795 protein-coding genes, 3 tRNA genes and 26 pseudogenes (2 of these 824 running past the window's edge) are annotated in these 922,746 nt (G+C 58.9%); 362 read left to right on the top strand and 462 right to left on the bottom strand.

The window, feature by feature from the left end; genetic code table 11:
* Positions 1 to 121 carry the 5' portion of a winged helix-turn-helix transcriptional regulator gene (locus tag AC1Z24_RS16945; RefSeq protein ID WP_483741849.1) on the bottom strand. 248 nt of this gene lie to the left of the window's left edge, so only the first 121 of its 369 coding nucleotides appear in the window; the start codon lies at positions 119 to 121; its stop codon lies beyond the left edge, outside the window.
* Positions 122 to 219: 98 nt separating this feature from the next.
* Between AC1Z24_RS16945 and AC1Z24_RS16940 the strand changes: the two genes are divergently transcribed.
* Entirely contained in the window at positions 220 to 969 is a 750-nt protein-coding gene (locus tag AC1Z24_RS16940) for an SDR family NAD(P)-dependent oxidoreductase (RefSeq protein WP_483741848.1), read from the top strand.
* Positions 970 to 1,075: 106 nt separating this feature from the next.
* Here AC1Z24_RS16940 and AC1Z24_RS16935 read toward each other — a convergent pair whose 3' ends face one another.
* Positions 1,076 to 1,987, bottom strand: coding sequence for a LysR family transcriptional regulator (locus tag AC1Z24_RS16935; protein WP_483741847.1), 912 nt, complete (start codon positions 1,985 to 1,987; stop codon positions 1,076 to 1,078).
* Between the two features lie 110 nt (positions 1,988 to 2,097).
* Here AC1Z24_RS16935 and AC1Z24_RS16930 point away from each other — a divergent pair, with 110 nt between their 5' ends.
* From AC1Z24_RS16930 to AC1Z24_RS16900, 7 genes are all read left to right on the top strand, one after another.
* Complete coding sequence (locus AC1Z24_RS16930; RefSeq protein WP_483741846.1) at positions 2,098 to 3,210, top strand: alkene reductase; 1,113 nt, start codon at positions 2,098 to 2,100, stop codon at positions 3,208 to 3,210.
* Complete coding sequence (locus tag AC1Z24_RS16925) at positions 3,207 to 3,755, top strand: ester cyclase (protein WP_483741845.1); 549 nt, start codon at positions 3,207 to 3,209, stop codon at positions 3,753 to 3,755. The genes AC1Z24_RS16930 and AC1Z24_RS16925 overlap by 4 nt, the downstream gene beginning before the upstream one ends.
* A 93-nt stretch (positions 3,756 to 3,848) precedes the next feature.
* Positions 3,849 to 4,700 carry an exonuclease/endonuclease/phosphatase family protein gene (locus AC1Z24_RS16920; protein ID WP_483741844.1) on the top strand — a complete coding sequence of 284 codons (852 nt, stop codon included), beginning with the start codon at positions 3,849 to 3,851 and terminating at the stop codon, positions 4,698 to 4,700.
* A 175-nt stretch (positions 4,701 to 4,875) separates the two neighbouring features.
* Positions 4,876 to 5,337 (top strand): hypothetical protein, encoded by a 462-nt coding sequence (locus tag AC1Z24_RS16915; protein ID WP_483741843.1) that lies wholly within the window; start codon positions 4,876 to 4,878, stop codon positions 5,335 to 5,337.
* Positions 5,337 to 5,771 carry a hypothetical protein gene (locus AC1Z24_RS16910; RefSeq protein ID WP_483741842.1) on the top strand — a complete coding sequence of 145 codons (435 nt, stop codon included), beginning with the start codon at positions 5,337 to 5,339 and terminating at the stop codon, positions 5,769 to 5,771. The genes AC1Z24_RS16915 and AC1Z24_RS16910 overlap by 1 nt, the downstream gene beginning before the upstream one ends.
* Positions 5,772 to 5,785: 14 nt before the next feature.
* On the top strand, positions 5,786 to 6,403 hold the full coding sequence (locus AC1Z24_RS16905; protein WP_483741841.1) for a hypothetical protein: 618 nt from the start codon (positions 5,786 to 5,788) through the stop codon (positions 6,401 to 6,403).
* 55 nt (positions 6,404 to 6,458) lie between these two features.
* On the top strand, positions 6,459 to 7,004 hold the full coding sequence (locus AC1Z24_RS16900; protein ID WP_483741840.1) for a glutathione peroxidase: 546 nt from the start codon (positions 6,459 to 6,461) through the stop codon (positions 7,002 to 7,004).
* Between the two features lie 58 nt (positions 7,005 to 7,062).
* On the opposite strand, the pseudogene AC1Z24_RS16895 reads toward AC1Z24_RS16900, so the two are convergent.
* The 10 genes and pseudogenes from AC1Z24_RS16895 to AC1Z24_RS16850 form a co-directional block, all read right to left on the bottom strand.
* Positions 7,063 to 7,350 (bottom strand): annotated as a pseudogene (locus AC1Z24_RS16895) (hypothetical protein).
* Positions 7,346 to 8,965, bottom strand: a complete 1,620-nt coding sequence (locus AC1Z24_RS16890) for an asparagine synthase-related protein (protein WP_483746645.1) — start codon at positions 8,963 to 8,965, stop codon at positions 7,346 to 7,348. Before AC1Z24_RS16890 ends, AC1Z24_RS16895 begins: the two are co-directional and overlap by 5 nt.
* 18 nt (positions 8,966 to 8,983) lie before the next feature.
* Positions 8,984 to 9,190, bottom strand: a complete 207-nt coding sequence (locus AC1Z24_RS16885) for a hypothetical protein (protein WP_483741839.1) — start codon at positions 9,188 to 9,190, stop codon at positions 8,984 to 8,986.
* A gap of 870 nt (positions 9,191 to 10,060) precedes the next feature.
* Positions 10,061 to 12,901 carry a hypothetical protein gene (locus AC1Z24_RS16880; RefSeq protein ID WP_483741838.1) on the bottom strand — a complete coding sequence of 947 codons (2,841 nt, stop codon included), beginning with the start codon at positions 12,899 to 12,901 and terminating at the stop codon, positions 10,061 to 10,063.
* Positions 12,902 to 13,321: 420 nt separating this feature from the next.
* Entirely contained in the window at positions 13,322 to 13,696 is a 375-nt protein-coding gene (locus AC1Z24_RS16875; protein ID WP_483741837.1) for a histone-like nucleoid-structuring protein, MvaT/MvaU family, read from the bottom strand.
* Positions 13,697 to 14,016: 320 nt separating this feature from the next.
* Positions 14,017 to 14,253 (bottom strand): hypothetical protein, encoded by a 237-nt coding sequence (locus AC1Z24_RS16870; protein WP_483741836.1) that lies wholly within the window; start codon positions 14,251 to 14,253, stop codon positions 14,017 to 14,019.
* A 124-nt stretch (positions 14,254 to 14,377) separates the two neighbouring features.
* Positions 14,378 to 15,178 (bottom strand): 4-hydroxy-2-oxoheptanedioate aldolase, encoded by an 801-nt coding sequence (hpaI, locus tag AC1Z24_RS16865; protein ID WP_483741835.1) that lies wholly within the window; start codon positions 15,176 to 15,178, stop codon positions 14,378 to 14,380.
* A gap of 34 nt (positions 15,179 to 15,212) precedes the next feature.
* Positions 15,213 to 16,694, bottom strand: coding sequence for an NAD-dependent succinate-semialdehyde dehydrogenase (locus AC1Z24_RS16860; RefSeq protein WP_483741834.1), 1,482 nt, complete (start codon positions 16,692 to 16,694; stop codon positions 15,213 to 15,215).
* A gap of 36 nt (positions 16,695 to 16,730) precedes the next feature.
* Positions 16,731 to 18,272, bottom strand: a complete 1,542-nt coding sequence (locus tag AC1Z24_RS16855; RefSeq protein WP_483741833.1) for a UxaA family hydrolase — start codon at positions 18,270 to 18,272, stop codon at positions 16,731 to 16,733.
* 78 nt (positions 18,273 to 18,350) lie between these two features.
* Positions 18,351 to 19,733 carry an MFS transporter gene (locus AC1Z24_RS16850; protein ID WP_483741832.1) on the bottom strand — a complete coding sequence of 461 codons (1,383 nt, stop codon included), beginning with the start codon at positions 19,731 to 19,733 and terminating at the stop codon, positions 18,351 to 18,353.
* Positions 19,734 to 19,860: 127 nt separating this feature from the next.
* Between AC1Z24_RS16850 and AC1Z24_RS16845 the strand changes: the two genes are divergently transcribed.
* Positions 19,861 to 20,814: a LysR substrate-binding domain-containing protein gene (locus AC1Z24_RS16845; RefSeq protein WP_483741831.1), complete on the top strand. Its 954-nt coding sequence runs from the start codon at positions 19,861 to 19,863 to the stop codon at positions 20,812 to 20,814.
* A 153-nt stretch (positions 20,815 to 20,967) separates the two neighbouring features.
* Here the strand turns inward: AC1Z24_RS16845 and AC1Z24_RS16840 are convergent, their stop codons facing one another.
* Complete coding sequence (locus AC1Z24_RS16840; RefSeq protein ID WP_483741830.1) at positions 20,968 to 22,047, bottom strand: tartrate dehydrogenase; 1,080 nt, start codon at positions 22,045 to 22,047, stop codon at positions 20,968 to 20,970.
* A gap of 108 nt (positions 22,048 to 22,155) precedes the next feature.
* On the opposite strand from AC1Z24_RS16840, the gene AC1Z24_RS16835 reads away from it, so the two are divergent.
* A complete protein-coding gene (locus AC1Z24_RS16835; RefSeq protein ID WP_483741829.1) occupies positions 22,156 to 23,067 on the top strand; it encodes a LysR substrate-binding domain-containing protein in 912 nt (303 codons plus the stop codon).
* A 303-nt stretch (positions 23,068 to 23,370) separates the two neighbouring features.
* Here AC1Z24_RS16835 and AC1Z24_RS16830 read toward each other — a convergent pair whose 3' ends face one another.
* The 4 genes from AC1Z24_RS16830 to AC1Z24_RS16815 form a co-directional block, all read right to left on the bottom strand.
* A complete protein-coding gene (locus tag AC1Z24_RS16830; protein WP_483741828.1) occupies positions 23,371 to 23,871 on the bottom strand; it encodes a GNAT family N-acetyltransferase in 501 nt (166 codons plus the stop codon).
* 77 nt (positions 23,872 to 23,948) lie between these two features.
* Entirely contained in the window at positions 23,949 to 24,587 is a 639-nt protein-coding gene (locus AC1Z24_RS16825) for a phage tail protein (RefSeq protein ID WP_483741827.1), read from the bottom strand.
* Positions 24,588 to 24,661: 74 nt separating this feature from the next.
* Entirely contained in the window at positions 24,662 to 25,318 is a 657-nt protein-coding gene (locus AC1Z24_RS16820) for a phage tail protein (RefSeq protein WP_483741826.1), read from the bottom strand.
* A gap of 91 nt (positions 25,319 to 25,409) precedes the next feature.
* Positions 25,410 to 26,045, bottom strand: a complete 636-nt coding sequence (locus tag AC1Z24_RS16815) for a phage tail protein (RefSeq protein WP_483741825.1) — start codon at positions 26,043 to 26,045, stop codon at positions 25,410 to 25,412.
* An 866-nt stretch (positions 26,046 to 26,911) separates the two neighbouring features.
* Between AC1Z24_RS16815 and AC1Z24_RS16810 the strand changes: the two genes are divergently transcribed.
* The 9 genes from AC1Z24_RS16810 (at position 26,912) to cysC (ending at position 42,631) form a co-directional block, all read left to right on the top strand.
* The gene (locus AC1Z24_RS16810) at positions 26,912 to 28,375 is read left to right on the top strand and encodes a TolC family protein (RefSeq protein WP_483741824.1); all 1,464 of its coding nucleotides are present in this window, start codon (positions 26,912 to 26,914) and stop codon (positions 28,373 to 28,375) included.
* A gap of 140 nt (positions 28,376 to 28,515) precedes the next feature.
* Positions 28,516 to 29,322 carry an efflux RND transporter periplasmic adaptor subunit gene (locus AC1Z24_RS16805; protein ID WP_483741823.1) on the top strand — a complete coding sequence of 269 codons (807 nt, stop codon included), beginning with the start codon at positions 28,516 to 28,518 and terminating at the stop codon, positions 29,320 to 29,322.
* A 62-nt stretch (positions 29,323 to 29,384) separates the two neighbouring features.
* Positions 29,385 to 29,708 (top strand): DUF6916 family protein, encoded by a 324-nt coding sequence (locus AC1Z24_RS16800; protein ID WP_483741822.1) that lies wholly within the window; start codon positions 29,385 to 29,387, stop codon positions 29,706 to 29,708.
* A 204-nt stretch (positions 29,709 to 29,912) separates the two neighbouring features.
* Positions 29,913 to 30,587: a phage tail protein gene (locus AC1Z24_RS16795; RefSeq protein WP_483741821.1), complete on the top strand. Its 675-nt coding sequence runs from the start codon at positions 29,913 to 29,915 to the stop codon at positions 30,585 to 30,587.
* Between the two features lie 101 nt (positions 30,588 to 30,688).
* On the top strand, positions 30,689 to 31,534 hold the full coding sequence (locus tag AC1Z24_RS16790) for a sulfotransferase (RefSeq protein ID WP_483741820.1): 846 nt from the start codon (positions 30,689 to 30,691) through the stop codon (positions 31,532 to 31,534).
* Positions 31,535 to 31,608: 74 nt separating this feature from the next.
* Complete coding sequence (locus tag AC1Z24_RS16785; protein ID WP_483741819.1) at positions 31,609 to 38,382, top strand: DUF4347 domain-containing protein; 6,774 nt, start codon at positions 31,609 to 31,611, stop codon at positions 38,380 to 38,382.
* On the top strand, positions 38,379 to 39,749 hold the full coding sequence (locus AC1Z24_RS16780) for an efflux RND transporter periplasmic adaptor subunit (RefSeq protein WP_483741818.1): 1,371 nt from the start codon (positions 38,379 to 38,381) through the stop codon (positions 39,747 to 39,749). Before AC1Z24_RS16785 ends, AC1Z24_RS16780 begins: the two co-directional genes overlap by 4 nt.
* A 1-nt stretch (position 39,750) precedes the next feature.
* Positions 39,751 to 41,904, top strand: coding sequence for a site-2 protease family protein (locus tag AC1Z24_RS16775; RefSeq protein ID WP_483741817.1), 2,154 nt, complete (start codon positions 39,751 to 39,753; stop codon positions 41,902 to 41,904).
* 202 nt (positions 41,905 to 42,106) lie between these two features.
* Positions 42,107 to 42,631, top strand: coding sequence for an adenylyl-sulfate kinase (gene cysC / locus AC1Z24_RS16770; RefSeq protein WP_483741816.1), 525 nt, complete (start codon positions 42,107 to 42,109; stop codon positions 42,629 to 42,631).
* A gap of 138 nt (positions 42,632 to 42,769) precedes the next feature.
* Here the strand turns inward: cysC and AC1Z24_RS16765 are convergent.
* Positions 42,770 to 42,883: pseudogene (locus AC1Z24_RS16765) on the bottom strand (IS66 family transposase); the annotation flags it as partial.
* A gap of 560 nt (positions 42,884 to 43,443) precedes the next feature.
* Here AC1Z24_RS16765 and AC1Z24_RS16760 point away from each other — a divergent pair.
* The 8 genes from AC1Z24_RS16760 to AC1Z24_RS16725 all read left to right on the top strand — a co-directional run bounded on the left by AC1Z24_RS16760 (position 43,444) and on the right by AC1Z24_RS16725 (position 55,025).
* Positions 43,444 to 44,121, top strand: coding sequence for a hypothetical protein (locus AC1Z24_RS16760; RefSeq protein ID WP_483741815.1), 678 nt, complete (start codon positions 43,444 to 43,446; stop codon positions 44,119 to 44,121).
* Between the two features lie 11 nt (positions 44,122 to 44,132).
* Positions 44,133 to 44,699, top strand: a complete 567-nt coding sequence (locus tag AC1Z24_RS16755; RefSeq protein ID WP_483741814.1) for a papain-like cysteine protease family protein — start codon at positions 44,133 to 44,135, stop codon at positions 44,697 to 44,699.
* Entirely contained in the window at positions 44,686 to 46,035 is a 1,350-nt protein-coding gene (locus AC1Z24_RS16750; RefSeq protein ID WP_483741813.1) for a hypothetical protein, read from the top strand. The genes AC1Z24_RS16755 and AC1Z24_RS16750 overlap by 14 nt, the downstream gene beginning before the upstream one ends.
* A gap of 11 nt (positions 46,036 to 46,046) precedes the next feature.
* Entirely contained in the window at positions 46,047 to 47,450 is a 1,404-nt protein-coding gene (locus AC1Z24_RS16745) for a hypothetical protein (RefSeq protein WP_483741812.1), read from the top strand.
* A 5-nt stretch (positions 47,451 to 47,455) separates the two neighbouring features.
* Positions 47,456 to 48,532 carry a polyprenyl synthetase family protein gene (locus AC1Z24_RS16740; protein WP_483741811.1) on the top strand — a complete coding sequence of 359 codons (1,077 nt, stop codon included), beginning with the start codon at positions 47,456 to 47,458 and terminating at the stop codon, positions 48,530 to 48,532.
* Between the two features lie 171 nt (positions 48,533 to 48,703).
* A complete protein-coding gene (locus AC1Z24_RS16735; RefSeq protein ID WP_483741810.1) occupies positions 48,704 to 50,362 on the top strand; it encodes a hypothetical protein in 1,659 nt (552 codons plus the stop codon).
* A 15-nt stretch (positions 50,363 to 50,377) separates the two neighbouring features.
* Complete coding sequence (locus AC1Z24_RS16730) at positions 50,378 to 51,121, top strand: hypothetical protein (RefSeq protein ID WP_483741809.1); 744 nt, start codon at positions 50,378 to 50,380, stop codon at positions 51,119 to 51,121.
* Positions 51,122 to 51,143: 22 nt separating this feature from the next.
* Positions 51,144 to 55,025 (top strand): hypothetical protein, encoded by a 3,882-nt coding sequence (locus tag AC1Z24_RS16725; RefSeq protein ID WP_483741808.1) that lies wholly within the window; start codon positions 51,144 to 51,146, stop codon positions 55,023 to 55,025.
* 229 nt (positions 55,026 to 55,254) lie between these two features.
* Here the strand turns inward: AC1Z24_RS16725 and AC1Z24_RS16720 are convergent, their stop codons facing one another.
* The 9 genes from AC1Z24_RS16720 to AC1Z24_RS16680 form a co-directional block, all read right to left on the bottom strand.
* Positions 55,255 to 55,515: a DUF6429 family protein gene (locus tag AC1Z24_RS16720; RefSeq protein ID WP_159908505.1), complete on the bottom strand. Its 261-nt coding sequence runs from the start codon at positions 55,513 to 55,515 to the stop codon at positions 55,255 to 55,257.
* A 68-nt stretch (positions 55,516 to 55,583) separates the two neighbouring features.
* On the bottom strand, positions 55,584 to 57,095 hold the full coding sequence (gene tnpC, locus AC1Z24_RS16715; protein WP_483746644.1) for an IS66 family transposase: 1,512 nt from the start codon (positions 57,093 to 57,095) through the stop codon (positions 55,584 to 55,586).
* 62 nt (positions 57,096 to 57,157) lie between these two features.
* Positions 57,158 to 57,472, bottom strand: a complete 315-nt coding sequence (gene tnpB, locus AC1Z24_RS16710; RefSeq protein ID WP_483741807.1) for an IS66 family insertion sequence element accessory protein TnpB — start codon at positions 57,470 to 57,472, stop codon at positions 57,158 to 57,160.
* 279 nt (positions 57,473 to 57,751) lie between these two features.
* On the bottom strand, positions 57,752 to 58,195 hold the full coding sequence (locus AC1Z24_RS16705; RefSeq protein WP_483741806.1) for a contractile injection system protein, VgrG/Pvc8 family: 444 nt from the start codon (positions 58,193 to 58,195) through the stop codon (positions 57,752 to 57,754).
* Positions 58,192 to 60,405 (bottom strand): T6SS phospholipase effector Tle1-like catalytic domain-containing protein, encoded by a 2,214-nt coding sequence (locus AC1Z24_RS16700; protein WP_483741805.1) that lies wholly within the window; start codon positions 60,403 to 60,405, stop codon positions 58,192 to 58,194. The genes AC1Z24_RS16705 and AC1Z24_RS16700 overlap by 4 nt, the downstream gene beginning before the upstream one ends.
* 11 nt (positions 60,406 to 60,416) lie before the next feature.
* Complete coding sequence (locus AC1Z24_RS16695) at positions 60,417 to 60,932, bottom strand: DUF3304 domain-containing protein (protein ID WP_483741804.1); 516 nt, start codon at positions 60,930 to 60,932, stop codon at positions 60,417 to 60,419.
* Between the two features lie 11 nt (positions 60,933 to 60,943).
* Positions 60,944 to 61,459 (bottom strand): DUF3304 domain-containing protein, encoded by a 516-nt coding sequence (locus AC1Z24_RS16690; RefSeq protein WP_483741803.1) that lies wholly within the window; start codon positions 61,457 to 61,459, stop codon positions 60,944 to 60,946.
* The gene (locus AC1Z24_RS16685; protein WP_483741802.1) at positions 61,452 to 62,306 is read right to left on the bottom strand and encodes a DUF4123 domain-containing protein; all 855 of its coding nucleotides are present in this window, start codon (positions 62,304 to 62,306) and stop codon (positions 61,452 to 61,454) included. Before AC1Z24_RS16685 ends, AC1Z24_RS16690 begins: the two co-directional genes overlap by 8 nt.
* Before the next feature lie 11 nt (positions 62,307 to 62,317).
* Positions 62,318 to 65,098, bottom strand: coding sequence for a type VI secretion system Vgr family protein (locus AC1Z24_RS16680; RefSeq protein WP_483741801.1), 2,781 nt, complete (start codon positions 65,096 to 65,098; stop codon positions 62,318 to 62,320).
* Positions 65,099 to 65,262: 164 nt separating this feature from the next.
* Here AC1Z24_RS16680 and tssA point away from each other — a divergent pair, with 164 nt between their 5' ends.
* On the top strand, positions 65,263 to 66,312 hold the full coding sequence (gene tssA, locus AC1Z24_RS16675; RefSeq protein ID WP_483741800.1) for a type VI secretion system protein TssA: 1,050 nt from the start codon (positions 65,263 to 65,265) through the stop codon (positions 66,310 to 66,312).
* 18 nt (positions 66,313 to 66,330) lie between these two features.
* On the opposite strand, the gene AC1Z24_RS16670 is transcribed toward tssA, so the two are convergent.
* Positions 66,331 to 67,044 carry a hypothetical protein gene (locus tag AC1Z24_RS16670; RefSeq protein WP_483741799.1) on the bottom strand — a complete coding sequence of 238 codons (714 nt, stop codon included), beginning with the start codon at positions 67,042 to 67,044 and terminating at the stop codon, positions 66,331 to 66,333.
* Positions 67,045 to 67,268: 224 nt separating this feature from the next.
* Between AC1Z24_RS16670 and AC1Z24_RS16665 the strand changes: the two genes are divergently transcribed.
* The 6 genes from AC1Z24_RS16665 to AC1Z24_RS16640 are packed head-to-tail and all read left to right on the top strand — an operon-like array spanning position 67,269 to position 75,211.
* Positions 67,269 to 68,120 (top strand): M15 family metallopeptidase, encoded by an 852-nt coding sequence (locus AC1Z24_RS16665; RefSeq protein WP_483741798.1) that lies wholly within the window; start codon positions 67,269 to 67,271, stop codon positions 68,118 to 68,120.
* Positions 68,121 to 68,158: 38 nt separating this feature from the next.
* On the top strand, positions 68,159 to 68,419 hold the full coding sequence (locus AC1Z24_RS16660; RefSeq protein WP_483741797.1) for a PAAR domain-containing protein: 261 nt from the start codon (positions 68,159 to 68,161) through the stop codon (positions 68,417 to 68,419).
* A gap of 22 nt (positions 68,420 to 68,441) precedes the next feature.
* Positions 68,442 to 69,785, top strand: a complete 1,344-nt coding sequence (locus AC1Z24_RS16655) for a hypothetical protein (RefSeq protein ID WP_483741796.1) — start codon at positions 68,442 to 68,444, stop codon at positions 69,783 to 69,785.
* Positions 69,786 to 69,822: 37 nt separating this feature from the next.
* Positions 69,823 to 73,476 (top strand): type VI secretion system membrane subunit TssM, encoded by a 3,654-nt coding sequence (gene tssM, locus AC1Z24_RS16650; RefSeq protein ID WP_483741795.1) that lies wholly within the window; start codon positions 69,823 to 69,825, stop codon positions 73,474 to 73,476.
* On the top strand, positions 73,473 to 74,456 hold the full coding sequence (tagF, locus tag AC1Z24_RS16645; protein WP_483741794.1) for a type VI secretion system-associated protein TagF: 984 nt from the start codon (positions 73,473 to 73,475) through the stop codon (positions 74,454 to 74,456). The genes tssM and tagF overlap by 4 nt, the downstream gene beginning before the upstream one ends.
* Positions 74,457 to 74,458: 2 nt before the next feature.
* Positions 74,459 to 75,211 (top strand): OmpA family protein, encoded by a 753-nt coding sequence (locus AC1Z24_RS16640; RefSeq protein ID WP_483741793.1) that lies wholly within the window; start codon positions 74,459 to 74,461, stop codon positions 75,209 to 75,211.
* Here the strand turns inward: AC1Z24_RS16640 and AC1Z24_RS16635 are convergent.
* The 8 genes from AC1Z24_RS16635 to tssJ all read right to left on the bottom strand — a co-directional run bounded on the left by AC1Z24_RS16635 (position 75,113) and on the right by tssJ (position 83,487).
* Entirely contained in the window at positions 75,113 to 75,493 is a 381-nt protein-coding gene (locus tag AC1Z24_RS16635) for a phage baseplate assembly protein V (RefSeq protein ID WP_483741792.1), read from the bottom strand. The genes AC1Z24_RS16640 and AC1Z24_RS16635 overlap by 99 nt on opposite strands.
* 11 nt (positions 75,494 to 75,504) lie before the next feature.
* Entirely contained in the window at positions 75,505 to 76,716 is a 1,212-nt protein-coding gene (locus AC1Z24_RS16630) for a hypothetical protein (RefSeq protein WP_483741791.1), read from the bottom strand.
* Positions 76,717 to 76,719: 3 nt separating this feature from the next.
* Positions 76,720 to 77,934: a DUF2515 family protein gene (locus tag AC1Z24_RS16625; protein ID WP_483741790.1), complete on the bottom strand. Its 1,215-nt coding sequence runs from the start codon at positions 77,932 to 77,934 to the stop codon at positions 76,720 to 76,722.
* 24 nt (positions 77,935 to 77,958) lie between these two features.
* Positions 77,959 to 80,247, bottom strand: coding sequence for a type VI secretion system Vgr family protein (locus tag AC1Z24_RS16620; RefSeq protein WP_483741789.1), 2,289 nt, complete (start codon positions 80,245 to 80,247; stop codon positions 77,959 to 77,961).
* On the bottom strand, positions 80,247 to 80,705 hold the full coding sequence (locus AC1Z24_RS16615) for a contractile injection system protein, VgrG/Pvc8 family (protein ID WP_483741788.1): 459 nt from the start codon (positions 80,703 to 80,705) through the stop codon (positions 80,247 to 80,249). The genes AC1Z24_RS16620 and AC1Z24_RS16615 overlap by 1 nt, the downstream gene beginning before the upstream one ends.
* 11 nt (positions 80,706 to 80,716) lie before the next feature.
* Positions 80,717 to 81,493: a DotU family type IV/VI secretion system protein gene (locus AC1Z24_RS16610; protein ID WP_483741787.1), complete on the bottom strand. Its 777-nt coding sequence runs from the start codon at positions 81,491 to 81,493 to the stop codon at positions 80,717 to 80,719.
* Entirely contained in the window at positions 81,490 to 82,836 is a 1,347-nt protein-coding gene (tssK, locus tag AC1Z24_RS16605; RefSeq protein ID WP_483741786.1) for a type VI secretion system baseplate subunit TssK, read from the bottom strand. Before tssK ends, AC1Z24_RS16610 begins: the two co-directional genes overlap by 4 nt.
* A gap of 96 nt (positions 82,837 to 82,932) precedes the next feature.
* Entirely contained in the window at positions 82,933 to 83,487 is a 555-nt protein-coding gene (gene tssJ / locus AC1Z24_RS16600) for a type VI secretion system lipoprotein TssJ (protein ID WP_483741785.1), read from the bottom strand.
* A 539-nt stretch (positions 83,488 to 84,026) separates the two neighbouring features.
* Here tssJ and AC1Z24_RS16595 point away from each other — a divergent pair.
* From AC1Z24_RS16595 to AC1Z24_RS16535, 13 genes are all read left to right on the top strand, one after another.
* Complete coding sequence (locus tag AC1Z24_RS16595; RefSeq protein ID WP_483741784.1) at positions 84,027 to 84,590, top strand: outer membrane protein assembly factor BamD; 564 nt, start codon at positions 84,027 to 84,029, stop codon at positions 84,588 to 84,590.
* Between the two features lie 34 nt (positions 84,591 to 84,624).
* Positions 84,625 to 85,131: a type VI secretion system contractile sheath small subunit gene (gene tssB, locus AC1Z24_RS16590; RefSeq protein ID WP_483741783.1), complete on the top strand. Its 507-nt coding sequence runs from the start codon at positions 84,625 to 84,627 to the stop codon at positions 85,129 to 85,131.
* The gene (gene tssC / locus AC1Z24_RS16585) at positions 85,128 to 86,621 is read left to right on the top strand and encodes a type VI secretion system contractile sheath large subunit (RefSeq protein ID WP_483741782.1); all 1,494 of its coding nucleotides are present in this window, start codon (positions 85,128 to 85,130) and stop codon (positions 86,619 to 86,621) included. The genes tssB and tssC overlap by 4 nt, the downstream gene beginning before the upstream one ends.
* Positions 86,622 to 86,688: 67 nt before the next feature.
* Positions 86,689 to 87,192: an Hcp family type VI secretion system effector gene (locus AC1Z24_RS16580; protein ID WP_483741781.1), complete on the top strand. Its 504-nt coding sequence runs from the start codon at positions 86,689 to 86,691 to the stop codon at positions 87,190 to 87,192.
* 158 nt (positions 87,193 to 87,350) lie between these two features.
* Positions 87,351 to 87,830 (top strand): type VI secretion system baseplate subunit TssE, encoded by a 480-nt coding sequence (gene tssE / locus AC1Z24_RS16575; protein ID WP_483741780.1) that lies wholly within the window; start codon positions 87,351 to 87,353, stop codon positions 87,828 to 87,830.
* Positions 87,831 to 87,846: 16 nt separating this feature from the next.
* A complete protein-coding gene (tssF, locus tag AC1Z24_RS16570; protein WP_483741779.1) occupies positions 87,847 to 89,679 on the top strand; it encodes a type VI secretion system baseplate subunit TssF in 1,833 nt (610 codons plus the stop codon).
* The gene (tssG, locus tag AC1Z24_RS16565) at positions 89,643 to 90,731 is read left to right on the top strand and encodes a type VI secretion system baseplate subunit TssG (RefSeq protein ID WP_483741778.1); all 1,089 of its coding nucleotides are present in this window, start codon (positions 89,643 to 89,645) and stop codon (positions 90,729 to 90,731) included. Before tssF ends, tssG begins: the two co-directional genes overlap by 37 nt.
* Positions 90,732 to 90,799: 68 nt before the next feature.
* Positions 90,800 to 93,469, top strand: coding sequence for a type VI secretion system ATPase TssH (gene tssH, locus AC1Z24_RS16560; RefSeq protein WP_483741777.1), 2,670 nt, complete (start codon positions 90,800 to 90,802; stop codon positions 93,467 to 93,469).
* Positions 93,470 to 93,493: 24 nt separating this feature from the next.
* Positions 93,494 to 96,220 (top strand): type VI secretion system Vgr family protein, encoded by a 2,727-nt coding sequence (locus tag AC1Z24_RS16555; RefSeq protein ID WP_483741776.1) that lies wholly within the window; start codon positions 93,494 to 93,496, stop codon positions 96,218 to 96,220.
* A complete protein-coding gene (locus AC1Z24_RS16550; RefSeq protein ID WP_483741775.1) occupies positions 96,217 to 96,384 on the top strand; it encodes a hypothetical protein in 168 nt (55 codons plus the stop codon). Before AC1Z24_RS16555 ends, AC1Z24_RS16550 begins: the two co-directional genes overlap by 4 nt.
* Before the next feature lie 31 nt (positions 96,385 to 96,415).
* Entirely contained in the window at positions 96,416 to 96,667 is a 252-nt protein-coding gene (locus tag AC1Z24_RS16545; RefSeq protein WP_483741774.1) for a hypothetical protein, read from the top strand.
* A complete protein-coding gene (locus AC1Z24_RS16540; protein WP_483741773.1) occupies positions 96,664 to 97,110 on the top strand; it encodes a toxin VasX in 447 nt (148 codons plus the stop codon). The genes AC1Z24_RS16545 and AC1Z24_RS16540 overlap by 4 nt, the downstream gene beginning before the upstream one ends.
* Positions 97,111 to 98,040: 930 nt before the next feature.
* Positions 98,041 to 98,298, top strand: coding sequence for a hypothetical protein (locus AC1Z24_RS16535; RefSeq protein ID WP_483741772.1), 258 nt, complete (start codon positions 98,041 to 98,043; stop codon positions 98,296 to 98,298).
* Between the two features lie 264 nt (positions 98,299 to 98,562).
* On the opposite strand, the gene AC1Z24_RS16530 is transcribed toward AC1Z24_RS16535, so the two are convergent.
* Both AC1Z24_RS16530 and AC1Z24_RS16525 read right to left on the bottom strand, forming a co-directional pair.
* Positions 98,563 to 98,742: a hypothetical protein gene (locus tag AC1Z24_RS16530; protein ID WP_483741771.1), complete on the bottom strand. Its 180-nt coding sequence runs from the start codon at positions 98,740 to 98,742 to the stop codon at positions 98,563 to 98,565.
* A gap of 82 nt (positions 98,743 to 98,824) precedes the next feature.
* The gene (locus AC1Z24_RS16525; RefSeq protein ID WP_483741770.1) at positions 98,825 to 99,244 is read right to left on the bottom strand and encodes a helix-turn-helix domain-containing protein; all 420 of its coding nucleotides are present in this window, start codon (positions 99,242 to 99,244) and stop codon (positions 98,825 to 98,827) included.
* 69 nt (positions 99,245 to 99,313) lie between these two features.
* Here AC1Z24_RS16525 and AC1Z24_RS16520 point away from each other — a divergent pair, with 69 nt between their 5' ends.
* From AC1Z24_RS16520 to AC1Z24_RS16475, 10 genes are all read left to right on the top strand, one after another.
* Positions 99,314 to 100,444, top strand: coding sequence for a phage/plasmid replication domain-containing protein (locus AC1Z24_RS16520; RefSeq protein WP_483741769.1), 1,131 nt, complete (start codon positions 99,314 to 99,316; stop codon positions 100,442 to 100,444).
* Entirely contained in the window at positions 100,441 to 100,671 is a 231-nt protein-coding gene (locus AC1Z24_RS16515; RefSeq protein ID WP_483741768.1) for a hypothetical protein, read from the top strand. Before AC1Z24_RS16520 ends, AC1Z24_RS16515 begins: the two co-directional genes overlap by 4 nt.
* Positions 100,671 to 100,922 carry a hypothetical protein gene (locus tag AC1Z24_RS16510; protein ID WP_483741767.1) on the top strand — a complete coding sequence of 84 codons (252 nt, stop codon included), beginning with the start codon at positions 100,671 to 100,673 and terminating at the stop codon, positions 100,920 to 100,922. Before AC1Z24_RS16515 ends, AC1Z24_RS16510 begins: the two co-directional genes overlap by 1 nt.
* 10 nt (positions 100,923 to 100,932) lie before the next feature.
* Positions 100,933 to 101,238, top strand: a complete 306-nt coding sequence (locus tag AC1Z24_RS16505; RefSeq protein ID WP_483741766.1) for a propanediol utilization protein — start codon at positions 100,933 to 100,935, stop codon at positions 101,236 to 101,238.
* Positions 101,239 to 101,242: 4 nt separating this feature from the next.
* Positions 101,243 to 101,500, top strand: a complete 258-nt coding sequence (locus AC1Z24_RS16500) for a hypothetical protein (RefSeq protein ID WP_483741765.1) — start codon at positions 101,243 to 101,245, stop codon at positions 101,498 to 101,500.
* 2 nt (positions 101,501 to 101,502) lie between these two features.
* Complete coding sequence (locus AC1Z24_RS16495; RefSeq protein ID WP_483741764.1) at positions 101,503 to 101,748, top strand: hypothetical protein; 246 nt, start codon at positions 101,503 to 101,505, stop codon at positions 101,746 to 101,748.
* Between the two features lie 112 nt (positions 101,749 to 101,860).
* Entirely contained in the window at positions 101,861 to 103,180 is a 1,320-nt protein-coding gene (locus AC1Z24_RS16490) for a hypothetical protein (RefSeq protein WP_483741763.1), read from the top strand.
* Between the two features lie 8 nt (positions 103,181 to 103,188).
* Complete coding sequence (locus tag AC1Z24_RS16485) at positions 103,189 to 103,554, top strand: DUF2523 family protein (RefSeq protein ID WP_483741762.1); 366 nt, start codon at positions 103,189 to 103,191, stop codon at positions 103,552 to 103,554.
* The gene (locus AC1Z24_RS16480; RefSeq protein ID WP_483741761.1) at positions 103,554 to 104,885 is read left to right on the top strand and encodes a zonular occludens toxin domain-containing protein; all 1,332 of its coding nucleotides are present in this window, start codon (positions 103,554 to 103,556) and stop codon (positions 104,883 to 104,885) included. The genes AC1Z24_RS16485 and AC1Z24_RS16480 overlap by 1 nt, the downstream gene beginning before the upstream one ends.
* 252 nt (positions 104,886 to 105,137) lie before the next feature.
* Positions 105,138 to 105,395 (top strand): hypothetical protein, encoded by a 258-nt coding sequence (locus tag AC1Z24_RS16475; RefSeq protein ID WP_483741772.1) that lies wholly within the window; start codon positions 105,138 to 105,140, stop codon positions 105,393 to 105,395.
* A gap of 264 nt (positions 105,396 to 105,659) precedes the next feature.
* On the opposite strand, the gene AC1Z24_RS16470 is transcribed toward AC1Z24_RS16475, so the two are convergent.
* Together AC1Z24_RS16470 and AC1Z24_RS16465 are read right to left on the bottom strand one after the other, a co-directional pair.
* The gene (locus tag AC1Z24_RS16470) at positions 105,660 to 105,839 is read right to left on the bottom strand and encodes a hypothetical protein (RefSeq protein WP_483741771.1); all 180 of its coding nucleotides are present in this window, start codon (positions 105,837 to 105,839) and stop codon (positions 105,660 to 105,662) included.
* 82 nt (positions 105,840 to 105,921) lie between these two features.
* Positions 105,922 to 106,341, bottom strand: coding sequence for a helix-turn-helix domain-containing protein (locus AC1Z24_RS16465; protein WP_483741770.1), 420 nt, complete (start codon positions 106,339 to 106,341; stop codon positions 105,922 to 105,924).
* A gap of 69 nt (positions 106,342 to 106,410) precedes the next feature.
* Here AC1Z24_RS16465 and AC1Z24_RS16460 point away from each other — a divergent pair, with 69 nt between their 5' ends.
* The 10 genes from AC1Z24_RS16460 (at position 106,411) to AC1Z24_RS16415 (ending at position 113,375) form a co-directional block, all read left to right on the top strand.
* Positions 106,411 to 107,541: a phage/plasmid replication domain-containing protein gene (locus AC1Z24_RS16460; RefSeq protein WP_483741769.1), complete on the top strand. Its 1,131-nt coding sequence runs from the start codon at positions 106,411 to 106,413 to the stop codon at positions 107,539 to 107,541.
* Positions 107,538 to 107,768 carry a hypothetical protein gene (locus tag AC1Z24_RS16455; protein ID WP_483741768.1) on the top strand — a complete coding sequence of 77 codons (231 nt, stop codon included), beginning with the start codon at positions 107,538 to 107,540 and terminating at the stop codon, positions 107,766 to 107,768. Before AC1Z24_RS16460 ends, AC1Z24_RS16455 begins: the two co-directional genes overlap by 4 nt.
* On the top strand, positions 107,768 to 108,019 hold the full coding sequence (locus AC1Z24_RS16450) for a hypothetical protein (RefSeq protein ID WP_483741767.1): 252 nt from the start codon (positions 107,768 to 107,770) through the stop codon (positions 108,017 to 108,019). The genes AC1Z24_RS16455 and AC1Z24_RS16450 overlap by 1 nt, the downstream gene beginning before the upstream one ends.
* Positions 108,020 to 108,029: 10 nt before the next feature.
* The gene (locus tag AC1Z24_RS16445) at positions 108,030 to 108,335 is read left to right on the top strand and encodes a propanediol utilization protein (RefSeq protein ID WP_483741766.1); all 306 of its coding nucleotides are present in this window, start codon (positions 108,030 to 108,032) and stop codon (positions 108,333 to 108,335) included.
* Between the two features lie 4 nt (positions 108,336 to 108,339).
* A complete protein-coding gene (locus tag AC1Z24_RS16440; protein WP_483741765.1) occupies positions 108,340 to 108,597 on the top strand; it encodes a hypothetical protein in 258 nt (85 codons plus the stop codon).
* Positions 108,598 to 108,599: 2 nt separating this feature from the next.
* On the top strand, positions 108,600 to 108,845 hold the full coding sequence (locus tag AC1Z24_RS16435) for a hypothetical protein (protein WP_483741764.1): 246 nt from the start codon (positions 108,600 to 108,602) through the stop codon (positions 108,843 to 108,845).
* 112 nt (positions 108,846 to 108,957) lie between these two features.
* Entirely contained in the window at positions 108,958 to 110,277 is a 1,320-nt protein-coding gene (locus tag AC1Z24_RS16430; protein ID WP_483741763.1) for a hypothetical protein, read from the top strand.
* An 8-nt stretch (positions 110,278 to 110,285) separates the two neighbouring features.
* Positions 110,286 to 110,651: a DUF2523 family protein gene (locus tag AC1Z24_RS16425; RefSeq protein ID WP_483741762.1), complete on the top strand. Its 366-nt coding sequence runs from the start codon at positions 110,286 to 110,288 to the stop codon at positions 110,649 to 110,651.
* On the top strand, positions 110,651 to 111,982 hold the full coding sequence (locus AC1Z24_RS16420; RefSeq protein WP_483741761.1) for a zonular occludens toxin domain-containing protein: 1,332 nt from the start codon (positions 110,651 to 110,653) through the stop codon (positions 111,980 to 111,982). The genes AC1Z24_RS16425 and AC1Z24_RS16420 overlap by 1 nt, the downstream gene beginning before the upstream one ends.
* Positions 111,983 to 112,268: 286 nt before the next feature.
* Positions 112,269 to 113,375 carry an integrase gene (locus tag AC1Z24_RS16415; RefSeq protein WP_483741760.1) on the top strand — a complete coding sequence of 369 codons (1,107 nt, stop codon included), beginning with the start codon at positions 112,269 to 112,271 and terminating at the stop codon, positions 113,373 to 113,375.
* Between the two features lie 258 nt (positions 113,376 to 113,633).
* Here the strand turns inward: AC1Z24_RS16415 and AC1Z24_RS16410 are convergent, their stop codons facing one another.
* Positions 113,634 to 114,047 (bottom strand): SDR family NAD(P)-dependent oxidoreductase, encoded by a 414-nt coding sequence (locus tag AC1Z24_RS16410; protein WP_483741759.1) that lies wholly within the window; start codon positions 114,045 to 114,047, stop codon positions 113,634 to 113,636.
* 40 nt (positions 114,048 to 114,087) lie between these two features.
* On the opposite strand from AC1Z24_RS16410, the gene AC1Z24_RS16405 reads away from it, so the two are divergent.
* Positions 114,088 to 114,441: an antitoxin Xre/MbcA/ParS toxin-binding domain-containing protein gene (locus tag AC1Z24_RS16405; protein ID WP_483746643.1), complete on the top strand. Its 354-nt coding sequence runs from the start codon at positions 114,088 to 114,090 to the stop codon at positions 114,439 to 114,441.
* Positions 114,442 to 114,498: 57 nt separating this feature from the next.
* Here AC1Z24_RS16405 and AC1Z24_RS16400 read toward each other — a convergent pair whose 3' ends face one another.
* From AC1Z24_RS16400 to AC1Z24_RS16385, 4 genes and pseudogenes are all read right to left on the bottom strand, one after another.
* Positions 114,499 to 115,050 (bottom strand): arsinothricin resistance N-acetyltransferase ArsN1 family B, encoded by a 552-nt coding sequence (locus AC1Z24_RS16400; protein WP_483741758.1) that lies wholly within the window; start codon positions 115,048 to 115,050, stop codon positions 114,499 to 114,501.
* Between the two features lie 19 nt (positions 115,051 to 115,069).
* Positions 115,070 to 115,804 carry an arsenical resistance protein ArsH gene (arsH, locus tag AC1Z24_RS16395; RefSeq protein ID WP_483741757.1) on the bottom strand — a complete coding sequence of 245 codons (735 nt, stop codon included), beginning with the start codon at positions 115,802 to 115,804 and terminating at the stop codon, positions 115,070 to 115,072.
* A complete protein-coding gene (locus AC1Z24_RS16390; RefSeq protein ID WP_483741756.1) occupies positions 115,804 to 116,274 on the bottom strand; it encodes an arsenate reductase ArsC in 471 nt (156 codons plus the stop codon). The genes arsH and AC1Z24_RS16390 overlap by 1 nt, the downstream gene beginning before the upstream one ends.
* A gap of 9 nt (positions 116,275 to 116,283) precedes the next feature.
* Positions 116,284 to 116,415 (bottom strand): annotated as a pseudogene (locus AC1Z24_RS16385) (ArsB/NhaD family transporter); the annotation flags it as partial.
* Positions 116,416 to 116,589: 174 nt separating this feature from the next.
* On the opposite strand from AC1Z24_RS16385, the gene istA reads away from it, so the two are divergent.
* From istA to AC1Z24_RS16370, 3 genes and pseudogenes are all read left to right on the top strand, one after another.
* Positions 116,590 to 118,104, top strand: coding sequence for an IS21 family transposase (gene istA, locus AC1Z24_RS16380; protein ID WP_483741755.1), 1,515 nt, complete (start codon positions 116,590 to 116,592; stop codon positions 118,102 to 118,104).
* A 20-nt stretch (positions 118,105 to 118,124) separates the two neighbouring features.
* Positions 118,125 to 118,295: pseudogene (locus AC1Z24_RS16375) on the top strand (ATP-binding protein); the annotation flags it as partial.
* A gap of 274 nt (positions 118,296 to 118,569) precedes the next feature.
* On the top strand, positions 118,570 to 119,703 hold the full coding sequence (locus AC1Z24_RS16370; RefSeq protein WP_483741754.1) for a sensor histidine kinase: 1,134 nt from the start codon (positions 118,570 to 118,572) through the stop codon (positions 119,701 to 119,703).
* 244 nt (positions 119,704 to 119,947) lie between these two features.
* Here the strand turns inward: AC1Z24_RS16370 and AC1Z24_RS16365 are convergent, their stop codons facing one another.
* From AC1Z24_RS16365 to AC1Z24_RS16355, 3 genes are all read right to left on the bottom strand, one after another.
* On the bottom strand, positions 119,948 to 121,087 hold the full coding sequence (locus AC1Z24_RS16365; RefSeq protein WP_483741753.1) for a glutathione-independent formaldehyde dehydrogenase: 1,140 nt from the start codon (positions 121,085 to 121,087) through the stop codon (positions 119,948 to 119,950).
* A 215-nt stretch (positions 121,088 to 121,302) separates the two neighbouring features.
* Positions 121,303 to 123,696 carry a membrane-bound PQQ-dependent dehydrogenase, glucose/quinate/shikimate family gene (locus tag AC1Z24_RS16360; protein WP_483741752.1) on the bottom strand — a complete coding sequence of 798 codons (2,394 nt, stop codon included), beginning with the start codon at positions 123,694 to 123,696 and terminating at the stop codon, positions 121,303 to 121,305.
* A gap of 53 nt (positions 123,697 to 123,749) precedes the next feature.
* On the bottom strand, positions 123,750 to 124,847 hold the full coding sequence (locus AC1Z24_RS16355) for a catalase family protein (protein WP_483741751.1): 1,098 nt from the start codon (positions 124,845 to 124,847) through the stop codon (positions 123,750 to 123,752).
* Between the two features lie 344 nt (positions 124,848 to 125,191).
* Between AC1Z24_RS16355 and AC1Z24_RS16350 the strand changes: the two are divergent.
* Positions 125,192 to 125,457: pseudogene (locus AC1Z24_RS16350) on the top strand (hypothetical protein).
* 59 nt (positions 125,458 to 125,516) lie between these two features.
* Here AC1Z24_RS16350 and AC1Z24_RS16345 read toward each other — a convergent pair.
* The 3 genes from AC1Z24_RS16345 to AC1Z24_RS16335 form a co-directional block, all read right to left on the bottom strand.
* Positions 125,517 to 125,741, bottom strand: coding sequence for a DUF6555 family protein (locus tag AC1Z24_RS16345; protein WP_483741750.1), 225 nt, complete (start codon positions 125,739 to 125,741; stop codon positions 125,517 to 125,519).
* A gap of 272 nt (positions 125,742 to 126,013) precedes the next feature.
* Complete coding sequence (locus AC1Z24_RS16340; protein ID WP_483741749.1) at positions 126,014 to 126,445, bottom strand: low affinity iron permease family protein; 432 nt, start codon at positions 126,443 to 126,445, stop codon at positions 126,014 to 126,016.
* A gap of 116 nt (positions 126,446 to 126,561) precedes the next feature.
* Positions 126,562 to 127,461, bottom strand: coding sequence for an SDR family oxidoreductase (locus tag AC1Z24_RS16335; protein WP_483741748.1), 900 nt, complete (start codon positions 127,459 to 127,461; stop codon positions 126,562 to 126,564).
* Positions 127,462 to 127,677: 216 nt separating this feature from the next.
* On the opposite strand from AC1Z24_RS16335, the gene AC1Z24_RS16330 reads away from it, so the two are divergent.
* From AC1Z24_RS16330 to AC1Z24_RS16320, 3 genes and pseudogenes are all read left to right on the top strand, one after another.
* Positions 127,678 to 127,953: a CHASE3 domain-containing protein gene (locus AC1Z24_RS16330; protein ID WP_483741747.1), complete on the top strand. Its 276-nt coding sequence runs from the start codon at positions 127,678 to 127,680 to the stop codon at positions 127,951 to 127,953.
* 71 nt (positions 127,954 to 128,024) lie between these two features.
* Positions 128,025 to 129,152, top strand: a pseudogene (locus tag AC1Z24_RS16325) (DNA polymerase ligase N-terminal domain-containing protein); the annotation flags it as partial.
* Positions 129,151 to 129,828: pseudogene (locus AC1Z24_RS16320) on the top strand (SDR family oxidoreductase); the annotation flags it as partial. The pseudogenes AC1Z24_RS16325 and AC1Z24_RS16320, both read left to right, overlap by 2 nt.
* 126 nt (positions 129,829 to 129,954) lie before the next feature.
* Here the strand turns inward: AC1Z24_RS16320 and AC1Z24_RS16315 are convergent.
* Positions 129,955 to 130,344 (bottom strand): annotated as a pseudogene (locus AC1Z24_RS16315) (hypothetical protein); the annotation flags it as partial.
* A 76-nt stretch (positions 130,345 to 130,420) separates the two neighbouring features.
* On the bottom strand, positions 130,421 to 132,490 hold the full coding sequence (locus AC1Z24_RS16310) for a hybrid sensor histidine kinase/response regulator (RefSeq protein ID WP_483741746.1): 2,070 nt from the start codon (positions 132,488 to 132,490) through the stop codon (positions 130,421 to 130,423).
* Positions 132,491 to 132,650: 160 nt separating this feature from the next.
* On the opposite strand from AC1Z24_RS16310, the gene AC1Z24_RS16305 reads away from it, so the two are divergent.
* Both AC1Z24_RS16305 and AC1Z24_RS16300 read left to right on the top strand, forming a co-directional pair.
* The gene (locus tag AC1Z24_RS16305) at positions 132,651 to 132,959 is read left to right on the top strand and encodes a hypothetical protein (RefSeq protein WP_483746642.1); all 309 of its coding nucleotides are present in this window, start codon (positions 132,651 to 132,653) and stop codon (positions 132,957 to 132,959) included.
* 299 nt (positions 132,960 to 133,258) lie between these two features.
* A complete protein-coding gene (locus AC1Z24_RS16300) occupies positions 133,259 to 134,314 on the top strand; it encodes an amidase (RefSeq protein ID WP_483741745.1) in 1,056 nt (351 codons plus the stop codon).
* A 252-nt stretch (positions 134,315 to 134,566) separates the two neighbouring features.
* On the opposite strand, the gene AC1Z24_RS16295 is transcribed toward AC1Z24_RS16300, so the two are convergent.
* Positions 134,567 to 135,292, bottom strand: a complete 726-nt coding sequence (locus tag AC1Z24_RS16295; RefSeq protein WP_483741744.1) for an SDR family oxidoreductase — start codon at positions 135,290 to 135,292, stop codon at positions 134,567 to 134,569.
* Between the two features lie 109 nt (positions 135,293 to 135,401).
* Between AC1Z24_RS16295 and AC1Z24_RS16290 the strand changes: the two genes are divergently transcribed.
* Positions 135,402 to 136,337, top strand: a complete 936-nt coding sequence (locus AC1Z24_RS16290) for a LysR family transcriptional regulator (RefSeq protein ID WP_483741743.1) — start codon at positions 135,402 to 135,404, stop codon at positions 136,335 to 136,337.
* Between the two features lie 251 nt (positions 136,338 to 136,588).
* Here AC1Z24_RS16290 and AC1Z24_RS16285 read toward each other — a convergent pair whose 3' ends face one another.
* A complete protein-coding gene (locus AC1Z24_RS16285; protein ID WP_483746641.1) occupies positions 136,589 to 137,245 on the bottom strand; it encodes a glutathione S-transferase in 657 nt (218 codons plus the stop codon).
* Positions 137,246 to 137,434: 189 nt separating this feature from the next.
* Between AC1Z24_RS16285 and AC1Z24_RS16280 the strand changes: the two genes are divergently transcribed.
* Positions 137,435 to 138,004: a TetR/AcrR family transcriptional regulator gene (locus tag AC1Z24_RS16280; RefSeq protein WP_483741742.1), complete on the top strand. Its 570-nt coding sequence runs from the start codon at positions 137,435 to 137,437 to the stop codon at positions 138,002 to 138,004.
* Here AC1Z24_RS16280 and AC1Z24_RS16275 read toward each other — a convergent pair whose 3' ends face one another.
* Positions 138,005 to 138,964, bottom strand: a complete 960-nt coding sequence (locus AC1Z24_RS16275; protein ID WP_483741741.1) for a GlxA family transcriptional regulator — start codon at positions 138,962 to 138,964, stop codon at positions 138,005 to 138,007.
* A gap of 205 nt (positions 138,965 to 139,169) precedes the next feature.
* On the opposite strand from AC1Z24_RS16275, the gene AC1Z24_RS16270 reads away from it, so the two are divergent.
* The 4 genes from AC1Z24_RS16270 (at position 139,170) to AC1Z24_RS16255 (ending at position 143,990) form a co-directional block, all read left to right on the top strand.
* Positions 139,170 to 139,766: a TetR/AcrR family transcriptional regulator gene (locus tag AC1Z24_RS16270; RefSeq protein WP_483741740.1), complete on the top strand. Its 597-nt coding sequence runs from the start codon at positions 139,170 to 139,172 to the stop codon at positions 139,764 to 139,766.
* A gap of 144 nt (positions 139,767 to 139,910) precedes the next feature.
* Positions 139,911 to 141,365, top strand: a complete 1,455-nt coding sequence (locus tag AC1Z24_RS16265; protein WP_483741739.1) for an aldehyde dehydrogenase family protein — start codon at positions 139,911 to 139,913, stop codon at positions 141,363 to 141,365.
* A gap of 127 nt (positions 141,366 to 141,492) precedes the next feature.
* A complete protein-coding gene (locus tag AC1Z24_RS16260; protein ID WP_483741738.1) occupies positions 141,493 to 142,617 on the top strand; it encodes an alkene reductase in 1,125 nt (374 codons plus the stop codon).
* Positions 142,618 to 142,676: 59 nt separating this feature from the next.
* On the top strand, positions 142,677 to 143,990 hold the full coding sequence (locus tag AC1Z24_RS16255; protein WP_483741737.1) for an MFS transporter: 1,314 nt from the start codon (positions 142,677 to 142,679) through the stop codon (positions 143,988 to 143,990).
* 489 nt (positions 143,991 to 144,479) lie between these two features.
* Here the strand turns inward: AC1Z24_RS16255 and AC1Z24_RS16250 are convergent, their stop codons facing one another.
* From AC1Z24_RS16250 to AC1Z24_RS16220, 7 genes and pseudogenes are all read right to left on the bottom strand, one after another.
* Complete coding sequence (locus AC1Z24_RS16250; protein WP_483741736.1) at positions 144,480 to 145,637, bottom strand: iron-containing alcohol dehydrogenase; 1,158 nt, start codon at positions 145,635 to 145,637, stop codon at positions 144,480 to 144,482.
* A gap of 217 nt (positions 145,638 to 145,854) precedes the next feature.
* Positions 145,855 to 146,220: pseudogene (locus AC1Z24_RS16245) on the bottom strand (aconitase family protein); the annotation flags it as partial.
* Between the two features lie 273 nt (positions 146,221 to 146,493).
* Positions 146,494 to 147,414 carry an NAD(P)-dependent oxidoreductase gene (locus AC1Z24_RS16240; RefSeq protein ID WP_483741735.1) on the bottom strand — a complete coding sequence of 307 codons (921 nt, stop codon included), beginning with the start codon at positions 147,412 to 147,414 and terminating at the stop codon, positions 146,494 to 146,496.
* 79 nt (positions 147,415 to 147,493) lie between these two features.
* Complete coding sequence (locus tag AC1Z24_RS16235; protein WP_483741734.1) at positions 147,494 to 147,778, bottom strand: YciI family protein; 285 nt, start codon at positions 147,776 to 147,778, stop codon at positions 147,494 to 147,496.
* A 170-nt stretch (positions 147,779 to 147,948) separates the two neighbouring features.
* Positions 147,949 to 148,851 carry a LysR family transcriptional regulator gene (locus tag AC1Z24_RS16230; protein WP_483741733.1) on the bottom strand — a complete coding sequence of 301 codons (903 nt, stop codon included), beginning with the start codon at positions 148,849 to 148,851 and terminating at the stop codon, positions 147,949 to 147,951.
* A gap of 27 nt (positions 148,852 to 148,878) precedes the next feature.
* On the bottom strand, positions 148,879 to 149,808 hold the full coding sequence (locus tag AC1Z24_RS16225; protein ID WP_483741732.1) for a LysR family transcriptional regulator: 930 nt from the start codon (positions 149,806 to 149,808) through the stop codon (positions 148,879 to 148,881).
* Positions 149,809 to 149,837: 29 nt separating this feature from the next.
* Positions 149,838 to 150,812 carry a quinone oxidoreductase family protein gene (locus tag AC1Z24_RS16220; protein ID WP_483741731.1) on the bottom strand — a complete coding sequence of 325 codons (975 nt, stop codon included), beginning with the start codon at positions 150,810 to 150,812 and terminating at the stop codon, positions 149,838 to 149,840.
* 426 nt (positions 150,813 to 151,238) lie between these two features.
* Here AC1Z24_RS16220 and AC1Z24_RS16215 point away from each other — a divergent pair, with 426 nt between their 5' ends.
* Positions 151,239 to 152,870, top strand: coding sequence for an MFS transporter (locus AC1Z24_RS16215; RefSeq protein ID WP_483741730.1), 1,632 nt, complete (start codon positions 151,239 to 151,241; stop codon positions 152,868 to 152,870).
* A 36-nt stretch (positions 152,871 to 152,906) separates the two neighbouring features.
* A complete protein-coding gene (locus AC1Z24_RS16210; RefSeq protein ID WP_483741729.1) occupies positions 152,907 to 154,433 on the top strand; it encodes a CoA-acylating methylmalonate-semialdehyde dehydrogenase in 1,527 nt (508 codons plus the stop codon).
* A gap of 161 nt (positions 154,434 to 154,594) precedes the next feature.
* On the opposite strand, the gene AC1Z24_RS16205 is transcribed toward AC1Z24_RS16210, so the two are convergent.
* Together AC1Z24_RS16205 and AC1Z24_RS16200 are read right to left on the bottom strand one after the other, a co-directional pair.
* Positions 154,595 to 155,284 (bottom strand): LrgB family protein, encoded by a 690-nt coding sequence (locus tag AC1Z24_RS16205; protein ID WP_483741728.1) that lies wholly within the window; start codon positions 155,282 to 155,284, stop codon positions 154,595 to 154,597.
* Positions 155,285 to 155,286: 2 nt separating this feature from the next.
* Positions 155,287 to 155,745 carry a CidA/LrgA family protein gene (locus AC1Z24_RS16200; RefSeq protein ID WP_483741727.1) on the bottom strand — a complete coding sequence of 153 codons (459 nt, stop codon included), beginning with the start codon at positions 155,743 to 155,745 and terminating at the stop codon, positions 155,287 to 155,289.
* Between the two features lie 109 nt (positions 155,746 to 155,854).
* Here AC1Z24_RS16200 and AC1Z24_RS16195 point away from each other — a divergent pair, with 109 nt between their 5' ends.
* Positions 155,855 to 156,769, top strand: a complete 915-nt coding sequence (locus tag AC1Z24_RS16195) for a LysR family transcriptional regulator (protein WP_483741726.1) — start codon at positions 155,855 to 155,857, stop codon at positions 156,767 to 156,769.
* Between the two features lie 253 nt (positions 156,770 to 157,022).
* Here AC1Z24_RS16195 and AC1Z24_RS16190 read toward each other — a convergent pair whose 3' ends face one another.
* The 4 genes and pseudogenes from AC1Z24_RS16190 to AC1Z24_RS16175 form a co-directional block, all read right to left on the bottom strand.
* Positions 157,023 to 157,292 carry a LysR family transcriptional regulator gene (locus AC1Z24_RS16190; RefSeq protein ID WP_483741725.1) on the bottom strand — a complete coding sequence of 90 codons (270 nt, stop codon included), beginning with the start codon at positions 157,290 to 157,292 and terminating at the stop codon, positions 157,023 to 157,025.
* Positions 157,293 to 157,490: 198 nt separating this feature from the next.
* A pseudogene (locus tag AC1Z24_RS16185) lies at positions 157,491 to 157,703 on the bottom strand (cryptochrome/photolyase family protein); the annotation flags it as partial.
* Positions 157,704 to 157,901: 198 nt separating this feature from the next.
* Positions 157,902 to 158,381 (bottom strand): aminoacyl-tRNA deacylase, encoded by a 480-nt coding sequence (locus tag AC1Z24_RS16180; RefSeq protein ID WP_483741724.1) that lies wholly within the window; start codon positions 158,379 to 158,381, stop codon positions 157,902 to 157,904.
* 124 nt (positions 158,382 to 158,505) lie between these two features.
* Entirely contained in the window at positions 158,506 to 159,675 is a 1,170-nt protein-coding gene (locus AC1Z24_RS16175) for an MFS transporter (RefSeq protein WP_483741723.1), read from the bottom strand.
* 468 nt (positions 159,676 to 160,143) lie between these two features.
* Between AC1Z24_RS16175 and AC1Z24_RS16170 the strand changes: the two genes are divergently transcribed.
* Complete coding sequence (locus AC1Z24_RS16170) at positions 160,144 to 161,001, top strand: LysR family transcriptional regulator (RefSeq protein ID WP_483741722.1); 858 nt, start codon at positions 160,144 to 160,146, stop codon at positions 160,999 to 161,001.
* A 305-nt stretch (positions 161,002 to 161,306) separates the two neighbouring features.
* Here the strand turns inward: AC1Z24_RS16170 and AC1Z24_RS16165 are convergent, their stop codons facing one another.
* From AC1Z24_RS16165 to AC1Z24_RS16150, 4 genes and pseudogenes are all read right to left on the bottom strand, one after another.
* Positions 161,307 to 162,071 (bottom strand): methyl-accepting chemotaxis protein, encoded by a 765-nt coding sequence (locus tag AC1Z24_RS16165; RefSeq protein WP_483746640.1) that lies wholly within the window; start codon positions 162,069 to 162,071, stop codon positions 161,307 to 161,309.
* Positions 162,072 to 162,209: 138 nt separating this feature from the next.
* Positions 162,210 to 163,037 (bottom strand): annotated as a pseudogene (locus AC1Z24_RS16160) (HAMP domain-containing protein); the annotation flags it as partial.
* A gap of 518 nt (positions 163,038 to 163,555) precedes the next feature.
* Entirely contained in the window at positions 163,556 to 164,332 is a 777-nt protein-coding gene (locus AC1Z24_RS16155) for a ParA family protein (RefSeq protein ID WP_483741721.1), read from the bottom strand.
* A gap of 814 nt (positions 164,333 to 165,146) precedes the next feature.
* A complete protein-coding gene (locus AC1Z24_RS16150) occupies positions 165,147 to 165,341 on the bottom strand; it encodes an NUDIX domain-containing protein (protein WP_483741720.1) in 195 nt (64 codons plus the stop codon).
* Between the two features lie 279 nt (positions 165,342 to 165,620).
* Here AC1Z24_RS16150 and AC1Z24_RS16145 point away from each other — a divergent pair, with 279 nt between their 5' ends.
* The 7 genes from AC1Z24_RS16145 to AC1Z24_RS16115 all read left to right on the top strand — a co-directional run bounded on the left by AC1Z24_RS16145 (position 165,621) and on the right by AC1Z24_RS16115 (position 173,168).
* Positions 165,621 to 166,484 (top strand): LysR family transcriptional regulator, encoded by an 864-nt coding sequence (locus tag AC1Z24_RS16145; protein ID WP_483741719.1) that lies wholly within the window; start codon positions 165,621 to 165,623, stop codon positions 166,482 to 166,484.
* A 144-nt stretch (positions 166,485 to 166,628) separates the two neighbouring features.
* On the top strand, positions 166,629 to 167,705 hold the full coding sequence (locus AC1Z24_RS16140) for a putative 2-aminoethylphosphonate ABC transporter ATP-binding protein (RefSeq protein ID WP_483741718.1): 1,077 nt from the start codon (positions 166,629 to 166,631) through the stop codon (positions 167,703 to 167,705).
* Positions 167,705 to 169,429: a putative 2-aminoethylphosphonate ABC transporter permease subunit gene (locus AC1Z24_RS16135; protein WP_483741717.1), complete on the top strand. Its 1,725-nt coding sequence runs from the start codon at positions 167,705 to 167,707 to the stop codon at positions 169,427 to 169,429. The genes AC1Z24_RS16140 and AC1Z24_RS16135 overlap by 1 nt, the downstream gene beginning before the upstream one ends.
* Before the next feature lie 15 nt (positions 169,430 to 169,444).
* Positions 169,445 to 170,272: a phosphonoacetaldehyde hydrolase gene (gene phnX / locus AC1Z24_RS16130; RefSeq protein ID WP_483741716.1), complete on the top strand. Its 828-nt coding sequence runs from the start codon at positions 169,445 to 169,447 to the stop codon at positions 170,270 to 170,272.
* A 53-nt stretch (positions 170,273 to 170,325) separates the two neighbouring features.
* The gene (locus tag AC1Z24_RS16125; RefSeq protein WP_483741715.1) at positions 170,326 to 171,336 is read left to right on the top strand and encodes a putative 2-aminoethylphosphonate ABC transporter substrate-binding protein; all 1,011 of its coding nucleotides are present in this window, start codon (positions 170,326 to 170,328) and stop codon (positions 171,334 to 171,336) included.
* 15 nt (positions 171,337 to 171,351) lie between these two features.
* Positions 171,352 to 172,491: a TIGR03364 family FAD-dependent oxidoreductase gene (locus tag AC1Z24_RS16120; protein WP_483741714.1), complete on the top strand. Its 1,140-nt coding sequence runs from the start codon at positions 171,352 to 171,354 to the stop codon at positions 172,489 to 172,491.
* A 512-nt stretch (positions 172,492 to 173,003) separates the two neighbouring features.
* A complete protein-coding gene (locus tag AC1Z24_RS16115) occupies positions 173,004 to 173,168 on the top strand; it encodes a hypothetical protein (RefSeq protein WP_483741713.1) in 165 nt (54 codons plus the stop codon).
* 35 nt (positions 173,169 to 173,203) lie between these two features.
* On the opposite strand, the gene AC1Z24_RS16110 is transcribed toward AC1Z24_RS16115, so the two are convergent.
* Positions 173,204 to 174,007: a CHAD domain-containing protein gene (locus AC1Z24_RS16110; RefSeq protein WP_483741712.1), complete on the bottom strand. Its 804-nt coding sequence runs from the start codon at positions 174,005 to 174,007 to the stop codon at positions 173,204 to 173,206.
* Between the two features lie 264 nt (positions 174,008 to 174,271).
* Between AC1Z24_RS16110 and AC1Z24_RS16105 the strand changes: the two genes are divergently transcribed.
* Positions 174,272 to 175,384, top strand: a complete 1,113-nt coding sequence (locus tag AC1Z24_RS16105) for an endonuclease/exonuclease/phosphatase family protein (protein WP_483741711.1) — start codon at positions 174,272 to 174,274, stop codon at positions 175,382 to 175,384.
* 483 nt (positions 175,385 to 175,867) lie between these two features.
* Here AC1Z24_RS16105 and AC1Z24_RS16100 read toward each other — a convergent pair whose 3' ends face one another.
* Positions 175,868 to 176,260, bottom strand: a complete 393-nt coding sequence (locus AC1Z24_RS16100; RefSeq protein WP_483741710.1) for a hypothetical protein — start codon at positions 176,258 to 176,260, stop codon at positions 175,868 to 175,870.
* A 1,244-nt stretch (positions 176,261 to 177,504) separates the two neighbouring features.
* Between AC1Z24_RS16100 and AC1Z24_RS16095 the strand changes: the two genes are divergently transcribed.
* Positions 177,505 to 178,503, top strand: a complete 999-nt coding sequence (locus AC1Z24_RS16095) for an AraC family transcriptional regulator (protein ID WP_483741709.1) — start codon at positions 177,505 to 177,507, stop codon at positions 178,501 to 178,503.
* A gap of 364 nt (positions 178,504 to 178,867) precedes the next feature.
* On the opposite strand, the gene AC1Z24_RS16090 is transcribed toward AC1Z24_RS16095, so the two are convergent.
* Positions 178,868 to 179,032, bottom strand: coding sequence for a DUF7673 family protein (locus AC1Z24_RS16090; RefSeq protein WP_483746639.1), 165 nt, complete (start codon positions 179,030 to 179,032; stop codon positions 178,868 to 178,870).
* Between the two features lie 283 nt (positions 179,033 to 179,315).
* Here AC1Z24_RS16090 and AC1Z24_RS16085 point away from each other — a divergent pair, with 283 nt between their 5' ends.
* Positions 179,316 to 180,320 carry an AraC family transcriptional regulator gene (locus tag AC1Z24_RS16085; protein ID WP_483741708.1) on the top strand — a complete coding sequence of 335 codons (1,005 nt, stop codon included), beginning with the start codon at positions 179,316 to 179,318 and terminating at the stop codon, positions 180,318 to 180,320.
* A 239-nt stretch (positions 180,321 to 180,559) separates the two neighbouring features.
* Here the strand turns inward: AC1Z24_RS16085 and AC1Z24_RS16080 are convergent, their stop codons facing one another.
* The gene (locus tag AC1Z24_RS16080; protein WP_483741707.1) at positions 180,560 to 182,482 is read right to left on the bottom strand and encodes a HAMP domain-containing methyl-accepting chemotaxis protein; all 1,923 of its coding nucleotides are present in this window, start codon (positions 182,480 to 182,482) and stop codon (positions 180,560 to 180,562) included.
* A gap of 622 nt (positions 182,483 to 183,104) precedes the next feature.
* On the opposite strand from AC1Z24_RS16080, the gene AC1Z24_RS16075 reads away from it, so the two are divergent.
* Positions 183,105 to 184,730: a methyl-accepting chemotaxis protein gene (locus AC1Z24_RS16075; RefSeq protein WP_483741706.1), complete on the top strand. Its 1,626-nt coding sequence runs from the start codon at positions 183,105 to 183,107 to the stop codon at positions 184,728 to 184,730.
* A 334-nt stretch (positions 184,731 to 185,064) separates the two neighbouring features.
* On the opposite strand, the pseudogene AC1Z24_RS16070 reads toward AC1Z24_RS16075, so the two are convergent.
* From AC1Z24_RS16070 to AC1Z24_RS16035, 8 genes and pseudogenes are all read right to left on the bottom strand, one after another.
* Positions 185,065 to 185,169 (bottom strand): annotated as a pseudogene (locus AC1Z24_RS16070) (AAA family ATPase); the annotation flags it as partial.
* 119 nt (positions 185,170 to 185,288) lie between these two features.
* Positions 185,289 to 185,699, bottom strand: coding sequence for a hypothetical protein (locus AC1Z24_RS16065; protein ID WP_483741705.1), 411 nt, complete (start codon positions 185,697 to 185,699; stop codon positions 185,289 to 185,291).
* Complete coding sequence (locus tag AC1Z24_RS16060) at positions 185,686 to 186,012, bottom strand: DUF6957 family protein (protein WP_483746638.1); 327 nt, start codon at positions 186,010 to 186,012, stop codon at positions 185,686 to 185,688. The genes AC1Z24_RS16065 and AC1Z24_RS16060 overlap by 14 nt, the downstream gene beginning before the upstream one ends.
* A 147-nt stretch (positions 186,013 to 186,159) precedes the next feature.
* Positions 186,160 to 186,564 (bottom strand): DUF6957 family protein, encoded by a 405-nt coding sequence (locus tag AC1Z24_RS16055; RefSeq protein ID WP_483741704.1) that lies wholly within the window; start codon positions 186,562 to 186,564, stop codon positions 186,160 to 186,162.
* A gap of 85 nt (positions 186,565 to 186,649) precedes the next feature.
* Positions 186,650 to 186,973 carry a hypothetical protein gene (locus AC1Z24_RS16050; protein ID WP_483741703.1) on the bottom strand — a complete coding sequence of 108 codons (324 nt, stop codon included), beginning with the start codon at positions 186,971 to 186,973 and terminating at the stop codon, positions 186,650 to 186,652.
* Positions 186,957 to 187,319 (bottom strand): hypothetical protein, encoded by a 363-nt coding sequence (locus AC1Z24_RS16045; protein ID WP_483741702.1) that lies wholly within the window; start codon positions 187,317 to 187,319, stop codon positions 186,957 to 186,959. Before AC1Z24_RS16045 ends, AC1Z24_RS16050 begins: the two co-directional genes overlap by 17 nt.
* Positions 187,319 to 188,053: a metallophosphoesterase gene (locus AC1Z24_RS16040; RefSeq protein WP_483741701.1), complete on the bottom strand. Its 735-nt coding sequence runs from the start codon at positions 188,051 to 188,053 to the stop codon at positions 187,319 to 187,321. Before AC1Z24_RS16040 ends, AC1Z24_RS16045 begins: the two co-directional genes overlap by 1 nt.
* 583 nt (positions 188,054 to 188,636) lie before the next feature.
* Positions 188,637 to 189,002, bottom strand: a complete 366-nt coding sequence (locus AC1Z24_RS16035; protein ID WP_483741700.1) for a hypothetical protein — start codon at positions 189,000 to 189,002, stop codon at positions 188,637 to 188,639.
* A gap of 407 nt (positions 189,003 to 189,409) precedes the next feature.
* On the opposite strand from AC1Z24_RS16035, the gene AC1Z24_RS16030 reads away from it, so the two are divergent.
* On the top strand, positions 189,410 to 189,877 hold the full coding sequence (locus AC1Z24_RS16030) for a helix-turn-helix domain-containing protein (protein ID WP_483741699.1): 468 nt from the start codon (positions 189,410 to 189,412) through the stop codon (positions 189,875 to 189,877).
* Between the two features lie 175 nt (positions 189,878 to 190,052).
* Here the strand turns inward: AC1Z24_RS16030 and AC1Z24_RS16025 are convergent, their stop codons facing one another.
* The 6 genes from AC1Z24_RS16025 to AC1Z24_RS16000 all read right to left on the bottom strand — a co-directional run bounded on the left by AC1Z24_RS16025 (position 190,053) and on the right by AC1Z24_RS16000 (position 197,250).
* The gene (locus AC1Z24_RS16025; RefSeq protein WP_483741698.1) at positions 190,053 to 190,313 is read right to left on the bottom strand and encodes a hypothetical protein; all 261 of its coding nucleotides are present in this window, start codon (positions 190,311 to 190,313) and stop codon (positions 190,053 to 190,055) included.
* Complete coding sequence (locus AC1Z24_RS16020; protein ID WP_483741697.1) at positions 190,306 to 190,821, bottom strand: hypothetical protein; 516 nt, start codon at positions 190,819 to 190,821, stop codon at positions 190,306 to 190,308. Before AC1Z24_RS16020 ends, AC1Z24_RS16025 begins: the two co-directional genes overlap by 8 nt.
* An 877-nt stretch (positions 190,822 to 191,698) precedes the next feature.
* Positions 191,699 to 193,681 carry a TniQ family protein gene (locus tag AC1Z24_RS16015; protein ID WP_483741696.1) on the bottom strand — a complete coding sequence of 661 codons (1,983 nt, stop codon included), beginning with the start codon at positions 193,679 to 193,681 and terminating at the stop codon, positions 191,699 to 191,701.
* Positions 193,682 to 193,828: 147 nt separating this feature from the next.
* On the bottom strand, positions 193,829 to 194,794 hold the full coding sequence (locus AC1Z24_RS16010; protein WP_483741695.1) for a TniB family NTP-binding protein: 966 nt from the start codon (positions 194,792 to 194,794) through the stop codon (positions 193,829 to 193,831).
* Entirely contained in the window at positions 194,791 to 196,692 is a 1,902-nt protein-coding gene (locus AC1Z24_RS16005; protein ID WP_483741694.1) for an integrase, read from the bottom strand. The genes AC1Z24_RS16010 and AC1Z24_RS16005 overlap by 4 nt, the downstream gene beginning before the upstream one ends.
* A gap of 3 nt (positions 196,693 to 196,695) precedes the next feature.
* On the bottom strand, positions 196,696 to 197,250 hold the full coding sequence (locus AC1Z24_RS16000) for a hypothetical protein (RefSeq protein WP_483741693.1): 555 nt from the start codon (positions 197,248 to 197,250) through the stop codon (positions 196,696 to 196,698).
* 433 nt (positions 197,251 to 197,683) lie between these two features.
* Here AC1Z24_RS16000 and AC1Z24_RS15995 point away from each other — a divergent pair, with 433 nt between their 5' ends.
* Complete coding sequence (locus AC1Z24_RS15995; RefSeq protein WP_483741692.1) at positions 197,684 to 198,778, top strand: endo-1,4-beta-xylanase; 1,095 nt, start codon at positions 197,684 to 197,686, stop codon at positions 198,776 to 198,778.
* A 225-nt stretch (positions 198,779 to 199,003) separates the two neighbouring features.
* On the opposite strand, the gene AC1Z24_RS15990 is transcribed toward AC1Z24_RS15995, so the two are convergent.
* Positions 199,004 to 199,381: a lysozyme inhibitor LprI family protein gene (locus AC1Z24_RS15990; RefSeq protein ID WP_483741691.1), complete on the bottom strand. Its 378-nt coding sequence runs from the start codon at positions 199,379 to 199,381 to the stop codon at positions 199,004 to 199,006.
* A 56-nt stretch (positions 199,382 to 199,437) separates the two neighbouring features.
* Positions 199,438 to 200,121, bottom strand: coding sequence for an N-acetylmuramoyl-L-alanine amidase family protein (locus AC1Z24_RS15985; RefSeq protein ID WP_483741690.1), 684 nt, complete (start codon positions 200,119 to 200,121; stop codon positions 199,438 to 199,440).
* A gap of 546 nt (positions 200,122 to 200,667) precedes the next feature.
* Here AC1Z24_RS15985 and AC1Z24_RS15980 point away from each other — a divergent pair.
* Positions 200,668 to 201,291: a response regulator gene (locus AC1Z24_RS15980; RefSeq protein ID WP_483741689.1), complete on the top strand. Its 624-nt coding sequence runs from the start codon at positions 200,668 to 200,670 to the stop codon at positions 201,289 to 201,291.
* A 38-nt stretch (positions 201,292 to 201,329) separates the two neighbouring features.
* Complete coding sequence (locus AC1Z24_RS15975) at positions 201,330 to 202,964, top strand: hybrid sensor histidine kinase/response regulator (protein ID WP_483746637.1); 1,635 nt, start codon at positions 201,330 to 201,332, stop codon at positions 202,962 to 202,964.
* A gap of 64 nt (positions 202,965 to 203,028) precedes the next feature.
* Here AC1Z24_RS15975 and AC1Z24_RS15970 read toward each other — a convergent pair whose 3' ends face one another.
* Genes AC1Z24_RS15970 through AC1Z24_RS15960 form a run of 3 tightly spaced genes read right to left on the bottom strand, consistent with a single transcriptional unit; the run spans position 203,029 to position 205,637 of the window.
* Positions 203,029 to 204,297 (bottom strand): OmpP1/FadL family transporter, encoded by a 1,269-nt coding sequence (locus AC1Z24_RS15970; protein WP_483741688.1) that lies wholly within the window; start codon positions 204,295 to 204,297, stop codon positions 203,029 to 203,031.
* Positions 204,298 to 204,334: 37 nt separating this feature from the next.
* A complete protein-coding gene (locus tag AC1Z24_RS15965) occupies positions 204,335 to 205,102 on the bottom strand; it encodes a hypothetical protein (RefSeq protein ID WP_483746493.1) in 768 nt (255 codons plus the stop codon).
* Between the two features lie 46 nt (positions 205,103 to 205,148).
* Positions 205,149 to 205,637, bottom strand: a complete 489-nt coding sequence (locus tag AC1Z24_RS15960; RefSeq protein WP_483746492.1) for a hypothetical protein — start codon at positions 205,635 to 205,637, stop codon at positions 205,149 to 205,151.
* A 395-nt stretch (positions 205,638 to 206,032) separates the two neighbouring features.
* On the opposite strand from AC1Z24_RS15960, the gene AC1Z24_RS15955 reads away from it, so the two are divergent.
* Both AC1Z24_RS15955 and AC1Z24_RS15950 read left to right on the top strand, forming a co-directional pair.
* Positions 206,033 to 207,067: an OmpA family protein gene (locus tag AC1Z24_RS15955; RefSeq protein WP_483746491.1), complete on the top strand. Its 1,035-nt coding sequence runs from the start codon at positions 206,033 to 206,035 to the stop codon at positions 207,065 to 207,067.
* A 298-nt stretch (positions 207,068 to 207,365) separates the two neighbouring features.
* Positions 207,366 to 207,788: a hypothetical protein gene (locus AC1Z24_RS15950; protein ID WP_483746490.1), complete on the top strand. Its 423-nt coding sequence runs from the start codon at positions 207,366 to 207,368 to the stop codon at positions 207,786 to 207,788.
* A gap of 188 nt (positions 207,789 to 207,976) precedes the next feature.
* Here AC1Z24_RS15950 and AC1Z24_RS15945 read toward each other — a convergent pair whose 3' ends face one another.
* From AC1Z24_RS15945 to AC1Z24_RS15935, 3 genes are all read right to left on the bottom strand, one after another.
* Positions 207,977 to 209,509, bottom strand: a complete 1,533-nt coding sequence (locus AC1Z24_RS15945; protein WP_483746489.1) for a diguanylate cyclase domain-containing protein — start codon at positions 209,507 to 209,509, stop codon at positions 207,977 to 207,979.
* A gap of 92 nt (positions 209,510 to 209,601) precedes the next feature.
* A complete protein-coding gene (locus AC1Z24_RS15940; protein ID WP_483746488.1) occupies positions 209,602 to 210,078 on the bottom strand; it encodes a hypothetical protein in 477 nt (158 codons plus the stop codon).
* Positions 210,079 to 210,115: 37 nt separating this feature from the next.
* Positions 210,116 to 210,364, bottom strand: coding sequence for a hypothetical protein (locus tag AC1Z24_RS15935; protein ID WP_483746487.1), 249 nt, complete (start codon positions 210,362 to 210,364; stop codon positions 210,116 to 210,118).
* A gap of 271 nt (positions 210,365 to 210,635) precedes the next feature.
* Between AC1Z24_RS15935 and AC1Z24_RS15930 the strand changes: the two genes are divergently transcribed.
* Entirely contained in the window at positions 210,636 to 212,768 is a 2,133-nt protein-coding gene (locus tag AC1Z24_RS15930) for a response regulator (RefSeq protein WP_483746486.1), read from the top strand.
* Between the two features lie 14 nt (positions 212,769 to 212,782).
* On the opposite strand, the gene AC1Z24_RS15925 is transcribed toward AC1Z24_RS15930, so the two are convergent.
* The 5 genes and pseudogenes from AC1Z24_RS15925 to AC1Z24_RS15905 form a co-directional block, all read right to left on the bottom strand.
* Positions 212,783 to 213,487: a methyl-accepting chemotaxis protein gene (locus AC1Z24_RS15925; protein ID WP_483746636.1), complete on the bottom strand. Its 705-nt coding sequence runs from the start codon at positions 213,485 to 213,487 to the stop codon at positions 212,783 to 212,785.
* 198 nt (positions 213,488 to 213,685) lie between these two features.
* Positions 213,686 to 214,402: pseudogene (locus AC1Z24_RS15920) on the bottom strand (MCP four helix bundle domain-containing protein); the annotation flags it as partial.
* 167 nt (positions 214,403 to 214,569) lie between these two features.
* The gene (locus AC1Z24_RS15915) at positions 214,570 to 215,061 is read right to left on the bottom strand and encodes a DUF1543 domain-containing protein (protein WP_483746485.1); all 492 of its coding nucleotides are present in this window, start codon (positions 215,059 to 215,061) and stop codon (positions 214,570 to 214,572) included.
* Positions 215,062 to 215,102: 41 nt separating this feature from the next.
* On the bottom strand, positions 215,103 to 215,405 hold the full coding sequence (locus tag AC1Z24_RS15910; protein ID WP_259103523.1) for a DUF1883 domain-containing protein: 303 nt from the start codon (positions 215,403 to 215,405) through the stop codon (positions 215,103 to 215,105).
* Positions 215,406 to 215,489: 84 nt separating this feature from the next.
* Positions 215,490 to 217,838: a membrane-bound PQQ-dependent dehydrogenase, glucose/quinate/shikimate family gene (locus AC1Z24_RS15905; RefSeq protein ID WP_483746484.1), complete on the bottom strand. Its 2,349-nt coding sequence runs from the start codon at positions 217,836 to 217,838 to the stop codon at positions 215,490 to 215,492.
* A gap of 121 nt (positions 217,839 to 217,959) precedes the next feature.
* On the opposite strand from AC1Z24_RS15905, the gene AC1Z24_RS15900 reads away from it, so the two are divergent.
* On the top strand, positions 217,960 to 218,196 hold the full coding sequence (locus AC1Z24_RS15900) for an AbrB/MazE/SpoVT family DNA-binding domain-containing protein (RefSeq protein ID WP_483746635.1): 237 nt from the start codon (positions 217,960 to 217,962) through the stop codon (positions 218,194 to 218,196).
* On the opposite strand, the gene AC1Z24_RS15895 is transcribed toward AC1Z24_RS15900, so the two are convergent.
* Positions 218,187 to 218,486 carry an ArsR/SmtB family transcription factor gene (locus tag AC1Z24_RS15895; RefSeq protein ID WP_483746483.1) on the bottom strand — a complete coding sequence of 100 codons (300 nt, stop codon included), beginning with the start codon at positions 218,484 to 218,486 and terminating at the stop codon, positions 218,187 to 218,189. The genes AC1Z24_RS15900 and AC1Z24_RS15895 overlap by 10 nt on opposite strands.
* Before the next feature lie 229 nt (positions 218,487 to 218,715).
* On the opposite strand from AC1Z24_RS15895, the gene AC1Z24_RS15890 reads away from it, so the two are divergent.
* On the top strand, positions 218,716 to 219,807 hold the full coding sequence (locus AC1Z24_RS15890; protein ID WP_483746482.1) for an NADH:flavin oxidoreductase/NADH oxidase: 1,092 nt from the start codon (positions 218,716 to 218,718) through the stop codon (positions 219,805 to 219,807).
* Positions 219,808 to 220,071: 264 nt separating this feature from the next.
* On the opposite strand, the gene AC1Z24_RS15885 is transcribed toward AC1Z24_RS15890, so the two are convergent.
* The 5 genes from AC1Z24_RS15885 to AC1Z24_RS15865 all read right to left on the bottom strand — a co-directional run bounded on the left by AC1Z24_RS15885 (position 220,072) and on the right by AC1Z24_RS15865 (position 226,399).
* Entirely contained in the window at positions 220,072 to 220,584 is a 513-nt protein-coding gene (locus AC1Z24_RS15885; RefSeq protein ID WP_483746481.1) for a sigma-70 family RNA polymerase sigma factor, read from the bottom strand.
* Between the two features lie 130 nt (positions 220,585 to 220,714).
* Positions 220,715 to 222,322, bottom strand: coding sequence for a gamma-glutamyltransferase family protein (locus AC1Z24_RS15880; RefSeq protein WP_483746480.1), 1,608 nt, complete (start codon positions 222,320 to 222,322; stop codon positions 220,715 to 220,717).
* Positions 222,322 to 223,545: an amidase gene (locus AC1Z24_RS15875; protein WP_483746479.1), complete on the bottom strand. Its 1,224-nt coding sequence runs from the start codon at positions 223,543 to 223,545 to the stop codon at positions 222,322 to 222,324. Before AC1Z24_RS15875 ends, AC1Z24_RS15880 begins: the two co-directional genes overlap by 1 nt.
* Entirely contained in the window at positions 223,542 to 225,119 is a 1,578-nt protein-coding gene (hpxZ, locus tag AC1Z24_RS15870; RefSeq protein ID WP_483746478.1) for an oxalurate catabolism protein HpxZ, read from the bottom strand. The genes AC1Z24_RS15875 and hpxZ overlap by 4 nt, the downstream gene beginning before the upstream one ends.
* Before the next feature lie 14 nt (positions 225,120 to 225,133).
* Positions 225,134 to 226,399, bottom strand: a complete 1,266-nt coding sequence (locus AC1Z24_RS15865; protein ID WP_259103545.1) for an amidohydrolase/deacetylase family metallohydrolase — start codon at positions 226,397 to 226,399, stop codon at positions 225,134 to 225,136.
* 375 nt (positions 226,400 to 226,774) lie between these two features.
* Between AC1Z24_RS15865 and AC1Z24_RS15860 the strand changes: the two genes are divergently transcribed.
* Entirely contained in the window at positions 226,775 to 227,287 is a 513-nt protein-coding gene (locus AC1Z24_RS15860) for a MarR family winged helix-turn-helix transcriptional regulator (RefSeq protein WP_259103547.1), read from the top strand.
* A 20-nt stretch (positions 227,288 to 227,307) separates the two neighbouring features.
* On the opposite strand, the gene AC1Z24_RS15855 is transcribed toward AC1Z24_RS15860, so the two are convergent.
* The 8 genes from AC1Z24_RS15855 to AC1Z24_RS15820 are packed head-to-tail and all read right to left on the bottom strand — an operon-like array spanning position 227,308 to position 234,695.
* Entirely contained in the window at positions 227,308 to 227,979 is a 672-nt protein-coding gene (locus tag AC1Z24_RS15855) for an SRPBCC family protein (RefSeq protein ID WP_483746477.1), read from the bottom strand.
* Between the two features lie 20 nt (positions 227,980 to 227,999).
* Positions 228,000 to 228,479 carry a (2Fe-2S)-binding protein gene (locus AC1Z24_RS15850; RefSeq protein ID WP_483746476.1) on the bottom strand — a complete coding sequence of 160 codons (480 nt, stop codon included), beginning with the start codon at positions 228,477 to 228,479 and terminating at the stop codon, positions 228,000 to 228,002.
* Positions 228,476 to 229,306, bottom strand: coding sequence for an FAD binding domain-containing protein (locus tag AC1Z24_RS15845; protein ID WP_483746475.1), 831 nt, complete (start codon positions 229,304 to 229,306; stop codon positions 228,476 to 228,478). The genes AC1Z24_RS15850 and AC1Z24_RS15845 overlap by 4 nt, the downstream gene beginning before the upstream one ends.
* Positions 229,303 to 231,687, bottom strand: a complete 2,385-nt coding sequence (locus tag AC1Z24_RS15840; RefSeq protein ID WP_483746474.1) for a xanthine dehydrogenase family protein molybdopterin-binding subunit — start codon at positions 231,685 to 231,687, stop codon at positions 229,303 to 229,305. The genes AC1Z24_RS15845 and AC1Z24_RS15840 overlap by 4 nt, the downstream gene beginning before the upstream one ends.
* Positions 231,688 to 231,715: 28 nt before the next feature.
* The gene (locus AC1Z24_RS15835) at positions 231,716 to 232,534 is read right to left on the bottom strand and encodes an amino acid ABC transporter ATP-binding protein (protein ID WP_483746473.1); all 819 of its coding nucleotides are present in this window, start codon (positions 232,532 to 232,534) and stop codon (positions 231,716 to 231,718) included.
* Entirely contained in the window at positions 232,531 to 233,190 is a 660-nt protein-coding gene (locus tag AC1Z24_RS15830) for an amino acid ABC transporter permease (RefSeq protein ID WP_259103554.1), read from the bottom strand. The genes AC1Z24_RS15835 and AC1Z24_RS15830 overlap by 4 nt, the downstream gene beginning before the upstream one ends.
* A complete protein-coding gene (locus AC1Z24_RS15825) occupies positions 233,187 to 233,834 on the bottom strand; it encodes an amino acid ABC transporter permease (RefSeq protein ID WP_483746472.1) in 648 nt (215 codons plus the stop codon). Before AC1Z24_RS15825 ends, AC1Z24_RS15830 begins: the two co-directional genes overlap by 4 nt.
* 9 nt (positions 233,835 to 233,843) lie before the next feature.
* A complete protein-coding gene (locus AC1Z24_RS15820; protein WP_483746471.1) occupies positions 233,844 to 234,695 on the bottom strand; it encodes a transporter substrate-binding domain-containing protein in 852 nt (283 codons plus the stop codon).
* Positions 234,696 to 235,238: 543 nt separating this feature from the next.
* Here AC1Z24_RS15820 and AC1Z24_RS15815 point away from each other — a divergent pair.
* The gene (locus AC1Z24_RS15815) at positions 235,239 to 236,048 is read left to right on the top strand and encodes a phytanoyl-CoA dioxygenase family protein (protein ID WP_483746470.1); all 810 of its coding nucleotides are present in this window, start codon (positions 235,239 to 235,241) and stop codon (positions 236,046 to 236,048) included.
* Here the strand turns inward: AC1Z24_RS15815 and AC1Z24_RS15810 are convergent.
* Positions 236,015 to 236,944, bottom strand: coding sequence for a LysR family transcriptional regulator (locus AC1Z24_RS15810; protein ID WP_483746469.1), 930 nt, complete (start codon positions 236,942 to 236,944; stop codon positions 236,015 to 236,017). The two genes, AC1Z24_RS15815 and AC1Z24_RS15810, sit on opposite strands and share 34 nt — an antisense overlap.
* Before the next feature lie 123 nt (positions 236,945 to 237,067).
* Here AC1Z24_RS15810 and AC1Z24_RS15805 point away from each other — a divergent pair, with 123 nt between their 5' ends.
* Entirely contained in the window at positions 237,068 to 237,808 is a 741-nt protein-coding gene (locus tag AC1Z24_RS15805; protein ID WP_483746468.1) for an SDR family NAD(P)-dependent oxidoreductase, read from the top strand.
* A 23-nt stretch (positions 237,809 to 237,831) separates the two neighbouring features.
* Positions 237,832 to 238,050 carry a tautomerase family protein gene (locus AC1Z24_RS15800; protein WP_483746467.1) on the top strand — a complete coding sequence of 73 codons (219 nt, stop codon included), beginning with the start codon at positions 237,832 to 237,834 and terminating at the stop codon, positions 238,048 to 238,050.
* A gap of 151 nt (positions 238,051 to 238,201) precedes the next feature.
* Here AC1Z24_RS15800 and AC1Z24_RS15795 read toward each other — a convergent pair whose 3' ends face one another.
* On the bottom strand, positions 238,202 to 239,146 hold the full coding sequence (locus AC1Z24_RS15795) for a LysR family transcriptional regulator (protein WP_483746466.1): 945 nt from the start codon (positions 239,144 to 239,146) through the stop codon (positions 238,202 to 238,204).
* Positions 239,147 to 239,291: 145 nt separating this feature from the next.
* Here AC1Z24_RS15795 and AC1Z24_RS15790 point away from each other — a divergent pair, with 145 nt between their 5' ends.
* From AC1Z24_RS15790 to aldA, 4 genes are read left to right on the top strand one after another with little or no spacing between them, the layout of a single operon-like run.
* Complete coding sequence (locus tag AC1Z24_RS15790) at positions 239,292 to 240,590, top strand: MFS transporter (RefSeq protein ID WP_483746465.1); 1,299 nt, start codon at positions 239,292 to 239,294, stop codon at positions 240,588 to 240,590.
* 13 nt (positions 240,591 to 240,603) lie between these two features.
* A complete protein-coding gene (gene rhmD / locus AC1Z24_RS15785) occupies positions 240,604 to 241,788 on the top strand; it encodes an L-rhamnonate dehydratase (RefSeq protein WP_483746464.1) in 1,185 nt (394 codons plus the stop codon).
* A 30-nt stretch (positions 241,789 to 241,818) separates the two neighbouring features.
* The gene (locus tag AC1Z24_RS15780) at positions 241,819 to 242,619 is read left to right on the top strand and encodes an HpcH/HpaI aldolase family protein (protein WP_483746463.1); all 801 of its coding nucleotides are present in this window, start codon (positions 241,819 to 241,821) and stop codon (positions 242,617 to 242,619) included.
* 18 nt (positions 242,620 to 242,637) lie between these two features.
* Entirely contained in the window at positions 242,638 to 244,071 is a 1,434-nt protein-coding gene (gene aldA / locus AC1Z24_RS15775; protein ID WP_483746462.1) for an aldehyde dehydrogenase, read from the top strand.
* Between the two features lie 131 nt (positions 244,072 to 244,202).
* On the opposite strand, the gene AC1Z24_RS15770 is transcribed toward aldA, so the two are convergent.
* Positions 244,203 to 245,513 carry an MFS transporter gene (locus AC1Z24_RS15770; protein WP_483746461.1) on the bottom strand — a complete coding sequence of 437 codons (1,311 nt, stop codon included), beginning with the start codon at positions 245,511 to 245,513 and terminating at the stop codon, positions 244,203 to 244,205.
* Positions 245,514 to 245,818: 305 nt separating this feature from the next.
* On the opposite strand from AC1Z24_RS15770, the gene AC1Z24_RS15765 reads away from it, so the two are divergent.
* Positions 245,819 to 247,591 carry an acyl-CoA dehydrogenase C-terminal domain-containing protein gene (locus AC1Z24_RS15765; protein ID WP_483746460.1) on the top strand — a complete coding sequence of 591 codons (1,773 nt, stop codon included), beginning with the start codon at positions 245,819 to 245,821 and terminating at the stop codon, positions 247,589 to 247,591.
* Here AC1Z24_RS15765 and AC1Z24_RS15760 read toward each other — a convergent pair.
* The 4 genes from AC1Z24_RS15760 to AC1Z24_RS15745 all read right to left on the bottom strand — a co-directional run bounded on the left by AC1Z24_RS15760 (position 247,588) and on the right by AC1Z24_RS15745 (position 251,090).
* A complete protein-coding gene (locus tag AC1Z24_RS15760; RefSeq protein ID WP_483746459.1) occupies positions 247,588 to 248,163 on the bottom strand; it encodes a DUF1349 domain-containing protein in 576 nt (191 codons plus the stop codon). The two genes, AC1Z24_RS15765 and AC1Z24_RS15760, sit on opposite strands and share 4 nt — an antisense overlap.
* Positions 248,164 to 248,187: 24 nt before the next feature.
* A complete protein-coding gene (gene treS / locus AC1Z24_RS15755; protein ID WP_483746458.1) occupies positions 248,188 to 250,251 on the bottom strand; it encodes a maltose alpha-D-glucosyltransferase in 2,064 nt (687 codons plus the stop codon).
* 133 nt (positions 250,252 to 250,384) lie between these two features.
* The gene (locus AC1Z24_RS15750; RefSeq protein WP_483746457.1) at positions 250,385 to 250,594 is read right to left on the bottom strand and encodes a hypothetical protein; all 210 of its coding nucleotides are present in this window, start codon (positions 250,592 to 250,594) and stop codon (positions 250,385 to 250,387) included.
* A 262-nt stretch (positions 250,595 to 250,856) separates the two neighbouring features.
* Positions 250,857 to 251,090, bottom strand: a complete 234-nt coding sequence (locus AC1Z24_RS15745; protein ID WP_483746456.1) for a hypothetical protein — start codon at positions 251,088 to 251,090, stop codon at positions 250,857 to 250,859.
* Positions 251,091 to 251,358: 268 nt separating this feature from the next.
* Between AC1Z24_RS15745 and AC1Z24_RS15740 the strand changes: the two genes are divergently transcribed.
* Entirely contained in the window at positions 251,359 to 251,538 is a 180-nt protein-coding gene (locus AC1Z24_RS15740; RefSeq protein WP_483746455.1) for a KGG domain-containing protein, read from the top strand.
* Positions 251,539 to 251,604: 66 nt separating this feature from the next.
* Positions 251,605 to 252,156 (top strand): ATP-dependent Clp protease proteolytic subunit, encoded by a 552-nt coding sequence (locus AC1Z24_RS15735; protein ID WP_483746454.1) that lies wholly within the window; start codon positions 251,605 to 251,607, stop codon positions 252,154 to 252,156.
* On the opposite strand, the gene AC1Z24_RS15730 is transcribed toward AC1Z24_RS15735, so the two are convergent.
* The 4 genes from AC1Z24_RS15730 to AC1Z24_RS15715 form a co-directional block, all read right to left on the bottom strand.
* A complete protein-coding gene (locus AC1Z24_RS15730; protein WP_483746453.1) occupies positions 252,151 to 252,672 on the bottom strand; it encodes a cupin domain-containing protein in 522 nt (173 codons plus the stop codon). The genes AC1Z24_RS15735 and AC1Z24_RS15730 overlap by 6 nt on opposite strands.
* Positions 252,673 to 252,674: 2 nt before the next feature.
* Positions 252,675 to 252,869, bottom strand: coding sequence for a hypothetical protein (locus tag AC1Z24_RS15725; RefSeq protein ID WP_483746452.1), 195 nt, complete (start codon positions 252,867 to 252,869; stop codon positions 252,675 to 252,677).
* 80 nt (positions 252,870 to 252,949) lie between these two features.
* Positions 252,950 to 253,486 (bottom strand): hypothetical protein, encoded by a 537-nt coding sequence (locus tag AC1Z24_RS15720; protein WP_483746451.1) that lies wholly within the window; start codon positions 253,484 to 253,486, stop codon positions 252,950 to 252,952.
* 168 nt (positions 253,487 to 253,654) lie between these two features.
* Positions 253,655 to 253,972 carry a hypothetical protein gene (locus AC1Z24_RS15715; RefSeq protein WP_483746450.1) on the bottom strand — a complete coding sequence of 106 codons (318 nt, stop codon included), beginning with the start codon at positions 253,970 to 253,972 and terminating at the stop codon, positions 253,655 to 253,657.
* Positions 253,973 to 254,086: 114 nt separating this feature from the next.
* Between AC1Z24_RS15715 and AC1Z24_RS15710 the strand changes: the two genes are divergently transcribed.
* The 7 genes from AC1Z24_RS15710 (at position 254,087) to AC1Z24_RS15680 (ending at position 259,822) form a co-directional block, all read left to right on the top strand.
* The gene (locus AC1Z24_RS15710; RefSeq protein WP_483746449.1) at positions 254,087 to 254,434 is read left to right on the top strand and encodes a metallothionein; all 348 of its coding nucleotides are present in this window, start codon (positions 254,087 to 254,089) and stop codon (positions 254,432 to 254,434) included.
* Between the two features lie 42 nt (positions 254,435 to 254,476).
* On the top strand, positions 254,477 to 255,397 hold the full coding sequence (gene cyoA / locus AC1Z24_RS15705; protein WP_483746448.1) for a ubiquinol oxidase subunit II: 921 nt from the start codon (positions 254,477 to 254,479) through the stop codon (positions 255,395 to 255,397).
* Positions 255,394 to 257,373 carry a cytochrome o ubiquinol oxidase subunit I gene (gene cyoB / locus AC1Z24_RS15700; protein WP_483746447.1) on the top strand — a complete coding sequence of 660 codons (1,980 nt, stop codon included), beginning with the start codon at positions 255,394 to 255,396 and terminating at the stop codon, positions 257,371 to 257,373. Before cyoA ends, cyoB begins: the two co-directional genes overlap by 4 nt.
* Before the next feature lies 1 nt (position 257,374).
* Positions 257,375 to 257,989, top strand: coding sequence for a cytochrome o ubiquinol oxidase subunit III (gene cyoC / locus AC1Z24_RS15695; protein ID WP_483746446.1), 615 nt, complete (start codon positions 257,375 to 257,377; stop codon positions 257,987 to 257,989).
* Positions 257,989 to 258,327, top strand: a complete 339-nt coding sequence (gene cyoD, locus AC1Z24_RS15690; RefSeq protein ID WP_483746445.1) for a cytochrome o ubiquinol oxidase subunit IV — start codon at positions 257,989 to 257,991, stop codon at positions 258,325 to 258,327. The genes cyoC and cyoD overlap by 1 nt, the downstream gene beginning before the upstream one ends.
* A gap of 100 nt (positions 258,328 to 258,427) precedes the next feature.
* Positions 258,428 to 258,703 (top strand): DUF1652 domain-containing protein, encoded by a 276-nt coding sequence (locus AC1Z24_RS15685; protein ID WP_483746444.1) that lies wholly within the window; start codon positions 258,428 to 258,430, stop codon positions 258,701 to 258,703.
* Positions 258,704 to 258,940: 237 nt separating this feature from the next.
* Positions 258,941 to 259,822 carry a manganese catalase family protein gene (locus tag AC1Z24_RS15680; protein WP_483746443.1) on the top strand — a complete coding sequence of 294 codons (882 nt, stop codon included), beginning with the start codon at positions 258,941 to 258,943 and terminating at the stop codon, positions 259,820 to 259,822.
* Between the two features lie 321 nt (positions 259,823 to 260,143).
* Here the strand turns inward: AC1Z24_RS15680 and AC1Z24_RS15675 are convergent, their stop codons facing one another.
* Positions 260,144 to 260,641, bottom strand: a complete 498-nt coding sequence (locus AC1Z24_RS15675) for a CinA family protein (RefSeq protein ID WP_483746442.1) — start codon at positions 260,639 to 260,641, stop codon at positions 260,144 to 260,146.
* 219 nt (positions 260,642 to 260,860) lie between these two features.
* Here AC1Z24_RS15675 and AC1Z24_RS15670 point away from each other — a divergent pair, with 219 nt between their 5' ends.
* The 7 genes from AC1Z24_RS15670 to AC1Z24_RS15640 all read left to right on the top strand — a co-directional run bounded on the left by AC1Z24_RS15670 (position 260,861) and on the right by AC1Z24_RS15640 (position 264,223).
* Positions 260,861 to 262,084: a zinc-dependent alcohol dehydrogenase gene (locus tag AC1Z24_RS15670; protein WP_483746634.1), complete on the top strand. Its 1,224-nt coding sequence runs from the start codon at positions 260,861 to 260,863 to the stop codon at positions 262,082 to 262,084.
* Between the two features lie 21 nt (positions 262,085 to 262,105).
* The gene (locus AC1Z24_RS15665) at positions 262,106 to 262,327 is read left to right on the top strand and encodes a PLD nuclease N-terminal domain-containing protein (protein ID WP_483746441.1); all 222 of its coding nucleotides are present in this window, start codon (positions 262,106 to 262,108) and stop codon (positions 262,325 to 262,327) included.
* Positions 262,328 to 262,358: 31 nt separating this feature from the next.
* A complete protein-coding gene (locus tag AC1Z24_RS15660) occupies positions 262,359 to 262,571 on the top strand; it encodes a hypothetical protein (RefSeq protein WP_483746440.1) in 213 nt (70 codons plus the stop codon).
* 11 nt (positions 262,572 to 262,582) lie between these two features.
* Complete coding sequence (locus AC1Z24_RS15655) at positions 262,583 to 263,086, top strand: hypothetical protein (RefSeq protein ID WP_483746439.1); 504 nt, start codon at positions 262,583 to 262,585, stop codon at positions 263,084 to 263,086.
* A gap of 7 nt (positions 263,087 to 263,093) precedes the next feature.
* Positions 263,094 to 263,534: a DUF421 domain-containing protein gene (locus AC1Z24_RS15650; protein WP_483746438.1), complete on the top strand. Its 441-nt coding sequence runs from the start codon at positions 263,094 to 263,096 to the stop codon at positions 263,532 to 263,534.
* Between the two features lie 108 nt (positions 263,535 to 263,642).
* The gene (locus AC1Z24_RS15645) at positions 263,643 to 263,792 is read left to right on the top strand and encodes a hypothetical protein (protein ID WP_483746437.1); all 150 of its coding nucleotides are present in this window, start codon (positions 263,643 to 263,645) and stop codon (positions 263,790 to 263,792) included.
* Complete coding sequence (locus tag AC1Z24_RS15640) at positions 263,789 to 264,223, top strand: HhH-GDP family DNA glycosylase (RefSeq protein ID WP_483746436.1); 435 nt, start codon at positions 263,789 to 263,791, stop codon at positions 264,221 to 264,223. The genes AC1Z24_RS15645 and AC1Z24_RS15640 overlap by 4 nt, the downstream gene beginning before the upstream one ends.
* A gap of 164 nt (positions 264,224 to 264,387) precedes the next feature.
* Here AC1Z24_RS15640 and AC1Z24_RS15635 read toward each other — a convergent pair whose 3' ends face one another.
* Positions 264,388 to 264,636: a hypothetical protein gene (locus AC1Z24_RS15635; RefSeq protein ID WP_483746633.1), complete on the bottom strand. Its 249-nt coding sequence runs from the start codon at positions 264,634 to 264,636 to the stop codon at positions 264,388 to 264,390.
* A 440-nt stretch (positions 264,637 to 265,076) separates the two neighbouring features.
* On the opposite strand from AC1Z24_RS15635, the gene AC1Z24_RS15630 reads away from it, so the two are divergent.
* The 3 genes from AC1Z24_RS15630 to AC1Z24_RS15620 all read left to right on the top strand — a co-directional run bounded on the left by AC1Z24_RS15630 (position 265,077) and on the right by AC1Z24_RS15620 (position 268,567).
* Positions 265,077 to 266,249 carry a zinc-dependent alcohol dehydrogenase gene (locus tag AC1Z24_RS15630; RefSeq protein ID WP_483746435.1) on the top strand — a complete coding sequence of 391 codons (1,173 nt, stop codon included), beginning with the start codon at positions 265,077 to 265,079 and terminating at the stop codon, positions 266,247 to 266,249.
* Positions 266,246 to 267,175 carry an NADP-dependent oxidoreductase gene (locus AC1Z24_RS15625; RefSeq protein WP_483746434.1) on the top strand — a complete coding sequence of 310 codons (930 nt, stop codon included), beginning with the start codon at positions 266,246 to 266,248 and terminating at the stop codon, positions 267,173 to 267,175. Before AC1Z24_RS15630 ends, AC1Z24_RS15625 begins: the two co-directional genes overlap by 4 nt.
* 522 nt (positions 267,176 to 267,697) lie before the next feature.
* Positions 267,698 to 268,567: an isocitrate lyase/PEP mutase family protein gene (locus AC1Z24_RS15620; RefSeq protein WP_483746433.1), complete on the top strand. Its 870-nt coding sequence runs from the start codon at positions 267,698 to 267,700 to the stop codon at positions 268,565 to 268,567.
* Between the two features lie 142 nt (positions 268,568 to 268,709).
* Here AC1Z24_RS15620 and AC1Z24_RS15615 read toward each other — a convergent pair whose 3' ends face one another.
* The 5 genes and pseudogenes from AC1Z24_RS15615 to AC1Z24_RS15595 form a co-directional block, all read right to left on the bottom strand.
* Positions 268,710 to 268,991, bottom strand: coding sequence for a hypothetical protein (locus tag AC1Z24_RS15615; protein ID WP_483746432.1), 282 nt, complete (start codon positions 268,989 to 268,991; stop codon positions 268,710 to 268,712).
* 51 nt (positions 268,992 to 269,042) lie between these two features.
* Positions 269,043 to 270,152, bottom strand: a complete 1,110-nt coding sequence (locus AC1Z24_RS15610) for an NAD(P)/FAD-dependent oxidoreductase (RefSeq protein ID WP_483746431.1) — start codon at positions 270,150 to 270,152, stop codon at positions 269,043 to 269,045.
* Positions 270,152 to 273,118, bottom strand: coding sequence for a LodA/GoxA family CTQ-dependent oxidase (locus AC1Z24_RS15605; RefSeq protein WP_483746430.1), 2,967 nt, complete (start codon positions 273,116 to 273,118; stop codon positions 270,152 to 270,154). The genes AC1Z24_RS15610 and AC1Z24_RS15605 overlap by 1 nt, the downstream gene beginning before the upstream one ends.
* A gap of 253 nt (positions 273,119 to 273,371) precedes the next feature.
* Complete coding sequence (locus AC1Z24_RS15600; protein WP_483746632.1) at positions 273,372 to 274,079, bottom strand: methyl-accepting chemotaxis protein; 708 nt, start codon at positions 274,077 to 274,079, stop codon at positions 273,372 to 273,374.
* A gap of 201 nt (positions 274,080 to 274,280) precedes the next feature.
* Positions 274,281 to 274,436: pseudogene (locus AC1Z24_RS15595) on the bottom strand (hypothetical protein); the annotation flags it as partial.
* A 964-nt stretch (positions 274,437 to 275,400) separates the two neighbouring features.
* Here AC1Z24_RS15595 and AC1Z24_RS15590 point away from each other — a divergent pair.
* On the top strand, positions 275,401 to 275,868 hold the full coding sequence (locus AC1Z24_RS15590) for a thiol-disulfide oxidoreductase DCC family protein (protein ID WP_483746429.1): 468 nt from the start codon (positions 275,401 to 275,403) through the stop codon (positions 275,866 to 275,868).
* Here the strand turns inward: AC1Z24_RS15590 and AC1Z24_RS15585 are convergent.
* The 7 genes from AC1Z24_RS15585 to AC1Z24_RS15555 form a co-directional block, all read right to left on the bottom strand.
* Positions 275,852 to 277,117: a Zn-dependent hydrolase gene (locus AC1Z24_RS15585; protein WP_483746428.1), complete on the bottom strand. Its 1,266-nt coding sequence runs from the start codon at positions 277,115 to 277,117 to the stop codon at positions 275,852 to 275,854. The genes AC1Z24_RS15590 and AC1Z24_RS15585 overlap by 17 nt on opposite strands.
* Positions 277,114 to 278,292 (bottom strand): amidase, encoded by a 1,179-nt coding sequence (locus AC1Z24_RS15580; protein WP_483746427.1) that lies wholly within the window; start codon positions 278,290 to 278,292, stop codon positions 277,114 to 277,116. The genes AC1Z24_RS15585 and AC1Z24_RS15580 overlap by 4 nt, the downstream gene beginning before the upstream one ends.
* Positions 278,289 to 279,296, bottom strand: a complete 1,008-nt coding sequence (locus AC1Z24_RS15575) for an ABC transporter ATP-binding protein (protein ID WP_483746426.1) — start codon at positions 279,294 to 279,296, stop codon at positions 278,289 to 278,291. The genes AC1Z24_RS15580 and AC1Z24_RS15575 overlap by 4 nt, the downstream gene beginning before the upstream one ends.
* A complete protein-coding gene (locus AC1Z24_RS15570; RefSeq protein ID WP_483746425.1) occupies positions 279,293 to 280,336 on the bottom strand; it encodes an ABC transporter ATP-binding protein in 1,044 nt (347 codons plus the stop codon). The genes AC1Z24_RS15575 and AC1Z24_RS15570 overlap by 4 nt, the downstream gene beginning before the upstream one ends.
* A 2-nt stretch (positions 280,337 to 280,338) precedes the next feature.
* Entirely contained in the window at positions 280,339 to 281,232 is an 894-nt protein-coding gene (locus AC1Z24_RS15565; protein WP_483746424.1) for an ABC transporter permease, read from the bottom strand.
* A gap of 2 nt (positions 281,233 to 281,234) precedes the next feature.
* A complete protein-coding gene (locus tag AC1Z24_RS15560) occupies positions 281,235 to 282,188 on the bottom strand; it encodes an ABC transporter permease (protein ID WP_483746423.1) in 954 nt (317 codons plus the stop codon).
* Between the two features lie 137 nt (positions 282,189 to 282,325).
* Positions 282,326 to 283,999 (bottom strand): ABC transporter substrate-binding protein, encoded by a 1,674-nt coding sequence (locus AC1Z24_RS15555; protein WP_483746422.1) that lies wholly within the window; start codon positions 283,997 to 283,999, stop codon positions 282,326 to 282,328.
* 326 nt (positions 284,000 to 284,325) lie between these two features.
* Here AC1Z24_RS15555 and AC1Z24_RS15550 point away from each other — a divergent pair, with 326 nt between their 5' ends.
* On the top strand, positions 284,326 to 285,357 hold the full coding sequence (locus tag AC1Z24_RS15550) for a LacI family DNA-binding transcriptional regulator (RefSeq protein WP_483746421.1): 1,032 nt from the start codon (positions 284,326 to 284,328) through the stop codon (positions 285,355 to 285,357).
* Between the two features lie 218 nt (positions 285,358 to 285,575).
* On the opposite strand, the gene AC1Z24_RS15545 is transcribed toward AC1Z24_RS15550, so the two are convergent.
* A complete protein-coding gene (locus AC1Z24_RS15545) occupies positions 285,576 to 286,643 on the bottom strand; it encodes an NAD(P)-dependent alcohol dehydrogenase (RefSeq protein WP_483746420.1) in 1,068 nt (355 codons plus the stop codon).
* Between the two features lie 173 nt (positions 286,644 to 286,816).
* Between AC1Z24_RS15545 and AC1Z24_RS15540 the strand changes: the two genes are divergently transcribed.
* Both AC1Z24_RS15540 and AC1Z24_RS15535 read left to right on the top strand, forming a co-directional pair.
* Positions 286,817 to 287,197: a RidA family protein gene (locus AC1Z24_RS15540; RefSeq protein ID WP_483746419.1), complete on the top strand. Its 381-nt coding sequence runs from the start codon at positions 286,817 to 286,819 to the stop codon at positions 287,195 to 287,197.
* 96 nt (positions 287,198 to 287,293) lie between these two features.
* Entirely contained in the window at positions 287,294 to 289,285 is a 1,992-nt protein-coding gene (locus AC1Z24_RS15535) for a peptidase U32 family protein (RefSeq protein WP_483746418.1), read from the top strand.
* Positions 289,286 to 289,454: 169 nt separating this feature from the next.
* Here AC1Z24_RS15535 and AC1Z24_RS15530 read toward each other — a convergent pair whose 3' ends face one another.
* Positions 289,455 to 290,324 carry a glycine betaine ABC transporter substrate-binding protein gene (locus AC1Z24_RS15530; RefSeq protein WP_483746417.1) on the bottom strand — a complete coding sequence of 290 codons (870 nt, stop codon included), beginning with the start codon at positions 290,322 to 290,324 and terminating at the stop codon, positions 289,455 to 289,457.
* A 337-nt stretch (positions 290,325 to 290,661) separates the two neighbouring features.
* A pseudogene (locus AC1Z24_RS15525) lies at positions 290,662 to 290,826 on the bottom strand (electron transfer flavoprotein subunit beta/FixA family protein); the annotation flags it as partial.
* 189 nt (positions 290,827 to 291,015) lie between these two features.
* Between AC1Z24_RS15525 and AC1Z24_RS15520 the strand changes: the two are divergent.
* On the top strand, positions 291,016 to 293,052 hold the full coding sequence (locus AC1Z24_RS15520) for an oxidoreductase (protein WP_483746416.1): 2,037 nt from the start codon (positions 291,016 to 291,018) through the stop codon (positions 293,050 to 293,052).
* 179 nt (positions 293,053 to 293,231) lie between these two features.
* Here AC1Z24_RS15520 and AC1Z24_RS15515 read toward each other — a convergent pair whose 3' ends face one another.
* Positions 293,232 to 293,936, bottom strand: a complete 705-nt coding sequence (locus AC1Z24_RS15515) for a TetR/AcrR family transcriptional regulator (RefSeq protein WP_483746415.1) — start codon at positions 293,934 to 293,936, stop codon at positions 293,232 to 293,234.
* A gap of 95 nt (positions 293,937 to 294,031) precedes the next feature.
* Here AC1Z24_RS15515 and AC1Z24_RS15510 point away from each other — a divergent pair, with 95 nt between their 5' ends.
* The 6 genes from AC1Z24_RS15510 (at position 294,032) to pcaD (ending at position 300,039) form a co-directional block, all read left to right on the top strand.
* Entirely contained in the window at positions 294,032 to 294,940 is a 909-nt protein-coding gene (locus AC1Z24_RS15510; RefSeq protein ID WP_483746414.1) for a LysR substrate-binding domain-containing protein, read from the top strand.
* 314 nt (positions 294,941 to 295,254) lie between these two features.
* The gene (locus AC1Z24_RS15505; RefSeq protein WP_483746413.1) at positions 295,255 to 295,527 is read left to right on the top strand and encodes a hypothetical protein; all 273 of its coding nucleotides are present in this window, start codon (positions 295,255 to 295,257) and stop codon (positions 295,525 to 295,527) included.
* Positions 295,528 to 295,684: 157 nt separating this feature from the next.
* Entirely contained in the window at positions 295,685 to 296,641 is a 957-nt protein-coding gene (locus AC1Z24_RS15500) for a LysR substrate-binding domain-containing protein (protein WP_483746412.1), read from the top strand.
* Positions 296,642 to 296,754: 113 nt separating this feature from the next.
* A complete protein-coding gene (locus tag AC1Z24_RS15495; RefSeq protein ID WP_483746411.1) occupies positions 296,755 to 298,011 on the top strand; it encodes an aromatic ring-hydroxylating oxygenase subunit alpha in 1,257 nt (418 codons plus the stop codon).
* An 8-nt stretch (positions 298,012 to 298,019) separates the two neighbouring features.
* Positions 298,020 to 299,147 carry an FAD-binding oxidoreductase gene (locus AC1Z24_RS15490; RefSeq protein WP_483746410.1) on the top strand — a complete coding sequence of 376 codons (1,128 nt, stop codon included), beginning with the start codon at positions 298,020 to 298,022 and terminating at the stop codon, positions 299,145 to 299,147.
* Between the two features lie 103 nt (positions 299,148 to 299,250).
* Positions 299,251 to 300,039, top strand: coding sequence for a 3-oxoadipate enol-lactonase (gene pcaD / locus AC1Z24_RS15485; RefSeq protein WP_483746409.1), 789 nt, complete (start codon positions 299,251 to 299,253; stop codon positions 300,037 to 300,039).
* A gap of 111 nt (positions 300,040 to 300,150) precedes the next feature.
* Here the strand turns inward: pcaD and AC1Z24_RS15480 are convergent, their stop codons facing one another.
* Complete coding sequence (locus AC1Z24_RS15480; protein ID WP_483746408.1) at positions 300,151 to 301,083, bottom strand: LysR family transcriptional regulator; 933 nt, start codon at positions 301,081 to 301,083, stop codon at positions 300,151 to 300,153.
* A 110-nt stretch (positions 301,084 to 301,193) separates the two neighbouring features.
* On the opposite strand from AC1Z24_RS15480, the gene AC1Z24_RS15475 reads away from it, so the two are divergent.
* Positions 301,194 to 301,418, top strand: a complete 225-nt coding sequence (locus tag AC1Z24_RS15475) for a DUF2790 domain-containing protein (protein WP_483746407.1) — start codon at positions 301,194 to 301,196, stop codon at positions 301,416 to 301,418.
* Position 301,419: 1 nt separating this feature from the next.
* On the opposite strand, the gene AC1Z24_RS15470 is transcribed toward AC1Z24_RS15475, so the two are convergent.
* The 6 genes from AC1Z24_RS15470 to AC1Z24_RS15445 all read right to left on the bottom strand — a co-directional run bounded on the left by AC1Z24_RS15470 (position 301,420) and on the right by AC1Z24_RS15445 (position 307,866).
* The gene (locus tag AC1Z24_RS15470; RefSeq protein ID WP_483746406.1) at positions 301,420 to 302,676 is read right to left on the bottom strand and encodes an OprD family porin; all 1,257 of its coding nucleotides are present in this window, start codon (positions 302,674 to 302,676) and stop codon (positions 301,420 to 301,422) included.
* Between the two features lie 124 nt (positions 302,677 to 302,800).
* On the bottom strand, positions 302,801 to 304,132 hold the full coding sequence (locus AC1Z24_RS15465) for an MFS transporter (protein ID WP_483746405.1): 1,332 nt from the start codon (positions 304,130 to 304,132) through the stop codon (positions 302,801 to 302,803).
* 55 nt (positions 304,133 to 304,187) lie between these two features.
* Complete coding sequence (locus AC1Z24_RS15460) at positions 304,188 to 304,949, bottom strand: 1,6-dihydroxycyclohexa-2,4-diene-1-carboxylate dehydrogenase (RefSeq protein WP_483746404.1); 762 nt, start codon at positions 304,947 to 304,949, stop codon at positions 304,188 to 304,190.
* A 10-nt stretch (positions 304,950 to 304,959) separates the two neighbouring features.
* Entirely contained in the window at positions 304,960 to 305,994 is a 1,035-nt protein-coding gene (benC, locus tag AC1Z24_RS15455; protein WP_483746403.1) for a benzoate 1,2-dioxygenase electron transfer component BenC, read from the bottom strand.
* A 10-nt stretch (positions 305,995 to 306,004) separates the two neighbouring features.
* A complete protein-coding gene (gene benB, locus AC1Z24_RS15450) occupies positions 306,005 to 306,493 on the bottom strand; it encodes a benzoate 1,2-dioxygenase small subunit (RefSeq protein ID WP_483746402.1) in 489 nt (162 codons plus the stop codon).
* On the bottom strand, positions 306,490 to 307,866 hold the full coding sequence (locus AC1Z24_RS15445; RefSeq protein WP_483746401.1) for a Rieske 2Fe-2S domain-containing protein: 1,377 nt from the start codon (positions 307,864 to 307,866) through the stop codon (positions 306,490 to 306,492). The genes benB and AC1Z24_RS15445 overlap by 4 nt, the downstream gene beginning before the upstream one ends.
* A 340-nt stretch (positions 307,867 to 308,206) precedes the next feature.
* On the opposite strand from AC1Z24_RS15445, the gene AC1Z24_RS15440 reads away from it, so the two are divergent.
* Together AC1Z24_RS15440 and AC1Z24_RS15435 are read left to right on the top strand one after the other, a co-directional pair.
* Entirely contained in the window at positions 308,207 to 308,968 is a 762-nt protein-coding gene (locus AC1Z24_RS15440) for an alpha/beta fold hydrolase (RefSeq protein WP_483746400.1), read from the top strand.
* Complete coding sequence (locus AC1Z24_RS15435) at positions 308,968 to 309,810, top strand: transporter substrate-binding domain-containing protein (protein ID WP_483746399.1); 843 nt, start codon at positions 308,968 to 308,970, stop codon at positions 309,808 to 309,810. The genes AC1Z24_RS15440 and AC1Z24_RS15435 overlap by 1 nt, the downstream gene beginning before the upstream one ends.
* A gap of 7 nt (positions 309,811 to 309,817) precedes the next feature.
* Here AC1Z24_RS15435 and AC1Z24_RS15430 read toward each other — a convergent pair whose 3' ends face one another.
* The 4 genes from AC1Z24_RS15430 to AC1Z24_RS15415 all read right to left on the bottom strand — a co-directional run bounded on the left by AC1Z24_RS15430 (position 309,818) and on the right by AC1Z24_RS15415 (position 313,347).
* Positions 309,818 to 310,774 carry an AraC family transcriptional regulator gene (locus tag AC1Z24_RS15430; RefSeq protein ID WP_259103705.1) on the bottom strand — a complete coding sequence of 319 codons (957 nt, stop codon included), beginning with the start codon at positions 310,772 to 310,774 and terminating at the stop codon, positions 309,818 to 309,820.
* Between the two features lie 96 nt (positions 310,775 to 310,870).
* The gene (gene catA / locus AC1Z24_RS15425) at positions 310,871 to 311,776 is read right to left on the bottom strand and encodes a catechol 1,2-dioxygenase (RefSeq protein ID WP_483746398.1); all 906 of its coding nucleotides are present in this window, start codon (positions 311,774 to 311,776) and stop codon (positions 310,871 to 310,873) included.
* Between the two features lie 131 nt (positions 311,777 to 311,907).
* Positions 311,908 to 312,198, bottom strand: a complete 291-nt coding sequence (catC, locus tag AC1Z24_RS15420; protein WP_483746397.1) for a muconolactone Delta-isomerase — start codon at positions 312,196 to 312,198, stop codon at positions 311,908 to 311,910.
* A 27-nt stretch (positions 312,199 to 312,225) separates the two neighbouring features.
* Positions 312,226 to 313,347, bottom strand: a complete 1,122-nt coding sequence (locus AC1Z24_RS15415) for a muconate cycloisomerase family protein (protein WP_483746396.1) — start codon at positions 313,345 to 313,347, stop codon at positions 312,226 to 312,228.
* A 103-nt stretch (positions 313,348 to 313,450) separates the two neighbouring features.
* Here AC1Z24_RS15415 and AC1Z24_RS15410 point away from each other — a divergent pair, with 103 nt between their 5' ends.
* Positions 313,451 to 314,317, top strand: coding sequence for a LysR family transcriptional regulator (locus tag AC1Z24_RS15410; protein WP_483746395.1), 867 nt, complete (start codon positions 313,451 to 313,453; stop codon positions 314,315 to 314,317).
* Between the two features lie 161 nt (positions 314,318 to 314,478).
* Positions 314,479 to 315,585 carry an alkene reductase gene (locus AC1Z24_RS15405; RefSeq protein WP_483746394.1) on the top strand — a complete coding sequence of 369 codons (1,107 nt, stop codon included), beginning with the start codon at positions 314,479 to 314,481 and terminating at the stop codon, positions 315,583 to 315,585.
* Between the two features lies 1 nt (position 315,586).
* Here the strand turns inward: AC1Z24_RS15405 and AC1Z24_RS15400 are convergent, their stop codons facing one another.
* The gene (locus tag AC1Z24_RS15400) at positions 315,587 to 316,246 is read right to left on the bottom strand and encodes an O-methyltransferase (protein WP_483746393.1); all 660 of its coding nucleotides are present in this window, start codon (positions 316,244 to 316,246) and stop codon (positions 315,587 to 315,589) included.
* An 89-nt stretch (positions 316,247 to 316,335) separates the two neighbouring features.
* On the opposite strand from AC1Z24_RS15400, the gene AC1Z24_RS15395 reads away from it, so the two are divergent.
* The gene (locus tag AC1Z24_RS15395; protein WP_483746392.1) at positions 316,336 to 316,977 is read left to right on the top strand and encodes a TetR/AcrR family transcriptional regulator; all 642 of its coding nucleotides are present in this window, start codon (positions 316,336 to 316,338) and stop codon (positions 316,975 to 316,977) included.
* Positions 316,978 to 317,218: 241 nt separating this feature from the next.
* Here AC1Z24_RS15395 and AC1Z24_RS15390 read toward each other — a convergent pair whose 3' ends face one another.
* Positions 317,219 to 318,103 (bottom strand): LysR family transcriptional regulator, encoded by an 885-nt coding sequence (locus AC1Z24_RS15390; protein WP_483746391.1) that lies wholly within the window; start codon positions 318,101 to 318,103, stop codon positions 317,219 to 317,221.
* Positions 318,104 to 318,217: 114 nt separating this feature from the next.
* Here AC1Z24_RS15390 and argC point away from each other — a divergent pair, with 114 nt between their 5' ends.
* Both argC and AC1Z24_RS15380 read left to right on the top strand, forming a co-directional pair.
* Positions 318,218 to 319,138, top strand: coding sequence for an N-acetyl-gamma-glutamyl-phosphate reductase (gene argC, locus AC1Z24_RS15385; protein ID WP_483746390.1), 921 nt, complete (start codon positions 318,218 to 318,220; stop codon positions 319,136 to 319,138).
* 71 nt (positions 319,139 to 319,209) lie between these two features.
* Entirely contained in the window at positions 319,210 to 320,031 is an 822-nt protein-coding gene (locus AC1Z24_RS15380) for a pyrroline-5-carboxylate reductase family protein (RefSeq protein ID WP_483746389.1), read from the top strand.
* A 111-nt stretch (positions 320,032 to 320,142) separates the two neighbouring features.
* Here AC1Z24_RS15380 and AC1Z24_RS15375 read toward each other — a convergent pair whose 3' ends face one another.
* The 22 genes from AC1Z24_RS15375 to AC1Z24_RS15270 all read right to left on the bottom strand — a co-directional run bounded on the left by AC1Z24_RS15375 (position 320,143) and on the right by AC1Z24_RS15270 (position 344,937).
* Positions 320,143 to 321,177 carry a hydroxyacid dehydrogenase gene (locus AC1Z24_RS15375; RefSeq protein ID WP_483746388.1) on the bottom strand — a complete coding sequence of 345 codons (1,035 nt, stop codon included), beginning with the start codon at positions 321,175 to 321,177 and terminating at the stop codon, positions 320,143 to 320,145.
* A gap of 16 nt (positions 321,178 to 321,193) precedes the next feature.
* Positions 321,194 to 322,558, bottom strand: coding sequence for an MFS transporter (locus AC1Z24_RS15370; RefSeq protein ID WP_483746387.1), 1,365 nt, complete (start codon positions 322,556 to 322,558; stop codon positions 321,194 to 321,196).
* Positions 322,559 to 322,615: 57 nt separating this feature from the next.
* Positions 322,616 to 323,281: an RraA family protein gene (locus tag AC1Z24_RS15365; RefSeq protein WP_483746386.1), complete on the bottom strand. Its 666-nt coding sequence runs from the start codon at positions 323,279 to 323,281 to the stop codon at positions 322,616 to 322,618.
* Positions 323,282 to 323,400: 119 nt separating this feature from the next.
* Positions 323,401 to 324,303 (bottom strand): LysR family transcriptional regulator, encoded by a 903-nt coding sequence (locus AC1Z24_RS15360; protein ID WP_259103734.1) that lies wholly within the window; start codon positions 324,301 to 324,303, stop codon positions 323,401 to 323,403.
* On the bottom strand, positions 324,303 to 325,460 hold the full coding sequence (locus tag AC1Z24_RS15355) for an alpha-hydroxy acid oxidase (protein ID WP_483746385.1): 1,158 nt from the start codon (positions 325,458 to 325,460) through the stop codon (positions 324,303 to 324,305). Before AC1Z24_RS15355 ends, AC1Z24_RS15360 begins: the two co-directional genes overlap by 1 nt.
* 228 nt (positions 325,461 to 325,688) lie before the next feature.
* Positions 325,689 to 327,320 (bottom strand): dipeptide ABC transporter ATP-binding protein, encoded by a 1,632-nt coding sequence (locus tag AC1Z24_RS15350; protein WP_483746384.1) that lies wholly within the window; start codon positions 327,318 to 327,320, stop codon positions 325,689 to 325,691.
* The gene (locus AC1Z24_RS15345) at positions 327,317 to 328,198 is read right to left on the bottom strand and encodes an ABC transporter permease (RefSeq protein WP_483746383.1); all 882 of its coding nucleotides are present in this window, start codon (positions 328,196 to 328,198) and stop codon (positions 327,317 to 327,319) included. The genes AC1Z24_RS15350 and AC1Z24_RS15345 overlap by 4 nt, the downstream gene beginning before the upstream one ends.
* Positions 328,195 to 329,211, bottom strand: coding sequence for an ABC transporter permease (locus AC1Z24_RS15340; RefSeq protein ID WP_483746382.1), 1,017 nt, complete (start codon positions 329,209 to 329,211; stop codon positions 328,195 to 328,197). The genes AC1Z24_RS15345 and AC1Z24_RS15340 overlap by 4 nt, the downstream gene beginning before the upstream one ends.
* 10 nt (positions 329,212 to 329,221) lie before the next feature.
* A complete protein-coding gene (locus tag AC1Z24_RS15335; RefSeq protein WP_483746381.1) occupies positions 329,222 to 330,802 on the bottom strand; it encodes an ABC transporter substrate-binding protein in 1,581 nt (526 codons plus the stop codon).
* 142 nt (positions 330,803 to 330,944) lie between these two features.
* Positions 330,945 to 332,297, bottom strand: a complete 1,353-nt coding sequence (locus AC1Z24_RS15330) for an LLM class flavin-dependent oxidoreductase (protein WP_483746380.1) — start codon at positions 332,295 to 332,297, stop codon at positions 330,945 to 330,947.
* A 13-nt stretch (positions 332,298 to 332,310) separates the two neighbouring features.
* Entirely contained in the window at positions 332,311 to 334,764 is a 2,454-nt protein-coding gene (locus tag AC1Z24_RS15325; RefSeq protein ID WP_483746379.1) for a TonB-dependent receptor plug domain-containing protein, read from the bottom strand.
* A 6-nt stretch (positions 334,765 to 334,770) separates the two neighbouring features.
* Positions 334,771 to 335,733 carry an ABC transporter substrate-binding protein gene (locus tag AC1Z24_RS15320; protein ID WP_483746378.1) on the bottom strand — a complete coding sequence of 321 codons (963 nt, stop codon included), beginning with the start codon at positions 335,731 to 335,733 and terminating at the stop codon, positions 334,771 to 334,773.
* A gap of 6 nt (positions 335,734 to 335,739) precedes the next feature.
* Positions 335,740 to 336,570 carry a class II aldolase/adducin family protein gene (locus tag AC1Z24_RS15315; RefSeq protein ID WP_483746377.1) on the bottom strand — a complete coding sequence of 277 codons (831 nt, stop codon included), beginning with the start codon at positions 336,568 to 336,570 and terminating at the stop codon, positions 335,740 to 335,742.
* A 488-nt stretch (positions 336,571 to 337,058) separates the two neighbouring features.
* Positions 337,059 to 337,652: a histidine phosphatase family protein gene (locus AC1Z24_RS15310; RefSeq protein ID WP_483746376.1), complete on the bottom strand. Its 594-nt coding sequence runs from the start codon at positions 337,650 to 337,652 to the stop codon at positions 337,059 to 337,061.
* Between the two features lie 43 nt (positions 337,653 to 337,695).
* Positions 337,696 to 337,980 carry a DUF971 domain-containing protein gene (locus AC1Z24_RS15305; RefSeq protein ID WP_483746375.1) on the bottom strand — a complete coding sequence of 95 codons (285 nt, stop codon included), beginning with the start codon at positions 337,978 to 337,980 and terminating at the stop codon, positions 337,696 to 337,698.
* Positions 337,977 to 338,948, bottom strand: a complete 972-nt coding sequence (locus AC1Z24_RS15300; RefSeq protein WP_483746374.1) for a HEAT repeat domain-containing protein — start codon at positions 338,946 to 338,948, stop codon at positions 337,977 to 337,979. The genes AC1Z24_RS15305 and AC1Z24_RS15300 overlap by 4 nt, the downstream gene beginning before the upstream one ends.
* Positions 338,945 to 339,778 (bottom strand): ABC transporter ATP-binding protein, encoded by an 834-nt coding sequence (locus tag AC1Z24_RS15295; protein WP_483746373.1) that lies wholly within the window; start codon positions 339,776 to 339,778, stop codon positions 338,945 to 338,947. Before AC1Z24_RS15295 ends, AC1Z24_RS15300 begins: the two co-directional genes overlap by 4 nt.
* Positions 339,778 to 340,560 (bottom strand): ABC transporter permease, encoded by a 783-nt coding sequence (locus AC1Z24_RS15290; RefSeq protein ID WP_483746372.1) that lies wholly within the window; start codon positions 340,558 to 340,560, stop codon positions 339,778 to 339,780. The genes AC1Z24_RS15295 and AC1Z24_RS15290 overlap by 1 nt, the downstream gene beginning before the upstream one ends.
* A 55-nt stretch (positions 340,561 to 340,615) precedes the next feature.
* Positions 340,616 to 342,031: an ABC transporter substrate-binding protein gene (locus tag AC1Z24_RS15285; protein WP_483746371.1), complete on the bottom strand. Its 1,416-nt coding sequence runs from the start codon at positions 342,029 to 342,031 to the stop codon at positions 340,616 to 340,618.
* A 113-nt stretch (positions 342,032 to 342,144) separates the two neighbouring features.
* Complete coding sequence (locus tag AC1Z24_RS15280; protein ID WP_043310664.1) at positions 342,145 to 342,390, bottom strand: 4Fe-4S dicluster domain-containing protein; 246 nt, start codon at positions 342,388 to 342,390, stop codon at positions 342,145 to 342,147.
* 58 nt (positions 342,391 to 342,448) lie between these two features.
* On the bottom strand, positions 342,449 to 344,179 hold the full coding sequence (locus AC1Z24_RS15275) for a fumarate reductase/succinate dehydrogenase flavoprotein subunit (RefSeq protein WP_483746370.1): 1,731 nt from the start codon (positions 344,177 to 344,179) through the stop codon (positions 342,449 to 342,451).
* Positions 344,176 to 344,937: a GntR family transcriptional regulator gene (locus AC1Z24_RS15270; RefSeq protein WP_483746369.1), complete on the bottom strand. Its 762-nt coding sequence runs from the start codon at positions 344,935 to 344,937 to the stop codon at positions 344,176 to 344,178. The genes AC1Z24_RS15275 and AC1Z24_RS15270 overlap by 4 nt, the downstream gene beginning before the upstream one ends.
* 263 nt (positions 344,938 to 345,200) lie before the next feature.
* On the opposite strand from AC1Z24_RS15270, the gene AC1Z24_RS15265 reads away from it, so the two are divergent.
* From AC1Z24_RS15265 to AC1Z24_RS15230, 8 genes are all read left to right on the top strand, one after another.
* Complete coding sequence (locus AC1Z24_RS15265) at positions 345,201 to 346,028, top strand: NADPH-dependent oxidoreductase (RefSeq protein ID WP_483746368.1); 828 nt, start codon at positions 345,201 to 345,203, stop codon at positions 346,026 to 346,028.
* A gap of 62 nt (positions 346,029 to 346,090) precedes the next feature.
* Entirely contained in the window at positions 346,091 to 346,840 is a 750-nt protein-coding gene (locus AC1Z24_RS15260) for an SDR family oxidoreductase (protein ID WP_483746367.1), read from the top strand.
* Between the two features lie 320 nt (positions 346,841 to 347,160).
* Positions 347,161 to 348,189, top strand: a complete 1,029-nt coding sequence (locus AC1Z24_RS15255) for an ABC transporter substrate-binding protein (RefSeq protein ID WP_483746366.1) — start codon at positions 347,161 to 347,163, stop codon at positions 348,187 to 348,189.
* A gap of 619 nt (positions 348,190 to 348,808) precedes the next feature.
* The gene (gene wecB, locus AC1Z24_RS15250) at positions 348,809 to 350,038 is read left to right on the top strand and encodes a non-hydrolyzing UDP-N-acetylglucosamine 2-epimerase (protein WP_483746365.1); all 1,230 of its coding nucleotides are present in this window, start codon (positions 348,809 to 348,811) and stop codon (positions 350,036 to 350,038) included.
* A gap of 163 nt (positions 350,039 to 350,201) precedes the next feature.
* Complete coding sequence (locus tag AC1Z24_RS15245; RefSeq protein WP_483746364.1) at positions 350,202 to 352,418, top strand: hypothetical protein; 2,217 nt, start codon at positions 350,202 to 350,204, stop codon at positions 352,416 to 352,418.
* Between the two features lie 12 nt (positions 352,419 to 352,430).
* Positions 352,431 to 354,548 (top strand): glycosyl transferase family protein, encoded by a 2,118-nt coding sequence (locus AC1Z24_RS15240; RefSeq protein WP_483746363.1) that lies wholly within the window; start codon positions 352,431 to 352,433, stop codon positions 354,546 to 354,548.
* The gene (locus AC1Z24_RS15235; protein WP_483746362.1) at positions 354,545 to 356,503 is read left to right on the top strand and encodes an NfrA family protein; all 1,959 of its coding nucleotides are present in this window, start codon (positions 354,545 to 354,547) and stop codon (positions 356,501 to 356,503) included. The genes AC1Z24_RS15240 and AC1Z24_RS15235 overlap by 4 nt, the downstream gene beginning before the upstream one ends.
* A complete protein-coding gene (locus AC1Z24_RS15230) occupies positions 356,497 to 357,354 on the top strand; it encodes an alpha-amylase family protein (RefSeq protein ID WP_483746361.1) in 858 nt (285 codons plus the stop codon). Before AC1Z24_RS15235 ends, AC1Z24_RS15230 begins: the two co-directional genes overlap by 7 nt.
* Before the next feature lie 326 nt (positions 357,355 to 357,680).
* Here AC1Z24_RS15230 and AC1Z24_RS15225 read toward each other — a convergent pair whose 3' ends face one another.
* Positions 357,681 to 358,130: a VOC family protein gene (locus AC1Z24_RS15225; RefSeq protein ID WP_483746360.1), complete on the bottom strand. Its 450-nt coding sequence runs from the start codon at positions 358,128 to 358,130 to the stop codon at positions 357,681 to 357,683.
* Positions 358,131 to 358,586: 456 nt separating this feature from the next.
* Here AC1Z24_RS15225 and AC1Z24_RS15220 point away from each other — a divergent pair, with 456 nt between their 5' ends.
* A complete protein-coding gene (locus AC1Z24_RS15220; protein WP_483746359.1) occupies positions 358,587 to 358,877 on the top strand; it encodes a hypothetical protein in 291 nt (96 codons plus the stop codon).
* A 69-nt stretch (positions 358,878 to 358,946) separates the two neighbouring features.
* Here the strand turns inward: AC1Z24_RS15220 and AC1Z24_RS15215 are convergent, their stop codons facing one another.
* Both AC1Z24_RS15215 and AC1Z24_RS15210 read right to left on the bottom strand, forming a co-directional pair.
* Positions 358,947 to 360,350: a diaminobutyrate--2-oxoglutarate transaminase gene (locus AC1Z24_RS15215; RefSeq protein ID WP_483746631.1), complete on the bottom strand. Its 1,404-nt coding sequence runs from the start codon at positions 360,348 to 360,350 to the stop codon at positions 358,947 to 358,949.
* Between the two features lie 47 nt (positions 360,351 to 360,397).
* Entirely contained in the window at positions 360,398 to 360,613 is a 216-nt protein-coding gene (locus tag AC1Z24_RS15210) for an MbtH family protein (RefSeq protein WP_483746358.1), read from the bottom strand.
* 132 nt (positions 360,614 to 360,745) lie between these two features.
* Here AC1Z24_RS15210 and fhuF point away from each other — a divergent pair, with 132 nt between their 5' ends.
* Positions 360,746 to 361,474, top strand: a complete 729-nt coding sequence (gene fhuF, locus AC1Z24_RS15205) for a siderophore-iron reductase FhuF (protein WP_483746357.1) — start codon at positions 360,746 to 360,748, stop codon at positions 361,472 to 361,474.
* Between the two features lies 1 nt (position 361,475).
* Here the strand turns inward: fhuF and AC1Z24_RS15200 are convergent, their stop codons facing one another.
* The 10 genes from AC1Z24_RS15200 to AC1Z24_RS15155 form a co-directional block, all read right to left on the bottom strand.
* A complete protein-coding gene (locus AC1Z24_RS15200) occupies positions 361,476 to 363,119 on the bottom strand; it encodes a cyclic peptide export ABC transporter (RefSeq protein ID WP_483746356.1) in 1,644 nt (547 codons plus the stop codon).
* Positions 363,116 to 366,895, bottom strand: a complete 3,780-nt coding sequence (locus AC1Z24_RS15195; RefSeq protein ID WP_483746355.1) for a non-ribosomal peptide synthetase — start codon at positions 366,893 to 366,895, stop codon at positions 363,116 to 363,118. Before AC1Z24_RS15195 ends, AC1Z24_RS15200 begins: the two co-directional genes overlap by 4 nt.
* Positions 366,892 to 375,912: an amino acid adenylation domain-containing protein gene (locus tag AC1Z24_RS15190; RefSeq protein WP_483746354.1), complete on the bottom strand. Its 9,021-nt coding sequence runs from the start codon at positions 375,910 to 375,912 to the stop codon at positions 366,892 to 366,894. Before AC1Z24_RS15190 ends, AC1Z24_RS15195 begins: the two co-directional genes overlap by 4 nt.
* Before the next feature lie 2 nt (positions 375,913 to 375,914).
* The gene (locus AC1Z24_RS15185; protein ID WP_483746353.1) at positions 375,915 to 385,517 is read right to left on the bottom strand and encodes an amino acid adenylation domain-containing protein; all 9,603 of its coding nucleotides are present in this window, start codon (positions 385,515 to 385,517) and stop codon (positions 375,915 to 375,917) included.
* Positions 385,518 to 385,654: 137 nt separating this feature from the next.
* Positions 385,655 to 390,241 (bottom strand): condensation domain-containing protein, encoded by a 4,587-nt coding sequence (locus AC1Z24_RS15180; RefSeq protein ID WP_483746352.1) that lies wholly within the window; start codon positions 390,239 to 390,241, stop codon positions 385,655 to 385,657.
* A 118-nt stretch (positions 390,242 to 390,359) separates the two neighbouring features.
* Positions 390,360 to 391,331, bottom strand: a complete 972-nt coding sequence (locus tag AC1Z24_RS15175; RefSeq protein ID WP_483746351.1) for a TauD/TfdA family dioxygenase — start codon at positions 391,329 to 391,331, stop codon at positions 390,360 to 390,362.
* Between the two features lie 202 nt (positions 391,332 to 391,533).
* Entirely contained in the window at positions 391,534 to 392,478 is a 945-nt protein-coding gene (locus AC1Z24_RS15170) for an ABC transporter substrate-binding protein (RefSeq protein WP_483746350.1), read from the bottom strand.
* 30 nt (positions 392,479 to 392,508) lie between these two features.
* Positions 392,509 to 393,567 (bottom strand): FecCD family ABC transporter permease, encoded by a 1,059-nt coding sequence (locus AC1Z24_RS15165; RefSeq protein ID WP_483746349.1) that lies wholly within the window; start codon positions 393,565 to 393,567, stop codon positions 392,509 to 392,511.
* The gene (locus AC1Z24_RS15160) at positions 393,564 to 394,544 is read right to left on the bottom strand and encodes a FecCD family ABC transporter permease (RefSeq protein ID WP_483746348.1); all 981 of its coding nucleotides are present in this window, start codon (positions 394,542 to 394,544) and stop codon (positions 393,564 to 393,566) included. The genes AC1Z24_RS15165 and AC1Z24_RS15160 overlap by 4 nt, the downstream gene beginning before the upstream one ends.
* Positions 394,541 to 395,335: an ABC transporter ATP-binding protein gene (locus AC1Z24_RS15155; protein ID WP_483746347.1), complete on the bottom strand. Its 795-nt coding sequence runs from the start codon at positions 395,333 to 395,335 to the stop codon at positions 394,541 to 394,543. The genes AC1Z24_RS15160 and AC1Z24_RS15155 overlap by 4 nt, the downstream gene beginning before the upstream one ends.
* 349 nt (positions 395,336 to 395,684) lie before the next feature.
* Between AC1Z24_RS15155 and AC1Z24_RS15150 the strand changes: the two genes are divergently transcribed.
* Both AC1Z24_RS15150 and AC1Z24_RS15145 read left to right on the top strand, forming a co-directional pair.
* Entirely contained in the window at positions 395,685 to 397,826 is a 2,142-nt protein-coding gene (locus tag AC1Z24_RS15150) for a TonB-dependent siderophore receptor (protein ID WP_483746346.1), read from the top strand.
* 208 nt (positions 397,827 to 398,034) lie between these two features.
* Positions 398,035 to 399,228 (top strand): acetate/propionate family kinase, encoded by a 1,194-nt coding sequence (locus AC1Z24_RS15145; RefSeq protein WP_483746345.1) that lies wholly within the window; start codon positions 398,035 to 398,037, stop codon positions 399,226 to 399,228.
* Here AC1Z24_RS15145 and AC1Z24_RS15140 read toward each other — a convergent pair.
* Positions 399,213 to 399,413: a hypothetical protein gene (locus AC1Z24_RS15140; RefSeq protein WP_483746344.1), complete on the bottom strand. Its 201-nt coding sequence runs from the start codon at positions 399,411 to 399,413 to the stop codon at positions 399,213 to 399,215. The genes AC1Z24_RS15145 and AC1Z24_RS15140 overlap by 16 nt on opposite strands.
* 441 nt (positions 399,414 to 399,854) lie before the next feature.
* On the opposite strand from AC1Z24_RS15140, the gene AC1Z24_RS15135 reads away from it, so the two are divergent.
* Positions 399,855 to 400,151, top strand: coding sequence for a hypothetical protein (locus AC1Z24_RS15135; protein ID WP_483746343.1), 297 nt, complete (start codon positions 399,855 to 399,857; stop codon positions 400,149 to 400,151).
* A gap of 128 nt (positions 400,152 to 400,279) precedes the next feature.
* Here AC1Z24_RS15135 and AC1Z24_RS15130 read toward each other — a convergent pair whose 3' ends face one another.
* A complete protein-coding gene (locus AC1Z24_RS15130) occupies positions 400,280 to 401,380 on the bottom strand; it encodes a peptidase C39 family protein (protein WP_483746342.1) in 1,101 nt (366 codons plus the stop codon).
* Between the two features lie 93 nt (positions 401,381 to 401,473).
* Here AC1Z24_RS15130 and AC1Z24_RS15125 point away from each other — a divergent pair, with 93 nt between their 5' ends.
* Positions 401,474 to 403,060 (top strand): RimK family protein, encoded by a 1,587-nt coding sequence (locus AC1Z24_RS15125; protein ID WP_483746630.1) that lies wholly within the window; start codon positions 401,474 to 401,476, stop codon positions 403,058 to 403,060.
* A 4-nt stretch (positions 403,061 to 403,064) separates the two neighbouring features.
* Positions 403,065 to 403,994 carry a magnesium transporter CorA family protein gene (locus AC1Z24_RS15120; RefSeq protein ID WP_483746341.1) on the top strand — a complete coding sequence of 310 codons (930 nt, stop codon included), beginning with the start codon at positions 403,065 to 403,067 and terminating at the stop codon, positions 403,992 to 403,994.
* A 140-nt stretch (positions 403,995 to 404,134) separates the two neighbouring features.
* Here AC1Z24_RS15120 and AC1Z24_RS15115 read toward each other — a convergent pair whose 3' ends face one another.
* The 9 genes from AC1Z24_RS15115 to AC1Z24_RS15075 form a co-directional block, all read right to left on the bottom strand.
* Positions 404,135 to 404,815 (bottom strand): hypothetical protein, encoded by a 681-nt coding sequence (locus AC1Z24_RS15115; protein ID WP_483746340.1) that lies wholly within the window; start codon positions 404,813 to 404,815, stop codon positions 404,135 to 404,137.
* Positions 404,816 to 405,170: 355 nt separating this feature from the next.
* Positions 405,171 to 406,097 carry a 2-dehydro-3-deoxygluconokinase gene (gene kdgK / locus AC1Z24_RS15110; protein WP_483746339.1) on the bottom strand — a complete coding sequence of 309 codons (927 nt, stop codon included), beginning with the start codon at positions 406,095 to 406,097 and terminating at the stop codon, positions 405,171 to 405,173.
* 10 nt (positions 406,098 to 406,107) lie between these two features.
* Positions 406,108 to 407,313, bottom strand: coding sequence for an amino acid deaminase (locus tag AC1Z24_RS15105; protein WP_483746338.1), 1,206 nt, complete (start codon positions 407,311 to 407,313; stop codon positions 406,108 to 406,110).
* A gap of 80 nt (positions 407,314 to 407,393) precedes the next feature.
* Positions 407,394 to 408,158 carry an IclR family transcriptional regulator gene (locus AC1Z24_RS15100; RefSeq protein ID WP_483746337.1) on the bottom strand — a complete coding sequence of 255 codons (765 nt, stop codon included), beginning with the start codon at positions 408,156 to 408,158 and terminating at the stop codon, positions 407,394 to 407,396.
* Between the two features lie 170 nt (positions 408,159 to 408,328).
* Positions 408,329 to 408,721 carry a RidA family protein gene (locus tag AC1Z24_RS15095; RefSeq protein ID WP_259103787.1) on the bottom strand — a complete coding sequence of 131 codons (393 nt, stop codon included), beginning with the start codon at positions 408,719 to 408,721 and terminating at the stop codon, positions 408,329 to 408,331.
* 21 nt (positions 408,722 to 408,742) lie between these two features.
* Positions 408,743 to 409,534: an amino acid ABC transporter ATP-binding protein gene (locus AC1Z24_RS15090; protein ID WP_483746336.1), complete on the bottom strand. Its 792-nt coding sequence runs from the start codon at positions 409,532 to 409,534 to the stop codon at positions 408,743 to 408,745.
* Positions 409,531 to 410,193: an amino acid ABC transporter permease gene (locus tag AC1Z24_RS15085; protein WP_483746335.1), complete on the bottom strand. Its 663-nt coding sequence runs from the start codon at positions 410,191 to 410,193 to the stop codon at positions 409,531 to 409,533. The genes AC1Z24_RS15090 and AC1Z24_RS15085 overlap by 4 nt, the downstream gene beginning before the upstream one ends.
* A 9-nt stretch (positions 410,194 to 410,202) precedes the next feature.
* Entirely contained in the window at positions 410,203 to 410,865 is a 663-nt protein-coding gene (locus tag AC1Z24_RS15080; protein ID WP_259103972.1) for an amino acid ABC transporter permease, read from the bottom strand.
* A gap of 64 nt (positions 410,866 to 410,929) precedes the next feature.
* Positions 410,930 to 411,778, bottom strand: a complete 849-nt coding sequence (locus tag AC1Z24_RS15075) for a transporter substrate-binding protein (protein WP_259103791.1) — start codon at positions 411,776 to 411,778, stop codon at positions 410,930 to 410,932.
* A gap of 297 nt (positions 411,779 to 412,075) precedes the next feature.
* Here AC1Z24_RS15075 and AC1Z24_RS15070 point away from each other — a divergent pair, with 297 nt between their 5' ends.
* Positions 412,076 to 412,405, top strand: coding sequence for a DUF6388 family protein (locus tag AC1Z24_RS15070; protein ID WP_483746334.1), 330 nt, complete (start codon positions 412,076 to 412,078; stop codon positions 412,403 to 412,405).
* Positions 412,406 to 412,566: 161 nt separating this feature from the next.
* Here AC1Z24_RS15070 and AC1Z24_RS15065 read toward each other — a convergent pair whose 3' ends face one another.
* Positions 412,567 to 412,914 (bottom strand): 2-oxoacid ferredoxin oxidoreductase, encoded by a 348-nt coding sequence (locus AC1Z24_RS15065; RefSeq protein ID WP_483746333.1) that lies wholly within the window; start codon positions 412,912 to 412,914, stop codon positions 412,567 to 412,569.
* 45 nt (positions 412,915 to 412,959) lie between these two features.
* Positions 412,960 to 413,385 (bottom strand): DUF3830 family protein, encoded by a 426-nt coding sequence (locus AC1Z24_RS15060; protein WP_483746332.1) that lies wholly within the window; start codon positions 413,383 to 413,385, stop codon positions 412,960 to 412,962.
* Positions 413,386 to 413,880: 495 nt separating this feature from the next.
* On the opposite strand from AC1Z24_RS15060, the gene AC1Z24_RS15055 reads away from it, so the two are divergent.
* Positions 413,881 to 415,467, top strand: a complete 1,587-nt coding sequence (locus tag AC1Z24_RS15055; RefSeq protein WP_483746331.1) for an ABC-F family ATPase — start codon at positions 413,881 to 413,883, stop codon at positions 415,465 to 415,467.
* 228 nt (positions 415,468 to 415,695) lie between these two features.
* Positions 415,696 to 416,904: an MFS transporter gene (locus tag AC1Z24_RS15050; RefSeq protein ID WP_483746330.1), complete on the top strand. Its 1,209-nt coding sequence runs from the start codon at positions 415,696 to 415,698 to the stop codon at positions 416,902 to 416,904.
* Positions 416,905 to 417,054: 150 nt separating this feature from the next.
* Here the strand turns inward: AC1Z24_RS15050 and glgB are convergent, their stop codons facing one another.
* The 3 genes from glgB to AC1Z24_RS15035 are packed head-to-tail and all read right to left on the bottom strand — an operon-like array spanning position 417,055 to position 424,656.
* On the bottom strand, positions 417,055 to 419,283 hold the full coding sequence (gene glgB, locus AC1Z24_RS15045; RefSeq protein WP_483746329.1) for a 1,4-alpha-glucan branching protein GlgB: 2,229 nt from the start codon (positions 419,281 to 419,283) through the stop codon (positions 417,055 to 417,057).
* Positions 419,283 to 422,606 carry a maltose alpha-D-glucosyltransferase gene (gene treS / locus AC1Z24_RS15040; protein ID WP_483746328.1) on the bottom strand — a complete coding sequence of 1,108 codons (3,324 nt, stop codon included), beginning with the start codon at positions 422,604 to 422,606 and terminating at the stop codon, positions 419,283 to 419,285. Before treS (AC1Z24_RS15040) ends, glgB begins: the two co-directional genes overlap by 1 nt.
* A 13-nt stretch (positions 422,607 to 422,619) precedes the next feature.
* The gene (locus AC1Z24_RS15035) at positions 422,620 to 424,656 is read right to left on the bottom strand and encodes an alpha-1,4-glucan--maltose-1-phosphate maltosyltransferase (protein ID WP_483746327.1); all 2,037 of its coding nucleotides are present in this window, start codon (positions 424,654 to 424,656) and stop codon (positions 422,620 to 422,622) included.
* Positions 424,657 to 425,378: 722 nt separating this feature from the next.
* On the opposite strand from AC1Z24_RS15035, the gene mapR reads away from it, so the two are divergent.
* The gene (gene mapR / locus AC1Z24_RS15030) at positions 425,379 to 426,809 is read left to right on the top strand and encodes a GntR family transcriptional regulator MpaR (RefSeq protein ID WP_483746629.1); all 1,431 of its coding nucleotides are present in this window, start codon (positions 425,379 to 425,381) and stop codon (positions 426,807 to 426,809) included.
* 135 nt (positions 426,810 to 426,944) lie between these two features.
* Here the strand turns inward: mapR and AC1Z24_RS15025 are convergent, their stop codons facing one another.
* From AC1Z24_RS15025 to AC1Z24_RS14960, 14 genes and pseudogenes are all read right to left on the bottom strand, one after another.
* Complete coding sequence (locus AC1Z24_RS15025; protein WP_483746326.1) at positions 426,945 to 427,691, bottom strand: SDR family oxidoreductase; 747 nt, start codon at positions 427,689 to 427,691, stop codon at positions 426,945 to 426,947.
* A gap of 99 nt (positions 427,692 to 427,790) precedes the next feature.
* Positions 427,791 to 429,911: a putative bifunctional diguanylate cyclase/phosphodiesterase gene (locus tag AC1Z24_RS15020; RefSeq protein ID WP_483746325.1), complete on the bottom strand. Its 2,121-nt coding sequence runs from the start codon at positions 429,909 to 429,911 to the stop codon at positions 427,791 to 427,793.
* 174 nt (positions 429,912 to 430,085) lie between these two features.
* The gene (locus AC1Z24_RS15015) at positions 430,086 to 432,014 is read right to left on the bottom strand and encodes a T6SS phospholipase effector Tle1-like catalytic domain-containing protein (protein ID WP_483746324.1); all 1,929 of its coding nucleotides are present in this window, start codon (positions 432,012 to 432,014) and stop codon (positions 430,086 to 430,088) included.
* A gap of 530 nt (positions 432,015 to 432,544) precedes the next feature.
* A pseudogene (locus AC1Z24_RS15010) lies at positions 432,545 to 433,789 on the bottom strand (type VI secretion IcmF C-terminal domain-containing protein); the annotation flags it as partial.
* An 869-nt stretch (positions 433,790 to 434,658) separates the two neighbouring features.
* Complete coding sequence (locus AC1Z24_RS15005; RefSeq protein WP_483746628.1) at positions 434,659 to 434,847, bottom strand: PAAR domain-containing protein; 189 nt, start codon at positions 434,845 to 434,847, stop codon at positions 434,659 to 434,661.
* 878 nt (positions 434,848 to 435,725) lie between these two features.
* Complete coding sequence (locus tag AC1Z24_RS15000) at positions 435,726 to 436,403, bottom strand: hypothetical protein (RefSeq protein ID WP_483746323.1); 678 nt, start codon at positions 436,401 to 436,403, stop codon at positions 435,726 to 435,728.
* A gap of 613 nt (positions 436,404 to 437,016) precedes the next feature.
* The gene (locus AC1Z24_RS14995) at positions 437,017 to 439,167 is read right to left on the bottom strand and encodes an SH3 domain-containing protein (protein WP_483746322.1); all 2,151 of its coding nucleotides are present in this window, start codon (positions 439,165 to 439,167) and stop codon (positions 437,017 to 437,019) included.
* A 28-nt stretch (positions 439,168 to 439,195) separates the two neighbouring features.
* Positions 439,196 to 441,587 (bottom strand): annotated as a pseudogene (locus AC1Z24_RS14990) (type VI secretion system Vgr family protein).
* Positions 441,588 to 442,114: 527 nt separating this feature from the next.
* Positions 442,115 to 443,584, bottom strand: coding sequence for an efflux transporter outer membrane subunit (locus tag AC1Z24_RS14985; RefSeq protein WP_483746321.1), 1,470 nt, complete (start codon positions 443,582 to 443,584; stop codon positions 442,115 to 442,117).
* Positions 443,581 to 446,688, bottom strand: a complete 3,108-nt coding sequence (locus AC1Z24_RS14980) for an efflux RND transporter permease subunit (RefSeq protein ID WP_483746320.1) — start codon at positions 446,686 to 446,688, stop codon at positions 443,581 to 443,583. The genes AC1Z24_RS14985 and AC1Z24_RS14980 overlap by 4 nt, the downstream gene beginning before the upstream one ends.
* On the bottom strand, positions 446,685 to 449,795 hold the full coding sequence (locus AC1Z24_RS14975) for an MdtB/MuxB family multidrug efflux RND transporter permease subunit (protein ID WP_483746319.1): 3,111 nt from the start codon (positions 449,793 to 449,795) through the stop codon (positions 446,685 to 446,687). The genes AC1Z24_RS14980 and AC1Z24_RS14975 overlap by 4 nt, the downstream gene beginning before the upstream one ends.
* Positions 449,792 to 451,177 carry an MdtA/MuxA family multidrug efflux RND transporter periplasmic adaptor subunit gene (locus tag AC1Z24_RS14970; protein ID WP_483746318.1) on the bottom strand — a complete coding sequence of 462 codons (1,386 nt, stop codon included), beginning with the start codon at positions 451,175 to 451,177 and terminating at the stop codon, positions 449,792 to 449,794. Before AC1Z24_RS14970 ends, AC1Z24_RS14975 begins: the two co-directional genes overlap by 4 nt.
* A gap of 230 nt (positions 451,178 to 451,407) precedes the next feature.
* A complete protein-coding gene (gene tpx, locus AC1Z24_RS14965; protein WP_483746317.1) occupies positions 451,408 to 451,908 on the bottom strand; it encodes a thiol peroxidase in 501 nt (166 codons plus the stop codon).
* Positions 451,909 to 452,012: 104 nt separating this feature from the next.
* A complete protein-coding gene (locus AC1Z24_RS14960) occupies positions 452,013 to 452,930 on the bottom strand; it encodes a LysR family transcriptional regulator (protein WP_483746316.1) in 918 nt (305 codons plus the stop codon).
* 120 nt (positions 452,931 to 453,050) lie between these two features.
* Here AC1Z24_RS14960 and AC1Z24_RS14955 point away from each other — a divergent pair, with 120 nt between their 5' ends.
* Positions 453,051 to 454,046, top strand: coding sequence for an aldo/keto reductase (locus AC1Z24_RS14955; RefSeq protein WP_483746315.1), 996 nt, complete (start codon positions 453,051 to 453,053; stop codon positions 454,044 to 454,046).
* Between the two features lie 83 nt (positions 454,047 to 454,129).
* Here AC1Z24_RS14955 and AC1Z24_RS14950 read toward each other — a convergent pair whose 3' ends face one another.
* From AC1Z24_RS14950 to AC1Z24_RS14940, 3 genes are all read right to left on the bottom strand, one after another.
* Positions 454,130 to 457,747 carry a translocation/assembly module TamB domain-containing protein gene (locus AC1Z24_RS14950; protein ID WP_483746627.1) on the bottom strand — a complete coding sequence of 1,206 codons (3,618 nt, stop codon included), beginning with the start codon at positions 457,745 to 457,747 and terminating at the stop codon, positions 454,130 to 454,132.
* Positions 457,748 to 457,815: 68 nt separating this feature from the next.
* Positions 457,816 to 459,543 carry an autotransporter assembly complex protein TamA gene (locus tag AC1Z24_RS14945; protein ID WP_483746314.1) on the bottom strand — a complete coding sequence of 576 codons (1,728 nt, stop codon included), beginning with the start codon at positions 459,541 to 459,543 and terminating at the stop codon, positions 457,816 to 457,818.
* A 67-nt stretch (positions 459,544 to 459,610) separates the two neighbouring features.
* A complete protein-coding gene (locus AC1Z24_RS14940) occupies positions 459,611 to 460,252 on the bottom strand; it encodes a GNAT family N-acetyltransferase (protein ID WP_483746313.1) in 642 nt (213 codons plus the stop codon).
* 139 nt (positions 460,253 to 460,391) lie between these two features.
* On the opposite strand from AC1Z24_RS14940, the gene xthA reads away from it, so the two are divergent.
* Together xthA and AC1Z24_RS14930 are read left to right on the top strand one after the other, a co-directional pair.
* Positions 460,392 to 461,204 (top strand): exodeoxyribonuclease III, encoded by an 813-nt coding sequence (gene xthA / locus AC1Z24_RS14935; RefSeq protein WP_483746312.1) that lies wholly within the window; start codon positions 460,392 to 460,394, stop codon positions 461,202 to 461,204.
* Between the two features lie 102 nt (positions 461,205 to 461,306).
* Complete coding sequence (locus AC1Z24_RS14930) at positions 461,307 to 462,665, top strand: substrate-binding domain-containing protein (RefSeq protein WP_483746311.1); 1,359 nt, start codon at positions 461,307 to 461,309, stop codon at positions 462,663 to 462,665.
* A gap of 154 nt (positions 462,666 to 462,819) precedes the next feature.
* On the opposite strand, the gene AC1Z24_RS14925 is transcribed toward AC1Z24_RS14930, so the two are convergent.
* A complete protein-coding gene (locus tag AC1Z24_RS14925) occupies positions 462,820 to 464,052 on the bottom strand; it encodes an acyl-CoA dehydrogenase (protein WP_483746310.1) in 1,233 nt (410 codons plus the stop codon).
* Between the two features lie 164 nt (positions 464,053 to 464,216).
* Between AC1Z24_RS14925 and AC1Z24_RS14920 the strand changes: the two genes are divergently transcribed.
* The 7 genes from AC1Z24_RS14920 to AC1Z24_RS14890 all read left to right on the top strand — a co-directional run bounded on the left by AC1Z24_RS14920 (position 464,217) and on the right by AC1Z24_RS14890 (position 472,977).
* Positions 464,217 to 465,164: a LysR family transcriptional regulator gene (locus tag AC1Z24_RS14920; protein ID WP_483746309.1), complete on the top strand. Its 948-nt coding sequence runs from the start codon at positions 464,217 to 464,219 to the stop codon at positions 465,162 to 465,164.
* Positions 465,165 to 465,296: 132 nt separating this feature from the next.
* Positions 465,297 to 465,677 carry a MerR family transcriptional regulator gene (locus AC1Z24_RS14915; RefSeq protein ID WP_483746308.1) on the top strand — a complete coding sequence of 127 codons (381 nt, stop codon included), beginning with the start codon at positions 465,297 to 465,299 and terminating at the stop codon, positions 465,675 to 465,677.
* 52 nt (positions 465,678 to 465,729) lie between these two features.
* Positions 465,730 to 466,629, top strand: a complete 900-nt coding sequence (locus AC1Z24_RS14910; RefSeq protein WP_483746307.1) for a hydroxymethylglutaryl-CoA lyase — start codon at positions 465,730 to 465,732, stop codon at positions 466,627 to 466,629.
* Positions 466,630 to 467,417: 788 nt separating this feature from the next.
* On the top strand, positions 467,418 to 468,581 hold the full coding sequence (locus AC1Z24_RS14905; protein WP_483746306.1) for an isovaleryl-CoA dehydrogenase: 1,164 nt from the start codon (positions 467,418 to 467,420) through the stop codon (positions 468,579 to 468,581).
* A 26-nt stretch (positions 468,582 to 468,607) separates the two neighbouring features.
* Positions 468,608 to 470,215: a carboxyl transferase domain-containing protein gene (locus AC1Z24_RS14900; protein WP_483746305.1), complete on the top strand. Its 1,608-nt coding sequence runs from the start codon at positions 468,608 to 468,610 to the stop codon at positions 470,213 to 470,215.
* A 3-nt stretch (positions 470,216 to 470,218) separates the two neighbouring features.
* Positions 470,219 to 471,031, top strand: a complete 813-nt coding sequence (locus AC1Z24_RS14895) for a gamma-carboxygeranoyl-CoA hydratase (protein ID WP_483746304.1) — start codon at positions 470,219 to 470,221, stop codon at positions 471,029 to 471,031.
* Positions 471,028 to 472,977: an acetyl/propionyl/methylcrotonyl-CoA carboxylase subunit alpha gene (locus tag AC1Z24_RS14890; RefSeq protein WP_483746303.1), complete on the top strand. Its 1,950-nt coding sequence runs from the start codon at positions 471,028 to 471,030 to the stop codon at positions 472,975 to 472,977. The genes AC1Z24_RS14895 and AC1Z24_RS14890 overlap by 4 nt, the downstream gene beginning before the upstream one ends.
* A gap of 136 nt (positions 472,978 to 473,113) precedes the next feature.
* Here AC1Z24_RS14890 and AC1Z24_RS14885 read toward each other — a convergent pair whose 3' ends face one another.
* Entirely contained in the window at positions 473,114 to 476,599 is a 3,486-nt protein-coding gene (locus AC1Z24_RS14885; protein WP_483746302.1) for an indolepyruvate ferredoxin oxidoreductase family protein, read from the bottom strand.
* Between the two features lie 171 nt (positions 476,600 to 476,770).
* Here AC1Z24_RS14885 and AC1Z24_RS14880 point away from each other — a divergent pair, with 171 nt between their 5' ends.
* The 5 genes from AC1Z24_RS14880 to AC1Z24_RS14860 all read left to right on the top strand — a co-directional run bounded on the left by AC1Z24_RS14880 (position 476,771) and on the right by AC1Z24_RS14860 (position 480,885).
* The gene (locus tag AC1Z24_RS14880) at positions 476,771 to 477,238 is read left to right on the top strand and encodes an Lrp/AsnC family transcriptional regulator (protein ID WP_259103873.1); all 468 of its coding nucleotides are present in this window, start codon (positions 476,771 to 476,773) and stop codon (positions 477,236 to 477,238) included.
* A gap of 575 nt (positions 477,239 to 477,813) precedes the next feature.
* Positions 477,814 to 478,335, top strand: coding sequence for a DUF4880 domain-containing protein (locus tag AC1Z24_RS14875; RefSeq protein WP_483746301.1), 522 nt, complete (start codon positions 477,814 to 477,816; stop codon positions 478,333 to 478,335).
* Positions 478,336 to 478,376: 41 nt separating this feature from the next.
* Positions 478,377 to 479,513: a M14 family metallopeptidase gene (locus AC1Z24_RS14870; RefSeq protein ID WP_483746300.1), complete on the top strand. Its 1,137-nt coding sequence runs from the start codon at positions 478,377 to 478,379 to the stop codon at positions 479,511 to 479,513.
* A 104-nt stretch (positions 479,514 to 479,617) separates the two neighbouring features.
* Positions 479,618 to 480,130, top strand: a complete 513-nt coding sequence (locus tag AC1Z24_RS14865; protein WP_483746299.1) for a sigma-70 family RNA polymerase sigma factor — start codon at positions 479,618 to 479,620, stop codon at positions 480,128 to 480,130.
* The gene (locus AC1Z24_RS14860) at positions 480,127 to 480,885 is read left to right on the top strand and encodes an anti-sigma factor (RefSeq protein ID WP_483746298.1); all 759 of its coding nucleotides are present in this window, start codon (positions 480,127 to 480,129) and stop codon (positions 480,883 to 480,885) included. Before AC1Z24_RS14865 ends, AC1Z24_RS14860 begins: the two co-directional genes overlap by 4 nt.
* A 140-nt stretch (positions 480,886 to 481,025) precedes the next feature.
* Here the strand turns inward: AC1Z24_RS14860 and AC1Z24_RS14855 are convergent, their stop codons facing one another.
* Entirely contained in the window at positions 481,026 to 482,234 is a 1,209-nt protein-coding gene (locus AC1Z24_RS14855) for an MFS transporter (RefSeq protein ID WP_483746297.1), read from the bottom strand.
* 105 nt (positions 482,235 to 482,339) lie between these two features.
* On the opposite strand from AC1Z24_RS14855, the gene AC1Z24_RS14850 reads away from it, so the two are divergent.
* Positions 482,340 to 482,894, top strand: coding sequence for a TetR/AcrR family transcriptional regulator (locus AC1Z24_RS14850; RefSeq protein WP_259103886.1), 555 nt, complete (start codon positions 482,340 to 482,342; stop codon positions 482,892 to 482,894).
* Between the two features lie 48 nt (positions 482,895 to 482,942).
* Positions 482,943 to 484,244, top strand: coding sequence for a leucine-rich repeat-containing protein kinase family protein (locus AC1Z24_RS14845; RefSeq protein ID WP_483746296.1), 1,302 nt, complete (start codon positions 482,943 to 482,945; stop codon positions 484,242 to 484,244).
* 104 nt (positions 484,245 to 484,348) lie between these two features.
* Here the strand turns inward: AC1Z24_RS14845 and AC1Z24_RS14840 are convergent, their stop codons facing one another.
* Positions 484,349 to 485,053, bottom strand: a complete 705-nt coding sequence (locus AC1Z24_RS14840; RefSeq protein ID WP_483746295.1) for a YebC/PmpR family DNA-binding transcriptional regulator — start codon at positions 485,051 to 485,053, stop codon at positions 484,349 to 484,351.
* 283 nt (positions 485,054 to 485,336) lie between these two features.
* Between AC1Z24_RS14840 and AC1Z24_RS14835 the strand changes: the two genes are divergently transcribed.
* Positions 485,337 to 487,229 (top strand): type VI secretion system Vgr family protein, encoded by a 1,893-nt coding sequence (locus AC1Z24_RS14835; RefSeq protein ID WP_483746294.1) that lies wholly within the window; start codon positions 485,337 to 485,339, stop codon positions 487,227 to 487,229.
* On the opposite strand, the gene AC1Z24_RS14830 is transcribed toward AC1Z24_RS14835, so the two are convergent.
* The 3 genes from AC1Z24_RS14830 to AC1Z24_RS14820 all read right to left on the bottom strand — a co-directional run bounded on the left by AC1Z24_RS14830 (position 487,216) and on the right by AC1Z24_RS14820 (position 490,144).
* Positions 487,216 to 487,989, bottom strand: coding sequence for an enoyl-CoA hydratase (locus AC1Z24_RS14830; RefSeq protein WP_483746293.1), 774 nt, complete (start codon positions 487,987 to 487,989; stop codon positions 487,216 to 487,218). The two genes, AC1Z24_RS14835 and AC1Z24_RS14830, sit on opposite strands and share 14 nt — an antisense overlap.
* 172 nt (positions 487,990 to 488,161) lie before the next feature.
* Positions 488,162 to 489,361, bottom strand: a complete 1,200-nt coding sequence (locus AC1Z24_RS14825; RefSeq protein ID WP_483746292.1) for an acetyl-CoA C-acyltransferase — start codon at positions 489,359 to 489,361, stop codon at positions 488,162 to 488,164.
* Positions 489,362 to 489,376: 15 nt separating this feature from the next.
* Positions 489,377 to 490,144 (bottom strand): 3-hydroxyacyl-CoA dehydrogenase, encoded by a 768-nt coding sequence (locus AC1Z24_RS14820; protein ID WP_483746291.1) that lies wholly within the window; start codon positions 490,142 to 490,144, stop codon positions 489,377 to 489,379.
* A gap of 183 nt (positions 490,145 to 490,327) precedes the next feature.
* Between AC1Z24_RS14820 and AC1Z24_RS14815 the strand changes: the two genes are divergently transcribed.
* Entirely contained in the window at positions 490,328 to 490,807 is a 480-nt protein-coding gene (locus tag AC1Z24_RS14815) for an LEA/WHy family protein (protein ID WP_483746290.1), read from the top strand.
* Positions 490,808 to 490,810: 3 nt separating this feature from the next.
* Here the strand turns inward: AC1Z24_RS14815 and AC1Z24_RS14810 are convergent, their stop codons facing one another.
* Together AC1Z24_RS14810 and AC1Z24_RS14805 are read right to left on the bottom strand one after the other, a co-directional pair.
* Positions 490,811 to 491,737, bottom strand: coding sequence for a carbon-nitrogen hydrolase family protein (locus AC1Z24_RS14810; RefSeq protein WP_483746289.1), 927 nt, complete (start codon positions 491,735 to 491,737; stop codon positions 490,811 to 490,813).
* Positions 491,738 to 491,849: 112 nt separating this feature from the next.
* Positions 491,850 to 492,104, bottom strand: coding sequence for a hypothetical protein (locus tag AC1Z24_RS14805; protein WP_483746288.1), 255 nt, complete (start codon positions 492,102 to 492,104; stop codon positions 491,850 to 491,852).
* Positions 492,105 to 492,269: 165 nt separating this feature from the next.
* Here AC1Z24_RS14805 and AC1Z24_RS14800 point away from each other — a divergent pair, with 165 nt between their 5' ends.
* Positions 492,270 to 492,587: an ElaB/YgaM/YqjD family protein gene (locus AC1Z24_RS14800; protein WP_259103906.1), complete on the top strand. Its 318-nt coding sequence runs from the start codon at positions 492,270 to 492,272 to the stop codon at positions 492,585 to 492,587.
* Between the two features lie 89 nt (positions 492,588 to 492,676).
* Here AC1Z24_RS14800 and AC1Z24_RS14795 read toward each other — a convergent pair whose 3' ends face one another.
* Entirely contained in the window at positions 492,677 to 493,069 is a 393-nt protein-coding gene (locus AC1Z24_RS14795; RefSeq protein ID WP_483746287.1) for an SPOR domain-containing protein, read from the bottom strand.
* 209 nt (positions 493,070 to 493,278) lie between these two features.
* Here AC1Z24_RS14795 and AC1Z24_RS14790 point away from each other — a divergent pair, with 209 nt between their 5' ends.
* The 5 genes from AC1Z24_RS14790 (at position 493,279) to AC1Z24_RS14770 (ending at position 497,690) form a co-directional block, all read left to right on the top strand.
* On the top strand, positions 493,279 to 493,890 hold the full coding sequence (locus tag AC1Z24_RS14790; RefSeq protein ID WP_483746286.1) for a paraquat-inducible protein A: 612 nt from the start codon (positions 493,279 to 493,281) through the stop codon (positions 493,888 to 493,890).
* Complete coding sequence (locus tag AC1Z24_RS14785; protein ID WP_483746285.1) at positions 493,887 to 494,501, top strand: paraquat-inducible protein A; 615 nt, start codon at positions 493,887 to 493,889, stop codon at positions 494,499 to 494,501. Before AC1Z24_RS14790 ends, AC1Z24_RS14785 begins: the two co-directional genes overlap by 4 nt.
* Positions 494,494 to 496,167 carry a PqiB family protein gene (locus AC1Z24_RS14780; protein WP_483746284.1) on the top strand — a complete coding sequence of 558 codons (1,674 nt, stop codon included), beginning with the start codon at positions 494,494 to 494,496 and terminating at the stop codon, positions 496,165 to 496,167. Before AC1Z24_RS14785 ends, AC1Z24_RS14780 begins: the two co-directional genes overlap by 8 nt.
* Positions 496,164 to 496,775: a PqiC family protein gene (locus tag AC1Z24_RS14775; protein WP_483746283.1), complete on the top strand. Its 612-nt coding sequence runs from the start codon at positions 496,164 to 496,166 to the stop codon at positions 496,773 to 496,775. The genes AC1Z24_RS14780 and AC1Z24_RS14775 overlap by 4 nt, the downstream gene beginning before the upstream one ends.
* A 429-nt stretch (positions 496,776 to 497,204) precedes the next feature.
* A complete protein-coding gene (locus AC1Z24_RS14770; RefSeq protein ID WP_483746282.1) occupies positions 497,205 to 497,690 on the top strand; it encodes a helix-turn-helix domain-containing protein in 486 nt (161 codons plus the stop codon).
* A gap of 43 nt (positions 497,691 to 497,733) precedes the next feature.
* On the opposite strand, the gene araH is transcribed toward AC1Z24_RS14770, so the two are convergent.
* From araH to AC1Z24_RS14750, 4 genes are all read right to left on the bottom strand, one after another.
* Complete coding sequence (gene araH / locus AC1Z24_RS14765; protein WP_483746281.1) at positions 497,734 to 498,699, bottom strand: L-arabinose ABC transporter permease AraH; 966 nt, start codon at positions 498,697 to 498,699, stop codon at positions 497,734 to 497,736.
* Between the two features lie 57 nt (positions 498,700 to 498,756).
* Positions 498,757 to 500,286: an L-arabinose ABC transporter ATP-binding protein AraG gene (araG, locus tag AC1Z24_RS14760; protein ID WP_483746280.1), complete on the bottom strand. Its 1,530-nt coding sequence runs from the start codon at positions 500,284 to 500,286 to the stop codon at positions 498,757 to 498,759.
* A gap of 155 nt (positions 500,287 to 500,441) precedes the next feature.
* Complete coding sequence (locus AC1Z24_RS14755; protein ID WP_483746279.1) at positions 500,442 to 501,446, bottom strand: substrate-binding domain-containing protein; 1,005 nt, start codon at positions 501,444 to 501,446, stop codon at positions 500,442 to 500,444.
* A gap of 123 nt (positions 501,447 to 501,569) precedes the next feature.
* Positions 501,570 to 502,310 (bottom strand): FadR/GntR family transcriptional regulator, encoded by a 741-nt coding sequence (locus tag AC1Z24_RS14750; RefSeq protein ID WP_483746278.1) that lies wholly within the window; start codon positions 502,308 to 502,310, stop codon positions 501,570 to 501,572.
* A gap of 293 nt (positions 502,311 to 502,603) precedes the next feature.
* Here AC1Z24_RS14750 and AC1Z24_RS14745 point away from each other — a divergent pair, with 293 nt between their 5' ends.
* On the top strand, positions 502,604 to 503,752 hold the full coding sequence (locus AC1Z24_RS14745; protein WP_483746277.1) for an aldose epimerase family protein: 1,149 nt from the start codon (positions 502,604 to 502,606) through the stop codon (positions 503,750 to 503,752).
* 123 nt (positions 503,753 to 503,875) lie between these two features.
* Here AC1Z24_RS14745 and AC1Z24_RS14740 read toward each other — a convergent pair whose 3' ends face one another.
* The 14 genes from AC1Z24_RS14740 to AC1Z24_RS14675 all read right to left on the bottom strand — a co-directional run bounded on the left by AC1Z24_RS14740 (position 503,876) and on the right by AC1Z24_RS14675 (position 517,829).
* Complete coding sequence (locus AC1Z24_RS14740; protein ID WP_483746276.1) at positions 503,876 to 504,769, bottom strand: metal ABC transporter substrate-binding protein; 894 nt, start codon at positions 504,767 to 504,769, stop codon at positions 503,876 to 503,878.
* 20 nt (positions 504,770 to 504,789) lie between these two features.
* The gene (locus AC1Z24_RS14735; protein ID WP_483746275.1) at positions 504,790 to 505,659 is read right to left on the bottom strand and encodes a metal ABC transporter permease; all 870 of its coding nucleotides are present in this window, start codon (positions 505,657 to 505,659) and stop codon (positions 504,790 to 504,792) included.
* A complete protein-coding gene (gene aztA, locus AC1Z24_RS14730) occupies positions 505,656 to 506,420 on the bottom strand; it encodes a zinc ABC transporter ATP-binding protein AztA (protein WP_259103922.1) in 765 nt (254 codons plus the stop codon). The genes AC1Z24_RS14735 and aztA overlap by 4 nt, the downstream gene beginning before the upstream one ends.
* A complete protein-coding gene (locus AC1Z24_RS14725) occupies positions 506,417 to 506,548 on the bottom strand; it encodes a hypothetical protein (protein WP_483746274.1) in 132 nt (43 codons plus the stop codon). Before AC1Z24_RS14725 ends, aztA begins: the two co-directional genes overlap by 4 nt.
* Before the next feature lie 197 nt (positions 506,549 to 506,745).
* The gene (gene metC, locus AC1Z24_RS14720) at positions 506,746 to 509,490 is read right to left on the bottom strand and encodes a cystathionine beta-lyase (RefSeq protein WP_483746273.1); all 2,745 of its coding nucleotides are present in this window, start codon (positions 509,488 to 509,490) and stop codon (positions 506,746 to 506,748) included.
* Positions 509,491 to 509,618: 128 nt separating this feature from the next.
* Complete coding sequence (locus AC1Z24_RS14715; protein WP_483746272.1) at positions 509,619 to 510,275, bottom strand: glutathione S-transferase family protein; 657 nt, start codon at positions 510,273 to 510,275, stop codon at positions 509,619 to 509,621.
* Complete coding sequence (locus AC1Z24_RS14710) at positions 510,272 to 510,865, bottom strand: cysteine dioxygenase family protein (RefSeq protein WP_483746271.1); 594 nt, start codon at positions 510,863 to 510,865, stop codon at positions 510,272 to 510,274. Before AC1Z24_RS14710 ends, AC1Z24_RS14715 begins: the two co-directional genes overlap by 4 nt.
* Before the next feature lie 151 nt (positions 510,866 to 511,016).
* On the bottom strand, positions 511,017 to 511,853 hold the full coding sequence (locus AC1Z24_RS14705) for an amino acid ABC transporter ATP-binding protein (protein ID WP_483746270.1): 837 nt from the start codon (positions 511,851 to 511,853) through the stop codon (positions 511,017 to 511,019).
* Positions 511,840 to 512,628 (bottom strand): amino acid ABC transporter permease, encoded by a 789-nt coding sequence (locus AC1Z24_RS14700; RefSeq protein ID WP_483746269.1) that lies wholly within the window; start codon positions 512,626 to 512,628, stop codon positions 511,840 to 511,842. The genes AC1Z24_RS14705 and AC1Z24_RS14700 overlap by 14 nt, the downstream gene beginning before the upstream one ends.
* Positions 512,618 to 513,352: an amino acid ABC transporter permease gene (locus AC1Z24_RS14695; RefSeq protein WP_483746268.1), complete on the bottom strand. Its 735-nt coding sequence runs from the start codon at positions 513,350 to 513,352 to the stop codon at positions 512,618 to 512,620. The genes AC1Z24_RS14700 and AC1Z24_RS14695 overlap by 11 nt, the downstream gene beginning before the upstream one ends.
* Positions 513,349 to 514,566, bottom strand: a complete 1,218-nt coding sequence (locus AC1Z24_RS14690; RefSeq protein ID WP_483746267.1) for an aminotransferase class I/II-fold pyridoxal phosphate-dependent enzyme — start codon at positions 514,564 to 514,566, stop codon at positions 513,349 to 513,351. The genes AC1Z24_RS14695 and AC1Z24_RS14690 overlap by 4 nt, the downstream gene beginning before the upstream one ends.
* Positions 514,563 to 516,116 carry an FAD-binding oxidoreductase gene (locus AC1Z24_RS14685; protein ID WP_483746266.1) on the bottom strand — a complete coding sequence of 518 codons (1,554 nt, stop codon included), beginning with the start codon at positions 516,114 to 516,116 and terminating at the stop codon, positions 514,563 to 514,565. The genes AC1Z24_RS14690 and AC1Z24_RS14685 overlap by 4 nt, the downstream gene beginning before the upstream one ends.
* A complete protein-coding gene (locus AC1Z24_RS14680; protein ID WP_483746265.1) occupies positions 516,113 to 516,952 on the bottom strand; it encodes a transporter substrate-binding domain-containing protein in 840 nt (279 codons plus the stop codon). Before AC1Z24_RS14680 ends, AC1Z24_RS14685 begins: the two co-directional genes overlap by 4 nt.
* Before the next feature lie 34 nt (positions 516,953 to 516,986).
* Positions 516,987 to 517,829 carry a transporter substrate-binding domain-containing protein gene (locus tag AC1Z24_RS14675; protein ID WP_483746264.1) on the bottom strand — a complete coding sequence of 281 codons (843 nt, stop codon included), beginning with the start codon at positions 517,827 to 517,829 and terminating at the stop codon, positions 516,987 to 516,989.
* Positions 517,830 to 518,073: 244 nt separating this feature from the next.
* Here AC1Z24_RS14675 and AC1Z24_RS14670 point away from each other — a divergent pair, with 244 nt between their 5' ends.
* Entirely contained in the window at positions 518,074 to 518,946 is an 873-nt protein-coding gene (locus tag AC1Z24_RS14670; protein ID WP_483746263.1) for a LysR substrate-binding domain-containing protein, read from the top strand.
* Positions 518,947 to 519,059: 113 nt separating this feature from the next.
* Here the strand turns inward: AC1Z24_RS14670 and AC1Z24_RS14665 are convergent, their stop codons facing one another.
* From AC1Z24_RS14665 to AC1Z24_RS14655, 3 genes are all read right to left on the bottom strand, one after another.
* Positions 519,060 to 520,046, bottom strand: a complete 987-nt coding sequence (locus AC1Z24_RS14665; RefSeq protein ID WP_483746262.1) for a M14 family metallopeptidase — start codon at positions 520,044 to 520,046, stop codon at positions 519,060 to 519,062.
* Positions 520,047 to 520,127: 81 nt separating this feature from the next.
* Positions 520,128 to 521,438, bottom strand: a complete 1,311-nt coding sequence (locus tag AC1Z24_RS14660; protein WP_483746261.1) for an MFS transporter — start codon at positions 521,436 to 521,438, stop codon at positions 520,128 to 520,130.
* Positions 521,439 to 521,649: 211 nt separating this feature from the next.
* Positions 521,650 to 522,597 carry a LysR family transcriptional regulator gene (locus AC1Z24_RS14655; protein WP_483746260.1) on the bottom strand — a complete coding sequence of 316 codons (948 nt, stop codon included), beginning with the start codon at positions 522,595 to 522,597 and terminating at the stop codon, positions 521,650 to 521,652.
* Positions 522,598 to 522,789: 192 nt separating this feature from the next.
* On the opposite strand from AC1Z24_RS14655, the gene AC1Z24_RS14650 reads away from it, so the two are divergent.
* Together AC1Z24_RS14650 and AC1Z24_RS14645 are read left to right on the top strand one after the other, a co-directional pair.
* The gene (locus tag AC1Z24_RS14650; protein WP_483746259.1) at positions 522,790 to 524,010 is read left to right on the top strand and encodes a putative DNA modification/repair radical SAM protein; all 1,221 of its coding nucleotides are present in this window, start codon (positions 522,790 to 522,792) and stop codon (positions 524,008 to 524,010) included.
* A complete protein-coding gene (locus tag AC1Z24_RS14645; protein ID WP_483746258.1) occupies positions 524,007 to 524,846 on the top strand; it encodes a TIGR03915 family putative DNA repair protein in 840 nt (279 codons plus the stop codon). Before AC1Z24_RS14650 ends, AC1Z24_RS14645 begins: the two co-directional genes overlap by 4 nt.
* A 120-nt stretch (positions 524,847 to 524,966) precedes the next feature.
* Here AC1Z24_RS14645 and AC1Z24_RS14640 read toward each other — a convergent pair whose 3' ends face one another.
* Positions 524,967 to 525,971 (bottom strand): hypothetical protein, encoded by a 1,005-nt coding sequence (locus tag AC1Z24_RS14640; RefSeq protein WP_483746257.1) that lies wholly within the window; start codon positions 525,969 to 525,971, stop codon positions 524,967 to 524,969.
* A gap of 554 nt (positions 525,972 to 526,525) precedes the next feature.
* Here AC1Z24_RS14640 and AC1Z24_RS14635 point away from each other — a divergent pair.
* Positions 526,526 to 528,112, top strand: coding sequence for an aldehyde dehydrogenase (NADP(+)) (locus AC1Z24_RS14635; RefSeq protein ID WP_483746256.1), 1,587 nt, complete (start codon positions 526,526 to 526,528; stop codon positions 528,110 to 528,112).
* A 48-nt stretch (positions 528,113 to 528,160) separates the two neighbouring features.
* Here AC1Z24_RS14635 and AC1Z24_RS14630 read toward each other — a convergent pair whose 3' ends face one another.
* Complete coding sequence (locus AC1Z24_RS14630) at positions 528,161 to 529,006, bottom strand: PhzF family phenazine biosynthesis protein (protein ID WP_483746255.1); 846 nt, start codon at positions 529,004 to 529,006, stop codon at positions 528,161 to 528,163.
* Positions 529,007 to 529,232: 226 nt separating this feature from the next.
* On the opposite strand from AC1Z24_RS14630, the gene AC1Z24_RS14625 reads away from it, so the two are divergent.
* Positions 529,233 to 529,862, top strand: coding sequence for a LysE family translocator (locus tag AC1Z24_RS14625; protein WP_483746254.1), 630 nt, complete (start codon positions 529,233 to 529,235; stop codon positions 529,860 to 529,862).
* Between the two features lie 103 nt (positions 529,863 to 529,965).
* Here AC1Z24_RS14625 and AC1Z24_RS14620 read toward each other — a convergent pair whose 3' ends face one another.
* From AC1Z24_RS14620 to AC1Z24_RS14610, 3 genes are all read right to left on the bottom strand, one after another.
* Complete coding sequence (locus tag AC1Z24_RS14620; RefSeq protein WP_483746253.1) at positions 529,966 to 530,232, bottom strand: hypothetical protein; 267 nt, start codon at positions 530,230 to 530,232, stop codon at positions 529,966 to 529,968.
* A gap of 128 nt (positions 530,233 to 530,360) precedes the next feature.
* The gene (locus tag AC1Z24_RS14615; RefSeq protein WP_483746252.1) at positions 530,361 to 535,913 is read right to left on the bottom strand and encodes a trifunctional serine/threonine-protein kinase/ATP-binding protein/sensor histidine kinase; all 5,553 of its coding nucleotides are present in this window, start codon (positions 535,911 to 535,913) and stop codon (positions 530,361 to 530,363) included.
* 4 nt (positions 535,914 to 535,917) lie between these two features.
* A complete protein-coding gene (locus tag AC1Z24_RS14610) occupies positions 535,918 to 536,280 on the bottom strand; it encodes a response regulator transcription factor (RefSeq protein WP_483746251.1) in 363 nt (120 codons plus the stop codon).
* 362 nt (positions 536,281 to 536,642) lie between these two features.
* Between AC1Z24_RS14610 and AC1Z24_RS14605 the strand changes: the two genes are divergently transcribed.
* The 3 genes from AC1Z24_RS14605 to AC1Z24_RS14595 all read left to right on the top strand — a co-directional run bounded on the left by AC1Z24_RS14605 (position 536,643) and on the right by AC1Z24_RS14595 (position 539,508).
* Positions 536,643 to 537,365 carry a pirin family protein gene (locus tag AC1Z24_RS14605; protein ID WP_483746250.1) on the top strand — a complete coding sequence of 241 codons (723 nt, stop codon included), beginning with the start codon at positions 536,643 to 536,645 and terminating at the stop codon, positions 537,363 to 537,365.
* Positions 537,366 to 537,571: 206 nt separating this feature from the next.
* A complete protein-coding gene (locus tag AC1Z24_RS14600; RefSeq protein ID WP_483746249.1) occupies positions 537,572 to 538,405 on the top strand; it encodes an NAD-dependent protein deacetylase in 834 nt (277 codons plus the stop codon).
* A gap of 149 nt (positions 538,406 to 538,554) precedes the next feature.
* A complete protein-coding gene (locus tag AC1Z24_RS14595) occupies positions 538,555 to 539,508 on the top strand; it encodes a 2-hydroxyacid dehydrogenase (RefSeq protein ID WP_483746248.1) in 954 nt (317 codons plus the stop codon).
* A 48-nt stretch (positions 539,509 to 539,556) separates the two neighbouring features.
* On the opposite strand, the gene AC1Z24_RS14590 is transcribed toward AC1Z24_RS14595, so the two are convergent.
* From AC1Z24_RS14590 to AC1Z24_RS14580, 3 genes are all read right to left on the bottom strand, one after another.
* On the bottom strand, positions 539,557 to 540,150 hold the full coding sequence (locus tag AC1Z24_RS14590; protein WP_483746247.1) for a hypothetical protein: 594 nt from the start codon (positions 540,148 to 540,150) through the stop codon (positions 539,557 to 539,559).
* A 168-nt stretch (positions 540,151 to 540,318) separates the two neighbouring features.
* Positions 540,319 to 541,215, bottom strand: coding sequence for an alpha/beta hydrolase family protein (locus tag AC1Z24_RS14585; protein ID WP_483746246.1), 897 nt, complete (start codon positions 541,213 to 541,215; stop codon positions 540,319 to 540,321).
* Positions 541,216 to 541,380: 165 nt separating this feature from the next.
* On the bottom strand, positions 541,381 to 544,266 hold the full coding sequence (locus AC1Z24_RS14580) for a bifunctional diguanylate cyclase/phosphodiesterase (protein ID WP_483746245.1): 2,886 nt from the start codon (positions 544,264 to 544,266) through the stop codon (positions 541,381 to 541,383).
* A 252-nt stretch (positions 544,267 to 544,518) separates the two neighbouring features.
* On the opposite strand from AC1Z24_RS14580, the gene AC1Z24_RS14575 reads away from it, so the two are divergent.
* The 3 genes from AC1Z24_RS14575 (at position 544,519) to AC1Z24_RS14565 (ending at position 546,174) form a co-directional block, all read left to right on the top strand.
* Positions 544,519 to 545,142, top strand: coding sequence for a DUF5666 domain-containing protein (locus tag AC1Z24_RS14575; RefSeq protein WP_483746244.1), 624 nt, complete (start codon positions 544,519 to 544,521; stop codon positions 545,140 to 545,142).
* 124 nt (positions 545,143 to 545,266) lie between these two features.
* Complete coding sequence (locus AC1Z24_RS14570; protein ID WP_483746243.1) at positions 545,267 to 545,635, top strand: hypothetical protein; 369 nt, start codon at positions 545,267 to 545,269, stop codon at positions 545,633 to 545,635.
* Between the two features lie 182 nt (positions 545,636 to 545,817).
* Positions 545,818 to 546,174 (top strand): NUDIX hydrolase, encoded by a 357-nt coding sequence (locus AC1Z24_RS14565; RefSeq protein ID WP_483746242.1) that lies wholly within the window; start codon positions 545,818 to 545,820, stop codon positions 546,172 to 546,174.
* A 171-nt stretch (positions 546,175 to 546,345) separates the two neighbouring features.
* Here the strand turns inward: AC1Z24_RS14565 and AC1Z24_RS14560 are convergent, their stop codons facing one another.
* The 3 genes from AC1Z24_RS14560 to AC1Z24_RS14550 all read right to left on the bottom strand — a co-directional run bounded on the left by AC1Z24_RS14560 (position 546,346) and on the right by AC1Z24_RS14550 (position 547,128).
* Entirely contained in the window at positions 546,346 to 546,651 is a 306-nt protein-coding gene (locus AC1Z24_RS14560) for a hypothetical protein (protein ID WP_483746241.1), read from the bottom strand.
* A 5-nt stretch (positions 546,652 to 546,656) separates the two neighbouring features.
* Positions 546,657 to 546,905 carry a hypothetical protein gene (locus tag AC1Z24_RS14555; protein ID WP_413299169.1) on the bottom strand — a complete coding sequence of 83 codons (249 nt, stop codon included), beginning with the start codon at positions 546,903 to 546,905 and terminating at the stop codon, positions 546,657 to 546,659.
* A gap of 146 nt (positions 546,906 to 547,051) precedes the next feature.
* Positions 547,052 to 547,128 (bottom strand) — tRNA-Val (locus AC1Z24_RS14550).
* A gap of 613 nt (positions 547,129 to 547,741) precedes the next feature.
* On the opposite strand from AC1Z24_RS14550, the gene AC1Z24_RS14545 reads away from it, so the two are divergent.
* Complete coding sequence (locus tag AC1Z24_RS14545) at positions 547,742 to 548,173, top strand: hypothetical protein (RefSeq protein WP_483746240.1); 432 nt, start codon at positions 547,742 to 547,744, stop codon at positions 548,171 to 548,173.
* A gap of 230 nt (positions 548,174 to 548,403) precedes the next feature.
* Here the strand turns inward: AC1Z24_RS14545 and AC1Z24_RS14540 are convergent.
* Positions 548,404 to 548,480, bottom strand: a tRNA-Val gene (locus tag AC1Z24_RS14540).
* A 182-nt stretch (positions 548,481 to 548,662) separates the two neighbouring features.
* Here AC1Z24_RS14540 and AC1Z24_RS14535 point away from each other — a divergent pair.
* Complete coding sequence (locus AC1Z24_RS14535; protein WP_483746239.1) at positions 548,663 to 549,946, top strand: NAD(P)/FAD-dependent oxidoreductase; 1,284 nt, start codon at positions 548,663 to 548,665, stop codon at positions 549,944 to 549,946.
* A gap of 118 nt (positions 549,947 to 550,064) precedes the next feature.
* Here AC1Z24_RS14535 and AC1Z24_RS14530 read toward each other — a convergent pair whose 3' ends face one another.
* Positions 550,065 to 550,724, bottom strand: a complete 660-nt coding sequence (locus AC1Z24_RS14530) for a peptidase C39 family protein (protein WP_483746238.1) — start codon at positions 550,722 to 550,724, stop codon at positions 550,065 to 550,067.
* A 247-nt stretch (positions 550,725 to 550,971) separates the two neighbouring features.
* Between AC1Z24_RS14530 and AC1Z24_RS14525 the strand changes: the two genes are divergently transcribed.
* Positions 550,972 to 551,148 (top strand): hypothetical protein, encoded by a 177-nt coding sequence (locus tag AC1Z24_RS14525; RefSeq protein WP_483746237.1) that lies wholly within the window; start codon positions 550,972 to 550,974, stop codon positions 551,146 to 551,148.
* Positions 551,149 to 551,204: 56 nt separating this feature from the next.
* Here AC1Z24_RS14525 and AC1Z24_RS14520 read toward each other — a convergent pair whose 3' ends face one another.
* Complete coding sequence (locus tag AC1Z24_RS14520; protein ID WP_259104985.1) at positions 551,205 to 551,966, bottom strand: TerC family protein; 762 nt, start codon at positions 551,964 to 551,966, stop codon at positions 551,205 to 551,207.
* Positions 551,967 to 552,099: 133 nt separating this feature from the next.
* Here AC1Z24_RS14520 and nhaR point away from each other — a divergent pair, with 133 nt between their 5' ends.
* Complete coding sequence (gene nhaR / locus AC1Z24_RS14515; RefSeq protein WP_483746236.1) at positions 552,100 to 553,002, top strand: transcriptional activator NhaR; 903 nt, start codon at positions 552,100 to 552,102, stop codon at positions 553,000 to 553,002.
* On the opposite strand, the gene AC1Z24_RS14510 is transcribed toward nhaR, so the two are convergent.
* Positions 552,999 to 554,150: an MFS transporter gene (locus AC1Z24_RS14510; protein ID WP_483746235.1), complete on the bottom strand. Its 1,152-nt coding sequence runs from the start codon at positions 554,148 to 554,150 to the stop codon at positions 552,999 to 553,001. The two genes, nhaR and AC1Z24_RS14510, sit on opposite strands and share 4 nt — an antisense overlap.
* A gap of 146 nt (positions 554,151 to 554,296) precedes the next feature.
* Entirely contained in the window at positions 554,297 to 554,806 is a 510-nt protein-coding gene (locus AC1Z24_RS14505; protein ID WP_483746234.1) for a DUF1993 domain-containing protein, read from the bottom strand.
* Positions 554,807 to 554,924: 118 nt separating this feature from the next.
* Here AC1Z24_RS14505 and AC1Z24_RS14500 point away from each other — a divergent pair, with 118 nt between their 5' ends.
* Positions 554,925 to 555,572, top strand: coding sequence for a YceH family protein (locus AC1Z24_RS14500; protein WP_483746233.1), 648 nt, complete (start codon positions 554,925 to 554,927; stop codon positions 555,570 to 555,572).
* On the opposite strand, the gene AC1Z24_RS14495 is transcribed toward AC1Z24_RS14500, so the two are convergent.
* Positions 555,569 to 556,381: a shikimate 5-dehydrogenase gene (locus AC1Z24_RS14495; RefSeq protein ID WP_483746232.1), complete on the bottom strand. Its 813-nt coding sequence runs from the start codon at positions 556,379 to 556,381 to the stop codon at positions 555,569 to 555,571. The two genes, AC1Z24_RS14500 and AC1Z24_RS14495, sit on opposite strands and share 4 nt — an antisense overlap.
* Positions 556,382 to 556,605: 224 nt before the next feature.
* Between AC1Z24_RS14495 and AC1Z24_RS14490 the strand changes: the two genes are divergently transcribed.
* The 3 genes from AC1Z24_RS14490 (at position 556,606) to AC1Z24_RS14480 (ending at position 557,635) form a co-directional block, all read left to right on the top strand.
* On the top strand, positions 556,606 to 556,953 hold the full coding sequence (locus tag AC1Z24_RS14490; RefSeq protein ID WP_483746231.1) for a hypothetical protein: 348 nt from the start codon (positions 556,606 to 556,608) through the stop codon (positions 556,951 to 556,953).
* Positions 556,954 to 557,103: 150 nt separating this feature from the next.
* A complete protein-coding gene (locus AC1Z24_RS14485; RefSeq protein ID WP_259104995.1) occupies positions 557,104 to 557,298 on the top strand; it encodes a hypothetical protein in 195 nt (64 codons plus the stop codon).
* A 154-nt stretch (positions 557,299 to 557,452) separates the two neighbouring features.
* Positions 557,453 to 557,635 carry a hypothetical protein gene (locus AC1Z24_RS14480; protein ID WP_259104996.1) on the top strand — a complete coding sequence of 61 codons (183 nt, stop codon included), beginning with the start codon at positions 557,453 to 557,455 and terminating at the stop codon, positions 557,633 to 557,635.
* Positions 557,636 to 557,761: 126 nt separating this feature from the next.
* Here the strand turns inward: AC1Z24_RS14480 and AC1Z24_RS14475 are convergent, their stop codons facing one another.
* On the bottom strand, positions 557,762 to 558,322 hold the full coding sequence (locus tag AC1Z24_RS14475; protein WP_483746230.1) for a hypothetical protein: 561 nt from the start codon (positions 558,320 to 558,322) through the stop codon (positions 557,762 to 557,764).
* A gap of 345 nt (positions 558,323 to 558,667) precedes the next feature.
* On the opposite strand from AC1Z24_RS14475, the gene pbpG reads away from it, so the two are divergent.
* The 6 genes from pbpG (at position 558,668) to AC1Z24_RS14445 (ending at position 564,471) form a co-directional block, all read left to right on the top strand.
* A complete protein-coding gene (pbpG, locus tag AC1Z24_RS14470) occupies positions 558,668 to 559,603 on the top strand; it encodes a D-alanyl-D-alanine endopeptidase (RefSeq protein ID WP_483746229.1) in 936 nt (311 codons plus the stop codon).
* A gap of 195 nt (positions 559,604 to 559,798) precedes the next feature.
* Complete coding sequence (locus AC1Z24_RS14465) at positions 559,799 to 560,257, top strand: DUF2214 family protein (protein WP_483746228.1); 459 nt, start codon at positions 559,799 to 559,801, stop codon at positions 560,255 to 560,257.
* A 300-nt stretch (positions 560,258 to 560,557) separates the two neighbouring features.
* Complete coding sequence (locus tag AC1Z24_RS14460) at positions 560,558 to 561,583, top strand: ABC transporter substrate-binding protein (protein WP_483746227.1); 1,026 nt, start codon at positions 560,558 to 560,560, stop codon at positions 561,581 to 561,583.
* Positions 561,568 to 562,482 carry an ABC transporter permease gene (locus AC1Z24_RS14455; RefSeq protein WP_259105001.1) on the top strand — a complete coding sequence of 305 codons (915 nt, stop codon included), beginning with the start codon at positions 561,568 to 561,570 and terminating at the stop codon, positions 562,480 to 562,482. Before AC1Z24_RS14460 ends, AC1Z24_RS14455 begins: the two co-directional genes overlap by 16 nt.
* Positions 562,483 to 562,487: 5 nt before the next feature.
* A complete protein-coding gene (locus AC1Z24_RS14450; protein WP_483746226.1) occupies positions 562,488 to 563,297 on the top strand; it encodes an ABC transporter permease in 810 nt (269 codons plus the stop codon).
* Between the two features lie 19 nt (positions 563,298 to 563,316).
* Positions 563,317 to 564,471 (top strand): ABC transporter ATP-binding protein, encoded by a 1,155-nt coding sequence (locus AC1Z24_RS14445; RefSeq protein WP_483746225.1) that lies wholly within the window; start codon positions 563,317 to 563,319, stop codon positions 564,469 to 564,471.
* Positions 564,472 to 564,550: 79 nt separating this feature from the next.
* On the opposite strand, the gene AC1Z24_RS14440 is transcribed toward AC1Z24_RS14445, so the two are convergent.
* From AC1Z24_RS14440 to AC1Z24_RS14430, 3 genes are read right to left on the bottom strand one after another with little or no spacing between them, the layout of a single operon-like run.
* The gene (locus tag AC1Z24_RS14440; RefSeq protein ID WP_483746224.1) at positions 564,551 to 565,333 is read right to left on the bottom strand and encodes a PAS domain-containing protein; all 783 of its coding nucleotides are present in this window, start codon (positions 565,331 to 565,333) and stop codon (positions 564,551 to 564,553) included.
* Complete coding sequence (locus AC1Z24_RS14435) at positions 565,333 to 565,983, bottom strand: response regulator (RefSeq protein WP_483746223.1); 651 nt, start codon at positions 565,981 to 565,983, stop codon at positions 565,333 to 565,335. The genes AC1Z24_RS14440 and AC1Z24_RS14435 overlap by 1 nt, the downstream gene beginning before the upstream one ends.
* Positions 565,952 to 567,112, bottom strand: a complete 1,161-nt coding sequence (locus AC1Z24_RS14430; protein ID WP_259105008.1) for a sensor histidine kinase — start codon at positions 567,110 to 567,112, stop codon at positions 565,952 to 565,954. The genes AC1Z24_RS14435 and AC1Z24_RS14430 overlap by 32 nt, the downstream gene beginning before the upstream one ends.
* A gap of 171 nt (positions 567,113 to 567,283) precedes the next feature.
* Here AC1Z24_RS14430 and AC1Z24_RS14425 point away from each other — a divergent pair, with 171 nt between their 5' ends.
* The 8 genes from AC1Z24_RS14425 to AC1Z24_RS14390 all read left to right on the top strand — a co-directional run bounded on the left by AC1Z24_RS14425 (position 567,284) and on the right by AC1Z24_RS14390 (position 577,651).
* Positions 567,284 to 567,826, top strand: a complete 543-nt coding sequence (locus tag AC1Z24_RS14425) for a dimethylamine monooxygenase subunit DmmA family protein (protein ID WP_483746222.1) — start codon at positions 567,284 to 567,286, stop codon at positions 567,824 to 567,826.
* Positions 567,823 to 568,755 carry a PDR/VanB family oxidoreductase gene (locus AC1Z24_RS14420; RefSeq protein WP_483746221.1) on the top strand — a complete coding sequence of 311 codons (933 nt, stop codon included), beginning with the start codon at positions 567,823 to 567,825 and terminating at the stop codon, positions 568,753 to 568,755. The genes AC1Z24_RS14425 and AC1Z24_RS14420 overlap by 4 nt, the downstream gene beginning before the upstream one ends.
* Before the next feature lie 141 nt (positions 568,756 to 568,896).
* Positions 568,897 to 569,913 carry a heme-dependent oxidative N-demethylase family protein gene (locus AC1Z24_RS14415; RefSeq protein WP_483746220.1) on the top strand — a complete coding sequence of 339 codons (1,017 nt, stop codon included), beginning with the start codon at positions 568,897 to 568,899 and terminating at the stop codon, positions 569,911 to 569,913.
* 34 nt (positions 569,914 to 569,947) lie between these two features.
* On the top strand, positions 569,948 to 571,078 hold the full coding sequence (locus AC1Z24_RS14410; protein WP_259105012.1) for an aminomethyl transferase family protein: 1,131 nt from the start codon (positions 569,948 to 569,950) through the stop codon (positions 571,076 to 571,078).
* A 30-nt stretch (positions 571,079 to 571,108) separates the two neighbouring features.
* Positions 571,109 to 571,975: a formyltetrahydrofolate deformylase gene (purU, locus tag AC1Z24_RS14405; RefSeq protein ID WP_483746219.1), complete on the top strand. Its 867-nt coding sequence runs from the start codon at positions 571,109 to 571,111 to the stop codon at positions 571,973 to 571,975.
* Between the two features lie 178 nt (positions 571,976 to 572,153).
* Entirely contained in the window at positions 572,154 to 573,515 is a 1,362-nt protein-coding gene (locus tag AC1Z24_RS14400) for an NAD(P)-binding domain-containing protein (RefSeq protein ID WP_483746218.1), read from the top strand.
* Between the two features lie 4 nt (positions 573,516 to 573,519).
* Positions 573,520 to 575,862 carry a trimethylamine N-oxide demethylase gene (locus AC1Z24_RS14395; protein WP_483746217.1) on the top strand — a complete coding sequence of 781 codons (2,343 nt, stop codon included), beginning with the start codon at positions 573,520 to 573,522 and terminating at the stop codon, positions 575,860 to 575,862.
* Positions 575,863 to 575,971: 109 nt separating this feature from the next.
* A complete protein-coding gene (locus AC1Z24_RS14390) occupies positions 575,972 to 577,651 on the top strand; it encodes an APC family permease (protein ID WP_483746216.1) in 1,680 nt (559 codons plus the stop codon).
* Positions 577,652 to 577,806: 155 nt separating this feature from the next.
* Here the strand turns inward: AC1Z24_RS14390 and AC1Z24_RS14385 are convergent, their stop codons facing one another.
* Positions 577,807 to 578,313: a GNAT family N-acetyltransferase gene (locus AC1Z24_RS14385; RefSeq protein WP_483746215.1), complete on the bottom strand. Its 507-nt coding sequence runs from the start codon at positions 578,311 to 578,313 to the stop codon at positions 577,807 to 577,809.
* A 330-nt stretch (positions 578,314 to 578,643) separates the two neighbouring features.
* Between AC1Z24_RS14385 and AC1Z24_RS14380 the strand changes: the two genes are divergently transcribed.
* From AC1Z24_RS14380 to AC1Z24_RS14355, 6 genes are all read left to right on the top strand, one after another.
* The gene (locus tag AC1Z24_RS14380) at positions 578,644 to 579,234 is read left to right on the top strand and encodes an amino acid synthesis family protein (RefSeq protein ID WP_483746214.1); all 591 of its coding nucleotides are present in this window, start codon (positions 578,644 to 578,646) and stop codon (positions 579,232 to 579,234) included.
* Between the two features lie 13 nt (positions 579,235 to 579,247).
* The gene (locus tag AC1Z24_RS14375) at positions 579,248 to 580,081 is read left to right on the top strand and encodes an alpha/beta fold hydrolase (RefSeq protein ID WP_483746213.1); all 834 of its coding nucleotides are present in this window, start codon (positions 579,248 to 579,250) and stop codon (positions 580,079 to 580,081) included.
* A complete protein-coding gene (locus tag AC1Z24_RS14370) occupies positions 580,078 to 581,559 on the top strand; it encodes an aldehyde dehydrogenase (RefSeq protein ID WP_483746212.1) in 1,482 nt (493 codons plus the stop codon). Before AC1Z24_RS14375 ends, AC1Z24_RS14370 begins: the two co-directional genes overlap by 4 nt.
* A 62-nt stretch (positions 581,560 to 581,621) precedes the next feature.
* A complete protein-coding gene (locus AC1Z24_RS14365) occupies positions 581,622 to 582,107 on the top strand; it encodes a flavin reductase family protein (protein ID WP_259105024.1) in 486 nt (161 codons plus the stop codon).
* 176 nt (positions 582,108 to 582,283) lie between these two features.
* Complete coding sequence (locus tag AC1Z24_RS14360) at positions 582,284 to 583,039, top strand: GntR family transcriptional regulator (RefSeq protein WP_483746211.1); 756 nt, start codon at positions 582,284 to 582,286, stop codon at positions 583,037 to 583,039.
* Positions 583,040 to 583,043: 4 nt separating this feature from the next.
* A complete protein-coding gene (locus tag AC1Z24_RS14355; RefSeq protein WP_259105026.1) occupies positions 583,044 to 583,607 on the top strand; it encodes an NUDIX hydrolase in 564 nt (187 codons plus the stop codon).
* Positions 583,608 to 583,619: 12 nt separating this feature from the next.
* On the opposite strand, the gene AC1Z24_RS14350 is transcribed toward AC1Z24_RS14355, so the two are convergent.
* Entirely contained in the window at positions 583,620 to 583,913 is a 294-nt protein-coding gene (locus AC1Z24_RS14350) for a DUF1330 domain-containing protein (protein ID WP_483746210.1), read from the bottom strand.
* An 83-nt stretch (positions 583,914 to 583,996) separates the two neighbouring features.
* On the opposite strand from AC1Z24_RS14350, the gene ribBA reads away from it, so the two are divergent.
* Positions 583,997 to 585,106 carry a bifunctional 3,4-dihydroxy-2-butanone-4-phosphate synthase/GTP cyclohydrolase II gene (ribBA, locus tag AC1Z24_RS14345; protein WP_483746209.1) on the top strand — a complete coding sequence of 370 codons (1,110 nt, stop codon included), beginning with the start codon at positions 583,997 to 583,999 and terminating at the stop codon, positions 585,104 to 585,106.
* Between the two features lie 121 nt (positions 585,107 to 585,227).
* Here ribBA and AC1Z24_RS14340 read toward each other — a convergent pair whose 3' ends face one another.
* On the bottom strand, positions 585,228 to 586,265 hold the full coding sequence (locus AC1Z24_RS14340) for an LLM class flavin-dependent oxidoreductase (protein ID WP_483746208.1): 1,038 nt from the start codon (positions 586,263 to 586,265) through the stop codon (positions 585,228 to 585,230).
* A 211-nt stretch (positions 586,266 to 586,476) separates the two neighbouring features.
* On the opposite strand from AC1Z24_RS14340, the gene AC1Z24_RS14335 reads away from it, so the two are divergent.
* Positions 586,477 to 588,423 (top strand): methyl-accepting chemotaxis protein, encoded by a 1,947-nt coding sequence (locus tag AC1Z24_RS14335; protein WP_483746207.1) that lies wholly within the window; start codon positions 586,477 to 586,479, stop codon positions 588,421 to 588,423.
* Positions 588,424 to 588,529: 106 nt separating this feature from the next.
* Here AC1Z24_RS14335 and AC1Z24_RS14330 read toward each other — a convergent pair whose 3' ends face one another.
* The 4 genes from AC1Z24_RS14330 to AC1Z24_RS14315 form a co-directional block, all read right to left on the bottom strand.
* Positions 588,530 to 589,963: an NAD-dependent succinate-semialdehyde dehydrogenase gene (locus AC1Z24_RS14330; RefSeq protein WP_483746206.1), complete on the bottom strand. Its 1,434-nt coding sequence runs from the start codon at positions 589,961 to 589,963 to the stop codon at positions 588,530 to 588,532.
* Positions 589,964 to 590,121: 158 nt separating this feature from the next.
* Positions 590,122 to 591,006: a DMT family transporter gene (locus tag AC1Z24_RS14325; protein ID WP_483746205.1), complete on the bottom strand. Its 885-nt coding sequence runs from the start codon at positions 591,004 to 591,006 to the stop codon at positions 590,122 to 590,124.
* 136 nt (positions 591,007 to 591,142) lie between these two features.
* Positions 591,143 to 591,727: a biliverdin-producing heme oxygenase gene (locus AC1Z24_RS14320; RefSeq protein WP_483746204.1), complete on the bottom strand. Its 585-nt coding sequence runs from the start codon at positions 591,725 to 591,727 to the stop codon at positions 591,143 to 591,145.
* A gap of 164 nt (positions 591,728 to 591,891) precedes the next feature.
* Entirely contained in the window at positions 591,892 to 593,517 is a 1,626-nt protein-coding gene (locus AC1Z24_RS14315; RefSeq protein ID WP_483746203.1) for an NADP-dependent glyceraldehyde-3-phosphate dehydrogenase, read from the bottom strand.
* A 279-nt stretch (positions 593,518 to 593,796) separates the two neighbouring features.
* Between AC1Z24_RS14315 and lexA the strand changes: the two genes are divergently transcribed.
* From lexA to AC1Z24_RS14295, 4 genes are read left to right on the top strand one after another with little or no spacing between them, the layout of a single operon-like run.
* Entirely contained in the window at positions 593,797 to 594,414 is a 618-nt protein-coding gene (lexA, locus tag AC1Z24_RS14310) for a transcriptional repressor LexA (RefSeq protein WP_483746202.1), read from the top strand.
* Positions 594,414 to 595,031 (top strand): translesion DNA synthesis-associated protein ImuA, encoded by a 618-nt coding sequence (gene imuA / locus AC1Z24_RS14305; protein ID WP_483746626.1) that lies wholly within the window; start codon positions 594,414 to 594,416, stop codon positions 595,029 to 595,031. Before lexA ends, imuA begins: the two co-directional genes overlap by 1 nt.
* Before the next feature lie 7 nt (positions 595,032 to 595,038).
* Complete coding sequence (locus AC1Z24_RS14300; RefSeq protein ID WP_483746201.1) at positions 595,039 to 596,469, top strand: Y-family DNA polymerase; 1,431 nt, start codon at positions 595,039 to 595,041, stop codon at positions 596,467 to 596,469.
* Complete coding sequence (locus AC1Z24_RS14295) at positions 596,466 to 599,567, top strand: error-prone DNA polymerase (protein WP_483746200.1); 3,102 nt, start codon at positions 596,466 to 596,468, stop codon at positions 599,565 to 599,567. The genes AC1Z24_RS14300 and AC1Z24_RS14295 overlap by 4 nt, the downstream gene beginning before the upstream one ends.
* Positions 599,568 to 599,723: 156 nt before the next feature.
* Here the strand turns inward: AC1Z24_RS14295 and AC1Z24_RS14290 are convergent, their stop codons facing one another.
* Together AC1Z24_RS14290 and AC1Z24_RS14285 are read right to left on the bottom strand one after the other, a co-directional pair.
* A complete protein-coding gene (locus AC1Z24_RS14290) occupies positions 599,724 to 600,383 on the bottom strand; it encodes a DNA-3-methyladenine glycosylase I (RefSeq protein ID WP_483746199.1) in 660 nt (219 codons plus the stop codon).
* 255 nt (positions 600,384 to 600,638) lie between these two features.
* Positions 600,639 to 601,493 (bottom strand): LysR family transcriptional regulator, encoded by an 855-nt coding sequence (locus AC1Z24_RS14285; RefSeq protein ID WP_483746198.1) that lies wholly within the window; start codon positions 601,491 to 601,493, stop codon positions 600,639 to 600,641.
* 102 nt (positions 601,494 to 601,595) lie between these two features.
* Here AC1Z24_RS14285 and AC1Z24_RS14280 point away from each other — a divergent pair, with 102 nt between their 5' ends.
* Positions 601,596 to 602,189 (top strand): LysE family translocator, encoded by a 594-nt coding sequence (locus tag AC1Z24_RS14280; protein ID WP_483746197.1) that lies wholly within the window; start codon positions 601,596 to 601,598, stop codon positions 602,187 to 602,189.
* 33 nt (positions 602,190 to 602,222) lie between these two features.
* On the opposite strand, the gene AC1Z24_RS14275 is transcribed toward AC1Z24_RS14280, so the two are convergent.
* Positions 602,223 to 603,128: a LysR family transcriptional regulator gene (locus tag AC1Z24_RS14275; RefSeq protein ID WP_483746196.1), complete on the bottom strand. Its 906-nt coding sequence runs from the start codon at positions 603,126 to 603,128 to the stop codon at positions 602,223 to 602,225.
* A 109-nt stretch (positions 603,129 to 603,237) separates the two neighbouring features.
* On the opposite strand from AC1Z24_RS14275, the gene AC1Z24_RS14270 reads away from it, so the two are divergent.
* The 4 genes from AC1Z24_RS14270 to AC1Z24_RS14255 all read left to right on the top strand — a co-directional run bounded on the left by AC1Z24_RS14270 (position 603,238) and on the right by AC1Z24_RS14255 (position 607,509).
* The gene (locus tag AC1Z24_RS14270) at positions 603,238 to 604,065 is read left to right on the top strand and encodes an SDR family oxidoreductase (protein WP_483746195.1); all 828 of its coding nucleotides are present in this window, start codon (positions 603,238 to 603,240) and stop codon (positions 604,063 to 604,065) included.
* Between the two features lie 75 nt (positions 604,066 to 604,140).
* Positions 604,141 to 605,052, top strand: coding sequence for an AraC family transcriptional regulator (locus AC1Z24_RS14265; protein WP_483746194.1), 912 nt, complete (start codon positions 604,141 to 604,143; stop codon positions 605,050 to 605,052).
* Positions 605,053 to 605,239: 187 nt separating this feature from the next.
* A complete protein-coding gene (locus AC1Z24_RS14260; RefSeq protein ID WP_483746193.1) occupies positions 605,240 to 605,518 on the top strand; it encodes a DUF1640 domain-containing protein in 279 nt (92 codons plus the stop codon).
* A 608-nt stretch (positions 605,519 to 606,126) separates the two neighbouring features.
* Positions 606,127 to 607,509: an MFS transporter gene (locus AC1Z24_RS14255; protein WP_483746192.1), complete on the top strand. Its 1,383-nt coding sequence runs from the start codon at positions 606,127 to 606,129 to the stop codon at positions 607,507 to 607,509.
* A 66-nt stretch (positions 607,510 to 607,575) separates the two neighbouring features.
* Here the strand turns inward: AC1Z24_RS14255 and AC1Z24_RS14250 are convergent, their stop codons facing one another.
* Positions 607,576 to 608,487 (bottom strand): LysR family transcriptional regulator, encoded by a 912-nt coding sequence (locus tag AC1Z24_RS14250; RefSeq protein ID WP_483746191.1) that lies wholly within the window; start codon positions 608,485 to 608,487, stop codon positions 607,576 to 607,578.
* Between the two features lie 103 nt (positions 608,488 to 608,590).
* Between AC1Z24_RS14250 and AC1Z24_RS14245 the strand changes: the two genes are divergently transcribed.
* Entirely contained in the window at positions 608,591 to 609,358 is a 768-nt protein-coding gene (locus AC1Z24_RS14245; RefSeq protein WP_483746190.1) for a sulfite exporter TauE/SafE family protein, read from the top strand.
* 81 nt (positions 609,359 to 609,439) lie between these two features.
* Here the strand turns inward: AC1Z24_RS14245 and AC1Z24_RS14240 are convergent, their stop codons facing one another.
* The 4 genes from AC1Z24_RS14240 to AC1Z24_RS14225 form a co-directional block, all read right to left on the bottom strand.
* Positions 609,440 to 610,126 (bottom strand): dienelactone hydrolase family protein, encoded by a 687-nt coding sequence (locus AC1Z24_RS14240; RefSeq protein WP_483746189.1) that lies wholly within the window; start codon positions 610,124 to 610,126, stop codon positions 609,440 to 609,442.
* Between the two features lie 61 nt (positions 610,127 to 610,187).
* Positions 610,188 to 610,355, bottom strand: a complete 168-nt coding sequence (locus AC1Z24_RS14235) for a hypothetical protein (RefSeq protein WP_483746188.1) — start codon at positions 610,353 to 610,355, stop codon at positions 610,188 to 610,190.
* Positions 610,356 to 610,506: 151 nt separating this feature from the next.
* Positions 610,507 to 611,478, bottom strand: a complete 972-nt coding sequence (locus AC1Z24_RS14230; protein ID WP_483746187.1) for an alpha/beta fold hydrolase — start codon at positions 611,476 to 611,478, stop codon at positions 610,507 to 610,509.
* 68 nt (positions 611,479 to 611,546) lie between these two features.
* Positions 611,547 to 612,191 carry a glutathione S-transferase gene (locus tag AC1Z24_RS14225; protein WP_483746186.1) on the bottom strand — a complete coding sequence of 215 codons (645 nt, stop codon included), beginning with the start codon at positions 612,189 to 612,191 and terminating at the stop codon, positions 611,547 to 611,549.
* 93 nt (positions 612,192 to 612,284) lie between these two features.
* Between AC1Z24_RS14225 and AC1Z24_RS14220 the strand changes: the two genes are divergently transcribed.
* Positions 612,285 to 612,848, top strand: coding sequence for a TetR/AcrR family transcriptional regulator (locus AC1Z24_RS14220; RefSeq protein WP_483746185.1), 564 nt, complete (start codon positions 612,285 to 612,287; stop codon positions 612,846 to 612,848).
* A gap of 21 nt (positions 612,849 to 612,869) precedes the next feature.
* Here the strand turns inward: AC1Z24_RS14220 and AC1Z24_RS14215 are convergent, their stop codons facing one another.
* Complete coding sequence (locus AC1Z24_RS14215) at positions 612,870 to 613,439, bottom strand: TetR/AcrR family transcriptional regulator (protein ID WP_483746184.1); 570 nt, start codon at positions 613,437 to 613,439, stop codon at positions 612,870 to 612,872.
* 112 nt (positions 613,440 to 613,551) lie between these two features.
* Between AC1Z24_RS14215 and AC1Z24_RS14210 the strand changes: the two genes are divergently transcribed.
* A complete protein-coding gene (locus AC1Z24_RS14210) occupies positions 613,552 to 614,433 on the top strand; it encodes an NmrA family NAD(P)-binding protein (RefSeq protein ID WP_483746183.1) in 882 nt (293 codons plus the stop codon).
* Positions 614,434 to 614,518: 85 nt separating this feature from the next.
* On the opposite strand, the gene AC1Z24_RS14205 is transcribed toward AC1Z24_RS14210, so the two are convergent.
* The 17 genes and pseudogenes from AC1Z24_RS14205 to AC1Z24_RS14125 form a co-directional block, all read right to left on the bottom strand.
* Positions 614,519 to 615,010, bottom strand: a complete 492-nt coding sequence (locus AC1Z24_RS14205; protein ID WP_483746182.1) for an SMI1/KNR4 family protein — start codon at positions 615,008 to 615,010, stop codon at positions 614,519 to 614,521.
* Between the two features lie 51 nt (positions 615,011 to 615,061).
* Positions 615,062 to 615,283 (bottom strand): hypothetical protein, encoded by a 222-nt coding sequence (locus AC1Z24_RS14200; RefSeq protein WP_483746181.1) that lies wholly within the window; start codon positions 615,281 to 615,283, stop codon positions 615,062 to 615,064.
* Between the two features lie 204 nt (positions 615,284 to 615,487).
* A pseudogene (locus tag AC1Z24_RS14195) lies at positions 615,488 to 618,096 on the bottom strand (PAS domain-containing protein).
* Positions 618,097 to 618,373: 277 nt separating this feature from the next.
* Positions 618,374 to 619,996, bottom strand: coding sequence for a methyl-accepting chemotaxis protein (locus AC1Z24_RS14190; protein WP_483746180.1), 1,623 nt, complete (start codon positions 619,994 to 619,996; stop codon positions 618,374 to 618,376).
* A gap of 471 nt (positions 619,997 to 620,467) precedes the next feature.
* A complete protein-coding gene (locus AC1Z24_RS14185; RefSeq protein ID WP_483746179.1) occupies positions 620,468 to 621,145 on the bottom strand; it encodes a hypothetical protein in 678 nt (225 codons plus the stop codon).
* Positions 621,146 to 621,300: 155 nt separating this feature from the next.
* Complete coding sequence (locus AC1Z24_RS14180; protein ID WP_483746178.1) at positions 621,301 to 622,629, bottom strand: sigma-54-dependent transcriptional regulator; 1,329 nt, start codon at positions 622,627 to 622,629, stop codon at positions 621,301 to 621,303.
* Positions 622,626 to 623,966: a sensor histidine kinase gene (locus AC1Z24_RS14175; protein WP_483746177.1), complete on the bottom strand. Its 1,341-nt coding sequence runs from the start codon at positions 623,964 to 623,966 to the stop codon at positions 622,626 to 622,628. Before AC1Z24_RS14175 ends, AC1Z24_RS14180 begins: the two co-directional genes overlap by 4 nt.
* Before the next feature lie 186 nt (positions 623,967 to 624,152).
* Complete coding sequence (locus AC1Z24_RS14170) at positions 624,153 to 624,878, bottom strand: FadR/GntR family transcriptional regulator (protein WP_483746176.1); 726 nt, start codon at positions 624,876 to 624,878, stop codon at positions 624,153 to 624,155.
* A gap of 116 nt (positions 624,879 to 624,994) precedes the next feature.
* Positions 624,995 to 625,330, bottom strand: coding sequence for an L-rhamnose mutarotase (locus tag AC1Z24_RS14165; RefSeq protein WP_483746175.1), 336 nt, complete (start codon positions 625,328 to 625,330; stop codon positions 624,995 to 624,997).
* Positions 625,330 to 625,491: a hypothetical protein gene (locus tag AC1Z24_RS14160; RefSeq protein WP_483746174.1), complete on the bottom strand. Its 162-nt coding sequence runs from the start codon at positions 625,489 to 625,491 to the stop codon at positions 625,330 to 625,332. Before AC1Z24_RS14160 ends, AC1Z24_RS14165 begins: the two co-directional genes overlap by 1 nt.
* Positions 625,488 to 626,195 (bottom strand): annotated as a pseudogene (locus AC1Z24_RS14155) (altronate dehydratase); the annotation flags it as partial. The gene AC1Z24_RS14160 and the pseudogene AC1Z24_RS14155, both read right to left, overlap by 4 nt.
* Positions 626,196 to 626,354: 159 nt before the next feature.
* Positions 626,355 to 627,365, bottom strand: a complete 1,011-nt coding sequence (locus AC1Z24_RS14150) for a zinc-binding alcohol dehydrogenase family protein (RefSeq protein WP_483746173.1) — start codon at positions 627,363 to 627,365, stop codon at positions 626,355 to 626,357.
* 53 nt (positions 627,366 to 627,418) lie between these two features.
* Positions 627,419 to 628,291, bottom strand: a complete 873-nt coding sequence (locus tag AC1Z24_RS14145; protein WP_483746172.1) for an amidohydrolase family protein — start codon at positions 628,289 to 628,291, stop codon at positions 627,419 to 627,421.
* Complete coding sequence (locus AC1Z24_RS14140; protein ID WP_483746171.1) at positions 628,288 to 629,304, bottom strand: aldo/keto reductase; 1,017 nt, start codon at positions 629,302 to 629,304, stop codon at positions 628,288 to 628,290. Before AC1Z24_RS14140 ends, AC1Z24_RS14145 begins: the two co-directional genes overlap by 4 nt.
* Positions 629,305 to 629,325: 21 nt before the next feature.
* Complete coding sequence (locus tag AC1Z24_RS14135; protein WP_483746170.1) at positions 629,326 to 630,270, bottom strand: substrate-binding domain-containing protein; 945 nt, start codon at positions 630,268 to 630,270, stop codon at positions 629,326 to 629,328.
* Between the two features lie 36 nt (positions 630,271 to 630,306).
* The gene (locus tag AC1Z24_RS14130) at positions 630,307 to 631,347 is read right to left on the bottom strand and encodes an ABC transporter permease (RefSeq protein WP_483746169.1); all 1,041 of its coding nucleotides are present in this window, start codon (positions 631,345 to 631,347) and stop codon (positions 630,307 to 630,309) included.
* Positions 631,344 to 632,888 carry a sugar ABC transporter ATP-binding protein gene (locus AC1Z24_RS14125; RefSeq protein WP_483746168.1) on the bottom strand — a complete coding sequence of 515 codons (1,545 nt, stop codon included), beginning with the start codon at positions 632,886 to 632,888 and terminating at the stop codon, positions 631,344 to 631,346. Before AC1Z24_RS14125 ends, AC1Z24_RS14130 begins: the two co-directional genes overlap by 4 nt.
* A 314-nt stretch (positions 632,889 to 633,202) precedes the next feature.
* Between AC1Z24_RS14125 and AC1Z24_RS14120 the strand changes: the two genes are divergently transcribed.
* Positions 633,203 to 633,709 (top strand): GAF domain-containing protein, encoded by a 507-nt coding sequence (locus AC1Z24_RS14120; protein ID WP_483746167.1) that lies wholly within the window; start codon positions 633,203 to 633,205, stop codon positions 633,707 to 633,709.
* A 96-nt stretch (positions 633,710 to 633,805) separates the two neighbouring features.
* Here AC1Z24_RS14120 and AC1Z24_RS14115 read toward each other — a convergent pair whose 3' ends face one another.
* Positions 633,806 to 634,291, bottom strand: coding sequence for a P-loop nucleotide/nucleoside kinase family protein (locus tag AC1Z24_RS14115; RefSeq protein WP_483746166.1), 486 nt, complete (start codon positions 634,289 to 634,291; stop codon positions 633,806 to 633,808).
* A gap of 29 nt (positions 634,292 to 634,320) precedes the next feature.
* On the opposite strand from AC1Z24_RS14115, the gene AC1Z24_RS14110 reads away from it, so the two are divergent.
* Entirely contained in the window at positions 634,321 to 634,599 is a 279-nt protein-coding gene (locus tag AC1Z24_RS14110; protein ID WP_483746165.1) for an SDR family oxidoreductase, read from the top strand.
* A gap of 98 nt (positions 634,600 to 634,697) precedes the next feature.
* Here AC1Z24_RS14110 and AC1Z24_RS14105 read toward each other — a convergent pair whose 3' ends face one another.
* From AC1Z24_RS14105 to AC1Z24_RS14075, 7 genes are all read right to left on the bottom strand, one after another.
* Positions 634,698 to 635,792 carry an alkene reductase gene (locus AC1Z24_RS14105; RefSeq protein ID WP_483746164.1) on the bottom strand — a complete coding sequence of 365 codons (1,095 nt, stop codon included), beginning with the start codon at positions 635,790 to 635,792 and terminating at the stop codon, positions 634,698 to 634,700.
* A gap of 43 nt (positions 635,793 to 635,835) precedes the next feature.
* Entirely contained in the window at positions 635,836 to 637,245 is a 1,410-nt protein-coding gene (locus tag AC1Z24_RS14100) for an NAD-dependent succinate-semialdehyde dehydrogenase (RefSeq protein ID WP_483746163.1), read from the bottom strand.
* Positions 637,246 to 637,340: 95 nt separating this feature from the next.
* Entirely contained in the window at positions 637,341 to 638,150 is an 810-nt protein-coding gene (locus tag AC1Z24_RS14095) for a helix-turn-helix transcriptional regulator (protein ID WP_483746162.1), read from the bottom strand.
* Between the two features lie 122 nt (positions 638,151 to 638,272).
* Positions 638,273 to 639,397, bottom strand: a complete 1,125-nt coding sequence (locus AC1Z24_RS14090) for an alkene reductase (RefSeq protein WP_483746161.1) — start codon at positions 639,395 to 639,397, stop codon at positions 638,273 to 638,275.
* A 143-nt stretch (positions 639,398 to 639,540) separates the two neighbouring features.
* Positions 639,541 to 640,995 (bottom strand): aldehyde dehydrogenase family protein, encoded by a 1,455-nt coding sequence (locus tag AC1Z24_RS14085; protein WP_483746160.1) that lies wholly within the window; start codon positions 640,993 to 640,995, stop codon positions 639,541 to 639,543.
* Positions 640,996 to 641,166: 171 nt separating this feature from the next.
* Positions 641,167 to 641,769, bottom strand: a complete 603-nt coding sequence (locus AC1Z24_RS14080; protein ID WP_483746159.1) for a TetR/AcrR family transcriptional regulator — start codon at positions 641,767 to 641,769, stop codon at positions 641,167 to 641,169.
* 276 nt (positions 641,770 to 642,045) lie between these two features.
* Positions 642,046 to 642,492: an NUDIX hydrolase gene (locus tag AC1Z24_RS14075; RefSeq protein ID WP_483746158.1), complete on the bottom strand. Its 447-nt coding sequence runs from the start codon at positions 642,490 to 642,492 to the stop codon at positions 642,046 to 642,048.
* Positions 642,493 to 642,884: 392 nt separating this feature from the next.
* Here AC1Z24_RS14075 and AC1Z24_RS14070 point away from each other — a divergent pair, with 392 nt between their 5' ends.
* Positions 642,885 to 644,510: a methyl-accepting chemotaxis protein gene (locus AC1Z24_RS14070; protein ID WP_483746157.1), complete on the top strand. Its 1,626-nt coding sequence runs from the start codon at positions 642,885 to 642,887 to the stop codon at positions 644,508 to 644,510.
* Between the two features lie 121 nt (positions 644,511 to 644,631).
* On the opposite strand, the gene gspD is transcribed toward AC1Z24_RS14070, so the two are convergent.
* From gspD to AC1Z24_RS14010, 12 genes are all read right to left on the bottom strand, one after another.
* The gene (gene gspD, locus AC1Z24_RS14065; RefSeq protein ID WP_483746156.1) at positions 644,632 to 646,935 is read right to left on the bottom strand and encodes a type II secretion system secretin GspD; all 2,304 of its coding nucleotides are present in this window, start codon (positions 646,933 to 646,935) and stop codon (positions 644,632 to 644,634) included.
* Positions 646,932 to 647,456, bottom strand: a complete 525-nt coding sequence (locus tag AC1Z24_RS14060; RefSeq protein WP_483746155.1) for a type II secretion system protein N — start codon at positions 647,454 to 647,456, stop codon at positions 646,932 to 646,934. Before AC1Z24_RS14060 ends, gspD begins: the two co-directional genes overlap by 4 nt.
* Complete coding sequence (gspM, locus tag AC1Z24_RS14055) at positions 647,453 to 648,064, bottom strand: type II secretion system protein GspM (RefSeq protein ID WP_483746154.1); 612 nt, start codon at positions 648,062 to 648,064, stop codon at positions 647,453 to 647,455. The genes AC1Z24_RS14060 and gspM overlap by 4 nt, the downstream gene beginning before the upstream one ends.
* Positions 648,039 to 649,100: a PilN domain-containing protein gene (locus tag AC1Z24_RS14050; RefSeq protein WP_483746153.1), complete on the bottom strand. Its 1,062-nt coding sequence runs from the start codon at positions 649,098 to 649,100 to the stop codon at positions 648,039 to 648,041. Before AC1Z24_RS14050 ends, gspM begins: the two co-directional genes overlap by 26 nt.
* Positions 649,097 to 649,819, bottom strand: a complete 723-nt coding sequence (locus AC1Z24_RS14045; protein WP_483746152.1) for a type II secretion system minor pseudopilin GspK — start codon at positions 649,817 to 649,819, stop codon at positions 649,097 to 649,099. Before AC1Z24_RS14045 ends, AC1Z24_RS14050 begins: the two co-directional genes overlap by 4 nt.
* A complete protein-coding gene (locus tag AC1Z24_RS14040) occupies positions 649,819 to 650,436 on the bottom strand; it encodes a prepilin-type N-terminal cleavage/methylation domain-containing protein (RefSeq protein WP_483746151.1) in 618 nt (205 codons plus the stop codon). Before AC1Z24_RS14040 ends, AC1Z24_RS14045 begins: the two co-directional genes overlap by 1 nt.
* On the bottom strand, positions 650,433 to 650,813 hold the full coding sequence (locus AC1Z24_RS14035; protein ID WP_483746150.1) for a type II secretion system protein: 381 nt from the start codon (positions 650,811 to 650,813) through the stop codon (positions 650,433 to 650,435). Before AC1Z24_RS14035 ends, AC1Z24_RS14040 begins: the two co-directional genes overlap by 4 nt.
* Positions 650,810 to 651,247, bottom strand: a complete 438-nt coding sequence (locus AC1Z24_RS14030; RefSeq protein WP_483746149.1) for a prepilin-type N-terminal cleavage/methylation domain-containing protein — start codon at positions 651,245 to 651,247, stop codon at positions 650,810 to 650,812. The genes AC1Z24_RS14035 and AC1Z24_RS14030 overlap by 4 nt, the downstream gene beginning before the upstream one ends.
* 9 nt (positions 651,248 to 651,256) lie before the next feature.
* A complete protein-coding gene (gene gspG / locus AC1Z24_RS14025; RefSeq protein WP_483746148.1) occupies positions 651,257 to 651,685 on the bottom strand; it encodes a type II secretion system major pseudopilin GspG in 429 nt (142 codons plus the stop codon).
* Between the two features lie 18 nt (positions 651,686 to 651,703).
* Positions 651,704 to 652,906, bottom strand: coding sequence for a type II secretion system inner membrane protein GspF (gene gspF / locus AC1Z24_RS14020; RefSeq protein ID WP_483746625.1), 1,203 nt, complete (start codon positions 652,904 to 652,906; stop codon positions 651,704 to 651,706).
* A gap of 2 nt (positions 652,907 to 652,908) precedes the next feature.
* Entirely contained in the window at positions 652,909 to 654,627 is a 1,719-nt protein-coding gene (gene gspE, locus AC1Z24_RS14015) for a type II secretion system ATPase GspE (RefSeq protein ID WP_483746147.1), read from the bottom strand.
* 78 nt (positions 654,628 to 654,705) lie between these two features.
* Positions 654,706 to 654,939: a hypothetical protein gene (locus tag AC1Z24_RS14010; protein ID WP_483746146.1), complete on the bottom strand. Its 234-nt coding sequence runs from the start codon at positions 654,937 to 654,939 to the stop codon at positions 654,706 to 654,708.
* Between the two features lie 469 nt (positions 654,940 to 655,408).
* On the opposite strand from AC1Z24_RS14010, the gene AC1Z24_RS14005 reads away from it, so the two are divergent.
* On the top strand, positions 655,409 to 658,186 hold the full coding sequence (locus AC1Z24_RS14005) for a beta-glucosidase (RefSeq protein ID WP_483746145.1): 2,778 nt from the start codon (positions 655,409 to 655,411) through the stop codon (positions 658,184 to 658,186).
* A 60-nt stretch (positions 658,187 to 658,246) separates the two neighbouring features.
* Here AC1Z24_RS14005 and AC1Z24_RS14000 read toward each other — a convergent pair whose 3' ends face one another.
* Together AC1Z24_RS14000 and AC1Z24_RS13995 are read right to left on the bottom strand one after the other, a co-directional pair.
* Positions 658,247 to 658,897, bottom strand: a complete 651-nt coding sequence (locus AC1Z24_RS14000; RefSeq protein WP_483746144.1) for a TetR/AcrR family transcriptional regulator — start codon at positions 658,895 to 658,897, stop codon at positions 658,247 to 658,249.
* A gap of 120 nt (positions 658,898 to 659,017) precedes the next feature.
* Positions 659,018 to 659,962, bottom strand: a complete 945-nt coding sequence (locus AC1Z24_RS13995) for a LysR family transcriptional regulator (RefSeq protein WP_483746143.1) — start codon at positions 659,960 to 659,962, stop codon at positions 659,018 to 659,020.
* A 189-nt stretch (positions 659,963 to 660,151) separates the two neighbouring features.
* Between AC1Z24_RS13995 and AC1Z24_RS13990 the strand changes: the two genes are divergently transcribed.
* From AC1Z24_RS13990 to AC1Z24_RS13975, 4 genes are all read left to right on the top strand, one after another.
* On the top strand, positions 660,152 to 661,204 hold the full coding sequence (locus AC1Z24_RS13990) for an Ldh family oxidoreductase (protein WP_483746142.1): 1,053 nt from the start codon (positions 660,152 to 660,154) through the stop codon (positions 661,202 to 661,204).
* Positions 661,205 to 661,206: 2 nt separating this feature from the next.
* Positions 661,207 to 661,935, top strand: coding sequence for an ABC transporter substrate-binding protein (locus tag AC1Z24_RS13985; protein WP_483746141.1), 729 nt, complete (start codon positions 661,207 to 661,209; stop codon positions 661,933 to 661,935).
* Positions 661,936 to 662,037: 102 nt separating this feature from the next.
* Positions 662,038 to 663,342: a CitMHS family transporter gene (locus AC1Z24_RS13980; RefSeq protein ID WP_483746140.1), complete on the top strand. Its 1,305-nt coding sequence runs from the start codon at positions 662,038 to 662,040 to the stop codon at positions 663,340 to 663,342.
* 125 nt (positions 663,343 to 663,467) lie between these two features.
* Positions 663,468 to 664,202 (top strand): hypothetical protein, encoded by a 735-nt coding sequence (locus AC1Z24_RS13975; RefSeq protein WP_483746139.1) that lies wholly within the window; start codon positions 663,468 to 663,470, stop codon positions 664,200 to 664,202.
* Between the two features lie 389 nt (positions 664,203 to 664,591).
* On the opposite strand, the gene AC1Z24_RS13970 is transcribed toward AC1Z24_RS13975, so the two are convergent.
* Complete coding sequence (locus tag AC1Z24_RS13970; protein ID WP_483746138.1) at positions 664,592 to 665,350, bottom strand: SDR family NAD(P)-dependent oxidoreductase; 759 nt, start codon at positions 665,348 to 665,350, stop codon at positions 664,592 to 664,594.
* 243 nt (positions 665,351 to 665,593) lie between these two features.
* Here AC1Z24_RS13970 and AC1Z24_RS13965 point away from each other — a divergent pair, with 243 nt between their 5' ends.
* Complete coding sequence (locus tag AC1Z24_RS13965) at positions 665,594 to 667,048, top strand: MFS transporter (protein ID WP_483746137.1); 1,455 nt, start codon at positions 665,594 to 665,596, stop codon at positions 667,046 to 667,048.
* 13 nt (positions 667,049 to 667,061) lie between these two features.
* On the opposite strand, the gene AC1Z24_RS13960 is transcribed toward AC1Z24_RS13965, so the two are convergent.
* Together AC1Z24_RS13960 and AC1Z24_RS13955 are read right to left on the bottom strand one after the other, a co-directional pair.
* A complete protein-coding gene (locus AC1Z24_RS13960; protein ID WP_483746136.1) occupies positions 667,062 to 667,913 on the bottom strand; it encodes a LysR family transcriptional regulator in 852 nt (283 codons plus the stop codon).
* A gap of 180 nt (positions 667,914 to 668,093) precedes the next feature.
* On the bottom strand, positions 668,094 to 668,276 hold the full coding sequence (locus tag AC1Z24_RS13955; protein ID WP_483746135.1) for a hypothetical protein: 183 nt from the start codon (positions 668,274 to 668,276) through the stop codon (positions 668,094 to 668,096).
* A 325-nt stretch (positions 668,277 to 668,601) separates the two neighbouring features.
* On the opposite strand from AC1Z24_RS13955, the gene AC1Z24_RS13950 reads away from it, so the two are divergent.
* Positions 668,602 to 669,678 (top strand): DUF748 domain-containing protein, encoded by a 1,077-nt coding sequence (locus AC1Z24_RS13950; RefSeq protein ID WP_483746134.1) that lies wholly within the window; start codon positions 668,602 to 668,604, stop codon positions 669,676 to 669,678.
* Between the two features lie 203 nt (positions 669,679 to 669,881).
* Here AC1Z24_RS13950 and AC1Z24_RS13945 read toward each other — a convergent pair whose 3' ends face one another.
* Positions 669,882 to 670,286 (bottom strand): response regulator, encoded by a 405-nt coding sequence (locus AC1Z24_RS13945; RefSeq protein ID WP_483746133.1) that lies wholly within the window; start codon positions 670,284 to 670,286, stop codon positions 669,882 to 669,884.
* Positions 670,287 to 670,602: 316 nt separating this feature from the next.
* Complete coding sequence (locus AC1Z24_RS13940; RefSeq protein ID WP_483746132.1) at positions 670,603 to 671,682, bottom strand: alcohol dehydrogenase catalytic domain-containing protein; 1,080 nt, start codon at positions 671,680 to 671,682, stop codon at positions 670,603 to 670,605.
* A gap of 103 nt (positions 671,683 to 671,785) precedes the next feature.
* Here AC1Z24_RS13940 and AC1Z24_RS13935 point away from each other — a divergent pair, with 103 nt between their 5' ends.
* Complete coding sequence (locus AC1Z24_RS13935) at positions 671,786 to 672,559, top strand: helix-turn-helix transcriptional regulator (protein WP_483746131.1); 774 nt, start codon at positions 671,786 to 671,788, stop codon at positions 672,557 to 672,559.
* 351 nt (positions 672,560 to 672,910) lie between these two features.
* Positions 672,911 to 673,408: pseudogene (locus AC1Z24_RS13930) on the top strand (IS66 family transposase); the annotation flags it as partial.
* On the opposite strand, the gene AC1Z24_RS13925 reads toward AC1Z24_RS13930, so the two are convergent.
* Both AC1Z24_RS13925 and AC1Z24_RS13920 read right to left on the bottom strand, forming a co-directional pair.
* Entirely contained in the window at positions 673,299 to 673,742 is a 444-nt protein-coding gene (locus AC1Z24_RS13925) for an MFS transporter (RefSeq protein ID WP_483746130.1), read from the bottom strand. The pseudogene AC1Z24_RS13930 and the gene AC1Z24_RS13925 overlap by 110 nt on opposite strands.
* 49 nt (positions 673,743 to 673,791) lie before the next feature.
* Positions 673,792 to 675,042: an MFS transporter gene (locus AC1Z24_RS13920; RefSeq protein WP_483746129.1), complete on the bottom strand. Its 1,251-nt coding sequence runs from the start codon at positions 675,040 to 675,042 to the stop codon at positions 673,792 to 673,794.
* 102 nt (positions 675,043 to 675,144) lie between these two features.
* Here AC1Z24_RS13920 and AC1Z24_RS13915 point away from each other — a divergent pair, with 102 nt between their 5' ends.
* Positions 675,145 to 676,113 (top strand): AraC family transcriptional regulator, encoded by a 969-nt coding sequence (locus AC1Z24_RS13915; protein WP_483746128.1) that lies wholly within the window; start codon positions 675,145 to 675,147, stop codon positions 676,111 to 676,113.
* Positions 676,114 to 676,150: 37 nt separating this feature from the next.
* Here AC1Z24_RS13915 and AC1Z24_RS13910 read toward each other — a convergent pair whose 3' ends face one another.
* From AC1Z24_RS13910 to AC1Z24_RS13895, 4 genes and pseudogenes are all read right to left on the bottom strand, one after another.
* Complete coding sequence (locus tag AC1Z24_RS13910; RefSeq protein WP_483746127.1) at positions 676,151 to 676,912, bottom strand: SDR family oxidoreductase; 762 nt, start codon at positions 676,910 to 676,912, stop codon at positions 676,151 to 676,153.
* 29 nt (positions 676,913 to 676,941) lie between these two features.
* A pseudogene (locus AC1Z24_RS13905) lies at positions 676,942 to 677,103 on the bottom strand (EamA family transporter); the annotation flags it as partial.
* Between the two features lie 68 nt (positions 677,104 to 677,171).
* Positions 677,172 to 678,078 (bottom strand): annotated as a pseudogene (gcvA, locus tag AC1Z24_RS13900) (transcriptional regulator GcvA).
* 441 nt (positions 678,079 to 678,519) lie between these two features.
* Positions 678,520 to 678,828, bottom strand: coding sequence for a hypothetical protein (locus AC1Z24_RS13895; RefSeq protein WP_483746126.1), 309 nt, complete (start codon positions 678,826 to 678,828; stop codon positions 678,520 to 678,522).
* A gap of 960 nt (positions 678,829 to 679,788) precedes the next feature.
* Between AC1Z24_RS13895 and AC1Z24_RS13890 the strand changes: the two genes are divergently transcribed.
* The 3 genes from AC1Z24_RS13890 to AC1Z24_RS13880 all read left to right on the top strand — a co-directional run bounded on the left by AC1Z24_RS13890 (position 679,789) and on the right by AC1Z24_RS13880 (position 682,340).
* The gene (locus tag AC1Z24_RS13890; protein ID WP_483746125.1) at positions 679,789 to 680,520 is read left to right on the top strand and encodes a GntR family transcriptional regulator; all 732 of its coding nucleotides are present in this window, start codon (positions 679,789 to 679,791) and stop codon (positions 680,518 to 680,520) included.
* A 66-nt stretch (positions 680,521 to 680,586) separates the two neighbouring features.
* A complete protein-coding gene (locus AC1Z24_RS13885; RefSeq protein ID WP_483746124.1) occupies positions 680,587 to 680,853 on the top strand; it encodes a hypothetical protein in 267 nt (88 codons plus the stop codon).
* A 101-nt stretch (positions 680,854 to 680,954) separates the two neighbouring features.
* On the top strand, positions 680,955 to 682,340 hold the full coding sequence (locus AC1Z24_RS13880) for a GntP family permease (protein ID WP_483746123.1): 1,386 nt from the start codon (positions 680,955 to 680,957) through the stop codon (positions 682,338 to 682,340).
* A 395-nt stretch (positions 682,341 to 682,735) separates the two neighbouring features.
* Here the strand turns inward: AC1Z24_RS13880 and AC1Z24_RS13875 are convergent, their stop codons facing one another.
* Complete coding sequence (locus tag AC1Z24_RS13875; RefSeq protein WP_483746122.1) at positions 682,736 to 682,924, bottom strand: DUF2514 family protein; 189 nt, start codon at positions 682,922 to 682,924, stop codon at positions 682,736 to 682,738.
* 87 nt (positions 682,925 to 683,011) lie between these two features.
* Here AC1Z24_RS13875 and AC1Z24_RS13870 point away from each other — a divergent pair, with 87 nt between their 5' ends.
* Positions 683,012 to 683,353 carry a hypothetical protein gene (locus AC1Z24_RS13870; RefSeq protein ID WP_483746121.1) on the top strand — a complete coding sequence of 114 codons (342 nt, stop codon included), beginning with the start codon at positions 683,012 to 683,014 and terminating at the stop codon, positions 683,351 to 683,353.
* A 368-nt stretch (positions 683,354 to 683,721) separates the two neighbouring features.
* Here AC1Z24_RS13870 and AC1Z24_RS13865 read toward each other — a convergent pair whose 3' ends face one another.
* From AC1Z24_RS13865 to AC1Z24_RS13845, 5 genes are all read right to left on the bottom strand, one after another.
* Positions 683,722 to 685,065: an OprD family porin gene (locus AC1Z24_RS13865; protein ID WP_483746120.1), complete on the bottom strand. Its 1,344-nt coding sequence runs from the start codon at positions 685,063 to 685,065 to the stop codon at positions 683,722 to 683,724.
* Positions 685,066 to 685,148: 83 nt separating this feature from the next.
* On the bottom strand, positions 685,149 to 686,459 hold the full coding sequence (locus tag AC1Z24_RS13860) for an MFS transporter (RefSeq protein ID WP_483746119.1): 1,311 nt from the start codon (positions 686,457 to 686,459) through the stop codon (positions 685,149 to 685,151).
* 99 nt (positions 686,460 to 686,558) lie between these two features.
* Entirely contained in the window at positions 686,559 to 689,330 is a 2,772-nt protein-coding gene (acnA, locus tag AC1Z24_RS13855) for an aconitate hydratase AcnA (protein WP_483746118.1), read from the bottom strand.
* A 27-nt stretch (positions 689,331 to 689,357) separates the two neighbouring features.
* Positions 689,358 to 690,170, bottom strand: coding sequence for an amidohydrolase family protein (locus AC1Z24_RS13850; RefSeq protein WP_483746117.1), 813 nt, complete (start codon positions 690,168 to 690,170; stop codon positions 689,358 to 689,360).
* Positions 690,171 to 690,346: 176 nt separating this feature from the next.
* Positions 690,347 to 691,276, bottom strand: coding sequence for a GntR family transcriptional regulator (locus AC1Z24_RS13845; protein WP_483746116.1), 930 nt, complete (start codon positions 691,274 to 691,276; stop codon positions 690,347 to 690,349).
* Between the two features lie 162 nt (positions 691,277 to 691,438).
* Between AC1Z24_RS13845 and prpF the strand changes: the two genes are divergently transcribed.
* The 4 genes from prpF (at position 691,439) to AC1Z24_RS13825 (ending at position 694,853) form a co-directional block, all read left to right on the top strand.
* Positions 691,439 to 692,611, top strand: coding sequence for a 2-methylaconitate cis-trans isomerase PrpF (gene prpF, locus AC1Z24_RS13840; protein WP_483746115.1), 1,173 nt, complete (start codon positions 691,439 to 691,441; stop codon positions 692,609 to 692,611).
* The gene (locus AC1Z24_RS13835; protein ID WP_483746114.1) at positions 692,608 to 693,339 is read left to right on the top strand and encodes a transporter substrate-binding domain-containing protein; all 732 of its coding nucleotides are present in this window, start codon (positions 692,608 to 692,610) and stop codon (positions 693,337 to 693,339) included. The genes prpF and AC1Z24_RS13835 overlap by 4 nt, the downstream gene beginning before the upstream one ends.
* Before the next feature lie 76 nt (positions 693,340 to 693,415).
* Complete coding sequence (locus AC1Z24_RS13830) at positions 693,416 to 694,393, top strand: amidohydrolase family protein (protein WP_483746113.1); 978 nt, start codon at positions 693,416 to 693,418, stop codon at positions 694,391 to 694,393.
* A 268-nt stretch (positions 694,394 to 694,661) separates the two neighbouring features.
* Positions 694,662 to 694,853, top strand: coding sequence for a transposase (locus AC1Z24_RS13825; RefSeq protein ID WP_483746112.1), 192 nt, complete (start codon positions 694,662 to 694,664; stop codon positions 694,851 to 694,853).
* Here the strand turns inward: AC1Z24_RS13825 and AC1Z24_RS13820 are convergent.
* The 5 genes from AC1Z24_RS13820 to AC1Z24_RS13800 form a co-directional block, all read right to left on the bottom strand.
* Positions 694,800 to 695,120: a ParA family protein gene (locus AC1Z24_RS13820; RefSeq protein WP_483746111.1), complete on the bottom strand. Its 321-nt coding sequence runs from the start codon at positions 695,118 to 695,120 to the stop codon at positions 694,800 to 694,802. The two genes, AC1Z24_RS13825 and AC1Z24_RS13820, sit on opposite strands and share 54 nt — an antisense overlap.
* 184 nt (positions 695,121 to 695,304) lie before the next feature.
* Positions 695,305 to 695,380, bottom strand: a tRNA-Asn gene (locus AC1Z24_RS13815).
* 95 nt (positions 695,381 to 695,475) lie between these two features.
* Complete coding sequence (locus tag AC1Z24_RS13810) at positions 695,476 to 695,973, bottom strand: RES family NAD+ phosphorylase (RefSeq protein WP_483746110.1); 498 nt, start codon at positions 695,971 to 695,973, stop codon at positions 695,476 to 695,478.
* Positions 695,973 to 696,695, bottom strand: coding sequence for a type II RES/Xre toxin-antitoxin system antitoxin (gene parS / locus AC1Z24_RS13805; protein WP_483746109.1), 723 nt, complete (start codon positions 696,693 to 696,695; stop codon positions 695,973 to 695,975). The genes AC1Z24_RS13810 and parS overlap by 1 nt, the downstream gene beginning before the upstream one ends.
* A gap of 19 nt (positions 696,696 to 696,714) precedes the next feature.
* Entirely contained in the window at positions 696,715 to 697,488 is a 774-nt protein-coding gene (locus tag AC1Z24_RS13800) for an AraC family transcriptional regulator (protein ID WP_483746108.1), read from the bottom strand.
* A 145-nt stretch (positions 697,489 to 697,633) separates the two neighbouring features.
* On the opposite strand from AC1Z24_RS13800, the gene AC1Z24_RS13795 reads away from it, so the two are divergent.
* From AC1Z24_RS13795 to AC1Z24_RS13770, 6 genes are all read left to right on the top strand, one after another.
* Positions 697,634 to 698,848 (top strand): MFS transporter, encoded by a 1,215-nt coding sequence (locus AC1Z24_RS13795; protein WP_483746107.1) that lies wholly within the window; start codon positions 697,634 to 697,636, stop codon positions 698,846 to 698,848.
* Positions 698,849 to 699,088: 240 nt separating this feature from the next.
* Entirely contained in the window at positions 699,089 to 699,604 is a 516-nt protein-coding gene (mug, locus tag AC1Z24_RS13790; RefSeq protein WP_483746106.1) for a G/U mismatch-specific DNA glycosylase, read from the top strand.
* Between the two features lie 320 nt (positions 699,605 to 699,924).
* Positions 699,925 to 701,274, top strand: coding sequence for a cation:proton antiporter (locus AC1Z24_RS13785; protein ID WP_483746105.1), 1,350 nt, complete (start codon positions 699,925 to 699,927; stop codon positions 701,272 to 701,274).
* Positions 701,275 to 701,364: 90 nt separating this feature from the next.
* Positions 701,365 to 702,471 carry an efflux RND transporter periplasmic adaptor subunit gene (locus AC1Z24_RS13780; RefSeq protein WP_483746104.1) on the top strand — a complete coding sequence of 369 codons (1,107 nt, stop codon included), beginning with the start codon at positions 701,365 to 701,367 and terminating at the stop codon, positions 702,469 to 702,471.
* Complete coding sequence (locus AC1Z24_RS13775; RefSeq protein WP_483746103.1) at positions 702,468 to 703,535, top strand: efflux RND transporter periplasmic adaptor subunit; 1,068 nt, start codon at positions 702,468 to 702,470, stop codon at positions 703,533 to 703,535. Before AC1Z24_RS13780 ends, AC1Z24_RS13775 begins: the two co-directional genes overlap by 4 nt.
* Positions 703,532 to 706,618 carry an efflux RND transporter permease subunit gene (locus AC1Z24_RS13770; RefSeq protein ID WP_483746102.1) on the top strand — a complete coding sequence of 1,029 codons (3,087 nt, stop codon included), beginning with the start codon at positions 703,532 to 703,534 and terminating at the stop codon, positions 706,616 to 706,618. Before AC1Z24_RS13775 ends, AC1Z24_RS13770 begins: the two co-directional genes overlap by 4 nt.
* A gap of 172 nt (positions 706,619 to 706,790) precedes the next feature.
* Here the strand turns inward: AC1Z24_RS13770 and AC1Z24_RS13765 are convergent.
* A pseudogene (locus AC1Z24_RS13765) lies at positions 706,791 to 706,898 on the bottom strand (hypothetical protein); the annotation flags it as partial.
* 110 nt (positions 706,899 to 707,008) lie between these two features.
* On the opposite strand from AC1Z24_RS13765, the gene trhP reads away from it, so the two are divergent.
* Positions 707,009 to 708,337: a prephenate-dependent tRNA uridine(34) hydroxylase TrhP gene (gene trhP, locus AC1Z24_RS13760; protein ID WP_483746101.1), complete on the top strand. Its 1,329-nt coding sequence runs from the start codon at positions 707,009 to 707,011 to the stop codon at positions 708,335 to 708,337.
* Between the two features lie 35 nt (positions 708,338 to 708,372).
* Here the strand turns inward: trhP and AC1Z24_RS13755 are convergent, their stop codons facing one another.
* From AC1Z24_RS13755 to AC1Z24_RS13715, 9 genes are all read right to left on the bottom strand, one after another.
* Positions 708,373 to 708,738 carry a DUF427 domain-containing protein gene (locus AC1Z24_RS13755; RefSeq protein WP_483746100.1) on the bottom strand — a complete coding sequence of 122 codons (366 nt, stop codon included), beginning with the start codon at positions 708,736 to 708,738 and terminating at the stop codon, positions 708,373 to 708,375.
* Positions 708,739 to 708,809: 71 nt separating this feature from the next.
* Complete coding sequence (locus AC1Z24_RS13750) at positions 708,810 to 709,754, bottom strand: GlxA family transcriptional regulator (RefSeq protein ID WP_483746099.1); 945 nt, start codon at positions 709,752 to 709,754, stop codon at positions 708,810 to 708,812.
* A 386-nt stretch (positions 709,755 to 710,140) separates the two neighbouring features.
* A complete protein-coding gene (locus tag AC1Z24_RS13745) occupies positions 710,141 to 712,084 on the bottom strand; it encodes a response regulator (RefSeq protein WP_483746098.1) in 1,944 nt (647 codons plus the stop codon).
* Positions 712,074 to 712,916, bottom strand: a complete 843-nt coding sequence (locus AC1Z24_RS13740) for a sensor histidine kinase (protein ID WP_483746624.1) — start codon at positions 712,914 to 712,916, stop codon at positions 712,074 to 712,076. The genes AC1Z24_RS13745 and AC1Z24_RS13740 overlap by 11 nt, the downstream gene beginning before the upstream one ends.
* Positions 712,917 to 712,941: 25 nt before the next feature.
* Positions 712,942 to 713,958, bottom strand: coding sequence for an anti-sigma regulatory factor (locus AC1Z24_RS13735; RefSeq protein WP_483746097.1), 1,017 nt, complete (start codon positions 713,956 to 713,958; stop codon positions 712,942 to 712,944).
* Positions 713,949 to 714,353, bottom strand: a complete 405-nt coding sequence (locus AC1Z24_RS13730) for an anti-sigma regulatory factor (protein ID WP_259105186.1) — start codon at positions 714,351 to 714,353, stop codon at positions 713,949 to 713,951. The genes AC1Z24_RS13735 and AC1Z24_RS13730 overlap by 10 nt, the downstream gene beginning before the upstream one ends.
* Positions 714,350 to 714,712 carry an STAS domain-containing protein gene (locus tag AC1Z24_RS13725; protein WP_259105188.1) on the bottom strand — a complete coding sequence of 121 codons (363 nt, stop codon included), beginning with the start codon at positions 714,710 to 714,712 and terminating at the stop codon, positions 714,350 to 714,352. Before AC1Z24_RS13725 ends, AC1Z24_RS13730 begins: the two co-directional genes overlap by 4 nt.
* 4 nt (positions 714,713 to 714,716) lie before the next feature.
* On the bottom strand, positions 714,717 to 715,568 hold the full coding sequence (locus tag AC1Z24_RS13720; RefSeq protein ID WP_483746096.1) for an STAS domain-containing protein: 852 nt from the start codon (positions 715,566 to 715,568) through the stop codon (positions 714,717 to 714,719).
* A gap of 308 nt (positions 715,569 to 715,876) precedes the next feature.
* Positions 715,877 to 716,710: a helix-turn-helix transcriptional regulator gene (locus AC1Z24_RS13715; RefSeq protein WP_483746095.1), complete on the bottom strand. Its 834-nt coding sequence runs from the start codon at positions 716,708 to 716,710 to the stop codon at positions 715,877 to 715,879.
* Positions 716,711 to 716,807: 97 nt separating this feature from the next.
* Here AC1Z24_RS13715 and AC1Z24_RS13710 point away from each other — a divergent pair, with 97 nt between their 5' ends.
* On the top strand, positions 716,808 to 717,686 hold the full coding sequence (locus AC1Z24_RS13710; RefSeq protein ID WP_483746094.1) for an SDR family oxidoreductase: 879 nt from the start codon (positions 716,808 to 716,810) through the stop codon (positions 717,684 to 717,686).
* A 79-nt stretch (positions 717,687 to 717,765) separates the two neighbouring features.
* Here AC1Z24_RS13710 and AC1Z24_RS13705 read toward each other — a convergent pair whose 3' ends face one another.
* The 12 genes from AC1Z24_RS13705 to AC1Z24_RS13650 all read right to left on the bottom strand — a co-directional run bounded on the left by AC1Z24_RS13705 (position 717,766) and on the right by AC1Z24_RS13650 (position 730,329).
* Entirely contained in the window at positions 717,766 to 718,305 is a 540-nt protein-coding gene (locus AC1Z24_RS13705; protein ID WP_483746093.1) for a glyoxalase superfamily protein, read from the bottom strand.
* A 257-nt stretch (positions 718,306 to 718,562) separates the two neighbouring features.
* Complete coding sequence (locus tag AC1Z24_RS13700; protein WP_483746092.1) at positions 718,563 to 719,576, bottom strand: GlxA family transcriptional regulator; 1,014 nt, start codon at positions 719,574 to 719,576, stop codon at positions 718,563 to 718,565.
* Positions 719,577 to 719,636: 60 nt separating this feature from the next.
* Positions 719,637 to 720,635 (bottom strand): 4-hydroxyproline epimerase, encoded by a 999-nt coding sequence (locus AC1Z24_RS13695; protein ID WP_483746091.1) that lies wholly within the window; start codon positions 720,633 to 720,635, stop codon positions 719,637 to 719,639.
* An 11-nt stretch (positions 720,636 to 720,646) separates the two neighbouring features.
* The gene (locus AC1Z24_RS13690; protein ID WP_483746090.1) at positions 720,647 to 721,498 is read right to left on the bottom strand and encodes an ABC transporter permease; all 852 of its coding nucleotides are present in this window, start codon (positions 721,496 to 721,498) and stop codon (positions 720,647 to 720,649) included.
* Positions 721,495 to 722,343 carry an ABC transporter permease gene (locus tag AC1Z24_RS13685; RefSeq protein ID WP_483746089.1) on the bottom strand — a complete coding sequence of 283 codons (849 nt, stop codon included), beginning with the start codon at positions 722,341 to 722,343 and terminating at the stop codon, positions 721,495 to 721,497. The genes AC1Z24_RS13690 and AC1Z24_RS13685 overlap by 4 nt, the downstream gene beginning before the upstream one ends.
* On the bottom strand, positions 722,340 to 723,458 hold the full coding sequence (locus AC1Z24_RS13680; RefSeq protein ID WP_483746088.1) for a quaternary amine ABC transporter ATP-binding protein: 1,119 nt from the start codon (positions 723,456 to 723,458) through the stop codon (positions 722,340 to 722,342). The genes AC1Z24_RS13685 and AC1Z24_RS13680 overlap by 4 nt, the downstream gene beginning before the upstream one ends.
* 96 nt (positions 723,459 to 723,554) lie before the next feature.
* A complete protein-coding gene (locus AC1Z24_RS13675) occupies positions 723,555 to 724,403 on the bottom strand; it encodes a glycine betaine ABC transporter substrate-binding protein (protein ID WP_259105203.1) in 849 nt (282 codons plus the stop codon).
* A 102-nt stretch (positions 724,404 to 724,505) separates the two neighbouring features.
* A complete protein-coding gene (locus AC1Z24_RS13670; protein ID WP_483746087.1) occupies positions 724,506 to 725,852 on the bottom strand; it encodes an NAD(P)/FAD-dependent oxidoreductase in 1,347 nt (448 codons plus the stop codon).
* Positions 725,849 to 727,366, bottom strand: coding sequence for an aldehyde dehydrogenase (locus AC1Z24_RS13665; RefSeq protein WP_483746086.1), 1,518 nt, complete (start codon positions 727,364 to 727,366; stop codon positions 725,849 to 725,851). The genes AC1Z24_RS13670 and AC1Z24_RS13665 overlap by 4 nt, the downstream gene beginning before the upstream one ends.
* On the bottom strand, positions 727,359 to 728,270 hold the full coding sequence (locus AC1Z24_RS13660; protein ID WP_259105208.1) for a dihydrodipicolinate synthase family protein: 912 nt from the start codon (positions 728,268 to 728,270) through the stop codon (positions 727,359 to 727,361). Before AC1Z24_RS13660 ends, AC1Z24_RS13665 begins: the two co-directional genes overlap by 8 nt.
* A complete protein-coding gene (locus tag AC1Z24_RS13655; protein WP_483746085.1) occupies positions 728,267 to 728,980 on the bottom strand; it encodes a GntR family transcriptional regulator in 714 nt (237 codons plus the stop codon). The genes AC1Z24_RS13660 and AC1Z24_RS13655 overlap by 4 nt, the downstream gene beginning before the upstream one ends.
* Positions 728,981 to 729,411: 431 nt before the next feature.
* Positions 729,412 to 730,329 (bottom strand): LysR substrate-binding domain-containing protein, encoded by a 918-nt coding sequence (locus AC1Z24_RS13650; protein ID WP_483746084.1) that lies wholly within the window; start codon positions 730,327 to 730,329, stop codon positions 729,412 to 729,414.
* Between the two features lie 298 nt (positions 730,330 to 730,627).
* Here AC1Z24_RS13650 and AC1Z24_RS13645 point away from each other — a divergent pair, with 298 nt between their 5' ends.
* From AC1Z24_RS13645 to AC1Z24_RS13620, 6 genes are all read left to right on the top strand, one after another.
* The gene (locus tag AC1Z24_RS13645; RefSeq protein WP_483746083.1) at positions 730,628 to 731,377 is read left to right on the top strand and encodes an SDR family NAD(P)-dependent oxidoreductase; all 750 of its coding nucleotides are present in this window, start codon (positions 730,628 to 730,630) and stop codon (positions 731,375 to 731,377) included.
* 96 nt (positions 731,378 to 731,473) lie between these two features.
* Complete coding sequence (locus AC1Z24_RS13640) at positions 731,474 to 732,772, top strand: MFS transporter (protein WP_483746082.1); 1,299 nt, start codon at positions 731,474 to 731,476, stop codon at positions 732,770 to 732,772.
* Positions 732,773 to 732,796: 24 nt separating this feature from the next.
* Positions 732,797 to 733,642, top strand: coding sequence for a transketolase (locus AC1Z24_RS13635; protein ID WP_483746081.1), 846 nt, complete (start codon positions 732,797 to 732,799; stop codon positions 733,640 to 733,642).
* Positions 733,639 to 734,646, top strand: coding sequence for a transketolase family protein (locus AC1Z24_RS13630; RefSeq protein ID WP_483746080.1), 1,008 nt, complete (start codon positions 733,639 to 733,641; stop codon positions 734,644 to 734,646). The genes AC1Z24_RS13635 and AC1Z24_RS13630 overlap by 4 nt, the downstream gene beginning before the upstream one ends.
* 421 nt (positions 734,647 to 735,067) lie before the next feature.
* A complete protein-coding gene (locus AC1Z24_RS13625; protein ID WP_483746079.1) occupies positions 735,068 to 735,334 on the top strand; it encodes a hypothetical protein in 267 nt (88 codons plus the stop codon).
* Positions 735,335 to 735,560: 226 nt separating this feature from the next.
* The gene (locus tag AC1Z24_RS13620; RefSeq protein ID WP_483746078.1) at positions 735,561 to 736,091 is read left to right on the top strand and encodes a DUF4142 domain-containing protein; all 531 of its coding nucleotides are present in this window, start codon (positions 735,561 to 735,563) and stop codon (positions 736,089 to 736,091) included.
* Positions 736,092 to 736,121: 30 nt separating this feature from the next.
* Here AC1Z24_RS13620 and AC1Z24_RS13615 read toward each other — a convergent pair whose 3' ends face one another.
* The gene (locus tag AC1Z24_RS13615) at positions 736,122 to 737,450 is read right to left on the bottom strand and encodes a dicarboxylate/amino acid:cation symporter (protein WP_483746077.1); all 1,329 of its coding nucleotides are present in this window, start codon (positions 737,448 to 737,450) and stop codon (positions 736,122 to 736,124) included.
* A gap of 86 nt (positions 737,451 to 737,536) precedes the next feature.
* Positions 737,537 to 738,592 (bottom strand): tartrate dehydrogenase, encoded by a 1,056-nt coding sequence (locus tag AC1Z24_RS13610; RefSeq protein WP_483746076.1) that lies wholly within the window; start codon positions 738,590 to 738,592, stop codon positions 737,537 to 737,539.
* 137 nt (positions 738,593 to 738,729) lie between these two features.
* On the opposite strand from AC1Z24_RS13610, the gene AC1Z24_RS13605 reads away from it, so the two are divergent.
* Positions 738,730 to 739,647 carry a LysR family transcriptional regulator gene (locus AC1Z24_RS13605; protein WP_483746075.1) on the top strand — a complete coding sequence of 306 codons (918 nt, stop codon included), beginning with the start codon at positions 738,730 to 738,732 and terminating at the stop codon, positions 739,645 to 739,647.
* Positions 739,648 to 739,651: 4 nt separating this feature from the next.
* On the opposite strand, the gene AC1Z24_RS13600 is transcribed toward AC1Z24_RS13605, so the two are convergent.
* Together AC1Z24_RS13600 and AC1Z24_RS13595 are read right to left on the bottom strand one after the other, a co-directional pair.
* The gene (locus AC1Z24_RS13600; RefSeq protein ID WP_483746074.1) at positions 739,652 to 739,930 is read right to left on the bottom strand and encodes a hypothetical protein; all 279 of its coding nucleotides are present in this window, start codon (positions 739,928 to 739,930) and stop codon (positions 739,652 to 739,654) included.
* Positions 739,931 to 740,053: 123 nt separating this feature from the next.
* Complete coding sequence (locus AC1Z24_RS13595) at positions 740,054 to 742,246, bottom strand: bifunctional diguanylate cyclase/phosphodiesterase (RefSeq protein WP_483746073.1); 2,193 nt, start codon at positions 742,244 to 742,246, stop codon at positions 740,054 to 740,056.
* Between the two features lie 263 nt (positions 742,247 to 742,509).
* Between AC1Z24_RS13595 and AC1Z24_RS13590 the strand changes: the two genes are divergently transcribed.
* Positions 742,510 to 743,289, top strand: coding sequence for a TSUP family transporter (locus AC1Z24_RS13590; protein ID WP_483746072.1), 780 nt, complete (start codon positions 742,510 to 742,512; stop codon positions 743,287 to 743,289).
* Here AC1Z24_RS13590 and nudC read toward each other — a convergent pair.
* Together nudC and AC1Z24_RS13580 are read right to left on the bottom strand one after the other, a co-directional pair.
* Positions 743,251 to 744,093 (bottom strand): NAD(+) diphosphatase, encoded by an 843-nt coding sequence (nudC, locus tag AC1Z24_RS13585; protein WP_483746071.1) that lies wholly within the window; start codon positions 744,091 to 744,093, stop codon positions 743,251 to 743,253. The genes AC1Z24_RS13590 and nudC overlap by 39 nt on opposite strands.
* A gap of 56 nt (positions 744,094 to 744,149) precedes the next feature.
* A complete protein-coding gene (locus AC1Z24_RS13580; protein WP_483746070.1) occupies positions 744,150 to 744,962 on the bottom strand; it encodes a crotonase/enoyl-CoA hydratase family protein in 813 nt (270 codons plus the stop codon).
* Positions 744,963 to 745,163: 201 nt separating this feature from the next.
* Between AC1Z24_RS13580 and AC1Z24_RS13575 the strand changes: the two genes are divergently transcribed.
* Positions 745,164 to 746,648, top strand: coding sequence for an ATPase domain-containing protein (locus AC1Z24_RS13575; protein WP_483746069.1), 1,485 nt, complete (start codon positions 745,164 to 745,166; stop codon positions 746,646 to 746,648).
* Positions 746,645 to 748,675: a response regulator gene (locus AC1Z24_RS13570; protein WP_483746068.1), complete on the top strand. Its 2,031-nt coding sequence runs from the start codon at positions 746,645 to 746,647 to the stop codon at positions 748,673 to 748,675. Before AC1Z24_RS13575 ends, AC1Z24_RS13570 begins: the two co-directional genes overlap by 4 nt.
* A gap of 171 nt (positions 748,676 to 748,846) precedes the next feature.
* Here the strand turns inward: AC1Z24_RS13570 and AC1Z24_RS13565 are convergent, their stop codons facing one another.
* The 5 genes from AC1Z24_RS13565 to AC1Z24_RS13545 all read right to left on the bottom strand — a co-directional run bounded on the left by AC1Z24_RS13565 (position 748,847) and on the right by AC1Z24_RS13545 (position 755,660).
* Positions 748,847 to 749,224, bottom strand: coding sequence for a response regulator (locus tag AC1Z24_RS13565; protein ID WP_259105237.1), 378 nt, complete (start codon positions 749,222 to 749,224; stop codon positions 748,847 to 748,849).
* A gap of 91 nt (positions 749,225 to 749,315) precedes the next feature.
* On the bottom strand, positions 749,316 to 750,497 hold the full coding sequence (locus AC1Z24_RS13560) for a hybrid sensor histidine kinase/response regulator (protein ID WP_483746067.1): 1,182 nt from the start codon (positions 750,495 to 750,497) through the stop codon (positions 749,316 to 749,318).
* On the bottom strand, positions 750,491 to 751,096 hold the full coding sequence (locus tag AC1Z24_RS13555) for a chemotaxis protein CheB (RefSeq protein ID WP_483746066.1): 606 nt from the start codon (positions 751,094 to 751,096) through the stop codon (positions 750,491 to 750,493). Before AC1Z24_RS13555 ends, AC1Z24_RS13560 begins: the two co-directional genes overlap by 7 nt.
* A complete protein-coding gene (locus AC1Z24_RS13550; protein WP_483746065.1) occupies positions 751,093 to 751,914 on the bottom strand; it encodes a CheR family methyltransferase in 822 nt (273 codons plus the stop codon). The genes AC1Z24_RS13555 and AC1Z24_RS13550 overlap by 4 nt, the downstream gene beginning before the upstream one ends.
* Before the next feature lie 233 nt (positions 751,915 to 752,147).
* Entirely contained in the window at positions 752,148 to 755,660 is a 3,513-nt protein-coding gene (locus AC1Z24_RS13545) for a response regulator (RefSeq protein WP_483746064.1), read from the bottom strand.
* A gap of 267 nt (positions 755,661 to 755,927) precedes the next feature.
* Between AC1Z24_RS13545 and AC1Z24_RS13540 the strand changes: the two genes are divergently transcribed.
* The 11 genes from AC1Z24_RS13540 (at position 755,928) to AC1Z24_RS13490 (ending at position 767,839) form a co-directional block, all read left to right on the top strand.
* Positions 755,928 to 756,290, top strand: coding sequence for a response regulator (locus tag AC1Z24_RS13540; RefSeq protein WP_483746063.1), 363 nt, complete (start codon positions 755,928 to 755,930; stop codon positions 756,288 to 756,290).
* Positions 756,283 to 757,602, top strand: a complete 1,320-nt coding sequence (locus tag AC1Z24_RS13535) for a glycosyltransferase (protein WP_483746062.1) — start codon at positions 756,283 to 756,285, stop codon at positions 757,600 to 757,602. The genes AC1Z24_RS13540 and AC1Z24_RS13535 overlap by 8 nt, the downstream gene beginning before the upstream one ends.
* Positions 757,603 to 757,792: 190 nt before the next feature.
* Positions 757,793 to 758,698 carry an AraC family transcriptional regulator gene (locus AC1Z24_RS13530; protein ID WP_259105245.1) on the top strand — a complete coding sequence of 302 codons (906 nt, stop codon included), beginning with the start codon at positions 757,793 to 757,795 and terminating at the stop codon, positions 758,696 to 758,698.
* 238 nt (positions 758,699 to 758,936) lie between these two features.
* Positions 758,937 to 760,250 carry an ABC transporter substrate-binding protein gene (locus tag AC1Z24_RS13525; RefSeq protein WP_483746061.1) on the top strand — a complete coding sequence of 438 codons (1,314 nt, stop codon included), beginning with the start codon at positions 758,937 to 758,939 and terminating at the stop codon, positions 760,248 to 760,250.
* 75 nt (positions 760,251 to 760,325) lie between these two features.
* Positions 760,326 to 761,258 (top strand): carbohydrate ABC transporter permease, encoded by a 933-nt coding sequence (locus tag AC1Z24_RS13520; RefSeq protein ID WP_259105249.1) that lies wholly within the window; start codon positions 760,326 to 760,328, stop codon positions 761,256 to 761,258.
* A gap of 11 nt (positions 761,259 to 761,269) precedes the next feature.
* Entirely contained in the window at positions 761,270 to 762,103 is an 834-nt protein-coding gene (locus AC1Z24_RS13515; RefSeq protein WP_259105250.1) for a carbohydrate ABC transporter permease, read from the top strand.
* Positions 762,104 to 762,130: 27 nt separating this feature from the next.
* On the top strand, positions 762,131 to 763,234 hold the full coding sequence (locus AC1Z24_RS13510) for an ABC transporter ATP-binding protein (RefSeq protein ID WP_483746060.1): 1,104 nt from the start codon (positions 762,131 to 762,133) through the stop codon (positions 763,232 to 763,234).
* A gap of 33 nt (positions 763,235 to 763,267) precedes the next feature.
* On the top strand, positions 763,268 to 764,752 hold the full coding sequence (locus AC1Z24_RS13505) for a mannitol dehydrogenase family protein (RefSeq protein WP_483746059.1): 1,485 nt from the start codon (positions 763,268 to 763,270) through the stop codon (positions 764,750 to 764,752).
* Positions 764,753 to 764,759: 7 nt separating this feature from the next.
* Positions 764,760 to 766,241 (top strand): xylulokinase, encoded by a 1,482-nt coding sequence (xylB, locus tag AC1Z24_RS13500; RefSeq protein WP_483746058.1) that lies wholly within the window; start codon positions 764,760 to 764,762, stop codon positions 766,239 to 766,241.
* 17 nt (positions 766,242 to 766,258) lie between these two features.
* Positions 766,259 to 767,197 carry a carbohydrate kinase family protein gene (locus AC1Z24_RS13495; protein ID WP_483746057.1) on the top strand — a complete coding sequence of 313 codons (939 nt, stop codon included), beginning with the start codon at positions 766,259 to 766,261 and terminating at the stop codon, positions 767,195 to 767,197.
* Between the two features lie 210 nt (positions 767,198 to 767,407).
* Positions 767,408 to 767,839: a nuclear transport factor 2 family protein gene (locus AC1Z24_RS13490; RefSeq protein WP_483746056.1), complete on the top strand. Its 432-nt coding sequence runs from the start codon at positions 767,408 to 767,410 to the stop codon at positions 767,837 to 767,839.
* A 113-nt stretch (positions 767,840 to 767,952) separates the two neighbouring features.
* Here AC1Z24_RS13490 and AC1Z24_RS13485 read toward each other — a convergent pair whose 3' ends face one another.
* Positions 767,953 to 768,630, bottom strand: a complete 678-nt coding sequence (locus AC1Z24_RS13485) for a GNAT family N-acetyltransferase (RefSeq protein WP_483746055.1) — start codon at positions 768,628 to 768,630, stop codon at positions 767,953 to 767,955.
* 398 nt (positions 768,631 to 769,028) lie between these two features.
* Here AC1Z24_RS13485 and AC1Z24_RS13480 point away from each other — a divergent pair.
* Together AC1Z24_RS13480 and AC1Z24_RS13475 are read left to right on the top strand one after the other, a co-directional pair.
* A pseudogene (locus AC1Z24_RS13480) lies at positions 769,029 to 769,310 on the top strand (PAS domain-containing protein); the annotation flags it as partial.
* Between the two features lie 222 nt (positions 769,311 to 769,532).
* Positions 769,533 to 770,594 carry a methyl-accepting chemotaxis protein gene (locus AC1Z24_RS13475; RefSeq protein WP_483746623.1) on the top strand — a complete coding sequence of 354 codons (1,062 nt, stop codon included), beginning with the start codon at positions 769,533 to 769,535 and terminating at the stop codon, positions 770,592 to 770,594.
* 50 nt (positions 770,595 to 770,644) lie between these two features.
* Here the strand turns inward: AC1Z24_RS13475 and AC1Z24_RS13470 are convergent, their stop codons facing one another.
* The 6 genes from AC1Z24_RS13470 to AC1Z24_RS13445 all read right to left on the bottom strand — a co-directional run bounded on the left by AC1Z24_RS13470 (position 770,645) and on the right by AC1Z24_RS13445 (position 780,243).
* Complete coding sequence (locus tag AC1Z24_RS13470) at positions 770,645 to 771,637, bottom strand: methyltransferase domain-containing protein (RefSeq protein WP_483746054.1); 993 nt, start codon at positions 771,635 to 771,637, stop codon at positions 770,645 to 770,647.
* Positions 771,634 to 776,091 carry a glycosyltransferase gene (locus tag AC1Z24_RS13465; protein WP_483746053.1) on the bottom strand — a complete coding sequence of 1,486 codons (4,458 nt, stop codon included), beginning with the start codon at positions 776,089 to 776,091 and terminating at the stop codon, positions 771,634 to 771,636. The genes AC1Z24_RS13470 and AC1Z24_RS13465 overlap by 4 nt, the downstream gene beginning before the upstream one ends.
* A complete protein-coding gene (locus tag AC1Z24_RS13460; RefSeq protein ID WP_483746052.1) occupies positions 776,075 to 777,439 on the bottom strand; it encodes an ABC transporter ATP-binding protein in 1,365 nt (454 codons plus the stop codon). Before AC1Z24_RS13460 ends, AC1Z24_RS13465 begins: the two co-directional genes overlap by 17 nt.
* Positions 777,429 to 778,256, bottom strand: coding sequence for an ABC transporter permease (locus AC1Z24_RS13455; protein WP_483746051.1), 828 nt, complete (start codon positions 778,254 to 778,256; stop codon positions 777,429 to 777,431). The genes AC1Z24_RS13460 and AC1Z24_RS13455 overlap by 11 nt, the downstream gene beginning before the upstream one ends.
* 394 nt (positions 778,257 to 778,650) lie before the next feature.
* Positions 778,651 to 779,502 carry a CAP domain-containing protein gene (locus AC1Z24_RS13450; protein ID WP_483746050.1) on the bottom strand — a complete coding sequence of 284 codons (852 nt, stop codon included), beginning with the start codon at positions 779,500 to 779,502 and terminating at the stop codon, positions 778,651 to 778,653.
* 315 nt (positions 779,503 to 779,817) lie between these two features.
* Positions 779,818 to 780,243 (bottom strand): VOC family protein, encoded by a 426-nt coding sequence (locus AC1Z24_RS13445; RefSeq protein ID WP_259105272.1) that lies wholly within the window; start codon positions 780,241 to 780,243, stop codon positions 779,818 to 779,820.
* Between the two features lie 111 nt (positions 780,244 to 780,354).
* Here AC1Z24_RS13445 and AC1Z24_RS13440 point away from each other — a divergent pair, with 111 nt between their 5' ends.
* A complete protein-coding gene (locus AC1Z24_RS13440) occupies positions 780,355 to 781,242 on the top strand; it encodes a LysR family transcriptional regulator (RefSeq protein WP_483746049.1) in 888 nt (295 codons plus the stop codon).
* Positions 781,243 to 781,357: 115 nt separating this feature from the next.
* On the opposite strand, the gene AC1Z24_RS13435 is transcribed toward AC1Z24_RS13440, so the two are convergent.
* Positions 781,358 to 782,368, bottom strand: coding sequence for an AraC family transcriptional regulator (locus tag AC1Z24_RS13435; RefSeq protein ID WP_483746048.1), 1,011 nt, complete (start codon positions 782,366 to 782,368; stop codon positions 781,358 to 781,360).
* Between the two features lie 338 nt (positions 782,369 to 782,706).
* On the opposite strand from AC1Z24_RS13435, the gene AC1Z24_RS13430 reads away from it, so the two are divergent.
* Positions 782,707 to 784,335, top strand: a complete 1,629-nt coding sequence (locus tag AC1Z24_RS13430) for a methyl-accepting chemotaxis protein (RefSeq protein ID WP_483746047.1) — start codon at positions 782,707 to 782,709, stop codon at positions 784,333 to 784,335.
* A 141-nt stretch (positions 784,336 to 784,476) separates the two neighbouring features.
* On the opposite strand, the gene AC1Z24_RS13425 is transcribed toward AC1Z24_RS13430, so the two are convergent.
* Entirely contained in the window at positions 784,477 to 784,806 is a 330-nt protein-coding gene (locus AC1Z24_RS13425; RefSeq protein WP_483746046.1) for a hypothetical protein, read from the bottom strand.
* A gap of 112 nt (positions 784,807 to 784,918) precedes the next feature.
* The gene (locus AC1Z24_RS13420) at positions 784,919 to 785,188 is read right to left on the bottom strand and encodes a hypothetical protein (protein WP_483746045.1); all 270 of its coding nucleotides are present in this window, start codon (positions 785,186 to 785,188) and stop codon (positions 784,919 to 784,921) included.
* Between the two features lie 373 nt (positions 785,189 to 785,561).
* Here AC1Z24_RS13420 and AC1Z24_RS13415 point away from each other — a divergent pair, with 373 nt between their 5' ends.
* Complete coding sequence (locus tag AC1Z24_RS13415) at positions 785,562 to 786,953, top strand: aldehyde dehydrogenase family protein (RefSeq protein WP_483746044.1); 1,392 nt, start codon at positions 785,562 to 785,564, stop codon at positions 786,951 to 786,953.
* A gap of 78 nt (positions 786,954 to 787,031) precedes the next feature.
* Here the strand turns inward: AC1Z24_RS13415 and AC1Z24_RS13410 are convergent, their stop codons facing one another.
* The 4 genes from AC1Z24_RS13410 to AC1Z24_RS13395 form a co-directional block, all read right to left on the bottom strand.
* Entirely contained in the window at positions 787,032 to 788,303 is a 1,272-nt protein-coding gene (locus AC1Z24_RS13410) for a cation:dicarboxylate symporter family transporter (protein ID WP_483746043.1), read from the bottom strand.
* A 74-nt stretch (positions 788,304 to 788,377) separates the two neighbouring features.
* Entirely contained in the window at positions 788,378 to 789,586 is a 1,209-nt protein-coding gene (locus tag AC1Z24_RS13405; protein ID WP_483746042.1) for a pyridoxal phosphate-dependent aminotransferase, read from the bottom strand.
* A 10-nt stretch (positions 789,587 to 789,596) separates the two neighbouring features.
* Positions 789,597 to 790,262 carry an RraA family protein gene (locus tag AC1Z24_RS13400; protein ID WP_259105288.1) on the bottom strand — a complete coding sequence of 222 codons (666 nt, stop codon included), beginning with the start codon at positions 790,260 to 790,262 and terminating at the stop codon, positions 789,597 to 789,599.
* Between the two features lie 158 nt (positions 790,263 to 790,420).
* Positions 790,421 to 791,335 (bottom strand): LysR family transcriptional regulator, encoded by a 915-nt coding sequence (locus AC1Z24_RS13395; protein WP_483746041.1) that lies wholly within the window; start codon positions 791,333 to 791,335, stop codon positions 790,421 to 790,423.
* Between AC1Z24_RS13395 and AC1Z24_RS13390 the strand changes: the two genes are divergently transcribed.
* Both AC1Z24_RS13390 and AC1Z24_RS13385 read left to right on the top strand, forming a co-directional pair.
* Positions 791,334 to 791,483, top strand: a complete 150-nt coding sequence (locus AC1Z24_RS13390) for a hypothetical protein (RefSeq protein ID WP_483746040.1) — start codon at positions 791,334 to 791,336, stop codon at positions 791,481 to 791,483. The genes AC1Z24_RS13395 and AC1Z24_RS13390 overlap by 2 nt on opposite strands.
* Positions 791,476 to 792,531, top strand: a complete 1,056-nt coding sequence (locus AC1Z24_RS13385; RefSeq protein WP_483746039.1) for a DNA topoisomerase IB — start codon at positions 791,476 to 791,478, stop codon at positions 792,529 to 792,531. The genes AC1Z24_RS13390 and AC1Z24_RS13385 overlap by 8 nt, the downstream gene beginning before the upstream one ends.
* On the opposite strand, the gene AC1Z24_RS13380 is transcribed toward AC1Z24_RS13385, so the two are convergent.
* Together AC1Z24_RS13380 and AC1Z24_RS13375 are read right to left on the bottom strand one after the other, a co-directional pair.
* Positions 792,488 to 793,636: an acetyltransferase domain-containing protein gene (locus AC1Z24_RS13380; RefSeq protein ID WP_483746038.1), complete on the bottom strand. Its 1,149-nt coding sequence runs from the start codon at positions 793,634 to 793,636 to the stop codon at positions 792,488 to 792,490. The two genes, AC1Z24_RS13385 and AC1Z24_RS13380, sit on opposite strands and share 44 nt — an antisense overlap.
* Positions 793,637 to 793,638: 2 nt before the next feature.
* On the bottom strand, positions 793,639 to 794,199 hold the full coding sequence (locus AC1Z24_RS13375; protein WP_483746037.1) for a gamma carbonic anhydrase family protein: 561 nt from the start codon (positions 794,197 to 794,199) through the stop codon (positions 793,639 to 793,641).
* A gap of 748 nt (positions 794,200 to 794,947) precedes the next feature.
* Here AC1Z24_RS13375 and arnB point away from each other — a divergent pair.
* Genes arnB through AC1Z24_RS13335 form a run of 8 tightly spaced genes read left to right on the top strand, consistent with a single transcriptional unit; the run spans position 794,948 to position 803,751 of the window.
* Positions 794,948 to 796,087, top strand: a complete 1,140-nt coding sequence (gene arnB, locus AC1Z24_RS13370; RefSeq protein ID WP_483746036.1) for a UDP-4-amino-4-deoxy-L-arabinose aminotransferase — start codon at positions 794,948 to 794,950, stop codon at positions 796,085 to 796,087.
* 5 nt (positions 796,088 to 796,092) lie between these two features.
* Positions 796,093 to 797,112: an undecaprenyl-phosphate 4-deoxy-4-formamido-L-arabinose transferase gene (gene arnC, locus AC1Z24_RS13365; RefSeq protein ID WP_483746035.1), complete on the top strand. Its 1,020-nt coding sequence runs from the start codon at positions 796,093 to 796,095 to the stop codon at positions 797,110 to 797,112.
* The gene (gene arnA / locus AC1Z24_RS13360; RefSeq protein WP_483746034.1) at positions 797,109 to 799,100 is read left to right on the top strand and encodes a bifunctional UDP-4-amino-4-deoxy-L-arabinose formyltransferase/UDP-glucuronic acid oxidase ArnA; all 1,992 of its coding nucleotides are present in this window, start codon (positions 797,109 to 797,111) and stop codon (positions 799,098 to 799,100) included. The genes arnC and arnA overlap by 4 nt, the downstream gene beginning before the upstream one ends.
* Positions 799,100 to 799,984, top strand: coding sequence for a 4-deoxy-4-formamido-L-arabinose-phosphoundecaprenol deformylase (gene arnD, locus AC1Z24_RS13355; RefSeq protein ID WP_483746033.1), 885 nt, complete (start codon positions 799,100 to 799,102; stop codon positions 799,982 to 799,984). The genes arnA and arnD overlap by 1 nt, the downstream gene beginning before the upstream one ends.
* On the top strand, positions 799,981 to 801,633 hold the full coding sequence (gene arnT / locus AC1Z24_RS13350; RefSeq protein ID WP_483746032.1) for a lipid IV(A) 4-amino-4-deoxy-L-arabinosyltransferase: 1,653 nt from the start codon (positions 799,981 to 799,983) through the stop codon (positions 801,631 to 801,633). The genes arnD and arnT overlap by 4 nt, the downstream gene beginning before the upstream one ends.
* The gene (arnE, locus tag AC1Z24_RS13345; protein ID WP_483746031.1) at positions 801,630 to 801,974 is read left to right on the top strand and encodes a 4-amino-4-deoxy-L-arabinose-phosphoundecaprenol flippase subunit ArnE; all 345 of its coding nucleotides are present in this window, start codon (positions 801,630 to 801,632) and stop codon (positions 801,972 to 801,974) included. Before arnT ends, arnE begins: the two co-directional genes overlap by 4 nt.
* Complete coding sequence (gene arnF, locus AC1Z24_RS13340; RefSeq protein ID WP_483746030.1) at positions 801,971 to 802,387, top strand: 4-amino-4-deoxy-L-arabinose-phosphoundecaprenol flippase subunit ArnF; 417 nt, start codon at positions 801,971 to 801,973, stop codon at positions 802,385 to 802,387. The genes arnE and arnF overlap by 4 nt, the downstream gene beginning before the upstream one ends.
* The gene (locus AC1Z24_RS13335) at positions 802,384 to 803,751 is read left to right on the top strand and encodes a UDP-glucose dehydrogenase family protein (protein ID WP_483746029.1); all 1,368 of its coding nucleotides are present in this window, start codon (positions 802,384 to 802,386) and stop codon (positions 803,749 to 803,751) included. Before arnF ends, AC1Z24_RS13335 begins: the two co-directional genes overlap by 4 nt.
* A 109-nt stretch (positions 803,752 to 803,860) precedes the next feature.
* Here AC1Z24_RS13335 and AC1Z24_RS13330 read toward each other — a convergent pair whose 3' ends face one another.
* From AC1Z24_RS13330 to AC1Z24_RS13320, 3 genes are all read right to left on the bottom strand, one after another.
* On the bottom strand, positions 803,861 to 805,417 hold the full coding sequence (locus AC1Z24_RS13330) for an ArnT family glycosyltransferase (RefSeq protein WP_483746622.1): 1,557 nt from the start codon (positions 805,415 to 805,417) through the stop codon (positions 803,861 to 803,863).
* A 222-nt stretch (positions 805,418 to 805,639) separates the two neighbouring features.
* Positions 805,640 to 806,317, bottom strand: coding sequence for a class I SAM-dependent methyltransferase (locus AC1Z24_RS13325; RefSeq protein ID WP_483746028.1), 678 nt, complete (start codon positions 806,315 to 806,317; stop codon positions 805,640 to 805,642).
* Positions 806,318 to 806,570: 253 nt separating this feature from the next.
* Entirely contained in the window at positions 806,571 to 807,836 is a 1,266-nt protein-coding gene (locus AC1Z24_RS13320; RefSeq protein ID WP_483746621.1) for a sensor histidine kinase, read from the bottom strand.
* A 317-nt stretch (positions 807,837 to 808,153) separates the two neighbouring features.
* Between AC1Z24_RS13320 and AC1Z24_RS13315 the strand changes: the two genes are divergently transcribed.
* The 3 genes from AC1Z24_RS13315 to AC1Z24_RS13305 all read left to right on the top strand — a co-directional run bounded on the left by AC1Z24_RS13315 (position 808,154) and on the right by AC1Z24_RS13305 (position 811,788).
* Positions 808,154 to 809,116, top strand: coding sequence for an iron ABC transporter substrate-binding protein (locus AC1Z24_RS13315; RefSeq protein WP_483746620.1), 963 nt, complete (start codon positions 808,154 to 808,156; stop codon positions 809,114 to 809,116).
* A gap of 132 nt (positions 809,117 to 809,248) precedes the next feature.
* The gene (locus AC1Z24_RS13310; protein ID WP_483746619.1) at positions 809,249 to 810,733 is read left to right on the top strand and encodes an ABC transporter permease; all 1,485 of its coding nucleotides are present in this window, start codon (positions 809,249 to 809,251) and stop codon (positions 810,731 to 810,733) included.
* On the top strand, positions 810,730 to 811,788 hold the full coding sequence (locus AC1Z24_RS13305; RefSeq protein WP_483746027.1) for an ABC transporter ATP-binding protein: 1,059 nt from the start codon (positions 810,730 to 810,732) through the stop codon (positions 811,786 to 811,788). Before AC1Z24_RS13310 ends, AC1Z24_RS13305 begins: the two co-directional genes overlap by 4 nt.
* A gap of 11 nt (positions 811,789 to 811,799) precedes the next feature.
* Here AC1Z24_RS13305 and AC1Z24_RS13300 read toward each other — a convergent pair whose 3' ends face one another.
* Positions 811,800 to 812,492: a YoaK family protein gene (locus AC1Z24_RS13300; protein WP_483746026.1), complete on the bottom strand. Its 693-nt coding sequence runs from the start codon at positions 812,490 to 812,492 to the stop codon at positions 811,800 to 811,802.
* A gap of 195 nt (positions 812,493 to 812,687) precedes the next feature.
* Positions 812,688 to 813,935, bottom strand: coding sequence for a 2-aminoadipate transaminase (locus AC1Z24_RS13295; RefSeq protein WP_483746025.1), 1,248 nt, complete (start codon positions 813,933 to 813,935; stop codon positions 812,688 to 812,690).
* A gap of 321 nt (positions 813,936 to 814,256) precedes the next feature.
* Between AC1Z24_RS13295 and ppnN the strand changes: the two genes are divergently transcribed.
* Entirely contained in the window at positions 814,257 to 815,630 is a 1,374-nt protein-coding gene (gene ppnN, locus AC1Z24_RS13290; protein WP_483746024.1) for a nucleotide 5'-monophosphate nucleosidase PpnN, read from the top strand.
* Positions 815,631 to 815,783: 153 nt separating this feature from the next.
* Here ppnN and AC1Z24_RS13285 read toward each other — a convergent pair whose 3' ends face one another.
* Complete coding sequence (locus AC1Z24_RS13285; RefSeq protein ID WP_483746023.1) at positions 815,784 to 816,713, bottom strand: AraC family transcriptional regulator; 930 nt, start codon at positions 816,711 to 816,713, stop codon at positions 815,784 to 815,786.
* A 170-nt stretch (positions 816,714 to 816,883) separates the two neighbouring features.
* Between AC1Z24_RS13285 and AC1Z24_RS13280 the strand changes: the two genes are divergently transcribed.
* Both AC1Z24_RS13280 and AC1Z24_RS13275 read left to right on the top strand, forming a co-directional pair.
* On the top strand, positions 816,884 to 817,618 hold the full coding sequence (locus tag AC1Z24_RS13280; protein ID WP_483746022.1) for an SDR family oxidoreductase: 735 nt from the start codon (positions 816,884 to 816,886) through the stop codon (positions 817,616 to 817,618).
* A gap of 259 nt (positions 817,619 to 817,877) precedes the next feature.
* Positions 817,878 to 819,092 (top strand): TPM domain-containing protein, encoded by a 1,215-nt coding sequence (locus tag AC1Z24_RS13275; protein WP_483746021.1) that lies wholly within the window; start codon positions 817,878 to 817,880, stop codon positions 819,090 to 819,092.
* A gap of 160 nt (positions 819,093 to 819,252) precedes the next feature.
* Here the strand turns inward: AC1Z24_RS13275 and AC1Z24_RS13270 are convergent, their stop codons facing one another.
* Positions 819,253 to 819,492: a hypothetical protein gene (locus AC1Z24_RS13270; protein ID WP_483746020.1), complete on the bottom strand. Its 240-nt coding sequence runs from the start codon at positions 819,490 to 819,492 to the stop codon at positions 819,253 to 819,255.
* A gap of 293 nt (positions 819,493 to 819,785) precedes the next feature.
* On the opposite strand from AC1Z24_RS13270, the gene AC1Z24_RS13265 reads away from it, so the two are divergent.
* The 10 genes from AC1Z24_RS13265 to AC1Z24_RS13220 all read left to right on the top strand — a co-directional run bounded on the left by AC1Z24_RS13265 (position 819,786) and on the right by AC1Z24_RS13220 (position 829,900).
* Positions 819,786 to 820,736, top strand: a complete 951-nt coding sequence (locus AC1Z24_RS13265) for a GlxA family transcriptional regulator (RefSeq protein ID WP_483746019.1) — start codon at positions 819,786 to 819,788, stop codon at positions 820,734 to 820,736.
* Between the two features lie 208 nt (positions 820,737 to 820,944).
* Positions 820,945 to 822,162: a methyl-accepting chemotaxis protein gene (locus AC1Z24_RS13260; RefSeq protein ID WP_483746018.1), complete on the top strand. Its 1,218-nt coding sequence runs from the start codon at positions 820,945 to 820,947 to the stop codon at positions 822,160 to 822,162.
* Positions 822,163 to 822,181: 19 nt separating this feature from the next.
* Positions 822,182 to 822,550 carry a response regulator gene (locus AC1Z24_RS13255; RefSeq protein ID WP_259110230.1) on the top strand — a complete coding sequence of 123 codons (369 nt, stop codon included), beginning with the start codon at positions 822,182 to 822,184 and terminating at the stop codon, positions 822,548 to 822,550.
* A gap of 18 nt (positions 822,551 to 822,568) precedes the next feature.
* A complete protein-coding gene (locus tag AC1Z24_RS13250) occupies positions 822,569 to 822,901 on the top strand; it encodes an STAS domain-containing protein (RefSeq protein WP_483746017.1) in 333 nt (110 codons plus the stop codon).
* Between the two features lie 189 nt (positions 822,902 to 823,090).
* Positions 823,091 to 825,319 (top strand): chemotaxis protein CheA, encoded by a 2,229-nt coding sequence (locus AC1Z24_RS13245; protein ID WP_483746016.1) that lies wholly within the window; start codon positions 823,091 to 823,093, stop codon positions 825,317 to 825,319.
* A complete protein-coding gene (locus AC1Z24_RS13240; RefSeq protein ID WP_483746015.1) occupies positions 825,316 to 826,971 on the top strand; it encodes a methyl-accepting chemotaxis protein in 1,656 nt (551 codons plus the stop codon). Before AC1Z24_RS13245 ends, AC1Z24_RS13240 begins: the two co-directional genes overlap by 4 nt.
* A 14-nt stretch (positions 826,972 to 826,985) precedes the next feature.
* Positions 826,986 to 827,525, top strand: a complete 540-nt coding sequence (locus AC1Z24_RS13235) for a chemotaxis protein CheW (protein WP_483746014.1) — start codon at positions 826,986 to 826,988, stop codon at positions 827,523 to 827,525.
* A gap of 4 nt (positions 827,526 to 827,529) precedes the next feature.
* Positions 827,530 to 828,336: a CheR family methyltransferase gene (locus AC1Z24_RS13230; RefSeq protein ID WP_483746013.1), complete on the top strand. Its 807-nt coding sequence runs from the start codon at positions 827,530 to 827,532 to the stop codon at positions 828,334 to 828,336.
* Positions 828,333 to 828,821: a chemotaxis protein CheD gene (locus AC1Z24_RS13225; RefSeq protein ID WP_483746012.1), complete on the top strand. Its 489-nt coding sequence runs from the start codon at positions 828,333 to 828,335 to the stop codon at positions 828,819 to 828,821. The genes AC1Z24_RS13230 and AC1Z24_RS13225 overlap by 4 nt, the downstream gene beginning before the upstream one ends.
* An 8-nt stretch (positions 828,822 to 828,829) precedes the next feature.
* Positions 828,830 to 829,900: a protein-glutamate methylesterase/protein-glutamine glutaminase gene (locus tag AC1Z24_RS13220; RefSeq protein WP_483746011.1), complete on the top strand. Its 1,071-nt coding sequence runs from the start codon at positions 828,830 to 828,832 to the stop codon at positions 829,898 to 829,900.
* A gap of 157 nt (positions 829,901 to 830,057) precedes the next feature.
* Here AC1Z24_RS13220 and AC1Z24_RS13215 read toward each other — a convergent pair whose 3' ends face one another.
* The 5 genes and pseudogenes from AC1Z24_RS13215 to AC1Z24_RS13195 form a co-directional block, all read right to left on the bottom strand.
* Entirely contained in the window at positions 830,058 to 831,017 is a 960-nt protein-coding gene (locus AC1Z24_RS13215; RefSeq protein ID WP_483746618.1) for a threo-3-hydroxy-L-aspartate ammonia-lyase, read from the bottom strand.
* A gap of 216 nt (positions 831,018 to 831,233) precedes the next feature.
* On the bottom strand, positions 831,234 to 833,597 hold the full coding sequence (locus AC1Z24_RS13210; RefSeq protein WP_483746010.1) for a DNA polymerase II: 2,364 nt from the start codon (positions 833,595 to 833,597) through the stop codon (positions 831,234 to 831,236).
* Positions 833,598 to 833,663: 66 nt separating this feature from the next.
* Positions 833,664 to 834,722 (bottom strand): methyl-accepting chemotaxis protein, encoded by a 1,059-nt coding sequence (locus tag AC1Z24_RS13205; protein ID WP_483746617.1) that lies wholly within the window; start codon positions 834,720 to 834,722, stop codon positions 833,664 to 833,666.
* 90 nt (positions 834,723 to 834,812) lie between these two features.
* A pseudogene (locus AC1Z24_RS13200) lies at positions 834,813 to 835,289 on the bottom strand (MCP four helix bundle domain-containing protein); the annotation flags it as partial.
* Between the two features lie 249 nt (positions 835,290 to 835,538).
* On the bottom strand, positions 835,539 to 836,399 hold the full coding sequence (locus AC1Z24_RS13195; protein WP_483746009.1) for a LysR family transcriptional regulator: 861 nt from the start codon (positions 836,397 to 836,399) through the stop codon (positions 835,539 to 835,541).
* 101 nt (positions 836,400 to 836,500) lie between these two features.
* On the opposite strand from AC1Z24_RS13195, the gene AC1Z24_RS13190 reads away from it, so the two are divergent.
* Positions 836,501 to 836,878: a cupin domain-containing protein gene (locus AC1Z24_RS13190; RefSeq protein ID WP_483746008.1), complete on the top strand. Its 378-nt coding sequence runs from the start codon at positions 836,501 to 836,503 to the stop codon at positions 836,876 to 836,878.
* A 9-nt stretch (positions 836,879 to 836,887) separates the two neighbouring features.
* Here AC1Z24_RS13190 and AC1Z24_RS13185 read toward each other — a convergent pair whose 3' ends face one another.
* From AC1Z24_RS13185 to AC1Z24_RS13175, 3 genes are read right to left on the bottom strand one after another with little or no spacing between them, the layout of a single operon-like run.
* Positions 836,888 to 837,304, bottom strand: a complete 417-nt coding sequence (locus AC1Z24_RS13185; RefSeq protein ID WP_483746616.1) for a GNAT family N-acetyltransferase — start codon at positions 837,302 to 837,304, stop codon at positions 836,888 to 836,890.
* Positions 837,305 to 837,340: 36 nt separating this feature from the next.
* On the bottom strand, positions 837,341 to 838,051 hold the full coding sequence (locus AC1Z24_RS13180; RefSeq protein ID WP_483746615.1) for an NUDIX hydrolase: 711 nt from the start codon (positions 838,049 to 838,051) through the stop codon (positions 837,341 to 837,343).
* Positions 838,048 to 838,653 (bottom strand): adenylyltransferase/cytidyltransferase family protein, encoded by a 606-nt coding sequence (locus AC1Z24_RS13175; RefSeq protein ID WP_483746007.1) that lies wholly within the window; start codon positions 838,651 to 838,653, stop codon positions 838,048 to 838,050. Before AC1Z24_RS13175 ends, AC1Z24_RS13180 begins: the two co-directional genes overlap by 4 nt.
* 86 nt (positions 838,654 to 838,739) lie before the next feature.
* Here AC1Z24_RS13175 and AC1Z24_RS13170 point away from each other — a divergent pair, with 86 nt between their 5' ends.
* From AC1Z24_RS13170 to nadE, 3 genes are all read left to right on the top strand, one after another.
* The gene (locus tag AC1Z24_RS13170) at positions 838,740 to 839,390 is read left to right on the top strand and encodes a nicotinamidase (RefSeq protein ID WP_483746006.1); all 651 of its coding nucleotides are present in this window, start codon (positions 838,740 to 838,742) and stop codon (positions 839,388 to 839,390) included.
* Positions 839,387 to 840,586 carry a nicotinate phosphoribosyltransferase gene (pncB, locus tag AC1Z24_RS13165; RefSeq protein WP_483746005.1) on the top strand — a complete coding sequence of 400 codons (1,200 nt, stop codon included), beginning with the start codon at positions 839,387 to 839,389 and terminating at the stop codon, positions 840,584 to 840,586. The genes AC1Z24_RS13170 and pncB overlap by 4 nt, the downstream gene beginning before the upstream one ends.
* A gap of 128 nt (positions 840,587 to 840,714) precedes the next feature.
* Complete coding sequence (gene nadE, locus AC1Z24_RS13160; protein WP_483746004.1) at positions 840,715 to 841,551, top strand: ammonia-dependent NAD(+) synthetase; 837 nt, start codon at positions 840,715 to 840,717, stop codon at positions 841,549 to 841,551.
* 181 nt (positions 841,552 to 841,732) lie between these two features.
* Here the strand turns inward: nadE and eutC are convergent, their stop codons facing one another.
* The 3 genes from eutC to eat form a co-directional block, all read right to left on the bottom strand.
* On the bottom strand, positions 841,733 to 842,557 hold the full coding sequence (gene eutC, locus AC1Z24_RS13155) for an ethanolamine ammonia-lyase subunit EutC (protein ID WP_483746003.1): 825 nt from the start codon (positions 842,555 to 842,557) through the stop codon (positions 841,733 to 841,735).
* A gap of 9 nt (positions 842,558 to 842,566) precedes the next feature.
* Positions 842,567 to 843,958: an ethanolamine ammonia-lyase subunit EutB gene (locus AC1Z24_RS13150; RefSeq protein WP_483746002.1), complete on the bottom strand. Its 1,392-nt coding sequence runs from the start codon at positions 843,956 to 843,958 to the stop codon at positions 842,567 to 842,569.
* A 137-nt stretch (positions 843,959 to 844,095) separates the two neighbouring features.
* Positions 844,096 to 845,454, bottom strand: coding sequence for an ethanolamine permease (gene eat, locus AC1Z24_RS13145; RefSeq protein WP_483746001.1), 1,359 nt, complete (start codon positions 845,452 to 845,454; stop codon positions 844,096 to 844,098).
* 344 nt (positions 845,455 to 845,798) lie between these two features.
* On the opposite strand from eat, the gene qhpR reads away from it, so the two are divergent.
* The gene (gene qhpR, locus AC1Z24_RS13140; RefSeq protein WP_483746000.1) at positions 845,799 to 846,845 is read left to right on the top strand and encodes an AraC-like transcriptional regulator QhpR; all 1,047 of its coding nucleotides are present in this window, start codon (positions 845,799 to 845,801) and stop codon (positions 846,843 to 846,845) included.
* A 100-nt stretch (positions 846,846 to 846,945) separates the two neighbouring features.
* Here the strand turns inward: qhpR and AC1Z24_RS13135 are convergent, their stop codons facing one another.
* Genes AC1Z24_RS13135 through AC1Z24_RS13125 form a run of 3 tightly spaced genes read right to left on the bottom strand, consistent with a single transcriptional unit; the run spans position 846,946 to position 852,740 of the window.
* A complete protein-coding gene (locus AC1Z24_RS13135) occupies positions 846,946 to 848,370 on the bottom strand; it encodes an efflux transporter outer membrane subunit (protein WP_483745999.1) in 1,425 nt (474 codons plus the stop codon).
* Positions 848,363 to 849,496, bottom strand: a complete 1,134-nt coding sequence (locus tag AC1Z24_RS13130; protein WP_483745998.1) for an efflux RND transporter periplasmic adaptor subunit — start codon at positions 849,494 to 849,496, stop codon at positions 848,363 to 848,365. Before AC1Z24_RS13130 ends, AC1Z24_RS13135 begins: the two co-directional genes overlap by 8 nt.
* Positions 849,497 to 849,554: 58 nt before the next feature.
* Complete coding sequence (locus AC1Z24_RS13125; protein WP_483745997.1) at positions 849,555 to 852,740, bottom strand: efflux RND transporter permease subunit; 3,186 nt, start codon at positions 852,738 to 852,740, stop codon at positions 849,555 to 849,557.
* A gap of 306 nt (positions 852,741 to 853,046) precedes the next feature.
* On the opposite strand from AC1Z24_RS13125, the gene AC1Z24_RS13120 reads away from it, so the two are divergent.
* The gene (locus AC1Z24_RS13120) at positions 853,047 to 853,535 is read left to right on the top strand and encodes a MarR family winged helix-turn-helix transcriptional regulator (protein WP_483745996.1); all 489 of its coding nucleotides are present in this window, start codon (positions 853,047 to 853,049) and stop codon (positions 853,533 to 853,535) included.
* 125 nt (positions 853,536 to 853,660) lie between these two features.
* On the opposite strand, the gene AC1Z24_RS13115 is transcribed toward AC1Z24_RS13120, so the two are convergent.
* Complete coding sequence (locus AC1Z24_RS13115; protein ID WP_483745995.1) at positions 853,661 to 854,446, bottom strand: sulfite exporter TauE/SafE family protein; 786 nt, start codon at positions 854,444 to 854,446, stop codon at positions 853,661 to 853,663.
* Positions 854,447 to 854,762: 316 nt separating this feature from the next.
* Here AC1Z24_RS13115 and AC1Z24_RS13110 point away from each other — a divergent pair, with 316 nt between their 5' ends.
* The 3 genes from AC1Z24_RS13110 (at position 854,763) to AC1Z24_RS13100 (ending at position 855,891) form a co-directional block, all read left to right on the top strand.
* Positions 854,763 to 855,302, top strand: coding sequence for a cysteine hydrolase family protein (locus tag AC1Z24_RS13110; protein WP_483745994.1), 540 nt, complete (start codon positions 854,763 to 854,765; stop codon positions 855,300 to 855,302).
* Positions 855,303 to 855,432: 130 nt separating this feature from the next.
* On the top strand, positions 855,433 to 855,570 hold the full coding sequence (locus tag AC1Z24_RS13105) for a hypothetical protein (RefSeq protein ID WP_259110300.1): 138 nt from the start codon (positions 855,433 to 855,435) through the stop codon (positions 855,568 to 855,570).
* A 42-nt stretch (positions 855,571 to 855,612) separates the two neighbouring features.
* Positions 855,613 to 855,891, top strand: coding sequence for a hypothetical protein (locus AC1Z24_RS13100; protein ID WP_483745993.1), 279 nt, complete (start codon positions 855,613 to 855,615; stop codon positions 855,889 to 855,891).
* Between the two features lie 165 nt (positions 855,892 to 856,056).
* On the opposite strand, the gene AC1Z24_RS13095 is transcribed toward AC1Z24_RS13100, so the two are convergent.
* Positions 856,057 to 856,710 (bottom strand): TIGR04211 family SH3 domain-containing protein, encoded by a 654-nt coding sequence (locus tag AC1Z24_RS13095; protein WP_483746614.1) that lies wholly within the window; start codon positions 856,708 to 856,710, stop codon positions 856,057 to 856,059.
* 266 nt (positions 856,711 to 856,976) lie between these two features.
* Here AC1Z24_RS13095 and AC1Z24_RS13090 point away from each other — a divergent pair, with 266 nt between their 5' ends.
* Entirely contained in the window at positions 856,977 to 857,423 is a 447-nt protein-coding gene (locus tag AC1Z24_RS13090) for a RidA family protein (protein WP_483745992.1), read from the top strand.
* Between the two features lie 114 nt (positions 857,424 to 857,537).
* Positions 857,538 to 859,247, top strand: coding sequence for an ATP-binding protein (locus tag AC1Z24_RS13085; RefSeq protein ID WP_483745991.1), 1,710 nt, complete (start codon positions 857,538 to 857,540; stop codon positions 859,245 to 859,247).
* Between the two features lie 184 nt (positions 859,248 to 859,431).
* On the opposite strand, the gene AC1Z24_RS13080 is transcribed toward AC1Z24_RS13085, so the two are convergent.
* Positions 859,432 to 861,135, bottom strand: coding sequence for a methyl-accepting chemotaxis protein (locus AC1Z24_RS13080; RefSeq protein WP_483746613.1), 1,704 nt, complete (start codon positions 861,133 to 861,135; stop codon positions 859,432 to 859,434).
* A gap of 521 nt (positions 861,136 to 861,656) precedes the next feature.
* Between AC1Z24_RS13080 and AC1Z24_RS13075 the strand changes: the two genes are divergently transcribed.
* Complete coding sequence (locus AC1Z24_RS13075; protein ID WP_483745990.1) at positions 861,657 to 862,226, top strand: N-acetyltransferase family protein; 570 nt, start codon at positions 861,657 to 861,659, stop codon at positions 862,224 to 862,226.
* A gap of 107 nt (positions 862,227 to 862,333) precedes the next feature.
* Here the strand turns inward: AC1Z24_RS13075 and AC1Z24_RS13070 are convergent, their stop codons facing one another.
* Positions 862,334 to 862,969, bottom strand: a complete 636-nt coding sequence (locus AC1Z24_RS13070; protein WP_483745989.1) for a helix-turn-helix transcriptional regulator — start codon at positions 862,967 to 862,969, stop codon at positions 862,334 to 862,336.
* Between the two features lie 122 nt (positions 862,970 to 863,091).
* Between AC1Z24_RS13070 and AC1Z24_RS13065 the strand changes: the two genes are divergently transcribed.
* Positions 863,092 to 864,495 carry an MFS transporter gene (locus AC1Z24_RS13065; protein ID WP_483745988.1) on the top strand — a complete coding sequence of 468 codons (1,404 nt, stop codon included), beginning with the start codon at positions 863,092 to 863,094 and terminating at the stop codon, positions 864,493 to 864,495.
* Positions 864,496 to 864,665: 170 nt separating this feature from the next.
* Here AC1Z24_RS13065 and ggt read toward each other — a convergent pair whose 3' ends face one another.
* Positions 864,666 to 866,393 (bottom strand): gamma-glutamyltransferase, encoded by a 1,728-nt coding sequence (gene ggt / locus AC1Z24_RS13060; protein WP_483745987.1) that lies wholly within the window; start codon positions 866,391 to 866,393, stop codon positions 864,666 to 864,668.
* A gap of 362 nt (positions 866,394 to 866,755) precedes the next feature.
* Here ggt and AC1Z24_RS13055 point away from each other — a divergent pair, with 362 nt between their 5' ends.
* The 3 genes from AC1Z24_RS13055 to AC1Z24_RS13045 all read left to right on the top strand — a co-directional run bounded on the left by AC1Z24_RS13055 (position 866,756) and on the right by AC1Z24_RS13045 (position 870,073).
* Entirely contained in the window at positions 866,756 to 868,612 is a 1,857-nt protein-coding gene (locus AC1Z24_RS13055) for a PAS domain S-box protein (protein ID WP_483745986.1), read from the top strand.
* A 518-nt stretch (positions 868,613 to 869,130) separates the two neighbouring features.
* Positions 869,131 to 869,466 carry a hypothetical protein gene (locus AC1Z24_RS13050; protein ID WP_259110321.1) on the top strand — a complete coding sequence of 112 codons (336 nt, stop codon included), beginning with the start codon at positions 869,131 to 869,133 and terminating at the stop codon, positions 869,464 to 869,466.
* Positions 869,467 to 869,743: 277 nt separating this feature from the next.
* The gene (locus AC1Z24_RS13045) at positions 869,744 to 870,073 is read left to right on the top strand and encodes a hypothetical protein (protein ID WP_483746612.1); all 330 of its coding nucleotides are present in this window, start codon (positions 869,744 to 869,746) and stop codon (positions 870,071 to 870,073) included.
* Between the two features lie 104 nt (positions 870,074 to 870,177).
* Here AC1Z24_RS13045 and AC1Z24_RS13040 read toward each other — a convergent pair whose 3' ends face one another.
* From AC1Z24_RS13040 to AC1Z24_RS13030, 3 genes are all read right to left on the bottom strand, one after another.
* Entirely contained in the window at positions 870,178 to 870,519 is a 342-nt protein-coding gene (locus AC1Z24_RS13040) for a DUF202 domain-containing protein (protein WP_483745985.1), read from the bottom strand.
* Positions 870,516 to 870,920, bottom strand: a complete 405-nt coding sequence (locus AC1Z24_RS13035) for a YidH family protein (RefSeq protein ID WP_259110326.1) — start codon at positions 870,918 to 870,920, stop codon at positions 870,516 to 870,518. The genes AC1Z24_RS13040 and AC1Z24_RS13035 overlap by 4 nt, the downstream gene beginning before the upstream one ends.
* Before the next feature lie 144 nt (positions 870,921 to 871,064).
* Positions 871,065 to 872,126 carry an SDR family oxidoreductase gene (locus AC1Z24_RS13030; protein WP_483745984.1) on the bottom strand — a complete coding sequence of 354 codons (1,062 nt, stop codon included), beginning with the start codon at positions 872,124 to 872,126 and terminating at the stop codon, positions 871,065 to 871,067.
* Between the two features lie 85 nt (positions 872,127 to 872,211).
* On the opposite strand from AC1Z24_RS13030, the gene AC1Z24_RS13025 reads away from it, so the two are divergent.
* Complete coding sequence (locus AC1Z24_RS13025) at positions 872,212 to 872,604, top strand: winged helix-turn-helix transcriptional regulator (protein ID WP_483745983.1); 393 nt, start codon at positions 872,212 to 872,214, stop codon at positions 872,602 to 872,604.
* 161 nt (positions 872,605 to 872,765) lie between these two features.
* Here the strand turns inward: AC1Z24_RS13025 and AC1Z24_RS13020 are convergent, their stop codons facing one another.
* The gene (locus AC1Z24_RS13020; RefSeq protein WP_483745982.1) at positions 872,766 to 873,656 is read right to left on the bottom strand and encodes a LysR family transcriptional regulator; all 891 of its coding nucleotides are present in this window, start codon (positions 873,654 to 873,656) and stop codon (positions 872,766 to 872,768) included.
* 127 nt (positions 873,657 to 873,783) lie between these two features.
* On the opposite strand from AC1Z24_RS13020, the gene AC1Z24_RS13015 reads away from it, so the two are divergent.
* The 3 genes from AC1Z24_RS13015 (at position 873,784) to AC1Z24_RS13005 (ending at position 876,669) form a co-directional block, all read left to right on the top strand.
* On the top strand, positions 873,784 to 874,557 hold the full coding sequence (locus AC1Z24_RS13015; RefSeq protein WP_483745981.1) for a glucose 1-dehydrogenase: 774 nt from the start codon (positions 873,784 to 873,786) through the stop codon (positions 874,555 to 874,557).
* Positions 874,558 to 874,572: 15 nt separating this feature from the next.
* Positions 874,573 to 875,622: an L-idonate 5-dehydrogenase gene (locus AC1Z24_RS13010; RefSeq protein ID WP_483745980.1), complete on the top strand. Its 1,050-nt coding sequence runs from the start codon at positions 874,573 to 874,575 to the stop codon at positions 875,620 to 875,622.
* Between the two features lie 96 nt (positions 875,623 to 875,718).
* Complete coding sequence (locus tag AC1Z24_RS13005) at positions 875,719 to 876,669, top strand: AraC family transcriptional regulator (RefSeq protein ID WP_483745979.1); 951 nt, start codon at positions 875,719 to 875,721, stop codon at positions 876,667 to 876,669.
* A 152-nt stretch (positions 876,670 to 876,821) separates the two neighbouring features.
* Here AC1Z24_RS13005 and AC1Z24_RS13000 read toward each other — a convergent pair whose 3' ends face one another.
* On the bottom strand, positions 876,822 to 878,597 hold the full coding sequence (locus AC1Z24_RS13000; RefSeq protein ID WP_483746611.1) for a methyl-accepting chemotaxis protein: 1,776 nt from the start codon (positions 878,595 to 878,597) through the stop codon (positions 876,822 to 876,824).
* A gap of 313 nt (positions 878,598 to 878,910) precedes the next feature.
* On the bottom strand, positions 878,911 to 880,140 hold the full coding sequence (locus AC1Z24_RS12995) for an MFS transporter (RefSeq protein ID WP_483745978.1): 1,230 nt from the start codon (positions 880,138 to 880,140) through the stop codon (positions 878,911 to 878,913).
* A 256-nt stretch (positions 880,141 to 880,396) separates the two neighbouring features.
* On the opposite strand from AC1Z24_RS12995, the gene AC1Z24_RS12990 reads away from it, so the two are divergent.
* Entirely contained in the window at positions 880,397 to 881,296 is a 900-nt protein-coding gene (locus AC1Z24_RS12990; protein ID WP_483745977.1) for an SMP-30/gluconolactonase/LRE family protein, read from the top strand.
* A gap of 120 nt (positions 881,297 to 881,416) precedes the next feature.
* Here the strand turns inward: AC1Z24_RS12990 and AC1Z24_RS12985 are convergent, their stop codons facing one another.
* Positions 881,417 to 881,962, bottom strand: coding sequence for a DUF4174 domain-containing protein (locus tag AC1Z24_RS12985; protein WP_483745976.1), 546 nt, complete (start codon positions 881,960 to 881,962; stop codon positions 881,417 to 881,419).
* A gap of 185 nt (positions 881,963 to 882,147) precedes the next feature.
* On the opposite strand from AC1Z24_RS12985, the gene AC1Z24_RS12980 reads away from it, so the two are divergent.
* A complete protein-coding gene (locus AC1Z24_RS12980; protein WP_483745975.1) occupies positions 882,148 to 882,765 on the top strand; it encodes a LysE family translocator in 618 nt (205 codons plus the stop codon).
* A gap of 5 nt (positions 882,766 to 882,770) precedes the next feature.
* On the opposite strand, the gene AC1Z24_RS12975 is transcribed toward AC1Z24_RS12980, so the two are convergent.
* Positions 882,771 to 885,320, bottom strand: a complete 2,550-nt coding sequence (locus AC1Z24_RS12975) for an EAL domain-containing protein (RefSeq protein ID WP_483745974.1) — start codon at positions 885,318 to 885,320, stop codon at positions 882,771 to 882,773.
* 159 nt (positions 885,321 to 885,479) lie between these two features.
* Positions 885,480 to 886,514 carry a DUF1176 domain-containing protein gene (locus tag AC1Z24_RS12970; RefSeq protein WP_483745973.1) on the bottom strand — a complete coding sequence of 345 codons (1,035 nt, stop codon included), beginning with the start codon at positions 886,512 to 886,514 and terminating at the stop codon, positions 885,480 to 885,482.
* Between the two features lie 135 nt (positions 886,515 to 886,649).
* On the opposite strand from AC1Z24_RS12970, the gene AC1Z24_RS12965 reads away from it, so the two are divergent.
* Both AC1Z24_RS12965 and AC1Z24_RS12960 read left to right on the top strand, forming a co-directional pair.
* Complete coding sequence (locus tag AC1Z24_RS12965; protein WP_483745972.1) at positions 886,650 to 887,678, top strand: DUF4917 family protein; 1,029 nt, start codon at positions 886,650 to 886,652, stop codon at positions 887,676 to 887,678.
* Positions 887,679 to 887,968: 290 nt separating this feature from the next.
* Positions 887,969 to 888,793 carry an HDOD domain-containing protein gene (locus AC1Z24_RS12960; protein WP_483746610.1) on the top strand — a complete coding sequence of 275 codons (825 nt, stop codon included), beginning with the start codon at positions 887,969 to 887,971 and terminating at the stop codon, positions 888,791 to 888,793.
* Positions 888,794 to 888,898: 105 nt separating this feature from the next.
* Here the strand turns inward: AC1Z24_RS12960 and AC1Z24_RS12955 are convergent, their stop codons facing one another.
* From AC1Z24_RS12955 to AC1Z24_RS12900, 12 genes are all read right to left on the bottom strand, one after another.
* Positions 888,899 to 889,843 (bottom strand): alpha/beta fold hydrolase, encoded by a 945-nt coding sequence (locus AC1Z24_RS12955; protein WP_483746609.1) that lies wholly within the window; start codon positions 889,841 to 889,843, stop codon positions 888,899 to 888,901.
* A 104-nt stretch (positions 889,844 to 889,947) separates the two neighbouring features.
* Complete coding sequence (locus AC1Z24_RS12950; protein ID WP_483745971.1) at positions 889,948 to 891,573, bottom strand: phosphoethanolamine transferase; 1,626 nt, start codon at positions 891,571 to 891,573, stop codon at positions 889,948 to 889,950.
* Positions 891,574 to 891,829: 256 nt separating this feature from the next.
* Positions 891,830 to 893,317, bottom strand: a complete 1,488-nt coding sequence (locus AC1Z24_RS12945; protein WP_483746608.1) for an ArnT family glycosyltransferase — start codon at positions 893,315 to 893,317, stop codon at positions 891,830 to 891,832.
* A gap of 49 nt (positions 893,318 to 893,366) precedes the next feature.
* Positions 893,367 to 893,657, bottom strand: a complete 291-nt coding sequence (locus AC1Z24_RS12940; RefSeq protein WP_259110364.1) for a lipid-A-disaccharide synthase N-terminal domain-containing protein — start codon at positions 893,655 to 893,657, stop codon at positions 893,367 to 893,369.
* Positions 893,654 to 894,397, bottom strand: a complete 744-nt coding sequence (locus AC1Z24_RS12935) for a glycosyltransferase family 2 protein (protein ID WP_483745970.1) — start codon at positions 894,395 to 894,397, stop codon at positions 893,654 to 893,656. Before AC1Z24_RS12935 ends, AC1Z24_RS12940 begins: the two co-directional genes overlap by 4 nt.
* 49 nt (positions 894,398 to 894,446) lie before the next feature.
* Entirely contained in the window at positions 894,447 to 895,424 is a 978-nt protein-coding gene (locus tag AC1Z24_RS12930) for an NAD-dependent epimerase/dehydratase family protein (protein ID WP_483745969.1), read from the bottom strand.
* Between the two features lie 345 nt (positions 895,425 to 895,769).
* The gene (glgP, locus tag AC1Z24_RS12925; RefSeq protein ID WP_483745968.1) at positions 895,770 to 898,286 is read right to left on the bottom strand and encodes an alpha-glucan family phosphorylase; all 2,517 of its coding nucleotides are present in this window, start codon (positions 898,284 to 898,286) and stop codon (positions 895,770 to 895,772) included.
* 140 nt (positions 898,287 to 898,426) lie between these two features.
* Positions 898,427 to 900,919 carry a phosphoketolase family protein gene (locus AC1Z24_RS12920; RefSeq protein ID WP_483745967.1) on the bottom strand — a complete coding sequence of 831 codons (2,493 nt, stop codon included), beginning with the start codon at positions 900,917 to 900,919 and terminating at the stop codon, positions 898,427 to 898,429.
* Between the two features lie 203 nt (positions 900,920 to 901,122).
* Entirely contained in the window at positions 901,123 to 902,232 is a 1,110-nt protein-coding gene (locus AC1Z24_RS12915) for an ABC transporter permease (RefSeq protein WP_259110372.1), read from the bottom strand.
* Between the two features lies 1 nt (position 902,233).
* Positions 902,234 to 904,960 carry a ribosome-associated ATPase/putative transporter RbbA gene (gene rbbA / locus AC1Z24_RS12910; RefSeq protein WP_483745966.1) on the bottom strand — a complete coding sequence of 909 codons (2,727 nt, stop codon included), beginning with the start codon at positions 904,958 to 904,960 and terminating at the stop codon, positions 902,234 to 902,236.
* Positions 904,957 to 906,033 (bottom strand): HlyD family secretion protein, encoded by a 1,077-nt coding sequence (locus AC1Z24_RS12905; protein WP_483745965.1) that lies wholly within the window; start codon positions 906,031 to 906,033, stop codon positions 904,957 to 904,959. The genes rbbA and AC1Z24_RS12905 overlap by 4 nt, the downstream gene beginning before the upstream one ends.
* Positions 906,034 to 906,164: 131 nt before the next feature.
* Entirely contained in the window at positions 906,165 to 906,968 is an 804-nt protein-coding gene (locus tag AC1Z24_RS12900) for a class II aldolase/adducin family protein (protein ID WP_483745964.1), read from the bottom strand.
* A 198-nt stretch (positions 906,969 to 907,166) separates the two neighbouring features.
* On the opposite strand from AC1Z24_RS12900, the gene AC1Z24_RS12895 reads away from it, so the two are divergent.
* Together AC1Z24_RS12895 and AC1Z24_RS12890 are read left to right on the top strand one after the other, a co-directional pair.
* Positions 907,167 to 908,759 (top strand): FAD-binding protein, encoded by a 1,593-nt coding sequence (locus AC1Z24_RS12895; RefSeq protein WP_483745963.1) that lies wholly within the window; start codon positions 907,167 to 907,169, stop codon positions 908,757 to 908,759.
* Positions 908,756 to 909,103, top strand: a complete 348-nt coding sequence (locus tag AC1Z24_RS12890; RefSeq protein WP_483745962.1) for a 4Fe-4S dicluster domain-containing protein — start codon at positions 908,756 to 908,758, stop codon at positions 909,101 to 909,103. Before AC1Z24_RS12895 ends, AC1Z24_RS12890 begins: the two co-directional genes overlap by 4 nt.
* A 192-nt stretch (positions 909,104 to 909,295) precedes the next feature.
* Here AC1Z24_RS12890 and AC1Z24_RS12885 read toward each other — a convergent pair whose 3' ends face one another.
* The 6 genes from AC1Z24_RS12885 to AC1Z24_RS12860 form a co-directional block, all read right to left on the bottom strand.
* Entirely contained in the window at positions 909,296 to 911,203 is a 1,908-nt protein-coding gene (locus AC1Z24_RS12885; RefSeq protein WP_483746607.1) for a putative bifunctional diguanylate cyclase/phosphodiesterase, read from the bottom strand.
* A 282-nt stretch (positions 911,204 to 911,485) separates the two neighbouring features.
* Positions 911,486 to 912,148 (bottom strand): ATPase, encoded by a 663-nt coding sequence (locus AC1Z24_RS12880; protein ID WP_259111401.1) that lies wholly within the window; start codon positions 912,146 to 912,148, stop codon positions 911,486 to 911,488.
* Positions 912,149 to 912,275: 127 nt separating this feature from the next.
* Positions 912,276 to 913,091: a DeoR/GlpR family DNA-binding transcription regulator gene (locus AC1Z24_RS12875; protein WP_483745961.1), complete on the bottom strand. Its 816-nt coding sequence runs from the start codon at positions 913,089 to 913,091 to the stop codon at positions 912,276 to 912,278.
* A 62-nt stretch (positions 913,092 to 913,153) separates the two neighbouring features.
* A complete protein-coding gene (locus tag AC1Z24_RS12870; RefSeq protein WP_483745960.1) occupies positions 913,154 to 913,897 on the bottom strand; it encodes an SDR family NAD(P)-dependent oxidoreductase in 744 nt (247 codons plus the stop codon).
* An 18-nt stretch (positions 913,898 to 913,915) separates the two neighbouring features.
* On the bottom strand, positions 913,916 to 914,527 hold the full coding sequence (locus AC1Z24_RS12865; RefSeq protein WP_483745959.1) for a DsbA family protein: 612 nt from the start codon (positions 914,525 to 914,527) through the stop codon (positions 913,916 to 913,918).
* A gap of 98 nt (positions 914,528 to 914,625) precedes the next feature.
* Positions 914,626 to 915,969 (bottom strand): aminotransferase-like domain-containing protein, encoded by a 1,344-nt coding sequence (locus AC1Z24_RS12860; RefSeq protein ID WP_483745958.1) that lies wholly within the window; start codon positions 915,967 to 915,969, stop codon positions 914,626 to 914,628.
* 100 nt (positions 915,970 to 916,069) lie between these two features.
* Between AC1Z24_RS12860 and AC1Z24_RS12855 the strand changes: the two genes are divergently transcribed.
* Positions 916,070 to 916,948, top strand: coding sequence for a DMT family transporter (locus AC1Z24_RS12855; protein WP_483745957.1), 879 nt, complete (start codon positions 916,070 to 916,072; stop codon positions 916,946 to 916,948).
* Positions 916,949 to 917,122: 174 nt separating this feature from the next.
* Here AC1Z24_RS12855 and AC1Z24_RS12850 read toward each other — a convergent pair whose 3' ends face one another.
* The 3 genes from AC1Z24_RS12850 to AC1Z24_RS12840 are packed head-to-tail and all read right to left on the bottom strand — an operon-like array spanning position 917,123 to position 920,668.
* Positions 917,123 to 918,757 carry a GMC family oxidoreductase gene (locus AC1Z24_RS12850; protein WP_259111411.1) on the bottom strand — a complete coding sequence of 545 codons (1,635 nt, stop codon included), beginning with the start codon at positions 918,755 to 918,757 and terminating at the stop codon, positions 917,123 to 917,125.
* On the bottom strand, positions 918,754 to 919,290 hold the full coding sequence (locus tag AC1Z24_RS12845; RefSeq protein WP_259111413.1) for a sorbitol dehydrogenase family protein: 537 nt from the start codon (positions 919,288 to 919,290) through the stop codon (positions 918,754 to 918,756). The genes AC1Z24_RS12850 and AC1Z24_RS12845 overlap by 4 nt, the downstream gene beginning before the upstream one ends.
* A gap of 4 nt (positions 919,291 to 919,294) precedes the next feature.
* Positions 919,295 to 920,668: a cytochrome c gene (locus tag AC1Z24_RS12840; RefSeq protein WP_483745956.1), complete on the bottom strand. Its 1,374-nt coding sequence runs from the start codon at positions 920,666 to 920,668 to the stop codon at positions 919,295 to 919,297.
* Between the two features lie 510 nt (positions 920,669 to 921,178).
* Here AC1Z24_RS12840 and AC1Z24_RS12835 point away from each other — a divergent pair.
* Positions 921,179 to 921,913: pseudogene (locus tag AC1Z24_RS12835) on the top strand (MCP four helix bundle domain-containing protein); the annotation flags it as partial.
* 42 nt (positions 921,914 to 921,955) lie between these two features.
* Positions 921,956 to 922,746 carry the 5' portion of a methyl-accepting chemotaxis protein gene (locus AC1Z24_RS12830; RefSeq protein WP_483746606.1) on the top strand. 73 nt of this gene lie beyond the right edge of the window, so 791 of the gene's 864 nt are visible here — the first part of the coding sequence; its start codon is at positions 921,956 to 921,958; its stop codon lies beyond the right edge, outside the window.

Below are 922,746 nucleotides of genomic sequence, written 5' to 3'. Positions count from 1 at the left end.
GGCGCAGCTCGCCGTAGCGATGAACGTTTTGCGCCAGATGATAAAGAACCAACGGTTTCCATTTCCCGCCGATCACTGCCAGGGCGGCGTCCAGCCCGCAATTGAAAGGGTTGTTGGGCATGTTTTGACTCCCGGATCAGGCACTTACCAAAAGGTGCATACTATTCAAATAAATAGCGCGGATCTACAGTTGTGCCTCAACTTTCTTGAGGAACAGTCATGAGCAGACTCAACGGAAAAATCGCAGTAGTGACCGGCGGCAATAGCGGCATCGGCCTGGCAACAGCCATACGTTTTGCGGCAGAAGGCGCACAAGTCGTCATCGTCGGACGCCGTCAGGAAGAGCTGGACAAGGCGGTCCAACTGATCGGCCATGAAGCGCTGGCAATCCAGGGTGACATCGCCAACCTTCAGGATCTCGACCGTATCTACGGGCAGATCAAGGCCGCCAAAGGCCGGATCGACGTGTTGTTCGCCAACGCGGGGCTGGGGGATTTCCAGCCAATCGGCTCGATCACTGAAGAGTCCTTTGACCGCACCTTCGGCATCAACGTCAAAGGCACGCTGTTCACCGTGCAAAAAGCGCTGCCGCTGATGCCGCAGGGCGGCTCGATCATCCTCACCGGCTCGACCACCGGCACCATGGGCACGCCAGCATTCAGTGTCTACAGCGCGACCAAGGCGGCGCTGCGCAATTTCGCCAGAAGCTGGGCGCTGGACCTCAAGGGCACGGGCATTCGCGTCAATGTCCTTTCACCTGGACCGATCGAAACACCCGGGCTGGACCTGGCGCTTTCGACCACAGGCCAGAAGGATGCGATTGTTGACTCGATGGTCGAGCAATTGCCGCTGGGCCGTATCGGTAAGCCGGAAGAAGTGGCCGCTGCGGCGTTGTTCCTGGCATCGGATGAAAGCAGCTTCATGACGGGGAGCGAGATGTTTGTGGATGGAGGGTTGGCGCAGGTTTGATGGATAAACCGGGATAACCATAGATCCCCTTGACTGGTTTCAGTCCAGGCATTCAGAGGGGATCTGTGCAGGCCAGGGGACATCATCACTCACTGGCGTCGTGTCCTTAAAACGGCATCTGCGCCGAAGTCTCATCGAACCGCTCCCGCAGGAAATCCAGCAACGCCCGCACTCGCGGCGCCAGGTAACGACTGCGTGGATACAGGGCGTGTACTGGCGCTTCGGCTGTTTGCCACTGGGGCATCAGCAAGGTCAGGCGCCCGGCGGTGATATCCGCTTTCACATCCCAGATCGACTTCAACACGATGCCGTGACCATCGACAGCCCATTGCCGGGCGAGGGCGCCGTCGTTGGTTTCCCTAGAGGCCTCCAGCGGGACCTTGAACAGCATCTCTTCCTCGCCACGACGCAATCGCCATTCATTCGACCAGCCTGACTGCCCGACGACGATATGATCGAAGTCAGCCAACTGTCGCGGGTGTTTCGGCGTGCCCTTGCGTGCCAGGTAGCCGGGCGCGGCACACAACACCCGGCGATTGGCGGCCAGCGGCCGGGCAATCAACGAGCTGTCCGGCGGCACGCCGAAGCGGATCACCAGATCGACGTCATCGGCCACCAGGTGCGAGAGCGAGTCAGACAACTGCAGCGCGGGAACTACTTGTGGATACAGACGTGTAAAAGCGTCGAGCCACGGGTTGAGCACGTGACGGCCAAAGTCCGAGGTGGCCGAAATACGGATCTTGCCGCGAATTTCCTTTTTCTCCGCCGACAGCGCCGCGCGGGCATCGTCCAGTGCCTGCAGCGCCTGACGGCAGTGCTCCAGATAAACCCGGCCCTCATCGGTGAGGCGCAGTTGCCGGGTGGTGCGCTCGAACAGGCGGGTGGCCAGCGAGGCTTCCAGCTTGAGCAGTCGCGCACTGGCCGCTGCCGGCGACAGGCCGAGTTTGCGGCCTGCCAGTGACAGTCCGCCCAACTGAGCCGCTTCGACAAACAGTCGGATGTCGCCCAGGTTGTCCATGATTATTCCAATATTTTTGAAAATCCATCAAATGTTAGACCAATTATCAATGCGCGTCCCTGGTTACACACTGGCCCCATCAACATTCATTAGCCCAGGAGACCTCGACCATGAACGCATCCAACACATTGTTCAGCCCCGTCGCATTCGCCGGCATCACTGCCTCTCATCGCGTCGTCATGGCGCCCATGACCCGTGCCCGCAGCAGCCAGCCCGGTGACATCCCCAACGCCAGTAACGCCGAGTACTATGCCCAGCGCGCTTCGGCAGCCTTGATCGTTACCGAGGCCGCGCAGATTTCGCCTCAGGGCAAGGGCTACTCATTCACCCCCGGCATCCACAGCGAAGCGCAGGTGCAAGGCTGGCAGGGGATTACCGAAGCTGTGCATGCCAAAGGTGGGCGTATCTTCCTGCAGCTGTGGCATGTCGGGCGTTTGTCCCACCCGGACTTTCATAACGGCGAGTTGCCAGTGGCACCCTCTGCCGAGCCGTTCGAAGGGCAGATCTGGAAAGTTGACCCGGTAACGGGGCAGGGCGGCATGTTCGATTCCCCTACACCCCGCGCACTGAGCCACGCAGAAATCAAACAGGTGGTCGAAGACTTCCGCCAGGCCGCGCGCCGGGCGATGTGCGCAGGTTTTGACGGCGTGGAAATCCACGGCGCCAACGGTTACCTGATCGATCAGTTCCTGCGCACCACCTCCAACACCCGCACTGACGAGTACGGTGGTTCGCGTAGCAATCGCCTGCGCTTTCTTAAGGAAGTGGTCGATGCGGTCAGCGACGAGGTGGGTGCCGAACGTACCGCTATTCGCCTGGCTCCTTTTCTGACGGCGCGTGGCATGGCTTGCCCGGATATCCTGCCGACCATTCTCGAAGCGGCTGAGTACCTGCAAGGCAAGGGCATCGGTTATCTGCACTTGGTAGAGGCGGATTGGGACGATGCGCCAGTCTTTACCGAGTCGTTCCGCCAGGCGATTCGGGCTCGCTTCAGCCGCCCGATCATCGTCGCCGGTAACTACAACCGCGAGCGTGCCGAGTGGGTCATCGGTCAGGGCTATGCCGATCTGGTGGCTTTCGGTCGGCCCTTTGTCAGCAACCCGGACCTGCCATTACGCCTGATGCGAAACCTGCCCCTGGCGCCTCTCGATCACTCGACCCTGTTTGGCGGCAGCGCCAAGGGCTACAGCGATTACCCCGCTGTTACTGTTGGAGAAGCATGATGCGTACATTGATTTCGGGCCTGCTGGCCGCTGCTACATTGACGGCTACCGTCTTGAGTTCGAACGCCATGGCTGCCGAGCCGACGCTGATAACGCCCAAGGTGATCATTGCCGATCCGGGCGCAAAACCCGCACAGGTTGAGGCGCAAACCCTGGCCGCTCGACGCTACGCGACCTTCTGGCAGTCCGGCGATCCGGCCCTGGCGCAAGAAGCACTGGCAGCGGATTTCATGGACCGCGCATTGCCACCGGGCCGCCCTCAAGGTATCGCCGGGCCGTTGGCGGCCTCCAAGGCTTTTCATGGGGCAGTGCCTGACCTGCAATGCGAGATTCAACAAATGATCGTAAGCGGTGATCGCGTGGTATCGCACTTGCGCTTCAGCGGCCACTTCACCGGCAGCTTCAACGGCGTGCAAGGGCAGGGGCAGGCAGTGAACTTCATTGCCACCGACATCTACCGCATCGCCAACGGGCGGATCGCCGAGAACTGGCATCTGGAGGACAACCTGACATTCCTGCAGCAGGTTGGTATCGTCGCGCGTTAGCCTGGCAGACCGACCGTTGCTTTAGACGATTCACTGCTGCTCAAGGAAGATTCTGGGAGCATTACCTGAAGGGGTGAGTGATTGATTCGAAGAGTGCGCATTTTTCTCTCGATCTGCTGCGTTGTGCCTGCGTTGGTCGTTAACGCCCATGCAGCGGACCTTACGGTTGCCTCACTTAACACCCTTCATCTTGGATGGGGCACGTCGCCAGCCACACAAAACAAGTGCGAGCAGATAAAAGGGCTGATGTCGAAAGCCGATGTGCTTTTCTTGCAGGAAGCGATGAGTTCATCTTTGCCCTGCACCGAACTGGGCAGCGACGTGGCTAGTACTTGTTCTGCAGTGAAGGGCGACAATACGTATAGAGAAGCCTATTGCTTTGTATATAAAACCAGCAAAATAACGCCTATAGCCTTCCAGGATGCGCCTGCCGCTTCATTCAGTCGTCCGCCCTACGCAATGCTTGCCAAGGTCAGCGTGGGTACATCAAATCACTATGCATGGTTTGCTGATATTCACTCTATCTTTGGCAATTCACCGAAACTGCGTCAAGCGGAAGCAAACGCAGCAGGCTCATTCTTTAACAGCCTTGCGACAACAACCCACGAAGCAGTTGAAATTCCATCGCAAGGCTTTGCGGTGGTGATCGGTGGTGACTGGAACATGGCAGTCACGAATAAGAAAGACATCTATCAGCCGGGGTTCACATGGGCCGATCCGCAAGCGCATTCCGCACTTGCGCCGTCTGCCTGCCCGAGAAGTGACGCGACCAGCCTGACCGCCAAAGGCGATCCCTCCAGCCCTTATGACCATCTGATCATAACCGGTGTATCCCTGGTGGGAGACGACAACTGTTACCTCACGATGAACAGCCTGTCAGGGCCGGACTGGAGAAAAAACGTTTCAGACCACATGGCTATCTATTGGGGATTGACGTTCAAATGAACAGTTGCATACCTACTCTGGTCAGGCGACACCCAGACCATACCTACAGCGACTGTCGTCCTTTATAAAAGCGGCGCTGGAACGCCTGATCCCCTCGTAAATGCATCGCCCTGAGCAAACAAACCAGCGGCGCTGACTCTGTTACAGTGGCGCTCCTTCATCCGGTATACCCGTCATGACCGTCGACCGATTTAGCCCCGACTACTACTCAAAACCCGTCCAGCCCGTCATCGAAAACAACTCGGGCGAGCGTTCCGGCGTGGTTCCTCAGCAGGCCAGGGGCGCCAGTATGGGGGCGTTATTGTTCGGCGGCGTATGGGCATTGGGCAACAGGGTCTGGTTCGGTGCCTTGAGCTTTCTGGCGGTACTATCACCGTTCATAGCGGAGCGGTATCCGACGCTCAACATCCTGTGCTCGCTGGTGGGCCTGGGTACGTGGTTTTACCTGATAGCGTGCGGGCGCTCATTGGCATGGACACACAAACGCTGGGCCAGTTACGAGGAGTTTGACAAGGTGCAGCGGACTTGGGCGAAGGTTGGCCAAGTGATGCTGATTGTCGGGCTGGTGTTGATGGTGGTGGGTGGTGTGTTGTTCATCATGATGCTGGGCAAGGGGCTCAGCAGGATGAATGGCTGATGTACCTGAAGTCGAAAGTCATCCTTGGCGCAGCATTTTTATTGCTTGCCGATGGTGCCCAGGCAGCAGAGCGGGCAGGGGAGATTACTATCAGCGCAGGTGCCATTGTCGACTGTGTGCCGACGCCTGGCACTGCCGTTATCAAATCGGCGATGCACCTTCGTGACACGACCGAGCCGGCTTATCCCTTGCCCGTAAAGTGTCAGGTTTCACCGGCCCAATCAGTGCCTGCCCAGTCGGCTTTTGTCGGTGAGGTACGCAAAGTTTCAAGGACGCGTTTTGCCATTGTTTGGCAACAGTTGAGCGTTGGAAAGGTCGATGATGCAATCGTTTTTGATAATAATAATGGTGAGTTGATAACCACTGAAGTGCGTGACACGGGGCTCCGGTTGACCTTCATTCGCAGTGTCAGCACTGATCAAGCCAACAAGTGACAGCGGAAACAATGATGAGCAGCGAGTTGAAGACATTCGGGATCAGCTTCGCCAATAGAATCGTTATCCCCGTAATGCTCTTATCGGGGTTAGCGACAATAGGACTTTTGTTGTGCATGCTGCCTCACAAAGGGACGCCAACTTTCGACATATTCCAGGCTTTTCTGGTTTCCTTTTCAACTCTCTGCCTCGCCATAGGCTACCTGATATGGCGGCGCAGACGAGCGAAAGCACTTGTAGCCACCGTCAACCAGAAAGAAGGCCTGAGCCTCGACGATACCCAGTTGCTCGGCTACCCACGCCCGCTGTTCGTCGTCTTTGACCACGCCAGGCAAAAACTCGCTCAATGCCAGAGCGCCACTGGCGACTATCAAGTCCGCGACTTCTCATGGGTAACAAGCTGGCGATGTGAGTGGGTGCAGGTTGAGAGGAGATTCGCGGGCGGTGTTGAGGCTCGAATAGTCAATGCTTCGGGCATGAGCGTCCCGGCCTTCGAGATCAGGCGTGAATTTATCGATTACGCCCTGGTTTTAGAGGTCGCTGATGCAAGCCGTCCAGTGCTGCGTTTTCCGATGAACCGGACCGAAGCAGAGAAATGGTGTGCCCGGTGCAACGTGCTTTTCAAGTGCTGAATACGCTTTAATGTCTGTCACTGGAGACACTACCGATCACTCAAAGGAGATACCCATGACTGCCTCTCTTTACGACATTCCTCTTAAGCAAATCGACGGAACTTCAGCCAGCCTGGGCCAGTACAAAGGAAAAGTCCTGCTGGTGGTCAACGTCGCATCCAAGTGCGGGCTGACGCCACAATACGAAGGTCTGGAAAGCCTTTATCAGAGCAAGAGGGCCGAAGGGCTTGAAGTACTGGGCTTCCCGGCCAACAACTTCAAAGAGCAGGAACCGGGCTCAGATGAAGAAATCCAGTCGTTCTGTTCCACCACCTACGACGTGCATTTTCCGTTGTTTTCCAAGATCTCCGTTGCAGGCGCCGACAGGCATCCGTTGTACACCGAGCTGACCTCAGCCCAGCCAGCCGCGACCGGCGACGGCCCGTTCCGTGAACGCCTCAAGGGCTACGGCATCGAGAGCGGCGAAGGACAGGAAGTGCTGTGGAATTTCGAGAAGTTCCTGGTGGGCCGGGACGGTAAAGTGATTGGCCGGTTTGCCCCGGATGTCGCAGCGGATGACCCACGTTTGACTTCAGCTATCGAGGAGGCCCTGAGCGCCTGATACGGGATGACTGCCTGACGCGCTTGGGCCAAATACCGAACGTCAGGCAGTCCCGGTGCTACATACCTTTCATGCAGTTGCGCACGTCGTCATCAATGACGTTGCCTGGCTTGATGCAGTCTTTAAGCTGTTTCCCGTCCTGCATGCTTTCAAATTCGGCTTTGGCGCGGTTTCTACATTGCTTAGCCAACGCTTTGCCCAGCGGTGACGTGTCGCCTTTGAATGATTCTCAAGTTGCTGCGTTCGCAGTCTGTTGCATCTGTACGACCATGGGCCAAAGGACAGGATCCACAGCCAACACCAGCAGGTGATCGAACAGACTGGCGAGCGCGTAATCCGGTTTAATGGTTGATACCTCTTGTGCATCGAGCCATTTCCAATGACTCAAGTGTTGCCTCAAGCACCACCATGGCGATGAAGTGAATATCCTGGCCGGGTGGACCAACACCCTCTACCCAGGCATTGAATGCGCTATTCGTTGCCAGTTCATCGACCAGGCCAAGCGCAACCAGGCGGGGGACGCGCAAACCGTTTTGCGCTTGTCGACATTGCTTCAACGCCTGAACAGCCACCTTACTGAATGATTCACCAAGTATCGGCTGGGTGACGCAGTCGGGAACATTCCAGCGTATGAGCAGGTCGCGAATCAACCGCCGCTCCTTGCGCCACTCATAAGGCAGTGCATGGCAATAACCGACAATTTCAGGCGTCACCATTAGATGAATAGGCCATAAGCCGTTACGCAGATGCTGTGCGGCAACGGCGGCCAGGGTATCCATGACGCCGCGCTGGGCAAAAAATATCGGCGTGTTCATCATCGTCTCGGTTCTTTGTGCTTGCCGGGAACGGACTGCCGGCATCAGGAATTCGGGCAGTAAGCGCTTACCGCTGCGCTGGGCGATCTGCTCGTCACGGTCAGACAGCTCATCCCAATAGAGACTGACCAGTTCGTCGCCGCCGAAGCCTGAGAGAAAAAGGTCATGGCCGGTATCGGCGGCATCTCTATAAATTCTCTGGAACATGTCGTGATGATGCTCTTCCCACGGCACCATGCGCCCCCGCGATGTTCGACCGTAGTCGCCATCCTGGGGGGCGGCGGCGGGATAGGCGTGATCCTTCAGCGCGAACAGCTCAACGACACTGTTGCGCCGTCGCCGCTGGGCAATCCCTGGCTCGTCATCCATGACCACGCCGAAGGTCGAGGTCTTACGGCCATCGCGGGCACAGGTTGCAGCCATACACGTCGAGTCATAGCCACCACTCAAGGCGCTGGCCATGGGCACCTTGCGATCAGGTACCAGCCGCGCCAGTGCGGCGTTGAGCATTGTCTCCAGCGAGCGCAAGGGGTCGGCATCGGCATCAAGTGCGCGCGGATAAGCTGGCGCAGCAGCCTCGGGCGGATTGAAGGACCATTCGGCACCTGGGCGCCATTGCGCAACGTATCCGGCAGCAACCTGCTTGATCTGGCGGATGACAGTTCTCGTGCCATAAGGTTGCTCGAAGCAACAGATGTAATGCGCAGCGGCATCCCAGTCCAGTTGCGCTTCAACGAACCCATAGAGGTTCAAGGGATCCCAGTCGCAGCGCGCATGATCGGTAATATCGGCGACAAAAACCGGCACGGTCGGCAATCGACTGGCTTCGATACGCACAGACTCGCTGTCCAGTTCGATCCAGAACCAATGCAACTGCCATGAACGGCAGGTTTCTCGCAGGTGTTCGAAGGTGTCATAGCTGTCGTCGGCTATCAATGGCCCATCAGGCAGATGCCTTGGCGCCGCAATGGGGCCAAGGTGCGGGCGCTCGACGATGGCCACGCCCAGCCTGCCATCATGATCCACGGTCGCGAGGACTTCGACCATCGGATGATTGAACGGCTCAATGTGCCCACGAGAACTGACGAGGCGGCCATTGTCCGAAAGCCAGTCGACGGGCTCGCCGTCGACTGGCAGATAGGTCATGCGAAACACGCAGTCGCCTTAATTATTGCGCTTTTGCTTGGCGTCGCCGGTGTTGCCATGCTTGTCGCGGGTTGTCTCGCCAAACAACCGGGTCATACCCAACGTCAGGCTAGAGCGGTGAAGCTCAGGAAGAAAGTCCGTGTCGCAAGAGGCAACGCTTACCACTGTCGGGAAATCAAATACACGAGGTGCTGGAACGTTACTGCGATATTGAATGACATTCATGCTTTTCATCTCCATTGAAAGTGCCCGGCCCGATCGTATGAATGGGCTGTTCAGTCAGGCCACGAGACTTTAGAAGGCTTACATCGGTTGTCAAACCGGCAGGCGTCAAAATGCCATCATTGCGCGATACCGTTTGGTTTGTTGGAAAATGCAGCCTTTCTAGCTCGCTGAATGCACGATGCTTTTTTTAAGAAACAGGGGAGGGGCGAGCAGTAACTTTTTTTGTTTTTTACTGCTGGGCTGATAATCCAGCGTCCGCACTGGCGTTTTTACTCTCTAATGGCCATGAATTTTTTGGGCCAGGCCACATAGCTCTCAAGCAACGCTTCGGTATAAGTCAGCTCTGTGGCCGTAAAATTCGAGGTGCTCTGCCACAGCGAAAATTCCCAGATGTGCGCATTGAGACATTTGGAAACCGTTGGATGGGCGGGAAGATACGCCGTCAACAGAGCGAAGGGCGCAGCTCAGCGTATTCAACCGAATTGGCGCTGAGTACCCAAGCCCTAGTTGAACGATTCACCAGACTGACTGACCTTCGTGACAAACTGAGTTTGTTGACTCCCGCCAGTGGCGGAACGACAACGGTCGGGCAAGCAGGATCGCCTGCGGGTCAAGCGAACGAAAACGCTCAACAAGCCAAAGTCGACGAGCTCAAACAGCTGATCAATGCGGAGCAAGCCGCGATTGACGCTCTCACTAAAACAATAATTCCGGAGGCGGCCTCACCAGATCTATCGTCTAGCGCTTTGCGGTCCTGTGCAAGTGCGGCCAAAGCTTTTGTGGCTCATGCATAATATTCAGCCAAGGCGCAATCTCTCCATTAAAATGGCTGAAGGCGGGACCTGCTGTCCCGTCTTGGGTTTGGGCTGCTCAGCTTTTGGTCTTGATAACCCTTGGTACGAGCACGTTGTGTTCTGCATAGAAATCAAGACCCAGCGCAATAATTCGCTCACTCACCAGCACGGATATCTTTGAAGTGGCGGTCTTGATGTTCTTCAGTTGTAGTTGGCCTGGTCGATTTGAATCACTTTCAGCAGCTACCCATGGACCATCCTTGACGAGTTGGTACATGAATCCGAGCTGTTGATTTTCTACGGCCAATTTTATGCTGAAAACTGGCGTGTCAGGCAAGTACAAAAGTTGTGAATTAACGCTTACATTCGCGTCATTGGATATATCGACCATGGATTCATTTGGCGGGGCGTTATGGGCGATCGTCGGCTTGCTACTTTCTCGGCGCACGTCCACTGCAAGCTGGAGCGCATAGCCTTCGTTGATCGAATAAAAACTCCCGCGCTCTGTCAATACCAGGCGGATTCCTGTTAGGTATCCGTTAACGTCGAGAGGTCTTGTATCCACCATCTTAACCCAATCGTTACGCAACTCACCGCCCAGCATTTTTTGCTCGTATTCGGTAAAAGCCAAGTTTTCACCGAGCTCCTCTGTTGTCCATTTTTGCCCTGCCTTGCGATCGCGATTGACCATTTCCAGGAAGCTGGCTTTTACTTCACGGCCGCCAGTAACTTTGATGGCTGCGGCATCATTGGCGAAATTACCGCTTAGTGGCACAAGGTAGCCTGCATTGATTTTCCATTTTTGCTGCAGGTCAGGGCTATAAGGTTTGGCCAGCAAAAACCGGCTGTTGTCGCTAACGGAAAGTAAAACGTTCAACTCATTGCCACTGTCCAGAGCCATCATGGCAGAGACGATCTGATCGCGTTCATCCAAACGCCACATTTGGTGTGGGCCATTTATGTCAGGCTGTGCAACGATATGGTAGTGCTCGACCGAGCTGAGGTGAGTTTTGCCTTCGGCGCGGTTTATAGACATGACCAGCCCGCCTTCAGCGATGCGCAGCTTGAACCATTTATTTGTTTTAGAGTGCGCTGCTGTTTTGCGCAATGCTTCTGCCAGATAGAGCGGTAATTCAATGAGGTCCCATAGACGGCTGTTTTCACTGATTGACGTACGCTTTCTCAATACTAGTTGTTTGTCATTTTCGGCATCAAGCAGGTAGTCCTTGCCCAATGCGCTATTGATCAACTCGCCTGAGCCCGGATATTCCCAGGTCTGGAAGTCCGATTTTCCAAGCTGACGGATGCTGACCGGGTACTTATCTGCGGTCGGCTCGCCCGTGATTTCCGCCGTCAGTGCAAAAAGGACATCTTTCTGTATGCCGTAGGCTCCCGGGGGCTTGGTCGCAAAACTGACCAACTTGCCGTCTTCGGTCATGCGCCACAGCTGAGCCGGTGAAGTGTCTGGGGAGGGTTTTGTTAGCGCCAGCACTTCACCTTCTATTGGTAACGCTGAGCGCAGTGATACGGCAGCGTCGAATTTCAGGTTCTGGATGCTAAAATAGGCTTCTTTGGCAAGGGATCCGACGGTGTCACCGTACTCGCCATAAAACAGAAAGTAAGCGTCGTCTTCGAACAGGATCGTTCGCTTGGTCCTTTTCTCCGCGTAATTTTTCAGCGTATTCCAGCAACTTTCGGCCAGATCCTCCGGCAGAACGTTGATGCTGGGAATCAGATTTTCCCGCTGCACTGCAGCCCAACGCCTGTAGTCATAGAGCGATTCGGCCCAGACCGCAGCATTCTGCACAACAGTTCCCTCGCCGCCTACCGCATGGAAGGTAAGATTCTGTTCTTCATCAGAGGTCTTGTCGCGTTGCGCGTTTTGTGTCCCATGGTCCCCGCTGATGTTCAACTCTGCATTCTTGGCGGGCGTGCTCAGGCTCACTTTTAGTTCCGCAGCGAAACGCTGAGTGACATTGGATTTGCTTTCATTGGCCTTGAAAACCTTGGTTTCAGTCGCAAACAGGCGACCGCCAACCAGCGTATGGGTCGAGACAAAATGACCAAAGCTGTCCAGTACCTTCTTGAGTTCGGCAAAGCGCTCTTCTTCTTTTTTTGCCATTGCCTTGGCACAGGCTTTCTCGAAATCGGTACTCGCACAAGGTGTCAGGCTGTCAAAAGAGAGTTCAATGCGGGGCAAAAAGAAGTTGGCGGTGATGTAGGTTTTCTTACCGACTGAGCCTGCACTCACCTGGCTTTGCTGGTGATAACTGCCGCTGACACCGACGCCCACGGTGGCTACCATTCCGGTGGCTGCGGCGAGCGAGAACTTGAGATTGGTGACGCCGTTTTTTTGCGTCTGGTGGGTAGCTTCCGATGTAGTGAAATAGTTCTCGAAATAGCCCGAAAAATTTGGCTTGCGATATAGCAGCCTGGCTGCGCGATCTGTAGATTGGCCCTCGCTGGTGGTCTTTTCCGTATCCGGGCGCATCAGCACCTCGCGAAAGCTCAACTCCACCGGGTTAGATAGTCCGTGATCAATGATCACCCCGCGATAAAACCCCACTCGGTCAAGCAAGTCCTCGCGCTGAGCCACGTTCAGATCAAAGAAGTCCTGTGAATCCGTCAGCTGTGCCCCGTGAGCCTTGAGCAGATCAACTATGTCACGTTTAGTGAAGTCCTGGCCTTCATACTCAAGTGATTGCATTTTATCAAAGAGCGCAGTACTGACATCAGGCGCTCCGGCACGCACGGCATTGAGAAGAGTCGTGCGTCTATCTTTGGCTTCTTTCTCTAGTTTTTTGCGTTCGGCCGCGGTTACCTCTTCAGCCTTTTCCAGTTCTATCAGACGCTGGTCGGCCATCAGCTTTTCTACACGTATCTTGATTTGTTCTTCGGTAACGTCGTCCTGACTCATATCGCTACTCCTGATTATTTAAATGCTCGAAGGAATGTTTGGGTAGATATCACAAATACGTGCGTTTGGACGATTTCCTAGTGCAGAGCTTCCTGCATTGCCCTTTCGCCAAATAATCTGAAGGAATTTAAGTAATGTCAATATGCCTTCCGTGCCCTCCACAATCGGGCGAATAGCTTTCTCAGCAGCTCGCACGAGTCCCAGCTTCGGAGGATCATGGACTGTTTCAGATAGCGCGTGGATTGCATGGATGCCCCAACTGCCGCTGATGCAGCCTGGACGATCGATAACGACTATGCCAAATATGGCGTCGTTACCCTTGAAGCCTCAGCGTCCGCACTGCTAGTCGTACGACAAAGAACTCCCAAAGAAAAAGGCCCCATCGGGGCCTTTTAATGTGAGGAAAGCGATGCTTGCGGCTTATGCCTTGAGCCAGGACTCAACAACATCAGCACCATACTCGGCTTTCCACTCTTTCAGCTGCTTGTGATTGCCGCCTTTGGTCTCAATCACTTCGCCGGTGTGCGGGTTGTAGTACTGCTTAATTTGACGTGCACGGCGGGTGCCTTTTTCAGGGGCTTTGATTCCCACGGGGCCACGGTGATTCACTGCACTTGGATCGAGTACGGCAACAACGTCTCGCAGGCTATAGCTGTACTCGGCCAGCAGCTCGCGCAGCTTTTGCTCGAACTCCATTTCGCGTTGCAGACCCGAGTCACCCTTCATTGACTCCAGGGCGGCCAGTTGTTCGGCCAAGTGTTTTTCTAATTCGCGGAATTCAGCCAGTTTGGACATGTGCAGCTCCTGTTGAGAGTGCTCCAGTTTATCGCATTGCTCGATCGGGTGCTCATTCTGGCGGATGAGGGGAGCGGATCGTAGTGATCTTTGAAAAAACATTTCCAACGGGTATGCGGTGGGGCAGGGATGCGCCGCGGCAATTGCCATCCACACCAGGTGGAGCCTGCTGAAACCATAGCCATCACTCACTTCAGTGTCTGTAGCTCTAGACGAGGAGGGGAGTCACCAGGGGATTGACAGACGTCCGATCTGCAGCTTGCTGGACGCGACGGCTGGCTCGGTGAGCAACGCGACACCGGCAAAACTGCCTTCCAGACCTACAACCTGGGGGCTGGCGGTGCCAACACCTTCACCGTGAACACTGCCGCGACTACAGAGAACATCAACGGCGCCTCGAACAGCGTCGTTACTGTCACCGGCAACCTGGAGCTGAACGCGTCCTCCAGCTCCGTCGACGGCGTTGGCATCGCGGCCGGGGGCGGCACCATCACAGGCACGGCCAGCGGGCCCTGCTCACCGTCAGCGCCGCCGAAGCAGACCCCAGTACTATTCACCGATAAATTCATCTCTAGTGAAAAGCGAAACACTGCGACGGGCCGGGTGATATTGCCTCCAAGGCGCGGCGCGGCAGTCACCAACCCTTTGCCACGGCTTGGTGGAATCGCTACCCATGAGTAGTCAGTAGGGTGAGGCGCCGCTAGCTGGGGATGCTGATAAGGTGCCGAGACCGAAGTCGTTTGCCAATCCGCGGGTCGCCCGTGCCAGCAGGGTTAGATCCAGCCCCACTGCGACGAAGCTGGCGCCCAGTTCGAGATAGTGCCGAGCGAGTTTGGCATCGCCTGTCAGCGTGCCGGCGGCTTTGCCACTGGCAACAATGGTGCGTATGGCTTTCTCTATCGCTTGCTGCACGTCAGGGTGCTCAGGATGCCCACGATGCCCCATTGATGCGGCCAGATCAGCCGGCCCGATGAAAATGCCATGCACGCCGTCGACGGCGCAGATGGCTTCAAGGTTCTGGAGTGCAGCCCTGGATTCAGCCTGTACCAACAAACAGACATCATCGTTGGCCGTCTCCAGGTAGTCCCTGTACCCACCCCAACGCGAGGCACGCGCCGCCGCTGCACCGACGCCTCTGGTGCCCTGCGGCGGGTAGCGGGTGGCGGACGCCAGAGCGATGGCTTGCTCGGCGGTATCGACCATGGGTACGAGCAGCGTTTGAACGCCAATGTCGAGCATCTGTTTGATCATCGCCGGATTGCCATCGACGGTGCGTGCCACTGGATGGGCCGCATAAGGCGCAACGGCCTGCAACTGCGCAAGCGTGCTGCGCACGTCGTTTGGTGCGTGCTCACCATCTATCAGCAACCATTGGAAGCCTGCTGTGGCGCAAATTTCGGCGCTGTAGGCATTGGCCAATGAAAGCCAGAGGCCGATGACCTTATCGCCTCGCGAAAGCGCGGTCTTGAACGGATTTCCCATGATTGCCTGTACTCCTCTGTTGTAGTTGTCGGAACTAGTTCAGGCCGCCCTGACACAGGTATTTGATGTGCATGTAGTCCTCCAGGCCGTAGCGTGAACCCTCCCGGCCATACCCAGACTCCTTGACTCCCCCAAACGGGGCGGCCTCTGCGGCGAGAGCACCTTCGTTGATGCCGACGATGCCCGACTCCAGCGCCTCGGCTACGCGCCAGACGCGTTTGACGTCCTGGGTGTAAAAGTAGGCCGCCAGCCCGAATGGAGTGTCGTTGGCCAGTTCGATCACTTGCGCTTCAGTCGTGAAGCGGAAAATGGGTGCAACGGGGCCGAATGTCTCTTCATTGCAGAGTTCCATGAGTGAGCTTGCATGGGTCAACACGGTCGGCGCGTAGTAGTTCGGACCGTCTGCGACAGCGTCGCGGATACGGCGACCGCCGGTGGCGATTTCTGCGCCTTTTGCAACAGCGTCATTCACATGGCGGGCGATCTTGTCGATGGCGCGCGCGTTGATCATCGGACCAATCTGAGAATCGCCGTGGGAAGCTGGCCCAACCTTCAGCGCGCTGACCCTTGCCACCAGCTTTTGAACGAATTGATCGTGAACAGCGCTCTGCACATAGATCCGATTGGGGCACACGCAGGTCTGACCGCCATTGCGAAATTTGGAGACCATGAGGCCATCCACCGCAGCGTCGAGGTCCGCATCGTCAAAAACAATGAATGGGGCATTGCCGCCCAGTTCAAGCGAGCACTTTTTCAAGGTATCGGCTGACATTCGGGCCAGGTGTTTGCCCACTGGCGTCGACCCTGTAAAGGTGATCTTGCGCACCCGTGAATCGGCCAGCCAAGCGTTTACCACTTCGGGTGTACGCTCCCGCGAAGCGGTGACGATGTTCAGCGTTCCTGCCGGAAAGCCTGCTTCCTCAGCCAGACGCACAAGCGCAAGAGACGTCAGAGGAGTGTCTTCGGCGGGCTTGCAGACGACCGTGCAACCGGCCGCCAGTGCCGGCGCGATCTTGCGGGCAATCATCGCCGCCGGAAAATTCCAGGGCGTGATCGCAGCGACCACGCCAACGGGTTCCTTGATAGCCGTCATGCGGCGACCCGCGACCGGTGCCGGGATCACATCGCCGTATGAGCGCGTCGCTTCCTCGGCAAACCACTCGACATAGCTGGCGGCGTAGACCACTTCGCCACGCCCCTCTGCCAGTGGTTTTCCCTGCTCCAGCGAGATCAGCCTGCCCAGATCTTCCTGGTGCTCCAGAATCAGATCGTTCCAGCGTTTGATCAATTGCGCGCGCTGTTTGGCAGGCGTGGCACGCCAGGCGGCAAAGGCCGAATGCGCGGCATCGACAGCTTCACGGGCGTCAATGGCGTTGCTGTCGGGCACTTGGGCAATGTAGCTGTCGTCGGCCGGGTTAGTGACAGTCAGCAGCGCCTCCGGATCTCTGGTGGCCCAACGACCACCGATGAAATTCTGCGTTCTAATCAGGTCAGTGCGGGTCAGTTTCAGATTCATGACGAGGTTCCTTGAATGTGTGCAAAACGGGTTGGGTCAGCTGACGATACCCAGGTGCCAGGGCACGAACTCGTGGTCCCCAAGCCCCAACAATTCGCTCTTGGTCGAGGCCCCTGAAGCAGCCTCCAGAATGTGCTCAAAGATGCGCTCACCCATCTGCTCGACCGACAGCTCACCGTCCAGAATGAGGCCGCAATTGATGTCCATGTCTTCTTCCAGACGGGTGAACATCGGGGTATTGCTGGCGAGTTTGAGGGTTGGCGCCGGTTTGCTCCCGAACATCGAGCCCCGGCCCGTGGTAAAGCAGATGAGGTTGGCACCGCTGGCGATTTGACCGGTAGCGGCGACAGGGTCGTAGCCCGGTGAATCCATGAACACGAACCCGGCCTTGTCAATCGGCTCGGCGTACTCGTACACCGCCTGCAGTGGTGTCGTGCCGCCTTTCATGGCAGACCCCAGCGACTTTTCAAAAATATTGGCCAGACCGCCTGCCTGATTACCGGGCCCTACGACGCCATTGAACTGCCCGTTCTGACCGCGCGTGTATTCTTCCCACCAGGCCAGGCGGTCCAGTAGCTTCTGGCCCACCTCGGCACTGATCGCACGTCGCGTCAGCATGAACTCCACACCGTGGATTTCGGGTGTTTCAGACAGAATGGCCGTGCCGCCATGACGCACGAGAATATCCATCGCAGCCCCCAATGCCGGGTTGGCGGTGATGCCTGAAAAGCCATCGGAACCGCCGCATTCCAGGCCGATCTTCAAGTGCGCGGCACTGACCGGGACACGCTTGACAGCGTTGGCTTCGGGCAGCATCGCTTCGATCGCCGCAATGCCTTGAGCGATGGTTGCACGCGTGCCGCCGGTATCCTGCATCACAAACGTGCGCAGATTGCGATCGGGTACCAAGTGCTGAGAGTCGACGAGGCTGGCCACCTGGTTTCGCTCGCAACCCAGCCCGACGATCAGTACAGCCGCCAGATTGGGATGGCGGGCGTACCCGGCGATGGTGCGCTGCAGCACGTCGAAATGCTGACTGGGGGACGACATGCCGCACCCGCTTGTCTGGGCGAACGCGACGACGCCATCGACATTCGGGTAGGCGGCGAGCCGATCGGGGGTGAAGTGTTCGGCGATCTTCTTGATCACGCTCGATGAGCAGTTCACCGACGACAGGAGCCCGATGAAGTTGCGCGTGGCTACCCGGCCGTCTGCTCGCACAATACCCATGAAGGTCGCGCGTTTATCAGGTGCGACGTAGTCCACCGGGCGCACATCCTCGCAGAAGCCTGGGTCCCGGTCGAAATCGATGAGCGCGATGTTGTGGGAGTGAACGTGCTCGCCCTTGATGATATTGCGCGAAGCGACACCGATGATCGTGTCGTACTTGCGCACGGGCTCACCGGACATGATGTCCTGCGCTGCGATCTTGTGCCCGGCCGGCACTTGCGCCCGGATGCGTACGCCCAGTTCAGGCAACTCGTCTCCAAGGCCGATCAATTGGCGAGCGACGAGGACGTTGTCATTGGCATGCAGACGTATCAGTCTGTGAGTGGCATGAGTCGTGGTAGTCGTCATAAAACAATCCTGGCATCCAGATTACGGCGGCGGAGAAGTTGAAACGCAGGCGTCATCCCGGCGTTAGCGCTTCAGGCTTTAGCGGCTATAGGGTTCATTCGGTAACTGCGAGGCGTCGGGGGCGTGCTCAGGCCTGGTCGGCGTGGACGCGACGATGGGTTCGACCTTCTTCAGCAGCAGGGCGTAGTTCAGGATGCCCAGCATTCCGAGCACCGCCGAGAAGACGAGAGCCATTTTGAACGAGCCGGTCGAGGCAACGATGAATCCGGTAATCATCGGTCCCAGTACGCCGCCGAAGTTGGCCACCATGTTTTGCAATCCGGCTACGGTGGACGTCATGTTTTTCGGCGCGACGTCACCTGGCAGCGCCCAGACTTGCGAAGCTGCGACGGTGGTGCCAGCCTTTGCGATGCACAGCAGCAGGACAGTGAGCCCGACCGACGTGGTCAACGGAGCCAGACCGATACACAGCGCCATCGAAAGACCCACGATAAGAAACAGTTTGCGTGTCGCGGTCAGCGACAGGCGCCCGCTATGGACCACCCTGTCGGAAAGCCATCCGGCAGCGATCTCGGCGAAGAGGCCGCAAATCAGCGGAAGCGAAGCGACCATACCCATCTTGAGCAAGCCCATTCCCTGTTCCTTCACAAGGTAGGTGGGCAGCCAGGTGATGAAGAAATACGAGATGTAGTTGATCGTGAAAAAGCCCAGGCACATTGCCCAAATATTGCGGTGCTTGAGCAGTTCGTACCATTTCATCGAAATCGTGGTATCGACACCGTGCTGCTGCGCTTGCCCACCCCTGATGTATTCCACCTCGGCGGTGTTGGCGCTTCTGTGTTTCTCCGGCGTGTCCGAGAAATACCACCACCAGATCAGGCTCCAGACCAGGCCGGTCAGGCCCACGATCACAAACGTCATTCGCCAGTCGAATGCCATCATCAACGTCACAATGAGCGGCATCGCCACGGCACCGCCGAATTTCGAGGCGCTGTCAAAAAGCCCGGAAATAGTTGCCCGCTCCTTGTCCGGGAACCATTTGGAGGCGATCCCTGCGTTGGCCGGATAAGCGCCGGCTTCACCGACGCCGAGTGCCACTCGCAGGCCAACCAGAGAGGCAAAGCCTGTTGCAAGTCCTGTCGCCGCCGTGGCGAGCGACCATGAGCCTACGGCAATCCCAAGCCCCATTTTTTGCCCGAATTTGTCTGCCACCCAGCCAGCAGGGATTTGCAGCAGTGCGTAGGACCAGAAGAACGCAGACAAAACGATGCCCATCATCTCGGGGGTCAGGCTGAACTCCTTGATGAGCTCGGGTGCTGCGACTGAGAGAACGGTGCGATCGATGTAGTTGATGGCGATGGCAAACCACATCAGACCTGCCACAACCCAACGGGCATTGGATTTCTTGCCTTGATTCACCACGGCGTCATTTAACGGTTTTGCGGTCATTGGAGTGCGCATTGCTTGTCTCCGATCATTGTTTTTGTTCTTCGATACTGACTGGCCGCTACATTGCTGAACAATGAATAAGCAGACATACTTCATAACCTTTTTGACATCTAAGCTTCTTCTGCCGGAGATAAAGCGGGTGAGCGACATCGATAGAGTTTTGCGCTCCAACCTTAAACTCAAGCATCTGCAGCTCGTCGTTGCGCTGGATGAATTTCGTCATCTGGGGCGGTCAGCGGAATTTTTGTCACTTACCCAGCCGGCAGTCAGCAAGTCGCTGGCGGAAATCGAAAAGATGTTCGGGCTTGAGTTATTCATCCGCTCAACCCGGGGGACCCGGCCTACCGCCTACGGCGAGCAAGTTGTCCGGTTTGCGCGTTCGGTGCTGGTGGATTTTGACCGTACGTGTGACGACATCGCGTCAGTCGCCAGCGGCGGATCCGGTCGTATCCGTGTCGGCGCAATGGTCGTCGCCACGCCTGGATTGCTGGTAGGGGCGGTCAGTCGCCTCAAGCTCAGCTCGCCACACACGACGGTGTCGATCGAGGAAGGTGATCTCACGCGCCTGTTGCCGAGGCTGCGCACAGGCGAACTGGATTTCATCGTGGGTCGGCTGGAGCCGGGCTACAGTGCTCCGGACCTCGAAACGGAGGCGTTATATACCGACTCCATGCGCGTCGTCGTCGCCGCCGATCATCCACTGGCCACAGTGGCCCGACCCACTTGGCATCATCTGGCGAAGCTTCCCTGGGTAGTTCCCCCGGCGTGGGCATCCTCGCGAATCAAGCTCAATCAGATGTTCTACAAGCACACGCTGCAACCCCCGGCGGACATCATCGAAACCTCGTCCTTTTTGGTGACTATGACGTTTATGAGGAAAAGAAGCTGCGTCTGCTTCGTCGCCAGTAAAGTCGCGCATTACCTCGAGTCCGTAGGCCTGGGTCATACCTTGCCGCTGGAGGTGCCGATCGAGTTACCGCCGGTGGGCATCATTCTGCTACGTAACGGGCTGAGAACCCCCGTGGCAGGCACCCTCATCGAGGCTCTGCACGAACAGGCGATGGATATCAGGGCCGAGACCGCGCCTGAGTGAATGCACAGGCGACGGCTGTAACGAGGGGGCGAGAATCTGATGGTCATCGCAAGGCTCGCAAGCGCCGAGGGATGCCCGCACGATGCCAGACCTGCGCGCAGCAATCTCCCGGATCACCTGACGGGAACGGGAGATTGCACACTGTGCTCGGCTTCAGACCGCCGCAGCGATAGCCTTGCCCAGCGACTCAGTGTTGCCGGTGCCACCGATGTCGGCGGTCAAGGGAGCATTCTCCGGGCCCATCGCCAGTACGGTTTCGATCGCGGTCAGCACTGCGGCGCCTGCTTCCGGATGGCCAAGGTGTTCGAGCATCATTGCACCGCACCAGATCTGCCCGATCGGGTTGGCGATGCCTTTTCCGGCAATATCGGGCGCTGAACCATGCACCGGCTCGAACAGACTCGGGAAGTTGCGCTCCGGGTTGATGTTGGCCGAGGGGGCGATGCCGATCGTGCCGGTGCAGGCAGGACCCAGGTCGGAAAGGATGTCGCCGAACAGGTTGCTTGCCACCACCACGTCGAACCAGTCAGGGTGCAGGACGAAGTTCGCCGTTAGAATATCGATGTGGTACTTGTCGACCTTGACGTCGGGATACTTGTTGCCCATTTGCGCGACGCGCTCATCCCAGTAGGGCATGGTGATCGCGATACCATTGGATTTGGTGGCCGAGGTCAGGTGCTTCTTCGGACGGCTTTGCGCCAGGTCATAGGCGAACTTGAGGATACGGTCGACCCCGACGCGGGTCATCACGGTTTCCTGCAGCACGATCTCGCGATCGGTGCCGGGGAACATCTTGCCGCCGACACTGGAATACTCGCCTTCGGTGTTCTCGCGCACCACCCAGAAATCAATGTCGCCGGGCTTGCGGTTCGCCAGTGGGGCCTTCACGCCGGGCATGAGACGGCAAGGGCGCAGGTTGACGTACTGGTCGAATTCACGACGGAACTGCAGCAGCGAATCCCACAAAGAAATGTGGTCAGGCACCACGTCCGGCCAGCCCACGGCACCGAAGTAGATCGCGTCGTAGCCCTTGAGGGTGTCGAACCAGTCGTCCGGCATCATCTTGCCGTGAGCCAGGTAGTAATCGGCGCTGGCGAAGTCGAACCAGTCCCATTGCAGTTGCAGATTGAACCGGGCAGCCACGGCGTCGAGCACACGTACGCCTTCGGGCATCACTTCCTTGCCAATGCCGTCGCCGGGGATCACTGCAATTTTGTACTGGGTTTTGCTCATGGATTCGACTCCTGGGTTGATTGGGGCATGGATCTCAGTGTATGCAGTGTCTTTGAATTAATAATTAGTCTTGATGGAAAGCCATTCTTAATTTTCAGGAAAGAATTCATGAGCATGATCGATGACCTGAGTTTCTTTCAGCAGGTCGCTACGCGCGGTAGCCTTACGGAAGTGGCACGCCATCTGGGACTGTCGCTGCCTGCCGTGAGCAAACGCCTCAGCCAACTTGAGGCCAGGCTCGGGGTGCAGTTGTTACAGCGCACCACACGTCGATTGTCGCTGACCCCCGAAGGGGTGCTTTACCTGGAGGGAAGTCGCCCGATTCTGCGCCAGCTCGAGGAACTGGAGAACGCGCTCAACAGCCGTCAGCCTACCTTGCAAGGCCGGCTGCGGATCAATGGCACGCTGGGTTTCGGGCGGCAGCACCTCGCACCTGTGGTATCGAGCTTCGCCCGGCTGCACCCGGAACTTGAGATTTCTCTGGAGCTGACCAGCCAGCCACTGAGCATGCTGGACGATCAATTCGATATCGGCGTGTGCATGGGCGAGCCGCCGGACTCTCGGTTGATCGGCATTCGGCTGCTGGAAAATCCGCGCATTCTCTGCGCCTCTGCGGGATACCTTGAAGCTGCGCCTGAACTGACGCGTGTGGCAGACCTGGCGCAGCATAACTGCATCGTTCTGCGACAGTTCGGTAGCGACTATGCGATCTGGCGCTTCAGGAAGGATGGCCAAGAATATTCGCACAAGGTCAGCGGGACACTGTCGAGTAATGATGGCGAGGTTGCGTTAAGCATGGCGCTTGACGGGCATGGAGTGATACTGCGGTCGCGCTGGGATGTTCAGCAACATCTCGAAAGTGGTCGCCTGCAGGCGCTACTGACCGATCACCAGGCACCAAAGGCTGACATTTTTGCGGTGTATCAGCACCGGCGGCATATCCCCCGGCGCATCTCGGTCTTCGCCCGTTACCTTACGCAGGCGCTGGCGGAACGCTTGCCGTTCGCGCCCTTTAAGTGAGCGACGACAGGTGCGACGTGTCGGGCCGGATGTGATGCTGCTTTATGCATAACGTCAAGTCATGGCCTATATGACTGATCGTGAATTGCCCTGGTCCGTCCCCAAGGGGCGGCTATCGGAAGCCCGGACCAGGACCACTGCCAGACAGCTCCAGCCACCTTCGTAGTCGCCGGTGTTCATATGCTTGACCCAGCGTGCACCAACCAGGGCATCCAGCTCGGCCTCGATACGGGGCACATCAAAACTGAATGGCAGTTTCAGGTATCGGCAAGGGTAGGGGAGCGTTTGCCTGGCTCCGGCTCTTTATGCCGTTGCCGTGTCGAACACCTGTGCCTGCCAGCGCATATGCTCGGCTATCTCGTCACTGGCGAAGGGGCTGAAACCCATTGACCGGTACAAGCGCTGTGCGCCAGGGTTATTGAATTGTACGCGCAGCTCCAGTGGCACCTTTGCTGCAACGGCCTGTTGCTGTGCCCAGCGCAACAGCGTGCTACCGGCGCCTTGTGAACGATGCGAGGCGAGGACGCTGATATCGACGATGTGCAAGCGCTGATCGTTGGCATCCAGTACCAGCCGGGCAATGGCCTGTCCGTCTTGCCACAGGAGCAGGTGACGGGCATTGGGGTAATGGCTGCGATGGCCGTTGTCGTGAATCTGCTGTTGCAGAGTGATCAGGACATCAATGGCGGGATCGTCACCCAGGCAGGTCAAGTCACTGCGAACGCTGCGATACAAGGCATCGAGAAACGCTTGATCGGCGGGCGTGACCTCGCGCAGGTCAGGCGCGCAGTAGGGATCGGACATGGCTGAAGCTCCATGGAACTGTTGGCAGTGCGACGATTATCGGCCTGGCGCGGCCGAAATTCGTCACGTTGGGGCGATCAATTGCGTGACGGATAGATCCCTCTGGTGGCAATGATGTAATTGAGGGGCAGGTAAGGCGGCAAGGTTCCAGCGGTGGTGCTGAAGGACACGGGCGTGTGTTGCGTAGCATTTTTAGCGACGGTTGCCGTTCCTGTCGCATCAGTGTTCACCGTCGCCGCCACGCCGCCGAGTGTCACCGTTTGAGTTGGAGCGATGGTCGCCGGCAGATAGATTGCTGCAGCACGGAATACACCCTCTGCGGTGCTGGTCAGTGTCGCGCCTTCGCTCGGCGAGACCTCGCCGTCGGTCGTGGAAGTGCCGACAGCGACGGTGGTTGTCGGATTCAACGCCAGGGTCGCCGGGTGCTTATGTCCAGGCAATTGGGCGGCGCTCAGGCTGACGGTGTTGCCGATCGTGGCCCTGGTCGAGCCTCCCTTGGCGCCAAGGCCCTGTTGGGGGTCTGCGCCCATTGGAATACGTTGGCGCAGGTCGGGCAGGGCGAACGTGTTGATGCCGTCGCCGCCATAAGCGGTGCCGAGCAGGGAATACAACGCTGTGTTGGTATTGATGGACAACAGTGCGCCATTGCAAAAAGCCCAGCCGCTCGGGGCATAAGGCGCGGTCCAGGGCATGACGCTGCCGAGAAATACTTGCATAGGGTGTCCCTCTTGCCTCGGCCTTGGGCGGCCAGGTCATGTGTGTGGAAAGGCGGTGCCGCGAATCGGTCCACTCAACTGAATGGCGGGAAGATGCCGCTGACACAGATGATGTAATGGGTCGTCAAGTAGGGCGCTACGGTATCGACAGTGACCGGGAAACTGATCGGCGCCGGTTGCTCCGGTGGCGTTGTGGTGCCAGCCTGCGTCTGTACGCTGACAGTTGCCCCGGTTATTGTGCTGCTCACGCCACCCAGGGTGACCGGAGCGGTCGGCGTGACAGTCGCAGGCAAATAGATAGCGGCTGCCCTTGCGACACCCCCCGTCGTCCCGGTCAGCAGCGCATTTTCGCTGGCGACCGGTGAGCCTCCGCTGATGGACGTGCTGGCGCTGATACTGGTGCCTGTAGACAGGTTGTTGACGGTGGTGGTCGCTGCATGGGTATGGGGCGGCAGATTATTTTCGTTGAGGACGACATTGACAGTGAAGGCGGCGGTTTTAGCGCCGGAGTCGATCCCCGTATCGCCGGGTGTCGTTGAACCCATGGGCATTTTGTTGATCAGGTTGGGTAGCGCAAAGGTCTGCACGCCGTCCCCGCCGTAACGGGTGCCGATAATGGAAAACAGTGGTGTGAAATTTCTGATTTGCAACAGTGCGCCATTACACAATGCCCAGTCTTTCGGTGCGAAGTTAACAGGCCATGGCATGACGGTTCCAACAAAATAATCCATCGCTATTTCCTCACAATCCACGCCTTGCGTTGAGCGGGCGTTGATCCGTTATTAAGTTCGAAAGTGACCATTCGGAAAAATGCCGGCAGCCTCAGTTGCGTGACGGAAAAAGGCCGGAAATACAAATAATGTAATTCATCGTCAAGGCCGGTGGCGTGGTTGGAAATGGTGTATTGACCGAGATTGAAGTGTTACTGGTTGAATTATTGTCAACGGTGACGACCGGCGCTACGGTCGTGGTGATGCCGCCCAGTTTGACCCGCGTAGTCGGTGTCACCGTTGCTGGCAAATAGATTGCTGCGCTGGCCGGGCCTGCGCTGGTACTGGTGAGAACAGCGAGTTCGCTGGCCAGAGACAGTCCGCCCGTGGTGGCGGTGTCTGCCTTGATGGTGGTCGTGGCGCTGAGGCCCGTGAGTGACACTGTCGCGGGGTGGTCATGTTCGGGCAGATTATCTGCCGTCAGGCTGGCCGTGGTCGTAGCCATGGCGGTTGCGCTTCCGCCGAATTGGCCAATCTGGTCCAATGTCTGCGCACCCATGGCAAATCTGCCTGTCAGATTGGGCAAGGCAAACGTCACCGCTCCGTCGCCACCATAGGTCGTGCCGATAACGACGAACAGCGCGTCATTGTCGGAGATATTGAGCAGCTCGCCATTACAGAGTTTCCAGCCTTCAGGGATCCTGGGACCGGCCCACATGAAAATACTACCCAGGTATGCATTCTGCATTGATGTCCCCTTGATAAAGTGATGGGCACGCCCTGTTTCAGACTGCGAATCTACAGGGTCAGATATTTCAATAAGGCACACGCGCTATTCTATTAGTCGCGAACGATTAAGTGCGTGGGGCTGTTATTTAAAGTTCGAAAAGGAAGAAAGCGAACAGCAACTGCGCGCCCTGAAATCATGACGGCAATGTTGCATTTCATCCGTGCGTCTGGCCTGTAAGTACATGGCGCGTCCCTTGAAGTTGGCTCGGCGAGAGACTGGCCTGAAGAATGGCGTTTAGCCAGTTGGGCGGCGGGCAAAGATCGAAAATGTGAACTGCGTCACGTTCTTGCTTGCGTCATGACGTTCTGATAAGTGACAGCCCGACGAGGGCCGCGTCGACGCTTACCAATTTGACATCACTGTGGCGAGACGATAGCTTCTGCAAAATTAGCGGCTATGAGGTTGCGTCTGCGTAACCCAGTAGAAGAGAGCAAGCGCAACGACAGTGCTAGTGGTTCATACCTGCACCGGTCAATTGACAGGCTCGAGTTTGAAAAGGTTCCTGTCTGATTCGAACCTGTTATCGCATTGAATGTGCGATCAGGCTTCAGAAGCACAGCGGACAAGGTCAATCCGTTTCACGTGAGCCAGAGGCTTTACGCGATACGGTGGTTAAAAGGATTTTGCAGGGCGGACATGTTCGCCCATTGGCTTGCGGCGATGTATCGCGCAATAGGCGAGTTGTCTATTTGATCCGGGGAAGTAGAAATTTTATGTATTTTCGGTTGAGTGCAGTTGCGCCACATTCATTGACTGGCGCAGGTCGTTTTCGTTCCGGGCTTCAACTGAGCGCCCTGACTTCCATTTTGTTGTTGGCCGGTTGCATGAGCCTGTCACCAGAGCCTCTGGACAAGAACGCGCTCAAGGAGCAGGCCAGGCAGGATGCCATTACGGCCCAACAGGACGTCGCCCCAATCACCGGCCCGCTGACTCTTGAAGAAGCTATTGCCCGCGCTCTGAAATACAACCTCGACAGCCGTTCGCGACAGATGGAAGAAGCCCTGGCGCTGAACCAGTTCGATGTCGGCAACTTCGACATGCTGCCCAAGATGATCGCCGCCGCCGGTTACAGCGAGCGCAGCGAATACGCGACCACCCGTGCGGTGGACTCGGTCACCGGCCAGCCGTCGTTGGCCAACCCGTATATCTCCAGTGATAAACAACATGCCACCACCGACCTGGGCTTGACCTGGAGCGTGCTGGACTTCGGCCTGTCTTACTACAACGCCAAGCAGAACGGCGACCGCGTGCTGATCGCCTCCGAGCGTCGCCGCCAGGCCATGCATGTGTTGGTGCAGGATGTGCGCAGTGCTTTCTGGCGTACCGCCAGTGCGCAAAAGCTGCGGCAGCAGGTTACCGATGCCACGACCCTGGCCGAATCGGCGCTGGTTGATGCCCGTCAGGCCGAAACCGAGCGCCTGCGTGCGCCGATCGAGTCCCTGCGTTATCAGCGTCAGGTGCTGGAAAACCTGCGCCTGCTCGAGGCCATTGAACAGGAACTGGCCACGGCCCGTATCGAGTTGGCGGCCCTGATCAACGCGCCTTTGGGTGTGGCGTTGCAAGTGGTGGAGCCTGCGGAAACCTTCAACAAGCAGATCCTCGATCTGCCGGTTGAGCAACTTGAGGCCCAGGCCCTGGCGCAGAACGCCGAGCTGCGCGAACAGAACTACAACTCGCGCATCGCCAGTCAGGAAACTCGCAAGACCCTGTTGCGCCTGTTCCCGAACCTGAGCCTGAATTACAACCTGCGCCATGATTCGGACAAGTACCTGATCAACAATAATTGGAACGAGGCAGGCGCGCAGATCTCCTTCAATCTGATGAACCTGCTCAGCGCGCCTTCGCAATATCGTCTGGCCAAAGCCGGGATCAGCCTGGCCGATCAGCGCCGCGTTGCGACGCAAATGGCGGTACTGGCCCAGGTGCATATCGCCCGTCTGCAATACGCCAACGCGCTGCAACAGTACGACCGCGCCGATGCGATCTGGCAGGTCGATGACCGTCTCAATGCGCAAAATGCCAACCGCGGCCAGGCGCAAACCAGTAGCAAACTCGACACCGTGGCCAGCAATACCTCGGCGATTCTCAGCCTGTTGCGGCGCTATCAGGCGATGTCGGTGGCCAATGCGGCGGCGAGCAAGTTGCAGGCAACTCTGGGGATGGAGCCGAATATCGGTGACCTGCAGGCGCAGTCTCTGACGCAGGTGCAGGGCAACGTCGCACAGTCGTTGCAGCAGTGGGATAAGGGCAATATTGTTTCGGCCTCTGCTGAAGGGCAGGCCAAGTGATGATTGTGGGAACCCATGGGCCGACTGTGGGAGCCGGCTTTCTGGCGATCGAGTGCGAAGCGCTCGCAATATCATCAGTGACTGAGCCGACGATATCGCCAGCAATCCGGCTCCCACAAAATCGCGTTCCAATTCCGGTGATGAGGGGTGTCGCCCTGGCAATCAGTGCACTGTTCGCCAGCACCGTACTGGCCGCCGACCCGCAACCCGCAGCCCTGGTACCCTCGGGCGCCGCGCCAGCCATGACGCAAGCGGCGGCACCTGCGCCAGCCAGTGAGTCCCGGGATATCCGCGCGCAACTATCCCCCCGACAATTCACCACCCTGGCCGCCGAGATCGGCGCAAAGATCAGCAGCTTGCCCGTAGCCGAAGGCGGTGCCTTCAAGAAAGGCCAGGTGCTGGTGGGTTTTGACTGCTCCTTGCAACAGGCCCAGTTGAACAAGGCCCGTGCCGGGCTCACTTCGGCGGAAAAGACCTGGACGGCCAACAAGCGCTTGAGCGAGTTGAATTCCATCGGTCAGGTCGAGTTACAAGTGTCCGAGGCGGAGGTCTCGAAGAACCGCGCCGACGTCTCGCTGATGAGCACCATGCTCGGCAAGTGCAGCATCACTGCGCCGTTTTCCGGGCGTGTGGCCGAGCAAAAGATGCGCGAGCAACAGTTCGCCCAACCAGGGCAGGCGATCCTCGACATCCTCGACGACAGCGTGCTGGAAATCGAATTTCTCGCACCGTCGCGCTGGCTATCCTGGCTCAAGACCGGCACGGTGCTGCAACTGCGCATCGATGAAACCGACAAGACTTATCCGGCGCGGATTACGCGCATGGGTGCACGGGTCGATCCAGTCAGCCAGTCGATCAAGCTGGTGGCAACCATCGACGGTCAGCATCCTGAACTGATCGCGGGTATGAGCGGGACCGTACTGCTGACGCCGCCGAGTGCACCATAAATTATCAGGATCACGCTGCCACTATTTTGCGGGTCTGTAATTATAAAGAAAGAGGAAAGGGTATGGCGGCGCGAAACTCGCTACACGACTTTTTACCGCATGTAGGCAGTACATTTGTCGTGCATACGCTGCATGGAATGCAGAAATTAAATCTGTGCAGTGCGGCCGAGTTGCCACGCCGTGGCCTGCCTGAAAGTTTTTCGACGCCATTGTCATTGCTGTTTAGCGGTGAACGCGACTTCATGCTGACGCAAGACACCTATACCCTTGATCATCTGCATTTGGGCCGTGTTGAATGGACGGTTGTGCCGGTGATGGCAAGGACGTCTGCGCCGCGAATCGATATGCTGCCGACACTTTTTTATTACGAAGTGGTGTTCAATTAGTTTGATGTATCGCGCCGAGAAAGAGCGCCGGTAATTTCTTATATTTTGCACTGTTCATTTTTTTCGAGCTCACGTCAGGGTAAGAGTAATTAATGACGGAAATGTAAGTGACTTAGATAAGCTCCGGTAACTCACGCCAAAAAACCGGCAGGTAGGCGTGATTGTAGTGTGTATTACCTGCCGCGTAATCATAAAGGAAATACAATGGACGCATTTCTAGGAACAATTCTCGCTTGGCCTATCGAGTATGCCCCGCAAGATTGGGTATTCTGCGACGGCCGAAGCCTGAACATCAGTCAATACACCGCCCTATTCGCATTGATCGGCACGCAATATGGCGGCGACGGGAAGACCTATTTCAAGGTTCCTGATTTACGTGGTCGCGTGGTTCTGGGCGCCTATGGTCAGGCACCACTGACCTCGCAACCGTTAAGCAAAACCGGCGGTGCAGAGTCGGTCACCACGACGGGTACCGGAAGCACCGCAATTGTCCTGACCACCGCAAACCTTCCTGCCCATACCCATACTGCAACCTTGTCATTGGCGGGATTGTCGGGCGATACAAAAATCAGCGTCAGCACTGGCGTGGGTGGTCAGAACAACGCAACACAGGGCGCAACATTAACCAGCACCACCGGCGGCACACAGAATGCGGCGTCGATTTATCTGCCATCGGGTACCGCCCAGACGACTCCTGTAACCTTGGGTGGCGTCGCAACCACCGTTACGGGCACAGGGTCGGTTGCAATCGGTAATACCGGCAGCGGTACGGCCATTCCAGTCAATGTCAACGTATTGACAACCACCCCTACGGTGCCTCCGTACATGGCGCTTAACTTCATTATTTGCGTGGTGGGTATCTACGCGCCACGCCCCTGAGCGGGCCACCGCACCAAGCGGTGTCTGGAAGACCGCCACGCAATACGCCTGGCGGTTTTTAGCTGAAAAGTCCAGTTGTAGCTGAACAGGAAACACGATCGATGGCTACCGGCCAGACTTACCATTTTATTTCCGGCTTGCCGCGTTCAGGTTCGACGCTTTTGGCGGCGCTGCTTTTGCAAAACCCACGCTTCCATGCGGGCATGAGCAGCCCGGTGGCCATGCTGGTCGGCAATATGCTCACCCAGTTCGGTGCAGGCAGCGAGTTTGGCTCGATGCTTGATCAGAACCAGCGTCGTCGTCTGCTGCGTGGCGTGTTTGACGCGTACTACGCCGATCAGCCCGATAAGCAGGTAATTTTCGATACTAACCGTAGCTGGAGCGGGCATATGCCGCTGCTGGCCGATCAGTTTCCCGGGGCCAAGGTGATTGCCTGCGTGCGCAACGTGGCCTGGATCATGGACAGCCTGGAGCGGCGCTTTCGCTCCAACCCCTATGAAATCACCCGGCTGTTCGGCGATGGCGTCGAGCGCAATACGGTCTACAGTCGCGTCGAGACGTTGGCGCAGCGCAACCGTATGGTGGGCTTCCCGTGGGCGGCGCTTAAGGAAGCCTTTTACGGCGAGCATGCTTCGTCGCTGCTGATTGTCGACTACGACCTGCTGGCTCAGGCGCCACACAAGGTCATGCCGCTGATCTATCGCTTTATCGATGAGCCCGAGTTCGAACATGACTTCAACGCGGTGAGTTATGACGCGCCGGAGTTCGATGCTTCGCTGGGTGTGCACGGCCTGCACAAGGTTCGCGCCAAGGTCGAGTTGCAACCGCGGCGCACGATTCTGCCGCCGGATCTGTTTGCCCAGTTCAATGACCTGTCGTTCTGGAATAATCAGGACGGCAGCGCGGCCAGTGTTATTGCCGCCAAACCGACGACCGGCCTAACGTAACGCCCGTGCAACACCGATAACCTTCCTATTCTCTATTTTGTCTGCGCTGCATAGCATTTCTCGCAAGGATCGCCATGACTACTGATCGCACTTCCAGCCCGGTTCCCCCCCACGCGCCACGTGGCCTGCAACGACGTAAACCGGCGCCCCTGGCCCTGGAAGCACGGATCATGTTCGATGGCGCGGCGGTGGCCACGGCTGCCGAAGCGGTCAAACCGGCTGCCGCCGAAGCGCCGGTGGCCCATGTCGCCGAGCTGGGCAGTGTGGTCGCGGCCTCGCAGGCCGATACGCGCAACACGGCGCCCGCCGATACCGCCAAGGCCGCCGACACCAGTAAAAATGCTCCCGAAACGGCCAAGCCCGTGGCTGCCGAGCGCGCCACCGACGGCCTGGCCAGCAGCGCCACCAAGGTGCTGTTTGTCGATTCACGGGTGCCGGATTATCAGGCGATAGTGGCTGCTGCAGCGGCTGACGTGAAAGTGGTGATCCTCGATGCCGATCACGATGGTGTGCAGCAAATCGCAGACGCGCTGGAAGGCATGCATAACGTTGCCTCGATCAGCATCGTCTCCCACGGCGACAGCGGTTTGCTGCTGCTGGGCAATACCGCCCTGCATGCCGGGGATATGGCCCAGTATCAGGCCGAACTGGGCAGGATCGGTTCGGCCATGCAGGCTGGCGGCGAGATTCTGCTGTATGGCTGCGATGTCGGGGCGGGCAGTACAGGGGAAAGTTTTATCCATAGCCTGGCTGACGCCACTGGGGCCGTTGTCGCGGCGTCCACCGACTCGACCGGTGATGTGGCCCATGGCGGTAACTGGGACCTGGAAATTGCCACGGGTGCGTTGACCAGTGCGCCGGTGCTGGATGTGGCGAAGCTGGCGGATTATGACTACACATTGCTGACCACCTCTGTCACGAACCTGGCTGACCTCAAGGCGAAGTTAGCCACTGCGGCAGGTGACGGTGTCGATGACATCATCACTTTGACTGGCGATATCACTTTTACTCAGGCCGCGGACACCATTACGTTAGCCGTGACCGATGGGCACAAAACCACCATCGTCGGTGCCGGGCATAAAATCGATGGCGCCAACCTGACCCAAGTCCTGCACATCAACAGTGGCTCCGGTAGCGTCGAACTCAACAATTTGACCATCACCAATGGTCTGGCCAGTGGTAATGGTGGCAATAGCCTTAGCACCGGCGGTGCAGCCGGCAGCGATGCGCTCGGCGGAGGTATCTATAATGCCGGCACGCTTACCATCACCAATAGCATTATCACCGCCAACAAAGCAGCGGGCGGCGGCGGCGGCGGCGGCAGCGGTCCGAATGATGGGAACGGGTCGGGTGGTGCTGGTGGCGGCGGTGGTGGATACGGCCTGGGTGTCGGCGGGACCGGTGGGAATTTCCATCCTGGTGTAAGCGGCCCGAGTGTTATCACCGCTTCAGGTAAAGTCGGCACGGCGGGAGCGGGAGGCAATGGTGGCTACAACCCCAACAGTGCTAGCTATCGGGCTTATGCTGGTAAGGGCGGTTCCAGTGGCGGGAGTGCCGCTGGCGGCGGTATAGGCGGTCAGCTTTACACCCCCGGAGACAGTGGTGGCAATGGCGGTGTCGCGTCTAACGGTACGATATCGATCAGCGGTGGCGGTGGTGGCGGCAGCTATATCAAGGCGGGGGGCAAGGGCGGCAATGCTGCGGGCGGTATCTATAACGCTGGCCTGTTGACAATTGTCGGTAGCACCGTCAGTAACAATATTGCCGCAGGCGGTGGTGGGGGTGGCGGCACGGTTGCTAACAACCCTACTGCTGGAGTGGGCGGTGACGGCGGAAATGCCGCGGGTGGCATCTATAATATCGGCACCCTGCGCCTGGATGCGACCAGTACCAGCAATATGACAGGCAACATTGGCCGGGGCGGAGCGGGCGGCAAGGGTAACCCGGCCAACGGTGTAAATGGGACCAACAGTGACGACCGTACTCTCACCGGCACCGTCGACACTTCTTACGTCGCGCCAACCCTCTCCGGCGCCAGCGCTGGCCAGACCGTCAACGACAATACGACGCTATCGCCATTTGCTGGTATTACGCTGACCGGCTCCAACCTGTCCATGACCATCACTCTGGACAGCGCAACCAAGGGTACTTTCACCTCTGCATCGCTCACGGCCAATGGTTTTTCCACCGCTGACGGTGGCCTGACCTATACCCATGCGGCCACGACGGCAGCCGCTCTGCAGACCGCCGTACACGGCCTGGTCTATCAGGCGACGCCGAACCGGGTTGCGGTTGGAAGTACCGAGACCACCACCTTTACTGTCGCGATCAGTGATGGAGGGGGGAGCGTCTCCAATAACACCACCACGGTGGTCGCCACCTCGGTCAACGATGCACCCACAAGCATTGGCAACACCAGCATCCCCAGTATTTTCGAAGACGCTGCATCGCCATCGGGCGTGGCCATTTCCGCGCTGACCGGTCTCAGCTTCGCCGATCCGGACGTCAGCTCCTCCCTGGGCGGCATCGCTGTAACCGGCAATACCGCCAACTCCAGCACCCAGGGCGCCTGGCAATACTCTGCCGACGCAGGCGCGCATTGGTACGCCATCGGCGCGGTCAGCGATACGTCGGCACTGGTATTGTCGGCCAGCAGCCTGCTGCGTTTCGTTCCGGTTGCCGACTTCAACGGCACGCCAACGGCCCTGACAGTGCGGGCAGTAGACAATACCCGTAGTGGCTACACTACCTCCGCTGCGGCGGAACAGCGGATAACCGCTGTCACCAGCACCAACGGCGGCATCACGGCTTTTGCAGCCGCTACCAATACCATCAGCACCTCGGTCACAGCGGTCAATGATGTGCCAGTGTTCACCAAGGGCGGCAATCAGACCGTACTGGAAGATGCCGGTGCGCAAACCGTCAGCAGTTGGGCGACCGGTATCAGTGCCGGTGCTGCCAACGAGTCCGGGCAGACCCTGAATTTCATCGTCAGCAATAACAACACCGCCTTGTTCAGCTCGCAGCCGAGCATCGATGCCAGCGGCAACCTGACCTTTACCGCTGCCGCCAATGCCAACGGCACCGCGACCGTGACCGTGTCCCTCCACGACAACGGCGGCACCGCCAATGGCGGCGTGGATACCAGCTCGACCCAGACCTTCACCATCACCGTAACAGCGGTCAACGACGCGCCAACCGGCTTGGGCAACCTGACCCTGCCGACGATTCTTGAAGACACCACCTCACCGGCTGGCGCCGCCATCAATGCCTTGACCGGCCTGGCCTTTGCCGATGTCGATACCGGCGATACCCTGGGCGGCCTGGCCATCGTTGCCAACACCGCCAACGCCACCACCCAGGGCGTCTGGCAGTATTCCACCAACGGTGCCAACTGGTACGCCATTGGCACGGTCAGTGACAGCGCTGCCCTGACGGTTTCGGCCGCCACCCAGCTTCGTTTTGTGCCGGTAGCTGATTACAACGGCACGCCACCAAGTCTTACAGTCCGTGCAGTGGACAGCAGTTATGCCGGCGCCTACAGCGCGGCAGTGGCGACAGAAACCCGCGCCACCGTCGATGTCACTAGCGTCCATGGCGGTAGCACGGCGATTTCCGACAACACCAACACCGTCGGCATCACCGTGACGGCGGTCAACGATGCACCGACCTTTACCAAGGGGGCAGATGTAACCGTGCTGGAAGATGCCAGCGCGCAAACCATCAACAACTGGGCGACCAATCTGGTCAAGGGCCCGGCTGATGAATCGTCGCAGACCCTGAGCTTCACTGTCACCAACAGCAACAACGCCCTGTTCAGTGCCCAGCCGAGCATTGATGCCAGTGGCAACCTGACCTTTACCGGGGCAGCGAATGCCAACGGCACGGCCACGGTGACTGTGGTCCTGCACGATAACGGCGGCACCGCCAATGGTGGCGTGGACACCTCTACCCAGACCTTCACCATCACTATTACACCGGTCAACGATGCGCCGACCGGTTCGCCAACGGTGTCGGGCAGCAACACCGAAGGCCAGATTTTGACCGCCAATACCTCGGGTATTGCCGATGTCGACGGCCTGGTTGGCGTCACGTTCAATCATCAGTGGCAGGTGTCGGCTGATGGCACTACCGGCTGGACTGATGTCACCGGCGCCACGGCATCCACCTTGACCCTGGATTCGGCTCAGGTCGGCAAGTTCGTGCGCGACAAGGTGTCCTTCACCGATAACGGCGGCACGCTGGAAACCCTGTTCAGTGCCGCCACCTCATCGTCGATCGCCGGCGTAGTGCCACAGGTCAACAGCATCAGCCGTGCTGGCGTCGCAGCAGTGTCGGGTTCGGCTACTTCGGTGGTCTACAACGTCACCTTTAACGTCGCCGTCAGTGGTGTCGATATCGGTGACTTTGTGTTGACCCCGACGAACACTGCTTCGGGCACCATCAGTGCAATCACCGGCTCGGGCTCGACTTATCAGGTCACCGTCAACGGCCTGGCTGGCGACGGTGATCTGCGTCTGGATCTGAAAAACTCCGGCACCGGTATCGTCTCAGGCAGCAGTACAGCCATCGGCGGCGGTTATACAGCCGGCCAGCTCTATACCCTGGACCACACTCCGCCAAGCCTGACGGCGGTCAGCCTGCCCAACTTGCCGCTCAAGGTGGGCGATACCCAGACGGTGACGTTCACCGTCGCGGATGATGGCGGCTCGCCCCTTTTCCTGGTCAGCGGCACCGTGGGTGGCTACAGTCTGAGCGGCCTGACCCGCGTCAACAGCACGACCTACACCGCGCAGTTCACCGTGACATCTGGCGGCGCCGATGTCGCCGCTGGCAACGATGTGCCGGTCAGCATTGTGCTGGCCGATGCTGCCGGTAACCGGAACACGGCCTTTACCACCCCGATCAGCCAGTCCAATGACTCGATCAACGGCAATGCGCCGACACTGCTGAACCTGAGCAACGCCAGCGTCCAGACCACCGCCGGGGTCAACGCTTTGGTTGGCGTCTTGGCTACTACCGACGCCAGTGCGGGTGACACCTTCACTTACACCATTGTCAGCGGTACGGGGGACACCGATAACGCCGCGTTCACTCTTGTGGGCAACAACCTGAGGGTCAACGATCCGGTGGCTCTGGGCAACGGTCCCCGTTCGGTGCGCATCCGTACCACCGACAGCGGTGGCAACTCTATCGAACAAGCGTTCACCATCACCGTCAGCAGCTACTCGGCACCGCTTGCCGTCGCAGATACCGCCAGTGCCACCGAGGCGGGCGGTGTGGCCAACGCCACTGCCGGGGTCAATCCGGCCGGCAACGTGCTCGCCAACGACCAGAGCAGCAACACCAAGACCATCACCGCGATTGCCGGTGGCACGATAGGCACGGCGCGGGCGGGCACCTATGGCAGCCTGACCCTCAACGCCGACGGCACTTACACCTACACGGTCAATAACAGCAACGCCGCGGTACAGGCGCTGCGTACCAACGCCGACACCCTGACCGATACCTTCACCTACACCATGGCCGACAACACGGCGGCCACCAGTAGCGCGACCCTGACCGTGACCATTCACGGAGCCAACGACGCGCCGCGTGTCGCCACGGCGATCACCACTCAGCAGGTGACTGTCAGTACACCGCTGTTATATGTGGTGCCGGTGGGTACGTTTGCCGATGTCGACGCCGGTGACACTCTGACTTACACCGCGACCCTGAACGGTGGCGCGCCGCTGCCTGCGTGGCTGACGTTCAACGCGGCAACCCGCACCTTCAGCGGCACACCGACGACGGTGGAGAACCTGAGCATTGTGGTGACGGCCACTGACCTGTCGGCAGCCTCGGCCAGCAGCGTCTTCACCCTGCAAGTGGCTGCCGCGGCGCCATCGGGTGGCGGTGGTACACCGACCACGCCGACAACACCGACCGATCCGGGAACCCCGACAACGCCAGTGGCGCCGCCAACGACGCCGGTCACGCCAACGGATCCAGTCACGCCTGTAACCCCTGTAACCCCTGTGACGCCACCGGTGACGCCAGTGACGCCGGACGTGCCCGTGGTCACCACGCCTGTGCAGATCCCGGACCCGCAGGTGCCAAATAATCCGCAGCCAGTGCAGCCGATCACCGCTGTGCAGCAGACACCGTTGCAGTCCATCAGCGAGAGTGTGGTCGAGACAGTGACGCAGCCGGAGTGGAGCGCCAACCAAATGATCAGCGAGTCGTCGACGTCGATCAGAGTCGACGCACCGCCTGTGGCACCGGTCAACGGTTTCGCCTCGACTGCATTCATTGGTACGGGCAGTTCGTTCGTATCGGCAAGCGGCAGTTTCAGCCCGGTCAACGAGCGCTTCAGCGCGTTGTCGCCCACGCCGTTCAGTGAGTTCCAGCGCACCCTGACGGACAGCGGACCGGGGATTTTTCCGGTGGCTATTTCGCCGCTCGGCCAGACCGGCCTGGTGGTACTGAGCGGCATTCAGGATCAGCAGTTCACCGCCGGTGATCGCCTGTCGTTCACCGTCCCGTCCGATGCCTTCGGTCACAGTGATGCGCAACCGGGGATCGTGCTTCGCGCCTCCCAGGCGGATGGCCGTGCGCTGCCGACCTGGTTGACGTTCAACAGCACCACGGGGCAGTTCGAAGGTACTCCTCCGCCGGGCTTCAAGGGTGAGCTGGTGATCAAGGTCGTGGCCAAGGACAGCAGCGGCCATCAGGCTGAGGTGACCTTCCGGGTCAAAGCCCACACCGGGCAGACCAGCGCCGACATTCCTCGTGGTCGTAGCGGTTTGAGCGAGCAATTGCGCACGGCCGCCAATCGCACGACAGCCTGGGCCAGCGGGCGGATATGACCGACTTGTCTTCCGTGAATCAGGGTGTTTCAGCGATGGCGCTGAGCACCCTGACGCACTTGTCACATCTGGCCCGGCATGCCGTCAACACGGTTGAACTGGGCTTTCTGGCGGTCAATGAAAGCCATGCCCTGGCAACCTATCGCCAGGGGGCTTTATGGCTGGAAGAGGGTGCTGTGCAGGCGTTGTCCGGGGTGGTGCAACCGGAAGCCAACGCGCCTTATGTGCAATGGCTGACCCAGGTCTGTCGCGTGCTGCACGGCCAGCAACGACCGAGCGGCAGTATCACGTCCAACGACCTCCCGGAGCACCTGGCCAGCCAGTGGAGTGAATGGCTACCGGCTTATCTGCTGTGGTTGCCCATGCAGATTCAGCTCAAACCCGGCCACGTGCTGTCCGGCGCGTTGCTGCTGGCTCGGGATGAGCCATGGCCTGCCCATGACATCGCCTTGCTCGATGAGTGGCGCGATGTTCTGCAATACGCCTATGCCTTGCGCCTGTATGCCGAGCCACTGTCCTGGCGCCGTCGTCTGGCCAGGGTGCCCGGACAGATCCGCCGCAGACCGGGACGGCTGGCCATCGGCCTGGTCGCCTTCGGTTTGCTGCTGTGCCTGCCGGTGCAATTGACCGTGCTCGCGCCCGGCGAACTGGTGCCCGCGCATCCGGCGATGATCCGTGCGCCTCTGGACGGCGTACTGGGCAGTTTTATGGTCGAGCCTAATCAGCAGGTCAAGGTCGGGCAGGCGCTGTTCAACTTCGATGATGCGCCGCTGCAAAGCAGGCTCGACGTGGCACGTCAGGCGTTGACTACCGCCGAAGCCGAATACCGTCAGATGGCGCAGATGGCCGTCTATGACAACAAATCCAAGGCGCAACTGGCGGCATTGGCCGGGCGCATCGAAGAGCGGCGCGCCGAGGCTGATTATCTGCAAGGACAGTTGCGGCGTTCGCGGGTGGTGTCGCCTCAGGACGGCATCGCACTGTTCGACGACCCTAGCGAATGGATTGGCAAACCGGTGACCACGGGTGAGCGGATCATGCGCATTGCCGAACCGCAGGACGTGGAAATTCAGGCCTGGCTGGCCGTTGGCGATGCCATCCCGCTGGAGGAGGGCGCGACGGTCAGGTTGTACGTCAATGCCAACCCGTTTTCCCCGGTGGCCGCGCGCATGCGTTACATCGCCCATGACGCCGAGCAACAGCCCGACGGCAGCTACGCCTACCGCATGCGTGCGACCCTCGACTCGCCCACCGACCAGCGCGTCGGCCTCAAGGGCACGGTCAAGCTCAGTGGCGAACAGGTTTCGCTGGCGTACTGGGTGCTGCGTCGTCCGCTGGCGGCAATGCGTCAGATGATTGGCCACTGAGTTGGACAGTGCACTCCCAGCAGTCCCGACGCTGTCCATTGAGCCTGCGCCGGTCTGCCTGCCGCCCCTGCGTGAAGAGTTGGAGCTGTTCGGCGCGCCGACGGCGAGCGACGGTCAACCCAACTGGACGCTGCACGACCCGGTGCGTAATACCTTTTTTCGCATCGACTGGCTGAGTTTTGAAATCATCAGCCGCTGGCAGCTTGCCGAAGCGGACGCCATCGCCGCCGATATCGCCCGCCATACCACGCTGCGCCCTGAGGTCGAGGACGTGTTGGCGATGGCGAAATTCCTCCAGGACAACCAGCTGTTGCGTACACCGCCCAATAGCGCCCGGTTGATGGCTGAAAGCGTGCGACGCCGACGTGGTACGTTGTTCAACACCCTGCTGCACAATTATCTGTTCTTCCGCCTGCCACTGGTGCGCCCCGATGGCTGGCTGCAACGGCATGTCGGTTGGGTGGCTCCGTTGTATACCCAGGGGTTTGCCTGGCTGACCCTGTTGGTGCTGGTCATCGGCCTGGTGTTGGTCGAACGGGACTGGGCGCGCTTTACCTCGACCCTGATGGACACTTTTTCCTGGCAAGGTTTTGTCGGCTACGGCGTGGCCCTGATCGCCATCAAGACTCTCCACGAATTGGGGCATGCCTTTACCGCCAAGCGCTTCGGTTGCCGGATACCGACCATGGGCGTGGCCTTTCTGGTGATGTTCCCCATGGCCTACACCGACACCAACGAAGTGTGGAAGCTGGGCCAGCGCAAGCAGCGCTTTCAGGTCGCGGCTGCGGGGATCGTCACCGAACTGGTGGTGGCCGTCTGGGCCACCCTGGCCTGGGCCTTGTTGCCAGAGGGCCTGCCCAAGGCCATCGCCTTTATGTTGGCCACCACCACCTGGATCGCCACACTGGCGATCAACAGCAGCCCGTTCATGCGCTTCGACGGCTACTTCCTGCTGTCGGACTGGCTGGACATGCCCAACCTGCACGCTCGCTCCTTTGCTCTGGCGCGCTGGCACATGCGTGAGTGGCTGTTCGGGCTGGGCCTGGAGCCACCGGAATACTTCTCACGAAAAATGACCCTCGGCCTGATCCTGTTTGCCTATGCCACCTGGATCTACCGTTTGCTGCTGTTCCTCGGTATCGCGGCACTGGTCTATCACTTCTTTATCAAGGCGGTCGGCATCCTGCTGTTCGCCGTGGAAATGGGCTGGTTTATCCTGATGCCGTTCTACAAGGAAATAAAAGAGTGGCCGCAGTTGCTCGCCGGGCAGCGCGGTCGCGCGCGGTTGTGGCGCCCGGCGCTGATTCTGCTGGCCGTGGTGTTGATTCTGATCGCGCCCTGGCCGACGCGGCTCAGTGCCTCGGGCCTGCTGCGTCCAACCGAGAATTACCCGATCTACGCCCCCGCCGGTGCCCAGGTCGCACGCCTGCCTTGGGCTAATGGCGAGCAGGTCAAGCAAGGCGATATCTTGTTGGAACTGGCTTCGCCAGACCTGCAACTGCGCTGGCGGCGGGCCCAGGTCAAGCTGGAGAGCGTGCGTCATCAGGCCGAGCTCACCGGCATCGATGCCGAGCAGCGAGTGAACATGCAAGTGCTGCAGCAACAGGAAATCAGCGCCCGTGCCGAGCTGGCCAGCGTCCAGGCGGAACTGGCGTTCTATTCACCCAGGGCGCCGTTCAGTGGTGTCGTGCAAAACATCGAGCCAGGCCTCAAAACCGGGGTCTGGGTCAGTAATCACGAGCGTCTTGCGACCCTGGTCGACTCCGCAGACTGGCGCGTGGAAGCCTACCTGGATGAAGACGACATACGGCGGATCAAGGCCGGCGACAATGCGCGTTTCTATGCCGACGGCGACAGTGGCCTGAACCTGCCTTTGCAAGTCACCGCCATCGAACAGGACGCCACTCGGCAACTGACCACTGGCGTACTGTCCAGCGCGGCAGGCGGGTCCGTACTGACCCGGGACAAGCATGGCAAGCTCATCCCCGAGCGCGCGGTGTACCGCGTCACCCTGCACAGTGATCAACCGCCACCCGCGCGCGCCCTGCAACAGAGCTGGCGCGGCCATGTGGTGATCAATGGAACTTGGCAATCACCGGTGCAGGGTTTCGTTCGTTCGGCATTGGTGCTGGTCTGGCGTGAAACAGGGTTTTAGGTTTCCTGTCGCTGCGGCGCTTGCGCGCCCGAGAACCCGGGGCCGTCCAGTCCGCGTAAAGAAATGCGTGCGGATATTTGACGCCACTGTTGCGACATGATCGTCTGTGTCATCTGCGTCAGGCCCGCCTTGGCGGACTTGCAGGCTTTTTAACCAGCGGATCAGGGAAGTCTATGTTTGCTTCATACATTGGTATTGCGTCATGAGCCGTGCTGCCGCTCATGTGTTCTGGCTGACCGGCCTGTCGGCGGCGGGAAAAACCACCTTGGCCCGAGGCCTTGAGCAACAGCTCAATGCCAACGGCCAACGGTGTGTAGTTTTGGATGGTGATGAGTTGCGTCGGGGCCTGTGTTCAGACCTCGGCATGGACGAGCAAGGCCGACGCGAGAACATCCGGCGTGCGGGTGAAGTCGCCTTGCTGCTGCACCGTGCCGGTTTGCATGTGATCTGTGCGTTTGTCTCGCCAGTCGCCGAAGACCGCAGGCGGGTGCGTCATCTTTTCGATGCTGCGAGCTTCACGCAAGTGTATGTTTCGACCTCATTGGAGGAATGTATGCGTCGAGATCCAAAGGGGTTGTATGGCAAAGCCAGGCGCGGTGAGCTCGATAACCTCACTGGGTGGGACGCACCCTATGAGGTACCGTTGCAGGCAGAGTTCAACTACGACAGTGAACACATGGACCGGGACGCCATGATTAATGCGTTGCTGCAGCGGATAGATCGCTGAAGTGTTTTGAGAGTGCTTTAAACCATGATGTTATACGATCGCTGAATAGCACTCTTTTTTAAAACAGCCCATGGGCATGACTCATCTGCTGCCGGTCCTGCTCGATAAAAAAACAGTTCTCTATGAGTACCGAGCGCCGCGTAAAATGGCCAAGCCAGCTCGTCCGAAAATCGACTCCTGGCGGTAAAGCGGAAGATGGGCGGCAAACTTGGTGATCATGACGTGAGCAAGCAGCCCAGCAGTCGGGTAGCCAGCAGGCGTAATGGTCAGTGGTGCCAGGGTGATTTCAGCCCGGTCGTTGAGTTTTTTTTTGCCTGAATGGCTACTGCGTGGGTTGCAATATCAAAGGGTTACAGCGACACCAAAAAAAAGTTCAAAAAAAAGCAGCGAAAAATAAAACTTCGTCTATATTAGTTTGGGTATGGCACTCAGCCATGACGGGCAACTTATTAAAGGACGAAGTAAATGGGCACGGACGCTAAGCTGATATTGTTCGATTCGATCTATGCCTTCCAGCCATGCTCAGGTACTCCCCGCGTAACAGTCAAGCGTGTCGGTTGTAGCCACGGCGCATCCGTGTGCAACTTTTATTTCTGTTGCAAGACATAGAGGCCATTCAGGGTCGCAGCTGTTGATAGCTGAAGCTCGTTGTCTAGATCGGTGTAATTCTCGAGGGTGTATTCACCGTCACGGCTTTTTTAACTTAATGATTTTGTTGTTTTTGTGCGCGGCCTGTAGTTTCCGTCGTGCTGTGGTACGCGTGTGTTTTTCCTGTGGTTAACGATTTATTATTCGTTTAAAGGAGTTTTCCCGTGGATCCGATTGCTATCATTATCAATAAGCTGATTCAAAATAACCTGCCCGCCATCAATGCCGCCATTCATGACGAAATTATCAAGCGTAATCTCGATCCTATGGCTCATGTGACGTCTGACGATTCCAGGCTTGGCAGTATCGACCTTGGTATTTGCACTGCCTATGTTGATGCGGGTTACGATGTCAATAACCTGGCCGGTCTGTCGAGCTGTCACATCAATACGCTGGAAGTCACCTCCAGCGGCAATAATCCACAGAACAATAATGAAGTTAATGGCAATTTGAGTATCAATGCCAGCATCAATGGTATCAGCGCCAGTGTGGGCGGCCATGTAGGCGGTGGCTGCGGTTTTATTTCAAAAAATATCGGCCTTTCCGGCTCTGTGTCGGCAAGCGCTATCCAGGCCAGCGGCAGTGGCAGCTTTCAGGCGCAAATCAATGGCCAGCAATTGTGTCTGAACAGCATCCGGTTGAATCAGCTCAGCCTGAGTTATAGCGACCTTAACGTCAATATTGACGGGTTGGGATTCTTCAACGACTTTATCCGTCCGCTGGAAAATCTTATTCTTGATCAGTTTAACGGAGCTATCAGCAGTCTGATTGCTTCCGCCCTTACGCCGGTACTGAACAGTGAAGTGAGCGGGATATTGCCACTGTGCACTAATCTGTCTTGATATCACCGCTCATGAAATTATTTGTCGATATGGGGGATGGTCATTCATCCTCGTTCTCGGCGCGTTATCGCATGCCGATCATTACCGGCAGTTCTGTCGCGCTGGCTGTCAAGTTGGAGCGACAGGAAAAGCCTAATTGGTGTTGGGCAGCGATTGCTGAATCGATGGCGGCCTATTTTGATTCAGGTGCCTGGAATCAAGTGTCGATTGCCAAGGCCTGCGGTTGTCTTGAGAGCAGTGATCACGGCAGCCTGCTCACGCTTAATCAGGCGCTGGATGTTGTCGGCTGTGCATTTTACTGGACGCCCGGAAAGCCGACATTTGAACGTGTCATGTTTGAAATTAATAACGGCTTGCCGATAGGTGTGCGTATTCAATGGCATGGTGGGCTGGCTCACTTTGTGATTATTCAAGGGTACGACAGCGAGACGTCCAGCCTGTTGATTGGAGATTCTATTCAAGGTAGTTCCATTCAGGCCTACCACTCTTTTCCGAAATCATACGAAGGTCAATGCGGTGTCTGGACAGAAACCTACTGGACACTACGGCCCGGAGATAAAACCAATGAGTTATTATGATGTGGCAGCCGGAATGAGCCAGTCCGGCTTGAACACGACCGTTACAACGTTGTTTGCAAGTTCCACGGCGCAGACCAAGATATTTAACGGTAATGTAACCCAGGACCTGGGCACTTATGGAACGGTCAACCTGGTCTACAAAATCGTTGATTGTCCCGCCGTTAATCTGACACCACCTGACCAGACTGCTTGGGATGCTTCATACAAGGCAACCGGTGTAACGACCCTGCCGGCGACCAATGTCTTTCAACTGACCCTGAACGATGTCAGTGCGACGGTGACGTATGCCGGAGCCAAGTTGGCAGCCGAGGGTAAGATTATTGCTTACGCCACCTTTGCCTTGGCCAATGGTGTGCTGACCCTGACGCCATTGGCGGTGTGGATCGATGAGTCAAAGTTCAGCAGTCTCGACACCGTCATCGTCAATGACATCTTGATTCCACAGATACTCAAGGTGGTGACTTCCACGTTGTCGAGTATTCCGTTGCCGCAGTTGCCCAGTTTTGCCGGGCTGGTTTTTCAGACCCCGATCGCAGCCATCATCGATAACGACGCGATAGTGCTCGCCACTGCAACGGGTACGACCCCCGTCGTTGATTTGAGCGGCTATGTCAGCCCTGCTGAAAATGTTTATGTGCTGGCTAATATCCGGTTGCTCAACAGCGTTCTGGCCTCCCAGGTGCAAGGCAAAAGCAAGAGCGCCAATGACCGATCGGGTCCTGATGGATGGTATGCCGCCGCCAGGATCAGCGCCACCGTCGGCACTGTGCAGGTGGCCATCGATGGCAGCAACAGTCTTATCAATCTGGGGCTTACGGATATCAGCGGCTATGGCGAACTCGGTGGCGCGGGTGTCGGTATCGCTAAAGCGGTGATGTGCCCTATCGGCGCAGCGGCAGATGCCATCTCCAATCCTTCCGACTGGGACAAGGTCATCAGCAATTTCTCTCTTACGTATTCCCCCGATCCACTGCCTCTGCCGTTTTCCCTCAAGGCTGCAACCAGCCAGACAGCTCAGACCTTGTCTCTTTCAATCGGGAAGCTGGGGGCCTTTAACCTGGTCGCCGCGCCGCAGTGGTCAGGGTCTGTGACCGGAACTGTATTGGCGGCCGCAGCTGCTGGCTTCGTGGATCTGCTTTCAGAGGTGTTCGGCAAGCTGATTATCAACGCAGTGCTTGAGGGCAATGCGCAAAATATCAGCATCTGCACCATTCCCAAGATCTCCACTTCTGTTGAGGGCATTACGGTTCAACTGACCATACCCGATGGCTCGGTCGCGGCAGTGCATGGCACGAGCGAGTTGATTCAAACCTTCTCTGTCCAATTTCCTCAGTAGGTAGCCAGATAATGTCAAATTCAACTCGTCCGACCTTTCAGGCATTGGAACAGCAGATCCGCACGGTATTGATGCAGCAGCCTGATCAACTGAGCGTCGCTGCCACACCTGAATTTCCTTTGGTTTTTAATGCGCAGATGCCACCGGGCCATGGCTTCGAACAGGGCAACATTGGTATTCGCTTCAGTGCAATGTCGATGGGCGGCCTGCAGCAGATTTTGCTCGACAAGGTCGCTCGCGGCACCAGCTCCGGTGACTACCAGATGATTTTGCGTATTCCCGAATTGACGCTGCAGGGCCAATACAGTGTCGACGCAATCAACTCGCCGAAAATCACGCTGGACCATGGCGGCAGCATGATGGACTTCGATGATGCCGCCGATTATCAGCCTGCGGGCACGACCGACGGGAGCATTACACCGCTGACGCCGGAAGAGAAGGCCGCGATGCTGGATCAGGCGCGGGCACAAAGGCAATCCCTGCGTGAAACGCCCAACGGCCAGGCGCTGCTCAATACATTCAATGAGCATAACGAAATCTTCAATACGGTTTTCGTCACCAGTCCGGCCGCGCGAATTGCCTGGGCTGCCGGCGGGGCCACCCAGGCCATGGCAGTCGATACCCATGTATCGGTAACCAATGATTCGATTGTGAACCCTAAGGGCAAACTCTATGGGCCTAACCTCACCTATAACTCCAATGCGTTTAACCAACAGTTGCAAATAGTGGTGAATACAATCTCGGCGGACCCGAATTTCAATCCCTGGGATCCGGACTCCAAACTCGACCCTGACAGCAAATACGTAAAAGCCAGTCTGGCCGCAATGACGTTCAGTACGTCGGTGAATCAGACAGGCAATGACAAGGTCAACGTCACCGAGTTGACTCGCTCTCACGTCTTCACGCAAGTCGAGCATCAAAGTGCACCTGCCCCTGCGACGGTTGATCAATTGCAAAACATCATTGATCAGGGTGCAGGCGCCGGTGGGGCGGTTGAAGCGGCACACAAGAACAACTGGCAGGTTCTTGATGAAGAAGACCGCGGCAAAGTCCGTCGTTTCCTGTTTCAAGCCGTTCAGGAACGTTTGCTGAAAATGAATCTGAAACCCGCACCGCTATGGCAGGGGCCCTGCTCTGCGAAGGTCAGTGATGTTATGGCTACGGTGGATGTTCATGCCGATACCCAAGGCAATTGCCAGATTCAGCGTTGCCAGTTCGATATTCCGGCCTTTGCCCTGGAAATCGACGACTCGGCGTGGGTCGGTGAAGCCGCCGAGCAGACCCGTCAGCGCCTGAATCAGATCTTCTTCATCAAGCGATTGTTGCATGACAAGGTTCAGCAGGGTCTGAGAGGCGTTCTGGATACGTCTCTGGCCAGCGTATCGACTCGTCAGCTTGAATTGGCCGCGGAGTAAAGTGGGTGGATAAAGCACGTCGTGATTATGAAATAGACATACTGTTCAAGGGCAGGGCCGGGACCAGCGCTATCCAGACGTCGGCGCCTAATCCGCTGGATCTGGCCATGCTCGATATGAACGGCGATCTGGCCCGCTTTGAACAGGAGCTGGCCAATGCGCTGGCTCCTCAGGCCAAGTACCTGACCGCCACCGAGTTTGGCATTTACAATCGGGGCAAGAAGTTACGCCCGTTGTTATTGATGCTGTCTGCCCGATTGTTGCTTGAGCAACAGGCGTTGCCACTCAAGGTGGTCAAGGCGTCGGCCTCTTTGGAAATGCTTCATGTCGCTTCGTTGATTCATGACGACATTATCGACAACGCGTTGCTTAGAAGGGGCCTGGAGTCGGTGAATGCATCCCGTGGTGTCAATACGGCGATTCTGGTCGGTGATTTGCAGTTTCTGCAGGCCATTCGTAACTTTATCGATGCCATTGAAACCGACAGTGAGATGGGGTTAGTCAAGATGGTGCTCGATTCCGCGTTCAACGTGTGCATCGGCGAGCTTGACGAAATCAATACAGATCCAAAATGGAGCATTCCTCAACTTAAGACACGCTACATGGAAGTCATCGAGCGTAAAACAGCGCTGATGTTCGGCCTGGCTTGTGAGACCGGGCAGGCGCTAGCGGGTGCCAGCTCTTCGGATGCCAGACGCCTGGGGTTTTATGGGCGCCGGATTGGAAGGGCATTCCAGATCATGGACGATATTCTTGACTTCATGCAGCAAGACAAGGACTCGGGAAAGGCGGTCGGCATCGACTTGTTGCAAGGGCGCCTGACCCTACCAATCATCTATGCAATGGAGGCATTGCCAGCGGATCATTTCATTTGTCGGCATATACGCAAAGAGCAACCGCTGACAGAAGATCTTGAGATCGCGCTGGAGGTGGTCAGAAATACCGATGCGTTAAGCAGAACCTATGCCGATGCACGCCGGGAGGCGTTGGACGCACTCAAATACCTGGCTCACTTTAAACCTTCGATTTATCGCGATCATATGGAAGGCATTGCGATGTATATCGTGGATCGTCAGTTTTAGTACTAATTGCTGTCAAGCGCAGCGTCGGGGTTTTGTGGCGCCTGAGTTTGCCTGATTGCTTGAACTTTGCAGTTTTGAAATAGGCGTCGTGGCCCGCCGTGAAGCCCCGCGTGATGACAGTGAAAATCCCAGGGGCCGTGGCCTCGTACGATCATGAATAAGGAACCGTCCATGTCGTTTCTACCGCTTATCTTGAATACTGTACAAAAACTCGTCGACGACCCCAAGAGCAAGTACTTTTTACCCGCTGTGCTCACCGCCTTGCCAGGAGATAATTCGCAAGGCAAGTTATTGCCCATTGAACAGGCAAACTATGATATTGGCGCCATCAAAGGTGTGCCTGGTCAAACCGTAACCACGGCATTCGAAAATAATTGGTTGAGCTTCTTGGCGAGGGAGCAAGGCGTCAAGCTTCAAGGCCAGATTGCTATTGCCGATCCTAAAACGCCTTTCCCTAACTTGAATCTTGAGGGTCCTGCAAAAGACCTGATTCAGATTATCGGCCTGCAGAATCTAAAAGTGGCGGCAGTCAATGTGCTGTCGTCTACGGACACTGGGTATCACGCAACGGTGACCTTGCAACTGAATCAATGGAATAAGGGGAACTGCGACGTCGATTACCCTGTTTTCCAAATAAATACGCCTTATACCATGACTCAGGGGATATGCCTGGCCAATGAGGGTGCGACTGCGTGCAATGGTTCCGAAGCCACTGTCATCGATGGCGGTGGTACTGCACAGGTGTTAATCCAGGACGCGATGCTTGAAGTGGATGTGAATGCAAGTATCAGTGGTCAGGGAACTTCGCGTCTGGTTCAGTTGACGCTCAACTCGCTGAAGTTGCACGGCACTTCCGCAAGCCAGCCGCCTACGCTGGACATCCAACAGTTGACTATCGGTGCCAATGTCAGCTCATTCCTCAGGGATATCTGGGTGCGAGCTGCGAAAAATGCAATTCTCAGCCCTGACGGTACGGCGGGTATTTTCCAGCAAATTGATCAGGCGTTGAATAGCAGTGATAACCTCACGGCGATCTCGTCAATGATCAACGGTCAGTTGCAATCGATTCTCGACAGTTTATTTGGCAGCGTTGCCAGCGGCGGATTACCCACTCATACAGCGGCGCCTGGGGTAAACGCGGTTGACCAGTATCTGGTCGACAGAGCCAGTTATGCGTTGAATACATTAGGCAGCGACTGGTACTTGCCGAAGGTGTTGTCCAGCATCAGCGACCCGCAACTCGATCCTTTGAGCCTGTCCGCTATCACCCTGCCAAATATTAGCGTCCTCGGGTTGGAGGCCACAGACGTGACCATCAGCCAGGTCCGTGTCGTCGGTATCTCAAATGCCCAGACCCCCCCTGCATCCATGGTCTTCAAACCCAACAGCCTGAGTTTCCTGGGTATTCTGGGCGCCCTGAACCCGCCGCCGGTATTTTCCGGGCAAAGCTCGCAAGTACCACCGCCACCGACATTGCTCAATGGTAACTTCAGTCTGGTGATCAGTGGCACGCCGGTAACAGGCAGTATCGCTATCACCTTGATCCAGCCATCGCTTAATGTGGAAATCAATTCTGAAGGCGCCATCCTCGATGACTTGCAGTTAATAGTGAATGCCCTGGTCATCAGTTTCAGCAATCTGGCGAATTTGAATATTAATGTCAGTATCGAATCGGCCTTCACGCCGATCATTAATGGTGCCCTGAATACCGATGCCGTCAAGCGCCAGATAGTGGACGCAGTGAACGGTGCGCTGCAGGGCAACCTGAGTGTTATCAGCAGCGCCATTACTCAAGAAGTGAAGGCAATCATCAATTCGCGACTCGCTTGATCGGAGGGACAGGTGATGGATAAGGAGAAATGGAGCACTTATGCCAAGGCGGAGGAAGGTTCCACTGTTGTTTGGATTAATCAGAGCAGCAATAAAGATTTGAAAGAGGTAGGTTCTAAAGGTGTTTGTTTTGCAATCACCCATGACTGGATCAAGAAATATCGTTTGAATAAGGTTGCCCGTTCAACGTTCGTAAACGCCTTTCGTAACGCCGCGATTGAAGATCCTGATGCGGGTATCCCTTTGGAATATGTGATCGAACAGGAAGAGTTGGCGTCGAAGCTCCTTCAACGTCAGAGGGCGTTGAAAAAGTTGATGCTGGAAGAAGCGAAAAAAGGCGCTGTTGTTGCTGATGTGAAGGAGGCGATATTAAAAATGAATCGTGACTTGTACGGCCCGGGTTTAGTCCAGCTTACGACGTATCCCAATGACGGTACAACCAGCCTGACGACCGTGTTGAACGATATGGAAAACGTGGCGACCAAGAGTGCTGCTTATTTCATGCTCTCACTCAAACGCAAGGGCGGTGGACATGTAGTGGGATTTGAGTTTCGTCCGGACATTCACGTGAGCGAAGAATTTCCAGGGCTGTTTGAGTTTATAGACGCCAACCTGGGTCTTTATGCGTTTCCCCGCAGCGATAATGTGGTCGAATTTTTCAGGAATTATCCCTGGAACTTGATATACAAAAGTAAAGGTTATACGAGCTTCGAGTTGGCCCAGTTCGATCTGGGGCAGGGCGGCTTCGGCAAGGCTTGATTAACATTGCGGAGTACAGGGCATGGGAAATACAGCAACGATAGCGACCCTCAGGCAACTGTTGAATATTGACGATGACGGTAGCATCGCAGGTGACCGCTTAAGTATTGATGACCGTACATTGTCGAGCCTGGATGCCGATGGCCAGGTCGCTTTTCTGTTGGGCCTGGCGTTTACCGACAGCAGTGCAGTGCTGACGGATGCTCATGCCAATGCAATCGGGCAGGGTGACGATGTACTGATCAAGGGTACATGCAGTTTCTCCCTGGGGCAGGAGCTGCCTACACAGTTGCGAATCTCGCTGGACAGCGGACAGCAAATTCAACTGTTGTTCTCCTTTTGCATGATTCCCGCGATAGCACCCGCCACACCTTGGTGTTTTTCCGACAGTTTTGACGATTTACCGGATTCCTTCGATTACAGCCGTCTCGGTGACACTCAGCAATCGCTGTTGAACCAGTTGCAGTTGATCAACACTTATTTTCACGCCAGCAGTTCAGCGACTGCGGTTGGGGGTATTGCCTTACGCAAGGGCATCAACTTTGTCAGCGAAGTGACGCTAAACGGTATCTTCAGTATCTTTCAGAGCCTGGTCCCTACCGCAAAGCCTTTGCTCCTGAGCGGCACGATCAATATTCCGGCGGCGGGCATGACGGCCCCGGTGTTGCAACCACAGCAATACCCCTGGGAACTTGCCGAAGCACCTTACGGCATCGATTTGCAACTCTCTGTTCCGTTGCCTGCGCTGACATTCGGTTCGGCCCTGTCCTTAAGCCTGCAATTCATGCGGATCTATAGCCCGCACAGCAATGCGTGGCTGGGAAAAAACCTGAGTTACAGTCCTGTACTGGCGTGGACCGGCGCACTGGATATTCCCAGTGCCAGCTTGAATATCGCGATCACGGCCGTTACCCCCATTGGTACACAGCAGGTGGAAGTTGTTGCGGACCTGTCCTCTGTCTCGCTATTACCGAGTCTTGCCGGCCTGGCCGACCTGACCGGTGCGACGGACTTACTGGCCGCGTTACCCGATGGCTGGAGCGCGCCATCGGGAATGGGCGTCGAGTCCGTTGGTGTCGTCCTGGGGTTGAACAAAGGCGTGCCAGCTCTCCTGCAGGCCACGGCCAAGGTAAGTATCAGCAGCCAGCGCTGGACGATTTGGGACCCTTACTTTGAAGTCGACTCCATTCTTTGTGATTTTAGTGTGTCGAACCCTTTTAATGGCCCCGAGCTGACCGTCCGGATTAATGGCGAGATGCAGATCTGCGGTAAAACAGTTACCGCAGAGGCCGTCAAGGATGATGGTTATCAACTGAGCCTGACCCTTGGCGACCAAGTGGATTTACCGCTCAGCAGTCTGATGAGCGACTACCTCGACGGCATCAGCCCTCCGAGTGATCTGACGATCAATGCACTGAGCTTCTGTGCGGCCCCTGGCAAGTACTATTCCCTGATGCTGAGCATGGCCCAACAACCCAATCCATGGGTCATTGATATTGGCATTACCCAGTTGGTTTTCAGTGATATAGAACTGTTTGCGATGCGGTCCAGCCAGGGCGGGCTAACGGGATCATTTTCTGCGAATGCGGCACTGGGCGGCCTGGCTTTAAGCGCGCAATACGATATTCCCGGTGACGTGCTGATCCGCGCCGATTTGCCGACAACGGATTTGCGCACCATCGTGTCTACCTTGTCGGGTGGCCTTGCGGTCATGCCGGGGACTTTCAATCTGGACTTCTCCGAGTCCTACATTCTGATGCACAAGCAAGGCGCTGATTATCGCTGGGAAATGGGTACATTGGTCAGCGAGATCGGCAGCCTGGCCTTTGTGGTCGAGCGTGGCACTTCAGGCTGGGGCTTTGCCGCAGGCCTGGCGATTTCCATGGCCGACATCAGTGAGTTGCCCGAGGTGGGTTCGACGATCGGCATTTTCGCCAGTTGGTTTCCCTTCGATGATTTTGTTCTGGCGATATCCTCGCTCAAGGACAGTAACTTTGCGTTCCCCGGCTTCAAGCAGTTCGATCAGCAAAGCCTGGGAGATTCCAAGATACAGCTGCCTGCCAGTGTGCAAGGCATCGACAAGGGGTTCTACCTCTATACCAATACCCGGTTTACCAAGAGCAACAAGATTCTTGGTGCATTGATCGATCTGTTGGGCATCCCCGAAGGCACGCAGCTTCAAGCAATGTTTTCGTATCTGACGGACAAAAAGCAGCTGCAGTTGGGGGTATCCATCACCACCTTCCTGACGCCGTTGGCCAACGTCAGTCAACGCACCTGCCAGGGTGCCCTGGGTTATCAGAACGGTTGCCTGACCGGGACTGTTTTTGTCGAAGTCGTGGGTGGGGGGAGCTTCAGCCTCGGCCTCGCCGGGTCATTCAAAACCATCATCCAGCAAACCAACGTCGAGTTCAGTGTTGTGCTGGCCCTGGTGGAAAACGGCATCTTCGTTTCAGGTACGATGGATAACCAGCAACCTTTGACATTCGGTCCTTTAAAACTGGGTGGGCTGGCCCTTGAATTGGGCATCAGCTTTGAAGGTGTACCCAGTTTTGGTTTCGCGGCCGAGCTTGATGTCGCCGGTGCGTTCAATAGTTCCCTGGCCGTGCTGGTCGACAGCACAAACCCGACGAAATCCATGATCGCCGCTTCGCTCAGTGACATGGTGATCGGTGACGCCATTCGCCATCTGCTCGGCCCATTGAGCGTAGCAGTGCCGCCTCCACTGTTACTTGTTCTGGACAATATCGATATCAGTGGTTCCCAGCAGGGGCGTTTTACGGTGGCAGGGCAAGACGCCGCCGCACTGGCCAAGGCCCTGGATAACTTTGATGGTCAGACCATCAGCAAGATGTTCATGCAGTATGGTCAGTTGAAAGCTTTCCCTGTCACCAGTGAAGGTTTGATGCTGTTTGTCGATACGGTCGGCTCTCAATGGTACTTGACGGAAAAATCCGGCTCGGCCAGCAATTCAATGATCTGTCATTGGCAGCTGCATCGGGATGCTCAAGGCCAGATTCAGATCAGCAAGGAAGCCCAGTTATATTTCGTTCCTGATTCGGCAGGCACGCACATCGGTAAGTTCTATTACCCGCAAGGTATGCTGATCAGTGGGCGGATCAAGTATCTGTTCATTGATCTGGATGTAGATATCGAGTTGAGCATCAGCAAAGGCATCAAAATCGATGCTGATTTGAGCAAGATTGTGCTGGGCACCGAGCGTCTTTTCAGCCTGACCAGCCCGGATGGAGCGACAGGCCCGAAATTGTCCGTGGCGACCTACGAGCAACCGCTTCAGCCTGTGGGCTTGCAACAACCTCATTTTCTGGTGTCGGGCAAATTGCAATTACTGGGTATCTCCCGGTCGGTGTTCGTCAAGATTGATTCTTCCGGTGCCACCTTTCAATTGAGTGGTGATCTGGTTCCGAGTCTGGTGACGGGGGATCTGAATGGCACGATAGGGGATGGTTCGATCCTTGACGTTGCAGGTAACCTGTTTGCCGGTATTCCTGATATTGATCTGGGCGCTCTGGGTACATGGCCGATCAGAAGTGGTGTGAGTGCTGCGGCGACGATCTGGGCGAAAGCCAGTGACTTTGGTGCAGGTTTACAGGCATCTTTTGAGTTGGCCGGGCTGACACTCAGCCTGCCGAAAATAAGCCTGAGCATTGCGACCCAGAGTCTGGCAGATCTGGTTGGTATTCTGTTTGACGCGGTAAAGTCATTTCTTGGCGACTATTTTGGAGACGCCAAGGTTTGGGCTGAAATGGCCAGCAAGGTGTTGGCATGGCCTCTTGAACAAATACAGACCATTCTCAAGACAGTGTTCAACCTTGATGAAACAGCGATCAAATTGATTGTGTCTACGTTTTGCCCGGTGGCCACCGCTTTGAGCATGCTCTGATGACAAGGTGTTGGCGCTGATTGAAACTGATCCACTGGGTCAGTTTTCGGTCAGCGGCAACAATCCCAGAGTTCACTAGCAGTAAGCGTTGTAACCATTCGTGTTGCTCCTTGGTGGGGCTATTGAAGATGTCCCCTCGTCAAGAGAGACACGCCACGATGATGTTCTATGGAAAAAACATTGTATGCGCTCCATAAACCCCACCTACCGCATGCCCTAGGATATGGAATCAGGTACCCGAGTTGGAGACATGCTCCGCTTGAGTTCTCGCCTCAAATAGCCGATCGGCTATTTGTCGGCCTCGTTCCATCCCTTCCGGCGTCAACCAGATGGATTTGCTCTTGTTTACCGGATCACGGATGAATCCATGCTCATGCAATCGGTTCGTGATCTCGAAATCGTACCCTTTCCAAGTATTGCCATTATCCGCACTGAAGGTTACCAACAGGGCAAGAACGGCTTCTTCAATCAAGGTTTCGTCGTATTTCATGATCGTTGCTCCACTCGTACTTTTTAACTTCCCGTAAGCCCTGTCAGTCATCAAGATGGATAGCGTATTTAACTACGCGATACCGGCGAACAGTTCCATGGCAGCAAGGCTTCGTAATCCTCAACCGACGAAGCCATCGGCAGACATTCAAGTGCGTGGCGCAGCCACGCATAGGGCTCTTGGCCGTTGGCTTTGGCAGTCTCGACCAAGCTGTACAGTTGAGCACTGGCCGTCGCGCCTTTGGGCGTGTCACTGAACAACCAGTTCTTCCTTCCGATCACGAAGGGCCTGATGGCTCGTTCGGCTGAGTTGTTGTCGATCGGCAAGTAGCCCTCCTCGACATACCGCTCAAGTTTGCTCCAGTTATTGGCCAGGTAGGTGATGGCTTTTCCCAGCGCGTTCTGAGCGGTGACCTGAGGCTGCGTCTTTTCGATCCAGCTTTTCAACTGAGCCAGCACCGGCAGGCTGTGTTCGTGCCGGCCAACTTTGCGTTCCGCATCGCCGCTGGTCTTGAAGTCGCGTTCGATACCGTAAAGCTTGTTGATCAGGTTCAGCGCGATATCGGCGCGCCCCGTCTTGCCTTTGGGCTGTACTTTTTGAGCATCGATGAATTTGCGCCGCGCATGTGCCCAGCAGCCTAAACGCTCTACTCCGACCTGAGCGCCTAGCGCGTTGTAACCGGCATAATCATCGGTCATGACATAGCCGCGATAGCCATCGAGCAGGCGTGTCGGCACCTCCTGCGCGCGGCTGGTGGAGTAGTCGAACAGGATCACCGGCTTATCTGGCGGGCCGCCGGTTTGCACCCACATCCAGGACTGACGACTTGGCTCGCGGTCAGGCTCTTTCAACACCTGCACGCGGGTTTCATCGCAGTGGATGACACGGCTTTCCAGTAACCGGTCGCGCATTAAATTCAGCAGTGGCTGCAAGTGTTCGCCGCACTGGATAACCCAGCGAGCCAATGTCTGGCGCGGGATATCGATGCCGTGGCGACCTAACACTTTTTCAAATCGATGAAGCGGCAAGCCATCCACGTATTTGGTGGTCAGCAGCATCGCCAGCACACTGGGGCTGGCCATGCTCTTCTCGATCAACTGAGCCGGTTTGTCGGCGGTGACCGGTGCGCTTTCACAGTCGCGGCAACCGTAGACCTTGCGAACATGTTTGATCACGTGGATCTGCATCGGCACGATTTCAAGCTGTTCGCTGACCTCTTCGCCGATGGCATGTTTGCGGCAACCACAGGCACAGGTCAGTTCGTGTTCGGGCAGTTCATGGATGACTTCGATGCGAGGGAGATCAGCGGGCAGCGGCTTGCGCTTGCCGCGCCGCTGGGTTGGCGCAACAACCTCTTCTTCAGCGGCTTCATCAATGGGCTCGACGACGCTTTCCGCCTCATTGAACAGGGCCAACTGCGGCGTTGTCGGATCAGCCGTTTGCTCGGACTTGCGTCCGAACAGGCGCTGACGCAGCAGCGCATTTTCTTCTTCGAGGAAACCGACTCTGGACTGCATCTTCGCAAGCAGCTGCTTGAGCAATTCAGGATCGTCGGGGAGGTTTTCGGGCACGGAAATCATGCCCGGATTATACCGAATCAGGCCACGTATCGAGGCGTCAAAACCTGATGAGGACGATTGCGCTAGAGGTCGAAACCGTCCAGTAACCAGTTGAGTTCCTGGACGGTCAGGATAATCGCCTCTTCCGTGGCATCGGGCGATGTTTTGAATCGCTCGGATTCGAGGCGCTTGAGCCAAAGGCAGAAGCCGTTGCGCTCCCAGTACAAAATCTTCACCCGATTACGGGATTTGTTGAGAAAGACGAAAAGCACCGGATCGAACACCGCCACTTTGATATCCAGTTCGACCAACGCGGCGAGGCCGTCGATGGATTTTCGGAAGTCCACGGGCTTGGGGTAGAGATAGACTTTTTCGACTTTGGCGTCGGGTCGCATCATGGCGGGCTGGCTCCAGAGAGAATCTGGAGCACAGCATCAGGGATCAGAGGGCGGCTTTGAATGTGGGGTTAATGGAGCGCTTACAAAACATTCGCTGAACCTATGCGATGTTATCTCCGCATCTTTAATTCCTTAACTGATCTGGCACGTTGCTCGTCCAGACTGTTGTAGTAGGTGTTTTGCGTTGTGCTAAGGCTGTTATGACGCAGACTCACTCAATCAGTGGCGTTTGCTCATGTGGTGAGGGCAGGGGAGAGAGCTTTAAGAAGTGGCGATGTCTCACGCTTCGGCACTGGCGGCGCGATGAAAACGCAGGCCCGTGGCGCTGGCCGACGTGGGGTCTTCATGCAGCAAGGTGCTGTCGCCGAAGATCACCAGACTGTGCCCGGAGGGCGCCTGCTCATGCTCGACAAAGCAATAACCCAACCCTTCTTCGGCCAGCAGCCGCTCGACGAAATCCAGATCGCTTTCGCGGTACTGCACGCAATAACTGCGCGGGCGCACGGCGTCGAGCAAACGGTGCGCATCGCCGCGGATTTGCCAGTGGGCATAGTCGGGATAACTGGCGAATACCTGCTCGACGATTTGCAGCACCGACAGGTCTTGGAATACCCGGCTGTTCATGCCCTGCGCAAGCACCCACAACCAGGGCCTCAGTTCGAGGTAATAACGGGTCAACGCGCCGTCGAATCCGGATTGGGCGCAGGCAGACAGTGCCGTCAAAGCTTCGGCAAGCCTTGGCTCAGCCACCGCCTCAACTCGTCCGCCACCTCCCGTTGCAGGGAATTGCCAGCGGTTTCCAGCACTTCGGCCGCAGCGTCAAGCAGGCCTTGGCGACCGTTATTCGCGCCGTTCATGACCGAGTAAAAATACCCATCGCTGTACACCTCGACTTCGTTCCATGCCTTCTGGGCGTGTTCGCGCACGCTGAATTCCGGGGAGTAGTGGGTGCGCCAGCGCAGGTAGCCCCAAATTGAGCTGGCTTCGCGTCCGATCGGCTCAAGCGGCAAGGTGCCATCTTTTCTAAACCGCATGACATCCCTGTGGTCGGTCTCGCTGAGGGGCAGCGGCGCGTATTTAGTCGTGCGCTGATCGCTCGTGGGTTGATAGGCGCGAAAGGTTTGCATAGGGTCTTCTGCGACTTGCTTTAGCAGCAGTTCCCACCGTGCCTGCCGCTCATCCAGCTCGCGCAGGCGTATACGTTGGTTGTGTTTCCAGACATCCTCACTGGTTGCGCCGAAGGGTTTGAACCAGGCGCGGGAGTCATGCACGTAGTCGTCAAACAGCCTGATCACCCGTGGATCAAGGTTCGCGGGTTGATTCAGGTAGTCTTTGACCTCGCGCCACTGCCGCACTTTTTCGCCCCAGATCGCTTGCTCAATCGCCGAGTACGCTGCCTTTATTGGCATGGCCCACAGCAGGGTGCGTTTCATCCAGCTGTCGGAGTAAGCGAACTCGTTTTCGCGCTCCAGCAGGTCGCGCAGCTCTTCGCGCAGTTCGCCATTGGCTTTACTCAGGTCTTCGCCATCTTGCGGGCTGTAGGCTTGGGCGCGACGGAAAAAGGGCTGTTGTTCCAGCGCGTTGTCATCGGTGCTGGCCCGCAGTTGTCGCCAACGCACGTACTGGCCGTATTGCTCGCGCGCGGCTTGGGTGGTGGTGGCGCCGTTGGGTGTGAGTTGGTTGATCACCTCGACGTAATCGTTGAACGCAGTGCGCAACGAGGGAGAGATTTTCAGGGCGTCTTTAATCTCCGGAATGATGTGCGGCCCTTCTGTATTCAGTGGCACGCCCGCCGCCACGGCGCTGCGATACATCTTCGCCAGCGGGATTTGCGACAGCTTGCAACTGTCATCGGGGTTGCCGTTTGCATCGCAGCCCCGGCCTTGATCCCCCGGCGGGTAGCCACCGCCGATATCCGAATGCACACCGGGGTACACCAGTTCAATGCAATTGGGTCGCTCGCCGACGATGTCCAGCGGGAACGAGCCGCGCACTTCATGGGCCGACACCAGATGTACGGTTTGCTTGACATAGTCCGGGATGCGCAAAAATTTTTCCTGCCCCCAGCCGCCATGGCCTTTGAAGAACATCGCACTTTGCGCCAGCCCTACCGAGGCCACGGTGTCGAAAATCCCCAGAAAATCCACACTCACCGGCACCCCGGCCAGGGTCATATTGTCGTCCAGCGCATCTTTCAACCAGTTGCAGAACACCCGCGCTTCGGCGGCACCACGGGAAAAGCCGAACACCGAAATGCGCACCTTGAGCAGCTTGGGTTTACGTTTGACCGCAAGCTCCTTCAATGCCTTGGACACAAAGTCCCGACGCTCCTTGAGGATTTGTTTGCGCACCTTGTGCCGAGGCTCCACCGATGCGGTATCGAGGATATAACCCAGCGTGCCGAGGGTGCTGGCATTGCTCAGTTCCTCGATTTCATCGAGCCCGGTGGCCTTGAGGATTTGTTCCGCCAGGTTGATATCGGTGGACATGCGCTTGACCAGATCCAGGTCAGTGGTGTTCATTTTTTCACTGGCAGTTTGTATCGTGAAGTAGTAGTGAAAGTAATTGGTTATCTGCAACAGCGCCCAATTAATTCGCGCCTCGCCACCCCAGCCCGCGCCAAGTACCGCACGGGCGTGATAACCGCGTCCGGTATCGCTAGTCTCTTTTTCAAAGGGAGTACCGACACCGGGAACATAGATACGTGCTTGCTCCCTGTTTTCTTCAAATATGTCATATAAACGAGCAACATTACTGTGGGCCTGTTTAGGTATATCGCGTTCTCGGTTGTTGTTGGTTCCGTCGAAAAAGAAGCCCATGTGGAATTCAGTGGTGCAGGTAGTGCCCATTGCATTGAACTTGTCGGCCAGACACAGGCACTGCTCATCCAGTGTCAGCGCAAATGGGTCAACGTCTATTTTTTCGAGTTGCATATTCTATTCCGTTAGTCAAAAAACTTTGCTTTGCAGGCAGGGTCGGCTTTGCACATGGTGTCGGGGCGGTCTAGACCTTCTGGAAAAAGCGAGTGCCCTGGGCCATAGCTGGAGGGGTAGGCTTTTATTTTTTTATCGGGAAAAAAAGCCAGAAACAAAATGCCTGGAAAGTTGCCGGTATACGGCTCAATTGGAACTTCAGCGACATGCAAGCCCGCAGGATCTTTTTTATAGAGTTCGTCATCTTGCCAGTGCACAGTGATTGTGAAATTTGGCCGCCATCTGGAGGGCACACCCACGCTACCAGCAACTGAGCTACCACCGCTGTGACTTGGCATGTTTCCTGCCCAAATATCGTTTACATAAACGACCCCAAGTGGCTCATCAGAATAATTAAGAATAGAAACGCTCAACCCCAAGCCTTCATCCTTGGGGGCGGGTTTATAAAAGGTGAGCGTCAGCACAGTGATAACCAACGTACTTGCCGTCAGCCACCAGATGATGCGTCCCAAGCGATGTTTGGTCATGGTCTTTTCCATTAATCGAAGAACTTTGCTTTGCAGGCAGGGTCGGCTTTGCACATGGTGTCGGGGCGATCAAGTCCGTCGGGAAAGTCTGAATGCTCCGGGGTATAGCTGGATGGATAGGCTTTTATTTTTTTATCGGGAAAAAAAGCTAGATATAAAATGCTCGGGAAATTGCCGGTATAAGGCTCAATTGGAACTTCAGCGACATGCAAACCGTTACGATCTCTTTGGTACAGTTCATCATCTCGCCAATGCACGGTGATCGTGAGCCCCGGCCGCCACTTGGAGGGTAGTCCTACGCTTCCGGCAAATTTATTACCTCCACGGTGGTAAGGCATGCTGCCCGCCCAGATATCATTCACATACACGACGCCTAAGTGATCATCGGAGTAATTAAGAATCGAAACAGTCAACCCCAAACCTTCATCCTTGGGGGCTGGTTTATAAAAGGTGAGCGTCAGCACAGTGATAACCAACGTACTTGCCGTCAGCCACCAGATGATGCGTCCCAAGCGTTGTTTATTCATGAGCGTCAACTTTTTTTGCGACTTCGGCCAGCAGCTCTTTTTGTATGAGCGCTGTTTTGAACGCGTTTAATAACGTGGCGTCGTGCAGTTGTCTGGACTCCGTATTGCTCAGCACGGTCTGCAAGCATGCACACACTTGAGAGGGCGAGCCTGTGAGGGGGCCGAAGTGATGTTGATGCTGTTCGATAACACGCAGCCATCGGCTTGGCTGACTCAATGCCGCCATGTGCTCAATCTGCTCGGCGCTAAAGTCATACGGCCCGGTTTGAGCTTGGTTGGCGTGTTCGGTTTGCGCGCCTTCGGCCTGCGTCAGCTCACCGTCCATTTGCCAGTACCACCACTGCATGCCCGGCAGTAACAGCCGTTGGCGCTGGTCGGCGTTGAGCACTTGCAGCAGTGTGTGCAGCGCGCGGCTGTCGGCCAGGCGCATCACAAACCCTTCGCCGTGCGGGTTTTTCGCATCCAGTTGCTGTTGCAGGTGCTTGAGCAGGTGGGGCTGCGGGCTGGCGATGACACTGAGCATCGGCGTGCCGCGTGTGTGGTGCAGCAAATAATCGATCACTTCCCGGCGTTGCTCGGCGGCTGGCGGCAAGGTCAGCAGGCGCGGGCTGAGTTCGGCCAGCCCGACACCTTCGTATTTGCCGGCAAATAAAAGCGCTAGCTCAAGGGCGGGGAAGCGTTGCGCCAGCGCTGCGTGCAGGGCCGGATTGAAGGCCATATCGAGCAGCGCGTGGCAGGTGTGTGCGGGCAAGACGGCCAACAGCGAGTTGGCGGCGTCAGCCGGGTAAGGATCGACCCAATAAGGCAGCGGCGCGGGGGCGGATGTACTGAGTTCTGCAGTGGTCATGGTCATTGGCCTCAGGCGTTTTTACTGGAAAGTGGAGCGCCACCGTTCATGGCCTTGAGCATGCATTCCACACAAATCCCCTCGGGAAACTGCGGCAGCTCGTAAGGCATCGCCACCGCCGGATCAAACAAATGCTCGGCCGCATGCACGGTCATGGTCCCCGGACAGGCAAAGGTGATGTTGCCGCCGTCCAGGGTCAGGCTGGCGCCGCCGTCGACGTGGAGCACGATTTTCTTGCCGGCGGCCAGTTCGGTGGCGCCGTTGAGCGACATGAGGGTGAGTTCGCCCTGGGCCAGTGCCTTGATGTCGTCGTGTTGCGCTTGCACGTCGAGCGGGCCAGCGCCGCTGATCAGTGACACGCCGATGTCGTCGGCCTGTTGCGCGCCGCCGAGGTAGCCGATGGCCTGGCCGCTGTGCAGGCGCAGGTGTTCGCCGATGGCGACGTTGCTGTCCTGGCCGCTGCCCAGGGTCAGGGTTTCGCCGGCGTAGTGGTGCAGGCTTTGCCCGGCGATGTGCAGCAGGCTGTCGCGGGCGCTGAGGGTGAGCAGGGCATCGCCGCTGTGGGGCACGCGGCCGTCGGCGGGGCTGCTGCTGCGTAATGGCGCATCGGTTTCGGCCTGGCTCAGGCTAGCGCCGCTGACGGTGCTGCCGAGGCTGGTGGACAGCGCCTTGAGCGGGGCCTGGTCGGGTATCAGCGCGCTTTGCTGGGGGCTGTTGACCCCGCGCACGCTGGCCAGCGTCACGGTCTGGTGGGTCTGCGCGGCGAGGTCGAAACGCTGGGCCAGTGCCTGCTGTTGTTCAAGCAAGGCTTGCGCGGCGATAACGTCGCCAACGGCGGTGTGCGGGTCGATGCCGTAGGTGCTCAGCAGCAGGCCTTTTTTACCGCGGATGGCGCCGTAGGCATCGGTGCGCAGCTCAAACCCCAACCCGCGAAAACTGCCCCGGTAATTGCCGGCCTGATGAATCAGGTGCCCGAGGTTGAGCTGGCTGTGGGCGTGGGTGGTGGCCATCTGCACGCGGCCTTGCTGGTCGCTGTCGTCGAACACCAACTGGTTGTAACCCTGGCCGTCGAAGCCTTGGGTCTTGATCCCGGACAACGCGGCCTGGTTGCGGTGCTGGTGATCGCCCGGCCCGCCGCCGTGCCACGCCGGGCTGTTGCCGCCGCTGCGATTGAATTCGGCACTGGGGCGGTGATCGCGGGCCTGCTCGTAGGCCGAAAGATCGGGCTTACCCGGTTGACCGCCGGGGGTGGGCGCCACGCCCGCATCGCCCCGGCCGTTGTACAGCGACTGGATGATCACGGGCCGGTCGATGTCGCCGTCCATGAACTGCACCAGCACTTCCTGACCGATGCGCGGCAAGAACTGCGCGCCATGGCCGTGGCCGGTGAGCACTTGCGCGACCCGCACCCAGCACGCGCCAAGGTCGTCCTCGGCTTGCCAGTGAAACCGCACTCGCACCCGGCCTAACGCATCGCAATACAACGGCACGCCGCTGCCGGCGGTGGTCTTGCCATCGGGGCCGACGACGATGGCGGTTTGCGCGCCATGGGCGGTGGGCATCGGGTTCAGGCGTTGCCCGGTGCCGTTGAGCAAGGTCGGGCGCCAGCGCTTGTTGCGTGGCACCGCGCGAAATTGCTGGGCGTGCCCCACGTCCTGGGCGCGCATCAGCACTTGTCGGTCAAAACGATCCAGCCCCAGCAGATCAGGGCAGCGATCCTCGGGTATCGGCAAGGTCGCGGGCAGGTTGTTAACGCCGCAACTCAGGAGTGTCACGTAGACAAATTCAGACTGCCCGGCGTACGGCCCTTTCTTGAGCCACGGTGCTTCGCTCACCTCAAAGCGCGTACCGCAACGGGCACTGCGCACGGTGCCCCGGCCTTTCCAGAAACGCCGGTCTGCTTCCAGCGCCTGGTTGTGCAATACCGCGTAGTGGCTGGCTTCATCGAATGTGAAGAACGCGTAGCTGCCCACCGGGTCATAATTTTCCCGGCCTTCGTCGGCACCGAGGGCCAGCGAGGCGGTGTTGGACTGGCGGGTTTTGTAGTCAAAACTGAGTAGCGTGGTACGGGTGCTGACGGAATGGCGGCAGGCCCCCATCATCTGCACGCTGTCCTGTTCTTCGGCACTGGCGGCGCGATGAAAACGCAGGCCCGTGGCGCTGGCTGACGTGGGGTCTTCATGCAGCAAGGTGCTGTCGCCGAAGATCACCAGGCTGTGCCCGGAGGGCGCCTGCTCATGCTCGACAAAGCAATAACCCAACCCTTCTTCGGCCAGCAGCCGCTCGACGAAATCCAGATCGCTTTCGCGGTACTGCACGCAATAACTGCGCGGGCGCACGGCGTCGAGCAAACGGTGCGCATCGCCCTGGATCTGCCAGTGGGCATAGTCGGGATAACTGGCGAATACCTGCTCGACGATTTGCAGCACCGACAGGTCTTGGAATACCCGGCTGTTCATGCCCTGCGCAAGCACCCACAACCACGGCCTCAGTTCGAGGTAATAACGGGTCAACGCGCCGTCGGTATTTTGGTTACGCACCTCGACCACCAAGCCGCTGCGCGAACACTGGCTGCCATCGGCCAGGGTGGTGAGCAAGCGAAGTTTTTGCCCGAGCATGGTATCGAACGCGAGATCGTGATCGGGGCTGAGCGTCAGCAAGTCCCAGCGGAATAAGTTGGATAACTGCTCAAATCCCGTCCATCGCTCGACATGCATTTGATCAAAGGGCGCAGGGCCGTCGAGCGCATAGAGTCGAGTGTCGCTGTTGATGCGAGGCGTGAGGGTATTCATAGAGGCTGTCCATTCCGGAGTTGATAACTTCTTACGCGATGGAAAAATAGCGCTTAGGGTTGCTGACAATTAAAAAGCCGGTGATGATTGCGAATCTACGTTCGCGAGCGTGCGAATTGTAAACATTTTATGTCCCCTCGATATAGCTCCTTAGGTGTCGATGCATGCAAACTTTTGAATATTTACTCACCCCTATAACCGACCTACAAGAAGTAGGGAAAGATCTTACATACTCTGTCGACTTTGACGACATTAAAAAGCTGCGAAGTTCGGATGATCCCACTTTAGATCAGGGTGAATGGGTAACCGATCTCAAAGTCGCTAATTGGCCAGAGGTGGTTAAACGCTGTTCACGATTATTGAAAGACACCACTAAAGATCTGCGGCTAGTCAGTTGGATGACCGAGGCGCTGGTGCATACCAAGGGGCTTGCCGGGCTGGCGCAGGGTTATTCCTTGTTCGCGGGGTTGAGCGAGCGCTATTGGGACAGTATTTACCCGGAAGCAGAGGAGGGCGACCAAGAGCAGCGTGTGGGCAGCCTGAGCTGGCTGCTAGCGCAAAGCGCCACGTGGCTGACAACCATCAATGTCGTGGACGATGGGCAGAGCAAATACACCCTGGCGGACTACGCGGCGGCACGTTCACGGTCGGCAGGCAGCCGGTCGGGCGAGACGTCTGCTGTCACTCTGGAGCAATTGGACAGGGCGCGCACTGCAACACCGATGGCGTTTTATCAAACGCTTTGGCACGACGCTCAAGCAGCCGTCGCCGCCCTTGAAGGGTTACATGCCTCTGCGCAAAAACTGCTGGCAGAGCAAGCGCCGAGCTTTTCCACAGCCATTGACGCACTTCAAGGTGTTGCTGGCATGATCGAGCGTTTCGCGAAAGAGGCTGGTGTCAGCACGCGGTCAGACGTGAGTCGCACGGTGACGGCCGATGCTAAAGCGCCCACCGGATCTGCTGAAGCCGCACCTTCGATCAGCGTGGGTAGTGGCTCTATTGCATCGCGAGCGGAAGCCTTGGCGCTGTTACGCCAGGTCGCCGAATATTTTCGCCAGGCCGAGCCGCACAGCCCTGCGGCGTACCTGGCTGATCAAGCTGCGAAATGGGGTGGGATGACACTCCACGAGTGGTTGCCGCTGGTATTGCGCGATGATGGCGCTTTGACACGGCTTCAGGAGCTCCTCGGGGTGCCGGCTGCGCCGCAATCCTGAAATGTAGCCCATCGGTGATCAGTGTGGTTCCGGGCAGATGGTGGTTTCACCGCCCGGTTGGGCGCATATTTTTTGTCGGCATTGGATGCCGGCTCGGGTATTGGGCGCGGGACACTTATCAAGGCGGTCTTGTAGATCAAGGAGCTTTGACGTTTTGCCGTCCTCGGAGTAGCGCATCAGCGCTATCAAGACGTCAACATCACTAGAGGACGCTGGTTTTTTTGCCGTATGAACCGTGGCGCGCGGCGGTAACTGGGCAGGTTGTACAGCGGGCTTCGACACTGTTTTTGCGACGGTCTCGACGGTCGGCTGAGTGATCTTTTTTACAACGGGTGTCGTTGGTGTAGCAGGGCGCTCATTGACGATGAGTGCGCTGCTCGTATTGGGAGCAGGGGGAGGCGAGGCTATTGCGGGTTCAGCTGCGGTTTGCATCTGGGCAGTCGGCGCAGTGTTGACATATTCCAGGGCAGAAACCGGGCTGTCGATCAAGGGTGCGGCAACCTTGGCTTGAGGGGATGGGCCGCTCTCTGGTAGCAGGTATAGCGTCAGCCCTGCGATGCCAAGCACCAGCGTAATAAGCGCGGGCAAAAAATACCGCGACCGTCGTGAGAAGCGCGACTCTCCTGAGTTTTTTGTCTGTGACGTGATGGCGCTGTGTTGACCGCTTGGCGCTGCGGTGCTGTCCTCGATGAGCAGGCTCGGTGGCTGACGTTTGATTTTTTTTGGATTCAAGAGAGTTGTTCCAGATTAGCGCTGGGCGTCGAAATGAGGCTGCACTTTACCTTGTTCAATATCATCATTTAAATAGCAGCATGGAATTAACGGCTGTATTGTTGCGCGCTCTCAAAGTGGCTCAATCCACGCCGACCGATTTACAGGCCGTTTTCAGCTGTCATGAAAATGCCCGCGTGGGAGTAGCGCTGCGTGCATTCCCGAGTATATAGAGATGTATCCCCATGGTGTTTTTTCTGGCCGGATTGATTTTTATTTTTTCATCACTGCTGGTGGGAGGTTTGCTTTACCCTGCAAAAATACTTACATGTCGGGATCGCCTTGTAGGAATAACTCAGTATTTGTGTAGGACGTTTCTGAAAGTTTTCGAATCATTGTTTATTTCAGTGCCCCGGTCTTTATTAAGATACATAAAAAATGTTTACTGTGCGATCGGTCACTATGTCAAACATCATCGGCTGGCAATGGCCTCCGGAGTTCTGGTACTGGCATTGCCGCCGTTATTGGTGCTGCTGTTTCGCGGCCCCGTAATGCTGGAAGGATATGAAGGGGCGCCCATGACTTCTGGCGCGCAGCCAAGCTTGATTGCCAGCTTGCTACAAGGAGAACGACTGGTGCCGCCCCGGCCATTGCCACCACAGGTATTTACCTCTGCAGAGGTCGAGCGGATACGGCCGCGCATTGCTTCAGCGGATCGATCCTGGGAAAAGCTGGATGCTGAGTTCATGCAGCGGCTTCTGGTGGTTTACAAAATTATGCAGGATCGCCACGGCTACCAAATGGCGCTCCTTGAGGGCTACAGAAGTCCGGAGAAACAAGCGGCTCTTTCGGCGAGTGTCACCTACGCTGGCGCAGGTCAGAGCTACCACCAGTACGGTTTGGCCGCCGATAGCGCGTTCATGCGAAACGGAAAATTGGTGATCTCGGAAAAAGACGCTTGGGCGATGAGAGGCTACGAGCTCTATGGGCAGGTAGCGGAAGAAGTCGGACTGACGTGGGGCGGGCGGTGGAAGCTTCTGGATTTTGGTCATGTCGAGTTTCGACGGTCGGGATCCGGGCCACCCAAAAGGCGCTAGCCAAATGCAGACATCCCAATAACTGGAGCGAAACAACGATGACAACACCTTTGATTGTGAAAGGCGACAAAACCAGCCATGGCGGCGCAGTGCTTGGGTGCAGTGCGATCTCCAAAGTAGGTGGTATCGGTATTGCCCGCGTGGGCGATGCAGTTTCTTGCCCCATCCATGGCCCCACTGTTATTGCCACAGGAGACGCGGCCTTGCTGCTACAGGGTCAATCAGCGGCTCGCCATGGAGACTCAACAGTCTGTGGGGCCTCGCTGATCGCCAGCCAAACCGTGACCCATAGGCCATAACTTTCAGGGCAAATCGGACTGCATGATGTTCAAGCGCTTATTCGGGCTCAAGTCGCTGTGGGTGATGCTGATATTTCTTGGCGTCTGGCTGTGGCGCGCCTGGTCGTGGCAATACAGTTTTCGTCTTCCGACTGTGGAGGAAGTGGTACGTGATGTCCTCCTGCTGCCTGTCCTGATTTGCGTTGCCTTGTGGCTGCTGAAAAGTGCGGTCTACCTGGTCAAGTCAAAGGGCACCCCGGCGATATCGCCCGCTCAGGAAGAAGTGGGCGAACAACGCCCGGAGTCCGCGAGCGATTTGGAAATACTCGACGTCGAGTTTCGGCTGCCTGCTGGCAATGCTCCAGATGCAATCGTAAACGCACTGATGCAGCGCACTCAGCCAGGGTTTCATCACAGGTTAAAAACTGCGCATGGCTTACCGGTGCGCGCGGCATGGGTTGAGAACCTGACCACTGTCGATTTTGATGCCGTCGCACCCAACGCATTGCATCTGGATACCGCCGTACAGCGGGCTTTGTTACTCGCCGCTGATGCGTTGCAGTCGGTCGCCATGCGTCATTTCGAGCGCAGTGACGCAAAGGTTGATTTACAGATTCACTATCTGCCGCCAGCTCGCTGGGATGCACCCACCACACAAGCTGCCGAACATTGGCTGGTGGAGGGTTTGGCTGCCTCGCTGCTGCCCTCCATGCCATTTCATTTCAGCGTGCATCCCGTCCCTCGCGCGGTGGATGCCTTGAAGTACCTGAACAAACTCAATATCCAGATCAATAACGACCCGCGTGACGCTGCTCACGTGCTGCTGGTCAGCGACTCGTTTATCGGAAATGCGCCTGTTGCGCTTTGGGACAGGCAAGGTTGCCTGTATGACACCAGGCAACCTGAGGGCCTTATACCTGGAGAGGGTGCCTGCGCACTGCTATTGAGCCGGCCGCGAGTGACGCAGTCAGCCTGCGCGTCGGCACGGGTATCGAAGGTCGATATTCGCCAGTGCGATGCCTTCGTCAGCGATGCCGATCACCTGATCTCTGATCTGATTGGGCAGCGTGACGACATCGCCAATGCCGTCGATATCGTTATCAGCGATGCGAGCCAACGGGCGTCCGTACAGGCCGAAGTCGCAGCAATGCAGCATCGGGTTTTCCCCGAACAGCATCCCATTAAGAACAACCTCGCGCTATCACTTGGCTGCGGCGAAATGGCTGCCGTAGCGCCTATAGCCAACCTGGCATTGGCGGCGCATTTGAGCGTTTTCTCGCAAAAAAACTGCCTCGTGGTGTCCGTGCAAGATGACGGATGGCGAGCCGCAACATTGGTTCTTTCCCCCTCGGCAGAGGCCCAATCCGCTCTTGAAGAGTCGGTATGAACGGTCTCATTTTCTGTAAGTCTTTGGATTGCTCGACATGATTAGCCGCATCACCGCTTTCTTTACACTCAAGCGCGTACTGGTACTGCTTGCAATAGCCGTTCTGGTTACTTTGCTATTGCTGGACTCCTCAATGATTAAGCCGGCCATCCTGGTTGTGCTTGCGGCCGTGGCGCTGGGTGTCCTTGGCATCTGGGGCAGAAATCGCTATAAGGCCATTCGGGCTTCGGAAGGCCTCAAACAAATGATCTCAAGTGATGCCACGGCGCCGGATACGGGGGATACCCAAGCGCTGAAGGAGCGCCTGCAAGCAGCTATCGCTGACATCAAGTCTTCGCGAATGGGCAGGTTGAGAGGGGCGGCTGCGCTGTATGAATTGCCTTGGTACCTGGTAATCGGTAATCCATCTGCCGGTAAGAGCACTGCAATTCTGAACTCGGGTCTGCACTTTCCGTTTACCGATCAAAAAGGCAGCGTGCTGCACGGGATCGGCGGCACTCGCAACTGTGACTGGTACTTCACCAGCGAAGGCATTTTGCTGGATACGGCGGGGCGGTACTCGGTGCAGGACGCCGACCGGGGCGAGTGGATTTCGTTTTTGCACCTGCTGCGAAAGCACCGTCCACGTGCGCCGATCAACGGCATTATTATCGCGGCCAGTATTGCTGAGCTAATCAGCAAGCCGCCGGAATTCGCCATTGAACTGGCAAAAAAACTGCGTCTGCGCATCCAGGAGCTGACTGACAACCTTGAAGTGATTGCCCCGGTTTATATCGTTTTCACCAAGGCAGATCTGATCGACGGGTTCAGTGACTTTTTCCGGGGACTTGAGCCTTCGGAAAGAGAAAAAGTCTGGGGCTCGACCTTTGCCTTTCAAACCGATGGCAACGTGAATCCAGTCGGTCAGTTCGAAGCGTATTTTGCCGAGTTGTGTGACGGTCTTAAGGAGATGAGTCTGGCGCAGATGGCGGTCAGCCGTGGCAAAGCCCACGCACCTGGCCTGCTGACATTGCCTCTGGAATTCGAAGGTTTGAAACCCTGCTTGCGCAGCTTCCTCACGACTCTGTTTGAAGAAAACCCGTATCAGCATCGGCCTGTAATACGAGGCTTTTACTTCACCAGTGCTGTTCAGGAAGGTGCATCTGTCCATCGCGCGTCCGATGACATTGCCAGTCATTTCAACCTGGGAACAGCGCCTGACAATCAGGAAGCGCCGCGCACGTCCCGTGACAGCTATTTCCTGCTCGATCTTTTCCGTAAGGTGATTTTTGCCGACAGCCAACTTGTCCGCCAATATTCCAGCGCACACCGTAACCGTAGACGCTTGGTCGTGGTGCTTGGCACTTCCTTGCTGCTTGGGGGAGGGTTGGCCGGTTGGGCGATGTCATACACCAACAATCGCCAACTGGTCAGCAACGTTCAGGCTGATCTGCAAAAAGCTGCTTTGATGCAACAGGATCGGGTTGATCTACAGGCACGTCTCGAAGCGCTGGAAGTGCTGCAGGATCGCCTTGCGCAGTTGCAGAAATACAAAACGGATCACCCGCTGATGCTAGGGCTGGGTCTCTATCAAGGCGATGCGCTGGAGGGCAAGCTGCGCCAGGAGTATTTCAATGGCATGTCTCATCTGATGCTCAAGCCAGTCGCAGAGCAGATGGAAGCCTACCTCTCCAGTGTTGGCAAAAACGCCGCGCAGTTAAAACTTGGTTCTGCCACACCGGCAAAGCCCGACGCCCCAATCGCTGGCGTGTATCAGCCAGCATCGCCCACAGATGTGCAGCAAGCTTATAACGCCTTGAAGGCGTACCTGATGCTCGGCAACTCACAGCGCGTTGAGCCTGTTCATCTTGGCGATCAGCTGACTCGCTTCTGGCGGCACTGGCTTGAAGCCAATCGCGGCGTGATGGATCGCGAAGTCATGGCCCGCCATGCCGAACGTTTGATGTCCTTTTATATAAGTCAGTCCGCCGCGCTCGATTGGCCGACGGTGAGCAACAAGGTGACATTGGTCGATGACACGCGTCTTGCCTTGAGTGGGGTCATGCAGGGTATGCCGGCACGTGATCGGGTGTATGCAGAGATCAAAGCTCGCGCTGCGACCCGCTTCCCAAGTATCTCGGTGGCCGCACTTTTGGCAGGCACCGATAGCAAGATTTTTTCAGGCAGCTACGCGATTTCAGGCACGTTCTCACGGCAAGCATGGGAAGGGTACGTGAAGCAGGCCATCCGCGATGCCGCCAACAAAGAGCTCAATACTACCGATTGGGTACTGCAAAACACCCGCTCGGACGACCTGACTCTTTCAGGCAGCCCCGAGCACATTCAAAAAGAACTTGAGCAGATGTACACGCAGGAATATATCGCCGAGTGGCGTAAGTTTTTGCAAGGCATCTCGGTCGCCGATTTTGGCGATTTCAAGCAGGCAAGCCTCGCGATGAATCAGCTTGGCGATCCGCAAAATTCGCCGATGCGCAAACTGATGGAATCGGTGTATTTGCAGACATCCTGGGATAATCCATCCCTCGTCAACGAAGCCATCAAGGACGTGAAAACAAATCTCTGGACGCGCTTGACTGGGTCGTCTGATGAAAAGGCCGCTTCGGTTGTGGCAGGAGAGCTGACTGTTGGGCCCGTAGGCCGAGAGTTTGCCGGTATTGCTCGACTAATGATTGCTCGCGATGGTGCGCCATCACTTTTGCAAAACTATCTAGAAGTACTGTCGCGCATCCGTACGCGTCTTAATGCCATCCAGACCCAAGGTAATCCAGGCCCAGGTGCACGGGAGCTAGTGCTGCAAACGCTGGACGCCAGCGCGGGCTCAGAATTGTCTGCCGGGCTGACACTGGTGGATGAGCAACTGTTGGCCAGCATGGAAGACAGCCAACGCCGGACGCTGCGACCCTTGTTGCTGTGGCCAATGATTCAGACTTTCAGCGCGATTATTCCCGCGACCCAGCGGGAGCTGAATCATGTCTGGAAGGATCAGGTGTACGAGCCGTTTCAACAATCATTGGCGGGTAAGTATCCGTTCGCAACCAACGGCCAGATCGAAGCGACCAGCGCCGAGATATCGGCCATTTTCGGCCCGCAGGGAGCGATTTCCAGATTTGCCTCTGAAAGCCTTGGGCCGCTGGTCATTCGTCGCGGTAACGTTTTGGCCAGCAAACAGTGGGCCGACGTCGGCGTAACCCTCGCGCCATCCTTGATGACTAACTTTGCTCAATGGGTGGCTCCACTCGGAGAACTGGCGGATGGTGGCTCGACCTCCATCTTTCAGATCCTTCCAGGCTCTGCCGTTGGCTTCAGTGAATACACCTTGTTGATTGGTGATCAGCAACTGCGCTATCGCAATACGCCAGCGCAATGGAGCAATTTCGCCTGGGACAACAACAAAGCCAATCAGACTGTGAAAATCAGCCTCGTGACCTACGACGGCAGGACACAGGACATCGCAAGCTTCACGGGGCAGAACGCGCTGGGGCAATTAATCCAAAGCGCCAATGGCCGGAAAAACACAGACGGTTCGTATGAACTGCAGTGGACGAAAGGCGAGTGGTCTGTACCGGTCTCGATGAAAATAATCAGCAACCCACAAGCCAATGCGGATGGCTCGCAACGCCAAGGGTTGACGGGTGCACAGCTGCCACTTCAGGTAGTCGGCGCACAAGAGCCTTTGGAGGGTGCGTTATGAACGCGACTGACCTGATGTTACCGATCTGTTATTTCGGGAAGCTGCCCAGCCACGGCGACTTTTTGAAAGGCGGTGAGAACCGTCCACTTCTCGCACTGCTCGATCAATGGGTCACGGCGGGGCTTGAGACACTGGCCGAAGATGTAGCGTGGAAATCGCTCTATGACAACGCGCAACCGGTGGACTTCGCCTTCATGGGGTCGCGGCACCGCTCGGTCATCGGTGGGCGCCTGCTGCCGAGTGAAGATTCCAGTGGTCGTCGTTTCCCTTTTATGGCTGCCGTGACGTTTGAAGTTGATCAACCCCTTGGCTTTATCGCTAGATGCCCGCAGTCGATGTCGCGCTTGTGGTCGCGGCTGGGACGGGAGCTGACAGCGGCCAAAACCGCTCCTGATCCGTGCGACATCCTGGTCGGATTTGACTCTCAACCCGTCTCGCTAACGACCCATTCAAATGTGCTGCAAGCCACTTTTGCGGATTTTCTGGAAGCGCAGACGGTGGGGTCTTTGCAAGCCATGCTCAACGCATCCGGTCATCAAGTAGACGTACGGCGCGTGCTGATTGGCTTGGGAATACTGATGAAGCCCGTGCGGGCCAGTGACGCGCCGCGAATGGGTAAAGGTCTGCAACTTCCCCTTCCCGTAGACCCAATGTACAGACCGCTGGTGGCGGCGTTCTGGCTGGATTTGATCTCGGGATTTCTGGATCGAACCAACTTTGAACTGATGTTACTGCAGCGCGTCGAACCGGCCCCCACATTGACTCTGGGATTCGCAGGCGTCTCGGCGCGCGGTGTATACGGGGTGTTTGACCCCCGAATTGAAGCACAAGATACGCTTCTGCTGGACGACCCGGACTGGGTTGAGGACCAGGTGCAGGATCAATACGCCCTGAAGAAACTATCCAGCTACACCAGTCAAGGCGGGCTGTCGTTGAAGACCGCCAGAACCACTTTCATCGAAACTTTTCTGGGGGCATGACCATGCGCTTGCTGTACATCTCACTATTGGCCATGTGCTGTATCTCAGGCGTTGCGACGGCAACACAGAACCAAGTCGTCGTAAGCGGTGTTGTTCCCAACGAATCAACCAAGGTCGAGATATTGTCCCGGATGCGCGCGCTTTACGGCGCAGACCGTGTCTCCGATCAGCTTGAAGTCGCCAATGTAGTCGCGCCAGCCAATTGGGATCAATACGTCATAAAAATGATCGACCCCAATCTTAAGCAGATATCCAAGGGCGAGATTCGTATTGATGGCAATCAGATACACGTCAGTGGCGAAGTGGGCAATGAAGCACAACGCCAGACCGTCACCAGCAATCTGGCGAGCGCGTTCAATCAGACCTACAAGCTGAATAACCAATTACAGCTGCGCTCTGAGCAAAAGGCGCTGGATGACACACTGGCCAATCGTACGATCGAGTTTCAAAGCGGCAGTGCGATTCTGACAGTTGAAGGCCGCAAGGTTCTGGATGAGATGGCGCGTGCGATTCAACAACTGAATGGTGTAAAAATCGCAATTATCGGTAACACCGATAACGTGGGGATGCGCGACAGCAACATCGAGTTGAGCCTGGCGCGTGCAAGTGCGGTACGCCAATACCTCATCGCGAAAAGAATCGAGTCCGGAATGATGTCAGTGACAGGTAATGGCCCGGATTACCCGATTGCGGATAACGCAACTGTTGAAGGCCGGAGCAAGAACCGCCGCATCGATTTCAAGATCCTGAATTGACGGTTGCCCGCTGGCATCGTCGAGCAGCCATTGACTGGCGGCCGTGCCATTCAGGTTGCGGGTTTGCAGGCCCGACAACGTGCCCGGATGGTTGGCCGAGGCATCGACGCCTGCGGCAAACGGCGGTAGATCCTGCCCGCCGTACAACTGGCCGATGATGCTTGGCTGATCAATGTCGCCGTCGGCGAACCCGACCAGCACTTCGGCCCCAATGCGGGGCGTGAAGTGCTGGCCGAAGTGAGGACTGGTTGCGCCTTTGTGCAAGAAACTGCCAATCGCCATAAAAACAAAAACTACCTGAGAGACGGAATGGACTGGTCTGGGCTCCACAGCCAAAATGTCAGGCCGTAGTCACTTTCCAGCTTTGGAAACGTTGCACCTTCCCTGAAGTAACGCCGCGAATTGGCACTGGCAGGGCTAAACCACCAGCCGGTTTTGGGGCATGTTTCGTTTGAGGCCATGCGCAGCGGTTGATTTGCTTTTTCCTGTTTCAGCGCCGCGAGTGCTTTTGCCGCGACATATTGTGCCGCGCTCTCCATGGAGGGGATCGGAATGCCCTTGACCATGGTGGGGTCCTGATAACTGTCCAGAATTTTCAGGCCTGCTGCGCGGGCCTGTTCTTCGTACTTAATACGGAGGGACAAAGCGTCCATAAGGGAGTTCGCGTATTTGGCGCGGGTAGCTTCATTGGGATGGCTGGCGCCGGTCACGTTGGCAGCAGTCTGGAGTTTGATGTCCAGATTAGCAGTATGGGAAATAGTGGGATCATTATAAAAAGAAGGCATGTAGCTGAGTTCCAAGCGCATTCCGCCTACTTGCCACTTCCAAATGAACCCCTCTGTCAAGTTCTGCCAATCCTCCCACGTTAGGCGGTAATCAGGATCGGCCAGAAATGGGGAGTGCAGAACCAAATTGGCAATACTGGGCTCCTGTAAGTAGCCAGTTTTAAAGTTGTAGGTTGCACGTCCGATCAGTCGCGGGTCACTTAGCATGATGAACCGCTGCCATCCCGCAGATTGAATGCGCTGTTGTACATCCATCACCAAGGCATACACCTCGCGGTCGTAAGCTTCAATGCGTGGGTCGTCGGGGTCATTGACTTCAGGCCCATCCGGCAAATCGATAGACATTTTCACCGAGCCAATGCCATAGGTGTCGCGTGCGTCATCGTTAAACAGGACATAACGGGCAGTTGGAAACAGCAGTCCGTGTTTTGGATCGGCTAGCTGATATTGAACATTACTTGCATCGTAGAGCAACATGGAGCTAACGCCTGAGCGTTTGATGGGGAAGTTTGAGCGTTTAACAATGTCATCGCCGCGCTCGCCCAACACAAAAGAAAGGGTATGCGGAGTCATATTTTTTCCTGTAGCTGAAAGCAGTGAGTACGCCGAATGCAGCACAAATAACGACGGTGAAGTAAGGAGAAGCAAGTCCGCCAACACCCACATTGAAATGAGAAAAAGGCCCGCGCCGAGCGCTCGATAGCGAGTTCGCTTATACATGGTTCAGGCATCCTTCCAGGCGGCGATGGTCTGCATCTGTTTAATCATGTAAAGCCGGTACTGCCCCTCAAAGTCACGCCCCTCCGTCATTAACAGATGGTATTGGTCAAGGATTTTTTTAACATACCCCATCCTGTCTTTCGTGTTGTATAGCCTGCCGTCTTTCAACTCCATCTTGACCGAGACATCCTTCTGCGTCAGTCCGTAGGGGTAGAGTTCTTCAACTTCAATCTCACGGGTGATCATCGGTGCGGCATTGAAGACCAGTTCGGGGTCCTTGGCATCAAGGAAATTAAAAAGCAGACGACCGAAGTCATTATTCAAAATGGCAAACTTGAATTCAGGATGGGCGTAGACCATGGCTTGCAAGTGATGGGTTTGCTCATGCTCTAAAAAAAGCATTGCGGCCTTATAAGCCAGTCCTTCCTTACTCTCTTTCGGCGCTGAAAGCTCCGTCAGTTCATATGTTTCGATTTGGCGGAATCCTTTCTTCAAAGAATCCGTTGCTTGGCACTGATTCATTTCAGCCAGTGCGCCTTTCTCGTCGGTCAGGTTCAACTCCCAGCTCAAGTGGCTGAACTCCATGAGCCGCATTTTCTCCTCAAGGTCCAGGCGCAACTGGGTGTTTTCGCCCTTGGCCCACGGCATGCTTTCGGTTTGAGCGGTAATCACCGGGTCATAAGTCGAGACGTTGCGGCAGTCCACCTCCCGGAAGAAGTTCTTGCTGCCGAACTGCCGCCAATACAGCATCCAGGGCGTGATTTCGAGAAACACCCAGAAGTTGCCCTTGAGCAGGTAATAATACGTCACGCGGGACATCAGGCGGGCCTGGCCTACCAATGACGGGAATTTGATTTCGGCAAACTCGATCCCGTCCACCACTTGCTTGGCAGCAAATGCGGCCAGCCCGGCCCAATAAAAACGGCCCTGTTTATCAGTACCTTCATCGTCGAGAAACAATTGGGCGTAGTTGCCGGCCGTGCGCTTGGCCCTGTTCAGCACTTTAGAGACCAGCACATGATCTTTTGCCAACAAGGAGATACTTTTGGCCTGCATCAATGACCATAAATCATTGCAGGTGACAATGGCATCATCGGTGGCTCCCTTCTCTGCGCGGGTCATGCCTTTTGCCAAAACCCGGCCTTTGACGTAGGTGACACCTTCTTCTGTATCGACCCACCAAACGTTGGGCGGCGGTGGCAGTGATGCATTGGACATGATGAAAGACTCCTGTCTGGCGGATCAGAATGATTCGTGATCGGCGGTGTTTTGCGGGTACATCAACTGGGTTTGCGCAGGCTCTGGATCGGGGGCGTAATGCTGGCGGGTCTTGGCGTCTGCATCGCTCGCTGTGCGACTGCGCAGGTCGCCTTGGCGGATATCAAGCAGCTGATCCATCTGCGGCAGTGATTCGCCCCCTGCGTTCTTCAGGACAAAACCCAGTTCAGTGGCAGCCGTCGTCGGTGCGAATACATCCCTGTTGAGGGCGTGACGGGCCCCACCCAAAACCGGATGCTGCTTACCCTGCGCCCTGAACGCGCCGTCACACTCAATGGTGATATCGGTGCCCTGCAAGGTGATGCGGCTGGTGCCCGATTGCAGGACGATTTTGTCCTTGGCCAGCAGCTCGATGCTGTCGTCGGTGGCGGTCAGGGTCAGGTTTTGGTCGGCGAGGATTTCCAGGGCGTCGCTGTGCGCCTGGACGCTGACGTCACCGTGCTGGGCGATGACCTTGGCGCCGCCTGCGGCGGTGAACCATTGCAGGCTGTCGCCGCTGACGCCGGCGAGGGTGTGGCCGGCGCTGAAGTGGCCGTCTTTTTGGGCGGTAAGGTGCAGGTGTTCAGCGGCAAACGCCACGCTGCTGTTGGGCGTGGTCAGGTTCAGGTGGCTGGGGGTTTCCAGCACGATGTGCGGGGCGTTGAAGGTGGGCACCGGGTCGCCGCCGTCGCGTTGCGTGCCGTTGGGCTGGGTGGCGTTTTGGCCGTTGACCTGCGCCGGGTGATGGGCGTCTTGTGCCGGGTCAAGGGCGTCGGCCAGTTCGCGCTGGGCGAGGTTGGCCTGTAGTGCGCCCGCGTGTGCCTGTTGGGTGGCCTGATCGAGGCGTTCGGCGGTGGCGACTGCGCCCTTGAACTGCGCGTGGGCTTCACTGATGTCCAACTGCGTCGACACCGCGCCGCTACGCGGGCTGGCCGAGAGCAACAAGCCCTGCTCGGCGCGCACCTGAGCCCAGGCGTCGGTGGATTCGACAAAGCCCTGGCCGCGATAGGTGCCGCGCTCGGCGCCGTGTTGTTCGATCAGATAGCCGAGGGCCAGATGGCTGTCGGCGGTGGCGTTGCGCAACTCGTGTCGCAGTTGCCCGCTGGCATCGTCGAGCAACCATTGGCTGGCGGCCGTGCCATCCAGGTTGCGGGTTTGCAGGCCAGACAACGTGCCCGGATGGTTGGCCGAGGCATCGACGCCTGCGGCAAACGGCGGTAGATCCTGCCCGCCGTACAACTGGCCGATGATGCTTGGCTGATCAATGTCGCCATCGGCGAACCCGACCAGCACTTCGGCCCCAATGCGGGGCGTGAAGTGCTGGCCGAAGTTGTTGCCTGCGGCGTCTTCTGCCACGCGCACCCAACTGCCGGAACTTTCATTGCCCGGCGCATGGCCCTCGGGCTTGGCGCTGCTGTGGGTGTGCTGCAAACCCCCGTGCAGCGGTTTTTCGCCCCGTTGCCAACTGAACTGCACGCGCACCTGATGATCGCGGGTGCTGGTGATGACCTGCGGGGCGTTGCCGACGACGAGGGCGCTTTGCACTCCTGCGGCCAATGGGCGCGGCAGACGTGTTGGCACCACCCGCGTGCCAGCGGGAACCGCCGTGAAACGGTTGCGATAACTGCCCGCTTCCAGCCCAGGCTCGCGCAGACATTGGGCGGCCAGCACGCCGAGGTTATTGATGGCGCTGTGGGTCACGCGCAGACAAATAAACGCCTGCCCGGCATAGCCCGAATGGCCGGTGAGGGTGTAGCGCGGGCCGGGCTGAAGTTGCCTGATCGCACCTTCGCCCGAATACAGATGCGCTTGCAGGCGGGCCGCGTCCAATAACAGTGAAGCGCACAAATCGGCCTGCTCGGAGGTGCTGAAGGGCAGCGGTGGTTCAACGTCGAACAGCTCAAGGGGCGGCAACGCCGGGGCATTCTCGCTTGGCGTGTGCTGAGCGCTGCCCGAGATAGCCTTCATCAGGGTCGGATTCCAGCGGGTGGTCGTGGCGCTGTCGCTGCACACTTGCACCTCTTCACTGAAGCGGCTGATGCCGTCACCTGCTTCGGTGGCATCAATACGCGTGAAAGGCAGCGAATCGCCTTCCGGCCACGGGCTGTGGCGATCGAAAATCACCAGTGCGGCGCGGCCGTTGGGCAAACCATCCCGGTCTCGCAGCGGTGTATCGGCGTGCTCAAAACGAAAGCTCAGACCTTCTTCGGACAGCACACGGGTGACGAACTCGAAATCGGTTTCCCGGTACTGGGTGCAAATGATGCGAGGCATCAGCTCTGGCTGACCTGGTGCCGCCAGTTGGCCTGCGGGTAGTCGGCAAACACCTGGCCAACGATGCCCAACACGTCCATGTCACGAAAGATCAGGGTATTGCGGCGCTGCTTGAGCAGGCTCAGCCAACTGCCCACCTGCAAACGATAGCGCGCCAGCCCGCCATCGCTGCCTTGCTGACCCGCTTCAACCACCAAGCCCTGCCACAACCGTAAACGCCCGTCGGCCATCACCACTTGCAGATCGACGCACCGGTCTACCAGCGCGGCGAGGTCAAGATGCGCCGACGCCGAGACGCAATCGAGGGTGAAGTCCACTTCCTGATTCAGACCCTCAATGCCATGCAGGCGCTCGACCAACAATGCATCGGGCAAGGCGGTCTGTAGATTGATGAAACGGTTGTTCTGGGACAGCAGTTTTCGCCAGGAAGCGGCATCCATGTCGGCCGGTGAGTTCATGGGCAAAACCTTCAGGGCAGGGTGATGGTGAGATGGGCGGTGCGGGACGGCATCTTGATGACTTCGTGATAGCCGGCCATTTGCTGCCCAGTTTCATTGCTCAGTGACAGGCGCAAACCGCTGTAGCTGACCAGGCCGATAACGCCAAGTAGCAGTGCTGGCAACCACAACGGTACATAGCGGCGCAACGGGTGTCTGACGCTGTCAGGCGCTGCCCAATGGGGGGCAAAGGTAGTGCGCTTGCCTTTGAGATAGATCAACTCGTCGCCGAGGCGGGCGGCTAAATAGCCCAGCTTTTCGGCACCTTCTATACGAAATTTGCCTTGGAACCCGAGCAATAGGCAGAGGTAATAAACCTCCAGCGATTGGAGGCGGACGATGCCTTGGCCCCGCAGCTCTTCAAGGCGAGTGAAGAACAGGTCGCCTGCCAATTGATCGCCATACAAAAACAATTGAAGCGGTCGCAGTTGCCACTGGTCGCGCACAGTGCTGGGTGGCGACGAGAGGATGACTTCGTCAACGGCGGCACAGAACGCGTATTTGCCCGCGTAAACATCCTCAGCGCTGACGCCTGCCTCTGTTGCCTTGCGTTCCATGTCGCCGAGGAACTTAAGAATCGCGTCCCAGAACTTGTCTCGTTCAGGAGGCATCTGCCCACGCTGTACAAGCAAAAGCATGTAAAACCCATCGGCCATCAAACCAACCAGACTGTTCCGATGGGTGCCGGGCGATGCCGGGGTGCCGATGACGGCGCTTTGTGATTGCAAGACTGTTGAATGCGTAATCATGTCGTGAGGGCTATCAATTCAAGTTTCAGTTCGCAAAGCCCGTTGGGCACGAAGATCATTGCCGTCTGGGTTTTACGCATGTGTTCATACGTTTCACCGCGCGATTCGATGGCGAAATACAGCATGCCCGGCCTGATTGGGATCGCCGCCGGGACTTGTGGGGCGTAGGTCAGCGTGACGCCCGGCATGGACGCTGAAACCAATTGCTCAACGATATCGGGGGCGCCGACTTTGAAGGTGCGTGGCACGATCTCAGCCAGCTCGGCACCCGCCAGGCTTGCGCTGACACCGAGGTATAACGCGGCGTTTTCGTCTATCCGCTGTGCGTCGATACGGCCCTGGTGATAGGCAGGCTTTACTTGGGTCAGTGGGATATTGAAATAACGGGCCGAAATGACGGTGTCGACCAATGCACGGACGATGGTGAACACCGAGCTGAAGCCTGGCCCCGGATTCGCATGCTCGTAGGCAAGCAGATCCGACAACTGATGGGACTTTGAAAACGTCATCAGTGCACCCGCGAGGCGCAGCATCTCTTGATACAAGCGTTCCGGGTGTAGCTGCGGATGATGGAGCAGATGCATCAAACTGGCGCAGGCAGTGTTGGTGGTGTGCAACAGCCAGAACGAGGCGATGTCTCCAGCACGGAACTCAACGACATCTTTCGACGGCTCGCGATGGCTGCCCTGTAGGGCCTGCGTCTTGGCAACCAACGACTCAAGCAATCGGCGCAGCTCCAGCATCAGAACGGGGGTTGCCTCAATGGAGAGAGAAGGCGCAAGGAATGCCTCGTCAACTTCAAAGCCTCCCGTACTGCAACGGCGCAGTCGAGTCAGCGGTAAGCATGAGAACGCTTCGCGCTGTTGGTCATCGGTGAGCAACCTGAGCGCCGGCATCAGGTAGGCCACTTCGCCCTCGGCAGCTTCGGTGAATAAATCCGGTACCTGGCTATTTTTTTGTTGATAACGACTCGGTGATCCGCTTTTTTCGGCGGCAGCAATATTGGAGCCATAGGGCTTAATGTAGGGCAAAGCGAGGTAGATCGTGACCTCTCCCGTCGAGGTCGGAAGATTATTCAAATCCAAAGCTGCCGGCAGTTCGCACAGATCAGGCGCTGAGTAGATTTCGCAATCCGGGAAGATCGCCGAGACCTCAACGATGCGCAAAATCCCGTTGGCGAGGCTTGGGACGTCCAGCTTTAACTGTCGTATACCCCAGGCATAGGGGTGCGACGCTTGATTGACTTCACGCAATCTGAACTCGTGATAAGCGTCTTGTCGTTGAAAAAGCTGAGGGCGTAAAAAAAGACCCTCGCCCCAGAGGATTTTTGCAGAGTTGCTCAAGGACGTAGCTCCCGTTGAGTGACAAACCCGACCGATTTAGCGAGCGGGGGGGTGTGGTGCCGTTTATTTGCCTTTACGCCGATACAACACATACGGCTATTTCCCGCCCGCGCGATTGCAGTTCACGGCGACCAGCGACTCTGGGTTGCCAGCGATTTTGCTGACGAGCGCACCTTGTGTGGACGTTAAGGCGCAAGCGTGGATGCCAAGGGTGATACCGGTAAGTTCAGAGTCCTTGGTCGAGTAAACGAATCGCCAGCGTTGCGGCGCAGGCTGCCGGAAAAAGGCAACAACGCCGATGTAATGCGTTTCGAGGCTTACGTTTTCCTGCGTTTCATAGTGCTGGCCAGGTACCAGCAGGAGTTCGCGCGAATCCAGAAGGTCACTGCCCAAGGCTTTTTCTTCCTCTTCGGTATTGAGGAAACTGTCGAACGGGGTTTGTTCGAACCGCTCAATGGCGCGCAGGTGGTAAATCTTGATGACCTGTGCGAGGGGCTGCTTGTAGTTGCCCTGGTTTAGATTTGCGCCGGCATGGAGACGCAGCGGGACGGAATAAGACTCCACCTTCACTTCTTCGGTTGCACAGCCGCCGATCATAAGCAGCGCGCCAACCGAAGCCATAAGACCTGTGTAATAGATGCCTTTGTGCACTGTATTTCCTGAATTTAGGTGCGAGAACCCTGCTTCTTTAGAGCAGATGGAAACTGTTAACTATTCGAGTAATACGCTATGTCGTCCATAGGGAAAAATGCTGAACAGCATCATTATCAACACATGCCGCTGAGCTATGGATTTCACAGGCCATCAAGGAGTATGGCTAGTCGTCAGATGCGGTATCAGACCAGAAACGCAGCAAGTTTAGCAAGTCTGAATGTATCTCCTGTCGAGCAGGCCGAAGCAATAAAAATATATGAACTGGGTGCGGCGAAGAAGATTATAGAGTAAGACAGTTTGCTAGCGATGATCAAATTTGTAATACGTGGATTCATATCGTGTAGGACTATTCCTGTATTGATGTAGGAATTGTTTTTTAATTTCGTAGTGCCGTGTTTTTTTAAAATTTTGTGACCTTGGCAAGTTGTCATTGTGATTCCGCTCCTATAAATTCTCGAAAATTAGTTCCAGATGGACGGCGCTCTCTGTTTTATTCGAGCTGCCCGTCTTTCATGCGTTTTTTGTGAGAGTGATGTATGTCCGAAAAAGTAATGAATCTTCGTTTTGTTGCGCTGATGACCTGTGTCCTCGGTATTTCCGGGTGCGCTTTAACCGCGACGGAACAGCCGGTGGCTACGTTTGAGCATCTGATGTTCCAGGCTGATGAGCGTATCAATGCAGGAAATATGGAAAAGGCCAGAACGCTTCTGGCAGAGGCTTCCAGGCTTGAGCCAACCCGTAAAGAGCCATGGCTGCGTAAAGCCGAGGTTGAGTTTGAAAGCGAAAACTACGGCGCATCCATTCTCGCTTCACAGGAAGCGCTCCAGCGCGCCCCTGGTGATGTGCGTGCAGAGAGCATTCTGACTGTCGCCGGCCTGCGCGTTGCAGTGGAGTCGCTGTCGCGACTGCGTGACGAAAAAGACGTTAACGGGCCTGTCCATACCGAAGCCCGAAAGCTCGCCGCGAAGTTGCGTGAAACCCTGGGCGCCAAGGCCCTGCTGCCTAAGCCTGCCCCGGTAAAGCGCAAGCCCGCAGCGGCCAAGCCGGTGCCAGCTCCTGCCAGCAACAACCCGTTTCAAAGCCTGCCGGATTCCAACTGAGCTGAACCCACATTGCAACTGACGAGAACTAGCCATGGCTAAAAAGGAAAGTGTTCAAAAGCGCCTGCAGAAGGTGCGAGCACCCAGGATTCAGCTGACGTATGACGTCGAAAAAGGTGACGCCATCGAGCAGAAGGAGCTGCCTTTCGTGGTTGGCGTGCTGGGTGATTTCTCCGGAAACCCGGAGGCTCCCCTGCCACGGCCGCGTGACCGTAAGTTTGTCTCGGTAGATCCCGACAATTTCGATGAAGTGCTGGAGGCCATGGCGCCGCGAGCGACCTATCGAGTGGCGAACAGCCTGACTGGCGAAGGCGAGTTTGGCGTTGAGCTGAAATTCAAGTCGATGGAAGACTTTGGGCCTGAAGCTGTTGTCCAGAATGTCGATCCGTTGCGCAAGTTGTATGAGGCACGAACCAAGCTGGCTGACCTGCGCAACAAGTTGGCGGGTAACGAGAAGCTTGAAGACCTGTTGGCTGAGGTGCTCAACAACACCGAGCAACTGGAAAAAATCCGAAAAGAGTCTGGTGAGGGCACTGTATGAGCGCCGAATTTGCTCAAGATGTATTGAGCTCTGAGTCGTCGGCGCAGGCAGAAGTGAGCCTGCTTGACCAAATTGTCGAGCAAAGCAAGGTCGCCAAATCCGACGTCGAGCATCACCGCGCTCGAGACCTGATTTCCGAGCTCGCCAAAGAAGTGCTTGAGGGGACGGTCGTGATGTCCGACAACCTCACGCGCACCTTGGATGCGCGGATTGCGGACATAGATCGAATGCTTTCCGAACAGCTTTCATTGGTGATGCATGCTCCGGAGTTCAAGCAGCTGGAATCCAGCTGGCGCGGCCTGCACTACTTGCTCTCCGAGACGTCGACCGGCGTAATGATCAAGATCAAGGTCTTTAACGCCTCGAAAAAAGAACTGATGCGCGATTTCAAGTCAGCGCTTGAGTTTGACCAAAGCGCTTTGTTCAAGAAGGTTTACGAGGAAGAGTTCGGTACGTTTGGCGGGGCACCTTTTGGCGCATTGCTGGGTGATTTCTCCATTACTCGTCAGCCGGAGGATCTGTATTTTCTGGAGCAGATGTCGCACATCGCTGCAGCCTCGCATGCACCGTTTATTTCCGCCGCCGCGCCTGAACTGATGGGTCTGGAGAGCTTTGCCGAGTTGGGCAAGCCTCGTGACATGGCCAAGATATTTGACACTGTCGAATACGCGAAGTGGAAATCGCTGCGCGACTCCGAAGACGCTCGATACCTCGGTCTTGCACTGCCGCGTTTCCTGGGTCGATTGCCTTATAACCCGAAGGATGGGATCACCATCGATAGCTTTCCGTTCGTTGAGGACGTCGATGGCAGTGATCACTCGAAATACCTGTGGTGTAACGCTGCCTATGCGCTCGGTGCACGTCTAACCCAGGCATTTGAAAACTACGGCTGGTGCGCGGCGATTCGGGGGGTTGAAGGCGGCGGTCTTGTCGAAGGCCTGCCAACCCATGTCTTTAATACCGATGATGGCGAGATCGCGCTCAAGTGCCCGACTGAAGTTGCTATTACTGATCGACGTGAAAAAGAGCTGAGTGATCTGGGCTTTATACCGTTGGTGCATTGCAAAAATACCGACTACGCCGCCTTTTTTGCGACGCAGTCGGTACAAAAACCGCGTAAATACAACACCGACGGGGCTAACGCTAACGCGTTGCTGTCATCGCAATTGCAATATATTTTTGCGGTGTCTCGCATCGCGCACTACCTCAAAGCAATGATGCGCGACAAGGTCGGCAGCTTCGCTTCGGTGTCCAGCGTTGAGTCGTTCTTGAATACCTGGATAAGCCAGTACGTGTTACTGAACGACAACGCAACACAAGAAGCCAAGGCGCAGTTTCCTTTACGCGAGGCCAATATCCAGGTTTCAGAAATACCTGGTCGCCCTGGCGCGTTTAGAGCCGTAGCGTTTTTGCGTCCGCATTATCAACTCGATGAACTCTCGGTTTCGCTGCGTCTTGTGGCGGAATTGCCAGCTGGCCTGAAGTCATGATTTTTAGCGCTCGCACTTTGCGACGCGATGTCCGGTTAAACACAAGCGGTACTTACGGAGAAAAGAAATGAAAGATATCTACATTAGATTTAGCGGCCCAGATTTGAAAGGCGAGTCATCGGACGTCGATCATAAAGACTGGATCGAAATTGAATCCTGGAAGCACACCATCCGCCAGCCAAAGTCTGCTACTGCGTCTACTGCAGGTGGCCATACTGCTGAGCGTTGCGAGCATGATGACATGGTCTTCCTGAAAGGCATGGATGTCACCAGCCCGCAACTGTACGAAGCTGCATCCGGCGGTACTACTTATGCTGAAGTTACTATCGACTTCCTGCGTTCGGACGGCGATGACAAACGCGTCAAATACATGGAGATCAAACTTAAAAATGTAATCATCTCCAGTATCTCCCCAAGCACTGGCGCCGAAGGCGCGCCGACTGAAACCTTTGCATTGAAATATGCAGCGGTAGAGTGGAAATACACCAAGCAACAAATCGCCGGCGGCCAAGGTGGTATTACCCAAGGCGCTTGGAGCCTGGCTAAAAACAATAAGACTTACACCGTTTAAAATTTAACCATGCCCGCAGCTATAGCTGCGTGCATGGTTTTATTCCCACTGGACTGATGAGTTTTTGCCAGTTTTCGAGTCCGGTTTGAACTGTTTAAAAGTGGGTAGACGATGGGCAGTTGGAGTTGAAATGGGGTTACTAAAAAGGAGTGCTGGACATGAGAGGTTTCGAACCCAGCCTTCTGGAAAAGTTGTTTGACGATGAACCTCAGCGCTTGAACCAAGGGCGGTTCAAACGGCACACGCTCGAGGAATTTAAAGCGTCTGTTGCGACAGACGTGGAGTCGCTGCTGAACAGTCGTTTCGTCATGGACGAAGACGCCTTAACTGAATTCAAACACTGTGCGGAATCGGTGTTGACCTTTGGCTTGAGGGATTTTTCGAGCCGAAGCCTGGCCAGTTCCGTAGACCGAGCGTTTATTTGTAAATCGCTGGAAGAGACGATTGTCCTGCATGAGACCCGATTGAAAGATGTCAGTGTTTCCTTGGGCGCCAATCAGCGATCCATGGGTGCGCTACGGTTTTCCATCAGCGCCATGTTGATCGTGCATCCTTCACGTGAACCCGTGAGCTTTGACGCGTTATTGCAGCCAAGCACGTTGCAATACCGCGTCAGTAAAACCAACCGCACGCTATGAGAGTAGACCCGCTGTAATGGACGATTTGCTGCCGTATTACGAGCGCGAGCTGGCTTTCTTGAGAAGCTATTCAAAGCAATTTGCTGAGCGCTATCCCAAGATCGCGGGTCGTCTGTTGTTGGCCGGGGATGTCAGTGAAGACCCGCATGTCGAGCGCATGATCGAGTCGTTCGCATTGATGGGTGCGCGGATCTCGAAAAAAATCGAGGACGACTATCCGGAGTTCACCGAAGCCTTGCTGGAGGTTTTGTATCCCCACTACCTGCGCCCGTTTCCCTCTTGCTCGATTGTCCAGTTCGATATGGACGGTGCAGCCAGTCAGTTGTCCGGCTGTGAAGCAATCCCGCGCGCTACGCAGCTCAAGTCGCGGGTGGTGAAGAGCCAAGAGTGCCGTTTCCGGACGGTGTACGAGGTACAGCTGACGCCTTTGCGTATAGCTCAAGCGCAATTCAAGGCCGTTGCGCAGGCACCGCGCTACGCGCAGTTGCCTCCACAGGCAAGCGCGCAGATTTCAATTGAGTTCGAGTTGAAGTCGTCCCACGCCTCAATTGGCGAACTGGGCATTGATGAACTGCGTTTTTACACCGATGGCGAGCCGTCGTTTTGTGCCGCTCTGCGTGATGTGCTCGCGCTCAAAGTTTGCCAGGCATATGTGGAAGGGGCGCAGGACAGTCGCTGGCAGCTACTCAAGAGCTCGCCTTTGCGAGTTGCCGGTTTTACACCGCAAGAAGCGCTGATTGACTGGCCCGCACGAGCTCACCCCGCCTATCGCCTGCTTACCGAGTTTTTTGCATTCCCGGAAAAGTTTGGGTTTTTTGATTGTGACCTGCGCGGCGCGGCGCACATTGGAGGCCGTTTCACCTTGCATCTGATTGTGCAGGACATCGCGGCGGACTCCGCGACGGCAAGACTGCTGAACGGGCTTAGCCGCAACAACCTTCGCCTGCACTGCACCCCAGTGGTCAACTTGTTCCCCATGAAGGGCACGCCGATCACGGTGTCACATAAGCAGGCGTCCTACTCGGTGTTGGCAGATGGGAAGGGGGCCTCTTCGTTTGAGGTGCACTCCATCGACAGCGTGTTTCGCACACTGACGTCGGGACATCGGGATACCGAGTCGCAGATCCGCCCTTTCTATTCGTTACACCATGGTGAAAGTGTCGACCGCAATGGCCTGTATTGGGTGAGCAACCTCGACGAGAGCCTGGCTGAGCGCAGCCCTGGTCATGAGCTGCAACTGACCATTGTGGACACTCATTTCGATCCGACAGCACCTGGCACGGCATCCCTTAGTCTGGATTTGACCTGCAGTAATCGAGACCTGCCTGAGCACCTGGCCTACGGTGTGGCGGGTGGTGACCTGACCGTCGAGGGCGGCAGCGGTACGCAAAGCGTGGGTCTTCTGCGCAAACCAACTTCACCGCTGCGCTTCAGCCGTGACCGTGGCGCCCATTGGCGGCTGATATCTCACCTGTCGTTGAATCATCTGTCGCTGGTTGAAGGCGGCGCGGCGGCTTTTCGTGAAGTCCTCAAATTGTATGACTTACAGCGCTCTGCCATCTCGGCACGGCACATTGCTGGCATCGTCGAGCTAACCCATCGGCCTGTCACGGCGTGGCTACCGGGCAAATACTTCGCGAGCGTGGCTCGTGGTACCGAGATCCGACTGGTGATCGACGAGGAAAGCTTTGTCGGCATTGGGCTGCACATCTTTGCGCAAGTGATCGATCACTTTTTCGGTCTTTACGTTCATGCCAACAGCTTCACCCAGCTTGTGCTGGTGTCGATGCACAGCGGGGAGGAGATCCTGCGATGCCAACCTCGAAACGGCGACTCGATCCTGGTGTGATCGGGCAGCTGATCGAACACCCTTATCGTTTTCAGTTCTTCCAGGCCGTAAGGGTGCTGGAGCATGTGTTTGTGCGTCAGGGAGATCGTCCGGCGGAGGTGCTCGGCAAGCGGTTGCAGTTTCTCAACACCCTGAATCTCGGATTTCCAGCGAGCGAGATCGAACGCCTGGATGCTGTCGTTGATGACCCCGAGTTGGGAAGGGTGGGTGTAGACACCTGGTCGGCCATTCATGAAGGGCGTATCAATTCGGTTGCACTGACGCCGTCTTTCTTCGGCTTGTTGGGGGGTAATGGCGCACTGCCATTGACTTATACCGAGCGTTTGAGCGAACGCGAAACGTACCAGCGGGATCGGGCTGCCAAGGCCTTCCTGGATATTTTTACCAATCGTGCAGTGGCGTTGTTCTATGGCGCGTGGAAAAAATACCGGCTCGCCTTGCAGTACGAGCTAGACCGACAGGGTCGCTTCTTGCCGTTGGCAAAAGCCTTGTCGGGATTGGGACTTGACCCGCAGAAGGCGCAAGCACTTGCCGCTAGTGGTGACGTCCCTGATCAGGCAATGGCCTTTTACTGCGCTGCGATCAGGCATCGACCTTTATCTACCACCTACCTGCAACAGGTGCTGAGCGAGTACTTCCGAGTGCCGTTCAGGATCGAGCAATTGATGGGGGGATGGCACCCGGTGCCGGAGGAACAGCGCTCCCATTTGGGCATGAATAACCTGACGCTGGGCCGAAATGCATTAGTCGGGGAGCGGGTCTGGCAACGTGACTTGAAGCTGCGTCTGTGGGTAGGGCCGCTGAGTAGCGAGTCATTCGATGATTTTCTGCCTGGTTCCAGCGCGGCTATTGCCCTGTGTAAATGGCTGACGCTGATGGCCGGCGGCAGCTTCGAATACGAGGTTTGCTTGATCCTGCGTGCTGATCAGGTGCAAGGCACGGCACTGATGCCGACGAACAGCGGAAGGCTGGGGTGGGATGCTTTTTTGGTCACTCACAAGGTTGTCGAGGATCGTGCAGACGCTCGCTATCAAATCACCACATTGCATTGAATCGCCGCAATAGATGACACCGCTGCTGCAAGTCGTGCGGCGATAACGTTATGAATCAGGGAAACATCATGAGCAGTACGCTTAAAACATTGATTTCGAAATTAAATGCTACTTCCCGTCAAGCGGCGGAGCGTGCAGCCAATCTCTGCATGAGCAATGGGCACTTTGAAGTAGAACCCGAGCATCTGTTTCTCGCATTGCTGGAACAGCCCAAAGGTGATGTCGTCACCATTTTGCGTCGCAGTGGGCTGAGCCAGGAAATGCTCCAGGCCGATCTTGAGCGCGAACTCAAAACATTGCGCAATGGCAATACTCGGCCGCCGGTGTTTGCGAGTAGCTTGCCGACGCTGTTGCAAAGCGCCTGGTTGATCACCTCGCTCAATGCTCAGGATGCGTCTATTCGCGGTGGACACCTGCTGATGGCCTGGCTTACACACCCCGAGTTGTCGCAAACAGCGAAGCGTGCCTCTTCAATCCTCAGCCAGTTGCCAGCTGAAGAAATCAGCCAGCACTTTGATCGTTTTACCCAGGGCTCCGTCGAACACTCGGGCATCGCACCTGGCAATGCCGAAGCGGATGAGGTTGACCCTGATTTAACCTCGCCTCAGAAAACGCCTGCCCTGGATCAGTTCACAACCAATCTCACCCAGCGGGCCCGCGATGGTTTGCTCGATCCGGTTATTGGTCGCGAATCGGAAATCCGCCAGGTGATCGACATCCTGATGCGGCGTCGGCAAAACAATCCAATCCTCACTGGCGAAGCGGGTGTCGGCAAAACCGCTGTCGCCGAGGGCCTTGCCTTGGCCATCGTCGCCAACGAAGTGCCCGATACCTTGCAAGGTGTCGAGTTGCACACGCTGGACATGGGTTTGTTGCAGGCGGGTGCGAGCGTCAAAGGCGAGTTTGAAAACCGGCTGAAAAACGTCATCGACGAAGTCAAAAAAAGCCCTCAACCGATCATCCTCTTCATTGATGAGGCCCATACGCTGATTGGTGCTGGCGGCGCGGCAGGGCAGAACGACGCAGCCAATTTACTTAAGCCCGCATTGGCGCGTGGCGAGCTGCGCACGTTGGCGGCCACTACATGGGCTGAATACAAAAAATACTTTGAAAAAGACGCAGCACTGGCTCGTCGTTTTCAGATGGTCAAGGTCGACGAGCCTGGTGAAGACGTCGCGGCGTCAATGCTGCGGGCCATGGTTCCGGTACTGGAACAGCACTTCAACATCAGGGTGCTGGACGAGGCGGTGACCGAATCGGTGCGTTTATCCCATCGTTACATCACCGGCCGACAGTTACCCGACAAGGCCGTCAGCGTATTGGACACCGCCTGTTCGCGGGTGGCGTTGAGCCAAAAATCACGTCCCGCGCTGATCGCCGATGGACAAAAGCTGCTGGAGCGTCTGGACGCAGAAAGCGATGCCTTGAGGCGTGAGCAGACCACGGGCAGTAATCACATGGAGCGCCTGGCCGAGCTAACTGCTCAGCGTGAGACGTTGGTCAATCAGATTCAGGCGGATAGCGCCGTCTGGCAGCAGGAAACGGCGCTGACAAACCGTATCCACGCGTTACGTATGCAGCTTGAGCAGGCGGGCGATGTACCGGTGGCGAACAATGGTCGTTCAAAAGCCAAGGCACCTCCCAAGTCTGCCGAACGTATTGAGCTCGACACCGCTTTAGAGGAACTGGCGCGATTGCAGGGTGAGCGGCCGCTATTGCCGTTACAAGTCGATGCGACCGTGGTGGCACAAGTTATCGCCGCGTGGACTGGCATTCCATTGGGCAAAATGATCAAAGACGACATCCGCATTGTGCGTACCTTGCGCGAGGTGTTGGAGGCCCGGGTTATCGGCCAGTCCCACGCCCTGGATGCTATCGCTCAACGTGTTCGTACCTCCCGCGCTAACCTCGAAAGCCCAGACAAACCCAAAGGCGTGTTCATGTTTGTCGGCCCCTCGGGTGTCGGCAAGACTGAAACCGCGCTCGCCCTGGCAGACACCCTGTACGGAGGTGAACGCAAACTCATCACCGTGAACATGAGTGAATACCAGGAGGCCCACAGTGTGTCGGGTCTGAAGGGTTCGCCTCCCGGTTACGTGGGTTATGGCGAAGGCGGCGTGTTGACCGAGGCCGTGCGTCGCAGCCCCTACAGCGTGGTGCTGCTCGATGAAGTAGAGAAAGCCCACCCTGACGTCCTCGAACTTTTTTATCAGGTGTTTGATAAAGGCGTTATGGACGATGCCGAAGGCCGCGAAATTGACTTTCGCAACACGCTGATCATCCTCACCAGCAACGTTGCCTCATCCGCGATCATGCAGGCCTGCCTGAACACAGCGCCTGAGGAAATGCCGGACGCCGACGCCCTGAGCGAGGCCATCCGGCCAGCGCTTTATAAAGCCTTCAAACCAGCATTTTTGGGACGCATGAAGGTGATCCCTTACTTCCCGATCAGTGACGACGCCTTTGAAGCCATTACCCGGTTGAAACTCGATCGGGTCGGTCAGCGCATCGCGGTTAACCATCGCGCCGAGTTTGTTTATGACGATGCACTGGTGCAAACGCTGATGGCGCGCTGCACGGAAGTCGACAGCGGGGCGCGCAGCATCGACCACTTGATTGAAGGCAGCCTGCTTCCGGAAATCGCCGACAACCTGTTGGCCAGAATGGCCGAAGGCAACGGCGTTACCCGCATCAAGGTCGGCGCCAACAAACGCGGCTTCACCTACAGCATTAAGTGATATCTCAGTCGGAAAGGATGACCCATGACTGCACCTCGTCTACAGCCTGAATTTACTCAGCAGGATCGTCTGCTACGCCTGCACACCTGCCTGGGCGAGGATGTATTGCTGGCTGAATACCTGAGCGGCTGGGAAGCGCTGGAGCACGGTGGTTTCAGTCTGCAAGTCAGTGCGCTGTCGTCAGATGCCACGCTGACCCTCGAGCAAATATCCGCAAGCCCCGTGCTGCTGGAGTTGCTCTGCGATGATTCGCGCACCGGCTTGCGTCCGTTTCACGGTCACGCCCGCCGATTTTCCCGCGTGGGCAGTAACGGCGGGTTGACGCGCTACCGCTTTTACATCGAGCCATGGTTGATGCTGCTGGTTGATCGTCAGGACAGTTTCGCGTTTCAAGACATGAGCGTGATCGACATTTGCGATCAGATTTTTGGCTTTTACCGGCGCGCCAGCACCCAGCCGGTCTGGCGCTGGGAGGTCGATGTTTCGCTGTACCCCAAGCGCAGCCTGACGACTCAGTATCAGGAGACCGACCTGGCGTTTGTCGAGCGGCTGCTGGCCGAGGAGGGCATTGCCTACCGCTTTGAGCATCAGGGCGACAGCGGCGCGCCAACCCTGGGGCGCCACACCCTGGTGTTGACCGACAGCAACCAGCGCTTGCAGACGGGCGAAGCGGTCGCCATACCTTTTCAGCGCAGCGATGTCACCGAAGCCAGAGACAGCGTGCAGCAGTGGTCGGCGGGCGGGCGCTGGGTCAATGACCAGTTTGTGCGCCAGAGCCGGGACCACCGCTCACTCTCAATGAATCCCGCGCAGTTCAGTGCCGATGCACTGCCCATCGTTGGTTGTGTTGACCGGGACATCGGTGGCCCCTATGGCTGGAGTGATTCTGCGCAGGGGGATCGCCGTGTGCGGCAACATCGCGATGCCGCCCACGTGGCGGCTCAACAACTCCACGGGGAAGGCACCTGGCGGCGGATGGCGGCGGGTACCGCGGTGAGCCTGCACGGGCACGGCGCAGCATCCGCCCGCCAAACATGGATCTGCCTGCGCGTGGAACATCAGGCGCGTAATAATCTGGATGCCCGGTTGCAGGCGCGAGTCGAAGCGAGTCTGGGCAACCTGCACAGCAGTGATCCGCTATGGAATGGGTTCGGTGATCGCCAGCCCGAAGCCGATGATGTTCTCTACCGCAATCGCTTCAGCGTCTTGCCCGCCCGTCAAACCTATCGCCCGCAACACGACGCGGGCAAACGCCTGCACCCCAAGGCCATCACGCGCGGCGCGCAGAGCGCCATTGTGGTTGGCGACGGTCATCCGTTGCTCACCGACCGTGACCACCGCATCAAGGTGCAACTGCACTGGCAGCGTGGCAGCAAATCGTCAGCCCTGCGCGATCACCCGCAGGGCCCGGACAACGCCCCAGCCAACGGCCAGTCCGGCACCTGGGTGCGGGTCGCCACCGCTCTGGCCGGGAATAACTGGGGCAGTGTGTGGGTGCCGCGCGTCGGGCAAGAAGTGTGGATCGACTTTCTTGAAGGCGCGGCGGATCGGCTGGTCGCCGTCAAGGCGCTCTACAACGGGCAGGGCAATATCGACGCCAGGCACAGCCGCATTGCCGCAGGGCCTGCGGGCAGCACCGCCAACGCCGCGAGCTGGTTTCCCGGCAATGACCACAACGATGTGCTGCACGGCCTCAAGACCCAGGATCTGGCGCACAGCCAAAGTGGCGGCGGTGGCTATCGGCAATTGCAACTCGACCACAGCAACCACCAAAGCCACGCCCAGCTGTACACCACCGACCACCGCAGCGGGCTGACCCTTGGCCATGTAAAACAGACCGAAGACAACCGGCGCCTCAACGATCTTGGCCATGGCGCCAACCTCAGCACCCAAGGGCATGGCGCACTGCGAGCAGGGCAGGGCTTATTGCTCAGCACCGCCCCGCACCGGCAACAAATGAACGCCGCCACCGTGCTCACCGACCTGGACAATGCCCAGCTCCTGATCGACCAACTGGGCGATGTGGCCCTGCAAAACAACGCCGGGCTGCGCGATGAAGTCAGCCCCTTGCCGGCCAGCGAAGCAGTCAAACACGCGCAAGACATACTGGCGGCCACCGCAGACGGTCGACACGCAGGGCAAGGCATTGGCGGCGGTGAAGGGCAGGTCAGTGCCTGGAGCGAACCGATGCTGGTCGTCCATGCCAGCGCGGGCCTCAACAGCTACACCCCGGCCAGCCAGTTCTGGGTCGCCGGCACCCACAGCCTGCTGACCGGCAAAGCCGACCTCAACCTCATCGCCCAAGGCAAAACCCAGTTCGTCGCCGGCACCGGGCTGGTGATGTACACCCAAGGCGATACCGCCGAAGACCGCCCCGTCGCCCCGACCGGCATCGCCCTGCATGCCGCCACCGGCCGCATCAGCCTGCAAGCGCAAACCGACCTTGCCCGCTTCGCCGCCAAACGCAACATCTGGCTGGCCAGCACCGAAGCCAGCGCCCATGTGCAAGGCAAAACCCACCTGCTGCTGAGCGCACAGAGCGCCATGGTCAAACTGCTGGGCGGCACTATCGACCTCAACGCGCCGGGCGTGGTTGAGCTTAAAGCCGGGCTGCACAAGTGGGAGGGGCCCAAGGGGGGTGAGGCTCTCGCAGGTTCAATGAGTAAGTCGGAGCTGAAACTGTGCGATTTCAAAATGACCAAGGCTGACGCAGGCGGGGATGCCCTCGTCCCGGTGGGGCAGCCACTATGACGCCGAGCGTTGAGCATCGACTGGTCACCGAGTGCGCCTACGCGTTGATCAATCCCCTGCGGGTGGATAAGCAGCAGTGGCAAGACTTCCCGCATATCGCCCTGATGCCCGCAGGCCTCGACGCACAGGCAGAGCAAATGCCCGCTCAAATGGCTGCGATGTGACAACCCGAACCTGATCGGCAATATCCCCTTTTTGCGTCAGCTGGATGCGCTGCTGGAGCGAGCCTACCAAGAGGGCTTGAGCGAAGAAGCGGACGTTCAGCTGTTCGTACGGCAAGCCATGAGTATTCACCCCGAAATCCACCAACATCCTAAGTTGCTGTCGTGCCTGAACGCAGTACGCGCGGGTGACTGCACTTACGTCAGTGCCTGCCTGAATGTTGATAACGATGAACTGCAAGCCTGGTTACACAGGGATGTACTGGCTTTCAAGGAAAACCGATGAGCCAATGTGACCCCTCAAAAATCTGTTCGGTCTGCGATCAGAACGGCCTGGCGCTGATGCCGCTGCGTTATGCCGTTGCCCAACCAGCCCCCCTTGGCGCACCCGCCATCCAGGCGCCGTTCGGCGATGGCCTTGAGCAGGTGCCGCTGCCTGAAAGCACAGCGCTTTACACCCTGCGCCAACTGCGCGGCGGTTACCTCTACGTCTTTAACGAAGTGCGTGGCGAGTGGAAAGCCTACGTAGTGACGGTCGATGCTATTTGCTTGAATACGACGTCGCTATTCGGTGAGTGGGTCATTAATTTGGTGCGCGATAACAAAATAGAAGTGTGGTTGGATCGAACACCCTTTGGTACAGAGCAGTCGGAGCGATTTGCATCGCTATCCGTCCAAAATGAAGCATGGAAAAAACTGCTAGGCCAAAAAAGTGGAGCCGTCCAATGAGCGAATATTCACGCATGTTTGACGGATGGTTGACGCGTCACAAGCTCAAACGACCATTAAATAAGTACGAGCTCAATAATCGCCTGGAATTCTGCGCCCCAATAAAACTGCCGCCCGTGGATAAGGGCGCGCTTATAGTAATACGCGCTTTATATTAGATGTACAAATCTCAGTCAGCAAACTCGGACCAACCATGGAACAGTCAAATGGGTGACCGGGCAAGGTCTAGGGTTCGCTTTCGCTGAGGTAAAAATGCATCGAAAAGCCGGCGGCACGCCGGAGCACTTGAACTCAATTTTTCTAGGTGCCCCGTGTGCCGTTTGTGAATGCCAGTTAAGGCGTCAGGCTCGGTAATGATGTGGTCCCATATCCCTTTATCATTTTTTACTGACATGAATCTGAAAAAATCGCTTTTTTAACCGACAAGATCAGTTCGTAGGCTGGAACGAAGTAAACAGTGGTTTGTACATGGGAAAAGGGTTCGTAAAGGGGATCGCCGTCGCTAAATGCCAAACTGAAGCAGATCCACGTACACGCAATCCCTGTCGCGTAATTAAATGTGCGAATCGCTCATGAAGAAAGATGGTGGAGCCTAAGCCATTGAAATCACGGTAGCATTTTTAAATGTCGATTTTCGCATTTTTAACTGTTCTCGACAGCGACGACCCGCGCGTGAGAATCCATATGTACGCATAATACGGGGAACGTTATGGTACTCGCGGCCAACGGCCGAATCCTGCGCCGGGACCATCGCGAAGCCCCCGGCGCTGGATTTAGCCATAACGTGCATTATGCGTAGCTGGTACCGTTTCACTCGACCAGGTGAAGATCCTGCAGGACTTTTTGGTACCGAAACTCTTGCTCTCTCGAGCAGCTTTGGTACCATTATCTCGCCCGGGGCGTTCACCTGGTTAATAGGAGTGGTACCAAATGCTTGTGAAGATCCTTGATGCTGATCCCGATTTCGTTGAATCCCTCAAACACCAGACCCGCACAAACACGGCCTCCAAGGCGTTCGTTCACGCTGCTGAACGATACGAATCTTTGAACTCGACCATTGAGGATCTCAAGCGCAGGATTCATCTGCTTGAGCTTCGGCATGATGTTGCGTTGTCGGTTATCGAGGGCGCTCGATCTGCGGCAGCTCTGCTGCTCGATCGTACTTCTCAGGCTGACTTGGACGTCTGATTGGTACCGAAACTTGTGCCGGCTTTGCGCTCCTGGACAAACTTCTGGTACCACGTCCTCGATCAGGTCAAGGGCCGCGTCCCCGGCTCGTCGTGACAGCTTTACCGTCGCGTCGAACGGAGACCCGGAGCGGAGCGGTCCCTTTACCATTCTCGTCCCCTTTAACCTCCGCAAGGGTGCCTGGATGTGTTTTTCCGTCCAGGCTCCCGCCGCTCAAGCAAAGGGCTTGCCCCCGGAGGGGCTCTTGATCTGTTTTGCTTGTTCTCAGACGTTGTTTTTCATGACTGAGAATTTCTTGTAGCAGGCGGCTAATGCGGGCTTCCCTATGCTTTGCTTGGCGGCCATCAGCTCCATTCCTGCCTTCTCGCACTCAGCTTCGGTCTTGTAAGCGCCTTGAAGCTCGTAGCCCCCGCTAAGGGCCAATATCAGTATCCATTCAATCATTTGCGAGCCTTGCGATTTTTGGCTTGGCGGGGTGGGGGTGCTGTTACACCCCCACTTTACCGAAGACTTCTTCGGTTTCCGTCTACTTGATTGCTTCCTGCTCGAAACCAAACAGCACACCTTTCAGGGCTATTCGTGCCTGATTCCTGATCTCGGGGGGCAGTGAGTCGAATCGCTTTAAAATGGGCCTCAAATCCTCTGATACCGTCATTTCTGACTCACTCAGTAACAATTCGTCTGTTGACACCCCGAGCACCTTTGCCAGTTCGACGATTTTGTCTGCTGATGGCATCTGTGTACCTGCCTCGTAAGACGTATAGCTCGATTTTGCAATGCCTGCGGCTCCATAGACGTGAGGCTGCGTTAGGCCTCGAGCCTTCCTGAAGCGTTTCAGGTTCTCGCTGAGTGTCATGGTTCGTTCGCTCTGGCTTTTCATCGTGCCCAGATCGTAAGTACTGTTCAACTGTCCAGTTCCGTTATTCCGGTATTTTAATGCTTGCATGTCGTTACCCTCAGTGGTTAGCATACCGGCATTCGGCTACCGTTATTCCGGTATTGACAGGGATTCGTGATGTTCATCGATTGGTTGACAGTTTCTCAGGAGCATTTGCACGACCTTCCCGTGGTCTGTGACGTTTTTACGCTCACCATCGATGCCAACACGAACGAGGTTTTGAGCACACGTCAGCCTCGCTTCAAGCATGAGGCCAGTTTTTCGACTTCTGTAGTCATCCATGTTCAGGGCCGAAAAATTCGCGTTGAGGGAAATCCTAGCCGGGTAGGGCGGCTTGATAACCTTTTTGGCTACACCACCATTGAACAATGTATTTCTGTTTATAACGCTTTGCTTCGTGAGTATGGGCTGCCCGGTTTTACCCGCTGCACTCGCATTGATATTCGTGACGGTGCTTCTGGCGGTAAGTCCGGTGACCGGATCGCTGATGGCGCCAAGATAGAGCGCATCGACTTGACCACTAACGTCGCCGTTGGGTCTGGCAATGTTGTTTCTTACTTACGTGGTATTTCGAGTCAGCGTATAGGCCACAGTATTGGTTTTCTTTACCCCAATGGCCGTACGGTTACTTGGACGCCAAAGGGCAACGGCAAAGGCGGGCGCCTTCAATATCGTAAGGCCTACGATAAAGCTTTCGAAATGGATCAAAACTGTTTGCCTAAGACTAAGCGTTTGTTTGGCGATCAGTCTTCAGAGTTTAAGTATGTCAAACAAGTACGTGATTATTGCGCGGAACAAGGCGTTGTCCGCATGGAGCAAGAGCTTAAGAGTGAGTTCTTGCAGCGTGAAGCCCTGTGTTACTGGGGTCTATTTAAAGAAAGCCGTTTAAACGAACTCCACGATGAGTTTCTGGGCATTGATGAACGATTGAAGGTGACCGCTATGGATATGATGACGATTGCTGACAAGCTTATCGAGGAAGGTATTTGTAAGGGCCGTGCTTCCGCTAACGCTACGGCCTCGCATGCCCATATTTGGATGCATGGTCAGCCGCACAACGTTTCTCAGCGTGCTTTTGAAACTCATGCTGCGCGCCTTAACAAGATCGGTATCAATATTCGTAACGCTTGCGACACGTCTCGCTTTGCGCCTGTTTTTGTTCGCCAATGTCGTGAAGTAACAAAGTCCACACTTGCTATCCCTGCTTGGTATAAGCGCGTCAACCATCTTCACTCGGTGGCAGCATGAGAACTGTCAGTTTTCAGGGCATTCAACTTACCCAGGGGCAACGTGCTCGCCTTGAGCAACAGCAACGGGTAAAGGCCTTTATGTCTCCTGTTTTGGCTGATCTTGTTTCTGACACTCTTAAGGTTATTGAGTTACGAAACGAGCAGGGCATTAAGCCTGAGCGCCAGTGGTTTAAAGAGCGTGAAGAAACTGGAACCGTTTCTATTGCTGAATGGATGGGTTTTTGATGGATAAGTCTATTTATCAGCACCTTCGCTACTGCGTGGAGAATGAAATTGCTCATTTTGACTCTGGCGTCACTGATAGTTCTGCGCTCGCTAATTCGCTTATGCGTTTGTTTTTACAAACTATCTCGGCTGAACAGGTTAAGCGTCAGACTTCCAAACGTGAACTCCTGACATTTCGCCGTAACCCTGATCTTATTCCGCCCAGTTGGGCATATCGTAAGCCGGGTTCAACCCAGCTTCCAACACTGTAGAGGGCTTTCTATGTCTGGCATGGTTATTATGGTTGAAGTTACAGGCAATACCCGTTCTGGTACTGCTAAAACCGGCAACCCTTACTGCATGTTCGAAGGCTTCGTTCATTTGCCGAACGTCCCTTATCCGCAAAAGACTATGTTCTATGCGTCCATTATGAATGAGGTTCCTCAACCCGGCACTTATGAGTGCGATGTTTTGGCAGATGTTCGTGATGGTCGTTTGGAGTTTCAATGCGACCCTCGTCAAGGTCGCCGCAAAAACATTCCACCACTTTCGCAGGCTATGGCTACTAAAGCTGCGGCAGGGGTATAAATAAGTGTCCTCTCAGTCTGTACTTGTTTGCTCTCAGTTCTCCACATCTTCATCGGGTGTTGTTTCCTGTGATGTACAGGCTTGGACGGAAACTTACGTTGTAACGCCAGAGCAACAGGCTCAGATTGAGCTTTTAGCAAATGGTGGTTTTGACAGTGATACTTTCCAGACATTCTTTGTTGGAACTATGGGTTTGTTCGCTGTTGGTTTTGCAGTCGGTATTATCATTTCTCAATTGCGCAAAATGCGCCGAGGTGTTTAAACATGGAAAAAGTAACTCGCAAATTCATCATGGTTCCTTCTGCTCGCAAACTGGCTGTTGCCGCCGCTGGTTCTGTCGCCGCCTTGGGCGCCACTTTCACTTATGCCGCTGGTGACATGGCGTCAGGTGCCGTTGCAGCCATCACTGATGCCCAAGGTTCCGGCGAATCTGTTGGTGCTGCTGTCGTCGCCTGTGTGGCCGCTCTCTGCGTTGTCGGCGTGATTATCGCGCTGATTCGCAAAGTCTGATCATTCGTGATCTGGTCCGCGCTGGCTGGCATTATCATGGCCAGCGCACTGGTTAGCGGTATCCGGTGCGCTGAATACCTTTAACTTCGGCCCCCGGAAACGGGGGTTTTTCATGTCTTTAATTCGCTATCTTGCTTTCTTATTTCTCTCCTTTGCTGGAATCTTTTCTTTTGCATACGCCGATGGTGTAGGCGACTCTATTCATTACCTCTCTTCTCACGGCGGTTATTATTCTACTCCTGAAGAAGCTTGTGCTGTAACTGAGCCGCTATTTGGTCCTGTCCACATGTCTTCTATTGGTGGTGACTCTTATGACTGTGGCAATGGCGGTAGGGCCACTGGTATTAGATATTGCCCAACTGGTTATGATGTTAATACCGGTCTTTGTGGTTCTTCTACGCCGCCTCCAACTGGCGGTGGCGGTATAGATGGTGATTTACTTGCTAAATGCCAGGCTGCTGCTGGTGGTACTGTTCAAAATTGGAGCTGGGAACAGACAGGCACTGATATTCCAACTGCTCCCTCTTATGGCGGTTGTGCCACTACTATGGGTTCTGGTGCTATTTGCAAACCTAACGCTTCTGGTAAGTTTGATTGCAGTGCAAATATCATGGTTAAAGGCGAACTGTATGTAGCTCCTCCTGACACTTCCTCAACGCCTGGCACTGGTGGTGGCACTGGTACTGGTACTGGATCAGGTGGAACTGGCACAGGTGGCTCTGGCTCTGGCTCTGGTGATACTGGTAGCGGCGATACCGGTACAGGCTCTGGTAGTACCGGCTCTGGTAGTTCAGGTGGTTCTGGATCTTCTGGTGGGTCTTCAGGCGGTTCATCCGGCGGCTCTGGCAGTTCCGGAGGCTCCGGCGGTTCTGGCGGTACAGGTTCAGGTAATACCGGTACAGGCACCGGTTCTGGCGGTTCTGGTACGGGCACTGGCTCAGGCAACTCAGGTACTGGCACTGGCACAGGCACCGGTTCTGGCACAGGTACTGGTTCTGGAAACACTGGTACAGGTACTGGTTCTGGCGGTACAGGCACTGGAACTGGCTCCGGCGGTACAGGCACGGGCACAGGTTCTGGCTCCGGTAATGGAACTGGTGATGGTGACGGCGGCGGATCTCCTTCTACAACGACTCTCACGCCTCCAAAACACGGCAACATGGATGATTGGGGTGATGAATGGGATCAAAAAATTGAAGACGCTAAAGGCGACTTTAAGGACGGTCTCGACAAGTTGAAAAACTCTTTTCAACCTATCGGTGATCTTGATTTAGGTGGTGGAGGAGGGAAGCTCTATTGCCCTCCATCCGTAACTGTTCTTGGTAAAAGTCTAAGTTTCTGCATGGATAAATATGCAGGTTCTCTTACTTGGATTTCTCAGGCCATCCTTTTTCTTTGCGCTGCTACTGCGCTCATGATTGTTTTTGTTTGAGGTGATTTATGGATCTTTCATGGCTGGCTCATTGGCTCGACAGTGCAAACACCTTCTTTCAAGCCGCTTGGGACTTTATGGATAGTGGTATTTATGATTTCGTAAAAGACTTGTTGGTCGTTATTACTAAGGTTCTTGTCTACTCGTTTCTGAAGTTCAAGATTCTTATGTTGGACGTTGCCTATGATGTGGTTCAGGAGATATTGCAGGAGACTGGTATTGCTCAATTAGTTAAATCTGCTTGGTCTTCTATTCCCGGCGACATGCAATCTACATTATCTTTCTTCAATGTCCCACAAGGTCTTACTCTTATATTTTCAGCAATTCCGACAAGATGGGCTATGAAGTTCATTCCCGGCGCAGGTGCTAATTAATGGCTATCAAAATTCACCACGGCCCTAATGGCTCCTATAAAACTTCCGGTGCGGTCTGGGACGATGCTGTGCCAGCGGCAAAAGATGGTCGTCTTATAATCACCAATATCCGAGGTATGTCCAGTGAGCGTTTTCATGAGGTATTTCCTGATCTTCCTGATACTTTTGAGCTTGAGTATATTAACCACGAAACACAAGCCGGTATGGACCGGATTAGAACTTGGTTTCAGTGGGCTCCCCGAAATGCGTTTCTAATTTTCGACGAGGCTCAAACTCTATTTCCCAAAAAATGGTCTGATAAGTTCCTTGAGACTTTCGACTATCCCGGTGGCATGGATGCGGCTAATGCCGCTGACAGACCTATGAACTTCCTTGACGCTTGGACTCGTCACAGGCATTGGAACTGGGACGTTATTTTAACCACGCCGAACATTAAATACGTACATGACGATATTCGGCAGACCTCTGAAGCGGCTTACCAGCATTCTAATTTGATGTTGCTTGGTAAGTGGACTAAGAAACTGGTTTCTAAAGACTACAAAGAAGCCATGCATTCGGCACAAGAGAATAGGGCGCCTACAGATGGATCAAACATCGTTGCACTCAGAAAGATCGACAAGCGAGTTTTTAGGCTCTACGACTCGACAGCTACCGGCCAGCACCGCGACACCATGGCAGGCAAAAACGCGCTCGCGTCGCCTCGCGTGGTTCTTCTCGTCGGAGTACTGGTTGGTATTTTCGGCTTTGTGTACTACCGGCATGGATCTAATATGTTTAGCAATCCGCTGGCAATTTCGGCTCCTAAAGTTTCCGCTCCGGTTAGCCAAGTTCCTGTTCCTCAAGATAATCATAAAGCTGATAACGTGGATCGCAATCGCGTACCTGTTCAGCAAGTTTTGCCATCTGCTGGTGTGAAGACGGACCCGTTTGCAGACTTTGAGATTGTCATTAAGGGCAGCATTACGTCTGAGGCCCGCGGTACGATATTTTCGTTTCAGCTCAGTAAGGATCAGCGTTCTTTTAGCCAGACGTCTCGCGAATTGGCCGCCACCGGTTACGAGATTTATTCACGCGGACCCTGTGCGGCTGAATTGATCTACAAGGGCGAGAAACGTACTGTTCTTTGCCAAGGCGCTTCTCCAGCCACCGGAGGCGGCGAGTCGCGGCTCGGTGCAGAGCGGCGAGCCGTCGCCGGTGGCGTTCCTTCTTCAGTTCCGGTTTCCACCACGCCAAGCACCGGTGCGAGATTGCCAGCCGACCAGGGTGTCCGAGTGACCGTAATCGACAGCGGCCCAGCGCCCAGAACCTTGATGTCTGCCACCAATCGTTAAACCTGAAGGTACGCATAATACGGGGAACGTTATGGTACTCGCGGCCAACGGCCGAATCCTGCGCCGGGACCATCGCGAAGCCCCCGGCGCTGGATTTAGCCATAACGTGCATTATGCGTAGCTGGTACCGTTTCACTCGACCAGGTGAAGATCCTGCAGGACTTTTTGGTACCGAAACTCTTGCTCTCTCGAGCAGCTTTGGTACCATTATCTCGCCCGGGGCGTTCACCTGGTTAATAGGAGTGGTACCAAATGCTTGTGAAGATCCTTGATGCTGATCCCGATTTCGTTGAATCCCTCAAACACCAGACCCGCACAAACACGGCCTCCAAGGCGTTCGTTCACGCTGCTGAACGATACGAATCTTTGAACTCGACCATTGAGGATCTCAAGCGCAGGATTCATCTGCTTGAGCTTCGGCATGATGTTGCGTTGTCGGTTATCGAGGGCGCTCGATCTGCGGCAGCTCTGCTGCTCGATCGTACTTCTCAGGCTGACTTGGACGTCTGATTGGTACCGAAACTTGTGCCGGCTTTGCGCTCCTGGACAAACTTCTGGTACCACGTCCTCGATCAGGTCAAGGGCCGCGTCCCCGGCTCGTCGTGACAGCTTTACCGTCGCGTCGAACGGAGACCCGGAGCGGAGCGGTCCCTTTACCATTCTCGTCCCCTTTAACCTCCGCAAGGGTGCCTGGATGTGTTTTTCCGTCCAGGCTCCCGCCGCTCAAGCAAAGGGCTTGCCCCCGGAGGGGCTCTTGATCTGTTTTGCTTGTTCTCAGACGTTGTTTTTCATGACTGAGAATTTCTTGTAGCAGGCGGCTAATGCGGGCTTCCCTATGCTTTGCTTGGCGGCCATCAGCTCCATTCCTGCCTTCTCGCACTCAGCTTCGGTCTTGTAAGCGCCTTGAAGCTCGTAGCCCCCGCTAAGGGCCAATATCAGTATCCATTCAATCATTTGCGAGCCTTGCGATTTTTGGCTTGGCGGGGTGGGGGTGCTGTTACACCCCCACTTTACCGAAGACTTCTTCGGTTTCCGTCTACTTGATTGCTTCCTGCTCGAAACCAAACAGCACACCTTTCAGGGCTATTCGTGCCTGATTCCTGATCTCGGGGGGCAGTGAGTCGAATCGCTTTAAAATGGGCCTCAAATCCTCTGATACCGTCATTTCTGACTCACTCAGTAACAATTCGTCTGTTGACACCCCGAGCACCTTTGCCAGTTCGACGATTTTGTCTGCTGATGGCATCTGTGTACCTGCCTCGTAAGACGTATAGCTCGATTTTGCAATGCCTGCGGCTCCATAGACGTGAGGCTGCGTTAGGCCTCGAGCCTTCCTGAAGCGTTTCAGGTTCTCGCTGAGTGTCATGGTTCGTTCGCTCTGGCTTTTCATCGTGCCCAGATCGTAAGTACTGTTCAACTGTCCAGTTCCGTTATTCCGGTATTTTAATGCTTGCATGTCGTTACCCTCAGTGGTTAGCATACCGGCATTCGGCTACCGTTATTCCGGTATTGACAGGGATTCGTGATGTTCATCGATTGGTTGACAGTTTCTCAGGAGCATTTGCACGACCTTCCCGTGGTCTGTGACGTTTTTACGCTCACCATCGATGCCAACACGAACGAGGTTTTGAGCACACGTCAGCCTCGCTTCAAGCATGAGGCCAGTTTTTCGACTTCTGTAGTCATCCATGTTCAGGGCCGAAAAATTCGCGTTGAGGGAAATCCTAGCCGGGTAGGGCGGCTTGATAACCTTTTTGGCTACACCACCATTGAACAATGTATTTCTGTTTATAACGCTTTGCTTCGTGAGTATGGGCTGCCCGGTTTTACCCGCTGCACTCGCATTGATATTCGTGACGGTGCTTCTGGCGGTAAGTCCGGTGACCGGATCGCTGATGGCGCCAAGATAGAGCGCATCGACTTGACCACTAACGTCGCCGTTGGGTCTGGCAATGTTGTTTCTTACTTACGTGGTATTTCGAGTCAGCGTATAGGCCACAGTATTGGTTTTCTTTACCCCAATGGCCGTACGGTTACTTGGACGCCAAAGGGCAACGGCAAAGGCGGGCGCCTTCAATATCGTAAGGCCTACGATAAAGCTTTCGAAATGGATCAAAACTGTTTGCCTAAGACTAAGCGTTTGTTTGGCGATCAGTCTTCAGAGTTTAAGTATGTCAAACAAGTACGTGATTATTGCGCGGAACAAGGCGTTGTCCGCATGGAGCAAGAGCTTAAGAGTGAGTTCTTGCAGCGTGAAGCCCTGTGTTACTGGGGTCTATTTAAAGAAAGCCGTTTAAACGAACTCCACGATGAGTTTCTGGGCATTGATGAACGATTGAAGGTGACCGCTATGGATATGATGACGATTGCTGACAAGCTTATCGAGGAAGGTATTTGTAAGGGCCGTGCTTCCGCTAACGCTACGGCCTCGCATGCCCATATTTGGATGCATGGTCAGCCGCACAACGTTTCTCAGCGTGCTTTTGAAACTCATGCTGCGCGCCTTAACAAGATCGGTATCAATATTCGTAACGCTTGCGACACGTCTCGCTTTGCGCCTGTTTTTGTTCGCCAATGTCGTGAAGTAACAAAGTCCACACTTGCTATCCCTGCTTGGTATAAGCGCGTCAACCATCTTCACTCGGTGGCAGCATGAGAACTGTCAGTTTTCAGGGCATTCAACTTACCCAGGGGCAACGTGCTCGCCTTGAGCAACAGCAACGGGTAAAGGCCTTTATGTCTCCTGTTTTGGCTGATCTTGTTTCTGACACTCTTAAGGTTATTGAGTTACGAAACGAGCAGGGCATTAAGCCTGAGCGCCAGTGGTTTAAAGAGCGTGAAGAAACTGGAACCGTTTCTATTGCTGAATGGATGGGTTTTTGATGGATAAGTCTATTTATCAGCACCTTCGCTACTGCGTGGAGAATGAAATTGCTCATTTTGACTCTGGCGTCACTGATAGTTCTGCGCTCGCTAATTCGCTTATGCGTTTGTTTTTACAAACTATCTCGGCTGAACAGGTTAAGCGTCAGACTTCCAAACGTGAACTCCTGACATTTCGCCGTAACCCTGATCTTATTCCGCCCAGTTGGGCATATCGTAAGCCGGGTTCAACCCAGCTTCCAACACTGTAGAGGGCTTTCTATGTCTGGCATGGTTATTATGGTTGAAGTTACAGGCAATACCCGTTCTGGTACTGCTAAAACCGGCAACCCTTACTGCATGTTCGAAGGCTTCGTTCATTTGCCGAACGTCCCTTATCCGCAAAAGACTATGTTCTATGCGTCCATTATGAATGAGGTTCCTCAACCCGGCACTTATGAGTGCGATGTTTTGGCAGATGTTCGTGATGGTCGTTTGGAGTTTCAATGCGACCCTCGTCAAGGTCGCCGCAAAAACATTCCACCACTTTCGCAGGCTATGGCTACTAAAGCTGCGGCAGGGGTATAAATAAGTGTCCTCTCAGTCTGTACTTGTTTGCTCTCAGTTCTCCACATCTTCATCGGGTGTTGTTTCCTGTGATGTACAGGCTTGGACGGAAACTTACGTTGTAACGCCAGAGCAACAGGCTCAGATTGAGCTTTTAGCAAATGGTGGTTTTGACAGTGATACTTTCCAGACATTCTTTGTTGGAACTATGGGTTTGTTCGCTGTTGGTTTTGCAGTCGGTATTATCATTTCTCAATTGCGCAAAATGCGCCGAGGTGTTTAAACATGGAAAAAGTAACTCGCAAATTCATCATGGTTCCTTCTGCTCGCAAACTGGCTGTTGCCGCCGCTGGTTCTGTCGCCGCCTTGGGCGCCACTTTCACTTATGCCGCTGGTGACATGGCGTCAGGTGCCGTTGCAGCCATCACTGATGCCCAAGGTTCCGGCGAATCTGTTGGTGCTGCTGTCGTCGCCTGTGTGGCCGCTCTCTGCGTTGTCGGCGTGATTATCGCGCTGATTCGCAAAGTCTGATCATTCGTGATCTGGTCCGCGCTGGCTGGCATTATCATGGCCAGCGCACTGGTTAGCGGTATCCGGTGCGCTGAATACCTTTAACTTCGGCCCCCGGAAACGGGGGTTTTTCATGTCTTTAATTCGCTATCTTGCTTTCTTATTTCTCTCCTTTGCTGGAATCTTTTCTTTTGCATACGCCGATGGTGTAGGCGACTCTATTCATTACCTCTCTTCTCACGGCGGTTATTATTCTACTCCTGAAGAAGCTTGTGCTGTAACTGAGCCGCTATTTGGTCCTGTCCACATGTCTTCTATTGGTGGTGACTCTTATGACTGTGGCAATGGCGGTAGGGCCACTGGTATTAGATATTGCCCAACTGGTTATGATGTTAATACCGGTCTTTGTGGTTCTTCTACGCCGCCTCCAACTGGCGGTGGCGGTATAGATGGTGATTTACTTGCTAAATGCCAGGCTGCTGCTGGTGGTACTGTTCAAAATTGGAGCTGGGAACAGACAGGCACTGATATTCCAACTGCTCCCTCTTATGGCGGTTGTGCCACTACTATGGGTTCTGGTGCTATTTGCAAACCTAACGCTTCTGGTAAGTTTGATTGCAGTGCAAATATCATGGTTAAAGGCGAACTGTATGTAGCTCCTCCTGACACTTCCTCAACGCCTGGCACTGGTGGTGGCACTGGTACTGGTACTGGATCAGGTGGAACTGGCACAGGTGGCTCTGGCTCTGGCTCTGGTGATACTGGTAGCGGCGATACCGGTACAGGCTCTGGTAGTACCGGCTCTGGTAGTTCAGGTGGTTCTGGATCTTCTGGTGGGTCTTCAGGCGGTTCATCCGGCGGCTCTGGCAGTTCCGGAGGCTCCGGCGGTTCTGGCGGTACAGGTTCAGGTAATACCGGTACAGGCACCGGTTCTGGCGGTTCTGGTACGGGCACTGGCTCAGGCAACTCAGGTACTGGCACTGGCACAGGCACCGGTTCTGGCACAGGTACTGGTTCTGGAAACACTGGTACAGGTACTGGTTCTGGCGGTACAGGCACTGGAACTGGCTCCGGCGGTACAGGCACGGGCACAGGTTCTGGCTCCGGTAATGGAACTGGTGATGGTGACGGCGGCGGATCTCCTTCTACAACGACTCTCACGCCTCCAAAACACGGCAACATGGATGATTGGGGTGATGAATGGGATCAAAAAATTGAAGACGCTAAAGGCGACTTTAAGGACGGTCTCGACAAGTTGAAAAACTCTTTTCAACCTATCGGTGATCTTGATTTAGGTGGTGGAGGAGGGAAGCTCTATTGCCCTCCATCCGTAACTGTTCTTGGTAAAAGTCTAAGTTTCTGCATGGATAAATATGCAGGTTCTCTTACTTGGATTTCTCAGGCCATCCTTTTTCTTTGCGCTGCTACTGCGCTCATGATTGTTTTTGTTTGAGGTGATTTATGGATCTTTCATGGCTGGCTCATTGGCTCGACAGTGCAAACACCTTCTTTCAAGCCGCTTGGGACTTTATGGATAGTGGTATTTATGATTTCGTAAAAGACTTGTTGGTCGTTATTACTAAGGTTCTTGTCTACTCGTTTCTGAAGTTCAAGATTCTTATGTTGGACGTTGCCTATGATGTGGTTCAGGAGATATTGCAGGAGACTGGTATTGCTCAATTAGTTAAATCTGCTTGGTCTTCTATTCCCGGCGACATGCAATCTACATTATCTTTCTTCAATGTCCCACAAGGTCTTACTCTTATATTTTCAGCAATTCCGACAAGATGGGCTATGAAGTTCATTCCCGGCGCAGGTGCTAATTAATGGCTATCAAAATTCACCACGGCCCTAATGGCTCCTATAAAACTTCCGGTGCGGTCTGGGACGATGCTGTGCCAGCGGCAAAAGATGGTCGTCTTATAATCACCAATATCCGAGGTATGTCCAGTGAGCGTTTTCATGAGGTATTTCCTGATCTTCCTGATACTTTTGAGCTTGAGTATATTAACCACGAAACACAAGCCGGTATGGACCGGATTAGAACTTGGTTTCAGTGGGCTCCCCGAAATGCGTTTCTAATTTTCGACGAGGCTCAAACTCTATTTCCCAAAAAATGGTCTGATAAGTTCCTTGAGACTTTCGACTATCCCGGTGGCATGGATGCGGCTAATGCCGCTGACAGACCTATGAACTTCCTTGACGCTTGGACTCGTCACAGGCATTGGAACTGGGACGTTATTTTAACCACGCCGAACATTAAATACGTACATGACGATATTCGGCAGACCTCTGAAGCGGCTTACCAGCATTCTAATTTGATGTTGCTTGGTAAGTGGACTAAGAAACTGGTTTCTAAAGACTACAAAGAAGCCATGCATTCGGCACAAGAGAATAGGGCGCCTACAGATGGATCAAACATCGTTGCACTCAGAAAGATCGACAAGCGAGTTTTTAGGCTCTACGACTCGACAGCTACCGGCCAGCACCGCGACACCATGGCAGGCAAAAACGCGCTCGCGTCGCCTCGCGTGGTTCTTCTCGTCGGAGTACTGGTTGGTATTTTCGGCTTTGTGTACTACCGGCATGGATCTAATATGTTTAGCAATCCGCTGGCAATTTCGGCTCCTAAAGTTTCCGCTCCGGTTAGCCAAGTTCCTGTTCCTCAAGATAATCATAAAGCTGATAACGTGGATCGCAATCGCGTACCTGTTCAGCAAGTTTTGCCATCTGCTGGTGTGAAGACGGACCCGTTTGCAGACTTTGAGATTGTCATTAAGGGCAGCATTACGTCTGAGGCCCGCGGTACGATATTTTCGTTTCAGCTCAGTAAGGATCAGCGTTCTTTTAGCCAGACGTCTCGCGAATTGGCCGCCACCGGTTACGAGATTTATTCACGCGGACCCTGTGCGGCTGAATTGATCTACAAGGGCGAGAAACGTACTGTTCTTTGCCAAGGCGCTTCTCCAGCCACCGGAGGCGGCGAGTCGCGGCTCGGTGCAGAGCGGCGAGCCGTCGCCGGTGGCGTTCCTTCTTCAGTTCCGGTTTCCACCACGCCAAGCACCGGTGCGAGATTGCCAGCCGACCAGGGTGTCCGAGTGACCGTAATCGACAGCGGCCCAGCGCCCAGAACCTTGATGTCTGCCACCAATCGTTAAACCTGAAGGTACGCATAATGTATATTATGTTAAATCGCGTGTTACGCCTTATATACTCACTTGCTGTCCAATGTCATTAACCTCCGTTCACGTTTGCACAAAACCCCGTTCCTTGAAAAATCAGCAATTTGAAAGCTCATCCTCATCCACTGTCTCATGCTCGCTTCTCGCTGCTGTTTCACTAATCGCCGGTTAGGATCGCTTGTCACGATCAGACTGGCCGTACCTCAGTCTCTCTGCTACACGTATACGTACCACCCAAAGATTCTAGCTTGCTGGCTCCACTATGACGCGGCCGTTCATCCCATTTCCGATCTTCCCATCGTACGACCATTGGCAGCCGAACCAAGAAAAAGGCTTCCCGGTCAACACTCACGTGTTAGCCCGACTGAACGATGTTCCCAAGTCGTGCCTTCCATTCATGAGTGCTTGGTACGCCGATCGGTACTTGAATTGGATTGCTCATAGTTGGAGTCCACAGAAGCCACACCTTCAGTACTACAAGACCATCAACGGTCTGGAAAAAATGCTCAACTGGAGTTTCGCGAACAACCTGTCGTTGCTCGACTGGACGGACGTCGATTTCAAAGACTATGTAGGCTTTGTCCAAACCCCTGGCAGTGAATGGGCCAGTCCAAGCATTCAGACCCGGTTCCTAGTCAGCCTAGGCCTGGACTACCACGACTACCCTATAAATCCCGAGTGGAAACTATTCCATACCTCTCGTGCCGCGAAGTCGAGCGACGCCATAGACAAGAATATCTGGAAGCGTGAGATCAGGAGCGTCACGCAATTCTTGGATTTCTACTTGATGGACGTGTCTGCCACTAGGCCAAACGTCGCCGCTGCCAAGCTGGACTGGCTGTCCTTTAAGGAGCCACAGGCTCGAGGCTCCATTTCGGACGCGGTGATGAAATGGATTTTCAAGATGCTACCGAACCTGCTCAGTCCCCATAACTCACACCTGATCGAAATGTACCTAACGATCGCCAGGTATACGGTCAGGCCGATGTGGCAAGTGCTTGGTACGGCTTCTAGCCCTGGGCGAATCGACCAATTCATGCGTAATGCGCGTGGCGACTGGCTTGAAAGCCATCCAAAGAATGGCTCAGTGGTTCCCTTGCCGCGGGCATTTTCCCGGACTTTCGAGCGATACCTAGTTTACCTGAATATTGATTCTAGCCAGCCGTTGCCAGCGTTGAGCCTGTTTCCGAGGGAGGATTCGCTGGGGGTACACGATCTCAAAGGTCTATGGCTCATCACGTGCTCGATCAGGCAGAACCTCGCGGATATGGCATTGGCGTCGAATGATCCAGATATTGTCGAGGCTGCTGGTGAGATCAGGCGTTTGACGACAGCCCTTGTCTCGAATCGGCCTGTCTCCGAAACCTAGGCTGGGCAAGGGTTTTGGGTGCCCTTTTCTAATGCTGCCTGCTGGGGTTGAGGGCGTGGCTCTCCGAGCTCGGCTGTCGTAAACCAAGCCGCTCGCTAGGCGAACGGCTCGGCCCTGCGGGCGTCCATCCTCACGCCTGCGCGCTCCGCTTGCCTGGACGCGCAGGGTGCTGGATCAACGGGGGGACTTCAAAGGGGGCGCGGATACATCACTACCCTCCTCCTATGCCTCGATTCCAGCTCAGCGATGCCGAGCCACTCAGCCGGAGTAGTTTGCTTCCGCCTCCCATGCACCGACGGGTTGGCTATGAAGCTTCCAGAAATGCTCCGCGACCGCGTCAGCCTCTTTAGAATCGGGTACAACGTTCGCGGCAACAGTCACCGTCCCGATGTGGACGCCTTGAGCTTTTGCCGATTCAAACAAGGCTAACACCAGTGCTCGGATGCCGGCCTTACCAATGCTCAAAGACAGAAAGTTAGGACTTGGGTACAGCGCGAAACCGCCACCTGTATGAAGGATGGTGCCTGCAGCTCGGTTGGCCATTACTGGCAAGATTGCTTGGGTCGCCGCCAGCGCGCCGCCGATGTTCACAGCGAGGTCTGGCACGAAAGTATCGGTTGGCTGTGCTGCGATGTCTGATTTGCGTAGGTTAGAAGCGTTGTAATGCAGCACATCGATAGTGCCGTAATGCTCCTCTGCGTCTGGTCAGGACATTCGTAAGCTGATTGACTCGGGCTTTCCCGTAAGCACAGCCAAGAGCTTCTGCGACGCTGTCAAATTGAGACCAGCAGATCGCGACCAAATTATCCCCGTTGAAACTCTTACATCCGGCCTGGAGCTTGGCAAACCGCTAACCCCACATCAGAGCGACCGCCTGTACCGTTTTGCACACATTACGGCAATGGCTGAGTCCATTTTTGGTAGCGACGAAAAGGCGATGCAATGGCTTTCCAAGCCCAAAGATCGCTTCTCGGGTAAAAGCCCGCTTTCGATGCTCACCACAACCGAAGGTGCTTCTCAGGTTGAAGAGATGTTAATTCAGCTCGCAGAGGGTTTCGTTTTTTGAGGTACCAGGCACATTTAATTCTTCTGGTCTGGGCCCAATAAGAAGGCGTGTTCCAGCCTAGACCTGCGGACTGATCTCACTGAAAGGCACGGGCGGTTTTGGCGGATTCGTTACATCCAGCGCAATGCGCCAATACCCGACGTCATGCCATGCACCATGCTTGAATCCCACCTCGGGATAAGTACCGATGTGAGCGAAGCCAAGTGCTTCGTGCAACCCCACGCTGCCATCGTTAGGCAGCGCTATCCCGGCATAGGCTGCGTGAAAGCCTTGCCTTTTCAATGTCGGCAGCAACACGTCATACAGTGCCCGGCCGACCCCGCTACGGTGCGCTTCTGGCGATATATAAACGGTGACGTCGACCGACCAGCGATAGGCCTCACGAGCCCGGTGCTGACTGGCATATGCATAGCCGATGACCTGGCCGTCTCGCTCCGCTACCAGATACGGGTAAGTCGGCAAAGTCGACCCAATCCGCTTGGCCATCTCTTCGACTGTGGGCGGCTCAAGCTCAAACGAAATCGCCGTATGCTCAACCATCGGTGCGTAAATTGCCTGGATGGCTTGAGCGTCCGCAATCTGCGCAATCCTTACTGTGGTATTGCTCATCCTCTATCCCCTTGGTCGCTCAAATCGATCTTTGATTGACTCGTTTCGAGAGTGCCTCGGCGCTTTCCTTGCGCTCCGAGTAGCGGTCTACCAGATACGTTTCCCGGCCCCGAACCATCAGCGTGAACTTCATCAGTTCCTCCATCACGTCCACAACACGGTCGTAGTAGGCAGATGGCTTCATACGCCCTGCGTCGTCGAACTCCAGGAAGGCTTTGGGTACTGACGACTGGTTTGGGATGGTGATCATCCGCATCCATCGCCCGAGGATCCGCAGCTGGTTCACCGTGTTGAACGACTGTGATCCACCGCAGACCTGCATGACCGCCAGCGTCTTGCCCTGGCTAGGCCGGACGGCGCCCATCGTGAGAGGAATCCAGTCGATCTGGGCTTTGAATACAGCAGACATTGCACCGTGACGCTCTGGCGAACACGACACCTGTCCCTCTGACCACAGAACCAGATCCCGCAGCTCTTTAACCTTTGGATGGTCTTCCGCAGCGTCATCAGGGAGAGGCAGACCTGAGGGATCAAAGATCACGGCCTCGGCTCCCATTAGAGTCAGGATGCGCGCGGCCTCCTGGGTCAGTAGCCTGCTGAAAGAGCGCTCACGGGTTGAGCCATACAGCAACAACATGCGCGGCTTGTGCGTCGGTTTCTCGTTGCCTTGCAGGCGATCCAGTGTGGCGACGTCGATTAGCGACTGATCCAGATTAGGTAAATCCAGACTGCTTTCCGAGGAAAATTCGTCCATTACAGTTCACCTATTCGATCTAGCTCGCGCTTCAGTTCCTGCGGTGTAAGCGTCGAATGATCCAGACTGAAGAATGCTGCGAAACGTTCTTTGATCTGGACGACTGTCGCGTCAAATGCTGCCTGTACGTCGTTATCTGATCCTTCCACATCAGAAGGATCGGCGAGGCCCCAGTGGCTTTTGATAGCTGGCCCAAAATAGACCGGGCATGGTTCGCCTCCAGCCTTGTCACACACAGTGATCACAACATCTGGCGGCGAATCAGAGAACACTTCTGAACCTTTGCTGTAGAGGTCGGAGGTATCGATGCCCAGCGCTTGCAGCGTGCTCACGGCGCGGGGATTTAGCTGTCCACTAGGGAAACTACCTGAACTGACGGCAGTAAAGCCGTTCGGGGCCAAATGGTTAAACACCCCCTCCGAGAGAACGCTCCGGCAGCTGTTTGCCGTACACATAAATAGTACTTTCATGGGTTTCTCCTAGACAGGGATGCTCAGCCGCAACGCCAGTGCCACCAGCGTTAGAAGCAAAATAGGAAGGGTGAGGATGCTGCCGACTTTGAAGTAGTAGCCCCAGGTGATACGGATATTTTTCTGCGCCAGCATGCGGATTCCACAGCCATCCGGCCACCTATTCCATGAACATCCGGCCACTGATTCCACGATGATCCGGCCACCCATTCCACGGTCATCCGGCCACCCTTAAGGCAGGCAGCAACGCAGGATTAATTCACTACCATCGACCTCTTTTATCGAAGCAGAGAGGTCGTCGTGGAGCGGTTATCCATGCGTAAGATTCGAGAAGTGCTACGTCTCAAATTCGAGGTCGGCCTATCTGCCCGCCAGGTCGCTATCAGCTTGCAAGTAGGTCGAGCTAGCGTCGGTGAGTACCTCAATCGCTTTGCTGCCAGCGGTCTTACCTGGCCGTCTGCGCTGACTGACGCCGAGTTGCAACGGCATCTTTTTCCGCCGCCGCCCGCTGTCCCCAGTGATGAACGTCCGGTACCGGACTGGGTTCATGTCCACGCCGAGCTACGCCGCCCCGGCGTAACCCTGGCCCTGCTTTGGCAAGAGTATCGGCTCACCCATCCGCAAGGCTTCCAATACAGCTGGTTCTGCGAGCACTACCGCCTCTGGGCGGCCAAGGTCGACGTGGTCATGCGCCAGGAGCATCACGCCGGCGAAAAACTGTTCGTCGATTACGCGGGTCAGACCGTGCCGATCATCGACCGGCGAACCGCAGAGATCCGCCAGGCCCAGATTTTCGTCGCCGTCCTCGGCGCCTCCAGCTACACCTTCGCCGAAGCCACCTGGTCGCAGAAACTGCCCGACTGGCTGGGCTCACACGCCCGCTGTTTTGCTTTTTTCGGCGGCACCGCACAGATCCTGGTGCCGGATAATCTGCGCAGCGGCGTGACCAAGGCACATCGCTACGAGCCCGACATCAACCCCAGTTACCGCGATCTGGCCGAGCATTACGGCGTGGCCGTGCTGCCCGCTCGCTCGCGCAAACCCAAGGACAAATCCAAGGTCGAAGTCGGCGTGCAAGTGGTCGAGCGGTGGATCCTGGCGGTGCTGCGCAACCGCCAGTTCTTCTCGTTGGGCGAACTCAACACAGCCATCGCGCTGCTGCTGGATCGCCTCAATCAGAAGCCCTTCAAGAAACTGCCCGGCTCACGCCGGTCAGCCTTCGAGAGCATCGACCAACCGGCGCTGCAAGCGCTGCCGGAACACCCTTACATCTACGCCGAGTGGAAAAAGGTACGGGTGCACATCGACTACCACGTCGAAGTCGACGGCCATTTTTACTCCGTGCCATACCAACTGGTGAAACACCAACTCGAAGTACGCCTGACCGCGCAGACCGTCGAGTGCTTCCACGCCAACCAACGTGTGGCCAGCCATCTGCGCTCGCCACATAAAGGCCGCCACACCACCCAGATCGAGCACATGCCCAAGAGCCACCGCGAACATGCCGAGTGGACGCCGCAACGGCTGATCCGCTGGGCCGAGCAGACAGGGCCGAACACCGCTGGCGTTATCGCCTACATCCTCGAACGCCGAATCCATTCGCAGCACGGCTTCCGCGCCTGCCTGGGCATCCTGCGCCTGAGCAAACAGCACGGCGAAGAGCGGCTGGAAGCCGCTTGCCAGCGTGCGCTGGCACTGGGTGCATGTAGCTACAAAAGCCTCGAATCGATACTGCGCCAAGGACTGGAACGGCTACCGCTGGCCCAGCAAAACCTGCCGTTACTGCCCGACGAGCACATCAACCTGCGTGGCCCCGGCTACTACCACTGACCTGAAAAAGGAGCACGAACATGCTGCCAAATCCGACACTCGACAAGCTACAAACCCTGCGCCTGCACGGCATGATCAAGGCGCTTGGCGAACAACACGCAACGCCTGACATCAACGATCTCAGCTTCGACGAACGCCTCGGCCTGATGGTCGACCGCGAGCTGACCGAGCGCGAAGATGCACGCCTGGCCGGATGGCGTGGAATGCGCACAACCGATCTTCAGTAACGAACCAGATTCGAGCTTCGTAGCAATGGCTGTTTTTCGAAAAGCATCGAAATTGAAAATTTTCGGCACTCAGACTTGAAAATTTTCACCGCGGCATAACTTGACGGAGTTTTGCTGGTCAGAGAAGCGCGTCCATCGAGTAGGCAACGGTTCCGCGCCGCTGTCTGCCACTCGCCAAGGACTGGCGTTGCTCATGACCTCCGGTACACACCAGTGGGCCATCATCGGAAATCCCTAAATGCTCGCGTCGATCTACCCGGATCCAATTGACTCTACTGAGCGTCTTGATGCGCTGCGCAGCTATGAGATCCTCGACACGCCACGCGAGTCAGAATTTGACGAACTTGTTGAGTTGGCGGCCCAGATTTGCGAAGTCCCTATCTCGGTGGTCAATCTCGTCGAGAACCATCGTCAATGGTTCAAGGCTGAAATTGGGTTAGGAATCAGGGAAACACCATTGGATGTTTCGATTTGCCGGCACGTCTTGCTACAACCGGGGCTCACGATCATTTCCGACCTGCGCAATGACCCCAGGATGTGCGCAAACCCTTTGGTGACCGCAGATGCCGGCCTTCGCTTCTACGCCGGCTGCCTCCTGGAAACTCCAGAAGGTCATGGGATAGGCACATTGTGCATTCTGGATCGATCGCCCAAGGTACTGAGCAAGCATCAGCAAGCGGCACTCAAAACCTTGGCGAATCAGGTGATGGCGCAACTGGAGTTACGTCGGTCGATCAAGCAGAAAAACCAGCTGTTGGAACAAAAGGAGATGCTGTTAAAAGAGGTTAATCACAGAACAAAAAACAATTTGCAGCTAATAGTTGGCCTGATACAGCTGCAACTGCGACGAGTGCACGATCCTGAGGCGCGTACCGTTCTCCTCGACACCTCCCGCCGGATCATGAGTATCGCGGCAGTGCATGAGAGATTATACCAAGCCGATGAAATGGGATCTGTTGACGCTGAACTGTACCTCTCCCAAGTCATTGAGGGCATCCAGGCGACAGCGACCCAAGAAGTAACTTTTCAGCTGGAATTGGAGTCGGTTTCGTTGCACCTGGACAAGGCGATCCCTCTAGCCTTGCTGGTGAATGAGCTACTCACCAACGCGATGAAGTACGCATACATGCCGTCTTCGCCGGGCGGCGTGAATATATCTTTTCATCAGGAAAATCATCAGTTCGTGCTATCTGTGGCAGATCAAGGTCGAGGTTTCCCTCTTGGCTTTGACGCCCATAAAAGCAAGTCTTTAGGCATGAAAATTATTGCCTCCCTCTGCCGTCAGCTCGATGCCGAACTGGTATTTTTTGATGCTCGGCCCGGCGTCAGATGTGAAGTACGATTCAGCTGTGCGATGCACCCACGAGACTGAAGCAGCAAAAAGACAGTGCCCCGCGCGCGTCTGTGCCTAATATCGGTGAGAATCGAAGCGGTGGTAACACCTGTTGCAGAACTGTTGTGCAGAGCCATACCTTGCAGGTGAGACTCTGCACCGCCAGCTTGAACGTGCCCAGGCACAATCGATTAGTTAAAGTCAGCCTTTACCTGTTCAACTGATTATCAGATCGCCGGATGGCTCCCTCTATCCCCGCAATAGGAAGCCCACCCGGGATGAATCAGGCAGCTGGTTTCAGAATGACCTTCGTCCAGCCATCGTCGCGGGCGTCGAAGTGCTTGTAGGCATCAGGCCCATCAGCCAGTTTCAGACGGTGAGAGATAATCTGCGAGGGGGTGGCCCGCCCATGATGAATCAGCTCGGCAAGCCTGCGGTTGTAGGCTTTGACATTGGCTTGCCCGGTACGAATCTGCTGCCCCTTGAACCAGAAGGCGCCGAAGTCAAAAGCCATCTTGCCTTGCTTCGCCAGATCGCTCGTCGCGCCCGGATCCTGCGGCACGAATACACCTACCGCCCCAATTCCGCCTGTGGCCTTGGTCGAGGCTACCAGGTTATTCATGGTCACATGGTTGGCCTCGTGGCCATGCTTATCGCAACACTGATAGCCCACGCATTCGCAGCCGCGATCAGTGCCTTTACCGTGGGTAAAGTTCAGGATCTGCTCCACGGCTTCTTGTTCCAGGGAGTTGATAGGCGTCGCGCCCATCTGCTTGGCAAGTCGCAAGCGGTCGGGGTGATTGTCGACCACAAAGACCTGTGATGCGCCTTTGATCATGGCTGAGTGTGCAGCCATTAGCCCTACGGGGCCCGCGCCATAGATAGCGATGCTTTCGCCGGGCAACAGACCGGCCAGTTCCGTTGCATGCCAGCCCGTCGGGAAGATGTCGGAGAGCATGACATAGTCGTCCTCGCGCTCTGCGGCGTCCTCTGGCAGCACCAGGCAATTGAAGTCTGCGTAAGGCACGCGCAGCAACTCGGCCTGGCCGCCCTGGTAAGGCCCCATGTCCGCGAATCCGTAAGCAGCGCCAGCGCTCCCCGGATTAGCTGTCAGACAGAAGCCTGTCAGGCCCTTCTCGCAATTTTCGCAGAAACCGCAGCCAATGTTGAATGGCAGACAAACACGGTCGCCCACCTTGATGCGATCGACACCTGCACCTACGGCAATGACCTCGCCAAGGTTCTCATGGCCGAAGACCCTGCCGGTCTCCATCGATGTTCGCCCTTCATACATGTGCAGGTCGGAGCCACAGATATTAGTAGTGGTGACGCGAACCAATGCATCGGTAGGCTTTTCGATTCGAGCATCCGGGACGTTTTGCACACTGACGTCACGCGGGCCGTTATAGACGATAGCTTTCATGATGGTCTCCCGTTCAGAGAAGAAATTAAGGGTTCTTCTGCTTACGAGATATCTGTCATCGCAGAGGATCATCTGATCGAAAAATCGAGCTTTCTGCAGACGAACGGTTTTCCTCTAACATTTTTGCAGCGTCAAATTTGGCGCTCTGCTACGGTGAATCGCCGCTGTGCTTTCAGGACAGCGGCGAACTTTTCGAGAAAGGTCTGACTACCCCCTCAGAGATGCCCTTGGGCTGGCAGCGCAAACGCTTCGACATAATCGCCAGAACGAGTCTGCAAACCACCATGCCCCCCGGCGGCGATCACGACATACTGCCTTCCGTCCTTGCCCAGAAAAGTCATCGGCGTAGCCTGCCCGCCCGCAGGCAACCGAGTACGCCAGATTTCCTTACCGTCCTGGGCATTGAACGCACGCAGATAGTCATCCGCCGTCGCGCCCATGAATATCAGGCCGGAGCGGGTAGTGACGTTGCCGCCGATGTTGAATATCCCAGTCGGAAACGGCAGATTAGCGTGCAAACCCAAGGGCCCCATATCCCGAGTCGTTCCGACATCGTGCTGCCAGACCAAGGAACGAGTGCGCAGATCCACAGCCGCCAGCTGCCCCCATGGCGGCGCCTTGCAGGGTGCCCCAAGGATGCCTAACCATGGATCGACCTTGACCACATAAGGCGTCCCATACTGGGGATTGATTGCGAACTTCTTGGGTCTTGGCGGTTGCCCTTTTCCATCCCAAGGCTCAACCAAACCCTTGGCCTCGGCGTCTTCTCGCTTCATGGTTTCGGCGACGAAGGGGATATAGCTCAGATTGGCGTAAAGCCGCTGCCGCTCCGGATCAACAGAGGCGCCGTGCCAATCAATGACCCCGTCGAATGCCGGGTACACAAGCGTTTTCTTATCCAGAGAAAACGGCGTGAAGGCGCCTTTGTAGTCCAACCGATTGAATTCGATCCTGCACAACATCTGATCCAGCGGCGTAACGCCCCAGGTGTCCTGCTCCTTGATCGGCTCAGGGGCGAAGGATGGCATACCGACTGAATAAGGTTGTGTGGCGGCAGGAGGATCCCCAGGCAAGCCACCTTGGGGCGCCGGCTTTTCTGCCACCTGGGCGATAGGCTTGCCGGTCTCACGATTAAGTAGAAACAGTTCGCCGCGTTTGGTCGTCTGCACCAGTGCTGGAATAGTCTTGCCGTCAGCGTCGGGCAGATCGACCAGGGTAGGCCCGATAGGCACATCCATGTCCCACAGATCATGGTGCAACGTCTGGAAAGACCAGCGCGGTTCGCCTGTTTCAATGTTCAACGCCACCACCGAGCTCGAATATTTCTCATCGAAAGGACGGCGTTTGGCGCCGTAGTAGTCAGGTACCGCGTTCCCCGTCGGCAGATAGACCAAACCACGCTCGACGTCAGCGGTGTAAACACCCCAGGCATTCGGGGTGCCTGGGGTAAAGTTCTCATCCGCAGCCGGATGAGCGACAGGGCTTCCAGGCCGACCTACGTCCCATGCCCATGCGATCTGCCCGGTGATTGGGTCGAACGCTCGCACAGCGCCTGAGGGTTCATTGGTCTTTTGCCCATCGTAGATCCAGCCGCCCAGTATCACTCGATCTCCAACAACCAGCGGTGGCGAGGTGACGAAATGGAAGCCCTTCGGAACATCGCCCAGATATTGCCGAAGCGACACGAAGCCCTGCTCGCCAAAGCCGGTGCAAGGCTTGCCGGTAGTAGCATCCAGTGCAACCAGTCGTGCATCGGCTACCGGCGCGATGATCCGTTGCGCACACTCGGTACCTGCAGGTGCCTGGTAAAAGGCCACGCCGCGACAAGCCAGATAGGCGTTGTTGCTGGTTTCAGGCTTTGGATCAAATTTCCAGCGTTCGGTGCCAGTTACAGCATCAAGCGCGATGACCTGGCTGTGCGGCGTGCAGATATAAAGGGTGTCGCCGACCTTGATCGGCGTCACTTCGAAATTGAATTCATAGCCGTTTTTATTTTCGCCAGACCGCGCCAGATCACCTGTCCGGTATTCCCAGGCAGGTTTAAGATCGCCGACATTGGCCGGGTTGATTTGAGTCAAAGGTGACCATCGTTCGCCTTTGGGAGTTCTACCGTAATATTTCCAATCATTTCCTGAATCCCCAGCCTGCGAGGCAATGGGTGTGAGCGCTGCAGGTGCCTTCGCATCGGGATAGGGGTGTGCGAAGAACAGGCCGGCGATCAGCAGCACCCACAAAACGGGAACGACGAAGTTGCCAATCGGAGAAACAACGCCCGACGGGCTCAGACGACGGCGGATGCGAGGGAGTAGCAAATAGAGTCCAAGCAATGTCGGCAACAGGAGCCTGGGCTCCAATGCCCATACATTGAAACCGCTCTCACTCAAGGCCCAGACAACAGTACCGAGCCAGACCACCCCGTATAACCATAAGGCCCAACGACGGCCCTTGATCAGACCCAGCCCGGTCAACATCACGCCCACCCCCGCGATCAGGTAGTAGGTTGTGCCATGCAGCACCACCAGCCAGCCACCACCCATTACAAAAAACAAGCCCGACAACGCAACCAGCGCCCCCGACAGTGCTGGTGTAGCTCGATTGAATAATTTCATGCTGCCCCCAAATCCCCTGTTAACTCCTGATCAAATGCGCAGCAACTTTTGTCTTAACGCGGCTCGTGAATCGGACATCCGTTATGCCGTGCACGAAAATCGGAGGACATTTCGTAAGAGGGTTTACGCACGCGCATGACTCCACCCAGAGGCCTATGTGCTTGTAGGCCATGCCAAGGACTGAAGGCCATTGCGTCATCAATTTCTCTGACCTTTTCAGCGTCCCATGCCGGCTGCGCGTCGACATCGATACGAGCGACAGTCACGTAGGGGCTGAGCTCTTCAGACCACTGCACTGATGCATCTTCGATGGGCATTTTGTCGAGATCGATAGCCAACTGGATACGAAGCTCCCAGGTACCGCCATGTTGAACGAAGTATTCGGTGACTGCCGCGCGCAGACCATCAGGGTTGTCGGCAAAGTCCACATGCAGATCGGTCAATGCGGTGAGAGAGGCTGAAACAGGCACCATTGCCAGCTTGGCGTAATAGGGCCCGTATAAAATCGGCACGACCGTGGAGAAGCTCTCACCCAGAATGTGAGTCTGCGGGTGTCCGCCCAGGCTTTTCAGAGTGCCACTCTCCCCGCCCATGGACTCGATCGTCGACTCCACGCCCCTGAGCACCGCTGAAAGAGCTTTCTTAAACCCTGGGGCCTTGTCGGTGGTCTTCGCCAGTAGCTTGAGGGTCGTCAAAAACGCCTTGGGTGTGGCCGAAGTGAAAGCCTTGGCATTCTGCATCACAAAGTCCTGGGTCACGTCGCCTTCACTACCCGGCAAACGCGGCCCATCGACACCAACGATCTTGATGGCCAGCCCTCGCGGGGTAGAAACCTTGTCGTCCAGTATGTCGCCGGGGTTTGTAGAAAACCGCAGAAAGACCGGCATCGTGGCCCGCTTGGAAAAGGCTCCCTGTCTCAATTCGGCAGGTAGATTGTCCAATACCGTGACCTGCCCGCTCAGCAGTCCGTGCGCTTTGGCATGAACGCTACGATTTGCGTGGCCGCTGTCGTTGAACGTAGTTTCCATAATGGAGCGAGGCGTATCGGCCAGCTCTTTGCTGGTCTGAGCCTCATCGTCAGGTATTTGCTCAAAGGCGGGATCAAAGCGCAGCGGCGTAACCGCAAGGCGGGTCTGCGGAAGGTCGTTCATCAGAGGTATCTCCACGTAATACGGTCGGCAGTTGCGGAACACACACCCACCTCAATACGGCACTGAGTACTCTTATATCGAGGGGATCTGTGAAGATGACCCTCCTCGAATTGAGGACGTTCAAAACGCCTTAGTAGCCAGACGACAGGCGGCGTTGGCAAGTCCAAGGGGCTCGTCCCACGACCTCCACCGCCCCAGGTTTGTGAACCAGCAGATCCCCCAGATAAAACAAAACCACGCTTGGACGACTAGCGACTCAGGAGCGTTTTTTTGAATTTAATTTGGGCCTTGAGATCTCTTTTCCGAGTGCGGCCTGAGCTCACCGCACAATGAATGGGGCGAGGATGGGGGATGGAATTTTGATCGATATGGATTGGGTGCAATGGCCGGCGATGCTGGTCACCATCCTTGCGGCCTGGCTGATTGGGTCTCAGCGGCGAAGCCGCGGATGACCGGGTTCTGGTGCTTCATCCTCAGCAATATCCTCTGGGTGGTATGGGGAATACCCGCCCATGCCTATGCATTGATCGCCCTCGAAATCTGCTTATGCGGTATGAACCTGAGGGGTTTCAAGAAAACCCTCAACGGGACAAAGCCCGCTGGTGATTGATCTTGCTACCCCAAAGGCTCGCAGATTACTCAGCAGAATCCGCGAGCCCCAGTCAGGAGTCAGGCTTTGCTCCACTGGACATTCGCAATGCCGTGCATTTCGGCCTGGGGCTTGCTGAGCTTGGTGATGACGTTTGTCCGATACCTGGGCAATTGAGCAACGCCCGCGTCGATGGCAGCCCAATTCCAAGCATCGGCATTACTCATGGTGGGGGCACGTAGATAGAAGGTCTTGTATGCGCCGTGCAGCAAGTAATCGATCCTGAAGTGTTGATCGTTTGCCATTTTTTTCTCCTTGGCCAGATAGGTCTCTAAGCCAAAGATTCCAGGCGTAAGAAAAAATTCCTTTCTTGCGATATCCGAGCGCTTAGTCCTGGGTGAAGCGTGGTGTGGTGAATAGCGACACATAGAACAGAACAAACCAATTCACGGCAACCGGCCAAAAACACTCACAGGGGTTTATTTATAAACATATGCAATCCAAATGAATACTACCCACGAGTGAACTACTGGCTACTACCAGTGGGACGTCATTGAGTGGACTACATGGATGCCTATCATTCGTTCGTTGCTCGCACAGGGCTCATAACCGGTGAAGGCTCGTTCGTGGCGGGAGTTGCAAATTGAGCTTCATCCACTTCACCGCAATCACCCATGGCCTGATACTTCTGGCGCAGCAGCTTCAGCTCTTTCTGGTCGAGCTTATCCAGGTTAAGCAAAGCGTTCTGCGCCTCATTCGTCACCCGCAAAAGCTCGTTGATTTTGATGTGTAATTCGTCGGTGTCCCGGTTCTGAGTGTTTTGTACGAGGAACACCATGAGGAACGTGATGATGGTGGTCGAGGTGTTGATCAGTAGCTGCCAGGTGTCGTTATAGTGAAAAATTGGCCCCGTCGCAGCCCACAGCGCAATGAGGAAAATGGCCGTTAAAAAGGTGCGCGGGCTCCCTGCCCATCTCGACAGGGTGTGAGCAAACTTGGAAAATGTCATGGCAGGCGCTCTGTTCAAGTGGGTATAAAATGGACAGCAGCGCCACCATGAAATTTCTAGTCACATTCTGAAATTTTTTTCACATAAGGTCGTGCCATTCGACCTTCGCTCATTCCCTAGGGCAACGGGTTGCCACCCGTAACACCAAACACCTCACCAGTGATGTAGCTGGACTCCTGGTTGGCGAGCAGCACATAAATCGGCGCGCACTCGGCGGGCTGACCTGGCCGCCCCATGGGTACCTCTGAACCAAAATCCGGAATGTTTTCCTGAGGCTGACCACCGCTCGGTTGCAACGGCGTCCAGAAAGGCCCAGGCGCCACTGCGTTTACCCGAATCCCCTTACTGATTACCTGCTTGGCCAAGGCCTTGGTGAAGGCAACGATGGCCGATTTAGTCGGTGCATAATCAAGCAGCATTGCCGAAGGCTGGTAAGCCTGGATCGAGGCGGTATTGATAATGGTTGCGCCGGGCGCAAGATGCGGCAGCGCCGCCTTGCAAAGCCAGAACAGCGCATAAACGTTGGTCTTGAAGGTCGCGTCGAACTGTTCAGTGGTGATATCAGCGATATTTTGTTGGGCTGTCTGTTTGCCGGCCACATTGACCAGCACATCCAGACCTCCCAGCCCTTCGACTGCCTTGCTGATCAATTCTTTGCAAAAGGCCTCACTGGTGATATCGCCAGGGATGCATATCGCTTTGCGCCCTTCCGCTTCGATCAGCGCGACCACTTCTTTGGCATCCGCTTCCTCTGAAGGCAGATAGTTGAGCGCAACGTCCGCGCCTTCCCTCGCGTAGGCGATGGCGGCGGCCCGGCCTATACCGGAGTCGGCCCCAGTGATGAGCGCCTTACGACCCTGCATGCGGCCAAAACCTTTGTAGCTGGTCTCGCCATGGTCAGCTGCCGGCTGCAACTCATGCACCGTTCCAGGCGGGTTCTGCGGCTGTTTCGCAAATTTCGGCTGCGGGTATTGAGTGAGCGGATTCTGCATCGAGTATTGATTTTCAGTCGTCATGATTAGTACCCCTGCCCAAGATTGAAAGTGCACAGCGCGTCTGCGCGATGAAGTCTTAAGTGGGAGGCGACCGAGCACAGGAACGTTCAGTCTTTTTAATCGCCAATCGAACTTGCGGGCCTCTAGTGCAGGTCTTGCAGGTGAAAAATCCATCACCCTGCTCGCTGTTGTTTTGTATAAAATTGCGCAAATTTTGAAACCGCTCGGGAAGCAGAAATGAGTCTCTCAACCGCTGTCGATGAGAAAAGCTTTCGAAAAATCTTAAAGCGCAACATCACCTTTCCCGTGGTTACAGGGATCTTCAGCGCCGTCCTGTTCGTCTCGCTTATTTCCTACCTGCTGGACGAGATCTCTTGGGTTGAACACTCGGACAAGGTGATCAACACGGCCTATGAAACGCAGAAACTCGCCGTGGACATGGAAAGTGGCTTGCGCGGCTACGTGGCGAGGAGCATGCGAGTGATCATGCTCCCGTCTGGATTCAGCTCGTGAGCGGGAGTAAAAAATCCGCGAAGGCTACCAAGACCGGCGTAAAGGCTTCAGCGAAATCAGCACCGCATTCCATTGAGGCACTAGGGGAGTACAACCGCAAACGTGATTTCAATGCGACCCCCGAGCCGTCTGGAGCAACGAGCAAACGTGCCACCAAGCAAAACTCAAGCGACTCAGGTGCATTAAAATTTTGCATTCAAAAACATGATGCCACCCGCCTCCACTACGATTTTCGCCTTGAGCTCGATGGAACGCTCAAAAGCTGGGCCGTACCCAAAGGCCCCTCTCTAGACCCCAGAACCAAACGTCTCGCCGTTCATGTTGAGGATCACCCCATTGATTATGCGACCTTTGAGGGAAGCATCCCGGAAGGCCATTATGGCGCCGGCGATGTCATCGTCTGGGATCGCGGAATCTGGAAGCCCTTGACCGATCCTGCCGAGGCATACGCCAAGGGTCGTCTCAAATTCGAATTGCAGGGTGAGAAGCTAAGCGGCATCTGGAATCTGGTGAAAACCCATATCCCGGGCAAGCAGGAACAGTGGTTTCTGATCAAGCACGAGGATAAATCCGCGCGTTCCGAAACCGAATACGACATCGTCAAAGAAATGCCCGGCAGCGTGCTCAGCGACAGAGCAATCGTTGCGAAAAAACCTAAAGGAAAAGCGGCCACACCCAAACCAGTGGAAAAGGTGCCCGCCCCCACCAAGAAAGCACGCAACACTCAGCTCATCGGCGCCTTGGCATCGGAGTTACCGGACATCATCAAACCGGAACTGGCAACTTTGGTGGAGTCGGCTCCCGCAGGCGAATGGCGCTACGAGATCAAATTCGATGGCTATCGGGTCATGGCGCGTGTCGATAACGGTTCAGTGAGGCTGTTCACCCGCAATGGCCACGACTGGACGCACAAACTGCCTCGTCAGGCTGAAGCCATTGCCAGCCTGGCGCTCGAATCAGCTTGGCTGGATGGTGAAATGGTGGTCGCCAACGACAAGGGTGTGCCGGACTTCCAGGCACTGCAGAATGCTTTCGAGGCCGACCGCAACGGGAACATCGTTTACTACCTCTTCGACATGCCATACCTCAACGGCATGGATCTTCGGGAGGTCGCTCTTGAACAGCGGCGCGCTGCATTGTCGACGGTTCTTGAACGTAGTGAAGATGACATCCTGCGATTCTCCGAAGACTTCGGCGAGCTTCGAGGCCACCCCGCTGGATGCTCACGAACAGGTCATTCAGACGGATTTGCTTGGGTATGTCAGAGGTGCGTTCTTCGCTTTGCCCTACTTCAAAGCTCAGCAACGCGGAGCGCTCATAAACACCTTGTCGTTGGGCAGTTGGGTAGCTCAGCCCTACGCCGCAGCTTACTCCGCAAGCAAGTTTGGTTTACGTGGGTTTACCGAAGCTTTACGAGGGGAACTGACCGAATTTCCCAATATCCAGGTTTGCGATATCTATCCAAGTGTCATGGACACTCCTGGCTTTCGAGACGGTGGCAACTACACCGGTCACGCTCTCAAACCTCCATCGCCCATCTATGATCCCCACCTGGTCGCAAAGGCCATCGTAGAGTGTGCGATAACACCGCGCGCGACCACTACCGTCGGAGGCGCTGCACGTGTCGCCCGAGTATCGCATTTCCTTGTGCCAGGGCTGACCCAACTTATGGGCTGGCTCACCCGCCGGGCTATAAGCCAGAGCCCTGCATCAGCGATATCCTCTGGCAATTTGTTCGAACCACCCAGTGGCCGACGTAGCGTGGAAGGCGGGTGGCGAGAAAGAAAGATCAACACTCCGGGACTGCTGACAGTGGCCTCTGGCCTATTGATTGCCGGGTGTGCCTACGCGATCTTGCGTAGCGGCAAAAAGTAGATCTGTGGGCTACGGAGCGCGCGCCCATCGCTGTGATTGACTGGCAAGGAATAGGTAACCGGTGGGCAAAAGCGCCATGCCGGTTTCCTTTTCTGTGGCATTACTTCGACCCATGCCCTCTACCTATCATGACTCAAGGATCGGCAAATCGATGTGGCTGTTTGTTGTTACGACCTCCTGCGTCGCACACAATGAAATGGCCAGATTCGATAAATACCCACCGAACCCTTCCCGGCATCTGAAATCGGCTCTAGCGCTTGTCACTACCGGGTTACTCGCTGTCCAAACAATGTGCGCGCCCGTGCTTTCGAGGTCGGTCACCAATTGGACATCCTCGTGACTCGCGAGCGGTCGAAATCCACCGGCGCGTCGATAGGCCTGTGCACTCACACCCAGGTTTGCCCCATGTATGTGACGGTGGCCCTCGCTGAATTGGTACAGGCCCGTGTAATGATCACGAACTCTATCGCCCTACCGCTTCCAACTGTCGACCCTCAACAAGTCCACAGCGTCAGCTAAACCGCAAACTGAAGGTGGCCGAGGTAACGCTTCAAATGCAGAGAGTGATGGGAAGATTGCGCTCAGGTCTCTTTCAAGTCTTGCCCAGCAGTGCGTTCACATTCGAAGTCAATACATCCAATGCAAAGGGTTTAGTGATAATCGCGGTCGAAGAATCCAGCAGTTGAGCTCCCACGATCGCCGGCTCGGCGTACCCGGTCATAAACAATACGGGCAAGCTAGACCTGCATTTACGAGCTGCATCAGTCATACGACGCCCATCTATTCCGCCAGGAAGGCCTATGTCGGTGACGAGCAGGTCAATGGGTGTATCGGATTGGAGAAGCGAAAGCCCCGCCAGCCCGTCGGCGGCTTCGATGACCCTATAGCCGAGGCCACCGAGCGTCTCACTAACAAACATCCGGACTGACGGCTCGTCATCGACAACTAGCACCGTCTCGCCCGACGAAATAAAATCTGCTTCAATTTTTACCTCAGTTTGAACGAGAGCATCAATCTGATCGGTATGAAGGGGTAACTGCAGATAGACGCGAGTTCCGCTCCCTTTTTCTGAGTCAATCTTGATCTGCCCGCCAGATTGTTTTGCAAAGCCATAGACCATAGACAAGCCCAGTCCTGTTCCTGCACCTACCGGCTTGGTGGTGAAAAAGGGTTCGAATGCCTTGGAAAGGATTTCTGGACTCATTCCAGCGCCATCATCGCCAACGCAGATAGTCAGATAGGCTCCGGGAGCCAGTTCCGCGTCGAGCTCGGGCCCTTGCTCCAGCATCTGGTTGTAAGTCTTGATCGAAATTCTTCCTCCCTCCGTCAACGCGTCGCGGGAGTTGATGCACAGGTTGAGCAGGGAGTTTTCTACCTGTGCAGGATCGACGAGACATGTACTTGATGCCGCTGCCAGATCGACGTGCAACTCTATAGAGGGCCCTACCGTTCGACGAATGAGCTCCTCCATATCGGCAATAAGGACATGAACATCGGTATGTTCAGGAAGGAGCGTTTGCCGGCGTGAAAACGCGAGTAATCGGTGAGTCAAGGCTGCGGCCCTGAGTGCTGCACCATAGGCTACCGAGACGTAGCGCTCTACATCCTCAATGCGGCTTTGGTTGAGCCGCATTTTGATCAGATCCAGGCTGCCCGTAATTCCGGTAAGCAGATTATTGAAGTCATGAGCGATGCCCCCAGTGAGTTGCCCAATCGCCTCCATCTTTTGTGATTGTCGGAGCGCAGCCTGCGCAACCTCACGCTCAGCCACCGCTTCACTGATGCGAGCTTCTAACGTGCGATTAAGCTCCAGAAGCGCCGTTTCAGCTTGCTTGCGCGCAGTAACATCTATTGAAGAGCCAATCAGACCAATGACCTCGCCGGCGTCGTTCAACAAAGGAGCCTTGGCCGATAGCCATATGGTTGCCGAACCGTCGGGCATATCGACCCGCTCTTCGATCTGCATGGCTTTTCCGCTGCGCATAATGCTTTGATCAGTCTCCATTATCCGACGCGCTTGATCCTTGTCCTCCAGGAATTCTAAATCTGTTTTGCCTAGGTAGAACTCCGGCGGCCTTCCGATCAGTTCCGTCGTGCCATGGTTGGCTACTAACATCCTGCCTTCCAAATCCTTGGCATAAACCACGCCGGGTACGGCGGCAGTAAACGTTCGTAGCAGCGCAGACATTCTGTCCCGCTCCGCCTCAGCAGCCCGCCGAGACTCGATATCCATGAGTACGCCGGGAAAACGAATTGCCTCACCATTAGCGTCCAGCTCGGCCCGCCCGTTTGCCTCAACCCACCTGTAGGCTCCGTCGTCATGACGCACGCGGTATTCGCAACGGAAAGGCCCACCGCGCATCATCGCCTCTCTAATATCTTCGGCTACACGGTCAACATCGTCAGGATGAATAGACGAAAACGCTTCGGCGATCGGTATCCCTGCTTTGCATCGTTCCGCCGACAGACCGAACGACCGTGAGAACCGCTCGTCGGCTGTGACAGAATCACTAGGAATGTCCCACACCCAGGTGCCGATGATCGCACCCGCATCCAACGCCAATTGCAAGCGCTCTGCTACGTCCGCAGGGGATGCATTGGATTGGGGTTTTGATAAAGACTCAACTGTTTGAGTTAAGACCTCAGGGCTGAAAGGATCCATGCAGTACCTCGGTGATTCCTTGTATACGGCCCAGACATTTCCGTACCGAGCCAAGGCATTGAGTAAATGCCTTCAAAAAATGGGTGGTGGCAGACAGTTACAAGCGGGCAGTTCGAGGGCTTTATTACGCTACGCTATCACACAGGGGGCATCGCATCCCATCAATCCCACTACTCCTGACGGACGCTATTTTGTTGTCAAAGTACAGCTGTGGCGCTGCACTAATCCGTCGCTGAACGAAGAGGAACGCCAGCGTTTGGTGAATGACCTTATGGCTGCGCGTCGGGCAGTTAAAGCGGCAAAGGCTTCAGGTGATCTAGGTGAGCTAAAGGTGGCCAGGGCGAGTGTTCACGCTGCCAAGGTAGCGCTTGGTGAGCGAGGCCCAGTCTGGTGGGAGGACGGCGCTCCGGATCTGAACCAGCGCAAGGTGATCGACACGCCCTATGCAGATTGGTACCGAGGCCTCTGATCCTTTAGCTGGAAAAACCCCCGACCGGCTAACGACCTAACGACTACAAATTCTGGCTATCACTCGGAGCGACGGCTAAGGACTCAGTTTAAGGGCTACATTATAGCCCAAGGTCACCGGCAAAGTGCCCGTCAATCACAGCCCCTGAAGCGCGAGAAACGCTGATAAGGTGCCACTGCAACACAACGTACAGATGTTCCCTCATAAGTGCTCTTAATGACACAAAAACCGTCGGATCACTAGGAACCAACTGACCACCCGGATTCAAAGCCTTCTGAAGCGCTTCGACTCCCTCGATTTTGCTGGCTAAAACTAACCTTCCAGAGTTCTCGTATTGGATTGAAAGCGACAACTTGCTGAGCGGCCGTTCGAATAATCCCTGGAATGTGGAACGCACACCAGGCGGCTCAAGCGGTGGTGAATCTGCTGCCATTGCCGCAGGCATGTCGCCCATCGGATTAGGCACCGACCTGGCAATTTCGATACGTGGCCCAGCGGCTCAAACTGGCATTACTTCGATGAAAGCTACCCACGGTAGCGTTCCCATGACGGGTATCTGGCCGCGAGCGCCCCGCCGCTTCTGGCATGTCGGGCCGATGGCTCGTTCAGTTCGTGATATTGCACTAGCGTTTTCTCAATTGACCGGCCCGGATGGTCTCGATGCCTTTTCCAGCAGTGCCACCTCGGCGGATTTAGCTATCGACACTCAATTAGCCCGCCCTCTGCGTGTAGGTTGGATGGTGGGCCCTGGCTACGGCCCGGTCGACCCGCAAGTCGCGGCGACAGTTAAAGCAGCAGCAGAAGCGCTTAAAGCCATCGGCGTCGTTGTCGAACACGTCGGCATTCCTGCGCTGGAGCGGGACTTTGCACTGGACGTATTCAACCGCCTACATGTCATGGAGATGAAACCGGCGTTCAAAAAAGCGACTGCTGGTCGCCGCGATGATGAGATCTACAAGATGGCAAAAACCATGCTCTCTCTACCTGACACTTCTATGCAGGATTTCATCGAAGCTGAGCAAGCTGCGGAACGTATCCGCGATGGTTACGCTGAGTACTTCTCGCGCTACGACGCCCTGATCACTCACGTGCTGCCGATTCCAGCTCATAAGCACGGTGTCGAGACGTTCGTCATCGACGGCCAGACGGTCGATGCGACCTACCTGCAAGGCGCGACAGTTCCGCTCAATGTGGCCGGGTTGCCTGGCATCTCAATGAGGTTTGGCACCAGCAATGATGGACTGCCAATTAACGTGCAGATAGTCGGGGCCTGGCATGCAGAGTCGACGATTTTGCAAGTAGCGGCACTCTTGGAAGGAGTCAGCCAAGTAAGTAACCTGCACCCTTCGCTGTAGAAGACTCTCCGGAAACAGCGCACCGGCCATTGAGCAATCGCTACCTGGCGAGGCTCAACCCGAAATCTAGAAACCGCTGTAGGCGGCCCGATCGGGGCCGCCTACCTAATACCGTTACTCAACATTCGGAAAGCCGGTGAGCGTCCGGTCAGCTCACTTACCGAGCTCGATCATTAGCGATGATGGTGGATATTAGAGAGCGCTTGATTCAAGTGATCTTTCCCGTACGTCGGCCCTAGCGAGAGGTTTCAATCACCACGGTGCACTTTCTTGGTCAAAAAAGAATTTCCCAGTGATGGCTGATGAATCAAGACAGGCTAGCCACACGATACCCGAAGCTGCCTGGGCCACTGTCCGGTAGCCCGAATGCCCATTAAAATCGGTGGCGGTATAGCCTGGGTCAACGGCGTTCACGCGGATACCGAAAGCAGCGAACTCTTTGGAAAATGCAATGGTTACCGCATTCAACGCAGATTTTGAACTGTTGTAACCCATCGCATCGACCCGAGAGTACGGATGTGATGAATCAGAAGTCCAGGTAAGCGAACCTAACCCGCTACTCACCATCACCACAGAGGGATTTTGCGCTGCTTTTAGAAGAGGAAGGAAGGCTTGAGTAACCCGGATTGGCCCAAACACGTTGGTGTCGTAAACATTCTGGATGTCGCCAATGTCTTGCTCACTGGGTGCGATGGGTTGAGCGCCTGATATGCCCGCATTGTTAATAAGGACGTCCAGCTTGCCGTCTTCCTCCAAAACCCGTTCAGACGCCGCCCTAATGCTATCGATGTCGCGCACATCCAGGATGACCAAGCGGGCATCTATACCGTCGGCCAACAGTCGGGATACGGAAAGCGTACCCAGACTTTCGTCGCGGCTACCTAGCCAAACTCGATAACCCAGCATGCCCATTTCACGGGCGGTTTCGAACCCTATACTCTTGTTCGCACCGGTGATAAGAACGTTTTTTTGGCTCATTGCAGAACTCCATTGGCTATACGTTTAGGCCTATCAGCAACACGCTCGACTGGAGCGCATAGCCTGTACGCACTCTTTGTATCGCGCGTGCGGATGATTGATAACCCGCTTGAATCCGAATAGCCTGATCGCTATGGCGAACAATATTGATCAATGCTCTATGGATGACCTATCGATTTTTCTTGCGGTTTTCCACGAAAAAGGATTTCGCACGGCAGCCAAGCGACTTGGCTTGTCGCCATCAACCGTGAGCGAACGGATCTCTGCGCTGGAATCGGGCTTGGGTGTTCCCCTGCTCATCCGTACTACTCGAAGCGTTGTCCCAACTGCGGCAGGGCTTGAGCTGGCAGAGCGAATGGCTCCGCTTCTCGGAGAAATGAGAGCGGTGTTCGCAGATGTCGCCAGTTCACTTCAAGACGTGCGAGGCGTGTTGAAGTTGAACGTGACAGGCGCGGTCATGGTAGACATTCTACCGCCACTCATTGATCGCTTTCTCGCACGCTATCCAGAAGTTCGGATAGAGATAATGGTCGAAGATCGCCTTGTAGACGTCACCGCAGCAGGCTGCGACGCCGGGATACGCTATGGGGAACACCTTGCGCAAGACACCATCGCCGTTCCCATAGGGCCAAGGTTGCAGCAACTTGCCTTGGCTGCCGCCCCGTCCTATCTAACGTCTCGCGGCATCCCCTCACATCCAAGTGAGTTGATGAATCATGATTGCATCCGTCTACGCTATTCCAGCGGAGCAATGGTCAGCTGGGATTTTGTGAACGGTGGGGAAACTCTAAGCATCGATCCCCCTGGTAGATTGGTCATTGGAGTGGACGGGGTTTCAGCCGCTATTGATCTGGCGCGAGGTGGCAAAGGCATAATCGCAACCTTCGAGAACTGGCTGCATCCACATTTCCAAAAGGGTGATCTCCAGCCAGTTCTGAATGAATGGTGGGACACCTTTGAGGGGCCGTGGCTCTATTTTTCCAGTAGATTCATGTCCGCTCCATTACGGGCATTCGTTGATTTCATTGGGCAAGAAACTGAATGATCGCCGCGGTTCGCTTAGCTCTGCCCTCGATCACTCAAGCCATTACTATGATGACCATCGCGCGGCGCGAGACCAGTGCGAGGGAGGGATAGCAGACACGGTCGCACGGCTTCCTTTGAGGGGCCGGCAACAAAAGCAAAAGGGGCGTGCTCACCACTGTGGGAGACGCCCCTGACCGCCATGGTCAATTGGATAGTAGGATGAGTGACATCCACCATGAGCGCTATGGTGGATGCACTATCCCTGACTCGTTAGCTCTTAGGTGCCCCCTGCTCTACCAGTGCGCGCCAAGTTTGAACGCTCGGACGCTCCTGCATTTTCGCGTGCCATGCTTTGAGAGCAACGCATTCTTCTGGAACCGCAAGCTTCACCAGTGATGCGAAGATCATCCCGCCCAAGACCGCAATATCGGCCATGGAAAATTTATCGCCAGCTACAAACGGCCGAGATTTTAGAAGGTTGTCGAAATAGCGCATACCGCGCACGGCCTTCTCGCCCATTTTTGCGCCCCACTCAGCGTTTTGATAAAGCTCGACCTTCGGCCCCAAGCCAGGCGTGGCATGGTGGAAGTAAACGCTCACCGCATCAAGAAACTCGATCTCTGCGCGCTTGGTCATCATGTGGATGAGCCCCTTCTCCAACGGCGTCTCTCCGGTGAGTGACGGATTGCCATCCAGAGTGTCCAGGTACTGCGTGATCGCGGTGCACTCTGCGATCAACGTCCCGTCGGCAAGTTCAAGCACAGGAAGCGTTCCTGAATAGTTGATTGCCAGAAACTCAGGCTCTTTGTGTTCGCCCGTCCAAAGATTCACTGATACGAAATCAATCTTTGGCAGCAGCCCTTTTTCGGCCAGTGCGATGCGCACCCGAGCTGGATAGGGGCCGTCGAACCAGTCGTAGATTTTCATCTGTGGGATGGATGAAACGTCAGCTTGTTGAGATGCGATAGTCATAGCTAGTTACCTGTCTGTCAGTTGGTAGTTTTATATTGCGTTGAGAAAATCCCTTTGTCAACACCTACCTGTCAATTGGCAGTTTGCCCGCACTGGCGTAGGATGGGCCTATCCCACAGGTGAGAAATCAGAGAGAGGTACAAGATGAGCGAGAATGCGCGAGAAGCCATCCTGAAAGCGGCGAAATCCGCTGCGCAGCTACACGGCTATAGTGGGATCAATTTCAGAAGCATCGCAGATGAAGTCGGCATCAAGAACGCGAGTATCTATTACCATTTCCCTAGCAAAGCGGCCTTGGGCTCCGCGGTCGCTCGCCGTTACTGGGAAGACACATCGGCTGCGCTGTCACAAATCCGGACGACTCATTCTGATCCGTGGGAATGCTTGCAGCTGTTTCCATCAATCTTTCGGAAGTCGCTGGAAAATGCTAACCGACTTTGCCTTTCCAGCTTCATGGCGGCCGAATACGAAGATCTGCCTGAAGAGGTTACGGCTGAAGTCAGGGCATTTGCGGACATAAACGTGGCGTGGTTGATCCAAGTGTTGGAAGACGCTGAATGGGGGGATGTGTATTCCCGCGAGCGACGGGCACGTGCGATCTACACGGCCGTCGCCGGCGCGCAACTTATTGCGCGAACGCGCGCGGACATTCACCAATTCGATGATCTGATAGCAAGCTATAAGGAATCCGGACTGATCCCATCCCCCTCTTGATCACGCATCTGGGCCGTGGCCAGTGGCCGCCTTGAATAAGACCTTCTGCATCGCTTGGGGGGGGCTTCCGAAAGCGCGCAGAAATGCTTGACGCATCCGTTCTCGATCTCCAAATCCGGTTTCCCTCGCGACGACTTCGACGGGGTGGCGGCTTGTTTCCATCATGACGCGAGCAGCTTCGACTCGCAGGCTTTCAATAGCTTTTGCTGGCGTCTGACCAGTTTCATCACGGAACACGCGACTAAATTGGCGAGGGCTGAGACGAGCAACTGCTGCCAAGGCTTCCACCGAAAGATCATCAGTCAGGTTCTCACGAGCGTACGCCATGGCCAGTTGCACCCGATCCGATTTGGGGTCAAGTTCAAGCAGGGCAGAAAGCTGTGACTGCTCGCTTCCCCGACGCTGGTAGATCACTAGCTTCCTAGCGATTTGCCTGGCAAGTTCCACACCCAAATCGTTCTCAACCAGCGCCAATGCTAGATCTATTCCGGCACTCATTCCCGCTCCTGTCCAAATCTGGCCGTCTGCTACGTATAACCGATCCTCTTCCAGTTGGATGTGGGGATATCGCTGCTTGAATGCCGGAGCGTGTAGCCAATGGGTGGTCGCGCGCTTCCCGTCAAGCAATCCCGCTTGCGCGAGCACGAAAGCGCCCACGCACAGCGAGACGACACGCCGCGATTGGCTGGACGCGGTCTGCACTAGCTGGATGAGCTCATTCTCAGGAGTGTCAAGTTCCATAAAACCGCTGACGATGATGGTGTCGTATCCCTCGCTCCTCATCGGCAGGCTGACAACGGAAAAGCCTTGGGAAGACATGACGGCACCTCCTTCGGCAGAAACCAAATGAAAGTCGTAGACCTGCTCGCCTCTGAGCAGATTGGCGCATTCGAACACAGAACCCATGGAAAGGCTAAGCGATTGAAAGTTTGGATAAACTACCAGCGCAACGCTGTGCATTACGAATCCCCAAGGTAACGAAAGCGAATCTAATTGTCGACGCCATAGCGCCGGCTGGCAATGCCTCCTGTAATTCTGGGCATGAACGAGGTCGCTATTTCTCAATGTCCGAAATCATTGCGCATACGACATTGTCATCGTACTGGGGCACTCATAACATTCACTCCAACGACCTAGACGACTGGTCTAATGCGAGACGAGGATCATGGGTTCTGCACACGTTGGAACGGTAAAGAAGAATATTCTAGATGTTGCGCAATTGCTGATCAGCAAGAAGGGGTTCACCGCCGTTGGTCTCAATGAAGTGCTTCATGCTGCCCGAGTACCAAAGGGTTCTTTTTATCACTACTTTGGCTCAAAAGATGCCTTCGGCGTTGCCTTGCTAGATGGATACTTTGAAACTTACTTGAACGAAATGACTGCTATATTCGAGCGTCAAGGATTGACCGAGATGGAAAAACTAAACCTCTATTTTTGTCAATGGATAGAAAATCAGACAGGAATGACCGATTCGGGTAAATGCTTGGCAGTCAAGCTTGGTGCGGAAGTGGCTGATCTTTCTGAGCCAATGAGACTAGCGCTGCACAGAGGCACGTCCAAGATTATTGAATGCCTAGCATCAGCAATCTCTCGCCATCAAATATGGGATGGCTTGGCGCCCAGGCACTGCGCGCAGTCTACTGCTCTTCAGCTCTATTCATTGTGGATGGGCGCTAGCGTGATGGCGAAAATCGTGAATAACGCTGAGCCCTTCTCACATGCAATGTCGATAACACGGAAAGTTTTACTTAGCACACACTAAGCATATTTTTACATAAATCCTGATCATTATTCACGCTGTGTGAATGCCAGATCACGCGTCAAAGCTCGGTTTATAAACCAGCGTATGAAATATACAAACTGAAATATTTAATGAATGATCCAATTTATAATCTGGAGAGAAAAAATGAGTAATGCAACTCGCAGCACCGTAACGACCAGTCTGTTTAACGGCCCTTACTATCTAAGTATCGCTGGCAAACTTGTTCAGACAGAAGATAGCTTTGACGTCATGAACCCGGCCAATGGTCAGGTTCTGGCAAAAGCCCCCGCTGGTACACCAGAGCAATTGGATGAAGCCGTTACTGCAGCAAAATCCGCGTTTAAAACTTGGTCGGCGTTGAGCTACGACGAGCGTGAAAAGTATCTGCTCGCTTACGCCAATGCGCTCGAATTTTATCGTGATGAGCTCTCTGAACTGCTGACGCTGGAACAGGGAAAACCTCTGAAAACAATGGCGGAGCCAGAGGTTGATCAGTCCATCTCTTGGATTCGCCAGATTGCAGCACGGCGCATTCCTGTCGAAATCGTCGAAGAAAACGACAGCCATATTGTCGAGTTACATCACACCCCACTCGGCGTGGTCGGCGCAATCACTCCATGGAACTTTCCAGTGCTGCTGGCTCTGTGGAAAGTCGCTCCAGCGCTGCTTACAGGCAACACCATGGTGATCAAACCCTCCCCTTTCACCCCATTGACCACGCTACGTTTTGGCCAAATCGCTCAGTCTGTTCTGCCCGCCGGCGTCCTATCGATTGTATCGGGTGGCAACGAGCTAGGCCCACAGATGACTGCTCACCCGGATATCGCGAAGATCAGTTTCACTGGCTCTACTGAAACCGGCAAACACGTCATTCGATCTGCTGCAAGTACCGTCAAGCGGCTGACTCTGGAAATGGGCGGTAATGACGCAGCTATTGTCCTTCCGGACGCTGACTGGAAATCGATCATCCCCCAATTGTTCTGGGGAGCCATTGGAAACTCGGGTCAATGGTGTGTCGGTATCAAACGTCTCTACATCCATCGTTCTTATCATGACGAGTTCGTGGCCGCATTCGTGGACTTCGCAAAGCAGCAAAAAATGGGCAATGGCCTAGACCCGGCAGTCACTGTCGGCCCTGTGCAGAACAAAATGCAATTCGACAAAGTTCGCGAGTTCCTCGACGACATCAAAGCCAATGGCCAGAAAATTGTTCTGGGTGGGGACATCGATGAATCCCGTCCCGGCTACTTCATCCCAGTGACCGTAGTGGATAACCCGCCTGAGCAGTCGAAGATCGTTCAGGAAGAACAGTTCGGCCCGATCGTCCCAATTATTGTTTACGACGATGTGGACGATGTCGTCGACCGCGCTAACGACAGCCCATTTGGTCTGGGCGGCTCCGTTTGGGGGCGCGATTCTAAAGCTGCAGTAGCCGTCGCTAATCGCTTGGAAACGGGCATGGTCTGGGTCAATGAAATGCACACCCAGGGTGTGGACATTCCATTCGGCGGGCATAAGCAATCTGGTGTTGGCACAGAGGGCGGGCATGAGGGCCGCCTGCTTTTCACCAACCCTAAAACCGTACTGATCAAGAAGTAAACCAGCAGGCGCCCCCTCAAGTGAGGGGGCGCCTAATTTTGCCCTGGTATCACCTTTTTTTGCAGCCCTTTAAGGCCCGCGCACCGCAGTGGCGAGCTATTTATCTTGGATTTCTGGAGCAAATACTGTGCAACATAAAGCATTGTTCACCCCGATCAACCTTGGTCGCCATACCCTAAAAAACCGCATCGCATTTCCGCCCCTCACACGTCAACGAAGCGCGCAGCCTGGTGATGTGGCGTCGGACTTGATGGCCCTCTATTACAAACAGCGGGCTTCGGCAGGGTTTATGGTCAGTGAAGGGACACAGATCGAACCACGCGGACAGGGATATGCGTGGACTCCGGGCATTTATACCCAAGCTCAGATCGACGGATGGCGCAAAGTTACTGAAGTCGTCCATTCCGACGGCGGGGTGATATTCGCCCAACTCTGGCACGTGGGCCGAGTATCGCATGAAGCGTTGCAGCCAAACGGCGCCGCTCCGATTGCACCTTCTGCTGTACCTGCAAAAAATGCCAAAGCGTTCATTGCGACTGGCGAAGGGATCGGTGAATTGGTGTCACCTTCAGTGCCCAGGGCCCTAACTGTTGAAGAGATCAACGAACTGGTCGAGCTATATGCTACCGCTGCTCATAACGCCATCGACGCAGGTTTTGACGGCGTAGAGATCCACGCAGCGAATGGCTATTTGGTCAATCAGTTCATCTCAGAGCACTCAAACCAGCGTAACGACCAATACGGTGGCTCACTAGAGAATCGCTTACGGTTTCTGCGTGAGATTGTTGAAGCTGTAAGCGCAGCAGTGGGGCCACATCGCCTCGGCGTACGTTTTACTCCGCTTTTTTCGAGCACTGACCAGGATCGTGTCTATATCGGGCTGGTCGAAAATGACCCCCATCACACTTATATCGAGGCCATCAAAATTCTCGAAGTATCAGGCGTCGCCTATGTTTCCATTGCCGAAGCTGACTGGGATAACGCCCCTGACCTCCCAGAGGCATTTCGACGTGAAGTGCGTAGTACGTTCAGCGGCCGCATCATTTACGCCGGTCGTTATACCGCGGAACGCGGCGCCCGATTGGTAGAGGCAGGCTTGGCTGATCTGATTGCATTTGGGCGCCCATTTATTGCCAACCCAGATTTGCCTTCGCGGATCGTCAACGGTTGGCCGCTAAATCCGCTGAATCCAGCGACGCTTTATGGGGGAGCCGAAGCTGGCTTCACCGACTATCCCGCCTACGCAAGCTGATCCAAATACACGGACGGAGTTCGTCGAAGACGAGTTCCGTCTTGCCCGGAGATCGAAAAATGTTAGCCGCTATCAAAACTCCACTTGCCGAGCCAGCCCCAAACACGACCTATGAGCATGTTCGCAAACAGCGTTTCTCTACGCCACTAGAACCATCCTACAACCGGCCATCTTTGTTCATATCCATCCTATGCATCGTCCTGGTGGCGCTTGCATTGCGCCCTGCCATTGTGTCCATAGGCCCACTGTTGCCGGACATGATTCAGACGTTCGGCCTTTCCCACACTCAGGCTTCTCTCCTGACTGCGATTCCTACGCTGCTGATGGGACTCATGGCTTTGCCGGCACCATGGTTGGCCCGGCAGTTTGGCCGTGATCGCATAGTCGTGGTGGCATTGCTGGTGCTGATGGTGGCGACTGGGTTGCGTGCATACGCGGGATCCGTCGTCACCCTTTTTTTGGCGACCATTGGAATCGGCGCCGGTATTGCTGTTGCCGGTGCGTTGCTGGCAGGCTTCATCAAAGCCAGCCACCCCACCAAAGTTGCTTTTTTAATGAGTATTTACGCAACGGCTTTGGCACTCGGCAGCACCATCGCTGCGGCATTCACAGGGCCTGTGGTATCAACAGCTGGCGGCTGGAGGCCAGGCGCCAGTGTCTGGGTGATTCCTGCCCTTATTGCAGTTGTCGCGTGGATATACGTCGATCGTCAACGTTTCTCGATTGAAACCGCTAATCATCGTGGCCGCCGGTACGTGATGCCAATTCGAAATCGCACCGCATGGTTTATTGCGCTTTTCTTTGCAAGTAACAACGTCCTCTTCTACGCCTACATCTCTTGGGTAGCGCCCATGTATGTGGAGTATGGAAGATCACCCAGCATGTCGGGGCTGATTTTGGCGAGCTTTACCTTGGCTTTCATGATCGCCAACCCAGTCTTCGGGATACTGAGCCGTAGTGACGACAGGCGTGTTGTACTAGCGGTGACGTCGACCATTGCCCTGATTGGTACAACAGCCATCGCACTTGCCCCCAATGCCATGCCCTTCCTGTCAGTTCCAATCGTGGCGTTTGGCATAGGCGGCGCTTTCACGCTGGGTATGACATTACCGCTAGACAACGCCGACAGCGCAGAAGAAGCGAACGCTTGGAATGCCTTTGTCCTATTGTTCAGTTATACCCTCGCGGCAGCCGGGCCTTTATTGATGGGGTACCTACGTGATACGACAGGCGGCTTTCAGACTTCACAATGGCTAATGGTTGGAGTGAGCGCGCTGATGCTCGCGCTCACTCCATTTCTTCAGCCGTACCGCCAAAGGAAGTCGCATCTACAACAGGCGATGCCGCCCTACTCATGCGAAGCAATGCTTTGAGATGTCGTCAAACACCCATTGCAGTCGCTACCTAGGCTGGATACAGGGCAAACGCCTGTAAATATAGGCATGATTTTCGCTTCGCTGGTCAATCTACATGTGTCTGAAAAATGTGAAGCGTTGCTGACTTGGCATTCAAGGATGCAGGAAAGACCGAAAGTGCGAGAATGGCGAGCGATGGTTGAGCGTGGCGCGCCGCAAATTTGAGGAAGCGTGCATCCGCCATCTCAAACTCGGATGGCGGATGGCGGATGCAGCTTGGCAGGGAAATGATAAGTCGCTTCGCTTACGCCTGTTAGCACGAGCCCCTTCCTACAAAAGCTGGGCTCTTCCACGGAGGAATCACAATGTTGAACGCAGACCAAAACCCCCTATCGGTGAAAATCTGGCCGTTAATCAGATGACCTACGGTATTCATGCGAGTGTTCCTTATTGTTGAGTACGTGGCAGTTACCGATGAAGTGATGAGGCTGGCGGGTGGCGTTGTGGTTACCAGAGGTTGCGATATAGTTCGATCATTTCGTCGATCGAAGGCACGCGGGGATTGTTGCCCGGAGAGCCCGATGCCTGGGCTTGTTCAGCCATGGTTGGCATCAGTTCGAAGAAACGTGAACGACTGATACCAAAACCTTCAGGTGTCGGGACTTGCAGCTCCTCATTGAGAGCCTGCAGTTCGACGAGCAATTTGGTGTTAGCACTTTCGTCACTGTCTTGAGCCGTCGCGACGCCCATGGCCCGGGCACAATCGGCGTAACGCTTTGGGGCACCCGGAATGGAAAAGGCCGTCACACCTGGCAGCAGCATCGCGTTTGAAAGTCCATGAGGAACATGGAATAAAGCCCCAATCGGGCGGCTCATCCCGTGCACTAGCGCGACGGAGGCTGCCGAGAACGCGACACCGGCCAGCGTGGCCCCCAACATCAGCGCCTCGCGCGCTGCAGTGTCCTGGCCTGAGTGATAGGCCAGACGCAGATTCGGGCCTATCAAACGCATCGCAGCCAGTGCCTGGCTGTCACTGTAGAGGTTAGCCTTCAGGCTGACGTAGGCCTCGATGGCGTGGGTCAACGCGTCAATGCCGGTATCGGCCGTGACACGGGCTGGCAGACTGAGTGTCAGCCTGTAGTCGACCAGCGCAGCCACGGGCATAAACCCGATGCCCACGCAGAGCATTTTTTCATCGTTCTGCTCATCGGTGATGATGGTGAAGCGGGTTACTTCCGAACCCGTGCCTGCGGTGGTTGGCACGGCGATGATCGGCAGGCCTTGCTCACTCACTTGACGTGGAAATTTGTAGTCGCGCATCACGCCACCGAACTTAGCGAGAATGCCGATGGCTTTCGCACTGTCGATAGGACTGCCACCTCCCAACGCGATGATACTGTCATAGTCACCCGACCGAGCATATTCAACGCCGGCGCTAATCGAGTCGACCGTGGGCTCAGGCACTGTGTCAGCGAAAACGTCAGCGCTCAACCCCTTGGTTGCAAGCACATCCTGAATACGACTCGCATAACCAAGCTGCACCATCATTTTGTCGGTGATGATCAGTGGCCGTGAACAACCGATACTGGTGAGCACATCTGGAATGGCTTCACTCGCCTTCGCACCTACTTGCAGGATGCGCGGCAGGACTATTTGATTCGACATGTTGCCTCCGGGGTTTCCATGCGGGAACGCCTCTCCCTTGAGAGTTCGTCCCCCAATTGCGATTAGTGATGGAATTCATCCAAGTAGGCGACGTCGAAAATTGCAGTTTTGACTGACCTGTATTCGAGCATGCGTCACCTCAAGGCTGTGGTGCAGAAACCAGGTGACGCAGCTACAGAAGAGTTCCTTCGCAACGTCACTCGGTTTATCTGTTGGACTACACGGATACAGCAGCGATAAGCGCTCTTTCAGCCGCCATCTTGAAGCTCGCGATCTGGTCGAAGTTGAGGTATTTGTAAATGTAGCCGGACATCTTCTCGATCACATCGGCGTAATGCATGTACTCATCCAGGCTAGGTAGCTTGCCGAGGATCGCAGCAACAGATGCAAGCTCCGCCGATGCCAAGTAGACGTTTGCTCCATCCCCCAGCCGATTCGGGAAGTTCCGCGTCGAGGTCGATACCACTGTAGAGTTGGAAGCGACTCGAGCCTGGTTACCCATACACAGCGAACAGCCTGGAATTTCGGTTCGTGCCCCGACGCGCTTGAATATTTCGTAGAAGCCTTCTTTCTGCAGCGGATGCTCTTGAGCAACGGCGTCACGGAAACGCTTACCGGCAGAAATTACAGTCATACCTACCTCCATTATTTTTGTTGAGCGGTGTTCAGTAACTCGAATTCGATGTTGCGGCGCGAAACGCCGATGTGGCGTCGCATCAAAAGATCGGCAAGGCTACGGCAACAGCCCCCACTGGGGCGCTGGCCTTCAGGATGACCAGACTTCTTGGAGAGCAAAAAAGGGCCTGGAGCACGAGTATCCAGGCCAAGGGGGACATTCGATGTGAGATGTACGGCGTCAGGCGATCGCTTTTTGCGGCGCAGCTTTCTCGGCTTCTTCTTTGAGCGTCAACACCAGCGAGGTAGCGTCCAGATCAGCGCCGCCTTTATCGATGTGATTTTTCAGAATCGCATGGGCAGCTTCGGCTGTAGCGATAGTTGCGCCCACTTCCCGCCCAGCGTCCATGGCCAGAGTAAGGTCTTTGGCAAGCAGCCAAGTCTTGAAACCGGCCTTATAGCCCTTCGAGGCAGGAGAGCTTGGGACTACACCCTCGCCCGGGTTCCATACTCGGAAAGTCCAGTTGTCGGCAGTGGAGCGAATCGCAATCTCGAAGAATTCTTTAAGATTGAGGCCCAGGCGCTCGGCCAACGCAGTTGCTTCACAGTTAACAGCCACGCAAACACCCATGATCAAATTGTTGACCACTTTGGCTGCCTGGCCAGCTTCAGGGCCACCAGCATGGGCGACGTACTCACCCATCGGAGAGAGAAGCTCTTTGACGCGGGAAACGTGTGGGTCTTCACAACCGATCATGAAGGTCAGGGTGCCATCAATTGCACCTTCGGTACCGCCGGACACAGGTGCCTCAGCGAAAATCCGCCCAGCGCGTTTGGCAGAAGCATGCAGGGAGCGTGCGTTCTCGATACCAATGGTCGAACAGTCGATTACGACGGTTTCCGACTTGATACTTGCGAAGACACCGTCAGGGCCGGCCAGCACTTCTTTCACTTCTGTGCCAGTTGGCAGCATGGTGAAAACTGCGTCTACGCCTTGGCAGGCTTCAGCAACATTTGCGCAAATCTGAACGCCATTCTTGGCAGCGTTCTCACGAGCAACCGGATCAATGTCCACGCCTTTAACTATATAACCGGCGTTCATCATATGTTTGGACATTGGGATGCCCATAAAACCCAGGCCGATCCAAGCGATAGTCTTCATTTTTATTCTCCAGTGCTGCGGGGTAGTTTTTACTAAATCAAAATATGCATCTGATCAGTCAGGCGCACTAAGATTCAAGTTAACGCTGATCAATCGACTTCAGGTAAGGATTAACACTGACTTCGCTCCATACATCATTCAGGGCGAACGGATCATTGCATTGGAACTGAAGAGCTTGGTCGAGCGTTTCTGCCTCAACAACAAGCATACTGCCAATTTTCTTGTCGCTATCCACCGAAGTGTAAGGCCCTGCGATCAGGATTTTGATAGGGGCGCTTTTCAAATAAGCGCGATGCGCATCATAGAACTCATCGCGTCTAGTTGGAGTAGACGGATTATCCTTGCAGTAGATGACATATAGCATGCTGCACCTATTATTATTGAATTGTATCTGTATACGAACTTAGGCACTTAAAAATGTCTTCACTCGATGAAATTAACAGTACGCCCGCCGGTTGCGCCTTCACAACGTAATAAACACACATCCGGCGTGCAAAAAAACACTGATGGAGGTGCTGGCCATTAGCGAATTTTTCATAGGAAGATCTCCCGGTTGGCATCCACCTGCTCCGCGATGAACCTGGCTACCTCGCGGATGTGCGCCGCCTTCCGGTGATCCTCATGGACGTGCATGTAAAAGGAGCGCTTGATGCTGACCTCTTCTGGGAGCACGGGGATTAGGTTGGGGAATGACGTTGCGATGTAGGATGGAAGGATGCCCAGCACCTTCCCTCCCAAGACCGTATGCACCTGGGTGAGTAGGTTCGTACTGCGAAGGCGCGAGACAAGCTCTACCTCCAGACCGCTGGAGAAATTGAGCTGGGGTGCGAACAGGAGATCCTCGACATAGCCTATGAAGGGATGCTGCTCGAGATCTTTCTGGCTTCGTATCGGAGGAGACTCGTCAAGGTACTGACGGGTTGCATAGATCTGAAGTCGGTAGTCAGTCAGACGGCGAGAGGCGACCCGCATGTGTTCTGCACTCGCCAAGCTGATGCCGATGTCAGCTTCTCTCTTGGAGAGACTAAACACCCGCGCTGCCGCGTAGATTTCCACCTCGAGGTTGGGATACTTCCTTGTCAACTCTGCCATTCTAGGCGCCAGGAATACGCTCCCGAATCCATCTGGAGCACCAATCCTGACTAGACCTGAAACTTGCCCTGGATCAGTCTCGTCACTTTTATAGGAGAGCAAAATGCTTTCCATGCTTTCGACTGCATTGAGTACCCTCTCCCCTTCAGGAGTTAACTCATATCCAGAATTGCTCTTGTGAAACAGCCTTATTTTCAAGCCTTCTTCCAAGGCTGAAATATGACGTGCAACCGTTGTATGCTCTGTACCTAATCTCTCGGCAGCGCCCGACAAGGTACCAGCCCTCGCCACGGCCAAAAAATATCGAAAGTCATCCCAGTTTTCATTTTTTTGTTTTTTTGCCATAACTCAACTCTCAATCACGGTACTCACTTACCCCTCCAAATCCTCCCAAGGTGCCCTGACAGTAAATCGGGACTCAATGAAGGCTTTGAAAGCATCAACTTTCGCAGAGGTGTAAGCAGATGACGGCCTAACAAGGTAAACGCCTGAGTCGGTACTGAATGTCCACTTGGGTAAGACACGAACCAGCTTGCCGCTGGTGATCGCTCTGGCCATCAACCAGATACTGCCAGCCACGATACCCAAACCATGAGTGGCAGCGATGAGCAGGCCTTCGTTGTCGTTGCTTTTGATCGACCCCTTAGGCCGAATGGTGACAGCCTTGCCTTCCGACACGAGTCGCCAATCAGGGAAGGTACTAAATCCTGTATAAGAAAGGCATTGGTGATTGACTAAGTCGTGGGGGTGCTCGGGCGCTCCGCGTTGCTCGATGTATTCAGGCGAAGCGCACAGGATGCGTGTTTGATCGCAAAGCTTGCGCGCGATCAGCCGGCTATCCGGCAGATCACCGATGCGTATGGCCAAGTCATATCCCTTCGAGACGATATCAACAAAATCATCGGTGTACTCGAGCTCCAGAGACAGATGAGGATGCCGCTTGGCGAATTCAGCGATCAACGGGCTCAACCACATACGGCCCATAGCTGATGGCAGGGATAACCTGAGCGTTCCTTGGATCTCCGAAGAGTCCTGCAACGCTTCAGACTGAGCCTCGCCTATCAACCGAGCAGCGGCGCGGATGTTCTCGACGAAACGAGCACCTACGTCGGTGAACCGAACAGCCCGGGTCGTCCTCTCAACCAACCGAACACCCAGCCTCATTTCCAACGCGGAGATCCGCTTGGATAAAACGGATGGATGCCGCTCGAGAACCTTCGCCGCCGCTGAAAACGTTTGATGGTCAGCAAGCGCAAGGATTGCTGAGAGCTCATCGGCTTTACGGCTATCGAACGGATCCATCTACAACCTCAATAATGAAAATTTGCTGTTTAAGGGATCAGCACAATCGAACCTTTGGAATGGCCATGCTCGATGTCCTGCTGTGCCTTGCCAGCATCCTTCAGCGGATAGGTTTTAGATACATGAGCCTTGATGATGCCTTTGGCAAGGGCGTCCATTACGTCACCTGCACGTTCTTTGTAAGCCTCAGCCGTTGCGACATGTGCAACCAAGCCAGGTCGTGTGAGGTACAACGAGCCTTTAGCGTTGAGTGTTCCAACCGCTACAGGATCCGGAACGCCACTTGTAATGCCGTAGGAAACCATAAGGCCGCGCACCCTTAGGCAGTCCAGCGAAGTCTCGAAAGTTTGCTTGCCAACCCCGTCGTATACAACATCCGCTTTTTTACCACCTGTGGCTTCTTGGACGTTGGCTGCCAGAGTGGCGCTGTCGAAGATGAAGACGTGATCACAGCCGGCAGCGCGCGCTCTTTCAATACTCGCTTCCTTCGAGACCACCCCAATTACGTTGGCGCCCAAGTGTTTCGCCCATGCTGCCAAAATCTGGCCTACGCCGCCGGCTGCACCATAGAGGAGTATGTTGGTGCCTTTGGTCACCGGGTAGGTGGTTTTGATCAGGTATTGCGCGGTGATGCCTTTGAAGAGAACAGCAGCCGCTTCTTCGAAGCTCACGTTTTCCGGCAGCTTCACCAAGCGCTCTGCAGGAAAGAGCCTGGAGGCTGCATAGCTACCAATCGGGCCAGTGGCATAGGCCACTCGATCACCCACTTTGAAATTCGTGACGTTGGGGCCAACTGCCTCGACTACCCCGGCGCCTTCCAGGCCAATACCAGAGGGAAGCGGAATCTTCACCTCACCACGGCGTTGACTGATATCCAACGGGTTCACCCCCACCGCGTACTGCTTGAGACGCACTTGTCCTTCTGCAGGCTCACCCACTTGGACGCTGTCCAGGTGAAGCTGTTCTGCATCGCCGAAGCTTTCAAAACGCACTGTATCAACCATGACTCATCTCCAGTGATTGCACTGCACCAAAGGTCGCACCTTGCACCTGGTGCAACAAGCCATATCCAACGCACTACAGAACTGCACCATATGCACCAATTTCCTTCAATTCCCTTCCCATCATCAGTTGAAACGGCTGTGCAGTAGGTAGGTGGCGACTAGCGAGACATTCCCCATTTTTTGCACATCCATTGAGCAGATTCTGCTCTGTGCCGCTGACTACGCCACTCATAGACTCAGCTCCACTACCAAAATTAACTGGAGATTTTGCCCCCGCTGTCCGCAACACGAACCATCGAGAATTACCGAGTTATCGGGGCGCCTGCTTCAGATAAGTCCAACGATGGCGGCCACTCGATTGGCCGGCAGTCAAGAACAAAAACAAAAACAAAAACAAAACGAGCCCACTGGGCCGAGGAACTGCAAATGAATGAGATAGCCCAAGAGCGCTCAGTCGGCGCTGACGATATAGGACGCCAAGACAAGAAAGTGATTTTCGCCTCTTCTCTCGGCACGATCTTCGAGTGGTACGATTTCTTCCTGTATGGCGCCATGGCGGCCATCATTGGCAAGCACTTCTTCTCAGGTGTAAACGACACCACCGCCTTCATCTTCGCACTGATGACCTTCGCTGCCGGCTTCCTAGTGAGACCGTTCGGTGCGTTGGTGTTTGGTCGGCTGGGCGACATGATCGGCAGGAAATATACCTTCATGGCCACCATCGTCCTGATGGGCCTGTCGACCTTTCTGGTGGGCATTCTCCCGACCTATGCGTCGTGGGGGATCGCAGCTCCAATCCTCCTCGTCGTTCTGCGCATGCTTCAGGGTCTGGCCCTAGGTGGCGAGTACGGCGGCGCCGCAACTTACGTGGCTGAGCATGCCCCAAGGGACAAGCGCGGCATGTTCACCGGCTGGATTCAATCCACTGCGACCTTCGGATTGCTGCTTTCCCTTCTGGTCATCCTGATCTGCCGCAAAGTCACCGGTGATCAGTTCGAGGAATGGGGCTGGCGTATCCCGTTCCTTCTGTCCCTTATCATGGTGGGTATCTCGGCCTGGATTCGTATGAGCATGCATGAGTCGCCCTCCTTCAAAAAAATGAAGGAAGAAGGCACAACCAGCAGCTCGCCTATCCGTGACGCATTCGGTTCTTGGCAGAACCTGAAGGTCGTACTCACCGCGCTGTTCGGCATCAACGCTGGCCAAGCCGTGACCTTCTACACCTCGCAGTTCTACGTATTGTTCTTCATGACACAGTTCTTGAAGATGGATCCGGCGCAGTCCAACACGCTGTTGATCATCAGCGTCGTGATCGGAGCACCGTTCTTCGTCATCTTCGGCTCGCTCTCCGATCGGATTGGCCGCAAGCCGATTCTGATGGTAGGCCTTCTTCTTGCCACCCTGCTGTACTTCCCATTGTTCAAAGCCCTGAGCTACTACGGGAACCCACAAATCTCGCAGGCTAGCGCCAGCTCACCTGTCACCGTAACGGCTGACCCCGCGTCGTGCACGTTCCAATTCGACCCGGTTGGCAAAGCTAAATTTGATAGCCCATGCGACAAGACCAGAACCTATCTGGCCAAGATGGGTATTCCATATGAGTCCGTCGCGGGCCCAGTGGGTAGTGAAATCAAGATCGCCATTGGCAGCACAGTGCTGACCGGCTTCGATGCCGAGACTATCAAGAAGGTAACCGTAGACGCTGGTTACCCGACCAGCGCTGACCCGGCCCAAGTGAACAAGCCAATGGTGGTCGCCATCATCGTAGCCTTGATCCTCATTGCCTGTATGACCTACGGCCCACTGGCAGCAACGATGGTCGAGCTCTTCCCAACCCGCATCCGTTACACCTCGATGTCCCTGCCCTACCACATCGGTAACGGCTGGTTTGGAGGTCTGCTGCCGACCATTTCCTTCGCCCTGGTAGTTTACACCGGCGATATCTACTACGGCCTCTGGTACCCCGTACTTATCACCGGCGTAAGCCTCGTAATCGGCGTCATTGCTCTCAAAGAGACAAAGAACGTCGACCTTGATGCCGTCGAAACCAATAAGTAAAAGCTCGTTTTCAGTCTGTAACCCAAGGAGACACTCATGAATGCTTCGCTGAACAAGAACGACACCACAGTGGCTCAGGTCAAATTGCTGATCAACGGTGACTGGGTCGATTCCAAAACCACCGAGTGGCTCGATGTGGTTAACCCTGCCTCGCAAGAAGTGCTGGCGAAAGTCCCATTGGCTACCCAGGAAGAAGTGAAGGCCGCGATTGACTCTGCCCAGCGCGCCTTCCAAAGCTGGAAAAAGACACCGCTCGGCGCCCGCATGCGCATCATGCTCAAGCTACAGGCCCTGATCCGCGAAAACTCCAAGCGCATCGCTGCTGTCCTGAGCGCTGAACAAGGCAAGACCATTGCAGATGCCGAAGGCGACATCTTCCGTGGCCTGGAAGTGGTGGAACACGCCTGCTCGATCGGCACCCTGCAAATGGGCGAGTTCGCGGAGAGCGTTGCCGGTGGTGTAGACACCTATACCCTTCGCCAACCGATCGGCGTGTGCGCCGGTATCACACCGTTCAACTTCCCAGCCATGATCCCACTGTGGATGTTCCCGATGGCTATCGTCACCGGCAACACGTTCGTTCTGAAGCCTTCTGAGCAAGATCCACTATCCACCATGATGTTGGTGGAACTAGGGCTCGAGGCCGGTATTCCTGCAGGTGTGCTGAACGTAGTGCACGGTGGCAAAGAAGTCGTTGATGCTCTGTGCACCAATCCGGACATCCAAGCGATCTCTTTCGTCGGTTCGACTCACGTCGGCACCCACGTCTACAACCTGGGCAGCCAGCACGGCAAGCGTGTTCAGTCGATGATGGGCGCTAAAAACCACGCGGTGGTGCTGCCTGATGCGAACCGCGAGCATACCTTGAACGCGCTGGTGGGTGCTGGGTTCGGTGCTGCCGGCCAACGTTGCATGGCCACCTCGGTCATCGTACTTGTAGGTGAGGCGCGCAACTGGCTGCCGGACATCAAAGAACTGGCTCTGAAGCTGAAAGTGAACGCAGGCTCCGAGCCTGGTACTGACATCGGCCCAGTAATCTCAAAGCGTGCCAAGCAGCGCATCCTGGATCTGATCGAAAGTGGTGTCCGTCAAGGCGCCAAGCTGGAAATGGATGGTCGCGATATCAAGGTTCCTGGCTACGAAAACGGCAACTTCATAGGCCCGACCCTATTCTCGGGTGTCACCACCGAGATGGACATCTATACCCAGGAAATCTTCGGCCCTGTGCTCGTGGTACTGGAAGCTGAAACCCTGGATGACGCGATCGAATTGGTAAACGCCAACCCGTTCGGTAACGGCGTAGGTCTGTTCACTCAAAGCGGCGCTGCTGCTCGCAAGTTCCAAAGCGAGATCGATGTCGGCCAGGTTGGTATTAACATCCCAATCCCGGTACCTGTTCCTGCCTTCAGCTTCACCGGCTCGCGTGGCTCCAAACTGGGCGACCTGGGCCCATACGGCAAGCAAGTCGTGCAGTTCTACACCCAGACCAAAACCGTCACCAGCCGATGGTTCGACGACAAAACCGTGAATGACGGTGTGAACACCACCATCACACTGAAGTAAGCTCATTAGCGCCTGCCCGGCACCTTGCTGGGCAGGCGTTCGTGCTGACGTCCTCGGCCACTATCAAGCCAGCACCCTCCCCGCGCAACACCTCTTCTCACAAATCGATGAAATCCTGAGCAACACGGTACAGAAGACTTACCGAGTCTAGATGCGCCCGCTCAAGCTAACAGCCTCGCAATCATCGGTGAAAGCACTACCATAAGAACACCACTAAAAATCATCGTCAGACTCGCCACAGCCCCCTCTTCGTGACCAAGGCCTCGTGCAATGCTCAACCCAAATCCGTGCGCTGCAGTGCCGAGTGGGGCTCCTTTGGCCAATCGACTACGCAGCGGTATCAAGGTCAAAATCAGCTCGCCGAGGACAATCCCGAACAAGCCGGTGATGACCACGAAGACACCGGTCAGCTGTGCGGTACCGCCAAGGTTCGCAGTCGCTTCCAAAGCAAATGGCGTAGAAACCGATCGGGAAAGCAGACTGCGTGTGATCTCATCATCCAGACTCAGAGTCTGGGCAACCAAGAGCGTCACCACGACCGAAACCGCAATGCTCACTAAGCTGCCCCCTACCAGGGCCATCCAATATTTCCGGACGATCCGACGGTTCTGATAAATCGGTAGAGCGAACGCTACCGTTGCCGGCCCAAGAAGCCAGACCAGCCACTGAGTATCCTTGAAATAGAGCGGATAGCTGGAGGACGTCGCTTGTACCAGAGCGATCAGCAAGATCGACGTCGGAATCGCGGGAATCAACCAGATGCGTTGATGCTTTTTGTAGACAGCCTGGTTACCGTAGAACACCGCAATCGTGACAAACAGAAAAACCAGGGAGAGCATGGAATCTTTCATGATCATTTCTGCCCTGCGACGAGCTTGCGGTTTCTTCGAGCTTCAGTGAGATTGGTGTAATGGCGCTTCCGGATAAGCTGGCATGCCCACTCAACGACAAAAGCAGTGACAAGTAGAACGGACAAAAATCCTAGGCCGATGGCGACCATTAACTTCAAACCTTCTGTCTCGAAGAGGTCAGTGTACTGAACCACCGACACCACCAGGGGGATGAAGTACAGGAGCATGTTGGCGAGAATCAGTTCTGCTCCTCCCTCTACCCAAGCTGGCTTGATAACACCTGTCAGTAACAGCACAACGAGAATACCCAGTCCGAAAATGCCACCCGAAATCGGAAGTCCTAGCATCTTCGCGCCACGATCAGCAGCGAACCAAATCACACTCAAGAGCAGCACCTGAGCGACAGCTCTAACCCAACGTGTTGTGGAGTTAGAGTCGATCAAGCGGGATACAGAAGACATCGTTTTATTCCTGGGGAGTAGCTGAAATGGTTAAAGAGATGCTACCGAGACGACGCACAAAGACAAAATGAATTAAAATTATGAAAATCATGCAATCCAGGAATGAATAATGGATATTCGCGCTCTGCGTTACTACGTGGAGGTTGTTGATCAGAAGAGCTTCACCAAGGCCGCCGCGCGCCTGCACCTCACTCAGCCAACGGTAAGCAAAATGGTTCAGGTGCTAGAGCAGAGCTTTGGAGTACCCCTCCTAGCACGTGAAGGTAAGCGCTTCACTGTCACAGACGCGGGTGAGATCGTGTACCAACGCGCGAGGGAAATGATGGCGTCGCACGACCGAATGAAGCTTGAGGTGAGTGATCTTCAGAAGGTCGAACGAGGCGTTTTGCGTATGGGGCTTTCACCTTCGACCCACTCCATCCTGGCTCCTGTGTTCGGCGCCTACCATTCTGCCTTCCCCAAGATCGAGCTCAAGCTTTTCGAAATCGGTAGCAATGCCACCTTGGGATACCTTCGGGATGGCGTGCTGGAGCTTGGGACACTGCTGGAATTTTCCGGCGCGACAGACCTGTGGTCAGAGTTCGACTCGCTCCCGCTGTTTGAATCTCCTCTCTGCCTCTTGGCGCCCAAGAATTCCCCCTGGCATGGGCGGGTAGCCGTGGATCTCAAGGAACTTTCAGAGAGCGAATTCATCCTCTATGGAGACTCCTTCGCACTCAACGACCTAGTAACAAATGCCTGTGCTGAAGCAGGCTTCACCCCCAAGGTCAGCGGACGCAGCGGTCAATGGGATTTCATGGCTTCACTGGTCAATCTCGGGGTTGGTGTCACCCTGCTCCCCAAAGTCTTTTGCAATACGCTCGACGCAGAAAGTTTCACGGTTGCGGAGATCCAGTCACCATCGCTTACCTGGAAGATTTCCCTCGCTTGGCGTCGACACGGCCAGCTCTCGTTTGCCGCCAAAGCGTGGCTTGAGTTGGCGCGCGGCCTTTTGGTGGGGTCAGGGGCGAAGTCGGACAAGTAATCGGCCTTGCGCACGTTCTGCAATTAGGACGAGCTCTAAATTTAAGGCTGCAGAACGTCGACTGGCTCATCACAGAATGACTACATGTTGAATGCGGGTCGGTCTGAATACGAGCTGATACTTATCTCTATGTGTCCTGCTTGAAGTGCGCCCACAAGCTCTTAGTTCGTGCCTTCGGATGGACAAACCTCTACATAGGGATATCTCAACCGGTATTCTGAAGGAGCCCGCCGAACAGTGCTTCACAGCCTGCTTAAGGGCGGTCGTCATATAGTTCGCCTCTACATGGACGCTCCAGCCCATCCAATTCAGATTGCAGACCTGCTCGGATCATGAGCATCTGCTCACCGCCCCGATACACGACCTGGCCTGCTGGAGTCAGTAATAATCTACCTACTGAACGATCGAGCAGCGCATATCCAACATCTTTCTCGAGTTGGGCAACCTGCTTGCTCACTGCTGACTGGGTCAGTTGGAGCACTTTGGAGGCTTGGGTGAATCCACCCTGTCGCACCACCTCCATGAAGTGTTGGCGCCGACGCCGAATTGACCCAATTGCCGAGATGTCACTAACCCAGTCTGATGCCTCGCGAACCATTGCCTATGCTGGAGTTGTGGCGATTTGAAGGTGGGTGAGTCTTGTGTCGGCACGTGGGTCAATTCGATGTTGGCGTCAACACGAACGCAGCAGCCATAGGTCTCGCCGCATGATTACGTTTGATCAAAAAGACTCACCAGCATCCAGTTTGGAAAGCAGCTCCTGACCACGCTGCCAGAGCGCTTGCTGCTTTGACTCAGGCATACGGTCGAGATTTTTGTAAGTCATGCCCATGCGTTGATTGCCGCGTAAGAGCTCGCTGTGACGCATCAGAAAATGCCAATAGAGGGCGTTAAAGGGACAGGCGTCATCCGTCGTGCTTTCGCTCACTTTATAGATGCCTACTGTTTAACTAGCGACCGCCCGTGCAGCGTTGAGGGTTTAACGCACTTAAATCTGGCGCTGCCTTTTCGTAGGTCGATAACTGTGACATAAAACCGTATCAGCCCCACATGCCGGATATCAGAATCAACATACACTCTATAAATCGCAAATTGAATTTAATCTCAAAAGCTAGAGCTATCGACAGACTGTTTAACCTTTCGCAATATCAGCTTGAGCCACGCCAAACTCACTAATAAAATCTGTGGTTTTCATTTTAACTTGGCAGCCCGGGCGCCCGGCTGAAAAATATATTTCTGTAAAGATTTGTGACGAGGAATCAATAACAGTCCTGAATTCCTTCTTCATTCCTATAGGTGAACAACCACCATGAATATATCCCGTGAGTGGAAGCAGATCCTTCGAAGAAATCATAGCGACTGATTTTTCTCCAATGGCTAAGGCCGCCTTCTTCAAGTCAAGCTCTGCATCACTCGGCACCATAAACACATAGTGATTTTTCGTATTACTGGCTGTGACCAGTGTCTTAAACACCTTGTTGGCGGGCTCATTAAGCAATACTGCCATTTCCTGAGCGTTTTTTACCGTCTCCTTGAACGAATAATATTGATATTGCAGCTTTTTTGACTCGATCTGCCGTATTGCATTTGTCTTTCCAGACTTCTTATCCATAGCAAACAACCTCCAAACTAAAGACTCGCGCCAGCAATAAACTTGCTGGTGCGAGAAACAGTCAATTTAGAATTAAAAATCAATAATTAATAAACCGTTTAGACTGCGGCCAAAAGATTCTAGATCAAGCGGCAGCAAAAGCTGAGAGCCGCTGTCTTTGGGAATATCGTTGGGATATCAGCACGACCACGGCAGCCAAAATAGCAATCGCCGCTGCTACCAATGGAATAGCCTGCAGACCATAGCCGCCAGCGATTACAACCCCTCCAATCCATGCACCTATCGCATTACCGATGTTGAAAGCGCCGATATTCAGTGTTGCGACCAAATTGGGAGCCTCATTGCCAAAACTCATCACGTTGAGCTGAAGACCTGGTATTGAGGCAAATGCAACCACCGCCCACAGGAACAGATTGATTTCGACGAGAAGTACCGATGGCATCGTCAGCGATACAGCAGCGCTGACTAAGGCAAGCGACAGCGCAATACCTGTGAGTGCAGTACCTCGCTTCCAGTCAGCCAAACGTCCCCCGATGTAATTTCCAAGGGTCAAACCTACACCGATCAACAGCAGGCTCATGGTGATATTTTGCGCCGAAATTTTCGTCACATCCTCGAGCATTGGAGCGACATAGGTAAACATTGCGAACATCGACGCATCGAATACAATAGTAGTCAGGAGGGCGATCCATATACCAGCGTTTTTCAGCGCTTTTACTTCACTGATGAAGTCTACTTTTTCTTCGTCTTTACCCGAAGGCAATATGCGCCAAAGGCCAAGAAGGGTTACTGAACCCAGTATCGCAATAGCCCAGAACGGGACGCGCCAACTCGTATACTGACCCAATGCAGTACCCAGCGGTACACCCAACACGTTGGCGAGAGTCAGTCCAGCAAACATCATTGCGACAGCCTGCCCCTTCTTTGTTTCAGGTACGAGGCTGGATGCGACAACGGCACCGATCCCAAAGAACGAGGCTTGGCATAGCGCCGTTACCACGCGTGCGATCATGAGGTAATTATAGTTAGCCGCAATTGCACAAAACACGTTGCCAAAAATGAAGATAATCATTAATAGGATTAGCGCATGTTTGCGTTTCAATGAGGCTGTAAGCAGAGCCATGATTGGCCCGCCTATGGCAACACCTAAGGCATAGCCGGTGACTAACCACCCTGCGGTTGGAATGTCCACCGATAGGCTACGTGCTACATCCGGCAACAACCCCAGAATAACAAATTCAGTCGTGCCAATCGCAAATGCGCTCAACGTTAATATCAATAGTGCAAGTGGCATAGCGCCCACCTTTTAATGAACATGGTTATTTAAGGCAAAAACCCACTGCTCAACTAATGTCGATAGGTAGATTTTTCGCCGGCTTTATTTCGTAGAATTAATAAAAGTGATTTCTGGTGCTTCGGCAAAACAGCCACACCAAGAAAATTTTCATTACCAATAAGCTGTATTACCAACTGATTCAATAAGAGCAATACAACAACTTAAGCACATTGCATCTCTTTGAGCTTTAGCTTTACTAATACTGAAACTAGTAAGTTCTAGTCATTTCTAAAGAACTCCCGAAAGCCTGCTCATTGAGCTCCGTGAACCCACGACGATATGCCATGAAGCTGGATGATGGCCGGGTGGGTTGACGCTGCCTTCATCGCGCTCAGCCCTTGGCTCTGAACTCGGAGGCTATATTGCGTGGCTGAAGTCTGGGTGTAAACTCTCAGAAATGCAGGCCCACCTAGAGAATTTGCACAGATGTTTGATTGGGAAAGCCTTCGCCACTTTATAGCGCTAGGTCGCGCAGGCACCTTGTCGGGTGCGGCTCGTGCCCTTGCGGTTGACCATGCGACAGTCAGCCGTCGAATAGCTGCGCTGGAAAATGAGTTGCAGACGAAGCTTGTAGAAAGATTGCCACGATCTTGCACCCTTACGGCTTCGGGGGCCCAGGTCTTCGACTTGGCCACTGCTATGGAGGCATCCGCCTTCGGCATCGAACGAATGGTACGAGCCGAAAAGACTCCCCTGAGCGGGAAGGTCACGGTAAGTGCGCCCCCTGTATTGGTGACCCATTTGCTCGCACATCGCTTGTCTGAATTCCGGGCCAAATATCCAGAAATCACACTTTCGATGTCTGCACAGCCTCAGCAGGTATCGTTGAGCCGACGCGAAGCTGACGTGGCATTACGCCTGACCCGCCCAGAAGAACCCAATAATGTTGTGCGCAAGATTGGCCACATTCCATATGCCTTGTATGCCAGCCCCAGCTACACATTCTTTGATAATCCAGAAAGGTGGGCATTCATCGCGTACGACGCACAATTTGTGGATCTGCCGCAACAGCAGTGGCTAATGCAGATTGCTGGCGAGCGTCGAATTGGATGTGAGCTAAGCGATGTTAGTAGTCAATTGGTGGCTGCATGCTCTGGTGCTGGGATCGCTGGATTACCGAGATTTCTCGGCGATGCTCAACCAGGATTGAAGCGCATTGAATATGACGGAGCCCTCTTTTCAAGAGACGTCTGGTTAGTGGTTCACCACGATTTGAAACGCTCAGTGCCTATCAGAGCTGTGATGGACTTTCTTACCGAAACGGTGAAGGATGTAGGCCTCTGATTGCTACGGGAGTAGGCTTAGTACCTCTCGGATTTTACGCATGGATAAACGCTCCACGACGACCTCTTCGCTTCGATAAAGAGGTCGCCGGTAGTGAACAGTCCTGCGTTGCTGCCTGCCTGAAAGTGTCCGGATGGCCGTGGAATCGGTGTCCGGATGGTCATGGAGTCCGCAGCCACAAGCCTGCAGACGGAAGTTAGCAAGTTCCATCTGGAGAAAGGCCAGATAAGGCGCCACTCGGTCTCGCTTTCCAACCCCTTCATTCAGTCCGCGAGACGGAGCTGAGAACGATCTATAGCAGGTGCTTAAATACGGAAAGTTCCTACAAGCTGTTTCAGCCGAGCAGCTTGCTGCTCTAGGTCGGTGCATGCCCGCAGAGTGGATTGTAGGTTTTCAACACCTTCCTGATTCAGGGTGTTGATCTCTGTAATGTCTACGTTGATCGACTCCACCACAGAGGTTTGTTCCTCAGTGGCTGTCGCCACGGACTGGTTCATTCCATCAATCTCACTGATTCGCTGCGTTACGCTGCTTAAGCGTGCTCCCGCCTGGTTGGCAATGCCAACGCTGCCTTCGCTCTGGTGCTGGCTTTCGGTCATTGTGCTGACCGCCTCGCGAGCCCCCACCTGCAGCTCCTCAATCATTTTCTTCACTTGCTGCGCCGAATCCTGCGTGCGGTGGGCAAGGTTGCGTACTTCATCGGCTACGACGGCGAAACCACGTCCCGCCTCGCCGGCGCGGGCTGCTTCGATGGCGGCGTTTAGTGCCAGTAAGTTGGTCTGCTGGGAGATACTGGTGATCACTTCCAGAATCTGCCCGATGTTGACCGTGTTAGCGTTGAGCGTTTCGATATTGCCGCACGAGTCACTGATTTTCGACGATAGCTGCTGCATGGCCACAATTGTCTTGTCTACCACCTGCTGACCGTCTTCTGCCAACGCGCGCGCCTCAGTTGAATGCTGGGATGCGAGTGCAGCGTTCTGGGCGATTTCCTGAGCGGCGGCCCCCAGTTCATTGATAGCTGCTGCGACGCTACTGGTGCGTGAGGTCTGCTGGTCAGAGTTCAGCATCGATGAATTCGATGCGGCTACCACGCGCAGTGCAACTTCATTGACCTGCTGGGTCGCCGAGGAAACTTCGCGAATCGAAGCGTGGATACGTTCGACGAAACGGTTGAAGGCATTGCCCAGAGCGCCAAACTCGTCCTGGTTATGGATAGTGAGTCGCTTAGTCAGATCACCTTCACCTTCTGCAATATTTTCCATTGCTCGGATCATGGTTTGCAGTGGTCGCAGCATTACACGGATCAACAGTCCGAGGAGGGTGATAATAATCGCCATAGCCACGAGTGTTGCGATGACCGCTGATGAGCGGAACTTGCTCAGTGCCGCATAAGCCTTGTCCTTGTCGATGGACAGCCCGATGTACCAGTTGGCAGAAGGCAGGCCTTTTACTGGAGCGAAGCTTAGGATTCTGGTCTGGCCGTTAGACTCAACCTCACTAAGGTCTTTCGTCAGGCTCGGTGTGTTTTGTGGGTACAGGTCGGCCAGCGACTTCATCACCAGGTTCTTGTCTGGATGTACCAGAATCTTGCCTTGGTCATTCACAAGGAACGCGTAGCCCATCCCGCCGAAATTCAGTGAGTTGATGATGTCGACCAAACCTTCCAGTGACAGATCTCCACCGACGACACCGACGTCGTTGGAAACCTTGCTGAGTATCCCGATGACCAGCTTATTGGTGGTCACGTCGATGTAAGGTTCAGTGATAGTGGCGCCATTGGCGCTCATGCCTGTTTTGTACCAGGGACGAACACGTGGATCATATCCATCGGGCATCTTGGAGTCCGGGCGAACACTGAACGCGCCGTCGACTTTGCCCAGGTAGACCGTAAGAAAATTCGAGATGAGAGCTTTCTGCCCCATCAGGATCTCAGCCTTGGCAGGATCTTGAGCGATGTTTTGTGCAAGGTTTTCCACCATGTTGATCCGCCCCTCTAACAGGTTACGAATATTCGTAGAGGTGGAACTGCCCATCTCGGCTAAGTAATTCTCCAAATTGGTGCGGGTCGCATTGCGTTGAAGGTAGTCGTTATAAAGGGTGAATAGTGAGAAGGCTAGCATCACAATCAATGACGCAACCGCAAGAATTTTGTGACTGAAGCGGAGGTTTATTTTCATGGCGTCTGAATTCGCTTGGTCGTTTTTTTGGACTTCGGAACTGTATCAGCCATAGGTAGGTAAACCCAAGTAATAAAAAGAGGCTTTTCGCCATTACTTGCCTAACCCTATTGTGAATACTATATTTTCGTTGTGCTCCGCAATAAAGTCGGCAGCCATTAACATATTATTATTTCACTTTTACTATCCTTCGCAGAGCATGGATGGCTCTGAAATCGTTCAGCCCAAAGCCATGACTGTCCGTCTTTTAAAGATAGTTAACGGGGAATCGAAGCCGCCCTACGTGCTGCCATACAAGTCTTAGAGATAATAGATTTTTCTAACTTCTCTCGCATACTGGACTGCAGGACGCAAACTAAAGTCGTCCCTACCAATCAGTATTGCGCCTCTTCCAAAACATGCAATAGGTCAACGAACTGTCCCGTCAGCTTGTGGCGACGGTCAAGGTGAACCAAGGGTCGGCATTGCTCGTGAGACTCACGCATCTTGACTGAGCTACCAAGGTAGACAGGGAGCACTGGAAGACCTTCCGCCAGTAGCTCTTCGACCATGACTCGATGCAGGCCTGCAGTGTTGGAATATTGATTGATGACAATGCCTTCAACGACCAATGATTCATTATGGTCAGCCTTAAGCTCTTCAACCTGGGCCAACACTTGATAAAGCGCCTGGCGGGCGAACGTATCGCAGTCAAATGGGATGAGCACCGCATCGGACGCAATCAGAGCACTGAACGTATAGAAATTCAGCGCGGGAGGCGTATCGATGTAAATCCGGTCGTAGTCCTGTGCGAGTTCTTCCAGCAGCCGACGCAGTTTGTTGATCTTAAATTTTGATTCGAGCTTTGGCTGTAGGTCGGCTAGCTCACTGCTGGACGTAACGATGTGCAAATTGTCGTAAATGGTTTCAAAGATGTGAACGCGATTTTTCTTGGCCGCTGGCCCTGAAGACAGCGTTTGCTTGAAGAAGTCAGCGATGCCTACCGGTACGTCGTCGCCCGTTAATCCTGTCAGGTATTGAGTGGAATTCGCCTGGGAATCCAGATCGACCACAAGAGTTCGGTAGCCTTCTAAGGCGCTTGCAGCGGCCAGGTTGCACACGATGCTCGACTTACCCACACCACCTTTCTGATTGAAAACAACGCGACGCATTTGAGCCCTTCCGGCAGGAAAAGACTCCAGTCTATCAATATGTCATTTTGATCGAATCGTTGCCTTGATGAATCTTATATTTCAGCTAGCTTACACACTCCGCATCCCCGCCAAGGACACCTGACTGCAGAATTCATAATTCGAGCATTTGGATGTGAGAGAATTGGGAATCACAGACAGGAGGTCAGACGCTTTGCAGGCACTAGACGCAATTCGGATTCAGATGCGGGAAGCTGAGCCCGTACTCAAAGCTCTAGATCATGAGCTGGAAAAAATCATATTTGATCCCCGCAAGCGGGAGAGTATCGATGCGGCTATTGAACACGTAGTCCTGGCGATAGACGCACGGCTAAAGAGGTTCGAAAGCAACCCTAGACTGGGCCCGATGGCGGAGGAGCTGAAAGCTCAGTACGTGGAAGTGATACACGCCCAATTGGCTGACTCAGCGCTCAAGCGTGCCTGAGGTTTAGGGGGCATCAAGATCCCCCCAAGGCGGCTGGCACTTGAGCCATGTATCAATGTGATGCTGGCTCGACCCAAGACGGTTGGGGACATGTCCAGATCGCGATTGCTCAGCTCTAATTGGCTCCGCCGGCCATTGCGCCATGCTCGTTGCCAGCATCGCAGCGCTTGAGCAGAGTGCGAATTGATCCCCGAACATTTCGCTTGCACAAGTCTTTTGCGTTGAACCAGCGACAGTCATCAATTTCGTTCGAAGCGCGTGGCTTCTGGTTCTCTGCGCGCCGGCCTTCGAACAGAAAGTGAATAGCTCTGTCGTCTGTGTACTCAGAAACATAAGACAGCTGATCGAGCGTCAGCCCGTCTCCTCGGCCATTTCACGCATTGCCGCCTGCAGGGGTGTCTCGCCTTTCTCAACGCGACCGCCTGGCAGATTCCATTTGGCGTTTCGCTTGCGCACAAACAGGATTTCTTCCTGGTGGCGACAGATCACCGTCGCACGTATCTTCAGATCCTTGTGCTTGGAGGTAGCTGCTTCCATTGCGCCCATGAGTGATCCCTTCAACCTGTGCATTCATTCGGAAAGCGGAGACGGCAAATGCTCTTCGACGGCGGTGCGCCATGCACATGTCGATATGATGGCCGTCGACCCATGCTGAAAATTCCCTTGCCCGTCGATTAACCGCGCTACCTCTGGCTCATACAAGTTGTCGGCGGCGAATCTTGCGAAGGTCAATCCAGGAAGCCGCAAACAGTCGATTGGGCGTTATGATGAAAAAAGTAACCCTATCGATCCCCCGCTGACTTAGGTCAAGGAACCGTCCCAATCATGCTGAGTGCAGAGCTCAAGGCTTTCTACACCGTTGCTCGCTTGGGCAGCGTGACTCAAGCCGCCAAGAAACTCGGTCTAAGCCAGCCAACTGTTACCACGCAGATTCGCCAGCTCGAAAGCCGCTATTCAGTTGAGCTGTTCTATCGGGGAGGACGTCGTCTGACCGTCAGCGATGATGGTGCGCGACTACTGCCCAAGGTCAAAATACTGCTGCAGCAGGAAGCGGACATCGAGTTTCACTTGCGAAACTGCGGCGAGGCCCGAGGCGCCTTGAGGATCGGGGCCACAGCGCCTTACTACATCCTTGACCTGGTTAAATCGTTTCGCGAGCGGCTTCCACAGATTGAAGTGTCGGTAGAAATTGGCAACTCACAGGACGTGCTTGAAGCACTTGAGGAATACCGGGTAGATCTTGCGGCTTCGTCGCAATTGGTAAGCGATCCCCGCCTGACACATTTGGTGCTCGGCACTGATCCGCTGGTGCTGGCCGTCCACACGCAGCATCCGTTAGCCATGCATGAGTGTGTGCCGCCTAGTGCGTTGGCCGGTCAATGTCTGTTGATGCGTGAGCACGGATCGACAACCAGAACGCTGACCGAGGAGTTTCTGAGCGCTCACCAGGTCAGCCCCGGCATGCAGCTTGAAATTGGCAGCCGTGAATCCATTCGCGAAGCCGTGCTGCGCAATATCGGGGTCAGCATGATCGCGCGCCAAGAGGTACCGGTTAATCCGGATCTGCGGGTTATTGCCATCGAAGGTGCGCCGCAGATCGCAGAATATTTGTACTGCCTCAAGGATCGAAGGCAGGCACGTCTGCCGGCTGCCTTTCTTGAGGTTGCTCGCGACAGTATTGCCCGGTAAGCACATAACAACTATTCCAATAGCACTATCGCGAACTTTGGGTTAATTGCCACATCGCCTTCGTAATCCGTCCCTAGCATTACCTCATCGACACAGGCGCCGCGTTCCACGTGCGGCTCGTGCTCTTATTGATGAGGTGCATCCATGCTGCGTTACACTCCAACCAACCAAGCCTGTCCGGGCGTGCAAGTACAAGTTACTGGCATGCACAAAAGCTTTGGCGCGTTCAAAGCGCTGGATGACGTATCGCTGGAAATCTCGCCTGGCGAGTTAGTGTGCCTGCTTGGCCCTTCTGGGTGCGGGAAGACCACGCTGCTGCGTTGCATTGCAGGCCTGGAGCGGCAGAACCATGGGGCCATTTACATGGGTTCCAGAGATGTATCGAACCTAGCGCCTCAGGCCAGAGATTACGGCATCGTGTTCCAGTCGTATGCCTTGTTCCCCAATCTCAGCGTCGAGCAAAACATCGGCTACGGCCTGGCAGGCAGCGCGCGGGATATCGTGCGCCGAAGGGTGGCCGACATGCTTGAGCTGGTGGGGCTCACCGGGAGCGAGAAAAAGTTTCCCGGCCAGCTTTCCGGCGGCCAACAGCAACGCGTAGCACTGGCTCGCGCTTTGGCTCCCGCCCCGTCGCTACTGCTGCTGGACGAACCCATGTCAGCCCTTGACGCCCAAGTGCGGGAGCATCTGTGCACGGAGCTGCGCACCCTGCAACAGCGCTTGGGCATTACCACCCTGATGGTCACACACAATCAGGAAGAAGCCATGTTGATGGCTGATCGGATTGCAGTGATGAACGAAGGCCGGATCGAGCAATACGCCAGCCCGCAATTGATCTATGAAAACCCTGAGACACCCTTCGTCGCTAATTTCGTGGGTCAGGGTAACTGGCTGAGCTTTGAAGCAAATGGCGACAGTCATGCTCAGGTAGGCACACTGCAGTTGCGCTTGGCAGATACCGTCTCGAATCGTGCAAGCGGGCTCCTGTTCTGCCGTCCTGAGTCAATCTGTGTGAATCCCGTGCACTCTGAGGAAAACCTCTTTGCGGCACAGATGCGGGAAGTGACCTTCCTCGGTAACCGATGCCGAATGAGTTTTGAATTCGACGAACTGCCAGGGCAGCCACTCACCGCCGAAATCAGCGCACGTCATTTGCCTTCGCTCGGCACGCCCCATATTAAAGTGGCGTTGCCTCCACACAGCCTTCAGGTCTTTGCCTGATGCGCGCGTCAAGCCTGCCGATAAATGGCGTAAACCAGATGAGAAGAGTCGCTCGCGCCGAATGGGGCGACCGGTTGTTTGTGATTGGCGGCAAAGTGCTGCTTTTTATTTCCCTGGCGATAGCATTACTGCTGCCATTGCTGGCAATCTTCTGGCGGGGTTTCAGCGATGATGCAGGGCAAGGTGGTGGACTGGCTGCAGCCCGCGACCTGCTGAGCAGCGACAATTTTCACTGGCTGCTCGGAAACAGCCTGCGCGTTTCCTTCAGCGTCGCATTCATCGTAGTTCCGCTCGCCTACCTTTTCGCCTACGCACTCCAAAGAACCCTGATTCCTGCCAAGGGCTTGTGGCGTGGAATATCTCTGCTGCCGCTTCTTGCTCCGTCGATGCTGCCTGCCATCGCACTGATCTATCTTTTTGGCAACCAGGGGCTGCTGCGTAGCCTGCTGACGGACAATATCTACGGGTTCTGGGGGATTGTGATAGGTGAGGTGATTTACACCTTTCCACATGCCCTGATGATCCTGCTTTCTGCGCTTTCTTTGACTGATGCACGTTTGTTCGACGCTGCATCAAGCATGGGGGCCAGTCCTTGGCGTTCATTTCACAGCATCACCTGGCCCGCGACGCGACAGGCCGTATATGCCGCGTTCTGCCTGGTATTTACCCTGACCATCACTGACTTTGGTGTGCCCGTGGTCGTCGGTGGCGATTATCAGGTATTGGCCATTGAGGCCTACAAGGCCGTGGTCGGCCAGCAACAGTTTGGCCGAGGCGCCCTGATCGGCATGGTTCTTTTAGTGCCAGCGCTCTTGAGCTTCGGGGTCGACGCGTGGTTAAGACGGCGGCAAAGCTCGTCCATGAGTGGTCGCGCGCAGATCTTCCAGCCCGAGCCCTCAAAATGGCGAGATGGCTGTTACCTGGTGGTTGTCATGCTCATCTGCGCCTGCTTGCTGGCGGTGCTTGGGATGGCGGTATTCTCTTCCCTGGTTAAGTTCTGGCCCTACAACCTTTCGTTGTCGCTCAAACATTACCTGTTCAATGAAACGGCGGGCGGCGGATGGCTGGCTTACCGGAACAGTCTGGTATTGGCGACCTGCTGCGCGGTGTTTGGCAGCATCTTGATCTTTACCGGTGCCTACCTGATGGAGAAAACCCGTGGGCAAGCCGGACTCAATCTGGCTTTACGGATGCTCACCTTTATACCCATGGCTGTGCCGGGACTCGTTCTAGGCTTGGGCTACGTGTTTTTCTTCAACCTGCCTGAAAACCCGTTGCACAGTCTGTACGGGAGCATGGCGTTGCTGGTGATTTGCACCGTCGCTCATTACCTGACCACCGCACATATGACTGCTATCACCGCCCTGCGCCAGCTGGACGGCGAATTCGAAGCAGCAGCTCTTTCTCTCAAGGCCCCGCTGTATCGGCATTACCTGCGCGTCACGTTGCCAATTTGCTTACCGGCATTGCTGGACATCATTCGCTATTTATTCGTATCGGCGATGACCACAGTTTCAGCCGCCATCTTCCTTTACTCGCCAGACAGCATCCTTGCTGCAGTGGCCGTACTCAACATGGACGACGCGGGCAATGTCGGCGGTGCAGCCGCAATGTCGACGCTGATCCTGTTCACCTCGGCAGCCGTTTCACTTCTGCTCGCCTGGGTTTCTCGCGGGTTGCTGCGACGTTCACAAGCCTGGCGCCAGACCGCGCCGTCCCACTGATTTCCGGAGACCACCATGCACTATCAATCCCCCACCCGTCTGCAGGCTGCAATCCTTGACTGGGCTGGCACCGTCGTCGATTTTGGTTCCTTCGCGCCAACCAAAATCTTCGTTGAAGCGTTCGCCACTTTCGATATCGAGCTGAGCCTTGATGAAGCTCGAGGCCCAATGGGTATGGGAAAATGGGAGCATATCCGCACCCTGTGCGATCAGCCGGATATCGCGGCGCGCTACGAGCAACGATTTGGCCGACTACCGACTGATGCCGACGTGACAGCCATCTACGAGCAGTTCATGCCGTTGCAGATTGCCAACGTCGGCAAGCACAGCGCACTCATTCCCGGCGCGCTGGCTACCATTGAGCAAATGCGTCAAGCCGGACTGAAAATCGGTACCACCTCGGGGTACCCCAAGCAGGTTATGGATCACGTAGTGGCTCTGGCAGCAGTGGCCGGCTACCAACCAGATCACGTAGTGGCGGCTGACGAGCTGCCCACCGGTCGACCAGGCCCTGCTCAAGCGCTGGCCAACGTGATTGCCTTGAGCATCAGTGACGTCGCCGCCTGTGTGAAAGTTGATGACACTTTGCCCGGCATTCTTGAAGGCCGCAGTGCCGGGATGTGGACGGTAGGTTTGCGCTTTTCCGGCAACTTCCTCGGCCTGGATTACCCGGCCTACCAAGCGCTAACGCCATCTCAGGTTGAAGAACACAGGCTGCGCATCGATGCCCTGTTTGCGCCGGCGCGCCCGCACTACCTGATCGACACCATCACTGATTTGCCCGAGCTCATCGACCAGATCAACGCACGCATGGCATGTGGCGATAACCCCGGCAGCCAGTGATTTAGCTTTTTTGCCTAACCGACAAACCTCTCGAAACTATTCAGGATCAGACCATGCTCAAGCACCTAGCCCTCGCCGCCGTGCTCGCCGGCTTCAGCCTTCACGCCAGCGCCGCCACCGAACTCACCGTGTACACCGCGCTCGAAGCCGAGCAATTGCAGACCTACAAAAAAGCCTTCGAGAAAGCCAACCCGGACATCGAAATCAAATGGGTGCGGGATTCAACCGGGATCATCACCGCAAAACTGCTCGCTGAAAAAGCTCGCCCGCAAGCCGATGCGGTATGGGGGCTGGCAGCTTCGAGCCTGGCAATTCTCGATCAGCAGGGCATGCTTGAAGCCTATTCGCCCAAGGATCTGCCCAAGATTGGCGCCAAGTACCGTGACCCGGCTAATCCACCGGCTTGGGTCGGCATGGATGTCTGGGCCGCCACTATTTGCTTCAACACGATTGAAGCCGAAAAGCAGAATTTGCCACGTCCCATCAGTTGGCAAGACCTGACCAACCCGGTCTATCGCGGCAAGATCGTAATGCCTAACCCGGCCTCATCCGGCACAGGTTTTCTCGATGTCAGTGCCTGGCTGCAGACCTTTGGTGAACCCCAAGGCTGGAAATATATGGACGATCTGCACCAGAACATTGGTCAGTATGTTCACTCGGGTTCCAAGCCTTGCAAGATGGCCGCAGCGGGTGAGTTCCCCATCGGCATTTCATTCGAGTACCCAGCAGTACAGCTGAAACGTCAAGGCGCACCGCTGGACATCATCCTGCCAAAAGAAGGTTTGGGCTGGGAAATTGAAGCGACTGCGGTGATTAAGGGCACCTCTCACCCCGAAGCGGCAAAACGCTTGGCTGACTTCTCGGCCAGCGCTGAGGGCATGGATCTGTACAAGGAAAACTTCGCGGTGCTGGCCCAGGAAGGCCTGGCAAAACCACCTACCGAACTACCTGCCGACTATGAGCAGCGCCTAATCAAAAATGACTTCGCCTGGGCCTCGAAAGAACGCGACAACATTCTGGCTGAATGGCGCAAACGCTATGACGGCAAATCGGCCAAGCAGTAAGGGGAGCATCGAACCATGAATCAGTACGAAAGCGATCTGCTGGTCGTAGGTGCGGGCATCCTCGGACTCTCGCACGCCTGTGCGGCAGCCAGGCGCGGTCTGAAGGTGCGGGTGTTCGAGCGCTCGGCTAGCCCAATTGGCGCGTCGGTGCGTAACTTCGGTCAAGCCCTTGTGACCGGTCAACCGCCTGGCGTGATGCTCGACCTGGCACGAGCGAGCCGCAGTATCTGGGCCGACTGGAGCGCTCTGGCAGGCTTCGAACTCAAGCGCAACGGTTCATTGCTGTTCGCCCGCACCGAAGCTGAAGAGAATCTGCTGGCAGCGTTCTGTGTAGGACGCGCGCAGGAGCACAATTACCGGGTGGAATTGTTACGCGGCCAGCAACTGGGCGACCTGTATGGCGGCCAATTCAGCCACCACCGGGCTGCCCTACACGGCTTTGATGACCAGCAGCTTTACTCGCGCGAAGCCATACCGAGACTGGTTAACTATCTGCAACGCGAGCTGGGTGTCGAGCTTCACTTCTCGACGCTGGTTAACGGTGTCGAACCAGGAAAACTCCAGAGCACTGCCGGTACATTTCGTGGCCAGCAGATTGTGGTTTGCTCCGGCCATGACTACCTGACTCTGCTAGCTGAGCCAATGGCTGCGCTAAAACCTCAGGTATGCCGCTTACAGATGCTCCGCGCTCGACCTGAATCGAACTTGAATCTGCAGCACTCCGTGCTCACCGGCCTCAGCTGCGTTCACTACGGAGCGTTCTCGGATCTACCGGAAGCCGCCGCTATCCGCGAAGAGATTCAGCGTAACAGTCCGCATTTGGAAGAACACGGCATCCACCTACTGGTCAGCCCGACACCTTATGGCGAGCTGATCATCGGCGATTCGCATGATTACGGTACCGATGCTTCACCGTTCAATGCGGAACAGGTGGATCAATGGATGCTGGAGCTTGCCGAGAACACTCTGGGCTGCAAAATTCAGATAGTGGAACGTTGGCAAGGCGTATACGGGGCAAAGGGGCCTAACCCTTTTTCACGGTTGGATATTGCTCCAGGTTTGAGTGCGACGTTGATGCACAGCGGGGTTGGGATGAGCGTAGGGCCTGCATTGGGCGAACGCGCCGTGGCAGCTATGTTCGGTGAGCCAGGCTAACCAGCAATATATTCGCGTAGAGACCTGAACTTATCCTGCCGCAGGCACACAGGTAGACACACCATAGCCAACCAGGTAAGTCACTGGTTGGTTCTTATCACCGATACTGGTTAGAGCATCAGCAATGCCTCATGCAGTTCAACAGTAGGTACCGGCTCTACCGACCGCTGCTGTTGGAGCCAGATGCGCATCTTGTCTACATCGAATATCTGACCCTGCTCCATCAAACACAAAATGAGCGGCCTAGACATTCTGTAATGTCCACAGCAACCACATCTGCGTTCTTCCCAATCCTGCGCCTCAATTGTCTCTGCATAGCCTGCGCAAATTAGGCAGCTCATGGGGAACCTCCTCACGTTTTTTATTATTCAGACGACTGATCCGAGGGCGATCAGCCATCATTTTCTTTTCATGAAAATGCTTTTAAATGGGTGGTCGATCCGGCGGATCGGAAGACTATCAACCCATTGTTTCAGCCACGTGTTGGCTGGAACGACAAGGAGTAACGCATCGTGAGCATCGCAATCGAGAAAGCACCAGTGGGTACAGATTGGCTGGTGATGCTGGACAGCTACCCGGTCACTTTCAGCACCGAATTCGAAGCAGCCGCCTTTGTCGACAAACTAAGAAGCCGCATCAATGCGCCTCATGAGTTACCTGCCCGCTTACCCGAGTAAACCTACAGTGCACCGACGCTGACAACCGGAATTTGCTAAGCGGTAACAAGCTGCCGAGCATCCTGCTGCTTGGTAGACACCTTCGGCAAGAGCGTGGATAGCTCCTGCAATTTGGCCTCCGCTGCATCAAGGGCCTTGATTGAAGCCTCTTTCCATTCAAGTGCAAGAGGCTTCAGGTCGGTCTCAACATCGGCCTTTAGGCACCACTGGTGGTGGTCGTGCCACGATCCCAAAGCCGACTGCACCGACTTCAGAGAGGAAGCAGCTTTCTTGCTGAGCGGAGAAACTGTAGGAAAGGATTCGGTCAAATATCGCGTGCGCTTGACCAATATCCGCAGCTCATGGCGGTCAAAATCAGGATCGTTCAAAGCAAAGTGAAGCCGATCTACCTGCCTGGCGAGTGCCCTTCGGATCCGCTTCTCCAATCCGCCGCGCGTGTTCGCCAATGAAGACGAGCGCAAGGCAGGTGGCCATGCATCCAACTGAGTAAAAAGCGCTTTCATCTCGCTTGAAACGAGAGCGGCCTCATAGCCTGGACGGAGCTGGGATCGCCGGCGATTAGCCTCAGCATCCATGCCCCTTTCGGTGAGTTCGTGAATCATCACCTCCAGATCTCGCACTGGAGTCGTCAGGCGGCCTACCTCCGCAACTGCAGTACGCAGTGGAGCCATCCCCTCGACATTTCGAACAGGAGCTAAGAGGCTGCGAATGCAGCGCACCGAAATCCTCAGATCATGCAGCGCCTCAGGATCAGTATCTGACGCAAGCCTTGCTCGGGCATGATAAAGAGAAACCTGTAATTTCAGAATTTCAGCGACGTACCTATTCACAAAGGACATGCGGCACCTTCCCGTCATAAATGTGCAATGCAGACTAGCAACAAATCCGGCGAATTCCTTTCTCACTTTTATTTCGTCGTGATACAGACCTTAGAATTCATTTATGTGGAAAGTTCGTACTAACGCCATCGCTGACACTGATCACTCGATTTCTATGAACCCCAGGGCCTACGGCGTTACGCATTCATCTCATCGTCACCACTTGGTGCAAAGCTGGCCTCAATGCAATGACTGCAGTGCAGCGCCGAAGCCCGAGGATCGCCAATGAGACTTGCCACCTACAACGTTGAAAACCTTTTCAACCGCGCCAAAGCAATGAATCTAGAGGGATGGGCTGAGGGCAAACCAACGCTGGAGCGTTTCGCAAAGCTCAATGGTTTACTCGGCCAGCAGACTTATTCAGAGTCAGACAAGCAATCCATGGTTCGCTTGCTGGATGAGTTGGGACTCAGCCGCTCAGACCGAGGGCCCTTTGTCCTCCTTCGGCAAAATCGCGGCAGCCTGGTCAAACGGCCTCGTAACGCAGAAATAACGATTGTCGCCAATGGTCGATCCGATTGGGTTGGTTCGCTGGAGTTGATACAAGCGCCTGTTGATGAGGAAGCCATGCGAAACACCGCCAGGGTCATGATCGATCTGAAGGCCGATGTGTTGGCAGTCGTGGAAGCCGAAAGCAGACCCGCACTACGGGACTTCAATACGGAGATCATCGCCGGACTGGGTGGTGATACGTTCAGTCATTTGATGTTGATCGACGGCAATGATGAGCGCGGCATTGATGTCGGCTTAGCCACACGCGCAGGCTTTCCAATCGGCACCATGCGCAGCCATGTGGATGATCGGAAGGACGCCGGCCCATTGATTTTCTCAAGGGATTGCCCGGAGTTTTATCTGGCGATGCCCTCTGGCGTACAACTGGTACTGTTGGTCAATCACCTAAAAAGTAAAGGCTATGGCAGCCTCACCGACTCTGCGAAAAGAAGACTCGCACAGGCCAGTCGAGTGAAGGAGATTTACGACTCGCTGATTGAGCAAGGCGAACAATACGTAGCTGTCGTGGGTGACTTCAACGACACGCCTGACAGTGACGCATTGAAGCCGCTCCTGGCAGAGACGACGCTAAAGGATGCGTTCACCCACGAACTTTTCGATGACGGTGGTTATCCTGGAACATACGGGTCGTGCACAGCCGCTAACAAAATTGATTATCTGCTGCTGTCGCCAGAGCTCTTTCTAAAGGTGAAAGCTGGCGGCATCTTCCGCAAAGGGATGTGGCCGGGTTCAAGACCGGTTCGCTGGGAGGTTTACCCTGAGCTAACCAGAAAAGAAAACGCGGGCTCCGACCATGCGGCGGTCTGGGTAGATCTGGATGTTTGAACGTATCTGAACTCATTCATTAGCTCTCGTTCAAAACTTGCGGCGCTCCAATCCTGCATTGGAAGGATCCGAGAGGCAGCAGCTGGTCAAAGACCTGACGGCTGGGCGACGAGCAGTAAAATCGGCAGAGGCTTCAGGTGAAGGCCGCCAAGGCTTCAGGTGATCCAGGAGAAAGAGCTCGCCCGAGCACACGTTCGAGCCGCTAAAGTGGCACTTGGAAAGCGTGGGCCTGTCTGGTGGAGCACCGGCAGCCCAGGCTGCAATCCGCATCGGCTGGAGAACTCAGACATAAGCTCGGTAGGTTTTCTTCTCGCCGGGCGCCAGCATCTACACCGGTGTTTCATCGGCATACCCAACTAGCTGAGCCAGCACCGCTTTTGTACTATATCTTTAAGCCGAGAAATCATAAGCCAATAGAAGAGTCAGTTAGATCTTTCAAAGTGACAATCATCCGTTCTTGCTGCTGGCAGGCAGTTTGTAGAATCACACTAACGCCTTGCATTTCGCTACAGATTTTTTTATTCTTATTACGATATAAAAAAAGCTCCTGTCAGAAGAAAAGGAATCCGGCAATATTTTAAGCGTAGACTCCATATTTAAGCTAACTATTGCGGCCTGCGCTAGACAATCGTCTAAATTATCGTTTACCAATTTAGTGAGATTGGTTAACTGACGCAAGGCGCTAGTCATGAGAAGCGAAACTTCGAAGTAGATGCGCACCGAACTTACAGTCAACTCTAACTCACTGGTACTTTTTGCGATAAATAACACCAGATCTCTGGTAGACTTTGTTCGAAAGGTGAGTCGCTCAACGCGCTCAACCATGTCCCTGAGCAGCTCTGCCAATTCGGAGAATTCTAAATTAACTGTACTCATCTTGCGTCCGCCCAAATATTCATATGTACTAGTCAGTGCTTTACTAAAGTCATGGCCGTTTACTTACAACTCCCTAAGTATTCGCTCAAGGCAGGCATCCAATACTAGAAAACTCCTACGGAGCGAGCTTTTAGAACAAACACCTCTATACCTACTACTTATCTAGGAGCAATCTTAATCAAAAAAAGGAGATCTCTTTTGCCTGCTCAATTTAACTTTTTTCCGAGATGAATACTCCCACTCAACTCACGCAAGTGCAACGTGTCCGAAAAACCTTTTTACGCCTTGAGACACAATCACGGCCAGCGTTGACCGTATCCCTTTGATCGAACTCTTTGCTATAGCACCCTCGTATTTGCTATCGCAATTATGGCACCCTACAAATACTCGACTTGGCTCAAGCTCGGAACATGCATTCGCACAACCAACTATCAAAACAAATACCCTGACGCAACACTTTTTAAACCCTGTAAATTCTTCAGAAAAAATCTAAAGCCTGAAACCAAATATAAACTCATTATGCGAGTTTATTAAGCTGATTAGCGTTGAAATAAAAATTGAAGCCTTTTAATTAAAACGCCATTACCCCACCCTACTAATAAGACCACAAATTAAAGCTAGCGTGTCGAAAAGGTTATTCTTGTCTACACTCGAAAATCACGCTAAGCAATATATCAATCTCTGTGTTATCCAACAACCCTTCAGGATATCGCTCGATGATCATACTACGCTGGAGTTCCAACCACTGAGTGTGCGTCTGCGGTGTTCGCAATAAAATTCTCAAAAGCTCTTGAGCTTCTTTTACCAAAGAACTGGGCCCAGCAAGTTTACGCTTTTTTGAAAAACTCATGACTGGCCTTTCTTTAATAAAGCGACACAATGAAAATCGCCTTAAAAACATAAGAATTACTCAACTAATTTTTTTTGAATGGCAAAATAACTAAATGACACTAATATCATTACGAACACCTAAATGCACCGAAGGTAGCTAATAAAATGTCAAGCTTGACAACCTCCTTTAGTAGTCTAGGCATACGTAAAAGTCACATTCAGCTCTATAGCCATCCAGCAATGAAAAGTCAACCATAGACAGCGACATATTTAAAGTATCCGCCAGCGAAAATTTTATGTCCTGACATACAAAACATCTCGCCTGAGCCAGCGGCATCACGACAGCTTAGGCTTGGCATAACCTATTAAATTTGGCATGATGACAACGACCACGAAAATGATGAGCATCAAAAATGCCTACACTTGCTTCTTCTTGCGTTCAGGTCATTTTACGCCTGGCCAGATCCGCAAATACCCCTAGCGAGCATTTTCTTGAGCGTTGCTCAGACATAGAAAAGTTCATAGAAGATGGCTCAAGGTTAGATATTGCCGAAGCGTCCAGGCTTATTGCCGCGATCACAGAGGAATCGGGTGATAGCGACATAGGTTTGCACTCATACGATCTGTTTCATCCAGGCCAACTTAACTCCCAACTTTATGCCATTATGTCAAGCGCTACCTTAGGTGAAGCCCTCAGAACCGTCCAGAAATTTTCCGCCCTATTATCAGATGGCGCTCCAATCGAAATTTCTGACGAGCTTGATTCGTTCAGCATTAATTTTCTTGAACTAGAGTCCCTTGATGTAGCCCGACAATATATAGATAGTTGTCTTTCCACAATGATTGGATTGACGCATTGGTTACTCCCTTGGGAGAGACCGATGCCCACCTCCGCCACATTTAGTTACCCCGAGCCCGAAGACCTTACAAGACTGGAGAGTATATTTGGGCATAATCTATTATTTTCCCATCACGTGAACAAGATTACTTACTCCCTTGCTGATTGGCTGAAACCGTTAGCAACCGCCAATCCCGCGCTACGACTCTATCATTACAATCACAGCCAAGAAGAACTCTCTAAACATCAACACGGCATCACTTTCTTGGTAAAAAATCATATCCGTGCGGGTTTAACAGAAGGAAATACTGTATCACTAGAAAGCGTTGCGAGTAGAATGTACTTAAGCACTCGCACGCTTCAGCATCGGCTTGAAGATGAGGGTACCGGATTCCGCGCTCTCATGGACGAATGTCGTAAGTACCTGGCAGAGCAGTTGCTACTTTCAAGTAACGATACGATATCTTCAATTGCAGAAAAGCTTAATTTTCGCGAATCCAGTAGTTTCCACAAAGCTTTCAATCGATGGTTCGGGTGCCCTCCTAAAACTTACAGATACGATAAACTACAATGAGTTTATGCTCACTTATATATTAATTTAAATGCTTTCTTGCCCATCTCAAGTATAGGGAGCCGAGCCCCAAAGTCACAGGCGAAGACTCGGGAAAACTACTCAGTACACGTTCCCTACTGACAACACCTGCACAGCTCTCATCCAACTTACTCGACATTAACAAGAGCCGGGAATATCAGCCTCAGAGGCCATCACGACATGATGATAACAGCAGTTTATGAGCAGAGTAGTGACATTATGAAATGCTCAAAATATGTCTGCCAGGTTTGAGGACAAAACATTTTAGACTGTATGGTGCACCTGGCGATAGCCTAAAGACTTGAAAATAAGTTCTAAATCAAGCTCTTCGACGGAGATCCTGTCCCTACCTACCTACCCACCCAAACATTGTGATGGCCGCCTCTCTCATAGAAGAGTTCACTTTCCACAGGTCTGTCATATTAAAACCACCATATGTCTCAGGGTCGTACCATGACATTAGAAGGGATGCGGCGACTTTAGAACTTTCTTCAGTAGACAAGGAGGACATGATAAGACACTTAAGTGCCGCAGCAATATCATTACTTATGACAATAGGCCCTTCCGGTTCCAAAACCCGTGAGCTTAAACTAGTCACTCCCATTTTTTTAACTCATTCATATAGGGTCTTTCGCCCCACCAACGACGATCAAAGTCAAAGCTATGTTCCCACCCCGCACACTAATATGTATAGTGTCCCTAGGCACTCATTTTTTGTCTATACACGAAAAAAACTTGTGCTGCTATACTGTATCCGAGATACTATTTTTATGAACCCAAGAGTGTGCTTTACCTTGCCAATCATTGCCTCATCATTTGCCCAAACGTACCTAAGAGCCGCCAAGGAGTGCCTCCGGAACACGAGGATAGAATATGGTGAGCGTGCTGGCTACCCACACAGTCTTGATCAACACGAAAAATTGGATACGGTGACGTTCTATAACTATCTGTCTCAAGTAGCCGAGTGGACGGGCGATCAGAGCTACGGGTTGTTGGGGTATAAAGAGTTCTGCGCCGCGTCTATAGGGCCGCAGCTATTTGCGTTAATGTCTAGCGAAACGCTCGGGGATGCGCTTCAGCTTCTTATTGACTGTATACCGTTGACGATGTCCGATGCGGCGGGAAAAATTGAGTGGCAAGATGAGACTGTACGGATTTCTTTCTTTCCCATGAAAGGTGCCCCACGACCACCTCGTCAATTTATCGATTGCGCACACTCAAGTACCTTATCGCTTTTACATTGGCTAACGCCTAATGACAAACCTTGGCCATTATCTGTTCATGTCACCTATGACAAACCAGATGACACTGGTTCATTGATAGCACTCTTTGGTAAGAACATAACATTCTCTAGCACAACAGACACTCTTGTATTTGACAAACGAGTTATGTTGATCCCGGTAGCGACAGCCAACTCTAAACTGCTGGTAATCCATAGACAGCACGTTGAACTTGAAATGGCGAAAATAGTCGGCGGAAAAATTACGCTGCAGACCAAAAACCTGATTATAAAAGCACTAGAAAACGGAGATTCTTTTACCTTAAATAATATTGCAGACAGTCTAAAAATGAACCCTAGAAGCTTGCAAAATAAACTCATTAACGAGTCGGCCCAATTCTCCAAATTGCAGGACGAATGCCGGTCGTATATGGCTGACAAGCTGCTTCGTCATTCGGATCTCAGCATTTCCGGAATCACAGCTCAATTGGGGTTTCGCGACGGCAGTAGCTTCCATAAAGCCTGTGTAAGATGGTTTAATCAACCTCCAGGACAGCATCGAAAATCGATAGATACCTGACGAAGATAACGACTTACGGGTAAGGGTGACTTTTAATTCCACGCTTTTGCGGAAAGAAATTATTTCAATACAAAGAAGTGGGTGCACAAGGATAAAATTGAAGCTGGCTGCAACTTTTTGATGCCACAGCCACACTAACCATACCTGACTATAAAGATCTGAAAGCCTTACGCTTTGTTATGAGGCTGACATATAATAGAAACTTAACGAGAGCCTCCACCACAATAAAGTAATATTACTTAAATACGGAAGTGGCTAACCAGCATTTGTAGTTGATTCCCCAAACGCGCCAATTCGACACTAGAGGCAGCTGTTTCCTCACTGGCAGCGGCAGTTTGTTCGGATACGTCCCGCACATTCAAGATACTTCTGCTGATTTCCTCAGCGACAGAACTTTGCTGTTCAGCCGCCGCTGCAATCTGTTGATTCATGGCTTGGATGCTGGAGACTGTTCGAGTAATGCTTTCCAGGGATGTGCCAGCTTTACGCGTGAGAGCAACGCTAGTTTCTGTAAGATTTCTGCCTTCGACCATTATTTCTGAAACTTGACGGGTTCCGTTTTGAAGTGCCGCGACTAAACCTTCAATTTCTTCGGTTGATTGTTGAGTACGTTGCGCAAGCCCACGTACTTCATCCGCGACTACCGCAAAACCACGCCCGGCTTCACCCGCACGGGCAGCTTCGATGGCCGCGTTAAGCGCCAGTAAATTGGTTTGCTCGGCTACGGTTTTAATCACATCCATCACTTTTCCAATCTTACTGCTTTCCAATTCAAGTGTGGTCATCGCCTCAGTTGACCGTGAAACTTCTGCGGCGAGCTTTTCTATCTGAAGGATGGCCTCGCCCACGACTTTATCGCCCTCACGGGCTTCTTTATCAGCCTCGGAGGCTGCAACTGAAGCCTGTTCAGCATTGCGTGCCACTTCGTGTACTGTTGCGGACATTTCATGCATGGCGGTTGCGACCTGGTCGGTCTCGGTTTTCTGATTATTGACTCCTGCACTCGTCTGTTCTGTGACTGCCGAGAGCTCTTCGGCTGCACTTGCTATTTGGGTGACACCATCACGAATTCCGCTTATCAGGTCACGCAGAGTACTTCCCATTTGCTGGATGCCTTTTTGCAATACCCCAAGATCGTCACGACGAGTGATGATGGACGTTTGGCTCAGATCGCCACTGGCAATACGGTTAACAACGTCCAGCGTTTCCCGCAATGGCTGCGTTATTTGTCGAGTAATAATAATTGCTGCAATAACTCCGAACAGCAAGACTATCAATGTGCACCCTATCTGCAATGTGCGACTCTGAGAAATATCTTGAGTAGTCAAATTTTGTTGGATCCGATTAAGTTCAACTCCTATGTTCATTATAGCTTCTCCCTGAGCGGTCAAGTCCTTGCGTGCAGTTAGAATCTCTGATGCCGCCTCCTTGAAGCCTTGCACAGAATCCTTATAGCTGAGCATGCTGGCTTCAAGCTGAGAGAGGGCACCTCCATTTGTTATCTGAAATATTGCCTTTAGTTTCTGGATACCATTAATAGTAATTTCCAATTGTTTAAAAGCAGCTTGTTCTGTCTGGTCGCTGGGGTTACCGGTATAACCGCGCACTTCATAGCGGACAAGCTGGAGATCCATACGCGCGCCAGCAACGAGCATGAGCCGATCTGATCGCTCAGAAGTGGAAGGATCTAATGCCGACACGGTATTATTAAGCTCTGTGATCAGATTGTCTGCCTGCTCGGCCTTAGTACGCATTGCAGCGCGTGCTTTAGAGCTGCTTTCGTAAGCAACTCGCATTCGATTAAGAGATGACCGATACTTACCAACAACTTCAGTTAACTGGTTCAATGCTTTGTAATTAAGTGGACTCACAAAGGTTGTCAGAAGATATTTCTGCTTCTGCGAGAAATCATCGAGTTTTTTTTGAACGTTTTGCGCTGCAACCTCATCGCCATCAAGAAGCATATATTGCAGACGAGAGACGCGCAACTCAGCGAGCATGTTAGCAAAACTTGCAAGTTCGCCTACTTTTTCCGTTCGACTCACAAGCTTATCTAGACCAATCCAACCTACAAGAGCTAATACTGCTGTAAAAAACAAAACCGCTCCAAAACCTAGCGCCAATTTCATTTTAACACTTACATTCTCTAACATGCTGCTCATAACTGCCCCCCACGTTTATTTGAGCGCATCCTGCAGACTGAGAATTTATTTTTATAATCAGCAATCTACGCTTTCACATATTATCTCGGCAGCATACCCGAGGACTTGATAGATTTTTCTTTAAAAAAGCCTGCAATTCAGTAACTGAGATATTGGCGCTTAATGCCATTAATTTAGAGCCTGAGGACGTTTACAGCTCATTTCGCGGCAGGCATCATAGTGAATTAATTTAGGTTAAGGCGTTTGTCATAGCTGTACAGCTTTAGCTAATGTAAAGACCTATTAAGCTTCTGTATCCTGGCGACTCAAAAGAAAACTTTTATGCGGTTTCATACTGCCGCTGACATGTTTTTATCCTTACTCATCGAAAGCCTGTTCGAAGAGATCACAAGGCTGAAGTAACGACCGTAAATTCCAGTCAATTAATCATAAAAGCATGAAAAAGTTAGCACAAACCGGATCTTTCCAAACCATGCCCCACAAGCGCCTGTCAAGATATTTTTACACCTTTAATCAGTCGCCGCTGCGGATAAGTCTCAACCAGTTAATAATTCACTAAACCGTCACAATACTCGGCATGCTGCCGATGGCATTTTGATATCGATCATCGAGAACAGCGATCATGAATTTGCGCAACCTTGGTATAGCCCCACGAGCATCGGCCTTCTTCGGCATCATGGCGTTGCTTGTGCTGTTTCTCGGATTAATGAGCCTCCAGAAGATGGCGGGGCTTCATAACGCAACCATGGACATCGCGGAAGATTGCCTCGCATCAACCCGGATTCTTGGTGAATTAGCAGACACCACGACGCGCTTGCGCACTGTCTCGTACACCATAGCCGTGGGTCGCACGAAGGCAGATATAGACAAAGGAGAGGCTCGCCTTGAGGTGCTATCTAAAAAAGTCAGCGCGAGCGTAGAGGAATACGCCCCTCTTGTCGGCAGTGCAGAGGAAGCTGAAAAGTTTCGGCAGTTCAAAGAGGCTCTCGGTAATTATTTAGGCGCTCAGGACAAACTACGCGAGGTATCCCTTGCGAATCGAGACTCGGAGCTTCTTGGCTTGATCAACGGTGACCTTAAACGTTACTCAGATCAGATGGCTCCGTTGCTTCAATGGCTTCTGGACGTCAATCGCAAGGACTCGGATACAGCGGTTTCAGATTCCACGGGCGAGTACATATCCGCACGTAATGTCATCATCGCGGTGCTGGCGCTTACAGCAATCATGACAGTCCTCTTGGCGGTGATCCTCACACGCAGCATTGTTCGCCCTCTCGATGAGGCAGTGCAAGCCGCAGAAAATGTGGCGAGTGGTGACCTTACCCAGGCGCTTGAGCCACGCGGCCGTGACGAAGTATCGCGCTTGCAAAAGGCTCTGCATAAGATGCAACTCAATCTCCGCGATACGCTGCAACAAATCTCTGGGTCTGCGACGCAGGTGGCTTCCGCTGCGGAAGAGCTAAACGCTGTTACTGAGGAGGGGTCACGGTCTCTTCAACAACAAAATAACGAAATCGAACAAGCCGCTACCGCCGTTAACGAGATGACAGCCGCTGTCGAGGAAGTGGCTAACAATGCCGTAAGCACATCAACCGCTTCGCAACAATCCAGCACCTCAGCAATGCAAGGTCGCCAACGCGTGCAAGAGACCGTCATTGCAATTGAGCAGATGAATGAAGACGTTGGGGACACGGCTGAACAAATTCGTCGCCTCGCGGAACAAACACGTGATATCGGCAAGGTATTGGATGTCATTCGGGCGATTGCGGAGCAAACCAATCTATTGGCCCTGAACGCCGCCATTGAGGCTGCACGGGCGGGGGAAGCCGGCCGAGGCTTCGCCGTTGTCGCCGATGAAGTTCGAGCCCTCGCCCATCGCACCCAGCAATCTACCCAAGAGATTGAAGTGATGGTGAATGGTATCCAACAAGGCAGCAGCCAGGCAGTGGCGTCAATGCAGAACAGCAGTGTCCGTGCACAGGCAACGTTGGATGCAGCAAGGAGCGCTGGTCATGCGCTTGAAGAGATTACTCAGAGCGTCAATTTGATATCGGATCGAAATCTTGTCATCGCTAGCGCTGCAGAAGAACAAGCTCAGGTATCGAGGGAGGTTGATCGTAATCTGGTTAACATCCGAGATCTATCATTGCAATCTTCGGCCGGAGCCGATCAGACCAACTCTGCGAGCCACGAGCTGTCGCGCTTGGCCGTTGAGCTCAACCAGATGGTAGGCCGGTTCAAGATTTGAAATCAGTCCAAGCTGGGACTTGTTCTAAGTCATTGAGCCGACGATATTCGAGGGCAACGCCGTCGGGCTGCGTTTGAGCCTCAGCGAGTGCCCTTGGTATCAGGCGTGTCTGCAGGTTATATGCAGTGCTTTTGTATGCGCCACGATCTGTAGCAGACCGTGCCTAAATGCAACTCCCAAGTAGCAGATTCTATTCATTTAGTTAGACACTCTGCCAGCATACGCGATCGCTAGCAACACATTCGCCACCATATAGCGGTAGGCTGTTGGCGCTGATTGAAAACTGACCCACCCTGCCGATTGAAAAATGACCCAGGGCATTTTCCGATGGGAATCAAAATGGCTCATCGTCCTCAACTGCATCTTCTTCCTTACGCTTACGTTCTCGTGTCTTGATCTTTGTCTGGTCAGCCAGGGTGCTCTGCTGCAGACGGTAAGTGCCTCGACGCCAACGAACAGAAGCAAGCTTTCTTGCTCATCATCATGCTGCGAAAACCTAACCGTCTTCAGTTGCTCCAATTTGCACAGTGATGGGGGTAGCAACGAACGCGAGTCTGGTCACTCTTGGGTGAAGGTATCACCGCTCTCCCCCTCCGGATCTTCATCCGGCGGCAACTCGGCATGCAGAGAACAGCGGACGGTCAAATAACGGAGTCCACCAAGCAATCCTGCCGCGCCACAGATTTCGCAAATAGTTAGTGACGAATTCTGCGCAGCATCCACAGTTCGTCGACAAAGATCGTCGCCGCCGTTGTAATGAAACCGAAGCCCTCCCCATTTCTCTTTGATGCGTACCACCTTTAGTGGCTCGATCTCTGGGTGTTCCCGCAGATGCAATGCTAACGCTTTGCAAAGCTCATCCAGCAAGTCGAGCCAACCCGGCAGGCACGCAATCTCTCTCAACGCAGGATCGTCGAGCAGCGCTGGATAACGCGTACGGAGCAACGGCAACAGATCATCGTCGGTCAAAGCTTTCTCCTGGATCAATGCGACATCGCCGCGCCAACGCCCTAACGGCCTGTTCGTCTGCCTCTTTGAATGATCCTCGACCCGCGAGAACAAAGAACATCTCGTCGCTTTGAAAGAAGCAATCCTCAAAGCACCGCTGATACCCAGACAACACACCAAATTCGTTCCCGGTGGGCGCGCCGACTACAGTATTTGCGTACACAACCACTGGCTTTAGTCCGCGACTTTTGAGCAGCCGCTTGGCATCCAGATCGAGCCCGACCTGAATAATCATCCAATGACGGACAATGCAGACCTGCTGCCCTGCGAACATCTCCGACGCCGCCTTTAGTAGCTGTTCGTCGTCCAGGCCCGAGCCAAATGCTATATGAGCCGGAGACCACAGCAAGTCTCCTACTAAATCAGTATCCGAATCGTCCACCTTGCTCGGCGTTACTTGTATCCCACCCACGCTTAACACTCACTCAATAATTGACAATATCGTCTTGGCGCTCGCCTTCTTCCGCTGACCATTACCCGCCAGCAGATACGTCGTATTTTTGGTCTCAAACAGATAGCCGAGCCGGAAAGCACGCTGAAAGGTACTTCGAACCCAGTCGCCTGCCTGACGCTTCCCTGCGCTATGCACTCTCACGTCGGATGCGTACAGCACGTAGGGGAAAAATCCCGCGTTAGCAAGCTCGCGTCGGTAGTTATCGTCGACTTCAATCTCGACGAGGATCCACTGTTTGACTACGCAATAGGCTTTGCCATTGAAATTCAAAATAGCTTCTGCTTCAGCCTGCGCTTCATTGCCGTCGAAGCCACGGATCGTTTCCCCGGGGCCATAAAGCAGCTCTGTGACAGCCGTCAAAATCTCACTCATAAGTTTCTCACGCAGATAAATGCCTCAAGTTCTATCCGATACGAGGCGTAGCGTGAAAACTGCTCGTCAGCCGTTGGCAACATGATCAAACCTCAACCACGAAGTCAGCACGAAACCCGGTTTCCTCGTTTGGGTAAGCATCTGCTCGCCCCCGATCGTGAACCAGCACATATCGACTCTTGGCGATAGTAACTGCAACCACATACCCAGCCTCTTCGTACAACGACATGACCACAGACGTGCGAATCAGGCGACCATCTTTGAAGCGACCCGTGCGATCCAGGTAGACCCTTCCGATCACACAGGGAAATTTCGCCTCTGGCATCCATAGGTAGCCAGTGATGGGCTCGGCAAATTTGACCGTGGACGCCTTCAAGATAAGCGCTGGCCATTCAATCGCGGTCGCCATCGCTACCTCTCTCTTTAGGGAGCTCGGAGACGATCACGTAATGATCGGACGCAGCTACCGCACGCAGTAGTTGAAAACCACCCTGCGTGGATACGTGCTCTACAGCGGGCGTTGCGACCGTGACGCCGTCGCCGGCTCTGCCGGAGCGATCACAGAAAACAGTGGCTGCGTATCTATCCCCCACCCGACCGGCATCCATGAGATAGGCATCGACAAGAACACCCCAGTCATAGGTCATAGCACGCTCGACTTCTGCTGGTAACGGCGCTTGGCCGGCCGCCGTCCGTGCAATGCGTGAGCTGATTTTGGGCGATCCAATCATTCGTTTCAAAACATCGGTGCTCATCAGATTTGTATTTCAAACAGGGGATCAAACCCCGTTTGCTCTCGCGGGTATCCCCGAGGGTTTGAGACGACCCGACATCCAGCTAGCTCGACATCTACTGCCTGATGCGTATGACCGAATACCCACAGATCTGCCTTTTCGATAAGCCCTGGCCAGTCGTTGGTGTATGCAGCATTCAGATGCCCGTCATGTTTAGTTCCGACGACAACGGGTGATGGTGAGTAATGGGTTATGACGATCGTTTTGCCTTCAAAAGGCTGGGCAAGCTGCTCAGCCAGCCACGCCTTGGCTACATGGTTGCGAGTGACGAGGTCATCGGGTCTAAGGCGTCGGTACCCCGCATCAGCCCGGATGTAGTTGAAGTCGTTCATCCATTGCCAAGCCATTTTGCTCGCGGCGACCTGATCGCCCGTTGAGGAAAAGTCCGTCCATGCCGCGGTGCCTAAGATGCGGGTGCCGTTGATGATGAGGGACTGATTTTCCAGGACGTGTACATGGCTTCCTGCAGCATCTCGCATTTTGCGCAAAGTCCGGTCGATGTGCCCATCGTAGTACTCGTGGTTGCCGCTGATGTAAGCGACCTTGCACCGGAACGTTTCATTGGCCCATTTTACGCCGCGAGCTTTCTTATCGATGTCCCCGGCGAGAATCACCAGGTCGACGTCGGGATCGAGGGCCGGCGGGTCAAAGCGGTGAAATTCGTTATGCAGGTCTGAATAAATTCGTAGCTTCATCGCTTGGTCACTTATGAGTTTGCTGTGTTTCAAGGTGGTTTAGAGGTTGCACGGTGTGAGTATTTGCTCACCTGTTTGACCACCTCGCCGGCACCGTTATGGGCTTTGCTGTTTCCGAATACGTTTGATAGTTCATGTGGCCTTTAACGACTTTGCTTGCGGGGTTCGTGGCCCAAATGCCTAGTGGCGTACGCCAGAAAATCGTGGGCTCAGTCCGTCCGGTGCCCACTCGCAAACAACGTATGAGCTGCCATTGCTCGTTTCGAAGACGTGGTATCCGTGGCTCTCGAACCTTCGACGTAGCGAGGACGTCCGAACGGTCGCTCCATCTCGAAAACGCCCGCGTTGTTCTTGGTAAACCACACCTACCAGGCAGTTGATTTCGTGATCCACACTCGCGCAGCACATGTAAGCGGTGGCCGAAAATTCAAACTGCACGGCTATAGCACGTTCGACGCACGCGGGAATCGAGATCGGCTTGACCTCCGCGGCGGTTTGCAAGCTGTTCAAGGACTCATAGGCTGTAGGCATGGCAATTCACTCGATCTGTCCAGGCGTGATGTCCTGTGTTGATGTCCTGTGTTCAATGCACTTCGAAAAAAGGCCTGATAGCACCGTTTTCGAAGTAATGGTGGGCCACCACGAACAATCCACCCGTGTCCGCCTCTACCACCAGGTATCCGTTGCGGTGAAACCGCCTTACAACTGGCGGCGTGTGAGCTGGCAGGCCTGGAGGTAAGAGGCTCAACTGGTTACAGAAGATCAACCCAGTCATTCGCGGCGGTCGATACAGCGCGCATAAAAGAAACCCCACTACGTCATCCTCTGGTATCGCCGCTTTCGCATTTTGAATCACCGTTGGTAGCCTGTTGAAGGTCAGGTCTCTAATCGTCGATCCGAAGGTTTTGACTATGAATGCCGAAGGGTCTGGGAATGCTGGGTTGTTCACTTGTGGTTCCTCGCATAAATCCAGGCATCTCGGCACGCGACGCTGCTCTGTTGCTGCACATCGATTGCGGGAGACCACCGCTAACTGACTTCACGCGCTGATCTGTTCATCCAGTCTCAAGTCCGCCTCTTCGCCTGATTGCCAATACCCGAACGTAACCTCTGCTGGCCTGGTATCTGCAGCTTGCTTAGGGATGGAGGAGAAAAATCACAATCGACGGTTTAGGGCTAAATTGATATCTGGTAGAGAGATGTCGCCCTGAGCCGCTGCCCTCACCCGCCTGCCCCGTACCCACGCAGGGGTAGGTCGAGCCACGCGCTCACGCCGTAACTGTACGACTACTATATACGGTAGAGTGTTACGGCACAACATGGCTACATCCTCGGTTTTGAGGAATGCCTGTGTCGATGAAGGTACCTTTAGCCGCGATTCTTCGCGCGCTGCGAGCTCACAAAGGGTTGACCCAGGAGTCAATTCCCGAAGGGAGCAATCGTCAGTATCTGAGTCAGCTTGAGCACGGCAAGTCGAGTCCTACATTGGACAAGCTGCAGGATTTGTCGGACGCGCTGGGCATCAGCATCCTTGCCCTCATCGGAGCGGTCACCGCGCTCAAAGAAGACCTGACAGTCGATGATCTGATAGCAAAGTTTGCCGCACAGATGAAAGCCTTCGAGGCCGAAGGCATCTTGGCTGCTGCCCGCTCTGAATTGAGCGGTGGCGAGCTGCTCGCCCGCCCCGCCGGCCGGGTGATCGACCGGGCCTTGAGGGCGTCGATTCAGGAATGCAAAACTCAGGGACTGACTCAGGCTCAGACATCCCAAAATCTGAGTGTGAACAAGATGACAGTAAGCAGATATTGGCGCGATCCTGACTGACGACCTCAGGGTGTTGATGGTGCTTATGATTGGAGGGTTTGACGGCATCCGCCATCCAAGCGCATTTTTAGTTCGAGCCATGAGGCCGCAGGAGATGTCAGGACTCAGGTGAAGTCAGCCTTACCGAAGCTTTGCCAAGACTGAGGCTGCGACGCTTGGGGTTCGCAGGCAGGACTCACTGGCGCACGGCACGCTTGCCACGCTTTTGCGTCTTGGCGAGTTTAAATCTGGAGTCACCAAGTTGCAGCGCGCGGCCAGGATCTATTAGCGCCATTATTTCAAGTGAGCTGAAATCATATTCCCCGGCCAAGTTATCTAATTCAGCCAAAAAATGTGCGACCTTAATAACTTCAGGATCACGCAAAAGCGGCGCAATCGCCTCATACTCCATCGTTATTCTATTGCTAAGCTCGATAAATTCTTCCACGCTAGTCATGAGACTTTTCTCCGACCTTAGAGTCATTATCTTCCACATCAGTCGCCAGATTCAGATCATGCTCCGCACTGCGACCGTTAAGGGAATAAAATCCACTCTCCTGAGCCGGATTCCGATCTGACTTTGAATACACCTCAGAATTAGATTTTGATTTGGCGGAACACCCAGTTGAAGACTTGTTTGGCATGCCGTCTACATCTTTTGGCGATAGATCACGTCTTGGCTCCAGGCGCTGCATCATTTCCAGAAGCGCAGTATTGGTTCTCGCGTTCAGATCCACGGCGCCGCCACTAGCTCGTTCAGCTGATCCCTCATACCGTGACATCAGCAGATCAAACACCTGTGTCATGCTGTATCCATGGCGCTCGGTCAACTCTTCAAGCTTATGGTAAAACTCTACGTCCAGCTTGTAATCGAGTCCTTCCTGCTGCTTTTTGAGGTTGCGCAAGGCCTGCTCAAGCTCAAACTCCTTGAGCCTGTACTCGACAAGCGTGTGCGTTCTGACCATCGATGACTCCGGCTTCGAGAGAGGATTCGAGAGACGACATACCCAGTATAATAGCCTTCGACCTGGAGAAAAACCTGTATCGAAAGGCGACAAATAACGATGAAATCCTGTGATTTTTCAATTAATTATGCTTCGAAAGGCCCGCCTGCATTACCTTATGTCGGACTGGCAAACCACGAGGCATAGACCTCATTTCCGGGAACATGAGTTTTCTTCAAGACAGATTAACCGCCGTTTCGACTGTTACTCAGAAAGAAATAATCCCCCACCCCTTTCTCAAAAGGTGGCGCTATTGCCCTTGCATCAGCCATTTATCAATAGATTGATAAATAGCACAGATTAAGCCATCTGGGACGGATGGATCAGCCTGATCCCCCTGCCGCTCGTCTTGCCCGATAGAAGCCAATACACGGATACGAGGGAACCATGCCGCGCCGCGATGGCTGAGAAGTCCCAAGGACATCAGCATCTTGCCGCATGCTTGGCATGTCGATTGTAGTCGAAGTCAAACATGAGCAAGCCGAACCTGGCGCAGGATGGGGACGTCTGCCCCTATCAATATCACCCTAAAACGACGTCATCCTTTGTCTGGGCACGCGTGCTGGAAAGCTGCTGCTAGGTTCACGGTCACAGCATTCTCGTCGGTCTGTCAGAGCGGGCTTCTCTCTGTGCCTGGTTCGCGGCGGGTAGCAAGCAAAATGCCCAAGCGACTCAGTGCCAGATGAGCCGTGATCGCTTCAGTAATTCAGAGGTAGAGCAATTGGCTTCGCGATCGAGGTGGTCAAGAATGAATCGGAGTCGGGATGGGCTGGCGCCATCTCTCAAAACTTTACAGTGGATAATATCCAAGTCGAGTTAGCACGCCATTGCCTGCGCGTTAATACCTACGCTTGCGCCGACGTTTAATTGTAAAGGCCCAAGCGATGCTCTCAAACTCTTCTTCGCTAAGCTTAGTTTTTGCCAAGGCCAAGTAACTCTTTTTCTGCCTCTTATTGAGTGCTAGCAAACCTAATAAACCAACCTCTTCGCGAGAAACCGGGAACGGAATGGAGTACGGTTGAGTAGTGCCTCTTATGAAGAGCGCATCGGCTGAGTCAATCACATTGAATGCTATTCCCAGCATCCAGTAGGCAACCGCGACATCACGAGGCCGCGATGAATCTGGCTTAAGTTGAGATGACAGTTTACCTTCCTGGCGCTTTGTCGCGGATATTGGCTTTGATGTACGGGAAAAAAAGTACGATCGGGCAAAACCTTGAGCGCCAGTCTCGCTTGAGTCTTGAAGCCAGCATGCCAACAAGAACTCTGCGGCATCTGCGGAAGGCGAAGTCGTAGCCAATAACCCCTCGAACCAGGATTGGACTTTGGCCGTCAATGCAACAAGACGATCGCTGTCTTTCTCTGCCTGATTGGATGATGAGTGCTGAAGGGGAAATTTGGTCGTGAGCCTGGAGGCTGGGCTGTCGATGTACTCCGCGTAAGCTCGCCAGGCCTTGTCCAAGAGCGTGAAGCCTGACGTACCGAATCTCTCAAGCATCACGGGCGCAGCGTGCCGCAAACACACACACCGTCGCGCCTGTCGCCATTCAAGTCGCCAGGCCGGGCTCACACCCGCTGCGAGATCGCATGTGAAGCATGCTGGACAGTAATTGAGAGCCTGCTGGTAGGGGATCATCTCAGCGACGGCCATTCTAAAGTGCTCGGATATGTAGAGTCGATCTGCCACGCTCAGCGATCGAAGCAGCTCAAGATTGCCGAATTGCATGTCAGGGTCGGCTCCGCCCTTACTGCAGAGTTCAATGAGCTCCTCAACCAGCATGTACTCAGAGCTGTGCGTCACCACCATGCTGAGTCTCGCCACCCAGGAGGAGAATGACTCGTTGTCGATGGCTGGAAAGGAATGCCGCAGATCCGTCATGGATGGCTCCGCTGCGATGACAGGTGTCTGCTTACCGCTTCCTGTATGACCTACCGCTTCGCCATGATCGCAGGACACCGATTCATCTTCCTGATAAGCCTCGACCCACATGGTGGAGATTTCAGACGTAACCTCGGCTACGTCGTAGTGCTGGTGCGCTTCGTGGGGTTTGCGGTGTTCGAGGTGGTCGGTTGACGTTTCTGTAGAGCGATCGACGATCTGCTGCATCAATGTCGTTACCGCTAGTCCTACCTTCCCTTTCGACATTGCATGCACAGCAGTAACATCTATCTCATCTATACGTTCTACCGAGTACGGCTGCTGGAGACATAAAGCCAGACTTGTGATGAAGTGACCGAACCGCGCGTCAGCGGGCATCGGCAGCAGGTGCAACGTTCTGCTTTCGATATTGGCATCTCTCAACGCAACCTTCATCCATCCAGCCTTAGAGGGGACACCCATGAGCACGAATCTGGCCTCGGGGCTACCTCGAATAAGCTCGACAATAGCCGCCGCATTGATTAACTCATCAACCTCATCGCTCCCGTAATTCTCAAGGTCGTGAACAATGAAGGTGTCGTAATGCCGGGCTTTCAATACAGCTCGCTGCAAGCGATGCAGGCTGGCCGAGGTAGACCCAGCCTTTTTGCTAATTTCATGAATCTGAAGCGAGACGTCCAGATTGGATTTGAAGCGGCCAGGATCAAGGACAGAGACCTTGTTCATCAGTAGAACACGTTGTCCCCGTTCCCCCAGTCGGAAATTGAGCTGCCTAGCAAAGGCCGTGGCTCCGCAACCAGGCTCTGCAAGGATCATCAGCACTTCACGTCGACCAAGTAACGCCGGCTCACGCTGGCAGGTCAAGAGCTCAAGGCAGTCGTTCAGCGCTTCTTGATTGCCAGAGTCATCAGACCAAAATTCAAGGGTGTCGTGCCTGACCAAAAATTTAATCCTCCTGAAGCCTGTTCGGGCTCTTGTGGACTCTGTATGAGCCCACCACACCTGCTGGACTAGTAAGGTCGGTCGCGGGCAGAAGTGCCTCTGAATCCGCTCAGGGCATCTGCATGACCGCGCCGATTTGAGTGCATATCAGAGTTTGGGGATAATCGCCTGCGCCGGGACTTCCCGGACTTTCAGTTTTTTCAGAGCATCGGTCTTGCCCTGCATGCTGTTCCAGGCATGAAGAATGCTGTCGGCATTGATGTATTCCTGTCCGCTCTCCACCGCCATACGGCAAGCCTCCGCCAAGATATCTTTAAGAGCGCGGCGGGAGCAGTATGTGATGTACGCTCCATCGACCAAAGCCGTTGTCTTGGCGTATGCTTTCAGATTGTCCAAGAGCGTGTCATTCACGACTGATGGCTGCATCAGGGGCATGTAGTACAGATAGCCTCGAATGAAAGACTCGCCCTCATAATCATTGTCCCATGGGGCGAGCGCGGCTACCCTGAGGTTGAATCGGGACTTCAGCGTGTCGTCCTCCCCGTAGACCTTATTCAGCCCTTTTGGCGTCCCGCTCAGGATCACATTCAGCTGCCAGTCGGCGCCAGCAAAGCCTTTGATCGCTCCGTACTCTCGGTTCATCCGCTTCTCCGACAACGTCTGTTCTACCAGCGGGATCTCATCGATGAACACACCGCGCACGTTTTTTTCCCTGATCAGCCTCTGCGCCGTCACTACGTCCCGGTAAGATTGGTTAAGGGGCCTTTTGTAGAACCTAGTACCAATCTCGGCTAGGAAGAGCTTCATGATGTTGAGGTTTGCAATGTTCTTGACGAGATCGATGTAGATTACTTTTCCCGCCCACTTAGATTCCGGCATGGAGCTTTGCGTTTGCCACCGTTGCCCCAATGAAGATTTTCCGAGACCGGGCAGCGCGACCAAGGACATGCCGGGATTAGAGGTGGTACGAGGCAAAGACAACAACCGTTGGACACTCTGTTCAGCCGCCATCGCTGTAGGGTGCAGCAGGAAAATCTCGCGCATGCAGGCCAGCGCCCTCTCCTCGCGAGGCAATTCCAACAGTTGCTGAGTCCTTTCATTGAGGTGATTCATAGGTCATCATCTCCCATCATCGGAGGGGCAGGTCCGCGCTGCCGTTGAGCGCTATCCTCAGGTTTTTTGTCGCCGACCCCGTTTGTAGCGTTGTCGAGGCCTGTAGGGAGCAACGTAGACGCCACACGCTCCTGCAGAGCAGCTGATTCTTCGAGCCTTCTCTGCTCGCTATCAGTAACCAGGCTTTTCATCAGATCTCGTTGATCATTAATCATGCGCAGTCCAAGATCGGTTACTTCGCCTCGGGGCAGGCCAGACTTTCGCTTGATATTCCACTCCCACATCGTTTTTGGAACATAGAGTGGATGACTCTTGTCGATAGCCTCGTTATTCTTCAGTTCTATTACATGCCATTTATCTTCAAACTCAACCCAGGCACGCCTTAGGTTGTTATGATCAAGCTTGACCCGAACACGCGCGCCAACTTTATTCCTATATGGCCCAACCTTATAAAGCAGGCCTAAAGTTAATATCCCTTCACGCCGAACTCTTACATAGCACTCATGCATGGCATCTATTCTAAACTGAAGAGGATCCTTCACAGTCCTTGGAGCTTTTATCACCCCATCCTGGATTCCAAAACTTTTGATCCACAGTTCGTTTGGAGTAAAACCATCATCTCCGGGAGTCTCATGCCAAATACAGATCTGAGTTATGATCAGTATAAATAAGTCAGTAACGCTATACGTCGCCGTAGACTGGGGATCTTCGCCACGTGCAATCTTTCGATTGGAGGCTATCGCACCTTTTAGTCTTTGCATAAATAAAGGATTTATCTTACCGAATCCCCGCTCGACCTCTCCTCCACTTTGGGGGCGCATTCGATTGTCAGGCTCTATACCGTGTTTAGCTAGCGCTGCTAACACAGTTTTTGCATTTAAATCCCCGCCGCCATCGACACGATAGAGCTCTCCGGCGCCGTACTGTATCCAGAAATACGCTCCCGAAAGTCCAAATTCTACAAGGAGGTCGATCTTAGACGTTACGGCCATCAACATAGCTTCAGCAAGAGTGTTTCTAGATGGGTATCGATACGAAAGCGAAAACCCTAGGAACGACCGAGTATGATCATCCACAATTATGGTCAGGTTGGGTCTACCGAGCCATTCTCCAGTTTCAGGATCCACGGCGTGACAGTCTAGCGGGCTGTTATCTGCATGGACAATCTGCAGAGCGTGAGTGGTCAAGACTCCATTATCGAATGTATCAAACTTATCACGCGCAGCTTTCACTCCTTTGTTACTAGCGAGAGCCTGGCGAGCTGAAATCTGGGCGTACCGTCTCCGGATGGTCGCATCTGCCGGAGCTTTCTGATTACGTTGCAAACACCGAGCACGGACTCCATTTATGACTGCCTTTACTGTCCCACCTGGGCCAGTATGATCCTCGACGATAGCAGTAGCTATGATGTCTTCGATATCCTTATCAAAACGGGTATCGCCTTTGCGTCGCCCTGCTTTGCCAGAAATAAGAGATTCCCAACTGGGCCACTGACGGTATTTCGCTAATAGTTCATTGAGAATTGTCGACTTGATGCCTAGCTTCGTCATTGCGTGTTGCTTATCTTCTTTCGTCACCTCTGCAGCTTCGTGCAAGGGCTTGATGACTCGCTCTCTCCCTTTAGCCGCTAAGATCTGCTCTGGTGTGTAGCGGGACGCTGGTTTGGGTTCGCTGTCCGCTTTCGCGCGCTGCTCGGCATCAGCGAGCGTCTCGACTCGCATACGATCTGTAGCTTCTGAATTGATTTTCTCCAGGCTACCCCGTGGAGCGAGGAAAGGGGGTGTCAGCCTGTCAGAGGCTTGGACGATATAGCTGTCCGATGCAACGTCGTATTCAGTAACCGTGAAAAGGCCACTGCGATCTTTGCTGAACACGGGCTCGCCGACTTTGAATTCCATCGGTCACCGCTGCGGTAGCTTGACTAAAGTGCTGTATTTATCGCCTTTCAGCTGCCCCAGTTCAGCGCGAAAGAGATGGCCGCTGTAGACCGCCAATCGTGATCGTACAAAACCGAGCGTTGGGCGCGGAAGGCCCAATAGGTCGCACTGTAGGCAGATATGTCTCCAGCAATTGGCGACGGAATAGTTAGGATGGGCAAACATCTTATATTCATGCTGAATGATGTACGTAGTTACGGCAGGAAGCCGATAGCTGGCGTCAGCCAAGGACGCGATCTCGAGGTACTCATACATAGAATGCCCCCCACTCTGAGGCTCTTCTGGAGCAACTAGAGAGCTGAAGAGCTTCCGAGCTTTTTTGATTTCAACAGCCATGTGCTCTTCAAACGCACCGGTGCCGTCAGGAATGACACGCACGCGCGAAGGGGGCAGCGTAAGCCGCAGACCATCCGAAAGCCTGCAGAGGCGAACTGACTCGCGCGGCGGCTTATGGATGCTGGTGACGATAAGCAGATCTGGGTGGATGTCCGAATTGGCGAAAGCCCCTACATAGGTCATTGCTCGGCTCCAAGCTAGCGACCGGTATGGTCGGATAACAACTGGAGGAAGAATAGACGTAGGTGGCCAGTGGCGTAGACCGCTTGTCCAAATTACCGGAGATATGTAACCTATTGATTTATATAGCGTGCATTTCACTTATTACCGTTTTTTTGGTTCAAATTGCCGGAGGTTAGTGAAAGCTAAATTTTTAGTTTCGAAATTTCAAGGGGTTAGGGAACGGCCGGAGATATGTGAAATTGAACACTTGCCATCCATCCTGCTGCGGCGGATTCCAGACACCCCCGCATGCTGATCATTCCTGCTCGTCGTTGTGAAACGGATCCGGCTCGGCGCTTCCCAATCCTGGGTAATCCCTTGTCCTCTCGACCTTGGTGCCGGTTTTAGTGAAGATTAGTGTGCCTGTCAGCACAACGCCCAGGGGGGCTCACGCATGAAGCCATTCAATCGCCGACGCTTCCTCACCACGGCGTTGCAGGCCATGGCCTTCGCGCCGTTTTTAGGTGTTCGTCCTGTGCTCGCCGACGACACCTTCCGGCCTTTGCGCTCGGTCGCCGCAGAACATGGGCTCGCGTTCGGCTTCGCGCTGGATGCTGCCCAGCTCGATACCAACCCCTCGTATCGGGATGTCGTGGCTCGGCAAGCGTCCATCGTGGTGCCGGAAAACGCATTGAAATGGGCTCAGGTCCATCCCGCCCCGGATCGCTACGCCTTCGCGCCGGTTGATCGTATCGTCGCGTTTGCGCAGGAGAACCGTCAGCGCATGCGCGGCCATACGCTGTGCTGGCACCGCGCCCTGCCCGACTGGGTTACCCGCATAGCGACACCCGCCAATGCGAAGGAGGTCTTGACGCAACATATTGCGGCGGTGGTTGGCCGTTACCGCGGCAAGATCTTCTCCTGGGATGTCGTCAATGAGGCCATTCAAGTCGACGACGCGCAGGCAGGTGGACTGCGCGATGCCTTCTGGTACCGGATGCTCGGTCCCGGATACATCGACCTGGCCTATGAGGCCGCGCACCGTGCCGATCCGGACGCCGCACTCTGCTATAACGATTACGGACTGGAAAGCGACTCACCTGCTGGCACGCGCAAGCGCGCCGCCGTGCTTGCCCTCCTCCGTACCATGAAGCAGCGCGGCGTGCCGGTGCATGCGCTGGGCATCCAGTCCCATTTGCGCGCTGCGGACCCGCACAACTTCGGTCCCGGGCTTGCCGCGTTTCTGCGACAGGTGCATGACCTGGGCCTTGGCATCTACATCACTGAACTCGATGTGGACGACAGTCAGTTGACGGGCGACGTGAACCAACGCGACGCCATCGTGGCCGACACGTACAAGCGATACCTGGAACTGGTGCTCGGCACGGGAACAGTGTCAGCTGTATTGACCTGGGGTGTATGGGATACCGTGCATCGCACCGGTGCTACACCTTCGACGGGACCATCGGCACAGCGACCGCTGGTGTTCGGGCCACAGGGAACGATCAAGCCAGCCAGTTGGGTCGTCGAGCACTGCCTGGCGGTATGACGAGCGAGCTCCGATATTCACTCGGCTGTTATCGGGAGAGTAGGAAATCGAGGTTTGTTGGCAAAGATGGTGAGTAGGCCGCGCAGCGCCAACATCCCGTCATGCGGCGTATTAACCAGCTTCTGAGCGGAGGTATCGAGCGATTTGTTCGACGCTACAATAGAAATCTTGCGTCGCAACGGCGGGGAAAAGATCCCCGTGCGTCACGACGTCCCTCGCGCAGTCTTATTCGCCGAGCTTAGACTCGACGCAGCCGGTACTGGTGCACTCGCGTTCGCGCTCCTGCAGGAATGCCATACGTTTCTGGGTCATGTCGACCGCACAGTCCAGATTGACGAAGTAGCCGCTCGGCTTCTCTTCGCTGCATTGATTATCGCGCTGCTTTATCCAGGCGAGTTGGCCAGTTTTCAGCGAGCTCTGCTGCGTTGGATTGAGATGCTTACGCAGGCCCGTGTATTCCTGATTCAGATCGCGGTCAGCCTGTGAGAACAGGTTGCCAGCACAGTAAACCTGATCGAACGCGTTACGCGGCTTGGCACACCCCGCAGCGTGTGCGCCCAGGGGAAATACGACAGCCATCAGGACAATTGCGATCTTCTTCATCTTCCACTCACTTCTCTTGGTTGAAATTCTTGGCTGAGTAGCGATATTCCCTCCGGTCACGGCTGGCAAGCAATGACCCCTTGCGAAATTGCATCTGCGATCTTCGCAATCGTTGCGGGGTTCTGCAGGCGTGGTTCCTCGTCGGGATTGGCAATAACACCCGCTTCAACGAGCAAAGCCGCCATCGGGGCCGTTTTGAGCACGATCAGATCATCGAAACGGTGAATACCAAGCCTTTGATCGATAAGCGGCCGGTTTTCGCCTTTGATGGGTGTCGCGTGATAAAGAGAGGGTGTTTCGCCAGCCGCCAGCAGTTTCTCACCAATTGCCTTTGCGCAGGCAAGGCTTTGTTGATATTGCGGGTTTCGCATGGACACAAAAATCGAGTACCCCTTGAACTCTCGACGGCGGCCTGCGTTGATCCACTCCTGCTGCATGGAGTCATGATGAATTGAAATGAACAGGTTTGCGCCCGGCTCTGCATCGGGTCTGTCAGCTAGTGTGATTTCGCGACTGTCTGCACCCGTACGCGTGACGCGATCACCGTCGGCCTGAAGATCGCGCGCAACTGCCGCACTCAGATCCAGGTTGTAAAGATGCTCGACCCTGCCGCTTGCCCCCGTTGCGCCTGGATGAGCCGGTGTGTGACCCGTATCGACGATGACCCGGTCCGCATAACAAGGCGAGACGCACAACACGAAAGTAAACGGAATAATTCTCGAAGTCAGCACTTTGAGCATTGTATTTTGCCGACGGTATTGGTTGATAGAACGACGTCGATCAGGGCGCAAAGGTGTATTCAAAATGCAGTGCACCTGAATGTCGCTTATGTTGGCATGCAGTGTAGCGAAAACCGGCCTTTAAGTGTTGGGGGGATTCGTACGATTCCTTGGTATTGGTAAGCTACGAACGGCCGGGGTTGCGCACGACTTTACGTTGTAAATGAGCGTTCCGAGCCTGTTTTCAACGCAGCATCACGCGCGAAGCCCGCAGATACATTTGCACGGAGCCTATTAAATCGGAGAGATGGCCTGGTGTGGGCGAAATACTGCCGGTAATGCATAATCTGCGCCAATGATCGCGGCATGGAGCGAATGTGTAGTTTCGCTTGCAAACGTGTTCTTCGAAGTTTTATAACAGTCAACACTGTCGCACTATAATTGTGCAAAAAACAACTATCACTACAATGGGATGAACATATTTTTTATATGACCTTTATCATTTTTGATCGAGCTATACGCGATCGGTTATGATATGCGCTATTTATAGTAGTGGAAGCACAGTGCATGTCCTGCAGAATTATCGTGGCCGACGACCACCCGTTATTTCGTGAAGGCTTGTTGCGAACCGTCGAACGCCTGGTGCCCGACGCAGTGATCGAACAGGCCGGCAGTCTTGATGAAGTGCTTGAACTTGCGCGCTCTGGAGACGAGATCGATACGCTCTTGCTGGACTTGCGATTTCCCGGTCTTACTTGCTTGCGTAGCATTGCTGAACTTCGCAACGAATTCAAACGCACTACGATCATTGTCGTGTCCATGATCGATAATCTCGAAACGATTTCAGAGGTCATGTCGATGGGCGCGGATGGCTTTATCGGCAAAAATATTGATCCGCAAGACATTGCCGAAGCGTTTATCGCCATTCGCAATGGCGAGACTGTGGTCAAGTACAAACCGGAGGGCTCGATTCTCAGTGATGTGGAAATGCCCGCGCTCACCCATTTGACGGGGCGACAAAAAGAAGTATTGGTGCTGGTCGCATCTGGTAAGACCAACAAGGAAATTGCCAAAGAGCTGGGTATTTCGCCCTTTACCGTGCGCATCCATGTTTCCTGTCTGTTGAAGATATTGGGCGTGCCGACCCGGTCAGCCGCGGCAGCACAATTTTCCAGCCTGTCCATCAAGTAGCCACTATGTCGATATTGCCTAAACGCATCGATCTGGAAATGACTCAGGCACTTTTGCGCATGGCAGTCATTGCCACTTCGACCTTGTACACGCTCATTACCTACGAACTGGGCGAAGTTTCCGAAGAGCGAATGGTCGTCATTCTAGGTTACTGCCTGGGGTTTGGCGTCGTGACAATTGGTCTGATAGTGCGTATCGCTCAGCGTCCAGGTGCCTCCGGCAGACGCCGCCTGTTCGCCCTGATCACTGATAATCTGGCGGGGATCGTCACCCTCACCGTCGGAGGGGAAGCGTTGCTTCCCGTATATTCAGTGATGCTCAGCATGACCGTGGGGTACGGCATGCGCTACGGGCGCAATTACCTGCTGCTGGCGACCGGGTTTTCGATGATTTCATTACTGATCATCATCGCCCTGACACCCTTTCTGCGTGAGCATCATTCTGTCGCGGTCATGATGATTCTGACCATGCTGGTGCTGCCGCTGTTCGTTTACTTTCTGCTCGGCCGACTGCACCTGGCACTTGAAGAAACCGAAGCCGCCAATCAGGCCAAGTCACGGTTTCTGGCCCAGGCCAGTCATGATTTGCGACAACCGATTCATTCCATCAGCCTGTTTACCGCCTGCCTGCGTGACGCCAGTCTGGGTGACAATGAACGGCGACTGGTCAATAACATTGATCGTGCGCTGGGGGCGGTCGAACAGCTGTTCCGCTCGCTGCTGGACATTTACACACTCAATCGAGGTGAAGTCACACCTCGTCCTGAAACGGTCGATGTGGATTTGCTGCTCAAGGGTTTAGCGAGCCAGAACAGCGAAGCCGCCAGTTGGGCAGGTGTGCAGATTCGTGTACACAGTGGCAATTATCACGTGCGCACCGACCCCGCGTTGCTGAGTACGTTGCTGCAGAATCTGATTTCCAACACCTTCAAATATGCGCCAGGCAAATCGATTCTCCTTGGCTGCCGTCGGCGCGGGAACAAACTCTGTATTGGTGTGTACGACCAGGGGCGCGGTATTTCTGCTGAGCACCTGCCACATCTGTGCAACGAGTTTTATCGGGTCAGGGAGACACGTGATCGAGACATTGAAGGTGTCGGGCTGGGCTTGAGTATTGTCAGCCGGATTGCCAGACTCATGAACCTGCGGGTTAATATCAGCTCGACCCCGGACCACGGAACGGTCGTTACCGTTGCAGGGCTGCCTATCGTCGCAGCCAACCTCCCTGCCCCATCACCGGAGATCGACTGGAACACGCGGCTGCTTGGCGGTCTGCGGGTTATGCTGATCGAGGACAATCACAGCGTGCTGCAGGCCACTGCCATGCTGCTGCGCAATTGGGGCTGCGAGGTCCAGACATCAGGCAGCATTCCTGAAGGGCTGTTTGACTGTGATCTCGTAGTCACCGATTTTGACCTGGACCGGAGCGCGTCAGGCGCCGACTGCATTGCCTACCTGAACCAGCTGCAGGGCCGCCGGATTCCCGCCATCGTGATCACCGGTCACGAACTTCAGCACGTAAGACAAGCCTTGAATGACCCGGATATTCCGGTGCTTTCAAAACCGGTTCGACCCGCAGAACTTCGCTCTCTGCTGCGCAGCTTCAAAATCACGGCCGATGAACGACAACAACCTGATGCCGACCACGGGAGCGTCACATTGCCCGTAGATTAGAGATACAGCGCAGTGATCTGCATCTTCTACCAGCCGCGGCTATGCACTCACGCTGTTGCCGCTTTTAAAACCTGTATGTTGCGCCCACGCCAAAAAAACTTGCGCTGTTTTGATATTCGGCACTGTAACTGGCCAAGGCATTGGCACGGTTTACGTTCACACGCTCTTCCCGGAGCCAGGAGTAGGCGATATCGATTGTCAGATTCCTGGTCAGGTCGTAAGCCGCGCCCAGACTGTATATAGTTCTGTCCCCCGTGGGCGTACGAGGTGAGCGATTCGTATTGCTGGTCGGGGATTGATCAAAACGGATGCCTGCGCGCAAAAGCCACCGGGCGTTCAATTGGTAAGAGGTACCCAGTGCCTGCGCCCAGGTATCGTGCCAGTCCAGCCCGCCCGCAACAGCATTCGACAGCGAAGAGGCAAGCACACCGCCCGCCGCCGGACTGATGCTTTGCGTGCTGAAACTCAAATCTTTCATACGGCTCCATCGAGTCCAGGTTGCGCCCGCGTAGAGCTTCCAGGCATCACCCAGGTCCTGTGTGACTGAAAGGTCCACAGACTCCGGAGTATCCAGTTGCATCGCACAATCGTAGCGATTGCTGGTCAGCACTTGTGGTGGGGTTCCGGCACCTGTGGCCACACGGGTGTGGCAATCGAGGTGATACCGGACCGCAGAGTGGTAAGTCACACCGGCACGCGCGGCGTCGGTCAAGTTGGCTAAAAGGCCGATATTGAAGCCAAGGGCTACATCATCCCCCTCCACTTTCACGTTGGTGTCAGGGATGGCAGGACTGAGTGTCAGGTCGGATTCCAGATCGCCCTTCAGCCGGTTAAGGGTCGGTCCGAAGCCGATTGACACCCGATCATTGAAGGCGTAACTGATGGCCGGCTGCAGGGTGATGACCTTGACATCGCTTTTACTGGCGAACGCGCGCCCTTGAAAGCCGGACTCGTAGTCCGTTGCCAGACCGAACGGCGCATAAATCCCCACCCCGAACGCCCAGTGTTCATCCATTGTGTAGGTATAGAAACCGAAGGGAATGGCCTGGAACGGCACCATGTCCCCTTTGTTCGTGCCGTTTGAGCGCCCACTTGCGTCGCGAATGTCAGTGGACACGTCGATGAACGTGACGCCACCTGTAATCTGTTGCCCTTGCAGACGCGCCATGCCAGCAGGGTTTCCATAAACAGTGCTGGCGTCGTCGGCAGCAGACGCACGTCCGGCAAATGCTGTTCCCATGCTGCTGGTGCTTTGCTCATTGAGTGCAAAACCACTCGCATACAGGTGTGTTGAGAAAAGCGCAAAAGTGAGGCCCAGCGTAGTCTTGTGCATAGGTTCGAATACTCACAACAATGTGTGTTCAAAAGACTCAGTTGCCCGTCACCCTGATTTTCACCGCTTCGTATACAACAGAAGGTTTTCCATCAGTAGAAAAAGAAATCGATTTCACCGGGCGGCCGCGATATGGGCCGTCTATGGGAAACCAGGCCTTATTTGCGATCACGTTTTTTCGATGATCAGATTGTTGGACATCCGTACTGGTTTCAGTGGTAAACGCACAACTATCAAACGTACCAAGCGCTGTGCTGATTTTCTCACGTCCATGGTAGGTAAGCTTTTCCGAGGCGCTGAATTCGATCTCTGCGCTGCTCGAATGCACCTTGCCTCGGTATTGCGTCGTGACGGTCTGGCCTGGCTGTAAGTCAATCGCAGTGGCAGGAGGCGGATCGTAGGTCGTTGTCACCTGGGAAGCTCCCGAGCCATGGCTGTCGCCGTAGCGCACCAGTTTGCCATCAACGATATTGGAAAAGGTTGTGGTTGTGTAGATCGGCTGATCGCCGTTGTAAGAGGTATGTAGAAACGCCACTGCCATAGCGCCCGCAAATGCCTGAGGTCCGAGCGTTTCGGTCCTGCTGCGGCCGAGCAGATCCGGCGCGGCGCTGGAGCGATGGAGTGCCTCCACGATCGTTCCGGTCTTATAGTCTGATTCGTTGAGGCAGCCCGCAGAAGATTCACTGTTGGCAACAGCGGCCCAAGTCGGTACGCAGGCGAGTATCACAGCCGTTAATAAAATGAAGCGAGACGCGCCCCTGCAGGAGGTTGCTCTCTGACGACACGTCACGCTGATTCTATCCATGTTACGTATTAATCCTTGGTTACCATTCCAGAAAAAAGTGGAATATTTAGTAAAGCCTGTAGTAGTCCACCACATCATCCACGAAGTAGATAATCAACCTTGTCCCTTGGGTTTGGCTTTGAACTTTCTTGGTGCCCGTCACACTGCTGATATCGCTGGCGACACCCTGAGCCTTGGAGACCTGTGCTGAGGCGTCATACATTTGCAGGCTTGTCTCGGTCGAGACATATTTATGGGCCAGGGTCATGTACTTTTCCAGGCCTTCCTGATTTTTATCATACGTCCAGTTTGACCCATTACTTCTACTGGTCGCGTCAAGCTCCTCCTCGGCAGGAGCGCCGAACAATTGCGTTACCTGACTTTTGGTAGTCTTGCCGGGAATGATGGTTTTTTTCAAATACACGGCATCAAATTTTTGCGCACCCGGGTTTAAGGAACTCATTAAGTCTGAAGTATTGGCGCATCCCCCCAGAACGAAACTCAATACGACCACCGCGAATCCGAACCTAAGTATTTTTCCATGCTTTAAGGACATAAGCTTACCTTGAGTTATGTTCAGGAGCGCTCATTTCGATCGAGCGTACGGTGAGGTTGACCCAACACCGCTCAATCCACCGGCACACTGGAGTCAAAAGAATGAACACGAGCAAACACTTCCCCTCCGCAGACTGGAAAGAGTCACTGCGCATTATTTGGACCCAGGATCTTACGGTTTTTTCGAGCCCGTTCAGCTTAAGGATAAGCGCCAATGAGCGCCATAGTACAAGTGTGCTATAGGCGACTGAAGGCGGAAACCCTAAGGTGACGTGACAACCGTGAATTTGAATTGATGCACTCTGCAACAACCAAGACAGTAAACACGAAGGGAATCGGGATAATCAAGTTACTGCTTGTCGCTATATCCTTTCTCGTGCTGTAAGGACTATCAATATGAAAGAAGCTGTAGCAGCGACGTTGGTTTTCGCTATGGCACTGGGCATAGTTGCGTGTAAGAAGCAGGACTCTGCTGCGCAGAACAGCAATCATGCAACAGTGTCTGCAGCCAATGCCTGTAGTGCCGAAGAGCAGCGAACGAAGCGTTCAACAACCGAAAGACAACAGGGCTTTCGATCGTCCAGCCTTAATGTATCAAGCGTGCCGCTGGGCGCCTTCCCTTATATCAAGCTACCCACCGGATATTTGCCGGGAGCCACACCTGATATCGCCGATTTTGACCAAGTACCGTTTTGGACAGGTGATCGACTCGAACCGGTAGAGGGAAAGGTCTGGTCGGCGCATATCAGTACAGCGCAAGACAAGACATTCTCGGACATAGAGTTAGAACGCAACATCGAAGCGATGGTCTTACAGCTGGGCGGCAAAAAGGTGTTCGACGGCAAGATCCCGGAAGCAGCAGGCCAGGAGATCAAAGAGTGGCCGCACGATTTTGCGGTCAAGTACAACAGCGGTCTGGGAAATATCTGGAACGATCCCGCCCAGGTATTCGTCGTACACCGAGCAGATCGCGACATATGGATCCATTTGTGCAGTTACCAGTTCGGTGGAGGCCTGCTCATTGCCGAGACCAAGCCATTGGAAATTACCGCCAGCTTATTGCGCGCCAGTGACCTCAAGACCCGGATCGACGAGGCCGGGAAAGTGATAGTACATATCAACTTTGCCACTGATCACACCGAAATCCTTCAAGATGCGCAACCGCAGATTGAGCAGATTGTCCAGCTGCTTAAACAAGACACATCACTGAAGTTGGCGGTAAATGGTTATACCGACGGTACCGGCAACCCTACACACAATAAGACACTTTCAGAAGGTCGAGCCAACGCCGTCGTCGCAGCCCTTATTACCCAGGGTATTGATCCAGCCAGATTGGCTGCTGCGGGTTTTGGCAGCGCCGATCCGGTGGCCGACAACGAAACCGAAAATGGCAAGGCACAAAACCGCCGGGTCGAGTTGGTCAAGCAGTAAGTAATCTGAAGACTTTGACTTGACGTCTGCAACCGCTTTCCAGGCCAGGCGACGGCCCCTGACCGCTCACGCAATATAAGTGGGCGGTTGGGTGTAGCGTTTAATTAACCTTTAATCCGGGATTACCTAGTCCATATGTACTATTGAACTGACAGAATACCAGAAATAAAATCTCACCAAGAGTACCCAAGCGCGTGGGAAAATCGACAGGGCGAGTTCTTAATGACAGCGCCTTAACTCCGATTCCTCAATCCTGCGTCTGGGCACAAACACTGATAAAAAACATGGAAAAAACTGCATGCGAAAGCCTGATAAATATCGGCTGTGGGTGGTAGCTATTATCGGCATTCTTATCTCAGGATGCGGCACCACCGGCGGGATCGATGAAATAATTGCCCGACAAATGTGGCGAGGAAAAACGCTGGCTCAGGCTGTCGATTCTTATGGCCAACCTGACCGCACATTTGTATCCGGGGAAAACGGTGAGAAAAAACTCCAGTGGTTTATGGATGGCTCCTATAATCGGAATATTTATCTTGGCAGCTCCACACAAATGCAAAACGGCGTCATGGTGACCAATAACAATTGGGACACGTCGATCAAGAAAGGCACCTGCGTGATCACCTTGACCTTCGATAAAAATGATGTGGTGACTGACTTTGATGCCAACGATGGCAATAATCAAATCACCCACACTTGCGTCAACAAAAGCTCTTACTGATCCAGTCTTGGCAATCGTGCTGATTTTGGATGGGTGACTCCTGTCCTCCCAGGCGAGTTATAGGCAGGCCCGGTCCAGAGGGTTCTTTGATCGAGGTTTGCCTGATGGCCCTGTATGACCCCCTCTTCCTCTATTCTTTTGCGCCTTCGCCAACAAGCCGCCTTGACGGCTCATTACGGCCAGTAGGTTCAATTCGACTGACTGTCTCTGGTATGAAAACGATACTGTCCCTTGCCTCGATGTTTGGCTTCATACATCGCGGAGTCTGCAGCACGCATGATCTCTTCGACGCTGCTCCCGCTTTCAGGCAGACAGGCAATGCCTATGCTTGCGCCCAACAGGAAGCTGTCTTGATCCGCTGCGACTTGCTTGACCAGTTTCTCGGCGACCGCAGCAACGTCTTCACGGCTGTCAACGCCTTCAATGATGACGGTGAACTCGTCCCCGCCAATCCTCGCCAATCGGTCATACGGTCGTAAACACGCCTGCAATTGAACGCTGACCCAACGCAAAGCCTCGTCGCCACGGTCATGGCCGAACTTGTCGTTGATCTGTTTGAAGCCATCCAGGTCAAGGAACAACAATGCTCCCAGCCGCCCTGTGCGCTGATTACGCGAAATGGCGGCCTCCAATGCCTGCATGAACCCGCGGCGATTAAGCAGCCCGGTAAGCGGATCAGTGATGGTCATGACTTCAAGCTTGCGGTGCAGTTCTCGCACCGCAGACATATCCAGCGCCAGGACCGTCATGGCCTGTTGCCCGTCCGGCAACGGCGAGCATGACAAGGCAACCGGGATGATCTGGCCATCGCGACTGCGCAGATTGGCGTCGTGTAGACGAAGGTTTTCGCCGCGTTGCAAGTGATCCAGCCACAGCGAGGTTTGCCAGCTTTCTTCATGAGGCGTTTCGATCCACGCCTGTAACTCTGTGCCCTGCAGTTCATTGCCGGAGCAACCGAGCATGCGCGTGATGGCCGGGTTGGCGAAGCGGATCAGACCGTCGCTGTCCACCACCAGAATACCTTCGGCGGTATTGTCCAGAATCGAGGCGTTGAATGAACGCTCCCGCTCCAGTTGCTCACTGGTGCGCAGCAGACTGCGCCGATAATGATCATGCTCCAATAGAATCCGTGCCTTGTGCAGTAGCATGGTCGGATTCACCGGTTTGGTCATGAAGTCTACCGCGCCTGCTGAATAGCCTTGATTAAGCACAGCATCGGTCTGGCGCATGCCCGATACAAAGATGATCGGAGTAAAACGGCTATTGGGGTCTGCGCGCATTCGCCGGGCGACTTCAAAACCATCCATGCCCGGCATCTGAACATCCAGCAGCGCCAGGCCAACTTTCCCGGTGGCCATGACTTCCAGTGCTTTAGTACCGGAGCTCACACAGCGAACGGTTCTGCCGAGCTCCTCAAGTAACTCCTGCATTTCCTCCAGGTTTTCTTCCTGATCGTCTACTACAAGAATTTCCAATACTTCTTCTTGCACCTGCAATGCGCACCTCCATGTACATAAAACCCAGTTGCCATCAGGCCGGTCGCTGGACAGATGCGAGCCAATGCCGCAATAGCATAGTACTGGATACGCCGGGCGTCGCCTTTTGGCCCCCTCCTCCGATTTCTTTGCGCTAAATAAGCCGTGACTGAGCAAATCTCTCACGTTACTGTTGAAATTCTCCGATAACCAGAAAAGAGAAAAGACCCTAGCGAGCCCGGCCATGTATCCCACGAACTTCAACCGGCATAAAGTGGCCAACACTCCGTATGCAGACTGGCACCGGGACACACAGGAGTCAGAATGAGTCAGCGTGCTTACTGATCAAAGCGCAAATCCACATAATCCACGGACGGCGGATCGCAAGGGTTGTCCATTTCCTGCATGCGCCAGAACTTGCGCGCACCGGTGATCTTGAAGGTGTATTCGCCGTCCCGGACACAGGCCTTGCCCCCGGCCAGATAGGAAACCTGGGTGACGATGCGGCCCTTGAAGGTGAAAGTCTTCGCGCTGACCGAGGTGATGATGCCATCGACCATCAGCTTGTCACTCGTCTCGCTGGAAGTTTGCTGACCGCTAAGGTAGAGCGTGCCGTTGCGCTCATCCACTGTGCCCAGGCCGGCTTTGTCCTTGTCCCAACTGATCCATTGCAGGGTCATTTTGTGCTGTCCCAGCAGCTTTTTATAAGCGCCCTTGTCCTGGATGACGGTCGGCCCGGGTGGATCGGAAGCCAGTAAAACAGTGGAAGAACACAAAAGTGCTGCGCCAAGGGCGAGCGCGAACTTACCAATCATAAGCGGGGAATCCTTTTGCTTTGATGATGGAGCCGGTTCAGCCGTGGGTTATCACTCCGGTCATGGCGGTGAACTGACTTTGTCGATTGCGTAATTTATCGAGGACTTCAACGGGCGTCGATTCCCGGAACACCACCATGTGACCGACTTCACTGCCACCTTCGGTGACCCGTTCGATATCGTTGATCATCCAGGTCTTCAGCTCTTCGAGCGTGATGCCCAGTTCCTGCGCCACTCGTTGCTTGAAGCGCTCAGCGTCGTACTGGTTGAATTGATCGTTGTTCATCAGGGGCTCCTGCTTCGGTTGTGAAGTTAAGGCCACGTTGGGGCGTCACAGTTCACTTTCGGTCAGTCGGCACTGATATGCCCCCCTTGTTAGTAGCTGACCGAAGACTCGTTGCGTTTCGCCTCCATGGTCTAGTCTCTCCATCAATGTCGGCTTTCGGTCGGCAAACCTGCCTGTAACGAAGGCCAAAACCATGCAGAGTTGTAGCGGATAGGTGGCCCCTGCCCCCCAGGACTTGTCCCCGAGGAAGTTCAATTTTCAAGAGAGATTTATGCCTCCAGCCGACGTAAAAACTGCAGCGTTTTTGGCCCAGAGGCCCGGCCTTGGTGTGCCGGACCGGGCTTTGCTCAGGCGATTTGAAATAGCTTCGATATGGCTGTGCAGCGCGGCGATTCTGGTGGGTCTTTTGGCATTGGTGGGTTATTTGCTGGACATTTCCGGCCTCATACGTTTGGGCGCAGGGCTTCAGGGAATGTCGCCTCTTACTGCGACCGGCTTGATCTGCGTGGCTTCGGCCAATCTGCTGGTGCATAAATCAAAATGGCTGATGTGGAGTTGCCTGGCAGTAACCTCCGTTATTACCACGCTGGTCCTGATGAGTCATATGTTCATCGGCCGGGACGTGGTCAGCCTGTCAACCGCCACGCTGTTGTTCCCCCAGCGCTCGGCGCCTGTTGGCCTTACTTCAATCGCCACGGCGACATGCCTGGCATTGCTGGCGTTGTCACAGACGATGCGTGCAATCGGCAAGCACAACATCTGTGAGTGGCTGGCGGCCGCTACGCTGGTTATTGCCGGGCTGGGAACTTTGGGTTATGTCTACGGCGTCAAAGATCTTTATTCACTCTATCCCTTCAACACCATGGCCCTGCATACAGCCCTCGCCCTGCTTTGCCTGGCTGGGGCTACATTACTGACACAGTCCAGAGGCTGGATGGCGATAGTCGTTTCGGCCAGAAGACCTGGCTCAGTCACTCGACGGCAACTGACACTGACCGCGATGTTGCCGATCACCGGCTGGTTGCTGATCTATGCGGTCAATACCCAACTCATAGGGGCCGCGACCGCGATCGCCCTGGTGGTCGTTCTGATGTTTCTTCCATTGGTCGCGCTGATCATAAGGGACGGCGTCATACTTGCCCGGCTGGACGACGAACAGCGTATCAACCAACGTCTGGAAGGCGATATTCGGGCCGCGTTAGAACTTGAATTACATGAAAAGCGCCAGGCTCTGCAAAATGAAACCCAGCAGCGCAGAAACGCTGAAGATGCGATGTACCGCGCCCAGCGCCTTGAAGCCATCGGCCAACTAACGGGCGGGATAGCGCATGACTTCAATAATCTGTTGATGGCCGTGTCCGGCAACCTTGAGTTTGTCCAACGTAAACTGCCAGCCGATTCTCCAGCGCTCAAAAATCTGTCCAGAGCGGCTCAGGCAACGGAAAAAGGGATCAAGCTGACGGCCCAATTACTCGCCTTTTCCAGAACCCAGCGCCTGGATGTAAGAGCGGTTGGGCTCAATGAAATCATCAAGGCGTCAAAGGAACTGCTCGGCAATGCCCTCGGCCCCCGGATTGATGTAGAAATCACGCTGGCTGATGAGGAGATCTGGATACAGACAGATCCCCTGCAATTTGAACTGGCCATCGTCAACCTTGCATTGAATGCGCGGGATGCCATGCCAGATGGAGGGAAGTTTTCCATCAATGTCGGCAACGTCTCGGAGGTCGAATCGACGGTGGACGTAGTGGTCACTGACACCGGTAGCGGGATGACTGCGCAAGTTGCTGCAAAGGCCGGTGAGCCGTTTTTTACGACGAAAGAACATGGTAAAGGCAGCGGCCTGGGATTGGCGCAGGCTTATGGTCTTTGTCGCCAGAGCGGTGGAGATCTGCGCATTATCAGTGCGGTCGGGAGAGGCACTACAGTGGTGCTGTCCATGCCCAAAGCAGAGGCTGGCACGGCCCAACCCGTGGGCGCAGATGAACCGCAACCCGGCGGTGCGATGACGCTTCCCCTGCCGGGGCAAGCGATTCTGGTCGTCGACGATGACGATAATGTCCGCAGCGTAATAACCGAATCACTCAAGTCGCATGGGCATACGGTTTATGAAGCCGCCAATGCCGCTGCCGCATTAACCATCCTGGAATCAAATAGCTGCGCCATCGCCGTCATGGATTTCCTGATGCCAGGCATGAACGGCGCCGACCTCGCCAGAAAAGCCCGTTCAATCCAGCGCGAGTTGCCAATCATATTTGTCAGCGGCTTCTCGGATACCCTGGCCCTGGACTCTATCTTCAACGCCGTTGTCCTGCGCAAACCTTTCGAACTCGAACGGCTGCATGAGGCGATTGGAAAGCTGATCAAGCTTGATAAGCCTTCCGTCAGGAGTGAATCGCTGTAGGAGTCAGACAGCCCTCACACTACAAACCGGCTTACCAACTGATTGAGATTGACCGCCAGCTTCGACATCTCGCTGCAGGCAACGGCTGTCTGGCTCGCCCCCGCTGAACTCTGCGCCGCCAGTTCACGAATGCTGATCAGGTTGCGGTCGACCTCATGGGCCACATGGGCCTGCTCTTCGGACGCGGCGGCGATCAGGATATTGCGTTCGTTGATCTGGCTGATGCCCATGGCAATCTGATCCAGCGAGCTGCTGGCTTCCTGCGCGACATCAAGGGATTCGGTCGCCAGTTCCTTGCTGGTATTCATCGATTGCACGGCTTGTTCTGACTCGCCCTGAATGGCCGTGATCATCTGCTCGATTTCTTGCGTCGACTGCTGGGTGCGGTGGGCCAGCGCCCTCACCTCGTCCGCAACCACGGCAAAACCGCGGCCCTGTTCACCGGCTCGTGCGGCTTCAATGGCAGCGTTGAGCGCCAGGAGATTGGTCTGTTCGGCGATGGCGCGAATGACCTCGACCACCTTATTGATGCTCTGTGCCCGGTTCGACAGGCCTTGAATCTGGTCGCTGGTGTTTTCCACGTTGCCGCTCAGCTTTTGAATGGACTTCAAGGTCTGGGCCACACGATCAAGGCCGACCTCAGTGACTCCATGGGTGCGTTTCGACTCTTCAGAGGCCGCTTCGGCATTACGGGCGACTTCATCCACCGCCGCGCTCATCTCGGTGACCGCCGTAGCGGCCTGATTGACTTCATCGTTCTGCGCGACCAGGCCGCGGCTGGACTCTTCTGTGACCGCTGTCATTTCTTCTGCCGCCGAGGCCAGTTGAGTGGAAGATTCGGATATTTCCAGGATGGTGGCGCGCAGGTTCTCTTGCATTTGGGCAAGGGCCTTGAGCAGTCGCCCCGCTTCATCGGTTCCGCTGACCAGAACCTCCCTGGACAGATCGCTACCGGCAATACGCTCGGCAACGGACAAGGCATCGCCGATGGGCGACGTGATACTTCTGGTCAGCATGATTGCCAGGCCGATGGTCAGCAACACTACCCCGGCAATCAGGCCGACAACCAGCCAGAGTCCTGCGCAATAATGATTGGCTGCATTGTCGCCTGCTGCAGCTGCGCCCAGGTTATTGGCGTCGGTCAGCTCTTTGATCTGCCCTTCCATCTTCGACGTTATGGGCCGGATTCCGCTGACATTCAGGTTACCTATCGCGGCCAGGTCACCGCTTTTCATCAACGGCACGAGCAAATCCAGCTGTCTGGAATACGCCTCGGCAGAGGTCTTGACCGCCTGATAAAGCGTGCGCTCCTGATCGCTTGTGATGAAAGGCTCATAGTTGGCCACGGCATCCGAGAATGCCTTGCGAAAGCCCGGGAAGGTTTCGATGGTCTTTTGCATGTCCTCGCGTCCGGCGATGGCCCGCTGGACTTCAAGCCTGAGTCGCATCACCCCGGCGTTCATCAGTGCGGTTTGCCGCACGCTGGGCATCCAATTGGTCTCGACCTCTTTTTCCGCTTCGCGCAGATGGCGCATCTGCACCACCGCAACGACGCCAAGCACAAAAACCAGGGCGATGATCAGCGTAAAGAACAACGCTGCACGTGGGGCTACGTTGAGATTTCTAAGGCGCATACGGGCTCCTGACTTCCATGGAAAAGGTAGACCTGTAAAAGAACTATCGACGCGGAATGCAAATCTTTAAGCAGCGTAGGCGGGTTTTCTTCGATGTGCCTGGCGGCAGCCGACTTGTTGTCGGGAGTAGACGCAGTGGTGTCAGTTACAACGTCTGGCGAACCAGATTAGATAACGATGTAGTCGTTTCGTTGAACCACACCGCTGTGCTCGCCTTCGACCAGATGGATATAGCGCCCGTCTATCAGGTCGATCGGCAGGCAGTCGTCAATATCCATCACCGCATCGGTATGAGGCTTGCTCCATTGCCCAAGCATCCGCTGCTTGCCTTTGGATTTGGCTTCGTTCTTGTCCTTCGCCACGACCAGCAGATAGTGGTGCGCTTCACCAAAAGCCTGAGGGTCATAGCCGCCCAGATTGATGAAATACAAACGCGGCGACCCGGGCCGGGGAGCCAGCGGGCTGATTTCCACCTTAAAGTTCTCGACGCCATCGACGGCCATCCAGGCGTCGATATGCAGTCCCGCAGGCTTGCCGAACCAGCTCTGGCGCAGTTGCGGATAGGCTGCCTCCAGACTTTGCGCTACAACGAAGGCGACGTCATGAACTTCAATGGCTGCCTTGGGATGTTTGCCGCCCAGCATCACAACATAAAGCATGGTGTTCCCTTGACGAGATGTTGCGCGTGAATACGGTTCAACTACTGAAGCCGGCTGTTGGAGCGGCGCACGATCTTGATCGAATGCTTGAGGTTGGGCTTGCGTGTCACGCTGATCGGTCGTTGCGTGACGGTATCGATGGTGATGTTCCAGAACCCGGTGCTGGGCACCACGATTTTTGCCGGAAACTTGTCGAACGCTCCGCCGTGATAACTGTGACGTCCGCCATTCTTGAAGCTGCGAAAGTTGGCGTCGTTCATGAGTCGAATATTGCAGGTGTTTGAGCACTCGATGACGACGATATCGTCTTCGTTAAGGTGCTCTCGCTGGTGAATGAACTTCATGGGGGGCTCGGTTTATATATCGCTGACGGGCAAGGATATCACGGCGATTTCGCTGACTGCGGCAGAGGCCTGATTCCATGTCACTTAGTCCAGACGAAACGCTATGACACTGTCCCCCAGCTTGACCCCCATGGCGCCATGGCCACCGGCAGCAATCACCACATACTGCTTGCCGTCCCTGCCCATATACGTGGAAGGCGTGGCCTGCCCGCCTGCCGGCAATTCCGTCTGCCAAAGCAGCTCGCCCGTATTGACGTTGTAGGCGCGCAAGAAGTTATCGGCGGTCGAACCGTGGAAAACCACCCCGCCTGCCGTAATCAACGGCCCGCCGTGGGCCACCATGCCTACCGGTAGAGCAAGGGGAAAACCGCCCGGCAGAAAGCTGGTCTTGAGATTTTTGGTGGTGCCGATACGGCGCAGCCACTGGGTCTTGCCGCTGTTCAGGTCAACGCCGACCATGGTTCCCCAGGGCGGCGCGATGCAGGGGATGTCCAGTGCGGAGACGAACTGCTTGATCCGGATTGCGTAGTCGCCCTCGAAGTTTTCGTTCCAGTACGGTTTGCCTTCTTCGGTAAACAAGCGCTGCTCGGCATTGGCAGCGCTACGTTTGAACAAGGTGTAACGGTAGGCCAGGCGTACCGGGGCGCCGATCAGAAGTTGCCGCTGCGGGTCAACCGCCACCGAGCCCCAGTTGAATACGCCGATATTGCCCGGAAATACCAGGCTTCCCGACTCGGTGCCGGGCGTCCACGGATTGCCGTCGTAGCGCAACTTGCGGTAGCTGATGCGGCAGGCCATCTGGTCGAAAGGCGTCAGCCCCCACATGGCTTTTTCGCTGAGCGGTTCAGGGATGAAGTTGAGCCGGGATACCGGTTGGCTACTGGCAAAATGTTCACCGGCCACGCCGCCCTGGGTGGAAACCTTGACCTGGTCAACGGGAATGATCGGTTCACCGGTCAGTCGGTTGAGCACGAAAATATTGCCGGTCTTGGTCGGCAACACCACCGCCGGTTGCTTGCGGCCCTCCTCGCCCAGATCGATCAGCGACGGCTGCGCGGGATTATCGCGATCCCACAGGTCGTTGTATGAGGTCTGGAATTTCCATTTGAAAGCACCGGTTTGCAGATCCAGGGCGACCAATGTGTCGCGCAACTTCTCGGTGTTACTGTCAGGGTCACGGTTGCGCCCCAGCTCATCCGGCGAGGCGTTGCCAAAAGGTATGTAGACCAGGCTATTGCCCATGTCGGCGCTGAGGGTGCCCCAGGCTACGGGCGTGTCCTGGGCGTAGTCCTGATCAGCAACAATGGGTTGAGTGTTCTGCGGTTGGGCCGGATCGAAGTTCCACACCAACCTGCCGCTGAGCACGTCGTAGGCCCTGATCACCCCGGACGGGTTGCCCGCGTTATAACCGTTGTCCATCACCGACCCGCCGACAATGATCAGCTTGCCTGCTACCAGGGGGGCGGCCGTCTGCATCAGGGCATGGGGACGGATCTTGCCCATGTTGGCCCTCAGGTCGAGGATCCCGTTCTCTGCGAAATCTGCGCAGGGCTTGCCGGTGTCGGCGTCCAGCTCGATCAGTCTGGCGTCTGCGGTAGCGGTAATGATCCTTTTCGCACACTGCGCCGTTGCAGCCTGGGTGTCAGGTGTCGCGTAATAGCTGACGCCCCGGCAGGTTTGGTGCTGCTGAAGATAGGAGCGAATTTTCTCCGGCGTGTACTTCCAGATCAGTCGACCTGTCTGTGGGTCGAGGGCGTGCACTTCGTTATGCGCGGTGCAGAGATAGAGCTGGTTATTGACCTTCAGTGGCGTCGCTTCAAAGGTGTATTCGCCGGCATCCTTGTCCGGGTCGCGCAGATCGCCAGTGTGATACTCCCAGGCGACCTTGAGGTCTTTCACGTTGCCCGGGGCAATCTGATCGAGTCTGGAGAAGCGTTGGCCGTCGGTACTGCCGCCGTAAGCGGCCCAGTCGTCCCCTGCTCCACCAGCCACCCCGGCAGACGTCGGATTGCTGATTGTGCCCGGCTGCGGATAGGGATCGTAGAACAGCAGGCCTGCCACCAGCGTCATCATCACCAATACGGTGCCGCCGAGAAACGGATGAAAGCCCTGCCCGTTTCCTGTCAGTCGGCGCACCACCGGCGGCAATGCCAGCCACAGCCCCAGCAGGGCGAACACATCACCGCGCGGGATCCACTGCCACTTATCGAAGCCGACTTCGCCAACGATCCACGCCAGAATCGCCCACATTAACAGGGCGTAAAACGTCAGCGCTGCCCGTTTCCCGAGGAACAACAGCACCGCGGTCATCAGCACGCCTGCACCGATCAGGGCATAGGCTGGAGTGCCGCCGACGGCCAACAGTCCGTACCCCATATACATAACGGCAACAGCCAGTATCGCCATGACGATGCTTGTGAACTTCAACACCATTAAACGCCCCGCTCTATTGGATAACGCCTACGCTGATGGCTCTGACCACCGTGGACTCAGGGCGTTGCAATGGCGCAAGGCGAGTAGAATCGCCGCCACATACATCCAGACCGGAAAACCCATGGAAAACAGGACGGCAATCAAGATCACCATTGAAGAATGGGACGGCGACGGTGCGATCCGCATGCCGGATCAGGCGCTACAGGAGCTGGGGGTCGATGTCGGCGACTCGCTGTTTCTCATTGAGGAATACGTGGGCACGCAGCGCTGCCTGGTTCTGTCAAAGACTCCCAGGGTGCCCGATCGCATCGATGAACTGGTGTCCACCTTCGACGAAAAAGGCAATCCTCAGACCTGAGACAGGATGCACTCGAGCAATCCCGGAAACCGTACATTGAGTTCTTCGGTACGCAACGAGTTCATGTGGGTGGTCCCGACATTGCGGGCCTGCACCAGCCCCGCTTCGCGCAAGACCCGGAAGTGGTGGGAGACACTGGACTTGGGCCGCCCGCCATCCAGTTCGCCGCAGGATGCCTCGACGACGCGCGACAGGCAACGGACGATGTCCAGGCGCACAGGGTCGCTCAGCGCGTAAAGCACACGCTCGAGGACGAAGTCGGATGGGGGTGGATGTTTGAAGGCACGCATTGGCAAATGATAACTGGGCAGGCAGTGTCAAAACTACTGCGCTCGGCAATCCGGGGTTAAAAACAGGCTCGAAAGCTCATTTACAGCCAGTACACTGCGCTTCCTCGCCGGTTTTGCCTTGTCTTGCCTTCGATCGCTACGTTTTGCCACAGCCCGCAGGGTTTCAATTGAGGTCATAGTTCGAATACTATCGAACAAGCGAATTACCATCCCTGTCAGGAATCTACCCATGTCAGCACTGTTCGAGCCGTTCACCCTCAAGGACGTCACCCTGCGCAATCGCATCGCCATTCCACCCATGTGTCAGTACATGGCCGACAACGGCATCATCAACGATTGGCACCATGTGCATCTGGCCAGTATGGCCCGGGGCGGCGCCGGGCTGGTGGTGGTTGAGGCGACAGCCGTGGCGCCTGAAGGCCGTATCACCCCCGGCTGCGCCGGTATCTGGAGTGATGCACATGCCCAGGCGTTTATCCCGTCGGTACAGGCGATCAAAGCGGCCGGTGCCGTGCCCGGTATCCAGATCGCCCACGCCGGGCGCAAGGCCAGCTCCAATCGGCCCTGGGAAGGTGACGATCACATCGCCGAGTCCGATGCCAATGGCTGGCAGACCATCGGCGCCTCCCCTATTGCCTTCGGCGCCCATTTGCCGAAAGTGCCTCGGGAAATGACCCTGGACGACATCGCCCGGGTCCGCCAGGACTTCGTCGATGCCGCGCGCCGTGCCCATGAGGCCGGTTTTGAATGGATCGAGCTGCACTTTGCCCATGGTTACCTGGCCCAGAGTTTCTTCTCCGAGCACTCCAACCAGCGTACCGATGCCTACGGCGGCAGCTTCGACAACCGCAGCCGTTTCCTCCTGGAAACCTTGGCCGCTGTACGTGAAGTGTGGCCGGAAAACCTGCCGCTGACCGCGCGTTTCGGCGTTCTCGAGTATGACGGTCGTGACGAGCAGACCCTGACCGAGTCGATTGAACTGGCGCGGCGCTTCAAGGCCGGTGGTCTCGATCTGCTCAGCGTCAGTGTCGGTTTCACCATCCCGGAAACCAACATCCCGTGGGGCCCCGCGTTCATGGGCCCGATCGCTGAGCGTGTGCGCCGTGAAGCCGGCCTGCCGGTGACCTCTGCCTGGGGCTTTGGTACACCGCAACTGGCCCACGAAGCCATTGCCAATGGTCAGCTGGATCTGGTTTCCGTGGGGCGTGCCCATCTGGCCGATCCGCACTGGGCATACTTTGCCGCCAAGGAATTGGGCGTCGACAAGGCTTCCTGGACCCTCCCCGCGCCTTACGCGCACTGGCTCGAACGCTACCGCTGAGTCATTCGCCGGATGCCGCCGCCAGGGCGGCATCTTCGGCCCAAACCGCTTCGCTGAGGGACTAGCGCCGGGAACTCTCCCGCAAAAGGCTGTTCTAGACGCCTTCGCCGTCGATTGTTAGGATCGGCGGTTTTCTCGTATTCAATGGAGCATGCCATGTCCATCCAGCAAACACCCGGGCATGTCCTGCCCGCGCGTGCCGCCGCGAAAATGGAAGCGGCCATGGCCGTGGGCAGCTTCGCCATCGGTACCGGCATTCGTACCTCATGAGTCGACGCCCCGGCAGACACAGCGCTGGATGGCCTGGACCATATAAACGCTGACCGAGCGTTGGGAGATACCCAGCTCTTGAGCGATCTGCGGGTAAGTCAGGCCATTGACCCGCGACAACAGAAAGGTGGCCTTGACCTTGGCGGGCAGCCCATCGAGCAGTCCTTCAATCGTGCCCAGGGTCTGGAGCATCTGGGCCAGATCTTGAGGCGACGTCACCTCGGCGTCTTCTTCGTGTTGCAAAGCCTGCAGATAAGCCCGCTCCAGGTCCCGGCGGCGCCACAATTCGTAGATCAGGCGCCGGGAGATGGTCGTAAGCAAAGCCCGGGGCTGATGGATCGGCAGTATTTCAGGGCGCGACAGCAACTGGATAAAAGCATCGGCAGCCACGTCTTCGGCGCTGACATCTTCGTGCAGAAAGTGGCGCAAGCGGTTGCACAGCCAGTTGTAATGACTGTTGAATAAACCGCCCACGTGTTCACTGTGAGTTGCATAGGTGCCGGACATGGAGGCTCCTGAAAATGAGGTGTGCTTAATGTCCGGTGTTCCGGTGGCGCGATCCTAACAAGCAGGACTTATTCTTTATAATATTTAAAAATAATTTTTATATTCTTTTTAGAAATTTATATTGGACGTATCACCACCCAGCCACCATGCCGTCACTGCGAGGGTCGCTACCCCCTTCCAGCAAGCCATCCGGGTGACGAACGATCGCCCCGGCATGACCCATGCTTTCGTCGTAATCCTCAAGGATTTGCAGATCATGACCACGCGCTCTCAGACCATCGACGCAGTCGGGTGAGAAGCGCGCCTCCAGTTTGAGGTTGTCGCTGCTGTTGCCCCAGGTCCGCCCCAGCAGCCAGCGCGGTGCGTCGATGGCGGCCTGGGGGTTCATGCCGAAGGTCACGATGCGGCTGAACACGGCACTTTGCGATTGCGGCTGCCCGTCGCCACCCATATTGCCGTAGACCAGCGTGCGCCCGTCGTCGAGCCGGGCCATGGCCGGGTTGAGGGTATGGAAAGGTTTGCGTCCCGGCGTCAGCGGGTTACGTGCGGTCGGGTCGAGGGAAAAGCTGCAACCCCGGTTCTGCCAGTTCAGGCCGCTGGTTGGCAGCACGATACCGCTGCCAAACTCGTGGTAGAGACTCTGAATGAAACTGACCGACACGCCCTCGCCGTCCACCACCCCCATCCATACCGTATCGGCAGGACCGACGCCCAGGCCCCAGGGCGCGGCATGCCCGGCATCGAAGGTGCTGGCCATGGCATCAAGGCGTTCCGGGGTCAGGAAGCTCTGAGCTTCATGCTCCATATAAGCCGGATCAGTGATGTGTCGATCGCGAATGGCAAACGCCCGCTTGGTCGCCTCAACGCAGGCATGTACGAACGGTGCGCCCAGTGCGTCCATGTCCGGGGTCAGCAAACGGTCCAGTTGGCCAAGAATCAGCAACGACACCAGGCCCTGGGTCGGAGGCGGAAAGTTGTAGACCTGCCCTCGTGAATGCTTGAGGACCAAGGGTTCGCGCCAGTCGGCATGCTGGCGTTGCAGGTCTTCCAGGCGCAGGGGGCTGCCCGCTGCCTCCAGTTCCTGGGCGATGCTGCGCGCCAGGTCGCCACGGTAAAAGTCGCTGAGCCCGGCACTCGCCAGGTGCTCAAGGGTGTCGGCCAGGCGCGGGTGCTTGAAGCGTTGCCCGGTCAGCGGCGCCTGCCCATTGAGCAGGAACGTCGAGGCGAAACCGCTGACGGGGGTCAGCTCCGCCTGTTTGCCGAGGGTGCAACGGCTCTGGCTGGCGGTGACTGGAATACCATCCCGAGCGTAGCCAATCGCATCCTCAAGCAGGCGCGGTAATGGCAAGCGCCCGCCAAGGCACTCACTTTGCCAGTCAAATGCAGCCTGCCAGCCCGAGACGGTGCCCGCCACCGTATTGGCCGCCAGCCCGCCGCGAAAGGGAATGCTCTGCAAGCCGCGCTCGCGATAACTTTCCAGCGAGGCCCCCGCTGCCGCCGCGCCGCAGGCATCCAGGGCCATGGGCTTTTCCCCCGGTCTGGCGATGAGCCAGAAACCATCACCGCCCAGGCTGTTCATGTGGGGATAGACCACTGCAATAGTCGCCGCAGCAGCAATCATCGCCTCCACGGCGTTACCGCCTTCGCGCATGACGGCCAAGGCGCTTTGCGCTGCCAGGGAATGTGGCGCGACGGCCATGGCTCGTGTGCCTCGGGCTGGATTGAGAATATGCGGCATCAGCGTTTCCCGGAAGATTGAACGATAGATTGATGGTGCAGAAGACTTGCTGTTTCGAAGACCGCCTCATCAGCAAAACGTGGCCCCATTACCGACAGGCCCACCGGCGCACCGTCGATCCGCTGCCAGGGCATAACCACTTGCGGCAGCCCTGCCAGACCGGCCAGGCACAGCAGTTTTTGCGAACGGGCGCGGGTATCGTTGACCTCCTGCGCAGACGCATCAAGCCTGGGCGCGACACCCGGAACCGGCGGCAACAGCAGCAGATGATGGTCACTCAACACCTGCGTCAGCAGGCTTTGCGCCTGGCTGCGTGCCTGTGCCGCGGCCAGGACTTGTTCAGGGGAAATCAGGGCGGCAGCGGCAAAGCGCTGAGCGACATCGATACCGAACTGCGGCGTGGCGCGCTGTACCCAGGCACCATGTTGCTGCCATATCTCGGCGGCCTGCAAGGTGCGCAACGCCTGGGCCCAACTGTCCAACGGCAACGTGCCGGCAGGCAATCGTCGATAGACAATCGCCTGCTCCAGCAACCAGTGTTCGAACGCCTGTTGCACCGGCTCATCCAGTAGATTGATCACATCCTCGCTGACCAACAGTTTTACGGAGCGCGAGGCAGAAACCGCAAGGCGACTGTGCATTAGGCATTCCAGAGCTGTGCCAAGGGTGCCTGCATCACGGGTGAACCAGCCGACGGTGTCGAAACTGTGCGCCAGGCTAAAACAGCCCTGGGCCGCGACCCGCCCATGGGTAGGCCGAATTCCCCACAGCCCGCAATAACTGGCAGGCAGGCGAATCGAGCCGCCACAGTCAGTGCCCAGGGCCAGGTCCGCATGCCCTGCCGCCACGGCCACTGCCGAACCGGATGAAGAGCCACCGGGCAAGCGCTCGGCATCGACGGGGTTGACCGGAGTGCCGTAGTGAACGTTGATCCCGGCCAGGCTGTATGTCAGCTCGTCGGTCACGGTTTTACCGATCCATTGGCAGCCCTCGGCCAACAGCCAGCGCACCACCGGGGCTGTTTCTCTGGAAATGGATTGCTGCGCTAGCCACTGTGGATTCCCTGCGCCACAGGTCATGCCGTCGATGATAAAGACATCTTTCACGGCCAGGCGCACATCGTTCAGACGTGGTTCATTAACCACGTCGACGGGCGAAGGTAGTTCACCGAAGCCTTCGGCCACGAAAGCACCGTGCAGCCCCGGCCACAGGTACGGATTCACAGGCTCATCCCGCTGACGTGAGCGGCAACGATGCGCCAATGGCCGTCCATGCGCACCCAGCTTTGCGTCTGCCGCCCAAGCTGCACCTGCCCTTCGCGGCTGAACACCATATTGGTCACGGCAAAGTCCTGACCAAAGCTGGTGACAGAACGTTGCAGAATCTTGCGCTCCAGCCCTTTACCGGGACGGGCGCGACGAAACGCCTGGATCGCGTCGTAGCCGTACAGATGCTCACCGGCACCGTAGCGCAGAGTGTGGGGGCTGTCCCAGAACAGCTCGTCGAGTACGGCGACGTCGTTGCCGGTGAGAGCCCGCTCATAGCGTTCGAACGCATGGTTGAGGCTCGCCAGTGTTGATGCATCGTTAATGGGCATGCCAGTCCGGACAGTGCCAAACAGCGCCGGATCGGTCAGGCAGATCCCACGCCCGAGCAAACCCTTTTCGCCTTTGGCGTCCAGCATGGCAATCGCCACCCGTGGCGTGAGTTCGCTATCAACGACTCGCGAAGCATCGATGGCACTGCCCAGGCCGAATGCACTGAATTGCGGCGCAGCGCCGACCAGCCAGCCCGCTCGCTTATCTGTGCCGCCCGGCAACCAGCCGTTCATGGGCTCAGCTGTTTCTACCGTATAAAACCAGGCCTGAGCACCAAACCCGGCGGCATCGATCACACCGCTGTCACCGAGCATCGGACAGGCCTCGATCAGCTCCGGCCCCAGTCGCGGGCCCTGGGGAACATGGGCCGGGGCGATGAGCCAGCGATCGGGGTCATCCGCCAGGCGCACACCCGCGTCGCTGCCATTGCCGGCCAGAGCCAGCAGCAGTTTCGTCGATTGGCCCGGATCGCTGCTGCGCGTCGCGTCAAGCATCAGGTAACAACTTGCCATCCATAGTGTGAGGAAAAACAGCGGGGTGTTCTCGAGCATGGCGGTGACATCGGCATCAACCGCCGAGGACAGGCGCTGCAACAGCGCCGTGGTCGCAGAGGCCGTGCGGCTGTGCAGATCATCACCGCCGCGCAGCCCCGCTACCGCCAGGGGTATCAGCTCAACCGGCGCTTTGTTCAGGGCAGCCTGTAGCGCGGGCGCCAGATGCTGATCACGCCAGCTCATACGGGCAAGAATCGCTGGATCACGGCTGCCGAAACGCAACTGCGCACCCGCTCCGCTGCCGAGCAATGACCAGCAGCGCGAGCCATTGGCTTGCCCGCCGTCGCGCACTTCGACAAGGCTGGTGGACGGTGAAATGACCGCCGCCAGGGGCGTGACAACCCGATGGCTCTGGGCTGGCAACAGTTTCACCCGACCATCAGCAATCATCGCCTCGGCCTCGGTTTGCGTATCCGCCCAGCCTTCATACAGGCAGCACAATACGGCTGAGGACAAAACCGGCGCACTGGGCTGACAGGGGTCGCTGAACGGCGGCCCGGCGTGCAGCAGGGTCATCGGTGCCAGCCCTGTAGCCTCGCGGGCACTGCGCACGGCGGCCCATACCGGGCGCACCGCGTAAAGCCGGGTCAGAGCGCCTTGCAGGGCGAGGTCATCTGCCTCAGGCGAGAACGATTGAGCAGTCATGGCTGAACCCTTTATCAGGCGACGCGAGGGACAGGCAGGATTGCCGCTGTGGCATCGAAGCGTTTGCCCGCACGCAGGCAGAACAGCGGTTGCAGCATGCGCCTGGCGATCACTTCGGTGCCTTCGTTATCGCGCAGCAGCCAGGCACCCTCCTCGTCGCTGAGCACGCTGACATCGGCTTCACGGCCAACGCCGAGACTGCCGATTTCATCGCTCATACCCGCCAGTCTTGCGGCGTTGCTGGTGACCATCGGCACCAGTTGTTCAAGGCTCAAACCCAGGGCCATCATGCTGACCATGGTCGACACCAGGCTAAAGCGCGAGGTGCCGGCAAACAGGTGCTCTTCGTCCGGGTGCTCGTCCGGGGTGCCGGCCGGTGCGGGAACTGTGGTGTTGTAGCCATGCATGTCGGAACCCAGGGTATCGGGCACCACACCCGCCTCGATCACTTTGGCGGCCATCTTGTAGCTGAAGTGCGAACCATGGCCTACGTCGACTTTCAGGCCGCGGGCGATGGCCTCGCTGACCAGCGGATGCATCTCGCCGTTCTGCTCGACGAAACCGCCGGGATGCCGGCTGAAGGGATGCGCCAGCACATCACCGGGCTTCAGCACGTCGAGGACCTGGGGGAAGATGCTGTCCGGATCGATGTCGTAGGTGGGCTCGTCCGGCATCGGCCACAGCTGACCAAAATGGATATACACCGGCAGCGACGTCTGCTCGCCGATCTGCGCGGCCTTCTTCATGACATCCAGGCCCCAGCGGGCAAAGCCGCCGAGTTCAGCGTGGGCCTTGATCCCTTTGACGATGTCGCGGTTGGCCAACGCCGATTTGACCGTGGCGGCAACGTCCGCGCATTCGGGGCGATACAGCTCCGGGTAGAAATGCCCCTCCAGCCCCCCGACCAGGTACGCCGAAATGAACGACAGTACGCGGCTCTCGGACGGTTCGACGATGAACTGGCGAAAGCCCGGCAGGGTCATGCAACTCGCCCCACCCTGGTCGATCAGGGTCGTGACCCCGGAATGCACGCCGCACATATCGGCATTCAGGCCAAAGCGCCCGGTGACGTACTGATAAACGTGGCTATGGGTATCGATCAGGCCAGGCAAGACCAGCTTGCCGCTGCAATCGATCAGCTCGGCGCCTTGAGCGGCGTCGGTGCCCCGCAGTTGACCGACCGCCTTGATGCGATCCCCTTCAATCAATAGATCGCACAGGGTATCGATGGAGTTGGCAGGATCGATGACACGACCACCGTAAAGAAGGATGTTTTTCATGAGTGTCTCTTGAAATGCCTTGAGTACGACCCTCGACGCAATCAATGTGCCAATGCGTTTCATCCTAAAACAATAGACAACATATATATCTGATTAATAACGATAATATATTATTAAAATAAATGTGGCATACCTTCTTTATTGGCTCACCGCAGTGTGTCTGGAGAATGCCTCCTGCACCATTTAAAGCCCCTGCGCACCATGCTTGCGCACTAAGTGGCATACCACATTATCTGATGGTTATCTTTGATCTGACGCAGCTGACCATCCACATAAACTGGCGGCAAAAAGCATTTAAAAACAAGGAGGCATGCCACTTTTATCGCTATAATCGACGCTTTCGACTAGATGACTGACACAGGGTTTGCGTTGCTTATGAGTACGATGCAAGACGATGACCTGAAAACGGAGCTGGATGCTGCGCTTGGCCGCTCATCCCTGCTCGGCCGCCCTGGCTTTTTGATTCGGCGCTTGCACCAGATTCACGTCGGGTTATTCCTCAGTGAAACCCGGGAATTCAACATCACGCCTGTGCAGTACAGCCTGATGACCGCGTTGAGCACCCACGGTGAAATGGACCAGAACTCGCTGTCCCACGAGATCGGCCTTGAACGCACCAGCGTTGCTGAAGTAATCCCGCGCCTGGAGACCCGTGGCCTGCTGCAACGCCGGCAAAGCACCGAGGATCGGCGGGTCAAGCTGGTCAAGCTCAGCCGCAAGGGACTCTATCTGCTGAAGAAGATGGATGCGCACGTCCAGCGCGCCCACGACCGTACCATCGAACAGATTCCCGAAGAGCAGCGCGCCCTGTTCATGCTCCAGCTGATCCGCTTGGTCGAAGCCAACAATGATGTGGGCAGCGCGCCGTTCAAGCTGGAGCGAGAATAGGATCTACCCGCCCCGGCCCGTCATTTGCCGCAGGTCGGGCAACGCTGCTTTTCCTTCAGGCCGAACAGCCTGCGCAGGCGATTGAGCAACAGGCTCCAGAACATATTGCCCAGATCCAGGGGAGCTGCTTGCGGGGCGGCGCTGTAAGCCTTGGCCGCAGGTTCAGGCTGGACCGGTGACGCATCCGCAATGGCACTGCTCTCGGGCATCGGCGCTTGCACAGGCGCTGCTACCAACTCCTCATTGGCCGCTTCCAGGCGCAGCTTGAGGTTGGCGGCGAAGGCATCGGTCATCCGTGTGGCCAGCTCACGGACGATGCCGCCACGGGAAAACTGCGCCAGGGAGCCGGTAATGGAATAGTCGACGACGATATTGACCCGGGTCCCGTCGTTTTCCGGCAGCAGTTCGAATTGCGCCGTGCCTTTGACCCGCGAACCGCTCTTGCGGTCGCTGCCCTGGCCGCTGACGACACCGCTGTGGCCGCTCTCGTCGAGCTTCATTTCGCCCTCGCCCTTGAACGCAGCAACGATAGGGCCGAGCTTGACGGTCATGGCCAGGCTCAACTGATCATCCTCGGGCGGCGCCGTGAGAGAAGCACCGGGCAGGCAGGTGACGATGCCCTCGACGTCGAGAAAACTCTTCCAGACCAGGTCCGGGCTGAAAGGCACGCTGAAACTTTGTTCGATATCCATCAATTCTTTCCTCGTGACTGTCAGGCCGACAGCCGCTGGCGATGCTGTTCAAGGACCCGGCTGATGGCCTTGACCAGCCCTACGTAACCGGTGCAACGGCAGAGATTGCCGGACAGCTCATGACGAATCCGCGCCTCGTCGGCGTCGGGAATGCGCAGCACGATATCCCTCGCCGTGGCGAGCATGCCGGGGGTGCAGTAACCGCATTGCAGGGCATGTTCGGCGGTGAACGCAGCACGCAGTTCGATCATCACCGGGTCATTGTCGAAGTCCTCGATACTGCGCACTTCTGCGCCGTTGCAGGATGAGGCGTAGACGATGCAAGAGCGCATGGGCGCGCCGTCGATCATCAGGGTGCAGGCGCCGCAAACGCCCTGTTCGCAACCGATATTGGTGCCGGTCAGGCCGCGCTCTTCACGCAGGAAGTCGGCCAGATGGGTGCGCGATTCGACATCCGCGCTGACCTGCTTGCCGTTGACCGTGAGTATCAATTGGGTCATGCCAGGGTTCCTCGAGGGCTGGACAGTTGCCGGGCCGCGCGCTGCAGCGCAACACGATGGGTCTCATATTCGTAACTGTCTGGCTCGATGCCAGCGGCCAGCAGCCAAGGTTCGGCCAATTGATCGCTCCAGGTATCGATCAGCGCACCGGCTTGTTCGATCACCTGGGGCGCGCCATCCACTGCGCCAATAATCGCCCGACGTACGCCGCGCTGCGGGTCATCAACAAAGGCGGCGATGGCTTCGGCAAACTCGCCGGTCTTGCGATTGAACTTGTAATAGCTCCAGCGTGCACTGGCGCTCAGGCGCGGGATGCGCACGGCGCGAATGATTTCGTCTTCGGCCAGCTCGGTGGTGAAGGCGCCGATCATGAAGGTGTCCGCCTTGACACTGCGCTCGCCATTCGGCCCAAGCAGCAAAATGTCCGCGTCGAGCAAGGCCATGACATTGACCCAGTCTGCCGCCGGATCTGCATGGGCCAGGCTGCCGCCCAGGGTGCCGCGATTGCGCACCGCACGATAGGCAATGCCTTTGGCCACGAACGGCATCAGGCCCTGTGACGGGTCGGCGACTACACCGTCTTCGATATTGGCGTGGGTCGTGGCCGCGCCGAGGATGACTGCGCCCGGTTCTTCCAGGCAGGCACGCAGTTCACTCAGTTGACGTACGTCGATCAGCTGTTCGGGCTGGACCAGACGCAGATTCATCATCGGCCCCAGGGACTGGCTGCCGGAAACGATCTTGCCCATGCCGTCGCTGGCCTGAAGCAGTTTGACGGCCTCAAGGACGTTGGTCGGCTGCTGATAGTCGAACATCACCGCCTTCATGGCAGCACCTCCATGGGCTCTGCGGACTTGGCTTGACGGCGCTTGTCAGCCAGTGCGGCAAACACCACACGCGGTGACAGCGGTAATTGCGAGACCTCCACACCCAGCGGGCGCAAGGCGTCATTGATGGCGTTGGCGATCGCGGCAGGCGAACCGATTGCCCCGCTCTCACCGATGCCTTTCTGGCCGAATGAGGTATAAGGCGCGAGGGTTTCCATGTGCTCGATACGAATCGACGGCACCTCGGTGGCCCCCGGCAAGATGTAGTCGGCCAGGGTCGAGGCCAAGGGCTGACCTTCCTTGCTGTAGAGCATTTCTTCGTACAGCGCAGTACCAATGCCTTGTGCGGCGCCGCCATAGACCTGGCCATCGACGACCATAGGGTTGATCAGCTTGCCGCCGTCTTCGACGATGGCGTAATCGAGTATCTCGGTCTTGCCCAGTTGCGGATCCACCGCGACCACCACGGCGTGACAGGCGTAGCTGAAGGTCCCGGTGTCGCGCTGGGCCTGATAGGTGGTGTGGACTTCCAGGCCGCCTTCGTGGGTGTTGGGGGGCAGACGCTGGGGCTGCAGATACCAGATCCGGCTCAGCTCACTCAAACCGATCTGCCCCGACGGGCCACTGACGCCGCCGTTGGCCCAACTGACGCTGTCCTGCGGGTCCTTGAGCAGCCAGGCGCCCACTTGTTGCAGGCGTTCGCGCAGCAACTTGCAGCCCTGCCCTACGGCACCACCGGCCATGACAATGGAGCGCGAACCCCAGGTCCCGGTGGAATAAGGGGTCATGCCGGTATCGCCAAAGACAATCCGCACCCGCTGTGGGTCCACGCCCAGCACTTCGTTGGCGATCTGCGCCAGGGTGGTTTCCATGCTCTGCCCGTGGGAATGCACGCCAACACGAATTTCCAGGATGCCGTCCGGGGTCAGGCGCAGGCTGGCCGGTTCGCGGCCGGGCACCATGGGGATGCCCCAGCCGAAATACACCGAGGTGCCATGAGCGCCCTGCTCGCAAAACACCGCCATGCCCACACCGATCAGCCGCCCATCCGCCTCGCCTTGTTGCTGACGGGCGCGCACGGCGGGCAGATTGATCGCGCGCATGGCCCGGCGCACTGACTCGGGGTAATCGCCGCTGTCGAAGTGTTTACGGGTGATGTTGTCGTAGGGCATTTCTTCAGGCAGAACCAGATTGCGCAGACGTACCTCGGACGGTTCCAGGCCCGCCTCGACGGCAATGGCATCCATCACCGTCTCGATGGCGTAGCACACGCCGGTTCGGGCCACGCCGCGATACGGCAGGATCGGCGGCTTATTGGTCGCCACCGACCAGGTGCGGCAGCGGTAGCGCTCCATTTTGTAGGGGCCAGGCAGGATGCTGGCGACCTGCGCTGCTTCCAGGCAAGCGGAAAACGGATAGGACGAATAGGCCCCGGAGTCCACGTGAGCCAGACAGTCCACCGCCAGCAGGCGCCCGTCACGGTCGGCGTAGGCATGGATGTCGTAATGGTGTTCACGGCAATTGGCATTGGCCACCAGTTGCTCGCGGCGATCCTCGATCCAGCGCACCGGGTGATCCAGATGCATGGCCAGCCAGGCCACGCAGACCTCTTCCGGCAACAGAATGCCCTTGTAACCGAAGCCGCCGCCGACATCCGGGGAGATTACCCGCACGCTGCCTTCATCCAGCCCTAGACAACCGGCCAGGCCGGTGCGATTGATATGCGGCATTTGCGCCGAGGTATACACCACCAGTTGGCTCAGGCGGCGATCCCAGTAGGCGACTACGCCGCGGCCTTCCATGGGCGCCATGCTTTGCCGGGCAGTGCGCAGCACGCGGTGAACATGGATGTCCGCGCGTTGGCGAATCTCGTCAAGGTCAGCGTCGACATGGGTTTCCAGAAAGACGTTATCGCCCCAGTGTTCGTGAACCAGTGCCGAACCGGGCTCACGGGCGGCCAGCATATCGACCACGGCGGGCAATTCGTCGAAGTCGACGAAGGTCGCGCTGGCGATATCCTCGGCTTCGGCGCGGCTGTCGGCCACGCACATGGCGATCATCTCGCCGACCTGGCGCACCTTGCCCTTGGCCAGGACCGGCTGCTCGGAGGTCTTGAAACCGGGCAGGCCGGAATTGGCGACGATGGGTTTGACCCCGATCAGGTCATCGATGGTGTAGACGGCGCTTTCCTGGCCTTCGGGTTTTTCGATCTGCAGGATGTGACCGTGGGCGATCGGGCTGCGCACGAACGCGACGTCACGCATGCCCGCAAAGCGGATATTGCCGATGTAGTTGCCACGACCGCGCATGAAGCGATCGTCTTCCTTGCGCGGCAGTGAAGCGCCGATGCCCTGGCTGGAAGGTTGTGATTCGACAGTCATAGCTGGCCTCTGTATGGCATAAAGTGGGTTAACGCGCCGCTGGCGTGCCGCCGTGGAAACGCGCCAGAAACTGCTGCGCCCGCTGGGTCTGGGGCGCGCCGAAGAACTGTGCAGGGGCGCCGCTTTCAACGACTACACCGGCATCCATGAACACCACGCGGCTGGCGACCTGGCGGGCAAATTCCATTTCATGGGTGACGATAACCATGGTCGCGCCCTCGCCTGCCAGGCCGCGGATCACTTCCAGCACCTCGCCGACGAGCATCGGGTCCAGGGCACTGGTGGGCTCGTCGAACAGCAGAATGTCCGGTTTCATCGCCAGCGCCCGGGCAATCCCCACGCGCTGCTTCTGCCCGCCGGATAAACGCGCGGGAAACATCTCGGCTTTTTCCGCCAGACCGACCCTGGCCAGCAGCGCCAGGGCTTCCTGGCGCACCTCGTCAGGGTCGCGCTTGAGCACATGCAACGGCGCCTGCATGATGTTTTGCAGCACGCTCAGGTGCGGCCACAAGGCAAAATGCTGGAAAACCATGCCGATCCTCGAGCGCATCTGCGCCAGATCCGCGTCGCTCATTTTCAGCCCGCCCTTGTGTGCACCCATGCGCTGACCATTGAGGAACACACTGCCGGCGTTAGGCTGTTCCAGCCAGTTGATGCAGCGCAACAAGGTGGATTTGCCGCAGCCGGACGGCCCCAACAGGCACACGACCTCGCCGTTCATGACGTCCAGGGACACATCCTTGAGGACGTGGTTATCACCGAACCACTTGGAGATGCCCTGCAATTGCAGCACCTTGGTCTGCGTCGCCACAGGCGCAACGTTGGGGGATTGATGCAGTGCGTTCACGTTCGACGCTCCTCGGCGTAGCGGGACAGAAGGCTGGTCAGGATCTCGATGCACAGGCACAGCAGCCAATACAGCAGCACCGCCGAGAGAAACGCAGCAAACGGAATGAAGTAAGTGGACTGGATCGAGTTCATCACACTGGTCAGCTCGGTCACGGCGATGATCGAAAGAAAGGCGCTGTCCTTGACGATCTGAATCAGCTGATTGCCCAGGCTGGGAATTGCGCGCATCAGCACCTGGGGCATGATGATCCGGCGCATCAGGCCAACGCCGTGAAAGCCAAAGGCCCGCGCCGACTCGATGGTGTCAGCGGGCAAGTCCTGCCACGCCGCGCGCAGCAGCACCGCCATGTAGGCCGAGTTGTACAGCACCAGTGCCAGCACGCCGCTGGTCCAGTTGGACAGGCGCACGCCCATGGACGGCAAGGCGAAATAGATCAGGTAGACGAACAGCAGGAATGGCACGCAGCGCATGGCGTCGCAGAAGCCGTTGGCGACACGGGCAATGCCGGGACGCGAAGACATCAGCATCGGCGTCAGCACTATCCCCAGCAGCAACGAGGCCGACGCGGCAATGCACACCAGGATGATGGTATTGAGGAAGCCGCTGCCGATATCCGGCAACTGGCCCCAGATGGTCAGGAAATCATTGCTCATACCGCCACCTCTTGCCCGGCACTGCGGCGTTCAAGATGACGCTGCAGGCGAATCAACAGGTAAACGATCACGCTATAGAGCAGCAGAGCGAAGATAAACGGTGGCAGCGGGTCATAGGTGCGCGCCCCTACCCGCTGGGCGGCACGGGTAATCTCGACCATGCCGATCACGGCCACGGCCGGGCTGGACTTGAGCAACATGGTCATTTCATTGACCAGGCCGGGAAGACTTGACCGCCACACCTGGGGCAGAACGATCAGGCGCAGGCGCTGGCCCCGGCGCATGCCGAAAGCCAGAGCTGCATCGTATTGCTGCTGCGGGAAGGCAATCAACGCGCCGCGCCAGACCTCGCAGTTGAACGCAGCGGTCGACAGCGTCAACGCGAGAATGCCTGCCGTCGCCGGGTCCAGAGAGATGCCGAACTGTGGCAAGGCGAAGAAGATCAGCAGGATCAGCGTCACCGCCGGACACGAACGCATGATGCTCACGTAGGTGAACACCAGCTGTCGAGCTACCGGCACCTTGCCCCAGCGTACGAGGGCCAGTCCCAGCCCCAGCGGTACGCCGACGATGATGCTGACCAGCGAAACCCCTATCGTCGATAAGGCGCCGAGCAAGATGCTCCAGTAGTCGTATGCGGTCATGGGTGTCTGTCAGTTAACGTTGGCAGGCATGTTTTCATGGCTTTCACCGAGCCATTTCTTCTGCAGGCGATACATCTCGCCGTTCTTGCGCAGCTCAAGCAGCGCGGTATCGACCATTTTCAAGACACTGGTGTTGCCCTTGGCCACGGCCCAGGCCAGGTAGGTGGGCTCGCCGATCGGCTTGCCCATCACAAACATGTCGCTGCGCTCCTTGACCAGGGAAATCAACGACAGGTCCGTGTTGGCGACAGCGTCCAGACGACCATTGCCCAGGTCTTGGTAGGCCTCGGGGTAACCGTGGTATTCGACGATTTCCTTGAGGCCCTTGCCTTTGGCCTTGAGTTTGGCGTCGAAGTCCTTGAGATCGGTGAGCATCGCGCTGCCGGTTTCAGCACCCACGGTCTTGCCGATCAAGTCCTCTGGCGTGAGGATCGAACTACCTTTCTTGGTCGCAAAATAAGTGGTGGTTTGTGCGGTGGGCGACGAGAAGTCGAAGGTGGCCTTGCGCGCCGTGGTCACCAGTACTGCCGACAGTGCCATGTCGTACTTGCCGGTGGTCACCCCTGGCAGGATCCCCGCCCAGGGCAACACTTGCTGGCGGATTTTCACACCGGAGGATTTTTCCACCAGGGCCAGCAGTTCATTGTCGTAACCGGTGGCCTTGCCCTCTTCCATGAACTCAAAGGGACGATAGTCATCTTCGGTTGCCACGAGCAGATAGCCGCGGCTTTTGACTTCATCGAGGGTGGCCGCATGACTCATGGCCGTATTGGCCAGTGCTGCGGTCATCGCCATCACCAATGTCACCACCGACTTGCCTATGAGCTTGCGACACTTGAGGTTGTGCAGTAGAGCCGTCATGGAAATTCCTTGCTGGGTCCATTTGAAACCGGTTCATCAGAATGAACCGGAGGTGGCAGCACCGGGAGGCGCTGCATGGAACGAAGCAAGTGGCATGCCACATAATTTTTCGTTGGGCCGACCCCCTGTTTTAAAGGGTTTCAGCGCTACCGAGAATTTCAATTGGGCGGTTGCGGGCATACCACGGGCAGAACCGCACCAAAATAATCCTGAAACTATGTGGTATGCCTCTCAATTGATCAAAGTGTCGCACCTGCTGTAAATACGATTGCGTCTTGATTTGCTTGCATAAAGCATCCTGACGAGTACCAAAGAGACGGCGTATATCGCTGTTTACATTGGTTTTTCATCAGCACAGCCCATGTGTGACTGCAAGGCATGATTACTTTAATTAGCTAGTTAGGTGGTATGGCACCTATTTAGTAGAGCTGTCCTATCGCAGGCTTTAATCCCCTGTTTTCAAGGGTTTCCGGGTCATGAGTGCGGTATCGGCACGCTTCTCGCTAAGGGGATCGTTAACACCTCCTTCCTAAGAGAACCGCCATGACCAAGCACCTGACCCCGGCACAAGTCGAGCATTTCCAGCAACACGGCTATGTGTACCCCTTTCGCGCAATGAGCACCGAGGACGCGGCCGGTTATCGCGCCCGGATCGAGGCCTATGAGGCGCATGTGGGTGAGGATGCCAACCGCTCGCTGAAGATCAAGGCTCACCTCGCTTCTCCGGCCTTTGTCGAACTGGCGCGCAATCCCCGGATCCTTGATGCGGTCGAAGACCTGATCGGGCCGAATATCCTTTTATTCGGCGCGTCCGTGTTCGCCAAAAATGCCAATGACCCGCGCTATGTGTCCTGGCATCAGGACTCGACCTACTTCGGCCTGTCGCCGCACAAGGAGGTCACGGTATGGGTCGGCTTTACCGATGCGACGGCGGAAAACGGCTGTTTGCGTATCCTGCCGGGCTCCCATCACGAGCCGGACTATCTGCATGAGGAGACCTTTGCCGCAGACAACATGCTCGCCAAGGGGCAGTCGCTGGTCGGCGTGGATGACAGCCTTGGCCTGGAGATGCCGTTGCTCGCCGGAGAGTTCTCGATCCACCACGAGCGCACCGCCCATAGCTCACGCTGCAACACCACCGATGATCGGCGCATCGGTTTTGCCTTCTTCTACATTCCCACCGATGTCACCTCGACCATAGGCCGCCGCCTCGCCACCCTGGTTCGCGGCGAAGACCTGTTCGGCCACTGGGACAGCGAAGCCCTGCCCGGCATCGATTACGATCCGGCCTCGATGGCGCAACTGCATCAGGCCTGGGGTCAGTATCGCGATGGTGAGGTCAAGGGCGGTTGATCGGTCAGAAACTCGATCAACGTCCTGACCCGCAACGGAACGTGCCTGGCGTGGGGATACAGCAAGAGAAACGGCCTGCTGGCGCCGCCGTAATCATTCAGCACCTCAACCAGGCTGCTGCGTTCAAGATCGTCCTGGACGACAAAGCGGTAGGCCTGGACCAGCCCGGCGCCGTGTCGGGCCATGGTGATCGTGGCCAGGTAATCCTCCAGACAGGTGACGTTGCCAGAGGTCTGCAGACTGACGCTCTTGCCCTTGTCGATAAACAGCCACGGCACGTTACGCCCGCTGCTCGACAGTTCGAACTGGATGCAGTCGTGGTTTTGCAAATCTTCAAGGCTTGCTGGCGTACCCCGTTCCTGCAAATAAGCAGGTGATGCGACGATGACCAGTTTGGCGTCCTCCAAAGGCCGTGCAATCAGCGACGTGTCTTGCGGCGCCTTGCCACGCACCACCAGGTCATAACCTTCCTCGGCAAAATCGATATTGCGGGTGCTGACATGCACCGTGACCTTGACCAGCGGATACAGACGGCGGAACTCTGCAAGCCTGGGCAGCAGACGATAATGCGCATAAGGCGTGGGCGCACTGATGCGGATCTCGCCGCTGGGGGTTTTCTGTCGGCCTGTCACTTCCCGCTCAGCGTCCACTAACTGCGCCAAGGCCTGCCGACACTGTTCGTAGTAGCTGCGCCCTGCGTCGGTCAGGCGGATGTGCCGCGTGGTTCGCACGAACAGGCGTACCGCCAGGCGTTCTTCAAGCCGCGACACCGAGCGACTCACCGCCGCAGGCGTTACCCCGGCCGCATTGGCTGCAGCGGTAAAACTGGCGAATTCAACCGCCAGACAGAACAGCTCGATACTGCCCAACTGCACATCATCGAAATGGCGAGGCATAGACGTCTCTATTGATTACATGAGGTATCAATTCAATTGCTCAACAGGCGATTTATCGCACTGAAGCGCAAAAGTAAAGTGGGCTCAACGAATCGCTGTTCAACCCACTTGGAGCACATCAGCATGAACAACAAACCCACCGTCATTGTCACCGGCGCGTCCAGCGGCCTGGGCTTCGCCATTGCCGAAGCCTATTTGCATCGCGGTTATAATGTGGTCGGCAATGCCCGCCCCCTTGAGCGTCTCGAGGCGGCCTCCGCCAAACTCGGCAACCCGAGCAATTTCCTGCTGGTGGCCGGCGATATCGCCCAGGCCGAAACCGCAAAGGCACTGTTCGATGCCGCTATCAGCGCCTTCGGCAAGGTGGATATCCTGATCAATAACGCCGGTGTGTTCATTCCCAATGCTATTGGCGATTACACCGAAGCCGAGGTCAACGCCATCGTCGGCACCAACCTGATGGGTTTTTTCTACCCCTCCCAGGCAGCGGCAAGGCATATGTCGGCAAACGGCAGCGGGCATATCGTCACCATCAGCGCCAGTATCGCCATGCAGCCCAACAGCAAGGTCCCGGCGCTGTTGCCGATATTGATCAAAGGCGGCCTGAACAGCGCCACCCGTGGCCTGGCGTTGGAACTGGCGCCGTTCAACGTCAAAGTCAACGCCGTGGCACCCGGCATCATCAATACGCCCCTGCACAATCAGGACGAAGGCACGCAGAACTTCCTCAAGGGCCTGTCGCCCAGCGGTACCATCGGCAACCCGCAAGACGTGGTCGATGCCGTGCTGTATCTCACCGACTCCAGCTTCACCAGCGGCAGCGTGATAGTCGTCGACGGCGGCGCGGCTGCCGGTACCTGGTAACCCTTGTCCCTGGAGAAATGAATATGCCTTACGTCAATATTCGCGTGACCAACGAAGGCGTCAGCGCCGAGCAGAAACGGGCCCTGATCGAAGGCACTACGGAGTTGTTGTTCCGGGTGCTGGGCAAGCCTGCGATATCGACCTTTGTGGTGATCGATGAAGTGGAGACTGATAACTGGGGGTGGCAGGGCAAGACCACCACGCAGATCAGGCAGGAGCAGAGGGCGGTTGCAGAGCAATAGCCTGAACCAAGGCGACCATGGCAAATGTGGGACCGGCTTTAGCCGGGAAGGTGTAGCCAGGATTGATATATTTCTATCGCCTGCCATGCAGTCTTCCCGGCTAAAGCCGGTCCCACAAAAGGCGGATCGCCGCACCGCTCGCTGCCACAGGTCAGGTTGCGTCTTGTGCCCGCTCGCGCAGCAGTTCGATAAATTGCTGCAACTCCTGGCTCATCGGCTCGCCCTTGCGCCGCAGCAGGCCAAACGGCGCCATTTGCGCATCGAGGGTGACCGGCAACGCGACCACCAGGCCCATCTTCAGGTAGTCACGCATGGCCGATTCCGACAGCACCATGATTGCGTCGGTCAGTTGCACCAGTTGCTGCATCGAATACACCGAACTGCATTCGATGATGTCCGGCGGGATCGGCAGATCCAGGCGTTGCAGGGCCTGTTCGATGGCGATGCGCGCCGGGCTGGTTTCCGGCTGCAGGATCCACGGCCAGTTCCGGACCAGTTCAGCCCATTCCAGTTTGGGCCGTCGTGCCAACGGGTGACCGCTGTGGACCACGGCAAGCAAGCGTTCATTGCCCAAGGGTTCGAATTCATATTGTTCATGGTCGTCGCCAAAGCTGCGCCGGGTAATGGCGATGTCCACCCGCCCCTGTTCCAGCAGCTGGATTACCTGGTCGCTGGTGTCGCCCATGATGCGGATGCGCAGTTGCGGGTTGAGGCTCTTGATTTGCGCCACGGCATTCATTACCAGGTCCGGCGCCGCGCCCATGATGGTGCCGATGGACAGATAGCCGTAACCACCCTGCTTGCGTACGGCTAGGTCGGCGGCGCAACGGTCCAGACCGCCCAACGCGGCCTCGGCAAAGCGCAGCAACTGGCGACCCAGGGCTGTCGGGCGCATGCCCCGAGGCAAGCGCTCGAACAGCTCACAGCCAAACATATCCTCGATTTCCTGCAGCATGCGTGTTGCCGCAGGCTGGGACATGTTCATGCTCAGGGAGGCACGATGCATATTCAGACTGGAGCCCAGCACCACCAGCATCTGCAGATGCTTGTAGCGCAATCGGCCAAACAGTTGCTGGGGGGCTCTCTCAATACTCATGCGGCGCTCGGCAATCGATAACTTTAAGGTATCAACTATAAGCTTAATTCGATTAGTCATGCATCGTAAGGACGCAGTAGAGTCCTCGGCACACACATGCCGTACCCGTTACGCAGTCAAATAATTCCAATAAAAGGAAACTGACGTGAACACTCTACCTGCTGCCTTGCTGCGCAAGGTCTCCTGGCGGCTGCTGCCGTTTCTGCTGTTGATGTACATCATGGCGTTCCTCGACCGGGCCAATGTCGGCTTCGCCAAGCAGGCGTTTCAGGCCGATACCGGTATCGGTGACGCCGCGTTCGCGTTCGGTGCCGGGGTATTCTTTGCCGGATACGCGCTGCTCGAAGTACCTAGCAACCTGATCATGCATAAAGTCGGCGCACGCCTGTGGATGTGCCGGATCATGGTGACCTGGGGGCTGATCTCTGCCGCCATGGTCTTCGCTCATACCGAAACCACCTTCTACGTGCTGCGCTTTCTGCTCGGTGTTGCCGAAGCGGGCTTCTTCCCTGGCGTCATTCTGTACCTGACCTACTGGTTCCCCGGCGCCGCCAGGGGCAAGGCCATGGGCTTCTTCTACTTTGGCGCACCGTTGGCATTTATCTTCGGCAGCCCGCTATCCGGCCTGCTGCTTGAGCTTGACGGCTTCATGGGCAGCCACGGTTGGCAGTGGCTGTTTGCGGTGGAAGGCCTGATGGCCACCGCCGTGGGCATCTGGGCGTACTTCTATCTGGACAATCGCCCGGCCGACGCCAAATGGCTAAGCCCTGAAGAACGCAGCCAATTGCAGGCCGTACTGGATGCCGAAGACAGCCATAAGCAGAGCCACGGCAGCCTGCTCAAGGTCCTGTGCCAGCCTGCGGTCCTGTACCTGTGCCTGATCTATCTGCTGATCCAGGCCAGCGTCTATGGCGTGGTGTTCTATTTGCCCACCCAAGTGGCTGGACTGCTCGGCACCAAAGTCGGCTTGATGGTCGGCCTGGTCAGCGCCGTGCCCTGGCTGTGTGCCCTGCTCGCGGCCTGGCAGATTCCCGCCCTGGCTGATCGCACCGGCCAACGTCGCACAGTCGCGGCCTTGACCCTGGTGGTCTCGGGCCTGGGCATTGCTGCTTCGGTCACTTTTAGCAGTCCGCTGCTGGGCATCTTGGCGCTGTGCTTCGCCGCGTCGGGCTTCATCGCCGTGCAACCGGTGTTCTGGACCTTTCCCGGCAGCTTCCTCGCCGGCTCGGCCGCAGCAGGCGCCATCGCCCTGATCAACTCCTTTGGCGCACTCGGCGGGTTTATCGCGCCGATTCTGAAGAATTGGGCCGAAGGCGCCTTTCACTCCCCGGCAGCAGGCCTGTACCTGCTGGCCATCACCACGTTGATTGCCGCCGCACTGGTGATGGGCATACGTGCCCCGCGTCCGTCGGCTTCACATAAACAACCCAGCTTTCAGCTGTAAAGAGGGATCAACCATGGCCATTCCAACCATCAAACATGTGCGAGCCTTCGTTCTGCGCGGCGGCGGTGCCGATTATCACGACCAGGGCGACGGTCACTGGATCGACGACCATATCGCCACGCCCATGAGCAAATACCCGGAGTACCGCCAGAGCCGACGCAGTTTCGGCATCAACGTGCTCGGCACCCTGGTCGTGGAAATCGAGGACTCCGAAGGCAATATCGGCTTTGCCGTGACGACTGGCGGCGAGCCTGCGGCCTATATCGTCGAGAAGCACCTGGCGCGTTTCGTCGAAGGGGCCAAGGTCACCGATATCGAGCGCATCTGGGACCAGATGTACTTTTCCTCCCAGTACTACGGGCGCAAGGGGCTGGTGATCAATACCATTTCCGGTATCGACCTGGCGCTCTGGGACTTGCTCGGCAAGGTGCGCAGGGAGCCTGTGCACCAGTTGCTTGGCGGCGCAGTGCGTGACGAACTGCAGTTCTATGCCACCGGCGCGCGTCCGGATCTGGCGCAGAAGATGGGCTTTATCGGCGGCAAGCTGCCCCTGCACCACGGCCCGGCCGAAGGTGAAGAAGGCCTGCGCAAGAACCTTGAGGAACTGGCGGTGATGCGCGAGCGGGTCGGCAAGGACTTCTGGCTGATGCTCGACTGCTGGATGAGCCTTGACCTGAACTACGCGACCAAATTGGCCCACGGCGCCCAGGAATTTGGCCTGAAGTGGATCGAAGAAGCGCTTTCGCCAGACGATTACTGGGGCTATGCCGCCCTGAAAAAGGCCGTGCCCACGGGTATGTTGGTCACCACTGGCGAGCATGAGGCCACCCGCTGGGGCTTCCGCATGCTCCTGGAAATGGGTTGCTGCGACATTATTCAGCCTGACGTTGGCTGGTGCGGTGGCATTACTGAACTGATCAAGATCTCGGCCCTGGCCGATGCTCACAGCGCCATGGTCGTGCCCCACGGTTCATCGGTGTACAGCTACCACTTTGTCGCCACCCGTACCAACAGCCCGTTCGCCGAATTCCTGATGATGGCGCCCAAGGCTGACCAGGTCGTGCCGATGTTCCATCCGCAATTGCTCGGCGAACCGGTGCCGGAAAACGGCCGCATGCGCCTGTCGAAACTTGATCAGCCCGGCTTCGGCGTCACCCTGAACCCGGAATGTCAGCTGCATCGCCCGTATCAGCATTGATCGCGCCCATTCGCTTGCCAGGAGTCCCTTATGAAAATGCCCCGCAACCCGTTCAAGGCCGCCATGGCCAAGGGTGAACCGCAATACGGTATCTGGGCCGGATTCGCCACCGGCTACGCTGCGGAAATCACCGCCAGCTTCGGTTACGACTGGATGCTGATCGATGGCGAGCATGCGCCCAATACCGTGCCATCGATTCTTGCCCAGCTGCAGGCCGTGGCGCCCTACTCGACCGCGCCGATCGTGCGCGCCGTCGGCCATGACCCAGTGTTGATCAAGCAACTGCTGGATATCGGCACCCAGACCCTGATGATTCCCATGGTGGAAACGGCGGAACAGGCCAGGGCCTTGGTCCGGGCCATGCGCTACCCACCCCATGGCATCCGCGGCGTCGGTGGCGGCCTGACCCGTGCCACCCGCTGGGACGGCGTCCCCGACTACATCAATACCGCCCATGAGGAGCTGTGCCTGATTGTCCAGGTCGAGTCCCGTACCGGCGTGGATAACGTTGCGGCCATCGCTGCCGTCGAGGGCGTTGACGCGGTATTCATCGGCCCGGCGGACCTGTCCACCGGCCTTGGTCATATCGGCAACCCGTCTCACCCCGAGGTGCAGGAGAAGATCCGCCACGCCATCGACGCCACCCTGGCGGCGGGCAAGCTCAGCGGCATTCTCGCCCCGGCCGAAGCAGATGCCCGGCGTTATCAGAGCTGGGGCTGCCAATTCATTGCCGTAGCCATCGATATCAGCCTGATGCGCCAGGCCGCGCTGAGCAATCTGGCGCGCTACCGCGAACCCGAGCAGCAACGTCCTGCTTCGCAAACCTATTGACTGCCAAGGAGCTCGACCATGACCTCTGTACCCGTGTACAAAAACTATATCAACGGTGAGTTCGTCCCCAGTTCCGAACATTTTGATGTGCTCAATCCGGCAACCGGCGCAGTACTGGCCCAGGTTCCCGCCTCCGATGCCGAACAAGTAGACCGCGCCCTGGCCGCCGCTCGCGCCGCACAATCGGCCTGGGCCCGGCGCCCGGCGATTGAGCGCGCCGGCTTCCTGCGCCAGATCGCGAGCAAACTGCGGGAAAACGTTGCCCATCTGGCCCGCACCATTACCCTGGAACAGGGCAAGACTTATGGCCTGGCCGAGGTGGAGGTGAATTTCACCGCCGATTATCTCGACTACATGGCCGAATGGGCGCGTCGCATTGAAGGCGAGATCATCACCAGTGACCGCCCCGGCGAGAATATCTTCATGTTCCGCAAGCCCTTGGGCGTAGTGGCCGGGATTCTGCCGTGGAACTTTCCGTTCTTTTTGATCGCACGCAAGATGGCGCCCGCTTTGGTGACCGGCAATACCATCGTCATCAAGCCCAGCGAAGAAACCCCGAATAACTGCTTCGAATTCGCCCGCCTGGTCGCAGAAACCGACCTGCCTGCCGGTGTGTTCAACGTGGTCTGCGGCGACGGCCGGGTGGGTGCGGCCCTGTCCGCCCATGAACAAGTGAATATGATCAGCTTCACCGGCAGCGTTGAAACCGGCGCGCGGATCATGAGCGCCGCCGCGCCCAACATCACCAAGCTCAATCTGGAGCTGGGCGGCAAGGCTCCGGCCATCGTATTGGCGGACGCCGATCTGGAACTGGCGGTGAAAGCCATTCGTGACTCGCGGATCATCAATACCGGGCAAGTCTGCAACTGCGCCGAGCGGGTCTACGTCGAGCGCAAGGTGGCCGATCAGTTTATCGAGAAAATCAGCACCGCCATGGCCGCGACCCGTTATGGCGACCCGCTGGCTGATGCGTCAGTGGAGATGGGCCCGTTGATCAATCGTCAGGGTCTGGACAGCGTGGCGGCCAAGGTCAGGAAAGCCCAGGAACAAGGCGCGTCCCTGATCACCGGCGGCCAGGTCGCCGATCTCGGCCAGGGTTTCCACTATCAACCGACGGTATTGGCAGGCTGCAGCGCCGATATGGAGATCATGCGCAAGGAGATCTTCGGCCCGGTGCTGCCGATCCAGATAGTCGACGACCTCGACGAAGCCATCGCCCTGGCCAACGACTGCGAGTACGGCCTGACGTCATCGCTGTACACCCGTGACCTGAGCAAGGCGATGTACGCGATTCGCGAGATCGATTTCGGCGAAACCTATATCAACCGGGAAAACTTCGAGGCCATGCAGGGCTTCCATGCCGGCGTGCGCAAATCCGGCGTGGGCGGCGCGGATGGCAAGCATGGGTTGTATGAGTACACCCATACTCATGTGGTCTATATCCAGGCGTGACGCGTAAAACATTGTGGGACCGGCTTCAGCCGCAAAGACGCGGTGACAGACGATAGAAATGTATCGATTCACCCACGTATTCCCGGCTAAAGCCGGTCCCACAGAAAAGCTTCACCAACGGTAAAACGGTATTAAACCCGCAATGTTCGGGTCATGCGCAACGCCAGCACGCTCCCGCCAATGATCACCGCCGCCAACAGGTACAGCGCCACGTCCGTGGAGCCGGTAGCGTCCTTGACGAAACCCACCAGGTACGGGCTGAGGAAGCCAGCCATCTGGCCCATGGAATTGATCAACGCCAGACCACCTGCGGCTGCGCCCGCACTAAGCATGGCGGTCGGCACCGGCCAGAACATCGGCAGACCAGTGAGCGCGCCCATGGTGGCGATGGTCAGGCCGAGGATGGCGATGGCCGGTGTGGTGGCGAAATTCACCGCAATCAGCAGGCCCACAGCACCCATCAGCATGGGCACCACCAGATGCCAGCGACGCTCTTTACGCAGGTCGGCCGAGCGCCCCACCAGCAGCATGAACACCGCAGCCAACAGATAAGGAATCGCGCTCAGCCAGCCAATTACCAGGTTATCGGCGAAGCCCATGTTCTTGATGATCGACGGCAGCCAGAAGTTGATGGCGTAGACGCCGCTCTGGATGCAAAAGTAGATCAGACCAAAGGCCCAGATCGCCGGGTTGCGGAATACCGCCGCCAGGGAATCACTGGTGGTCTTGGGTTTGTTGTCCAGGTCGGTTGCCTGATCGGCTTCCAGCACCTCACGCTCATGGGCGCTGAGCCATTTGGCGCTGGCGAAGCTGTCGCTGAGCAGGAAGAACGCCAGGGCGCCGAGGATCACGGTGGGGATGCCTTGCAGCAGGAACATCCACTGCCAGCCGGCCAGACCGCCCTGTCCCGAGGCGAAATGGTTGAGGATCCAGCCGGAGAACGGGCTGCCCAGCAGGCCGGAAACCGGAATCGCCGACATGAACAGGGCCATGATCCGGCCGCGGCGGAACGTCGGGAACCACTGCGAGAGATACAGCACCACGCCCGGGAAGAATCCGGCTTCTGCCGCCCCGGTAAACAGGCGCAGCGTGTAGAAATGCGCAGGGGTACTGACAAACAGCAGACAGGTAGAAAGCACGCCCCAGGTGATCATCATCAGGGCAATCCAGCGCCGCGGGCCGAACTTGTTCAGCGCCAGGTTGCTGGGCACGCCGCACAGCACGTAGCCGATGAAGAAGATCCCGGCGCCAAGGCCGTAGACCGTTTCGCTGAACTTCAAGGCATCGAGCATTTGCAGTTTGGCGAAGCCGACGTTGACCCGGTCCAGATAATTGAACAGGTAACAGATGAAAATAAACGGGATGAGACGCAGGGTGATGCGTTTATAGACGGCATTCTTGTCGTCATCGGTTGCCTGAACGGCAGCGGCGCTGTGTGACATGGCGTTCTCTCTATTTATTATGATTTTGGTGGTGCGGGGAGGATAACGTCGATCCACCCTGAAGTTTCGGCCAGCCCGGCGCAAGTGTCTTTGTACGGGGGCACAGCAATTACGCCTTTGCGCTGTGCCGTTGAACAACATTCATGATCGCCGTGGGCTCAGGCAACCTGCGCCACTGTCCAATACTGACCAGCCAACCGATCACCATGGGCGGGTTGAATTCATTAATTCACCTATCCTATTGAGTCATGTCTGACGGCTATCGCTGATTAAAGCCAACGACCCACCGCAACGGAGGCCCTGTAATGCCCGAATTCAACGCGCCACTGCGTGACATGCGCTTCGTGCTCAACGAACTGTTCGACGCCCCGGCGCTTTGGCAAAGGTTGCCCGCCCTGGCAGAACGGATGGACGCCGAGACCGCCGATGCGATTCTTGAGGAGGCGGCGAAGGTCACTGCAGGCCTGCTGGCGCCGCTCAATCGCAGCGGTGACGAGGAAGGTGTGCACTGGCAGGATGGCAAAGTCAGCACGCCCAAGGGCTTTCGCCAGGCCTATGCCACTTATATCGAAGGTGGCTGGGTCGGGCTCAGCGGCAATCCAGATTTCGGCGGCATGGGCTCGCCGAAGATGCTTGCCGTGCTGTTCGAGGAAATGCTCTACGCCGCAAACAGCAGTTTCGCGCTGTATTCGGCGCTCAGCTCCGGCGCCTGCCTGGCCATTGATGCCCATGCCAGCGAAGAACTCAAGGCGCGCTTCCTGCCGCCCATGTATGAAGGTCGCTGGGCCGGTTCCATGTGCCTGACTGAAGCCCACGCTGGCACCGATCTGGGCCTGATCCGTACCCGCGCCGAACCCCAGGCAAATGGCAGTTATCGCATCACCGGCAGCAAGATCTTCATCACCGGCGGCGAGCAGGACCTGACGGAAAACATCATCCACCTGGTATTGGCCAAGCTGCCCGATGCGCCTGCCGGCCCCAAGGGTATTTCGCTGTTTCTGGTGCCCAAGGTGCAGGTCAACGAGGACGGTTCCCTCGGTACGGCCAATGCCTTGGGTTGCGGCTCCGTCGAGCACAAGATGGGCATCAAGGCCTCGGCCACCTGTGTGATGAACTTTGACGGCGCCACTGGCTGGCTGATCGGCGAGAGTAATCGCGGGCTGGCGGCGATGTTCACCATGATGAACTACGAACGCCTGTCCATCGGTATCCAGGGTCTGGGCTGCGGTGAGGTGTCCTATCAGAACGCCCGCACTTACGCCAAGGAACGCCTGCAAAGCCGCTCGGCCAGTGGCCCCGTGGCCAAGAGCAAGATTGCTGATCCGATTATCGTCCACGGCGATGTGCGGCGCATGCTGCTGACCATGAAAGCCATGACCGAAGGTGGTCGCGCCTTTGCCTGTTATGTCGCACAACAGCTGGACCTGGCCAAATTCACTGCTGATCCTGAAGAGCGCTTGCGCGCCGAGTCCCTGGTGGCGCTGCTGACGCCGGTGGCCAAGGCGTTTTTTACCGATATCGGCCTGGAAACCTGCGTCCACGGCCAGCAGATATTCGGCGGCCACGGCTACATTCGCGAATGGGGTCAGGAGCAGTTGGTTCGGGATGTGCGTATTGCGCAGATTTATGAAGGCACCAACGGTATCCAGGCGCTGGACTTGCTCGGGCGTAAGGTGCTGGGCAATGGCGGCGCGGCGCTGAGCATCTTTGCCAGTGAGATTCGCGACTATGCCCAGTGCAGCGCCTCGCCGTACGCCGGGCAATTGCTGGCAGCGGTGCAACGCTTGACCGACCTCAGCGACTGGCTCAGGGAACGGGCCGTGATCGAGCCGAATATCGTCAGCAGCAGTTGCGTGGAATACCTGCACTTCTTCGGTTATGTCAGCTACGCCTACCTGTGGGCACGCATGGCGGGGCTCGCCGAAGAGAAAATCACCGACGACGAAGGTTTCTACGGCGCCAAAAGGGCCACAGCGGCGTTCTTCTACGCACGCTTGCTGCCGCGGATCGACAGCCTGGAGGCTGGTATCCGCAGCGGCAGTGAGTCGTTGTATGCGCTGGAGGCCGAGCAGTTCTAAGTCAGATCGTGCAGTGACTTACCATTCGGCGCGGTCACGCTGACCTCGCTGAATGTCACCTGCAGGCCCCCACGCTCCGGAGTACAGGCCATGGGCCCGATCCAGTACTGCTCGGCCTGGGGAAATGGCGCCAGGCGAATCAGCGGCCAATGCTCGCCATCGGTCGAGGCCTGGACCTTGAGCACACCGTTTTGCACAGTCACGCGCAGCCAGAACCCCGCCGTATCGCCATTGAACAGGCCGGTAGACCAGTCGGACACGCCATCAGTGACGACCGTACTGAGATACGGCACACCGTCATTGACCTCGATAGTGATCTTCACCCAATGCTCGGCATCGATGCGCACCATCAGCCCGGCCTGATCATAGAGTGCTCTGAAATCAGCAGAAACCTTGGCCTGGGCGGTGAATTCAGGACCGGTCCTGACCCCGTAGAAATGCCCGGAGTCCCGGACAAAACCATAGTGGGTCTCGCGCCAGAAATCGGTGGCAGCGTCGGTGGTCCAAGTGAGCTGGTCGCCACGCATCGACCAGCTTTTCGGTTCGTTAAGCCATTCATATTCGTCGTACATATGATCTCCCTGAAATAGCCCCGCTCAACTCATGGGCGACGTGCTGACAATCCTTAACGCCAAACCTTCATAAGGTGCAAGGTCAATGGTGAACTCGCCCTCGGCGGTCAGGTCACCCTCGACCCTCTCGTTGATGATATCCACCACCAGACCATGGCCGATATCCGGCAGGTGCAAGGTTTCGGTGATGGGCTCGGCGCTGAAGTTCAGGGCGGTGATCTGCATGCCCTTCCCGGCCGGCAGTTCGTGGACCATGATCAACAGGCCGGGATGCTGGACGTCCGGAATCAATACCTGACGACTCGCGGCAATGTCATAGGCCCGGCGCACAGCGAGGATTTTCTTCAGCTGCGAGGCGAAGGATTCCGGATCTTTCAACTGCTCCGGCAAGCTGCCGTACAGGTTCTGCGCCTTGGGCATCTGGCCTGCCGAGATAATCGCATCGGGGTCGAGGTCAACCAGATCGTAGGCGCCACGGTGGATCCAGCGGGTGTCGCCATCAAGCATCAGGTCAGCGACCTGTTCCGCCGGAAGCGGCAGAGCACCCACTAAATCCCATCCGGACAAGGCAAACACGCCCGGCTGCATGGCGTTGAACATCACCAATAGAAGGTGCAACTGGCGAATCTGCGGGATATCCGCCGGTTTGATCGCCTGCAAATCCCGTATACCCAAGGCTGCCGTGATGATGCTGACGGTGGTGCAGGACACGCCATTGGTGACAAATTTCAGGTTGTAGGGTGCGTGCTCACCGGCCAGACGTTCGTACATTTGCTCGCGGATATGCTCGCGCAGGATATTGCCGGGGAAGGTCTGGCCCTGATACATGAAGGTGTCATGGGCATGCAGGGTCCAGAAATGCACCAGTTCCAGGGTCAGCTCGTCATGGTTTTGCAGGGCGTGGATCAGTGAGGCCGGGTCAATGCCGTAGGCGTGGACCTGGCGCAGCATCAGGCGCAGGAACTCGGCATCGCCCATCAACAGCGCATGCTGATAGGCCGGACGGGTGATGAAGTCATAGGACAGATCCGCGCCGCCATGGGACATCGAAGCGATATCGTCGATGGTCAGGTTCAGCTCCTGGAAGCTGAAGCCGCCAGCCTTGCGGATCGCCCCGCCAATCAACTGGTTGCCAGTAATGGACAGCGGATGGCTTTCTGACCAGGCCGTGCCATCGAGCTTGCGCTCGACGCCAAGGAAGCCGTTGGCGTCCAGGCGCAGGATTTTTGCGCCCATCACATCGACCGCATGCAGGGCGTCGCCAATGATCATTTGTTGCGCGGCGAAACTGGGGTCAAGCCAGTTCAGCGAGGGCTGGCCTTCCTTGAAGTAATGCAAGTAGACCCAGCGCCGCGGTTTGCCATCGACGCCGATGACCACGGGTGTGGTACTCCAGTCGGTTTCCTTTACGCCGGGTTCGAAGAAAATCACCCGCTGCAACTGGCCGACGATGTAATGCTTGTCGCGCAGGGCATCGACCTGCAGCGGGCTGAGGTTCTGCGCGTCACGCCCCGGCTCGACGTCGGGCAGTAGCGGCCAGTCTTCCTCGCGGATTTCCACCATGTGGTAGAGACCGGGATAGTCCTCGTAGGCCATCTCGGCCAGACGGAAATCCGCACCCTTGCCGGTATGGGAAGGAATCACGTCATCGATGATCACCGCATTATGCGCGGCGGCGATTCGGGTCAGGTTCTGCAACTGTTCTTCGGTGCCCAGTTGCGGATCGATGCCGAAGCTGATGCGATCGAAATTGCCGTCGATGGTCGGCGTATGTTCGCGGCCCTTGAGCCCGCCGGAGGTTTTCAGCGGGCCGTTATGAATGCCCTGGATGCCGATTTCCGACAGCGCATGCCACAGACTTTCATCGCCCAGGGCCTGCAGGACCGTGCCGCCTTCGCTGGTGATGATCGAGGCGGGATAAGCGGTGAACCATACCGAGGCCAGTGCTGAGGCGTCCCGCGGCCGGGTTTGTGCGAAGGGCCGTTGCCATAATCTTCCTTGCCCGGAATACAGGCGAGTCCGCTGTCGGGCGGCATTGAGCATGGATTGTTCAACCAGCCATGCCACGTAATCCTTGTCCGTCGTCATAAGCACATTCACTCGCAGTCCAGTACATCGGGCCGTCGCACTAAGCAATCATCGCGGAACGAACGGCGCAGGTCGTGTGCATATGAGCCCGCGAGTGCGCAATCGTTGCATGGAATTTCCATGAAGGTGCTGTCTAGACCTTGAAATGGGCGATCAACCGATGCACCTCCCGGGTCATGCCAGCCACCTCGTTGCTGACCCGCACGGTATGTCGCGCCTCGCTGGCATTGCCTTCGCTGAGGCTGCGGATCTCCAGGGTATTGCGCTCCACCCCTTCAACCACTTGCGCCTGCTGTTCGGTGGCCGAGGCGATCTGCAGATTATGGTCGATGATCTCGTCCATATCCTGGGTGATGCCCTGGAAGATATCGGCGGTACGGGTGACCTCGCCGCCCCATAGCGCTTCCTCGAACGGGCCGGTACAGGCTCATGCTAGCGGTCAGGTACGCCGAGGGAGTTGGAGGCGTTGCACGAATGATTGAAGATTTGCGACATGGCGCAGGTCCACAAGAGCATTCAATACTGAACGGGCGGGAGAGAATCTGTGGGAGCGAATGCAGGTTACAGAAGACTGCCTATCGCAGTGTGCCCCCACGCCACAAAAGTCAGGAATGCAGCAACCCGTCCACGGACTCGATACCCGGCACCGCACAATGAACTCTCTTCATCGCCAACCATTCCCGGGCCTTGGCGATATCGAATATTTGGCCCTGTTCCATTAACGCCAGAACCAGTGAATCAGAAATCCGGTAATGCCCGCACTGCGGACATTTACATTCTTCCCAGCTGTCCGCGCAAAAAATTCGCTCTGCCGGCCCCGCACAAATCAGGCAACTCATGGAACGCCTCGCTTTTTATTATTAGATGGAACAGTCGATCGTCATCATTTGATCGGCATCGTTTCATGCCACTATAAACATAATGTTCAACTCTCCAAATGCAATCAACCCCTCCCGATAAATAGTCCCTGCCTATAGTATCCATCCGCTCAACCACTCGTCGGCCTTGCAGGAATCTCTGAGAACATTTTCCGCCTGTCCCTTATCGGAATAAGTGTCCGTTAGTGATAACGGCAAATTAAAACTCAGTTGATATTGGAGAGCTATCATGACTACTGGTAACAAAAACCCAGGCAATTTTTCCAACGATCGCGAGAAAGCTTCAGAAGCCGGCAAAAAAGGCGGCCAGTCATCTTCGGGCAGCGGCTTTGCCAATGACCGGCAAAAGGCCTCCGACGCAGGCAAGAAAGGCGGACAAACCGGCCACGGCGGCGGCCGCCAATCCTAAGCGCTGATGACCGGGGCGGCCCCGCCGCCCCTCCTTTCAGCCCGATGCAGTGGACAGGTGCTGATCATGACGACCCATATCATCAACTTCACCGCGCCGATCAATTCCACGACTTGCGGCCAACTGATCGACAAGGCATCAAACGCCATCCACCAGAACGCCTCGCAATTGATCGTCAATATCGCAACCATGGGCGGCGAATGCAGCTACGGGTTTACCCTCTACAATTTCCTGCTGTCTTTGCCCATACCGGTGCATACCCATAATCTGGGTACTGTCGAATCCATGGGCAACATTATCTTCCTCGCGGGTCGACATAGAACCGCCTGCCCCCATAGCAAGTTCCTCTTTCATCCCTTTCATTGGCACTTGAATGGTTCGGTCGATCATGCGCGGATGTCCGAGTACGCCATGAGCCTGGACTACGACTTGCAACTGTATGCACGCATTGTCGCCGAGCGCACCAGCGCTGCCCGGGAGCCGCTGGATATCGAGAAATATCTGACTGCGGCACCGCGCATTCTGGATCCCCGCCAAGCGCTGGATTGCGGGATGATCCACGCCATCGAGCAGCCGACCCTCAGCGGTGAATGCGTCAACAGCGTGATTCATTCATAGTGTTACTGCCCCCCAAACGGACATCAACGCACCGGCTCGCCCCTCGACCGGATCAGCATCAGGGAGCGCCACTTGGGCGATACGTTGCAGCGACGGTTGGTGATTGGCGAGTTCGGCCTTTTGAATATCGTAGTTGTCCTGCCCTCGCGGATAAGCGCCGACCACCAGGAAGTCGTCGCTCTGTTCAAGGCTGCAATGACCGGTACCTGCGGGTAGCACCAATACATCCCCTTCGCTTACTTCGATCTCCTGACCGGACGGGCCGCCCAGTAGCAGCCGGGCATGCCCTCTGGCAACGCCGACCACCTCATGGGCAGTGGAGTGGTAATGATGATAGTCGAACACCTGTGCGCGCCATTGCGCAGGCCAGTCATGCTCGTTGAACAACTGTTCCAGCCCTGCTGCCTTGTCTTTCGAAAGCAATGGCACTTCACGGTACAGCAACACCGGGAACTGGCTGTTGGGGATCACTCCGTCGTCGCTGAACCATAGCGTCTGGGGTTGCGCTCTCTTCATGATCACTGGTCTCTGGGTTGCTCTTGAGCTTTTTTCTTCTGTTGCCGGTGAACCTCCTCCTTACCCACCGATTGTGCAGTGGAGTCACGTTGCCCCTTGCCAGGATCGTTGGATCGCAGAGCGTCGTTGGCGCGCTCTACCTCACCCGGCAGGGTGTGCGGGTTCGGGTTTTCCTGCGGGGTTTTGCCATTGTTCATGATCGTTCTCCTTGGCTTACCGGGCCCTGGGGCCATTGATCGGTAGACCTTCATCTTTTTTTCCGGGTTCCATCTGAGGCTCAAGCCCCAGGATTACCAAACTGGATATACAACGACCAGACTCCGAGTAACGACCAGAACACCGCGAAAATCCACGGCGTGCGCAGCGAAAAAAGCAGGGATTTTCGGTACCCCTTGTGGGTTGACTCACGCTCGCTGAACAGCGGCGACTCATCATAGGCCAGCCCCATCAGCGGTTCGCTTTGCAACAGATTGGCTTGCTTGTAATGCCAGTGATCGATGATTTCATAAGCGGCGCGGATGCCCGGCCAGGCATTCAGGGAGCTGAGAATGCCGAGCAATGCCAGCATCGCCGGCACGACCAGCGTGAAAAGCTTGCCCCATTCCGGGTTGAGATTACCCATGGACGAGGTAAAGGCGATGACCAGAAACGACTGGGCTGCGAGGTAGGCGTCGGTCCGATTGGCCAGGATACTGGTTTCGTACTGGATTTCCCGACGATAAAAATCCAGGCGCTCTTTGGGGGAACCGAACATCTTCGCGTTGTGTTCAGTCAGCTCAGTTTCATCGGCAGCATGAGTAAGAATTCTGGGCAAGGCGATGGGTTACCTGTGTGATGCGAATACCAATAGAGACTCAACGGACCGGGCCTGACATCGTTAGTTCGCCGCGAATCGATCCGTGGCCCGGCAAGCGGGATTTCTTGTTCTGCCGTTAAGGCAAGTGGCACCTGGCGCTGGCGCAACGCAAATACCCGCCGCCTGTTACTTGCGGGGCAAGGGTCGGTCGCCATCGGCGCAGGGCAGCCGACCGCCCTCTCCCCCGGCAATACGCTCGGCCTGGTCGATCCCTCGTTGCAGCGCGTCCTGAACGTTCCACTCCCTGGCTTGCAGCGTCGTTACGTGCTCGTAGACAGCCGTACCGTCGGCCGCATAGACGCTTACCAGTAACTGAACGGCGGTGGGCGGTATCTTCCGTGCCCGCACATCAATGAAGCAGCCGTTCTCCAGGGTCTCGGCATACGCCTCTTCCTCTGTCTGGGTTGCGCTCCAGTTGTCGAATACTTTGCCTCTGGCCTGCATGATTGTGGTCCTCCATCCGTCTGTACACGAACATTCATGGCAGCAGGTTAATTAAAGCCCACCTTCATTTATTAGTTGCGGCTATACGTCGGCTGACACTCGAAAAACAGCGTCATGACAACTACCGCTTCGCTTGTTAGTGCCATTCGTCGGCCATGTTTATTATTTATAAAACCAACGAGTCGCCCTCTCTTCAAAGGCGTTAATACCCGCCGCAAATGCAGCGGGTCTCTGATACCTCAAGGAGAGATGGCCATGCCTGCCGATACCCCCATCCAATGCGCCTGCCCAGGTTGCACATGCACTATCGATGAACACATGCGTGCTGAACGTAATGGCCAACTGTTTTGCAGCGAGGCCTGCGCAGACACACATCCGGACGGTGCGTCATGCCCTTCACCGACCTGTCACTGCGAAGCAAACGTGGACCGGGACGCGGAGTCCGAGTCGCTGCGCTCCTGACGTCATGGCGTTGCTTTCATCGACACTGCCCGGGAATTTCACATGCGCTTACAGCACCTTTCTCGTGTCCTTTTCATCGCGGCTGTCAGCGGGTTATTGCCGGGCTGCAATCTGGTGGTTTTCAACCCCAAAGGCCAGATCGCCACGGATGAACGCAATCTGATCATTCTGGCCACTGCCTTAATGTTGCTCGTCGTCATTCCAGTGATCGTAATGATGTTTGCCTTTGCCTACCGTTACAGGTCAACCAACAAGCAGGCCGTTTATACGCCGCGCTGGGCCAGTTCCCACAAGATCGAAGCGGTGGTGTGGGGCTTCCCTTTGGTGATTATCGTGATTCTCAGTCTGGTGACGTGGAAAACCACACACTCCCTGGACCCCTACAAGCCACTGGACTCACAGGTCGAACCGATCAATGTGCAGGTGGTCGCCACGGACTGGAAGTGGCTGTTCATCTACCCGGACCTGGGCATCGCATCGGTCAATGAACTGGCCATACCGGTCCATACGCCGGTGAATTTCACTATTACCTCGGATGCTGCAATGACGTCGTTTTTCATTCCGGCACTGGGCGGACAGATTTACGCCATGGCAGGCATGCAGACCAAGCTGCATCTGATTGCCAATGAAACCGGACAATTTCGCGGCATCGCGGCGAACTATAACGGCCCAGGTTTCTCGGATATGCATTTCACCACGTTCGCCGACACCGCCCAGCAATTCGAAGAGTGGGTAGCGAAAGTGCGTGCAACCCCTTCCCCCCTGAATCACGAAAGCTATCAAAACCTGGCGCGCCCCAGCATGCGCCATCCGGTCACCTATTACTCCTCGGTCGACAGCGGCCTGTTCCAAAACATTGTCGACAAATACGAAGGCATGAACAAAGGCAAGCCCATGCATGAAGCCATGCAGGCGACGCCCGACCACCAGCCGGACCGCGATGTCGCACAGGAGCGCAAATGAATCTATTCGGCAAGCTGACATGGGACGCCATCCCGGTGCATGAACCGATCATCATGTACACGCTGGCCGTGGTCGGGCTGATGGGCTTGGGCATGGTCGCAGCGATTACCTACAAAAAGGCGTGGGGTTATCTCTGGCGCGAGTGGTTTACTTCCGTGGACCACAAGAAAATCGGCGCGATGTATATCGTCGTCGCTCTGGTCATGCTGCTGCGCGGCTTTTCCGATGCGATCATGATGCGCACCCAGCAGGCCATGGCCGCCGAGGGCGGGCCGGGTTACCTGCCGCCCGAACACTACGACCAGATCTTTACCGCCCATGGCGTGATCATGATCTTCTTCATGGCCATGCCCTTTGTCGTCGGCTTGATGAACGTCGTCGTGCCACTGCAGATTGGCGCCCGGGATGTCGCCTTCCCGTTCCTCAATGCCTTGAGCTTCTGGCTGTTTGTCGCTGGTGCCGCATTGGTCAACGTTTCCCTGGGGATTGGTGAATTTGCCCGTACCGGCTGGGTCGCGTATCCCCCGCTATCGGAACTGGCCTACAGCCCAGGTGTGGGAGTGGACTACTACATCTGGGCGCTGCAGATATCCGGCATCGGTACGCTGCTGACGGGGGTCAACTTCTTTGTGACTATTCTCAAGATGCGCACCACCGGCATGAGCCTGTTCAAGATGCCGGTGTTCACCTGGACGTCGTTGTGCACCTCGGTATTGATCCTGGCGGCGTTTCCGATCCTGACGGCGACGCTGTTCATGCTCACGGTAGATCGTTATCTGGGCATGCATTTCTTCACCAATGAAGCCGGCGGCAACCCGATGATGTACGTCAACCTGATCTGGGCCTGGGGGCATCCCGAGGTGTACATCCTGATCCTGCCCGCGTTTGGCATATTTTCCGAGATTGCCGCGACCTTTAGTCAGAAGCGCCTGTTCGGCTACCACTCCCTGGTCTGGGCCACCATTGTCATTACCGTGCTGTCGTTCATTGTCTGGCTGCACCACTTTTTCACCATGGGTGCGGGCGGCAATGTCAACGCGTTCTTCGGCATCATGACCATGATCATTGCGGTGCCCACCGGCGTGAAGATATTCACCTGGCTGTTCACCATGTACCGCGGCCGTGTGCGTTTTACTACGCCCATGTTGTGGACCCTGGGGTTTATCGCGACCTTCAGTATTGGTGGTATGACCGGCGTCCTGCTGGCCGTTCCCGGTGCCGACTTCATGCTGCACAACAGCCTGTTTCTGATCGCCCACTTCCATAACGTGATCATTGGCGGCGCGGTCTTTGGTTATATGGCCGGGCTGACCTACTGGTTCCCGAAAGCCTTCGGTTTCATGCTCAACGACAAACTGGGGCGCACGGCTTTCTGGTGTTGGCTAGTGGGTTTCTATTTTGCCTTCATGCCGTCCTATGTATTGGGTTTCATGGGCATGACCCGGCGCCTCAATCACTTCGATAATCCCGAGTGGCGGCCCTGGTTGCTGCTGGAGCTGGTGGGTGTCGCGATCATTCTGTGCGGCGTTGCCTGCCAGGCCCTGCAATTGCTGGTGAGCATCCTTCATCGCCATGAGAACCGCGATCTTACCGGCGATCCCTGGGATGGCCGCACCCTTGAATGGGCCACCGCCTCTCCCCCACCGCCCTATAACTTTGCCGAACAACCCAGGGTCGACGACCTCGATGCCTACTGGGGCATCAAGGAGCGTGGCGTCAGCACGCTGAGTCACACGGACTTTCGCAGCATTCACATGCCGCGCAATACCTCGGCGGGGCTGGTCATGAGCTTTTTTACCCTGATCTGCGGTTTCGCCCTGGTGTGGCATATCTGGTGGCTGGCCATCGCCGGGTTGCTGGCCACCGTAGTGACCCTGATAGTGCGCAGCACTGACGAAGACACTGATTATTTCATCCCCGCTGCGGAAGTCGCGCGCCTTGAGCGGATCCATATGAAAGAAGCGGCGGAGGCCTGAAATGACCCAGCAGGTATTGGCTAGCGACGTTGCCCACTCCCACGAGCAGGGGCACGAGGATGCAGGTTCCATGAGGCTGTTCGGCTTCTGGATCTACCTGATGACCGATTGCATTCTGTTTGCCACGCTGTTCGCGACCTATGCGGTATTGCGCGACAGTGTGGCGGGCGGGCCTTCAGGTATCGATATCTTCGAGCTGCCTTATGTACTGACCGAAACGATGCTGCTGCTGTTGAGCAGCATCACGTATGGCTACGCAATGCTGGCCATGAACCGCGACGATGCCAGCGTCGTACTGCGCTGGCTCGGCGTGACCTTCCTGCTTGGCCTGGGTTTTATCGGCATGGAGATCAACGAGTTCAGCCATCTGGTCAGTGAAGGCTATGGGCCTGATCGCAGCGCATTTCTGACCGCTTTCTTTACCCTGGTCGGCACCCATGGCGCCCACGTTGCCACGGGATTGGTATGGATGGCGGTGCTGATGTGGCAGGTCAAGCGAGGCGGCCTGACCACTGCCCATACCACGCGCCTGAGTTGTCTGAGCCTGTTCTGGCATTTTCTCGACGTGGTGTGGATCTGCGTCTTCACGGTGGTTTATCTGTTGGGGGTGATCTGATGTATACCCAGAGTCCTGTACACAGCACCGCCGGTTCCAGCCATGGCAGCCGCCGTTCCTATCAAATCGGCTTCGTTCTTTCCCTGCTGCTGACCCTCATTCCGTTCGGTCTGGCGATGTATCCCTCGCTGCCCCGCTCGGCCACGCTGTGGCTGGTAGTGAGCGCCGGGGCTGTGCAGATAATCGTGCACCTTGCTTATTTCCTGCACATGAACACGTCGGCAGAACAACGCTGGAACAGGGTCGCGCTTATTTTTTCCGCCATCATTATTTTGCTTCTGGTGGGTTTGTCGTTATGGATCATGCAAGGCATTCACCACAACATGTTGGCGCATTAATTCGATGTCGCGAAGGCTGGGGCGCTGTGCAGACCATCAGCCACGCAAACACGCAGGCAGTTGCGCTTATGCAATGTGCCGACTTATTGAGGTATTTCTCATGTCTGCCTATGGTCTGTCCCCCCTGGAAATAAAACATCTGATAGAACGCGCCCTGCTGCCGGATCGCTGCGAGTTCAGTGAACAGGATGGTCTGTTGACGTTGCGCGTATGTCGCAAGGATCAACCTGATGCCTGCGTCAGCACCGTGGCCAATCTGGATACGCTTCTGTCCAGCAGGGCCATAGCCGAACTGGTCGGTGAGGCACGCTACTTACTGGCTCATGCCGGGCAATCGTCGTCACATCCGCCCGCTGTAAAAAGGCTGCCGTACTGACAGCAGACTCTCTGTTGTCTTACCTGGAGCAGGCGTTATTGTCATCGCTATCACGCCTGCCCCTTTTGACCGTTTGGCTAACTTACTGCCAATAACCTTGAACTTTCCTGACTAAACCATTCGTCGCGGTAATTGCAAATAAACGAATCGTTTTTCACAACAGCGCCTCCCATCTATGTAAGCACCATCAGTAACCAGATCAATAAACTGCATTTAACCTGAGCCGAGGAATACATTATGTTTTTACATAACAAACGCCTGCAATATACCGTGCGTGTTGCCCAGCCCAATCCAGGCCTGGCCAACTTGCTGCTGGAACAATTCGGCGGCGCCCAAGGTGAACTTGCGGCCGCCGGGCGTTATTTTACCCAGGCATTGGCAGAAGACGATCCAGGTCGCAAGGATTTGCTTATGGACATTGCGACAGAAGAACTGAGCCATCTGGAAATCGTCGGCTCAATCATCGTCATGCTCAATAAAGGCGCTAAGGGCCGATTGGCCGAAGGCGTTGAAGAGGAAGGCGAATTGTACAGGGCGATCAATGGCGCCGGTAACGACTCACATATCACCAGCCTGCTATATGGCGCGGGCGCACCGCTGACCAATTCCGCCGGAGTGCCCTGGTCTGCCGCTTACGTCGATACCATCGGTGAACCGACTGCCGATATGCGTTCCAACATCGCCGCCGAATCGCGGGCCAAGATTGTCTATGAGCGGCTGATGAATGTGACTGACGATCCCGGCGTCAAAGAGGCTCTGGGATTTCTCATGACTCGGGAAATTGCCCACCAGTTGTCCTTTGAAAAGGCGCTGCACTCCATCCAGCCGAACTTCCCGCAAGGCAAGCTGCCCGGCATGCCGGAGTTCACCAACAAGTACTTCAATATGTCCGGCGAGCCCAATGTGCGCGGTCCGTGGAACCAGGGCGACCAGTGGGAATATGTTGAGAACCCGACGGCTGCCGTGGACGGCGGTGATGGTCTTGCCAGTGTCAACCTTTCGGCCGCAGAAACCGAATTGCTTGAGCAGATGAAGTTGCGTACGCAGTCCGACCCTGCGGCCGACCCGGTGACCGGTGCGGATCTGGGTTCGGGCCTGGTTCAGGGCAAAGACGCCTGATGACCCGCGCGACCGCCAGCCAGGGCGGTTGCGCGTCTTTTTGTTTTAGCGAAACCAGAGGTGATCAAGATGCAAGACAGGCCAACGCATGTGCTGAAACCCGACCCCGTTACGACTTTTGCCACCAGCTTGTATAGCTTTGAGTCGACTGCCCGCAATGTCAGGCGCAGTTTTCAGGTGGCCATGGCGGTCAACGTCTTTGGGGTAGGCACGCTGTTACCAAACGACCTGCCAAAAAACGCCAAATCGACAAAACAGCGATAACTGTCGTGTACACACACGACCCAGAGACATTGCGGAGCAGGCTTGGGCGACGACTGATCAGGCGCGCTCGCCTGCCAATATCCGGCGATGGAAGTCGGGCAGTGCACGCAGCGCATGAAGCGCTGCCTCCCGTTGCATAGTTTCGCGCCCGCCGAAGAAACGTTGCTGCCGGGTAAACACACTGACGCCCTTATCGTGGGCAAATGCCCAGGCGAAACACACGGTGCCCGCAGGAATACCGTCAACGTCGTCGGTCCCACAGAGTCCGGTAGTTGCAATAGCCACTTTGGCGGGACTGTCATGCAAGGCACCCAAGGCCATTTCTCTGGCGACTTCAATACTGGTCAGATTGAACAACTCAATGGTTCGGGCGCTGACACCCAGCAGTCGCTGTTTTGCTTCAGGTGAATAAACCACGTAACCACACTCGATCACGGCGCCGCTCTCCGGTACTTCGGCAAGCAACGCGATAATGCGACCGGCGGTACAAGATTCCGCCGTCGCGAGTAGTAGTGACTGCTGTTTCAACCAGGTAACGATGTCCTCAACTGACATTGCTGTACTCCAGATCATTCCAAGGCATCACGGTTGGACAAGTTACGAACAGCTTTTACGTCAACCGACAGTCGTTAGTTACTGTAAATCGGGCGTATTGAATAAGTTGCATCGCGGCACGCACCGTCAATCTTATTCCTGAGTGAAATCGTGAACCAAACGAATGCGCTTCACTCTGGGTTATTGAGAGACAGCCCTATAGATGATGGAGGAATCATAATGAGAGCACTCACCTATCACGGCGCCCATGACGTCAGAGTGGAAAATGTTGCGGACCCGGTCATAGAGGCTCCGGACGATATTATTCTACGCGTCACCGCCACAGCCATCTGCGGATCTGACCTGCATCTGTACCGGGGCAAGATTCCTGCTACTGAACATGGCGATATATTCGGCCATGAATTCATGGGCATCGTCGAAGAAACCGGTTCAAGCGTGACCGCCGTACAGCGCGGCGACCGGGTGGTCATCCCTTTTGTCATTGCCTGTGGTGAGTGTTTTTTCTGCCAGCAGGATCTGTTCGCCGCTTGTGAAACGACCAATACCGGGCGCGGCGCGATTCTCAATAAAAAATCCATCCCGCCAGGCGCGGCATTGTTCGGTTTCAGCCATCTGTACGGCGGTATTCCGGGCGGCCAGGCCGAATACGTCAGGGTACCTAAAGCCAATACCGGCCCCTTCAAAGTACCGGGGACTCTGGCCGACGAAAAGGTACTGTTTCTCTCGGACATTTTGCCCACCGCTTTTCAGGCGGTGAGCAATACCGGTATCGGCCAGGGGTCGAGCATCGCGATTTTCGGCGCCGGGCCGGTGGGCTTGTTAAGCGCCGCATGCGCCAGGATGCTGGGGGCCGAACGCATTTTCATGGTTGATCACCATCCCTACCGTCTCTCCTATGCCCAGAGCACTTATGGCGTAATCCCCATCAATTTCGACGAGGATGACGATCCGGCCGACACCATCATTCGCCAGACGCCGGGCATGCGTGGTGTTGATGGCGTGGTGGATGCCGTCGGCTTTGAGGCCAAGGGCAGCACCACCGAAACGCTGCTTACCACACTCAAGCTGGAAGGCAGCAGCGGCAAAGCCTTGCGCCAATGCATCGCTGCCGTACGGCGTGGCGGAACGGTCAGCGTTCCGGGTGTATATGCCGGATTCATCCACGGTTTCATGTTCGGCGATGCGTTCGACAAAGGGTTGACCTTCAAAATGGGCCAGACCCACGTGCAGCGTTTTCTGCCCGAACTTTTGCAACATATCGAAGCTGGTCGCCTGTCGCCCGAGGCCATCATTACCCACCGCATGTCACTTGAGGACGCGGCCTTGGGCTACGCGATTTTTGATAAAAAAGAAGAGGACTGCCGCAAGGTAATCCTCACTCCGGGCGACCGGTATATCGCAGTGCCCGAAACCGACACCCTGGCCGGCGCGCCAGCCATGTGAGCGCATTATCGGAGGTGAACAATGGAAACTTCAGTATTTTTTATCGCGGTCGCCGTCATCATTCTGCTGGTGGATTTATGGGCCATCGCCAATATCTGGCACACCACGAAAAGCTCGCAGACAAAGCTCGGCTGGGCGCTGTTGATCCTCGCCCTGCCCGTGCTGGGGCTTGCCATCTGGGGCATCGCCGGGCCACGCGGAGTGGCCGTAGAGCCCACGTCCAAGGAACACAGCAAGGGCTAGCGACCGCTGGCCGATGATTAAGGAGATCAGCATGAAAACGCTTGTTGATGATGTGCGCACCCCCTGCCTGGAAAGGCCGCTGCAACCAGACACAGGATTCATGAGCCAACGGCATGGGCCGCGTGAAAACGCCCGAACCGGCAATAGCGAGGGTCGACTGGGTCCGGCGACGCTCAACGAGCGCACCGCCAGCCCCATCGGTAGAAGCGCTGGTGTCTTCGAGCGAGTTGACCTACTGCAGTAGAGGCGTCGCTGATGCAGGATGAAATGGAAAATCGCCAGGTGCCGGTCGAAGAGGATTTAGCTTTTCAGCGGCGTATCTGGCGCTTTGAGCGGATCGGCTGGTACCTGCTGCTGGCAGTTGTCGTGCTGACTCTGTGCGGCCTGTTTTCCAGAGGGCCGCTCAGCTCTATGCATGACGTCAGCCCTGGGGGAAATCTGTCAGTGGAATATGAGCGATTTCATCGAAACGGCTCGGTCAACACCATGGTGATCCGTGCCCACGGGCCTGTTGATGGCCCCCTGACCATCGTGCTCGGCAAAGCCATGATGGAAGGCTTCAGCGTCGAATCGATGCAGCCCCAACCCGCCGCTGCGGCGGCAAGCCCGCAGGGCATCAAGCTGACATTGGCAACCGATGAGCGCGGCGAAAGTACGCTCTATATTACCTGGCGCAGCGACGGCCTCGGCGTCTTTGATAGTACGGTCGCCATCGAGGGCGGTGAGCAGTTGTCCATTTTTCAATTTATCTATCCCTAGGTGTGACATGGACGCAGTCTTGCGCGCAGCCGCCATTTACCTGGCCTTGATGGTGCTCTTTCGTGTTTCCGGGCGACGGTCGCTGGGAGAGTTGACCTCGTTCGATTTTGTCCTGCTGATGATCATCGGTGAGGCGACGCAACAGGCGCTGCTGGGAGACGATTTTTCCATCGTCAACGCACTGTTGGTAATTGTTACGCTGATTGCCATTGATGTCGGTTTTTCCCTGGCCAAGCGTCGATCGAAAAAGCTCGGCATGCTCATTGACGGCGGCCCGACCGTGATCGTGGAAAACGGGGTTTTTCTAAAGCAGCGCATGTACGAGGCACGGGTCGAAGAAGAAGACGTCATGCAGGCCGCCCGGCTTGCGCAGGGCATTGAACAGGTTCAGCAAATCAAGTTTGCGATTATCGAGCGCAACGGTCGTATCTCCATCATCAGCCAGTGATACATGTCCGCCCGGCATCAGGCGAGGAACTTCAAGCCAATGAAATTACCGAAACTTAGTGACTGAAACGTAGCGACTAATGATTTTTTGCAGAACGAGGAGAAGATCATGAACAAACTGTACGTTTGCGCCACCCTGTGCAGCCTGCTTGTACTGCAAGGCTGCTTCGATAATTCCGACAACAAAACCAAGGCCAATAACGACGGTACGCAGTCGTCTGTACAAATGCAAAACGACAGGGCCAAGGATGGCAAATGAGCAAGACCATCAGTGCTGAGGATCTGCATATCAGTTTTCAAGGCGGCAGCGACGACGGCTTGTTTAAATGGCTGCTGGCCAGCTTCCTGATGGGTAAACGAATCCAGGCTACTATCGCCGCCGAAGCTTACAGGGTCATCGTCGACAGGCATCAACGTGATACGCCCCGCAAACTGGCCAACTGCAACCATCGTGATCTGGTGAGGATGCTCGGCGAGGCTCATTACGTGCGATACGACGAAACCACTGCACAGCGTTTGCTGGCGTTGGTCGCCAAGCTTAACGACGAGTATCACGGCAAAGTGAGCCATATCAAGGCTGCAAGTGCAGACCGCCAGGCGTTCGAACAGCGGTTGGCGGAGTTTGATGGGGTTGGCCCGAAGACGGTGGAGATATTCATGCGTGAGGCGGGCAAGGTGCTCTATCGGTGATGCGCCTGCCAGTGCCTCGGCCCCATCGCCATTAACGCCCCTTTTTGGTTGAGCCGGCTTTAACCGGGAAGACTCTGAAACGGGACGATAAGGATATCGCTTATTCCGTTGCCTTCCCGGCCAGAGCCGGTACTCACTGTATGAATGGCGCGTGTCCGCTGCCCTTATTTATCAAGCCTTTTTGCTTCTTCAACACCAGAACTGGTGAGTTTGACGGGAAATTCCAGAGTTGATGTCTGATGCTCCGCCGCTACCGGGTTACCCTGGATAAAATTCCGTTCCTCAAGACTTTTTATAACATCCAGTACGGCTTTCTCGCCTCGGTAGTTATCCAGTATTTCCTTGCCAAGGCCGCTTGGATGGGCATGTAACAAGCGCGTCAATACTTCACGTTCCAGATCCTGATCAGTCATGTGCACCTCTGAGTCATATTGGGGGTGTTGTGGATAGCCTGGTAGTCCGCGACGGTCTTTGAGCGACATTTCACGCTCTGAATGTTCGCGATGCAGGCCATAGCTGGCCGCTGCGTTAGGGTCTTCATCACGACCGGCCGTTCCCAGAACGAAACCATCGTCGTTGGGGTTGCTCAAGTCGGTGTCAATGGATGGTCGCGCTTTCATTTCTGCCTCCTCTGAACGTTGCGGGGTTTCAGATTGGAGAGTGAATAAAGCGGCGTGTGCGATCCGACGGACAGGCGGCCCTGTATTTATATACAACGCTTCATTAACGACACCCGTTTATCGGAAGATCAGGAATATCGATTAAACCAACTGCTTTTTCAACTTATCCATTGATGAGTACACGCACTAACAGCTCTTTTTCAATAACCCTCGACAACTGAAAGAGGTGAATGATGAAAGCAGTCGTATTTCATGGCGTTGGCGACATCCGCCTGGATGATGTCCCCGAGCCGACCTTGCAGGCGCCCACCGACGCCATTGTGCGAATCACCGCATCCGCCATCTGTGGCACTGACCTTCATTTCATCAGGGGCAGCGCGCCGGACATGCAAAGCGGGACGATTCTGGGCCACGAAGGCGTCGGCATCGTCGAAGCCTTGGGCGCGGATGTGCGTAATCTGGAAGTCGGTGACCGCGTGCTGATTCCATCCACCATCGCCTGCGGTAATTGCACTTACTGCCGGGCCGGTTACTACGCGCAATGCGATGTCGCCAATCCGAATGGAAAAAAGGCCGGCACCTCGTTTTTTGGTGGGCCCAAGGCGACTGGCCCATTCCATGGCCTGCAAGCCGAGAAAGCCCGAATTCCCTTTGCTCATGTGGGCCTGATCAAGCTCCCCCAGGCCATTAACGACGACCAGGCGATTGCCATGTCGGACATTTTCCCGACGGCCTGGTTTGGCGCCCAGATGGCAGAGATCGAAGACGGCGATACGGTGGCAGTGTTCGGCTGCGGGCCGGTGGGACTGTTTGCCATTATTAGCGCGAAGCTGATGGGGGCCGGGCGCGTCTTCGCCATCGATGGCCTGCACGACCGACTCACCAGAGCCCGTCATCTGGGGGCCGAATGCATCAATTTCGAGGAGGAAGACCCTGTAGCGGCACTGCAAAGGCTGACTGACGACATCGGCGTCGACCGTGCCATCGACGCGGTGGGCATTGATGCCAATCATGGGCATGGCGGTCACCCCCATGGCCATGAGCAATGGCAGCCGGGCGATGCCCCTTCGCAGGCATTGCAATGGGCGGTGGAAGGCCTCGCCAAGGCGGGCACCCTGTCGATTATCGGCGTCTACCCGGCAGGTTTCGACAGCTTTCCCATCGGTGCGGCGATGAATAAAAACATCCGCATGAACATGGGTAACTGCCATCACCGCAAATATATCCCCAAACTCATCGAATTGACCCTCGCCGGGAAAGTCGACCCGGCGAAAGTCCTGACTCAATGCGAACCCCTTACTGACGCGATCAGCGCGTTTTCCGCGTTCGATCTGCATGAGTCGGGTTGGATCAAGGTCAAGCTGGAACCCGGGAAAACCCCATCCGCATCGGAGACGCAGCCATGAAAGCCATTCGCATAGAGCATTTTGGTGGACCGGAGGTCATGCACCTCAGCGACGTGAAAATCCCTTTACTGCAGCCGGGGGAGGTACTGGTCAAAAACATGGCCGTAGGCGTCAATCCGGTGGACTTCAAGATCCGTGAGGGTCAATACCCCGAGGTCTCAGAGGATAAGTTGCCACTGACACTGGGACGCGAAGTCGCCGGGACCATCGAGGAAGTCGATCAAGGCGTTAACGGTTTCAAGAAGGGCGACCGCGTCTTCGGCATGGTAGGCGCCGATGGCGGGTATGCCGATTATGCCAGGGTGCCCGCCGCCAATCTGGCGCATATCCCCGCCTCCATCGACTGGCAGCATGCCGCGGGCATTCCGCTGGCGGCCCACACCGCATGGCAGGCGCTGGTTGAACACGGGCATGTGGAACAAGGGCAAAAAGTCCTCATTCACGGCGGCAGCGGTGGCGTCGGTCACTTTGCCGTGCAATTCGCTCGGGTCAAAGGCGCCAGGGTTTATGCCACCGCCTCGAGCGAAAGCATGGGTTTTCTTCGGCAACTGGGCGTGGACCGCGCCATCGATTACAAAAAACAGAAATTCGAGGACATCTGCCAGGACTTCGATCTGGTGATCGACCTCATCGGAGGTGAAACCCAGGAACGCTCGTGGCAGGTACTCGGCAGCGGCGGTCGGCTGGTCTCGACCCTGCAAATGCCCGACGCCCACCACCCTCAGGCCAAAGACAAGACCGGCACGCGTTTCACGGCGCGTCCTGATGGCCGGGAACTGACGGAAATTGCCGGGCTGATCGAAGCCGGGCAAGTCCGGGTGTTTATCGAGCAGGTCTACGAGCTGGAGGATGCCGCTCAGGCGCTGAGCAGCGTCGCCAATGACCACATACATGGCAAGGTGGTGTTGTTGGTTTCGCGCCGCTAGCCAGCCGGGACCGGTTAAAGCCGGTCCCCATTTACTCCGGTTTGCTCAGGGTTGCCGATAACGTCCGGTCACGCCGTCGACCTGTTCGGTCCGGGTGCGTTTCTGAATATGCAGATCCGTCAGCTGAGACACATCAAGATCAGGCAATCGCAGATGCAGAAGTTTGAGTGCCGACAACCCCTCAAGCTCTTCTCCGTAGCTGCACAACACCTCCGCCAAACGCGCCAGTAAATAGAACAGCTTTTAACGCCCGTTATTGGTGCGTGTATTTTGCTCGCTTCGTTCTGCAAAACGGCTTTATGGGCGATGCCCTGCTGAAAACACTGGCGCCAGGCCAGTAACGCCACTACATTTTCTACACTGCCGCCGCAAAGGTTTGCGAGCGCCGCATTCGCCTCATGTGTTTCACGCATAGGCCATGCTCAAACGTCATAACCCTGTGTTTTCCCACATGGTAGTCTCGCCGCCACTTTTGAATTGGCATTGATCGTTGTTCGATGATGACCAGAACCAGGAAACCTCATGTCCAGAATCTCCCACTCAGCGTTGCGCCGTAATTTCCGAGAGCTGCTGGCCTCGCAGAAATGCTTTGAAACCGCTTCGGTATTCGATCCGATGTCTGCGCGTATTGCCGGTGATCTGGGTTTCGAGGTCGGAATCCTGGGTGGCTCGGTGGCATCGCTGCAAGTCCTGGCAGCACCTGACTTTGCCCTGATCACCTTGAGCGAGTTCGTCGAACAGGCCACCCGCATCGGTCGTGTCGCACAGTTGCCCTTCATTGCCGACGCCGACCACGGCTACGGCAACGCCCTGAACGTAATGCGCACCGTCGAAGAACTCGAGCGTGCCGGTGTCGCGGCCCTGACCATCGAAGACACCCTGCTGCCTGCGCAATTCGGTCGCAAGTCCACGGACCTGATTTCCATCGAGGAAGGCATCGGCAAGGTCAAGGCCGCCCTGGAAGCTCGGGTCGATCCGGAGCTGTCGATCATTGCCCGGACCAATGCCGGTGTGTTGTCGGTAGAAGACGCCATCCTGCGTACCCAGGCCTATGAAAAGGCCGGTGCCGACGGCATCTGCATCGTTGGCATCAAAGACGTCGAGCATCTGCGGCAGATTTCGGAAAAACTCAGCGTACCGCTGATGCTGGTGACCTATGGCAATCCCAAACTCACCGACATGCAACTGCTGGCGAGCCTCGGCGTGCGTGTCGTGGTAGCGGGCCATGGCGCTTACTTCGCGGCGATCAAGGCCACCTACGACAGCCTGCGCGCGCAGCGTCAGGTCACCCATAGCACCTCGAACCTCAGCGCCACGGAACTGACCCATACCTACACCCTGCCCGAAAGCTATGTGGCCTGGGCGAAAGAGTTTATGGATGTGAAGGAATAAGGTTCAGTACGGGGTGCCGCTCCGTCCATGACATTGGCTTGTCGTTTGGCAACCACCTGACCCGTAGGACCGGCTTTAGCCGAGAGAGCGTTATCAGACTCAAAGACGCCCTCCCGGCTAAAGCCAGTCCTACAAAAATACCTTACGACACCAACGGCGTCCCGTCAGCCGCCAGCACACTCCCCATCACCAGCCCCGAATCGACATTGTGCCGCCCCGCCCAGTCGGCAAGGTTTTGTGGACGGTAGTCGGGGTCTTTTCTCCTGCGATCAAACACCGATGCATCAATGGTTTCATTGATGGTCGTGGTGATGGACACGGCGTTATCCAGCGGCGGCGCTCCAATGGTGCCGTTGATGCGCAGATCGGTCTCGAGAAAAGCAAAGTCTGCGCTACTGATATGCGGCACCCAAGGCAACGGCACGCCCAGCGCGCCGACATGAGCAACTCCTGTAAGTCTGCTGATAATGCATCGCTATGACGCGGCCAAGGCTGCCTGTCGTCGCTGCCAGAAAAGCTGATCCCTCCATCGATGTTCTTCGCCGTACCAGGCCTGTATATGCCGGGTATAGGCTGCCTCGATTCGCTGCAACTCTGACCGATAGCGACCCAGTGCAGCAACGTCGCCCTGTAAGTGCATATGTGCCGTCTCGGCTGCCGCCAGGCCAGTGTAGAGGGCATTGAACAACCCTTGCGCCGACAAGGGGTCGAAGGACAGCGCGGCATCGCCAACGGCCAACCAATCGGCGCCCGTGGCCTGTTCCAGGGCGGCGCCATGAGCTGCGCAGAACCCGTGTTGCCCGTCGGCGGTAAAGCCATGGGCAGCAAGCACTTCGCACAACTGCGGCGCCTCTTGCAATCGAGCCAGCAACCCCGCGCGGCTGTGCGCCGAAGCGGCAGCATCGAGGTCGGCATCGGTATAAAAAGACAGCAACCTGCGCTCGCCCGGCAGTGGCGAGGTGTACCACCAGCCCTGGGCTTCCCCGTGCAACTCACTGATGCCGCCTGCGACACTGTCCTGGCCGAACACCCAGCCGCATACCAGCCTGTCCTTGATCAGACGTTTCCCGCCCAGTTGCCTGGCAAAGGCGCTGCTCCGGCCGCTGGCATCAACGACAAAGCGCGCTTGCACGCTCAGCCGTTGCCCCGCGCGCTGCAGCTCCAGGCGCCAGGGTATGGCACCTGGTTGCCGGTGAATGGACAGCATCCGGGTCTGCTGCAACAGCGCCGCGCCCCTTTGTTGCGTGACGCCGAGCAGCCAGTCGTCGAAACGCCGACGATCCAGATGCCAGCCAGGGCCATCGAGATTGCGCATGGCATGCTGCTCCCATGGCTGACCCCAGACACCGCGGCTGGACTCGCAGCGGGCATGGTCTTGCTGCAAAAACGCATCCAGCAAGCCCATATCCCGCAACAGCCGCCCAGCCGCCGCAGGCAACGACTCGCCGACGCCTGCCCCGCTGCCCTGCCCTTTGTCGACCATCAGGACGTTGTGCAAGGGCGCCAGGTTGAGCGCCAGCGAGCAGCCTGCAGGACCACTGCCAAGCACCAGCACATCAGCCGTCAGGCCAATAGCTGCCGCCATCAGCGCGGCTGGCCACGGCCGAAGCGCGCGGTTTTCTCGATGGTCATGATGTCCACCGACTCCGCTCGCGGCCCGGTCAGGGCGCCGACCTGCAACAAGGTTTCCTCATGGGGCTTCGTGTGCGGGCTGGCACCCGGTTTAGGCATGTCCTTGATCGGGATATGCTGGTCTTCCACTTCGATCTGCGCGGGGAAGTTGTCGCGGTCAGCAGGGCCGGGATGGACTTCGACGACACCGAGATGGTCGAAGTGATGGATCATATTGTTGATCTGGTCGGTGTAGCTGGTGCTGCCCATGGGTTCGATCCACGCCGCACGGTTGGCGAAGGCAGCCAGGCGTTCGCCCAGCGGCTTGTTCTCGTCCATGACGATCTCGTAATTCTGCCGGGTCAAAACCTGATTAGGTACCCGCGCTGGCCAGAACGACGGTACGTAAGGGTCGTAGCTTTTGTCATAGCCGGAGCGGCAACTGGCGGTGTCGGTCTGCCAGGGCACGGCCATCCAGCGAGTGATTCCCCCCGGCTGTTGGCCGCACAGTGGGCCATTGGGCAGGTTGATCGCATCATAGGTGATGGTCTCGCCCAGGCCCGGCGTAACCCAGCCTTCCAGAGCATGGGCGAAACGGAACGGCGCCATGTACAGGGTGCTGGTCCGTACCGGCCAGGTCATTTCACAGCCGGGGTGGAACGCGTCGGCAAGGCAGAACTCCAGCGCCGCTTTGGTCAGCATGTCGCCCTGTTCTGCCAGAGGCACCTCGTCGAGCTTGCCTGGCCATACCCGGCCAGCGTCATAGTCCTCGACAAAGTCGCCCGCCGCCCACTGGGCCAGCATGGTCAATTGCGTCGGGCTCAGCGAGGCGTTTTGCCGGGGTGTATGCGCTGCCGGTACGGCCATGGCATCACCGTACAACCACGGCCAGGGCTTGGGCGACCAACTGTCCACGGCGTCGTTGCGGAACTGGTTGGCGATCGTCCGGCGCAGCTCGTTGTAGGTACCGCTGGCACTGGACAGACGCGCCAGGGCCTGGGGCGTGGTCAGGTCATTGGCGCCCTTCCAGCCGAAGCCGGAGGCGAAACCGGCATTGACCCATTGCAGGCCGGCCAGACGCTCGAACAGCGGCAGAATGTCGAAGGTAAAGCTGGGGCGTACCGGCATCGGCAAGGTGCCCGCACTGATGGCCACGTCGCGCATCAGGTCCCACATGGTCCGCACCGACTTGCGCTGTGGCCCGAAGTTGGGCGGCGCGACAATGATCCACGCCGGATCGACCAACAGCGGCTGACCTTCGTAGATCACCTCGGCATTGACCGGCCCATCGGACGTATCGTCGTACCAGCCTTCATTGTTGGCAAAGGTAATGGCCCGACTGTCATCAAAGGACGCTGAAACACCGTGACCACCGAGCACGATCAGACGCCCGCTTTCATCGGTAAAGGTCTCACCGAGGTAAACCTTCTTGCCCATGAACTGGCCATCGTCGAATTTCTTCGGCTTGGCGTTCTTGCCGGAAACGCTGCGCGCCTTGGGTCGAATGGCCAGTTGCAGGCGGTCCGCGACCGCCGCATTGCGCAGGGTGGTAGGCGGCGCCGAGGCGGCCTCCGGAATATCCAGGGCCAGTTGAAAGCCATACCAGGCGGATTTTTCGTTGCCCAACTGCACCTGCCAATTGATTTTCGCGTTATCCGGGGTGAGTTCGCGGACGATCTCACCCTTGGCGTTGACACCGTACACGCGGAAACGCGCAGCTTGGCGCTTGAGCTGTTTTTTCTTGTCGCGGTAATAACCCGCGCACTCCGGCGGCGGATTGTCCACTTCGGGGCCGACGAACCACTCGGTTTCGCTGGTCCCGACCCGAGCTACGCCAATGGCCGGGTAAATCACCGCCTTGACGATACACGTGTCCTTGGCTTTCGGCTCGCTTTGGCCGGTGGCTGAAGTCTGCGCCCCCGAGTAAGGGCATGAGGCCGGGCGCGGTGTGGGCGGATCCTGCAAGCCCTGGCCGTTGGCTTCATGGCGGGCATGGGCACCGGCGGCGTAGGCCATTTTCCGCGCTTCGGCAATCGAGCCCACCGGCGTTTGCGCCAGGGGGACGCGCCAGATATTGAAACCCAGGCCTTGACCGTATTCGGCCTGACCACGGCTGCAAACGTCCTGCTGCGACAGGCTCAGGGTGGCGACATGCACGAACGGGCTTTCGCTTTCCGGCCACTCCACGGTGGCCTGGTCCAGGGGCATGTTGTCCGGGTTGGTGCGCAACTGCACCATGAAACGGAACTTGTACTCGCGCTGGGCCAGGCGCCGGGCCAAGTCTACGGCAAGGTAATCTGTGGCGTCATTGGGGATGTTTTCCGGCACCGTCTCGGGATCGAGGCGAAATTTGACGTAATGCTGCTCTCCTGAATGAAACGGCAGGATGGCCCAGTACTGGGTGGTCAGTACGCTGCCTTCGACCTTGTCTCCCATGCGGTTGAGGATATCGTTGGTCTTCGGGTGTTTTTTCAGATAGCCCGGATAATCCTTGGCGACCACCCCGGCGTAGGTGAACTCGACCATGTCCTTGGCGGTGTCGACGAAGAAGACCGGAAAGTTCTGCATGATGAAGTCTGCGGTATCACCGTCATCACCCAGGGCCTTGGGCCCCGGCACGCCGTATAGCTTGATGCCAATACCCAGGGTGCTGTTCAGGTCAGGCGACGTGGGCGTGGTATCACTGGAGAAACGCACCCATGCATCGAGGCTGTCATGGGCGAAAATACCGACTTTCAATTCGGCTGGAATATTCTTTTCCATGACCAGACGGCCACTGGCAACACCGTGCAGCTTGCGGAACACTGCACGTTCGGCCGGGCGCTGGCCCAGTTTGATGCGGTTCTCCTGGACGATACCGACGAACATCTCGGTAAGGCGCTCGGGTGCCTCTTCGGCACGGTCAAAGCACGGTGGAATCGGATCGGCTTCATTGCTCATATGCATACTCCCTGCAGGCGAAATCATCGGTGTCGAGGATCGGTCTTCTACGCTGAGACCTTGATCGCACTTCCCACCCGCTTGGGTGTGAAGGCAAATCGCCATGCAATATAGACGAGTATTGGAAAGTCGCACGGTTGGGCAAATTTTTATAGCTGTGCGCTACCACGATATTCCTGACACCCGCAGCACCGGCTTTGGCCGGGAGGTCGCCCTCGCGGCTAAAGTTGCTCCTACGCAAGAGCGCCGGTGTTCAGCGCGTCGAAAAGTGCCGCACATGGGCATGCAGCTCGCCGGCAAGATCGGAGAGGTTGATGCTCGATTCATTCACTTCGTTGGCGCTGGCGGCATTGTCGTTGGCCAGGTTGCGGATCTTTTCTACCCGCTCACTGATGTCCTGCGCCACCACCGCCTGCTGTTCGGCGGCGCTGGCGATCTGAATGGACATGCTGCTGATGGTCTGGTTAGTCGTAGTGATGCGATTCAGTACCTCGGTGGCGTTTTCAGCACGGCGAGCGCCGCTCTCGGCCTGAATACTGCTCTGGCTCATGACGTCCACGGCTTTCTGTGCACTGGCCTGCAGGCGCTCGATCATGCCCTGGATTTCCATGGTCGAAGACTGGGTACGTTGAGCCAGGCTACGCACTTCATCGGCGACCACGGCAAACCCACGGCCCTGCTCCCCTGCCCTGGCTGCTTCAATGGCAGCGTTCAAGGCCAGCAGGTTGGTCTGATCGGCGATGCCGCGAATCGCTTCGAGAATGCCACCGATACTGGCTGTATCGCCCGCAACGGCCCGCACCACATCCGATGCTCCGGATATATCCACCGATAATTGCTGAATGGTGCCAACCATCTGACCCACCAAGCGTTGGCCATCGGCGGCAGCAGTGTCCGCCTCACGTGCGGTGGAGGCGGCTTCGGCGGCGTGCCTGGCCACCTCAAGCACGGTCGCGGCCATTTCATTGATGGCGGTGGACACTTCGCTGGTATGGACTTCCTGTTGGCGGATATTGGCCTGGGTATTGAGCGTTGCTTGTTTTAACTGGCCGGAAGACAGCTGCAGTTGCTCGCTGGACGAAATCACACTGCCCACCACTTCTTTCAGACTTTTGACCATCTTGTGGAAAGCGCTGGATAGTTCGCCGAAATCGCCCTGGGTGTCGGGGTTCATGCTGATGTTCAGATTACCATTGGCAACCTTGCTGGCGTCGTCCGTCAAGCGCTCCAGGGCCCCACTGACTTTACGCCGGATCGCCAGAATACCGACCACGGCAACGATGATCAGCAGGATGACCAAAGCGATGACCGCGTACATATAGCTTTCGCCAACGTTACGAAGTTGGGTCACCTCACCCGAGGTACGTTTTTCCAGGAGCTGAAAGAAATCATCCACCGGGTGCATGATCTTGGCTTTTTCAGCGAAATACTGCGGGCTGTATACCTGCATCAATGGTTGGTTCGCCCCACCGGCCGCTGCCCCGCCCTGTTTGCGCACGGCATCCATGGCCAGGGTTTCCAGAGTGACCAGACCATTTGATTTGCCTTCGGCCTCGGTCAACTTATCGAACTCGGCGCTGCTGAAGCCCTGGCGACGCATAAGTTCTTTAAGTGCAACGCTATCGCCATTGCCACGGGGCGCCGATTCATTGGCCAATAAAAAATCGAGGTAGGGCCGTTGATAATCCAAGGGGCGTGCGAGTTTGCCGTTACGTATATCCAGAATGTCGTTATAACGCTTCGCATAATCGGGATTGCCGGTGACCACGAACGCCCGTGCCATTTGCGTCAGATCATCCGAACTCTGACGCAACTGATCGGCCAATAAATAGGATTGGTAGCGGTTGTCCTGACGGTCGCTGAGGGCCAGCTGATTGTTGACCAGCAACAGGATCAGGCCGCACAGCAGGGCTGCACAGCCAATGATCACGAAGAAAATGAGGTTGAAAAACCGTTGAATGGACATGGCGTGGGCACTCTTTGTCAATGAATTTAAGTAGTTGCAGATAGGCCTGCCATCTCGACAAGATCGCCAGAAGAGTGGTTGTTGTCCAAGTGGTCAGGTTATAGTTATATTGTTTTTCTGATTCAAGGAAAACACCCCTAACATAGGAGGTATTCGTCAGCGCCGCAATATATTACGAGCGTCTTAAATCCGCCCGGGATTGCAAAAAAAAATCAGTGCCAACTTGTAGCGTTATGCATAAATTAATGGCTATTTTACAATTGGCTTGTGACGAGCTTAAGTCCAGCCAACCTTGCCCATTCGATGGATTTGAGAAATGACCGTGTCTGATAATAAATCCGCGCCCTTTCTCAAGCCCGGCGAGACGGTGGTGCTTTTCGACGGTGTCTGCAAACTCTGTAATGGTTCGGCCCGATTCATCATTGAGCATGATCAACAACAGGGGATCAAACTGGCCACGGTGCAGTCACCGGAAGGCCAGGCACTGCTGGCCTGGGCCGGCCTGCCCCTCGACCATTTCAACACCATGGCGGTTATCCGCAACAACCAGTTGTTCGTACGCTCGGACGGGTTTCTGGCGATCGTCGGACATTTCTCCGCCCCTTGGCGGTGGCTGCGGCTTGCCCGTTTCATCCCGCGCAATTGGCGCGACTGGGTCTACGACCGCATCGCGCGCAATCGTTATCGTTGGTTCGGGCGCTACGATACGTGTCTGATGCCGACGCCCGAACACGAGCGACGCTTCCTCAACGCTAAACTCGAAAACATTACCGAGCGGCCCTGACCATCGCCCGGAGCAACACCGCGCAGCCAGCCGCCAGATCTTGCGGCGTGGCATTTTCGATTTCGTTATGGCTTATGCCGCCCTCACAAGGGACGAAGATCATCCCGGCCGGGCCAAGCTCGGCGATGAAAATCGCGTCGTGCCCCGCGCCACTGACAATGTCCATATGACTCAGGCCCAGTTGCCCGGCACTCTGGCGCACGGCATCGACGCACAAAGGTGCGAAGTCCAATGGCGGGAAGTCGGCCGTCGGCGTCAACTCGAAGGTCAGGCCGTGCTGCTGGCAGGTCTGCTCGATAACCTGGCGCAGGTCGTCGACCATCTTTTGCAGTTTGTCAGCATGTAAATGACGGAAGTCGATGGTCATTTTCACTTCACCGGGAATCACATTGCGCGAGCCGGGATGAATATTCAGACAGCCGACCGTACCGCAGGCATGGGGCTGACTGGCCAGGGCGATGCGGTTCACTGCGGTGACTACATCGGCGGCGCCGACCAAAGCGTCCTTGCGCAATGACATGGGCGTGGGACCTGCATGGGCCTCGACACCGCTCAGGGTCAGGTCGAACCACTTCTGCCCCAGACAACCCATGACCACGCCTATGGTCTTACGTTGATCCTCAAGAATCGGCCCCTGTTCAATGTGCGCCTCAAAGTAGGCCCCCACCGGGTGCCCGAGTACCGCGCGGTGACCGGCGTAACCGATGCGCTGTAATTCCTCCCCCACCATCAGACCTTGTTCGTCCTGCTTGGCCAGGGTCTCGGCCAGGTCCAGCTTCCCGGCGAAGACGCCCGACCCCATCATGCAGGGCGCAAAGCGCGAGCCCTCTTCGTTGGTCCAGACCACCACCTCGATGGGCGCCTCGGTTTCCAGCTGCAGGTCATTGAGGGTGCGGATCACCTCCAACCCCGCCATCACGCCAAAGCAACCGTCGAACTTGCCACCGGTTGGCTGCGTGTCGATATGGCTGCCGGTCATGACGGGGGCACGCTGCGGATCGCGACCGGGACGCCGGGCAAAGATATTGCCGATGGCGTCAACGCTGACGCTGCAACCGGCCTGCTCGCACCATTGCACGAACAGATCCCGGGCCTGGCGATCCAGATCGGTCAGCGCCAGACGACACACGCCGCCCTTCGCTGTCGCCCCCAATTGCGCCAGATCCATGAGTGACTGCCAGAGGCGCTGGCTATTGATCAACGGCGCGCTGCTGTCGAAAGTTGCATCGGGACTGAGTCGAGTGTTCATGCGGCGCTCCCGGCAATGGCCACGGCCAGGCGCACCAGGCTCAAATCGCTGCCTGACGGGCCCATCAAAGAGATGCCCAGGGGTGCGCCATCCTTGATGGTAAGCGGCATGTTCAGTTGCGGCGTGCGGCACAACACGGAAATCGCCAGCAGGTGATGGGAGATCTGCCGGGTTTCTTCGATCTCTTCATCCCTGGCGCTCAGCAGCGGTGCGATGTCCGGCACCGTGGGCATCACCAGCACCCGGTTGCCCAGCAGTTCTTTCCAGCGCACCGCGAAGTCTTCTCGAAAGGCGCAGGCGTTGTCATATTGATCATCGGTGACAGCCTTGGCCCAGGCAAAACGTGCGGCAACGTCCGGACCGAGGGTCAGGCCCTCGCGTTCGATGAGCTCACCTTGGGCCAGCCAGGCTTCGCGGCCCTGGATATAACGGAACGCCCAGTAGGCCTCCTTCAACGACGGCAACTCCCCACTCAACGTGTGCAACGGGCCAGCGTGGGCGCTTATCCGCGCGATAGCGGGCGCCAGGGCATCCAGAGATGCAGTGGGCAGCAGGGCAAACAGTTCATCACTGATCAGCAACTCGGGAGCGTCGGGCAAAGGTTGCGGGTCGTCGCCCAACAGGCACTCGCCGACCAGCCCGAACAACGCAGCATCGCGGGTGAAAAAACCGGCCGTGTCCATGCTTTCACAGAGTGCCTGGGTTTTCTCCAGGGAGATGCGCCCGTGACTGGGGCGCAGGCCGAACAGGCCGCAGTAGCTGGCAGGCGTGCGCACCGAGCCGCCCGTGTCGCTGCCCATGGCGAAGTCGCACAAACCATTGGAGACCGCCGACGCCGAGCCGGAAGAAGAACCGCCGGGGATACGGTCATGGGCCGCGCCATTGCGCGGTGTGCCGTAATGGGCGTTCTTGCCGCTCATGGAGAACGCCATCTCGTTGGTGTGGGCCTTGCCGATCAGCTCGGCTCCGGCATCCAGCAGACACTGGATCACCGGTGCCGTGGCGGTCTTGATCCCGGACATCGCCAATACATGGGGATTGCCACCCCCGGTCGGGTAGCCGGCAACATCGAACAGGTCCTTGGCAGCAAAGGTGTAGCCCGTCAGCAAGCCGCTTGCCGCACGGGGCACATCGACGGCCGGATAAGGCATGAAGGCAAACGCAGAATCGCTCATGACAAAGTCTCGCGAGAAAGTTGAACAGGCACCTGGTTCCAGTGATGGCAACTCACTGAATGTTCGGCAATGACGTCTTCGATGGCGGGAACCTGGCGCTGACACAGGTCGCTGGCCAACAGGCAGCGTGGCGCAAAGGCACAACCGGCCGGCAGATTGGCCAGGTCCGGCGGTGCGCCGGGAATGCTGGTCAGGCGTTCGCCCTTGCGCAGTCCCTCCTTCGGTCTGGTGCCCAAAAGCACACGGGTATAAGGGTGCTGCGGGTTATTCAGGAGTTCGGCCAGGGGCGCCTGTTCGACGATACGGCCGCCGTACATCACCGCGACGCGGTCAGCGACTTCCACCGCCGCGCCAATATCGTGGGTAACGAAAATGATCGACAGGCCCAAGGCCTGCTGCAACTCGCGAAGGAGAATCAGAATCTGGATCTGCACCGTGGCGTCGAGGGCCGTAGTGGGCTCGTCCGCCAGAAGGAGCTTTGGCTGACACGACAGCGCCAGGGCAATCATCGCCCGCTGCCGCATACCTCCGGACATCTCATGGGGGTAGGCGTCCAGGCGCAGCTCGGGACTGGGGATACGTACCCGACGCAAGGCCTCCACAGCTGCGGTTCGCGCCTCTGCGTGGGACATGGGCTGATGACGGCGCAGGGCTTCGATGATCTGCTGGCCAATGGTGTAGACCGGGTCCAGAGCCAGCAGCGGCTCCTGAAAGATCATCGCCGCCACCGGCCCACGCAGCGCCTGCAATTGCTTGCCGGACAAGGCCATGAGGTCCTGCCCGGCAATCTCAATTTTGCCTTCTATACGGGTGGTGCGTTCCGAGTGCAGACGCATCAGCGCGCGCAGGGTCACGCTCTTGCCGGAACCGGACTCGCCGATCAAGGCCAGCACTTCACCTTGCGCCACTTGCAGACTCACGCCATTGACCGCCGACAGGGTTTGCCCGCCGCGTTTGAAGCGCACCTTGAGGTCGCGCACATCGACCATGGGTTGTTCGTTCATGCCTGCGCCCCCTGGTAAATCGGTTCGGCCGCCGGACTGCGGCTATGCCCTGCCCCCGGTTTGACCATCAGGCAAGCGGCATAATGCTCGTCGTCGATCAGGGTCAACGGCACCGCCATTTGCGCGCAAATGGCTTCAGCGTGGGGGCAGCGGGTGTGAAAGCGGCAACCTGATGGCGGATCGATAGGGCTTGGTGGATCACCGGATAGCGGCGAAACCAGTGTGCGCTGCGCCGGGTCCATGGACGGCATGGACGTCAGCAAGGCGCGGGTATAGGGATGTTGCGCCGAGGCGAACAGCGACTCCGCCGGGCCGACTTCAACGATCTCGCCCAAGTACATGACGATGATCCTGTCGGACAGGTAGCGCACCACATGCAAGTCATGGCTGATGAACACGTAGGTCAGTTGCAGGCTGTCCTTGAGGTCGAGCAGCAGGTTGAGAACCTGGGCTTCCACGGACTTGTCCAGCGCCGAAACCGCTTCGTCGAGGATCACCAGACGCGGATCCACCGCCAGAGCCCGGGCGATATTCACTCGCTGGCGCTGGCCGCCGGACAGCTCATGGGCGTAGCGACCGGCGAAGCGCGTTGGTTCCAGGCCTACCCGGCCCAGCAGATCACGGGCGCGTTGCAGCGATTCGCGCTGGCTGACGCCATGCACCGAAGGCCCGAACGCCACCGATTGCTCCATGGTCATGCGCGGGTTAAGGGACGAGTAGCTGTCCTGAAACACCATCTGCACCTGGCGCCGGTAATCGCGCAACGGCAACTGATGACCGCCAACGGTCATGGCATCGAACACCAGTTCGCCGCTGTCATGCTCGATCAACTGCATCAATAGCCGTGCGGTGGTGGACTTGCCGCAACCGGACTCACCTACTACGCCGAGGGTTTCACCCTTGCGCACGGTGAAATCGATGCCATCCACCGCACGCACGACGCTGCGTTTGCCCAGCGCGCCCTTGACCGGGAAGTGTTTGACCAGTTTCGTCACCGTCAACAGTGGCTGCGCAGGGCCGCCAATATCAAGCTTGGTCATGCTCAGCTCCTGATTGCCATGGCCGCCCGCAAGCGATCGGCGAGCACATTGAAAGAGATCGAGGTGATGAAAATCATTGCGCCAGGCAACGCCGACACCAGCGGCTGGGTGTAGATGGCCGTGCGCAGGGTGTTGAGCATCAAGCCCCACTCGGGCTCCGGCGGTGTGACCCCAAGGCCGAGGAACGACAGGCCTGAGGCGAGAATCATCGACACGGAGATCAGGCCGGTGGCGAAGACGAAGATCGGCCCCAGCACATTACCCAGCACTTGCGTGCGAATGATAGTGAACGCCCCCGCCCCGGAGGCCCGCGCCGCCTCGATATAGTCGCGGTTGCGCACCTGAGTGGTGACGCTTTCGGCGATCCGCGCCACTTGCGGCACGAACACCAGGGTCAACGACAAGAGTGCGTTATTGACCCCGGCGCCCAGGGCACCGGAAAAGGCGATGGCCAGCAGCACCGAGGGGAAGGCGTAGAACACGTCGACACTGCGCATGATCAGGCTGTTCAGGCGGCCGCCGAAGTAACCGGCAATCACGCCGATGGCACCGCCGATGAAGAAGGCGAGGATCACCGGGGTGATGCCCATGAACAGTGACAGCCGCGCGCCCAGCATCAGGCGTGACAGCAGGTCGCGGCCCAGCTCATCGGTGCCCAGGGGAAAACCCTGAGTGCCAATGGGTTTCAGGCGCTTGAACATTGAGGTGGTGAACGGATCGCCCGGCACGATCCACGGGCCCAGTACTGCCAGAATCAGCAGCAGCAGAATCACCGCAGCGACCGCCAGGGCCACCGGATCGCGACGGACCCGGCCAAATACTTCACGCCAGTAGCCCGGCGAACTTTCAACCGGCGCAATGGCCGGGGTGGACGGACGCAGCATCGACAGGTTCATGCTCAGCCCCTTTTGATTCGTGGGTCGAGCAACGTCTGGAGGATGTCCACCAGCAGGTTGAGCACGACGAAAAACAGCGCCAGGACCCAGATCGTGCCCTGCAACAGCGGCAGGTCACGCTGGAAAATCGCCGAGTTGAGCAGCAGGCCGGTGCCTGGCCAGGCAAATACGGTCTCCACCAGAATCGAGCCGCCCATCAGGTAGCCGATCTGCAGGCCCATCACCGCCATCGCCGTGGGTGCGGCGTTCTTCACCACATGCAGGAACAGCCCCCATTCGCCCAGCCCCTTGGCGCGCAGGCCGATGATGAATTCCTGGGACAGGGTTTCCGCCACCTGGGCACGCACCGTGCGGGCGATGATCCCGGTGGGAATCACCGACAGGGTGATCGCGGGCAGAATCATGAACTGCAAGTGCGCCCAGTCCCACGCCCACGCCAGTTGCCCCATGGGGCCACCACCGGTCGCGGGCAGCCAGCTCAGTTGCGAGGAAAAGACGATCACCATGAGCATGCCCAGCCAGTAATGCGGCACGCTGACGCCGATGGCCGAACAGGCGGATGCAACGCGGTCCAGCCAGCTGTCCTGGAAATAGCCGCCGACGAAACCGAACAGGCTGCCCAGCACAAAGCCGATCAAGGTGGCGAGGATCGCCAGGCGCAGGGAGTAACTTACGGCGCCGAGCACTTCCCCGGCCACCGGGCGGCCGCTGGCGATGGACATGCCCAGATCGCCCTGCACCGCGTGCCAGACCCACAGGCCGAATTGCACCGGCAACGGTTTATCGAAACCGTAGGCCTGAATCAGCTGTTCGCGCAGGGCTTCGGAGGCGTCCGGCGGCATCACCGATACCAGCGGATCGCCGGGGGCCATGTGCACGAGCATGAAACACACCAGTGCCACGCCCAACAGAATGGGCGTCGTCAGCAACAGACGACGCAGGACATAGGCAAGCATAAGGTCGGTTCCTGTCAGTCAGAGGTATGGCCCGTGTTTGTGGGAGCGAATTCATTCGCGGATACAGGCTGTCAGTCAGCGAAATGGTGAAGGTAGCGACCTCTTCGCGGATGAATCCGCTCCCACACATGCGTTTATCAATCCTGCTTGGAGACCAGCGCCAGATCGATCAGCCAGCTCTGGGCTGGCACCACACCGCTGACCTTCGGCGATATGGCGCGCGGGCCCATGTCGTGGGCGACGTACAGGAACGGGACTTCGTCGACGATGGCCGCATTGAGCTTGCCCGCAGCCTCATCCAGCGCCTTGGGATCGAACGAGTTGCGCACGGAGGTGATCAGTTCCTCGACTTTCGGTGTGCTGAAGTAGCCCCAGTTGTTCGACACCGGCGGGAACGCCTTGGCGCTGGCGAAGCGGACCATGCCGAAGTACGGGTCCATGACTGCAGCGCTGACGTTGATCGCATTGGCGCCCTGGGCGGCCGGGTCCTTGGCACCGAGACGCCAGCCGCTGAACAGGGTGTTCCATTCGGTCACGGCGATATCGACGTCGAAGTAGCAGTTTTTCAGGCTCTGTTGAATGTATTCGTTCATCGGCAGCGGCTGCATCTGCCCGGAACCCGAGGCGGACGTCAACACCTTGACCTTGACCGGGTGGTCCTTGCTGAACCCTGCATCGGTCATCAGCTTTTGCGCAGCAGGCTGATCAAAGCGGATCTTGAAGTCCGGGTTGCCGTACCAGGGCGAGTCTTTCTCGTAGGTGCCGGTGGCTTCCTGCATATAGCCGCCGAGATAAGCTTTCAACTCGCTGCGATCCAGGCACAGGTTGGCGGCCTGGCGCACGCGCTTGTCCAGCCACGGCGAGCCCGGCGCAAAGGAGAACTGCCATGGCCAGATATGCGGCTGGGCATTGGCGTAGATCTTGAATTTCTTGCTCTTGATCTGATCCATGGCGTCGGGCGCGGGCGCTTCGATCCAGTCCACCTGCCCAGACAACAAGGCCGCCGTGCGAGCGTTGGCTTCCGGCAACGGAATCAACACCACATGATCAACCTTGGGTACGCGTTTGGGGTCCCAGTAACCGGCGTTCTTGTCCAGCACCAGTTCCTGACGCGGCACCATGCGGTCCATCTTGAACGGACCCGTGCCGACCGAGTGACCGGCAAATGCAGTCCAGGCCAGTTTGGAGCGTTCGGCCGGGTCGGTGACGGTGGCAGGCACGGCGGCAAAATCTTTCTGCCAGGCCGTGGGCGAGGCCATGAACAGGTTGGTCAGGTTGAACGGCAGCACTGCATCCGGTTCGCTGGTGGTGAGGACCACGGTCAGGTCGTCGATCTTCTGCGCGCTCTTGAGCGTCGGCATCCGCGATACGGTTACGCCAATCTGCCCCGGAGCGAATTGCGGCGCCTGCTTGTCCAGCACCTTGTTGACGTTCCACACGACGGCATCGGCATTGAACGCGGTGCCGTCATGAAACTTGACCCCCGGACGCAGTTTGAACACCCACTGGGTGTGATCATCGGGCTTGACCGACCATTCGGTGGCCAGGCCCGGCACCAGTGAACTGGGCTTCTCGCTCTGGGAAAGATCCCACTCCACCAGGGAGTCGAACATGGTGATACCGGTGAAGCGGTTGCCTTCATAGCCTTGATCCGGCTGACCGTGGGTCAGCGGAATATCGGCGGCGGTCATGGCGATCCGCAACGTGCTTTCGGCCATGGCGGTGAGTGGCGACAAGGCACCGATCACGACCGAAGAGGCCAGTGCCAGTCGGGTAAAACTACGTGCGCGAAATGCTGAAGCAAGCGTCATGGCGAGTTTCCCATCAGTCAGGTAAGCAGAGCTGACGAGGTCAACGCAATGCTCATACCAACTTGCACCGGCGTCTTCCCCAATACTTATCCGGCTGCCAGGATTTGCCTATATTTCAGTTAGTTAGAAATCACCAACATTTGAAAAATTTACTCACCCAAACGTTTGGGTAGCGTAACCCAAACGTTTGTGCAATCTTTTGGTACGCCGCGCTCCATCCTGGCGCAAACGCGCTGTCCGCCTTCTACGGACACAGCGCAACCTGTGCAATCACACCGCTAAATGCGAGTATTTGCGCCCTGCTCTCCTGCGTTTTCAGGCACCCCATGAACAGACGTCCGGCCACGCTGCGCGGTATTGCCCAACAACTCAACGTGCATGTGTCCACGGTCTCGCGGGTGCTCAATGGCAGCTTCGATCACGCCGGGCGCGCCGCGTCCAAGGAAACCATCGAGCGTATTCGCGCACTGGCAGAAAGCCTGGACTATCAGCCCAACACTCACGCCCGCACCCTCAAGACCCGGCACAGCCGCGAGATCGCGATCCTGGTGCCGAGGCTGTCGGACATTGTCCTGGCCACGGTGTATGAAGGCATAGACGAAGCCGCCAGTGCCCGGCACTACACCTCCTTCGTCGCCAACACCCTGGATCGCCCCGAGCGGCAGCGCGAACTGGCCGAGCGTGCACTGGCGCGCAACGTCGAAGGCTTGATCATCAGTGATGTGCATTGCAGCGCAAAACCGGGTTTTCTCGAAGAGCTGGAGCAGCGGCAAGTGCCCTTCGTATTGGTCAGCCGCAGGCGCGGTCAGCACTGTTCAATCACGGCAGACGATGAAATGGGCGGACGCCTGGCCGCTGAACACTTGTTCGCTCAGGGGCATACGCGGGTTGCGGTGATTGCGGGCGAAGCCCACAGCAGCAATGCCCGGGAACGGACCGCCAGCTTCGTCGGGTACTACCGCGAGCACGGGATCGACATTGCACCTGAGCGAATCATCACCGGTCACTTCGATACTCAGGCGGGGTTCAGCATTGGTGAGCAGCTATTGGCCCATCCGCAGCCGCCTACGGCAATCTTTGCGGTCAATGACTTCCTTGCCATCGGCCTGTTCGGCGCCATGAGCAACCGTGGCCTGGCGGTCGGGCGCGATATTGCCGTGGTCGGCTACAACGACACGCCGCTGGCCGCGCACCTGCAACTGACCAGTATCAGCACCAGCATGCATGCACAAGGCGTTCGCGCCGTGGAAACCCTCCTCAGGCGCATCGCCGGAGAACCGGTGCAGTCTCACCGTTTTCCGGTCGTCCTGACGGTACGCGGCAGCAGCGTGCAGCCTCAGGCCATCAGCTCCAGGTGACGGGCTTCGGTTTCGTCATCGGCCGGAAACAGGCACTCCACGCGCAACGCTTCGGCCGCAATGGTCTGGGGGTGTGCCGACGGTAGTGATCATGAAAAAGTAATTCAGCACCCTGCCCTGTCTGGGTTATGAGTCGATGTCTGTAGCGCCCGGAGCCTGTCCGGGCGTGCCTGCAATCCTATCGATCACAGGCATCCGCTCAATTACGTCAGAGGTAATCAGGCCGTCGCCGCTTCCTTCTTCAGGCTGGCCATGTCGATGACGAAACGGTACTTCACATCGCCCTTGAGCATGCGCTCGTAGGCTTCGTTGATGTTCTGCATGTCAATCATCTCGATATCCGAAACAATCCCGTGTTTGGCGCAGAAATCGAGCATTTCCTGGGTTTCCTGGATGCCACCGATCAGCGAACCCGCGATGCTGCGGCGCTTGAAGATCAGGTTGAAGACATTCGGCGACGGATGCGGGCTGTCAGGCGCGCCGACCAGAGTCATGGTGCCGTCGCGCTTGAGCAGAGCCAGAAAGGCGTCCAGGTCATGGGGTGCGGCCACAGTATTGAGAATGAAGTCCAGGCTGTTGGCGACTGCGGCCATTTCATCCGGGTTCTTCGACACCACCACCTCATTGGCACCCAGTCGCAGGCCGTCTTCGCGCTTGTTCGGCGACGTGGTGAACAACACCACATGGGCGCCCATGGCGTGGGCGATCTTCACCGCCATGTGACCCAGCCCGCCAAGTCCAACCACGCCGACTCTCTTGCCCGGCCCGACCTTCCAGTGGTGGAGCGGCGAATAGGTGGTGATCCCGGCGCACAGCAGGGGTGCCACGGCCGCCAGGTTGGCGTCGCCGTGGGCGATGTGCAGGACGAATTTTTCCTTGACGACGATATTGTCCGAATAGCCACCGTAGGTGTTTTCGCCACCGAACACCGGCCCGTTATAGGTGCCGGTAAAGCCGTTTTCGCAGTACTGCTCTTCGCCCTCGGCACAGGAGGCACAGGTCTGGCAGCTGTCGACCATGCAGCCGACACCGGCCAGGTCACCGACCTTGAACGTGCTGACCGCAGCGCCCACAGCAGTCACCCGCCCGACGATTTCATGGCCCGGCACCGAGGGATACAGCGTGTTGTGCCACTCGTTGCGGGCGGTGTGCAGGTCGGAATGGCAAACCCCGCAGTAGAGAATCTCGATCTGCACGTCATCGGCGCCCGGTGCCCGGCGTTCGAAGGTGAATGGCTTGAGCGAGTCCTTGGCGTCCTTGGCGGCGTAGCTGTAAGTCTTGGTCATTGCGGTCACCTCTGTTGATTCAGCTGTTGAGTACAAGCAGACCAGCATAGACCTTCATGCGTACAACGAACGGAGCAACGCCGCAAGGTTGTCTGGGTTAAAAGCCCCATGCTCAAATAGCCGCCGGGCGCAGAGGTTCGCCCCGCCCTTTAACCCGCAGACAAGAGAGCCCCATGGCAAACCAAGACATTACTTTCACTCCCGACCCGGATGCCGACTCCATTTCTTCCGACGTCGCCGGTTTTGGCGGCCTGCTGGTCTCCACCCAGGTTCCGACTCGTGCCGATGGCAGCCTGGAGCTGGGCGACATTGTTGCCCAGAGCGAATGCACCCTGCAGGCCCTGAAAGTTGCGCTGGAGCGTGCCGGCAGCTCCATGGAGCGGGTCTTACACTTGACCATCTACCTCACGGATATTGCTGACCGCCCTGCTTTCAATGAGGTCTACAAGCGCTTCTTTGCCAAGCCGTGGCCGGTGCGTGCGGCGGTGGGCGTGGCAGCGCTGGCGGTAGAAGGCATGCGCGTTGAGGTCACTGCGATGGCGGCAAAAGCGTAAACCCGCGTCCATCGGGCAGTCCAAGGGTGCCGGTCAGGCGTTTCGCCGTTACAATGCGCGACCTGACCGTGCAACCTGACCAGAAAATTAAAAACCATGTCCCTGCCCAAACATCATCTGGAACTGCTGAGCCCTGCCCGTGACGTGGCCATTGCTCGCGAAGCCATCCTGCACGGCGCCGATGCCGTGTACATCGGTGGCCCGAGCTTCGGCGCCCGCCACAATGCCAGCAACGACGTGAGCGATATCGCCGCCCTGGTGGAATTCGCCCGGCGCTATCACGCGCGGATCTTCACCACCATCAACACCATCCTGCATGACGACGAGCTGGAACCGGCGCGCAAGCTGATCCATCAGCTCTACGATGCCGGTGTCGACGCGTTGATCGTCCAGGACCTGGGGGTGATGGAGCTGGATATTCCGCCCATCGAGCTGCATGCCAGTACCCAGACTGATATCCGCACCCTGGATCGGGCCAAATTCCTCGATCAGGCCGGTTTTTCCCAGCTGGTATTGGCCCGCGAGCTGAACCTGCAGGAAATCGGCGCCATTGCCGCCGAGACCGATGCTGCCATCGAGTTCTTTATCCATGGTGCGTTGTGCGTGGCCTTCTCCGGCCAGTGCAATATTTCCCACGCCCACACTGGGCGCAGCGCCAACCGTGGCGACTGCTCCCAGGCCTGCCGCCTGCCCTACACCCTCAAGGATGATCAGGGCCGCGTCGTCGCCTATGAAAAGCATCTGCTGTCGATGAAGGACAATAACCAGAGTGCCAACCTGCGCGCCCTGGTCGATGCTGGCGTGCGTTCGTTCAAGATCGAAGGCCGCTACAAGGACATGGGCTATGTGAAGAACATCACTGCCTATTACCGTCAGCGCCTGGACGAAATTCTTGAAGACCGCCCGGACCTGGCCCGCGCCTCAAGCGGCCGGACAGCGCACTTCTTCGTGCCGGACCCGGAAAAGACTTTCCATCGTGGCAGCACCGACTACTTCGTCAGCGATCGCAAGATCGATATCGGCGCTTTCGATTCGCCGACCTTCACCGGCCTGGCCGTGGGCGTGGTTGAGAAAGTCGGCAAGCGTGACATGCAAGTGATCACCCATGAGCCGCTGTCCAACGGCGACGGCCTTAATGTGCTGGTCAAGCGCGAGGTCGTGGGTTTCCGTGCCAATATCGCTGAAGCCAAGGGTGAGTTCGAGGAAGACGGCGAGAAGCGCTACCGCTATCGCGTCGAGCCCAACGAGATGCCTGAAGGCTTGTTCCGTCTGCGCCCAAGCCATCCGCTGAACCGCAACCTGGATCACAACTGGCAACAGGCCCTGCAGAAGACCTCCGCCGAGCGCCGTATCGGGTTGTCATGGGTGGCCCGCCTGCGAGAAGAGCGCCTGGAACTGACCGCCACCAGTGAAGAAGGCGTCAGCGCCAGCGTCACTCTGGACGGTCCGTTCGGTGCTGCCAACAAGCCGGAACAGGCGCTGGAACAGTTGCACGATCTGCTCGGCCAACTGGGCACTACCCAGTATCACGCCACCCACATCGAGCTGGATGCGCCACAGGCGTTCTTTATTCCCAACTCGCAGCTCAAGACCCTGCGTCGCGAAGTGATAGAAGCGCTGACCAACGAGCGCGTAAAAGCCCACCCACGGGGCGGACGCAAGGCCGAAACCAGCCCGCCGCCGGTCTACCCGGAAGCACACCTGTCGTTCCTGGCCAACGTCTACAACCAGAAGGCCCGGGACTTCTACCACCGTCACGGCGTCAAGCTGATCGACGCGGCCTACGAGGCCCATGAAGAAAGCGGCGAAGTGCCGGTGATGATCACCAAACACTGCCTGCGCTTCTCCTTCAACCTGTGCCCGAAACAGGCCAAGGGTGTCACCGGGGTGAAAACCAAGGTAGCTCCGATGCAGTTGATTCACGGCAACGAAGTGCTGACGTTGAAGTTCGACTGCAAACCGTGCGAGATGCATGTGATCGGCAAGATGAAGGGCCATATCCTCGGCCTGCCACAGCCGGGCGCAAACGTGGTCGGTCATATCAGCCCTGCTGATCTGCTCAAGACCATTCCTCGCGGTACTCACTGAAGATGAAAAAAAGCCCGGTGCAGGCTCACTGCACCGGGCTTTGATTGAACACTGAGACCTGGTGGGACCGGCTTTAGCCGGGAAGGCTCCAGTACCGACACAAAATATGTGTGGGCTTACTGACCTCTTCCCGGCTAAAGCCGGTCCCACAGGATTGCTACGCAGTCTGTTACTGCGCAGCCACCGCCCCGTCCTTGAACATCGCTGCAAACCTGGCCTTGTTGGCCGCATAGTACTCAGCCACAACTTTGTCCGCAGAGCTGTCACGGGCCTGGGCCATTAACTGCTGCAGATCAGACTGTGGAATGGCGTAATGCGAGAAGAACCGTGCTACGTCCGGATGCTGGGCACTGAAGCCTTTGCGGGCAATGGCATGGATCTGTTCTACACCACCAAATATATGCTTGGGATCATCGAGGTAGCGCAACGACCATTTGGAGAACATCCAGTGCGGGCTCCAGGCGTTGATCACCGACCATTTATCGCGTTTGTTATTGCGATCCAGTTCGCTCAACATGCCGCTTTCCGACGACGCAATCATCTTGTAGCCATCGAGTTTGTATTCTTCAATGGCCTTAAGGGTTAGTTTGTACTGACCGTTGCCCACTTCAGAGGTCAGAATCTTGCCTTCGAGCTTTTTCTTCACGTCCGGTTTATTCAGGTCTTCGATACTGGCCATTTCGCTGACCGGGATCGACGTCGGTACGGCCATACCGATCCGCCCTTCATAGAGCACGCCGAGGTCTTCAAGCTTGTCTTTGTACTTGTCCAGGAACGCCTGGTGCGTGTTGGGTAGCCAGACCATCGGAATCAGGTCGATATTGCCGTTGGCCATGGCCTGGAACTGAATGCCTATATCGGCCATGACCAGTTTCACCGGCTGCTTGAGTTGATCTTCAATAGCGATATTGGCCAGTTTGACGGCGATTTCAGTATCGGACCAGTTGACCCAGCCAATCTTGATGGGCTCCTGCTCGGCGGCCTGTGCAAACAGGCCGCCAGTGGCCAGTGTGACCCCGGCGAACAAGCTGAAAAGCATTTTCTTATACGGTGAATAAGCAACCATTGTGCATCTCCCCTATCAATTTATGGATATGGCTTGGCAGTTCAAGCGATAACGCTTTCTTGTTATTAACAGTAGAGCGTCACCAGACACTCTTCTGGACAGACTCAGGTTCAGTAAAACGGTCATTACCTATTCGGATAGTTCGCCCTCCTCCGCCTTGCGGCGCAATCCAGATAATGTTTTTGCTTCGTGTTCTTTATATCGCAGGTTTAACTCTGCTCGCGTTGCACTTATCTATGTCCGGTGCACTGCTTTCTTGTGGGAGCGAGGCATAGCGCGGTTCATTGAGACGCAGATCGCAGGTGACGATGGCCAGGCCTTTCTCTTTCAGGCGCACGGCCTCTTCCACGGCAATTTCGCAGAACGGGTTCAAGGCCATCTTCACCCCGTTCAACTCGACATCCGCACCATCTGCCCTGACCCGAACCTTGACGTTCGGATCGATGGCACGTTTCACCGCAACGAGCACTTTCACAGTGCCCCCCTGTTGTCTCGACAGCCAGGGACCACTCGGCCCCTGTTGCCATTTCGGCCGATCTTAGCGAGGCATTCACCGGCAGGCAAGCAAAATGTACACCTACGTCTCAGAGATTGACACCCATGTACAGTTCGCATACTTTCGCGTCAAACCAAGCCTGATGTTCCCTTCAAGGAGCGCAACACCATGTCCAGCGATCCGCTGCTGCAGCCCTATAAGATCAAGAACCTGACCCTGCGTAACCGCATCATGACCACCTCCCACGAGCCGGCTTATCCGGTCGATGGCATGCCCAAGGAGCTGTATCGCGCTTACCACGTCGAACGCGCCAAGGCGGGCGTGGCCCTGACCATGACCGCCGGTTCCGCCGCCGTTTCCCGGGACAGCCCGCCGGTATTCAACAACGTGCTGGCGTACAAGGACGAAGTGGTCAAATGGCTCAAGGACATAACCGACGAGTGCCATGAACACGGCGCCGCAGTGATGATTCAGCTGACCCACCTGGGCCGCCGCACCCGTTGGGACAAGGCTGACTGGTTGCCGGTGGTCTCGTCGTCGCACCGCCGCGAAGCCTCGCACCGGTCGTTTCCGAAGAAGATGGAAGAGTGGGATATCGAGCGGATCATCAAGGACTATGTGGATGCCGCCGAACGCATGAAGGCAGCCGGTCTCGATGGCCTGGAACTGCAAGCCTACGGTCACTTGATGGACCAGTTCTGGTCACCATTGACCAATGATCTGGACGGCCCTTACGGCGGTTCCCTGGAAAACCGCATGCGCTTTACCTTCGATATCCTGCGCGGCATCCGCAAGCAGTGCGGCGAGGACTTTTTGCTTGGCGTGCGCTACACCGGCGACGAAGACCTGCCCGGCGGCTTCGGCGCCCAAGAAGGCATGGCGATCTCCCATATGCTCAAGGACAGCGGCCTGGTCGATTTCCTCAACGTGGTACGCGGCCATATCGACACTGATGCCGGGCTTACCGATGTGATCCCGATCCAGGGCATGCGCAATTCGCCGCACCTGGATTTTGCCGGAGAAATCCGCGCCTCCACCGGCTTCCCGACCTTTCATGCGGCGAAGATTCCCGATGTCGCCACCGCCCGCCACGCCATCGCTTCGGGCAAGGTGGATATGGTCGGCATGACCCGCGCGCATATGACCGATCCGCATATCGTGCGCAAGATCATTGAGAAGCGCGAAGAGGAAATCCGCCCGTGCGTGGGCGCCAACTACTGCCTGGACCGCATCTATCAGGGCGGCGCGGCGTACTGCATCCATAACGCAGCCACCGGTCGCGAGACCACCATGCCCCACGAAATCGTTCCGGCCGCGGTCAAGCGCAAGGTGGTGGTGATCGGCACGGGGCCCGCTGGTCTGGAAGCCGCGCGAGTGGCAGCTGAACGCGGTCACAGCGTCACGGTACTGGAAGCGGCCGACCAGCCCGGCGGGCAGATTCGCCTGACCTCGCTGAGCGAACGTCGCCGCGAGATGATCAGCATCATCGATTGGCGCATGGCCCAGTGCGAACGTTTAGGCGTGACCTTCCACTTCAATACCTGGGCCGAGGCCGACACCGTGCTGGCCCATGAGCCGGACGTGGTGATCGTCGCCACCGGCGGCCTGCCCCATACCGAAGTGCTGAGCGCGGGCAATGAGCTGGTGGTATCGAGTTGGGACATCATTTCCGGCGATGTGAAACCGGGCAAAAACGTACTGATCTTCGACGATGCCGGTGACCATGCGGCCTTGCAGGCGGCCGAAGTCATCGCCAACAGCGGCGCAACTCTGGAAATCGTCACTCCGGACCGGGCCTTCGCCCCCGAGGTCATGGCGATGAACCTGGTGCCCTATATGCGCAGTCTGCAGGACCTCGACGTGACCTTCACTGTGACCTATCGGGTCGATACGGTGGAGCGCCGCGACGGCAAGCTGCTGGTCAACTTCGCCAGTGATTACGGCAAGGTCAACAAACAGCGGGTGGTCGATCAAGTGGTGATCAACCACGGCACCCTGCCCCTGGACGAGCTGTATTTCGACCTGCGCGAACACTCCAGCAATGGCGGCGCCGTAGAGCAGCACAACCTGATCGCCGGCAAGGTGCAGGGCCTGGTAACCAACCCGCAGGGGCGCTTCCAGCTGTTCCGCATCGGCGATGCCGTGTCGGCCCGCAATACCCATGCGGCGATCTTCGATGCGCTGCGTTTGCTCAAGGACATTTAAATAACCAATTGAAATGAGGCCTTATGGGAGCCGGCTTACTGGCGATGGCGCGGGATCAGCAACTGACGCGCTTCGCACTCGATCGCCACCAAGGCGGCTCCCACAATCGCGTTGTGTCCAAGATATCGCCGACAAACAAAGGCCCTCGTCATGAGGGCCTTTGTCTATGTGCCGTCAACTCAGCTTTCCAGTGGCGCTTCTTCGAAGGTATCGCTCAAGGCGACGAATTCGCCAGGGGATTTCTCGGCGAAACCGAACTTGCCAAAGAAACGGTCCAGCTCACGGCGCTTCGGCGCCTTGCCAGTGAAGATGCTGACGTAATGAGGAATACGGCGGAATCGTTCGGTAATGTCCTCGCTGGTTTTCATCGAGATATAGCCGATCTGGGTCAGGTAGATGGTCCGCGCCCGGGCATCGGCGCCGTCAGGGTCGTAGCCAAAGCGACGGAACATCGCCGCCAGGGCATTGATCCGCGCGTCGTCGGCGATGGCAATCTCCGCCGCGACTTCGGCAGACTGCAAGGCCCAGCTGCGCACGGCGAATTCGAATTGGGAATCGAACAGTTCGGGATTCAGCCAGCATTCGAAGACATTGAGGATTGCTTCGGTAATGTTCTCCGCGTAGCTGTCGCATTGCTTGACCATGCCGCCACTGTTCTTGTCGCGCCAGCGCGTCAGCAAGGCCGTCAGCAATTGCTCGCGGTCCTCGAAGAACCAATAAAAGCTGGTACGGGACAAGTTGAGGCGTTTGGCCAGAGGCATGACCCGCACGGCATCCACGCCGGATTCCTTCAAGGCATCGTAGGCTGCTTCGAGCCAGCCCTCGGGCGAGCCCCGCCAGCCGGAATCCTGGGTTTTACTGCGTGCCTTGCCTGTTTGCGACATCCGCGCCTCACGTTGGTCAAATATCCGTTAATTTACTGTACGCTCATGATCTTTTGATGTACACCTTTGTACATTATGACGACACAGGTTCAGCCATGAGAATTCAGCCGTTACCGCCGCTCAATAGCCTGGTGGCCTTTGAAGCGTCTGCGCGGCACTTGAGCTTTACCGCGGCGGCCCGGGAACTGAATGTCACCCAGGGCGCGATCAGCCGACAGATCCGCCTGCTCGAAGAATACCTGGGTGAAAGCCTGTTCGTGCGCAACACCCGGGAAGTCAACCTGAGCCATATCGGCAGCGGCTATTTTGAGACCGTACAAGGGCTACTCAAGCAACTGGCCACGGCAACCGGCGAGATACGCCGCTGGCAAGGCGCAAGGCAGATCACCCTGATGACCAGCTCGGCCCTTGCCGCGCTCTGGCTACTGCCCAGGGTCGGCGACTTCCAGCGCTTATATGAAGACGTCGACCTGCGCATCATCGCCCATGATCAGGTCAAGGATCCATCCCGTCTGGATTGCGACCTGGCATTGTATTACTGCAGCACCCCGCCGAAAAACATGATTGTCACGCCGCTGTTCCCCGAAGAAGTGTTTCCGGTGTGCAGCCCGGCCTACCTGGCCAAGCACCCGTACCTGGAGGATATCGAGCAACTTGCGGCCGCCACCTGGCTGACCCTCGACGACCCGCAACGGGGCTGGATCGGCTGGCAGCAGTGGTTCGAATACCAGGATCTGGCACCGCGCACACCGCGGCATCGGGTCAATATCAATAACTACTCGATGCTGATCCAGTCGGCCTTGAGCGGCCAGGGTATTGCCCTGGCCTGGTCCAACCTGATCGGTGACCACTTGCAGACCGGTGCACTGGTGCGGCCCGTCGGCCAGGTTCTACGCACCGAAGCGCAATTCTGCCTGCTGGAACGACCGGGGATGGCGGGCAATCATTCGCTGGTGCGGCATTTCAAGGAGTGGTTATTACAGCAGGTGCCATGCCGGCCATAAAACAATGCGCAAAACCGTAGGAGCGGCTTCAGCCGTGAGAACGTCCTCCCGGCTAAAGCCGGTCCTACAGGAATAGCCAAATTCATGAGATTTTCTCATCACTGCGCATAATTAAATCGTTTGTGAATCCCTGACATTTATATAACTATCTGCTCCAGCGCTGCCCAATAATCAATTAATAATAAAAGCGTATGAACAACATGAGCGACCTGTCCCGTATCGCCTTGTTCCGCACCCTCACTGCCAATCAATAACTAACGACATGGCTGTTTGCACAGACATGACTCAATTAAGCAAATTGACAGAGTGACATTATGTGGATCGCTGACGATAAACTTTCGCTGGGCGCTTATACCGCCCGCTATGTAGAGTGGTTGACGCAACACGGCGCTAAGCTGTTCGACTTTATCTCCTTCGCACTTTCTGCCGCCATGACCGCCTTTTCTGCCGCTTTGCTCTGGTTCAATCCGCTCATATTGGTCCTGCTGTTTGCCGGGCAAAACCTGTGGCTGACCGTGGATCCGTGGCGCCGACTGGTCAGTGCTGCGTCGGTTGCAGCGTTATACAAGACCGCCGAGGCGGGTTGATTCCAAATCCAGCTCAAACTGGAATGAGTTTTCTGCAGGCGCTGCCGTAGGCTGCGAATCGGTTACCGCTGTCACAACGCTTTCGCAGTCTCCGGCAGCTCCTACAGGTCTGTGTTTGTCGCACAAAACGCTATTCAATTACCGGAGTAAACACACCATGCCCGACGATAAAAAGGTCAAGGGCTACCGCCGGTTGATCCCTTCCATGACCGCCCTGCTGGAATTCGAGGCGGTCGCGCGGTTGAGCAGCTTTACCCTGGCCGCCCAGGAACTGGGGGTCACCCAGGCAGCGGTGAGCAAGCAGATCAAATACCTGGAGGAAACTCTCGGCACGCGGCTGTTCCATCGCCTGCACCGGGCCATCCAGCTGACGGGTGAAGGCTATGTGCTGTATTCGGTGGTGTCCGAATCCATGCAGCGCATGGCCAGTGTCTTCGACAAGATCACCGAAGGTATTACCGAACAGAAGCTGGTACTCGCCAGTACGTCGGCATTTTCACAACTGCGTATATTGCCGCAACTCAGCACCTTGCGTTTGCAACAACCGGAGTTGCAACTTCGCCTGATCACCCAACAATTGACCCCGGACTTGCGCGGCGATGATATCGACTTGGCCGTACGTTTTGGTAATGGCAGGTGGGATGACGGTACGGCGATTCACTTATTCGATGAAGAAGTCTTTCCGGTGTGTTCACCGGGATGGCTGGCCAGCCATTGCGCTCCGGCATCGCCGGAAGATTTCCTGCATGTGGAGTTGATTGATTCCGACACAACCCTGGAAGGCTGGATGACCTGGAACAGCTGGTTCAAGGAACTGGGCGCGAGTCGGCCCAAACTCAAGTACAGCCTGCGCTGCAGTGCCTATACCGACACCATTCAGGCCGCCCTGCAAGGCCACGGCATTGCCCTGGGCTGGGGCCGCCTGCTGGAGCCTATGCTTGCCAGCGGCCAGTTGGTGCGCCTGACCTCACTGGCGGTCAGGCCCCGGGACGCCTACTACGTGGTGGTGCCCAATGGTCGTACGCCAACGCCTTTGATGCTGGCGCTGATCGACTGGCTGCGTGGTGATGCATCGATGCTGAATAACACGAAGTTACTTTCCGAGGTCGCATAACTTGAAGTTATGTGAAGGTAAGAATAAGGCGCATTGACGGTAATTTCCGGCGATTCAATACTCTTGCCCATTACAACTTGATTATTAGATCACAGCCTGTGAGGTTTCCGTTTATGACTATTGTCGCCGTTAAATCCCATCGTGAACTTGTCCAGGCTCGAACTCCAGGGCATGGCATGCCCGGCGACTTGTTTGGTCGCGACGATATCTTTGCCAACGATGTCGATATTTTCTTTAACAAACACTGGATCCTGGTCGGCGTGACGGCGGATATCCCGGAGCCGGGCGATGTATCGACCATCGATATCGGCAAGTCGTCGATCATGCTGGTACGGGACGACGATGAACAGGTGCAGGCTTTTCGCAATGTCTGCCGTCATCGCGGCGCGCGCCTGAAACCCGCTGGCAAGTCCACCGTGGGCATGCTGGTCTGCCCTTACCACCAGTGGACCTACGACCTGGACGGCAGCCTCAAGCACGCGGCGCACATGGGCAAGGACTTCGATTCCACCTGCCGCAGCCTGATTTCCGTGCACACCAAGGTGGTCGGCGCGCATATCTTCGTCTGCCTGGCGGACGAAGCACCGACGGATATCTCACTGTTGGAGCAGACCATGAATCCGCGTTTCGCCCAGTACGACCTGAGCCGCGCCAAGATTGCCCATGAGTCGGAAATCATCGAGAACGGCAACTGGAAACTGGTGATCGAGAACAACCGCGAATGCTATCACTGCGCCGGGACCCACCCGGAACTGACCGCGTCCTTCCTGCCGGAAGACTTCGGCTTCTGCACCGATGGCCTGAGCGCAGAGTCCCTGCTGGCCCTGGATGAATATCATCAGCGCAACGCCGCGACCAAACAGAACTGGGAAGACGACGGCTTCATCTGCGACGCCATCGAACACTTGGGCGAAGACGCCGTGACCCAGTTCCGCTCCCAGCGCCTGGTGATCGCCGGCAATGGCGAGTCCCAGACCCTCGACACTCGCGTTGCCTGCACCCGTCTTTTCGCCGACCTGACTCGCCGCGATCTGGGCGACATGCACCTGTGGACTCACAACTCCTGGACCCATGTGATGAGCGATCACGCGGTGATTTCCTACATCATCCCGCTGGCCGCCGACAAGACGCTGGTCCGCACCAAATGGCTGGTGCATGCTGACGCGGTCGAGGGCGTGGATTACAACCGCGAGACCCTGACCGAGGTGTGGAACGCCACCAACCTGCAGGACGCCGACCTGGTCGCCATCACCCACAGCGGCACCCAGGACCCGGCCTACGCGCCTGGCCCGTTCTCGGCCTTTACCGAGTCCTATGTCGATCAGTTTTCCCGCTGGTACGCCGCGCGTCTCGCGGCCCATGGGGTATGAGGCCTGCCATGACTGCCCATGAAAAAGCTCCCGACCCGTGTGCGCCACGCCTCACAGACCCGGAGACCTGGGGCGCTTATGGCGCCCAATGGAACAGCGGCGAACAGAAGACCCTGCACTGCTGCGCCGTGTTTGATGAAACCCACGACGTCAAAAGCTTCTGGTTCACCTGCCCGGACTTTCGCGCCCTGAGCTTCGAGCCCGGCCAGTTCATCACTATTTCGCCGGTCATTGCCGGACAGACGCTCGCACGTTGCTACACCCTGTCGTCGTCGCCGACCCGGCCCTTCACCTTCTCCATCACGGTCAAGCGTGTGCCGGGCGGGCCGGTGTCGAACTGGCTGCACGATAACCTGCGTCCCGGCGATACCCTGCGCGCCAGCGGTCCGGCCGGCAGCTTTACCCCCATCGGGCATCCGGCGCGCAAGCTGCTGTACCTGTCCGCAGGCTCCGGTGTGACACCGCTGATGTCCATGACCCGGGCCAGTGTCGATCTCGGTGCGGACCTGGATATCACCTTCGTACATAGCGCACGCACGCCGTCCGATATCATTTTCAATGCTGAACTGACGCGCATGCAGATGCTTTCTCCGCGCCTGCGAGTGCTCAACCTCTGCGAAGGCCTGGGCGCGCACAGCGACTGGCCACACCCTCTGGGCCGCCTCGATCTGGCCCTGCTCGCGCGCTGGGTGCCGGACTTCATGGAGAGGGAAGTGTTTATCTGCGGGCCGGGCGGTTATATGGCCGGGGTCAATGCGCTGCTCAAGGAAGCCGGCTTCGACTTCCAGCGCTTCCATCAGGAAAGCTTCGATATCTCCCGGCTCGACGAGGAAACCCTGGAAGAAGTGGCGCCCGTCGCCGACCAGCAGGCGGATACCTTCACCGTTACCCTGTCACGCTCTGGCAAAACCTTCAGCATGTCCGGGCAGCAGACCGTACTGGCGGCGGCGAAAAAGGCCGGGGCCATAGTGCCGTCGTCGTGCAGCCAGGGCGTCTGCGGCACCTGCAAGACCGCGCTGCTGCAAGGAACCGTGGATATGCAGCACAAGGGCGGCATCCGTCAGCGGGAAATCGACAAGGGCCTGCGCCTGCTGTGCTGCAGCAAGCCTACTTCGAATCTGGTGATCGACCTTTAGCCCGTTAATGTGCGGTCAGCGAACAGGAAATAGCGGCGGTCATTGAGCTACTCGAGTCGACGTTCTAGAGTTCCGACACTTGAACAAAACGAAGGATCAGCTCATGCCCACCGTCCCCCTTGCCGACGGCGACCTGCACTATCAACTCGACGGCCCGGCCAGCGCGCCTGTATTGGTGCTGTCCAACTCCCTTGGCACGGACCTGCACATGTGGGACGCGCAGATCCCGGCGCTCAGCGAGCATTTTCGCGTGCTGCGCTACGACACCCGTGGCCATGGCCGCTCCCTGGTCACTCCCGGCCCCTATAGCATCGAACAACACGGCCGCGATGTCCTGGCCCTGCTCGATGCTATGGATCTTGAGCGCGCGCACTTCTGCGGCCTGTCCATGGGTGGGCTGATCGGCCAGTGGCTGGGTATCAATGCGCCGCAGCGTCTGAATCGACTGGTGGTCTGCAATACCGCCGCAAAAATCGGCAACCCGGATATCTGGAATCCGCGCATCGAAGCTGTATTGCGCGACGGCGCCGCCGGCATGCGTGCGCTGCGTGAAGGCACCATTACCCGTTGGTTCACCCCGGCTTTTGCCGCTTCTCATCCGGGCGAAGTGGACACCGTGGTCAGCGTGCTGCAGAACACCTCCCCCGAAGGCTACGCCGCCAGTTGCGCCGCCGTGCGTGATGCCGACTTCCGCGAGCAGATCGCCAGTATCACGCTGCCGGTGCTGGTAGTCGCGGGCATGGCGGACCCGGTCACGACCCCGGATGACGGGCATTTCATGGTGGAGCGGATTGCCGGGTCGCGGATGGTCACCCTTGAGGCGGCGCACCTGTCGAGTGTCGAGGCGGTCGAGGTGTTTTCGCGGTCGGTGCTGGATTTTCTGTTGGCCTGATATGCACTGAATCCCGATATTTATCATACCTGTAGGAGCGGCTTTAGCCGCTAGGTCGCTCTCCCGGCTAAAGCCGGTCCTACATAAATAAATACATCCAGAAAACGCCGGTCACCTCGCCCAATACTCGGGATTTTCAATCACCCGCACATGCCCGGCCAACAGCAGCGGCAACTGCTCCTGCAGGAACGCCACCCAGGTCCGCACCTTGGCATCGAGAAAACGCCGTGAAGGATACAACGCAAAGATAGTGCGCTCACGCAGCCGATAATCGGGCAGCAGACGCAGCAGTGTGCCCTCGCGCAAGGCCTGGGTGGTACTGAAGAACGGCAGGAGGCTGATGCCCATGCCTTCCTGAGTGGCCTTGACCATGGCGTCGGCGACATTGGTGGTAAAGGCGCCGTCCGACGAGATCGCGATCTGCCCTTCGCCCTCCTTGAACAACCAGACATCCTCCTGAAAGTCCTGTAAATGCAGGCGTCGATGCTGCAATAGCTGGCTCGGGTGACCTGGCACTTCATGGTCTGCCAGGTAGCCGGGCGCCGCGCAGGGCACGCTGAACAGTTGCCCGATGGTCTGGCTGACCAGTGCCGAATCAGGCAGTGAGTGAGCGATGGAGATCACCACATCATGGCCTTCTTCCAACGGGTCAGGGTTGTGCTGGGACAGGGTCAGCTCGATGCGGACGTCCGGATAGCGCTCGCTGTAGCGGGCGATCAGCGGGGTGATCAACACGCCCACGCCACTCATACAATGCACCCGCAAACGCCCCCGCGGGCTCAAATGCGAACCCCGCGCTTCGGCGGTGGCCTCACGCACGTCTTCGAGAATCTTGCGACAGCGCAGCAAAAAGCGCTCCCCCGATTCGGTCAGCCCCAGGCGTCTAGTGGTGCGCTGCAGCAGGCGGGTTTCCAGGTGTTTTTCCAGCTCCGCAATCAGCCGCGAAACCTGGGCGCCTGACACATCCAGCACTTGGGCAGCCGCAGCAAAACTGCCGCTGTCGACTACCTTGGTGAATACCTGCATGCAGTTAAGTAAATCCATGAGAATTGCGCCTTGATTGCTACCTGAAACGTACGGGTCCATCACCGGTTTGCGGCTTTATTCCGACTGGGGAATCAATAGAATGGAGCGTACTTACAGAGGGTTTGAATATGAACAGCAACGTTGCCGCATTCGCCTTGATCGCTCTCGCCAGCAGCAGCAGCGTCATGGCTGCCGAAAACAGCAACGTGCCGGATATCCAGCACGTTGTGTCCACTACCGCAGTGCCCGGCAGTTGCCAGGTGGAACCGGCAACCATGGTTTATCTCGACAGCCAGGGCGTCCGCCACACCGTCACCTACCGGGTAATGGGTACCTGCCAGGGCGGCGTCTGAGTCAGAGCAGTTTCCAGGTGTAACTGAGGATCAGGCGGTTCTCGTCGATATCCGAGCGGTAATTCGAGCGGGCCATGACATTGCGCACCCGAATACCCAGGCCGCCTAACATGCCACTCTGCACCACATAGCCGACATCCAGGTCGCGCTCGCGGTCCTTGCCTTCGAAGCCCGCGCCAGTATCGACATTGTTGCCGCTGATATAGCGCACGGTGGTCGTCAACCCCGGCAGGCCCAGTGCTGCAAAGTCGTAGTCATAACGGGCCTGCCAGGAACGCTCATCGGTATAGGCGAACTCATAGGTCGGCACCTCGTTGCCCAGCGGCGTGATATTGGCAAACACCCGAGGGAAGGCGCTGTCGCCATACATGCCCTGATAACCGGCATAGAAGGTGTGACCGCCGCGCTTGGCCGACAACAGCGAGAAGAACGCGCGGTTATCGATCTTGCCCAATAGTTGCGATCCGTCCTCACGAGCGTCGTAGTAACCGAGGTTGGCACCCAGCACCCAGTCGCCTACGGGCTGACTGTGTTTGAGGCCGATGAAATCCTGCGCATAGATATCCTTGAGCTGGCCATGCCAGACGCCGACACTTGTACGTTTTTCGTTGAAGGCATAATCACCGCCGACGTAGTTGAATGCATCGCTTTCGGCCTGGCGTTGCGGCACATGGCCAAGCATGGCGACCATCTTCTCGTCGCCGGCCTCGTTGCGCAGACTGGTGCCGGTCAGGTGCCCGGCCTGTACGGTCAGGCCGCTGATTTCGCTGGAGCTGATATTCAGCCCCTGATAACTCGGTGGCAGCAGGCGAATATCGCTGAAGACCAGGACCGGCAGGTTCGGTTGCAGCTCGCCGACTTTCAGCTCGGTATTGGAGAATTTCGCCTTGAAGGTCAGGCCCAGGCGGCTGTAGTCGTCGGCGGCGCGGCCGTCATCCTTGACCGGCAGCAAGCCGGTATTGACCCGGTCAGGGCTGCTGTCGAGTTTCAGCCCTAATGTACCCAGCGCATCCAGGCCAAAACCCACCGGTCCCAGGGTGTAACCGGACTTGAAGGTGAGAATAAAACCCTGGGCCCACTCCTCGGCCCTGGACTGTTTGTTGGCGCCGACAATGTCGGAAAAGTCGCGACTGAAATAATAGTTGCGCGCCTGCAAGGTGGCGCTGGAACCCTCGATAAAACCGCCCTCACCCGCGCTGGCCGCCAGGGGCACACCGATAAGGGAAAACCAGATGCGTTGCGTGGTCTGCTGATTCATGTCGTCGCTCTTTATCTTATTTTTATGGGGATGCCGTGCAGCAAAGGTGCAACCGTAGGACCGGCTTTAGCCGGGAGGGCGCCCTCGCGGCTGAAGCCGCTCCTACAGGCTGTATTTGATGGGGTCAGGCTTGAGCACCAGCCACTGTCACCACCCCCCGCCGCTCACTCAGCGCATAGGCCGTCATGGCCAGGGCCGCGACGACGCCGGGAACGGCAAAGGCGAGGAAATTCAGCTGCAACGGCAATTCGATACCCATTAGCGCACCGCCAAGCAACGGCCCGACAATGGCGCCATTGCGGCCGATCCCCGAGGCCCAGCCCAGGCCGGTGGAACGGATCGACAGGCCATAGAGCTGCGCAGCCCCGGCGTACAACAGGATCTGCGTACCAATGGTGGTGGACCCGGCGACGAATATCAGCAGGTACAGCACCGGCATCGGGCTGTTGATCCCCAGCAGGCTGATCGACACTGCAGAGGCGATAAAGAAGCCGACCATGACCTTGATCAGATTCAGCCGATCCCCCAGCCAGCCGCCGATAATGGCGCCGGCCATGCCACCGAAATTCAGCGCCAGCAGGAACGACAGGCTCGAACCCAGGCTGTAGCCCGCCCCGGCCATCAGCTTGGGCAGCCAGGAACTCAGGGCGTAGACCATCAGCAGGCAGCAGAAAAATGCCACCCAGATCGCCAGAGTGCGCAGACCCAGGCCATGGCGAAACAGCTCCAGCACCGAAGCGCCGCGGCCTTTGCCGTCGCTGATGTGCAAGACATCATCTGCATCCAGCACGGTTTCCGGCGAGAGACGCTTGAGCAGCAACCGGGCCTGTTCCGTGCGCCCCTGACGAATCAGGAAGCCGATGGACTCGGGCAGCAGATAGAGAATCAGCGGCAGCAACAACAACGGAATGGTCGCGACGAAGAACATCGACGACCAACCGAAACGCGGCAGCATGTAGATGCCGACACCCGCCGAGAGCATGCCGCCCAGGGAATAGCCGCTGAACATCAGCGCCACCAGGGTGCTGCGCATTTTCTTCGGCGCGTACTCGTTCATCAGCGCCACCGCATTGGGCATCAGCCCGCCGCAGCCCAGCCCGGCGATAAAGCGGCAAATGCCGAACTCGGTGGGCGAACTGGCGAAACCGTTGATCACCGTGGCGATGCTGAACAGCGCAAAGCAGATGGCAATGCCCTTCTTGCGCCCGATCCTGTCGGCCAGGTCGCCGAATGCCAGGGCGCCGAACATCATGCCGAACAGCGCATAACTGCCCAGAGCACCGGCCTGCAGCGGCGACAGCCCCCACTCTTTCATGATCACCGGCAGGACCACGCCGTAGATGAACAGGTCATAGCCGTCAAAGATCAACAGCAAGGCACACAGGCCCATTACCAGCCAGTGAAAGCGGCTGAAACGGGCGTTATCGATAAGCGAATGGACATCATGGGTACGCATGGCAGTGCTCTCATTATTGTTGTTGTGAGTCAGTGTCCGCAGTCAGGCCGTTGCTTCAGCCCAGGTCGCCGCCTCCCACCGGCAGGGTCACGCCAGTGATGTAAGAGGCTTCATCGCTGGCCAGGAACAGGATGGCGCCGGCCTGTTCGTCGATGCTGCCGTAGCGTTTCATCAGGGAGCTGTCGAGGGTCTGGTCGACGATCTGCTGATACCAGACGCGCTCCTGCTCGCTTTGCGCCTGGCTGTTGCGCGGGATGCGCCGTGGCGGTGCTTCGGTGCCACCCGGTGCGGTGGCGTTGACGCGGATGCCGCTGCCGGCGGTTTCCAGGGCCAGGCAGGCGGTCAGGGCGTTCACGCCGCCCTTGGCCGCGCCGTAGGGCACGCGATTGACGCCACGGGTGGCGATGGAGGAAACATTGACGATGGCGCCGCTGCCCTGCTCGAGCATGTAGGGCAGCACGCTATGGCAGCACCACAGCGTCGGGAACAACGAGCGGCGCACTTCCGCCTCGATCTCGTTGGGCTGGTAATGCTCGTATGGCTTGGCCCAGATGGTCCCGCCAACGTTGTTGACGAGAATATCGATACGGCCGAAACGCGCTTTGGCTGCGGCCATGACCCCTGCGCAGTCTTCATACTGCTCAAGATCAGCGGTGAGGATCAGGGCGTTGTCGTGCTGCAATTCATGGACGATATCCGAGCGATCGACGGCCACCAGCAAGGCGCCCTCTTCCAGCAAACGCTCGGCGACACGGCGGCCGATGCCCTGGGCTGCACCGGTAACCAGCGCAACCTTATGGTTGAAACGTGAGTTCATGGTGAATCCCTCAGGCGGCGTCGCCAGTGGTCACGGGAGCCGAGACGGCGTTGGGCGTGAACTTCTCGTAGTAGAAGCTGGCCGGACTCACGCCCTGATTCTTGAAGTGCTGGCGCACGGCATCGACCATGGGTGGCGGCCCGCACAGGTAGACGTCGACATCGCCGTCATTGAGGACCTCGGCGGCCATATGCTGGGTGACATAGCCCTGCCGTTCATGACCGGTGGCTGGGTCCGCCACGCAAGTCACGAAGCTGAAATTGGCCACGCGCGCGGCGAACGCCTGCAAGACCTCGACCATCACCAGGTCCTGATCCCGGGTCACACCGTAGATCAAGGTCACCGGCTGGCTGGCCTTGCGCTCGGCGAGCACCTCCAGCATCGCCAGGAACGGCGCCAGGCCGGTGCCCCCGGCGAGAAACAGCAATGGCCGGCTCACATCGCGCAGATAGAAACTGCCCAGCGGCCCGGTCATGGGTACCTTATCGCCGACCTTGGCCCGCTCCAGCCAGGTGCTCATCAGGCCGCCGGGCACCTGTTTGATCAGGAAACTGGCGCGCTTGTCGCCGGGGCGGCTACTGAAGGAGTAGGAACGGGTCTGGCCACTGCCCGGAACGCCGATATTCACGTACTGGCCGGGCAGAAATACTGGCGCCTGATCCAGTTCAAAACTGATGTCTACGGCGGCATCGGCATGGCGGGTGATACTGGCGACCGTGGCATTGAATTGCCCTGTGCCGGTCTTGCAGGCACTGGACGCCACCGGTACGGCAATCACGCAGTCCGATTGCGGCACCATCTGGCAGGTCAGCACCTGGCGTTCCTGGGCTTCATCCTCGCTCAAGGCGTCTTCGATATAGTCGTCGCCCAGGTCATAGGCACCGGTTTCGCAGTGGCATTTGCAGGTGCCACAGACACCGTCGGAGCAGTCCATGGGCAGGTTGATACGTTGGCGGAAGGCCGCATCGAGCACCTTCTCGCCCACTTTGCAGTCGATAAAACGGGTCACCCCATCCTCGAAGTTCAGGGCAATGGCGTACGTCATGGGCGTGTCCTCAGATGTGGTAGATATCGATGACCTGGTGGATGTAGTCGTTTTTCAGCACCACCTTCTTGCTCGTAATCAGCGGCTGCCCGCCGCGCACATCGAGGCGGTAGAAGGACGTGCCGAAATACATATCCGTGGTCTTGTAGCGATGGCTGAGGGTTTGCCAGTTGAAACGCAGCTCGACGGACTCGCCGTCGTTGGCCAGCACTTCCAGGTTGCTGACCAAATGCGCGGTGCGTGGCTCCGGGGTGCTGGCACTGGAGCGCTCGGTCTTGATGCGGAACACCCGGTCTTCCAGGCCGTCACGGCTGGGGTAGTAGATCAGCGAGATTTCGCTCTGGGGGTCTTCGGTCAGGCTGTCGTGGTCATCCCAGGCCGGCATCCAGAACTCCACCTTGGGCGAATAACACTCCAGCCATTCGTCCCACTGGCGATCATCGAGCAGGCGCGCTTCGCGGTAGAGAAAGTCCAGCAACTGGTCGCGGGAAATGCTCATGAGTGCACCTCCTTGTCCGTGGCGATAAAGCCTTGTTGCTCCCGTTCGATGGCCCGTTGCAGACTTGCCGCCCAGTGGGCGTGCTGGCGCACGAACAGCCCTTCATCTTCGGTTTTCACTCCGCTGAGCTGCGGGCTCATGCCCATGGCTCTGGCATTGTCATCGGCGCCTTCTATCCACTGTTTCGCGCCGCGGCTGAGGTCGTTCCACAAGGTGGTCGCACCCTGGTAGCCGGCCTGGCAGGCGCGGAACTCCTCGAGATCGTCCGGTGTGCCCATGCCGCTGACATTGAAAAAGTCTTCGTACTGCCGAATCCGCGTCGCGCGCTCCTGGGCACTTTCGCCCTTGGGCGCCATGCAGTAGATGGTCACTTCGGTCTTGTCCACGGCAATGGGCCGCACGACGCGGATCTGCGTGGAGAACTGATCCATCAGGTACACATTGGGATAGAGGCAGAGGTTGCGGGTCTGGTCGACGATAAAGTCGGCGCGCTCCTGGCCCAGGCGCTCGGCCAAGGCCTCACGGTGGGCGTGCACCGGGCGCACTTCAGGGTTGAGCAGGCGCGTCCACAACAGGATATGGCCGTGCTCGAAGGCATAGACGCCGCCCAGGCTTTTCGACCAGCCATTGGCGTCCACGGTGCGGGTGCCTTCAGCTTCGTAGTTGCGGCGGCCCATGGTCGCCGAGTAGTTCCAGTGCACGGAACTGACGTGATAGCCGTCGGCACCGTTTTCGATCTGCAGCTTCCAGTTGCCGTCGTAGACATAGGAGGAGCTGCCGCGCAGCACTTCCAGGCCTTCGGGCGCCTGATCGACCATCTGATCGATGATGATCCGGGTTTCGCCCAAATAGTCGCTCAGTTCCGGGACGTCCTCGCTGAGGCTGCCGAACAGAAAACCGCGATAGTTTTCGAAGCGGCCGAGGCGCTTGAGGTCGTGGGAGCCGTCGCAGTCGAAGCTGTCGGGATAGGCGCCTGTCTTGGCATCCTTGACCTTGAGCAGCTTGCCCGCATTGCTGAACGTCCAGCCATGGAACGGGCAGGTAAACGAACCCTTGTTGCCCTGTTTACGGCGGCAGAGCATGGCGCCACGGTGAGCGCAGGCATTGACCAGACCGTGCAGCGCACCTTGTTTGTCCCGGGTGATTACCACCGGCTGACGGCCTATCCAGGTAGTGAAGTAGTCGTTGATCTGCGGCACCTGGCTTTCATGTGCCAGGTAGACCCAGCCACTTTCGAAGATGTGTTTCATCTCCAGGGCGAAGAGTTCGGTGTCGGTGAATATATCGCGGCGGCAACGGAAGACGCCGGTGGCGGGGTCTTCCTGGACGCAATCGCGCAGTTGTCGGGCGAGTCGGTCGAGTGTGCTGATCATGGGGTAGGCCCTCGGTTGTTCTTGTATCAGGCCCCCTCACCTTATGTGCTTGCCTCATCCCTCAATATCCGCTGGCTGCAAATCGTTATCCGCTGAGTGCAGCAGCACTGATTGCATAAACCTCGCGCCTCAACACATTACGAAACCTGATATCAGTGGGTATTGGTCAATACCGCCCCGTGTCTCCAGCCCTGATAGTGCGGGCATAGATCCATTAGTGCGCGATTTATAACCGGGACAAACTATAAGCATATGCACTATCAACAGTTTCTTTCCCCGGACGGGACACGGCACGATCGGCTCATTTTCAATGACCGGCCCTACCACAGAGGAACGATCGGTGCCTGCGATAGACCTGCCTAACGGCACACATATGCACTACGAAATAGCCGGAGAAGGTCCTGTCCTGCTGGCCCTCGCCCCAGGCGGCCTGCACTCGCGCAGCGAACTCTGGGAATACCGCGAAGATGGGCGGCCACGGGGTATCGTCAGCCCCGTTGCAGCGTTTGCCCATCGCCATACCGTGCTGACCCTGGATCAGCGCAATGCCGGGCGCTCGACCGCACCGATCAGCGAATCCGATGGCTGGCAGGCTTATGCTGAGGACCATCTGTTGCTACTGGATGCCTTGGGCATCGAGCACTGCCATATCATCGGCGCCTGCATCGGCCCTTCCTTCGCACTGAAGATTATCGAGTTGGCGCCTCAACGCGTCCTGTCTGCCGTCCTGCAACAGCCGATTGGCAAGAGTGATGACAATCTGCAGTTGCGTCGCCAATCCTTTAACTCATGGAACGAGAAGTTATTGGCCCAGGGTCGTCAGTTGGATACACGGGTGATGGCGGCAATAGAGCGCAATCTGTTTGGCAGTGACTTTGTCTACAGCGTCAGCCGTGACTTTGTCCGTGCCTGCCCTACTCCGCTATTGGTACTGCCGGGCAACGATGCCCGCCACCCCAAAGCCGTAGGCGAAGAAATCGCTGCGCTGGCGCCGAACGCTGGCCTGTTCAGCGACTGGCACAGCGCCGCCGGGCAGGCGCACTACGCAGAAACCTTGCAAAACTTTTTCGATAGCCACAATGAACCGGTTGGTCAGCCCTGATGACACAGAAATTACTTGCCTGCCTGTTGGCGGCTGCCGCACTCCTGACCCTGCCCTTCGCTCAGGCGGATGACCTGTACACCACCATCAAGGAACGCGGCAAGGTGCGCATCGGCGTGAACCTCAGTGGTTTGCCATTTGGTACCTATAAACCCGGCACACAAACGCCGTTCGGTTTTGCCGTGGACCTGGCCCGGGATATCGGCGACAAGCTGGGGGTCGAGACAGAAGTCTTGCCTGTGGTGGCTGCCAATCGGGCAGTGTTCCTGCAACAGGGCAAGGTGGATCTGCTGATCGCCAATATGACGGTCACACCGGAACGCAGTGAAAAGCTCGATTATGTGCCGACACCTTACGAACAGCTGGGCGGCGCCCTGGTGGCTCTACGCAATTCGGGGATAAGTCGCTGGGAGGATCTCAAGGACAAGACCGTGTGCATCTCCCAGGGCGCGAGTTTCCAGCAACCCCTGACCCAGGACTATCACGTCAACCTCAAGGCCTATCGGGGCCAGTCTGAAGTACTGTTGGCCCTGCGTGGTAACAGTTGTGATGCCGTGGTGCTGAATAGCCCGATCATGCACGAACTGTTGCGCCAGCCTGAATGGTCGGGGTTCGAGATTCCCATTGCCGAGGATCTGGTACCCGCCGACTCGGTCATCTGGCTGCGCAAACAGGAACCGCGCATGCAGCAACTGCTGGATCGCATCGTCCAGGACTGGCACGCCAGCGGCTGGCTACTGGCGCTGGGCCAGCAATACCGGATGCAGCCCTCACCCTTGATTGTCGCCCTGCATGATCGCTATCAGGGCGCCCCGGCGCTGAAAACCCCGGTGACGCCCTGATACGTTGCTACGTGGCCTGGCGCTGGCGCCGCCAGGTCTGCGACGGCAGCTCGCCAAAGCGCTTGCGATAAGCCTCGGAGAAGCGCCCCAAATGCAAAAAACCATGATCCAGAGCGACCTCGGTCACACTGCGCGCAGTGGCCAGTTGCAGCACGGCATGGACCTTTTCCAGCTTGCGCTGACGCATGTAGTCGCGTGGAGACAAGCCTGCCTGGCGTTCGAACAAGGTATACAACGAGCGCTCGCTGACCCTGGCCACGGCCATCAATTGCTCGATGCTGATGTCTTCGCACAGATGTTCTTCGATGAACTGGCGTACCGGCTCGAAACCGCCGCTTTCATCGGGCCGGGGAATGACCCGCAGGACATTGCTGGCCAACAGCGCCAGCAGTTTATTGGCGACGATGCGCTCGTAAAGCGCCTGCATCGGTGCTTCGGCGGCATTCTCCGCTTCGTGACAAATCAGCCCGAGCAGTTGCAGGAAGCCACCCATTTCAGCCAGCTCGTGACGCGCGGCGATAAAACGGATGCCCTGCTGGGGCAGGCTCCAGTGCTGTTCGAGGCAGGCGTTTTCCAACAGGCGCACCGGCAATTTGACGATGAATTTCTCGCAGTCGGCGGAATAGGTCAGGTCCACCGGGTCATCGGGGTTGATCAGCAACACTTCGCCGGGGCCGAACACCTGTTCCTTTCCCCGGGCGCTGGAGCGGCAATGACCCTGCAGGAGAATTTGCAGGTGATAGATGGTTTCCAGCGCCGTAGAAGTGACCTGCACCGGCGCACCATAGCTGATGCGGCACAGGTCCAGACTGGAAAAGGTCCGGTGGCTGATGCTCGCCTCGGGGCGGCCGCGGCGTGGCAGGCGAATGCAGTGGCTACCCACATGCTGGTTAACGTAATCCGACACGGCATAGGCATCGGCACGATCGAATATCCGGCTGCGCTCACTCAATAGCACGGTCATGGTTGCGCCTCTTATAGTTGTATTAGGCTCAGACTCAAGGCAAAACGCCCCCGCAGGCAAGACCTGTGGGGGCGGCTGGTTAGGTAATGCCGTGCATCAGGCTTCCAGCGCCCTCACCCGCACATGGCGACTTTCGTCCTTGGGCGCAGCGGTGGGTTGCAGCACGAAATCGAAGTCGATATCGGCGCGACGGCCATTGGCATCGTCGCTGAAGTGAATCTCGGCGATCAGCTCGTCACGGGTGGCGTAGGCAAAATCGTCGTGCAGGTATTGGTCTCCGGCCAGGTTGATCTGTGTGGTCAGGTGGCGATGCCCCGGCGCCGAGATGAAGAAGTGGATATGCGCCGGGCGCTGACCATGACGGCCCAGTTGGTCGAGCAGCTTCTGGGTCGGGCCATCCGGTGGGCAGCCGTAGCCGGACGGCACGATGCTCTGAAAGCGATAGCGGCCTTCGGCATCGGTCTGAATACGGCGGCGCAGGTTGAATTCCGACTGCGACGGGTCGAAATATGAATAGGTACCGCCGGTATTGGCGTGCCAGACATCGACAATGGCATTGACCAATGGCGCGCCATCGGTATCACGGACCTGGCCGGTCATGTACAGCACGGTGCCGGGGTCCTGGCCGTCATCGAGGCGGGCAAAGTGCTCGCTCAGCGGCGCACCCGCTACGTAAAGCGGGCCTTCAATGGTCCGCGGCGTACCGCCGACATGGCCGGCCTGTTCGTCTTCGGCATCCATCAGCAGGTCAAGGTAATGCTCCAGCCCCAGGCCCGCGACCAGCAGCCCGGCTTCCTGGCGACTGCCCAGTTCGTTGAGGTAATTGACGGCTTTCCAGAACTCTTCAGGGGTGACCTGCAGGTCTTCGATGATCTTGATGCTGTCGTTCAGCACCCGGTGCACGACATTCTTCATGCGCTGGCTGCCGCCAGCCTGGTCAAAGCCGCAAGCGCCCTCGAAGAATTGCTGGACTTCGGCAGTTTGCGAAATACGGATGTTCATGGCGGTGGTCCTCATCATTTCTTTGTTCTTGTTGATATAGGTGCTGACTGAATTGATAACCCCCTATAGGACCGGCTTTAGCCGGGAGGACGGTGCTCGCGGCTGAAGCCGCTCCTACGGTCGGTCCCCACTCAGCGATCGTCGTCGTGAATCGAAGACGGATGCCGGCACAGCGCCGTGACTTCCATCTCCATATAGGGGTAAAGCGGCAGTTGCATCAAGGTGTCGTGCAGTGCCTGATTATCCGCTACATCGAAAATACTGACATTGGCGTACAGCCCGGCAATGCGCCACAGGTGGCGCCAGATGCCATCGCGTTGCAGGCGCTGGGCCAGTTCCTTTTCGTCGGCCTTGAGCCGGTTGGCCTGTTCGACGGGCATATCGGGGGGCAGTTTGACGGTCATGCGGACTTGAAAGAGCATCGCGTGGTGTCCTTTTTATTAGAGAAATCAGCGGCGGGCAAAGCGCGCCAGGCGTTCATCGTCCAGCTCCAGACCAAGGCCCGGGGTGCGCGGCACCAACAGCTGAAAATCACGATAGACCGGTGGCTCGACCAGAATGTCTTCGGTGAGCAGCAGCGGGCCAAACAGTTCGGTGTGCCACTCCAGTTTGTCCAGGGTGGCAAAGGCATGGGCCGAGGCCAGGGTGCCGATGCTGCCTTCGAGCATGGTGCCGCCATACAGACCGATACCCGCCGCCTCAGCAATGGCCGCCGTACGCAGCACGGCCTTGGGGCCACCGGTCTTGGCGATCTTCAGGGCAAAGATCGAAGCCGCGCCCATCTGCGCCAGGGCAAAACTGTCCGGCACCGACTCGATGGCCTCGTCGGCCATCAACGGGATCGGGCTGTGGGCACTGAGACGCACCATGCCCGCACGGTCGTAGCGGGACAGCGGCTGTTCCACCAGCTCGACCCCGGCGTCGGCCAACAGGTAGCAAGCGCGAATTGCAACCGCTTCGCTCCAGGCCTGATTGATATCGACCCGCACGCTGGCGCGGTCACCCACGGCACGCTTGATCGCGGCCACATGGGCGATATCCCTGGCTGGCTCCCCGGCGCCGATCTTCAGTTTGAAATGCCGATGGCGCCGCAGGTCTAGCATGCGCTCGGCCTCTTCAATATCTTTGCCGGTGTCGCCGCTGGCCAGGGTCCAGGCCACTTCGACACCGTCGCGCACTCGGCCACCCAGCACTTCGGCCACCGGCAGGCCCAAGCGCTTGCCCTGGGCATCGAGCAAGGCGGTTTCCACGGCGCTGCGGGCGAAGGTATTGCCACGGATACCGCGATCGACACGCTGCATGGCGGCATTGAGGTTGGTGGCATCCTGGCCGATCAGCAGCGGCGCAAACCACTTGTCGAGGTTGACCTTGATGCTTTCCGGGCTTTCCCCGGCGTAGGCCAGGCCGCCGATGGTGGTGGCTTCGCCGACGCCGACGATGCCGTCGCTGCAACGGATGCGCAGGATCACCAGGGTCTGACCGTGCATGGTATGCATCGCCAGCTTATGCGGGCGGATGGTGGGCAAGTCGACAATCTGGGTATCGAAGCGTTCGATGGTGATAGCGGTCATAAGACGTTCCGGCTGTGTTGTGTTTGTTCTTGGCCACAGATTGACGCTGCACCGGCACAGCGTCCAATATTGAATAGGTCTGGTTTGATACCCTGGAGGTATCGTGGAGCTTCGTCATTTACGCTACTTCCGGGTGCTGGCCCAGACCCTCAACTTCACCCGCGCCGCCGCGCAGTTGAATATCGCCCAGCCGCCCTTGAGCCGGCAGATCCAGCAACTGGAGGATGAACTGGGGGTGGCCTTGCTTGAGCGCTCCCGGCCGTTACGCCTGACCGAGGCCGGGCGCTTCTTTCACGAGCACTCCAGCCAGTTGCTCGAACAGCTGGCGCGGATCAGTGACGATACCCGGCGGGTGGCGGCTGGCCAGAAACGCTGGCTGGGTATTGGCTTCGCCCCGTCGACCCTGTACGGCGCCCTGCCCGACCTGATCCGCCGCCTGCGCAGTCTGGGGGATATCGAACTGGGCCTGTCGGAGCTGATCACCTTGCAGCAACTCGAAGCCCTAAAAAGCGGGCGCATCGATATCGGCTTTGGCCGCATCCTGTTCGATGACCCGGCCATTACCCAACAAGTCCTCCGGGAAGACCCGCTGGTCGCCGCTCTGCCCGCTGGCCACCCACTGCTGGCGGAGCCCGCAACGCTGGAACAGTTGGCCGCCGAGCCTTTTGTGTTGTATCCGGGCAGCCCGCGCCCCAGTTACGCAGACCATGTCCTGGGCATATTTGCCGCCCAGGGCCTGCATATCCACGTCGCCCAGACCGTCAACGAACTGCAGACCGCCATCGGTCTGGTTGCCGCAGGGATCGGCATCACTCTGGTGCCGGCCTCGGTACAACGCCTGCATCGCGACGATATCGGCTACACCGCGTTGCTCGACAGCAGTGCTACGTCGCCGATAGTGGTCAGTTATCGCGCCGGGGATGTCTCGCCGGTCCTGCAGCAATGCCTGGGCCTGCTGGGTAATCGCTGAAGGCATTCCCCCCCTAAAAGTCCGAAGTGTTGGGACAGTCGGCCCGTTTATCCGCCGGGATGAATCGCGTCTACTGGCCGGGAACAAAAGCCCCCGGACGCCGCCAGTGCAACAGCACGCCACGGTGCAGGGCTTTCACCCACTTGAACACCGAGGCTCTCATGTCCACATTGCATTCTTCCGTCAAAGTAGGCCCTTACACCTTCGCTCACCGCGTGGTCCTCGCCCCCCTGACCCGCATGCGTGCCGAAGCTGGCGCCAAGCCCGGTCCGTTGATGGCTGAGTACTATGCCCAACGCGCATCCGAAGGCAGTTTGCTGATTGGCGAAGCGACTATCGCCGCTGCCAATGGCAACGGTTACCTGGGTGCTCCCGGCCTGTTCGAAGACGGACAGATCGCAGGCTGGAAACAGGTCACCGATGCCGTGCATGCCAAGGGCGCGAAGATTTTCCTGCAGCTGTATCACGCCGGTCGTCAGTCCAATGTCGATGTACAACCTGCTGGCAGCATCCCGGTCGGGCCTTCGGAAATTCTCCACGGCGGCGTGGCCTACACCGCTGAAGGCTGGGTGCCGAATACGCCCAACCGTGCCCTGGAAATCGATGAAATCAAGGATCTGGTGGAAAGCTTCCGCACAGCAGCAGAGCGCGGTATCAAGGCCGGTTTCGATGGCGTGGAACTGCACGGTGCCAATGGTTATCTGGTTGATCAGTTTCTGCAGGACAACAGCAACAAGCGCACCGACAGTTACGGCGGTTCCATCGAGAACCGCACGCGCTTTTTGCTGGAAGTCACGCAGGCACTGATTTCGGTATGGGGCAGCGACCGCGTCGGTGTGCGAGTCGGTCCGAGCGGCACCTGGGGCGATATGGGCGACAGCAATCCAGAAGTTCTGTTCTCTTATGTCGCGCAGCAACTGGCGCCGTTGAACCTGGCCTACCTGCATTTGATCGAGCCGCGGATCCTCGGCAATATCGAAGATGAGAATGCCAACCCGGCCCCGATCGCCGCACAGCTGATGCGCAAGCACTACAAAGGTACGATCATTGCCGCTGGCGGCTTCAACGGCGAAAGTGCCGAGGCGATCCTGCAAGCCGGTGACGCTGACCTGGTTGCCTTCGGCCGCCACTTCATCGCCAACCCCGATCTGCCGGAGCGCCTGCGCCAGAATCTGCCATTGAACGCCTACGACCGTCCGACCTTCTTCGGTGGAACCGAGGTCGGCTATACCGACTACGCCCTCTACGAAGACGCCGCCACGGCCTGATTCAGCCCAGCCACATGGACAGTTCCACGTCCTCGGCAAAGGGAATCGACATGAACCCGCTGCCTGGCGCCCGTACCAGCGCCAGGTACTCGGGGCTGTAATCAGCGTTGTCAGCGATGATCAGCGCGCCAGGGCGCAGGTGCTTTTGCACCAGGGCCAGTACTTCCATGTACAGCGACTTGGCGCCGTCCAGCAATACCAGGTCGATGCCGTCGGGCAGATCCACTGCCAGGGTCTGCAAGGCATCCCCCTCACGAATTTCCACCAGATCCTGCAAGCCGCCCGCCGCCAGGTTCTGCCGGGCGCGGTGGGCTTTGTCCGCTTCAAACTCACTGCCGATCAAATGACCGCCGCCGTTATCACGCAGGGCTGCGGCCAGGTGCAAAGTGGAAATCCCGAACGATGTGCCGAACTCGACAATGCTCCGGGCCTTGCTGCTGCGCGCCAGCATATACAACAGCGCACCGGTTTCACGGGACACCGGCAGGGCAAAATCCTTGAGATGGGAATACAGCTGTTGGTACTCGGTTTTGCTGTGCATCAGGCGATTCAGCTCGCCTTCGGGCAAGTCGCGAAAGGCGGCGCTGTTCACCGGTGAAGAGGCTTCGGACTCGGTAAACAGGCGATCGAGCAAGGCAGTTATAGAGGTCAGGGTATTCATGCAATTCTCCGTTCAGATGCACTAATGTGAACACCGGATTAGAATGCGACGAATCCCTCACATTTAATAATCGCGTTTCCAGGGCCGCCATGACCGATCGCCAGAACCCCAGGATTTCCCAGCGTAAGCAGCCGAAACAGGCCCGCTCCACCGAGCTGATCGGCATCATTCTGCAGGCTGCCACTCAGGTTTTGGCCAAGGATGGCGCGCAGCTATTCACCACCGCCCGGGTTGCCGAAAGGGCTGGCGTCAGCATTGGTTCGCTGTACCAGTACTTCCCGAACAAGGCAGCGATTCTGTTTCGCTTGCAGAACGATGAGTGGCGCCAGACCACGGACCTGCTCAGCAGCATTCTCGAGGACCGCCAGAAGCCGCCCCTGGAACGCCTGCGCCTGCTGATCCACGCCTTCGTTCACTCCGAGTGCGAAGAAGCGCAAATGCGTACGGCCCTCAGCGACGCCGCCCCACTCTATCGCCATGCTCCCGAAGTTCAGGAAGTCAGGGCCGAGGGTGCACAGAGAATTCAGGCATTCATGCGCGAAGCGCTGCCGAACGCAAGCGAATCCACACAGCTACTGGCTGCCGACCTGGTCAACCAGACCATGAGTGCCGTGGGCAAACGGTTCTCCGAGCAACCGCGCAGTCCTGCCGAGATCGATGAATACGCCGGGGCAATGGCGGATATGTTGTGTGCGTATCTGCGGGAGATTGAAGCCAGCACAGCCTTTTGATTTTGTGCGCGAACCCGCGCTGTCGCAGGGCAAAACCCGTGGGGAATTCATTCGCGAATGCATTGTTTCAGGCGCTATATATATCGAATGTACCGGCCTCTTCGCGAATGAATTCGCGCCCACAAAACTCCTACCTGCCAAGGGTTTGCTGCTCGACAGCGTGGCGCGTTAGCGACGGGACGGCTCCCACTGAACTCCGGTATTCAGTGAGTGCTGTTTTGTTTGGTAAGCGCGAATCGCATCAATCGACACTCAACCCCCACAACACCTCCAGCACATGCTGGGTCGTGCGTTCGATCTCACCGCTGCGATGGGCAATGCCCAGCTCGCGCCATAGCGGCGGGTTCAGTGGGCGCATGGCGATGCGGCTGTCGGGCAATGGCGTCGAGGTTTCGTGGGGCAGCAGAGTCGCGCCGTATCCGGCGGCCACCAGGCTTTTGATCGCATCGTTGTAGTTGAGCTGAATGCGTGCGACCGGTTGCGGGCCGTCGCTGGCGAACCACTCGGCGGTCAGGCGCGAGAGGCGCGTGCTGTTGTCATTGAGGATCAACGGTTGCGCGGCCAGCCAGGTCGGGCTGATCAGTTCCGGGCTCTGCCAACGCGCAGGCAGGAAGGCCATGACCGGGTCGCGTCGCCATGCTTTGAGCTGCAAACCCTTGACCGGCGGCTGCGGCAAGGCGACCAAACCGATATCCAGGCTGCCGTCCGCCAGTTTCTGCAGAGTCTGCTGCGAGGTCAGTACGGCGACCTCCACGTCGATATCCGGATGATCCTGCTCCAGCACCTCGAGCGCATGGGGGATCAACTGGGCGATGACCCCGGTGGATGCACCAACCCGCACCCGACCGGCCAGCCCCAACACCTGGCGCTGCACATCTTCCAGCGCCTGCTCGGCATCGGCCAACAAGCGCCGCGCCCGTTCGACCAACGTTTGGCCAATGACCGACGGCTGCACTTGGCCACGGGTGCGGGACAGCAGCGTGGCGCCGACACGGGCTTCCAGATCGGCGATATGCAGGCTCACGGTCGGCGGCGCCAGGTTCAAGACCCGCGCCGCCTCGGCGAAGGAACCCAGGTCGGCGATAGCCACCAACGTGCGCAGGCGGTCGAGACTGATTTCGCGCATACAAACCTCTAACGTTCAGAAAATATGAATCTGACCGCTATCAAATTCAACTTTCCCTATGTTACGCCCACACCGAAGATAAGCGCTGTTGATTTCTGCCTGTGAGCGCATCCCATGACCATTGCATCTGTATTTATCGACGGCGACCAAGGCACCACCGGGTTGCAGATTCACCAACGCCTGCACCAGCGCAAGGATCTGCGCCTGGTGACCCTGCCCGCCGACCAGCGCAAAGATGCCCAGCGCCGCGCCGAGGCGATCAACACCTGTGATATCGCTATTCTGTGCCTGCCGGACGAGGCGGCAAAAGAGGCGGTAGCCAGTATCGAAAACCCTGAGGTACGGGTGATCGACGCCAGTTCGGCGCACCGGACTCACGTCGACTGGACCTACGGTTTCGCCCAGATCAGCGCGCAACAGAAACAGGCGATCATCCATGCCAAGCGCGTCAGCAATCCGGGCTGCTACCCGACCGGCGCCATTGGCCTGTTGCACCCGTTGCGCCACGCCGGCCTGCTGCCAGCGGATTATCCGGTCAGCATTCACGCCGTGTCGGGCTATTCCGGCAAGGGCCGTGCCGGGGTCGATGAATATGAAGGCGCAGACGCAGCCCAGGCCCCGGCGTTCCAGTTGTACGGGCTCGGCCTGGCGCACAAGCATGTGCCGGAGATCCAGCAATACAGCGGCCTTGGCGAGCGTCCACTGTTCTCGCCGGCTTACGGGGCATTTCGCCAGGGCATCGTGCTGACCGTTCCCCTGCAACTGCGCTTGCTGGCGCCGGGTACTACTGCCGCCCAGGTGCATGCCTGCCTGAGCCAGCACTATGCCGTTGCCGATTGCGTGGAAGTCATGTCGCTGCAGGATGCCAAGGCCATGGCGGTCCTCGACCCGCAGGCACTTAACGGCACCGATAACCTGCGCCTGATGGTCTTCGAAAACCACGGTCAGTTATTGCTGGCAGCGGTGTTCGACAATCTCGGTAAAGGCGCGGCCGGAGCTGCGGTGCAGAATCTGGATCTGCTGTTGCAGCGCTGATCACGGTGCCGCCGTGACCATGCCGATGTTAAGGTGGCCCGATTGTTTATAGCCACTGACTGAGGGACATCATGCACGGCTTGACCATCGGCATTATCGGCGGCATGGGATGGCTGGGACGCTCCATTGCCACAGCACTGGTGCAGACGGGGTTGGTCGAGCCCGCCGCGCTGATCCTCTCCAGCCGCTCCGGCAGTCTCAGTGAGCCGGGGATTCTGTCCGGGGTGCGTATCACCGCCGATAATCAGGATCTGGTCCGGCAAAGCGACGTGGTGATTCTCTCGGTTCGCCCCGAAGACTTGGCTGCGGTGCGCATCGATATGCAGAACCGACTGCTGATTTCCCTGGTCGCGGGCGTGTGTATGAGCGACCTGAAAAACCATGTCGGCAGCCAGCGGGTCATTCGCGCCATGCCCAATGCGGCCCTGGAAATCCGCCAGTCCTATACCCCGTGGCTGGCGAGTGAGCGGGTCGACACTGCTGATAAAGCCTTGGTTCAACAACTGTTCGAAACCTGTGGCCAGGCCGATGAAGTGCATAGCGAACAGGCGCTGGACTACCTCACCGGCCTGACCGGCACCGGCCCGTCCTACCCTGCTCTATTGGCCAAGGCCATGTACAACTGCGCCATCGAGCAAGGCATTGCCGAAGACATTGCCCGCCGGGCCGTGACGGCGGTGGCGGTTCAAGCCAGTCAGTTGATCACGCCGCAGCGGGATTTCGAGGAGTTGTTGCAGACGCTATTGGATTACAAAGGCGTCAGTGCGGCGGGGATCAATGGCATGCTCGCTGGTGGGCTTGAGGCCAGTGTGAAGCGCGGGCTGGATGCGGCGATGGAGGTGGCGCAGTCGAGTCTTTGGGACGGGCCTGCCGGACGCCAAGCCGAGGCATAAAGTATTTTTTGTGGGACCGGCTTTAGCCGGGAATAGGTCTTCACATGCCCCGATGCCTTCCTGGCTAAAGCCGGTCCCACAATCCTGCGTTCGCAATACGAGTACTGAGCTTCAAAAGAGCTGTTTCAACCGCTCGATAAAGTGTTCCCAAACCTGCGGATTGATCAGGTGCGGCGGTCGCTCTCCCCTTAGCATCGCCTGAATCTGCAAGGCCGATGAACGCGCCACATTACGTCGTCCGCCATGGCTGACCCCGGCGGTATGGTAGGTGGCGATCACCTGTTCCAACCGCAGCAAGGGCGACTCATGGGGCGGCGGCTCGACTTCCCAGACATCCAGCCCGGCACCGGCCAGATGACCCCGACTCAGCGCATCGAACAGCGCCGCCTCATCGTGGATGCCACCTCGCGCGGTGGACAGGAAAATCGCCCCGCGCTTCATCGCCGCGAACTGCTCGGCACCCATGAGGTGGCGGGTCGAGGCCGTGAGCGGGCAATGCAGGGAGACGAAGTCCGCAGCCCCCAGCAATTGCTCAAGGGATGCCGGCTCTGCACCCCGATTTCGAATGGTCTCGGCATCCAGGTACGGATCGTACGCCAGCACCCGCAAGCCAAAACCATTGGCGAACCGCGCGGTGCGCTCACCAATCACCCCCAGGCCGATGATTCCGAGGGTACTGCCGTGAATTTCTTCGCCCATCAGGTCTTCCCGGGCAAAGCCCCGGTCTGTGCGCAGACGACGATTGGATTCGATCAGGCGTTTGCTCAGGGCCAGCAACAGGCCGAAGGTATGCTCGGCCACCGAGTTGGCGTTGGCCCCGGCCTGATTGACCACGGCAATACCGGCGCGGGTGCAGGCCTCGACGTCCACTGTGTCGTACCCTGCCCCGCCCGACGATACGCAGAGCAACTGCGGACATTGTTCAATCAACGCCTGGTTGGCGAACCACTGGCTCGGCAACTCATCCTTGGCGGCGGTGATGTGGTAAGCGTTGGTGCGGCGCAGTCCGGACCAGACCCCGGCTTCATCGGCCCGGATCAAGCGCTGCAAGGCCAGTCCCGGAGTGGCTTCAATCAGTTCGTCGAAGATGGGGTTGATCCACAGGTCCAGGCGGCTGATCACGGCATTGTGCAAAAGCGTAGACATAAGGTGTCCTTGATATTCAAGCGTTGCTGGCGACGTGGGGGCCATTCGGCACAAGGGGTTGCTGGGTCACGGCGCTGGCCTTGGGCCGCGGCTCGATCATGGTCAGCAGCACGACAAAAGTCAGCAGCGAGCAGACGCCAAGGAAGGTGAAGACCATGTTCCAGTCGTAGTTATCGAGCAGCACGCCGACCACGAAAGGCGCGAAGGCACCGCCCAGTGAGCCACCGGTATTAATGATCGACGCAGCGAACGGCACCTTGTCCTTGGTTGCCAGGCCCATGGGATAGACGAGAAAGGTCGAGTAACCGATGTTGAGCAGGATCCCGGCGATCAGAAACACCCCGGCCAACAGGATCGGATCATCCGGCGAATTGAGTAGAACGAACATGGTCACGACCGTGGCCAACGAGGTAATCAGCATCACCGGCTTGCGGCGCTTGTCGAATACCTTGTCCGAGAGCCAGCCACCGAGCAGGTTGCCGATGATCGCGCCGACCCACGGGGCAGCGGCCACGGCGCCCATTTTCATCACCGAATAGTGTTTGACCGAGACCAGATAAGTGGGCACCCAGGTCATGATGGCGTAGGTGATGCCGACCATCAGGAAATAGCCCAGGGCGCAGGCCCAGATATTCCATGAGCGCAGGATGCTGGCGTTGTCGTGCAGCAGGTCGATGTCACGGATACGGATAAAGCGATCCAGCCAGCTACGGCGTGGGGCCAACGCAGTCGGTGCCTTGACTGGCGCGTCGGACTCGTCGATATAGCGGGCTTCCTCCGGGGTGCAATACGGGCTTTTCGACGGATCATCCTTGACCAGCCACCACCACAGCACCGCCACCAGCAGGCCAGGAAAGGCGAAGATATAGAACACTTCGCGCCAGCCGTACAGGTGCACGATCCACGCACACAGCGGCGGCACGAAGGCCGGAGCAAACTTGATCGAGGACATGAAGATCCCCGTGGCCAGGCCCTTTTCCCGCGCCGGGAACCAGCGGTTGATGATCGACACGATGCCGATGTTGATCGGGCCTTCGGCGGCACCGAGCAAGGCGCGGGCGAACTTGAGCTGCAAGACGTTGCTGGTCATGCCGATCAGGAGTGTGGCGATGGAGGTCAGCACCAGGGACGCCGTCAGCAGATTGCGAATACCCCAGCGGCTGAACAGATAACCGGCGGGGATCTGCACCACCGCATAGGTGAGGTAGAACAGGCTGGCCAGGGCACCGATATCGGTGTTGCTCAGGGCGTATTCCTGCTTGATGAAAGGCACCACCACACCGATATTGGCGCGGTCCGCGCCAGCAATCATGTAGGCGAGGAAGAACAGCCCGGCGACAATCCAGCGAAAGCCGCCTTTCTTGGAAAGGGTCTTGATCATGACGATACCGATATTATTTGATTTGTGTCGGTTGGCGAACGGGGTCAGCGCTGATCGCTAATCCAGCAGGCCCTTGGCGGCCAGGGCCTTGTCGATCCAGCTTTGATGCAGCGCACCCGTGGCGATTTCCGCCATCACCCGCTGTTCATGCTCAGCGTGCAGCCCGGCCTTGTGCAAAACCTCTTCGGCCTGATCCATGGGGAACGCCACCAGGCCATCTTCGTCACCGACGAGAATATCCCCTGGCGAAACCAGCATGCCGCCGATGCTCACGGGTACATTGACCTCCCCCGGGCCCTCTTTGTAAGGACCGCAATGCACCACGCTGCGGGCATAGCAGGGAACGTGCTCGAAACTGGCGACGTCACGGATGGCGCCATCCACCACAAAGCCAACACAACCGCGCTGCAGGGCATAGAGTTTGATCAACTCGCCGATCACCGCATTATTGGCGTCGCCCTGAGCGTCGATGACCAATACGTGGCCGGGCTGCAACAGCATCATCGCCTTGTAGATATACAGATTGTCACCGGGCCGGGTCTTGACCGTCAGCGCCGTGCCCGCCAGTTTGCCGGTGCGGTTATAGCGGGTCAGGCCACGGGCACCGATATGGCGGCCAAGGTTGTCGCTGATATGGGGGGTGACAACGTGATCGAAAGCGCGGATCACCTCATTGTTCAGAGGTGGAACGGCGGGATTGACGCGAAATCCTGGGAAGCTCATGGCGGCACCCTTTGTTGTTGGAGAGTGCCTTGAATCTTATGCAGTCGTCGCGAATACTTTTAGCGATATTAACGACTGACTAACCATCGCTTTTTTTCCATTTACAGTTTTAATTAGCCTTAGCGCGCAATCAGCAAACGAGTGAAATCACACAGCTCCTGAGCCATCCGCGCGATGTCCGCACTGACCCCCGCCCAACGATCACCGCGGTATTGGGTTATGTAAGGACTGTCCGGCAATGCCGGTTCGCTGTTCAGCTCGCACAGGCTGCCCTGCTCCAGCAAATGCGCCAGACAGTCCTTGGGCAGGTAGGCAATGCCAAGACCGGAAATGGCCAGGCCGACCTGGGCCAGCAGATTGTTGACGTTGATGGTTCGCTCGAAGCTCACGCCCTGGGTGGCGAACCAGCGCTGGTAATGCAGCCCCGCGCCGGAAGAACCGCCCTGGGTCAGCAGCACCTGCCCGCACAGGGCTTGCAGCGACCAGACCTGCTGGTTATCCAGCAGCCGTGGCGAACACATCCAGGTATTGCGCACGCTGGGCAGCTCAAGGCTGACAAAACGGGCGTCGGCATATACAGCCGGGACCACGATCAGGTCGAGCTGATCCTGCTCCAGTTGGCGAAACAATCCGGAACCCACGTCCACCGAAGGCTCAAGCTCCAGCTTGGGGTACACGGCATTGACCCGTTCGACTAGGGCCGGCAGCCAGGTCATGGCCGTCAGCTCGGTGACGCCCAGACGAAAGCGCCCGACCAGGGCCGACTTGTCACTGACCTCCAGCAGCATCTGGTCACGCCTGTTCAACAGGTCAGTGGCGTGATCCAGCAGCAAGGCGCCCCGTGGCGTAAGACGCGAGTTACGCCGGACACGGTCGAAGATCGGCTCGCTGAAGGTTTCTTCCAGTTCACCAATACGCTTGGAAATCGCCGACTGCGACATATTCAGCTTGGCCGCCGCCGCTTCGAAGCTGCCCAGGCGCGCGATCCAGTACAGCGCTTCCAGTTGTTTGAACGTGACCATCAGCGGTTTTCCAGCAGGACCGAAGCGTCAAGGCTGGCCGGATAAGACACGCCGAGCAAGCCCAGGTCCCGTTTCAATTCATCGCAGATCAGCTTGATGGCGTGGGCCACACCGGCCTGCCCGGCCACGGTTGCCGCATAGTTGAATGGCCTGCCGACAAAGGCCGCCTTGGCGCCGAGGGCCATGGCCTTCATCACATCGGTGCCGCGACGGATACCGCTGTCGATCATCACCACGGTATCCGGTACCGCCTCGACAATCCGTGGCAACACCTGCAACGGTGCGACGCTGCCATCGAGCTGGCGGCCGCCATGGTTGGACACGATGATGCCGTCGATACCCATAGCCCGCGCCTTGATCGCATCGCGCGGATTGAGGATGCCCTTGAGAATCATCGGCCCCTGCCAACGCTTGCGAATGGCCGCTACATGTTCCCAATTCAGATGGCCGCGATCGGAAAAATCGCGCAGCACGCTCTTGGACATGATCGGCGCGCCGCGCGTGGCGTAGTTGTTTTCAAAATGCGGCATGCCGTGCTTGAGAATGGTCTTGAGGAAAATCCCCAACAGCCAGCGCGGATGGGTCACACCTTGCCAGGCCAGGCTCAGGCTCGGCCGCAAAGGCGTAGAAAATCCGGCGCGGACATTGTTCTCGCGATTGGCTGCAACCGGGGTATCCACAGTCACTACCAGGGTCTGCACACCGGCGGCAGCGACCCGGTCGATCAGTGCGTCGATCTGCTGTTGATCCCCCGGCAGATACGCCTGGAACCACATATGTGGCGCGGCCTCGACCACCTCTTCCAGACGAATCAACGAGGAGCCGCTCATGATGAAGGGCACCTGTTTCTCAGCGGCGGCACTGGCGAGGATCAGATCACCGCGATAGCTGGTCAGGGCAGAAATCCCCATGGGCGCCAGGCCAATGGGCGCCGAGTAGGTCTGGCCGAACAGGGTCGTGGTCATATCGACCCTGGACACGTCCACCAGCACATTGGGAATGAAGCCGAATTGCTCAAACGAACGGCGATTGGCGCTGACGGAAATCCCGTCCTCCACGGCACCGGATACATAGGCGTACAACGGGCCAGGCAAACGCTTCTTCGCCACGGCCTCGAAGTCATGCAGCGACAGGTATTTTTGCAGCGATTCAGGCATGGGGTGCTCACTGGATTGTTGTTGTAGCCAGGCGACCTATCAGCCTAGAGCCTTCGGCCAGGGTGATAAAGCGAAAAATGGTGTTCTGCTTTCATCACTCCCGGCACGGTGGGACCGGCTTTAGCCGGGAAAGCGCCATTTCTGATCAAGGAAATGTACCGGATATACCGGCGTCTTCCCGGCTAAAGCCGGTCCCACAGGCATAACTCCTATGCCAGCCAGCTGGGATCACGCCGTCCGATAAACCGCCTGCCGTCGCTCCTGCAAATACCGCCGCCCCGGCACATCCGCGAGCAATTGCGCGGTGTATTCATGGGCCGGTGCCTGGAACACTCGCTCGCAGGTTCCCTGCTCCACTACCTTGCCCGCCCGCATGACCACCACCTGCTCGGAGATCTGCCGCACCACGGCCAGGTCATGGGAAATAAACAGGTAGGTCAGGCCCAGGCGCTGTTGCAGTTCGGCCAACAACGTCAGGATCTGTGCCTGCACCGAGGCATCCAGCGCCGACAACGGCTCGTCCAACACCAGTAATTCCGGCTCCAGAGCCAGGGCCCGCGCAATCGCCACACGCTGGCGCTGTCCCCCCGACAACTCTCCAGGGCGTCGATGCAGCAGGCGCTTGGGCAGTTCTACCTGATCCAGCAGGCTGGCCGCCCTGGCCGAACGAGATGCGCGATCACCGACGGCGAACGCCTGCAGCGGTTCGCTGATGATCTGTGCCAGGGTAAAACGCGGGTCCAGAGACGCGTACGGATTCTGGTAGACGATCTGGATCCGCTGGCGCAGCGGTTGCCACTGGCTGCGGCGATAGTGGCTGATGTCCTGACCATCGAACCACACTCGCCCGGCATCGAGTCGTTCCAGGCCGACGATCAAGCGAGCGGTAGTGGATTTTCCCGAACCGGACTCCCCGACCAGGCTCGTCGTGGCATGGCGGATCACCGAGAACGAGACATCGTCCACCGCCGCATTACCGGGATTGCGCCAACTGGAAAAATCCTTGCGCAACTGTTCCACCTGCAATAACGGCGTGGCAGCCTTTGCCGAAACATGACTGCGCACTGTAACCGCCTCCCTGAAACTCGGCGCTGCGCCCAGCAATTGCCGGGTGTAGGCATGCTGCGGCTGCTCGAAAATCTTCCGTGCGTCGCCGGTTTCGACAATACGGCCGCGCTGCATGACGATCAGCCGATCGGCCCGATCCAGTGCCACGCCCAGGTCATGGGTGATCAACAGCACCGCCGTGCCACGCTCCCGTGCCAGGGTTTGCAGGCGATCGAGGATCTGTCGCTGCACACCGACGTCCAGAGCACTGGTCGGCTCATCGGCGATGATCAGCGCCGGATTATTGGCCAGAGCCATAGCGATCAACACTCGCTGGCGCATGCCCCCGGACAATTGGTGGGGAAAACTGCGGGCGACCCGGGGGATATTGGTCAGCCCGACCTCGCCCAGCAGCTGCAAGGTACGGGCCTTGGCCTGAGCCCTGGGTACGCCGTGTACGGTCATGGCCTCCCATAGCTGACTGTCGATACGCTTGACCGGGTCCAGGGAGAGCCCCGGATCCTGAGGCACAAAGCCCAGAGCACTGCCGCGCAGGCTGCGCCAGCGCTTGTCACTGGCCCCCACCAATTCCTCGCCGGCCAACAGAATGCTGCCCGCCTCGATCATGGCGTTATCCGCCAGCAGCCCGATCAATGCCGCCGCAGTGGTGGACTTGCCGGAGCCGGACTCCCCCACCACCGCGACGATTTCACCGGGATACACGGCAAAGCTGACCTGATCGACACCCTCTACCCGGCCTTGGCCAGAGTGATAACCAATGCGCAGGTCTTGAACGTGCAGAACGGCAGTCATCGTTTGACTCCTTGCAGATGTTGAACCGCTCGAGCGAGCTGGTTGGTAGCCAATACCACTGCGGCAACGACAAGCCCCGGCAGAGTGGTGTACCACCAGGCTGCGACCATGTAGTTGCGTCCTTCGGCAATCAGCAACCCCCATTCCGGCTGCGGTGGCGGTGCGCCAAAGCCGAGAAAGCTCAGGGCCGATACCGACAGCACCGCGCTGCCGAACTCCAATGCGGTCAGGGCCAGTACCGGCCCGGCGGCGTGGGCGAGGATATGCCGGCGAATGATGGTCCAGGGCCCAACGCCGCAGGAAACGGCGGCTTCGACGAACACGCTGCCACGCCAGCGCAGCACCTCGCCACGTACCAGACGGGCGAAGGTCGCCACCGATGACAGGCCCACGGCCAGAGCGATATTCACCGTGCCAAAACCCAGCACGGTAATAATGGCCATGGCCAGCAGCAGCGCTGGAATGGCCATCAAAACTTCCACCAGACGCATCAGCGCCATGTCGAGCAACCCGCCGAAATAACCCGATATCACCCCCAGTACGACACCGATGGCCAGGGCGACCAACACCGCCAGTGCCGTAGCCTGCAGCGATAATGACGCGCCATGGACGACACGGCTGTAGAGGTCCCGGCCCAGGTGATCGGTGCCGAACCAATGCACGCCGCTTGGCCCTTGCAGCGCCTGGGCCGGCACCCCCAGTAGCGGATCATAATGGGTGAATGCTCCCGGCCAGAGTGCCCAGCCCAGGACCAGCAACAGCACGGTGATCCCCGCCCGCAGCAGCGGCCGCTGGCGCACTGCACGCAGGGCGATTGCCAGCCAGCCATGGCCCGGCAAGTCTGTATCGACAAGACGTTCATTCAAGACCCGAGTCATTGCCCCGCCCTCCTTTCGCTGCTGACCATGCGCGGATCCAGCAAGGGATACAGGGAGTCGACCAGCAGATTGACCCCGATGAAAATCGCCGCTGCAAGCACCACCACACCCTGAACCAACGGAATGTCCTGGGTCATCACCGCCCCCTGGGCCAGGCGGCCAACACCCTCGCGGGAGAACACAGTCTCGGTCACCACCGATCCGGCCAGCAGATTACCGACGATCACGCCGGTCAGGCTCAGCAACGGAATCGCTGCGTTGTGCAGCAAATGCACGAACAGCAACCTGCCCTCGCCCAAGCCCTTGGCCAACAGTACGTCGGTAAACGGCTGCTGGCGCACCGAGGCCAGGGAGCGCGCCAGTACCTGGGCGATCACCGCTGCCGTGGGAATCGCCAGGGTCAGCGCAGGCAGCAGCAACGACGCAAAGCCTTGATTGCCCATGGCCGGAAACCAGTGCCAGCTAAAAGAGAAAGCCTGCAACAGCAGCAGACCGATCCAGAACGTCGGCAGCGACACCGACAACGCGGGCACTCCGAGCAACAGATCGCGCAACCAATGCCGCCGGGTCAGACTCGCGGCCAGGGCCAGGCCGATCCCGCCCAGCAAGGCGATGGTCAGGGCCAGTAAAGTCAGCGCAGCGGTAGCAGGCAACGCATGGGCCAGGGAACTGGCCACCGGCTCGCCACTCTGGATCGATCGGCCAAAATCCAGCTGCAGCGCCCGCCATAGCGCCAGGCCGTACTGCACCGGCAAGGGTTCGTCGAGGTGGTACTCGGCACGCAGGGCGGCGATCTGCTGGCGGTCCACGGCGGTGGGCTCACCGGTCTGATTGAGCATGATGCTCACCGGATCACTGGGCAGTGCGTAGAGGATCATAAAGGACAGACTGAACGCGGCCCATAGCACCAACGCTGCCTGCAATCCGCGTCGCGCCAGGTAGCCCGGCAGGCGGCGCACCGGATGTCCGGCCCAGCGGGACGGGGTCAGTACAGGAACCAAAGTTTCACTCATGACAGACTCCTCATCGCCGCAGCCAGGTATCGAAGAACTGCAAGCGCGATGACGCTTCAAAGTGCAGGCCCTGCACTTGTTTGCCCTGACCGACCACAGTCACCAGCTCGATCAATGGAATCGCATGGCCGTCCCTGATCATGGTTTCACTGATACGGTCTACCAGTTGCTGGCGCAAAGGTGTATCGAGGGTTGCCGCCGAGTCCTGCATGAGCTGGTCCAGTTCGCCACGGTCACGGTTGTTGTAGTTACGCCCGGAGACCTGGAATACCGTACGGATCACGTCCGGGTCGGCACGGGTCAGGTTGAAGAAATTCAGGCTGATATCGCCATTGGCTTTCAGCGCCGTGACCTGGCTGATGGTGGCCTTGTTCAGCCGCAGTTCGATGCCCACCTGCTTGAGTTGCTGCTGGACCAGTTCCAGGATCGGCGTGGTTTGCCAGTAGTCCAGGCGCAGGCTCAGGCGCTGACCGTCACGACTGCGAATACCATCGGCGCCGGGTTTCCAGCCTGCGCCGTCGAGCAGTTGCCGGGCGCCATCCGGATCGTAGGCCAGCAGCGGCGACAGATCGCGGTAGAACGGCGTACTGCTGGCCAGCAGGGCCGTGGCCGGTTTCTGATAGCGGGAGATAATGGTGCCCAATTGCGTACGGTCGATGGCCTTGCTCAGTGCCTGACGCAGCGCCAACTCGGTATACAGCGGGCCTTTTTCATCCGGTGCCAGCACATACACCACACCGGGGTTGGCGCGGGTCAGCAGCGGCAGCTTCTGGGCTTCGAGGGTCTGTTCGTTCTGCGGCACGACGCCGGTATCGACGTCGATCTGCCCCGAGACCAGGCTGCCCAGACGTACACCGGACTCGGGGATGATCAGGAAATCAATGCCGTCGAGCCAGGCCTTGCCGGTATGCCCGGCCAGTGCCGAGCCCCAGGCGTAGTCGTCGTTGCGGCTCAGCCGGACCTGCTGGTTATGCACGAAGGACTTGAGTTTGAACGGCCCGCTGCCGATCAACTGACCCTGACAGCGATCCGCTGCCGACAAGGCCAGGGTCGCTGGCGCCAACAAACCCAGGCTCATGGTCGAGGTGGCTTGCAGGAACTGCGCATTGGGATGGTTGAACTCGATGATCACCGTACGGCTGTCAGCGACTTCAACGCCTTTGAGGCCATCCAGGTAAGTCGATGCCAGGGAGGCACGGGCGCCCAACACCAGAATCTGCTCGATATTGGCTTTGACGGCGGCGGCATCCACCGGCGTGCCGTCAGCGAAACGCACGCCATCACGCAGGTGAAAGGTGAAGCGCCGGGACTGGGCATCGACCTCCCAGGACGTCGCCAGCCAGGGCACGATGGCACCGGTTTGCGGGTCCTGATCGGTCAAGGAATCGACCACCTGGCGCCCGACGTTCAACGCCGTGTTATTGCCCGCCTGTTGCGGATCGATGCAGTTGGGGTCGCCGTCGAGGGCGACCTTGAGGGTGCCGCCGGTAACCGGTTGGGTTGCCGAGGCAGCAGCGGATGGGTCGGGGTGGTCGCCGCAGGCAGCAAGCAACGCAACCATCGACAACAGTAAGGCAGCATTCAATTTCATAAGCACAGGCATTATCCAGACGTACTTGTGGGAGCCAGGCTTGCCCGCGAAGATGCCGGTACATCCGACACATCCTCTGCGCTTTATCGATTGCTTTCGCGGGCAAGCCTCGCTCCAACGGAGGTTTTGTTTCTTCAGTCAATTAGCGAGTCGCCACTCGCCCTGCCGCATGCCGATTGGGGATATACGGCAACCCCAGGTTCTCGCGCAGGGTGTCGCCCTGATACTCGTGACGGAACAGCCCGCGGCGTTGCAGCTCCGGCACTACGCCGTCGGCAAAGTCGCTGATGCCCTGGTGCAGCCCGGAGAACATCACGTTGAAACCGTCCGCGGCGCCCTGTTCGAACCACTCCTGGAAGTCGTCGGCGATGCTTTGCGGTGTGCCGATCAGGATGCGGTGACCACCGGCGGTGAGCTTGTTGAACAACTGGCGCACCGTCGGCCGCTCGCGGCGGATCAGGTCGAACACCAGTTTCTGGCGGCTCTTGTGGGTATTGGTGTCGAAGGTCTCCGGCGGCAGCGGCACCACCTCGTCGAACGGCAGCTCCGAGAGGTCGAAGCCCAGGCTGGTAAAGCGCGAGATGGTGCGCAGGAAGGTGGTCGGGTCGAGCAATTCCTGCTGGCGGTCGTATTTGTCCTGAGCTTCAGCCTGGGTCCGACCCACGACCGGAGAAACACCGGGCAGTATCTTCACATGCTCGGGATTGCGCCCCAGCGCTGCAGCCTGTTGCTTGATCCCGGCATAGAACTGCCGCCCCTGCTCCACCGTATGCTGGGCGGTGAAGATCAATTCCCCGGCCCTCGCCGCCAACGCCCGACCGGCATCCGACGACCCGGCCTGGGCCACTACCGGATAGCCCTGCACCGGCCGCGCCGCATTAAGCGGGCCTTTGACCTGAAAGTGTTTGCCGTGGTGGTTCAGTACGTGCATTTTTTCGGTATCCAGCCACAGGCCGGACGCCTTGTTCTGCACAAAGGCATCGTCCTGCCAGCTGTCCCACAGCCCGGTGACCACGTCATAGAACTCTTCGGCGCGCTCGTAGCGATTGGCGTGCAACACATGGGCATCGAGATTGAAGTTCTCGCCGCCGCCCAGGGAGGTCACCAGATTCCAGCCCGCCCGGCCACCGCTCAGGTGATCGATATTGGCGAACTTGCGGGCGATGTTGTACGGCTCGTTATAGGTGGTGCTGGCGGTGGCAATCAGACCGATATGCCGGGTGACCAGGGCCAACGCAGGCAGCAGCACCAGCGGGTCCCAGCGCACGCTGTTGGGCCCCCGGGCCAGGGCTTCCAGGTCCAGCTCGATATTTACCGTATCGTTGAAAAACAGCGCATGAAAACGCGCCGCCTCCAGGGTCTCGGCGATCCACTTGTAATGGCCGAAGTCGACGAATGAATCAGCAGCGGCCGACGGATGTCGCCAGTTGGAGCCCATGATCCCGGCGCTGGGAATGAATGCGCCAAGCAGGATTTGTCGGGGTGTAGTACTCATGACTGCATCCTTTTTAGAAGTTGTACGTCAGGCGCGTGTACCAGAAGCCGCCATAGGGATCGAACGGCGAGATGCTGCCGAATTTCGGGAAGCCGTTGACGTCGCCCGCCGGGTAGCCGTTGTTGTCGGCATGCACGTTGAACAGGTTGTTGGCGCCCACAGCCACGCCGAGGGCGTCGGTCACGGCATAGGCAACTTCCAGATCGGTGATCCATTTGGCGCCGTAGGTCACGTCATAGGCCGGGTTGGCATCCCGGGCGGTGACTTTGTCGTAGCGGTTGACCGAGGCGTTGATATCGAACTTGTCGATCTTCCAGTTGCTACTCAGGATCAGCTTGGTCTTGGGGTTGGCCACCGTCAGGTAGCCCTGGGCCACGCGATCGAACAGCACCAGATTGCTGCCCGCGGCGGTCAGTGCGGCAGGCGTGGCCTTGATACTGTCCAGGTCAGTCTTGTTGTAGTTGAAAGCCACGCCGTACTTGACGCTGCCGTAGCGGCCGTAATCGACCTTGTAGTCAGTGACCAGATCGATACCACGGGTCGTGGTGTCAGCCGCGTTGGTGAAGTACTTGAGCTGATAGCCCGGACGGAAGCCCTGCTGTTGCAGGATCTGATTGACCCCGGCGCCAGACAGGAAGCCGGTCAGGCCGATGCGGTCCTTGATCTCGATCTGATAGGCGTCCAGCGTCACGTTGGCCTGGGGCAGTGGCTTGTAGGTGAAGCCGACGCTGATATTGCGTGACTTCTCCGGCTTGAGCGCCTCGGCACCCAAGGCCTTGGCCAGGGTCGAATCGACCCGCACGGTCTTGGCCTCGACGAACTGGGCGACGCCGTTGACCAGGGTGTACTGGTTGGAAGTCTGGGCGTAGGTCGACTGCGACAACGACGGCGCACGGAAGCCGTTGCTGATGGTGCCGCGAATGGCGAAGTCCGGGGTGAAGTCGTAGCGCGCCGAGAACTTGCCGCTGCGGGTGTCGCCAGAATCGTCATCGTACTTTTCAAAACGCCCGGCCAGGCCCAGCCAGAGTTTCTCCGTGGGGTTGAAGCCGACGTCCACATAGCTGGCGTAGCTGTTGCGACTGTTCTGCCCGGCATCGTCCGGGGTCAGGGTAATCGCGCCCTGGGCCCCTACCGCCGCCGGTTGCCCGCGCAAAGGCCCGCTTGGGTAGATATAACCGCCGTTGATATAGGACAGGTAATCATTGGACTCGGTCTTGTAGCGCTCATGGCGCAACTCGCCACCCCAAGACACTTGCATCGGCTTGCTCAGGCCGACCTCGAATGCCCGGGTGAAGTCGAGGTTATTGGTCCACTGATCGAAGGTGTTGGTGTAGGTATCGAAATGGGTCGGGCTGGTCGGCCCCAGGGAGGCGTTAAGGGTTTCGTCGGCACCGGCCTGGCCCTTGTCGCGGCCGAAGGTTGAGCTCAGGTCCCAGTTCCAGCCTGCCAGCAGGCCCTTGACCCCGGCCGCGACCTGATAATCCACCTCTTCCAGGGTGTAGAACGGCGCGGTGCCGTCCGGGTAGATCTGCGGGATGATATTGGTCGAGTTGGGTCGGCGGTAATTCTGCCCGCCACGGGCATCGCGCTTGCTCAAGGTCGAGAACGAATAGAAAGTCAGGTCATCGTTGATCGGCGCCTCGGCGTTATAACCGACGTTGATCGCCTTGATCTTCGGCAGGCCGTTTTTCTGCACCTGTTTATCCGCGGTCGCCTCCCGTGGATCGGGCGAGCCGTCAGCCTGGGGGTAGTAGAACGAGCCGGTGGCATCCCGCGCGCGTACAGCGGTCTGTTGCGACTTGGCATCCAGGGACAGGTTGAAGAAACCGTCGTTGGGCAAGGCAAAACCGTTGTTCAGGGTCTGGCGAATGGTGCCGCCATCGCCGTCGCGGTAGTACTCGCCGTATTGGGTGCTTGCCGAGCCGCCGTGGTCGTTCTGCTTGAGGATGATGTTGATCACCCCGGCGATGGCGTCCGAGCCGTACTGCGCCGAGGCGCCGTCGCGCAGCACTTCAATATGGTCGATGGCGCTGATGGGGATCATGTCCAGATCCACCGGGTTGGTGCCGTAGGCTGCCGTCGAATCGAGGTTGATCACCGCGCTGTTATGGCGACGCTTGCCATTGACCAGCACCAGCACGTTGGAACCATTGAGGCCGCGCAGGCTGTAAGGCCGGGCGATGCTGTCATTGGAACTGCCGGACGGACGCTGGCTGAACGACGGCAGGACTTTCTCCAGCGCGCCACGCAGGCTGCCGGAGCCGGTCTTTTCCAGTTGCTGGGCATTGATCACATCGATAGGTGCCGGGCTGCTGGTCACGGTGCGCGCTTCGCTGCCCCGGGAGCCGGTCACGATCACGGTGTCCAGGGTTTCACTGGATTCGGCGGCGTATGCAGGCAATAGCGCATAACCGGCGAAAATCATTGGCGCCAGGGGTAAAGAGACGCGGTAAGAGAGTGATTTCATCAAGGATCAACTTTCCAGAATAGGGCTGAAGTCATCACGCCAGAGCGGTCGCAAATCGACGGGGTGGCGGATCAACTGATTGTCGAAAAAGGTGTCGGCGACCTGCTGTGCCGAGGCGATGGCCTGTTCATTGATGGCGCCAAGACGCACCGGTAGCGCACGCTGGCGCAACTGCTGCAGATACAGTTCAGCCGTGATCCCGCTCTGCTCCTGGCAACGCCGGGCCCAGGCTTCCGGGTGCTGGCTGACCCATGCCCAGGTGGCTTTTTCCCGCAGCAGGAAGTCGCCGAGCTGACGGTGTTTGTCGGGGTCCTGCAGTGCGCCTTGAGTGGTGGCGATCAGGCTATTGCCGACAAAGCGGCTGACATGTTCCAGGCGCTCACCGCCCTCCCGCGCGGCCTGCAACAGGCTGATGCCGCCGCCGGTCAAGGCATCGATATGGCCGCTGCGAAAGGCGATCAGCGCGTCCTGCATCGGCATCGGTACGGCCTGCACATCCGCCAGGGTCAGGCCGTGCTGACGCAGCATGTCGAGGACGAAGTAATGGGTGTTGGTCGCCCGTACATAACTGATGCGCTTGCCCTTGAGATCGGCGACGCTGCGGATCCCGGCGTCCTTGCGTACCACGATGCCGTTGTCGTGCAGATCCCCCGGCAGCACGCCGATCAGGGCAATGGGCACCTTGGCACTGGCGGCGAAGATGGGCGGAATCTCGCTCATCGACACATAGTCCAGGCTGCCGCTGTTCAGGGCTTCCAGCACCAGGTTGCCGCCGCCGATATCTACCCATTCCACCGGGTAAGGCGTGTCCAGTTGCCCGGCCAGGTCCATGAAGGTCGCCGCCGCACCCTTGTAGCGCCACACCCGCAAAGGCGTGGCCTGGGCCTGGGCGGCCTGGGGCAATAACCAGGCACCTGCAGCCAGCGTGGCACTGGCGGCCAGCAGACGGCGGCGGCTGAGAGAGGCCATCGCCAGTCAGTCCAACAGGTCAGGTTGTTGGGTGACGATCTCGTCCCACAGCGGCTGGAAATTCAGCCAGCCAAACAGCTCGCTGCGCGCCCGGCTCTGGGGCGTGACCGGATCGACCTGAGGAATCACCGGCACCCCGGCGGCCCTGGCCAGCAGATGGGAGCGTGCAATGTCCTCGGCAAGAATGAACTTCCACGCCGCGCTTTCCACGCTCTCACCCACGGTCCACACGCCATGGTTTTGCCAGAACAACAGGCTGTTACCGCCGAAGCTATCGACAAAGGCGGCGGTGACCCGGTCGCGATCATTGTCCAGGGCGCCGCTGGCAGTACGCAGGTCGTGGCGGCGAAAAATTGCCTGATCCTCGACAAAGGCCCCGGCTTCTGCGGTGATAGGGTCAAACAGCTGGCCCAGGGAGGACCAGGTCCGCCCATAGAAACCGTGCAGGTGAGCGATGCCCACCACTTCAGGACGGGCCTGTTGCAGACCGTCGTGTAACTCCAGGGCGCTGGTATTGAGCAGGCCTTCGCCCTCCACCACCTGCCCTTCGCGATTGACCCGCAGCAGTTGCGATACTGTGATTTGGGAAAAGGGTACGCCCAAAGGGTTGATCCAGTAGTGCCCGGTTTCAATCGGGTCACGGGCGGTGAAATGCCCGGCCAGTCCCACTTCAAAGCCGTAACGGGAGAACAGCCGGTATGAAGCAGCCAAACGCTGCTTGCGATGCAGGCGCTCGGCGTGCAGATCGGCATGCTTGGGCACGCTGTCCAGGGTCAGGCGATTGTTGCTATGGGGCAGGCTGAAAATGCTTGTCGAAATCGGGGTGGTTTGACTCATGCCAGGATTACTCAGGCTGGTGCTCGTGTGGCCGAGCTTTTTCTGAGCGAGCGACTGCACCGGGCGCAGGGCCGGGGGCAATGTCGGGTTCGCAAACGGGAAGACTTGATATCGCTCAGCGCGCGGATGCGTTCGCTGAATCGACAGGCAGACAGGGCGTCAGGTGGTCATGGTCAGGATCCCTCGCATGGTGGTTGGCTTAGCTCTCCTCCACCGTGCGAGGGGTCGGGTCGAGCGCTCAGGCAATGGCGCGGATGGGCCGCGCTGTCCTGCTTGGGTTAGAACATAAACGTAGAGAAAGAGCCTGTGAAATTCTTTTACGGACTAAGCTAATATTAATATGGATAATTATGTTGTTTATTTTATATCCGTATTAATCATATTCGTGGGAGCCGGCTTGCTGGCGATCGAGTGCGAAGCGCTCGCCCCCTAACCCCAATGCCTGAACCGACGCCATCGCCAGCAAGCCGGCTCCCACAAAGGCTCATTTAAATCTGCAGGACCGGCTTCAGCTCATGGATTTGCCCACGCAACTGCAGATTTTCCAGCGCCAGCACCTCTCCATTACCCAACTGCCAGTCGTAGAAATCGGAGTAGTCACCTCGGGCCAGGGCCCTAATGGTCTTGGCAACGAAGCCGTGGGCGACAAGCACGATGACTTTCCCGTTGTACGCATCAAGCAAGAACTGCAGGCCTTGCTGCACGCGAAGAAACACGTCCTTGATCGACTCGCCGCCATCGGGACCGATATCCCACTGGCGGGTAATGTTCTGTGCCCACAAGCCAGGATGCCTGGCCTCGGCCTCTGCCTGGGTCAGCCCTTCGAAAACGCCGATATGACGCTCTCGAAAAGCGTCCATGACGCAGATCGGCAGCCTGTGCTGCTGGTTGAGATAGTCGGCAGTCTGCCGGGCACGTAATAGCGGCGATGTGATCAGCGCCTGGACATGGGCGGGCAGCTGTTCGGCCAGCTCCTGGGCCTGCTGTCGGCCCAGGTCGGTCAGCCCGGGGTCGAGCGCACCCAGGTAGCGGCTTTCGATATTGGCCCAGGTCTGGCCGTGGCGGACGACGTATAGGTCCATGTCGTTTACCTCCCTGAAGGTTGCAGGCGGGGATGCCCCACGGCTACTCCACCATCCGCGCCAGATACTCCCACGGATAAATCCCCCGTTGGTGCCCGTCACTGAACACCAGTTGCAGGCCATAGCCCTGGGGATGGACTTCCAGCAGCCGCACATCGGCGGCTACTTTCGGCTCGTTGCCACCCAGGCGCAGGGCGCGGCACTGGGAGCAGGGGCATTGCTGGCGCAGTTGCACGTGACTGATGAGCTGCACTGCGCCGTCAGGCCAGTTCAGGCGCAACTGCTGTTTGCTCCAGGAGTTGCCAATGGCGTGCGGCGCCTGGTTCATTGCAATTGCGCCAGGGCGATGCGGATGGCTTTGCGCACTTCCGGATCGCTGTCGTTTTGCGCCGCGTGCAAGCTGGCCAGGGCGGCCTTGTCGCCCAGTTCGCCCAGGGCGAGTGCCGCTTCCTTGCGCAGATTGCTGATGCTGTGTTCAAGCGTGCCCAGCAAACCCTGCAAGGCCGGGCCGTAGCGCAATCGACCCAGGCTGCGGGTAGCCCGTACCCGCACCTGCCAGTAGTCATCAGCCAATGCCTCGACCAGTGCCGGGCCGGCCTCGACCCGGCCGACCTTGCCCAAGGTCGTTGCCGCTTCTTCGCGCACCTGCCAGGCCTGATCCTGCAAGGCCTGGCGCAATGCCGGGAGAACCCGCTCGTCGCTGGCCAAGCCCAGGGCGCCAGTGGCAGCACGACGCACGTCTGTGTCGGAATCACTGCTGGCCAGGCGTGCCAGTGCCTCCAGGGCGTCCAGTTGTTTCAGCCAGCCCAGTACGCCGACCGCCTCGCGCCGCACAGCCGGATCGACGTCATCCAGGGCCAGCAAGGCCAAGGGCGCGGCGTCGATCAGGCGCAACTCGCGCAGTGCCCGAAAGGCCGCCGTACGCACGCTGGCATCGGCATGGCTCGTCCAGGGCAGGATTTCCCGCCCGGCCTCGGCACTCTTGAGCACGCTCAGGCTCTGGGCGGCGGCTTCACGCACGTTCGGCTGGGGATCGACCAGGGCGGCGCAGAGGGCCTGCACCACTGCGGTCTCTTCCCAGGCCTCCAGCAGGCTTGCCGCTTCGGCGCGCACCTCGGCCGCAGGATCGTCGCGCAGTCGATCGACCAGCCAGAACAGGCCGTCCGGGTCCTCGAGGTCAGCCAGTTCGATCAGGGCAATCCTTCGTACGCCAGGGTCCGGGTCTTGCAGGCGTGGGCGCAGGGCGAGAATTTGCGGGTGGTCGATGTCGTCGAAAGTAGCGTTCAGTTCAGTCATATGGCGAATCGCGGTCGGTTGTTTTCAATAGGAAGTCCGAGGGGGTTCAGGCGTGGCAACTGCCGACCGTCCTCGTGACGCAGCAACTCGAGGCAATGACGCTTCAAGCGGGAAAATTCCGGGGTAGTCATCAGGTCGGTGTTGCGTGGCCGAGCAAAGTCCAGGCGCAGGTCTTCGATAAAACGCCCCGGCCGGCTGCTCATGACCAGGATTCGATCGGCCAGGAACAGCGCTTCGTCGATATCGTGGGTGACGAACACCACGGTGGTGCGGATGCGCGTCCAGATATCCAGCAACAGCTCCTGCATCTTCAAGCGGGTCAGGGCATCCAGGGCACCAAACGGCTCATCCATCAGCAACAGGCGCGGCCGATTGATCAGCACCCTGGCGATTTCCACGCGTTGCTGCATGCCTCCGGAGAGCTGGTTAGGCCAGCGCTCGGCAAACCCGTCCAGGCCCACCAGGGCCAACATGTCGTCGGCAGCCTTGAGCCGCTCGGCCTTGGCCACGCCCTGCATCTTCAAACCAAAAGCGACGTTCTCACGCACGCTGCGCCAGGGAAACAGGGTGTGATGTTGAAACACCATGCCGCGTTGCGGTGAGGGCCCCTGCACCGCTGCGCCGTCCATTTCCAGGCTGCCGGTCTGTGCCGCCAAGTGCCCGGCCAGGGCGCCCAGCAAGGTCGACTTGCCACAGCCCGAAGGGCCGAGGATGCAGACGAACTCGCCGGCGGCGATCTGGCAATCCAGGGCCTGCACGGCTTCAAAGGCCTGCTGGCCTTCGCCGAGGGTGATCGACAGTTGCCGGATATCGATATGTCCGAGCTTCATCAGGCTTTACCTCGGCCACGGTGCCAGGGGGTGAACAGGTTGCCCAGGCGCTTGACCAACAGGCTGCTACCCATGCCCAGGCAACCGATCAGCAGCATGCCGACCACGATGTCCGCGTAGTTCTGGATGGTGTAGGACTCCCAGGTGTAGTAGCCAATGCCGAATTGCCCGGAGATCATTTCCGCCGTGACCAGGCAGAACCATGATGTGCCCATGCCGATGGCCAGGCCGGTGATGATGCTCGGCGCCGCCCCCGGCAGGATGACTTCCAGCAGGATTGCCCGGCGCCCTGCCCCCAGGCTTCGGGCCGAGGCGATCAGGCGCGGATCGACGCCTTCGACGCCGTGCACGGTATTGAGCAGGATCGGAAACAAGGCACCGGTAAAGGTGATGAACACCATGGACAACTCCGAGGACGGGAACATCAGGATGGCCAGGGGAATCCAGGCCACCGCCGGAATCGGCCGCAACACCTCCAGGGGCGGCATCAGCACGTTTTCTGCCCAGCGCGAACGCCCCACCGCCAACCCGAGGCCAATACCGATGACCAGCGCCGCCAGATAACCGGCAAACACCCTCCCCAGGCTCGCGCCCAGATGCCGGGCGAGATTGCCCGAGTCAACCAGGCCCACGGCAGCCTGCACCACGGCCCAGGGTGTCGGCACATTGCTGAAGGTCAGCAGAATCAGGTTCCAGTGATAACTGGCCGCGAGTTGCCAGAACAGCAGGCAAAACAGCAAGGAGCCGGTGCGCGGAATCCAGTTCAAGTGCGATACAGACATGGCAGTCTTCCCGGTTTCAATACGGGCCGCCGCAGCGGCCCGCGCAAGGCGTGCATCAGCGGCTGGCAACGGCCTGGACCGAATGGGCACTGGCGTCGGCGAAGTCAAAGACCTTGCCACCCGAGGTCTGGGCGTATTGCTCGGCCTGGCCCTTGAGCAGGAAGGCACTCAGATGCCCTTTGCTGTCACTGACAAACCAGGCCTGATTGGCGAACAATTTGATGCCGCTGTCGTCGGCCTGGGCGTAGACCGCACGTATGGCCTTGCCCTCCTTCTTCAGGCTGGCCAGGGCGACGAAGGCCGATTCGGCCGAGGCGTAATGGCGCACGGTCGGCTCACCCTTGACCCAGACCTCGGCCACATGGCGGAAATCGGTAATGGGTTTGCCGGTCAGTGCATCGTTGGCCTTGAGCGGCGACTGCGCGTAATTGCTCAGCTGAGCGTTGTAGTCCAGCCCGGACGCCTTGTAGGCCGCACGCACGTACTGATCATCGATAAAGGTATTGAGGTCCAGGCCGCGATCGGCCTTTTTCAGCAGCTTGAGGGTGTCGATGGCCGTACCGACGGCCTGGCGATACTCGGGCTTCCAGGTCTGATCCCGGGTCTGCAGGCCCAGGGGACCGTGGAACAGATAATTGACCTCGGCCTCGATGCCGGTGACCTTCTCGATCAGCTCGCTGTACTTCTCGGGTTCTGCGGTCAGCAGACGATTGGCTTCGATCCCGGCGCGCAGGTAGGCCACCACCACTTCCGGGTACTGACGGGCGTAGCTTTCATCTACCAGGGCGCCATGGAAGGTCGGGCTATTGGACTGCGAACCGTCGTAGATCTTGCGGGCGAAGCCACGGTTGGGGAACAGCTCGGCGAAGGGCACGAAGTCGGCATGGGCGTCGATCTTGTCGGCCTGCAAGGCAGAGCCTGCGATTTCCGGCGCCTGGGCGATGATATTGACGTCCTTGAGCGGGTCCCAACCCTGGGCTGCCACGGCACGCAGCAGCATACCGTGGGCCGTGGAGGCGAACGGTACGGAAATGGTCTTGCCTTTGAGATCGGCCAGGGATTGCGCCGGGGAGTTGCTGGGCACCACGATGCCATTGCCGCTGCCCTTGATATTGCCCGACAGCACGCTGATAAACAGGCTGTGCTTGCCGGCGGTTTCATAGGCCACGCCGTTGAAGGCGCCGGGGAAATCCGCCATGGCGCCGAAGTCGAGCTTGCCGGCGACCATCTCGTTGGTCAGGGGCGCGCCACTGGTGAAGTTCTTCCACTGGATATCGTACTGGGCATCCTTGTATTTGCCGTCATGGGGCAAGTACTTGTCGAGCAGGCCTAGCTCACGGATCAGCAACCCACCAGCGGCGCAGTTGATGGTGGTGTCCTGGGTGCCGATGGCAATGCGGATGGTTTCTGCCTGGGCAGACAGGGTCAATGAGGCCAGTACAAAACCGGCCAGTGCTGCACGCAATAGCATGGGTATATCCCCTCGAATCATTTATAGGTAGTCGTCTCCGCCGCATTCTGGCGCGGTGGGAAACGAGGGGTGGTTTGACTCAGGCGTCCGGGGTGCCGGATAGCGTTACAGACTCAGCGCAGCAGGTAGGGAATTTCCACCTTGACCGCACCGGTCGGACAATCCTTTTCGCAGGGCATGCAGTACCAGCACTCATCGAACGCCATATAGGCCTTCTGGGTTGCCGGGTTGATCGCCAGCAGATCCATGGGGCATACCTCGACACACACCGTGCAGCCTTTGTGGGCGATGCACTTGTCTTCATCGATGGTCACCGGCGCATTGGAGCGAAAAAAGATTTCCTGAGGCTGATAGGCCATTTCACGGTTCCTTGGCGCTTACTGCGCTCTCTCTGGATGTCACGCAATAACAGGTGGATCAGGCGGCGTGATTGCCCACCCGCAGGCGGTTGTAGGCCTGCATTTCCTCGGCATCCATGGGGATCACATAGGGTTCCACGGGCTTGCGGAAGCTGAACATGCGTCCGTCCTCGCCTTTTTTCAGGTGGCAATGACAGAACCAGTCAGCGTCATTGCGCTCGGGGTGATCGACCCGGTAGTGATACAGACCCCAACGGCTTTCCGCGCGGTACAACGACGCCCTGGCGGCCATCTCGGCGCAGTCGCGAATCACGCTGACTTCCATGGCACGCATCAATTCGTGGGCGTTATTGGCTTTCATCTGGTCCAGGTCGCGCTCGATATCGTCGAAGCGTTGCAGGCCGATCTGCATCTTCTTGGTGACCTTGGGCGGCTGCAAGTAATCGTTGACGAAGCGGCGCAGCTTGTACTCAACCTGGGCCGGTGGCAGGCCATGTTCACGATCCAGTGGGGCGTAGACCCGGGCCTTTTCCCGCTCGATCTGCTGGCTGTCGAGCGCGCTGAAGTCACGTTCGGCAACATAATCGGCGGCATTGTTGCCAGCAAACCAGCCATAGGTGAATGCACCAAGCATGTAGTTATGCGGCACGGCGGCCATGTCCCCGGCCGAATACAGGCCCTTGACCGAGGTCTGCGCGTGCTCGTCGACCCACACGCCGGAAGCCGAATGACCACTGCAGAAACCGATTTCCGAGATATGCATCTCCACCATCTGGCTGCGGTAATCGGTGCCGCGATTGGCATGAAACTGGCCCCGGCTCGGGCGCTCGTTGCTGTGCAGGATTTCCTCGATATTCTGGATGGTTTCCTCGGCCAGATGATCGAGCTTGAGAAACACCGGACCGTTGCCGCTCTCCAGCTCCTGGTGAAACTCCCACATCATCTGCCCGCTCCAGTAGTCGCACTCGATGAAGCGTTCGCCCTTATTATTCGCGGTGTAGCCCCCCAACGGCCCGGTGACATAGGCGCAGGCCGGGCCGTTGTAGTCCTTGATCAGCGGGTTGATCTGGAAGCACTCCAGATTGGCCAACTCGGCACCAGCGTGATACGCCATGGCGTAGCCATCACCGGCATTGGTCGGGTTCTCGTAGGTCCCCATCAGGTAGCCGGAAGACGGCAGGCCCAGGCGCCCGGCCGCGCCGCAGCAGAGGATCACGGCCTTGGCCTTGATCACATGGAAGTCTGCGGTACGGCAGTCAAAACCCATCACACCATTGACCGCGCCCTCAGCGTCGGTCAGCAGGCGGGTGCAGACCAGGCGGTTGGTGATATTGACCCGCGCCCGCTTGAGCTGGCGGTACAGGACTTTCTTGATGTCATGGCCTTCGGGCATGGGCAGCACATAGGCGCCCATGTGATGGACCTTCTTCACCGCGTAGTCACCGGTCTCGTCCTTCTCGAACTTGACGCCCCAACGATCCAGTTGCTCGATGGTTTCAAAGCTGTGGGTGGCATAGGCATACACCGCCGCCTGATTGACGATGCCGTCGTTGGCGATGGTGATTTCCTTGGTGTACTGCTCCGGCGTGGCATGACCGGGGACGATGGCGTTATTCAGACCGTCCATGCCCATGCTGATGGCGCCGCTGCGCTTGACGTTGGCCTTGTCGATCAACAACACGCGCAGATCGCGGTTGCGTTCCTTGGCCTTGATCGCCGCCATCGGCCCGGCCGTGCCGCCGCCGATCACGACGATGTCGTATTCCTGCTCGATGACTTCCCGGCTCATGTCCGCTCCTCACGCTGACGGTCACTGCGCAGGCGATACTGGAAGGCATCGCCGCGATAGTAGAGATGTTCGAAATCCACGGGCTGGCCGTCCGTGGTGTGGGTCAAGCGCTCGATATGCATGATCGGCGAACCGGCCTCGACCTCGAGGGCCTGGGTCAGGTCGCTGTCAGCCAGCAAGGCATCGATGGCCAGGTCCGCATGGCCCAGGGACAAGCCGCAGTCATTCTCCAGGATCAGGAAAATGTCCCGGGTCACCAGGTCGGCGTTTTCCAGCCGCTCCCCCAGGGCCTTGGGCAGGTAGGTGATTTCCAGGGAAATCGGCTCGCGATTGATCAGGCGCACGCGCTTGATCTGCGCAACGATCTCGCCCTCGGCGACTTGCAGACGCTCGGCCACCAGCTTGTCGGCCGGGATGAAGCGGAAGCTGCGCAGGCGGTTGATCACCTCATAGCCACGCCCGGTCATGGACTCGGCCAGGCCCTGCAACGTACTGACGTTCTGGAAAGCCTTGGGCTTGGCCACGAAGGTGCCCTTGCCGTGGATCTTGAAGATCAGCCCTTCCTTTTGCAGATCGCCCAGGGCCTGGCGCACGGTGATGCGGCTGACCTTGAACATGCTGCCCAGTTCACTCTCGGAAGGCATCTGGGTGTCAGGCGCGTATTCGCCATCAAGAATCCGCCCACGAAGCAGATCCCGCAGCTGGGTATGCAGCGGCACGCTGGAAAGCGGTAATAAAGGACTGGCTGTATCGGTCATCAAAATCACTTGTCATAACGAGTTATGACGTGATCTTAAGAAGCATAAGGCGTGGGAGGGAAATACTGTTTGGGCATAAGGTTAGATGCTCCGGTGACATCCGCCGGTGATCACCAGTCTAAAATGCAAGAAAAACATAAAGAACCGGATGATCATAAGTCAAAGCTCATTAGCTTATATTCATAAGTGCTTTCACAGTTTGTTCTTATAGCTATATCTTCGCGTTAGCCACTCTCCTCCTCGCCTCACAGGAACGACTGAACATGGGCACTGCCTTGAACCATCTCTGGCAACAACGCTACGCGGGCACCAGCCCCGAACCTTCTGCACTGGGCGAAAACCCGGTCATTGAAGCGCTGCTGGGCCATCGCAGTGTGCGCCGCTATCTCGACAAGCCCCTGCCCGAGCAGACCCTCCCGACACTGCTGGCGGCGGCACAGTCGGCGGCCTCCTCGTCCAACCTGCAGGTCTGGAGCCTGATTGCCGTAGAGGATCCGCAACGCAAGGCGCGCCTGGCCAAGCTGGCCAATGATCAGGAGCATATTCGCCAGGCACCGCTGTTCCTGGTCTGGCTCGCCGACTTCTCCCGGGCCGGGCGCATTGCGGCGGCGCGGGATGTGCAGCTGGATGCTCCGGGCTACCTCGACAGCCTGCTGGTGAGCAGTATCGACGCTGGCCTGGCCGCGCAGAATGCCGTGGTCGCGGCCGAGTCCCTGGGGTTGGGCACGGTGTATATCGGCGCCTTGCGCAATAACCTGCAGGCGGTGATCGAAGAGCTGAAACTGCCGCCACTGGTGTATCCGGTGTTTGGCCTGGTGGTTGGCTATGCCGATCCACAGCACCCGGCAGCCATCAAGCCGCGCCTGCCTCAGGACGTGGTGCTGCACCGCGAGACCTATCAGGTGGCTGCCGAGGAACCACAACGCATTGCCGACTACGAGGAGGTGGCTGCCGCGTTCAGCCGGGAACAGCAGCAGAACTCACCTGCCTGGAGCGACCAGGTGCTGCAACGCCTCAAGGGCGGGGATTCGCTGCACGGCCGTGAGCGGATTGCCCAGGTGCTCAATGCTCAGGGCCTGGCATTGCGCTAGGCACTGTACGAACAATGCCTGCGACCGCGCGGGCCCTGCTGCATTAAAAAGGAGGCATAGCCATGTCACGGCTCAAGGACAAATACGCACTGATCACCGGCGGCACTTCGGGAATCGGCCTGGAAACCGCACGGCAGTTTCTCGCCGAAGGCGCGACGGTTGCCATTACCGGGCGCAACGAACAGGCGTTACAAGACGCCGGCCAAGAACTGGGACAATCGGTGCTGCTGCTGAACAGCGACGCCGGTGATATCGCCGGGCAACGTGACGTCGCAGCCCAACTCACCCGGCAATGGCCACGTCTGGATGTGCTGTTCGCCAATGCCGGGGATGTCACCCATCGTTCACTGCAGGATTGGGATGAAGCGGCCTGGGACCGGATGTTGCAGACCAATCTCAAGGGGCCGTTCTTCCTCATCCAGGCCCTGCTGCCGTTGTTGGCCGATCCCTCGTCGGTGATCCTCTGCGGCTCGGTCAGCGCGCGAATCGGCCTGGCCCAGAGCAGTGCCTATGCGGCCAGCAAGGCAGGCTTGCTGTCCCTGGCCCGAACCCTCTCCGGCGAATTGATCGGTCGTGGCATCCGGGTCAATGGCCTGAGCCCGGGCCCGACCGAAACCGCCGCCCTCGGCAAACTCGGCCTGCCGCCTGCGCAAGAGCAGGCGCTGCGCGCTACCATCGGCCAATTGGTGCCACTGGGTCGCCTGGGTACTCCTTGGGAACTGGCCAAGGCAGCGGTGTTTCTGGCTTGCGACGAGTCGACTTTTGTCGTGGGTTCGGAGCTGCTGGTGGATGGCGGGGTTGCGAATATCTGATTTTACGCCAGGAAGGTTTGATTTTTTGTGGGAGCCGGCTTGCTGGCGATCGAGTGCGCAGCACTCGCAATAACGTCGGCGACGGACCTGCCGCCCCCCTTAATCACTGACTCCCTGTGGGAGCGAATTCATTCGCGTAAGCGGTATTCAAGGCGATACACATGAGTCGGATGTATCGCCTCTTCGCGAATGAATTCGCTCCCACCAGCCTTGCTGATCCCCGCCATATCGATATTCAATATTGTTATTTAAATAAAAATACTTATACCTATATCGTCTACCGGAAAGCGGAATTCAATCTCACGCATCCGGAGCCGATCATGCCTAAAGCCATTCCCCGATTTTCCCGCCTGGCCACCGCGCTGGGCCTCACCACCTCGCTGCTGACCGGCACCCTGGCCATGCCAAGTGCAGCCCAGGCCGAAGGACAGTTGCGCATCGCCGAGCAGTTCGGCATCGTTTATCTGTTGCTGAATGTGGTGCGCGATCAGCAGTTGATCGAGAAGCACGGCAAGCAGGACGGTGTCGAGATCAAGGTTGACTGGACACAGCTGTCGGGCGGTTCGGCGGTCAACGATGCGCTGCTGGCCGGGTCGGTGGATATTGCCGGGGCCGGGGTTGGCCCGTTGCTGACCATCTGGGACCGCACCCAGGGCAAGCAGAACGTCAAGGCGGTCGCGTCCCTGGGCAACTTCCCCTACTACCTGGTGAGCAATAACCCCAAGGTCAAGACCATCGCTGACTTTACCGAGAAGGACCGCATTGCCGTGCCTGCCGTGGGCGTGTCGGTACAGTCGCGCTACCTGCAATATGCCTCGGCCCAACTCTGGGGCGATGCCGACTACGCACGCCTGGACAAGTACACCGTCAACCTGCCCCACCCGGATGCCGCTGGCAGCATCATCGCCGGTGGCACCGAGCTGACCGGACACTTCTCCAACCCGCCGTTCCAGGAGCAGGAGATCCAGGCCCCCGGCGTGCATGTGGTGCTCAATACCTACGACTTGCTTGGCCCGAACTCGCCCACCGTGCTGTTTGCCACGGAGAAATTTCGCAACGACAACCCCAAGACCTACCACGCGTTCATCGAAGCCCTGGCTGAAGCCGAAGATTTTATCCGCAAGGACAAAGGCGCCGCCGTCGATACTTATATCCGCGTGACCAAGGCCAAGATCGACCGTGCCGCGCTATTGAAGATCATCGATAATCCGCAGTTCGACTTCACTATCACGCCGAAAAATACTTATCCTCTAGCCGAGTTTATGTACCGGGTCGGCGCGATCAAAAATAAGCCGGCGTCATGGCAGGATTACTTCTTCAAGGACGTCAAGCCACTGCAAGGCAGTTGATAGTCGAAGCTTAAGGCAAAGTGCCACTAATCATATTGATGAGTGGCGCGCTCCTTCATGTTTCGCGATGACAATCATCATTTTCACAAGTTCAATCCACTATTTGCTCCTGTCACTGGCTGCACACTTTCAAACTTGCACTGCCTTCAGAAATATTACATCGCACCCATTCCCTGACCGATAAAACCGTCCTATTATCTTCTTACGCAGCGACCATAAGCCCGATGAACTCAAACCGCCGCAGAGATACGGGAAAAACTGCAGAAACACTTTGAACTCTGCCGCCTCCCGCCCCTCCGCAATCGTTTCAGCCAATATTCCTGCCCATTAAAACCTAACAGCCAAGCTATGATTGACCCTCTCTTTTCCTGAAAGTTTCACGCACTTTATCAACATTAAAAAGTTGATAGAAAAACGAAAAAACCGTTTTGCAGAGTTCTTTTTTATTTGCTAATAATCCTTCCCGCTACGGTTACAAGGATTTCGCATTGCACATGAAGTGACTGTCGAACTTTTGTTTCGCTAAATGCACCTAACCATAACTACCTGCTAGTGACTTGAATCTATTTTGGCTCAAGGACACTGCTGTGCAGCGCATGAAAATGCGCGGGAGGATTCAATGGCTCGTGCACAATCCAGACTGAAAGTTCTTTCGATTTTCGGCACCCGACCGGAAGCCATCAAGATGGCGCCGCTGGTCAAGGCTCTTGAAGCAGAACCTGGCATCGACTCGCGCATCTGCGTGACCGGCCAGCATCAGAGCATGCTGCAACAGGTGCTGCAGACTTTCGATCTCAAGGCCGATTACGTCCTTGAAGTCATGACCCCTGGGCAAACCCTCAATACCCTGACGGCGGCCCTGTATTCGGCCATCGACCCGGTGCTGGAAGAAATGCAGCCCGATCGTGTGCTGGTTCATGGCGATACGACAACTGCGATGGTCGCGGCCATGTCCGCGTTCCATCGGCGTATCCCCATCGGTCATATCGAAGCGGGTCTGCGTACCGGTGATATCCATCAGCCGTGGCCGGAAGAGATGAACCGGCGCAGCATCGATCTGATTGCCGATCACCTGTTTACCCCTACGGCTCAGGCACGGCGCAATGTGCTGGGCGAGCGCCTTCAGGGCAAGTCCTTCGTAACCGGTAATACCGTGATCGATGCGCTACAGATGACCGCCCGCCGTATCGAGCAGAACCGCCAGTTGCGTGCCGCGCTGGACCGTCAATTCAGCTTCCTGCTGCCCGAGCGCAAAATGCTGTTGGTCACCGGCCATCGTCGGGAAAACTTCGGCGATGGTTTCCAGGACATCTGCCAGGCCCTGCGGACCCTGTCCCAACGCGATGACATTCAGATCGTCTATCCGGTGCATTTGAATCCCAATGTCCAGGGGCCGGTCAACGAGCATCTGGGCGGGCTGCCCAACGTGCATTTGATCGAGCCACTGGATTACCTGTCGTTCGTGCGCCTGATGCAGCTTGCCCATGTGGTCCTCACCGACTCCGGCGGCGTGCAGGAAGAAGCGCCGTCCCTGGGCAAGCCGGTGCTGGTGATGCGTGATGTCACCGAGCGCCCGGAGGCTGTTGAGGCTGGCACAGTGCGGCTGGTCGGTACGCACCCCGAGTCCATCGTTCAGGGCGTGAGCATGCTGTTCGACGATGAACTGCTGTGGCGCAGCGCTTCGCAATCGAGCAATCCCTATGGCGACGGTCAGGCCTGCGGGCGGATTGTCGATGTGCTGATGGGCCGTCCGGTGGATGAGTTCGTCGCCACCCCGACGGCGCGGCGCAACGAGGCCACTGAGGCGCTGTATCAATCGATGCCCTTGCGCTCGGTGCGGGTGCATTAGCAAGCACATTTGATTGCAGGAGCGAGGCTTGCCCGCGAAAAGGTCGGTACATCCGAACCATTGTCGTGATCTGAACCATTGCCTTCGCGGGCAAGCCCCGCTCCCACGGGGTCTTCCCAAGGCCACCGTCCCACCACATCCGTTTTAGCCGAGATCTGCCTGAATGAAGTATTCCGTTACCGTGAACGCGGCCGCGTGGAACACGCTCGCCTGCACCATGGGTCTGCTGGCCCTTGCTCCAGCCTTTGCTCTGGCGGCCGAAACCCCGCTGAGCCAGGCGATCAGCCACATGAGCGCCGACACCCGGCAACAAAGGGTCGTAGAACTCAAGGACCTGGGCATTGATCGGCCGATCATCCTCAATGCCAGTGACGCTCGCCGCGAGCTGTACCTGCCGGTGCCGGCCGATGTGCCATTGACCGACGCCAGTCTGAATTTCGAGGGCAGTTATCTCAATGGTCAGGTCGGCCAGAACACCCTGTTGCTGTCCCTGGACGGCTACCCGGTTCGAGCCATGGGCCTCAACGATGCCGAAGGCAATGCCAGCTTTGCCATTGGCGTCGACAAATCTGCGCGAGACAGCGGCTCGGTACGTCTGGGCATTGCCTGGTCCTCGGTGGTAGCGCGGGTCTACTGTGAGGACGACCGCGCTATCGGCAATGTCCTGCGCATCGACCCGCACACCCGCCTGAGCTACAGCTATGACGCCGATCAGTTGCACGACGTCGGCGCGGCCTGGAACGCCCTGCCCGGCAAGCCCGGTATTCTGGTAGCGCCAGGAACCCTCAGCAGCGCCAGTTATGACGCCGCCTGGCGTCTGGGTGTGGCCTTGGAACGTATCGGCAAACAGGCACGGATTGTTGCGTTTCCGTCGCTGCAGGACAGCATCGACCTGAGCGGACTGCGCGTGCCCGACGAACTGAAATCCATCCCGGCCTTCGCCAGCCTCAACGGCAAGGGCCTGTTGACCCTGAACGACCCGGCGCAGATCGGCGCCTTATTGATGCTCGGCCAGTTGCCTGCGCTGAACGCCGATCTGGCTGTAAGCGACCCGCAGTTGCTCAAGGCGGTCAGCGATGCTCTGGATGCCCTGAGCACTCAAGTGCAGCGCCTTGACCCGACTGCGGCTGACGCCCTGGGCCGCTGGCGTGAGCGTCACGTCAATGCCGCGCTGAACAACTCAGGCGGCGACAATGTGCGCCTGGCGATGCTCGGCGCTCACCCGCTGCTGCTGATCAAGCCCGAGGCCACGACCCAGGCCATTGATCTGTTCGGTTCCGCCTGGAACAAACTGGCGCGCAATCGCCAGCTGACGTTGGGCGAAGAGTCGGTCGGCGAACTGAGCAAAGATGATCGCGTCGCCCTCAGCCGCCTGGGCGGCAAGCCCGGTGCCGTGGATGTGCTGGCCAAGACCGACTGGAGCACGTCATTCCCCTTGGGCAGCGTCGCCTATGACGGTCGCGTGCCGGTCAAGGCGGTCATCGACGTCAGCGCTTCGCCGGGAGTGGCCGACACGCCGCCGGTGGCAACGCTGTTCTTCAACGACTACCTGATCGGCGCCAGCCAGTTGCAGGCCGACGGCCAGAAGCAACGCATCGAAGCGCGCATTCCACGCTACGCCCTGGCCGCGCAGAACACCCTGCGTGTGTCGTTCCAGCGCCAGCCGGTCAGCGACCAGTGCCGGGAAACGCCACAGCCATTCCCGGTCTCGGTCCTGCCCACCAGCCACGTGATCCTCGACAAGACTGCTCAGGGCGAAGACTTCTCCGGCATGGCCGCACGCTTCGCCGTGTCCAGCCAGTTGCTGGTGCCCCAGAGCTATCTCGCGCACCCGGTCAGCAGCCTGCCGCAATTGATCCGCATCGCCAGCGCCGCGGGTGTCTCACCGTTGCGCGCGCAACTGACGGTGAGTACTGATAGCCAGACTGCCGTGAGCCCGGACAAGGCTTTCCTGGCCTTCGAACTGCCGGTCAAGGGCAGCGATGAGGCTGTGCAAGTCGATACCAGCGGTCATCTGTTGATTCATCAGCAAAAGCAGACCCTGCTCGACCTCAAGAGCCTCAATCACCTGGCCGCCCTGCAAGTGGTCGAGTCCGGCGGCCAGCATGGCCTGAGCTACCGCACCCTTGGCGGTCAACCTCCGGACTTTGCCCGGCCGGTACTGCTCGAACGCGGCAACGTCAGCATCCTCGGCGACGGCGGCGCCCTGAGCACCTTCGACAGCAAGGACCCCAACGGCAGCCAGTTGATCGATGACGACGAAGACAAAGGCCTCAATGCCTGGCGCAAACCGTCGTGGCTGTGGCTGATCCCCGGCGGCGTGATTGTCGTTCTCCTGCTGATTGCCGCTGGCCGTATCGCCCGCCGCAAGCGCCAGTAACGGGGCCTGACCATGACGTCGCTCTATTGGCCTTACTGGCTGGCCCACTACTACAGTGCCCTGGAAATCGCCACGGTGATCGTTGGCGCGATCATCCTGGTGTCGAGCCTCGATGATCTGATCATCGACCTGTGGTACTGGTCCAGGCGCCTGTACCGCAAATTCACCGCCGAGCGCCAGTTCCGACCCCTGGCAGTGGAACAACTGCTCGCCCGGGACCAACAGCCTCTGGCGATCATGCTGCCAGCCTGGTTGGAGTACGACGTCATCGCGCCGATGATCGAGAACATGGTCTCGACCCTGGATTACCAGCAGTACGTGGTCTTTGTCGGCACCTATATCAACGACCAGCGCACCATCGACGAAGTCGAGCGCATGCGCCGCCGCTATAAGCAACTGCACCGGGTCGAAGTGCCCCACGCCGGGCCGACCTGCAAGGCCGACTGCCTGAACTGGGTGATCCAGGCGATCTTCCTTCACGAGCAGACCCACGGCGTCAGTTTTGCCGGTGTCGTGCTGCATGACAGCGAAGACGTCCTGCACCCGCTGGAACTGCGTCTGTTCAACTACCTGCTGCCGCGCAAGGACATGATCCAACTGCCGGTGGTGTCGCTGGAACGCAACTGGTACGAGTGGGTTGCCGGGACCTACATGGACGAGTTCGCCGAATGGCACGGCAAGGATCTGGTGGTCCGGGAAAGCATGACCGACAGCGTGCCCTCGGCCGGTGTCGGGACGTGCTTCTCTCGCCGCGCCCTGCAAGTACTGGCCGACGAGACTCAGAACCAGCCGTTCAATACCGACAGCCTGACTGAGGACTACGACGTCGGTGCGCGGCTGTATCGCTACGGCATGAGTTCAATCTTCGTGCGCTTTCCGGTGCAGTACCGGGTGCTGCGCAAGTCCTGGTTTCGCCCGCAGTATGAGTCGAACCTGGAAATGCCCTTGTGCGTACGCGAGTTCTTTCCCGATACCTTCCGCACCGCCTTTCGCCAGAAGGCACGCTGGACGCTGGGCATCGGCCTGCAGGGTTGGGAACAGGTGGGCTGGACCGGGTCGTTTGCCAACCGCTACCTGTTGTTTCGTGATCGCAAAGGGGTGGTGACGTCTTTTGTCAGCATCATTGCCTATCTGATTCTCGTGCAATTGCTGGCGCTCATCGTGCTGCGCAGCAGCGCATTATGGAACACCAGTTTCCCCACACCTTTCGACAGCAACGGGCTGATTCGTTACTTGCTGTTGGCCAACGGGATTGCCCTGTTGTGGCGCATTGCTCACCGGTATTACTTCACCACCGTGCTCTACGGCTGGCAGCACGGCCTGCTATCGATTCCACGCATGGTGGTGGGCAATTTCGTCAACTTCATGGCCGCCGCCCGGGCCTGGCGCATGTTTCTGGTAGGCAAACTGCTCAACCGCAAACTGGTCTGGGACAAAACCATGCACGACTTCCCCTCCACCGATCTGGTGGCCCAGGCGCCGCGCAAACTGGGCGGCGTGCTGCTGTCCTGGCAGGCGATCAATGACGAAAACCTGCAAAGCGCCCTGGTCGAACAACAGACCCGGCAGATGCCCCTGGGACAGATATTGCTCAGCCATGGCTGGCTAGATGACGAAACCCTCGCCGAAGCCATCGCCTTCCAGAGCAACTTGCCCCGGGTCTTCGATCTGGCCAGCAAGATGCAGCTGTCAGCACGACTGGATGATGAGTACTGCCTGCGCTGGCGCGCCGTGACCTTGGCCGACACCAGCGAGGGCCGCCCGCAGATCGCCGTGGCCAGTCCGCTGCCCGAGGATGGCCTGGCGCAGATCAGCGAACAATTGGGCGCCGAGCCGGTGCAATTGATCGCCCGGGAAAGCGAAATCCTTGCCCAGTTGCGCCGCCTCGACACTGTCGCCGGTCAGCCACTGCCGACCACTACGCCACTGCTGGGCGATCTGTTGATCGAACAGGGTCTGCTCGACCGCAAGACCTTCAACCGCGCCATTCGTCATTACCGCCCGCAGATGCACGGGCGGATCGGCGACTACCTGGTCGATACCGGCGTGCTGTCCCGCGCCACCATCGAACAGGCCGTGGCCGGGCAGCACCGTCATTCTTCTATCAAGCCTCAGGAGCCCTCCCTATGAAGCTCCCCTTGCTGTCCCTGACCGCCGGCCTTGGCCTGTTGCCGCTGCTGGCCCAGGCGGACGTCCTGCCGCTGCCTCTTAGCGGCCCGGCCTACGCCATCGCCAATCAGGCGTATGAAGCCTACAACCACAAGGACTATGACCTGGCGATTGCCAAGGCCAGGGAAGCCCTGCGTCAGCGTGATGACGTGCAGGACCTGCGCAAGTTGATCCTGCTGGCCGAGCGCGACAAGGATCGCCGCGACCATCCGGAACGTTATCCCGGTGCCCACCCCAAGCGCGGCTATCTGGACGGCAACCGCTCGTTGAAAGCTTACGCCAGCGGCAATTACGACCAGGCCGCCCAGTTCGCCCGCAAGGCCATCACACAGGCACCACATAACGCCGATTACCATATGATGCTGATCGAAGCCTTGCAGCGTCAGCAGCGTCTCAATGAGGCTCAGATCGCGGTCAATGACGCCACCCAGACGCTGGGTCCGTCGCCGCAACTGGACCATCGCCTGCAAGCGATCCACGAACAGATGGCGGTCAATAACGCCGCCGAGGGTTATGCCGCCCTGGCTCGTGGCGACAACGACAGCGCCGTGAGTTTCGCCCGGGACGTGGTGCGCCGCTTCCCCGCAGAAGTCGCCTATCGACGCCTGCTGGTCAGTGCCTTGATCGCCCAGGGGCAATATTCGGCTGCCCGTTCGGCTGCCACCGAAGCCCTGGCCCTCAAGGGCAACGACGCAGTATTACTGGCCCAGCGCGGGCAGATGCGTCAGCGCCTCGGCGATCAGGACGGTGCCCGTCAGGATTACGCCCAGGCCCTGGCCGTGGGTAACCTGCCTCTGCGCGAACAGGCATCCCTGTATGCCGCCCTTGGTCGGCCGCATGAAGCCCTGCTGCGCCTGCAAAAAGCCCGGGCCAATGGCGAGCTGAAAAGCGGTGATGAAGTGCAGATTGCCTACTTCCTCGCTCAGGCCGGGGATGATCGCGGGGCCTTGGGTGAATTCAAGCGTCTGGACCGGCAGAACCAGCTCAACCCCAAGGAAGTCCGGGACGCCGCCTACAGCGCCATGCGCGCGGGCGACGATGCCCAGGCCATCGCCTATTTCAAGCGGGTCATCGACTATCAGCAGACCGGCGAGCTGCACATGCCGGATCAACAGGTGTTCGACACCCGCCGCGCGGTGTCGGACCTGTCCCGGGAGTGGGGCGTGACCAACACCACCACTTATCGCGGGGCCAGCAGCACCAACGGCCTCAGCGGTGCGCCGAGCAGCAGCAATGACAGCCTGCAGAACAGCACCGAAGTGTCGTGGCGCCCGGCAGGCTACAACAATGCGCGCTTCGTTGAGCTGTACGGCCGGGTCACCGATACGCTGTGGAACAAGGAAAGCGGCAACGACAAGGGCCTCGATGCCCTGCAAGGCGCAGTCGGCGTGCGCCTCAAACCGTTCAGCGAATACAACGTCATGACCGCCTTCGAGCGCACCTTGCCCCTGGCCGGTTCCAACGCCAAGGGCGACTGGCTGGTGCGCCTGGGCTACGGTTCGAGCATCGGCACCGATCTGCGAGTAGACGTGCCGAGCTGGTGGACCTCCAACCTGTATGTCGAGGGCGGGCGTTATCTCAAGGACAAGCGCAACTACTTCAACAGTGAATGGCAACTGGGTCGCAGCATCCGCATGGACCGCATCAGCCCGCGCCTGGTGCTGTTCCCCCATGTGGTCCTGGCCGCCGACTATGATTCGCAGATGCACAGCAGCACCGATGCCTTTGGCCGCAACAAGACCTCATCCGGCAATGCCGGTGGTGCGGGCGTGGGCATCGGCTTGCGCTACTGGTTCCGCGAGACCCAGCACAAGGCGCCGCAGTCCTATGTCGACTTCTCGGTGCAGTACCGGGCCAAGGTGTACGGCGATGACCAGGCCGAAGGCGTGTTTGCCCGGCTGACCTACTCATGGTGAGCCTCCCGGGCAAATCCCGGCTGGCGCAGACCGGGCTCGCAGCACTGCTGGTCGGAGCGCTGGCGATCGCCGCCGACATCTTCCTGCCGTCAGCGCCCGCCCCGGCGCTGGTGGGTATTGTCTGGCAGCCGGATAACCAGACCGTGGGCATTCGCGGCGACTGGCAAAAGCTCGGTGTGCACGACCTGTTGGTGCAATGGACGGCAGTGGACGGCCAATCCTTCGTGCCCGGCGCAGGCCTGCCCGAAGTGCCGGTGCTGCCTGACTGGTCGCGCATCGGCAAAGAGCCGTGGGCACAGAACGTGATTCTTGGCCTGGCCGGATTCTTCAGCGAAAACCGCTCCCGGGACAATATCGAAGAACTGGCGGTGTTGTCCGAGCGCATGGCCAAGGTCAAGACGCCGCTTAATGTCACCGGCTGGTACTTTCCGACGGAGGTCGATCCGAGCTGGAGTCGCGCCAAGGAGTTGCCTGCCCTGCTGGCCAAACTGCCCCGGCCGCTGTGGATCAGCGTCTACGACGGCGGCAATATTGGCCCCGCCGCCACTGCCGACTGGCTCAAGAGCTGGTTGCCGGATGATATCGGCGTGTTCTTCCAGGACGGCGTCGGCGTCTACACCCGCACCGCGCCAGTGGCCAGGCAATATGCCGATGCCCTGCGGGAAAGGTTGGGGCCCAATCGCGTCAAGGTCATCGTCGAAGCCTTCCGGCCCAAGGTTGGCGGTGGTTTTCGCTCAGCCACGGTGGCCGAGCTCAAGCAGCAGATCGCGGCTTATGGCGGTTATCCGCTGTACCTGTTCGACGGGCCGCATTACCTGACGCCGAAGTTGGTGCAGGGGCTGCTCAAATAAGCCCGATGAAACGACACACCTGTAGGACCGGCTTTAGCCGGGAGGGCGCTCTCGCGGCTGAAGCCGCTCCTACAGCCATCAACGCGAATCCGTCGTGGTTTTTTGCAGGCAATAAAAAACCCGCCGAAGCGGGTCGTATTATCAAATCCATCCCAACATCCTGTCGGTAGCCATCCAGGCAATGGTAGACCGTCCTTGATCTCTGAAGCACTCCTGCGCTTCAGCTGATGGATCCAATTTATGCTTGTGCCTGGGCGATGTATACGGGAGGTTTTCGCAAGTCCGTGTAAGCCTTTCGCTATCCCCCCCGCACACACCCTCCTCCGTCAGTTGAATACCTTCGCGGCGCGCTCACGGATTTCATCGGGCGTCAGGTCTTCCTTGTGGGTCGCTACAAACCAGATGACACCAAAGGGATCACGCAAAGTGCCGGTGCGATCACCATAGAACTGGTCTTTGATTGCGCTGATCTGACTGGCGCCTTTCTTGACGGCGAGTTTGAAACAGGCGTCAACATTCTCGACATACAGGTGCAGGGCAATCAGTCCGTCCTGAGACTTGCCAAAGGGCGACTGGTCACAGGTGTCGGCCAACATCAGTGCCGATTCGCCAATGCGCAGCTCAGCGTGGCCGACCTTGTCGTCGGGGGTGTCCAGGCGGAACATTTGATGAGCACCAAAGACGTCGGTGTAGAACTTGATGGCCGCATTGGCGTCTTGCAGGCCCAGGTACGCGGTGATTCGTGGTTGTCCTTCGGGAATGGGTTTAACTGTCATGATGGAAATCTCCTCTAGGCGTGACGGCTGGCGCAGGACAATCGCGCCAGCCAGGCCACCTATTGGGTATAGGCGTTCCTGCTCAAGGTTGCCGTGACGCCCGTCCGGGAGCCGAAAAAACGCGAGTAGCGCTACCTCGCAGGAACTGTCACGGCCCCCCGTGGGAGCAGGCTTGCCTGCGAAGAGGCCAGTGAAGGCCCTGTTTTTCGGTGGCTGAAAGACCGCCTTCGCAAGCAAGCTTGCTCCCACCATTCATTCCAGTTCAGTGCATTGAGTTGTGTTGGATAAGAGCGGCTGGTGCTCCAAAGAACGCGAATACCCAGGCCTGCCCGCGCCCTACATACTGGCCCGGTCATTCAGCGACTTGCGCGACCACCTGAACGCTTCCAACCCTTCGTTTCAACAACCTGCCTGTCGATGCAGGTGGCGCAGCCATGGCTGCCAAGGAGTAATGGCTTGAACACCTTCTTTTCCCAGCGCTCGGACCCCGACCTGTATCAGGTCATATGGATCACCCTGGCGCTGTTCCTTTCTTATCTGTGCGTTGCGATGTCCCTGCCGGTGACGTCGCTGTATGTCAGCAGTCAACTCGACCTGGGCAATGCCCTGGCCGGCCCGGTGACCGGCCTGCTGGCTGATCACTACGGTTATGCCGTGGTGTTCCTGGTGGGTGGGCTGGCAGCCAGTGCCGGGATTGGCATGTTGTTATTTCTGGCGAGCAATGACCGCGAGGTACAGGCCGCGTAACACAAATATCGCGGAAACCGCAGCACCCGCAGGACCGGCTTTAGCCGGTACTACGGGCCTCATTTCAAATCACCGGTTCAGCTCAGCCATCGCCGCAATCAGCGCGCTATGGAAGCGCTGCACCAGCAGATCGACCTCCTCCTCACGGATGATCAGCGGTGGAAGGAAACGCACCACCGCGCCATGACGCCCGCCCAGTTCGAGGATCACCCCCTGGCTCAGGGCGTGACGCTGGACGGCCTGGGCCAGGTCGGTGTCGGCATTGGGTACACGGCCTTGACCGGCGTCGGTATGAACGATTTCCACGCCAACCATCAAACCGCGCCCCCGCACATCACCCAGGCAGGCAAAATCGCTCTGCAACTGGCGCAACTGCCCCATCAGGCGCTGGCCCATGGTTTCAGCGTGCTCGGGCAGGCGCTGTTCGATGACATAGTTGAGGGTCGCGGCGCCAGCGGCCATGGCCATCTGATTGCCGCGGAAGGTACCGGCATGGGCACCCGGCTTCCAGGTGTCGAGTTCCTCGCGGTAGACCACGACCGCCAGGGGCAGGCCGCCGCCGATGGCCTTGGACAGTACGAGGATGTCCGGTTCGATACCGGCATGCTCGAAGGCGAACAGTTTTCCGGTGCGACCGATACCGGTCTGCACTTCGTCAATGATCAGTGCCACGCCATATTTGCGCGTCAGCTGGCGCAAGCCCTGCAGCCAGCGCGCCGGCGCCGCAATCACCCCGCCCTCGCCCTGCACCACTTCGACCACCACAGCCGCTGGCGGCAGTACGCCGGACTCCGGATCGCCCAGCAGTTGCTCGATGAAATGCAGCCCGGCATCGATCCCGGCTTCGCCACCGATGCCGAACGGGCAGCGGTAGTCATAGGGGTATGGCAGAAACTGCACGTCGGCCATCATTGAGCCCAGGGCCTGCTTGGGCCCCAGGTTGCCCATCAGGCTCAGGGTGCCGAGGGTCATGCCGTGGTAACCGCCGGAGAACGACAGGATCGGCTTGCGCCCGGTCGCTATGCGCGCCAGCTTCAGCGCCGCTTCGATGCCGTCAGCACCGCTGGGCCCGCAGAACTGGATCTTCGCGTTGCGGGCAAAGTCCTGGGGCAGCGCGGCGAACAGGTCGTCGACGAAGCGATCCTTGACCGGCGTGGTCAGGTCCAGGGTATGCAGCGGCAGACCGCTGTCCAGGGTGCTGCGCATGGCGGCGATGGTCACCGGGTGGTTATGCCCCAAGGCCAGGGTCCCGGCGCCGGCCAGGCAGTCCATGAAGAACTGGCCTGCAGTGTCGCGCACATACAGGCCGTGGGCTTCGGCCAGGGCCAGAGGAATGCGTCGTGGATAGGAGCGGGCATTGGATTCCCGAGCCGCCTGGCGTTCCAGATAGGGGTTGGAGTCGAAACGGCGCAACGGCTGCTGACGGAAATGGTCGAGGCTGAACCCGGCCTCGGCCGGGGTAGCGTTTTGCATGTTTTCCATGGTCGATACCTGTTCTGCAAGATGTCCGGTTGACGCGTTCAGCCCTGGCCGTTGGATTGCATCGCCTGACGCAGGCTCAGCGGGCGCATGTCGGTCCAGACCGATTCGATCCAGGCCAGGCACTCGGCTTTACTGCCTGTCTTATCGGCAGCTGTCCAGCCGGCAGGGATGGCCTTGTAGTCCGGCCAGATCGAGTACTGCTGTTCATCGTTGACCACTACCAGAAAGCGCGTATCGGGGTTATCGAGGCTCATGTGTCATTCCTTGAAGGCATTAAGGGTTAATCGGTTGTGTCTGCTTTTTACTGTCGCGTGTCCGGTTGTCGCTGTTTATACTCGGCCGCTCAATTGATAACGGCTCTCGAATTCATGGCCGCAGGATGCGCAATGATCCCCAGCCTCGCGCCGCTGTTCAGCGGATCTCTGCTCGCCTATGCGGAAAAACTGCAACTGGCCGACAGCACCTTGCAGGCCCTGCCCGCCAGGGATTTCTTCCAGCGGGAAAACCTGGCCGCGTTCATGGACCAGTTGCAGATGCGCCACGGCGGCTGTGATCGCCGCGCACTGGTCTCGATCTGGTCCAAGTGGTACTTCACCAATCTGCTGGCCCCGGTGCTGGCGGCGGATATGCTGTTGCAACGCAGCCTGCCCATCGCCCTCGACCAGGTCGGTCTGCTGCTCAATGCCGAGGGTCGCCCCCAGGGGCTGGTCCTGGCCGATGAAGGTCAGGCGGTGGACCTTGCTGCTGAGCCATTCCAGCGCTTCAGCGGCCTGATCGACGGCCATCTGTATCCACTCATCGACGCATTCGCCTCGGTCTGTCGTGCGTCGCCACGGCTGTTCTGGAGCAATGCCGGCAATACCTTCGAATTTGCCACCAGCCGTATTGACCTGCACGCTCTGGCCCGCCCGGGCAGTACCGGGCCGGCCCACGCCGTGCTTGCCAGCCGCCTGCGCGCCGACGGCCAGCGCAACCCGCTGTTCGAGCCCGTGACTTACCACGACAGTGGCGAGCAAGAGCCCCACCGCCAGCGGCGTATCTGCTGCATCCGCTACCGGCTGCCCGGTGTCGGCTATTGCAGCAGTTGTCCGATCGATCTCGATAAGCGTCATTGATTCAGTCCGCCAACCGGAACGGGCTTTCGCTCGCCACGTCGTAATTGACCAGATGGCCGTAGTCGAGCCGGTAGATATGGTCGGCCAGGTGAAAATAACGGTCGTCGTGAGTAATCGCGATAACGGTCTTGCCTGCGGCTTTCAGCTCCGGCAATAGCTCGTGATAGAACACATGGCGGAACACTGGATCCTGATCGGCGGCCCATTCGTCCAGCAGCAGCACCTCGCGGCCTTCCATCATCATCAACAATAAAGCGAGGCGCTTACGCTGGCCCTGGGACAGAGACGTAGTGGACAGCCGTCCATCCTCCAGACGGACCTTGCTTTCCAGGCCCAGGCGCTTGAGGTAATGCGCGACCCGGGCATCCAGGGTCTGGTGACTGCCCTGCTCGCCCAGCACATCGGCAAACAGATGGAAGTCTGCGAAGATCGCCGCGAAATGCTCGCGGTGCCATTCGCCCTCGTCAGGCCCGACCGCCTTGCCGTTGAGCCAGACCTGGCCGGAACTCGGCGAATACAGACCGGTGATCAACTTGGCCATGGTCGATTTGCCGCTACCGTTGCCGCCGACCACAAACACCAGCTCGCCACGACGAATGGTCAGGTCGATGGGCCCCAGCCGGAAGGCGAATTCGTCGACCTGGCCCGGATAGCGGTAATGCACATCCTGCAGGCGCAGCTCGCGGAACGGCTCGCTCTTCTGCCCCGGCTGATCGAAACGGCGGGTTTCGTCCAGGGCCAGGGCGTCGATAGCCTGCAGGGCGATGTGCCCGCGAATCACCGCCGGAATGGCATCGAGGATCATCGCAATGGGCGTACGCAGGAACATGATCGCCAACACATAACCCACCACCACCTGTTGGCTGAGCAGTCCCAACCCCTGGCCGAGGAAGAACAACGTGCCGATCAACAGGAACACCAGCAAGGTGGTCCAGTTCAGATTCACTGCCCACAGGGTGTCGGCCTTGACCGACGCGTGCAGGGATTGCCGGGCAACGGGTTCCAGGTGCTGGTGATACAACAGGCTGCGCCGCTCGCGACTCAGGCCAAGCTCGCAGCGCCCACGCACGGTGGCTTCGAACTGCTCGGCCAGTTGATCGTCCTGACTGCGCACAGCCTGCATCAGGTGCTTGATCTTGCGCGCCAGCAGCATGTCCAGGCCGACACCCAGAGCGATGACCAGCAACGTCAGGGCGAAGAACGGCACGCTGAGCCAGGCCATATAGGCCAGCCCGGTCAGCAGCAGCAAGCCGTTGTACAGGGAGATCGGCAGTTGCTTGAAGGCCGTGGCCACGGTGGTCACGTCCTTGCTCAGGGCGTTGTGGATACGCGCGCTGCCAATGCGCTCGATGCGCTCCAGCGATGTCCCCAGCAAGCGGGCCACCAGACGCAGGCGCAGTTGATAGACCAAACGATGGCCGATCTCGACCAATAGCCACTGGGCGACGATGCCGCTGGCAAACAACAGCAGCAGCAGAGCGCCGAACAGCGCGATGGCGCTGCCGAAGTTGCCCAGGCCCTGTCCCAGGCTGCGGTTGATATAACCGATCAGTCCGACACTGGCCGCCGCGCTCAGGGCGCTGCTGAAGATTGCCACGAGGATGCGCCAGCGGGCGCTATGCAGAAGTTCTTTTAACAGGTTCACAGCTCGGTGGCCTCGACAAGGATTGCCTGCAGGGTCTGCAGGACGTGAGGATCGGCCAGCAACTCATGATGACCGAGATCCAGGCTGTAGCTGTACACGTCAGCCGACGTCAGGGCCTGCCAGGCCTCGCGCAGGTCACCATGGGCGTTGCCGCGCCACAGCTGCACAGGCACATCGATCTGCGGCAGGGTCTGCTGGTACAGCGCCCGCTTGATCCGCCGGTACTGCGCCAGATGAGCTTTCAAGGGCGCGTCCTGTTCCTGCCAGTCCAGTTGCTGGCGCAGCGCTTGATCAGCCAACAATCGCTCGACACCTGCGCCGTAGCTGCAACCGCGTAGCGCTTCGCTCAGCCGGTCCAGCAGCGCCTCATCCAGCGGCCGCTGCCGAGTGCGACAGAAAAAGGCCAGGTCGGCCAACAACTGCCCGCTTTCATCGCCCTCACCCGCCAGGCTACGCAGCGGGTCGTGATCCACGACCAGCAAGGCTTCGATGGTGAAGCCCAGAGCCTGCAAACGCGGCACCAGCAACGTGGCCAGGCGCGAAGCCAGGCTCCAGCCGAGAATGTGCAGCGGACGGGACTTGAGTTCCACCGGCAGCGCCTCGACGTAACGCGCAAGCAGCGCATCCAGCTCGCCGTCGGCCTGCCAGTCCTGTTCCAGGGCCGCCAGGCCAAGGATTTCTACATCCTCGGCCAGGCCATCGATCAGTGGCCGGTAGGCTGACAGATGCCCCTGAGCGCCATGTACCAACAACAGAACCGGAGCGCTGCTCGACGTCGGACTCAGGCGTTTCCAATACCCGTCAACACCGGCATCAAGCTGGCTCACCAGCTCGCGCACTGTTTGATATTCAAACAGCAGATGAGTCGGCGGCGTCAGCCCCAGACGCTCGCGAATCAGCGAAACCACCTTGATCGCCGCCAGGGAGTGCCCGCCCAGGGCAAAGAAATTGTCGGTGACGCCCAGTTCGTCTACATCCAGCACGTGCTGCCAGATATCCACCACCGCCTGCTCCAGAGCACCGCTGGGCGCCACCCGGGCGCTGTGCAGCTGCTGGCGAGCACGTTCCAGCAGCGCCTGGCGATCGAGCTTGCCGTTGGCATTCAGGGGCAGGGACTTGAGGCTCAGCAGCACACTCGGACGCATATAGTCCGGCAGCGTCCTGGCCAGCGCCTGCTGACGCTGTTCGGCGCTGTAGCGCTGGCCGTCAGCTTCGACAACAAAACCCAGCAGCCGGGCATGTTCGCCGCTGCCATCGCAGAGCACCGCCGCCTGCTGCACCCCCGGCAAGGCGCCCAGGGCCAGTTCGACTTCGTCCAGTTCCAGACGAAAGCCGCGGATTTTCACCTGATGATCGTTGCGACCCAGCAGGCGCAAGGCGCCGTCAGCCTGACGCAAGGCCAGGTCACCGCTGCGATAGCGCCGGCTGCTGCTGAACGGATCAGCGTCGAAAGCCCCGGCGGCGGCGCCGCCGATATAGCCACGCCCCACGCTGATGCCAGCGATATACAGCTCACCGGCCTGGCCGCAGGGCACCGGCAAACCGGCGGCATCAAGCAGATAGATACGGTTATTACCGATCACCCGGTCCAGGGCAGCGCCAAGACTGCCCTGACTGGCGTCGAAACGGCGCCAGAGCACACCGACTGTGGTTTCCGTCGGCCCATAGTGGTTGTAGATCCGCAAGTTACCCGGGGCCTGCGCCAGCTTGTCGACCAGGCGTTCACTGATAGCCTCGCCACCCAGCACCAATACCTGGCTGGGCAATACCGCATGCGGCGCCCGCTCGCCCATCAGCGCCTCAAGGTGCGAGGGGACGATTTTCAGCACATCCAGTGGATGGCGCTGCAACTCTTCGGCAAATGCCTTGGGATCGGTCACACAGTCCTGGGCCAGCAGGTGCACGCAGCCACCTTGCAGCCAGGCCGGATACAGCACGGTATTGCCCAAGTCAGCCAGCAGCGACGAGACCAGGCCATAGTGCCCGGCCAGGGGCAGTTGCAGCGCTTCAGTCACCTGACAGGCGTAATGGCGCAACTGCCCGTGCTCGATCTGCACGCCCTTGGGCTTGCCACTGGTGCCCGAGGTGTAGAGCACATAAGCCAACTGATCGGCCTGGGGTTGCACGTCCCGGGCCCAGGCTTCGCCCTGGCTGGCGGTCGACCAGGACAAGCCAGGCAGCTCGAACGGCGGCGCCAGGTCGTCCAGATGCAGCAACAGACAAGGCTGGGCATCCTGCACAATATCGCGCAGGCGCAGCACTGGCTGCTGCGGGTCCAGGGGCAGATAGGCCGCTCCCGCCTTGAAACAGGCCAGCATGGCAATCAGCATCTGCGCGCCACGGGGCAGGTACAGGCCGACGATTTTCTCCGCCCCGGCGCCGCTGCGATGCAGGTGTCCGGCAACGATGTCGCTGAGGCGATCCAGCTCGGCATAGCTCAGCGTCCAGCCGCCGTCGCGCAACGCGGCGCGGCCCGGATCGCGCTGGGCATGACCGCGCAAGACGCTGATCAGATCGAGGTCTTCGACCACCGGCGCAATGCCTTGCAGGCTGACCGGATCATCCTCAAGCAAGGCATTGATCAGTTCCAGCGACCCCTCGGGGCTGGCCAGCAGATTATCCAGCCAACCCAGATAGCGTTGCAGCAGCATGAACATTTGCGGGCGACGGTAGAGCCCGGTGTCGTGGATCAGGCTAAGGCTGCCCTGCCCTTGCTCATCCAGGGTCCATTGCAGCAGCAACTCCACCGGGCTGTCGAAGGACAATGGTTGTACTGCGTCGGACAACTGCAGCAGGCGCAGGCCGGCCTGCAGGCTGGCGCGCCAGTCCGCCAGCAGTTGTGCCTGGGCCACGTACTCCTGGGCGTCCACGGCACTTTGCAACTGCCGGGCGAACTGCCGGGCCAGGCTCAACCAGCTGCTTTGCGCTGACAGTTGCATCAGCACTGGCAGCGGTTGCTCGAACAATCCGCAGGCGCCCTGCAATTCTTCGTAGTCATCCCGGGGATCATGCACCACGCACAATTGCCCCTGTTGCTGGCCCTTGAGCCGCGCCAGCAATGCCGCCCAGGCTGCCAGGGCCAGATGCTCGACACTCAGGCCCTGCTGTTGGGCCAGATGCTGCATGGCCTGCGTGATAACGGCGGGCAAGGCCATGCTCACGGCTTCGCGGGCACCGCTCGCCTGGCCGTAGCGTTCCAGCAGGCGCAGGCCATCGAGCTGTTGCAGGTTCAGATTGCGCCAGAACTGCACACCCTGGGCGGCGTCTTCGTCCTGTTGCAGGTCATTGACCCACTCGCTGTACTGGGCGTACTGCATAGTGTCTTGCGACGCCTGGCCGGGGTTGAGCAATTGCGCCTGCAACTGGCCGAGGCTGCGCAGGTCCAGGGAACACAGGGGCAAGGCCAGCAGCAGATACTCGCCAAACTGCCAGGCCAGGGCATCAGGACGCTGGCCGCGTTCGGCCAGATACGCCAGCGCCTGGCGCTGACAGGCCTGGGCATCGCCCGAGGTCGAGTCGAAGACTTGCCAGTCCAGATCCAGCTGCGCCGCTTCGATGACTGTCTGGCGCAGACCGGTAGCGCCGGCCGGACGTACATAACGCAGACGCAGGGCTTGATGTTCGCGCAGTTGTCCCAGCAGACGGCTGTGCAGGGTCTGGGTCGTAACACCCGGCAGCTTCAGCCAGCTCCACTGCCAGCCCGGGGGGCGCAATTCGGCCAGGTGCTTCTGTTGCGGAGTCAGCGCCAGGCCCAGGTGCAGAACAGAGTCCATCATACCGGTTGCTCCTGGCTATCTTCGAAGGCAGGCGCGGCCACCACCTGATGACGGGCATAGATATCGCCCATGGCCACCACTATCTTGCGCTCGCCATCAAAGGGGTCGCGGGCATGAGCGGCAAGCATATTGTCGAGCATCACCACGTCGCCCTGCTGCCAGTCGAAACGTACCGCGCAACGGTCGTAGGCGCTGTTGATCGCCTCGATGGCTTGGTCTTCCAGGGGCGAGCCGTCGCCGTAGTACACCTGGCGCGGCAAGGCGCCTTCACCGCCTTGCAGGAACTGCTCGCGGATATCGGCATCGAGAAACGCCGGGTGATACAGCTGTACCTGATTGAAGAAACTGGCTTCACCGGTCAGCGGATGCAGGATCACCGCCGGGCAGACCTGCCGGGTATGCAGCTCATGGGGGCCGCGCCATTCAAACTCGATATGGCTTTCCCGGCACACGCGCTCCACTTCCCGGGGATCGTCGGTGCGGAAGAAATGCTGCCAGCTGACGTCGATATCCTTGGTGAAATTACGCACATACATCAATTGCCGCGCGCGCAGCCTGGCCTGCAACCAGGCCGGCAAGGCCTTATACACCTCGCGGCTGTCGACGATAGGCGTTGCGCCGCCGACCGGCGCGGGAACTTCGCAATAGAACCACTGCCGACGTGGCCAGCGATGCTGGTGGGCGCTTTCGTTGTGGAACAGGATCATGCGGTCCTTGGGGTACGGCGTCGACTTGTAGATCTTCTCGCCACCTTCTTTCTTCGGCAGGTCGCCGTACTGGCCGTACAGCTCCGGGCACAGGGCCTGGCAGAAGCTTTCAAAGGCGGCCGGGGTCGGTAGATCGAAGCCTCGGAACAGGATACCGCCGTGGGCGCGCAGCCACGCTTCGACCTGGCCGCGATTGGCCTCGGCCCAGACTGACGGCGCCAGTTCGCGCTCACGCACCTGCACCAGCAACGGGAAGGCCGAGCCTTCGCGCAACGGGCGGCTTTCGATAGGTTGCGCCACGCTGGCCGTGCCGCTGCGCAGCTTGCCGAGTTTGCTCATCTTGCGTGATGCAGGGGTTTGCGTGGTCATGGCTGCCGCTCCATTGGCGTAAAGGGTTTCAGTGGGCGTATCGGGCTGGTCGAGGACCTGGGCCAACAACCCGGTAAAGGCATCGCGCAGGCGTTCCACCGTCGCGGCACGGAACAGGCTGGTGCGGTAGACCCAGCGCAGGTTCAGGCCGCCGTCGGCCGGATCAGCCTCAGGGCTGGCGAACAACGCCATGTCGAACTTGGAATGCTGCTGGCTGCTGTCCACCGGGCTGACCCGCAGGTTGCCCAGGCGTTGTTGCCGACGCGGGGTGTTGTCAAACACGAACAGGGTCTGCAGCAGCGGATGCACATTGCCCTGGCGAGGCAGATTCAGCGCCTCGACCACTTGCTCGAACGGCGTGCCCTGATGGGCGAAGGCTTGCAGGCACAGTTCACGGACCCGCAACAGCTGCTCACGGAAGCTCGTCTCCGGTTGTGGTCGTACGCGCAGGGCCAGCAGATTGACGAAGAAGCCGATCAAGCCCTCAGTGGCCGAATGCTCGCGGTTGGCCACGTCAGTGCCGATCACCAGGTCGCGTCCCTGGGTCTGCTGATGCAGGACCAGGCTGTAGACGGTGAGCAGCAGCATGAACAGCGACACGCCGGTCTGCTCCTGCAACGCCTGCAATCGTTGCACCGTCGCGCCATCGAGGCGCAAGTCCACCGCCGCGCCGCTGCTGTCATCGCGTTCAGGCCGGGGGAAGTCGAACGGCAGCGGCACCTGTGCGGGAATTCCGGCCAGGGTGTGCTGCCAGAAGGCCACGCCAGCGCGTTGCTGCTGGCGTCGTTCCGGCGAGACCTGCCAGGCGGCGTAATCGACATACTGGATCGGCAATGCCTTGAGCTGCGGCGGTTGCCCCCGCTCATGGGCTTCATACGCCTGAATCAGTTCATCCAACAGGATCGCGCCGGACCAGCCGTCCGAGGCGATATGGTGCAGGACCAGTTGCAGCACCTGCTCTTGCGGGCCGACCTGGATCAGCCAGGCGCGAATCGGCGCGTCACGGCGCAGATCGAACAACTGCCGGGCGTTTTCAGTGAGGCGAGCCGCACAGTCGGTTTCGTTGAGACTCAACAAGGTCAGGGGCACCGGCAAGGTCTGCTGAATGCGCTGGCGACATTCCCCGGCCACTTCGTGATAAGTGGTGCGCAGGATGGCGTGGCGCTGGACCAGCATGCGCAACGCCCCTTCCAGGGCGAGCTGATTGAGCGCGCCATGCAGACGCACCGCCGTGCTCATATTGAAGCTGCTGTCCTGGGGATTGACCTGCTGCATCAGCCAGACGCGCTGCTGCGCCGACGACAGGGGCTGATCCTGTTCCCGGTCGACCAGGGCAATGCTGACGCCGGACCCAGTGCCAAGAGCACTGATGCGCGCCGCCAGCTCATGCAGCAGCGGCGTCTCGAACAGCCAGCGCAGGGGCATATCCACGCCCTGCTCGCGCAAACGCGAGCGGACCTGGGCCGCCAACAGGGACTGACCGCCCAACTGGAAGAATTCGCCGTCCCGAGGAATCTGCTCGCGCTTGAGCACCTGGGCCCAGATCTGCCCCAGTTGCTGTTCGGCGGCGCTCCAGGCGCGGGTGTCTACGGCTTCGCCGATCAGGCTTTGCAGCGTTGGCAGCTGATTGCGGTCGACCTTGCCATTGGTGTTCAACGGCAGCTGTTCCAGGGCCGCGTACCGCCCGGGCAGCATATACACCGGCAGGCGCTGTTGCAGATGCTCGCGCAATTCGTCTGCGCCCAGAGTCGCGCCGACCCAGAACGCCGCCAGTTGCTCGCCCTGCACCGCCACCACCGCCTGTTGCACGGCTGGATGCGCCAGCATGGCGGCTTCGATCTCGCCCAGTTCGATGCGGAAACCGCGCAACTTGATCTGATTGTCGCTACGGCCCAGGTAATACAACTGACCATCAGCCTGCCAGCGCACCAGATCACCGGTGCGATACAGACGCCCGCCATCTTGGCCGAACGGGTCGGCAATGAAACGCTCGGCGGTCAGCCCCGGTTGCCCGGCATACCCTCGGGCCAGACCGCTCCCTGCGATATACAGCTCACCGGTCACGCCGGGTGGTACTTCATTCAGGTGTTCGTCGAGCACATGGCAGCGGGTATTAAGCAACGGCCGACCCAGGGGGATGACCGCCTGTTCACCGTGGCTGACTGCGGTCTGGGTCGACCAGACCGTGGTTTCGGTGGGACCGTAGACATTGATCAACTGCCGGGCCAGGCCGCGCAGTTGCTCGGCCATATCCCGGGATAGCGCCTCACCGCCGGCCAGGGCCAGACGCCCCCCGAGAGCATCGCGATCGCCGTCCAGCAGCAGGCTCCAGGTGGCCGGAGTGGCCTGGATCAGATCCACCGCGTGGCTGCGGATCAGCTCACCCAGGGCCAGAGGGTCCAGACGCTGCTGCTCATCAGCCATGACCACCGTGCCGCCACGGACCAGGGGCAGGCACAGCTCCAGACCGGCGATATCGAAAGTAATGGTGGTCAACGCCAGGTAACGCTGGATGTTTTCCAGCGGCAGGGCCTGTTCCATGGCCAGGAGGAAATTGGCAAAACTGTGGCGGCTGATCTGCACGCCCTTGGGCTGACCGGTGGAACCGGATGTGTACAGGGTATAGGCCAGTTGCTGCGGGTGGCTGAAAATCTCAGGCGCTTGGCCGGGCTGGCTGGCAAGGTCCAGGTCCTGCCAGCGCTCGCAGCGCAACCCTGCCGGGTTCTCCGGCAACTGATCGCACAGGTACAGCCAAGGACTGGCCTGTTGCACGATGCTGCGCTGACGCGCCTCGGGCTGGCCAGGGTCAAGGGGCAGGTACTGGGCGCCGGCTTTCTGGATGCCCAGCAGGCAGATCAGCAGGCGCTCGTCCCGGGGCAGACAGAAGGCGACCGTGGCCTGCGGCGGTACGCCCCGGGCCAGTAGCCAGTGGGCCAGTTGGTTGGCGCGGCTATCCAGCTCGGCATAACTCAGGCTGCGTGAACCGCAGATCAGCGCAGGCTGCGCGCCGCTGCGGAGCGCCTGCTGCTCGAAACGGCTGACGAAATCCGCCGCTGCCGTGATTTCCCGCAGCGGGCCGGCGCTGTTCAATTGCGCCACCGAAGGCAGGCGCAATTGATCCAGTAGCGTTGCCCCCGGCGCTTCGGCCAGGGCGGCCAGCAGGGCCAGATAGTCCTGCACCAGGCGCTCGCTGGTCTCGGCACGGAACAGCGCGTTGGCGTATTCGACGATCAGCCGGGTGTTGGCCTGCTCGCCACGGCCCTGGGTAAACAGGTTGAAGCTCAGGTCGAACTTGGCGCTGATGGACGCCTCGGGCAAGGCCAGGGCTTCGACCGCCACCCCCGGCAACTCGATACGCCGGGTATTGCCAGCGTCCACTTGGTAGTTGAACAGGGTCTGGAACAACGGCGTACGGTCAAGGCTGCGCGGTACGCTCAAGACCTCCAGCAGCTGTTCAAAGGGCAAATGCTGATGGGCCATGTCCTCGGCCAGTTGCTGGTTCAAGGCAGCGATGAAACTGTCCAGGCTACGCAGCCCGTCGAGGGTGACCCGATGGGCCAGGGTATTGACGAACAGCCCCACCAACGCCTGGCTGTCAGCCTCTTCGCGGCCGGCCACCGGCAGGCCAATAGCGAAATCGCGACGGCCGCTATGGCGCCAAAGCAGAATCTGCTGAGCGGCAAAATACAGCACGAAGGGCGTCACGCCCCACTGCCGGGCACGAGCCTCGACCGCAGCGCTCAAGGCGACGGGCAGCAGATATTCCCGGCGCGCGCCGCTGTGCATCTGCTGCGCTGGGCGCAGCCAGTCAATGGGCAGTTCCAGGGCGTCGTGATTCAGGCCCGCCAGACGTTGTTGCCAGTAATCGAGCAATTGCTGGCTGCGTTCGCCTTCCAGCGCCCGACGCTGGCTCTCGATGACGGCCAGCAGGCCATTGCACGCAGGCGCCACAGCAGCGGCCGAGCCGCCGCGCTGCAAGGCCTGATAGAGCGCAGTCAGGTCCTGCACCAGCAGGCTCATGGACCAGCCATCCACGGCGATATGGTGCACGTTGAACAGCAGGCGCCAGTCCTGCTCGCCCAGCTGGAACAGGTCCAGCGTCAGCAGCGGCCCCCGGGCCAGGTCAAACACACGGGCGGCACACTGGCTGAGCTGGGCCTGCACTTTTTCGGCTGGCAGGCCGCGCAGATCATGACGGTGGAAAATGCTTGCAGGGGTATCGTCCAGCCGTTGCCAGACTTGCCCTGCGTCTTCATGAAAGCGGCAACGCAAGGCTTCATGGCGCTCCAGCAACAGCTCGCTGGCACGCTTGAGCACTGCCACTTCCAGTTCGCCGCGCAGACTCAGCAACTGGGTAACGTTATAGGCGGTCGAGGCCGGGTCGAGCTGCTGCATGAACCACAGGCGCTGCTGGGCATGGGACAGGCGTTGGCGCGTATCGCCCGCTGGCAGCGACGCAGAGGCTGCCCTGGGCTTGTCGAGGACCTTGATCAGCCCGCTCAGGCCACGGGCCGTGGGCTGTTCCAGCAACTGTTTGGGCAACAGGCGCAGGCCGTCCTGGCGCAGACGGGCAATCAGTTGCAGGCTGAGGATCGAATCGCCCCCGGCAGCAAAGAAATCGCTGTCGGCATCCAGCTGCGGCTGTTCCAGCAGTTCGCGGAATGCGCCCAGCACTGCGGCCAGCGCCGGTTGAGCGGCGCAGTCGGCCTGCAAGGCCATGGTGGCCAGGGTCGAATGTTCCAGGACCATGCGCGGCTTGAGCTTGAGGCCCTGGCGCGTGGCCAGGCCAATCAGCTGCAGGCTGAGAATCGAGTCACCACCCAGGGCAAAGAAATCATCGTCACGACTGACCTCAGGGCACTCCAGCAACTGCTGCCAGAGCCGGGCCAGGCACTGCTCGGTGGGCCCCTGCGGTGCCTGGCGACGTGGATCCGCCTGTGCAACGCTGGACGGCAGCGGCAAGGCTCGGCGGTCGAGTTTGCCATTGGCGGTCAGCGGCAGGCTGTCCAGCGGCAGCCAGTGGCTGGGTTGCAGGGCGTCCGGCAGGTGTTGCCGGGCCACAGCCTTGAGTTGATCGAGATGAACATCGGCCAGGCGCGGGCTGAAATAGGCCAGCAACTGCATGCGCCCGCCCAGCTCAAGGGCGATCACTGCGGCCTGTTCGACCCCGGGTTGTGCGGCGAGCCAGGCCGTGACTTCGCCCGGCTCGACGCGGAAGCCGCGAATTTTCACCTGATCATCGCCCCGCCCGAGGAAAGTCAGACGCTCATGCCGATCCAGGCGTACGCGGTCGCCACTGCGATAGAAACGCTGCCCCTGCCCGTCAACCATGAAGGCGTCTGCATGGGGCTGATTCAGATAACCCAGGGCCACTTGCGGCCCGCCGATCAGCAATTCTCCGACCACGCCACGGGGGACGCTGTTGCCAGCACTGTCGACGATGCGCAGGCGGCAGTCGGCCAGGGGTTGGCCAAGCGGCAGATAACCACCAGCCTGTGCGCCGGCAACGTCAGCAGCCTTGTTGATCTGCCCACAGATAACACCCACGGTGGTTTCCGAGGGCCCGTAATGGTTGAAGATGCGCAGCTGTGGCGCCAGTTCGCGTACTCGGTCGAGCAAGGCGCTGTCCAAGCCTTCGCCGCCCATGATCAGCAATTGACGCGGCAGCACCCGAGCGGCATCGGCCAAGGCCAAGAGCCCGCGCAAATGCGACGGAGCGATTTTCAGGCAATCTACCGGCTGTTGCTGGAGGAAGTCCGCCCAGGCCGGTGGATCGAAAGCCAGCGCAGCATCGGGCAGAATCAGCGGATCGCCACTGTGCAACGCCGCGAATACGCAGGTCAGACCAAGGTCCGCGGCAACGGTGGCCAGGGTCGCCCAGCGACTGCCCGCCGGGGCTTGCAGGCGCTGGCTGACAGCGGCAGCGTAATGGGCCAGGTTGGCGTGGCTGATGCGTACGCCCTTGGGCTGGCCGCTGGAGCCGGACGTATAGATCAGGTAGGCGGTATCCCCGAGGCGGCTGTTGCCCGGCAGCGGCGTCAGGTTGGCCTGGGCCAGCAGTTCATCGAAATCCGGGGTCAGTCGCGGTAGTTGGCAGTCGGGCAAGGTGGCGAACCCGGCCACCAGCAGACGGCCGCCGCTGTCCTCGAGCAACTGAGCCAGACGCTCGGCGGGCTGGGCGGGGTCGAGGAACAGGCAGACCGCGCCCAGTTGCCAGCAAGCCAGCATGGCGCAGATCTGCTCGGCGCTGCGGCTCATGCACAAGCCCACTACCTGGCCGCGCTCGACACCCTGCCCGTTCAGCCGAGTCGCCAGGACCTGCACGGCATGGGCCAACTGACCACGGCTGATAGCCGTCTCGGCGTTGTGCAAGGCCAGTGCTTGCGGGTCGCTGCGTGCAGCATCGAGCACGCGCTGGTCCAGGCACAGCAGCGGCTGATCCAGTGACGGGCCGCTCCATTCGCTGCGCGGTGAATCCAGAGCGATGCTTTGCAGGCGCTGTTGCGGATCTGCCGCGACGCGCTGCAGCAGGCCAGCCAAGTCGTCCAACAGTTGCTCTGCGGTAGCCGCGTCGAACAGCTCATCGCTGTATTCCAGCTCGCAGCGCAACTGGCGGTTTGGCGTACGCAGCATGCGCAGGGTCAGATCGAAACGGGCGTGGCGCTGTGGCGGGTCGAGCACGTCCACGGCCACACCGGGCAATTCCAGGCGTCGGCTGTCAGCCAGGTCCACCTGGACAAACATGGCCTGGAACAGCGGCTCGCTGCGCGGCCGCTCCAGGCTTTGCAGGATGCGCTCAAATGGCAGGGTCTGGTTATCGACGGCCGCGGCCACGGTATCTCGGCTGCGCAGCAAGGCGGTGGCGAAGTCCGGGTTGTCATGCAGGCGCTGGCGAATCACCAGGGTGTTGAGCAGCGGGCCGATCAGCGCCGCCAGTTCCGGGCGGTCGCGCTGGGCCACGGAAGTGCCCAGGCACAGGTCGGTTTCGCCGCTGTAGCGCGACAGCAACCAGCTGAAGGCTGTCAGGCCATAGAGATACAGGGTCACGCCTTGGCGGCGGATCGCTTCGTCGATCAGGGCCGAAGCGTCCACCGGCAGTTCACGGGCCAGCACTGCACCGCTGTGGCTGCGCTGTGCGGCGTTGGGCCGGGGCCGATCCAGAGGCAAATTCAGCGGACCGGGGGCATCGGCCAGCACTGCCTGCCAATGTGCAATCTGTTGCTGGCACTGTTCGCTGTCCAGCCACTCGCGCTCCCAGGCAGCATAATCACGGTACTGGATGCTCAAAGGCGGCTGTTCAGCAACTGCGCCGATGGCCAGGGCGCGATAGCTTTCGGCGAGTTCCCGGGTCAGTTGCTGGGCCGACCAGGCGTCATAGGCGACGTGATGGATGGTAAAAAATACCCAGGTCCATTGCTGCTCAGGGTCGCTGAACACGCTCAGGCGCAACGGTTTCTCTTCGGCCAGATCGAACGCGGTCTCGAGCTGCCGGGCATATTCCTCAGCGCACCATTGCTGTTGCTGCGCCAAGGGCACCGGCAGGGCCTGGACCCTGGGCAACGGCAGCGTCCAGGGCGTGCACAGGGCATGCACCTGGCCCTGCTCATCGACGGGATAATGAGTGCGCAGCACGTCATGGCGATCGACCAGTTGCTGCAAGGCCGATTGCAGGCGCACCAGGTCCAGACGCCCTTCGAAACGCAGCAGCGACCCCAGGTTATACAGCGCCCGGCCACTGCCGGCCTCGGCACTGAGGAAGCGCTGCTGGGCTGCGGACAGCGCCGCGCCTGACGCCCGGATGGGGCTGGCAACAATCGGCAAACGCCAGCTATCGATACCCTTCTCGGCCAGGCGCTGACGGAACAGCGCCTTCTTGTCCGCAGGCAGGCTTGCCAGGCGCTGGGCGATGTCGAGGAAGGCCTGTTGGTTGCTTGCGTCCATGTTCAATCTTCCATTTCTGATAGCAGGCGTTGCATGGCGTCCAGTGCCTGATCGGCGGACGGGCCTTGCGGGCGCTCGATCTGTTCGACGAGCCCGGCGATGGTCGGGTTATGGAACAGGCTGCGCAGTTCGATTTTCACGCCATAACGGCTTTCGATGCGGGTCATCAGGCGCATGGCCAACAGCGAATGGCCACCCAGTTCGAAGAAACTGTCGAGCACACCGACCTCTGGCAGCGCCAGCAGCTCCTGCCAGATTCCCGCCAGTTCGGTTTCCAGGGTGGTACGCGGTGCCACGCGGTTATGCTGTGCGGCTGCGGCGGGCTGTGGCAGGGCTTGACGATCTACCTTGCCATTGGCATTGAGGGTGAAGCGCGCCACGCTGATAAAGACCGTGGGCACCATGTAGCCCGGCAGGCGGCTTTCCAGATGACTGCGCAGTGCAGCGCTATCGACCTGGGCATTGCCGACCTGCAACCAGGCGCTGAGCTGTTGCTGCCGGGCATCGACCATGACCACCGCGTCTTCCACGCCAGGGTAGCGGCGCAGCAGGGATTCGACTTCCCCTGGCTCGATACGGAAACCCCGCACCTTGATCTGGAAGTCGGCGCGGCCGATATAGGCCAGGCGGCCATCAGTATGGCGCTTGACCACGTCACCGGTGCGGTACATGCGCCCGCCCGGCTCGCTGGCATAAGGATCCGGCAGGTAGGCGGCTGCCGTCAGTGCAGGGGCCTGCTGATAGCCACGGGTCACCCCGGCGCCGCCGATATACAGCTCACCGGTACTGCCCAGGGGTACAGGCCGCAGGCAATCGTCGAGCACATAGCACTGGGTATTGAGCAGCGGCGAACCGATATCGGCAATGCCGCCCGCCATGGCGTGCAGCTTCTCGGTGGTGGACCATACGGTGGTCTCGGTCGGGCCATAGGCGTTGATCAGCTGTACCCCTTCGCGAACCAGGGCATTGACCAGTTCCGCCGGTACCGCTTCGCCGCCGATCAGACCAAGCAATGGCGGCCATTGCGCCTGACCGGTCTCCAGCAGTAACTGCCAGCCCGCTGGAGTGGCCTGGAAGACCGTGGCCCGACGCAACAGTTCGAACAACTGATGGCCGTCTACCACCTGCTCACGCCGGGCGAGCAGCAGCGAGGCGCCATTGACCAGAGGCAGGAACAGCTCCGGCTTGCACATATCGAAGGCGTAGGTGGTGCTGGCCAGCCAGGTATCGGCGGCACCCAGCGGCAACTGGCGGCCAAGGCCCAGCAACAGATTGGCCAGATTACCCCGGGTAACCTGCACGCCTTTGGGGGTGCCGGTGGAGCCGGAGGTGTAGATCACATAGGCGCGTTGCTCGGGGTGGATGGTCAGCGTCGGATTGCTGTCGCTGTAATCGTCCAGCAACAATTCATCAACACACACCACGCCTGTGGGAGCGAGGCTCGCCCGCGAAAGCGATCTATCTAGCTTAAGGGAGCTGTCGTATGTACCAGACTCTTCGCGGGTAAGTCGGATCGCTTCACCGCTGGCTCCCACAGTAGTTTCGGTAATCAGCAGGCCGGGCTGTGCGTGATCAAGGATCAGACGCAGGCGCTCAGGCGGATGCTGCGGATCCAGCGGCAAGTAGGCGGCACCGGCCTTGAGCACGGCCAGCAAGGTCGGCAACAGCCATTCATTGCGGTTCAGGCACACCGCGACCAGATCGTCCGGCTGCACGCCCCGTGCCCGGAGCAGATGGGCCAGGCGGTTGCTGCGGGCGTTGAGCCGGGCATAGCTCAGGGCCTGTTGCTGGCTGTCCACCGCGACGGCGTCCGGAGTCAATTGGACCTGCCGCTCGAACCGGGCAATCAGGTCCTGCTCGCTGCCAGCAACCTCGACCGGGTGATGCCAGGGGCGTTCCGCCAAAGCATGGTCGGCATTGGCCAGGTCGATGTCCCAGAGTCGCGCCGTGGGCGCCTGCAACATGCCTTCGAGCAGATTGCGGTATTCATCGGCATAACGCTGGGCGGTACGGGGCAGGAACAGGTCGGTGTTGTATTCGATTACGCACTGCCAGTCACTGCCGTGCTGCTCGATATGCAGGCCGATATCCACCAGGGCGGTGTTGCTGTCGATATCCAGACGCTGCATCGCCAGACCGGCAAACTCCGCGCTGTTGCTCGCCCCGGTATCACGCTGAATCAGGTTGAACAGCGCCTGGAACAGCGGCGTATGGCTCAGGTCACGGCGCACCTGCAGAGCTTCGACCAGCCGCTCGAACGGCACATCACCGTGCTGCTGGGCGGCCAGGTGAGTGGCCTGGAGTTGCTGCCAGAAGCCCTCTACCGATTGCAGCGGATCAATCTGGCTGCGCAGCACCTGGGTACTGGCAAAGTAGCCGATGATCTGGTCGGTATGGGCCTGATGGCGTTGCGCGACCGGCAGGCCGACCCACAGATCGCGCTGGCCGGAATGCCGGGCCAGCAGGACTTTCCACGCGGCCAGCAGCGGCGCGAATGCGGTCAGGCCCTGGCTCTGGGCCACACTGCGCAGGCGCTCCACCAGCTCAATGGGCAGGCTGAAGCGCAGACGTTGGCCGACGTAGCCCTGTTGCGTCGGCCGAGGCATGTCGGTGGGCAGGTCCAGGACCGGTGGCTCACCGGCCAGCTGGCTGCGCCAGTAAGCCAGTTGCGCCTCGACCCGCTCCTGCCCCGCCGGGCTTTGCCAACTGGCCGCCACATCACGGAATTGCAGGGGCAGCGCAGGCAATCCCGCGTCGCCAGACTGGGCCAGGGCCTGATAGAGGCGTTGCAGCTCCTCAAAGAGGATTTCCAGGGAGCGGGCATCACCGATGATGTGGTGCAGGGTCACTTGCAGCACCGAGCTCACCGGGCCCTGATACAGACGCACCCGCCACAGGCTGCCGCCGACCAGTTCGAAGGGCGCATTGGCCTCGTCACGCAGGGTCTGGGCAAAGGCCGGGCTGGCGGTATCGCCCAGGACATCGAGCTGCAGTTGCGGGTCACTGCCCTCCACGACCTGCTGCTGCGGCCCTTCGGCGGTTTCACTGAAGACGCTGCGCAGGCTGTGTTGACGCTGTGCCAGTTGCTGCAACGCCTGTTGCAGCAACTGCGGCTGCAGTTGCCCGTGCAGATGCAGGGCCAGGGACAGATGATAGGCCTGGGTCTGGCCCTGCAAGCGGTCGAGGAACCACAGACGCTGCTGAGTGAAATGCAGCGGCGCCGAGCTGCCGCAGAAGGCGTGCAGGATCGGCTCCAGTTCGGTATCGCTATGCTCCAGGCGTTCAGCCAGGGCTTGCAGGGTCGGCAACTCGAATACCGCACGCAACGGCAGGCGCCGCTGGTAGCGCTCGGCAATCCTTGCCACCAGGCGCGCCGCCAGCAAGGAATGGCCACCGAGGGCAAAGAAGTTATCGTCCGGGCCGATGGCGTCACAGCCCAACAGCTCTTGCCACAACCCGGCCAGCCACGCCTGGGCAGTGCTCAATGGCACGCTGTGTGCGACGGCTTGGCGAAGTGGTTTCGGCAATGCCTTGCGCTCTACCTTGCCGCTGCTGCTCAGCGGCAGCGTTTCCAGATGCAAGTACTGCGCAGGCAGCATGTATTCCGGCAGATGCGGCGCCAGGTGCTGACGCAGGTCCTCGGCGCTGAACGCTTCGCCGGAGTAATAAGCGACCAGTTGCGCACTCTCGCCCTCGCCCAGCAGCAGGACTGCGGCCTCGCGGATACCGGGTACGCCAGCCAGGCGGGCTTCGATCTCGCCCAGTTCGATACGGAAACCGCGCAGCTTGACCTGGAAATCCAGACGCCCGAGATAGTCCAGGCTGCCCTGGGCATTGCGCCGCACGCGGTCACCGGTGCGATACATGCGTGCGCCGGCGACAAATGGGTCGGGCAGGAAGCTGGCAGCACTGAGGGCTGGCGCGGCGAAATAACCACGGGCGATAAGGGGGCCGGCCAGATACAGCTCACCCGGTACGCCAGGGGCCACCGGTTGCAGGTCGGCGTCGAGAACATAGGCGCGGCTGTTGACCACCGGGCTGCCGATGGGCACTTCCACAGCGCTGCCGGTCGCCGGATCGCGGGGTTCGAAGGTGCTGTAGACCGTGGCCTCGGTAGGCCCGTAGCCATTGATCACTGTCGCTCCCCGGACTTCCATGCCGACAGCCAGGGCCACGGGCAAGGCTTCACCGCCGGAGATCACCCGCATGCCGCGCCAGGAGCGACGGGTATGGGCCACCAGCATGCGCCAGGTGGCCGGTGTCGCCTGCATCACTGTGGGTTGTTCGGCCTCGATCAGGGCGTCGATGGCTTGCGGATCCCGGGCCTGCTCACGGTCGGCCAGGACGATGCGCGCGCCATGAGCCAGGGGCAGCAGCAGTTCGACAACGGCAATGTCGAAGGTCGCGGTGGTCAGGGCCAAAACCCTATCCTGGGCGGTCAGGGGCAATACCGCCTCGACCACGTGCAGCAGGTTATTCAGATTATCGCGGTTCACCGCCACACCCTTGGGCTGGCCGGTGGAGCCGGAGGTGTAGAGGATATAGGCCAGTTGCCCCGGCAATACCGCTGGCGCGGCGAAATCATCGGCAACCACTGCCGTCAGGTCTGGCAACAACTGTGTGATATCGAGCAACTCGACGCCGTCGCTCCATTCGATCGGCAGGGTCGTGGCGCTCAGGCACAGGCGCGGTCGGGCATGCCCGAATACATAGCGGCCACGCTCGGCCGGAGTATCTTCGGCCAGAGGCACATAGGCCGCGCCGCACTTGAGAATAGCCAGCATGGCCAAAGGCAGATAGGCATTGCGTGGCAGGCACAGGGCCACGCGATCATCGGCAGCAATACCCCGCGCATGCAGGTGCGCGGCCAGATGATTGACCGCCCTGCTCAACTGTCCATAACTCAGCCGCTGCTGGTCGAAGCTCAAGGCCACGGCCTCGGGCTGCTGGCGTACCTGACGTTCGAAGGCATCCAGCAGGTCTTCGCCACCCTTGATAACCGCGCCGCTCAGCCGTGAGCCGACGCGCTCCAGCGGTTGCCAGGGCAACTCGCCCAAGGCCTGTTCCGGTGTCGTAAGCACTGCATCGAGCATGGCCAGGTACTGTTCGACCATCGCCTCCACTGTAGCGGCGCGGAACAGATCGCTGCTGTATTGCAGGCTCAGGCTGATGCCATGTTCGCTGTCACGTACGTCCAGGTGCAGGTCACAGAGGGCGCTATCGGGCTGATTGGCCAGGGGTTCTGCGATCAGATCGGTAAGGTCGAAGCGCTCCAGGGCATTGCCGGGGAAATAGTTGAACATCGCCTGGAAGACTGGGTTGTAGCTAGTCTGGCGGCTGACACCGAGTTGATCGATCAGGTAATCGAAAGGCAGATCCTGATGAGATTGAATGAGTTGCGATTTACTATTCAAGTCATTCATCAACTGTAACGGGCTGCGTGAGCCACTGATACGTTGGCGATAAACCAGGGTATTGACGAAGCAACCCACCAGGGGCTGCAGCACCGCGTGGTGCCGGTTGGCGACCGGCACTCCGACCAGGATGTCATCGCTGCCGCTGCGGCTGCGCAACAGGTATTGGAATGTCGCCAGCAAAGGCACGAAGCTGCTCCAGCCGCGACCGGCACTGAAACTGCGCAGGCGCGTGGTAAGGCTGTCGGACAGACGTCGCTCGATACGGCCGCCAGCCTGGCTTGCCTGGCCCGGGCGGGTAAAGTCCGCCGCCAGTTCCAGCACTGGCAATTCACCGGACAGTTGCTCACGCCAGAACGCCAGTTCTTTCTGGCACTCGCCGCCGCCCAGCCACTGCTGCTGCCAGACCGCGTAGTCGACGTATTGCAGGGCAGTGACTGCCGGGTTTGCAGGTGCCTGGGTCGCAGGGGCATGCCCCTGTACCCGCAGGCGATAACCCTGGCACAACTGATCGATGATCAGTTGCAGGGACCAGCCATCGGCAATGATGTGATGACAGCTCAGGGACAGCACGTGTTCTTGCGGTGCCAGGCGATACAGCGAGACCCGCAGCAAGGGTCCGCTGTCCAGCTGGAACGGGGTCATGGCATCCCGGCGCAGGCACTCGTGCAACGCGGCTTCGCTGTCCAATTGCAGCAGCGACAGGCTCAGGCTGGCGTCACGGGCAATCACCGGCATCGGGCTGCCGCTGGCGCTGACAAACGCCGTGCGCAGCACTTCATGACGGGCCAGCAGGTCCTGCAGGGCACCCTGCAGTCCGGCGACCTGCAGATTACCGCTCAGGCGCACTGCGCCAGACAGGTTGTACGCCGGGCTGTGCGGATCCAGCTGTTGCAGGAACCACATGCGTTGCTGGGCGAAGGACAGCGGTAATTGTGCCGGACGCGGCAATAGCTGCGGGCCGTTGCTGGCGGTCTGTGACGCGGGGCTTTCCAGCCACAGCGCCATGGCAGCGATAGTCGGCAGTTCGAAGACCTTGCGCAGAGGCAGGTCTTTGCCGGTGAGCTTGCCGATCAGGCCGAGCAACTGGGTCGCCAGCAGCGAATGACCACCCAGTTCGAAGAAGTTGTCTTCGATACCGACCCGCTCAAGACCGAGCAATTGCTGCCAGGCCTGGGCCAACTGCTGCTGCAGCTCGCTGATCGGCGCGACATACCGGGCCTGGCTTTGCTCGGCAAAATCCGGTGCAGGCAGGTTCTTGCGGTCGACCTTGCCGTTGGCATTGAGCGGCATGCGCTCCAGCAGTACGAAGGCGCCGGGCAGCATATAAGGCGGCAGATGGGCCAGGACGAACTCGCGCAGGCTGTCGATGCCGACCCCGGCGTCGGCCACCACATAAGCCACCAGTACCTTGGCCCGTTGCGCATCGTCCCGGGCCAGGACCACGGCTTCGCGCACACCGTTGCAACGGGTCAGGCAGGCTTCGATCTCGTCCAGCTCGATACGGTGGCCGCGCACCTTGACCTGGTGGTCGGTGCGGCCGACGTACTCCAGTTCACCATTGGCCAGAAAGCGCGCCAGGTCGCCAGTGCGGTACAGGCGGCTGCCATCATTGGCGATCAGGTTGGGCAGGAACACCGCCGCCGTGCGCGCCGGGTCAGCCATATAGCCGCGACCCACGCCGACACCGGCGACATAGATCTCCCCTACCGCACCCACCGGCAGTGGCTCAAGCTCGGCGTCCAGGAGATAGAGACGGTTGTTCAGGGTGGCCTTGCCAATGGGCACGCTGCTGCGCGCAAGGGGCAATAACCCGGTCAAGGCGTGGAACGCCACGTCATCGGAGCATTCCGCCGGGCCGTAGGCATTCATCAGCGGGATAGCCGGATAGCGTTCGAACCAGCGCCGCGCCAATGCTGGCGGCAAGGCTTCGCCAGTGGCCAGCACCCAGCGCAGCGCAGAACGCTCCAGCGAAGTGTCCAGCAGGCCCTGCATCAACGATGGCACGGCTTCGAGAATACTGATGCCCTGCAAAGCGATGGCGTCATTGAGGGCTTGCGGATCCTGCACCACACAGTCGGCCAGGATCACGGTACGGGCGCCGATGATCAGCCCGGCCAGGGTCTGCCACACGGAAATATCGAAGCATTGCGGCGCGGTCTGGGCGATCACATCTGCAGCGCTCAGGCCCAGGCCATTGGCCTGTTCAGCTCCCGGCAGCTTGCCCAGGATGTTATTGAGCATGCCCGCCTGGGCGACCATGGCGCCCTTGGGCGTGCCGGTGGAACCGGAGGTGAAGATGCAGTACGCCAGATTGCGCGGGTCGATGGCGATATTCAGGTTGCTGTCGTTGTAGTCCCCCAGCTGGCGCGGATCATAGACCAGGGATTTCACCTTGAGCGTCATGCCAGCCAGGGCCTCTGCGGCCAGGTCAGTCATGGCCTGACCATGCACCAGCAGTGGCGTGCGGCTCTGGCCCAGTACCTGGCTGAGGCGCTGCGCCGGGTTGCGCGGATCCAGGGGCAACCAGCCGGCACCGGCCTTGAGTGTGGCGAGAATCATGATCAACAGATCGAAGCCGCGCTCATCCAACAGCGCTACCAGATCATCGCGTTCGATCCCCTGGCCGCGCAGGCAGCGCGCCATGCGGTTGGCGGCGCGATTAAGCTCGTCGAAGGTCAGGCTGCGACCGTCGAACAGCACGGCGACCTGTTCAGGGGTTTTCTCTACCTGCGCCTCGAAACGCTCGATATACAGGCTGTGCAGGGGTTGCTGCCGCGGTGCCAGACCGCCTGCGGCCCAGTCCTCGAACTGCTGGGCAACCGCCTGGGGTGCGAGCATGTCGATCTGTTGCAGGGTGGTGTCCGGCGCCGAGGCCAGGGCGGTGCCCATATTCACCAGCAACGTGCGCAGATGGCCGAGCATGCTGCGGATTTCGCCGTCCTCGAACCAGTCGGTCTGGTAGGTCAGCTGCAAGTGCAGGCGCTCGCCGGGCACTATCACCACGGTCAGCGGGTAGTTTGTATGGGTACGGTTGGTCATGTCGCTGATCAGGTAGTCCAGTGCGCCCTGGCGCAGGTCCGCGGTGATCGGCGCGTTTTCGAACACGAAAAGACTCTGGAACAGGTCCTGACCCTGCACATCGCTCCAGCGCTGGATCTGCGCCAGGGAGACACTTTCGTGCTCGCGCAGGGCCAGGTTTTCGTTCTGCAGCGCCGTCAACCATTGGCCCAGGCCCTGTTGCGGCTGCCATTGCCAGCGCAGCGGCAGGCTGTTGATGAACAGCCCGACCACGTTTTCCATGCCGGACAGATGCACCGGGCGCCCCGCCACGGTGACGCCGAACAACACTTCTCGATCACCGCTGTAGCGCCCAAGCAGCAAGGCCCAGGCGCCCTGCACCAGAGTGTTGAGGGTAATGCCATGGGCAGCGGCAACCCGTTGCAGCTCGCCGGTCTGCTCGACGTCCAGGTACTCGACACAATCACACACCGGCTCCAGCGCACCGCTGATACGCCCGGCATGGCCGAAGCCGAACTCGTTGGGCGTATCGAAACCGGCCAGGCGCTGACGCCAGAAGTCCTCGTGGTCCTCCGGTTTCTGCTGTTCCAGCCAGCGGATGAAATCCTTGTACGGCCGCGGTGCCGGCAGGTTCAGGCGCTGACCCTGTTGGGCGGCGCGATAGCCATTGAGGAAATCCATCATGATGATCGAGAAGCACCAGGCATCCATGAGGATATGGTGGTAGCTGCGCACGAACTGATAGGTGTCCGGACCGATCTTGAACAAGCGCACGCGCATCAGCGGCGCCTTGGTGAAGTCCAGGCCATCGCGGCGCTCTTCGCCGAGCAATTGCTCCAGGCGCGCCTGCTGCTGGTCGGCGGATATGTCCGTCCAGTCTTCGTAGGTGATCGGCAGCTCGACCTGCTTGTGCACCACCTGCATCGGCCGCTTCTGCTGCTTCCAGACAAACGAAGTGCGCAGCAGCTCATGACGCTGGACCACATCGGCCCAGGCCTGGCGAAAGGCGTCCAGGTTGAGATCCGGCAGAACCATGATGTGGCGGTACTGCAGCAGGTACATGCCGGCACCCGGATGCATCAGGCTATGGAACAGCAACCCTTGCTGCATGGGCGCCAGCGGGTAGATGGCGTCGATATTGCGCGACAGCGCTTTGACCTTGTCATTCATGGTGCGGGTCTCCGAAATTCCTTTTCTCAAATGGCCGATCACCATTTGAATTGATTCATATGTGTGGGCCCGGCTTTAGCCGGGAAATTGCCTTCCCGACTAAAGCCGGTCCCACCAGAGCCTGTTCCTCTGAATGCCTACAACTGCTCCAGCAGCCCCATGAATTCATCGTCGGACAGTCCCGAATCGGCAAAGTCCGCCGCCGTCGCCCGCCCGGCCTCGGGGTCCTGGCAATGGCCGATCAGGGCTTCGAGGCGCTGTACAAACTGTCGCGCCAGCTCCCTGACCAGGGCCGTTTCATGAGCCTGCGGTGCATAGCGCCATTCGATATGCAGTTGCCCGTCGAGGATCAGTGCATTGATATCCAGCCAGTGACTGCGCCGGGTATCGGCGGCGCGCATGCCGGGGCACAACGGCCGGGCCAGTTGCCACAGCTGCGACGCGGCCAGCCACTGATCGACGCGGCCCAGGTAGTTGAAGGACAACAGGCTGGCACCGCCCAGCTCATGACGCAGCAGGCCGTAGCCGATGCCCTGCTCCGGCACCCGGCGCAAGGCTTCCTTGGCGGCGATGACCGCCTGCCCGGGATCGTCATGGGCGCTGAGCAGCAACGGGTAGCGGCTGGTGTGCCAGCCAATCGAGGTGGACAGATCCGGCGCCTGCTCCCAGGCGCTGCGGCCGTGGCTTTCCAGCTCCACGGTGATGCGCTCGCGGCCAAGCCAACTGCCCATGACATCGGCCAGGGCGGCCATCAGCAGGTCTTGCACCTGGGTGCCATAGGCATCATGGCAATCACCGAGCAAGGCCTGGGTCTGCGCGGCCGAGAGCTGGCTGTCAAGGGTGCGACTGTCGCCATAAAGGTTTTCGCCTTGGGCCGCAGGCGCTTCGGCCGATAGCTGTTCGCGCCAGTAGTCGTGTTGGGCCTGCACCTGAGGGCGGTGGGCCTGCAAGGCTTCGCTCCACTGGTGGAAGCTGGCACTGGGCGTCGGCAAGACGGTCGCCGGTCCCTGTTGATACAGGGCTTCCAATTCCGGCAGGAGGATCTGCCAGGACACTGAATCGACGATCAGGTGATGGGCCGTGCACAGCAAATGCTGGCTCTGGCTGAAATAGACCCAGCGGATCAGCGGTGCCTGGTCAAGTTGCAGGCCGGTCTGACAGGCTTCGATCAGGGCATCATCCATCGCTTGATCGACAACCTGCACCAGGCTTTGCCGGGTCAGTTCGTCGAGGCTCTGATAGCGTTGCACCCAGACCTTTGAACCGGACTCGGTCCCACGAGGTTCGAACACCAGGCGCAGGCTGGCATGCCGACTCAGCAGCGCCTGGGCGGCTTCGTTGAAACGCGCAGGCTCCAGCGGTTGCGTCAGAGTCAGCAGCAACGACTGATTCCAATGCCGGGGTGCGCCCTGCTGATGATCGAAATACCAGGCTTGAATCGGTGTCAGGGCAAAGGGTTCGTTGGGCAGGCTATAGCGCGGCGCCGCCGGGCCTTTTTTCGCCAGGTCCACCGCCTTGGTCGCCCAGCCACGCACGCTGGGGAACTCGAAAATCTGTTTGGGCGTCAGCTTCAGGCCCTGCTGCTTGGCCTTGGCAATGATCTGCAGGCTGAGGATCGAGTCGCCGCCGACAGCAAAGAAGTTGTCATCCAGGCGCAGATCGGGCTTGCCGAGAATATCGGCGGCGATATCCAGCAGGCACTGTTCGCTGACGCTGGCCGGTTGCGCTGCGGCTTGCGGCGCAGAGACCGGCGCCGCCTGCTCCAGGCGTTGCCGCAAGGCCTTGTTATCGACCTTGCCGTTGGCCAGCAAGGGCAAGGTGTCGAGGCACAGCCATTGTGCGGGCAGCATATAATCCGGCAGCCGTGCGGCCAAGGCGCTCTGGATCGTTTCGAGCTGCGCCGGATCTGCCACGATAAAGGCGACCAGGCGGTTATTGGCCGCCCCTTGGGGTACATTCAATACCCGGGCATCGGCCACGCCATCGAGGCTGCGCAGTTGTCCGGCGACCTCCCCCGGTTCGACGCGGTAGCCGCGAATCTTCACCTGCTCGTCCAGGCGACCGAGGAACAGCACCCGGCCCAGACGATCCACACGCACCCGGTCGCCCGTACGGTAGCCGTGCTCGCCGAAGCGCTGCTGATCGGCCTGAGGCGCCTGCAGGTAACCCAGGGCCACGGTCGGCCCCTTGACCCAGAGTTCGCCGCTGACACCCACTGGCAGGATATTGCCGTGGGGCGAACGTACGCTGATCTCGACATTAGGTAGCGGCTGGCCCAGGGCGATCGATCCAGTCGAGTCGACTTCGTGGGTCAGCACCCCCACCGTAGTTTCACTCGGACCATAGTGGTTGACGACGCGCAGTTGCGGTGCCAGTGCCCTGATCCGCGCCACCAGTTCCGGGCTCAACGCCTCGCCGCCAACCACCAGGCACTGGCGCGGCAGCAGACGCTGCGGTTCGCTGGCAATAAGCAAGGCGCCCAGGTGCGACGGCACGATCTTGAGCATGTCCACTGGACTGCGTTGCAGGCTGTCGGCCAGTTCCTCGGCATCGAACGCCAACTCCTCGGCCAGCAGGCGCAGACGCCGGCCGCTGAGTAATGCGCCGAACAACGCGGTGTGGCCAAGATCGGTGGCGCAACTGGCCAGGCTGCTCAGGCTGGCATCCGTCGACAATTGCAGGCGCTGCAGCACACCCGTGACGTAGTGCATCAGGTTGCCCTGGCTGACTTCCACGCCCTTGGGCTGCCCCGTGGAGCCAGAGGTGTAGACCACATAAGCGGCCAGTGCACCGGGTAAGGCCGGGCGCAGGCTGGCATTGCTCGCAGGCGTGCTGCCCGGCGCTGGCAGTTCGAGCCAGTGCACGGAGGCAGGCAGCCACTGCGGCCGCTCTCCTGCGCCAACCCAGACCCGGGGCCGGGCATCTTCACAGATCGCCTGTTGCCGGGCGTCCGGCCATTTCGGATCCAGGGCGATATAGGTAGCGCCCACCTGCCAGCTGGCGAGCATATGCATCACCAGTTCGCGGCTACGCGGCAGGCATAGGGCAACACGCTCGCCGAGTTTGACTCCGGCCCGTTGCAGGGACTCACCGCGCTGCAATACCGCAGCGGCCAGCCGAGCGTAGTTAAGCTCGCCCTCGGCATCCTCGATCGCCACGGCCTGGGGCCGCTGCCGCACTTGCTCGACAAAGGCTTGCCAGGCATCGGCATGCACCGGCGCCAGGCTTTCGCCGTGTAATTGCGAGCGGTCGGCGTCCTTGAGCCAGTCCAGTCGGTTGATCGGCACCTCGGGTTGTTCCAGGGACGCCTGCACCAGCGCGATGAATTGCTCACTGAAACCCTGTACGGTTTCACGACGATACAACGCCTCGCTGTAGCGCCATTTGCAGAGGAAACCCAGGTCTTCCTCGACCACCACCAGATTCAATTCGTGGGCCGCGCCACGCTGCTCGGACAACAGGCGCTCGACATGCGCCTCGAACGGCGCGGTGCGCTCGCGGTTGAGGGTGAACATATGCTGGAATACCGGCGCCCGGCCCATTTGCCGGGGCAGATCGAGGTGCTTGACCAGGCGTGAGAACGGGTAATTACGGTGCCGGACGGCTTCCTTGAAATGCGCCGAGACCGCCTGTGCCCAGTCCGCCGTGGACAGTTCGGGACGAACCCGACAGCGGATCGGCAGCGGGTTGGCCAGATAGCCCGGCAGCCTCATCTGCGCGCGCTTGAGGCGCCAGCCACTGGGGGTGCCCAGGATGAAATCGTCCTGGCCACTGATCACGCCAAGGAATTGCTGAAACAGCGCGAACCAATAGATATAGGGCGTCACGCCCAGGCTACGGGCCACGGCGCGCAGGCGTTCGGCGTCATTGAGTGGCAAGCGCAAGCTCAGTTCGCCGCCCTGGAAGTCCTGGCTGCTGCCGTAGGCATAATCACAAGGCAGCTCAAGTGGCGGCGCATCGCCGAGCTGAGCGCGCCACCAGTCGAGTTTTTCACCTTCGTTTTCATCCGAGCGCAGGCGCAGCTCACTGCACCACTGGTGGTAAGCCTGGGGATCGACCGGTTGGAGGGTGTTGCCCTGCAACTGGCTGACCAACTCGTTGGCCACCACATAAAAGGTCTCAAGGTCCGAGACGATATGGTGAATGCTCACCACCAGCACCGGCGCGGCGGGCGCTGGCAGGGTCAGCAGCACGGCACGGCTGACCTCCCCGGCCTCAAGGTCGAACGGCCGGTCGGCCAGCTCACGGACCTTGCGTTGCAACGCCGCTTCGTCCGGGTCATTGAAGTCCTCGCAGAGTAACGGCTGGGGGCAGGCCCGTCGGTCCCACTGCACGGCCTGGCCGTCACGCTCAGCGAAGGCGGCGCACAGTTGCGGGTAGCGCAGTTGCACCGTGCGCCAGGCCTGGTCCAGGCGCAGGGCGATATCACCGTCGAGCAACTGCGGCTTGAGTCGCACTGCGTAGCCGATGTTATAGGCGCAGCTGTGCGGCGCCATGCGCTGCAGGAACCACAGCGCCTGCTCGTTATCGGTCAGTGGTCGGGCGGCAAAATAATCGGGGTGACTGTTCAGCCACTGCACGACCGCAGGGCCGTGGGCATCGAGCTGTTGCTGCAGCTCGGCCGTCAGGACGCCTGAAGGAGCAGGATCGATATGCAGCTGTTGATCGACCAGTGACAGACGAATTCCGCGCAGCCAGCAGCCATGCATCAGACCTTCGAGCATTGTGATTCCTTATTTTTCTTGTCCATTGGGCTTGATCAATAGGTGGGAGCCGGCTTGCTGGCGATAGCGTCCGTAGGGACGGCTTTAGCCGCGAGGCCAATTTCGCTCCCACAAGGACCTATTGCAGGCCTGCCGATGCCGGCTCAGCCATGGCCACGACAATCTTGCGCGTCCCCTGGAAGGTCGAGCGACCATGGGCCACCAGCATGTTGTCGAGCATAAGCACATCGCCTGCCTGCCAGGAAAACATCACCTGCTCACGCTCCAGTACGTCGCGGATATGGCTCAGCGCCGACAGCTCGATGGGCGAACCGTCGCCATAGAAAACGTTGCGCGGCACGCCCTCCTCGCCAACGATGGAAATCAGGGTATTGCGCAGGCTCTCGGCCAGATTGGAGAGATGGAACAGATGCGCCTGATTGAACCAGACCCATTCGCCGGATTGCGGATGGCGGGCGACGGCCTGGCACACCTGGCGGGTGCGCAGCTCGCCGTCTTCAGTCCACTCGAACTGAATATCGCTGTCCCGGCAGAAACGCTCGACCTGCGCCTCGTCCTCGGTACTGAACGCCTGTTGCCAGGTCAGGTCCAGGCCGTTGCCGTAGTTGCGCACATACATCAGGCGCTTCTCGGCGAATTTCTGGCGGATCGCCGGATCGATCTGCTCATACACCCGGCGACTGTCGGCGATCGGCGTTTCACCGCCCACTTCGCTGGCAGTGATGCAGTGGAACCAGATCTTCATCGGCCAGTTCAGCGAGTAGGACTGCTCGTTATGCAACGGAATGACCTGGTGCGCCGGATATTCAGTAGAGGTGTAGACCCGATTGTTGAGCTTGGTGCGGGGCGTGGAAGCGTAGTCGTAGGTCAGCAGCTCATGGCCGAAACTGCCGGCGAAGGCTTCGAAATCGTCAGAGCCGTTGAAGGCGAAGCCGCGCAACAGCACGCCACCGGCGCGGGGCAGTTCGCGTTCGATGGTCTTGTGGATCGAGGGCAGGTTTTCCCGCCAGGAGTCGCCATGGGCGGCGGCTTCGAGAACGTAAGGCAGAGTGGTCTGGTGTTCCGTGAGTTGAACCGTAGAACGGGTCATTTCAATATCCATTTGTCGTTCTCGCCTATGTAAGCAGTTTGCTTCGAGGCCGCTACAGTAGTGCAACATCTCCTTACACGCAATAGATAATCATTAACATTTGCAGATTTTCAACTGGCCATTGATAAGCCATTAGACCCAATAACCATGGGGGTTTATTGCTCGCGCCATGGCATTGGGTAAAAAGCTTATTCGTCGGATATTACGGTTGTTGGAGCACGAATTCACGCTCCGCCACATGGGAAAACAGTAAGTAAGCGGAGCCCAGAAGACCCTGCATAGTGTCGGCGTATCGGCTGCGATTGAGATAAAGAAACTGTCGGTTCTTTACGGCAAACAAGTTCTGCCACTGTGGCGCGCGACGGAAGTCGGCGGTACTGGTTTCCGAGTCGAGCATTTCTTCATAGGTGTCGATGATGAAATCACTGTTGAAGTCGCCGATACGCTCCAGGCTGTAGGGTACATTGGCCTTGCCATCACGGTAGGCGGCGACGCGACCGAGGCCGAAGTCCTTGATCACATCATCCATCCCGCCCCGACCGATCAACTGAAAACTGTCCGGGTACACCTCAAGGGTGGTGACACTGATCCGTGCCGGGTTTTTCACCCGTTTCTTGAATTCGCCGACCAGAGCCTGGTATTCGGTGAGCATCTCGTTGTAACGGGACTGCTTGCCGACCAGGTCGGCCAGCTCTTTGGCATAACCCTGGATATCCCCTTCCCTCACTGGCAAGAGCACCACGGGAGCGATCTTGCTCAGCTTGTCCTTGAGGTCGGCATGATAGGACAGGCCGACGATCAGATCCGGCTTGAGCGCAGCAATGGCCTCCAGGTCCGGGGATTGCTGCGAGCCGACATACTGAATGGCGGAGACGTCGAAGCGTGGCTGGGCACCGCGGAACAGCACATCGGAAAACAGCTTCTTGCGCCCGACCGAACCACAGGGCGTGACACCCAGCTCCAGCAACTGGGTGGTCAGGCTCAGATCATGCAGCGAGACGATGCAATGCGGCGCCACCGGCACTTCGACACGGCCGAAGCGGTTCTCGAATGTGCGGGTCTCAGCCGCCAGTGCCTGGGCACTCAACATCACCAGCCCCATCAGGGCACACAGGCTGTACAGACAATTCTTCACGCTGGTTGCCACACAGGATCTCCTTGAACAATGAACATGCCGTCAGCGATTGCGCTGACGGGCGAGCAGAAAAATCAGATAAGGCGCACCGATAATAGCCACCACCAACCCGGCCGGCAGCTGCAAGGGCGCAAACAGACCGCGCCCCAGAGTGTCGCCGAGCAGTACCAGCACGGCCCCGACCAGGGCGGAAAACGGTATCAACGCACCGTGACGGTCACCGCACAACTGACGGGCCAGGTGCGGGGCGATCAGGCCGACAAAGGTCATGGTGCCGACATTGGCCACGGCCGCAGCGGTCAGCATCACGCTGCACAGCAGCAAGGCGCCGACCAGCGCCGGCACATTCAGGCCGCGACTCAGGGCCACGGCATCGCCAAGCTGCAACAGATTCAGCGGACGGTGACAGAACAACAGCGGCGTACCCGCCAGCAACAGCCACACGCTCATGCTCTGCACATGAGCCCAGTCGGCGCGGTGCAGGCTGCCGCCCAACCACATCAGTGCCGACTCCACCCGGTCGATATTGCCGTAAGTAATCAGCAGATCGGCCACGGCGCTGAGCATGGCGGTCAGACCGACGCCCACCAGGATCAGGCGCAACGGCGAGATACCACGACGCCAGGACAACGCCACGACGAACAAGGCCACCGTCAGTCCACCGGCCAGCGCGGCCAGGGGATACAGCGACAGCGGCAACAGATCCGGCCACAGCACCAGGATCAGCAGCATGGTTACGCTGGCCCCGGACTCGACCCCCACCAGCCCCGGGGCAGCCAAGGGATTGCGGGTCAACGATTGCAGGAGCAGACCGGCCAGAGCCATGGCCGCCCCGGCGCTCATGGCCAGCAGAATGCGCGGCAGGCGCAGCTCCCAGACCACATTGAGAAGCGAATCGCTGCTGCGGGCGGAAAAAAACAGCGCCTGCCAGGCCTGGCCGACACTCAGGCGATAGCTGCCCACTGTCAGGGCATACAGGGCCAATGCCAGCACCGCCAGCAGCAGCAACAGGCCGGTCAAAAGGTCAAGGCGCCTGCCCGGGCGGGAAAATCCCGCGGGACGCTTCGCGGTTTGGGTATTGGCAGTGACCACGGCGTTCATCGAATCCTCCGCAGTACCAGCACCACGAAGATCGGCCCGCCGATCAGGGCGGTGACGATGCCGGTATTCAATTCATAGGGGCTGACCACCACCCGCGCGGCGATATCGGCAAGGATCAGCAGCAAGGCGCCGAGCAAGGGCGCGGTCAGCAGCAGCCGCCGATAATCATCGCCGACCAGCAGCCGCGCAGCATGGGGCACCACCAGACCGACAAAGCCGATCGGCCCGGCCATGGCCACGGCACAGCCCGACAGCAGCACCACTGAGGCCAGGCCGCAGATACGCATTTTCACCAGATTGACGCCCATCCCCGCCGCTGCCTGAGCACCCAGGCGATGGACATTGAGGGCATTGACGTTGACCAGGCACAGCAGCATGCCCACCAGCAGGTACGGCCAGACCCACTGCTGCATATTGCCGCCAGTGACGCCCAGAGAGCCGGTCAACCAGCGACGCAGGCTGTCCAGCCCCTGCTGATCGAGCAACAGCAGTATTGACGTCACGGCGCTGAACAGCGCCGCCATCATTGCTCCGGACAAGGTCAGGCGCACCGGGTTGTGGCTGCGTCCGGCCAGCAACAACACCCCCGCCGCCGCCGTCAGCGCCCCGGCAAAGGCGAACAGCGGGATCATCGACATGTCATTGCCGGGCAGCACCAACAGGCCGAACACCACAAACAGTGCCGCACCGCTGTTGATCCCGAGGATGCCGGGGTCGGCCAGGGGATTGTCGCCCACCGCCTGCATGACCGTGCCTGCCAGGCCCAGGCTGGCCCCGACCAGCACTGCTACCAACAACCGCGGCAGGCGGGCGCCGCGAATCACACTCTGGTCAGGATCGCCCGGCAAATAGGCACTCAGGGCCTGCCACACTGTGTGCCAGGGAATGTCCTTTGCACCTACCGCCAGATGCACCACCGAGGCCAGAGCAATGGCCAGCAGCACCAAGGGAATCATCAACGCAGAATCACGCCTCATGAAAGAAGCTCTGCCCGGGCCTGGCGGGTCTTGGGCACGCAAAGCAGATCGCCGGAAAAAGGATCGGTGATGATATGAGCATCCAGGTCGAACACCTGCTTGAGGTTGTCCTCGGTGAAGACCTGGGCCGGGCTACCCTGGGCCAGCAGATTACCCTTGCACATCATCACCAGATGGTCGGCGTAGCGCGCCGCCTGATTGAGGTCGTGGAGCACGGCGACAATGGTGCGACCCTGCTGACGCAATTCCACCAGCAGTTCGAGCAAGGCGATCTGGTGGGCGATATCGAGAAAGGTGGTGGGCTCGTCGAGAAGGATCACCGGAGTGTCCTGGGCCAGGGTCATGGCAATCCAGCAGCGTTGCAGCTGTCCGCCCGACAGGGTTGCCAGAGAACGGTCGAGCAGATGCTGGATATCGGTCAGGGCGATGGCCTGGTCGATGGCGCGCTGATCCTGTTCCGACCACTGCTGCCACCAGCCCTGCCACGGAAAACGCCCCTGGACCACCAGTTCGCGCACGGTCATGCCCGCCGGGGATGTGGCCCGCTGCGGCAGCAGGGCCAGTTGCCGGGCCAGGGCACGCCGCGAATAATCACCATGGGGTTTGTCGGCCAGCACCACTTCGCCAGCGTCGGGCTTCTGCATCCGCGCCAGTACGTTGAGCAGGGTGGTCTTGCCGCAGCCGTTGGCGCCGATCAATGCGGTAAAACGTCCGGCCGGGATGGTCAGGCTGACGTCGTCGAGGACTTGCAGATCGGCAAAACGCAGGCTCAGGCGGGAGGCTTTCAACATTCACGCAGTTTCCATAATCCATTGGGGCCCGAGTCGGTCGCGGCAACACTTGCGGGGCCGGGGCGTTTTAACGGGCTGATTCTGTCACTAAAAATGTGCAAGCTGGTATCGAGAATTGTACAAATACAAAAAATACTAATGCTAATCCTTCGCATTTGAGTATAAAGTATGCCCCGTCGACAGCAGGCCCCACCTTCAGTTCCCTGCCCCGCTCGATAGATGCCATCAGGAAGTGCAGCTGCCCACCCCACGGGCAATAAATAACACACCCAGGACTTCTTCAATGTGTGACAACAAAACCTATAGGCTCCTCGGTCAGCGTCCCGGTGCTTTCAATCAGGCATTCAGCATGACCGCTTTGGCGCTGGCCCTCGGTGCCGCTTCAGCCATGGCCCATGCGGTCGAAGCCACCGACAGCAACAATGCCGTGCAGTTGGACCCGATCGATATCAAGTCCAAGACCAGCGAGCAACCCACCGAGCACGTCAATGGTTATGTTGCCCTGCAGAACGCCAGCGGCACCAAGACCAGTACGCCCATCGTCGAAACTCCGCAGTCGATCTCGGTGGTGACCAGTGATGAAATCCGTGACCGCAAGTCCGACACTATCGCCGATGCCCTGAGCTACACGCCGGGCTTCACCTCGCAGCCGAGTACCTTTGCCCGTACTTCCGACCGTTTCCGCATTCGCGGCTTCGACGTCGAGTCGGCCAACGGCGGCCTGCTGCGCGATGGTATGCGCCTGCAGGTCAACTCTTATGACGGCGTGCAGGAACCCTACGGGTTCGAGCGTATCGAGGTGGTCCGTGGTGCCGCTTCCGTGCTCTACGGCCAGTTGTCGCCGGGCGGCATGGTCAATGGTGTCAGCAAGCGCCCTACCGATACCCCGCTGCACGAATTGAACCTGGAAGTCGGCCAGAACGACCGTCGCCAGCTGTCCGGTGACTTCGGCGGCGCCCTCACCGACACCCTCAGCTATCGCCTGACGATGCTCAAGCGCGACAGCGACACCTCTGTTGATCATATCAACGACGACAAGACCTATATCGCCCCGGCCATTACCTGGCGCCCGGACGAAGATACGTCCCTGACCCTGCTGTCGTTCTTCCAGAAGAGCGACACCAAGTTCGCCGCCCCGCTGCCCTACCAGATGGTCAAGGGCGTCGGTAACGGTCCGTTCACCATCGGCCGCCACGACTTTGTCGGCGAGCCGAACTACGACGACATGAACGGCCAGATGTCGGCACTGGGCTACGAATTCGAACACCGCTTCGATGAACACACCCGCATCAGCAACAAGCTGCGCTATTACGAGTCCGACGTGAAATGGAACTACATGCAGTTCCAGACCGGCGCCGCCGCCGTTACCGCGTCAGCCAACACCGGTATCATTCGTCGCCAGTACAGCGACCGCCGAGAGCATTCGCGCAACTGGAGCAGCGACACCAATATCGAATCGAAATGGAACCTCGGCGGCATGGAGCACACCTTCCTGGTGGGCTTCGACGGCTATGACACTTCCTACGACTCGCATAACTTCCGCGCCAACTCGGCGAACCTCGACACACGTACCTACGCTTACGGCGCGCCGATCATCCCCAACCACGCCCAGGCCGCCGACCGTGGTTCGCAGATCGATATCCTGCAAAAAGGTATCTACCTGCAGGACCAGATCAAGTTCGACGATCACTGGATCCTGCTGCTGGGCGGCCGCCATGACTGGGCCAACCAGGATCAGCGCGGCTTTGCCACTGGCGCAACCGCCAATCAGGACAACGAAGCCACCACCTACCGTGCCGGCCTCATCTACAAGGCCGACAACGGCCTGGCGCCTTACATCAGCTACAGCGAGTCGTTCTACCCGGTGGCGGTGGCCGAGATCACCGTGCCCGGCAAGACCTACAAGCCCACCGAAGGCAAGCAGTACGAAATGGGTATCCGCTACCAGCCTGACGGTAGCAACCTGATGTTGAGCGCGGCAGTCTATCAACTGACCCAGACCAACTCCCTGACCACCAACCCGGCCACCAATATCCCGCAGCAGGTTGGCGAGAAACGTGCCCGTGGCCTGGAGCTCGAAGCCAAGGCTGACCTGACCCCGCAACTGGCGGCGATTGCTTCCTACTCGTATACCGACTCGCGCATCACCAAGAGCGAGATCGCCAGCGAAGTCAACCAGCGCAGCGAAGACACCCCGTACAACCAGGCGCAGCTCTGGCTGAACTACAACTTCGCCCTGTTCGGCGCACCGAAACTGCACCTCGCCGGCGGCGCCCGCTTCCAGGGTGAAACCCGTGCCTCCGGCATCCCGGATGCGTTGCCGTCCTATACCTTGTTCGATGCCATGGCCAGCTATGAAATCGACAAGAACTGGAGCGTGGCCCTCAACGCCAACAACGTCACCAACAAGCGCTACACCTACTGCGAATTCGCCATCTGCCGGTATGGCGATGAACGCGAGCTGATCAGTTCGGTGAGCTTCAAGTGGTAAATACACCGCGTTAGCCTAAGCTATAGCAAATTGCCCTCGCCGATTGGCGGGGGCTTTTTTTATATCTTGATAGCTAGCAAATTCCATGGAATTGAGCATTGCACGTAGCCTACGTGCGCATCGCAACAATGCTACGTCGAAGCCAGGACGCGACCTTCTACAGGTCAAGGTTACGGTATCAATTCAAAGGATTTGAGGACCCATGGTCATGAACAAACACCCCGATGGTGAAGTGATCGTGGTTTTCAACGCTGGCTCTTCGAGCATCAAGTTCGCGGTGTTCGATGTCGGGCCCAGTCAGTTGCCACGCGAGCCCCGCTGGTCAGGCAAAGTAGAAGGCATTACCGGAGCGAATCCGACCATCAGTGAGGATGGCGGCGAACCCTGCCAACTGGCCCTGGACCCCGGCAAGCCCTACCACGCTGCCATGGATCACATTCGCCAGCGGTTACGGGTCAAGCTTGAAGGCCGGGCTATCCGGGCCATTGCCCATCGCGTGGTGCATGGCGGGGTCAAATACCACCAACCGGTGTTGATCGATGCTGCGGTACTGGCCGACCTGAAAAGCTACATTCCCCTGGCTCCGTTGCATCAACCCTTTGCCCTGGATGCCATCGAAACCCTGTTGCTCAGCCGTCCGGATCTGCCCCAGGTGGTGTGCTTCGACACTGCCTTTCACCAGACCCTGCCCGACGTCGAGAAAATCCTGCCGCTGCCCTGGAGCGCCTGGGAAAACGGCCTGCGCCGCTATGGCTTCCACGGTTTGTCCTATCAGTATCAATCCCTGGCGTTGGCCGAGCACTACGGCGCCCAGGCCATGGGCCGCACGCTGGTCGCGCACCTGGGCAGCGGCGCCAGCCTGTGCGGCATGCAGGAACTGCGCAGTGCCGTCACCACCATGGGTTTCTCGGCCCTGGACGGCCTGATGATGGGCACCCGCAGCGGCGCCCTCGACCCCGGCGCGGTGATCTACCTGATGGAAATCGGCAAGCTGAGCCTGGAGCAGGTCAGCCACATGCTCTATCACGAGTCCGGCCTGCTCGGCGTCTCTGGAATTTCCGCCGATCCGCGGGTCCTGCTTGAGTGCGAAGCCGCGCAACCCCGCGCCGCCATGGCCCTGGCGTTGTATCAGCGACGCTTCCTGCATGAAGCCGGCGCCCTGGTGGCTGCCCTTGGCGGCCTGGACATGCTGGTATTTACCGCCGGCATCGGCGAGCACAATGCCGAGATCCGGCGGCGCTTATGTGCGGCGTTGAGCTATCTCGGTATCGAACTGGATGACGCCGCCAATCGTGCTCATGCAGCGGTGATTTCCACCGCTGCCAGCCGGGTCAAGGTGGTGATCGAGCCAACCAATGAGGAGTGGGTGTGTGCCATGACGGCTCATCACCTTACTGATTGATGCGATCTTTGTGTAGGCGCTGCCGAAGGCTGCGAACCGACACTATCTGACACGCCGCTTTCGCAGCCTTCGGCAGCTCCTACAGTTTTATCCGGGCGGGCGCGGAAGAACTCACAGAAGAAGCTGATCGCACCGAACACTGCGATAAACGTCAGGATCAGCATGCCGAGGGTTGAGTTATTCATGGGGAAAGCCCTGTAGTGGAAGACAACCCCGGCAGTAATCCACTTCCCGCGTTCGCGGCGCAATCGACTCTACGGGATCTTTACGCGCTGGCCCCGGCTGATACGCACTCTATACGCGGGCAGCGCTGCAGCCTGGAATATCCGGTAATAGTCGCGGGCTGAAAAAAGAGAAGGGAGTAGATATAAATACCGCCTTTGCGTCCTGCCAAGGCTCTAATCTGCGCGCCTTCGTTGCCTCGGCAACGAGCGGATTTGACGATCCGACGCAAAGCTTTACGCCTCAGCTAAACACTTTTGATCCTCAATCGTGCTATGGCGGCTGCGTATGGAAGATCCTCGGATCTACCGGTTCTGCGTCCCGGTCGTCAATCCATATGTAGCCGCCACCCATTCGCCTGACGACGATGCAGGCGGCATTCATTTAGACGTAGAGGTTTGTTGATGACAGTTAATAACCTGCAAGACCGCTATACCCCCCTCTCCCACCCCGGCCTCGACAGCCCTGTCCTGATGCTCGATACCCAGGCTTCACTCAAAGACCTGCACGCCTGCACCGTGCTGCGGGTCAATCTCGTGACCCGATTCCTTGACACCCTGGCCAACCTCAAATGCACCGGTGCCGACGAACACGACCTCGTCGCCCTCGCCGGTACGGCGCTTATGCTGATGCAGGAAACCTGTGATGTGAACCGGGCGATTGAACAGCGCTTGTGGCGTGAGAGTGAAGCGCGTCTTTAACTCGCCGCCGCTCATTGTGGGAGCGTGGCTTGCCCGCGATTGGGCGATATGATCCATCTGAAAACCGCGTAACTCCCTTCGCGGGCAAGCCGCGCTCCCACGAAGAAGGTAACCTGGCCCACCAGTACTCATCCCAATCCAGCAAACAGAATCACCGCCGCCCGCAGTTTGTCCGCGCCAAAGCAACTCATGCGATTGAAATCAGCATGACTCACCGGCAAATGCTGACAATCCAGCGCCTGTCGATGCTGGCTATGGTCGATATCCGGATCATGCAGGTAGACAAAGTCCTGATCGCAATCGGTGACCATCACCCAATGCGGTGCCTTGGAGCGGGTCAGGCGATAGCTGCTGATCAATACCAGCGGCCTGCCGCCCTCGGCCAGCAAACGCGGCAGGTTGAGTGGCTGGTTATGCAGCTGACGCACATCGCTGGCCTGCAACTCGCGCTCGAATTCCTCATGCACCAGGCGCATCACCTGCTTCTTGTGCTCATCGCGCACGCCACCGAGAAATAACGGCCCCGGCACCGATACCAGCAGGCTCACGGCAAAACCCCGTCGGGCCGCCGCCAGGGCCAGTCCCTGCGGGCTACAGCCGCCATGGCCGGAGGTCATGAATACCGTGGTCGCTTCGCGCCACAGTTGCAGCTCCTCACGCCGCTCCATGGCGCGCGCAGGCTGCAAGGCTTTCATCGCCATCAGCAGGCACGCCGGGCCGCAGGTGAAATCCAGGGTCTGTTGGTAATACGGCACCTGGCGCATTTGACTGGCGCTGGGTTGCTGAATGCGCTTCTCGTAGCGCAGGGCCGGGGCATGATCCTGATAGTAATCCTCGACCTCGGCGAAACGTCGATAGCCCATGCGCTCGTATAAGCCGATAGCAGTCGGGTTATCGGGGCGCACTTCCAGACGCAGGTAGGCACAATCGCGCTTGCGGGCCTGCTCCTCGGCCTTGCCCAGTAACTGCCTGCCCAACCCCAGGCCTCGGGCCGAATCGGCAATCGCCAGGGAATACATACGCCCCAGCGAGGTGCCGCGATGGAACAGTACCAGGGCATAGCCGCACAGTTGCCCGCCACCCTCGGCGACGATCAGGCAGGCGTTGGCCCGGCTGATCATCCAGTGGAAATTGCGCGCCGAGAGCCGATCCATGGCGAAGCATTGATTCTCCAATTGCATCAATGCGTCGACATCCGCCGCGGTGGCATCGCGATATATAAAGTTCATGGGCACCGCCGTAAAAGTTAAGTAACGAAACGGGACATTTCCAAAAGCACATGCTTAATAGAAACGACTTGTTCCCCAATGGATCGACTACTTATGTCTGCGGTGCCGGTGAAGATGAATGAAGTATCAACGCAACTTTCCCATTCGGCAATCACGAAAAACATGGCGCCGGGCCGGGCAGGCAGCAGCCAGAGCCAACTGTTGATCATCGTTGAACGCCTTGAGGACTGGGCATCGTACTTTCCCAGCGAGGACCTGATCAGCGCCCAGGACTACCTGGAAAAACCGCAGCCCGACAACAGTGGCAAGCGCGTTCAAGTCATCAATCTGTGCCGCAGTTATAAATACCTCGGTCACGGTTACTACTGTTCCCTCTTGGCCGAAGCCCGCGGCCATCACGCATTGCCCTCAGTAAAAACCATTAGCGAACTGACCCGTAAATCGCTGTACGGTCTGGCCCTGGATGACTTGGACAAGTTACTCGAACATACCCTGCTCGATCATCCTTATAACGACACCGAAGCCTTTACCCTCAGCCTGTATTTCGGCCAGACCACCCTCGCACCTCTCAAGGACCTGGCCCGACAACTGTTCGAAGCCTTTCCCTGCCCGATCCTGCTGGTGGAGTTCCGCAAGCGCGGTAACTGGCATATCACCGGGATCAAGGCCGGCGCACTGCCGCGTCTTCGCGACGCTCAACAGGACGAGTTCGCCCTGGCCCTGGACGGTTTCAGCCGCAAGATCTGGCGTCAGCCGCGCTCGCGGCGCGTGGCCCGCTACGACTTGGCGATCCTGCATGACCCGCAGGAACAGCTGCCGCCGTCCAATGCCAAGGCGCTGGCCAACTTCATCCGGGTCGGCCAGGGCTTAGGCATCGATGTCGAACTGATCGAAAAGAAAGACTACGCCCGCCTGGCCGAATACGACGCGCTGCTGATTCGCGAGACCACCAGCGTCGATAACCACACCTATCGCTTCGCCAAGAAGGCCGAAAGCGAGGGCCTGGTGGTGATGGACGATCCGGCTTCGATCCTGCGCTGCACCAACAAGGTCTACCTGACCGACCTGCTCAACCGCCAGGGGCTGGGCATGCCCTGCACCGAGATCCTCTACAAGGATCGCCCCGACGATCTGGATCGGGTTGCCCAAAGGCTGGGCTTTCCCCTGGTCCTGAAGATTCCTGACGGCTGCTTTTCCCGTGGAGTGATCAAGGTGCAGGACCGCGAGGAAATGCTTGAAGCGACCGCGCAACTGTTCGAACACTCCGTGCTGTTACTGGCCCAGGAGTTTTTCTACACCGAATACGACTGGCGCATCGGCATTCTCAATCGCAAGCCGATCTTTGCCTGCCAGTACTTCATGTCCAAGGGCCATTGGCAGATCTATAACCACAAGGCCAAGGGCGGCGAGATCAACGGCGAATGCCGGACCATGGCCGTCCACGAGGCACCTCGCGCTGTCGTGGAGTTGGCGCTGCGTACCGCCAATCTGATCGGCAACGGCCTGTATGGGGTAGACCTCAAGCAGTCCGGGGACAAGGTGGTAGTCATCGAGGTCAATGACAATCCCAACCTGGATGCCGGTATCGAAGACGCCTATCTGAAGGATGATCTTTACAGCCTGGTGCTCGAGGAGTTTGTCCGCCGTCTGGAAATCAAGCGCCTCGGCCAGGCGTGGTGAGGCGATGATCAAGTCACTGCGACTGCAAGACGGTCGGCTCTACCCCGCCACGCAACAACCCGCTCAGGTGTTGTGGTGCAGCAAGCCCGATGTCGGCGACCACGACTGGTTGCGCCTGCACTTTCGTCTCGATGAGCACGCCGTGGCCTCGGCCCTGGACCCGGACGAAGTGTCGCGTATCGAGTTTCATCCCGACTCGCTGTTTCTGATCTGGAAGCGCCCGCAGAGCTACTCGGGGCAGGACAACTTCTCCTTCGATGTATCGTCGTTCGGCCTGCTGCTGCGTGATGATTGCCTGCTGCTGATCTGCAACGACGACCAGCCGCTGAGCGGGCTTGGCCGTCGTGAGATGATGAATGGGCCGATGGATGTGTTGCTGGACTTGTTGTTCAACAATATTCATCACTATCTGGGCCACCTGAAGGTGATCAAGATGGTCGCCCGGGAGTTACAGCAGAAATTCAATTCGTCCCTGGAAAACCGCCATCTGCTGCAGATGTTCAACCTCAGTGAGAGCCTGGTCTATTACATCAACGCGCTGCACAGCAACGGCGCAGTCCTGACCCGCTTGCGCAACCACGCCGAAAAAAAGCATTACAGCAGTGATTGCCTGGGGCTGATCGACGACATGATCATCGAGAACAACCAGTGCTACAAACAGGCAGAGATCTATTCGACGGTATTTGCCGGGCTTATGGATGCCCGGGGCAATCTGGTCAACAACAGCACCAATAACCTGCTGCGCAAGCTGACGCTGATTAACGTGGTGTTCCTGCCGCTGAATCTGGTGGCAGGTATTGGCGGAATGTCGGAATACAGCATGATGACCGCGCCACTGCCGTGGTGGTGGTCCTACACGGCGCTGATCATCGCGATGCTGGGGATGGGCGCGGCGATGGTCTGGGGTTTGCGGCGGATGGCCAGGGCGTCGTGATCAAGTAGAGGAAACACCGACCTGTGGGAGCGCGGCTTGCCCGCGAAGACAATATTTCAAACGATATATCTCTATCGGATTCACTGGCCTTTCGCGGGCAAGCCTCGCTCCAACGGGTCGTGTGAAGAATCGATCAGGTGTCAGCTCGGGCAACCCACCGGCCCATTGTTCAAGCCTTGCTTGTAATTCTCATACTCCAGCGACGCCTTGCCATTCACCCACTTGAGGGTCAGGACCAGCACCGAGTCGAAATCGTCACCGGTCCAGTCGTCCACCAGTTTTACTTTGTGGCCGGAGGCTTGCTGCGCCACCTTGTTGACCAGCTCTGGCAGATAGCCGTGGGACCAGGCGGTGTACACCGTTGCATCATGATATTTGTCGCGCAGCAGCTCCGCGGCCAGATCAGTGGTGTCGTTGGCGTCGTAGTCGATATTGATCGGCAGGCCGAGCTTGATGGCGCTTGGGCCGACTGTCATCAGAGGGCGCAGGTAGCTGTAGGACTTATCCCTGGCGCCTTCTTCGACGTGGCGGCTGGGGTTGGCAGCAAAGATGAAGTCAGCCTTGCCGAATTCCTTGGGCAGCAACTCCGACAGGTCGATGGCGCGATTCAGGCCCTGGCAGTTCAGCTGCCCCAGGCCCATATCAGGTTTCTCCGCATGGCGCAGGAACACCAGGGTCTGGGTGCCGTTGGCCGGCTCCGCATGCACGCCCAATCCGGCACCGAGGCTGAACACCGACGAGGTAATGATCAGCACTGGCAAAAGATAGTACCTGCCGTGCTTGCGTATACGGCTGAATAGGGGCGCTTTGAAAAAAGTCATGGGGGATGGCAGTCCGGGTATACGTTTAGGAAAGTACGACCGTTGAGGCGGGCCGCCGTGCAGCCCTGGATGACATCCTGTCGATCAATCGCCCGTCTTTGCTTAGGCTGTCTGAGAGTAGTGGCAATTTATTTCGGTATGAAGAATGCAGGAATCAGACGCGCAAATCCCCAAGTGGTTGCATCCACCGGTCAAATAAATGACTTTTTTGATGATTTCTCGCAACAAAATATTTCGACGGAACAGGAGGTTACCTCAATAGTGTGGGAGCCGGCTTGCTGGCGATCGAGTGCGCAGCACTCGCAATAAGCATCATTGAACGCGCCATCGCTAGCAAGCCGGCTCCCACAATGCGCTAGACGCGAGGCATGGCAGATAACGCAATCACCGCCCCGCGATGCTGTATCACGGTACTGGCCAACCGATGCCCGGCCTCGGCCGCCATGACCGGCTCCGCGCCCAACAGCCGCTCAGCCAGATACCCGGCACTGAACGAGTCCCCCGCCGCCGTGGTGTCGACCACCTGGGCGACCGCCTGGGCCGGGATCTCGAAGCGCTGGTCTGCGGCCTGGACCACGCAATGTTGCGCGCCACGCTTGACCACCACTTCAGGGATATCACCGTAGGCCGCCAGCAGTTGCCCGGTATCGGCGTAACCGTAGAGTGCCTGTTCGTCGTCCTCGGTCAGCAGCGCCAGGTCAACCTGTTGCAGGCACTCCCGATACGCCGCCCGGGCCTGTTCGACACTGGCCCACAGACGCGGCCGATAGTTGTTATCGAACACCACTTTCGCCCCGCGACTGCGGGCCTCGCTCAGCACGTCGAGTAAACGTGCCCGGCCTGGCCCACCCAGCACAGCCAACGTAATGCCGCTGAAATACAGTACGTCGTATTGCGGCAAAGCCTTGAGGATCGGCTCAGCCGCCGCCGTGGTGAAGCAGTCCCGCACCGCCGCTTCATTGCGCCAGTACAGGAAGCGCCGCTCGCCATTGCCGTCGGTCTGGATGCAATACAGCCCCGGTAAACGTCCCGGCAGACGCTGGACCTGATCGAGGCCGATGCCTTCCGCCGCCCATTGTCGGCACATGGCGTCACTGAAGCTGTCGTCGCCCAGGGCCGTGACGTAGTCCACCTGCGCGCGGCTGCCCAGCAGACGGGCCAGGTAGACGGCGGTATTCAGCGTGTCGCCGCCAAAGCTCTGGTGCAGACTGCCATCGGCATGCTGCTGCAACTCGATCATGCATTCGCCGATCAGGGCGATGCGCAGATTGGATTCAGGCATGGGCTGCCCCTCAGAAACAGGTATCGAAGGACTCGATCACCGCCAGGTCGTCACCGACCAGGCAGCCCGAACGCCATTTATCGAACGTCAGGCAGGGGTGCGAAGTGCCGAAGGCGATGATGTCGCCGATCTTCAACTCACAACCCGGTGCCACGGTCATAAAGGCGTGCTGATCCATCACGGCGGTGACCTTGCAGGCGCTGACGTCTTCGCCCTCGGCAGGCAGCACACCGGCCTTGTAACGCAGCAGCGGCATAGGCAGACCAGCGTCGTAGGCGACATCGCGTTTGCCCAGTGCGATCACGGCAAAGCCCGGCTCAGGCATGGATTGCACATGGGCCCAGATTTCCAGGGCCGGGCGCAGGCCTTCGGTGAGCTCGGTGCGACGGTCGAGAACGCAGCATTGCGCATCTTTATAGATGCCATGGTCGTGTACCACGTAGCTGCCGGGGCGCAGCACGCTGAGGAAGCGATCACGCACAGCCTTGGCGTCGAAGGCTTCGGCGATCAGGTCGTACCAGGCCGAGCCCGAGGCGGTAACGATGGGCCGGTCCAGAGCAAAAGCGCCCTTGTCCTGCAACTGCACGGCGAGGCTGACCAGCGAGGCCGCAAAAGCCTTGATGCCACTGACAGCCTGATCTCCGTGAATCACGCCTTCGTAGCCTTCGATGCCGGTCAGGGCCAGGGCCGGTTGGGCGGCGATGGCAGCAGCCACGGCCAGGACTTCCTGCTCGGAACGGCAGCCACAACGTCCGCCGACCACGCCATATTCGATCATCACGTTCAGACGCAAGCCGCGGGCGCCGAAGAACTCGCCCAAGGCAGCGACGTTATCCGGGTGATCGACCATGCAGTGGAAGTCGAACTGATCGTCGGCCAGCAGCTCGGCAATCAGTGCCATGTTTGGCGCGCCGACCAACTGGTTGGCCATCAGCACCCGGCGCACGCCATGGGCATAGGCGGCGCGGGTCTGCACGGCAGTGGCCAAGGTAATGCCCCAGGCGCCCTCTTCAAGTTGGCGACGGAACAGCGCCGGAACCATGCTGGTCTTGCCATGGGGAGCCAGTTCGGCACCGCTGTTGCTGACGAAAGCCTGCATCCAGCGAATATTGTGTTGCAGCGCTTCCTGATGGATGACCAGGGCAGGCAGGCTGACATCACGGACCAGGCTGTCACCGGGTTGTGCGGCGCCTTTTTCTACGGCGGCAATGCTCATTGTTGTTCTCCTGAAACAAAACACTGGATGCTGAATTGGAACGGTCCTACGGCATTGGATGGGGTTGGATCTCAGCCCCATCAATCATTGATTCGGCGAGCCAGGCCGTTGGCGCTGTCGATCAGCACCCGGCGATACTCGTCGTAGTTTTTCTTCGCGTCGGCCCGGGGCGCGACGATGCACAGGGTAGCCATGCAGATACCGTGTTCGTCCCGGACCGGGGCGGCGAAGCAATGGGTAAAGGTGTCGGCGACGCTGTCGAAGGAAAAGAAGCCCTCTTCGCCCGCGCGACGAATTTGCTCGATAAAGGTTTGCAGCGGCAGGCGCTCGCCGTCGGGCAGGATGAAATCCTCGGGGTCGATCAGGTCGCGGATCGCCTGGTCGCTCAAGTGGGCCAGCAACAGGCGACCGGAAGCCGTCCAGGGAATCGGCGCGTCTTCGCCGATATCCGAAGAAATACGGAAGTGCCGTTCGCCCTCTTTCATCAGCGCCACGGTGTATTTGCGCCCGTTGAGCAGGCACATTTGCGCGGTTTCCCGGGTCTGGCTGACGATCTCGCCCAGGCTGGCTTCGGCTTCGCGGGTGAAGTCGAAATGGCGCAGGTGCGCCTGACCAAGGAAATACAATTGTCGGCCCAGATAGACATGGCCGTCCTTGCCGACGGTTTCCAGGATGCGCCGTTCCAGCAGCGAACCAACCAGTTCATAGACGGTCGATTTCGGGCTGCCGATGCCGCTGGCGATTTCATTGGGCCGCAGGGGCGTACCCTTTTCCTTGAGGAAATCGAGAATATCGAACGCCCGGTCCAGGCCACGGGCCCTGCGTTTGATGGTGTCTTCGGTCATGTCGGTGCTGTCCTGGGAATGTGGCGCGGATTCTACGCCCGGTTACGCCGCTATCGTGCTGCAAACACGCAATCTGTAGGAGCTGCCGAAGGCTGCGAATGACTTTAAAACGCCTTCGCAGCCTTCGGCAGCTCCTACAAAACCTCATTTCAATTCAACTATGCGTCGAATTACACCGCCTTTTTCTTGTAGGCAATGCAATCAATCTCAACCTTGCAGTCCACCATCATATTGGCCTGCACGCAGGCCCGGGCCGGGGCGTGTTCGGGGCTGAAGTATTCGCCGAAGACCTTATTGAAACTCCAGAAATCCCGTGGATCTTCCAGCCAGACGCCGACACGCACGACGTCCTTCAGCTCATAACCGGCTTCGGTCAGGATCGCGACCAGATTCTTCATGGTCTGGTGGGTCTGCTCGACGATACCGCCATTGATGATCTCGCCATCAACGGCAGGCACCTGGCCGGACACATGCAGCCAGCCATCGGCTTCGACGGCACGGGCGAAAGGACGGGGCTGGCCGCCGCCAGCGGTGCTGCCTGCACCGTAACGAGTAATGCTCATGGGGATCTCCTGTCAGTGAGCTTAAAAGCGGATGTTCTTGAGGAATTCGCTCAAGCGCGCGGATTTCGGCTGCTCGAACAATGTCTTGGGTGGGCCCTGTTCCTCGATGCGGCCCTGATTCATGAAGACGATCTGGTCTGACACTTCATAGGCAAAGCGCATTTCGTGGGTGACCAGCAACATGGTCATGCCCTCTTCGGCCAGGTCCTTGATCACGCTGAGCACTTCGCCAACCAGTTCGGGGTCGAGAGCCGAGGTGACTTCATCGAACAGCATCAGGCTGGGATTCATGGCAATGGCCCGGGCAATGGCCACGCGCTGCTGCTGACCGCCGGACAGTTGCCCCGGAAAGTAATCGCGACGCTGCAGCAGGCCGACCCGGTCGAGCCATTTTTCGGCCAGTGCGACGGCCTGATCCTTGGGCATCTTCTTGACCTTGAGCAGGCCCAACGTGACGTTCTGCAAGGCGCTCAGGTGCGGAAACAGGTTGAACTGCTGGAACGCCATGCCGGTCATGGCGCGGTGCTGAGCGATGACCCGCTCGGCATGACGCACGCGCTTGCCGTCGATGTCGCTGTAGCCGATGTCCTGACCGTCAAGACGAATATGCCCGCCCTGGAACTCTTCCAGCAGATTGACGCAGCGCAGCAGAGTGGTCTTGCCTGAGCCGCTCGAGCCAATCAGCGTCACCACGTTGCCCTTGTTCATGCGCAGGTCGACGCCCTTGAGCACCTCGACCTCGCCATAAGACTTGTGCAGGCCTTCAATGCTCAGCAGGGCCGGGGCGATTTTTGCGGTTGAGATTTCGATCATGGCAAGGCCACCCGTTTTTCGATGAATCGCCCGAGCAGCTCGATGGCGTAGTTGATGACAAAGAACAGAAAACCGGCGAACAGATAGAACTCCAGGGTCATGAAGGTCCGGGCGATGATCTGTTGAGTGCTGAGCAGCAATTCGGCAACGCCGATCACCGAGAGCAGGGTCGAGGCCTTGACGATCTCGGTGGACGAGTTGACCCAGGTCGGCAGGATCTGCCGCAGCGCCTGGGGCAACAGCACGTACGCCAGGGACTGCTGAAACGTCAAGCCAATGGCCTTGCCCGCCTCCAGTTGCCCGCGGGGAATGGCCTGCAGCGCGCCGCGAACGATTTCCGCAACGTGGGAACCGCAGAACAGCGTCAGGCCCAGAGCGCCGGCCTGAAAAGCGCTGATCTGCCAGCCCAGGGCCGGGGCCATGTAAAACACGGCCAGTACCAGAACGAATACCGGTGTGCCGCGAATCAAGTCGACATACAGGCGAAACGGCAGGCGTGTCAGGGTGTTGCCGTAGGTCAGGGCCAACCCGGCGAACAGGCCGATGAACGTGCCGCAGACAATCGCCAGGGCCGAGCACTGGATACTGGTCAAAAAGCCTGACCACAGGGTTTCCCGGGCGGCCCAGAGCACTTGCAACCAAGTGAGTGGTGGATTCATCACAGCCTCCTAACGGCGTATCGCCAAGCGCTGTTCGAGGTAGCGCAAGAGCATGGCAATGAGATAGCAGGCAGCGACATACAACGCCGTGGTCACCAGCCAGGTTTCGATCACCCGGTAGCTTTCGACGTTGATCTTGCGTGCGTAATAGGTCAGTTCCGGCACGGCAATGGCTGCGGCCAGGGAGGTGTCCTTGAACAGCGAGATAAAGTTGTTGGACAGCGCCGGCAAAACGTTGCGCAGCATCACCGGCACCAGGATGTAGGCGCGCACCTGCCACTCGCCCAGGCCGATGGCCAACCCGGCTTCACGCTGGCCCTTGTGAATGCTCAACAGGCCTGCGCGGAACACTTCGGTCAGGTAGGCCCCGGCATAGAACGACAGGGTGACGATGAACGAGGACAGTTTGTCCAGGCGTATGCCCAGGCCCGGCAAGGCAAAGTAGATCAGCAGGATCAGCACCAGAATCGGCGTATTGCGCACCACGGTGACGTAGACCGAGGCCAGCACTCGAAGCGCGCGATAACGCGACAACAAGGCAAAAGCCGCCATCAGGCCGATCACGCAACCGATGGCAATGGAGATCAGTGCCAGCTCAAGGCCTAGCCCCAATCCCGCCAGCAGGCTGGGAAAATCGCGCCACACGGCGGAAAAATTCAACTGATAGTTCATGGTCAGCAATACCAGGGACGGGCAAGCCTTGCGGCCCACCCTGCCCCATCAATCAAGGTTCGACTTATTTGAATTCCATCGGGAAACCGATCGCAGGCGTCGGCAGATCCACGCCGAACCATTGCTTGAATGACGCTGCGTACATCGGGAACTCCACACCGGTCATGGCTTCATGCAGGGTGGTGTTGACGAAGTTCAGCCAGTCTTGATCGCCGCGCTTGACCGCGCAGGCGTAGGTTTGCGGGCTCCATGCGTAAGCCGGTGAACGATAGCGGCCAGGGTTCTGCACCATCAGGTACTTGACCGAGGACTGGTCGGTGGCAGCAGCATCGGCGCGCCCGGAATTGACGGCCTGGTACATCAGGTCAACGCTGTCGTATTGATCGACCTTGGCCTGAGGCAGGGCCTGGTGCACCAGTTCTTCGGCGTAGACGTTCTGCAACACGGCCACGGTAACGCTGGAACCGGCGGCCTTGAGGTCGTCGATTTCCTTGTACTTGCTCGCTTCCGGCAACAGCAGGCCGACGCCTTCGCGGTAATACGGCAGGGTGAAGGCAACCTGTTGGGCGCGGCTGGCGGTGACAGTGATGAACTGACAGGTGATATCGACCTTGTCCGTCAGCAGGTTGGGAATTCGCGCATCGGAGGACTGCACCACGTATTCGACCTTGCTCGGGTCGTTGAACAGACCTTTGGCAATGATGTGCCCGATATCGATATCGAAGCCGTGCAGCTTGCCGTCGACGCCCTGGAAGTGCCAAGGGGCGTTGGTGCTGCCGGTGCCGACCACCAGAGTGCCGCGTTTCAATACCGTATCCAGTTTGCTGTCGGCTGCCTGCACCGAAGTGACCAGGGTGGCTGTTGCCGCCAGCGCAAATGCACAAGCTTTTAGAAAGGAAGGTCCGCGATGCATGACATGAACTCCGCCGAGATAAGTGTTATTCCGTTATACCGGAACTAAGTATGTAACAACGGAATAGACAGCAGAAAGTGTGCCACAGAACCCCATGGCCCTGGCAAGCCCGAAAAAAGCGATTTAGATCAAGGTAATAACAATTGCCGTAGCGGCCGCTGGCGTAAATGCGAGGGGTAACCGTCTGCTACCGGCCCACCCAGGACTGGGTAACAAGGCCCCAATGCTGTGCGCGATTGCGCCACAAAGGCGCAGTGCTATATTCGCAGTTACATCCATACGACTCCCAGGAGCACCATGTCCCTGCCCGAACAGCCGCATCAACGTGCGCTGGCACTCTTTCTCACGGCTCGCCCCGCTTTGCAGGAAACCTTGGACCACCTCAACCCCCTTGCTGCCCAGGCCGCAGGGCTGACGCAACAGCAATTTCGCGACGAACGCCTGCATGAAGCTTTCGAGGAAGAAGCGCAACGCCTGGGATTGTTTGCCTGGGAACTGACCCTGCAACTCACTGCCGAATCACCCCAGCAATTCGAGGCGCAGCGTCTTGAGGTGCATAAGGAAGTGGCCGAGATGGCCGGGATGGAATGGGCGGAGTATTGCGAGTTGAATGGCTTACGGGCCTGATCCGGATGGCAATGCAATCCTGTCGGTCGACTTGCCATGTGTGGGAGCCGCCTGGGTGGCGATCGAGTGCGAAGCGCTCGCAAAAACCGTCATTGACTGATCCGGCGCCATCGCCAGCAAGCCGGCTCCCACATGGTTTATTGCAGCACGACGATCATCTATTAAAGACAGGTCGCAATCGCCGCCACACGCCGCTCCGACACATCGCCACTGCGCTTGGTGTAGTACTCGACCAGCGTCCCCCGCCCCTGGGCATACACATCGGCAAAGAATTCATTCTCGGTGGTAAACACCGTATGACCGCCCTCGCCCCGTGGGTTCATGAACACATCGAAGCTGTTGCCGAACAGTTTTTCATCCTGCCAGGCAATCTGCAGGCATTGCGCCACGGCGGCGTCTGGCTTGTCGCTGGTCAGGGTCTGTTTCGGGCCACCCGAGCGCGCCATCCCTGAAGGCGCGGCGCACCCGGCCAGCAACGCGGCAGTGAGTACACAGAGTAGAGTTTTCATGGCATGCCTTTGCGGAAAAAGCGCGATTCTATCATCGCCCCCGCATCACGCCAGTTCGAACAGCACATCCTGGGCACCTTCCCACAAGGTCTTGACCCCCAGCTTGCGCAGGTTTTCCTTGCCTTCGACGATGGTCAGGAAATGATTGCCCGCCAGTTGCCCCATCTTGCTGGCAAAGCAGCAGGAGCCATAGGCCACAAGCAGCTCGGTTTCGCTATAGCCGCCGGGATAAAACAGGATATCGCCCACCGAAGGATGGCTGGTGGCGTTCTCAAAACCGATGGACTTGCCGTCCAGCGCCAGTTGGTAATCGCCCAGCGGCACCCAGCAGCCTTCGCCACTCCAGCGCACATGGATGAATTTCTGGCGGTAAGGCAGCAGCTGCAGGAACGCTGCCACGGTCTGCGGGGCGTCAGGGTTGGTTTGGGCGAGGAAGGAAAAGCCACCGGCGGTGATTTTGAGGGTGGTCATGGCTGATCTCATGGTTGGAGGTGAACATAGATCAGCATGATTCAAGCGTGCCTTCAATCAAAGAGAAGCGTTTGCGCCGTACCAACGGATTATTGTTTGCCGATGGGCAGTTGTGTATCAGGAATGCCGTTGTTCTTGCAAAAATCGGATTCCAATCGAGGCGGTCAGTTTTTGTCCGCCAGTGACGAAGCAAAAGCCTTGTTTTGATGCTCCTCGGGCAACCGGAGATGCCAAACCACCCACATGCCCGACCAATCAAACACTGACCGTCGTACAACTGTCGTCACACCTATGCGACAATGCCGCCCAAAGTCTGGCATGAACCCCGCATACATCTTCCCGCGCAGCTCGACACATCCCTGTCGATGCTGCTTTAGACGTTTGCGCGATGATCAACTCAGGCTCGGATTTGAGTGAGCCGGCAAAACTCAAAATTGGTATCGAATCGGTTCAGGTTGTCAGCAACCTAACCTAAGTCATTGATAGGTAAAGTAATTGATCTCCACAGCAAATATCACCATGCAGTTCGGCGCCAAACCCTTGTTCGAGAATGTCTCGGTCAAGTTTGGCGGCGGTAACCGTTACGGCCTGATCGGCGCCAACGGCTGCGGTAAATCCACCTTCATGAAGATCCTGGGCGGCGATCTCGACCCTTCCGGTGGTCAGGTGATGCTGGAGCCGAATGTGCGCCTGGGTAAATTGCGTCAGGATCAGTTCGCCTACGAAGAATTCACCGTGATCGATACCGTGATCATGGGTCACGAAGAGCTGTGGAAGGTCAAGGCCGAGCGCGATCGCATTTACTCGCTACCGGAAATGACTGAAGAAGACGGCATGGCCGTGGCCGAGCTTGAAACCGAATTCGCCGAGATGGACGGCTACACCGCCGAATCCCGCGCCGGTGAACTGCTGTTGGGTCTGGGTATCGGCATCGAACAGCATTTCGGCCCGATGAGCGAAGTCTCGCCAGGCTGGAAACTGCGCGTGCTGTTGGCTCAGGCGTTGTTCTCTGATCCGGAAGTGCTGTTGCTCGACGAACCGACCAACCACCTGGACATCAACACCATCCGCTGGCTGGAAAACGTGCTGACCCAGCGCAACAGCCTGATGATCATCATCTCCCACGACCGTCACTTCCTGAACAGCGTGTGCACCCACATGGCTGACCTGGACTACGGCGAGCTGCGCCTGTTCCCGGGCAACTACGACGAGTACATGACCGTCGCGACCCAGTCCCGCGAGCAACTGCTGTCGGACAACGCCAAGAAGAAGGCGCAGATCACCGAACTGCAATCCTTCGTCAGCCGCTTCTCGGCCAACGCCTCGAAAGCCAAGCAGGCCACTTCCCGCGCCAAGGCGATCGACAAGATCCAGCTGGCCGAAGTGAAGCCATCGAGCCGCGTGAGCCCGTTCATCCGTTTCGAACAGACCAAGAAGCTGCACCGTCAGGCGGTCATCGTCGAGCGCATGGCCAAAGGTTTCGACGGCAAGCCGCTGTTCAAGGATTTCAGCTTCCAGGTTGAAGCCGGCGAGCGCGTGGCGATCATCGGCCCGAACGGTATCGGCAAGACCACCCTGCTGCGCACCCTGGTCAATGAACTGACTCCGGATGCCGGTAGCGTCAAGTGGACCGAGAGCGCCGAGCTGGGCTACTACGCCCAGGACCACGCCCACGATTTCGAAGACGACGTCACCCTGTTCGACTGGATGGGTCAGTGGACCCAGGGCGAGCAAATGATTCGCGGCACCTTGGGCCGGATGCTGTTCTCCAACGACGAGATCCTCAAGTCGGTCAAGGTGATTTCCGGTGGTGAGCAAGGCCGGATGCTGTTCGGCAAGCTGATCCTGCAAAAGCCGAACGTACTGATCATGGACGAACCGACCAACCACTTGGATATGGAATCCATCGAAGCGCTGAACCTGGCGCTGGAAAACTATCCGGGCACGCTGATCTTCGTCAGCCACGACCGCGAGTTCGTATCGTCCCTGGCCACGCGCATCATCGAGCTGAGCCCCAATGGCGTGACCGACTTCAGCGGTACCTACGACGATTACCTGCGTAGCCAGGGCGTTGTTATCTGATTCAGTCCTGCAGAACATCACACAAAACCGTAGGAGCGGCTTTAGCCGCGAGGCCGTCCTCCCGGCTAAAGCCGGTCCCACGGGTAATATGAAAAGTCCTGTCGTGATGACAGGGCTTTTTTGCATGTGTAACAGGCCATAACGGACAATATCGTTAGCCTGCTTTCATTTGCCACGGCCTCGGGCGATGATGTCGTACGTCTACCGCCTGCCCGCGAATGAGTACCCATGTCTGCCGATCCCACGCCTGACCCTGTCGCCGCCAAACCCGGTTCGATGAGCGTCACGCTGCAAATCATTTCCATCGTTTTCTACACTTTTATCGCCTTCCTCTGCATCGGTCTGCCCATTGCAGTGCTGCCCGGCTATGTGCACAACCAGCTGGGTTTCAGTGCGGTGATTGCCGGGCTGACCATTGGCTCGCAGTACCTGGCCACCCTGCTCAGCCGTCCTTTCGCCGGGCGCATGTCGGACAGCGTCGGCACCAAGCGGGCGATTGTCTGGGGCTTGAGCGGCATTGCCGTGAGTGGTGTGTTGACGCTGTTCGCGGTGTTGCTGGAAAGCCTGCCCCTGGCCAGCCTTTTGGTGTTGATCGTCGGCCGTTTGCTGCTGGGGATCTCCCAAGGGCTGATCGGCGTTGGCACCATCAGTTGGAGCATCGGCAAGGTAGGCGCTGAACATACGGCGCGGTCGATCTCCTGGAACGGTATCGCTTCGTATGGCGCGATCGCCATTGGCGCACCGCTGGGCGTGGTGATGACCTCGGCCTGGGGCTTCAGCAGCCTGGGGATCGTACTGTTCCTGCTGGCGGGCATGGCGCTGCTGATCATCCGCAACAAGCCTTCGGTGCCGGTGATTCGCGGCGAGCGCCTGCCGTTCTGGGCCGTGTTCGGTCGGGTGGCCCCTTATGGCGTCAGCCTGACCCTGGCGTCCATCGGCTACGGCACTCTGACCACCTTTATTACCCTGTATTACGTCAGCCTGGGCTGGGAAGGCGCGGCGTATTGCCTGAGCGTGTTCGGTCTGTGCTTTATCGTTGCGCGGATCCTGTTTATCGGCGCAATCAACCGTTTTGGCGGTTTCCATTCGGCGATCCTGTGCATGATCGTCGAAACCCTGGGCCTGGTCCTGCTGTGGCTGGCGCCGAATACGGCAGTGGCGTTGATGGGCGCAGGGCTCACTGGTTTCGGCCTGTCCCTGGTGTATCCGGCCCTCGGCGTCGAGGCGATCAAGCAGGTGCCGGTCAGCAGTCGCAGTTCAGGGTTGAGTTCATATGCGGTGTTTTTCGATCTGGCCCTGGCGATTGCCGGGCCGGTGATGGGCGCGATTGCGTTGAATCTGGGCTATACGTGGATTTTCTTCAGCGCGGCGTTGCTTGCCTTGATTGGGCTTGGGTTGACTATGTTGCTGTCGGCGCGGGCGCGAAAGGCAGGGTAGCAAGCATAGAAACAAGGTGGGAACGGCTTTAGCCGTGAAAGCGTAGGCAGGATCGATACATTTCTATCGTCAGCCCTATCCGCTTCCCGGCTAAAGCCGGTCCCACCACTTGGTCAGGCAGCGCCTGCACAATTGATGCTGGCGCTGCTGTTATTGCGCCCTTGGCTTGAGAATCAACACGGCCAACGGCGGCAAGTCCAGAGCCAACGACATCGGCTGTCCATGGCTCTTGATCTCCTCGGCCTGCACGCCGCCACCATTGCCCATATTGGAACCGGCATAGGTCTGGGCATCGCTGTTGAGCAGCTCGCTCCACACGCCGCTAAATGGCACGCCAATGCGGTAGCCCTCCCTCGGCACCGGCGTCAGGTTAGCCACTACCAGGATCGGCTCGCCCTCCTTGCTCCAGCGCAGGTAGGCATAGACGCTGTTGGCAGAGTCATCGCCGATCAGCCACTGGAAGCCCATGGGTACGCAATCCTGGTCATGCAGGGCCTTTTCCGAGCAGTACAAACGGTTCAGGTCACTGACCAACGTCACCACACCCTTGTGCTCGCTGTAGTCGAGGAAATGCCAGTCCAGTTCGGTATCGTGGTTCCACTCGCGCCACTGACCAAATTCGCAGCCCATGAACAGCAGCTTCTTGCCGGGATGGGTCCACATGAAGCTCAGGTAGGCACGCAGATTGGCAAATTTCTGCCAGCGATCACCGGGCATCTTGTCGATCAGCGAGTGTTTGCCGTGCACCACTTCGTCGTGGGAAATCGGCAGGATAAAGCGCTCCGACCAGGCGTACACGAGGCCGAAACTCAACCGATCGTGATGATGCTGGCGGTGGATCGGGTCCTGCTCGATGTACTTCAGGGTGTCGTGCATCCACCCCATGTTCCATTTGTAATTGAAGCCCAGGCCACCCTGCTGCGTGGTGTTGGTCACGCCCGGCCAGGCCGTGGACTCTTCGGCGATCACCAAGGCACCCGGCGCTTCCAGCGCTACGACATCATTGAGATGGCGCAGGAAGTCGATGGCTTCCAGATTCTCCCGGCCGCCGTAACGGTTGGGCACCCACTCCCCGGCCTTGCGCGAGTAGTCGCGGTAGAGCATCGAGGCCACAGCATCGACCCGCAGGCCATCGACGTGGAAATGTTTGAGCCAATGCAGCGCCGAAGCCAGCATGAAGCCATGCACTTCCGTACGACCGAGGTTGTAGATCAGCGTGTCCCAGTCCTGATGGAAGCCTTCCTGGGGATTGCCGTACTCGTACAGCGCGGTGCCGTCGAACTGCGCGAGGCCGTGGGTATCGGTGGGGAAATGCGCCGGCACCCAGTCGAGGATCACGCCGATTTCTGCGCGGTGACAGGCGTCGACGAAGGCGGCGAAATCGTCCGGCGAGCCGTAACGCGCCGACGGGGCGAATTGCGACAGCAGTTGATAACCCCAGGAACCGCCAAACGGGTGTTCCATGATTGGCATCAGCTCGATATGGGTGAAGCCCAAGTCCTTAATGTAAGGAATCAGGTTATCGGCCAGTTCGTGCCAATTGTATGGCCGATCCGCCTCGCCCTCACCGCCATGGTGCCAGCGCCAGGAGCCGGCATGCAGCTCATAGATGGACAGCGGCGCATCGGCGGCGTGGCGCGCGGTGCGACTGTCGAGCCATTGCTGATCCTGCCACTCATAGCGCAGAGGCGCGGCGACTTTCGAAGCGGTGTCCGGCGGCAGGGTGGTGGCCAGGGCCACCGGGTCGGCCTTGAGAGGCAGGATGCCGTGGCTGCCGAGAATTTCGTACTTGTAGGTTTCCCCCGGTTGCAGACGTGGGACAAACACTTCCCACACGCCGGAAGGATGACGCAGACGCATGGGATGACGACGGCCATCCCAGTTATTGAAACTGCCTACTACGGAAACCCGCCGGGCATTAGGCGCCCACACGGCAAAACGTACGCCGTCGATACCGTCTACGGCCATCACTTGTGCACCCAGGCAACTGCTCAGGTCACGGTGATTGCCTTCGGCGAACAGGTACAGGTCCATTTCACCGAGCAAGGGGCCGAAGCTATAGGGGTCTTCGGTGATTTGCTCGCCACCGGCCCAGTTGACCTTTAGCAGGTAGGGCATGCGGTGGTCGAAATGCCCGGCAAAGAAGCCCGGCACGTCAGTCATCGGCAGTTCACCCAGCTCTTCGCCGGAGTCTTTGGCCAGTACCCGCACGCTCAAGGCATCGGGCAGATAGGCGCGAATGTATTGGCCCTGGCCACCATCGCCATGGGGGCCGAGGATGGCAAAGGGGTCGCGGTGTTCGGCGCGGATCAGCGCGTCCATGTCTACGGCGGCGGGCAATAGCTGGGAGGCCGCGCCGTTCTTATCAAGGGAATTCATCATGCATCTCCATCAGACAGGCTCAGCAGCCCATGCAAACCGCGTAACGGCACCGCCAGCCAGCCTGGGCGGTTCTCGGCTTCATAGGCCACTTCATAAGCGGCTTTTTCCAGGGTGAAGAGTTCCAGTGCGGCACTTTCCCCCTGAGGGTCTTTCCACGCGTGGGGCATTTCTGCAGTAGCTAAACGATAGCCCTGCATGAACGCCTCCTGTGCCTGGGTCAAATAGGTTTGCGCGACGCGCTGGCGAGCAGCGCTCGCTTCGGCAGAGCTATCCACGCTCTGGGCACTGCGTACGGCCATGGCCGCAGCGTAATCGAAAGAACGCAATACGCCACCGACATCTTTGAACGGACTGTATTTGCCCCGACGCTCTTCAAGCGGCCGGGCAGGCTCGCCCTCGAAATCGATCAGATAGGCATCGCCCTTGACTACCAATACCTGGCCCAAGTGAAGGTCGCCATGCACGCGCATGCGCAGACCGCCCACCGAACGCTTGGCCAGGTCCTGCACATGGGCGAGCAACTGCTTGCGTTTGCCCAGCAGGGACTGCACCAACGGCTGATCGCCCGGTTCCAGGCTCTCCTTATGCTGTTCGAGCAACTGTAAGGCACGCTCCACCTGGGCAGCGACGCTTTTGCCGCTGGCCTGGCTGTCCTTGAGCGAAGTCGGCTCGGCAACGAAGTCCTTGTTGCGGGTCGGTGCCGCCAGAATCATGTGCATCTCGCCCAGGCGCTGGCCCAGCAGACGAGAAAAATCAGCCAGTTCCAGCAGCGCATTGAAATGCTGATCCTGGCCGGACAGGCCATGGGCCAGCTCATCACGTACAGCGCGCTCCAGGTTGTTCTGGGTCCACTCCCAGGCATCGCCCTGATTACTCAGGTAGCCCTGGGCAATCATCAGCAGGTTGCCCTGCCCGCTCTCCTCGACCCGCACCACCGAACCCAGCAGCGGCGAGATATGGGTGTAACCGGCATTGGTCAAATAGGCGCCCATTTCCAGTTCCGGGTGAGTCCCGGCGGCGACCCGGCGAATCATCTTCAGGACCAGTGCGCCGCCGACGACCACAGAACTGTTGGACTGCTCGGCAGACAGGTAACGCACTTCGGATGCCTCGTTCAGCCCCAGACCGGCCATATGGGCAGTCTGCTCGAAGCGCAGCTCTCCGTTATTGCTTTGCAGCACGGTATTGTCCTGCATACCCTTGATGACCGCGTGAATGAACGGCTCCAGGGTAAAGGCATCGGTGATCAGGCCAACCTGGCGCCCACGCCTTACTCGGGCCAACGCAAGCTGCTGAGGCAAGGCGCTGCTGAAGTCGTCTTCGGCGAGGAAGCCCAACGGCAGCTGATAACGACCCTGGTGCTCGCCCGCTGAAACCTCGATTTCGCTGAGCAGCACCGGCCGCTCGGCGTCGCCAAAGCGTACGCCATAAGCAATGTGCACGTTATCGATGGGCTGGCCCTTGCCAGCGAACCAGCGGCGCTTGGGCAGGTATTGGCCCAGAGAGGTTTTTTCCAGGGTACCGCGCAACGGTTCGTCGAGGAGTTCTTCCATACGTTTCTTCAATACCAGAGTGGTGAAGTCCGGCAGGCTTTGCGCCGGTTCCACGTGCCAGCTCGGCATCTGGTTTTCCGCCGCCAGGGCAAACCAGTAGAAGCCATAAGGCGGCAGGGTCAGCAGATAATTCAACTGGCCAATGGGCGGAAAGGCGCTGCCACCGAGCATCTCCACCGGTACCATGCCGGCGTACTGGGACAACTCAAGCTCGGCAGCCTGTGCGGCACTGGAGACGTTAGATACGCAGAGGATGATTTCCGTCTTGCCGTCCGGCCCGGTGTATTCGCGTGTATAGGCGAGGATGCGGCGGTTGCTCGGCGAGAGCATTTTCAGGGTGCCGCGACCGAAGGCTTTCTGCTGCTTGCGCACGGCGAGCATGCGCCGGGTCCAGTTGAGCAGCGAGTGCGGATCGTTGTTCTGCGTCTCGACGTTGATCGATTGATAGCCGTAGAGCGGATCCATGATCGGCGGCAGCACCAGGCTGGCCGGATCGGCGCGGGAGAAACCACCGTTTCGGTCGATGCTCCATTGCATGGGGGTACGCACGCCGTCGCGGTCGCCGAGATAGATATTGTCGCCCATGCCGATTTCGTCGCCGTAATACAGAGTCGGCGTGCCCGGCATGGACAGGAGCATGCTGTTAAGCAGTTCCACCCTGCGCCGATCACGCTGTACCAATGGCGCCAGGCGTCGACGAATGCCCAGATTGATCCGTGCCCGGCGGTCGGCGGCGTAGTAATTCCACAGGTAGTCACGCTCACGGTCGGTGACCATTTCCAGGGTCAGCTCATCGTGGTTGCGCAGGAAAATCGCCCACTGGCAGTTTTCCGGGATTTCCGGGGTCTGGCGCAGGATATCGGTGATCGGAAAGCGGTCTTCCTGAGCCACGGCCATGTACATGCGCGGCATCAGCGGGAAGTGAAAGGCCATATGGCATTCGTCGCCGTCCTTGCCCTTGCTGTCGCCGAAGTAGAGCTGCGTGTCTTCCGGCCATTGATTGGCTTCGGCCAGCAGCATGCGGTCGGGGTAGTTGGCATCGATCTCGGCACGGATCTGCTTGAGCACCTGATGGGTTTCCGGCAGGTTCTCGTTATTGGTGCCATCGCGTTCGATCAGATACGGAATCGCGTCCAGGCGCAGGCCGTCGATGCCCATGTCCAGCCAGTAGCGCATGACTTCCAGCACCGCTTTCATCACCTGAGGGTTGTCGAAGTTCAGGTCTGGCTGGTGCGAGTAGAAACGGTGCCAGAAGTACTGGCCCGCCACCGGATCCCAAGTCCAGTTGGACTTTTCCGTGTCGAGAAAGATGATGCGCGTGCCGTCATATTTCTGATCGCTGTCGGACCAGACATAAAAATCCCGCGCCTTCGAGCCGCGCTTGGCATGCCGGGCGCGTTGGAACCATGGGTGCTGATCGGAGGTGTGGTTGATGACCAACTCGGTAATCACCCGCAGCCCGCGCTTATGGGCTTCGGCGATGAACTTCTTGGCATCGGCCATGGTGCCGTAATCGTTGTGCACGCCACGGTAGTCGGCAATGTCATAGCCGTCGTCACGCCGAGGCGACGGGTAGAACGGCAGCAGCCAGATGGTGTTCACGCCGAGCTCTGCAATGTAGTCGAGCTTGGCGATCAGGCCGGGAAAGTCGCCGATCCCGTCGTTATTGGAGTCGAAGTAGGATTTGACGTGAACCTGGTAAATCACCGCATCCTTGTACCACAGCGGGTCTTCGATAAAGGCTGCGTTCCGGGTTTTCTTGGCCATGTACGGATGCTCCTCAAGCCGGGTTCGAAGACGTGATGCGCCAGATACCGAACGGCTGGTAAGCCGGGTCTATGCGCATCCATTGGCTCTTGCCGTACCAGGTCCAGCGATGCCCGGTCATCAGGTCTTCACCCTGGGTCTGGGCATCGTCGGCCAGGCCCATTTCCCACAAAGGCAACTCGAAATGTGCTTCCTGCGCGTTATAAGGATCGAGGCTGACCGCAACGAGAATGAAATTGCTGCCGTCGGCACTGCGTTTACCGAAGTAAAGGATGTTGTCGTTCCAGGCGGTGTACAGGCGCAGGCCCAGGTGGGTCTGCAACGCCGGGTTCTGTCGGCGGATACGATTGAGCTGGGCGATCTCGGCGATGATATTGCCCGGCGCGGTGAAGTCCCGTGGACGGATCTCGTATTTCTCCGAGTCCAGGTACTCTTCCTTGCCCGGCACCGGTGCCGCTTCGCACAGCTCGAAGCCTGAATACATGCCCCACAGGCCCGAGCCCATGGTTGCCAGGGCTGCACGAATGAGAAACCCCGGACGCCCGGAGTGATGCAGAAATGGCGGGTTGATATCCGGGGTATTGACGAAGAAATTCGGCCGGTAGCAATCGCGCCATGGCGCCTGATTGAGCTGGGCGAAGTATTCCGACAGTTCGGCCTTGCTGTTGCGCCAGGTGAAGTAGGTGTAGCTCTGGGAGTAACCGACCTTGCCCAGCCGGGCCATCATTGCCGGTTTGGTAAACGCCTCGGCAAGGAACATCACCTCCGGGTGCTGGCTGCGCACATCGGCGATCATCCATTGCCAGAACGGCAGCGGCTTGGTGTGCGGGTTGTCGACGCGGAAGATTTTTACCCCTTCGTTGACCCACCCCAGCACAATATCGCGCAGCTCCAGCCACAGGCTGGGAATGGCATCGGCGGCATAGAAGTCGACGTTGACGATGTCCTGGTATTTCTTCGGCGGGTTTTCCGCGTAACGGATAGTGCCGTCCGGGCGCCAGGAGAACCAGCCCGGATGCTCCTTGAGCCACGGGTGATCCTGGGAACACTGAATGGCGAAATCAAGAGCGATTTCCAGTCCATGATCGGCCGCAGCAGCGACCAGATTGCGAAAATCTTCACGGGAGCCCAGTTGCGGGTGAATCGCTTCATGACCGCCGTCAGGGCTGCCGATGGCGTACGGGCTGCCGGGATCGTCGGGGCCGGCGGTCAGGGAGTTATTCGGCCCCTTGCGATGGGCGCGGCCGATGGGATGGATCGGCGGGAAATACAGCACGTCAAAGCCCATGTCGCGAATCATCGGCAAGCGCGAGTGCACGTCATTGAAGGTGCCATGGCGCTTGGCATCATCGGTGATCGAGCGGGGAAACAGCTCATACCAACTGGCGAACTGCGCCCGTTCCCGCTCCACATCCAGAGGGAAATCGATACTGCGACTCAGATAGGCATGGGGGTCAGCCTGGGCCATGGCGGCGGCGGTCTCACCGTCAAGCAGTAAAGCTACGCGACCGTCGAGATCGGTCTGCTCCAGACGCTGCAGCACGCTTTCGATCTGCCCGCGCAATTCACCCTGGCTGCGTTCGGCGGCATGCAATAGATGCAGGCGGCCTTCTTCCAGCTCAAGTTCGATGGGCACGGCAGCGTGAAATTTCTTTTCCAGCTCGTAGCAATAGCTGGCGTATTGATCGATCCAGGCTTCCAGGCGGAAGTCATAGCGGCTGACCTGATCGGGGACGAACTCACCCGTCCAGCTGTCGTTACCCAGTTCGAGCAAACGCGCCGTTTGCCATTCCTGCGCATCCGCGGCGCGCCAGCACACCCTTACAGCCATCTTGTCGTGGCCATCGGCGTAGACCTTGCTTGTCACCGTGACCGGCTGCCCGACAATGGCCTTGGCCGCGAACAAGCCGCCGTCAATGACCGGCGTCGTGTCCTCGATAACAATGCGGGGTAATTGCAGGGCCTGGGTCAGCGGCAGTGGACGAGAAGATTGGGATACATCGGTAGCCAGGGAATCCGGGCCATAAGGCTGGTCGGCAGTCACATTCATCGAGCGTCACTCCTCACGCCCGAATGCTCCAGTACGGGGCATTCGCGGCGCTCTTTTGCTAATCCGTGCAGTGAAATTCATTCGAGCCAGGGCGAGATGGGATACCCGCCTGCCCTGCTCCCACTAAAGTCCGAACGCTGCTCAATGAGAAAAGTTCAAAGACTTTCCTCGCTGCGGGTGGAGCGTAGCCCACCCGCCCCACAGACAAAGGCAAAGCAAGAAAGAAGCCTGATGCGGGTCAATGGCGAAGCGGAGGCGATGACGGATTATGGTGTTACCCGTTATTCGACCCGATAAACCCCTTGTAGGAGCGAGGCTTGCCCGCGAAAGCGGTATATCTGATGCAAGTTATGCGTCGGTCAATCTGGCCTCTTCGCGGGCAAGCCTCGCTCCTACAGGGTGTTTGCCGTCGCCTGCAGAACATCTGATATGGTTTTAATTTAAAAACCTGAATCTGTTCTGCAAACAGATTGCCCCGCACAGTGCACGCATTCCATTGCCGCCTGTGAGTTCCACCATGAACCAGCGAATTCCCGCCCAGCTTCTGTGTAGGCATCCCCCCTGCAAGCCCAGCCTCAGCCAACGGGGCGGCCTGTTGCGCACCCTGTGCCAGTGCGGTACCAGCGCGTAATTCAAAGTACCGCAACGAGTCGATTCGTTGCCCCGCTCAACCGTTGATCGAGTAACGTATGCCAACCCCATCAAGCAGAGCGCCAGACAGCATGAAGCGCTACGAGAAATATGCCGATGACATTGCAGAGTTGATCCGCAGTGGCGTGCTCGGCCCCGGTCAGCGCGTGCCCTCGGTACGCTATGCCAGCCAGACCCACGGCATCAGTCCGTCCACGGTGTTCCAGGCCTATTACCTGCTGGAGCGGCGTGGCCTGATCAGTGCCCGGCCGCGCTCGGGCTATTTCGTCAATAACAGCTTCGTCGGCAACACCCCGCAGCCGTTCCTCGAGCCCCAGGCCCATAGCACGGTCAATGAGTCCACCGAAGTCGATGTCAGCGAACTGGTGTTCTCGGTCCTCGACTCGATCAAGGACCCCAACACCGTGCCGTTCGGCTCGGCCTTCCCCAGCCCGCTGCTGTTTCCGCTGCAGCGCCTGTCGCGCTCCCTGGCCACGGCCAGCCGGGAAATGGACCCGCGCATGGTGGTGACTGACATGTCGCCGGGGCATCCGCAACTGCGTCGGCAGATCGCCCTGCGCTACATGGTCGGCGGCCTGATGTTGCCCATGGAAGAACTGCTGATCACCAACGGCGCCCTGGAAGCCCTGAACCTGTGCCTGCAGGCGGTCACCGAGCCGGGCGATCTGGTCGCCATCGAAGCCCCGGCGTTCTACGCCTGCCTGCAAGTGCTGGAACGGCTCAAGCTCAAGGCGGTGGAAATCCCCGTGCATCCGCGGGACGGCATCGACCTGGCGGTCCTGGCCCAGACCCTGGAAAAGCACCCGGTAAAGGCCTGCTGGTGCATGACCCGCTTTCAGAACCCCACCGGCGCCAATGTCCCGCAAGCCCGCAAGCTGGCGCTGGTGGAGTTGCTGCGCGAGCACCAGGTGCCGCTGATCGAGGACGATGTCTACGCCGAACTGTATTACGGCCAGCACGCGCCGAAACCGGCCAAGGCCTTCGACACCGAGGGTCTGGTAATGCACTGCGGTTCGTTCGCCAAGAGCCTGGCTCCGGGCTACCGGATCGGTTGGGTCGCGGCCGGGCGTTATGCGCAGAAGGTCGAACGGCTGAAGCTGATGACTTCGCTGTCGCCCTCCATGCCCGCCCAGGCAGCGATTGCCGACTACCTGCAACATGGTGGCTACGACCGCCATCTGCGGCGCCTGCGCTATGCCCTGGAAGACCAGCAACGAGCCATGCTCGCCGCCATCGCCCGCTATTTTCCGGGCCAGAGCCGGGTCAGTCAGCCCCAGGGCGGCTACTTCCTGTGGGTGGAACTGCCGGAACAGCTGGATTCGCTGAAGGTGTTCAAGATGGCCCTGGCGCAAGGCATCAGCATCGCGCCGGGGCCGATTTTTTCGGCGACCCGGCGCTTTGCCAACTGCATTCGCCTGAACTACGGCAGCCCATGGGATGACAATTGCGAGAAGGCGATGGAGACCCTGGGGCGGATTATTCGGTCGTTGCTCGCAGCCTGACAAGACCTGTGCGGGATGCGTGTGGGACCGGCTTTAGCCGGGAAGGCGTAGGCAGGCAGGATCGATAAATTTCCAGCGGCCGCATGCCCTCTTCCCGGCTAAAGCCGGTCCCACAAAATGATCGAGGGCAGCACCTCAGCGCCCACCGCCCAGATCAATAAAGGTCCCGGTGGCATACGAGGCCTTGTCCGACAGCAACCAGACAATCGCCTCGGCCACTTCTTCAGCGGTGCCGCCGCGTTGCATGGGGATGCCCGGTTCCAGTTTGCTGACCCGCGAAGGATCGCCGCTCAGGGCATGAAAGTCGGTGAAGATATAGCCTGGCCGCACCGCATTGACCCGTACGCCCTCGCCCGCCAGCTCCCGGGAAAGACCGATGGTGAAGGTGTCCAGCGCGCCCTTGGAGGCGGCGTAGTCGACGTACTCGCCCGGTGACCCCAGACGTGCGGCGACCGACGACACGTTGACGATGCTGCCACCCTGCCCGCCATGGCGCGGCAACATGCGCAGCAAGGCGTGCTTGGCGCACAGCATCGGCCCGATCACGTTGCAGGTCATGATCTTGAGCATGCGGAACTCGGACATGTCTTCCAGACGCGACGACTGGGCCACGGTCCCGGCGTTGTTGACCAAGGCGGTCACGGGCCCCAGTTCGGCATCGACCCTGGCAAACAGACGAATGATTTCGTCTTCATTGCTGACATCGGCCTGCACAGTGATGGCCAGGGCACCCAGCTCGCGCACCTGCGCACAGGTGCGCTCGGCGGCCTGCTGATCGGACAAGTAATTGATGGCGATTTTATAACCCTGGCGGGCGGCAAGCAGCGCCGTGGCCGCGCCGATGCCACGGGAACCGCCAGTGATCAGGAGGACTTTTTCCATGGATAGATCTCGTAACAGTTGCAGACACATATCATAGCCAAACCCGGTCAGTCGCAAAGGCACAGCTGACCGTCAGGCGCATCGTGTCAGCGAATGGCGTTAAACGCCGCCGGCCGACGATGCTGCCTGTTCGCCGCTTGCCAGCGCCAATCGACGGGCTTCGCCACTATGGATATCGGCGATAAAGCGCTGTGCAGGGAGTGGATGGCCCAGCAGATAGCCTTGCAACGAATCACACCCCAGACGGGTAAGGAAGCTCTGCTGCTGGTCAGTTTCGACGCCTTCGGCAACGATACGCAGGTTAAGCGCCTGACCCATGGCGACAATTGCCGAAACGATTGCCGCGTCATCGCTGTCCTGTTCCAGATCGCGGACGAAGCCACGGTCGATTTTCAGCTCGTTGGCTGGCAGGCGTTTGAGGTACATCAGGCTTGAATAACCGGTGCCGAAATCGTCGATGGACAGGTCTACGCCCATGTCCGCCAGTTGCTGCAACACTTCCATGCTCGCATCGGCATCGCTCATGGCGGTGGTTTCGGTGATTTCCAGGGTCAGGCAATTGGCTGGCAACCGGTTACGTACCAGCGCCGACGCTACGGTATCGACCAGGCCCGCGTGACAGAATTGCAACGCCGACAGGTTCACCGCGATGCGCCAGTTCACATAACCCAGCTCATACCATTCGCGCATCTGCCGACAGGCTTCATCGAGCACCCATTCGCCAATGGGAATGATCAGCCCGGTTTTCTCTGCCAGGCCAATAAAACGGTCCGGTCCGACCAGCCCTTGCTCCGGGTGATTCCAGCGCAGCAGCGCTTCGGCGCCCACCGGCTGGCCGCTGGCGGCGTCGAATTTGGGCTGGTAGTGCAGGCAGAAATGCTTCTCGCGCAGGGCCAGGCGCAAATCCTGCAACAGCTGCAACTGGTTGCGCGCATCGGTATTCATCGAGGTTTCGAAGAAGCTGTAACCGTTCTTGCCGGCAGCCTTGGCGTGATACATGGCGGCGTCGGCATTCATCAACAGCTCATGGGCGTTAAGGCCCTTACCCGGATAAATGGCAATACCGATGCTGACCGAGACCTGCACGGTATGTTCGGCCAGGGCGAACGGCTGGCACACCACGCTGACCTGACGGGCCGCAATGGACGCCGCATCCTCGGCATGACGCAGCTCCACCAGCAGGACGAACTCGTCACCGCCGATGCGCGCCAGGGTATCTTCATGGTGAAGGTTGCCGCGCAAGCGCGCCGCCACGTCACAGAGCAACTGATCGCCGACATGATGGCCGAAGGCATCGTTGACCGGCTTGAAGCTGTCCAGGTCCATGAACATCAGGGCAAAACAGCCGCCTGTGCCGCTGACACGCTGGATCGCCTCTTCGATGCGTTGCGCCAGCAGCTCACGGTTGGGCAGGCCGGTCAATGGATCATGCAGGGCACGGTGGGTCAGCTCACGGTTGGCCTTGCGCAGGGAGTTGGACAGCTCGGCGGTACGGGCTTCCATCCGCGCATCGAGAATCGACGCCATCAGTGTGATCGTCAACACGGCCAGGCAGGTGATCAGCACCAGGCTATAGAGACCGTCGGAGCGAATGCCGTTGATCAGTGCGCCACAGAAACTGTTGTCCGCGAAGTTCGCTGCGAGCATGCCGGTGTAATGCATGCCGACAATCGCCAGCCCCATGATCACCGCTGCCCCGCCCCGAACCAGTTTGACCCAGGGCGTTTGCTGGCGCAGGCGAAAGGCAATCCACAGCGCGGCGCCCGAGGCGACGATGGCAATGACAAACGACAGGATCAGCCACACCGGCTCGTAAGTAAGACCCGGCTCCATGCGCAAGGCGGCCATGCCCGTGTAGTGCATGGCGCTGATACCGGCCCCCATGAACAAGGCTCCCAGGACCAACTGCAGCTTGGGCAGCTGCGGCTGGCTGACCAGCCACAGGGCAAAGCCCGACGAGAGCATGGCTATCAGCAGCGATAGCAGGGTGATGCCCAGATCGAAACCCAGATCGATGGGCAGCTCGAAGGCCAGCATGCCGATGAAGTGCATGGACCAGATGCCCACTCCCATGGAGAACGCCCCACCGGCCATCCACCACCAGGCAGCACGACCTCGGGCCGAGGCGATGCGCCCGGCCAGATCCAGGGCGGTATAGGAAGCAAGAATGGCCACCAAAGTGGAAATCAAGACGAGGGAGGGAGAGTAACTGCCAATCATAGTTTGGAAAGACCCACGAGGAGAGGAGCCTCCATGCACGCAATAAGTGCCAATTGTACAAGAGCCAAGGGACTTGTAGAGGTTTTCCTTCGGGAAATATGGCTCTTTGCCACGCCGCCCGTCGTCGCGCATTCTATGTCAACCTTCTCCCCCTCCCGGTAGCCCCTACGACGCTTAAGCCAGCCCTCCCGCCACTGCGGCAGACGCTCCGAGTACGAGGCTCACGCCGACCATCCGTCCAATCTTTTTGGCCGACGTCACACGCTTGTTGGTACGACTGTCAAAAATCACCGTCCGATAGCGGAAATAATTTCCCCATAGCTCCCGTGAACCAATGGTGTCGTGCAGGAACCAGGCACGGGAGTCATGCACCTGCTCGTCAAGCAGTGCGATCAATGCAGCCAGCGGCAAGGACTCATCAAACAGTTTCTGGCGACATTGCTCGCCAATGCTCTTGATCTGCTTGTGCTCGCGCCGCTCGTCATCGTCGTTGAGCAGGTTAATCGTATCCTTGAGCAGGACGTCCGCCACCCAACCTGCCGTACTGGTCTGGTTGCGTCGCCAACCGTGATAGTCATGCTCGAACTCAATGGCGGCCTCGCGCATCTGCTGCTGATCGATGCTCGCCTGGTAAGGCGGCGGACAGATATAGCGCTTGAGGATCTGCAACTCATCGGGCTGACCACGGATCTTGCCGCGCTGATCCTTGATGGCGTCGATCTCGGCCTGACGCTCGGCCTTCAACGCGGCCTGCCGGGAAGTATTAGCCTGCGTGGCCAAGCCGAAAAAGGGCTGGTTGGCATAGCTGCCACGGCCATAGCGTTCAATCCTCCAACCGGTCAACCAACCCAACTGTTCGACCAGAATTTCCTCCAGGCTGCATCTCATGCGTGTGACTTCATAGCTTGCGGTCGCCGGGCAACGGGCTTCCTCATGCATGCTCAGGGTGTCACGCCAGGCATTGAAGCGTTCGATCAACTGCGCGCTGATCTCGAACTCCTGCTGCACCGCCTGACTCATCTGGCGCTGCGGCTGGGTCTGCAGCAGCGCGTCCGGTAATTGCGTCACAGTAAGGGGCGCACCCGCAGCAAACGCGGCGGCATATAAGTCGTGCAAGACAATCTGCGAGAGCAATTCGCCCTGCCCTCCACGAGCCTTGCCTTGCGCACCTGGCGCGTAACCACCGCCGACGTCCGAGTGCATGCCAGGGTAAATCACCTCACGAGCAAAATCGGGGTAGTAGCCATCGGTGTAGCGAATCGAGTCCAGGGCAAAGCACAAACGTTGCTCATGGGCAGCAACATAGTGGCGGCACACCTTGATCAAGCCCGGAAAGCGCGCACTGTCGGGCAGTGACTGAGTGCCGTCGGCCCAGTCCATATGCCCTTCGGTAAAGGGGGTGGCACGGGCACTGCCTACCGAGGCCACGGTATCGATCAGGCCCAGGAACTCGATATTCAGAGGAATACCCAACACCTGCTGCTGAGGAATCACCGCGTCGCGTGAGGTCAGGAGCAATTCGCTCAACCAACAGACAAAGGTCCGCGCCTGGGCCGCACCGCGGGAAAAGCCATAGATATAGAGCCTGATCTGCGCGGGTACGGATTGACCGGCTACCCGTCTGGCCCGCAGCGGTTTGAGCAGCGATGCCAGCGCTCGGCGTCGCCGTCCCTTGCCCAGCGCCGTCAGCGGCCAGGTGGTCGCCATGGCGCGAAGCTTGTCCTGCAGGATCGCTGTCGGCAGAGACTGCCCGGTCAACGCGACGGTGAGGGCATCGACCACTTGCAGTAACGCCCAGTTGATCCGGTCTTCACCCCGATTGGCGAAGGCCATGCCCAGGGTAGTGAAGTCAAGCTCACCGATCTCCGGAAAAGGAGCGCCGACGCCGGGGATGTAACAAGCGAAGTAACCATCCTGCGGCTCTGCCAGGGTGGCGTGGTACAGACGAGCGATGTTGGTCGGACACGGCGGCGCGGCCTGACGGGTATCGTAGGTTTCGTTATGCCGGGTGCCATCGAAGAAAACACTGATATGCAGATTATGCGGCGCCGGTGATTCGCCCGACGAGCGATCCTCGCCCACTTGTTTATAGTAATTTGCCATGACTTGTTGCGGATCAATGGACAACCGACCCTCGCGGGGAAAAGGTGCCGGTGCATAAACCGGCTCATTGACACATGTTTTATACATACAACCAGAAATCCTTCATTCCGACACTAGTTTGAGTCGGGTGCTACAGATGGATACCGCTTAATGGCCAAGCATCTTTCAGACATGCATGCAGGAACGCAGCGCCCGCCAGCGAACACAAACAAGCCTCAAGATAGAGGCTTGATCGTCAATCGAAGCGTACGGATTAGTCCTTGAAGGACCGCCTTGATAATGGGCAGTCGTCAGAGAAATTAAATTGCCATGTTATCGCAGTAGATTAGTTACAAGAGTTGAGATGTGTTTCACACCCGGTAACGGTGAATTATCTCGGGCAACTAATCCATAGCCATACTGACATTTAGGAAAACTCTCCTAAACTGTCGGAATAGTCCTACAAGCAAGCGGGTAACTTGTGAAGGCATCACCGACCATTTGAATTGATGCCAACGGGTTTGCCTCCATAACAGAGTTAGCCAGCTTATTCATACCTTGCCACCGCGCGAATATGTTCCGCCCGTACCGCCGCTCTCAAGAAAAATCTGCCTGGGCAACTTGAACCCACGCAGCTTGAGCAACGCCAATGGCCCCGCACCCAGCTCAGTGCGCAGATGCCAGGTCAGGTTGAGGCCGTCGGGGGCGGTGATTTCCACGCGGTAGCGGCTGTCGCCGTCATCCAACGATGTGACCTGAGCTTTTTCCAGCAGACGGATCAGGCCCCAGGTGCCGGCGAAGTCGCCGTACAGGCGCTCGCTGGCCTTGACGCTGGTCCAGGTCAGCATCACCCCCGGATGATCGCCGCGCCCCGGCCAGTTGAAGCGCTGCCAGAATTCGCGCTGATTGAAGTAATGGTGTTTTTCGCCATTGAGCACGAAGGTGGTGTTGACGATGTCCCGCACCGGCTTGCCCTGCAGCTCGAAACTCAGGCCCATGCCGCCGTCGGTGTAGAGCACGTCGGCCAGTTCGCCGAGCTGGTTGATGGCCTTGAGAAATTGCGGGTTCAGGCGCAGGCCCTAGCTATGGCGTGGATCCGCCACCCAGCGGTTGCCTTCCTTGCGCACCACGCCGCTCAACTGCTGTTGCAGAAACTGCTCGATACGCCCGGAGTCGGCGCGGATCAGTTGCCCGAGCATGGGCAGCGAGGCATCGCTATTGGTCGCGGCGAAGGGATAGCGGCTGGCGAAAGCGTTGTTCCAGTGGTCGACAATTGCCCGCTGCCATTGCTGATTCAGCGCCCGGGCAGAAGGTTGCAGCACGTGCTGCCAGGCCTGGTCCAGCGGCTGGACGAACAGGGTCTGGCCGATGCTGCCCCACTCGGCGCCGAGGCTGGCGGCGATCAGGTTGGCGTAGGCCTGGGTGTCGGTCAGCTCGACGCTATTGCCCTGAAAAACGTTCTGCGCCAGGGCCTGGCTGACGGCCTGGGGATTGGTTGCCTGGCTGATCTGTTGCAGCTTCAGGCGGACCCGCGTCACTTGGGTGAGGAAGGCTTGCAGGCTCAGGCCGTCGTTGCCTTTGCTCTCCGGATCGGTGCCCAGCAGGGCCAGCAAGGGGCCGAAGGTGGCATCCAGCGGGCCGCTCGGGCCCTGGGCCAGTTGATCGATGGCGGTTGTTTTGTCCTGGCTGATCAGCTTTTGTGCGGAGTTAATGAGAGAGTCGGCCAAGGCCTGACCACGCGTGCCCGCACGGCCTTGGTAGGCCAAGGCATTGACCAGGGCAATCAACGGCGACTGCTCAGGGCGATGCAGGTAAGCCAATGGCGGCAAGGTGGTTTGCGTCAGTCGATTGCCCAACAACAATCCGGCTGCCGCTTCGGCCGTGCCCGTGGGCTGTGACGGGGCAATTTGCAGTGCCACCACCATCAATAGCGCCTGATCAGTAATGCGCTGGTCCAGCCATTGATCCACCGCAGATAAGCCGTTGCCGTCGATGAATTCGCATGATTGACGAATGCCAGAATCACACCATGCCTTTTCCCATAGCGTGCGTAGCTCGTTCCTGTGTAAAGGACTATCGATATCCAGCAACAGCGCTAGCGGCTGATTGTGAGGTAATGGCGCCAGCGCTTGCGCCATATCTCCAAGCACCTCTCCAAGTACCCGACATAGCACCGCCTCAACGGCCTCATCGCTTCTCGCTGCCAAACGACTGTGCAGCGTTGTTTCACCTTGCCAGGACGGCTGGGTCTTGATGGCCTTGTTCGCGCTCAACAGCGAATCAAGTTGAGCGGCAGGTTGAACGTCTGGTTCTCGCAACGCTGTGTACAGGCTCACGCCCAAGACCTGCTGAGAACGTTGGCCACGACGAATCCTGCGCGTCAAGTCCTCTTGGCGAGCTTCATCCCAACCGTCCGCAACGCTTTGCTGGCCGATATATCCAGCTAATCGCAAAAAACTCAGCACGCCCCAGATAGTCAGGGGCACGCCGAAAACCGTCCTCCAGAAGCTGGATGGCTGCTGATCCAGGGGATGAGTGCCAAACAGAACTCCCGCTGCCATTGCAATCAGCAAGAACAATGGCAATAACCCCAGCCAAAGCCAGATGCGAGGTCGTGAGGACCGCAATGCTGGCGCGGGAACTTTATCCAATCTGACTGGCATGACTAATTCGCACTCGCTCGGGGCAGTGACGAAACCAACGTACAGCCGCACGCACAGCGATGCCCGTGAAAAACCACTGGCATGCCATTGTTTTTAAAGGTCGGTTGTCCTTCCGCAATCACTGTTCGACCATGGGCCGGGCATTCCACCGGATCGTCTTTGCGAGCCACTCCAATGCCGTCGAATTTCATGGTGCTGGAGCCCGAGAGGACTTTGCCGCTACTTGTTGTCTTATCATGTATTCGAATGACATCCTTCATACAGGAATGCTCCGTTTAAAAATTTCAGCGTATGGCTTGTTAAGCATTGAAACAGCTCACTAACCTCTCTTCCATCCGGACTTTCTCGAACCACCCTAACGAATTTACTCCATCGCAGCCACATAAAGCACGTCCTTCACCGGCAGCATTAACACCCAAAAAAAATATTACATGTTTTGAAATTTAATTCGCGCGCGACACATCCTTCTATCCCCCCTACAAATAACCTCTAACAGCTTACAGTTCTTGTCAAAATATTCGCCTCCTTGATCGTTCACTATCGCACTTTCTATGTGGCGAATGATTTCAACTCTGTCTTTTCCAGAAATCTTTTCCATAACTAATAGCGAATTATAAAAGCCATCATTTTGCACCCCGACTTCAATATAAATCAGCTCCATCAATCGTGATGATATCATAGACGCTAAACAACCTATTCTTTCGAAGTCGGATTCTGCCCCCGGAAATATTGACTCATGCACTTCATTACAAAATACATCTCTATACCTTAACCAAGCTAGCCTTCCCTCTACGAAAAGTTTTTTTGAGAAAAGTCCGAATTAGAAATTATATTTTCATATTGGGCATTCAATCTATTATCCAGTTTCTCATAAGACTTGGTGACGCAATTCAGTATGTCACGAGCGACTACACTAGAGATATCACAATCATCAGCAGCGATCGAGAATGATGACCAAATAGCACAGAGAAAACATAGAAACAATTTTGAAAACTTCATTCCAATTCCTCTCCACGAGATCTGAGCGAGGTTTGCGAGCAGCACTAAAAACCACAGCACCAATAAAAACCTATTTATTTTTCGAGCTTTGCAACCTTTTTATATGGTTAATAATTTCCACACCCACTAAAGAGTCACTTTCATCAATGCTAAAAAGCTCTTCACCTTTCCCTCCATCACTGCTTGTTCTAGCCCTCAAATACCCTCCATCTTCCACTATGTAAACAGGAAAAACACAGTACGGATCCACATCCCTATTCGTGGGCTTCTTCATCAAGGATACAAAGACGCTTTTTTTCAGCAGTTCATTGCCCACACTCTCGCAGAACGAATTAGAAGAAAAAACATCATAAATACGATGAGGCCCTTGACTTAAGCTTTCAATAGTAGAATCCTTCCCAAGATATATTTTTTGGACTCGCCGCTCATTAATCGATGTTTTTAAATCTATTATCCAGCCGGTATTATCATAAGATGTGCATTGACAATCACAGGTAACGAGAAATGCACCAGACCTTTTGCTATTCCACTGCAAAGAGGCTTTTGAGGTATCGCATGTTTGTAAAATGTTTGGCGCCGAATCACTGATATCCATTGTGCACTCACCTGAGGCGTTGCAGATAGCGTCATTCGTCAAAACGGAAATATTCGACACTACTTGCCGCTCATTGGATAATGCGAACTGGCTCAACAGGACCAAGCCAATAATTGCAATAAGTGCCAGTATTTTTTTAAAGATCACAGACATGATTATCCATTGCCCCTGCAAGAAGATGAAAATTACTATTGGATCTTATAGCGGTCTGACCGCTCAGCGTTGCCGAGTATGGGGTTGCCTGTATTATACCCATGCGGCGACTCATGCAGTCTGCCACCCAACGGCTCGATGCAGTCTTCGCCCTTTCTTGCACGCATATCTGCAGAAATTTAGATTGATTATCAGGACGCTCCGCTATTATTCTTTTTGTTATATTTGACAGGGTTTCCGCTTTATCTAGCCCGCCTTGTTGAACACATAGGTCGTATAAGGCAACATAAGTCAAAACGCAAACCCGCTGCATTAGCTCAGGAGACATACGTCTCATCTCTTGCAAGCATCTCTGCACGTTGGAATGAAATCTTGCAGCTTCATCAAGCTGTATGATTTGGAATTCCAGCACATCCCCCAAAGCCGTGAACGCCTGCTTCCAACCATTCCTATTACCCCGAATTACCTCCCTCGCCCACTCCAACTGAATTATTTTATTCCCCTGCAACAAAGAATTTTTCAATTTCTCATAATTAGTATTCCCAGGAAAGCACTCCGCGAAGCGAATATTATTTTTATTTAACATTTTAAGCAGTACTGGCCCAAGAGTGCCCTACCCGAAATTCCACTGAATTAGCCCGAATGATGTTCCTTGACCATCAAAATCGTCGGCTAATGCATGGTAATCGAGTGCGCTTCGTCCTTCATACCCGCCACTGACTCTTAGTGCGAGCTCGATAGACTCACTAAGAGACTTGCATGTAGGATGACTGATAAAACTTCCCAACAATCCAACCGGATGAAAATTGTACGCTTTCCCCTGCTCGGATAGACCAACCTTCTCTGCCACCTCACTCCACCAACTCAATTGCTTGATCCGCTCTTTCTCCGCCAGCCAATTCAAGTTCGGCGTCGAGCCGCTATGGCCGAGCAGCTCATCCAGGGCATCCCACTTCTTCGGCGTGTGGTACCACTCGCTTTCAGAGTGGAAGATCAGTTGCGAGATTGATTGCGCATGGGCCGGCAGGCTGAGTGCTGCGCGCAACTCCGCAGCGGTGATCTGACCGTCGCGGTTGCGGTCGATGATGTCGTACAGACGTTCCTTGATCGGTCCTTTGTCTCCCGCGTCGGCGATTGGGCCAAAGCGTTCGAGTTGAACATCGTCAAAGCGATTGGCAGTCCGCAGGTAAGCCGCCAGCATGAGTCGTGGAGGATCGAAGTTGAACAGGGCGTCATAGCCGTCCCATTCCCACGGGCTGACCCAAGGGGTGACGCCGACTTCTTCGCACACCCAACCCTTGAGCAAGGTGTTATTGGCATCGTGCAGCAGGCCGTCGAGGCGATACCAGTTGCAGGTCTTGCGATCCCAGGCGGCAGGGACGGTGATCTTGCGTTCGGCGGGCAGGCCATCGAGCAGACTTTTGGGAATCTGCAGGTCGGCGTCGCTCGGGGTGCTGGCCGCGCTGAGGGTGGGTGGATATTGAGGACTGAAGTGCTCTTGATGGTCGACGACAGGCGTGCCCTTGGCAAGCTTCAGCCAGGTCTTGCTGGTGGCGGGCAGACGTTGCGCCCAGGCGCGGCTGTTCTTGATGAAGACTTCGACGTCGTCACCGCTGAACACTTCCAGATGCAGCTTTCTTTCCGGCTGCTGCGCGCCCTGGTCTTGATACAGGCCGATATGGCCGATCAGATCCCCGGCCTTGATGGGGACAGGTTGGTCCAGAACGACTACTTGATCCTGTGCCAAGGGCTCCTGCTTGCCTTGCAGCGACGGGTAATGCACGTACTGGTTGATGTGTTCCAGTTTGCGGAAGGCGCCTTCGCCGCTGACCGTGACCTCCGTGCCGTTGGGCAGCGCCCCCAGGACTTCGACTTCTTTACCAAATCGGTCACGGCTGCGCGGTTCGGCGCGGATATTCAGTTTCGTTGCACAGTGAATTCGGTATTGCCCGTCAGCGATGGGGCGTAAGTAATCGGCCGAGATATAGCCGCGCAGGGCACCCTCGGCATCCTTCAGGTAGTCCGGGCCTGAGGTGTTTTCCAGCTTGCGGAAATTCCCCTCGCCGCTGACCGTGACCTGGCTGCCTCGTAGTGCCAGGTCGAGAATGGGGCCCGTTGGGCCGTGAGCCCGGACGTTAAGGCCTTGTTGGTCCGGGTAACGGATATGCATGTCGTTGACGTCCTGCTTGACGTAACGAGTGGCCCCTTCGGACCAGAACGGCGGGCGTGCGATGGTTTCGTCGCCTTCGTACACCGCCCAGTCCTGCAGATGCATGTACAGGCTGTAGAAGATCAGGCTGGGTGGTTCGACTTCACTGCTTTCGACTTTCGGTAACTGGAGGCGATGGCGGACCAGCACAAAGTTGCGCGAGAAGGGTTTGTTGACGGTGATTTTGTTGACCCAGTACATCGTGGTCGGCGAATGCCGGTCAATGCGGTACGCCACCACTTCGCCATCGGCCAGGCAGTGCACGCTGGATTGATCCAGCGTCCCGGCGGTGCCGCCGTCGAAATGGATACCGCCATGCCACAGTCCGCTGGCGCCCAACGGATAGAAACCCGCCACTGCATTGGCCATATGGGTCAGTTGTTGCAATGGATTGCGTTTGTCCTTGAACGGGTGGCTCCAGTTCTTTATCGGCGGCACGGCATTGGCGCGGGCCTCGGACAGCAACGGCGAACGGATGGGCAGCGCGTCTGGTGTTGGCGAGAACGGGTCATAGGGTTGTTTGAACCGCAAGAAGTCGGGGGCGTAATTGACCATGGTGTGTTTTGTTCCTTGTGCAATGGCTTCAGCCAGAGAAGTCCGTGAGCCCCAAGGACTCGATCTCTTGTTTGGTGAGTTGAGGTGACTGCGGTATGCCCAGTGGCTGACTGGCCGCACCGCTGTATTGGAAAACTGCGGATTTGACGAGGTAATCCCCTGCAGTCCCCGACTCAATCTTGTTCGGATCAATGCTGATGTAGCTGCCACCGCCATTGAGGACGATTTTCTTCTTGGCGGTGATATGGATCTCGTCTTCGGTGCTGATGATCTGTAAACCTTGCCGCGCCAGCAGTTCCAGGCTGTCGTTCTGCGCCTGCACTTTCACCGGCCCTTGATTGGCAATCAGCTTGATACCCAACTTGCGCACGAACAGGCTCAGGCCTTCGCCGACGCCGATAAACAGGCGCTTGACCACGCTGATATCGGCTTGGTGACCAGCGTTGAGCATCAGGTTTTTCCGCGCTGCCAGTTGCAGGTGCTGGCCGCTGGTCAGGGCGATGCCCTTAGGAGCGCTGAGCAGCAGGACGGCGGATTTGAGTTGCTCCAGGTCCTGTTTGAGCAGGTTGAGTTGCGCCTGTACATCGGCGGGATCGGCCTGGCTGGCTTGCGCGTCGGTGGAGGTCTTGCAGTTGTTCGCCTGCGTCTTGCAAGCGTGCGACGGTGTCGGCCATATCGAGCACCTGGCCTTGCGCCTTGGCCTGTTCATCGGCACTGATAAACACACCCTTGCCGCCACGAATCGCGCCCCAGCCATCGCTGCGCAGTTCAAACCCTTCGCCGCGTTTCTTTTTCTGTGCATCAACCAGATGCCCCAGATTCAACTGGCTCTTGCCGCTGTACTCGGTACTGAGCTTGACGTGCTCTTCCCCCCGGCGGTCTTCCATGCGCAGTTTGTTGTTGGCCGGGGTGCGCAGGACGTTGCGGGTGTAGTCGCGTTTGCCCAGGGTGACGTGGTCGGGGTGTTTGTTGTCATGCAGGGCGTGGGCGATGTAGGGGCGGTCGATATCGCCTTGTTCGAAGGCCACCGCCACTTCGGTGCCGCAGATCAGCGGCAGGTGCAGGCCGTGGGTGTCACCGGCGTAGGGCCGGGCCAGGCGCAGCCACATACTTTCCCAGCCGGGTTTCCAGGTGTCGCGGTCGAACAGGAAGTTGACCTTGTAGCGGCCTTCCATGTCGATATGGCCGTAGGGGTCATTGGCGCGGGTGCTGGCGACTCGCGCAGGGACAGTGCCGGCGATTTGGGGTTTGGGCAGCAGCGGTGGGCGAAAGCAGATGTCTTCCGCATAAGGCATGGCCTGGAAGGTCACTTCCAGGCTGCGGTCGCGGGCGGCGGTGAGTGTTACCTGGGTAATCACTGCGCCGGGCTTGAAGGCGTCGAGGGTGTTGTCGGTGATCTTGAGGATCTGCGCCGGGGCCAGGGTCGCCAGACTACTGACGCCGCTGAGGCGGGTCTGGTCGTTGAGGTAGCGTTCGTGACGCAGGCGCGCGTAGAAGAAGCCGCTTTCACTTTGCAGGTCTTCGTCCTTGGCCAGTTTGTCGCCGAGTACGCTGTAGGGTTCGCCGTAGTGGTAGGCCTCACCGTAGGTGGTGGGATCGCCACGGGTCTGGTCCACTTCGCCATCAAGCCAGGCACGGGCATCGCGGTGATGGTAGGCGCGGAAGTTGATGGCTTTTTCGACGACCTGATGCTGGGTCTGCAGGGCCCAGACGCTGTCCTGATCGCTGTCGCTGAGGCCCGAAGGCGGCAGGTTGGGCAACTCGATACGCGGCCTGATGTAGTGACGCTGGTCGTCGTGGAACTCCACCACGTCGATCTTCAGGCGCGCGTCACGGGTGAGGCGATACCAGATGCCGACCTCGGCCAGCAGGCGCGAAATAAACGCCAGGTCGCTTTCGTTGTATTGCATGACCTGTTCACGCTGGGGGTAGTCGCGCACCAGACTGAAGAGAAAGTCCTGGCCCTCGAAGTCGTGACGGCTGCGCAGGACACTTTCAACGATCTGCGGCACGGACTGCTGTTGGTAGATGCGAAACTGTTTGCCCTTGCCGAGCAGGGCCAGGTGAGGTTGCAAAGTGACTTCATAGCGGGCTTCGTCGCGGGAACTGGACAGACGTTTGAAGTCCGTGATCATGCCGTGCAGGGTGCGCAGGGGCCCTTCGGGCACGATGTCGGACGAGCTAAGCCGTTTTTTCGTAAACGTGACAGGCATCCGGTGCAGAGTGAAATCGGCGCGTTTGCCGAGGATGCGGTCCACGGCGATGTCCTGCTCGGGGCAGGTAAATTCCACGATGTATTTGTAGGGTTCGCTCAGTTGCTCCGTGCCTGAGAAGGCGAGGACGTCGAGGGTGGCGTCGAGGCCTTTGACGCGGAGTGTGTGGCGGGTGTGGTCGAAGAACAGCTTGAGTGGGCTGGCCATGATCAAAGCCCCTTCAAACACGCGCCGAAGGACACATCCAGATGACCCACTAATAACTCAGTTATTTTCTTCATACGACTAACATCCTCGTCTCAGCTAAAAATTCGCCATTGCCGCGCCGAAAAATAGAGAAGCTCGCAGGCCAAATGCAGGAGTCAACAACGAGAAGAACGTCTTAAATCCACAATGGCAAAGCGATGTTCGATATCTGTAGAAGCCGGACACGTAGGCACAGCTCACATATCAGACGTCGAACACTGAGTTATCCTTCATCGCGAGTCCATACCACAAAGCAACTTTGGGAAAAATCGCCGACAACATCGGAAATATCCTACGCGCAAACTTCAAACTCTCTATTCCAACTAAAAAAGCCAGCTCCGTTTAACGGCCATAAATAATGTTTAATAGAGATAAGTTAGCACCAAGCTGAAAACATTGAAGTCCAAGCCCATTAGCAGGAGTTGGAAGTAATAACGCACTTACATACCCAGCGACGCATTGCACGCCGCCAAGTCTCACTCGATCAATCAATCCTTGAGCTGCAACCCCTGCCCGGCGTCCCAACCGCCGCCCAACGCGGCAATCAATTGCACGCTGGCCACCAACCGGCTTTGCAGCAACGTCAGCGCACTGCGTTCATTGCTCAGGGCCGTGGTCTGTACGTTGACCACATCCAGATAGCCGATCAGCCCGCTCTTGTACTGGTTGTTGGTCAGGCGCAGTGATTCCCGGGCGGAATCAAGTGCCTCAGCGCGGACCACGGCTTCGTCGGCGTAAACCTTGAGCTGCACGCGGTAGTTTTCCACTTCCTGGAAGCCGTTGAGCACGGCCTGGCGGTATTGCGCGACCGTCTGGTCGTACACCGCTTCAGTGCGGTCGACTTCGGCCGAGCGCTGGCCACCGTCGAACAGGGTCGTGGCCAACTGCGGCCCTACGGACCAGAAGCGGTTCGGCAGGGTCAGCCAGTTGCTGAAGGTACTGCTGCTGTAGCCGCCACTGAGGCTGAGGGTGAAGTCCGGGTAGTAGGCGGCCTTGGCCACGCCGATATTGGCGTTCGCGGCCATGACCGAGCGCTCGGCGGCGGCGATGTCCGGGCGGCGTTCCAGCAGTTGTGACGGCACCGACGCCGGGATCTGCGGCAGCGCGGGAATGGACGTGGTCGGCGCCAGTCTGAACTCGGATGGCGCCTTGCCCATGAGCACGGCGATGGCGTTTTCATACTGGGCGCGCTGCCATTGCAGGTCGATCAGGTCGGCCTGGGTGCTTTTCAACTGGGTCTGCGCCTGGGCGATGGCATCGCGGGCGGAGATACCGGCGCGGTACTGGTTCTGGGTCAGTTTCAGGGAACGCTCATAGGCATCCACCGTGGCTTCGAGCAGGCGTTTCTGTTCGTCGATCACCCGCAGTTGCAGGTAGTTCTGCACCAATTCCGATTGCAGGCTCAGTTGCATCGACGCCAGGTCGGCCAGGCTGGCCTGGGCACTGGCGGTGTCGGCTTCCAGGCCGCGACGCAGCTTGCCCCAGATGTCCGCTTCCCAGCTCACGCCCAGTTGGGTGTTGTAGGTGTCGCGAATACCGCTGCTGTTATTGCTCAGGCTGGAACTGCTGCTGCCAGTGCCCTGGCTGGAGCGGGTCTTGCCAGCGGACAGGTCGACCGTCGGGAAAAACGCCCCGCGGGCGCTGCGCACCAGGGCACGGGCCTGACGGTACTGAGCTTCGTACTGGGCCACGGTCTGGTTGGAGCTATTGAGGGCTTCGACCAGGCCATTGAGCTGGCTGTCGCCGTAGATTTCCCACCAGGCGCCACGGGCGAAGGCATCGGCAGGCTTGGCCTGGCTCCAGCCTTCGGCGTTCTTGAACTGCGCAGGCGTGGTCACATCCGGCTTGTGGTAGTCCGGCCCTACCGCGCAGCCACCGAGCAGCGCCACGCACAGCGCCAGCTGCAAGGTGCGCAGCGGCCAGGGATTGAGGGTTTTGGCAGTCAGGTGAGCGGTCATAGCGGAGTGTCCAGAGCGGCATCGGTACGTACGCCACGCCATTGATTGACGCGATGGCGCAGACGGTCGAGATAGAGGTAGACCACCGGGGTGGTGTAAAGCGTAAGGACCTGGCTGAAGACCAGCCCGCCGATAATGGTCAGGCCCAGAGGGCGGCGCATTTCCGCACCTTCGGCACTGCTCAGCAACAGCGGCAGGGCGCCGAGGATCGCTGCCATGGTGGTCATCAGGATCGGCCGCAGGCGTTGCAGGCAGGCACTGCGGATGGACTCCAGCGGGCTCATGCCTTCGGTGCGTTCCAGTACCAGGGCCAGGTCGATCATCATGATGGCGTTTTTCTTCACCACACCGATCAGCAGGAACAGTCCGAGCAGGGAAATCAGGCTGAACTGCCCGCCCAGCAGGTAGATGCTCAACAGCGCGCCGACACCGGCCGACGGCAGGGTCGAGAGGATGGTCAGCGGGTGGATGTAGCTTTCATACAGCACACCCAGCACCAGGTAGACCACCAGCAACGCGCCAAGAATCATGAACGGCTGAGCTTTCTGGGTCGCAGCGAAGGCGTCGGCCGTGCCAGCCATCTTGGCGATCACATCGCTGGGCAGGCCGACACCGGCGACTGCCCGTTCGATGGCCGTCGTGGCTTTCTCCAGTTCCACACCGTCGGCCAGGTCAAAAGAGATGGTTTCCGAGGCGAACTGGCCGTCGTGGGTCACACGGTCGTCCTGCAGGGTGTTCTCGTAACGGGCAATGGCCGACAGCGGTACCCGGGCACCGGTGGAGGTGATGACCTGCACCTGATTAAGGGTCACCGGATCCTGGGCATACTTGGGATTGACCTCCATCACCACCTTGTACTGGTTCAGGCTTTCATAGATGGTCGCCACCTGGCGCTGGCTGTAGGCGTTATTGAGCACGGCGGTCACCGCGCTCATGTCGATGCCCAGGCGCTTGGCCGTGTCGCGGTCGACCTTCAGGGTGATTTGCTGGGCGCCACGCCCTTCCCGTCCGTCAATGGCCGTCAGCTCCGGCGTTGCCTTGAGCGCCGCCAGCACCTTCGGATACCACTCGCGCAACAGGCCAAGGTCACCGCTCTGCAGGATGTACTGATATTGCGAAGTGGTCTGCTCACGGCCGCCACCCAGTTGCAGGTCCTGGTCCGGCTGCAGGAATACCCGCCCCCCTGGCACTGGCGGCATGTTCTTGCGCAAACGATCAACCACTTCGGTGGCAGAAATCTTGCGTTGCTGAATCGGCTTGAGGCGCACGATCATGAAGGCGTTATTGGTGCCGCCGTTGCCGCCGATGAAACCGGCGACGCTTTCCACTGCCGGGTCGGCCAGGATTGCCCGGCGGAAGGTCTCCATTTTTGGCTGCATGACCGAAAATGACAGGCCGTCATCGCCACGGACGAAGCCCATCAACTGGCCGGTGTCCTGTTGCGGCAGGAAGGTCTTGGGCACTACGACATAGAGAGCAATGTTGAGTCCGATGGTGGCGAACAACGTCAGCAAGGTCAGCAGGCGATGGCGCAGTACCCAGCCCAGACTGCGGTCATAGACCACGACCATGCGGTCATTGGCCTTGCGGCTCCAGCGTTGCAGGGTGGTTTCCTGCTGCGGCGCATGAGGTTTGAGCCAGCGGGCGCAGAGCATCGGTGTCAGGGTCAGGGACACCACCAGGGAGACCACGATCGCCACCGAAAGCGTGATGGCGAACTCGCGAAACAGCATCTGTACCAACCCGCCCATGAACAGGATCGAGAGGAACACCACCACCAGCGACAGGTTCATCGCCAGCAGGGTAAATCCCACTTCCTTGGCCCCGAGAAACGCTGCCTCCATCGGCGGGACACCTTCGTCGATATGCCGGGAAATGTTCTCCAGCACGACAATGGCGTCGTCCACCACCAACCCCGTGGCCAGAATCAGCGCCATCAGTGACAGGTTGTTCAGGGAAAAGCCGTACAGGTACATGACTGCGAAAGTGCCTACCAGAGACACCGGCACCGCCAGCGTCGGAATCAGCGAGGCGCGCAGACTGCCGAGGAACAGGAAGACCACGATGATCACCAGCACCACAGCGATCAGCAGGGTCATTTCCGCTTCATGCAGTGTCGCCTTGATCACCGGCGATCGGTCCATCGCCAGGTCGAGCTTGACGTTGGACGGCAGCAGCGACTGTAACGCTGGCAACTGCGCCTTGATCTGTGCAACGGTCTCGATGATGTTGGCCCCGGCCTGGCGGTTGATTACCAGCAGCACAGCGGCCTTGTCGTTGAAGAAGCCGCTGTTGTAGCGGTCTTCCACGGCATCGCTGACCTTGGCCACGTCCTTCAGGCGCAGGGCCGCGCCGTTCTGGTAGGCAATGATCAGCGGTTCGTAGTCCTTGGCCTTGCTCAACTGGTCATTGGCCTGAATCTGCCAGTTATGCTGGGCATCCTCGATAAAACCCTTGGGCCGTCGCACGTTGGAACCGGTAATCACCGTGCGTACGGTATCCATGGAGATGCCGTACTGATCGAGCAACTGCGGTTCCAGCTCGATACGCACCGCAGGCAGCGAACTGCCACCGATCTGCACCTCGCCCACACCCTGCACCTGGGACAGGCTCTGGGACAGAATGGTCGAGGCAAGGTCGTACAGCTGACCCTTCTTGAGCACGTCGGAGGTCATCGACAGGACCATGATCGGCGCTTGGGACGGGTTGATCTTCTTGTAGGTCGGCATGCTGCGCATCCCGCTGGGCAGCAGATTGCGCGAGGCGTTGATGGCCGCCTGCACTTCCCTGGCGGCGCCATTGATATCGCGTTTGATATCGAATTGCAGGGTGATCCGCGTCGACCCCTGGCTCGACCGGCTGCTCATGGTGGTGACCCCGGCAATCGCGCCGAGGGAACGCTCCAGCGGCGTCGCCACGGTGGAGGCCATGACTTCCGGGCTGGCCCCGGACAGGCTGGCCGAGACCACGATCACCGGGAAGTCCATATTGGGCAGCGGCGCCACCGGTAGCAGGCCGAAGCTGACGCCGCCCAGCAGCATGATCGCCAGACTCAGCAACAGGGTCGCGACCGGACGGCGGATAAATGGGCCGGAAAGATTCATGCGTCCGCCCGTTCCAGGTTTGCCGGTGCGTCAGGCTTACGGCCCCAGCGACGACCGAGGCGGTCGAAGAACAGATAGATCACCGGCGTGGTGAACAGCGTCAGCACCTGGCTGACCAGCAACCCGCCCACCATCACCAGACCCAGTGGCTGGCGCAGCTCTGCGCCGGAACCCGTGGCGAACATCAGAGGCACGGCACCGAACAACGCCGCCAGGGTGGTCATCAGGATCGGCCGGAAGCGCAGCAGCGCCGCTTCATAGATGGCCACGTCCGGGGCGATGCCGCGATTGCGTTCGGCGTCCAGGGCGAAGTCGATCATCATGATCGCGTTCTTCTTGACGATGCCGATGAGCAGGATGATGCCGATAATGGCGATCATGCCCAGATCGTTGCCGCTGATCAGCAGCGCCAGCAAGGCGCCGATGGCTGCCGATGGCAGGGTCGAGAGAATGGTGATCGGGTGGATATAGCTCTCGTAGAGCACACCCAGCACGATGTACATGGTCACCACCGCCGCCAGGACCAGCAGCAAGGTGCTCGACAGCGACGCCTGGAAAGCCGCCGCCGCGCCCTGAAACTGAGTCTGCACGCCAATTGGCATGCCGATGTCCTGCTGCACCTGATTGATCACGTCAACCGCCGCGCCCAGAGATTCGCCCGGCGCGAGGTTGAACGACATCATCACCGCCGGGAACTGGCCAATGTGGGAAATCGCCAGTTGCGCCTGGCGCTGTTCGACACGGGCCAGGCTCGACAGCTTGACCTGCCCGCCCGCCGTGGTCTTGACGTGGATCTGCTCCAGGGCTTCAGGGCCCAGGGTAGTGCCCGAATCGGCCTGCAACACCACCCGGTACTGGCTGGCCTGGGTATAGATGGTGGAAATCTGCCGCTGGCCAAAGGCGTCATACAGCGCGTCGGTGATAGTGGCCACGGTCACACCCAGTCGGCTGGCGGCATCGCGATCGATGGCCAGATACACCTGAAGCCCTCTGTCCTGCAGGTCGCTGGTGACATCCGTGAGTTCCGCGCGCTTGCTCAGCGCATCGACCAGACGGCCGCTCCACAGGCTGAGCAGATCGGCATCCGGTGACGACATGCTGAACTGGTACTGGGTGCGGCTGACGCGGTCCTCGATGGTTAAGTCCTGCACCGGCTGCATGAACAGACGGATGCCGGAGACCTCATCGACATTGGGTTGCAGGCGCTGAATGATCTGCGCAGCGGTCAGGTTGCGCTCGGCATTGGGCTTGAGGTTGATCAGCAGCCGACCGCTATTGAGCGTGGCGTTGTCACCGTCGACACCAATATAAGACGACAGGCTGGCCACTGCCGGGTCTTGCAGGATGACTTTGGCCAGGGCCTGCTGCCGCTCGCTCATGGCGGCAAAGGAAATCGACTGCGGCGCTTCGGAAATACCCTGAATCACCCCGGTGTCCTGCACCGGAAAGAAGCCCTTGGGCACGATGAGATAAAGGAAGACGGTCAGGGCCAGGGTGGCGACGGCCACCAGCAGGGTCAAGGACTGATGCCTGAGCACCCAGCGCAACTTGTTGCCGTAGGCTTCGATCAGCCAGTCAATCCAGGCGCCGCTGGCACGATAGAAACGGCTTTGTTCGCCCGGCTCCGGCTCACGCTTGAGCAACCGCGCGCACATCATCGGCGTCAGGGTCAGGGACACCACCATGGAAATCAGGATCGCCACCGCCAGGGTAATGGCAAACTCGCGGAACAGACGCCCGACCACATCGGCCATGAACAGCAGCGGAATCAATACCGCAATCAGGGAAATGGTCAGGGATACCAGAGTGAAGCCTATCTGCCGTGCGCCTTTGAGCGCGGCCTGCAGTGGCGTCTCCCCTTCCTCGATATGCCGGGAAATGTTTTCCAGCATGACGATGGCATCGTCCACCACGAAACCGGTGGCGATGGTCATGGCCATCAGCGTCAGGTTGTTGACCGAGAAGCCAGCCAGGTACATCACGCCAAAGGTGCCGACCAGCGACAGCGGCACGGCCACGGACGGGATGAGGGTCGCGCTGAAGCGGCGCAAGAACAGGAACGTCACCAGAACCACGAGGACGATGGCGATCAGCAGTTCGTGCTGCACGTCCTTGACCGAGGCGCGGATGGTCTGGGTGCGGTCGGTCAGTACGGCGACATGGATGCCGGCCGGCAGGTTGTCGGTAATGCTCGGCAACAGGGTCTTGATCCGGTCCACCACCTCGATGACGTTGGCACCCGGCTGACGCTGGATATTCAGCAGCACCGCCTGGTTCTGATTGGCCCAGGCCGCCAGGCGCTCGTTTTCCGCGCCGTCGACGATCTGCGCGACGTCCTTGAGACGCAGCGGCGCGCCGTTGGCGTAGGCCAGAATCAGGTTGGCGTATTCGGCTGGCGACTTGAGCTGGTCGTTGGCATCCAGCATCGACACCCGGGTCGGACCGTCGAAGTTACCCTTGGGCTGGTTGACGTTGGAGACGCCAATCAGCGTGCGGACATCGGCCAGGCTCAGGCCGTTGGCCGCCAGAGCGTCGGTGTTGACCTTGATCCGCACCGCCTGGCGCTGGCCACCGGCGATGCTGACCATACCGACACCGCTGATTTGGGCGATCTTCTGCGCCATACGTGTGTCGACCAGGTCATTGAGCTTGGGCAGCAGCATGGTCGGCGAGGTGATCGCCAACGTCAGCACCGGGGTATCAGCCGGGTTGACCTTGTTGTACACCGGCGGCGCCGGAAGATCGGTGGGCAACAGATTGGTTGCGGCATTGATCGCGGCCTGCACCTGCTGTTCGGCCACGTCCATATTCAGGTCGAGGCTGAAACGTAGGGTAATCACCGAAGCGCCACCGGAGCTGGTGGATGCCATCTGGGTCAGGCCCGGCATCTGCCCGAACTGCCGCTCCAGCGGTGCAGTGACCGAACTGGTCATGACCTGGGGGCTGGCGCCGGGATACAAGGTCATGACCCGGATGGTCGGGTAGTCCACTTGCGGCAGGGCTGAAACCGGCAGCAAGGTGTAGGCGATCAGGCCGGCCAGGATAATGGCCAGCATACTCAGGGTGGTCGCTACCGGACGCAGGATGAACAGCCGCGAGATATTCATGCGTTGTCGCTTTCCACCTTGACCGCGTCCACCTTGGCGGCTGGCGCCTTGACGGCCGGGGCCGGCTCGCCCTCTTCTTTCTTCGGTTTGCCCTGCAACTGCTGGCCGGGGCTTTTCGGCACTTCGGTGCTGTCGTTGACCACTTCCACGTCGCTGCCGTCGCGCAGACGGTCAGTGCCCTCAAGAACCACGCGATCGCCTGCGGCCAGGCCCTCGCTGATGACCGTCGACTTGTCGTCGCTCGGGCCGGTCTTGATCGTGCGGATCTTGACCTTTTTGTCGCCGTCCAGGGCATAGACGAACGCCCCGGTGGTGCCAAACTGCACGGCCGCCGAAGGCACCATCACCGCTTGCTTGAGGGTGTCGGCGCGCAGGCGGGCGTTAACGAATTGGTTGGGGAACAGCGTCTCGTCCTGATTCTCGAAACGGGCCTTGAATTTCAGGGTGCCGGTGGTGATATCGATCTGGTTGTCGAGGCTGGCGAGCACACCGTTAGCCTGCAACTTGACGTCGCCACGGTCCCAGGCTTCCACCGGCAGCTTGTCGCCACTGTGATAGCGAGCGATCACGTTGGACAGGTCTTTTTCCGGCAGGGTGAACACCACATTGATCGGTTTGGTCTGGGTGATGATCGCCAGCGCCGTGGTGTCATTGGCCGCGACCAGGTTGCCGACGTCCAGTTGCTTGAGGCCGACCCGTCCGGCAATCGGCGCGCGGATTTTGGTGAAGTCCAGATTCAGCTTGGCGTCGTTGACCGCCGCCACATTGGTCTTGATGGTGCCCTGATACTGATTGACCAGAGATTCGGCGGTATCGAGGGTCTGCTTGGCGATGCTGTCTTCGGCAAACAGGCTGCGATAGCGCTGCACATCGATCTGGGCGTTTTTCAGCAGTGCCTGATTGGTCGCCAGGGTGCCTTCAGCCTGTTGCAGGGCGATCTGGTAGCTGCGCGGGTCGATCTCGGCGAGCATGTCTCCGGCCTTGACCATCTGCCCTTCCTGGAAGTACAGCTTGACCAGTTGCCCGGCCACCTGGCTGCGCACGTTGATGGTATTCATCGCGGTGACCGTGCCCAGTGCCTTGTAGTAGATCGGGAAGTCACCCAGGGTAACCGGCGCAACCCGTACCGGCACCGGCCCGGTGGAACCGCCAAAACCGGGGCGTGCCGGCATGGCCTTGGCCGGGCTGGCACTGGCGCCGCTTGCACGACGGCCTTCGCCACGCTCACCGGAGTGACCCGCCTGAGTCCCCTTGGCCGGGGCATCCGTGCCTTTATTGGCAAACGAGCCCGGCCAGAACCACCAGCACAGACCAACGATAATCAACAGGACCAACAGGCTGATCAGCCAGCGACGGGAATTACGGGGACCAGACGATTGCATGAATACTCAACCATTGCGCGTGGGGCTTCTGTTTTACCGGCGAATCAGCGCGATCCTTGCTGAAACGGCAATAAACTTTTCGGAGGCTGAACAATAAGCACTCGTGAGCACTAAGCAAAGGGCCTTTACCGGCAATTTACCTAGTGCTTACGTTGTTAAGCGTCTGAAGCATAAATAAAAACGGCCCGGGCAAGGCCGGACCGTCCAGATACTGCGAGTATTACCAACTATTACTTCAATACGGCCAACGCAGCTTCATAATCAGGTTCCTGGCCGATTTCGGCAACCAGTTCGCTGTGCAGCACGTTATTGGCTTCGTCCAGCACTACTACGGCGCGAGTGGTCAGGCCGACCATTGGGCCATCGGCAATGGCAACGCCGTAGTTCTGCATGAACTCCGGGTTACGCATGGTCGACAGGTTCTTCACGTTTTCCAGGCCTTCGGCGCCGCAGAAGCGCGCCTGGGCGAATGGCAGGTCAGCCGAGATGCACAGGATCACCGTGTTGGCCAGTTCGTTGGCCTGGGCGTTGAACTTGCGCACGGAAGTGGCGCAGGTCGGGGTATCGACGCTTGGGAAAATATTCAGCACTTTGCGCTTACCGGCAAAGTCAGCCAGGGTCACGTCGGCAAGACCGTCGCCAACCAGTTTCAGTTCCGGGGCGGCAGTACCGACCTTGGGCAGTTCGCCGCTGATTTGTACCGGTTCGCCTCTACGAGTCACTTGAGCCATGAGCTGAGTCCTTATTGTCAGGATGAAAGGTTTTCAGGGTTGAAACGAGCCGGAAGTTAACCACGAAATGCCCGGCTCACCTACTCCACTGCCGAGGATTTCACTCAACCATTGAGCCTGCGCTGGAATTCTTCACGCGCAAACAACTCCACCAGCCAATCGACGAACACCCGTACCCGCCGCGACAGCTGCCGATGGGGTGGATACAGCGCCATCAACGGCATGGCCGGGGGCCGAAAATCGCTTAGCACCTCACGCAGGCTACCGCTGCGCAGTTGCTCGACAACGTGATAGGTCGGCGTTTGCGCCAGCCCATAACCGGCCTCGCAGGCAGCCAGGTAACCGTCAGAGTTATTGATCGACAAAGCCCGAGGCATGAGGATCTCGCGCTCCTGACCATCGATCATGAACTCCAGTCCGTACCGCTTGTTGGTACTGGCAGAGAAATACTCAATTACCCGGTGCTGTGGCAGATCTTCCAGGGTCATGGGCGTGCCATAGCGTTGCAAATAGCCTTCGCTGGCACAGGTGATCTGGGTAAGCCGGGTCAAGGGCCGGGCCACCAGTGAAACGTCCAGCAGCACCCCGGCACGAATGACGCAGTCGACGCCCTCGCGAATCAGTTCCACCGAACGGTCGCTCATGCCGATCTCCAGCTCGATCGAGGGGTAGCGCTGACTGAACTCCTGCAGTGCGGGCATCACGATCAGGCGACCGAAACCTACCGGCATATCGATGCGCAATACACCCTGAGGTGCGCTGCTCACCGAGGATAACGCCGCCTCGGTGTCATCCAGATCGGCCAGCAGGTTGACGCAACGCTGATAGTAGGCCTGACCATCGAGGGTCGGGCTGACCTGACGCGTGGTGCGATGCAGCAACTGCACCCCCAGATGCGCTTCCAGTTGCTTGATCAGGATGGTCACCGAAGCCTTGGGCATGTGCAGGCTATCGGCCGCGCGGGCGAAGCCGCCCAACTCGACGATGCGGGTAAATACACGCATGGCATTGAAACGATCCATTGGGCTTTCTCGTCAAGATTGTTTGGATTATCTAAATAGTGAAAGCAGTTTTACCCGGTTTATCCTGATTCTGTCGAGCAGTCACAATAGGGCACCACCCATCGACACAAGGCACATCACATGCAAACCCGTCAATTAGGCAACAACGGCCCCCAGGTATCTGCCATCGGGCTCGGCTGCATGGGCATGACTGATTTCTACACCACCGGCGCCGATACCAAGGAAGCCATTGCCACGCTGCACCGCGCCATCGAACTGGGCGTCAATCTATTCGACACCGCCGACATGTATGGCCCCTTCACCAACGAAGAACTGCTTGGCAAGGCCCTGCAAGGCAAACGCGACCAGGTACTGATCGCCAGCAAATTCGGTTTCGTGCGTGATCCGCACAATGCCGCCGCCCGGGGTATCAACGGCAGCCCTGAATACATCCGCAGCGCCATCGATGCCACCCTGCAACGCCTGAAGATCGACACCCTGGACCTGTACTACCAGCACCGCATCGACCCGCAGGTCAGCATCGAAGAATCGGTGGGCGCCATGGCCGAACTGGTCAAGGCGGGCAAAGTGCGCTATCTGGGCCTGAGCGAAGCCTCGGCCAGCACGCTTGAGCGGGCCCATAAAGTCCATCCGATCACTGCGCTGCAAAGCGAATATTCGCTATGGAGCCGCGACCCGGAAGAAACCGGCACCCTCGCCGCCTGCCGTCGCCTGGGTATCGGCTTTGTGCCTTACAGCCCGCTCGGCCGAGGCTTCCTGACCGGCACCCTGAAAAGCCCGGACGATTTCGCCGCCGACGACTATCGCCGCACCAACCCGCGCTTCCAGGGCGAGAACTTCGGCAAAAACCTGTTGCTGGTCGAACAGGTGCAACGCCTGGCCGCAGAGAAAGGCGTGACAGCAGGCCAACTGGCCCTGGCCTGGGTGCTGGCCCAGGGCAAGGATCTTGTGCCGATTCCCTGTACCAAGCAGCGCAAGTACCTGGAGCAGAACGTCGCAGCGCTGGACATCGTGCTGAGCCCCTCCGAGTTACAGGCGCTCAAGGAGCTTTTTCCGGTAGAGGCGATTGCCGGAGAGAGGTATGGCGAGGAATCGTTGAAGATGGTGAATGGCTGATTCTGGCTGTGCAGCGCCTTAGGAGCGGCTTTAGCCGCGAGAGCGATCTCCCGGCTAAAGCCGGTCCTACGGGGTGATATGCATCAGAAATCCCGCTTATAGAAGATATCCAGGGAGCTGGCGACACCGCTCGCCGCTTCCAGGTAGACCTTCTTGCTCAGCAGGTAACGCAAGGCAATGGTGTTGGCCGGTTCGAATACGCCAACACCGTAACGCAAGCTCAGCTTGTCGGTGATCTTGCCGCTGGCGACTACGTTGGTCTTCTCGCCGCTGCCTGAGGTATCCAACTCGAAGTCACGGATACCCAGGTCGCTGGCCAGTTTCCCTGCCGTTGACGATCCCCCGGCCAAGCCCAGGGCCAATGCGGCCTGAGCCATCATATTGCTGTCTTCGCCGGTATTGTTCAGCGGCCGACCCAACACCAGGTACGACAACGCCTGCTCCTGGCTCATGGCCGGTTCCGAGAACACCGTGGTGGTGGGTTGTTCGGCACTGCCGCTCAGGCGAATCCCGGCAATCACCTCATCCACTTCGCGAATCGCCTCGATATCGAGATAAGGCTGATCTACCGGCCCGGCAAACAACAGCCGAGCCTTGCGAATGGTCAGGCGCTGGCCATAGGCCCGGTAACGGCCATCGATCAGGTTGAGTTCACCGCGGGTATCCAGGTTGTCGCCGATATGCACATGGCCGCGCAGATTGGCGGTCAGACCAAAGCCGCTGAAGCTGAGGACGTCCGAACCGACTTCCACGTCTATATTCATGGCCATCGCCATGGCTGGCTTGCCCGCCTCGGCGTGCTGACCAATGATGACGGTGTCATCCGACAGCTTGACCGTGGACGGCGGCAGTTCCCGCACGGCGATGGCGCCTTTGGGAATCAACACTTTCCCGGCAATCGCCAACTTGTCGCCCTGCAGGCTGATGTGCAGGTCCGGCGCAGCCTCCAGCTTGGCATAGGGCTCAACCGTAATCGGCAGCTGCGATCCCTTGACGCGCAGATCCACCGTCAGCGCATCGGTCCAGGCAATCTGGCCATTGAGTCTGCCCTGCCCGACCGGACCGCTTTTCCAGCCGCCATCCAGTTGCACATTGTTGCCGGCAATCAGCGCCTTGACGTTCAGCTCGCGCAGATCCACCGGCAGTTCAGGCCCGGAAACCTCGCCGTCGCTCAGGGTAACGCTGCCGTTGACTTGAGGCGTCAACAGGCTGCCCGACAGCGTACCGCTGCCGTTGAGATGACCATTGAGCTTCTGCACCCCGGCGACAAATGGCCGGGCCACCGACAAATCCAGGCCGGTCAGGGTGAAATTGCCGCTGAGCGTCTTGTTCTTTGCCAACGGGTCTATGCGCGCCGAGAGCTGCAAGGCGCCCAGTTTGCCGCCGACGAAACTCAGTTGAGTATCGACCTGCTTGGGGGTCAGTTTGCTGCTCAGTTTGAGCTGCTCATACGGGAAATCGAGCCACTGACCCTGATCGCGCATGCGCAGGGTGCCGCCACCGGCATCAATGACGATCTGGCCGCTGGGACCGGATGCCGGAATATCGACCTGTACATCGGCGTTGAGCAGGCCTTTCCAGGCAAAATCCTTGGGCAGCCATTGCGCCAGGCTGTCCAACGGAAACTGCTTGAGGTGATAACGCAGGCGCGGATCAGGCGCCAGACGCTGATCTTCGCCACACAGGCTGGCAGCGCCGGAGACCCAGCAGTGAGCGCCGAAGTTGATCTTGCCGTCAGCCAGCCGCTCCAGCCGGGCCGGTTGCTGCAGGCGCCAGTCCTGGCCGCCGCTCTGGATATCGCCGCTGGCCAGGCGTCCGCGCCAGTTGCCCTTGTCCAGATTGCCATCCAGCGCCAGAGCCAGTTTCAGCAATGGGCCTTGCAGGTCCAGTTTTACCTGCTGACGCTTGAGATCGCCCTGGCCGTTGACCTGCAAGGTACCGAGGGCCGTATCCCCCAGTTTGATCGCCGCACCCTTGAGCGCCAGGGTGCCGCGCTGACCACTGTCCAGGCGCGCATCCAGACTCAGGCTTTGCAGGTTATTGTCCTGCCAGGCCAGTCGAGTGCCCTGCAGCGCGATCTGCCCCTGGGGCGCCTGCACAGTGCCGCTGGCGTCCACACGCCCCTTGATCTGGCCTTGCAAGCCGGGCCAAAGCTGGCCGAGTCGAGGCAGATTCAGATCCAGTTGCGCCTGCAACTTCTGCTGCAGGCTGCCCTTGCCCTGAATGCGATTGTCACCCAAACGGATATCCAGGGCCTGAAGATTCCACTGCTCACCGCTCCCGTCGGCCTTGGCCTGCAATAGTGCGGGCTGCCCTCGCAGGCGGCCCTTGAGATCAAGATCGGCGGTCACACTCAGTTTCTCATTCTTGAACTGGCCCTGACTGCGCACCGGCCCGGCCAGAGTGCCGGGCAACTCGGCGACCCAATAGGCCGGATCGATGGCGCTCAGGTCCAGCGCCGTGTCCCAGCCAATGCCATCGGCAAATTGTAGGTTCAGGTGACCACTGGCCTTACCTTTGCCTGCAACTATCTCCAGTTGCGGCAGAAACACCCGCTCCAGATCGCCACTGAACGGGCTGTTCAGGCTGAACGGCCCGGCCGGGCCATCAAACTGGCCATTGAAGTTGCCCAGATAACGGCCGTCGGTGTAGGAAATGTCGCCATTGAAGGTCCTGACCTTGACCTGAGGTTCCGCAATGGCTGGATACAGCGAGTGCCAGGGGAAATCCTGCCAGGCGACATGGGCATCGGCACTCAAGCCTTTTTGCCAGTCCAGCTTGCCGCTCAGGCTCAGGTGTTGCTCAGGCGTCGCCTTGAGTTCCAGAGCCTGAATGTCGGCGCCCGTGGCATCGACGCGGCCTTGCAGCTTCAGGGCAACCGCCTGTCCCTGGGCAGGCAGGCTGGCAGTGCCGTCGATGCGATATCCCCGTTCAAGATCGCCGTCGGCGCGCAGGTTCAGTTGATTGAGTTGGAGGGTGTCGGGCAGATCAGCGCTGGCCTTGAAGCTGTCGGCGCTGATCGTGACGTTGGCGGGCAGATGTTCGGCCAGGGGCTGCAGTTCGCCATTTAGCTCGGCTTGCAGATAGCCGCTGCTGTGGGCTTGAAGTCTCAGGGTCTTGAGCAGGTCGCCCTGAATATCCAGCGCCAGATTCCAGGGTTGCCCGTCCTGCTCCGGCATCTGCACGCGGCCCTTGGCCGTCAGCGGCCAGTCGCCCTGAGGGTTCAAAAGCCCCGTCAGATCGACGACGAAGTCCTCATGTTGCAGATGCGCGGTATCAATCTGCAAGCCCGCAGCAGTCCAGTGGGCGGCCAGCTTGAGGTCGCGCAATTGCTCGACACCATCGAGTTGCAGACTGCCCAACTGCACGTCACCCAGACGCAGGGCCAGGGGCAATTTCAGATCCGGCAGCGTGATGGGGCCCGGCGTCAATTCGCCGGATGACGGCGCCAATTGCACCCGAACTTGCTGCGCCTGCAGGCGATCAATGCACAGGGTCAGTTGCAGCAGGCAGCCCGGCGACCAGGCCAGTGCCGGGGCTGAAACGTCGACGCGGGTACCGTCCTGCGCCCATACAAGCTGCTCGGCATGCCATTGCCCGGCCAACTCACCTTCGAAGCCGTCAACCTGCAAACCCGGCACCTGAGCCAATACCCACCGGCTACCCGTTTGCGAATCCAAAGCCCAATAGGCGAACGCCATGATCGCGAGTAACAGACCAAGCAGGCCCAGCCCCGTCAGTTTCAAACCGCGCAACACGCCAGGCCGAGTCACAGTTCCGGCCCCATGGAAAAGTGCAAACGAATGCCTCCCGGATCATCCAGCGCATGGGCCAGGTCCAGGCGTATCGGCCCGACCGGGGAAATCCAGCGCACGCCAATACCCACGCCACGCTTGAGGCTGGGCAGCTCCAGGCTGTTGAATGAGCTGCCTTCATCGATAAAAGTTGCCACTCGCCATTTCTCGGCAATGGAGTATTGATACTCAAGGCTGCCAGCGATCATGTAGCGCCCGCCGATGCGGTCGCCATCGGAGTTTTTCGGCGACAGCGACTGATAGTCATAACCGCGCACGCTCTGATCGCCACCGGCAAAGAAACGCAAGGACGGCGGAATCGACTTGTAGCCATTGGTGACATTGCCACCCACCTGCAGGCGGCCGAGCAGGCGATGGTTATCGCCCAGGGTGGTCAGCCCCTTGATCAGCGCAGTACCGCGCAGCAGGTTGGAGTCCGAGACAACGCCTTCCTTGGCCACCTGGGTATCAAACTGCAGGCGGTAGCCTTTGTGCGGATCGATGCGATTGTCGCTGCGCAGATAGGCATAGCTGAGGCCCGGCATCAGCAAGGTGCTCAAACCGGCATCGTCGCCCAGCCGGTATTCCTCGCGCTGCAGCTTGAGTGAGACCACTCGCTCCCAGCCGCTGGGCAACTTGCTGTGCCATTCGGGGCCGACGGTCAGCAGCTTGCTGAGGCTGTCGGTACCGGCAATCTCTTCATATTGATAGCCACCGGCAAAGCGCAGTTTGTCGGTCAGTGGCGGATCGAGGGGGACTTCGTACCACAGGCCGACGTTTTGCCGGGGCGCCGACAGTTCCATTTCCGCGCCGTAGCTGTCGCCATGGGAGTTGACCCAGTGGCGGGTCCAGTTGGCCTTGCCGCGCACGCCCACGTCAGTGGAGAAACCCAGGCCCAGGCCCATGGTCCGAGGCTTTCGGGTATCCAGATCGACACTGACTGGCACCACCTGATTCTGTGCCGCCGTTGGCGCAGCATCGACCCGCACCCCTTCGAAATACCCGCTCGATTGCATAGCCTGATTCAGCTCGGCAATCAGCTCTGAGTCATAGGGCGTGTTTTCCTTGAAGGGCACCATGCGCCGCAGCAGCTCTTCATCAAAGGGTGCATCGCCTGTGAAACTGACCTTGCCCAGCCGGTAGCGCGGACCGCTGTCATAAACCAGCTCGATATCGGCGACGCCGGCCTGGGGGTCGACCAACAGACGTTGACTGACGAAATGCCCAATAAAGAAGCCGAAACGCGACGCCTGATTCTGGATCAAGTGCTTGGCGTCTTCGTAGTGGCCGTGATTGAGCACCGCACCGGGCTTGAGCGCATCGCTTTGTGGAACCCGAAACGACTTGAGCGTGGCCGCCTCGCCTTCGATACGCACGGTCACATTACGTAGATGGATGGGCTCGCCGGGCTTGATGCTGATGACCAGTTGCGGGGTCTTGCCACTGGTGACCTTGCTTTCGATAGTAGCGTGGTAATAGCCCAAAGCCTGGGCGGCTTTCTGCGCCTGCAACTCGGCGCCGAGGCTGAAATGACGCAGGGCGTCGGCATCGCGCTCACCGACGCTGCCCACATAGCCTTCGACATTGGCCTTGAGTTCGGGATTGGCGGGGTTCACCCTGACTTGCAACTGCGGCTCGGCAACGGCCAGGGCGCTGAAAAAACAGAGAAACAAACCGCTACTGAATCGGTTAAACACTTTCATGGGCGCAGATGCTAACACGGGGGACAGGAAGCGCTAGAACCTGACAAAAGCCAGAAAGTTCATAGCGTTACGCCATCACGGCCGCAGAAACCTCAGGTTTGGCATGGAAAAATACATATTCCCGGACAGGTCCTACAGCCACCTCGCCGATCTCCTCGTAACCCTGTCGCTTATAGAACTCCAGATAGTTCGGATTCCCCGTATCCAGCACGACGCCCTCAGACGACTCATCGACCGCACACCACGTATGCAGCGCCGTCATCAACTGCTCGCCAAGATGATGCCCCTGAAATTCCGGATGGATACCCAATAAAGGCAGGACATGCACGGCGTTAGAGGGAATGCAGGCCTGGACATCCTGGTGATACTCCAGATAGCGCCGGGTGCAGTTGAAACCGGCGCTGAAGACCATGCGCAAGCGCCATGCCCAGCTTTCAGTAATTTCCAGTCGGCGTTGCGGCGGCGTGATCAAGGCCACACCCACCAGGCGATCCTCGATGAACAAACCCAACGCAGGCAGGTCTTGCAGAAAATGCTGATTGACCAGCTCGCGAATGGTCGCCCGAACGCGGTGCTCGTAGCCGGAGCGCTGGGCATTGAACAGGAAGGCAAAGCTTGGCTCATGGCGGTAGGCGTGATACAGCAGCGAACGTGTCTCGCGGCTGTAGGTGCTGTCGAGCTGGCGAACGTCGGCAGTGGATTCGGACATGCAGTGGACCTCGTTAATACCGCGCTGTCATGGGTGCAGCGTTACAAGCTTCGAGTAACGCGCGCCGCCGACAGTTCAACCCTGTTCTTGCAGCCTAGCATCGGCTAGGCTTTGCGTTTTTTCGCCAGGACTGCACGCCATGAAAATCGTCTCGTTCAACATCAACGGTCTGCGTGCCCGACCGCATCAACTGGCAGCGCTGATCGACAAGTACCAGCCTGACGTCATCGGCCTGCAGGAAACCAAGGTTTCCGACGAGCAATTCCCCCAGGCCGAGATCGAAGCACTGGGCTATCACGTACATTTTCACGGGCAAAAAGGTCATTACGGCGTTGCCCTGCTCTCTCGCCAGGCGCCACTGACCCTGCACAAGGGTTTCGACGGCGACGATGAAGAAGCCCAGAAGCGTTTTATCTGGGGTACTTTCGCAGACGCAAACGGCCTGCCGGTGACCATCATGAACGGCTACTTCCCCCAGGGCGAAAGCCGCGACCACCCGACCAAGTTTCCGGCCAAACAGCGCTTCTACAACGACCTGCAGCAGTTGCTGGAAAGCCAGTTCAAGAATGACCAGCCACTGGTAGTCATGGGCGACGTGAACATCTCCCCTCAGGATTGCGATATCGGCATCGGCCCGGACAACGCCAAGCGTTGGCTCAAGACCGGCAAGTGCAGCTTCCTGCCGGAAGAGCGCGAGTGGATGGAACGCCTCAAGGCCTGGGGTCTGGTAGACAGCTTCCGCCATCTGTACCCCGAGGTGGTCGACCAGTTCAGCTGGTTCGACTACCGCAGCCGCGGTTTCGAAGACTCGCCCAAGCGTGGCCTGCGCATCGACCTGATCATGGCTTCCAAGGGCCTGGAGCCACGAATCAAGGCCGCTGGCGTCGACTACGAACTGCGCGGCATGGAAAAGCCTTCGGACCACGCGCCAATCTGGCTGGAACTGAGCTGAGCCTGATCTGACCGGCGGGACAGATTTGTAACCGCCTGTCATATTCCCGCAATCGGTCTGTCTTATTCTCCCGGCACTTTCTGTCCTGCAGAGGTGCCGCAGATGCTGCGCACTCTTACTTCTCGTACCCTCTTACTGCTGATGCTCTTGGGCGCAGCGGTGTTTCCTGTCGCCGCTTCAGCGGCCCTGCCCCTGCCTGCCCAAGGCACGCCCGCCCTGCGTATTCAGGGCTCAAACACCATTGGCGCCGAATTGGGGCCGGCCCTGGTTGAAGGCCTGATGCGCAAGCAGGGTTTGCAGCAGGTGCATAGCGAACCGGGTAGCAGCGCCAACGAAGTCACCATCAAGGGCACGGCCGCCAGTGGCCAAACCGTCAGTGTCAGTGTTGCCGCCCATGGCTCAAGCACCGGTTTCGCCGCGCTCAAGAGTGGCAACGCCGATCTCGCTGCATCTTCCCGTCCGATCAAGGACAAGGAAGTCAGCGACCTGAGCGGCATCGGTGACCTGCGCGCCGCCAAGGCCGAGCAAACCATCGCCATCGACGGTGTTGCAGTCATCCTGCACCCCGGCAATCCACTGCGGGAACTCAATACCGTACAGCTGGCGCAGATTTATTCCGGGCAGATCCAGAACTGGGAGGAAGTCGGCGGCATCGGTGGCGCCATTCATCTGTATGCCCGTGATGAGCAGTCCGGCACCTTTGATACCTTCAGCGAACTGGTCCTGGCCAAGCATGGCAAGAGCTTGTCGCGCATGGCCAAACGTTTCGAGTCCAGCGAGCAACTGTCCGATGCGGTCAGCCAGGATCGCCAGGGCATCGGCTTTATCGGCCTGCCCTACGTGCGTCGGGCCAAGGCCCTGGCGATTATCGACGGTGACTCCAAAGCAATGCTGCCGACCATCAGCCTGATCGCCACCGAGGACTACCCTCTGTCGCGGCGCCTGTACTTCTACTTGCCTGCAGAGCTGCACCAGCCTTGGGCCCACGCCCTGGTAGCCTTTGCGCAAAGTCCGGAAGGCCAGGCCATCGTTGCGCAGAACGGTTTTGTCGCCCAGACCGTCCAACCGATCAAAGTGCAGCCCACCGCGCAGATGCCCGCTGAATATAAGGCCCTGACCCGCCAGGCCGAGCGTCTGTCCGTCAATTTCCGCTTCGCCCAGGGCAGCGCCCGCCTCGACAGCAAGGCGCAACGGGACCTGAAACGGGTTGCCGATTACCTGAACAAGCGCGACCGCCACGATCAGCGGGTCACTCTGGTGGGCTTTGGTGATGCCAAGGACGATCCGGCCCGCGCCACCCTGCTGTCGAAACTGCGGGCGATGGCGGTGCGGCGCGAACTGATGAAAAACGGCGTCAATCCCAACGATGTGCTTGGCTTTGGCGACGAAATGCCGGTGGCCGCCAACGATGTCGACGACGGCCGGATCAAGAATCGGCGAGTTGAGGTGTGGATTAATTAAGCGTGGCGGCCTGACATCTGAGATCGATGTGGGAGCCGCCTCTGGTGGCGATAGCGGTGTCAAAGCCAGCGCAGTCCGCCAGACTCATCATCGCTGACCAAGCCACCGCAATCGCCAGCAAGCCGGCTCCCACAAGGGAATTGCGTCGTTTTACTTAACGCCGCTCGCTACGCATCATCTCCTTGGGCACATGCTTGCCGATCTCGTATTTGCCGATCGCCGCGCGATGTACTTCGTCCGGGCCGTCAGCCAGGCGCAGGGTACGTTGCATGGCGTACATGTAGGCCAGCGGAAAATCGTTGGAGACCCCGGCACCGCCGTGAATCTGGATAGCACGATCGATCACCCGCAGGGCGACATTGGGCGCCACCACCTTGATCTGGGCGATTTCGCTTTTCGCCACCTTGTTGCCCACGGTATCCATCATGTAGGCCGCCTTGAGAGTCAGCAGCCGCGCCATGTCGATCTCCATGCGCGAGTCGGCGATCTTGTCGACGTTACCGCCCAGACGCGCCAGAGGACGACCGAAGGCTTCCCGAGTGACCGCACGCTTGCACATCAACTCCAGCGCCCGCTCGGCCATACCGATCGAACGCATGCAGTGGTGGATGCGACCCGGGCCAAGGCGGCCTTGGGCGATCTCGAAGCCACGGCCCTCACCCAGCAGCACGTTTTCATAAGGCACGCGTACGTTGTCGAACAGCACCTCGGCATGACCGTGGGGCGCGTCGTCATAACCGAACACCGGCAGCGGCCGCACGATGGTCACCCCCGGCGCATCGGTGGGCACCAGAATCATCGAGTGCTGGGCATGACGCGGACCGTCGGGATCGCTCAGGCCCATGAAGATCATCACCTTGCAGCGCGGATCGCAGGCACCGGAGGTCCACCACTTGCGGCCGTTGATCACCCACTCGTCACCCTGACGCTCAGCGCGGGCGGCCATATTGGTGGCGTCCGACGAAGCCACGTCCGGCTCGGTCATGGCAAAGGCCGAGCGGATATCACCGCGCAGCAGCGGCTCCAGCCACTGACGCTTGTGCGCCTCACTGCCGTAACGCACCAGTACCTCCATATTGCCAGTGTCGGGCGCCGAGCAATTGAAGGGTTCCGGGCCCAGCAGCGAGCGGCCCATGATTTCCGCCAGCGGCGCGTATTCAAGGTTGCTCAGGCCCGCACCCAACTCGGACTCCGGCAGGAACAGGTTCCACAAGCCCTCGGCCTTCGCCCTGGCTTTGAGCTCTTCCATGATCGCTGTCGGCTGCCAGCGGTCGCCTTCGCTGACCTGCTGCTCGAACACTGGCTCGGCCGGGTACACATAGGTATCCATAAACGCGGTGACGCGCTCACGCAGTTCCTGAACCTTGGGGGAGTACGCAAAATCCATGAGAGCTACCTTCGCAATAAGGGATCGGTTGTCATGAAAACGATGCTAGAGCAGCGACCTGCATTTATCTAACCTATTCTCGGCGTGTATAAACATTCATAACCGATATATGATCGGCTGATTGAGCATCACTAAAAACAATAAGCAATCCGGAGGCGCATCCCATGAACCTGAGCAAGGTCGATCTGAATCTATTCATTGTCTTCGACGCGATCTACACCGAAGCCAACCTGACCCGCGCCGGCCAGATTGTCGGCATCACCCAGCCCGCCGTGTCCAACGCCCTGGCCCGCCTGCGCGAGACCTTCAACGACCCGCTGTTCGTGCGCACCGCCCAGGGCATGGTGCCGACGCCCATGGCCCAAAACATCATCGGCCCGGTGCGCAATGCGCTGTCCCTGCTGCGGGTGTCGGTGCAGGAAAGCCGCATCTTCAACCCGTTGCAAGCCAACAAAAACTACCGCATTAGCATGACCGACCTCACCGAAGCGGTGATCCTGCCCCTGCTGTTCCAGCGCCTGCGCCGCCTGGCGCCCGCCGTGACCATCGAAAGCTTCCTCTCCAAGCGTCGCGAGACCACAAAGGAACTGGCCGCCGGGCGCCTGGACTTCGCCGTCGATGCACCGCTCAACACCGACCCCCAGGTGCGCCATGTCAAGCTGATGGAAGACCGCTATGTGTGCGCCATGCGCAAGGGTCATCCATTGGCCCACAAGGCAGCGTTCGTCCTCGAGGACTACCTGTCCCTGACTCATATTCACATTTCCAGCCGCCGCAGTGGCCTCGGTCATGTTGACCTGGCCTTGGGCAAGATGGGCATCCAGCGCAAGATCGCCCTGCGCTCGCAGCATTACCTGATGGCCTCCCAGGTGCTGCAGCAGACCGATATGGTCATGACCGTGCCGGAGCGCTTCGCCCGCCGCAACGACCTGCATTATGTCTACCTGCCCGTCAACGATGTGCCCACCGTTGAAACCCACCTGTACTGGCACGAAAGTACCGACCAGGATCCGGCCAATCGCTGGATGCGCGAGCAGATCATTGAGCTGTGCCAGTGGGTGACGACTCAAGAGAAAAAACTCGATAAAACCTTAGAATCACAACATAACTGATTGATATATATAAATTATCAATTCTTAAAGTTATTTCTAGGATAGCAAAATACTCAAGGCTCTCAGCCAACGCGCTTGACGTATACGTCAAGCACGCCTTAGGTTAGCGGCACGTTTCCATCGAGCCTTGCCATGAGCAGCCAGACCTACAGTATCTCCGACCTCGCCCGGGAGCTGGACATCACCACCCGGGCTATCCGCTTCTACGAAGAACAAGGCATGCTCACCCCGGAAAGACGCGGTCTTGAGCGAATCTATTCGGCGCGGGACAAAGTCACCCTCAAGCTGATCCTGCGCGGCAAGCGCATCGGTTTCTCTCTGGCCGAATGCCGAGAACTCATCGAGCTCTACGACCCCAGTGGCGGCAATCAGAAGCAACTAAACTCTATGCTCGGCAAAATCGAAGAACGTCGTGGGCAGTTGGAACAGCAGCTGCTGGACATCCAGCAAATGCAGCTAGAACTGGATACCGCTGAAGAGCGCTGTCGCACTGAGCTTGATAAAATCTCATAATATTCAATAGGTTAAATAATATTTCTCGAATAATAATTAACTGGAGTCCGCCATGTCCCTGCCCCGATCTGTGCGCCTGGTGGAGGTTGGCCCTCGCGACGGCCTGCAGAACGAAGCCAGTCCTGTCAGCATCGCCGACAAGGTGACACTGGTGAACAACCTGAGCGCCGCAGGCTTGCGCCACATCGAGGTCGGCAGCTTCGTCTCGCCCAAATGGGTGCCACAGATGGCCGGCTCCGCCGAAGTCTTCGCCGCCATCGACCAGCACCCGGGTGTCGCCTACTCGGCGCTGACGCCGAACCTGCGCGGCTTCGAAGACGCCCTCGCCGCCGGGGTACGGGAAGTCGCGGTATTTGCCGCCGCTTCCGAGTCCTTCTCGCAGCGCAATATCAATTGCTCGATCAAGGAAAGCCTGGAGCGTTTTGCGCCGATCATGGAGGCCGCCCGCGCCAACGGCATCCAGGTGCGCGGTTATGTGTCCTGTGTGCTGGGCTGCCCTTATGAGGGTGTTATCAGCCCGCAACAGGTCGCTGCTGTCTCCCGGGAACTGCTCGATATGGACTGCTACGAAGTGTCCCTGGGCGATACGATCGGCACCGGCACGCCGGGCGCGACCCGTACCCTGCTGGACGTCGTCGCCGCTCACGTTCCGCGCCAGCAACTGGCCGGGCATTTCCATGACACCTATGGCCAGGCACTGGCCAACATTTACGCGAGCCTGCTGGAAGGCATCAGCGTTTTCGACAGCTCCGTCGCCGGGCTGGGTGGCTGTCCTTATGCAAAAGGCGCCAGCGGCAACGTCGCCAGCGAAGACGTGCTGTACATGCTCAATGGCCTGGGCATTGACACCGGCATTGATCTGGATCGTCTGATTGAGGCCGGTCAAGGCATCTCAAGCGCTCTGGGACGCGCCACCGGCTCAAGGGTGGCAAAGGCACGTTTGTCGGCCTGACGTGCGACAACTTGTCACAGAGTGTTACCCTGAGGCCATCGACACCCCCGTAACGGGTAACACGGAAACAGTTTCAGCCCCTGAAGAAGGGCATGGAAGAACACAGAAACCAACAAACGCTTGTTTTTAAAGGCTTTACCAAAGTTGGCACGGCTTCTGCTCTATCTTCGATACAACAAAAATAAAAAAAAATGCAGCACCCCAATAACAACAACACGTATCGGCTCTGACACAACAAGAACAACACGGACAGAGACGCAGCTAACAGATTTTTTTGGAGTGGATGGCTTTACGGAACCCCTTGGGTTCGCGACCTGACACAGAACAATAAAACTACCTCAAGGTAGCGACAGACAGGTTGGATCGGGCTTCGCAAGAAGCGGATGAAAGCAGCATCAGCGCTCAAAAAAATACGTTTGCTCTTGACCCCGAATGGGGGTCGCTTACAAAGCAGCCAGAGGGCAGGTCGCCAAAAACAACAATAGGCCACCCAAAACAAAAAGAGCATGCAAACAAACTTGAAGGGGAGCTTAGGCTCCCCTTCGTGCTTTGCGGCTTTCGTCAATCACCCTCGATTGTGGGAGCCGCCTTGGTGACGATCGAGTGCGCAGCGCTCGCAATAACATCGTTAACCGAACCACCGCCATCGCCAGCAAGCCGGCTCCCACCCCTTATTCCGAAAATACCCCCACGCCCTCGTCGCTCACCAATTGACCTCAACCCGCAACAGGTTTACGTTAACGTAAAGGTCATAGCCATTCTGCCAATAACAACAGGACTGCCCCTTTATGAATTACCCCAGCCTGAATTTCGCCCATGGCGAAACCATCGACATGCTGCGTGACCAGGTACAAGCCTTCGTTGCCGCCGAAATCACTCCCCGCGCCGCACAGATTGACCGGGACAACCTGTTCCCCGCCGACCTGTGGCGCAAACTCGGTGACATGGGCCTGCTGGGCATTACCGTGGAGGAAGAATACGGTGGCACCGGCTTGAGTTACCTGGCCCACGTAGTGGCCATGGAAGAGATCAGCCGCGGCTCGGCGTCGGTGGCGCTGTCCTATGGCGCTCACTCCAATCTTTGCGTCAACCAGATCAAGCGCAACGGCAATGCCGAACAGAAAGCCCGCTACCTGCCAGGATTGATCAGTGGCGAGCATGTCGGCGCTTTGGCCATGAGCGAGCCCAATGCCGGCTCAGACGTGGTATCGATGCGTCTGCGCGCCGACAAGCGCGGTGACCGTTTCGTGCTCAACGGCAGCAAGACCTGGATCACCAACGGCCCGGACGCCAACACCTACGTGATCTACGCCAAGACCGAGCCGGAAAAGGCCGCACACGGCATCAGCGCCTTTATCGTCGAGCGCGACTGGAAAGGTTTCAGCCGTGGCAACAAGTTCGACAAGCTGGGCATGCGCGGTTCCAACACCTGCGAGCTGCTCTTCGATGACGTCGAAGTACCCGAGGAAAACCTGCTGGGCACCCTCAATGGCGGGGTCAAGGTGCTGATGAGCGGCCTGGATTACGAGCGCGTGGTGCTCTCGGGCGGCCCTACCGGGATCATGCAGGCCTGTCTCGATGTGGTTTTGCCCTATATCCATGACCGCAAGCAATTCGGCCAGAGCATCGGCGAATTCCAGCTGATCCAGGGCAAGGTCGCCGACATGTACACCCAGCTCAACGCCAGCCGCGCCTACCTGTATGCCGTGGCCCAGGCCTGCGAGCGCGGCGAAACCACGCGCAAAGACGCCGCCGGGGTAATCCTCTATACGGCTGAGCGCGCCACGCAGATGGCCCTGGATGCCATCCAGATTCTCGGTGGCAACGGCTATATCAATGAATTCCCCGCCGGACGCCTGCTGCGCGACGCCAAGCTCTACGAGATCGGCGCGGGCACCAGCGAGATCAGGCGCATGCTGATCGGTCGCGAACTGTTCAACGAAACCCGCTGAAGCCACCGGACTGACTGGAGTACCCCATGGCTATCCTGCCGACTCATATCAATCCGCGTTCGCCGGAATTCATTCAGAACAGCGCCAGCCTGCTGGAACTGATCAAGGACCTGCAACAGAAACTGGCCAAGGTCTATCAGGGCGGCGGCCCGGCGGCCCAGGAGCGTCACACCTCCCGGGGCAAGCTGCTGCCACGGGAGCGCATCAACCGCCTGCTCGATATAGGCTCGCCCTTTCTGGAAGTGGCGCAGTTGGCCGCCCATGAGGTCTACGGTGAAGAAGTCCCGGCGGCCGCGCTGATCGTCGGCATCGGCCGGGTCGAAGGCGTCGAATGCATGATCGTGGCCAACGACGCCACGGTCAAAGGCGGTTCCTACTATCCCCTGACCGTGAAGAAACACCTGCGCGCCCAGACCATCGCCCAGCAGAATCGCCTGCCGTGCATCTACCTGGTCGATTCCGGCGGCGCCAACCTGCCGCGTCAGGACGAGGTGTTTCCGGATCGCGAGCACTTTGGGCGGATCTTCTTCAGCCAGGCCAATATGAGCGCCCAGGGCATCGCCCAGATCGCCGTGGTCATGGGCTCCTGCACGGCCGGTGGCGCCTATGTCCCGGCCATGGCTGACGAGACCATCATGGTCCGCCAGCAGGCGACCATCTTTCTCGCCGGCCCGCCGCTGGTCAAGGCCGCCACCGGTGAAGTGGTCAGCGCCGAGGACCTGGGCGGCGCCGATGTGCACTGCCGCACCTCCGGGGTTGCCGATCACTACGCCGATAACGACGAGCACGCCTTGGAACTGGCACGGCGTTGCATCGCCAACCTCAACTGGCACAAGCAGGGCCGCCTCAACAGCCTGGCGCCCATTGCGCCGCTGTATGCCAGCGAGGAGCTGTATGGGGTGATCCCCGCCGACGCCAAGCAACCCTTCGATGTACGCGAAGTGATTGCCCGGTTGGTCGATGGCTCGGTCTTCGATGAGTTCAAGGCACTGTTCGGCACCACCCTGGTTTGCGGCTTCGCCCACTTGCACGGCTACCCCATCGCCATCCTGGCCAATAACGGCATTCTGTTCGCCGAAGCCGCACAGAAAGGCGCGCACTTCATAGAACTGGCCTGCCAGCGCGGCATTCCCCTGTTGTTCCTGCAGAACATCACCGGCTTCATGGTCGGGCAGAAATACGAGGCCGGCGGCATCGCCAAGCATGGCGCCAAGCTGGTCACCGCGGTGGCTTGCGCCAAGGTGCCGAAATTCACCGTAATCATTGGCGGCAGCTTCGGAGCAGGCAACTACGGCATGTGTGGCCGCGCCTATGACCCGCGCATGCTGTGGATGTGGCCCAACGCGCGGATTGGCGTAATGGGGGGTGAGCAGGCCGCTGGCGTGCTGGTCCAGGTCAAGCGCGAACAGGCCGAACGCAATGGCCAACTCTTCAGCGCGGCGCAGGAAACCGAGATCAAGCAACCAATCCTCGATCAATACGAACATCAAGGCCATCCCTACTACTCCAGCGCCCGGCTGTGGGACGACGGCGTCATCGACCCGGCCCAGACCCGCGACATTCTGGCCCTGGCCCTGTCCGCCGCCCTCAACGCCCCTATCGAGCCGACCACGTTCGGCCTTTTCCGGATGTGACCCATGAGCGACTTCCATACCCTCGAACTGATCGGCGACCCCCGTGGCTTCGCGACCCTGTGGTTGAACCGCCCGGAAAAGAACAACGCCTTCAATGCCCAGATGATCCGCGAGCTGATCGTCGCCCTGGATCAGTTGCAGGCTGACCCGAGCCTGCGCTTCCTGCTGATTCGCGGCCGTGGCAAGCACTTCAGCGCCGGGGCCGACCTGGCCTGGATGCAGCAATCGGCCAACCTCGACTACAACACCAACCTGGATGACGCCCGGGAACTGGCCGAGCTGATGTACAACCTCGAACGCTTGAAAATGCCGTCCCTGGCGGTGGTCCAGGGTGCGGCTTTCGGCGGCGCCCTGGGCCTGATCAGTTGCTGCGACATGGCCATTGCCGCCGATGACGCGCAGTTCTGCCTGTCGGAAGTGCGCATCGGCCTGGCCCCGGCGGTGATCAGCCCCTTTGTCGTGCAAGCCATGGGCGAACGGGCAACACGGCGCTATGCCCTGACCGCCGAACGCTTCGATGGCGTGCGGGCCCAACAACTGGGCCTGATTGCCGAATGCTACCCGGCGGCGGAACAGGAGCAACAGGTCGAGCAGTGGATCGACAATCTGCTGCTCAACAGCCCCCAGGCCATGCGTACCAGCAAGGCCCTGCTGCGGGAGATGGGCGATGGTGAACTGACCCCGGCGCGTCGGCGCTACTGTGAAAACACCATTGCCCGCATCCGTATCAGCGGCGAAGGCCAGGAAGGCCTTCGCGCCTTCCTCGACAAACGCCCACCCACCTGGCAGCCCCGGAAAAAGGAGTCGCGCCCATGAGCGCACCGACCACACTCACCACTCTGCTGGTGGCCAACCGTGGCGAAATCGCCTGCCGCATCATGCGCACGGCCAAACAACTGGGCCTGACCACCGTGGCCGTACACAGCGCCACCGACCGTGAGGCCCGGCACAGCCGCGAAGCTGATATCCGCGTCGACCTGGGCGGCAGCAAGGCCGCCGACAGCTACCTGATCATCGACAAACTCATCGCCGCCGCCCAGGCCAGCGGCGCCCAGGCGATTCACCCCGGTTACGGTTTTCTCTCGGAGAACGCCGGATTTGCCCGGGCTGTAGAGCAGGCCGGACTGGTTTTCCTCGGCCCGCCCTCCTCGGCCATCGACGCCATGGGCAGCAAGTCTGCGGCCAAGCGCCTGATGGAAGAAGCCGGCGTGCCACTGGTGCCGGGCTATCACGGCGAGTCCCAGGATATCGACACCTTCCGTACCGCCGCCGAGCGCATCGGCTATCCGGTACTGCTCAAGGCCACGGCCGGTGGCGGCGGCAAGGGCATGAAGGTAGTGGAACACCCCGGCGAACTGGCCGAAGCCCTGGCCTCGGGCCAGCGTGAGGCGCTGTCGTCGTTCGGCGACTCGCGCATGCTGGTGGAGAAATACCTGCTCAAGCCGCGACATATCGAGATCCAAGTCTTTGCCGATCAACAGGGCCATTGCCTGTACCTCAACGAGCGCGACTGCTCGATCCAGCGCCGTCATCAGAAAGTCGTCGAAGAAGCCCCCGCCCCCGGCCTCAGCCCGCAACTGCGCCAGGCCATGGGGGAAGCAGCCGTGCGCGCGGCCCAGGCTATCGGTTATGTCGGCGCCGGAACCGTAGAATTCCTTCTGGATTCCCGGGGCGAGTTTTTCTTCATGGAAATGAACACGCGCCTGCAGGTCGAGCATCCGGTGACCGAGTTCATCACCGGCCTGGACCTGGTGGAGTGGCAGATTCGCGTGGCCCAGGGCCAGCCACTGCCTCTGACTCAGGAACAGGTGCCCTTGATCGGCCACGCCATCGAAGTGCGCCTGTATGCCGAAGACCCGGACCACGACTTCCTCCCTGCCACCGGCCGCCTCGAGGTATATCGCGAGTCGCAGCCGGGCATCGGTCGACGCATCGACAGTGGCGTCGCCGAGGGTGATGACATTTCCCCCTTCTATGACCCGATGCTCGGCAAGCTGATTGCCTGGGGCGACAACCGCGAACAGGCGCGCCTGCGTCTGCTGGCCATGCTCGACGAGCTAGTGGTGGCCGGGGTCAGGACCAACCTGCGTTTTCTGCGCAAGATTATCGGCCACCCGGCGTTTGCCGCAGCGGAACTGGATACCGGTTTTATCCCGCGTTACCAGGCCGACCTGCTGCCGGAGCCCGCGCCCCTGGACGATACCTTTTGGCAGGCAGCCGCGGCGGCCTTCCAGCAGAGCGAACCTGGGCGTATCCGCCAGGACGATACCCATTCGCCCTGGGCATCGAACAACGGCCTGCGTATCGGGCTGCCTGCGGAGATCGATCTGCACCTGAGCTGTAACGACCAGCAACAACGCGTCCGCCTCACCAACGCCAGCATGCAACTGCAAGGTGAACACCTGCTGCTCGATCAGGACGGCATCCGCCGTCGACACCTGGCCCTGCGTCGCGGTGCGACCCTGTACCTGCAATGGCTCGGCGAGCTGCACGCCATCCGTCGCTTCGACCCGATAGCCACCGTCGATGCCCAGCATGCACCGCAAGGCGGCCTGAGCGCGCCCATGAACGGCAGTATCGTGCGGGTACTGGTGGAAGTCGGCCAGCAGGTCGAGGCCGGTACGCAACTGGTGGTGCTGGAAGCCATGAAAATGGAACACAGCATCCGCGCCAGCCAGGCCGGGACGGTCAAGGCGCTGTATTGCAGTGAGGGGGAGATGGTGAGCGAGGGGACAGTGTTGGTGGAACTGAGTCAAGACTGACGGTATGCATTGTGGGAGCCGGCTTGCTGGCGATAGCGGTATGACAGCCAACACGCTGTTGACTGATACACCGCTATCGCCAGCAAGCCGGCTCCCACATTAGACCTCATTCCAATGCTGATTCAGCGCTCTCTTTTTACGCAGCTACTTCATACAACTTCGGCAATTCAACCTCGCCACTGATCAGGCTCTGGCGCATCCGCGCTGCCTGCAATGCCGCTGCTTTCATTGCACTTTCCTTGACATGGCCATAACCGCGAATGCGCTCCGGCAACCGCGCCAGGCTGAGCGCTGTATGGCGATTTTTCTCCGACAGATGCTGCATGATCAGCTCGATATCGCTGACGTAGCTGGCAATAAGCTCACGCTCCTGACGCCGCTCCAGGCTGCGCCCAAATGGATCGAAGGCGGTGCCCCGAAGGAATTTGAAGCGGGCCAGCACATCGAAGGCTTTCAGCATCCACGGCCCGAAGCTGCGTTTGCGCGGCAGTCCGTTGTGCGGATCGCGCTTGGCCAGCCAGGACGGCGCCAGATGAAACTCCAGGCGGTAATTGCCTTCGAACTGCGCCTCAAGCTGGCGAGTGAATTCGCCATTGCTGTACAGCCGCGCCACTTCGTATTCGTCCTTGTAAGCCAGTAGCTTGAAGTAGTTGAACGCCACCGCTTCGCTCAGCACGGCCTGTTGACCAGGAAAACGTGTGGCTTCGAGCTGGCGCACCCGCGCCACCAATGCCCGATAACCCTCGGCGTAGCCACTGTTCTGATAGTCACCGAGGATGCGCACGTTGGCTTCAATACGCTGATCCAGACTCATATCCTCAACCACTGGCTCGCTGACGGCGCCGGGATTGGCCGCTGCAACTACTGCGGGCAAGTCATGAGCAGCGCGACGGCCCCAGAGAAACGCCTGCTGATTGAGTTTGACCGCCACGCCATTGAGCTCGATGGCCTTTTCAATGGCCGCCGACGTCAGAGGGATCAGCCCCAGTTGATAGGCATAGCCGAGCATGAACAGGTTGCTGGCGATGCTGTCGCCCATCAGCTTGGTGGCCAGGTCAGTGGCTTCGACAAAATGAGTCTTCTCGGCACCGACGGCGTCGCGAATGCTTTGTTTCATGGCTTCGGCCGGGAACTCGGCGTCCGGGTTGCGGGTGAACTCGGCAGTCGGCGTCTGCTGGCTGTTGACCACGGCATAGGAGCTGGCCACGTTCAGCTTCGCCAGGGCGTCCGGACCCGCCGCAACCAGTAGATCGCAACCCAATAGCAAGTGCGCCTCGCCCGCCGGAATACGCACGGCAAACAGGTCGGCCTGATGCGCGGCAATGCGGATATGGCTGACCACGGGACCGAACTTCTGCGCCAGACCGGCCTGATCCAGCACGCTGCAGCCCTTGCCCTCCAGATTGGCGGCATAGCCGAGCATGGCGCCCACGGTGGTCACACCCGTACCGCCAACGCCCGGCAGCAAGATATTGAACGGCTTGTCCAGGCTTGGCAGTTGCGGCTCAGGCAACTGGGCAAAGGCCGCAACCTGCACCGGCAGCTCCGGCTTGCGCAGGCGACCGCCATGCACGGTAACGAAGCTTGGGCAGAAGCCTTCGACACAGCTGAAATCCTTGTTGCAGGCGCTCTGGTCGATCTCGCGCTTGCGCCCCTGGGCGGTTTCCTTCGGCAGCACCGACAGGCAACCGGATTTGGCACCGCAATCGCCGCAGCCTTCGCACACCGCCGGGTTGATCAGCGCACGTTTTTCCAGGTCAGGCATGGTCCCGCGTTTGCGCCGCCGGCGTTTTTCCGTGGCGCAGGTCTGATCGTAGATGATCACCGAGACGCCCTTGAACTCGCGCAGTTCTTTCTGCACGGCGTCCAGGTCGCGGCGATGGTGGAAGCTGGTGATGGGCGCGAAGTCTTCGCGGCTGGGGTATTTATCCGGATCGTCGGAGACCAGAGCGATGCGCTTGACGCCCTCGTTGAACACCTGGCGACTGAGCTGATCGACGCGCAACACGCCATCGATAGGCTGGCCGCCAGTCATCGCTACGGCGTCGTTGTAGAGAATCTTGTAGGTGATATTGACCCCGGAAGCCACCGCCGCCCGCACCGCCAGATGCCCGGAGTGGAAGTACGTGCCGTCGCCTAGGTTCTGAAATACGTGAGGCGTTTCGGTAAAGGGCGCCTGGCCGATCCAGGTGACGCCCTCGCCGCCCATCTGGGTGAAGGTATCGGTTTCCCGGTCCATCCAGATGGTCATGTAGTGACAGCCGATCCCGGCCAGAGCACGACTGCCTTCCGGCACCCGGGTCGAGGTGTTGTGCGGGCAGCCAGAGCAGAAATGCGGGGTGCGCTGGGTCTTGAACAGCGGCGCCTGCAGGGCTTTTTCCTTCTCGCTCAGGAATTGCAGGCGCGCTTCGATCTGCGGGCTGCTGTAGAACGGCGCCAGGCGCTTGGCGATAACCCGGGCGATCATCGCCGGGGTTAGTTCGCCGAGGTTGGGCAGCAATGAGCGGCCCTGTTCATCGAACTCACCAACCACTACCGGGCGACGTTCCACCGGCCAGTTGTACAGTTGGCCGGTAAGCTGGTCTTCGATGACGCTGCGTTTTTCTTCGACCACCAGAATCTCGCTGAGGCCTTCGGCAAAGTCGTGCACCGACACCGGCTCCAGGGGCCAGCTCATGCCAACCTTAAGCACGCGGATGCCGACCTTGTCACACAGTTCCAGATCGATGCCCAGCTCTTCCAGGGCCTGACGCACGTCGAGGTAAGACTTGCCGGTAGTGATGATGCCCAGGCGCGGCTGCTGTGAGTCGATCACCACCTTGTTGAGATGATTGGCGCGGGCAAAGGCCCGGGCGGCGTAGATCTTGTAGGTATTGAGCCGCGCTTCCTGAGCCAGGGGCGGATCGGGCCAGCGAATATGCAGGCCGCCTTCGGGCAGGACGAAATCTTCGGGAATGCAGGTCTGCACTCGCAGCGGATCAACTTCCACCACCGCCGAAGAATCGACGTTCTCGGCAATGGTCTTCATCGCTACCCAGCAACCGCTGTAGCGCGACAGTTCCCAGCCGATGATGCCGTAGTCGAGGATTTCCTGGACGTTACTGGGGTTGAGCACCGGAATCATCGAAGCAATAAAGGCGTGCTCGCTCTGGTGAGCGATGGTCGACGACTTGCAGCCGTGGTCGTCGCCGGCCAGCACCAGTACGCCGCCATGCTCGGAGGTGCCGGCGGAGTTGGCATGCTTGAACACGTCGCCGCTGCGATCGACCCCTGGCCCCTTGCCGTACCACAGGGCAAACACCCCGGCGTACTTGCCTTCGGGAAACAGATTGACCTGCTGACTGCCCCACACCGCCGTAGCCGCCAACTCTTCGTTGATGCCGGGCTGAAAGTGAATGGCGTTCTGTTGCAGGTAATCCTTGGCGTCCCACAGGCTCTTGTCGAGGTTGCCCAGGGGTGAGCCGCGATAGCCGGAGATAAACCCGGCAGTGTTCAGGCCACGGGCTTCATCACGCTGCTTTTGCAGCATGGGCAGGCGGGTCAGCGCCTGGGTGCCGGTCAGGTATAGATTGCCGGTTGCCAGGCGGTACTTATCATCCAGACGAATATCAGCCAAAGACATTCGAGACTCCCTTGTTTTTATTATCGAGATGTCGAGCAGCCGGGACGGTCGACCCGGCGGTCACAAGCAAAATACTGCCTGTTACCGGGCGGCTTTTTCTTTCTAAATGACAGCGAATCCGCTGATACTGCGCATGATCGTTTCTATAAAAACAAGATAAAGGGTCAATTCATGCAGGTAAAACTCAGCCCCATCGACCGCAAGATCCTGCGCCTATTGCAGCACGATGCCGACCTTTCCGCTGCGGAAATCGCCGAGCGCGTGGAGCTGTCGCAATCGCCGTGCTGGCGGCGCATCAATCGTTTGCAGGAAGAAGGCGTGATCGAACGCAAGGTCGCTCTGCTCAACCCGCGCAAGCTGGGGTTGACCATGACGGTGTTCGTCGATGTGAAGTTATCCGGGCATGGACGGCGCTTTCTCGCCGAATTCGAGGAAGCCATCATCGGCTTCCCGGAGGTGCTGGAGTGCTACACCATGGCCGGGAATATGGATTTCATGCTCAAGGTGGTGGTGCAGGATATCGCCAGCTATGAGCGCTTTCTGCGCGATCACCTGCTGCAGAGCCCGCACGTACAGGAGGCCCACTCCAATATCGCCATGAGTGAGGTTAAGAGGACCACGGAGCTGCCACTGGACTGAGCTTTGGCTTCAAACTTCCTGCGCGACGATCATGCTGCGTTAAAAACAGACTTGGAATGCTCATTTAGCGGGCTAAACTCCGCTCCCTCGCCTGTTTTTGCCTTGCCTGATCGCCGCTCGGTGCGTTTCAAGCCAAACCAGAAGGAAGGATGATAATTATTTTCAGTAGGAGCGAAAATAATCTTTGACTTGCAAATGATAATGATTATTATTGCAAGCAACTGGCCGCAAGGTCAGTTGGATAAACCAGAAGTCTTAGGTCGGCTTCTGGATTATCTCCTCATCAGGCTAATCACGGTTTTTGACCCGGCTTTTTGCCGGGTCTTTTTTTTTAGGTCTTTCTCGTTGCTTCAGGCTAATGAAGACGTGTCGTTTTGCGATGGCGCGGATCATAGCAAAGATTATTGAACCCAAATCCCATGAAGGCGTTCAAAAGTCCGGTTAGTGGCATATAAATAGCATTTGATGAAAATTATCACTTGATAATTATTCGCATTTGACTATTCTGTCGCAGCATCAAGGACGATGCCCCCTTCGATGGAACGAACCCCTCTGAAAGATGCGAGCCATTCATTATGAGTAGCCAGCTTTCTTTGTACCGCTTGCCCAATCCTGAAGTCGCCCCCGCCGATCCGCGCACCCTTGAACTGTGTCGCAGCCTCAACCGGCTGTCCCGGCGTACCCGGCAGATCTTCCTGCTCAGCCGCGCCGACGGCATGGCCTATGCCGATATCGCCAGTTTCCTCGAGATCGATCTGCGCCAGGTCGAAAGCGCCATGGTCCGTACCCTGCTCCATTGCACCGTCAAGACCGCAGACACCCAGGCTGCCGTGCGCTGGTACGTGCACCTGCAAAGCCCCCAGGCCACACCGAGCCAACGCATCGAATTCCGCCACTGGCTCGACGCCGCCCCCGAGCACCTGAATGCTTTTGAAGCCACAGAACAGCTCTGGCGCAAGCTTTTGCCCGCTGCCGAGCATTTGGCCAGCAGTCATTGGTATCAGCGCAAGCGCCGGGCTTATATAGGCTGGTATCTGCTCACTGCGTTCGTCTGCAGCCTGCTGGTAACCGCCGAAGCGTTCTCCTTGGGTTTCTAATCCGTGTAAAGTGGCGCGATTCACGCAACAAGGATCACTCCGTGCCACTTACCATCAGTACCGATTTCGACAGCGGCAATATCGAGGTCATCGACGCCAGCAATCCCACCGACCTCAAGCTGGCCATTCGCCCCGATACCCGCAGCGCGCATTTCCAGTGGTTTCACTTCAAGGTCGACGGCATGCAGGTCGGCCAGCGCCACGCGTTCAGCCTCGGCAATGCCCATGAGTCCAGTTACAGCCATGCCTGGACCGGCTATGACGCCGTGGCCTCCTACGATCAGGTCGAGTGGTTTCGCGTGCCGAGCCAGTTCGATGGGCGCGCGCTGAACTTCAGTATCGCTCCCGAGCAGCCACAGATCTGGTTCGCCTACTTCGAACCCTATAGCCGCGAGCGTCATGACTGGCTGATCGGCCAGGCTCTGGACCAGGCTGGCACCGAGCTGCTGGCCACCGGCAAGAGCATCGAAGGCCGCGATATCCCGCTGCTGCGCAAAGGCGATGGCAGTGCCGGTAAACGGGCCATCTGGATCATCGCGCAACAGCACCCCGGCGAACACATGGCCGAATGGTTCATGGAAGGCATCATCGAGCGCCTGCAACAGCGCAACGACCCGGTGCTCGACAGCCTGCTCGCCGCCGCCGACCTGTACCTGGTGCCGAACATGAACCCGGACGGAGCGTTCCATGGCCATCTGCGCACCAATGCCTGCGGCAAGGACCTCAACCGTGCCTGGCAGGATTGCACCCCGGAGTTGAGCCCCGAGGTGTTCTTCATCAAGCAGGAGATGGAAAAGTACGGCGTCGACATGTTCCTCGATGTCCACGGCGACGAAGCCATTCCCTACGTCTTCACCGCCGCCTGTGAAGGCAACCCCGGCTACACCCCGCAACAGGCTGAGCTGGAAGCGCATTTCCGCAAGCGTCTGGGGGAAATCACCGTCGATTTCCAGAGCGTTCATGGCTATACGCGCTCGGCCCCCGGAAAGGCCAATATGAACCTGGCCTGCAACAGTGTCGGCGAGCGCTTCAAGTGCCTGGCTATGACCCTGGAAATGCCGTTCAAGGACAACGATAACGCGCCGGACCTGCGCACTGGCTGGTCAGGCCAGCGCTCTGCACAGTTGGCCAAGGATGTGCTGACCACACTGTCGGAAATGGTCTCGGTGCTGCGCTGAGAAACATTTTGGCAAAATAATTGCGGCTTCATGGAATAGACTCCGGGTAGCGACGTCTTGCTGATCATAACGATCCATTACATTGCCCCCGGATGCCGCAAGCCATGCATGACATCGACGACCAATTACGTGAGCTGATCCCGCGAATTCGCCGCTTCGCGGTATCGCTGACGCGTAATCCGACTAGCGCAGACGACCTGGTCCAGTCGAGCCTGGAGAAAGCCCTGACCGCCTGGAGCGACAAACGTCCGGAAGGTGATCTGCGCGCATGGCTGTTTGCCATTCTCTATCGCCAGTTCCTCGACGCCCACCGCCGCTCACGCCGGTACACGCGCATGCTGGATTTCTTTACCGGTGCCAGTGAAGACGACTATCAGCCGTCGGTGGAGCGCACAGTGGTCGCCCAGTCCACCTTGCAGGCGTTCGAAGGCCTCAATACCGAGCAGCGCGCACTGTTGCTGTGGATTTCGGTGGAAGGCTTGAGTTACAAGGAGGTCGCCGAAATTCTTGATGTTCCGATCGGTACCGTCATGTCCCGTTTGTCCAGGGCCCGCCAGGCCTTGCGGCAACTCAGCGACGGTGAAATCACGCCCCCTGCCCTGCGGATACTGAAATGATCAGCCTGCCCCCCAGCGAACGCGACCTGCACGCCTACGTCGACCGCCAATTGAGCGATACCGACCGGCAGACCCTGGAAACCTGGCTGGCGGCCCATCCCGAGGTGGCCCGCCAGGTACAGGACTGGCAACTGGACGCCCAGCACCTGCGTGCCGCCCTGAGCGGCGATTTGCAGCGCAGCGCCAATCCGGAACTGGATCCGGCGTTCATTCGCCAGACCATGCGCCAAAAATCCTACCGGCACTACGCCACCGCTGCGGTGTTGCTGATTGCCGTCAGCGTCGGCGGCCTCAGCGGCTGGCAGGCCCGGGAAATGACCCTCAGTACCGCCACCCCGCCCATGGCGGACGCCGTGCAGGCTTATCGCATGTTTGCGGTAAAAGATGACATGGCCACCGACTGGAACCCGACCAAGGTCAGCGATGCCCAGGGCTGGCTGGACAAGAACTTTGCCCGGGCCAATCGCCTGCCTGACCTTGCAGCCGCAGGCTTCAAGCCCGTGGGCGGGCGCATGACCAGCACCGAGCAAGGCGCCGCAGCCATGGTGGTCTACGCCGATGCGGACGGGCGCAAGCTCAGCTTCTATATTCGGCCACCGGGAGAGCGCAACCACTTGCTCCCCCAGGGCAGTCGCCGGGATGGTGAATTGCAGGCGGATTACTGGTCAGGGGGCGGCTACAACTACGCCGTGGTCGGCCCGGCGGATGATCCTGCCGCGCAACAGGCCCGACAGGCGCTGCATAACGCGATCTGATTTACCCATGATTAACTGTGGGAATGATCACCTGTGGCCGGGCTTGCCCGCGAAGGGGCCAGTACAACCGCCATCACTTCAGCGGTTGAAACATCGCTTTCGCAAGCAAGCTTGCTCCCACCTGTTCGTACTTCCCGACGTTATGCAGCCAGCCGCCGCCGCTCAGCCCGCTTGACCAGCAACCCACCCAACGCCAGCAGCGCCAGGACGATCACCACCGAGCCATAGATATTGGTGGTGGTGATCAGCCCCAGATGCCTGGCCGAGAACCCGGCCATCAGCGCGGGCACACAGAACGCCAGGTAGCTGAGCACATAGAACGCCGATAACAGCCCTGCGCGTTCATGGGCATGGGCCAACGGCAGGAGCATACGCAAGGCACCGAGAAAGCTGGAACCAAAGCCTACCCCGGCCACCACCGAACCCACGAAGAACAGCCAGAGCCAGCCGCTGTTGACCGCCACCAGAATCACCGCAACCCCCAATGGCAGGAAGCAGACACCCACCCACAAGGCCAGACTCGCTTCACGCAGACGCAGATTGACGATTGCCACCGCACCACTGAGCGTCAGCGCGGCCACAGCCAGGCCGCCATTGAGCGCCGAGGTCGAACCGGTGGCTGCGGCCAGCAACGAGGGCGTCAGGGACAGGAAAAAGCCTCCCAGGGACCAGGCGGCAATATCTGCCGGCAACACGGCCCATAACGTGCCCCGCGCTTGAGTCGGCACATGCAGCGAGGGCTTGAGCGACTGCCAGACGCCCGGTTGCGGGCTGACGGTCTCGGCTATCCGCCACAGATACAGCGCCTGGAACACAAAAGCCGCCAGCAGAACACAATAGGCCAGCAATAGCGGCAATGGCGCAAACTCCACCAGGACCGCGGTGCCCAGTGCACCTGCGGCCATGCCGAACATCGGCGCGATGCTGTTGATCAGCGGCCCCTGCTTCTGATCGCTGTCCAACAGCGCAGCGCCCAGGGCACTGGTGGCCATGCCCGTGGCGAAACCCTGCATGACCCGCGCGGCAATCAGCCAGCCGACGTCACTGGCGAAGATAAACAGCAGCATGGCCGCGATCTCCAGCAGCAGCGAAACGAAGATGACCGGCCGTCGGCCCAGGTAGTCGGATAGCGAGCCGACCACCAACAATGCGACCAGGAGACTCATGGCATAAACCGCGAAAATCAGCGTCAACGTTGCTGCGGAAAAGCCCCAATCCTGCTGATAGAGATGGTAGAGCGGCGTCGGCGCACTGGAGGCGGCAAAGAAGCACAACGTGGTAAATGCCAGAAAACCCAAGTGTTTGTGCGGCCGATCGGCGCTGCCCGGGTTCTGCAAAGGTATAGACATGGGTACACTCTCCAATCGCGCACATAATTAAAGCTAAGTTTTAGCGTTATAAAGTGTGCGAGTTGATTCGAATTAAAGCAAATACTTTGTGTTAAGGTCTGCCCCATGGCTATTAAAGAAGGCATACGCACCGGAGGCCGCAGCGCCCGCGTGCAGGAATCGATCCATACCGCCGTTCGCGACCTGCTCCTCGAACATGAGCGCAGCGCCCTGAGCGTGCCGCTGATCGCCGCTCGCGCGGGGGTCACGCCTTCGACCATCTATCGTCGCTGGGGCGACCTGACCACTCTGCTGGCCGATGCTGCGGTCGAGCGCCTGCGCCCGGACGAGCCGATCAACTGCGGCAACCTGCGTGAAGATCTGCACACCTGGACCGAGGCCTATCTCGAGGAAATGAGTTCCGCTCCGGGCCGGGAATTGATGCGTGACGTGGTCGCCACCGGCGCCACCACCTGCTCGGGTAAATGTGTCGCCATCGTTCAGGAGCAGTTGCAAATCATCATCGATCGCGCGCTGGCTCGGGGCGAGCGCGCGCCCTGCACCGTCGAACTGATCGACACCGTGGTCGCGCCAATCATCTACCGCCTGCTCTACGCCGATGCGCCACCAAGCCTGGAACGTACCCTGCAGTTGGTTGACCGGTGCCTGAAGCTGGCCTGACAGCCTGTTAGAATGGTCGCCTCCAACAGCCATTGACCTCACACCTCCATGCACAGCCTCGAAGACCTGAACACCGGCAAGCTCCACGGCATCCGCCGCCTGGACCTGTCCTGCGGACTCACTGAATTCCCTCGGGCGATCTTCGAGCTGGCCGACTCCCTGGAAGTGCTCAACCTCAGCGGCAACGCCCTGAGCAGCCTGCCCGATGATCTCTATCGGCTCCGGCACATGCGCATCCTGTTCGTCTCCGACAACGACTTTACCGAGCTGCCCGCCTGTATTGGCCGCTGTGAACAGTTGCAAGTGATCGGTTTCAAGGCCAATCGCATTCGCCACGTCCCCGCCGAGGCCCTGCCGCCGCAGCTGCGCTCGTTGATCCTTACCGACAACCAGATCGACAGCCTGCCCGAGGCCCTTGGCAACTGTGCTCACCTGCAAAAGCTGATGTTGGCCGGTAACCGTCTGCAACGCCTGCCCGACAGCCTGGCCCGTTGTCAGCGCCTGGAACTGCTGCGCAGTGCCGTCAACCAACTGACCGAGCTGCCCGACTGGCTGCTGCAAATGCCCGCCCTCGCCTGGCTGGCCCATGGCGGCAATCCACTGTCCCCGCCAGCACCCGCCATCGATGTGCTTCCAATTGCGTGGCAACAGTTGCAACTCGGGGAAAAGCTTGGCGAAGGCGCTTCGGGGGTCATTCGGCAGGCACTGTGGCAAAGGCCCGGGCAGGATCCGCTGGCTGTCGCGGTCAAAGTCTATAAAGGCCACGTCACCAGCGACGGCTCGCCCCTCGACGAAATGGCGGCCTGCCTGGTCGCCGGTGTCCATGAGCAACTGATCCGGGTCGAAGGCCGCATCGCTGACCACCCCGAAGGTCGCGCCGCACTGGTGCTGGACCTGATCGACCCAGCCTTTATCAATCTGGCCGGACCGCCCAGCCTGGAATCCTGCACCCGGGATATCTACCCCACCGGACTGCGCCTGGAGCAGGACACAGCCCTGCGCATCGCCAGCGGCATTGCCTCAGCCACCGCCCATCTGCACAGCCACGGCATGATCCATGGCGATCTGTATGCCCATAACATCCTGTGGAGCCCGCATGGCGAATGCTTGTTGGGGGATTTCGGTGCGGCAGCGTTTCATCCGCACACGGGAGAAGCCGCGATGCTGGAGCGCATAGAGACCCGGGCCTTTGGCATTTTGTTGGGCGAGTTGCTGGAACGCTGCGAGCTGCCGCCGGGTGACCCCGTGTGGGCATTGCAGGGACGGTGCGTGCAGGCTGATGTCATGCAGCGCCCGACGATGGCTGAGGTGAAGCAGCTGTTAGCTACGAGCCTCGAGCTGCGAGCATAAACACTGTGGGACCGGCTTTAGCCGGGAATTCGCCTTCCCGTCTAAAACCAGTCCCACAGAATACCGCTAATCTTTCTTACAGCTCGTAGCTCGTAGCTAAGCCTTTAACCCGCCAACCCTACATACACGTTCTGCACGTCATCATGGGCATCGATAGCTTCGAGAAACGCTTCGACTTCAGCCATCTGCTCATCGCTAAGACCATCCACAGTGCTTTTCGGGCGATAGCCCAACTGCGCCGAAGTCACGGTGAAGCCGAACTCAGGCAGGGCCTTGCACACGGCATCAAGATCGGTGGACTCGCTGAGGAACAGCGTGGCACCGTCTTCGCCCGGCTCAAAATCCTGGGCACCAGCTTCAATGGCAGCCAGTTCAGGGTCAGCGTCGGCGTTGTCCGGGGTGGCTTCGATCATGCCCTGATAGAGGAAATCCCAGGACACGGAACCGGCAGCGCCGAGCTGGCCCTTGCGGAACAGCACACGGATTTCCGACACGGTGCGGTTGATGTTGTCAGTCAGGCACTCGACGATCACCGGTACCTTGTGCGGCGCGAAACCTTCGTAGGTCAGACGCTCGAAGTTGACGTGCTCACCCAACAGGCCCGCGCCCTTCTTGATTGCCCGCTCCAGAGTCTCGCGAGGCATTGAGGCCTTCTTGGCCTGCTCAACCACCAGACGCAACCGGGAGTTCATGTCCGGGTCAGCGCCGGAACGCGCGGCGATCATGATTTCCTTGGACAGCTTGCCAAAAATACGCCCCTTGGCGTTGGCTGCTGCTTCTTTATGCTTGACCTTCCACTGTGCGCCCATGCTTGCTCTCTTGATTCGATTGCGTCCTGCCGCCCTCACCCGGTCATCAGGACAGGTGCTGCGGCAACACGTTGAAAAATACTAACCGGCGCATTTTATACGCGATGACGCCGGATGAAACCCCTCTCACGTCATTGTCTTCACACTGAGACTATTTGACGCCATGACTGACTTAACCTAAAGCTTTGTAGTCCTTTTCTGAAAAGCCCTGCAGCCATGCCAAGGACGGCGCGCATTTCGTACCCTTCGCCCCCTGGAATTTTCTAGCTGGGAGCGCAAGCGAATGTGCCGGAACACGCACGAGCCAATCACCCTGGTCATTGATGACACACCGTTGCCCCTGCGGGTCATCGGCTTCAACGGCCAGGATGCACTGAATCAACCCTATCGTTTCGACATTGACTTGCTCAGCGACAACCCGTTGCTGGACCTCAATCAGTTACTGCAGCGCCATGCCTTCCTGAGCCTGGGCGATGGCGAAGAAGGCGTGCACGGGCATATTGGCGGGGCCAGCCAGCGCTACGCAGGCACCGACCTGAGTCACTATCGTGTCAGCCTGATACCTGACCTGCAGCGGCTTGAGCATCGCCGGCAGAGAAGGATCTTGCGCAACCTCAGCGTGCCGCAACTGATTGTGCGCCTACTGGCAGAGCATGGCCTTGGAGAAGACGCGTACCGTTTCGAGCCCACCACCGGTCTCTATCCGCCACGCGCCCTGTGCGTGCAGTACGACGAAAGCGACCTGCACCTGCTACAGCGTCTGTGCGAAGAAGAAGGTATTCACTTTCGTTTCGAGCACAGTCGCAATCAGCATCTGCTGATTTTCTCCGATGATCCCGGCAGCTTTCCTACATTGCCGCAACCTCTGGGCTTCCGGCGCTCGCTGAGTGCTTCATCCGCCCCCGTCGGGCTCAGTCACTTGAGCGAAATGCTCTGGGCCTTACCCAGCCAGGGTCAACCCGAAAACCAGCAAGATGAAAGCCATGAACCGGAGCCGACCGGACCACCGATCCAGGGTGAAGCCAATCAACACTACCTGCACCCGGCCTACGACAATCGCAGCGATGCCCGACAAATGCGCCAGCGCCAGGCCGGGCGGCGGGCGCTGGAGCGCATGCGTTGTGAACGCTATCGGGTCGAGGGTCGCAGTGACCGCGCCAGCCTGGGCAGCGGGCAGGTCGTTCAGGTACTCGGCCACCCGATGGTGCAGTACAACGATCAATGGCTGCTGACGCAAGTCCGTCATCGCGCCTGGCAGCCCCAGGTACTGGCAGGCGCAGACGAGTACGATTGCGCGAGGATCCTTGAATCGACGCTACCTGCAACGGCTGAACCGGGCTACGCCAACAGCTTTACCGCCATTCCCTGGGCCATGCCTTTTCGCCCATCCCTCGATCATCCCAAACCCCGGATTCACGGCGTTTCGCCCGCCACCCTGCTGACCACCTCCGAAGGCCTGCTGACAACAGACTCACAGGGGCGCCTGCCGATCCGCTATGACTGGCAAGCTCCCGACGATACCGACAGCACGGGAATGCCAGCGCAAATCGCTGATGGCGAACTCCTGTGCCGTGGTGCCGCAACGGCAGTCTGGGTCAGCCATTTTGACAATGACCCGGAACGCCCGGTGATCTGTGGCTTGCGGCAGGCGACGCGAGGCATGCGGATTGTGGTCGATGACATGGAAATGTCGCCGGGGCTGACAGCGCTGCATCTCAGGCATGACCAGCGTCTGCTGCTCGAAGCTCCCAGCCTGCAAGTTGATGGCGCAGGTGCCTGCATGAAGCTGAGCGTCGATGCCATAACCTTGAATGCGCTGCCAAGTGCAGCCTGCGCAAGCCCGCGTAACGCCAACCGCCAGGACCTGCGTCTGACTGAAAAACCCGGCCTGAGCGGTCGCCCCCTGGCCCGGCGCAGTTGGTACATCGTACGTATGCCCACGGCCGACCTGAGCCATCTGGCACGCCTGGACCCCCGTCACCTGCTATTCGAAGGCCAGACCGACGATCAGGGCTATCTGGGCCTGAGTACCGAGCAGCAGCGGCAATTGGCCGAGGAATACCGCAGGACGCCCCAGCAACTGTGCCTGATTCATCCCGGCCATTGCCTGCCCTTGGCGGTGTATTTCCAGCAGAACTGGAGCCGCCATCAGCTCATGCTGTTCAACAACCCTTGAAGACCGCCTCGCGCTTTTCGATGAACGCCGCCATGCCTTCTTTCTGGTCATGACTGGCAAACAACGAATGGAACACCCGGCGCTCGAAACGAACGCCCTCGGCGAGGCTGACCTCGAAGGCGCGATTGATGCTTTCCTTGACCATCATCGCCACCGGCAGGGATTTGGCCGCAATGTCAGCCGCGACTTTCAGCGCCTCCTCCAACAGCCCGGCGGCTGGCACGATCCGCGCCACCACACCGGCCCGCTCGGCCTCTTCGGCATCCATCAGGCGTCCGGTCAGACACAGCTCCATAGCCTTGGCCTTGCCTACCGCGCGGGTCAGGCGCTGGGTGCCGCCCATGCCCGGCAGCACGCCCAGCTTGATTTCCGGCTGACCGAAACGGGCAGTATCGGCGGCGAGGATAAAATCGCACATCAACGCCAGCTCACAGCCGCCACCCAAAGCAAAGCCGGCCACGGCAGCGATCATTGGCTTGCGTCGGGCAGCAACGCGGTCGCTGTCGCAGAACAGGTCGTCGAGATAGATCTGCGGGTAGGTCAGTTGCGCCATTTCCTTGATATCGGCCCCGGCGGCAAAGGCCTTGGCTGAACCGGTGAGGACGATGCAACCGATAGTACGGTCGGCTTCCAGTTGATCGAGAGCCTGGTTGAGTTCGCGGATCAACTGGGCATTCAGGGCGTTCAGGGCGTGAGGACGGTTCAGGGTGATGAGGGCTACTCGATCTCGAATCTCCAGCAACAATGTTTCGTAACTCATTGATTATTATCCTTTAAACATGAATATATTTTATCGTGAAATAACATTAATAAATAACTATAACCAACTGATTTAAATGAACTCTGAAGATAACCGGCTGACCTTTAGGACCGGCTTCAGCCGGGAAGGCGTATTCCCGGCTGGACCTGTCTCAAAAGAGGGTATGAATGACTTAATAAACACACTCAATGGCCATCGCCGTCGCCTCTCCACCACCGATACAGATTGCCGCGACCCCACGACGCAATTGCCGCTGACGCAGCGCCCAGATCAGGCTGACCAGAATACGCGCCCCCGACGCACCAATGGGATGCCCCAGAGCACAGGCGCCGCCGTGCACATTGACCTTTTCATGGGCCAGCCCCAATTGCTGCATGGTCACCAGGGCAACTACGGCGAACGCTTCGTTGATCTCGAACAGATCCACCTGCTCCAGGTTCCAGCCGGTGCGCTGCATCAGCTTATTGATCGCGCCAACAGGTGCTGTAGGAAACAGCCCAGGCTCATCAGCGAAAGCCCCATGACCATGGATGATCGCCAAGGGTTTAAGGCCCTGCTGTGCAGCCTCGGAGCGACGCATCAACAGCAAGGCTGCCGCGCCATCGGAGATCGAGCTGGAGTTGGCCGCCGTGACGCTGCCATCGACTCTGAACGCCGGCTTGAGGCTGGCAATCTTGTCCAGCCGCGCTTTGGGCGGTTGCTCGTCAGTGCTGATCAGCCTGAGTTCCTTGCCGACCTTCGCCTCGAGCGCAACGATTTCGGCAGTGAACAGACCGTCACGAATAGCCGCCTGGGCGCGAGTCAGGGAGGCCACTGCATAGGCGTCCTGGGCTTCCCGGCTAAATCCATGCTCCTGGGCGCAATCCTCGGCGTATGTGCCCATCAGGCGTCCCGGCTCGTAGGCATCTTCCAGGCCGTCGAGAAACATATGATCGATAACCCGGCCATGACCCATGCGGTAGCCGCTGCGTGCGCGGTCCAACAGGTACGGGGCGTTGGACATGCTTTCCATGCCGCCGGCCACCACCACTCTGGCGCTGCCCGCAAGCAACAGGTCATGGGCAAGGATCACCGCCTGCATACCCGAGCCGCACATTTTGTTAAGGGTTGTGCAGGGCGTCGACGTGCTCAGCCCCGCTCCCAGCGCTGCCTGACGTGCCGGGGCCTGGCCGAGCCCGGCAGACAGCACGCAGCCGAACAGCACCTCGTCGATTGCGTCGGGCCTGACCGCGCCACGCTCTACTGCGCCCCTGATCGCCGCCGCACCCAACTGCGGCGCGGTCAGGCTGTGCAGGTCGCCCTGAAAGCCGCCCATGGGCGTGCGCACGGCACTGACAATGACCACCGGGTCATCCTGCAAGGTCTTGGACATGGAGTTCTCCTGAGCTTATTTGGCGGCCATGCGCAGGGCACCGTCGAGACGGATCACCTCGCCGTTGAGCATGCTGTTCTCGACGATATGCCGGACCAGCGCCGCGTATTCGTCAGGCTTGCCCAGACGCGGCGGAAACGGCACACCCACAGCCAGGGCTTCGCGCACCGGCTCGACAACCCCGGCCATCATTGGCGTCTCAAAAATACCCGGAGCGATAGTCATGACCCTGATGCCGAAGCGTGCCAGCTCCCGCGCCGCTGGCAGGGTCAGGCTGACAATTGCGCCCTTGGACGCCGCATAGGCGGCCTGGCCGATCTGCCCGTCGTAAGCGGCAATGGAGGCGGTATTGATGATCACCCCGCGCTCGCCCTCGCCGTTCGGCTCGTTGTTGGCCATGGCCTCGGCGGCGAGACGCAGCAGGTTGAAGCTGCCGATCAGATTGACATTAATAATGCGGCTGAAGCTTTCCAGGCGATGGGGCTGTTCCTTGCCGAGAATCTTCTCCGCGCCACCAATACCGGCACAATTGACCAGGCCGTGAAGATGGCCGAAAGCCTTTACCGCAGCGTCCACGGCGGCCTGGGCTACTGTCTCCTGAGTGATATCACCGGCATGAAACGCTGTCTGCCCGCCCAACTGCCCGGCCTGAGTAGCAACAGCCTCGGCATTGAGATCGACCAGCATGACCCTGGCGCCCGCTTCCACCAGCATGCGCGCGGTGGCCGCGCCAAGTCCCGAAGCGCCGCCACTGACCAGAAATGCCTTGTCCTTGAGCTGCATAAGAGCTTCTCCATGTTGTTTTTTGAATTGGGGAGGTTGTTGCAATGACAACGATAGTCGCGCTGCCACGATAACGAGGCAATGGTCAAAGCGGGCGCAATCCATGAGCGATTTGGTCAATAACGAATCTCTGCCCGCCGGGGATGTCTGAGATCAGGTAGCCATCAGCCCGGAGCCCGGCGCATGCCCGTACAGTTCATCCGTACCCTGTTCACCAGTTTGTTGTTACTGACGCTGAGCGCCTGCGCGCTGTTCCCCCACAATGATCCGTTGAATATCAATGTGGTGGGTATCGAGCCCTTGCCCGGCCAAGGCCTGGAGGTACGGCTGGCCGTCAAACTGCGTTTGCAAAACCCCAATGAAACCGCCATCGACTACAGCGGCGTCGCCCTGGATCTGGACGTTAATGGCAAGTTGCTTGCCTCGGGGGTGAGCGATCAGCAAGGCACCATCGGGCGCTTTTCCGAAGCGGTGCTGGTAGTGCCGGTAAGCGTTTCGGCCTTTGCCGCGCTGCGTCAGGTGGTGGGCGTCAGCGAACGCCAGAGCCTGGATAACCTGCCGTACACCTTGCACGGCAAGCTCGCGGGCGGCCTGTTCGGCACCATGCGCTTCAGCGACAGCGGCGTACTGAGCCTGCCACAGCCGCTGAATAACGAATGGTAGGGATTAATCCTGAATGTAACGCACGCCGGGCTTGACCCGCTCATCGACGACCAGTTCGAAGATATCCGGCCGCGCGTAATGGCCGACCACATCCAGGTCGTAGCGTGCCTTGACCAGTTCGTCGGTATCGATTTCGGCACACAGCAGGCCGCTTTCACCCAGTAATGGCCCGGCCAGCACATCACCCAAAGGACCGACGATCAGGCTGCCACCGTTGATCAGGGGACGCTGTGCCGGCCAGTTGGCCACTTCGACCCCCAAGGCCTCGGGCGACGGCTGCACCTGACAGGCGCTGATCACAAACAGACGCCCTTCATGGGCAACGTGGCGCATGGTGCACTGCCAGATATCCCGTTCGTCTACCGTCGGCGCACACCAGACATCGACACCCTTGGCGTACATGGCTGTGCGCAGCAAGGGCATCTGGTTTTCCCAGCACACCGCCGACGCAACGCGCCCGACCTGGCTATTGATCACCGGCAGCGTCGAGCCATCGCCCTTGCCCCAGATCAGCCGCTCAGTGCCGGTTGGCATCAGTTTGCGGTGCTTGCCCACCAGGCCGCCTTCCGGCTCGATAAAGATCACGGTGCAATACAGGGTATTGCCTGCCCGCTCGATCACCCCCAGCACCAGACTGGCACCGGTACGTGCCGACAAGGCAGCCAGTACGTCGGTTTCCGCCCCTGGCAGGTCGATGGCATTGGCGTAGTAGCGTGCATAGGCCTCGCGTCCTTCCGGCAAGCGATAACCCAGTTGTGTGCCGAAGGTTTCGCCCTTCGGGTAACCACCGAGCAGCGCCTCAGGCATGACCACCAGGCGGGCGCCGGATTCGACGATGGCAGCCTCAAAGGACAGAATCTGCTCCAGGGTCTCGGCTTTACCGCCGGGCAAGGCACCGATCTGCAGGGCGGCAACGATGGATTTAGACATGCGGGAAAGCTCCGTTGACTGAGAATGTGGCGATTCTCCAACGCGGCCTCACATGAATAAATACCGAATCACTGCTAAATGATATGAGCGATATGAATATCAGCCGAATGAATTACTTGGCAGCCGCCATCAGTCGATTGACTTCACTGCGCACCATGTTGGCGTACTCCGGCGGGCTCATGGCGTCCAGCTCGGCGCGGACCCATTCGGACCACCTGCCCTTGCGCTTGGCTTTTTCCCCGATCAGGCGCGCAGCATCACCCTTGGCCTTGCCCAGGTTGCTTTGCCACATATCGAACAGTCGGGATTTTTCATCTTCAAGCGCTGCGCGCTCATGAAGGGGGCGATTTGCCAGATTGAAGCTCATAGCGGTTACCTGCGACATAAAAACCGCTGCATCTTACACCCTTGCAGCGCACACTCGGACGCAATGTGACGAGCGAATAAGTTCAGGTCCTACAGATACCTGCAACTTTTCTCTATGTGAATGACTCCATTGCATACTGCCATCCATCACTGAAAGGAAAACACCATGGCTCGTAAAACATCTGCCCAGAATGCCGCCGAACAGATCAAGGATCAGGCGTTCAGCGAACTGCAGGCGCTGATCGAAGAGTCGGACAAACTGCTCAAGGACAGCGCTTCGCTGGTGGGCGAAGAAGCCGAAACCCTGCGCGCTCAGCTGAGCCTCAAACTCAAGCAGGCCATGGACTCCGTGGTCAGCGTACGTGATCGCACCAAGCCAGCCGTGGAAGCTACCGAAAGCTATATCGGCGGCCACCCATGGCAGACCGTGGCCGTGTCTGCGGGCTTTGGCCTGGTTGTAGGTTTGTTGCTCGGCCGTCGTTAATAGATCGCGGTCCCCTGCAGGAGCTGCCGCAGGCTGCGAAAGCGGTATATCAGGCTGCTCCTGCAGGTCGGTCTTGCTACGGGCGAGGCCTATTTATGCTCCACAACCTGCGCACCCGCCGCACGATGGGCGTTAATCAGCTTGGTTGCCAGTTCCTGGTTCTTGGCCTCGGCATCGGCCTTTGAGCTGAACGGCCCGATGAGGATGCGACGGTTGGCGTCGATCTGGAACGGGTAACCGTGTTCCAGCAACCAAGCCGTAATATCAGTGAGGGCTTCGGTCGCCACGACCTGGACGTCCCACTGCGGCGCAGCTGCCACGGCGGCGACAGGGGTTGCCGGAGCGGCAGCAGGAGTTTTGTCCGGCTTGCCCGAATCACAGCCGGCTACCGCCAGTACCGCCAAAATCATTACCATCTTGCGCACGTTGATCTGCTCCTCGTTCTGAAGTGGCGCGAGTCTATCACTGTGCTTTTTCTTCATTGCCCGCTGACGGCGGATTTATTTACCCGGATCGGCGCCCGATCATGAACGGCGACCCCGCCCTGCGGTCCATCTGAGTAGCGCGCAGCACGCTTGCCTGCGACAAACAGTCGCGACAAAAACGAGCCTGAACGCGACGAAACCGGTATCTTTGCGCGCTTGAGCTTATTCAGTACTTCCCCATCACGGCATCGACCACTTTGCACCCCATGAAAGATCGTTCGGACTTGATCATTTGCGAGCACTGCGACTCTCTGTATGAAGCGCCGTCTCTGCAAAAAGGCGAAGCAGCCTACTGCGCCCGCTGCGATGCCATCCTGGGGCGCGGGCATCGTCTGAGCATCGAACAATTGCTGGCGCTGACCATCGCCGCTGCCCTGCTGTTCGTGTTTGCCAATTTTTTCCCGGTGATCAGTATCAGCCTCAAGGGGCTGAGCAATCAGGTCACGCTGTGGCAATCCGTGGAGGCCTTGGCCCAAGGCCGTATCACGTTGATTGCCCTGGTGGCCGGCCTGGCCATTATCCTCGCCCCGCTGTTGCAGATCGTCCTGTTGTTCTGGCTGCTGTTGTATGCCCATCGTGGCGCCGTAGCACCAGGCTTCAAACTGTGTATGCGCACACTGGAGCACTTGCGGCCCTGGAGCATGCTTGAAGTTTGCCTGCTGGGCATCCTGGTGGCCATCGTCAAGCTGGGCGGCATGCTCGACGTGCATCCGGGCCTGGGGCTGTGGGCCATGGCCATGCTGATGGTGTTGATTATTCTGATTGCGGGCAAGGATATCCGCCGTCTGTGGGACGAACCGGGAGTGCATCCAGTATGAATGGCATTCCCTTCGCCCATGAACATGACGTATGCCTGTGTCATACCTGCGGCTATGTCTGCCCGGCCGAGACTACCACCTGTCCGCGCTGCGAAGCCTCGGTGCATGCGCGCAAGCCCAACAGCATCGCCAGAACCTGGGCGTTCCTGATCGCCGGGCTGATTTTCTATATTCCGGCCAACCTGATGCCGGTGATGTTCACGACGCTGTTTGGCAGCAGCAGCCAGAACACCATCATGAGCGGTGTGCTCGAATTCATCGAAGGTGGTTCCTGGGACATTGCCCTGCTGATTTTCATCGCCAGTGTCGTGGTGCCCTGCCTGAAGTTCGTCGTGCTCGGCACCCTGCTGGTGACGGTCCAGCGCCGCAGTACCTGGGCCATGCGTGAACGCGCGCGACTGTATCGTTTCATTGAACTGATCGGCTATTGGTCGATGCTCGATGTGTTGGTGGTAGCACTGGTTGCGGCTCTGGTGCAATTCCGCGAGCTGAGCACCATATCGCCGCGTATCGGTATTCTTTTTTTTGGTCTGGTGGTGGTGATGACGATGTTCGCCGCCATGAGTTTCGATCCCCGGCTTATCTGGGATGCAGAGGTTGAAGATGTCTGACAATGCCCTACCCCCTTCGCCTGCCCGGCCCACGGTGAAACGCCGTGGCGCGCGCATATCCCTGATCTGGCTGGTACCCATCGTCGCCGGGTTGATCGGTCTGTCCATGGCCGTGCATGACTGGATGAATGTCGGGCCGAAGATTACTGTCACCTTCCGCACCGCCGAAGGACTTGAAGCCAACAAGACTCAGGTCAAGTACAAGAACGTAGTAATAGGTACGGTGACCGCCATTTCCCTGAGCGACGATCGTACCCACGTGCTGACCACCATTGAGCTGAATAACAGCGCCGCGCCGTTCACCCGCAAGGACAGCCACTACTGGGTGGTGCGCCCACGCATCGGCGCCCACGGCATCACCGGCATCGACACGCTGCTGTCCGGCGCCTTCATTGCGGCAGACGCGGGCAGCAACGAAGAAACCACCGACCGCTTCGCCGGTCTGGAAACGCCGCCGCCGGTCAGTTTCGGCGAGAAAGGCAAGCGTTTCATCCTGCATACCGACGACCTCGGCTCCCTGGACATCGGCTCGCCGATCTATTACCGGCGCATCCAGGTCGGACAGGTGGTGTCCTATCACCTGGCCAAGGAAGGCAAAGGCGTCGATGTCGAGATCTTCATCAACTCGCCCAACGATCAGTACATCACCACCGATACCCGCTTCTGGAATGCCAGCGGCGTGGACGTCACCATCGGCGCCGCAGGCTTGAAGATCGACACCCAGTCCCTGACGTCGATCATTTCCGGCGGTATCGCCTTCCGTGAACCGAAATACAGCCCGGACTCGAAACCGGCCGAAGCAAACGCCGAGTTCACCATTTTCGACGACCAGGCCACGGCCCTGGCCCCGCCCGACGGCGATGCCCGTTATATCCGCATGCGCTTCGATCAATCCCTGCGCGGGCTGGTGGTTGGCGCGCCGGTGGACTTTCTCGGAGTGAATATCGGCAAAGTGGTGTCGGTGGACCTGGACTATGACACCAAGACCCAAACGTTCCCCGGCATCATCGGTGCGGTGATTTATCCCAAGCGTCTGGGCGCGGCCAACGCCAAGCTGGAGAAAATAGGCGGCACGGGTGACCCGGATGAAATCAGCGCGCGCATCCTTGGCGGTTTCGTCGAGCACGGCCTGCGCGCCCAGATTCGCAATGGCAACCTGTTGACCGGCCAGTTGTATATCGCCATGGACTTCGATCCCAAGGCACCGAAAGTGGCGTTCAACCCCAAAGCGCGCCCGCTGGAAATCCCCACAGTTCCGGGCAGCTTCGACAAGTTGCAGGAGCAATTGCAAACCTTCGTCGACAAGTTGAGCAAACTGCCGATCGATCAGGTGGCAAACAACCTCAATGGCAGCCTGGTGGAGCTGCAGAAGACCATGAAACAAGTCAATGGCGACGTCCTGCCGCAAATGCGCGGCACCCTGCAGCAGGTGCAGAAAACCCTGGCCACCGCCAACGAATCCTTGGGTGAAGACTCCGCGCCACGCCAACAACTGAGCCAGGCCATGGACGAAGTGCAACGCACTGCGCGCTCGGTACGCGTCCTGACCGATTATCTCGGCCGTCACCCTGAAGCTCTGATTCGCGGGCGCACCGGTGACGCCGCGCCGGGCTCCTACAAAGCTGCCCCATCCTCTCGCGAGATCAACCTGGAGCCAGAACAATGACCCTGCGCCTGAAACTCATGGTGTTGACCGGCGCGCTGGCGATCAGCGCCTGTACGTCCCAGCCTACCCATTACTACACCCTGGTCGCCCCGCTGGCACCACAATCCAGTGCGCAGGCAAGCACGCCCTTGCAGCTGGAAATGCTGCCGGTGATCCTGCCGGTGCAGGTCGATCAGCCGGCACTGGTGGTGCGCCAGGGCAATGGCAGCCTGGCAATCCTGGAAGGTGAGCGCTGGGGCGCGCCATTGGCCGATGAGTTCCACGACGCGCTGACCGCCCAGTTGGAACAGCGCCTGGGCACCCGTGACATGGCGGGGTTGCCAAAAAACACCGATCAGCCCGTGCTGTCGGTGCGTACCGACGTACGCCGTTTCGAGTCGATTCCCGGGCAATACGCCCTGATTGATGTGGTGTGGAGCCTGAGCCTGCGCAACAGTGGCCCTAAACGGCAAAATCTGACCTGCAGCAGCCTCATTCGTGAAACAGCTGGCAGCAGCATTGAAGATCTGGTCGTGGCCCATCAACATGCGGTAGGAAAACTCGCCACACTAGTGGGGACGACAGCGAAACAATGGGCTCAAACAGGTACAGCAAACTGCCCTCATTAACGATTCGGATTCTCATTTAATAGAGCGGACTCTTGAGGGAACTTTAAAAAACTTCCAGTAAAGCAGCGATTTTTTTGTGACCAGCCAGTCATCGCCTCGTTTTTCCGCTCAGGCTCAGTCGGCGATGCCTGGAAATACAACGTATGCACTCCACCTCTCCTACCTGAAAAGGCCGCCCCCCCTCTTTGGGAAGGCTATTAGCCACCTAACTAACAACACTGCAACTCGGGCGCTTCATAGTTTATGAACCGAGAAATATCGTACAAAACCGTACAAAAATTTATTCCTGTACCCAACTGGAAAAGGGTATCTTTGCAACTATTGATGACCGCTGGACTGTCGATTCAGGGTTAACTATACGCGGCAGTACAAATTGATACTAAAGACCATAATGCTGCCAAGGTCTTTGTGATTTCAAGGGAACTATCTATGTCAGGGATTGGGCAACGTCTCAAGCAAGAGCGACTAAGGCTCAAACTTTCGCAAAGCGCATTGGGCGCTATTGGCGGTGTCGAAACCAACGCACAGGGTAACTACGAAAATGGCGTGCGATCCCCACGGGCAGATTATTTGTCCCGGGTCGCTGAAGTCGGTGTCGACGTTGCTTATGTCGTGACCGGCATGAGCCTGTCGGCTGGAAGCCTGTCATTGGGTGCCGATGGCTTTTCCCCCAAGGATTCGCAGGTCTGGCAAAATCCCGGCGCCGAGCGCATGGCCAAGGTGATATCGCGCTTGCATATGAATCTGCACGATATGACCGACAACCTGTATCAGCTGACCCAACTGGCCGAATCTCGTGCCGAGATCGATAAGGCAGCGCAACAGCAGAGCCAACTGGAGAACATCCAGAATGATGCCGAGACCCTTGCCGTGGCCGTTATGCGCCTGATCTTCATCACCTCACGCCTGAATTGAGCCTGCCCGGTCACAGGCAGCACTCAATCGGGCATGGGGCGTTTCAGCGCCGCTTCAGCCTATCGATGATCACCGCCAGCAACAGGATCGTGCCGCGAATCACGTACTGGTAAAAGGTGTCGATATTCTTCAGGTTCATCGCATTCTCGATGATTGCCAGAATCAGCACCCCGGCAATCACATGACGAATCATGCCGATCCCGCCACTGAGCGACACCCCGCCCAGTACGCAGGCAGAAATCACCGTCAACTCGAAGCCCTGGCCGATCATCGGCTGGCCTGACGTCATGCGTGATGCCAGCACGACGCCCGCCAAGGCGCCGATCAGGCCGTGCACGGCGAAGATGATGATCTTGGTCCGGTCAACATGTACACCGGCCAGCAAAGCGGCTTCCTGGTTGCCGCCAATGGCCAGTGTGTTGCGGCCATAAGTGGTGTAGTTCAGCAGCCAGCCGAAGAACATGAAACAGACGATGGTGATCAGGATTGGCACTGGCACGCCGAACAACTGACCATTGCCGAAGACAAAGAAATCCTCGTTCGAAACCCCCACCGCCTTGCCGTTGGAGAAGATATAGGCCAGGCCGCGGACGATCTGCATGGTCGCCAGAGTGGTGATCAAGGCGTTGATGCGCAGCTTGGCGATGACAATGCCGTTGATCAGCCCGACGACCAGGCCCATGGCCAGGGCGGCGGATATACCGAGAAACACGCTGTCGGTATCGCGCATGACAATCCCGGCAATCACTCCGGCGCAGGCCAGTACCGAACCGACCGACAGGTCAAAATGCCCGGACGCCAGACAGAACAGCATCGTGCAAGCGGCAATGCCCACCGTGGAAATGGCAAGACCCAGGCCCCGCATGTTCAACGGTGAGAGAAAGTTGTCGATCAACAGTGCGCACAGCACGAAGATCCCCAGGGCTGCCAGGAGCATGACCCATTCATCAAAAAAACGCCGCAGGTTCAGGCCCTGGCGGGGAGCCCGCAGGCTGGTTTCGCTAGACATACGCACCTCTTTCTTGTTTTTCACGGTGTAGTTCACGCCGGCATTTAAAGGTAGGGCTCAGCCACGGCTACGCGGCAGCGCCAGTTGCAACAAACGTGATTCATCGGCTTCGTCACGCATCAATTCGCCAGTGATAGCGCCCTCGCTCATGACCAGAATACGATCGGCAATGCCCATAACCTCCATCAGATCGCTCGACACCACGATCACCGCGATACCCTGAGCCGCCAGGTTATGAATGATCTGGTAGATCTCGGATTTGGCGCCGATATCGATACCCCGGGTCGGTTCGTCGAGCAGCAGCACTTTCATCGGCATCGACAGCCAGCGACCGAGAATGGCTTTCTGCTGGTTGCCACCGGAGAGGAACATGATCTGCTGGTCCGCCGAGGGCGTCTTGACGTTCATGGCCTGGATCTGCTGCCGTGCGTTGTCACGCTCCCAGCGGCCCTGAATCAGGCAACCGAGGCTGACATGCCGCGGCCGCGCACCGATATTGATGTTCTCGGCGACACTGGACAGAGGCACGATGCCTTCCTTCTTGCGATCCTCCGGGCAGAGCAGAATGCCGGCACCTATGGCATCCCGCGGCGAACGCAGGGTCAGCGCCTTGCCTTCCAGTTGCAGTGTCCCGGCAGTGCTGCGGGTCAGGCCCGAGAGCAGGCGAAACAGTTCGGTGCGCCCGGCACCGACCAGACCAAAAAAGCCCAGCACTTCACCCTTGTCTACCGCAAAACTCACCGGTTCCTGCAAGCCCGGCCCGAGCAGACCGGTCACCCGCAGGCTCGGGCCCTGATGCTCACGCGCCCGATAGTTGTAGATGTCCTGAATGTCGCGCCCGACCATGCAGGTCACCAGGCGGTCATGATCCAATTCAGCCATGTTATCGAAGGTGCGTACGAAACGGCCGTCCTTGAATACAGTAACGGCGTCGCAGATACGGAAAATTTCTTCCATGCGGTGCGAGACATAGAGAATCACCCGCCCCTCGTCCCGCAGACGACTGATGATTGCCATCAAGCGGTCGATTTCTCGCGCCGACAAACTACTGGTCGGCTCATCGAAAGCGATGACATGGGCATTGCGTGACATGGCTTTGGCTATTTCCACCAGTTGTCGCTGGCCCAGGGACAGATTGCCCAGCCGCATGGCCGGGTCGATCTCGTCAGCCAGGCCCTTGAGCAGTTCGCCAGCCTGACGCAGCATGGCCCGGCGATTGAGCAGGCCCATGCGATTGGGCATGTGGCCCAGCAGCAGGTTTTCCGCGACACTCATTTCCGGGACCAGGTGCAGTTCCTGGTGAATCACTGCCACCCCGGCGGCAATACTGTCAGCGGTGGATTTGAAAACCAGGGTCTGAGCGCCGATCTGCAGATCACCACTGTTGGGCTGGTACGAGCCGCCGAGAATCTTCAGCAGGGTCGATTTGCCCGCACCGTTCTCGCCCATCAAAGCATGGACTGTGCCGGGCCGGGCCTCGAAACTGATATCCGACAGCGCCTTCACGCCGGGAAAGGTCTTGCCGATCCCGTTGAAGCGCAGGCTGCCACTGATTGTTGCCTGTTGCTGGATCGCTTGCTGATGCATATCACCTCCTGCGTTCAAGGAACAACTGACTCACCACCTGTGGGAGCCGGCTTGCTGGCGATGGCGTCAGATCACACACTGATACCATTGCGAGCGCTACGCACTCGATCGCCACCAAGGCGGCTCCCACATTCAGCGAGCCCCCCTATAGGGACTTACTTGTACAGACCAATCTTGGTCAGCACTTCCTTGAAGTTTTCCCGGGTGATCAGCGTGACGTCGTCCATCGCGGTGTATTTGGCAGGTTCCTTGCCGGTGGTGACCCACTCATACATCTGCAGGGCGGTGTTGTAGCCTTCCTTATCCGGGCTTGGCAGCATCGAGCCGTAGAAGCCGCTCTTGGCTTTTTTCAGCTCATCAATAGCGTCAGTACCATTGATACCGATACCGATGACATTGTCCGGGGAAAACCCGGCACCCGCCGTAGCGCGCACGCCACCTAGCACGGTGTTGTCATTCATGCCGCCGATAATGAGGTGTTTCGCGCCGCCCGGCAGTTTCGGCAGGGCCGCGTTGGTGGCGTCCATACTGCCCGGCACATCGAGGGTTTTCTGCGGGGTAAAGAGGATATGGTCTTCAGGCAGGTCGGCCTTTTTCAGCGCATCTACCGAACCGTCAGTGCGCTTCTTGCCAGTGTCCAGTTCGTTATAGGTATTGATGATGGCGTAGGTGTCTTTCCAGTCCCAGCCACGCTTCTTGGCTTCAGCTGCCATGGCTGCGCCCTGTTTCTGGCCGACTTCGAAGGCTGCCATGCCCAGGTACGGCACGTCCTCCATGAACTTGCCCTTGGAATCGACAAAGCGATCGTCCACGGCCATCACCTTCAGACCATTGGCCTTGGCCTTGGCGACGATGGCCGGGCCCAGTGAGACATCGGGCGGGCAGATGACAAAGCCCTTGGCGCCGTTGGCGGCCAGGTTGTCGATCGCAGTCAGGGTTTTCTCGCCGTCAGGCACGGCGATCTTGATCACCTCGAAACCATGTTCCTGCCCGGCCTTCTCGGCGAACTGCCATTCGGTCTGGAACCAGGGTTCTTCGGCTTGTTTGACGAGGAAGCCGATCTTCACTTTATCGGCAGCGGATGCACCGGCCCCCATGCCGAGGATGGCAGTGGCGACGGCGACACAGCACAGGGAACGAATCCCGTGACGACTCAACATAGCTAACTCCTTATTTTTATTGAATAGCTACAGCGTCCAGCATTTTCTTGCAGTTCAGTTGCAGGCCCACGGCAGCGGTCCGGCAACCACGTTAAACAGCACACAACCAGTCATATCATATTATCAATCAACACTATGTAACCGAGTGTCACTCGCAACGACCTGAGTTGCCTGGCGGGCAAAGGAACCCGAGATCACTTGGGCTGCCTGCTCGATCAGGGTCATGCAGGCCCAGACACCCCGTGCGGCATCACGGCTGGCAATGGCATCGGCCAACTCCTTGTGCAACGGTAGCGTGCGGCCCAGCTCCCCCGGTACCGCCGAGGAGACCTCGAAGGACACCGCCAGCAACGCCCCGACAGCAGGCAACATCTGCTCAATGAACTGGTTATGGCTCGCCGCCAGTACCAATTCATGAAACTGCCGGTCTGCCAGGTTGTAATCACCCTTGTCCGCTACCGAAAGCGCCAGCACCTTGTAGGCTGCCTGGATCGCCGCTATCTGCGCGGGCGTAGCCCTTTCACAGGCCCAGCGCACCGCCATGGGCTCGATGGTCCTGCGCAAATCCAACAGGTCCTTGACGAAGCTTTCCGTCAGCCCCTTGCGCGCCAGCCATCCCACCACCTGCGGGTCGAACAGATTCCACTGGCGCAACGGCAAAACCCGTGTGCCGACCTTCGGTCCCACCTCAAGCATGCCCTTGGCTACCAGCGTTTTGATTGCCTCGCGCAACACCGTACGGCTGACACCCAACTCTTCGCACAATGCCGCTTCGACCTTGAGGGTCTGGCCCGGTTCCACATGCCCTGCGGCGATCCAGGTACCGAGGCGGTCCACCGTCGAATCATGAAAATTACTGCGCATGGGCCCTGGCACTCCGCTGGGTTTTGGTCTTAGCTGGAGGCTAATCATCACACCATTGGGTGTCAAACCGGTAAAAAACGCCGGAATGCTCAAGGTCAGTACCACATTGCGCTACCATCCCACTAAATAGTATTACAATTTAATTTTCAAGCTAAGATTTTTGCTCTATAAAACGAACTATCCGACGCAAACCCATCAAATAGTATTACCAATTGACCAGTGAGGTCGTTTAAAACCTGAATCCACACAACGTAATACCCCTTTCGAACAACAACAAAAAAAGGAAAACTCTGATGATCCGTACCCGCTTTGCCACTCCTTTGGGACTGTCCTTGATGATTGCCACCCTCAGCGTCAATGCCGCCGGCCTTGAACTGGCCAAACCGATTCCGTTCGGTACCACCAGCGACGGCGCATCGGTCGAGAAATACACCCTGCGTAACAGCCACGGCGTCGAAGCCAACATCATTACCTACGGCGCCACCCTGCAATCGCTGCTGGTGCCGGGCAAGAACGGCAAGGTCGACGATGTGGTTCTGGGCTTCGATGATGTCCAGGGCTATCAAAACAACGGCACAGTGTATTTCGGCGCGACCATCGGTCGTTTCGGCAACCGCCTGGCCGGAGGCAAATTCAGCCTCGATGGCACCACCTATCAGATCCCCCTCAACGACAAGACCAACGCCTTGCACGGCGGCACTCAAGGGTTCGACAAACGTGTGTGGAAGGCCGAACCGAGCAAGGAACCGGGCTGGGTCGGGGTCAAGCTGACCTATCTGTCAGCTGATGGCGAGATGGGCTTTCCCGGCAATCTGACGACCGAAGTTACCTATAGCCTCAACGAGAAGAATGAACTGCGTATTCAGTACAAGGCCGTTACCGACAAACCGACGGTCCTGAACCTGACTAACCACAGTTATTTCAATCTGGCAGGTGCGGGCAGCGGCGATGTGCTCAAACAGGTCGCCACTTTGCATGCGGCGCATTACACACCGGTCAATGGCACGCTGATTCCGACCGGAGAACTGGCGCCCGTGGCCGGAACGCCGATGGACTTTCTCAAGCCCACCGAGTTCGGCAAACACATCAAGGACGATCATCCGCAACTGAAGTTCGCGGAAGAGAAGCAAGGCGGGTTCGACTTCAACTGGGTGCTGGATAACCAGGGCAAAGTCAGCAAACTTGCTGCCGAAGTGTTCGACCCTGCCTCTGGCCGACGCCTGCAACTGTTTACCACCGAGCCCGGCGTACAGGTCTACACCGGCAACTTCCTCGATGGCAGCATCAAGGGCAAGGCCGGCAAGGTCTATCCGCACTGGGGTGCGTTTACCCTGGAAACCCAGCACTTTCCTGATGCACCCAACCAGCCGAACTTCGCCAGTACACGCTTGAATCCGGGGCAGACCTATACCCAGACCACCGTCTTCAAGTTCGTGCGCTGATCGAGGATGTAATTGCTGTAGGACTGGCTTCAGCCGGGAAGACCTCATTCCTGATCATGAAGATGCAGGGAATGTATCGACCTATTCCCGGCTAAAGCCGGTCCCACAGATTTTCCCCGAGGTTTACTTACCCTTCATCGCCGCAACCAGCTTGTCGACGTTGTAGCGAAACATCTGCGCATAGCTGGCGGCCGGGCCGTCAGCTGGCGACAGCGATTCGACATACAGTTCACCACCCGGCTGGGCGCCGCTGGCATCGGCAATCTGCTTGACCAGACGCGGATCACCGGAGTTCTCGAAGAAGTAGGCGCTGACGTGCTCGGCCTTGATCTGACGGATCAATTTCGACACGTCGGCCGCCGATGGCTCTGCTTCGGTGGAGAAGCCCAATGGCGACAGGAACGTTACGCCATAGGCATCGCCGAAGTAACCGAATGCGTCATGCGAGGTCAGCACTTTACGCTGTGCCTTGGGAATGGCCTGGATCTGCGTACGAGCGTAGCTGTCCAGCGCCTGCAACTGAGCGATGTAGCGCTCGCCGTTGGCCTTGTACTCGGCAGCCCCGTCCGGGTCGGCCTTGCTCAGGGCAGTGATGATATTGCCGACATAGATCACACCATTTGCCGCGCTGTTCCAGGCATGCGGGTCAGTGATGCGCTTGCCGTCTTCATCCATGCTGCGGGTCTTGATGCCATTGGACAGCACCACCGGCTGGCCCTTGTAGCCCGACGCCTTGATCAAGCGATCCAGCCAGCCTTCCAGATGCAGACCGCTGACAAAGGTGACGTCAGCCTGCTTCAACGCCTGGGCGTCGGCCGGGGTCGGCTCATAGACATGGGGGTCACCGTTGGGACCAATCAACGAGGTGACATGCACGCGGTCGCCGCCAACGGTATGCACCATGTCGGCGATAACGGTGAAGGTCGCGACCGCTTCAAGGGGCTTGGCCTGGGCCAGAACAGAAAACGCAGACAGCGCAAAGGCTGCCATCGCGCCCAATAGCATGGATTTCTTCATGGTTTTGCTCTCGTTAAGGTTTAGTTGACCAGGTGAGGCTTGGGGAAAAGTCGACGCAGGATCCCTGTGCGTCCGAACAACAACGAAAAGCCGTAGAAGGCACTGGCCGTCAGGACGATGGCCGGGCCGGAAGCGACGCCCATGTGATAGGACATGATCAGCCCGATAAACCCGGACAGGGTCGCAACCAGGGTCGAAATCAGCATCAGCGCCCCCAATGAACTGGCCCAGAAGCGCGCAGCCGTGGCGGGCAGCATCATCATGCCCACGGCCATCAGAGTGCCGAGCGCCTGGAACCCGGCGACCAGATTGAGCACTACCAACAACAGGAACAGTACGTGATACAGCGAACCGCGCCCGCCCACGGCCCGCAGGAAGCCGGGATCGAAGCACTCCAGCACCAGTGGCCGGTAGATCAGCGCCAGCAGCAGCAGGGTGAAGGAGGCAATGGCGCCGACCATGAAAATGGCGTCAGAGTCGATGGCCAGAATGGTGCCGAACAGCACATGCAGCAGGTCGACGTTGGAGCCGTGCAGCGACACGATCAGCACCCCCGCTGCCAGAGACGTCAGGTAAAAACTGGCAAAACTGGCGTCCTCGCGCAGGCTGGTCAGGCGGCTGACCAACCCCGACAACAGCGCCACGGACAGCCCGGCGATCATGCCGCCGAAGCCCATGGCCGGCAGCGACAGACCGGCAAACAGAAAGCCCACCGCCGCCCCCGGCAATACCGCATGGCTCATGGCATCGCCGACCAGGCTCATGCGCCGCAGCATCAGCAGCACGCCCACGGGGCCGGAACCGATACCCAACGCCAGGCACGCCACCAGGGCCCGGCGCATGAAACCGAACTCGACGAAAGGCTGGATCACCGCGTCATACAGCATCATGAGCGGGCTCCTGTGGAATCGTCCGACTCAGCGGCGCACAGCTCGGCATCGGCACTCCAGAACTCGGCCATATTGCGCGCCTTGCGCAGGTTCTCCACGCTCAGCACCTCGGCGGTATTGCCCCAGGCAATGGCTTCACGGGCCATCAACAGGGTTTGCGGAAAGTGCTGGCGCACCTGATCAATATCGTGGAGCACGGCAATCACCGTACGGCCCTGGCCATGCCAGGCGCGCACCAGTTGCAACAGGTCATTGGTGGTGCGGGCATCGATAGCGGTAAAGGGCTCATCGAGCAGAATCACTGCGGCGTCCTGCAACAGCAGCCGGGCAAACAGCACCCGCTGGAACTGCCCCGAGGACAGTGAGCCGATGCTGCGCCCTTCGAAGCCTTCCAGCCCCACGGCCTGCAGCGACTCGCGAGTGCGCCGACCTTGATCGCGGCTCAAACCGCGAAACGGCCCGATGCTGCGCCAGGCGCCCATGGCCACGGTGTCGGCCACACTTAAAGGGAAACTGCGGTCGATCTCTGCGGCCTGGGGCAGATAGCCCAGGGTTCGGGTTGCCAGGGCACCGCGATCGACGCGCCCTTCCGCCGGTTTCATGGTTCCGGCGATGGCCTTGATCAGGGTCGACTTGCCGGCGCCATTGGGGCCGACAATCGCCGTCAGGCTGCCCGCCTCGAAACGCCCGCTGAGGTGATGCACGGCCGGGCGCCGCTCGTAGGCGACGGTGAGGTTATCCAAGGCGATGGCTGCACTCATGGAATCACCACCGCCCAGACAATGGCCAGCCATAACAGGACCAGCATGGCCAGGGCCAGCAGCAAGCGGTGCACAGCGGATCGGGCCAGAATCGAGCCGGTGATGGAAGGAACGCGAGGAGCTTTCACGAGAGGGTAACCTGCAACCATTTGTTACAGTATTACATAGCAAACACCATAATGTTACTAGATAACATTAGATTTTTTTCATCTTCGCTAGCAAAGCAGGGCATATGTGGGACCGGCTTTAGCCGGGAAGGCGTAAGTACGCTCAGTACATCTTCTGGGCCTGTACAGGAGCCTTCCCGGCTAAAGCAGGTCCCACATCAGATTGCAGCAAACCCCCGCTGCAAATCCACAATCAGGTCATTCACATCCTCCAACCCGATATGCAGACGCAACACCGGATTCAACCCGCGATCCGTCGGGTTATCCCGATCCTTCAAGCCTGCCACCGTAACCAGGCTTTCATAGCCGCCCCAGGATGCCCCCAGTCCAAACAGCTGCAATGCACCGATAAAATCATCGAGCTGGCGGGTATCACTGCTCTGCAACTCAAAGGACAACAAACCATTGCTGCCACTGAAATCGCGCTGCCACAGTGCGTGATGCGGATGCCCGGGCAAGGCCGGATGGAATACCCGTTTGACCTGTGGCTGAGCCTGTAACCAGTGCGCAACCTGCAACGCCTGGCGCTGATGCACTTCCAGTCTGGCGGCCATGGTGCGGGCGCCGCGCAGGATCAAGTAGGCATCGTCCGGGCTGACCGTGGTGCCGAAGGTGTCGCTCATGTTCGCCAACGGCTGCCAGACCCCTTCACGGGTACAGACGCTGCCCATGACCACATCGCTGTGACCGCACAGGTATTTGGTCAGGGCCATGATGGAAATGTCCGCACCCAGTTGCAGCGGCCGGTACAGGTACGCCGAGCCCCAGGTGTTGTCCACTGCCAGCAGGATGCCCCGCGGCTTGCACAGCGCGGCAATCGCCGGCAAATCACATAGTTCGTAGAGCAGCGAACCCGGCACTTCGGCGTAGACCATGCGGGTATTGCCCTTGAACTGGGCTTCCAGGCCCTGGCCATCGGCGGCAAAATAATCCACCTCAATGCCGAACGGCAGCAGAAACTCCCGAACCAATTGGCGCACCGGCGAATACACCGCGTCAGTGATCAGCACATGATCGCCGGGACGCAGGTACGCCAGGAAGGTCTGCGCCACCGCCGCCAGGCCAGTGCCAAACAACCTGGTGCGGTAGCCGCCCTCCAGTTCGCTGACCAGATCTTCCAACGCAAAAGCCGTGGGATTGCCCCGAGCGCCATAGCTCAGGACCCGTTCGGTATCCCGCCGTTGACGGGCATCGCGCATCTCGCCAAGGCTGTTGAAGAGCACGGTGCTCAAGCGCGTGACCGGCACGTTCACCGGGCGACCGCCCTCGCCTTTTGTCGTCCGTGCGGCATGGATCAGACGGGTTGCCACTTGCTCAGTTGGCGACTTTTTTCCGTGCAAAGGCTTGAGGCTGCGTACCTCCTGTTCAGTCATCTGTGCGAGCAGGCCGATTTCCCAGGCCAGGTACTGCCGAGCCGCATCCTTGTTGCCGGAATGACGGTCATGGGTGAAGAACAGAAAGTCGATGCACTGCTCATTGGCCGGGTTGGCCGGATCTTCCTGCACCGAAAGGCCTGCCGCCTGCCACTGCTGAATATCGCCTGCCAGCCAGCGTGCCTGTTGCTGCTGCACGCTCGGCAGCTCGGCCACGGCCAGTTGCGCGACACGGGGGTCATCGGCAACCAATACCAATGGCCGGGTTTCATCAGTAACGTCCTTGGCCAATAGCGGCCGGATCGACCACTTCGCACCGGCAATATGCCCTTTGCGGAAGGTCATGCTCGTACGTAAATCGACCAACGCCACGGCATCGTCGCGCAAGGCTACCGCCAGAGTCTGCGCATCGATCTGCGCCAGAGTCGCCTGTGCAGCGTTCGCGACCGGCAGTGCCAAGCCACTGTGAATACCGTCAGCGAGCACATAAGCCTCGTGCCCGAGTTGCTGTAGCCAACTGGCAACAATCGGTGCGCGAATGCCGTCGGCATCCAACAACACCAACCGCGCGCCACGTACGCCGACATACAAATCGGTGGACTGGATCAACTGGCCGCCCGGCGTATGCTGCGCGCCCTGCAGAGTGCCAGCGACAAACTCCTCGGAGGTACGCACATCGCACAGAAAAAGGCTGCGCCCGGCGTCATTGGCCCAGGCCTGAACCTGCGCAGCACTGACCGTAGTCACGCCGGTCTTTTGAGCCAGGGCCGCAGCGGCCTGACGCGGTTGCGCCAGCCCTGCATTGGCGCTCACGTCGGGATAGCGCCGGGTGCTGCCATGTTCCAGCGGCAGATCGGCAAGGAACCAACCCTGGGTGCCGTTTTCCAGGGCATAAACCGGGTTTTTCACGCCGAGGTCGATCAGGGTCTGGGCGCCGATAATGCTGCGGGTGCGCCCGGCGCAATTGACCACAATGGGCGTGGTGTCGTCCTTGACCAGTTCATGCAGGCGATAACCCAGCTCGCCATTGGGGCAGCACAGGGAACCGGGAATGGTCATCTTGCGGTATTCGTCGAACGGCCGACTATCGAGCAGTACCAGCGGCTCGCCACGGGCCTGCCATGCCGCCAGTTCAGTGGCATTGATATGCGGCGTATGGCTGGCCTCTTCGACCAGTTCGCCAAAGGCCTTGGACGGCACATGCACCCCGGCGAACAACTGCAAGCCCGCAGCCTGCCAGCCTTCAGCACCACCGACGAGGCTATGCACCTGTGTATAACCGAGCTCAGCCAGGCGCGCAGCGGCCCGTGCCGCGACATCACCGCCGTCCTGATCGTAGATCACCAGGCGCACGGCCGGATTCGGCGCCAGACGCCGGGCTTCCAGCTCCAGACGGCTATAGGGCAGGTTCACCCCATGAAACAGATGCGCTTCACCGTATTGACCATGCTCGCGCACGTCGAACAGGGCAATTTCCTGCCCGTCGAACAGCCAGTGCTGAAGTTGCTGGGGGGTGATGGTTGGGGTCATGGGGTTCTCATAAAACAAATTGGAATCCGATTTGTGGGAGCGTGGCTTGCCCGCGAAGGCGGTGTTCATGATTCAAAATATGTGTCGGATGTACCAACCACTTCGCGGGCAAGCCTCGCTCCAACAAGTCATTGCAAGGCCAGGGACTTCTCGGCAGCCGCAACATCGCGGCCCTTGGCATACGCCCGCTGCACCGCCGGCCGTGCCTTGATGCGTTCGCGCCAGGCGTTGATATGCGGGTAATCCGCCAGGTCCTGGCCCTGACGCAGCGGCTGGATCCACGGGAAAATCGCCATATCGGCAATCGAATACTCGCCCGCCACGAAATCCTGCTGGCCAAGACGTTTTTCCAACACGCCATACAGGCGGGTCGCCTCGGCGTTGAGCAGGTCCAGAGCAAACGGAATCGGCTCGGGGGCCTTCTCCTTGAACAGCTGCAACTGGCTCAGATACGGAGTGATATGCCCCACCTGCCAGAACAGCCACTCCTGCACCCGCTGACGTCCGACGCTGCCCGGCGCAGGCAGAAAACGCCCGGCCTTATCGGCGAGGTAATTGAGGATCGCCCCGGACTCGAACAGGCTCAGGGGCTCAGCGCCATTGTCCGGCACATGGTCGACAATGGCCGGGATTCGGCCATTGGCGCTGATCTGCTGGAAGCTGTCCTGGCGCTGGTCGCCGGTGCGGATATTGATCGGCAATACGCGGTAATCCTGCTCGAGTTCTTCGAGCAGGATCGCGACTTTCAGGCCGTTGCCGGTTGGCCAGTAGTAGAAGTCGATCATGCGTAGGCCGGAATCGAAGGCGCCATCTGCGAGGCGTTGTAGTTGAGGATCTTGCCTTCGGCATTGACCCCATAGCGGCCGTTGAGGGATTCCAGCGGGCGACCGTACAGGTGGAAATGCAGGGTCGGCTGTTCACCTTCGACCTTGATCCCGTGCAGGTCTTCACCAAGGAAGCTGATCGGCGTGCCAGGCTGCACCACCACTTCCTTTTCCAGTTCCAGGCGCGTGAACTGCGGATCATCGCCATCGTGACGGGTCCACACGTAGTTGATCTCCTGGCCCTGCACGGCAACGATCACCGCCCAGGTCTCATGGTTGTGCGGCAGCGTGCTTTTACCCGGCAGCAGCGAGTTCATGTACAGGGTCGGGGTTTCGCCGTCGTCGTTCAGGCGATAGCGAAAAGCCGTGTCGCCCTCCCCCGGTACTGGCGCAGGAAAGGTATCGAAGTTGAACAGGTCACGGCGCTCGGCCAGTTGCTCCAGCAGCGCGACGATTTCCTTTAGCGCTTCACGATCAACGCCGCGCTGGTTGATGGCGCGAATCTGTTGCAGGAAAGCTTCGACGACTTCACCACGGTTCAAGGTGCTCATACAGGGTGCTCCTGAGTTGTCTTTATGGTTTGGACTGTGGGAGCCGGTTTGCTGGCGATAGCGTCGGTGACGTCACCGCCGCCGTTGCGAGCGCTACGCACTCGATCGCCACGGTGCGGCGATCCGACAAGCCGGCTCCCACATTGCTGCTTCATACGGAAAGGCTATACCGGCCAAGGTTGCCCAGCAGCCACGGATCATTGTTCTGCGGCGTACGGCGGCCGCTCTCGCCCAAGGCATGGCGCAGAAATGCCTGGGTCCGTTCGTTGCCCGGGCGCTGGAAAATATGCTCGGCGCTGCCGTGTTCGACGATGCGGCCGTTCTCGGTGAAGTACACGACGTCACTGACTTCCTCGGCAAACCGCATCTCATGGGTGACCAGTACGCAGGTCATGCCCTCTTCGGTCAGTTCGCGGATCACGGTCAGCACTTCGCCGACGGTTTCCGGGTCCAGGGCCGAGGTCACTTCGTCGAACAGCATCAGTTCCGGGCGCATCGCCAGGGCCCGGGCAATCGCCACCCGCTGTTGCTGGCCGCCGGACAATTGGCCCGGATAGGCATCGACCTTGTGCTCCATGCGCACCTTGGCCAGCAAGGCCCGAGCCTGTTGCTCGGCGGCATGGCGATCCAGACCAAGCACCTTGCGCGGCGCGATCACCAGGTTCTCCAGCACCGACAGATGGGGAAACAGGTTGTATTGCTGAAAGACAAAACCCACACGCTTGCGCAGTTCGATGCGCTCGGCTTCCCGGGTCAGCAGTTGCACCTGGGTATCGCCGACGCGGATCGTGCCGCGCTGGGGCGACAGCAGGCCGGTGATGCAACGCAGGATGGTGGACTTGCCCGAACCGGACGGGCCGATGATCGACACCGCCTGACCGCGCTGCACATCCAGATCGATGCCCTTGAGCACCGGATTGCTGCCGAACGACAAGTGAATATCGCGCAGGCTGATCAGGGGCGCGGCGCCGGTTTCAAGAGAAGGCATAACGGCGCTCCAGGTAATGAGTCAGGCGGGAAATCGGGTAGCAATAGGCGAAAAACAGCGCCAGCAGGCTGAAGTAGACGATCACTGTAAAGCCGGTCTGGTTCACGGTATTACTGGCGATCTGCGCGGTGTCGATCACATCGTGCACACCCACCAATGAAGCCAGGGCGGTGCCCATGGTCACAACGGCATAGAGGTTCATCCATGGCGGCAACATGCGCTTTAGGCACTGCGGCAGGATGATCGAGCGGAAAATCTGCCCGCGAGTGAAAGCCAGGGAGCGCGCCGCTTCCCACTGAGTGCTGGGGATCGAGGCGATGGCGCCGCGAAAGATCTCGGCGACGTTGGCACTGGCCGGCAGCGCCAGGCCCAGGGTCACCTTGAGCCAGTCGGGAAACGGGATATAGGTGTGACCGATAACGATCTCGAACGGGAACACGTAGGTGGTGAAGTAGATCAGCACCAGCCATGGCGCATTGCGAAACAGCTGCACCCATACTCGCGACGGCAACCGCACCAGCCACAGCGGCGACAGGCCCAGGGCACCGATCAACAGGCCCAGCAGCGAGCCGAGGGTAATGGCCAACAGACTGATCAGAATGTTTTGCGCAAAACCCGTTGCCAGTGCCGGCGACCATTGCACCAACGCCCTGAGTACCGGACTGCCGGGCGCAACGAAGGCCAGCCAGACAAGGGCGATGATCGCGATCAGCAACTTGCCGCCATGGCGGCGCGGCCAGCTCGGCACGGCTGTGGCAAGAGTATCAGTGGCCATAACCGGGCATCCTCAGGCGGGCTTCAAGGGCGCGACCCAGCAAATTGACGACAAAACTCAGCAGGCCGAAAAAGGTCAGGATCAGGATCATCAGTTCCAGCACGTTATCGCTCTGGGTCCAGATCATGATCGAGGCGTAAGTGATATCACCCACGGCAATGGCCGACGCCACGGCGGTCATCTTCACCAGATCGATCAGGTTATTGACCAGCGAGGGCAAGGCAAAACGCACCGCCAATGGCAACTGCACATTGAGCAGCAATTGGCGGCTGCTGAAGGCCAGGGAACTGGCGGCCTCCAGGGTCACCGCTGGCACCGCCTCAATACCGGCACGCAGGGCCTCGGCATGGAAGGCGCCCTTGTGCAGGGAAATCACGATCACCACCCAGGCAAACGGCGTCAGCGGATTGGCCGCGCCCACCGCTTGGGTCAGCAGCATATTCAGGACCAGGAAGGCGCAATACAACTGCACCAGGGTCGGCGTATTGCGCGTGACTTCGATAAACAGCCGCGCCGGTTTCGCCAGCCAGGGCTTGCCGGACGTCAGCAACGCCGCCAGGGCAAAGCCGGCCAACAGGCTGCCGATAATAGTGGCCAGGCACAGCCATAAAGTGGTTTTGGCGCCATCGATCAACGAGCCGCGCTGAAACGCATCCAGCAGGAAGTTGTAGTTCAGGCCGAACCCGGCAGCCCAGTGGACGAACGCCTGTAACCCTTGGGTCATTGCTCAGCCTCTGTGCGCAAGGCAGCGCAAGCCCTGGCAATCCGCTGCCCGGCTTCGATCACGCTGCTGGTGGCGGTGGCAATGGACAGGCGGAACCAGGGCGACAGGCCGTAGGCACTCCCGGCCACCCCAGCCACTCCCGACTGCAGCAGGTAATCCACTACATCGGCATCGCTGTCCAGGCGCTTGCCATCCGGGCGATAACGGCCCAGCAGCCCGGCGCAACGAACAAACACGAAGAAGCCGCCCTCGGGTTTCAATACCTCAAGGCCATCGACGCTGCTGAGGGTCTCGACCAACAGATCACGCCGTTGGTGATAGGCCGCGACCTGCTCCGGCAGAAAATCCAGCCCACCGGTAAAGGCCGCCAGGGCCGCCGCCTGCCCTACCGACGAAGCGCCGGAGGTGGATTGCGACTGCACCACGGTCATGGCGGTGGTCAGCTCTTTTGGTCCGGCACCGAAGCCGATGCGCCAGCCGGTCATGGCATAGGTCTTGGACACGCCACCGACCAACAGGCAACGCTCTTGCAGATCCGGCGCAACGTTGAGCAGGCTCAAGGCCGGGCGGCCGTCGAAACGAATGTGCTCGTACAGCTCATCCAGCAGCACCAGGACCTGGGGATGACGACGCAAGACGTCGGCGATGGCCTGCAACTCCGCTTCGCTGTACACCGCGCCGCTGGGGTTGCCGGGACCGTTGAGAATCAGCCAGCGCGTGCGCTCACCAATGGCTGCGTCCAATTGCGCGGCAGTCAGCTTGCAGCCCTGCTCTAGCTCGCAGCGGATAAACACCGGCTCGCCTCCGTTAAAGCGCACGCTGTCGGGGAACGACGGCCAGTACGGCACCGGCACCAGCACTTCGTCACCGTCATCCAGGGTCGCGGCGAAGGCATTGAAGATGATCTGCTTGGCGCCGTTGGCGATGACAATCGAGGGCAGCCCGTACTCCAGGCGATTTTCCTCCTTGAGCTTGCGTTGCACCGCTTCGCGCAGGGCTTTTACACCCGGCGTCGGCGTGTACTTGGTCGCGCCGGCGGCGATGGCGGCATAGGCCGCCTGCTTGATGTGCTCGGGGGTATCGAAATCCGGCTCGCCGGTGGTCAGGTCGAGAATATCGATCCCGGCGTCGCGCAGGGCCGTGGCCTGGGATTTGGCGGCGGCGTTGGCCGATAGCGAGACGCGCTGGACGCGTTTTGAAAGCTGAACGCTCATGCGTCTGTCCCTTCTGTCGAATTAAATGGCGTTGGAGCCAGGCTTGCCCGCGAAGAGGCCGGTACATCCGAAATATCTTTTGGACCTGAAACATCGTCTTCGCGGGCAAGCCTCGCTCCCACAGGGTCGGGCTCCGCTGTCGACAGCACCTTCCCCGGATTCAACAGATTCAAGGGATCCAGCGCCTGTTTGATCCGGCGCATCAGGTCCAGCTCCACTTCGCTCTTGTAGCGCGGCAGCATGGCCAGCTTGCGTTGGCCGATGCCGTGTTCGGCGCTGATCGAGCCGCCGTGAGCGTGGGCGCTGTCGTGAACCAGAGCGCTTAGAGCGGCGTAGTTGGCCATATGCGCGTCCACCGTTGAGCCGACGGGATGGGCAACGTTGTAATGCAGGTTGCCGTCGCCCAGGTGGCCGAAGGTGTAGTTGCGCACGCCGGGGAAATGTTCCTGCAACAGCGCGTCGGTATGGGCGACGAACTCGACGATGCGTGAGATCGGCACCGAGATATCGTGCTTCATATTGCGCCCGGCGCGGCGTTGCGCGTCGCTCATGTTCTCGCGCAACAGCCACAGGGCTTCGCTCTGGGCCAGGCTTTCGGCAATCAGCGCATCGGCCAGCAGACCGGCTTCAAACGCCTCGCCCAATACCTCTTCAAACGCCTGGCGGGCGTGTTCTTCGCCGTGGTTATCGGACAGTTCCAGCAGCGAAAACCAGGGCAGATCGGCCTTGGCAAAGGGCTGCGGGCCTTCGGGAAACTGTTCGCGCAGCAATGCCAGGCAATCGGCGCCAAGCAGTTCGAACGCGGTCAGACTGGCGCCGAAACCGCCACGGGCATGGGACAGGAAGCTCACCGCCTGGGCCAAAGAATCGAACGCCAGCAACGCCGTGGCTTGGGCCTTGGGCAGCGGGAACAGCTTGAGGGTCGCGGCGGTGATAATGCCCAGGGTGCCCTCGCTGCCGATATAAAGGTCGCGCAGGTCATAGCCAGTATTGTCCTTACGCAGACCGCGCAGGCCGTGCCAGATCTGTCCTTCAGCGGTGACCACTTCCAGGCCCAGAGTCAGCTCGCGGGTATTGCCATAACGCAGCACCGCCGTGCCCCCGGCATTGGTGCCCAGGTTGCCGCCGATGGTGCAACTGCCCTCTGCACCGAGGCTCAGGGGGAACAGACGCCCGGCCTGACGGGCGACGTCCTGAATGTTTTGCAAAATGCAGCCGGCTTCCACGGTCAGGGTGTCGTTATCGGTATCGACTTCACGTACCCGGTTCAGCCGATCCAGACGCAACAGCACGCTGCGCCCACTGGCATCCGGTGTCGCCGCGCCCATCAGGCCGGTATTGCCGCCCTGCACCACAATCGGCGCGCCATGTTCGCGACACAGGCGCACTGCAGCGGCGACCTGCTCGGTGTCCGCCGGGCGCACCACCGCAACGACCTCGCCGGTATAGCTGCCCTGTTTGTCGGTCAGATACTGGCTGGCCTCGCTGCCGGGCTGCGCATAGGCATCGCCCAGCAGCGCCTGCAAGGCCGCGAATAGCGGCTGACTCACGGCGTCACCGCCAGGGGTGCGGCATTCTTGAATTGCTCGTGCAACTGACGCAGGGCTGCCGAGGGTGCCATACCGGTATGCTCGCCTACCTGAATCAACCAGCCACTGCGGTGCCAGTCGCGGATGATCGCATCCAGACGCGCCTGGAAATCATGCTCGCCCTTGCGCACCCAGATCACCGATTTCGACGGGATCAGATCATCGGCCAGGGGAATCTCGAAGCCGGACCAGTCCGGATCATCCAACAGCGCATGCATGGTGGGGCTTACGTGAACCGCCGCCACGCAACCATTGCCTTTCAACGACAGCAGCGACTCGGACTGACTGCGGAACGCCTTGATCTGCGCGCCATAGACTTCCTGCAACGGCTTGATGAAGTTGCTGCCCTGTGACACGCAGACCGGCTTGCCCTTGAGGTCTTCCCACTTGGCGATGCCGGCGCCCTTGCGGATCAGCGCAGCGCCGCCGACTTCCTCATAAGGGGTCGGCACGTAATCGAGGATCTCGGCGCGCTCGTCGGTGTACTGCATGTTGGCGATCAGCAGATCGACCTTGCCCTGTTGCAGGAACTGCACGCGGTTGGGCGCCAATACCGAGACGGTCTCGACCTCGACACCCAGTTGCTTGGCAATGCCTTTGGCCAGTTCGACGTTGTAACCCAGATGCTCGCCGGTGGCCGGGTCAATGGTGCCGAACGGCGGGCCGCTGAGGATCACACCGATGCTGACTTTATGCCGCTGCTGGACCTTGTCCAGCGTGGCATCCGCCTGGGCCAGGCTGGCACACAGCAACAGGCCGAGGGCCGCCAGGGTCTTGCCGGAAAACAAAAGGTTCATACGTATTGCCTTATCAAAAACCACGAACGAGGGATCAGGCGCCAGTGGCCTGGAATTGCTTTTGCAACTCGACCAGGGCCGGGGATGCCGGGGTAATGTGATGGCGCTTTTCCGCCTCGATCAGCCAGCCGCTGCGATGCCAGTCCTTGACAATGGTGTCCAGGCGCGCCTGGGTATCGCTCTCGCCGAGACGGGTCCAGATCACCGACGGTGCGGGGTTCAGCTCCGGGCTAATGGCGCGGTAATCCTTCCACTCCCCAGCGGCGGCAATCAATGGATTGATCAGCGTGGCGTCGTGCACAGCGGCGACGCAGTTATTGCCACGCAGGGCCAGCAGGGATTCCGACGAGCTTTTAAAAGCCTTCAGTTCAGCGCCGAACTCGCTCAGGGGTTTGACATAGCTGCTGCCCTGGGAGGTGCACACCGGCTGGCCCTTGAGGTCCTGCCAGGTATGAATCGAACTGTCCTTGAGCACCGCCGCCGTGCCGCCCACGCGGTAGAACGGCGTCGGCACCGAGCCGAGAATCTGCCCGCGTTCCGGGGTCCACTCCATGTTGGCAATCAGCAGATCGACCTTGCCCTGTTGCAGGAATTGCACGCGGTTGGCGGGCAATACCGGCACCAGTTCGACTTCGGCCTGCAGGCGACGACCGAGGTCTTCGGCCATATCGACATTCATCCCGGTGGCTTTTTGCGTCGCCGGGTCGATGGAGCCGAACGGCCCGCCCGACAGCAGCACCCCCACCACCAGACGATGGCGATCCTGAATCTTGTCCAGGGTGGCATCGGCCTGCACCACGCCGCTGACGGTCAGAGAAATCAGGCTACCCAGTACAGTGGGTAACCAGCGCGAAGCGAGCGAGTGAGCAGTTGGCATTCATCATTCCCCAAAACAGCGATCGGCGTACCCCGACCTGATGGCTGGGCATCCTAGGGGCTGACGTGGGGGGAACGGAAATTCAAATATCAAATATGGTTATAACTTTCTGATCAAAAAAATCTTTCGAGAAAGAAATGCCCAGCATTTACGGGATACTCATCTACACAACGAAAGAAAGGCTTTCCATTTACATAAAAGATCGTAATGTATTGCGCTATCGTCCTGATATGACCGCCCTGCCATGACCGACTCCCTGCACGTCACCTCGACCCTGGACCTGGAACTGCTGCGCACCTTTGTCGCCGTGGCCGACCATCCCAGTTTTGCCGAGGCCGGCCTGCATCTGGCTCGCACTCAGTCGTCGGTGACCCAACATATGCAGCGCCTGGAACAACAGGTGGGCGTCGGCCTGTTTCACAAACAGGGACGGCAAAAACAGCTCACCGAACCGGGCCGTCAATTGCTGCGCCATGCCCGGCAAATGCTTTCGCTGAATGACGATGCGCTCAATTCACTGCGCGAAAGCAGCCTCAGCGGCGTACTGCGCATCGGCTCGCCCCACGACATCGCCGACACCATCCTGCCGCCGATTCTCAGCCGCATCGCCCTCTCGGCACCGCGCCTGCGCCTGGAAATCGACGTCGGTCGCAGCCCGTTCCTGATGGAGGACCTGCACCGGGGCAAGGTAGACATGGTGATTTCCACCCGCGAAGACCCGCTGCTCGAAGGCTTCGCCCTGCGCACTTCGCCGGTCTGGTGGATTTGTGCGGCGCAGTACATCCATGTACCTGGGGAGCCCCTGCCGCTGATTCTGGTGGATGAGCCGAGTATCTATCGCCGTTATGCCCTGGAGGCCCTGGAACGGGCCAATATTCCCTGGCGCCAGGCCTACCTGGCGTCGAACCTGATCGGCATCAAGGCCGCCACCCGCGCCGGGCTCGGCGTCACACCGCGAAGCATGGAAATGCTCGGCCCGGACATGCGCGTACTGGGGGAAAACGACGGCCTGCCGCGGCTGCCGGATGTGACCTATCACCTGTGGATCCGGCCCAATACGGTCAACCCGTTGGCCCGTCGGGCCTATGAGTTGATTCGTGGCAGTCATGGTTTTTAACAGCCCCTGCCCCTGTAGGAGCGAGGCTTGCCCGCGAACCGGTCGCTGCGGTTGATCAGTTACACCGCGTTATCGTTCTTCGCGGGCAAGCCTCGCTCCCACACCAGTCACAGCTACTGAGAATTCAACACCTTCGCCAACCGCACCACCGTCACCCCAGGCCCCAGGTGCCGCAAGGACGGTTGCACCAGCACACAGTTGTCATAAGGCGTCACGATCGGCTCGCCGCCGTCGTAGGCAATCACCGTCCCGGCGCGTTCAATCAGTTCCAGGCCGCGATAATCATCAACAAAGATGAAGTCCATGGTCCGGGCAACCACCGGCTCGGTCACTTCGAGGAAACGCTGGCGTGCGGGCGCAGTACCTGTGATGAACTGCGCCACATCGGCTTCCTCGACCACCTTGGTCATCACCAGGAAACGCGCAGCGGTATCAAGGGCCACTTTCACGCTGACTTTGGAAAAGTGCTGGCCGGTCTCAATCAGCAAGGCGTTGCGACCACTGGCGGCGTCGTTGAAGCCGCCGTAGTCGCGCATGCGGCGGCCATTGGCGTGGCCGGCGTCGACGATCACGGTTTCCGGCACGCCGAGGGCGGCAGCAAACGCCCGACCCTTGCTGCGCGCGCCGCACATCATCACCGGCGGCGCTTCTTCGTGCATCGAGTGGATATCCAGCAGCAGGTCGACGCTATCGATCAACGGCCGCAGCAGGCGGGCCCGGCGCAGCTCCACCGAGGTCTGTTCGCCGTCGAGCTTCTCCGGCAGCCAGACGCGGTTCATGTCTTCATCAAGATAACGGGTGGCGTCGATATTCTGTGGATCGAAGCTGTGATAGGCCTCGACGTTGCCGAAGCCCAGGCTCAGGCGACCGCGACGTGGGCGCAGGCCGGCACGCAGCATGGCGTCAACGGTGATGGCACCGCTGACTTCGTTGCCATGGGTCAGGGCCATGATCATCACATGCGGCCCGGCCACGCCGCTGTCGAAGCTGTACACATACTCGATGCCGTCATTGCCCTCCTGCCATTGGCGGATATCGGGAAATTCCACCTCAACCGGATAGGGTTTCAACGCAGCGCGAACTTGTTCCAGAGTTTTCATGAGTATTCTCCAACGGGCAGTAACAGGCATCCACACCAGCGCCTGTGAGGCGCGGCAGATGCAAAACTTGAAAAGAGGAAATCAGTGCTGCGGGGCGTGACGCATGCGCCGGCCCAGGCAGATCACGGCAATCACGCTGATCAGCGCAGTGACCATCACGTAGAAACTCGGCGCCAGCTTGCTGCCGGTGGCTTCGATCATCCAGGTCACGATCAGCGGGGCAAAACCGCCGAACAGGGTGACCGAGAAGTTGTAACTCAGCGCCAGGCCTGTGCCGCGAATGCTTGTCGGGAAGATATCGGCAAGCATCGCCGGGATCGGCCCCAGACAGGCGGCGATCAGGATGCCGACGATGGCCTGGACCAGCAGCAAGGTAGTCACCGACGGGTAGATATTGAGCAACACGAACATCGGATAGGACGACAACCCGGTGATCAGCAATGCAATGGTCAGCACCCGGAAACGGCCGTAACGGTCGGACAGCGTGCCGAATACCGGGGCCATGACCATCAACGTCAGACCCGTGACCAGCGCACCGAGGTAGGACGACGTCGCAGCAATGTTCAGTTGCTTGAGGGCGTAGGTCGGCATGTACAGCTTGTGCACGTAGTTGAACGCGGTGGCACCGGCGACCACGCCAATGGCCAGCAGCAGGCTGACATGGCCCTTGATCAAGACATCACGCAGCGGGGTTTTCTTCGGCGCGTCGGCCTGGATCTTCTGGAAGTCCGGGGTCTCGTCGATCTGGCTGCGAATATAGAAACCCACCGGGCCGATCAGCAGGCCGACACCGAACGCCACGCGCCAGCCCCAGTCATTGAGCTGCACGTCGCTGAGCACATAGCTGAGCAAGGCGCTGACCCCGGCTGCCAGCACAGTCGCCAGGCCTTGGGTCGACAACTGCCAACTGGCGAAGAAGCCGCGCTTTTTCGCATCGGCATGCTCGACCATAAAAGCCGTCGCCGCGCCAAACTCGCCACCGGTGGAGAAACCCTGGAGCATCCGCGCGACGATGATCAGCAGCGGCGCTGCCAGGCCGATCTGTTGGTAGGACGGTGTAAAGGTGATCATCGCCGTGCCGATCATCATGATCAGAATCGACAGGGTCAGGGACGCCTTGCGCCCGGCCTTGTCGGCGTAGGAGCCGAGGACGATGGCACCCAGCGGGCGCATCAGAAAGGAAATGCCGAACGACCCGACACTGAGCAACAGCGAGGTAGTTTCGTTGTCGCTGGGGAAAAACAGTTTGCCGATGACCACGGCAAAATAGCCATAGATCAACAGGTCATAAAATTCGAGGGCGTTGCCGATACTCGCGGCAACGATTTCCTTCCAGGGTCCGCGTCGGGAGGACACGTGTGCCGTGTTGGCGGCGGTGGATTGCACTGTCATGGTTGGCCCCATTTTCTTCACGGTTTCGGCTGCCATCGTCAGTGGCGACGGCGTTGTTTTTATCAGTGAGTGGTTGAGCGCAAGCGCCTTCAACCTGGGAGCAAAGTGCTATACGAGCGGGGGTCAGGACAATTGCCGATTCAGCACAACCCCGAGCCTTTTCGGCACAGCACGCAGCGCAAAGGGCTTTTAACAGGAGAAAAACAGCAGATTATTTTGCCAGGGCCCCATCCTGGTGCAGGGATGACAGGCCATTCCAGATGCTCATCAACGGTTCGCTCTGGTTGGAGCGCAGCCGATGCAGGGAAATGTCAAAGCCGATGATCAGCTCCGGGCCCCCGGCAATCACCAGTTCACCCGAGGCCAGAGAGTCCTTGACCACCATGCGCGGCAGCCAGGCCAGGCCATTGCCGCGCTGGGCCATGCGCTCGATGGCATCGTAGGAGTCGGCCTGATACGTCATGCGCAGGGCCAGGCGCTGGGGCAACCGGGCCAGGTGCTGGGCGAGCACGCCGCGCAGGGCCAGGGTCGGGGAAAACGCCAACCAGGGGATGGTCGAGGCCGAGGATTCGGCGTCGATGCGGAACTGCGGCTCGCCCTTTTCATTGGGCGCGCTGACGGGCAGCAGCTCTTCCCTGGCCAGGACCAGGGTGTCACAGCGCTCGGGGTCGACGAGGATCTGGGTTAGCGGGCTGGAGAAGATCAGCAGCACATCCACATCCCCGGCCGACAGCCGCGTGATGGCCTCCTGGGAGCCACTGGTGACAATGGAAACCGGAAAATGGCCAAAGGTTTCCTTCAGCGAGGCGTACCAGTCCGGGAAGAACGCCGTCGCCAGGGTGCGGCCGGTAGCAATGCGCAACGGTGCGTCACGATTGATCCCCATACCCTGGAACTGCGCACGGGCCGCACCAAGCAAGGCGATGGACTGGCTGGCCGCATCGAGAAACAGCAACCCCGCAGGCGTCAGGGCCAGGGGTTGCTTGCGCTCGATCAGCGGCACACCCACCCAATCCTCCAGCGCCTTGATCCGCCGGCCGAACGCAGGATGAGTCACATAGCGGTTCTCCGCGGCCCGCGACAGGCTGCGGGTACGCGCCAGTTCGATAAAATCTTCGAGCCATTCCAGTTGCAAGGTAAACCCCTTAAAAACGTACATTCCAAAGTCTTGCGCCATCCTGTGGGACCGGCTTCAGCCGGGAAGGCGCATTCCCGGCTAAAGCCGGTCCCACAGAATGCACAGCGGTAACACATGCGCTCTGCCTGCGGCTTTCGTGCCACTGGGCAGATTGCCGCTTGTACAATCCCCCATCACTCGATACTGTACATAAAAACAGTATCGGAGTATTTCATGGAGCTGATCGACAAGCTCAGCATCCTCGCGGACGCCGCCAAGTATGACGCGTCCTGCGCCAGCAGCGGCGCGCCCAAGCGCAGTTCCGAGGGCAAGGGTGGGCTGGGCTCGACCAATGGCATGGGCATCTGCCACAGCTATACCCCCGATGGCCGCTGTGTCTCGCTGCTGAAAATCCTGCTGACCAATTTCTGTCTTTACGACTGCCAATACTGCGTCAACCGCCGCTCCAGTGATGTGCCCCGGGCGCGTTTCAGTCCCGAAGAGGTCGTGACCCTGACGCTGGATTTCTACCGGCGCAACTGCGTCAGCGGGCTGTTTCTCAGCTCCGGGATCATCCGCAGCGCCGACTACACCATGGAGCAACTGATTCGCGTGGCCAAATTGCTACGCGAGGAGCATCAGTTTCGCGGCTATATCCACCTCAAGACCATCCCCGAAGCCGATCCCCTGCTGATCGAGGAAGCCGGGCGCTATGCCGACCGCCTCAGCGTCAATATCGAGCTGCCCACCGATGCCGGCCTGCAGACTCTGGCTCCGGAAAAAGACGTGGTATCGATCAAGCAGGCCATGCAGACCATTCATGTCGGTGAACAGACGGTGCGCAACGAACCGCGCGCGCCGCGCTTCGCCCCGGCCGGGCAGAGTACACAGATGATCGTCGGCGCCGATGCCACCGACGACAGCACCATCCTCCATAGCGCCGAAGCGTTATACGGCAATTTCGGCCTGCGCCGGGTCTATTATTCGGCCTTCAGCCCGATCCCCAACAGCCCGAAAAGCGTACCCCTGGCCGCCCCGCCGCTGATGCGCGAGCACCGTCTTTATCAGGCCGATTTTCTCCTGCGCAGCTACGGCTACCGCGCCAGCGAGCTGCTGCAAGGCCCCGGCGACCTGGCTCTGGATATCGACCCCAAGCTGGCCTGGGCCCTGGACAATCGCCAGGTGTTCCCTCTGGATCTCAACCGCGCCGAAGCGACCCTGATTGCGCGCATCCCTGGTATCGGCCTGCGCACCACTCAGCGGCTGATCGAACTGCGTCGCCAGCGCAAGATCCGCTATGAAGACCTGACCCGCATGCGCTGTGTGCTGATCAAGGCCCGGCCCTTCATCATCACCAGCGACTATCACCCGCCGCTCGCCGAAACCAGCAGCGCGATCCTTCACGGGCAACTGCGCGACAAACCGCAACCGCAGCAGATGGGCCTGTGGGGATGATCAGCCTGGACTGCGACGACCTGTTCGACACCTGGCGTCAGCAGGCACGCTGGTTGCTCAGCCATGAGATCGATCCGAGCCAGGTCAGTTGGGCCGGGCAACAGGACGCCGATCTGTTTGCCAGTGAAACGCCCAGCCTCGAGCAGCCCGGCCCCTTTCAGGCACGCATCCCCCTGGCGTTGCTGGACCTGCTGAAAAACGCCGCCTGCTATCGCGGTGATCAGCGCTGGAGCCTGTTGTACGAGGTGTTGTGGCGGGTCAGTCATGGCGATCGCACGGCGATGATGGCCGGTGACAAGCTCGGCAGCGAACTGCATCGACGGCTGAAAAGTATTAGCCGTGAAGCTCATCACCTGCACGCGTTCGCGCGCTTTGTCGAATTGCCAGCGAGTGAGCCGCAAGACCGCACACGCCCGCAATACGTGGCGTGGCACGAACCTGCCCATGACATCTTGCAGAGTGCCAGCGAACATTTTGTCGGGCGCATGGGACGTCATCGCTGGCTGATTGCGACGCCGGAAGACGGGGTGTACTACGACGGCGAGAAGCTGCTGTATCACCGTCAGTGCCCCGCGCCGTGGCAGCAACTGGCGCAGAACGCCGACGATCCCCACGGCAATCTGTGGCTGGCCTACTACAGCCATATCTTCAACCCGGCCCGGCTGAACGAAAAAGTCATGCAGGGCCATCTGCCTGCACGCTTCTGGAAGAACCTGCCCGAAGGCCCGCTGATCCCGGCCCTGATCAGCGAAGCCCGCACCGGCAAACAGCGCGACGGCCAGGCCAGCCAGATTGCAGCACGGCCAGGGAAGCGGATTGGTGGGGAGAGGAAATGAATAAGGGGAGCACCTGGCTCCCCTTCTATCCTGCCCGGTTCTTCTCAGATGTAGCTGAACCCACTGAATAAACGCAGGTTCCACATTGGTTAGTTACGCCAGCGAGATATCAGCGTTTCCCTATTGGCTGTCACCCGGATTGAATTCATCCGAACTGTACAACGTTGCCACCGAGTCAGAACCGACACCGCCGTGGCGACCCAGCGCTGCCAGGCGTCCTGCGCCAACATGATCAGTGCCATCTGCGGCGACTCTTGAGGCATTCGTGTGATCCGAGCCATCGGAAGCTACTTTCGCTGCGCCCACATGATCCGAACCGTCAGCCGCCACTCGGGATGCGTTGGTATGATCCGAGCCGTCGGAAGCCACTTTGGCTGCGCCTACGCGATCCGCACCGTCAGACGCCACTTTCGCAGCGCCAACACGATCTGCACCATCAGACGCCACTTTCGCTGCACCTACCCGATCCGCGCCGTCAGACGCTACTTTCGCAGCACCAACACGATCTGCACCATCAGACGCCACTTTCGCTGCACCTACCCGATCCGCGCCGTCAGACGCCACTTTCGCTGCACCTACCCGATCTGCACCATCAGACGCCACTTTCGCCGCACCAACACGATCTGCACCATCAGACGCCACTTTCGCCGCACCAACACGATCTGCACCATCAGACGCCACTTTCGCCGCACCAACACGATCTGCACCGTCTGCTGCTACTTTCGCTGCACCAACACGATCTGCACCATCTGCCGCTACCTTCGCTGCGCCAACACGATCTGCGCCATCTGCTGCTACTTTCGCTGCGCCGACACGATCTGCGCCATCTGCCGCTACCTTCGCTGCGCCAACACGATCTGCGCCATCTGCCGCTACCTTCGCTGCGCCGACACGATCTGCACCGTCTGCTGCTACTTTCGCTGCACCGACGTGATCTGTGCCATCCGCAGCGACTTTTGCTGCATTGGTATGATCCGATCCATCCGAAGCAACCGCGGTGCGCGCCGCCTTGGTGTTCGCAGCGACCTTGGCAGGCTCGTCGGCCACGGCGCTGGTGGTTATCAATGCGGTGCCATGCAGCACTGCAAGGGCGAGGGCAATTCTGGAAAAAGCCTTATATTTCATGATCGTACTCCAAGAACGCATGTCATTGAGTCATCCAGAGCAACTTGCAACCAGAGACAATGGCAATTGATTGAACGGATTCAAAGTTTATTAAACAACTTCAACTGCAAACTAACGCACCAGAGTGAGGCGTCCATGACAGGCGCTTTTTCAGAGGTACGGCAAGTATAGGGCCAATACCAAAAGTAACTTTACAACGGTAGGAACAGTAGACCCGAAGCGCCGTTCGGCGGTAATTGTACGAAGGTATAGAAAAACAATACGGATGATTTTAAGCGCTGAAAAATGGAGCACAAGCGACTTGATTCGGCTGGCGGGCAACGCTGAAGCCCTCTGGAACGCGACTCGCGCGCACGGACCTGTAGGAGCTGCCGAAGGCTGCGAATCGGAGCTGGCTGATATATCGCTTCGCAGCCTTCGGCAGCGCCTACAAATCGTATTTCAATTCAGCTAGTTGCACCTTATTTTTAAAAACTGAATAACCCTGTCCATGCATTCTTCAACTAAATGATCTACCTTCCTAAGCCATCATCCCGCTCGCAATGGAGCCCCCCATGACTGTTCTTCTCGGACACAACTTCATCAACGGTGGTCGCAGCGCCCACGGCAGCGTCAGCCTGCAAAGCCTGGATGCCACCACCGGCGAGGCGCTGCCGCTATCCTTTATGGAAGCGACCCGCGACGAGGTGGACGCCGCCGCCGTGGCCGCAGGCAATGCTTACCCTGCCTATCGCCTGACCAGTGCCGCGCAACGGGCGCTGTTTCTCGACGCAATCGCCGATGAACTGGACGCTCTGGGCGACGAGTTTATTGCCATGGTCTGTCGCGAAACTGCCCTACCCGCTCCGCGGATCCAGGCCGAACGAGCTCGCACCAGCGGGCAGATGCGCTTGTTTGCCAGCGTCATGCGCCGCGGTGACTTCTACGGTGCGCGTATCGATCGCGCCTTGCCCGACCGCCAGCCACTGCCGCGCCTGGACATGCGTCAATACCACATTGGCCTCGGCCCGGTAGCAGTGTTTGGCGCCAGTAACTTTCCCCTGGCGTTCTCCACGGCAGGCGGGGACACCGCAGCGGCGCTGGCGGCTGGCTGCCCGGTGGTGTTCAAGGCGCATCCAGGGCATATGGCGACCGCCGAATGGGCGGCACTGGCGATTATCCGCGCCGCCGAACGCACGGGCATGCCGGCCGGGGTCTTCAACATGATCTACGGCGGCAGCGTAGGCGCCTGGCTGGTGCAGCACCCGGCGATCAAGGCCGTGGGCTTTACCGGCTCATTGCGCGGCGGTCGTGCCCTGTGCGACATGGCCGCCGCACGTCCGGAACCTATCCCGGTCTTTGCTGAAATGTCGAGCATCAACCCCATGCTGATGCTGCCCGAGGCGCTCAAGGTGCGCGGCGAAAAAATCGCCGCCGAACTGGCGGCTTCGGTGGTACTCGGCGGCGGCCAGTTCTGCACCAAGCCGGGCCTGGTGCTGGGCATTCGTTCGCCAGAGTTCAGTCACTTTCTCGACAAACTGGCCAGCCTGATCGACAACCATGCCCCTCACACCCTGCTCAACGCGGGCGGCCTGTGCAACTTCGCCGACGGTCTCAAACGCCTGGCCGATCACCCCGGCCTGCATCATCGCGGCGGACAATCCCAGCAAGGCGGCCAGGCCTTTGCCCAGGTGTACGAAGCCGATGTCGAGCTGCTGCTCAATGGCGACGAACTGCTGCAACATGAAGTTTTCGGCCCGATGCTGGTCGTCGTCACTGTGGCCGACAGCAGCCAACTGCAGGCCGCTGTACAAAGCCTGCAAGGCCAGTTGACTGCTTCGCTGATCGCCGAGCCAGCTGACTTGCAAGCCTTTGCCCATCTGGTGCCACTGCTGGAACACAAGGCCGGGCGCCTGTTGGTCAACAGCTACCCGACGGGCGTCGAAGTCTGCGATGCCATGGTCCACGGCGGCCCCTATCCGGCCACTTCCGACGCCCGTGGCACCTCTGTAGGCACCCTGGCGATCAACCGTTTCATGCGGCCGATCTGCTTCCAGAACTATCCGGACTCGCTACTGCCCGACGCGCTGAAAGACGCCAACCCGCTGGGTATCTCACGCCTGGTCGATGGCGCTGCCAGCCGTGAGACGCTGATTCGCTGACGACGCAGACAGCGGCGATTTGTCACCGATCAGCAGATCGCCGCCTGCCTACAACGACACGCTACCGTCGACACAGGTGACCACCGCCCCGCCCACCCAGATATCCTGAGCCGAACGCTGAATATGCACACGGCCCTGAAGCCCCATGGCAGTCCCCTGACTGACGACGAAACTGTCCGGCGCCAGACCTTCACTCAGCAGCCACTGGGCAATGCCCGCGTTCAGGCTGCCGGTCACCGGATCCTCGGGCATGCCGTCGCCGGGGATAAAGGCGCGAACTTCGAACTGCGCATCAGGGCCATCACGTTGTGCGTCCCAGGGCGCGAATACGCCAATCGCCAAACCTTGCGGCAGTGCCGCATAGTCAGGCTGCAAGGCCAGCGCTGCCGCGCGGTCTTTCAGCCTGAGGGCCAGCCAGCCGGCGCCATTGTCGACCCAGCGGGCGTCCATCAGCGCGTCGGGCATCAGACCCAGACCGGGCAGGATTTGCCCAAGCAGTTGAGCCTCGACCGCCTCGAAACGCAGCAGTGGCGGCGCGGTAAAGGCCAGCTGCGTGCCGTCGCGGCGAATGCGTACCAGACCGATACCGCATTGCTGAATGATCTCTTTGCCCTTTGGCACGCCGCCGTGTTCCAGCCAGGCATGGCAACTGCCCAGGGTCGGATGCCCGGCGAAGGGTAATTCAGTCAGGGTGGTAAAGATCCGCACGCGGTAATCGGCGCGCGGGTCAGTGGGTTCAAGCAGGAAAGTGGTTTCGCTGAGGTTGGTCCAGCGAGCAAAAGCGGCCATGCGCGCGTCATCCAGTTCATCCGCTGCAAGCACCACGGCCAGAGGATTGCCAAGCAGAGGCTGATCGCTGAACACATCGACCTGTTTGAAGGGAAGCTGACGCATGAGGTTGGCCTGTGCTGAACATAAAGCGGCAAGCTTCCAGCATTGAGCTACAAGCCACAAGCTTCTAGCTTCTAGCTTCTAGCTTCTAGCTTCTAGCTTCTAGCTTGCAGCTTGAGGCTGGCATGCAGCTCTCAACCAAGTGTTGCGCAACTTTAGCGCCTGACTGTAATGCCGGGTTGTCCCGGCGATGCGCTACTGTCGACGCCTGCCCTTTGAGGAGACTGTCATGCTCGATCTCCAGACCCTGCTGCTGTTTACCGGCGCCGTGATGCTGCTGTTGATTTCCCCCGGACCGAGCATGGCGTTCGTGCTCAGCCATGGTTTCAGTTGCGGCTGGCGCGGCGGTATGGCGGCGGCATGCGGGATTGCTGTGGCGGATCTGATGTTGACCGTGCTGACGGCGACCGGCGTCACCGGCCTGGTGGCGGCATGGCCGCCGTCCTTCGATATCATTCGCTACAGCGGCGCGCTCTATCTGCTGTGGATGGCGTGGAAGGCCCTGGGCAGCCGCAGCCCTGGCCAGGCAACCGCAGGCGAACGCCTGGCCCTGACGACGGTCTTTACCCGAGCCATGTTCAATAGCCTGCTTAATCCCAAGGCGCTGTTGTTCTTTCTGGTTTTCCTGCCGCAATTCGTCGTGCCGGAAAAGGGCCATATCGCCGAGCAGATCATGCTCCTCGGCGCAATACTGACGTTGCTGGCCTGGACGTTTCATGCGCTGCTGGGGGCGTTTGGCGGAGTGTTTCAGCGCTTACTGAGCGGTAACGGGCGCTTCTCCCGGCTGCAACCGCGTGTGCTGGCCAGTGTATTGGCGCTATTGGCATTGCGCCTGGCAGTGATGAATCGTCCGGCGTGACACCCGCTGCCTGATGTGGGACCGGCCTTGATCAAGGCACGGACCCTTTCCCGGCTAAAGCCGGTCCCACAAATTCACGCCCATACAAATGTGCTGGCCGCGATTACAACCTCAACGGCAAACCTACTCGCCCCAACAAACCGGCCAGTTCCCGCCACGGGAACGGGTCATCGCGCCCGGCGCTGCAGGCCGGGCGGTGAGTGAAGGCTTCACAGGCCTGACTGGCCGACTGCGAGGCCTGGCATTGGGTACAAATCAGCTGCCCACGCAGTAATGACCAGCGAAAGGCCCAACTGGCCAGGCGATCACCTGGGCAGACACTTTCGCTCATGGCGGCGGCGATCTCGTTGATCACAGAATTATCGGACATGCTCGCCCTCCCTTCCTTGTCCCGGATTTGACCCTGTTTATGGTCGCAGGTCCGGCCCGCGCCGTGTCGGCTGGATGGGGACAAGGACGGCCATCGAGGTGCACCATTCGGCCAATTACCGGCTCAGGTCACGCGCTCTGGCCGATACCCGGCAAGGTGAAGACAAAAATCGTCTGCCCGGCGCGCCCCTGAAGCATATGCAGCGTGCCGTCCTGGGCACTCATGATCGACTTGCAGATGGCCAGGCCCATGCCCATGCCGGTGGTTTTAGTGGTGAAGAACGCATTGAAAATCTCGTCGGCATGGCCCGCACTGATACCCGGCCCGGTATCTTCGACCGTCACCACCACCTGTCGTCCGGCCTGCACGCTGGACGTGAGGGTCAAGACCCGGTGCGGCGGATCGACTGAAAGCATGGCGTCAACAGCGTTCATCACCAGGTTGTAGATGACCTGTTGCATCTGCACGCCGTCGGCATGCACCTGCATCGGCGATGACTCGAGCAGCGTGTGCACCGACACCAGTTTCTGCTCAATCTCCCCGGCCGTGAGCAACAGCACCCGGCCAATCACTTCGTCGATCAACAACGGGCTGCGGCTCGAGACCTTCTGTTTGGCCAGGGCCTGCAGGGCATGGACGATATCGGCGGCGCGCTTGCCGTCCTTGGCAATATCATTCAGCCCTTCCAACGCCTCCTGGACCTCGGGTACCTCGCGTCGCAGCCAGCGCACACTGGCGCTGGCGTTGGAGACAATGGACGCCAGCGGCTGATTGATTTCATGGGCAATGGAAGCGGCCAGTTCGCCCATGATGGTCGAGTGGCTGACCTGGGCCAGCTCACGCCGGGCGTTGCTCAGTGCAGTCTCGGTCAACTTGCGGTCGGTGACGTCCGAGGTAACGCCGACGAAGACCGCCCCTTCCGCTGGCTCGCCCAGCGTTTCCAGGTATTTGATCGACTGATCGGGCATTACCGCACGGAAGCCATGGCGGTAGGACTGGCGCGTACGACGGATTCGCTCGAGCCGGGCCTTGAGGCGCGGTCGGTCGTCCGGATGCACCCGCTCCAGCAAAGCCGGGCTGCTCGGTGGATTGTCGGACTTATCAATGCCCCAGATGGCAAACATCTCATCGGACCAGAGCATCTGGTCGGTGGTGGTATCCCATCGAAATGCCCCCGAATGAATGATTTTCTGGCCGATAGCCAACAGCGCCTGAATGTTGCGCAGCTCGGTCTCGGAGTCCCGGCGCCGCTGGTTTTCCTCCAGCACTTGCGCGTACAGGCGCGAGGTTTCCAGAGAGATCGCCGCCTGGGCCGCCAGCAGTTCGATCACCGCGATACGCGACTGGGTGAAGATGCCGCAGGCCAGTGAGTTCTCCAGGTACAACACGCCGGTGACCTCGCCCTGCTTGAGCAACGGCAGGCAGAGCACCGCACCGCCCGCTGCCGTGCTGAAGAACTTGTCGCCGCCAAAACGCTCATCTTCGATGACCTGATCCAGGGCCACCGAAGTGCGCGTGCGGATCACCGTATAGATGATCGACAGCGGCAGCCGGGCGTCGTCCAGGCTGCTGTTGGCCAGCTCGACAATGACCCCCGATTCCCGCGCCTGCCCGGTGGCGACGATCATCGGCACGCCCTTGTCGATCAGGATCAACAGGCCCCGGCTGGCGCCAGCGTGTACCAGGGTGTTGGCCACCAACAGTTCGATCAGCCGGTCGAGGACGATTTCCCGTGACAGGGCCTGGGAAGCCTTGATCACCGAGACCAGATCCAGATATTGCTGGCCTTCGCGCAAGTCGATGGACGAGCGCGAAGTAGTCGGCTGGTCACGCAGATACAGATACTCGGCCTCAAGACTGCGCACCTTGCCCATGGCGCCCCAGCGCTGGTAGTCCTCCCGGGCGGTGCGGCGGTGGCTGCGGGCCGTCGTCGGCAGACCCAGTTGCTCATGGCAGCGCCCCGCCAGTTCATGGGCAAGGGCCTTGATATGCACGAAACCGCCCGTGGTAGCCTGGCCGATCGCCGATTCGAACAGACGCATGGCAATCAGCGGCTGGCCCTGGATACGCGCGACTTCGGCTTCGACGAGCAGCAACTTGTCGAGAAAACTCAAGGGATTGAGGTCAGCCCACAGGCGCAACTGCGCCAGATGCGGCTGCAAGCGCATCAGGGTCCCGCCGATATCGTTGATATCGCTCAGCGCCGTCAGATTCAGTGCGCTGTACATCTGCAATTCCATCAGGTGGATATGCGCCGGCGTACTCCAGGCCAGGATTGCCGCGCGCTCCAGCGCCTGTCGGGACTCTGCATGGCGAGCCTCGTAGAACGCCGCCACGCCCTGGAAAAACCACCACCAGAACTGTGCCGGGACCATCTCGCCGCCCATTATCTGCTCGCCCAGCTGCTGCGCCGCTGGCGATGTCAGCAGGTCCCGTTGACCATCAGCCAGCGCCTGGACGAACAGTGCCTGGTTCCTCAAAATATTGCGGCAATCCCCGGCATCCAGAACCTCGGCCAGTGGCTGCCCCTCTTCCAGGCATTGCTGCACCTGCGCCAGGGGCATACCCATGACCAGCATCCCGGAAACCCGTTGGTGCGTGACATAACAGGCCAGAGACGTCTTGCCTTCCGCCTGGCTGAACAGCAAAGCCTTTTCCGCGCACTCCTGAGAGAACGCCAAAGGACGGATCCACACGCTGACCTGCCCCAGCGCCATCAGCACCGCCCCTTCGAACAATCGATAACCCAGACGATTGACCATGCGCCCGGCCAGTTCGGCGTAACGCATGCCCTGGTCATACAGGCCCAGGCGCTCGGCCAGGCTGACACCGAACCAGGCAATGCCCAGGGAAGACGCCGGACAGCGGCCGTGATCCAGGGTGATTTCGACCATGGTGCACAGCACCTGAAACAGCCTGTCGTCGTCAGTGAAGGACGCGGCCATGACCATCCCGGCGAGCAGCCCCATGATCGCTTCGATTCGCGGATCTTCCAGTGGCGGCAGCTCCAGCAACGAGGCAATGCTGCGCCCGCCCATGCGCTGCTCGATCCGGGCAAACGCCTGCCGGGCGTCGAAAGTATCCGGCTCGCCGGACAGCCGGATATCGAACATGCTCAGCCCGAGCAATGCCGCCTCCACTGCCGCAACATACTGACCGGACAGCGACAGGGATTCGACTTTCAGGCTATACAGCGCCGATATTTCCCCCTGCGAGCGGGCGCGCTCAAGCAGTTGGCCGATGCAGGCGTCCGCTTCTGCGTATTCGCTGCGGCGAATCAGGCATTGTATGTACAGCAGCTCCACGGCATGGCTTTGTGTGTAGTGACTGTGCCAGCGCGACTCGCTACCTAAAGCGCGAGCCTGGCGCAGGTACTGCAAGGCGAACGGCAGCGCGGCGGCGTCCCGGGCGCGATGAGCGGCCTTGAGCAGGATACTGATGAATTCGCTGGTATCGCTTTCGCTCAGGGTGTCGTGGGCGGCCTGGCGAATATGCAGGGCAATGCGAAACAGCACCGCCTGGGGCTCCTGCTGGCTGATGCCGCGAATCAACAGACGGGCAATCCGGGTATGTTCCCTGGCCCGTTGCTCACTGGGGATCAGCAGATATGCGGCCTCACGTACGCGATCATGACTGAACAGCAGGCCGGCCTTGTCCTCGATCAACAGCCCGGCTTCCATGGCCGCGACCAGTTGCTTGCGCACGCTGCCGATGCGCTGCTCGCTGACACTGGCAATGTCGGCGTAGTCCGCGCGGCTGCCGAGCAACGCCATCAGCCCCAGCAGAGCGCGGGTTTCTTCGGGCAGACGACCGATCCGCGCGACCATCAGCTCCACCACGTTGGGCGCCACCGGGAAGCGGCGAATGGCGTCAAGATCCCACTGCCAGCCGGCGCTTGCGCCTGTGGTGCTGATCAGGCCCTCTTCCAGCAGGGTGCGGACCAGTTGGTTGATAAAGAACGGATTGCCGCCGCTCTTGAGGTGAACGATATCGCTTAAAGGAGCCAGAGACGGATCGTTCCAGCCCAGCAGGCCGGCCAGCATTTCCCCGGTCGCCGAGGGCTCCAGACAGGCAAGATTCAACTCGGTGAAGGGGCTGGGCCGCTCACGCAGGTCGCTGAGTAATTGGCGGAAGGCATCGGAATGCTCGTAGGACCATTCCCGGTAGGCACCAATAAACAGGATATGGCGCGGCTGTTGCGCGGCCATGTAGCTGAAGAAACCAAGGGTATCGTCGTCCAGCCATTGCAGGTCGTCGAAAAAGATCACCAAAGGCGCCTGAGGCCGGGCGAAGGCCAGGATGTATTCGCGCAGGGCGTCGTTGAAGCGGTTGGCGGCGTCGTGCTTGCTGATTTGCGGGATGCCGGGCAAGGGGCCGGTCATCAACTCCAGTTCAGGTATCAGCGGCAGCAGCAGGCGACCGTTGCCTGCCAGCCCGCGTAACAGGCGTTGGCGCCACATGTCGAGCGTCCGTGGCGACTCCCCCAGCACCCGCAGGAGCAACGCGCGCAACGCCAGGGACAAGGCAGCATAGGGCGTGGTAGTACGGGACTGATCGAACTTGCCGGTCGCCAGCATCACATGACTGCCACCCAGATCACGGTGCAGCCGACGTACCAGAGCGCTCTTGCCGGTGCCGGTCTGGCCGCAGATCAGCATGATCTCCCCTGTGCCGGTAGTACTCACCCGGGCAACGCAACGGTGCAGTTCGGCCAATTGTGCTTCTCTGGCAATCAGGCCCGAGGGAAACAGACGCGAGCCGGCGTGCCCGTCCTTGCCTGGCTCGAAAGCACGGATATGCTGGAATTCGCTCCATTGCACCAGGCACAGGCGCAAATCGTCCTCCAGGTCCTGGGCGCAGGCATAACGCTCGGCCGGGCTCTTGGCCAACAGTTTGATAATCACCGCGCTCAGGGGCGCGGGAATGTCATCGCGATGCTGCTCGGGCGGACTCGGTTGCCGGGCCAGGTGCTGATGCAACCATTCGACCGGATCATCGCCCTCGAACGGCAGGCGATGGGTGAGCATTTCATAGAACGTCACGCCCAGGGCGTACAGGTCGCTGCGCTCATCGATCTGGTTATTGACCCGCCCGGCCTGTTCGGGGGACATGTAAGCCAGGCTGCCGCTGATGGCATCGACGGCGCGGGGGCCGGCAATATCCGGGTGGCTGCTGAGCGCAAACGCCGTCAGGCGAATCACACCATCTTCGCCTTCGATGAAATTGCAGGGCTTTATATCGTGATGCAGCAGGCCGCTCGCGTGGGCGCGCCGCAACGCCTGGGTGGCACCGATGGCCTGACGCAAGAACACCGAGATGGACAGGACTTCACTGGCGCTTTCGTGCAGTGAACGACCGCCGGATTCGTCCAGGATCAACAACGGCCCATCGGCCGACGACAATAAGGCGGCAGGCACCACGGCCCAGGCCGGATCGAGGCATTCGCGCATGGCGTATTCGTGCTGAATGCGCCTAAAGACATTCTCCGTGGCCCTTGCCGCCGGCCTGATCACCAGCCATTCACGACTGGCCTGGGGCGAGCGGACTCGATAACGGGCAATCTCGCCGTCGACCAGCAGCAACAGCCAGTCCAGTTGCTGCAACCAGTGCTGGTTGTAGTCAGCGACCTCCCTTCTGCCGGTCATTGCCGCTGGCGACTGAAATGAAGGGAGTTGGCTCATCGGGCTACCTGTGCAGAACGGCTTGGGAGATCGCGGATAATAAAACGTCTGCGGAAAAAGGCTTGGCTAAAAAGCATTGCGCCCCGCCACGCAGGGCCTGGTCAATGGCCTCCTGATCATTATGCGCGGACATGCAGATGACCGCGATGGCCTTGCCCGCATCGTTGAGATGCTGCTGTACCTCAAGGCCCTGCATGCCATGCATGCGCAGATCAAGCAGCACACACACCGCCTGATCTACCGCCGAGGAGGCAAGAAAATCCTCCCCGCAGGCAAAACCCAGCGAGCGGTAGCCTGCGGACCTGAGCAGGTTGCCAAGGCTTTTTCGCACAGAGGTGTCGTCATCGACGATGCAGACCAGGACCATAAACGCATCTTCACGCAGTCATGGCAAGGAAGGCTGCCCACTGGGCGCAGGCATCCGCAGAAGATGCGCTAGCTTGCCGTCCGTGTCGCATCCTTGGCTTGTAGTGTGCGTCCCATTGCGGCGGCGCGTTGGTCTCCCTGTGCTTTTTATATGCCTGATATACACAGCTTCTGCAGGACCGGCTGCAGTCGGCAGAAGAATCTGCAAGATTTTCAATCGCGCAACAACTGTCAACTAAAAAGGGACAGTTATTAGCTTTTCAGCTACTTTTTGCACTTACTCATGGACATTAACCTTCTCCACATCGACGCCATACGCGTCAGGCGAGCGCACCACCCTGCTCGCCTCTACCGGAGAAGATCATGCTGACTATTCGCAAGGCATCGCAACGTGGCATCGCCAACCATGGCTGGCTGAAGTCCTTTCATACCTTTTCCTTCGCCCAGTATCACAACCCGCGGGAACAGGGTTTTTCCGATCTGCTGGTGATCAATGACGACCGCGTCAGTGCTGGTATGGGCTTCGGTCAGCACCCCCATCGCGACATGGAGATTTTCTCCTACGTGCTTGAAGGTGCACTGGAACACAAGGACACCCTGGGCACCGGTTCGGTCATCCGCCCTGGCGATGTGCAACTGATGAGCGCAGGCAGCGGCGTGGCCCATAGCGAATTCAACCACTCGAAAACGGCGCCAGTACATTTCCTGCAAATCTGGATCGTGCCTGGCGAGCGCGGCGCCAAGCCGCGTTATCAGCAGGAGCACTTTACCAAGGAGCAGAAACGCGGGCGCCTGCAACTGATCATCTCGCCCGAAGGCGCCAACGGTTCGCTGAGCGTGCGGCAGGACGCGCGAGTCTATGCCGGGCTGTTCGACGGCGACGAAGAGGCCACCCTGACCCTTGGTCAGCAGCGCTACGCCTATGTTCATGTGGCCTGCGGCTCGGTGGAGCTCAATGGTCAGCGCCTGGAAGAAGGCGATGGCGTGCGGGTGCGTGAAGAACAGGTCATCCACTTGAGCGGCGGTATCGATGCCGAGGTACTGGTGTTCGACCTGCGGCCGAATGAGTTGCCGCGGATGCCGTAATTGTTGTTAAGCACCGCAAATCACCGACTGGACGAGGCTTTCTTGTAGGAGCGGCTTCAGCCGCGAGGACAATGGGGCAGGCGCCGAAGATGTATTGACTGCACCGACGCCCTCCCGGCTAAAGCCGGTCCTACGGGTTTTCCATACTTGCCCCTTCTGCCATTTCCCAACATGATCCCCCGATGACGCAATCATCGGGGATCCTCATGAATGACATCGAAACCCTTGCTCACTGGATGGCCGTCGGCCCTTTCGCGGTCTTGACCGGCGCGGGCATCAGCACACCCTCGGGCATCCCGGATTATCGCGACAGCGAGGGCGTGCGCCGGGGCAAGGCACCGATGATGTATCAGCAATTCATCGCCGAAGCCGACTCACGGCGGCGCTACTGGGCCCGGGCCATGCTCGGCTGGCCGCGCATTCGCCAGGCACGTTCGAATATCGCCCATCAGACCCTGGCCTGTCTGCAGAGCCAGAAACAGATCAGCGCAGTCATCACCCAGAACGTCGACGCCCTGCACGACCAGGCTGGCAGCCACGACGTGATCGAATTGCACGGCAGCCTGCATCGAGTGCTATGCCTGGATTGCCGCCAACGCAGCGATCGCCAACTGATCCAGGAACTGATGCAAGCGCAGAACCCTTATCTGGCCGGGGTAGACGCGATTCAGGCACCGGACGGCGACACCCTCCTCGACGCCTCCTTCGAAGCGCGCTTCCGGGTGCCCCTTTGCCCCCACTGCAACGGCGAACGCTTGAAACCGGACGTGGTGTTTTTCGGCGAAAACGTTGCCGCCGGGACCGCCGCCAAAGCCATGACCGCCGTGGAACAAGCCGCAGGGTTGTTGGTGGTGGGCTCTTCACTGATGGCCTTCTCGGCTTTTCGTTTGTGCCGCCGTATGGTCGATCAAGGCAAGCCGATAATTGCCATCAATCTGGGCAAGACACGGGCCGACGACCTGTTAAGCCTGAAGATCGAAGCCAGCTGCGAAGAGGTCCTGCCACTGTTGGCCGAGCAATTGTTGGCAAGGGTGGATTAACAAAAGCGACTTGAATTGATGTTGTATGACAACGTATAACGACAGGCAAGGCAGCCTCAATAACAACACCCCTGCCCGGGCCCGTGCCTGCTCAGTCTGCAATGCAGCCTGCTGCGCGACACGCCGTCTGGCGCTGACAAGGAGACAATATGAGCGTCAATAAAGGTAACGTCCTGATCTGGGGTCAGATGCATCCCTCGCTGATGCAGGAACTCAACCGCGACTTCACCGCCCACAATCGCTGGGAAATTCCAGACCTGAACAGTTGGCTGGATGAGCACGGTGCAAGCATTCGCGCAGTGGTCACCAGTGGCGTCTACGGCACAGACAACGCCCTTCTCGAGCGCCTGCCCAACCTGGAAGTGGTCACCAGCTTCGGCGTCGGTTACGACGGCACCGATGTCGAGTACCTGAAAAAGCGCGGTATCAAACTGAGCAACACCCCCGACGTGCTGAACAACGCCGTGGCTGAAACCGCCTTGGCCCTGATGCTCGACGTTTCCCGACGCATCAGTGAAGCCGAACGTTTCGTGCGCGCCGGCTTGTGGCTCAAAGGCAAGTTCCCTCTGGGCTACGACATGACCGGCAAGACCTGCGGTATCGTCGGTCTGGGTAAGATCGGCAAGACCATCGCCAAGCGTGCCGCCGCCTTCGACATGAATATCGCCTACTACCGGCGCGGCCAGGCCTATGAAGGCATCGCCTACAAGCACTACGACAACCTGATCGAACTGGCCAGGGCCGCAGACTTTCTGGTGGTGATCGTACCGGGCACCCCGAATACCGAGCGCATGATCAACCGTGACGTGCTCCAGGCCCTGGGGCCGAAGTCGTTCCTGATCAATGTTGCCCGTGGCAGCGTGGTGGATGAGTCGGCTCTGGTGGCGGCCTTGCTGGAAGGGGAAATTGCCGGCGCCGGGCTGGATGTGTTCGCTGACGAACCCAATGTCCCGGAAGAACTGTTCAAGCTCGACAATGTGGTGCTGCTGCCCCATATCGGCAGTGGAACCCACGAAACCCGTCAGGCCATGGCGGATCTGGTATTCGCCAACCTGACCAGTTTTGTCGACAACAAGACCCTGATTACTCCGGTCCTCTCTTAAAGCGCACCAGGGGGTGTGAAATTCACATCCCCTGGCACCTGTGCCGATTTACACCAGCGCCAGTCTGGCCGCCAGGATCTTGGCGTTTACGTCGGCAGTGGCAGTTTCCTGCTGCTGCTTCAGCGAATCCTGGACTTTCTTATCGATAGCCGCCTGTTGATCAGGCGTCATGCTGTCGTACTCGCTCTTGCTGACCCCAGTCATCTTGTCGCGCAGCTTTTCAGCGGGCGATTCGTTCATGTAAGCCAGAAAGTCCTTGAGCGACGTGCTATGCGAAGTATCCAGGTCCTTTACTACAGCCTCATCACCAGGACCTGGGACCGTGCCAGCCTGGGTCGTGGTGCTGCTGTTATCGGACGCTGCCTGGGCAAGCGCCAGGTTGGAGTCCGCACTGGATTCAAAGGCCGCAGCCCCGGATTTCAACTGCACCAGCAACTTGGCGAAAGATTCGTCATACGTCGAATCCTGCTGGCTGCTGTCGCTGCTCGACGATGTCACCGGCGCAACGCCGGAGGTCAGGGTCGAAGCGTTTGCTGCGGTGTTACTGATGTTGCTGAACGCGTCGGTATTGGCTTCCACCGGCAGTTTGCGAACTGCCTGGGCAACCAGTTGATGCAACGCGGTGTTACCGGCGATATTCATCGAACACCTCCTGTAAGGTTAGGGTGCCTGACAGGCGCAGCAAAAGCGGTGCCAGTCTGCGCACTTTCGTGGCAGCGCCTTGCCAGACAAGAGTTTGAGCATATCGGGCACGTTCTACCGGCAACCTTGGCCGCGTCAAAGCGGCAGCGGTTTGCCGGTTGCGGCCAGTCAAGGACCTGCCTCGAGGAACCGCGCCACAATCGCTGACGCATCACGCTGGACACAGCCGCTGACCTGGCCGGTGCACAGGTTATCCAGCAACAGATATCGCGCCTGTCGGGCATTGGCCGCCAATTGCCGGGCGGGCTCGGGATCGACCCAGTTGTCCTTTGTCGAGGCCATGATCAGCATGCGCGCCTTGATCTTTCTGGCCAATGTTGCCATGTCCGCGCTGCCGACCAGATCGAAGCTACGGATGGCCTGCAACTGACGATAACTGTCGAGGGCCACCGGCGGTGGATGTCCGCCCACTTCCATCTGCCTCAACTGCGCGTCCCAGCGCTGGTGGTCCGCTTCGGTCGGCTTTGGGCTGGTGCCAAGCAACACCACACGGCTGGCATAATCCGGATAGGTGACCGCCCACTGCAACGCCTGCATACCGCCCATGCCCAGGCCGATGATCGCGTGCAGGTGATCGATGCCCAGGTTCAGGCTCAGGACCTGATGCTGGACTCTGACCATGTCGCGAATCGAATAGCTCGGGAAGGCCATATACGGCATGGTCCGGCTGTTGGAAGGCGAACAGGACACACTGTTGCCAATGGCGTCGATGGCAACCACGTACCACTTGCCGGAATCGACCAACCGGCCAGGGCCGACCCACGCCTCTACGTTCACCGTGCTGGCACTGGCCCAGGAGGGAAACAGCACCACATTGGAGTGATCGGCCGCCAGGGTGCCGTACGTGCGGTAACCCACGCGGCACTTCTTCAACTGGCCGCCCTCGACCTTGAGTGAATCAGCCTGTGCGTATTGCTGCTCTGCCGCAAACGCCGACTGCGTGGCGTCTGGAAACAGCAGCAGCAAGGCCACCAGCCAGAATTGCCAACGATAGATCAGGACCATGGAGCTCACCTCTTGGTGTGGGTGAGCGACGCCTGAGCGCTATCGATGGACAGGCTGCGGCGTCGCCGTAAAGCCACGAGCCGCCGAGGAATTCCCATGAAAGCCAACTGCCATGTCGCCGAGCGTTGCGCTGTGGAACTGGGTTGAGCCTAGTTGATCAGTGCTTCACTGCCACTTGGGCAAGCGCTCAATAGGCAATGGCACCGAGAAGAAATAACCCTGAGCCTGTCCGGCGCCGATCTCTTTCAACAGGTCCCAGGTGGCCTGATCCTCCACGCCCTCGGCCACCACCGTCAGGTCCAGGGACTCGGCCATACGCACGATAGCCCGGACAATGGCCCGGCTGCGCGAGCTGGTACTGAGCTCGAGGATGAACGACTTGTCGATCTTCAGGCCGCTGAAATGGTACTGGTGCACATAACTCAACGAAGAGAAACCCGCGCCGAAGTCATCCAGCACCACCGACATGCCGTGATCGGCCAGGGTTTTCATCGACTGTCGGGCCTGCTCGGGTTCGGCCACCAGGGCACCCTCGGTCAGTTCCAGACAGATCCGCGATGGCTGCACAGCAAAACGCTCCAGCAACGACAGGACTTCCCCGGCGAATTCGGGCCGGGTAATGCTGTAGCTGGAGCAATTGACGTGCACCGTCGGCCAGTGGGCGTTTTCGGGCAAGGCCAGGATGGCGACCACTCGCTGCAACATGTACAGGTCCAGGCGACCGATCAGGCGCAGGCCTTCCAGGGCCGGCAGAAAATGCCCCGGCGCCACGACCCGACCGTCCGGTTGATGCCAGCGAATCAGCGCCTCCATGGCCAGCAGGCGGCCGCTCTCGACGCAGACGATCGGCTGGAAATACGGGATCAGCTCATCATCGCGCTTGAGGGCATTGCGCAGCGCGCCCTCCTGCTCCACCTGGTCCGACACTTCGCGGCGCAACTCCTGGTTGAACACGGCGAAACTGTCACGACCGGCATTCTTGACCCGATACATCGCCGTGTCAGCGTCGCGCAGCAGGTCGGTGGGGTCGTTATGAAATTGCTTGTCGGCGCAGACCAGGCCGATGCTGCAGGACGAGAACACTGCGTGACCGTCGACGAAGAACGGCAGATCGAAAGCTTCGAGGATGCGCTCGGCAATCACCACCGCACCATCGATTGGCGTCCCGAACGCCAGTACCGCGAACTCATCCCCGCCCAGCCGCGCCAGCAGGTCGCCACCGCGCATGCAGCTGCGCAGGCGATCGGCGGCCTGGGTCAGCAACAGGTCACCAAAGTGATGGCCAAGGCTGTCGTTGACCATCTTGAAGCGGTCCAGGTCGATGAACATCACCACCAGGGGTTTGCCATGGTTGCGAAAATCCACCCAGCCGGTGTGCAGACGCTGCTGCAGATGACTGCGGTTGGGCAGCCCGGTCAGGGAGTCATGGGAGTTTTCGTGCTGCAACTTGGCATTGGCGTGGTCCAGCTCCCGCGTGCGGTCCTGCACTCTGGCCTCCAGACGCAGATTGGCCGTGTGGATGGCTTCGGTGGCGCTGCGTCGGGACAACGCCGTGTCGATGTGCCGGGACACGAAGGTCAGCAACTCCTGATCGCGCAGGGTATAGAACACATGGGGCGAATAGCTTTGCACTGCCAGTACACCGCGCACGTCGTCGCCTTCGAACAACGGGATGCCCAGCCATGAATAGCTGCGCGCCTGCGTCCTGATGGTGTCGACTTCGCCAGTGTCTTCAAGGCGCGCCGCTTCATTCATATCAATCAGGCATGGCCGTCGCTGGCGAATCACGTATTCGGTCAGGCCGCGCTGGCCACGGCGTGGTGGCGGGCGGTCGACCATGCGTTCATCGGCGTAATAGGGAAAGGTCACTTCGCCGGTGGCGTTATCGAACAACGCGATATAGAAGTTGAGGGCAAACAGCAGCTCGCCGACGATGCCGTGCAGGCTGCCGAACAACTCGGACATATCCCCCGGCTGGCTCGACAGTTCGGCAATCTGGAACAGCGCGGTCTGCAAATGCTCGGCGCGCTCGCGTTCGGCGACCTCCTGGCGCAGCGCAGTATTGAGCGCCGACAGCTCCTGTGTACGCAACAGCACGGTTTCTTCCAGGTCGGCACGGTGCAGGATACGGTCCAGAGCCATGGCCACGTGCCCCGCGACCACCTGGAACAATGCCCGAGCCTCGATGCTGTAGATTCGCTCGGCGTCGTAGACCTGCATCGCCAACATGCCAAACACCTCGTCAGAGGCATTCCTCAGCGGTACGCCCATCCAGTATTCGGGAACATGTCCGACGCAATAGAAACGCTGCTCCTCATGAGCCAGGCGGATGCCTGCCGCGTCGACAAACATCGGCTGCTCCGTGGTCAGCACGTGCCCCGTCAGGGACATCCGCGCATGATCAACGAATTCATAGGCCTCGGCGGCCAGGGCATCAACGTCGGTGCTGTCGACGTAATACGGGTAAGTGATCTTGCCGCTGCGACTGTCGTAGAGGGCCAGATAAAAGTTTTCGACATCGATCAGATTGGCCAACTGATGGTGCACGCCTTCCATGAACGCGCCGCGATCGCGGGTGGAGCTGGCCAGGTAGGTGATTTCGTACAACACTCGTTGAGTGGTCTGCGCCCGGGCCAAGGCATCAGCCTGCATCCGATAGCCCAGACGCAATGCCAGTTGCGCGAATGCCGGATCGCTGGCGGTACTTGCCGGTGCCAGCAACCAACCCAGCGCGCCCTCGCCCCGCCCGGTGTGCCAGCGATGCAGGCCCAGCCCAAGACAGAAGCTGTCAAATTCTTCATGGGGGATATCCGCAGGCCAGTTCGCCAATGGATTACCCTGAGCCAGCAAATGCATCTGATCGGCCGCGCCATAAACCACCCAGTCCGGGCTGCGCAGCTCATTGCGGGCGTTGTTCAACAAGGCCTGAAGCGACTCGTCCTCAATCTGCGTCGGCGGCAGTTCAGGGCTGATGTCCAATGGCTCGACCGCTCGATGATCAGCGCTATCCATCGCGTGTAACGTTGCGTCCATCGAGGGAGGGACATTCATGAAAACTCCAGGGCCAAAAACTGACTGCGCCTATCTTCCGTGGGGCGAGCGGGCGCTGGCAAGCAAGATATTCGATTTAACAACAGACACATAAAGCCGCCCCCACAAAGCCCATACACAACCCATGCCATCGGCTGCCGGTTACAGACCTGAAGCGCCGACCGGCTGATGCGTACATTATGTACCGGCAGACACACCCGCTAAGCTTGATCGACCCGCCAGACATCGAAGTCACAACCACAGGAAGACAACATGCATTCCACCCTTGGCAAACTGCTCAACACCACCGTGCTGGCGGCCTCTTTGGCCTTGATCGCTCCGGCCCACGCCGAAGATGCCCCCGCGCAGCGCATCGGCGTACGCGGCGCAATCACCGCGCTGGACGGCGAAACCCTGAAAGTCCACACCAATCGCGGCGAAGACCTGTCCATCCAATTGCAAAAGGACACCGCCGTACGCGGCGTGACCCTGGCCAATGTCGCTGACATCAAGCCGGGCAGTTATATCGGCTCGGCCGCCGTGCCCCAGGCCGATGGCACCCTCAAGGCACTGGAAGTGCATGTTTTCCCACCGCAAATGGCCGGGACCGGTGATGGTCACCGAGCCTTCGACCTGGCGCCCGGTAGCAGCATGACCAACGGTTCGGTGGGTGATCTGGTAACAACCAACGGCCGCAGCATCACAGTCAACTACAAGGGCGGCCAGAAAACCATCGTCATCCCTGATGACGTTCCCATCGTCAATCTGGTCCCTGCCGATCGCAGCCTGCTCAAGCCCGGTGTCAAAGTAGTGTTGTTTGCGCAGAAAGCCGCCGATGGCAGCCTGACGGCACAGGCCATTTCCGCCGGTGAAAACGGCGTCACTCCGCCGATGTAAAGGCTTCGCAGAGGGCGGCTCACCTTGATCGGACGTACTGCCGCCCCTTCGTCCGCAGCTCATTGACACGCCCTGTTTTGGGGCGCGCAATGGACAACTGCTCACTTAAGAAGGAGGACAACCCATGGCCAAGATGCATATCCTGGCGGGGGATTTTCTTCAGGGCGAAGGTGAATACAACTGTGGTGCCATTATTGTCGAAACCGCCCTGTTTCCCTGGCCCGGCGCCAGAATCAACGCAGACGAAATCCGTTCGGTCACTCCGGCCCCTGGAATCGCCACTCATTCATTGGACACGTTGCGCCCTCAAGGGCTGACAGACAGCCAGTTGCTCGGGCTGAACGCCAACACCGTCGGGCATGGCGGCATACCGACGACCTTCTGGATCACCCTCAAGGATGGTCGCAAGTTACTGACAGAGGCCGATGAACCGACCTACCGCCAGTTGCAGCAACAGGTCGCCATCCCTGGCTTTTTCGCTCATCACGAGTGACCTTCCTTCCGGGCCCGGCGTGCTGTCGGGCTCAACTCTATATTGGACTCATGCTCATGGCATTACGGCATAATTTATGCATATGAACAATATGTGAAGGTTTTGTGACAGCACCTCGTTTCGTCGCCAGCTTCATATTGACCAGGCGCAGCGCCGCAACCGGCTAACGAGTGGGTACACCGATGAAAGAACGAGCAACAGTTATCTGCAAGCGCGACGGCCAGATCCTCTATGTGCGCAAGCCCAAATCCAAATGGGCCCTGCCCGGCGGCAAGATCGAAGCCGGCGAAACACCTCAGCAGGCCGCCGCCCGGGAACTGCGCGAAGAAACCGGCCTGAGCAATCTGGGGCTGATCTACCTGGCTGAGTATGAACAGGCCCAGGTTGTGCACTTCGTGTTCATGGCACTGATCCCCGCCTCGGGCAGGCCACTGCCGAAGAACGAGATTGCCGAGTGCAAATGGCTCAAGATCAAGGATGTCGATGAGCTGAAGACTAGTGAGGCAACACGGTTAATCGTGAAGTCGTTTGCCGCCTAGAATCCCCAAACATTGCAAGCACACTATTAGATAGCATGCTATCTTTAATCCACATTCCGCCTGTTGAGATGCTTGAGGAATGAAAAGCCCTGGCGACCACGAATCGCCGGGGCTTTGTGCTTCAGGCGTTGCGGCAATAAAAAGCTCGGCGCCAGGGCCGGGCTTGGCTGCCTAACGCAGATCGTCCGAAAGCGACGTCTCCTCGTCCGCGGCGGATACGCCTTCAACAGGCGGCTGCTCCCTGTCTTCGGGGCGCTCTGCTCCGGGACCACGCGTCATCGGGTCCAGATTATCGGGATTTTCCGGATCTAAAGACGGTTCGTCCGTGCCAGGCAGTGGCGCCTGGCCTGGGGTTTCATATTGGAAAGTCGAATCGGTAGACATATGCACCTCGCTTCTGAGGTCCAGCAGCTCTGGGCCGTACAGATTTGAGGTGAGGACGGTTGCCGTTGTGCGTTGCAAACGACCAGCGGCCATGCAGATTACTTCGAGAAAGTAATGGTCAGATCATCCAGATCCCCGGCGAACTCAATCTCCCAGTCCGGATGCTCGTCGGCAAGCTGCTGCAGCAGAATACCGATGGCTTCGAAATAGAGGGTCGAACTGACCGCAGACTTTACGCCAGCGCTGACAACCAGGTGTTTTGCTGCGCCTGCAAGGGACTTTGCGGGTAGCTTGCTGTTGATCTGCCGCTTGAGCTCAGCCGAAAGCGTTGCTGCTGTAAATTCCAAAGCCGGATTCCTCTCAACACATAGATAGAAAAGCCCAGCGCATGGGTAAACGTAGGCCTTGGTTTTTTGAACGTTTCCATTGAGCACAAAAAAGGGCAACCCTCTCGGATTGCCCTTCTAGACCGCCCAGCAGAGCGGATTTTGTTTGGTAGGCGCGATTGGACTCGAACCAACGACCCCCACCATGTCAAGGTGGTGCTCTAACCAACTGAGCTACGTGCCTGCTGTGGGAGCGCATTCTACGGATATTGAAAGATGTGTCAACGGCTTTTTTCGCAGTAAGCCCATGAATATGCGGATTTTTTAGTGCCCTTTTTGTAGACGGCCCTGCCTTGCCCACCTGCGGTCATGGCCCACGTCTGCTCAATCACCATGCATAGAGTTTTCGGATTTATATATCGAACGGCTAGCGCATGCTGACGTGCCGAGTGTGCTGTCAGCCACCAAACGGCCCTGCTCAGTACCGTACTGAAACGGCGTTTCCGTAGGAGTCGTCTTTCACCTGCGTTAGCTGCCGAGAAGAGATAGAGAAAAACAAACCCTTGTGCGACTCATCGAAATAAAAGGTGGCACTCCTTATAGACCACCGGAATAAATAAATCCCCAACCACACTTAATATCTGACAGTCAATCGCGAAACGGTATAGCTGGCACAGATCACTTATATTGACCACTAAAAACCACCTGCTAAAAAATTGAACACTCTCGGTACTATCGCCATGCACGAGAATACAGAAATACTCGCAAGAACCCCCCGTGGATGCTTTGTTAGGCTTTGGAGTAGCGCGGGCAGCTTGAGTGGAACTTTATATAAGGGAATCCTCAAGACCGTTAACATGAACAATCACATAGCTCAGCTGTACAATACCGTTTACGAAAAAATGGAGGAGGTAAACCTGATTTATGTGACCAGTATCGAAGCTCAGGACTCTTCGGGTAATCTTATCGATGTGCCTGAGGACGCGCCTCTCATTGATGACTTTGCGAAGCCGGCATCCACTCCTACCACAGGATGGACTGAAAATGCGTGGGCCAACACATCCGACAGGAACATGAATAAGGAACCTTACAAAACGCTGTCTAAAAGCCCTCCTGGCAGTTACCTAAAATGCTGGGGTAACTTCGACAATACGACAATGCCAACAATGCGTGAGGGGCAATTGAAAATGGTCGACTTTGTAAAAAATGTAGCAACCCTGGAAAGCACTACGTATCCAGGTCAGATAGTTGAAGTGCCTTTGGATAAATTTATAGAGTTCACCGGTTGAGGGAGGCTCTGAAAAATCGCCCCCCAAAAAAAGCTCCAACGGAACTTACGGCAATTAATGATCTGTAACTCTTACCAAAGCCCCTCCCTCAAGACATATAATTGGATCAGCACATATTTGAAGAAGGCAGCAATACTATTTAAAGGGCTTTTTTAGGGTGCCGGAAAAGCAAAAAAGGGCCAACCTCTCGGCTGACCCTTTTCTTACCGCCCAGCAGAGCGGATTTTGTTTGGTAGGCGCGATTGGACTCGAACCAACGACCCCCACCATGTCAAGGTGGTGCTCTAACCAACTGAGCTACGTGCCTGCTGTGGGGCGCATTCTACGGATATTGAGATACCTGTCAACGAGTATTTTCGTTAACCCTCTGAATTAATAACCTTTTTATTCAGAGCGCCACCCTCCCCGCCATCCTTGCTCACTGGCGGCATTCCCTTATCTCGGATAGGATCTGAACCTTCGTAAAAAATATAAAACGGGGTTTACAGGATGACGAACACTCCTTATCCGCAGTCCTATTACGCCGCGTCGGCCAATCCCGCCCCTGATCGCCCGGCCCTGCAAGGCGAAGTGGAGACGGATGTCTGCGTGATCGGCGCCGGTTATACCGGGCTTTCCAGCGCGTTGTTCCTGCTTGAGCATGGTTTTCGCGTGGTGGTACTGGAAGCGGCCAAGGTTGGTTTCGGCGCGTCGGGGCGCAATGGCGGGCAGATCGTCAACAGTTATAGCCGCGATATCGACGTGATTGAGCGCACGGTCGGACCGAAGCAGGCGCAGTTGCTCGGGCAGATGGCCTTTGAAGGTGGCGCGATCATTCGCGACCGGGTCAACAGGTACCAGATTCAGTGCGACCTCAAGGACGGTGGTGTATTTGCCGCCCTGACCGGCAAGCAGATGGGTCACCTGGAGTCGCAGAAGCGTCTGTGGGAACGCTATGGCCATACGCAACTGGAGTTGCTGGACAAGAACCGTATTCGGGAAATGGTCGCCTGTGACCAATATATCGGCGGCATGCTCGATATGAGCGGCGGCCATATTCATCCGCTGAACCTGGCCCTGGGCGAAGCGGCTGCGGTGGAATCCCTTGGCGGGGTGATCCATGAGCAGTCAGCGGCCATCCGCATCGAACGTGGCGCGAGCCCTGTGGTGCACACCGCTGAAGGCAAGGTGCGGGCAAAGTTCATCATCGTTGCCGGTAACGCTTACCTGGGTAATCTGATTCCGGAACTGGCCGCCAAGTCCATGCCTTGCGGCACTCAGGTGATAACCACCGAGCCCTTGAGCGACGAGCTGGCAAAAAGCCTGCTGCCTCAGGACTACTGTGTCGAGGACTGCAACTACCTGCTGGACTACTATCGGTTGTCCGCCGATAAACGCCTGATCTTCGGCGGTGGCGTGGTCTATGGCGCGCGGGATCCGGCGAATATCGAAGCGATCATTCGGCCGAAGATGCTTAAAGCCTTCCCGCAACTGGCCGATGTGAAGATCGACTACGCATGGACGGGCAATTTCCTGCTCACCCTGTCGCGTCTGCCTCAGGTCGGTCGGCTGGGGGATAACATTTATTACTCCCAGGGTTGCAGCGGCCACGGCGTAACCTACACCCATGTCGCCGGCAAGGTGCTGGCCGAAGCGCTACGCGGGCAGGCCGAACGTTTCGATGCCTTTGCCGGACTGCCCCACTACCCCTTTCCCGGTGGCACACTGCTGCGCACGCCGCTGACGGCGCTGGGGGCCTGGTATTACAGCCTGCGGGATCAGTTGGGCTTTTAAGCTATTGAGCTGAGTGCACCCAATCTGTAGGAGCGAGGCTTGCCCGCGAAAGCCTTGACGCGAAACACCTGATTAACCGCGTCGTTCAATTCGCGGGCAAGCCTCGCTCCCACAGGTTTCAACGCTTGGCATTCAACGTCTTGACCGCCTCGCCCGCCGCCTGTTCCTGCCCGGCCTGGCCCAGGTCATTGGCCGCTTTCAGCCAGCGCTCGCGATCAACATTGGCGGGCAGTTGCCGTGGTCCCTGGACCAACACCGCCCAACTGCCGGTGCCCTCCCAGGCCGAGGTGAAACTGGAAAAGCTCATCACGTCGTGACGATCATTGCCCGCCTGCAGCACCACGGTCTGCTTGATGCGGTTATAGCCCACCAGGATGCCGTAGCGCGGCGACTTGAGGACCATGCCGTCACCGAAGCGCACCAGGACCGGATAGCCCGCCGCAACCTGGGTCAGCAAAGCATCGAACGTGCGGTCCAGTGGATAGACCACGAAGCCGTAGGCGCGCGCCTGTTCCTGCATGCTCTGCTCGATGCGGGCCTCAGCACCCGGCAGTTTCATCGACTTGCCCAGCAAGCCGGGGGTGATCTGCACCTGCAGGTTGGCCAGCATGGCGGCCATGGCGTGAGGTGCACTTTGGTAATCGTTACCGCGGAAGAAAGGTACGCCGGGGATCTCCACCCGGTCCGGCAAGCGTTTGATTTCAGGCGTCACCGACCCGGCGCAACCCGCCAGAGCCAGGATCAGGCACAGCGCCAGGCCCGTGCATTTGAGCCCCATAAAAGAGTAACGAGGAAATACCGGCAGCATGTTGGCTCACTTAAACAGGTGTCAGGCAACCCGCGACCTGACTCGGAGCACGATCATAGAGCCCTGCACGGCGTCGGTATAGCCTCGATACGCAGTCCGATGCCTTGAATAGATCAAAACGATCCTGCCGCGGCGCCGTTGGTCAACTTACAGAAACATGCCCAGTACTAGACTGTCGATTAGTAAGACTGCATCAATTGCAGGAACCGGAGGTCGTATGAGCCTGGAAATGACTATCGTGATGCTGATCGCCGCATGGCTGGCCGTTGCCAGCGCCATGTTCTGGGGTGTGATGCGAATTTCTCGCCGTCATCACCACCCCGTGGAGCGCAACCACGCCGTCGAGCCTGCTGGCGACAAAGCGCAAAAAGGCCATCACGCGACGGCCCATTGATACGCTTTTTGAATTGGCGGATCGACCCGGATAACCGGATCGATCCGCAACCTTCCTTATCCTTTCGCGGCCTGTGCGGCAGCGCGCTTCTGCCGGGAGCGACGGGACATCATGTTCAAGGCCTCGATACCGGCCGAGAACGCCATCGCGGTATACACATAACCTTTCGGCACATGGGCGCCAAAGCCCTCGGCGATCAGGGTCATGCCGATCATGATCAGGAAACCCAGGGCCAGCATGACGATCGTCGGGTTATCGTTGATGAACCTGGCCAGAGGTTCAGCCGCCACCAGCATCACCACCACAGCAGCCACCACGGCAATGACCATGATCGGCAAGTGCTCGGTCATACCCACTGCAGTAATGATGCTGTCGATGGAGAACACGATATCCAGCATCAGGATCTGCCCGATGGCCGCTGCCATGTTCAGGCTGACGGTAGAACCCAGGTTTTTCCCGCCCTCTTCTTCCTTGTGATCAAAACTGTGATGGATTTCCGTGGTGGCTTTCCAGACCAGGAACAGACCACCGGCAATCAGGATCATGTCCTTCCAGGAAAACGCCTGCCCCATCACCTCGATGACCGGTGCCGTCAGCTTGACGATAAAGGCCACGGTACTGAGCAACGCCAGACGCAGGATCAGCGCCATACTGATGCCCAGGCGACGCGCCTTGGGCCGCTGATGCTCGGGGAGCTTATTGGTCAGGATCGAAATGAAGATCAGGTTATCGATACCCAATACCACTTCCATGACCACCAGCGTCGCCAATGCAACCCAGGCGGCGGGGCTTGAAACCAGTTCCAGAAGATATTCCATCGCGTGCTCCTTGATTGGGTTCGGGGCAGCGACTGCAGCGGCCCGACAGGCAAGCATTCTAGAGAGCGAAACACTTCAGGAAAATTCGTATTTATAAGCGATATACTTCAATTTTTACGAAGTGTTTCCAGATATGCTCAATTACCGTCAACTGCATTACTTCTGGGTAGTGGCCAAGACCGGCAGCATCGTGCGTGCCTGCGAGCAGCTCAACCTCACGCCACAAACCATCAGTGGTCAGATTAGCTTGCTGGAGCAGACTTTCGGCGTGGAGTTGTTTCGCCGCGTCGGACGGCAACTGGAACTGACCGAAGTCGGCCGGCTGACCCTGCCCTACGCCGAGCAAATGTTTCAGTTGGGGGACGACCTGGAATCCATGCTGCGTTCCAATCCGGATGAGCAGCAGATTGTCCTGCGTGTGGGCGTGGCTGATGTGGTGCCCAAATCCATCGTCTACCGGCTGATTTCGCCGACCATGGAACTCAAAGAGCCCATACGTATTACCTGTCGTGAAGACAAGCTGGAAAGGCTACTGGCGGATCTGGCGATTCAGCGACTGGATCTGGTGATTTCCGACAGCCCGATGCCCTCACATCTGGATATCAAGGGCTATAGCCAGAAACTGGGCGAATGCCCGGTGAGTTTTTTTGCCACCCGCAAACTGGCCGAACGCTATGGCCAGGACTTTCCCCGCAGCATGCACGGCGCCCCGCTGCTGATTCCCAGCCAGGAAACTGTCGTGCGCAGCCGCCTGATGCGCTGGTTCGCCCAGCAGGACATTCGCCCGCGCATCGTCGGAGAGTTCGATGACAGCGCCTTGATGAAGGCTTTCGGCAAATCCGGCAGTGGTATTTTCATCGCGCCCAGCGTGATCAGTGATGAAGTGCAGGCGCAATATGGCGTCGAATGGATCGGCCAGACCGATGCAATTATAGAGTCGTTCTATGCCATCTCCGTGGAGCGCAAGGTCAGCCACCCTGGCATCGTGGCGATTACCGAGGCGGCGCGGCACAGCTTGTTTACCCCAGGCGATTAAGCCTCGGCGAGTTGCGGTTTGAGCCGCATCAACAGCAGCGCCAGAACGATCGACAGCAGGATGATCACCGCCGCAGCAAAGCCCAGATTGCTCAGGCCCAGGTGATCGATGACCCGGCCACCGATGATCGCCCCCAGGCCAATACCCAGATTGGCCCCGGCGATATTCAATGAGGCGGCAAAAGCCGGTGCCTGTGGCGCAGCCTTGATCAAACGCACATGACTGACCAGAAACAGCGCCGACTGGGTAATTCCCCAGATCGCCAGAGCCAGAGCCAGCAACGGCGTCGACTGCATGCCCGGCACCACGGCCACGAGGCCCGCCACCATAAAAGTGCAGAACACCAGACTGGCAATCAACGGATGACGGTCGACCATGCGTCCGCCCAGGGAGTTGCCCAGCAGACCCACGGCGCCGAAACCCATCAGACACCAGCCCACCACCGTTCCGTTCAGCCCGGCCAGACGTTCAAGCATATCGGCCAGATAGGTGTAGGCGGTGAACATGCCGCTGAAGACCAACACCGAGAGCAGCACATGGCCTTGCATCAGCGGATCACGCAAGATCTTGAACTGACCCAGCAGCGAAGCCTGGGGCTTTTGCGGCGTCGGCGGCAGGTAGATCGCCAGTAACAGGGCCTTGGCGAAAGCCACCCCGGACAGCAGAGCAAAGGCACTGCGCCAGCCGAACGCATCGCTGATTAAAGTGCCGACGGGAATACCGAAGACCGTGGCGCAGACAATCCCGAAGCCAATCTTGGCAATGGCCCGGCCGGCGAAGTCCGGACCAACGATATCCACTGCGGTCTCACTGGCCAGGGCCCAGAACACCGGCAGGCCAAGGGCAGGAATCAACCGGGCGATGGCCATTACCCCGATATTAGGCGCCAGCGCCGCCACTGCGTTGGACAGGCCGAACAGAATCAGGATGCCGATAAACAACCGCTTGCGTGGGAAACGCGCGCAATAGGCGGTAAGAAATGGACCGAACGTGGCGACGGTGAAAGCGAACAGGGTCACCAACAGACCGGCCTGAGGGATCGTCACCGCCAGGTCCCGGGCCAAGGCTGGCAACAAACCGACAATGACGAACTCTGTGGTCAGCACGGTAAAACCCGCGGCCGACAACAGCAAAATGGGCAACAACATCAAAAACTCCAGGAAAACACGGCAGATCAAGGCAGGGATCTGACAGGCACACAGGCAGGGACAACGCTACGGCGGGGATGTTGCAGAAAGTGAATCGCCGCCTCGAAACCAGGGCGGCGACCGGTTACAGCAGGATCAAGCCAGGATTACAGCGCGCCCATGTAGTCGCGTTTGCCGATCTCGATACCGTTGTGACGCAGCAGGCCGTAGGCCGTGGTCACGTGGAAGAAGAACTGCGGCAGGCTGTAGGTCAGCAGGTAGGACTGGCCAGTGAAGCGCTTTTCCTTGTCGGTACCAGGGCGCAGCACGACTTCGATCTCTTCGTTGCCGTCGATCTGCTCAGGGGTGATGCCGCCGATGAAGGTCAGAGCCTTGGCGATCAGCGCTTGCAAGTCAGCAAAGGTGACTTCGGTGTCTTCGTACTTTGGCGGCTCGATCTTGGCCAGGCGCGCCGAAGCACCTTTGGCGAAGTCGACAGCGATCTGTACCTGACGGGTAAACGACAACATGTCCGGGAACAGACGCGACTGCAACAGCGCTTCAGGCTGGATCTTTTTCTCGGTAGCGTGGGCTTCGGCCTTGCTCAGGATGGCGCTCAGGGCTTTGAGCGAATGCTGGAAAACCGGAACGGAAGCGGAATACAGGGAGATAGTCATGGCAGTTCCTTGGTTGAAGGTCGGGGATTATAGACATGAATTAGCTTTAAGAAACCCTGTCTTTTTCCGTCGTCTTCTCTGCTAGGCTGATGGCCTTTTCATTCATAGGGAATGCACCATGTCCACCGCCGAAACTCCGGACAACGCCCTGCAACTCAACAGCACGGAAGTACGCATCCTCGGCTGCCTGATCGAAAAACAGGCCACCAGCCCCGAGACCTACCCGCTGACCCTCAATGCACTGATCATCGCCTGCAACCAGAAAACCAGCCGCGATCCGGTGATGAACCTGACCCAGGGCCAGGTCGGCCTGAGCCTGCGCGCCCTGGAGGGCCACGGTCTGGCGCGCCTGGTGATGGGCAGCCGTGCCGATCGCTATGAGCATCGCGTGGACAAAGGCCTGGAGCTGGTCCCGGCTCAGGTTACTCTGATCGGCCTGTTGTTCCTGCGCGGGCCGCAGACAGTCAACGAGCTACTGACCCGCAGCAACCGCATGCACGACTTCGAAGACGTCGATCAGGTGGTGCACCAACTGGAGCGCCTGATTGCCCGCGGCCTGGCGACCCTGCTGCCGCGCCAGTCCGGCCAGCGTGAAGACCGCTACATGCACAGCCTTGGCGACCCGGCGGACCTGGAAGAACTCCTCGCCGCCCGGCAGAGCGCGCCTGAGCGCAGTTCCGGCAGCTCGGCTTCCAGCGAGCGTATCGATGAGCTGGAAGCGCGAATTGCTGCGCTGGAAGAGCGTCTGGCACGACTGGAACGTTAACCCCTGGCGAATGCTGCGGCCTGTCGATACTGCTCATCGGCAGGCCGTACGCCGGTGTACAGCACGAATTGCTCAAGCGCCTGGATCGCCGCCACTTCATCACCGCTGATCACGCGCTTGCCCAAGCGGCGGGCGGCCTTGATCAGCGGGGTGTCCGCTGGCGTAGCGACTACATCGAATAGGGTCTCGGCAGCCGCAATTGCGGCTTCATCGAACGCCAGTTCGTCGGCCTGGGCTCCTGCCATGCCCAAGGGCGTGACATTGACCAGCAACGCCGGGCGCTCGTCACCTAGTTGCGCCTGCCACTGCAAACCGCAGGATTCGGCCAGAGCACGACCGGCCTGCTCGTTGCGGGCGATGATCAGGCCATCGCTGAAACCCGCGTCACGCATGGCGCTGGCCACGGCCTTGGCCATGCCGCCGCTGCCGCGCAGGGCAAAACGGGTGCGCGGTACCTTGTGGCTGTCGAGCAATTGGGCTACGGCGATGTAATCGGTGTTGTAGGCCTTGAGATGGCCGTCTGTGTTGACGATGGTGTTGATCGACTGAATCGCGGCGGCGGACGCATCCAGCTCGTCGACCAGGGCAATGCAGGCTTCCTTGAACGGCATGGACACGCCGCAACCGCGAATACCCAGTGAGCGGATGCCGGCAACGGCGGCAGGCAGGTCCGTCGGGGCAAACGCTTTGTAGTAGAAATTCAGACCCAGCTGTTCATACAGATGGTTATGAAAGCGCACGCCGAAGTTACCGGGCCTGGCGGCCATAGACATACAGAGAAGAGTGTCTTTGTTCGCAGTCACGGGCATGTTTTTTCTCCAACGGTATTAGATAAAGAGGGCCCGGCAGGCGTATCATCGTGGCTGTTAAGGTATTGAAACGCCCTGCCCGGTTCTATCGGCGGCTACCTTACACAAAATTTACTCAGCGGCTTGGAAGATTTGCCAAAAGTCGCTGTCATAGAGTTATCCCGTGGCATTGCTTGAGATGAAGTCAGGCTAGCGACAACGGGGTTGAAAGCCGAGGAACAGTCATGATTCGTCAAATTCCCAAGGTTGCCTTGTTACTAGGTGCCCTAGCCCTTGCAGGTCAAGCCGAAGCCCATGGCGGCGGCAACTGGGCTGGTCCCGCTGTCGTGGGTGCGATTGTTGGCGGGGTGGTTGGCGCCGCAGTGAGCTCGGGGCCTAGACCCGTCTACGTCCAGCAAGCCGCGCCGGTATACGTACAGCAGCCGGTCTATGCCGCACCACCACCGGTCTACTACCAGCAGCCCGTGGTTGTAGCGCCGCCACCGGTTTATTACCGTCCGCAATACTATGGCCCGCCACCGGGCTACTATTACGGTCGTCCCCATGGTTACTACGGCGGTGGCCGCTGGTAATCGCCGCACCGACAACCCCGCCCTTTTGGCGGGGTTGTTGTTTGGGGAGATTAAATTTTTAGTACAAAGGTCGTAACCAGAACAATGACCAAGGAAAAATAGGTCATCATGTGGCTGTATTGATTTATCTATAACGATAAGGACCATGCCATGCCGACACAGAATCCCCATCACGCCAATGGTCTGTGCACCTCGAACAAAGTCTATAGCGCCCTCACCGAACTCAAGAGCCTGGAAGGTCACCGCACCGCCAAGTTTCTCTCCCTGCTGGCACAGAACCTGGTGGAAAAGGGTTTGCTGTCGGATCAGGAAATCGTTTCGATGCTGGATCAGGTGGTCGATTGACCGCCTGAGACTCACTCCCCGCGTCCCCCCTCGCCGCTATTCGCTGCAAATCATTTCCGCCATCAATTCATCAATGTCCACTATCGAGAGCGGTGATTTCTGCCCGCGACGATGGCGCCGTAAAGTAGCGCCATAGATTGGTGGAGACACTTAAATGAACAAGGTTCAAATCATGTCGGTCGTCGGCAGCGCAGTACCGGCCCAGTTGCGTGAACGCGGTCTGTTGGCTTGCTGGTACCTGATGCACAACGGCGAGCCGGTCAGCGGCCCCTTTGTATCACTGCCCGACGCCCAGGCCTCATCGGCCGAACTGGATGCCCGCCATCTGAACAGTTGATTGCCCGTTTCAAGCTTCACGCTTCAGCGAAAATCGTGCGTTGCTCCGCACACCCCCTTGCCCGCATCCTCCCCTGAGTGCGGGCTTTTTTTGCCCCGCAAACGCCAGGCCCGCACAATTCGGCGCTTACAGACGCTCCGCCATCGCTGCATTGACCTGACAACGATGGGTCAGCTTCTGCAGGCGCTTTTCAAGAGCGATGAACACCACGCGATCAACGCGGCCGCTTTCCAGCTCATCGACCAGATCACCGGCAACCTGGCGCAATTCGTAGGCAATCACGATGCGGTCGTCATTCAGATCCTGCTTGTGCGATTCGAACAGGCGATGCAGGTAGTCCTGCAGCACATTCTGCAAACGATGGCGGTCAGTGGCGCGCAGGTGACTGAGGTTAAGACTGATCCGCGCCAAGGCCTCACTCAACTCACCACACAGGTACTGCATGCGCCGCGCATAACCGACTTCCCGGTCACGCATCTGCTTATGCTGGGCTGCCGCATCCTGCTTTTTCTGAATCGCAGGAATCAGCACGGCCATCATCATCCCGATTACCAGCCCCGTGGCCTGAACCCAGTTGGCCCATTCCGATGGTCTGGAGAACGACCCCATCCCCAGCAGAAGTGCAGCCAACGCCACTGCGACGATCACCAGAACGACGTAATCCTTGCTGATAAAACCCTTGGGCATTGCATGATTCCTTAAATCTGTTGAGGCATGGGCAGCGATGCTAATCGGTGCAAGCGTTTGACACCATGAATATTCAAGCTCATTCACGAATGGATGGCACGTTTCATGGCGAACATAAAATGACGGCAATAGACGACTCGTTGGAGCGAGGCTTGCCCGCGAAAGCGATGTTTCAGATTAAAAAATGGTGTGAAGTTAGCGGCCTCTTCGCGGGCAAGCCTCGCTCCCACAATAATCACGCGCCGATGTATAGAGATGAAACCTCCTGCAACACCCATCGACATCCAGCCAATTCGGCATAAAATGCAGCGTTTTTTCTATATTCCTTCTTTTAGTGAGCCACTCTTGAACATTCGTCTTCCTGTCCTGGGCCTATTATTTGCACTTAGCGGCCCGCTCTTCACTTCTATTGCCAGCGCCAACGATGCTGCTCCCTTTAACCGTGATCCTTCGCAACTGCACCTGGCTTCGGGCAGTGCAATGGTTATCGACCTGCAAACCGACAAAGTCCTGTACTCCAGCAACCCTGATGTCATCGTGCCCATTGCTTCGGTCACCAAACTGATGACCGCCATGGTGACGCTGGATGCCAGGTTGCCGATGGACGAGTTCATCCCGGTGGATATTTCCAAGACCGCCGAAATGAAAGGCGTGTTCTCCCGGGTCAAGCTCGGGAGCGAACTGAGTCGCCACGACATGCTGCTGATTGCTCTGATGTCCTCGGAGAACCGCGCGGCCGCCAGCCTGGCCCACAGTTATCCGGGCGGCTATCAGGCCTTTATTCTGGCCATGAACGCCAAGGCCAAGGCACTGGGCATGGCCCACACGGTGTATGTCGAACCTACCGGCCTGTCGATCTACAACGTCTCGACTGCTCGCGACCTGACCAAACTGGTCATGGCCGCGCGAAAATATCCTTTGCTCAGCGAACTGAGCACCACCGAGGAAAAGACCGTTACCTTCCGCAAGCCCACCTACAGCCTGGGCTTCAGCAACACTGACCACCTGGTGCGCAAATCCAACTGGGACATCAAGCTGACCAAGACCGGCTTCACCAATCAGGCCGGCCACTGCCTGGTCCTGCTGACCACCATGGCCAATCGCCCGGTCTCGGTGGTGATTCTTGACGCCTTCGGCAAATACACCCACTTCGCCGACGCCAGCCGTCTGCGCCTGTGGCTGGAAACCGGCAAGAGCGGCGCGGCGCCGGAAGTCGCCCTGCAGTACAAGAAAGAGAAGAACCTGGTGATGAAACAGAACGGCCTGCAAGTCAAAGAATAGGACCTGCCGGGCGGCGCGCCGCTTCAGCCGGGAGAGCATCCTCCCGGCTAAAGCGACTCCCACAGGCTCGCGATGACGCCACGCCATATTCATCCGCGACACGCCCTGCAAATTAGATGGGCAAATCAGTCCTTTATGAGCTAAACCTGTGACATCGCCCGCACTGTTCGGGGCGTCCTATGGGAGTTCAGGACCATGCTCGTCAAATGGCTGCTGGCCGCAGTACATCTATTGGCCTTTGGTTTTGCCCTGGCGGCGGTACTGGCCAGGGGTCGGGCGCTACGCAGACTGAGAACCGACGATGCACGCTCCTTCCGGGATGTGTTCGTGGTCGACAATATCTGGGGGCTTTCCGCTGCCCTGCTGCTGATTACCGGGGCCTTTCGGGCCTTTGGCGGCATTGAAAAGGGTTCGTACTACTACCTGCATCAACCGCTCTTCCATCTGAAGATTCTCGCCTTCATTTTGATCGTGGCCATCGAAGTGGTGCCCATGTTCGCCCTGATCAAATGGCGAATCGCATTCAAGAATCAGATGCCCATCGACACCAGCCGCTCCCGGCGCTTTGCCCGGATCAGTCACGCCGAGGCTGCGCTGATGGTGATTATCGTCATTGCCGCCACCGGCATGGCCCGTGGGGACTTGATCAGCTAAGCGCTCTGAATCAAGTATTTCACCGGTAAAACAGACCGCCCTCGTGGCGGTTTTTGCGTTTGAATGCGCGGGATTCAGGCCTTCTGCACCGCAAAACGCTTGCACAAATGTTGGAATACCATAATATGACATTCCAACGGTTCAGCCATGTTTTTACCGACAACGTCCAGCCCCTTGAGCAGACAAGAGACGTGCGGAGGCTAAACCTGCAACAGCCAGATTTCGTTTTACTGCTCTAGCCGGGTGTGCCCGCAAAGAGGCGCATTCGGACATCCCAGGATTTTCACCGAGGGCAACAGTATGGCAATTGGCAAAGGTATAACAGCAGCGTTGGCAGGTTTGGTTTTCACCTTGGGCAGTGGCGCGACAATGGCCGCTGACAGCATCAACTTTGTCAGCTGGGGCGGCAGCACCCAGGACGCGCAAAAAGAAGCCTGGGCCAATGTGTTCAGCAAAAGCAGCGGCATCACGGTGGTACAGGATGGCCCGACCGACTACGGCAAACTCAAAGCCATGGTCGAAAGCGGCAACGTGCAATGGGACGTGGTCGATGTCGAAGCCGACTTCGCCCTGCGTGCCGCCAAGGAAGGGTTGCTGGAACCGCTGGACTTCAACACCATCGACCGCAGCAAAATCGACCCTCGATTTGTCTCCGACCATGGCGTCGGCTCGTTCTTCTTCTCTTTTGTCCTGGGCTACAACAAGGACAAGCTCAAAGGTCAGGAACCTGAAACCTGGAGCACCCTCTTCGACACCAAGACCTACCCCGGCAAACGCGCCCTGTACAAATGGGCCAGCCCTGGCGTACTGGAACTGGCCCTGCTCGCTGATGGCGTAACGCCTGACAAGCTCTACCCTCTGGATCTGGACCGCGCCTTCAAGAAACTCGACACCATCAAGAAGGATATTGTCTGGTGGGGCGGCGGTGCGCAGTCGCAACAATTGCTGGCTTCCGGTGAAGCATCTCTTGGGATGTTCTGGAATGGCCGGATCTATGCATTGCAACAGGACGCCGCGCCAGTCGGGGTAAGTTGGAAACAGAATCTGGTCATGGCCGATATGTTGGTCGTGCCCAAAGGCAGCAAGAACAAAGCCGCAGCCATGAAGTTCCTCGCCAATTCCAGCAGCGAGAAAGGCCAGGCTGACTTCTCCAACCTCACCGCCTATGCGCCGGTCAACGTTGACAGCGTCAAGCGCCTCGATTCGTCGCTGGCGTCCAACCTGCCCACCGCGCATGTCGCGGATCAGGTCACCCTGAACTTCGCTTACTGGGCAGATCACGGTTCCGAAATCGCCACACGGTGGAATGAATGGCTGGTCAAGTGAGTTCATCGGTTATTGGCTCCCGGCAGGGTGACGCGTCAAGCGTCACCGCTGCACCGCCAGCCAACGAAAGAAGCCTGCGCTGGCGGGGTTTCAGCAACCTGCTGCCGGCCCTGGCTTTCCTCTCGATCTTTTTCCTGTTGCCTCTGGTCGCCCTGCTCTTGCGCGGTGTGCTGGAGCCGACGCCCGGCTTTGGCAACTACGCCCAGTTGTTCGCCAACTCGGCCTACGTACGGGTACTGGTCAACACCTTTTCGGTGGCCGGGCTGGTCACGCTGATCAGCCTGCTGCTGGGTTTTCCCCTGGCTTGGGCGATCACTCTGGTGCCCCGTGGCTGGGGTCGCTGGCTGCTGAATATCGTGCTGTTGTCGATGTGGACCAGTCTGCTGGCGCGCAGCTATTCCTGGCTGGTGCTGTTGCAGTCTTCCGGGGTGATAAATAAAGCGCTGATGGCCATGGGCATCATCGATCAACCGCTGGAAATGGTGCATAACCTCAGTGGCGTGGTGATCGGCATGAGTTACATCATGATCCCGTTCGTGGTCCTGCCGTTGCAGGCAACCATGGCCGCCATCGACCCCATGGTGTTGCAGGCAGGTTCCATTTGCGGGGCCAGCCAGTGGACCAACTTCTACCGGGTATTCCTGCCCCTGTGTCGGCCGGGACTGTTTTCCGGCGGGTTGATGGTCTTCGTCATGTCCCTGGGCTACTACGTCACCCCGTCGCTGCTCGGTGGCGCGCAGAACATGATGCTGCCCGAGTTCATTATCCAGCAGGTGCAATCCTTCCTTAATTGGGGACTGGCCAGCGCCGCAGCCGCCTTGTTGATCGTCATCACCCTGGTGCTGTTCTACTTCTACCTGAAGCTGCAACCGGAATCCCCGGTCGGCAACGCGAGGTAATCCCGATGTTATTGACCGCCAATGCCATGGGCAAAGGCCTGCGCCGCGGGCTGTTCGTCAGCACGGCGCTGATTGCCGCCTTTCTCTTGCTGCCGATCGTGTTCATCGTCCTGCTGTCGTTCGGCTCTTCGCAATGGCTGGTCTTTCCGCCACCGGGCTGGACGCTGAAATGGTATGTGCAGTTCTTCGCCAACCCGCAGTGGATGGACGCAGCCATGGCCAGCCTCAAGGTAGCCCTGCTGACCACGGTGTTCGCCTTGCTGCTGGGCCTGCCCACGGCTTTCGCCCTGGTGCGCGGGCGCTTTGCCGGACGCGACTTCCTGTACGGGTTGTTCACCCTGCCGATGATCGTGCCACTGGTGATCATTGCCGTGGCGGTGTACGCGCTGTTCCTCAAGCTGGGCTACACCGGCACGTTGTTCGCTTTCGTGGTCAGCCATGTCATCGTCGCCCTGCCCTTTACCGTGATCTCCATCATCAACTCCCTCAAGCTGTTCGATCGCTCGATCGAAGACGCGGCGGTGATCTGCGGCGCCTCGCGCCTGCAGGCGGTGATCAAAGTGACTTTCCCGGCCATTCGCCCGGGGCTGATTGCCGGTGGCCTGTTCGCTTTCCTCGTGTCGTGGGATGAAGTGGTCCTCAGCGTGATGATGGCCAGCCCCACCCTGCAAACCTTGCCGGTGAAGATGTGGACCACCCTGCGTCAAGACCTGACCCCGGTGATTGCCGTGGCTTCGACCCTGCTGATCGGCCTGTCCCTGGCCGTGATGCTGATCGCCGCGCTGATCAAACGCCGTAACGAGATACGCGCCTGAGCGCGCAGGAGACTCATCCATGAAATCCGCTCAATCCGTTTTGTCGTCCGATACCGCCAAACCCCTGGTCAGCCTGCGCCATCTGAGCAAGCATTACGGCAGTTTCAAGGCCGTGGACGATCTGGCCCTGGACATTCAGGAAGGCGAATTCCTGACCTTCCTCGGCTCCAGCGGCTCGGGCAAAACCACCACCCTGATGATGCTCGCCGGCTTCGAAACCCCAAGCGCCGGGGAGATCCAGGTCGAAGGCCGCTCGCTGGTCCAGGTGCCGCCGCACAAACGCAATATCGGCATGGTGTTCCAGCGCTACTCGCTGTTCCCCCATCTGTCGGTGCGCGACAACATCGGCTTTCCCCTGTCGATCCGCAAACGCGATGCCGCCGAACGCAACAAGCGTGTCGACGAGATGCTCAAGCTGGTACAACTGGAAGCCTTCGCCGAACGCCGTCCCAGCCAGCTCTCCGGCGGCCAGCAACAGCGCGTGGCGATTGCCCGGGCGCTGGTCTACGAGCCACGCATCCTGTTGATGGACGAACCCCTGGGCGCCCTCGATAAAAAGCTGCGCGAAGATTTGCAGGACGAACTGCGCCAGTTGCATCGCCGCCTGGGCATCACCATCGTCTATGTCACCCACGATCAGGAAGAGGCCATGCGACTGTCCCAGCGCATCGCCATCTTCAGCCACGGCAAGATCGTCGGCCTGGGCAGCGGCTATGACCTGTACCAGAACCCGCCCAATGCCTTCGTTGCCTCGTTCCTGGGCAACTCCAACTTCCTGCGGGTCACTGCGGGCGGGCACGCGGTGGCACGTTTCGAAGGCCGGGACGTGGCCATGCGGCCGATGCCAGGCGTCAGCCCCGGTACCGACCTGCTGCTGATGATCCGCCCGGAAAAAGCCCAGGTCCTGACCACTGAAATGGCCGCCATACAGCCCCTGGAAAATGGCTGGAACGAAGTCAGCGCCCAGGTCGAGGAAGTGGTATTCCTCGGTGAAAGCCAGACCTACAGCGTCAAGACCACCCAAGGCTGCACCCTGAGCATCAAGGCCCTGACCAATGGCCAACCGCTACTGCCTGCGGGCAGTGAGGTGCGGGTGCGCTGGGCGGCGGCGGATGCCTGTGTCTATAGCGAGTGGAATGAAAGTGATCTGAACAAGACCACTGTGGCGGCCTAGAAAAAGCCGCTATATCCCGGCTCCGTTGGAGCGAGGCTTGCCCGCGAAGAAGTTGGTACATTCGACGCACTCTTCACCGCTAACATACTGTGTTCGCGGGCAAGCCTCGCTCCAACGACGCAGGGGTCATCTCAAAAATCGCCCCTTCAATCCCCAGCACCTCGCGGCTATCGGAATAGATGCCGACGCCCTTCTCCCATACCACCTTGATCGTGCCGTCGGCACAGCGGATGCGGTATTTCAGCTCGTAAGGCTGCTGCCGAGACAGCGCGTATTGCACTTCGCGCCAGACATAATCGGCATCGTCCGGGTGAATCAGGCTGCTGTAGGTGCAGTCGTGGTTGTCCATCAGCCGCTCGGCCGGGTAGCCGGTCAGTTGCTGGCAACCGGCACTGACGAATTCCATGGTCCAGTCGCGGTTATTGCGCCCGCGATAAATCAACCCCGGCATGCCGTCGAGCAGGCTGCTGGCGCTACGCTGGCTGGCTTGCAGGGCAATCTCGCGACGCTTGTGGGCGGTGACGTCGTTGACCACCAGATAGAAATGCAGCTCGCGACGCTTCAAGCTGACCTCGAACCAGCGCAACTCGCCGGCCGGGTGCACGAAGCGCAAGCGCTGATTGAAGGCAATGGCCGGGCGCAGGCGCAGTTCGTACAAGGCCTGACGCCACAGCGAACGATCTTCCTGATGCACGTAGTCGATGAGCATGCGCGTGCCCTGGGGCCGCTCCATCAGCTCGACCCAGGTGCTATTGAAACGAGCGATTTCACCGTTGTCGCGCAACTCCAGCAGCGCAATGGGGAAGGCATCCAGTGGCGGATTGGCCAACGGTTCCAGAGCGGCTGCACGATTGTCCATCATCAATGCCGCTCCTCTTTGCGCAACGACGCCACCTTGTGCACCCACGCCGCCAGTTCCAGACGCGAGCGCAGGTTGAGCTTCTGCAACAGGTTCTTCACATAGATCTTCACCGTGCCGTCGCTGATCCCCAGCTCGCGGCCGATCTGCTTGTTGCTCATGCCCGAGGCGATCAGCGCCAGGGTCTGGCTTTCCCGGTCAGTCAGGGTGCTGTCGTCAATCTTCGCAGGCAGCGCCTGAGGCTCGGCCAGCAGCGAGACCAGGGCGTCATCCAGAACAATCGCACCCTTGCTGCAATTGCGCATGTAGGTCAGCAAAGCCTCCGGTTCGGTTTCCTTGAGCACATAGCCACTGGCCCCCAGACGCAGGGCCGTGAGCAGCTCGCCGCGATCCATGGAGGCGGTGAGTACGACGATCTGGCAATCCAGGCCCAGTTGTTTGATTTCGTCGAGCACCTGCAACCCGCTCAGGCCCGGCATATGCAAATCCAGCAGGACCAGTCGCGGCGCCAGGTTCACCGCCAGGTTGATGCCTTCGCGGCCGCTGGCGGCCTGGCCGATCACATCGAAGTCGTCGCTGGCGTCGAACAGCTGCGCCAGCCCCCGGCGGAACAAGGGGTGATCATCGATCAGCAATAAGCTCGTACTGTTCATCGAGGCGCCTCGGCGAGTCTTCGGTGGAAGGAGGGGTAAGGTTCAGCTGCACGCGAGTGCCATGGGGAAGCACGGTTTCGATGCTCAACTGCGCACCGATACTCGCCGCCCGCTCGCGAATGATCGCCAGGCCGTAATGGTTGTCGTCCAGGGAGGCCGGGCTCAGGCCGATGCCGTCGTCCTCGACGCTGACGGTCAGTTCGCCCTGCAGGCTCTGGCGCAATTCCAGGCGCACATGTCGCGCGTGAGAATGCCGTACCACGTTGGCCAGGGCCTCGCGGATGATCTGCAACAACTGCAATTCCACTTCCGGCGACAGGGCGTCGTCGGCCAGGCGATTGTCCAGTTCAAAGACGATGATGCAGCGCCGCGAGAACTCGGCCACCGAGTCGGCCAGGGCCTGACGCAGGGAGCGGCCGTCCATGGTCAGGCGCGCGCTGGTGATCAGCTCGCGCACCTGACGCTGCAACTGGCTCAGACCGCCACGCAGTTCCGCCAGCAAAGGCGTCAGTTGCTCCGGTTGATTGAGTCGGCCTTGAATCAGGCTGGTCTGGAATGACAGATAGCCGAGCTGCTGCGCCACCGAATCGTGCAGCTCCCTAGCCAAGGCACCGTGCTGTGAAGTGGCTTCCTTGCGCTGTTGCTCACGCTTGTAGCGCAGCAATTGCACACTGACACCGACCACCCTGGCGCTGTCTTCAAGCAACTGGCGCAGGGCGCGGCTGGCGGGATACGGGCTGTCGAGCAGCAGCACAGCGCCCGCCAGGCTTGGCTCGTTAGTGACTGCACACAACACCCGGCATTGGCCGCGCCTATGGCAGGCACTACAGGCCCGGGCCAGTTCGCCGAGGGTACCGCTGCGCCACAGGCAATCAGCTTCGTCCTCGCAGGCGCTGAGCAATGCGCGCCGCGCCGGGCCGTAATCCTCGCCGGGCACAGCCAGGCCAAGGCGGCAAGCGTTTAGCAGTGCCTCGAAATGGTCCATGAACTGCGACAAGGCATCGTCCGCGTGCATCTGCCGCAGCGGTAACTCGGCCAACAGGCGACGGATGTCACCGGCCTTGTCCGGGCGCGTGCGCAGCAACCATCGTCGCCACGCCGTCGGCCTCACTTGCGCTGTCACTGACATCCACCTGTCCTTCGCCGGAATCTGCACAAAGGCGAGCAACTTCCATGCCTCCGACACCCTGTTTCGCCGGCCTACCCCCAAGGAGATACCTCTTTTTCCGGATTGAGCGGTAATTCCTTTTAAGAAAGTATCTTCCCCAACAGGAAACAAACCCACGAACCGGAGGGTTTCATGAGCAGCGCCCAAAACAGCGACACTTACCGCCCCTTCAGCGTGCCGCAATACCGCCAGGCCGCCCCGAAAGCGTGCGCGCTGCACCATCTGTTGGTACTGCAAAGCGCAGTCGATGAGTTGCCTGAATCCCTCCAGGCTTTTGTCCGCGACCTGCCCCGGCCGATCCTGCTCAGCGCTCGCAGCGAAGGCTTCGGCAAACATCTGAAGACCCTGCTCTACGCCGCGCCAATCGGCAGTCATCTGTATGTGCTCGGCGATGAAGCCTTTCTGTGGCAGGTGCATGTCACGGCTCAGGGCGCGGGCATGCTCAGCGAGGAGATCGACCTGCTCGACTGCGGCCCGGTGCAGCGCCGGGTGTTCTGTGTGCATTGCGGCCTGACGCAGAACACCCCCGCCGTCGCGCAACTGAACTGCGCCGGGTGCCGAGTGCAACTGGGGGTTCGCGAGCATTTCTCCAAGCGTCTGGGCGCCTATATGGGCGTCTGCGAAAACCCCGACCAGGCCTACGCCCAAGTACAGCAGAGCGAGGTGCAACCATGATGCAGGTTCGCGTCAGCGCCATCCGCCAACTGACTCCGGTGATTCGCGAGTTCACCTTTGCCGCCCTCGATGGCGATCTGCCCGGTTTCTCCTCGGGCAGCCATGTGCAGGTGCACCTGCCGTTGACACAACGTACGGCGCGCAACGCCTATTCGCTGATCAGCGACCCGGCCGACACCCGCCACTATCAGATTGCCGTGCGTTTGCAGGAGCCCTCCCGTGGCGGCTCGCACTATCTGCATCACCAGGTGCAGGTCGGCGACACCCTGACCCTGTCGCCGCCAGCCAACCTGTTCGCCCCGGACCTGACGGCGCGCCAACACATTCTCATTGCCGGCGGCATCGGCATCACCCCGTTCATGGCCTACCTCGATAGCCTGGAACGCAGTCGCGCCACCTTCGAACTGCATTACGCCTATCGCGGCGGCCTGACCGACGCCTTTATCGACGAGTTGCAGGAGCGCCTCGGCAGCCGCCTGCACCGCTACGACGGCAGCGCCGCTCAGGTCATGGACCTCAAGGCCATTCTCGAATCCCGGCCCATGGGCAGCCATGTCTACACCTGCGGCCCGCAGCGCCTGCTCGACGGCGTACGCGAGCAAGCCAAAGCCCTTGGCTGGCCCGATGCCCGAGTGCACTGGGAAGCCTTCAGCAGCGCGCAGCCGGGTGTGCCATTTAGCGTCGAGCTGACGCGCAGCGGCCTGAGCCTGCAAGTCGAGGCCGAGCAAAGCCTGCTCGAAGCCCTGGAAGAGGCCGGGGTGGCCATTCCCAACCTGTGTCGCGGCGGCGCCTGCGGTCAATGCGCGACCCGTCACCTGCAAGGCGACATCGAACACCGCGACCACTGCCTGAGCGCTGAAGAACAACAGCAGTACCTGATGCCCTGCGTGTCACGGGGCTGCGGCACGGCCCTGATTCTCGATCTGTAAACCTGTGGGACCGGCTTTAGCCGGGAATGCGTTCGATCTGATCAAGAACATGCAGCGGATGTACAGGCCCTTTCCCGGCTAAAGCCGGTCCCACAAATCCAAGCCAAATTCAGACCGATGTTTGATAAGAGGAACCCACCCATGTCCGTGCAATTCACTGCGCCACAAAGCTACCGGGATGATTTCACTTTCCGTAACAGCCCCAAGGCCATTGCCCGCTTTCCGTTCCCCTTTACCGAAGACAGCTACATGTATTCGGTGAATATCGAACCGGCCACACCTCGCGCGCCCGGCTCGGTGTATCAGCACTGGTTCGATATCGACGAGCATTACCGGTCGGAAATGGCCGAGCGCGCCCTGGTGCTGGACAAGGATCCACGCCGTTGCCTGGTCATGCCGCACATGCAGGAAGCCTCCTGGGATGCGCTGCAGATGTTTATGGAGCACCTCTCGGCAGACTATCCGCAGTGGTTCGAACTGGACTGCAACGGCAATCACTGGCACTGGCGCAACAAGGCCCTGGGTATCGACCAGCGCTTTACCTTCGGCGATGCCTGCACCCTGCCCTGCGAGCCCCTGGAGTTCATTACCCGCCAGGTCCAGGGTGATATCGCCCTGCTCGATCAGCGCGACAACGACCTGTTCATGGACGCCGGTATGGTCACCTCGCCCGCCGACTGGTCCCTGGCCTTCGACGCTGGCATGAGCTTCAAGCAATGGCACTCGCCGGTGCCCATGGCCAACCAGATGGGCGTGTTCGACCGCGCCCTCAAGTACCTGCTGGCGATCCAGGTCAACCAGCCGGTGCGCCGCCTGAACTGGACCCTGACCATCAATCCGCGCCTGGACTCCTCCCCCGAGACCTTCCACGAATGGGGCTCCGATCGCGGCCAGATCACCCCGGACAACGTCGGCAGCGCCGTGCACCTGCGCGTCGAGCTGCAATTCATGGTCCGCCTGCCGCGCAGCAACGGCCTGATGTTCAGCATCCGTACCTACCTGATCAGCATGAACGAACTGGTCAGTCACCCCGGCTGGGGCCAGCGCCTGCACCGGGTGCTGCGCGACCTGCCAGACCCGATCGCCGACTACAAGGGCATGACCCGCTACCGCCAGACCCTGGTGCAGTGGCTCAGCCAATTCGACGAGCAGGCCTGAAACCTCCCTCTTTCCCACCACAAGGAATCATCACATGGCTCACTCCTGGCGCATCTCCGCACTGGCCGAACGTCACCGTGCCCTGGGCTCGAACCTGGAAGACTGGAACGGCATGGGCACCGCCTGGACCTACGCCAGCGACCTGGCCGACCACCATCAGGCGATCCGTACCAAGGCCGGGCTGATGGACGTCTCGGGCCTGAAGAAGGTCCATTACGTCGGCCCCCACGCCGAAAGCCTGCTGCAATGGGCGACGACTCGCGACATCGCCAAGCTGTACCCCGGCAAGTCGGTGTACGCCTCGATGCTCGATGATGACGGCAAGTTCATCGACGACTGCATCGTCTACCGCACCGGCCCCAACGCGTTCATGGTGGTGCACGGCGCCGGCACCGGCTACGACATGCTGGTGCGCTCGGCCCAGGGCCGCCAGGTCGCAGTGCTGTTCGACGACGACCTCCACGACCTGTCGCTGCAAGGCCCCCTGGCCGTGGACTTTCTCGCCGAGCACGTGCCGGGCATTCGCCAGCTGCCGTACTTCCACCATATGCAGACCCAGCTGTTCGGCCGCCCGGTGATGATCTCCCGCACCGGCTACACCGGCGAGCGCGGCTACGAGATTTTCTGCAAGGCCGCCGACGCTCCGGCGATCTGGGAGCAGATCCTCGAGCAGGGCGCGGGCATGGGCATCATCCCCTGCGCCTTCACCGCCCTGGACTGGCTACGGGTGGAAAGCGCGCTGATGTTCTTCCCCTACGACAACTCACAGATGTACCCCTTCGCCAACGAGAAGGCCGGCGACACACTGTGGGAACTGGGCCTGGACTTCACCGTATCGCCAGGTAAACAGGAGTTCCGTGGCGCCCTGGAGCACGCCCGCCTGCAGGGCAAGGAGCGCTTCAAGATCGCCGGCATCCTGATCGACGCCGCCCGCAGCGCCGACGCCGGCGACAGCCTGTGGCACGACGGCAAGCAGGTCGGAGTGATCACCTGCGCCATGTACTCGCGCCTGAGCAAACGCTCCATGGCCATCGCCCGGGTCAGCGTCGACTGCGCCGCGCCCGGTGTCGCCCTGCAGGTTCGCGGCAGCCTGGAAGCCAGCGCCGCCAGCCACGCCCTGCCCTTCGACGACCCGCAAAAAACCAAGCGCACCGCCAAGGGCTGAGCCACGCCGCCAACATTCCGGGAGACCTCGATGGACACGCCACACCAGCACTACATTCTCAAGATCAGTTGCCCCGCCACCTCAGGGATAGTCGCCGCCGTGACCTCGTCACTGGCTGAGCAGGCCTGCTATATCAGCGAACTGTCGCAGTTCGACGATGAATTCACCGGACGCTTCTTCATGCGCGCCGTGTTTCGCTTCAACCAGGGCGTTACCGGCGACCTCACTACTGTGGAAAAGAGTATTGCCGCCCTGGCCGGTGGTTTTGACATGCAATGGCAACTGTTCAGCTCGGCGAAACCGGCGCGGGTGCTGCTGATGGTCAGCAAGTTCGACCATTGCCTCACCGACCTGCTGTATCGCCACCGCAAAGGCGAGATGGACATGCAGATCACCGCCATCGTCTCCAACCACCTTGACCTGCGGCCCATGGCCGAGCGCGAGGGCATCCGCTTCGTCTACCTGCCGGTGACCAAGGAAACCAAGGCGCGCCAGGAAGCCGAACTGCTGCGCATCGTCGAAGAAACCGAGACCGACCTGGTGGTGCTTGCGCGCTACATGCAGATCCTCTCCGACGACCTGTGCCGCCAGCTTTCGGGCCGGGCGATCAATATCCACCACTCGTTCCTCCCCGGCTTCAAGGGCGCCAAGCCCTACCATCAGGCCTATGAACGCGGCGTGAAACTGATCGGCGCCACCGCCCACTACGTCACCAGCGATCTGGACGAAGGGCCGATCATCGAGCAGGAAGTCCAGCGCGTGGACCACACCATCGCCCCCGACGCCCTGGTCGCCATCGGCCGCGACACCGAAACCGTCGCCCTCTCCAAAGCCCTGAAATACCACCTGGAACACCGGGTGTTCATCAACCAGGACAAGACCGTGATTTTTCGCTAGGCGCCGCAGCGTATTGGCTGTGGAACCTGAACTGTGGGAGCGAGGCTTGCCCGCGAAGAGGTCGATACATTCGACGCATTATTCGATGCCGCCACACCGCCTTCGCGGGCAAGCCTCGCTCCCACACATATGCAGTCACTCAACTAATTATGTGTTTTGAGAAGAGAGGCACACCCCCATGACCCTACGTGTAGCAATCATCGGTGCCGGCCCCTGTGGCATGGCGCAACTGCGGGCCTTCCAGTCGGCGCGGGACAAGGGCGCGGATATCCCGGAACTGGTCTGCTATGAAAAACAGAAAGACTGGGGCGGCATGTGGAATTACACCTGGCGCACCGGTCTGGATGAAAACGGCGAGCCGGTCCACGGCAGCATGTACCGCTACCTGTGGTCCAACGGTCCAAAGGAATGCCTGGAATTCGCTGACTACACCTTCGAAGAACATTTCGGTCGCCCCATCGCCTCTTATCCGCCACGGGAAGTGCTGTGGGACTACATCAAGGGCCGCGTCGAGAAGGCCGGGGTGCGCGACTACATCCGCTTCAACAACGCCGTGCGCCAGGTCAGTTTCGACGAACAGAGCCGCCAGTTCAGCGTCGTCGCCCATGACTACGACAGCGATGTCGACACCTGTGAAACCTTCGATTACGTGATCAATGCCTGCGGCCACTTCTCTACGCCGAACATGCCGTACTTCAAGGGCTTCGAGCATTTTAGCGGGCGCATCCTGCATGCCCATGACTTCCGCGACGCCCTGGAATTCAAGGGCAAGGACCTGTTGTTGATCGGCAGCAGCTACTCGGCCGAAGACATCGGTTCGCAATGCTACAAATACGGTGCCCGCAGCATCACCAGTTGCTACCGCACCGCACCCATGGGCTACAGCTGGCCGCAGAACTGGGAAGAAAAACCGCTGTTGCAGCGCCTGGAAAAGAACCGCGCCTACTTCGTCGACGGCAGCCACAAGCACATCGACGCAGTGATCCTCTGCACTGGCTACCAGCACCACTTCCCGTTCCTGCCCGACGAGCTGCGTCTGGAAACCGACAACCGCCTGTGGCCGATGAACCTCTACAAAGGTGTGTTCTGGGAGGCCAACCCGCAGCTGATTTACCTCGGCATGCAGGACCAGTGGTACTCCTTCAATATGTTCGATGCCCAGGCCTGGTATGCCCGGGACGTGATCCTCGGCCGTATCGCCCTGCCCGACCACGCCGCCATGGTCGCCGACAGCCAGCAGTGGCATGAGCGCGAGCAGACCCTGGAAACCAACCAGCAGATGTTCGAGTACCAGGGCGCCTATATCCAGCAACTGGTGGACGCCACCGACTACCCCAGCTTCGACATCGCCGCCGTCAATGAGACTTTCCTGCACTGGAAGCACGACAAGGCGGAAAACATCATGGGCTACCGCGACAAGTCCTATCGCTCGCTGATGACCGGCACCCAGTCGCCGCCCCATCACACACCGTGGCTCGAAGCGCTGGACGACTCCATGGCCGCCTACCTCGGCGACCCCGCCAGCCAGCGGCGGGCCTGAGGCCATGAACGCACCGAGCATTTCCCGGCCCTGGGAACCGGGGCTGTTCGCCCGCAGCCCGGCCCAGGAGCGTTACCGGGTCGCGGGCGGCGGCCTGACCCTGATCAGCCTGGACAGCGGCGACAGCCTGCACATCATCGACGTCGAAGGCCTGCAGCCCTGCGAGCTGATGGCCTTTGACAGCCAGGGCCGCGATGCCCTGGCGCTGCTGGGCCTGACCCTGGACGGCGGCTGCCGCTTTATTGCGCACTACCTGGCGCGCCCCGGCCAGCAGGCCCGACGCATCCAGCAGGCGCTGAATAAACGCGGCGTTGACTTTGCCCAAGGCAAGGGCGCGGCATCGCTGTGGGATGCCGATTCTCCCGCTGGTTTCAGCCGCCGCTTCGTCGCATCGACGCCGCTGCTGGTGCTGATCGCCGCGCCGGACACCCCGGCAACCGTTGACCGTCAGGCCACCGCCAGCGAACTGCGAGTAGTGGTGATGCGAGCCAATCCATCGCCCCTGCTGCTGCCCAATCTGCCCGAGCCACTGGCCGAGCCCATCGACGAGTTCACCCTTCGCGCCGGTACCGCCCATAGCTACAGCGTCGGCAAGGGCCAGTACATTCAGGTGCTCGATGTCGCCGGACGCCAGTGCTCGGACTTCGTCGCCCTGAACCGCCGCGCATTGGACCTGGGCCAGGAACTCGACCTGGACCAGACCGTCACCCGCACCCTCAACGGCAACGCCTATCCGGCGCCGGGGCTGTTCAGCAAGTTCTTTGATCGCCAGTTCCAGCCCATGCTCGAGGTGGTGCAAGACACCGTCGGCCGCCACGACTCTTTCGCCCTCGCCTGCGCCGCTCGTTACTACGAAAGCCACGGCTACTTCGGCCATGACAATTGCAGCGACAACATCAGCGCCGCCTTGCAGGGCTATGGCGTACAGGCGCGCGCGGGCTGGCCGGCAATCAATTTCTTTTTCAATACCGGCATCGACGCCCATCAGCAGATGACCCTCGACGAGCCCTGGTCCCGCCCCGGCGACTACGTGCTGCTGCGGGCCATGACTGAGCTGGTCTGCGCCAGCAGCTCCTGCCCCGACGATATCGACCCGGCCAACGGCTGGAACCCCACCGACATTCATATCCGTGTGTATTCCGACAAGGAGCGCTTCTCCATCGCCATGGCCAGCCGACCTACCGCCGACGCCGATCCGACCCTGACCCGCGAGTCGGGCTTCCACTCCCGCACCCGCGCCCTGACCGGCAGCTTCAGCGACTACCGCAACTGGTGGCTGCCGCTGCGCTACGACGGTTTTGGCGCCATCGACGAATACTACGGCTGCCGCGAGCGCGTCGCGGTGATGGACCTGACCGCCCTGCGCAAATTCGAAATCATCGGTCCCGACGCCGAAGCCCTGTTGCAGTACTGCCTGACCCGCGACGTGCGACGTCTGGCCATCGGCCAAGTGGTGTACTCGGCCATGTGCCATGAGCACGGCGGCATGCTCGACGACGGCACCTTGCTCAGACTTGGCCAGGACAATTTCCGCTGGATCTGCGGCGAGGACTACGCCGGGGTCTGGCTGCGCGAGCAGGCCGAGAAGCTCGGCATGAAAGTCTGGGTCAAATCCGCCAGTGAGCAGATCCATAACCTGTCGGTGCAAGGCCCGCTCAGCCGCGATCTGCTCAAGCAACTGGTGTGGACGCCGGCCACCCAGCCGGGCGTGGAAAGCCTCGGCTGGTTCCGCTTTCTGGTCGGCCGCCTGGGCGACTACGACGGCTGCCCGCTGATGATTTCCCGCACTGGCTACACCGGCGAGCTGGGCTATGAGGTCTGGTGCCATCCACGGGACGCCGAACAGGTCTGGGACCGCATCTGGCAGCTCGGTGAGCCGCTGGGCATCGTGCCCTTGGGCCTGGAAGCCCTGGACATGCTGCGCATCGAAGCCGGGCTGATCTTTGCCGGTTACGAATTCAGCGACCAGACCGACCCGTTCGAAGCCGGGATCGGCTTCAGCGTGCCGCTCAAGAGCAAGACCGACGACTTCATCGGCCGCGATGCCTTGCTGCGCCGCAGCGCCCATCCGCAACACAAGCTGGTGGGGCTCAAGCTGCAAGGCAACGAAGGCGCCCATCACGGCGACGGCGTCTATCAGGGCCGCGCGCAGATCGGCGTGATCACCAGCGCCTGCCGCTCGCCCCTGCTGGCCAGCAACATCGCCCTGTGCCGGATCGATACCAGCCAGAGCGAAATCGGCACCCAGGTCCAGGTCGGCAAAGTCGACGGCCTGCAAAAACGCATCGATGCCGTGGTCACGGCGCCGATCTTCTATGACCCGGACAAGAGCCGTGTCCGAGCCTAGGGCGAGCAACCGTAGGACCGGCTTCAGCCGGGAGAAAGCCCTCGCGGCTAAAGCCGCTCCTACGGCCTGAAACAGGCATTACCTCTCACTCAACCATGGGACTACCGAAATGGAAGCGACTTCGTTCGACAGCGTATCGCCAGCAAGCCCGGCAACCGAGGGCCTGCATCGCAAGATTGATTGGCGGGGTGCGTTCTGGGTGGCCAGCGGCGTGCCTGCGCTGGTGCTGTTTTCCATCGGCGCCATTGCCGCCACGGTGGGCAAACCGGCCTGGATCGTCTGGATCGTGTCGATCCTGTTCGGCTTCATCCAGGCCTTTACCTACGCCGAAATCGCCGGGCTGTTCCCGCATAAATCCGGCGGTGCCTCGGTGTATGGCGCCATTGCCTGGGTGCGCTACAGCAAGCTGATCGCGCCGGTGTCGGTATGGTGCAACTGGCTGGCCTGGTCGCCGGTGTTGTCCATCGGTTCAGGACTGGCGGCGGGCTATGTACTGACCGCGCTGTTTCCCGCTGATGCCCTGATCAACACCTGGCAACTCACCCTGCTGGACCTCGGCTGGATCAAGAGCGGCCTGTCTCTGCGCCTCAACGCCACCTTCGTGCTCGGCGTGCTGATTCTGCTAGGGGTATTTGCGGTGCAGCATGGCGGCATCCTCCGTTCGGCGCGGCTGACCCTGATCCTCGGCGTCACCTCGCTGATCCCGCTGCTACTGGTGGGCGTGGTGCCGCTGCTGACCGGCGACGCCACCCAGGCCAACTTCTTCCCCCTGGCCCCCCTGGCTCACGACGCGCAAGGCGCAGTGATCGACGGCAGTTGGGATATTTCCGGCTGGTCGCTGATGGCGGGCGGGCTGTTTATCGCGGCGTGGTCGACCTACGGCTTTGAAACGGCGGTGTGCTACACCCGGGAATTCAAGGACCCGAAACGTGACACGTTCAAGGCGATCTTCTTCGCCGGCCTGCTGTGCATCGTGGTGTTCACCCTGGTGCCCATGGCCTTCCAGGCCAGCCTCGGGCTCGGCCAACTGGTCACCCCGGCGGTGGTCGATACCAATGGTGTAATCACTACGCCTGCGGTGTACAGCGGCCTGCTCGACCCGACAATCTACAGCGGCATGGGCGTTGGCCAGGCCATGGCAGCGAGTATTGGCGGCGGCAAAGTGGTGGGCAATATCGTCCTGATCATGCTGGTACTGGCGACTCTGCTGGCAATCATGACCTCAATGTCCGGTTCATCCCGCACCCTGTACCAAGCCTCGGTGGACGGCTGGTTGCCCAAATACCTGGGCCGTACCAATGAACACGGCGCACCGACCGCAGCCATGTGGACCGACCTGTCCTTCAACCTGCTGCTGTTGCTGATGTCGGACTACGTCTTCGTCCTGGCCGCGTCAAATGTCAGCTACATCATCTTCAACTTCCTCAACCTCAACGCCGGCTGGATCCACCGCCTCGACCGCCCGGACTGGGCTCGCCCCTACAAAGCCCCCAAAGTGCTGCTGGCCCTGGGTGCGCTGCTGAGCTTCGTCAACCTGGCCTGCATGGGCCTGGGCGCGGATATCTGGGGCACCGGCACCCTGTTCACCGGCGTGCTGCTGGCGCTGCTGATCATCCCGGTCTTTCTCTATCGCCACTACGTGCAGGACAAAGGCCACTTCCCTGCCGCAATGCTCAGTGACCTGCACCTGCAGGCCGATGGCGGCAGCAAGCGCGCGGGGATGCTGCCTTATGTGACGTTGTTGGCGGGCGTGCTGGTGGTGTATTTCTGCCATCGATTGGTCGCGTAAAGCATACAAGTCGACTGTATCGACTGTAGGACCGGCTTCACCCCGGGAGGAGGTTATGGCAGGCGATAAAATGTATCGATCCTGCCTACGCCTTCCCGGCTAAAGCCGGTCCCACATCTATGGTTTTGTGTGTGCTGCGCGATAGTGAAACATCCTTATCGCCGCAACCGCGCCATGCTGATCGCGTCAACATACACCCCGTCACGCACGGCATAGTCGCGCAGGCATCCCTCCTTCTCGAAGCCAAACTTGCGGTACAGGCTCTGTGCGGCTTCGTTATCGGAATACACGGTCAACTCAACCCGGCGCAGGTTCATCCAATTGTCGGCAACCTCCAGCGCAGCCTCCAGCAGCCTTGATCCCACGCCCTTGCCTTGCCATGCCAGCGAAACACCCATGCCGATAGCGCCCACATGGCGCTGGCGAATGCGCGCGTATTGCTCAAGCCCGATGTTGCCGATGACCTCATCCTCATGCAGCGCGACCAGCTTGATGGCCCGCTCATCACCTGCCGCCAGGCGTTTGCGCCAGACATCGGTCGACTGAAAGGGCATCTGCAGGACCTGACGGCATACTGCCGGCTCGTTATAAAGCGCGGTGACGCCGTCTATATGATCTTCGGTAAAACGCTGGATGACGATCCGACTGGAGCTGTCGTTCACTGGGTTTCATCCTTTGGTTATAGGGGGGGCTTGCATAATGGCAGATCCAGCGAGCTGGCAAGAATGCACGAGGGGCGAATCAATTGCAGAATCGACAAGTCGCCTGAATATTTTTGTGGGAGCGAGGCTTGCCCGCGAAGAGGCAGGTGCATCCGAAACATTTTCTGCGACAGAACTACCATCTTCATGGGCAAGCCAGCTCCCACAAACCGGGGCCTGTCTCGCCGTATTCCCACGCCCTTCCCACCATTCATAACAAAACACTTGCACGCCCCATAATCTGGTATACCATCATACAACAGACCAAATACCAGCTTTTGGAGTGCACACATGAGTTTCGAGATTCGCAAGATCGTCACCTATATCGAAGAGACCCTGATCGAAGGCGGCAAGGCGGCGGACAAGCCGGTGACCATGATTGGCGTGGCGGCGGTGATCAAGAATCCTTGGGCCGGGCGTGGTTTCGTCGAAGACCTGAAGCCGGAAATCATGGCCAACTGCTCGGAGCTGGGTGCGCTGATCGTCGCCAAGTTGACTGCGGCCATTGGCGGTGCCGACAAGATCGAGGCCTACGGTAAAGCGGCCGTGGTCGGTGCCGATGGCGAGATCGAGCATGCTTCGGCGGTGATCCATACCCTGCGTTTTGGCAATCACTACCGCGAGGCGGTCAAGGCCAAGAGCTACCTGAGCTTCACTAACAAGCGCGGCGCGCCGGGCACGTCGATCCAGGTGCCGATGATGCACAAGGATGACGAGGGCTTCCGCTCCCACTACATCACCCTGGAAATGAAGATCGAAGACGCCCCGCGCGCCGACGAGTTGGTCGTAGTGTTGGGCGCCGCCGATGGCGGCCGGGTGCATCCACGGATCGGCAATCGCTACAGCGATTTGCAGGAACTGGCCGCGGAAAAGGCGCAGTGAACGGGAGCCAAGCATGATCGGGGGCAGCGCTGAATTCACCGCGGCCGGGACCTGTTATCAGGTCGTGGGCCAGGGCCAGCCCGTGGTATTGATCCACGGTGTGGGCCTGAACAAGGAAATGTGGGGCGGCCAGGTCGTCGGCCTGGCGGACACGTATCAGGTCATCGTCTACGACATGCTCGGCCACGGCGCCAGTCCGCGTCCGCCAGCCAACATTGATCTGAAGGGCTATGCCGAACAGCTCTTGGAACTGCTTGATCACCTGCACCTGGAAAAGGTCACGGTGATCGGCTTTTCCATGGGCGGCCTGATCGCCCGGGCCTTTGCCCTGCACTTCCCGCAACGCCTCGAGGCACTGGTGGTACTGAACAGTGTGTTCAACCGCAGCGAGCAGCAGCGTGCCGGGGTCATCGAGCGCACGGCCCAGGCCGCCGAACATGGTCCGGATGCCAACGCCGAGGCTGCCCTGTCGCGCTGGTTCAGCCTTGAGTATCAGGGCGCCAACCCGGCGCAGATCAAAGCCCTGCGCCAGACCCTCGCCGAGAACGACCCCCAGGGCTACCTGACCACCTATTCGCTGTTCGCCACCCAGGACATGTATCGCGCCGAAGATCTGGGCAGCCTGAGCATGCCGACCCTGATCGCCACTGGCGAACTCGACCCTGGCTCCACGGCGCAGATGGCCCGGCAACTGGCGCAGAAGATTCCCGGTGCTGAAGTCGTGGTCCTGGAGCAGCAACGACATATGATGCCGATGGAATCGCCGCGTCTGGTCAACCGGATGCTGCTGGAATTTCTCGACCGCGCCCTGGCGGCGCCCGTTTCGCAGAAGGAAAACCGTTTATGAGTCTTGAACGCTTTCATATGTGCATCGATGGGCAGTGGCTCGACGCCGTGTCCGGCAAGACTTTCGAGAGCCTCGACCCGGCCCGCGCCCAGGCCTGGGCCGAACTGCCGGATGCCGATGAGCATGACGTCGAACTGGCCGTGCAAGCTGCGCAGAAAGCGTTCGAAAGCCCGGCCTGGCGTGGTTTGACCGCCACCGCCCGAGGCAAGCTGCTGCGCCGCCTCGGTGACCTGATTGCCGAGAACAAGGAGAGCCTGGCCCAGCTGGAAAGCCGCGACAACGGCAAGCTGATCCGCGAAACCCGTGGTCAGGTCGGTTATCTGCCGGAGTTCTTCCATTACACCGCAGGCCTGGCCGACAAGCTCGAAGGCGCGACCCTGCCGTTGGACAAGCCCGACCTGTTTGCCTACACCACCCATGAGCCCTTGGGCGTAGTGGCGGCGATCATTCCCTGGAACAGCCCGCTGTACCTGACCGCAATCAAGCTGGCACCGGCCCTGGCCGCTGGCAATACCATCGTGCTCAAGCCGTCGGAACATGCCTCGGCCACCGTATTGGAGCTGACCCGACTGGCCCACGAAGCCGGCATTCCACCCGGCGTGATCAACGTCGTGACCGGTTTCGGCCCCAGTGCCGGCGCCGCCCTCACACGCCATCCGCTGGTGCGCAAGATCGCCTTTACCGGTGGCGCGGCCACGGCCCGGCATGTGGTGCGCAGCAGCGCCGAGAACTTCGCCAAGCTGTCCTTGGAATTGGGCGGCAAATCGCCGAATATCATCTTTGCCGACGCCGACCTGGACAGCGCGGTCAATGGCGCCATCGCCGGGATCTACGCCGCCTCCGGGCAAAGCTGCGTGGCCGGTTCGCGGCTGCTGGTGCAGGCAGAGATCTACGAAGAGTTCATCCAGCGCCTGATCGCGCGCGCCCAACGCATCAAGATCGGCAACCCGCAGCACGACGACAGCGAAATGGGCCCCATGGCCACCGCGCAGCAACTGGCCGTGGTCGAGGGGCTGGTGGCCGATGCCCTGGCCGAAGGCGCGACCCTGCGCATGGGCGGCAAGCGCCCACAACTGGACGAGCAAGGCTGGTTCTACGAGCCGACCCTGTTCGAGTGCGACAGCAACAGCATGAAGATCATGCAGGAAGAGGTGTTCGGCCCGGTGGCGGCGATTATCCCGTTCAAGGACGAAGCCGACGCCCTGGCCATGGCCAACGACTCGCAGTTCGGCCTCGCGGCCGGAATCTGGACCCGCGACCTGGGCCGCGCCCATCGCATGGCCAAGGCCGTGCGCTCGGGGATCATCTGGGTCAATACCTACCGCGCGGTGTCGGCCATGGCGCCCATCGGCGGCTTCAAGAACAGTGGCTATGGCCGCGAAAGCGGGCTGGACTCGGTGCTCGCCTACACCGAACTGAAAACGGTGTGGATCAACCTGTCCAGCGCGCCGATGCCCGACCCCTTTGTGATGCGCTGAACCGACGCGCACCGCCATGGAATGGCATTCCCCCAATTGCAGGCCCGACGAGGTAATCCAACATGATCGACGCAGCACTCTATAAGAAAGTCATGGGCTCGTTCCCGTCCGGCGTGACCATCGTCACCACCCTCGACGACGACGGCGCCATTGTCGGTATCACCGCCAGCGCCTTCAGCCCGCTGTCCCTGGACCCGCCGCTGGTGCTGGTGTGCCCCAACTATGCGTCGGACTCCTACCCGGTGCTGTGTGCGAGCAAGCGCTTTGCCATCCACCTGCTCAGCGCCGAGCAACAGGTCGAGGCCTATGCCTTCGCCCGCAAAGGCAAGGACAAGGCCCAGGGCATCGACTGGACCCTGAGCGAACTGGGCAACCCGCTGCTGAGCAAGGCCACCGCTATCATAGAATGCGAGCTGTGGCGCGAATACGAAGGCGGTGACCATGCGATTCTGGTCGGGGAGATCAAGAATCTGATCGTCGCCGACGACAGCGTCACGCCCATGGTCTATTGCAAGGGCAAGATGGGTGCACTGGCGGCAATGGCCTGAAAACCGGCCGCGCCCGTACCTGAAGAACGCTGTTTGGCGGCAATTTCTGCACAGCCGATCAATTACTGGTGTTGCGAAGCGCGCCAAGCCCCTATGATCGGCGCATTGCTTTTTCAGGTCATCGGCTGCCGTTGCGGCACCCGGTCACGGACAAACCTATTTTCAGAGTCAAACACATGAAACGCCTGCCAATGGATGACAGCTTCAAGGTCAACCGCAATCCCATCACCCTGCGCGAAATCGTCCTCGAAAAATTGCGCAGTGCCATTATGAATTTCCAGCTGCTGCCCGGCGACCGCCTGGTCGAGCGCGACCTGTGCGACCGCCTCGGCGTCAGCCGTACTTCGGTGCGTGAAGCACTGCGCCACCTGGAGTCCGAAGGCCTGGTGGAATTCGCCGATGCCAAGGGCCCGCGCGTCGCCATCATTACCCTGGAAGACGCCCGTGACATCTACGAGCTGCGCTGTGTGCTGGAAGGCCTGATCGTGCAGCTGTTCACCCTCAATGCCAAGGCCAAGGACATTCGCGCGCTGGAAAAAGCCCTTGAGGTGAACCGCAAAACCCTGGCAGAAGGCGAACTGCAACAGGTACTTGACTCGGTACAGGGCTTCTACGACGTGCTGTTCGAAGGCTCGGGCAACCAGATCGCCGCCGCACAGCTGCGTCAGTTGCAGGCGCGTATCAGCTACCTGCGCGCCACCTCCGTATCCCAGACCAACCGTCGCGGCCGCAGTAACGAAGAAATGCAGCGCATCGTCGAAGCCATCAAGAGTGGCGACCCGGCGGCCGCGCACCAGGCGTCAGTGGACCATGTCCGCGCCGCAGCCAAGGTAGCGCTGGATTACCTGCGCGCCAAATACGATGAAAACGACAGCCCGTTGCGCGAGATGGCCACCCCCATCGTCCTCGCCGAGCCGCGTATCGCCCGGTGACGCCATGCCCGACCTGCGCTTCTGTCCCTGCTGCGGTGCCGACCAACTGATTCGTCAGGTACCGCCCGGCGATACCCATATCCGCCTGACCTGCAGCGCCTGCGGGCATATCCAGTACCAGAACCCGAAGATCATTGCCGGCTGCATCATCGAGCAGGACGGCAAGTACCTGCTGTGCCAGCGCGCCAACCCGCCGCGCCCCGGCACCTGGACCCTGCCCGCCGGTTTCATGGAAAACGGCGAGACCACCGAGCAGGCGGCCTTGCGCGAAACCTGGGAAGAAAGTGGCGTGCGCGGCGAAATCCTCTCGCCCTATTCGATCTTCAGCGTGCCGCGGATCAGCGAGGTGTACATCATCTTCCGCGCGCAGGCCCTGGAGATCACCGGCGAATACGGTGAAGAAACCCTCGACTGCCGCTTCTTCGCCCCCGAAGACATTCCCTGGGAACAGATCTACTACCCGGCGATCCGGCAGATCCTCGAACGCTATATCGAGGAGTGCCGGTCGGGCAGCTATGGCCTCTACATGGGCAACGACGACACCGGTCGCGTGCACTTCATTCGCTAGCCTTCAAGACGCCTACAGTGGCATCCCCTCGACAATCACAATCTGCGCCACGGCCGCGCCCTGGCGGTGGGCCGCGGCTGCCTGGTATTCAGGCGAGTGGTAACAGGCCAATGCCTGATCATAGGAGTCGAATTCGATGACGACGTTACGGGGGGGCGTCGGGGCACCCTCCAACCATGTGGTACGCCCACCCCGCGCCAGATAGCGACCGCCGTACAGGGCAAACGCCGCCGGAGCCAGGGCCATGTAACCGCCGTATTGGTCGAGGTTGCTGACGTCGACATGAGCAATCCAGTAAGCCTTCATCTACGCTTTCCTTCTGGTTAATTTGTATTATGGTATACCATAATTACTGAGTTCATTTCATCCGCTAACAAGAGCCGACGACGATGCCTTTTCATACCACCGCCGAAATCATCGAAGACTTTCGCCAGGGCAAGATGGTCCTGCTGGTTGACGATGAGGATCGGGAAAACGAAGGCGATCTGCTGATCGCCGCCGAAGCCGTGACCCCGGCGATCATCAGTTTCATGGCCAACGAAGCCCGTGGCCTGATCTGCCTGACCCTGACTGACGAGCACTGCCAACGCCTCGGATTGGAACAGATGGTGCCGAGCAACGGCAGCTTATTCTCCACGGCGTTTACCGTCTCCATCGAAGCCGCTGAAGGCGTCACCACCGGCATCTCCGCCGCCGACCGTGCCCGCACCGTGCAGGCGGCCGTGGCGCCTGATGCCAAGGCCAGCGACCTGGTGCAGCCGGGGCATATCTTCCCGCTGCGGGCCAAGGATGGCGGCGTGCTCAACCGTGCCGGGCATACCGAGGCCGGTTGCGACTTGGCGCGCCTGGCCGGTTTCTCCCCGGCGGCGGTGATCGTCGAAGTGATGAACGACGACGGCAGCATGGCCCGTCGCCCTGAGCTGGAAGTCTTTGCCGCCCTGCACGGCATCAAGATCGGCAGCATCGCCGACCTGATCCACTACCGCCTGAGCACCGAGCATACGGTCAAGCGCATCGGCGAACGCGAACTGCCGACGGTGCATGGCACCTTCCGCCTGATTACTTTCGAGGACCGCATTGATGGTGGCGTGCATATGGCCATGGTCATGGGCCAGATGCAGCGCGACATGCCGACCCTGGTGCGGGTCCATGTGATTGATCCGTTGCGCGATCTGGTCGGCGCTGAGTACACCGGGCCGAAGAACTGGAGCCTGTGGTCCGCGCTGGAACGTGTCGCCGCCGAGGGCCATGGCGTGGTCGTCGTACTGGCCAACAGCGAATCGTCCCAGGCCCTGCTGGAGCGGGTGCCGCAATTGACTCAGGAGCGCCGCCAGTTCAGCCGCTCGCAGTCGAAGATCTATTCGGATGTGGGGACCGGGGCGCAGATTCTGCAGGATCTGGGCCTGGGTAAACTGCGCCACCTCGGCCCGCCGCTCAAGTATGCGGGGCTGATGGGGTATGACCTGGAGGTGGTGGAGACCATTGCCTTCGAGGGCTGACACGCAACACCTATAAGGTGGGACCGGCTTTAGCCGGGAAGGCGCAAGCAGGATCGATACACTTCTATCGCCTGTAATACCGCCTTCCCGGCTAAAGCCGGTCCCACACAATCTGCACAGATCATGCGAATGCCGGAATAACCTTGTCGATAAACAACTGCAACGACGCCTTCTTCTCGGCATGGCTCATGCTGTTGTCGTTCCAGAAGCTGAATTCATCAACCCCCAGGCGCTCGTACTCGCGAATCCGCGTAATGATTTCTTCCGGGGTGCCGATCATCACGTTCTTGTGGATGTTATCCAGGGCGTATTCCGGGCGCTCCTTGACCGCTTCCAGCGGTGTCGGCTCAACGAAGCCATTGACCGGAATCTGTTTGTTGAAGAACCAGCCTTCAAAGGTACGGTAGAAGCGCGAGATCGCCTCGGCGCCCTTCTGCCAGTTGCCGCCGGGCTCGTGGACGAAGGTATGGCGCAGCACCATCAGTTGCGGGCGCGGTACTTCGGGGTTGTTGCTCAGGGCAGTCTCGAATTTGTTGACCAGGTCCACTACCTCTTCATCGCCCTTCATCAGCGGCGTGACCATGACATTGCAGCCGTTCTTTACTGCAAAGTTATGCGAGTCCGGGTCACGGGCGGCGATCCACATGGGCGGGCCGGCCTTCTGTACAGGCTTGGGTACGCTGGTGGAGGTGGGGAAACTCCACAACTCGCCCTGATGGGCATAGTCGCCCTGCCACAACTGCTTGATCACCGGGACCATCTCACGCAGGGCCTGACCGCCGCTGGATGCCGGCATGCCGCCCGCCATGCGGTCGAATTCGAACTGATAGGCGCCACGAGCCAGGCCCACCTCCATGCGGCCGTTGCTGATCACGTCGAGCAAGGCGCACTCCCCGGCCACCCGGATCGGGTGCCAGAACGGCGCGATGATGGTCCCGGCACCGAGGCGAATGGTGCTGGTCTTCGCCGCCAGGTACGACAGGATCGGCATCGGGCTCGGCGAGATGGTGTATTCCATGGCGTGATGCTCGCCCACCCACACTGTGCTGAAGCCGCCAGCCTCGGCCATCAGCGTCAATTCGACCAGGTCGTCGAAGACTTCACGATGGGTCTGGCCTTCGTCGTAGCGCTCCATGTGGATGAATAATGAGAATTTCATGACGTTTCCTCAATCTTTGTAGGTAACAGCCGACAGCCAGCAAGAGGGTTAATAATTCTGTGTGGTCTATCAATTCTGTCGATATCGGACAGATCTGCCAAAGAAGCAAGATAGGCCGGGAACTCTGGTATACCATAATACAAAAATAGCGCAAACGCCTTTGGTGATTTGTGCACGTCCCCCAAGCGCATCAATTGCAGTTGGAGCAGCAATGAATATCAAACAGAAACTGACGTGGGCCTTTGCCATCATTGCCAGTCTGCCCATTATCGTGGTCGCCGGGATCGTGATCCTGAACCTGCGTAGCGAGGCCGAAAGCTCATTCGTCGACAGCAGTGGCCGGGAAATCCGTCAGGTAGCCAGCGCCATGCAGCTGTTCTTCGAGGGCATCAGCCAGAACGTCGATTACCTCGCCAACAGTCCGTTGGTAAAAAACACCGACGGCAACGTGAAGAATTACAGCAGCGCCAACGCCGCAGACATTCCGTTGAACGAGCAGGACAAGCAGTTCTTCGAGTTTTTCGACAGCATCGCCAAGAGTCATCCGGCCTACTCCTACATTTCCTACGGCCTGGCCAACGGCAGCTATGCCTACTGGCCGGGCGATCCGAAGATGGCCAACTACGACCCGCGTGTACGCCCCTGGTACAAGACCGCCCTGGACAATCCGGGCAAGACCGTACGCAGCGCTGCCTACTATTGGGCCGGCGACGATGCCGTACTGGTCAGCACCATCCGCGCGGTGTCTAACAAGCTCGGTGCCACCGGTGGCGTGGTCAATATCGATGTGTCCCTCAAGCAGCTGACCACCATGGTCAAGCAGATCAAGCTGGGTGACAGCGGTTACCTGATGCTGATCGAAAACACCGGCACCGTGCTGGTCGACCCCAAACAGCCGGAACATAACTTCAAGAAGCTGGGTGACCTCGGTGACGGCTATGCGCAGCTGGCCAAGGCTGGCAGCGGCCTGCAGCGCGTGACCCTCAATGGCGAAAGCTTCATGGCCAACGTCTACCCCTCCGACCAGTTGGGCTGGAGTTTCATCGGCCTGATCAAACAGGACGAGGTGATGAGCAGCACCACCCGCCTGACCTGGCTGATTGCAGTGATCGCCGCTGTGCTGGCCTTGGTCTTCGCCATCGTCGGCGCCAGCTTCGCCAGTGTCATCGTGCGGCCGATCCGCAGCGTCGCCAGCGGCCTGGAAGGCATCGCCCAGGGCGAAGGCGACCTGACCCAGAACCTCAGCGTGCGCGGCAGCGATGAAACCGCGCAACTGGCCAACTGGTTCAACCAGTTCCTCACCGCGATCCGCAGCCTGATCCAGCACATTGGCCTGGCGGCGAACCGGATTCTCGACACTTCGTCGCGCTCGACCCGGGTCTCCCACGACATGGCCGAAGCCGCAGGCCGCCAGCGCGAAGCCGTGGACATGGTCTCCACCGCCTTTCACGAAATGGTCGCCACGTCCAACGAAGTCGCCCGCTCCTGTAGCCAGGCCGCTGATTCGGCGGACAGCGGCCAGCGCCAGGCCCGTGAAGGCCAGCGCCAGATTGATGCGGCGGTCAGCAGCGTCGACCAGCTAAGCAGTGAGATCGAGCAATCGGCCCAGGCCATGCAGCAACTGGAGCAGGACAGCAACGATATCCAGTCGATTCTCGGCACCATCCGTTCCATTGCCGAGCAGACCAACCTGCTGGCCCTCAACGCCGCCATCGAAGCCGCCCGGGCCGGTGAACAGGGTCGTGGTTTTGCTGTGGTGGCCGACGAAGTCCGTGCCCTGGCCAAGCGTACCGCCGACTCCACCGCAGAAATCGACGGCCTGCTGGGCAACCTGGCCCGGCGTACCGCCTCGGTGACCCAGCAGATGCGCGCCAGCCTGGAAGTGTCCCAGGACTCGGTGAGCAAGATCGGCCTGGCCCGCACCAGCTTCGGCCAGATCCGCGAATCGGTGGACGTGATCCGCGACATGAACACCCAGATCGCCACTGCCGCCGAAGAGCAGCATCAGGTGGCCGAAGACATCAACCGCCATATCAGCCAGATCCACGGCGACGCGCAACTGGTCGCCGAACTGGCCGACTCGGCACGGGGCGATTCCCGTAGCCTGGCCGAGCTGTCCAATGAACTGGATAGTCTGGTCAAGCGCTTCCGCACTTGACTCAGCGCCCATAAAAAAGCCCGCCAATACAATATTGGCGGGCTTTTCAGGAGCTTTCTCTGCCTTGGCTGGAGCGAACTGTGGGAGCGGGCGGCAGCCGTAACAGTTACAGATTCATCTGGGTCACCAACTTGGTATTCAGATACGCCTCGATAGCCTCAGTGCCACCCTCAGAGCCGTAACCCGAATCCTTGACCCCGCCAAACGGCACTTCCGGCAGGCCGATGCCCAAGTGGTTGATCGACAGCATGCCGGCTTCGATGCCGTTGCTGAGGATCTGCGCAGTCTTCATCGAGGTGGTGAAAGCGTAGGAAGCCAGGCCGAATGGCACACGGTTGGATTCCTTGACCGCTTCTTCAACGGTGTCGAACGGCACCAGCAGCGCTACAGGGCCGAAAGGCTCGTCGCTCATGATGTGCATTTCGGTGGTCAAGCCGCTGAGCACGGTCGGGGCGAAGAAGTAGCCGGGGCCGTCGATGGCCTGGCCACCGGTATGCAGCGTGGCGCCAGCATCAACCGCATTCTTGACCAGCGCAGTAAGCGCCGGAATGCGCCGGGCATTGGCTACCGGCCCCATGGTGGTGGTGGATTCCAGGCCGTTGCCGACCTTCACTTCCCGGGTCAGACCGACGAATTTCTCGACGAAGGCATCGAACACGCCGCGCTGCACCAGAATCCGCGTCGGCGAGACACAGACTTGACCGGCGTTACGGAACTTGGAAGCGGCCAGGGTACGGGCTGCCAGATCGATATCGGCGTCGTCGAACACCAGGGCCGGGGCATGCCCGCCCAGTTCCATGGTCGCGCGCTTCATGTGCTGGCCCGCCAGGGCGGCCAGTTGCTTGCCCACCGGGGTCGAGCCGGTGAAGGTGATTTTGCGGATCACCGGATGCGGGATCAGGTAGCTGGAAATTTCCGCAGGCGAGCCATACACCAGGGCGATCACGCCAGCCGGTACACCGGCATCGGCGAAGGCGCGGATCAGTTCGGCAGGCGATGCCGGGGTTTCTTCCGGAGCCTTGATGATGATCGAGCAACCGGCGGCCAGGGCCGAGGACAGCTTGCGCACCACCTGATTGATCGGGAAGTTCCACGGCGTAAAGGCCGCGACCGGACCGACCGGCTCCTTGATCACCTTCTGCTCGACCAGCGGATTGCGCGACGGCACCAAGCGGCCATAGCTGCGGCGGCCTTCTTCGGCCAGCCAGTCAATGATATCGGCAGCCGACATCACTTCGGTGCGGGCTTCGGCCAGGGGCTTGCCCTGCTCCTGGGTCATGATCTTCGCAACGGTGTCGATACGCTCGCGCAGCAGATTGGCGGCCTTCTGCATGATCTTGTAGCGCTCGTACGCCGGTGTCGCGCGCCAGGTGGCGAAACCGCGCTCGGCCGCAGCCAGGGCGTCATCGAGGTCCGGAATACCGGCATGGGCAACGGTGCCAAGGGTCTCGCCGGTGGCCGGATTGACCACATCGATAGTGCGACCGTCACGGCTGGCGCGCCATTGACCATCAATGAACAGCTGAACATCAGGATACATAGCGATTCTCCAGAGGCCCTTGGCGGACCGGAAATGGAAGCTCAGTAGCAGCCGGGAAATTAGTGGTATATGCCCATATTGGGTGATTCATTGCAGCTTTCAAGGAGGCAGGGTAAATATTTCATGTCGCCTGACATTCAATAACCACTGCCGTGCACTCAACTCTTGATCCGCTGTTGCCAGGCCGCCGCCAGACCGCTCAGACAGATCACGGTAATGCCCAATTGCGCCAGCAACGAAGGGGCATGATCAAAAACGATGTAGCCCAGCAGACCGGCAAAGACGATCTGGCAATAACTGAATGGCGCCAGCATGGCCGGAGCGGCGAAGCGAAAGGCCTGAGTCAACAACAGGTGCGCGACCATACCAAAGGTGCCCAGGGCCAGCATGAATGGTAAATGCTTCAGTTCCGGGGTTTGCCAGAAGAACGGCACCAGCGCACTCATGACCAGACTGTTGAACAGCCCGGCAAAAAAGTTGCTGGTGGTCGGGCTGTCATAGGTGCTGAGCATGCGCGTCAGCAATTGATAGAAGGCAAAGCACAGCGCCGAGCACAATGGCAGCAGGCTGGCCGGGGTGAACAGTTCGCCGCCGGGATGGACGATGATCAGCACACCGCAGAAGCCGACGAGCACGGCGGCCCATTGCTTGCGCGTGACCCTCTCGCCCAGCAGCGGCACCGACAGCGCAGTGATCAGCAACGGCGCGAGAAAGTTGATGGCCGTGGCTTCGGCCATGGGGATGTACATCAGGCCGGTGGTGAACAACAGGCTGGTGCCTAACAGGCAGCCGGCGCGCAAAGCCTGCAGGCCGGGACGCTTGGTACGCAATACACGCAGGCCCGCCGACGGCATGAAGATGCAGGCCATCAGCACTGTGTGCACCACATAGCGGACCCAGACCACCATGAAGATTGGATAAAACCCGGACAGGTATTTGGACAGCGTGTCGTGACTGGAAAACAGGAAGGTCGCCAGGACCAGGAGCGCAATGCCCTTGAGTGGCTGATTGACGCCGGATAGCGGCGTACTGGGGGTGCTCATTAGGTGTCCTTGCCGGGAAAAACTGCAGCACTCAATCGATCAAGCGGGTGAATGCCAATGAATGATGGAATACCAAGAGAATATCGGACCGGCCGACACATCTCCAAACAAAGCTGGATCCATTCAGCTGTTTTTTTCACGCTTCGGCCGTTTCAGCCAGGCCAGCCAGCACCCCGGCCTGCTCCAGCCAGCGCTGAAAACACAAAAAAGTGCCGTGGGCGCCTGCCACTACCTGCTGGCGCTGAGCATCTGTCTCGGCGTCCCACAGACGCTTGAGAAAAGCCTTCCACAGCGTACCGGTGGCCGGGCCATAGACATCCAGAAACGCCCCACCGCTGTCGGCACCAATACCCAAACGCTCACCGATCACCCGACGCAGCACCTGCCCGCCCAATGTCGCGCCTTCAATGACGTACATCACGCCGAGCAACTGCCAGGGGTCGCCAACGTTCGGCAAATCGTGGCAACGTTCAAGGCTGTGCCTGTCGATGCCAAGTGCCTGCAGGTCCCGCAAGAGAGCAGGCACCTTGAGCCGCTCTGTTTCCAGGACACCCGCAGCTTGCAAACGCTGCTCCAGAGGCTGATAAAAACCGTAATACGCCTGGATCAGACGCCGGTACAGGGCAGCGTCCAAATCCGCAGACATAAACGGCATGCGCGCTTCCAGAGCGCGATGGCTATCGCCGGTGGCCTCGCGCAGATCCTTCAAGACGGGAGACACGGACAGCCTGGGGAGAGATTCTTCGGGCAAGATCAGAGGTTCTCAAACGGGGTGTGGACTTCGAGTGTCGGCAAGAAGCATCAGTTCAGCAGCAAGACGAAATAGTGTAAGACATAACTGAACGAGGGAGCCGAAGCTCCCCCGTTATTACCGTTGAAACAGCCTCAGAAGATGTAGTCCGTGGTCAAGAAGCTGGAATCGCGATTGCGGATGATGTCGCTGACCAGCGCCTTGTTGCTCTCCTGGAACTTGGTCGCCACCAGGGTACGGATCGAGAACACGCGCAAGGCGTCGTGCACCGAGAGCGTACCTTCTGCCGAGTTCTTGCGGCCATTGAACGGGAACTGGTCAGGGCCGCGCTGGCATTGCGCGTTGATATTGATCCGCCCGACCTGATTGGCGAACGCATCCACCAGACGACCGACCTGGGCCGGGTCCTTGCCGAACAGACTCAGTTGCTGACCAAAGTCAGAATCCAGTACGTACTCAATGACATCGTCCACGTTCTTGTAGGCCACCACCGGCACTACCGGGCCGAACTGTTCTTCGTGATAGACGCGCATGTCCGCAGTCACCGGGTACAGCACCGCCGGGTAGAAGAACGATTCATTGACCTCACCACCACCGGCATTCACTACGCGAGCGCCCTTCTCCACCGCATCGGTCACCAGACCTTGCAGATAATCAGGCTTGCTCGGCTCCGGCAGCGGCGTCAGGGAAACGCCCGGTTCCCAAGGCATGCCGGGTTTGAGCTGCGCCAGTTTCTGCTCGAACTTGGCGAGGAAGCTGTCCACCACGTCCTCATGGACAAAGAGGATTTTCAGCGCCGTGCAGCGCTGGCCATTGAACGACAGCGAACCGGTGATGGACTCGCTGACCGCGTTGTCCAGATCGGCATCGGGCAGCACGATCCCCGGGTTCTTTGCATCCAGGCCCAACGCGGCGCGCAACCGGTGTGGCTTGGGATGGAGCTTTTTCAGGTCGCTGGCGGCCTTGTTGGTGCCGATAAAGGCAAAGACATCGATCTTGCCACTGGCCATCAACGGGCTGACGGTCTCGCGGCCGCTGCCGTAGATAACGTTGATCACCCCGGCCGGGAAGCTGTCGCGGAAGGCTTCGAGCAACGGGCGGATCAACAGCACACCGAACTTGGCCGGCTTGAACACCACGGTATTGCCCATGATCAGGGCCGGGATCAGGGTGGTGAAGGTTTCGTTCAGCGGATAGTTATACGGCCCCATGCACAGGGTTACGCCCAGCGGCACCCGGCGGATCTGGCCGAGAGTGTCCTGTTCCAGCTCGAAACGACTGGAGCGACGGTCCAGTTCCTTGAGGGCATTGATGGTGTCGACGATATAGTCGCAGGTGCGGTCGAACTCTTTTTCCGAGTCCTTGAGGTTCTTGCCGATCTCCCACATCAGCAGCTTGACCACCGCCTCGCGCTGCTCGCGCATGCGCTTGAGAAACGCCTCGACATGCTGAATGCGCTCGACCACGCGCATGGTCGGCCAGGCACCCTGGCCCCGGTCATAAGCACGGACGGCGGCGTCCAGAGCGGTCATGGCGGTTTGCCCATCCATCAGCGGCGTACTGCCCAGAATCACCGATTCATGCCCTTGCGCGCCCCGCAGATACACCGGACTGCGCACCGGCGCCAACGGCCCGGCCCACAGTTGCAAGGCGCCATCCACCAGATACTCACGCTGCTCGATGGCCGCGCCGGGACGGTACTGTTCAGGAATCTGTTCAAGGGTGGGAAACAGTGTTGCGAGTCGACTATCCGGGTTCATTGCGTTGACCTCCTTCATGAGTCTTTTGCCGAGAAGCATGACTAGACACTACGCCTCTGTTTGGCAGATGTCATGAGACAGCGCTGTCGCTCAATGAATACGGGGGGTTCCTGATGCATTCCAGATTCGTTGGCGCGAGGCTCGCCCGCGAATCACACGGCGCGGTATGTCAGGCACACCGCGTTATTGTTCTTCGCGGGCAAGCCTCGCTCCCACAAAATTCCAGCCCCCCCGCAATCGACCAGAGGCCCTAGCCATTCTTAAACGAAAAGAGTACAAATGTACTCCATGACGACTTTACCTCCCAAACGCGCTGCCATCCTGACCTTCATCCGCGATCGCATTGCGCAAAACGGCCAGCCCCCCAGCCTCGCGGAAATCTGCGAGGCCTTCGGCTTTGCCTCGCGCAGCGTGGCGCGCAAGCATGTGGTGGCGCTGACCGAAGCCGGTTTTATCGAGGTCACGGCCAATCAGGCCCGGGGCATTCGCCTGGTGGCCAACGGCCCGCGCGCCGAACTGCTGCAAGTCCCGGTACTGGGCCGGGTCGCTGCCGGTGCACCGATTGGCCCGGATATCGATATCCACGACACCTTCACCCTCGACAACCGCACCTTCCTGCGCCTCCCCGACTACCTGTTGCGGGTCAAGGGCGACTCCATGATCGACGACGGCATTTTTGATGGCGATCTGGTCGGCATTCAGCAAAGCGCCGAGGCCCGGGACGGGCAGATCGTTGTCGCGCGCCTGGATGGCGAAGTCACCATCAAGCGTCTGGAACGCGGTCGTGACGGCCTGCGTTTGCTGCCGCGCAACCCGGCCTATCAGCCGATTGTCGTGCGGCCTGATCAGGACTTTGCCATCGAAGGCGTGTTCTGCGGCCTGGTACGTCGGGAATGATGGGCGCGGTCGTCAGCCTCGACGCGCTGCTGGACGAGCGCCGGGTCTGGAAAGGTCGCCAGCAGGTGCAGCCGGTCGCCGCGCAACCGACCGGCCATGCCTTGCTCGACGCCGCCCTGCCCATGGGCGGCTGGCCCCCGGCGGCGCTCTCGGAAATCCTCCTGGCCGCTGACGGCAGTGGCGAACTGCGCTTGTTATGGCCGACCCTGGCACGGCTGGCCGACAGCGGCGAGCGTATCGTTCTGGTCGCGCCGCCCTATGTACCTTATGCCCAGGCCTGGCAGGCCGCCGGGGTGGATCTGCGCCAGTTGTCGGTGATATCCGCCGATGAGCGCGATGCCCTGTGGGCCGTGGAGCAATGCCTGCGCTCCGGCAGTTGCGGCGCGGTGCTGTGCTGGCCGCGCAAGGTCGATGACCGGGCCCTGCGCCGCCTGCAAGTAGCAGCGGAAACCGGCGAGACCCTGGCTTTCGCCTGTCGCGGCCAGCAGACAGCGGCCAACCCGTCGCCGGCCGCGCTGCGCATTGCCATCGATGCGCGCCCCAGCCAGTTGCGGGTGCTCAAGTGTCGCGGCGGTCTGCCCCCCGCCTCACCAATCCCCTTCACCACCGACGCCTGAGGTCGCTATGCTCTGGGCCTGTGTCCTGCTGCCGCAACTGGCGCTGGACGGCGTCATGCGTCGTCGTGCCAACCCCGAGGAACCCCTGGCCTTGATCAGCGGCACGGCCCAGCGCCGGGTCCTGCAGACGGTCAATGCCGCCGCCAGGGAGCTGGGTCTGCGCCCCGGCCAGTCATTGAACGCCGCCCACGCCATGACCCGTGAGTTCGCCACCGTTGAATACGACCCGGCACAGACCGATCACTGGCACCGTCTGCTCGCCGCCTGGGCCTATCGCTTCAGCTCCCAGGTCAGCCTGAAATACCCACGGGTGCTGTTGATGGAGGTCGAGTCGAGCCTCGGTCTGTTCGGCCCCTGGCCGGTGTTTGAAGCACGGTTGCGCGAGGAGTTGACGACGCTGGGTTTCAGCCATCGGATAGTCGTAGCGCCCAATCCGGTAGCGGCGCGAATGCTGGCCAATGTCCATGATCGCCTGGCCGTCACCTGCACTGCAGAGCTGCAAGAACTGTTGGAACAGATGCCGGTCAATCGGATCGGCCTACCCCAGGACGTCGCCACGGCGCTCGCGCGCATGGGCTTGCATCGCCTGCATCAGGTCCTGGCCCTGCCCCGGGACACCCTGGCCCGGCGCTTTCCGGCCCATGTCCTGCAACATCTGGACACCCTGCTCGGGCGCCGCCCCGTGGCGCTGCAATGCTATGTGCCGCCGGACCATTTCGACACCCGTCTGGAACTGAATTTCGACGTCGAATCCCATCAGGCCCTGCTATTCCCGCTCAAACGCATGATTGCCGATCTGGCCGTGTTCCTCGGCGGGCGGGACAGCGGCGTGCAGCGCTTCGTCATTCACCTGGAACATGTGCCCAGTGTCGGCAGCGTGGCACCGGACACCCTGATCCCGGTCGGCCTGCTCAGTGCAGAACGTGAAGCCACTATGCTGTTCGAACTGGCTCGCGGCCGTCTGGAACAGGTCGTAGTGCCGTCTCCGGTGCGCGCCCTGCGCCTGCAAGCCAAGGACTTGCCCGCCTTCGTGCCGTCCCATCGCGAGCTGTTCGATGACCGACCGCAGCAGAATATGCCCTGGGAGCAACTGCGCGAGAGGCTGCGAGCGAAACTGGGCGACGAGGCCGTGAACGGCTTGAGCTTCCACGCCGATCATCGCCCGGAATGCGCCTGGCAAAGCAGCTCGACGAACAAGCTCACGACTGTCGTCAGTTCGGTGCCACGCCCTGGCTGGCTGCTGCCCGAACCTGAGCCCCTGGCCCAAGCCAGCGTGCGGGTGCTGGCCGGGCCCGAACGGATCGAGTCCGGCTGGTGGGACGGCGCCGATGTGCGCCGCGACTACTTTCTCGTCGAAACCCGCAACGGTCAGCGTGGCTGGGCTTATCGCCGGGTCGGAGATGACAGCGACCTGCTGCTGCATGGCTGGTTCGCATGAGGGCTGATTATGCGGAGCTGCATTGCCTGTCCAACTTCAGCTTTCAGCGTGGTGCATCCAGCGCCAAGGAGTTGTTCGAACGGGCCAAATTGCATGGTTATCAGGCCCTGGCGATCACTGATGAATGCACACTGGCCGGGATCGTGCGCGCCTGGCAGGCAGCAATGGACTGTGAACTGCCACTGATAATCGGCAGTGAATTCACCATCGAGCTCGGCCCGAAGGTGGTGTTGCTGGTGGAAAACCTGACCGGTTATCAGGCGCTCTGCCGTCTGATAACCCAAGGCCGTCGCCGCAGCAAGAAAGGCGAATACCGGCTGCTGCGCGAGGATTTCCTGGGACCGCTTGCCGGGCTATTGGCCTTGTGGGTGCCGGACCTTGAGCAGGATGCCGATACACGTCAGGAACAGGGCGAATGGCTGCGTGGGATTTTTCCGCAGAATCTGTGGCTGAGCGTCGAACTGCATTGCGGGCCGGATGATCGCCAGCGCCTGAGCGCTCTGCTCGCCCTGGCACGATCCCTGGCCATTCCGGCCGTGGCCAGTGGCGACGTGCATATGCATGCCAGAGGCCGCCGCGCTCTGCAGGACACCATGACCGCAATCCGCCATCACACCACCGTGGCCGAAGCCGGGCATCGCCTGTTTGCCAATGGCGAACGGCACCTGCGTGCGCCTGCAGCATTGGCCGAGATCTATCCGGCACACCTGCTCGATGAAACCCTGAATATTGCTCGGCGCTGTACATTCAGCCTTGATGAGTTGAAGTACGAATATCCCCGTGAACTGGTGCCCACCGAGCAGACTCCAGCAACCTGGCTCAGGCATCTGACCGAGGATGGTGCGCGAAAGCGTTGGCCGGAGGGTGTGCCAGTGGTTGCCCGGGAGGCTATCGAAAAAGAGCTGAGAATTATCTCGGTAAAGAAATACGAGAGCTATTTTTTGACGGTGCATGACATCGTCAATTTTGCTCGTAATCAGAGCATTCTCTGTCAGGGTCGTGGCTCGGCGGCCAACTCGACAGTGTGCTTTGCCCTTGGTATCACCGAACTGGATCCGGCCAAGATCAATCTGCTATTTGAACGCTTCATTTCTGAAGAGCGTGACGAGCCGCCAGATATCGATGTGGACTTCGAGCACGAGCGTCGCGAAGAAGTCCTGCAATACGTATTTCGCCGATATGGCCGAGGCCGAGCTGCTCTTACGGCGGTGGCCAGTACCTATCACGGCGCCGGAGCGATTCGTGATGTCGCTCGGGTGCTGGGCCTGCCGTCCGACCAAATCAATGCTCTGGCCGACTGCTGCGGACGCTGGAATGACAACATCCCGCCAGCAGAACGCCTGCGCGAGAGTGGCTTTGAACCGGACAGTCCGATATTGCGTCGGGTGCTGGCCTTGACCGGCGAACTGATCGGTTTTCCTCGCCATCTTTCGCAACATCCCGGCGGCTTCGTCATTTCTGAGCATCCCCTGGAAACCCTGGTGCCGGTGGAGAACGCCGCCATGGCCGACCGCACCATCATCCAATGGGACAAGGACGATCTGGATCTGGTCGGCCTGCTCAAGGTGGATATTCTGGCTCTGGGTATGTTGAGCGCGTTGCGCAGGACATTCGATCTGGTAACCCGTTATCGAGGTTATGACCTGACCATCGCCAACATCCCGGACAAAGACAAGCCGACCTACGACATGATCAGCCGCGCCGACACCGTCGGCGTATTCCAGATCGAGTCGCGGGCGCAGATGTCCATGCTGCCGAGGCTCAAGCCACAGAAGTTTTACGATCTGGTGATCGAGGTTGCCATCGTTCGACCCGGCCCTATTCAGGGCGATATGGTGCATCCGTATCTGCGTCGTCGAAATGGTGAAGAAGAGGTTACTTACCCTTCAAAAGAACTCGAAGCGGTCTTCGAGCGCACGCTGGGTGTACCTCTGTTTCAGGAACAGGTCATGCAACTGGCGATTGTCGCTGCTGAATATACGGCTGGCGAAGCTGATCAGCTTCGACGTTCAATGGCCGCCTGGAAGCGTCATGGGGGTCTTGAGAAGCATCGGGATCGACTCACCGAGCGGATGCAAAAAAAAGGTTATCCAGACGATTTCATCCACCGCATCTTCGAACAGATCAAAGGCTTCGGCAGCTACGGCTTCCCCGAATCCCATGCCGCCAGTTTCGCCCTGCTCACCTACGCCAGTTGCTGGCTTAAATGCCATGAACCGGCCGCTTTTACCTGTGCCCTGATCAATAGCTGGCCCATGGGCTTCTATACCCCCGACCAGCTCTTGCAGGATGCTCGCCGCCACCATATCGAAGTGCGCCCGGTGGACGTGCGCTACAGCGACTGGGACTGTTCACTGGAACCATTGGAAAATCGCGCATACACCCAGAACCTGGCCATCCGCATGGGCCTGCGCATGATTCGTGGCCTGGCTGAAGAAGATGGCCGCCGCATCGAACAAGTGCGCCAACAGCGTGAGTTCAGGGACGTAACCGATTTGTGCGTACGCGCCGACCTGGATAATCGCGCCCGGGCCCTGCTGGCAGACTCAGGCGCCCTGCGCGGGCTGGTCGGGCATCGTCATCGTGCCCGCTGGGAAATTGCCGGTGTCCAAGTGCAACGGCCACTGTTCGGCGATGACTGTTTCGGCGTCGAAGCGCAGGTCGTTCTGCCCTTGCCCAGCGTCGCCCAGGACCTCAAGGCCGACTACGACACCCTGGGCACCACCCTCGGCCCCCATCCCCTGGCCCTGCTGCGTAATAGCCTCGCGGCCAAGCGCTTTCGCAGCGCCAAGGATCTGCTCGACGAAGAGCACGGCCGCAACTTCAGCGTCGCCGGTCTGGTGGTCGGTCGCCAACGCCCCGGCACGGCCAGCGGCGTGACCTTCGTCACCCTGGAGGACGAACATGGCACCATCAACGTCGTGGTCTGGCGTGACCTGGCCGAGCGCCAGCGCAAGATCCTGGTCGGCTCGCAGTTGCTGCAGGTGTTCGGTAAGTTCGAGTTTCAGAACGGCGTGCGCCATGTGATTGCCCAGCGCTTGTTCGATCTGACGCCATTGCTGACCGGGCTGGATGTGCGCAGTCGGGATTTCAAGTGATGGTGCAGTGGGGGCGAATTCATTCGCGAAGAGGCCTTTAACAGCGCTGCATTTTCAGCGCCTGAAACATTGCTTTCGCGAATGAATTCGCTCCCACAATCGCTCCACAGAATGTTGCTGATCAGTAAGTCTGCGATTACCGGTCCTACAAAAGATCTAACCCACAGCCCCCCAAATCCCCGAACTCCCCCGCCGATGACTCTTTAGCAAATGCGTATCCACCATGCCAATCGCCTCCATCAGGGCAAACATCGTAGTCGGCCCGACAAAGCTGAAACCGCGCTTGCGCAACGCCTTGCTCATGGCCAGGGATTCGGCTGACGCCGTCGGTACTTCCTCCATGGTCCGGGGCATCGGGGTGATCGGGGGTTTGAATGACCAGATGAAATCGGCCAGGCCGCCATCCTCTCGCAGCCTGATAGTGGCCTGGGCGTTATTGATGGTGGCGAGGATCTTGGCGCGGTTGCGGATGATGTCGGCATCGTCCATGAGCCGGGCGATATCGTCCTGATCGAAGGCGGCGACCTGGTCTGGATCGAACTGCGCGAATGCCGCCCTGAAGGCTTCGCGCTTGCGCAGGATGGTCAGCCAGGACAGGCCCGACTGGAAGGCTTCCAGGCTCAAGCGCTCGAACAACCCGCGCTCATCATGAATGGGCATGCCCCACTCGGTGTCGTAGTAGTGCTTGAGCAACAGATCAGTCGCTGCCCAGGGCGGCCGGACCAGGCCGTCATCGCCGGTGACCGGATGAACAGGCTTGGGTCGGGCCACTCGCTCAGCGGGCGAATTCCTCTTTATTGACCGATCGTTGGTCATGCGGCAACGCTTCCAAATCTAAAAAAGCAATGAGTCTACTTCGGCAGCGCCGACAGGGACTGGGGACGCAGCAATTACAGACCGCTGCTTATGAGCGAGGAGCTGGCCAGCACCGATATGTTTCTGGTCTGTTCTAAACGCTGCGACGCCACTATGGTAATGGCGCTGCGTCAGATCATGGAAGCCCTGCGCGCCGACGGCACCATCAGCCGTATCCAGGCCCACTATCTGGGTGAGCCGGACTGGCCGGCCGATTCAGACACGGCCCAGATGCTGACGAATATGCCGGGCCAGCTCATCGGCTGCGGCACTTGCCGTCCCTTTGGCGCGATGCAGCGAGATGACGAACGGCGCAAGCTCCGGCAGCTGTGCATCAGGGGAAAGAATCTCGAGACCGGCCGGCAGTGTCGATTGCAGCCAGACCGACACCGCCAGATCGTTGCTGACCATGGCCACGGTCGCTTCGAGATTGCCGCTCTCGAACAAGGTCTTCCAGGGCCGGTCCTGACTTTCCAGCGCGGTGATCACCGGCGTACGAAAGGCGCAGGTGTCCGCCACCAGCGATACCGGCAGCGGCGTCTTCAAAAAGGCCGTGCCGCCCTTGGCCCCGGCCCATACCAGACGCTCGATGGACAGGCATTCGCCGGTGGCCGCCGTGGCGACTTCTTCGACGATGGCAAGATCCAGGGAGCCATTGGCTATTTCAGCTGAGAGTTCACTGGACGAACCACATTTGAGCGACAGCTCCACCTGAGGATTGTCCTCGACATAGGCCTTGAGGGTCGGTGCAATCCAGGCTCCGGCCAGATCATAGGGCACACCCAGGCGAACATGGCCCTGCATCGCGTCGCCCTTTACGTCCGCCCAGATCTGCTCGTTGAGCGCCAGCATCTGCCGCGCCTTGGTAAACAACCGCTCGCCCAGGGGCGCCAGGCGCATGCCGCGTCGGTCTCGCACGAGCAAGGGCGCTCCCAAGCCCTCCTCCAACCGCTTGATCTGCTGGCTGACCGCGCCTTGGGTCAGATGCAGAAAACCGGCGGCCGCAGTCATGCTGCGTTGTTCGGCAACCACGACAAAGGTACGCAGCAGGAGCAAGTCGAGAGTACGCATAATCGATATATTAGTATTCCTAATTCACAGGATAACAAACATTAGTTTCCATACTAATCGGCCAGCCGGTATCAAGTCGAGATCATCCCTGGAAACTGCCCCATGCTCGAATCATTACTCCCGCTCCTGCTGTTCGTGCTCATCTCTACTTTCAGCCCCGGTGGCGCCACCACCCTGGCCACGGCCTCCGGCGCGAACTTCGGTTGGCGGCGCTCACTGCCGTTGCTGGCGGGCATATCCTTTGGCCTGGCGAGTGTGGCTGCTGCGGCAGCGGCCGGGCTCGGCGGTTTGATCCTGGCGATACCGTCCCTGCAATTGGCAATGAAGCTGGTGGGCTCGGTTTATCTGCTCTGGCTTGCCTGGCAGATCGCCCGTCGTGGTGCTCCGGGCGTCGCTGGTACCAAGGAAAAACCGGCAAGTTTTGTCACCGGTGTATGGCTGCTCTGGCAAAACCCCAAGGCCTGGGCCATGACCCTGAGTGCTGCCGCGTCCTTTGCTGCGCTGACCCATAGCCCTACAGCACTGGCTTTGTTGCTGGGTTCGGTATTTGCCCTGTGCTGTGCGCTGTCGCTGACGACCTGGTGTATCGCGGGGTTGATGCTGGCGAGGGCGCTGAAGAGCGAGCGACAGTGGCGGATGCTGAACAGGGTGTTGGGTGGGTTGCTGGTGGCTTCTATTGTGCCGATCTGGTTTTAGAGATCTGCGGATCTGGAATGCGATTCCGCAGGATCAATCTGTGGGCCCAACCTCGCGCAATACCTCGATAAACGCCTGCAACCCCGACGGCACATGGCGGTGCCCCGGGTAGTACAGGAACAGCCCGGCAATCCGCGGGCACCAGTCCTCCAGCACCGTTACCAGCCGTTTGTCCGCCAGGGCCTGGGCCACCATATGTTCGGCAACGTAGGCGATACCCAGCCCGGAAACAGCCGCGTCGACCATGATTTCCGGGTTATCCAGGGTCAGTTGCCCCTTGGGGTCGATGACCAGGGAATGCCCATGTTTTTCAAACTCCCAACGATAAGGCTTGCCGCTGGGCATCCGGATGCAGATGCATGAGTGCCCAGGCAGGTCGTCCGGCGTCAGCGGTGTGGTACGAGTGCTGAAATAACCGGGCGACGCGACGGTGACAAACCGGGTATCGGGGCCTATGGGCACGGGGATCATGTCCTGGGGGATCGACTCACCCAGGCGAATACCCGCGTCGAAACCCTCGGCGACGATATCGACCAGACGGCCCTCGGTGACCATATCGACAGACATCTGCGGGTAAGCCGCGAGAAACCTCGGCAATGCGGCCTGCATCAGAATCCGCGCCGCCTGCTCGCTGGCATTGATACGCAGGGTGCCGCTGGGCAGATCGCGGAACTCGTTGACCTCTTCCAACGCCAGTTCGACCTCGCGCAGCACCGGACCCAACCGCATCAGCAGACGCTCTCCGGCAGCCGTCGGCGAAACGCTGCGGGTGGTGCGATTGAGCAGGCGCACCCCAAGGCTGGCCTCAAGCGCCTTCATCATATGGCTGAGGGTCGATGCTGACAGACCCAGCTCATCAGCTGCTTTACGAAAACTGCGATGGGACACGATCAGGGTCAGCGCTCGCAGATCGGCCAGTGACAGCGGCAATTGATTCATGGCTATTTTTCATCAACTCATGCGGAATCTGCCCGATAGTAGCAGTAGTCCAGGGCGCGTAGTGTCGGTCATCCATAGCCAATCGGCTCGTTACCTGGAGGATTCACACATGAGCACAACCTGGTTAATCACTGGCAGTTCGTCCGGCATTGGCCTGGCGCTGGTCGAGCAACTGTTGGAACGGGGCGACCGCGTGGCGGCGACCTTGCGCAAGCCCGAGGTATTGAAGGATTTGCAGGCCCGCTATGGCGAACGACTGTGGACGGCAGCACTGGATGTCACCGACACAGCGGCCATCCGCCAGGTCATCGCGCGCGCGTTCAGCGAACTGGGGCGCATTGATGTGGTGGTGAGCAATGCCGGTTACGCCTTGTTCGGCGCCGCCGAGGAAGTCAGCGATGAACAGATCGGCCTGCAACTGCAAACCAATCTGTTGGGCTCGATCCAGGTGATCCGTGCCTGTTTGCCGCATCTGCGCAAACAGGGCGGCGGGCGGATTCTGCAAGTCTCCTCAGAAGGCGGGCAGATCGCCTATCCCAACTTCAGCCTTTATCACACCAGCAAGTGGGCCATCGAGGGCTTCGTTGAGTCGGTGGCCCTGGAAGTCGCGCCGTTTGGCATCCAGATCACCCTGGTGGAACCGGGACCGACCCGCACCAACTTCGGCGCGGCCCTGGTCAGCCCGCCGCTGATGCCCGAGTACGACAATACCCCGGCAGGTGATGTACGCAGGGCGATTACGCGCGGTGCGTTTCCCCTGACCGGCGATCCGCAGAAAATGGCCAGGGCCATGCGGGATATTGCCCAGGTGCAAGTCGCGCCGAGACGCCTGCTGTTGGGCAGTGGCGCCTATGAGCGGGTCCACACAGCCCTCAGCCAGCGTCTGGCCGAGCTTGAGCACTACCGGGAACAGGCGATGAGCACCGAGATTGATTGAGCCGCCTTACCGGCGCAGGCGAAATCCCTTAGTCTTGACCGCTTGAATGGCTCGATCGGTCCGGCGACTCGCCCTATGAATTCAATCGATAAACTCATCGCGCTGGCCAACGTGCGCGGCAGCCTGGATCTGCGTTGTCAGTTTCAGGGTGACTGGGCGCTGGAACATGAACAGGAGGCGCTGGGCATGGCGCCCTATCATGTGGTGCTGAGCGGGGAATGCCGGGTGGAACTGCCCAGCGGTCAACGCCTGTCCATGGGCGCTGGCGATATTCTGCTGTTGCCGGTCGGCAGCGCCCACGTCATCCGCAGCCCGGGCAAGAGCGTCGCGTCGAGCGAACCGCAAGTGACTCAAGGCAATGGCCTGCCGGTGCATCGCATTGGCTCGGCCAGTGCCGATCTGGACATGCTCTGCGGGCGCTTTCACTACAACCGCGCTTCGCTGCTGTTTGCGGCGTTGCCCGAGTATCTGCTGATTTCCAGGGAGACCCTGCCCGCCACTGGCTCGCTGTCAGCACTGGTCAACATTCTGCGCGACGATGCGGACGGCGAACAGGCCGGCGCAAGATTCCTGCTGGATGCGCTGTCCCAGGCCTTGTTTACCCTGATCCTGCGTGCGTACCTGACGACAAACACCCAGGCCAGCGGCACCCTGGCATTGCTCACGGACAAACGTCTGAGCCAGGCCTGGCAGGCCATCCTCGCTGAGCCAGCCCATGACTGGACCATCGAAGCCCTGGCCGACACCGCGAGCATGTCCCGGGCCACCTTCATGCGCGCATTCACCAAGGTAGCCGGCGTATCGCCCTGGGCAATGTTGACCCGGATCCGCATGGAACTGGCCTTCAGCCTGCTCACCCACTCACATTTTGGCCTGAGCGATATTGCCTTGCAGGTCGGCTACCAATCCCAAGCGGCTTTCAGCAAGAAGTTCAAGGAAGTGTATGGCGAGGCGCCAGGGCGGGTGCGCAAGGGGTTGGCGCGATAGCGGCGAGGACTGCATACACCCCAGGCGATGGGCGCAGGGAGTTTGGGAATTGTCTGACAGACGCCAGCTTAAAAAACTGCTGAAAATCCCGTCTTGTTTGCTGTGCTGACAGCTTCCATCAAACCGGCTGGCATCTGTAAGCGTCCGTCCACCAGCCAGTATCACCTCGCAAAAATTTGGAGATATCATGAGGATATCAATTACGCTGTACGACGCACTGACAGCCATTAATGTGCCCAACGACAAGGCCAAAGCAGTAGTGGATGCCTGGGAGACCGATATGGAAAAGCTCGCAACCAAGACGGACCTTCAACAAACAGAGACCCGGCTTACAGCATCAATTGCTGAACTGCGTTCAGAGGTTCGATCAGATATAAAAGTCCTGCGCTGGCAAGTCGGCGCCATTTTCATCTGCGTGGTCGTACCTCTGGTAAAAACGGCCTTTGACGTGCTTTCTCGACACTGATCCTCAGGAGTCTTCCGAACCATTCCCTTCGGATCTCGCGCCCATGACCGCCAGTGACAGCAAAGCCCTCCCCCCCGAGCCCGGTCAACCATCACTACACCCGCCGCGAACTATTGCAGACGGGCATGGCCGGGATTGTCGGCGGCATGCTGTCACCCGCCAGGGCCAGGGCGCTTATCGATCTGGCCCTGTCACTCGGTGGCACTTACTACTTGCCCTATCAGTTGCATGCGACCCGGGAACAGTTCGCCCAGGCCTATCCCCGCGCACAACAGCTTCTTGCCTCAAGTCCAGAGTCGACCCCGGCAAGCGCTTTCGCAATAGGTTCTGGGATAAATATTTCAGTCTGTAGCCCCGCCAATTAGTCAAACTTTTAAAGCGTCATCCTGCTCTCTCTTGACCTGTCGGGCGTCGGTCAATGGCGCTAAAACCTCGAACCCAACTGAACAAGCGTAGGGAACAGCGCATAAAAGTCTGACGACTGACGTCACTCAAGCCTAGCCATCCATCTAAATAGTATTACTATATGGCCAGCCTGATCCTTCGCCACGTACCTGCGTGTCGATGCAGGCTCCCTGTCGGCACCCACAATAATAAAGAGGTGTTCCATGGCCCTACCTGCTCCTGCGTCATCTGCAGTTGATGCGCAATCCCTCGAAGATGCGCTGTACCGCAAGGTCAACTGGCGGATCGTCCCGCTGTTTATCCTGTGCTTTCTCTTCGCTTATCTGGACCGGGTCAATATCAGCTTTGCCAAGCTGGAGATGCAGAACGACCTCGGCTTCAGCGATACCATCTATGGTTTGGGCGCCAGCCTGTTCTTTGTCGGTTATTTCCTGTTTGAGGTACCGAGCAACGTCCTGCTGCACAAGATCGGCGCGCGATTGTGGATTGCCCGGATCATGGTTTCGTGGGGTATCACCTCGGCCTGCATGATGTTCGTGCAGAGTGAATTTTGGTTCTACACCCTGCGTTTCTTGATCGGCGTGATGGAAGCCGGTTTCGTTCCCGGCGTTCTTTACTACTTCACCCAGTGGTATCCGAGTAACCGCCGGGCGCAGGTCAACAGTTACTTCAAAAGCTCCATCTGCCTGTGCGGCATCGTCGGCGGGCCACTGGCCGGGCTGATTCTTGGGCAGCTAGATGGCGCCCTCGGCATGGCCGGGTGGAAATGGCTGTTTCTGCTTGAAGCCATTCCGTCGATCATTCTTGGCGGCGTGGTGTTCTGGCTGGTGTCCGACCGCATCGAAGACACGCCCTGGCTCACCGCTGATGAAAAACGCCTGCTGACCCTGCGCATGGCCCAGGACTACAAGCCCAGCGGCAAATCATCCCTGGCCGGCCTGTGGCGCCAGCCTACCACCTATGTGATGGCGGCGATTTACCTGTGCCTGGTCATGGCACTGACCGGTCTGCTGTTCTGGATGCCGCAGCTGATTCGCAGCGCAGGCGTCAGCGATACCCTGCATATCGGCTGGCTGACCATGGTGCCTTATCTGGTCGCAGTGGTATTCAACCTGAGCGTCGGTTACAGCTCCGACCGCCGCGGTGAACGACGTTGGCATATGGCGGGTTGCGCCCTGTTGACGGCCGCCGGCTATCTGGTCTGCGCCATGACCGCAGGCCAGTTGCTGCCGTTGATGATCGGCATGAGCATGATCATGGCGGGGATCATCGCCTGGATGCCGATTTTCTGGACCGTACCGCCGCGCTTCCTCAGTGGCGTGGCAGCTGCGGCAGGTATCGCCCTGATCAACTCCCTGGGTCAGCTCGGCGGCGTCATTGCGCCATTCATGATCGGCCGTGTGCGCGACCTCACCGGCGCCACCACCTCGGCGCTCTATCTGCTGAGCATCGTCAGCCTGCTGGCCGCGGCGTTGATTCTCTGGGCAGTGCCCAAGGCCTATTACCGGACGCAGTCGGAGCCGGAGGTGCAAACGGTCGATGACTCGACAATGCCGCAGGGCATGGTGGCAGAGTCGCGCCAGTAAGCGTTGACGTGGTTTTCCGTAGGAGCAGCTTTAGCTGCGAGGGGGCTCTCCCGGCTAAAGCCGGTCCTACGGTATGTACTGTGATTTATTGGTGGCCTGCCCGCGCATCACCTCGACGAATTGCCTCACCATCTCCCCTGCATCACGCCGACACGCCAATGAGACCGTGCTGACACAGCCTGGCTCCGCCAACGGCACGAAGCGTATCGATGGCGGGGCAATGGCGCGCATGCACTCGGGCAACAGCGCCACGCCGAAGTTGGCCTGGATCAACTGCAACTGAGTGGTCTTGCGCGATACCACCTGGGCAGCGCGAGGAAAGAAACCGGCCTCCATGCACAACGAAGCACACAGATAACTCAGCCCGCCGCGCTGACGGTGAGGTACGGAGATAAAATGCTCCTCGCGCAACTGCGCCAACGTCACACGGGTTTCCTCAGCCAGCGGATGTTGCGCAGCGACCGCCAACAGCAAAGGTTCGCTGAACAGGGTGTGAATCTCCACAGCTTCGTGCTGGCGCAAAACCGGAAGGCGTAGCAGACCGATATCCAGGCGCCCCTCAGCGATATCAGCCAGCTGGGCCTCAGACGATTGCTGGGCGATTTCGATGGACACCCCAGGATTGCCCTGCAAATAGACGCCAAGGCGCTCCAGTAAAAGCCCGCTCAAGGGCACGGTGCTTGAGTGATTCAGTTGCAGGCTGCCGAGCAAGCCTTCGCCGACTTCCCGGCTCAGGCGCTCGGCCTTGTCCAGGTCGGCCAACAGTTGTCGCGCGCGGCCGAGGAAAACCCGCCCTGCGCTGGTCAGCCGCGGCTGGCGGGCGGTCCGCTCGAACAGCAGCGTACCCAATTGCTGCTCAAGCTCCTTGATTTGCCGACTGAGGGCCGATTGCGCAATGAACAGGCGCTCGGCAGCGCTGCTGAAACTGCCTCGCTCGGCGATTTCCACGAAATAACGCAGTTGGCGAATAGAGGTCATGCTTGATATGCCGTAATGAGATGGCTAATGGCAAAATTACATATTAGTCGGCATAGCTTGGCCGTGGCTAACTTCACCTTATCTCTCGCGGCAAGGACCCGTCATGCTCAGTTCCCTCTTCGCACCTGTGCCGTTCACCTCATTGGATTGGGTGATCATATTGGCGAGTATCGGCGCGGCCTACATCGTGTTCGGCATCGCCGGTTTCGGTACAGCACTGGTGGCGGGCCCCATACTGATCCGTTTCATGCCCCTGTCGCAGATCATCCCGCTACTGGTGCTGCTGGATTTCGTCGCCGCATTCGGCAACTGGCTGCCGACACGCAAGGCCGTAGTAAGGGAGGAACTGCTGCGGCTGCTGCCGTGCATGGCCGTGGGTTGCAGCCTGGGAGTCGTGTTTCTTCTGCAGCTCAAGTCCGACTTGCTGATGCTGCTGATGGGCCTGTTCATCACCGCTTATGCGCTCTATAGCCTGGCCGTAAAAGTCCGGCCCGCGCGCCTGAACAAACTATGGGCGTTGCCTGCCGGTACAGTCGGAGGCTTGTTCGGTGCACTGTTTGGCAGCGGCGGTTTTCTCTACGCGCTCTACCTCAACGCCCGGCTGACCTCCAAAGAACAGGCCAGGGCCACCCAGAGTGCGCTGATCAGTTGCAGCACGGTGGTTCGCCTGGGGTTGTTTCTGCTCGCCGGGGTTTATGCCGATACGTCCCTGCTGGTGCTTGCCGTGTGTCTGCTGCCCATGATGTTCGCCGGACTGTGGATCGGCCGAAGCCTGACCCTGAAGCTGTCTCGCGAAACCTTTGTGCGGCTGGTGACCTGGCTGGTACTGGCCAGCGGACTGGCGCTGCTTGCCCGCTATTTCAAGGGTTGAGAATGGCGTGCCAGTTCCCTGAACGGCTCGATCTCCGTTCAGGGTATGGCGACAGGGAGCAGATGCGGGACGGTGTCCTTGTCAGCCCCACAAGGTTCGCCCGAAAAAGGTCAGGGCACGATCCCAGGCCAATTGCGCCCAGACCGGATCATATTGAGTACCGGGTATACGCCCGCTGCCGACCGCCGTTTCATTGGCGAACGCATGATGGGCCAGGTAGCGGTGAAACTCGAAATCAACGCCTGCGCTGGCGAGCTTTTCCTCCAGCTTGTCGACACCTTCTGCCGGAAAGAACTCGTCCTGTGTCGCCCAGTGTGCCTGTACGGGCACCTTGATGGCCCACGGATCAAGATACTCCAGTGGCGGCATGCCATAGAACACCACGCCCGCCGCCAGTTCGGGATTGGCATTCAACGCCAACAGCGTCAGCGCCCCGCCCATGCAGAAACCGGTGACGCCGATCTTTTGCGTGTGGCCCTTGAGGTATTGCACGGCACCGCGAATGTCCTGAGCGGCCGCGTCAGCGAAATCGAGCTGCTCCATCAGGTGATGGGCCTCCTCTTCTTCTACGGTCATCGAGCCGCGATACAGGTCCGGAACCAGCACCACATAGCCCGAGGCGGCCAGGCGATCAGCAACGCCGCGAATCTGTTCGTTAAGCCCCCACCATTCCTGAATGACCACAATCCCCGGCGCGCCTTCACGCTTGGCGGGCGTGGCCAGGTAACCACTGAGGTCCTTACCGTCCGGGCGTTTGAAGGTAATCATCTTTGCTGTCTGGTTCGTTACTGATTGAGTCACGTCAGTCACCCTCGTATCACAGAAATATTCATGAACAAGCGCCCGGAACGGCCAGTTGGCGCTCACCCCAGGCCCGCCAATGCACCCAGCTTGTGACCAGTGCCACCAACAATAGTGCGCTGAGATAGACCCGGCTGGTGTCGAGCAGGCCGAAATGCCCCACGGCGAAACCGGCCATGATCGTCGGCAGGCTCAACGACAGATAACAGGCAACGAATATGGCCGCGAACAGCTCGGCGCGCTCATGCTCATCGGGCGTCGCCCCATGTGATCCGATAGCGCCCCCGCGCTGAGCAGCGCAACCAGCAATGTGATGGCATAGGCCATCAACAGCGATGGTTCTGGTTTTATTTCACGGCGTTGAGGAACAGCGTCGCGTGTTTGACGAACAGGTCCGGGTATTGATAGATCGCGCCATGGTTGGAGTCCGGGTAGATCACCAACTGGGCATTTGGCAGGTTCTGTTGCAGGGTCACGTCGTTGGCGGTGTAAAAGACAATGTCGTTGCTGCCCGCTACGACCAGGGTCGGTTGCTTGATGGCTTTCAGATAGTCGTTGGCATGCTCGGCGGAGGTACCCCAACCGGCAATCGCTGCAGCCTGGGCAGGCGCGGTCTTGCCGTTGACGTCGATATCACGATTAACCTTGCGCGCGCGCAGGCGGTTAAGGAATTCACGGCCCGAGGCTTGGCTTTCCGGCGTCTGGGTAAAGAACACATCCAGCAGCAGCTCATCCGGCACCTCGCGCTTTTTGGCCAGATAGCCCTGGAATTCCGGGGTCAGCGCAGCCATGCCGACGCCGCCGCGAGGTGACGAACCGACCAGGATCAAACGACGCACCAGATCGGGGTGATCCAGGGTCACTTGTTGGGCGATCAGGCTGCCCATGGAAAAACCGAGAAGATCGGCTTTCTTCACATTCAGCGCCTTGAGCAGACCGGCAGCGTACTGGGCCATGTCCTCAATGTTGTTCGGCACTTCACCGCTGGAGCTGGCCACGCCGGCGTTATCGAAGAGGATGACTTCGCGATCATGGGCGAAACCGTCGATGACATTCGGGTCCCAGCTGTCGAGGTTGCCGACGAAGTGCTGCAGGAAGACCAAAGGCACACCGTTGGGCTTGCCGAACCGGCGATAGGCCAGGCGCGCGCCATCGACTTCGACAAACCGGGTCGGCGCCGTCTGGTGGGTGTAGCTGTGCACAGCACTGGAGGTTGCAGGCGCGGCGCTGGCCTGGGCGGTCAGCGTCCCGCAGGCAGCGGCCAATACGGCGATAGCAAAACTATGGCGCAGAGCGCGTGCGGTGTTGAAAACGATCATGTAGGTGTACCTGGAATGGGGTGTCGAAGTGGTATGCCCCGGCCAGGCGCGGCCGGAGCAGATTCGGATCAGGCCGGATTTTTCACGCTTGGGCGTTGCTGGACCAGGCCCTGCCAGGCGACCAGCGCCGTGCATTCATCCGGAATGGCAATGCTGGCGAAACCGGCAAAGATCAGCCCCGCATACACCGTGATGTCGGCCATGGAGAACTGCTCACCGGCGATGTAGGGCTGACTGCGCAACACCTTGTCGAAGTACGTCATCCCGGCAATGGCTTTTTCGCGCTGGCGGTTACCCCAGTCCACGCGCCCTTCCCACTCCGGGCTTTTATAGGCCTGCAAAGCGGCGCCCAGACCCGGCGTGGCATGGTGGAAGTAAAAGCCCACCGGATCGGCCAGCTCTGACTCGGCGCGTTTCTGCATCATGTGGATGATGGCTTTTTCCTTCGGTGTCGAACCGGTAAGGGTGGGGCTGCCCTCCAGATTGTCGAGGTATTCGGTGATCGCGGTGCACTCGGAAATGTGGGTGCCATCATCGAGTTGCAACACCGGCACGGTGCCCAACGGGTTTATGTCAAGAAATGCCGGCTGCTTGTGCTCGGCGGCTGGCAAGTCGATCTTGATAAATTCGACTTGCGAGGCCAGGCCTTTTTCTGCCAGGACAATACGAATGCGCAGCGGGTTGGGGAAACCGGGGATATCAAACACTTTCATTGCGAGCTCCATAGCTATCTACCTAGTGATAGATATACAATGAATTGGAAAATTGAACTCGTCAATACCTATCTATCGATAGAATGGTTAATCATGACAGCAGATACCCGAGAGACCATCATGGCGACCGCCCGGAAAATGGTGCAGACCCGTGGCTACAACGGCTTGAGCTTCCGCGAGTTGGCCAAGGAGGTCGGTATCAAGAGCGCGAGCATTCACTACCACTTCCCCACCAAGGGAGATCTGGGAGCGGCACTTGCGAAGCGTTATACGGAGGACGGCGTCAAATACCTCACTGACTTACGGGAAAAATCCGACGATCTGGAGGTATGGATCAAGGGCTACACGGACGTGTTTCGCATGGCTCTGGTCGACGATAACCGCATGTGCCTGTGCGGCATCATGTCGGCCGAATACGACGACCTTCCGCAAGAGGTGCGTGCACAGGTAGACGGCTTCACCGAAGCGAACGTGCGCTGGCTGACGGAGGTGTTGTCAGTCTGTCGGCCAACGCAAAGCCCCGAGGCACGACAGCAGCAGGCCTTCGCCATCTACGCGGCAGTGGAAGGCGCCCAGTTGGTATCCCGGGGCCGGGCCGATATCAGCGTGTTCGACCGTACCATTGAGGCCTACCGGGCGGCAGGGCTTATTCCGTAGCCGTCCGTCGAGGACTGGCGATCAGTCGCCCCGCAACCGACTGCCCACCACGTCCAGTACTTCATCGGAGAGCGCCCGGCCTTCAGCCATTCGCGAGACCGTCACAGCGCCCATCATTGCGCACATGGCAAACAGGGCCTGTTCACGGGCGCCCGTATCGCCCTGCTCATCAAGCTGCTCAGCCAGCAGCCCCACCATGCGCTCGAACCCTTCTATGGCAGCACCTCGTACCGGCTCATCGGCCCGCGCCAACTCGCTGCCCAACCCGGCATAAGGGCAGCCGGCGTCGCCGTCACGGTGCGCCTGGGACAGATAACCATTGACCAGGGTTGCGAATCCCCTGCCCTTGTCAGAATCGGCCAACAGCGTTTGAAGACTACCGATCAAGCCCTCCACCCCGACCTCTACTGACTCGGCAACCAACTGAGCCTTGGAGGTGAAGTGCTTGTAAAACCCGCCCTGGGACAGCCCCGCCGCAGCCATGAGCCCCGTCAGACCACTGCCATCAATGCCCAGTCGGCGCAACTCCCTGGCCGAGGATTCGATGATCCTGCGCCGCGTTGTCGCGGTTTCCTCTCGGCTCTTGCGCATCAGATGCTCCGAATAAAAAAGATTGACTTAGATGGTGATCACCATCTATTAATATGTCAACCAACATATAAACATTCCTGCCGCGAAAACGGCACTTTCCGAGGAACGACTCATGAGCAAAGCATCCATTCTGGTGTCCGGCGCCACCGGCTTCACTGGCAAGAAAACCGTGGAAATCCTGCGTGCCAAAGACATTGCGGTGCGCGCACTGGTGCGCAAGGAAGATGATCGCGCAGCGGAATTGCGAGCGCTGGGTGCAGAGGTGGTCATTGGCGACCTGCTCGATCTCAACGCAACCCGTGCGGCACTGGAAGGCATTCAAACGGCCTATTTTGTCTACCCCATCGCCCCGGGCCTGATCGACGCCACCGCCCGCTTCGCACTGGCGGCGACGGAAGCCGGGGTCAAATCGGTGGTCAATATGTCGCAGATCTCTGCACGCCGTGTGGCCCTGAGCAATGCGGCGCTGGATCACTACACAGCTGAACGGGTATTCGATTGGTCAGGCCTGGCCATGACCCACCTGCGCCCGACCTATTTCTCGCAGTGGCTGATTTATCCGCACTGGCGCAAAGACATCGTGGAAAAAGGTGAGATTCGCCTGCCGTTCGGCGATGGTCGCCATGCCCCGATTGCCGCTGAGGACCAGGCGCGACTGATCGCCGAAATCCTGCAAAACCCAAGCCCACACCGGGGCAAAACCTATCCGTTGCATGGGCCGATCGAACTCTCCCAGCAAGGCGTGGCGGATGCGGTGGGCGAAGTCCTCGGTCGGCCGATCAAATACCTGCCCATCACTCTGGAACAGTATCGCCAGGAGCTGGCTGACGCCGGATTACCGCCGTTCCTCATTCAGCACTTGAACGAAGTGGCTCAGGACTATCAGCACGGCGTGTTCGCAGGGGAAGACTCGATCATTCGTCAAGTCACCGGCGAAGCGCCGATGACCGTGCAGGCGTTTGTGACCCTGCATCGGGATGCGTTCAATAGGTGATATGTGCGGTGTAAAGCAGCGATTCAGCCGCTGGTTGTAAAAACAAAAAACCGGCCTCAGCCGGTTTTTGTTTAGAGGTAGAGGACTAAACCTTCTCCTCGCCCAACTCAGTTATCAAACCCTGCGCCCATTCAGCCAAGGACTTATTCTCCACGCTCCGGTCGTCCCAATCATGCCAGTAAGCGATGACTTCTCCCTCGCCCCCGGGTGAAGCATCGACAACGACATAATCCCCGGAATCGTTCGTCAGGAACGGTAGCCAGCACCGCCCCCAGGGTTCGAGAAACTCTTCATCCGGATCAAGGAAGAACGTCAAGGCATCAACAATTTGGCTGGCCGATAGCAGCCGCCGATTGTCACTCTTTCGAAGCATCGCATTCCACTCCTGGCCGTCATGCCATGACAGAAGTTGGCTCACTTGTGACGGCAGCGCAGCCCCAAAGAGTTGCTCGATCTGCGCAATCGACTCGGTACTGGCGGGAGGTCGAAGCGTCGCAACGACCTCCGGGGGCAAGCGTCTGTCGATAATGGCGAGCAGCGAGGCAATGCTCTGGTGCGCTGTGGATTGCTCAAGCATGTTAACCCCCACTTCGGCTCTATCGGTTCTGGTTCCGGTCAATATAGACAGTCAACGGGCTGGAGGATGCTCTTCAGCGACCGAATTATTAACGTCCACATCTACCATGTCTTCCTCTATCGGCGCGTCATCATCAGGCTCCAAAGGCAACGTCCCTTCCCTTGAAGGCATTTTGTCTCCATCAAGCTGCGGATTGGGCATCACATCAGGCCTGCCCGGTTCCAATGGTTCGATGGGGCTTGCTGAGTTACGAAACTCCGGTTTGCTGTTCATACGAGCCTCCTTTAGCCCCGAAAAGGTCGGAGCCACATCACTTTGAAGGGCAAATGAACGGTGTGGTTCGATGATTTTCTCGAGCGGTCGGGTTCCCGGCAATACCTCGAACTCATTTGATAGCGCTGTTGTAGCTGATGGGCGTGCGTGTGAAAAACCGGGTTGCCGCTTTTGCGGATGATTCAGACCCATTTGAATACAGGCCTACTTGTCGCGACACATAATATAAGCGATGCGAGAAGCAATTTCTGCCCGAGTATAAGGCTTTGAGAGAAGTTCAAAACCCTCGGCATTGGCCGTAACCTTATCGATGTATCCGGTAATAATAAAAACCGGCAGATCAGCGATAAGTGCGCGCAACGCCTGCGCAAGCTGGATGCCGTTTTGCTCAGGCATCATATAATCCGTTATCAGTATGTCGGGACGTATACCCGAACGTACAATATCTAAAGCGGCGGAGGGAGAAGCCGCTTCAGTTACTTGATATCCCATATCACGCAGCTGGAGCGAAGTTGTATAGCGCACTCCCTCCTCGTCATCCACAAGCAAAATATGAAGACGCTCTTGTGGCTGAGGTTCCGGAACATAGTTTCTGCGCTCATACCTGTCCACAGAACCCTTGGCCATGGGGATCCACAGCGTAACATCTGTTCCCGCACCTTCCGTCGACGCTATGGTGAAGCCGCCACCGGACTGAAGGGCTAATCCATGAACCATTGACAGACCAAGTCCCGTTCCCTTCCCTGTGCCTTTGGTAGAAAAAAACGGTTCGATGCATTTCGCCAACACGGCCTCATCCATCCCACAACCATCGTCGCCAACCGTAAGTTTGACGAACCGCCCTGCACTTACGCCGGCCACCTCACCCTCAACCAACAGCGATGAAGATGCAGAAATAGTCACGCAACCTTTTTGGGGGATGGCGTCACGGGCGTTAATAGCCAGGTTCAAAATACTCAGTTCGAGTTGCTGAGGATCGATGAAGACTGGAGGGATTGCCTCCGGGACATTTATGACAACCTTAATCATTGGCCCGAGTGATCGCTGGATCAAGTCAGTCATATCGTTAAGTAAAATGTGTAAGTCAACCGTTTGCGGGCTCAATGTCTGCCGTCGAGCGAAGGTAAGTAATCGCCCTACAAGCGTACGGGCGCGATCCGCCGCATGTAATGCAGCGTCAATCAACCTCAATAATCGATCGCCTTCAATACGGCGACGCAGCAGCTCCAGCGAAGTAATTATTGGCGTGAGAAGATTGTTGAAGTCATGCGCAATACCGCCTCCTAGTTGACCGACCATTTCCAACTTACGTGACTCGTGCAACAGAGCGAGAGCGTCCTCCTTTTGCGCTACAATCGTCGCGACGCGGGCTTCGAGGCCTTTTGCGCTACAATCGTCGCGACGCGGGCTTCGAGGCCTTCGTTAAGCTCTATAAGTTGTTGTTCGGCGCTCACTCGTGCACTTATGTCTGCACAGACGAAAAGCCAGCCATCCGCCGCCAGCTGGTCATTGAAAAGCGGCGTGACATGATTTTGCATCCAGACAGATCTACCCTCCCCAAGGAAGTGTTGCTCAATGATCTCGAACGGCTTGTCGGGTCTCAGGAAGTTTTCTTGCGCTTTTTTCATAGCCACCTCGTCGCCAGGCCGCAGCACATCCAACAAGGGGCACCCAATAATGTCCTGTCGCTCCTTACCGACGAGTTGGCAGTAACGATTGTTCACTCTTCGGAACACCCCCGCTGCGTCACATATAGCGATACCAGCGCTCGCTTGTTCAAACACTGCCGCCAACTGCGCCGAGCTGGACCGCAAAGCCTCTTCTGCCAGCGCGTGCTCTATTCGCGACCACGCATACTTAAGAGCGCTTTCTATTAAACGAGTCTCAAAGTCAACGAATGATCGGCGGCCGTCATACTCAGCCGTCAGTATCGCGACCAACTCCCCGGCACTCACTACGGGGACATGGATCGCGCAGCGATCACTGTCCGAATACCCATTCAGGGACTGAACGGGCTCATTTGATCCCTGCGTATACGCTGAGTGCAAGCTCTCGCCGCGAAGCAGAGTAGTGATCGAGTCCTTGGAAAACTCTTCAATACGATGCCCAGGGCTTGATTGGCCCGACCTGTATTCCGCCCTCGCTTCAAACACATCGCTCGTCCCGCCTCGACGCATTAAGCAGACCTTCACGGCTTCAAGCTCTCGGGATAACTCACTGAGAAATGTGCTCTCAATGACCTGCGGATCGTGCATCGAAGGTAGTGACTGCCCTAGTCGAATAAGGAAGGCCTGATGTTGCTCAAATCTGACCCGGGCGGTGGTTTCCGTAACGATACAGAGCACGCCTCCTACCGTACCGTCAGCCTCGCTTACAGCGGAGTAAGACACATCGAAAAATGCAGTTTCGCCCTGCTCGAATCGCTCTATATAAAAAGGGCGATCTTTGGCAGAAAAAGTATTGCCCGTCTCCCTGACACCACGAAGAAGCGGTTCCAGGTCGTCCCAAAGCTCATGCCAGTTTTCGACGGCAGGCCGGCCCAGCGCTTGCGGATGTTTGTGGCCGATGGAGGGCGCGTAAGCATCGTTGTAAAGTGCTACATATTCTGGACCCCAGAAGACGACAATCTGAGCTTTTACAGGAAGGACGGTAGCCATCAGAGCCTTGAGACTGGGCGACCAATTTTCAACATTGCCGAGCGGTGAGCTCGAGAAATCCAATGATCTGAGCAGCCCCCCAACCTCACCGTCGCAAAAAAATTCTTTTTCAGGCAAAGCCTTTGGATGAGTAGAGCTAACAGAAGATTGTTCCATAAGTCCGGCTATCGTCAGGTTCAATGAGAGACGTCAGCTATAGAGCAGTACCGATCAGAGACGTTCAGAATCTTCGAGTCCGCATGTCGCTTTCAGGCAAGTCGTCTGAAAACCAACATTTAAAAATGTCGAGATTGAGGTGTAAGCCTTGATGCCTGACATTTTTTGCGTAAAAACTCATACTAGCTTGCACCATAACGGCGGCGGCGGCGGCAACTACTCGCCATCCCCCGCCGTCGAATCAAAATATCACCGTCTTGGCATCATGCCCGAGTAATCAAAGCTGGAACTTCGCCACCATCACATTGAATGAAGTTGCCAAGCGGGAAAGCTCTTGGCTGGATGCACTGGTTTGATTGGCGCCCGCAGCGGTCTGAGTGGAAAGGTCCTGGATATTGAGCAGGTTACGGTCTACTTCACGCGCCACCTGGGCCTGCTGTTCCGAGGCCGAGGCGATTACCAGGTTGCGTTCATTTATTCTCGCTACGCTGCTGGTGATTTTTTGCAGTGCCTCTCCGGCATTTTTAGCCTTGTCCTGGGTATTGTTCGCCAATGCCAGACTTTTGCCCATCGCCGCAACAGCGCCATCAGCGCGCAGTTGTACATCGCCTATCATTTGCTCGATGTCGACAGTGGAAGACTGCGTACGATGGGCCAAAGCGCGCACCTCGTCAGCGACCACGGCAAACCCTCTGCCTTGTTCGCCAGCACGAGCGGCCTCGATGGCCGCATTCAGTGCCAGTAGATTGGTCTGCTCAGCAATACTGCGGATGACATCGACCACCTTGCCAATTTCACGCACTTGCTCAGCCAGGCCCGATACCGCCTGAGTCGAGTCATTGATTTCATCAACCATTGAGTTCATACCCGAAACGGCCAGATCCACTTGTTGACGCCCATCGTCCGCCTCAGCAGTGGTCTGGCCAGAGGCTTCGGAAGTTGAAACAGCGTTACGCGCCACCTCTTCCACAGCGGCAGTCATCTGATTGACTGCGGTGGCGGCTTGCTGAATTTCGTCATTCTGCCGGGTCAGTCCACGGGTACTTTCATCGGTAACGGCACTCAGCTCTTCTGCAGCCGCCGCGAGTTGGCCTGAGGCATTGGCGATTTCTAGCAGCGTCTGTTTCAGGCCGTCCTGCATACCAGACAGCGCCATCAGCAACTGCCCGGCTTCATCCTTACGGTTTGTTGTTATTGCCTGCGTCAGGTCACCTTTTGCGACACGCTGAGCACTTTCGACAGCCTGGGCAATCGGGCGCGTAATGAGGCGGGTCATCAACAGCCCTATCATTACCGCGATGACAAACGCCAATACGATACCCGCCATCATCCATTCAAAGGCAGTGGCACGTAGCAGCTGCGCATTGTGTGCACCCTCCTTTACCTGGCGGTTGTTTGAATCGACCATGACATTGAGTAACTCACGCGCCTCTCTGAATATCTTGTTGTTGACCGTGTTAAGCAGGTTTCGGGCCTGGTCGACCTGGCCAGCACTGATCAGTGCAAGGACCTGCTCCGAACTGGCGACGTAGGTTGGCCAGATCTTATCCAGTTGATCGCCCGCCACACGTTCGTCATCTGCCAGCGGCGTTGCACGATAATTCGCGTAGGCAGTTTGGCTTCGATTCAATTCTTTAGTGAGATCATTACGCAGGCGCTCGCGGTCTTCTGCGGTGTAGTCGCCTTTGGTTGCATCAAGCAACCGGTACAAACCTCGGTTATGAGCCACCAGCCCGCTAAAGGTGGCCGCTGTGTTGCCCACAGAAACCAGGCTATTGGAGAACGTCAATTCAAGCGCTGTTGAAAGCCGGCTGACAAAATTGATACCCAAAAGACCCACGGCAAGCGTGATCAGTGAGCATAAAACGAAGGATAGAAGGAGCTTTGTTGCTATTTTCACTGCTGAATTCCACTTATTGATCTGTATTGTTTTGCGAAAGGTCGTCCATGTCTTTCTCGCGATATCAAATTGACATCATCGTATTTTTTAAAGTTCACTCTGATTTCTAACCGTCCGCTTTGTGCTCAGTCACGGTTGTGCACACCCAGGGCAGATTGCGCGATCTTGATCGGCGTGTATGCAGAGCGGCATCAAAACGGCCTTCGGTACTTACGTGGGATGCAAAGTCCTGAATCCCGAACGTATCGCGTGCTATCGGCGATTCAGGTTCATGACGGTGACGCCGATCCGATTCGATCCGATATCGACAGCGTTGTTGCCGGCGACAGGTTCGAGCGGTTATGGAAAGCCAGGAAGCCTCCAACAACCCATAGGCCCTGAGCGGTCAGTGATCGATCGCCAACTGGCATTCATGCGATAGTCGCAAAGCCGGGTCACGGCTCAGGGTTCACGACAATAATGCCAGTCGCCTCAGGGCGCGGGCGCAGCTTCCACGGCCTGCAACGACTGCGCGCTGTCCCCGATGCGCAGCGCTTCGATGGCCACACCGTTGTTGTTGCGAGTGCCGACGCCGCTCGCGGCAAGGTACTTGCCAACCGCTACCGGATGGGTCAACGCCATCGGGGTAAAGCGCACAATGCTGCCGTCTTCGAGAATCACGCCGTTGGTATCGCCGACGGGACCGCTCAGCACGGCCTGAACCTTGCCTTCCACCTGCAGATTCTGCAATTGAGCCGTGCGCAAGTGTGGGGGGACCGGAGCGAGCTCGCCGGGTTGCGGCGGACGCTCGACAACGATTTTGCCGGTTTGCTGGTTGACTACCGCACTGCCACGCACGGTGGTTTCATTTTCGCGAAAACCTACGGCTCTGACGCGAGTACCGATACCGAAGTTTTCGGCAAGTGTGGCACTCATGTGCGGTGGAAATTTAATGATCTGGTGATTGTCGAGCATCAAGCCGTCTACCTCACCGTAGGGGTTGATCAGCAGCTGCCGCACCGCTCCCTCGATGCTGACCTCTTCGCGGCCCAGATCGGCTCCGGGCGCGGCGCCCGGAGGCGCCAAGGGTGGCGCGGGAGGGGTATGCGCTATGGCTTGTCCCCCCATCAACAGGGCGATAACGAGTAACGACACGTGGTGATGTTTCATGAGAGCAGGCCTCCTGGTTTGGCGGGTTGTCACAGACAGGGCTTCTGCAACCACCGTACCAAGTTATAAGACCTTATAAATCATAGCGTTGAGCAGAGCGTGGAGTATGGACATGTCCGCTTGTGTGACACCCTCTGTCTCCTCACCGGACAGGCTCACGCTTGAAGGTCCAATTGTTCGAGCTTTCGGTAAAGCTGCTGGCGAGATATACCCAGCAGACGCGCAGCCTCGGCACGATTCTGCCCCGCGCGGACCAGCGCACGCAGAATCATTTCCCGCTCAACGGCAGCCACGGCCGTCTCCAGCGGCCCTTCCCAGTCCAACTCCAACCTGCTTGAGCTCAACGCTGGTGGAGTGAGCCCCAATGCCTGAATATCAATGGTCGCGCCTTTGCCGAGCAGTGCCGCCCGTTGCATCGCATTACGCAACTCGCGCACGTTGCCGGGCCAACCATGATTCAGCAGGCTCTGGATGGCTTGCGCACTTAAACGTCTTGGTCCAGGCCCACCGCTGGCCGACCGCAGGAAATGCTCGGCCAACGGTACGATATCTTCCGGCCGTTCACGAAGCGGCGGCAAATGAACAGTGATGACCTGCAGGCGGTACCAGAGGTCTTCACGAAACTGCCCCTGCTCGATCCGGGCCGTCAGGTCGCGATGGGTGGCGGCGACCAGACGCACGTCCACCGCGATGCTTTGTGAACTGCCCAGCGGCGATACCTGACGCTCTTGCAGCACCCGCAAGATCTTGGCTTGCGTGACCAGGCTCATATCGCCTATTTCATCCAGAAACAGCGTGCCGCCCTGCGCCTCTCGAAAGCGCCCGAGGCGGTCAGCGTGAGCGCCGGTAAAAGCGCCTTTGACGTGGCCGAACAGTTCGCTTTCAAGCAGGTCTGCAGGAATGGCCGCGCAATTGACCGCAATGAATGGCTTCTGGGCTCGAGGGCCGTTGCGATGCAACGCGCAGGCAACCATCTCTTTGCCCGTACCGGTTTCGCCGAGAATCATCACGGTCGCATCACTGGCTGCCGCCTGGCCGATGAGCTTGAACACTTGGCGCATGGCGTCACTGTCACCGATCAATTCGTCAGTCGGAGCCTGCGGTGACGCTTCGGCAAAAGCTGGCTCAACAGGCGGCAGTGCCCGCAGCAGCAACTCGCGCAATTGCTCGCGCCCGATAGGTTTGGTCAGGTGATCAAAAGCTCCCAGGCGCATGGCCTCAATGGTGTTCTGGCTGCTGGCATAGCCTGTAAGGATGACGCAAGGCATCTCGGGGCGCCGGACACGAGCCTCGCTCAGGAAGGTCAGCCCGTCGTCATGGTGCATGCGCAAATCGACGATGGCCAAGGCCGGAGAATTCGTCCGCAAACAGTCCAGAGCCTGCCGGGTGGAACCCGCCGGGATCACGGCATGGCCCAGGTCTTCCAGGGCTTCCCCCAGACTGTCGCGGAATGCGACATCATCGTCCACCAACAAAATGCTCATTGACCGAGCTCCATTTCAAATCGCGCGCCGCGATGGGAAGGTACCAGTGTGGCGGCCCCCTTGTGTGCCTTGGCCACCTCCTGCACCAGCGCCAACCCCAGGCCACAGCCACCGGGGCGGTGGCTGGTGAACGGCGAAAAGAGGCTGTCCTGCAGAGAAGGCGCGACGCCGTCCCCGTCATCCTCCACCCACAGCACCAGCGAATGGGAGGCGGACCGACGGGCCCCCATCCTGATCGTGCCCCCGGCGGGCACATGGGCCAGGGCGTTGAGCAGCAGATTATCCAAAGCCCGACGTACCCACAGCGGGTCGAAGCTTACCGGCCCGGCATCGCCTTCACCTGTTGGCGGCTCAAGCTGAAGTTCGAGAGTCAAGCCCTGCTGCTCGACGCGCTCGCGATAAAAACTGCACACGTCCTGTAACCAGCTCGGGAGATCAATCAACCGCAGTTGCAATGAGCTCAGCTGTGTCAGCGCCAACAAGCTGCTGGTCAGGCTCTCCAGCCGCTGCGTTTGCTCCAGCACCACCTGCAGCGCGCTATGTGTGCGTTGTTCACGCAACGAAGGTGGCGCCGCCAGCGCATTTTCCACCTTGATGCGTATGGTGCCCAAAGGGTTGCGGATTTCATGGGCCAAACCTGCCGACAACTGGCCGATCATCGCCAGGCGCTCAGCCGCTTCCATATGTTCGAACGCATGCTTGCGCTCCTGCAAGACATGACGAAGCGCCAAGAGCAGCACAGCGCCGCCGGTCACCACGAACCCGAGCAACAGACTCAGGGTCAGGCCAACGGGGCTGCTGGCCTGCGCGCTGGAAGTCGAAACACGCATCAACGTCCACGCCACTCGCCCAGCGGTGTCACCGTCGACGACGCAGGCACTGAATACCACCGCCTCCCGTTGACCAGGGCGAACATCCAGTACCAGGCTTTTACTGTCCAGCGCCCGCTGTGCAGTCGCCACGATGCGGGTAAGCTCGGCGCTGGGAGGATCGAGCTTGATGCCCGTGCCATCATAGGTCGGGAAGGCGTAGGCGATGACACCCCGATCGGCCTGCCAGAAACCTCCCTCCAGCCCGCTCAAGTCTCGCAGCGCCATGTCGATCGCCGCCTGTGCTGCCGTATGGTCTGGACTGTCCTGGAGTTGCTCGAAACGCTTAAGGCTGGCGGCCAGTGAGGCACACGCGAATTCGGACTGGGATTTTGCATTGAGGACTTGGGCATCGGCACTCTGACGACTCAATTGGACCAGACTCCACACCAGCACGGCGGCTAACAACAACAGCGCCAACGCGGTTGTCCAGAGCACCAGACGCGATTTGTCGAAGCGTTTGAGCATGACAGACCTCTCTTAAGGCAACCGCTGATATGTGCCTGATAAAGGACCGCCTGTTAGCCGGTTTGATTCCCTGGAGGCTCACCAAAACGTGGTCGGGGATCGATGGGCAACATAATCCAAGCATGGAAAAGCGCTAACTTGATTGAATCTCGGGCCGGTTGCGAATGAGGGGACAACGAAGAGACATCAAGTGAACTCTTCATCGTTAAAAGATTTAAGTTGCATGCCTTCAATCCAGCGGGTCTCTGAGTTCTTCAGATGATGCCGCATGGCTGTTTGCGCCCCCATCAAATCTTTCGCCTGAAGTGCATCGAGGATGGTTTGATGTTCCAGGGTGGCCGCAGACCAGGTATTAACGCTTTCCGCCTGCTCTGTAATGTGCGTCGACATGGGACTGTGTCGCTCGTCAAACAACGCGGTAATAATTTTCAGCAATGTACTGTTTCCGCACATTTTGGCCAGGCGATGGTGGAATTTCCGATCACCCTCCACGGCCGGAGTACCGTTGGCGACCGCAGTGCGCATGCTATCAATAGTGGCCTGTAAATAGCGGTAGTCTGCCTTGGTCGCGTTCATGCAGGCCATCACTATCGTTTCGCCTTCAATAATCATGCGAGCCTGCATCAATGCAGATGGGCTTTCGCCGAATGTGGATGTTTTACGCGTTGAATCAAGGAGTTTCTGGCAAACATATATGCCGGACCCCATTTTGATCTCGATGCTGCCGTCGATTTCCAAGGCAATCAGCGCTTCCCTCAGTGAAGGCCTGGAGACACCGAGGATCCGAACCAGCTCTCGCTCCGCCGGGAGCCGCGACCCCGCCTTGAATTCACCCTGCCGGATCCGCTCCCGAAGACGGTCAGCGATGATTTGGTAAACTTTACGCTCGGTCGGCATCTTCTCTTGGGGCATGTTCTGCAATCCATGGTTATCCGGCGCATATTATCACAGCCGCTTGAATTCCCGGTCAGCATGGAGCGCCCCGCCCCTCCAGAGTAGTGTCCTGAGCGCGCAGATGGCCGGGAACTTCAATCTGCGCAAGTTAACCTGAAAATTTCCTGCGCCGGTTGCCATTTACTATGTTGATGATTCGATATGGCAGACTGGAATCGCCACATCAACTTCTCCCACTCTTGCACTTTGACGTTAGTTTGCTCCAGCGCCGCGAGATGCTGAAGGGAAAATCCCTCCTCGGCTTCCAGGATCATTACCAGGCGATTTTCGTATCGCCATATGGTCATATCCACTATTCCTGAAGAACGGAGATGATCGAGAACTTCGGGCCAAACCGCCCGGTGGCAGGCTTCATACTCCGCAATCAGAACCGGATCATTCTTTAAATCCAAAACCTGGCAATATTTCATTAGCATGTGACCTTTTGCAGGCTTTTCGAGAAGGCTGACAACTCATCCGCTGTCGGCAATCCGTCGCTATATCCCGAGAAGCCGACGACCCGGGCGCCAATCAAGTTACCGCTGTCCACTGCTGCGGCAATCGGCAGATCTTCAAGTAATGCGCTGATCACATCACCGCCCCCATTTGCCAGGGCAGGAACTCATTGTCCTCAAAGTCGTTGATCTCGCTGCTGGTCTCAAGACCTGACGCTGTCGCTACCATCAACTTGAACAGCTTGTGCCCTGCGCTTTCTACCGAATCACTGCCTTCAATGATCTGACCGGCATTGAAATCCATATCGAGGGACATTCGCTTGAATCGCGGCGTGTTGGTCGCAATCTTTATGGAGGGCGTAGGCTTGCAATCGTATGTCGAACCACGGCCGGTGGTGAAGCAGATAAGGTTTGCCCCGCCCGCTACCTGACCTGTCGCGTAAACCGGATCGTAGCCGGGGGTATCCATAAACACCAGGCCTTGGGTGGTAACCCGTTCGGCATATTGATAAACGTTCATCAACCCGGTCGTTCCTGCTTTCGCAACGGCGCCAAGGGACTTTTCAAGGATGGTGGCGATGCCCGCGGCTTTGTTGCCGGGCGAAGGATTGTTATTCATGTCCCCGCCATTGTGCGACACGTATTTTTCCCAGCAATGCACGCGGTTCATCAAAAGCCTGGCGATGTCTGCAGTTGCGGCACGCGCAATCAGCAAGTGCTCCGCGCCATATATTTCGGGTGTCTCAGAAAGGATCGTAGTGCCTCCCTGGCGCCTCAGCAAATCGACCGCCACACCCAATGCAGGGTTCGCACTGATGCCCGAATAACCATCCGCCCTGCCTCACTGTAAGCCAACCTACAAGTGACGCAATGATTAATGCGATGATTACATCGCGCAGCACATCGCCATTGCGCGAGACCAGCTCGCAGGAAAAAACACTCGGAGGCGCATCGGGTTTCTGCGCCCAGCGATCATGCAGCAGCGGCCATTGCGTGTCCTCTAGCATTCGATCAATGCTTTGACCACACCCTGGGCAGGATCCAGCAACGTGGAGAACTGACTCACCACATTGGCCAACGTCATTCGGTGAGTATTGAGGGCGGCATCTGGAATCAAGCCGTCGCGAAGACACTGCTGCACATATCGGAAATCTTCTGCCGTGGCGTTACGACTGCCTAACAAGGTCGCCTCACGCTTGTGGAACTCAGGATCAGCAAACGTAATGGTGTCTTTCACCACCGAGATCATCACGTATTTGCCTGCGTGAGCGATAAACTCAAACCCCCGCTCCATCGCTTTGGCGTTCCCCGTAGCGTCGAATACCACATCGAAAAACTCGCCGTCTGTCAGTGCCGCAAGCTGTTCTTTATCCCCGGCCCCGACTGTCACGGTGGCTGCCACTTGCAGTTGATCGCGGCAGAATTCGAGCCGGTCGGCACGGCTATCCAGCACGCTGATCGTCGCACCTTTGAGCTTTGCAAAAATGGCGGCTGCCATGCCAATGGGTCCGGCACCGACCACTAATGCGCGTTGACCCGGCTGAATATCAGCGCGCCTTACGGCATGAGCACCAATGGATAGAAATTCGATCATGGCAGCTTGATCAAGGGTGATCCCGTCAGCCTTGTGTACGAACTGATCGGGAAGGCTGAGGTACTCAGTGAATGCGCCATCGCGATGCACGCCAAGCACCTGGATACGGGTGCAGCAGTTAGTCTTGCCCTGCCGACAGGCAACACAGTCGCCGCAAGACATATAGGGCATGACGTAGACCACATCCCCAGGCGCCAGGCCACTCTCAGCACCGCTTTGTTCAACAACTCCGGAGAACTCGTGCCCCATCACCCGGGGATACTCCAGATAAGGTTGATTGCCGGTAAAAATATGCAGGTCTGTACCACAAACCCCGACACGCTTGATCCGGATCAACGTCTCACCGTCCCTGCGTTCCGGGATACTGCTTTGCAAAGCAGCCAGCGAACCCGGTTTTTCACAAATAACTGTCAACATATGATTCTCCAGAACGGCAGGTTTTGGCTGTGATCGTCGGGGTGCGGGCAAGGTCAGGTTCGGGAAACGCTGCGCAGATGGTGGTCGATCCGATAAAAACGACAGGCGTTCAAGCCCATGATCAATGGCTCGCTATCACGTACGGATGGGGCTTCGTGTTCTCGCAGGTATTGAGTCGTGATACGCAACCACTGCAGGTAGCTGGACGCGAGATTGACCACCGGCCAGTCGCTGCCCCATATGACGCGCTGTACGCCGAACATTTTCAGAACGCTGTCCATGTAAAACTGCAGCGCCTCTCGACCGTCACCCGGAGCGGCTTGCGTTAACAGACCCGACAGCTTGCAGTACAGGTTGGGAAGTGCCGCCAGACGCCCAAGATCATCGACCCAGGGGCCAACCATGCGGCCGGCGATATCCGGTTTACCGGCGTGATCGATGACGATATTCAGACCCGCGTTGCGCTCGGCAAATGTGAAGAGTCCAGCCAGATGGTCAGGCAAAACCAACGCGTCGAGACTGAGATCGTGAGCAACGAGCGCGTCTATGGCCGGTTGAATCTGATCACTTTCTATCCAGTTGTGCGCTGGCAAGTCCTGTAGCATCGCCCGTACACCCCGGAGTTTAGGGTTGCGAGCCAGGGCAGTGATCTGCTGTACCGCATCGGCGGCCGTCAGATCCACCCACCCCACCACTCCCAGGATACTGGCGTGCCTGTCCGCCAATTCAAGCAGGTGGCGGGTATCTCCCCTGTGGGGGTTTGACTGAACAGCGATGGTTCCGGCGATGCCGGATTCTCGAAGCGTCTCGTCTAAATCGGCCGGGGTGAAATCCCGATAGAGGATGCTGAGCTCGACCGGAGGCCAATCTCCATGCCCACTATGGAGATGCCAATAGTGCTGATGGGCATCGATACGCAAACTCATGCGCCACCTTTGGGCAGCGGAGCGTCCGCATCGATGAGCCCTTTGCCAACGAGTGCTGCCCAAAATGCGTCGGGAATGTCCTGCTCGAACCATTGAATACTGCGGTCAAGCTGTTGCGCCGTGCGTGTTCCGACCACACAGGACACCACCGCAGGATGGGCCATGGGAAATTGAAGTGCCGCCGCTGGAAGCGGCACGTCGTACTCTTGGCAGATTGTCTTTAACGCCTCGACTTTGGCAATCACCGCTGCTGGTGCGTCTCCATAATCAAAATGCGTTCCGCCTGCCAGGATTCCGGAGTTGAAGACCCCTGCGACCACTATCGCATTGCCATGAGCCAGGCATTCGTTCATCAATGGCCTCAAGCTCTGCTGCTCAAGGAGCGTGTAACGACCAGCCAGCATCGTGCAGTCGAGTCGGCATTCGTTCATGCTGTCTTTTACGACTTCCCACTCGTTGACACCCAGGCCAACAGCGGCGACTGTGCCATCCCTTCGCAGGCTTTCCAGGGCACGGAACCCGCCACCCTTGGTGAGCTGCTGCCAATGAAAATCGTGTCGTTCACCATGGGTAAGACGACCGATATCGTGCACGTAAAGTATGTCGATTCTGGAAAGTCCCAACCGCTGGAGGCTGTCTTCATGGGAACGCATGATGGCGTCGTATCCATAGTCGTACACCGGCCTGAAAGGCAGCGGATCAGCCCAGCCGTCATCGCCGCGGCTGACCGAGTCGTCAGGCACGAGAAGCCGACCGGCTTTTGTACTCAAGACGAAATCCGCGCGCGCATGATCGCTCAGGCTTGTACCTACCCGGCGCTCAGAACGGCTGTAACCATAAAAGGGGGCTGTATCGAAATAGCGAATCCCACGATCCCATGCCGCCTGCAATGTCTGCATTGACTCAAGATAAGACACCGCTTGATACAGTCCGCCAACTTGCGCACACCCTAGTCCGAATACGCCCATTTCAAGCGAACCATTGGGCAGCGATCGCTTTTCATAAATATTCATCTTTGCGCTTACCTGGCCAGGTCAATACAAGACGTTTTTGGCCTCGACACTGTTTATGTTCGATTTGTCGATCAGCAGTACACCCGTGTCGATGTTCTTGGGCACCGGAGTGCGCGCAATGACCTTGGCCACCGCACTGACTGAGTCGAGTCCCATCCTGTAAGAACTTTGGACGATAATGGAATCAAGGGTACCGTCCTTCACAAAGTTCTGAAGATCCTCATTACCATCAAATCCTATGGCAACCAGTTTCCCTGCCTTTCCAGCTTGAACGATACTGCGAGCCATACCGACGGCCGTCGGCTCATTAGCTCCATATATGCCCTTGAGGTCCGGGTTGGCCGATAACACATCCGTGGTTTGATTCAGGGCATTCGCCATCTGCGATTGCGAGTAGAAAGGGCCGACAATCGTCAGGTTGGAATGCTCTTTAATATAACGAGTGAACCCGCCGACCCGTCCTATTTCCGAGCCGGCTCCGGGTACGTATGACATGATTGCAATCTTGCCTGTCTTGCCCACTTTCTCGATCATGCGTTGTGCACACAACTCGCCAGCTTTGGTATTGTCGGTGGACAGGAAAGATTGATAGTAAGCGGCGCCGTCAGTCGACACGGCAGAATCGATAAGGACGACGGGTATATGCGCTTCCCAGGCTTGTTTTATGGCAGGCACCAATGCATCGGGATCTGCGGCCGCCAGGACGATTCCGGAAACGCCCCGATTTACCGCATTTACCACCATATTTACTTCATCGGCTACCGCCGACTCGGAGGCGGGTCCCTGGAACGTTACTGTGGCGTCAGGCAACGCCTTCGCCGCCGCCTGAGCACCTTTTTGTACGTTCTGCCAATAATTGGAGTTGGCACTTTTCACAATAACCGCAATTTCACCATTGCCCGCCATCGTGACGGTCGACGTGAACGAAAGCGCGACGGCGAGCGAGATCATATTCAGCATGTTCATAGCGAATAATCCTTTTTTATTTTTATATCGATGGAGTTAGCGTTTGCGGTTTCTCAGTTGATCAATGCATACGGTGAGCAGAATTACGATGCCTATAATGATTTGCTGAGTAAAACTTGATACGCCCAGCATGTTCAGGCCATTGCGCAGGATACCGATAGTGAAGGCGCCAATGAGGGTGCCGGAAACGCTGCCAATTCCCCCTGACAATGAAGTCCCGCCAATAACCGCACTGGCAATAGCATCAAGTTCGTACATGACGCCTTCGTTTGGCTGCGCAGTCACCAACCGGGACATCAGCACACAACCCGTCAGGCCAGCGAGTACGCCCGACAATACGTAGGTGAACAAGGTGACTCGATTGACATTGACGCCGGACAACCTGGCGGCTTCAGCGTTGGAACCGACCGCATAGATATGTCTCCCCAACCGCGTACGGCTTAATACCAGCCAAAGGCCGACAGCAAGAGCGAACATAATGACGACTGGGTAAGGGATGCCCGGGAAAATGATAGTGGGAAAGCCATCGTCTCCGAGATGCTCAATCCTGAAGAGCGTGCCATTACCTAACGTCGCGAAACTCTGCCCCAGGCCAGACACGGGCTGGGCATCGGTAAGACGCAATGCAAAGCCCCGTGCCACCAGCATCATGCCTAACGTGGCGATGAAGGGCGGCAGCTTCAAGCGAGTAATGAAGACACCATTGATGGCACCGCACAAGCCACCGACGGTGAGCCCCACCAGAATTCCCAAGGGAACTGACGCGCCCGCTTTGATAGCCAATGCATCGGCCACCCCCGCCAGCGCCAATACCGAGCCGACCGAGAGATCGATACCGCCGGTTATAATCACCGCTGTCGCACCCAATCCTAGAAATGCAATCGAGGTAACTTGAAGAGCGACACTCATGCCGTTACCCATCGACAAGAACGCCTGGCTGGTACTGGCGAAGACAATGATCAGCGCAAACAGGCTCGCCAGTGCGCCAAATTTTTGCAAGAGTTCTTTGCGACGCTCATTGTTCAGGGGGCTGACGGTGCCACTCTCTGAAGTCTTGCTGACGCTGAGATCGTTCATTTTGAGTGCCCTGACGCGAAGTGCATGATTTCTTCTTGTGATGTGTTGCGGGCCTCTAGCTCGCCGGTCAGGCGCCCCTCGTGAAATACCAGAATCCGGTCACTCATGCCGAGCAGTTCAGGCAACTCCGAACTGATCAGAACAACCCCTATTCCCTGCGCTGCCAGCGTGTCCATTAATTCGTAGATGGCATATTTGGCGCCCACATCGATGCCTCGGGTGGGCTCATCAAAAAACAAAATGTTCGAGTCACGAAACAGCCACTTTGCGATCACCACTTTTTGCTGATTGCCGCCCGATAAAAGACGAGTCACCTGATGCGTCGAAGGTGTTCGAATGCCGAGGCTCTTGATGTATTTATGTGCCGCGGCTTCTTCATCCTTGAATCTGATAAAGCCAAAGGCGTTACACACGGCGTCCATATTGGCCAGGGTTATATTGCTGGTCAGCGACATCTTGAGTGCCAGACCATCACTCTTGCGATCTTCAGAAAGATAGGCAACGCCATGGCGGATGGCATCCTGGGGCGTTTTGATCGCAACAGCGTTACCCCGCAGATGCAAGGTGCCGGAATCGATCGGGTCGGCACCAAATATAGCGCGTGCTATTTCGGTCCTGCCGGCTCCCATCAGCCCGGCAAATCCCAGAATTTCGCCTTTGCGAAGTTCAAAATCTACCGACTCGAATGCCCCCTTGCGACTGAAGCCTTTGACATCCAGCAGCACTTCCTTTGTCGGCACGCTGGTACGCGGGGGGAACTTGTCTTTGAGCGAGCGACCGACCATCTCTGCAACGATATTATCGACGCAGGTCTCATCAAAACGGCGTGTAGATACATAGCAACCGTCGCGCATGACGGTGACGCGGTCAACGATATGCTGCATTTCGTCGAGGCGGTGGGAAATGTAGAGCATGCCGACGCCCTGCGCTTTCAGTTCTTTGATAACGCGAAACAGCTGGACGGTTTCGGTCTCGGTCAGGGACGAAGTAGGTTCATCGAGAATCAATACCTTGGCGTCAAGCGAAAGCGCTTTGGCTATCTCGACCATCTGTTGCTGAGCGACAGATAACGTATTGACCAGCGTCCCAGGATTAATATCGACCCCTAACCGGTTCAGGCATTTTTGAGTATCCGCCAACATCTTTGAACGATTGATAAGCCCGAATCTGACCGGTTCCCTGGCCAGATAAACGTTTTCAGCCACCGACAGATGCGGTACCAGATTCAGTTCCTGATGAATGATGGCGATACCCATCCGCTGCGCATCACATACGGATTTGAACGTCCGCTCTTCGCCCAGATAAGTGATACGGCCTTCGTCCGGTGCAAGCTGACCGCTGATCACTTTCATCAGCGTAGATTTTCCGGCACCGTTCTCGCCGCAGATGGCATGCACCTCTGCGCCATGCAAGTCGAGCGATACCCCATTGAGCGCCAGAACGCCTGGGAAGCGTTTAACGATGCCTTCCAGACGCAAACAAGGGAGAGGCAGGGTCGGTTCAACGACAGGCCCACTGGGCTGAGCATATGAGACGTTCAAAATGGCGCTCTCGTTTATTTTTATCGAGGGGCAAGCCCCGCTTGGAGAATCACTATGCACAAACTACCTTAGCCCCAAAAAAGCGGCAAGACCAATTTAATTAAATTGATTTTGGACAGACCAAATTCCATCCCAGGCAACTCGAGCTTCCATCCACGGGTCTGCACGTCGTCGGAGCAATGGATCAGGCAATACCGCTTGACGGATACCAGCCCTTCGTCCGACTCGTAAGCAATTTGAGAGCTGTGACCAGGATTCGGCTGTAAGCTTGGAAAAGCAGCCAATAGCCACTATGCGTATTTCGGAAAAAGATCATGCAGAACAACCAACACGGCGCCCGACCGTCACTTACTCCCCAGGAACGCGCCGCGATCGCTGAAATCGAAGCGACAACCAGTATTTTGAGCATCATCACGCGAATGACACGGATGCGTTTCGCAGCGATTGCGAAATACGACAACACTGACTGGGTCGTCTGCTCCGTGCACGATATCGGGGAATTGGGAATTAGAGCCGGGGATACACTACCTATCGAAATCACGCTGTGCAGTGACTTTATCACTGACCCACAAGCACTTCTGCTCCCGGATATACGTGAAAGTCCTAGACACCGGATTCGCCCGGTGGTGAGACAATATGGTTTAGAGAGCTATGCGGGTGTGCCGATCCTGCTGCCCGATGGAACGCTGTATGGAGCATTATGTGCACTCGACTCCAAGCCTGTTCCTTTCGAGAATCCGGATCTCGCAGATACGCTCCACTTGTTCGCGCGCCTGATAGGGTGCATTTTTTTTGGGAGCGGTCGCTCGGTCGAAAACTGAGTCGCATCAGCTGGGCGTACCGGCTCTAAAGCGGTCCAATACGCCTATCCAGTTTACAGCTCGATCACTCAAGGCACGGCGCGAGGTGGACCGCCTTCAGAGGCGGTGAACTTTAATCCGCAGCCCCTCCTGCTCCTGCGGAGCTCTGAAGTAGCTTGTGATCAGATCGAACTCAGCGTCGGTCGCTGCAAACTCATGCTCGCCGCGGCCGTTGCGAAGATGCAAACGACCTCGGCAGGTATCATCGTCCACCTCGATAAAGTGGACACAATGAGAGATCCCGGCTGCGTCTGCCAGGCCGCGTAACCATTGGCGGTCCTCAGGCGTATTGGCAGGGAAATCCAGGACCACACTCACGCCTGCGTTCAGCACATCGGTGACCAGCGGGCCCACGACTCCCCTGATCTGGCGCGCAAGTCTCACGTAATCGCCCACTGACTTGATTTGATCAGCATAAAGCCGGGAGAGCCAATGATCTTCACTCAGCAAAATCGCCAACGACTCGGCCGCCAGAGATCTTGCCAGCGTTGATTTTCCGGATGCGATTTTGCCAGACATGAGATGCAGCATTGATTTAGGCATGTGCGGCTTCCTTGTGTCGAACCTCGATAATGTTTTTTCGGGCCGGGGGCAACGGCCATGTCGTCCAGATCACCGCCTCTACGGCAGAGTTCGCCACTCGCGGCATCCGTGTGAACGCCGTCGCGCCCGGCGTCCGTCGTACGCCAAAGCACAAACCGGAAATTGTTGAGCAGTTGGCAGCCTTTCACCCCATGAACAAGCTCGGTGAAATCGAAGACATCGTGCGCGCCGTTCTCTATCTTGAAAATGCCGCCTTCTCGACCGGCGAAATCCTGCACGTCGACGGCGGCCTGAACGCTGGCCGCTGATTCCCTCAGGGTGAGCGCCATAGGCGCTCCCCTCCTCCTTGGAGACAGCCTGCTATCGCCGTTGATTGCACTTACCGTCTGGATGGTCAGCAGGTCAGTCAGTCCATGGTCGGCCAGTCTGAATAACCCGTTCCGTCGCCACCATACCAATACGCTTTCGGCGCTTCAGCCAGCGGTGCTCCGCTGGCCATGCGATAAATCAGGTCCGGGTTGGCGATGAAAGGTCGCCCGATGCTGAACAAGTCAGCCTCGCCCGCTGCGAGCGTCTGCTCGGCCAGGTCCAGTGTTAACTGGTTGTTGGCGATATAGGCGCCGCTGAAACGCTGGCGCAATGCAGCGAAACTGATGCCATCGACCTCATCACGGTTTTGCTGGGTGACGCCCTGGATCTCATGGATATACAGCAGCCCCAGCTGCGACAGCGCATCCACATAGGCACCGAAGGTTTGCATGGTATTGCTGTCGAGCGGCGTTTCACCGGGTGTGGTGGTCACCGGTGAAATTCGAATGCCAACCCGCTCGGCGCCCCAGACATCGACAACAGCCCTGACCACCTCAAGGGGGAATCGCAAGCGACTTTCCAGGGTGCCGCCATACTGGTCCGTCCTGATATTGGTGCTGTCACGAACGAACTGCTCCAGCAGGTAGTTATTGGCCGAATGCACCTCCACGCCATCGAACCCGGCGATTTTGGCGTTCTCGGCAGCACGTCGATAATCCTCGACTATCGCTGCAATCTCGTCGGTTTCCAGCGCGCGGGGGGTGACAAAATCTTTCATACCTTCGTGCACACGGATCTGACCTGCCGGCTTGATCGCTGACGGTGCGACAGGCAGTGCCCCGTCGTGCATGTCGGGGTGAGACATGCGCCCGGTATGCCAGAGCTGCAGAAAAATTTTGCCGTCTTCACGGTGCACGGCATCGGTTACCCGCTTCCACGCGGTGATCTGCGCCTCGGTCCAGATCCCTGGCGTACGGGTATAGCCGCGTGCCTGGGCGGAGATGTTGGTGGCTTCGGTGACGATCAGTCCTGCACTGGCACGTTGCGCGTAATACGCGGCGGCGTAGTCGGGTTGAACGCCGGCATCGTCGGCACGGCTACGCGTCATCGGCGCCATGACAATGCGGTTCTTCAATAGCAGCCCACCCAGGGTGACAGGTTGCAGAACAGGGCTTGCGAATCGATCGTTCATGATTTTTTTCTCTCGGCAATTCAGGAAGTGTTTTCGCGGCGTCTCAGTCAATGCTTTTGGCCCAGACAGCCTGCGCATTGGTGAATTCACGCAGCCCGAAATGCGACAGCTCACGGCCGTAGCCACTCTTCTTCACGCCGCCCACCGGAATACGGGCATTGGTGGCAGGGAAACCGTTGATAAATACTCCGCCGGTTTCCAGACGACGGGCGATGCGTTGCGCGCGTTCGATATCCTGCGTCCACAGGCTGCCGCCCAGACCATAGTCACTGGTGTTGGCCAGGACGATGGCATGTTCGGCACTGTCGGCGACGGTGATGGCTGCCACTGGCCCGAACGTTTCCTCGTCAAATGCGGCCATGCCTGGGGCGACATCAGCCAGTACAGTCGGCTCGTAGAAACTGCCCGGGCCGTCGATTTTGTTGCCGCCGAGCAGCAATTTCGCGCCTGCGGCAAGGGTCCGCTGCACCTGACCATGCAATTCATCGCGCAAATCACCGCGCGCCATGGGGCCAAGGTTGTTGGCGCTGTCCAGCGGGTTACCGACCTTCAGTTGTTTGACCGCCGCGACAAACTTGCGGGTGAACTCCTCGGCAATCGGTTGCTCAATGATGAAACGCTTGGCCGCCAGGCAGACCTGACCGGAGTTCTGAAACCGCGCTTCAACAGCAGCCTTGACCGCCAGGTCGATATTGGCGTCGGCCAGTACGATAAAGGCGTCGGCGCCGCCCAGTTCCAGCAGGCTCTTCTTCAGCGCTCTGCCTGCGGTAGCCGCCACCGCAGAACCTGCACGCATGCTGCCGGTCAGGGTCACTGCCGCGATGCGTGGATCTTCGATGGTGCGGGCGACGGTGTCGTTGTCGGCGACCAGATTGACGAACAGCCCTTTTGGAAAGCCGGCGGCCTCATAGGCGTCTTGCAACGCATAGGCCGAGCCCATGACATTCGGCGCGTGCTTGAGCATGAAGCCGTTGCCGGACAGCATGATCGGGCCGGATGCGCGAATCACCTGCCACAGCGGGAAGTTCCAGGGCATGACCGCCAGAATGGTGCCGACGGGCAGGAAGGACACGTGGACCTGATCCTCACCTTCCACATTGACCGGTTCGTCAGCGAGGATCGCCGGACCGTTCTCGGCAATCCATTCGAGGGTGGCGGCGCATTTTTCTACTTCAGCGCGTGCGGCAATCAGCGTCTTGCCCATTTCAGCGGTGATCAGCCCGGCAAAAAGCTGCGAACGCTCACGCAAGATGGTCGCCAGGCGACGATAGGCCGTCACCCGTTCACGCATCGGTGTGCCACGCCATAGACGAAACGCGGCGGCGTTCATATCCAGCAGGCATTCAACTTCACTCTGGGTCTGGTACGGGTAGGTGGCGATCAGCTCACCGGTGGCGGGGTTGCGTGAAGTCGCGACTGCAGGGGTGCTCGGGTTTGTGTTCAGGCTGGACATCGGTATTACCTCGTTGACGGTTGTTGCAGCGTTTTGCGCTGCGATGACCGTCACTTTAGGTAAGCCCGGGCAGGCCAGTAAGGCGTCTTGTTATCCTATGACTGTGGGTCATAGGCAGTGTGTCGAGGGATGTAGGTGACCAGGGACAGGTCCGGCCGCCCCTCGGGTGTCAGCGCTACATAGGTGAAATCGACGTAACCGCTGATGGGATGCAACATGCGCTTGCGCCCCTCTTCAAAGCCTTTGACTTCCGTGTCTTGCCACCACTCGCGAAACTCGGGACTCAGCGCTGACAGTTCTTCTACCAGACTGTCGAAGGGCGCCTTGTCCTGCGCCAGTGCACGAGAAGCACGAAACGCGCTGATCATGCCGCGCGCCATCTGCTCCCAATCCAGGATCACTGTTCGATAAGGCACGTAGAGAAACAGCAGGCGCAACGTATTGCGCTCGTGAGGCTTCAACGAACCGTAATCGACGAACAGATCCGCGATAGCGTCATTCCAGGCCAGGATGTCGAGGCGAGTGTTACGCACATAGGCAGGAATGGGGTTGATGGCCCGCACCAGCATTTCCAGCCCTGCGGTGACGGCGCCACCGGTCACGGCGCTCGGTGCCTCAAGCGCAGACAACGCATACAGATGCGTTGATTCCACACGGTCGAGTTTAAGAACTTTGGAGATGCGTTGCAGTGCATCGGGAGAGGGTTGGATGTCGCGCCCCTGTTCGAGCCAGGTGTACCAGCTGACGCTGACCCCGGCCAGCACCGCCACTTCCTCGCGACGCAAGCCTGGCGTGCGTCGGTTGCCCTCAGGCAGGCCGAAATCCTTTGGATCAAGACGGGCGCGGCGGCTGGAGAGAAATTTGCCGAACTCTCGCCGCTGCTCTACTGACGGTCTCGTTGCCATAAATGTCCCCTGTTCGAAGTTTCACTGACCGACTCCCATCGTCGCCGATGAGACCATGCGTCGATTATGCCCGCAAATGTCCGCCGGGCTCGCTGACGTTTGCCCGGCAGGAAGGTCAGCGATCAGGCTGCGTACGTTGGGTAATCGATGAAGCCCTCAGCAGTGCCGCCATAGAGTGTGGCGGGATTGATCGGATTGAGCGGCCAGCCATTGCTGATCCGCGCAGGCAGGTCCGGGTTGGCGATGAAAGGACGACCAAAGGCGATCAGATCAGCCAGCCCTGCCTCGACCAGACGCGCGCCCCGCTCTGCCGTATAACGGCCGGCGTAGATGATCCGGCCGCTGAAGGCAGCGCGCACATTACGGCGGAATTGCTCCGGCAGATCGGGCGCGTTGTCCCAGTCGGCCTCGGCGATGGACACGTAGGCGACGCCGGCCTCTTCCAGCACCTTGATCGCCTCGATGTAGGTCTGATCCGGGTCCTTCTCGACCATACCGATATACACCCGATCTTGATCGGTGGTGGTGAACAGTGGCGTGAAACGTACACCCAGGCGGTCAGGACCAATGGTCTTGGCAACCGCTTGGACGATCTCGCGCAGAAAGCGCAAACGGTTTTCCAGCGAGCCGCCGTATTGGTCATCGCGCTGATTTGAATGTTCGGAGATGAACTGATTGACCAGGTAGCCATTGGCCGCGTGAATCTCGACACCATCAAACCCGGCAGCGATGGCATTACTCGCCGCTGTTGCGTAAAGCCCGACCAGCTCCTTGATTTCAGCAATGCTTAGCGCCCGGGGCATCGATGGCAGCACCAGTTCGCCGGTGCCTGTGCCGGTCTCGATGAAAGCCTTGGCACTGGTCGCCTGGATTGCGGAAGGCGCAATCGGCGCGCTGCCGTCAGGCTGCAAGGCGTGATGGGAGACACGGCCAACGTGCCAGAGCTGGGCGAAAATCACCCCGCCATCGGCATGTACGGCATCGGTGACTTTGCGCCAGCCGTCAACCTGCGCGGGGGTGTAAATACCCGGCGTCCAGGCGTATCCCTGGCCCCGTGGTTCGATCTGTGTACCTTCACTGACCATGAATCCGGCCGAAGCGCGCTGACGATAATACTCGGCCATCAAGTCCGAAGCGGTATCACCGGGTTGCGCACTCCTTTGCCGGGTCAATGGCGGAAATACGATGCGATTTTTCAGCGTGCGACCGCCCAGTTGTACGGGTGTGAACAGGGATTCATGTTGCATGGGTTTAACTCCGGATAATTCAGTAGAAAGGCCACGGCCGTGGCAAGCGGCCGAGGCATTCGATTGTTTCGGCAAAGACGTCGTGTATCGGTTGCAAGGCATGCGGGGCCCCTGCTCCTGAAAACCAAGGGGCCGCGCCTGACTTACTTCTTGATCAGTACGGTTTTCGGGTTGGTGAACAACAAGCGGCCTTCATGCCCACCCTCAGTTCCGACGCCGGATTGCTTGTGACCGCCAAACGGGATGTCGACGCCCTGGGTATGCATTTCGTTGACCCAGACCATGCCGGTTTCAAGGCGATTGGCGACTGCCACGGCCGCCTTGGTATCGCGCCCCCAGACGGAGCCGCCCAAACCGAACGGGCTGTCATTGGCACGGTCCACCACGTCGTCGACCTCGTCGTACACAATGATCGGAACGATCGGCCCGAATTGCTCTTGCTGGACGATCCGGGCGTTTTCCGGCGGGTTATCCACGACCGTGACAGGGATGAAGTAACCGGCGCGGCTTTCGTCGACCTCACCGCCCAACACCACTTTTTGGCCATTCGCCTTGATGTCGTCGAGAAACTCGCGGACCTTGTCGAACTGCATCTTGTTTTGCACAGGGCCCACGGTGACCTCGGGATCAAGACCATCACCGAGCTTCTGCTGCCGGGCGTATTCCACGAATGCCGAGACGAACGGCTGATGGAACGAGCGATGGATGTACAGGCGCTTGATACCCACACACCATTGACCCGAATTGCCAATCGCGCCCCAGAACAACTGCGGGATGATCGATTTCCAGTCGGCATCCGGCAGGACAATGGCCGCGTCGTTGCCACCCATTTCCAGGGTCAGGCGCTTGACCGTGCCGGCAGCGGAGCGAATCACATGTTTGCCGGTTTCCGTGGAACCCGTGAAGCTGATCTTGGCGATGTCCGGATGAGCCGTCATTTGCGGCCCCAACTCATTGCCGCCAGACACCACCGACAGTACGCCTGCAGGAAATACCGACTGCGCGATCTGGCCGAAACGCAAAGTAGTCAGGGGTGTGAAAGGCGAAGGCTTGATGACCATGGTGTTGCCGGTCATCAGCGCCGGTGCGACTTTCCACAGGGCCAACAGCACTGGGAAATTCCAGGGCGTGATCGCACCCACCACACCCAGTGGCGTGTGGTGCAGCTCAACGATATGGCTGTCGTTTTCCTCGACTATTTCCACAGGAATACGTCGTGCGGCGATCTGCCGGATCCATGAAATCGACTGATCGACTTCGGGCTCGGCCATGGTTTTCAGGGGCTTGCCTTGCTCAAGGGTCAGCAGCAAAGCAAGTTCGTCGCGATGGGTCTGCAGCGCATCGGCGTAAGCCAGCAGATACTGCTCACGCTCGTCGTAGCTGAGCTTGGACCACGTTTTAAAAGCAGACTTGGCCGCGGCGACAGCCTCATCCAGTTGTTCCGCGCTGCCTGCCGGGGCCTTGGCGAGGACCTGGCCAGTGGCAGGATTCATGACATCAAACGACGCCTGGGTCTGCACCAGTTTACCGGCGATGCTGAGAAAGTAAGGACCATCGAAGAGACGGTTTGAAGTTGTACTGTCAATCACTGCGGCCATGATTTGATACTCCTGGTATTACACAATTTTTGCGCGCAGAGATCCTTCGATCAGACAAAAACGCTGTCTGACTGCTGATCCAGCGAGCGATTTAATTAAGCTAAAAGGTGAATCGTCAGCGCTGCTTCACTCAAGGTTTGCAGGCACTTCGTAGCTCGATCATTACGTATGTCATTGCAACTTTTCCTCGTTCCCCACCGCACGCCGAGTCATCAATAAGGCTTGCTCAAATGGCTCGCTTGTATGGGTAATCTTCGCCATGACACTGGCTCCCAGCCACAACGCATACAATTGCGCTGACAGTTGTTCAGGTGTCTCATTCAGCTTCATCGACCCCTGTTTCTGCCCTCGTGCCAGTGCTGCGTTCAAGCATTGAATGATTTGTGCGGTGCCCTGAAGCAGCTTTTGCCGCATGGGCTCCGACAGATCGGCAACTTCAGCGCCAAGCTTTACCGCCAGGCATTTGGTGGCATCGACGGGCGCGGTCTGGTTATCCACCCAACGATCCAGATACCTGAACAAGTTGCGACTTTCCAACGCATCGCCGTTGAATATCTTCTGCATCTCAGTCAGATAACTGCGGAAGTAATTCTCCAGCAGCGCCTCGCCAAACGCCTCTTTCGAGCTGAAGTAGTGATAGAACGAGCCCTTCGGCACGTCCGCCGCTTTCAGCAGCTCGTTCAATCCCACAGCGGAAAAACCTTTGTCACCGATAATCTTTTGCGCCGTATCAAGGATGTGCTGCCTGGCAAATCCGCTTTTGACTTTTTCCATAACACTCACCACCGAATAGACCAGTCGTCTAGTTGTTGTAGTGGATGTTATTGAGGTCTTGGCAGCCTGACAATGACGAATTTGCAAGGATTCCGGACATTAACCTCAAAAGAGACACAAGCGGTGCGAAATGAGTTTAAGAGCAGCGTGTCATCGCTAGCCTGACTTGAATAGCGCGCCCGCAAGCATTAACGCCCCTTGAGGACCTCTTTAAGCGATGACAATCCGGGCAACCTGTGCACAACGCGCACAGGCATATGAACGATGGCTTGCGACTCAGCGCCGCTGCAGGGGTTGATGTTTTGTATGATCCAGATACTCCTGCAGACGTCTCTGCAGATGTCCGATGGCATCCTCGCGCGCCAGGAATGCGGTGACAGTGGATATTTCCCAGCGTTGACCCTCATCGCCGAACACCACTTGCTCAAAGATCCCGGCGGGCACTTCGGCGACAAGGAACCAGGTATCGAGGCCATTGCTCGCCTGCCCCGGATACACTTTTTCCCAGACGATCCAGTCGGCTTGCGGCGTTATGCCGAACTCTTCCTGGCTTTCACGCACGGCACAGGCCAGAGGTGTTTCGTCATCCTCACGCCCTCCCCCAGGCAGGTCCCACAGTCCTGGCCATGGAATACCAGGCTTGTCATCACGCTGATAGATCAGCACATGATCATCGTGAAGCAAGGCGATCTTGGCACCGGAAAACGGCGAGAACAGCGTCATGTAAGCCTCTCGGGTTCAGGAGCGTGGATACACCGATCGCCCGCAGTCATTTTGGCCACAAGGGGTGATCCTGGAAAGTAGCACTGTTCGCCGTTCATGGAACATGGGGCGCCTCCCGTTACAACACCGGAGCCTATCAGTTGATTGCTGACTTACTTAGGAAACTCCTTGTCGCCACTCAACATAAGAATACTACCAAGTCGGCGCGCACCCGACCTGTTGCGGGCCTGTTCGCGACCTGCGCTTTCCAAACTAAAGGCACACGTTTAGCCAGCCGCTGCTGGAGATGACGCGCGGCCAGTCGACGCATCGCTGAATAGATTCATTCAACTCTCATATTAATCGGCACGCCGCCGATAACATCTTAATATCTACCGTCGAGATCAGCGCTGATGAAATTACGTAACCTTGGTATAGCCCTCCGAGCGTCCGTCTGCTTCGGCATCATGGCGCTACTCGTACTGTTCCTGGGGCTCATGAGCCTCAAGAAAATGGAAGGGCTTCATAGCGCGACCATGAACATTGCCGAGGACAGCCTGGTATCAACGCGCATACTTGGAGAGTTGGCGGACACGACGACGCGGTTGCGTACCGTCTCGTATGTCATCACCGTGGGTCGCACGCAGGCGGATATAGAAAAGGGCGAAGCACGCCTTGAGGTACTGACTAAAAAAGTCAATGCGAGCGTAGAGGAATATGCGCCCCTGGTCGGCAGTGCGGAAGAAGCTGAAAAGTTTCGCCAGTTCAAAGAGGCGCTCGCCAATTACGTCGTTGCCCAGGACAAGCTGCGCCAGGCATCGCTCGCGAAACGGGATACAGAGCTTCTTGGCCTGATCAATGGCGACCTCAAGCGTTACTCCGATCAAATGGCCCCGTTGCTTCAATGGCTTCTGGAAGTCAATCGCAAGGACTCCGATACCGCTGTTTCAGACTCCTCCAGTGAATACGTATCCGCGCGCAATATCATCATCGCGGTGCTGGTACTCACCGCGATCATGACATTCCTGCTCGCAGTGATTCTTACGCGCAGCATTGTTCGTCCTCTGGATGAAGCAGTGCAGGCTGCGGAAACTGTAGCCAGTGGTGACCTGACCCAGACCGTTGAACCACAAGGCCGTGATGAAGTATCGCGCTTGCAAAAAGCCTTGCAGAAGATGCAACTCAATCTGCGCGATACGCTGCAGCAAATCTCCGGGTCTGCGACCCAGGTTGCTTCTGCCGCGGAAGAACTCAACGCTGTGACCGAGGAAGGGTCACGGTCACTTCAGCAACAAAATAATGAAATCGAGCAAGCGGCCACCGCCGTTAACGAGATGACCGCCGCAGTCGAGGAAGTGGCCAGCAATGCCGTCAGCACGTCGACCGCCTCACAACAATCCAGCACCTCAGCCATGCATGGCCGCCAGCGCGTGCAGGAAACAGTCACTGCAATTGAGCGGATGAATGAAGACGTTGGGACCACTGCTGAGCAGATTCGGCGCCTGGCAGAACAAACCCGTGATATCGGCAAGGTGCTGGATGTGATTCGTGCAATTGCCGAGCAAACCAACCTGCTGGCCCTGAACGCGGCTATTGAAGCTGCACGAGCGGGGGAAGCCGGACGAGGTTTCGCCGTGGTTGCCGATGAAGTCCGCGCCCTCGCCCACCGCACTCAGCAATCAACCCAAGAGATTGAAGTGATGGTAACTGGCATTCAGCAAGGCAGCAGTCAGGCCGTGGCGTCCATGCAAAACAGCAGTGTCCGCGCCCAGGCCACATTGGATGCAGCCAGAAGTGCCGGTGATGCGCTGGAGGAGATCACTCAGAGCGTTAATCTGATATCCGATCGAAACCTGGTCATCGCCAGCGCAGCTGAAGAGCAAGCGCAAGTATCACGGGAAGTTGATCGTAATCTGGTTAACATCCGGGATCTGTCGCTGCAATCTTCGCAAGGGGCTGACCAGACCAACTCTGCCAGCCATGAGCTCTCACGCCTGGCCGTCGAGCTCAATCAAATGGTCGGCCGATTCAAGCTTTGAAATCCGTTCGGATCAGAAGTACAACAGATGCAGGTCATCCACCGGTTTTCAACGGCGTGCGCAGTCCGTGGACGATGACCGCGCTGGACAATTCAAAGTACAAACAAGCCCAATGGGGCAATCATTGGGTCGGCATGGCCTGCACCGTCGCCTGGGGCTGTAGCAATTGCATCTGCTGGCGATAATCGTCCGTCACCTGACGTGCCTGGCTGCTGCTGTTGATGACTCGCGGAGTGATCAGTACCAGTAATTCTGTGCGGTCCCTGGACTTGCTGGTGTTGCCGAACAGCCAGCGCAGGCCGGGAATGCGGCCCAGGTAAGGCACGCTGCTGCTGCTTTGGGCGTTGTCCTGTTTGATCAGACCTCCCAGCAGTACGGTCTGGCCGCTCTGCGCCGCAACCTGGGTGGACACCGAACGGGTGGAGATACGTGGATTGCCGTTGACCGTGGTCCCACTGCTGTCGTCGGCATCACTGACCTGTTGCTGGATATCCATGTACACCAGTCCGCCGGGATTGATGCGCGGCACAACATTAAGGATGACACCGGTCTGCAAGTATTCGACGCTGCTCAGGGTAGTGTCCGAATTGCTGGTATTGACCGTGGTCTGGCTGATCGGAATGTTGTCACCGACCTGAATCTGCGCGTTCTGGTTGTTCATCACCACCAGCGACGGTGCGGAAAGCACCTGGGTACGGCCATTGGTTTCCAACGCATGAATCGCTACTTGCAGGTTAGTGCTGACAAACGAGTAGAACAGCGAATCGCTGGCCCCCAGCCCTGCCCCGCCTGCGCCCAGTGCGCCCTGGCTGCCGGACGCGTTAGCCACGGTGGTACTGGTGGAGTTGCCAGCGAGACGACCGAGATACCACTGCACGCCCTGGTCGAGTTCACCGGTCAGCTTCACTTCGAGAATGCGTGTCTCGATCTGCACCTGCAAGGGCGGGTTGTCCAGGCGCTTGATGGCCGACTCGATTTCTTTCCACTGGGCCGGTCGCGTGCGTACCAGCAACTGATTGCTGCTCTTTTGGGCGGTGATTCGGGTGCTCGCATCCAGACTCTTATTGCCAGCATCGTCCGCGTCCTGGGGCGATTCACTGTCGGCGCTGTCGCTGTTTTCACTGTCAGCGCTTTCATCGGAGTCGTCAGTCGCTTCACTGTCCGTGGCGCTGTCCTGCTGATTCATTCCTGCATTCAAACCGACGCCGCTGCTCACTCCGCCAGTACCGGCACCACCGCCCATGCCGCCGACGCCGCTGCCATTGGTCAGTGATGACATCGAGCGCGTACGCAGGCCCGGTGCGACCTTGGCTGCCGCATCCTCCTTGATCGCGCCGTTACCGTAGATCTGCCGCAGGTACTTGGCCAGGTCCGTGGCTTTCATGTTACGCACGTCATAGACGTACATTTGCGGCTCATTGCCGCCGCCCTCGTCGATGGTATGAATCCAGTCGCCGACCTCGGTCAGATATTGCGGCTGCGAAGAGATCGCCACCACCGAGTTGGTTCGCTCAATCGGCAGAAAACGCACCATGCCCGCCAATGGCATGCCGCTCTTGGGGCCGAACATTTTTTGCAGTTCGGGCATCAGCTCACCCACCGAAGCGCGCTGCAAGCCGAACACGCCAACGGACATGCCTTTGAGCCAGTCGACATCGAAGGTGTCGATGGTTTGTTGATAGTTGGCAAGCTCTTGCGGGGTACCTGCAAGGCTCAATACATTGCGCGCCGGATCGACCAGCAGGAAGGCATTTTCCCGGGCAAACGGTTTGAGCAGCTTCTGCATCTCGGTGGCCGAGATGTAGCGCAAGGGAAACAACCGCGCCGACAACCCGGCAGAGGGCTGCGACACGGCCATTTCCGGCACCAGCTTGCCAGCAATGGCCTGGCTGGCGGGCAGGATCATGTAGCGGTTGCCCTGACGGATCATTGCGTTGTCGGTCCACGACAGCAGGGTTTCAAGAATCGACAGCGCCTGCTTCTTGTCCACCGGTTTGGAGGTGGAGAAACTGACATCGCCCTTGACCCCCTCGGCGATGGTGTAACTCTCGTGCAGCAGGTCACCCATGATGCTGTTGACCACCGCCTGGATTGGCTGATTGGTGAAGTTGAAGACAATATCGCCGACTGCGGCCTCAGCGCCGGGCGCCTGCGGCGATGCCCCGCGCACGAAGCGCTGATTGCCTTTGATCACCTGGCGGGTCGGCGCCGTGGCAGCCTGATTGGGTTGCACCTCGACCGGGGCCTGCTCGCTGCGCGGGTCTACCACAGGACGTTGCGAACCGGTTCCTTGTAATGCTTCACGCAGCATCCCGCTGTCTGGATCGAGGCTATCGGGCGAGGACGCACAGCCGCCGAGGGCGACGGCGACGGCCAGGCAAAGCAGGGGTGTGCGTAACGTAGCAATGTCTGAAGGAACCTTCATGGTGCGGACTCACGGGGAAGAGAAATCGGGGGTTCGGTCGAGGGCGGTGGCAGCTTCAGCACCGGCAGGCTCAAGGTTTCGCTGCGGCCATCCAGCGTAAAAACGGCTTGCAGCGGGGCCAGGGTTTTCAGGGTCCAGCCGTTGGGCAAACGTTCGCCCTGACGGACAGTCAACCCAGGGCCGTTCTGCTGACGAATGAAGGCCACCTGCACGTCGCGGGTGAGGATCACACCGCTGAGGCTCAAGCCTTTGAGACTCGACGCCTGCTGCGTCTTGTGCAGCGCGATATCAGGACGACGATCCGTGCTGAACAGCGGCGTTTGCCAGGTATTCGCCAGGCTTGACAATTCGGCGACGGGCACGACGGGTGCCTGACGGTTGGCGGCACCCTGACGTGGGGTAGCAGCAGGCAGCCAATCGGGCGAGTGAGCGACACCGCTGAGCACTGCGACAATGAGTAACAGCAACAATATGGCGATGCCGATCAGGCCGCGCTCCGCCGCCTTCAAAGAGGCCATCATGGCGCGGCCTGGGCAATGGCGGCCGGTTGCAGGTAGCCGCGTACCAGCAGATGCACTACCAGCTTGCCGGCGCCACCTTCAGGAGGCGCGCTGGCGTCGCGACGCAGGCTCATCTCATCGACGAACAGGAACGGCCGCTGATACTCCAGCTCGTGCAAAATCGCCATCAAGGGTTCGATGCCACACTCTAGCGTGAGGCTGACCTTGACCTGACGATAAGGCTCATCGCCCTCCTGTTCCGGCGTGATCGGCATGCGCTGCGTCAAGGCACAACCAGCGCCTGTGTCGGCGTGGCTGGCGATCAGGTCGGCGACCTGTTGCATCAGGTCAGCCGCAACCGCGCTCGGGTCTTGTCCCGGCAACAGACTGGTACTGCTGGCCGGATCCTGCCGGGCCTGCTCCAATTGTTTGCGCAGGGTATCGCCCTGCTGCAACAGTCCGGCATAGCGTTGCTGTTGACCGCGCAGCTCGCTCGCCTGCTGGTTGATAGCGCGCAGAGGGCCGCCGAACCAACTGTCGATCAGCAGCCAATACGCGGCGCAGAGCATCAGCGCCAGCACAATAAGAGCGGCACCGCGACGCTCACGGGGTGTCAGTGGTCTGCGCATTGGCGGCCTCCTGATGCAAATGGGCACGCAGGGAAAAGTGGTCCTTACCCGTGTCGGCATCGGGCTGAATGACGCCCTGGAACTGCGGGTTTTCCAGACTGCGGCACTCTTTAAGACGGGCGATCAAGGCACTGGCCTTGGCGCTCTGTCCGGAGAACGCCACGTCGGCACTATCATCGATTTCCAGCTGATCGACCCAGGTGTCCTTGGGCAGGCACGCGCTCAACTCGCTGAGCAGCGCCGCCATGGTCGGCCGGGCAGCCTTGCGTTGAGCCAGATAGTCGGCAGCGCCGCGGGTGTTGGTGAGGGCCTGGCGCAGCTGTTGCACCTGCTCGACCTGGCCTTTCTGCGCCTGAACGGTGGCTTGCATCTGCTCCAGCAATTGCTGGCGGTCCTGCAGCCACAGAAGCATCAGAGCGATCAGCAGCCCGCCACAAAGCCAGACCAGCTTGCGTTGCCAGCCGCGGCCCGTGCGGGCCTGGGCCGGACGCAAGGATTCGGGGAGCAGATCAAGCCCCAGGGGCGTGCCGTCGACGGCACGCACGTCCACTGCGTCGGGGCTCAGACCAAGAACCCGGCACTCGCTGAGTATTCGGTCCAGACGTTCACGGGCGATGGCCACCAGCGTGACTTGGATGAAACCGGCCGTACGGCCGTCCTGACGGGCCACGAAGTACAATTGGTCACGAGGGAACGGGGTGAACCTGTCCAGCTCGTAACCCACCACCGACGCCAGGTTGCGGGCAGCGGCCAGCGGCAATTGAAGGCGCTGCAGCATTACGGCTGCAGACGGCAACAGCAGCACCTGCCGGGCGCCGACCGGCATGTCGGGCAGCGGCGCAGCAAGGGGCCATTGGTGCCAGTGTATCGGCGTTTCGCTCACCAGCCATTGGCGCACCCGCGCGGGCAGACAGCCGCGCAGTTCGTCGAGCCAAAGCTGCCAGAGACGTTGCCCGGGACTGCCGCGCCAACGTCGGGCAAACCTATCGATACGGGCGCTGAGCGGTGCCATTCGCACTGAAGATAAAAGACTCATTCTTGCCAACGCAGCACCCGATAAGGTTGAGCGTTACCCTCCGATGGGTTCAATAACACGGTGGTTTGTAACCGGGCGCTGAAACCACCCGGCAGTTGTGCCTGACTGTCGATGCTGACCACCTCACCTGGATCGGCATCAACAGCAGCCTGATTCGGCATATTCAAGGCGCGCCTCAACAGCGGCGTGGCGAATGCCGGTTCCGGTCGCGCCAGCCCGCTCCATAGCGTCATCTGAGGCAACAGGCGCTCGTAGATGGTTTGCGTCATGCCCGGCAGTTGCCGCAGCTCTTCCAATACCCGCAGCGGTGGCTCACTGCCGCCACGCCGGGCCTGCAAGGCCTTGGCCAGCTGTGCGGCCTGATCACGCGTGGCCCCACAGGCCTGAGCGGTGCGCACGATGTCGTCAGCCATCGCGGCATTGAGGTCCAGCTTGCCGCGCTCACTGGTCACGGCGACCAATATCTGCGCAGTATCGAAACGCAGCGGCATTCCGCGCCCATCGGCAATCCAGCGCGGACGTCGGGATTTGTCGAGCAATGCCTGCACTGCCTGATTCATCCCGGCTTCGGCCGCCAACAGCGCCTGAGTGTGCTGGCGTTGCCACATTGACTGGCGGGTTTCCAGCTGCACCCAGCCGGCCAGTCCACCGAGCAGCAGGCTGAGCAATGCCAAGGCCCATAGCACCAGCAATAGAGCGACGCCTTTTTGCTGTCTCATCAGCCGCCCGCCCCGCCGGACAGGTCCAGACGCAGCGCGACCACTTCGGTGGGCCAGCCCACGGCGCCTTTGAGCTGTACATCAATGCGTACCGCCCGGGGTAATCGATTCGGCCATGGCCAGTCGGATAACCAGCCGGTGGGCTGCCCTTTGGGTGTGAAGCCGCGATAACTCAGCGTCAGACTGCGCACGCCGTGCAAGAGCACCTGGGGCTCGCCCCTCGCGCGCAGCATATTGCCCTGTAATTGGGCGAAGGCGATCTGCAAATACCGATCCGACTCAGGCCCGCCCAGTCCCAGGGTGTGCAGTTGAATGCCGCCACCGAGGTTGCCCGGCAAGGTCGCGACGAATTGCAGGCGCTGCGCCGAACCCTCGAAAAAACCCGAGCTTGCGCTGTCGTCTTCCGAGGTATCCAGCGGCAGTGCCTGACTGATCGAACCGCGCAAAAAAGCCTGGGCCGCCCGTCGTTCATCCAGGCTGCTGGCGTAATGATCAGCCCTGAGCAGCGCTCGATTGGCCCCGAGGATCGCGCCGCCAACCAAGGTCAGCAGCACAGCCAGAAGACTCAGTACGATCATGATCTCCAGCAGCGTGAAGCCGCGCTGATGCCGACTCACAAACGGGCTCTCTTGGCAGCACTGACCAGGCGCAAGGTACTGAACCGCACTGTTCGCCGCCCTTCAGTCAGCCCCAGGTCCAGACGCAGCAAACGCGACTGCCCCGGTTGCGACGCCAGCTCAGAAGTGGTCAGAGACCAATGAATCGTGCCGTCGAGTAGCCCTTCACGGCTGCCAGCCTGCAACTCGCCAGTGCCCTGGTCATCCAGTACGGTTCGGGCGGCCTGACTTAGACGGTCACTGCGATCGACCTGTTGTAGCGAGCGCGCACTCTGCCCGAAGGCCACCAACAGGACGCTGCAACACAGTGCCATGACCACCAGCGCAGCGAGCATTTCCAGGAGAGTGAAGCCTGTTTGTCGGGTGTGTCGATTCATCGCAGCGCCCGGCTTTTTATGCTGCCGGTCAGCCAGCCGACGTCGATACGCCAGTTGCGCTCGCCGGAAAACAGCACCAGGTTGCCACCGCTGGAACTGCCGTCGGGATGGAAGGCAAACGCCGAATCCAGGTCGGCGGCAGTGTTGAGCTGCACGCCCAGTTCCGCTGGCCATCGCCCGACGCGCTGGCCAGGTGCCTGAAACGTGCGCCGGTTGAGATCGAATTTCGCCTCTGTGGTCTGCCCACTGATGATGGCTGCGCTACGCGCATTGCGCAGGGTCTGTACCATCTGTCCAATCACCTGGCGTTCGCCTGCAGAGTGCAATCCTTGCTGCAGACCGAAGCCGATCAAACCGATGCCGATGCTCATCAGGACGATGACTACCAACATCTCCAGCAAGGTAAAACCGCGGCTCGCGACAGGCAGGCTCATGATGTCGGATTATTCCCAGTTGCCCAGGTCGGCGTTGTAACCCTCACCGCCCGGCTGACCGTCCTGGCCGTAAAAGATCAGGTCGAACGCGCCATGCTGACCGGGGAAGCGATAACCGAAGGCGTGACCGAACGGATCCTTGATGTCCGACGGTTTGGCGTACGGACCGGCCCAGCCAGCGGCATTGGCCGGTTTCTCGATCAGTTGCTGCAAGCTCTTAGGCGGCGCCCCCATGTCCAGGCCGTAACTCTCGATTTTCATGCTCAGGCTCGCCAGTTGCGCCTTGCCTGCACCATACTTGCCCTTGTCGACGTTGCCACCGACCTGGCGTACGACGATGGTCGCGACGATACCCAGCAGGACAATCACGGCGAGCATTTCCAGCAGCGTAAAGCCACGCTGGCGACGGGGTGTAGCAGTGAATCGGGTACGGCTCATTCGTGCAGTCCTCAAGGTTCAGATATTGCTGGTCAGGCTCATCAGCGGCAGCATGATGGCGAGCATGATGACCGCCACCAGTGCAGCCATGACCACGGTCAGCGTCGGCACCAGCGCCGCGAGCATGCGGTCAATGCCGCGCTTGGCTTCGACGTCGAATACGTCGGCCACTTTCAGCAGCATGCTGTCGAGTTCACCGGCCTGTTCGCCGACTTCGATCATTTGCAGCGCCAGGTCCGGCAACAGCGGTTGTTCGCCAAAGGCACTGGCCAGCGTGCCGCCGCCCTTGACCGACTCGCCGGCCTGTTCCACTTGCTGTTGCAACGCCCGATTGGTGCAGACCTGCCGGGCGATCACTAATGCCTGTAATAGCGCGACGCCGTTGTTCAGCAAGGTGCCCAAGGTGCGGGCCAGGCGCGCTGCTTCGATACGCTGCAACAGCGGGCCGATTACCCGGGTTTTCAATAAACGGCGGTCGCGACGCAAACGTCGTTGCGGGTCACGCAGACGCAGGGCTGTGCCCCAGATCAACGCAATCAAGCCTGCCAGCACCATCAGCCCGTATTCGCCGAGGAACTGACCGAGCCAGAGAATGGCTTTGGTAATGAACGGGATCGGGACGCCCAGATCGCGAAAGATCGGCACGAACTGCGGCACCACATAAGCCAGCAGCAGCGCCAGCGAACCCAGCACGCCCACCACTAGAAAGGCCGGATAGATCAGCGCATTGATGACTTCGCCGCGCAATAACTGGCTGCGTTCCAGGTAATCGCTCAACTGACGCAGGGTATTTTCCAGTGCGCCGCCTGCTTCACCGGCGCGCACCATGCTGATATACAGCGGCGAGAACTGCCGACCCTCTTCTTCCAAAGCCACTGACAGCGGCTTGCCAGCCTTGACCTGTTCGCGGATACGCTCGATCAGGGCGCGGGTCTGCGGCTGGCCGGGCTGTTTCAGCAAGATACTCAGCGAGCGCTCCAACGGCTGTCCGGCGCCCAACAACGTCGCCAGTTGCTGGGTGAAACTCATCAGCGCGGCGCCGTTCAAGGTGCCGCGCCCCAGAGCCTGACGCAACCCGCCCAGGGTCGACGCTTCCAGATGCAGCAGCATCAGGCCGCGCTTATGCAGGAGGGCAATGGCGGCATCCTTGTCATGGGCTTCCAGCATGCCGTGCTGCTCAACCCCCTGGCCGTCGAGGGCGCGGTATTTATAAGGCGTCATACTCATTCGCCCCTCGTCACGCGCAGCACTTCTTCAAGCGAAGTGATACCGGCCACGGCCTGGCGCAAACCTTCCTCGTGAAGGGTGCGCAAACCCGCTCGGCGAGCAGCCTGTTCAAGGGTCGAGGCGTCAGCGTGGCGCATCAGCAGGCCCCGCAGCTCTTCGTTCATGATCAGTAACTCAGTGATCGCGCTACGCCCTCGATAACCGCCCCCCGGCGCATCGGCGCGGGGACGATACAGGCGGATGGGACGCTCGTCGGTAAAGCGGTGCAGTTCGTGCTCGTCGATCAACTCCTGCGGTGCCTCGAAGGCTTCGCGAGTCTCGGGATCGAGGCGACGCACCAGACGCTGGGCGAGAATGCCGTTGACCGTGGAGGCAATCAGGTAGCTTTCGACACCCATGTCGAGCAGCCGCGTGATACTGGCCGCAGCACTGTTGGTGTGCAGGGTTGACAGCACCAGGTGGCCGGTGAGAGAGGACTGAATGGCGATGCGGCACGTTTCCAGGTCACGCATCTCGCCGATCATGATCACGTCCGGGTCCTGGCGCACGATAGAGCGCAACGCCCCGGCGAAATCGAGGCCGATAGCGGGCTTGACCTGAATCTGGTTGATCCCTTCGAGCTGGTACTCCACCGGGTCTTCAACGGTGATGATCTTGCGCTGAGCTGTATTGAGCCGTGACAGCGCGGTGTATAGCGTGGTGGTCTTGCCGGAGCCGGTCGGGCCGGTTACCAACAGAATGCCGTGGGGACGTTCGAGCACATCGAGAAAGGCCTCCAGACGCTCGCCGTCGAAACCCAGGCTCGGGAAGTCGAAATTGATGGTCTGGCGATCCAACAGACGCATCACCACCGACTCGCCAAAACTGGTCGGCACCGTGGACACCCGCAGGTCGAGTTCCTTGCCCTGGATACGCAGCATGATGCGCCCGTCCTGAGGCAAGCGGCGCTCGGCGATGTCCAGCCGGGCCATGATTTTCACCCGGGAAATCACCGCAGCCGATGAGCTGGACGGCGGCGCTTCGGCTTCGTGCAGCACGCCGTCAATGCGATAACGCACCTTGAGCTGGCTTTCAAAGGGTTCGATGTGGATATCCGACGCGCGCTGCTCGACCGCGCGTTGCAGGATCAGGTTGACCAGGCGAATGACCGGCGCTTCGGACGCCAGGTCCTTGAGGTGTTCGATGTCTTCCAGCGAACCGCCCTCCTCGTCGAGGTTTTCGATCAGCGTACCCATGGCTGAACGACCCTGGCCGTAATAGCGCTCGATCAGGGTTTCCACCTCATTGCGTGGCCCGACCGAAAGCCATACCGGTACCTCGCAGCCATAGGCTATCGCCTCGAAGGCAAACGGCTCGCCGGGACTGGCGGCCAGCACATGCAGCCCACCGTCACACCACTCCAGTGGCACCACTTGAAAGTGGCGCATGAAACGCTCGGTCAGGGGCGGCAACGGGTCAATCATGGCAGGCGCGCTCTCGGCCACCAGCAGCGGCGCCCCAAGCAACGCCGACCAGGCACGGGCCATCTCGAACTCCGAGACCAGCCCCAACCGGGTCAGCAGCGCCAGCAATTCGTTGCCTTCGGACTCGGCGAGCAGGCGGCGGGCGCGGTCCAGATCCGCCGGTTTGAGCCCGGCATGCTCCAGCAGCCAGGCGCAAAGCTGCACGGCATCGGGAATCTGCAATTGGCGGGCATCAAGCGGGGGTGAAGACATAGAGGACAACAATTCTGCGTAGATCGAAGGAGCAGACGGCTCCCGCTTGGGGAGGGAGCCGGTCGAGAGGTCAAACCGTCAGTTCGAGGACTTCTTCGACGAGGTGCTGCTGGACGTACTGTTCAGCGGACGCCCACCCTTGGTCACCTGCGCCTTCTGCCTTGTCGCGGCCTTGGCGTCTTGCGTCTGAGTCATCAGCGTGGAGTCCGCTGCGCCGGAGGTGGCGTCGGCATCCGTAGCTTCAGCCGCCATTGCGCTGCCACAAAGTGCCAGACCAAGAACAACACCCGCACCAATCAAGGGCAGTTTCATAAACTTTCTCCACTCAAAGCTGAATAATATTCGTCGCACCTCCCCCCGGAAAATCGGAGGAAGATCACCAACTAAGAAATCCGGGCGAAGTGCCACCTACCAAGCCGGAAAGATCACCCTGAATCTCTTAAACCTATCGACTAAACGGTTTAGTAAAGGTTCAGATTTTTGTAAAAAAAGATGTCAAAAAGCTGAAAATCGAGCTTTTATTTGACTTTCCGTTACAAGAAACGCCTTAATTTAGCCGTTTTTGCGATTCAAAGCGCCATCACATGATGGCATTTAAATATCAAGCAAGAACTGTCTACAACACAATTATTACAAAATAAAATCAATCAAACACAGCAACTGTCGTCTTTCAAATCAAAACAGAAAGTTACGACAAAGGCACTTTATTGCCTGGAGAAAGTTAGAAAACCTAACAGTCGCCCTGCGACTACTTGACTCAGTACATGTGTTGGAGCTTTACATGCGCAAACGAACGATGATCGGTGCTCAATCGGCTTTCGCCCTGCTGGCATTGGCGGTATCACAGGTTCATGCCGCCGACGCCGAGCAACAGGCCGCCCGGGAAGCGCGCGCCGACAAGGCCGCTGAAAACACCTTGGCGAAGATGACCCAGGAAGAAAAACTGAACTACATCGGCGGTACCGGTGGCTGGGACGTCAAGCCTCTGGCCTCGCAAGGCATCCCACAGATTCATGGTGCGGATGGCGGCGTTGGCGTGCGCTATACCAGCGAAGGCAATGACCAGGGTGTGGTTTATCCGTCCGGGCCTAACCTGGCGGCCACCTGGAACCCGCGACGTGCCATCGACCTGGGTCGCGCCCTGGGTTATGACACCGCTACCGGCGGCTATCAGTTCATCACCGGACCGGGCGTCAACCTGTATCGCATGCCTTACGGCGGCCGGGCGTTCGAATACCTGTCCGGTGAAGACCCATTCCTAGGTGCCAGTCTTGTCCCGGCAGTGGTCAACGGCATTCAGTCCCGCGGCGTGTGGGCCAACGTCAAGCACTTCGCAGCCAACGATCAGGAAAGCAACCGTTTCAACCTGAATGAGACCATCGACGAGCGCGTCCTGCGCGAGATGACCCTGCCCGCCTTCGAGTCTGCGTCCAAGAACGGCAAGACCGCGATGATGATGTGCTCGTTCCAGAAGGTAAACGGCGATTTCGCTTGTGAAAGTACGCACCTGATTCGCGACATTCTGAAAAAAGACTGGGGCTACAAAGGCTTCGTGCAGAGTGACTACAACGCCGTGGTTCATGGCCTGAATGCGGCGCAGGCCGGCACGGACCTGGACATGATGGGTTACCAGATGAACAGCTCCGTGCTCAAGCCTTACCTGGACAGCGGTGAATTGAGCGCAGCGACCATCGATGACAAGGTCCGGCGCATTCTCAAGCAGATCTACCTGTACAAGTTCGACAGCAAGACGCCGTCCAGTGTACACAACATGAACAGCGCCACCAGCAACAAAGTCGCCCTGAACACCGCACGTGAAGGCATCGTCTTGTTGAAAAACCAGGACAGCCTGTTGCCGCTGGACAAGAGCAAGGTCAAGTCCATCGCAGTGGTCGGTGATCTGGCCAAATACGCGCCTCCCACCGGCTTCGGCAGCGCCAATGTCATGGCCAGCCATTACATCAGCGAACTGAGCGGCCTCAAGCAGATCGCGCCGAATGCCAAGGTCGAGTTCATCGACGGCCTGTCCCTCGATCCGACCACCAGCGTCTGGACCAGCAGCGACCTCAAGGGCAATGACGTCAAGGGCCTTAAGGCCGAGTACTTCAACAACACCAACTGGTCGGGCGACCCAGAAATCACACGCACCGACAGCACGGTGAACCTGGATTGGTCGAACGGCGCCAACCTGTCTAGCGACTCCACGGCATCGTCTCGCCCAGGCAGCAGTGGCGGTAAGGTCAGTGGCGACACCGCGGCCACCTCGATCCGCTGGAGCGGTAAAGTCACGCCAACCGTAAGCGGTGAGCAAGTGTTCAAGGTCCGCGCTGATGGTGCGGTGCGCCTGTACGTCGACGGCAAGAAAATCATCGACAACGGTGACGGCGAACACCTGCCTGACAACAGCATTCCGCCGACCATTCCAGTCTTCGCCAAGCTCAAGCTTGAAGCTGGCAAGTCCTACGACATCAAGCTGGAATACTCGCGCCGGGACGGCTACCTCTCCACCATGGGTGGCCTGGTTGGCGTGCAAATGAGCTGGGCATCACTGGCTGCGCCGCAGGACCTGTCCAAGTACGACGCGGTGGTGGTTGCGGTCGGCAACAGCAGCGAGTACGAAGGCGAAGGCTTTGACCACAGCTTCGATCTGCCGGAGTTCCAGAACGACCTGATCAACAGCATCGCCAAGATCAATCCGCACACCATCGTCACCATGCACGGCGGCACAGGCCTGAAGATGAGCGACTGGATCGATCAGGTTCCCGCTGCGCTGCATGCCTTCTACCCCGGCCAGAACGGTGGCCAGGCGCTGGCTGAAATCCTGTTCGGCAAAGTCAATCCGTCGGGCAAGCTGCCGATCAGTATTGAACGCAACATCGAAGACAACCCGATCTATTCGACCTTCAAGAACTTCGATAATGAAGAAAAACTCAAGGAGATGAGCTACAAAAATGACCTGATGCTGGGTTATCGCGGTTATGAAAAGAAAGGCATCAAGCCGCTCTACCCGTTTGGCTACGGCCTGTCCTACACCACGTTCGGCTACAGCAACATCAGCGTAACGCCGGGCGTTGCAGTGGCCGGTGCACCGATCAAGGTCTCGTTCGACCTGACCAACACCGGCAAGGTCGGCGGTTCCGAGGTGGCCGAGCTGTACGTCGGTCAGCAGAACCCGAAAGTCGAGCGAGCACTCAAGGAGCTCAAAGGCTACAAGAAAGTGTTCCTCAAACCAGGTGAAAGCAAGCGTGTGACCATCGAGCTGAACGACCGCTCGCTGGCTTACTTCGACCCCAAGAGCAATCAATGGGTGGTCGACGCCGATACTTTCAATATTGCCCTGGGATCGTCCTCGCAGGACATTCGTCTGAACGCCAAACTGGTCAATACATTCCGCCAGGAACTGTCCACCAGCACCAGCAACCCACTGCCGCGCTCTGCGCTGAACTCAACGCTGGTCACCCTGCCAGCGGTCAAGACCGGTGGTGTCATGCATCAAAACGAAACTGATGACAGCGATGTCGACACCACCTCCGACACGTCGAATGCCACTGGCAATTGACCTGTTGAGTTAGCCTGAAGGAACGGCTCAGGGATGAGCCACCCCCGCCCGCACTCAACCTCACCTCAAGCGGATAGCCGCCTCAACACGTGCGATGTAATCATCGAAACGTTGCACCAGATCAAACCGCTCGGGAAACCGCAGCCATTGAATCTGCAAACCATCCATCATCGCCAGGATCTCTTCGATCAACCCTGAAAGATTGATCTCTGGAGCAACTTCCCCGGTCTCGACCAATGCTTGAAGCTGCTCCATCATGCGGCCGTGAATGGTCTGATAGCGCGTCTGAAACCACTGCCACGCCGGCTGATTTTCCAGCAGGCTTTCGGCATTCAGAATTGTAAACGCGCGGACCACTCCAGGGGCCGAGGCATTGGACCTGTTGATCGCGCGCAAACTTCCCAAAAACCCCTTGAGCGTATTGTCGCTGCGCACTTCGTCGGCAATCCTCTGGCTCACCTCATCGCGGCGTTGAAGAACCGCCATCAATAATGAAATCTTGTTTGGAAAATGATGCAGCACGCCAGGAACGGAAATACCGACAATCCCGGCTATCTGCGCCATCGATGCACCTGTATAACCTTCGATGGAAAATACCTGCAGGGCCGCGTCGAGTAACTCCTCGCGACGCTTTTCGCCTTTGGGCGCGCGTCGGTGCTTTATCGCGCCAGGCTCCTCCCTGAGTTTATTTATCGGGATTGACTGCGTCATCTCATGCTCCTTGATCGACGGCTGCGTAGCGTACCGGCAACTGCAAGGTGTAGCAAACGGATGACTTTTGGTTTGATTCACCGCTCACCCGCAGCATTACACCTGACGCAGACAGCACCATTATTTTCGAAGCCGGGCAGTCGCAGAGGTTGTAGCAGGTGTGCTGCCATTATCGACACGATGTGCACCCTCCATCAGCAGATCGAATAAAAGCTGCGCTACCGGCGATAATGTCCTTCCCCGCCTTGATATGAGCCCCAATGTCCGACTGATCGAAGGATCTTTGAGCGGGCGTGTGACGAGCGTGGCGTGACCATTCGCTGGCATTGCCAGCTTCGGCACGACGCCGATTCCCAGTCCTGCCTCGACGAGGCTTACCAATGCAGGCACGTGTTTCACTTCACAGAATGATCGTGGCCGAACGTCGCGGTCAGCAAGGGCCTGATCAATAAGGAATCGATTGCCACTCCCCTGGGCCAGGCTGATGTAGTCAGTGTTCGACAGATCGTCCCATGTCAGTGATTTGCGCTTCGCCAGAGGATGACCAACCTTGAGCGCCACGACGAACGCTTCCTCCAACAACGGCTGGAACACTATTTCCGAATCCTGAGTACCAATGTAGGTCAAGCCAAAGTCGGCTTCACCTCTGGCCACGACAGTCAGAATGGCGGACGACGACTCATCGTTAACTCGAATGCGAATGCCGGGGTACTTGGCGTGATATTGCCGGATCACGTCGGGCAGAAAGTACGCCACGGCCGAGGGCACACAGGCAATGGTCACTTCACCAGACAGACGATATGAAAGGTCGTGGAAGCCAATCAATGCATGTTCAAGCTCGTTCAGGACGTTCCGTGCCTTGGGTACGAATCCCCGGCCGATCGTTGAAAGCTCCACACGACGGGTCGTGCGCTCGAAGAGCGGCACTCCCAACGCCTGCTCCAACTTGTCGACCCGCCGGGAAAGGGCCGACTGTGATAAGTGAAGCGCCTTGGCGGCCGCGCTGAACCCGCCGAGATCGGCAACAGCAAGAAAACCACGCAAATCAGCCAAATCAAAATTCATGCGTTTTACTCATAAATCACACTTTTATTTGCAATTTACTTTTTAATCGTCACTTGCCACTCTGTCAACTCACAGGCACATCGGAGCCACTTCGAATGTGTCACGCCCCACTGTCACAAAATTTAATCATCGAGCCAGGTTATTGCGCCGGTATGCGCCTGCCTGTCGAATGGAAACGAGCGTATTTAAATGAACAATAAAAAAGAACTTCACGCCGCATTTGATGAGCTCCGGCAACTTGGGCGTCGGGCATTTCAAGGGCTTGGTCTGACACACTCTGCTGCCGAAAAAGTTGCCAACGTGCTGGTGCTGGCGGATCTGTTCGGCCTGACCACTCACGGCTTGAGCCGCATCGAATCCTACGGCGAGCGGCTTGAATCGGGAGGCATTGACGCCACAGCTGAACCGACGATGGAGACCATCGCCCCCGCCATTGCACGCATCAATGGGCGCAACGCGGTTGGCCCGCTGGTGGGCATGGCTGCACTGGAAGCCGGTATAGAAATGGCCAGGCAGTTTGGTATCAGCCTGGTATTGGCTCGGGGCAGCAACCACTTTGGGCCGATTTCGCCGTATTCCTATATCGCGGCTGAACAGGGTTTTGCCAGCATCATTGGCAGCAACGCTACAACAACAATCGCGCCCTGCGGCGGCAGCGATGCCCGATTGGGAAACAGCCCCTTGGGCTTTGGCGTGCCCAACCCCGATGGCAGCCACTTCATGCTGGACATGGCGATGAGTGTGGTGGCTCGCGCGAAGATTCGTAACGCGCTCAAGGGTGGGGAAAGTATCCCGGATAGTTGGGCGACAGACGTCAACGGCAAACCTACCACCGACCCTCGCGCAGCCCTGGACGGCTTCCTTCTGCCCATTGGTGGTCACAAGGGTTATGGCCTGGCACTGGTCGTCGATCTGCTGGCCGGACTGCTGTCCGATGCAGCCTACCTCACTCATGTGAAATCGTGGGTCGACGCGCCGGATGAGCCGCAGAATCTCGGGCACTTCTTCATCTTCATCGATACCACCCGGCTGGGTTCCACTGAGTGGCTGAAAGACCGGATGACTGACTTTGCATCCATTCTGCATCAAAGCCCTGCCGTGGACAGTGGGTCGCCCGTCATCGTGCCTGGCGAAATAGAGCTGAAGAAGATGCGCCGTTATTTGCACGAAGGCGTACCTGTCGATTCCGTCACCCGACACCTGCTCGATCAATACGCCGGACGGACGGCGCAAGGGGAATAGACATGACGGTATTGAACGCAGAATTGGCTGCCTGCTTCGCGCCCACCGGCACACTACGGGCATCCATCAATGTGGGAAATCCAATCCTTGCCCGTCTGGATGAGGCAGGCACGGCGGTAGGTGTTTCTGTGGATCTGGCCCTCGCTTTCGCGGCTGAGCTCGGCGTGCCACTGGAGTTGCGGGTATTCAAAAGCGCCGGGGAGTCGGTCGCGGCGGTGTCGCACGGTCAGGCCGATTTCGGGTTCTTCGCCATTGATCCCGTTCGAGGGGAACAGCTCGCCTTTACCGAACCTTACGTGTTGATCGAAGGCTGCTACCTGGTGCAAAACAACTCGCCGTTACAAGAAAACGATGACGTTGATCAGGCTGGAGTGCGCGTCGTGGTTGGTAAAGGCAGCGCCTACGACTTGTACCTGACACGTGAACTGAAGGTAGCCACGATCATTCGTTCCCCTACTTCGCCAACTGTCGTCGACACATTCGTGGCGCAGTCCGCCGAGGTCGCCGCGGGCGTTAGACAGCAACTTGAGTTCGACGCAGGCCGGTTTGCTGGTCTGCGAATCTTGCCCGGACGCTTCATGGAAATCCGCCAGGCGATGGGCGTGCCTCATACCTACGGCAAGGACGCAGCCGAACAGCTGCGCCAATTCGTCGAGCGGGCCAAGGCCAGCGGTTTTGTCGCAGACGCGCTGAAACGTCACGGCATTGTCGGCGCCACCGTCGCCAGTTGAAAGCCCGCGCTCTACCTGATCCTCGACTCCCTGCGGCAACGCGGCCTCCAGCGCGACGGCTGCAGGTCAGCGACACAACTTATAAAAACAAGAGTAACTGACATGTTGGCATTTCTCGGCTTATCAATGGTCGTGGTATTTACTTACCTGATCATGGCGAAGCGGCTTTCGCCCATCGTTGCATTGATCGTGGTCCCTGTGGTTTTTTCGATCATCGCGGGCTTTGCGCTGACCACCGACAAAATGATGCTCGACGGCATCAAGATGGTCGCGCCATCGGCCGCCTTGCTGCTGTTCGCGATCCTGTTCTTCGGCGTATTGTTCGACGCAGGACTGTTCGACCCGATGATCAAAATGATCCTGAAAAAGGTGAACGGTGACCCGGTAAAAATCGCTATAGGTTCGGCGCTTCTTTCATTGACCACTGCTCTGGATGGCGACGGCACCACGACCTATATGATTACCTGCGCGGCCATGCTCCCTCTCTATAAACGCATCGGTATGAACCCGATGATTCTGGCAAGCATTTGTGTCCTGTCGTTAAGCGTGATGGGCGGCATGACCCCCTGGGGTGGTCCGGCGACGCGAGTGATTGCAGTCTTGGGCCTGGATGCAGCGGAGTATTTCATCCCTTTACTGCCGACCATGGCTGTCGGTGCGCTTGGGGTGCTGTATACCGCGTTTGTGCTGGGCCGGCGGGAGCGAAACCGCATTGGGGTGGTGAGCCTGTCCAGCGGAGGTGAGGACTGCTACATCGAATCCATCATCGGCCACGGTGAAAACAAGAAACCAAAGATGGTCATTGCGAACCTGATTCTGGTGTTGACTGTAATGGTGTGCCTGGTAACGGGTGCGCTGCACTCAGTGATCAGCTTCCTGCTTGGATTCGTCATCGCCTTGGTGATGAACTATCCGCGCCTGAACCTGCAGAAAGAACGGATGCTCGCTCATGCAGGCAACGCCATGGTGGTGGTTCTCCTGGTGTTTGCAGCAGGGGTGTTTGCGGGCATTTTTTCCGGCACCAGGATGGTCGATGCCATTGCACAATTGCTCGTGAACACGATCCCTCCATCCTGGGGCCATTTTTTCCCGCTGGTCGTTGCAATCACGAGCATGCCGCTGACTTTTTTGCTGTCAAATGACGCGTACTATTTTGGCGTAGTGCCCATCCTGGCAAATGCGGCGGCAGCTTACGGCATAAGCCCAATGGAAATTGCCCGGGCGTCAGTTCTCGGCCAACCAGTGCATCAGATCAGTCCGCTGGTGGCTTCTACTTTGCTTTTAGTAGGCATGATTGACCGGGACCTTGGGGACTTTCAGAAAACCACGGTCAAATGGGCAGTGTTGCTTTCACTCCTGATCACCGGAGTATCATTGTTGACCGGGGCCATTACACTTTTCACTTGAGTACCACCAGAATCCAAGGGTGACGTCAAGCGATCGGCAACTTCCGGTCAGGATTGGACATTGCTGGATGGGCACTGCAATCTCTACGGGAACCTTAGAGACCCTATGCGAGAACCCATCGGCATATGCAGTCGTTCCACGAAGCCATTCGAGATTTCCTGAACAAAGGCATTGTCGTGGGTGATCCCCTTTTGCCCACGCACTATGCCGAATTCGATCGCCTCGATGATTTTCAGGTCGGCTTCCGCACGCATGGTCATACCGGCGAAAACCTGGTTTCGGACACTGACGGCGGTTGGCATTGCGAATGGTATGTCATCGCAATGACGGGGCTGGATGACCCCATTTTTATTGCTTCAGTCGAGGCCGAAAACGGTTACCCAGTCTATACCGCAGCCCATGGCGCCGGACGATGGGACGCGATACAGATAGCACCTGGCCTCGGGGCTTTTGGCCGCTTGTTAGAAGCATTGGCAGAGGCGAAAGAGGATATCTCTCAATTTAAATGCTTGATCATTGCCGAGACCGATCCTGAGAACGAATACTGGTGCGAGGTTCTCGACGAACGTCAGAATGCCGCAGTTTCGGAGCAGCCGCCGTCTGATATTGTTGACTACGATTCGACTGACTTTGAAACAGGCAGCCTGATCGTGATTGACCCAGGTTGTCATAAGCTCAAAGTTGTTCAGATAATCAGTAAATGTCGCGGATTGTCACTGAAGGACACACTGGCGCTCGCCGCAATGCCTCAATTCGAAGCAGGAAGCGGTATGAAATTGCAACTTCGGCCGTTGAGGGACCAACTTGAAGCTTTGGGCGCGACGGTAGAATTCCGGCTTGGGGCTGAAAGCCAATTGTAATGCCGGTAGCTACGGGCAGGACTCGGCCAGCCTGTACAAGGTACTTGCGCGCAGCGGCTCTTCATATCCCACATGCTGCGTTTAACCCTCGGCGGCTGGGGGCGGGAACGCCGAAAACGACTCAATGCCCGCAATGGGTTGCCAGTCGTTCAACGGGGTCAGGTAGTGAAGTTCGAATAGCCTCGACAGAAACGCCCATTTCCCTGAGCGGCGTTCGCCCCTACCCGACACGCGTCCCTTCGTTGAAAATCCATGGAAAGGGCGCGCGGGTAAGTGGCCTTTCAGAATCCGTAGATAAGGGATAGGCGCGGAGATTGGCGACTGTTGATTTGGCGCCAGTCCAAGCCCATGCAGCTTCAGAGCGGGTTCGCGCAGGATCCGATGAGACTTCAGATTTGCGACAACCCACCGTCGACCATCAACTCCACGCCGTTCACATACCTGGCGTCGTCGGAGGCCAAAAACAGCGCCGCACTGGCGATTTCTTCAGGTTGTGCCATGTAGCCCAATGGCGTGATTTGCTCGACGTATTGGCGCAGTGCGGCGATGTCGCTCTCGCTCATTTTCAGTCCGTTGTCCATCAGCGGCGTGCGGGTGAAGCCAGGGCTCAAAACGTTCGCGCGAATTTTTCGGCCTTTGAGTTCATTGGCCCACGTGCGCGCGAAGGATCGCACCGCCGCCTTGGAGGCGTTGTACAGGCTCAGCCCTTCCATGCCGTTGCTGGAACAGATCGAGGCGGTCAACACGATAGACGAAGCGTCTTTCATCAAGGGCAGAAGCGTTTGAACACTGAAGAAAACGCCTTTGACGTTCACGTCGAACATTGCGTAATACGCGGCCTCGCTAGTCTCTGCGACTGGATTTTTCTCACAGATCCCGGCATTCGCGAACACCGCGTCCAGCCGGTCGCCCCGCGCCTCGATTGTCGCCTTGAGAGCGTCGAGATCCGTCTGGCGCGAGACATCGGAAACCACCGCGACAGCCTTACCACCAAGCCGGGCAACTGCCGCCTCCAGCGTGTGCGCTGAACGCCCCGTGATGTAAACACGTTTGGCGCCCTCGGCGATCAAGGCTTGCGCAATGGAAAATCCGATCCCCGTGGATCCGCCGGTTACGACAGCAACCAGATCGCTGAATTTACCTGACATGTCTGACTCCTCAGTCGTGAATAAAGGGTCGTCTGGAACGACCTGATTCATGGTGAGCGTCATCGAAGCAGAGTGGCACTGACACGAATGAACAATGGCCGTGCAGTTTTGTAAGGCGAAAGACAAAGCGTGATCCCCTAAATTGGCACCCATCAGCCTGGCGCAGCGGGCTAGAAGCCTGCTCGACAAACGCCCGGCCTTTCATTCGTCGTGAAACCTGAGTTTCCACACAGGATGCCTGTCATGTCTCAAATCAAAATCGAAGCGCCCGAGCCACGGCGCTGGTTGATGTTCGCCATCTTGCTCGTCGGTGCTTTTCTACCGCCCCTGGATTTTTTTATCGTGAATGTCGCGCTGCCCTCGATACAGGAAGATCTGGGTACAGGGTCCTCTGCCGAGCAGCTCGTGATTTCTTCCTATGCGACGCTGTATGCCGTGACGCTGATTACCGGCGGGCGACTCGGTGATCTGTACGGTCGCGGGCGGATGTTCTTCCTTGGCCTGCTGGGCTTCGCTGCTGCGTCTCTGATGTGTGGCCTGGCGGCTTCCCCTTGGACGCTCATCCTTGGGCGCGCCTTGCAGGGGGTGACGGCTGCCGTGATGGCTCCCCAGGCGCTCGCATCGGTGCAGGCGATTTTCCCGACGTCGGAAAGACCATTGGCATTGAGTCTGTACGGCGCCGTGTTTGGACTGGCCTCGGTGATCGGTCAGGCGCTGGGCGGCGTTTTGATTGCGGTCGACGTGTTGGGCATGGGATGGCGCGCGATATTCCTGGTCAACCTGCCGATCGCGTTGCTGGTCATTGCGTTCGGCGTCCCAATGCTCAAAGAAACCCGCGCGCTGCAAGCGACCAGGCTCGACCTGGCGGGCACGGCGTTATCGATGCTGACCCTGACCGCCCTTGTCGTGCCGTTGATTGAAGGCCGCGAAGCGGGATGGCCGCTATGGGCATGGCTGTCGCTCGCCGCAGCCCCTGTGCTGGCGGTATTGTTCTGGCGATACGAGACCCGCTTGCAGCTCGCCGGCGGAACACCCGTCCTCAACCCGGCCGCACTGAAGGCGCCTGGCCTGGGCCGAGCGTTACTGGTCGCGCTTTGCTTCTACACAATCGGTGTGTTTTTCCTGCTGTTTTCAATGTACATGCAAGGCGCACTGCATATGACCGCACTGCATGCCGGCCTGATCTTCCTGCCGTTCGGCGCGGGGTTCCTGCTCGGCCCCCTATTGGTCCCTCGACTCGGACGCATCCTTAGGGACTACGTGAATCCGGTAGGCATGGGTCTGGAAGTATTCGGATTTCTGTGGCTGGGCTGGCTCGTGTCAGTGACACCAACCGCCCTCATCCCGCCACTCACGTCCCTGATGACCATCCTGTTCCTGATCGGGTTTGGACAAGGGCTGGCCCTGCCGACGTTGATGCGCATGGTCACGGGTCGGGTCGCGCCAGCGTATTCCGGGATGATCGCAGGCATCACCAGCGCAACGTTACAAATCAGCACATCGCTGAGCGTCGCACTGATCGGCGGCGTTTTTTATACCTTGCTGGGAGACCAGGCAACGGCGGTCAGCCTCACTCACGCCTTCACGGTCTCTGTCCTGTGCATCGCCGCCTGCCTGGCCGTGGGGGCTGCGCTGAGCCTGACGTTATCGCGGCAGCCAGCGCTGGTGCCGGAAGCGCCGGCTGTTCGCCCGACCTGAGGACTTCAACATTCTACCCCGCGCCGATCATGTTCGAAGCAAGGTCGGCCAACGCGCGCAGGCGGTCCATCTGGCGCATGTCCCTGTGATACCCCATCCAGATGTCCCGCCCTGGCGGTGGCTCCCCCTCATCCAGCAGTCGCAGTCCCGATACTGAGTCTCCAAGGACGCGGGGCAATACGGCAACGCCAAGCCCCTTCGCGCACATCTGCGCCTGAACCGTCCGGCTGCTGCTGGTGAACACGGTGCGTGCCAGCGGATAGCGCTGCTGGAGCCATTGCACATCCGGGTAATGGGCTTGGGCGACGTTCATGAGGATCAAGCCCAGACCCTCGCCGTCCGGGTGCGGCGCCGGGGCATGCAGAGCGGCGTAGAGCCCGTACGACAGGGTTGTCAGCTTGCGGTGGACAATGTCGGGTTCGGTGAAGGGCACGATCCGGAAGGCGATGTCAGCATCACGGCGAGCAAGATCGAACAGCCGATGCCCCGCGATAACCTCAGGAACGATCAACGGATAGCGCTGCACCAGTTCGCTCAGGACCGGCGATAACACGTGGCAGGCGAACCAATCGGCCGAGGAAATGCGCAACAGCCCTGCCGGTTGATCGCCATGCCCTGCCAGACGCCGCTCAATGGCCAGGGCGCTATGCTCCATGTCCTGCGCCAGGCTGAAAATCCGCTCGCCACTGTCCGTGAGTACCAACCCTTGAGCAGTTCGAAGAAAAAAAGGTTGCCCGGTGGTTTGCTCAAGCACCTGCAAGCGCCGTCCGACCGTCGGGTGGCTGACACCCAGCTCCCTGGCGGCGCCACCCAGCGAGCCGCTGCGGGCAATCGCCAGGAAGACCCGCATGTCACTCCAGTCCATGCCTCACCCCATACAAAAATTAACGACGAGGTTGCAACAATGGCAGTCCCGCAGCAATCCCCTTAGGCAGATACTTGAAGCCGTTAACAGTAGCGGGGTCTTAAACATGCACATCGGCTCTATCGGAACCGGCAGCAAATGCCGATGCTGCCGAGCGCTCAGTTAAACGAGGATTCACCTCTAAGCAAAAGGCATCGACGTCAACAGATCCTGATAGAGCATGAGTTGTGAGTAGTCCAGAAGGTCGGTATGTCTCATTTGGTCGGCAGGCAGCTTGGACAAAAACTGAAGTTTTGCCTCAATGGCCGCAAGCGTAGCGTTGACTACCGAGAGTTCGGTGGTGGGATCAATACCAAGGCTCATGAGATTTGTCACCGTAGATCCTCAACTGAGATGCTCACCCCAGATATAAAGGCATATTGACATCACTGCAATCACAGTTCGTCGCTTTGCCTGAACATCAGCAGATGCGTTGATCCGCGAGGTCGACAAGCGTGAGGGGTCGTTTGGATGTGGACTTCGGCAACGCAGTACGGGCACCGCCTCGCCACTGGAAGCTGCTATCGCCGAGCAGACCACGAACAATATTGGCGGACGTGAAAAGGACTTACGAGCAGCCTCCAGTTGGTAGTCTGTCGAACGCTTTGAGTGCAGGACAGTCCATTGAGCATATCCATGGAGCGCGCTTATGAAGCCCCGCTATCGCTGGTCATTGGTCATCTTCGCTTCCCTGGCGGTGTTGTTGATCGTCTTGAATATAGCCCTGCCCTTCCTTGTACGGGACTACCTCAATGACAAATTGCGGGACATGGACTCCTACAGCGGTCACGTCGAGGACGTGGACATCGCGCTATGGCGAGGAGCCTACACGATCACAGGCCTTAAAGTGACTAAGGTCGACGGCAAGGTACCGATACCACTGCTGGACGTGCCTCGTATAGACATCGCCGTCAGTTGGCATTCGCTATGGTATGACCATGCCGTCGTGGCCACGGCAGGCTTCCTCCAACCCACTCTCAACTTTGTTGACGGCGGCGTGAACAAGCAGGCGTCCCAGACGGGGGCCGGTACAAACTGGCGGGCGCAACTGGAAAAACTACTGCCCATCACCCTAAATGAAGTACGCGTGGAAGACGGCAAGATCACGTTCAATAATTTTAACTCCAAGCCCCCTGTAAAGCTCGAAGCCAGCAAGATAGACGCGAGCCTTTACAACCTCACCAACGTGCAAAACCCGGAAGGCAAGCGCGATGCACGCTTCGACGGCAAGGGCATATTATTTGGCCAGGCGCCGCTAGACGCTAAAGCGGCCTTCGATCCCCTGAGCAACTTCGAAAATTTCGAGTTCCGTCTGCGTGTGACCGACATCGAACTCAAGCGCATCAACGACTTCGCCTCGGCCTATGGCAAGTTCGACTTCAACGCCGGGCACGGTGACGTGGTGATCCAGGCCCAGGCCAGCAAAGGCAAGCTCAATGGGTATATCAAGCCACTGCTGCGTGACGTGGATGTGCTCAACTGGCAGCAGGATGTGGAAAACAAAGACAAGGGTTTATTACGCTCGGTCTGGGAAGCCTTGGTGGGCGGCACCGAGACAGTCCTGAAGAACCAGCGCAAAAACCAGTTCGCTACGCGCGTGGAGCTAAGCGGCGATGTGCATCGCTTAGACATCAGCCCGCTGCAGGCCTTTTTGGAAATCCTGCGTAATGGCTTCATTCAAGCGTTCAGCGCCCGCTACGAGCAAACGCCCGCAAGCAAAGATTGAGTGAAGGTCAGACGGCAGCAACGGCTCCTCGGCGCGACTTCCCTATGCTTGCCCTAAATCCACACGAGTAAACTGATGGACTTTACGTGTCAGCCAATTTCAGAATCCACTCTGCTTCAAGGCGCTTAAACGAGCGCCCCTCTACACACATGGCCCCGTTTTTTTGAGGTCGGGGTTTGGGTGGAGCCGCGGGAGCCCTATGATCAAAGATCTGGCGTCTGCTCAGAATGGAGACTTTGAAAACCTTGAGACTCTATGAGCATGTCATTAGCCTTGTCGAGAAAGCTGCTGATCAACCAAGGTTTTGGCAAGAATTGCGCATGAGGTGGTAACTCGTCGGGTTTGAGCGTCTGATGGCCCGACGTGACCAGCACAGGAATGTGCGGCCAGCGCTCTGCAATAAGCCAAGCCAGTTCAAAGCCATTAATTTTTCCAGGCATCTTGATGTCCGTGATTACGAGACCGATAGCTGCTTCACTCTCTAAAACGCTGAGTGCTTTATGAGCATCCGATGCGCCGATGGCGTTGATCTCGCCAAGCTCCAAAATCTCTTGAGCCAGTTCCAAAAGTACTGGCTCATCTTCAACAACTAAAACCAGCTGTCCCATAACACCTCCCGAGTTCTTAACTCTGAGAAAGCCAGGATTTGCGGTAGGTTCCATGATTTTTTCGCGGACGAGAAAAACTCACCTCCCGTCCCGCCCCGGCCCCGCGTTAACGGCGAGACAGTCGATTACCTGGTACTGGATTTTCCCGCTTACTTTGAAAGCCAAGCTTCTGGCTGGGTGTAGCATCGATTTCGAGGTTCAGCCATCACGTCAGAGCCGACAAGTGCCGGGATTCCCGGAGTGATGGCTATCATGGAAATCCGCCGGGCTTAGACGCAATGATAGGCCACCGATCCGGTTGACCTTTCAGAAACCCTCAGGGTTGAAGCACAGTCATGCGAAAAGCGCCTGCATTGCTCGCGGCATGTCCGACAGCTTCATTCACCAACACAAGGGGGTAGGTGGTTACCGCGAAGTGGCTCAGTGGTAGCAAGTGTGCGCGGATCAGGCCCACAAGGGTTGCCACTGCAGTGCGCGGGTACATCCATTGGCCCATCAGCGTGATGTTATTGCGCATCAACCAGGGATACGGTAGCGCCAGGTCATCGCCGCCCAGCATGCCAACACCGCCCATCAATACGACTCGGCCATAGGGTCGCACCGCCATCACGGCAGCACGCACCGTAGTCGTAGTGACGGAAGGAGGAAGTATATCCATGACACAGTCGATCGGCCCCTGCGCAGCAGCTTGCATCCTATCCCGATCACGCGCCTCATCGCCGCTGAGCATCACCGGCACTACCCGGTCGCCGAATCGCCGCACCAGGTCGGCCAGGGTGTCGGCATTACGCCCTGGCGTCACGACGCGCGCCGCACCCATCGCCAGCGCCACCAGGGTGGCAGCGCTGCCGAAGTACCCGGTCGCGCCACTGACCAGCGCGGTTTCGCCGGGTGCCAGACCTGCCGCCAGCCAGCCCCCATAGGGGATGAGCAAGGTATTGAGCGCGCACCAGGCTGGTGCGTCTTCTGCCCGAATATCGCCTATAGGTATAGCGTTTTCGGTGGGTACCCGCATGACTTCCGCGAACGGACCATCATGGTAGTAACGATGCAGATGCAGGCCGCCGTCACCACGGGCGCTCCAGCCTTGCAGCACGATGTCCGGCATGTGCGCATCATCCCGGGAACGTACAGTGGGATCGCAAAACACCCAGTCTCCCGGGCGCAATCGAGTCGCGTCCGGACCCACTTCCAACACCTGACCGACAGCGCCACAACCCGGTATGAGCGGCAGCTCGATGTTGTAGCGGCGAACACCGTTGAACACTTCATTGGCATAGGCCAGTACGGGAGCGGCCACGACGTTCACCAGTGCTTCGCCGCTGCCACGGCTGGGTGCAGGTACGGACTCGACGACCAGGGGCTCATTCAGGGATTTCAAAATAGCGGCACGCATGGTTATCTCCTTCAGGGAAAGGGCCAGTGTGTGCGTGGCGGCGCTTGTAACAAGGGCGGCGCTTAACCTAGGATTGCCCACTCCCCCCTTCGATACTCCCGCCATGAGCCGACGCCGAGAATTGGGCCTGTTTCTTCGCTCCCGCCGTGAGGGCTTGACGCCTGAAGTCGTCGGTCTGGCCAGCGGCTTGCGACGTCGCGCGCCGGGGCTGCGCCGTGAAGAGGTCGCCGAGCTTGCGGGTATCAGCGTGGATTGGTACACGCGCCTGGAGCAAGGCCGTGTAGGCTCGCCGTCGATGCATACCCTCAATGCCCTGGCCCGCGCGCTGAGATTGGCCCCGGCTGAATACGCGCATCTGCAACTGCTCATCCAGCCCCACCCCGTACCTGCCTGGCTGGCTGAACGGGCGCCCGCTGCGGTGACACGCTTGGTCGAGCAATGGCAATACCCCGCTTACGTAGTGAATGAGCGTTGGGACCTGCTGGCCTGGAATGACGCAGCGGCGGCGGTGTTCGGTAATTTCGGCGGCCAGCCGGGCAGTTGCGCCAACTTGCTGCGTTACATGCTGCTGGATGACACGGCCCAGTTGGTTTTCGGTGAAAGCTGGGCCGAGGAAGCGCAACGCATGGTTGGCAAATTTCGCAGACTGTACGACCAACATGCCGGCGTAAAGGCGTTCGATGCCATCATCGGCGACCTCAACGATGCCTCTGCGTGCTTCGCCAATTGGTGGCAGCGGCACGACATCGTCACACAAGGCACGGGACGAAAACACCTGCGCGACCAGTCCGGCAACCTCCTCGCGTTCGAATACCTCAGTATGCACCCGGCGGATGCACCTCAACTGCGCCTGGCGTTATACATGCCGGCAGTCTGAGCGACACGCAGATCGGTATTTCTCCCTTATGAACACAATGCTGCGCGGGGCTTCCTTTGCCGCTCCATGCAGTGGTTAACCTGGCCAGGTGAGCGGCGCGATGTACTGGCCAGGAATGACTTGCAGGTCGCCGCTGGCCAGCCCTTTCCCAAACAGCCAGCGTGGTCCATGACCGATACCGATACCGACTTGTATGGTGGGACTTGGAGGAGGAGGGACAAGTCTGCGCTACCTGGCAGCATCTTTTCAGCAAGCAAAAAATCAGGATAGCGAGCCTGGACCTCAAAAAGCTAATAGCTGACTTAATCTGTTTTATTACTGCGCCGTTTCGACATCCAAGGCTGTGTTTAAGACTTCAGTCCGAGCCGAGCGGGCGAGCGGGCGCGTGACTTCCTCGGCGCCTGGAATGGCAAGTTGGTTTGCGACGATAATGAGGATCGCTTGCGAATACGGCAGGAAACCGCAGCGCCGATCATCAAAACGCTGCATGACTGGATGTTGGCCCAGCGAGATCTGGTGCCCAACGGATCGGCAACGGCCAAGGCCCTGGATTACAGCCTTAAACGCTGGGTAGCGCTGACGCGCTACCTAGATGATGGAGCCGTGCCCATAGACACCAATCAGGTTGAAAACCAGATCAGGCCGTGGGCACTTGGGCGCTCAAACGGGTTGTTTTCAGGGTGGTTACGTAGCGGAAGACGGGCGGCAGCGATCATGAGCTTGATCCAGTCGGCACGCATTAACGGGCACGATCCATCTGTCTATCTGAAGGACGTTTTGACTCGCCTGCCGACGCAGCGGGCGAGTGAGAGTACGGCGTTGCTACCGCATAAGTTGGCGCCCGTTTAGCTACGCAAGGCGTGTATCCCAGACGCTTAAGCGCGATGCCCAGGCTGCTGATAGCAAGTAGCAGCATGGTGAGCACCATGATGGTCCGGCGTCCCAGCCGGTCGCTCAGTCGGCCAAACAACCATCCGCCGACAGGACGTGCTACAAAGCCAACCGCAAACACAGCAAGGGTTGCGAGCATCGCCGAGCGCGCATCGGTCTTGTCGAACAGGTTGCCGGCCAGGTACACCGAAAAGGTTGCGTACAGGGTCCAGTCAAACCATTCGAGCGCATTGCCGATACTTGCCGCGCGCAACGATTTGAGGCGTCCTTGGTGAGACGTCGTATTGTTCATGGGTTAACTCCTGATTACGGATGGGATCGAGGCGGTTTGGCAAACCTGATCAAAGGTGCAGCGCGGGTTTGGGCTGGCGAACGCCATGGGCAGAAGGGACGCGGACCCGCAGCGCAATCAGCAACGCGGCCAGCAGCATCAGCACAGCCGCCGCTACGAATACGCCTGCGCTGCCACCGAGACTGAACATTGCACCGCCAGCGGCGGCACCCGTGGCGATAGCCGACTGCACAGATGCCACCACCATGCCTCCGGCGCTTTCCGCCTGATCAGGTACCGCGCTGGCGACCCAGTTCGACCACGCTACCGGCACACCACCAAAGGCCAAGCCCCAGATCGCCAGCAGTAGCGCCTGCCCTGGCACCGAGGCCGACAACAACACCAACGCCAGTGCCGCAACACCGACCAGCGCGGGCATCAATACGAGAGTGGCCAGCGGGTGGCGCTCCAGCAGCCTCCCGGCCAACAGCGTGCCGGCGAAGTTGGCCACACCGAACCCCAGCAACATCAGTGACAGCCCTTGCGGGCCAATGCCGGTAGTCCCTTCAAGGAATGGCCGAACATAGGTGAACATCGCGAAGTGCCCGCTGTGCACCAGCACACAACCGAACATCCCCATGGCGATGCCCGGACGCTGCAACACCTCGAGTACGGTCCGCAGACGTGCCGGCCGGCGCGGCGCAAGGCGCGGCAGAGTAAACGACTGGAAAGCCAGGGTCACCATGCCTACCGCCGCCGCTGCAAAGAACGCGCTGCGCCAGCCATACAGCCCGCCCAAATAGCTGCCCAGTGGCACTGCAACGACCGTCCCGATGGCAATGCCGCTGAAAATGATCGATAGCGCCCGGGGCAATAGAGCACTCGGCACCAAGCGCATCGCTACCGCCGCCGCCATGCTCCAGAACCCGCCAAGCGCAATACCCAGCAAGATGCGCATCAACAACAGCACCGCGAAGCTGGAGGACACGGCGACCAACAGATTGGAAGCGACCATCAACGTGGAAAACCCCAGCAACACCCAACGTCGGTCGATGCTGCGGGTCAGGCCTGGCACCAACAGGCCGGCGAACAGCGCTACCACTGCTGTCACCGTTACCGCCTGGCCAGCCAGCGCTTCGGACACTCCAAGGTCAGCAGCCATCAGTGTCAACAAACTGGCCGGAAGGTACTCAGCGGTCAGTAATCCGAACACCCCCATCGCCAACGAGAAGACGGCCATCCACGCGGGCGTCGCAGGCTCTACGTCCGCGTCGACGCCGGGATGGCGGTCGGATACGGCGTTACATACACAGTCAGTCATTGCTCGGATCTCCCAATCTTCATTGCGAGCCGAAGTCTAGGCGCCGAAAACTGGATGATCTATGATCCAAAGTCTCTACTTTTTGACTAAAACACCTGAACGATGCCAGTGGATCAGTTTGCTATCTCCTCGGACCTCATCAACGAGCTGTTGCGCGGCATGCGCCTGCGCGGTGTCGAATACCGGCGTATCCAGGCGGGACCCACCTTCGGTTTGGGCTTCCCGGAAAAACCTGGGCATGCATGGTTCCACTTCGTAGCCGTCGGTAATACGGTGCTGCGAATGGAGGACGGCACTACCTATGCGCTGTCTGCCGGCAACGCCGTGTTCATCTCCCACGGCGCGGCCCATCAACTGTTTTCCCATCTGGACGAGCCTGTTCAAGATATCGACCGTCTAGACGGCGCCCCCCTCGGTGACACCGTCAGCGCGGTGGATACCGGAACCGATGCCAGCCCCATGCCGAGCACTATTTTGTTCAGTGGTTGTATGGAGTTTGAGCTGGGCAGTATCCATGGTCTTGGCAGGCTGATGCCGGGCCTGATGCTGATAGACGCTGGCGGCCAGCGTTACCCCGGGCTGGTGCCGATCCTGACCACCATGGAACGCGAGGTAAGCGCCGCACGTGTCGGCTTCGCCGGTATCCTCGCGCGTTTGGCCGACGTAGTGGCCGCCATGGTCGTTCGCGGCTGGGTAGAGTGCGCCTGCGGGAATGCTTCTGGCCTGGTCGCCGCCCTGCGCGATCCGCGCTTGGCCGGCGCACTGCTTGCGCTCCATCAACAACCGGGCCGCGACTGGACCGTTGCGCAGTTGGCAGAGCACTGCAATACCTCACGCTCGGTCTTCGCGGACCGCTTCCAGGTGACGATTGGCATGACCCCGCTGCGCTATGTCACCGAACTGCGAATGCGGCTTGCAAGCCAGTGGCTGACCCTCGAAAGGCTCCCGATTGAAGAGGTAGCGCAGCGTTTGGGCTATACATCCCAGGCAGCTTTCAGTCGCGCATTCAAGCGCATTACGGGCAAAACACCTGGATTAAGTCGTAAGGTGAGGCAGCCCGCTGTCACTTGAAACCTGGCACAAGTCATCGATGAGCCATGCCTCTGACTCATTTACCGCCCGTTACGTCCAGAAATGTACCGGTAACAAATGATGCCTCCGCGCTCGCCAACCACAGAATCGCGCGTGCCACTTCCTCAGGCTGTCCGCCCCGCCCCATGGGGATCGAGTGCTTGACACGATCGACCCGCCCCGGCTCACCGCCACTGGCATGCATTTCGGTATAGATATGTCCGGGGCGAATACAGTTAACGCGTATGCCTTCCCGTGCGACCTCCTTTGCAAAGCCAATGGTGAAAGTCTCCAGGGCTCCCTTTGACGCCGCATAGTCGACATACTCATTGGGGCTGCCAAGGCGCGCCGAGGCCGATGAGACATTGATCACCACGCCGCCCGGGCCGTTGTGACGGTAAGACATGCGCTTTACCGCCTGTTGGGCACAGAGTATTGGTCCAATGGAATTGACCGCAAAGATGCGCTGCATCCGCTCGAAGCCGAGGTCTTCCAGACGTGACTGGGGCGATAGCATCCCGGCGTTATTGACCAGGACGTCGATGCGTCCGAACGTGCGGTCAATGGCCGCGAACAAAGCGGCCACCTGTTGGGGGTCCGCACTGTCGGCCCGCATCGCCAACGCTTTGCGCCCCAATGCTTCTACATCCGCGGCCACGGCCAGCGCTGCGGGCTCGTTGGATACGTAACTGATAGCAACGTCATAACCTCTTTCGGCAGCCAGCCGGGCGGTTGCTGCCCCCACTCCACGACTTCCACCCGTAATTAAAATCAGCGGTGCCTGCGAGACGTTGACCATTAAACATTGCTCCTGAGCCGTTGGCTGTATCAGCCGATGATAAGAGTGCGTCTGGCGATCACTACGCACGCCAGTAGCCGGCGTGCGGTGAGCGTCTCATTGAGGAACACATAGCCGATCAACGTCGTAAACAGCACGCTGGTTTCGCGCAATGCGGATACCGCGCCCAATGGCGCTTCGTTCATGCGCCACTTTAGGCAATCCGGCGCCGTGGCTAAAGCGAAGTCTCCTCATCGCAGCATGAACAGATACTCATGGCTCATTGTTCTACTCGTTGTACTTTCAGCGCCTCATTGACCAACCATTGACGAAAGCTGGCAATGTGCGGCTGCGATTCAATGCCCTTAGGGCACACGAAATAGTAAGCAAGCGGCGATGGAAGCGGCACATCAAACAGCCGAACCAAACGGCCATCACTGATTTCGCTCTCGACATGCCCGCTGCGCACCAATGCAACGCCTTGACCGAGCAAGGCCGCCTCGACCGTCATGTTGGTATCGCTAAATCTGACGCTTTCCTGGAGCGGCAAATAGGCCAGCCCGACGGCTTGAAACCACACCTCCCACTTTGGTACCAACTCGGCACCGTCCCGATTCAGCAGCGGGAAATGCAGCAATTCTGACGGGCTCTGTGGTGTCCCAACGCGCCGCAGCAGTTCGGGGCTGGCCACAGGAAATACCTGTTCTCCAAAAAGGAACTCCGAATGCAGACCTGGGTAATTACCCTTGCCGAGCCTGATCGCAACATCAGCCTGGCCGTGAGAGAAGTGGATGATTTTGTCGGTGGTATCCAGCGAGACCAGCAGCTCGGGGTGCTGACGAGAGAGACGCGGCAAGCGTGGCAGCAGCCATTTGAGAGCGAACGAATAAGTGGTGCTGACGCTGAGTCGAACCCTGCCTTTTTTGCTCGCGCAGATCGTCCAGAGTCGCCTCAAGACTGATGAAAAATTCCCGTACGATGGGCGCCAGCGTAGCCCCCGCTGCCGTGAGGCGTAACGCCTTGCCACGCTCAAACAACTGCACTCCCCAAAGCGCCTCAAGATGCTTGAGCTGGTGACTGACCGCACTTTGAGTAACATGCAGCTCCTGTGCGGCTGCAGTAAATGTCGGGTGGCGGGTAGCGACTTCAAAAGCGCGCAGGGTCGCGGTGGGCGGCAAGTCTTTCATAGGGGCGGTGTCCAGCGAATTATCGAAAAAGCGTGTGCATGAACGTTATCTCATGCAGCAGGCAGATTCACTGTAAACGTCGCATCCCAAACGGGGCGGTGGCTCGATTGAAAGTAGATGCTCATCGATACGAAGGTTTTTCGGTGTGCTGAATACCCCTTCGTGCAGATTGATGGTGATACCACTCACTCTGACACAGCGATGCAACTGTGGGCGGCAGCGTCCATCCCATTGCTTACGAACGTCCTGCCCCAGGTCGGCAGGTACGGCTGTAAAACCTTGAGTGAAGCCCCGCGCGCCGAGGGAAGACGAGTCGTGCAGCGGCGCTTGCCAAGTAGCGAGCTAACGCGGGAAGAGTCATTGCACCTTCAGCACCGTGGCCTCTCATGCCAGGCCAGCCATTAACAGAAATGCTCGCACTGGATTATTTCAGCCTTCAGCTTACTGTCGGCCGTACGGGATTAAATCCTCCACCTGGGCACAGGAGTAAGTATTAGAGTAGGAGTTAAAAAGCGCCATGGTGCTGCTGTAAGTGGCACATTGGAAAACAGACGAGCCTTTTTGCAGGATCAGGTAATGGACTGTGTTGACCTGCCCTGGCGCCTGGTAGGCCGCTTTGACCTCGTAACCATTCTTCAGAAGCTCCGCAATCCCTGTATCTCCCACCGCAAATGCTGAAGGGCTGACGGTCAGGAGGATGCAAAGTGAGGCTTTCAAAATGGTATTTGAGGCGTGTTTTGTTTTAAACATAAGCCAGTCATCCAGTGATGGTCATTAAGGTCAAAACCGAAGGCGTTATTACAGCATTCATGAGAGGTTCGTGCCAAGGCATCGATCAGCGGGGCTCGATTACAGTTTGGAACTCTGGTAACGCGCTACATAAATGACGGCGTCGCCCCCACTTACAACAATTGGGCTGAGAACCAGACCCAATCGTGGACTCCAGGGCGCAAGAACTGGCTCTCGCCGGGTCGCAACTCAGGGGAAAACGGGTTGCGGCGATCATGAGTAACAAGCCGCTGCTGGGGACGATGCGGGCGAAAAGATACGGCGAATTCCGTTTTATCCGAAGCGGGTTACAGTCGTGCGCCTAGTCGCTAATTGGTATCAATTCAGGGGCGTCTGTAGTGGTCGAAAACCATACCCGGCCATGGGCAATTGGACGCTTAAACTGATTGTTTGCCAGATCGCCTCTCGGTGCAAAATGCAAAATGGGCAGCCGCGATTAGTGGGCATTGATGATCAAGGCTGAAAGGCGGAGCGCGGGAATCGTACAAATGCAAAGAGGGTTGTTTATCGTACTGCGAACGTTTTGCGACGCTCTGAAACGACGGGCTGTCGAGATTTTCGATCACACAGCCCGATACCAGGTGACTTCACCGAACAGTTACGATTGCCCCACTCGACGGTTATAGCGTTTTCCAATTTCTGCCGTTTGCCACCAGCTACGATAGATCTGATGTAACTAATGCCGAGCAAAAAAACCCTCCCCCCTGTCGCTTCAGCCGTCACTAGAGCATACGTTACCGCCACGACACCAAGCCGGGTACGCCCATCGATTCAAGCCAACACCCGCTCAAAGGTGGCCAAGGTCGTGGCATTTCGGCGGTCCGATCAAACACCAAAACACTCTCTTGACAATTTCTTATCATCGGGCAAATACTTCGCCCGGATTCATATATATGACTACATAATAAGGCTAAGCGGTCAATGAATGCTCTGTCCAACGATACTCGTTTGCCCCTTTATCAGCGCCTTCATGACCAGCTGGCTCAGCAAATCGCGAACAATCAGTGGCGCCCCGGCGAAGCTATTCCCACAGAGGCGGCGCTTTCAACTGAATACCAACTGTCGACTGGTACCGTGCGCAAAGCGGTAGATGCGCTGGTCAACGAAGGTTTGTTGGAGCGTCAACAAGGGCGCGGCACGTTTGTCCGTCGGCCCCAGTTTCAGTCCTCACTGTTTCGATTCTTTCGTTTCCAGACGGCCTGCGGTGAGCGTAAGGTACCGGAAAGCCATATTTTCTCCATCGAGCCTTTATCACCACCTCTAGAAGTCGCCCAAGCTTTGGCATTATCCGCCGACGCGCTCGTCATTCGCATCATCCGCGTTCGCCTACTCGATGCTCAGCCGGTTCTCGCTGAAGAAATCTGGCTACCGTCTGCACGCTTTCGGGCGCTTCTGGACATCAATTTCGCTGTAGAGGGGCCGCTGCTTTACCCAATCTACGAAAACGTCTGTGGGCAAGTTGTCGCCTATGCCGAAGAGTCGCTTACTGCCCAATCCGTAGACGAGGTGCATGCGCAATTATTGCAAATTCCTGTAAACAGCCCGGTGGTGGTGATCGAGCGACTGGCCCGTGACTACGCCGGCGCCCCATTAGAATGGCGGCGGTCACATGGACATGCCGAATTTTTTCGCTACAGCATAGACATCCGCTGAGAGTTCATACCTGGCCCGCCACACTTGGCTTTTGCCGCATTACGCTCAACCATAAGGATAAGAACCATGTTCGGTTGGTATCGCCAAATTGTTCCCCATCAGCGAAAAGAATTTTTGCCGCTTCGGTGGAGAATTACTCAATACATCGAAGGTGCGGATGTTCGTCTCTCAACTGTCCTTCGCTTGCCGGAAATACGAGACCTCAACCTTGGGGGCGTTAATGCCAACGCCCATGTTGGTTTCATGCCTAAACTACCTGACAGCAGTGGCATAGCAGCAGGCTACGACGTATCCACCCTTCTTAAAGCGGGCGTTGTCCGCAGAAGCATTTGAACGCTTTTTAGTTTTTAGCGTGCTTCGGCAAGCGTTACGACTCGAACCAGTTTTTCAAATGCTGAGTGCAGCCTGAGCGCCAGCCCAACTGAGATCTTTTCATGACTACCCTAGATATACAGCTTCTAATGACCGCGCTTGTCAGTGTCTTGGTGCTCGTGGCACTCATCGTGTCGCGACTCAAGATGCACCCGCTTCTGGCCCTACTTGTAGTTTCCGTTGGCGTGGGATTTGCCACCCAAATGCAACCCGAAAGTATTGCCGCTCACTTGATCACCGGTGCCGGAAAGACACTGGGGGCAGTTGGAATCGTAATCGCGCTTGGCGCGATGCTAGGCAAAATCCTGGCTGATGCCGGCGTCACGGAGCAAGTAGCCGAGGTCATCCTTAAGCGCACCTCGGATCGCATGATACCTTGGGCAATGATGCTGGTTGCATTTGTAATTGGCATACCCATGTTCTTCGAGGTGGGTTTGGTGATCATGCTACCGTTGATATTCAGCGTGGCTCGAAAGCTGGAAAGCCAGGCTCGCTTCAAAGGCTCGGCGTATGTGTATGTGGGTGTTCCAGTGATTTCGGCTCTCGCCGCTATGCATGGTATGGTGCCGCCGCACCCTGGCCCATTGACGGCCATCGCCGCGCTCAAAACGTCAGTGGGGCCCACCATGCTCTACGGCTTTCTCGCGGCTATTCCCGCAATGATTCTGGGCGGTCCGCTTTACGGCGCGTTCATTTCACAACGCATGAGCACCAAGCCTGATCAGGCATTACTTGATCAGTTCACCCTGACTGAAAAAGCCGATGATCAACCACGCCCAGGCGTTTGGCTCGGCTTACTGGCAGCCTTGCTACCGGCGATCCTGATGCTGATCAATGCCGTCGCCGAGATGGTGCTACCCAAAGGTAATGCGTTCCTGCAAATGGCCAGTTTCGTGGGCACCCCGTTGATATCAATGCTATTGGGCGTGCTTTTCGCCGGCGCAAGCCTGGTACTCGCGCGCGGGGGCAACGCCGAAAAATTGCGCGATTCGCTAGGTAAAAGCCTCAAGCCAATTGCCTCCATCATCATGATCATCGCAGGAGGCGGGGCATTTCAGGAGCTACTAACCAGCGCTAAGGTAGGCGATGCCATTGTGCATCTGACCCAGCAGTCCGCCTTCCCTCCATTGATCCTGGGTTGGTTGATCGCAATGTTACTCTCGGTCTCTACTGGCTCCGCCACTGTGGGTATTGTCGGGGCCGCTGGCTTGCTGGCGCCGCTTGCGGGTGCTGATCCCAGCCTTAACCTGCCGTTACTCGCATTGTCCATCGGCTGCGGTTCGCTGTTTTTCAATTATGCGAATCATGCAGGCTTCTGGATGGTAAAGGAGTCCTTTGGCATGACAATGGGAGAAGCCACGAAGACTATCTCGGTGGTTCAATCAATTGTGGCTGTGGTCGGATTGATTGTGGTGTTGATCCTGAATGCCGCTATTACAGTGAGTTGAGTCGGAATTCGTTCGCAGCACTGCGCCTACCCAAGCGAGGTATCCGATACCACGTCTACTAGCTTGCACATCGCAGCTTCCACGCTGAAATTTTCCGAATGCGAGGAAGACTTGGGCATTGGCTCTGACGACGGTCCTGGTAGAGACGGCATTTACTCCCTGGAAAACCTACAGGTTTTCTAGGGCAGTTTCGACCTGTAGTGGTCAGTTCAACTTGCACAAAGCTGGAGACTTGCACCTTGGGGCTGAGTGCGCGCTCAGACTTAATCAGGGTAGATCGACCACAGGATGATCATCACCACTGCTACCCAGGTGATCGTCATCAGTATCGATAGTCCTGCGAGTTGGCGATCCATCTCAGTTCCATCATCCTTGGCCGACCAATAGTAGCTAGATTATCGCCGATTCGAGCTGTCGTAAGCCTGTTCGCAGGCCAGCCCGGCTATCCGGGCGCTGTCATAAGCCTTTTCCAACTCCCCCGCTCGTTTGTCAGCCCGCTGGAACAGTTCGTTGAGCACCAGCGTGGGCTGGCTGATGCGCGCTGTATATAATCGGACAGCTATCGAAAAACAAACGCTAAGCATCTCAGAATACTGCCGATATAAAGCTGAAGCCCGTGCCCCTACATTTACAGTCCCGCCTCCTAAATATCCAGATTCAAGGATCGAAAAATGAAAGCCTTAGTGTTTGTGATGATCGCCCTGGCCTCAACTGCTGTGATGGCAGCAAGCAATGTAGGAAAATGTGTTTACCCAAAAATAATTACCAAAAGCGATGGCAACCTCGGCTTCAAGCAGCCGGTTGAAATCCTTAGCGAACCAAGTTCCCAATCCAAAAAGTCCATATTGGAGCAGTTTAGCGCTTTCAGCATCGGCGCGGAATCTAATGGCTTCATACAGCTTTTAACAGTGCCTGATTATGACGCTGCGGATCCCGAATCGGCAGCCGGCAAGGTAGTTGGCTGGGCCAAAATGAAAGACTTCGATTATCAAGCGCTACGCAACTGCAATTGATTACCCGTCTTTTTTGATTTAATTCAGTAGCCACGACCGTCGAGGCGCCGTGGCCAGTTTGATAAACCAGGCCTTGCTTTCCTGACGCTCCAACAGTTGGCAAGCCAGGTGATCGACCTTTTCATGCATGCCAAATGAGCACGTACCGCCAGAGGAGGCTTTTTGCACTCCATATATGGATACTCAAATAGGTTGGCAACAGCGTCTGAGGAAATATCGCTTGAAGCGCTTTGGCTGTGGTTGGTCATTTGCAATGAATTTTTGTCGCGGGCGAGGCGTGACCGTTTGGACGCGGACTGCTTTCGAGACCGGCCTCTCTCTGCCGGTACTGCTGAGGCCGGAATTATTCGGTTCAGATTATCAAGCCGTTAAAGCAAAGGAATGCTGTACCCCAGGATAAGACGGTTCTCATCTTGATCCCGGCTACCCGGAACGCTGGTGCGGTATGAGGCATTCTTCCATTGAACACTGAAGTTCTTCAGTGGACCCGACTGGACAAGATACGACAGCGTCAGGTCCCTTTCCCACTCATGTTGATCTTCTACAGCATTGGCGATACTGCTGCCGCGCTCATACACCAGTCCGGCACTTAGTTCAGGCACCCCTAAGGCGGAGAAGTCATAGGTATAGCGTGCTTGCCAAGTGTCCTCACCGGCTCGGGTGAACTTGCTGATCTGCGACTCGGTGATCAGGTAGGTCGAAGAGCCGTCACCTTGATTGATCCAAGGGAAGTCGCTTTTGCCAGAGGACCGCTGGTAACCGCCGCCAACGCTGTGTCCGCCGATGTTGTAGAGAAACAACGCACTCCAAAGATCGTTGTCTACCTTGCCTTTGGTTACCCGTCGACCGTAGAAGCCGCTGGTAAAGTAGGCCGGCTCGTTAGAGTTTTCGTCAGCGCTGGTGCTGTGGAAATATCGCAGGTCAGATTTCAGTACGCCTGGTCCGATGGCAAGGTTATTGACCGCGCCCAAAAAATGCTGCTGATAGAAATGCTCCAACTCGCCATAGTAGTATTGGAACATCGTGTTCTTGTTGAACTGGTAATCGGTGCCGGCGAAACGAAACTGATTGCTGAAACGGCCGGTAAGGTTGTTGTTCGCACCTGCAATCGACAGCCCATCGCTGCTACTGGACATTCGCGCCTTGACCCGCTCTATTTGCCCTGCTGTGAACTTGAGGCTCTCCAGGTCTGCCGAAGTGATTTGCCCACCTTCAAACGTCTGCGGCAGCAAGCGCCCATCATTGGAGATGAGCACAGGCATTTTAGGAATCAAGGTGCCGTAGCGAAGCTCTGTTTTTGAAACTTTCACCTTCGCGGTAAGCCCCAGCGAGCTGAAGTCATCGACAGCGCTACCGTCGCTATTTTGCGGGAACATCGTGCCGGGCTGCCGGTCTTCACCGACTTTTCCGACCCGCCCACCATCATCCAGTTTGATGCCCAGCATGCCCAGCGCGTCGACACCAAACCCCACTGCGCCCGGGGTGTAACCGGACTGGATGTCGAGCATGAATCCCTGCCCCCACTCCTTGTTTTTAGACACACCACTGCCGTCACGGTTATCAGTGTTGATGTAGAAGTTTCGCAAGCGCAGATTAGCTTTGCTTTCACCGAGGAAGGAATTGTCCAGTTCAGCAGCGTGGATCAGAGACGCGGGAAAAATACTGGCGACGGCAAGAGACAGCCTGTAACAGACTTTGAGTGTGTTTTTCATGGATTTTGCCTGCATGTACTTATTTTTATGTGCAATACCCAAGGGTTTTGAGAGGCCCCCAGGCGGTATTTCGAGATGGATTACTACTCGGCTTTCACGAATATGCGCAGGACCAGCGTCATGATCGCGGACAGCAGCAACATGCCTGCCATGAAGAAGATGCCCATCGAGAACGATCCGGTAGAATCTTTAAGCCAACCAACAACGAAAGGGCCGACAAAGCCGCCGAATGTGCCAACAGAGTTGATAAATGCCAACCCGCCCGCTGCTGCGGCACCACTCAGGAAGCGAGTGGGAATGCTCCAGAAAATGGCTCGCGCAGTGGTCGCACCGAGTACGGCAATCGAAATGCCAATCAGCGCCGGGATCATCTGGGTCAACATCGCCGCCGCAGCCATGCCACACGCACCGAGCAAGCAGCAGAGCATCAGGTTGAGGGTTTTCTTGCCGTTACGGTCAACGCGCCTGGCCCAAAGCAACATGCCGACAGTTGCAAAGAGGTAAGGCACCGAGGACAGCATGGCGGTGCTAGTGACGTTTAGACCATGGGATTTAAGAATGGTGGGCAGCCAGATCCCGATACCGTATGAGCCCAGAACGAACCCGAACTGAATGACCGTCAGGATCAGCACCCGAGGATCTTTCAGGGCGCCCAGTAGATCTTTGGTTTCGCGCTCGCGATGTTCGCTGGCCAACATCTTTTCCAACGCTTCCCGCTCCTCGTTGGACAGCCAATGAGCCTCACTTGGTTTATCGCGAAGCTTGAACAACACAAGCAATCCGATTAGAGAAGCTGGCAGGCCCTGAATAATAAACATCCACTGCCAACCATGCAGCCCTCCGATGCCTTCCATAGCCAACAGAACACCTGAAAACGGACCGCTGATGATCGACGAAACAGGAACTCCGACCATGAACCATGCGAGCATCCGAGTGCGGTATTGGGCCGGGAACCAGCAGGCGAGGTAGAAGGCGACGCCAGGGAAGAAGCCTGCTTCGGCGACACCCAGAATGAAACGTGCCGTGTAGAAGCTGTATGGGCCGACTACAAATGCAGTGGCAGCCGCTGCAATACCCCAGGTGATCATAATGCGAGCGAGCCAGCGGCGAGCACCGTAGCGATAGAGTGCCAAGTTGCTCGGCACCTCGAGTAAGCAGTAACCGGCAAAGAGAATACCCGCCCCCCACCCGAACTGGGTCGCGGTCATCCCTAGGTCAGAGTTCATAGTCAGAGCGGCAAAGCCGACGCTGGTGCGATCAATGTAGTTGAAGACGAAGGCAAGGATCAGGATTGGCAGCATCTGCCAGGCGCATTTGTTGACGGCGCTTCGCTGCAGTGCTTGTTCATGGGGCGAGGACACCGCAGTAGCGTCCGCTTGAATGGTTATGCTCATTTTCGTCTCCTGCATCGGGGTGGCAGTGACCACACCCTGCCTTTCTTGTAATTAAAGTGACGAGGTCCGGGGATAACCCCCGGCCTTTATGCGTTGCGATTAAGCTGTGACGGGGAAGTCGGCAGATGAGTCCAAGGAATGGCTCTGTTGCAACAGAGTCGACAGGACAAACGGCAGGATGCCCCCATTGCTGAAGTAGGTCGCTTCGATGGCGGTATCTATCCGGGCGAGTAGGGTTACATCCTGTTGTCGGCCGTCATGTTTAGTAATTCGCAGGGTCACATCTTGCGCAGGTTGCACGCCTTGCTCGACCCCGAGGATGTCAAACGACTCGGTGCCGTCCAGTCCTAGGGACTGCGCGTCTTCACCAGTCTTGAACTGCAGCGGGAGAATCCCCAGCCCGGCCAAATTGCTTCGGTGAATCCGCTCAAAGCTCTTGGCAATGACCGCACGAACACCCAGCAAGCGAGTGCCTTTCGCGGCCCAGTCACGGCTCGATCCAGTGCCGTATTCCTCGCCTGCAAAGATCAGAACCGGGGTTTCACTCGCCAAATACTGACGCGAGGCGTCGAACAACGACGCACGTTCACCTGACGGTTGCAACAAGGTGTAAGGACCTTCATCGGCTGAGCCATCAGCCTTGGTAGGCAGTATCAAGTTCTTCAGCCGCACGTTTGCAAACGTGCCACGAACCATGACCTCGAAATGGCCACGGCGAGCACCATAGGTATTGAAGTCTTTCTGCTCGACGCCACGTTCCGATAGCCACTGACCTGCACTGGAGCTGGCAGTGATCGAGCCAGCCGGGCTGATATGGTCGGTGGTAATTGAGTCACCCAGGATCGCCAGGGCCCGCGCACCTGTAATGGGCCTGTTCGCTTGCTCCGTATCGAAAAAGTCTGGCTCAGCAGCGTAAGTCGACTCTGGCCAGTCGTACACTTCCCCTTCTGTGGTCTTGATTGCATTCCACAGATCATGGTCACGTGTCAGGTCGGCATAGAGCTGCTTATACAATTGAGCATTGGCGGCTTCTCCGCTCAAAGATTTGATCTCTTCGTTACTCGGCCAGATGTCTGTCAGCAGCACAGGCTTGCCGTCCGTATCATGACCCAGTACGTGAGTGGTCAAATCGCAACGGGTAGTCCCTGCAAGGGCAAAGGCGACCACCAGTGGCGGACTGGCGAGAAAGTTGGCGCGCAAGTTGCCATGGATGCGAGCTTCGAAGTTACGGTTGCCCGACAACACGGCGCTACACACCAGGTCCTGCTCGACTACCACTTTTTCCAATGCAGGATCCAGCGGCCCGATGTTACCCACGCACGCACCACAGCCGTAGGCCGCGATATCAAAGCCCAGTTGGCTGAGCGGTTCGATCAGATTAGCGTCCTGCAGGTAAGCCGCCACTACTCGGGACCCAGGAGTGAACAAGGTCTTAACCCATGGCTTGGCGACCAAACCTTTCTCTACCGCTTTCTTAGCCAGCAACCCGGCCGCGATCAGCAACTCAGGGTTGGAGGTGTTAGTACAAGAGGTGATCGCGGCTACGAGTACGTGACCATGGCCGACCTCGTAATCCTGTGCAGGACCAGATGCACCGGCAGGTTTGGCCGAGACTGGATACAGCTCTTCAATCTGTGACGCTGACTTTGAATAACCGCCGCTTTTCGAGTCTTGCTGCATGACCTCATCGAAGCGCTCACCCAGGGCCGTTAGGTCGACGCGGTCCTGCGGACGTTTAGGGCCGGAAACGCACGGGACGATCTGGTCAAGATCAATAGTGATGACCGTCGAGTAATCAACGCTCCCCGCGGGCGGAGAGCCGAACAGTTCTTGAGCCTTGAAGTAGGTGCCGATCAGTTCGACTTGTTCAGCACTGCGTCCCGTCTGGGTGTAGTAATCCAGTGTCTTTTCGTCGATCGGGAAGAAACCGCTGGTAGCACCATATTCAGGTGCCATGTTGGCAATGGTGGCACGGTCTGTAGCGCTCAGCGACCGCGCGCCTTCTCCAAAGAACTCAACCAGCTTGCCGACCACCTTGGCTGCCCGCAGCGTCTGAGTTACTTGCAGCACTGCGTCAGTAGCAGTAACCCCTGCACGTAACGCCCCCTTGAGTTCGACACCAACTACATCCGGCATCAGCATATATATAGGCTGGCCGAGCATGCCTGCCTCGGCTTCGATGCCACCCACGCCCCATCCAAGTACGCCAATACCGTTAATCATTGTGGTGTGACTGTCGGTGCCAACCAGCGTGTCCGGGAACACCAGGTTGTTCTTCTCGATCACACCCTGAGCGAGATATTCGAGATTAATCTGGTGACAGATACCAGTGCCCGGTGGAATTACCTTGAAGGTTTCAAACGCCTGCATACCCCACTTCATTAATTCGTAGCGCTCGCGATTGCGCTTGAACTCAACTTCCATGTTCTTGCGTAGGGCGTTCGGAACATTAGAAAACTCGGTCTGTACCGAATGGTCGACCACCAGATGTACCGGCACCAGAGGCTCGATCGCCTTTGGATCTGCCCCCCTTTTTTTTGCTTGGCTACGCATGGCGGCCAAGTCGGTCAGCAATGGGATACCGGTAAAGTCCTGGAGCAGAACCCGACCCACGACAAACGGAATTTCACGCTCGCGACTGCCGCTGGGTTGCCAGCCAGCAAGGTCCTCGACGTGGGCTGGTAGCACCTTGTTGCCATCGTAGTTACGCAGCACCGACTCCAGCAGGATACGAATCACCACCGGCAAACGGCTCAGTTTCGGGTAAGCCTGCGCTTGTAGTGTCGGAAGGGAGTAATACTTGTGTTGACGGCCGTCGGAAGTCTCGAAAGACCGGAGACTGTTTTCGGTCAGTTTTTGGATATCGGTCATGATGGTTCTCACAGACAACAAATCAGGTTAACGACTGAACTGGAATAATTCGGCTGGGGTGTCCCACAGCACTTGTTGGCGGTCAGCCGTATTCGGCAGCCAGCGCTCCAGTTGCGCCAATTGCATTGCATAATGCTGGGAGGATTCGAATTGGGTGAACGGCCAGTCGCTGGCCCACATCAGACGCTGGGGGCCAAACGCGTCCAATAACATCGGGGAGGCCTCCAGGGCGACATCGAGGCTAGTGCGATAAGCGCCGGACATCTTGACCCAGACACGGCCGCTTTCGGCGAAGCTAAGCAAGCGAGCGAAACCTGGATCTGCAATACCTTGCGATCTGTCGGGCATACCGAAATGATCGACTACCAAACGTACGTCACTGTCGATCAGCGGCAGAACCGACTCTGCCAAACGTACGCAGCGGTCGTTGATCTCGATATGCCAATCATTGGAACGACAGAAATCCAAGACACGCTGCCATGCGGAATTTTTAAAATCCGGAATCGGCAGTCCACCGGTGAGATTGATCCGTATCCCGACCACACCAGCGTCTGCGTAATCCTGCAGCAAAGCGAGGTCCGTTTGCGGGTTGATCGCCACCACTCCACGGAGCCGCCCTTGGGCGCGGCGCAGGCTTTCAATCAGATACCGGTTGTCATTGCCAAGAATACTGACGGCTATCAGCACAGCCTTTTCGACCTCATTGGTATCTAGCTGATCGATGAAGGCCTCATAGGCGGCATCGTAAGAGGGTGTGAAACGTCTAGGTTCGATGAACGGCAGGTCACGGTGAAAGACGTGGGCGTGCGTATCGATAATTGTTTGCTTGCGAGTACTCATCGGCTTACCTGTGATCCGGCGGTCATATGGCCCGCCAATGTAATTGTTTATTTTATGCCGAAAACGCACTTAGACTAAGAGCGCAATATTGCTTTTGTCAATTCAAAAACGCATTAACCTTTCGTATGGGCAAAAAAAAGGCCACCCCAAGGCGGCCGTGAAATCATTAAAGCGCTCTAGGAAGAGGCTTCTGTAACAACTGTGGGGACATGATGTTGAAAAACCGCTGACACAGCTTTTTTCCGCCAGGCTGCCTCAATGTGAAGTCGCATGTAGCTGGCTGCGCCGAGGTTGTCGCCCTTTTCTATAGCGTCCAGAATCTGCAAGTGCTCTTGAGCGAGTGCTTGGCGCGGCAGGTCCTGACGGGTCTGACGGTACTCTGCCAGCCGACGCATCTGGTCCAACCGGCGCATCGTCTGAACAGCGAATCGGTTCCCCGACCATTCTGCGATGGTCTCGTGAAAACGGGCGTTCGACTCAAAACGCTCAATGGCGGTCATTGTCAGATAATCGCCATCGAGGATGGCCTGCTGCTCGTGCCGCAAAGCCCGCAATTGCTCCATGTCTGGCCTGAATTTACTGCTCAGGATCCCTGCTGGTTCAATAGCGAGTCGTAGGGAATACATGTCCTCATATGCCTCAAGAGAATCGATCATCGGCAGGAAACGCCAGCCGTAACCGACTTCCTTCTCGACCCAACCTTCGCTTTGCGCACGCGCCAAGACTTTGCCAATCTCGCTTCTCGACACCCCCAGCAGGCGCGTCAGATCAGCCTCCGTCACGGAATCTGGCACCTCGCGCTCAAACCGCGCCTCTGCCAAACGAAGGTAAAGAGGATCGTCCACTTCCTGGACATGCACTTGCAACTCGTCAGGCAGGTTGTCGACGTCACCATGCAAGTGATAGCCGCGATTCTTATCAAAACGCATCAGCCCGGCGTCGACTAGGCACTCCAAAGCCACTTTTACCGGAGACCGAGAAGTGCCGATGAGCTTGGCCAAGGTCCACTCCGGCAAATGGGTGCCCTGAGGGAGGCGTTCCCGTCTCACGTAGTTGATGATTTCGCGCAATGCCTTGCGCTGGCTTTTGGTCAGATCCTGAGTCATGTCTTATGAGCTTACGAAGGCTTAGCAGAGCCTCAAATATACACCTGCCAGATCGAAATAGGGATAAAGCGCAAACTTCAGGATAATTTACGCTTGCGATATCTTTGCGTTTACTGTCGAATAAACGCAACAAGGCCCATGGGTATACTCTGGAGATTTTCCATGCCACAACAGTCCTTCAAAGCCGTTTACATGCGTGGAGGTACCAGCAAGGGCGTCTTTTTCTGCACGAACTGGCTTCCCACTGACCCTGTTGCTCGTGACCGTGTATTGCTGCGCGTAATCGGTAGCCCGGATCCGTATGCACAACAAATCGACGGTATGGGCGGCGCGACCTCAAGCACCAGCAAAGTGGTTCTGCTAAGCAAGTCCAACCAGCCCGATTGCGATGTGGATTACCGCTTCGGTCAGGTGGCGATTGATCGTCCAGTCATCGACTGGTCTGGCAATTGCGGCAACCTTACCTCTGCGGTTGGCCCTTTTGCGATCGCACAAGGTCTCGTTGATGCTCCAGCAGACGGTGTTGCAGTAGTACGAATTTGGCAGGCCAATATCAATGCGAAGATTATTGCCCATGTCCCTATGCGTGATGGTCATGTGGTTGAAGACGGCAACTTCGAGCTAGATGGGGTCACGTTCCCGGCAGCTGAAATTAAAATCGAGTTTTTGGACCCCAGCGGAGACGGTGACGAGGAAGGTAACGCAGGTATGTTTCCCACTGGCAATGCCATCGACACACTGTCAGTCCCAGGCGTAGGCAATGTAGAACTCACAATGATTAACGCAGGTAACCCGGCCATTTTCGTTCATGCGAAAGTACTGGGGCTGCGTGGAAACGAATTGCAGAAAGACGTGAACAGCAAGCCGGACCTGCTGGCCAAAGCGGAGGCGATCCGATCTCACGCAGCCGTCAAAATGGGTTTGGCCAAAACGGCCGAGGAAGCTACCCAGCTCCGTCCTCACACTCCGAAACTGGCTTTCGTTGCAACTCCGCAAGCCTACACCGCAGCCAACGGGAAGGTTGTTGACCCAACGACTCTGGACATCAATGCCCGCATTTTCTCGATGGGTAAACTTCACCATGCAATGACCGGTACTGGCGCGGTTGCAATCGCCGTGGCTGCCGTCATCCCTGGGACAGTGATCAATCAGCTAGCGCCCGGCTCCATGGGAGGCCAGATTCGCTTCGGACATCCATCAGGGAGCCTGGCAGTAGGCGCAGAGGCTTGCCAGGTCGACGGTACATGGGTTGTTTCAAAAGCAGTTATGAGTCGCTCGGCACGTCGCCTGATGGAGGGCAGTGTCCTCGTTCCGTCGGATACTGTAAGAGCATGACAGCGGTCACAGAGAACTTGCGTCGATCTTTCGCACCAACTGGCGAGCTACGGGTGGTGATCAACTACGGGAACCCCATCCTCGCTTGCCGCCCTTTATCTGCAGGTGGGCCTAGTGGCGTTTCTGTAGATATTGCCCGGCGTCTGGCTCAGACGCTGAGTGTGGGTCTGCATCTTGTAACAGTTGATACAGCGGGGTTCGCGGTCAAAGCAGTAGAAAATGCGCAAGTCGACGTGGGCTTTTTTGCGATCGACCCATTGAGAGGGGCGAAAATCTCATTCACGTCCCCTTACCTCATCATTGAAGGCTGCTACATGGTGGACAAGGACTCACCTGCTCGCAGTCTTGCTGACATCGATATTGAAGGCAATCGTATCGCCGTGGGTGAAGGCAGCGCATATGACCTTTTCCTTACTCGGGAAATACAGCACGCAACCCTCGTTCGCGCAGCATCCTCTCCGGCCGTCGTTGATACGTTCATTCAGGATCAACTGGAGGTCGCAGCGGGCGTCCGACAACAGTTGGAGGCCGATCAGCATCTGAAGCCAGGTCTTAGGCTAATAGACGAGCCTTTCATGCAGATCCGACAGGCAATGGGGATCCCGCATGCACGAGGCCACCAGACATCACGTTGGCTCAACGGGTTCATCGAAAATCTGATAGCGACGGGCTTCATTCATGAAGCACTGATGCGTCATGGAATTACAGGCATAACCGTCGCCAACTGAACCTTCAAGTCTCAACATCGCCCCAGAAGGGGCGAAACATTTCAACGTCACAACAACAAAAATCGAAGGTAAAACCATGATCACCCGCCGTCGTCTCTTGGCCGCTATTCCTGCCGTAACGGTCGCTTCACTCCTCATGCCGCGCCTTTCGCTGGGAGCTTTTTTAAGTCATGAGCAGCGGTACGCATCTCCAACTTTCAAGGTGCCAGCAAACGCCTGCGACTGTCACGTTCATGTATTCGATCCGGACCGTTTTCCCTACGCCGAATCACGAACCTACATGCCAGCTAAGTCGCCGTTAGCCGTGCTGGAAAAGCACCTCGAGCAGCTGCATATGGATCGCGTAGTACTCGTTCAGCCAAGCCCCTACGGAACTGACAACCGCTGCATGTTTGATGCACTGAAAACGCTTGGCAGCAAACGTGCCAGGGGCGTCGCTGTGTTCGATCTTCCAATCTCTAAAGGTCAATTGGAGGAGATACACAAGTTGGGCATTCGCGGTGTCCGACTCAACCTCGAGGTTTACGGGAAAGTGAGTCCTGAAGAAGTCGCTGTTCATCTGCGCGAATACGCAGAGTTGATTAAACCCTATGGTTGGCACATCCAGATGTACACGAATCTGACCACCATCAAAGACCTTTCTGCCGTCATCAGAGATCTGCCCGTCCCCGTCGTTTTCGATCATTTTGGTCACTTGGCGGCAAAAGAAGGGCTGCAGCAAGACGGTTATGCTGACATGCTCGCGCTAGCCAAAGAAGGCAATGCTTACATCAAGCTTTCAGCGTTATATCGCGTCTCCGAACTTCTGGACTACGAAGACATCCAGGCGTATGTGAAATCGCTCGTCGCCACGCGTCCCGATCGATTGATCTGGGCGAGCGACTTTCCCCACACCATCCCTGCCCCTGGCACCAAGCGCAGCAAGGACCTGCTTGAGCGTTTTCGCCCGGAAGATGATGGTCACGCGTTAAATTTAATGGCGCAGTGGGTGGACGATCCAAAAGCACTGAACCAAATCCTTGTCGACAACCCTCAGCGCTTGTACTGGAGCTGACGAAACTCACTACGACGGAGCCCGTTCGTGATAACGGACGGATCTGTCTTTCCCAAACTCACCTATAGGCTCCTCCCACATGGCCAAGGCCGCAGATGTGAACTGGCCTGATGAATTCCGACACATCAATAGAGCAGTATGATTGCGCCCAAATCTGAGGTGTGTTTGATGACGCGAAAATCCTATTCCAACGAGTTCAAACTCAAAGCTGCAAGAGGATCAGCCCATCCTCGATGTCTGTGCCAGTCTGGATATCGGTCCTACGGCCTTGTGTCGCTGGGTCGAGCAGCTGAGAGGAGCGCGCGGTGGATCGGTATTGGCCGGGACCAAGGCGATAACTGTGGAGCAGAAACAAATCCAGGGGTTGAAGGCATTGCTTAGGCAAAAAGATCGGGATATCGAAATCCTAAAAAAAGCCAGTGTTCTCCTGTTTTTGGACTCCAAAGATCATTTCCGCTGAACAGGGAGCTAGGCGCCAGTCAATCGATTTGGGAATGCAGGTACGGGAAATGACCTGATCGGCGCGGGTCTGATTTTGCGAAATCAGCTCGTAGGTGCCGCCTGGCGCCTCATGTTCAAGGCGATAAAACGACGACAACGAGGGTTGCGTATCGAGATCGACAAGCAGGGTACGGAGGTTGGATTCGGCGCAGAACGCGCCCAGATTAGCAGTGACCGTGGTTTTACCGGGTCCGCCTTTGGTCGAGATGACCGATGCTATTTTCATGATGCTGGCCTCTAAATCGAATGATTAGAGACAGCGGTTGGACCTGCACAGAGAACCCGAAAGCTTTGTAACCAGATGTGTAAAACGACAAAGAGCGGGTTTGCAAAGTGTTTCAGCGACCGCGATGGAGATCATCGTGGCTTTTGAAACATCCTGCAAAACCCGCTCAAAGCCTTGTAGCATCTGGCTCCACGACCTGGACTCGAACCAGGGACCCAGTGATTAACAGTCACTTGCTCTACCAACTGAGCTATCGCGGAATGAGGGCTATCTTACTGATTGCTATAGAGAAGTCAAGCATGGGTGATAAAAATTTTACTGCTTTTGCCCACGACGCCCAACTGAGCCACTCTACTCATGCACCCGGCGGATTCAACCGCCCATCCAGACCGAATCGCTCCTGCACGACCAACTCGTAAAGCCCGTGCGCCAGCGTCGGACTCACCAGCAGGTTCCAGCTATGGCGCGACACGCTGGACGGAATCAGGACAAACGGATGCTGCGTCAGAAGGCTCGCGCCAAAGGCTTGCTGGCTGCGACTCGGGGTGCCTGGGAACAGCCAGTTGGGATTGGGGATATCTTGCGGGCGAACCCGATGAATTCTGGAAGGATCCAGCACCCGCGCCGCCGTCAGCGTATGCGGTACGCAGTCGAGCGCAGCAAAGCCCTTGTGTACCGCCACTTCCAGAATCGCCGTTGCGGCATCGAGACTGGTGTAAACGACTTGCACTCCCTTGGGATTCCAGCGCCCGCCACTGCCTTCTGCACCGATGCCGCTGTTCCAGGTGGCGGCATGGCGGGCTTGGTCGAGGCGCCAGAAATGAACGTCCGTGCTCAATGGGTCGGTCAGCATCAATAGACTCCGTATTCGAGCCGATGGAGAAAGTCCGCTACCAGTTCATAACCGACCGGATTGGACAGCAGGTCGATGGGAGTTTCGCCGTCCAGGCCCAGCGCAGGCTTGATCATCCACTCCTCCGCCAACTGCCGCGTACCGAAAACCTCCTGGGCCTTTTCCAGTATCTCGGCGTAGTACAAGGCGCGAGCGCTCTGTTCCTGGCTAAGGGACTCGTCCTTGTTTTTCATGCGCCGCGCCAACGTGCGATCGGACAGACCAAAGATCTTCGAGAGCACGTTATTGCGCTTGAAGGCATCAACCGATTCCACCAGATCAACCACTGAACTGAGTGGGAATCCGGTTTTTGTGGCACGGAAAACTTCCATGCGATCGTCGGTGTTGGTGCCAGGCAGCAGCAAGGCGATGATGGGCTGACGACCGCCAGCCTTGGTAACGACGTATTGCCCTTGCGGTGAAGCCACCCCAGCGCCCTGGGTTACGGCTTTTTTAACTCGTTTTACCGCGGCGGCCTTGGCGACCGCCTTCACACCATCGGCCTTCACCTTCGCTGTTTTTGGCGAAGCTTTGGGGGTGCCCAGGCTCTCTGCTGTTGCAGTCATGTTTGACTCCTTCACACTGAGACAGATGGCAATTACTTTACTGCCATTTGGCAAAATCGACAACCCGCTTAACGCAACCCCGGATCCCTCAGATGCACTGCGCTCGAACTGGCTCAATATCCGGCCAACCTGACCTCTACTTGAAAAACTGACTGGGCGTCTTGCCGAACTGTTTCTTGAACATGGTGGTAAAGGCGCTGGGGCTGTCGTAACCGAGTTCACCGGCGATATCGATGATTTTCTCGCCAACGGCAATACGCTCTAGCGCCAGGAGCAGCCTTGCCTGTTGCCGCCATTGGCCGAATGTCATGCCGGTTTCCTTGTGAAACAGGCGCTGGATAGTCTTTTCATCCAGACTCAAACGCCCGCTCCAGTCCGCCAGGGTGGAGCCGTCACCGGGATCGCGCTGCAAGGCCAAGCAGATGTTGTTGATCCGCGGGTCGGCCGGTTGCGGCAGGTGCAAGGGCAGCACCGGCAGGATCGCCAGTTCATCCAGAATCAAGTGCATGACCCGGGCTTCCCGTGAGTCAGGATCAACGGGATGGACAATGTCCACCGAAGCCTTGATCAGCTCACTCAACAGTGGCGAGATGCTCACCGCCCTGGTTTCGGTCGGCATGCCGGGGAAATACTTTGGATGCACGAATACGCTGCGCATTTTCACCGCGCCGACACAGCGAACCGAGTGCGCCTGCCCCGCAGGCATCCAGACTCCGCGACTGGGTGGCACCGTCCATTGGTCAAGCGCCGAATACACCACCATGACCCCGTCAATGGCATAGATCAGCTGATGCTTGGTATGGGAGTGCGGTTCGATGAACCAGTTCTCCGGATAATCGGTGGCACTGCTGCTGACCGTCCAGGCCTGCTGATCCACTTCGATCAGAAACTCTTTCTGCGACTTGACCATAATGCCTTTTTTACGAAGGTAGGCGCCCGAACTGCGTGAGACAGGCAATTTTTGAGAATTTAGCATAGTCCCCGGTCATGAGCTGCGACCGTTCGCCGCATGACGCCACGCACAGCCCTCTCCTTCACAGTCCGGAAGACCTGCGATGTCCATCAGTACGACCTCCTCTGCGACAACCGCCTCGGTTGCCAGCCAAGCCAGCCCGCTGGTCATGCGCGTGATCGGTGCTTGCGCCCTGGCGCACCTGATCAACGACCTGATCCAGGCGGTGCTGCCATCGATCTACCCCATGCTCAAGGCCAACTACGGCCTGACCTTCACCCAGGTGGGCCTGATCACCCTGACCTTCCAGCTGACCGCGTCGTTGCTGCAACCCTGGATCGGCTATCACACGGATCGTCATCCCAAGCCCTGGCTGCTCCCTGCGGGCATGGTCTGTACGTTGATCGGCATTTTGATGCTGGCCTTTGTCGGCAGCTTTCCAGCGATTCTGGTGGCCTCGGCGCTGGTGGGGGTGGGGTCTTCGACCTTTCACCCGGAAACCTCCCGTGTTGCCCGTCTTGCCTCGGGCGGTCGCTATGGTCTGGCACAGTCAACCTTCCAGGTCGGCGGTAACGCAGGCAGTGCCTTCGGCCCCCTGCTGGCCGCCGCCATCGTCATCCCTTATGGCCAGGGCAATGTCGCCTGGTTCGGTCTGTTTGCCGCCTTCGCCATCCTCGTGCTGTTCGGCCTGAGCCGCTGGTACCGCGAGCACCTGAACCTGTTCAAGCTCAAGCAAGGCAGCCAGGCCACCCACGGCCTCTCCCGTCGACGCGTGAGCTTTGCCTTGTTCGTACTGGCATTGCTGGTGTTCTCGAAATATTTCTACATGACCAGCTTCACCAGTTATTTCACCTTCTACCTGATCGAAAAGTTCGACCTGTCCGTCGCCAGCTCGCAGTTGTATCTGTTTCTGTTTCTCGGCTCCGTTGCCGCCGGGACCTTCTTTGGCGGCCCCATCGGTGACCGGATCGGCCGCAAAAAAGTGATCTGGTGCTCCATTCTCGGCGCCGCGCCCTTCACCCTGGCGCTGCCGTACGTGGACCTGTTCTGGACCGGCGTACTGAGCATGCTGATCGGTTTCATCCTGGCCTCAGCGTTTTCCGCCATCGTGGTTTTTGCCCAGGAACTGGTGCCGGGCAATGTCGGCATGATTGCCGGGGTTTTCTTCGGCCTGATGTTTGGCTTTGGCGGGATTGGCGCCGCATTGCTCGGCCATCTGGCAGATATCCATGGCATCGAATACGTGTACACCCTTTGCTCGTACCTGCCATTGATTGGCGTGCTGACGATTCTGCTGCCGTCGACCAAGGGCGTTTGAATATCGAGTCGGTAAGCTGCTGTTCATGCGCCCGCGCCTGACAAATACAATGTCGCGCAGCGATGCGCGACCGTAGGACCGGCATTAGCCGGTGCTACGACTCGGTGTTTACCGAGCGATAGCGTCGCCAAGTACTCTGCCATTGCTGAACCCATGACCCGCTCCGCATATCTGAGGCAGAATGGCCATCCTGACGGTCGATACTGATCGTCGCACCAGCACAGTGAGCAGCGGATCGACATGAAAGAAGACGCACCCGGCCTGCCTGACCTGCTGGCGCCCGGACTATCCGTAGTTTTTTGCGGACTCAATCCCGGGTTGAGTTCAGCCCTGGAACAGCGCCATTTCCTCAATCGCAGCAACCGCTTCTGGCGCACGCTGCATATGGCAGGTTTCACCTCGGAGCAGCTCAACCCGCTTGAAGATAACCGGATCCTGGAGTTCGGCTGCGGCCTGACCACCGTGGTGCCCCGCGCCACGACCTCGGCACAGGCGGTGAAAACCCATGAATATCGTGATGCAGCGCAAGCGCTGGAAGACAAGATCGCCCATTGCCAGCCGGCGTATATCGCCTTCCTCGGCAAGCCTGCCTATGCCGCAATCAGTCGCCAGCGCGAGATCCACTGGGGTTTACAGGCACAACGTGTCGCTCAAGCCAAGGTCTGGGTATTGCCCAATCCCAGCGGCTTGAACCGCTCATTCAGCCTGGATCGACTGGTCGAGGCTTACACCGAGTTGCGACTCGCTACATTGTGAACCGCGAGGCTTTCATAGGTGCCTTCGACCCGTGGTTCGATGACGTGCAGGTAGGCCGACGGGAACTGATTGAGATGTCAGGCCAGGTAGCCAAAGGTGCTTCGCAGTTGCTGTTCCAGTCCCGAATGGATGAGAGGGCCCAGCGCAGCCAGCCCTGAGCACCGTACCATCCGGCTTGCCAATGGAACGTCCGCGCCCGGCGGACGTCAGCACTAGAGAGCCTCCCCTCGCTCCACCCGACAAGGTTTTTCTATGTCTGCCTGCCCGAGTCCTACCTGCATACCCTTGCCTGCCGTCGCCGCCAGTGAGTACCCACGGGCATGAGCTTCAGTATCTGGGTCGCCGTACTGGGCGCCGTCCTGTTGATCCTCGCTCTGACCTCTTCCTACTTGCGCTGGATGCCCGTGACCACCTCGGTGGTCTGCCTGGCCCTGGGCATTGCCATAGGCCCCGGCGGATTGATGCTGCTGCACCTGGACCTTGCACAGAGCGCCAGCTGGATGGAGCACCTGACCGAGGTAGCGGTGCTGTTCTCGCTGTTCGTCAGCGGCCTCAAGCTGCGGCTGCCCCTGACCAGTCAAAGCTGGCGGGTCGCTTTCGGTTTGGCCGGGCCGGTGATGGTGCTGTGTATCGCCGGGGTCAGTCTGGTGCTGCATTACGGCTTGCAGCTTTCCTGGGGATTATCGGTGCTGATCGGCGCGATGCTGGCGCCTACCGATCCGGTACTGGCGACACTGGTGCAAGTCAACGACGCCCAGGACTATGACCGGGTGCGCTTCGGCCTTTCCGGTGAGGCCGGGCTCAACGACGGCGTGGCCTTTCCCTTTGTGATCCTCGGACTGCTGCTCCTGATGGCGCCGGACAATAACCACGCCAGGCTGAGCGACTGGCTCTGGGTCAATGTACTCTGGGCCGTGCCCGCCGGGCTGCTCTGCGGTTACTGGATGGGTCGTGGGCTGGGGCGCCTGACCCTGCTGATCCGTACCCGCCATGCCGACAGCACGGTATCGCCCAACGACTACCTGACCCTGGCCCTGATCGCTCTGGCCTATGTCGTCGCCGAGCTGATCCATGGCTATGGCTTCCTTGCAGTGTTCGCCGCTGGCCTGGGTCTGCGTCAGGCAGAAGTGCACTCCACTACCGATCCGCAAACGCCCGCCGAGCATCTGGTGCAGCCTGTGGTCGGGCATCAGCATATCGAGCCCGAGAAAGCGGTCCATGGCGATATCGAGGAACTGGAGGAAACCCAGGTGGCGGCCGGGATCATGCTCGGTGACATGCTGGCGTTCGGCAGCCTGGTCGAGCGTGCCATGGAAGTGTTCGTCGTCACCCTGCTTGGCGTGGTGCTGCCGCTGCACTGGGACTGGCACGCATTACCCGTTGCGGCGGCACTGTTCCTGCTGATCCGCCCAGCGAGCGTGCTACTGATGCCCTGGGGAGCCTTGCTTGGCGGTCATCAACGGCTGTTGCTCGGCTGGTTCGGTATCCGCGGCATCGGCAGTCTTTATTACCTGTTCTATGCGCTGAATCACGACCTCGCCCCGGATATCGCCGTATCCAGTACCAACCTCACGCTGTCGGTGGTGGCCCTGAGCATTCTCGTCCATGGCCTGACCACCCAACCGATACTGGCCCACTACGAGCGCACAAAGCAGCGCGAAGATGGATGAGGCCGACAAGGAACCCTCAAGAGCGGCCGAAGTCGCATAGTGATCGACGCCACGACCGGCGTGCGCCCGGCATCCCGACAAGGAATATGCATGCCCGCTTCTCTACCCAGACTGACCCTCCTCGGCCTGACGCTGTCACTGGCCGCGCTGAGCGGTTGCGGCAAGGAAAAACCGCCTGCGCCCGTCTTGCCCAGGGTCCAGGTGCAGGCCGTCAAGGAAGCCGATTACGCCTCTGAAGTTAATCTCACCGGCGATATTCAGGCGCGGGTGCAGACGCAATTGTCCTTTCGCGTAGGCGGCAAGATCATCCAGCGCTCGGTGGATGTCGGTGACCGCATTTCCGCACACCAGGTACTGGCCCGGCTCGATCCCAAGGACTTGCAGACCAGTGTCGATTCCGCCGTGGCTGCCGTCGCCGCCGAACAGGCACGGGTCAGCCAGACCAGCGCCGCCTTTGTGCGCCAGGAAAAACTCCTGCCCAAGGGCTACACCAGCCGCAGTGAATACGATTCGGCCCAGGCTGCATTGCGCAGCAGCCAGAGCGCCCTCAAGGCGGCCCAGGCGCAACTGGCCAGTGCCCGTGAACAACTGAGCTACACCGCGCTGGTTGCCGAAGCGCCGGGGGTGATCACTGCGCGCCAGGCGGAAGTCGGGCAAGTGGTCCAGGCAACCATGCCGATCTTCGGTCTGGCCCGGGATGGCGATCGCGATGCCGTGTTCAACGTCTATGAATCGCTGTTCGTGCAACCGCCCAATGACCAACCCGTACAGGTGACCCTGCTGGACAATCCCCAGGTCAAAGCCTTCGGCAAGGTCCGCGAGGTCACCCCGGCAGTGTCCGCCGAGACCGGCACCCTGCAAGTGAAAATCGCCCTGAGCCAACTGCCGCCGGGCATGGACCTCGGTTCGGTAGTCAGCGTCGCCCTGAGCACTTCCGGCAAAAGCAGCGTCGAGCTGCCTTGGGCTGCGCTGACCAAAGGCCTTGGCGATCAACTGGGCAAGCCTGCGGTATGGATTGTTGACGATCAGGGCAAGGCCAATCTGCGCGGAGTCACGGTCGGCCGTTACCTGACCGCCAAGGTCATCATCAGCGACGGTTTGAAATCCGGCGAAAAAGTCGTAATCGCCGGCGGCCAGCTGTTGCACCCGGACATGCAGGTCGAAATCGCCGAGACCAAGGGCGGAGCACAGCCATGAAACGATTGCCCTGCCTGCTATTGCTCGGCGTGCTCAGTGCCTGCAGCAAGGAAGAACCGCCGCCGGAGCCGGTACGCCCGGTGCTGTTCGTCGATGTGCAGCCGATATCCCAGGAAAGCCTCGGGCGCTTCGCCGGCAATATCGAAGCGCGCTATGAAAGCACCCTGGGTTTCCGTATTGCCGGGCGCATTGCCCGGCGCTTGGTCGACGTTGGCAGTGAGGTGGACAAGGACACGCTGCTGGCGACCCTGGACCCCACGGACCAGCAAAATAACCTGCGCGCCAGCCAAGGCGATCTGTCGCGTATCGAAGCGCAGTGGATCAACAGCCAGGCCAACGCCCGCCGCCAACAGGAGCTGTTCGACCGTGGCGTCGGCGCCCAGGCGCAATTGGACATCGCCCTGACCGACCTGAAAACCACTCGTTCTTCCCTGGAGCAAGCCCAGGCCGCTGCCCGCCAGGCCCAGGATCAATTGGGCTACAGCGAGTTGCGCGCCGACCACGCCGCCGTGGTCACCCACTGGAAGGTCGAAGCAGGCCAGGTGGTCAGCGCCGGTCAGGAAGTGGTAACCCTGGCCCGTCCGGATATCAAGGAAGCCGTGATTGATCTGCCCAACTCAGTGGTCGATCAGTTGCCGGCCGGTGTCGAGTTCAAAGTAGCCAGCCAACTCGCCCCGCAGATCAATACCCTGGCGACCCTGCGTGAAATCGAGCCTCAGGCCGACCGTACCACCCGCACCCGCCGCGCGCGCCTGACCCTGTCCGAGACGCCGGACGCCTTCCGCCTTGGCACCGCCATCAGCGTGACCATCAGCTCGGCCATCGCCACCCGCATCGAGCTACCCATCGGTGCCCTGCAAGAGGTCGATGGCAAAGCCCAGGTGTGGATCGTCGACAAGCAGAGCCAGACCGTCACTCCTCGCCCGGTCAGCATCGCCAGCCGCACGGCCGACAGCATGGTCCTGAGCAGCGGCGTGCAGGCCGGGGAACGTGTGGTGAGTGCTGGAGTAAACAGCCTGAAACCGGGGCAGAAAGTCAAAGTCGATGAGGAAAGCCCGCGATGAAAGGGAGTTTCAACCTGTCCGAGTGGGCCATCAAACACCAGTCGTTCGTCTGGTACCTGATGTTCGTCGCCCTGCTCATGGGCGTGTTTTCCTACATGAATCTGGGTCGAGAAGAAGACCCTTCCTTCACCATCAAGACCATGGTCATTCAGACCCGCTGGCCCGGCGCGACGGTGGATGAAACCCTGGAGCAAGTCACCGATCGCATCGAGAAAAAACTCGAAGAGCTGGACTCCCTCGACTACGTGAAGAGCTACACCCGCCCCGGCGAATCGACCATCATGCTCAACCTGCTCGATACCACCGACGCCAAGGCGATTCCGGAAATCTGGTACCAGGTGCGCAAGAAGATCGACGATATTCGTGGCCAGTTCCCCCAAGGCATACAGGGGCCTGCGTTCAACGATGAATTCGGCGACGTCTACGGCTCGATCTACGCCTTCACCGCCGACGGCTTCACCATGCGTCAGTTGCGCGATTACGTCGAGCAGGTGCGCGCGGAAATTCGCGAAGTGCCGGGCCTGGGCAAGGTCGAGATGATCGGCCAGCAGGACGAAGTGCTGTACCTGAACTTCTCCACCCGCAAGCTCGCCGCCCTGGGCCTGGATCAACGCCAGGTGGTGCAAAGCCTGCAAGCTCAGAACACCGTGACTCCGGCCGGCGTGATTGAAGCCGGACCCGAGCGCATTTCAGTACGTACCTCGGGACAGTTCGCTTCGGAGAAAGACCTGGCCGAGGTCAACCTGCGCCTCAACAACCGTTTCTATCGCCTGAGCGATATCGCTGAAATCACCCGCGGCTACACCGATCCACCAAAACCGCTGTTCCGTTACAACGGCAAACCGGCCATCGGCCTGGCCATTGCCATGAAGAAAGGCGGCAATATCCAGGACTTCGGCAAGGCGTTGCACGCGCGCATGGACGCCGCCACGGCGAACTTGCCGGTGGGTGTCGGAGTGAACAACGTTTCCGATCAGGCTGAAGTGGTGGAAAAGGCCGTGGGCGGCTTTACCAGTGCGCTGTTCGAAGCCGTGGTCATCGTACTGATTGTCAGCTTCGTCAGCCTTGGCGTACGCGCCGGGCTGGTAGTGGCCTGCTCGATCCCGTTGGTGCTGGCCATGGTCTTCGTGTTCATGGAGTACAGCGGCATTACCATGCAGCGGATTTCCCTCGGCGCCCTGATCATCGCCCTGGGGCTGTTGGTGGACGATGCGATGATCACCGTGGAAATGATGGTCACGCGCCTGGAGATGGGCGACTCCAAGGAAAAGGCCGCCACCTTCGCCTACACCTCCACGGCGTTCCCCATGCTGACCGGCACCCTGGTGACCGTCGCCGGTTTTGTGCCCATTGGCCTCAACGCCAGTTCGGCCGGGGAATATACCTTCACTCTGTTCGCGGTGATTGCCGTAGCCATGCTGGTGTCATGGGTGGTCGCCGTGTTGTTTGCGCCGGTCATCGGCGTGCATATCCTCAGCAGCGAGCTGAAGAAGAAAAAGAAAGAGGACGGCCGCATCGCCCGCGGCTTCAACAACAGTATGTTCTGGGCCATGCGCCATCGCTGGCTGACCATCGCGATCACCGTGCTGCTGTCTGTCGGTGCAGTGTTTTCCATGCAGTTCGTGCAGAACCAGTTTTTCCCGTCATCGGATCGACCGGAAATCCTCGTCGACCTGAACCTGCCGCAGAACGCCTCGATCAATGAAACCCGTAAGGTGGTCGATCGCCTCGAAGCCACGCTCAAGGACGATCCGGACATCGTGCGCTGGAGCACCTACATCGGCCAGGGCGCCGTGCGTTTTTACCTGCCCCTGGACCAGCAACTGGAAAACCCCTACTACGCCCAACTGGTCATCGTCAGTAAGGGCCTGGAAGAACGCGCCGGGCTCACCGAGCGCCTGAACAAGCGCCTGCGCGAAGACTTCGTCGGTATTGGCAGCTATGTCCAACCTTTGGAAATGGGCCCGCCGGTGGGTCGTCCGCTGCAGTATCGGGTCAGTGGCCCGAACATCGACAAGGTGCGCCAACACGCCATCGAACTGGCCACCCTGCTGAACCAGAACGCCCATGTCGGTGAGATGATCTACGACTGGAACGAGCCGGGCAAAGTCCTGCGCATCGATATCAATCAGGACAAGGCACGGCAACTGGGCCTGTCCTCCGAGGACGTGGCGCAGTTGATGAACAGCATCGTCAGCGGCTCGTCGGTGACCCAGGTGCGCGACGACATCTACCTGATCAATGTCGTCGGTCGTGCCGAAGACGCCGAGCGCGGCTCGCCGGAAACCTTGCAGAACCTGCAGATCGTCACGCCGCAGGGCAACTCGATTCCGCTGCTGGCCTTTGCCACCGTGCGCTATGAACTGGAGCAGCCGCTGGTCTGGCGCCGCGACCGCAAGCCGACCATTACCGTGAAAGCGGCGGTCAGTGACGACCTGCAGCCCACCGATCTGGTCAAGCAACTCAAGCCGGAGATCGACAAGTTCAACGCGGGCCTGCCAACCGGCTACAAGGTCGCTACCGGCGGCACCGTAGAAGAAAGCGGCAAGGCCCAAGGCCCGATTGCCAAGGTCGTGCCGCTGATGATTTTCCTCATGGCGACCTTCCTGATGATTCAACTGCACAGCGTGCAGAAGATGTTTCTGGTCGCCAGTGTCGCGCCGTTGGGGCTGATCGGCGTGGTTCTGGCCTTGATCCCCACGGGCACGCCCCTGGGCTTTGTGGCGATCCTCGGGGTACTGGCGCTGATCGGTATCATCATTCGTAACTCGGTGATCCTGGTCACCCAGATCGGCGCCTACGAAAGTGACGGCTACCTGCCCTGGGACGCCGTGGCCGAGGCCACCCGCCACCGCCGCCGCCCGATCCTGCTCACCGCCGCTGCCGCCAGCCTGGGCATGATCCCCATCGCCCGGGAGGTGTTCTGGGGCCCCATGGCTTACGCGATGATCGGCGGCATCATCATCGCCACCCTGCTGACGCTGCTGTTCCTGCCGGCACTGTATGTGACTTGGTATCGGATCAAGGAGCCGTCAGAGGAGCAGCGGCGCAAGGCCAAGGCCCCCGCCGATAATGATGGCTGAGCACCAACTGTAGGACCGGCTTCAGCCGGGAGGGCGTTGGTGCAAACGATGCAAGTGCGGCTATTGGAGCGAGGCTTGCCCGCGAAGCCTCCAACGCGGTGTGCCTGACTTGTCGCGTCGCGCCATTCGCGGGCAAGCCTCGCTCCAATGAGATGAATCCGGTTCAGCAATATCAGGCAATCGGAATTAACGGATCCGCCGCCGCCCAGGCCACTTCACGATCAGCCGCTGGCGGGTTGATCCACACGGTATTGATCCGGGTCTTGAGGTTCTTGCATTCCGCAACCATGAGATATGCGTCAACCATGTCCAATGCAGACATTGACCCTGATCAATAAACCGCATCGCCAACCCCGTTATCTTGCCCGGCTTTTGCGATCAACCACCGCCATGCCCCTCTCTACCCCGGAACTGCTTGCCCCCGCCGGCACCCTGAAAAACATGCGTTATGCCTTCGCCTACGGCGCCGATGCAGTGTATGCCGGGCAGCCGCGCTACAGCCTGCGCGTGCGCAATAACGAATTCGATCACGCCAATCTCGCTCTGGGCATTCGTGAGGCCCAGGATCAGGGCAAGCGTTTCTATGTAGTGGTCAACATCGCGCCGCACAACGCCAAGCTCAAGACGTTCCTCAAAGACCTGGAGCCGGTGATTGCCATGGCGCCGGACGCGTTGATCATGTCCGATCCCGGTCTGATCATGCTGGTGCGGCGGAATTTCCCACAGATGCCGATTCATCTGTCGGTGCAGGCCAATACGGTGAACTGGGCCAGCGTCGAGTTTTGGCAGCAACAGGGCGTGAGCCGAATCATCCTGTCCCGGGAGTTGTCTCTGGACGAGATCGAGGAAATCCGTCGACAAGTGCCCACCATGGAACTGGAAGTGTTCGTTCACGGCGCGCTGTGCATGGCCTATTCCGGACGCTGCCTGTTATCGGGCTATATCAACAAGCGCGACGCCAACCAGGGCAGTTGTACCAACGCCTGCCGCTGGAAATACTCGGCGCAGGAGGCCACGGAAAATCAGCTCGGCGAAATCGTCCAGACCTTCCAGCCTGAGCCGACCCTGGGCAGCGGTGCGCCCACCAATCAAGTGTTCCTGCTACAAGAGGCCAACCGCCCGGATGAGCTGATGCCCGCCTTCGAAGACGAGCACGGCACCTACATCATGAACTCCAAGGACCTGCGCGCGGTGCAGCATGTCGAGCGCCTGAGCAAAATGGGCGTGCACTCGCTAAAGATCGAAGGCCGGACCAAGTCGCATTTCTACTGCGCCCGCACCACCCAGGTCTACCGCCGCGCCATCGACGACGCCATGGCCGGGCGCGAATTCGACCGCAGCCTGATGCTCGACCTGGAATCCCTGGCCCAGCGCGGCTACACAGAGGGCTTCCTGCGTCGGCATGTGCATGACGAGTACCAGAACTACCAGAACGGCAGCTCGGTGTCGGAGCGCCAGCAGTTCGTCGGCGAGCTGACGGGCGACCGCCGCGACGGCCTGGCCGAGGTCAAGGTCAAGAACCGCTTTGCCCGGGGCGATCATATGGAGCTGATGACCCCCGACGGCAATTATCACTTCGATTTGCTGCAACTGCTCGACAGCAAAGGTGAACCTATCGAAGTGGCGCCGGGGGATGGCCATACGGTGTATCTGCAGGTCCCGGAGGGTCTGGACCTGCGCTTTGGCCTGTTGATGAAGGACGTGCAGGTATACGCCTGAGCTGGAACTGAACTGCGCGAGATCAACGCTACCGGTCAGGCCAGGGGCGTCCTGACGATTTCTACCTGATTGCTGTAAAAGGCCAGGTGACCGCGAATCTGCTCCATGGCCGGATACGGCTCTTCGTAACTCCACACTGCATTCAAGCCGTCACCGGCAACTTCGGCCAGACTGTAGTAACTGGCCTCGCCCTTATAGGGGCACCAGGTGTGATGCTCGGAGGCGTTCATCAATTCCATTCGGGCGTCCTCCCGTGGGATATAGAACGCCGTCGGATAGGTCGACTCGGCCAGGGCCAGAGCCCGAATGGAGCGAGCGATTTCCTGGCCGTGGAAGCTGACTACGATCAGCTCTGCCGCCGGTGTGATAGTGATGGGATGATCTGGGCCTGGCACTTTCATGATTTTTACTCCTGTAGCGTCGGTCGCCCCTGCAGGGCGGATGGAAACACTCTGTTCATGCGGCAAACACGTCAGCCCGCATGCTGTGCGTAAAACCCTCGCTGCATCGCCCGGGGCGGCTGGCCGAAAGCCCGCAGAAACGCCTGACGCATGCGCTCTCGATCACCGAATCCGGACTCCCGGGCTATCACATCGACCGGGTGATGACTGGTTTCCATCATTAGCCTGGCAGCCTCGATACGCAGGCTTTCGATGGCCTTGGCCGGGGTCTGCCCGGTCTCGTCGCGGAACACCCGGCTGAATTGCCGGGGGCTCAGCCGCGCCACGTCAGCGAGGGCTTCAATGGATAGATCGCTCTTGAGGTTTTCTCGAGCATAGACCAGGGCCAGTTGTACCCGGTCGGATTTGGGGTCCAGTTCCAGCAGGGTCGAGAGCTGCGACTGCTCACTGCCCCGGCGCTGATAGATCACCAGCTTGCGCGCTACTTTGCGGGCAATATCGGCGCCCAGGTCGTTCTCCACCATGGCCAGAGCCAGATCGAGCCCTGCGCTCATGCCGGCACCGGTCCAGACCTGGCCATCGACGACGAACAGCCGGTCATCGTCCAACTGAATATGCGGATAACGCTTTTGAAACGCCGGAGCATGAATCCAGTGGGTAGTGGCGCGCTTGCCCTCGAGCAACCCCGCTTCGGCCAGGACAAAAATACCGGTGCACAACGATACAACCCGACGTGAACCCGCCGACGCCGCGCGGACGAAGTCGACCAGGCTGATGTCGGGTAACTCAAGCTCCAGATTGCCGCCGACGATGACCGTGTCGTAGCCCGCCGGATCCAACGGCTGGGTGTTGACCGAAAAACCCTGGGACGACATCACCGCGCCACCGCTTTGCGAGACCAGCACAAACCCATAGGCCTGTTCGCCCCGCATCAGGTTCGCGCACTCGAACACCGAACCGATGGACAGGCTCAGGGATTGGAAACCCGGGTGAACAATCAAGGCGATGGTGTGCATGGCTTATGTTCCTGAGTCGTAATGGGCAACTGGCAGTGGAAGCCGGCTCCTACGAGATCCCGTTACAGGCCAAAAGACCATATATACGACTGGTCTACTTAATCATTGACGGGAATATATCAGTCGCTCCGCCCTAAAGACAGGAAAATCCGCGTTCGCGCCCAGCAAACCCCTATCCGTAGGACCGGCTTTAGCCGGGAGAGCGTGCTCGCGGCTAAAGCCGCTCCTGCGCGATCTGGTTCTATCTCACTTATTCGTGCAGCAAACACCGACCCCGTAGGAGCGAGGCTTGCCCGCGAAGGGGCTGGTACATCCACCACCTCTCTGGGGCTGAATATCCGTATTCGCGGGCAAGCCCGGCTCCAACGAGCCTGCCGATTCAATCATCAGCTTTTCTTGAGAATATTCTTTACGCAGTTGAGCAGCGCATTGAGCTGAAACGGCTTGATGATCATGTCCATACCCTCCCCCAGAAAGCGCTGTCGGTTGACGGCGTTTTCCGCATAGCCCGTCATGAACAGCACCGGCAAGCCCGGGCGCCACGTCCGGGCCAGATCCGCCAGCTCGCGGCCGCTCATCTGCGGCAGGCCGACATCACTCAAGAGCAAATCAATCGAGGCATCACTCTTGAGAATGCCCAGTGCCGTTTCAATATCGGCGGCCTGGGTACAGTTGTAGCCATTGTCGACCAGCAGCTCGTTGACGAACATGCGCACCGACGCCGTGTCTTCGACAATCAAAATATGCTCCCCGGCACCGGGTTGCAGAACGTCTGAAACAGGCTCGGCAACCACAGGCAATTGGGTCCCGGCCGGCAGCATCAAGGTCACTTCGGTGCCATGACCGACCAGGCTGCGGATATGCACGTCGCCTGCAGACTGGCGAGCAAAACCATAGATGGTCGAAAGCCCGAGTCCGGTGCCCTGCCCCAGAGGCTTGGTGGTAAAGAACGGGTCGAACACCTTGTCGATGACACTGTGATCGATGCCCACTCCGTCATCCTTGACCGACAGGGCGACATACGCACCATCCGCCAGTTTCGCATCGCCATGGGAATGCATTGCATACGTATTGATCAGTATCGTACCGCCCTTGGGCAACGCATCCCGGGCATTGATCACCAGATTAAGTATCGCGCTTTCCAGTTGACTGGAGTCGACCAGGGCGATGGCCGCCTTACTGGTGAGATCGAGCTTGAGCATGATACGTTCGCCGATGGTGCGGCGCAGCAAATCCTCGAGAGAACGCACATGAGCATTGATGTCCACTGCACGGGTATCCAACGGCTGCTGGCGGGCAAAGGCCAGCAATCGGTGGGTCAGACCGGCAGCACTCATGGCCGAGGTCAACGCAGCATCGGCATAACGCATGACCTTTTGCGTATTACCGTCCAGGGTCCTGCTCTTGATCAGCTCGATACCGGTGATAATGCCCGTCAGCAGGTTGTTGAAGTCATGGGCGATACCGCCGGTGAGCTTGCCGATGGCGTCCATTTTCTGCGCCTGGAGCAACTGCGCTTCGGTGCGCTCACGCTCGGCAACTTCATGGGCCAACTGGTCGTTCATACTGTCCAGCTGGCGCATGTGTGACTGCTCGCGCAGGCGATGCTCGGTAACGTCCTCAACGAATACCAGACTCAAGCCCGGCGTACGGTAAGGCGAAATCTGCCACTCGGTCTCACGCACCTCGCCTTTGACGCGCATGCTCAACGTCCCCTTCCAACGCTCCCCGACCAGCAAGCGCTCGCGCAGCTCCTGAATGATCAGTTGCTGATTGTCGGCGAAGGCATGAAGCACCGAAGCCTGAGCCTGCTCATCGTGAAGAAGGCGGCTAAAGGCATGGTTGCACTCATGCACCCTGAGCTCTTCATCGATCACGGCGATGGGTGCGGAGACATTGACAAAGATCTCCCGCAGACGCGCCTCGCTTTCGCGTAAGGCGCGCTCGGTGTCACGCACGCGCAACAGCGTACGCAGCGTCGCCAGCAGCACATCGGGGTCAATCGGATGAATCAGGTAGGCGTCGGCCCCCGCTTCCAGGCCAGTGACGATATCGCCGCTCTGCACCGACGCAGCTGACACATGCACCACCGGCAGCAACGCGGTAGCGGGCTCGGAACGCAGCTTGCGCACGATATCGAAGCCGCTCATGTCCGGCAGATTGATGTCGAGGATCAACGCATCCGGCATCTGGGCGGCAAGCATTTGCAGACCGTCAGTGCCGGTGCCCGCCTCTCTGACGATAAAGCCGTGCCGCTCCAGCCGACGGCGCAGGGCATAGCGAGTCGCGGTATTGTCGTCGACTATCAGCAGTTGCAGTTCACGATTCATCGCCGGGCTCCGCAGCAATCGCCAGTGGGATGACCACGAAGAATGTGGATCCTCGGCCAGGCTCACTCTCGAGCCCCACGTAACCGCCGATCAGGTGAGCGAAGCGCTTACACAGCGACAGCCCGAGGCCAGTACCCCGAAGGCGCTTCTGCAGGGGCGAGTCGATCTGCGCGAAGTCCTCGAACAGCGCGCCGTGCATTTCCTGGGGAATGCCAATGCCGGTGTCGCTGACGGCAAACCGTACCTGCTGTTCGCCCTCCATGCGCACCGAGATGCGCACCTCTCCACGCTGGGTGAATTTCAGCGAATTGGAGATGAAATTGCGCAGGATTTGCGCCAGCTTCTTGTCATCGCTGTACAGGCGCGGCAGGCCTTCGGGCGCTTCGAAAATCAGGTCTACGGAACCGGCGTCGGCGATGGGCCGAAACATACCGCGCAGAGCAGAAAACAGATCGAACATATCGAACCAGGCTGGCGAAATGGTGATGCGTCCGGCCTCGATCTTGGCCAGATCGAGCAGGTCGTCAACCATATCGCTAAGTTCCCTTGCCGCACCGCTGACGAACACAACCTGCTTGTGCTGTTCAGCGGTGAGCGGGCCATCGAACTCCTCGCTCAGCATGCTGGCGATGCTCAGGATCGACCCCAGGGGTGTTCTGAATTCGTGGCTCATGTAGGCCAGGAAACGACTCTTTAAATCCGATGCCTGCCGCAATTGGTCCGCCTGGGTATCCAATTCAGCGTACAAGGCCAGTACACCCTGATTGGTCTCATCCAGCTCGTCGCGCAAGGCCGCCGTTTCCGCGCGCAATTGTTGCAGCTCCAGCTCCATGGCCGAAACGTCCACAGAAGTCGATTCAGACATGCTCGCCCTCCAAGGCAATGGTCATGACCGTTACATCGTCACGACCACGACAGAAATCACGGTGCAGCAACGCGGCAACAACCGCCGGGTGGCGATAACGCAGGCCGGGGTAGTCACCCAGACTCCAGCGCGATTGCAGACCATCACTGTAGAGCACCAGCAACTGTCCGGTGGACTGAGGGTAATCGAACGCCAGTGGTTTACGATATTGCAGGCCGACAATGCCCGGATGCGAGGTCAGCCCGCGTGACTTTTCGACATCAATCAGGCTGGCACCGATGTTGCCGATTCCGAGAAACCGCAACTGCCCTGCACTGGCATCAAACTGGCTGACAGCAACGGCTCCGCCGCGTGTGCCGCGCATGGCCACATGCATATCGTCCAGCAGCGTGTGTGGCGCGGCAAAAGGCTCCTGATGAAATATCGCCGCACCGGCGAGCCCCGCTGCTTCAGCCTCTTCACCGTGGCCGAGCCCGTCAATCATCAACGCACTAATGCGCGAGCCGGCAATTGCCAGGCCCCAGACATCGCCACAGGCCGGATCATCGAGCAACGAGTGCTGGCTGACACCGAAACGCAGGTCCCTGACCTTGTCGGTACGACTGTAACAACGCGCCAGCACGACAGAGCCATGGGCGTCTGAGTGGACATCGAAAACCTGCGCCTGGCGAAAGATTGCGCCCAGACCGATACCTTGGGTGCCCTGGCTGGAAAAACCGTCCGCCATGCAAATATGCGGGTCGAAACCCGGTCCACGATCGACGGCCAGGATTTCGACGCCGGCCTGCTGCCCGCCTGGCAGTACGCGCAAGTGCAGCTCGCCGCGCTGGGCATGCTTGAGGATATTACTGGCCAGTTCCGTGACAATCAGAGCGACACGGCCGGCGTCGGTAACGTCAAAACCGCAGCGCTCGGCCAGGGTTTGCGCAATGCGCCGGGCATAACCGATCTGACTGCTGTCATCAATGGAAAGAACCTGGGTAAGGCTACTGCGTAGAGTCACGTCCATCGGGTAATGGTTATCCGCGTACCGGCACCGGGTGCGGTATCCAGTTCAAAATCTTCGACCAGACGCTTGGCGCCGGTCAACCCCAGTCCCAGGCCGCCGCCGGAGGTCCAGCCATCCGTCATGGCCAGCTTCAGATCAGGAATACCGGGGCCCTCATCGCGAAAGGTGATGCGCAAACCGGTGCGCATACCGTCCTCGACGATCTGCCAATCCATATCGCCGCCACCGCCGTAGACCATGGTATTGCGCGCCAACTCGCTGACCGCCGTGACCATTTTGGTCAGGTCGACCAGGCGCATGCCGCACTCTTGAGCCAGCTTGCGCGCGGTCTGCCGGGCCAGGACCACATCCTGTTCGATCACAATCGGCTGACTGCCGCTGCTGCGTACATTCATTGCTCGCTTACCCGCTGGTGCAACAGCTTCATGCCGCGCTCGACGTTCAGCGCCGTGCTCACGCCCTGCAGGGTCATGCCCAACTCGACCAGGGTAATAGCCACTGCAGGCTGCATGCCGACCAGTACTGTCTCGACGTCCATGATCCGCGACAATGCGGAGATGGTGCCGATGACTCGGCCGATAAACGAGTCGACAATGTCCACCGCAGAAATATCGATCAACACCCCTCGTGCCGAGCTGGTGCTGATACGCTCGGCCAGATCGTCCTGCAGGGTCAGCGCAAGCTGGTCATGCATTTCCACCTGGATGGTGACGAGCAGAAACTTGCCCATCTGCAAAATCGGAATGCGCTCCATGGGCTCATACCGCCTTGCTGACAGTGATACCCAGACGTTTGAGCGCCAGCGCCAGCGCATCGGCGAGATTGGCCTTGGTGACTACACCCTGCAGATCGAGCCCCAGGTGCACGATGGTCTGGGCGATCTGCGGACGCACGCCACTGATGATGCAATCAGCGCCCATCAGACGAATGGCGGTGACGGTCTTGAGCAAGTGCTGGGCCACCAGCGTATCCACGGTCGGTACGCCAGTGATGTCGATGATGGCGATTTCCGAACCGGTGTCGACAATACGTTGCAACAGGGACTCCATCACCACTTGGGTTCGCTGTGAATCCAGGGTGCCGATCATTGGCAGGGCGAGTACGCCATCCCACAGCTTGACCACCGGGGTGGACAGCTCCAGCAACTCTTCCTGCTGACGCTTGATGACCGCTTCCCGGGACTTCTGGAAAGTGCGGATGGTGTGCAGCCCCAGGGTATCCAACAGTTCGGAGACAACCCAGAGTTGTTCGCCCAGATCAGCACGGTCGTCGCTGTATTCACGTTGCAACAGTGCAAATACCGGGCCCTTGAGCGAGAAAATGAAACTGGCGGTCTGCTGCGAATCCTGGCCAGCCTGGGCGCGGCTTTGGGAAAGCTTCTCCAGGAACAGGCGCGCATCGTTCCAGACGCTGTCGGCCAGGTTCTGATGGCTACCGCTGGAAAATGCGGCCAACAGCAGATGCAGGAAATCAGCGATCTGCTGCCTGAGCTCCTCACCTTTGAGATTGCGCGTGGCTCCACTGGCCTCCAGATTGGCCAGCCAGTCCGAAGCCAATGAGGTTTCGGATTTTTTCATAGCCTCAATAGTGCGCTGCTGCAATGTAGCCATTAATCCAACTCCTGAAGGTGTACAGACCTAGCCTGGCGGCAAGCCGTTTGTTATTAAATATGCTTGGAGAAACTATTCATTTGGCAACGCGCACCGAAAAATACGCAGCCAAATAGCCATAAAATGCCTGATATTTCACTAAAAAGCCCTTAAAAAGATAGGCAAGTGTGACCGAAACAACGGAAATTGATACAAGGAAATTATCGCTCGGATCATGACGTGCATGGCCTCATGCCATACACCAATCCATCGACCGCAGGGCACTAAAATCGTAGCATCTGCATGCGTCAGGCAATTTGTAAAAGCGGTTATGGCCTCGCTGATTTATTGATCAATGCTCGGATGCGCTCTTCTTCAACAATAGAAGCCGGGTTGTATACGATCATGCCCAGATCGGGACGCCCATCTACGGCAAACGAAGAATATTCCAGCTCCAGAGGGCCGAGAATCGGGTGTTGCAGGCGCTTGGTGCCCTCGCCGTGCACACGAATGTCGTTGTCACGCCACAAGGCGGCAAATTCCGGGCTGAGCTGACACAGCTCTTCGACCAGGCGGTTGACCTGCGAGGCAGCCCCCGCACGAATGGCATCAGCCCTGAAGGCCGCGACCACAAAACGCGCCATACCCAGCCAGTTGTCCTGCTTGGCCCGCACTCCCGCATTGGAAAACATCAGCCGCAGGATATTGCGCTGCTCCACCGGCAGCATGCTGTAGTCGGTCAGGACCACGGCAGCGGCGCGGTTCCAGGCCAGTACGTCCCAGGTTGCGGTCTTGATGATTGCCGGGCTGACTTCAAAGCGATCCAGCAGGCGCTGCAAGCGTGGCGTCACCCCGCCCGGCACCGTATAGATCACCTCAGGCGGGTGACCGAAGGCAAGCATGAACAGGTGTTCGCGTTCGGGCGCGGTCATCAGCAGGCTCTCGGCGATGCGGTTCAGCACCTCCTTGGACGGCGCGCCGCCACGCCCCTGCTCCAGCCAGGTGTACCAGGTCGGGCTGATATTGGCGCGCTGGGCGACTTCTTCCCGACGCAGGCCCGGCGTGCGTCGACGCGAACTGGAGAAACCGAAGGTCGCCGGGTCGATACGACCGCGGTAGTCCTTGAGATAGATCCCAAGCGAGTTGTCTGAAGCGTCCGGCATGCTGATCCTGTTAGTTTTTATACCCTGATAAGGACACTGCTTTTACAGGATAAAGCCTAAGCGCAAGCTGGCCCTCCAGCAAACGGAGAATAGACCCATGCGCGTATTTCTTACCGGTTCCACAGGCTTTGTCGGTTCTCAGGTGGCCCAGGAATTGATCCGTGGCGGCCATCAGGTACTTGGCCTGACCCGCTCGGACAAGGGCGCCGAGGCCCTGGCTGCAATCGGTGCCGAGGCCTTTCGCGGTGACATCGAAGACCTTGCCAGCCTGCAACGCGGCGCCGCACAGTGCGACGGCGTGATCCATACCGCTTTCGATCATGACTTCGCCCACTTCGTCGAGAACTGCCAGAAGGATCGCCGGGCCATCCTTGCCCTGGGCGCAGCACTGGAAGGCTCCGACCGTCCGCTGTTGATCACTTCCGGCACGCCGATCGGCTCGGCCGGACCGGGGCTGGTTGCCACTGAGGACTACTTCAACCCGGAACACCCCAACCCTCGCGTGGCCTCGGAATTGGCAGGCGCAGAGTTGACTCAGCGTGGCGTCAATGTATCGGTCATGCGTTTGTCGCAGATCCACGACACCGTCAAACAGGGCTTTGTCAGCTACGTGATCGAAGTCGCCCGCAGGACCGGCGTCTCGGCTTACGTCGACGAGGGGCTCAACAACTGGACGGCCGCACACATATCTGACACTGCGCGACTGTTTCGCCTGGCCCTGGAAAAGAACCAGCCCGGCGCCCGATACCACGCTACCGCCGAAGAGGCGATTCCCTTCCGCCAGATCGCCGAAGCCATCGGCCAGCGTTTTGGCCTGCCCGTGGCATCGACAACGGCGGTACAGGCTACGGAGCATTTTGGCTGGATGGCGGCCTTTGTCGGCAAGGATATGTCCACCTCGGGCGCCCTGACCCGCCAGCGCCTGAACTGGCAACCAACAGGGCCGAGCCTGTTTGAGGATTTGGCGGCGATGTAACGCCCGCAGCCGGCCTCTTATCAAACAACACAAAACCTGCGCAATCTCACACCGAGTCGCGCTTGATCACGCGATAGCGCTAGTCGTCAGAAAGCTCGCAGAAGCGAATGCGATTGCTGAACGGATCGGTGACCATCATCTCCTTGCCCCAGTCCAGCGTCTGAACCGAGGGCTTCATGAACTGATAGTCCTTGCCCGCCAGTTCGCGCTGATAGTCATCGACCCCGCGCATGCTGACAAAGGCCGTGGCACCGGGGCTGGCATCGCCATGGTGCTCACTCAGATGCAGGACCAGGCCCGCCCGGGAGACTTGCATATAGAGGGGGAAGTTATCGCCAAAGCGGTGTTCCCAATCCAGTTTGAAGCCCAAAAAACCCAGGTAGAATTCCTTGGCCTTGAGTGCATCGAAACTGCGGAACACCGGGGCTGTCTGGGTGAAGCCGACAGTCTTGGCGTCGACATCCTGAGCAATCCGCGCCGCCAAAACATTCCAGCTATCCAGGGCAAATTGCTTTGCCACCAACTCCAGCGCCTGGCTGTGAGTGATAGGCAGATCGAGATCGGAAAGTTGTTGCTTGAGTGCCTTGGCCATGGCCTTGGCATCGAGGAAGCTGCGCATATGAATCAATCCTTCGTACAGCGAACGTAGATCCGGGGCTCGCGTTACCGACACATTCGCTATGGACGAAGGGATTCGACGCAAGCCTGAGGATACATTCACCGTCCCTTGCGGGTGCGAGCAGCTGGCTGTATCGGCCGGGGCTGATACTAGCCACAATTTTCCCGACGAGCAATTTCCCTTGTGGGACCGGCTTTAGCCGGGAAGGCGCCTTCCCGGCTAAAGCCGGTCCCACATTGAATCCCGCACCCCGTTAATCATTTGACCAAACGCTTCTCACGCGAAGGCCGATAACCAAAGTACGAGCTATAGCACTTGCTGAAATGACTCGGTGAAACAAAGCCGCAGGCCACCAATACTTCCACCTGGGACAATTCGGTATGTTGCAGCAGCCGCCGCGCTTCGGTAATGCGCAGTTCCAGATAATAACGCTGGGGTGTAGTGCCCAGTTGTTCCTTGAACAGCCGCTCGACCTGGCGTCGCGAACGGCCCGCGTATACCGCCAGTTGCTCCATCTCCAGCGGCTCTTCCAGATTCGCCTCCATCAGCTTGACCACTTCGCGCAGCGGCGCGCTCATGGAGATATGCCGGGAAGGATTGATCCGCCGGTAGCGTGACTCCTCGAAGGAGAGGATGTCTTCAATACCCTCGATCAAGGCCTTGTCGTGCAGCCCCTTGATCCACTCCAGCGCCATATGGAATGCCCCTGCCGGGCTGGATGCGGTCAGGCGGTCGCGATCGATGACAAAGGCCTCGCTGGTGACATGGGTCACCCTGGAGATTTCCGCCAGCGCCGGGCGGTGTTCCGGATGAATCGCGCAACGATAGCCTTCCAGCAGCCCGGCCATGCCGAGGAACCACGCACCATTCCATAACCCTGCCAGGGTCACGCCCAATTCGGCGGCAGTACGCAGCAGGTGCATCAGGTCATCGCTGGCCTTGAGTTCGGTGCGGTAACCGCCGCAGATCACCAACAGATCGAGATTGCGCACGGCCTCCAGGTTGATTTGCGCGTCCGGGCGAATCACCAGACCCAGGTCGCTGATCACTTCACCCTCGGCAAGGCCGAAAGTGCGCGAGGAAAACAGGCGCGGGCGCAACAGATTGGCCGTGACGATAGTGTCCAGCGCCTGGGTGAAAGCCGGCAGGGAGAAGTGCTCGAGCAAGAGAAAACCGGCCCGGGCCTGTTGCGTACTCTCCCTGGGGCCCTCTTCGACATAGCGAAGGTTTTTGCCCTTCATGCCACCACTGAATTGGCGTCGCTCGTTCAATGCTCGTCTCGCTTTTCTTGTAGTAACGAACAGTTAGCCGGTGCCCGCACGAAACGCCGATTATGCCAGTTGAAAGCCATGGGCAAGCGGGTCTTTATCATCGACAAAAATGGTGTTGTGCCCGGTAACCTGGGCCCAGCCACTGATGCTCGGCCTGATCCCCTCAAAATCGCCCACCTGTACCGCCGCCTCCACCTTGCCCTCGAAAATCGTGCCGATCAGGCTCTCATGCCGATAGATATCGCCCACTTTCAGGCGCCCCTTGCCATACAACTGCGCCATGCGTGCCGAGGTGCCTGTGCCACCCGGCGAGCGGTCAATCGCCTTGTCGCCGTAGAACACCGCACAACGCCCGTGAGCCGTGCTGCTCTGGGGCTTGTCACACCAGATAACGTGGTGCACGCCGCTGATCCGCTCGTTCTCCGGGTGCACCGGATTACTGATCGCCGCCAGGGCCGTGCGCAGTTTCTGGCTCAAACCGACGATATCCGCCGCCTGCAAACCTTCAAGCCCTGCCCAGTTGGCCTGGGGCTCGACCACTGCATAGAAGTTACCACCATAGGCAATGTCCACTATCAAGCTGCCGACACCGGGCACCTCGACTGCGACATCGGCGCTGTGCAGATAGCTGGCGACGTTGAACAAACGAATCGACTCAACGAACTCACCGCCCAAGGTGTAATCCACGTCCACACGCCCGGCCGGGGTCTCGATGGCCAGCTTGCCCGGCACTTTCGGCGTCACCAGACCTTCTTCGATCACCACGGTGGACAGGCCGATGGTCCCCGCGCCGCACATCGGCAGGCAGCCACTGACTTCGATGAACAGCGCGCCGAAATCGCAATCGTCACGGGACGACGGATAAATGATCACCCCGGACATGATGTCGTGGCCCCGGGGCTCGAACATCAGCGCCGTGCGCACCCAATCGTGATCGCGGACAAAAATCTCACGCCGCTCGGCCATGGACACCGAAGGCAGCAAGGGCCCGCCACCGGCGACGACCCGCACCGGGTTGCCGCAGGCATGGGAGTCGATACAGAAAAAGCTGCGCCTCATGATTCAGTCTCTCAAACGAGCTTGCGTGGGGAGTGACGCTGCAACGCGCCCCGGGACAAGCGGTCCAGCAACAAGGCGATGGCGACAATGGCCAGGCCCGCACGCAGCCCCAGGCCCATTTCCATGCGCGACAGGCCCCGTGTGACCTCCGCGCCGAGGCCGCCGGCACCGACCAGGCCGGCCAGAACCACCATGGCCAGGGACATGAGAATGCACTGGTTCAGGCCTACGAGCAGGGTCGGCGCGGCTGTCGGCAGTTCAATCTTGAACAGGATGTCCCGTGGCGAAGCACCGCTGGCCTGGCCCAGTTCCAGCAGGTCCTTGGGCAGCTGTTTGAATGCCAAAGTGGTCAGGCGCAGCATCGGCGGGATGCCATAGACGATGGTGGCGATGATGGCCGGCACCCGGCCCAGGCTGAACAGGATCACCGCAGGGATCAAATACACCCACGGCGGCACGGTCTGCATGATGTTGAGGATCGGCAGGAACGCCTCGTCGACCCGTTTGACCCGTGCCGCCAGCACGCCCAAGGGGAAGGCGATGGTCACCGAGATCAGCACCGAGACACAGACCAAAGCAATGGTCTGCATCGACGCCACCCACAGTCCGGAGAACAGACAGAACGCCAACATCAGCACGGCAAACACCGCCACGCGCTTGTTCGCCAGCAGCCAGGCTGCGGCGAAGATAATCGCCATCAACACGTACGGGTGCGGCGCCAGCAGCAGGCTCTCGGCAAAACCCAGTACCGCTTCGATGATACGGCTGATGATCAGGAAAAAATCATGCAGATTGGCATTGAGCCAGTCCACCGCCGGGGCCAGGAACTCACCCGGCGAGAAACGGATATCGGCCACAGTCATTGGCTTGCTCCTTTACGCGATTGCGCAGCGCTTTGTGCCAGGCGGTCGAGAATCATAGTCAGGATCACGATGGCCATGGCCGCGTTGATCGACTTGGCAATATCCAGGGTGCGCACTGCGCCGTAGATGGACTCGCCCAAGCCGCCGGAGCCAACGATCCCGGCGATCACCACCATGCCGAAGGCCATCATCAGACTCTGGTTGACCCCGGCCATGATGCTCGGCAGGGCAAACGGGAGGCGGATCTTGTAGAACATCTGCCAACCGGTCACACCACTGGCTTGACCCAGTTCGATGAACTCCTTGGGCGTCATGCGGATACCCAGGGAAGTCAGGCGCAGGGCCGGTGGCAGCGCGACAATGAAAGTCGCCAACAGCGCGGTGGCCGGGCCGTAGCCGAGCAAGGCAATTGCTGGCAGCAGGTAAATGTAGGGCGGCATGGTCTGCACCAGGTCCAGGCACGGATCGACCAAACGGTCGAAGCGCGGCGCCAGGCCGGCCAGCACGCCCAGGGGAATGGCGACTATCAGCGCCATAACCGTGGCCGTCAGGACCAGAGCCAGGGTGCTGACAGTCTCGGTCCACAGGCCGATCAAAGCGCAGAACAGCAAGGCCAGACCGGACAGAATGGCAAAGCGCAGGCCGACCATGCGCCAGCCGATCAGGGCGATCAGCGCAGCGATGACGTAGAACGGCGGATAGGCGATGCACCAGAGGATGCTCTTGTAGCCGCCCGACAGCAGCGCGTTGACAAAGTCGAAGAAGAATTCGCCATGGTCGCCCAGCCACTCAAGGCTCGCGTCGACCACCCCATCGAACTGGCTGGAGAAGTCAGGCGTGCTCATGCCGATGCCTCCAGCACCGCAGCTGTCGACGTCGCTGCGAACTCGTTGGGAATCCCCTGCACGCCGCGCAACAGGTCACGCAAGGTGATGATGCCGACCACCGCACCGGCATCAACCACTGCCAGGGCGTCGCGTTCGGACTTCATGGTCAGGCCGATCAGCTCGTTGATATCGGCGCCCGGCGTGGTCTTGATCAGGCGCGAGACATCGCACCCAGGGTTGGCAGCCTTAAACGGCTCCAGCGGCGTCATCACCGAATGGGCCTTGACCAGGTGCAGCCGGGAAATCCCTGCCACGAACTCGGCGACATAATCGTCGGCCGGGTTGAGCACGATGTCTTCAGCTGTACCGACTTGAATGATCACGCCGTCTTTCATGATCGCAATGCGATCACCGATACGAATCGCTTCGTCGAGGTCGTGGGTAATGAACACTGCCGACTTGCCCAGTTCCTTGGTCAACTGGCGGAATTCATCCTGCAGTTGCCGACGGATCAAGGGGTCCAGAGCGCTGAAGGGCTCGTCCATCAGAATCACTTCAGGATCCGCAGTAATGGCTCGGGCCAGGCCGACCCGCTGCTGCATGCCGCCGGACAATTCGTTTGGATAACGCGAAGCCCAATCGGTCAACCCGACCTTGGCCAACGCGCGCTCCGCCACCTTGTAGCGCTCGGCCTTGCCGACGCCCTGCACTTCCAGACCAAACGCAGTGTTCTCCAACACGGTGCGATTGGGCAGCAAGGCAACGCTCTGGAAGACCATGCCGATATGTTTGGCCCGGACCTCGCGCAACTGCGCGGGGCTCAGGGAGGAAAGATCCTTGCCTTTGACCAGGACCTTGCCGGCGCTGGGTGTGATCAGCTTGTTGAGCAACCTGATCAGGGTGGATTTGCCACTGCCTGACAACCCCATGATGCAGAAGATTTCTCCCCGGCGAACCTGGAGACTGACGTCAGAGACCCCGACTACGCAGCTGTAGTCTTGCAGTATCTGGGTCTTGGTCAGGCCCTTCTCGACGACAGCTTTCATCGCCGCAGGTGCACTTTCACCAAAGATTTTCCAGACCGACTGGCAATCTACCAGCACTTCGTTAGTGTCAATTTTTGCCGTTGTCATTTCGTAACCCGTCGAACCAGTAACTTCTGGTTTCTCTAATTGATCAAAAGGGCGGCAGCAGTGGCGCACAAGCAAGTTGCTTTTCTAAGTAAGTGCTTAGTTCTTGACGTTTTCCCAACGCTTGAGCAAATCAGCGTGACTGTCAGTCCAGGCCTTGACGGCCTGATCCATGGTCTTGCCATCCTTGACTTCGGCGTTCATCGCGGTGATATCGCCAATCGGTACATAAACACTGGCCATCAACTCACGGGCACGGGGGTTTTCCTGGGCAAAGCCCTTGTGACCGATCCAGTAGTAGCCTTGCAGCGGCGGGAAGATGCCTTTGGGATCCTTAAGGAATTTCAGGTCATATTTCTTGGTCATCCACGATGGATCCCAGACCGTTACCGCTACCCACTCCTTGCGATCCACAGCCGACTTCAAGGCGGCGGTCATGGCGGTGGTACTGCCCTCGACCAGCTTGAGTTTGAGGTCGTAAGCCTTGACCACATTGGTCGCATCGCTCATCAAGCCCGAACCCGGCTCGATGCCGATGATCTTGCCGCCGAGTTTTTCCGAGTTGGCGTTCAACTGATCAATGGAGTCGATATCGACATAACTGGGCACGGCCAGACCCTGGTACAGACCGAACGAGACCGGCGACAACTTCTCGATCTTGTTCTTGTTCTTGTTCCAGTAATCCGAGGCGGCGTAATCGGTCTGCGATGCCAGCACCTGCACGTCACCTTTGGTCAGCGCGGCATAGGCAATGCCCCACTCGGAGAACTCGACAACTTTTACGGTATAACCAGAGTCCTCAAGGACCTTTTTGGTAATACCGGTAATGGGCGTCAAATCTTCCCAGTTCATGGTGCCCATGGTGATGGTTTTTTCTTCCGCCTGAACCGATACGCTCATCATGCCCGCCACCGCGACGGCGCAGAGTGTCTTCCACATATTCTTCATGGCATTCCCCTGGTAGTTAATACAGTTACGTAATTACAACTGGATGTAGGCGATTCGTTAATAAAAGCCCTTGGTTTTATAAGCAGTTGTGCAACTCATTAATCAGCCCTCGCGCCCCGCTCGCAACTCTTGCCAGCGGATGACGGAACTGACACCCAGCTGGGTAATTATTTTGGGTGGAAGTTTGCTGGGCCCTGGTGCGCGGTTGAACTCATCGAGAAACGGCGACTGAGTTCCCGTTGCCAACTCGGCGGCCATCACGCCCGCCAAGGTGCTCTTGACTGTACCCAGGCCGTTTTCACAGCAGGCCGAGTACAGATTGTCTTCTATCTCACCGAATGCCGGAGCACTGTTGCGACTCAGGCACAGGCGCCCTGCCCAGCTGAATTCCAGCGGCGTCGATTTCAGCTCGGGGAAGCGCAAGTCCAGAGAATGGCGCTGCTCCTCGGCGACTTCAGCAACGCGCCTGGGCGTGACCTGAATGCTCGGGTCGTAGGTGAAGCGGGTGCGAATGACGATCCGCGACAACCCCTCGTGGGTGATCTTGCGTACTGTGGCGCCCATCGGGTCAGCGGGCAGCAAGGCCCAGTTCGGCTGGCCGGTGACCGGTTGGCCGAACTGCTCATGACTGTAAGCCGCAGTCATGGACGCATAGGTGAAGACATGCAGCAGGCGCCCGCCGAAATGGCCGAAGTCTTCGATATGGCCGTTCACCGCCAGGATCACCTTCGGCGCCGTGACCGATCCGCGATGGGATACTGCACGCCAGTCGTTGCCGACCCGGGACAGCTCAATGATCGGCGAGCGCTCAAACAGACTGATCTTGTCCCCAAGCCCGGCGGCCAGGTCGCGGATATATTGCGCCGGCTGAATCATCACCGCGCCGGGGGTGTAGAGCCCGCCGTGGTAATAGTTTGAGCCGGTGATTTCGCGCATCTGCGCGGCATCGAACAACTCGAAACGCTCACCAATACGCTTGAGCGAAGCGGCGTAGTTGATGTTCAGCTTATCGCCGCGATCGGTTGCCGCTGCGTTGATCTTGCCCGACGGGTCGAAGGTCCCGGCGGACATGCCGTACTCCAGCGCAGCCTGCCCGGCAAAGCCAATGGCGAAGCGGTTCTGGGCAATTTCCAGTGCCGTGGCCGACTCCCCCGCCACCGAGTATTCACCCGACGACAGGCTGTGTGGCACGTCGATCATAAAGCCGGAATTGCGCCCTGCCGGGCCCTTGGCAACTTCGTGGGCATCGACGACCACGATACGCTCGCCGGGCCGCAGTTGAGCCAACCGGCGCGCTGCGGACAGGCCGGCGAAACCGGCGCCGATAATCAGCCAGTCTGCCGTCACGGCCCCATCAAGCATGTGGATGGGAGCCGTGCGCGTGGAAGTCGCCTCCCAGCCTGAAACCCCGGTGTCTACCGGCAGACGCTTGATGGTGTGGGTGCTCATTTTACGGTCTCATCAACCGACCGATCAGACACATCGATCCAGATGGTTTTGATTTCGGTGTACTGGTCGTGAGCAAACACCGACTTGTCGCGACCACCGAAGCCCGACTCCTTGTAGCCACCGAACGGCGTCGAGGCATCGCCTTCGCCGAAGCAGTTGACGGTGACGATCCCGGCGCGAATCTCGCGAGCCAGCTTGATCGCCTTGCGCAGACTGCCGGTGTAGACCGAAGCCGCCAGACCGTAAGCGGTATCGTTGGCCAGGGCGATGGCTTCGGAAATCGAGGTGAACGTCGTGACCGACAGTACCGGGCCGAAGATTTCTTCCTGGAACAGACGGCTGTCACGGTCCACGCCATCGATCACGGTAGGCTGTACGAAAGCCCCGCCCTGAGTATCACCGCCGTAGACCACGTCCAGTTTCCCGGCAATGGCGTATTCGAGGTAGGACTTCACTTTCTCGAAGTGATCGCTGCTGACCAGAGCGCCGACACGGTTCTGCGGGTCGAGGGGGTCGCCCATTTTCCATTCGCGGATATAAGCACCCATGCGCTCGAGCAACTCGTCCTTGACCGACTCGTGCACCAACAGACGCGAGGTGGCCGAGCAGTTCTCGCCCATATTCCAGAACGCACCATTGACGATGTGCTCGGCAACCAGATCCAGGTCTTCGGCATCGTCCATGACCACGGCCGGGTTCTTGCCGCCACACTCCAGCACCACGCGCTTGAGGTTCGAATCCGCCGAGTAATGCAGGAAGCGGCGGCCGGTCGCAGTCGAACCGGTGAAGCTGATCATGTCGACGTCTTTGTGCAGACCGATGGGCTCGCCCACCGCCTTGCCGGTGCCCGTAACGATATTCAGCACGCCCGCTGGCACACCGGCTTCGAAGGCCAGTTCAGCGACACGCAGGGTGGTCAGGCTGGTCTGCTCGGCAGGCTTGACGATCACCGAGCACCCGGACGCCAAGGCCGGGCCGATTTTCCAGGCTAGCATCAGCAGCGGGAAGTTCCACGGCAACACGCAACCGACCACACCGATAGGCTCACGCACGACCATGGTCAGGGCATCATTGCCGACCGGTGCGGTGTGGTCATACAGCTTGTCGATGACTTCGGCATGCCAGCGCAGGGTATGAATGGTGTCCGGTACATCGACCATCTGGCACTCACGCACCGGTTTGCCGCTGTCCAGGCTTTCCAGCACAGCCAGTTCATGGCGATTGTTTTCCAGCAATTTGGCGAACTTGAGCAGCACGGCCTTGCGCTCGCCCGGTGCCAGCAGCCGCCAGCGGCCATCGTCGAAGGCCTCCTTGGCTTTGCCCACGGCATAGTCGACGTCTTCGCTGGCACAGGCCGCAACATCGGTGAGGAACTCACCGGTCGCCGGGTTGATCGTGGCAAAGGTATTGCCCGACAACGCCGGTTTGAATGAGCCGTTGATAAAGGCATTGGAGGGGTACGACATCGACTGGGCGATGGCGGCATATTCGGCCGCAGTAAGCAGATCACGCATGGCTGGCTCCCGAGGTGATGTGGGCGACGGTGCGCTTCACGTTGGTGATGACGGTCTGAAGGCTGCGCTTGTCATCCGCGTTCAACGGACGCAACGGGGCACGCACATCACCGACTTTCAGGCCGTTCAATTCGCAGCCAAACTTGATGCATTGCACGAACTTGCCGCCGTCCAGGGCATTCATCAGCGGCATCATGGCCGACATGATCTGGCGCCCCTTGTCGAAGTTCTTCTCGACCACGCAGGCTTCATACAGCGCGATATGTTCCTTGGGCAGAAAGTTGGAACCGGCGCAGACCCAGCTGCGCGCGCCCCAGGCAAAGAACTCCAGAGCTTGATCGTCCCAGCCGCAGGACAGCGCGATGTGCGGGAACTCACGGGCCAGCAGGTGCACGCGGCCCATCTCACCGGAACTTTCCTTGATGGCGACCACATTCTTCGACTTGCCGACGCGCGCCAGATAGTCCTCGTTCATCTGCACGCACATGCGGCCCGGATAGTTGTAAAGCATGATCGGCATATTGGCAGCGCGATCGATGGTCAGGGCGTGAATGGCGTTTTCCTGATCGGTCGGCAGCGCGTACGGCGGCGTAGTGACCAGAATGGCATCGGCCTTGATTCGCTTGGCATCTTCGGCGAACAGCACGGCATCTTCGGTCCGAATGGCACCGGTGCCGATGATCAGCTGAGTGCGCGAGCCGATCACGTCCTTGGCCCGGGCGGCCAGTTTCAGGCGCTCTTCGGCGGTCTGCGCATAATATTCACCGGTGGAACCACCGATGATAATGCCATGCACTTTCGCCTCGACCAGAGACTCCAGCACTTCGCTGAAGACGCTCCAGTCTATTTCCCCATCGGGGGTATGAGGCGTTACCGCAGGCGTGTAAATACCTTCAAATCTCAAGACGATTTCTCCGAAGATGAATGACCGGGAATATCGACACGCGCATCGGTTTTAAGGCCTTGCGGGGCGATATACATTTCCATGTCTTCCCGGGACAGTTCCCAATGTTCAAACACAAGATCTACTACTGAACCTTCATCGCGCCGCTCAATGGCCTCGATGAACAGGTCGTGGTGCCCGGCCGATTGATCGAGGCGCTCTTCCATCTGCTCGTTGTTCGGCCGGAAAAACGTGTAGCCGATACGGGCGTGGTCGATCAGCAGGCGTTCCAGGCTCGGCTGCAGATACTGGTTGCCGGCCATTTCGCCCATGATTGCGTGAAAGCGGGTGTTCTCCACCGCCATCGCCAGGGCGTCACGATCGATCGTGGCCTTGCGAAAACGGTACTGGGTTTCCTTCAACTCGATCAGTTGGCGCTGCTTGAAGTTCTGCACGGCCAGGCGACCGATCGCGGCATAGATCATTGGCGCAACCAGAAAGAAGTTGCGCAGTGTCGAATGATTCATGGGGATGACCCGGGCACCGCGGTTCTCGCGAATATCCAGATAACCCTCCCCCGCCAGACGCCGGAACACTTCGCGAACAGGGGTACGGGACAGACCGTAGCGTTCGCTGAGAATGACCTCGTCCAGTGCTTCGTCAGGGTCCAGCTCCATGGTCAGGATCTGGCGCTTCAAGTCTTCGTAAAGAGTGCTTTTGCCGTTTTTCACAAACGACCTCCGGAGGTTGTTAGCCACGCTTTGTGGCTGGCCGATGGATGCAGATTCGCATGGGTCTATAGGGCGGTCAATAGAATGTATTTCTTATGTATACATTGAAAATACGTAAAAAACACCGAGTGTATTTTTATTTTTCCTTTGCTTTCATGGAGTTAGTTTTCAGTGGAGAAATCACGTGGTCGTTTACAGGAAAGTGGCTTGTCGTTTTTTGAATAGGCGCGGCGATGACCGGTGCGGGGCGATCAGGGGATGGTTGTTTCTGCCCGACAGAGTGGTGTGTGTTCGCGACATGGTTTTTAGGGAGACATAGTCTGGGACCGGCTTTAGCCGGGAAGACCATGGCTCGGACAACAGAGATAGGCTGAATCTACAGCCCTCTTCCCGGCTAAAGCCGGTCCCACAAAAAGCACATCAGGTCCTGCTTAATAACTGAACCCATGCCCCAACTCACTCTCCATCCACTCAAGAAAGCGCCTTACCCGAGGAAAGCTGGAATGGGCCCGGGGAAAGACCAGGTGATGGGCTGCCACTGGTGCGCTCAACGCCTCGGGCGCCACTTCCACCAGCTCCCCTGAAAGCAAATACTTGTGCGCCAACAGTGAGCTTTCCAGGGCAAAGCCAAGGCCATGGCTGGCGGCTTCCAGGGTCATGTAGGAACGGTCGAAGCTCAGTTCATAGGGTTTCTCCGGGCGTGCCAGGCCGTGCTGGGCAAACCAGTCGGGCCATTTGAGTAGCGTTGTTTCCGAGAGAATCAAAGGGCTGTGCAGCAGGTCGGCAGCCTCACTGATCGGCCGTTGCGCCAGCAGCTTGGGCGAGGCCAGGACAGCGAAGGATTCGTTGCAGATGGTGCGCACTTCATAGCTCGGCCAGTCGGGCACGCCATGGCGGATATCGACGTCGATCTTGTCGCGGCTGAAATGCCGGGGCTCGTAGGAACACGACAAATTGATCTGGATATCCGGATGGCTCAAGCGAAACGCCTCCAGCCGCGGCATCAGCCAGAGCAGGCCGAAACTCGGTGCCGAGTGCAGACGCAGGCAATCCAGGGCGGCATCGCTGCCGGCGCGCTCGGTGGCCACGGCCAGGCTATGGAGGATCCCGGAAATCTCCCGCAGATACTGCTCCCCCACCGGCGTCAGGCTGACGCCACGGGCCGCACGGACGAACAACTGGCGACCGATCATGCCTTCCAGCTTGGCCAATTGATGGCTGACCGCCGAGGGTGTCAGATCCAGCACTTCGGCGGCACGGGCCACGTTGCCGAAACGTGCGGTCTGCTCGAAGGCCTGAATTGCTCTCAGGGGTGGGAGGATTTGCGGGGCGTCGGTGAGTGTGCGCATGGAGAGCGGCTCCGTTGTTATTTTTTTACCAAACTACCTGAGCGAATAAGACCCGGCAAACGCCGTACGCCTTGTAGGACCGGCTTTAGCCGGGAAGACCCTGGTTCAGACGACGCAAATGTGTTGTATGCACCGGCCCTTTCCCGGCTGAAGCCGGTCCCACAAAAGATAGGGCTTCCCTTTGAGAGCTGAATTTTTTTCAGCACCCAATGACTTTTGCGTTATTGCTCAGCCCCTGCCCCCGGCACAGGATTGACCCCGAATCGCATCCCAATAAAAACAATTCGAGGTAACCCTCATGCTGCTTCAAGGCAAAGTTGCAATCATCACCGGCGCCGCTTCCGCTCGCGGTATCGGCCGTGCCACCGCCGCCATCTTCGCCGCCCATGGCGCCCGGGTAGTCATTCTCGATCTCGATCAATCCGCTGCCCGTGACGCCGCCGCTTCCCTGGGTGCTGAACATCTCGGCCTGGCCGCCAACGTCGCCGACGAAGCCCAGGTCAGTCAGGCGGTGCGCCAGATCAGCGAACATTTCGGCCGCATCGACATACTGGTCAATAACGCCGGCATCACCCAACCCTTGAAGATCGTCGATATCGGCCGCAGCGACTACGACAAGGTCCTCGACGTCAGCCTGCGTGGCACCCTGTTGATGTCCCAGGCGGTGATCCCGCTGATGCGCCAGCAGGCCAGCGGCAGCATCGTCTGCATGTCTTCGGTCTCGGCGCAGCGTGGCGGCGGTATCTTCGGCGGCCCGCACTACAGCGCGGCCAAGGCCGGTGTACTGGGTCTGGCCAGGGCTATGGCACGGGAACTGGGGCCGGACAATGTGCGGGTCAACTCCATCGCCCCCGGCCTGATTCAGACCGATATCACCGGCGGCCTGATGCAGGATGAGCGCCGTCACGCCATTATCGACGGCATCCCCCTGGGCCGCCTTGGCGCCGCCCAGGACGTGGCCAACGCCGCGCTGTTCCTGGCCAGTGACCTGTCCTCCTATCTGACCGGCATCACCCTGGACGTGAACGGCGGCATGCTGATCCACTGATCCACAGATGTATGCGCGCCGGCTCATGAGGCTGGCGCTGTTCCGATCGACGTTGCAGCCGTCAGCTGCCAATAGAAACAAAGAGATCAGACCATCATGACAACCCTGTCCCTGGAAGCGGTCGTCACCGTCCGCTCCAACGCCTATCGCAAGACCGCGTGGCGCCTGATGCCGTTCCTGATGTTGTGCTACCTGTGCGCCTACCTGGACCGCGTCAATGTCGGCTTCGCCAAACTACAGATGATGAACGACCTGGCCCTGAGCGAAACCGTCTACGGCCTCGGCGCCGGGATGTTCTTCCTTGGCTACTTTCTTTGCGAAGTGCCGAGCAACCTGATCCTGCACAAGGTCGGCGCGCGGCGCTGGATCGCCCGCATCATGATTTCCTGGGGGATCATCTCGGCGCTGTTCGCCTTCGTCGAGACCGCCTGGCAGTTCTATGGTCTGCGTTTTCTCCTCGGTATCGCCGAAGCGGGCCTGGCACCGGGGCTGCTGCTGTACCTGACCTACTGGTTCCCGTCCTATCGCCGGGCGCGCATGACGGTGCTGTGGTTCGTCGCCATTCCCCTGTCCGGAATGATCGGCGGCCCACTGTCGGGTTTCATCATGGCCAAATTCGCCGGTTTTCATGGCTGGGCGGGCTGGCAGTGGATGTTTGTCATCGAAGCCATCCCCACCGTGATCGTCGGCCTATTGGTGCTGGCCTACCTTAAGGACGGCGTGCACCAGGCCACCTGGCTCAATGACGATGAAAAGGCGCTGATCAACAAGGAACTGGCCGAGGACAACAGCCGCAAGGTCAGCCACGCCTCCCCTGCCGAGTTCCTGCGTGACCGGCGCCTGTGGCTGCTGGCCGGGATCTACTTCTGCGTGGTCATGGGCCAGTACGCCATTACCTTCTGGCTGCCGACTCTGATCCGTAACGCCGGGGTCTCCGACCCGCTGCATATCGGCCTGCTGACCAGCCTGCCGTACATGTGCGCCATCGTCGCCATGCTGTTGATGGGCCGCAGCAGCGACAAGCACCGCGAACGCCGCTGGCACCTGATCATTCCGATGATCGCCGGAGCCATCGGCCTGACCCTGGCGGCGCTGCTCGGCGGCAACCTGCTGCTGTCGGTGCTGAGTCTGTGCCTGGCCGCATCGGGTGTGCTGTCGGCATCCTCGCTGTTCTGGATGTTGCCCACCACCTTGCTGGGCGGCGTTTCGGCTGCGGCGGGCATCGCCGGGATCAACAGCTTCGCCAACCTCGCGGGTTTCTGCTCGCCCTACCTGATCGGCTGGATCACCACCAGCACCGGCTCCAGCGCTCTGGGCATGTACCTGATCACCGCAGTGCTGTGTGGCGGGGTCCTGCTGGTCCTGCGCATTCCAGCCGCCTCGGTCAACCGTTAAGACGAAGACATCGGAGTAATCACCATGACTGCTACAGCCGCTAACCAAGGGCCTGCACTCAAGCAGCGCGCCTATAACATTCGTCGCCATGCCCTGCGCATGGGCCAGGTGCAGGGCCAAGGCTACGTCGGCCAGGCCCTGGGCGCTGCCGACCTGCTGGCCGTGTCCTACTTCCACGCCCTGCGCTATCAGCCCCATGACCCGGAGTGGGAAGGCCGCGACCGTTTCTACCTGTCCATCGGTCACTACGCCATCGCCCTGTATGCCGCGCTGATCGAAGCCGAAGTCATCCCCCTCGACGAACTGGAAACCTACGGCACCGATGACAGCCGCCTGCCCATGTCCGGCATGGCCGCCTACACCCCCGGCATGGAAATCACCGGAGGCTCCCTCGGCCACGGTCTGGGCATCGCCGTTGGCGCCTGCCTGGGGCTCAAGCGCAAACACTCGGATTCGTTCGTCTACAACCTGCTGTCCGACGGCGAACTGAACGAAGGCTCGACCTGGGAAGCGGCCATGTCGGCCTCGCACTGGAAGCTCGACAACCTGATCGCCATCATCGATGTGAACAACCAGCAGGCTGATGGCCATTCCAGCGAAGTCCTGGCCTTCGAGCCCATCGTTGATCGCTGGCAGGCGTTTGGCTGGTTCGCCCAGAGGGTTGACGGCAACGATATCGAGGCACTGGTCAGCGCCTTTGACGCCGCCCGCAGCCATAGCGGCGCACAACCCCGGGTGATCATCTGTGACACCAAAATGGGCAAGGGCGTGGAGTTTCTGGAAAACCGCGAAAAGACCCACTTCATTCGCGTCGATGAAAACGAATGGGATGTGGCATTGGATATTCTTCAGGGGGGAAGCGACAAATGAGCAGCGCCAACACAGCAGCAACCGGCAAGAAACGCCTGACCACCTCGGCGATGATCGCCTCCATCGCGTCCGAAGGTCAGGCCACGCGCGCGGCGCCCTTTGGTCATGCCCTGGCAGCCTTGGCCGAGCAGCGTTCCGATATCGTCGGGCTGTCCGCCGACCTGTCGAAATACACCGACCTGCATATCTTCGCCAAGGCCCATCCCGAGCGCTTCTACCAGATGGGCATGGCCGAACAACTGCTGATGAGCGCCGCCGCCGGCATGGCCCGCGAAGGTTGCGTGCCCTTCGCCACGACCTACGCGGTATTCGCTTCGCGACGCGCCTATGACTTTATCTGCATGGCCATTGCCGAGGAGAACCTCAACGTCAAGATCGTCTGCGGCCTGCCCGGTCTTACCACCGGTTACGGCCCGAGCCATCAGGCCACCGACGACCTGGCGATCTTCCGCGCCATGCCCAACCTGATGATTGTCGACCCCTGCGATGCCGTGGAAATCGAACAGGCCGTCCCCGCCATCGCCGCCCACCAGGGCCCGGTGTACATGCGCCTGCTGCGCGGCAACGTGCCGGTGGTGCTCGACGAATACGGTTACAAATTCGAGATCGGCAAGGCCAAGACCCTGCGCACCGGCAACGATGTGCTGATCATTTCCACGGGCCTGATGACCATGCGCGCCCTGGAGGCCGCCGAACTGCTCAAGGCCGATGGCGTCGATGTCGCGGTGCTGCACGTGCCGACCATCAAGCCCCTGGACGAACAGACCATCCTCGCCGAAGCGCGCAAGAGCGGGCGGCTGGTGGTCACCGCAGAAAACCACTCGATCATTGGTGGCCTGGGTGAGGCGGTTGCGAGCGTATTGCTGCGCAATGGCGTAACCCCGACCTTCCGCCAGATCGCCCTGCCCGACGCCTTCCTGGATGCGGGTGCCTTGCCGACGTTGCATGACCGTTATGGGATTTCCACCAGTGCAGTCAGTGCGCGAATAAAAGCCTGGCTTTAAACACTACGCAGCCTCGCTACCGCGAGGCTTGCCCGCAATCCGAACCTGTAGGAGCTGCCGAAGGTTGCAAAGAGGTTGGTCTGATACACCGCTTTCGCAGCGTTCGGCAGCGCCTGCAAAAAGATCATTTCAATTCAGGCCGCTGCCGTCGGACGGTTGCACCGAATCCCCCTCCCCCCCTATGATTCGCCCCGTCGCTGCATACCAGCGATCGGATTTGGCGATCCGCATCCATTTTACGCAACAGCTGCAAGCTCGGTTGCTCCACTCTCTGTGGGCACTGATATGGCAGCTGTGCGCGGGAGACTTTCGAGTCTGCCGGGTAAAGTGGACCGGTTCGCCAACCCGCGTACAGCTGCCACCCTGTTTCGTTTGGCGACGAGACGGCGGCAGAGTTATCACCACTTATGGATGTTCCCGTATGACTCGCTATATACCGTTAAGTACTACCTGCAATACCGTCCTGTTCATCAACCCCGATGCCCCGTTAAGCGACCTGCACAGCGTCGCCTACGAACGCCTGATGGCGGTGAAGAACCTGATGCAATGCCTCGACGGCGCCCGCAAGCCCGACCCCGACGAACAGGACCTGACCCACATCGCTCATGCGGCAAGCCTGCTATTGCAGGATGGTTGTGACGTGCTGGAGGTGATGGAGGTACGGTTGACCGATAGACCTGCGGGTTAATCCACGCTCGCCCGGCGAACGTCGAACGGTGGGACCGGCTTTAGCCGGGAAGGCGCAGGTGTATTCGATAAAACTCTATCGTCTGCAACATTGCCTTCCCGGCTGAAGCCGGTCCCACCTGACAACCATCCAGCCAAAAAAACTGAACCCCCGCAAACGCCCTCAGTCGACATTTCCATGCCGTCCGTTACGGCTGTTCCCAGCCCAACAATAAGGAATGTTAAACATGGCTCACAACCTCGCTCACACTTTCAAATCCAGCGCCCTGGCGCTTGCACTTACCCTTGGCTGCCACAGCGCCTTCGCCGCAGAAAGCCCGCGCAGCTTCATCGATGACGCCTCGGCCGCCGGTGTCGGGGAAATCCAGGCCGGGCAACTGGCCCAGGAAAAAGGCGTCGCCGCAGATGTCAAAGCGTTCGGCGCGATGATGGTTGAAGACCATACCCTAGCCAATAACAAGCTCAAGGAAATCGCCCAAAGCAAAAAGCTGGAAGTCTCCGAAGACCCGACCGTTATGGCCAAAATCAAGACCATGATTCTTGACCTGCGCAGCGCCAAATCCTTCGACCAGGCCTACGCCAACAATCAGGTCAAGGCCCACGAACAAGCGGTCAAGCTGTTCGAGGAAGAAGCGGCAGGCAGCGAGGACGCACAACTGCAAGCCTTCGCCAAAGAGACCCTGCCCAAGCTCAAAGAGCATCTGGCAAAAGCCAAGGAATTGGCAGCGGCTCATGGTGGGGATGCGGCTAAAGAATAAGGGGCGTCCTCGCAACGCCCTCACCCCGGATCAGGCCCGCGCCGCCCCGCTGATCGCCCCATGCTTGGCGAGCGTAACGGGCGCTGCGGCCTGACTGCTTTCCGGCTCCGGATCGCCATTGAGAGCGCGGTTCATCTTCTCGGTATCCAGCGCCCCGACCCACTTGGCAATGGCCATGGTGCCGACGCCATTGCCAATGGTGTTGGTAATGGCCCGGGCTTCGGACATGAAGCGATCTACCCCTAGCAACAGGACCATGCCCGCCACCGGAATGGTGCCCAATGACGCCAGGGTTGCAGCGAGGATGATAAAGCCCGAGCCGGTAACCCCTGCCGAGCCTTTGGAGGTGAACATCAGCACCGCCAGGACGATCAACTGATCGGTCAAAGTCAGCGGCGTATTGGTGGCCTGGGCAATGAAGATCGCGGCGATGGTGTAGTAGATCGCCTGGCCGTCCGGATTGAAGGTCAGGCCCGAAGGAATGATCATCCCCGCCACCGGCTTTGACACCCCTGCCCGCTCCATTTTCGAGATCATTTGCGGCAACACCGATTCCGAGGAGCTGGTGCCCAGCACGGTGAACAACTCCTCTTTGATAAAACGCAGGAACTTCCACAGGCTGAAGCCGCTGTAGCGACAGATCGGCCCCAGCACAAAGATCACGAACAGCGCACAGGTCAGGTAGACGCAGGCCATCAGCTTGCCAAGGGAAAACAGCGAACCGAAACCGTATTTGCCGATGGTAAAGGCGATGGCGCCGAAGGCGCCGATGGGTGCCAGGCGCATGACCATATTGACGATGCGAAACATGCCTTGCATCAGGCTGTCCAGGGCATCAACGAACACCTTGCCCCGTGGCCCGACCTGAGCGAGCGCGACGCCCAGCAGGATCGAGAACAGCAGGATCTGCAACACGTTGCCCTTGGCGAATGCGTCAACGATGGTGTCCGGGATGATGTTCATCACGAACTCCATGAAAGAGCTGTGCTTGGCCGCACTGGTATAGGTGGCAAGGCTGGAGGTGTCCAGGCTGGCGGCATCGATGTTCATGCCGGCGCCGGGCTTGAAGACGTCCACCACTATCAGCCCCAACACCAGGGCCAGGGTAGAGACCACTTCGAAATACAGGAGCGCGCGAAAACCGACGCGACCCAGTTCCTTCATGCTTTCCATGCGCGCGATACCCGAAACCACGGTGAGGAAAATCACCGGCGCCAGAAGCATTTTGATCAGCTTGATAAAGGCGTCACCCAAGGGTTTTAGCGACGTGGCAGTGTCGGGGAACAGCTCACCGACGAGGGCGCCGAGGATCACGGCGATAAGAACTTGTACGTAGAGTTTGCCAACTATTCTTTTCATGACAGGGCCCTGATTTTTTATTGTTGTCAGGAAATGCCAAGGGTGCAGAACTGCCCCTTGGCGCTATGCCGCAGTACTGTTTTGAATCAGCGGTTGATCAGCTCCAGCACCGCATCGGTGATCTGCCGGGTGGTGGCGGTGCCGCCCAGGTCCGGGGTGTGCAGGCCGCTTTCAGTGACCGCCTCGATGGCCGCCATCAGTTGCCGGGCTGCTGCCGGTTCGCCGAGATGTTCGAGCATCATGGCCGCAGTCCAGAAAGTCGCGATGGGGTTGGCCACGCCTTTGCCGGTGATGTCGAAGGCCGAGCCATGGATGGGTTCGAACATCGACGGAAACTGCCGCGACGGATTGAGGTTGGCGGTGGGCGCAATGCCCAGGCTGCCGGACAGGGCTGCCGCCAGGTCAGAGAGAATGTCGGCGTGCAGGTTGGTAGCGACGATCACATCCAGAGTCGCTGGCTTGAGCACCATGCGGGTGGTCACGGCATCGACCAGTTCCTTGTCGATGTGCACATCAGGGAAGTCCTTGGCCACCTCGTAGAAAATCTCGTCCCACAGCACCATGCCATGGCGCTGGGCGTTGGATTTGGTGACCATGGTCAGGTGCTTGCGCGGCCGGCTGCGGGCCAGTTCGAAGGCGAAACGATGAATACGCTCGACCCCGGTCCGTGTAAATACCGACACCTCGGTAGCCACCTCCTCCGGCAGGCCCCGGTGTACGCGACCGCCGTTGCCGGAGTACTCGCCCTCGGAGTTTTCCCGCACCACCACCCAGTCGATCAGGTGGCCGTTGTGCAGTGGGCTTTTCACCCCCGGCAACACCCGAGCCGGGCGGACGTTGGCGTATTGGTCGAAGCCCTGGCAGATCGGCAGGCGCAGGCCCCACAGGGATATATGGTCGGGAACATTCAGAGCACCGACCGCACCGAAGAAAATCGCGTCGAAGGTTTTCAGCTCGGCCAGCCCGCCCTCGGGAATGTAGTAGCCGTCTTTCAGGTAATTGTCGGAGTTCCAGTCGAAGTGTTTGAAGTCCAGGGCAAAGCCGGATTTATTCGACAGTGCCTGCAACACCTCAACACCGGCGGCGATCACTTCCACGCCAATACCGTCACCTGGAACCGCAGCAATTGTGTATGCATTCATGATGGTTTCCACTCTCTCAAAGTTCTTGTTTTACCTGGCGAACCGGACTGTTCAAGCAGGGGTTGAGGGGAGTATATGTAGTGACTTCAAAGCAGTGAGTTACTCAAAATCACTACATCCATAACTTTGAGTTACGAATGAATCAGACTCTGGATCTGTCGTTTTTCTACCTGCTGGCCAAACAAGGCAGCCTCGCCGCCACAGCCCGGGAACTGGGCGTGACGCCGCCCGCCGTGAGCAAGCGCTTGAGCACCCTGGAGGCGCGTCTGGGGATCCGCTTGGTCAATCGCACCACCCGTTCGATGAGCCTGACCACCGAGGGCGAGCTGTACTTCTCCCATGCCGCGCGCATCCTCACCCAGATCGATGAAGTGGAGCAGTTGGTCAGCAGCAGCCGTGCCACGCCCAAGGGCCTGATCAGGGTCAACGCCTCCCTGGGCTTTGGCCGCCGCTATATCGGCCCGGCTTTGGCCGCGTTCTTTGCGCGCTACCCGGAGGTGGAGATCCAGCTGGAAATCAGCGACCACCCGCTGGACCTGACCACCCACGGCTTCGACCTTGGCATTCGCTTCGGCAGCCTGCCGGACGCGGCCTTTCATGCGCGCAAGATCGCCTCCAACCGCAGGCTGCTGTGCGCTTCACCGCTGTACCTGGAAAAGCACGGCGTGCCAGAACGCCTGGCCGACCTGCAACAACACAACTGTATCTTCCTGCGCCAGAACGAAACGCCCTATGGCGTGTGGAGCTTCACCAACGGCGGGCGCACGCAGAACATCAAGGTGCGCGGCGCCCTGGGCTGCAACGATGGTGAAGTAGCACTGAACTGGGCGCTGGAGGGCTATGGCATTCTCTTGCGCGCCGAATGGGATATCGCCCGCTATGTACGCAGCGGCCGCCTGCGCCTGGTACTGGAAGACCAGACACCGACCCGGGCCGACGTCTACGCCGTCTACCCGCAGCAACTGCACCTGTCAGCCAGAGTGCGCAGCCTGATCGACTTTCTGGTCGAACGGTTTGAGCATATTGATCATCTGGGGGAGGATGAAGTGCATTGAATCGCTAGCTTCTGGCGTTGCCCGGATGCTTAGCAAAATGGGACCGATGGAGCGCGGCAACGGTATTGCGAAAGCCGAGGAAGATCGCCAGGGTCAGCCCCCACAGGGTGAAAGGCGTAGCGGTGAGGATGACCTTGAAGTTGAACAGCGTACCGTGAATCGCCACCACCGCCGAACTGACCAGCACGGTAAACAGCACCTTGCGCCAGATGGCCGGAATGATCGAGCCCTTGAGGGAGAACAACAGGGTCAGGGTCGAGAGGGTTTTGGGGCGGATGATCAAGGGGAATTCCTGAATACATTGAACCGGCGTGCTTTTCTGTGGGACCGGCTTTAGCCGGGAAAGCGCATTCCCGGCTAAAGCCGGTCCCACATTATTAACGCCAGGCAACCGGGCCAATCATGCTCAAATATCTCTTTTCATCAATGCCGCAAACAACGGCGCCAACTGCTCTGCTGGCAATGCTTTGCTGAAATGAAAACCCTGCACTTCATCACACGGGTGACGCTGCAGGCATTCCAGTTGTTCAAGGGTCTCCACACCTTCGGCCGTGACCCGGATACCGAGGGCGCGCCCCAGGTCGATTACCGCCTGAACGATGGCCTGATCGGTACCATGGTCGATCAGGTGGGTGATAAAGCTGCGGTCGATCTTGATGCCATCCAGCGGGTAGCTGCGCAGGTAGGCCAGGGATGAGAAGCCGGTGCCGAAATCGTCCAGGCTCAGGCGTACGCCCAAGGCCTTGAGGCCGTGCAGGGTGCTGAGAGCGCCCTGGGTATTTTCCAGAAACACCCGTTCGGTGATTTCCAGCTCAAGGCGTGAAGCGGGCAAACCGCTGCTGGCCAGTGCCTCGCTGACACTGGCGACGATATCTTCGCTATCGCTGAACTGGCACGGCGACAGGTTGACCGACAAGCCAATGTGATCCGGCCAGTTCATTGCCTCGCGACAGGCATGCTCCAGCACCCAGCGCCCCAAGGGCAGGATCAGCCCCGTGTCTTCGGCCAATTCGATAAACACGTCCGGCGCCAGCAAGCCCTGGCGCGGGTGCTGCCAACGCACCAGAGCCTCGAAGCTGCGCAAACTGCCGTCGGCCGTGGCGTAGCGCGGTTGGTAGTGCACGCGCAACTGGCCTTCGCGCAAGGCCTGACGCAGCTCCTGTTCGAGCTGCTGACGGGCGAGCAGTTGCGCGCTCATGGTTTCGTCATACAGGCACCAGGTATTACGCCCGTCCGCCTTGGCCTTATACAAGGCGATATCCCCCATGCGCAGCAGTTCGCTCGCGCAGTGCCCATGCTGCGGCGCCAGAGCGATGCCGATACTGGTGCCGACGGCAACCGTATGGCCGTCGAGGTGAATGGCGTCGCACAACCGGCCCACCAGATGGGTACAAAAATCGCTGATCGCCGCCTGATCCAGACCGCCGGGAACGACCACGATGAACTCGTCCCCGCCCAGACGCGCCACCATACCGTCCGCCGCAACCGCGTCATGCAAGCGCCGCCCGACTTCTTGCAGCACCTGATCACCGGCGGCGTGACCCAGGGCGTCGTTGATCGGCTTGAAACGGTCCAGGTCGAGACTGAGCAGCGCCAGGGGTTGTGGGGTTTGCTGGTCGAGTTGGCTGGCGAGGAACTGATGTAACTGGTAGCGATTGGGCAAACCGGTGAGCGAGTCATGCAGGGACAAATGATGCGCTTGGGCCTGGCTGCTGCGCAGCGCATCGATTTGCGCATCGATCTGCCGGGCCGAGGCAATGGCGTAGCGCAGCAGTACGATCAGTACGCCGGTCAGGGCCAGGACCCCGGCGATAAACAGGGGCAGGGTCTGTTGCAGCAAGCCCATGCCCGGCTGCGGCGCGCGCCAGTTGAGCAGGATGTTCGATTCCAGCAACGGCATGCTTTCATGATCGGCCATGGGCTCGCGGGAAACCGTCATGCCCGGCAGGCCGTAGGTTTCGCTCAAGTGGTTGAGCTTGGCGGCATCGGGCACCGACACGAACATCATCACCGAAGCCGGGCCAGGGGTAACCTCAATCAGCGGGTCCCAACCCGGCGAGATGCTGGAAGCGGCAACCAGTGCCGGGGTTCCGGCTACCCGCAGGGCACGGACCACACCGTCGCTGTCGTTGGTCGACGCCCTCGCCGCTGCTATCAAGCCGTTGAGATCGCCTTCCAGCCAGTCGCTGGCCTGGATATCCGAGGTCTTGCCATCGATCACGGCATAGACAGTACGGTTCTGAGGGCTGACGACCAGCACACCGTTGTAGCCGTAAAGTTCGTAGGGAATGTCACCGACATTGCGCTGATCGTCGGCCCAGACCTTGTCCACCGTCATATGCAAGTGTTTGTAAGCCTCACCCCACTTGCTGTAGTTGATGATGTTGCGTCCCACCTCATTGCGCACCTGGTCCAGGGTGCGGGCAATGAACATGCGCGAGCGCTGCTGCACGTCGAGGTCCTGGCTCAGGGCATTCTTGACCAGCAGATAGCCGCCCAGGCCGATCAGCAGCAATAAGGCGCAGATGGCCGGAAGCAGACGCAGGATCAGTTGATGGCTGCGGCGGGTGGCATCCCAGGCAAAAGTGGGTTTGAACATGGCGACGGACTGGCTGATGATTGCATATCGCTATCCTACCCGGCGCCTTGGGGTTGGGCCAGTTGTTAGCTTTCAACGGCGAGATTTAACGGCATGTCAGAACCGTTGGAGCCGGGCTTGCCCGCGAAGAGGTCGGTACATTCAAAAATATTCCAAACCGAGACCATAGCTTTCGCGGGCAAGCCTCGCTCCAACCTAAACTGCGTTAAACTGCGCGCCTTTCGGGCAGCCCTTCTGCCCACTCTGCCCAGTAAGTCTGCCCCATGCCTATTGATTTCAGTGTCGACCCGCTCACCCTGGCCGCTCTGGCGGTCGTCGCCTTTGTTGCCGGTTTCATCGATGCCATTGCCGGTGGCGGCGGTCTGTTGACCACCCCTGCTCTGATGACCGCCGGTCTGCCGCCGCATCTGGTGCTGGGCACCAACAAGCTCAGTTCGACCTTTGGCTCGGCCACCGCCAGTTTCACCTTCTACCGGCGCAAACTGTTCTCGCCCCGGCAATGGCGCCGTGCCCTGATCGGCACGGCGATCGGCGCCCTGATCGGCGCGGTGATCGCTCACTATCTGCCCGCCGCCTGGCTGAATCAGATGCTGCCGGTGATCGTCTTCGCCTGCGGCCTGTACCTGCTGTTTGGCGGCACGCCCAAGGCGCCGCTGGACAGTGATGCGCCGATCAAGAAAAAGTGGCAGCTGCCCCAAGGTCTTGCCCTGGGGTTCTATGATGGCGTTGCCGGGCCGGGTACGGGGGCGTTCTGGACGGTCAGCACCCTGCTGATCTACCCGCTGGACCTGGTCAAGGCCAGCGGCGTGGCGCGCAGCATGAACTTCGTCAGCAATGCTGCCGCCTTGTCGGTGTTCATCTTCACCGGCCAGGTCAACTGGCTGCTGGGCCTGACCATGGGCTCGGCGCTGATGGTCGGCGCCTTCCTTGGCGCGCGTACGGCGATCAAGGGCGGTGCCAGATTCATCCGCCCGGTATTTATCACCGTGGTTCTGGGCCTGACCTTACGCCTGGCCTGGCAGCACTGGTACGTCGGTGCCTAAGCGTCGCGCCACGTAGCTGTCGATCAGGTAACGGGCGATGGAGCGCCCGGCCGGCAGCGGCGGCAGGTCGTGAACCGAAAACCATTGTGCGTCTTCGATTTCATCGGCCTGTGGCACGATCTCGCCGCTTTCATACTCGGCATGGAAACCCAGCATCATTGAATGCGGGAACGGCCAGCACTGACTGCCCATGTACTGAATATTCCTGACCTTGACCTGCACCTCTTCCATCACCTCGCGGTGCACGCAGTCTTCGACCGACTCGCCCGGCTCGGCAAACCCGGCCAGGGTGCTGTAGACCCCGGTAACGAAGCGCGGTGAACGGGCCAGCAGGATCTCGTCGCCACGGGTGATCAGCACGATCATGCTCGGCGAGATACGCGGATAGAAGCGCAGGTTGTCATGCTCGCAGTACATGGCGCGCTCGCCGGGGATCTGCGTGGTGGGCCGACCGCAGGCCCCGCAAAAGCGATGCTCCCGGGCCCAGGTGCTGATCTGCGCGGCGTAGCCGAGCTTCTGGTAGACATCGAAGTCACCCTGCAACATGAACTGGCGCAGGCCCTGCCAGTTGCAGCCCTCGACCTCCTCGGCCTGGCTGACCACCAGCAGGTATACCGGTTCGCCATCGAAATGACCGATGCCATGCTCGCTGATCACCGCCAGTTCCTGACGCTTGAGCCATTCACGGGGAAACATCACGCCGTTGCCGTCCAGCAGGAACCCCTGGTCACTGTGGACGACCGCCCAACCGCCTGGAACTTCGATATCCAGTACGGCAGTTGTCCAACGCTTCGGGCGGATCATGAAAAAACTCCTCTGCTTTAAAGGGTCGCGATATATCTCGCTACCTTACACGGAACTCAGTCCTCAAAGCGGGGCTTTTGCTTGGCCATGTGCGCGGCCATCGCCAGCTTGAGGTCTGCCGATTGCAGCATGGCGGAGTTCCAGATGGCAACGTGTTCGAGACCGTCTGCGATCGTGTGATCACGCATATAGGTGATCATTTCCTTGGTCCCGGCAATGGCGATCGGCGATTTGGCGGCGATTTCCCGGGCAATGGCAAAGACGCCGTCGAGCAGCGCGGGCTGATCGGCAAAGGTGCGATTGACCAGGCCGATGCGCTGGGCTTCCTCGGCTCCTACGTTGCGCCCGGTGTAGGCCAGTTCACGCATCATGCCGTCGCCGATGATACGCGGCAGGCGCTGCAGGGTGCCGACGTCGGCGGCCATGCCCATATCGATCTCGCGGATGGAGAATTGCGCATCCTCAGCGGCATACCGCATGTCACACGCCGAGATCAGGTCGATTGCGCCGCCGATGCAATAACCCTGGATGGCCGCCAGAACCGGCTTGCGGCACTTGTCCACGGCGGTGAACGACGCCTGCAACTGGCGAATCTTGCGCTGCAGAATGCGCGCATTACGGCCCGCATCCTTGCCCAGCTCGTTGGCCACCGAGGCCAGCATCATCAGGTCGATACCGGAAGAAAAGTGCTTGCCTGCACCGCTGAGAACCACGACACGGACTTCATCGGTGTCGTCGGCCCACTGAAAAATCTCGATGATTTCCGACCAGAACGCCGCATTCATGGCATTGATTTTCTCGGGTCGATTGATCTGCACATGGGCAATGTTATCGGTCAGCTCAACCAGAAACGCTTGATAGTCAGGCACGGCGACAATCCTTCGAACGGGGAGAAAGGTCTTGGACTATATCAATCCCGAGGGCACCGTCGCAGGGCGTGGTTGTGCCATTTCCCGGACTCGGGCGCCTGTTTTACAAGGCAAAAAGCCATTGTTTTTCGCAGATATTCGGAACGGTCCACATCAGGTGCGGTCCAGTAAAGGGTACTCCCAGTCACATGAGGGTGACTTTTGAATACATCCAAAGCAGCAACCGGCATTGCCGGCCTCGACGATATTCTCGTGGGCGGTCTTTCGCGCAGCCACGTTTTTCTGCTCGAAGGCGAACCCGGTACTGGCAAGACCACCGTAGCCCTGCAATTTTTGCTGGACGGTGCACAAGCGGGCGAACGCTCGCTCTATATCACCCTGTCCGAAACGGACAAGGAATTGCGCGACGGAGCGCTGTCCCACGGCTGGACCTTCGACGAAAACATCGACATTTTCGAACTGACCCCGCCGGAGAGCCTGCTTGACCCTGAACATCAGCAAAGCCTGTTGTATTCGTCCGACCTTGAATTGGGCGAAGCGACCCGGCAGATTTTCGATGCGGTGGAGCGTGTGCGCCCTACCCGCGTGGTGATCGACAGCCTCTCGGAAATCCGCCTGCTGGCACAAAGCTCGTTGCGCTACCGGCGACAGATCCTGGCCATCAAGCATTACTTCGCGCGCTACGACGCCACGGTATTGCTGCTGGACGACCTGACGACCGAGTCCCTGGACAAGACCGTCCATAGCGTCGCCCATGGCGTCATTCGCCTGGAAGAGCTCACCCCCAATTACGGGGCCGAGCGCCGACGCCTGCGGGTGGTCAAGTATCGCGGACAGAAATACCGCGGCGGCTGGCACGACTTCACCATTCTCGCCGACGGTATCCATGTCTTTCCCCGCCTGGTGGCAGCCGAACACCGTAACCGCAACGACAGCCAGCAACTGAGCAGCAGCATCAAGGAACTTGACGACCTGCTCGGTGGCGGCATCGACAGCGGCTCCAGCACGCTGATCCTCGGCCCGGCCGGTACCGGTAAATCGTTGATCTCGATGATCTTCGCCGCTGCTGCTGTGACCCGAGGCGAACGGGTCGGCCTGTTTATCTTCGATGAGGAACTGGGCCTGCTGCATTCACGCATGCGCAAGATCGGCATCGACCTGGAAGCCCTGAAGGCAACCGGCAACCTGTTGATCGAACAGGTCGACGCCGCCGAGCTGTCGCCGGGGGAGTTCTCCCACCGCGTGCGCCACTACGTAAACAAGAAGCAGATCAAGACCGTGGTCATCGACAGCCTCAACGGCTATCAGGCGGCCATGCCGGAAGAGAATGCACTGGTCTTGCATGTGCACGAACTGCTGCTGTACTTGAACCGCCAGGGCGCCTCAACCTTCATGACAGTGGCCCAGCACGGCCTGGTCGGCGACATGCGCGCGCCGGTCGACATCACGTACCTGGCCGACACCGTGATTCTGTTGCGTTATTTCGAGGCCTTGGGCAAGGTGCGTCGGGCCATTTCCATCATCAAGAAACGCACCGGTACTCACGAATCCACCATTCGTGAGTACCTCATCAACTCCACCGGCCTGAAGATCGGTGCGCCGCTGCACGACTTCCAGGGCGTCCTGCGGGGCGTCCCCCATTACTTTGGCGAAAGCATGCCGTTATTGCAGGACGAGGATACGTGAGCACGCCAGGGTTGTTATCGGAACGCGCCGTCATTCTCGCGCCATTGGGCCGGGACAGTCAGATTGCCCTGATGGTTTTGCAGCAGGCCGGTTTTCCGGCTTTGATTGCCCACGATTTGAACGAGCTGCACAGGGAACTGAGCCTGGGCGCAGGGTTGGCGATCATCGCCGATGAAGCCCTGCGCGGTGCCGATATCAACCCGTTGCTGAGCCTGTTGGCCGAGCAACCGGCCTGGTCGGACCTGCCCATCGTGTTGCTGACTCACCATGGCGGGCCGGAGCGCAATCCTTCGGCCCACCTGGGCAGGCAACTGGGCAACGTGACCTTTCTCGAGCGACCGTTTCACCCGGCGACCCTGGTCAGTCTGGTGACCACCGCCGTGCGCAGCAGGCGTCGCCAGTATGAAGCGCGCAGCCGCATGGAGGATATGCTGGAAAGCGAGCAGCGCCTGCAACATGCGCTCAAGGCCGGGCACCTGGGTTCCTGGCAATTGGAAGCGGAATTCCTCGTACTCAAATGCTCGGCCATGAGCAAGTCTCACTATGGCCGCGACGAAGACCAGTCCTTTACCTACCAGGACTGGCTGGAAACGGTCTACCCGCAGGACCAGCCGCGCATGCAGTCGGCCCTGCAATTGAGCCTGGACATGGGCCATGACTTTGTCATCGAGTTCCGCAATATCTGGCCGGACGGTTCGCTGAACTGGGTCGAAGTACGGGCGCGGGCAATTCGCGCGCGCAACGGCCGGGTAGTCTCGCTGGTCGGCGTAACCTCGGACATCACCGAGCGCAAATTGGCCGAAGCCCAGTTGCGACGCCTCAACGAAACCCTGGAGCAACAGGTCGAGGAACGCACCTCGCAACTGCGGCACAACGAAGAAGTGCTGCGCCAGTCGCAAAAAATGGAAGCCGTCGGCCAGTTGACCGGCGGTATCGCCCATGACTTCAACAATATGCTGACCGGCATCATCGGCAGCCTGGAGCTGTTGCGACGACGGCTGTCCCGTGGTCGTACCGAGGATCTCGATGGTCTCATCGATCTGGGTGTCACCTCTGCCAATCGCGCCGCCGCCCTCACCCACCGCCTTCTGGCCTTTTCGCGCCGCCAGTCACTGGATTCCAAGCCGGTGGAGATGAATCAGCTGGTCAACTCCATGGGCGAACTGCTGCATCGCAGCATCAATGAAAGCATCCGCCTGGAGATGGTTCTCAACGAAAAGCTGTGGACCGCCGAAGCCGACCCCAATCAGCTGGAAAGCGCCCTGCTCAATCTGGTGCTCAATGCTCGGGATGCAATGCCGGACGGCGGCCTGCTGCTGATCGAGACCAGCAACCAGCACCTGGATCGCAGCTACACCAACGATCACGAAAACCTGCTGCCCGGCGACTATGTGGTGCTCAGCGTCAGCGACACCGGCTGCGGCATGCCGGAAAGCGTGATCAGCCGCGCGTTCGACCCGTTCTTCACCACCAAGCCCATCGGCCAGGGCACCGGCCTTGGGCTCTCGATGATTTATGGCTTCAGCAAGCAGTCCCACGGTCATGTGACGATCAAGAGCGATGTCGGCCAGGGCACCACGGTGCAGTTGTTCCTGCCGCGCTATCAAGGTGCACAGAGTGAAGACGAACAGGCCCTGCCCAATCAGGCAGGCCGTGCTCGCGACGGCGAAACGGTGCTGATTGTCGAAGACGACCCGGCGGTCAGGGCGCTGGTCAGTGAGGTTTTGGGGGAGTTGGGTTACGGCTTTGTCCAGGCTGGCGACGCCGGCAACGCCCTGCCGATCATCGAGTCAGGCCAGCGTATCGACCTGCTGATCAGTGATGTGGGCTTGCCCGGCATGAACGGAAGACAACTGGCGGAAATTGCCCGCCAACTACGCCCGGAACTGAAGGTGCTGTTTATCACCGGGTACGCCGAACATGCCGCCGTACGCGCCGGTTTTCTCGATCCGGGCATGCAGATGATCACCAAGCCCTTTGCCTTCGACCATTTGACGGCCAAGGTGCGGGAGATGATTGGCACTTGAGGGCCGCAGGCTAATCAATATGTCTTGCGCGTCTGAGATATCGCTTTCGCGGGCAAGCCGCGCTCCCACGAACGGCACAGTCTGTGGGAGCGCGGCTTGCCCGCGAAGAGGCCGGCATGACCGATACAGCTTTGTCGGCGGGCCTTTATCTTCATAGCAATAATGCCGATTTCATGCCAACAACGCCTGAATCTTGGTGTGCAAGGTTTCCATCGTAAACGGCTTGGCCAGGATCGGCGCCTTGCGCGCGATGGGGCTGCCGGACTCGAGGATTTCCGCCGGATAACCGCTGATAAAGATTACCTTGAGCTCCGGACGCAGCTTCACTGCGGGCTCTGCGATCATCACTCCAGAAACCCCGCCCGGCAGGCGATAGTCAGTGATCATCAGGTCCAGATGGGGCTTGGTGGCCAGGATTTCGAAAGCCTGCTCGCCGTTTTCCGCCTGCAGGACCCGATAGCCTTCACCCGACAAATAATCGCTGAGCAGCATCAGGATCAGCGGCTCGTCTTCAACGATCAGTACGACATTTTCAGCATCAGCGCTCATGGAACGGTCTTCTCTTCAAATAGCTGCCATTACGACCATGGGCGGTTCTGGAGGTTGCGTTAACTGTCAGATAATTCTGCAAAAGACACTTTCATAACGGCAGGCTGACACGGAACATCGAACCTTCGCCCTCCACACTCTGCACGCTGATCTGGCCGCCATGGGCGGCGACGATCTGTTCGGAGATAAACAGCCCCAGCCCCAGCCCGGCAATCGCATGGTTGGAAGCGACCCGCTCGAACTGCTGGAAGATACGTTTCTGGTTCTGCGGACTGATCCCGATACCCTGATCGCGCACCTCGACCCTGGCCTCGCCGTCCTGACAATAAACCTTCACTTCAATGGGCTTGCGCGCACCATAGCGCAGTGCATTGGTCAGCAGGTTGGCCACCACCTGCTCGATGCGGAACTCGTCCCAGACGCCGATTACCGGTTCGTCGGCATGCAGGCTGATGGTCGATTGCGCCGCGGTAATCTGTGCGGCAAAGCCTTCAATCAGGTTGCTGACCAACTCGCTGAGATCGAACGGGCCGGGACGGATCGACAGCTTGCCGGTACGGATACGCGAAACGTCGAGCATGTCTTCGATCAAGCGAATCAGGCTCTGGATCTGCCGCTCGTCACGATCGACCATGCCGCGCAGCTTTTCCATGGTGAAAGCGTCGGCATTGTCCTTGGCCAGGTGCAATTTGCGCAGCTGAGTCTCGAGAATCAGGCCGTTGAGCGGCGTACGCACTTCATGGGAAACGATGGACATGAAGTCATCGCGCATGCGCACGGCACGCTCCAGCTCGTTCTGGGTCGCCTGCAACTGCTTGAGCAGGGCTTCCTGCTCCTGACGACTCTGCTCCAGGGCCTCGACCTGCATACGCATGGCCTTGCGCTGGCGATAGAGGTCGACGAAGACATTGACCTTACTCTTGACCGCATGGATATCCAGCGGCTTGTGCAGGAAGTCCACGGCCCCGCTCTCGTAGCCTTTGAAGGCGTAATTGAGCTCGCGCCCCGCCGCGCTGACAAATACGATGGGAATGCTCTTGGTCTTCTCCGTGCCGCGCATCATCTCCGCCAGCTCGAAGCCGTTCATGCCGGGCATCTGCACATCAAGGATGGCCAGGGCGAACTCATGTTCGAGCAGCAGCGACAAGGCCTCGTCTGCCGACAGCGCCTTGAACACTGCACGGTCCTCACGCTTGATCAGGGCTTCCAGGGCCAGCAGGTTTTCCGGCAGATCGTCGACGATCAGCAGCTTGGCTTTTATGTGTCTCAACATGCGGTTCGTTCCAGATCGATCAGCAATTGACCGATGTCGTGCAGCGGCAAAAGATAGTCCGGTGTGTGCAGGGCCAGGGCCGCTTCGGGCATGGTCCGTGACTGCGCCTCAGCCGGGTCCTGGACCACGGTCAGGCCGCCGGCAAACTTGATCTGAAGTAGACCCTGAGCGCCATCATTGTTGGCACCGGTCAGCAATATGCCGGCCAGACGCGGGCCATAGGCATCGGCGGCAGAAGCAAAGAGAATGTCGATACTGGGGCGCGAATGAAACACCCGCTCTTCCTGGCTGAACGACAGGCTCAAATCCATTTCCACCGACAAGTGATAACCGGGCGCGGCGAAATACAGGGTGCCGGGCGCGACGATTTCCTTGTCGTCAGCTTCCTTGACGATGATCGGCAGGCGCGTTTGAAAGACGTGCGCCAGTTGGCTGCGGCGCTCATCCGACAGGTGCAGGACAGTGATGATCGGCAGGCGAAAATCAGCGCCGATGACAGCGAAGATTTTCAGCAATGCCTCCACGCCACCGGCCGACGCACCGACGACGATGGCGTCGACCACGGGCAGGTTGGGCAACTCGGTCACGGAGGTGTTCATGACTTGCGGTAGATCCGCTCCTGTTTGACCAACGGCTCGAAATCGCCACTGTAACCGGAGAATTCGAGGGTTTCCTTGCTGCCCAGGACCAGGAAGCCGCGATGACATAGCGATTCGTGAAACAACCCGAAAGCCCGATCCTGAAGCTTTTTATTGAAATAAATCAGAACGTTACGACATGAAATCAACTGTGTTTCGGAGAACACGCTGTCGGTGGCCAGGCTGTGATCGGCGAAGGTCACGTTCTCGCGAAGGGTTTTGTCGAAAATCGCATATTCATAGGCGGATGTGTAGTAGTCGGAAAATGAACGCTGACCACCGGCCTTCTGATAGTTCTCGGCATAGGTGCGAACGCTCTCCATGGAAAAAATGCCTTGCTTGGCCTTGTCCAGGGAGGTCGGATTGATATCGGTGGCGTAGATGATGGTGCGGTCGAGCAGGCCCTCTTCGCGCAGCAGGATGGCCATGGAGTACACCTCCTCCCCCGTGCTGCAACCGGCAATCCAGATCTTCAACGACGGATAGGTCTTGAGTACCGGCACCACTTCCCGACGGATCGCCAGAAAATGCGAAGGATCACGAAACATCTCGCTGACCGGGATGGTCAGGAACTGCAAGAGTTGCAGGAACGTCGCGGGGTCATGCAGGACCCGCTCCTGCAACGCGGAAATCGTATTGCAGTCGAACTGGCGCAGGGCATGATTGACCCGGCGCTTGATCGAAGCGCCGGAATAATCGCGAAAATCGTAGCTGTATTTGAGATAAATGGCCTCGATCAACAGGCGCAATTCGATATCGATGTTTCGCTCAGGGTGCATGGGTAAACCTGGTGATTCCTGCAAACAAAAACTAAGGAGAGAGCACTGTCAGGACCGTAGGACCGGCTTTAGCCGGGAGGACGATCTCCCGGCTGAAGCCGGTCCTACAGGTATTGCGGGGTCAGGCAGTGCTGTGTTGCCTGACCCCACGCAATCGTCAGCAAGCCGACTCCCACAAAAGCGTGTCCCGATCCAGATTAAGGTCAGTATTAAAGGCCTTTGGCCCCACCCACTCAAATACGTTCCATTTTCGGCAACCACACGCGAATCAGCGAGAACAGCCGGTCAAGGTCGATGGGTTTGGCCAGGTAATCGTTGGAACCAGCCTGCAGGCAGCGCTCCTGATCGTCCTTCATGGCCTTGGCCGTCACCGCGATGATCGGCAGTTTGCGCCAGCGCGGATCCTTGCGGATCTCGATTGTCGCTTCGTAGCCATCCATCTCCGGCATCATCACATCCATCAACACCAAGTCGACGTCTTCGACTTCATTGAGCCTGGCGATGGCTTCGATACCGTTGCGCGCAATCTCGATCACTGCGCCCTTGTGTTCCAGGGCACTGGTCAGAGCGAAGATATTGCGCACGTCGTCGTCCACCACCAGGATCTTGCGACCCTCGAAGACCTTGTCGCGGCTGCGCGCGGTCTTGAGCATCTTTTGCCGTTCGTTGGACAGCTGCGACTCGACCTTGTGCAGGAACAGCGTGACCTCGTCGAGCAGACGCTCCGGAGAACGCGCGCCCTTGATGATGATCGAGCGCGAGTACTTGAGCAGCTCGGCTTCTTCGTCGCGGGTCAGGTTGCGCCCGGTGTAGACGATGACCGGCGGGAACGAGCAGATGTCCTCGGTGGACATGCGCTTGAGCAGGTCATTGCCAAGCATGTCCGGCAACTTCAGATCGATGATCATGCAGTCGTAGATATTGTCACGCAGCAGGTCCAGAGCATCCTGGGCAAAGCCTACGGCGGTGATCTCGATGTCATCGTCGCCGATCAGGCGGGCAATGCTGTCGCGCTGCAGGGCGTCGTCTTCCACCAGCAGGACGCGCTTGACCTTTTGCGTCAGCTTGGCCTCCAGCTTGGCAAAGACATCCTTGAGTTCTTCGCGGGTGGTCGGTTTGACCGCATAACCCACGGCGCCCATGTGCATCGCCGCTTCCTGACGGTCTTCCACCGAGATCACGTGCACCGGAATGTGCCGGGTCGGCGCATGTTCCTTGAGTCGCTGCAGCACAGTCAGGCCGGAGTGATCGGGCAGGCGCATGTCCAGCAGAATCGCATCGGGGATGTATTGCGCCGCCAGGTCGAAGCCGTGGTCGGCGGCGTGGGCTACCAGGCAGTAGTAACCCAGCTCATGGGCCAGATCGAAGAGGATCCGGGCAAAACCGGGCTCATCTTCGATGACCAGAATGCAGCGTTTGTTGAATGGCGCCTTGTCCCGATCATCGACAAAGGTCGGCACCACCAGTTGGGGAGCCGGTGCGACAGGCGCGGGCTGAACAGTCGGGGCAAGGGCTTGAGGCAAAGGCGTAACGGGCGAGGCGACCACGACCCCTTCCTGTCCTGCCACCTGAGGTACCGGCTCGACGTACTGCTCCGGAAGGACCAGGGTGAAGATACTGCCCTGCCCCGGCGCACTGGTCACGCTGATGGAGCCGCCCAGCAGACCGGCCAGATCCCGGGAAATCGACAGGCCCAGACCGGTGCCGCCGTAACGGCGGTTGGTGGTGCCGTCAGCCTGGCGGAAGGCTTCGAAGATGCTTTGCTGCTGATCCTCGGCGATACCAATACCCGAATCGCGCACGATAAAGGCGATGCCGGCGTTGGGCTGACGCGACACGGTCATGCTCACGGCACCGCTTTCGGTGAACTTGACCGCGTTGGACAGCAGGTTCTTGAGAATCTGCTCCAGACGCTGACGGTCGGTGTACAGCATGGTCGGCGCACCGGCCTGCACCTCCACCTGGAAGTCCAGCTTCTTCTCGGTCGCCAGAGGCTGGAACATATTGCGCAGACCCTCGACCAGTCGCGTGACGCTGCTGTTTTCCGGACGCATCTCCAGCTTGCCGGCTTCGACCTTGGAAATGTCTAGAATGTCGTTGATCAGGTGCAGCAAATCGTTGCCCGCCGAATAAATCGACTCGGCAAACTTCACCTGTTCTTCGGTGAGATTTTCCGTCGGGTTTTCCGCCAACAGCTTGGCCAGAATCAGCGAGCTGTTGAGTGGCGTACGCAGCTCGTGGGACATATTGGCGAGGAATTCGGACTTGTACTTGCTCGAACGCTGCAACTCTTCGGCGCGTGCTTCCAGCTCGATCTGGGCGATGTGCAACTCTTCGTTGTTGCGGTCCAGGGCATCGCGCTGATCCGCCAGAGCCTGGCCCTGCTCGGCCAATTGCTCATTGGTGGTTTCCAGCTCGGCCTGCTGGGTTTCCAGATGGACCTGGGACTCCTTGAGAATCCGCGACTGTTCTTCCAGCTCTTCGTTGGCGGTACGCAATTCTTCCTGCTGGACCTGCAACTCTTCGTTGAGTTGCTGGGTCTCGGCCAGTACTTCCTGCAGGCGCTGGCGATAACGGGCGGCCTCCAGGGAGGTACCGACGTTATTGGCGATCACTTCGAGGAACTCGATATCACGTTCGGTCAGATCGCGCAGGAAACCCAGTTCGATCACGCCGTTGACCTGATCGTCATTGTGGGTCGGCACCACGACCACATTACGCGGCACGCCCTCGCCGAGGCCGGAGCTGACCTTGAAATAGTTGCTTGGTACATCCGCCAGGGTAATGGTCTTGTTCTGCTGCGCCACCTGGCCCACGATGCCTTCGTCGCCAAACAGTGACTGATCCTGCTGCTCCTGCTCACGGGAGAAGCCGTAGGAAGCGATACGCTTGAGCCCGCCATGCTCCTGGCGCACATAGACCGCTGCGACTACGGTCCCCAGGTAGCCGGCAAAGAATTGCAGGACATTACGCCCGACATTGTTCAGGGTCAGCTGCCCGAGCATCTGCTCGGCCAGCTCGCTCTGCCCATTGCGCAGCCACGCCACTTTTTGCAGGCGCTCGCCGTCGAGTTCCTGACGGCGCAGGTTCTCACCGTAGGTAGTGGACAGCCTGATCATGTCGCGACGCCCGATCCAGGCCAGCACGCCGCTGACGCTGAGCACGAAAATCAGGTACAGGGTGACAAGAAAGATAGTCGTGCGCGTCACGTCGGCGTTGCGATTCAGGCGCAGTTGCTGCTCCATGGCCACAGCATCGTCGTATTCGGTGCGAATCTCATCCGTCAGGCGCTTGCCGCGCCCGGCCTGAATCGCCGAGGCATAATCACCGTTCTGGCGACGCAGGGTGATCATTTCCTGGGCGAAATCGTTCCAGTCGTTCTGCAGGGCAAGAATGCGACGGAAGCGATCAGACTGGGTCGGGTTATCCGCAACCAGGTCCTGCAGACCTTTGAGCACGGCACGCACGCCGGGCTTGGCGACTTCGTAAGGATCAAGGAAGTGCTCATCGCCGGTGAGCAGGAAGCCGCGCATGCCGGTTTCCATGTCCACGGACAGCTTCAGCGACCGATTGACGTTATTGATCACGCGGTCGGTATGCTCGACCCACTGGATCACCGAAAGCAGGTAAGTGATCAGGACAACGAAAAACACGCCGCTGAGCACGCCCACTGCCAAGGGCAGGCCAACGTTGCGACTCAGGAGTTTGCGAAAGCGTTGTTCATCGACAATCGACGGTTGAATCATGAGAATTCCCAGGCGATTACATCAAGGCGATGGAGTTTGCCGTAAACTCTAGAATAAGGCTCTGATTTCTGACACATCAGATTGAAATTTCAGGCATAAAATTGGCGGTTTCGCAGATATGCAAGCGTCTTTTGCAATTTCAAGGCGAAAAATCCGCTCATTGAGATAAGCCGCGTTGATGATCCGGAACTTTCTTCGGGATTTGTCTCACTGAATCGGGTCTGCCGCATCTTTACCCCATCACTGTTTTGCTCAAGGGAGTACCCCATGCCTGCCACCGCCAGCACGATCCTCGTGGTCGAAGACGACGCCATCGTTCGCATGTTGATCGTCGACGTCCTCGAAGAGCTGGAATATCAAGTGCTGGAAGCAGAGGACAGTGATGCCGCCCTGGCTCAACTGGAAAAGCCGGAACAGGCCATCGATCTGTTGATGACTGATCATGGCCTGCCCGGCATGACGGGTAGCGAACTGGCCAGCATTGCCCTGGAATTGCGCCCCGGCCTGCACGTACTGATTGCCAGCGGCTACGGCAATAATATTATCGATATGCACCCGAGCGCCCATTCTCTGGGCAAGCCGTTCTCTATCGATCAACTGCGCGACAAAGTGAAAGAAATTCTTGGCTAACGATCAATCGCCGCACCCTGCGCCACTGGCTTCGACCAAACTCCTGATCATCGGTTACGTCTGGCCCGAGCCGCGCTCGTCGGCGGCCAGCGGCCATGTCATGCAATTGATTCAGTGTTTTCTCGATCAGGGTTGGGACATCACCTTCGCCAGCCCGGCCACCGAAGGTGAGCATCGTGCCGATCTCGCCGCCCTCGGCATTTACGAAACCCATATCGAACTCAATAACAGCAGTTTCGACGTATTTATTGGCGAACTGCAGCCCGATATCGTCCTGTTCGACCAGTTCATGATCGAGGAACAATTCGGCTGGCGAGTGGAAAAACATTGTCCCCAGGCGTTGCGCATCCTTGAAACATCGGACTTGCAGAGCCTGCGCCATGGCCGTCATCAGCAGCTCAAGGATTACCTGAACGGTCAGGCCCAGGGCGATGAACTCGACGCATTCTTCGCACAATCCGAGGCCAGTATTTTCGAGACCATGGCCGACGGCGACCTGGCGCAGCGGGAAATCGCCGCGTTGTACCGCTGCGATTTAAACCTGATGACCTCCGACGTCGAGATCCGATTGCTCACGGAGCGTTTCGGCCTGCCGGATCAGCTTCTGCACTGGTGCCCGCTGATGCTGGCGGACGTCAACCCGGGGAATGCCCGGTCTTTTGCCGAGCGGGCAAATTTCCTCAGCATCGGCAACTTTCGCCATGCGCCGAATTGGGACGCCGTGCTCTGGCTCAAGAGCGCCATCTGGCCCCTGATCCGGCAGCAGTTGCCCGGCGCCCAGTTGCATATCTACGGTGCCTATACCCCGCCCAAGGCCACGGCGCTGCATAACGCCAGCCAGGGCTTTCATATCAAGAACTGGGCCGAGGACGCCTTGCAGGTCATGTCCGCCGCGCGGGTCTGCCTGGCGCCGCTGCGCTTCGGTGCGGGGATCAAGGGCAAGATCGTCGACGCCATGACCTGCGGCACGCCCAATGTCACGACCAACATCGGTGCCGAAGCCATGAACGGTGACCTGCCCTGGCCCGGCCTGATCGCCAATAGCGCCCAGGGCATTGCCGACGCGGCCGTACGCCTGTATCAGGATGAAGCCCTGTGGAATCAGGCCCAGGCCAGTGGCTGGCAGATCCTGGCTGCGCGCTATCAGTACCGTCAGCACTGTACCAGCCTGATCGAGCGTATCGCCGACTGCCGCCAGCATCTGACCCAACGACGCACGGCCAACTTCATCGGCAGCATGCTGCGCCACCATCAGCACAAAAGTACCCAGTACATGGCGCAGTGGATCGAGGCGAAGAATCGGTTGGTTTGATTGAAATTAAACAAATGTGGTTTTTGTGGGACCGGCTTTAGCCGGGAAGACGGTAAGGCTAGCAATAGAAATGTGTCCATCCTGCCTACGCCTTCCCGGCTAAAGCCGGTCCCACCGCGAACAAGTTCGCTCCTACAAGAAAAATCATGCACATTAAGCGCCTTGACCATTCCGACTACCCGGTCACGCCATGACAAAAACAACAAGAGTCACCGACCCGTCCTATGAATTGATGGACGACCACAACGGCCTGTCGATCATTTACCGCGAGCATGGTTTCCCCTGCCCGCTGGTGCGCTGGCACTTCCACAAGGAGTATGAGCTGCACCTGATCGTCGCCAGTTCCGGCAAAGTGTTCGTCGGCGACTACATCGGCAACTTCTATCCGCAGACCCTGTTTCTCACCGGCCCCAACCTGCCTCATAACTGGATCAGCCAGGTCGAGGAAGACGAAGTCGTGCCCAAGCGCGACATGCTGGTGAACTTCACCGATGAGCTGCTGGAAAGCGGCATTCAGGTGTTTACCGAGCTGCGCACCCTGGCGCCGCTGCTGGAGCGGGCGCAGTACGGTGTCGAGTTCCGCTGCCCGCGCACCATTGCCCAGGCCGCCCGGCTGATGCAGAAGATCGCCGACACCAAGGGCATCACCCGCCTGGGGCATTTCCTGATCCTGCTGGAATTGCTCGCCGCCAGCGACGACTACCAGCTGCTGTCCGGCACCAAGGCGCCGCAGATGGCCGACGAGCACAGCATCGACCGCACCAACCGTGCGGTGGACTACATCTTTACCCACTACGCCCGGGAACTGCCTCTGGAAGAAGTGGCCAGTTACCTGGGCATGAAGCCGACCTATTTCTCCCGCGTGTTCAAACAGGCCACCGGGCGCAGCTTCGTCGAGTTCGTCAATCGCCTGCGGGTCAGCAAGTCCTGTGAGCTGCTGGCCGACGGCGACCGTCCCGTTACCGACGTGTGCTTCGAGTCGGGCTTCAACAATATTTCCAACTTCAACCGCCGCTTCCAGCAGCTCAAGGGCATGACGCCTTCGCACTATCGACGCCTGGCCGTTCAGCGCCTGACCGAACAAAACCTGTACTGATTCTCTCCTCTCTCATCCTGCTGAACTACGCTGAATCTGCGCCGAACCCTGTTCGAGCGCAGTTGCCTCGTATCAGGCACTTCTTCAGCAGTGCAAAATAGTATCGGTTGCAGTGTGCCGCAGGATTTGTCTTGGCGGCGCCGGACCGCTGTAATCAGTACTCATCTTCCTGCCCTCCGGAAGATACAAAAACAATAACCGAGCTTCTGCAGCCCCTGGCGCAGAAGAGGAGTGATCGATGAAGACCTCAGCAAAACTGCTACTTGCCGGTACCTGTCTGTCCATCAGCGCCATCGCCTCTGCGGGCGACGTCACCATCGCCACCGTCAATAACAGCGACATGATCCGCATGCAGAAGCTCTCGAAGACGTTCGAAGAGCAGCACCCGGACATCAAGCTCAAGTGGGTGGTCCTGGAAGAGAACGTTCTGCGCCAGCGCGTCACCACCGATATTGCCACCAAGGGCGGCCAGTTCGACGTGCTGACCATCGGCATGTACGAGGCATCGCTGTGGGGCGCCAAGGGCTGGCTGAAGGAAATGAAGGACCTGCCAGCCAATTATGCGCTGGATGACGTCTTCCCTTCCGTGCGTGACGGTCTGTCCGTTGACGGCAAACTGTTCGCCCTGCCGTTCTACGCCGAAAGCTCGATCACTTACTATCGCAAGGACCTGTTCAAGGCCGCAGGCCTGACCATGCCGGAGCGCCCGACCTGGACCCAGATCGGCGAATTCGCCGACAAGCTCACCGACAAGTCCAAGGAACAGTACGGCCTGTGCCTGCGTGGCAAGCCGGGCTGGGGCGAGAACATGGCCTTGATCACCACCGTGGCCAACGCCTTCGGTGCCCGCTGGTTTGACGAAAACTGGAAAGCCCAGTTCGACCAGCCTGAGTGGAAAAACGCGCTGAACTTCTACGTCAACGCCATGAAGAAAAACGGCCCGCCGGGCGCCTCCAGCAACGGCTTCAACGAAAACCTGGCGCTGTTCAACAGCGGCAAGTGCGCCATGTGGGTCGACGCCTCTGTGGCCGGTTCCTTCGTGACCGACAAATCCCAGAGCAAGGTCGCCGAAAACGTCGGTTTCACCTACGCGCCGCACGAAGTCACCGACAAAGGCTCGGCCTGGTTGTATTCGTGGGCCCTGGGCATTCCGGCGAGCGCGAAGAACAGCAAAGACGCCCAGGCGTTCACCGAGTGGGCGACTTCGAAAGAATACGCAGCGCTGGTTGCCGAGAAAGACGGCGTCGCCAACGTACCGCCAGGCACTCGTGCATCGACCTACAACGATGCTTATGCCAAGGCAGCGCCGTTCTCCACCATCACCCTGGAATCGCTGAAAGCAGTGACGCCTAAAGCACCGACCCTCAAGCCGGTTCCTTATGTCGGCATCCAACTGGTGACCATCCCTGAGTTCCAGTCCATCGGTACTGCGGTTGGCCAACAGTTCGCTGCGGCCCTGACCGGTCAGAGCACGGTCGATGCCGCCCTGGCCGCCGCGCAAACGGCTACCGAGCGCGATATGAAGCGGGCCGGTTACCCGAAAAAGAACTAGTCAGCCCTGACAGTCCTTTGATGTCAGGACGCGCCAGCGCGTCCTGACCGTTCCTGCATCGCCCCGGAGTCACCCATGAATACCTCGACCCTCTCCCCCGCCAAGCAGTCCGCCAGCGCCACACCGCCGGGCAAAGGCCGCCTGAGCAAACCCGGCTGGTTCCTGGTCAGCCCCTCGGTCCTGTTGCTGCTGGTGTGGATGATCGTGCCACTGGGCATGACCATCTACTTCTCGCTGATTCGCTACAACCTGCTCAACCCCGGCGAAAACGAATTCATCGGTCTTGAGAACTTCGAGTTCTTCGTTACCGACAGCGGCTTTATCCCTGGGGCCCTGAACACCCTGCTGCTGGTTGGCAGTGTGCTGGCCATCAGCGTAATCCTCGGCGTGTTGATTTCCGCCCTGCTCGAAGCCAGTGAGTTCTTTGGCCGCAGCATCGTACGCGTGCTACTGATCTCGCCGTTTTTCATCATGCCCACGGTCAGCGCGCTGATCTGGAAAAACCTGATTTTCCATCCGGTGTCGGGCATCCTCGCCTGGGTTTGGAAGCTGTTCGGCGCCCAGCCCATCGACTGGTTCGCCAATTACCCGATGCTGGCAATCATCATCATCGTCTCCTGGCAGTGGCTGCCGTTCGCCATCCTGATCCTGATGACCGCCATGCAGTCCCTGGACCAGGAACAGAAAGAAGCCGCCCGCCTGGACGGTGCCGGCCCCATCGCGATCTTCTGGCACCTGACGCTGCCGCACCTGGCCCGGCCGATTGCCGTAGTGGTCATGATTGAAACCATCTTCCTGCTGTCGGTGTTCGCGGAAATCTTCACCACCACCAACGGCGGTCCGGGCTTCGCCTCGACCAACCTGGCGTATCTGATCTACAACCAGGCGCTGCTGCAGTTCGACGTCGGCATGGCTTCGGCCGGTGGCCTGATTGCCGTGGTCATCGCCAATATTGCCGCCATCATCCTGATCCGGATGATCGGCAAAAACCTCACCGACAAGTCATGAGGGCCCAGCCGATGATGACGCTCAAACAATCCCGCCGCCTGCAAAGCCTGCTGCTCGGCACCTTGTCGTGGCTGATCGCGGCCCTGATTTTCTTCCCGATCTTCTGGATGGTCCTGACCAGCTTCAAGACCGAACTGGACGCCTTCGCCACACCGCCGCAACTGTTCTTCACTCCGACCCTGGAAAACTACCTGCACATCCAGGAGCGCAGTGATTACTTCCACTTCGCCTGGAATTCGATCCTGATCTCTTTCAGCGCGACCATCCTGTGCATCCTGATCTCGGTGCCGGCGGCCTACTCCATGGCCTTCTTCGAGACCAAGCGCACCAAGAGCACCCTGCTGTGGATGCTCTCGACCAAGATGCTGCCGCCGGTGGGCGTGCTGATGCCCATCTACCTGCTGGCCAAGACCTTCGGCCTGCTGGATTCGCGCCTGGCCCTGATCGTGATCTACACCCTGATCAACCTGCCTATCGTGGTGTGGATGATTTACACCTATTTCAAGGACATCCCCCCGGAAATCCTCGAGGCGTCGCGTCTGGACGGCGCCACCACGCGTCAGGAAATCTTTCGCGTACTGATGCCGATCTGCAAGGGCGGCCTGGCTTCCACGGCGCTGCTGTCGCTGATCCTGTGCTGGAACGAAGCGTTCTGGTCACTGAACCTGACCTCCTCCAGCGCCGCGCCGCTGACCGCCCTGATCGCGTCCTACTCAAGCCCGGAAGGCTTGTTCTGGGCCAAGCTCTCGGCCGTCTCGACCCTGGCCTGTGCGCCGATCCTGATTTTCGGCTGGATCAGCCAGAAACAACTGGTCCGCGGCCTTTCCTTCGGCGCAGTCAAATAGCCCTCAGATAATAAAAAGGAGCCCCAAATGGCTAACCTCATCATTCGCAACCTGCAAAAGGGCTTTGACGGCCATCAGATCATCAAGGGCATCGACCTGGACGTGCGCGACCGCGAGTTCGTGGTCTTCGTCGGCCCGTCCGGCTGCGGCAAATCCACCCTGCTGCGCCTGATCGCCGGACTGGAAGAAGTCACCTCCGGGACCATCGAACTCGATGGCCGCGACATCACCCAGGTAACCCCGGCCAAGCGCGACCTGGCCATGGTGTTCCAGACGTACGCGCTGTATCCGCACATGACCGTGGGCAAGAACCTGTCCTTCGCCCTCGATCTGGCGGGCGTGCCCAAGGACGAGGTCAAGCGCAAGGTCGATGAAGCCGCGCGCATTCTTGAACTGGGCCCGCTGCTGGAGCGCAAGCCCAAGCAATTGTCCGGCGGCCAGCGCCAGCGCGTTGCCATCGGCCGTGCCATTTTGCGCAACCCGAAGATCTTCCTGTTCGACGAACCCTTGTCCAACCTCGATGCCGCCCTGCGCGTGCAGACTCGCCTGGAGCTGTCGCGCCTGCATAAAGAGCTGCAAGCCACGATGATTTACGTGACCCACGACCAGGTCGAAGCCATGACCCTGGCCGACAAGGTCGTGGTTCTCAATGGCGGCAAGGTAGAACAGGTCGGCTCGCCCCTGGAGCTGTACCACCACCCGGCCAACCTGTTCGTCGCAGGCTTTCTCGGCACGCCGAAAATGGGCTTCCTCAAGGGCAAGATCAGTGCCGTGCATGCCGGCGGCTGCGAAGTCACCCTCGACGCGGGCACGACCATCCAGCTGCCTTTCAGCAACGCGCGGCAAAGTGTCGGCGACAGCGTGACCCTGGGCATTAGGCCGGAGCACCTGGACCTGGCCAAGCCGGGTGATTGTCAGCTGCAGGTGATCGCCGACGTCAGTGAGCGCCTGGGCAGCGATACCTTCTGCCACGTCAATACTCGCTCCGGCGAGGCGCTGACCCTGCGTATCCGCGGCGACATGGCCAGCCAATACGGCGAGACCTTGAACCTGCACCTGGACAGCAATAACTGCCACCTGTTCGACGCCCAGGGCCTGGTGATCGCCAAGGCCCTGCAGGCCGCCGCCTGAGCCACCGAATTCGAAGCCTTAGAGAGAGTTGTGATGAAACTCAATAAACAAAACCTGTCGAACCTGGGCCCTGGTGTTGCCGTGCCGGCCTACGCCCTTGGCGATCGCCGCCAGGGCATCGCCCATATCGGCGTCGGTGGTTTCCATCGTGCCCACCAGGCGTTCTATACCGACGCCCTGATGAACACCGGCGAGGGCCTGGAGTGGGCCATTTGCGGGGTAAGCCTGCGCGAGGAAGACCGCAAGAACTATCAGGCGCTGAAAGATCAGGACTTCCTCTATACCCTGTTCGAACTGGGCGATACCCCGGACACCGAGACCCGCATCATCGGCGCCATGAGCGACATGCTCATGTCCAACGACGGTGACCTGGCTCTGATCGAAAAACTGGCCAGCCCGGATATCCGCATCGTCTCCCTGACCATCACCGAAGGCGGCTATTGCATCGACGACAGCACTGGCGAATTCATGAGCCACCTGCCGCAGATCCAGAATGACCTGGACCACCCGGCCACGCCAAAAACCGTATTCGGCTTTCTTTGTGCCGCATTGGCCAGACGCCGCGCCGAGGGCACCCCGGCCTTCACCCTGATGTCCTGCGATAACCTGCCGCACAACGGCGCGGTCACCCGCAAGGCGCTGCTGGCCTTTGCCGCCCTGCGTGACCGCGACCTGCATGACTGGATCGCCGCCAACGTCAGCTTCCCCAACGCCATGGTCGACCGCATCACACCCATGACCAGCAGCGCCCATCGCCTGCAACTGCATGACGAAAAAGGCATAGACGACGAATGGCCGGTAGTTTGCGAGCCCTTCGTGCAATGGGTACTGGAAGACAAGTTCGTCAACGGTCGCCCGGCTTGGGAAAAGGTCGGCGTGCAGTTCACCGACGACGTCACGCCCTACGAAGAAATGAAGATCAAGCTGCTCAATGGCAGCCATCTGGCGCTGACTTATCTGGGCGCCCTGAAAGGCTACCGCTTCGTTCACGAGACCATGAACGACCCGCTGTTTGTCCAGTACATGCGTACCTATATGGACCTGGATGTCACGCCGCAACTGGCGCCGGTGCCAGGGATCGACCTGACCGACTACAAACAGACCTTGATCGATCGCTTCTCCAATCAGGCGATTGCCGACCAGTTGGAGCGCGTGTGCTCTGATGGCTCGTCGAAATTCCCCAAGTTCACCGTGCCGACCATCAACCGCCTGATCCTCGACCAGGCCAATCTGGACCGTGCTTCGCTGGTGGTCGCCGCCTGGGCTCTGTACCTGCAAGGCAGCAAGGGTGAAAACGGTGTCGAGTACAAAATCGTTGATCCGCGCGCCGACTTCTGCAAAGGTCTGGTCGCCGATCCGTCGCTGCTTACCCAACGCCTGCTCGGTGTGGAAGAAATCTTCGGCGCAGCCATCCCCCAGTCGGCTGCCTTCATCGCTTCGTTCGAAAAAAACCTGAACAGCCTGAAACAGCTGGGCGTCGATGAGACCCTGAAACAGCTGCTGGGCCAAACCGCTTGAGGTGAGCATGTTTCTCGGAATCGACTGCGGTACCCAGGGCACCAAAGCCATCATCCTCGACGCTGCCAGCGGCAAAGTCCTGGGTGAAGGCGGTGCGCCCCATGACTTGATCAGCGGCGCCAACGGTCGCCGCGAACAGGATGTGCAGCAATGGCTCGATGCCCTCGAACAGGCGACCCGCGGCGCCCTGACCCAGGCCGGGGTATCGGGGCTGCAGATCCAGGGCATCGGCGTCTCCGGGCAGCAGCACGGCCTGGTGCTGCTGGATGCCCAGGGCCAGGTATTGCGCCCGGCCAAGCTGTGGTGCGACACCGAAACCAGCGACGAGAACCAGCGCCTGCTGGACTACCTCGGCGGACCGCAAGGTTCCCTGGAGCGCCTGGGCGTGGCCATTGCGCCGGGCTATACCGTGTCCAAGCTGCTCTGGACTCTCGAGAAGCACCCGGACCTGTTCGCGCAAATCGACAAGATCCTGCTGCCCCACGACTACCTCAACTACTGGCTGACCGGACGTAGCTGTACGGAGTCTGGCGATGCCTCAGGCACCGGCTATTTCGACGTGCGCAGCCGCAGTTGGGACATCTCGCTGCTGATGCATATCGACCCCAGCGGGCGGCTGAACCGCGCCTTGCCGGAACTGGTCGAGGCGCGCCAAAGCATCGGCCGGATCCTGCCAACCATTGCCCAGCGCCTGGGCATCAATACCGACGCCATCGTTTCCAGCGGCGGCGGCGACAACATGATGGGCGCCATCGGCACCGGCAATATCCAGCCCGGCGCCATCACCATGAGCCTGGGCTCGTCCGGCACTGTCTACGCCTACAGCGACGAAGCCAGGGTCAGTGAGCAGGCGTCGGTGGCGACCTTCTGCTCGTCTTCCGGCGGCTGGCTGCCGCTGATCTGCACCATGAACCTGACCAACGCCACCAGTGCGATCCGCGAGCTGTTCGAGATGGACATCGATGCCTTCAACCGCGCCATTGCCGCCGCGCCCATCGGGGCTGCGGGGGTGTCGATGCTGCCGTTCCTCAACGGTGAGCGTGTACCCGCCCTGCCCCACGCCACGGGCAGCATCCTTGGCCTGGACAGTACTAACCTCAGCCGCGAAAACCTCTGCCGTGCCGTGGTCGAAGGCACCACCTTCGGCCTGCGCTACGGCCTGGATCTGCTGCGCGACAGCGGCATCAAGAGCGAGAAAATCCGCCTGATCGGTGGCGGCGCAAAAAGCGCGGTGTGGCGCCAGATAGTCGCCGACATCATGGACACCTCGGTGATCTGCGCCGAATATGGCGAGGCGGCGGCTTTGGGCGCGGCTATCCAGGCAGCCTGGTGCTGGTCGTCCATGCATCAGCCTGAAGACAGCCTGCAAGCCCTGTGCGAACGTTGCGTGCGACTTGACGCGGCCAGCGAGACCCGGCCCATTGCCGGGCACGTCGCGGCCTATCAAGAGGTCTACGAACGCTACCGCAACCAGTTGCGCGATCTCTAATTCCCAAGGGAGCCTTTATGTTTCTCGTGTGTGGCGAAGCCCTGTTTGACTTTTTCACCCTGCCGGACAACGGCGGCCCGGCCAACGCCCTGGACTTCAAGGCCATTGCCGGCGGTTCGCCGTTTAACGTTGCGGTCGGCCTGCGCAGGCTTGGCATCGATTCGGCATTTTTTGCCGGACTGTCCAATGACTACCTCGGCCGTCGCCTGCGCACTGTCCTCGACAAGGAAGGTGTGCGCGATGATTTCCTGCTGGATTTTGACGCCCCGACCACCCTGGCCATGGTCGCCGTGGGCGCCGATGGTTCGCCGGTCTACAGCTTCCGCGGCGAAGGCTGCGCGGACCGGCAACTGCGCCTGCATCATCTGCCCGAACTGGATGACAGCGTGCGCGGCATTCATGTCGGCTCGTTCTCCCTGGTCGTACAACCCATAGCCGATACCCTGCTGGCTCTGGTGGCCCGTGAGAGCAGCCAGCGCCTGATCAGCCTCGACCCCAACGTCCGCCTCAACCCGGCGCCGGATATCCAGCAATGGCGCGACCAGATCAACGCCTTCGCCGCTCATGCGCACCTGATCAAGGTCAGCGACGAAGACCTGCACCTGCTCTACCCCGAGCAGGCGCCGGAAGCCGTGGCGGCCAGTTGGCTGAACCAACGCTGCCAACTGGTGATCCTGACCCGTGGCGGCGACGGCGCGAGCCTGTTCAGTCGTCAGCACGGTAGCTGGAATGTCCCGGCGCAAAAAGTCGAAGTGGCTGATACCGTCGGCGCGGGCGACACCTTCCAGGCAGCGCTGATCACCTATCTGACCGAACACCAGTTGGATACACCCCAGGGCCTCACCTCACTGAGCCGCGATCAGCTTGATGAAATGACCCGATTCGCCATCAGCGCCGCGGCCGTGACCTGTACGCGTACCGGGCCGGATTTGCCGTATCGCAATCAGTTAGCCTGATTCAGCCTTGCGCTGAAACAAACACCTGTAGGACCGGCTTTAGCCGGGAAGGCGGTCTTGAGGACGCTTTCCCGGCTAAAGCCGGTCCCACAAAAAACCAATGCTCAGGATCAGCCTCTTGCTTGATCAAAAAAATAGTTTAAGTTGTACGACGACAGACATACCATCTCTTGTCAGTTCGTCCCAACCACAAAAATAAAAGGATCACCCATGAAAAAGCTCACCCTGGCCGCCGGTTTTCTCTGCCTGTTCGCTGGCTACGCCGTCGCTTCCCCCGCTTCCGATGAAAAAGACGTCGCTGCTGCCGTCGACAGCATGACCCAGGCCATGCTGCACAAAGACGTCGCCAAGCTGAAGACCCTGACGTCAGACAACGTCAGCTACGGTCACTCCAGCGGCAAGGTCCAGAACAAGGAAGAATTCGTTGCCGACATCGAGACCGGTCGCAGCGGCTTCAATACCCTGCAGATGCTCAATCAGAAGATTTTCATGAACGGTGACACCGCCCTGGTGCGCAACCACTTCTCCGCCGAAGCGGTAAACAGCGGCAAAGTGGTACCGACTGAAATCGAAAACTTCCAGGTCTGGCAGAAACAGAAAGGCCACTGGCTGCTGATCGGTCGTCAGGCGTTCAAGTTCTAAGTAAGCATCGCTGACAGGTTGTGGGAGCGAGGCTTGCCCGCGAAGAACGATAACGCGATCCGCCTGATTCACCGAGGCGACAGATTCGCGGGCAAGCCTCGCTCCAACGACGCCTACATGTGCCCTTCGACAAACACTCTGGCCTGACGGGTCAGGATATCCAGATTGCGGTCACGCTGTTTCTCAGCGTCAATCATCGCTCGCTTGCCCAGTTGCTGAAGCAGGTAGGTGTGAATCTGCCGCACTTCCAGGGTGCGATAGATAGGCGCGGTATCCAGCACAGCGATGAGCCCGTCAGTGGCCTGATCGCGAGTATTCATCACCACCTGCGGCCCGCGCGCGCCCAACACCTGAAAACCCATTGCCGCAAAATACGGGACCTTGGCGACGAAGCACGCCAGTTCTGCGTGGGGATACCGTATGAGCATGTCCGTGACCATCGCCCGGGCGATACCCTGGCGGCGGCGCGATGTCTGGACTGCCATGTAGGCCACTGCACAGGCCTGCGGATCGTCTTTGGCAGGCAGGTACAGCAGGAACCCCAGTACCGTCGCGGGCTCCTGCTCATCCAGCGCCACAATCAGCTGCACCGCAATCCCTTTCGAACCGTCCATGGCTTCCTGATACAGGTTGACCTCAAGCCCGAGCCCGTATTGATACAAGCGGTATAACGGATTGCTCGGCGCAATGGCCACGGCACTGATATCGGTGACGTTGTCGATCACCAACTGCATGATCTGATTCTTGACCGACTCGGGGGGCGGACTGGTGAAATGATTCAGGGTGAACATTGGGTGCGGACTCATTCGTGACCATCTGGGTGGTGCGGCGCTTGTCAGACTGAACGTGTTCCAACGATCATTGCTCGTCACGACAAGTGCAAAGTGCGCATCATACCTGCATCAGCAATCTCACGTATGGATGCCCGCCCAAAGCCTTTACCCATGTATAGGATCGAGCCGATGATCAAAGCTGATAACGTTTAACGCCTCACTCCTGTATTCTCAACGCGCGGCGCGCAGCGCTATTTGAATAACCATTTAGCGGCGTCGTTTATGGATGAAGGACCTGCGGCACAGAAATAATCACGGCGGTTTTGTAGTCATGAGTTACCTCGGGAAAATCTGTGCTACACCTTTCAGACACTGTGGGATTTATTAAGTCGTTCTCTCAGGGAGAGGTTTGATCAATGCGCTTGAATATGCCGATCACACAAACAGAAAGAACGTTTCCCGAATCCGAGCGGTTGATTTCTACGACGGATCTTAATAGTCGCATCACCTATTGCAATGATGCTTTCGTAGCGCTCAGTGGCTTTACCCGGGAAGAACTGATCGGCCAGCCACATAATCTGGTGCGCCACCCGGACATGCCGTCGTCAGTGTTCGCCCATATGTGGGAGACCATCAAGCAGGGCAAACCCTGGATGGGTGTGGTCAAGAATCGCTCCAAGCAGGGCGATTTCTATTGGGTCAGCGCCTATGTCACTGCGGTCTATGAGAACAGCCAGTTGGTCGGCTATGAATCGGTACGCTCCCTGCCGACTCGTGATCAGGTCAGGCGTGCTGACGCCCTCTACGCCCGGCTGCGTGCTGGCAAGCCTCCGGTCTCGGCACTGAGTACGGTCAGCCATCACCTGCTGCGACAACTGCCCATCATTATCAGCGCCATTGTGCTTACAGCGGGGACCCTGATGCTGGACGACATCGGTACGGTCGGCCTGACGCTTCTGGTGGTGATTCTTCTCGGTACCTATATTGAGTTGCGGCAACGCAATAGCCTGAAACAGACCCTTGCCGAACACCCCAAGGCGTTCAGCAGCCCGCTGGTGGCGCTGACCTACAGCGACAATCGCGGGCCGCAGGGGCAACTGGACCTGGCCATTCATAGCGAAGAAGCACGCCTGCAAACGGCCCTGACTCGCCTGGTCGACGCCGGTGAAAGCGTCAAGCAGCGCGCCGGCCAATCCGCCAGCCTGTCTGCCCAGCAAGCCCGCTCCCTCGATCAGCAGCGTAATGAAACTGACCAGTCCGCCACCGCCATCAACCAGATGGCCGCGACCATTCAGGAAGTCGCCCACAACGTGCAGAACACCGCCCACGCCGCCGAAGACGCCGACCGCCTGGCTCAGGAAGGCCGCGGCCTGGCCGACGACAGCCTGCTGGCCATCCGGCACATGGCCAACTCCGTCACCGAGATCGCCGAAGCGGTGAACGAGTTGGCCACCGCGACCCAATCCATAGGCAGTGTGGTCGACGTCATCACGTCGATTGCCGAGCAGACCAACCTGCTTGCCCTCAACGCCGCCATCGAAGCAGCACGCGCCGGCGAGCAAGGCCGCGGCTTTGCCGTGGTCGCCGACGAAGTACGCTCTTTGGCCTCCCGCACTCAGGCCTCAACCGGGCAGATTCAGCAGATCATCACGCAACTGCGCGAAGGCGCCGAACGGGCTGTGGCTACAGCAAGCAAGGGTGGGCAGATATCCCAGGAAAGCGTGGCCAGTGTCGAAGCGGTGCAACAAGCCCTGGACGGTATCAGCAAGGCGATCACTCTGATCACCGGCATGAGCCAGCAAATGGCCTCGGCGTCGGAAGAACAAAGCCACGTCGCGGAAAACATCAGCCAACAGATCACCCGTATCGCCCAACTCTGCGACCAGAGCGCCGGGCAGGCCGAACAAGGCTCGAAGATCAGTCGGGAACTTGAGGAGATGGCGCAGTATCTGCATAGTTTGGCGGAGCGGTTTAGTCGTTAGAACTGTACCCCCTATTGAAATACTGATGGCCGTTGTATTGATAAAAACATCTATTCCAAGGTTGTTGTCATATCCGGATATTGAGTGCTGATGATGTCTTCCAGCTCAACCGGCCACTCCAGCGAGGTGTTGCCGGTTTTGCGAAAAATAACGGATGACGCCAGAAAGCTTTCCGGTTGTTCGGCGAATGCGGTCACGGCGTGGCAGCGGGCCGCGACAATATAAGCAGGCTCATCCATACGGGTTTCCAATATTTCAAAACCCAGAGGCTCGTTCAGCAACGCTTTCCACGAGTCTTCCGAAAATCGCCAGAAATCCCAGGGCTGATCATGCAACGGCCAACATTGATGCGTAGTGAACATCCCAATGGCGCCCAGTTTCATGACGCGATTGAGTTCGATCATGACCTTCCACGGCATGAGCAAATGTTCCAGGACAGAAAAGGCCATTACACCATCGAAGTAATTAGCAGGGTAGGACCTGCTCAATTGATGCGCGTCACCTACAACATCGACATTAGGCCCATTCAGCACATCGAAACCGCTATAACACCAACTTTCTGGCACTAAGCCTTTACGTACAACCCCGGAGCGGGCCCGCGAACCAATCTCCAACAAGTGCTGAGGTTGGCCGGGGTCAGGTTTTTCTTTATCACGCAACTGCTGGCTGAATACACTCATCAGGCTGTCCCTGGGGCTGCCCAAACGCGAGATAGACGCAGATGTGCCGTCCTTGAAAAAGATCAGCAAGCTGGCAGCAATCATTGCGGCTCGACTGTCCGCAAATGCCAGGCTACGATCGAAGCGTGAGTGATCGGCCAATGGGCCAAAGACCGGAACCAGATCCGGACTTTTATCGCCGAATGCAACCGCATGGTCTCCGCCATCAGGAACCCGCAAGACCAGCCTGGCGATTTGCAGAGTGGGACTGTATATCCACCCGCTCAATCGCAGAGCACCCTGGAATATTGAATAACGATCAATGCAATAGGCCCCTTGATAGGGTGGGCTATCTCCACTTGACTCAACGTTTGTTCTGCTCATGCATGCCCTCCTGTTTTTTGGGCAACTGAAGTACGCGGCGGCCACGCCAGGCCAAAATCATGATGTTCCAGCGTCAGGTTCGGGTTATAGGCACCGTCATTTTCAATATCGGGCCAACGCCGCTGCATATATTCGACCTCCTGAGTGAAGCGAGCCTGTTTCTCCGGGGTATCTTCCAAGCCTCGGGTAGCGGACTCATGGTGATAGAGTTCGGCAAAGGGGGTCCAGACGTTGGTGTAGCCGGCTTCCTGCACGCGAAGACAGAAGTCGACGTCATTGAAAGCGATCTTCAAGTGCACCTCATCGAGGCCGCCAACTTCTTCATAGATGGATTTGCGAATCACCAGGCAAGCGGCAGTCACAGCGGACAGCGACTGAATCAGGCCGGCACGACCGAAGTAACCATGTTCACCCCTGGGTAAAAACTTGTGGGAGTGATTGGCAATCCCCCCGACTCCCAATATCACCCCGCCGTGCTGCAGGCGATCATCGGCAAACCACAGCCGCGCGCCAACCGCGCCGACTCCCGGCTGCAAGGCAATGGATACCATTTCCTCCAGCCACTCAGGTGTGATGACTTCAATATCGTTATTGATCAACCCCAGCACTTCGCCCCTTGCCAGCTTCACGGCGCGATTGTTCAACGCTGAATAATTGAAGGGTCCGTCGTCGCGAAGCACCGTTACATTTAACTCTTGCTCAAGCCGGGCGAAGTACTCCAGCGACTCAGGCTCATCTGAACCGTTATCGATCAGAATCAGCTCGTAGCGTTGGTAGGTCGTCAGGCCTTGAATACTGTCGATGCACTGTCTGACCAATGCATGAGCATTACGGGTAGGGATGATCAGGCTGACCAGGGGACGATGCTCGGGGAGCTCATAGTGCACCCGATACATGCCAATCGGCAGCAATTCGGTCCGCGCCGCGACCCCCAAACGTTGCAGATGCTCATCCAAGGCTTTAACACCGGCATGCACAGCGTAAGGTTTTTCCTCAGTAGCCATGGCCGTGCTACCGGGATGCACTCGCCAGTGGTAGAGCACGCGAGGGATATGGACGATTTGCCCGGGCGCAAGGCGCTCGATGCAGCGCATGACCAGATCGTAGTCTTGGGCGCCTTCAAAGCCGCTACGAAAGCCGCCTGCCTGATTGACCAGGTCGCTTCGATAGATTCCAAAATGAGAAAATACATTCTGCGACCGAAACAAAAACTCGTTCCAGTCCGGCTTGAAGTACGCCGCGCTACGCCGCCCTTGGGTATCGATCTTGTCCTCGTCCGAGTAGATCAGCCCGGCATCCGGATGCTCGATGATGGTCCGCGCCACCCAGTACAGTGCGTGTTCGGGGATCAGATCGTCGTTGTCCATCAGGGCCAGGTATTGGCCCTCGGCGATGGCAATGGCCGAGTTACTGGCGGCACTGATATGACCGTTCTGCTTGCGAAACACCAGGCTGATCCGTGGCTCCTGTGCCTGCAAGTCTTCCAGCAGCGTTCGCACTTGCGGGTTGGTGGAGGCGTCGTCGGCTATGCATAGCTGCCAGTTCGAATAGAGCTGAGCCCGCACACTGTCGACGGCCTGGCGCAACAGATCCAGAGGCGGGTCATAGACCGGCATGATGATGGAGATCAGCGGCGGCTCGCTCCAGCCGCGAATCTCTTCGCGGATCTGTCGACGGGCCAGATCATCGAGAGTGTCATAGCGTTCGATCCAGGCCGTATAGTCATTGCGATCGGGCACTGTCGAGGGCGCACTCGTTTCTGCCACGACCGGCGAGGCGGAGGCGCTGAACCAGCGCCAACGCGCAAGCAAACCCTCAATGCCCTGCTGACGCAAAACCCTGATCGACTTGCGCACGGTCGCCTGCAACCCGCCGCCGCGGCGAATCACACCCGGCAACAGCACCGAGGCGCGCTTGAGCCGCCGTGCGGTGACGATCGATGCGCGGACCGGCGCGCCCAGACGCCGGCTATATGAGGATTCCAACGCCCTGATCCGCAGATTCAGGTGGTGGATATGGGTATCTTTTTCCGCCCCCTGAATACTCAGTGCTTGATCGCGCTCGGCGATGACCAGTTCTTTTTCCTGCCGTAACTTGCTCAGTGCCTCTTCCAGTTCGACGACCAATGCCTGACGGTCACGGGTTACCTGATTATGGTCGGTGAGCAGGCGCTCGACGGTCTCAATGGTTTCGTGCTCAGACTCAATGACACTATCGGCCAGAGTATGGGTGACCTTGTCCAGCTCACTCATCTGCTCGGTCATCGCCTGAAGCTGACGAGCCAGGGGTTGCAAAGCAACCTGCAGGGTCTGCTGGTATTCGCTGACGGCATTGAGTTCCAGGCTGATCAGGCGCGCCATGACTTCATCGGTGTACACCACCAAGTCCAGTGCCAGGGTCAGCCCTTGCACATCCACCTGCGTTGCCAGATCCAGGGGAAGCATCAGGTGGGGATCGTCATCAAGGCTCATGAAGAACACCGCAGCCCCGGATTTCTCGACTTTCATCAGTCCGGAAGTGGCGGTCAGGCTGTCGAGCTGCCGGTCCCATCGCCAAACCTCCCCTGTCGCGCTGTACAGACGGATATTGGCCAGGGAGAAGGAGACACGCCGATCCACCGGATCGAGACGCAAGCGCCTGGCGCCGGGCTGTACCGTAGAGAAGGCAAACTCCAGCCGTTGCGCCCCCGGTTCCAACGCCAGAGCAAGACTGGCGTCCTCCCTGAATTCGCCGTCGCCGTTGCTGTAATACAGCTTGGCCCGCAATGGTGGCAGGACGGGCACCACTTTCTGGTTGATTGGCTGGTCGGGCTTCCAGTCCAGAAACTCAACGGCTTCGCGGTCCGTCACAAAAGCCTGAAACAGCGCTTCGCGGGCGATATAGCGGCCCAGATCGGCGTCCGTCACCGGCAGTTCGGCCGCGCGCAGGCTTTCCACGATGAACTGTCTACGCGTGGGGGGTATGACGCTGGGATGGAACGGTGTGGCATTGGCGATCAACAACAGCAACGAACGCAACAGCAGATGGCCCAGCTCCACGCCTGCGCTGGCTTCCCATTCGATATCGATCAGGGTCGCCGAGCCATCGCCGCCCATGATGATGTTATGGGGCACGGCATCAATGAAAATACCCGGTAGCCGTTCATTGACATCGCACAGATCACACGCGTGGCCGCGCTCCGCGAGCAGGCTGCGCAAGGTATTCAGGTATTGGCGGATAAACAGGGAGAAATCCTGAATACCCCAGTCGGGAGTCGTGGCGATATTGATAAAACGCTGACTCAGGGGCTTGCCGCTGACATAGATGTCGACCTCGCTCATCTGATGGCGCACTTGCCCCTCATTGTCGGGCTTCACCTCGGCACGCAAAGCCTGGTGCTGCACCTCGATACCCGTTGCCGTCTCGACGAACCGCGACGCCTTGCAGAACGCTGGCTGGCGACTGGTGTTGTAGTGAAAGGCCAGTATGTTCGCCGCCACGACCGACTCGGCGGTACGCGATGCGGCGATCAGGAATGAGTTGGCCAGCTCCATGCCCAGACCGTTGTCGATCACCACCGGCCAGGCCCGTTCCAGATTGAAGCCGGTGGCGCCCGGCAGCTGCGGGTCTTTCTTGACGTTCTGCCAGGCCAGTGCCGCCGCATCGAACGACCGTACGGCAAAGCCACGCTCGGTGGTGATGGAATGGGGCAGTTTGTAATCCGGGGCCGGATACAGAAACTGCGTCTGCTCAAAGCCCGCTGCGGTGATCAGCTCGACCAGTCGGCGACGACCGAAGGTTTGCGGTTGACCCTTGATGTAGCGGCCTTCGATGCCATACATGGGCACACAGAGGTGATCCTCAGGCGCCCCGGCGAAGTACTTCAGGCCCAACTGGTTCTCGATGGCGATAAAGAGTTTGCCGTCGGGCTCAAGCAGTTGGTGAACCCGCTTGAGCATGCTCAGGGCTGCGTCGCTGTCCCGACTGAACATGCTGGCGTATTCCAGCACGCCGATCAGGGTGATGACGTCGAAGCGCTGCTCAGTGTCAAAAGCGTCGAAGCGCTCGGCCAGCACCGTGACATTGTCCAGGTCACGGGTGCGGCTGGCAGCAATTTGCGCCCGTCGCACACTGCCTTCCAGGCTCAACACCTGACCGCCGCACTCGCCCAGATAGCGGCTGATGGCGCCGCAACCTGCACCGATCTCCAGGACCCGCCCCGACAGGCAGTGCTCGAATGGCCGCAGAATATTGCCTCTTGCCGTGCCCAGGTGATACAGCGAGGCCCAGTCGATGCAGTGCCGGCTCAGCTCGCTGGAAAGCACCGACAAGTCTCTGGCCTGCTCGATGATCCGCGCGATGCGCTCTTCACTTTCATCGCCATCGCTGTAGGCAAGGCTCTGATAGCCGGGTCGCAGCCACAGTCCCAATTGTGGGTCAAAGTCATAAGGCATCCCTTCAAGCATGCGCGTCATTAAGCACCTGATCGATTTCCATGGTGACGGCCAGATCTATGAGGCCGAGTAACTGCGGTGTGGTGGGCACGACAAAATGAATGGCGTCGTAACGCCGGTCATGGGGCACGATGTCGTTGCCATGTCGGGAGGCAATGCCGACCGAAATGAAGTAATCACCGCTGGCCAGGCGGTTGACGAAGCGCAGGCTGGCTCTGGCGGTACTGCCCGCCGTACCCAATGCCTGAGTGACTTGGCTTTCGAGCAGCACAGAGTTGGTGCCATAGACCGTGACGCCCTCTTTGGTCTTGAGGGTGAATCCCAGGATCGGGTTGATGATCGTGCGGTCGAAGCGGATGGCCAGGTACAGCATGACGTCGGCCCCGGAATCGATAGAGGCGCTGAACTCGCGGCCGTCGCAGGTCAGGCGGAAATCCAGCAGGCTGGCAGCGCCATCGCCCCAGCGATATTCATGGGGGTTAAAACCGGCCCGCGTGGCAAAGGCCTCGTTGTCGAAACTCAGCCAGGGTTCGCCGTCTTGCGCTGCGTCTGGGTCGGGCTTGCCGGGCGCCTGCGGGCAAGCGGGTATATCTGCAGGCTTTTCCCGGCCAAACAGCAGATCCAGATAGCGATTGATCACCGCCCGTGACGGCCCGACCATGGCCACCCGGCTCTGTTCCAACAGGATGGCGCGATTGCAATGGGTCACCACTTGCTCACTGGCATGGGTGACCAGCAGGATGCTGGTGCCGTTCTCCTTCAACTGGCGCAGCCGCTCGAAGCACTTGGCCTGGAAGCGCGCATCGCCTACGGACAGCGCTTCGTCGACGATCAGGATTTGCGGGTCTATCTGCGCCTGCACGGCAAAGGCCAGACGTACCACCATGCCGCTGGAGTAGGCCTTGACCGGCTGCTCGATGAAATCGCCGATATCGGCAAAACCGGCAATCGCGTCAAAGCGCTCATCGACCTCCTCACGGCTCAAGCCCAGCACCGAGGCGTTCAGGTAGACATTCTCGCGCCCGGTGAACTCGGGGTTGAAGCCCGAGCCCAGCTCCAGCAGCGCCGCTACCCGCCCCTGCGTCTGCACCGTTCCACCGCTCGGCATCAGAGTGCCGCAGATGATCTGCAGCAGGGTCGACTTCCCCGAACCGTTGCGCCCGACAATGCCGACGGTCTCGCCGCGCATGACCTCAAAATCGATATTACGCAGCGCCCAGAACTCCCGGCCATAGCTCGTCTGTTCCATGCCAAGACGACGTTGCAGACGTGGGATAAGGGAATGCTTGAGACGATCGAAGGGTTTGTCGTAGGTGTAGAAGCACTTGGAGATGTCGCGCACGCTGATGGCAAGGTCTTCAGATGACATCGGCGAACCCCCTGCGTGTTTTTTGGAAGAACCAAAACCCCGCCGTCGCAATCAGCAAGGCAACCAGCAACGCCAGACCAAGGCTGTCCCATTGCGGCGGCTGGCCGAACAGCAGGACATTGCGGCTTTCTTCGATGATGTAGGTCAGCGGGTTGAGCTTGAGCCACGACTGATAGGCCTGCGGCAGCGCCGCCACCGGATAGAGCACTGGCGAGAGAAACAACAGAACGGTGGTCAGTACCGTAATGACCTGGCCGATGTCCCGCAGGTAGACACCCAGGGCCGCCAGCAGCCAGCTGAAGCCCAGGGTGGCGATCAGCAACGGCAGCAACACCAAAGGCAGGAAGACCGCCGACCAATGCAGTTGCTGGGTCAGAATCAACTGCGCCGCCAGCAACACCATCAGGCTGATAAAGCTGTGAAAGAGCGCTGCCCCTACCGTCACCACCGTCAGTACTTCCAGAGGGAAGACCACTTTCTTGACGTAGTTGCCATTATTGACAATCAAGGAGGGAGAACGATTGGCACACTCGGCAAACAGCCCGTGCACTATCATCCCGGTGAACAACAGAATGGCAAAACCACCCTTGCCGTTATCCTGTCCCGGCCAACGCGACTGGAACACTTCGGAAAAGACAAAGGTATAAACGGCCAGCATCAAGACCGGATTAAAGAACGACCAGGCCAGGCCCATGATTGAGCCTCGATAACGCCCGCTTATTTCACGGACGATCATCACACTGATCAATTGCCGGTAATGCCAGAGGGTGCGAACGAGATGAAGGGGACCGGCCCCCGGGACATGATGAGGGTTCACGTTAATATACGTCTCCAGTGCTGAGATCCGCAGGACCGGCTTTAGCCGGGAGGGGCCCCGTGTATCCGCAGGATTATCTTGATGATGGTGGACGCTTTCCCGGCTAAAGCCGGTCCTGCAACGCTATTGCCAGTTGTATAGCGGCTCAATAGCTACCGCCACTGAATGCCGAACCGGTCAGATAGTTTTTACATGGGTTGGTTGTAACGCAGTGTGGCAGTCAATAGAGCGCCAGCGCGGAAGAGTCGATGAGCGGTATTAAACTTGATAAGCCGCTGAAACAACGAGTTGGAATAATCATTATTGAAACAATAAAACAGCAGGCAGTGTTTTAATAAAGAAACACTTAATCAAGGCCCATGCAACCTGATGCATTGACCTTGATTGACAGGGGTTATTTAGCCCCAAACATCACCGTCCAGTAAATCCCCGCATCACTCTTCGGATCGGTCGCATAAGCCGCGCCCAGTTCATTGATCAGCGGATTCATCAGGTTGGCGCACTGTTCCGGACTGCTCAGCCAGCCCTCCACCACTTTGCGGGTGGAGTCCTGGCCGGCGGCGATATTTTCGTCTACCTGAGTGCCGCCGTAGCCCGCCAGTTCGGCACGATCACCGGGGGTATGGCCGTCGCTGTCAGTGTGGTCGAAGTAGTTATGGTTGGCCATATCACGACTGTGCGCCTCGGCCGCGCTCGCCAGGATGGCGTTCCAGGTCATCGGCGCCGCAGCAGAGAACGACTCGGGCCCGCAATTACGCGGCGTTGCCCGGGCGCCATTGATCATGGCCAGCATCTTCTGCCCTTCACCCTGACCATCGCCCAGGCGCGCCGTCAGCATTGGCCGAGCCAGAACGATGCGCCACTCGCGGTCTTCGCGACTGACACCGATATCGACGAATTGAGGGTCCAGTACGACCTGGCAAAAAGTCTCTTCCACGGCCTTCATTGCCGCCTGGGCATCACGTGGGCCGGAAAGGCTGATGGCCTGGACATTGACCATGGGATAGGTGGCTCGGGCCAGGGCCTGTTGCAGGTCGCCGATATTACGGGCCGAGAGCACCAGGCGCGGGTCGCTGGTCAGGGGCGGTAGCTCGTGGGATACCTGGCCGCCACACTGATGCAACTGCCCACGGTAGGCATTGATCGAGTCAATCAGCTGCGTTTCTTCACTGGCCAGGACTGAAGTGGCAAACACCAGGCCCAACGACAGCGCGGTGAGATGCACAACGGATGAGATAACGCGCATGGAAGTCCCCTTCAGGCAGATTGCGCCGATGATCGCGATTTACCCCCCTTCAGGGCAATGCCTTTGAGAAAGAAGCAGCACGTTTTGAATCGATGCGGTCTATCCGCTGGCGCGAGGCGGCAGCGGGTCCTGGGGTGTGAGACGGGAAAGTGGGCGGACAAGTTCCCTGGGGAATGGCTTCAGAAGCTTCGCCGCAGGCTTGTGGGACCGGCTTTAGCCGGGAAGACGATGTAACAAACGATAGAGATATATCGATATCACCTACGCCTTTCCGGCTAAAGCCGGTCCCACAGAGGTATTGCGCTCTGCCAGTGATTACTTGGCGAAAAGCTGCCCGATATCCTTGAATGCCTTGAACTCCAGGGCATTGCCGCACGGGTCGAAGAGGAACATGGTGGCCTGTTCGCCGACCTGGCCCTTGAAGCGAATGTAAGGTTCGATCACGAACTTGGTGTCAAACGAGCGCAGACGCTCGGCCAGGGCCTCCCACTGTTCCCATTGCAATACGATGCCGAAATGCGGCACCGGCACATCGTGGCCGTCCACCGCGTTGCTGTGGGCGTGTTCCTGGGACGAGGTACGCGGGTGCTCATGGATGACCAGCTGATGGCCGTAGAAATTGAAGTCAACCCACTGCTCGCTGGAACGGCCCTCTTCCAGGCCGAAGGTTTGGCCATAGAAGGAACGCGCAGCAGCCAGGTCGTAGACGGGAATTGCCAGGTGAAAGGGCGAAAGGCTCATCAGGGGTGCTCCAGGATCTGTTTTAGGTATGAAGTACAGGCCCATGCTAAGGGGCGTGACCAAACAATAAAATCAATATATTTTTAGAAAATACACAAAGGGAATCTATGAATGATCCGCGAATTGAAAACCCTGGTAGCCGTCGCCCGCGAAGGCACCTTTGCCGCCGCCGGTAACCGCATCGGCCTGACCCAAGCGGCCGTCAGTGCCCAGATGCAGCGCCTGGAAGCTGAACTGGGGTATCCGTTGTTCGAGCGCAAGGGCCGCGCGGCACAGCTCAATCGCAAGGGTCATCACACGCTCTTGCAGGCCCAGGAGTTGATTCGCCTGTACGACAATCTAGGTTCCACCGACAGCGGTGAGACCGCCAATGTACTGGTCAGTATCGGCGCCATCGCCTCGGTGCAACGGGCCTTGCTGCCCGACGCCCTGGCCCGTTTCCATCGTGAGTGGCCGGGCTGTCGCAGCCGGATCATGCCGGGCGTTTCGATGGAGCTGCTGAATCTGGCGGACGCCGGGGATATCGATCTGGCGGCGATCATCCGCCCGCCCTTTGCCCTGCAGAGCGACCTGCGCTGGACCACCCTGGCCCAGGAGCCTTATCGCCTGATCGTACCGGCAGACCTGCCGGGCGATGACTGGGCACAACTGCTGTCCACTCAGCCCCTGGTGCGCTACGACCGCTCTTCGTTCGGTGGCCGTCAGGTCGATCGCTTTCTGCGGCGCCTGCATTTCAGCCTGCGCGAGGTCTGCGAACTCGATGAACTGGAAGCACTGGTCCAACTCGTCGCCAATGGCGTAGGCGTAGCCCTGGTGCCTGAGACCACCGCCCAACAGGGCTGGCCCGAGAGCGTGCGGGTGCTGGATCTGGGCAGTCATACCTTCCACCGTGACGTCGGCCTGGTGCACCGGGCGCCCGGCACGCTCAGCGAACCGGTGAATATGCTGATCCGCCTGCTGATGGAACGGACTCAGGCGGGGGGATGCCCTCCCGGCTAAAGCCGGTCCTACGGAGTTTGTGAATTGCCTGCGATCAGACCTTGAACCCCTTGAGCAACAGCGTCAGCAGGTTGATCGGTTTATTGCCCTGCTTATCAGCGCCTGCGACCAGCGATTACGATTCCGCTGCTGCCGACTCGCGAAAAGCCCCCGGCGTCTTGCCGAACCAACGCTGACAAGCCTTGTGAAAACTGCTGGGATCGCGATAACCCAGGGTGGCTGAGATATATTTGAAACTCTTTTGGGTATGCGACAACAAATAGTTTGCCAGTTCGCGTCGACAGTTCTCCTGCAACATCGAGAAGTTGGTCGATGCCATTAACAGATGATTCTGCACACTGCGCGCACTGACATGCAAAACTGTGGCGACCTCGGCCAGGGTCAAGAGCTCGCCTTTCATCAGACCTTCGGCCAGGACTCTTTTAACATCCATGATAATGCTCTTGTCTTCCAACTCCTGAAGCAGAGAGTCACAGTATTGGCAGTGAATGGTACTGAGCAGCGCATTCGCAGTAAATACCCCACACTTGTCTACTTCCGCGCTAAACAACAAGGAGTTATAGGGTGATGAAAAGCTCAGGTTCGTGCCAAATAACTCCTTCAACCGAGTCAGATCGGCCGGTTTCGCGTAACTGAATTCAGCGCCCATTGGCAGCAGTTTCCTGCCCGGTACCAACCAGTGAATCAGGCCCAGCAACATGGCCATGCCGGCATCAATCAAATACCGTGACTCGGCGGGATTGACACTTACTTCATAGGCCATGACTTTGACCACGCCCCGGGAGCGTCGAATAAAAATACGCGAGCCGTCGGTGGTTAATGGATGATAACGGGCGAAGCGATCGAGGGCCTCACCCAGGGTGGCACTGGACATGATGGCATAGCCATGGGTATTCAAATTGCCGGGATGGGCATGGTTGTAGGCCAGCAGGCCAATGTCCTGGCGATTGCCCTGGTCGGCAGCCGCAGCAAGCAGACTATGAATGACCTTCAGATCAACGCGCTGATCGCCCGTCCCATTCAAGTCCCAATCCCGTCCATAGCCGGGCAGCCGATAGATATCGATATCGTTCTCCATCAACGCTTCACATATTGATTGCAAACAGGAGTTGATGATCGTTGGCATATAAACTTCCATGGATTCAATAACAGGGTCGTCCCCCTCTGCCAAGCACCAACTTACATACAATGCCTATCCGTCAAGACGCGGAGTATCCTGGGACATTCGAAAGGTTTCTCAGGACACTATACGTTTGGCGGGGAACGAGTGAGAATAGATTGATTCCACATCGCCATCACCACAATTAACTAATTTAAAACAATCCTGCTTAAAACCTGCCGGCTGTCATTGGAACTGCGGCAATGCTTGACGTGAGCGAACGTAACTTGACGAATCAGACAGGGATAATCGATGCCTAACTTTACTGCCTCCCCTCACCTCTACTTGCCTGCGGACACTGATACATGTATCTGAGAAAGCTCTCTATTGCCAAACGCACCGTCGCTTCGTTTGCCGTCATGATTCTGTGTGTCATTGGTCTGGGTATCTTCAGCCTGACCAAACTTGAAAGCGTGCGCAACGAAGGCTTGATCATCGAAAACAGCGCCCTGCCGGGTATTGCCCTGGGCGATGACATTGCTTTGAGTTTCGCCAATACCCGCGTGGCGATCATGAAGATGCTTGCGGCAGCCAACGATGCCGCGCTGCAAACCAGTTACGACGAATACCGTGCTCGAACAGGGGCATTTGACGACGCGATCAAACTGTATACTCCGCTGATCAACACACCGACGGAAAAGGACATCATTAGTGAGTTGACCAGTCTGTACAGGCAATATGGCGCGGCCGCCGACAACGTTCACCAACTGTTGAGAAACAGTCAGCGTGAAGAAGCCCGGAGTCAAATTGCCGGAAACATGACCAATCTGGCCATGGGCATAAACAGTCAGTTGAAGAAACTGGAAAAGATCAATGACGACGCCAAGGAACAGGCGTCGAGCACGGCCGGCCGCGTTTACGACAGCACCCGTCAGGTGACCTACGCGGTGATCATCCTGTTGACTGCCTTTACCCTGCTGCTCGCCTGGCAACTGACCCGCAGCCTGGCTGGCCCCATCGCCGAGGCATTGAGCGTATCCCGGGCCATCGCTGCCGGTGACCTGCGTGCCGGTACTCTGGACACCCGGGGAACCGACGAGCCCGCGCGCCTGCTGCAATCGATGGAGCAGATGCGCGCCAATCTGCAATCGACCCTGACCCAGGTCAGCGATGCCTCCAAGCAGCTGTCCAGCGCCGCCGAGGAAATGGGCGCGGTGATGCGCGACAGCACCGCCGACCTGACGGTGCAGAATGGCGAAATCGAGATGGCCGCCACGGCGGTCACCGAGATGAGCCAGGCGGTCGAAGAAGTGGCGCGCAACGCGGTGTCGACGTCGGCTGAATCACAGGAATCCTCCAGCACCGCCCGCCGCGGCCAGGCCGAACTGAAACAGGAGGTGGGTTCGGTGCTGGAACTGGCGCAGAACGTCACCCGCGCGTCCGATCAGGCGCAGTTGCTGTCGCTGAAAATCCGCGAGATCACCCGGGTACTGGAAGTCATTCGCTCGATTTCCGAGCAGACCAACCTGCTGGCACTCAACGCCGCCATCGAAGCCGCCAGGGCCGGTGAAGCCGGACGCGGTTTTGCCGTAGTCGCCGACGAAGTCAGGGCCCTGGCTCATCGCACCAGCGAGTCCACCAAGGAAATCGAGGACATGATCGAGTCCATCCAGGAAGGCACGCAGAATACCGTTTCAGCCCTGGCCGTCAGCTCCCAGCAGGCGCTGCTGACCCAGACTCAGGCCGAAGCTGCCAATGATGCACTGACATTGATCGCCGAGTCGGTATTGAGCATCACCGACCGAAACACCCTGATTGCCGCCGCCTCCGAGCAGCAGGCCGAGGTAGCCCGTGAGGTGGATCGCAATCTGGTGCGGATACGCGACCTTTCGGCCCAGACCGCCGTGCGGGCCGACCAGACCAGTAGCGCCAGCCAGTCACTGGCGGGGCTGGCCAATGATCTGAACGTGTCGTTGCGGCAGTTTCAGCTATAAGATCAAAAAATTCGAGGTTCTGTGGGACCGGCTTTAGCCGGGAAGGCGATATAAAGGACCCTCATAGAGGGTGTCGGATGTGCGAGCCTCTTCCCGGCTAAAGCCGGTCCCACAACACAACGTCCGCTGCACGATTGCATTTCAACCAATCGGCTTGATCGAGACCACTTCGAAGTATTTGTACTTCTTCTTTTTCGCCTCGTTCTTGGCGTCCAGCTCGGCGGTCAGCGTGCTGAGGGTGTTGGCGTCGTACACGAACACTTCCAGAGCGCCCTCGAACTCTTTGGTCACGTTCATCGTCACGCGCAACTTGGGAGACAGCGGTTTTGCGCGGAGTTTGCTGGCGGCTTTGGGTCTGGCCGGCGGGACGATGACTATTTCAGGTTCAGGGGCCGGCGGTTTGGGGGCCGGTGGGGTCGAGGAGCCGAACAGCGCCTGGCGCATCTCTTCCTCAGTCAGTCCTGTACTCATTGCGATTTTCTCGTTGCCGTTGGTGAAAGACGGGGATATTCAACAGTCGGCGCTCATATTACAAGTCCAGACGCAATTATTGTAAAAAGGCCCGAACTGTGATCGCCCATATCTACCGGCACTCACACTCTGTTTCGCGGCGATTCTGTTTCACCACCCTGAGCCTGGCGTCGACCGCCGCTTCAAATATCTGCAGCAAACGATCCAGTTCAGCCCCCCCGCAATTGCCCGACAGCCGCAGGGCCTGGACCAGAGCGACGGAGGAAACCCCGGCTTCGACCACCTCCAAAGTAGCGCCTGCGCACTGAATTCGCTCCAACGCATTCGAAGCCGCCATAGCGACATCGGCAGATAAGAAGCGCCCTTGCTCGGACTTCGCCATGACGTTACCTCGTTGAACTGCTCTATCCAGATGCACCGCTCTGGACTCAGAAATAAATAACCCCGGCAGGAGACAGCGACGTACAGACTGCCGGGGGAGCTCTCGCACTCACAGTCAATGAGTGCTGAGCGGCGCAATGATTCAAATAAATTAATAGCCCATGGCACGAGTGGTCGTAGTAGCAACCCGCTATCAGGCAACGATCTCACCGGAAAATGTGAGCGACCAATCAGTCCTTGGAATTTGTGTAAAGGCAAAACCGGCCTTCATTCTCTAAAAGAGAACATATCCGTCATAATTATTCAGTTTTAATCACGTCGTCGTGAGCGCTAGTCTGGTCCCACTTCATCTCCCAAGAAAAAGAAACGGTGCCATGACCACGATCACGCCTCACACTCACGCGATTTCGATCAATCCGGCCACGGGTGAACAGGTCGGGCATTATCCCTTCGAGTCCGCCGTCGAACTGGATGCCGCCCTCGGTCGTGCCGCCAGGGGTTTTGCAACCTGGAAACGCACCCCGGTCGAGCAACGCGCCCAGGCCCTTATCGCTCTGGCCAAGGCTTTGCGTGCAGCCGCCGAGCCGATGGCGCAGATGATCACCGTGGAAATGGGCAAGCCGATTGCCCAGGCCGAAGGCGAAATCGAGAAATGCGCCAACCTGTGCGAGTGGTATGCCGCCCACGGCCCGGCGATGCTCAGCGCCGAAGCCACTGAAGTTCCCGAAAACAAGGCACGCATCGAGTACCGCCCCCTCGGCGCGATACTGGCGATCATGCCGTGGAACTTCCCGATCTGGCAGGTGCTGCGCGGTGCGGTCCCGGCGCTGATTGGCGGTAACACCTATGTGCTCAAGCACGCGCCGAACGTCATGGGCAGTGCCTATCTGCTGCTCAAGGCCTTTCAGGATGCCGGTTTCCCTGAAGGAGTTTTCGAAGTCATCAACGTCACGCCCGAGGGTGTTTCCTCTGCCATCAAGGATGACCGCATTGCTGCTGTCACCGTCACCGGCAGCGTACGCGCCGGGTCAGCCATCGGTGCCCAGGCCGGTGCCGCACTGAAGAAATGCGTGCTGGAGCTGGGTGGCTCCGATCCGTTTATCGTGCTCGACGATGCCGATATTGATGAGGCGGTCAACGCGGCGGTTATCGGCCGCTATCAGAACACGGGCCAGGTCTGCGCGTCGTCCAAACGCATCATCGTCGAACAGGGCGTGGTCGAGACCTTTACCCGCAAATTCGTCGAAGCGACCCGCAAGCTGGCGGTGGGCGATCCGTTACAGCGCGAGACCTATATCGGCCCCATGGCCCGCTTCGATCTGCGCGATGAACTCGACCTGCAAGTGCAAGGCACCCTGGAGCAAGGCGCAACCCTGCTGCTGGGCGGCGGCAAGACGCCAGGCAGCGGCAACTTCTACGATGTCACGGTGCTGGGCGATGTCACTGACCAGATGACGTCGTTCCGCCAAGAGCTGTTCGGCCCGGTAGCCTCGATCATCACCGCGCGTGACGCCCGCCACGCCCTGGAACTGGCCAACGACAGTGAGTTCGGCCTGGCCTCGACCATCTACACCCGCAATATCGCCCTGGCCGAAGAGCTGGCGGCGCAGATGGAGGCCGGTGGCGTATTCATCAACGGCTATTTCGCCAGCGACCCCCGCGTCACCTTCGGCGGCGTGAAGAAAAGCGGCTTCGGTCGTGAGCTGTCGCACTTCGGCGTGCACGAGTTCTGCAATGCCCAGACGGTGTGGCTGGATCGTAAATAAGCGCGGCCGTTAAGTAAAAAGCCCGGGACGCGCCATACGCCCCGGGCTTTTCATCTCAACAGCCGTGATAGAGCGCAATCACGCCAGGGGCGTGCCGTTGAGACGCGCCTGGCGCTCCGTCGTACGCTGCTCCCAACGGGCGATGACCAATGGCGCCAAGGCATTGCCCAGCACATTGAGCGCCGTGGTCGGCATATCCATCAGGCGGTAGACACCCGCAATGAAGGCGATACCCTCCAGCGGCAGCCCGGCGCTGGCCAGGGTTGCCGAAAGGATGACGAACATGAAGCCTGGCACACCCGCAGCCCCCTTGGATGTCAGGACCATGGTCACCACCAGCAGCGCCTGCTGCGTCAGGCTCAAGTCAATCCCGTAGAGCTGCGCTACGAACAACGTGCCGATGCCGAGAAACAGTGAGGCGCCGTCCAGATTGAACGAGTACCCCACCGGCACCACGAAACTGACCAGCGAGCGTGGCACGCCAAAACATTCCAGCTTGGCCATCAGCTGTGGCATCACCGCTGCGGAGCTGGCGCTGGAAAAGGCCAAAATCAATTCGTCCTTGATGTGCCGGATCAGACCGAACAACGACACCCCGACCAGGCGAGCAATGCTGCCCAGCACCACGATCGCGAAGATGGCAATCGACAGGTAGCACACCACGATCAACTTGATCAGCGGCAACAGCGAAGCGAAACCGAAATTGGCGACCGTCACTGCAATCATGCCGAAGATACCAATGGGCGAGTACGCCATGATCATCGACGTCATGCGGAACATCCCCTCCGAAACCCCGCGCAACATATCGATCAGCGGCTTGCGACGCTCCTCGCTCAAACCCGCCACCCCCAGACCGAACATGACGGCGAAGAACAGCACCGGCAGCAGGCTGCCCTTGGCCATGGCGTCGACAATGTTGTCCGGGATGATAGTGAGCACTATCTGGCCGAGACCATGATTGGCCGACGCCAGCGGCGTGACGTTGACGGTGGTTGCCTTGAGACTGGCCAGATCGGTCCCGGCTCCGGGTTGCAACAGGTTGCCCAATACCAGACCGATGACGATCGCCGTGGTGGTGACGGCAAAAAAGTACAACAGCGTCCGCACGCCGATACGCCCCAGGGATTTGCTGTCATCGTTGCCGGCGATACCGACGACCATGCAGGCGAAGACAATCGGCACGACGATCATCTTCATCAGTTTGATGAAGATGTCCCCCGCCGGTTGCAACAGGTTGCTGATCAGCCAGGGCCGGGCCTCGGAATAATGGTTCAACAACGCCCCGACCAGAATGCCGGCCAACAGGCCGATAAGAATCTGCAACATCAGGGATAGACGTGGCTTGTGCATGGAATGCCTCTGAAAGTGTCGTGAATGTTTCGGGCAGTGTTGTTTTGACAAGCCGCTGTCGACTCTTCGGTCGATCAGCGCAAGGCTGCGCAGGCCCTGGCAAGGCGTGCAGCGCCCTCCTCGATCACCTCCATGGCGCTGGCGAAGGACAGACGAATATAGGGTGACATGCCATAGGCGCCGCCACCCACAACGGCAACTCCGGCCTCGCGCAACAGGTATTCGACGAAATCCGCCTCACTGTTCAGGCGCGCGCCTTGGGGCGTGGCCTTGCCCAGCAGATCGCCAACGTTGGCAAACACATAAAAAGCCCCCTCGGGTGGCGTGCAACGGATGCCAGGGATATCGGCCAGCAGCTCGAGCATGCGCGCGCGGCGTTGGCTGTAGATCTCGCGCATCCGGGCAATCGGTGCCTGATCGCCGGCAAATGCCGCGACCGCTGCTGCCTGGCTCACGGAGCTGGGGCAGGTGGTGGTCTGGGATAGCAACTTGCCAATGGCGCTGATCAGCCACTGGGGACCTGCGGCAAAACCCAGGCGCCAGCCGGTCATGGCATAGCCTTTGGAGGCACCATTAATCAGCAACGTACGCGCCATCAGATCCGGCGCCGCTTCGACAAAGGACACATGGCGCTGTGTGTCGTAGACGAAATGCTCGTAAATTTCGTCAGACATGATCAGCACATGGGGATGCCTGCGCAGCACCTCGGCCAGCGCCTGCAACCGGGCATGGCTGTAGACCGCTCCGGTGGGGTTGTTCGGTGTGTTGAGGATGACCCACTTGGTGCGCGGGGTAATGGCGTGTTCCAACTCGTCAGGAGTGAGCTTGAAGCCGTTGTGCTGATTGCCCGCGATGATGACCGGTGTCGCCTCATTGAGCCGGGCAATGTCCGGGTATGACACCCAGTACGGCGTGTGCACTATCACTTCATCGCCCGGATTGAGAGTCGCGGCCAGGGCATGATAGATCACATGCTTGCCGCCGCAGCCGGCAATCACCTGCTCTCTGGCATACGCCAGGCCGTTGTCGCGCAGCAGCTTGACGACGATGGCATCGAGCAGCGCTGGCGTGCCTGGGGTGCCGGTGTAGTGGGTCTGGCCGCCATACATGGCGTCGCGGGCGGCATCGAGGATATGCGTCGGTGTATCCAGGTCAGGCTCACCGACGGTGAAATTGACAATATCCCGGCCTTCGGCGCGCAACTGCGTCACCAGAGCATTGGCGGCAATGCTCGGCGACGGCTGAATCGCCAACAACCGGCGGGACAGAAACTGTTTACTCATGCTCATCCCCTCAGTTCGCCAGACCGGCTTTTTCCAGGACTCTGTCCAGCCACGACTGATCGACGGCACCCGAAGCGATTTCGGCTTTCACCTCTTCTTCATGGGCTTCGTGCTCACGCGCCTTGGCCAGGATCTGCTCGGCGTCTTCCTGGGCGAAGGCCACAAAACCGTCTTCGTCACCGACAATGATGTCCCCCGGATTGATCAACATGCCGCCGATTGAAACCGGCACGTTGATTTCTCCCGGACCGCTTTTGTAGGGCCCGCAATGCACCACGCCGCGGGCATAACAGGGGGTGTCGGCAAAACTGGCGACATCGCGGATCGCGCCGTCGACGATAAAACCGACACAACCACGCTGCTGGGCATACAGCTTGATCAACTCGCCGACCACGGCGTTGATGGTGTCGCCCTGGGCATCGATCACCAGCACATGGCCAGGCTCGAGCAGGGTCAGGGCCTTGTAGATGAACAGGTTGTCGCCGGGCCGTGTCTTGACGGTCAGGGCGGTGCCGACCAGCTTACCGGTGTGGTTGTAGCGGGTCAGGCCGCGGGCGCCGATATGCCGACCGAGATTGTCGCTGATGTGCGGCGTGACGACCGTCTGAAATGCCTCGATCAGGGCCGGGGATGCCAGAGCTGGCGAGGTGAGAATGCGTGAGCCGGGCAGTGACATGATGACCTCCGTGAACCAAAGAAGGTCTCGATCTTAGAAAAGGCGAGGCAATACTTTTAGCGATATTTATTTATGTCAAAACATCGATTTTTATCATGTTTTCCTTTGTAGCGCCTGAAAGCGATAGAGCAGGCAGGAGTCACTACGGCAAGAGCGCGCTATTCCATGACCTGCTGCTGCAGAATCAGCCGACTGAAATCACAACACTGCTCTGCCAGCCGTGCCACGGCCACACTCAAGCCCTGCTGACGATCGACACGATGCACTGCCGCATAGGGAATCGACGGCAGCGCCGGGCGGGTCTCGATCATTCGCAGGCGGCCCTGTTCGACAAAGGGCGCCATGCATTGCCGGGGCAGATAGCTGATGCCGAGGCCGGAAATGGTCAGGCCGATCTGCGCCACCAGATAGTTGCAACTCAGGCTGGCGTTGAAACGCAGGTCGTGCCGCGCAAGCCAGCGGTCATAGAGCAGGCCCGTGCCGGAGCTGCCGCCCTGGGTCAGCACGGTGAACGCCGACAGCGCCTGCAAATCGATGGGGCCGGGCTCGCCGAACAGGCCGGGCGCGCACATCCAGGCGTTTTCCACGGTGCGCAACGGCGTGGCGACAAAGCGCGCGTCGTCGAACACATCGGGAACAATGATCAGGTCCAGTTGGTCGTTTTCCAGCTTCTTGAACAACTCCGAGCTCAGCTCCACCGAAGGTTCCAGCACGACCCGGGGATAAGCGATGCGAATCTGCTCGACCAGGGCCGGCAGCCAGGTCAGGGCGGTCAACTCGGTTACACCCAGGCGAAAGCGCCGCACCAGCACCTCTTTGGAGCTGATACGTTCCAATAAATAATCACGCTGCCTGAGCATTTCGCTGGCGTACTCGAACAGCTCGGTGCCCTTCTCGGTCAATCGCGCGCTGCGTTTGCTGCGGTCGAAAATCGGTACGTCGAACGCCTCTTCCAATTCCTGAACCCGCTTGGAGATCGCCGACTGCGACATGTTCAGCTTCAGGGACGCGGCCTCAAAACTGCCCAGTTCGACAATCCAGTAGATGGCTTCCAGCTGTTTGAAGGTGATCATGCTCAGGCTTCTGGTGAGAAAAAGTGCGGCATTATCACTCCATGTCATCACCCAAGGTAAACCGGTTTCTGCCGTGAAAATCCTCGGCACCCTTGCCGGATGGCGCGGTCAATCCAGTAATGAACTACGGATTGCCTGCCATGCCTGACTCAATCGAAGCCCTCGAACTGCCCCCTGACCTGCACTACGTCGAAGACACCCAGGCCGGGTTCAGCCGCAGGATTTTGCGCGGCAAGTTTGTTTATTTCGATACCCAGGGCGAGCGAATTCGTGATGCCGAAGAGATTCAGCGGATCAACAATCTGGCCATCCCGCCCGCCTACACCGATGTATGGATTTGCCCGGACCCGCGCGGTCATCTGCAAGCCACCGGCCGCGACGCCCGCGGCCGCAAGCAATACCGCTACCATCCGCGCTGGCGCGAGATTCGTGATCAGGACAAGTACTCGCGCATGATTGAGTTCGGCCTCGCCTTGCCCAAGGTTCGCAAGCAGATCGAGGCGCAACTGGCCGAACCGGGGATGGGCCGCAACAAGGTCATGGCCACGGTGGTGTCATTGCTCGACGCCACGTTGATCCGCATCGGCAACAGCCAGTACGCCCGGGACAACCGTTCCTATGGCCTGACCACCCTGCGCAATAAACACGTTGAGGTCCACGGCGCCGATATCCTCTTTCAGTTTCGCGGCAAAAGCGGCGTGGAGCATCAGATCAGCATCACCGACCGACGCCTGGCCCGGGTGATCAAGCGCTGCATGGAATTGCCCGGGCAGAATCTGTTCCAGTACCTGGATGATCGGGGCGAGCGCCACAGCGTCAGCTCGGCGGATATCAACGCCTACCTGCACGAACTGACCGGTGCCGACTTCACCGCCAAGGACTATCGTACCTGGGCTGGCAGCGCCCTGGCCCTGGCGACCCTGCGCAAGCTGGAGTGGGAACCGGAGGCCGATGCCAAGAAACATATTGTCGAGATGGTCAAGGCGGTGGCCCGGCAGCTGGGAAATACCCCGGCGATCTGCCGCAAATGCTATATCCACCCCGCCGTGCTCGAAGGTTTTCTGCAAGGTGAACTCGCCAGATTGCCACGCGCTCGACAGCGCAAGGGTCTGCGCCTTGAAGAAGTGGCACTGGCGATGTTCCTGCAAAGCCTTACAGATACTTCAGCCACGTCAGACCCCGACGCCGTGCCTTGACCCCGGCGAACCAACGCACCGCCGGAAACAACACGAGCGCCAGGAGTGCCGCACACAGCCACACCGAGACCACGGAGTCGAAGCCGAAATAGCGGCCCTGATTGGCGCCCCAGATGCCCAGCGCCGCCAGATACAGCACCTTGAGCACATACAGGTGCAGCAGGTAGAAGAACATGGGTGCCGCGCCGAATACCACCAGCGGTGCAATCCATTTACGTGACTGCAGGCGCTCCAGTGCAGCCAGCAACAACAGGCCGAGCCCCAGGGTCAGGCAGATGAACTGCAGCGAGGGTGGGTACTTGGTGATGTTGAAAAAGCTCATGAGGCTGTGCAGGTCATCGACGCCGCTCTGCCAGGGCTTTTCGCCATAACCGTTGTTCAGGCGCAGACCGATGAACAGCGCCAACGCGACAACGCCGCAACCGATCAGCCGCGCCTGCCGGCGGCCCTGATCGAAACCTGCAGCAAACCAAGGCCCGGCGGCATAGCCCAGGGCAATGACGCCGATCCAGGGTAAAACCGGATATGAGGTGCGCAGGCGCAGACCCGCCCACGGCTCCAGCCAGCCACGATCATGCAGCACCGCCCAAGGCCCGTGCAGCAAGGACTCAACCGGAAAATGCACGGCATCGAGCAGGTTATGCCCGGCAATGATCAGCAAACCCAAGGCCACCAGCACAGGCCGCGGCAACATGCGCAACGCCGCGAGAGCCAACATGCTCAGACCGATGGCCCAGATCACTTGCAGGTAGACCACCGTGGACGGGAACTGAAAGGTCCAGGCGAAATTGACCAGGGTGATTTCCAGCACGATCAAGAACAGCCCACGCTTGAACAGGAACACTGATACCGCCGCCCCGCCGCCGTTCTTTTCCCCATACAGAAAGGCACTCAAGCCGGTCAGGAAGACGAACAAAGGCGCACACAGATGCGCCAGAGTGCGACTGAAAAACAGTGCTGGCTCGGTAACAGCCACGTCCATCGGGTCAGTGACCTGGCGATGCAGGAAAAAGGTCTCGCGTACATGGTCCAGCAGCATGAACAGAATGATCAACCCGCGCAGGGCATCGATGGAATGCAGCCGCGTCTTTAAGGTCTGGACCATGCTCAGAACTCGTTCTGCAGGGCTTTGTAGCCGCGCACCAGATCGATATTGGTGTGGGCCACATCTTCGGAGAACTCCGAGGCCGACACGCTCACCGGGGGAAACTGCGCCAGATCGGTATTGGGGCCGATGCGCGTGGTCGAGGGCACGTAGAAGTTGTCCGGCAGATCGCGACCATCAACCACCGAGTTGTGCCGCACCACCCTGCCCTGACCGACCCGACAGTTGAACAGCACGCTGTTGAAGCCGATAAACACCCGGTCTCCCACGGTGCAGGGGCCATGCACGATGGAGCGATGAGCAATGGAGGTGAACTCGCCGATGGTCACGGCGGCTCCGGACTTGGAGTGAATCACCACGCCATCCTGAATATTGGAGTTGGCACCGATGACGATCGGGTCCATGTCGCCGTCGGCATTGACCTCGTCGGCACGGATAACGGCGTAAGGACCGACGAACACGTTGTCATGGATGATGACCTTGCCGCAGACGATTGCCGTCTTGTCGACATAGGCCGACTCAGCGATTACAGGGAGGTGGCCTGAGGGGTTCTTGCGGATCATGGTGGGGCGTCCAATAGCGATGACAGGTAAAGCGCAACCTTACTATAGATTGTTATAACATATCAATTTCAACGCTTTCTACCTTCGCCCTTGCCTCCTGATGACCCAGTCAACATCAATCTCACATTTTGTTAATCCGCAAGCCACTTTGTCCCAGCCAGTCTTGCTAATACGCTGGCTTGTGCTACTTACTCATTAATTGCCTCGTGCTGTCAGCCCATAAGCGACCCATCGCGACAAGGCGAATGCAGCGCCTGCGCCCGAGGACTATTCTCAACTTACCTACCGCTTTTGCGATTCACGAAATTCCTACTATCCTGAACGGATGCTGTTAGAAAGTGGATTGGCACTATACACACTAAAATGATTGGGTTTATAAAGCATCGGCATGGCGAATAGCCAGACCGGCAGCTCTAACACAGGCTCATGACAATTGGACGTCAACCCTTGAAATCAACTAAAACAAAGGTATAGCGTTAAAAACTCATACCAACATGAAAAATCGACAGGCTATACACGGAATTTTCATTATTGGTTTCGTACTATCCGATGCGGTGTAAAACCATTGAGAATGGACACTCATGAGCAGCCGATCTATATAAACGAATTTAAATAAACTGATTGTTTATTGTCGGTCAACGGCCCGAAAAACTCGCTCGCCCGCATTTAATGGCGCACTTGAATACTTTGATAGCGGTCAGACCGACGCCAGGTTTGCCCGCAGGTTTTTGCTTGCCAGAGGATACTTATGAGTCAGCGCTTCCTTCCCTTTTCTCGCCCGGACATCGGCGATGAAGAAATCGCAGCGGTGAGCCGGGTACTGCGCTCCGGCTGGATCACCACCGGACCGGAATGCCAGAAGCTGGAGCAGCAATTTGCCGAGCGTACCGGCGCTGTCCACGCGATTGCCTTGTCCTCGGCCACTGGCGCGATGCACGTCACCTTGCTGGCCTTGGGCATCGGCCCGGGCGATGAGGTGATCACCCCGTCCCAGACCTGGGTCTCCACGGCCAACATGATCTGCCTCCTCGGCGCCACCCCGGTATTCGTTGATGTTGACCGGCATACCCTGATGAGCGATATCGAAGCCATCGAACAGGCAATCACTCCCCGCACCAAGGCAATCATTCCGGTGCATTACGCCGGTGCGGCGTTCGACCTCGATCCGCTTTACGCCCTCGCCGAACGCCATGGCATCCGGGTTATCGAGGACGCAGCCCACGCCGCAGGGACCCGCTACAAGGGTCGCTCGGTAGGTGCCCACGGTACGGCGATCTTCTCTTTCCATGCCATCAAGAACATGACCTGTGCCGAAGGCGCGATGTTCGTCAGCGACGACGAGCAACTGGCCAATCGCGTGCGCATGCTCAAGTTCCACGGGCTGGGCGTGGATGCCTATGACCGCATGACCCACGGCCGCAAGCCCCAAGCCCAGGTGATCGAGCCAGGCTTCAAGTACAACCTGGCCGACATGAATGCCGCCATTGCTCTGGTGCAGCTGGAGCGCCTGGAAGCCATCAATGCCAAGCGCCAGCTGCTTGCCGAGCATTACCTCAAGCGCCTGGCCAGCTCGCCCGTACTGCCCCTGGCCCAGCCGCACTACGACCAGCACCACGCCTGGCACCTGTTCATCCTGCGCATTGACCCCGAGCGCTGTGGCCTGGACCGCGACGCCTTCATGAAGGCCCTGCAGGAACAGGATATTGGCAGCGGCATTCACTTTATCGCCACTCATTTGCACACCTGGTATCGCCAGCGCTACCCGGACGTACACCTGCCCAATACGGAATGGAACTCATCGCGTATCTGTTCGATCCCGCTGTTCCCCGAGATGTCCCTCGACGATGTCGAGCGAGTCGTCAGTGTCATTGAATCGATTGTGGAATAACGCCTGTGAGACCTTACCCGATCAACCGTGTATCCATAGTCATACCGGTCTACAACGAGCACGAGAGCCTGCCGGAGCTGTTGCGCCGCACCGCAGCGGCCTGCGCGCAACTGGACCACGCCTACGAAATCGTACTGGTCGACGATGGCAGCCGCGATGATTCCGCCGACATCCTGCAGGACGCCGCCTCCCGAGAAGGCAGCCCGTTCGTAGCCGTGATCCTCAATCGCAACTACGGTCAGCACGCGGCGATCATGGCCGGCTTCGAGCAGTGCACCGGCGACGTCGTGATCACTCTGGACGCCGACCTGCAAAACCCGCCCGAAGAAATTCCGCGTCTGGTCAAGTGTGCCGAACAGGGTTACGACGTGGTCGGCACGGTGCGCAACAACCGCCAGGACTCGGCCTGGCGTCGCTGGCCGTCGCGCCTGATCAACCTGGCCGTGCAACGTTCCACCGGGGTCGCCATGAGCGACTACGGCTGCATGCTGCGCGCCTATCGCCGAACCATCGTCGACGCGATGCTGGCCTGCCGTGAACGCAGCACCTTCATCCCGATTCTGGCCAACAGTTTCGCCCGCCACACCACCGAGGTACTGGTCGAGCACGCCGAGCGCGAGCACGGTGATTCCAAATACAGCCCGATGCGCCTGATCAACCTGATGTTCGATCTGGTCACCTGCATGACCACCACCCCACTACGCCTGCTGAGCATCATTGGCTTCAGCATGGCGCTGCTCGGCGGCCTGTTCGCTCTGGCCCTGATCGTCCTGCGCCTGATCTTCGGCGCGCCCTGGGCCGGTAACGGCAGCTTCGTGTTGTTCGCCGTACTGTTCGTTTTCACCGGCGGGCAGTTCATCGGCATGGGCCTGCTGGGCGAATACCTGGGCCGCATGTACAGCGATGTCCGCGCGCGCCCGCGCTTCTTCATCGAAAAAGTCGTGCGCGCCGCACCGGCTGCGCCTTCGACCACCACCATTGATTCGTCGACTCACCATTCTTCTTTGAGCAAGGTTGCGCCATGAGCCTGAAAGCTGTTGTCTTCGCCTATCACGATATCGGTTGCGTCGGTATCCAGTCCCTGCTGGATGCCGGTTATGAGATCAGCGCGGTATTCACCCATGCCGATGACCCGAAGGAGAAAACTTTCTTCGCTTCTGTCGCCCAGCTCTGTGCCCGCCACGATATCCCCGTGCATGCCCCGGAAGACGTCAACCACCCGCTGTGGATCGAGCGCGTCGGCAAGCTGGCACCTGACTTCATCTTCTCGTTCTACTATCGCCATCTGCTCAGCGACACGCTATTGGCTCAGGCGAAAAATGGCGGTTTCAACCTGCACGGCTCGCTGCTGCCACGCTATCGCGGCCGGGCTCCGGCCAACTGGGTGCTGGTCAATGGCGAAAGCGAAACCGGCGTCACCCTGCACAAAATGGTCAAGCGTGCCGATGCCGGCGACATCCTGGCTCAGCAGCGGGTCAGCATCGATATCAGCGACGACGCCTTGAGCCTGCACGGCAAACTGCGCCAGGCCGCTGCCGAGCTTCTGTCAGAAACCCTGCCTGTACTGGGTCGCGGCCAGCTCAACGGCACTGCCCAGGACGAGTCCCAGGCCAGCTATTTCGGTCGCCGCACCCCGGCCGATGGCCGCATGGACTGGCATCTACCGGCCACCACCCTGCACAACCTGGTTCGGGCCGTGACCCAGCCCTACCCCGGCGCGTTTTATCTGGCAGGAGAGCACAAGCTGATCGTCTGGAGCGCCAAGGCCCAGGCCGGTAACGAAGGTTTGGCCCCCGGCACCGTAATCAGCTGCGATCCGTTGCGCATTGCCTGCGGCCAAGGCTCGCTGGTGATCAGTGCCGGCCAGCGTGGCGACGATGGCCTGTACTTGAGCGGCCCGCAACTGGCCCGTGAATTCGGCCTGGTGGCAGGCTCGCGCCTGGTCAGCAACGACAGCGTCAAACCCGTGCGCCGCACCCGCGTGCTGATCCTTGGCGTCAACGGCTTCATCGGTAACCACTTGTCCGAGCGCCTGCTGCAGGACGACCGCTACGAAGTCTACGGCATGGACATCGGCTCCGATGCCATTGAACGCCTGCGCAGCAATCCGAACTTCCACTTCATCGAAGGCGATATCAGCATCCACACCGAGTGGATCGAGTATCACATCAAGAAGTGCGACGTGATCCTGCCTCTGGTGGCCATCGCTACGCCTATCGAATACACGCGCAATCCGCTGCGAGTCTTCGAGCTCGATTTCGAAGAAAACCTGAAAATCGTCCGCTACTGCGTCAAGTACAACAAGCGCGTGATTTTCCCGTCCACCTCGGAAGTCTATGGCATGTGCCAGGACCCGAGCTTCGACGAAGACACCTCCAATCTGGTGGTCGGCCCGATCAATAAACAGCGCTGGATCTACTCGGTATCCAAGCAGTTGCTGGATCGGGTCATCTGGGCCTACGGCCAGAAAGGCCTGAAGTTCACCCTGTTCCGTCCATTCAACTGGATGGGGCCGCGCCTGGACCGTCTGGACTCGGCGCGTATCGGCAGTTCGCGGGCCATTACCCAGTTGATCCTGCACCTGGTGGAAGGCACGCCGATTCGTCTGGTCGACGGCGGCGCGCAAAAACGCTGCTTCACCGACGTGGTTGATGGCATCGAGGCACTGGCACGGATCATCGAAAACCGTGGCGACGCCTGCAACGGCCAGATCATCAATATCGGCAACCCGGACAACGAAGCGAGCATCCGTCAGTTGGGCGAAGAGTTGCTGCGCCAATTCGAAGCCCACCCGCTGCGCGGCAATTTCCCGCCGTTCGCCGGTTTCCGTGAAGTGGAAAGCCAATCGTTCTACGGCAAAGGTTATCAGGACGTCAGCCATCGCAAGCCGAGCATCGACAATGCCCGTCGCCTGATCGACTGGACACCGGGTATCGAACTGAGCGAAACCATCGGCAAGACCCTGGACTTCTTCCTGCGTGAAGCCATGGCCGAAAAAGCGGAACAGCGCTGATGCAGGCGGGCTTGCGCATCGATGTCGACACCTACCGTGGCACGCGTGACGGGGTCCCGCAGCTGTTGGAGATACTGGCTGACGCACAGATCAAGGCGACGTTTTTCTTCAGCGTGGGTCCGGACAACATGGGGCGCCATTTATGGCGCCTGATCCGCCCGCAGTTTTTCTGGAAGATGCTCCGCTCCAAAGCCGCCAGCCTCTACGGCTGGGACATCCTGCTGGCCGGCACCGCCTGGCCGGGCAAACCCATCGGCAGGGACTTCGGCCATCTGATGCGCCAGGCCCGGGATGCCGGCCATGAAGTCGGTCTGCATGCCTGGGATCACCATGGCTGGCAGGCCAACGCCGGGCGCTGGAGCGAGGCACAACTGACCGAAGAGATTCGCCAGGGCCTCGACTGCCTCAGCACCATTCTCGGTGAGCCTGTGACCTGCTCCGCCGCCGCCGGTTGGCGCGCCGACGAACATGTGGTGCAGGCCAAACAAGCTTTCAACCTGCGCTACAACAGTGATTGCCGTGGCACCAGTCTGTTCCGTCCGACCCTGCGCAACGGGCGTCCGGGCACGGTGCAGATCCCGGTCGATCTGCCCACTTACGATGAAGTCGTCGGCGCCGATCTGGCCAGCCGCGACTTCAATCGTTTCATTCTCGACCGCTTCAAGCCCGACGGCCTGAACGTCTACACAATTCACGCGGAAGTGGAGGGCATTCTGTTGGCCGATGACTTTCGGCAGCTGCTGGCCCAGGCCCGCAACCGCAACATTCATTTTTGTCCCTTGGGCGAGTTGTTGCCCGAGGATCTCGACAGTCTGCCGACAGCCCGCCTGAGCCGTGGCACCCTCAGTGGTCGCGAAGGCTGGCTGGGAGTGCAACACGCATGACCACCACCCGAAACGGGTACATCCCCTTACTGCTGCTGGCCTTCGTGCTCGCCTATCTGTTGCCGCTGGCCAGCCACGGCCTGTGGATTCCCGACGAAACCCGCTACGCCCAGATCAGCCAGGAAATGCTCCACAGCGGCAATTGGGCCGCGCCGCACTTCATGGGCCTGCGCTACTTTGAAAAACCGGCCGCCGGCTACTGGATGATCGCCTTGGGTCAGGCCCTGTTCGGCGAGAACCTGTTTGGCGTGCGCATTGCCTCGGCCCTGAGCACCGGGCTCAGCGTGCTGATCGCCTGGCTGCTGGCGCGCAACCTGTGGAACGACCCGCGCAAGAGCTTCGCCTGCGCCCTGCTCTACATGAGCTTCGGCCTGATCGCCGGGCAGGCCGGCTACGCCAACCTCGACCCGCAATTCAGCCTGTGGGTCAACCTCAGCATGCTGGCATTCTGGCTGGCCCAAAGCAGTACGGGCCATCGGCGACTGGGCTACTGGGCACTGCTCGGTGTGGCCTGCGGCATGGGCTTCATGACCAAGGGTTTCCTCGCCTGGCTGTTCCCGGTGCTGATCGCCCTGCCCTACATGGTCTGGCAAAAGCGCCTGGGGGAACTGATCAGGTTCGGCTGCCTGGCCGTGATCGTCGCCATCGCCATTTCCCTGCCCTGGGTCTTGATTCTGCATGGCCGGGAACCGGACTACTGGCGGTTTTTCTTCTGGCACGAGCACATCCGCCGCTTCGCCGCCGAAGATGCCCAACATACCCAGCCGATCTGGTTCTACCTGCCGATTCTGGTGGTCTCGTGCCTGCCTTGGGCGGTACTCCTGCCGGCCACGATAAAACAAAGCTGGCGGGATAAACGCCTGGCATCTGTCGGTTTCCTGCTGCTATGGGTACTGCTGCCCCTGGCGTTTCTGAGCCTGAGCCGAGGTAAGCTGCCAACCTACATCATGCCGTGCCTGGTGCCCCTGGCTCTGCTAATGGGACATGCCATCATCAACCTGCTGCAACAGGATCGCCTGGGCGCACTGCGCTTGAACGGGCTGCTCAATGCCCTGCTGGGCGTGGTCGGCCTGATTGCACTGACCTGGTTGCAACTCAAACAACCGGTCTATAACCAGGAGCCGGTTGCCAAGCTGCTGCTGATCATTGTGTTGTCGGGCTGGGTTTTGGCCAACGCCTTGCAGATCCTGCGCCCGGCACGTGCATGGGCCAGCCCGGCCCTGGGTATCGGCCTGCTCGTGGCACTGCTGCCCAATGCGTTGCCCATGGCGACAGTGCTGAGCAAGACCCCGCAGCTGTTCATTCAGCAACATGAACAGGAACTGGCGAGCAGCACCAGCCTGCTGTCCAACGACCTGGGTGCGGCCTCATCGCTGGCCTGGACCCTCAAGCGCAGTGACGTGGTGTTCTATAACACCGTGGGCGAACTCGAGTACGGCCTCAGCTATCCGGAAGGCGACGCCCGCAAAGTCGACCTCAACTCGGTCAAGGCCTGGATGGAGCAAGCCCGGCGCAAGGGTTCCGTCGGTGTCGTGATCCGAGGTGCAGGCGATTCAGAGAAACAGGAAATAGATCTGCTGCCCAAAGATGGCAAACGCTTTGCGGACGGCAATATGCTCATTCTGCTGTTCGAGCAAACGCCGCCATGAGCCTGGTATTGCTATTGACTGCCTGCCTGCTGACCTGCGTTGGGCAGATCGCGCAAAAGCTCGCAGTGGAACAATGGCGCCCCGGTTTTCCCGGCGTCGCCAGGGCAATGACCAACGCGTGGCTGTGGCTGGCCCTGCTCTGCCTGGGTCTGGGTCTGCTGGTCTGGCTGTTGGTCCTGCAACGACTCGAGGTCAGCATCGCCTATCCGATGCTGAGCCTGAACTTCGTCCTGATCACCCTGACCGGCCGCTACCTGTTCAATGAAAAGGTCGACGCCCGGCACTGGCTGGGCATTGCCCTGATTCTCGCTGGCGTCCTGCTGCTGGGGCGCCAGGCATGAGCCGCACATCAGGCATTGCCCTGGCCATGGCCAGTGTCGGGCTGGTCAGTGCCGCCCAGTTAGGCATGCGCTGGAGCATGTTGCGCCTGCCCACGCCTGAGCAGTGGCCCGAGGCCCTGAGCCAGGGCCTGCTGCAGGTGACGCCGTTGGCGGTGGTCGGCAGCGCCATCATCGCCTATGGCCTGTCCATGCTGTGCTGGCTGCTGGCCCTGCGCGAGTTGCCCCTGAGCCGTGCCTACTCACTGTTGAGCCTCAGTTATGCGCTGGTCTACCTGATCGCCGCGTGCCTGCCCTTTTTCCATGAAGCGTTCACCGTCTCCCGGACAGTCGGCGTCAGCCTGATTGTCGCGGGCGTACTGACGATCAATTTTCGCCGCACTCCTCGTAATGAAACCCAGGATTTAACCCCATGAAAATCAGCGTCTTCGGTAGCGGATATGTCGGTCTGGTACAGGCTACGGTATTGGCTGAAGTCGGCCACGATGTCATCTGCATGGACATCGACCAGGCCAAGGTCGAGCAACTGCGCCAGGGCCAGGTCAGCATCTTTGAACCTGGGCTGGCCGGTCTGGTCAAGGAGAACCTGGAGAAAAACCGCCTGCGCTTCACCTGCGACGAAAAGCTCGCGGTAGAGCATGGCGAAGTGTTGTTCATCGCCGTCGGTACCCCACCCAGGGAAGACGGTTCGGCGGACCTGAGCGGCTTCTTCGCCGTCGGCGAAGCCATTGCACGTCACCGCGTCGAACCACTGATAGTCGTGGAAAAATCCACCGTACCGGTGGGCAGCGGCGATGCTCTGGTCAAGCACATCAGCCAGGCCCTGCGCGATGCTGGCCGCATCCTGTCCTTCGACGTGGTCTCCAACCCTGAATTCCTCAAGGAAGGCTCTGCGGTGAGCGACTGCCGTCGCCCGGACCGTATCGTCATTGGCTGTGAAAACGATGAAGTGCAGAAGGTTATGCGCGAGTTGTATGCGCCGTTCAACCGCAACCACGACCGCGTGATGTTCATGGACCGGCGCAGTGCCGAGCTGACCAAATACGCCGCCAACTGCATGCTGGCGACCAAGATCAGCTTTATCAACCAGATCGCCGAACTGGCCGAGCACCTGGGCGCCGACATCGAATCCGTGCGCCTGGGTATCGGTGCTGACTCCCGTATCGGCTATGACTTCATCTATCCCGGTTGCGGCTACGGCGGCTCATGCTTCGGCAAGGACATTCGCGCCCTGATCCATAGCGCTACTGAAGCCCATTGCTCCAACGACCTGTTGCGCGCGGTTGAAAGCATCAATGAGCGACAGAAGAACAAGCTGTTTGAGCGAGTCAATGCCTTCTACAAAGGCGATCTGCGCGGCAAGATCTTCGCCATCTGGGGCCTGGCCTTCAAGCCCAATACCGATGACATGCGCGATGCGCCGAGCCGGGTATTGATGGAAGCCTTATGGGCGGCCGGTGCCAGCATTCGCGCTTTCGATCCGGAAGCCATGCAGGAAACCCAACGCCTTTATGGCAATCACCCGGAGCTGATGCTGATGGGCACTCCCGAGTCAGCGCTCAATGGCGCCGATGCGCTGATCGTCTGCACCGAGTGGCAACAATTCAAGGCGCCGGACTTCGAGCTGATCCAGCAGCGCCTCAGTGCCCCGGTGATCTTCGATGGTCGTAACCTCTACGACACCGAACGCCTGGCCGAAAACGGCTTTCACTACTTCCCGATTGGCCGTGGCGAATCATGCAGCCTGCCGATTCCGCAACAGCAGTGGGTTGCGGCCTGACACCCAAACGTATGACTCGTAGGACCGGCTTTAGCCGGAAGGACAATCTCCCGGCTAAAGCCGGTCCTACGGGAGAAACATCAAAGCAATGCACATGCGGTGGTGGACTTCACTGCCCGTTCACCCGCATCAGCACATAATCTTCCTTGTCAAAACGCCCATGCAGCAACACCGGCAGATCTGCCAGCCGGGTCCCTTTCAAGGCCATGTAACTGCTGTTGCTCATCATCACGTAAGCCGGCCCGCTCACCGCCACCAACTGCTGTGACGTCTGCGTGAACTGCGGTTGCAGGTCGTGATCCAGATTGACCATGAACTTGATCGCCTTGGCGTCCTTGCCCATGACATGCAAAACCAAGGGCAGCGGGTCCTTTTGCATGACCTGATCCACCTGAAGGCTGAAGCTGCGGGTGTCATACAGATTGCGCTCGACCGGCTCGAACACCCAGATATAACTCGACCACACCGCCAGCACCGCACACGCCGCCAGACCGTAGACCCGCAACCGGGGTCTGAACAGTGACGCCAGGGCAAGAATCTGCAGCAAGCCGAGGAAAATCAGCACGCCGCCGATGCTGGTCAACTGCTCGGGAAAGCGCTGTCGGGCAACCAGCAGCAAGCCAATGAACAGCCCCGGCAACACACAGAGAACGGCCATGACCAACGCCCGCAGCCCGCTCAGCCACTTGTTGCCGACCGCCTGGAAGGGATAGGCCGCAATAATCGCCGCCATGGGCACCATCGGCAGCATGTAGCGGGCTTTCTTGGCCTGGGGCACCGACAGGCCGACCATAACAATCAACCCCGCCGCCAGACAGGCCCAGACCAGGCGCAGCTCCGGCCCCTGATGACGCCAGCGGCTCAGCACCAGGGTTAACAGCACGACGATAGCCAAAGGATAGGCGATGGCGAAATTGCCCAGGGAACTGGTGAAGTAATAGGTCGGGCTGCTGGTCCCTTCGCTGCCATCCATGCGTGAAGTGAACTGCATGCGCACCACTTCGGCGACGAAATCGCTGCCGCCACTGACCTTGGCCAGCAGCAGCAACAGCGCGATGCAAGCCGCCAGCAGCGCCGCAGCGGCGAACCCGAAGATGAACATGCGCCGCCACTGCCCGCTCAACATGTAATAGCTGCACAGGATGCCGGTCGGCACCACCAAACCTATCGGCCCACGAATGGCGAAGCCCAGCACCAGCAGGACAAAGATCCAGGTCAGGCGCCGGGGCTTGCCGAAATGATCGGCGGCGTAGCCCAGGTAGAACACCGCAAAAGCCACGGTGGCGAGCATCTGGTCAAGGGAAACCGCACGCGTCTCGCTGATGAAGGTGGTACTGAGCATCAGCAGGGTAATGCTCAGTAGCGCCCACTGTCGCGAGTAGGGTGCCAGCAGGCGGTACATCAGCATGATCAGCAAGGCCGAGGAGATGGCCGTGGGCAGCCAGGCCGTCAGACTGGTCACCCGACCCAGAGGCAAGGAGAACAGATAAATGAGAAAGGTCGAAGTGGAACTGTAATCCGCGTAAGGCTCGCCATAGGTGGTCGGGAAAAAGCCGGGGCCGTGGCGCAGCATTTCCTGGGCAAACAGAACAAAACGCGAATCGAAACCGATGGCCGCCTGATGCGGATCACCGATAATAAACACAATCAATGCAAGCACACCCACCACCAGGGCATGCAGATAACTATCAGAGGCCGATAGAACAGAATTCCGACCAGGCGCGAGGAATGACACTGCACACGTTCCTTATTCTCAATGAATCACACGTTCCTCCCGGTTCTGTCGAAAGAACCGGGCGGTATACAGAGTTTTACCTGTTTGCCCGGTTCAATGCACCTGAATTAATGAACAACCACGATACATTGCGAATAATCGCAGTTGAGCGCTTCACCGCTTGCGCAATACATAGACCCGCCACATGGCATACAACGGAATGAAATCAAGACGAGACTGAATATCGAACCCGGCCTGAGCAAACTCGGCCTCGACGATTTTCTCCGGCAGGACAAAACGATTCTGATAGCCATGCACCTTGTTTTGCTGCAAACGTTTCTTCTCCTGCTGCTTGCGCCGCCAGGACTTGAAGTTGCCATCGACCCACAGGGAGATGATTACCGTCTCACGGGTCACACGATGGAATTCCGCCAGCAAAGCCTTGCGGTGCTCGGCTTCACCGATATGGTGCAGCAGGCGCATGCAGAAAATGGTATCGACCGAATTGTCCGACAGACCGGTATCGAACGCCGACATCTGCCTCAGCTCGACACGCTCGACGATATCCAGTGGCTGGCCCCTGGCGGCCGTACGCAGCATGCTTTCCGAGTTGTCGGCGGCCATGATCACGCGGTTTTGCTTTTCCGCCAGTACCGGCCAGAAGCGCCCGGCACCACAGGGCAGGTCCAGCACCAAGCCAGGATCACCGGCTATTTCCAGTGCCTTGCGGGCCAATTGCATATCCCGCCAGTTGGACAGCCGGCGAGAAAGACCATTCCGGTGTTTGTGCAAGTACTGTTGTGCGTGTTCGTCATTATACTTTTCGGAAAACTTGAGTTTGATCTGAGTCATGGCAAGTTGCCTCCCTGAGCAAGTAACGCACTCTAACCAAGACGACGTAAACGATAAGTTGTACCCATGTGAAAATTTCATCAACCGGTAACACCCCATGTAAAGCCGAGATTACATATCGACAAACGGGCACATAAACATGTAACAAGATATATATTAACTGGACTTTCCAGGCACGACGCAACAACCACGAACAAACCTGTTCGCAGCAGTGCAGATAAAAATTAGAATGTGTTTTCGTAGGAGGGTGTTGCTATAACCCCACAGTAAAGCAGCAACCATGAGGCTCGCGGGTCGTGAGGGAAACCGTCCAGCGCTGGTTGTCACAGATACGCTGGACCAACGACAACCCCAGACCCAATCCTTCGCCGCGCTGCTCGTCGCCACGTACGAAGGGCTGGAACATGGCCTGCTGTTTTTCCAGAGGGATACCGATACCGCTGTCCTCGACCATAAAGCCGTGCTCAGTGAGCGTCAGGCGAATAAAGCCTGTATCGGTGTAGTGCCAGGCATTGCGCAGCAAGTTACCCATCACGGACTGTAACAGGGTCGGGTTATAGCGCCCCGTTGCCGACGCACAAGGCACATAGATAAGTTGCAGGCCCTTTTCCTCGATAGGTTGGCGCCAGACCTCCAGTAACTCGTCGGCGACCTGGCTCAGACTCTGCTGGCAGGCAGGCTGCGTCGCCTGAACCTCGGTGCGCGCCAGCAACAGAAAGGTCTCGACCAGTTGCCGCATGCCCAAGGTCGCCCGACTGACCCGGCTGACCTGGGTCCGCGAGCGTGAATCCAGGCCCGGATGATCCAGCAGCAATTCGCAGGAGCTGGCCAGGACCATCAACGGAGTGCGCAACTCGTGGCTGACGTCGCTGGTAAAGAGCTTCTCACGCTGCAACGCGGCACGCAGGCGCCCGAGGGTCTGGTCGAAGGACAACGCCAGTTCGCCGACCTCATCCTTGGCATAATCCTCGGCCAGCCTTGGCGCTACTTCGAGGATCTGGTCGCGATGACGGACCTGCCCGGCCAGGCGAATCACCGGCGCCATGACCCGCGAGGCCAGCAATCGTCCCAGCAGAATGGCCAACAATATGCTGAGAATAAAACCGATGAACACCACGCCGAACAGGATGCGCTCGCGCTTGGCGAACTTGCGCTGGTCGCGCAGCAGCACATAACGACGATCATCGACCCGCTGCACGATGACGTAATAGCTTTTCTTGCCCCGTTCCAGTTCGTGATAGCCGGGCTGCAGATCAATCAGGTCGTCGCTGAGGGCCAGATCACCCTGACCTCCCTCGAAATAGAACAGCTCTTCTTTTTCCGGGCGATGACGCCAGTCGCTGATATTGTCCTGCGACAGCATCCGCCGCAGATCGCTGCCCAGGCTGATGGCCGTCAGGCGCTTCTCGACAATATGCACGGTGACAAAAATGCCCACGGCAAAGGTCCCTGCCACCAACGCACTCATCAGGGCAAAAACGATCACGATTCGTTGTTTTAAGCTGTGCTTGATATCCATCGGGGTCCAGACATACCCATTACTCATGTAGACGACGCCAACGGCCACCCTGTCGACGTCAACGGCAGGCAATGATTATCAAATGAGCGATGTCATGGTTTCGTCAAATCCCCGGATTTTTTCAGCTTTGTATCAACTGACACGAATTCCACACGGTTTTGACGTTTTTTTCTCATGTCGGCAATTAGTTTGCTGCCACTTTCAACTGCTAATGATTCGCATTGGCCAAGATATGGCAACCTCATCTCCTGTCAGGAATCGACAACGACATGCCTAGCAAAACTCATTCATTCGTCAACAGCGTGCTGTTCTCCGCCATGCTTCTGGGTACGTCCTGCGTTTACGCGGCCGATGATGGCATCGTGGTCTACAACGCCCAGCACGAAAGCCTGACCCAGGCCTGGGTCGACGGTTTCACCAAGGAGACCGGCATCAAGGTCACCCTGCGCAATGGCGATGACAGCGAGATGGCCAACCAGATCGTCCAGGAAGGCAAGGCCTCACCGGCTGACCTGTTCCTGACCGAGAACTCACCGTCAATGGTGCTGGTGGACAAAGCCGGGCTGTTCGCCCCGGTAGCGCCTGCCACTTTGTCCCAGGTCGACGCGCCGTATCGCCCGGCCCATGGCACCTGGGTCGGCATCGCCGCACGTTCGACCGTACTGGTCTACAACAAGGACAAACTCAAGCCGGCCGATCTGCCCAAGTCCCTGCTGGATCTGGCCGAGCCAAGCTGGAAAGGCCGCTGGGCCGCGTCGCCCGCCGGTGCCGACTTCCAGGCCATCGTCGGCGCCATGCTCGCGCTTAAAGGCGAGGCCGCTACCCTGGAATGGCTCAAGGGCATGAAAACCAACGCCACTGCCTATCGCGGCAATGGCACCGTGCTCAAGGCGGTCAATGCCGGGCAGATCGACAGCGGCGTGATCTTCCACTACTACAGCCTGATCGATCAGTCCAAGACCGGCGAAAACAGCAAGAACACCTCGCTGTACTACTTCAAGCACAAGGATCCGGGCGCTTACGTGAGCATCTCCGGCGGCGGCGTACTGGCCTCCAGCAAACATCCGGAACAGGCCCAGGCGCTGTTGAAGTGGATCACCGGCAAACAAGGCCAGGCCATCCTCAAGGACGGCAACTCGTTTGAATACGCCGTGGGTGCAGGTGCCCAGTCCAACGACAAACTGGTGCCTCTGGAGCAGCTCGATGCTCCGGTGCTGGACAGCTCGAAACTGGACAGCAAGAAGGTCGTGGAGCTGATGACCAAGGCCGGGATTTTGTAAGTGCCGTCAGAGTCCGCTCAAGCATTGACGCAAAACGCCGCCGGGGAGGCCTTATACGCCACCCCGGCGGCTTTGCGTGCGCGTCGCTCCAATGGCAAGCACCCGCCCCTGTGGATCAGCAGCAGCGCCATCATGCTCTCGCTGCTCGCGCTGCTGCCCCTGGGTTTTATTCTGGTCATTGCCTTTCAGACTGGCTGGGCGACGGTCAGCGAACTGGTATTTCGACCACGGGTCGCAGAGCTGCTGGTCAATACCCTGCTGCTGGTGCTGCTGACCATTCCGCTGTGCATCGTGCTCGGGGTCGCCATGGCCTGGCTGACCGAGCGCACCGAGCTGCCCGGGCGGCGTATCTGGTCCCTGCTGGCGACCGCGCCGATTGCCGTACCGGCCTTTGTGCACAGTTATGCCTGGGTCAGTCTCACCCCTTCATTGCATGGGTTGCCGGCGGCGGTGCTGATTTCCGTGCTGGCGTATTTCCCCTTCCTGTATTTACCCATCGCGGCGTCCTTGCGGCGCCTCGATCCGGCCATCGAAGATGTCGGCCAATCCCTGGGCCTGAAGCCCTGGGCCGTGTTCCGCCGCGTGGTGTTGCCGCAACTGCGCCTGGCGATCTGTGGTGGCTCGCTGCTGGTGGGTCTGCATTTACTGGCCGAATACGGCCTGTACGCGATGATTCGCTTCGACACCTTTACGACGGCGATCCTTGATCAGTTTCAGTCGTCCTTCAACGGTCCGGCGGCCAACATGCTGGCCGGGGTCCTGGCGTTGTGCTGCCTGTTGCTGCTGAGTGTCGAATCAATACTGCGCGGCAAGGCCCGCTATGCCCGGGTCGGCTCCGGCAGCGCCCGTGAACCGCGCCTGCAACGCCTGTCCAGCCGGGGCAATAGCCTGGCCCTGCTGCTGCCGATCGGTCTTAGCGCCCTGGCCCTGGGTGTGCCGCTGCTGACCCTCGGTAACTGGCTGATCGCTGGCGGCGTACAGGCCTGGCATGGCGCGAGGATCCTCGACGCCCTGCAGCAGACCATGGTGCTGGCCGGCTTCGGCGCTGTACTGACCACCTGTGCGGCGATCCCGGTGGCCTGGCTGTCGGTCCGTTCGCCGGGACGTCTGCATCGCCTGCTGGAAAGCTGCAATTACATCGCCAGCGCCTTGCCGGGCATTGTTGTCGCCCTGGCCCTGGTGACTATCACCATTCACTTCGCCCAGCCGATCTACCAGACCGCCGTGACCGTGCTGTTGGCCTATCTGCTGATGTTCCTGCCCCGGGCCCTGGTCAGCCTGCGCGCCGGGATCGCCCAGGCCCCGGTGGAGCTGGAGCATATTGCCCGCAGCCTCGGTCGCTCTCCGGCACAGGCCTTGTGGCGCGTGACCATGAAACTGGCGGCGCCATCGGCGGCTGCCGGAGCGGCCCTGGTGTTCCTCGGCATTACCAACGAGTTGACCGCCACCCTGCTGCTGTCGCCCAGCGGTACACGCACCCTGGCCACCGGTTTCTGGGCCATGACCTCGGAAGTCGACTATGCCGCCGCTGCGCCCTATGCCTTGATCATGGTGCTGCTGTCGCTGCCGTTGACCGCCCTTCTCTACCATCAATCCAAACGCACGGCAGGCCGATGAACGCCCTGGAACTCCACGCTATCCATAAGTCCTTCGGCGGCGTACCCGCCATCAAGGATGTCAGCCTGAGCATTGCCCCAGGCAGCCGCACGGCGATCGTCGGCCCATCCGGCTCGGGCAAGACCACTCTACTGCGCATGATTGCCGGGTTTGAGTTTCCCGATTCCGGGCGCATCGCCCTTCACGGTCAGTGGCTGGTCAACGAACAGGGCGAAGTCCCCGCCCATCAACGCAATATCGGCTATGTCCCCCAGGATGGCGCGCTGTTCCCGCATCTGAATGTGGCCGACAACATCGGCTTCGGCCTGCCCGGCAACAGCGCTGGCAAGCGTCAGCAAGTGGCGCAGCTGATTGAACGGGTCGCCCTGGATCCGGCCATGGCCAGCCGCTGGCCCCATGAATTGTCCGGCGGCCAGCAACAACGCGTGGCCCTGGCCCGGGCCTTGGCCCAGCAACCTCGGTTGATGCTGCTGGACGAACCGTTCTCGGCGCTGGATACCGGCCTGCGCGCCGCCATGCGCAAAAGCGTGAGCAAGGTCCTGGCCGAAGCCGGTATCGCGACGATTCTGGTCACCCATGATCAGGCCGAAGCGCTGTCGTTCGCCGATCAGCTACTGGTCATGCGTCAGGGCCGCCTGGTCCAGGCAGGTGCACCGCGGGCGCTGTATCTGAATCCGATCGATGAAGAGACCGCCGTGTTTCTCGGCGATGCCCTGGTATTGACGGCCCTGGTTGATCAGGGTCTGGCTCATTGCGACCTGGGCCTGGTGCCCGTCAGCGATGTTCGTTGCCAGGGTCAGGTGCGCATCATGCTGCGCCCGGAACAGGTGCTATTGATTGCGCCGCACGCGACGACGGGCAACATTCAGGGGCGGGTGACGGATATCGACTTCGGTGGCAACAACTGCCTGGTCACGGTGGAGCTCGATCCGCCCCTGTCGTCACGACCGGTCAAGCCACGCTCGATCGTGGTCCGCAGCCCCGGCCTCGACATTCCGGCGGTGGGCAGTCGGGTCGGTTTTTCCATCCAGGGCCACGCCCACGTGTTTCGCTGAAGCCTGCCGGTTCAGGCGGGCTCGCCGTCCTTGCCGAAAAGACACACGCACACGACAAGAGCGACCACCACCGGCACGATCAGGCCCCACAGGCCGCAGAGCAGATAACACAGCGCCGCGACGATGCAGCCCAGGGCAAAACCCAGCAGGTTATGCACCACCGGTTTGAGGCGCAGACGGATGGCGGCGCGTTGTTCCGGGTCACGTTGCTCGAACAGGGCAAAGACATCCACCGCCAGTTGCGTCACGTTACCGGTCATCAGAGTGGTCGGTGGCGCACCTTTCATGTGCTGGCGCGACACGGCATTTTGAATGGCCATGGCTGCGACACCGGTCATGCCGGTGAGCAACGCCAGGCCACTGTCGCTGTCACTGAACGGCCCGAAGCACACGCCGAACAGGGCGAACAATGCCAGCAACACGGTGTGGGCGATCAGCAACGGCCGCAGCGGCGCCAGGCCACGGCGATTGATCATCACCGCCGCCAGATGGCTGAGCCCCACCACCAGTACAAACACCGGCAAGGCCAGCAACTTGGCTATCGCGCCGGACGTGCCATGCACAATGCTCACCCCCAGCGTTACGAAGTTACCGGTGACATGGGCGGTGAACAGCCCCTGCAGGGCGAGAAAGCCCAGCGTGTCGACAAAGCCGCCATTGAAGCTGAGGGCCGGGGCGACGGAGCGGTGTGGCGTGGAAGGCATGGGGGCGGTTTCCTTAACGACGCGGTTCGTGGGAGCGTGGCTTGCCCGCGAAGGCGATTTATCAGACACAGAATAGGTATCGAATGTACCGACCTCTTCGCGGGCAAGTCGGAACGCCGCCCGCACGCTCCCACGGTGTGCTATTCCCGGCTGCGCCGCAATGCCTGCCGACAACAGATAGCACACCGATTCAAATCACCCGTGCAACTGGGCCAGACAGCGCTCCAGGATGTCCAGGCCTTCACTGAGAATACGTGCCTCGGTGGTCAGCGGGGCCAGCAGACGAATGATGTGCCGGGACTTGCCGCTGGGCATCAGCAGCAAGCCATTGTTACGCGCCAGTTCCAACAACTGTGCAAGTTGTGCGGTGGCCGGTTTGCCTTGCGGCGTGAGCAATTCGATACCACGCATGGCGCCAACGCCGGTCAGGCGGCCGAGATAGGGTGACAGTTTGCGTTCCTGCCAGTCCTGATAACGCTCGGCGAGCATGCCGGCCTGCAGGCTGTTCCAGGCGGCGAGGTTGGCATCGGTCATCTCGTCCAGGGTCGCCAACGCCGCCGCACAGGCAATCGGGTTACCCGAATAGGTGCCACCCAGCCCGCCCTTGGGCAACGCATCCATCAAAGCCTTGCGCCCGACCACCGCGCCCAGCGGTACGCCACCGGCAATGCTCTTGCCAAGCAGTATCAGGTCCGGCTCGATAGCCAGACGGCTGAAGGCGAAGCGCTCGCCGGTACGACCAAAACCCGACTGGATTTCGTCGACGATCAGTACGATGCCCTTTTCATCGCACAGACGCCGCAACGCCTGAGCAAACTCGATATCCAGCGCGAGGAAGCCGCCCTCGCCCTGCACTGCTTCGACTATGAAACAGGCAACGTCGTCGATATCGATCTCGACACTGAACAACCGGTCCATGGCCTTGAGCGCTTCGGCGCAGCTCACGCCATTGTCGGCGCTGGGGTAAGGCAGGTGATATACAGGGCCGGGCAATACACCGACCTTCTGCTTGTAAGGGGCGACCTTGCCATTGAGGTTCAGGGTCGCCAGGGTGCGACCATGAAAGGCACCGTCAAAGGCGATCACCGCCGTACGCCCGGTGGCGCCACGCACGATCTTCAAGGCGTTCTCCGCCGCTTCCGCACCGCTGTTGGTGAGCATGCCGCTTACCGGATAGCTGACCGGAATGAACGCCGCCAGACGCTCGATATATTGCTGGTACGGCAGATGCGGCACCGCGTTGAAACAGTAATGGGTCAACTGACCGGCCTGGCGGGTAATGGCTTCAACCACCCGCGGATTGCAATGACCGAGGTTAAGCACACCGATGCCGCCGACGAAATCGATAAAGCGCCGCCCCTCGGTATCCCATACCTCGGCGTTGCGGCCATGGCTCAGGCTCAGCGGATGGACATGGGAGACGGACTGGCTGACCGCGCTCATACACGCACCTGCCCGCTCGCCGAAGCGGTCACAGAGTCAGGCGAAAAGTGGGTAACGCGGTTACGCAAGGCCATGCTCGAATCGTCCTGCTGACAAGGGAAAGGCTGTCATCTAAGCGACGATCGGGCCCTGGCAACAAGCGAAATAAAATCGTTGATTCATTCCACGATGGAATCGTTAGTTGTAGATATTTTCCGCCGGGTTTGCTTTCCTGACCAAGGAGCGAGGAAAATGACCGCTCTTGCGCCTGCTGTGCGCCTCAGATTATTCCCGATGCCACGGACCGCGCTCGGTCGGTGGTGTCTCTGCCGAGAACCCAGAATGGTTTCAAGACCCGTCATCAATGCTTCGGTCAGCCCCAAGGGCAGCCTGGAAACCCTGTCGCAGCGTGAAGTGCAACAACTCAGCGCCGCCGGTTCGGGCAGTGTCTACAAACTGTTTCGCCAGTGCGCCCTGGCCATCCTCAATACTGGCGCCCATGTTGATAATGCCAAGACCATTCTCGAAGCCTACGAGAGCTTCGACGTATTGATTCATCAACAGGACCGTGGCGTGCGCCTGGAGCTGCTCAATGCCCCGGCCGATGCCTTCGTCGATGGCGAGATGATCGCCAGCACCCGCGAGATGCTGTTCAGCGCCCTGCGCGACATCGTTTACACCGAAAGCGAACTGGACAGCCAGCGCATTGACCTGAGCAGTTCCCAGGGCATCACCGACTACGTTTTTCATCTGCTGCGCAACGCCCGCACCCTGCGTCCCGGCGTCGAGCCGAAGATGGTCGTATGCTGGGGCGGTCACTCGATCAATACCGAAGAATACAAATACACCAAGAAGGTCGGCCACGAGCTGGGCCTGCGCAGCCTGGATATCTGCACCGGTTGCGGTCCGGGCGTGATGAAGGGGCCGATGAAAGGCGCCACCATCGCCCATGCCAAGCAACGCATTACCCACGGCCGCTATCTGGGCCTGACCGAGCCGGGCATCATCGCCGCCGAGGCACCGAACCCGATCGTCAACGAACTGGTGATTCTGCCGGATATCGAGAAGCGTCTGGAAGCCTTCGTTCGCGTGGGTCACGGCATCATCATCTTCCCCGGCGGCGCCGGTACGGCCGAAGAGTTCCTGTACCTGCTCGGCATTCTCATGCACCCGGACAACCGTGACGTGCCCTTCCCGGTCATTCTCACCGGGCCGAAAAGCGCAGCGCCGTACCTGCAGCAGCTTGACGCTTTTGTGGCTGCGACCCTCGGCGATGCGGCCAAGGCGCACTACCAGATCATCATCGACGATCCGGCCGAAGTCGCGCGGCACATGACCCAGGGCCTGAAACAGGTCAAACAGTTCCGCCGCGAACGCAACGACGCCTTCCACTTCAACTGGCTGTTGAAGATCGAAGAAAGCTTCCAGCGCCCGTTCGATCCGACCCACGCCAACATGGCCAACCTGCAGCTGGATCACAGCCTGCCGGCCCATGAACTGGCGGCCAACCTGCGTCGCGCGTTCTCCGGTATCGTCGCCGGCAACGTCAAGGACAAGGGTATCCGCCTGATCGAAGAACACGGTCCGTACGAAATCCACGGTGACGCGACGATCATGCAGCCACTGGACAAGCTGCTCAACGCCTTCGTCGAACAGCACCGGATGAAATTGCCGGGCGGCGCGGCGTATGTGCCGTGTTATCGGGTGGTGACCTGACAACCCGCTGATTCGCGGGCAAGCCCGGCTCTCACAGGGATCCACAGTGGGAGCAGGCTTGCCTGCGAAGGCAATGCCAGCCGCGAAAGATGTACAGGCTGAACCGCCCCCTTCGCAGGCAAGCCTGCTCCCAAAACCGACTCACCTGCCCACTCAACTGACCTGCGCCCGCAACCGCGCCACATCCTTGAGCGGCGAAGCGCCGAACAGGCGGCTGTACTCGCGGCAGAACTGCGACGGGCTTTCGTAGCCCATACGGTAGCTGGTCGAGGACACATCGCTGTCTTCGCTGATCAACAGGCGCCGGGCTTCCTGCAGGCGTAACTGCTTCTGGTACTGCAACGGGCTCATGGCCGTTACCGCCTTGAAACGCTGATGCAAGGTCGACGGGCTCAAATGAACCCGTTGCGCCAACTCGTCGATGCGCAACGGTTCGACGTAGTGATTGTTCAACCATTCGATGGCACGGCTGACCCGCTGGGTCTGGCTGTCGGGAATGGCAATTTCCAGCAGGCGCGCGCCCTGCCTGCCGCGCAATACCCGATAGAAAATCTCGCGCAACGCCATGGGCGCCAACAGCGCGATGTCCTCCGGCGTTTCCAGTAATCCAACCAGGCGCATCAGGGCGTCGAGCAAAGGCGTATCCAGCTCATCCAGAAACAACCCGCGACCGGTGCTTGCAGACGCCTCGATTTTCGGGATATCAGCCAGTAACCCGGCAATTTCCGCTGCGTCGATATCCAGGCGCACGCACAGATACGGCTCGTCGGCACTGGCCTGAATGACCTCGCCGGACAGCGGCAGCGTGACCGACACCACCAGGTAATTCAGCGCATCGTAGTGGTAGAGCTCATGCCACAGACGCACCTGCTTGCGCCCTTGCAGAATGACGCACAGCGCCGGTTTATGCAGGACATGCAGGGTTTCGCCGGGCTCATCGACGCGAATGAAATTCAGGCTCGGGATGCTTGTTTCATAGGTGCCCGGCAGTGGCGCCAGGCGCTTGATCCGCACCACCAACTCGGCCCGGCGCACGGCGGCCGGGTCCAGTGAAGACGAGCTAAAAGGGGTAACTGCGGTCATGGCGGTGAAGTCCGTGGCGATCAGGCCTCATTCATCCACGACGCCTGAGCCGCTGTCAACGCGGGCGCTGCGGCTGTACAGGATCAGGCAAAAACCGCGAAGGATCCGTATAACGTCGCCGGATTGCTGCGCCCTACTCTGGCCCCCCTACCAACCAGGGAGTCACCCACATGTCCACTTCAAACAAAGTCATTCTGATCACCGGCGCCAGCAGCGGCATCGGCGAAGCCACCGCTCGCCTCCTGGCCGCCCAGGGCGCTCGCGTCGTGCTCGGTGCACGGCGCACCGACCGCCTGCAAACCCTGTGCACCGAGATCAACGCTGAAGGCGGCAACTCCCTGTATCAGGCCCTGGATGTCACTGATCGTGCCGATGTGCAGGCCTTTGTCGACTTCGCCGTCAGCCAGCATGGTCGTATCGATGTACTGATCAACAATGCCGGCGTCATGCCCCTCTCGACTCTCGACGCCCTGAAAGTCGAGGAATGGGACCGCATGATCGACGTCAATATTCGCGGTGTATTGCACGGCATCGCCGCCGGGCTGCCGCTGATGCAGGCGCAACGTTCGGGACAGTTCATTAACATCGCCTCCATCGGAGCCTACACCGTCAGCCCTACCGCCGCCGTCTATTGCGCGACCAAATTTGCCGTGCGGGCAATTTCCGAGGGCCTGCGTCAGGAGGTCGGCGGCGATATTCGCGTCACGCTGATTTCCCCGGGCGTGACCGAGTCGGAGCTGGCCGAGAGCATTTCCGATGAAGGCGGCCGTACCCTGATGCGCGAGTTCCGCCGGATCTCCATCCCGGCCATGGCCATTGCCAGGTCGATTGCCTATGCGGTGGAGCAACCGGCGGATGTCGACGTCAGCGAACTGATCGTACGGCCGACAGCCAGTCCTTATTAAAGCACAACCCCTGTGGGACCGGCTTTAGCCGGGAAAGCGCAGGCATGATCAGTACATTTCTATTGCCTTCAATATCGCCTTCCCGGCTAAAGCCGGTCCCACAATGAAATACATGCATTCAGTTGGCGGGTTGAGTTTGACAGCAACAGGTCGAGCTTGGCTTTCGTGATGCAGTGCTCACGCCCGGCCGGGGGGAACTGGCACACTGGCCACAGGTCTGAGCCACGCCGCCCCATCGCCTGCCAATCAAGGAAGTCCCATGTTCGATGCCTCGTCGCGACTGCCCCGCTGGAGCCTGGTCAGCCTGCTGGTGTGGCTGTGCCTGGTCAGCCTGAGCCACGCCGCCGATAGCCCGTTGTTGCCGGTGATGCATGGCCGGGTCAACGACCTGACCCAAACCCTCGACAACCCGACACGCCAGCGCCTGGAGCAAAAGATCGCCGCCCTGGAAACCCGCAAGGGCGCGCAGATAGCCGTCCTGCTGCTGCCCAGCACTGGCGATATGAGCATCGAAGACTTTGCCAACCAACAGTTCCGTATCTGGAAGCTGGGCCGCAAGGATGCCAATGATGGCGTGCTGCTGGTCGTGGCCAAGAATGATCACAAGATGCGCATCGAAGTCGGCTATGGTCTGGAAGGCTCCATCACCGACCTCGTGGCCAGCCAGATTATCCGCGAGCGCATGACCCCGGCCTTTCGCGACGGCCACTTCGACCAGGGTATCGAACAGGCGGTAGACGCTTTGATTCTGCTGGTAGACGGCGAATCGCTGCCCGAATCGTCGCCATGGCAGATGCCGCTACAGGCCTATGGCGTGCTGATCGCCTTTATCCTCGGCGCTGTCCTGGGAGTGCTGGCCTTTGCCAAGAAACTGACATGGCGCTGGACCCTGGGCCTGGCGCTGTTGAGCACCGCCATTCTGGTCGCTGCAACCGGTGGTCAGGAATGGCCCGCGCAACTGTTGGTCGTGCCGCTTTGCCTGTTGGTGGGCGGCGCAACGTTTGGCGCGCTGTGGATGGCGCGCACGGCGTTCTACGTGGTGCTCGGGCTGATCGCTTATATCGTGGTGATGGTGGTTGTCAGCCGCAGTCTCGGCTCGGCTGTGCTGATCTATGGCCTGGCGTGGCCGGCGGGAGTGCTGTTGTTTGTCGGCCTGTGGTTCGGCATGTTCCTGCTGATGCGCGCGACCTGGCGCAAAAGCCCGCTCAGCTTCTGGATTCGCCTGCTGATCGCCGTGGCTATCGCCCTGCTCGGCGGTCAGGCCGCCAATGGCTTGAACCATCTGCAGACCTGGCTGGTGCTGCTGCCGGGCTTCTGGATTCTGTCGTTGATTCTGTTCAGCATCGGCAAGGGCAGCGGGTTTAGCGTCGGCACGTCGTCGGGGGGCTCGAGCCGCTCCAGTTCCAGCTCGAGTTCCAGTTCCTCCGGTGGCGGCGGATCCAGTGGTGGGGGTGGCGCCTCCGGGAATTGGTAAACATCACCACACGCAACCTATACGCCGTGATTACATTGTGGAAGCGGATTCATCCGCGAATGGGTAGGCACAGCCGATACATATTCATCGTCTAAAATACCGTTTTCGCGAATGAATTCGCTCCAACAATTAACGCCTGAAGAATTCGCTCACATCAGACTCAGAACGAATAATCCGCACTCAAGGTCGCGCCACGCCCTGCCCCCGGCACGCCATAACCGCGGCCGTTGTACTGCGCCCAGTAATGCTTGTCGAACAGGCTGTTGAAGTTCAGGCGCACAGGTGGTCCAGACGTTAAAGGCATTCTGCGGGTATTGGCCAGTTGCAGGCCCTGCTCTGAGCCGTTGTAGGCCTTGATCAGCTTGCTGTTCTCGTGGTTGTAGCCGACATACACCGACAAAAGCCGTATTCATAGAAGCAAAAGTCTATCAATCAGATTCTCCGACCAACGGCGAGTTTTGTATTGCAATCCCCAGCCAGCGCCACTCAATACAATCCGTTACATTTCACAAATCCCGGACATACTCCTCGATAGCATGGATATCGCCCCGGTCGCTAAGGCAAAGCCTCCAAAAAGACCTCGACACATCATGAAATATTGTTTTTATTCAATATGTTAAATTCATTCCCGTTTTCATTCAGCAAGGCCCCGCACATGACCAGAGTCCCTGTTTCCGCCCAGGTCCGGCGACCATGAAAGACGTTGCCGTCGTGCTGTATCCCGACTTTCTGCTGCTCGACATGGCCGGGCCGCTCGAAGTGTTCTCCATTGCCAACCGTTATCTGGACGCGGCGAATCATTACCGAATGACCACCGTTGGCACTCAGTCGACGCTGATACGTGCGTCCAACGGCGTATCGGTGCAGGCCGACACCTGCATCGACAACGATCAGGGCGTCTATGATCTGCTGCTGGTGCCCGGCGGCCCTGGTGCCTACAACGACCGCCACCCGGCCCTGCAAAACTGGCTCAATAACGCTGTGCGGCAGTCCCGGCGCTACGGCTCGATCTGCACCGGCGCCTTTATTCTCGGCCACGCGGGCCTGCTCGATGGTTTTCAGGTCACCACCCACTGGAACTACATCGACCGCCTGACCAAAGCCTTTCCCAAGGCGCTGGTCGGTACGGATCAGATCTACATTGAAGACCGTCAGGTGATCACCTCCGGCGGCGTCACGGCGGGGATCGACCTGGCACTGGCCGTGGTGGCCGAAGACCATGGGCGCAAGGTCGCGTTGTCGGTGGCCAAGGTGCTGCTGGTGGCCATGAAGCGCCAGGGCGGCCAGGCCCAGTTCAGCCCGATGCTGGCAGCGGTGTCCGCCGAGGACTCGCCCATCACCCGGGTGCAAAACCATGTTCTGGATAATCTGCAAGAAGAATTCAATATCGAATGCCTGGCCCAATTGGCCCAGATGAGCACCCGGCACTTCACCCGCATGTTTGCCAAAGAAGTCGGGAGTACCCCCACCGAGTTCATCCAGAGCGCGCGCATCGACCGCGCCCGGCAACTGCTGGAAACCACCGACCTGCCCCTGAAGACCATCGCCTGGCGCAGCGGTTTTGGCAGCGTGCGGCATATGCGTTTACTCTTCAGCGACAAGCTGGGCCTGACGCCCAGTCATTACCGCCAGCAATTTGGCTGATCGCGCAGAAGTTGTACGACGAATGGTGGCTAAATGTTTATTTGCGAATAAGCTCAATATAAACAAATAGTTAGTTGTACAGCTTGTGGCTTATCCAAAAAAACTGCTTGCCGCTCAAGGAAGAACGGCAGGATCTGATCTAACCTTCGCCCAAGCATTTGGTCACAAAAAAACCTGTGGCCCGATTATCAAAATCAAGGACGAAGTAATGCATTCGAGTTCTTCTTTTTCTGACGACGTCCCGGCAACCCCCAACCCTACCTTCGCTTGGCTACCCCTGTTGCTCGCCGTACTGGGCGCTGCTGCCGTCCTGCTGACGGGAGGCGTCAATGCACAACCCTTGGGCCTGGCCGCTGGCCTGCTGGTCCTCGGAGCCCTGGCCAGCCTGTGGGGCGCCAGTCAGCAGCGTCAGCAACTGGCAGCCCTCAGCAGCCATCATCACAGCGCCAGCCAGTCTTCCCGGCAAAGCGCCAGCCAATCGCAAAACAACGGTCTGGCCGCTATCTGCCTGAAGACCGTGCCGATCTGGTCCAAGCAGATCGAAAGCTCCCGGGCTCAGACCGAAACCGCCATCGTCGAGTTGAGCAACCGCTTCTACGGCATCTCCAATCGCCTGCAGGAAACCGCCAATGCCTCGCAACTGGCGGCAGGTGACCTCGCTGGCAACAGCGCCGACGGCGCCCTGCAGGTGCTGGCCCAGAGCGACGATGAGCTGCTACGGGTGATCGATTCGCTCAAGGCCACCCAGCATAGCCGCGACGAGATGCTCGCCCAGGTCAATAACCTGACCGACTACACCGGAGAGCTGCGGGCCATGGCGGCCGATGTCGCCGCCATCGCCGCGCAAACCAACCTGTTGGCCCTCAACGCCGCCATTGAGGCCGCCCGTGCAGGGGAAGCCGGACGCGGCTTTGCCGTGGTCGCCGATGCTGTGCGCACCCTGTCCAGCCAGTCCAGCGAAACCGGGCAGAAGATGTCGGCCAAGGTCGACATCATTAACGGCGCCATTACTCAGCTTGTGCAGGCGGCAGCGAGTAGCGCCGGGCATGACAGCAACTCGGTGACCGAATCGGAAAACAGCATTCAACTGGTGCTCGAACGGTTCAAAAGCATCACCCGACGTCTGTCGGAATCCGCCGGTCTGCTGCAGGAGGAAAGCGCCGGTATCCGCAACGAGATGACCGAGGTGCTGGTCAGTCTGCAATTTCAGGATCGGGTCAGCCAGATCCTCAACCATGTGCGCAGCAATATGGAGGCCCTGCACCAGCATCTGCTCGACGCCCGTCAGGACCCGGAAAAACTCGATCAGATCGATGTCAAGGCGTGGCTGGCCAACATGGAGTTGACCTACGCCACCGACGAACAGCGCCAGAACCACCATGGCAGCACCGCCGCTTCGACGACTCACGAAATCACTTTTTTCTAGTTTCCAGGAGCACTAACTCATGGCCAAAAACGTAATGGTTGTCGACGATTCCAGCAGTGTCCGCCAGGTCGTCAGCATTGCCCTGAAGAGTGCCGGTTACGACGTAATCGAGGCTAGCGACGGCAAGGATGCGCTGGGCAAACTCACGGGGCAGAAAGTCCACCTGATCATCAGCGACGTGAACATGCCGAACATGGACGGCATCACCTTCGTCAAGGAAGTGAAGAAGCTGGCCAGCTACAAGTTCACACCGATCATCATGCTCACGACCGAATCCCAGGAGTCGAAGAAACAGGAAGGCCAGGCCGCCGGTGCCAGGGCCTGGGTGGTAAAGCCCTTCCAGCCTGCGCAGATGCTGGCCGCCGTGGCCAAGCTGATCATGCCCTGACCGGCAGGAGCCGTTGCCATGTCGATTACCTGCCAAAGCCATCAAGGCACCGCCCGGGTCAGCATTGAGGGCGAAATGACCATCTACACCGCCGCCGAGCTTGGCGCCGTACTCCTGCCGTTGCTGGCTGACATGCAGAACAACAGCGACGACCTGGCCATCGACCTGTCCCAGGTCACCGAGATGGACAGCGCCGGTGTGCAACTGCTGATGCTGAGCAAGCGCGAAAGCCAGCGCGCCGGCAAGGCCCTGCACCTGGACGGGCATAGCCAGGCGGTGCTGGAGACGTTCGAGCTGTGCAACCTGGCACCCTACTTTGGCGATCCGTTGATCCTCGCTCCAGATGAATGAATGGGGTTGAAAATTCATCTGTGGGAGCGAATTCATTCGCGAAGAGGACGGTAGATCCGACAAATCCTCAGGGTTTAAACACCGTATTCGCTCCCACAGTTAGCCCCCGTAGAAGTCTCCATGCAGCGTTCGAACACACAAAAGTGAGTCTGGATATTTGCAGTCGTCCCGCTTTTAAAGGATGTAACCGTGGGCATTAATCTCGACCAAGCACAACAGACCTTTATCGTCGAAGCACGCGAGCTGTTGCAGGAGATGGAAGAGTCCCTGCTGCGCCTGGAAACCCGGCCCGACGATCCGGACATCCTCGGTGCGATTTTTCGTGCCGCCCACACCATCAAGGGCTCGGCCGGTTTGTTCGGCCTGGACGCCATCGTCGGTTTCACCCATATCGTCGAAGATGTGCTGGATCGTCTGCGCGACGGCGAGATACAGGTGAATACAGCGCTCATCGCCCTGCTGCTCAAGTGCGGCGACCACATGCTTGAACTGATCGAAGTGGTCGCCAGCCAGGGCCGCAGCCTCGACAGCGCCGCCGTCGCCCGGGAGGAAAGCCTGCGCCAGGAACTGCAGCAATACCGCAGCGCCAGCACTGCCATGACCACCCAAAGCCCCGCGCCTGCGCCCCAGAACACTGAGGTGCAGACCATCAGCGGCGATACCGTCAGCTCGGACCTGTGGCATATCTCTCTGCGTTTCGGCCCCGATGTGCTGCGCAATGGCATGGACCCGCTGTCGTTCCTGCGTTACCTCAATACCCTGGGCGAAATCGTCTATATCACCACCCTGGCCGATGCCATGCCCACCCTCGGCGAGGTGGATGCCGAGAGCTGCTACCTGGGCTTCGAGATCGACTACCGCTCCAACGCCAACAAGGCAGAGATTTCCGAAGCCTTCGACTTTGTCCGCGACGATTGCCTGATTCATATCATCGCCCCCCACAGCCGCATCGAAGAATACCTGCAACTGATCGAAGCCCTGCCGGAGCACCCGACCCGTCTAGGCGAGATTCTCACCAACTGCGGCGCGCTGACCGAGCATGAGCTGGAGCAAGGCCTGCGCACGCAACGCCAGGCTGCGAGCCAGGAGGTCACGCCACAGCCGTTGGGCGAAATCCTGATCGAGCAACGCGCCGTTGAACCGGTGGTGGTGCAGTCGGCCCTCGACAAGCAAAACGGCATGCAGGAGCAAAAAACCAAGGAAGGCCGCTTTGTCCGGGTCAACGCCGACAAGCTCGACGAGCTGATCAACCTGGTCGGCGAACTGGTGATCGCCAGCGCCGGCGCCAGCCAGTTGGCCCGCACCTGCCAGAACGATCCCTTGCAGGAATCGGCCTCGGTGGTCTCGGGCCTGGTCGAGGAGATTCTCGACGGCGCCCTGGGCCTGCGCATGATCCCCATCGGCGATACCTTCAATCGTTTCCGCCGGGTGGTGCGCGACGTCAGTCAGGAACTGGGCAAGGATATCGACCTGCTGATCAGCGGCGCCGATACCGAACTGGACAAGACAGTGGTGGAAAAGATCGGCGATCCGTTGATGCACCTGCTGCGCAACGCCATGGACCATGGCCTCGAAGCGCCCCAGGCCCGACTCGCGGCGGGCAAGCCGCTCAAAGGTCTGTTGCGCCTGAATGCCTACCATGACGCCGGAACCATCGTCCTGGAAATCGCCGACGACGGCGCTGGCCTCAACCGCGAGCGCATCCTCGCCAAAGCCCAGGAGCGCGGCCTGGTGCCAATGGGTGCCAACCTCAGCGACCAGGAAATCTACAACCTGATCTTCGAGCCGGGTTTCTCCACCGCCGAAGCGGTGACCAACCTGTCCGGGCGCGGGGTCGGCATGGACGTGGTCAAGCGCAATATCACGGCCCTGCGTGGCAGCGTCGACCTCGACAGCCAGCCAGGCCTGGGCACCACGGTGCGCATCCGGCTGCCCCTGACGCTGGCGATCATCAGCGGCTTTCTGGTCAACGTCGATCAGGCAATCTACGTCATTCCCCTGGACATGGTGCAGGAATGCATCGAGCTCAACGAAGCCGATCACCCGTCCCGGGAAAGCGGCTATCTGGACCTGCGCGGCGAGGTCCTGCCCCTGGTCAGGCTGCGTGATCACTTCGGTCACGAAGGTGAGCCCAGCGGCCGTCAGAACGTAGTGGTGGTGCGCTGCGCCGAACAAAAGGCCGGGCTGGTCGTGGATGACCTGCTGGGCGAATTCCAGACCGTGATCAAACCCCTGGGCAAGCTGTTCGGCGCCCTGCGCGGGATCAGCGGCTCGACCATTCTCGGCAACGGCTCGGTGGCGTTGATTCTTGACGTGCCCTCGCTGCTGACCCAGATCGTAAGCATGGAAAACCGTAACGCGTCGCTTCTTTCCCGCCCGGCTGCCAACAGTTCCCTCCAAGGAGGAATGCCCCAATGAAATGGTTCTATAACCTGAAAATCGCCACCAAGCTGATCACCTCGTTCATGATCGTGCTGGGGTTGACCGCTGCCATGGGTGTCTTTGCCATCTATCAGCTGAGCCAGGTCAACCAGACCGCCACAGATCTGGGCACCAACTGGATGCCATCCATGCGCATGGCCTCGGGCATGCGTTTTTTTGCGGCCAATTACCGCTTAAAGGAATTTCGCCATATTGCGACGGACTCAGCCGAAGAGAAGGCACCGATTGAAGCAGAGGCCGCAGACTCGAAGAAACAGATTGATACCCGTATTGAGTCTTACGGCAAAATTCTCTCCAATGCCGATGACAAGGCGCTGTTCGACACCTTCGTCAACGACTGGAATGCTTACCAGGCCGTCAGTGCCAAGCTATTCAGCGAGTCCAGGCAGAACCGCAGCGAAGAAGCCCACGCAATCCTCTACGGCGAATCTCGGCGTCTGTTCGACACGGTCACCACCGACCTGCAAAAAATGGTCGAACTCAACGCCAGCGGCGGCAGCGAGGCCACTGATCGCGGCAACAAGCTTTATGGCGACTCACGCCTGTCAATCATCGTCGTGTTGGTCGTAGCCCTGCTGATCGGCTTTGCTCTGGCGCTGTTCATTGCCCGAATCATTTCCCGGCCCCTGCGTGAAGCTGCAGACGTCGCCGGGCAACTGGCCGAAGGCGATCTGAGTGCCCGGATCGAGGTGCGTTCGCGGGATGAAACCGGCCTTTTGCTGGCTGCCATGCAGAATATGATCGCCAAGCTGTCGCATATCATCGGCGAAGTGCGTAACACCGCCGACAACCTGGCCAGCGCCTCCGAAGAGGTCAGCGCCACGGCCCAGTCCATGAGCCAGGCCACCAGTGAGCAGGCCGCCAGCGTCGAGGAAACCAGCGCGTCCATCGAACAGATGAGTGCCAGCATCAATCAGAACACCGAGAACGCCAAAGTCACCGACGGTATGGCCAGCAAGGCCGCTACCGAAGCCACCGATGGCGGCGAGTCGGTGCAGCAGACCGTAGTCGCGATGAAGAAAATCGCCCAGCGCATCAGCATCATCGACGACATCGCCTACCAGACCAACCTGCTGGCCCTCAATGCTGCCATTGAGGCCGCTCGCGCGGGGGAGCACGGTAAAGGCTTTGCCGTGGTCGCCGCCGAAGTGCGCAAGCTGGCAGAGCGCAGTCAGGTCGCCGCCCAGGAAATCGGCGAGCTGTCCTCCAGCAGCGTCGAAATGGCGGAAAAGGCCGGCAAGCTCTTGGGCGAAATGGTCCCGTCAATCAACAAGACCTCGGATCTGGTCCAGGAAATCAGCGCGGCCTCGGAAGAACAGGCTGCCGGTGTTGCCCAGATCAATACAGCCATGAATCAGCTCAATCAGGTCACGCAGCAAAACGCCTCCAGCAGCGAAGAACTGGCCGCCACCGCCGAAGAAATGAGCAGCCAGGCCGAGCAGTTACAGCAGGTCATGAGCTTCTTCCGCCTCGAAGTCGGCGGCAAGGGTGCGCAGCCTTCGATCCAGCTCAAAAACAGCGAAAACCGCAAGCCACCCAGGGCACCACAACAGCCCGTGGCCCGACAACCGAACTTTGCCTATCAAACCGCCAGCGGCCCTGACGAAGCTGACTTCACCCGGTTCTAAAGGAGGCTCAAGCCATGGGTGCACTTGCTACGACCAGCCAGAAACTGCCCGCCGCCCGGGAGGAAGAAGCGCAATACCTGACCTTCATGCTCGGCGGCGAAATGTTTGCCATCGCCATCCTCGGCATCAAGGAGATCATCGAGTACGGCAACCTCACTATAGTGCCGATGATGCCCGCCTTCGTGCGCGGGGTGATCAACCTGCGCGGCGCGGTCGTGCCAGTGGTTGACCTGTCGGCGCGCTTCGGCCGACAGAACTCGGATATCACCCGACGCAGTTGCGTGGTCATCATCGAAGCCGCAGGCGATAACGGTCAGCCCCAGGATATCGGCCTGCTGGTAGATACGGTATCGGCAGTGATGGAGATCGCCGCCAGCGCCATCGAGCCACCGCCCAGCTTCGGCGCACGGATCCGTGCCGACTTCATCAGCGGCATGGCCAAGGTCGAGGGCAAGTTCGTGATTGTCCTGGACGTGGACCGGGTGCTGTCCATCGACGAGATGTCCAGTCTCGCCGCCGGTGAACTCGTCGCCGAACCGCCACCACAGGGATAAGTGGATGAACGCCATGCCGCTCAATGACAGCGAGTTCCACAGCTTCCAGCAATGGCTGCACCGGGCGGCAGGCATCAACCTGTCACCGGCGAAGAAGGCGTTGGTTGCCGGGCGCCTGTTCAAACGCCTCAAGCATTACGAGCTGAACAGCTATGGCGAATATTTCAAATTGATCATGGGCGGTCAGAGCGAGCATGAACTGCAGGTCGCCCTGGACCTGCTGACCACCAACGAAACCTACTTTTTCCGCGAACCCAAGCACTTCGATTTCCTGCGCCAGCACATCCTGCCCAAGGCCACGCCGGGGCGCACGTTCCGCCTGTGGAGCGCGGCCAGTTCTTCAGGCGAGGAGCCCTACAGCCTGGCCATGACCCTGGCCGAAGGCCTGGGCACCACACCCTGGGAAATCGTCGGCTCGGATATTAGCAGCCAAATGCTGACCAAGGCCCGCAGCGGCCACTACCCGATGGAGCGCGCCGCTACCCTGCCCCAGCCCTTGTTGGTCAAGTACTGCCTCAAGGGCGTCGGCCCCCAGGCTGGCACTTTTCTGGTGAACCGGGCGCTGCGCAATCGCATGAAATTCGTGCAGATCAACCTCAACGAAGCCTTCCCGGAAATGGGCGAGTTTGAGGTGATCTTCCTGCGCAACGTGATGATCTATTTCGATCAGGAGACCAAACGCAAAGTCATCGCCCGCATGCTGCCGCTACTCAAGCCCGGCGGCTATCTGATGATCAGCCATTCGGAGAGCCTCAACGGGATCAGCGATGCGTTCAAGCTCGTGGCACCGTCGATCTATCGCAAACCATGAAAACGTCCCTGGCTTACCCCCGCGTCTACCTTTCCCCCGGCGACTTTCACTTCGCCACGGAGCCGACGCGCATCAGCACGGTGCTGGGTTCATGCATCGCCGTCACCCTGTGGCATCCGCAGCGGCGCATTGGGGCCATGTGCCATTTCATGCTGCCCAATCGCCGCATTCGCGGCAACCGCCTCAGCGGCAAATACGCCGACGAGGCCTTCGAGATGTTCATGCTCGAAGTCGAATCCCATCGCACCCTGCCCGGCGACTATCAGGTCAAGCTGTTCGGTGGCGGCGAGATGTTCCCGCGCCACAAGACCGCGCTCGTCAGCGCGGTACCCGACATGAATATCGAAGCCGCCCTGCAACTGGCCGAGCGATACCACTTGAACGTCACCGCTCAGGATATAGGCCGCACGGGCCATCGCAATATCGTTTTCGACACATGGAACGGCGATGTCTGGGTCAAACACAAGCCATTGCATCAGTGCTGAAGGTCGTCATGAAAAAAATCAGAGTGCTGCTTGTCGATGATTCCGCCGTGGTGCGCCAGGTACTGATGGCGATCCTCGACAAGACCCCGGATATCGAAGTGATGGGCGCGGCGTCCGACCCTATTTTCGCCATCGACAAACTCGCCAGGGAGTGGCCCGATGTCATTGTCCTCGACGTCGAGATGCCGCGCATGGACGGCATTACCTTTCTCAAAAAAATCATGAGCGAACGCCCTACACCAGTGATCATCTGCTCGTCCCTGACCGAGAAAGGCGCCGAGACTACCTTGCAGGCTCTCAGCGCCGGGGCGGTGGAGATCGTTACCAAGCCCCAGGTCGGCCTGAAGAACTTCCTGCTGGAGTCTGCTGCGGTATTGGTCGCGGCCATCCGCGCCGCCGCCAGTGCCAACGTCAAGAATCTGGGCAAACGCAGCGTGCCGCGTCTGGAACCCCAGGCCAAGCTCAATGCCGATGCCATCCTGCCCGCCGGACACAGCCAGGCCATGGTGCAGACCACCGAACGTATCGTCGCCATCGGCACGTCCACCGGCGGCACCCAGGCCCTGGAAGCGGTGCTGACCGCCTTGCCCCGGGTCAGCCCCGGCATCGTCATCGTTCAGCACATGCCGGAGAAATTCACCGCATCCTTTGCCGAGCGCCTTAACGGTCTTTGCCAGATCGAAGTGCGCGAAGCCAGGAATAACGACCGCGTCCTCCCCGGCCTGGCCCTGATCGCCCCCGGCGGCAAGCACATGATGTTGACCCGCAGCGGCGCCTACTATCACGTACAGGTAGTGGACGGCCCATTGGTCAACCGTCATCGGCCTTCAGTGGATGTACTGCTGCGTTCGGTGGCCAAGTTTGCCGGGCGCAATGCCACCGGCATCATCATGACCGGTATGGGTGACGACGGCGCCCGGGGCATGAAGGAAATGTTCGACGCCGGCGCCGACACCGTGGCCCAGGACGAAGCCTCCAGCGTGGTGTTCGGCATGCCCAAGGAAGCGATCAAACTGGGCGGGGCCAAACGCATCCTGCCCCTGGGCGAGATGCATCGGGCGGTGATGGGCCGGGCTTAGCCATTTGAGTCGTGGTAAACGATTGATTACCGAATGACTGCTGCCGGACGGGTGTGATTGTGTGGGAGCGAGGTTTACCCGCGAATAAGACGACGCGGCAGGTCAGGAAAACCGCGTTGCTCCCTTCACGGGCAAGCCGACTCCTGCGGTCCTGCGCTTACCCAGCCAACAACGCCGCATACCGCTGCAGATCGATATTGCCCCCGGTGACAATCACCCCGACCCGCTGGCCCTGCAATTGCGCTTTCAACTCCCGCACTGCGGCAAAACCCAGGCAACCGGTGGGCTCGACCACCATCTTCATGCGCTCGGCAAAGAAGCGCATGGCCTCCACCAGTTGCGCATCGCTGGCGGTGTAGATGTCATTGACGTCGCGCCGGATGATGTCGAAGGTGTAGTTGCCCAGGTATTGCGTCTGGGCGCCGTCGGCGATGGTCACCGGGGTGTCGATATGCACGATGCTGCCGCTGCGCAGCGAGCGCTGGCCGTCGTTGCCCGCTTCCGGCTCGACGCCATAGAGCTTGCAGTCCGGGGCCAGGGCACGGGTCGATAACGCAGTGCCGGACAGCAGCCCGCCGCCGCCGAGGCAGACGAACAACGCATCCAGGGGGCCAGCTTCCTCAAACAGTTCCTTGGCTGCGGTGCCCTGCCCGGCGATCACATCCGGATGATCGTAAGGCGGGATCAGGGTGAAGCCGTGCTCTTGAGCCAGTGCGCGGCCGATGGCTTCGCGGTCTTCGGTATAGCGGTCGTACTGCACCACCGTGGCGCCATAGCCGCGGGTAGCCGCAACCTTAGCCGCCGGGGCGTCATGGGGCATGACGATGGTCGCAGGAATACCCAGGATCCGCGCCGACAACGCCACGCCCTGGGCATGGTTGCCCGAGGAGAACGCCACCACCCCGGCCTTGCGCTGGCGCTCGTCGAATTTCGCCAGGCTGTTGAAAGCCCCGCGAAACTTGAACGCGCCCATGCGTTGCAGGTTCTCGCACTTGAAGAACAACTCGGCACCCACCTCCTCGTTGGCCGTGCGCGAGGTCAGCACCGGAGTCTTGTGGGCATGGCCCTCGATCCGGCCAGCGGCGGCCAGCACGTCTTCATAGGTGGGCAGAATCAGGTTTGGCACGGGGACCTCCAGCGAATGAGGGGTGGTTTCAATCATAAGACAGGCGCAAATCCTGTGGGAGCGAGGCTTGCCCGCGAATTGAACAACGCGGTACATCAGGCACACCGCGTCAAGGCCTTCGCGGGCAAGCCTCGCTCCAACGAATAAAAAAGCCGGAAAGCCAGACGATAATCCGCAAGTTACATTTTGTCCAGTTCTGACAAAACGTCAAAACAAGCCCATCTGCCCGCCAATCAACGTACTGAAATCATCATCGACAAACGGCAGGATCGCGTCCGCCAACGGCTGTAGCTGTCGGGTGACGTAATGCTCGTAGTCGATGCCGGACTGGCGTACCTCAAGAGGTTCCGGCCCGGCCAGGGTCATGACGTAGCTGATCCAGCCACCATTCTGATACTGCCGTGGACGCCCTTGGCGATCGTTGTACTCGTCGGCCATGCGCGCCGCACGCACGTGGGGCGGTACGTTGCGCTCATAGTCGTCCAGGCGGCGCCGCAGGCGCTTGCGGTAGATCAACAGGTCATCCAGCTCGCCGTCCTGGGTACGCCGCACGTAGTCGCGGACATAGTCCTGATAGGGCTGGCGCTTGAAGATGCGCAAGTAAAGCTCCTGCTGAAACTGCCGGGCCAGGGGCGACCAGTCGGTGCGCACGGTCTCCAGGCCCTTGTAGATCATTTCCTCGCGGCCATCGGCCAGGGTCACCAGCCCGGCATAACGCTTCTTGCTGCCCTCCTCGGCGCCACGCACGGTGGGCATCAGGAAGCGCTTGAAGTGGTTCTCGTACTGCAATTCCAGCACGCTGGTCAGGCCGTATTGCGCTTGCAGGTGTTCGGCCCACCAGGCGTTGACCTTGGCGACCAGGGTACGGCCAATATGCCCGGCGTCGGCTTCATCATGGGGCTTTTGCAGCCAGACGAAGGTCGAGTCGGTATCGCCGTAGATCACCGTGTAGCCCTCGGCCTCGATCAACTGTCGGGTGCGGCGCATGATTTCATGGCCGCGCAGGGTGATAGACGAGGCCAGGCGAGTATCGAAGAAGCGGCAGCCACTGGAACCGAGCACGCCGTAGAAGGCGTTCATGATGATTTTCAAAGCCTGGGACAGCGGCTGATTCTTCTCGCGCTTGGCCACCTCGCGGCCTTCGGCGACATTGGCGACGATGGACGGCAGGCAGTGGCGGGTCCGGGAGAATCGCGCGCCGCGAAAGCCCGGCACCGAGTCGGCATCATCAGGGTGGCGCAAGCCTTCGATCAGCCCCACCGGATCGATCAGGAACGAGCGGATGATCGACGGGTACAGGCTCTTGTAGTCCAGCACCAGCACCGACTCATACAACCCCGGCCGCGAATCCATGACAAAGCCGCCGGGGCTGGCCTCGGGCATGCGCTCACCCAGGTTCGGCGCAACAAAACCCTGGCGATGCATCAGCGGGATATACAGATGCTCGAACGCCGCCACCGAACCGCCGCTGCGGTCGGCGGGCAAACCAGTGACGGTGGAGCGTTCCAGGAGGAACGTCAGCAACTCGGTCTTGGCGAAAATCCGCGTAACCAGCTCGCAGTCCTTGAGGTTGTAGCGCGCCAGGGCGGGCTTGTCCTCGGCGAACATACGGTTGATTTCATCCATGCGGTGATAAGGGTTGTCGATAGCCTTGCCTTCGCCAAGCAGGGTCTGGGCGACGTTTTCCAGGCTGAACGAAGGAAAGCTCCAGGTCGCCGAGCGCAGCGCTTCGATGCCATCGATCAACAGCCGCCCGGCCGCTGAAGCAAAATAATGATTGTTGCGGCTGCCGTGCTCGCGCCAGCCCATGCTCTCGCCGCCCCGGCCCAGGCGCAGCGGCACGTTGAGGCGCTGGGAATGTTCGTGAAGCACGCGCAGGTCGAACTGGATTACGTTCCAGCCGATGATCGCGTCGGGGTCGTGCAGGGCCATCCAGTCATTGAGCCTTTCCAGCAATTCAGCGCGGCTGTCGCAGTAGTCGAGCTTGAAATCCACCGCCGAATCGTCGCCATTGGCCGGGCCGAGCATGTACACCTGACGCTCGCCGCAGCCTTCAAGAGCAATGGAATACAGCTCGCCACGGGCGGTGGTCTCGATGTCCAGAGAGGCCAGGCGCAACGTCGGGCGATAGTCGGGGGCGGGTTTTATCTGCGCGTCGATCAACACGCCGCTTTCATCCGGGGTGCCGTCAAACTGCACCGGGGCGGTGATAAAGCGCTCCATCAGATAACGTTCAGGCGGGCGGATATCAGCTTCGTAGACATCGACGCTGGCCTTGCGCAGCAGCTTTTCGAGGTCCATCAACTGACGGTGTTGCGGGCAGTACAAACCCAGCACCGGACGATGGCGGAAGTCGTAGAGTTGCAGGGTGCGCAGCTCGACGCCCGGCTCACCGCGCAACGCCGCCTCAGCCCGCTGCCGATGCTCGGCGGGGATGAACGCCACCGATGTCTGCAGCGGCAGGCGGATCAGCCGCGGCCCCTGGTCGGTGGCCAGCCACAACTCGACTTGAGTGCCGGCCGGCGTATCGCGCCAGTGGCGGGTCAGGACAAAACCTGTGTTTGCATCCAACGTTGCAGCCTCGACACCCTATCAGGGCGTCGATTCTACGTGCATGGGCCGCGCCCGTGTGGTCTGTCAGACGCGGAACCGCTTGATCAGGCCATGCAGGTTGGCCGAAAGCCCGGACAGGCGCTGGCCGGCATCGCTGGTCTGGTGCGCGCCTTCGGAGGTCTGCTTGGCCAGGTCGCGGATATTGACCAGGTTGCGGTCCACTTCCCGGGCGACCTGAGCCTGCTCTTCCGAGGCGCTGGCGATCACCAGGTTACGCTCGGTGATCTGGCTGATGGCATCGGTGATCTGCTGCAAGGCCTGGCCCGCCGTGCGCGCCATTTCCAGGGTGACATTGGCCCGCTCGTTGCTGTTCTGCATGGCAGTCATGGCCTGATCGGTGCCCTGCTGAATGCCGCCGATCATCTGCTCGATTTCCAGGGTCGATTGCTGGGTGCGATGGGCCAGGGCCCGCACTTCATCGGCGACCACGGCAAAACCGCGCCCGGCATCACCCGCCCGCGCCGCTTCGATGGCAGCGTTCAGCGCCAACAGGTTGGTCTGCTCGGCCACGGAGCGGATCACATCCAGCACATTGCTGATGCCACGCACCTTCTCGGCCAGTTCGCGGACATGGTCAGCGGTGTCGTGCACGTCATTGGCCAGGCCGCTGATGGAGTCCACCGTGCGATTGACCTGCTCGCGGCCTTCACGGGCGGTGCGATCCGAGTCACGGGAGGCTTCGGAAGTGGCCACGGCATTGCGCGCCACCTCGTCCACGGCAGCCGTCATTTCGTTGACCGCCGTGGCCGCCTGCTCGATTTCCTGATTCTGCTGATGCAGGCCCTTGTTGGACTCTTCGGTCACCCGGTTCAACTCCTGGGCCGCCGACGCCACCTGATCGGAGGATTCGGCAATGCTCTGGATGGTCAGCTTGAGGCTTTGCTGCATGGTCTTGAGCGAGGCCAGCAGGCGCGCTGGCTCGTCACGGCCGTTGGCCTCGATATCCTGGGTCAGATCACCCGAAGCCACGTTTTCTGCGGCACGTACCGCCTGGGACAGCGGCGCGACAATGCTGCGGGTCAGCAGAATGGCCAGCACCCCGGTCAACACGGCCGCCAGCACCAGGGCAACGATCACGCCCATCTGTGCAAAGGCATATTCACGCTCCGACAACTCGGAAAACGCCGTGGCGCTGCTGCCACTGAGCTTCATCAACTTGTCCAGTTGCACGCCCAGCTCTACCGACAACTTGGTGTAATCACCGCCCAACAAGGTCTTGAGGTTGGCCAGGTCGCCGGTACCGGACAGCTGGACCAACTTCATGTGAATACCGACATAGGCATCCAGCGCCTGGCGGAAACTTTCATACTGGGCGCGCTGGGCATCGCTGTTGATCAGCGCTTCGTAGTCTTTCAGACCGCCCTTGAGTTGGCCGATCAGTTCATCGGCGCGGGCGATAGTGCTGCGCAATTGCGCATCTTCGCGGTCAACCAGAATACGGAACGACGTAATACGCAAACGCAACATGCGGTCGTTAATGGTGCCCAGGGCCGAATAGGTCGGCAGCGTGGTATCCATGGCAATGCGCGTCGCGCCGCGCAGGGTCTTCATCTGGGCCAGGGCGAACAGGCCCAGCAGTACCACCAGCAGGGCCACCAGGGAAAAACTGAAGAACGCCCTGGGTGCGATATTCAAGCGCCGAATAAACATGAGAGTAGCCTTATCGAATATTGAAGTTATGGTCGATTGGAGCTTTAGTTGAGAAGAACGAACTTTCTCTTATCGGCTTTAGTTCAAGATTCTTTAATAAAGATTTAGCGTAAACCCCTCAAGAACGCGGCGTTCGGCCAGGCAATACGCTTATTGGACTTATAGTACCTGTGGGAGCGGCTTTAGCCGGGAAAGCGCCTTCCCGGCTAAAGTCGGCCCCACAGGTAGTTAAATTAACTTATCAGTTAGTTAAATAACGTCACGCCAATAATGCTGGCGAATCAACAACGCCAACGCCTGCACCGGCGCGGACAACGGCCCCGCCGCCAGGTGCAATTCAATGGCAAAATCCGGCAGCACCGGCAACCCGGCTTCCGCTCCCAGTATCCGCAGGTTCCCCGGCATGGCCGACGCCAGCCAGGTGGTCAGGGCCAGGTCGCTGCGCACGGTGGCGGCGGTGGCTTCGATGCTGTTGTTGTCGTACAGCACCTTCCAGCCAATATCCGCCGCTTTCAGCGAGTCATACACCGCCGGGCGAAACACGCAGCTCTGGCTGACGAAGCTCAAGGGCAACGGCCGACGCAGATGCACATCACCGGGGCCGGCGACCCAGTGCAGACGGTCCACCGCCAGACGCTCGCCACGGGACTCCTCCAGCATGCACTCGCGCACGATCAGGTCGGCCTCGCCGTTCTCCAGGGACTGGGACAACTCCACCGATGAGCCGGTGACAAAAAACACTTCGACGTCCGGGTACTGCTCGGTAAAGGCCGTGAGGATCGGCGGGAAATGCGTGCCCACCAGGTCATAAGGTATGCCGATCCTGACCAACTCCACCGCTGCCTCACCGGTCAGTCGTGATGTCAGGCGGTCATTGGCGCCGATAAAGGCAATGGCCTCGGGCAGCAGCATCTCGCCTCGCGCGGTCAGGCGACTGCCCTGATTGCCCCGCTCCATCAACGCGCAGTCAAAGAAGGTTTCCAGGCGCTTGATGCGCTGGCTGATACCGCCCTGGGTCAGGTGCAGCAGGCGCGCCGCCGCCGTGATACTGCCGCTTTGGGCCGTCGCCACGAATGCCCGAAGCAAGCCCACATCGATATCCCGCGCCACGACTCACCCCATTAGCAACGTTAATGGCGCCACTATAAACATTCGTTATGTAGAAGAAAGTGCTTTGTTTAGGGTGATGGCTCAACCGAGAGGAGTCACTCATGTTTTCCAGCGATCACCCCGTCAACATTGCCCAGGCCTTGCAAGGTCTGACCGACTACTGGAGCCCCAAGGTGGTCGGTCAGGTCAATGACCAGTACATCAAGGTCGCCAAGCTCAAGGGCGAACTGATGTGGCATGACCATGCCGACGAAGACGAGACCTTCATGGTGATCTACGGCGAACTGAAGATCGAACTGCAAGACCGCGTCATCACCCTGCGCCCCGGCGAGTTCTACACCATCCCGAAAAAGGTCCGGCACAACCCGGTGGCCGCCGAAGAATGCGGCATCCTGCTGATCGAGACCATGACCACCAGGCATACCGGCAGTGAGGTCACGACGCGCACGGTGCCGATCGAGGCGCAACTCGGTCGCTGAAGCCCAAAATCAGGCGTTAGCCGACCCCGACCAGATCACCGAATAGCGATCGATATCCTCGCGCAAGGTCCAACCCTGGGCCGCCCAATAAGCGGCGGCCAGGTCATTGCTCTTGAGCACATCGACGTGGCTCTTGTGAATGCCCAGGGCCGCCAGCTCGCTCAAGCATCGCTCCACCAGCGCCCCGGCGATGCCTTGGCGACGGTATTCGGGCAAGACGATCAGGTGTTGCAGGTAGCCGCGGCGGCCGTCGTGGCCGGCCATCAGGCAGCCGCACAGGGCCTGATCATCGACGGCAACGAAGCTCAGGCCGGGGTTGCGGGACAGGTAGCGCTCGGTGGACTCCCGGGAGTCGGCATCGCGGATGGAGATCCCCGGAGTGCGCTGCATCAGGCTCAGCACCGCGTCGTAGTCGGCGGTGGTCATGGGGCGCAGGGTAAAGCTCATGGCACAAACCTCATCTCAGGAGCCGCTGCCTTCGGGCAACAGGCTGCGATCGAACATAAACGGCGTATCGGACCGCGGCGTATGCAGGAACAGCTGCTGCGGGCGGCCCATCTTAGGTTGATTCTTGTCGCCGGTATCCTGCACCCAGCCCTCTTCCTTCATGCGCTCCAGGCGCTTGCGGATCGAGGTGTTATTGACCCCGTAGCCCAGGCAGGCCTGCACGGCATTCAGGGCATCGAGCACGGTGAAGCGCTCCGGTGCCAGGTACAGCGGCAGGTTGCTGTACACCGCCTTGGACGCCAGGCGCTCGCAAGCCAGTTGTACCAACAGATTGTGATCGAAAGGCAGGACGATGCGGCGCTTGATGACTTCGCCGATATCGACAAAGCGCAATTGCCCACCACCGGCTTCGGCCGAGGGGCTGAGCAGTGCCAGGTAATAGGTGCTCATGGACCAGCCCCGAGGGTCGCGAAAAGCGTTGCCCTCGGTGCCGACCTGCTCCAGATGTTGCGGGCTGACCTGGGCTTTCTCGCTCAGGGCGCGGTCGGCGGCAGCGGCCAGGGTATTGTCCGGGGTACGGCCATTGACGATCACCCCCGGCAAGGCCCATTCACCCTGATGGGGTTCGCGGTCTCGCAGGTGCAGCAACACTTGCAGGGCCTTGTGTTCCGGGTCCAGTCGCAGGGCGACAATATCGACACTGGCCAACACTTCTACGCTACTCAACATGCACTCCCATAAACCATCAAATCCCTGCTGACTTCCGGCGGACACCATTCGGGCGGTACCGCACGCCCCTGGCGCACCAGCGCGCGAATCGCCGAACTGTGCACGGACAATTGCTCATCAGCCACCAGCAGGCCAAATTCCTGCAACAGCTCATGCCCCCGATAAAAGCTACCGACCCGCTGACGATTGTCTTCGCCGATCACCAGGGCGGTCTCACTGCGGGCCACACCCCACCGCGCGCCAAGGGCACAGAGCAGGTCGTAGCTGTAGATCACCGCGCCGCCCTGCCCCAGCTCTCTTTCCAGCGCCGAGCAGATGACTCGTTCACAGCCAAGCCGCGCGACCAGCTTGTCGATCCAGCTGCAGCGCAGGTCAAAGTCGGCCATGCGCTTGCCGTCGGCGTGACAATAGCTGGGCACAATCACCAGATTGTCGGCGCATTCGAGCATACGCAGGATGACGCTGACGTGGCCGCTGTGCAGTGGGTCGAAAGCGCCGCCGTAGACCGCCAGACGAAACCTGCGGGGCGATTCGACTGTCGAATCCACCGCCTCACTGACCGCCCTATTTTGCTCACCAGATAAAATATGTCCAGTCACGTTTTAATCCTTCATCAAATTAAGTATTGACATACATATTACACCTGATGAATTATGTGTCCAGACCCGAACGAGGAGACACCGCCATGAAGATCGCCAGCTTTGACGTCGATGCCCAGAACGGCTTTACCGCCAACGTCCCCGCCGAATTGCCCGTCGCCGGCGGCGAACTGATTGCCCCGGCCCTCAACGACATGGCCAGCCGCGCCGACCTGCGCCTGGGCAGCAAAGATGCCCACGCCCCCAACGCCGCGTGGGTCGTGCCCAGCCATGCCGAGATGTTGCAGCCCCTGGCCCTGGCCAACGCCGACCTGACCTGGGTCAGCCACTGCGTCCCCGGCACCCCCGGCTTCGAGTTGCTGGACGGCCTGCCCGCCCCGGTGGACTACGACTTCTTCGTCTGGAAAGGCATTGAGCCGGACATGCATCCCTACGGCGCCTGCTACCACGACCTGGCCGACAAGCGCTCCACCGGGGTCATCGAATACCTCAAGGTACAACGCGTCGGAGCGGTGATCGTCGGTGGCCTGGCCCTGGATTTCTGCGTCAAGACCACCGCCCTGCAACTGCGTGCCGCCGGCTTCGAAGTACTGCTGTACCTGCCCGCCTGCCGGGCCATCTCCGAGGAAGGTGCAACCAAGGCTATCTCTGAAATGAGCGACGTCGACATCCGTCTTTGCGACACCCTCGATACCCTCGATGCCTTTATCAAACGGATCAAAGGACCACAATCATGAGCGAGAGCGTATTTGGCCCGGCCATTATCCAGAACCTGCTGGATACCGATTTCTACAAAATCACCATGATGCAGGCGGTGCTGCACAACTACCCCAACGCCGAAGTGGAGTGGGAGTTTCGTTGCCGCAACAGTGAGGACCTGACCCCTTACCTGGCCGAGATCCGCTTCCAGATCGAACGTCTGGCCGAGGTGTCGATCACTCAGGACCAACTCGCCTATCTGGAGAAGATCCCGTTCATCAAGCCGGACTTCATCCGCTTCCTCAGCCTGTTCCGCTTCAACCTGCGCTACGTACATGTCGGCATTGATGACGCCGGGCAACTGGCGATCAAGCTGCGCGGTCCGTGGTTGCATGTGATCCTCTACGAGATCCCGCTGCTGGCGATCGTCTCCGAGGTGCGCAACCGCTATCGCTACCGTGATGTGGTCATCGAGCAGGTGGGCGAGCGGCTGTATGAAAAGCTCGACTGGCTCAAGCGCGAAGCCTCGGCCACGGAACTGGCGGGGTTTCAGGTGGCGGATTTCGGTACTCGACGGCGCTTCTCGTACCGCGTGCAGGAAGAAGTGGTGCATATCCTCAAGCGCGACTTCCCCGGCCGCTTCGTCGGCACCAGCAACGTGCACCTGGCCCGGGAATATGACCTCAAACCCATCGGCACCATGGCCCACGAATGGTTCATGGCCCACCAGCAACTCGGCCCGCGGCTGATCGACAGCCAGGTGGCGGCGCTGGAATGCTGGGTCAAGGAGTATCGCGGCCTGCTGGGGATCGCCCTGACCGACTGCATCGGCATGGATTCCTTCCTCAAGGACTGCGACCTGTACTTCGCCAAGCTGTTCGACGGTCTGCGTCATGACTCGGGTGATCCGCTGACCTGGGCCAACAAGGCCATCCAGCACTACGAAAAACTCGGCATCGACCCGATGAGCAAGACCTTGGTGTTCTCCGACGGCCTGGACTTCCCCAAGGCCCTGGAGCTGTACCGCCAGCTCAGTGGCCAGATCAACGTCAGCTTCGGCATCGGCACACGCCTGACCTGCGATATCCCTGGGGTGGAACCGATGAATATCGTGATCAAGATGACCGCCTGCAACGGCGCGCCAGTGGCGAAGATCTCCGACAGCCCCGGCAAGACCCAATGCCGCGACGAGAACTTCGTGGCCTATCTCAAGCATGTGTTTCAGGTGCCATAAAGGTCCGCGACCCTCTGCTCGCGATCCCATGTAGGAGCGGCTTTAGCCGCGAGATTGCCCTCCCGGCTAAAGCCGGTCCTACGGTCCGTCACGCCAACCCAGTCAATCAACTGGGAGGAGAAACCAGCATGAACAATCGCCAGACCGAAATCGCCCAGGCCCTCGACGTTGTCGCTCCGTTCACCGACGCAACCCAGGTCCAGGCCGAGATCCGCAAACGCATCGACTTTATCAAGCACACCCTGAGCAACAGCGGCATGACCTCGCTGGTGCTGGGCATCAGCGGCGGTGTCGATTCATCGACCGCCGGGCGTCTGGCGCAGCTGGCGGTGCAGGAACTGCGTGAAGAAACCGGCAATGCCGCCTACCAGTTCCTCGCCGTACGCCTGCCCTACAACACCCAGCATGACGAATCCGACGCCCAGGCCGCCCTGGCCTTTGTCAGCGCCGACGAGATGGTCACGGTCAATATCGCCGCCGGGGTCGCGGGCATGGTCAGCGCCATGCCAGAGCTGGCCGTGCTCACCGACGCCCGCCGCGACTTCGTTCTCGGCAATGCCAAGGCGCGCATGCGCATGCTCGCCCAATACACCCTGGCCAACGCGCGCAACGGCCTGGTCATCGGCACCGACCATGCGGCCGAAGCGGTCATGGGTTTCTTCACCAAATTCGGTGACGGCGCCTGCGACCTGGCGCCCTTGAGCGGCCTGGTCAAAGGCCAGGTACGACGCATCGCCGCCGAACTCGGCGCCCCGGCCATACTGGTCGAGAAAACCCCGACGGCTGACCTGGAAGACCTGCGTCCCGGGCTTGCCGATGAACAGGTGCATGGCGTCAGCTACGCGCAGATCGATAGCTTCCTGCAGGGTGAAAAAGTGCCGGATGAGGCGTATGGAATCATCGTTACCGCATACGACAAGACCCAGCACAAGCGGGAGTTGCCTGTCGTACCCGTCAATTCGTAGCCGCATAAATCCTGTGAGAGCTGCCTTGGTGGCGATCGAGTGTGAAGCGCTCGCAACGAACTGACAGGCGACGACTTTATTGCCTGTTCTGACGCCATCGCCAGCAAGCCGGCTCCCACGAGTTCCGTGCGTAACGCACGACAGCGCGGTCTCAGCAATAGCGCGTCGGCTCCGACAGACCCTATGCCTGTGGATCCTCGCCCGGCCCACAGAGAAAATTCCCCGGTCCTGCCCCACTGCCGCCTTCCAGTAGCGGTATCTGCGCTTCATCTTTCAGATTCACCCCCGACAACTGCCGCACACAGGCCTCGCGCATCAGGTAGAGCAACTTGTGCGCCGCCATGGCGTAGCTCAGGCCTTCCAGCCGGACGTTGGAGATGCAGTTGCGCGAGGCATCGTTGAGGCCAACCCTGGGCGCGTAGGTGAAGTACAGGCCGAGGCTGTCTGGCGAGCTAAGGCCCGGGCGTTCGCCGATCATGATGACCACCATGCGCGCACCGAGCAACTGCGCCACTTCATCAGCCACAGCCACCCGGCCCTGCTCGACCACGGCGATGGGCGCCAGGCTCCAGCCCTCGGCGGCGGCCAGTTCACTGATGCGTTGCAACATCGGCGGCGCATGACGTTGCACGGCCAGAGACGACAGACCGTCAGCGATCACCACACACAGATCGAAGCCTTTGCCATCGAGCGCCTTGAGCTGTTGTACCGAAGCCGCATCCAGACGCCGCCCCAGGTCCGGGCGTTGCAGATAGGTATTGCGATCCGCCGCCGAGCTGTGCAGCGTCTGGGTGGCGTGGCCCTGAGCATGGATCAGTTCACTCAGCCCGGCGACATCCATGGGCAAGTGCACGGCATCTCTGGCCTGGGCGTGGGCATACTGAAAATCCAGTTGCGCCGCAGTCGGCAGACTGGTCCCGGCGCGGCCCAGGGCAATCCGTGCCGGCGTGAGGGCACGCAGCTGGCGCCAGGGGTCGCCACGTTCGGGGATGTTCTCGTCGCTCATGGAGGGTCCTTACTTCAGTTGCGCCAAGGCCTGGCTGAACAGCGGCGGAACACCGCTGCCCAGACGCAGTTGACCGTCACTCTGGTGCAGGATGCCCATGCGTTCAAGCCAGGCGTCGAACTCCGGCGCCGGGCGCAGGCCCAGGGTCTTGCGCGCATAGAGCGCATCGTGAAAAGACGTGGTCTGGTAGTTGAGCATGATGTCATCGGAGCCGGGAATACCCATGATGAAATTGATCCCGGCCACCCCGAGCAGCGTCAGCAGCATGTCCATGTCGTCCTGATCGGCTTCGGCATGGTTGGTGTAACAGATATCGCAGCCCATGGGCACACCCAGCAGCTTGCCGCAGAAGTGATCCTCGAGCCCGGCGCGGATGATCTGCTTGCCGTTGTACAGGTACTCCGGGCCGATAAATCCGACCACGGTATTGACCAGGAACGGATCGAAATGCCGCGCCACGCCGTAGGCCCTCGCCTCGCAGGTCTGCTGATCGACGTTGTGATGGGCGTTGGCCGACAGCGCGCTGCCCTGGCCGGTTTCGAAGTACATCAGGTTCTGGCCCAGGGTACCGCGCTTGAGGCTCAGCCCTGCTTCATAGCCTTCCCGAAGGATTTCCAGGCTGATACCGAAACTGGCGTTGGCCGCCTGGGTCCCGGCGATGGACTGAAACACCAGGTCCAGGGGAACGCCGCGCTCGATGGCAGCCACCGATGAGGTGACGTGGGTGAGCACGCAGGACTGGGTGGGAATGTCGTAGTGATTGATCACACCGTCGAGCATCTTCAGCAGTTCGCTGATGGCGCTGAGGCTGTCGGTGGCCGGGTTGATGCCGATCATGGCATCGCCGTTACCGTATAGCAGGCCGTCCATCAGGCTGGCGGCAATGCCGGCCGGATCGTCGGTGGGATGGTTGGGTTGCAGGCGGGTCGACATGCGTCCGCGCAGGCCGACGGTGTTGCGAAAACGAGTGACGACGCGGATCTTCTGCGCGACCAGTATCAGATCCTGCACACGCATGATCTTCGACACGGCGGCGGCCATTTCCGGAGTAATACCCGGCGCCAGGGCACGCAGGCTGGCTTCATCGGCGTCATCACCGAGCAGCCAGTCGCGAAAGCCGCCGACGGTCAAGTGGCTGACCGGGGCGAAGGCGGCGGTGTCGTGAGTGTCGATGATCAGGCGAGTGACTTCATCGTCTTCGTAGGGGATCAGCGCTTCGTTGAGAAAGCGCTTGAGCGGCACGTCGGCCAGGGCCATCTGCGCGGCGGCGCGCTCGGCATCGCTGTCGGCCGCGACTTGGGCCAGGTAATCCCCGGAGCGCGCCGGGCTGGCCTTGGCCAGCAACTGGCGCAGACTGTCGAAACGCCAGGTCTGGCCGCCGACGGTGTGCATGAAGCTCATGACCTACCTCCTCTATAGACCGTCCAACGAGATCCGTTGGAGCGAGGCTTGCCCGCGAAGAGGCCTGCATTCCAGATACATTTCAGTGGCTGGAATATCGCCTTCGCGGGCAAGCCTCGCTCCAACAAGAGCGTTCTTTACTGGCCTGCTACGGCCACAACCTGCCCGTCACGATTACGAATGAACCGGCAGAACAACGCACCCACAATCATCAGGCCAAGGAACACCGAGAAGATCAGCAGGTTGAACCAGATCATCGCGATCAGGCAGACCACTGCCAGCACCAGCGCGATGCCCGGCACGACCGGATAGCCCGGGGCGCGGAAGGTGCGTTCCAGGTTGGGTTCGGTTTTGCGCAGGCGGAACAGGCTGATCATGCTGACGATGTACATGACGATGGCACCGAACACCGACATGGTGATCATCGCCGCGGTCAGGCTCATGCCCTGCAGGTTGACGACGCCATCACTGAAGATCGCCGCGATACCCACTACACCACCGGCCAGAATAGCGCGGTGCGGCGTCTGGAAGCGGTTGAGCTTGGCCAGGCCTGCTGGCAGGAAACCGGCACGGGCCAATGCGAAGAACTGGCGCGAGTAGCCGAGGATGATGCCATGGAAGCTGGCAACCAGACCGAACAGACCGATCCACACCAGCATGTGCATCCATTTCGAATCACCACCCACCACGCCTTTCATGGCTTGTGGCAGCGGATCGTTGATATTGGACAGGGTGCGCCAGTCGCCCACACCACCGGCGAAGATCATCACGCCCAGGGCCAGGATCACCAGGGTCAGAATGCCGCTGATATAGGCACGAGGAATGGTGCGCTTGGGGTCCTTGGCTTCTTCGGCGGCCATGGCGGCGCCTTCAATGGCCAGGAAAAACCAGATGGCGAAAGGAATCGCCGCGAAAATACCGCTCACCGCGCCCATTGAGAAGGTGTCCGCACCGGACCAGCCGCCCAATGCGAAGTTGCTGAAGCTGAACGCAGGCGCGACGACGCCCATGAACACCAGCAGTTCCAGCACCGCCAGTACGGTGACAATCAGTTCGAAGGTGGCGGCAATGCTGACGCCGACGATATTCAGGCTCATGAACACCACATAAGCACCTACCGCCGCCCAGCGTGGGTCGATCCACGGGAACTGCACTTGCAGGTACGAACCGATGGCCATGGCAATGGCCGGTGGCGCAAAGACGAACTCGATCAAGGTCGCAAGACCGGCGATGGTGCCGCCGCCGACACCCAGGGCGCGCAGGCTGTAGGCGAACGGGCCACCGGCGTTGGGGATGGCGGTGGTCATTTCGGTGAAGCTGAAGATAAAGCAGGTATACATCACCGCGACCATCAGCGTGGTCACCAGGAAACCCAGAGTACCGGCGGTACCCCAGCCGTAGCTCCAGCCGAAGTATTCCCCGGAAATCACCAGGCCCACGGCTATACCCCACAGATGCAGGGTCCCCAAAGTCGGTTTGAGTTGCGAAACAGTCATGGCGTGGCCTCTTTGACGAACGGGCGGAATGTGCTCGTTTTTCAGGATAACCACAGCCTGCGGCGCAAGACTTGACGTTGCAGGACAGTCGTTGTCCTGCACGGTCAATTCGGTGGACGACGCACCGGGATGGCGCGAATACGGGCTCAGTGAACGCCTGCGCACCTTATGGGAACACTGCTACCGAAGACCGCAGATGCGCAAAATCCGGGGGACTGTGAGGGTGTAGCCAAGTAACCCTATGTTTCAAAGCGTGCCAACGATGGCTCTGGCAGGCGCCAACATGAAAGCGGAACAGGTTTTGCTTGAAAACTTTTCATGTTTCTCCTTTGGCTACTGTCCCCATGTCCCACGCGATCTTCCCGTCCCCGCCCCTGAGCACACAGCCTGCCAGCAATCAGGGTGTCCTGTCGGCGGCGGCAAACGGCCTGGGCGCGTTCATTACCGACTTCGGCGGCGATCTGGACCGGATCTTTGGCCGCGCCGGCATTCAACAGGAACAGCTGCTGCATCCGACACTGAGCCTGTGCCTGTCCAACTATTGCGAAGTACTTGAGGAGTCAGCCCGGCAGACCGGTTGCGACAACTTCGGCCTGCATTACGGCCAGCAGTTCCAGCCTCAGGCCCTGGGCCTGCTGGGCTATGTCGGCCTGTGCTCGGAAACCCTCGAAGACGCCCTGGTCAATTTCGCCCAGGCCTTCCCCTTCCATCAGCACAGCACCGCGATCCAGTTGCTCGATGAAGGCGAGTGCTATCGCTTCCATTACCAGATTCGCCACGGCGCCATCGTGCAGCGGCGTCAGGATGCTGAGTTGACCATGGGCATGGCCACCAATCTGCTGCGCCATGTACTGGGCAATGAATGGGGGCCGCGCGAGGTCACCTTCGAACATGACCGCCCCGAGGACGGCCAAGTCCACCGCGACCTGTTCCAGGCACCGGTGCACTTCTCCCAGACGGCCAACTCGATCCTGATCCCCAAGGCCGAGATCGCCGGCAAAAGCATGCCGGGCCGCGATCCGGTACTGCTGATGCTGGTCAACGACGCCATCCGCCGCCTCGGTGCCAGCAGCGGCGGCGACCTGCTCGAACACGTCCGCCAGGCCATCCACAACAGCCTGGGCCTGGGCGAACCAGCCCTGGACGAAATTGCCCGGCAGGTGAACACCAGCGAATGGTCCCTGCAACGACGCCTGCGCGATCAAGGGGTGAGCTTCAGCCAACTGGTCGATGAGGTGCGTCGCGAGGCTGCACTATGGCATCTGCGTCAGGAGCGCCTGAGTGTTTCGGAGCTGGCGCTGGTGTTGGGTTACTCGGAAACCAGCGCGTTTTCCCGGGCGTTTCGGCGCTGGTTCGGGGTGAGTCCGCGGCAGTGGCGGACGCTGGAGTAATTTAAACCGTTTCGTTGGAGCGAGGCTTGCCCGCGAAGAGGCAGTTAGAGGCGACATCTCTGGCTCTAGCGACACTTTCGCGAGCAAGCCTCTGCGTACCTCACCGATTTATTGATAGCTCCTCAGCCCTGCTCCACCCTCCCCCCAACGCCTTGACCAAACCGACATTGGCACTTAACTGCCGGGTCTGCAGATCCAGCACGCTGCGTTGCGCCTGCAACGAGGCGGTCTGCGCCACCACCACATCCAGATAGCCGATCGCGCCTTGTTTATAGCGCTCCAGCGACAGGTTTTCCGTGTAACGTGCCGCTTCGGCCGCTGCGCGTTGATCTTGCAGGGCGCTGCCGAGGCCGTCGATGAGGGTCAGGTTGTCTTCCACCTGCTCGAACGCTCCCAGCACCACTGCACGGTATTTGCTCCCGGCCTCTTCGGTGGCGGCCCGGGCCGAGTCGACCTGAGCCTGGCGCGCGCCAGCATCAAACAGGGTGGTGACCAGCGCCGGTCCGACGGCCCAGAACAGATTGGGCGCGGACAGCAGATTGGCGAACTCGTCACTCTGATAGCCGCCCTGGGCACTCAGGCTGATGGTCGGAAACCAGGCGGTGCGCGCCACGCCTATACGCTTGTTGGCGGCGGCAATACGTCGCTCGGCGGCGGCGATATCCGGGCGTCGTTGCAGCAGGGTCGAGGGCACGCCCACCGGCACGCCGGGCAAGGCAATCGCCGTGGTGTTGACCGGCAAACTGAACTGCGAGGCGGAAGCGCCCACTAGTGCGGCAATGGCATGTTCCATCACCGCTCGCTGTACCTGATTCTGCTTGAGCTGCGACTTGGCCGAAGACAGTTGGGTACTGGCCCGGGCCACATCCAGACCGGAGACAATGCCACCACCGTGCAATCCTTCGGTCAGGCTGACGGCCCGGGCAAACGCCTCAGTGGTGGCGCTGAGCAACTGGCTCTGTTGATCCAGCCCGCGCAGTTGAATGTAGCTGTCAGCGAGTTGCGCCTGCAGGCTTAAACGCGCAGACGCCAGGTCGGCCTGGGAGGCCTGGGCCTCGTCTGTGCCCGCAGCCACCGAGTCGCGTACCCGTCCCCAAAGGTCGACTTCGTAGTCAATCTGCAAACCCAAAGTGGCGGAGTCATAGACATCTGCCGTGGTGCTGGAGCGCAATGGCCGGGTGTCGGACTGGCGAATACGCTGGCCATTACCGATGCCCTTGATGGTCGGAAACAGCCCCGAGCGCACCTGGGTGACGAGCGCCTGGGCCTGGCTGTAATGGGCCAGGGCCGCGCTCAAGGTCGGGTTATTCAGCAGCAACTGCTGTTGCAGCGCATCCAGTTGCGGGTCCTGATAGATGCGCCACCAACCATCGCGGCTGATGCTGTCGTTGGGCGTGGCGGTGCTCCAGGCGCCCTGGGTGCGGAACTCGGCCGCGACCGGGGTTTGCGGCACCTTATACTCCGGGGCCATGGAGCAGGCGCCCAGACCGAGCATCGCCAGTAACAGCAGACTGTATTTAGCCATGGGGTTTGGCCTCGGTTGCTGCTTTGGCCAACTGCACGCTGTCGCTGTCGATCAGGCCGTCAGGCGGTGTGTCGATGACGCGATCAGAGGCCAGCAGGCCGCTGCCGATCTCTACGCTATCGCCAAAGTCCCGGGCGATGGTCACGCTCTTGAACAACACATGGTTTTGCTGATCAAGGGTCGCCACGCGCATGCCATGATCGTCGAAGACCAGAGCACTGGCGGGCAGGCGCAGGACGTTGCTCTGCACCGGCAGGTCAAACTGCACGCTGGTATAGGCCCCTGGCAGCAGGCGCCCGGCGGCGTTGTCCACTTGCAATTGCACGAGAGTGGTCCCGGATGACGCGGTCACCGAGTCCGCCGAGGCAATCACCGTGGCGTTGAACTGCTCCTGTTTGTACTCAGGCACGTTCAAGTGCGCCTTGGTACCGACCCGCACCTGGGGCGCGTAACTTTGCGGCACCTGCACATAGACCCGCAGGCGGCTGACGTCGGAGACCGCGAACAGCTCCTGCCCGACACCGCCGCTACCGGCGTTGATCAGGGCACCGACGTCGGTGGAACGCGACGTCACCACACCATCGAAGGGTGCAGTCAGGCGCTGGAAGCCTTTGGTGGCGATCAGTCGCTCGACATTGGCGTTGGCGGCATTGACCTGAGCCTGACGGGCGGCGAGGTTGCCGACGCGCTCGTCGACGTCCTGTTTCGACACCGAATCGGAAGCAAGCATGGCCTGCCAGCGCTTGGCAGTAGTGCTGGCCAGCGCCGCGTTGGCCTGGGCCGTCGCCAGATCGGCCTTGGCCTGAAGCAGTTGTTGATCAAGCTCGGGGGTGTCGATTTCCGCCAGCACCTGACCGGCTTTAACTTTGGCGCCGATATCGGCTTTCCAGGACTTCAGATAGCCGCCCACCCGGGCGAAGATCGAGGCCCGGGACCAGGCTTCCAGACGGCCCGGCAGGTTCAGCACACCGCCCTGTGCCGGGACGCTGGGGCTGATCACAATGACGCTGGGCAGCGCCTGATTGTCGGTCCAGGTCTTCAGCTTGCCAGATTCGCTGGCCCGTACGCTGATGCCGTAGAACACGATGGCGGCCACGGCGCCTGCGCCCAGCAGCAGAACCAGCATCCCGCCGCCTTTGCCCCGATGTGGGACGGGTTGAGTTGGCAAAGTATCAATGGACATGTCAGAAACCTCGGGCGGTGTTCGCCGCAACAGAAACGCGGCCATGCCGGGCATGGACCAGACTGAAAATGATAGGAACGAGGAACAGCGTGGCGATCGTGGCAAAGCTCAGGCCGCCAATCACCGCACGGCCCAGGGGCGCATTCTGCTCGCCGCCCTCGCCCAGGCTCAGGGCCATGGGCGCCATGCCGATAATCATGGAAATGGCGGTCATCAACACCGGACGGAAGCGGGTAAAGCCGGCTTCCAGGGCGGCCCGCAGCGGGTCGCCATGTTCAGCCAGGCGTTCGCGGCAGAAACTCACCACCAAAATGGCGTTGGCCGTGGCGACCCCCATGCACATGATCGCTCCGGTCAAAGCTGGCACCGACAAGGGTGTATGGGTGACGAACAACATCCAGACAATCCCGGCCAACGCGGCAGGCAACGCCGTGATGATCACGAACGGGTCGCTCCAGGACTGGAAGTTGACCACGATCAGCAGGTAGATCAGCACCACCGCCCCCAGCAAACCGAACAACAGGCCACTGAACGCGCTGTTCATGGTGGTCACCTGGCCTTGCAGCGCCACCTTGGAACCCTTGGGCACTTCACCGGCGTGGGCGGCAATGATTGCCTGGATATCCGCCGTCACCCCGCCCAGGTCGCGGCCCTGGGTCGAAGTCAGGATTTCCACCACCGACTGGATATCGGACTGACTCACCACCGAGTTGCTGTGACTGCGTTCCACCGTCGCCAGACCACCGAGGATCTGCCCGTTATTACCCTGACCTACCGCAGTCAGCGGCAGGTTATGCAGCGCCGCAAGGGTATCGAGGCTGTACTGCGGCGTTTGCAGGACGATGGGATAGGACACGCCATTGGCCGTATTGAGCCAGAACGTCGGCGCCACCTGGCTCGACCCCGCCAGGTTGACCACCAGGCTATTGGTGATATCCCGCTCGCTGATGCCCACCAATTGCGCACGGGTGCGGTCGACATTGATCTTGAAGGTCGGCAATTGCTGGGACTGTTGCAGCCGCGCATCGGCCACGCCCGGCACCCGGCGGATCTCGCGCAGCAAGGTGCTGGCGTAAGCGAAGTTGGCAGGCAGGTTGTTGCCGGTGATCTGCAGGTCGATGGGCGCCGACGAGCCGAAGTTAAGGATCTGCCCGACGATATCCGGCGGCGGGAACGAGAAGACCGCATTGGGAAATTCCCGGGGCAGTTGCTCGCGCAACTGACGCACGTAGTCGGCGCTGGGTTGATGGTCTTCCTTGAGACTGATCTGGATATCGCTGTCCTGGGAACCCACCGTGCCGGTGTTGTTATAGGCGGTGTTGATACCGCTGATGGACAGGCCAATGTTATCGACCACGGTGTTCAGGTCAGCGGGATCGATGATCTTGCGCACGCTGTTCTCGATATCGAAAACCAGTTGCGCGGTGTTCTCCACACGCATACCGACCGGCCCGCGAACGTGCATGAGAATCTGCCCGGAATCCACCGCAGGGAAGAAATTGCGCCCGAGAAACGGCACCAGCGCAAACGAGGCGATGACAAAGGCAAAGATGCTGAGCATGACCACTTTGCGATGGCGCAGGGCGCTGTCCAGCAGGTCGTGATAGCCGCCGCGAACCCGCTCGAAACGCGCCTCGAAACCGCGCTGGAAATTCACCAGCGGGTTGCGACTGAGCGCCTTGCCCTCACCTTCGCCATGCAGCACATGGGGCTTGAGCAGGAAGTTGGCCATGGTCGGCACCAGGGTACGCGACAGGATGAACGAGGCGATCATAGCGAAGATCACCGCTTCGGCCATGGGTACGAAGAGGAAGCGCGCCACGCCTTCGAGGAAAAACATCGGCACGAAAACGATGCAGATACACAACAACGAGACAAAGGCCGGGGTGACGATCTGCACCGCGCCGTCGAGGATCGCCGTCTCCACCGGCTTGCCCTGTTCCAGGTGCCAATTGATGTTCTCAATGGTCACCGTGGCGTCGTCGACCAGGATCCCCACGGCCAGGGCCAACCCGCCCAGGGTCATGATATTCAGGGTTTCGCCAAGTGCCGACAGCGCGGTGATGGACGACAGGATTGCCAGAGGAATCGACACGGCAATGATCACCGTCGAACGCCAGCTACCGAGGAACAGCAGGATCATCAGACTGGTCAACGCGGCCGCGATCAGCCCTTCCCTGGCCACGCCGCTGATGGCCGAGCGCACGAACAGCGACTGGTCGCCGATCAGGTCGATCTTCAGGTTATCGGGCAGCAGGCCCTTGGAGTCAGCGAGCTTGTCCTTGATCCCGGCGATGACGCCCAGGGTCGAGGCCGAGCCGGTCTTGAGCACCGGAATCAGCACCGAACGGTTGCCGTTGACGTGGACGATATTGGTCTGCGGCGGGCTGCCGTCCTTTACCGTGCCGACGTCACGAATCAGCACCGTGGTGCCATTGGCGGTCTTGATCGGCAGGTCTTCGAGGTCCTTGAAAGCCGTTGGCGAGTTGTTCAGTTGCAGGACATATTCGGCGCTGCCGATCTTCTCGGTGCCCACCGGGGTGATCTGGTTCTGGGTTGCCAGGGCATTGGCAACGTCCTGGGCAGACAGGCCACGGGCCTGCATAGCGGCCGAGTCCAGATCGATCTGCACCTGCCGGGTCTTGCCGCCGAACGGATACGGCAGGGAGGCGCCGGCCACGGTGGTGAGCATCAGGCGCACGGTATTGAGGCCGATATCGCCGAGTTTCTGTTCGCTGAGGCCGTTGCCGGACAGCGCCAGCTGCACGATGGGTACGGTGGAGGCGCTGTAGTTGAGGATCAGCGGCGGCACGGTGCCCGGTGGCAGGTTACGCAGGATGGCCTGGGACACGGAGGTCAGTTGCGCGTTGGCGGTACTGATATTGACCCCCGGCTGGAAGAACACCTTGACGATGCCGTAACCATTAAGCGATTGCGCTTCGATATGGCGGATATCGTTGACAGTTGTAGTCAGCACGCGCTCGAAAGGCGACGTGATGCGCCCCGCCATCTGGTCCGGCGGCAGGCCGGTGTACTGCCAGATCACCGCTATCACCGGGATCTTGATCTCGGGAAAGATATCGGTCGGCGTACGCCAGGCCGCCAGCGGGCCGATGATCAGAATGAGAATTGCCAGAACAACGAACGTATAGGGTCGTCGCAATGCGACACGCACAAGGCCGAGCATAGAGGTGATCCAAGCAGAGGGAATGAGCCGCCAGGAAAAAGTGGCATATGCCACAATAATGATATTGATGGCATACGCAAGTAATTTGTTTCAGGTTACTTCTACCTGACCGCAAGGACAGAAACCGCTTGTTAGAGACCGGCTCGCGTGCATAATCGTGGCTTAATCCTGTTGTGTTGCTGGATCGCGCAGTAAACCTGCAGGACCGGCTTAGCCGGGAGAACGCCCTCGCGGCTAAAGCCGCTCCTACGGAAAAACGCATCAATTCATATGTCTGCATGTCGATTGATAGGAGAGCCAATACTTTTGAAACTGTCTGACTCCTGCCCCGCCCAGAGCATGGCCAGCAGCTGCGCAAATGGCTCGGTACGCCGGGCATCACGGCGGCTGGGGCAAATTTATGACGAAGCGTTTACCGGCACCGGCCTGAAGGCCACCCAGTATTCGCTGATGTCCCATATCGCCAGGGGCAACGAGCCGAAGATGCGTGATCTGGCCGATGCCTTGGTCATGGACCTGTCTGCCCTGAGCCACAGCCTCAAACCCCTGGTGCGCGATGGTCTGGTCGATGTGCTGGTGGACGAGCTGGATCGGCGCAGTCGGCGGGTGCTGCTGACCGAAAACGGCTGGGCGAAATACCGAGAGGCCCAGCAGATTTCCGAGAGGGTATCGTCGATTTTCGAGAAGGCCTTCGGTATCGAAGAGACCGTCAAGCTGCGCAGCGCCCTGGACCTGATCTCATCGGAAACCTTCGCCCAGGCGCTGCTTGAGGAGCTGCACGCGCCGGTTGAATGACAGCGCAGTGTTTTTGCAGAGGCAATCAAACGGGGGGAATGTACTAAGCCAGGGCACTGTTTCGAGACGGGCGCGCCAAAATCATGGAGCGTGCACACGGCCTGTAGGACCGACTACGAGTATCTTCAGAACACCAGTTTGTAGCCAATCAAAATCAGCATCGTCGCCAGGCAAGGCCGTAGCACCTCGTCCGAGATACGCCCGCTCAACTGGCTGCCCACATAGATACCCGGCAGCGAACCCATGAGCAGGAAGCCCAGTACCGACCAGTCCATATTGCCCATGCTCGCATGGCCCAGGCCGGCGACCAGAGTCAGGGGCACGGCGTGGGCGATTTCGGTGCCGACCAAGCGGCGTGTCGGTAGCAGCGGATAGAGGATAAACAGCGCCACGGTGCCCAAAGCGCCTGCGCCAATGGACGTCAGCGCGACCATGATGCCGAGGATCAGGCCGGTGACAACGGTCATCACATTGAGGCGTCGCCCGCCGGGCTGGTAGTTGCCGCCAGCGCGCTTGTGGGCGAAGGCCAGCAGGCGTTTCTTGAAGAAAATTGCCAGAGCTGTGAGCAGCAGGACCACGCCCAGGGCCTGTTTGATCACGCTGTTCAGGGCCGTCGGCGAGGTTTGCAGCTCGCTGAGGAACCACAGGGTCAGAGCTACGCCAGGCACGCTGCCCATCGTCAGCCAACCGGTAATGCCCCAGTCAATATTGTCGTTCTTGCGGTGCACCAGCACGCCGCCGGATTTGGTAATGGCGGCATACAGCAGGTCAGTACCGACCGCCGTCGCCGGATTGATGCCGAACCAGAGCAGGATGGGCGTCATCAATGAACCGCCACCGACACCGGTCATGCCAACGATAAAGCCCACGAGCAAACCCGCGACCACCAGACCTGTACTACCGAAATCCATCGTGATGCCTTATCTAATGCTGCTATTGCATGGAAAAACGCGCAGCAGCATAACGACTTTCCTCAATAGCCCTTAGAACGATGCGGTCTAACTTTATAACCGGGTCGATTTTCATTTGACGCAGTCTTTTGGCTGCGGGCATGATCGGTCCATGACTTTCATTCAGTTTACCTCGACCACTACCACCACGACCGCCCCTGGCGGGCCGCCGGTGTGTACGTGAGCTGAACAAACGTATTACCCAAGGCCCCGCCAGCAATGGACGGGGCCTTTTTTTTGTGCGCCGTCCGGACTGGTTCATGAAAAGGAGATCCACATGTCCGTATCCGCCCCCCGCCGCGCCCTGCTGGTCATCGATATGCAGGTCGGCCTGTTCCACGGCGCCGAGCAGCCTTTCGAAGGTGAGCGCATCCTCGCCAACATCAATACCCTGGCCCGTAACGCGCGGCAGGCGGGCTGCCCGGTGATTCTGGTACGCCATACCGGCTCCGACGGCTCGCCAATTGCCGCAGGCAGCCCGTTCTGGCAACTGGTGCCAGGCCTGGAGATCGATGCCAGGGTGGATATCTTTATCGACAAGAGCCGCCCCAGTTGCTTTCAGGGTACCGGGCTTGCCGAGCGGCTTGTCGAGGCGGCAGTCACTGAAGTGGTGATTTGCGGGATGAAAACCCAGTACTGCGTCGACAGCACCTGCCGGCAGGCCCGGGACCTGGGTTTCCAGGCAGTGCTGGTGGCGGATGCCCACACCTGCATGGACACCCCGACGCTCTCGGCCCGGGCGATTATCGAACACCATAATCAGACCCTGAACGGGCCCTTTGTGAACTTGCTGAACGCCAGCCAAACGACATTCTGATACAGGCAATTGCGTGCAACTTCGCCCCATCGATCCTGTCGATACTTAACATCGGCAGGAGCGCCCTTCCGCCGAAAGTTCGTGAGCGTACTATCTATTCCAACATCACACGTAATCGAGGAGCCTGACCATGCTGGTACATCTACTGACTTGCCTGACACTGACAGCCCTGACCGGTTACGTGTTTTCCCTGATTCTGTTCAGCCCGCTGAGCAACGCCGACAACGCCCATGAAGATGAGCACGACCACGGCCCACAGCGCGCGTAAGCCTTATCAAACTGTTTGAATGACTGGCCCGGAGTATTCGATATGCCTCAAACCCTCTCTTTGCACGTCTCGTTCCCCAGCTTCGGCAGAAACTACTATTCCCAGCACGTCGTCTATAACCGCAAGTCAGCCTTGGTGGTGGACGACCGCTTCGATGACTTCCTGATGTCCTCGGCCTCGCTGCATTTCAACAATGCGGTGATCGGCCTGAACGACCAGTTCCGCTTTCTCAACGACATCCTCGCCCATCATCTGCTGGAGCAGGAAGCAGAACACCGCCCTCATCATGCCCGGCAGGCCAGCCAAGGGTTGCAGGCCTGACGCCTCGGTCCCAACCAAAGAATGCAGTGGCCTGACTTGAAATGATATAGGTGGGACCGGCTTCAGCCGGGAAGGCGTCATTTATGATCAAAGAAATGCGTCGGCTGTACCAGCCCCTTCCCGGCTAAAGCCGGTCCCACCACCGATAATGCAGCTATTGCGAACTCAGGCCCAACCATCCTTGCGCTTGCGCCCACGGGTCAGCGCCGGAAGGATCAGCCCCAGCAACAGCCCCCCACCGGCGATCGAGCCACCGTAGACCATATAGCGCATCAACACCTGGTTGTTCTCGTCCCCCAGTTTGGCCTGGGTGGAGCGCAGTTCCGACTGGGCGGCACTCAATTGATCATTGAGGGCCTTGGTGCGATTCTCCAGGTCATCGATCATGGCTTTGCGCGAGTCCATGGTTTCCTGCATGCCCTGCACCCGGGTCTTCCAGGTGCTATCGATATTGTCGAGCTGGCCGGTCAGGTCAGCGACTTTCTGGGTCAGTTGCGGCAGGCGCTCGGCCTGGCCGGGGACGTCCTGCAGGTCTGCGTTGGGAATCCACACGGTGCCGCCGCCTTCGCCGCGAACCTGGCTGTAATCGCCCTGGGTGCTTATCAGATCAACCTTCTGCCCGGACTTGAGGGTGCCGACGATGCGATAGCCATCGGTCGGTCCGCTGCGTACGTATGTGCTGAGGGTGTCACTGACCCAACGTTCGTTAGTGGCGGCCTGGGCTGCACTGGCGCCGAAGGTGGTCAGCAGGCAGATGCCAAGCACGCGCCACGATTGGCTGGAAATACGGGAAAAAAGTCGAGAACGGTGACGAGACATAGGCATGGTGATCTTCAATAAAAAGTACACAAGGCGCCGAAACCCGGGCCGATTGACGATAGAGCCACCTTCACTAGCTGGCTGTTTGTGCAGGGAAGTACGCTGAAAATCCTCCCTGACGGCTGACCGGGTCGGCACGCCACCCGATCAATCCGCACACTGACAGACCATACAAATCGTTTCAGGTTCATTGACCGCGCTGCCGCATATCGCGTAACCGGCTATGCTGCGCGCCCTTTTCTTCCCGGTTTTGCTGAGGCCGCCCCATGTCAGAGCGTGAAATCATCGTCCCGCCATCCATGCAACCCATCGTCGAACGCGCCGGTTACGCGCCTGCGGTCAGGATCGGCAAGACGATCTACTGCGCCGGCCAGGTCGGGCGTACAGCGGCGCTGGAAGTGATCGCCGAACCCGAGGCGCAATTCGTCGCCTGCTGGGAAAATCTGCGTGAAGTGCTGGCCGCTGCAGGCTGCACCTTCGAGGATGTGGTGGAGATGACCACCTACCATGTAGCCATGAGCCAGCACATGGTGGTGTTTCGCGAGGTCAAGAACCGCCTGTTCCCCAGAGGGCTGTGTGCCTGGACCTCGATCGGCGTCAGCGAACTGGCCCATCCGGGCCTGTTGGTGGAGATCAAGTGCATCGCCGTACAGCCCTCGTCAACAGGCTCTAGGAACGATTACGGTCACCGCGCGTCAGTTAACGCGCATTGACGGGCATCGCGGTATTGCAAGACAGCAGCCTGACAGTGATATCGTAATGAAATCATCGCTCTAGACCGCCCTGGCGCTATAGCGTTTATCTATTCATGTAATCAGGGTCTTTTCATGCCTCATCGCCCAGCGCCGTTTCCCTTGGACGAAGCCCGTCGCATTGATGCCCTCGAACATTTCGAGATTCTCGACAGCGCGCATGAGCAGGCTTTCGACGATATCGTGCAACTGGCCACCGCCCTGTGCGAGGTGCCGATTGCCCTGGTCTCGCTGGTCGACCGCGAACGCCAGTGGTTCAAGGCCTGCATCGGCCTGGATGTCGCCGAAACCCATCGCGATCTGGCGTTCTGCGCCCATGCCATCCTCGAACCAGACAGCCTGCTGATCGTCGAAGACGCCACCCAGGACCCACGCTTTGAGGAAAGCCCGCTGGTGCTGGGGCCGCCGTTTATCCGCTTCTATGCCGGTGCGCCGATCATCACCGAGGGCGGTCATGCCCTGGGCACCGTCTGCGTCATCGATACCGTGCCGCGCACCCTGTCCGACGTGCAGTACAAAGCATTGCAGGCATTGGCCCGGCAAACGGCGGCGCTGGTGCAACTGCGCCTGCTCAACGAGCAACAGGCTGAACAGACCCGCGTGCTCAGCCGCCAGATCATCGAAGCCCTGGCCGATGGCGAGCACCAGAATGCACCCTTGCGGCAAAAACAGCGCGTGGCCTCGGTCGGCCAATTGACCAGCGGCATCGCCCACGACTTCAACAACCTGCTGCAATCGATCAGCGTCAGTTTCCAGTTGATCGAACGCAAATCCCGCCAGCCGGACGACGTTCTGCGCTGGGCGGCCATGGGCCTGCAGGCGGTGGCAAAAGGTGCCAGCCTGATTGGCCATCTGCTGGCGTTCTCCCGCGACGCAGCGCCCGCCCCGCAAGTACTGGACATCGGCACGCGCATCGACGGCATGCGCGACCTGCTCTGCCGCGTGCTCGGCCCCGAGGTGCAGCTGGACTTCGTGTTATACCCGATTCCGCTCAAGGTGCTGTGTGACGCCACGCAACTGGAAGCGGCGATGCTCAACCTGCTGATCAACGCCCGCGACGCCATGGGTAATGTCGGCCAGATCCGCGTATCCACGCACGCCCTGAATCTCAGGGGCGACGCGGAGCTGCCGGACGGCCGCTATCTGGAGCTGTCCGTCAGTGACAGCGGCCCAGGCATGAACGCAGAAGTGGCGGCGCGGGTCTTCGAGCCCTTTTTCACAACCAAAAAGGATGGCAAAGGCACCGGCCTGGGCCTGGCGCAGGTCTATGGCTTTGCCCTCAAGGCCGGGGGTATCGCGCGGGTACACAGCGAGCCGGGCAAAGGCACGACGCTGCAACTGCTGCTCAAGGTAGTCGACGACGAGCCGACCCTGATCAGCGCCGAATCCGATCCCGCCCAACCAGCCAATATCAAGGCCCACGCGCATATCCTGCTGGTGGACGACGATCTGTTGATTCGCAACAGCCTGGGCGAGCTGCTGGCTGACAGTGGCTACGATGTCTCCACGGCCAGTACCAGCAGCGCCGCCATGCAGGTCATTGAGCAGTGTGTCCCGGATCTGGTGGTGACCGACTACGCCATGCAAGGCTTCAGCGGTGCGGACCTGGCGCGCATGCTCCATGAGGTCATGCCTGGCTTGCCGATCGTATTCATGACCGGCGATGCCGACCTGGACTCAGTACGCGACAAGATCGGCGCCACGGCACCGTTGCTGCAAAAGCCGGTACTGGTGGAGGATTTGGTGGCTACGGTAGAGAGGTTGTTGGCGTACGAAACGCTGTAGGTGTGGCCGTAGGACCGGCTTTAGCCGGGAGGTGCCAATACGTCCGATACAACTCTGCCGGATGTTATGACGCTCTCCCGGCTAAAGCCGGTCCTACAGTCGATGTCAGACCCGGCCGTGTGTTCGATGTCAGGGCCGGATATCGATCAATATCGGTGCCGGTCCGGCGACCGGCCCTGCTGCCTCAGATCTTGAACCGCCCGACAAACCCGCTGAGTTCCTCGGACACCGTTACCAGCGAGTGCGAAACGGTCTTGGTCGCCCCCACCACCTCGGCTACCTTGCCGGCATCACTGCTGATACCGACGATATGGCGGTTGATGTCCTCAGCCACCTGGTGCTGCTCTTCGGCGGCAGTGGCGATCTGCATGTTCATGTCCTTGATCACCGTCACCGCGCTGTGCACCCCGGCAAACGCCGCTTCCACCTGGGCGGTGTAGGCCACGGAGGCATTGGACTGCACCAGGCTTTCCTGCATTTCCTGGGTCACGCTGCGGGTGCTGTCCACCAGTTGGGTCAACAACGAGTTGATCTGCTCGGTGGAGTCACTGGTGCGCTTGGCCAGGGCCCGCACTTCGTCGGCAACCACCGCAAAGCCACGGCCCTGATCCCCGGCCCGAGCGGCTTCGATGGCAGCGTTGAGCGCCAGCAGGTTGGTCTGTTCGGCAATGCCCTTGATGGTGCCGAGGATGTCGTTGATGGCGTGGGTGTCCTTGGCCAGGCCCTCGATGGAGCCGGAAGCCGTCTGGATGCGCTGCCCCAGTTGCTCGACCTGCTTGATCATCAAGGCAATGACTTTCTGCCCGACACCGGCCTGATCCTCGCCCTCCTTCGCCGCAGCGGCCGCATTGCTGCAGTTCTGCGCAACTTCGTTGGCGGTGGCGACCATTTCGTGGAAAGCGGTGGACAGCATGTCCACTGCCTGGGCCTGACGCTGCGCAGCGTTATCCAGCGTCGTGGCCTGCTGGCCGATGCTGCCGGCGCTTTGTTCGACACTCTGGCTGGAGGAGCGAATATCGCGGATCAGCATCTGGATTCGCGCCATGAAGGCGTTGAAACCTTCGGCCAGCACAGCGGTTTCATCCTTGCCACTGGTGTCCAGGCGCCGGGTCAGGTCGCCCTCGCCGCTGGCGATGTCTTTCAGGCTGCGGGAAGTCTGATTGATCGGTGCGATCAGCTTATTGGCCAGGGTCCAGCCCAGGGCCACGAAGACCAGAATCAGCACGATGCCCATGCCCATGATCATCAGGGCGATGCTCTTGGCCTTGGCGGCGACTTCGGAAGACTCGATCAGGCCGATGTATTTCCAGCCCAGGCGCTCGGAGTGATAGACGTTGGCGGTGTATTGCTTGCCGTTGAGCGTCACTTCAGTGCGGCCCGAAGTCAGCCCGGCCAGTTGCTTGTAGCCGTCGCCAAGACTGTCGAGCATCTTGAAGTTATGCGCTGGGTCGCTGGGGTCAGCCAATACGTTGCCGGTGTCTTCGACCAGCATCAGGTAACCGCTCTGGCCGAAGTGCACGCGCTTGACCGATTCGGTCAGTTGCTTGAGCGACACGTCCAGGCCAATCACGCCATAACCGCCGGTAGCATCGGTGAAACGCTGTACGGTGGAGATGATGGTGGCGTCATCTTCCGGGAAGAAATATGCCGCCGTACGCACCGGTTTGCCATTGCCGGACATGCCCGTGGTAAACCAGCCGCGGGTGCGCGGGTCGTAGTTGGCCTTGATGGTGCTGGCCGGATATTGCAGGTAGCCGCCCTGGCTGCTACCCATATAGACGTAGGCATAGGCCGGATGCGCCTTGCCGACCTGAGTGAAGTTGGCATAGACCTCACCGGCCTTGCCGGTGGTGGGTTCCTGCAACTGGGAGGCCTGGCCGATGCTCATGTAGTTGGGCATGGTGCCGTCCACGCTTTTGAGCAATGCACTTTCCGACATCGCCATGGCATTCTCGGCGACACCGCTCAAGAAGACATTGAAGCCGTTGTCGACCTCGGCCATCTGCTTGCCGCTGCTTTCGTCGAAGTAGGCCTGTTCACGCTCCATCACCATCCTGGAAACGAAGAGAGTGATGATCAGAATCGGGATGATGGTTATTGCGATAAATGCCGCAATCAGTTTGTTTCGTATAGTCATCAGAATGCACCCGACTTCGATAAATGTGGTGTTGCCCACTTGCTGCTAGCAAGTCTCATACCGCTCCCAAGCGCGCATTGAATCCCTGTGCTGCGGCGTCGCGTCCTCGACAGCACGGAGTCGTCCCTGAGACGCTGAAAGCCTTTTATAACGGCGCCTCGTGCCCCCTTCGGGCACAGCCCGCAGGGCATTCAACAGGTTATTTGTTACCGCTTTACACCTTCCATTGGATAGACTGCGGCCCACCGCATATCCACCGCCCAAGGACCGCCATGATTCAGATCCGCCCCATGACCTTCGATGATTTCGAGCGCTTCTGGCCGACCTTTCATGCCGTGGCCAGCGCACAGCAGACCTACGCCTACGATCCGCAACTGAATCAGGAACAGGCTCGCCAGCTATGGATGGATCTGCCGTTGCACACTTGGGTGGCCGAAGATGAACAAGGCCGATTGCTTGGCAGCTATTACCTCAAGGCCAACGCCGCAGGGCCGGGCAGCCATGTCAGCAACTGCGGCTATATGGTCAGCGAGGCGGCTCGAGGCCAGGGCGTGGCACGGCTGATGTGTGAACACTCCCAGCAACTGGCGCGAGACAGCGGTTTCCTGGCGATGCAGTTCAATTCGGTGGTGGCGAGCAATGAAGTGGCGGTCGCCCTGTGGCAGAAACTCGGTTTCGAGATCGTCGGCCGCCTGCCACGGGCCTATCGACATGCCCAATTGGGGCTGGTGGATTGCCTGGTGATGTACAAATGGCTGGGCGAACCGGAACCGGCGCAGCCCAAGCTGATAGGACGCAAGAATATCGAGTCAGTGATTTCGCGGCCGCGTAGGCCCCGCTGAATGGCGTCCCTCAGGATTAGCGAACAAATGTGGGACCGGCTTTAGCCGGGAAGGCGTATTCCCGGCTAAAGCCGGTCCCACAGACAATTCTCTTACGGGTTTACAAATTACAAAGGCGTAATCAGATACGCACACCGCCGCGCGCCCTGCAGCAAGTGCTCGGTGCGCTCCACCCGCGCCTCCAGCACCTGTTCGAAGGTCTGTAGTTCCGAACGACAAAAACCCTGGCAGGTGGTCGCCGCCGCGCAGATCGGACAGTGATTTTCCACCAGCAGGAACGAACCGTCACCCAGGGCGCTGAAGTCCGCCATATAGCCTTCCCGACTGCGAATCTGCGCCAACAACTCGACCCGCCCTGGCAAGTCAGACGCCTTGGCCAGTTCCCGGCGATAGGCATCGCGACTCTGCTCTTCACGCACACTGATCAAGCGGTCAATGGCCTGTTCGCCAAAGGTCTCGCGCACGGCATCAAGCAGCTGCACGGTGAGGCCGCCGTGACCATCGGGAAAGCGCCCATGCCCCTTGGCGGTCAGTTGCCAGAGCTGCGCCGGGCGACCGACCCCTCGCGTCTGGGAAAACGATTCGACCAGCCCCGCCGACACCAGCTTGACCAGTTGCTGGCGCGCCGCCTCGGCGGTCATGCCCAACACGCCCCCGGCATCCACCGCCTGTTGCGGCCCGCGCATCTTGAGCAGGTGCAGCAACCGATCGGCGGTGGATTGCGCCTCCTCCGGATTTAACAAGTGATTACTTGACAAATATCAGCCCGCCCAGCCTAAATAAAAAAAGAAATTGCTTGTTAAAAAGATAAAGCATCGCGCACGGGATAGCAATTGCGCGGGGCTCATGCACTCAAGGAGGCGTCATGTCCACCGTACACGCACAAGCCAGTTGGGGAGATTTATTGTCCGGGCGCAATGCGGCCTGCTCCATTGCTCTGTCCGGGGGCGTGGCATTGCATGCAATCAACATCTATATCGCCACTACGGTATTGCCCTCAGTGGTCGGAGAGATCGGCGGGCTGGGCCTGTATGCCTGGAACACCACCTTGTTCGTCGTCGCCTCGATCCTCGGTGCGGCCCTGAGCGGCAAGGTGCTCAGCCGCCACGGTGCAAAAAATGCCTATTGCCTGGCAGCGCTGCTGTTCGCCAGCGGCAGCCTGATCTGTGCACTGGCGCCGAACATGCCCAGCATGTTGGCCGGCCGGACCTTGCAAGGCTTCGGCGGCGGCTTTCTGTTTGCCCTGGGTTACTCGATGATCCAGGCCGTCTTCGACGAAAAGCTCTGGCCCAGAGCGATGGCCCTGGTCTCTGCCATGTGGGGGGTGGCCACCCTGCTAGGCCCGGCCATCGGCGGGATCTTCGCCGAACTCAATGCATGGCGCGCTGCGTTTGGGATATTGGTGCCGCTGACGCTGATTTATCTGCTGTTCGTCTGGATGATCCTGCCCTCCCGTCCCCGCAGCGAGAAAGCGCCGAGCGCGCTGCCGTTACCGCAGTTGGTCTTGTTGGCAGCCTCGGTAATGGCGGTCAGCGCCGGCAGTCTGGCCGATGACAGCACCTGGAATATCACCGGCATTTTGGTCGCGGCCGTGCTGATCGCCTGGCTGGTACATCTGGAGCGCACGCGCCCTTCGCGCCTGCTGCCAAAAGGTGCACTGCGTCCCGATTCGGCGTTGTTTCCCTTGTATACCTGCGTCGGCCTGCTGGTCATCGGCATGACCAGCGAAACCTTCATTCCCTATTTCCTGCAACACCTGCACGGTCAGACGCCGCTGCTGTCCGGCTATCTGGCGGCATTGATGGCGGCGGGCTGGACGGTCGCGGAAATCATGAGTTCAGGATGGCAGGGTCGAGGCATTCGCCTGGCCATTATCAACGGCCCGATACTGGTGTTGATCGGCATGCTGATGCTGCTGTTCAGCGTACCACTGCACGGCCAGGGCGCCTGGGCAATACTGGCGGCGGTGGGGTCAGGGCAGTTTTTGGTGGGCTTTGGCATCGGCCTGGGCTGGCCGCATCTACTGACGCGGATTCTTGTAGTGGCCTCGGAGCATGATCAGGACACTGCCGCCTCGTCCATCACCACGGTGCAGTTGTTCACCACGGCCCTGGGCTCTGCCCTGGCCGGGATGATCGTCAATCTGGGCGGTTTGAATACGCCGGGGGGTATCGAATGCACGGCGAATGCGGCCTTCTGGTTGTTCGCACTGTTCAGCGTCGCGCCAGGGCTGGCAATTGTCAGCGCCTGGCGTGCGGCGAAACAGTAGGCGATTCCGATATGGGCGCAACGTGTGTGAGCGGGCTTGCCCGCGAAGACAGTCTGCCAGACGATAAAAACGTATCGAATGTACTGGCCCTTTCGCAAGCAAGCTTGCTCCCACAAATCATTCCAACTTGAATTGCTGTGATTGATAAAGCCGCGCCTGCGGCTTACCGATCAATACCCCAACGAAAGCCCGGTATTGCGCCGTGGATCGTTGGCGCCATAGAAGCGGTTGTTACCCACCGGCTTGCCACCCAGGGACGGTGCGCCGACCAGAATCGCCGCCAGATGGTTGGCAGGTTGTGCCCCGGCGAACTTGTGGCCCCAGCTCTCCATAAGCTTTTTGGTGTCCGGGCTGAGGGCATACGGTTCCAGGTTGGTCGAGTCCGGCATCCATTGCTGGTGGAAGCGCGGCGCATCGACGGCCTCCTGGATGGTCATGCCATAGTCGATCACGTTAAGCATGGTCAGCAGAGTCGCGGTAATGATACGGCTGCCGCCCGGCGTGCCGACGACCATCACGGCCTTGCCATCCTTGGTCACGATGGTCGGGCTCATGGACGACAGTGGCGTCTTGCCCGGCGCGATGGCATTGGCTTCACCCTGGACCAGGCCGTACATATTCGGCACACCGACCTTGACGGTGAAGTCGTCCATTTCGTCATTGAGGATCACCCCGGTCTTGCTGGCCATGACCCCGGCACCGAACCAGTCGTTTAGGGTGTAGGTCACCGATACCGCGTTGCCCCACTTGTCGACGATGGAGTAATGAGTGGTGTTATTGCCTTCATGGGGCGAAACGCCCGGCTTGATTTCGCTGGAAATCCCGGCTTTCTGCGGATCGATCGCGGCGCGCAGTTTCTCTGCGTAGTCCTTGTCCAGCAGATGGCTGACGGGGTTTTTGACGAAGTCCGGGTCCCCCAGGTAACTGTTGCGGTCGACATAGGCGTGGCGCATGGCCTCGATCTGGTAGTGCGTGCCCTGGGCCGAACGGAAGCCCAGGTCCGGCATCGGATAGCCTTCGAGGATGTTCATGATTTCGCAAATGATTACTCCGCCAGAGCTCGGTGGTGGTGCCGAAACCACATGGTAGCCGCGATAATCGCATTCGATAGGCGCCAGTTCACGGGTCTTGTAGTGGTCCAGATCGGCTTGGGTAATGATGCCCTTACCGGCCTGACTGGAGTCGACAATGGCCTTGGCTACCCAGCCCTTGTAGAAACCGTCACTGCCTTTCGCGGAAATTTCCCGCAGGGTCTTGGCCAGGTCTTTCTGCACCAGTTTCTGCCCGACCTGCATCGGCTCGCCCTTGTTCAGGAAAATCGCGCCGGAATCCTTGCTGTCCTTGCGGAACTCTTCAGTGGCGGTGGACAGCAGGTCGACGTCACCCTGCTCCAGAGCAAAACCCTTTTCGGCCAGTTGGATGGCCGGGGCTATGACCTCGGCGCGTTTTTTCGTGCCGTACTTGCTCAGCGCCATTTCCATGCCCGACACCGTACCCGGCACGCCCACGGCCAGGTGGCCCTTGGCACTCAGGTTCGGCACCACGTTGCCGTCCTTGTCCAAGTACATATTGGCGGTCGCAGCCAGCGGGGCCTTTTCGCGAAAGTCGAGGAATGTCTTGCGTCCGTCAGCCAGCTGGATGGTCATGAAACCACCGCCACCGAGGTTGCCCGCTGCCGGATAGACCACGGCCAGGGCATACCCCACTGCTACAGCGGCGTCGACGGCATTACCACCGGACTTGAGCACATCGACACCGACATGGGTGGCCAGATGCTGAGCGGTGACCACCATGCCGTTTTCACCGGCAACCGGGGCTACGGAGGCCGCTTGAGAGGAGGAATAGGCAAGGATAAGTGCCGTCGCGATCAACGAGCGGGCAAGGGGCTCGAACTTCATGAGTCGATCTCTTCTTATGGTTTAAGTCAGGATAATCAGAACGGCATGAAGGATGCTTGTAACCCTGATGACTGCTGTCTTGAGCGGCATCCTTGCTGTCGAACGTTGATAACGTAACGTTTCAAAACAATTTTACCTAGAAGATTTTTGTCTCTGTGCTCACGTACCGACTGACAGGTCACACTGGCGAATACCGCTTCACCGGCTACATTTCGTGACAAAAGGTCTATTATTTTCAGGGCTTGTCGGCGTCATCGCGCGCCATGTCGTACGTACAGTGTCGATCCGCCTGGGCCCTTGCCCGCAGAACGATTGAGATCGCGTACTTTTGCCAGTCAGCCTTCGGCCAAAGGGACAATTTCATGCTTGCACCCCCAGCGAACACGGCGGAGTCCACACGTATCAGGCTATTGCACGCACTCAATCTGCTCGACACCGATCCCGAACCGGTCTTCGACCGTATCACCCGTTTGCTGGCTCAGACCCTGGACGTGCCCATAGCCCTTGTTTCCCTGATCGATACCGATCGCCAGTGGTTCAAATCCGCCGTCGGACTGAGCGTGCGCGAAACGCCGCGCGAGCTTGCCTTTTGCGACCACGCGATCCGTTGCAGCGAAACCATGGTGGTCGAAGACGCCACCCGTGATGAACGCTTCTCCGATAACCTGCTGGTGACCGGCGAGCCGCAGATTCGCTTCTATGCCGGCGCCCCCCTGCGTACCAACGACGGCTATGCCATGGGCACCCTGTGCGCCATCGATTCGCGCCCGCGCACTCTGAGTGTCGAGCACGCGCAGATTCTTGAAGATCTGGCGCAGATCGTCAGTCGAGAATTCCAACTACGCGAGGCGGCCTTACTGTCACGCAGCCAGTTGCGCGTCTCGGATAGGCAGATCAAGGCTGCCGAGCGCAAATTTCAGGAAGTCTTCGAGCAGGCCGGTTCCGGTATGGCCCTGGTCGCCCCGGATGGCGGCTGGCTGAAGCTCAATAAAGCGTTCAAGGGCATCATTGGCTACACCGATGAACAGATCAGTGGCCTGACCTTCCAGGACATAACGGTCGCCGAAGACCTTGAACTGGACCTCTCCAATCTCCAACGCCTGAACGCCGGCGAGATTGATCGCTACGAACTGGAAAAGCGTTATATCCGCCACGATCACAGTATTGTCTGGGTGCACATGACCGTGACCCAGTATGTCGATGAAAACGGCAGGCCCGATTACTACCTGGCCGTCATCAACGACATTCAGGCACGCAAGGAAGCGGAACGGGCCCGGGAAGAGATTACCCAGCAACTGGAACAGCGGGTCAACGAACGCACCCGCGACCTGCGCCAGCGCGAAGCCGAGCTGCGCGCCGTGCTCGAACACACCAACGATGCCTATGTGTGCATGGATGAAAAAGGCATCGTCACCGCCTGGAACCGCAAGGCCGAGCAGACCTTCGGCTGGGCGCGCAGTGAAGCCATCGGCGGGCAGATCGACAGCATGCTTAGCCCTCAGGGCAGCTATCAACCCCTGCGCGAAGGTATCCAACGTTACATGACCAGCCGCGATGCCCAGCAACTGGGGCGGCGCCTGGAGTTTCCAGCGCAACGCAAGGACGGCAGCACCATTCCGGTGGAGGTGCATATCAATGCCATCCATGTGGAGAACAAAACCCTGTTCAACGCCTTCCTGCACGAGATTTCGGAACGCAAGCTCAAAGAGGTCAAACGCGAACGCGAGGCCTTGCAGGACGCCCTCACTGGCCTGCTCAACCGCCGCGCGATGATGGAAACCCTGCCAAAGGCGATCATTGCCGCGCGGGGAGACAAGCGCTCGCTGGCTCTGCTGTTCATTGACCTGGACGGGTTCAAGGCGGTCAACGATGTGTTCGGCCATGACATCGGCGACGAACTGCTCAAGACTGTCTCCCAGCGCCTGATCGAGAACCTGCGCGGCAGCGACGCAGTGTTTCGCCTGGCCGGGGACGAATTCACCGTGCTGCTCGACCATGCCGAATCCCTGGACCACGCCCGCAGCGTTGCCGACAAGCTACGCATCGCCATCAGCGCGCCGCTGAATTTGCGCGGCAATACCGTACATGTCCAGGCCAGCATCGGCTTGTCAATGTTCGGCAACAAGGACCCGCGCACTCCGGAACAACTGGTCAAGGACGCCGACAGCGCCATGTACCGGGCCAAGCGTGGCGGAAGGAATCAGGTGGAGGTGGCCTGAAAACCGGATCAAGGCATTGTTCGCGAGTCGGGCTTGCCCTGGCGCTTTGCAGCCTGCGTTGATACTTCCTGTGCAGAAGAAAGTGTCTTTTGTAAAAAAATGTAGTGCTTGAAATATTTCACTACAAATCTATTGACGACGCTTCGTTCCCCTTGCATGATGCAGACGTCTTCCCCACCGGAAGCATTGAAAAGAGCATCACCAGTGACTTCGACGAGCTGTCAGGTCACTACCGGGAATTTGTACTGCCCACAAGGCAGATTGATGAAGCAGAACCGGCCTGAACCGTCTGCAACGACGAGAATAGCTGGCGAAACGTCCTCAAGACGCTTGTGGCTGACCCCTCCGTGTCACCCGCCGCCAACCCTCGCCTTTGCCTGACAGAACCCTGTAGTCACAAAACCAGTGCACTACATCGGCGAATGTTCAATCCGTCTTCTGCCCTCGACAAGCAACTACGTGTCGTCTCAATTTGCAGCGCCACGAATCAATTCAACGAGTGGTAAAGGGGCATGAACATGGAACTGAATCTGAACAACCAACCGACCGTCGACGAACTCGCTCAACTGTTCGCCAAGCAGAAAGACACCCTGGACGATCACGTTCTCTGGGTCTGCGAGGAAGGCGGCATTCACATCGACCGTCTGGCACCGAACACCGACGAAACCGAGCTGGAGCGGGTTCATCCGCGCATGCGTGCCCGTCTGCGCACCTACCGTCGGGGCAAGGGCTACGTCGGCAAGAAGGCCGCCGCTGACCACGAGTTCATGGGCCGCGTATTGCGCACCCTGCAAAGCGAATGGCCGGAAGCACAAAAGCAGTCCGAGGTTCGCATCCTCGACCGTTACTGCTGAGTGCCAGGCGTGACTATGTAGTCACTGAAAACTCCACTACAGAAATCGCCGACGGCCCCCGATCGGGGCTCGAAAGTACAGGAACCAGCAGGCCGACGAGCCGTCCGCCTGCTTCTGCAAAGGTGCTGCCCACAAGGCAGATTGAAGAAACGGAACCACTGGCACAAGCGTTGTGTAGCAGCCGCCTACCCCGGCTACATGTAATGTCCAAGGCCCGGTTCTGCGCCATTAAGGCGCCACGTATCCACTCAATCCGTAAACAAGGGGCAAGACCATGATCAATCTGAACAATCAACCAACCATCGACGAACTGGCACAACTCTTCGCGGCACACAAAGACACCCTGGACGATCACGTTCTGTGGATTTGCGAGGAAGGCCGCGTGCATATCGACCCGGTAGCGCCAAGCTCGCTGGCCAGCGATTCGGGCAGCGTGCACCCGAAGATGCGCGCGCGCCTGCGCACTTACCGCCGTGGCCATGGCTACGTCGGCAAGAAGGCCGCCGCCGATCGCGACTTCATGGGCCGTGTCCTGCACACCCTGAAATCCGAATGGCACCAGACTCAAGGCCAGAAAGACGTGCGGTTTGTTGATCGGTTCTGTTGAGTCCTGGTATCAATCTGTGGGACCGGCTTCAGCCGGGAAGGCGTATTTCCCGGCTGAAGCCGGTCCCACAGGATTGAGTTAATCCATAGATTTGCACGCAACTGTTAAAAAAACGCCACCGCATAAATCCCATACAGACTCAGCCCGCCAACCCCCGCCCCCAGCAACACAATCTCCAGCAGCGGTGCCGACAGGTGCTCATTGCGGATGCCGGTAATGCTGCGTCGATAGCGCCAGCGCAGGCCCAGCTGAATGCCCAGGCTCAATATCAGCGCAACGACTATGGGCAGCACCGCAAGAATGCCGAACCGAGGAATCCAGCGCAGGAACAGTGTGCAGGCCACCACCAGGGTCATCAAGGTCCGACGCCAGGCCAGCAGGGTACGCTCCGGTTGCAGGCCAGGGTCGTTATGGGCGATGAGCTCAGGCGCTGCGCGACGGTTCACGAGGCGCGATAAGTCAGGAAAGCGATCAGCCCCGCCGCCACAAGTGCCCCGCCCAAGGACAGGATCGGCACCAGCAACGGCAACGGCAGGGGTTTGCGCTGACGCATGGCGCGTTCGACCCGCAGCCAGCGTACGCAGGCGCTGGCACTGAGCAGCAGGGCCAGGACCAACAAGGTCAGGGCCACGGCCTTGCGCAGCCCAGGGTCGAAGACCTCTGCGGTAAAGGCTTCAACGGCAATGCCACCCGCCATCAGCGCCAGGGCGGTTCGGATCCAGGCCAGGAACGTGCGTTCGTTGGCCAGAGTGAAGCGCGGATCCGGTTCGCACCCGCCGCCCAGCAAGGCACTGGAAATTTTGTCGCGATCAGGGGCCGTTGGTTTTGGGTGATCCTGTGAGTTCATGTCGCACCGCAGCTGGATAAAGGCTTATGCACATTTCGTTGGATAAGCCACGAAGAAGGCATTTGCCCACCAGTCTGCATGCCTGCGCGACATTAGTCGACGTCAGCGTCGCTCCCTGCAACGCCTCCGTCGCAGTTGAAAACCTCAGGGAATCAGCCGTTGCGCGCGCAGAGTGGCAAACACCTCGAAGAACGCCTCGTCGCTGGCCTGATAGTCGAGGAACCCCAGCTTGCGGCTCTTGGACATGTCCGTGACCACTTCAATAGGACGGCCCAGGTCGGCATCGGTATGCCAAGGCGAGGTCAGCCGCTCCAGCTTCGGCTCGAGCAAGCCGTGTTGGGCTACCAGCCCGTCCCAGATCGGCTGATCATTGGCCATTTGCGGCTCCAGCGGCTGGATCTGACCGTCGAACGGTGCCGCCTCGATGCCGAACCAGTTGGCGATTCGCCCCCACATCCAGCTCCAGCGAAAGACATCACCGTTGACGATATTGAACGCCTGATTGGCGGCGGCCGGGGTGGTCGAGGCCCACAGCAGTTGCTTGGCCAGTTGGCGGGCATCGGTCATATCGGTAAGACTGTTCCACTGCGCGGCAGAACCAGGGAAGCGGAACTGCCGACCGGTGGCGCGGCAGATCGAGGCGTGCACGGCCAGGGTCGTGGCCATATTCATGGCATTGCCCACGGCGACACCGGTAATGGTGTGTGGGCGATGCACGCTCCAGGTAAAGCCGTCGCGCTCGGCGGCGGCGAATACCTGGTCCTCTTGGGCGTAATAGAAATTTTCCACGTCCAGACGGCCCTGCTCTTCGCGGAACGGCGTCTGCGGCAACGTACCTTTGCCGTAAGCTTCGAACGGCCCCAGGTAGTGCTTCAAACCGGTGACCAGCGCGACATGGCGCAGGCTGGCTTTGGGCCGCAGGGCGTCGAGAACGTTCTTCACCATCGCCGCATTGACCCGAATATTTTCCGCCTCTGTAGCCTGGCGCGACCAAGTGGCGAGAAACAGATGCGTCGGTGCGATATCGGCCAATGCCTGGCGCAGGGACTGCGGATCATTAAGATCAGCCGCTACCGGAATCACCGATGCTTCGACCTGAGGATGCCGAGCCAGACCGGCTACGGTCCAGCCCTGCTCAACCAACAGCGCGCTGATTGCCCGCCCGACGACGCCGCTGGCGCCCACTACCAATGCAATATTCGACATGATTTGCCTCCCAACGAATTCAGGGCGCACCATAAAGGCCCTTTCACATCAGGCCAAGAAGGCACCAAAAGGTAACCAGACCCACATGCATCCCGGAACACCCGAAGAACACTGGCTCGAAGACTGCGCCCCGCGCCGCGTACTGGAACTGTTTGCCACCAAGTGGACCAGCATGATCCTGCACACCCTGCATGCCCGCCACGGCGGCGTGGCCCGCACCGGCGTACTGCATCGCAGCCTGCCGGGCATTTCGAAAAAAATGCTCACCCAGACGCTGCGTGAACTGGAGGCCAGTGGCCTGATCCTGCGCCAGGTGCACGACACCGTACCGCCAGGGGTCGACTATAGCCTCTCGCCCCTGGGCCAGCGCATGATCGAACCCATCGAGATGATCTACGACTGGGCGCGGATCAATGCGGCAGCCCTGGATGACCTCAAGCCACGGCAGACGTCGCGGCGGGCGGGGAAGCAGGATTGACCCGCTATTACAGATCAACCCCTGAATTGAAAACACTGGCCCCGTGGGAGCAGGCTTGCCTGCGAAGAGGCCGGTGAAGTCGATATATGTTCTGCGGCTGAGACATTGCCTTCGCAAGCAAACTTGCTCCCACAAATCATTCCAACTCAGGGGTTGTGTTGTTACGGGCTCGGCTGAAAAAACAACTCCCGCATCAACTCGAACAACGTCACCTTGACCGCCGTATCCAGCCCGGCCCAGGCCAGCCCCGTCGCAGCGCGGTGATCGCCCAGCGCCAACGGGCGGGCAACCACGTTGGGCGGCACCGCCAGGGCGGCATGAGCAGGCAACAGGCCAACGCCCAAACCGGCGGCAACCAGTGCCAGCATGGTGGTGAATTCGCCCAGTTCCGAGGTCATCGGCAACACCACGCCCTGTGCACGCAGGGCCTGCATCAACTCGTCGTAGAAACCCGGCGCATAACGCCGCCCCAGCACCAGAATCGGTAGGGCTTGCAGGTCGACGGCAAACAAACGCTCCCGCGCCGCCAACGGATGCCCGACAGGCAGGGCCAGCACAAAGGACTCATGCAGCACCACGCGGGTCTGAATCCCGGTATAGGCAGCAGGCAGGCGCATCAAGCCGAAATCCAGCTGGCCTTCCTGCAGCGCTGCGGCCTGATCCGGGCCGGGCATGTCCTTGAGTTGCAGTTCAATACGCGGGAAGCGCTCATGTACGCTGCGGATCAGCGTCGGCAATAACTCTGGCAATACCGAGGAGACAAACCCCAGGCGCACCCGGCCAATCTCCCCACGCCCGGACGCCCGGGCCATGTCGGCGGCATGGGCGGCCTGATGCAGCGTCGCCCGCGCTTCCGGGAGAAACACCCTGCCCGCCTCAGTCAGACTGACGGAGTGGCGATTGCGCTCAAGCAAGCGCACGCCCAACTCCTGCTCCAGGGCCTTGATCTGCATGCTCAACGCGGGCTGGACAACGGCCAGACGCTGCGCCGCACGACTGAAATGCAGCTCCTCGGCGAGCATGATAAAGGCGCGTAAATGCTTGAGCTCCATGGTCACCCATCATTGGTTATCAAAATCCGTGATCACCCTATCATCAATGAACATTGGCCGTGAGCCTGAAACTAGGCTGAACTGGGCGGCACTCGAGCCTGCATGGCTCTTCTCAGGAGATCACTGCATGTCCAATGTTAGCGAGCGCTTTCGCCTCGACGGCCGACTGGCCCTGATCACCGGCTCCAGCGCCGGTATCGGCCTGGCCATCGCCCGTGGTCTGGCCCAGGCCGGCGCCCGAGTGGTGCTCAACGGCCGCACTGCACAAACCCTCGAAGCCGCTGCCGAAGTATTACGTGGTGAAGGCCTTGAGGTGCACACGCGGATTTTCGACGTCACCGATACCGATACCATCCGCCACGCCGTCGCCGATATCGAAAAGAAGCTCGGCCCCATCGAGATTCTGGTCAATAACGCTGGCATGCAGCGCCGTGGCCCGTTGGAGGAATTCAGCGAGGTGCACTGGAGCGAACTGATGCGCACCAACCTGGACAGCGCCTTTCTGGTCGGCCAGGCCGTAGCTCGCTACATGATCAATCGCCAGCGCGGGCGCATCATTAATATCTGTTCGGTGCAGAGCGAACTGGCCCGCCCCGGCATCGCCCCCTACACGGCGAGCAAGGGCGCACTGAAAATGTTGACCAAGGGCATGGCCGTGGACTGGGGTCCTCATGGCCTGAACGTCAACGGCATCGGCCCCGGCTACTTCAAGACCGAACTCAATGCCGCGCTGGTCGCCAACCCTGATTTCAGCAGTTGGCTGGTCCAGCACACTCCCAGCCGCCGCTGGGGCGATGTCGAAGAACTGGCGGGCGCCGCCGTGTTCCTCGCCTCGGACGCGGCCAGTTTCGTCAACGGCCATATTCTCTATGTCGACGGCGGCATCACCGCCTCACTGTGATCTTCGGAGTCAGTCATGAACGCAATTGTTTGCCACGCAGCCAAAGATCTGCGGGTTGAAGCGCAAGATGAGTCTGCCCTGCCCGCTCCCGGCCAACTGCGGGTGCGTGTCGCCCGTGGCGGGATCTGCGGTTCGGATCTGCACTACTATCAGCACGGTGGTTTCGGCACCGTGCGCCTGCGCGAGCCCATGGTCCTGGGCCACGAAATCTCGGCAGTGATCGATGCCGTGGGTGATGCCGACAGCCCTTTCAAGGTCGGCCAGGCCATTGCCGTGTCGCCCTCGCGCCCGTGTGGCGGTTGCCGCTTCTGCCATCTGGGCCAGCCTAATCATTGCCTGAATATGCGCTTCTACGGCAGCGCCATGCCGTTCCCGCATATCCAGGGCGCGTTTCGCCAAAGCCTGATGATCGATGCCAGCCAGGCGCATATTCTCGCCGATGGCCTGAGCCTCGGTGAAGGTGCCATGGCCGAGCCGCTGTCGGTGGGCCTGCACGCCATTGCCCGCGCTGGCGGGGTGTTCGGCAGGAAAGTACTGGTCACCGGCTGCGGCCCTATCGGCAATCTGTTGATCGGCAGCCTGCGCGCTGCCGGCGCTGCCGAGATCGTGGCCGCCGACCTCAGCGACTCGGCCCTGGCCTGCGCCACCCGCATGGGTGCCAGCAGCACCCATAACCTGGCGACGAATCCGCAGGCCCTGCAGGGCTACACGGCGCAGAAAGGCTATTTCGACGTAATGTTCGAAGTGTCCGGCAGCGCCAAGGCCCTGCATGACGGCCTGCAATGCGTCGCCCCGCGCGGCGTGGTGGTGACCGTCGGCCTGGGCGGCGATGTTGCGCTGCCGCTGAACCTGATCGTCGGCAAGGAGCTGGACCTGCGCGGCACCTTCCGCTTCCACCCGGAATTCGCCCAGGCCGTGGACTTGCTCAATCGTCGGGTCATCGATGTGCGGCCGGTGATTTCCCACTCGGTGCCCTTCGGCGAAGCGGTCAGGGCCTTCGAACTGGCGGCGGACAAGAGCCAGGCGATGAAAGTCCTGCTGGATTTCGGCGTCGCCGACCGCTGAGACTCTGACATCCTTGCCTGATCCTCTGAGGCGGGTTGTGTTTTGTGCGGGTCGCGCGCAGATTCGGGGTCTTTACCGCTGCCCGGTGTGAGATCCATGACTGACCGATTCGCCGACGACCCGCACCTTTCCCGCCAGATGGTGGCATTGCTGCAACAGCTCGCTCCCGTCGAGGGCTACAACCTCACGCCCCTGGCGGATGTGCGCCTACTGCGCTCCAATCGCCCCCTGAGTCGCACCCCGGTGCTCTACGACCCCGGCATCGTCATCGTCTGCCAGGGCCGTAAACGCGGTTATTGGGGTGACGAGCTGCTGGTCTATGACGCCCGGCATTATCTGGCCGTGGCCGTGCCTGTGCCCTTCACCATGGAAACCGAGGCCAGCGCCGAAGAACCACTGCTTGCCATCTACCTGCATCTGGATTTCACCGTGGCCGCCGAGGTGCTGTTGGCGCTGAGCGAACAAGGCGGCGATGAACATTACGAGCCCAAGGGCCTGTATGCCTCGCCCATGGAGAAGCCGCTGGAGCAGTCGGTGCTGCGCCTGCTGGAAGTATTGGGCTCGCAAGTGGAAAGCCGGGTGCTGGGTCCGGCGCTGGTGCGGGAGATTTACTACCGGGTGCTGACCGGCGCTCAGGGCGGTTCGCTGCGCGCGGCCTTGGGTCGTCAGGGCCAGTTCGGCAAGATCTCCCGGGCGATCCGCAAGATCCACACCTGCCTGGGTGAGGCGCTGGACGTGGAGCAACTGGCCCGGGAAGTGAACATGAGCGTGCCGAGCTTCCACAGTCACTTCAAGAACGTCACCCAGACGTCGCCCATGCAGTATCTGAAATCCACCCGCCTGCATCAGGCACGGCTGCTGATGCTGCGCAATGGCCTCAACGTCTCTACCGCTTCGCTACAGGTCGGCTACGAAAGCCCATCGCAGTTCAGCCGCGAATTCAAGCGCCTGTTCGGCCTGACGCCCAGCGATGAAGTCATCCGTATGCAACAGTCCTTCGCCTTGCCACCGCCGGCTGCGGCGTCGATTTATGTGTCGTCGCATTGAACCAGGTAGCTGGAACGGGTGTACTGGGTTAGGCGCTGCCACGGTCCTGTAGGCGCTGCCGAAGGCTGCGAAAGCGGAGTATAAGAGAGGTCCCTTCGCAGCCTTCGGCAGCGCCTACAAAAGCTTCATTTCAAATCTGAGGCTGATTATTTTTAAACACGGAAACGCGAAACCAGCGTCTGCAGATGCGTGCCCAACCGCGCCAGCTCAACACTGGAGGCCGCCGTCTTGTCACTAGCCGTTGCGGTCTGTTCCGACACGTCGCGCACGCTGATCACACTGCGGTTGATGTCGTCGGCCACGGCGGTCTGCTCCTCAGCAGCGGTTGCAATCTGCTGGTTCATCGACTGGATCGCCGCCACGCTGCGGGTGATGCTTTCCAGGGATTGCCCGGCCTGACGAGCCAGTTCAACGCTGCTGTCGCTCAGGGCGCGGCTGTTTTCCAGAGTGGTGGAGACTTGCTGGGTACCCGATTGCAGCCCGGAGATCAGCCCCTCGATTTCCTCGGTGGACTTCTGTGTGCGCTGAGCCAGGCTGCGCACTTCGTCAGCCACCACGGCAAAACCACGCCCGGCTTCACCGGCACGGGCAGCTTCGATGGCGGCGTTAAGGGCCAGCAGGTTGGTCTGTTCGGCCACCGACTTGATCACATCGAGCATGCTGCCGATCTTGTCGCTTTCGCGCTTGAGTTCGCTCATGGCGTGGGTCGAATGGCCGACTTCCGTGGCCAGGCGATCAATCTGGGCAATGGCCTTGTTGACCACGTCGTCACCGGCACGGGCTTCACGGTCGGCACCGGCTGCGGCCTCCGAGGCCTGTTCAGCGTTGCGCGCCACTTCCTGTACGGTCGCGGTCATCTCGTTCATGGCCGTGGCCAGTTGATCGGTTTCGATCTTCTGGGTATTGACCCCGACACTGGTCTGCTCGGTCACGGCCGACAACTGCTCGGCGGCACTGGAGATCTGCGTGACGCCGTCGCGAATGCCGCCGATCAGGCCGCGCAGGTTAGTGGTCATGCCATGCACACTGGCCTGTAGTTTGCCCAGCTCATCACCGCGCTCGGTGCGAGCGTGCTCGGTCAGGTCACCGGCCGCGACACGCTCGACCACCAACAAGGTTTCATTCAACGGCGTGACGATCTGACCGGTGATCAGCATGGCCGCAATAACGCCCAGCAATAGCGCCCCGATGGCCGCACCAATCAGGATGTAGCGAGCCTTTTGGGTATCGGCTTCGCGCCACTGAATCTGGTTTTGCGTCAACTTGTCGCTGAGCGACAGCATTGCGGTCATGCTGTCGCCAAGGGTTTTAGCCGCCTGCTCACTGTCCGCCTGGGCGGCACGGAACTGGTCCGCAGTCGCGCGATAGCCAACCAGGGCCTGGTCCAGACGCGCAGCGCCATCGGCCAACGACGGCGGCAAGGTGTCGGCCAGTTTCTTGATATTGGCCCGTGCCGCGTCGATGGCCGCCAAAGCACCGGGGTACATGGAAACCTTGCCGCTGTAGGTGAAACCGCGCAGAGCGAAACGCGCGCCCTGAAACAGACGCTCCTGCTCGACCACGGTTTTTTCCTGGACTTCCCGCTGCAGCATGGCATCCGGGTCGGTCGGCAGCTTGGCCAGGCCGCTGTTCATCTGCTCAAGTTCGGCAGCACCGGCGTCGGCATATTTACCAAAGACATCGCGGGTAGCTTCACGGCTATCAATCGCCTGACGGTATTTACCGAAGACGCTGCGGTAATCATTGAGCCGCTTTTGTGCGTCGCTCAGTAATTGAAGATCCTCAGGAAATGCCAACTGGTCCTGCAGCTTGCTCAGGTGCGGATCCAGGGCATCCATGATCTTGACCACGGCCGCCGCATGCTCAGAGTCGTAATTGAGGGTGTAGGACAAACGCGCAACCCGCAGGTCACGGTACATTTCCGCCATCTTGGCGATGCTGACTAACTTGTCGCTGCGACTGGTCAGCGCACTCAGGCTGCTCCACCCGGTCAGGCTGATCATCAGGGTCAACAACAGAACCAGAGCAAAACCGAATGCCAGCTTTGCACGCACACTGATATTGCCCAGCACACTGCCTGCGGGACGAGCCATGGGTGAATCTCCAGAAAACGCATAATGAACGACTACCAGCCAGGCGCACCTCGGCGCCTGTCACAACTGGACATGTTCTCGCTGCATCGGCCATGGGCGGCGTATCTTGAAGGCCCGCCCGATATTTCATGAAGACAAATCTTGTTACTTATTCAGCAGTTACCCGTGCGCTATACGGCTTGAACATCCAGGTCGCGACTGCACAGGCGGCCAGCAACACACAGGTGCCGAGAAAAACCACGCGCATGCCGAAATGCCCACCCAGAAAGCCACCGGCCAAAGGCCCCAGCACCTGGCCGACATATTGACTGGAGGTGGAATAACCGAGCATGCGCCCGGCCACGTTTTCCGGCACGGCATGACGGATGATCGCGGCGATGCACGGCAACAGCCCGCCCAGGGCCAGGCCCATGAGAAAGCGCAGCAGCATCAGTTGCCATTCCTGAGTGACGAAGGCTTGGGGGATCAACAACAGCGAGGCCACGGCCAGGCACCCGGTAACCACTGTCCAGTGACCAATCCGGTCGGCCAGCTTGCCCAGGCGTGACGCTGAAATGATGCTGCCAAGCGCCGTGGCCGACATCACCAGCCCCGCCGCCACCGTCACCTGCTCGGCCTTGAGCTGGATCAGGTAGACGGTAATGATCGGCTCGATGGACATCACCGCGAACATCAGCAGACTGGCCACCACCAGCATGATCAGCACCGGCCTGCGGTCACTGATACCGGCCCAGACACTGGCCCTGGCGGCAGCCTTGTGCTCTTTGCTGCGGGGCGGCCGGGGCGCTTCCTTCATCAGGAACAGCGTGGCAAGGAAGGTCACGAAGATCGCCGCCCCGGCCAGAAAAAAGGTATTGCGAATGCCAATCAGCGGCGGCAGCGAGCCACCGATCAAGGGTCCGGCGAGATTGCCTGCCATGATCCCCGACGAGAGCATGCCCAAAGCCCAGCCAGATCGCGCCTTGGGCGTCTGGGTAGCAACCAGGATGGTCGCGCCGGAGGCATAACCACCCAGCAGCCCGGCCAGCAGACGCAGCAGCACCAGTTGCCAGACATTCTCGGCCAGGCCGATCAGCGACATCGCCACAGCCATGCCCAGGCTCGCGCGAATCAGCATCAGCTTGCGCCCGTAACGATCCCCCAGACGCCCCCATAAAGGCGCGGTGAAGGCTGCGGAAAGAAAGGTGGCACCAAACGCGACGCCGGACCACTGGGCAATTTCAGCCGGGTCGCTGACCCCCAGTTGCTCGACATACAGCGGCAGAAACGGCAGCAGCAAGGTCATGGCGATGATTGTGGTAAATGAGCCCAGGGCACACACCGCCAGGTTGCGTTGCCAATGCTGCTCGACGGGGTTCAAGTCCGGTGCTGCGCTCATGAATTCTCTCCAGGGATGCAAGCCGGATACGCTAGCGCTTTGCCTTCCATAAATAAAATTCATGTTTTTTATACAGTGCATAACCATCTGGAATGAGCAATCTTATGTGGGACCGGCTTCAGCCGGTAAAACGATGGCAAGGGCGACAAAGATGTGTCGGCTTCACCGATGAATTCCCGGCTAAAGCCGGTCCCACAAGGCATGCCCCACAAAATCTTTTAAGATGTGCAACTCGGACAGCCAAGGAATAACAACAATGAATTACTCCAAACCGTCCCCCATCGCCGTCGTCGGTGACCGTTGCGGCGAAGGCGCCGTGTGGTCGGCGGCGCAAAGCGCGGTGTTCTGGGTCGATATCAACCGCTTTCTGATTCACCGTCTGGACTATCCGTCCCGGCAATTGCAGACCTGGGTCTTCGACGAACCGGTGGTGGCCCTGGCACTGACTGAAGATGACCAGCGCCTGCTGGTGGCCCTTGGCTCGAAGTTGATCTGGTGGTGGCCGCACACCGACGAACGACTGGATCAAGGCTTTACCCTGCCCGCTTCGCCCCAGGCACGCTTGAATGACGGGCGCTGCGACCCGCTGGGCAATTTCTGGGTCGGCTCGATGTTCAACAATGTCTCCCCTGAGGGCGAGAGCATTGGCGGCAGCGGCAAGCCGGGAGTGCTGTACCGCATCAGCGCGGACGGCACGGCCAGCCCGAAGGTTGATGGGTTGCAGATATCCAACACCCTGTGCTGGAGCCCGGACCGTACGACCTTCTATTTCGGCGACAGCCCGACCAACGAAATCCGCGCCTACAGCTACGACGCCGAGAGCGGCGATATCGGCCCCGGCAGGGCTTTTTTCAGCGGCTTCGAACGCGGCGAACCGGACGGCTCAGCCATCGACAGTGATGGTTATCTATGGAACTGCCGCTACGGCGGTGGCGGCATCGCCCGTATCGCCCCGGACGGGCAACTGGACCGATTCATCGAAATGCCCACCCTCAACCCGACCACTTGCGTGTTTGGCGGGCCGGACCTGAGCACGCTGTTTATCACCTCAGCCGCCAACGACACCCTGCCTGGGGATCGTCTGGCGGGGTCGTTGTGGATGATTGAGACAGATGTGGCGGGGTTGCCGGAGAACAAGGTCAAATTGACAAGCTGACAGAGCCCTGTAGGAGCGAGGCTTGCCCGCGAAAACAATATTCGCGGCAATGAAAACTCACCGTATGTGCCCACCCCTTCGCGGGCAAGCCTCGCTCCAACGATGCCTGCGCCAGGCCTTTTAGTCATCCAGCCCTTTGGGCGCAGCCGCCGCGCCCTTGCCCGGTTTGCCGCCCTTCTCCGGTGCGGCAGGCTTGGCTTCCGGAACCGCAGCCGGTGGCGGCGGTGCCGAGGCCTGTTTTTCCGTGTCCGGCAACTGGTCGATGGTGTTGAACAATTCCTTGGGTTCGATAGCGCCCGCGTGCTCCATTTTCTTTTCGCCATCCTTGCCGACGAGGATGATCTTGGTCTGGGCACCGGCGCCCAGTTTCAATTCGCGAATCAGCGCCATGGTCGACTGAGCATCGAGGTCCTTGCCATTGCGTTGGCCGATGGTGTTGATCACGGTGTAGAGGACCATGTTGCGCTCATCGAAGGCCTTGCGATTGTCCGGTTCAGCCAAGGCCTTTTTCAGGCTGACCAGGGTCGGATCCACCGTGCTGGGGGCAATCACGATCAAAGGACGAGAACGACCCCGATCCTGATTCAAGGGGGAATCGCTGTCGGCCGCCAACAGAGGGCTGGCAAACGCCAGGGCGGTGATCAGCGTCAGTGATCGCATGAACATGGGGATCTCCTTTTCGTCTTCTTGGTTGAAGCATTGCGCATTGTGAACAAAGCGCCAGCTTCAGACTGCAAAACCAGCCGATATATCCCGACACTAAACCAGCCGAGGCGTTAACGGAACATCGTCGCTGTATCGGCCAGCGATTTCAGGATAACTTGGCGCACCGTCGTTACAGGAGTTTCCCCATGATCGATAGCCAGGCCGTCCTTACCGTGTTCATGGTGTATATCGCCGGGGTACTGATTCCGGGCCCGAATTTTGTGGCCGTGGTCCACAAGGCCGTGTCCGACACGCGACAACAGGCTCTGGCACTGGTGGCGGGTATCGTTGTGGTCAATGTGTTCTGGGCGAGCTGCGCCATCGGCGGGATCAGCGTAGTCTTCGCCGCGTTCCCCTGGGCGGCATTGACCATCAAACTGCTGGGCGCCGCCTATCTGATCTGGTTCGGGCTGCGCCTGCTGCTCAAAGCCGGTACAGGGGCCGCCGCAGCACCTGCGCAGGCCGCCGTCGGCGGTGCTGGCCGCGCCTTCATGCAGGGTGTGATCACCAATATCGGCAACCCCAAATCCATGGCGTTCTTTGCGGCGGTATTTTCCTCGGCAGCACCGGCCCATGCTTCGCCGGGAACCTTTCTCTCGATGCTGGCGGTGGTGGCCATGGTCTCGTCGAGCTGGTACACCCTGGTCGCCGTCGCCTTGTCACAACCGACTGTGGCCGCTGCCTATCGGCGCAGCAAGAAGACCGTCGACCGGCTATGTGGCGGCCTGATCCTGTTTCTGGGCATCCGTCAGTTGGCTCACTAGGCCGATCAGATGGCCTGCTGAGCTTTGGCCGTCAGCCAGACTTCAAGATCGCTGGCCGACAATGGCCGGGAGAACAGATAGCCCTGGGCCACGTGGTAGCCCTGGCGCTTGAGAATCTGGTATTGCGCCTCGGTCTCGATGCCCTCGGCCACCACCTTGAGGCCCAGGCTTTCGCCAATATGAATTACCGCATCGCTCAAGGCCTGGCTGGTCGGATCACTTTCCAGGTCCATGACAAAACTGCGGTCGAGCTTGAGCTCGCGGATCGGCAGGCGGCGCAAATAGCTGAGGCTGGAATAGCCGGTGCCGAAATCGTCCATGGCCAGGCCGACGCCCAGGGCATGCACTTCATTGAGCACATTGAGTGTGCTGGGGTGGATATCCATCAGCACGTTTTCGGTCAGTTCCAGCGTCAGGTCACTGGCCGCAAGCCGGTACTGCTCAAGCGTGCGGGCGATCATGCCGGGCAGTTCGATATTGTGGAAATTGGTCGGTGACAGGTTGACGGAAATCATCGGCACCACCAGGCCCTTGTCACGCCAGGCCGCCAGTTGCCGACATGCCTCGCGAATCGCCCACAGCCCCAGATCGCCGATCAGGCCGCACTCCTCGGCCAGTGGAATGAAGCGCACCGGGGAGATTTCGCCGAACTGCGGATGGGTCCAGCGCGCCAGGGCCTCGACCCCGTGCAGGGTGCACCCCTGCATATTGACCTGGGGCTGATAGTGCAGGCGAAACTGATTGCAGCCCAACGCCTCACGCAGCGCCTGCTCCAGCGCCTGACGCTCCTGGGCCTTCTGATTGAGCTCATGACTGAAGAAACTGAAACGTCCGCGCCCGGCCTTCTTGGCCTGATACATCGCCATATCGGCGCGATGAATCAGCACGCCCATGTTGTCGCCGTCGTCGGGAAACACGCTGATGCCGATACTGGCCGACGGCGATAGTGTCTTGCCAGCTATGCGACAGGGCTCGCCGAGGTTCAGTTTCAGATGTTCGACCACATCGGTGACATGCCGACTGCCGCACTTGGGCAGGATCATGACGAACTCATCCCCGGACAAACGCCCGACAATGTCACTCTGGCGTCGCTCGAAACACAGGCGTTTGGCAACGATCTGCAGCAGTTCATCACCCGCCGGATGGCCCATGGAATCGTTGACCTGCTTAAAGCGGTCCAGGTCGATGAACAAGACGGCCAACTCGGTATTATTGCGTTTGGCATCGCTCAGGGCGTGCTCGGCATTGGCCTGAAGCAGGCTGCGATTGGGCAGCTCAGTGAGGCTGTCGTAAAACGCCAGCTGGCTGATATGGGCGCGGATTTTCGCCCGTTCCAGGGCCAGGGCGCATAACGGCACGATGACATCGACCAGCCGCTGATGAAATGCCGAGGGGCTGCGCACGTCGTTGTAATAGAGCGCCAGAGTGCCGATGGCCCGGCCTTCAGTGCTCATGATCGGCGTCGACCAACAGCTTTTCAGCCCCAGCGGCAGCACCGCACTCTTATAGTCGAGCCACAACGGGTCATTGGCGATATCGATAGAAATCACCGGTTTGCCGCGAAAGGCTGCCGTACCACAGGCGCCGACTCCTTCGCCGATTTTCAGGCCATCAATCTGGCGGCAGTAATCACTGGACAGGCGTGGAGCGGCCAGGGTGTGCAGACGGTCCTGCTCATCAATTTGCAACACCGAGGTGATGACATCCGGCGCAATCCGTTCGATTTCCCGGCACGCCAGCTCCATCAGGGTTTCCAGGGGCTCTTCCCGAACCATGGCGCTGAGCATGCGATGTTGCAGCACTTCATGCATTTTCGAGCGCGAGATATCGGTAAGGATACCCACCGCGTTGGTGATATGACCGTCGCTGTCGCGGATCGGGTTGATGGTCACGCTGCACCAGATGCGCTCGCCGCTCTTCACATAGGTCAGCTCTTCGGCCTTGATCGGCTGACCGATGCTCAACAACTCCCGAGTTGCGTCGCGCACGTCCCGGGACAGATGCGGCGCCAGCAAGGTGTCCGGGAACTGGCCGCGCACCTCGTCCAGTGAATAACCGAACATGCTTTGGAAACCGGCGTTGACGTAAACGATCCGCCACTGGCTGTCGGTGATGATGATCGAGCTGTCAGTCTGATCAGTCACCAGTGACAGCAAGCGCAGGCGTTCGCGTTCTTCATGCTGTTCGGTGACATCTTTGATAAAGGCGGTGTAAAGAATCTGCCCGTCGCTGACGATGCGTGAGATCGACATGGCGCCCCAGCACTGGCCACCATCGCCGCGCATGATCGGCACGTCACGACTGACTCCGACGTACTTGTCGATGCCGGTGACACGATTGTGGTTTACGTAGGCGTCGTGATGGGGGCGAATATCGTGGGGGATGAGCACGTTGACGTTGTGCCCCAGCACCTGCTCAGGGGACAGCGCCCACAAGCGTTCAGCGGCCGGATTGAACAGCACCACGTTATTGTCGGCGTCGATGACCACGACGCCATCGATGGCCTGTTCAAGGGTCTGAACGAAAATATCGGAAAGACTGCTGGTAATGCCCATGAGGCTGGACCACGTGCGAGTAAGACCGCTGAAGGGCCGGACACCAGCACCTTCGTTGCCCACCTAATAGCACAAAGCCATGCGCGCGAGAAGTTATCTGAGATTAAAGCGTCATTGCGCCAAGTCACCCCGCCGCTGATACACATGAGCATGTCGCGGCTAGTCCCGGGTGCGCCACATCACCGGCCACGGCGACGGGTTGCCCGCGCAGCTGCTCATCATCGCAAACGAACGAGGGCGAAAGCCCTTGCCGTCGTAGCGCCAACTCTGACTCGCGCCGCAGTCACCAATGCCGCGACCCTTGTCATGACTGCTCAAGACACCGGTATCGGCGTCGTACTCGACATAGCCAGTCAATTCATCGGCCATGTCCTCGCCGGGGAATTCGTCGACGTCGAGCAATTCGGCTTTTTCCGGGTTGGCCGCCGACGTCTGATACAAGGCGTAGTTGCAGTTATAGGCGGCGCAACTGGTCTGGATGATCACCAGCACGGTGCTGTCGTTGAGCGCATCGACGGTCACACTGGGGTTTTCATCGGCATCGTGATCAGCATCCCAGTCAGCCCGAGTCGCCTTGAGCACAGCATCGCCGATGCGCTTCTGCTCGGCCTCACTGAGGGCTGTGGCCTTGATAAAGGGCGCCAGTTGCGGCGCCAACGGTGCCGGCGGGACGCCGCTGTCAGGCTTGTTGCCGCGTTTGAGCAAGGCGCCCCGGGTGCCGACCCGCTCCTGCACCGCATCGACCAATAAAAGCGAAGCGCTGAAGCCATCCAGGGAGGTACTGCCTTCGTCGTCCTTGTTGGTCATGGACAGGCGCGTGCCATTGCGCAGTTCATCGATCAGCGCCAGCGCCTGAGGACCGCTGGCGACCCAATTATCGGCATCATCGCCGCTACCCTTTTGCAGCGTGCTCTTGAGAGGCTTGCCATCGAGCAAGGGCTGCTCGGTGACCGCGCCGGTCATGGCCATGGACAGCTGCACCACACCCTGCGGCCCGGCATCACGGTCGATACGCAAGGACAGCGGCGCATGCTCCTGATCCTCTTCAGCGGAAATCGCCGTGCAGTGACGGGTGTTGTCACACACCACGACCCAATTCTTGATGTCCTTGTACAACGGCACTTCTTCCGCCGCCCAGGTCACGGCGGGCAGCAACAGCAGGGACAACAGGGTGGCTTTGCGGGTGAAGGTCATGATGCGGCCTGAAGAAGGTCCTGAAGTGGCGGCACTTTACCGTGCCACTATCTGGCTGAGTAGTCATGCGCCCAGCTGTTTTGTCCGTGCGGGTGGGCGTGGGCCGGGGTTCCCTATAAAATCCCTGCTCTTTCAATGCTGCATCGGGATGATCAAACCGTGGATCTGGACGCTGAACTCGCTCAATGGCCCGCCCTGCAAGAGCGCCACGACTTTTCCGGTTTGCTGCTGGGCAACGGCGCGAGCCAGGCGGTGTGGAAAAACTTTGCCTACGATTCGCTGTTCGACCTGGCCCAGACCACCCGTAACAAGCCCCTGAGTACCAGCGAAATGAGCGTGTTCCGGGTCCTCGATACGCAGAACTTCGAGCCGGTGCTCAGTGCTCTGAAAACCGCCATGCAAGTCAATGCCGCCTTGACCATCAGCTCGGCTTCACCGCGCAATCGCTACTTTGCCATCAAGGAAGCACTGATCCACGGCATCCGCTCGGTGCATATTCCCTGGAAGCTGATGCAGGAAAGTACCCTGGCCCGGCTCAATCAGGCGTTGCAGCAGTATCGCAACCTGTACTCGACCAACTACGACCTGCTGGCCTATTGGGCAGTAATGCACGATCCGCTGCCATTCGATGACCTGTTCGACGAAGACACCGGCTTCAGCCCACGCCCGGCGACGGCGCAACGCACCCGCCTGCTCTACCTGCACGGCGGCATGCACCTGGTGAAGAACCTCGACGGCACCACACGCAAGTTGCCCTCCTCCGGCAGCACGCTGCTCGGCAGCTTTGCCATCAATGCCCTGGACGACGTACCGACCTTCATCAGCGAAGGCCGCAGCGCCGAGAAGCTGAAGATCATTCGTCATTCCGAGTACCTGTCCTGGTGCCATCGTCAATTGGCCACACATCAAGGCGCGCTGTGCATCTTCGGTCAGGCCCTGGGCGCGCAGGATCAACATATCGTCGACGCCATCCGTCAGGCCCGGCCGCAGACCCTGGCCATCTCCATCTACCCACGCAGCCCGGCGTTTATCGCCCATCAGAAAAAACACTACCGTGAACTCTTTGCTGACATGCAGATAGAGTTGCTGTTCTTCGACGCCAAGACTCACCCCTTGGGCGCCCCAGACTTGAACGTGCCGGTGGAGCATTTAAAACCAAGGTGAGCCAATCAAGAGGCAGCGCTGAAAATGTCCTGCCTCTTGTTCATTTATCCAGGCAATCCCGGCGCCCGCGCTAATCGTTTGACGTCAAAAAAGCCTATCTTCCCTAAGCACATGACAGGCCTCTAGAATCAGGGGCGGCTTTTGCCATTAATAGCAAATAGCCATTGATTTATTGAGTTATGCAGACCGCTTGGCAAGACCAGAACACCAAACGTGCACATCTGTAAAAATTGCCTATCTTTGGGTTATTCGGGTGTATTAGAAAAAAGGGTGACGTCTCAATGAACACAATGAAAATTGAAGATCTATTTCGTGATTTGCACAGTCTTCCGAGTATTCCAAAGGTCGCCCAGGACCTGATCCTGCAATTCGATAACCCTTCGTCCAGCCTGGAAAGCGTTGCCCGCAACATTGAAAAAGACCCGGTCATTTCCGCCAAGATCCTGCGCCTGGCCAACTCGGCCCGTTTCCGCGGCTCGCGCGAATCCTCCAGCATCGAAGACGCGGCCATGCGCCTTGGCTTCAACACCCTGCGTACCCTGGTCCTGGCCTCTGCCGTGACCGGTGCGTTCAAGGCCAGCCCAAGCTTTGATCTCAAGGCGTTCTGGCTGAAAAGCTTCCAGGTCGCCGGTATCTGCCGCATGCTCGCCCGGCAAACCGGTGCCGACGCAGAAATCGCCTTCACCTGCGGCGTGATGCACAACATCGGTGAACTGCTGATCCAGACCGGTGCTCCCGAGGTTGCCGAACGCATCAATGCCTCCGCCAAGGCCGGTACTGTCGGCCATGTGGCCAACGAGACCCTGCAACTGGGCTTCGGTTACCCGGAAGTCGGCGCCCATCTGGCCAAGCTCTGGCACCTGCCAAACATCATCGTCGAAGCCATCGCCCACCAGGCGCACCCATCCCAGGCTCCAGACAACGCTGCGCAGCCGCTGATCGTCGCCCAGGCCACGACCATCTCTGACGCCATCGAGAGCCATGGCGGCGCGACGCCGCAAGCCCAGCAAGCCGTCACCGGCCCGCTGATGGACGGCATCGACCTGAACATTCTGTTCCAGGGCCTGCCGGCTGTGCTGGAAGCTGACAAGGCGTTTGCTGAGTTGTTGAACTGATGCGGTCGTGACGATCCGTAGGAGCTGCCGCAGGCTGCGAAAGTGGTGTTGAGCCATTCGCAGCATGCGGCAGCTCCTACCAAGTAACCTCGATCCCGGAAAGGGTCATTTGACCAACCCCGCCACCAACGCCTTGTTGAACACCTCAGGCTCTTCCATCTGCGGTGCGTGCCCCATGCCGGGGAATTCCATCAGTTGCGCCCCCGGAATCATCCCCGCCACCTGTTTGCCCAGCACCTTGTAGTGACCGATCTTCGCCTTGACCTCAGGCGAGGCGATATCACTGCCGATGGCTGTGGTGTCGGCATCGCCGATCATTAATAGCGTTGGCACCTTGAGCTGGGGAAACTCGTAGAACACCGGCTGGGTGAAAATCATGTCGTAGATCAGCGCCGAGTTCCACGCCACCACCTGATGCCCTGCTCCCTTGTTCAACCCGGCGAGCATGTCGACCCACTTGTCGAACTCGGGCTTCCAGCGGCCGACGTAATAAGTGCTCTGCTCGTATTTGCGAATGCCCTCGGCGCTGAGCTTCAGCTCGCGCTCATACCATTGATCGACGCTACGATATGGCACGCCCAGGGCTTTCCAGTCCTCAAGGCCGATGGGGTTGACCAGTACCAGTTTGTCGGTCTGCTGCGGATACAGCAGCGCATAGCGGGTGGCGAGCATGCCGCCGGTGGAATGGCCGATGATTGCGGCCTTGTCGATACCCAGGGACTCAAGCAAGGCATGGGTATTGAGGGACAGTTGCTGGAAGCTGTACTGGTAGTTGGCCGGCTTGCTTGAGGTGCAGAAACCGATCTGGTCCGGCGCAATCACCCGATAACCCGCGGCACTGAGGGCCTTGATGCTGTCTTCCCAGGTAGCGGCGCAGAAGTTCTTGCCATGCAGCAGCACCGCCACACGACCATTGCCGACGCCACTGGGCGCGACGTCCATGTAGCCCATTTCCAGAGTTTGCCCTTGGGACTGGAACTTGAACGTATGCAACGGATGAGGGTAACTGAAGCCCTCGAGCTGCGGGCCATAGGCCGCAGTGTCGGCCATGGCCGCAGGTGTTGCGCAGGCCAGCAGCAGGCTGGCGATGATCGTCTTGTACACGGGCGGCGCTCTCCACAAAAGCCGTAGCGCGCCGCCCGATCGACGCCGGGTCAGGCGCCGGGGCGGCAGGTACGGAAAATATCCAGCTTGGGCTGGTAAACCGAGGTTTGTACACCAAACAGGCCAAGTACCGAATGAAACATGTAGTCGTGGCTCAAGTCCTTGTCGTCGCGCTTGGCCTGCAGGCAGCCACGGTCCACAGCAGCATTGCTCAGGGTCGAGTTTCCGAACCACATCACCATCGGCACATGCACCTGGGCTTCAGGGGCAATGGCGTAAGGTGCAGCGTGCAGATAGACACCATTCTCGCCCAGGGATTCGCCATGGTCAGAGACGTAAATCATCGAGGTGTCGAGCTTGTCCTGGTTCTGTTGCAGCAGGCCGATGACTTTGGCCAGGAAGTGGTCGGTGTAGAGGATGGTGTTGTCATAGACATTGACCAGCTCTTCCTTGCTGCAACTGCCCAGCTGGTTGGTGTGGCAGACCGGCTGGAAACGCTCCATGGCTTTCGGATAGCGATCGAAGTACTCGGGGCCATGGCTGCCGTCCGAGTGCAGGACGATGATGGCGTTGTCCTTGAGGCTGTTGATGTAGTCCTGCAGACCGACCAGCAAGGACTCGTCCAGGCAGTTGCTACCGTCACAGAACTCGCTCGGCTGAGTCTTGGGAATGTCCTTGTTCGGCACACGCAGGCAGGTGCCCTTGCAGTCGCTATTGTTCTCCAGCCACAGCACCTGCACGCCGGCACGTTGCAGCACATCCAGCAGGCCCTCGTAGGTCTTGCCTTTCTTGTCGCTGTAGTCGGTGCGCGGGAACATCGAGAACATGCACGGCACCGACACGGCAGTTGACGTACCGCAGGAATGCACCTGCGTGAAGTTGAGGATGTCGAGCTTCTTCAACTCCGGATTGGTCTCGCGCTCATAGCCATTAAGCGAGAAATGATCGGCCCGGGCCGTCTCGCCGACCACGAACACCATCAAGGTCTTCTTCGGCCGTGCGAGCGTCGCCGCGCTCAGGGTGGCATCTTCACCAATGGCCTGAATCTTGACGTTTTCCTTGATGGCGAAGCGCGACTTGGTCAGTTTGCTGGCCGCATAGATGTAGTTGGTCGGGTTGATGAAATGGGTCAGTTTGTCTTCCTGACGGAAAATCGGAGCATAGGTCGAATAAAACGCCCCTACCGACACCGCCACCAACACGACACAGCCGACGCAGACCAGCAGTTTGTTCAGCAGGCCACGGAAAAACGGTCGATAGGTCACTGGCGTCAACCAGATGACAACGACGGGCAGCACACCCAACACCAGCAGGTAGCCGAACAGCTTGGCGCTGAGCAACGCGGTAGCTTCACCGGGGTTGGTTTCCAGGACGTTCTGCATCATCACCGTATCGATGGCAATGCCGTAGTCATTCATGAAATAGGCGGCGGCTGCCGAACACAGGGCGATGATGCTCAGCACCGGCTTGAGCAGCGGACGGAACGAGACCAACGTCAGCAGCAGGGAAAAAGTCGCCCAGAGAAACAGCCCGAAGGACAGTTGAAAGGCCAGGGCTTTGACCCCCTGCAACTCCATCAGGCTGGTCAGGGCCTTCCAGCTTGCCAGGTTGTACAAGACCACCAGGGCCAGGGAAAACAGCAGGACCATGCGGGTGGAAGTAATGCGCTTGAACATCCAGATCTCCTGTACCGGAATGCGGGCGAGCACATTTCCTTGTGCCCAGCCAACCGTCAAAGGCGCCGCCGAACATACCCCACACACGCAAAAACACCGCCACAGACAAATGCTCCCGCCGATATCGACCGGGGGAGCAGTCGTATCGAAAGGAGCAAAAGCTGGACGGTGCAGCGAGACGGGTTACGAATGAACGCCGATCAAAGCCGATAACTTACAGGAGTGTTTGTCAAAAATATGTAATACCCAATGGCCTTCATTGCTTGAACAGCACCTTGTTCCAGACGTACCGATAAGTCCGCGGCGCCGGCGGCGGATTGCACTGACCATTATCGGCATCGACCCCCACCAGGAACCATTCGGCCCGGGAGGTATGCCCGACCTGACGGGCCTTGGGCATCAGGAAGCAACGCTCCAGGTCGCGGGCGGGCACCAGCGCGAAGGCCTGGGGGTGATTGCGCAGGTACAGTGCGGCCTGATCCGTGGTCGAGCCCTGCATGAAGCCGAAATGGACGATCGGCTGGCGGGCGAACAACCAGTGACCTTCACGCCACCCGGCCAGGACCAGATCGGCACCGCCGGACATCTGCGCCGCGTCCTCCATCAGCTCATCGTGGGGATTGCGTCCGTCCTTGACCGGGTCGATAAAGCCCCGGGCAAACCAGGCGCAGAACCACAGCGCCACCAGCACCGGGAAAACCCGACGCAGCCCTGGCCAACGGGCAAACCAGCGCTTGAGCAGCCAGGGCAGCAGAGGGGCCGCCACCAATACCAGAGCAGGCAAGGCCGGGAAGATATAAATCTTGCGCTTGCCGGTGCTCAGGGCAAAAAACACCAGCACCAACACCACCCAGCCCAACAGCACTAATACCCGGCCGTCATGCTTGAGCAACTGCCTGCGCCAGGCCGGAACCAGCCAGGGCAGCGCCAGCACCAGTGGCATCCAGTATTGCGGAATGACATTGGTCAGGAAGTACCAGAACGGCTCCTTGTGCTCCCACGCCCCGGCGTAGCGGTCGGCGGTCTGGTGCAGCAGGATGTTCTTCAGATAGGCGATCGCGTCGGCATCGCCATTCAGCGCCACGCTGACGCCAAGCGGCAACAACCAGACCGACACCGCCGCCAGCAAAGCCAGCAACCCCAACGCCCAGCGCCCTGCCTGCCGCGGCATTACGGCGACGCCACGCCAGCCCTTGCGCACCGCATAGGCATACGGGATCAGCATCAGGATCGGCAGAAACCCCACGCCCTTGCTGATGATGCCCAGGCCCATGGCCGCACAGGCCACATAGAACCAGCCCCAGGCCGGGCCAAGCAATAGATGACGAACCATCCCGTACAGGCCCACGGCGATCCATAGGGCCAGAAAACTGTCGATCTGCCCGACCCGCAGGATGCTGTAGGTCTGGTACGTCGCCAGAAACAGCAGCGCGGCGATCACACCGATCCGCCGATTCCACAGGCGCGTGCCCAGGTCGTGCAGGCAGGCTGTGGTCACCACCGCCGAGAGCAGCCCGGGAATGAACAGGGCAATCTTCGGCAAGCCGGTCAGCCAGGTGAACAGCATGATCATCCACATGAACAGCGGCGGCTTGTCCGGATAGATTTCGGCCGCACGATGGGGGATAAACCAGGAGCCGTCCTGCAGCATCTCCAGAGCCACGCCGAGAAAGCGTTCCTCATCGACATTGTAAGGCTGGCGCAGGCCCAGACCGGCAGCAATCAACAACAACGCCAGCAACATCAGGGCCCAGCGCTCCAAGTTCAGGGAATACTCACCCCGGAAAAAATACTTAGGCACCGGGTTCTTCCTGCTGGTTCTTCTGACGCGCGATCAACTGCAGATTGCGCAGATAGACAATAAAACCGAAGGACTGCCCGGCAATGAATACCGGGTCCTGCCGGTAGATGGCATACGCCAGCAGCAAGGCGCTGCCGATAATGCTCAAGTACCAGAAGCTCACCGGAATGATGCTGCGCTTTTTGTATTCGCTGTACAGCCATTGCAGGACAAAGCGCCCTGTAAACGCCAGTTGCCCGGCGAAACCCAGGGCCAACCACAGGCTTTCACGACTGAAGTTCATGGCTGTACCTCCCGTGGCACGGCATCCAGGCGGGTACGGCGGATCAGCCACCAGACCCCGACCAGATCGAGAATGCCGACCAGCGCGCGGTCGAGATTGCCGTACTTGGACACCCCGGCCTGGCGATGGCGATGATTGACCGGATGCACGCGCATTTCGCCGTGATGGCGGCGGATCAGCGCGGGAAGGAAACGGTGCATGTGGTCAAAATACGGCAGACGCAGAAAGGCCTCGCGCTCGATCAACTTCAGGCCGCAACCGGTATCCGGCGTCGCATCCTTGAGCAGGCGGCTGCGCAGTCCATTGGCAAAGCGCGACGCCCAACGCTTGCTGGCGCTGTCGCGGCGATTGACCCGATGCCCTGCCACCAGTTTGATTCCGCCAGCCTGCCCTTCGCTGCCACGTACCAGGGCGAGCATGCCGGGGATGTCCGCCGGATCGTTCTGCCCGTCGCCATCCAGGGTTGCCAGCCAGTGCCCGCGAGCAGCCTTGGCCGCGTGATAAACCGATGTGCTCTGGCCCAGGGAACGCTCGTGACTGAGAATGCGCAACTGGCTGAAGCCACACGCTTTCAAAGTGCGCAGCTCGGCCAGGGTCTCATCGGTACTGCCGTCATCGACGACAATCACTTCGTAGAATTCATTGGCCAGAGCGGTGCGGATTTCCTGCAACAACGGCGGCAGATTGCTCGCTTCGTTCTTTGCCGGAATCAACACGGAAACATAAATAGCGTCGTTCATGGGTTACCTGAATAGAGGTTCTGGCTGTCGTTGCTGTCAATCACCAGCATCAAACGTTATAAAAATCCCGATACCACTCGACAAAGTTCGTGACCCCTGCCTCCACACTGATGGCAGGACGAAAGTCGATCAACTGCGCCAGTTCGCTGACATCCGCCCAAGTCCGTAGCACTTCACCCGGTTGCATGGGCAACGGGTTGATCGTTGCGCGAAGTCCAACGGCGCCTTCGATACATTCGATAAAATGCAGCAACTTCACCGGTTCGCCACGACCGATGTTATAAAGCTGGCCCGGTACAACTTGCCCGTCCGCTGCAAGTGGCGGACGCAGGCGCAGGCGCATGATGCCCTCGACAATATCGTCGATATAAGTGAAGTCACGGGACATCTCGCCACCGTTGTACACATCGATGGGGCGGCCTTCGAGAATGGCCTTGGTGAACTTGAACAACGCCATGTCCGGCCGCCCCCATGGGCCGTAGACCGTGAAGAAACGCAGGCCGGTCATGGCAATGCCGTAAAGATGGGAATAAGTGAACGCCATCAGTTCATTGGCGCGCTTGGTCGCGGCATACAGCGACGCCGGGCGCTCAACGGTATCGGCGGTGGAGAATGGCAAGTGTTCGTTGAGGCCATACACCGAACTGCTCGAGGCGTAGACCAGATGCTCCGGCCGGTACTGACGGCAGGCTTCAAGGACGTTGAGAAAGCCACTCAGATTGGACTCGGCGTATACCTGAGGCTGCTCCAGGGAATAACGTACACCGGCCTGGGCGGCAAGATGAATGACCTGAGCAAAGGCATTGCCCTTGAACAGCGCGAATAAAGCGTCCTTGTCGACAATATCAACGTTATGAAAACTGAAGTTCGAATAATTCGCCAACTTACTCAGGCGTGCCTGTTTAAGTTCGACGCTGTAATAGTCGTTGAGATTATCGATACCGACCACATCCACGCCTTCCTCACACAAGCGTCTGGCCAGATGAAAACCAATGAATCCCGCAACGCCGGTGATTAATACCGTCATGCCTTCCCCGTCGGCACGCCGTGGCGTCCGATATAGAAATTCGTCAATAAATGAATGCAAGACAACTGTTCAGAAACAGCGCAAAGACTGCTGAAACAACTGTAAAAATTGTGTCACTGATTTATGACGTTTGGATGAAGATTAGAGGGGGTTGAGATGACAGATACCGACCTCACCGAACACAAAATAACTTTGCGAACTGGAACGCTATTTAAATGTGGGAGCCGCCTTGGTGGCGATGGCGGCCGATCAGTCAACGACGCTGTTGCGAGCGCTCCGCACTCGATCGCCACCAAGGCGGCTCTCACATCCAATCACCAGGCTTGTGCTCAAACACCACCTGCCCTACCTCTGCCAGGCAATCAACCCCACCTCCAACGGCACCGCCAACCCCGCGCTGCTATCGGCAATCACTCGCCCTGTGTAGTCCTCGGCCGGGCGATCATCAGGTACTTCGCCACGGTAGACCGACAAGCCATCGGCGTGGGCAGTCGGGTCAAGGCGCAGGTCCCAGGCTTGAGCCGGGCGGCCGTCGCGAGCTTCGGCGTAGAGCTGCACCCGCAGGTATACCGGCGACAACCCCACCAGTTCCATACTCAGGCTGACCCGGTGGCGGCCGTTGCCGGGGGACATTTCCAGGGTCTGGAAGCGGATGGCCGGCCAATGATTGTGCAGTTCCTCCCGGACCTGGGTCAGTTGCCGGGCCAGGCGGCTGTGTTCCTGGATGCGTTGCCGGTAAGCCATGGCGGCGGGCAGGTAGTAATGTTCGGTGTATTCGCGTACGGCACGGTCGGCGGAAAACTGCGTTACCAGGGTCGCCATGCTCGCGCGCATGCGGCGGATCCACTGGCGTGGCACACCCTGCCCGTCGCGCTCATAGAACGCCGGGACCACCTGTTGTTCAAGCAGCGCATACAGCTGATCGGCGTCCTGTTCATCGTATTCCGGACCGTGTTCGGCACCGTCACCAATGCCCCAGCCAACCTCGTCTGTGCAGGCTTCGGCCCACCAGCCGTCAAGCTGGGACAGGTTCAGGCCACCGTTGGCGAGAACTTTCATGCCGCTGGTGCCGCTGGCCTCCCACGGCCGACGCGGTGTATTGACCCAAACATCCACGCCCTGCACCAGATGCCGCGCCACGCGCATGTCGTAGTCTTCGAGAAACGCCACCTTGCCGCGCACATCCGGACGCTCGATGAACAGCTGCCAATGGGCGATCATCTGCTGGCCGACATTGTCCGCCGGGTGGGCCTTGCCCGCCAGTAGCAACTGCACTGGGCGCCCCGGCTGATTGAGGATACGCACCAATCGTTCGGGATCGCTGAGCAGCAGATTGGGCCGCTTGTAGGTGGCAAAGCGTCGCGCGAAGCCCAGGGTCAGCACCTCGGCGCTAAACAGACCGCCCAGCGCCTCGATATCGTCCAGAGCCGCACCATGCACGGCAGCGCTACGCGCCAGATGGGTACGGACGAACTCGATCAGCCAGGCCCGGGCCTGTTGACGCAGGCGCCAGAGATAGGCGTCGTCAACCTGCTCCAGGGTTTCGCTGACCCGCAATTCGCTCATGCCCAACCAGGGCAGTTGGTCGCCATGCAGCGCCTGCCAGTGTTCCTCGGCTTCCCGGGAGATCCAGGTCGGCAAATGAATACCGTTGGTGACATGACCGATGGGCACCGCCGCCAGCGGCCAACGCGCAAACAGATTATGAAAAATCTGCCGACTGGTCGCGCCGTGCAACTGGCTTACGGCATTGACCGCCCCGGCACATCGCGTCGCGAGAAATGCCATGTTGAACGACTCCCCGCTGTCCTCGGGGTTCTGCCGCCCCAGGGCCAGAATCGCTGCCAGGGGCTGACCCAATTCATGTTCGATGTAGCGCCCCAGGTATTTACTGATCAACTGCGCAGGGAAGCGATCAAACCCCGCCTCCACCGGCGTATGAGTGGTAAACAGGTTACCGGCGCGGGTGGCGGTCAGGGCCACGGCGAAATCCACCTGATGGGCCTGCATGTAACTGCGTGCCCGCTCCAGCATGGCAAAGGCCGCATGTCCCTCATTGAGATGACAGACCTCGGGCGCATACCCCGCCGCTTCCAACAAGCGCCAGCCAGCAATGCCGAGAACCATTTCCTGACGCAGGCGCATTTCCAGGTCGCCGCCGTACAGCTCACTGGTAATCAGCCGTACCGGCGGTGGATTGGCCGGGTCATTGCTGTCCAGCAGCAACAGGCGGTTGCGTCCCACCACCGCCTGCCAGCCACGCAGCCACACGGTCAGCCCCGGCAGCTCCACCGCCAGACGCAACAGGCTGCCATCCGGACGCAGCAGCGGCTCCACCGGCAGTTGGCGGCTGTCATTGACCGGATACAGCGCCTGTTGCACGCCATGCAGGCCGACTTCCTGACGGAAATACCCGTGCTGCCAGAGCATCCCCACCGCCACCACCGGCACGCCCAGATCACTGGCGGCCTTGAGCTGATCACCGGCGACGTTGCCCAGGCCGCCGGAATAGATCGGCAACGCTTCGCTGAGCATGTACTCCATGGAGAAATACGCCACCCGGGTCAGTGCGGCGGTGTGCGGCCGTTTCTCGAACCAGGTCGGCCGGGCCAGCAACTGCCGATGCTCCTCGGCCACCTGACGGACGCGGCGATGAAAATGGCTGTCAGTGAGCAGCACGCCGATGCGTTGCTCCGAGACCGCGTTTAAGACCAGGCACGGGTTATGGGTCAGTTCCCACAGTGGATTGTCGAGGGTACGCCACAGGTCGTCGTTGAGGCTGGACCAGCGGATGGATTGATCGAACGCCAGCTGACGCAGGGTCAGATAGCCTGGGTCACTGTGATTGTCCTGGTTTGACATGGTCGTTCCCCAAACACATCAGATTGAAATCTATGTGGGAGCGAGGCTTGCCCGCGAAGACAATATTTCTCGCAGCCAGTATTTACCGGATGTACCGGCCTCTTCGCGGGCAAGCCACGCTCCCACGCTTCACTGTCCGTTCAGGCATCCGTAAACAACTGCCCTCGACTCTGCCCCCTGGCCAGTGGCGGCGGGCTGTCCGGCTGGCTGAAATCGTCGGTCCAGTGCCAGTTGCGGATCTCCGGCATGTCCTGGAAATGCTCGCGGATATAGGCGTCATGACGGCGCAGCTGGCTTTCGAAATAGCTGATGGCTTCCAATGCCTGTTGGCGCAGGTGCGGAATATGCTCCAGCGCATCAATGGCCAGCTGATAGCGACTCATGCGATTGAGCACCACCATGTCGAAGGGTGTCGTGGTGGTGCCGCGATCGGAGAAACCGCGCACATGGAAGCGTGCTTCATTGGCGCGGCCATGGACCATGGAATGAATCACCCAGGTCGAACCATGGAAAGCGAACATTACCGGCACCTCACGGGTGAACAGCGCCTCGAAGGAGGCGTGATCCATGCCGTGGGGGCGGTCCTGAGGGCTGGACAGAATGCCGAGGTCGACCACGTTGACCAGGCGCACGCGAATGCCGGGCACATGTTTGCGCAACAGCCAGGCCGCCGCCACCGCCTCGGTGGTCGGCACGTCCCCGGCACAGGCCAGTACGATGTCCGGGGTGCCGCCATCGTTGCTGGCGAAGTCCCAGATCGAAGCGCCCTGGGAGCAGTGCTTGAGGGCAGCGTTGAAGTCCAGCCACTGGAAATCCGGCTGCTTGCCGCAGGTCACCACGTTGACGTAGTTGCGGCTGCGCAGGCAGTGGTCGAAGACATTGACCAGGCAGTTGGAATCCGGCGGATAGTAGACCCGCACCACGTCGGCCCGGCGTTGCAGGACATTATCGACAAAGCCGGTGGACTGGTGGCTGAAACCGTTGTGATCATTGCGCCAGGCATGGCTGGTAAGAAGGATATTCAACGACGCCAGGGGCCGGCGCCACGGAAATTCCCGGGCCTGCTGCAGCCATTTGGCATGCTGGGTAACCATGGAATCCACCACCTGGGCAAAGGCCTCGTAAGTGGACCACATGCCATGGCGCCCGCTGAGCAGGTAGCCTTCCAGCCAGCCTTCGCACAGGTGCTCGCTGAGCACTTCCATGACCCGGCCATCCCGGGCGAGATGTTCATCCAGCTCCAGCAACGGCCCACTGGCGGTGCGCTCGGTGGCCTCGAACACCGCATTAAGACGGTTTGAGTTGGTTTCGTCGGGGCCGAACAGGCGGAAATTGCGCGGGTTGGCGCGAATCACATCACGCAGGTATTCACCCAGTTTGCGCGGCGCCTCGGCGATCACCTGGCCCGGACCGGGCACTTCCAGACCGTAGTGGGCGAAGTCCGGCAGATCCAGGGCGGTCAACACCCGCCCGCCATTGACGTGGGGCACGGCGCCCATGCGCAGGGGTGCCGGCGGGGTCAGGGCTTGCAGCTCGGGGACCAGCGCACCATTGTCGTCGAACAAAGTCTCGGGCGAGTAGCTGCGCAGCCAGCGCTCCAGCAGGACCAGATGTTCTGGGTTCTCTATAACGTTGGCCAGCGGCACCTGGTGGGCGCGAAAGGTGCCCTCCACCGGCACGCCATCAACTTCCTTCGGCCCGGTCCAGCCCTTGGGGCTGCGCAGGATGATCATCGGCCAGCGGCCCCGGGCGACATTGCCAAAGTCCCGGGCGGCGCGCTGAATATCACCAATATCGCCATAGGCCCGGTCGAGGGCGGCGGCAAAGCGTTGATGCATGCCCGGCAGGTCGTCCCCGGCGACGATGATCGGCTCATAACCGCGACCACGGTACAGGTCGAGCAGATCACTGTCGGCCATCCGCGCCTCCACGGTTGGCCCGGAGATCTTGTAGCCGTTGAGATGCAGGATCGGCAGCACCGCGCCGTCGCGCAGCGGGTCGAGAAAACGAATGCTTTTCCAGCTGCCTTCCAGCGGGCAAGTCTCGGCCTCGCCATCGCCAATCACACAGGCTACCAGCAAGTTGGGATTATCGAAGGCCACGCCGAAGGCATGCACCAGGGCATAGCCCAGTTCACCGCCCTCGTGCAGCGAGTTGGGCGTGTGCGGCCCGCAGTGGCTGGGCACCCCGCCCGGCGTGGAGAAACTTCGGAAGAAGCGCAGCATGCCATCGCCGTCGGCGCCGATATCGCTGTGCACTTCGCTGTAGGTGCCTTCGAGCCAGGCGCAGGCATTGAGGGTCGGGCCGCCATGACCGGGGCCGGAGATATACACCACCTCGCAGCGCTGCTCGCGGATCAGGCGGTTGAGGTGCACATACAGGAAGTTCTGCCCGGCCGAGGTGCCCCAGTGCCCGAGCAAACGCGGCTTGATATGCTCGGCCTGCAGCGGCTCGCGCAACAGAGCATTGGCCTTGAGATAGATCTGCCCCACGCACAGGTAATTGGCCGCGTCCCAGTAGCGTTGCATGTTGCGCAGCAGCTCAGGGCTCAACGGGCCTGCCTGGGCTGCAGGTGGCACTGGCGCGGTGGACGCCAGATCGGCGCTAGAGAGCAACGGATTGAAGATGTACATGACGACTCCTTTGAAGGGCGTAGTAAAAACTTCAGGTGCCGGACAGCTTAGCCGCTGTTCGGTCATTGCAGAGCGCATACCCTGTGCGAGCGGATTCATCCGCGAAAGCGATGATCCTGACCATAAAGATGCAGCGGATGTACGGGCCTCTTCGCGGATAAATCCGCTCCTACAGTTACGCAACCTCAGTGTCTGATCGCTCGTCAATTGAGCGACCGACGCAGCCGCGACAGCGCCACGCCAAAGAACAGACTGCCAATCGCAGCAATCGCCAACAGCTGCGGCCAGACAATGCCAATGGACGCGCCGCGAAACAGGATCGCCTGGCTCAACTCGACAAAATGGGTGGTCGGCGCCGCCAGCATGATCTGCTGGACCCGCTCGGGCATGCTTTCCCGTGGGGTCATGCCGCCGGAGAGAATCTGCAACGGAATCAGAGTCAGGATGATCAGCAGGCCCAGCTGCGGCATCGACCGCGCAAGGGTGCCGAAGAAAATACCGATGGAGGTGGTGGCGAACAGGTGCAGCGCCGCGCCGGCGAGAAACAGCAGGAACGAGCCATTGATCGGGATCTGCAACCACTGCCCCACTACCAGACGAACCGACAGCGCTGCCGCCACCAATACCACCAGGGCCATGGACCAGACCTTGGCCAGCATGATCTCGAAAGGTGTCACCGGCATGACCAGCAGATGCTCGATGGTGCCGTGCTCACGCTCGCGGATCAGCGCGGCGCCGGTGAGGATGATCGAGAGCATGGTGATCTGATTGATCACTTCGTTGATCGCGCCGAACCAGGTCGCCACCAGATTGGGGTTGAAGGCCATATGCACCACGGCATTGGCCTCATCCGGCTCGACGCCACGGTAATGGCGCAGGAACTCCGCCACTTCGGTACCGATGATCTGCTGGATATACCCGGCGCCGGTAAAGGCCTGGCTGATCTGGGTGGCATCGACGTTGACCTGGATGGTCGGCTGCCGCCCGGCCAGAACATCCTGTTGCAGGCGCGGCGGGATATCCAGGGTAAAGGTGTAAACCCCGGAATCCATGCCATGGTCGATCTGGCCGTAATCGATGTCCACTGGCTTGAGAAAGTACGGCATCTGGAAGGCGTTGATGATCTGCAGCGACAGCGGCGAGCGGTCTTCATCGATCACGCCGATGGTAGCGCGATGGGGCGATTCGGGGACCTTGGTCGCCGCGGAATACACACCAATGGTGAAGGAAAACACGATCAGCAACAGCAAGGCCGGGTCGTGATACAGGCTGCGCAATTCCTTGATGCCCAGTTGCAGGATGTTGGAGAACATCTCAGTCCTCCTGCTGCTTGAGGCCGACGACACTGAACAGCGTCAACAGCGGGATAGTGAGCAGCAACGGCAGGAAATACAGGTACAGGTCGCCCATGCTCAGGGCCTTGGAAAACACCCCGCGACTGATGGTCAGGAAATGCCCCGTGGGATAAATATTACCGATCAGCGCACCCATGCCTTCCAGGGATGACACCGGGTTGAGCAGCCCGGAAAACTGCACCGCAGGCAGCAAGGTGGCAATGGCAGTGCCGAATATCGCCGCGATCTGACTCGACAGAATCGACGACATCAACAGGCCCAGGCCGGTGGCACAGATCACGTAGAGCAGCGCACCGAGGGTCAGTGTCAGCAGGCTGCCCTTGACCGCGACGCCGAACACCAGCAGCGCCAGGACCAGCATCACCAGAAAATTGATCATGCCCAGAGCGATATAGGGCAGTTGTTTGCCCAACAGGAATTCCATGCGGGTCACCGGGGTGACATACAGATTGGTGATCGAACCCAGCTCCTTCTCCCGCACTACGCCCAGAGCGGTGAGCATCGCCGGAATCAGCATCAGCAACAGCGGAATCACCGCCGGAACCATGGCCGGCAGGCTCTGCACATCGGGGTTGTAGCGGTACCGCAGGGCAATATCCACAGGCCCGCTATCGACACGCCCGGTGGTTTCGAACAGCCGCTGCTGCAACCAGGCGCCATGGATACCGGCGACATAGCCACGAATGGTCTCGGCACGGGTGGGCATGGCGCCGTCGATCCAGAAGCCGATTTCCGGGTGGCTGCCGCGATCCAGGTCACGACCGAAACCGGGGGGAATCTCCACCGCCAGGCTGATCTCGCCGCTGCGCAAACGCTGGTCGAGATCGTCGTAGTCACGCAGCGCGGCTTTTTCCGTGAAGTAGCGCGAACCGGCGAGGTTAAGCGCATAGCCCTGGCTGGCGCCGCTGTGATCGCGGTCGAGTACGGCGTACTTGAGATTTTCCACGTCCAGATTAATGCCGTAGCCCATGATCAGCATGAGCAGGCCGCTGCCGATCAGGGCCAGAGTCGCGCGCAGCGGGTCGCGACGCAGCTCCATGCTCTCGCGTTGGCTGTAACTGAACAGGCGCCTCAGGCTGAAACGGGCGGTATTGACGTTAGTGTTCGTTGCATTCGCAGGTGCCGCGACCTCGACAATGGCCTGTTGCGGTGGCGCGACATCCTGCAGGTAGGCGATGAAAGTTTCTTCGAGCGTCGGCAGACCACGCTTGGCCATCAGCGCCTGCGGCGTATCGCTGTCCAGTACGCGACCGGCATGCATCATGGAGATACGGTCGCAGCGCATGGCCTCATTCATGAAGTGGGTGGAGATAAAGATCGTCACCCCCTCCTCCCTCGATAACTGCACCAACAGTTCCCAGAAACTGTCCCGAGCCACCGGATCGACGCCGGAGGTGGGCTCGTCGAGGATCAGCACTTCCGGACTATGGATCACCGCCACCGCCAGGGACAACCGCTGACGCACACCCAAGGGCAAGTCGTTGGGCATCTGGTCGGCCACAGCACCGAGATCAAAGCGCTCCACCATCGCCTGCACGCGCGGCCCGCGTTTCTCAGTAGGCAGGTGAAACAGCCGGGCGTGCAGCTCCAGGTTCTGCAATACGCTCAGTTCGCCATACAGGGAAAACGCCTGGGACATATAACCGACCCGGCGTCGTGTCTCGATATCTCGCGGGTCCACGGGCTGGCCAAACAGCAGCGCCTGGCCCTCACTGGCCGGTTGCAGGCCGGTGAGCATTTTCATGGTGGTGGATTTACCGCAGCCATTGGAGCCGAGGAAGCCGAAAATTTCGCCGCGTTCGATACGGAAGTCGACGTGATCCACCGCGACGAAATCACCGAAACGACAGGTCAGGCCATGGGCCTCGATGGCCGGTGCCGAGTCCTGCGGCTGACGTGGCGGGATGCTCAGGGCCTGATGCCCGCGGCGTTTCTCTTCCGGCAGCAGGGCGATGAAAGCCTGCTCCAGGCTGTCGCTGGCGGTACGTTGCAGCAGCTCGGCGGGGCTGCCGATGTCGAGGATCCGCCCGGCATCCATTGCCATCAACCAATCGAAGCGTTGTGCCTCGTCCATATAGGCCGTGGCGACCAGCACGCTCATGCCCGGCCGATTATTACGAATACGTGCGATCAGGTCCCAGAACTGACTGCGCGCCAACGGATCGACGCCCGTGGTGGGTTCATCGAGGATCAGCAGATCGGGGTCATGGATCAAGGCACAGCACAGCCCCAACTTCTGCTTCATGCCGCCGGAAAGCTTGCCTGCCGGACGCTCACCGAAGCCGTCCAGGCCGGTGCTGCGCAACAGTTCATCGATACGCCGCCGACGCTCAGCCACGCCTTGGCCGAACAGACGAGCGAAGAAGTCGAGGTTCTCGAATACGGTCAAGGTTGGATAGAGATTCTTGCCCAGGCCCTGGGGCATATAGGCGATACGCGGGCAGACCTGGCGGCGATGGCGACTGTCAGCCATATCGCCGCCCAGCACCTGCACCGTACCGGACTGGATCTTGCGCGCCCCGGCGATCAGCGCGAGCAGGCTGGACTTGCCGACGCCGTCAGGCCCGATCAGGCCGACCATGCAATTGGCCGGGATCGCCAGCGTGACGTCCTGCAAGGCACTGGCCTTGGCATAGTGCAGGCTGACCTGCGTCAGTTGCACCACCGGCACGTTATCGTCGGTCATTGCGGCACGTTGATCTGAAGCTGCGCAGGCCACTTGGCGTCGCCATCCAGTTTCAGGTAAGCCACGCCGGGCAGGCCGGTCTTGACCTGATTCAAGTGTTTTTCCAGCAACTGCCGGTCAATCCGCGCCTTGATGCGAAACATCAGTTTTTCCCGCTCGCTGGCGGTTTCCACCGCCTTGGGGGTGAACTGAGCGACGCTGGCGACATAGCTGACTCTGGCCGGGATCACATATTGCGGGGCGGCGTCGAGGATCAGCCGCACATCGGCGCCCAACGCCACGCGCCCGGCCTGAGCGGTAGGCAGGAAAAAAGTGATGTAGACATCGTTGAGGTCGACCAGATTCAGCACCTTGCCACCCGCCGCGAGGACTTCCCCCGGCTGCGCCACACGGTACTGCACCCGCGCCTGACGGTCGGTCTTGAGCTGGCTGTCGAGGATATCGGCCTGCAGGCGTTCGACTGCGGCCTTGAGCGCCTCGACACTGGACTGGACTTCGATGACCTGGGACTTGGCCGCAATGATCGCCGCCTTGGCCGACCACACCTGTGCCCGCGCGGAGGCCACGCCCGCTTGCTTGGCCTGCTGCACGGCGAGGTCGTCGTCCAGTTGCTGGCGGGCCACGGCGTTGTATTGAATGAGCTGATCGGTGCGGCCATAGCGCTTCTGTGCGGCAGTCAATTCGGCGACCCGCTGGTTGACCGTGGCTTCGGCAGCGTTCTTTTCGTTCTCGCGTTGCTCGACCACGGCCTGGGCAGTGAGCACGGCGTTGTCGGCTTGACGCACCTGAGCCTGAGCCTGATTCAACTGCGCCTGCAGGACCTGGATATCCATGGTCGCTAGGACTTGCCCCGGCTGGACGAAATCGCCCTCGTCCACTGCCACCGTGAGAATCCGCCCGGCCAGCTTGGTGGCGACATCAATCTCGGTCGCCTCGATACGGCCATTACCGCTGGCAAAACCCTCGCCAAGACCGGTCGGCCGCAGCTCCATCCAGATCCACACGGCAAGCACGACAACAACCGCTGCTGCCACGGCATAGCGGATCCAGGTTTTCTTGCTGACCGTGGGCATTCACACGTCCTTGGTTTTCAATGCAGCGAGGCCGATGGGCAGGACTTTGGTTATAACAGCCCGCCCCCTCCCCGCCATTGATCCAGGTCATCTTTTGCGAATGCACCCGTTGGACTCGGGCCTGCTCCCCCTTAAAGCTTGTATTCGGTATCGGTGCGCTCCAACTGCCGAATCAATGCATTCCAGTGCCGAGCCACGCCGGGGCTGTTGCCGTCCTTGAAGGCCTTGGCCTGTTGTTCGACCTTGGCCACCACCTCAGCGGGCGGGAAGATCAGCTCGGCATTGCCCGCCGTTTGCGCAGCAATCTGGATATTGCAGGCGTATTCGAGGAAGTGCAGTTGATGGAAGGCATGCTCGACACTGACACCCGCCGTCAGCAAGCCATGGTTGCGCAGGATCATCACGCTCTTGTCGCCCAGATCCGCCACCAGACGTTCGCGCTCGTCCAGGTCCAGGGCCACACCTTCATAGCCGTGATAGGCCACACGCCCGGAGAACCCCAGGGAATGCTGGGAGATCGGCAGCAAACCGTCTTTCTGCGCCGACACGGCAATCCCGTCGCGGGTATGGGTGTGCAGCACAGCTTGCAGATCCGGGCGCGCGGCATGGATTGCGCTGTGAATCACGTAACCGGCGTGATTGATACCCAGGCCGGTCGGGTCGTCGACGATGGTGCCATCGATATCCACCTTGACCAGGTTGGAGGCGCTGATTTCATCGAACAGCAGGCCAAAGGCATTGATCAGAAAGTGCTCGTCCGGCCCCGGCACCCGGGCCGAAAAGTGCGTGTAGATATGGTCGGTCCAGCGCTTCTGCGCGGCTATCCGGTAAGCGGCCGCGAGCTTGACCCGCACCTCCCACTCTTCGGGTGAAACCCGGTCACGCACGTTACCGTCTTGATGGGCGGGCAGATTCAAAGCGCTGACATTACTCACGAAGCATTACTCCTGTAGGGGGCCGACTGGGCTGATGGAGCAAGACTATGCGCATAAGAAAACGATTAAAAAGCACATTTACTTCTAAGCTAATTATTAAAAAATAGAATATTAAAAACGGAAGTCATGCTTAGATTGCCAGCCCGACCGCCCACCACGCGGAGGTAATCCCAACCTTGGTGCGTGTGTGGAGCTGGTATGAACGCGTTATCTTCTCGATCCTCGTTGCTCGACCTTGAGGCCGATGTGTTGATCATCGGCGGCGGCCTGGCCGGCACTTGGGCCGCCGTGGCCGCCGCCCGTGCAGGCAGCCGGGTGATTCTGGTCGACAAGGGCTATTGCGGGACCAGTGGCGTGACTGCCACCGCAGGCCCCGGCCACTGGTGGGTGCCGCCCGAAGGTCGCGAGTCGGCCATCGACAAGCGCCTGGGTACAGCCTTCGGCCTGGCGGATCGCTCGGTGATGGCCAAAGCCCTGGACACCACCTGGCGCAGCCTGCCGAGTATCAATGACTACTACCCTTTCCCCCGCAACGAACAGGGTGTGGTGCAGTATCGCGGCCTGCGCGGCCCGGAGTACCTGCGCGGCATGCGTCGTCTGGTGCAGGACAGTGGCGTGACCATCCTCGATCACTGCCCGGCCCTGGAACTGCTGCGTGACGATCATGGCGTGGTAGCCGGAGCCCGCGGCTGGCGCCGTCAGGCCGGAGGTGACTGGCAGGTGCGTGCGGGGGCAACCGTCATCGCCAGTGGCGGCTGTGCCTTTCTTTCGCATTTGCTGGGCAACCATAGCAATACCGGCGACGGCTACCTGATGGCCGCAGAAGCCGGGGCCGAACTCTCGGGCATGGAGTTTTCCAACTACTACGGGATCGCGGCGGCAGGCAGCAGCATGAGCCGCTCCATGGTCTACACCTTCGGCGACTACTCCGACGCCGCCGACCGCCAATTGCCGATCAGTCAGGGGCCGGGCTTTACCGAAGAACTGGCCAGGGCCCTGCTGCAAGGCCCGGTCTACTGTCGCCTCAATCGCGTACCGCAGCAGATCCGCGCGCAACTGCCCAGTGTGCAGCCCAACCTGATGCTGCCGTTCGACCGCCAGGGCATCGACCCCTACACCCAGCGTTTCGCCGTGACCCTGCACGCCGAGGGCACCATCCGTGGCGTCGGTGGCTTGCGCGTCATTGATGAGGATTGCCAAACCAGTGTTCCTGGCCTGTTCGCCGCCGGAGATGCCGCCAGCCGCGAAGGCATCGCCGGGGCCACCTCCGGCGGCGGCGCGCAGAATTCGGCCTGGGCCTTGTCCAGCGGCCAGTGGGCCGGCGCCGGGGCCGCACGCCTGGCCCGGCAACGCAAAACCACCCAAGGACCGTTACAGGGCCTGGGGCTGGAAGCAGGTAAACAAGGTCCGCAACTGGACAGCGCGGCGCTGATTCGGCAGATCCAGGCCGAAGTGCATCCTCTGGACAAGAACCTGTTCCGCAGCGGCGCTCAGCTTGAGCGCTCATTGCAGGTACTGGACTCGGTGTGGGATGCCGTACGCCACGGCGCGTTCAGTGCTGACAATCCCTTGCGCGCCCGGGAAACCCAGGCCATGGCAGCCACTGCCCGCTGGTGCTATCAGGCCGCCGAACAGCGCCGGGAAAGTCGCGGCATGCATCAGCGCAGCGACCTGCCGGGCCATGATCCACGCTTTGATGCGCACCTGCGCATCGGTGGCCTCGACCACGTGTGGACTCGACTCGATGCCCTGTCCCACACCCCGCCCCTGCCCGAGAGCGCCCTGTCATGATCGAACTGATCTACTCCGACCTGTGCAACGGCTGCGGCCAGTGCGTCACGGTCTGCCCGACCAATGTGCTGAGCCCCGGCCCGCAAGGCGTACCGCTGATTACCGAGCAGTCAGCCTGCCAGACCTGCTTCATGTGCGAGCTGTATTGTGCCCAGGATGCCTTGTATGTCGATCCGGACTGCGAGCGCCCCCGTGAACCTGACCCGCAGAAAATCCGCGCCAGCGGCCTGCTTGGCCAGTACCGGCGGGACTCGGGATGGGATGAATGGGCCGATGATCCATGCCACGCCAACGAGCATTGGCGCATGGACGGGATTTTTGCCCTGGCGCGGGGGGCGGGCTGAATACAGCAAGCCAGCTCAGAAATTCTGACACATGGAATTTATGGCAGACGCAAAATTTGTGGGAGCAAGCTTGCTTGCGAAATCAGTGTTTCAGCCACAGCAGATATAGCAACTGTGCCCGCCTCTTCGCGGGCAAGCCCGGCTCCCACAAGACCTCATTTCAATCCAAAGAATTGCGTGGCACTTGGTAACCTAAGCCCTCGCCCCTTCCCGCTCCTGACTGAACCACGCGTCGATATGCTCAGGCGCAATCGGTCTCGAGTAGAAATAGCCCTGCACCAGCGTGCACCCGAGACTGGTCAGGGCATCGAGCTCATCGCGGGTTTCCACGCCTTCGACGATGCATTCGAGTTGCATGTCCAGGCTCAGGGCCACCAGGGATTTCACTATCTTGTAGCTGGCCGGATTTTCATGCAGGCCGGTGACGAAGCTGCGGTCGATCTTGATCTTGGTAAAAGCCAACGAGTGCAACTGGCTAAGGCTGGAGAAACCGGTGCCGAAGTCGTCCAGGGAAATACCGCAACCCAGGGCACGCAAGCGATTGACCGCGCGCTGCACTTGGGCCAGGTCCTGCATCATCGCCGTTTCGGTGATTTCCAGGTCGAGCCGCCGTGGGTCGAAACCGCTTTCGAAAATGACCTGAACAATCTCCCGCGCCACATCGTCCGAGGCGCAATCGTGGGCCGACAGATTGAACGACAGGCGAACATCCTCCGGCCATTCACGGGCAGCCAGCAGCGCCTTGCGCAGCAACGGCGGCGTCAGGCGATTAATCATGCCGATACGCTCGGCCACCGGAATGAACCGGTACGGCGAGACATCCCCCAGTTTCGGGCTATGCCAGCGCGCCAGTGCTTCGAACGACACGGTACGCTGACTCGGCAAGTGGATCACCGGCTGAAAAACCAGGCTGAATTCCTGTTCAATATCAACCCGGCGCAAGGCCTGCTCGGTAACACCGTCCTGCAACAACTGCCGATGGTGGTCGACGGTAAACATCGACAGCGTGCCGCGATTGTTGCGCTTGCTGTGATACAGGGCGTAATCGGCGTACTCGAAGGCTTCGGTGGCGTTGGAGGCCATGTCCGGGAAGGTGGCGATGCCCAGTGAGCAACTGATCTGCACTGGCAAGTCGGTGAGCATGAATGGCGTCGCCAGGGCAATACAGACTCGTTCGCCGAACCGGATCAGCGTCTCGTCACTGGCGTCATTACCCAGGATCAGGGCGAACTCGTCGCCGCCAAGGCGGGCCAGATGCATGCCCGGTGCCAGCAGCCCGAGCAGGCGCTGGCCGACCTGCTCCAGCAGGTGATCGCCGACGCGGTGGCCATATTGATCATTGACCGGCTTGAAGCCGTCCAGATCAATGATGCCCACGGCAAGCCGGGTATTACCGGCCTGCGCCCGGACCATTTCACGGTCCAGGGTGCTGAAAAACTGCCGACGATTGGGCAGCCCGGTAAGGCTGTCCTGATTGGCCAGACGCAGGTTCTCGTCGCTCAATTCCTGAGTCGTGGCTTGGGCGTCGATCAGACGGATAAACGCACGGTAATGATTATTGAGAATCACCAGCATGGCGACGGACACCAGTGCCACGTTCAACGCCATGGCGATAAAGGTGCTGTCGCCGGTAGCCGAGAAAAACACCACGAACACCACATTGACGATCAGCGCCGTGGTCTGGGCGGCCGGACGCAGGTGCATCATGCTGAAGATCACGCTGATGACCGTGATGGCCATGTAAAAGGCCACATGGGACTGGGCATAAGCGTCACCGTAGGGAAACAGCGCCAGCGACCAGAGGGTGAAGAGAATTGAAATGGGCGCAACCAGTTTATTGGTGCGGGTCAGGCTGCGCAGGATATGTTCGGTGCCGGGGTCGGTATCGCGGGCATACAGCCACAGCCAGGCCCGAGCGCCACAGATCAGAGTCAACAAAGACGGCACATAGATCACCAGCCAGTTCGGCGCGGTGCTCATATGGGTAAAGGCCAGCGCCCAGGTATTGACCAGCAGAATCAGGTACATCAGTGGCAACTGGCGCGACAGCGCGATGTATTGAGCCTTGAGCAACCGAGGATTGTCACTCGGCAGCGCCATAAGCGCCTGCCACTTCTTGAGCAGTCCGGTCTTTATCAAGATGACCTCTCTGGCCTTGTCAATGGAGCCCGGCCTGCGTGCAAGCGCCCGTACACATTCTTGGAAGGTAGACAGCGTACTGGCTATTTAGTGTCAACGACGACAAAAAACACAGACAGAGTCCGGCCATTGCCTGTTTGTCGGCAGGAAAAATGGATTCTGAAGAGAGGAAGTCATGACTGTGGTGCCGGCTTTAGCCGGGAAGACGCCTTCCCGGCTAAAGCCGGCACCACGGGTGGAAGATCAATCCGCCTGAGCCACTTGCCCCGCAGTCACCAACGCCTTGAGCGACGCGTCGAACTGTTTCAGGGCCTGGACCTGCAGGGTGCGCTGCTGGTCAATCTGCGCGGCGATTTCAGGAGCGGCCTTGTCGCGAACCCAGACCGAGTCCAGTTGCTTGCCGCCGAAGCCTTCGGCCTTGCCGATGTATTGCAGGTTGGCGTCGTAGAACTTGGCGACGAAACGCGCCTCCACCTGAGCGTTGCGCTGGGTGACCAGGCGGTTGTAGGTGTCGAGCATCACCACCACGTCAGGACGGGCCTGCATCAGCGCGTCGAGATTGTCGTAGACCGTCACGGTGGCGAATTCTTTCTGCAACGAGCCTTTGAGCCAGTCGATGGCCAGTTTAGGGTCGGAGCTATTGATAAAGGCGTTACGAATCCGCGAGTCGAGGCTGCCATTGGGGCTGTTCACCGCAGTGGCGTGGTAGCGCTCCAGGTATTGCAGGTTGCTCACGGTATTTTCGCTGTAGAGCACGCCGACCGACTGGGTGTGTTGCAAGCCGAGGTTGCTGTCGGCCATGGGCATCAGATGGCAAGCGGCGTCTTCGGCAGCAGAGACGGGAGTGGTGGCAGCGAACGCGCCGGTCAGGACAGCGACAAGTGTCAGCAGGGTTGAAATTCTCATCGCGTAGTTCCTTCAAAGCAGGTTCGGTATGGGCTTATCTTCCTCCTTCGCCGGAAAAACAGAACTTGCATTCTTTAATGGTCACTATCGATTGAACAGATGATTGACTATCACACTCTGTACTTACTCAGGTGCTGGAAATAGTCGGCTCAAGGCCCTCACCGGTCAGCACCACCTCGATACCCTGGCGCTGATAGTCGGCCAGGCTGCCCGCCCCCTCAAGACGCTCGCTGAACAACAGATGGATGCGATTGCACGGCGCGACCACGAACGGCTCCACCGCCCCCAGCTTGTCGGCCGTGGTCACGGCAATCACATGGGAGGCGCTGTCGATCATCGCCTGCTTGACCGGCACTTCATCGAAATGCAACGAGCTGATGCCGACTTCCGGATGAATCGCGCAGACCCCGGTAAACAACAGGTCAGCCTTGATTCCCTGAATCAGACGCAAGGTCTCATTGCCGCAGGCCGACATGGTCGCCGGATGCAACTGGCCGCCGCCCATGATCACCTTGATACCTGCATATTCGGACAGCGTAATGGCGATCATCGGCGATGCAGTGACCGCAGTGATGCGGATATCAGGCGGCAACGAGCGGGCGATCTGCAACGTCGTGCTGCCGGAATCGAACATGACGATCTGCCCCTCGCGCACCTCTTGTGCCGCGCGCCGGGCCAGGTGCATTTTCACCTCGCTGGTTTCGCTGATGCGGGTGAAGTAATCCTTGCCGGTATCCCTTGGCCTTGGCAGCGCCCCGCCGTGAACTCGTTGCACCAGCCCGGCATTGGCCAGCTCGGCAAGATCGCGGCGAATGGTGTCTTCGGACACGGCAAAGTGCGCGCCCAGCTCAGAGGCCATGACCTTGCCGTCACGTTCGAGGATCAGCAGGATTTTCTGCCGACGCAGATGGGGAAGCTCAGCAGCGGAGTGTTGGCTTTGCATGGTTATGCCTGTTTATGCACGATCATGCGAGATTACCCAACACTCCAGTCAACTGCAATGGCTTACCAGGACTCGCTCCACGGCCGCAGATCCAGCTCATGAGTCCAGGCTGAAGGCTTCTGTTGATGCAAGGCCAGGTAGCTCTCGGCAATGTCATGGGGCTTCAATATGCGGTTTTCTGCCAGTTTCTGCTCCAGGTCAGGGATGTTCTGCCGGGAGAACACCCCGTCGATGGAGCCGTCGCAGATCACATGGGCGACATGAATGCCCTTGGGCCCAAGCTCACGGGCGACGCTCTGGGCCACCGCACGCAGACCGGCCTTGGCGGCGGCGAACGCGGCAAAGCCTTCGCGCCCCCGCAGGCTTGCAGTGGCGCCGGTAAAGATAATCGTGCCGCGGCCACGGGGCACCATGACTTTGGTCGCTTCCCGCCCCGCGAGAAAACCGGCGAAACAGGCCATTTCCCAGACCTTATGGAAGACCCGAGCCGTGGTCTCTTCGATGCCGAAGCGCACGTTGGCGCCGATATTGAAAACAACCACCTCGATCGGGCCGATATCCCGCTCGATTTCGGTAAACAGCGCAATGGTTTCCTCTTCCGAACGAGCGTCGACGCCTCTGGCGTACACCTCCCCGCCAAGGCTGCGAATGGCCTCGGCGCGTGCCTCAAGCTGTTCGATATTGCGCGCACGACGAGTGATGACCGTGGGATGACCGTCCAGTGCGAACACCTGAGCGATTGCGCTTCCCACACCATCACCCGCACCAATGACCAGACACACGCCTTTGTTATCGTTGTTCGACATTGAAAGTGCTCCAGGGAGTTAAGGGGCGGCCTGTTGAAGAATTTCTTCTTCCACGTCACGCAAGCTGTCTTTGCCGAAAAACAGCTCCGTACCGACCAGAAAAGTCGGGCTGCCGAAGGCTCCAGCAGCGACAGCAGCCTCGGTATTGGCGATCAGTTCAGCCTTGACCTCGGCGCTCTGACTCAGGTCAAGCAGCTCATTCACCGGCAGACCGATTTCAGCAAGCGAGGCCGCCACGATCCGGGCGTCATTCATATCGCGTCCGCGCTCCCACATGTCGGCGTAGACCTGCTCGATATAGGCGGCAAAGACGCCGAGCCGTTGGGCAGCAATCGCCCCGCGCATCAGGTTCAGGGTATTGATGGGAAAGTGCGGGTTGAAGCGGTATTGCTGCAAGCCGTGGCGCTTAACGAAGCGCCGGATCTCCAGGTGTTCGTATTCGAGCTTGTTCCTGATCCCGACGTAGGCCGTCGCCGGGGACTGATTGCCGGTCAGCTTGAACACGCCGCCCAGCAGGATCGGCACGTAGTCGAAGGTCGCGCCTGTACGGGCTTCGATCTGCGGGAGAACCTTGTGACAGAGGTAGGCATTGGGGCTGCCGACATCGAAATAGAAGGTGACTGTCTGCATACGGCTCCTCATTCTTGTTGTCTTGAGCAGGCTGGGCATAAAAACGAGCCCATAGAATGATAGTCGTAATAATCGTATCTGCTCTGTCTGTAAACCCTTTACCTCAGACCGGCCATATGAGCCATGACGACCCGCCGCACTTTTTCCAGGGCCAGGCGCAGCGCAGCCATATCCACCGAGCCCAAGGCCAGACGAATGGCATGGGGCACATGGGCACCGATGGCAAAGGGCTCGGCCGTGGACACCGCAACCTGCTCGCGCATCAGCGCCATGGCCACCTGATCGGCACGGACCTCTTCGGGCAACGGCAGCCAGAGCAGATAGGAGGCCGGATGGCCGATCCAGCGCAAACCCGCCAGCACTTCCCGGGCCAGCGCTTGACGGGCCCGGGCATCCTCGCGCTTCTGCGCTTCCAGTTGCAGGACCGTGCCATCTTCGAGCCAGCCGGTGGCGATCGCCGTAAGTACACCCGGGGTGTTCCAGGTCGTCGCGCGAACGCTGCGCTCCAGCGCGGCCATATGCTGCATCGGGGCCGCGACAAAGCCCACGCGCAAGCCAGTGGCAACGTTTTTGGACAGCCCGCTGACATACACCGTCCGCTCCGCAGCCAAGGCTGCCAGTGGTGGTGGCGGATCCTCGGCGAGGAACGCGTAAGCGGCATCTTCGATGATCAGCAAGCCTTGCTCACGGGCAATGGCCACCAGACGCTGGCGCTGCTCGATAGCCATGACCCAGCCCAGAGGATTGTGCAGGGTCGGCATGCTGTATACGGCTTTGATCCGGCGGCTGCGACACAGGCGCTGCAAAGCGTCGAGATCGGGTCCGTGCTCGTCGACAGCAATGGCGACCAACTCCAGATGCAGACTCTCGGCAAGCACCTTGAACCCTGAATACGTCAAGGCATCGGTCGCGATCACATCACCAGGCTGCAGCAGCGCCATCAGAGTCACCGCCAGCCCGTGCTGGGCACCGCTGACAATCAGTATCTGCTCAGCCGCAACCGTCAGCCCGCGCACTTGCAGATGCCGAGCCACCGAAGCGCGCTCGTGCAAGCGACCGGCATGGGGCTGATAGCGCAAAAGTGACTCCAGATCACCGCCGACAGCCAGCTGACGCAATGCCCCGCGCAGCAACTCGGCCTGTCCCGGCAACGCCGGGTAGTTGAAATTCAGGTCCAGCACGCCGTCGGCGACGACTTCCTGATTGACACCCAGACCCGGCGGTAGCGCCGTCTCCCGCACGAAGGTGCCCCGGCCCGTCTCGCCGCTGACCAGGCCCATGGCTTCCAGTTCGGCATAGACCCGGCTGGCCGTGACCAAGGCCAGACCGTGCTGCGCCGCCAACTGGCGATGCGTGGGCAGCCGTGTGCCTGGCGATAACTGCCCCGAGCGAATATCGGCGGCCATTACATCGACCAGGGTTTTGTAACGGAAACGCGGCATGGGCAAATGTATCCATGACAATTTTTTGATTGTATTGCTTTGCCTGCCTAGCATGCCTCAAGTCACAGCCAACCTCCAACGACCGTCGAGCACATCGCCCATGGAACGCACCTCCCCCCTCTCCGACACCAGCGGCTGGCTCAATGGGCTGATCGGCGTGATCATTTTCAGCGGCTCACTGCCAGCGACCCGCATCGCCGTGCTGGAATTCAACCCGGTATTTCTTACCGTGGCACGGGCCAGTATCGCCGGGCTGCTGGCCCTGGCATTACTGTTGGTGTTCAAGGAACGACGCCCGACCCGCCAGCAATTCATGCCTCTGGTCATCGTCGCCCTGGGCGTCGTGCTGGGCTTCCCGTTGCTGACCGCCATGGCCCTGCAATACGTGACGTCGGCCCACTCCATCGTCTTCGTCGGCCTGCTGCCCCTGGCTACCGCAGTATTTGCCGTGTTGCGCGGCGGCGAACGGCCACGGCCGGTGTTCTGGCTGTTCTCGCTGCTGGGCAGCGGCCTGGTGGTGGGCTTTGCGATTGCCCAGGGCGTCAGCGCCTCGGCCACCGGGGATATCCTCATGCTGTTAGCCATACTCGCCTGCGGCCTGGGTTACGCCGAAGGCGCAAAACTGTCCCGCAGCTTGGGTGGCTGGCAGGTGATCTGTTGGGCGCTGGTCGTGTCGCTGCCGGTCATGGCCGTACTGACCTGGCTCATGGCGCCACCGACACTGACCGGCATCTCGCTGCCTGCGTGGCTGAGTCTGGGCTATGTGTCGTTGTTCAGCATGCTGATCGGCTTCGTATTCTGGTATCGCGGGCTGGCCCAGGGCGGGATCGCCGCGGTTGGACAGTTGCAGCTGCTGCAACCCTTCTTTGGCCTGACGCTGGCGGCGACCCTGCTGCATGAGCAGGTCAGCAGCGCGATGATCGGTGTGACGGTGGCGGTGATTTTGTGTGTCGCTGGCGCGAAGAAATTCGCCCGATAATTTGAATTGGAATGCTATTCGGTGGGACCGGCTTTAGCCGGGAAAGGGCAGGTACATCCGCAGTATTTCTTTGATCAGCACATCGCCTTCCCGGCTAAAGCCGGTCCCACATTTACCCGGTAAAAAAGGGCCACCTCCAGCGATGAAGGCAGCCCTTGATCAAGCCAGCGAGGTTTACACCTCTTTGACCAACACATCCGCAATGCGGATGCTCAACGCCGCGCCGGTCAGCGTCGGGTTCACGCAGGACGACGATGGCATCACGCTGGTCCCGGCGATAAACAGGTTGTGGTGATCGTGGCTGCGGCAGTCGCGGTCCACCACCGAGTCTTTCGGATCATCGCCCATGATGGTCGTCCCCATGATGTGCTGACGGTTCTGGAAGCCCACGTCGGTGCTGAGGATGTCGGCATCAAGCAGCTTGGCGAACTGTTTGAAGTCCTCCAGGGCCTTTTCCTTGCCGGCATGCCAGTAGTCGGCAACGCTGTAGTAGATCTCCGGCACCGGCAGGCCGATGGCATCGAACTTGGTCTTGCTTGGCGTCACGCGGTTTTCCGGCAGCGGCAGGGTTTCGAAGTCCACCGCCCAGTTCAGCGAGCGGGCCGATTGCAGACGGATCTGCTCGTCGAGCTTGGAACCCAGCACGCCCTTGGCGATAAGCCCGGAGGTGATCTGCGAGGTCGGCACGGTGTTGCGCACCTTGATCTTGTAGCTCGGGTAATCCTTGCGGAAACCACCGTCACGGCTGTTGAGGTAGACCAGCAACTGCGTCGGACCTTCGCCCGGCCACATGTCTTCCTTGGTCATGACATTCATGCTGATGCCGGTGTGGTCCATCAGGTTGCGACCGACCTGGTCCGACGAGTTGGCGATGCCGTTCGGGTATTTCTCCGAGGTCGACATCAGCAGCAACTTCGGCGACTCGATGCCATAGGCGGCCAGCACGAAGTAACGCGCGGTCAGTTTGTGCGAGCTCTTGTCCGGGCGCATGTACCAGATCGCGGTGATCTTGCCGTCATCACCGGCCTCGATCTTGTACACCACCGAGTTTTCCAGGACCTTGGCGCCATGACGTTCGGCTTCGTCGATATGCATCGAGCCGTCGTACTTGGCGGCAATCGGGCACACCGGGTTGCAGTTGTTATTGCCGGCGCAGGGTGGGCGCTTGCCATAAGGGCGCGTGGCGCGGCCGTTGGGTTCAAGGATCGGGTTGTAGCCGCCCTTGCCGAGCATTTCCGAAAGCCGGGTGAACATGTAGCTCGGCTTCAGGCCTTCCATCGGATAAGGAATCGAGCGCGGCGGGAATGCACCACCGCCCTGCCCGCTTTCATCCTGACCATCGACGCCGGACACGCCCAGCTCGGTTTCGGCACGGGCGTAGAACGGCTCCAGCTCGTCATAGCTGATCGGCCAGTCGCGGCCACGGCCGTACAGGGACTTGAGGCGGAAGTCGTTGGGCAGCATGCGCCACAGCGACGAACCGAAGTGCCAGGTGGTGCCACCCACGACCCGCAGGTAGGAGGTGTTGTACTTCACCGGGCCGGTCTGTTGCAGGTAGTCGCCATAGGTGGACGGCGCGTGGGGCAGGCTCGGGTACGGCGAGCCGGCGCCCTGCAGCTTGGCGTTGGCCAGGGACAGTTTGACCGGTGCGTTGCGGAAGGTCTCGACCACGTCGCGGCGATTGACCCGCGGGCCCGCCTCGAGAACGATCACCGACTTGCCCGCCTTGGCCAGGCCTGTGGCAATCAGGCCGCCCATGACGCCGGAGCCGATGATGACGACGTCGGCATCGAATTCAGCGTTGCTCATACTTTCGAATCCTGCAGAGTGACCGGTTTGGGACCCCAAGAAGCCGGGCCGCCACCGTAAGTGGGGATAATCAGAATGCCGTGGGTCGGCTGGTACATCATGGCTTCGGAGTAGCTGATCAACTCAGCAGTGGCCGGCTCGCCGACGATACCCAGATACCAGGCCGCAATGATGCTGGTGGCCGTGGCCTTCAAGGACGCATCGGGACTGGCCATGGCCAGATACTCATCGACATGTTTGAAGCCGTTGCCCGCCACCAGTTGCTTGAGGGCGCTGACGTTCGCGGCGAAGTTCGGCGCGCGTTTGCTCAGAGCGATGTAGTAACGCCCGGCCAGGACCGGATTGACCGGGCGGCTGACCAGAAACTGCGACAGCGCAATGAAGTCGTCATCCGCAGTCGCGGCCATGGCCGCCTGCCACGGCAGCATGCCGCTGGCCAGGCCCAACAGGCCCAGAGCAACCGAGCCGCGCAGCAGATTGCGCCGGGACATGCCTTGTGGAACGTCGGTTTGCAGTGAAGTGTGCTTATTCATGTGCTCAGGCTCCCTTGCGCTGGCGACGGGAGACTGACCGGAACACGATCAGGCCAATCAACACACACAGGACAATGATTGCCGGGATGGTCAGGGCCGCCATCTTCGCCAAGGGCGCCTTCGGGCCACCCTCGCGTGTCTGGGCCACATCGGCGGCGGTAACGGTCTGGGTGGCATTGCCGAAGCGCGTCAACACGTAGTTGCTGACATCGGCAATCTGCTGGTCCGTCAGACGGTCGGTAAACAGTGCGTCCGGGCCGAACGCCGGCATATCAATCGCGACGCCATCGACGGTGCGGTGCACGCCGTAAACGATGGTGGCGATCAGATTGTCACTGCGGCTGGTAGCGGTGTTGTGGAACAGCGACGGGTATTCCTTGGTGCCCTGGCCATTGGCCTGGTGGCAGTTGGCGCAAGTGCCGCTGTAGATGTGCCAGCCCGGATTGTCTTCGGGCTGGCCGCCGCGCAGGGTCAGTTCGTCGGTAGAGGCCTGGCCGTACTCATGGCGGGCCTTGTCTTCGTCTGTCTTGATAGGCGTAGTCTGTTTCAGGTATGCGGCAATGGCCTTGAGGTCGTCATTGCCCAGGTATTGCAGGCTGTTTTCGACCGCCTCGGCCATGGGCCCGGCTGCTTGCGCCTTGCCTTCGACATGACCGGTGCGCAGGTAGGCGACGATCTCGTCACTGGACCAGGCACCAATGCCGCTGACCTTGTCCGAAGTGATGTTCGGCGCATACCAGCTGCCCAGGGCGCCACCGGCCAGTGGTTTACTGTTGTCAGCGGCCATCAGCAGATTGCGTGGCGTGTGGCAGGTGTCGCAGTGGGCCAGGGCGTTGACCAGATAGTCGCCACGGTTGACCTCGGCAGACTTGGCCGGGTCCGGAGTGAAGCGCGTGCTGCTGTGAAACAGGGCGTTCCAGCCGATCATCGACGCCCGCACATTAAACGGGAACGCCAGCTCAGTCTTGTGGGTTGCGGCTTCGACCGGCTGCACTTCATGCATGAAGTAGTCGTACAACGCGCTGATATCGCTGTCGGTCATCTTCGCATACGAGGTGTAGGGCATGGCCGGGTACAGATGGGTACCGTCCGCCGCTACGCCATCGCGCACGGCACGGGCGAACTCGTCACGCGAGTAGTTGCCGATGCCCACGGTTTTCGACGGCGTGATGTTGGTCGAGTAGATCACGCCCATGGGCGAACTCAACGGGTAGCCACCGGCAAACGCCTTGCCACCCGGCGCGGTATGACAAGCAACGCAGTCTGCGGCCACAGCCAGGCGCTTGCCCGCCGACGCGTTCGCATCCAGCCCTTCGGCATGGGCGCAACCCGTCGCTGTGGCGATCAGGCTCAGGAGTCCGGCAAAGGCATTTCTCACCCCTTTACCAGTGCGTAAATAACGCGACACAGGTTCTATTTTTGGCGGCTGCATTCATTACTCTTCAGAAATTCGGATGCCCACTAGAGCACGCTAAAAACCCTGATGCACGCAGGGGCTTATAGGTACGACGTCGTATAACATCTAACAAATATTTCATGCACAGTTACATTTAGCAACACTGCATGCGGCAAAATGCCACCGAACGGGAAAATTATCAATAGAGGCTCTATCTCAATGGTCCTGTGAGGAATCAAAAAAAAAGCCAGCCATTTAAGAATCATTCTTATCATGAGTTGTTAAGAATTTTTTACCTGCACGCAAAGGTATCGTGCTTTTTCAGGGCGCGCTTCAAGGGACTTTTTCGGAAAAATTAGATAGTCATAATACAACCTAGTTGTAATAAGCCTTTAGTTGCGCGCAACTTGGCCGATAGCCAAAGACCCGGCGTCGCGACTTTTATCCAGGCCCGCCGCCCCCCCTTGAACATACTTTCGCAGGACGCCTTCAATGACCTGGTTCAATGACGCAAGACTCTCGACCAAACTGATTTCAGCCTTCGCCCTGTGCGCCTTGATCACCCTGGGCGTCGGCCTGCTCGGTGGTCGCGGTGCCGCGCAACTGGCTGACAGCCTGAAATCGGTGTTCGAAAACAACCTGGTTTCCGTCGCCAACACCGCCCAGGCCAAGACCAAGGCCGTGGGCCAGAGCCGTGATCTGTATCGCCTGTATATCGCGGTCGCCAGCGGTGCACCGCAAAGCGTCAAGGACGAGTACATCACCTCGATGGATGGCAACCGCAAGGCGAGCGAAGCCGCCTTCGCCGACTACCGCAAGACACCCCTGGCCGACGATGAACGCGCCGCCGGGGACAAGATGGAGCGTGACTGGCCGGCCTATCAGGCCATGGTGCAGAAATACGTAGCCCTGATGCAGGCTGGCGATCTGGAGAATGGCCGCGCCCTGTTGCTGGGCGATCTGCAGAAAAGCTATCGGGTGATCATGGACGAAATCAGCATCATGGTTGACTCCAACAACCGCCAGATCAGTGAAGGCGCCGAGGAAGCCGCTCGCCAGGAGTCCTCAGTCAAGACCGCCCTTTATAGCGGCATCACCCTGGCTTTCATCGCTGCCTTCGCCCTCGGTCTGTTGATCAGCCGCCTGATCAGCAAACCCATTGCCAGCGCCGTGGCCAGCGCCCAAAGCATCGCTGCCGGTGACCTGACCCAACGCATCACCAGTACCGGCCGCGATGAAGCGGGTCAGTTGCTCAGTGCCCTGGGCGACATGCAGAGCAATCTGAAAAGTACTATTCAGCAGATCTCCACCGCCTCGGATCAATTGGCGCTGTCGGCACAAGAGCTGTCGAACGTCACCGAAAACGCCAATACCGGCCTGGCGCGGCAGAATGATGAGATCCAACAGGCCGCCACCGCAGTCACCGAGATGACCTCGGCGGTAGAAGAAGTCGCACGCAATGCCGTGTCCACCTCTGAAGCCTCCCAGGCCACCAGCCTGCAGGCCACCGACGGCCGTAACAAGGCGCGCGACGCCGTGGTCGCGATCAACCACGCCACCAACGAGATCACCGCTTCCACCGGCATGGTCGAAAACCTCGCCGTGCAGGTCCGCGATATCGGTAAGGTGCTGGATGTGATTCGCGGCATTGCCGAACAGACCAATCTGCTGGCACTTAACGCCGCCATCGAAGCCGCCCGCGCCGGCGAGCAGGGCCGTGGCTTTGCCGTGGTCGCCGACGAGGTCCGCGCCCTTGCCGCCCGCACCCAGGCCTCAACCGGGGAAATTGAGGGCATGATCAGCCGCGTGCAAAGCAGCGCCGATGACGCAGTGAAATCCATGGGCAAGAGCCAGGCCCTGGTCACCGACACCCAGTCCCTGGCCCAGGCGGCCGGTTCGGCACTGGACCTGATCGCCGAGAGCATCTCGCAAATCAACGAACGCAATCTGGTCATTGCCAGCGCCTCTGAAGAACAGGCCCACGTCGCCCGGGAAGTGGACCGCAACCTGGTCAATATCCAGGACCTGTCGACCCGCTCCGCCGCCGGCGCCGAACAGAC

The sequence above is a fragment of the Pseudomonas sp. JL23 genome, assembly GCF_056933585.1.
Note: the sequence above shows the minus strand (reverse complement) of the source record. Positions and strands in the feature narration are given on the sequence as shown.

Coding starts and splice junctions, on each gene's coding strand:
- AC1Z24_RS16940 (WP_483741848.1), top strand. CDS start 220: ATGAGCAGACTCAACGGAAAAATCGCAGTAGTGACCGGCGGCAATAGC.
- AC1Z24_RS16935 (WP_483741847.1), bottom strand. CDS start 1,987: ATGGACAACCTGGGCGACATCCGACTGTTTGTCGAAGCGGCTCAGTTG.
- AC1Z24_RS16930 (WP_483741846.1), top strand. CDS start 2,098: ATGAACGCATCCAACACATTGTTCAGCCCCGTCGCATTCGCCGGCATC.
- AC1Z24_RS16925 (WP_483741845.1), top strand. CDS start 3,207: ATGATGCGTACATTGATTTCGGGCCTGCTGGCCGCTGCTACATTGACG.
- AC1Z24_RS16915 (WP_483741843.1), top strand. CDS start 4,876: ATGACCGTCGACCGATTTAGCCCCGACTACTACTCAAAACCCGTCCAG.
- AC1Z24_RS16910 (WP_483741842.1), top strand. CDS start 5,337: ATGTACCTGAAGTCGAAAGTCATCCTTGGCGCAGCATTTTTATTGCTT.
- AC1Z24_RS16905 (WP_483741841.1), top strand. CDS start 5,786: ATGAGCAGCGAGTTGAAGACATTCGGGATCAGCTTCGCCAATAGAATC.
- AC1Z24_RS16900 (WP_483741840.1), top strand. CDS start 6,459: ATGACTGCCTCTCTTTACGACATTCCTCTTAAGCAAATCGACGGAACT.
- AC1Z24_RS16890 (WP_483746645.1), bottom strand. CDS start 8,965: ATGACCTATCTGCCAGTCGACGGCGAGCCCGTCGACTGGCTTTCGGAC.
- AC1Z24_RS16885 (WP_483741839.1), bottom strand. CDS start 9,190: ATGAATGTCATTCAATATCGCAGTAACGTTCCAGCACCTCGTGTATTT.
- AC1Z24_RS16880 (WP_483741838.1), bottom strand. CDS start 12,901: ATGAGTCAGGACGACGTTACCGAAGAACAAATCAAGATACGTGTAGAA.
- AC1Z24_RS16875 (WP_483741837.1), bottom strand. CDS start 13,696: ATGTCCAAACTGGCTGAATTCCGCGAATTAGAAAAACACTTGGCCGAA.
- hpaI (WP_483741835.1), bottom strand. CDS start 15,178: ATGGGAAATCCGTTCAAGACCGCGCTTTCGCGAGGCGATAAGGTCATC.
- AC1Z24_RS16860 (WP_483741834.1), bottom strand. CDS start 16,694: ATGAATCTGAAACTGACCCGCACTGACCTGATTAGAACGCAGAATTTC.
- AC1Z24_RS16855 (WP_483741833.1), bottom strand. CDS start 18,272: ATGACGACTACCACGACTCATGCCACTCACAGACTGATACGTCTGCAT.
- AC1Z24_RS16850 (WP_483741832.1), bottom strand. CDS start 19,733: ATGCGCACTCCAATGACCGCAAAACCGTTAAATGACGCCGTGGTGAAT.
- AC1Z24_RS16840 (WP_483741830.1), bottom strand. CDS start 22,047: ATGAGCAAAACCCAGTACAAAATTGCAGTGATCCCCGGCGACGGCATT.
- AC1Z24_RS16835 (WP_483741829.1), top strand. CDS start 22,156: ATGAGCATGATCGATGACCTGAGTTTCTTTCAGCAGGTCGCTACGCGC.
- AC1Z24_RS16830 (WP_483741828.1), bottom strand. CDS start 23,871: ATGTCCGATCCCTACTGCGCGCCTGACCTGCGCGAGGTCACGCCCGCC.
- AC1Z24_RS16825 (WP_483741827.1), bottom strand. CDS start 24,587: ATGCAAGTATTTCTCGGCAGCGTCATGCCCTGGACCGCGCCTTATGCC.
- AC1Z24_RS16820 (WP_483741826.1), bottom strand. CDS start 25,318: ATGGATTATTTTGTTGGAACCGTCATGCCATGGCCTGTTAACTTCGCA.
- AC1Z24_RS16815 (WP_483741825.1), bottom strand. CDS start 26,045: ATGCAGAATGCATACCTGGGTAGTATTTTCATGTGGGCCGGTCCCAGG.
- AC1Z24_RS16810 (WP_483741824.1), top strand. CDS start 26,912: ATGAGCCTGTCACCAGAGCCTCTGGACAAGAACGCGCTCAAGGAGCAG.
- AC1Z24_RS16805 (WP_483741823.1), top strand. CDS start 28,516: ATGAGGGGTGTCGCCCTGGCAATCAGTGCACTGTTCGCCAGCACCGTA.
- AC1Z24_RS16800 (WP_483741822.1), top strand. CDS start 29,385: ATGGCGGCGCGAAACTCGCTACACGACTTTTTACCGCATGTAGGCAGT.
- AC1Z24_RS16795 (WP_483741821.1), top strand. CDS start 29,913: ATGGACGCATTTCTAGGAACAATTCTCGCTTGGCCTATCGAGTATGCC.
- AC1Z24_RS16790 (WP_483741820.1), top strand. CDS start 30,689: ATGGCTACCGGCCAGACTTACCATTTTATTTCCGGCTTGCCGCGTTCA.
- AC1Z24_RS16785 (WP_483741819.1), top strand. CDS start 31,609: ATGACTACTGATCGCACTTCCAGCCCGGTTCCCCCCCACGCGCCACGT.
- AC1Z24_RS16780 (WP_483741818.1), top strand. CDS start 38,379: ATGACCGACTTGTCTTCCGTGAATCAGGGTGTTTCAGCGATGGCGCTG.
- cysC (WP_483741816.1), top strand. CDS start 42,107: ATGAGCCGTGCTGCCGCTCATGTGTTCTGGCTGACCGGCCTGTCGGCG.
- AC1Z24_RS16755 (WP_483741814.1), top strand. CDS start 44,133: ATGAAATTATTTGTCGATATGGGGGATGGTCATTCATCCTCGTTCTCG.
- AC1Z24_RS16750 (WP_483741813.1), top strand. CDS start 44,686: ATGAGTTATTATGATGTGGCAGCCGGAATGAGCCAGTCCGGCTTGAAC.
- AC1Z24_RS16745 (WP_483741812.1), top strand. CDS start 46,047: ATGTCAAATTCAACTCGTCCGACCTTTCAGGCATTGGAACAGCAGATC.
- AC1Z24_RS16735 (WP_483741810.1), top strand. CDS start 48,704: ATGTCGTTTCTACCGCTTATCTTGAATACTGTACAAAAACTCGTCGAC.
- AC1Z24_RS16730 (WP_483741809.1), top strand. CDS start 50,378: ATGGATAAGGAGAAATGGAGCACTTATGCCAAGGCGGAGGAAGGTTCC.
- AC1Z24_RS16725 (WP_483741808.1), top strand. CDS start 51,144: ATGGGAAATACAGCAACGATAGCGACCCTCAGGCAACTGTTGAATATT.
- AC1Z24_RS16720 (WP_159908505.1), bottom strand. CDS start 55,515: ATGAAATACGACGAAACCTTGATTGAAGAAGCCGTTCTTGCCCTGTTG.
- tnpC (WP_483746644.1), bottom strand. CDS start 57,095: ATGATTTCCGTGCCCGAAAACCTCCCCGACGATCCTGAATTGCTCAAG.
- tnpB (WP_483741807.1), bottom strand. CDS start 57,472: ATGATGCGACCCGACGCCAAAGTCGAAAAAGTCTATCTCTACCCCAAG.
- AC1Z24_RS16700 (WP_483741805.1), bottom strand. CDS start 60,405: ATGCAACTCGAAAAAATAGACGTTGACCCATTTGCGCTGACACTGGAT.
- AC1Z24_RS16695 (WP_483741804.1), bottom strand. CDS start 60,932: ATGACCAAACATCGCTTGGGACGCATCATCTGGTGGCTGACGGCAAGT.
- AC1Z24_RS16690 (WP_483741803.1), bottom strand. CDS start 61,459: ATGAATAAACAACGCTTGGGACGCATCATCTGGTGGCTGACGGCAAGT.
- AC1Z24_RS16685 (WP_483741802.1), bottom strand. CDS start 62,306: ATGACCACTGCAGAACTCAGTACATCCGCCCCCGCGCCGCTGCCTTAT.
- AC1Z24_RS16680 (WP_483741801.1), bottom strand. CDS start 65,098: ATGAATACCCTCACGCCTCGCATCAACAGCGACACTCGACTCTATGCG.
- tssA (WP_483741800.1), top strand. CDS start 65,263: ATGCAAACTTTTGAATATTTACTCACCCCTATAACCGACCTACAAGAA.
- AC1Z24_RS16665 (WP_483741798.1), top strand. CDS start 67,269: ATGGTGTTTTTTCTGGCCGGATTGATTTTTATTTTTTCATCACTGCTG.
- AC1Z24_RS16660 (WP_483741797.1), top strand. CDS start 68,159: ATGACAACACCTTTGATTGTGAAAGGCGACAAAACCAGCCATGGCGGC.
- AC1Z24_RS16655 (WP_483741796.1), top strand. CDS start 68,442: ATGATGTTCAAGCGCTTATTCGGGCTCAAGTCGCTGTGGGTGATGCTG.
- tssM (WP_483741795.1), top strand. CDS start 69,823: ATGATTAGCCGCATCACCGCTTTCTTTACACTCAAGCGCGTACTGGTA.
- tagF (WP_483741794.1), top strand. CDS start 73,473: ATGAACGCGACTGACCTGATGTTACCGATCTGTTATTTCGGGAAGCTG.
- AC1Z24_RS16640 (WP_483741793.1), top strand. CDS start 74,459: ATGCGCTTGCTGTACATCTCACTATTGGCCATGTGCTGTATCTCAGGC.
- AC1Z24_RS16635 (WP_483741792.1), bottom strand. CDS start 75,493: ATGGCGATTGGCAGTTTCTTGCACAAAGGCGCAACCAGTCCTCACTTC.
- AC1Z24_RS16630 (WP_483741791.1), bottom strand. CDS start 76,716: ATGTATAAGCGAACTCGCTATCGAGCGCTCGGCGCGGGCCTTTTTCTC.
- AC1Z24_RS16625 (WP_483741790.1), bottom strand. CDS start 77,934: ATGTCCAATGCATCACTGCCACCGCCGCCCAACGTTTGGTGGGTCGAT.
- AC1Z24_RS16620 (WP_483741789.1), bottom strand. CDS start 80,247: ATGCCTCGCATCATTTGCACCCAGTACCGGGAAACCGATTTCGAGTTC.
- AC1Z24_RS16615 (WP_483741788.1), bottom strand. CDS start 80,705: ATGAACTCACCGGCCGACATGGATGCCGCTTCCTGGCGAAAACTGCTG.
- AC1Z24_RS16610 (WP_483741787.1), bottom strand. CDS start 81,493: ATGATTACGCATTCAACAGTCTTGCAATCACAAAGCGCCGTCATCGGC.
- AC1Z24_RS16595 (WP_483741784.1), top strand. CDS start 84,027: ATGTCCGAAAAAGTAATGAATCTTCGTTTTGTTGCGCTGATGACCTGT.
- tssB (WP_483741783.1), top strand. CDS start 84,625: ATGGCTAAAAAGGAAAGTGTTCAAAAGCGCCTGCAGAAGGTGCGAGCA.
- tssC (WP_483741782.1), top strand. CDS start 85,128: ATGAGCGCCGAATTTGCTCAAGATGTATTGAGCTCTGAGTCGTCGGCG.
- AC1Z24_RS16580 (WP_483741781.1), top strand. CDS start 86,689: ATGAAAGATATCTACATTAGATTTAGCGGCCCAGATTTGAAAGGCGAG.
- tssE (WP_483741780.1), top strand. CDS start 87,351: ATGAGAGGTTTCGAACCCAGCCTTCTGGAAAAGTTGTTTGACGATGAA.
- tssF (WP_483741779.1), top strand. CDS start 87,847: ATGGACGATTTGCTGCCGTATTACGAGCGCGAGCTGGCTTTCTTGAGA.
- tssG (WP_483741778.1), top strand. CDS start 89,643: ATGCCAACCTCGAAACGGCGACTCGATCCTGGTGTGATCGGGCAGCTG.
- tssH (WP_483741777.1), top strand. CDS start 90,800: ATGAGCAGTACGCTTAAAACATTGATTTCGAAATTAAATGCTACTTCC.
- AC1Z24_RS16555 (WP_483741776.1), top strand. CDS start 93,494: ATGACTGCACCTCGTCTACAGCCTGAATTTACTCAGCAGGATCGTCTG.
- AC1Z24_RS16550 (WP_483741775.1), top strand. CDS start 96,217: ATGACGCCGAGCGTTGAGCATCGACTGGTCACCGAGTGCGCCTACGCG.
- AC1Z24_RS16540 (WP_483741773.1), top strand. CDS start 96,664: ATGAGCCAATGTGACCCCTCAAAAATCTGTTCGGTCTGCGATCAGAAC.
- AC1Z24_RS16535 (WP_483741772.1), top strand. CDS start 98,041: ATGCTTGTGAAGATCCTTGATGCTGATCCCGATTTCGTTGAATCCCTC.
- AC1Z24_RS16530 (WP_483741771.1), bottom strand. CDS start 98,742: ATGATTGAATGGATACTGATATTGGCCCTTAGCGGGGGCTACGAGCTT.
- AC1Z24_RS16525 (WP_483741770.1), bottom strand. CDS start 99,244: ATGCAAGCATTAAAATACCGGAATAACGGAACTGGACAGTTGAACAGT.
- AC1Z24_RS16520 (WP_483741769.1), top strand. CDS start 99,314: ATGTTCATCGATTGGTTGACAGTTTCTCAGGAGCATTTGCACGACCTT.
- AC1Z24_RS16515 (WP_483741768.1), top strand. CDS start 100,441: ATGAGAACTGTCAGTTTTCAGGGCATTCAACTTACCCAGGGGCAACGT.
- AC1Z24_RS16510 (WP_483741767.1), top strand. CDS start 100,671: ATGGATAAGTCTATTTATCAGCACCTTCGCTACTGCGTGGAGAATGAA.
- AC1Z24_RS16505 (WP_483741766.1), top strand. CDS start 100,933: ATGTCTGGCATGGTTATTATGGTTGAAGTTACAGGCAATACCCGTTCT.
- AC1Z24_RS16495 (WP_483741764.1), top strand. CDS start 101,503: ATGGAAAAAGTAACTCGCAAATTCATCATGGTTCCTTCTGCTCGCAAA.
- AC1Z24_RS16490 (WP_483741763.1), top strand. CDS start 101,861: ATGTCTTTAATTCGCTATCTTGCTTTCTTATTTCTCTCCTTTGCTGGA.
- AC1Z24_RS16485 (WP_483741762.1), top strand. CDS start 103,189: ATGGATCTTTCATGGCTGGCTCATTGGCTCGACAGTGCAAACACCTTC.
- AC1Z24_RS16480 (WP_483741761.1), top strand. CDS start 103,554: ATGGCTATCAAAATTCACCACGGCCCTAATGGCTCCTATAAAACTTCC.
- AC1Z24_RS16475 (WP_483741772.1), top strand. CDS start 105,138: ATGCTTGTGAAGATCCTTGATGCTGATCCCGATTTCGTTGAATCCCTC.
- AC1Z24_RS16470 (WP_483741771.1), bottom strand. CDS start 105,839: ATGATTGAATGGATACTGATATTGGCCCTTAGCGGGGGCTACGAGCTT.
- AC1Z24_RS16465 (WP_483741770.1), bottom strand. CDS start 106,341: ATGCAAGCATTAAAATACCGGAATAACGGAACTGGACAGTTGAACAGT.
- AC1Z24_RS16460 (WP_483741769.1), top strand. CDS start 106,411: ATGTTCATCGATTGGTTGACAGTTTCTCAGGAGCATTTGCACGACCTT.
- AC1Z24_RS16455 (WP_483741768.1), top strand. CDS start 107,538: ATGAGAACTGTCAGTTTTCAGGGCATTCAACTTACCCAGGGGCAACGT.
- AC1Z24_RS16450 (WP_483741767.1), top strand. CDS start 107,768: ATGGATAAGTCTATTTATCAGCACCTTCGCTACTGCGTGGAGAATGAA.
- AC1Z24_RS16445 (WP_483741766.1), top strand. CDS start 108,030: ATGTCTGGCATGGTTATTATGGTTGAAGTTACAGGCAATACCCGTTCT.
- AC1Z24_RS16435 (WP_483741764.1), top strand. CDS start 108,600: ATGGAAAAAGTAACTCGCAAATTCATCATGGTTCCTTCTGCTCGCAAA.
- AC1Z24_RS16430 (WP_483741763.1), top strand. CDS start 108,958: ATGTCTTTAATTCGCTATCTTGCTTTCTTATTTCTCTCCTTTGCTGGA.
- AC1Z24_RS16425 (WP_483741762.1), top strand. CDS start 110,286: ATGGATCTTTCATGGCTGGCTCATTGGCTCGACAGTGCAAACACCTTC.
- AC1Z24_RS16420 (WP_483741761.1), top strand. CDS start 110,651: ATGGCTATCAAAATTCACCACGGCCCTAATGGCTCCTATAAAACTTCC.
- AC1Z24_RS16415 (WP_483741760.1), top strand. CDS start 112,269: ATGACGCGGCCGTTCATCCCATTTCCGATCTTCCCATCGTACGACCAT.
- AC1Z24_RS16400 (WP_483741758.1), bottom strand. CDS start 115,050: ATGAGCAATACCACAGTAAGGATTGCGCAGATTGCGGACGCTCAAGCC.
- arsH (WP_483741757.1), bottom strand. CDS start 115,804: ATGGACGAATTTTCCTCGGAAAGCAGTCTGGATTTACCTAATCTGGAT.
- AC1Z24_RS16390 (WP_483741756.1), bottom strand. CDS start 116,274: ATGAAAGTACTATTTATGTGTACGGCAAACAGCTGCCGGAGCGTTCTC.
- istA (WP_483741755.1), top strand. CDS start 116,590: ATGCGTAAGATTCGAGAAGTGCTACGTCTCAAATTCGAGGTCGGCCTA.
- AC1Z24_RS16370 (WP_483741754.1), top strand. CDS start 118,570: ATGCTCGCGTCGATCTACCCGGATCCAATTGACTCTACTGAGCGTCTT.
- AC1Z24_RS16365 (WP_483741753.1), bottom strand. CDS start 121,087: ATGAAAGCTATCGTCTATAACGGCCCGCGTGACGTCAGTGTGCAAAAC.
- AC1Z24_RS16360 (WP_483741752.1), bottom strand. CDS start 123,696: ATGAAATTATTCAATCGAGCTACACCAGCACTGTCGGGGGCGCTGGTT.
- AC1Z24_RS16355 (WP_483741751.1), bottom strand. CDS start 124,847: ATGAACGACCTTCCGCAGACCCGCCTTGCGGTTACGCCGCTGCGCTTT.
- AC1Z24_RS16345 (WP_483741750.1), bottom strand. CDS start 125,741: ATGGCAAACGATCAACACTTCAGGATCGATTACTTGCTGCACGGCGCA.
- AC1Z24_RS16340 (WP_483741749.1), bottom strand. CDS start 126,445: ATGACATTTTCCAAGTTTGCTCACACCCTGTCGAGATGGGCAGGGAGC.
- AC1Z24_RS16335 (WP_483741748.1), bottom strand. CDS start 127,461: ATGACGACTGAAAATCAATACTCGATGCAGAATCCGCTCACTCAATAC.
- AC1Z24_RS16330 (WP_483741747.1), top strand. CDS start 127,678: ATGAGTCTCTCAACCGCTGTCGATGAGAAAAGCTTTCGAAAAATCTTA.
- AC1Z24_RS16310 (WP_483741746.1), bottom strand. CDS start 132,490: ATGGATCCTTTCAGCCCTGAGGTCTTAACTCAAACAGTTGAGTCTTTA.
- AC1Z24_RS16295 (WP_483741744.1), bottom strand. CDS start 135,292: ATGAGCCAAAAAAACGTTCTTATCACCGGTGCGAACAAGAGTATAGGG.
- AC1Z24_RS16285 (WP_483746641.1), bottom strand. CDS start 137,245: ATGAAAATCTACGACTGGTTCGACGGCCCCTATCCAGCTCGGGTGCGC.
- AC1Z24_RS16280 (WP_483741742.1), top strand. CDS start 137,435: ATGAGCGAGAATGCGCGAGAAGCCATCCTGAAAGCGGCGAAATCCGCT.
- AC1Z24_RS16275 (WP_483741741.1), bottom strand. CDS start 138,964: ATGCACAGCGTTGCGCTGGTAGTTTATCCAAACTTTCAATCGCTTAGC.
- AC1Z24_RS16270 (WP_483741740.1), top strand. CDS start 139,170: ATGGGTTCTGCACACGTTGGAACGGTAAAGAAGAATATTCTAGATGTT.
- AC1Z24_RS16265 (WP_483741739.1), top strand. CDS start 139,911: ATGAGTAATGCAACTCGCAGCACCGTAACGACCAGTCTGTTTAACGGC.
- AC1Z24_RS16255 (WP_483741737.1), top strand. CDS start 142,677: ATGTTAGCCGCTATCAAAACTCCACTTGCCGAGCCAGCCCCAAACACG.
- AC1Z24_RS16250 (WP_483741736.1), bottom strand. CDS start 145,637: ATGTCGAATCAAATAGTCCTGCCGCGCATCCTGCAAGTAGGTGCGAAG.
- AC1Z24_RS16240 (WP_483741735.1), bottom strand. CDS start 147,414: ATGAAGACTATCGCTTGGATCGGCCTGGGTTTTATGGGCATCCCAATG.
- AC1Z24_RS16235 (WP_483741734.1), bottom strand. CDS start 147,778: ATGCTATATGTCATCTACTGCAAGGATAATCCGTCTACTCCAACTAGA.
- AC1Z24_RS16230 (WP_483741733.1), bottom strand. CDS start 148,851: ATGGCAAAAAAACAAAAAAATGAAAACTGGGATGACTTTCGATATTTT.
- AC1Z24_RS16225 (WP_483741732.1), bottom strand. CDS start 149,808: ATGGATCCGTTCGATAGCCGTAAAGCCGATGAGCTCTCAGCAATCCTT.
- AC1Z24_RS16220 (WP_483741731.1), bottom strand. CDS start 150,812: ATGGTTGATACAGTGCGTTTTGAAAGCTTCGGCGATGCAGAACAGCTT.
- AC1Z24_RS16215 (WP_483741730.1), top strand. CDS start 151,239: ATGAATGAGATAGCCCAAGAGCGCTCAGTCGGCGCTGACGATATAGGA.
- AC1Z24_RS16210 (WP_483741729.1), top strand. CDS start 152,907: ATGAATGCTTCGCTGAACAAGAACGACACCACAGTGGCTCAGGTCAAA.
- AC1Z24_RS16205 (WP_483741728.1), bottom strand. CDS start 155,284: ATGAAAGATTCCATGCTCTCCCTGGTTTTTCTGTTTGTCACGATTGCG.
- AC1Z24_RS16200 (WP_483741727.1), bottom strand. CDS start 155,745: ATGTCTTCTGTATCCCGCTTGATCGACTCTAACTCCACAACACGTTGG.
- AC1Z24_RS16195 (WP_483741726.1), top strand. CDS start 155,855: ATGGATATTCGCGCTCTGCGTTACTACGTGGAGGTTGTTGATCAGAAG.
- AC1Z24_RS16190 (WP_483741725.1), bottom strand. CDS start 157,292: ATGGAGGTGGTGCGACAGGGTGGATTCACCCAAGCCTCCAAAGTGCTC.
- AC1Z24_RS16180 (WP_483741724.1), bottom strand. CDS start 158,381: ATGGATAAGAAGTCTGGAAAGACAAATGCAATACGGCAGATCGAGTCA.
- AC1Z24_RS16175 (WP_483741723.1), bottom strand. CDS start 159,675: ATGCCACTTGCACTATTGATATTAACGTTGAGCGCATTTGCGATTGGC.
- AC1Z24_RS16170 (WP_483741722.1), top strand. CDS start 160,144: ATGTTTGATTGGGAAAGCCTTCGCCACTTTATAGCGCTAGGTCGCGCA.
- AC1Z24_RS16165 (WP_483746640.1), bottom strand. CDS start 162,071: ATGCTGAACTCTGACCAGCAGACCTCACGCACCAGTAGCGTCGCAGCA.
- AC1Z24_RS16155 (WP_483741721.1), bottom strand. CDS start 164,332: ATGCGTCGCGTTGTTTTCAATCAGAAAGGTGGTGTGGGTAAGTCGAGC.
- AC1Z24_RS16150 (WP_483741720.1), bottom strand. CDS start 165,341: ATGGGCGCAATGGAAGCAGCTACCTCCAAGCACAAGGATCTGAAGATA.
- AC1Z24_RS16145 (WP_483741719.1), top strand. CDS start 165,621: ATGCTGAGTGCAGAGCTCAAGGCTTTCTACACCGTTGCTCGCTTGGGC.
- AC1Z24_RS16140 (WP_483741718.1), top strand. CDS start 166,629: ATGCTGCGTTACACTCCAACCAACCAAGCCTGTCCGGGCGTGCAAGTA.
- AC1Z24_RS16135 (WP_483741717.1), top strand. CDS start 167,705: ATGCGCGCGTCAAGCCTGCCGATAAATGGCGTAAACCAGATGAGAAGA.
- phnX (WP_483741716.1), top strand. CDS start 169,445: ATGCACTATCAATCCCCCACCCGTCTGCAGGCTGCAATCCTTGACTGG.
- AC1Z24_RS16125 (WP_483741715.1), top strand. CDS start 170,326: ATGCTCAAGCACCTAGCCCTCGCCGCCGTGCTCGCCGGCTTCAGCCTT.
- AC1Z24_RS16120 (WP_483741714.1), top strand. CDS start 171,352: ATGAATCAGTACGAAAGCGATCTGCTGGTCGTAGGTGCGGGCATCCTC.
- AC1Z24_RS16110 (WP_483741712.1), bottom strand. CDS start 174,007: ATGTCCTTTGTGAATAGGTACGTCGCTGAAATTCTGAAATTACAGGTT.
- AC1Z24_RS16105 (WP_483741711.1), top strand. CDS start 174,272: ATGAGACTTGCCACCTACAACGTTGAAAACCTTTTCAACCGCGCCAAA.
- AC1Z24_RS16100 (WP_483741710.1), bottom strand. CDS start 176,260: ATGAGTACAGTTAATTTAGAATTCTCCGAATTGGCAGAGCTGCTCAGG.
- AC1Z24_RS16095 (WP_483741709.1), top strand. CDS start 177,505: ATGCCTACACTTGCTTCTTCTTGCGTTCAGGTCATTTTACGCCTGGCC.
- AC1Z24_RS16090 (WP_483746639.1), bottom strand. CDS start 179,032: ATGTCCTCCTTGTCTACTGAAGAAAGTTCTAAAGTCGCCGCATCCCTT.
- AC1Z24_RS16080 (WP_483741707.1), bottom strand. CDS start 182,482: ATGAGCAGCATGTTAGAGAATGTAAGTGTTAAAATGAAATTGGCGCTA.
- AC1Z24_RS16075 (WP_483741706.1), top strand. CDS start 183,105: ATGAATTTGCGCAACCTTGGTATAGCCCCACGAGCATCGGCCTTCTTC.
- AC1Z24_RS16060 (WP_483746638.1), bottom strand. CDS start 186,012: ATGTTCGCAGGGCAGCAGGTCTGCATTGTCCGTCATTGGATGATTATT.
- AC1Z24_RS16055 (WP_483741704.1), bottom strand. CDS start 186,564: ATGAGTGAGATTTTGACGGCTGTCACAGAGCTGCTTTATGGCCCCGGG.
- AC1Z24_RS16050 (WP_483741703.1), bottom strand. CDS start 186,973: ATGGCGACCGCGATTGAATGGCCAGCGCTTATCTTGAAGGCGTCCACG.
- AC1Z24_RS16045 (WP_483741702.1), bottom strand. CDS start 187,319: ATGAGCACCGATGTTTTGAAACGAATGATTGGATCGCCCAAAATCAGC.
- AC1Z24_RS16040 (WP_483741701.1), bottom strand. CDS start 188,053: ATGAAGCTACGAATTTATTCAGACCTGCATAACGAATTTCACCGCTTT.
- AC1Z24_RS16030 (WP_483741699.1), top strand. CDS start 189,410: ATGAAGGTACCTTTAGCCGCGATTCTTCGCGCGCTGCGAGCTCACAAA.
- AC1Z24_RS16025 (WP_483741698.1), bottom strand. CDS start 190,313: ATGACTAGCGTGGAAGAATTTATCGAGCTTAGCAATAGAATAACGATG.
- AC1Z24_RS16020 (WP_483741697.1), bottom strand. CDS start 190,821: ATGGTCAGAACGCACACGCTTGTCGAGTACAGGCTCAAGGAGTTTGAG.
- AC1Z24_RS16010 (WP_483741695.1), bottom strand. CDS start 194,794: ATGAATCACCTCAATGAAAGGACTCAGCAACTGTTGGAATTGCCTCGC.
- AC1Z24_RS16005 (WP_483741694.1), bottom strand. CDS start 196,692: ATGGAATTCAAAGTCGGCGAGCCCGTGTTCAGCAAAGATCGCAGTGGC.
- AC1Z24_RS16000 (WP_483741693.1), bottom strand. CDS start 197,250: ATGACCTATGTAGGGGCTTTCGCCAATTCGGACATCCACCCAGATCTG.
- AC1Z24_RS15995 (WP_483741692.1), top strand. CDS start 197,684: ATGAAGCCATTCAATCGCCGACGCTTCCTCACCACGGCGTTGCAGGCC.
- AC1Z24_RS15990 (WP_483741691.1), bottom strand. CDS start 199,381: ATGAAGAAGATCGCAATTGTCCTGATGGCTGTCGTATTTCCCCTGGGC.
- AC1Z24_RS15985 (WP_483741690.1), bottom strand. CDS start 200,121: ATGCTCAAAGTGCTGACTTCGAGAATTATTCCGTTTACTTTCGTGTTG.
- AC1Z24_RS15980 (WP_483741689.1), top strand. CDS start 200,668: ATGTCCTGCAGAATTATCGTGGCCGACGACCACCCGTTATTTCGTGAA.
- AC1Z24_RS15975 (WP_483746637.1), top strand. CDS start 201,330: ATGACTCAGGCACTTTTGCGCATGGCAGTCATTGCCACTTCGACCTTG.
- AC1Z24_RS15970 (WP_483741688.1), bottom strand. CDS start 204,297: ATGCACAAGACTACGCTGGGCCTCACTTTTGCGCTTTTCTCAACACAC.
- AC1Z24_RS15965 (WP_483746493.1), bottom strand. CDS start 205,102: ATGGATAGAATCAGCGTGACGTGTCGTCAGAGAGCAACCTCCTGCAGG.
- AC1Z24_RS15960 (WP_483746492.1), bottom strand. CDS start 205,637: ATGTCCTTAAAGCATGGAAAAATACTTAGGTTCGGATTCGCGGTGGTC.
- AC1Z24_RS15955 (WP_483746491.1), top strand. CDS start 206,033: ATGAAAGAAGCTGTAGCAGCGACGTTGGTTTTCGCTATGGCACTGGGC.
- AC1Z24_RS15950 (WP_483746490.1), top strand. CDS start 207,366: ATGCGAAAGCCTGATAAATATCGGCTGTGGGTGGTAGCTATTATCGGC.
- AC1Z24_RS15945 (WP_483746489.1), bottom strand. CDS start 209,509: ATGGCCGGGCTCGCTAGGGTCTTTTCTCTTTTCTGGTTATCGGAGAAT.
- AC1Z24_RS15940 (WP_483746488.1), bottom strand. CDS start 210,078: ATGATTGGTAAGTTCGCGCTCGCCCTTGGCGCAGCACTTTTGTGTTCT.
- AC1Z24_RS15935 (WP_483746487.1), bottom strand. CDS start 210,364: ATGAACAACGATCAATTCAACCAGTACGACGCTGAGCGCTTCAAGCAA.
- AC1Z24_RS15930 (WP_483746486.1), top strand. CDS start 210,636: ATGCCTCCAGCCGACGTAAAAACTGCAGCGTTTTTGGCCCAGAGGCCC.
- AC1Z24_RS15925 (WP_483746636.1), bottom strand. CDS start 213,487: ATGAGCGCGGCGGTGGATGAAGTCGCCCGTAATGCCGAAGCGGCCTCT.
- AC1Z24_RS15915 (WP_483746485.1), bottom strand. CDS start 215,061: ATGCTTTATGTTGTGATGCTGGGCGGCAAACATCCCAAGGCAGCCATT.
- AC1Z24_RS15910 (WP_259103523.1), bottom strand. CDS start 215,405: ATGAAGTTCATTCACCAGCGAGAGCACCTTAACGAAGACGATATCGTC.
- AC1Z24_RS15905 (WP_483746484.1), bottom strand. CDS start 217,838: ATGGTGTTGAAGTTCACAAGCATCGTCATGGCGATACTGGCTGTTGCC.
- AC1Z24_RS15900 (WP_483746635.1), top strand. CDS start 217,960: ATGGAAAACAGGACGGCAATCAAGATCACCATTGAAGAATGGGACGGC.
- AC1Z24_RS15895 (WP_483746483.1), bottom strand. CDS start 218,486: ATGCGTGCCTTCAAACATCCACCCCCATCCGACTTCGTCCTCGAGCGT.
- AC1Z24_RS15890 (WP_483746482.1), top strand. CDS start 218,716: ATGTCAGCACTGTTCGAGCCGTTCACCCTCAAGGACGTCACCCTGCGC.
- AC1Z24_RS15885 (WP_483746481.1), bottom strand. CDS start 220,584: ATGTCCGGCACCTATGCAACTCACAGTGAACACGTGGGCGGTTTATTC.
- AC1Z24_RS15880 (WP_483746480.1), bottom strand. CDS start 222,322: ATGCCGCATATTCTCAATCCAGCCCGAGGCACACGAGCCATGGCCGTC.
- hpxZ (WP_483746478.1), bottom strand. CDS start 225,119: ATGACTGCTCAATCGTTCTCGCCTGAGGCAGATGACCTCGCCCTGCAA.
- AC1Z24_RS15865 (WP_259103545.1), bottom strand. CDS start 226,399: ATGAAAAACATCCTTCTTTACGGTGGTCGTGTCATCGATCCTGCCAAC.
- AC1Z24_RS15860 (WP_259103547.1), top strand. CDS start 226,775: ATGAGTACGATGCAAGACGATGACCTGAAAACGGAGCTGGATGCTGCG.
- AC1Z24_RS15855 (WP_483746477.1), bottom strand. CDS start 227,979: ATGGATATCGAACAAAGTTTCAGCGTGCCTTTCAGCCCGGACCTGGTC.
- AC1Z24_RS15850 (WP_483746476.1), bottom strand. CDS start 228,479: ATGACCCAATTGATACTCACGGTCAACGGCAAGCAGGTCAGCGCGGAT.
- AC1Z24_RS15845 (WP_483746475.1), bottom strand. CDS start 229,306: ATGAAGGCGGTGATGTTCGACTATCAGCAGCCGACCAACGTCCTTGAG.
- AC1Z24_RS15840 (WP_483746474.1), bottom strand. CDS start 231,687: ATGACTGTCGAATCACAACCTTCCAGCCAGGGCATCGGCGCTTCACTG.
- AC1Z24_RS15830 (WP_259103554.1), bottom strand. CDS start 233,190: ATGAGCAATGATTTCCTGACCATCTGGGGCCAGTTGCCGGATATCGGC.
- AC1Z24_RS15825 (WP_483746472.1), bottom strand. CDS start 233,834: ATGACCGCATACGACTACTGGAGCATCTTGCTCGGCGCCTTATCGACG.
- AC1Z24_RS15820 (WP_483746471.1), bottom strand. CDS start 234,695: ATGACGGCTCTACTGCACAACCTCAAGTGTCGCAAGCTCATAGGCAAG.
- AC1Z24_RS15815 (WP_483746470.1), top strand. CDS start 235,239: ATGACCAAGCACCTGACCCCGGCACAAGTCGAGCATTTCCAGCAACAC.
- AC1Z24_RS15810 (WP_483746469.1), bottom strand. CDS start 236,944: ATGCCTCGCCATTTCGATGATGTGCAGTTGGGCAGTATCGAGCTGTTC.
- AC1Z24_RS15805 (WP_483746468.1), top strand. CDS start 237,068: ATGAACAACAAACCCACCGTCATTGTCACCGGCGCGTCCAGCGGCCTG.
- AC1Z24_RS15800 (WP_483746467.1), top strand. CDS start 237,832: ATGCCTTACGTCAATATTCGCGTGACCAACGAAGGCGTCAGCGCCGAG.
- AC1Z24_RS15795 (WP_483746466.1), bottom strand. CDS start 239,146: ATGAGTATTGAGAGAGCCCCCCAGCAACTGTTTGGCCGATTGCGCTAC.
- rhmD (WP_483746464.1), top strand. CDS start 240,604: ATGGCCATTCCAACCATCAAACATGTGCGAGCCTTCGTTCTGCGCGGC.
- AC1Z24_RS15780 (WP_483746463.1), top strand. CDS start 241,819: ATGAAAATGCCCCGCAACCCGTTCAAGGCCGCCATGGCCAAGGGTGAA.
- aldA (WP_483746462.1), top strand. CDS start 242,638: ATGACCTCTGTACCCGTGTACAAAAACTATATCAACGGTGAGTTCGTC.
- AC1Z24_RS15770 (WP_483746461.1), bottom strand. CDS start 245,513: ATGTCACACAGCGCCGCTGCCGTTCAGGCAACCGATGACGACAAGAAT.
- AC1Z24_RS15765 (WP_483746460.1), top strand. CDS start 245,819: ATGCCCGAATTCAACGCGCCACTGCGTGACATGCGCTTCGTGCTCAAC.
- AC1Z24_RS15760 (WP_483746459.1), bottom strand. CDS start 248,163: ATGTACGACGAATATGAATGGCTTAACGAACCGAAAAGCTGGTCGATG.
- treS (WP_483746458.1), bottom strand. CDS start 250,251: ATGACGACGGACAAGGATTACGTGGCATGGCTGGTTGAACAATCCATG.
- AC1Z24_RS15750 (WP_483746457.1), bottom strand. CDS start 250,594: ATGGACGAGATCATCGACCATAATCTGCAGATCGCCTCGGCCACCGAA.
- AC1Z24_RS15745 (WP_483746456.1), bottom strand. CDS start 251,090: ATGAGTTGCCTGATTTGTGCGGGGCCGGCAGAGCGAATTTTTTGCGCG.
- AC1Z24_RS15740 (WP_483746455.1), top strand. CDS start 251,359: ATGACTACTGGTAACAAAAACCCAGGCAATTTTTCCAACGATCGCGAG.
- AC1Z24_RS15735 (WP_483746454.1), top strand. CDS start 251,605: ATGACGACCCATATCATCAACTTCACCGCGCCGATCAATTCCACGACT.
- AC1Z24_RS15730 (WP_483746453.1), bottom strand. CDS start 252,672: ATGAAGAGAGCGCAACCCCAGACGCTATGGTTCAGCGACGACGGAGTG.
- AC1Z24_RS15725 (WP_483746452.1), bottom strand. CDS start 252,869: ATGAACAATGGCAAAACCCCGCAGGAAAACCCGAACCCGCACACCCTG.
- AC1Z24_RS15715 (WP_483746450.1), bottom strand. CDS start 253,972: ATGCAGGCCAGAGGCAAAGTATTCGACAACTGGAGCGCAACCCAGACA.
- AC1Z24_RS15710 (WP_483746449.1), top strand. CDS start 254,087: ATGACAACTACCGCTTCGCTTGTTAGTGCCATTCGTCGGCCATGTTTA.
- cyoA (WP_483746448.1), top strand. CDS start 254,477: ATGCGCTTACAGCACCTTTCTCGTGTCCTTTTCATCGCGGCTGTCAGC.
- cyoB (WP_483746447.1), top strand. CDS start 255,394: ATGAATCTATTCGGCAAGCTGACATGGGACGCCATCCCGGTGCATGAA.
- cyoC (WP_483746446.1), top strand. CDS start 257,375: ATGACCCAGCAGGTATTGGCTAGCGACGTTGCCCACTCCCACGAGCAG.
- cyoD (WP_483746445.1), top strand. CDS start 257,989: ATGTATACCCAGAGTCCTGTACACAGCACCGCCGGTTCCAGCCATGGC.
- AC1Z24_RS15685 (WP_483746444.1), top strand. CDS start 258,428: ATGTCTGCCTATGGTCTGTCCCCCCTGGAAATAAAACATCTGATAGAA.
- AC1Z24_RS15680 (WP_483746443.1), top strand. CDS start 258,941: ATGTTTTTACATAACAAACGCCTGCAATATACCGTGCGTGTTGCCCAG.
- AC1Z24_RS15675 (WP_483746442.1), bottom strand. CDS start 260,641: ATGTCAGTTGAGGACATCGTTACCTGGTTGAAACAGCAGTCACTACTA.
- AC1Z24_RS15670 (WP_483746634.1), top strand. CDS start 260,861: ATGAGAGCACTCACCTATCACGGCGCCCATGACGTCAGAGTGGAAAAT.
- AC1Z24_RS15665 (WP_483746441.1), top strand. CDS start 262,106: ATGGAAACTTCAGTATTTTTTATCGCGGTCGCCGTCATCATTCTGCTG.
- AC1Z24_RS15660 (WP_483746440.1), top strand. CDS start 262,359: ATGAAAACGCTTGTTGATGATGTGCGCACCCCCTGCCTGGAAAGGCCG.
- AC1Z24_RS15655 (WP_483746439.1), top strand. CDS start 262,583: ATGCAGGATGAAATGGAAAATCGCCAGGTGCCGGTCGAAGAGGATTTA.
- AC1Z24_RS15650 (WP_483746438.1), top strand. CDS start 263,094: ATGGACGCAGTCTTGCGCGCAGCCGCCATTTACCTGGCCTTGATGGTG.
- AC1Z24_RS15645 (WP_483746437.1), top strand. CDS start 263,643: ATGAACAAACTGTACGTTTGCGCCACCCTGTGCAGCCTGCTTGTACTG.
- AC1Z24_RS15640 (WP_483746436.1), top strand. CDS start 263,789: ATGAGCAAGACCATCAGTGCTGAGGATCTGCATATCAGTTTTCAAGGC.
- AC1Z24_RS15635 (WP_483746633.1), bottom strand. CDS start 264,636: ATGACTGATCAGGATCTGGAACGTGAAGTATTGACGCGCTTGTTACAT.
- AC1Z24_RS15630 (WP_483746435.1), top strand. CDS start 265,077: ATGAAAGCAGTCGTATTTCATGGCGTTGGCGACATCCGCCTGGATGAT.
- AC1Z24_RS15625 (WP_483746434.1), top strand. CDS start 266,246: ATGAAAGCCATTCGCATAGAGCATTTTGGTGGACCGGAGGTCATGCAC.
- AC1Z24_RS15620 (WP_483746433.1), top strand. CDS start 267,698: ATGTCCAGAATCTCCCACTCAGCGTTGCGCCGTAATTTCCGAGAGCTG.
- AC1Z24_RS15610 (WP_483746431.1), bottom strand. CDS start 270,152: ATGGCGGCAGCTATTGGCCTGACGGCTGATGTGCTGGTGCTTGGCAGT.
- AC1Z24_RS15605 (WP_483746430.1), bottom strand. CDS start 273,118: ATGAGCAATGAAGCCGATCCGATTCCACCGTGCTTTGACCGTGCCGAA.
- AC1Z24_RS15600 (WP_483746632.1), bottom strand. CDS start 274,079: ATGGCCGCGACCGTGCTTGAGGTGGCCAGGCACGCCGCCGAAGCCGCC.
- AC1Z24_RS15590 (WP_483746429.1), top strand. CDS start 275,401: ATGACCGTGTCTGATAATAAATCCGCGCCCTTTCTCAAGCCCGGCGAG.
- AC1Z24_RS15585 (WP_483746428.1), bottom strand. CDS start 277,117: ATGAACACTCGACTCAGTCCCGATGCAACTTTCGACAGCAGCGCGCCG.
- AC1Z24_RS15580 (WP_483746427.1), bottom strand. CDS start 278,292: ATGAGCGATTCTGCGTTTGCCTTCATGCCTTATCCGGCCGTCGATGTG.
- AC1Z24_RS15575 (WP_483746426.1), bottom strand. CDS start 279,296: ATGAACGAACAACCCATGGTCGATGTGCGCGACCTCAAGGTGCGCTTC.
- AC1Z24_RS15570 (WP_483746425.1), bottom strand. CDS start 280,336: ATGACCAAGCTTGATATTGGCGGCCCTGCGCAGCCACTGTTGACGGTG.
- AC1Z24_RS15565 (WP_483746424.1), bottom strand. CDS start 281,232: ATGAACCTGTCGATGCTGCGTCCGTCCACCCCGGCCATTGCGCCGGTT.
- AC1Z24_RS15560 (WP_483746423.1), bottom strand. CDS start 282,188: ATGCTTGCCTATGTCCTGCGTCGTCTGTTGCTGACGACGCCCATTCTG.
- AC1Z24_RS15555 (WP_483746422.1), bottom strand. CDS start 283,999: ATGACGCTTGCTTCAGCATTTCGCGCACGTAGTTTTACCCGACTGGCA.
- AC1Z24_RS15550 (WP_483746421.1), top strand. CDS start 284,326: ATGAACAGACGTCCGGCCACGCTGCGCGGTATTGCCCAACAACTCAAC.
- AC1Z24_RS15545 (WP_483746420.1), bottom strand. CDS start 286,643: ATGACCAAGACTTACAGCTACGCCGCCAAGGACGCCAAGGACTCGCTC.
- AC1Z24_RS15540 (WP_483746419.1), top strand. CDS start 286,817: ATGGCAAACCAAGACATTACTTTCACTCCCGACCCGGATGCCGACTCC.
- AC1Z24_RS15535 (WP_483746418.1), top strand. CDS start 287,294: ATGTCCCTGCCCAAACATCATCTGGAACTGCTGAGCCCTGCCCGTGAC.
- AC1Z24_RS15530 (WP_483746417.1), bottom strand. CDS start 290,324: ATGCTTTTCAGCTTGTTCGCCGGGGTCACACTGGCCACTGGCGGCCTG.
- AC1Z24_RS15520 (WP_483746416.1), top strand. CDS start 291,016: ATGTCCAGCGATCCGCTGCTGCAGCCCTATAAGATCAAGAACCTGACC.
- AC1Z24_RS15515 (WP_483746415.1), bottom strand. CDS start 293,936: ATGTCGCAAACAGGCAAGGCACGCAGTAAAACCCAGGATTCCGGCTGG.
- AC1Z24_RS15510 (WP_483746414.1), top strand. CDS start 294,032: ATGAGAATTCAGCCGTTACCGCCGCTCAATAGCCTGGTGGCCTTTGAA.
- AC1Z24_RS15505 (WP_483746413.1), top strand. CDS start 295,255: ATGTGGATCGCTGACGATAAACTTTCGCTGGGCGCTTATACCGCCCGC.
- AC1Z24_RS15500 (WP_483746412.1), top strand. CDS start 295,685: ATGCCCGACGATAAAAAGGTCAAGGGCTACCGCCGGTTGATCCCTTCC.
- AC1Z24_RS15495 (WP_483746411.1), top strand. CDS start 296,755: ATGACTATTGTCGCCGTTAAATCCCATCGTGAACTTGTCCAGGCTCGA.
- AC1Z24_RS15490 (WP_483746410.1), top strand. CDS start 298,020: ATGACTGCCCATGAAAAAGCTCCCGACCCGTGTGCGCCACGCCTCACA.
- pcaD (WP_483746409.1), top strand. CDS start 299,251: ATGCCCACCGTCCCCCTTGCCGACGGCGACCTGCACTATCAACTCGAC.
- AC1Z24_RS15480 (WP_483746408.1), bottom strand. CDS start 301,083: ATGGATTTACTTAACTGCATGCAGGTATTCACCAAGGTAGTCGACAGC.
- AC1Z24_RS15475 (WP_483746407.1), top strand. CDS start 301,194: ATGAACAGCAACGTTGCCGCATTCGCCTTGATCGCTCTCGCCAGCAGC.
- AC1Z24_RS15470 (WP_483746406.1), bottom strand. CDS start 302,676: ATGAATCAGCAGACCACGCAACGCATCTGGTTTTCCCTTATCGGTGTG.
- AC1Z24_RS15465 (WP_483746405.1), bottom strand. CDS start 304,132: ATGCGTACCCATGATGTCCATTCGCTTATCGATAACGCCCGTTTCAGC.
- AC1Z24_RS15460 (WP_483746404.1), bottom strand. CDS start 304,949: ATGAACTCACGTTTCAACCATAAGGTTGCGCTGGTTACCGGTGCAGCC.
- benC (WP_483746403.1), bottom strand. CDS start 305,994: ATGACGTACGCCATTGCCCTGAACTTCGAGGATGGGGTGACCCGTTTT.
- benB (WP_483746402.1), bottom strand. CDS start 306,493: ATGAGCATTTCCCGCGACCAGTTGCTGGACTTTCTCTACCGCGAAGCG.
- AC1Z24_RS15445 (WP_483746401.1), bottom strand. CDS start 307,866: ATGATCAGCACACTCGACCGACTCGCCCGACAACTGCGCGATTGCGTC.
- AC1Z24_RS15435 (WP_483746399.1), top strand. CDS start 308,968: ATGACACAGAAATTACTTGCCTGCCTGTTGGCGGCTGCCGCACTCCTG.
- AC1Z24_RS15430 (WP_259103705.1), bottom strand. CDS start 310,774: ATGACCGTGCTATTGAGTGAGCGCAGCCGGATATTCGATCGTGCCGAT.
- catA (WP_483746398.1), bottom strand. CDS start 311,776: ATGAACATCCGTATTTCGCAAACTGCCGAAGTCCAGCAATTCTTCGAG.
- catC (WP_483746397.1), bottom strand. CDS start 312,198: ATGCTCTTTCAAGTCCGCATGACCGTCAAACTGCCCCCCGATATGCCC.
- AC1Z24_RS15415 (WP_483746396.1), bottom strand. CDS start 313,347: ATGACCGCTATCACCATCGAACGCTTCGATACCCAGATTGTCGACTTG.
- AC1Z24_RS15405 (WP_483746394.1), top strand. CDS start 314,479: ATGTCCACATTGCATTCTTCCGTCAAAGTAGGCCCTTACACCTTCGCT.
- AC1Z24_RS15400 (WP_483746393.1), bottom strand. CDS start 316,246: ATGAATACCCTGACCTCTATAACTGCCTTGCTCGATCGCCTGTTTACC.
- AC1Z24_RS15395 (WP_483746392.1), top strand. CDS start 316,336: ATGACCGATCGCCAGAACCCCAGGATTTCCCAGCGTAAGCAGCCGAAA.
- AC1Z24_RS15390 (WP_483746391.1), bottom strand. CDS start 318,103: ATGCGCGAAATCAGTCTCGACCGCCTGCGCACGTTGGTGGCTATCGCC.
- argC (WP_483746390.1), top strand. CDS start 318,218: ATGACCATTGCATCTGTATTTATCGACGGCGACCAAGGCACCACCGGG.
- AC1Z24_RS15380 (WP_483746389.1), top strand. CDS start 319,210: ATGCACGGCTTGACCATCGGCATTATCGGCGGCATGGGATGGCTGGGA.
- AC1Z24_RS15375 (WP_483746388.1), bottom strand. CDS start 321,177: ATGTCTACGCTTTTGCACAATGCCGTGATCAGCCGCCTGGACCTGTGG.
- AC1Z24_RS15370 (WP_483746387.1), bottom strand. CDS start 322,558: ATGATCAAGACCCTTTCCAAGAAAGGCGGCTTTCGCTGGATTGTCGCC.
- AC1Z24_RS15365 (WP_483746386.1), bottom strand. CDS start 323,281: ATGAGCTTCCCAGGATTTCGCGTCAATCCCGCCGTTCCACCTCTGAAC.
- AC1Z24_RS15360 (WP_259103734.1), bottom strand. CDS start 324,303: ATGGTCACGTTCAAACAACTGGAAGCGCTGTACTGGATCGCGCGCCTG.
- AC1Z24_RS15355 (WP_483746385.1), bottom strand. CDS start 325,460: ATGCCTGAATCGCTGCAAAAATACCTGTCGCTGCATGACTTCGAGGCC.
- AC1Z24_RS15350 (WP_483746384.1), bottom strand. CDS start 327,320: ATGACTGCCGTTCTGCACGTTCAAGACCTGCGCATTGGTTATCACTCT.
- AC1Z24_RS15345 (WP_483746383.1), bottom strand. CDS start 328,198: ATGACTCGGGTCTTGAATGAACGTCTTGTCGATACAGACTTGCCGGGC.
- AC1Z24_RS15340 (WP_483746382.1), bottom strand. CDS start 329,211: ATGAGTGAAACTTTGGTTCCTGTACTGACCCCGTCCCGCTGGGCCGGA.
- AC1Z24_RS15335 (WP_483746381.1), bottom strand. CDS start 330,802: ATGAAATTGAATGCTGCCTTACTGTTGTCGATGGTTGCGTTGCTTGCT.
- AC1Z24_RS15330 (WP_483746380.1), bottom strand. CDS start 332,297: ATGAGTACTACACCCCGACAAATCCTGCTTGGCGCATTCATTCCCAGC.
- AC1Z24_RS15325 (WP_483746379.1), bottom strand. CDS start 334,764: ATGAAATCACTCTCTTACCGCGTCTCTTTACCCCTGGCGCCAATGATT.
- AC1Z24_RS15320 (WP_483746378.1), bottom strand. CDS start 335,733: ATGGCCTCTCTCAGCCGCCGCCGTCTGCTGGCCGCCAGTGCCACGCTG.
- AC1Z24_RS15315 (WP_483746377.1), bottom strand. CDS start 336,570: ATGAGTCAAACCACCCCGATTTCGACAAGCATTTTCAGCCTGCCCCAT.
- AC1Z24_RS15310 (WP_483746376.1), bottom strand. CDS start 337,652: ATGGACCTATACGTCGTCCGCCACGGCCAGACCTGGGCCAATATCGAA.
- AC1Z24_RS15305 (WP_483746375.1), bottom strand. CDS start 337,980: ATGAACCAGGCGCCGCACGCCATTGGCAACTCCTGGAGCAAACAGCAG.
- AC1Z24_RS15300 (WP_483746374.1), bottom strand. CDS start 338,948: ATGACTGAACTGAACGCTACTTTCGACGACATCGACCACCCGCAAATT.
- AC1Z24_RS15295 (WP_483746373.1), bottom strand. CDS start 339,778: ATGAAGCTCGGACATATCGATATCCGGCAACTGTCGATCACCCTCGGC.
- AC1Z24_RS15290 (WP_483746372.1), bottom strand. CDS start 340,560: ATGTCTGTATCGCACTTGAACTGGATTCCGCGCACCGGCTCCTTGCTG.
- AC1Z24_RS15285 (WP_483746371.1), bottom strand. CDS start 342,031: ATGCTATTGCGTGCAGCACTGGCCGGTTTTGTACTGGCCTCATTGACC.
- AC1Z24_RS15280 (WP_043310664.1), bottom strand. CDS start 342,390: ATGGCCTATCAGCCTCAGGAAATCTTTTTTCGCTCCAATGCGCCGGTG.
- AC1Z24_RS15275 (WP_483746370.1), bottom strand. CDS start 344,179: ATGAGCCGGGAAGTCATCGAGCAGGAATACGACATCGTCGTGATCGGC.
- AC1Z24_RS15270 (WP_483746369.1), bottom strand. CDS start 344,937: ATGACCGATACAGCCAGTCCTTTATTACCGCTTTCCAGCGTGCCGCTG.
- AC1Z24_RS15265 (WP_483746368.1), top strand. CDS start 345,201: ATGGGCACTGCCTTGAACCATCTCTGGCAACAACGCTACGCGGGCACC.
- AC1Z24_RS15260 (WP_483746367.1), top strand. CDS start 346,091: ATGTCACGGCTCAAGGACAAATACGCACTGATCACCGGCGGCACTTCG.
- AC1Z24_RS15255 (WP_483746366.1), top strand. CDS start 347,161: ATGCCTAAAGCCATTCCCCGATTTTCCCGCCTGGCCACCGCGCTGGGC.
- wecB (WP_483746365.1), top strand. CDS start 348,809: ATGGCTCGTGCACAATCCAGACTGAAAGTTCTTTCGATTTTCGGCACC.
- AC1Z24_RS15245 (WP_483746364.1), top strand. CDS start 350,202: ATGAAGTATTCCGTTACCGTGAACGCGGCCGCGTGGAACACGCTCGCC.
- AC1Z24_RS15240 (WP_483746363.1), top strand. CDS start 352,431: ATGACGTCGCTCTATTGGCCTTACTGGCTGGCCCACTACTACAGTGCC.
- AC1Z24_RS15235 (WP_483746362.1), top strand. CDS start 354,545: ATGAAGCTCCCCTTGCTGTCCCTGACCGCCGGCCTTGGCCTGTTGCCG.
- AC1Z24_RS15230 (WP_483746361.1), top strand. CDS start 356,497: ATGGTGAGCCTCCCGGGCAAATCCCGGCTGGCGCAGACCGGGCTCGCA.
- AC1Z24_RS15225 (WP_483746360.1), bottom strand. CDS start 358,130: ATGACAGTTAAACCCATTCCCGAAGGACAACCACGAATCACCGCGTAC.
- AC1Z24_RS15215 (WP_483746631.1), bottom strand. CDS start 360,350: ATGCAAAACGCTACCCCGGCCGAGGCCGGGTTCAGCCTCGACCATTTC.
- AC1Z24_RS15210 (WP_483746358.1), bottom strand. CDS start 360,613: ATGAGCCTCGATAACCCCGATACGCGCTTTCTGGTAGTGGTCAACGAT.
- fhuF (WP_483746357.1), top strand. CDS start 360,746: ATGATCCCCAGCCTCGCGCCGCTGTTCAGCGGATCTCTGCTCGCCTAT.
- AC1Z24_RS15195 (WP_483746355.1), bottom strand. CDS start 366,895: ATGATGGACTCTGTTCTGCACCTGGGCCTGGCGCTGACTCCGCAACAG.
- AC1Z24_RS15190 (WP_483746354.1), bottom strand. CDS start 375,912: ATGGACGCAAGCAACCAACAGGCCTTCCTCGACATCGCCCAGCGCCTG.
- AC1Z24_RS15185 (WP_483746353.1), bottom strand. CDS start 385,517: ATGAATGACAAGGTCAAAGCGCTGTCGCGCAATATCGACGCCATCTAC.
- AC1Z24_RS15180 (WP_483746352.1), bottom strand. CDS start 390,241: ATGCTCGAAGGTCTGATGCATGGCTGCTGGCTGCGCGGAATTCGTCTG.
- AC1Z24_RS15175 (WP_483746351.1), bottom strand. CDS start 391,331: ATGACCCGTTCTACGGTTCAACTCACGGAACACCAGACCACTCTGCCT.
- AC1Z24_RS15165 (WP_483746349.1), bottom strand. CDS start 393,567: ATGAACGCCGTGGTCACTGCCAATACCCAAACCGCGAAGCGTCCCGCG.
- AC1Z24_RS15160 (WP_483746348.1), bottom strand. CDS start 394,544: ATGAGGCGTGATTCTGCGTTGATGATTCCCTTGGTGCTGCTGGCCATT.
- AC1Z24_RS15155 (WP_483746347.1), bottom strand. CDS start 395,335: ATGTTGAAAGCCTCCCGCCTGAGCCTGCGTTTTGCCGATCTGCAAGTC.
- AC1Z24_RS15150 (WP_483746346.1), top strand. CDS start 395,685: ATGACCGCTTTGGCGCTGGCCCTCGGTGCCGCTTCAGCCATGGCCCAT.
- AC1Z24_RS15145 (WP_483746345.1), top strand. CDS start 398,035: ATGAACAAACACCCCGATGGTGAAGTGATCGTGGTTTTCAACGCTGGC.
- AC1Z24_RS15140 (WP_483746344.1), bottom strand. CDS start 399,413: ATGAATAACTCAACCCTCGGCATGCTGATCCTGACGTTTATCGCAGTG.
- AC1Z24_RS15135 (WP_483746343.1), top strand. CDS start 399,855: ATGACAGTTAATAACCTGCAAGACCGCTATACCCCCCTCTCCCACCCC.
- AC1Z24_RS15130 (WP_483746342.1), bottom strand. CDS start 401,380: ATGAACTTTATATATCGCGATGCCACCGCGGCGGATGTCGACGCATTG.
- AC1Z24_RS15125 (WP_483746630.1), top strand. CDS start 401,474: ATGTCTGCGGTGCCGGTGAAGATGAATGAAGTATCAACGCAACTTTCC.
- AC1Z24_RS15120 (WP_483746341.1), top strand. CDS start 403,065: ATGATCAAGTCACTGCGACTGCAAGACGGTCGGCTCTACCCCGCCACG.
- AC1Z24_RS15115 (WP_483746340.1), bottom strand. CDS start 404,815: ATGACTTTTTTCAAAGCGCCCCTATTCAGCCGTATACGCAAGCACGGC.
- kdgK (WP_483746339.1), bottom strand. CDS start 406,097: ATGCCTGAATCCAATCTGCGCATCGCCCTGATCGGCGAATGCATGATC.
- AC1Z24_RS15105 (WP_483746338.1), bottom strand. CDS start 407,313: ATGAGCATTGCCGCCGTAGAAAAAGGCGCCGCACAACCCGGTGACAGC.
- AC1Z24_RS15100 (WP_483746337.1), bottom strand. CDS start 408,158: ATGACCGAAGACACCATCAAACGCAGGGCCCGTGGCCTGGACCGGGCG.
- AC1Z24_RS15095 (WP_259103787.1), bottom strand. CDS start 408,721: ATGAGCATTACTCGTTACGGTGCAGGCAGCACCGCTGGCGGCGGCCAG.
- AC1Z24_RS15090 (WP_483746336.1), bottom strand. CDS start 409,534: ATGATCGAAATCTCAACCGCAAAAATCGCCCCGGCCCTGCTGAGCATT.
- AC1Z24_RS15085 (WP_483746335.1), bottom strand. CDS start 410,193: ATGAATCCACCACTCACTTGGTTGCAAGTGCTCTGGGCCGCCCGGGAA.
- AC1Z24_RS15080 (WP_259103972.1), bottom strand. CDS start 410,865: ATGAACTATCAGTTGAATTTTTCCGCCGTGTGGCGCGATTTTCCCAGC.
- AC1Z24_RS15075 (WP_259103791.1), bottom strand. CDS start 411,778: ATGCATCGCGGACCTTCCTTTCTAAAAGCTTGTGCATTTGCGCTGGCG.
- AC1Z24_RS15070 (WP_483746334.1), top strand. CDS start 412,076: ATGTCCCTGCCCGAACAGCCGCATCAACGTGCGCTGGCACTCTTTCTC.
- AC1Z24_RS15065 (WP_483746333.1), bottom strand. CDS start 412,914: ATGAAAACTCTACTCTGTGTACTCACTGCCGCGTTGCTGGCCGGGTGC.
- AC1Z24_RS15060 (WP_483746332.1), bottom strand. CDS start 413,385: ATGACCACCCTCAAAATCACCGCCGGTGGCTTTTCCTTCCTCGCCCAA.
- AC1Z24_RS15050 (WP_483746330.1), top strand. CDS start 415,696: ATGTCTGCCGATCCCACGCCTGACCCTGTCGCCGCCAAACCCGGTTCG.
- glgB (WP_483746329.1), bottom strand. CDS start 419,283: ATGAATTCCCTTGATAAGAACGGCGCGGCCTCCCAGCTATTGCCCGCC.
- treS (WP_483746328.1), bottom strand. CDS start 422,606: ATGGCCAAGAAAACCCGGAACGCAGCCTTTATCGAAGACCCGCTGTGG.
- AC1Z24_RS15035 (WP_483746327.1), bottom strand. CDS start 424,656: ATGAATGTGACTGCCGACCAGCCTTATGGCCCGGATTCCCTGGCTACC.
- mapR (WP_483746629.1), top strand. CDS start 425,379: ATGAAGCGCTACGAGAAATATGCCGATGACATTGCAGAGTTGATCCGC.
- AC1Z24_RS15025 (WP_483746326.1), bottom strand. CDS start 427,691: ATGGAAAAAGTCCTCCTGATCACTGGCGGTTCCCGTGGCATCGGCGCG.
- AC1Z24_RS15020 (WP_483746325.1), bottom strand. CDS start 429,911: ATGATTGGCAGTTACTCTCCCTCCCTCGTCTTGATTTCCACTTTGGTG.
- AC1Z24_RS15015 (WP_483746324.1), bottom strand. CDS start 432,014: ATGGCAAATTACTATAAACAAGTGGGCGAGGATCGCTCGTCGGGCGAA.
- AC1Z24_RS15005 (WP_483746628.1), bottom strand. CDS start 434,847: ATGAAATTCGACGGCATTGGAGTGGCTCGCAAAGACGATCCGGTGGAA.
- AC1Z24_RS15000 (WP_483746323.1), bottom strand. CDS start 436,403: ATGTCTGTGATCTTTAAAAAAATACTGGCACTTATTGCAATTATTGGC.
- AC1Z24_RS14995 (WP_483746322.1), bottom strand. CDS start 439,167: ATGGTCAATTACGCCCCCGACTTCTTGCGGTTCAAACAACCCTATGAC.
- AC1Z24_RS14985 (WP_483746321.1), bottom strand. CDS start 443,584: ATGACCGCTCACCTGACTGCCAAAACCCTCAATCCCTGGCCGCTGCGC.
- AC1Z24_RS14980 (WP_483746320.1), bottom strand. CDS start 446,688: ATGAATCTTTCCGGCCCATTTATCCGCCGTCCGGTCGCGACCCTGTTG.
- AC1Z24_RS14975 (WP_483746319.1), bottom strand. CDS start 449,795: ATGAATATCTCGCGGCTGTTCATCCTGCGTCCGGTAGCGACCACCCTG.
- AC1Z24_RS14970 (WP_483746318.1), bottom strand. CDS start 451,177: ATGCAATCGTCTGGTCCCCGTAATTCCCGTCGCTGGCTGATCAGCCTG.
- tpx (WP_483746317.1), bottom strand. CDS start 451,908: ATGGCTCAAGTGACTCGTAGAGGCGAACCGGTACAAATCAGCGGCGAA.
- AC1Z24_RS14960 (WP_483746316.1), bottom strand. CDS start 452,930: ATGGATCGTTTCAATGCCATGCGTGTATTTACCCGCATCGTCGAGTTG.
- AC1Z24_RS14955 (WP_483746315.1), top strand. CDS start 453,051: ATGCAAACCCGTCAATTAGGCAACAACGGCCCCCAGGTATCTGCCATC.
- AC1Z24_RS14950 (WP_483746627.1), bottom strand. CDS start 457,747: ATGGCGTTCGCCTATTGGGCTTTGGATTCGCAAACGGGTAGCCGGTGG.
- AC1Z24_RS14945 (WP_483746314.1), bottom strand. CDS start 459,543: ATGAAAGTGTTTAACCGATTCAGTAGCGGTTTGTTTCTCTGTTTTTTC.
- AC1Z24_RS14940 (WP_483746313.1), bottom strand. CDS start 460,252: ATGTCCGAATCCACTGCCGACGTTCGCCAGCTCGACAGCACCTACAGC.
- xthA (WP_483746312.1), top strand. CDS start 460,392: ATGAAAATCGTCTCGTTCAACATCAACGGTCTGCGTGCCCGACCGCAT.
- AC1Z24_RS14930 (WP_483746311.1), top strand. CDS start 461,307: ATGCTGCGCACTCTTACTTCTCGTACCCTCTTACTGCTGATGCTCTTG.
- AC1Z24_RS14925 (WP_483746310.1), bottom strand. CDS start 464,052: ATGGATTTTGCGTACTCCCCCAAGGTTCAGGAACTGCGTGAGCGCGTC.
- AC1Z24_RS14920 (WP_483746309.1), top strand. CDS start 464,217: ATGAACCTGAGCAAGGTCGATCTGAATCTATTCATTGTCTTCGACGCG.
- AC1Z24_RS14915 (WP_483746308.1), top strand. CDS start 465,297: ATGAGCAGCCAGACCTACAGTATCTCCGACCTCGCCCGGGAGCTGGAC.
- AC1Z24_RS14910 (WP_483746307.1), top strand. CDS start 465,730: ATGTCCCTGCCCCGATCTGTGCGCCTGGTGGAGGTTGGCCCTCGCGAC.
- AC1Z24_RS14905 (WP_483746306.1), top strand. CDS start 467,418: ATGAATTACCCCAGCCTGAATTTCGCCCATGGCGAAACCATCGACATG.
- AC1Z24_RS14900 (WP_483746305.1), top strand. CDS start 468,608: ATGGCTATCCTGCCGACTCATATCAATCCGCGTTCGCCGGAATTCATT.
- AC1Z24_RS14895 (WP_483746304.1), top strand. CDS start 470,219: ATGAGCGACTTCCATACCCTCGAACTGATCGGCGACCCCCGTGGCTTC.
- AC1Z24_RS14890 (WP_483746303.1), top strand. CDS start 471,028: ATGAGCGCACCGACCACACTCACCACTCTGCTGGTGGCCAACCGTGGC.
- AC1Z24_RS14885 (WP_483746302.1), bottom strand. CDS start 476,599: ATGTCTTTGGCTGATATTCGTCTGGATGATAAGTACCGCCTGGCAACC.
- AC1Z24_RS14880 (WP_259103873.1), top strand. CDS start 476,771: ATGCAGGTAAAACTCAGCCCCATCGACCGCAAGATCCTGCGCCTATTG.
- AC1Z24_RS14875 (WP_483746301.1), top strand. CDS start 477,814: ATGAGTAGCCAGCTTTCTTTGTACCGCTTGCCCAATCCTGAAGTCGCC.
- AC1Z24_RS14865 (WP_483746299.1), top strand. CDS start 479,618: ATGCATGACATCGACGACCAATTACGTGAGCTGATCCCGCGAATTCGC.
- AC1Z24_RS14860 (WP_483746298.1), top strand. CDS start 480,127: ATGATCAGCCTGCCCCCCAGCGAACGCGACCTGCACGCCTACGTCGAC.
- AC1Z24_RS14855 (WP_483746297.1), bottom strand. CDS start 482,234: ATGTCTATACCTTTGCAGAACCCGGGCAGCGCCGATCGGCCGCACAAA.
- AC1Z24_RS14850 (WP_259103886.1), top strand. CDS start 482,340: ATGGCTATTAAAGAAGGCATACGCACCGGAGGCCGCAGCGCCCGCGTG.
- AC1Z24_RS14845 (WP_483746296.1), top strand. CDS start 482,943: ATGCACAGCCTCGAAGACCTGAACACCGGCAAGCTCCACGGCATCCGC.
- AC1Z24_RS14840 (WP_483746295.1), bottom strand. CDS start 485,053: ATGGGCGCACAGTGGAAGGTCAAGCATAAAGAAGCAGCAGCCAACGCC.
- AC1Z24_RS14835 (WP_483746294.1), top strand. CDS start 485,337: ATGTGCCGGAACACGCACGAGCCAATCACCCTGGTCATTGATGACACA.
- AC1Z24_RS14830 (WP_483746293.1), bottom strand. CDS start 487,989: ATGAGTTACGAAACATTGTTGCTGGAGATTCGAGATCGAGTAGCCCTC.
- AC1Z24_RS14825 (WP_483746292.1), bottom strand. CDS start 489,361: ATGTCCAAGACCTTGCAGGATGACCCGGTGGTCATTGTCAGTGCCGTG.
- AC1Z24_RS14820 (WP_483746291.1), bottom strand. CDS start 490,144: ATGCAGCTCAAGGACAAGGCATTTCTGGTCAGTGGCGGCGCTTCGGGA.
- AC1Z24_RS14815 (WP_483746290.1), top strand. CDS start 490,328: ATGCCCGTACAGTTCATCCGTACCCTGTTCACCAGTTTGTTGTTACTG.
- AC1Z24_RS14810 (WP_483746289.1), bottom strand. CDS start 491,737: ATGTCTAAATCCATCGTTGCCGCCCTGCAGATCGGTGCCTTGCCCGGC.
- AC1Z24_RS14805 (WP_483746288.1), bottom strand. CDS start 492,104: ATGAGCTTCAATCTGGCAAATCGCCCCCTTCATGAGCGCGCAGCGCTT.
- AC1Z24_RS14800 (WP_259103906.1), top strand. CDS start 492,270: ATGGCTCGTAAAACATCTGCCCAGAATGCCGCCGAACAGATCAAGGAT.
- AC1Z24_RS14795 (WP_483746287.1), bottom strand. CDS start 493,069: ATGAAGAAAAAGCACAGTGATAGACTCGCGCCACTTCAGAACGAGGAG.
- AC1Z24_RS14790 (WP_483746286.1), top strand. CDS start 493,279: ATGAAAGATCGTTCGGACTTGATCATTTGCGAGCACTGCGACTCTCTG.
- AC1Z24_RS14785 (WP_483746285.1), top strand. CDS start 493,887: ATGAATGGCATTCCCTTCGCCCATGAACATGACGTATGCCTGTGTCAT.
- AC1Z24_RS14780 (WP_483746284.1), top strand. CDS start 494,494: ATGTCTGACAATGCCCTACCCCCTTCGCCTGCCCGGCCCACGGTGAAA.
- AC1Z24_RS14775 (WP_483746283.1), top strand. CDS start 496,164: ATGACCCTGCGCCTGAAACTCATGGTGTTGACCGGCGCGCTGGCGATC.
- AC1Z24_RS14770 (WP_483746282.1), top strand. CDS start 497,205: ATGTCAGGGATTGGGCAACGTCTCAAGCAAGAGCGACTAAGGCTCAAA.
- araH (WP_483746281.1), bottom strand. CDS start 498,699: ATGTCTAGCGAAACCAGCCTGCGGGCTCCCCGCCAGGGCCTGAACCTG.
- araG (WP_483746280.1), bottom strand. CDS start 500,286: ATGCATCAGCAAGCGATCCAGCAACAGGCAACAATCAGTGGCAGCCTG.
- AC1Z24_RS14755 (WP_483746279.1), bottom strand. CDS start 501,446: ATGTTGAGTCGTCACGGGATTCGTTCCCTGTGCTGTGTCGCCGTCGCC.
- AC1Z24_RS14750 (WP_483746278.1), bottom strand. CDS start 502,310: ATGCGCAGTAATTTTCATGATTCGACGGTGGACCGCCTCGGTACCTGG.
- AC1Z24_RS14745 (WP_483746277.1), top strand. CDS start 502,604: ATGATCCGTACCCGCTTTGCCACTCCTTTGGGACTGTCCTTGATGATT.
- AC1Z24_RS14740 (WP_483746276.1), bottom strand. CDS start 504,769: ATGAAGAAATCCATGCTATTGGGCGCGATGGCAGCCTTTGCGCTGTCT.
- AC1Z24_RS14735 (WP_483746275.1), bottom strand. CDS start 505,659: ATGATGCTGTATGACGCGGTGATCCAGCCTTTCGTCGAGTTCGGTTTC.
- aztA (WP_259103922.1), bottom strand. CDS start 506,420: ATGAGTGCAGCCATCGCCTTGGATAACCTCACCGTCGCCTACGAGCGG.
- metC (WP_483746273.1), bottom strand. CDS start 509,490: ATGACCCCAACCATCACCCCCCAGCAACTTCAGCACTGGCTGTTCGAC.
- AC1Z24_RS14715 (WP_483746272.1), bottom strand. CDS start 510,275: ATGATCGACTTCTACTACTGGCCAACCGGCAACGGCCTGAAAGTCGCG.
- AC1Z24_RS14710 (WP_483746271.1), bottom strand. CDS start 510,865: ATGAGCACCTTGAACCGTGGTGAAGTCGTCGAAGCTTTCCTGCAACAG.
- AC1Z24_RS14705 (WP_483746270.1), bottom strand. CDS start 511,853: ATGCCTTCTCTTGAAACCGGCGCCGCGCCCCTGATCAGCCTGCGCGAT.
- AC1Z24_RS14700 (WP_483746269.1), bottom strand. CDS start 512,628: ATGGCCACTGATACTCTTGCCACAGCCGTGCCGAGCTGGCCGCGCCGC.
- AC1Z24_RS14695 (WP_483746268.1), bottom strand. CDS start 513,352: ATGACCCAAGGGTTACAGGCGTTCGTCCACTGGGCTGCCGGGTTCGGC.
- AC1Z24_RS14690 (WP_483746267.1), bottom strand. CDS start 514,566: ATGAGCGTTCAGCTTTCAAAACGCGTCCAGCGCGTCTCGCTATCGGCC.
- AC1Z24_RS14680 (WP_483746265.1), bottom strand. CDS start 516,952: ATGAACCTTTTGTTTTCCGGCAAGACCCTGGCGGCCCTCGGCCTGTTG.
- AC1Z24_RS14675 (WP_483746264.1), bottom strand. CDS start 517,829: ATGCCAACTGCTCACTCGCTCGCTTCGCGCTGGTTACCCACTGTACTG.
- AC1Z24_RS14670 (WP_483746263.1), top strand. CDS start 518,074: ATGACCGACTCCCTGCACGTCACCTCGACCCTGGACCTGGAACTGCTG.
- AC1Z24_RS14665 (WP_483746262.1), bottom strand. CDS start 520,046: ATGAAAACTCTGGAACAAGTTCGCGCTGCGTTGAAACCCTATCCGGTT.
- AC1Z24_RS14660 (WP_483746261.1), bottom strand. CDS start 521,438: ATGACAGTGCAATCCACCGCCGCCAACACGGCACACGTGTCCTCCCGA.
- AC1Z24_RS14655 (WP_483746260.1), bottom strand. CDS start 522,597: ATGTACGTTTTTAAGGGGTTTACCTTGCAACTGGAATGGCTCGAAGAT.
- AC1Z24_RS14650 (WP_483746259.1), top strand. CDS start 522,790: ATGGAGCTGATCGACAAGCTCAGCATCCTCGCGGACGCCGCCAAGTAT.
- AC1Z24_RS14645 (WP_483746258.1), top strand. CDS start 524,007: ATGATCAGCCTGGACTGCGACGACCTGTTCGACACCTGGCGTCAGCAG.
- AC1Z24_RS14640 (WP_483746257.1), bottom strand. CDS start 525,971: ATGAAATATAAGGCTTTTTCCAGAATTGCCCTCGCCCTTGCAGTGCTG.
- AC1Z24_RS14635 (WP_483746256.1), top strand. CDS start 526,526: ATGACTGTTCTTCTCGGACACAACTTCATCAACGGTGGTCGCAGCGCC.
- AC1Z24_RS14630 (WP_483746255.1), bottom strand. CDS start 529,006: ATGCGTCAGCTTCCCTTCAAACAGGTCGATGTGTTCAGCGATCAGCCT.
- AC1Z24_RS14625 (WP_483746254.1), top strand. CDS start 529,233: ATGCTCGATCTCCAGACCCTGCTGCTGTTTACCGGCGCCGTGATGCTG.
- AC1Z24_RS14620 (WP_483746253.1), bottom strand. CDS start 530,232: ATGTCCGATAATTCTGTGATCAACGAGATCGCCGCCGCCATGAGCGAA.
- AC1Z24_RS14615 (WP_483746252.1), bottom strand. CDS start 535,913: ATGAGCCAACTCCCTTCATTTCAGTCGCCAGCGGCAATGACCGGCAGA.
- AC1Z24_RS14610 (WP_483746251.1), bottom strand. CDS start 536,280: ATGGTCCTGGTCTGCATCGTCGATGACGACACCTCTGTGCGAAAAAGC.
- AC1Z24_RS14605 (WP_483746250.1), top strand. CDS start 536,643: ATGCTGACTATTCGCAAGGCATCGCAACGTGGCATCGCCAACCATGGC.
- AC1Z24_RS14600 (WP_483746249.1), top strand. CDS start 537,572: ATGAATGACATCGAAACCCTTGCTCACTGGATGGCCGTCGGCCCTTTC.
- AC1Z24_RS14595 (WP_483746248.1), top strand. CDS start 538,555: ATGAGCGTCAATAAAGGTAACGTCCTGATCTGGGGTCAGATGCATCCC.
- AC1Z24_RS14590 (WP_483746247.1), bottom strand. CDS start 540,150: ATGAATATCGCCGGTAACACCGCGTTGCATCAACTGGTTGCCCAGGCA.
- AC1Z24_RS14585 (WP_483746246.1), bottom strand. CDS start 541,215: ATGGTCCTGATCTATCGTTGGCAATTCTGGCTGGTGGCCTTGCTGCTG.
- AC1Z24_RS14580 (WP_483746245.1), bottom strand. CDS start 544,266: ATGAATGTCCCTCCCTCGATGGACGCAACGTTACACGCGATGGATAGC.
- AC1Z24_RS14575 (WP_483746244.1), top strand. CDS start 544,519: ATGCATTCCACCCTTGGCAAACTGCTCAACACCACCGTGCTGGCGGCC.
- AC1Z24_RS14570 (WP_483746243.1), top strand. CDS start 545,267: ATGGCCAAGATGCATATCCTGGCGGGGGATTTTCTTCAGGGCGAAGGT.
- AC1Z24_RS14565 (WP_483746242.1), top strand. CDS start 545,818: ATGAAAGAACGAGCAACAGTTATCTGCAAGCGCGACGGCCAGATCCTC.
- AC1Z24_RS14560 (WP_483746241.1), bottom strand. CDS start 546,651: ATGGCCGCTGGTCGTTTGCAACGCACAACGGCAACCGTCCTCACCTCA.
- AC1Z24_RS14545 (WP_483746240.1), top strand. CDS start 547,742: ATGAACAATCACATAGCTCAGCTGTACAATACCGTTTACGAAAAAATG.
- AC1Z24_RS14535 (WP_483746239.1), top strand. CDS start 548,663: ATGACGAACACTCCTTATCCGCAGTCCTATTACGCCGCGTCGGCCAAT.
- AC1Z24_RS14530 (WP_483746238.1), bottom strand. CDS start 550,724: ATGGGGCTCAAATGCACGGGCCTGGCGCTGTGCCTGATCCTGGCTCTG.
- AC1Z24_RS14525 (WP_483746237.1), top strand. CDS start 550,972: ATGAGCCTGGAAATGACTATCGTGATGCTGATCGCCGCATGGCTGGCC.
- AC1Z24_RS14520 (WP_259104985.1), bottom strand. CDS start 551,966: ATGGAATATCTTCTGGAACTGGTTTCAAGCCCCGCCGCCTGGGTTGCA.
- nhaR (WP_483746236.1), top strand. CDS start 552,100: ATGCTCAATTACCGTCAACTGCATTACTTCTGGGTAGTGGCCAAGACC.
- AC1Z24_RS14510 (WP_483746235.1), bottom strand. CDS start 554,150: ATGTTGTTGCCCATTTTGCTGTTGTCGGCCGCGGGTTTTACCGTGCTG.
- AC1Z24_RS14505 (WP_483746234.1), bottom strand. CDS start 554,806: ATGACTATCTCCCTGTATTCCGCTTCCGTTCCGGTTTTCCAGCATTCG.
- AC1Z24_RS14500 (WP_483746233.1), top strand. CDS start 554,925: ATGTCCACCGCCGAAACTCCGGACAACGCCCTGCAACTCAACAGCACG.
- AC1Z24_RS14495 (WP_483746232.1), bottom strand. CDS start 556,381: ATGCCCGTGACTGCGAACAAAGACACTCTTCTCTGTATGTCTATGGCC.
- AC1Z24_RS14490 (WP_483746231.1), top strand. CDS start 556,606: ATGATTCGTCAAATTCCCAAGGTTGCCTTGTTACTAGGTGCCCTAGCC.
- AC1Z24_RS14485 (WP_259104995.1), top strand. CDS start 557,104: ATGCCGACACAGAATCCCCATCACGCCAATGGTCTGTGCACCTCGAAC.
- AC1Z24_RS14480 (WP_259104996.1), top strand. CDS start 557,453: ATGAACAAGGTTCAAATCATGTCGGTCGTCGGCAGCGCAGTACCGGCC.
- AC1Z24_RS14475 (WP_483746230.1), bottom strand. CDS start 558,322: ATGCCCAAGGGTTTTATCAGCAAGGATTACGTCGTTCTGGTGATCGTC.
- AC1Z24_RS14465 (WP_483746228.1), top strand. CDS start 559,799: ATGCTCGTCAAATGGCTGCTGGCCGCAGTACATCTATTGGCCTTTGGT.
- AC1Z24_RS14460 (WP_483746227.1), top strand. CDS start 560,558: ATGGCAATTGGCAAAGGTATAACAGCAGCGTTGGCAGGTTTGGTTTTC.
- AC1Z24_RS14455 (WP_259105001.1), top strand. CDS start 561,568: ATGGCTGGTCAAGTGAGTTCATCGGTTATTGGCTCCCGGCAGGGTGAC.
- AC1Z24_RS14450 (WP_483746226.1), top strand. CDS start 562,488: ATGTTATTGACCGCCAATGCCATGGGCAAAGGCCTGCGCCGCGGGCTG.
- AC1Z24_RS14445 (WP_483746225.1), top strand. CDS start 563,317: ATGAAATCCGCTCAATCCGTTTTGTCGTCCGATACCGCCAAACCCCTG.
- AC1Z24_RS14440 (WP_483746224.1), bottom strand. CDS start 565,333: ATGATGGACAATCGTGCAGCCGCTCTGGAACCGTTGGCCAATCCGCCA.
- AC1Z24_RS14435 (WP_483746223.1), bottom strand. CDS start 565,983: ATGAACAGTACGAGCTTATTGCTGATCGATGATCACCCCTTGTTCCGC.
- AC1Z24_RS14430 (WP_259105008.1), bottom strand. CDS start 567,112: ATGTCAGTGACAGCGCAAGTGAGGCCGACGGCGTGGCGACGATGGTTG.
- AC1Z24_RS14425 (WP_483746222.1), top strand. CDS start 567,284: ATGAGCAGCGCCCAAAACAGCGACACTTACCGCCCCTTCAGCGTGCCG.
- AC1Z24_RS14420 (WP_483746221.1), top strand. CDS start 567,823: ATGATGCAGGTTCGCGTCAGCGCCATCCGCCAACTGACTCCGGTGATT.
- AC1Z24_RS14415 (WP_483746220.1), top strand. CDS start 568,897: ATGTCCGTGCAATTCACTGCGCCACAAAGCTACCGGGATGATTTCACT.
- AC1Z24_RS14410 (WP_259105012.1), top strand. CDS start 569,948: ATGGCTCACTCCTGGCGCATCTCCGCACTGGCCGAACGTCACCGTGCC.
- purU (WP_483746219.1), top strand. CDS start 571,109: ATGGACACGCCACACCAGCACTACATTCTCAAGATCAGTTGCCCCGCC.
- AC1Z24_RS14400 (WP_483746218.1), top strand. CDS start 572,154: ATGACCCTACGTGTAGCAATCATCGGTGCCGGCCCCTGTGGCATGGCG.
- AC1Z24_RS14395 (WP_483746217.1), top strand. CDS start 573,520: ATGAACGCACCGAGCATTTCCCGGCCCTGGGAACCGGGGCTGTTCGCC.
- AC1Z24_RS14390 (WP_483746216.1), top strand. CDS start 575,972: ATGGAAGCGACTTCGTTCGACAGCGTATCGCCAGCAAGCCCGGCAACC.
- AC1Z24_RS14380 (WP_483746214.1), top strand. CDS start 578,644: ATGAGTTTCGAGATTCGCAAGATCGTCACCTATATCGAAGAGACCCTG.
- AC1Z24_RS14375 (WP_483746213.1), top strand. CDS start 579,248: ATGATCGGGGGCAGCGCTGAATTCACCGCGGCCGGGACCTGTTATCAG.
- AC1Z24_RS14370 (WP_483746212.1), top strand. CDS start 580,078: ATGAGTCTTGAACGCTTTCATATGTGCATCGATGGGCAGTGGCTCGAC.
- AC1Z24_RS14365 (WP_259105024.1), top strand. CDS start 581,622: ATGATCGACGCAGCACTCTATAAGAAAGTCATGGGCTCGTTCCCGTCC.
- AC1Z24_RS14360 (WP_483746211.1), top strand. CDS start 582,284: ATGAAACGCCTGCCAATGGATGACAGCTTCAAGGTCAACCGCAATCCC.
- AC1Z24_RS14355 (WP_259105026.1), top strand. CDS start 583,044: ATGCCCGACCTGCGCTTCTGTCCCTGCTGCGGTGCCGACCAACTGATT.
- AC1Z24_RS14350 (WP_483746210.1), bottom strand. CDS start 583,913: ATGAAGGCTTACTGGATTGCTCATGTCGACGTCAGCAACCTCGACCAA.
- ribBA (WP_483746209.1), top strand. CDS start 583,997: ATGCCTTTTCATACCACCGCCGAAATCATCGAAGACTTTCGCCAGGGC.
- AC1Z24_RS14340 (WP_483746208.1), bottom strand. CDS start 586,265: ATGAAATTCTCATTATTCATCCACATGGAGCGCTACGACGAAGGCCAG.
- AC1Z24_RS14335 (WP_483746207.1), top strand. CDS start 586,477: ATGAATATCAAACAGAAACTGACGTGGGCCTTTGCCATCATTGCCAGT.
- AC1Z24_RS14330 (WP_483746206.1), bottom strand. CDS start 589,963: ATGTATCCTGATGTTCAGCTGTTCATTGATGGTCAATGGCGCGCCAGC.
- AC1Z24_RS14325 (WP_483746205.1), bottom strand. CDS start 591,006: ATGAGCACCCCCAGTACGCCGCTATCCGGCGTCAATCAGCCACTCAAG.
- AC1Z24_RS14315 (WP_483746203.1), bottom strand. CDS start 593,517: ATGAACCCGGATAGTCGACTCGCAACACTGTTTCCCACCCTTGAACAG.
- lexA (WP_483746202.1), top strand. CDS start 593,797: ATGTACTCCATGACGACTTTACCTCCCAAACGCGCTGCCATCCTGACC.
- imuA (WP_483746626.1), top strand. CDS start 594,414: ATGGGCGCGGTCGTCAGCCTCGACGCGCTGCTGGACGAGCGCCGGGTC.
- AC1Z24_RS14300 (WP_483746201.1), top strand. CDS start 595,039: ATGCTCTGGGCCTGTGTCCTGCTGCCGCAACTGGCGCTGGACGGCGTC.
- AC1Z24_RS14295 (WP_483746200.1), top strand. CDS start 596,466: ATGAGGGCTGATTATGCGGAGCTGCATTGCCTGTCCAACTTCAGCTTT.
- AC1Z24_RS14290 (WP_483746199.1), bottom strand. CDS start 600,383: ATGACCAACGATCGGTCAATAAAGAGGAATTCGCCCGCTGAGCGAGTG.
- AC1Z24_RS14285 (WP_483746198.1), bottom strand. CDS start 601,493: ATGCGTACTCTCGACTTGCTCCTGCTGCGTACCTTTGTCGTGGTTGCC.
- AC1Z24_RS14280 (WP_483746197.1), top strand. CDS start 601,596: ATGCTCGAATCATTACTCCCGCTCCTGCTGTTCGTGCTCATCTCTACT.
- AC1Z24_RS14275 (WP_483746196.1), bottom strand. CDS start 603,128: ATGAATCAATTGCCGCTGTCACTGGCCGATCTGCGAGCGCTGACCCTG.
- AC1Z24_RS14270 (WP_483746195.1), top strand. CDS start 603,238: ATGAGCACAACCTGGTTAATCACTGGCAGTTCGTCCGGCATTGGCCTG.
- AC1Z24_RS14265 (WP_483746194.1), top strand. CDS start 604,141: ATGAATTCAATCGATAAACTCATCGCGCTGGCCAACGTGCGCGGCAGC.
- AC1Z24_RS14260 (WP_483746193.1), top strand. CDS start 605,240: ATGAGGATATCAATTACGCTGTACGACGCACTGACAGCCATTAATGTG.
- AC1Z24_RS14255 (WP_483746192.1), top strand. CDS start 606,127: ATGGCCCTACCTGCTCCTGCGTCATCTGCAGTTGATGCGCAATCCCTC.
- AC1Z24_RS14250 (WP_483746191.1), bottom strand. CDS start 608,487: ATGACCTCTATTCGCCAACTGCGTTATTTCGTGGAAATCGCCGAGCGA.
- AC1Z24_RS14245 (WP_483746190.1), top strand. CDS start 608,591: ATGCTCAGTTCCCTCTTCGCACCTGTGCCGTTCACCTCATTGGATTGG.
- AC1Z24_RS14240 (WP_483746189.1), bottom strand. CDS start 610,126: ATGATTACCTTCAAACGCCCGGACGGTAAGGACCTCAGTGGTTACCTG.
- AC1Z24_RS14230 (WP_483746187.1), bottom strand. CDS start 611,478: ATGATCGTTTTCAACACCGCACGCGCTCTGCGCCATAGTTTTGCTATC.
- AC1Z24_RS14225 (WP_483746186.1), bottom strand. CDS start 612,191: ATGAAAGTGTTTGATATCCCCGGTTTCCCCAACCCGCTGCGCATTCGT.
- AC1Z24_RS14220 (WP_483746185.1), top strand. CDS start 612,285: ATGACAGCAGATACCCGAGAGACCATCATGGCGACCGCCCGGAAAATG.
- AC1Z24_RS14215 (WP_483746184.1), bottom strand. CDS start 613,439: ATGCGCAAGAGCCGAGAGGAAACCGCGACAACGCGGCGCAGGATCATC.
- AC1Z24_RS14210 (WP_483746183.1), top strand. CDS start 613,552: ATGAGCAAAGCATCCATTCTGGTGTCCGGCGCCACCGGCTTCACTGGC.
- AC1Z24_RS14205 (WP_483746182.1), bottom strand. CDS start 615,010: ATGCTTGAGCAATCCACAGCGCACCAGAGCATTGCCTCGCTGCTCGCC.
- AC1Z24_RS14200 (WP_483746181.1), bottom strand. CDS start 615,283: ATGAACAGCAAACCGGAGTTTCGTAACTCAGCAAGCCCCATCGAACCA.
- AC1Z24_RS14185 (WP_483746179.1), bottom strand. CDS start 621,145: ATGAAACATCACCACGTGTCGTTACTCGTTATCGCCCTGTTGATGGGG.
- AC1Z24_RS14180 (WP_483746178.1), bottom strand. CDS start 622,629: ATGAGCATTTTGTTGGTGGACGATGATGTCGCATTCCGCGACAGTCTG.
- AC1Z24_RS14175 (WP_483746177.1), bottom strand. CDS start 623,966: ATGCTCAAACGCTTCGACAAATCGCGTCTGGTGCTCTGGACAACCGCG.
- AC1Z24_RS14170 (WP_483746176.1), bottom strand. CDS start 624,878: ATGCCCCAAGAGAAGATGCCGACCGAGCGTAAAGTTTACCAAATCATC.
- AC1Z24_RS14165 (WP_483746175.1), bottom strand. CDS start 625,330: ATGAAATATTGCCAGGTTTTGGATTTAAAGAATGATCCGGTTCTGATT.
- AC1Z24_RS14150 (WP_483746173.1), bottom strand. CDS start 627,365: ATGTTGACAGTTATTTGTGAAAAACCGGGTTCGCTGGCTGCTTTGCAA.
- AC1Z24_RS14145 (WP_483746172.1), bottom strand. CDS start 628,291: ATGAGTTTGCGTATCGATGCCCATCAGCACTATTGGCATCTCCATAGT.
- AC1Z24_RS14140 (WP_483746171.1), bottom strand. CDS start 629,304: ATGAATATTTATGAAAAGCGATCGCTGCCCAATGGTTCGCTTGAAATG.
- AC1Z24_RS14135 (WP_483746170.1), bottom strand. CDS start 630,270: ATGAACATGCTGAATATGATCTCGCTCGCCGTCGCGCTTTCGTTCACG.
- AC1Z24_RS14130 (WP_483746169.1), bottom strand. CDS start 631,347: ATGAACGATCTCAGCGTCAGCAAGACTTCAGAGAGTGGCACCGTCAGC.
- AC1Z24_RS14120 (WP_483746167.1), top strand. CDS start 633,203: ATGCAGAACAACCAACACGGCGCCCGACCGTCACTTACTCCCCAGGAA.
- AC1Z24_RS14115 (WP_483746166.1), bottom strand. CDS start 634,291: ATGCCTAAATCAATGCTGCATCTCATGTCTGGCAAAATCGCATCCGGA.
- AC1Z24_RS14110 (WP_483746165.1), top strand. CDS start 634,321: ATGTTTTTTCGGGCCGGGGGCAACGGCCATGTCGTCCAGATCACCGCC.
- AC1Z24_RS14105 (WP_483746164.1), bottom strand. CDS start 635,792: ATGAACGATCGATTCGCAAGCCCTGTTCTGCAACCTGTCACCCTGGGT.
- AC1Z24_RS14100 (WP_483746163.1), bottom strand. CDS start 637,245: ATGTCCAGCCTGAACACAAACCCGAGCACCCCTGCAGTCGCGACTTCA.
- AC1Z24_RS14095 (WP_483746162.1), bottom strand. CDS start 638,150: ATGGCAACGAGACCGTCAGTAGAGCAGCGGCGAGAGTTCGGCAAATTT.
- AC1Z24_RS14090 (WP_483746161.1), bottom strand. CDS start 639,397: ATGCAACATGAATCCCTGTTCACACCCGTACAACTGGGCGGTCGCACG.
- AC1Z24_RS14085 (WP_483746160.1), bottom strand. CDS start 640,995: ATGGCCGCAGTGATTGACAGTACAACTTCAAACCGTCTCTTCGATGGT.
- AC1Z24_RS14080 (WP_483746159.1), bottom strand. CDS start 641,769: ATGGAAAAAGTCAAAAGCGGATTTGCCAGGCAGCACATCCTTGATACG.
- AC1Z24_RS14075 (WP_483746158.1), bottom strand. CDS start 642,492: ATGACGCTGTTCTCGCCGTTTTCCGGTGCCAAGATCGCCTTGCTTCAC.
- AC1Z24_RS14070 (WP_483746157.1), top strand. CDS start 642,885: ATGAAATTACGTAACCTTGGTATAGCCCTCCGAGCGTCCGTCTGCTTC.
- gspD (WP_483746156.1), bottom strand. CDS start 646,935: ATGAAGGTTCCTTCAGACATTGCTACGTTACGCACACCCCTGCTTTGC.
- AC1Z24_RS14060 (WP_483746155.1), bottom strand. CDS start 647,456: ATGATGGCCTCTTTGAAGGCGGCGGAGCGCGGCCTGATCGGCATCGCC.
- gspM (WP_483746154.1), bottom strand. CDS start 648,064: ATGCGCAGACCACTGACACCCCGTGAGCGTCGCGGTGCCGCTCTTATT.
- AC1Z24_RS14050 (WP_483746153.1), bottom strand. CDS start 649,100: ATGAGTCTTTTATCTTCAGTGCGAATGGCACCGCTCAGCGCCCGTATC.
- AC1Z24_RS14045 (WP_483746152.1), bottom strand. CDS start 649,819: ATGAGACAGCAAAAAGGCGTCGCTCTATTGCTGGTGCTATGGGCCTTG.
- AC1Z24_RS14035 (WP_483746150.1), bottom strand. CDS start 650,813: ATGAATCGACACACCCGACAAACAGGCTTCACTCTCCTGGAAATGCTC.
- AC1Z24_RS14030 (WP_483746149.1), bottom strand. CDS start 651,247: ATGAGCCTGCCTGTCGCGAGCCGCGGTTTTACCTTGCTGGAGATGTTG.
- gspG (WP_483746148.1), bottom strand. CDS start 651,685: ATGAGCCGTACCCGATTCACTGCTACACCCCGTCGCCAGCGTGGCTTT.
- gspF (WP_483746625.1), bottom strand. CDS start 652,906: ATGACGCCTTATAAATACCGCGCCCTCGACGGCCAGGGGGTTGAGCAG.
- gspE (WP_483746147.1), bottom strand. CDS start 654,627: ATGTCTTCACCCCCGCTTGATGCCCGCCAATTGCAGATTCCCGATGCC.
- AC1Z24_RS14010 (WP_483746146.1), bottom strand. CDS start 654,939: ATGAAACTGCCCTTGATTGGTGCGGGTGTTGTTCTTGGTCTGGCACTT.
- AC1Z24_RS14005 (WP_483746145.1), top strand. CDS start 655,409: ATGCGCAAACGAACGATGATCGGTGCTCAATCGGCTTTCGCCCTGCTG.
- AC1Z24_RS14000 (WP_483746144.1), bottom strand. CDS start 658,897: ATGACGCAGTCAATCCCGATAAATAAACTCAGGGAGGAGCCTGGCGCG.
- AC1Z24_RS13995 (WP_483746143.1), bottom strand. CDS start 659,962: ATGAATTTTGATTTGGCTGATTTGCGTGGTTTTCTTGCTGTTGCCGAT.
- AC1Z24_RS13990 (WP_483746142.1), top strand. CDS start 660,152: ATGAACAATAAAAAAGAACTTCACGCCGCATTTGATGAGCTCCGGCAA.
- AC1Z24_RS13985 (WP_483746141.1), top strand. CDS start 661,207: ATGACGGTATTGAACGCAGAATTGGCTGCCTGCTTCGCGCCCACCGGC.
- AC1Z24_RS13980 (WP_483746140.1), top strand. CDS start 662,038: ATGTTGGCATTTCTCGGCTTATCAATGGTCGTGGTATTTACTTACCTG.
- AC1Z24_RS13975 (WP_483746139.1), top strand. CDS start 663,468: ATGCAGTCGTTCCACGAAGCCATTCGAGATTTCCTGAACAAAGGCATT.
- AC1Z24_RS13970 (WP_483746138.1), bottom strand. CDS start 665,350: ATGTCAGGTAAATTCAGCGATCTGGTTGCTGTCGTAACCGGCGGATCC.
- AC1Z24_RS13965 (WP_483746137.1), top strand. CDS start 665,594: ATGTCTCAAATCAAAATCGAAGCGCCCGAGCCACGGCGCTGGTTGATG.
- AC1Z24_RS13960 (WP_483746136.1), bottom strand. CDS start 667,913: ATGGACTGGAGTGACATGCGGGTCTTCCTGGCGATTGCCCGCAGCGGC.
- AC1Z24_RS13955 (WP_483746135.1), bottom strand. CDS start 668,276: ATGAGCCTTGGTATTGATCCCACCACCGAACTCTCGGTAGTCAACGCT.
- AC1Z24_RS13950 (WP_483746134.1), top strand. CDS start 668,602: ATGAAGCCCCGCTATCGCTGGTCATTGGTCATCTTCGCTTCCCTGGCG.
- AC1Z24_RS13945 (WP_483746133.1), bottom strand. CDS start 670,286: ATGGGACAGCTGGTTTTAGTTGTTGAAGATGAGCCAGTACTTTTGGAA.
- AC1Z24_RS13940 (WP_483746132.1), bottom strand. CDS start 671,682: ATGCGTGCCGCTATTTTGAAATCCCTGAATGAGCCCCTGGTCGTCGAG.
- AC1Z24_RS13935 (WP_483746131.1), top strand. CDS start 671,786: ATGAGCCGACGCCGAGAATTGGGCCTGTTTCTTCGCTCCCGCCGTGAG.
- AC1Z24_RS13925 (WP_483746130.1), bottom strand. CDS start 673,742: ATGAACAATACGACGTCTCACCAAGGACGCCTCAAATCGTTGCGCGCG.
- AC1Z24_RS13920 (WP_483746129.1), bottom strand. CDS start 675,042: ATGACTGACTGTGTATGTAACGCCGTATCCGACCGCCATCCCGGCGTC.
- AC1Z24_RS13915 (WP_483746128.1), top strand. CDS start 675,145: ATGCCAGTGGATCAGTTTGCTATCTCCTCGGACCTCATCAACGAGCTG.
- AC1Z24_RS13910 (WP_483746127.1), bottom strand. CDS start 676,912: ATGGTCAACGTCTCGCAGGCACCGCTGATTTTAATTACGGGTGGAAGT.
- AC1Z24_RS13895 (WP_483746126.1), bottom strand. CDS start 678,828: ATGTTTAAAACAAAACACGCCTCAAATACCATTTTGAAAGCCTCACTT.
- AC1Z24_RS13890 (WP_483746125.1), top strand. CDS start 679,789: ATGAATGCTCTGTCCAACGATACTCGTTTGCCCCTTTATCAGCGCCTT.
- AC1Z24_RS13885 (WP_483746124.1), top strand. CDS start 680,587: ATGTTCGGTTGGTATCGCCAAATTGTTCCCCATCAGCGAAAAGAATTT.
- AC1Z24_RS13880 (WP_483746123.1), top strand. CDS start 680,955: ATGACTACCCTAGATATACAGCTTCTAATGACCGCGCTTGTCAGTGTC.
- AC1Z24_RS13875 (WP_483746122.1), bottom strand. CDS start 682,924: ATGCTTAGCGTTTGTTTTTCGATAGCTGTCCGATTATATACAGCGCGC.
- AC1Z24_RS13870 (WP_483746121.1), top strand. CDS start 683,012: ATGAAAGCCTTAGTGTTTGTGATGATCGCCCTGGCCTCAACTGCTGTG.
- AC1Z24_RS13865 (WP_483746120.1), bottom strand. CDS start 685,065: ATGAAAAACACACTCAAAGTCTGTTACAGGCTGTCTCTTGCCGTCGCC.
- AC1Z24_RS13860 (WP_483746119.1), bottom strand. CDS start 686,459: ATGAGCATAACCATTCAAGCGGACGCTACTGCGGTGTCCTCGCCCCAT.
- acnA (WP_483746118.1), bottom strand. CDS start 689,330: ATGACCGATATCCAAAAACTGACCGAAAACAGTCTCCGGTCTTTCGAG.
- AC1Z24_RS13850 (WP_483746117.1), bottom strand. CDS start 690,170: ATGAGTACTCGCAAGCAAACAATTATCGATACGCACGCCCACGTCTTT.
- AC1Z24_RS13845 (WP_483746116.1), bottom strand. CDS start 691,276: ATGACTCAGGATCTGACCAAAAGCCAGCGCAAGGCATTGCGCGAAATC.
- prpF (WP_483746115.1), top strand. CDS start 691,439: ATGCCACAACAGTCCTTCAAAGCCGTTTACATGCGTGGAGGTACCAGC.
- AC1Z24_RS13835 (WP_483746114.1), top strand. CDS start 692,608: ATGACAGCGGTCACAGAGAACTTGCGTCGATCTTTCGCACCAACTGGC.
- AC1Z24_RS13830 (WP_483746113.1), top strand. CDS start 693,416: ATGATCACCCGCCGTCGTCTCTTGGCCGCTATTCCTGCCGTAACGGTC.
- AC1Z24_RS13820 (WP_483746111.1), bottom strand. CDS start 695,120: ATGAAAATAGCATCGGTCATCTCGACCAAAGGCGGACCCGGTAAAACC.
- AC1Z24_RS13810 (WP_483746110.1), bottom strand. CDS start 695,973: ATGCTGACCGACCCATTGAGCACGGACGTTCATTTCTGGCGCCTCGAC.
- AC1Z24_RS13800 (WP_483746108.1), bottom strand. CDS start 697,488: ATGGTCAAGTCGCAGAAAGAGTTTCTGATCGAAGTGGATCAGCAGGCC.
- AC1Z24_RS13795 (WP_483746107.1), top strand. CDS start 697,634: ATGTCCATCAGTACGACCTCCTCTGCGACAACCGCCTCGGTTGCCAGC.
- mug (WP_483746106.1), top strand. CDS start 699,089: ATGAAAGAAGACGCACCCGGCCTGCCTGACCTGCTGGCGCCCGGACTA.
- AC1Z24_RS13785 (WP_483746105.1), top strand. CDS start 699,925: ATGAGCTTCAGTATCTGGGTCGCCGTACTGGGCGCCGTCCTGTTGATC.
- AC1Z24_RS13780 (WP_483746104.1), top strand. CDS start 701,365: ATGCCCGCTTCTCTACCCAGACTGACCCTCCTCGGCCTGACGCTGTCA.
- AC1Z24_RS13775 (WP_483746103.1), top strand. CDS start 702,468: ATGAAACGATTGCCCTGCCTGCTATTGCTCGGCGTGCTCAGTGCCTGC.
- AC1Z24_RS13770 (WP_483746102.1), top strand. CDS start 703,532: ATGAAAGGGAGTTTCAACCTGTCCGAGTGGGCCATCAAACACCAGTCG.
- trhP (WP_483746101.1), top strand. CDS start 707,009: ATGCCCCTCTCTACCCCGGAACTGCTTGCCCCCGCCGGCACCCTGAAA.
- AC1Z24_RS13755 (WP_483746100.1), bottom strand. CDS start 708,738: ATGAAAGTGCCAGGCCCAGATCATCCCATCACTATCACACCGGCGGCA.
- AC1Z24_RS13750 (WP_483746099.1), bottom strand. CDS start 709,754: ATGCACACCATCGCCTTGATTGTTCACCCGGGTTTCCAATCCCTGAGC.
- AC1Z24_RS13745 (WP_483746098.1), bottom strand. CDS start 712,084: ATGAATCGTGAACTGCAACTGCTGATAGTCGACGACAATACCGCGACT.
- AC1Z24_RS13740 (WP_483746624.1), bottom strand. CDS start 712,916: ATGGAGCTGGAGCTGCAACAATTGCGCGCGGAAACGGCGGCCTTGCGC.
- AC1Z24_RS13735 (WP_483746097.1), bottom strand. CDS start 713,958: ATGGACGTGACTCTACGCAGTAGCCTTACCCAGGTTCTTTCCATTGAT.
- AC1Z24_RS13730 (WP_259105186.1), bottom strand. CDS start 714,353: ATGAATGTACGCAGCAGCGGCAGTCAGCCGATTGTGATCGAACAGGAT.
- AC1Z24_RS13725 (WP_259105188.1), bottom strand. CDS start 714,712: ATGGAGCGCATTCCGATTTTGCAGATGGGCAAGTTTCTGCTCGTCACC.
- AC1Z24_RS13720 (WP_483746096.1), bottom strand. CDS start 715,568: ATGGCTACATTGCAGCAGCGCACTATTGAGGCTATGAAAAAATCCGAA.
- AC1Z24_RS13715 (WP_483746095.1), bottom strand. CDS start 716,710: ATGCCGGACGCTTCAGACAACTCGCTTGGGATCTATCTCAAGGACTAC.
- AC1Z24_RS13710 (WP_483746094.1), top strand. CDS start 716,808: ATGCGCGTATTTCTTACCGGTTCCACAGGCTTTGTCGGTTCTCAGGTG.
- AC1Z24_RS13705 (WP_483746093.1), bottom strand. CDS start 718,305: ATGCGCAGCTTCCTCGATGCCAAGGCCATGGCCAAGGCACTCAAGCAA.
- AC1Z24_RS13695 (WP_483746091.1), bottom strand. CDS start 720,635: ATGAGGCGCAGCTTTTTCTGTATCGACTCCCATGCCTGCGGCAACCCG.
- AC1Z24_RS13690 (WP_483746090.1), bottom strand. CDS start 721,498: ATGACTGTGGCCGATATCCGTTTCTCGCCGGGTGAGTTCCTGGCCCCG.
- AC1Z24_RS13685 (WP_483746089.1), bottom strand. CDS start 722,343: ATGAGCACGCCTGACTTCTCCAGCCAGTTCGATGGGGTGGTCGACGCG.
- AC1Z24_RS13680 (WP_483746088.1), bottom strand. CDS start 723,458: ATGACAACGGCAAAAATTGACACTAACGAAGTGCTGGTAGATTGCCAG.
- AC1Z24_RS13675 (WP_259105203.1), bottom strand. CDS start 724,403: ATGAAGAATATGTGGAAGACACTCTGCGCCGTCGCGGTGGCGGGCATG.
- AC1Z24_RS13670 (WP_483746087.1), bottom strand. CDS start 725,852: ATGAGCACCCACACCATCAAGCGTCTGCCGGTAGACACCGGGGTTTCA.
- AC1Z24_RS13665 (WP_483746086.1), bottom strand. CDS start 727,366: ATGCGTGATCTGCTTACTGCGGCCGAATATGCCGCCATCGCCCAGTCG.
- AC1Z24_RS13650 (WP_483746084.1), bottom strand. CDS start 730,329: ATGCGCACACTCACCGACGCCCCGCAAATCCTCCCACCCCTGAGAGCA.
- AC1Z24_RS13645 (WP_483746083.1), top strand. CDS start 730,628: ATGCTGCTTCAAGGCAAAGTTGCAATCATCACCGGCGCCGCTTCCGCT.
- AC1Z24_RS13640 (WP_483746082.1), top strand. CDS start 731,474: ATGACAACCCTGTCCCTGGAAGCGGTCGTCACCGTCCGCTCCAACGCC.
- AC1Z24_RS13635 (WP_483746081.1), top strand. CDS start 732,797: ATGACTGCTACAGCCGCTAACCAAGGGCCTGCACTCAAGCAGCGCGCC.
- AC1Z24_RS13630 (WP_483746080.1), top strand. CDS start 733,639: ATGAGCAGCGCCAACACAGCAGCAACCGGCAAGAAACGCCTGACCACC.
- AC1Z24_RS13625 (WP_483746079.1), top strand. CDS start 735,068: ATGACTCGCTATATACCGTTAAGTACTACCTGCAATACCGTCCTGTTC.
- AC1Z24_RS13620 (WP_483746078.1), top strand. CDS start 735,561: ATGGCTCACAACCTCGCTCACACTTTCAAATCCAGCGCCCTGGCGCTT.
- AC1Z24_RS13615 (WP_483746077.1), bottom strand. CDS start 737,450: ATGAAAAGAATAGTTGGCAAACTCTACGTACAAGTTCTTATCGCCGTG.
- AC1Z24_RS13610 (WP_483746076.1), bottom strand. CDS start 738,592: ATGAATGCATACACAATTGCTGCGGTTCCAGGTGACGGTATTGGCGTG.
- AC1Z24_RS13605 (WP_483746075.1), top strand. CDS start 738,730: ATGAATCAGACTCTGGATCTGTCGTTTTTCTACCTGCTGGCCAAACAA.
- AC1Z24_RS13595 (WP_483746073.1), bottom strand. CDS start 742,246: ATGTTCAAACCCACTTTTGCCTGGGATGCCACCCGCCGCAGCCATCAA.
- AC1Z24_RS13590 (WP_483746072.1), top strand. CDS start 742,510: ATGCCTATTGATTTCAGTGTCGACCCGCTCACCCTGGCCGCTCTGGCG.
- nudC (WP_483746071.1), bottom strand. CDS start 744,093: ATGATCCGCCCGAAGCGTTGGACAACTGCCGTACTGGATATCGAAGTT.
- AC1Z24_RS13565 (WP_259105237.1), bottom strand. CDS start 749,224: ATGAGCGCTGATGCTGAAAATGTCGTACTGATCGTTGAAGACGAGCCG.
- AC1Z24_RS13560 (WP_483746067.1), bottom strand. CDS start 750,497: ATGTTGAGACACATAAAAGCCAAGCTGCTGATCGTCGACGATCTGCCG.
- AC1Z24_RS13555 (WP_483746066.1), bottom strand. CDS start 751,096: ATGAACACCTCCGTGACCGAGTTGCCCAACCTGCCCGTGGTCGACGCC.
- AC1Z24_RS13550 (WP_483746065.1), bottom strand. CDS start 751,914: ATGCACCCTGAGCGAAACATCGATATCGAATTGCGCCTGTTGATCGAG.
- AC1Z24_RS13545 (WP_483746064.1), bottom strand. CDS start 755,660: ATGATTCAACCGTCGATTGTCGATGAACAACGCTTTCGCAAACTCCTG.
- AC1Z24_RS13540 (WP_483746063.1), top strand. CDS start 755,928: ATGCCTGCCACCGCCAGCACGATCCTCGTGGTCGAAGACGACGCCATC.
- AC1Z24_RS13530 (WP_259105245.1), top strand. CDS start 757,793: ATGACAAAAACAACAAGAGTCACCGACCCGTCCTATGAATTGATGGAC.
- AC1Z24_RS13525 (WP_483746061.1), top strand. CDS start 758,937: ATGAAGACCTCAGCAAAACTGCTACTTGCCGGTACCTGTCTGTCCATC.
- AC1Z24_RS13520 (WP_259105249.1), top strand. CDS start 760,326: ATGAATACCTCGACCCTCTCCCCCGCCAAGCAGTCCGCCAGCGCCACA.
- AC1Z24_RS13515 (WP_259105250.1), top strand. CDS start 761,270: ATGATGACGCTCAAACAATCCCGCCGCCTGCAAAGCCTGCTGCTCGGC.
- AC1Z24_RS13510 (WP_483746060.1), top strand. CDS start 762,131: ATGGCTAACCTCATCATTCGCAACCTGCAAAAGGGCTTTGACGGCCAT.
- AC1Z24_RS13505 (WP_483746059.1), top strand. CDS start 763,268: ATGAAACTCAATAAACAAAACCTGTCGAACCTGGGCCCTGGTGTTGCC.
- xylB (WP_483746058.1), top strand. CDS start 764,760: ATGTTTCTCGGAATCGACTGCGGTACCCAGGGCACCAAAGCCATCATC.
- AC1Z24_RS13495 (WP_483746057.1), top strand. CDS start 766,259: ATGTTTCTCGTGTGTGGCGAAGCCCTGTTTGACTTTTTCACCCTGCCG.
- AC1Z24_RS13490 (WP_483746056.1), top strand. CDS start 767,408: ATGAAAAAGCTCACCCTGGCCGCCGGTTTTCTCTGCCTGTTCGCTGGC.
- AC1Z24_RS13485 (WP_483746055.1), bottom strand. CDS start 768,630: ATGTTCACCCTGAATCATTTCACCAGTCCGCCCCCCGAGTCGGTCAAG.
- AC1Z24_RS13475 (WP_483746623.1), top strand. CDS start 769,533: ATGCTGGACGACATCGGTACGGTCGGCCTGACGCTTCTGGTGGTGATT.
- AC1Z24_RS13470 (WP_483746054.1), bottom strand. CDS start 771,637: ATGAGCAGAACAAACGTTGAGTCAAGTGGAGATAGCCCACCCTATCAA.
- AC1Z24_RS13465 (WP_483746053.1), bottom strand. CDS start 776,091: ATGACGCGCATGCTTGAAGGGATGCCTTATGACTTTGACCCACAATTG.
- AC1Z24_RS13460 (WP_483746052.1), bottom strand. CDS start 777,439: ATGTCATCTGAAGACCTTGCCATCAGCGTGCGCGACATCTCCAAGTGC.
- AC1Z24_RS13450 (WP_483746050.1), bottom strand. CDS start 779,502: ATGCGCGTTATCTCATCCGTTGTGCATCTCACCGCGCTGTCGTTGGGC.
- AC1Z24_RS13445 (WP_259105272.1), bottom strand. CDS start 780,243: ATGAGCCTTTCGCCCTTTCACCTGGCAATTCCCGTCTACGACCTGGCT.
- AC1Z24_RS13440 (WP_483746049.1), top strand. CDS start 780,355: ATGATCCGCGAATTGAAAACCCTGGTAGCCGTCGCCCGCGAAGGCACC.
- AC1Z24_RS13435 (WP_483746048.1), bottom strand. CDS start 782,368: ATGCCAACGATCATCAACTCCTGTTTGCAATCAATATGTGAAGCGTTG.
- AC1Z24_RS13430 (WP_483746047.1), top strand. CDS start 782,707: ATGTATCTGAGAAAGCTCTCTATTGCCAAACGCACCGTCGCTTCGTTT.
- AC1Z24_RS13425 (WP_483746046.1), bottom strand. CDS start 784,806: ATGAGTACAGGACTGACTGAGGAAGAGATGCGCCAGGCGCTGTTCGGC.
- AC1Z24_RS13420 (WP_483746045.1), bottom strand. CDS start 785,188: ATGGCGAAGTCCGAGCAAGGGCGCTTCTTATCTGCCGATGTCGCTATG.
- AC1Z24_RS13415 (WP_483746044.1), top strand. CDS start 785,562: ATGACCACGATCACGCCTCACACTCACGCGATTTCGATCAATCCGGCC.
- AC1Z24_RS13410 (WP_483746043.1), bottom strand. CDS start 788,303: ATGCACAAGCCACGTCTATCCCTGATGTTGCAGATTCTTATCGGCCTG.
- AC1Z24_RS13405 (WP_483746042.1), bottom strand. CDS start 789,586: ATGAGTAAACAGTTTCTGTCCCGCCGGTTGTTGGCGATTCAGCCGTCG.
- AC1Z24_RS13400 (WP_259105288.1), bottom strand. CDS start 790,262: ATGTCACTGCCCGGCTCACGCATTCTCACCTCGCCAGCTCTGGCATCC.
- AC1Z24_RS13390 (WP_483746040.1), top strand. CDS start 791,334: ATGCTCAGGCTTCTGGTGAGAAAAAGTGCGGCATTATCACTCCATGTC.
- AC1Z24_RS13395 (WP_483746041.1), bottom strand. CDS start 791,335: ATGATCACCTTCAAACAGCTGGAAGCCATCTACTGGATTGTCGAACTG.
- AC1Z24_RS13385 (WP_483746039.1), top strand. CDS start 791,476: ATGCCTGACTCAATCGAAGCCCTCGAACTGCCCCCTGACCTGCACTAC.
- AC1Z24_RS13380 (WP_483746038.1), bottom strand. CDS start 793,636: ATGGTCCAGACCTTAAAGACGCGGCTGCATTCCATCGATGCCCTGCGC.
- AC1Z24_RS13375 (WP_483746037.1), bottom strand. CDS start 794,199: ATGATCCGCAAGAACCCCTCAGGCCACCTCCCTGTAATCGCTGAGTCG.
- arnB (WP_483746036.1), top strand. CDS start 794,948: ATGAGTCAGCGCTTCCTTCCCTTTTCTCGCCCGGACATCGGCGATGAA.
- arnA (WP_483746034.1), top strand. CDS start 797,109: ATGAGCCTGAAAGCTGTTGTCTTCGCCTATCACGATATCGGTTGCGTC.
- arnD (WP_483746033.1), top strand. CDS start 799,100: ATGCAGGCGGGCTTGCGCATCGATGTCGACACCTACCGTGGCACGCGT.
- arnT (WP_483746032.1), top strand. CDS start 799,981: ATGACCACCACCCGAAACGGGTACATCCCCTTACTGCTGCTGGCCTTC.
- arnE (WP_483746031.1), top strand. CDS start 801,630: ATGAGCCTGGTATTGCTATTGACTGCCTGCCTGCTGACCTGCGTTGGG.
- arnF (WP_483746030.1), top strand. CDS start 801,971: ATGAGCCGCACATCAGGCATTGCCCTGGCCATGGCCAGTGTCGGGCTG.
- AC1Z24_RS13335 (WP_483746029.1), top strand. CDS start 802,384: ATGAAAATCAGCGTCTTCGGTAGCGGATATGTCGGTCTGGTACAGGCT.
- AC1Z24_RS13325 (WP_483746028.1), bottom strand. CDS start 806,317: ATGACTCAGATCAAACTCAAGTTTTCCGAAAAGTATAATGACGAACAC.
- AC1Z24_RS13320 (WP_483746621.1), bottom strand. CDS start 807,836: ATGGATATCAAGCACAGCTTAAAACAACGAATCGTGATCGTTTTTGCC.
- AC1Z24_RS13315 (WP_483746620.1), top strand. CDS start 808,154: ATGCTTCTGGGTACGTCCTGCGTTTACGCGGCCGATGATGGCATCGTG.
- AC1Z24_RS13310 (WP_483746619.1), top strand. CDS start 809,249: ATGCTCTCGCTGCTCGCGCTGCTGCCCCTGGGTTTTATTCTGGTCATT.
- AC1Z24_RS13305 (WP_483746027.1), top strand. CDS start 810,730: ATGAACGCCCTGGAACTCCACGCTATCCATAAGTCCTTCGGCGGCGTA.
- AC1Z24_RS13300 (WP_483746026.1), bottom strand. CDS start 812,492: ATGCCTTCCACGCCACACCGCTCCGTCGCCCCGGCCCTCAGCTTCAAT.
- AC1Z24_RS13295 (WP_483746025.1), bottom strand. CDS start 813,935: ATGAGCGCGGTCAGCCAGTCCGTCTCCCATGTCCATCCGCTGAGCCTG.
- ppnN (WP_483746024.1), top strand. CDS start 814,257: ATGGTTTCAAGACCCGTCATCAATGCTTCGGTCAGCCCCAAGGGCAGC.
- AC1Z24_RS13285 (WP_483746023.1), bottom strand. CDS start 816,713: ATGACCGCAGTTACCCCTTTTAGCTCGTCTTCACTGGACCCGGCCGCC.
- AC1Z24_RS13280 (WP_483746022.1), top strand. CDS start 816,884: ATGTCCACTTCAAACAAAGTCATTCTGATCACCGGCGCCAGCAGCGGC.
- AC1Z24_RS13275 (WP_483746021.1), top strand. CDS start 817,878: ATGTTCGATGCCTCGTCGCGACTGCCCCGCTGGAGCCTGGTCAGCCTG.
- AC1Z24_RS13265 (WP_483746019.1), top strand. CDS start 819,786: ATGAAAGACGTTGCCGTCGTGCTGTATCCCGACTTTCTGCTGCTCGAC.
- AC1Z24_RS13260 (WP_483746018.1), top strand. CDS start 820,945: ATGCATTCGAGTTCTTCTTTTTCTGACGACGTCCCGGCAACCCCCAAC.
- AC1Z24_RS13255 (WP_259110230.1), top strand. CDS start 822,182: ATGGCCAAAAACGTAATGGTTGTCGACGATTCCAGCAGTGTCCGCCAG.
- AC1Z24_RS13250 (WP_483746017.1), top strand. CDS start 822,569: ATGTCGATTACCTGCCAAAGCCATCAAGGCACCGCCCGGGTCAGCATT.
- AC1Z24_RS13240 (WP_483746015.1), top strand. CDS start 825,316: ATGAAATGGTTCTATAACCTGAAAATCGCCACCAAGCTGATCACCTCG.
- AC1Z24_RS13235 (WP_483746014.1), top strand. CDS start 826,986: ATGGGTGCACTTGCTACGACCAGCCAGAAACTGCCCGCCGCCCGGGAG.
- AC1Z24_RS13230 (WP_483746013.1), top strand. CDS start 827,530: ATGAACGCCATGCCGCTCAATGACAGCGAGTTCCACAGCTTCCAGCAA.
- AC1Z24_RS13225 (WP_483746012.1), top strand. CDS start 828,333: ATGAAAACGTCCCTGGCTTACCCCCGCGTCTACCTTTCCCCCGGCGAC.
- AC1Z24_RS13220 (WP_483746011.1), top strand. CDS start 828,830: ATGAAAAAAATCAGAGTGCTGCTTGTCGATGATTCCGCCGTGGTGCGC.
- AC1Z24_RS13205 (WP_483746617.1), bottom strand. CDS start 834,722: ATGGGCGTGATCGTTGCCCTGGTGCTGGCGGCCGTGTTGACCGGGGTG.
- AC1Z24_RS13190 (WP_483746008.1), top strand. CDS start 836,501: ATGTTTTCCAGCGATCACCCCGTCAACATTGCCCAGGCCTTGCAAGGT.
- AC1Z24_RS13185 (WP_483746616.1), bottom strand. CDS start 837,304: ATGACCACCGCCGACTACGACGCGGTGCTGAGCCTGATGCAGCGCACT.
- AC1Z24_RS13170 (WP_483746006.1), top strand. CDS start 838,740: ATGAAGATCGCCAGCTTTGACGTCGATGCCCAGAACGGCTTTACCGCC.
- pncB (WP_483746005.1), top strand. CDS start 839,387: ATGAGCGAGAGCGTATTTGGCCCGGCCATTATCCAGAACCTGCTGGAT.
- nadE (WP_483746004.1), top strand. CDS start 840,715: ATGAACAATCGCCAGACCGAAATCGCCCAGGCCCTCGACGTTGTCGCT.
- eutC (WP_483746003.1), bottom strand. CDS start 842,557: ATGAGCGACGAGAACATCCCCGAACGTGGCGACCCCTGGCGCCAGCTG.
- AC1Z24_RS13150 (WP_483746002.1), bottom strand. CDS start 843,958: ATGAGCTTCATGCACACCGTCGGCGGCCAGACCTGGCGTTTCGACAGT.
- eat (WP_483746001.1), bottom strand. CDS start 845,454: ATGACTGTTTCGCAACTCAAACCGACTTTGGGGACCCTGCATCTGTGG.
- qhpR (WP_483746000.1), top strand. CDS start 845,799: ATGTCCCACGCGATCTTCCCGTCCCCGCCCCTGAGCACACAGCCTGCC.
- AC1Z24_RS13135 (WP_483745999.1), bottom strand. CDS start 848,370: ATGGCTAAATACAGTCTGCTGTTACTGGCGATGCTCGGTCTGGGCGCC.
- AC1Z24_RS13130 (WP_483745998.1), bottom strand. CDS start 849,496: ATGCTGGTTCTGCTGCTGGGCGCAGGCGCCGTGGCCGCCATCGTGTTC.
- AC1Z24_RS13125 (WP_483745997.1), bottom strand. CDS start 852,740: ATGCTCGGCCTTGTGCGTGTCGCATTGCGACGACCCTATACGTTCGTT.
- AC1Z24_RS13115 (WP_483745995.1), bottom strand. CDS start 854,446: ATGGATTTCGGTAGTACAGGTCTGGTGGTCGCGGGTTTGCTCGTGGGC.
- AC1Z24_RS13110 (WP_483745994.1), top strand. CDS start 854,763: ATGTCCGTATCCGCCCCCCGCCGCGCCCTGCTGGTCATCGATATGCAG.
- AC1Z24_RS13105 (WP_259110300.1), top strand. CDS start 855,433: ATGCTGGTACATCTACTGACTTGCCTGACACTGACAGCCCTGACCGGT.
- AC1Z24_RS13100 (WP_483745993.1), top strand. CDS start 855,613: ATGCCTCAAACCCTCTCTTTGCACGTCTCGTTCCCCAGCTTCGGCAGA.
- AC1Z24_RS13095 (WP_483746614.1), bottom strand. CDS start 856,710: ATGTCTCGTCACCGTTCTCGACTTTTTTCCCGTATTTCCAGCCAATCG.
- AC1Z24_RS13090 (WP_483745992.1), top strand. CDS start 856,977: ATGTCAGAGCGTGAAATCATCGTCCCGCCATCCATGCAACCCATCGTC.
- AC1Z24_RS13085 (WP_483745991.1), top strand. CDS start 857,538: ATGCCTCATCGCCCAGCGCCGTTTCCCTTGGACGAAGCCCGTCGCATT.
- AC1Z24_RS13080 (WP_483746613.1), bottom strand. CDS start 861,135: ATGAGCATCGGCCAGGCCTCCCAGTTGCAGGAACCCACCACCGGCAAG.
- AC1Z24_RS13075 (WP_483745990.1), top strand. CDS start 861,657: ATGATTCAGATCCGCCCCATGACCTTCGATGATTTCGAGCGCTTCTGG.
- AC1Z24_RS13065 (WP_483745988.1), top strand. CDS start 863,092: ATGTCCACCGTACACGCACAAGCCAGTTGGGGAGATTTATTGTCCGGG.
- ggt (WP_483745987.1), bottom strand. CDS start 866,393: ATGAAGTTCGAGCCCCTTGCCCGCTCGTTGATCGCGACGGCACTTATC.
- AC1Z24_RS13055 (WP_483745986.1), top strand. CDS start 866,756: ATGCTTGCACCCCCAGCGAACACGGCGGAGTCCACACGTATCAGGCTA.
- AC1Z24_RS13050 (WP_259110321.1), top strand. CDS start 869,131: ATGGAACTGAATCTGAACAACCAACCGACCGTCGACGAACTCGCTCAA.
- AC1Z24_RS13035 (WP_259110326.1), bottom strand. CDS start 870,920: ATGAACTCACAGGATCACCCAAAACCAACGGCCCCTGATCGCGACAAA.
- AC1Z24_RS13030 (WP_483745984.1), bottom strand. CDS start 872,126: ATGTCGAATATTGCATTGGTAGTGGGCGCCAGCGGCGTCGTCGGGCGG.
- AC1Z24_RS13025 (WP_483745983.1), top strand. CDS start 872,212: ATGCATCCCGGAACACCCGAAGAACACTGGCTCGAAGACTGCGCCCCG.
- AC1Z24_RS13020 (WP_483745982.1), bottom strand. CDS start 873,656: ATGGAGCTCAAGCATTTACGCGCCTTTATCATGCTCGCCGAGGAGCTG.
- AC1Z24_RS13015 (WP_483745981.1), top strand. CDS start 873,784: ATGTCCAATGTTAGCGAGCGCTTTCGCCTCGACGGCCGACTGGCCCTG.
- AC1Z24_RS13010 (WP_483745980.1), top strand. CDS start 874,573: ATGAACGCAATTGTTTGCCACGCAGCCAAAGATCTGCGGGTTGAAGCG.
- AC1Z24_RS13005 (WP_483745979.1), top strand. CDS start 875,719: ATGACTGACCGATTCGCCGACGACCCGCACCTTTCCCGCCAGATGGTG.
- AC1Z24_RS13000 (WP_483746611.1), bottom strand. CDS start 878,597: ATGGCGGAAATGTACCGTGACCTGCGGGTTGCGCGTTTGTCCTACACC.
- AC1Z24_RS12995 (WP_483745978.1), bottom strand. CDS start 880,140: ATGAGCGCAGCACCGGACTTGAACCCCGTCGAGCAGCATTGGCAACGC.
- AC1Z24_RS12990 (WP_483745977.1), top strand. CDS start 880,397: ATGAATTACTCCAAACCGTCCCCCATCGCCGTCGTCGGTGACCGTTGC.
- AC1Z24_RS12985 (WP_483745976.1), bottom strand. CDS start 881,962: ATGTTCATGCGATCACTGACGCTGATCACCGCCCTGGCGTTTGCCAGC.
- AC1Z24_RS12980 (WP_483745975.1), top strand. CDS start 882,148: ATGATCGATAGCCAGGCCGTCCTTACCGTGTTCATGGTGTATATCGCC.
- AC1Z24_RS12975 (WP_483745974.1), bottom strand. CDS start 885,320: ATGGGCATTACCAGCAGTCTTTCCGATATTTTCGTTCAGACCCTTGAA.
- AC1Z24_RS12970 (WP_483745973.1), bottom strand. CDS start 886,514: ATGACCTTCACCCGCAAAGCCACCCTGTTGTCCCTGCTGTTGCTGCCC.
- AC1Z24_RS12965 (WP_483745972.1), top strand. CDS start 886,650: ATGCTGCATCGGGATGATCAAACCGTGGATCTGGACGCTGAACTCGCT.
- AC1Z24_RS12960 (WP_483746610.1), top strand. CDS start 887,969: ATGAAAATTGAAGATCTATTTCGTGATTTGCACAGTCTTCCGAGTATT.
- AC1Z24_RS12955 (WP_483746609.1), bottom strand. CDS start 889,843: ATGGCCGACACTGCGGCCTATGGCCCGCAGCTCGAGGGCTTCAGTTAC.
- AC1Z24_RS12950 (WP_483745971.1), bottom strand. CDS start 891,573: ATGTTCAAGCGCATTACTTCCACCCGCATGGTCCTGCTGTTTTCCCTG.
- AC1Z24_RS12945 (WP_483746608.1), bottom strand. CDS start 893,317: ATGTTGCTGGCGTTGTTGTTGATTGCTGCCGGTCTGGGCCTGCGCCAG.
- AC1Z24_RS12940 (WP_259110364.1), bottom strand. CDS start 893,657: ATGAACTTCAGTCGTGAAAGCCTGTGGTTGGCCCTGGGTTTCGCCGGG.
- AC1Z24_RS12935 (WP_483745970.1), bottom strand. CDS start 894,397: ATGAACGACGCTATTTATGTTTCCGTGTTGATTCCGGCAAAGAACGAA.
- AC1Z24_RS12930 (WP_483745969.1), bottom strand. CDS start 895,424: ATGACGGTATTAATCACCGGCGTTGCGGGATTCATTGGTTTTCATCTG.
- glgP (WP_483745968.1), bottom strand. CDS start 898,286: ATGTCAAACCAGGACAATCACAGTGACCCAGGCTATCTGACCCTGCGT.
- AC1Z24_RS12920 (WP_483745967.1), bottom strand. CDS start 900,919: ATGTACATCTTCAATCCGTTGCTCTCTAGCGCCGATCTGGCGTCCACC.
- AC1Z24_RS12915 (WP_259110372.1), bottom strand. CDS start 902,232: ATGTTCTCCAACATCCTGCAACTGGGCATCAAGGAATTGCGCAGCCTG.
- rbbA (WP_483745966.1), bottom strand. CDS start 904,960: ATGACCGACGATAACGTGCCGGTGGTGCAACTGACGCAGGTCAGCCTG.
- AC1Z24_RS12905 (WP_483745965.1), bottom strand. CDS start 906,033: ATGCCCACGGTCAGCAAGAAAACCTGGATCCGCTATGCCGTGGCAGCA.
- AC1Z24_RS12895 (WP_483745963.1), top strand. CDS start 907,167: ATGAACGCGTTATCTTCTCGATCCTCGTTGCTCGACCTTGAGGCCGAT.
- AC1Z24_RS12890 (WP_483745962.1), top strand. CDS start 908,756: ATGATCGAACTGATCTACTCCGACCTGTGCAACGGCTGCGGCCAGTGC.
- AC1Z24_RS12885 (WP_483746607.1), bottom strand. CDS start 911,203: ATGGCGCTGCCGAGTGACAATCCTCGGTTGCTCAAGGCTCAATACATC.
- AC1Z24_RS12880 (WP_259111401.1), bottom strand. CDS start 912,148: ATGAGAATTTCAACCCTGCTGACACTTGTCGCTGTCCTGACCGGCGCG.
- AC1Z24_RS12875 (WP_483745961.1), bottom strand. CDS start 913,091: ATGCAAAGCCAACACTCCGCTGCTGAGCTTCCCCATCTGCGTCGGCAG.
- AC1Z24_RS12870 (WP_483745960.1), bottom strand. CDS start 913,897: ATGTCGAACAACGATAACAAAGGCGTGTGTCTGGTCATTGGTGCGGGT.
- AC1Z24_RS12865 (WP_483745959.1), bottom strand. CDS start 914,527: ATGCAGACAGTCACCTTCTATTTCGATGTCGGCAGCCCCAATGCCTAC.
- AC1Z24_RS12860 (WP_483745958.1), bottom strand. CDS start 915,969: ATGCCGCGTTTCCGTTACAAAACCCTGGTCGATGTAATGGCCGCCGAT.
- AC1Z24_RS12855 (WP_483745957.1), top strand. CDS start 916,070: ATGGAACGCACCTCCCCCCTCTCCGACACCAGCGGCTGGCTCAATGGG.
- AC1Z24_RS12850 (WP_259111411.1), bottom strand. CDS start 918,757: ATGAGCAACGCTGAATTCGATGCCGACGTCGTCATCATCGGCTCCGGC.
- AC1Z24_RS12845 (WP_259111413.1), bottom strand. CDS start 919,290: ATGAATAAGCACACTTCACTGCAAACCGACGTTCCACAAGGCATGTCC.